General features: G+C 52.8%; 896 protein-coding genes, 6 tRNA genes, 1 other RNA gene, 6 pseudogenes and 3 riboswitches (2 of these 912 only partly in view). Of the genes and pseudogenes, 421 read left to right on the top strand and 488 right to left on the bottom strand.

Going from position 1 to position 922,746, the window contains the following annotated elements; translation table 11 throughout:
- From HS100_16140 to HS100_16085, 12 genes are all read left to right on the top strand, one after another.
- Positions 1–4 carry the 3' portion of a hypothetical protein gene (locus tag HS100_16140; protein MBE7435446.1) on the top strand. It extends 920 nt beyond the left edge of the window, so only the last 4 of its 924 coding nucleotides appear in the window; the start codon falls outside the window, past its left edge; the stop codon is at positions 2–4.
- Positions 5–259: 255 nt separating this feature from the next.
- Positions 260–1,063: a hypothetical protein gene (locus HS100_16135; protein ID MBE7435445.1), complete on the top strand. Its 804-nt coding sequence runs from the start codon at positions 260–262 to the stop codon at positions 1,061–1,063.
- Between the two features lie 64 nt (positions 1,064–1,127).
- Positions 1,128–4,475, top strand: coding sequence for a DUF3883 domain-containing protein (locus HS100_16130; protein ID MBE7435444.1), 3,348 nt, complete (start codon positions 1,128–1,130; stop codon positions 4,473–4,475).
- Positions 4,472–7,303: a DUF1156 domain-containing protein gene (locus tag HS100_16125; GenBank protein MBE7435443.1), complete on the top strand. Its 2,832-nt coding sequence runs from the start codon at positions 4,472–4,474 to the stop codon at positions 7,301–7,303. The genes HS100_16130 and HS100_16125 overlap by 4 nt, the downstream gene beginning before the upstream one ends.
- A complete protein-coding gene (locus HS100_16120) occupies positions 7,303–8,241 on the top strand; it encodes a CBS domain-containing protein (protein ID MBE7435442.1) in 939 nt (312 codons plus the stop codon). Before HS100_16125 ends, HS100_16120 begins: the two co-directional genes overlap by 1 nt.
- Positions 8,242–8,294: 53 nt before the next feature.
- A complete protein-coding gene (locus HS100_16115; GenBank protein MBE7435441.1) occupies positions 8,295–11,393 on the top strand; it encodes a DUF499 domain-containing protein in 3,099 nt (1,032 codons plus the stop codon).
- 2 nt (positions 11,394–11,395) lie between these two features.
- On the top strand, positions 11,396–11,893 hold the full coding sequence (locus HS100_16110; protein ID MBE7435440.1) for a hypothetical protein: 498 nt from the start codon (positions 11,396–11,398) through the stop codon (positions 11,891–11,893).
- A 15-nt stretch (positions 11,894–11,908) separates the two neighbouring features.
- Positions 11,909–12,337 carry a hypothetical protein gene (locus HS100_16105; protein MBE7435439.1) on the top strand — a complete coding sequence of 143 codons (429 nt, stop codon included), beginning with the start codon at positions 11,909–11,911 and terminating at the stop codon, positions 12,335–12,337.
- A 2-nt stretch (positions 12,338–12,339) separates the two neighbouring features.
- Entirely contained in the window at positions 12,340–12,684 is a 345-nt protein-coding gene (locus HS100_16100) for an ASCH domain-containing protein (protein MBE7435438.1), read from the top strand.
- 4 nt (positions 12,685–12,688) lie between these two features.
- Complete coding sequence (locus tag HS100_16095; GenBank protein ID MBE7435437.1) at positions 12,689–12,943, top strand: hypothetical protein; 255 nt, start codon at positions 12,689–12,691, stop codon at positions 12,941–12,943.
- Between the two features lie 181 nt (positions 12,944–13,124).
- Complete coding sequence (locus HS100_16090; protein MBE7435436.1) at positions 13,125–15,638, top strand: DUF262 domain-containing protein; 2,514 nt, start codon at positions 13,125–13,127, stop codon at positions 15,636–15,638.
- A gap of 261 nt (positions 15,639–15,899) precedes the next feature.
- Positions 15,900–16,295 carry a GIY-YIG nuclease family protein gene (locus HS100_16085; GenBank protein MBE7435435.1) on the top strand — a complete coding sequence of 132 codons (396 nt, stop codon included), beginning with the start codon at positions 15,900–15,902 and terminating at the stop codon, positions 16,293–16,295.
- Here the strand turns inward: HS100_16085 and HS100_16080 are convergent.
- Entirely contained in the window at positions 16,264–16,404 is a 141-nt protein-coding gene (locus HS100_16080) for a hypothetical protein (protein ID MBE7435434.1), read from the bottom strand. The genes HS100_16085 and HS100_16080 overlap by 32 nt on opposite strands.
- Before the next feature lie 108 nt (positions 16,405–16,512).
- Between HS100_16080 and HS100_16075 the strand changes: the two genes are divergently transcribed.
- The 13 genes from HS100_16075 (at position 16,513) to HS100_16015 (ending at position 25,704) form a co-directional block, all read left to right on the top strand.
- Positions 16,513–17,235 (top strand): DUF4101 domain-containing protein, encoded by a 723-nt coding sequence (locus tag HS100_16075; protein ID MBE7435433.1) that lies wholly within the window; start codon positions 16,513–16,515, stop codon positions 17,233–17,235.
- A 334-nt stretch (positions 17,236–17,569) separates the two neighbouring features.
- A complete protein-coding gene (locus HS100_16070) occupies positions 17,570–19,135 on the top strand; it encodes a hypothetical protein (GenBank protein MBE7435432.1) in 1,566 nt (521 codons plus the stop codon).
- Positions 19,136–19,157: 22 nt separating this feature from the next.
- A complete protein-coding gene (locus HS100_16065; GenBank protein MBE7435431.1) occupies positions 19,158–19,523 on the top strand; it encodes a hypothetical protein in 366 nt (121 codons plus the stop codon).
- 181 nt (positions 19,524–19,704) lie between these two features.
- Positions 19,705–19,926, top strand: a complete 222-nt coding sequence (locus tag HS100_16060; GenBank protein MBE7435430.1) for a hypothetical protein — start codon at positions 19,705–19,707, stop codon at positions 19,924–19,926.
- Positions 19,927–20,041: 115 nt separating this feature from the next.
- Positions 20,042–20,434 carry a hypothetical protein gene (locus HS100_16055; GenBank protein ID MBE7435429.1) on the top strand — a complete coding sequence of 131 codons (393 nt, stop codon included), beginning with the start codon at positions 20,042–20,044 and terminating at the stop codon, positions 20,432–20,434.
- A 111-nt stretch (positions 20,435–20,545) separates the two neighbouring features.
- Entirely contained in the window at positions 20,546–21,025 is a 480-nt protein-coding gene (locus tag HS100_16050; protein MBE7435428.1) for a hypothetical protein, read from the top strand.
- Positions 21,026–21,036: 11 nt separating this feature from the next.
- Positions 21,037–21,279, top strand: coding sequence for a hypothetical protein (locus tag HS100_16045; GenBank protein ID MBE7435427.1), 243 nt, complete (start codon positions 21,037–21,039; stop codon positions 21,277–21,279).
- A gap of 96 nt (positions 21,280–21,375) precedes the next feature.
- The gene (locus tag HS100_16040; protein ID MBE7435426.1) at positions 21,376–21,966 is read left to right on the top strand and encodes a hypothetical protein; all 591 of its coding nucleotides are present in this window, start codon (positions 21,376–21,378) and stop codon (positions 21,964–21,966) included.
- A gap of 144 nt (positions 21,967–22,110) precedes the next feature.
- A complete protein-coding gene (locus HS100_16035) occupies positions 22,111–22,371 on the top strand; it encodes a hypothetical protein (GenBank protein ID MBE7435425.1) in 261 nt (86 codons plus the stop codon).
- The gene (locus tag HS100_16030) at positions 22,372–23,118 is read left to right on the top strand and encodes a hypothetical protein (GenBank protein MBE7435424.1); all 747 of its coding nucleotides are present in this window, start codon (positions 22,372–22,374) and stop codon (positions 23,116–23,118) included.
- A 6-nt stretch (positions 23,119–23,124) separates the two neighbouring features.
- Positions 23,125–23,985, top strand: a complete 861-nt coding sequence (locus HS100_16025; GenBank protein ID MBE7435423.1) for a hypothetical protein — start codon at positions 23,125–23,127, stop codon at positions 23,983–23,985.
- A gap of 54 nt (positions 23,986–24,039) precedes the next feature.
- Positions 24,040–24,267: a hypothetical protein gene (locus HS100_16020; GenBank protein MBE7435422.1), complete on the top strand. Its 228-nt coding sequence runs from the start codon at positions 24,040–24,042 to the stop codon at positions 24,265–24,267.
- A gap of 24 nt (positions 24,268–24,291) precedes the next feature.
- Entirely contained in the window at positions 24,292–25,704 is a 1,413-nt protein-coding gene (locus HS100_16015) for an amidohydrolase (protein ID MBE7435421.1), read from the top strand.
- Here HS100_16015 and HS100_16010 read toward each other — a convergent pair.
- Together HS100_16010 and HS100_16005 are read right to left on the bottom strand one after the other, a co-directional pair.
- Positions 25,698–25,937 carry a hypothetical protein gene (locus tag HS100_16010; GenBank protein MBE7435420.1) on the bottom strand — a complete coding sequence of 80 codons (240 nt, stop codon included), beginning with the start codon at positions 25,935–25,937 and terminating at the stop codon, positions 25,698–25,700. The genes HS100_16015 and HS100_16010 overlap by 7 nt on opposite strands.
- A gap of 60 nt (positions 25,938–25,997) precedes the next feature.
- Positions 25,998–26,480 (bottom strand): peptidylprolyl isomerase, encoded by a 483-nt coding sequence (locus HS100_16005; GenBank protein ID MBE7435419.1) that lies wholly within the window; start codon positions 26,478–26,480, stop codon positions 25,998–26,000.
- A 307-nt stretch (positions 26,481–26,787) separates the two neighbouring features.
- On the opposite strand from HS100_16005, the gene HS100_16000 reads away from it, so the two are divergent.
- Genes HS100_16000 through HS100_15985 form a run of 4 tightly spaced genes read left to right on the top strand, consistent with a single transcriptional unit; the run spans position 26,788 to position 29,358 of the window.
- A complete protein-coding gene (locus HS100_16000) occupies positions 26,788–27,630 on the top strand; it encodes a YwiC-like family protein (GenBank protein ID MBE7435418.1) in 843 nt (280 codons plus the stop codon).
- Positions 27,618–27,848 carry a DUF2007 domain-containing protein gene (locus tag HS100_15995; protein ID MBE7435417.1) on the top strand — a complete coding sequence of 77 codons (231 nt, stop codon included), beginning with the start codon at positions 27,618–27,620 and terminating at the stop codon, positions 27,846–27,848. The genes HS100_16000 and HS100_15995 overlap by 13 nt, the downstream gene beginning before the upstream one ends.
- Before the next feature lie 4 nt (positions 27,849–27,852).
- Positions 27,853–28,197 (top strand): DsrE family protein, encoded by a 345-nt coding sequence (locus HS100_15990; GenBank protein MBE7435416.1) that lies wholly within the window; start codon positions 27,853–27,855, stop codon positions 28,195–28,197.
- A 12-nt stretch (positions 28,198–28,209) separates the two neighbouring features.
- The gene (locus HS100_15985; GenBank protein ID MBE7435415.1) at positions 28,210–29,358 is read left to right on the top strand and encodes an acyl-CoA dehydrogenase family protein; all 1,149 of its coding nucleotides are present in this window, start codon (positions 28,210–28,212) and stop codon (positions 29,356–29,358) included.
- 168 nt (positions 29,359–29,526) lie between these two features.
- Here the strand turns inward: HS100_15985 and HS100_15980 are convergent, their stop codons facing one another.
- From HS100_15980 to HS100_15935, 10 genes are all read right to left on the bottom strand, one after another.
- The gene (locus HS100_15980; GenBank protein ID MBE7435414.1) at positions 29,527–30,075 is read right to left on the bottom strand and encodes a class I SAM-dependent methyltransferase; all 549 of its coding nucleotides are present in this window, start codon (positions 30,073–30,075) and stop codon (positions 29,527–29,529) included.
- Positions 30,075–30,674, bottom strand: coding sequence for a helix-hairpin-helix domain-containing protein (locus tag HS100_15975; protein ID MBE7435413.1), 600 nt, complete (start codon positions 30,672–30,674; stop codon positions 30,075–30,077). Before HS100_15975 ends, HS100_15980 begins: the two co-directional genes overlap by 1 nt.
- Positions 30,675–30,684: 10 nt before the next feature.
- Entirely contained in the window at positions 30,685–31,128 is a 444-nt protein-coding gene (locus tag HS100_15970) for a GNAT family N-acetyltransferase (GenBank protein MBE7435412.1), read from the bottom strand.
- Position 31,129: 1 nt separating this feature from the next.
- Positions 31,130–31,744 (bottom strand): CPBP family intramembrane metalloprotease, encoded by a 615-nt coding sequence (locus HS100_15965; GenBank protein ID MBE7435411.1) that lies wholly within the window; start codon positions 31,742–31,744, stop codon positions 31,130–31,132.
- 7 nt (positions 31,745–31,751) lie between these two features.
- On the bottom strand, positions 31,752–33,188 hold the full coding sequence (locus HS100_15960; protein ID MBE7435410.1) for a hypothetical protein: 1,437 nt from the start codon (positions 33,186–33,188) through the stop codon (positions 31,752–31,754).
- Positions 33,185–33,685, bottom strand: coding sequence for an SET domain-containing protein-lysine N-methyltransferase (locus tag HS100_15955; protein ID MBE7435409.1), 501 nt, complete (start codon positions 33,683–33,685; stop codon positions 33,185–33,187). The genes HS100_15960 and HS100_15955 overlap by 4 nt, the downstream gene beginning before the upstream one ends.
- A 98-nt stretch (positions 33,686–33,783) precedes the next feature.
- Complete coding sequence (locus HS100_15950) at positions 33,784–34,608, bottom strand: ABC transporter permease (protein MBE7435408.1); 825 nt, start codon at positions 34,606–34,608, stop codon at positions 33,784–33,786.
- Complete coding sequence (locus HS100_15945; protein MBE7435407.1) at positions 34,598–35,503, bottom strand: ABC transporter permease; 906 nt, start codon at positions 35,501–35,503, stop codon at positions 34,598–34,600. Before HS100_15945 ends, HS100_15950 begins: the two co-directional genes overlap by 11 nt.
- A 3-nt stretch (positions 35,504–35,506) precedes the next feature.
- Positions 35,507–36,544 carry an ABC transporter ATP-binding protein gene (locus HS100_15940; protein MBE7435406.1) on the bottom strand — a complete coding sequence of 346 codons (1,038 nt, stop codon included), beginning with the start codon at positions 36,542–36,544 and terminating at the stop codon, positions 35,507–35,509.
- A gap of 178 nt (positions 36,545–36,722) precedes the next feature.
- Positions 36,723–37,910 (bottom strand): ABC transporter substrate-binding protein, encoded by a 1,188-nt coding sequence (locus HS100_15935; GenBank protein ID MBE7435405.1) that lies wholly within the window; start codon positions 37,908–37,910, stop codon positions 36,723–36,725.
- 338 nt (positions 37,911–38,248) lie between these two features.
- Between HS100_15935 and HS100_15930 the strand changes: the two genes are divergently transcribed.
- Genes HS100_15930 through HS100_15865 form a run of 14 tightly spaced genes read left to right on the top strand, consistent with a single transcriptional unit; the run spans position 38,249 to position 54,430 of the window.
- Positions 38,249–39,376, top strand: a complete 1,128-nt coding sequence (locus tag HS100_15930; protein ID MBE7435404.1) for an acyl-CoA dehydrogenase — start codon at positions 38,249–38,251, stop codon at positions 39,374–39,376.
- Positions 39,377–39,381: 5 nt separating this feature from the next.
- Positions 39,382–42,285: a glycosyltransferase family 39 protein gene (locus HS100_15925; protein MBE7435403.1), complete on the top strand. Its 2,904-nt coding sequence runs from the start codon at positions 39,382–39,384 to the stop codon at positions 42,283–42,285.
- A gap of 9 nt (positions 42,286–42,294) precedes the next feature.
- A complete protein-coding gene (locus HS100_15920; GenBank protein MBE7435402.1) occupies positions 42,295–43,317 on the top strand; it encodes a glycosyltransferase family 2 protein in 1,023 nt (340 codons plus the stop codon).
- Positions 43,314–44,228, top strand: coding sequence for a class I SAM-dependent methyltransferase (locus HS100_15915; protein ID MBE7435401.1), 915 nt, complete (start codon positions 43,314–43,316; stop codon positions 44,226–44,228). The genes HS100_15920 and HS100_15915 overlap by 4 nt, the downstream gene beginning before the upstream one ends.
- Before the next feature lie 23 nt (positions 44,229–44,251).
- Positions 44,252–45,283: a zinc-binding dehydrogenase gene (locus HS100_15910; protein MBE7435400.1), complete on the top strand. Its 1,032-nt coding sequence runs from the start codon at positions 44,252–44,254 to the stop codon at positions 45,281–45,283.
- Positions 45,283–47,358 (top strand): glycosyltransferase family 39 protein, encoded by a 2,076-nt coding sequence (locus HS100_15905; GenBank protein MBE7435399.1) that lies wholly within the window; start codon positions 45,283–45,285, stop codon positions 47,356–47,358. The genes HS100_15910 and HS100_15905 overlap by 1 nt, the downstream gene beginning before the upstream one ends.
- 3 nt (positions 47,359–47,361) lie before the next feature.
- Positions 47,362–47,775 (top strand): hypothetical protein, encoded by a 414-nt coding sequence (locus tag HS100_15900; protein MBE7435398.1) that lies wholly within the window; start codon positions 47,362–47,364, stop codon positions 47,773–47,775.
- Positions 47,741–49,291 carry an acyl-CoA carboxylase subunit beta gene (locus tag HS100_15895; GenBank protein ID MBE7435397.1) on the top strand — a complete coding sequence of 517 codons (1,551 nt, stop codon included), beginning with the start codon at positions 47,741–47,743 and terminating at the stop codon, positions 49,289–49,291. Before HS100_15900 ends, HS100_15895 begins: the two co-directional genes overlap by 35 nt.
- Positions 49,292–49,345: 54 nt before the next feature.
- Entirely contained in the window at positions 49,346–50,854 is a 1,509-nt protein-coding gene (gene accC / locus HS100_15890) for an acetyl-CoA carboxylase biotin carboxylase subunit (protein ID MBE7435396.1), read from the top strand.
- 60 nt (positions 50,855–50,914) lie between these two features.
- Positions 50,915–51,412 carry a biotin/lipoyl-binding protein gene (locus HS100_15885; GenBank protein ID MBE7435395.1) on the top strand — a complete coding sequence of 166 codons (498 nt, stop codon included), beginning with the start codon at positions 50,915–50,917 and terminating at the stop codon, positions 51,410–51,412.
- 2 nt (positions 51,413–51,414) lie between these two features.
- On the top strand, positions 51,415–52,023 hold the full coding sequence (gene cyaB / locus HS100_15880) for a class IV adenylate cyclase (GenBank protein MBE7435394.1): 609 nt from the start codon (positions 51,415–51,417) through the stop codon (positions 52,021–52,023).
- A gap of 58 nt (positions 52,024–52,081) precedes the next feature.
- The gene (locus HS100_15875; protein ID MBE7435393.1) at positions 52,082–52,846 is read left to right on the top strand and encodes an isoprenylcysteine carboxylmethyltransferase family protein; all 765 of its coding nucleotides are present in this window, start codon (positions 52,082–52,084) and stop codon (positions 52,844–52,846) included.
- A 1-nt stretch (position 52,847) separates the two neighbouring features.
- Positions 52,848–53,324 carry a nitroreductase family deazaflavin-dependent oxidoreductase gene (locus tag HS100_15870; protein MBE7435392.1) on the top strand — a complete coding sequence of 159 codons (477 nt, stop codon included), beginning with the start codon at positions 52,848–52,850 and terminating at the stop codon, positions 53,322–53,324.
- Between the two features lie 2 nt (positions 53,325–53,326).
- Positions 53,327–54,430: a saccharopine dehydrogenase NADP-binding domain-containing protein gene (locus HS100_15865; GenBank protein MBE7435391.1), complete on the top strand. Its 1,104-nt coding sequence runs from the start codon at positions 53,327–53,329 to the stop codon at positions 54,428–54,430.
- Here the strand turns inward: HS100_15865 and murI are convergent.
- The 10 genes from murI to moaC all read right to left on the bottom strand — a co-directional run bounded on the left by murI (position 54,399) and on the right by moaC (position 60,606).
- Positions 54,399–55,214, bottom strand: a complete 816-nt coding sequence (gene murI, locus HS100_15860) for a glutamate racemase (protein ID MBE7435390.1) — start codon at positions 55,212–55,214, stop codon at positions 54,399–54,401. The two genes, HS100_15865 and murI, sit on opposite strands and share 32 nt — an antisense overlap.
- Positions 55,215–55,257: 43 nt before the next feature.
- Entirely contained in the window at positions 55,258–55,968 is a 711-nt protein-coding gene (locus tag HS100_15855; GenBank protein ID MBE7435389.1) for a gamma-glutamyl-gamma-aminobutyrate hydrolase family protein, read from the bottom strand.
- 106 nt (positions 55,969–56,074) lie between these two features.
- Positions 56,075–56,422, bottom strand: a complete 348-nt coding sequence (gene rplS / locus HS100_15850) for a 50S ribosomal protein L19 (GenBank protein ID MBE7435388.1) — start codon at positions 56,420–56,422, stop codon at positions 56,075–56,077.
- An 87-nt stretch (positions 56,423–56,509) separates the two neighbouring features.
- Positions 56,510–57,748: a beta-ketoacyl-ACP synthase II gene (fabF, locus tag HS100_15845; GenBank protein MBE7435387.1), complete on the bottom strand. Its 1,239-nt coding sequence runs from the start codon at positions 57,746–57,748 to the stop codon at positions 56,510–56,512.
- Between the two features lie 112 nt (positions 57,749–57,860).
- Positions 57,861–58,385: a GNAT family N-acetyltransferase gene (locus tag HS100_15840; GenBank protein ID MBE7435386.1), complete on the bottom strand. Its 525-nt coding sequence runs from the start codon at positions 58,383–58,385 to the stop codon at positions 57,861–57,863.
- Positions 58,385–58,948: a GNAT family N-acetyltransferase gene (locus tag HS100_15835; GenBank protein ID MBE7435385.1), complete on the bottom strand. Its 564-nt coding sequence runs from the start codon at positions 58,946–58,948 to the stop codon at positions 58,385–58,387. The genes HS100_15840 and HS100_15835 overlap by 1 nt, the downstream gene beginning before the upstream one ends.
- A gap of 37 nt (positions 58,949–58,985) precedes the next feature.
- On the bottom strand, positions 58,986–59,453 hold the full coding sequence (locus HS100_15830) for a molybdenum cofactor biosynthesis protein MoaE (protein MBE7435384.1): 468 nt from the start codon (positions 59,451–59,453) through the stop codon (positions 58,986–58,988).
- A gap of 9 nt (positions 59,454–59,462) precedes the next feature.
- Positions 59,463–59,720 (bottom strand): molybdopterin converting factor subunit 1, encoded by a 258-nt coding sequence (moaD, locus tag HS100_15825; GenBank protein ID MBE7435383.1) that lies wholly within the window; start codon positions 59,718–59,720, stop codon positions 59,463–59,465.
- 27 nt (positions 59,721–59,747) lie between these two features.
- Positions 59,748–60,116, bottom strand: a complete 369-nt coding sequence (locus tag HS100_15820) for a cupin domain-containing protein (protein MBE7435382.1) — start codon at positions 60,114–60,116, stop codon at positions 59,748–59,750.
- A gap of 13 nt (positions 60,117–60,129) precedes the next feature.
- A complete protein-coding gene (moaC, locus tag HS100_15815; GenBank protein MBE7435381.1) occupies positions 60,130–60,606 on the bottom strand; it encodes a cyclic pyranopterin monophosphate synthase MoaC in 477 nt (158 codons plus the stop codon).
- A gap of 48 nt (positions 60,607–60,654) precedes the next feature.
- Between moaC and HS100_15810 the strand changes: the two genes are divergently transcribed.
- Both HS100_15810 and HS100_15805 read left to right on the top strand, forming a co-directional pair.
- The gene (locus tag HS100_15810) at positions 60,655–61,428 is read left to right on the top strand and encodes a segregation/condensation protein A (protein ID MBE7435380.1); all 774 of its coding nucleotides are present in this window, start codon (positions 60,655–60,657) and stop codon (positions 61,426–61,428) included.
- A 213-nt stretch (positions 61,429–61,641) separates the two neighbouring features.
- The gene (locus tag HS100_15805; GenBank protein ID MBE7435379.1) at positions 61,642–62,004 is read left to right on the top strand and encodes a hypothetical protein; all 363 of its coding nucleotides are present in this window, start codon (positions 61,642–61,644) and stop codon (positions 62,002–62,004) included.
- 226 nt (positions 62,005–62,230) lie between these two features.
- Here the strand turns inward: HS100_15805 and HS100_15800 are convergent, their stop codons facing one another.
- The 3 genes from HS100_15800 to HS100_15790 all read right to left on the bottom strand — a co-directional run bounded on the left by HS100_15800 (position 62,231) and on the right by HS100_15790 (position 66,715).
- On the bottom strand, positions 62,231–63,514 hold the full coding sequence (locus tag HS100_15800; GenBank protein ID MBE7435378.1) for an FAD-dependent oxidoreductase: 1,284 nt from the start codon (positions 63,512–63,514) through the stop codon (positions 62,231–62,233).
- A 170-nt stretch (positions 63,515–63,684) separates the two neighbouring features.
- Positions 63,685–65,190, bottom strand: coding sequence for a 4-alpha-glucanotransferase (gene malQ, locus HS100_15795; protein MBE7435377.1), 1,506 nt, complete (start codon positions 65,188–65,190; stop codon positions 63,685–63,687).
- Between the two features lie 103 nt (positions 65,191–65,293).
- Positions 65,294–66,715, bottom strand: coding sequence for a glycogen synthase (locus tag HS100_15790; protein ID MBE7435376.1), 1,422 nt, complete (start codon positions 66,713–66,715; stop codon positions 65,294–65,296).
- A 111-nt stretch (positions 66,716–66,826) separates the two neighbouring features.
- Between HS100_15790 and HS100_15785 the strand changes: the two genes are divergently transcribed.
- A complete protein-coding gene (locus HS100_15785; GenBank protein ID MBE7435375.1) occupies positions 66,827–68,245 on the top strand; it encodes an exo-alpha-sialidase in 1,419 nt (472 codons plus the stop codon).
- Between the two features lie 53 nt (positions 68,246–68,298).
- Here the strand turns inward: HS100_15785 and HS100_15780 are convergent.
- The 3 genes from HS100_15780 to hisS form a co-directional block, all read right to left on the bottom strand.
- Positions 68,299–68,370 (bottom strand) — tRNA-His (locus HS100_15780).
- Positions 68,371–68,401: 31 nt separating this feature from the next.
- Positions 68,402–68,866: a GNAT family N-acetyltransferase gene (locus tag HS100_15775; protein ID MBE7435374.1), complete on the bottom strand. Its 465-nt coding sequence runs from the start codon at positions 68,864–68,866 to the stop codon at positions 68,402–68,404.
- Positions 68,859–70,136 (bottom strand): histidine--tRNA ligase, encoded by a 1,278-nt coding sequence (hisS, locus tag HS100_15770; protein MBE7435373.1) that lies wholly within the window; start codon positions 70,134–70,136, stop codon positions 68,859–68,861. Before hisS ends, HS100_15775 begins: the two co-directional genes overlap by 8 nt.
- A gap of 165 nt (positions 70,137–70,301) precedes the next feature.
- Here hisS and HS100_15765 point away from each other — a divergent pair, with 165 nt between their 5' ends.
- The 9 genes from HS100_15765 (at position 70,302) to HS100_15725 (ending at position 77,425) form a co-directional block, all read left to right on the top strand.
- Complete coding sequence (locus tag HS100_15765) at positions 70,302–70,793, top strand: Crp/Fnr family transcriptional regulator (protein MBE7435372.1); 492 nt, start codon at positions 70,302–70,304, stop codon at positions 70,791–70,793.
- A complete protein-coding gene (locus tag HS100_15760) occupies positions 70,783–71,910 on the top strand; it encodes a 4Fe-4S dicluster domain-containing protein (GenBank protein MBE7435371.1) in 1,128 nt (375 codons plus the stop codon). The genes HS100_15765 and HS100_15760 overlap by 11 nt, the downstream gene beginning before the upstream one ends.
- The gene (locus tag HS100_15755) at positions 71,907–72,773 is read left to right on the top strand and encodes an FAD/NAD(P)-binding protein (GenBank protein ID MBE7435370.1); all 867 of its coding nucleotides are present in this window, start codon (positions 71,907–71,909) and stop codon (positions 72,771–72,773) included. The genes HS100_15760 and HS100_15755 overlap by 4 nt, the downstream gene beginning before the upstream one ends.
- Positions 72,773–73,564, top strand: a complete 792-nt coding sequence (locus HS100_15750) for an oxidoreductase (protein MBE7435369.1) — start codon at positions 72,773–72,775, stop codon at positions 73,562–73,564. The genes HS100_15755 and HS100_15750 overlap by 1 nt, the downstream gene beginning before the upstream one ends.
- On the top strand, positions 73,564–74,847 hold the full coding sequence (locus tag HS100_15745) for a Ni/Fe hydrogenase subunit alpha (protein ID MBE7435368.1): 1,284 nt from the start codon (positions 73,564–73,566) through the stop codon (positions 74,845–74,847). Before HS100_15750 ends, HS100_15745 begins: the two co-directional genes overlap by 1 nt.
- Positions 74,844–75,323 (top strand): hydrogenase maturation protease, encoded by a 480-nt coding sequence (locus HS100_15740; protein MBE7435367.1) that lies wholly within the window; start codon positions 74,844–74,846, stop codon positions 75,321–75,323. The genes HS100_15745 and HS100_15740 overlap by 4 nt, the downstream gene beginning before the upstream one ends.
- Positions 75,324–75,426: 103 nt before the next feature.
- Positions 75,427–76,227: a class I SAM-dependent methyltransferase gene (locus HS100_15735; GenBank protein MBE7435366.1), complete on the top strand. Its 801-nt coding sequence runs from the start codon at positions 75,427–75,429 to the stop codon at positions 76,225–76,227.
- Positions 76,228–76,284: 57 nt separating this feature from the next.
- Positions 76,285–76,914 carry a PIG-L family deacetylase gene (locus HS100_15730; protein MBE7435365.1) on the top strand — a complete coding sequence of 210 codons (630 nt, stop codon included), beginning with the start codon at positions 76,285–76,287 and terminating at the stop codon, positions 76,912–76,914.
- A gap of 1 nt (position 76,915) precedes the next feature.
- Positions 76,916–77,425 (top strand): DinB family protein, encoded by a 510-nt coding sequence (locus HS100_15725; GenBank protein ID MBE7435364.1) that lies wholly within the window; start codon positions 76,916–76,918, stop codon positions 77,423–77,425.
- Positions 77,426–77,444: 19 nt separating this feature from the next.
- On the opposite strand, the gene HS100_15720 is transcribed toward HS100_15725, so the two are convergent.
- From HS100_15720 to sufC, 9 genes are all read right to left on the bottom strand, one after another.
- Positions 77,445–78,311 (bottom strand): GNAT family N-acetyltransferase, encoded by an 867-nt coding sequence (locus tag HS100_15720; GenBank protein ID MBE7435363.1) that lies wholly within the window; start codon positions 78,309–78,311, stop codon positions 77,445–77,447.
- A 181-nt stretch (positions 78,312–78,492) separates the two neighbouring features.
- The gene (locus HS100_15715; protein MBE7435362.1) at positions 78,493–78,840 is read right to left on the bottom strand and encodes a non-heme iron oxygenase ferredoxin subunit; all 348 of its coding nucleotides are present in this window, start codon (positions 78,838–78,840) and stop codon (positions 78,493–78,495) included.
- Between the two features lie 5 nt (positions 78,841–78,845).
- A complete protein-coding gene (locus tag HS100_15710) occupies positions 78,846–79,283 on the bottom strand; it encodes a hypothetical protein (GenBank protein ID MBE7435361.1) in 438 nt (145 codons plus the stop codon).
- A complete protein-coding gene (locus HS100_15705; GenBank protein ID MBE7435360.1) occupies positions 79,264–79,659 on the bottom strand; it encodes an SUF system NifU family Fe-S cluster assembly protein in 396 nt (131 codons plus the stop codon). The genes HS100_15710 and HS100_15705 overlap by 20 nt, the downstream gene beginning before the upstream one ends.
- A 7-nt stretch (positions 79,660–79,666) precedes the next feature.
- Positions 79,667–80,887, bottom strand: a complete 1,221-nt coding sequence (locus HS100_15700) for a cysteine desulfurase (GenBank protein ID MBE7435359.1) — start codon at positions 80,885–80,887, stop codon at positions 79,667–79,669.
- 46 nt (positions 80,888–80,933) lie between these two features.
- The gene (locus HS100_15695) at positions 80,934–81,590 is read right to left on the bottom strand and encodes a hypothetical protein (protein MBE7435358.1); all 657 of its coding nucleotides are present in this window, start codon (positions 81,588–81,590) and stop codon (positions 80,934–80,936) included.
- 130 nt (positions 81,591–81,720) lie between these two features.
- Complete coding sequence (gene sufD / locus HS100_15690; protein ID MBE7435357.1) at positions 81,721–83,058, bottom strand: Fe-S cluster assembly protein SufD; 1,338 nt, start codon at positions 83,056–83,058, stop codon at positions 81,721–81,723.
- A gap of 1 nt (position 83,059) precedes the next feature.
- Positions 83,060–84,469, bottom strand: a complete 1,410-nt coding sequence (gene sufB, locus HS100_15685) for a Fe-S cluster assembly protein SufB (protein ID MBE7435356.1) — start codon at positions 84,467–84,469, stop codon at positions 83,060–83,062.
- Between the two features lie 60 nt (positions 84,470–84,529).
- Positions 84,530–85,303, bottom strand: a complete 774-nt coding sequence (gene sufC, locus HS100_15680) for a Fe-S cluster assembly ATPase SufC (protein ID MBE7435355.1) — start codon at positions 85,301–85,303, stop codon at positions 84,530–84,532.
- Between the two features lie 166 nt (positions 85,304–85,469).
- On the opposite strand from sufC, the gene HS100_15675 reads away from it, so the two are divergent.
- Both HS100_15675 and HS100_15670 read left to right on the top strand, forming a co-directional pair.
- Positions 85,470–86,093: a winged helix-turn-helix transcriptional regulator gene (locus HS100_15675; GenBank protein ID MBE7435354.1), complete on the top strand. Its 624-nt coding sequence runs from the start codon at positions 85,470–85,472 to the stop codon at positions 86,091–86,093.
- Positions 86,094–86,106: 13 nt separating this feature from the next.
- Positions 86,107–86,454: a DUF59 domain-containing protein gene (locus tag HS100_15670; protein MBE7435353.1), complete on the top strand. Its 348-nt coding sequence runs from the start codon at positions 86,107–86,109 to the stop codon at positions 86,452–86,454.
- Between the two features lie 209 nt (positions 86,455–86,663).
- Here the strand turns inward: HS100_15670 and HS100_15665 are convergent, their stop codons facing one another.
- Complete coding sequence (locus tag HS100_15665; GenBank protein ID MBE7435352.1) at positions 86,664–87,269, bottom strand: helix-turn-helix domain-containing protein; 606 nt, start codon at positions 87,267–87,269, stop codon at positions 86,664–86,666.
- Between the two features lie 168 nt (positions 87,270–87,437).
- On the opposite strand from HS100_15665, the gene HS100_15660 reads away from it, so the two are divergent.
- From HS100_15660 to HS100_15625, 8 genes are all read left to right on the top strand, one after another.
- On the top strand, positions 87,438–87,785 hold the full coding sequence (locus tag HS100_15660) for a winged helix-turn-helix transcriptional regulator (GenBank protein ID MBE7435351.1): 348 nt from the start codon (positions 87,438–87,440) through the stop codon (positions 87,783–87,785).
- Positions 87,782–89,218, top strand: coding sequence for a tetrathionate reductase family octaheme c-type cytochrome (locus HS100_15655; protein MBE7435350.1), 1,437 nt, complete (start codon positions 87,782–87,784; stop codon positions 89,216–89,218). Before HS100_15660 ends, HS100_15655 begins: the two co-directional genes overlap by 4 nt.
- Before the next feature lie 3 nt (positions 89,219–89,221).
- On the top strand, positions 89,222–91,921 hold the full coding sequence (locus tag HS100_15650; protein MBE7435349.1) for a cytochrome b/b6 domain-containing protein: 2,700 nt from the start codon (positions 89,222–89,224) through the stop codon (positions 91,919–91,921).
- A gap of 85 nt (positions 91,922–92,006) precedes the next feature.
- On the top strand, positions 92,007–92,552 hold the full coding sequence (locus HS100_15645; GenBank protein MBE7435348.1) for a YeeE/YedE family protein: 546 nt from the start codon (positions 92,007–92,009) through the stop codon (positions 92,550–92,552).
- A gap of 15 nt (positions 92,553–92,567) precedes the next feature.
- Positions 92,568–93,875, top strand: coding sequence for a YeeE/YedE family protein (locus tag HS100_15640; GenBank protein ID MBE7435347.1), 1,308 nt, complete (start codon positions 92,568–92,570; stop codon positions 93,873–93,875).
- A gap of 340 nt (positions 93,876–94,215) precedes the next feature.
- Positions 94,216–94,701 carry a hypothetical protein gene (locus HS100_15635; GenBank protein MBE7435346.1) on the top strand — a complete coding sequence of 162 codons (486 nt, stop codon included), beginning with the start codon at positions 94,216–94,218 and terminating at the stop codon, positions 94,699–94,701.
- Between the two features lie 15 nt (positions 94,702–94,716).
- Positions 94,717–94,944: a hypothetical protein gene (locus HS100_15630; GenBank protein MBE7435345.1), complete on the top strand. Its 228-nt coding sequence runs from the start codon at positions 94,717–94,719 to the stop codon at positions 94,942–94,944.
- A 59-nt stretch (positions 94,945–95,003) separates the two neighbouring features.
- Positions 95,004–96,164, top strand: coding sequence for a cyclic nucleotide-binding domain-containing protein (locus tag HS100_15625; protein MBE7435344.1), 1,161 nt, complete (start codon positions 95,004–95,006; stop codon positions 96,162–96,164).
- 72 nt (positions 96,165–96,236) lie between these two features.
- Here HS100_15625 and HS100_15620 read toward each other — a convergent pair whose 3' ends face one another.
- Together HS100_15620 and HS100_15615 are read right to left on the bottom strand one after the other, a co-directional pair.
- Positions 96,237–96,731, bottom strand: coding sequence for an NUDIX domain-containing protein (locus tag HS100_15620; protein MBE7435343.1), 495 nt, complete (start codon positions 96,729–96,731; stop codon positions 96,237–96,239).
- A 47-nt stretch (positions 96,732–96,778) separates the two neighbouring features.
- Positions 96,779–98,197, bottom strand: a complete 1,419-nt coding sequence (locus tag HS100_15615; protein ID MBE7435342.1) for a class II fructose-bisphosphate aldolase — start codon at positions 98,195–98,197, stop codon at positions 96,779–96,781.
- A 109-nt stretch (positions 98,198–98,306) separates the two neighbouring features.
- Here HS100_15615 and HS100_15610 point away from each other — a divergent pair, with 109 nt between their 5' ends.
- The 6 genes from HS100_15610 to HS100_15585 all read left to right on the top strand — a co-directional run bounded on the left by HS100_15610 (position 98,307) and on the right by HS100_15585 (position 104,950).
- Positions 98,307–98,828, top strand: coding sequence for a hypothetical protein (locus HS100_15610; protein MBE7435341.1), 522 nt, complete (start codon positions 98,307–98,309; stop codon positions 98,826–98,828).
- 45 nt (positions 98,829–98,873) lie between these two features.
- On the top strand, positions 98,874–100,277 hold the full coding sequence (locus HS100_15605) for an FAD binding domain-containing protein (GenBank protein ID MBE7435340.1): 1,404 nt from the start codon (positions 98,874–98,876) through the stop codon (positions 100,275–100,277).
- Between the two features lie 12 nt (positions 100,278–100,289).
- Entirely contained in the window at positions 100,290–100,712 is a 423-nt protein-coding gene (locus HS100_15600) for a hypothetical protein (GenBank protein MBE7435339.1), read from the top strand.
- Positions 100,713–100,721: 9 nt separating this feature from the next.
- Positions 100,722–102,920: a xanthine dehydrogenase family protein gene (locus HS100_15595; GenBank protein MBE7435338.1), complete on the top strand. Its 2,199-nt coding sequence runs from the start codon at positions 100,722–100,724 to the stop codon at positions 102,918–102,920.
- An 80-nt stretch (positions 102,921–103,000) separates the two neighbouring features.
- Positions 103,001–103,795 carry an XdhC family protein gene (locus HS100_15590; protein ID MBE7435337.1) on the top strand — a complete coding sequence of 265 codons (795 nt, stop codon included), beginning with the start codon at positions 103,001–103,003 and terminating at the stop codon, positions 103,793–103,795.
- Between the two features lie 111 nt (positions 103,796–103,906).
- Complete coding sequence (locus HS100_15585; GenBank protein MBE7435336.1) at positions 103,907–104,950, top strand: SPFH domain-containing protein; 1,044 nt, start codon at positions 103,907–103,909, stop codon at positions 104,948–104,950.
- 127 nt (positions 104,951–105,077) lie between these two features.
- On the opposite strand, the gene HS100_15580 is transcribed toward HS100_15585, so the two are convergent.
- Positions 105,078–106,637 (bottom strand): NAD(P)H-hydrate dehydratase, encoded by a 1,560-nt coding sequence (locus tag HS100_15580; protein MBE7435335.1) that lies wholly within the window; start codon positions 106,635–106,637, stop codon positions 105,078–105,080.
- Positions 106,638–106,810: 173 nt separating this feature from the next.
- On the opposite strand from HS100_15580, the gene HS100_15575 reads away from it, so the two are divergent.
- Entirely contained in the window at positions 106,811–107,851 is a 1,041-nt protein-coding gene (locus HS100_15575; protein MBE7435334.1) for an acyltransferase, read from the top strand.
- A gap of 10 nt (positions 107,852–107,861) precedes the next feature.
- On the opposite strand, the gene HS100_15570 is transcribed toward HS100_15575, so the two are convergent.
- Complete coding sequence (locus HS100_15570; protein ID MBE7435333.1) at positions 107,862–108,641, bottom strand: RNA methyltransferase; 780 nt, start codon at positions 108,639–108,641, stop codon at positions 107,862–107,864.
- Positions 108,642–108,693: 52 nt separating this feature from the next.
- On the opposite strand from HS100_15570, the gene HS100_15565 reads away from it, so the two are divergent.
- The 7 genes from HS100_15565 (at position 108,694) to HS100_15535 (ending at position 115,958) form a co-directional block, all read left to right on the top strand.
- Positions 108,694–109,914, top strand: a complete 1,221-nt coding sequence (locus HS100_15565; GenBank protein ID MBE7435332.1) for a G5 domain-containing protein — start codon at positions 108,694–108,696, stop codon at positions 109,912–109,914.
- A 5-nt stretch (positions 109,915–109,919) separates the two neighbouring features.
- Complete coding sequence (locus HS100_15560) at positions 109,920–111,050, top strand: LCP family protein (protein ID MBE7435331.1); 1,131 nt, start codon at positions 109,920–109,922, stop codon at positions 111,048–111,050.
- A complete protein-coding gene (rsmA, locus tag HS100_15555) occupies positions 111,047–111,889 on the top strand; it encodes a ribosomal RNA small subunit methyltransferase A (protein MBE7435330.1) in 843 nt (280 codons plus the stop codon). The genes HS100_15560 and rsmA overlap by 4 nt, the downstream gene beginning before the upstream one ends.
- A gap of 104 nt (positions 111,890–111,993) precedes the next feature.
- A complete protein-coding gene (locus tag HS100_15550; GenBank protein ID MBE7435329.1) occupies positions 111,994–113,400 on the top strand; it encodes a hypothetical protein in 1,407 nt (468 codons plus the stop codon).
- 155 nt (positions 113,401–113,555) lie between these two features.
- On the top strand, positions 113,556–114,356 hold the full coding sequence (locus HS100_15545) for a hypothetical protein (protein MBE7435328.1): 801 nt from the start codon (positions 113,556–113,558) through the stop codon (positions 114,354–114,356).
- A gap of 125 nt (positions 114,357–114,481) precedes the next feature.
- The gene (locus tag HS100_15540; GenBank protein ID MBE7435327.1) at positions 114,482–115,324 is read left to right on the top strand and encodes a hypothetical protein; all 843 of its coding nucleotides are present in this window, start codon (positions 114,482–114,484) and stop codon (positions 115,322–115,324) included.
- A gap of 73 nt (positions 115,325–115,397) precedes the next feature.
- Complete coding sequence (locus HS100_15535) at positions 115,398–115,958, top strand: hypothetical protein (GenBank protein ID MBE7435326.1); 561 nt, start codon at positions 115,398–115,400, stop codon at positions 115,956–115,958.
- Positions 115,959–116,024: 66 nt separating this feature from the next.
- On the opposite strand, the gene ahcY is transcribed toward HS100_15535, so the two are convergent.
- From ahcY to HS100_15515, 4 genes are all read right to left on the bottom strand, one after another.
- Positions 116,025–117,356: an adenosylhomocysteinase gene (gene ahcY / locus HS100_15530; protein MBE7435325.1), complete on the bottom strand. Its 1,332-nt coding sequence runs from the start codon at positions 117,354–117,356 to the stop codon at positions 116,025–116,027.
- Between the two features lie 53 nt (positions 117,357–117,409).
- Complete coding sequence (locus HS100_15525) at positions 117,410–118,366, bottom strand: carbohydrate kinase family protein (protein MBE7435324.1); 957 nt, start codon at positions 118,364–118,366, stop codon at positions 117,410–117,412.
- Positions 118,367–118,471: 105 nt separating this feature from the next.
- Positions 118,472–119,542 (bottom strand): carboxypeptidase regulatory-like domain-containing protein, encoded by a 1,071-nt coding sequence (locus HS100_15520; protein ID MBE7435323.1) that lies wholly within the window; start codon positions 119,540–119,542, stop codon positions 118,472–118,474.
- Between the two features lie 243 nt (positions 119,543–119,785).
- Complete coding sequence (locus HS100_15515) at positions 119,786–120,937, bottom strand: spermidine/putrescine ABC transporter substrate-binding protein (protein MBE7435322.1); 1,152 nt, start codon at positions 120,935–120,937, stop codon at positions 119,786–119,788.
- A 125-nt stretch (positions 120,938–121,062) separates the two neighbouring features.
- Here HS100_15515 and HS100_15510 point away from each other — a divergent pair, with 125 nt between their 5' ends.
- Positions 121,063–123,504: a tetratricopeptide repeat protein gene (locus HS100_15510; protein ID MBE7435321.1), complete on the top strand. Its 2,442-nt coding sequence runs from the start codon at positions 121,063–121,065 to the stop codon at positions 123,502–123,504.
- An 84-nt stretch (positions 123,505–123,588) separates the two neighbouring features.
- Here the strand turns inward: HS100_15510 and HS100_15505 are convergent, their stop codons facing one another.
- The 10 genes from HS100_15505 to HS100_15460 form a co-directional block, all read right to left on the bottom strand.
- Positions 123,589–123,897 (bottom strand): DUF167 domain-containing protein, encoded by a 309-nt coding sequence (locus HS100_15505; GenBank protein ID MBE7435320.1) that lies wholly within the window; start codon positions 123,895–123,897, stop codon positions 123,589–123,591.
- Positions 123,898–123,917: 20 nt separating this feature from the next.
- Entirely contained in the window at positions 123,918–124,181 is a 264-nt protein-coding gene (locus HS100_15500; GenBank protein ID MBE7435319.1) for a YggT family protein, read from the bottom strand.
- Positions 124,178–124,918, bottom strand: coding sequence for a YggS family pyridoxal phosphate-dependent enzyme (locus HS100_15495; protein MBE7435318.1), 741 nt, complete (start codon positions 124,916–124,918; stop codon positions 124,178–124,180). Before HS100_15495 ends, HS100_15500 begins: the two co-directional genes overlap by 4 nt.
- A gap of 42 nt (positions 124,919–124,960) precedes the next feature.
- A complete protein-coding gene (pgeF, locus tag HS100_15490) occupies positions 124,961–125,740 on the bottom strand; it encodes a peptidoglycan editing factor PgeF (protein MBE7435317.1) in 780 nt (259 codons plus the stop codon).
- Positions 125,740–126,750 (bottom strand): DUF2085 domain-containing protein, encoded by a 1,011-nt coding sequence (locus tag HS100_15485; protein MBE7435316.1) that lies wholly within the window; start codon positions 126,748–126,750, stop codon positions 125,740–125,742. Before HS100_15485 ends, pgeF begins: the two co-directional genes overlap by 1 nt.
- 36 nt (positions 126,751–126,786) lie before the next feature.
- On the bottom strand, positions 126,787–127,518 hold the full coding sequence (locus HS100_15480) for a sulfite exporter TauE/SafE family protein (GenBank protein ID MBE7435315.1): 732 nt from the start codon (positions 127,516–127,518) through the stop codon (positions 126,787–126,789).
- 12 nt (positions 127,519–127,530) lie between these two features.
- Complete coding sequence (locus HS100_15475) at positions 127,531–128,694, bottom strand: L,D-transpeptidase (protein ID MBE7435314.1); 1,164 nt, start codon at positions 128,692–128,694, stop codon at positions 127,531–127,533.
- A 70-nt stretch (positions 128,695–128,764) separates the two neighbouring features.
- Entirely contained in the window at positions 128,765–129,427 is a 663-nt protein-coding gene (locus tag HS100_15470) for a hypothetical protein (protein ID MBE7435313.1), read from the bottom strand.
- Positions 129,396–129,638, bottom strand: coding sequence for a hypothetical protein (locus tag HS100_15465; GenBank protein MBE7435312.1), 243 nt, complete (start codon positions 129,636–129,638; stop codon positions 129,396–129,398). Before HS100_15465 ends, HS100_15470 begins: the two co-directional genes overlap by 32 nt.
- A gap of 8 nt (positions 129,639–129,646) precedes the next feature.
- A complete protein-coding gene (locus HS100_15460) occupies positions 129,647–130,525 on the bottom strand; it encodes a patatin-like phospholipase family protein (protein ID MBE7435311.1) in 879 nt (292 codons plus the stop codon).
- 185 nt (positions 130,526–130,710) lie between these two features.
- Here HS100_15460 and HS100_15455 point away from each other — a divergent pair, with 185 nt between their 5' ends.
- From HS100_15455 to HS100_15445, 3 genes are read left to right on the top strand one after another with little or no spacing between them, the layout of a single operon-like run.
- Positions 130,711–131,148, top strand: a complete 438-nt coding sequence (locus HS100_15455; protein MBE7435310.1) for a PaaI family thioesterase — start codon at positions 130,711–130,713, stop codon at positions 131,146–131,148.
- The gene (locus tag HS100_15450; GenBank protein ID MBE7435309.1) at positions 131,145–131,600 is read left to right on the top strand and encodes a hypothetical protein; all 456 of its coding nucleotides are present in this window, start codon (positions 131,145–131,147) and stop codon (positions 131,598–131,600) included. Before HS100_15455 ends, HS100_15450 begins: the two co-directional genes overlap by 4 nt.
- A 48-nt stretch (positions 131,601–131,648) precedes the next feature.
- Entirely contained in the window at positions 131,649–132,092 is a 444-nt protein-coding gene (locus HS100_15445) for a hypothetical protein (protein ID MBE7435308.1), read from the top strand.
- Here the strand turns inward: HS100_15445 and HS100_15440 are convergent.
- The 5 genes from HS100_15440 to HS100_15420 all read right to left on the bottom strand — a co-directional run bounded on the left by HS100_15440 (position 132,089) and on the right by HS100_15420 (position 137,314).
- Positions 132,089–132,829: an amino acid ABC transporter ATP-binding protein gene (locus tag HS100_15440; GenBank protein MBE7435307.1), complete on the bottom strand. Its 741-nt coding sequence runs from the start codon at positions 132,827–132,829 to the stop codon at positions 132,089–132,091. The two genes, HS100_15445 and HS100_15440, sit on opposite strands and share 4 nt — an antisense overlap.
- 11 nt (positions 132,830–132,840) lie before the next feature.
- On the bottom strand, positions 132,841–134,001 hold the full coding sequence (locus tag HS100_15435) for an amino acid ABC transporter permease (protein ID MBE7435306.1): 1,161 nt from the start codon (positions 133,999–134,001) through the stop codon (positions 132,841–132,843).
- Positions 134,002–134,348: 347 nt separating this feature from the next.
- Positions 134,349–135,539 (bottom strand): ABC transporter permease subunit, encoded by a 1,191-nt coding sequence (locus tag HS100_15430; GenBank protein MBE7435305.1) that lies wholly within the window; start codon positions 135,537–135,539, stop codon positions 134,349–134,351.
- A 56-nt stretch (positions 135,540–135,595) separates the two neighbouring features.
- The gene (locus tag HS100_15425; protein MBE7435304.1) at positions 135,596–136,561 is read right to left on the bottom strand and encodes an amino acid ABC transporter substrate-binding protein; all 966 of its coding nucleotides are present in this window, start codon (positions 136,559–136,561) and stop codon (positions 135,596–135,598) included.
- A gap of 276 nt (positions 136,562–136,837) precedes the next feature.
- On the bottom strand, positions 136,838–137,314 hold the full coding sequence (locus HS100_15420) for a Cys-tRNA(Pro) deacylase (GenBank protein ID MBE7435303.1): 477 nt from the start codon (positions 137,312–137,314) through the stop codon (positions 136,838–136,840).
- A gap of 67 nt (positions 137,315–137,381) precedes the next feature.
- Between HS100_15420 and HS100_15415 the strand changes: the two genes are divergently transcribed.
- From HS100_15415 to HS100_15400, 4 genes are all read left to right on the top strand, one after another.
- Positions 137,382–139,598, top strand: coding sequence for a bifunctional (p)ppGpp synthetase/guanosine-3',5'-bis(diphosphate) 3'-pyrophosphohydrolase (locus tag HS100_15415; GenBank protein ID MBE7435302.1), 2,217 nt, complete (start codon positions 137,382–137,384; stop codon positions 139,596–139,598).
- A 67-nt stretch (positions 139,599–139,665) separates the two neighbouring features.
- Entirely contained in the window at positions 139,666–140,877 is a 1,212-nt protein-coding gene (locus HS100_15410; GenBank protein MBE7435301.1) for a molybdopterin molybdotransferase MoeA, read from the top strand.
- 7 nt (positions 140,878–140,884) lie between these two features.
- Positions 140,885–141,310, top strand: a complete 426-nt coding sequence (locus tag HS100_15405) for a vitamin K epoxide reductase family protein (protein MBE7435300.1) — start codon at positions 140,885–140,887, stop codon at positions 141,308–141,310.
- A gap of 11 nt (positions 141,311–141,321) precedes the next feature.
- The gene (locus HS100_15400; GenBank protein MBE7435299.1) at positions 141,322–141,552 is read left to right on the top strand and encodes a hypothetical protein; all 231 of its coding nucleotides are present in this window, start codon (positions 141,322–141,324) and stop codon (positions 141,550–141,552) included.
- A 79-nt stretch (positions 141,553–141,631) separates the two neighbouring features.
- On the opposite strand, the gene HS100_15395 is transcribed toward HS100_15400, so the two are convergent.
- From HS100_15395 to HS100_15280, 24 genes are all read right to left on the bottom strand, one after another.
- Entirely contained in the window at positions 141,632–142,666 is a 1,035-nt protein-coding gene (locus HS100_15395; GenBank protein ID MBE7435298.1) for a cysteinyl-tRNA synthetase, read from the bottom strand.
- A 1-nt stretch (position 142,667) separates the two neighbouring features.
- Positions 142,668–142,985, bottom strand: coding sequence for a redoxin domain-containing protein (locus tag HS100_15390; protein ID MBE7435297.1), 318 nt, complete (start codon positions 142,983–142,985; stop codon positions 142,668–142,670).
- A 27-nt stretch (positions 142,986–143,012) separates the two neighbouring features.
- Positions 143,013–143,150, bottom strand: a complete 138-nt coding sequence (locus tag HS100_15385) for a redoxin domain-containing protein (GenBank protein MBE7435296.1) — start codon at positions 143,148–143,150, stop codon at positions 143,013–143,015.
- 37 nt (positions 143,151–143,187) lie between these two features.
- The gene (locus HS100_15380) at positions 143,188–144,156 is read right to left on the bottom strand and encodes an alpha/beta hydrolase (protein MBE7435295.1); all 969 of its coding nucleotides are present in this window, start codon (positions 144,154–144,156) and stop codon (positions 143,188–143,190) included.
- A gap of 23 nt (positions 144,157–144,179) precedes the next feature.
- Complete coding sequence (locus HS100_15375; protein ID MBE7435294.1) at positions 144,180–144,926, bottom strand: alpha/beta hydrolase; 747 nt, start codon at positions 144,924–144,926, stop codon at positions 144,180–144,182.
- Positions 144,927–144,929: 3 nt separating this feature from the next.
- Complete coding sequence (locus HS100_15370) at positions 144,930–145,592, bottom strand: uracil-DNA glycosylase (protein ID MBE7435293.1); 663 nt, start codon at positions 145,590–145,592, stop codon at positions 144,930–144,932.
- Positions 145,593–145,631: 39 nt separating this feature from the next.
- Positions 145,632–146,657 carry a tRNA preQ1(34) S-adenosylmethionine ribosyltransferase-isomerase QueA gene (gene queA / locus HS100_15365; protein MBE7435292.1) on the bottom strand — a complete coding sequence of 342 codons (1,026 nt, stop codon included), beginning with the start codon at positions 146,655–146,657 and terminating at the stop codon, positions 145,632–145,634.
- A 1-nt stretch (position 146,658) separates the two neighbouring features.
- Entirely contained in the window at positions 146,659–146,886 is a 228-nt protein-coding gene (locus HS100_15360) for a DUF2905 domain-containing protein (protein MBE7435291.1), read from the bottom strand.
- Positions 146,887–146,897: 11 nt separating this feature from the next.
- Positions 146,898–148,622, bottom strand: a complete 1,725-nt coding sequence (locus HS100_15355; GenBank protein MBE7435290.1) for a discoidin domain-containing protein — start codon at positions 148,620–148,622, stop codon at positions 146,898–146,900.
- 10 nt (positions 148,623–148,632) lie between these two features.
- Positions 148,633–149,652 carry a Holliday junction branch migration DNA helicase RuvB gene (gene ruvB / locus HS100_15350; protein ID MBE7435289.1) on the bottom strand — a complete coding sequence of 340 codons (1,020 nt, stop codon included), beginning with the start codon at positions 149,650–149,652 and terminating at the stop codon, positions 148,633–148,635.
- 27 nt (positions 149,653–149,679) lie between these two features.
- The gene (locus HS100_15345; protein MBE7435288.1) at positions 149,680–150,654 is read right to left on the bottom strand and encodes a hypothetical protein; all 975 of its coding nucleotides are present in this window, start codon (positions 150,652–150,654) and stop codon (positions 149,680–149,682) included.
- A gap of 23 nt (positions 150,655–150,677) precedes the next feature.
- Positions 150,678–152,051 (bottom strand): MBOAT family protein, encoded by a 1,374-nt coding sequence (locus HS100_15340; GenBank protein ID MBE7435287.1) that lies wholly within the window; start codon positions 152,049–152,051, stop codon positions 150,678–150,680.
- Between the two features lie 141 nt (positions 152,052–152,192).
- A riboswitch (cyclic di-GMP riboswitch) is annotated at positions 152,193–152,288 on the bottom strand.
- Between the two features lie 84 nt (positions 152,289–152,372).
- Positions 152,373–152,459: riboswitch (cyclic di-GMP riboswitch) on the bottom strand.
- A gap of 37 nt (positions 152,460–152,496) precedes the next feature.
- The gene (locus tag HS100_15335; protein ID MBE7435286.1) at positions 152,497–153,624 is read right to left on the bottom strand and encodes an efflux RND transporter periplasmic adaptor subunit; all 1,128 of its coding nucleotides are present in this window, start codon (positions 153,622–153,624) and stop codon (positions 152,497–152,499) included.
- A gap of 49 nt (positions 153,625–153,673) precedes the next feature.
- On the bottom strand, positions 153,674–156,106 hold the full coding sequence (locus HS100_15330) for an ABC transporter permease (GenBank protein ID MBE7435285.1): 2,433 nt from the start codon (positions 156,104–156,106) through the stop codon (positions 153,674–153,676).
- Positions 156,107–156,248: 142 nt separating this feature from the next.
- The gene (locus HS100_15325) at positions 156,249–158,318 is read right to left on the bottom strand and encodes a GAF domain-containing protein (GenBank protein ID MBE7435284.1); all 2,070 of its coding nucleotides are present in this window, start codon (positions 158,316–158,318) and stop codon (positions 156,249–156,251) included.
- Positions 158,319–158,413: 95 nt separating this feature from the next.
- Positions 158,414–158,797 carry a response regulator gene (locus HS100_15320; GenBank protein ID MBE7435283.1) on the bottom strand — a complete coding sequence of 128 codons (384 nt, stop codon included), beginning with the start codon at positions 158,795–158,797 and terminating at the stop codon, positions 158,414–158,416.
- Between the two features lie 64 nt (positions 158,798–158,861).
- Entirely contained in the window at positions 158,862–160,757 is a 1,896-nt protein-coding gene (locus HS100_15315; protein MBE7435282.1) for a response regulator, read from the bottom strand.
- A 54-nt stretch (positions 160,758–160,811) separates the two neighbouring features.
- Positions 160,812–162,002: an ATP-binding cassette domain-containing protein gene (locus HS100_15310; GenBank protein MBE7435281.1), complete on the bottom strand. Its 1,191-nt coding sequence runs from the start codon at positions 162,000–162,002 to the stop codon at positions 160,812–160,814.
- Positions 161,999–162,733, bottom strand: coding sequence for an ABC transporter ATP-binding protein (locus HS100_15305; protein MBE7435280.1), 735 nt, complete (start codon positions 162,731–162,733; stop codon positions 161,999–162,001). The genes HS100_15310 and HS100_15305 overlap by 4 nt, the downstream gene beginning before the upstream one ends.
- Before the next feature lie 64 nt (positions 162,734–162,797).
- A complete protein-coding gene (locus tag HS100_15300) occupies positions 162,798–163,268 on the bottom strand; it encodes a hypothetical protein (GenBank protein ID MBE7435279.1) in 471 nt (156 codons plus the stop codon).
- 238 nt (positions 163,269–163,506) lie between these two features.
- Positions 163,507–164,592 carry a M20 family metallopeptidase gene (locus HS100_15295; GenBank protein MBE7435278.1) on the bottom strand — a complete coding sequence of 362 codons (1,086 nt, stop codon included), beginning with the start codon at positions 164,590–164,592 and terminating at the stop codon, positions 163,507–163,509.
- 105 nt (positions 164,593–164,697) lie between these two features.
- Positions 164,698–165,519: an undecaprenyl-diphosphatase UppP gene (gene uppP / locus HS100_15290; GenBank protein ID MBE7435277.1), complete on the bottom strand. Its 822-nt coding sequence runs from the start codon at positions 165,517–165,519 to the stop codon at positions 164,698–164,700.
- Positions 165,520–166,647 carry a tRNA guanosine(34) transglycosylase Tgt gene (gene tgt, locus HS100_15285; GenBank protein MBE7435276.1) on the bottom strand — a complete coding sequence of 376 codons (1,128 nt, stop codon included), beginning with the start codon at positions 166,645–166,647 and terminating at the stop codon, positions 165,520–165,522.
- A gap of 267 nt (positions 166,648–166,914) precedes the next feature.
- A complete protein-coding gene (locus HS100_15280; GenBank protein MBE7435275.1) occupies positions 166,915–167,337 on the bottom strand; it encodes a DUF1801 domain-containing protein in 423 nt (140 codons plus the stop codon).
- Between the two features lie 256 nt (positions 167,338–167,593).
- Between HS100_15280 and HS100_15275 the strand changes: the two genes are divergently transcribed.
- Positions 167,594–169,657 carry an EAL domain-containing protein gene (locus HS100_15275; protein MBE7435274.1) on the top strand — a complete coding sequence of 688 codons (2,064 nt, stop codon included), beginning with the start codon at positions 167,594–167,596 and terminating at the stop codon, positions 169,655–169,657.
- 10 nt (positions 169,658–169,667) lie between these two features.
- Here HS100_15275 and HS100_15270 read toward each other — a convergent pair whose 3' ends face one another.
- From HS100_15270 to HS100_15260, 3 genes are read right to left on the bottom strand one after another with little or no spacing between them, the layout of a single operon-like run.
- Positions 169,668–170,075: a DUF2255 family protein gene (locus tag HS100_15270; protein MBE7435273.1), complete on the bottom strand. Its 408-nt coding sequence runs from the start codon at positions 170,073–170,075 to the stop codon at positions 169,668–169,670.
- 2 nt (positions 170,076–170,077) lie between these two features.
- Positions 170,078–170,482, bottom strand: a complete 405-nt coding sequence (locus HS100_15265; GenBank protein MBE7435272.1) for a DUF2721 domain-containing protein — start codon at positions 170,480–170,482, stop codon at positions 170,078–170,080.
- Positions 170,483–170,510: 28 nt separating this feature from the next.
- Positions 170,511–171,026 (bottom strand): hypothetical protein, encoded by a 516-nt coding sequence (locus tag HS100_15260; GenBank protein ID MBE7435271.1) that lies wholly within the window; start codon positions 171,024–171,026, stop codon positions 170,511–170,513.
- A 93-nt stretch (positions 171,027–171,119) separates the two neighbouring features.
- Between HS100_15260 and recJ the strand changes: the two genes are divergently transcribed.
- On the top strand, positions 171,120–172,829 hold the full coding sequence (gene recJ, locus HS100_15255) for a single-stranded-DNA-specific exonuclease RecJ (protein MBE7435270.1): 1,710 nt from the start codon (positions 171,120–171,122) through the stop codon (positions 172,827–172,829).
- A gap of 19 nt (positions 172,830–172,848) precedes the next feature.
- Here the strand turns inward: recJ and HS100_15250 are convergent, their stop codons facing one another.
- From HS100_15250 to rnpB, 4 genes are all read right to left on the bottom strand, one after another.
- The gene (locus tag HS100_15250) at positions 172,849–173,673 is read right to left on the bottom strand and encodes an SDR family oxidoreductase (GenBank protein MBE7435269.1); all 825 of its coding nucleotides are present in this window, start codon (positions 173,671–173,673) and stop codon (positions 172,849–172,851) included.
- An 87-nt stretch (positions 173,674–173,760) separates the two neighbouring features.
- Positions 173,761–174,738, bottom strand: a complete 978-nt coding sequence (locus HS100_15245) for a PD40 domain-containing protein (GenBank protein ID MBE7435268.1) — start codon at positions 174,736–174,738, stop codon at positions 173,761–173,763.
- A gap of 4 nt (positions 174,739–174,742) precedes the next feature.
- Positions 174,743–175,054 (bottom strand): hydrogenase maturation nickel metallochaperone HypA, encoded by a 312-nt coding sequence (locus tag HS100_15240; protein ID MBE7435267.1) that lies wholly within the window; start codon positions 175,052–175,054, stop codon positions 174,743–174,745.
- 10 nt (positions 175,055–175,064) lie between these two features.
- Positions 175,065–175,534: RNase P RNA component class A (gene rnpB, locus HS100_15235), an RNA gene on the bottom strand.
- Between the two features lie 320 nt (positions 175,535–175,854).
- Between rnpB and HS100_15230 the strand changes: the two genes are divergently transcribed.
- The 15 genes from HS100_15230 (at position 175,855) to HS100_15160 (ending at position 188,009) form a co-directional block, all read left to right on the top strand.
- A complete protein-coding gene (locus HS100_15230) occupies positions 175,855–177,000 on the top strand; it encodes a dephospho-CoA kinase (GenBank protein ID MBE7435266.1) in 1,146 nt (381 codons plus the stop codon).
- A 106-nt stretch (positions 177,001–177,106) separates the two neighbouring features.
- Positions 177,107–177,976, top strand: a complete 870-nt coding sequence (locus HS100_15225) for a TIGR00159 family protein (GenBank protein ID MBE7435265.1) — start codon at positions 177,107–177,109, stop codon at positions 177,974–177,976.
- Between the two features lie 6 nt (positions 177,977–177,982).
- Complete coding sequence (locus HS100_15220; protein ID MBE7435264.1) at positions 177,983–179,245, top strand: hypothetical protein; 1,263 nt, start codon at positions 177,983–177,985, stop codon at positions 179,243–179,245.
- A gap of 14 nt (positions 179,246–179,259) precedes the next feature.
- Complete coding sequence (gene der / locus HS100_15215) at positions 179,260–180,624, top strand: ribosome biogenesis GTPase Der (protein MBE7435263.1); 1,365 nt, start codon at positions 179,260–179,262, stop codon at positions 180,622–180,624.
- A gap of 42 nt (positions 180,625–180,666) precedes the next feature.
- A complete protein-coding gene (locus HS100_15210) occupies positions 180,667–181,053 on the top strand; it encodes a DUF3054 domain-containing protein (GenBank protein MBE7435262.1) in 387 nt (128 codons plus the stop codon).
- Between the two features lie 23 nt (positions 181,054–181,076).
- Complete coding sequence (locus HS100_15205; GenBank protein ID MBE7435261.1) at positions 181,077–181,682, top strand: RNA polymerase sigma factor; 606 nt, start codon at positions 181,077–181,079, stop codon at positions 181,680–181,682.
- Positions 181,682–182,455, top strand: a complete 774-nt coding sequence (locus tag HS100_15200; GenBank protein ID MBE7435260.1) for a hypothetical protein — start codon at positions 181,682–181,684, stop codon at positions 182,453–182,455. The genes HS100_15205 and HS100_15200 overlap by 1 nt, the downstream gene beginning before the upstream one ends.
- Before the next feature lie 127 nt (positions 182,456–182,582).
- Positions 182,583–183,152, top strand: a complete 570-nt coding sequence (locus tag HS100_15195) for a hypothetical protein (protein ID MBE7435259.1) — start codon at positions 182,583–182,585, stop codon at positions 183,150–183,152.
- A gap of 40 nt (positions 183,153–183,192) precedes the next feature.
- Positions 183,193–183,678 carry an NUDIX hydrolase gene (locus tag HS100_15190; protein MBE7435258.1) on the top strand — a complete coding sequence of 162 codons (486 nt, stop codon included), beginning with the start codon at positions 183,193–183,195 and terminating at the stop codon, positions 183,676–183,678.
- 147 nt (positions 183,679–183,825) lie between these two features.
- A complete protein-coding gene (locus tag HS100_15185; GenBank protein ID MBE7435257.1) occupies positions 183,826–184,290 on the top strand; it encodes a hypothetical protein in 465 nt (154 codons plus the stop codon).
- A 236-nt stretch (positions 184,291–184,526) separates the two neighbouring features.
- Positions 184,527–184,955 (top strand): hypothetical protein, encoded by a 429-nt coding sequence (locus HS100_15180; GenBank protein MBE7435256.1) that lies wholly within the window; start codon positions 184,527–184,529, stop codon positions 184,953–184,955.
- Between the two features lie 30 nt (positions 184,956–184,985).
- Positions 184,986–185,273, top strand: a complete 288-nt coding sequence (locus HS100_15175; protein ID MBE7435255.1) for a VOC family protein — start codon at positions 184,986–184,988, stop codon at positions 185,271–185,273.
- 77 nt (positions 185,274–185,350) lie between these two features.
- A complete protein-coding gene (glmS, locus tag HS100_15170) occupies positions 185,351–187,138 on the top strand; it encodes a glutamine--fructose-6-phosphate transaminase (isomerizing) (GenBank protein ID MBE7435254.1) in 1,788 nt (595 codons plus the stop codon).
- A 20-nt stretch (positions 187,139–187,158) separates the two neighbouring features.
- Positions 187,159–187,488 carry a DHCW motif cupin fold protein gene (locus HS100_15165; protein MBE7435253.1) on the top strand — a complete coding sequence of 110 codons (330 nt, stop codon included), beginning with the start codon at positions 187,159–187,161 and terminating at the stop codon, positions 187,486–187,488.
- Between the two features lie 47 nt (positions 187,489–187,535).
- Positions 187,536–188,009, top strand: coding sequence for a hypothetical protein (locus HS100_15160; protein ID MBE7435252.1), 474 nt, complete (start codon positions 187,536–187,538; stop codon positions 188,007–188,009).
- Between the two features lie 43 nt (positions 188,010–188,052).
- Here the strand turns inward: HS100_15160 and HS100_15155 are convergent, their stop codons facing one another.
- Together HS100_15155 and HS100_15150 are read right to left on the bottom strand one after the other, a co-directional pair.
- Positions 188,053–188,565, bottom strand: coding sequence for a hemerythrin domain-containing protein (locus HS100_15155; GenBank protein ID MBE7435251.1), 513 nt, complete (start codon positions 188,563–188,565; stop codon positions 188,053–188,055).
- A gap of 77 nt (positions 188,566–188,642) precedes the next feature.
- Positions 188,643–189,398 carry a Crp/Fnr family transcriptional regulator gene (locus HS100_15150; protein MBE7435250.1) on the bottom strand — a complete coding sequence of 252 codons (756 nt, stop codon included), beginning with the start codon at positions 189,396–189,398 and terminating at the stop codon, positions 188,643–188,645.
- 182 nt (positions 189,399–189,580) lie between these two features.
- Here HS100_15150 and HS100_15145 point away from each other — a divergent pair, with 182 nt between their 5' ends.
- Both HS100_15145 and HS100_15140 read left to right on the top strand, forming a co-directional pair.
- Entirely contained in the window at positions 189,581–190,393 is an 813-nt protein-coding gene (locus HS100_15145; GenBank protein ID MBE7435249.1) for a hypothetical protein, read from the top strand.
- Positions 190,394–190,490: 97 nt separating this feature from the next.
- Positions 190,491–191,282 carry a LysM peptidoglycan-binding domain-containing protein gene (locus HS100_15140; protein ID MBE7435248.1) on the top strand — a complete coding sequence of 264 codons (792 nt, stop codon included), beginning with the start codon at positions 190,491–190,493 and terminating at the stop codon, positions 191,280–191,282.
- Positions 191,283–191,372: 90 nt separating this feature from the next.
- On the opposite strand, the gene ffh is transcribed toward HS100_15140, so the two are convergent.
- Positions 191,373–192,695 (bottom strand): signal recognition particle protein, encoded by a 1,323-nt coding sequence (gene ffh, locus HS100_15135; protein MBE7435247.1) that lies wholly within the window; start codon positions 192,693–192,695, stop codon positions 191,373–191,375.
- A gap of 155 nt (positions 192,696–192,850) precedes the next feature.
- Here ffh and HS100_15130 point away from each other — a divergent pair, with 155 nt between their 5' ends.
- Entirely contained in the window at positions 192,851–194,233 is a 1,383-nt protein-coding gene (locus HS100_15130) for an MFS transporter (protein MBE7435246.1), read from the top strand.
- Between the two features lie 72 nt (positions 194,234–194,305).
- Positions 194,306–195,379 carry a hypothetical protein gene (locus HS100_15125; protein ID MBE7435245.1) on the top strand — a complete coding sequence of 358 codons (1,074 nt, stop codon included), beginning with the start codon at positions 194,306–194,308 and terminating at the stop codon, positions 195,377–195,379.
- Between the two features lie 94 nt (positions 195,380–195,473).
- On the opposite strand, the gene HS100_15120 is transcribed toward HS100_15125, so the two are convergent.
- From HS100_15120 to uvrB, 3 genes are all read right to left on the bottom strand, one after another.
- Entirely contained in the window at positions 195,474–195,698 is a 225-nt protein-coding gene (locus HS100_15120; GenBank protein MBE7435244.1) for a hypothetical protein, read from the bottom strand.
- Between the two features lie 15 nt (positions 195,699–195,713).
- Positions 195,714–196,061 carry a hypothetical protein gene (locus HS100_15115; GenBank protein ID MBE7435243.1) on the bottom strand — a complete coding sequence of 116 codons (348 nt, stop codon included), beginning with the start codon at positions 196,059–196,061 and terminating at the stop codon, positions 195,714–195,716.
- A gap of 106 nt (positions 196,062–196,167) precedes the next feature.
- Positions 196,168–198,207 carry an excinuclease ABC subunit UvrB gene (gene uvrB, locus HS100_15110; GenBank protein ID MBE7435242.1) on the bottom strand — a complete coding sequence of 680 codons (2,040 nt, stop codon included), beginning with the start codon at positions 198,205–198,207 and terminating at the stop codon, positions 196,168–196,170.
- A 92-nt stretch (positions 198,208–198,299) separates the two neighbouring features.
- Between uvrB and HS100_15105 the strand changes: the two genes are divergently transcribed.
- The gene (locus HS100_15105) at positions 198,300–199,886 is read left to right on the top strand and encodes a hypothetical protein (GenBank protein MBE7435241.1); all 1,587 of its coding nucleotides are present in this window, start codon (positions 198,300–198,302) and stop codon (positions 199,884–199,886) included.
- Positions 199,883–201,952: a hypothetical protein gene (locus tag HS100_15100; GenBank protein MBE7435240.1), complete on the top strand. Its 2,070-nt coding sequence runs from the start codon at positions 199,883–199,885 to the stop codon at positions 201,950–201,952. Before HS100_15105 ends, HS100_15100 begins: the two co-directional genes overlap by 4 nt.
- A 99-nt stretch (positions 201,953–202,051) precedes the next feature.
- Here HS100_15100 and HS100_15095 read toward each other — a convergent pair whose 3' ends face one another.
- The 4 genes from HS100_15095 to HS100_15080 form a co-directional block, all read right to left on the bottom strand.
- Complete coding sequence (locus tag HS100_15095; protein MBE7435239.1) at positions 202,052–202,948, bottom strand: hypothetical protein; 897 nt, start codon at positions 202,946–202,948, stop codon at positions 202,052–202,054.
- Positions 202,949–202,995: 47 nt separating this feature from the next.
- Positions 202,996–206,400, bottom strand: coding sequence for a transcription-repair coupling factor (gene mfd, locus HS100_15090; GenBank protein MBE7435238.1), 3,405 nt, complete (start codon positions 206,398–206,400; stop codon positions 202,996–202,998).
- A 60-nt stretch (positions 206,401–206,460) separates the two neighbouring features.
- Positions 206,461–207,042: an aminoacyl-tRNA hydrolase gene (locus tag HS100_15085; protein MBE7435237.1), complete on the bottom strand. Its 582-nt coding sequence runs from the start codon at positions 207,040–207,042 to the stop codon at positions 206,461–206,463.
- Positions 207,043–207,110: 68 nt separating this feature from the next.
- Positions 207,111–207,713: a hypothetical protein gene (locus HS100_15080; protein MBE7435236.1), complete on the bottom strand. Its 603-nt coding sequence runs from the start codon at positions 207,711–207,713 to the stop codon at positions 207,111–207,113.
- Between the two features lie 152 nt (positions 207,714–207,865).
- Here HS100_15080 and HS100_15075 point away from each other — a divergent pair, with 152 nt between their 5' ends.
- A complete protein-coding gene (locus HS100_15075) occupies positions 207,866–208,240 on the top strand; it encodes a roadblock/LC7 domain-containing protein (protein ID MBE7435235.1) in 375 nt (124 codons plus the stop codon).
- 122 nt (positions 208,241–208,362) lie between these two features.
- Entirely contained in the window at positions 208,363–209,979 is a 1,617-nt protein-coding gene (locus HS100_15070; GenBank protein MBE7435234.1) for a CTP synthase, read from the top strand.
- A 29-nt stretch (positions 209,980–210,008) separates the two neighbouring features.
- Here HS100_15070 and HS100_15065 read toward each other — a convergent pair whose 3' ends face one another.
- Positions 210,009–210,602, bottom strand: coding sequence for a hypothetical protein (locus tag HS100_15065; protein MBE7435233.1), 594 nt, complete (start codon positions 210,600–210,602; stop codon positions 210,009–210,011).
- Between the two features lie 170 nt (positions 210,603–210,772).
- Here HS100_15065 and eno point away from each other — a divergent pair, with 170 nt between their 5' ends.
- From eno to HS100_15010, 11 genes are all read left to right on the top strand, one after another.
- Positions 210,773–212,071: a phosphopyruvate hydratase gene (gene eno, locus HS100_15060; GenBank protein ID MBE7435232.1), complete on the top strand. Its 1,299-nt coding sequence runs from the start codon at positions 210,773–210,775 to the stop codon at positions 212,069–212,071.
- A gap of 144 nt (positions 212,072–212,215) precedes the next feature.
- Entirely contained in the window at positions 212,216–213,451 is a 1,236-nt protein-coding gene (locus tag HS100_15055; GenBank protein ID MBE7435231.1) for an ROK family transcriptional regulator, read from the top strand.
- Positions 213,452–213,528: 77 nt separating this feature from the next.
- Complete coding sequence (locus HS100_15050) at positions 213,529–214,824, top strand: carbohydrate ABC transporter substrate-binding protein (GenBank protein ID MBE7435230.1); 1,296 nt, start codon at positions 213,529–213,531, stop codon at positions 214,822–214,824.
- 66 nt (positions 214,825–214,890) lie between these two features.
- Positions 214,891–215,778 carry a sugar ABC transporter permease gene (locus HS100_15045; protein ID MBE7435229.1) on the top strand — a complete coding sequence of 296 codons (888 nt, stop codon included), beginning with the start codon at positions 214,891–214,893 and terminating at the stop codon, positions 215,776–215,778.
- Positions 215,775–216,596, top strand: a complete 822-nt coding sequence (locus HS100_15040; GenBank protein ID MBE7435228.1) for a carbohydrate ABC transporter permease — start codon at positions 215,775–215,777, stop codon at positions 216,594–216,596. The genes HS100_15045 and HS100_15040 overlap by 4 nt, the downstream gene beginning before the upstream one ends.
- Before the next feature lie 44 nt (positions 216,597–216,640).
- On the top strand, positions 216,641–217,801 hold the full coding sequence (locus HS100_15035) for an MFS transporter (protein MBE7435227.1): 1,161 nt from the start codon (positions 216,641–216,643) through the stop codon (positions 217,799–217,801).
- Positions 217,785–218,777 carry a Gfo/Idh/MocA family oxidoreductase gene (locus HS100_15030; GenBank protein MBE7435226.1) on the top strand — a complete coding sequence of 331 codons (993 nt, stop codon included), beginning with the start codon at positions 217,785–217,787 and terminating at the stop codon, positions 218,775–218,777. The genes HS100_15035 and HS100_15030 overlap by 17 nt, the downstream gene beginning before the upstream one ends.
- 95 nt (positions 218,778–218,872) lie before the next feature.
- Positions 218,873–219,973 (top strand): sn-glycerol-3-phosphate ABC transporter ATP-binding protein UgpC, encoded by a 1,101-nt coding sequence (ugpC, locus tag HS100_15025; GenBank protein ID MBE7435225.1) that lies wholly within the window; start codon positions 218,873–218,875, stop codon positions 219,971–219,973.
- Between the two features lie 96 nt (positions 219,974–220,069).
- Positions 220,070–221,245 (top strand): extracellular solute-binding protein, encoded by a 1,176-nt coding sequence (locus HS100_15020; protein MBE7435224.1) that lies wholly within the window; start codon positions 220,070–220,072, stop codon positions 221,243–221,245.
- A gap of 93 nt (positions 221,246–221,338) precedes the next feature.
- Entirely contained in the window at positions 221,339–222,352 is a 1,014-nt protein-coding gene (locus HS100_15015) for a sugar ABC transporter permease (GenBank protein MBE7435223.1), read from the top strand.
- A 44-nt stretch (positions 222,353–222,396) separates the two neighbouring features.
- Positions 222,397–223,359 (top strand): ABC transporter permease subunit, encoded by a 963-nt coding sequence (locus HS100_15010; GenBank protein MBE7435222.1) that lies wholly within the window; start codon positions 222,397–222,399, stop codon positions 223,357–223,359.
- A 257-nt stretch (positions 223,360–223,616) separates the two neighbouring features.
- Here HS100_15010 and HS100_15005 read toward each other — a convergent pair whose 3' ends face one another.
- The gene (locus HS100_15005; protein ID MBE7435221.1) at positions 223,617–223,883 is read right to left on the bottom strand and encodes a hypothetical protein; all 267 of its coding nucleotides are present in this window, start codon (positions 223,881–223,883) and stop codon (positions 223,617–223,619) included.
- A gap of 97 nt (positions 223,884–223,980) precedes the next feature.
- On the opposite strand from HS100_15005, the gene HS100_15000 reads away from it, so the two are divergent.
- The 3 genes from HS100_15000 (at position 223,981) to HS100_14990 (ending at position 230,543) form a co-directional block, all read left to right on the top strand.
- Positions 223,981–225,444 carry a glycoside hydrolase family 13 protein gene (locus HS100_15000; protein MBE7435220.1) on the top strand — a complete coding sequence of 488 codons (1,464 nt, stop codon included), beginning with the start codon at positions 223,981–223,983 and terminating at the stop codon, positions 225,442–225,444.
- 233 nt (positions 225,445–225,677) lie between these two features.
- A complete protein-coding gene (locus tag HS100_14995) occupies positions 225,678–230,138 on the top strand; it encodes a hypothetical protein (protein ID MBE7435219.1) in 4,461 nt (1,486 codons plus the stop codon).
- A gap of 3 nt (positions 230,139–230,141) precedes the next feature.
- Positions 230,142–230,543 carry a VOC family protein gene (locus HS100_14990; GenBank protein MBE7435218.1) on the top strand — a complete coding sequence of 134 codons (402 nt, stop codon included), beginning with the start codon at positions 230,142–230,144 and terminating at the stop codon, positions 230,541–230,543.
- A gap of 5 nt (positions 230,544–230,548) precedes the next feature.
- On the opposite strand, the gene HS100_14985 is transcribed toward HS100_14990, so the two are convergent.
- Genes HS100_14985 through HS100_14975 form a run of 3 tightly spaced genes read right to left on the bottom strand, consistent with a single transcriptional unit; the run spans position 230,549 to position 232,700 of the window.
- A complete protein-coding gene (locus tag HS100_14985; GenBank protein ID MBE7435217.1) occupies positions 230,549–231,286 on the bottom strand; it encodes an NAD-dependent deacylase in 738 nt (245 codons plus the stop codon).
- A complete protein-coding gene (locus tag HS100_14980) occupies positions 231,286–231,981 on the bottom strand; it encodes a hypothetical protein (protein MBE7435216.1) in 696 nt (231 codons plus the stop codon). Before HS100_14980 ends, HS100_14985 begins: the two co-directional genes overlap by 1 nt.
- Positions 231,978–232,700: a hypothetical protein gene (locus HS100_14975; GenBank protein MBE7435215.1), complete on the bottom strand. Its 723-nt coding sequence runs from the start codon at positions 232,698–232,700 to the stop codon at positions 231,978–231,980. The genes HS100_14980 and HS100_14975 overlap by 4 nt, the downstream gene beginning before the upstream one ends.
- Positions 232,701–232,814: 114 nt before the next feature.
- Here HS100_14975 and HS100_14970 point away from each other — a divergent pair, with 114 nt between their 5' ends.
- Together HS100_14970 and HS100_14965 are read left to right on the top strand one after the other, a co-directional pair.
- Positions 232,815–233,474 carry a hypothetical protein gene (locus HS100_14970; GenBank protein ID MBE7435214.1) on the top strand — a complete coding sequence of 220 codons (660 nt, stop codon included), beginning with the start codon at positions 232,815–232,817 and terminating at the stop codon, positions 233,472–233,474.
- Positions 233,475–233,565: 91 nt separating this feature from the next.
- The gene (locus HS100_14965; protein MBE7435213.1) at positions 233,566–234,714 is read left to right on the top strand and encodes a hypothetical protein; all 1,149 of its coding nucleotides are present in this window, start codon (positions 233,566–233,568) and stop codon (positions 234,712–234,714) included.
- 64 nt (positions 234,715–234,778) lie between these two features.
- Here HS100_14965 and HS100_14960 read toward each other — a convergent pair whose 3' ends face one another.
- Positions 234,779–236,197, bottom strand: a complete 1,419-nt coding sequence (locus tag HS100_14960) for a HAMP domain-containing protein (protein ID MBE7435212.1) — start codon at positions 236,195–236,197, stop codon at positions 234,779–234,781.
- Between the two features lie 46 nt (positions 236,198–236,243).
- On the bottom strand, positions 236,244–237,599 hold the full coding sequence (locus HS100_14955) for a hypothetical protein (protein MBE7435211.1): 1,356 nt from the start codon (positions 237,597–237,599) through the stop codon (positions 236,244–236,246).
- Between the two features lie 85 nt (positions 237,600–237,684).
- Between HS100_14955 and HS100_14950 the strand changes: the two genes are divergently transcribed.
- Complete coding sequence (locus HS100_14950; GenBank protein MBE7435210.1) at positions 237,685–238,434, top strand: NYN domain-containing protein; 750 nt, start codon at positions 237,685–237,687, stop codon at positions 238,432–238,434.
- 21 nt (positions 238,435–238,455) lie between these two features.
- Here HS100_14950 and HS100_14945 read toward each other — a convergent pair whose 3' ends face one another.
- Positions 238,456–239,718, bottom strand: coding sequence for a glycosyltransferase (locus HS100_14945; GenBank protein ID MBE7435209.1), 1,263 nt, complete (start codon positions 239,716–239,718; stop codon positions 238,456–238,458).
- 89 nt (positions 239,719–239,807) lie between these two features.
- Here HS100_14945 and HS100_14940 point away from each other — a divergent pair.
- Together HS100_14940 and HS100_14935 are read left to right on the top strand one after the other, a co-directional pair.
- Positions 239,808–239,880, top strand: a tRNA-Thr gene (locus HS100_14940).
- A gap of 116 nt (positions 239,881–239,996) precedes the next feature.
- Positions 239,997–242,180 (top strand): PAS domain-containing protein, encoded by a 2,184-nt coding sequence (locus HS100_14935; protein MBE7435208.1) that lies wholly within the window; start codon positions 239,997–239,999, stop codon positions 242,178–242,180.
- 45 nt (positions 242,181–242,225) lie between these two features.
- Here HS100_14935 and HS100_14930 read toward each other — a convergent pair whose 3' ends face one another.
- The 16 genes from HS100_14930 to HS100_14855 form a co-directional block, all read right to left on the bottom strand.
- Positions 242,226–243,953, bottom strand: coding sequence for an aldehyde ferredoxin oxidoreductase (locus HS100_14930; GenBank protein MBE7435207.1), 1,728 nt, complete (start codon positions 243,951–243,953; stop codon positions 242,226–242,228).
- 52 nt (positions 243,954–244,005) lie between these two features.
- Positions 244,006–245,361, bottom strand: a complete 1,356-nt coding sequence (locus HS100_14925) for an aspartate aminotransferase family protein (protein ID MBE7435206.1) — start codon at positions 245,359–245,361, stop codon at positions 244,006–244,008.
- 54 nt (positions 245,362–245,415) lie between these two features.
- A complete protein-coding gene (locus tag HS100_14920) occupies positions 245,416–246,663 on the bottom strand; it encodes an aminotransferase class III-fold pyridoxal phosphate-dependent enzyme (protein ID MBE7435205.1) in 1,248 nt (415 codons plus the stop codon).
- Positions 246,664–246,792: 129 nt separating this feature from the next.
- A complete protein-coding gene (locus HS100_14915) occupies positions 246,793–248,703 on the bottom strand; it encodes an aldehyde ferredoxin oxidoreductase family protein (protein MBE7435204.1) in 1,911 nt (636 codons plus the stop codon).
- A 223-nt stretch (positions 248,704–248,926) separates the two neighbouring features.
- On the bottom strand, positions 248,927–250,534 hold the full coding sequence (locus tag HS100_14910; protein ID MBE7435203.1) for a sodium:solute symporter family protein: 1,608 nt from the start codon (positions 250,532–250,534) through the stop codon (positions 248,927–248,929).
- 82 nt (positions 250,535–250,616) lie between these two features.
- The gene (locus HS100_14905) at positions 250,617–251,834 is read right to left on the bottom strand and encodes a saccharopine dehydrogenase NADP-binding domain-containing protein (protein MBE7435202.1); all 1,218 of its coding nucleotides are present in this window, start codon (positions 251,832–251,834) and stop codon (positions 250,617–250,619) included.
- Between the two features lie 326 nt (positions 251,835–252,160).
- Positions 252,161–252,628, bottom strand: coding sequence for an Lrp/AsnC family transcriptional regulator (locus HS100_14900; GenBank protein ID MBE7435201.1), 468 nt, complete (start codon positions 252,626–252,628; stop codon positions 252,161–252,163).
- A gap of 161 nt (positions 252,629–252,789) precedes the next feature.
- A complete protein-coding gene (locus tag HS100_14895) occupies positions 252,790–253,944 on the bottom strand; it encodes a spermidine/putrescine ABC transporter substrate-binding protein (GenBank protein ID MBE7435200.1) in 1,155 nt (384 codons plus the stop codon).
- A 178-nt stretch (positions 253,945–254,122) separates the two neighbouring features.
- Entirely contained in the window at positions 254,123–255,019 is an 897-nt protein-coding gene (locus tag HS100_14890) for an ABC transporter permease (protein ID MBE7435199.1), read from the bottom strand.
- Between the two features lie 46 nt (positions 255,020–255,065).
- Entirely contained in the window at positions 255,066–255,989 is a 924-nt protein-coding gene (locus tag HS100_14885) for an ABC transporter permease (GenBank protein MBE7435198.1), read from the bottom strand.
- Positions 255,990–255,991: 2 nt separating this feature from the next.
- On the bottom strand, positions 255,992–257,107 hold the full coding sequence (locus HS100_14880; GenBank protein MBE7435197.1) for an ABC transporter ATP-binding protein: 1,116 nt from the start codon (positions 257,105–257,107) through the stop codon (positions 255,992–255,994).
- 86 nt (positions 257,108–257,193) lie between these two features.
- Entirely contained in the window at positions 257,194–258,546 is a 1,353-nt protein-coding gene (locus tag HS100_14875) for an aminotransferase class III-fold pyridoxal phosphate-dependent enzyme (protein MBE7435196.1), read from the bottom strand.
- Between the two features lie 67 nt (positions 258,547–258,613).
- Entirely contained in the window at positions 258,614–260,080 is a 1,467-nt protein-coding gene (locus tag HS100_14870) for a CoA-acylating methylmalonate-semialdehyde dehydrogenase (GenBank protein ID MBE7435195.1), read from the bottom strand.
- A 54-nt stretch (positions 260,081–260,134) separates the two neighbouring features.
- Entirely contained in the window at positions 260,135–261,460 is a 1,326-nt protein-coding gene (locus HS100_14865) for an aminotransferase class III-fold pyridoxal phosphate-dependent enzyme (GenBank protein MBE7435194.1), read from the bottom strand.
- Positions 261,461–261,538: 78 nt separating this feature from the next.
- Positions 261,539–262,837, bottom strand: coding sequence for an aspartate aminotransferase family protein (locus tag HS100_14860; protein ID MBE7435193.1), 1,299 nt, complete (start codon positions 262,835–262,837; stop codon positions 261,539–261,541).
- A gap of 45 nt (positions 262,838–262,882) precedes the next feature.
- Complete coding sequence (locus HS100_14855; GenBank protein ID MBE7435192.1) at positions 262,883–263,389, bottom strand: Lrp/AsnC family transcriptional regulator; 507 nt, start codon at positions 263,387–263,389, stop codon at positions 262,883–262,885.
- Between the two features lie 116 nt (positions 263,390–263,505).
- Between HS100_14855 and HS100_14850 the strand changes: the two genes are divergently transcribed.
- Positions 263,506–265,077: an alpha-galactosidase gene (locus HS100_14850; GenBank protein ID MBE7435191.1), complete on the top strand. Its 1,572-nt coding sequence runs from the start codon at positions 263,506–263,508 to the stop codon at positions 265,075–265,077.
- A gap of 19 nt (positions 265,078–265,096) precedes the next feature.
- On the opposite strand, the gene HS100_14845 is transcribed toward HS100_14850, so the two are convergent.
- The 5 genes from HS100_14845 to HS100_14825 form a co-directional block, all read right to left on the bottom strand.
- Positions 265,097–265,435, bottom strand: a complete 339-nt coding sequence (locus HS100_14845) for a 4a-hydroxytetrahydrobiopterin dehydratase (GenBank protein MBE7435190.1) — start codon at positions 265,433–265,435, stop codon at positions 265,097–265,099.
- A complete protein-coding gene (locus HS100_14840; protein MBE7435189.1) occupies positions 265,432–268,125 on the bottom strand; it encodes a bifunctional transaldolase/phosoglucose isomerase in 2,694 nt (897 codons plus the stop codon). The genes HS100_14845 and HS100_14840 overlap by 4 nt, the downstream gene beginning before the upstream one ends.
- A gap of 55 nt (positions 268,126–268,180) precedes the next feature.
- The gene (gene rpiB, locus HS100_14835; protein MBE7435188.1) at positions 268,181–268,642 is read right to left on the bottom strand and encodes a ribose 5-phosphate isomerase B; all 462 of its coding nucleotides are present in this window, start codon (positions 268,640–268,642) and stop codon (positions 268,181–268,183) included.
- 96 nt (positions 268,643–268,738) lie between these two features.
- The gene (gene tkt, locus HS100_14830) at positions 268,739–270,709 is read right to left on the bottom strand and encodes a transketolase (protein ID MBE7435187.1); all 1,971 of its coding nucleotides are present in this window, start codon (positions 270,707–270,709) and stop codon (positions 268,739–268,741) included.
- Between the two features lie 21 nt (positions 270,710–270,730).
- Positions 270,731–271,489 (bottom strand): DUF429 domain-containing protein, encoded by a 759-nt coding sequence (locus HS100_14825; protein ID MBE7435186.1) that lies wholly within the window; start codon positions 271,487–271,489, stop codon positions 270,731–270,733.
- A gap of 65 nt (positions 271,490–271,554) precedes the next feature.
- On the opposite strand from HS100_14825, the gene HS100_14820 reads away from it, so the two are divergent.
- Together HS100_14820 and HS100_14815 are read left to right on the top strand one after the other, a co-directional pair.
- Positions 271,555–272,091, top strand: a complete 537-nt coding sequence (locus HS100_14820) for a redoxin domain-containing protein (protein MBE7435185.1) — start codon at positions 271,555–271,557, stop codon at positions 272,089–272,091.
- A 1-nt stretch (position 272,092) separates the two neighbouring features.
- Complete coding sequence (locus HS100_14815) at positions 272,093–272,824, top strand: prolipoprotein diacylglyceryl transferase (GenBank protein ID MBE7435184.1); 732 nt, start codon at positions 272,093–272,095, stop codon at positions 272,822–272,824.
- Between the two features lie 32 nt (positions 272,825–272,856).
- Here the strand turns inward: HS100_14815 and raiA are convergent, their stop codons facing one another.
- The 15 genes from raiA to HS100_14740 all read right to left on the bottom strand — a co-directional run bounded on the left by raiA (position 272,857) and on the right by HS100_14740 (position 288,665).
- On the bottom strand, positions 272,857–273,420 hold the full coding sequence (gene raiA / locus HS100_14810; GenBank protein MBE7435183.1) for a ribosome-associated translation inhibitor RaiA: 564 nt from the start codon (positions 273,418–273,420) through the stop codon (positions 272,857–272,859).
- A gap of 43 nt (positions 273,421–273,463) precedes the next feature.
- Positions 273,464–274,192 carry a ComF family protein gene (locus tag HS100_14805; protein MBE7435182.1) on the bottom strand — a complete coding sequence of 243 codons (729 nt, stop codon included), beginning with the start codon at positions 274,190–274,192 and terminating at the stop codon, positions 273,464–273,466.
- A gap of 50 nt (positions 274,193–274,242) precedes the next feature.
- Positions 274,243–275,214, bottom strand: a complete 972-nt coding sequence (locus HS100_14800) for a type II secretion system F family protein (GenBank protein MBE7435181.1) — start codon at positions 275,212–275,214, stop codon at positions 274,243–274,245.
- A gap of 1 nt (position 275,215) precedes the next feature.
- The gene (locus tag HS100_14795) at positions 275,216–276,172 is read right to left on the bottom strand and encodes a type II secretion system F family protein (GenBank protein MBE7435180.1); all 957 of its coding nucleotides are present in this window, start codon (positions 276,170–276,172) and stop codon (positions 275,216–275,218) included.
- A gap of 39 nt (positions 276,173–276,211) precedes the next feature.
- Positions 276,212–277,669: a CpaF family protein gene (locus tag HS100_14790; protein ID MBE7435179.1), complete on the bottom strand. Its 1,458-nt coding sequence runs from the start codon at positions 277,667–277,669 to the stop codon at positions 276,212–276,214.
- An 11-nt stretch (positions 277,670–277,680) separates the two neighbouring features.
- A complete protein-coding gene (locus tag HS100_14785) occupies positions 277,681–278,922 on the bottom strand; it encodes a response regulator (GenBank protein MBE7435178.1) in 1,242 nt (413 codons plus the stop codon).
- Positions 278,923–278,950: 28 nt separating this feature from the next.
- Complete coding sequence (locus tag HS100_14780; GenBank protein ID MBE7435177.1) at positions 278,951–280,039, bottom strand: hypothetical protein; 1,089 nt, start codon at positions 280,037–280,039, stop codon at positions 278,951–278,953.
- Between the two features lie 144 nt (positions 280,040–280,183).
- On the bottom strand, positions 280,184–281,179 hold the full coding sequence (locus tag HS100_14775; protein ID MBE7435176.1) for an ATP-binding protein: 996 nt from the start codon (positions 281,177–281,179) through the stop codon (positions 280,184–280,186).
- A 9-nt stretch (positions 281,180–281,188) separates the two neighbouring features.
- Positions 281,189–281,884 carry a response regulator transcription factor gene (locus tag HS100_14770; GenBank protein ID MBE7435175.1) on the bottom strand — a complete coding sequence of 232 codons (696 nt, stop codon included), beginning with the start codon at positions 281,882–281,884 and terminating at the stop codon, positions 281,189–281,191.
- A gap of 74 nt (positions 281,885–281,958) precedes the next feature.
- The gene (locus HS100_14765; protein ID MBE7435174.1) at positions 281,959–283,443 is read right to left on the bottom strand and encodes a hypothetical protein; all 1,485 of its coding nucleotides are present in this window, start codon (positions 283,441–283,443) and stop codon (positions 281,959–281,961) included.
- Positions 283,415–284,950 (bottom strand): hypothetical protein, encoded by a 1,536-nt coding sequence (locus HS100_14760; GenBank protein MBE7435173.1) that lies wholly within the window; start codon positions 284,948–284,950, stop codon positions 283,415–283,417. The genes HS100_14765 and HS100_14760 overlap by 29 nt, the downstream gene beginning before the upstream one ends.
- A gap of 34 nt (positions 284,951–284,984) precedes the next feature.
- A complete protein-coding gene (locus HS100_14755; protein ID MBE7435172.1) occupies positions 284,985–286,244 on the bottom strand; it encodes a hypothetical protein in 1,260 nt (419 codons plus the stop codon).
- Between the two features lie 3 nt (positions 286,245–286,247).
- Positions 286,248–286,841, bottom strand: a complete 594-nt coding sequence (locus tag HS100_14750; protein ID MBE7435171.1) for a GNAT family N-acetyltransferase — start codon at positions 286,839–286,841, stop codon at positions 286,248–286,250.
- A gap of 19 nt (positions 286,842–286,860) precedes the next feature.
- Complete coding sequence (locus HS100_14745) at positions 286,861–287,766, bottom strand: diacylglycerol kinase family lipid kinase (GenBank protein ID MBE7435170.1); 906 nt, start codon at positions 287,764–287,766, stop codon at positions 286,861–286,863.
- Positions 287,763–288,665, bottom strand: a complete 903-nt coding sequence (locus HS100_14740; GenBank protein ID MBE7435169.1) for a DMT family transporter — start codon at positions 288,663–288,665, stop codon at positions 287,763–287,765. Before HS100_14740 ends, HS100_14745 begins: the two co-directional genes overlap by 4 nt.
- A 212-nt stretch (positions 288,666–288,877) precedes the next feature.
- On the opposite strand from HS100_14740, the gene HS100_14735 reads away from it, so the two are divergent.
- Entirely contained in the window at positions 288,878–289,165 is a 288-nt protein-coding gene (locus HS100_14735) for a DUF1905 domain-containing protein (protein MBE7435168.1), read from the top strand.
- Positions 289,166–289,280: 115 nt separating this feature from the next.
- Complete coding sequence (locus HS100_14730) at positions 289,281–290,378, top strand: radical SAM protein (protein ID MBE7435167.1); 1,098 nt, start codon at positions 289,281–289,283, stop codon at positions 290,376–290,378.
- A 37-nt stretch (positions 290,379–290,415) separates the two neighbouring features.
- On the opposite strand, the gene HS100_14725 is transcribed toward HS100_14730, so the two are convergent.
- Positions 290,416–290,697: a hypothetical protein gene (locus tag HS100_14725; GenBank protein ID MBE7435166.1), complete on the bottom strand. Its 282-nt coding sequence runs from the start codon at positions 290,695–290,697 to the stop codon at positions 290,416–290,418.
- A gap of 18 nt (positions 290,698–290,715) precedes the next feature.
- On the opposite strand from HS100_14725, the gene HS100_14720 reads away from it, so the two are divergent.
- From HS100_14720 to HS100_14700, 5 genes are read left to right on the top strand one after another with little or no spacing between them, the layout of a single operon-like run.
- On the top strand, positions 290,716–291,888 hold the full coding sequence (locus HS100_14720; protein ID MBE7435165.1) for a glycosyltransferase family 4 protein: 1,173 nt from the start codon (positions 290,716–290,718) through the stop codon (positions 291,886–291,888).
- On the top strand, positions 291,885–292,643 hold the full coding sequence (locus HS100_14715) for an arylamine N-acetyltransferase (GenBank protein MBE7435164.1): 759 nt from the start codon (positions 291,885–291,887) through the stop codon (positions 292,641–292,643). The genes HS100_14720 and HS100_14715 overlap by 4 nt, the downstream gene beginning before the upstream one ends.
- Before the next feature lie 24 nt (positions 292,644–292,667).
- A complete protein-coding gene (locus tag HS100_14710) occupies positions 292,668–292,982 on the top strand; it encodes a hypothetical protein (protein MBE7435163.1) in 315 nt (104 codons plus the stop codon).
- Positions 292,975–293,937: a MoxR family ATPase gene (locus HS100_14705; protein ID MBE7435162.1), complete on the top strand. Its 963-nt coding sequence runs from the start codon at positions 292,975–292,977 to the stop codon at positions 293,935–293,937. The genes HS100_14710 and HS100_14705 overlap by 8 nt, the downstream gene beginning before the upstream one ends.
- Positions 293,938–293,963: 26 nt before the next feature.
- Positions 293,964–295,331, top strand: coding sequence for a VWA domain-containing protein (locus HS100_14700; protein MBE7435161.1), 1,368 nt, complete (start codon positions 293,964–293,966; stop codon positions 295,329–295,331).
- A gap of 174 nt (positions 295,332–295,505) precedes the next feature.
- Here the strand turns inward: HS100_14700 and HS100_14695 are convergent, their stop codons facing one another.
- Positions 295,506–296,204: a VIT family protein gene (locus HS100_14695; protein MBE7435160.1), complete on the bottom strand. Its 699-nt coding sequence runs from the start codon at positions 296,202–296,204 to the stop codon at positions 295,506–295,508.
- 272 nt (positions 296,205–296,476) lie between these two features.
- On the opposite strand from HS100_14695, the gene HS100_14690 reads away from it, so the two are divergent.
- Genes HS100_14690 through HS100_14680 form a run of 3 tightly spaced genes read left to right on the top strand, consistent with a single transcriptional unit; the run spans position 296,477 to position 299,413 of the window.
- Complete coding sequence (locus HS100_14690) at positions 296,477–298,648, top strand: PAS domain S-box protein (protein ID MBE7435159.1); 2,172 nt, start codon at positions 296,477–296,479, stop codon at positions 298,646–298,648.
- Positions 298,645–299,037 carry a response regulator gene (locus HS100_14685; GenBank protein MBE7435158.1) on the top strand — a complete coding sequence of 131 codons (393 nt, stop codon included), beginning with the start codon at positions 298,645–298,647 and terminating at the stop codon, positions 299,035–299,037. The genes HS100_14690 and HS100_14685 overlap by 4 nt, the downstream gene beginning before the upstream one ends.
- Positions 299,038–299,047: 10 nt before the next feature.
- Positions 299,048–299,413, top strand: coding sequence for a response regulator (locus HS100_14680; protein MBE7435157.1), 366 nt, complete (start codon positions 299,048–299,050; stop codon positions 299,411–299,413).
- Here the strand turns inward: HS100_14680 and HS100_14675 are convergent.
- Both HS100_14675 and HS100_14670 read right to left on the bottom strand, forming a co-directional pair.
- Positions 299,402–299,815 carry a hypothetical protein gene (locus HS100_14675; protein ID MBE7435156.1) on the bottom strand — a complete coding sequence of 138 codons (414 nt, stop codon included), beginning with the start codon at positions 299,813–299,815 and terminating at the stop codon, positions 299,402–299,404. The genes HS100_14680 and HS100_14675 overlap by 12 nt on opposite strands.
- Positions 299,816–299,821: 6 nt before the next feature.
- Entirely contained in the window at positions 299,822–301,048 is a 1,227-nt protein-coding gene (locus tag HS100_14670) for a hypothetical protein (protein MBE7435155.1), read from the bottom strand.
- A gap of 183 nt (positions 301,049–301,231) precedes the next feature.
- Here HS100_14670 and HS100_14665 point away from each other — a divergent pair, with 183 nt between their 5' ends.
- The 3 genes from HS100_14665 to HS100_14655 all read left to right on the top strand — a co-directional run bounded on the left by HS100_14665 (position 301,232) and on the right by HS100_14655 (position 302,449).
- A complete protein-coding gene (locus HS100_14665) occupies positions 301,232–301,597 on the top strand; it encodes a response regulator transcription factor (protein ID MBE7435154.1) in 366 nt (121 codons plus the stop codon).
- 18 nt (positions 301,598–301,615) lie between these two features.
- The gene (locus HS100_14660) at positions 301,616–301,981 is read left to right on the top strand and encodes a response regulator (protein ID MBE7435153.1); all 366 of its coding nucleotides are present in this window, start codon (positions 301,616–301,618) and stop codon (positions 301,979–301,981) included.
- Positions 301,982–302,083: 102 nt separating this feature from the next.
- Positions 302,084–302,449, top strand: a complete 366-nt coding sequence (locus HS100_14655; protein ID MBE7435152.1) for a response regulator transcription factor — start codon at positions 302,084–302,086, stop codon at positions 302,447–302,449.
- 51 nt (positions 302,450–302,500) lie between these two features.
- On the opposite strand, the gene HS100_14650 is transcribed toward HS100_14655, so the two are convergent.
- Entirely contained in the window at positions 302,501–302,902 is a 402-nt protein-coding gene (locus tag HS100_14650) for a cytochrome c (GenBank protein ID MBE7435151.1), read from the bottom strand.
- A 115-nt stretch (positions 302,903–303,017) separates the two neighbouring features.
- Positions 303,018–303,263 carry a hypothetical protein gene (locus tag HS100_14645; GenBank protein ID MBE7435150.1) on the bottom strand — a complete coding sequence of 82 codons (246 nt, stop codon included), beginning with the start codon at positions 303,261–303,263 and terminating at the stop codon, positions 303,018–303,020.
- A gap of 142 nt (positions 303,264–303,405) precedes the next feature.
- Between HS100_14645 and HS100_14640 the strand changes: the two genes are divergently transcribed.
- Positions 303,406–304,215, top strand: a complete 810-nt coding sequence (locus HS100_14640; protein ID MBE7435149.1) for a DUF1684 domain-containing protein — start codon at positions 303,406–303,408, stop codon at positions 304,213–304,215.
- Positions 304,216–304,275: 60 nt separating this feature from the next.
- Here the strand turns inward: HS100_14640 and HS100_14635 are convergent, their stop codons facing one another.
- Positions 304,276–304,836 carry a nitroreductase gene (locus HS100_14635; GenBank protein MBE7435148.1) on the bottom strand — a complete coding sequence of 187 codons (561 nt, stop codon included), beginning with the start codon at positions 304,834–304,836 and terminating at the stop codon, positions 304,276–304,278.
- Positions 304,837–304,882: 46 nt separating this feature from the next.
- Here HS100_14635 and HS100_14630 point away from each other — a divergent pair, with 46 nt between their 5' ends.
- Both HS100_14630 and HS100_14625 read left to right on the top strand, forming a co-directional pair.
- Entirely contained in the window at positions 304,883–305,920 is a 1,038-nt protein-coding gene (locus HS100_14630) for a histone deacetylase family protein (protein ID MBE7435147.1), read from the top strand.
- Complete coding sequence (locus tag HS100_14625) at positions 305,917–306,678, top strand: hypothetical protein (protein ID MBE7435146.1); 762 nt, start codon at positions 305,917–305,919, stop codon at positions 306,676–306,678. Before HS100_14630 ends, HS100_14625 begins: the two co-directional genes overlap by 4 nt.
- A gap of 170 nt (positions 306,679–306,848) precedes the next feature.
- On the opposite strand, the gene HS100_14620 is transcribed toward HS100_14625, so the two are convergent.
- The 4 genes from HS100_14620 to guaB all read right to left on the bottom strand — a co-directional run bounded on the left by HS100_14620 (position 306,849) and on the right by guaB (position 312,179).
- Positions 306,849–307,217 (bottom strand): response regulator, encoded by a 369-nt coding sequence (locus HS100_14620; protein ID MBE7435145.1) that lies wholly within the window; start codon positions 307,215–307,217, stop codon positions 306,849–306,851.
- A complete protein-coding gene (locus HS100_14615; GenBank protein MBE7435144.1) occupies positions 307,218–309,254 on the bottom strand; it encodes a molybdopterin biosynthesis protein in 2,037 nt (678 codons plus the stop codon). It abuts the gene before it with no gap.
- Between the two features lie 70 nt (positions 309,255–309,324).
- Positions 309,325–310,659, bottom strand: coding sequence for an aspartate aminotransferase family protein (locus tag HS100_14610; GenBank protein ID MBE7435143.1), 1,335 nt, complete (start codon positions 310,657–310,659; stop codon positions 309,325–309,327).
- Between the two features lie 80 nt (positions 310,660–310,739).
- A complete protein-coding gene (guaB, locus tag HS100_14605) occupies positions 310,740–312,179 on the bottom strand; it encodes an IMP dehydrogenase (GenBank protein MBE7435142.1) in 1,440 nt (479 codons plus the stop codon).
- Positions 312,180–312,228: 49 nt separating this feature from the next.
- Between guaB and purB the strand changes: the two genes are divergently transcribed.
- Entirely contained in the window at positions 312,229–313,566 is a 1,338-nt protein-coding gene (gene purB, locus HS100_14600) for an adenylosuccinate lyase (protein ID MBE7435141.1), read from the top strand.
- A gap of 72 nt (positions 313,567–313,638) precedes the next feature.
- Positions 313,639–314,907, top strand: a complete 1,269-nt coding sequence (locus HS100_14595) for an adenylosuccinate synthase (protein ID MBE7435140.1) — start codon at positions 313,639–313,641, stop codon at positions 314,905–314,907.
- A gap of 200 nt (positions 314,908–315,107) precedes the next feature.
- Here the strand turns inward: HS100_14595 and HS100_14590 are convergent, their stop codons facing one another.
- From HS100_14590 to HS100_14565, 6 genes are all read right to left on the bottom strand, one after another.
- Positions 315,108–316,199 (bottom strand): peptidoglycan bridge formation glycyltransferase FemA/FemB family protein, encoded by a 1,092-nt coding sequence (locus tag HS100_14590; GenBank protein MBE7435139.1) that lies wholly within the window; start codon positions 316,197–316,199, stop codon positions 315,108–315,110.
- A gap of 35 nt (positions 316,200–316,234) precedes the next feature.
- Positions 316,235–317,242 (bottom strand): peptidoglycan bridge formation glycyltransferase FemA/FemB family protein, encoded by a 1,008-nt coding sequence (locus HS100_14585; protein ID MBE7435138.1) that lies wholly within the window; start codon positions 317,240–317,242, stop codon positions 316,235–316,237.
- Positions 317,239–319,089 carry a polysaccharide biosynthesis protein gene (locus HS100_14580; GenBank protein ID MBE7435137.1) on the bottom strand — a complete coding sequence of 617 codons (1,851 nt, stop codon included), beginning with the start codon at positions 319,087–319,089 and terminating at the stop codon, positions 317,239–317,241. The genes HS100_14585 and HS100_14580 overlap by 4 nt, the downstream gene beginning before the upstream one ends.
- An 88-nt stretch (positions 319,090–319,177) precedes the next feature.
- A complete protein-coding gene (locus tag HS100_14575) occupies positions 319,178–320,101 on the bottom strand; it encodes an NAD-dependent epimerase/dehydratase family protein (GenBank protein ID MBE7435136.1) in 924 nt (307 codons plus the stop codon).
- Between the two features lie 2 nt (positions 320,102–320,103).
- A complete protein-coding gene (locus HS100_14570) occupies positions 320,104–321,543 on the bottom strand; it encodes a sugar transferase (protein ID MBE7435135.1) in 1,440 nt (479 codons plus the stop codon).
- Positions 321,536–322,543 carry a glycosyltransferase gene (locus tag HS100_14565; GenBank protein MBE7435134.1) on the bottom strand — a complete coding sequence of 336 codons (1,008 nt, stop codon included), beginning with the start codon at positions 322,541–322,543 and terminating at the stop codon, positions 321,536–321,538. Before HS100_14565 ends, HS100_14570 begins: the two co-directional genes overlap by 8 nt.
- Here HS100_14565 and HS100_14560 point away from each other — a divergent pair.
- The gene (locus HS100_14560; protein ID MBE7435133.1) at positions 322,542–322,763 is read left to right on the top strand and encodes a hypothetical protein; all 222 of its coding nucleotides are present in this window, start codon (positions 322,542–322,544) and stop codon (positions 322,761–322,763) included. The genes HS100_14565 and HS100_14560 overlap by 2 nt on opposite strands.
- 12 nt (positions 322,764–322,775) lie before the next feature.
- Here HS100_14560 and HS100_14555 read toward each other — a convergent pair whose 3' ends face one another.
- The 5 genes from HS100_14555 to HS100_14535 all read right to left on the bottom strand — a co-directional run bounded on the left by HS100_14555 (position 322,776) and on the right by HS100_14535 (position 328,004).
- On the bottom strand, positions 322,776–323,159 hold the full coding sequence (locus tag HS100_14555; GenBank protein MBE7435132.1) for a RidA family protein: 384 nt from the start codon (positions 323,157–323,159) through the stop codon (positions 322,776–322,778).
- Between the two features lie 66 nt (positions 323,160–323,225).
- A complete protein-coding gene (locus HS100_14550; protein MBE7435131.1) occupies positions 323,226–324,893 on the bottom strand; it encodes a CapA family protein in 1,668 nt (555 codons plus the stop codon).
- 74 nt (positions 324,894–324,967) lie between these two features.
- Positions 324,968–326,074 (bottom strand): o-succinylbenzoate synthase, encoded by a 1,107-nt coding sequence (menC, locus tag HS100_14545; protein MBE7435130.1) that lies wholly within the window; start codon positions 326,072–326,074, stop codon positions 324,968–324,970.
- A gap of 53 nt (positions 326,075–326,127) precedes the next feature.
- Positions 326,128–326,643, bottom strand: coding sequence for a zinc ribbon domain-containing protein (locus HS100_14540; protein ID MBE7435129.1), 516 nt, complete (start codon positions 326,641–326,643; stop codon positions 326,128–326,130).
- A gap of 92 nt (positions 326,644–326,735) precedes the next feature.
- Positions 326,736–328,004 (bottom strand): DUF3048 domain-containing protein, encoded by a 1,269-nt coding sequence (locus HS100_14535; GenBank protein ID MBE7435128.1) that lies wholly within the window; start codon positions 328,002–328,004, stop codon positions 326,736–326,738.
- 152 nt (positions 328,005–328,156) lie between these two features.
- On the opposite strand from HS100_14535, the gene HS100_14530 reads away from it, so the two are divergent.
- The 10 genes from HS100_14530 (at position 328,157) to HS100_14485 (ending at position 341,209) form a co-directional block, all read left to right on the top strand.
- Positions 328,157–329,701, top strand: coding sequence for a hypothetical protein (locus tag HS100_14530; GenBank protein ID MBE7435127.1), 1,545 nt, complete (start codon positions 328,157–328,159; stop codon positions 329,699–329,701).
- Between the two features lie 3 nt (positions 329,702–329,704).
- A complete protein-coding gene (locus HS100_14525; protein MBE7435126.1) occupies positions 329,705–330,325 on the top strand; it encodes a hypothetical protein in 621 nt (206 codons plus the stop codon).
- Positions 330,322–331,719 carry a hypothetical protein gene (locus tag HS100_14520; GenBank protein ID MBE7435125.1) on the top strand — a complete coding sequence of 466 codons (1,398 nt, stop codon included), beginning with the start codon at positions 330,322–330,324 and terminating at the stop codon, positions 331,717–331,719. The genes HS100_14525 and HS100_14520 overlap by 4 nt, the downstream gene beginning before the upstream one ends.
- A 51-nt stretch (positions 331,720–331,770) precedes the next feature.
- Positions 331,771–332,961, top strand: coding sequence for a hypothetical protein (locus HS100_14515; GenBank protein MBE7435124.1), 1,191 nt, complete (start codon positions 331,771–331,773; stop codon positions 332,959–332,961).
- Between the two features lie 81 nt (positions 332,962–333,042).
- Positions 333,043–334,929 (top strand): selenocysteine-specific translation elongation factor, encoded by a 1,887-nt coding sequence (gene selB, locus HS100_14510; GenBank protein ID MBE7435123.1) that lies wholly within the window; start codon positions 333,043–333,045, stop codon positions 334,927–334,929.
- Between the two features lie 7 nt (positions 334,930–334,936).
- On the top strand, positions 334,937–336,985 hold the full coding sequence (locus HS100_14505) for a PAS domain S-box protein (GenBank protein ID MBE7435122.1): 2,049 nt from the start codon (positions 334,937–334,939) through the stop codon (positions 336,983–336,985).
- 16 nt (positions 336,986–337,001) lie between these two features.
- Positions 337,002–337,670, top strand: a complete 669-nt coding sequence (locus HS100_14500) for an SOS response-associated peptidase (protein ID MBE7435121.1) — start codon at positions 337,002–337,004, stop codon at positions 337,668–337,670.
- A 3-nt stretch (positions 337,671–337,673) separates the two neighbouring features.
- A complete protein-coding gene (locus tag HS100_14495) occupies positions 337,674–338,933 on the top strand; it encodes an MFS transporter (protein ID MBE7435120.1) in 1,260 nt (419 codons plus the stop codon).
- Between the two features lie 64 nt (positions 338,934–338,997).
- Positions 338,998–340,176: a M23 family metallopeptidase gene (locus tag HS100_14490; GenBank protein ID MBE7435119.1), complete on the top strand. Its 1,179-nt coding sequence runs from the start codon at positions 338,998–339,000 to the stop codon at positions 340,174–340,176.
- A gap of 133 nt (positions 340,177–340,309) precedes the next feature.
- Positions 340,310–341,209, top strand: a complete 900-nt coding sequence (locus HS100_14485) for a site-specific integrase (GenBank protein ID MBE7435118.1) — start codon at positions 340,310–340,312, stop codon at positions 341,207–341,209.
- Positions 341,210–341,227: 18 nt separating this feature from the next.
- Here the strand turns inward: HS100_14485 and tilS are convergent, their stop codons facing one another.
- The 5 genes from tilS to HS100_14460 all read right to left on the bottom strand — a co-directional run bounded on the left by tilS (position 341,228) and on the right by HS100_14460 (position 345,714).
- Positions 341,228–342,685 carry a tRNA lysidine(34) synthetase TilS gene (gene tilS / locus HS100_14480; protein MBE7435117.1) on the bottom strand — a complete coding sequence of 486 codons (1,458 nt, stop codon included), beginning with the start codon at positions 342,683–342,685 and terminating at the stop codon, positions 341,228–341,230.
- Positions 342,686–343,090, bottom strand: coding sequence for a methylmalonyl-CoA epimerase (gene mce, locus HS100_14475; GenBank protein MBE7435116.1), 405 nt, complete (start codon positions 343,088–343,090; stop codon positions 342,686–342,688).
- Between the two features lie 31 nt (positions 343,091–343,121).
- A complete protein-coding gene (locus tag HS100_14470; protein MBE7435115.1) occupies positions 343,122–343,721 on the bottom strand; it encodes an SGNH/GDSL hydrolase family protein in 600 nt (199 codons plus the stop codon).
- A gap of 242 nt (positions 343,722–343,963) precedes the next feature.
- Positions 343,964–344,719, bottom strand: coding sequence for a tryptophan-rich sensory protein (locus tag HS100_14465; GenBank protein MBE7435114.1), 756 nt, complete (start codon positions 344,717–344,719; stop codon positions 343,964–343,966).
- A 47-nt stretch (positions 344,720–344,766) separates the two neighbouring features.
- The gene (locus tag HS100_14460) at positions 344,767–345,714 is read right to left on the bottom strand and encodes a phytoene/squalene synthase family protein (protein ID MBE7435113.1); all 948 of its coding nucleotides are present in this window, start codon (positions 345,712–345,714) and stop codon (positions 344,767–344,769) included.
- 145 nt (positions 345,715–345,859) lie between these two features.
- On the opposite strand from HS100_14460, the gene crtI reads away from it, so the two are divergent.
- The 28 genes and pseudogenes from crtI to HS100_14320 all read left to right on the top strand — a co-directional run bounded on the left by crtI (position 345,860) and on the right by HS100_14320 (position 374,088).
- On the top strand, positions 345,860–347,386 hold the full coding sequence (crtI, locus tag HS100_14455; protein ID MBE7435112.1) for a phytoene desaturase: 1,527 nt from the start codon (positions 345,860–345,862) through the stop codon (positions 347,384–347,386).
- A gap of 12 nt (positions 347,387–347,398) precedes the next feature.
- A complete protein-coding gene (locus tag HS100_14450) occupies positions 347,399–348,715 on the top strand; it encodes a MerR family transcriptional regulator (protein MBE7435111.1) in 1,317 nt (438 codons plus the stop codon).
- A gap of 26 nt (positions 348,716–348,741) precedes the next feature.
- Positions 348,742–349,623 (top strand): DUF1295 domain-containing protein, encoded by an 882-nt coding sequence (locus HS100_14445; GenBank protein ID MBE7435110.1) that lies wholly within the window; start codon positions 348,742–348,744, stop codon positions 349,621–349,623.
- Positions 349,624–349,631: 8 nt separating this feature from the next.
- Positions 349,632–349,976 (top strand): DUF4345 family protein, encoded by a 345-nt coding sequence (locus HS100_14440; GenBank protein ID MBE7435109.1) that lies wholly within the window; start codon positions 349,632–349,634, stop codon positions 349,974–349,976.
- 27 nt (positions 349,977–350,003) lie between these two features.
- A complete protein-coding gene (locus tag HS100_14435; GenBank protein MBE7435108.1) occupies positions 350,004–350,672 on the top strand; it encodes a hypothetical protein in 669 nt (222 codons plus the stop codon).
- Positions 350,669–352,012: a deoxyribodipyrimidine photo-lyase gene (locus tag HS100_14430; protein MBE7435107.1), complete on the top strand. Its 1,344-nt coding sequence runs from the start codon at positions 350,669–350,671 to the stop codon at positions 352,010–352,012. The genes HS100_14435 and HS100_14430 overlap by 4 nt, the downstream gene beginning before the upstream one ends.
- Positions 352,009–353,265 carry a cytochrome P450 gene (locus HS100_14425; GenBank protein MBE7435106.1) on the top strand — a complete coding sequence of 419 codons (1,257 nt, stop codon included), beginning with the start codon at positions 352,009–352,011 and terminating at the stop codon, positions 353,263–353,265. The genes HS100_14430 and HS100_14425 overlap by 4 nt, the downstream gene beginning before the upstream one ends.
- Positions 353,266–353,291: 26 nt before the next feature.
- Positions 353,292–354,122: a lycopene cyclase domain-containing protein gene (locus tag HS100_14420; protein MBE7435105.1), complete on the top strand. Its 831-nt coding sequence runs from the start codon at positions 353,292–353,294 to the stop codon at positions 354,120–354,122.
- A 78-nt stretch (positions 354,123–354,200) separates the two neighbouring features.
- On the top strand, positions 354,201–355,043 hold the full coding sequence (locus HS100_14415; GenBank protein MBE7435104.1) for an isocitrate lyase/phosphoenolpyruvate mutase family protein: 843 nt from the start codon (positions 354,201–354,203) through the stop codon (positions 355,041–355,043).
- A gap of 267 nt (positions 355,044–355,310) precedes the next feature.
- Positions 355,311–355,844, top strand: a complete 534-nt coding sequence (locus HS100_14410; protein MBE7435103.1) for an RNA polymerase sigma factor — start codon at positions 355,311–355,313, stop codon at positions 355,842–355,844.
- Positions 355,810–356,205, top strand: coding sequence for a hypothetical protein (locus HS100_14405; GenBank protein ID MBE7435102.1), 396 nt, complete (start codon positions 355,810–355,812; stop codon positions 356,203–356,205). Before HS100_14410 ends, HS100_14405 begins: the two co-directional genes overlap by 35 nt.
- A 125-nt stretch (positions 356,206–356,330) precedes the next feature.
- Positions 356,331–356,783 carry a DUF2269 family protein gene (locus tag HS100_14400; GenBank protein MBE7435101.1) on the top strand — a complete coding sequence of 151 codons (453 nt, stop codon included), beginning with the start codon at positions 356,331–356,333 and terminating at the stop codon, positions 356,781–356,783.
- A gap of 411 nt (positions 356,784–357,194) precedes the next feature.
- Entirely contained in the window at positions 357,195–357,419 is a 225-nt protein-coding gene (locus tag HS100_14395) for a hypothetical protein (GenBank protein ID MBE7435100.1), read from the top strand.
- An 11-nt stretch (positions 357,420–357,430) separates the two neighbouring features.
- The gene (locus HS100_14390; protein MBE7435099.1) at positions 357,431–357,982 is read left to right on the top strand and encodes a PadR family transcriptional regulator; all 552 of its coding nucleotides are present in this window, start codon (positions 357,431–357,433) and stop codon (positions 357,980–357,982) included.
- A 106-nt stretch (positions 357,983–358,088) separates the two neighbouring features.
- Positions 358,089–358,262 (top strand): annotated as a pseudogene (locus HS100_14385) (helix-turn-helix transcriptional regulator).
- Positions 358,263–358,427: 165 nt separating this feature from the next.
- Entirely contained in the window at positions 358,428–358,715 is a 288-nt protein-coding gene (locus HS100_14380; GenBank protein MBE7435098.1) for a hypothetical protein, read from the top strand.
- Between the two features lie 538 nt (positions 358,716–359,253).
- Positions 359,254–360,123, top strand: coding sequence for a tetratricopeptide repeat protein (locus HS100_14375; GenBank protein MBE7435097.1), 870 nt, complete (start codon positions 359,254–359,256; stop codon positions 360,121–360,123).
- Between the two features lie 200 nt (positions 360,124–360,323).
- Complete coding sequence (locus tag HS100_14370) at positions 360,324–361,997, top strand: hypothetical protein (protein MBE7435096.1); 1,674 nt, start codon at positions 360,324–360,326, stop codon at positions 361,995–361,997.
- An 80-nt stretch (positions 361,998–362,077) separates the two neighbouring features.
- Complete coding sequence (locus tag HS100_14365; GenBank protein MBE7435095.1) at positions 362,078–362,758, top strand: hypothetical protein; 681 nt, start codon at positions 362,078–362,080, stop codon at positions 362,756–362,758.
- 197 nt (positions 362,759–362,955) lie between these two features.
- A complete protein-coding gene (locus tag HS100_14360; protein MBE7435094.1) occupies positions 362,956–363,780 on the top strand; it encodes an alpha/beta hydrolase in 825 nt (274 codons plus the stop codon).
- A 166-nt stretch (positions 363,781–363,946) separates the two neighbouring features.
- Positions 363,947–364,771, top strand: a complete 825-nt coding sequence (locus HS100_14355; GenBank protein MBE7435093.1) for a GNAT family N-acetyltransferase — start codon at positions 363,947–363,949, stop codon at positions 364,769–364,771.
- 139 nt (positions 364,772–364,910) lie between these two features.
- Positions 364,911–366,365 (top strand): CPBP family intramembrane metalloprotease, encoded by a 1,455-nt coding sequence (locus HS100_14350; GenBank protein MBE7435092.1) that lies wholly within the window; start codon positions 364,911–364,913, stop codon positions 366,363–366,365.
- A 116-nt stretch (positions 366,366–366,481) separates the two neighbouring features.
- A complete protein-coding gene (locus HS100_14345; protein MBE7435091.1) occupies positions 366,482–366,862 on the top strand; it encodes a cupin in 381 nt (126 codons plus the stop codon).
- 52 nt (positions 366,863–366,914) lie between these two features.
- Positions 366,915–367,619: a hypothetical protein gene (locus tag HS100_14340; GenBank protein MBE7435090.1), complete on the top strand. Its 705-nt coding sequence runs from the start codon at positions 366,915–366,917 to the stop codon at positions 367,617–367,619.
- Between the two features lie 54 nt (positions 367,620–367,673).
- Positions 367,674–369,260, top strand: a complete 1,587-nt coding sequence (locus HS100_14335; protein ID MBE7435089.1) for a hypothetical protein — start codon at positions 367,674–367,676, stop codon at positions 369,258–369,260.
- Positions 369,261–369,339: 79 nt separating this feature from the next.
- Positions 369,340–370,398: a hypothetical protein gene (locus HS100_14330; protein MBE7435088.1), complete on the top strand. Its 1,059-nt coding sequence runs from the start codon at positions 369,340–369,342 to the stop codon at positions 370,396–370,398.
- 15 nt (positions 370,399–370,413) lie between these two features.
- Complete coding sequence (locus HS100_14325; GenBank protein MBE7435087.1) at positions 370,414–372,660, top strand: thrombospondin type 3 repeat-containing protein; 2,247 nt, start codon at positions 370,414–370,416, stop codon at positions 372,658–372,660.
- 9 nt (positions 372,661–372,669) lie between these two features.
- Positions 372,670–374,088 (top strand): hypothetical protein, encoded by a 1,419-nt coding sequence (locus tag HS100_14320; GenBank protein MBE7435086.1) that lies wholly within the window; start codon positions 372,670–372,672, stop codon positions 374,086–374,088.
- Positions 374,089–374,142: 54 nt separating this feature from the next.
- On the opposite strand, the gene HS100_14315 is transcribed toward HS100_14320, so the two are convergent.
- Positions 374,143–374,640: a hypothetical protein gene (locus HS100_14315; GenBank protein ID MBE7435085.1), complete on the bottom strand. Its 498-nt coding sequence runs from the start codon at positions 374,638–374,640 to the stop codon at positions 374,143–374,145.
- A gap of 226 nt (positions 374,641–374,866) precedes the next feature.
- Here HS100_14315 and HS100_14310 point away from each other — a divergent pair, with 226 nt between their 5' ends.
- Genes HS100_14310 through HS100_14300 form a run of 3 tightly spaced genes read left to right on the top strand, consistent with a single transcriptional unit; the run spans position 374,867 to position 377,151 of the window.
- Entirely contained in the window at positions 374,867–375,466 is a 600-nt protein-coding gene (locus HS100_14310) for a TetR/AcrR family transcriptional regulator (GenBank protein MBE7435084.1), read from the top strand.
- Between the two features lie 3 nt (positions 375,467–375,469).
- On the top strand, positions 375,470–376,366 hold the full coding sequence (locus HS100_14305; protein MBE7435083.1) for an ABC transporter ATP-binding protein: 897 nt from the start codon (positions 375,470–375,472) through the stop codon (positions 376,364–376,366).
- Complete coding sequence (locus HS100_14300) at positions 376,363–377,151, top strand: ABC transporter permease (protein MBE7435082.1); 789 nt, start codon at positions 376,363–376,365, stop codon at positions 377,149–377,151. Before HS100_14305 ends, HS100_14300 begins: the two co-directional genes overlap by 4 nt.
- 35 nt (positions 377,152–377,186) lie before the next feature.
- Here HS100_14300 and HS100_14295 read toward each other — a convergent pair whose 3' ends face one another.
- The 3 genes from HS100_14295 to HS100_14285 form a co-directional block, all read right to left on the bottom strand.
- Positions 377,187–377,447, bottom strand: coding sequence for a DUF4404 family protein (locus HS100_14295; protein MBE7435081.1), 261 nt, complete (start codon positions 377,445–377,447; stop codon positions 377,187–377,189).
- An 84-nt stretch (positions 377,448–377,531) separates the two neighbouring features.
- The gene (locus tag HS100_14290) at positions 377,532–377,792 is read right to left on the bottom strand and encodes a hypothetical protein (GenBank protein ID MBE7435080.1); all 261 of its coding nucleotides are present in this window, start codon (positions 377,790–377,792) and stop codon (positions 377,532–377,534) included.
- Between the two features lie 6 nt (positions 377,793–377,798).
- Positions 377,799–379,196 (bottom strand): hypothetical protein, encoded by a 1,398-nt coding sequence (locus HS100_14285; GenBank protein ID MBE7435079.1) that lies wholly within the window; start codon positions 379,194–379,196, stop codon positions 377,799–377,801.
- Positions 379,197–379,303: 107 nt separating this feature from the next.
- Here HS100_14285 and HS100_14280 point away from each other — a divergent pair, with 107 nt between their 5' ends.
- From HS100_14280 to HS100_14265, 4 genes are all read left to right on the top strand, one after another.
- On the top strand, positions 379,304–380,008 hold the full coding sequence (locus HS100_14280; protein MBE7435078.1) for a twitching motility protein PilT: 705 nt from the start codon (positions 379,304–379,306) through the stop codon (positions 380,006–380,008).
- A gap of 111 nt (positions 380,009–380,119) precedes the next feature.
- Positions 380,120–380,569 (top strand): SRPBCC family protein, encoded by a 450-nt coding sequence (locus tag HS100_14275; GenBank protein MBE7435077.1) that lies wholly within the window; start codon positions 380,120–380,122, stop codon positions 380,567–380,569.
- Between the two features lie 119 nt (positions 380,570–380,688).
- A complete protein-coding gene (locus HS100_14270; GenBank protein ID MBE7435076.1) occupies positions 380,689–381,126 on the top strand; it encodes a hypothetical protein in 438 nt (145 codons plus the stop codon).
- 385 nt (positions 381,127–381,511) lie between these two features.
- Positions 381,512–381,883 (top strand): hypothetical protein, encoded by a 372-nt coding sequence (locus tag HS100_14265; GenBank protein ID MBE7435075.1) that lies wholly within the window; start codon positions 381,512–381,514, stop codon positions 381,881–381,883.
- A 126-nt stretch (positions 381,884–382,009) separates the two neighbouring features.
- On the opposite strand, the gene HS100_14260 is transcribed toward HS100_14265, so the two are convergent.
- The 4 genes from HS100_14260 to HS100_14245 form a co-directional block, all read right to left on the bottom strand.
- A complete protein-coding gene (locus tag HS100_14260) occupies positions 382,010–384,586 on the bottom strand; it encodes an adenosylcobalamin-dependent ribonucleoside-diphosphate reductase (GenBank protein ID MBE7435074.1) in 2,577 nt (858 codons plus the stop codon).
- 133 nt (positions 384,587–384,719) lie between these two features.
- Positions 384,720–385,169 (bottom strand): transcriptional repressor NrdR, encoded by a 450-nt coding sequence (gene nrdR, locus HS100_14255; protein MBE7435073.1) that lies wholly within the window; start codon positions 385,167–385,169, stop codon positions 384,720–384,722.
- Positions 385,170–385,367: 198 nt separating this feature from the next.
- A complete protein-coding gene (locus HS100_14250; protein ID MBE7435072.1) occupies positions 385,368–386,222 on the bottom strand; it encodes an alpha/beta hydrolase in 855 nt (284 codons plus the stop codon).
- 95 nt (positions 386,223–386,317) lie between these two features.
- The gene (locus HS100_14245) at positions 386,318–388,789 is read right to left on the bottom strand and encodes an alpha/beta fold hydrolase (GenBank protein MBE7435071.1); all 2,472 of its coding nucleotides are present in this window, start codon (positions 388,787–388,789) and stop codon (positions 386,318–386,320) included.
- Positions 388,790–388,858: 69 nt separating this feature from the next.
- On the opposite strand from HS100_14245, the gene HS100_14240 reads away from it, so the two are divergent.
- Positions 388,859–389,191, top strand: coding sequence for a DUF1992 domain-containing protein (locus HS100_14240; GenBank protein MBE7435070.1), 333 nt, complete (start codon positions 388,859–388,861; stop codon positions 389,189–389,191).
- A 316-nt stretch (positions 389,192–389,507) separates the two neighbouring features.
- Positions 389,508–391,151: a ribonuclease J gene (locus HS100_14235; GenBank protein MBE7435069.1), complete on the top strand. Its 1,644-nt coding sequence runs from the start codon at positions 389,508–389,510 to the stop codon at positions 391,149–391,151.
- 15 nt (positions 391,152–391,166) lie between these two features.
- Here the strand turns inward: HS100_14235 and mutY are convergent, their stop codons facing one another.
- The 4 genes from mutY to HS100_14215 form a co-directional block, all read right to left on the bottom strand.
- Positions 391,167–392,210, bottom strand: a complete 1,044-nt coding sequence (gene mutY, locus HS100_14230) for an A/G-specific adenine glycosylase (GenBank protein ID MBE7435068.1) — start codon at positions 392,208–392,210, stop codon at positions 391,167–391,169.
- A 37-nt stretch (positions 392,211–392,247) separates the two neighbouring features.
- Positions 392,248–394,731 (bottom strand): glycosyltransferase family 39 protein, encoded by a 2,484-nt coding sequence (locus tag HS100_14225; protein MBE7435067.1) that lies wholly within the window; start codon positions 394,729–394,731, stop codon positions 392,248–392,250.
- A gap of 113 nt (positions 394,732–394,844) precedes the next feature.
- Positions 394,845–395,147 (bottom strand): hypothetical protein, encoded by a 303-nt coding sequence (locus tag HS100_14220; protein ID MBE7435066.1) that lies wholly within the window; start codon positions 395,145–395,147, stop codon positions 394,845–394,847.
- Between the two features lies 1 nt (position 395,148).
- Positions 395,149–395,796 (bottom strand): MBL fold metallo-hydrolase, encoded by a 648-nt coding sequence (locus HS100_14215; GenBank protein ID MBE7435065.1) that lies wholly within the window; start codon positions 395,794–395,796, stop codon positions 395,149–395,151.
- Between the two features lie 50 nt (positions 395,797–395,846).
- Between HS100_14215 and HS100_14210 the strand changes: the two genes are divergently transcribed.
- Entirely contained in the window at positions 395,847–396,737 is an 891-nt protein-coding gene (locus tag HS100_14210) for a DMT family transporter (protein MBE7435064.1), read from the top strand.
- 7 nt (positions 396,738–396,744) lie between these two features.
- Positions 396,745–397,473: a family 16 glycosylhydrolase gene (locus HS100_14205; GenBank protein ID MBE7435063.1), complete on the top strand. Its 729-nt coding sequence runs from the start codon at positions 396,745–396,747 to the stop codon at positions 397,471–397,473.
- A 48-nt stretch (positions 397,474–397,521) separates the two neighbouring features.
- Here the strand turns inward: HS100_14205 and HS100_14200 are convergent, their stop codons facing one another.
- The 40 genes from HS100_14200 to HS100_14005 form a co-directional block, all read right to left on the bottom strand.
- Positions 397,522–398,562, bottom strand: coding sequence for a prenyltransferase (locus HS100_14200; protein MBE7435062.1), 1,041 nt, complete (start codon positions 398,560–398,562; stop codon positions 397,522–397,524).
- A 94-nt stretch (positions 398,563–398,656) separates the two neighbouring features.
- A complete protein-coding gene (mazG, locus tag HS100_14195; GenBank protein MBE7435061.1) occupies positions 398,657–399,766 on the bottom strand; it encodes a nucleoside triphosphate pyrophosphohydrolase in 1,110 nt (369 codons plus the stop codon).
- An 82-nt stretch (positions 399,767–399,848) separates the two neighbouring features.
- The gene (rpsI, locus tag HS100_14190; protein MBE7435060.1) at positions 399,849–400,241 is read right to left on the bottom strand and encodes a 30S ribosomal protein S9; all 393 of its coding nucleotides are present in this window, start codon (positions 400,239–400,241) and stop codon (positions 399,849–399,851) included.
- Positions 400,242–400,258: 17 nt separating this feature from the next.
- Complete coding sequence (gene rplM / locus HS100_14185) at positions 400,259–400,702, bottom strand: 50S ribosomal protein L13 (GenBank protein ID MBE7435059.1); 444 nt, start codon at positions 400,700–400,702, stop codon at positions 400,259–400,261.
- A 74-nt stretch (positions 400,703–400,776) separates the two neighbouring features.
- Entirely contained in the window at positions 400,777–401,529 is a 753-nt protein-coding gene (truA, locus tag HS100_14180; protein ID MBE7435058.1) for a tRNA pseudouridine(38-40) synthase TruA, read from the bottom strand.
- A 72-nt stretch (positions 401,530–401,601) separates the two neighbouring features.
- Positions 401,602–401,979 carry a 50S ribosomal protein L17 gene (gene rplQ, locus HS100_14175; protein MBE7435057.1) on the bottom strand — a complete coding sequence of 126 codons (378 nt, stop codon included), beginning with the start codon at positions 401,977–401,979 and terminating at the stop codon, positions 401,602–401,604.
- Positions 401,980–401,983: 4 nt separating this feature from the next.
- Complete coding sequence (locus HS100_14170) at positions 401,984–402,931, bottom strand: DNA-directed RNA polymerase subunit alpha (protein MBE7435056.1); 948 nt, start codon at positions 402,929–402,931, stop codon at positions 401,984–401,986.
- Positions 402,932–403,026: 95 nt separating this feature from the next.
- The gene (rpsD, locus tag HS100_14165; protein ID MBE7435055.1) at positions 403,027–403,683 is read right to left on the bottom strand and encodes a 30S ribosomal protein S4; all 657 of its coding nucleotides are present in this window, start codon (positions 403,681–403,683) and stop codon (positions 403,027–403,029) included.
- A 16-nt stretch (positions 403,684–403,699) separates the two neighbouring features.
- The gene (gene rpsK / locus HS100_14160; protein ID MBE7435054.1) at positions 403,700–404,104 is read right to left on the bottom strand and encodes a 30S ribosomal protein S11; all 405 of its coding nucleotides are present in this window, start codon (positions 404,102–404,104) and stop codon (positions 403,700–403,702) included.
- A 24-nt stretch (positions 404,105–404,128) separates the two neighbouring features.
- The gene (rpsM, locus tag HS100_14155) at positions 404,129–404,515 is read right to left on the bottom strand and encodes a 30S ribosomal protein S13 (protein MBE7435053.1); all 387 of its coding nucleotides are present in this window, start codon (positions 404,513–404,515) and stop codon (positions 404,129–404,131) included.
- A 6-nt stretch (positions 404,516–404,521) separates the two neighbouring features.
- Positions 404,522–404,635 (bottom strand): 50S ribosomal protein L36, encoded by a 114-nt coding sequence (rpmJ, locus tag HS100_14150; protein MBE7435052.1) that lies wholly within the window; start codon positions 404,633–404,635, stop codon positions 404,522–404,524.
- Between the two features lie 100 nt (positions 404,636–404,735).
- Positions 404,736–405,506, bottom strand: a complete 771-nt coding sequence (gene map, locus HS100_14145) for a type I methionyl aminopeptidase (GenBank protein MBE7435051.1) — start codon at positions 405,504–405,506, stop codon at positions 404,736–404,738.
- A 45-nt stretch (positions 405,507–405,551) separates the two neighbouring features.
- Positions 405,552–406,202: an adenylate kinase gene (locus tag HS100_14140; protein ID MBE7435050.1), complete on the bottom strand. Its 651-nt coding sequence runs from the start codon at positions 406,200–406,202 to the stop codon at positions 405,552–405,554.
- Positions 406,203–406,212: 10 nt separating this feature from the next.
- Positions 406,213–407,592 (bottom strand): preprotein translocase subunit SecY, encoded by a 1,380-nt coding sequence (gene secY / locus HS100_14135; GenBank protein MBE7435049.1) that lies wholly within the window; start codon positions 407,590–407,592, stop codon positions 406,213–406,215.
- Positions 407,593–407,604: 12 nt separating this feature from the next.
- Positions 407,605–408,066, bottom strand: a complete 462-nt coding sequence (gene rplO / locus HS100_14130) for a 50S ribosomal protein L15 (GenBank protein MBE7435048.1) — start codon at positions 408,064–408,066, stop codon at positions 407,605–407,607.
- Positions 408,067–408,073: 7 nt separating this feature from the next.
- Positions 408,074–408,271, bottom strand: a complete 198-nt coding sequence (gene rpmD, locus HS100_14125) for a 50S ribosomal protein L30 (GenBank protein MBE7435047.1) — start codon at positions 408,269–408,271, stop codon at positions 408,074–408,076.
- On the bottom strand, positions 408,264–408,806 hold the full coding sequence (rpsE, locus tag HS100_14120; GenBank protein MBE7435046.1) for a 30S ribosomal protein S5: 543 nt from the start codon (positions 408,804–408,806) through the stop codon (positions 408,264–408,266). The genes rpmD and rpsE overlap by 8 nt, the downstream gene beginning before the upstream one ends.
- Before the next feature lie 9 nt (positions 408,807–408,815).
- Positions 408,816–409,181, bottom strand: a complete 366-nt coding sequence (locus HS100_14115; protein ID MBE7435045.1) for a 50S ribosomal protein L18 — start codon at positions 409,179–409,181, stop codon at positions 408,816–408,818.
- Between the two features lie 3 nt (positions 409,182–409,184).
- Entirely contained in the window at positions 409,185–409,733 is a 549-nt protein-coding gene (gene rplF / locus HS100_14110) for a 50S ribosomal protein L6 (protein MBE7435044.1), read from the bottom strand.
- A gap of 9 nt (positions 409,734–409,742) precedes the next feature.
- Complete coding sequence (gene rpsH, locus HS100_14105) at positions 409,743–410,156, bottom strand: 30S ribosomal protein S8 (GenBank protein ID MBE7435043.1); 414 nt, start codon at positions 410,154–410,156, stop codon at positions 409,743–409,745.
- Positions 410,157–410,177: 21 nt separating this feature from the next.
- Positions 410,178–410,360 (bottom strand): type Z 30S ribosomal protein S14, encoded by a 183-nt coding sequence (locus HS100_14100; protein ID MBE7435042.1) that lies wholly within the window; start codon positions 410,358–410,360, stop codon positions 410,178–410,180.
- A 3-nt stretch (positions 410,361–410,363) separates the two neighbouring features.
- Positions 410,364–410,915: a 50S ribosomal protein L5 gene (rplE, locus tag HS100_14095; GenBank protein MBE7435041.1), complete on the bottom strand. Its 552-nt coding sequence runs from the start codon at positions 410,913–410,915 to the stop codon at positions 410,364–410,366.
- Between the two features lie 17 nt (positions 410,916–410,932).
- Positions 410,933–411,265, bottom strand: coding sequence for a 50S ribosomal protein L24 (gene rplX / locus HS100_14090; protein ID MBE7435040.1), 333 nt, complete (start codon positions 411,263–411,265; stop codon positions 410,933–410,935).
- 9 nt (positions 411,266–411,274) lie between these two features.
- Positions 411,275–411,646, bottom strand: coding sequence for a 50S ribosomal protein L14 (gene rplN, locus HS100_14085; GenBank protein MBE7435039.1), 372 nt, complete (start codon positions 411,644–411,646; stop codon positions 411,275–411,277).
- Between the two features lie 3 nt (positions 411,647–411,649).
- Positions 411,650–411,922 (bottom strand): 30S ribosomal protein S17, encoded by a 273-nt coding sequence (gene rpsQ, locus HS100_14080; protein ID MBE7435038.1) that lies wholly within the window; start codon positions 411,920–411,922, stop codon positions 411,650–411,652.
- Positions 411,919–412,131, bottom strand: coding sequence for a 50S ribosomal protein L29 (gene rpmC / locus HS100_14075; protein ID MBE7435037.1), 213 nt, complete (start codon positions 412,129–412,131; stop codon positions 411,919–411,921). Before rpmC ends, rpsQ begins: the two co-directional genes overlap by 4 nt.
- A gap of 11 nt (positions 412,132–412,142) precedes the next feature.
- Positions 412,143–412,562, bottom strand: a complete 420-nt coding sequence (rplP, locus tag HS100_14070; protein MBE7435036.1) for a 50S ribosomal protein L16 — start codon at positions 412,560–412,562, stop codon at positions 412,143–412,145.
- A 31-nt stretch (positions 412,563–412,593) separates the two neighbouring features.
- Complete coding sequence (rpsC, locus tag HS100_14065) at positions 412,594–413,343, bottom strand: 30S ribosomal protein S3 (GenBank protein ID MBE7435035.1); 750 nt, start codon at positions 413,341–413,343, stop codon at positions 412,594–412,596.
- Between the two features lie 9 nt (positions 413,344–413,352).
- On the bottom strand, positions 413,353–413,694 hold the full coding sequence (gene rplV, locus HS100_14060; GenBank protein ID MBE7435034.1) for a 50S ribosomal protein L22: 342 nt from the start codon (positions 413,692–413,694) through the stop codon (positions 413,353–413,355).
- Between the two features lie 10 nt (positions 413,695–413,704).
- On the bottom strand, positions 413,705–413,986 hold the full coding sequence (gene rpsS, locus HS100_14055) for a 30S ribosomal protein S19 (protein MBE7435033.1): 282 nt from the start codon (positions 413,984–413,986) through the stop codon (positions 413,705–413,707).
- A gap of 18 nt (positions 413,987–414,004) precedes the next feature.
- Positions 414,005–414,841 carry a 50S ribosomal protein L2 gene (gene rplB, locus HS100_14050; protein ID MBE7435032.1) on the bottom strand — a complete coding sequence of 279 codons (837 nt, stop codon included), beginning with the start codon at positions 414,839–414,841 and terminating at the stop codon, positions 414,005–414,007.
- Positions 414,841–415,146 (bottom strand): 50S ribosomal protein L23, encoded by a 306-nt coding sequence (gene rplW, locus HS100_14045; GenBank protein ID MBE7435031.1) that lies wholly within the window; start codon positions 415,144–415,146, stop codon positions 414,841–414,843. Before rplW ends, rplB begins: the two co-directional genes overlap by 1 nt.
- 9 nt (positions 415,147–415,155) lie before the next feature.
- Positions 415,156–415,788: a 50S ribosomal protein L4 gene (gene rplD, locus HS100_14040; GenBank protein ID MBE7435030.1), complete on the bottom strand. Its 633-nt coding sequence runs from the start codon at positions 415,786–415,788 to the stop codon at positions 415,156–415,158.
- A 23-nt stretch (positions 415,789–415,811) separates the two neighbouring features.
- Positions 415,812–416,444 (bottom strand): 50S ribosomal protein L3, encoded by a 633-nt coding sequence (gene rplC, locus HS100_14035; protein ID MBE7435029.1) that lies wholly within the window; start codon positions 416,442–416,444, stop codon positions 415,812–415,814.
- Between the two features lie 169 nt (positions 416,445–416,613).
- Complete coding sequence (gene rpsJ / locus HS100_14030; protein ID MBE7435028.1) at positions 416,614–416,922, bottom strand: 30S ribosomal protein S10; 309 nt, start codon at positions 416,920–416,922, stop codon at positions 416,614–416,616.
- An 11-nt stretch (positions 416,923–416,933) separates the two neighbouring features.
- Positions 416,934–418,133, bottom strand: coding sequence for an elongation factor Tu (gene tuf, locus HS100_14025; GenBank protein ID MBE7435027.1), 1,200 nt, complete (start codon positions 418,131–418,133; stop codon positions 416,934–416,936).
- A gap of 24 nt (positions 418,134–418,157) precedes the next feature.
- Positions 418,158–420,230: an elongation factor G gene (fusA, locus tag HS100_14020; GenBank protein MBE7435026.1), complete on the bottom strand. Its 2,073-nt coding sequence runs from the start codon at positions 420,228–420,230 to the stop codon at positions 418,158–418,160.
- Positions 420,231–420,273: 43 nt separating this feature from the next.
- Complete coding sequence (rpsG, locus tag HS100_14015; protein MBE7435025.1) at positions 420,274–420,741, bottom strand: 30S ribosomal protein S7; 468 nt, start codon at positions 420,739–420,741, stop codon at positions 420,274–420,276.
- Positions 420,742–420,762: 21 nt separating this feature from the next.
- Complete coding sequence (gene rpsL, locus HS100_14010; GenBank protein MBE7435024.1) at positions 420,763–421,179, bottom strand: 30S ribosomal protein S12; 417 nt, start codon at positions 421,177–421,179, stop codon at positions 420,763–420,765.
- Between the two features lie 201 nt (positions 421,180–421,380).
- Positions 421,381–425,277 (bottom strand): DNA-directed RNA polymerase subunit beta, encoded by a 3,897-nt coding sequence (locus tag HS100_14005; protein ID MBE7435023.1) that lies wholly within the window; start codon positions 425,275–425,277, stop codon positions 421,381–421,383.
- Between the two features lie 206 nt (positions 425,278–425,483).
- On the opposite strand from HS100_14005, the gene HS100_14000 reads away from it, so the two are divergent.
- The 3 genes from HS100_14000 to HS100_13990 all read left to right on the top strand — a co-directional run bounded on the left by HS100_14000 (position 425,484) and on the right by HS100_13990 (position 425,781).
- Positions 425,484–425,556: transfer RNA gene (locus HS100_14000), tRNA-Phe, on the top strand.
- Between the two features lie 24 nt (positions 425,557–425,580).
- Positions 425,581–425,652 (top strand) — tRNA-Gly (locus tag HS100_13995).
- A gap of 57 nt (positions 425,653–425,709) precedes the next feature.
- Positions 425,710–425,781, top strand: a tRNA-Cys gene (locus tag HS100_13990).
- 37 nt (positions 425,782–425,818) lie between these two features.
- Here the strand turns inward: HS100_13990 and HS100_13985 are convergent.
- From HS100_13985 to HS100_13975, 3 genes are all read right to left on the bottom strand, one after another.
- Complete coding sequence (locus HS100_13985; GenBank protein MBE7435022.1) at positions 425,819–427,030, bottom strand: tyrosine--tRNA ligase; 1,212 nt, start codon at positions 427,028–427,030, stop codon at positions 425,819–425,821.
- A gap of 170 nt (positions 427,031–427,200) precedes the next feature.
- The gene (locus tag HS100_13980; protein MBE7435021.1) at positions 427,201–427,872 is read right to left on the bottom strand and encodes a hypothetical protein; all 672 of its coding nucleotides are present in this window, start codon (positions 427,870–427,872) and stop codon (positions 427,201–427,203) included.
- Between the two features lie 22 nt (positions 427,873–427,894).
- Positions 427,895–428,845 carry a TIGR01777 family protein gene (locus HS100_13975; protein ID MBE7435020.1) on the bottom strand — a complete coding sequence of 317 codons (951 nt, stop codon included), beginning with the start codon at positions 428,843–428,845 and terminating at the stop codon, positions 427,895–427,897.
- 18 nt (positions 428,846–428,863) lie between these two features.
- Here HS100_13975 and HS100_13970 point away from each other — a divergent pair, with 18 nt between their 5' ends.
- Positions 428,864–429,367: an HNH endonuclease gene (locus HS100_13970; protein ID MBE7435019.1), complete on the top strand. Its 504-nt coding sequence runs from the start codon at positions 428,864–428,866 to the stop codon at positions 429,365–429,367.
- Positions 429,368–429,448: 81 nt separating this feature from the next.
- Here the strand turns inward: HS100_13970 and HS100_13965 are convergent, their stop codons facing one another.
- From HS100_13965 to HS100_13915, 11 genes are all read right to left on the bottom strand, one after another.
- The gene (locus tag HS100_13965) at positions 429,449–430,204 is read right to left on the bottom strand and encodes an MBL fold metallo-hydrolase (protein ID MBE7435018.1); all 756 of its coding nucleotides are present in this window, start codon (positions 430,202–430,204) and stop codon (positions 429,449–429,451) included.
- A 61-nt stretch (positions 430,205–430,265) separates the two neighbouring features.
- A complete protein-coding gene (locus HS100_13960) occupies positions 430,266–431,699 on the bottom strand; it encodes a stage II sporulation protein M (GenBank protein MBE7435017.1) in 1,434 nt (477 codons plus the stop codon).
- Entirely contained in the window at positions 431,689–432,624 is a 936-nt protein-coding gene (locus HS100_13955) for an ABC transporter ATP-binding protein (GenBank protein ID MBE7435016.1), read from the bottom strand. Before HS100_13955 ends, HS100_13960 begins: the two co-directional genes overlap by 11 nt.
- A 76-nt stretch (positions 432,625–432,700) precedes the next feature.
- On the bottom strand, positions 432,701–433,498 hold the full coding sequence (gene lgt, locus HS100_13950) for a prolipoprotein diacylglyceryl transferase (protein MBE7435015.1): 798 nt from the start codon (positions 433,496–433,498) through the stop codon (positions 432,701–432,703).
- Positions 433,498–434,121 (bottom strand): CDP-alcohol phosphatidyltransferase family protein, encoded by a 624-nt coding sequence (locus HS100_13945; GenBank protein ID MBE7435014.1) that lies wholly within the window; start codon positions 434,119–434,121, stop codon positions 433,498–433,500. The genes lgt and HS100_13945 overlap by 1 nt, the downstream gene beginning before the upstream one ends.
- A gap of 112 nt (positions 434,122–434,233) precedes the next feature.
- Positions 434,234–436,426: a DNA translocase FtsK gene (locus tag HS100_13940; GenBank protein MBE7435013.1), complete on the bottom strand. Its 2,193-nt coding sequence runs from the start codon at positions 436,424–436,426 to the stop codon at positions 434,234–434,236.
- A gap of 3 nt (positions 436,427–436,429) precedes the next feature.
- Positions 436,430–437,392 (bottom strand): S1 RNA-binding domain-containing protein, encoded by a 963-nt coding sequence (locus HS100_13935; protein MBE7435012.1) that lies wholly within the window; start codon positions 437,390–437,392, stop codon positions 436,430–436,432.
- A 73-nt stretch (positions 437,393–437,465) separates the two neighbouring features.
- Complete coding sequence (locus HS100_13930) at positions 437,466–439,379, bottom strand: hypothetical protein (GenBank protein ID MBE7435011.1); 1,914 nt, start codon at positions 439,377–439,379, stop codon at positions 437,466–437,468.
- Positions 439,380–439,426: 47 nt separating this feature from the next.
- Positions 439,427–439,966 (bottom strand): GNAT family N-acetyltransferase, encoded by a 540-nt coding sequence (locus HS100_13925; GenBank protein MBE7435010.1) that lies wholly within the window; start codon positions 439,964–439,966, stop codon positions 439,427–439,429.
- 14 nt (positions 439,967–439,980) lie between these two features.
- Positions 439,981–440,658 carry a hypothetical protein gene (locus tag HS100_13920; protein MBE7435009.1) on the bottom strand — a complete coding sequence of 226 codons (678 nt, stop codon included), beginning with the start codon at positions 440,656–440,658 and terminating at the stop codon, positions 439,981–439,983.
- A gap of 11 nt (positions 440,659–440,669) precedes the next feature.
- On the bottom strand, positions 440,670–441,506 hold the full coding sequence (locus HS100_13915; protein ID MBE7435008.1) for a purine-nucleoside phosphorylase: 837 nt from the start codon (positions 441,504–441,506) through the stop codon (positions 440,670–440,672).
- 176 nt (positions 441,507–441,682) lie between these two features.
- On the opposite strand from HS100_13915, the gene HS100_13910 reads away from it, so the two are divergent.
- On the top strand, positions 441,683–444,862 hold the full coding sequence (locus HS100_13910; protein MBE7435007.1) for a GAF domain-containing protein: 3,180 nt from the start codon (positions 441,683–441,685) through the stop codon (positions 444,860–444,862).
- Positions 444,863–444,867: 5 nt separating this feature from the next.
- On the opposite strand, the gene ltaE is transcribed toward HS100_13910, so the two are convergent.
- The 5 genes from ltaE to HS100_13885 all read right to left on the bottom strand — a co-directional run bounded on the left by ltaE (position 444,868) and on the right by HS100_13885 (position 449,150).
- A complete protein-coding gene (gene ltaE / locus HS100_13905) occupies positions 444,868–445,902 on the bottom strand; it encodes a low-specificity L-threonine aldolase (GenBank protein MBE7435006.1) in 1,035 nt (344 codons plus the stop codon).
- Between the two features lies 1 nt (position 445,903).
- Positions 445,904–446,830 carry an RluA family pseudouridine synthase gene (locus HS100_13900; protein ID MBE7435005.1) on the bottom strand — a complete coding sequence of 309 codons (927 nt, stop codon included), beginning with the start codon at positions 446,828–446,830 and terminating at the stop codon, positions 445,904–445,906.
- Positions 446,827–447,375 carry a signal peptidase II gene (lspA, locus tag HS100_13895; GenBank protein ID MBE7435004.1) on the bottom strand — a complete coding sequence of 183 codons (549 nt, stop codon included), beginning with the start codon at positions 447,373–447,375 and terminating at the stop codon, positions 446,827–446,829. The genes HS100_13900 and lspA (HS100_13895) overlap by 4 nt, the downstream gene beginning before the upstream one ends.
- 5 nt (positions 447,376–447,380) lie before the next feature.
- Positions 447,381–447,878, bottom strand: a complete 498-nt coding sequence (gene lspA / locus HS100_13890) for a signal peptidase II (GenBank protein MBE7435003.1) — start codon at positions 447,876–447,878, stop codon at positions 447,381–447,383.
- Positions 447,879–447,962: 84 nt separating this feature from the next.
- Complete coding sequence (locus HS100_13885; protein ID MBE7435002.1) at positions 447,963–449,150, bottom strand: alanine racemase; 1,188 nt, start codon at positions 449,148–449,150, stop codon at positions 447,963–447,965.
- A gap of 75 nt (positions 449,151–449,225) precedes the next feature.
- Here HS100_13885 and HS100_13880 point away from each other — a divergent pair, with 75 nt between their 5' ends.
- Entirely contained in the window at positions 449,226–450,008 is a 783-nt protein-coding gene (locus tag HS100_13880) for a hypothetical protein (protein ID MBE7435001.1), read from the top strand.
- 59 nt (positions 450,009–450,067) lie between these two features.
- Here the strand turns inward: HS100_13880 and HS100_13875 are convergent, their stop codons facing one another.
- From HS100_13875 to HS100_13855, 5 genes are all read right to left on the bottom strand, one after another.
- Positions 450,068–450,478: a DUF1761 domain-containing protein gene (locus tag HS100_13875; GenBank protein ID MBE7435000.1), complete on the bottom strand. Its 411-nt coding sequence runs from the start codon at positions 450,476–450,478 to the stop codon at positions 450,068–450,070.
- A gap of 311 nt (positions 450,479–450,789) precedes the next feature.
- Positions 450,790–452,202: a pyridoxal-phosphate dependent enzyme gene (locus tag HS100_13870; GenBank protein MBE7434999.1), complete on the bottom strand. Its 1,413-nt coding sequence runs from the start codon at positions 452,200–452,202 to the stop codon at positions 450,790–450,792.
- Between the two features lie 48 nt (positions 452,203–452,250).
- Entirely contained in the window at positions 452,251–453,219 is a 969-nt protein-coding gene (locus tag HS100_13865) for an aldo/keto reductase (protein ID MBE7434998.1), read from the bottom strand.
- Between the two features lie 111 nt (positions 453,220–453,330).
- Positions 453,331–453,741 (bottom strand): hypothetical protein, encoded by a 411-nt coding sequence (locus HS100_13860; protein ID MBE7434997.1) that lies wholly within the window; start codon positions 453,739–453,741, stop codon positions 453,331–453,333.
- A gap of 94 nt (positions 453,742–453,835) precedes the next feature.
- The gene (locus tag HS100_13855; protein ID MBE7434996.1) at positions 453,836–454,555 is read right to left on the bottom strand and encodes an alanyl-tRNA editing protein; all 720 of its coding nucleotides are present in this window, start codon (positions 454,553–454,555) and stop codon (positions 453,836–453,838) included.
- Between the two features lie 190 nt (positions 454,556–454,745).
- On the opposite strand from HS100_13855, the gene HS100_13850 reads away from it, so the two are divergent.
- From HS100_13850 to HS100_13805, 10 genes are all read left to right on the top strand, one after another.
- Entirely contained in the window at positions 454,746–455,669 is a 924-nt protein-coding gene (locus HS100_13850) for an ATP-binding cassette domain-containing protein (GenBank protein ID MBE7434995.1), read from the top strand.
- Between the two features lie 4 nt (positions 455,670–455,673).
- A complete protein-coding gene (locus HS100_13845) occupies positions 455,674–456,417 on the top strand; it encodes an ABC transporter permease subunit (protein MBE7434994.1) in 744 nt (247 codons plus the stop codon).
- Positions 456,417–458,030 carry a GldG family protein gene (locus tag HS100_13840; protein MBE7434993.1) on the top strand — a complete coding sequence of 538 codons (1,614 nt, stop codon included), beginning with the start codon at positions 456,417–456,419 and terminating at the stop codon, positions 458,028–458,030. Before HS100_13845 ends, HS100_13840 begins: the two co-directional genes overlap by 1 nt.
- Before the next feature lie 3 nt (positions 458,031–458,033).
- Positions 458,034–458,753, top strand: a complete 720-nt coding sequence (locus HS100_13835) for a DUF4340 domain-containing protein (GenBank protein ID MBE7434992.1) — start codon at positions 458,034–458,036, stop codon at positions 458,751–458,753.
- A 248-nt stretch (positions 458,754–459,001) separates the two neighbouring features.
- Positions 459,002–460,198: a sigma-70 family RNA polymerase sigma factor gene (locus HS100_13830; GenBank protein ID MBE7434991.1), complete on the top strand. Its 1,197-nt coding sequence runs from the start codon at positions 459,002–459,004 to the stop codon at positions 460,196–460,198.
- A gap of 63 nt (positions 460,199–460,261) precedes the next feature.
- The gene (locus HS100_13825) at positions 460,262–461,842 is read left to right on the top strand and encodes a sulfatase-like hydrolase/transferase (protein ID MBE7434990.1); all 1,581 of its coding nucleotides are present in this window, start codon (positions 460,262–460,264) and stop codon (positions 461,840–461,842) included.
- A 71-nt stretch (positions 461,843–461,913) separates the two neighbouring features.
- A complete protein-coding gene (locus HS100_13820) occupies positions 461,914–463,332 on the top strand; it encodes a hypothetical protein (GenBank protein MBE7434989.1) in 1,419 nt (472 codons plus the stop codon).
- 14 nt (positions 463,333–463,346) lie between these two features.
- On the top strand, positions 463,347–465,329 hold the full coding sequence (locus HS100_13815) for a hypothetical protein (protein ID MBE7434988.1): 1,983 nt from the start codon (positions 463,347–463,349) through the stop codon (positions 465,327–465,329).
- Positions 465,329–466,876 (top strand): sulfatase-like hydrolase/transferase, encoded by a 1,548-nt coding sequence (locus HS100_13810; protein ID MBE7434987.1) that lies wholly within the window; start codon positions 465,329–465,331, stop codon positions 466,874–466,876. The genes HS100_13815 and HS100_13810 overlap by 1 nt, the downstream gene beginning before the upstream one ends.
- On the top strand, positions 466,873–468,438 hold the full coding sequence (locus tag HS100_13805) for a glycosyltransferase family 39 protein (GenBank protein MBE7434986.1): 1,566 nt from the start codon (positions 466,873–466,875) through the stop codon (positions 468,436–468,438). Before HS100_13810 ends, HS100_13805 begins: the two co-directional genes overlap by 4 nt.
- A 16-nt stretch (positions 468,439–468,454) precedes the next feature.
- On the opposite strand, the gene HS100_13800 is transcribed toward HS100_13805, so the two are convergent.
- The 8 genes from HS100_13800 to bcp form a co-directional block, all read right to left on the bottom strand.
- Positions 468,455–469,567, bottom strand: a complete 1,113-nt coding sequence (locus HS100_13800) for a protoheme IX farnesyltransferase (protein MBE7434985.1) — start codon at positions 469,565–469,567, stop codon at positions 468,455–468,457.
- 205 nt (positions 469,568–469,772) lie between these two features.
- Positions 469,773–470,510 carry an SURF1 family protein gene (locus HS100_13795; protein MBE7434984.1) on the bottom strand — a complete coding sequence of 246 codons (738 nt, stop codon included), beginning with the start codon at positions 470,508–470,510 and terminating at the stop codon, positions 469,773–469,775.
- A complete protein-coding gene (locus tag HS100_13790; GenBank protein ID MBE7434983.1) occupies positions 470,507–470,992 on the bottom strand; it encodes a hypothetical protein in 486 nt (161 codons plus the stop codon). Before HS100_13790 ends, HS100_13795 begins: the two co-directional genes overlap by 4 nt.
- Positions 470,989–471,597, bottom strand: coding sequence for an SCO family protein (locus HS100_13785; protein MBE7434982.1), 609 nt, complete (start codon positions 471,595–471,597; stop codon positions 470,989–470,991). The genes HS100_13790 and HS100_13785 overlap by 4 nt, the downstream gene beginning before the upstream one ends.
- A 64-nt stretch (positions 471,598–471,661) precedes the next feature.
- Positions 471,662–472,444 (bottom strand): heme-copper oxidase subunit III, encoded by a 783-nt coding sequence (locus HS100_13780; protein ID MBE7434981.1) that lies wholly within the window; start codon positions 472,442–472,444, stop codon positions 471,662–471,664.
- Between the two features lie 20 nt (positions 472,445–472,464).
- On the bottom strand, positions 472,465–474,357 hold the full coding sequence (locus HS100_13775; protein ID MBE7434980.1) for a cbb3-type cytochrome c oxidase subunit I: 1,893 nt from the start codon (positions 474,355–474,357) through the stop codon (positions 472,465–472,467).
- Positions 474,358–474,372: 15 nt separating this feature from the next.
- Entirely contained in the window at positions 474,373–475,389 is a 1,017-nt protein-coding gene (gene coxB, locus HS100_13770) for a cytochrome c oxidase subunit II (GenBank protein MBE7434979.1), read from the bottom strand.
- A 266-nt stretch (positions 475,390–475,655) separates the two neighbouring features.
- Positions 475,656–476,120 (bottom strand): thioredoxin-dependent thiol peroxidase, encoded by a 465-nt coding sequence (gene bcp / locus HS100_13765; GenBank protein ID MBE7434978.1) that lies wholly within the window; start codon positions 476,118–476,120, stop codon positions 475,656–475,658.
- 96 nt (positions 476,121–476,216) lie between these two features.
- On the opposite strand from bcp, the gene HS100_13760 reads away from it, so the two are divergent.
- The 4 genes from HS100_13760 to HS100_13745 all read left to right on the top strand — a co-directional run bounded on the left by HS100_13760 (position 476,217) and on the right by HS100_13745 (position 479,479).
- A tRNA-Leu gene (locus HS100_13760) sits at positions 476,217–476,301 on the top strand.
- A 69-nt stretch (positions 476,302–476,370) separates the two neighbouring features.
- Positions 476,371–477,780: a trigger factor gene (gene tig / locus HS100_13755; GenBank protein ID MBE7434977.1), complete on the top strand. Its 1,410-nt coding sequence runs from the start codon at positions 476,371–476,373 to the stop codon at positions 477,778–477,780.
- 126 nt (positions 477,781–477,906) lie between these two features.
- Positions 477,907–478,518 (top strand): ATP-dependent Clp protease proteolytic subunit, encoded by a 612-nt coding sequence (locus tag HS100_13750; protein ID MBE7434976.1) that lies wholly within the window; start codon positions 477,907–477,909, stop codon positions 478,516–478,518.
- 181 nt (positions 478,519–478,699) lie between these two features.
- Complete coding sequence (locus tag HS100_13745; protein MBE7434975.1) at positions 478,700–479,479, top strand: HAD-IIA family hydrolase; 780 nt, start codon at positions 478,700–478,702, stop codon at positions 479,477–479,479.
- 36 nt (positions 479,480–479,515) lie between these two features.
- Here HS100_13745 and HS100_13740 read toward each other — a convergent pair whose 3' ends face one another.
- Positions 479,516–480,532, bottom strand: a complete 1,017-nt coding sequence (locus HS100_13740; protein ID MBE7434974.1) for a hypothetical protein — start codon at positions 480,530–480,532, stop codon at positions 479,516–479,518.
- Between the two features lie 143 nt (positions 480,533–480,675).
- Between HS100_13740 and rlmN the strand changes: the two genes are divergently transcribed.
- On the top strand, positions 480,676–481,782 hold the full coding sequence (gene rlmN / locus HS100_13735) for a 23S rRNA (adenine(2503)-C(2))-methyltransferase RlmN (GenBank protein MBE7434973.1): 1,107 nt from the start codon (positions 480,676–480,678) through the stop codon (positions 481,780–481,782).
- 147 nt (positions 481,783–481,929) lie between these two features.
- Positions 481,930–482,586: a response regulator transcription factor gene (locus HS100_13730; protein MBE7434972.1), complete on the top strand. Its 657-nt coding sequence runs from the start codon at positions 481,930–481,932 to the stop codon at positions 482,584–482,586.
- On the opposite strand, the gene HS100_13725 is transcribed toward HS100_13730, so the two are convergent.
- The 9 genes from HS100_13725 to HS100_13685 all read right to left on the bottom strand — a co-directional run bounded on the left by HS100_13725 (position 482,575) and on the right by HS100_13685 (position 494,363).
- Complete coding sequence (locus HS100_13725; GenBank protein ID MBE7434971.1) at positions 482,575–483,798, bottom strand: site-specific DNA-methyltransferase; 1,224 nt, start codon at positions 483,796–483,798, stop codon at positions 482,575–482,577. The genes HS100_13730 and HS100_13725 overlap by 12 nt on opposite strands.
- Positions 483,799–483,856: 58 nt before the next feature.
- The gene (locus HS100_13720; GenBank protein MBE7434970.1) at positions 483,857–484,945 is read right to left on the bottom strand and encodes a L,D-transpeptidase family protein; all 1,089 of its coding nucleotides are present in this window, start codon (positions 484,943–484,945) and stop codon (positions 483,857–483,859) included.
- 22 nt (positions 484,946–484,967) lie between these two features.
- Positions 484,968–486,155 (bottom strand): hypothetical protein, encoded by a 1,188-nt coding sequence (locus HS100_13715; protein ID MBE7434969.1) that lies wholly within the window; start codon positions 486,153–486,155, stop codon positions 484,968–484,970.
- Positions 486,148–486,690, bottom strand: coding sequence for a sigma-70 family RNA polymerase sigma factor (locus tag HS100_13710; protein MBE7434968.1), 543 nt, complete (start codon positions 486,688–486,690; stop codon positions 486,148–486,150). The genes HS100_13715 and HS100_13710 overlap by 8 nt, the downstream gene beginning before the upstream one ends.
- A gap of 34 nt (positions 486,691–486,724) precedes the next feature.
- Positions 486,725–488,200: a hypothetical protein gene (locus tag HS100_13705; GenBank protein MBE7434967.1), complete on the bottom strand. Its 1,476-nt coding sequence runs from the start codon at positions 488,198–488,200 to the stop codon at positions 486,725–486,727.
- Between the two features lie 79 nt (positions 488,201–488,279).
- Positions 488,280–488,903, bottom strand: coding sequence for a hypothetical protein (locus HS100_13700; GenBank protein ID MBE7434966.1), 624 nt, complete (start codon positions 488,901–488,903; stop codon positions 488,280–488,282).
- Between the two features lie 136 nt (positions 488,904–489,039).
- Positions 489,040–490,146, bottom strand: coding sequence for a DUF1669 domain-containing protein (locus tag HS100_13695; protein MBE7434965.1), 1,107 nt, complete (start codon positions 490,144–490,146; stop codon positions 489,040–489,042).
- Between the two features lie 92 nt (positions 490,147–490,238).
- Positions 490,239–493,196, bottom strand: coding sequence for a HEAT repeat domain-containing protein (locus tag HS100_13690; GenBank protein ID MBE7434964.1), 2,958 nt, complete (start codon positions 493,194–493,196; stop codon positions 490,239–490,241).
- A 69-nt stretch (positions 493,197–493,265) separates the two neighbouring features.
- Entirely contained in the window at positions 493,266–494,363 is a 1,098-nt protein-coding gene (locus tag HS100_13685) for a DUF2652 domain-containing protein (protein MBE7434963.1), read from the bottom strand.
- Positions 494,364–494,483: 120 nt separating this feature from the next.
- On the opposite strand from HS100_13685, the gene murJ reads away from it, so the two are divergent.
- On the top strand, positions 494,484–496,070 hold the full coding sequence (gene murJ / locus HS100_13680) for a murein biosynthesis integral membrane protein MurJ (protein ID MBE7434962.1): 1,587 nt from the start codon (positions 494,484–494,486) through the stop codon (positions 496,068–496,070).
- A gap of 17 nt (positions 496,071–496,087) precedes the next feature.
- Here murJ and HS100_13675 read toward each other — a convergent pair whose 3' ends face one another.
- The 12 genes from HS100_13675 to HS100_13620 form a co-directional block, all read right to left on the bottom strand.
- Entirely contained in the window at positions 496,088–496,540 is a 453-nt protein-coding gene (locus HS100_13675) for a divergent PAP2 family protein (protein MBE7434961.1), read from the bottom strand.
- On the bottom strand, positions 496,537–496,782 hold the full coding sequence (gene xseB / locus HS100_13670) for an exodeoxyribonuclease VII small subunit (GenBank protein MBE7434960.1): 246 nt from the start codon (positions 496,780–496,782) through the stop codon (positions 496,537–496,539). The genes HS100_13675 and xseB overlap by 4 nt, the downstream gene beginning before the upstream one ends.
- Positions 496,783–496,808: 26 nt before the next feature.
- Positions 496,809–498,011, bottom strand: a complete 1,203-nt coding sequence (gene xseA, locus HS100_13665; GenBank protein ID MBE7434959.1) for an exodeoxyribonuclease VII large subunit — start codon at positions 498,009–498,011, stop codon at positions 496,809–496,811.
- Positions 498,012–498,113: 102 nt separating this feature from the next.
- Positions 498,114–498,905, bottom strand: a complete 792-nt coding sequence (locus HS100_13660) for a tryptophan synthase subunit alpha (protein ID MBE7434958.1) — start codon at positions 498,903–498,905, stop codon at positions 498,114–498,116.
- 10 nt (positions 498,906–498,915) lie between these two features.
- Positions 498,916–499,596: a hypothetical protein gene (locus tag HS100_13655; GenBank protein MBE7434957.1), complete on the bottom strand. Its 681-nt coding sequence runs from the start codon at positions 499,594–499,596 to the stop codon at positions 498,916–498,918.
- Between the two features lie 4 nt (positions 499,597–499,600).
- Complete coding sequence (gene trpB, locus HS100_13650; protein MBE7434956.1) at positions 499,601–500,785, bottom strand: tryptophan synthase subunit beta; 1,185 nt, start codon at positions 500,783–500,785, stop codon at positions 499,601–499,603.
- Between the two features lie 45 nt (positions 500,786–500,830).
- The gene (locus HS100_13645; GenBank protein MBE7434955.1) at positions 500,831–501,514 is read right to left on the bottom strand and encodes a phosphoribosylanthranilate isomerase; all 684 of its coding nucleotides are present in this window, start codon (positions 501,512–501,514) and stop codon (positions 500,831–500,833) included.
- Positions 501,515–501,524: 10 nt separating this feature from the next.
- The gene (gene trpC, locus HS100_13640) at positions 501,525–502,379 is read right to left on the bottom strand and encodes an indole-3-glycerol phosphate synthase TrpC (GenBank protein MBE7434954.1); all 855 of its coding nucleotides are present in this window, start codon (positions 502,377–502,379) and stop codon (positions 501,525–501,527) included.
- Positions 502,376–503,995: an anthranilate phosphoribosyltransferase gene (gene trpD, locus HS100_13635; GenBank protein ID MBE7434953.1), complete on the bottom strand. Its 1,620-nt coding sequence runs from the start codon at positions 503,993–503,995 to the stop codon at positions 502,376–502,378. The genes trpC and trpD overlap by 4 nt, the downstream gene beginning before the upstream one ends.
- A 66-nt stretch (positions 503,996–504,061) precedes the next feature.
- Positions 504,062–505,111 carry a tryptophan--tRNA ligase gene (gene trpS / locus HS100_13630; GenBank protein ID MBE7434952.1) on the bottom strand — a complete coding sequence of 350 codons (1,050 nt, stop codon included), beginning with the start codon at positions 505,109–505,111 and terminating at the stop codon, positions 504,062–504,064.
- 86 nt (positions 505,112–505,197) lie between these two features.
- Positions 505,198–506,682 carry an anthranilate synthase component I gene (gene trpE, locus HS100_13625; GenBank protein ID MBE7434951.1) on the bottom strand — a complete coding sequence of 495 codons (1,485 nt, stop codon included), beginning with the start codon at positions 506,680–506,682 and terminating at the stop codon, positions 505,198–505,200.
- 512 nt (positions 506,683–507,194) lie between these two features.
- On the bottom strand, positions 507,195–507,467 hold the full coding sequence (locus HS100_13620; protein ID MBE7434950.1) for a hypothetical protein: 273 nt from the start codon (positions 507,465–507,467) through the stop codon (positions 507,195–507,197).
- Between the two features lie 226 nt (positions 507,468–507,693).
- Here HS100_13620 and HS100_13615 point away from each other — a divergent pair, with 226 nt between their 5' ends.
- From HS100_13615 to HS100_13585, 7 genes and pseudogenes are all read left to right on the top strand, one after another.
- Entirely contained in the window at positions 507,694–508,335 is a 642-nt protein-coding gene (locus HS100_13615) for an MOSC N-terminal beta barrel domain-containing protein (protein MBE7434949.1), read from the top strand.
- Between the two features lie 214 nt (positions 508,336–508,549).
- A pseudogene (locus HS100_13610) lies at positions 508,550–508,752 on the top strand (hypothetical protein).
- 43 nt (positions 508,753–508,795) lie between these two features.
- Entirely contained in the window at positions 508,796–509,281 is a 486-nt protein-coding gene (locus HS100_13605) for an HIT domain-containing protein (GenBank protein ID MBE7434948.1), read from the top strand.
- A 78-nt stretch (positions 509,282–509,359) separates the two neighbouring features.
- Positions 509,360–510,994 (top strand): DUF3048 C-terminal domain-containing protein, encoded by a 1,635-nt coding sequence (locus tag HS100_13600; protein MBE7434947.1) that lies wholly within the window; start codon positions 509,360–509,362, stop codon positions 510,992–510,994.
- Positions 510,995–511,148: 154 nt separating this feature from the next.
- Positions 511,149–511,748, top strand: coding sequence for a DNA alkylation repair protein (locus HS100_13595; GenBank protein MBE7434946.1), 600 nt, complete (start codon positions 511,149–511,151; stop codon positions 511,746–511,748).
- Positions 511,749–511,908: 160 nt separating this feature from the next.
- Positions 511,909–512,163 (top strand): type II toxin-antitoxin system Phd/YefM family antitoxin, encoded by a 255-nt coding sequence (locus tag HS100_13590; protein ID MBE7434945.1) that lies wholly within the window; start codon positions 511,909–511,911, stop codon positions 512,161–512,163.
- The gene (locus HS100_13585) at positions 512,160–512,579 is read left to right on the top strand and encodes a type II toxin-antitoxin system VapC family toxin (protein ID MBE7434944.1); all 420 of its coding nucleotides are present in this window, start codon (positions 512,160–512,162) and stop codon (positions 512,577–512,579) included. Before HS100_13590 ends, HS100_13585 begins: the two co-directional genes overlap by 4 nt.
- Before the next feature lie 15 nt (positions 512,580–512,594).
- On the opposite strand, the gene HS100_13580 is transcribed toward HS100_13585, so the two are convergent.
- On the bottom strand, positions 512,595–512,987 hold the full coding sequence (locus HS100_13580; protein MBE7434943.1) for a group II truncated hemoglobin: 393 nt from the start codon (positions 512,985–512,987) through the stop codon (positions 512,595–512,597).
- Positions 512,988–513,046: 59 nt separating this feature from the next.
- On the opposite strand from HS100_13580, the gene HS100_13575 reads away from it, so the two are divergent.
- The 10 genes from HS100_13575 (at position 513,047) to HS100_13530 (ending at position 524,432) form a co-directional block, all read left to right on the top strand.
- A complete protein-coding gene (locus tag HS100_13575) occupies positions 513,047–514,249 on the top strand; it encodes an acetyl-CoA C-acetyltransferase (protein ID MBE7434942.1) in 1,203 nt (400 codons plus the stop codon).
- 29 nt (positions 514,250–514,278) lie between these two features.
- On the top strand, positions 514,279–514,650 hold the full coding sequence (locus HS100_13570; GenBank protein MBE7434941.1) for a VOC family protein: 372 nt from the start codon (positions 514,279–514,281) through the stop codon (positions 514,648–514,650).
- A gap of 80 nt (positions 514,651–514,730) precedes the next feature.
- Positions 514,731–515,219, top strand: coding sequence for a DinB family protein (locus tag HS100_13565; protein MBE7434940.1), 489 nt, complete (start codon positions 514,731–514,733; stop codon positions 515,217–515,219).
- Positions 515,216–516,064 (top strand): 3-hydroxybutyryl-CoA dehydrogenase, encoded by an 849-nt coding sequence (locus HS100_13560; GenBank protein ID MBE7434939.1) that lies wholly within the window; start codon positions 515,216–515,218, stop codon positions 516,062–516,064. The genes HS100_13565 and HS100_13560 overlap by 4 nt, the downstream gene beginning before the upstream one ends.
- Before the next feature lie 165 nt (positions 516,065–516,229).
- On the top strand, positions 516,230–519,109 hold the full coding sequence (gene uvrA / locus HS100_13555; protein ID MBE7434938.1) for an excinuclease ABC subunit UvrA: 2,880 nt from the start codon (positions 516,230–516,232) through the stop codon (positions 519,107–519,109).
- Positions 519,110–519,235: 126 nt separating this feature from the next.
- A complete protein-coding gene (locus HS100_13550) occupies positions 519,236–520,039 on the top strand; it encodes a LysM peptidoglycan-binding domain-containing protein (GenBank protein ID MBE7434937.1) in 804 nt (267 codons plus the stop codon).
- A gap of 178 nt (positions 520,040–520,217) precedes the next feature.
- Complete coding sequence (gene rpsT / locus HS100_13545; protein ID MBE7434936.1) at positions 520,218–520,490, top strand: 30S ribosomal protein S20; 273 nt, start codon at positions 520,218–520,220, stop codon at positions 520,488–520,490.
- Positions 520,491–520,538: 48 nt separating this feature from the next.
- Positions 520,539–521,105: a hypothetical protein gene (locus tag HS100_13540; protein ID MBE7434935.1), complete on the top strand. Its 567-nt coding sequence runs from the start codon at positions 520,539–520,541 to the stop codon at positions 521,103–521,105.
- A gap of 220 nt (positions 521,106–521,325) precedes the next feature.
- Positions 521,326–523,131, top strand: a complete 1,806-nt coding sequence (gene argS, locus HS100_13535) for an arginine--tRNA ligase (GenBank protein MBE7434934.1) — start codon at positions 521,326–521,328, stop codon at positions 523,129–523,131.
- Between the two features lie 53 nt (positions 523,132–523,184).
- Positions 523,185–524,432: a hypothetical protein gene (locus HS100_13530; protein ID MBE7434933.1), complete on the top strand. Its 1,248-nt coding sequence runs from the start codon at positions 523,185–523,187 to the stop codon at positions 524,430–524,432.
- A gap of 31 nt (positions 524,433–524,463) precedes the next feature.
- On the opposite strand, the gene HS100_13525 is transcribed toward HS100_13530, so the two are convergent.
- A complete protein-coding gene (locus HS100_13525; protein ID MBE7434932.1) occupies positions 524,464–525,951 on the bottom strand; it encodes a hypothetical protein in 1,488 nt (495 codons plus the stop codon).
- A gap of 2 nt (positions 525,952–525,953) precedes the next feature.
- The gene (locus tag HS100_13520) at positions 525,954–526,478 is read right to left on the bottom strand and encodes a sigma-70 family RNA polymerase sigma factor (GenBank protein MBE7434931.1); all 525 of its coding nucleotides are present in this window, start codon (positions 526,476–526,478) and stop codon (positions 525,954–525,956) included.
- A 298-nt stretch (positions 526,479–526,776) separates the two neighbouring features.
- Here HS100_13520 and HS100_13515 point away from each other — a divergent pair, with 298 nt between their 5' ends.
- On the top strand, positions 526,777–528,099 hold the full coding sequence (locus tag HS100_13515) for a GTPase (protein ID MBE7434930.1): 1,323 nt from the start codon (positions 526,777–526,779) through the stop codon (positions 528,097–528,099).
- Positions 528,100–528,207: 108 nt separating this feature from the next.
- Here the strand turns inward: HS100_13515 and HS100_13510 are convergent, their stop codons facing one another.
- Together HS100_13510 and HS100_13505 are read right to left on the bottom strand one after the other, a co-directional pair.
- The gene (locus HS100_13510) at positions 528,208–530,142 is read right to left on the bottom strand and encodes a PAS domain S-box protein (protein MBE7434929.1); all 1,935 of its coding nucleotides are present in this window, start codon (positions 530,140–530,142) and stop codon (positions 528,208–528,210) included.
- Positions 530,135–531,289: a response regulator gene (locus tag HS100_13505; GenBank protein MBE7434928.1), complete on the bottom strand. Its 1,155-nt coding sequence runs from the start codon at positions 531,287–531,289 to the stop codon at positions 530,135–530,137. The genes HS100_13510 and HS100_13505 overlap by 8 nt, the downstream gene beginning before the upstream one ends.
- A 136-nt stretch (positions 531,290–531,425) precedes the next feature.
- Here HS100_13505 and obgE point away from each other — a divergent pair, with 136 nt between their 5' ends.
- The 3 genes from obgE to HS100_13490 are packed head-to-tail and all read left to right on the top strand — an operon-like array spanning position 531,426 to position 533,721.
- A complete protein-coding gene (obgE, locus tag HS100_13500; protein ID MBE7434927.1) occupies positions 531,426–532,691 on the top strand; it encodes a GTPase ObgE in 1,266 nt (421 codons plus the stop codon).
- A gap of 5 nt (positions 532,692–532,696) precedes the next feature.
- Positions 532,697–533,101, top strand: coding sequence for a hypothetical protein (locus HS100_13495; protein ID MBE7434926.1), 405 nt, complete (start codon positions 532,697–532,699; stop codon positions 533,099–533,101).
- An 11-nt stretch (positions 533,102–533,112) separates the two neighbouring features.
- A complete protein-coding gene (locus HS100_13490) occupies positions 533,113–533,721 on the top strand; it encodes a DedA family protein (GenBank protein MBE7434925.1) in 609 nt (202 codons plus the stop codon).
- A gap of 30 nt (positions 533,722–533,751) precedes the next feature.
- On the opposite strand, the gene HS100_13485 is transcribed toward HS100_13490, so the two are convergent.
- On the bottom strand, positions 533,752–534,846 hold the full coding sequence (locus HS100_13485) for a hypothetical protein (protein ID MBE7434924.1): 1,095 nt from the start codon (positions 534,844–534,846) through the stop codon (positions 533,752–533,754).
- 5 nt (positions 534,847–534,851) lie between these two features.
- Positions 534,852–535,331, bottom strand: coding sequence for a peptidylprolyl isomerase (locus HS100_13480; GenBank protein MBE7434923.1), 480 nt, complete (start codon positions 535,329–535,331; stop codon positions 534,852–534,854).
- Positions 535,332–535,462: 131 nt separating this feature from the next.
- Here HS100_13480 and HS100_13475 point away from each other — a divergent pair, with 131 nt between their 5' ends.
- Complete coding sequence (locus tag HS100_13475) at positions 535,463–536,542, top strand: P1 family peptidase (protein MBE7434922.1); 1,080 nt, start codon at positions 535,463–535,465, stop codon at positions 536,540–536,542.
- Between the two features lie 171 nt (positions 536,543–536,713).
- Here the strand turns inward: HS100_13475 and HS100_13470 are convergent, their stop codons facing one another.
- Positions 536,714–538,393, bottom strand: coding sequence for an ABC-F family ATP-binding cassette domain-containing protein (locus HS100_13470; protein MBE7434921.1), 1,680 nt, complete (start codon positions 538,391–538,393; stop codon positions 536,714–536,716).
- A 224-nt stretch (positions 538,394–538,617) separates the two neighbouring features.
- The gene (locus tag HS100_13465; protein ID MBE7434920.1) at positions 538,618–539,727 is read right to left on the bottom strand and encodes an NYN domain-containing protein; all 1,110 of its coding nucleotides are present in this window, start codon (positions 539,725–539,727) and stop codon (positions 538,618–538,620) included.
- A gap of 105 nt (positions 539,728–539,832) precedes the next feature.
- Between HS100_13465 and HS100_13460 the strand changes: the two genes are divergently transcribed.
- Complete coding sequence (locus tag HS100_13460; protein MBE7434919.1) at positions 539,833–540,654, top strand: PD-(D/E)XK nuclease family protein; 822 nt, start codon at positions 539,833–539,835, stop codon at positions 540,652–540,654.
- Positions 540,655–540,690: 36 nt separating this feature from the next.
- Here HS100_13460 and HS100_13455 read toward each other — a convergent pair whose 3' ends face one another.
- From HS100_13455 to xth, 5 genes are all read right to left on the bottom strand, one after another.
- Positions 540,691–542,889, bottom strand: coding sequence for a peptidoglycan DD-metalloendopeptidase family protein (locus HS100_13455; GenBank protein MBE7434918.1), 2,199 nt, complete (start codon positions 542,887–542,889; stop codon positions 540,691–540,693).
- A 286-nt stretch (positions 542,890–543,175) separates the two neighbouring features.
- Positions 543,176–544,423, bottom strand: a complete 1,248-nt coding sequence (locus tag HS100_13450) for a carboxypeptidase regulatory-like domain-containing protein (protein MBE7434917.1) — start codon at positions 544,421–544,423, stop codon at positions 543,176–543,178.
- A gap of 285 nt (positions 544,424–544,708) precedes the next feature.
- Complete coding sequence (locus tag HS100_13445) at positions 544,709–545,587, bottom strand: phosphodiester glycosidase family protein (GenBank protein ID MBE7434916.1); 879 nt, start codon at positions 545,585–545,587, stop codon at positions 544,709–544,711.
- Between the two features lie 88 nt (positions 545,588–545,675).
- Positions 545,676–547,475: an ATP-dependent zinc metalloprotease FtsH gene (locus HS100_13440; GenBank protein ID MBE7434915.1), complete on the bottom strand. Its 1,800-nt coding sequence runs from the start codon at positions 547,473–547,475 to the stop codon at positions 545,676–545,678.
- A gap of 183 nt (positions 547,476–547,658) precedes the next feature.
- On the bottom strand, positions 547,659–548,420 hold the full coding sequence (xth, locus tag HS100_13435) for an exodeoxyribonuclease III (protein MBE7434914.1): 762 nt from the start codon (positions 548,418–548,420) through the stop codon (positions 547,659–547,661).
- Between the two features lie 50 nt (positions 548,421–548,470).
- Between xth and HS100_13430 the strand changes: the two genes are divergently transcribed.
- The 16 genes from HS100_13430 (at position 548,471) to HS100_13355 (ending at position 566,038) form a co-directional block, all read left to right on the top strand.
- The gene (locus HS100_13430; protein ID MBE7434913.1) at positions 548,471–548,857 is read left to right on the top strand and encodes a response regulator; all 387 of its coding nucleotides are present in this window, start codon (positions 548,471–548,473) and stop codon (positions 548,855–548,857) included.
- 43 nt (positions 548,858–548,900) lie between these two features.
- Positions 548,901–549,272: a DUF192 domain-containing protein gene (locus HS100_13425; protein MBE7434912.1), complete on the top strand. Its 372-nt coding sequence runs from the start codon at positions 548,901–548,903 to the stop codon at positions 549,270–549,272.
- Positions 549,265–550,671, top strand: a complete 1,407-nt coding sequence (locus HS100_13420) for a peptidoglycan DD-metalloendopeptidase family protein (protein ID MBE7434911.1) — start codon at positions 549,265–549,267, stop codon at positions 550,669–550,671. Before HS100_13425 ends, HS100_13420 begins: the two co-directional genes overlap by 8 nt.
- 56 nt (positions 550,672–550,727) lie before the next feature.
- Positions 550,728–551,216, top strand: a complete 489-nt coding sequence (locus tag HS100_13415) for a cyclic nucleotide-binding domain-containing protein (GenBank protein MBE7434910.1) — start codon at positions 550,728–550,730, stop codon at positions 551,214–551,216.
- 280 nt (positions 551,217–551,496) lie between these two features.
- Entirely contained in the window at positions 551,497–552,816 is a 1,320-nt protein-coding gene (locus HS100_13410; protein ID MBE7434909.1) for a branched-chain amino acid ABC transporter substrate-binding protein, read from the top strand.
- 129 nt (positions 552,817–552,945) lie between these two features.
- Positions 552,946–553,962, top strand: a complete 1,017-nt coding sequence (locus HS100_13405) for a branched-chain amino acid ABC transporter permease (GenBank protein ID MBE7434908.1) — start codon at positions 552,946–552,948, stop codon at positions 553,960–553,962.
- A gap of 11 nt (positions 553,963–553,973) precedes the next feature.
- Positions 553,974–555,698, top strand: a complete 1,725-nt coding sequence (locus HS100_13400; protein MBE7434907.1) for a branched-chain amino acid ABC transporter permease — start codon at positions 553,974–553,976, stop codon at positions 555,696–555,698.
- A 10-nt stretch (positions 555,699–555,708) separates the two neighbouring features.
- A complete protein-coding gene (locus HS100_13395) occupies positions 555,709–556,527 on the top strand; it encodes an ABC transporter ATP-binding protein (protein ID MBE7434906.1) in 819 nt (272 codons plus the stop codon).
- Positions 556,528–556,531: 4 nt separating this feature from the next.
- The gene (locus HS100_13390) at positions 556,532–557,245 is read left to right on the top strand and encodes an ABC transporter ATP-binding protein (GenBank protein ID MBE7434905.1); all 714 of its coding nucleotides are present in this window, start codon (positions 556,532–556,534) and stop codon (positions 557,243–557,245) included.
- Positions 557,246–557,367: 122 nt separating this feature from the next.
- Positions 557,368–558,357, top strand: coding sequence for an ornithine cyclodeaminase family protein (locus HS100_13385; protein ID MBE7434904.1), 990 nt, complete (start codon positions 557,368–557,370; stop codon positions 558,355–558,357).
- Between the two features lies 1 nt (position 558,358).
- Entirely contained in the window at positions 558,359–559,513 is a 1,155-nt protein-coding gene (locus tag HS100_13380) for an FAD-binding oxidoreductase (GenBank protein ID MBE7434903.1), read from the top strand.
- Positions 559,514–559,581: 68 nt separating this feature from the next.
- Complete coding sequence (locus HS100_13375) at positions 559,582–560,709, top strand: CinA family nicotinamide mononucleotide deamidase-related protein (protein MBE7434902.1); 1,128 nt, start codon at positions 559,582–559,584, stop codon at positions 560,707–560,709.
- Positions 560,709–561,698, top strand: a complete 990-nt coding sequence (locus HS100_13370; GenBank protein MBE7434901.1) for a hypothetical protein — start codon at positions 560,709–560,711, stop codon at positions 561,696–561,698. The genes HS100_13375 and HS100_13370 overlap by 1 nt, the downstream gene beginning before the upstream one ends.
- An 84-nt stretch (positions 561,699–561,782) precedes the next feature.
- Positions 561,783–563,759 carry an amidohydrolase family protein gene (locus tag HS100_13365; protein ID MBE7434900.1) on the top strand — a complete coding sequence of 659 codons (1,977 nt, stop codon included), beginning with the start codon at positions 561,783–561,785 and terminating at the stop codon, positions 563,757–563,759.
- Between the two features lie 77 nt (positions 563,760–563,836).
- Positions 563,837–564,859 carry a hypothetical protein gene (locus tag HS100_13360; GenBank protein MBE7434899.1) on the top strand — a complete coding sequence of 341 codons (1,023 nt, stop codon included), beginning with the start codon at positions 563,837–563,839 and terminating at the stop codon, positions 564,857–564,859.
- Positions 564,860–564,934: 75 nt separating this feature from the next.
- On the top strand, positions 564,935–566,038 hold the full coding sequence (locus HS100_13355) for a hypothetical protein (GenBank protein MBE7434898.1): 1,104 nt from the start codon (positions 564,935–564,937) through the stop codon (positions 566,036–566,038).
- Here the strand turns inward: HS100_13355 and mltG are convergent, their stop codons facing one another.
- Genes mltG through HS100_13335 form a run of 4 tightly spaced genes read right to left on the bottom strand, consistent with a single transcriptional unit; the run spans position 566,039 to position 570,312 of the window.
- Positions 566,039–567,166: an endolytic transglycosylase MltG gene (gene mltG, locus HS100_13350; protein ID MBE7434897.1), complete on the bottom strand. Its 1,128-nt coding sequence runs from the start codon at positions 567,164–567,166 to the stop codon at positions 566,039–566,041.
- Between the two features lie 47 nt (positions 567,167–567,213).
- Complete coding sequence (gene ruvX, locus HS100_13345) at positions 567,214–567,630, bottom strand: Holliday junction resolvase RuvX (protein ID MBE7434896.1); 417 nt, start codon at positions 567,628–567,630, stop codon at positions 567,214–567,216.
- A 42-nt stretch (positions 567,631–567,672) separates the two neighbouring features.
- Positions 567,673–569,157 carry a baseplate J/gp47 family protein gene (locus tag HS100_13340; GenBank protein ID MBE7434895.1) on the bottom strand — a complete coding sequence of 495 codons (1,485 nt, stop codon included), beginning with the start codon at positions 569,155–569,157 and terminating at the stop codon, positions 567,673–567,675.
- Between the two features lie 9 nt (positions 569,158–569,166).
- On the bottom strand, positions 569,167–570,312 hold the full coding sequence (locus HS100_13335; GenBank protein MBE7434894.1) for a cysteine desulfurase: 1,146 nt from the start codon (positions 570,310–570,312) through the stop codon (positions 569,167–569,169).
- 71 nt (positions 570,313–570,383) lie between these two features.
- On the opposite strand from HS100_13335, the gene HS100_13330 reads away from it, so the two are divergent.
- The 8 genes from HS100_13330 to metG all read left to right on the top strand — a co-directional run bounded on the left by HS100_13330 (position 570,384) and on the right by metG (position 580,828).
- A complete protein-coding gene (locus tag HS100_13330; protein ID MBE7434893.1) occupies positions 570,384–572,015 on the top strand; it encodes a hypothetical protein in 1,632 nt (543 codons plus the stop codon).
- A 44-nt stretch (positions 572,016–572,059) separates the two neighbouring features.
- Positions 572,060–573,091, top strand: a complete 1,032-nt coding sequence (locus HS100_13325; GenBank protein ID MBE7434892.1) for a helix-hairpin-helix domain-containing protein — start codon at positions 572,060–572,062, stop codon at positions 573,089–573,091.
- A 63-nt stretch (positions 573,092–573,154) separates the two neighbouring features.
- Positions 573,155–574,825, top strand: coding sequence for a hypothetical protein (locus HS100_13320; protein ID MBE7434891.1), 1,671 nt, complete (start codon positions 573,155–573,157; stop codon positions 574,823–574,825).
- 57 nt (positions 574,826–574,882) lie between these two features.
- Positions 574,883–576,313 carry a phosphoglucomutase/phosphomannomutase family protein gene (locus HS100_13315; protein MBE7434890.1) on the top strand — a complete coding sequence of 477 codons (1,431 nt, stop codon included), beginning with the start codon at positions 574,883–574,885 and terminating at the stop codon, positions 576,311–576,313.
- Between the two features lie 78 nt (positions 576,314–576,391).
- The gene (locus HS100_13310; protein MBE7434889.1) at positions 576,392–577,222 is read left to right on the top strand and encodes a TatD family hydrolase; all 831 of its coding nucleotides are present in this window, start codon (positions 576,392–576,394) and stop codon (positions 577,220–577,222) included.
- A 1-nt stretch (position 577,223) separates the two neighbouring features.
- Complete coding sequence (locus tag HS100_13305) at positions 577,224–578,189, top strand: polyprenyl synthetase family protein (protein MBE7434888.1); 966 nt, start codon at positions 577,224–577,226, stop codon at positions 578,187–578,189.
- 84 nt (positions 578,190–578,273) lie between these two features.
- Positions 578,274–578,780 carry a DUF177 domain-containing protein gene (locus HS100_13300; protein MBE7434887.1) on the top strand — a complete coding sequence of 169 codons (507 nt, stop codon included), beginning with the start codon at positions 578,274–578,276 and terminating at the stop codon, positions 578,778–578,780.
- A gap of 254 nt (positions 578,781–579,034) precedes the next feature.
- Entirely contained in the window at positions 579,035–580,828 is a 1,794-nt protein-coding gene (metG, locus tag HS100_13295) for a methionine--tRNA ligase (GenBank protein MBE7434886.1), read from the top strand.
- Between the two features lie 121 nt (positions 580,829–580,949).
- Here metG and HS100_13290 read toward each other — a convergent pair whose 3' ends face one another.
- Positions 580,950–582,620: a serine/threonine protein kinase gene (locus HS100_13290; GenBank protein ID MBE7434885.1), complete on the bottom strand. Its 1,671-nt coding sequence runs from the start codon at positions 582,618–582,620 to the stop codon at positions 580,950–580,952.
- A gap of 279 nt (positions 582,621–582,899) precedes the next feature.
- Here HS100_13290 and HS100_13285 point away from each other — a divergent pair, with 279 nt between their 5' ends.
- From HS100_13285 to HS100_13270, 4 genes are all read left to right on the top strand, one after another.
- Positions 582,900–583,388 (top strand): GNAT family N-acetyltransferase, encoded by a 489-nt coding sequence (locus HS100_13285; protein MBE7434884.1) that lies wholly within the window; start codon positions 582,900–582,902, stop codon positions 583,386–583,388.
- 63 nt (positions 583,389–583,451) lie between these two features.
- Positions 583,452–585,563: a protein kinase gene (locus HS100_13280; protein ID MBE7434883.1), complete on the top strand. Its 2,112-nt coding sequence runs from the start codon at positions 583,452–583,454 to the stop codon at positions 585,561–585,563.
- Between the two features lie 122 nt (positions 585,564–585,685).
- Positions 585,686–586,789: an SRPBCC domain-containing protein gene (locus HS100_13275; protein MBE7434882.1), complete on the top strand. Its 1,104-nt coding sequence runs from the start codon at positions 585,686–585,688 to the stop codon at positions 586,787–586,789.
- A 148-nt stretch (positions 586,790–586,937) separates the two neighbouring features.
- Positions 586,938–588,206, top strand: a complete 1,269-nt coding sequence (locus tag HS100_13270; GenBank protein MBE7434881.1) for a serpin family protein — start codon at positions 586,938–586,940, stop codon at positions 588,204–588,206.
- Between the two features lie 29 nt (positions 588,207–588,235).
- Here the strand turns inward: HS100_13270 and HS100_13265 are convergent, their stop codons facing one another.
- Complete coding sequence (locus HS100_13265) at positions 588,236–588,910, bottom strand: hypothetical protein (GenBank protein ID MBE7434880.1); 675 nt, start codon at positions 588,908–588,910, stop codon at positions 588,236–588,238.
- Positions 588,907–589,386, bottom strand: a complete 480-nt coding sequence (locus tag HS100_13260; GenBank protein MBE7434879.1) for a CinA family protein — start codon at positions 589,384–589,386, stop codon at positions 588,907–588,909. Before HS100_13260 ends, HS100_13265 begins: the two co-directional genes overlap by 4 nt.
- 202 nt (positions 589,387–589,588) lie before the next feature.
- Here HS100_13260 and HS100_13255 point away from each other — a divergent pair, with 202 nt between their 5' ends.
- Positions 589,589–589,822, top strand: a complete 234-nt coding sequence (locus tag HS100_13255) for a hypothetical protein (GenBank protein ID MBE7434878.1) — start codon at positions 589,589–589,591, stop codon at positions 589,820–589,822.
- Positions 589,823–589,873: 51 nt separating this feature from the next.
- On the top strand, positions 589,874–594,496 hold the full coding sequence (locus tag HS100_13250; GenBank protein MBE7434877.1) for a sortase: 4,623 nt from the start codon (positions 589,874–589,876) through the stop codon (positions 594,494–594,496).
- Between the two features lie 95 nt (positions 594,497–594,591).
- On the opposite strand, the gene HS100_13245 is transcribed toward HS100_13250, so the two are convergent.
- Positions 594,592–595,956, bottom strand: a complete 1,365-nt coding sequence (locus HS100_13245) for an aminotransferase class III-fold pyridoxal phosphate-dependent enzyme (GenBank protein MBE7434876.1) — start codon at positions 595,954–595,956, stop codon at positions 594,592–594,594.
- A gap of 186 nt (positions 595,957–596,142) precedes the next feature.
- Positions 596,143–596,631, bottom strand: coding sequence for a hypothetical protein (locus HS100_13240; protein ID MBE7434875.1), 489 nt, complete (start codon positions 596,629–596,631; stop codon positions 596,143–596,145).
- Positions 596,632–596,688: 57 nt separating this feature from the next.
- On the opposite strand from HS100_13240, the gene HS100_13235 reads away from it, so the two are divergent.
- Positions 596,689–597,207 carry a DUF309 domain-containing protein gene (locus tag HS100_13235; protein MBE7434874.1) on the top strand — a complete coding sequence of 173 codons (519 nt, stop codon included), beginning with the start codon at positions 596,689–596,691 and terminating at the stop codon, positions 597,205–597,207.
- Positions 597,208–597,288: 81 nt separating this feature from the next.
- Here HS100_13235 and HS100_13230 read toward each other — a convergent pair whose 3' ends face one another.
- Genes HS100_13230 through HS100_13210 form a run of 5 tightly spaced genes read right to left on the bottom strand, consistent with a single transcriptional unit; the run spans position 597,289 to position 601,491 of the window.
- A complete protein-coding gene (locus HS100_13230) occupies positions 597,289–597,735 on the bottom strand; it encodes a hypothetical protein (GenBank protein MBE7434873.1) in 447 nt (148 codons plus the stop codon).
- A 44-nt stretch (positions 597,736–597,779) separates the two neighbouring features.
- Positions 597,780–599,075, bottom strand: coding sequence for a DUF58 domain-containing protein (locus HS100_13225; GenBank protein MBE7434872.1), 1,296 nt, complete (start codon positions 599,073–599,075; stop codon positions 597,780–597,782).
- A 40-nt stretch (positions 599,076–599,115) separates the two neighbouring features.
- A complete protein-coding gene (locus HS100_13220) occupies positions 599,116–600,072 on the bottom strand; it encodes a MoxR family ATPase (protein ID MBE7434871.1) in 957 nt (318 codons plus the stop codon).
- Positions 600,062–600,667, bottom strand: coding sequence for a hypothetical protein (locus HS100_13215; protein MBE7434870.1), 606 nt, complete (start codon positions 600,665–600,667; stop codon positions 600,062–600,064). Before HS100_13215 ends, HS100_13220 begins: the two co-directional genes overlap by 11 nt.
- Positions 600,622–601,491 (bottom strand): DUF4129 domain-containing protein, encoded by an 870-nt coding sequence (locus HS100_13210; GenBank protein MBE7434869.1) that lies wholly within the window; start codon positions 601,489–601,491, stop codon positions 600,622–600,624. Before HS100_13210 ends, HS100_13215 begins: the two co-directional genes overlap by 46 nt.
- A 54-nt stretch (positions 601,492–601,545) precedes the next feature.
- On the opposite strand from HS100_13210, the gene HS100_13205 reads away from it, so the two are divergent.
- Positions 601,546–602,298, top strand: coding sequence for a site-2 protease family protein (locus tag HS100_13205; protein ID MBE7434868.1), 753 nt, complete (start codon positions 601,546–601,548; stop codon positions 602,296–602,298).
- Positions 602,299–602,370: 72 nt separating this feature from the next.
- Here HS100_13205 and HS100_13200 read toward each other — a convergent pair whose 3' ends face one another.
- The 3 genes from HS100_13200 to speD form a co-directional block, all read right to left on the bottom strand.
- Entirely contained in the window at positions 602,371–605,907 is a 3,537-nt protein-coding gene (locus HS100_13200; GenBank protein MBE7434867.1) for a right-handed parallel beta-helix repeat-containing protein, read from the bottom strand.
- 133 nt (positions 605,908–606,040) lie between these two features.
- Entirely contained in the window at positions 606,041–606,871 is an 831-nt protein-coding gene (gene speE / locus HS100_13195; protein ID MBE7434866.1) for a polyamine aminopropyltransferase, read from the bottom strand.
- A gap of 55 nt (positions 606,872–606,926) precedes the next feature.
- A complete protein-coding gene (gene speD / locus HS100_13190; GenBank protein ID MBE7434865.1) occupies positions 606,927–607,310 on the bottom strand; it encodes an adenosylmethionine decarboxylase in 384 nt (127 codons plus the stop codon).
- A gap of 200 nt (positions 607,311–607,510) precedes the next feature.
- Here speD and HS100_13185 point away from each other — a divergent pair, with 200 nt between their 5' ends.
- From HS100_13185 to hemW, 4 genes are read left to right on the top strand one after another with little or no spacing between them, the layout of a single operon-like run.
- Positions 607,511–608,374, top strand: a complete 864-nt coding sequence (locus HS100_13185; protein MBE7434864.1) for an MBL fold metallo-hydrolase — start codon at positions 607,511–607,513, stop codon at positions 608,372–608,374.
- The gene (locus HS100_13180) at positions 608,371–609,177 is read left to right on the top strand and encodes a class I SAM-dependent methyltransferase (GenBank protein ID MBE7434863.1); all 807 of its coding nucleotides are present in this window, start codon (positions 608,371–608,373) and stop codon (positions 609,175–609,177) included. Before HS100_13185 ends, HS100_13180 begins: the two co-directional genes overlap by 4 nt.
- Positions 609,174–610,328, top strand: a complete 1,155-nt coding sequence (locus HS100_13175) for an MFS transporter (protein MBE7434862.1) — start codon at positions 609,174–609,176, stop codon at positions 610,326–610,328. The genes HS100_13180 and HS100_13175 overlap by 4 nt, the downstream gene beginning before the upstream one ends.
- 3 nt (positions 610,329–610,331) lie before the next feature.
- Positions 610,332–611,543, top strand: coding sequence for a radical SAM family heme chaperone HemW (hemW, locus tag HS100_13170; GenBank protein ID MBE7434861.1), 1,212 nt, complete (start codon positions 610,332–610,334; stop codon positions 611,541–611,543).
- 2 nt (positions 611,544–611,545) lie between these two features.
- On the opposite strand, the gene HS100_13165 is transcribed toward hemW, so the two are convergent.
- Positions 611,546–614,338, bottom strand: coding sequence for a pyruvate, phosphate dikinase (locus tag HS100_13165; protein MBE7434860.1), 2,793 nt, complete (start codon positions 614,336–614,338; stop codon positions 611,546–611,548).
- 237 nt (positions 614,339–614,575) lie between these two features.
- Between HS100_13165 and HS100_13160 the strand changes: the two genes are divergently transcribed.
- Positions 614,576–615,016: a response regulator transcription factor gene (locus HS100_13160; protein MBE7434859.1), complete on the top strand. Its 441-nt coding sequence runs from the start codon at positions 614,576–614,578 to the stop codon at positions 615,014–615,016.
- Between the two features lie 57 nt (positions 615,017–615,073).
- Here the strand turns inward: HS100_13160 and HS100_13155 are convergent, their stop codons facing one another.
- The 8 genes from HS100_13155 to HS100_13120 form a co-directional block, all read right to left on the bottom strand.
- Complete coding sequence (locus HS100_13155; GenBank protein ID MBE7434858.1) at positions 615,074–615,838, bottom strand: alpha/beta fold hydrolase; 765 nt, start codon at positions 615,836–615,838, stop codon at positions 615,074–615,076.
- Positions 615,839–615,889: 51 nt separating this feature from the next.
- Positions 615,890–617,572 carry an HD domain-containing protein gene (locus tag HS100_13150; GenBank protein MBE7434857.1) on the bottom strand — a complete coding sequence of 561 codons (1,683 nt, stop codon included), beginning with the start codon at positions 617,570–617,572 and terminating at the stop codon, positions 615,890–615,892.
- A 23-nt stretch (positions 617,573–617,595) separates the two neighbouring features.
- Positions 617,596–618,153 (bottom strand): hypoxanthine phosphoribosyltransferase, encoded by a 558-nt coding sequence (hpt, locus tag HS100_13145; GenBank protein ID MBE7434856.1) that lies wholly within the window; start codon positions 618,151–618,153, stop codon positions 617,596–617,598.
- A gap of 115 nt (positions 618,154–618,268) precedes the next feature.
- The gene (locus tag HS100_13140) at positions 618,269–618,838 is read right to left on the bottom strand and encodes a thymidine kinase (GenBank protein ID MBE7434855.1); all 570 of its coding nucleotides are present in this window, start codon (positions 618,836–618,838) and stop codon (positions 618,269–618,271) included.
- Positions 618,839–618,974: 136 nt separating this feature from the next.
- A complete protein-coding gene (gene rpmE, locus HS100_13135; protein MBE7434854.1) occupies positions 618,975–619,475 on the bottom strand; it encodes a 50S ribosomal protein L31 in 501 nt (166 codons plus the stop codon).
- Entirely contained in the window at positions 619,472–619,738 is a 267-nt protein-coding gene (gene rpmA, locus HS100_13130) for a 50S ribosomal protein L27 (protein MBE7434853.1), read from the bottom strand. Before rpmA ends, rpmE begins: the two co-directional genes overlap by 4 nt.
- A 13-nt stretch (positions 619,739–619,751) precedes the next feature.
- Positions 619,752–620,201, bottom strand: coding sequence for a 50S ribosomal protein L21 (gene rplU / locus HS100_13125; protein MBE7434852.1), 450 nt, complete (start codon positions 620,199–620,201; stop codon positions 619,752–619,754).
- 203 nt (positions 620,202–620,404) lie between these two features.
- Positions 620,405–620,881, bottom strand: coding sequence for a hypothetical protein (locus HS100_13120; GenBank protein ID MBE7434851.1), 477 nt, complete (start codon positions 620,879–620,881; stop codon positions 620,405–620,407).
- A gap of 152 nt (positions 620,882–621,033) precedes the next feature.
- Between HS100_13120 and HS100_13115 the strand changes: the two genes are divergently transcribed.
- The 6 genes from HS100_13115 to HS100_13090 all read left to right on the top strand — a co-directional run bounded on the left by HS100_13115 (position 621,034) and on the right by HS100_13090 (position 629,724).
- Positions 621,034–621,882, top strand: coding sequence for a S49 family peptidase (locus HS100_13115; protein ID MBE7434850.1), 849 nt, complete (start codon positions 621,034–621,036; stop codon positions 621,880–621,882).
- Between the two features lie 9 nt (positions 621,883–621,891).
- Positions 621,892–623,352: a hypothetical protein gene (locus HS100_13110; protein ID MBE7434849.1), complete on the top strand. Its 1,461-nt coding sequence runs from the start codon at positions 621,892–621,894 to the stop codon at positions 623,350–623,352.
- 92 nt (positions 623,353–623,444) lie between these two features.
- Positions 623,445–625,529 (top strand): ATP-dependent helicase, encoded by a 2,085-nt coding sequence (locus tag HS100_13105; GenBank protein MBE7434848.1) that lies wholly within the window; start codon positions 623,445–623,447, stop codon positions 625,527–625,529.
- Positions 625,530–625,654: 125 nt separating this feature from the next.
- A complete protein-coding gene (locus tag HS100_13100; GenBank protein MBE7434847.1) occupies positions 625,655–628,042 on the top strand; it encodes an ATP-dependent helicase in 2,388 nt (795 codons plus the stop codon).
- A 24-nt stretch (positions 628,043–628,066) separates the two neighbouring features.
- Complete coding sequence (locus HS100_13095; GenBank protein ID MBE7434846.1) at positions 628,067–629,197, top strand: hypothetical protein; 1,131 nt, start codon at positions 628,067–628,069, stop codon at positions 629,195–629,197.
- On the top strand, positions 629,197–629,724 hold the full coding sequence (locus tag HS100_13090; protein ID MBE7434845.1) for a hypothetical protein: 528 nt from the start codon (positions 629,197–629,199) through the stop codon (positions 629,722–629,724). The genes HS100_13095 and HS100_13090 overlap by 1 nt, the downstream gene beginning before the upstream one ends.
- Positions 629,725–630,101: 377 nt before the next feature.
- Here HS100_13090 and HS100_13085 read toward each other — a convergent pair whose 3' ends face one another.
- The 3 genes from HS100_13085 to HS100_13075 all read right to left on the bottom strand — a co-directional run bounded on the left by HS100_13085 (position 630,102) and on the right by HS100_13075 (position 632,740).
- Positions 630,102–630,626 (bottom strand): hypothetical protein, encoded by a 525-nt coding sequence (locus HS100_13085; protein MBE7434844.1) that lies wholly within the window; start codon positions 630,624–630,626, stop codon positions 630,102–630,104.
- 345 nt (positions 630,627–630,971) lie between these two features.
- Positions 630,972–631,943, bottom strand: coding sequence for a hypothetical protein (locus HS100_13080; protein ID MBE7434843.1), 972 nt, complete (start codon positions 631,941–631,943; stop codon positions 630,972–630,974).
- Between the two features lie 392 nt (positions 631,944–632,335).
- Positions 632,336–632,740, bottom strand: coding sequence for a hypothetical protein (locus tag HS100_13075; GenBank protein MBE7434842.1), 405 nt, complete (start codon positions 632,738–632,740; stop codon positions 632,336–632,338).
- A gap of 232 nt (positions 632,741–632,972) precedes the next feature.
- Here HS100_13075 and HS100_13070 point away from each other — a divergent pair, with 232 nt between their 5' ends.
- On the top strand, positions 632,973–633,638 hold the full coding sequence (locus HS100_13070) for a hypothetical protein (protein ID MBE7434841.1): 666 nt from the start codon (positions 632,973–632,975) through the stop codon (positions 633,636–633,638).
- Between the two features lie 57 nt (positions 633,639–633,695).
- On the opposite strand, the gene HS100_13065 is transcribed toward HS100_13070, so the two are convergent.
- Complete coding sequence (locus HS100_13065) at positions 633,696–634,250, bottom strand: hypothetical protein (GenBank protein MBE7434840.1); 555 nt, start codon at positions 634,248–634,250, stop codon at positions 633,696–633,698.
- A gap of 141 nt (positions 634,251–634,391) precedes the next feature.
- On the opposite strand from HS100_13065, the gene HS100_13060 reads away from it, so the two are divergent.
- Positions 634,392–635,801, top strand: coding sequence for an amidase (locus HS100_13060; protein ID MBE7434839.1), 1,410 nt, complete (start codon positions 634,392–634,394; stop codon positions 635,799–635,801).
- Between the two features lie 246 nt (positions 635,802–636,047).
- Positions 636,048–636,458: a Zn-ribbon domain-containing OB-fold protein gene (locus HS100_13055; protein MBE7434838.1), complete on the top strand. Its 411-nt coding sequence runs from the start codon at positions 636,048–636,050 to the stop codon at positions 636,456–636,458.
- On the opposite strand, the gene HS100_13050 is transcribed toward HS100_13055, so the two are convergent.
- From HS100_13050 to HS100_13030, 5 genes are all read right to left on the bottom strand, one after another.
- Positions 636,367–638,034 carry a recombinase family protein gene (locus tag HS100_13050; GenBank protein MBE7434837.1) on the bottom strand — a complete coding sequence of 556 codons (1,668 nt, stop codon included), beginning with the start codon at positions 638,032–638,034 and terminating at the stop codon, positions 636,367–636,369. The two genes, HS100_13055 and HS100_13050, sit on opposite strands and share 92 nt — an antisense overlap.
- Before the next feature lie 13 nt (positions 638,035–638,047).
- Complete coding sequence (locus HS100_13045; protein ID MBE7434836.1) at positions 638,048–639,754, bottom strand: recombinase family protein; 1,707 nt, start codon at positions 639,752–639,754, stop codon at positions 638,048–638,050.
- A gap of 90 nt (positions 639,755–639,844) precedes the next feature.
- On the bottom strand, positions 639,845–640,099 hold the full coding sequence (locus tag HS100_13040; protein ID MBE7434835.1) for a hypothetical protein: 255 nt from the start codon (positions 640,097–640,099) through the stop codon (positions 639,845–639,847).
- 242 nt (positions 640,100–640,341) lie between these two features.
- Entirely contained in the window at positions 640,342–640,554 is a 213-nt protein-coding gene (locus tag HS100_13035) for a helix-turn-helix domain-containing protein (GenBank protein ID MBE7434834.1), read from the bottom strand.
- 112 nt (positions 640,555–640,666) lie between these two features.
- Positions 640,667–640,864, bottom strand: a complete 198-nt coding sequence (locus tag HS100_13030; protein MBE7434833.1) for a hypothetical protein — start codon at positions 640,862–640,864, stop codon at positions 640,667–640,669.
- A gap of 279 nt (positions 640,865–641,143) precedes the next feature.
- On the opposite strand from HS100_13030, the gene HS100_13025 reads away from it, so the two are divergent.
- The 13 genes from HS100_13025 to HS100_12965 all read left to right on the top strand — a co-directional run bounded on the left by HS100_13025 (position 641,144) and on the right by HS100_12965 (position 652,920).
- Positions 641,144–641,812: a hypothetical protein gene (locus tag HS100_13025; GenBank protein ID MBE7434832.1), complete on the top strand. Its 669-nt coding sequence runs from the start codon at positions 641,144–641,146 to the stop codon at positions 641,810–641,812.
- A gap of 273 nt (positions 641,813–642,085) precedes the next feature.
- Complete coding sequence (locus tag HS100_13020) at positions 642,086–642,301, top strand: hypothetical protein (GenBank protein MBE7434831.1); 216 nt, start codon at positions 642,086–642,088, stop codon at positions 642,299–642,301.
- A gap of 128 nt (positions 642,302–642,429) precedes the next feature.
- Positions 642,430–643,200 carry a ParA family protein gene (locus HS100_13015; protein ID MBE7434830.1) on the top strand — a complete coding sequence of 257 codons (771 nt, stop codon included), beginning with the start codon at positions 642,430–642,432 and terminating at the stop codon, positions 643,198–643,200.
- An 8-nt stretch (positions 643,201–643,208) separates the two neighbouring features.
- Positions 643,209–643,811 carry a hypothetical protein gene (locus tag HS100_13010; GenBank protein ID MBE7434829.1) on the top strand — a complete coding sequence of 201 codons (603 nt, stop codon included), beginning with the start codon at positions 643,209–643,211 and terminating at the stop codon, positions 643,809–643,811.
- Positions 643,811–644,023, top strand: coding sequence for a hypothetical protein (locus HS100_13005; GenBank protein ID MBE7434828.1), 213 nt, complete (start codon positions 643,811–643,813; stop codon positions 644,021–644,023). Before HS100_13010 ends, HS100_13005 begins: the two co-directional genes overlap by 1 nt.
- On the top strand, positions 644,020–645,975 hold the full coding sequence (locus HS100_13000; protein MBE7434827.1) for a hypothetical protein: 1,956 nt from the start codon (positions 644,020–644,022) through the stop codon (positions 645,973–645,975). The genes HS100_13005 and HS100_13000 overlap by 4 nt, the downstream gene beginning before the upstream one ends.
- A 1-nt stretch (position 645,976) precedes the next feature.
- A complete protein-coding gene (locus HS100_12995; GenBank protein MBE7434826.1) occupies positions 645,977–647,107 on the top strand; it encodes a hypothetical protein in 1,131 nt (376 codons plus the stop codon).
- Entirely contained in the window at positions 647,104–647,985 is an 882-nt protein-coding gene (locus HS100_12990) for a hypothetical protein (GenBank protein ID MBE7434825.1), read from the top strand. The genes HS100_12995 and HS100_12990 overlap by 4 nt, the downstream gene beginning before the upstream one ends.
- The gene (locus HS100_12985) at positions 647,985–649,433 is read left to right on the top strand and encodes an LCP family protein (protein MBE7434824.1); all 1,449 of its coding nucleotides are present in this window, start codon (positions 647,985–647,987) and stop codon (positions 649,431–649,433) included. Before HS100_12990 ends, HS100_12985 begins: the two co-directional genes overlap by 1 nt.
- A 172-nt stretch (positions 649,434–649,605) precedes the next feature.
- Positions 649,606–650,640 (top strand): multicopper oxidase domain-containing protein, encoded by a 1,035-nt coding sequence (locus HS100_12980; protein MBE7434823.1) that lies wholly within the window; start codon positions 649,606–649,608, stop codon positions 650,638–650,640.
- A 14-nt stretch (positions 650,641–650,654) separates the two neighbouring features.
- Positions 650,655–651,836, top strand: a complete 1,182-nt coding sequence (locus tag HS100_12975) for a metal transporter (protein MBE7434822.1) — start codon at positions 650,655–650,657, stop codon at positions 651,834–651,836.
- Between the two features lie 10 nt (positions 651,837–651,846).
- Positions 651,847–652,518 carry a metal-dependent transcriptional regulator gene (locus HS100_12970; protein MBE7434821.1) on the top strand — a complete coding sequence of 224 codons (672 nt, stop codon included), beginning with the start codon at positions 651,847–651,849 and terminating at the stop codon, positions 652,516–652,518.
- A 9-nt stretch (positions 652,519–652,527) separates the two neighbouring features.
- Complete coding sequence (locus HS100_12965; GenBank protein MBE7434820.1) at positions 652,528–652,920, top strand: cupredoxin domain-containing protein; 393 nt, start codon at positions 652,528–652,530, stop codon at positions 652,918–652,920.
- Positions 652,921–653,325: 405 nt separating this feature from the next.
- Here HS100_12965 and HS100_12960 read toward each other — a convergent pair whose 3' ends face one another.
- On the bottom strand, positions 653,326–653,727 hold the full coding sequence (locus HS100_12960; GenBank protein MBE7434819.1) for a hypothetical protein: 402 nt from the start codon (positions 653,725–653,727) through the stop codon (positions 653,326–653,328).
- Positions 653,728–653,975: 248 nt separating this feature from the next.
- Here HS100_12960 and HS100_12955 point away from each other — a divergent pair, with 248 nt between their 5' ends.
- Together HS100_12955 and HS100_12950 are read left to right on the top strand one after the other, a co-directional pair.
- Complete coding sequence (locus HS100_12955) at positions 653,976–654,665, top strand: glycerol-3-phosphate acyltransferase (GenBank protein ID MBE7434818.1); 690 nt, start codon at positions 653,976–653,978, stop codon at positions 654,663–654,665.
- Between the two features lie 346 nt (positions 654,666–655,011).
- A complete protein-coding gene (locus tag HS100_12950; protein ID MBE7434817.1) occupies positions 655,012–656,061 on the top strand; it encodes a peptidoglycan DD-metalloendopeptidase family protein in 1,050 nt (349 codons plus the stop codon).
- Positions 656,062–656,134: 73 nt separating this feature from the next.
- Here the strand turns inward: HS100_12950 and HS100_12945 are convergent, their stop codons facing one another.
- Complete coding sequence (locus HS100_12945) at positions 656,135–657,424, bottom strand: DUF4097 family beta strand repeat protein (protein MBE7434816.1); 1,290 nt, start codon at positions 657,422–657,424, stop codon at positions 656,135–656,137.
- 123 nt (positions 657,425–657,547) lie between these two features.
- Between HS100_12945 and HS100_12940 the strand changes: the two genes are divergently transcribed.
- Complete coding sequence (locus tag HS100_12940) at positions 657,548–658,783, top strand: C39 family peptidase (protein ID MBE7434815.1); 1,236 nt, start codon at positions 657,548–657,550, stop codon at positions 658,781–658,783.
- 112 nt (positions 658,784–658,895) lie between these two features.
- Here the strand turns inward: HS100_12940 and HS100_12935 are convergent, their stop codons facing one another.
- The 33 genes from HS100_12935 to HS100_12775 form a co-directional block, all read right to left on the bottom strand.
- Positions 658,896–659,114, bottom strand: coding sequence for a hypothetical protein (locus HS100_12935; GenBank protein MBE7434814.1), 219 nt, complete (start codon positions 659,112–659,114; stop codon positions 658,896–658,898).
- Between the two features lie 80 nt (positions 659,115–659,194).
- On the bottom strand, positions 659,195–660,184 hold the full coding sequence (locus HS100_12930) for a L,D-transpeptidase (protein MBE7434813.1): 990 nt from the start codon (positions 660,182–660,184) through the stop codon (positions 659,195–659,197).
- A 103-nt stretch (positions 660,185–660,287) separates the two neighbouring features.
- Positions 660,288–661,502, bottom strand: a complete 1,215-nt coding sequence (locus HS100_12925; GenBank protein ID MBE7434812.1) for a C39 family peptidase — start codon at positions 661,500–661,502, stop codon at positions 660,288–660,290.
- A gap of 140 nt (positions 661,503–661,642) precedes the next feature.
- On the bottom strand, positions 661,643–662,671 hold the full coding sequence (locus HS100_12920) for a L,D-transpeptidase (protein MBE7434811.1): 1,029 nt from the start codon (positions 662,669–662,671) through the stop codon (positions 661,643–661,645).
- Positions 662,672–662,678: 7 nt separating this feature from the next.
- Positions 662,679–663,413 carry a DsbA family protein gene (locus tag HS100_12915; GenBank protein MBE7434810.1) on the bottom strand — a complete coding sequence of 245 codons (735 nt, stop codon included), beginning with the start codon at positions 663,411–663,413 and terminating at the stop codon, positions 662,679–662,681.
- A 19-nt stretch (positions 663,414–663,432) separates the two neighbouring features.
- The gene (locus tag HS100_12910) at positions 663,433–663,621 is read right to left on the bottom strand and encodes a hypothetical protein (protein MBE7434809.1); all 189 of its coding nucleotides are present in this window, start codon (positions 663,619–663,621) and stop codon (positions 663,433–663,435) included.
- 638 nt (positions 663,622–664,259) lie between these two features.
- Positions 664,260–665,387, bottom strand: a complete 1,128-nt coding sequence (locus HS100_12905) for a L,D-transpeptidase family protein (GenBank protein ID MBE7434808.1) — start codon at positions 665,385–665,387, stop codon at positions 664,260–664,262.
- Positions 665,388–665,433: 46 nt separating this feature from the next.
- Entirely contained in the window at positions 665,434–665,865 is a 432-nt protein-coding gene (locus tag HS100_12900; GenBank protein ID MBE7434807.1) for a rhodanese-like domain-containing protein, read from the bottom strand.
- Positions 665,866–666,015: 150 nt separating this feature from the next.
- On the bottom strand, positions 666,016–666,372 hold the full coding sequence (locus HS100_12895) for a rhodanese-like domain-containing protein (protein ID MBE7434806.1): 357 nt from the start codon (positions 666,370–666,372) through the stop codon (positions 666,016–666,018).
- 799 nt (positions 666,373–667,171) lie between these two features.
- Complete coding sequence (locus HS100_12890) at positions 667,172–669,334, bottom strand: peptidyl-prolyl cis-trans isomerase (GenBank protein ID MBE7434805.1); 2,163 nt, start codon at positions 669,332–669,334, stop codon at positions 667,172–667,174.
- 9 nt (positions 669,335–669,343) lie between these two features.
- The gene (gene hflK, locus HS100_12885; protein MBE7434804.1) at positions 669,344–670,441 is read right to left on the bottom strand and encodes an FtsH protease activity modulator HflK; all 1,098 of its coding nucleotides are present in this window, start codon (positions 670,439–670,441) and stop codon (positions 669,344–669,346) included.
- A 9-nt stretch (positions 670,442–670,450) separates the two neighbouring features.
- Entirely contained in the window at positions 670,451–671,353 is a 903-nt protein-coding gene (gene hflC / locus HS100_12880; GenBank protein MBE7434803.1) for a protease modulator HflC, read from the bottom strand.
- Positions 671,354–671,401: 48 nt separating this feature from the next.
- Positions 671,402–672,958, bottom strand: a complete 1,557-nt coding sequence (gene hflK / locus HS100_12875; protein ID MBE7434802.1) for an FtsH protease activity modulator HflK — start codon at positions 672,956–672,958, stop codon at positions 671,402–671,404.
- A gap of 101 nt (positions 672,959–673,059) precedes the next feature.
- Positions 673,060–673,248 (bottom strand): YHS domain-containing protein, encoded by a 189-nt coding sequence (locus HS100_12870; protein ID MBE7434801.1) that lies wholly within the window; start codon positions 673,246–673,248, stop codon positions 673,060–673,062.
- 22 nt (positions 673,249–673,270) lie between these two features.
- A complete protein-coding gene (locus tag HS100_12865; protein MBE7434800.1) occupies positions 673,271–674,500 on the bottom strand; it encodes a trypsin-like peptidase domain-containing protein in 1,230 nt (409 codons plus the stop codon).
- A gap of 217 nt (positions 674,501–674,717) precedes the next feature.
- Complete coding sequence (locus HS100_12860) at positions 674,718–676,103, bottom strand: HAMP domain-containing protein (GenBank protein MBE7434799.1); 1,386 nt, start codon at positions 676,101–676,103, stop codon at positions 674,718–674,720.
- Positions 676,100–676,771, bottom strand: a complete 672-nt coding sequence (locus HS100_12855; protein MBE7434798.1) for a response regulator transcription factor — start codon at positions 676,769–676,771, stop codon at positions 676,100–676,102. The genes HS100_12860 and HS100_12855 overlap by 4 nt, the downstream gene beginning before the upstream one ends.
- Positions 676,772–676,829: 58 nt before the next feature.
- A complete protein-coding gene (locus HS100_12850) occupies positions 676,830–677,261 on the bottom strand; it encodes a copper chaperone PCu(A)C (GenBank protein ID MBE7434797.1) in 432 nt (143 codons plus the stop codon).
- A 120-nt stretch (positions 677,262–677,381) separates the two neighbouring features.
- Positions 677,382–677,999 carry a DUF305 domain-containing protein gene (locus tag HS100_12845; protein ID MBE7434796.1) on the bottom strand — a complete coding sequence of 206 codons (618 nt, stop codon included), beginning with the start codon at positions 677,997–677,999 and terminating at the stop codon, positions 677,382–677,384.
- 77 nt (positions 678,000–678,076) lie between these two features.
- Entirely contained in the window at positions 678,077–678,676 is a 600-nt protein-coding gene (locus HS100_12840; protein MBE7434795.1) for a DUF3105 domain-containing protein, read from the bottom strand.
- A 53-nt stretch (positions 678,677–678,729) separates the two neighbouring features.
- Entirely contained in the window at positions 678,730–679,341 is a 612-nt protein-coding gene (locus tag HS100_12835) for an SCO family protein (GenBank protein ID MBE7434794.1), read from the bottom strand.
- Positions 679,334–679,669, bottom strand: a complete 336-nt coding sequence (locus tag HS100_12830; GenBank protein ID MBE7434793.1) for a hypothetical protein — start codon at positions 679,667–679,669, stop codon at positions 679,334–679,336. Before HS100_12830 ends, HS100_12835 begins: the two co-directional genes overlap by 8 nt.
- The gene (locus HS100_12825) at positions 679,666–680,331 is read right to left on the bottom strand and encodes an isoprenylcysteine carboxylmethyltransferase family protein (protein MBE7434792.1); all 666 of its coding nucleotides are present in this window, start codon (positions 680,329–680,331) and stop codon (positions 679,666–679,668) included. Before HS100_12825 ends, HS100_12830 begins: the two co-directional genes overlap by 4 nt.
- 12 nt (positions 680,332–680,343) lie before the next feature.
- Positions 680,344–681,018 (bottom strand): transporter, encoded by a 675-nt coding sequence (locus tag HS100_12820; GenBank protein ID MBE7434791.1) that lies wholly within the window; start codon positions 681,016–681,018, stop codon positions 680,344–680,346.
- A gap of 47 nt (positions 681,019–681,065) precedes the next feature.
- Positions 681,066–681,497, bottom strand: coding sequence for a hypothetical protein (locus HS100_12815; protein MBE7434790.1), 432 nt, complete (start codon positions 681,495–681,497; stop codon positions 681,066–681,068).
- Between the two features lie 66 nt (positions 681,498–681,563).
- Positions 681,564–683,912, bottom strand: coding sequence for a cadmium-translocating P-type ATPase (gene cadA / locus HS100_12810; GenBank protein ID MBE7434789.1), 2,349 nt, complete (start codon positions 683,910–683,912; stop codon positions 681,564–681,566).
- 88 nt (positions 683,913–684,000) lie between these two features.
- A complete protein-coding gene (locus HS100_12805) occupies positions 684,001–684,261 on the bottom strand; it encodes a hypothetical protein (GenBank protein MBE7434788.1) in 261 nt (86 codons plus the stop codon).
- Positions 684,262–684,263: 2 nt separating this feature from the next.
- Positions 684,264–684,563, bottom strand: a complete 300-nt coding sequence (locus HS100_12800; protein MBE7434787.1) for a winged helix-turn-helix transcriptional regulator — start codon at positions 684,561–684,563, stop codon at positions 684,264–684,266.
- Between the two features lie 2 nt (positions 684,564–684,565).
- Entirely contained in the window at positions 684,566–685,156 is a 591-nt protein-coding gene (locus HS100_12795) for an isoprenylcysteine carboxylmethyltransferase family protein (protein MBE7434786.1), read from the bottom strand.
- A gap of 78 nt (positions 685,157–685,234) precedes the next feature.
- A complete protein-coding gene (locus HS100_12790; GenBank protein MBE7434785.1) occupies positions 685,235–686,689 on the bottom strand; it encodes a HAMP domain-containing protein in 1,455 nt (484 codons plus the stop codon).
- Entirely contained in the window at positions 686,679–687,377 is a 699-nt protein-coding gene (locus HS100_12785) for a response regulator transcription factor (protein MBE7434784.1), read from the bottom strand. Before HS100_12785 ends, HS100_12790 begins: the two co-directional genes overlap by 11 nt.
- Positions 687,378–687,404: 27 nt before the next feature.
- Positions 687,405–687,719: a hypothetical protein gene (locus tag HS100_12780; protein MBE7434783.1), complete on the bottom strand. Its 315-nt coding sequence runs from the start codon at positions 687,717–687,719 to the stop codon at positions 687,405–687,407.
- Between the two features lie 37 nt (positions 687,720–687,756).
- Complete coding sequence (locus tag HS100_12775; GenBank protein MBE7434782.1) at positions 687,757–688,503, bottom strand: hypothetical protein; 747 nt, start codon at positions 688,501–688,503, stop codon at positions 687,757–687,759.
- A 151-nt stretch (positions 688,504–688,654) separates the two neighbouring features.
- Here HS100_12775 and HS100_12770 point away from each other — a divergent pair, with 151 nt between their 5' ends.
- The 14 genes from HS100_12770 to HS100_12705 all read left to right on the top strand — a co-directional run bounded on the left by HS100_12770 (position 688,655) and on the right by HS100_12705 (position 701,388).
- Positions 688,655–689,008, top strand: coding sequence for a winged helix-turn-helix transcriptional regulator (locus tag HS100_12770; protein MBE7434781.1), 354 nt, complete (start codon positions 688,655–688,657; stop codon positions 689,006–689,008).
- Positions 689,009–689,010: 2 nt separating this feature from the next.
- Positions 689,011–689,511, top strand: coding sequence for a signal peptidase II (lspA, locus tag HS100_12765; protein MBE7434780.1), 501 nt, complete (start codon positions 689,011–689,013; stop codon positions 689,509–689,511).
- Positions 689,512–689,603: 92 nt separating this feature from the next.
- The gene (locus tag HS100_12760; protein MBE7434779.1) at positions 689,604–690,284 is read left to right on the top strand and encodes a class I SAM-dependent methyltransferase; all 681 of its coding nucleotides are present in this window, start codon (positions 689,604–689,606) and stop codon (positions 690,282–690,284) included.
- Positions 690,285–690,408: 124 nt separating this feature from the next.
- The gene (locus HS100_12755) at positions 690,409–690,957 is read left to right on the top strand and encodes a methyltransferase domain-containing protein (GenBank protein MBE7434778.1); all 549 of its coding nucleotides are present in this window, start codon (positions 690,409–690,411) and stop codon (positions 690,955–690,957) included.
- A 187-nt stretch (positions 690,958–691,144) separates the two neighbouring features.
- Positions 691,145–692,506, top strand: coding sequence for a phenylacetate--CoA ligase family protein (locus HS100_12750; protein MBE7434777.1), 1,362 nt, complete (start codon positions 691,145–691,147; stop codon positions 692,504–692,506).
- Between the two features lie 56 nt (positions 692,507–692,562).
- A complete protein-coding gene (gene cadA, locus HS100_12745) occupies positions 692,563–694,689 on the top strand; it encodes a cadmium-translocating P-type ATPase (GenBank protein ID MBE7434776.1) in 2,127 nt (708 codons plus the stop codon).
- A gap of 12 nt (positions 694,690–694,701) precedes the next feature.
- Positions 694,702–695,466 (top strand): DUF2085 domain-containing protein, encoded by a 765-nt coding sequence (locus tag HS100_12740; GenBank protein MBE7434775.1) that lies wholly within the window; start codon positions 694,702–694,704, stop codon positions 695,464–695,466.
- A 58-nt stretch (positions 695,467–695,524) separates the two neighbouring features.
- On the top strand, positions 695,525–697,612 hold the full coding sequence (locus tag HS100_12735) for a cation-translocating P-type ATPase (GenBank protein ID MBE7434774.1): 2,088 nt from the start codon (positions 695,525–695,527) through the stop codon (positions 697,610–697,612).
- Between the two features lie 134 nt (positions 697,613–697,746).
- The gene (locus HS100_12730; GenBank protein MBE7434773.1) at positions 697,747–697,926 is read left to right on the top strand and encodes a Flp family type IVb pilin; all 180 of its coding nucleotides are present in this window, start codon (positions 697,747–697,749) and stop codon (positions 697,924–697,926) included.
- Complete coding sequence (locus HS100_12725) at positions 697,927–698,319, top strand: pilus assembly protein (protein ID MBE7434772.1); 393 nt, start codon at positions 697,927–697,929, stop codon at positions 698,317–698,319.
- Positions 698,316–698,744: a hypothetical protein gene (locus HS100_12720; GenBank protein MBE7434771.1), complete on the top strand. Its 429-nt coding sequence runs from the start codon at positions 698,316–698,318 to the stop codon at positions 698,742–698,744. Before HS100_12725 ends, HS100_12720 begins: the two co-directional genes overlap by 4 nt.
- Entirely contained in the window at positions 698,741–699,157 is a 417-nt protein-coding gene (locus HS100_12715; protein ID MBE7434770.1) for a hypothetical protein, read from the top strand. Before HS100_12720 ends, HS100_12715 begins: the two co-directional genes overlap by 4 nt.
- A gap of 15 nt (positions 699,158–699,172) precedes the next feature.
- A complete protein-coding gene (locus tag HS100_12710) occupies positions 699,173–700,189 on the top strand; it encodes a hypothetical protein (protein ID MBE7434769.1) in 1,017 nt (338 codons plus the stop codon).
- Entirely contained in the window at positions 700,186–701,388 is a 1,203-nt protein-coding gene (locus HS100_12705) for a hypothetical protein (GenBank protein ID MBE7434768.1), read from the top strand. Before HS100_12710 ends, HS100_12705 begins: the two co-directional genes overlap by 4 nt.
- Before the next feature lie 4 nt (positions 701,389–701,392).
- On the opposite strand, the gene HS100_12700 is transcribed toward HS100_12705, so the two are convergent.
- From HS100_12700 to HS100_12685, 4 genes are all read right to left on the bottom strand, one after another.
- A complete protein-coding gene (locus tag HS100_12700) occupies positions 701,393–703,531 on the bottom strand; it encodes a hypothetical protein (GenBank protein MBE7434767.1) in 2,139 nt (712 codons plus the stop codon).
- 12 nt (positions 703,532–703,543) lie between these two features.
- On the bottom strand, positions 703,544–703,810 hold the full coding sequence (locus HS100_12695; protein ID MBE7434766.1) for a hypothetical protein: 267 nt from the start codon (positions 703,808–703,810) through the stop codon (positions 703,544–703,546).
- A gap of 5 nt (positions 703,811–703,815) precedes the next feature.
- On the bottom strand, positions 703,816–704,346 hold the full coding sequence (locus HS100_12690; GenBank protein MBE7434765.1) for a hypothetical protein: 531 nt from the start codon (positions 704,344–704,346) through the stop codon (positions 703,816–703,818).
- A gap of 105 nt (positions 704,347–704,451) precedes the next feature.
- Positions 704,452–704,871 (bottom strand): helix-turn-helix transcriptional regulator, encoded by a 420-nt coding sequence (locus HS100_12685; protein ID MBE7434764.1) that lies wholly within the window; start codon positions 704,869–704,871, stop codon positions 704,452–704,454.
- A gap of 211 nt (positions 704,872–705,082) precedes the next feature.
- Between HS100_12685 and HS100_12680 the strand changes: the two genes are divergently transcribed.
- From HS100_12680 to HS100_12570, 23 genes are all read left to right on the top strand, one after another.
- Positions 705,083–705,478 carry a prepilin peptidase gene (locus tag HS100_12680; protein ID MBE7434763.1) on the top strand — a complete coding sequence of 132 codons (396 nt, stop codon included), beginning with the start codon at positions 705,083–705,085 and terminating at the stop codon, positions 705,476–705,478.
- The gene (locus tag HS100_12675) at positions 705,468–706,376 is read left to right on the top strand and encodes a hypothetical protein (GenBank protein ID MBE7434762.1); all 909 of its coding nucleotides are present in this window, start codon (positions 705,468–705,470) and stop codon (positions 706,374–706,376) included. Before HS100_12680 ends, HS100_12675 begins: the two co-directional genes overlap by 11 nt.
- Positions 706,373–708,082, top strand: coding sequence for a hypothetical protein (locus HS100_12670; GenBank protein ID MBE7434761.1), 1,710 nt, complete (start codon positions 706,373–706,375; stop codon positions 708,080–708,082). The genes HS100_12675 and HS100_12670 overlap by 4 nt, the downstream gene beginning before the upstream one ends.
- Entirely contained in the window at positions 708,079–708,549 is a 471-nt protein-coding gene (locus HS100_12665) for a hypothetical protein (GenBank protein ID MBE7434760.1), read from the top strand. Before HS100_12670 ends, HS100_12665 begins: the two co-directional genes overlap by 4 nt.
- 46 nt (positions 708,550–708,595) lie before the next feature.
- Positions 708,596–709,405, top strand: coding sequence for a hypothetical protein (locus HS100_12660; protein ID MBE7434759.1), 810 nt, complete (start codon positions 708,596–708,598; stop codon positions 709,403–709,405).
- Positions 709,402–709,884, top strand: coding sequence for a hypothetical protein (locus HS100_12655; protein MBE7434758.1), 483 nt, complete (start codon positions 709,402–709,404; stop codon positions 709,882–709,884). Before HS100_12660 ends, HS100_12655 begins: the two co-directional genes overlap by 4 nt.
- Before the next feature lie 22 nt (positions 709,885–709,906).
- On the top strand, positions 709,907–710,173 hold the full coding sequence (locus HS100_12650) for a hypothetical protein (protein ID MBE7434757.1): 267 nt from the start codon (positions 709,907–709,909) through the stop codon (positions 710,171–710,173).
- A 7-nt stretch (positions 710,174–710,180) separates the two neighbouring features.
- Positions 710,181–710,672 carry a hypothetical protein gene (locus HS100_12645; GenBank protein ID MBE7434756.1) on the top strand — a complete coding sequence of 164 codons (492 nt, stop codon included), beginning with the start codon at positions 710,181–710,183 and terminating at the stop codon, positions 710,670–710,672.
- 1 nt (position 710,673) lies between these two features.
- Positions 710,674–711,606 (top strand): hypothetical protein, encoded by a 933-nt coding sequence (locus HS100_12640; GenBank protein MBE7434755.1) that lies wholly within the window; start codon positions 710,674–710,676, stop codon positions 711,604–711,606.
- Entirely contained in the window at positions 711,606–712,307 is a 702-nt protein-coding gene (locus HS100_12635) for a M23 family metallopeptidase (protein ID MBE7434754.1), read from the top strand. Before HS100_12640 ends, HS100_12635 begins: the two co-directional genes overlap by 1 nt.
- Before the next feature lie 3 nt (positions 712,308–712,310).
- The gene (locus HS100_12630) at positions 712,311–713,423 is read left to right on the top strand and encodes a hypothetical protein (GenBank protein MBE7434753.1); all 1,113 of its coding nucleotides are present in this window, start codon (positions 712,311–712,313) and stop codon (positions 713,421–713,423) included.
- 141 nt (positions 713,424–713,564) lie between these two features.
- Positions 713,565–717,677 carry a helicase gene (locus HS100_12625; GenBank protein MBE7434752.1) on the top strand — a complete coding sequence of 1,371 codons (4,113 nt, stop codon included), beginning with the start codon at positions 713,565–713,567 and terminating at the stop codon, positions 717,675–717,677.
- A 3-nt stretch (positions 717,678–717,680) separates the two neighbouring features.
- Positions 717,681–719,495 carry a DUF1998 domain-containing protein gene (locus HS100_12620; protein ID MBE7434751.1) on the top strand — a complete coding sequence of 605 codons (1,815 nt, stop codon included), beginning with the start codon at positions 717,681–717,683 and terminating at the stop codon, positions 719,493–719,495.
- Complete coding sequence (locus tag HS100_12615; GenBank protein ID MBE7434750.1) at positions 719,492–719,998, top strand: endonuclease; 507 nt, start codon at positions 719,492–719,494, stop codon at positions 719,996–719,998. The genes HS100_12620 and HS100_12615 overlap by 4 nt, the downstream gene beginning before the upstream one ends.
- A gap of 44 nt (positions 719,999–720,042) precedes the next feature.
- Positions 720,043–721,602 (top strand): DNA cytosine methyltransferase, encoded by a 1,560-nt coding sequence (locus tag HS100_12610; protein ID MBE7434749.1) that lies wholly within the window; start codon positions 720,043–720,045, stop codon positions 721,600–721,602.
- A complete protein-coding gene (locus HS100_12605; GenBank protein ID MBE7434748.1) occupies positions 721,595–722,002 on the top strand; it encodes a very short patch repair endonuclease in 408 nt (135 codons plus the stop codon). The genes HS100_12610 and HS100_12605 overlap by 8 nt, the downstream gene beginning before the upstream one ends.
- 96 nt (positions 722,003–722,098) lie before the next feature.
- A complete protein-coding gene (locus HS100_12600) occupies positions 722,099–722,425 on the top strand; it encodes a hypothetical protein (GenBank protein ID MBE7434747.1) in 327 nt (108 codons plus the stop codon).
- A gap of 144 nt (positions 722,426–722,569) precedes the next feature.
- On the top strand, positions 722,570–722,764 hold the full coding sequence (locus tag HS100_12595) for a hypothetical protein (GenBank protein ID MBE7434746.1): 195 nt from the start codon (positions 722,570–722,572) through the stop codon (positions 722,762–722,764).
- A gap of 17 nt (positions 722,765–722,781) precedes the next feature.
- Positions 722,782–723,117: a ParB N-terminal domain-containing protein gene (locus HS100_12590; protein MBE7434745.1), complete on the top strand. Its 336-nt coding sequence runs from the start codon at positions 722,782–722,784 to the stop codon at positions 723,115–723,117.
- Positions 723,118–723,121: 4 nt separating this feature from the next.
- Positions 723,122–724,654, top strand: a complete 1,533-nt coding sequence (locus tag HS100_12585; GenBank protein ID MBE7434744.1) for a site-specific DNA-methyltransferase — start codon at positions 723,122–723,124, stop codon at positions 724,652–724,654.
- Position 724,655: 1 nt separating this feature from the next.
- The gene (locus HS100_12580) at positions 724,656–727,250 is read left to right on the top strand and encodes a DEAD/DEAH box helicase family protein (GenBank protein ID MBE7434743.1); all 2,595 of its coding nucleotides are present in this window, start codon (positions 724,656–724,658) and stop codon (positions 727,248–727,250) included.
- A gap of 104 nt (positions 727,251–727,354) precedes the next feature.
- The gene (locus HS100_12575; GenBank protein MBE7434742.1) at positions 727,355–728,584 is read left to right on the top strand and encodes a 26S protease regulatory subunit; all 1,230 of its coding nucleotides are present in this window, start codon (positions 727,355–727,357) and stop codon (positions 728,582–728,584) included.
- Positions 728,581–729,969: a hypothetical protein gene (locus tag HS100_12570; GenBank protein MBE7434741.1), complete on the top strand. Its 1,389-nt coding sequence runs from the start codon at positions 728,581–728,583 to the stop codon at positions 729,967–729,969. The genes HS100_12575 and HS100_12570 overlap by 4 nt, the downstream gene beginning before the upstream one ends.
- Before the next feature lie 677 nt (positions 729,970–730,646).
- Here the strand turns inward: HS100_12570 and HS100_12565 are convergent.
- From HS100_12565 to HS100_12475, 19 genes are all read right to left on the bottom strand, one after another.
- Positions 730,647–733,967 (bottom strand): hypothetical protein, encoded by a 3,321-nt coding sequence (locus HS100_12565; protein ID MBE7434740.1) that lies wholly within the window; start codon positions 733,965–733,967, stop codon positions 730,647–730,649.
- A 70-nt stretch (positions 733,968–734,037) separates the two neighbouring features.
- The gene (locus HS100_12560) at positions 734,038–734,427 is read right to left on the bottom strand and encodes a hypothetical protein (protein ID MBE7434739.1); all 390 of its coding nucleotides are present in this window, start codon (positions 734,425–734,427) and stop codon (positions 734,038–734,040) included.
- Between the two features lie 10 nt (positions 734,428–734,437).
- On the bottom strand, positions 734,438–735,514 hold the full coding sequence (locus HS100_12555) for a hypothetical protein (protein ID MBE7434738.1): 1,077 nt from the start codon (positions 735,512–735,514) through the stop codon (positions 734,438–734,440).
- Positions 735,514–735,777 (bottom strand): hypothetical protein, encoded by a 264-nt coding sequence (locus HS100_12550; protein ID MBE7434737.1) that lies wholly within the window; start codon positions 735,775–735,777, stop codon positions 735,514–735,516. The genes HS100_12555 and HS100_12550 overlap by 1 nt, the downstream gene beginning before the upstream one ends.
- On the bottom strand, positions 735,765–736,331 hold the full coding sequence (locus HS100_12545) for a hypothetical protein (protein MBE7434736.1): 567 nt from the start codon (positions 736,329–736,331) through the stop codon (positions 735,765–735,767). Before HS100_12545 ends, HS100_12550 begins: the two co-directional genes overlap by 13 nt.
- Positions 736,332–736,342: 11 nt before the next feature.
- On the bottom strand, positions 736,343–736,660 hold the full coding sequence (locus HS100_12540; GenBank protein ID MBE7434735.1) for a hypothetical protein: 318 nt from the start codon (positions 736,658–736,660) through the stop codon (positions 736,343–736,345).
- On the bottom strand, positions 736,657–737,085 hold the full coding sequence (locus HS100_12535) for a hypothetical protein (protein ID MBE7434734.1): 429 nt from the start codon (positions 737,083–737,085) through the stop codon (positions 736,657–736,659). The genes HS100_12540 and HS100_12535 overlap by 4 nt, the downstream gene beginning before the upstream one ends.
- A complete protein-coding gene (locus HS100_12530; protein MBE7434733.1) occupies positions 737,078–737,476 on the bottom strand; it encodes a hypothetical protein in 399 nt (132 codons plus the stop codon). Before HS100_12530 ends, HS100_12535 begins: the two co-directional genes overlap by 8 nt.
- Positions 737,477–737,536: 60 nt before the next feature.
- A complete protein-coding gene (locus HS100_12525) occupies positions 737,537–738,301 on the bottom strand; it encodes a hypothetical protein (protein ID MBE7434732.1) in 765 nt (254 codons plus the stop codon).
- Between the two features lie 29 nt (positions 738,302–738,330).
- A complete protein-coding gene (locus tag HS100_12520) occupies positions 738,331–739,023 on the bottom strand; it encodes a hypothetical protein (protein ID MBE7434731.1) in 693 nt (230 codons plus the stop codon).
- Positions 738,996–739,391, bottom strand: coding sequence for a hypothetical protein (locus HS100_12515; GenBank protein MBE7434730.1), 396 nt, complete (start codon positions 739,389–739,391; stop codon positions 738,996–738,998). Before HS100_12515 ends, HS100_12520 begins: the two co-directional genes overlap by 28 nt.
- A gap of 8 nt (positions 739,392–739,399) precedes the next feature.
- The gene (locus HS100_12510) at positions 739,400–739,777 is read right to left on the bottom strand and encodes a hypothetical protein (protein MBE7434729.1); all 378 of its coding nucleotides are present in this window, start codon (positions 739,775–739,777) and stop codon (positions 739,400–739,402) included.
- Between the two features lie 8 nt (positions 739,778–739,785).
- Positions 739,786–740,502 (bottom strand): DNA repair protein RadC, encoded by a 717-nt coding sequence (gene radC, locus HS100_12505; protein ID MBE7434728.1) that lies wholly within the window; start codon positions 740,500–740,502, stop codon positions 739,786–739,788.
- Positions 740,503–740,575: 73 nt separating this feature from the next.
- Positions 740,576–741,745: a hypothetical protein gene (locus HS100_12500; protein MBE7434727.1), complete on the bottom strand. Its 1,170-nt coding sequence runs from the start codon at positions 741,743–741,745 to the stop codon at positions 740,576–740,578.
- A 62-nt stretch (positions 741,746–741,807) separates the two neighbouring features.
- Complete coding sequence (gene ssb, locus HS100_12495) at positions 741,808–742,218, bottom strand: single-stranded DNA-binding protein (protein ID MBE7434726.1); 411 nt, start codon at positions 742,216–742,218, stop codon at positions 741,808–741,810.
- A 369-nt stretch (positions 742,219–742,587) separates the two neighbouring features.
- Positions 742,588–743,712 carry an IS200/IS605 family element transposase accessory protein TnpB gene (tnpB, locus tag HS100_12490; GenBank protein ID MBE7434725.1) on the bottom strand — a complete coding sequence of 375 codons (1,125 nt, stop codon included), beginning with the start codon at positions 743,710–743,712 and terminating at the stop codon, positions 742,588–742,590.
- Between the two features lie 129 nt (positions 743,713–743,841).
- Entirely contained in the window at positions 743,842–743,982 is a 141-nt protein-coding gene (locus HS100_12485; protein MBE7434724.1) for a hypothetical protein, read from the bottom strand.
- Positions 743,983–744,062: 80 nt separating this feature from the next.
- On the bottom strand, positions 744,063–745,055 hold the full coding sequence (locus HS100_12480) for a toprim domain-containing protein (protein ID MBE7434723.1): 993 nt from the start codon (positions 745,053–745,055) through the stop codon (positions 744,063–744,065).
- Positions 745,056–745,274: 219 nt separating this feature from the next.
- Positions 745,275–745,505, bottom strand: a complete 231-nt coding sequence (locus HS100_12475) for a hypothetical protein (GenBank protein ID MBE7434722.1) — start codon at positions 745,503–745,505, stop codon at positions 745,275–745,277.
- A 775-nt stretch (positions 745,506–746,280) separates the two neighbouring features.
- Here HS100_12475 and HS100_12470 point away from each other — a divergent pair.
- The 9 genes from HS100_12470 (at position 746,281) to HS100_12430 (ending at position 755,286) form a co-directional block, all read left to right on the top strand.
- A complete protein-coding gene (locus HS100_12470) occupies positions 746,281–747,225 on the top strand; it encodes a hypothetical protein (GenBank protein ID MBE7434721.1) in 945 nt (314 codons plus the stop codon).
- A gap of 105 nt (positions 747,226–747,330) precedes the next feature.
- A complete protein-coding gene (locus tag HS100_12465; GenBank protein MBE7434720.1) occupies positions 747,331–747,900 on the top strand; it encodes a hypothetical protein in 570 nt (189 codons plus the stop codon).
- Positions 747,894–748,799, top strand: a complete 906-nt coding sequence (locus HS100_12460) for a hypothetical protein (protein ID MBE7434719.1) — start codon at positions 747,894–747,896, stop codon at positions 748,797–748,799. The genes HS100_12465 and HS100_12460 overlap by 7 nt, the downstream gene beginning before the upstream one ends.
- A 236-nt stretch (positions 748,800–749,035) precedes the next feature.
- Entirely contained in the window at positions 749,036–750,160 is a 1,125-nt protein-coding gene (locus HS100_12455) for a ParA family protein (protein MBE7434718.1), read from the top strand.
- Positions 750,161–750,162: 2 nt separating this feature from the next.
- Positions 750,163–751,605 (top strand): type II/IV secretion system ATPase subunit, encoded by a 1,443-nt coding sequence (locus HS100_12450; GenBank protein ID MBE7434717.1) that lies wholly within the window; start codon positions 750,163–750,165, stop codon positions 751,603–751,605.
- A gap of 9 nt (positions 751,606–751,614) precedes the next feature.
- Complete coding sequence (locus HS100_12445; GenBank protein MBE7434716.1) at positions 751,615–751,890, top strand: hypothetical protein; 276 nt, start codon at positions 751,615–751,617, stop codon at positions 751,888–751,890.
- Positions 751,887–752,429, top strand: a complete 543-nt coding sequence (locus HS100_12440) for a hypothetical protein (GenBank protein MBE7434715.1) — start codon at positions 751,887–751,889, stop codon at positions 752,427–752,429. Before HS100_12445 ends, HS100_12440 begins: the two co-directional genes overlap by 4 nt.
- A gap of 358 nt (positions 752,430–752,787) precedes the next feature.
- Positions 752,788–754,692, top strand: a complete 1,905-nt coding sequence (locus HS100_12435) for a HEAT repeat domain-containing protein (protein MBE7434714.1) — start codon at positions 752,788–752,790, stop codon at positions 754,690–754,692.
- 15 nt (positions 754,693–754,707) lie between these two features.
- Positions 754,708–755,286 (top strand): hypothetical protein, encoded by a 579-nt coding sequence (locus HS100_12430; protein MBE7434713.1) that lies wholly within the window; start codon positions 754,708–754,710, stop codon positions 755,284–755,286.
- Between the two features lie 237 nt (positions 755,287–755,523).
- Here HS100_12430 and HS100_12425 read toward each other — a convergent pair whose 3' ends face one another.
- Positions 755,524–758,550, bottom strand: a complete 3,027-nt coding sequence (locus tag HS100_12425) for a DNA polymerase III subunit alpha (GenBank protein ID MBE7434712.1) — start codon at positions 758,548–758,550, stop codon at positions 755,524–755,526.
- 54 nt (positions 758,551–758,604) lie between these two features.
- Between HS100_12425 and HS100_12420 the strand changes: the two genes are divergently transcribed.
- The 13 genes from HS100_12420 to HS100_12360 all read left to right on the top strand — a co-directional run bounded on the left by HS100_12420 (position 758,605) and on the right by HS100_12360 (position 773,301).
- On the top strand, positions 758,605–760,086 hold the full coding sequence (locus tag HS100_12420; protein ID MBE7434711.1) for a long-chain-fatty-acyl-CoA reductase: 1,482 nt from the start codon (positions 758,605–758,607) through the stop codon (positions 760,084–760,086).
- A 12-nt stretch (positions 760,087–760,098) separates the two neighbouring features.
- Positions 760,099–761,493 (top strand): hypothetical protein, encoded by a 1,395-nt coding sequence (locus HS100_12415; protein ID MBE7434710.1) that lies wholly within the window; start codon positions 760,099–760,101, stop codon positions 761,491–761,493.
- Between the two features lie 4 nt (positions 761,494–761,497).
- Positions 761,498–762,046, top strand: a complete 549-nt coding sequence (locus HS100_12410) for a hypothetical protein (GenBank protein ID MBE7434709.1) — start codon at positions 761,498–761,500, stop codon at positions 762,044–762,046.
- A gap of 59 nt (positions 762,047–762,105) precedes the next feature.
- Positions 762,106–762,762 carry an MBL fold metallo-hydrolase gene (locus HS100_12405; protein MBE7434708.1) on the top strand — a complete coding sequence of 219 codons (657 nt, stop codon included), beginning with the start codon at positions 762,106–762,108 and terminating at the stop codon, positions 762,760–762,762.
- 68 nt (positions 762,763–762,830) lie between these two features.
- The gene (locus HS100_12400) at positions 762,831–764,576 is read left to right on the top strand and encodes a hypothetical protein (GenBank protein ID MBE7434707.1); all 1,746 of its coding nucleotides are present in this window, start codon (positions 762,831–762,833) and stop codon (positions 764,574–764,576) included.
- Positions 764,573–767,029 carry a type IV secretion system DNA-binding domain-containing protein gene (locus tag HS100_12395; protein MBE7434706.1) on the top strand — a complete coding sequence of 819 codons (2,457 nt, stop codon included), beginning with the start codon at positions 764,573–764,575 and terminating at the stop codon, positions 767,027–767,029. The genes HS100_12400 and HS100_12395 overlap by 4 nt, the downstream gene beginning before the upstream one ends.
- Positions 767,030–767,153: 124 nt before the next feature.
- Positions 767,154–767,495 carry a hypothetical protein gene (locus tag HS100_12390; GenBank protein MBE7434705.1) on the top strand — a complete coding sequence of 114 codons (342 nt, stop codon included), beginning with the start codon at positions 767,154–767,156 and terminating at the stop codon, positions 767,493–767,495.
- Position 767,496: 1 nt separating this feature from the next.
- Entirely contained in the window at positions 767,497–767,664 is a 168-nt protein-coding gene (locus HS100_12385; GenBank protein MBE7434704.1) for a hypothetical protein, read from the top strand.
- Positions 767,665–767,673: 9 nt separating this feature from the next.
- A complete protein-coding gene (locus HS100_12380; protein ID MBE7434703.1) occupies positions 767,674–769,794 on the top strand; it encodes a hypothetical protein in 2,121 nt (706 codons plus the stop codon).
- A 23-nt stretch (positions 769,795–769,817) separates the two neighbouring features.
- Entirely contained in the window at positions 769,818–770,366 is a 549-nt protein-coding gene (locus HS100_12375; protein ID MBE7434702.1) for a hypothetical protein, read from the top strand.
- Between the two features lie 150 nt (positions 770,367–770,516).
- A complete protein-coding gene (locus tag HS100_12370; GenBank protein MBE7434701.1) occupies positions 770,517–771,356 on the top strand; it encodes a hypothetical protein in 840 nt (279 codons plus the stop codon).
- A gap of 120 nt (positions 771,357–771,476) precedes the next feature.
- Positions 771,477–772,160, top strand: a complete 684-nt coding sequence (locus HS100_12365) for a response regulator transcription factor (GenBank protein MBE7434700.1) — start codon at positions 771,477–771,479, stop codon at positions 772,158–772,160.
- Between the two features lie 10 nt (positions 772,161–772,170).
- Positions 772,171–773,301 (top strand): HAMP domain-containing histidine kinase, encoded by a 1,131-nt coding sequence (locus HS100_12360; protein ID MBE7434699.1) that lies wholly within the window; start codon positions 772,171–772,173, stop codon positions 773,299–773,301.
- A gap of 228 nt (positions 773,302–773,529) precedes the next feature.
- Here HS100_12360 and HS100_12355 read toward each other — a convergent pair whose 3' ends face one another.
- The 33 genes and pseudogenes from HS100_12355 to HS100_12195 form a co-directional block, all read right to left on the bottom strand.
- Positions 773,530–773,817 carry a hypothetical protein gene (locus HS100_12355; protein ID MBE7434698.1) on the bottom strand — a complete coding sequence of 96 codons (288 nt, stop codon included), beginning with the start codon at positions 773,815–773,817 and terminating at the stop codon, positions 773,530–773,532.
- Positions 773,818–773,826: 9 nt separating this feature from the next.
- The gene (locus tag HS100_12350; protein MBE7434697.1) at positions 773,827–774,822 is read right to left on the bottom strand and encodes a c-type cytochrome; all 996 of its coding nucleotides are present in this window, start codon (positions 774,820–774,822) and stop codon (positions 773,827–773,829) included.
- A complete protein-coding gene (locus HS100_12345) occupies positions 774,819–776,171 on the bottom strand; it encodes a 4Fe-4S binding protein (GenBank protein MBE7434696.1) in 1,353 nt (450 codons plus the stop codon). The genes HS100_12350 and HS100_12345 overlap by 4 nt, the downstream gene beginning before the upstream one ends.
- Positions 776,149–776,628 (bottom strand): cupredoxin domain-containing protein, encoded by a 480-nt coding sequence (locus HS100_12340; protein ID MBE7434695.1) that lies wholly within the window; start codon positions 776,626–776,628, stop codon positions 776,149–776,151. Before HS100_12340 ends, HS100_12345 begins: the two co-directional genes overlap by 23 nt.
- Before the next feature lie 4 nt (positions 776,629–776,632).
- Entirely contained in the window at positions 776,633–777,079 is a 447-nt protein-coding gene (locus HS100_12335; GenBank protein ID MBE7434694.1) for a hypothetical protein, read from the bottom strand.
- Positions 777,080–777,203: 124 nt separating this feature from the next.
- Positions 777,204–777,503: a heavy-metal-associated domain-containing protein gene (locus tag HS100_12330; protein ID MBE7434693.1), complete on the bottom strand. Its 300-nt coding sequence runs from the start codon at positions 777,501–777,503 to the stop codon at positions 777,204–777,206.
- Between the two features lie 12 nt (positions 777,504–777,515).
- On the bottom strand, positions 777,516–777,719 hold the full coding sequence (locus tag HS100_12325; protein ID MBE7434692.1) for a YHS domain-containing protein: 204 nt from the start codon (positions 777,717–777,719) through the stop codon (positions 777,516–777,518).
- Between the two features lie 150 nt (positions 777,720–777,869).
- Entirely contained in the window at positions 777,870–779,483 is a 1,614-nt protein-coding gene (locus tag HS100_12320; GenBank protein MBE7434691.1) for a multicopper oxidase domain-containing protein, read from the bottom strand.
- A 149-nt stretch (positions 779,484–779,632) separates the two neighbouring features.
- On the bottom strand, positions 779,633–780,202 hold the full coding sequence (locus tag HS100_12315) for a DoxX family protein (protein MBE7434690.1): 570 nt from the start codon (positions 780,200–780,202) through the stop codon (positions 779,633–779,635).
- A gap of 149 nt (positions 780,203–780,351) precedes the next feature.
- The gene (locus tag HS100_12310; GenBank protein ID MBE7434689.1) at positions 780,352–780,561 is read right to left on the bottom strand and encodes a YHS domain-containing protein; all 210 of its coding nucleotides are present in this window, start codon (positions 780,559–780,561) and stop codon (positions 780,352–780,354) included.
- Positions 780,558–780,764 carry a hypothetical protein gene (locus HS100_12305; GenBank protein MBE7434688.1) on the bottom strand — a complete coding sequence of 69 codons (207 nt, stop codon included), beginning with the start codon at positions 780,762–780,764 and terminating at the stop codon, positions 780,558–780,560. The genes HS100_12310 and HS100_12305 overlap by 4 nt, the downstream gene beginning before the upstream one ends.
- A gap of 21 nt (positions 780,765–780,785) precedes the next feature.
- Positions 780,786–781,163, bottom strand: a complete 378-nt coding sequence (locus HS100_12300) for a cupredoxin domain-containing protein (protein MBE7434687.1) — start codon at positions 781,161–781,163, stop codon at positions 780,786–780,788.
- A gap of 1 nt (position 781,164) precedes the next feature.
- A complete protein-coding gene (locus tag HS100_12295) occupies positions 781,165–781,815 on the bottom strand; it encodes a methyltransferase domain-containing protein (protein ID MBE7434686.1) in 651 nt (216 codons plus the stop codon).
- Positions 781,796–782,542, bottom strand: coding sequence for a prolipoprotein diacylglyceryl transferase (locus HS100_12290; GenBank protein MBE7434685.1), 747 nt, complete (start codon positions 782,540–782,542; stop codon positions 781,796–781,798). Before HS100_12290 ends, HS100_12295 begins: the two co-directional genes overlap by 20 nt.
- Positions 782,542–783,093 (bottom strand): TlpA family protein disulfide reductase, encoded by a 552-nt coding sequence (locus HS100_12285; GenBank protein MBE7434684.1) that lies wholly within the window; start codon positions 783,091–783,093, stop codon positions 782,542–782,544. The genes HS100_12290 and HS100_12285 overlap by 1 nt, the downstream gene beginning before the upstream one ends.
- A complete protein-coding gene (locus HS100_12280) occupies positions 783,093–783,407 on the bottom strand; it encodes a thioredoxin family protein (protein ID MBE7434683.1) in 315 nt (104 codons plus the stop codon). Before HS100_12280 ends, HS100_12285 begins: the two co-directional genes overlap by 1 nt.
- Positions 783,408–783,413: 6 nt before the next feature.
- Positions 783,414–786,050 carry a cadmium-translocating P-type ATPase gene (gene cadA / locus HS100_12275; GenBank protein MBE7434682.1) on the bottom strand — a complete coding sequence of 879 codons (2,637 nt, stop codon included), beginning with the start codon at positions 786,048–786,050 and terminating at the stop codon, positions 783,414–783,416.
- 133 nt (positions 786,051–786,183) lie between these two features.
- Positions 786,184–786,537 carry a hypothetical protein gene (locus HS100_12270; protein ID MBE7434681.1) on the bottom strand — a complete coding sequence of 118 codons (354 nt, stop codon included), beginning with the start codon at positions 786,535–786,537 and terminating at the stop codon, positions 786,184–786,186.
- A 12-nt stretch (positions 786,538–786,549) separates the two neighbouring features.
- Entirely contained in the window at positions 786,550–786,723 is a 174-nt protein-coding gene (locus HS100_12265; GenBank protein ID MBE7434680.1) for a zinc ribbon domain-containing protein, read from the bottom strand.
- Positions 786,724–786,876: 153 nt separating this feature from the next.
- A complete protein-coding gene (locus HS100_12260) occupies positions 786,877–787,056 on the bottom strand; it encodes a YHS domain-containing protein (GenBank protein MBE7434679.1) in 180 nt (59 codons plus the stop codon).
- A gap of 92 nt (positions 787,057–787,148) precedes the next feature.
- Positions 787,149–787,571: a rhodanese-like domain-containing protein gene (locus tag HS100_12255; GenBank protein MBE7434678.1), complete on the bottom strand. Its 423-nt coding sequence runs from the start codon at positions 787,569–787,571 to the stop codon at positions 787,149–787,151.
- Positions 787,568–788,314, bottom strand: a complete 747-nt coding sequence (locus HS100_12250; GenBank protein MBE7434677.1) for a DsbA family protein — start codon at positions 788,312–788,314, stop codon at positions 787,568–787,570. The genes HS100_12255 and HS100_12250 overlap by 4 nt, the downstream gene beginning before the upstream one ends.
- A gap of 34 nt (positions 788,315–788,348) precedes the next feature.
- Positions 788,349–788,525, bottom strand: a pseudogene (locus tag HS100_12245) (hypothetical protein).
- A gap of 686 nt (positions 788,526–789,211) precedes the next feature.
- Positions 789,212–790,906, bottom strand: coding sequence for a HAMP domain-containing protein (locus tag HS100_12240; GenBank protein ID MBE7434676.1), 1,695 nt, complete (start codon positions 790,904–790,906; stop codon positions 789,212–789,214).
- Positions 790,903–791,592, bottom strand: a complete 690-nt coding sequence (locus HS100_12235; protein ID MBE7434675.1) for a response regulator transcription factor — start codon at positions 791,590–791,592, stop codon at positions 790,903–790,905. The genes HS100_12240 and HS100_12235 overlap by 4 nt, the downstream gene beginning before the upstream one ends.
- Positions 791,537–792,307 carry a DUF2085 domain-containing protein gene (locus HS100_12230; protein ID MBE7434674.1) on the bottom strand — a complete coding sequence of 257 codons (771 nt, stop codon included), beginning with the start codon at positions 792,305–792,307 and terminating at the stop codon, positions 791,537–791,539. The genes HS100_12235 and HS100_12230 overlap by 56 nt, the downstream gene beginning before the upstream one ends.
- Positions 792,308–792,316: 9 nt before the next feature.
- On the bottom strand, positions 792,317–792,895 hold the full coding sequence (locus HS100_12225) for a DUF3105 domain-containing protein (GenBank protein ID MBE7434673.1): 579 nt from the start codon (positions 792,893–792,895) through the stop codon (positions 792,317–792,319).
- A gap of 63 nt (positions 792,896–792,958) precedes the next feature.
- Positions 792,959–793,360, bottom strand: coding sequence for a FixH family protein (locus HS100_12220; GenBank protein MBE7434672.1), 402 nt, complete (start codon positions 793,358–793,360; stop codon positions 792,959–792,961).
- 22 nt (positions 793,361–793,382) lie between these two features.
- The gene (locus HS100_12215; GenBank protein MBE7434671.1) at positions 793,383–794,459 is read right to left on the bottom strand and encodes a copper oxidase; all 1,077 of its coding nucleotides are present in this window, start codon (positions 794,457–794,459) and stop codon (positions 793,383–793,385) included.
- Positions 794,460–794,568: 109 nt separating this feature from the next.
- Positions 794,569–794,922: a hypothetical protein gene (locus tag HS100_12210; protein ID MBE7434670.1), complete on the bottom strand. Its 354-nt coding sequence runs from the start codon at positions 794,920–794,922 to the stop codon at positions 794,569–794,571.
- Between the two features lie 156 nt (positions 794,923–795,078).
- Positions 795,079–796,101 (bottom strand): beta-propeller fold lactonase family protein, encoded by a 1,023-nt coding sequence (locus HS100_12205; protein MBE7434669.1) that lies wholly within the window; start codon positions 796,099–796,101, stop codon positions 795,079–795,081.
- A gap of 215 nt (positions 796,102–796,316) precedes the next feature.
- Positions 796,317–796,508 carry a YHS domain-containing protein gene (locus HS100_12200; GenBank protein ID MBE7434668.1) on the bottom strand — a complete coding sequence of 64 codons (192 nt, stop codon included), beginning with the start codon at positions 796,506–796,508 and terminating at the stop codon, positions 796,317–796,319.
- 22 nt (positions 796,509–796,530) lie between these two features.
- Positions 796,531–796,593 (bottom strand): annotated as a pseudogene (locus HS100_12195) (zinc-ribbon domain-containing protein).
- Positions 796,594–796,769: 176 nt separating this feature from the next.
- Between HS100_12195 and HS100_12190 the strand changes: the two are divergent.
- From HS100_12190 to HS100_12170, 5 genes are read left to right on the top strand one after another with little or no spacing between them, the layout of a single operon-like run.
- On the top strand, positions 796,770–797,243 hold the full coding sequence (locus HS100_12190; GenBank protein MBE7434667.1) for a hypothetical protein: 474 nt from the start codon (positions 796,770–796,772) through the stop codon (positions 797,241–797,243).
- Positions 797,240–797,719, top strand: a complete 480-nt coding sequence (locus HS100_12185) for a hypothetical protein (protein ID MBE7434666.1) — start codon at positions 797,240–797,242, stop codon at positions 797,717–797,719. The genes HS100_12190 and HS100_12185 overlap by 4 nt, the downstream gene beginning before the upstream one ends.
- A gap of 12 nt (positions 797,720–797,731) precedes the next feature.
- Positions 797,732–798,229: a ubiquinol-cytochrome c reductase iron-sulfur subunit gene (locus tag HS100_12180; GenBank protein MBE7434665.1), complete on the top strand. Its 498-nt coding sequence runs from the start codon at positions 797,732–797,734 to the stop codon at positions 798,227–798,229.
- A gap of 12 nt (positions 798,230–798,241) precedes the next feature.
- Complete coding sequence (locus tag HS100_12175; GenBank protein MBE7434664.1) at positions 798,242–798,475, top strand: hypothetical protein; 234 nt, start codon at positions 798,242–798,244, stop codon at positions 798,473–798,475.
- On the top strand, positions 798,447–799,541 hold the full coding sequence (locus HS100_12170; protein MBE7434663.1) for a L,D-transpeptidase: 1,095 nt from the start codon (positions 798,447–798,449) through the stop codon (positions 799,539–799,541). The genes HS100_12175 and HS100_12170 overlap by 29 nt, the downstream gene beginning before the upstream one ends.
- 64 nt (positions 799,542–799,605) lie before the next feature.
- On the opposite strand, the gene HS100_12165 is transcribed toward HS100_12170, so the two are convergent.
- Complete coding sequence (locus HS100_12165; protein MBE7434662.1) at positions 799,606–800,463, bottom strand: SDR family oxidoreductase; 858 nt, start codon at positions 800,461–800,463, stop codon at positions 799,606–799,608.
- Between the two features lie 102 nt (positions 800,464–800,565).
- Between HS100_12165 and HS100_12160 the strand changes: the two genes are divergently transcribed.
- Together HS100_12160 and HS100_12155 are read left to right on the top strand one after the other, a co-directional pair.
- Positions 800,566–801,126 carry a TetR/AcrR family transcriptional regulator gene (locus HS100_12160; protein ID MBE7434661.1) on the top strand — a complete coding sequence of 187 codons (561 nt, stop codon included), beginning with the start codon at positions 800,566–800,568 and terminating at the stop codon, positions 801,124–801,126.
- Positions 801,127–801,164: 38 nt separating this feature from the next.
- Positions 801,165–801,794 carry an SDR family oxidoreductase gene (locus tag HS100_12155; GenBank protein ID MBE7434660.1) on the top strand — a complete coding sequence of 210 codons (630 nt, stop codon included), beginning with the start codon at positions 801,165–801,167 and terminating at the stop codon, positions 801,792–801,794.
- A 537-nt stretch (positions 801,795–802,331) separates the two neighbouring features.
- Here HS100_12155 and HS100_12150 read toward each other — a convergent pair.
- Both HS100_12150 and HS100_12145 read right to left on the bottom strand, forming a co-directional pair.
- Positions 802,332–803,552 carry a recombinase family protein gene (locus HS100_12150; GenBank protein ID MBE7434659.1) on the bottom strand — a complete coding sequence of 407 codons (1,221 nt, stop codon included), beginning with the start codon at positions 803,550–803,552 and terminating at the stop codon, positions 802,332–802,334.
- Complete coding sequence (locus HS100_12145) at positions 803,435–803,938, bottom strand: recombinase family protein (protein MBE7434658.1); 504 nt, start codon at positions 803,936–803,938, stop codon at positions 803,435–803,437. Before HS100_12145 ends, HS100_12150 begins: the two co-directional genes overlap by 118 nt.
- A 207-nt stretch (positions 803,939–804,145) precedes the next feature.
- On the opposite strand from HS100_12145, the gene HS100_12140 reads away from it, so the two are divergent.
- From HS100_12140 to moaA, 25 genes and pseudogenes are all read left to right on the top strand, one after another.
- Positions 804,146–805,702 (top strand): GAF domain-containing protein, encoded by a 1,557-nt coding sequence (locus tag HS100_12140; protein MBE7434657.1) that lies wholly within the window; start codon positions 804,146–804,148, stop codon positions 805,700–805,702.
- Positions 805,695–806,336, top strand: a complete 642-nt coding sequence (locus HS100_12135; GenBank protein ID MBE7434656.1) for a response regulator transcription factor — start codon at positions 805,695–805,697, stop codon at positions 806,334–806,336. The genes HS100_12140 and HS100_12135 overlap by 8 nt, the downstream gene beginning before the upstream one ends.
- 85 nt (positions 806,337–806,421) lie before the next feature.
- Positions 806,422–806,865 (top strand): response regulator transcription factor, encoded by a 444-nt coding sequence (locus HS100_12130; GenBank protein ID MBE7434655.1) that lies wholly within the window; start codon positions 806,422–806,424, stop codon positions 806,863–806,865.
- On the top strand, positions 806,862–807,404 hold the full coding sequence (locus tag HS100_12125) for a hypothetical protein (protein ID MBE7434654.1): 543 nt from the start codon (positions 806,862–806,864) through the stop codon (positions 807,402–807,404). The genes HS100_12130 and HS100_12125 overlap by 4 nt, the downstream gene beginning before the upstream one ends.
- A 19-nt stretch (positions 807,405–807,423) precedes the next feature.
- Positions 807,424–808,158 (top strand): ABC transporter ATP-binding protein, encoded by a 735-nt coding sequence (locus tag HS100_12120; protein MBE7434653.1) that lies wholly within the window; start codon positions 807,424–807,426, stop codon positions 808,156–808,158.
- Positions 808,155–808,892: pseudogene (locus HS100_12115) on the top strand (ABC transporter permease). The gene HS100_12120 and the pseudogene HS100_12115 overlap by 4 nt, the downstream one beginning before the upstream one ends.
- Positions 808,893–808,938: 46 nt before the next feature.
- A complete protein-coding gene (locus tag HS100_12110) occupies positions 808,939–810,033 on the top strand; it encodes a hypothetical protein (protein MBE7434652.1) in 1,095 nt (364 codons plus the stop codon).
- Between the two features lie 33 nt (positions 810,034–810,066).
- Entirely contained in the window at positions 810,067–810,993 is a 927-nt protein-coding gene (locus tag HS100_12105) for a beta-lactamase family protein (GenBank protein ID MBE7434651.1), read from the top strand.
- Between the two features lie 160 nt (positions 810,994–811,153).
- Positions 811,154–813,205 carry a GAF domain-containing protein gene (locus HS100_12100; protein MBE7434650.1) on the top strand — a complete coding sequence of 684 codons (2,052 nt, stop codon included), beginning with the start codon at positions 811,154–811,156 and terminating at the stop codon, positions 813,203–813,205.
- Positions 813,202–814,122 (top strand): dimethyl sulfoxide reductase anchor subunit, encoded by a 921-nt coding sequence (locus HS100_12095; GenBank protein ID MBE7434649.1) that lies wholly within the window; start codon positions 813,202–813,204, stop codon positions 814,120–814,122. Before HS100_12100 ends, HS100_12095 begins: the two co-directional genes overlap by 4 nt.
- A gap of 17 nt (positions 814,123–814,139) precedes the next feature.
- Positions 814,140–814,796: a response regulator transcription factor gene (locus tag HS100_12090; protein MBE7434648.1), complete on the top strand. Its 657-nt coding sequence runs from the start codon at positions 814,140–814,142 to the stop codon at positions 814,794–814,796.
- 11 nt (positions 814,797–814,807) lie between these two features.
- On the top strand, positions 814,808–815,599 hold the full coding sequence (locus HS100_12085; protein MBE7434647.1) for a hypothetical protein: 792 nt from the start codon (positions 814,808–814,810) through the stop codon (positions 815,597–815,599).
- Positions 815,600–815,856: 257 nt separating this feature from the next.
- Positions 815,857–818,277 (top strand): molybdopterin-dependent oxidoreductase, encoded by a 2,421-nt coding sequence (locus HS100_12080; GenBank protein ID MBE7434646.1) that lies wholly within the window; start codon positions 815,857–815,859, stop codon positions 818,275–818,277.
- A gap of 12 nt (positions 818,278–818,289) precedes the next feature.
- Entirely contained in the window at positions 818,290–818,910 is a 621-nt protein-coding gene (gene dmsB / locus HS100_12075) for a dimethylsulfoxide reductase subunit B (GenBank protein ID MBE7434645.1), read from the top strand.
- 1 nt (position 818,911) lies between these two features.
- Positions 818,912–819,808 carry a dimethyl sulfoxide reductase anchor subunit gene (locus tag HS100_12070; protein ID MBE7434644.1) on the top strand — a complete coding sequence of 299 codons (897 nt, stop codon included), beginning with the start codon at positions 818,912–818,914 and terminating at the stop codon, positions 819,806–819,808.
- A 62-nt stretch (positions 819,809–819,870) separates the two neighbouring features.
- Positions 819,871–822,858 carry a WD40 repeat domain-containing protein gene (locus HS100_12065; GenBank protein ID MBE7434643.1) on the top strand — a complete coding sequence of 996 codons (2,988 nt, stop codon included), beginning with the start codon at positions 819,871–819,873 and terminating at the stop codon, positions 822,856–822,858.
- Positions 822,836–823,534: a molecular chaperone TorD family protein gene (locus HS100_12060; GenBank protein ID MBE7434642.1), complete on the top strand. Its 699-nt coding sequence runs from the start codon at positions 822,836–822,838 to the stop codon at positions 823,532–823,534. Before HS100_12065 ends, HS100_12060 begins: the two co-directional genes overlap by 23 nt.
- On the top strand, positions 823,531–824,706 hold the full coding sequence (locus HS100_12055; GenBank protein MBE7434641.1) for a 4Fe-4S dicluster domain-containing protein: 1,176 nt from the start codon (positions 823,531–823,533) through the stop codon (positions 824,704–824,706). The genes HS100_12060 and HS100_12055 overlap by 4 nt, the downstream gene beginning before the upstream one ends.
- On the top strand, positions 824,703–826,028 hold the full coding sequence (locus tag HS100_12050; GenBank protein MBE7434640.1) for a radical SAM protein: 1,326 nt from the start codon (positions 824,703–824,705) through the stop codon (positions 826,026–826,028). Before HS100_12055 ends, HS100_12050 begins: the two co-directional genes overlap by 4 nt.
- Positions 826,029–826,041: 13 nt before the next feature.
- Positions 826,042–826,215, top strand: coding sequence for a twin-arginine translocase TatA/TatE family subunit (locus tag HS100_12045; GenBank protein ID MBE7434639.1), 174 nt, complete (start codon positions 826,042–826,044; stop codon positions 826,213–826,215).
- 8 nt (positions 826,216–826,223) lie between these two features.
- A complete protein-coding gene (gene tatC, locus HS100_12040) occupies positions 826,224–827,018 on the top strand; it encodes a twin-arginine translocase subunit TatC (GenBank protein ID MBE7434638.1) in 795 nt (264 codons plus the stop codon).
- A 1-nt stretch (position 827,019) separates the two neighbouring features.
- Positions 827,020–827,235, top strand: coding sequence for a twin-arginine translocase subunit TatB (tatB, locus tag HS100_12035; GenBank protein ID MBE7434637.1), 216 nt, complete (start codon positions 827,020–827,022; stop codon positions 827,233–827,235).
- A 106-nt stretch (positions 827,236–827,341) separates the two neighbouring features.
- Positions 827,342–827,502: riboswitch (molybdenum cofactor riboswitch) on the top strand.
- 78 nt (positions 827,503–827,580) lie between these two features.
- Entirely contained in the window at positions 827,581–828,186 is a 606-nt protein-coding gene (locus tag HS100_12030) for a TraR/DksA C4-type zinc finger protein (GenBank protein MBE7434636.1), read from the top strand.
- On the top strand, positions 828,183–828,935 hold the full coding sequence (locus tag HS100_12025; GenBank protein ID MBE7434635.1) for a sulfite exporter TauE/SafE family protein: 753 nt from the start codon (positions 828,183–828,185) through the stop codon (positions 828,933–828,935). The genes HS100_12030 and HS100_12025 overlap by 4 nt, the downstream gene beginning before the upstream one ends.
- Entirely contained in the window at positions 828,932–829,927 is a 996-nt protein-coding gene (gene moaA, locus HS100_12020; GenBank protein MBE7434634.1) for a GTP 3',8-cyclase MoaA, read from the top strand. Before HS100_12025 ends, moaA begins: the two co-directional genes overlap by 4 nt.
- Before the next feature lie 126 nt (positions 829,928–830,053).
- Here the strand turns inward: moaA and HS100_12015 are convergent, their stop codons facing one another.
- The 30 genes and pseudogenes from HS100_12015 to HS100_11870 form a co-directional block, all read right to left on the bottom strand.
- Entirely contained in the window at positions 830,054–831,334 is a 1,281-nt protein-coding gene (locus HS100_12015; protein MBE7434633.1) for a DegT/DnrJ/EryC1/StrS family aminotransferase, read from the bottom strand.
- Between the two features lie 21 nt (positions 831,335–831,355).
- Entirely contained in the window at positions 831,356–832,528 is a 1,173-nt protein-coding gene (locus HS100_12010; protein MBE7434632.1) for a hypothetical protein, read from the bottom strand.
- Complete coding sequence (locus HS100_12005; protein ID MBE7434631.1) at positions 832,525–833,496, bottom strand: ATPase; 972 nt, start codon at positions 833,494–833,496, stop codon at positions 832,525–832,527. Before HS100_12005 ends, HS100_12010 begins: the two co-directional genes overlap by 4 nt.
- Positions 833,497–834,837: an MFS transporter gene (locus tag HS100_12000; GenBank protein MBE7434630.1), complete on the bottom strand. Its 1,341-nt coding sequence runs from the start codon at positions 834,835–834,837 to the stop codon at positions 833,497–833,499.
- Positions 834,838–834,863: 26 nt separating this feature from the next.
- Positions 834,864–835,610, bottom strand: a complete 747-nt coding sequence (locus HS100_11995; protein MBE7434629.1) for a PIG-L family deacetylase — start codon at positions 835,608–835,610, stop codon at positions 834,864–834,866.
- A 16-nt stretch (positions 835,611–835,626) separates the two neighbouring features.
- Entirely contained in the window at positions 835,627–836,919 is a 1,293-nt protein-coding gene (locus HS100_11990; GenBank protein MBE7434628.1) for a 6-phospho-beta-glucosidase, read from the bottom strand.
- Between the two features lie 8 nt (positions 836,920–836,927).
- Complete coding sequence (locus HS100_11985) at positions 836,928–837,908, bottom strand: NAD-dependent epimerase/dehydratase family protein (GenBank protein MBE7434627.1); 981 nt, start codon at positions 837,906–837,908, stop codon at positions 836,928–836,930.
- Positions 837,909–837,923: 15 nt separating this feature from the next.
- The gene (locus HS100_11980) at positions 837,924–839,237 is read right to left on the bottom strand and encodes an MFS transporter (protein MBE7434626.1); all 1,314 of its coding nucleotides are present in this window, start codon (positions 839,235–839,237) and stop codon (positions 837,924–837,926) included.
- Between the two features lie 22 nt (positions 839,238–839,259).
- Positions 839,260–840,612 (bottom strand): DUF1284 domain-containing protein, encoded by a 1,353-nt coding sequence (locus tag HS100_11975; protein ID MBE7434625.1) that lies wholly within the window; start codon positions 840,610–840,612, stop codon positions 839,260–839,262.
- Between the two features lie 8 nt (positions 840,613–840,620).
- Positions 840,621–841,628 (bottom strand): Gfo/Idh/MocA family oxidoreductase, encoded by a 1,008-nt coding sequence (locus HS100_11970; GenBank protein MBE7434624.1) that lies wholly within the window; start codon positions 841,626–841,628, stop codon positions 840,621–840,623.
- A gap of 1 nt (position 841,629) precedes the next feature.
- The gene (locus HS100_11965) at positions 841,630–842,124 is read right to left on the bottom strand and encodes a prolyl-tRNA synthetase associated domain-containing protein (GenBank protein MBE7434623.1); all 495 of its coding nucleotides are present in this window, start codon (positions 842,122–842,124) and stop codon (positions 841,630–841,632) included.
- Positions 842,125–842,126: 2 nt separating this feature from the next.
- Positions 842,127–843,089, bottom strand: a complete 963-nt coding sequence (locus HS100_11960; GenBank protein MBE7434622.1) for an iron-containing alcohol dehydrogenase — start codon at positions 843,087–843,089, stop codon at positions 842,127–842,129.
- Complete coding sequence (gene ugpC / locus HS100_11955; GenBank protein MBE7434621.1) at positions 843,089–844,147, bottom strand: sn-glycerol-3-phosphate ABC transporter ATP-binding protein UgpC; 1,059 nt, start codon at positions 844,145–844,147, stop codon at positions 843,089–843,091. Before ugpC (HS100_11955) ends, HS100_11960 begins: the two co-directional genes overlap by 1 nt.
- A complete protein-coding gene (locus HS100_11950; protein MBE7434620.1) occupies positions 844,147–844,974 on the bottom strand; it encodes a carbohydrate ABC transporter permease in 828 nt (275 codons plus the stop codon). The genes ugpC (HS100_11955) and HS100_11950 overlap by 1 nt, the downstream gene beginning before the upstream one ends.
- Before the next feature lies 1 nt (position 844,975).
- A complete protein-coding gene (locus tag HS100_11945) occupies positions 844,976–845,884 on the bottom strand; it encodes a sugar ABC transporter permease (GenBank protein MBE7434619.1) in 909 nt (302 codons plus the stop codon).
- Between the two features lie 1,325 nt (positions 845,885–847,209).
- Positions 847,210–847,344 (bottom strand): annotated as a pseudogene (locus tag HS100_11940) (twin-arginine translocation signal domain-containing protein).
- A 45-nt stretch (positions 847,345–847,389) separates the two neighbouring features.
- The gene (locus tag HS100_11935; protein ID MBE7434618.1) at positions 847,390–848,697 is read right to left on the bottom strand and encodes an aminotransferase class III-fold pyridoxal phosphate-dependent enzyme; all 1,308 of its coding nucleotides are present in this window, start codon (positions 848,695–848,697) and stop codon (positions 847,390–847,392) included.
- Positions 848,690–849,718: a hypothetical protein gene (locus HS100_11930; protein ID MBE7434617.1), complete on the bottom strand. Its 1,029-nt coding sequence runs from the start codon at positions 849,716–849,718 to the stop codon at positions 848,690–848,692. The genes HS100_11935 and HS100_11930 overlap by 8 nt, the downstream gene beginning before the upstream one ends.
- A 17-nt stretch (positions 849,719–849,735) precedes the next feature.
- Positions 849,736–850,833, bottom strand: a complete 1,098-nt coding sequence (locus tag HS100_11925) for a cation transporter (protein ID MBE7434616.1) — start codon at positions 850,831–850,833, stop codon at positions 849,736–849,738.
- Positions 850,834–850,916: 83 nt separating this feature from the next.
- Positions 850,917–852,308, bottom strand: coding sequence for a hypothetical protein (locus HS100_11920; GenBank protein MBE7434615.1), 1,392 nt, complete (start codon positions 852,306–852,308; stop codon positions 850,917–850,919).
- 3 nt (positions 852,309–852,311) lie between these two features.
- Positions 852,312–853,631 (bottom strand): beta-glucosidase, encoded by a 1,320-nt coding sequence (locus HS100_11915; protein ID MBE7434614.1) that lies wholly within the window; start codon positions 853,629–853,631, stop codon positions 852,312–852,314.
- 3 nt (positions 853,632–853,634) lie between these two features.
- Entirely contained in the window at positions 853,635–855,074 is a 1,440-nt protein-coding gene (locus HS100_11910) for a glycoside hydrolase family 5 protein (protein ID MBE7434613.1), read from the bottom strand.
- A gap of 63 nt (positions 855,075–855,137) precedes the next feature.
- The gene (locus HS100_11905) at positions 855,138–856,268 is read right to left on the bottom strand and encodes a carbohydrate ABC transporter permease (GenBank protein ID MBE7434612.1); all 1,131 of its coding nucleotides are present in this window, start codon (positions 856,266–856,268) and stop codon (positions 855,138–855,140) included.
- 4 nt (positions 856,269–856,272) lie between these two features.
- Complete coding sequence (locus tag HS100_11900) at positions 856,273–857,220, bottom strand: sugar ABC transporter permease (protein MBE7434611.1); 948 nt, start codon at positions 857,218–857,220, stop codon at positions 856,273–856,275.
- Between the two features lie 63 nt (positions 857,221–857,283).
- Positions 857,284–858,609, bottom strand: coding sequence for an extracellular solute-binding protein (locus HS100_11895; protein MBE7434610.1), 1,326 nt, complete (start codon positions 858,607–858,609; stop codon positions 857,284–857,286).
- 75 nt (positions 858,610–858,684) lie between these two features.
- The gene (locus HS100_11890; protein ID MBE7434609.1) at positions 858,685–859,704 is read right to left on the bottom strand and encodes a LacI family DNA-binding transcriptional regulator; all 1,020 of its coding nucleotides are present in this window, start codon (positions 859,702–859,704) and stop codon (positions 858,685–858,687) included.
- A 175-nt stretch (positions 859,705–859,879) separates the two neighbouring features.
- Entirely contained in the window at positions 859,880–860,839 is a 960-nt protein-coding gene (locus HS100_11885) for a GNAT family N-acetyltransferase (GenBank protein ID MBE7434608.1), read from the bottom strand.
- Positions 860,840–860,873: 34 nt separating this feature from the next.
- Entirely contained in the window at positions 860,874–861,263 is a 390-nt protein-coding gene (locus HS100_11880) for a nuclear transport factor 2 family protein (GenBank protein ID MBE7434607.1), read from the bottom strand.
- 13 nt (positions 861,264–861,276) lie between these two features.
- Positions 861,277–861,828, bottom strand: coding sequence for a hypothetical protein (locus tag HS100_11875; GenBank protein ID MBE7434606.1), 552 nt, complete (start codon positions 861,826–861,828; stop codon positions 861,277–861,279).
- Positions 861,829–861,902: 74 nt separating this feature from the next.
- A complete protein-coding gene (locus tag HS100_11870) occupies positions 861,903–862,427 on the bottom strand; it encodes a hypothetical protein (protein MBE7434605.1) in 525 nt (174 codons plus the stop codon).
- A gap of 186 nt (positions 862,428–862,613) precedes the next feature.
- On the opposite strand from HS100_11870, the gene HS100_11865 reads away from it, so the two are divergent.
- A complete protein-coding gene (locus tag HS100_11865) occupies positions 862,614–865,193 on the top strand; it encodes a tetratricopeptide repeat protein (protein ID MBE7434604.1) in 2,580 nt (859 codons plus the stop codon).
- A 175-nt stretch (positions 865,194–865,368) separates the two neighbouring features.
- Here HS100_11865 and HS100_11860 read toward each other — a convergent pair whose 3' ends face one another.
- From HS100_11860 to HS100_11840, 5 genes are all read right to left on the bottom strand, one after another.
- Positions 865,369–865,917, bottom strand: a complete 549-nt coding sequence (locus tag HS100_11860) for a 2-oxoacid:acceptor oxidoreductase family protein (protein ID MBE7434603.1) — start codon at positions 865,915–865,917, stop codon at positions 865,369–865,371.
- The gene (locus HS100_11855) at positions 865,917–866,843 is read right to left on the bottom strand and encodes a 2-oxoacid:ferredoxin oxidoreductase subunit beta (protein MBE7434602.1); all 927 of its coding nucleotides are present in this window, start codon (positions 866,841–866,843) and stop codon (positions 865,917–865,919) included. Before HS100_11855 ends, HS100_11860 begins: the two co-directional genes overlap by 1 nt.
- A gap of 2 nt (positions 866,844–866,845) precedes the next feature.
- Entirely contained in the window at positions 866,846–867,943 is a 1,098-nt protein-coding gene (locus HS100_11850; protein ID MBE7434601.1) for a 2-oxoacid:acceptor oxidoreductase subunit alpha, read from the bottom strand.
- Between the two features lie 32 nt (positions 867,944–867,975).
- On the bottom strand, positions 867,976–868,260 hold the full coding sequence (locus HS100_11845; protein MBE7434600.1) for a 4Fe-4S dicluster domain-containing protein: 285 nt from the start codon (positions 868,258–868,260) through the stop codon (positions 867,976–867,978).
- 770 nt (positions 868,261–869,030) lie between these two features.
- The gene (locus HS100_11840; protein MBE7434599.1) at positions 869,031–873,488 is read right to left on the bottom strand and encodes a PD40 domain-containing protein; all 4,458 of its coding nucleotides are present in this window, start codon (positions 873,486–873,488) and stop codon (positions 869,031–869,033) included.
- A gap of 264 nt (positions 873,489–873,752) precedes the next feature.
- Between HS100_11840 and HS100_11835 the strand changes: the two genes are divergently transcribed.
- The gene (locus tag HS100_11835; protein ID MBE7434598.1) at positions 873,753–874,484 is read left to right on the top strand and encodes a hypothetical protein; all 732 of its coding nucleotides are present in this window, start codon (positions 873,753–873,755) and stop codon (positions 874,482–874,484) included.
- A gap of 436 nt (positions 874,485–874,920) precedes the next feature.
- Here HS100_11835 and HS100_11830 read toward each other — a convergent pair whose 3' ends face one another.
- From HS100_11830 to HS100_11760, 15 genes are all read right to left on the bottom strand, one after another.
- Complete coding sequence (locus HS100_11830; protein MBE7434597.1) at positions 874,921–875,958, bottom strand: alpha/beta hydrolase; 1,038 nt, start codon at positions 875,956–875,958, stop codon at positions 874,921–874,923.
- A gap of 135 nt (positions 875,959–876,093) precedes the next feature.
- A complete protein-coding gene (locus HS100_11825; GenBank protein ID MBE7434596.1) occupies positions 876,094–876,564 on the bottom strand; it encodes an isochorismatase in 471 nt (156 codons plus the stop codon).
- Positions 876,548–877,591: an alpha/beta hydrolase gene (locus HS100_11820; protein MBE7434595.1), complete on the bottom strand. Its 1,044-nt coding sequence runs from the start codon at positions 877,589–877,591 to the stop codon at positions 876,548–876,550. The genes HS100_11825 and HS100_11820 overlap by 17 nt, the downstream gene beginning before the upstream one ends.
- 1 nt (position 877,592) lies before the next feature.
- On the bottom strand, positions 877,593–877,964 hold the full coding sequence (locus HS100_11815; protein MBE7434594.1) for a hypothetical protein: 372 nt from the start codon (positions 877,962–877,964) through the stop codon (positions 877,593–877,595).
- A gap of 78 nt (positions 877,965–878,042) precedes the next feature.
- Positions 878,043–879,095, bottom strand: coding sequence for an NAD(P)-binding domain-containing protein (locus HS100_11810; GenBank protein ID MBE7434593.1), 1,053 nt, complete (start codon positions 879,093–879,095; stop codon positions 878,043–878,045).
- Positions 879,096–879,160: 65 nt separating this feature from the next.
- Complete coding sequence (locus HS100_11805) at positions 879,161–879,589, bottom strand: DUF3887 domain-containing protein (protein ID MBE7434592.1); 429 nt, start codon at positions 879,587–879,589, stop codon at positions 879,161–879,163.
- A 133-nt stretch (positions 879,590–879,722) separates the two neighbouring features.
- Complete coding sequence (locus tag HS100_11800; protein ID MBE7434591.1) at positions 879,723–880,385, bottom strand: DUF2179 domain-containing protein; 663 nt, start codon at positions 880,383–880,385, stop codon at positions 879,723–879,725.
- Positions 880,386–880,520: 135 nt separating this feature from the next.
- Positions 880,521–881,171, bottom strand: coding sequence for a response regulator transcription factor (locus HS100_11795; GenBank protein MBE7434590.1), 651 nt, complete (start codon positions 881,169–881,171; stop codon positions 880,521–880,523).
- Positions 881,172–881,178: 7 nt separating this feature from the next.
- Positions 881,179–882,237, bottom strand: coding sequence for a PAS domain-containing protein (locus tag HS100_11790; protein ID MBE7434589.1), 1,059 nt, complete (start codon positions 882,235–882,237; stop codon positions 881,179–881,181).
- Positions 882,238–882,290: 53 nt separating this feature from the next.
- Complete coding sequence (locus HS100_11785) at positions 882,291–882,842, bottom strand: cysteine hydrolase (protein ID MBE7434588.1); 552 nt, start codon at positions 882,840–882,842, stop codon at positions 882,291–882,293.
- Between the two features lie 23 nt (positions 882,843–882,865).
- The gene (locus tag HS100_11780; GenBank protein ID MBE7434587.1) at positions 882,866–883,498 is read right to left on the bottom strand and encodes a hypothetical protein; all 633 of its coding nucleotides are present in this window, start codon (positions 883,496–883,498) and stop codon (positions 882,866–882,868) included.
- Positions 883,498–883,836, bottom strand: a complete 339-nt coding sequence (locus HS100_11775; protein ID MBE7434586.1) for a YrdB family protein — start codon at positions 883,834–883,836, stop codon at positions 883,498–883,500. Before HS100_11775 ends, HS100_11780 begins: the two co-directional genes overlap by 1 nt.
- 137 nt (positions 883,837–883,973) lie before the next feature.
- A complete protein-coding gene (locus HS100_11770; GenBank protein ID MBE7434585.1) occupies positions 883,974–884,117 on the bottom strand; it encodes a hypothetical protein in 144 nt (47 codons plus the stop codon).
- A 240-nt stretch (positions 884,118–884,357) separates the two neighbouring features.
- On the bottom strand, positions 884,358–886,316 hold the full coding sequence (locus tag HS100_11765; protein MBE7434584.1) for a PAS domain S-box protein: 1,959 nt from the start codon (positions 886,314–886,316) through the stop codon (positions 884,358–884,360).
- 20 nt (positions 886,317–886,336) lie between these two features.
- Positions 886,337–886,981 (bottom strand): response regulator transcription factor, encoded by a 645-nt coding sequence (locus HS100_11760; GenBank protein ID MBE7434583.1) that lies wholly within the window; start codon positions 886,979–886,981, stop codon positions 886,337–886,339.
- A gap of 123 nt (positions 886,982–887,104) precedes the next feature.
- Here HS100_11760 and HS100_11755 point away from each other — a divergent pair, with 123 nt between their 5' ends.
- The 11 genes from HS100_11755 to HS100_11705 all read left to right on the top strand — a co-directional run bounded on the left by HS100_11755 (position 887,105) and on the right by HS100_11705 (position 897,080).
- On the top strand, positions 887,105–887,476 hold the full coding sequence (locus HS100_11755) for a response regulator transcription factor (protein ID MBE7434582.1): 372 nt from the start codon (positions 887,105–887,107) through the stop codon (positions 887,474–887,476).
- 176 nt (positions 887,477–887,652) lie between these two features.
- On the top strand, positions 887,653–890,388 hold the full coding sequence (locus tag HS100_11750; protein MBE7434581.1) for a helix-turn-helix transcriptional regulator: 2,736 nt from the start codon (positions 887,653–887,655) through the stop codon (positions 890,386–890,388).
- Positions 890,389–890,579: 191 nt separating this feature from the next.
- Positions 890,580–891,041, top strand: a complete 462-nt coding sequence (locus HS100_11745) for a hypothetical protein (GenBank protein MBE7434580.1) — start codon at positions 890,580–890,582, stop codon at positions 891,039–891,041.
- Between the two features lie 45 nt (positions 891,042–891,086).
- Positions 891,087–891,815: a hypothetical protein gene (locus HS100_11740; GenBank protein MBE7434579.1), complete on the top strand. Its 729-nt coding sequence runs from the start codon at positions 891,087–891,089 to the stop codon at positions 891,813–891,815.
- A gap of 287 nt (positions 891,816–892,102) precedes the next feature.
- The gene (locus HS100_11735; GenBank protein ID MBE7434578.1) at positions 892,103–892,717 is read left to right on the top strand and encodes a hypothetical protein; all 615 of its coding nucleotides are present in this window, start codon (positions 892,103–892,105) and stop codon (positions 892,715–892,717) included.
- A 31-nt stretch (positions 892,718–892,748) separates the two neighbouring features.
- Positions 892,749–893,432 carry a DUF2306 domain-containing protein gene (locus tag HS100_11730; GenBank protein MBE7434577.1) on the top strand — a complete coding sequence of 228 codons (684 nt, stop codon included), beginning with the start codon at positions 892,749–892,751 and terminating at the stop codon, positions 893,430–893,432.
- A gap of 55 nt (positions 893,433–893,487) precedes the next feature.
- On the top strand, positions 893,488–894,399 hold the full coding sequence (locus HS100_11725; GenBank protein ID MBE7434576.1) for an NAD(P)-dependent alcohol dehydrogenase: 912 nt from the start codon (positions 893,488–893,490) through the stop codon (positions 894,397–894,399).
- Positions 894,399–894,707, top strand: coding sequence for a hypothetical protein (locus HS100_11720; protein ID MBE7434575.1), 309 nt, complete (start codon positions 894,399–894,401; stop codon positions 894,705–894,707). The genes HS100_11725 and HS100_11720 overlap by 1 nt, the downstream gene beginning before the upstream one ends.
- Positions 894,704–895,726 (top strand): prolyl oligopeptidase family serine peptidase, encoded by a 1,023-nt coding sequence (locus HS100_11715; GenBank protein ID MBE7434574.1) that lies wholly within the window; start codon positions 894,704–894,706, stop codon positions 895,724–895,726. The genes HS100_11720 and HS100_11715 overlap by 4 nt, the downstream gene beginning before the upstream one ends.
- Before the next feature lie 29 nt (positions 895,727–895,755).
- A complete protein-coding gene (locus HS100_11710; GenBank protein ID MBE7434573.1) occupies positions 895,756–896,574 on the top strand; it encodes a CPBP family intramembrane metalloprotease in 819 nt (272 codons plus the stop codon).
- A gap of 8 nt (positions 896,575–896,582) precedes the next feature.
- Positions 896,583–897,080, top strand: coding sequence for a DUF2938 domain-containing protein (locus HS100_11705; protein MBE7434572.1), 498 nt, complete (start codon positions 896,583–896,585; stop codon positions 897,078–897,080).
- A 28-nt stretch (positions 897,081–897,108) separates the two neighbouring features.
- On the opposite strand, the gene HS100_11700 is transcribed toward HS100_11705, so the two are convergent.
- The 6 genes from HS100_11700 to HS100_11675 form a co-directional block, all read right to left on the bottom strand.
- Positions 897,109–897,954, bottom strand: coding sequence for a hypothetical protein (locus HS100_11700; GenBank protein ID MBE7434571.1), 846 nt, complete (start codon positions 897,952–897,954; stop codon positions 897,109–897,111).
- Positions 897,955–897,967: 13 nt separating this feature from the next.
- A complete protein-coding gene (locus HS100_11695; protein ID MBE7434570.1) occupies positions 897,968–899,152 on the bottom strand; it encodes a beta-lactamase family protein in 1,185 nt (394 codons plus the stop codon).
- A 62-nt stretch (positions 899,153–899,214) separates the two neighbouring features.
- Entirely contained in the window at positions 899,215–900,090 is an 876-nt protein-coding gene (locus tag HS100_11690) for a CPBP family intramembrane metalloprotease (protein MBE7434569.1), read from the bottom strand.
- A gap of 69 nt (positions 900,091–900,159) precedes the next feature.
- Positions 900,160–900,825 carry a hypothetical protein gene (locus HS100_11685; protein ID MBE7434568.1) on the bottom strand — a complete coding sequence of 222 codons (666 nt, stop codon included), beginning with the start codon at positions 900,823–900,825 and terminating at the stop codon, positions 900,160–900,162.
- 60 nt (positions 900,826–900,885) lie between these two features.
- Positions 900,886–901,881, bottom strand: coding sequence for an alpha/beta hydrolase (locus HS100_11680; GenBank protein ID MBE7434567.1), 996 nt, complete (start codon positions 901,879–901,881; stop codon positions 900,886–900,888).
- On the bottom strand, positions 901,874–902,353 hold the full coding sequence (locus tag HS100_11675; GenBank protein ID MBE7434566.1) for a cupin domain-containing protein: 480 nt from the start codon (positions 902,351–902,353) through the stop codon (positions 901,874–901,876). Before HS100_11675 ends, HS100_11680 begins: the two co-directional genes overlap by 8 nt.
- A gap of 74 nt (positions 902,354–902,427) precedes the next feature.
- Here HS100_11675 and HS100_11670 point away from each other — a divergent pair, with 74 nt between their 5' ends.
- A complete protein-coding gene (locus HS100_11670) occupies positions 902,428–904,977 on the top strand; it encodes a helix-turn-helix domain-containing protein (protein MBE7434565.1) in 2,550 nt (849 codons plus the stop codon).
- 169 nt (positions 904,978–905,146) lie between these two features.
- Here the strand turns inward: HS100_11670 and HS100_11665 are convergent, their stop codons facing one another.
- From HS100_11665 to HS100_11635, 7 genes are all read right to left on the bottom strand, one after another.
- A complete protein-coding gene (locus HS100_11665) occupies positions 905,147–906,979 on the bottom strand; it encodes a glycoside hydrolase (GenBank protein ID MBE7434564.1) in 1,833 nt (610 codons plus the stop codon).
- A gap of 50 nt (positions 906,980–907,029) precedes the next feature.
- Positions 907,030–908,553 carry a hypothetical protein gene (locus HS100_11660; GenBank protein MBE7434563.1) on the bottom strand — a complete coding sequence of 508 codons (1,524 nt, stop codon included), beginning with the start codon at positions 908,551–908,553 and terminating at the stop codon, positions 907,030–907,032.
- Between the two features lie 71 nt (positions 908,554–908,624).
- On the bottom strand, positions 908,625–909,395 hold the full coding sequence (locus HS100_11655; protein MBE7434562.1) for an alpha/beta fold hydrolase: 771 nt from the start codon (positions 909,393–909,395) through the stop codon (positions 908,625–908,627).
- 42 nt (positions 909,396–909,437) lie between these two features.
- The gene (locus tag HS100_11650; protein ID MBE7434561.1) at positions 909,438–910,661 is read right to left on the bottom strand and encodes a carbohydrate ABC transporter permease; all 1,224 of its coding nucleotides are present in this window, start codon (positions 910,659–910,661) and stop codon (positions 909,438–909,440) included.
- 12 nt (positions 910,662–910,673) lie between these two features.
- Positions 910,674–912,344: a sugar ABC transporter permease gene (locus HS100_11645; protein MBE7434560.1), complete on the bottom strand. Its 1,671-nt coding sequence runs from the start codon at positions 912,342–912,344 to the stop codon at positions 910,674–910,676.
- Positions 912,345–912,491: 147 nt separating this feature from the next.
- Positions 912,492–913,880, bottom strand: coding sequence for a sugar ABC transporter substrate-binding protein (locus HS100_11640; GenBank protein ID MBE7434559.1), 1,389 nt, complete (start codon positions 913,878–913,880; stop codon positions 912,492–912,494).
- 61 nt (positions 913,881–913,941) lie between these two features.
- Complete coding sequence (locus HS100_11635) at positions 913,942–914,964, bottom strand: LacI family DNA-binding transcriptional regulator (protein MBE7434558.1); 1,023 nt, start codon at positions 914,962–914,964, stop codon at positions 913,942–913,944.
- Positions 914,965–915,161: 197 nt separating this feature from the next.
- Here HS100_11635 and HS100_11630 point away from each other — a divergent pair, with 197 nt between their 5' ends.
- On the top strand, positions 915,162–916,244 hold the full coding sequence (locus tag HS100_11630; protein ID MBE7434557.1) for a UDP-glucose--hexose-1-phosphate uridylyltransferase: 1,083 nt from the start codon (positions 915,162–915,164) through the stop codon (positions 916,242–916,244).
- Between the two features lie 478 nt (positions 916,245–916,722).
- Complete coding sequence (locus HS100_11625; protein MBE7434556.1) at positions 916,723–917,862, top strand: vitamin K epoxide reductase; 1,140 nt, start codon at positions 916,723–916,725, stop codon at positions 917,860–917,862.
- Here HS100_11625 and HS100_11620 read toward each other — a convergent pair.
- Positions 917,843–918,358 (bottom strand): hypothetical protein, encoded by a 516-nt coding sequence (locus HS100_11620; protein MBE7434555.1) that lies wholly within the window; start codon positions 918,356–918,358, stop codon positions 917,843–917,845. The two genes, HS100_11625 and HS100_11620, sit on opposite strands and share 20 nt — an antisense overlap.
- 151 nt (positions 918,359–918,509) lie before the next feature.
- Between HS100_11620 and HS100_11615 the strand changes: the two genes are divergently transcribed.
- The 4 genes from HS100_11615 to HS100_11600 all read left to right on the top strand — a co-directional run.
- Entirely contained in the window at positions 918,510–919,127 is a 618-nt protein-coding gene (locus tag HS100_11615) for a hypothetical protein (GenBank protein MBE7434554.1), read from the top strand.
- Between the two features lie 108 nt (positions 919,128–919,235).
- Complete coding sequence (locus HS100_11610; GenBank protein ID MBE7434553.1) at positions 919,236–919,862, top strand: protein-L-isoaspartate(D-aspartate) O-methyltransferase; 627 nt, start codon at positions 919,236–919,238, stop codon at positions 919,860–919,862.
- Between the two features lie 267 nt (positions 919,863–920,129).
- Positions 920,130–920,510, top strand: coding sequence for an HU family DNA-binding protein (locus HS100_11605; GenBank protein MBE7434552.1), 381 nt, complete (start codon positions 920,130–920,132; stop codon positions 920,508–920,510).
- A 254-nt stretch (positions 920,511–920,764) separates the two neighbouring features.
- Positions 920,765–922,746, top strand: partial view of an N-6 DNA methylase gene (locus HS100_11600; protein ID MBE7434551.1) — the 5' portion only. Its footprint extends 94 nt past the window's final position; the window shows 1,982 of its 2,076 coding nt (coding positions 1–1,982); its start codon is at positions 920,765–920,767; the stop codon falls past the right edge of the window.

The raw sequence follows: 922,746 nt of genomic DNA, 5'->3' as shown, positions 1-922,746 counted from the left end.
ATGATTCCTCGCCCCTGCCCCGAACGAGGCGGGTTGATATGCCTATACGAAAGGGGGTGAACTGGCGATTCGTACCCTTCATTCGGGGTTTGAAAATTCGGCTGACTGTATCTCGCGGCGATTGCCGCCCCCTCCCTTCAAATGTGACAGTTTAATTCTTGACTGGACAAGGTGAGGGTCGGGTAAAATCGAACAACCTGAAACGCGGAATCTTCAGGCTTCGTCAGCAGGATGGAACAAGGACAAGGGAAGACCTTTCATGGACCTGATCGAATTCATTCAAAATCTCGCCACCGCCAGCGCCGTCGTGCTCGGCATCACCTACATCATCGGCGGGTTGATCGTCAATCTCAACCTCGCGCGGCGCGGACTTGTGGAATACCAGATCCTCAAAGTGAAATACCTGGTAGTCGGCATCATCTTCCTGCTCCAGACGGCGGGGGTATTCGTATTCGCCAGCCTGCCCGCCCTTCTGATCGCCACCCGTAATATCAACGACATCTACATTCTCGAGATCATCAATATCGTTTCGATGCTGTCGGGCATCGGTCTGTTATACGCCTGGGCGCGGTTGACGACATCCTCGAATTCCTTTTTCAGGTCGTGGTGGTTCTGGTTTTTCGCCTCTGCGCTGGGATATTTGTTCCCCGCCATGCAGGTCATCAGGGTCTATCTCTTTCCGGTGGATAACGTCATCCGTCAGGTCGTCAACGGGCAGGCGGCAATGACCGCCGTCCTGACCTTCCTCGCGCAGGTCTATCATTATTCCGCCTTTTACTACGGCACGGCCGGCATGATGGGCGCGCGCGACCCGATCGGCATGGGCATCCCTTCGCGCATCCGCCTCTCATGCACGCCGGAGAACGCCGCCTTACTGCGCAACCTCGGCGCGCCCATGACCGAACGAAATGTGAGCGAGACGGTCTACCTGCTCGACGAAACGGACAGCAGTTATATCGTCGCCCTCTCCCCCCACGCCGATGCGCCCGGTTTCGTCGGTACCTTAAAGGTGGACAAGTCCCTCGTGAAGGCGATCCTGTTCCTGCCTGCGGGTGGTGGATGATTATTTTGGGACGGGTCGGGTAGAATTGGAGAATATGCGGGGAGAACCCTCGCAAGGAAACTTCATGACGAATATAAAACGTGGAAGTATCTTGCGCGGCTCACAGTGGCCCGAACCGATAGAAGTTATTCTCCTTGAAGAACAAGGGGATTATGTCCGTTTGGCTGGGACGCTTGTAAACTCACGACAGTATTGGGATGGATTGATCAAGGCAGTTGACTTGCAAGCGATGCAAGAAAATGCAGTCGAATTATTTCGTGCGGAACCGCGCAGTGTATTTCTTTCAGTCGAAGCCAAACGGTATCGGTATGCTTCGCTATATGACCCGCTGTTGGCGATGAATACATGCAAGGTTGACCCGCTTCCCCATCAGATCGAAGCGGTGTATGGGTTTGTGTTGCAGTTGCCACGCATCCGATTTTTGATTGCAGATGACCCTGGGGCAGGCAAGACCATTATGGCGGGATTGATCATCAAGGAGTTGAAACTTCGCAATCTGGTCAAACGTGTGTTGATTATTGCACCAGGACACTTGAAACCGCAATGGGCACGCGAAATGCACGAGCGGTTCGAAGAACATTTCGTCACCGTCGGACGTGCACTGATGGATGCTTCCTATGGGCAAAATATTTGGACACGTGAAAACCAGTTGATTGCTTCGATTGACTTTGCCAAGCAGGACGATGTGGCGGCAACTCTGGCTTCTTCCCGCTTTGACTTGATCATCGTGGACGAAGCACACAAGATGTCTGCGTATCGATATGGGGAGAAGTTGGATAAGACGGGACGTTACAAGCTGGGCGAAGTGCTTTCGGACATCAGCACGAATTTATTATTCCTGACCGCTACTCCCCACCGCGGCGACCCCGAGAATTTTAGACTGTTTTTGGATTTGTTGGAACCTGGATTCTTTGCGACCACAGACATGGTGGCTGAGTCCATTCGCAACCAGGAAAACCCGCTGTTCATTCGCAGAGTAAAGGAAGATCTGAAAGACTTTGAAGGCAAGCCATTATTCCTGCCCCGCTACGTGGATACGGTGGCGTTCAGGTTGGGAATTGAAAGCCCGAAGGAAGTTGACTTATACAACGCTCTCTCGAAGTACGTGAACGAGCAATATAACAAGGCGTTGACCAAACAGGATAAGCGTCGCAACATCGCCTTTGCATTGGTCATCTTGCAAAGACGTCTTGCATCAAGCACATTTGCGCTGTTGAAATCATTGGAACGCAGAAAGAAGCGTTTGGATGAATTACTGGAAGGTGCCACGCAGAACAACCGTAACGGGTACACAGCCTACAACCCGAACGACGATGAAGAAGATGAAGACGAGCAGACCCGCTGGGCCCAGGAAGAAGTTTGGGAGACGCTCAGTGTGGCAGAAAATCAGGATGAACTGCGGGCAGAGATCGAAACGCTCAAGGATTTAATTCGCAAGGCGAAAGCCATTGTAGACTCGGAGAGCGAAGCCAAGTTACGGCATTTCAAAGATTCATTGACAAGACTTGACCAGCAACACCCTGGCGCGAAGATTTTGATTTTCACCGAATCGCGCGATACACTCACCCACCTTGAAAAGCACATCAAAGAAAAATGGGGCTACACGGTTTGCACCATTCACGGCGGGATGCGATTGGAAGAACGTATCAATGCCGAGCGGACGTTCAAGAACGAAGCACAGGTGATGATCGCCACCGAAGCGGCGGGCGAAGGTATTAACCTGCAATTCTGCAACCTGATGATCAACTATGACCTGCCGTGGAACCCAAACCGACTTGAACAGCGCATGGGGCGTATCCACCGCTACGGGCAGACACGCGAAGTTTTCATTTTCAATCTGGTTGCTGAAGATACGCGTGAAGGGCGCGTGATGAAAGCCTTGTTCGACAAGATCACCGAAATCAAGGAAGCGCTTGGTTCGGATAAAGTCTTTGATGTGTTGGGCGATATTGTGCAAGGTAAGGGACTGGCTCAGATCATGGTGGAAGCGGCGGCGGGCGCGCGCAATATGGATGAGATATTGAAAGAGATCAACATCACCGTTGACAGGGAATACATCCAGCGCGTACGGGATAACCTTGGCGAGAGCCTTGCCACGCGCTACATTGATTACACGCGCATCAAGGAAAAGGCAGACCAGGCGCGTGAGTATCGCTTGATTCCCGAATATACCGAAGCGTTCTTCAAACGGGCGTTCGAGGTCCTGGAAGGCAAATGGACGAAAAAGAGTATGAAGGAATTCCCGCCCGGCTCGTTCCTGAGCATTGACTCGGTCCCCTTTCAGTTGAAGAATATCGCGGAGGAGGAAACGTTCCGACGGCAGTTCGGAAGCCTGCAGCGGCGTTACCCGCTGGCAACGTTTGACAAGGAATCTGCCATGCGGATTTCGCAGGCGGAATTCATCTCATTTGGAGACCCGCTGTTCGAAGCCTTGATGATCTGGGTGGAACGCAATCTGGCGGATACACTTTCGCAAGGCGCGGTTTTTACTGATCCCGATGGCAAGATGGATGGCATTCTATTGTTTTATCAGGGTGAGATTTTAGACGGGCGCGGGCATGTCACAGGCACACGTTTATTTGCCCTGTTCAATGATATAAACTCTGGTGAAATCGCTGCCGTCAACCCGGCCGTCCTTTGGGATCTAAAAGAGGGCGGCGATAATGAAGAAAATGTGGATGTCGAAGCGCTCAAGAAAAAAGCCTTTAGCGTGTTATTGCCTGAGTTGGAGAAATATAAAGCTACTTTGCTGACAGAACGTGAACGGCAGGCGGCGATCAAGGAAAAGTATGGGGTACGCTCGTTGGAGCATTTGATTCTGAAACTGGATGGCGATTTGATTGGTTTGTACAGCAGACGCGACATGGGCGAGAATGTAGAGCGTTTCATCAAACCGAAGGAAGATCAGAAAGCCAGTTATGAGCACGCTTTGCAGGAATTACGAACAGGCTTACAACAGGAACGTAGTTTATCGATTGGGTCGCCGCGCTTTATTGGGATGGCAAGAATTGTGCCTGAAATTGATGCGACAATGGTGAATGACGCAGACATCGAGAAAATTGGAATGGATATGACCATGCAGCATGAACGCGAACAGGGCTGGACGCCTGAGGATGTGTCGAAGGAGAATTTGGGCTTCGATGTGCGCTCGACTTCGCCCGATGGGCATAAGCGCTACATCGAAGTGAAAGCCAGAGCGGAGATCGGCGCGGTGGCACTGACTCAGAACGAATGGTTCAAGGCGAAGCGGTTTGGCGATGAGTATTATCTGTACGCGGTGTTGAACGCGTCCAAAACGCCCCTGTTGTACAAGGTGCAAAACCCTGCGGCGTTGTTGAAGCCCGAAGAGCAGGTGGAAGTCCGTTATATGGTATCGGCAAGCGAGATTCAGTCAAAGGGAGAACGTGCATGAGCAACGGCAAGCAGGCTAAAGGTCAGAATGAGGCGCGTGATTTCCGTCGCTTTATCGAAGAATCTTTCCCCGTCAAAGAGGTGGGCGAAGCGTCTGCGTACGAGAAGAATATCCGTCAAGGACATATCAGCACGTTGCACATCTGGTGGGCGCGCCGTCCGCTTGCCGCCAGCCGCGCCACTGCCTATGCCGCGCTGACGCCCGCGCCCAAAGACGCCGAAGAATGGCAGAAGAAGCGCGATTTCATTGTCCAGTTGAGCCAGTGGGAGAACTCGAACAACCAGAGCCTGCTGGAACGCGCCCGCCGAGAGATATTGGAAGCGAACGGCGGCGTGCCGCCCAAAGTGCTCGACCCGTTCTCGGGCGGCGGTTCGTACCCGTTGGAGGCATTGCGCCTGGGGTGCGAATCCTACGCCAACGATTACAACCCCGTGGCGGTGCTAGTCGAGAAAGCCACAATGGAATACCCGCAGAAATTTGGGCGTCCGTTTGAGGGAATGCCTGATTGGGCGAAACCTGACCTCACTCCTAGCCCCTCCCCCGAGAAGAGAGGGGAAAAAGGAAAGGGAAAGAAGAAGCAGGAGGAACAACCCGCTCTTTTCGACCCGACAATTGGTTCGGAATCAACAGACTTTAATCCACTCCTGAACGCGGTGCGGTATTGGGGAAAACATGTCTTGGAGGAAGCATATAAAGAATTAGAAGAATTTTATCCTTCTGATCCTGATGGCAGTCTTCCCGTCGGCTATATTTGGGCAAGAACAATTCCATGTCAAAACCCGTCTTGTGGAAAAGAAATACCACTCATGCGTGGCTTTTGGCTTGCAAAAGGTACCCGCAACATTGCACTTTATCCAGAAGTTGTCAAAGGCGATTTAAAGTTTCGTGTTGTAGGTGACGACTATGACAAAATGCCAAAAGATTTCAACCCTGAAAACGGGACGGTCAATCGCGCCGTAGCAACATGCCTGCACTGCGGTGCAGTTGTTGACGGAGAAACCACTCGAAAACTGTTTCAAGATAAAAAATCAGGTCAGCGTCTGATTGCTGTGGCGTTGATAAAGCGGAAAACTAAAGGAAAGATCTATAGAATTGCAACAAACAAAGATATTGATATTTTCCACAAAGCAGAGCAGGTTCTTAAACAAAAGCGTGAAAAACTGATGCCTGAATGGGGAATGGACCCTATTCCTGATGAGCCGATGAACACTAAAGATCCCAATACTGTTGCTGGTAGAGGGTATGGTTATACAAGATGGGAAGAACTGTTTAATTCAAGACAGAAATTGTCGTTGATAACTTTTATTGAAAAAGTTCGGCAGATAGCAGTACATCAAATTGACAATCAAAACCCGGAGTTTTTCAAAGCAGTTGCTACTTACTTAGCATTTGGAATTGATAGACTTGCAGATTTTGGCTCGACGTTATGCCTCTGGAATTACACTGGTGGTCGTGGAGTAAAAGGAACGTTTGCACGACAGGCTTTGCCAATGGTTTGGGATTATGCCGAAGCAAACCCTTTTAATCCTGAAGCCGCTGGATGGGAAACAGCAATTGAAAAAAATAATGATTGGATTGCCCACGCTAGTTTGACATCAAATAAGCCTGTAATCTCTACGCAAAGTTCGGCTGTTTCTCTTCCGTATGAAGAAAACTATTTCGATGCAATACTAACTGATCCGCCATATTACGATAATATAAATTATGCAGAATTATCCGACTTTTTCTATGTTTGGCTAAAAAGGTCAATTGGTTTTCTTTACCCTGAGTTGTTTTCTACACCCCTTGTTCCAAAACAAGGTGAAATTGTTGCTAATGCTATCCGCCAAGGTGGGCAGGAAAAAGCGACACAATTCTTTGATGAAATGCTGAAAAAAGCATTTCAAGAAACTTATCGAGTCTTAAAGCCCAATGGCATTGCTGTTATTGTTTATGCACATAAATCAACAAAGGGATGGGAAGTTCTTGTAGACTCTTTACTGGATTCAAATCTTGTTGTTACTGAAGCATGGCCTCTTGACACCGAAAGGGAAGGCAGAGTCAATTCACAAGAAACCGCAGCACTTGCGTCGTCAATTTACATTGTTGCACGAAAAATGCCGCGAAACCCAACAGGTTTCTATAATGACGTTCGCAATGAATTGCAGCAACATTTAGACGCCAAACTTCATCGCCTGTGGGAAGAAGGCATTGGCGGCGGAGATTTCTTCATTGCCGCCATTGGTTCCGCCATCGAGGTCTTTGGCAAGTATGCGCAGGTGATGGATTATGAAGGCAACATCGTCCGCGCTGACCGCCTGCTGGAAGATGTCCGCTCGATTGCGACGAATTACGCCGTCAAGCAAATCTTGCACAACGGCTTTGCGGCAGAGATCACGCCGATGGCAAGGTTCTACGTCCTCTGGCGCTGGAACTACGGCGAAGCACTTGTCCCCTTTGATGAAGCCAATAAACTGGCGCATTCGTGCGGTCTCGACCTGAGTCTGCAATTCAGCAAGAACGGCTTCATCAAGAAGGAGAAGGAATTTGTCCGCATGTTGGGTCCGCAAGGGCGCAAACTGGACGACCTGGACGATCCGCGCGACATGATCGACGTGATGCACAAGGCATTGCTGCTCTGGGAGAAAGGTCAACGCAGCGAGATGGTCAAGGCGCTGTCCGACCGTGGCTTCGGCAAGAGTGAGGCTTTCTATCGTGTGGCACAGGCGATCTCCGAGACACTTCCGCTGGAGAGCAAGGAAAAGAAGTTGCTCGATGGGTTCCTGGCGGGGAGGGATCGTGTCCAGGAGGAAGTGGAGAAGAGTGAAAGTCAAGGGAGATTGTTGTGATGAATAATCAACGAAGAGTAAGCGGCTGGATAATTTTCAGCGCGATATTCAGCGGTATTGCCTTCTATGGCTTGTTGTTTGTTCTGGTTAGATGTTTTCCTTTGTGGACAGGCAGGAAAATTGAGAACGAATGGATACTTGTCCTGATATCTGCAATTCCATTGCTAATTGTGTTGGCGTTTTTACTTGCAGGAAATGTTTCCAAGGCAAGCATAGCAGGAATGGAGTTCGAGTTTGACAAGCCAGTCTCCGCAAATCTACTCGAGAAGCTCGAGGTTCATCCTGAAGTTCTTGCAACCCAAAAGAAAGGAGGGATTCAAGAACTATATAAGATCATCAACTACGATCTTGAGCAGATCACGAAATCGAAGATATTGCTTGTAGCATTAGACAAAGCAGGGAAACGAGTAGGTTTTATACCGCTACGGCAATACATCCACGTGCTATCACGCCGGGCATTCTTGGAATATGTTGTTTTTGTTGACGAATCTGGAAAATACTTAGGGTTTACAACCGCAAAAAGATTTATTACCAAGTTCCCAAAATCCGAACTTGAGCAATTAGTTGAAGATATGGAAAATGATCTTGCAAAAAGAAAAATCACCAATGTAAAAAGTTTTCCGCTTGCAAGGATGTTAAGAGAGCGCTCAACGGTTACACATGTACGCACATTGATTGAAGAGCAATGGTCTAAGCCTTATAAAAAGGAAAAGGTCGCCAGTGACGATTTGGAACGATTAGGGGCTTTACATGTCCATGTAGAAGATAAAACTGATGTCAAATTTGTGTTTTGGACATTAACCAAATACGATGTGCCAGGAATTCCTGTAACTGACACTAACGGCAAATTCCTTGGGATATTCACGAAAAATAAAATAACTGACACAATCATTTCGCAACTCCTTGATAAAAGCGTCAAATCGGATAAAAAAGCATGATTAGTTGTTCGCAACATCGCCGCTCCGCACAATAGTAAGCTAGGAGATTCAAAATGACCCTTAGAGAACTTATCAAACAAGGCGAAGGCAATCGTCTCGAATTCAAAAGCACCTTGCAGTGGGATATTAGGCAGGGCGTAAAAAGCGAGTCTCTGCGAAAGATGGTTCTGAAAACCATCGCGGCATTCCTCAATTCGGAAGGCGGAACGCTCCTGATTGGCGTTGAGGACGATGGCAGTATTTATGGCTTGGAAGCAGATCTTGAACTGGTCGGGAAATCGCGTGACCGCTTTGAGCAATTAATCTCCACGCTGCTGGTTGAACAGTTGGGCGCTGCATACGCAACGCCACCGATGTTCAAGGCTCGCTTCGAGAACATCGAAGGGAAAACGGTCTATGTCGTTGAAGTCCAGCCGTCGTCCGAACCTGTCTTCCTAAAAGGCGAAAAAGGTAAGGAACTTTACGTCCGCGTTCAAACCGTGACCCGAGATTTGGACGCGAAGGATACAATGGAATATATCAAGTCGCATTGGGGGGAAGTCAACAAAAGAAAAAAGGCTTCCTCATCTCATGAAGGAGAATCAAATTTTATGATTGGCGCATTTCACACCATCGCAATCCCACATGACGATATTCTGCAAGGCAAATTGACAATGGATGTCTTTGCCGCCGACCTTTGGGAAGTGTTCAAAGGTCGCGGGGTCGAAGAATACCGCAACCCTGATCTGTTCTTCCAAAAGACCTACGAAACCGAAGGTCTCAAAACCCTGTTGGACGTGGTTGAAAAGCGACTCAAAGGCAAGGGCGGTGACCCCGTCTTGCAGATTCAAACTCCGTTTGGCGGCGGTAAAACGCACACCCTCATCGCCATGTATCACAAGGCGAAAGAATGGGGCGCGAAGCCTGTGGTGATGGTCGGGACGACCATGTCCGCGAAGGAAACGCTGTGGGGAATGCTCGAAGAACAACTGACAGGCAAGAAAAAGAACTTCAAAGACATGGTAGCGCCAGGGCGCACCGATGAACTTCGCGAGATGCTCATCAATGCTGGTCCCGTATTGATTTTGATGGATGAGGTTCTGGAATACATCACCAAAGCGCTTGGCGTGACGGTTGGTGAAAGTACTCTTGCAGAACAAACCATTGCCTTCATGCAAGAACTGACCGAGACGGTTAGTATGTTGAACAATATCGTTCTAGTGGTCACATTACCCTCTAGCAATATGCCCAATATGCAATCTGCCAAGGCACAACAATTCCTGCAAAGCCTGCAACAGGTTTCAGGTCGCGTTGAGAAGATCTATACGCCGGTGCAGGAACACGAAATTACAAGCGTCATCCGTTTGCGCTTGTTCTCTAAGATCGATCAGAAGAAAGCCAGCAAAGTTATCAATCAATTCGTCGAATACGCCACTCACGAATCTCTTCTGCCTTCAGGTGTTGAAGCCTCTGAATATCGCGCTCAATTCGAAGCCTCCTACCCATTTTTGCCGGATGTGGTCGAAATTCTGTATCACCGCTGGGGAAGTTATTCCACGTTTCAACGTACACGCGGCGCATTGCGCTTGCTGGCATTAGTTATTCACAACCTAAAGGATATGTCTGCGCCCTACATCACGTTGGCGAACTTTGACCTATCAAATCAAGAAATCCGCCGTGAATTGCTCAAACACATCGGTGCCGAGTTCGACAGCGTCGTAGCAGCAGATATAACAAGCGCCGAAGCTGGCGCGCAAAAGGTAAACACCAATTTGGGCAAAGCCTATCAAGGGCTAAAACTGGGTGAACGTGTCGCTACCACTGTCTTTATGTATTCCTTCTCGGGTGGTGTAGAACGGGGTGCTACTCTTACTGAGATCAAGCGTAATGCGACCACCACAGAGAACCCCTCCGCAACAGTAGCGGAAGCCGTTGAGGAACTTAAAGGACGATTGTTCTACATTCAAAATCAGTCCAGCAAGTATTTCTTCAGCAATCAAGCGAACCTAAATCACTTGCTTCTGGTCAAAATGGATAATGTGCAAGAAACAGAAGTCAAAGCTCTTGAAGAAAGGCTGTTGCGTGAAAATGTCCGCACAGATAAGTTCAAAACTTATATCTGGCGATCTGAAAGCGCAGATATTCCTGATATTCCCGATTTGAAATTGGTTGTGCTATCGGAAAATAATCCAGCAGCTATCAAAACTATTTTGGAAGAAAAAGGCGGTTCGCCGCGCGTTAACCGCAATACAGTTTTCTTCCTTGTCCCCATGCCAAGCGAAAGAGTGGCGTTTGGGAATACGGTTCGTCGTTTTCTGGCGTATCAGGCATTACAAAGTGACATCACGCTAAAACTCACTGCCGATCAGATGAGTGAAATCAAAACTAATCAGAAACGATTGGAAAGCGATTTAGCAGAAGGCTTGCGCAGACTTTATAGGCAAGTCTATTTGCCAGCCAAGAATGGCATCAAGGATAGCGACCTTGGTGTCCCGACGTCTGGATATTCTGGGTACATCGATCAAGAAGTTTATGAACGTTTACGTTCCGATGGTGAAATCCTTGAAAAGATTGCGCCTTTGGTTATCCGCGAAAAGTTCTTGAAAGACCGTGATTTTGTTTCTACGACACAGTTGTATCAGTCCAGTTTGAAGACGCCCGGTGAAGCACGTGCAACCAGCCAACAAGCCTGGGATACTGGTATTGCAGAGGGAGTACGGCAAGGTTTATTTGGCTTGGGTGAAGTCAAAGACGACAAGCCAATTTGTCAGTACTATAAACAAGAGTTAACTGTCGCTTTTACAGACAATGAAGCACTTATCAAAGCGGAAATCTGCCTAGCACAAATCAAAGAACGAGAGACACAAACTACATTTACACCCAGTGGCAGTGCTTCCTCAGGAGGAATTAGTGAACCATCTCCTGTTTTACCAAATGCTGGTGGAGCATCTACATCAACAGGCTTGCCAGATAAAGGTTTGAAACAGTTGTCTTTCAATTTCACTGTGCCAAAGGGAAAAGTCGCCAATCTCATGGGCGTATTGAACTATCTCCAAAGTAAGTATGAACACATGGATATCAGCCTTCATCTAGACAGAGGTCAAATGACTGAACAGGAGTACGAGGACAAAGTCAAAGAAGCTTTCCGGCAAATGGGAATTGATATTGAATAAAAATGGAAATTAGTCTAAAGGTTTTTAATCCGCATTGGGAAGTTGTTTACAACATTCCAAAAGGTACTTCCTTGCAAAAAGGTCGTCATGGTCTTTACCATGACCTTGTCAATGCGGCTGGTAATGTTACGGTACGCTTTGGCTGTTATTCCTGGGGGCATGCGGATGAAATCTTTTATATTGGGTCATTTTCAAAAGACTATAAACATGGCAATCACAAATCCAATTTAGCCGGGCGTGTTCATAATTACCTGCAAAATCATCGAACAAAAGAGACTGGTCAGAAAAATACGAACTTAATGGTGTTTGAGAGAATAAATGAAGGTCTCGCTATCCGAGATATAACGCTTAAGTTATTTCAATTTGATTTCCTTGAATTGGGATTACAGAGGGTTGAATACGCCTCATATATTATCGATACAGATTTAGTTCGGGCATTGGAGCAACTATTAATATGTTCTTATAAAAATATCGATCAATGCCGTTGGAATAGGGAATAATCAAAAAGGAGTGGTATGCGAAAGCAAACGCCAGAAAATGTTCCTTCTGTGAAAGAGTATCTTGCTGCATTCCAAAAGATTGAAAGCAAGATGACTGAAAAACAGAAGCAAATGCTCATCGAACATTACAATTCAGATTGTCACGTGACGACAGCAACCGATTTAGCAATTTCAGTGGAATTCAATAGTCATGGCGCTGCAAACATGCAATATGGCATTTTAGGCTCAATGGTTTCAGAAGCTTTGGGCTTGGGAAAACTAGGTGTAATAACCCTGGTATTAATGATTCCGCCCAATAACTATTCCACTAAAGAATGGTTATGGGTCATGCGTGAAAATGTAGCCAAAGCACTTGAACAATTAGGCTGGGTCAAAAAGACAAGTCATCTCTTTTACCCGAATGGCAAGGTCGGTCCTGATTTGGATGAAAAAACAGAGGAGTAAAGATGACCAAAGAAATTCAAAATCGTGCTCTCAGTGTCCGCCAACCTCTTGCCGAGCAAATCATGCGCGGAACGAAGAAAATCGAGTACCGAAGCAGGAATACGAACATACGGGGCAGGGTGTATATCTATGCCAGCAAAAAACCAAGAGTGGATATTTATAAGAAAATGAAAGTCGAGCCCGGCACTTTTCCTGCCGGAGTGTTGGTAGGAACAGTCGAGATCGTCGATTGCAAGGAAAAGTCCGGCGAATATCACTGGATATTGGCGAAACCAAAGCGATTGAAAAAGTTGGTCAAGCCCAAGTCCCAGCCGCAGCCTGTTTGGTTCAAACCGTTTAAGGAGTAAGAGTATGACAGATAAATATTTGAAACTTGAACATTTTCTTCGCGATCTTCCACCAAGCCAGAACGAGGTAACTCTTTCTTTCGAACAAGTGGAAAGAATCATTGGAAACACACTCCCGCCTTCCGCTTATAAATATCAGGCATGGTGGGCAAACTCTAGAGGAAGTCATGTCGAAGCAGAAGCATGGTTAAATGCAGGCTGGCGCGTGGAGACGGTCAACTTGCGGGAGAAATGGGTGCGGTTTGTGAGGGCTGGGTAGGGATCTCACCCCCGTCCCCTCTCCTTCAGGAGAGGGGAGTCTGTTGCGCAAGGATTAGACTTCTCCCCTTGGGGGAGACGGGAGAGGGATTTGTTTTGCTCGCAGAGTTGCGCGATTGGCTGATGTCCATTGGATAAATAATGAATTGCACAGTTGGCGATCCTAATAACTGGAGGATTTCATGCAACAACTTACGAATATCGATACAATCTTCAAGAAGAAAATATTCCGCATTCCGGATTATCAACGCGGGTACGCCTGGCAAAAGAGGCAACTAACAGATTTTTGGGAAGATCTTATTTCTTTGGAAGATGGAAGAAATCACTACACAGGTGTTCTTTCTCTTGAAGAGACCCCTAAGGAAAAGTGGGAGCAATGGGAGTCGGATAGATGGATCATTGAAAATCGAGGTTACACTCCCTATCTCGTTGTTGATGGCCAACAGCGACTCACTACCTGTGTGATCTTGATCCAGGCGATCCTTGAAACGGCCCAAAACCTCTCTCAGAATAACTTCCAAAACAAGGATGATTTTGAAATTTGCGATATGAAAATCAGTGATATTCGCAAAGATTTCATCTTCATCAAGCGCAGCAACAGCATCGTTCGATCGTATATCTTTGGGTATGAAAAAGATAACCCCAGTTATGAGTTTCTCAAAACGAGGATTTTCAACGAAGAATCATCCAGCGCACTAAATCAAGAAACTCTTTACACCCACAATCTGGAAAACGCAAAGGCGTTTTTCAAAGAAAATTTAATCGCAATTGCCGAAGATCAGCGGTTGGCGGCGCTGGAAAATATTTTTCAGAAAGTCACCAGGCACCTGCTCTTCAATGAATACATTCTTCAAAATGACGTTGACGTTTTTGTAGCATTTGAAACGATGAACAATCGCGGCAAGAAATTGAGCGATCTCGAATTGCTCAAAAACCGCTTAATTTACTTGACCACGCTATACCGCGAGGATATACCGGAAAAAGCAGAACTTCGCAAACGCATTAATGATGCCTGGAAGGAAATATACTATCAACTAGGCAAGAACAAATTAAATCCATTAAACGATGACGACTTCTTAAGAGCGCATTGGATCATGTTTTTTAAATACAGCCGCAACACAGGGGGCGACTATATCAACTTCCTGCTCGATGAGCAGTTTTCTCCAAAGAAGGTGCTTGAGCGGGTACCGATTTTTACTGGTATCCAGGAAGTAGCGGAAATCAGGGATGAAGAGGATGAAGCTGGACTCGAAAACGACGAGTTAGAAGAAGCGGAAATGCAAGCCGAGTCAAAACTAAAAATCCAGGAGGTATCAGACTTCGCGGCAAGCATTCAAAAAACCTCTGAACACTGGTACAACTCTTTTAATCCTCTTTCAATCACGAATTGGAGTACCGAGGAGCAAAATTGGGTTGACCGTCTCAACCGGATCGGGATAAGTTATTTTCGCCCGCTTGTTGTCAGTTCGTTCATGAATAAAGAGGTTACATCTGGTCAACGAATTGATCTCTTCAAAGCCATCGAGCGATTTATCTTCATCGGCTTCAGACTTTCACAAACGCGTAGCAATTATCGCAGCAGTGAATTTTATAACGCAAGCCGGGAGTTGTATTACGGCAGCAAAACAACAGACGAGATTATCAACGCCCTAAATACGCGCCTTGCCTTCGCCTTCAATGAAAATGGCTCCTTTAGAATAAACTCCTTCTTTGATTTTATTGAAACCAAATTCAAATACGGAAGTGGGTACTACAGCTGGAGCGGTATTCGTTACTTTTTATATGAATATGAACAACACCTGTTTAACCAGTCTAAAAATAAGACGCAGAAAATTTCGTGGGACCAGTTCATTACACAGAAGGATATGGTTACCATTGAGCATATCCTTCCCCAATCACCTACTGACAAATGCTGGAGGGATAATTTTGGTTTTTTTGAAAAAGACCAACTTAATGCTTTGACCAACTCGCTGGGCAATCTATTAGCTTTATCACAGCCAAAAAATTCCAGCCTCCAAAATCATTGCTACTCAGAAAAGCGTGCAAATCGGGAAGTCTCACATGGATACTTCAACGGATCTTATTCTGAGAATCGAGTCGCTGAGCAGTATCAGGATTGGACATTTGAATCCATTCGAGAACGCGGGCTGGCATTGCTGGAATTCATGGAAGAGCGCTGGGCAATCCGCCTTGGCGATGAATACACCAAACTAAGATTACTTAAACTTGATTTTCTAACCGACGATCAAATTCCACAATGGCAGAAAGCTCAAAATGAATTTGAAATAATGGATACTGATGAAGATCAGGATACCGATGAAACTGAGGCTAGTTCTCGGCGCGACTGGGAAGGGCGTGCCGATCCAGGAGCGATGAAAATAGTTGATATTCTGATAGAGATTATCGCCACAATCTCGCAACCGGTGGTTCATTACAACAATAATCATATATCCATCGAAACTATTGGGAAGAATTTCATCTGGCTCTACCCTAAAAAATCTGCCTCTATACGAGTCCGGCTAAAACTTTACAAAGACAGGGATGAAGTTGTCAGAAAATTAGCAAGTGAGGGATTGGATTGCAAAAATGGCACTAACCCTTCCTTTGCAAGATTGTACTTGACCCTAAACGACCTGAATCAAAACAAGAAACATATTGTTGAGGCAATTAATACAGCAGAAAGACTTTCACATTAATTTTCCCTCGGGAGAGGCAAAAAGGTTGAAATATATTCTGCGCCTACCCTTGTGGCAAATATTAAACGAGAATTCTTTGCAGCAATTCTCGCACATCCGCTAGGCAAGGTTATTGAGGTCAAGCATTGGGATCGAAAAAGGAATGTCCAAAGAAATGACGCACATGATTGTGGCGAAGGTCAACAGTGGGAAGGAGTCGCGCCCGCTCTTTGGGTGGACGCTGATGACGAGTATTCTTGATAAGACTTTCAAAGGTGAACTATGAAAACAAGAAAACCAATGATACAAGCTTATATTCGAATGTGGCCTCGCGAAGTATATAGTCTAAAAGATAAAAACAAGCATTTAGAAAGTGTTCGAAAAGAGTTGAGGCAAAAACCTGGTATATATATCTTGTACCATAACGGGCAACCTTATTACGTAGGTCAGGCAAAAAACCTTTGGTATCGAATTCGCAATCATGCTACAAATCAAAACGCTAAACATTATCACCTCTGGACACACTTCTCTGCGTTTATTCTTTCTGACACGGACCACATAAGCGAATTGGAAGGACTTGTGATTGCGGCATTTGGAATAGTGACAGCAAATAGCTCTAAAATGCGCATGAAAAGGATTCTATTACCTAAAGACGCAGCGAAGAGGCTTGCAAAATGACGAGGATGGTCAATGTGTTGAGGGAGTTGCCCGCGCTGATGCCGTCCGCCGATGCTGCGCCCGCAGGAAGTCCCCGCAGCAAAGCGAGGCGGGAGGGAGGGGCATTCAAGGGAGCTATGTTATGAAAAGAAGTTGGGTATTCAATTTGTTATTGATTTTTACCTTTGGATTAAGTGGCTGCGGGACTCCTCCTGCCACTTATGAAACGGGTCCGCAATTGGAAATCGACCTCGATGTTGTCGAATTATCCATTCAGGTCACAATGGATTCCGATGGAGACGTGGTCCTCGGCGGGGATTTTTCTTTATCAACCCTTGGCCCGGTTGGAGTAGGCTGGACAGCAGGGTTTGAAAAGGTCTTATATGAGGCGCAAAGGGATGAGCCCGCATTATTCATTCTTTGGGAAGACCCGTCTGGTGAAATCTGGCGGGAGAAATATATAATCGGTCAACCGTTCAGCGTAACATTCGATAATGACCAGTGGGTTAGAGAAATCAAGTCGGTGGACAAAAGTATTATCGTCGCAGTTGAGCCGGTCGAATCCGCGCCGGAATACAGTGATTTACAAGAGGACGTTCGATCTCTGGTGGAACGATGGGATGTGGCTCATTATTATGCAGATCGGTATTGGGATACTGGTGAACTATCCTCTGTTCTAAGCGGAGCCGCATTGGAAGAACAGCTCGATACTGTTGATTTTCTCAAATCCAATAATTGTTATTGGGAAATATATGAGTTGATGACGCCGAAGATAATTTACTTTGAAGCAGTTGGTACCCGATCCCTTATAGTGGATGTTAGAAAGAATTGGGATATGGATTTATATTGCAATGGACAGAAGGACAAGGACGACGATGGGTATTTCACAATGAGATATAACATTGATGAAATTAATGGGGCTTGGTTTATCACTGAGAAACGGGTCATTGCAAGGCAGTGAGGGACAGAGCGGTTAAGGGTGGTTCTTCCCATCGATCCAAATGGATGGCGGATGGCTTTCACAATTTTGACTACACGCAACCTCCTTAAACTCAACATTTCCCCCTTGCATTTCTAGCCCTTTTGTTCTAAAATAATTGCGACTCGACGACAATGGCTTAAAAAAAGCAGGTCGTCTAGCGTCTTAAAGGAGTAGACACCCTGTTTTAGCGCAGGATGGAACTCCTTTTTTGTTATTAAGAGGTCTGAATGTTAATGAATCCCTAAGTTGTCGTGCGGTGTGTTTTTCTCACAGGCACCCCGCCGCTTGCCGCCTGCAACCTGCAACCTGAAATATGGAACTAACCTCCCTCCTCCGCTCCACCATACGCTTAAGCGTCACCAACTGGGCGCGCGCCTGCGGCATCGCCCTCCGCCCCTACCAGCGCGAGATCGCCCGCGCCGTCAAAGACTCCGTCATCAACCGTCGCGGGCTCACCTTCGTCGTCATCCTCCCCCGCCAGTCTGGCAAGAACGAGCTACAGGCGCACCTCTTCGCCTGGCTCCTCTTTCGCTATGCGCAACATGGCGGGAACATCGTCGCCGTCTCCCCCACCTTCAACCCCCAGACCCTCAACAACATGGATCGCGTCCGCCGCTCCCTCGATGCCTGTGTCGGCTCTCGCGGCATCTGGAGGTCCTCCCAGGGGCGCATCTACTCTCTCAAAAATACCCGCCTCCTCTTCTACTCCGGCGAGACCTCAGCCAAGGTCGTTGGCGCCACTGCCGACCTCCTCCTCTCCGTCGACGAAGCTCAGGATGTCTCCCCCGACAAATTCGACAAAGACTTCGACCCCATGACCGCCTCCACCAATGCCACCCGCATCTTCTTCGGCACCGCCTGGACCGCCTCCACCCTCCTCGAACGCGAACGCCGCGTTGCATTGCAGGCTGAAAAAGCCGATGGCATCAAACGCGTCTTCCACTACACCGCCGATGACGTCTGCCTCCAGGTCCCCGCCTACAAACGGCACCTCGAGCGCAAGATTGCCGAACAGGGGCGCAACCATCCCCACATCCGCACCCAATACTTCGGCGAAACCATCGAAGCCCAATCCGGCATGTTCCCCCCTGCCCGCCTCCTCCTCATGACACCCTCCACCTCCCCTCTCCTCCCAGGAGAGGGGTCAGGGGTGAGGTCCGACTCCCCTCTCCCCTTGGGAGAGGGGCCGGGGGTGAGGTCAGGGCTGAGGTCCGGGGTCGCCTTCCTCCTCGACGTCGCCGGGCAGGACGAATCCAAACTCGCCGGAACCGCCTCCTCCTACAACCTCGGGCTTGGCAACCCCGGGCGCGACTCCACCACCCTCACCGTCGTCGAAATTGACCTTTCCATGCTTGCAGAACTTCGATACCCCGTCTACCGCGCCATCGCCCGTCGCACGTGGACAGGCGAAAGCCACCTCTCAGTCTTCACCCACCTCAAGAACCTCGCCGCCGAATGGCATCCCCATTACTTCGTCGTCGATGCCACCGGCGTTGGCGAAGGCTTGTGGGGCATGCTCGACCGTCACTTCCCCGCCCGCGTCATCCCCGTCAAATTCACCCTCCAGGAAAAATCCGAGATCGGCTGGCGCTTCCTCAACATCATCGAGACCGGGCGCTTCCTCGACGCCTGCCACACCGACGAAGTCCATCTTCAATACCTCAACTGCGTCATGGAAATACTCCCCGGTCCCCAAAAGAACCTCCGCTGGGGCGTCCCCGACGGCGCTCGTGGACCCGATGGCACCCTCATCCACGACGACTACATCCTTGCCGATTCCCTCGTCTCCAAACTCGACGGTTTGGAATGGTTTATTTCATCCCCCACGCTCACCGTGGAGGTCCCCGACCCTCTGATCGAAATGGACTCCAACTTTTAACACAAAACAAAGGAGAATTAAAATGACCGAACTACCCGTACCCCCTGCAAAACGCAAGCGCGGCGCACAGCCCGGCAACAGCAACGCCCACAGGCACGGCTTTTACTCCCTCAAACCCGAGATTCACCAACGCTTTGAGGCTGACCTCATCGGCGAAGGCGACGACGAGATTCAAATGCTCAGGAGCATCATAGACACCACCTTCAGGGTATTTTCGGGTCTGCCAGATCCAACCCTTGAAGAATGTCAGTCCACCCTGCGTGCCGTCAGCCACGCAGCCGATGGCATCCGTGGTTTATCTCTCATGAAAAAGGTTCTCCACGGCGGCTCCTCCACCATCGAACAGATCATCGACCAGCTTAAGAACCTCCCCCCCGAGGAGGACTGACCCTGGTTGCATATTCGTTCCTCCATTCGTTCCACGGAACGAATATAATTTCAAGGGAAGTTGACCCTCCTCCCCAAAATTCCGAAGGCATTTGGGGGAGGTGCCGAGCCGAAGGCGAATGGCGGAGGGGGCGATACCCGGGTAACATCCCAGGCACATCCACTACGTGAGGAGAATCATCATGAGCGAGATCAAATACGAAATACTCAAGACCGTCGGCATCCTGTCGACATCGGCATCCGGCTGGAGCAAGGAACTCAACCTCATCAGCTGGAACGACCGCGAACCGAAATACGACCTGCGCGATTGGTCCGCGGACCATGGCAAGATGGGCAAGGGCGTCACCTTGTCCAAAGAAGAGTTGCTTGCCTTGAAAGAACTTTTGAATGGTGCCGAGTTGTAGCCATTCCAGCAAAACATCAGATGCAGGCTGGCGCATGGATACGGTCAACTTGCGGGAGAAGGTCGGGGCGGGGTTTATCCGTAAAGTAAAATAAACCTGCCAAGGAGAAAACCGCATGGACAATTTTCAATTCAACCTGTTGAAAGCCATCGAGCGCAGCGTGGGGGCAAACAAGGACCTGTACGTCCCTGCGGGGGAGATCCAGAATTTGGCGAAGGAAGACAAGATCAAACCGCTGATTCCCAAAGCCTTGAAATCCCTGACGGATGAAGGCTATCTCGAAAACCGCGAGAGAAGTTACCGCATCACGACAAAGGGATACATTTATCTCGAAGCCCATGCCATTTCCCTTACCCTGCGCGACGAACTCAAGCGCGACCTCAGCGACGAATTGACGAAACAAAAGGACAGCCTCAAGCAGGAATTAAACTCGTCCATCGGCTGTAATTGGGCGGTCATGATCGTCCTCGTGGTCGTCGTGCTGGCGGTCGTTTTCATCTACAAATGAAAGTCGATGGTGATATAATCGAAGCAACCCAAAGAAATCGACGGGCTTCGCACACCAGTCCATTTACAGGCTGGTGTTTTTCTTTCCCTGCATCCGCCAAAGGAGTCAACCATGAAATTTCAGACCGATGAATGGGTCATCCATTACACGCACGGGCTCGGGCAGGTGCTGGGGATCGAAGAACGCGCCATGGACGGAGCCGATATCACCTTTTATGTGGTGCAGACCCACGACCTCACCATCTGGGTGCCGGTGGATGAGAACATCACGCGCCGCCTGCGCGCGCCGAACAGCGCATCCGCCTTCAAGAAAGCCCTGGCCGTCTTCTCGCAACCGGCTGAAAAACTTCCCACCGATCACCGCCTGCGCCACCAGCAGTTACAAGAGCGGCTGAAGGAGGGCACCGTCGAAGCATGGTGCCGCCTCCTGCGCGACCTGACAGCGGACCGCTCCAAACACGGCTGGAACGACCGCGAACGCAACCTGCTGAACGCCGTCCGCAAGATCCTGGTCGGCGAGTGGAGTTTCAGCCTGTCCATCACCCCCGAGCAGGCAGAAGTGGACCTGTCACGGGTCATGCGGGTATCCTGAGAGCAGCACCCATGGAATCACCCGAGCGGGTCATCCTGCTGCGCGTCGTGGAAAACTTCATGCGCACCGGCGTCGCGGAAGACAGTGAAGTGGCGGTCGTCAACCTGCCGCCCGGCAAAAGCACCTACGTCGAACAGACCGGCGCGGACGGCCGCTCGATCATGCTGGACGAATTCCGCGTCGCAGGCAGGGTCGTCTGGGCGGGCTACAGCTCCCGCAGCGGGACGGTCTACCTCAGCCTGCCGCGCAGTTGAATCTTGAACCTCCCCCCGAATGAGGGGGATTATGTTTTAAATCAGAAGGGTTGGAGGGGAGCGAATCGGGAGTATCATGGAAGCGAGGAGGAAACCATGGAGCTCACTGGTCCGCGCGCCACGATTTTTGCCGCTCTCATTGCCGTGGGCGGCATCGCCATCGGCGCATTTCTTGAACCGTTGGCGGATAATTGGATCAACGAACCCGCTTCGGATTCCAATCCCAATGCGCTTGCCATCGAGCAGGTTCCCCAACAGGTCTTTGCCTTTGCAGGCAATAACAATCCCGACGGCGGCTGGAGCGCCTTCTGGTTGTACTATGAAGACGAAGGCGTCCCGGTCTATAAACTGGAATATTGGCTGCCGGATGACATGAACGGCTACGCCGGGCTGGCGTTCGAGTTCAACGAAGGGGCGAACCTGTCCACGTATACGGCGGTGGAATGCACGCTCATCTTCCGTGACCCGGGCGATGTGGTGGACCTGTATTTCAAGGACATCGCGGGTCACTTCAACACCGTGCGGGTGGCGAACAACAACACGGGCGAGATCGCCGTCCGCTACGAGTTCGGCAACTATCCCGATGTCAACTTCAACGCGGTGAATGAATTCGGCGTGGTGGTCAGCACCGATTTCATCACGGGCGCTCACCATGTGCGCATCAGGGATATCCGCTTTGTGAAGTGAACGCCCGCCCCGGGTTACGCTCCCTTCGCCGGGGAGGTCGGGCGGGGAACGGAAAGCATGCGTCGCTCTTGTCGTTTGGGCGATATTCGTTAAACTTGTGAGTGAGCGTTTCGTATCGATCATCAGCCATTCAAGGAGACCGCCATGGGCAAGAAGACCGTTTTTTGTTACGGCGAATACGAAGAGGTTCCGTATTCGGAATTGGAAAAGGACGAACACGGGAAGGTCAAAAGACCCTATATCCACGTATTGGGCAACGGAAAATCGCACTGGGTCTCCACCGGGGAATCGACCGCAGACCGCGTCATTCCGCGCCCGATGTTGGGACCCAAATACAAAAAACCTGCGGCGTCGAGGTCCGGGAAGAAAGTGGCGAAGCGCAAAACCAAAAAAGGGAGAAAATAAATGTCGCCCACCCTGTCCCCTCCCGTCCTGCCAGCCATAAACAAGAACGAAGCGCCGGAACTCAAGGAACTCAAGAAGCAACGCTACCTTGCCGAGCTCGATGTATTCAAAGCGCGCCAGCAAGCCGAGATCGACGTTGCGAAGGAAAGGTCCCTTGCGCAGATCAAAGCGGAGGAAGCGGATGTAACTGCAAATCTGGAGCGCGAGAAAGCCGGGTACGCGAACGAGTACACCCTGTACCAGGCTGTCTATAACGCCTATATCGAGATCGCAAAGGGTCAGGTCAACGTTCCCGGTACAAAAGCCGATTTCGTCCAAAAAGCCGCCGCCGCCATCAGCACGGCATATCTCGCCGTCGTGGGCTTGTCCTTCGGGCTGGGGGAAACGAGCACGCCCCTGCCATTGAGAGGCATCCTGCCGACCCTCTTTCTCGGGTTGTCGATCTTTTTCTCCACGGCATACATCGCCTACATCACCAAGCCGTCGCCTTCCACCGAAACCTCGAACGAGGGCACACTAGCCGGCAGGCAGTTCGAACGCAGGAAAAATTTCCTCGTCTGGACGCAATCCTCGATCTCGAGCCGCAAACTTCTGCTGCACATCGCTGTCGTCAGCCTGGGGTTTGCGGTCTTCTACCTGCCCGCGCCCTATATTGCGATGGATGAGTTCATCGTGTTCATCCTTGCAGGCTTGGGGCTGGTCTGCTCCATCCTTATCCCCATCATCCTCAGCCTGCCTACAGAATAGGGTCCAATGAAAATCACCCCTTTCATCCTGGTCGTCCTCGCCTTCGTACTATCCTCATGCAACCTCGGCGCGCCTGCGCCGCAAGACCCCGCCGCCGTGGCCACCTCCGCTGCGCAGACGGTCGAAGCCGTGCTCACACGTCCCGCCTCATCCCCCACCGCCGGGGCGGATGAGCCGCTTGCGAGTCCCACCGCGGCGGCGGCTTCGCCCACATCCACCCCGTGCGAAGACAGCGCCGAGATCGTCACCTGGACCCGCGACGGAAAAACCTACGACAAGACCGAAGCAGACAAACCCCTCGCTCCGGGCAAAGGCTTTGTCATGTCCTGGATCCTAAGGAACAACGGCACCTGCGTCTGGAACGACGGCTATGAATTCATCTTCGACTCCGGCGAAAGGCTCACACAAGCCGACACGTTCCCCGTCATGCCGTTCGGATATAAAATTCAACCGGGAGAGGAACTCACCGTCACGATCCAAATGGAGACACCCTCCGCGCCGGGAACATACGAATCCACCTTCAAACTTATCGACCCGGATGGAAACCACGTCATCATCCCCGGCGTCATCACGAAGGTCGGCACACCCTCATCCGGTTCCATCCCCGCGCCCGGCGACCTGCGCTATCAATACAATTGCACACCCGGGGTGGTCACCATCACGCTCACATGGAAGGACCGATCCGACAATGAGGACGGCTTCCGCATCTACCGCGACGGGACGAAGCTCACCGACCTGCCCTCCGGCTCCACCACCTACGACGACGTTCTCTCCACGCCCGGATCCTACGTCTACACTGTCGCCGCGTTCAATGCGGGCGGCGAATCTTCCATCAACGTCACCGCCGAGACGACGAACTGCCAGTAACGGCGCGGTGTTACAATCGACTCGTAGAATCCATTACAAACCAGGAGGTTCACCATGAGCAAGGAAGATGATATCCGCGAATTGCTCGACCAGCTTGTCCAGGAGATCGCTTCGTCCCAAAACAACCCGCGCACGTGGCTGTCCTGGGTCGTTTCCCTTCTCTCGCGCCTTGAAGACCAGTCCGACAAACTTTCCCCGTCCAACCGCGAGACCTTTTTGGAAATGCTCTCCGCGTTGCGGTCCGAGATCAAGAACCGCATCACGACCGGCGGCTGGAACTAAACAACCTGCTTCAAGGAGCGCACCATGAACATCCCCGATTGGATCGAAGAAAACCGCTCGATATTCACCACGCTGAGCGATGAGATATGGGGCTACGCCGAACTGGGCTACAAGGAAAGCAGGTCCGCCAAGACGCTGGAAGACGCGCTGGAGGAAGGCGGCTTCAAGATCGAGCGCGGCGTGGCGGGGATTCCCACTGCGTTCGTCGCCAGTTACAGCAACGGCGGCGGACCCGTCATCGGCATCCTCGGCGAGTACGACGCGCTCCCTGGTTTGAGCCAGGACTGCGTCCCGTACCGCAAACCGCTCGAAGACGGCGCACCGGGGCATGGCTGCGGTCACAACATGCTCGGTGTGGCGGGGATCGCTTCGGTGATGGCGCTCAAACAGGCGATGGACTCGGGCGCGGTCAAGGGGACGATCCGTTATTTCGGTTGTCCCGCCGAGGAAGGCGGCGCGGGCAAAGCCTTCATGGCAAAAGCGGGGGTTTTCGACGGCGTTGATATTTGCCTCACCTGGCATCCCGATACATATAACTCCGTGCCGTACACGAACTTCCTCGCAAATTACCGCGTCCTCTTCCGCTTTCACGGCAAGACCGCGCACGCAGCGGCGGACCCGTTCAATGGGCGCAGCGCGCTGGACGCCATCGAATTGATGAACGTGGGCGTGAACTACCTTCGCGAACACATGATCCCCGATGCGCGCGTCCATTACGTCATCACCAAAGGCGGCGTCGCCCCGAACGTCGTGCCCGATTTCGCCGAATCCTTGTACAGCGTCCGCGCGCCGCGCACCGACCAGTTGGATCCGCTCTTCGAGCGCGTCAAGGACATCGCCAAAGGCGCGGCGCTCATGACCGGCACCGAATTGGAAATTCAGGTCATCTCCGGCATGTCGAACATGCTCGTCAACGAGACCATCAACGAAGTTTTGCAGTCGAAGATGGAGGAGATCGGCGCGCCGAAATTCACAGAGGAAGAACATGTCTTCGCCCGCGAACTTTCCAAGTCCATCCCGCCTGAAAGCCTGGAGACCAGCGCGTACGTCTATGGTTTGGATTCGAACGACGTCGCCAAATTGAAGGACCTTGCGCTCTTCGAGGATATTTTGCCGCCCTTCAAATCCGAGATCATCATGCCCGGTTCCACCGATGTCGGCGACGTGTCCTGGGTCGCGCCAACGGGTCAGATCCTCACCGCCTGCTGGGCGCTCGGCTCGCCCGGTCATTCCTGGCAGATCGTCGCCCAGGGAAAGATGGGCATCGGCCAGCGCGGGATGTTATATGCGGGCAAAGTGATGGGCGCCGCGGCGCTGGAATTCATGAAGGACGATGCGCTGCGGAAAAAAGCGGTCGAGGAATATAAACAAAAACGAGCCGCTGCAAAATACGTCTCCCCCATCCCGGACGGCACAAAGCCGCCGCTGGACTATTGATCCTCCTCCTCCCGCTCCGGGTACACACGCCGCACCGCCGCCTCGACGTCCGCTTCCCTGTGCTTCTCGCAAGCCACAAGCGGGCGCTTCGAATGGGCGACCTTCTTTCCATCCGCGCTCATCACTTTAAAGTCGAATAAACGACCGTCCGGCTCATACACCACAAAAAGTTGATGCAGTTTGCCACAGACGATGCAGCCGTGAGTTTCTGTGCGGGATGTTTTTTCGGGCATGGCGTCTCCATAAAATAAAGTGACAGTCACCTTCGAGGTGACTGTCACTTCGTAAAACGATCATTCTTCCGAAATCACGATCGAAACGATCTTATCGCCCTCGAACGCGGGAGCCTGGTCCGGGTCGCGCAGGGTGATCCCGTTGACCACATCCATCCCTTCGACCACCTGACCGAAGATGGTATATCCGCCGTTCAAGAATTCCTGCGGACCGAACGTGATGAAGAACTGGCTTCCGTTCGTATCGCGCCCCGAGTTCGCCATCGCCACCACGCCTTCCTTATCGAAGGTCAGGTCGCTGTCTTCGTTGACGAATTGATAACCGGGTCCGCCCGAGCCTGTGCCGGTCGGGTCGCCGCCCTGCGCCATGAACCCCTCGAGCACGCGGTGGAAGGTCACGCCGTCGTAAAAACCCTTGCATGCCAGGAACACAAAACTGTTCACTGTGATGGGCGCCTTATCGGGGTAGAGCTGGATCTCGAACTGTCCGCCGTTCTCCATTTCGACGCTTGCGAAATATTTTTTTCCTTCATCCACCTTCATCGGCGGCGCGGAGTCGTACTGATCCGCGGCGGGAATATCCGCGAATTGATCGCAGATAGGCGAACTCTGCTGTGCGGCGCTTTGCTTCGGCAAATACTGCCAGGCGAAGAACGCAAGAACAAGCAGGACAACTCCCCCGGCGGCATATTGGATGTATCTTTCCGTGGTAACCGGTTGATTCTTATTCTTTTTGACCAATTTCTTTTTCGACATGCATATCTCTCCTGAAAATTTTCCATAATTATACCCAGACGCGCGCCGTACACCGACCTTGCGCACAAATTTCTTTTCCTTTATCCTTGTGTCGATGCGCAGTCTTTTCAAACGCCATGTTGCCCTGCCGCAGGACCACGGCTCATGGGTGTTCATCCTCAGTCCGTTATTGATCGGGATATTCGAAGGCGGGACGGTTCGCAATTCGACCCTTTATCTCGTCATCGCGGCGATGTCCGCTTTTTTGATGCGACAGCCGCTGACAGTGACCGTCAAAGCCCTGAGCGGACGTCGCCCGGCTGCGGATCTTCCCGCCGCGCGGTTCTGGGTGCTCGTCTATGGGCTGATCTCCGCCCTGGCATTGATCGGGATCATCCTCGAAGGCTTCGGTTACATCCTCTATCTCGCCGTGCCAGGAGCGCCCGTCTATGCCTGGCATCTTTGGCTTGTCAGCAAACGCGCCGAACGAAGACAAGCCGGGGTCGAAGTCATCGCCACGGGTGTTCTTGCGCTCACCGCTCCCGCCGCCTATTGGGTCGGAAGAGGAGAATATGATCCCATTGGCTGGTGGCTGTGGTCGCTTTGCTGGCTTCAATCGGCGGCGAGCATTGTGTATGCGTACCTGCGGCTGGGTCAAAGGGAGCTTTCGCCGGACCAGGCCCAGGTCAAGACAAGAGGCGATTGGATTCGGATGGGAGCCCGCGCTTTGACCTACACTTCCTTCAATTTGCTCTTCTCCGCCATATCAGGATTCGCTTCCCTCATTCCGCCGTTGATCTTCATACCCTTCCTGCTGCAATGGCTGGAAACCGTTTGGGGAGTCATAAATCCCGCCATCGGTTGGAAACCCACGCGCGTCGGGGTCCGCCAGTTGATCGTCAGTATAATTTGGACGGTCCTTTTCATCGCATTTTGGAGTCAGCCATGGACGAAATGAAATACGGGTTATTGACCGAACTCCACAGCCGGATGCAGGCTGACCTGCTCGAGAGTTATCTCGAAGCCAACGGCGTGGATGTGGAGTTGTTCCAGGAATCGGTCGGGCACACGGCGTTTCCGGTGACGATCGACGGGCTTGGGCTGGTGCGTGTCTTTGTTCCCAAAGATAAACTTAAAACGGCAAAAACCCTGTTGGAAAAATTCACTTCGGAGTAATGGAATGAAAGATACCGTCCTGCTTTGCACAAGGTTCGGGATGGGGCATACGGATATCGCAGCCCTCGACCAGAAATTGATCGTCAAATATTTCAGCCTGATTTTGGATTCAACGGAACTGCCCGCGGCGATCTGCTTCTATACCGACGGCGTCCGTCTGGTCACCGACGATTCGCCGGTCCTTGATCAGCTGGGTCAATTGGAAAAGAAAGGTGTGCGGCTCATTGTCTGTTCCACCTGCCTTGAAGAGATGAGCATCACGCAGAGTCAAGTAAAGGTTGGCATTGTGGGCGGGATGCCGGATATAATCGAAGCGCAGACCAGGGCAGATAAAGTCATCACACTCTAAAATGGAGTCAAAATGGATTTCGAGCTAAGTGAGGAACAAAAGACGTGGAAGAAGATCGTCCATGATTACGCGGAAAAGGAACTGCGGCCGAAAGCCCGCGAAGTGGACGAAAAAGAGGAATTCAACTGGGAAGCTGTCCGCAAAGGCGGACCGGTGGGACTGCTGGGATTGAACATCCCGGAAGAGTACGGCGGCTCCAACGTCGACTCGATCTCGAACTCGATCGCGATGGAGGAACTTGGCTGGGGCTGCGGTTCGACGGCGCTGGCATTCACCGCGCATAACGGGTTGGGCACCGCACCCATCGCCATTTATGGAAGCGAGGAGTTGAAAAAGAAATGGCTGCCGCTGGTCGCCACCGGGAAGAACAAACTCGGCTCGCTTGCCTTGACCGAGCCCGGCGCAGGTTCGGACATCCAGGGCGGGGTGTTGACCCGCGCCGCCAGAGACGGCGATGAGTGGGTCATCAACGGTTCGAAGATGTGGAACACCAATGCCAGCATCGCGGAATACATCATTACGCTCGTCCGCACGGACCCGAAGGGCGGCTCGAAGTCGTTGAGCATGATCCTCGTGCCCACCGACGCGAAGGGGTTGACCATTCATCCCGCCGAGAAGAAAATGGGGTTGCGCGGCTCCCCCACCCACTCCGTGACGTATGAGGATGTGCGCGTGCCGCTTGGATATATGATCGGTCCCGAGGGGCGCGGATTGCAGCAGACGCTTGCGACTCTCGATGCCGGGCGCATCAGCATCGGCGCGATCTCCGTCGGATTGGCGCGCGGCGCGATGGAAGCGGCGATCTCTTACGCAAAGGAAAGGAAAGCGTTCAACCAGTCCATTGCAGACTTTCAGGCGATCCAGTTCAAGATCGCGAACATGGAAGTGGAGATCGAACTCGCGCGCACGTATATCTACAAAGCCTCGTGGCTCAAGGATCAGGGGCGTCCATACAGCAAGGAAGCCGCGATTGCAAAGCTATACGCAACTGAAATGGCGGAGCGCGTGATCTATGATGCGATCCAGATCCATGGCGGGTTCGGTTACAGCCGCGAGTATCACGTGGAGCGCATGTACCGCGACGCGCGCCTGATGACCATCGGCGAAGGGACGAGCGAGATCAACCGGCTGGTCATTTCAAGGCATGTGCTGGCGGGTTAAACAATCAGACATAATTAACCCCGAATTTAATTTGGGACGCGGATGAGCGCAGATTTTCGCGGAAAGGGTATTAAAAATCCGCGTATTCAGCGTTTATCAGCGTCCCATTTGTTCTTAAAAACGAACTCACCCGCGAATCCTTAATTTCGGGGTGAGTCATGTCTCTTTCTACTTTCGTATTATTACCCAGGCTGTGCCATCGGCCGTTTTTGTTTCCTTCTCCCCATTCCTGAATAATTTCATGATCGCGTCCGGCGCAAGGAAGTGACTGCGCATCAGCAATAACTTCTCGGCAATGGCGATCAATTTCACGCCGAAGGTACGGATATCCGGCTCTTCGATGACGAGAATTCCGCCCGGCTTCAACACGCGGAACATTTCGTCCGCTGTGCGCGAATGATTCTCGACATGATGCAGGGCGTCCACCATGATGATCCGCTCGAAGGAGGAGTCGGGGAAAGGCAAAAGCTCCGAAACGCCGCATACAGGCGTCAGCGCAGGGCGGGGCGCGCGGGTTAACATCCCAAATGAAACATCGGCAAGGACAATTTCATCCACAAATTCCCGTAATGCGGAGGCAACCCGTCCCGTCCCGCCGCCCACATCCAACAGCCTTCCCTGAACCGGAAGGGATGCAACTTCGCGCATCACATCGGTTTTGGAATAGGTCACGCGGGCATAAAGCGGCGCGATGAAAGAAAAATGGTCGAAGTCCATCAGACGGTTATCAGATCCTTGATCTGGTCGAAGGTGGAGGGACCGATGCCCGAAACGTTGAGGATATCCTCGATGACCGCAAAGGGTCCGTTCTCATCCCGGTAATCGATGATGCGCTGGGCGATGGTGGGTCCGATCCCTGGCAGGCTGTCGAGTTCCTCGAGCGAAGCCGTATTGATGTTGACCAACTCATTATCGCCGCTATCGGTATCCCCCGGTTCTTCGGTTGCGCCCGGCAGGAATAAACCCTCGTCCCCATTCGACGAACTTTGCCCCGAAGGTTCCTGACCCGCTCTGTAAGGAATATTCAGCTGCTGTCCATCCTCGAGCAGCGCTGCGAGATTGATGGTATCCACATTTGCACTGGAGAGCAGCCCGCCCGCCGCATCGATGGCATCCTGCACGCGCGCGCCTTCTGCAAATTCATACAAGCCGGGGCGCGGCACGGCGCCAACGACATGCACAGCGATCGGTTCTTTTGTCGGCGCAGGCTGCAACCGGATCGGTTCGCCAGCGGGAGCGCGGATGATGAATAACAGCAGACCCGCGAGCGCAAACCCGGCGATCACGCCGACAAGAGTGTAAAGCGTATTTTTCATGCCGGGGATTCTACTCCAACTTCATGATCAGCAATCCCTCGTCCACCTTATGGACAAGTTTGGCGGCATCGAACAGGTTTTTCATGCGCCGGAAATATTTCGGCATTTCGCCGTAATCGATGGCGCGAAAACCGAACTTCTCATACATCGGCCCGTTGTGTTCGATGCACATCAAATACAACGGCCGCGGGTATCGATCCAGAAGCATTTCGATGATCTTGCGCGCAATACCCTTTCCGCGGAATTCCGGCGGGACCGCTATCGAAGCAAGTTCGAGGACGTCCTGCCCGTGCGGCTTGACCTGGCCGCAGCCGATCACGCGTCCCGAGCCATCCACCGCAACGAGAAAACGCCTCCAGTCCAAGCCCATCGGGTTGATTCCCACCAGGTGAATCAAGTCTTTGATCCGGGCTGATTCAGATTCCAAAGCAGGGCGGACTTCATACTCGGTCATGTCACACAACTCCGGCAGAAACAAGGATGATGAACGTGCCGATGAACCAATGGATCAAGAACGGATAAATGAAGGATTTCGTGCGCCACGCCACCCAGCCGAAGGCGAACCCGCCGAAGATGGTGGAGAGTGTTTCGACCTCGGGTTTTCCCAGATGCGCCAGCGCAAACGGCACGGCTTGCAACCATAGCGCTTCATGACCGAATTTACGGGCATAGGCGAACAAAATCCATCCGCGGAAGAAGAACTCCCAGCCGAGCAGGTCGAGGAAGGTCGTCCACGGCAGGCCGGTCACATATTTTTCGTAGTAATTTCGCATCGATTCGTTGCCGTGACCCAGGTAGTATATGACCGGCGCCATAACCAGGATCCCGACGACGGAATAGATCAACCCGAGTTTCCAATCGCCGAGCCGCATACCGAATTCACGGGGGTTTTCGCGGAAGAGGATTAAGGTGATCAGCAACGGAATGACGAGATAGAGCAGGACACGATCGTAGTATTTGTACTCGAATATCTTATGGTAACGGTCGACCATTAATAACAGAGTACTGACGATCGTAACGGTTACGACCTTCCAATCGAAGTTCAGTTTTTCGCCGGTGAGATTTTTCATTTACGTCTCAATAAGGGAAATGGGTCCGGTTCCCGTTCGGACCAAGGATGGCGGCAATTTTATCCGCGTCGCGGTGAAGTTCAATCGCCCAATTGAATAAGAGCAGAAAAATGGCTGTGGAAACCAGGGTCAACGATCTGGCGGAGTGCGTTTTCCAGAAACCTCCCCCTCGAATCAAATCGATCGCATAAGCCCCCAAAAAGGCAAAATAAGGAATCAGCGCAAGATGAAAGCGGTCTTCGGAAAGGATCAAAGCATGCGGAAGGATATAGGTAAAGAACAACAAGCCAAGCAAAATCTTTTGCGGAGAACGTTCGAGGGAGACAAATCCCGCCACGGCAAAGATACTGAGGAAAACGAACGGCAGGAGCAGAATTGCAGAGATAAGAAGCAAAAGAGGCGGTGGAATAAAGCCGAGGATATTATTGGAGTAGAAATACATCAAGACCCGCTTTTCCAAGCCGAAGAAAAAACCGAGGCGGTTGACCGCCAGCGGGATCAGACGCTCAGGCTCTGCGCGGATGAATTCCAGCGCCTTCTGCGTACCGACCGAGTCACGTTCGGCGTCGTCCATGATGGTGAGCAGATCGAGAGAGGGACCAAAGATGAAAGAGCCGTTCCCCTCAGGGTGATAGCCGAGGTAGAGATTGTAGCCGAGCGAGGTCTCGATTCCGGTCAACTTTTGGTGGAGGAGAGAATTACGAACCATCCAGGGGGCGACTATTAAAACAAACGCTAACAGAGCGGTCGCGGTTTTTATCCGATGCAGGTATAACAGGTAAATGAAAACGAAACAGACAAAGGGGATAACGACGGAACGCGTCAGTGCCGTGAGGGCGAGAAAAAAACCGGCAAGCAGATGATTCAAAGCAGAAGGCGTTTCGATGGTCTCGAGCAGGAATAAGAATGATGCCAGGAGGAGAATGAAGAAAAGATTTTCCGTCCCCAGCCCAAGCGGATACACTAGGAGGATGGGATAACAGGCGACCATCCATGCGGAGAGACGTGCGATCTTCTCGGTGGCGGTTCGGAGGAATGAAAAGAAACGTATGGCGACAAGGTATGTCAGAGGGGCAAGCGGAGCTCCAAGCAGAACAACCTGGGCTATTCGTGCGGCAAAAAAACGGGAAAAGTCGAGTCCGCTAAAGGAGTAGATCATCGCAAGAAAAGCGGGATAAAGAGGAGCGCGAAAGGATGTATATATGCCATTTTCCGGGTCGTAACCGGGCGCAGAGGAGAGATCGAAATCAATATACGGTTCGAGAAGCTTGAGGTCTTTCTGCGCGTACCAGCGGAACCCATTCCCGGAGGCGAGGCTGCGCGCCAGCATGTCGTATTGGAACATATCGTCCAAGCCGATGCCGAGGTTCACCGTCAGCAAGACGGGAATCAATCTCAAGATAACCGCAATAAAATAAATTTTAAGGGGGAAGGAAATTTTCATTTCCGCAGTTTTTCGATGCGGCGCGCAAGGTAGGGCGAGAAATAACCTTCGTATTTCAACCAGAGTTCGGTACGTTTCCAGTCGTTCCCCGTCACTTTATGGCGGCAGGTCGGCATGCCGCATTGACAATCGAACTCGTCGTACGGGCCTCCATCAGACATCGCGTAATCGAAGGTCAGTTGCTCCCCGGCTTCGATGTCGCGCATCGCCATCAGCCCGATCTGACCGGTGAATCCCAGGTTCGGCTCACAGGAATGGTTGAAGCAGTCGTTCGGTTCCTTATCTTCAGCGGTCAAGAGATACAATTCTTCGTCGATCTGGATGACGCGCTCCGTAAAACGCGGCATGGACCGGTCCAATTGAGTCTCATGCACGATCGTCCCTCCCCACATGGAGACAAGTTCGCCCTTGGGGATGGGAACAACGGTGTAAACACTGCATCCGCCGCGCGAATTTGTGCGGATTTCGCATTTTGGGTTTAGGTAGGAGTGGGTCATTTCAGGTTCAAGAACAGATCGGAGCGTGGGCCAGTTTCAAGTCCGGGATGAGGCGCGAATCGAGACAGTCCAGCCGACTGTCTCGATAATCCCTCCGGTTATTTCGAATTCCCTTCCGTGTCCGATGAAGAGGCAGTCAACCGTTGGGATAAAAAGATCGGCAGGAAGGTGATCAACATCACGATCATGGCGGCGACATTGGTCACGGGTCTGTCACGCGGGCGGGAAAGTTGGGAGAAGATCCAGATCGGAAGCGTGGTCTGCTGCCCGGCCGTAAATGTCGTGACGATCACTTCGTCGAAGGAAAGTGCGAAGGCAAGCATTCCGCCGGCCAGCAAGGCTGTGGCGATATTCGGAAAAACGACATACCAGAAGGTTTGGAACGAATTCGCTCCAAGGTCCATCGAGGCTTCGATCTGCGAGCCTTGCATCCGGCGGAATCGGGCAAGGACATTGTTATATACAACCACCACACAAAACGTGGCATGACCGATGACGATGGTCCAGAAGGAGAATGGAATGTCGAACCCGCCGATGGCGGTGCGCAACGCAATTCCGGTGACAATGCCGGGCAGTGCGATCGGCAGGACGAGCAGAAAGGATATGGATTCCCGTCCGAAAAAATTGCTTCGATAGACAGCCGCCGCTGCAAGAGACCCAAGAATCAGGGCGGCAAAGGTCGCAATGGCGGCAACCTGCAGCGAAAGTGTGACGGAACGCCACAAGTCGGCCCGTTGGAGCGCGATCCCGAACCACTTGAATGTTATCCCGGGCAAAGGGAACGTATAAGTTGTTTCATCGGGCGTCAGGGTATAGAGGAAGATGATCAGAATGGGGACATGCAGGAATAACAACCCGGCATACGCGGCGATGGTTAGTGCGAGCGGAGCCTTTGGAGTCGAGGATGAAGAATTAGAGGGCATCGAAAGCTCCCATTTTCCGGGCGATCAAGAGGTAGATGATCATGATTACAACAGGACCCATGGTCATGGCGGCGGCAAGCGGAATGTCACCGGCGGTGCCCTGGTAGGAATAAACCGCCTGACCGATAAAGAACTTTGAGTTTCCGAGGCTGAGCGGGATGATGAAATCGCCCAACGTCAGGGAGAAGGTAAAGATAGATCCCGCCACCACGCCGGGAAAGGCAAGCGGAAGAATTACGGTTCGGAAGGTCTGCAGGGGCTTTGCGCCCAGATCGCTGGAGGCTTCCACAAGGGAATGCGGCACGCGTTCCAGCGCAGTCTGAATCGGGATGATCATATAGGGGAGCCAGATATAGGCAAAGACGATGAACATGCCGAGCGGTGAGAGAGCGAGGGACGAACCGCCGATCGCAGGAATGCCGAGCAGCCAATCCAACGCGCCTTGCAATCCCAAAAGGTTGATAAACCATGAAAGGATGCCTTCCTTGGCAAGGATCAGTTTCCAGGCATACACACGAACGAGATAACTTGACCAAAGCGGCAATGTGACGGCGATAATAAGCCAGGTCTTTAGTTTTGGAGGGGTAAAACGGGCGATGTAATACGCGAGCGGAAAGGCGATGATCGCATCCATTACGGTCACCGCGATCGCCATCAATGTGGTGCGGGCAAAAATTTCCAGGTTGGCGGGTTCGAGCGTACGGGCATAGGTACTTAGGGTGAACTCCCGGACGATCAACCCCGTGAATTGCTCGAGATAATAAAAACTGTTGATCAACAGGTTGAAAAGCGAGCCCAGGTACACGATGATCATATACGCAAGGGGAGGACCGAGCGTGAGCCAAAGGACCAGTTTGGGGCGCAGGTACAAATACGTGGAAATCTTATTCAACATGGATCAAGCCGCCATCTTGCTGATGTGCTCTTTACTCCAATGCAGGCGCGTGCGCTGTCCCTTGTTCTTCAACACGTCCATCGAAGTGGACTTGAGATTCTGCTCGATCACCACCAGGTCGCCGCCGCCGTCAAGCTCGACAAGATAACGCGTATACAAACCTAGATAGACCACGTCGCGGATGGTGCCGTCAGAAGAGTAACTATCCGTCGGCGCATTCTCGTGGATGTTTCCGAGGTGGATCTTTTCCGGGCGGATGGAAAAGGTAACGTCCACGCCGATAATGCGTCTGGCCACATCCCCACGGACAAGGTTGGATGTGCCGACAAAACCGGCAACGAAAGCGCTTTTCGGATGCTCATAAATTTCAGCCGGGGTACCGATCTGTTCGATCCTGCCTTGATTGAACAGGGCGATCCGGTCGCTCATGGTCAACGCTTCTTCCTGGTCATGGGTGACGAAAATAAAGGTGATACCCACCCGTTTCTGGATGGCTTTCAACTCCACCTGCATTTGTTGACGAAGCTTGAGGTCCAATGCGCCGAGCGGTTCATCGAGAAGCAAAACCTTGGGGTGATTGATCAGGGCACGGGCAAGCGCGACGCGTTGCCTTTGTCCGCCCGAAAGCTGGGAAGGTTTGCGTCCGCCAAAGCCGGATAGCTGGACGAGTTCCAGCATCTCGTCCACTTTTTTTATCCGCTCTGGCCTGGCAACTTTCTTAACCATCAACCCATATGCGATATTTTCCGACACGCTCATGTGAGGGAAGAGGGCGTAATCCTGAAAGACCGTGTTGACATCGCGGTCATAAGGCGGCAGGTTCGAGACATCCTGCCCGTAAAGAAAGATCTGACCCGCGGTCGGCCTGTCGAATCCCGCGATCATCCTCAAGCAGGTTGTCTTGCCGGAACCGGAAGGACCCAGCATGGAAAAGAATTCGCCGTCGCGGATTTCGAGATCGGCTCCATCCACGGCTTTTACTTCTCCGAAATGACGGCTCACTTTGTCAAACTTGATGGCAGGTGGGGTCTGTTGGGCCATGGGGGAATCCTAATATTTGGAGGGATGGCATTTCATTGTATCAAGGAAAATCTATTGAACTATGCCAATCTTCTAAATCGAAAGAAAATGAGCATAGGTCAATAGACGAATATCGAAACCAGGATCCAGAAAAGCATCAGGCGAGAGACATCCCGCCTGATGCTTTTTCCTATACGAGTTAGCGTCCGCCGATCACGGCAACATACTGGGTAACCCACTCATGGTAGGGTACGCATTCCATGCGGCCGTCACCGCAGTCGCTGGTGGGAGTGCGCCACCACTGGATCTTGTCGAAGTCGTTCAAGCCGTTGTTGACACATCCATCGGCGCCGAGCAGTTCGTTGCCCTCACAGGCATCGAGGCGGACGGGGACATTCTGGAACCATGCCGCCAAGTCACCCTGTACCTTGGGGTTCAAGGACCATTCCATCCACATATAAGCGCAGTTGGGATGCGCGGAATCCACATGCAACATGGTGGTATCCGCCCAGCCGGTCGCGCCTTCCTTCGGAACGACCTTCTCGATCGGCGCGCCGCCAGCCTTTAGCAGGTTCGCCTGGAAGGGCCAGGAGCCGGAAGCCGCAACGCCTTCGTTGGTGAAGTCATCCATCTGGATGAAGGCATCGTGCCAGTAGCGGTTGATGAGGGTGCGCTGTTGGCGGAGCAACTCAATGGCTGCGTCGAACTGTTCGCGGGTCAGAGCGTAGGGATCGGTGATGCCGAGTTCAGGGCGGGCACTCTTCAAGTAGAGGGCGGCATCCGCAACATAGATCGGACCGTCGTAGGCCTGAATGCGTCCCTTGTTGGATTCGCCGTCGGGCAGGGTCATTTCTTCAAAGACTACATTCCAGCTTGTTGGCGGTTCATTGCCAAAGACCTCGGTGTTGTACATCAGGATGTTTTCACCGGAGGAGTAAGGCACCCCGTAATGCTTTCCGTCCACGGTATGCCAGGGCGCGTTTTGCAATCGCTCATCGATCGTGCTGTAACTGGGGATCAGGCTGATATTGATTTCCTGAACGCGTCCGCCAGCGATCAGGCGGTTGGATGCATCGCCGGATGCGGTCACCAAATCGAAGCCGCCCTCGTTCATCAACGCGACCATCTCATCGGAAGTCGCTGCGGTCTTGTTAGTGACGATACAACCGGTGTCCGCCTCGAACTGGGTCACCCAGTCGAAGTTCGGATCGGTTTCACCGCGCTCGATGTAGCCAGCCCATGAAACGATGGAAAGGGCACCCTCACCTTCGCCGACGGACTGCAAAGGACCGCCGGATGCGGCGCCGCCTGCCCCGCCGCCGCACGCGGAGGCCATCAGACTGGCGAGGATCAGGACGCTGAACAATACGAACCACTTTGATTTCATACTCTCTCTCCTTTTGAGTTGAATGGATTCGATTCGACCTGCCATCTGATAAAAAAAATCGCCGCCTTTTCGGAACCCAATTTAATTGTCTGATATCCGAAACTGACAGCGCGACGATGACATATGTCGAAGTTTGCGGATTATAACTTGTTTGTTAACGCCGTCAATATGAAAATTCCGATACCGACAGCCGCCTCTCCCCCGCCCGGACCTGCTCCCGCGCTCCGATGTTTTCCTACGCTGAATCCCCCATCCACGCATCACGGTATAATTCCTGCACCTAACCGGAGGAACCTGTGACCGATCTTCCAATCTTTCCCCTGACCGACGAGCACAAAATGTTGCGAGATGCCGCGCGCGATTTTGCGCAAAAAGAGATCGCGCCAATCGCCGCCGAATTCGATGAAAGCGGCGAGTTCCCTCAGGCAACCATCAAAAAGATGGGCGAATTGGGTTTCATGGGCATCGAAATTCCCGAACAATACGGCGGTGCGGGCATGGATGCCTTGGCTTATGTACTGGCGCTCGAGGAAATCTGCAAGGTGGACGCTTCGCACGGCGTGATCATGTCGGTGAACAACTCCCTTTATTGTCATGGCATTCTAAAATTCGGCTCGGAAGACCAGAAGAAAAAATTCCTGACCCCCATTGCCTCCGGCAAAGCCATCGGAGCATACTCCCTTACCGAACCCCAAAGTGGATCCGACGCCGGGACGATGCGCAGCCGCGCTGTCCGTGATGGAGATTATTACATTCTGAATGGACGCAAATCCTGGGTCACCAGCGGACCCGTCGCTGATTATTTCGTCGTTTTCACAATGACCGACCCGGACAAAAAACAAAAAGGTGTTTCTGCCTTTCTCGTGGAAGGGAAAACGCCGGGTTTGACCCGCGGAAAGAAAGAGCCGAAACTGGGCATCCGCGCTTCAGCGACCAGCGAATTGATCTTTGAAGATTGTCGCGTCCCTGCCGAAAACCTGCTCGGCAAAGAAGGGGAAGGATTTAAAATTGCCATGACGGTTCTGGACGCAGGAAGAATTGGAATCGCCACCCAGGCATTGGGCATCGCCGAAGCGGCTTATGAAGCGGCAAGAGAATATGCGGGGCAGCGCGAAGCGTTCGGTCAGCCCATCGGTCAATTCCAGGGAACCGGCTTCAAACTTGCGGATATGAAAACGCGCATCGAAGCCTCCCGCTTGTTGATCTACAATGCCGCTCTTGCAAAAGAGAAGTCGAAGGGAACCGAAGGCAGGTATTCGCTGGAAGCTTCCATGGCAAAGTTATTTGCATCTGAGACAGCAATGTACGTGACCCATCAGGCGGTGCAGATTCATGGCGGCATGGGCTACAGCAGGGAACTGCCCGTGGAGCGGTATTTCCGCGATGCGAAGATCACGGAGATCTATGAAGGGACCAGTGAGATTCAAAGGCTGGTCATTTCAAGGCTTGAATTGGGAATGAAATAAGAGTTATGGAAATCACCCCTTTCTGGTCTTTGGCTCCAACTCTCGTGGCGCTGGTAGTCAGCCTGGTTCTGTTGGGTGTGGCGCGCCGCTCCAGGTGGAGAGATCCAATTGAGGCTGAAATCCCCAATGCTGAAATCCAGGTCGACCCCACGCCCATCTTAATAGATTTCAATACCAAGTTCCGCTCCTTTCTGAAGACATACAACCGCGAACTGATGTTTGCAGGCGTAATCCTTGGGGTTTTGATCTATGCCCTGGTTTCCGCTCCCGTACAAATGACCGGCGAGACCCCAAAAACACCCGGCGCGCCGGGAAGCCCGTTCTTCTTCGTACACTGGCAGCGAAATCATTTGCTGCTTTTTTACCACGAGACGGCCACAACAAGCAATCTGCTGACGGGTCTGTTCGTGTTGGGTCTGGCAGTCTTCGCATTGATAAAACGCTCGCCTCAAAAAGCAAAAACCTCCCTGCTATGGAGTTGCCTGGCGTTGGCTGGTAGCGCTCAATGGATGGTGTCGGGTCAAGTCCAGTTATCCCTGGGCATTGCGTTTTATCTCCTAGCAGCAGGCGGATTCCTTTTTTGGAGTTTGATCAACAACCGCGATCTATCCGCAGACATCGACGGACCGCACTCCCTTTCAAAAAACCGGGAGGTGGTCCTGGTCCTTCTGATCCTCGCTCTCGCCACATTCGGGCGCATGTTCGAATTGAAACTCCTTCCCTATGGGATCGAAGGCGATGAGGCAAAATGGACGGCGGAGGTGGTGTGGCTTGGGTTGCGCGGCGAACCCGACTCGAACGGTCTGTATCACCGCGACGCCCTGCCGGTCAGTTTTTACATGCAAACCATCTTTCATCGCCTGCTGGGACCCTCGCTCTTTGCGGCAAGGTTTGAGGTCGCATTTTTCAGCATTTTCGGCACCTTCATCTTTTATCTGCTCCTCCGGCGCATTGGAGCCATGCCGATAGCGCTCCTTGCATCCTGGCTTCTCAGCGCATCCATATTCGATATCAGCGCCAGCCGCCTGGCAAATGTGGAAAGCCATGTAAAGATCTGGCCCCTTCTGGCTTTGGCTCTATTGAGTTGGGCGCTTGATAAAAAACATTGGACAAATTATGCCATCGCCGGGGTCGCGCTTGCGCTTGGTCTCATGACTTACGATACGGTATGGCCGCTCGGTCTGGTGATGCTGATCATCACGATCATTGAGGCGATTCGTCAGAAAGACGATTTCCGCGACGGTTTTCGTAACGTCATGGCAATGCTTACGCCCGCCCTGCTCGTCATGCCGTTCATCGTCCCTTATATGACAGGCAGGCTCAATTATTACGAACTCGACAGCCGGGGCTGGGACAAGGGATTTGAGATTTTTTGGGAACATTTCCAGCGCGTTTTCTCGAGCTGGTATGTGCATCTCTCCGAAGATTTTCTTTACAATCGAAATGGACCGCTGCTCAACGCATTTCTCCTTCCATGGATGACATTTGGATTCATCGCCCTGTTGGCAACCCTGCGGCGGCGGCTCTCTCTCTGGTCCGTGATCTGGGTGCTCCTGTTCATCTTCCCAGTCCCGATAGTCGCTCATTCCCCATTTGGTCGCGTGTATTACCCTGCATTGCCCGCTATTTATATTCTCGTTGCCGTAGGCATGTACGTGTTTAGCCGTGAATCTCTCCGCGCATTGGGAAGGAACTTCCAACCAGTTGTGGCAGCGGTGTCCTTGGCGGTTTTGATCTGGCTTCCCATCTTCAATCTCTTCATCTATTTCAACGAAGTATTCGACTTCGCAGATCGCCAGATGCGGCGCGAAGTGGCGGAAATGGCAGGTGAAGTTGCCAGCGAAGATAATCTCATCGTGCTCGCGTCCGTTCCACAGGCGAACGAGGCGCTGAATAACGAATATCAAATGATCGAATTGTTCATGATGAAGAATCTCTCTCACGAACAGATCAGCGACTCGTACAAGAATGTTGCGCTGGAGGAAATTCTTCCGAATCTAAGTTCGATGAGCGACCGGTCATCCCGCTCCATCATCCTGGATAAACAGACCCTGAACGACAGGCAAAAACGCGACGACCTGACAGCAGCCCTCCGTAAATGTTACCCGGGAGCCGGATGGCTGGATGGCGTATATTTTTATCGGGTCGACCTGGATGCCGACGCGCTCGATAATCCCGCCTGCATCAGCACCGTATTGACTCTTGAGGAGAAATCCCCGGCGCTTTTCAATTGGGAGTTGTCGCAAGGGTCAGCGAATCGAGTTTCGATGGCATGCGAAACCTTGCAGATCGACCGTACCTGGATTGAAGCTGAAACTCTCAATCCTGCCCCGGGCTGGCAGACGGAAACCTCCTTCGCGAACGGCTGGCTGGGCGAAGGCTTCCTAATGGATAATTACAACAGCCAACCAACTCTCTTCGATTTCGAAGTCACCGAAGAAAAACCCGTTTATATCTGGGTTCGTTCCTACAAACGGGTCGTGGACAACTCTCCCGGGTTCATCAGCATGAACGGCGAGGCGTACCCATTCGGCGACATCGACGACGAAAAAATCAATGAATGGGTCTGGGAGCGGTTGGGTCCTTTCCATGCACCTACAGGTCTCAATACCGCCGCCATAAACCGGCCCTTTAACGACGATCCGTCGACTTTCATGGCGGTCTTCGTCGATGTCGTAGCGGCAACGACGGATGAGGATTTTTCTCCGACAGCGGACAGTTTTTCACCCTTGCCCGTTCAATCGTACACATTTCCCGCAGAAAAAAGCGAAGGCGATATCATCATCCAAATGGAGCCGGGAACTTATCGTTGTACGCTTGAGGCGGTCAGCCGCGAAGTCCCGATCGTGGATTCTTTCGGGAAGACACCGGTGCGCTCGAATTCGATCGAATTCACCATCAAGCCCTGAAATTCCCAAATGTCTAAATCCCAAACAAGAAAAACCATCCGCCTATCGATCATTGTGCCGGCTTATAACGAAGGTTCGCATATCTACGAGAACCTGCTCGCCATTTGCGACACTTTGAAAGGGCGATACGCAGAGATCATCGTGGTCGATGACGGTAGTACAGATGCAACACTCGCGGAATGCAAACGCGCTGCAAAAGTCCGCCGCAATATAAAACCGATCCGGCTGCAGAAGAATGAAGGCAAAGGCGCATCTTTGTTTCGCGGTTTTGCCGAAGCACGCGGAGAATCTATCGTATTCTTCGATTCCGATCTCGAGATCGCCCCCCTTTACATAGTAAAATTGCTCGCCGCCATGCAGGAACAGGACGCCGATGTGGTCGCCGGAGTAAAAGACCAGGCAATCAACCGCTTCCCCGCTCCGCGCAGGATGATGAGCGCGCTTTACCGTAATACAGTGAAACTACTTTTCGATCTTAGTATTACAGACACGCAGACCGGCATCAAAGCGTTCAAACGGGAAGTGCTGGAGAATGCCATCCCGCGCATGAGCGTCAGCCGGTTCGCCTTCGATCTCGAATTGCTTGTCGCTGCCTCTCGGTTTGGTTACAAGATCGTGGAATACCCCGTCGAGGTTTCCTACGTCCGTAAAGGTGGCATGGGACGCATGAAGTTCGGTTCCCTATTCGCCACGTTTATCGACACGTTGAAAATTTATTTTCGCGCAAGTTTCTGGCGATGGCTCGAACCAAGCGCAGGCACTCAATTTTGGATGATCTTCTTTGTATTGGGTGTTTTCCTTGCAGGTATCGGCTTTGCAAAGATCCTCTCGCCCGTCATTCTTCAGCCTGCGCTTGACAAGGTGTCGTATATCATCTTCCTTCGGTTCATCCCCGCCGCCATCCGCGACCCGATGCTGGCATTGGCGGGTGTGCTGATCGTCCTGGTCTCACTGATCCAGTTGAATAAAAGCCTGTTGAAGGCATTCGCCCGCAAAGACCGCGGCGACCTTGCAGGCATCCTTCGAAAATGACCTACACCGCCTCTTCCCCCGACCTCGAAACTGCCGCCTGCCCAATCTGCGGACCTTCCGCCTCAGCAGTCACCCGCTATGACTTTAACCCGTACAGAGTCGTCGCCTGTTCCACGTGCGGATTGAATTACCTCTCACCCCGGCTCACAGAAACGGCGATCCTCAACCTGTATAAAGATGAAGCCTATTACAACTCTAACATATCAGGTCAGGGATATGACGAGTATATGGAGATCAGCGATAATTGGGTAAAGACCTTCAGGTTACGGCTCAAGCAAATCGCCCCCTACAAATCATCGGGCAAGGCATTGGACATCGGCTGCGGTCCGGGGTTTTTCCTCACCGCCGCCCAACGTATGGGATTCGATGTCTATGGGCTCGACCCATCCGATTACATTGTGACACAGGCGCAAAAGACATGGGGCGACCGGGTCAAGCTCGGCTTGATCGATTCTGCGGGATACGCGCCTGAAATTTTCGACCTCGTTGTTGCATTCGACACGTTCGAGCATATCTATGAACCAAAGAAATTCCTTCAGGAGATCCATCGAATTTTGAAAACCGGGGGCGTGCTTGCCATCACCACCCCCGACCCGACAAGCGCGCTCGCAAAAGTATCCGGAAAAAATTGGGTGTCGTTCAAGCTGCCGGAGCATGTCTTCTATTGGTCGCCGGAGACAATTCGCAGAATCCTTGGAGAATGTTTCGAAGTCCTGGAAGTCCGCCGTGCAGGACAATATGCAACCCTGGGATTTTTATTCCGGCGGTTTTTCCGGTTAAGCAGCAACCCCGGCAGATTTCTGAACGGATTGATCAGCCTCTTGAATAAATTCAGCATTTACTCCGATAATGGGTCGATAACCGCAATTGCGCAAAAGAAATCCATTCTGCAGGTTGAGCCTCAAGCATGACGAAAATGAACGGGTAGATCAAAATGAAAGCAATTCTCTTCCATAAGCACGGTGGTCCGGAAGTCCTGGAATACAGCGACTTCCCCTCTCCCCAACCCAAACCTGGCGAAGCGCTTATCAAACTTCACGCTGCGGCTCTCAACCGCATGGACGTTTTTGTCCGCAATGGCTGGCCCGGCTTGAAGCTGGAACTCCCCCATATCAACGGCGCGGACGGGGCGGGAGAAGTCGTTGAATTAGGGGAAGGCGCATCTGGTTTTACGGTCGGCGATCACGTCGTCATCAACGCCAATCTCGGCTGCGGTGAATGTGATTTCTGTAAGTCCGGGCGCGATAACCTGTGCAGAAACTGGCATTTACTCGGCGAAACCGTGCGCGGAACGTATGCAGAATACATTTCGCTTCCCGTCCGCCAACTTTATAAACTGCCGAAAGATTATGACTATCATCTCGCGGTCAGCGCCGCGCTGGTATATCAGACCGCCTGGCATTCGATGGTCAAACGTGGGGAGGTCAAGGCCGGGGAAATAGTGGCAATCGTCGGCGCGGGAGGAGGCGTGAATTCAGCTTCGGTCCAGGTTGCCAGATATCTAGGCGCAAAGGTCATCGTCATCGGCTCGAATTCAAAGAAACTCGAACAGGCAAAATCCATTGGTGCGGATATTGTGATCGACAGATCGCAGGTAGAAGATTGGTCGAAAGCGGTTTTTCTTGCGACGGACAAACAGGGTGTTGATGTGGTGGTGGATAACATCGGAACGACATTCCCCCTAAGCTTCCGCGCGCTGAAAAAAGGCGGGCGTTTACTGACCGTGGGCAACAGCGGGGGACCACGCTTCGAGATCGACAACCGCTACGTCTTTGCAAAACACCTTTCCATCATCGGTTCGACCATGAGCACGCTGGCGGATTTTTCAGAAGTGATGGACTTGGTGGTCGCGGGGAAACTCCAACCCATTCACGACAAGACCTTTCCGCTGAAGGAAGCGGGTGCCGCTCAGAAGCGACTTTGGCAGGGGGAAAACTTCGGAAGGATCACTCTCGCCATTTCCTGATGAAGAAATTTTTCGAACTCTTCGCGCCTTTCGAAATTGCGCTCGTCACCGTCATTTTGGGGCTTCACTTATATGCGGCGGCGGCCGATCCGTACGCCTTTCCGAATCATTGGTTCGTGCGCGACGATGCCTACTACTATTTCAAGGTTGCCCAGAATATCTCTGAAGGTCATGGCAGCACGTTCGACGGCATCAATATCACCAACGGCTATCATCCGTTGTGGCTTCTGGTTTGCATCCCGGTCTTTGCTCTCGCGCGATTTGATATCGTTCTGCCTTTACGCGTCCTGTTGGTTGTCATCGCGATCATCCACTCAGCGACTTCCATCATTATTTATCGCCTGATCCGGAAGCATCTTTCTCATGCAGCCGCCATCGCTGCGGCGATCTTCTGGTCTTTCAATTCCTATATTCACGCCACAGTCTACGAAATGGGTCTGGAAACGCCTATCGCCGCTTTTTTTGTTTTGCTGACCATTTACCATCTTTCCAAATACGAAGGCGAATGGCGAGCAACCAATATTCCTATAAGTCGATTCGCGGGTCTCGGTCTCGTTGCCGCGCTGGCAATGTTCAGCCGCCTCGATCTGGTGTTCTTCGCAGCTCTCACCGGTATTTGGGTCGTTTTCCGCGGCTCTCCCATTCGATATTATCTCCCCATCGACATTGCGATCATTTTCATATCGATGACCAGCTCTGTGCTCCTGCGGACCGGTTTCGAATCTTACAATACGATTTACGCGTCATCGGCGCTCGAGGCGACTCTCATCGCGCTATTGTTCAAGACTATTGCGTTGTATTTCTTTGGCGCGTATCGGCATCCTCGTTCGGCTTCCATCCGGATCGCGCTCCGTCAGATCATGATTGCCACAATCGCAAGCACGGCTCTGACCACAGGAATATACATTCTGTTCGTTCAACTGGGATTGGGAAGGAATTTCCCCCGCTCTGCCTTCCTCATCGATTTTGCCGTCAGCCTGACCCTCTTCTCCGCCTCCCGCCTCGCCGCATACTGGTTCACCACTCCCGGCATTTCCCACGCCGACTCTCCAATGATCCAACTTAAGTCGAATTGGAAAACCTGGTTGCAGGCGGGTTCGGCATATTACGGTATCGTCGGCGGATTGCTTCTAATTTACATGGTCGTCAATCGGATCGCCTTTGGCACATCCAGCCCGGTCAGCGGGCAGATCAAACGCTGGTGGGGCAGCATGGGCAATACGGCATACGAGAAACCTGCATTTAATTGGCCCACATATTTTGGTTTGGGTCCGGCGGCATACGACAGCGGACAACCGTTTACGGAGATCATCTGGTATCTCACAGATAAATTACGCCCACACTTCATCCGCGGAGCGGATATGGAGACGGAACGCTTTTTCACAATTCTCTCCATTTCTGCCGCGATCTGGCTGGCTGTCATCCTACTTAACACACATCGGACGAAGCAGGCGTTTACGAATCTTGCCATCGGTCCCCTTTTCGCTGCCTGCGTTGTTCAAATCCTCTCCTATACTGCCACATCCTACGGAGGCGCGAAGGAATGGTATTGGATCGGGCAGATGATCCTGCTCACGCTGGTCATAAGCCTGTTCATCGACCTGATCTTAAAACCCTTGCGTCGCATCAAATACGCCAATCTCGTCCTCATTTTGGCGGCTGTCGTTTACGGCACGTTGGCAACTGCCAAATTCTGGCGGTTTATTGAATACGCCATGCCTCACGGCAGATATGAAGCAGACCGCCCCTTAATGGAAGTCGTGGCGTATATCGAAGCCAACACTTCGGAAAACGAGATCATAGGCATGACCGGAGGTGGAAATGTCGGTTATTTCATTAAAGATCGCACCATCGTCAACATGGACGGGCTGATCAATAGTTACGAGTATTTCCATGTCCTGCAAAACGGCGACGCTCCGTTATATCTTCGCGAGCGCGGTATGACGGTCATCTTTGCCAATCCGCGCCTCCTTGCACTGCCCCCCTATTATGGACAGTTTGCACCCTTCCTCGAGCGATACAGCAGTTTCGGAGGCAAGGACCTGCTATATCTTCTGGAAGAACCGAAGTATTAGATGATGAAACGAGCCGTTCCAGTAACCCTCACCCTTTGGCTGGTGTTAACTCTAGCAATATGGAACGCCGTGCAGGCATGGACATCCATCTCCTGGCGGGAGGTGCTGCTGGAATATGCAGTTCGACAGCCTCTAATGGTCGGAATCTTTGCGGGGGGATTCTGGTTCATAATAGGTCTTGTTCTCGCCTGGGGCATCTGGCGGGACAAGGCTTGGAGCACAAAACTGCTTCCAGTGGCTGCGGCTGGATATATTTTCTGGTATTGGGTCGAAAGGCTCCTCTGGCAGAATCCGCGGCCAAATGCACCGTTCGTTGTCGTGATACATATTGCATCGGCTATTCTCATTTATTATTCCCTCAAATCAATGTCGAGAGAGGCATATGAAAGAAACACCGAAAATCAAAAAACTGAATGACCTGAAAGCGCAATCGCGCCTGGGCGGCGGGGAAGCTCGCATCGAAGCGCAGCACAAGAAGGGGCGCCTGACCGCGCGCGAACGACTCGACCTTTTATTGGATCGCGGCTCTTTTCGTGAAGTGGATCCCTTCGTCGTACACCGCACCCATGACTTCAACCTGGACGAGCAAAAATTCATGAGCGACTCTGTCGTGACCGGCTGGGGCACCATCGACGGCAGGCTCGTTTATGTCTACTCACAGGATTTCACTGTTTTTGGCGGCAGTCTCGGCGAGGTTCACGCCGAAAAAATATGCAAGATCATGGACATGGCGATGAAGAACGGCGCGCCCATCATTGGCTTGAACGACTCAGGCGGGGCGCGGATCCAGGAAGGAGTCGTCTCCCTGGCAGGCTATGCGGATATATTTCTACGCAACACCATGTCCTCCGGGGTCATCCCGCAAATCTCCGCCATCATGGGACCTTGCGCAGGCGGAGCCGTCTATTCCCCAGCGCTGACCGATTTCATCTTTATGACCCGCAACACATCCTACATGTTCGTCACTGGACCGGATGTCGTAAAAGCCGTGACACATGAAGAAGTTACCCAGGAGGAACTGGGCGGCGCAAGTGTGCATTCGGAAAAATCAGGCGTCTGCCATGTGGCCGCAGATAACGAAGCGGATACGCTTTACCTCATCCGTAAACTGCTCAGCTACCTGCCCCAAAACAACATGGAAGATGCGCCTCTCACCCCCAGCCTCGATGATCCTCTGCGAATGGATGAAGCGCTCAACACGATGATCCCCGATGACCCGAACAAACCGTACGATATCAAGGAAGTCATCCGCCTCATTGTGGACGACGGGAAATTCTTCGAAATTCATGAAAACTATGCCGCCAATATTGTTGTGGGCTTTGCACGCCTTGGCGGACATTCCGTGGGGATCGTTGCAAACCAGCCCGCCGTCCTCGCCGGGGTGCTCGATATCGACGCGAGCGAAAAGGGCGCGCGCTTCGTCCGCTTTTGCGACGCATTCAACATCCCCATCATCACGTTCGAAGATGTTCCCGGATTCCTGCCCGGCATGTACCAGGAACATAATGGGATCATCCGGTCCGGCGCAAAGCTGCTGTACGCCTATTGCGAAGCGACCATTCCCAAGCTCACGGTGATCACCCGCAAGGCATACGGAGGCGCGTACTGCGTCATGTCTTCCAAACATATCCGCAGCGACTTGAATCTTGCCTGGCCAACAGCCGAGATCGCTGTGATGGGTCCGGACGGCGCTGTCAACATCATCTTCCGCCGCGAACTGGATGTGGCGGTCGATCCGGTCAAACGCAAGGCGGAGTTGGTGGCGGAGTACAAGGAAAAGTTCGCGAATCCATATGTGGCGGCTTCGCGCGGCTATATCGACGATGTGATCGAACCAAAAGAGACCCGCCCCCGCCTGATCAATGCGCTTGCAATGTTGGGCAACAAGCGCGATGGGAATCCCGCGAAGAAGCACGGCAATATCCCCCTTTAGCGATTACGTATCGCGGTTTACAGTATTCACAATACGTAATTCAAAAGGAGCCTTATGTTCAAAAAAGTTCTGGTTGCAAACCGAGGCGAGATCGCCGTCCGCATTCTTCGCGCCTGCCGTGAACTCGGACTCGAGACCGTCGCCGTCTTTTCGGAAGCAGACCGCAACGCGCTGCATGTCCGCTATGCGGATGAAGCCTACCTGCTCGGTCCGGCGCCTTCACGGGAATCATATCTCCGAATGGATAAGATCCTTGATATCGCAAAACGCGCCGGTGCAGACGCGATCCATCCCGGCTACGGATTCCTCGCCGAGCGTGAAGACTTCGCCGCGAAATGCGCCGAGTTGAAAATTGCGTTTATCGGTCCCAAGCCCTCGTCCATCGCAGCGATGGGAGATAAAGCGGAAGCGCGCGCCACGGTCATCAAAGCCGGTGTTCCGGTTGTGCCCGGAACGGAAGATGTGGGCAACTTGACAGACGATGATCTGTTAGGTGTCGCCCCAACCATCGGTTTCCCGCTTCTCATCAAGGCGACGGCGGGGGGTGGCGGAAAAGGCATGAGAGAAGTCCGAAGCCTGGAGGAAATGCCAGGCTTGCTCCGGTCAGCGAGGCGCGAGGCGGAATCCGCGTTCGGCGATGGAAATGTCTATCTCGAAAAACTGGTCGAAGGCGCGCGTCATATCGAATTTCAGATCATGGCCGATTCGCTCGGGAATGTGATCCACCTCGGTGAGCGCGAATGTTCGATCCAACGCCGTCATCAAAAACTTGTGGAGGAGGCGCCATCGCCATTCCTTGACGATGAATTGCGTGAACAGATGGGAAATGTCGCCGTCAAAGCCGCGCAGGCGGTGGATTACATCAATGCGGGCACGATCGAATTCCTTGTCGATAAAGATCGGAATTTTTACTTTCTCGAAATGAACACCCGTCTTCAAGTGGAACATCCGGTGACCGAGTTGGTCACCGGCATCGATATCGTTGCCGAACAATTGCGCATCGCGCGCGGACGGCCTTTAAGTTACGCACAGGAACAGGTCCGCTTCAACGGTCACGCAATCGAGTGCCGTGTGAACGCGGAAGATCCCTTCAACAATTTCATCCCATCCACAGGGCGCATCACGCACAGCATTTTGCCGACAGGTCCGGGTATCCGCGTGGATACTGGCGTGTATCCCGGCTTCGAAATCACACCGTATTACGACCCGATGATCGCCAAACTGATCGTCTGGGGCGAAACGCGCGCCCAGGCAATCCTGCGGATGCGACGCGCGTTGGAGGAATATCGTATCGTGGGTGTGCGCACGAACATCCCCTTCCATCAAACTCTGATGGATTCACATCGGTTCATGGGCGGGCAGTTCGACACACGTTTTGTCGAGGAGCGCTTTTCGATGGAAGGCGCATCCGAACAAAGCGACGAGCAGGTGGAGATTGCCGCCATCCTCGCCACGCTGGTCGCCCACAAGGAAACCGAACGCGCCGCACAGATCGTCCGCGGCAACGAACGGGACGCAAGCAACTGGAAATGGGTCGGGCGTTGGGAAAGAATGCACAGGTAACTATCAGGTGACAGTCACTTTGGAAGTGACTGTCACCTCGCGCAATTGCGAGGCTTAATCATGAAATATGTGACGACAATCGAAGGCAAGGAATTCCAGATCGAGATCGTGGATGAGCATCACGTGCGCGTGGGCGACCGCCTGCTGGCTGTGAATTTCGAATCGGTCAGCGGGCAGCCCGTCTATTCGCTGATCCTCGACGGAAAATCATTCGAGTCCTATGTATCCCCCGGCGATGAAGATTGGCAGGTGCTTCTGCGCGGGCATCTCTTTCAGGTAAAGGTCGAGGATGAACGGGAGAAACGGCTCAAAGCGGCGGCTGGAGGCGGTCTCGCAGAAGGAGGCGAGTTCCAACTCAGAGCGCCTATGCCCGGGCTGGTGGTTGCGATTCCGGTGGCTGAAGGCGAGGAGATCAAGAAAGGGCAGGTCATGGTCATTCTAGAATCCATGAAGATGCAGAATGAATTGAAAGCACCGCGCGACGGCAAGGTGGACCGCATCCGCGTGAAGCCCGGCGAAAGCGTCGAGCAAAAACAAACATTGTTGAGCCTGCACTAACGATGAACGGACGGGAAACCGAAGTCAAGTTTTACGTGCGAGATCTGAAACGCATCGAAATGCGCCTTCTTGAATTGGAGGCGCGTTTGATTCAAGAAAGGATACACGAGATCAATTACCGCTTCGACGATTCGAATGGCGGACTCAGAAAAACAGGAAAGGTCCTGCGGCTGCGAAAGGATTTGGAAGCAAAGTTCACCTTCAAGGGACCGGGGGAGGTAGGCGGTGATGGTATTCTCAGCCGCAAGGAAATCGAATTTTCCGTCGAAAGTTTCGATGGGGCATTGGAATTTCTGGAATCGCTTGGTTTTACACCGATATTGTTCTATGAAAAATTTCGCGCGACCTACGAACTGGACGGCGTCCACATCATGCTCGATGAGTTGCCATATGGCAGTTTCGTCGAGATCGAAGGCGAGGATGTCTCTGCGCTGCGTGAAATTGCCGGTTTGCTGGGTCTGAACTGGGAGGCCATTGTCAGGGCAGGCTATCACGTTCTATTCGATAGGGTAGCGGAAAAATATCAACTTGATCCAAGTCAGTTGAGTTTTGAAGCGCTCAAAAATGTCCACATCGCCGGGGATGATATGTCCATCATTCCAGCGGATTAAGAGAATCTTCCATTTGACATCCCTGCCAGGCGGGCTATACTGAAAGCAGGAGATTCTTATGCGCATCGATGGCTTCGACAAGCTGGCCCGGCATGTCCCCGAGCTAAACTCCACAGGCGGGAGCGCTAAGATAGCCGCATATTTCATCGGCGTTTTTACGCTCACGACGATCTATTTCATCCTCACAGACCAAATCCCCACCTGGACGCTCGACAGCCAGATCGTCGTCATGGCGTTGGGATATCTCATCCTCAGCCGCTTCTTCACCCAAAAGAAAAAACTCATCGAAAAACACGGGGAGAATGCCTACCGCCACGCCTTCGGCAAATACGCCCTACCCGGGCTTGCGATCATCTTTGCCGCTCTTGCTCATATTGCTTATATGAACGGACCCAAGTTCACCCAGCCTTTAATCGCCGCTATTTTCAACTGGGCAGGCTGGATATTTATCATCATCGGCGCGATATTGGCGGCTCGATCTGTTTACACCTTTGGCCTGGATAATGTCACCATGGTTTATGTTTATCATCCAGAGCAGGGTCAAATCGTCCGTACCAGCATATACAGCATCATCCGTCATCCCGTCTACGGCGGAGTATTGCGCCTTGCCATTGGAATGGCTTTGCTTAACGGGGGCATCTATCCCATCACATTCATTCTAATTCTGCCATTGCTCGTGTTTGGCTGGCTGAGACTGGTGGAAGAAAAGGAATTGATCGAGCGCGTCCCGGAGTATGCTGAGTATCGAAAGCGCGTCCCCGCCTTCTTTCCATATCCAAATCAACTATCCGTTTTTTTCAGATTCCTGATTACTGGAAAATGACATGCTCGATAAGCGCCCCAATGCCTTGTTGAAGTTCTTCTTCAAAATCCCGCTTTTCATGCACAAGATCGGCTTGGGCGGCTGGGAAAAAACCATCGGGGCTGAATGGATGCTGATCTCAACCATAGGCCGGAAAACCGGCAAACGCCGCGAGGCAATGGTGGATGTGATGGATTACGATCAGGCCGCCGACACGTATTACATCGAAGCCGCTTATGGTTCCCGTGCCGATTGGTTGAAAAACATCAAGGTCAACCCTGTCTTCGGTGCTCAGGTCGGCAGGAGAAGGTTCAAAGCGCAGGCGCGGGAACTAAACCCGGCGGATACCGGCGAAATGCTCGTCCGCTTCTTTCGGCGCAAACCTGCCTACACCCGATCCGTCATGACAATGGTCGGCATGAAGTTCAAAAACGAAGATGAATTGAGAGAGATGGGGAAAAACCTTACCCTGCTGGCCGTCAAGTCGGAAAAAGGATAACCATGGCAAACATATTGATTTTGGGTGGCTACGGATACACAGGGAAATTACTAGCCAAACACCTGCTTACATATACAGACGCAAACATCATCGTATCCGGACGCAATTTGGATAAAGCCCAATCCTTCATGGAAGAATTGAACGATCCGCGCACATCGGCCAGACAGGCAGACGCAGCCGACTACAAAAACTTGACCGAGGCGCTTCAAGGCGTGAACTTGTGTTTGGTCGCCGCCCCGACCTCTCACCACGCCGATACGGTCATCCGCGCCTGTATCGACGCGCATGTGGATTATCTCGATGTGCAATTCGCAACGAATAAACTAAAAGCTCTGTTTGCCGCGGAAGAGGAAATCAAAAAAGCGGGGTTGTGTTTCATCACAGAAGCCGGCTATCACCCCGGGCTCCCTGCCGCGCTCATCCGTTACGCGGCGTCCAAACTCGACATCTTCGAATCTGCGGTCACGGCGGGATATCTCAATATGAAAGATATCCCTTATTCCGAGGCGGTGGACGAACTGATGGAGGCATTCCTTGACTACCAGGCTCAAATCTACATCAACGGCGCATGGACAAAACCCACTTCATGGAACATGCGGGATTTCGATTTCGGCAAAGCCATAGGCAAACGCGCATGCTACTCGATGTTTTTCGAGGAACTGCGCAAAATTCCGCAGATGTTCCCGACCCTGAAAGAAACCGGGTTTTACATTTCAGGCGCGAATTGGCTATCCGACCTCGTGGTCACCCCGATTGTATTTCTTGGCTTGAAGTTCGCGCCGAAACGCGGCATCCGTCCGCTTGGGAAACTGATGTGGTGGGCAATGGGAAAATCGAAACCCCCGTATCTTGTCGCATTGAAGGTGGAGGGAAAAGGACAAAAAGATGGCAGACAAATGCAGGTCGATATTCAAGTCTCCCACCCCGATGGATATGAATTAACCGCCATTCCTGTTGTCGCCTATTTGCGCCAATATCTCGACGGGTCAGCCCGCCCTGTTGGCGTTCACATGATGGGTCATGTTGCCGATCCCATCCGCCTGTTCATGGATTTGCAAATGATGGGCGTGGCTGTTATCGAATCCTGTGATCGGTCTCCCACGTGACCGTTTCGACATCGGCTTCGACCCCGAGCAATATTCTCAAATTGGATTTAAACTTATCCGCCTCTCCCGATGTGACAAAACGGACTCCCCCCCCGTGCTTGTTTTCCGCGCCTCGCGCTTCGAGCAGACGTTTCACCTGTCTCGCCACTGCGGGGGCCGGGTCAATCACCCGCACATTTTCCCCCACGATCTCTTTGATCAATGGAATGACAAACGGATAATGCGTGCATCCCAACACAACGGTATCGATGTCTTTTTCCTGCATGGGGTGTAAGGCATTCTCTAAGATCCTCCTGGTTTCATCCCCGCTCAAATTCCCGTTCTCGATCTGCTGGACCAATCCATTGCAAGTGTCTTGATAGAGTTCAACGCCGTTCGCAAATCTCTCCACGACGGATGCATATAGGGCACCTTGAAATGTGGCGGGTGTTGCCAGTACTCCTACTTTGCCCGTCAGGGTCTTTTCCGCCGCAGGTTTGACCGCGGGCTCCATGCCCACGAATTGCACGTCCGGGAAATTCTGGCGCAAAATATTCAGCGCGGCCGCAGATGCCGTATTACACGCAACGACGACGATCTTGGATTCCCGCCCCAGTAAATATCGCGTTATCCCTTCGGAGAATGACTGGATCTGCTCCATCGGGCGTGGACCGTACGGGACGTGCCCCTGATCGCCGAGGTAGATAATATTTTCAAAAGGCATCGACGCCCTGATTTCGCGCAGGACGGATAGACCTCCTACTCCGGAATCGAAGATACCGATCGGGTGTTCAAATGTTGACATCGTGGTGGGATTAAAATGGAATTTGTTGCTTACGAGCGGCGAATCACTTCTTTGATGCATCCACAAACGACTTGAACAGCCTGCGCATGACAGGCTGATCCGTGAGCCATTCGGGGTGCCATTGAACTCCCATCGCGTAGGGATGGCTCGGCAATTCCACGGCTTCGATCATGCCGTCCGGCGCGTGACCAACCACCTTTAAGTCCGAGGCGACGTCCTTCAATCCCTGGTGATGCAGACTGTTGACTTGAAGCAGATTCTCGCCGAAGATCTCCGCCATGCGCGACGCTTCATCGATGTTGACCGGATGAGCGATGGTCGTGAATTCATCCTGGTCATGGTTCAGCAGCGTGGTGAACTGGTCGGGAATGTGAGTGTAAAGCGATCCGCCCAACGCCACATTCATCACTTGCACACCGCGGCAAATCGCCAGAAATGGTTTGCCGTCTTCGACGGATTGCTTGAGCAATGAAAGTTCCGTCGTATCGCGAAAGTCATCCACATCGGCGATCCTGGGATGATCTTCGCCGGAAAAATATTTAATGGCGAGATCGCCCCCGCCCGAGAACAATACGCCTTGCAGCCGCGAGTACAAATCATCCCTGTCGCCTTCCTCAAGGATGACCGGAATCAAAATGGGAATCCCGCCGCCCTGTGCCACTGCGCGGATATAGGTATGCTGGACACCGGAAATCGGCCTGCCGTAATCGTTCTTTCCGTTGAACGTTGTAATACCGATCAAAGGCTTTGCCACATCGTCCTCCAATTTTTCATCCCCACAAGGATACCACAGCCAAATTCCCGCCTTGCAGATGAAACAAAAAAACTCCGATGATCATTTCATCGGAGTTCGGGGAAGATCAGGAAAACTTTTCCTTGATGCGCGCGCCCTTGCCGGTGCGCTCACGCATGTAATACAACTGTGCGCGGCGGACCTTGCCGTGGCGCTCGACCACGATCCTGTCCACGCGCGGCGAGCGGAGCAAAAACGTGCGCTCCACGCCGATGCCGTTCGACGCCATGCGCCTCACGGTCACGGTCGCGTTGTTGCCGCTGTTTCGCAGGCGGATCACCATACCCTTGAATTCCTGGATGCGTTCGCGATCGCCTTCCTTGATCTTGACGTGTACGCTTACCGTATCGCCCGCGGATAATTGCGGAACATTCTCGTTATTCTTCGCCTCGACGGCTTTGATCAGGTCTGCCATTTCCGTTCTTCCTTACTTTTATGATTGAGTGTCCAAGTGACGCGAGGGCGGATTATAGCACGGCTTTTCCCAATCCACAAGAAAAAATCAGGCGTATTTTCGGACCGCCAGCACCGCATTATGACCGCCGAATCCGAAGGCATTGCTGATGGCGAGCGAGATCTTCGCCTCACGCGCCTGATTCGGTATGTAATCCAGGTCGCATTCCGGGTCGGGGGTTTCATAGTGGATGGTTGGCGGCAGGATCCCTTCACGGATCGCCTGCACACAAAAGACCGCTTCCAACGCCCCCGTCGCACCCATCATGTGCCCGGTCATCGATTTTGTGGAGGAAATCGGGACTTTGTAAGCCATATCGCCAAACGCCGCCTTGATCGCGCGCGTCTCCGACTGGTCGTTCAGCGGCGTCCCCGTGCCATGCGCGTTGATATAACCAACCTCATCGACGTTTGCTTTGGCAGAATCCAACGCCATCTTCATCGCAGCCGCGCCCCCGGCGCCGTGTTCGTGTGGAGCCGTGACATGGAATGCATCCGCCGTCGCTCCGTACCCAGCCATTTCAGCCAGGATAATCGCGCCTCTCGCCTTTGCATCCGCTTCGCGTTCAAGGACCAACACCGCCGCGCCCTCGCCCATCACCAATCCGTCGCGGTTCTTGTCGAACGGCTGCGGCGTCATCGAAAAATCGTCGTTGCGGCGAGACATGGCACCCACGCGGTCGAACGCGGCAACGCATGTGGTTGTGATCGGCGCCTCGGAAGCTCCCGCCAGCGCGATGTCGATCATGCCGGTTCGGAGCATCATTAAAGCCGTTCCGATTCCATCCGCACCAGAAGCGCAAGCCGAAGCGACCGAAAAGCACGGACCCTTGATCCCAAACTCGATCGCCGACATCCCCGCAGCGCCGTTCGCCATCAGCATGGGAATCATAAACGGGCTCACTTTGCGGGGTCCTTCGGTGTAATTGGTCAGGATGGAGTCTTGAAGCGTTTGCAATCCGCCGATCGCTGAAGAAATGATGATGCCTATCCGTCCTGCATTTGCCTCTGTGATCTCCAAACCAGAATGAGCCAATGCCTCTTTCGATGCCGCCACCGCCATCTGCTCGAAGCGGTCGCGACGGCGCGCTTCCTTCGCATCCATGAAATTTTCCGGTTTGAAATTCCTTGCCTCAGCCGCGATCCGCACTGGAAGCGAAGACGGATCGAACAGCACGATCGGTCCAACGCCCGATACTCCGGCAATGGCGTTCGACCAGGATTCCTTCACGTTCAACCCCAGCGGACTTACAGTCCCCATCCCTGTAATCACGATACGTTCCTGCATTGCGCCTCCGAAAAGAGATAAATGTAGCGATAATATAAACACAGAATGATCGAATTCGTGACGCTACCGCCTCTTCCCCGTGCCATAACTGGATCAGCCTCCATTCGCCCCACTACGCCGGAAATTTATTCAAGTCCCGCCACCCATAAGCGACCTCAATCAGCGGTTCACCGCCGATCTCGATCGACCTTTCCGCCAGATACGAACCGCCCAGCTGCTCGTAAAATCCGCGCGATGGATTATCTTTCAAGACCCAGACCATCATGGACTCCCATCCCAGATCGCGCATCCCTTTTACCACTTCATAAACAAGTTCTTTACCAGTTCCTTGTTTTTGAGCATTTCGCAATACATAGATCGCGAACAGTTCGCCATCGAATCCAAATGAGATATCCTGAGGCGGGCCGTAATTGGCAAACCCGGCGACCTGACCGTTCGTTTCCGCCACGAATGCACGGCGGTACGGATGACTCTCATCTGAAAGCGAATTCACCCATTGTTCCGTCCGGCGTTTAACTGAGAGGCTGTTCAAAACTTCATCAGACACGATCCCCCGATATGCCTCTCTCCACGCCGTCACGTGGACAACGGCAATGGCAGGAGCGTCTTCGAGCACGGCCTTGCGAATCTTAACCATCAGCAATTTCGAAAAGTGGCTTTAGCCCGCCATTCGCGTTGAAGAAGCCCGTAGAAATATTCGCTTCGATATTCCTTGCCCTCCATGAAACTTTCCACAAATTGCGCTTCGCGGCGGAATCCGAGTTTCTCCAGTGTCTTCCACGAACCGACATTCTCCGTATCGCAATCTGCAACGACGCGGTGCATATCCACGTCTTCGAAGAGGTAATCAAGCAGGGCGGTCATGGCTTCGGTGGCAAATCCGTTTTTCTGAAAAGCATAGGCGACCGTAAATCCCACCGAGCATTGGCGTGCATCATTCTCCTTTACGCCGAACACCACATCCCCGATCAATTCGCCCGTCTCTTTTAGCTCGAGCGCAAGTTGCAGCCACTCCCCCTGCCGGGGCGTGTGGATATCTTGCATTTCGCGAATCAATGCCTCGCCTTTCTCGCGAGAGTAAGGTAAAGACCAGCTCTGAAATTTTGCCACTTGCGGATCGTTGCGATATGCCCAAAATGCCTCCAGGTCGGAGGCATTGAAATTTCGGATGAGAAGGCGGTGGGTATGAAGGAACATCATTTATCAGCATTTCGCAGAACAAGCCTATTGATTTGTTTTACTCTCCCGGCTTCGGGATGTAATCACCCTCGACCCATTCCTGCCCGTTCGGTCCGACCTCCTTTTTCCAAATAGGCACGATCTCTTTGAGGCGGTCGATGCCATAACGCGCAGCATCGAACACCCCTGTGTCGCGATGGGCGGCAGTACAGGCGATGAGGACGGTCGGTGTTTTCGGGTAGAGTTTGCCGATGCGCTGTACAACGGCGATGCCTTCCACAACGGGCCATTTCTCGCGAATTTCGTCGGCAACTTGCTTCATTTTAGCTTCTGCCATAGGGACATAAGATTCGTATTCGAGGTATTCGGTCTCATGGGCGTCGCCGCGAGACGTCACACCCCGCACCATGCCTGTAAAGATCGCCGCTGCCCCCGTGGACGGGAGCGTGATCCTGTCGAGCAAATCATTCAAGTCGATCTCGGATTCGGTGACGGAGTAAATCGTTGGGAATTTTGAAGGTTGCATGGTCGCAGGTTAACCGCCGCTGACGGGTGGGAAGAGGGCTATTTCCGCATTTGAGGGAATGATGGCTTCATCGAACGCATACTCGCGGTCAATGGTAATCAGGACGGATTTCATTGACTCTTTCAAATTGGGATAATCTGCGCCGAGTTTTTGTTTCAATTGCAGGATCGTCATATCGTCCGGGATGTCCATTTCCAATGATCTTGTCCCGGCGCGGTCACGGATGGTGGCAAAGAAAAGGAGTTTGATATGGTTCTTGGTTTCCATGGTTATCAGGTTGTAGGTTGAAGAGCATCATATCCAGATGTTATTTGGGGCGGTCAGCGATGTGTCCTTTGCATCGCCTGTGTTGACCGTGCCGGCAGGTTCGATCAAAAGGATATGACATTCCTGCTCTGCGGCAGGTTTGTGTTCGATCCCTTTCGGCACGACGAACATTTCCCCCTCATGAAGCGAAACCCTGCCGTCACGAAAGAGGATGTCAAGACGCCCTTCGACAACGATGAAAACCTCATCCGTCTCGGGGTGTTCGTGCCAGATAAATTCTCCCTGCATTTTGGCAAGCTTGAAAAGATAGTCGTTCATTTGTGCGATGATCTTGGGCGACCAGCGCTCGGTAAACTTTGAAAACTTTTCTTTTAGATTTATGGGGCTGTAATCCATTTCCAATACCAATTTACTCATTGACCAGATCACCGCTCGCGCCGCCATGCTTTTCGATAAGCCGGATATTTTGTATCTTCATTGTTTTTTCGGTGGCTTTCGCCATGTCGTAAACGGTAAGTGCAGCGACAGAAACTGCGGTGAGTGCTTCCATCTCGACGCCGGTTTTACCGGTCACTTTGGCGGTGGCAGTGATGACCACCCCCGGGAGCGAGTCGTCGAGCTCGAGATCGACGTCAACTTTGGAAAGAGGCAAAGGATGACATAAGGGAATCAGGTCCGAGGTCCGCTTGGAGGCGGTGATGCCCGCAATTTGCGCCACGGTCAATACATCGCCCTTCTTTATCTGACCGGCGCGGATCAAGCCCAGCGTCGCTTTGGTCATGTGGACTTCTCCGCGGGCAACGGCAATCCGATCCGAGTCGGGCTTGCGGCTGACATCCACCATTCTGGCGCGACCATGGTCATCGAGATGGGTTAGTTTGGACATGGCAAGGATTATACACTGCCGTTATTGGAATGATATAATTCGCCCGCCATGGACGGGTTTCTCGGGAATCAACTTCGCAGTTATAAGGTTCAGACTTCTGTTTACGAAGGTCCGCTTGACCTGTTGTTGAGTTTGATCGAACGCGCCGAGTTGGATATTACGGCGGTGTCGCTTGCTTCGGTGACCGATCAATATCTCGCGCATCTGCAGGGATTGGAACGCATGATCCCCGATGAGATATCGGCATTTCTGGTGATTGCGGCGAAGCTGGTGCAGATCAAGTCTGAGGCGCTCCTGCCGCGGCCGCCCGAACGCGAACCCGGTGAAGAAGACCCGGGCGAATCGCTTGTGGAGCAGTTGAAGTTATACAAACGCTACAAGGAAATCGCTTCGTGGCTGGAAGAAAGACAGTCGAACAACCTGCGGACGTTTTTGCGCGTCGCACCGCCACCCAAAGTGGAACCGAAGCTCGATCTCTCGAACCTTACATTGGAAAAACTTTTGACAGCAGCGGAATCGGCCTTTGCTAAAAGCAGACAAAAAGAACCGCTCGGGACGATCATCACCCCGCCCAGGGTCACAATTCGCGAAAAGATTGATCTAATAACAAGGACTTTGAAGAACATTCAGCGCATGACCTTCAGCGGTCTGATCACGGAAAAAGCAACCCGCGTGGAAATTGTCGTAACCTTTCTTGCTTTGTTGGAGTTGGTCAAGCGCTACCGCGTGACGGCAAAGCAGGAAGTATTATTTGGCGATATCGAATTTGAAAGAAGCGAGGAATGGGCGGATGACGAGGAGATCGAGATAGAGTTTGAATAATAGCAGTTATCAATTAAACAGTAATCAGTGACGGGCGAGGCCAGGGCGGTGCGTCTGTTTTTTTATTGGCTGCCCAGACAATAATCAATTCCCAAAAAGGAAAGTATTTGAGTTTTCTGATAGGGTTGGGAAGGGCGAGGCTGGGATAATTAGGCGGCAATTGAAAAATGACTGGATAATTTTCAGAACAATCTTGTAACAATAAGGAGAAATATGAAATCCAATAAATCAACCTATGGATGGGCTATCGCCGCTGCGCTTGCCGCAGTCCTCATGCTTATCTGGCTCAGCCTCGGAGTCGGCATTATCGGAGCAGATGGCGACTCTGCCAACCTGATGTACTTCGGAGTGATCGCTGCGGGGATCATCGGCTCATTGTTCGCACGTTTCCAGCCCCATGGGATGTCCCGCGTGTTGATCGTCATGGCGGTCATTCAGACCTTGATCGCCGTTATTGCAATCGTTGCTAAATTGGGCTACCCGTTCAGCGGCGCATTGGAACTTTCACTATTGAATGGATTCTTCATTGCACTCTTCCTCGGGTCAGCCTGGCTGTTTCATCGTGCTGCGGTATAGCATTGAAATTCTTCACACATACAACAATATTCAGGGTAACTTTAATAGCTTAATGCTTTTAGGCCTCATACCGAGCGAAGCTTAGCATCTCTCCGATTGTCTCAGAGACCCTTCGGGGCGCCATCAGCGCCGCTCAAGGTGACAATTTGTAAGGTGATTTATGTTACTCCGAATAAAAAATCCTCTCTTTGAATGAAGAGGATTTTTATCAATTGCGGGTCTCGTCTTATAACTCTTCCGCCGCCCTCAATCCTGACAAATACGCTCCATGCACCGTGCTCGGATATTCGCGCGATGTTGCCTCGCCCGCGAAGAATAAAACCTCCCCCACAGGTTCGGCGAGCGTATCGTAATCATCACCACTTGCAAAAGGCGGGATGTGCGAATACGCGCCGAATGAAAACGGATCTTTGCCCCAGCGTGTGATCAAAACGCCTTCGGGTTCAGGAATATCATCGCCAAACATCACGCGCAACGTATGCATTGCGCCTTTCGTAATTTCATCGTCACGCAGTTCTTCGAGCGCAAAGCCCTTATCGCCGCCGTGGAACGCCATTAAAACTGGCTCGCCCGTGAACGGCACAAAACTAAACCAATCGCACCACTCGCCCAACTCCTCACCCACATAACTGATCGTCTCCACATCCTCGCCCCAAAAGGGCGCAGGAAATTTCAAATAGACTTTATTGAGGACTCCCATTCCGAGTCGCTCGATCGATTCCCGCTTTGATTCAGGAAGCGGCGGCTCGAACTTGACCGATGCCTGTCTCAACACCCCAAGCGGAAACGTCACCACAGCCTTATCTGCCACATAATTCCCCCCAGACGTTTCCACCTCCACCCCATCCGCGCCATAGCGGACAATTTTCACCACCGTCCCCAAGCAGATATTCAAGCCTTTTGCGAGACCATCTGAGATCTGGTTGTACCCGCCTGGGAAGATGACTTCCTCGCCGCCGAACTCCTCACCCTGATCCCACCACCATGCTGAGAGGTCTTTTGCGTCGGCGCCGTATTCCAAAGCCGTCACCAAATGGATGTAAAAATTTAATCGGCGCAAGTCTGCTTCAGAATATTCGCTGTCAGAGAGGAACTGATCCAAAACCGCTTGCAACGGCTTGTCTGTATCGCTCATGATCGATCTCTCAACGACCCTTTCGTACAGCTCATCGAACAAGGCTTCCATACGTTCGAATTCATCTTCCGGCAATTCGCTCCCGTCTGCCGCAAACATGATGCCGCTCTCCTCGTCTGTCGGAGCGGTCTTCGTCCCAAACTGTTTAGCCAGCTTCGCAATGGGATTCCCATCTACACCGTGAATCCACGAAGCGCCCAAATCCAAGGGAAGCCCAAGGGATGAATCGGTCCACAACCGCCCGCCGATTCGATCCCGCGCTTCGAGGATGATGACACTGCGCCCCTGTTCCATCAAAGCACGGGCAGCGGCGAGACCGGCTATACCTGCACCCAACACAAGCACGTCTGCGTGGGTGGGCAAGTGGTCGGTCATACCTTCCTCCTCAGTTGAGACGACTCCGCAAGAAACAGCCATCGCAGATGCCACCCCAATGGATGCGACTTTCAAGAAATCCCGGCGTGAAAATTTCGGTGAATATTTATCCGTTCTCATCAATATAACCTCGAGATTGAATTCCAAGCAGTCAAGCCCCCATGTGCCTCCTATCTCAGCGTCATCCAGTTCAAATCCTTCAATCTCTGCGCCAAATCTTCGCGTAAATCTGCCTCGGACATCCGCCATTCCCAATTCCCACCGAGTCTGCTGGGGAAGTTCATGCGGGCGGAGCCATCACAACTTAGCACATCCTGCATGGGAGCAACTGCAAAGACTGCAACGGATTTCCACACGCCACGGATGAGGTCCCAGGCGAAGTCGCGGCCGTCCACGCCAAGATAGCGGAGCGCGAAATCCTTTTCTTTCTCAGATGCGGTCGCGAACCATCCCATCGCCGTATCATTATCATGCGTGCCTGTATAAGCGACGCAGTTCGGCACGTAGTTGTGCGGCAGGAAGGGATTCTCCGGTCCGCTAAAGGCGAATTGCAAGACTTTCATGCCGGGCAGATGAAACGCATCGAGCAATTCAATGACATCCGGTGTGATGAGTCCCAGGTCTTCGGCAACGATGGGCAGACCGGTTCCAGGGACGATAATTCCGTTGCCAAGGTCTTCGTCGATAGCTTTGAACAAATCCTTGCCGGGACCGGGAACCCAGCGTCCGTGTTCGGCGGTGGTGTGCGAAGCGGGTATTTCGTAATAGCCCGCAAATCCGCGGAAGTGGTCGAAGCGTAAGATATCGACAGTGCCCAGCGCAAACCGGACCCGCGACAACCACCACTTGTAACCGTCCCTTTGATGAACATCCCAGTTGTAAAGCGGATTCCCCCACAGTTGACCGGTGGTTGAGAAAAGGTCTGGCGGCACGCCTGCCACGACGGTGGGACTCCCGCTCTCGTCGAGATAGAACAATTCAGGATTTGCCCACACGTCAGCGGAGTCGTAGGCGACAAAGATGGGGATATCGCCCATGATCTGAATCCCTTTTTCATTGGCGTATTTGCGGAGTTTGCTCCACTGACGGAAAAACAGGAATTGATAGAAGGAATATTGCTCGATTGATTCAGCGAGTTCTTTCTTTGCTTTATCGAGAGCGGATTTTTTTCCTGAACGCAGGTTCGAATCCCAGCCGTTCCATGCGCCGCCGCCGTTCGCCTCTTTCAGGGACATGAATAAGGAGAAATCGTCCAACCAGAAGGCATTCTCGGCGCAAAAATAGGTAAACTCGTTTCGTAATGCTTCGGGGTTGATCTTGAAGCGCTGATAAGCCGTCAGCAATAGATTCAGCTTTTTCGGTATGATCAGGCCGAAATCAACGCGAGAGGCGGGCAGGTCCTTCATCGAATCCAGGTCAGTTTGAGTCAACAATCCGTCTTCGAACATGGCATCCGGGCTGATGATATAGGGATTCCCCGCGAAAGCAGAGAAACACTGATAAGGCGAATCGCCATACCCGGTGGGACCGAGAGGAAGAATCTGCCAAAGTTTGCAGCCGGTGGATGCAAGCCAATCGATGAACCGAAAGGCTTGCGGGCCAAGGTCGCCAATGCCAAATGGACCGGGCAGGCTTGTCGGATGAAGCAGGATTCCTGAGGAGCGTTTGAAAGTCATTGATATTCCATCGTCTATGAAATTATTCAAAACCATGCGGAGATTAAAGAGGATGGCAAATTGTTATTGGTCCGATTCGCCATTCTTTTTTTCAATCCTGATATTATTTAACCAACGAATCGTAGAGTTCGAGATATTTTTTCGCGGAAGCCTTCCAGGTGAAGTCCTGCGACATCCCCTTCCGCTGAATGGCAGACCATTTCTCGCGATCTTCCAGTACTTTGATCGCAGCCTTGATCGCCCCCGTTAAAGACATGTGGTGTGCCTTTTCGAACACAAAACCGGTTTCGTTCTGAATGACAGTGTCTTTCAATCCGCCCACCGCGCGCACAACAGGCACGCAGCCGTAGCGCATGGCGATCATTTGCGCGAGCCCGCAAGGTTCGTACCGCGAAGGCATGAGAAGCATATCCGCGCCTGCATAGATCTGCCGGGCAAGGTTTGCATCGAAGCGCAATTCTGCTTTTATTTTTTCCGGGAAATTCGTTTGCAGCTCGCGCGCGGCTTCCTCTAGCTTCGGGTCGCCCGTTCCAAGAATGACAGCCTGAAAATTCGTGTTCTTCATGCTTTTGAGCGCAGAAAAGGCAAGGTCGATGCCTTTTTGAACATCCATGCGTGAAACGATTCCCAGCAATGGGACATGCGGATTCCGTGCCAGCCCGAGTTTTTCCTGCAGGAGTTCCTTGTTCTCTGCGCGGCGGTCAAGGGTTTCAAGATCATAATTGACACTCAGCGCTCTATCCGTTGCAGGGTCGAACGAGACGGTGTCGATGCCGTTCAAAATTCCGCTAAGCGTTTCGCTTCGTTGACTCAAAAAATCCTGCAACCCACAGCCGAATTCCTCGGTCAACACCTCCTTCGCATATCCCGGTGAGACAGCGACAATCGCGTCTGAAGCCCACAAACCCAGCGGCAATGCCTGCACTCTTGCCCATTCCGGCAGGTCGGTCTGCGCAAGTTTTATCTTATAACTGTCGAGAAGGGCGCCGACATCCGTGCCCATGAAAGGCAGGTTGTGAAGCGTGATCAATCCCGCCACATGCTTCGCACCGGCTTCCCAACGTTTCGTCAGGTTTACATAGACGCTCAACGCCGTATGCCAATCGTTCGCATGTATCACATCCGGCTGAAAGTTGATATGTTTCGTCAACTCGATTGCCGCCAGCGAGAAGAACACATATTTTTCCGTGTCCAGTTTTGTGTCGAGAGAATAGACCGAGCCTCCCGAACGAATGGGGTCGCCGTTGATCAAATAGACGGGCATGCCGTCATGCGACGTCTCGAACGCCTCCACCCCGACCTCGGAATTGCCTCGCGGTATGGAAAAGAGTTCCACGGGACGGAGATTCTCCGCCTTCACAGATTGGTGATGCGGTAACACGAGCCGCACGTCGAGCGTCACTTCATCGGTGGAAAGCGCGCGCAGTTCACGCGGCAGAACCCCCGCAACATCCCCCAAACCGCCGACCTTGATGAAAGGATCCGCTTCGGCGGCGAGGAATAGCACATTGATGGTTTTGGGCATGGAGGCTATTTTACATGAAAACGGCCTTCCTGCTTGACAACCACCCTGCCGATTCTGTAAACTACACTATATCCAGCCCATCGGATAAAACCAATTCTTGAGGAGAGTGCCATGTCTGCACGCGCTACCCGCACGCAATTGCTCGTCCTGTTGGTCCTGATTGCCCTTGCTGCACTAACGGCAGCAAACATGGGTTCATTACTTCCCACCGCGGAAGAAACCCCTGCAAAAGCCAAACGAAAAACAGTAGGCCCTCTAGCATCCGTCATCGCCGCGCCGATTCCCTCGGGAGTTAAAGCGCCTCCCACCCCACCGAGCGGATTCTCGACCCAAACCCGGCTGGGATTTTTCGACGGAGATCAATGGGAGCCAGCCATAGCCGCCGACCGGTTCGGGAACGTATATATGCTTTACGCGCAATATTATGGAGTGCCGGGCTGTGAGACATGCGGCAACCCAACACAGGTCATTCAAATCAGCAACGATCATGGTGCGACTTGGGGTCCGCCAACTCCGATCTATACCGAAGGCGCAAATACCGGTCAATGGGATTCCCAGATCGTCGTTGATCCAGCCGACGGCAGGACCGTGTACGCCTCCTGGATGGAAGCGAACAAGAGCGACATCGCTGTCGCCAAATCCACAGATTTCGGGCAGACCTGGTCGGTCGTGATCGCGGACTCCACAAATGCCGCTGTGGATAAACCCATCCTTGCCGTGCGCGGGCAGGATGTGTACGTCTCGTATACTCATGCGCAAAAACTCTACGCCGCATCATCCCATGACGGCGGGCAAACCTTCACTCAATCCGAGATCAAGTTCAAAGGGAAACTGGGTTGGGCGCTGGCTGCTGGTGGATACGTCGCCCCGAATGGCACCGTCTACATGTCGTGGAATGGCTACGAACAAAACGGCGGCGCGAAGGGTAAGGTCCATCTCGTCATCAGCAAATCCACTGACGGCGGCGCGACGTGGACAAACACCGTTGTTCAAGTCTCCCGCGCTCCCGAAAAATGCCCTGCGGATTACTACTGCGGCTGGGCATATCTTGGAGCGCAAATCGTGATGGCAGGCGACGAAGCGGGTAACGTTTACTCCCTTTCCAATGCCAACAGCGCGGACTTTGGACCGGCTCGCATCTACTTCTTCAAATCCACCAATGACGGCGCGACTTGGAGCGCCCCCGTGGAAGTCTCCACGGCCGGACCGAACATCTCGCATAACTTCCCGGCTATCACGGCAACCGGCAACGGCGACGTCCGCATCTCGTGGATGGACGAAAGGACCAATGGCTGGTGGAATACCTATTACCGTTCATCCACAAATGGCGGCTCAACCTGGACAAACGAGCAGGACGTTTCCGCATTCGCGGACGGTTATTCCAGCTATATCACCGCAGATGGATTCCGCTTCCCCTTCGGTGATTATTATGAAATGGATATCGACGAAGAAGGCACTACCCACATCATTATGGGCGAAGGCTATAGTTACGACTCACCCGGTTCGATCTGGTACACAAGGGGAAAGTAGGTGAAACGAAAAGACCCGAAGGGTATCAAAACCTTTCGGGTCTTTATTTTCTGGGCGGATGAGGAGTCTCGAACTCCCAACCACCTGAGCCACAGTCAGGTGCTCTGCCATTGAGCTACATCCGCCATACAAAAGCGGTTGCCATTTTACCACAAATCAACGTAGTTTCAGCATTGCTTCAGTCTCATCGTCAATGATTCTGCCGGTTTCCTCGAATCCCAAACTTGCATACAACTTCCGAGCGACTTCGTTTTGCGGCTCATAAGAAATACCCACTACTTGAACCCGCTCGTCGGCATGGAACAAGTCCAACATCCACTTCATGCCGAACATTCCATAGCCCCGGCCCTGGAACTTTTCATCCACCATCAACCGCTGAATGAAGGCTTGATGGGTGGGATGCGAGAAATTTACGGCATACATCAAAAACCCCACAGGCTTGCCTTCATCATCGTAGATTCCAAAGGGAAACAAATCCCAATGCCCCTCGTACTCATCGCCGAATTTTGATTGGGCGATTGAATATAAATTTGAAGCGACAAAATGTTTCTGATCTTCACGAACTTTCAAATCGATAAGTTCCCGCCAGTTATCGATCGAGACGGGGCGAATCTCAGGCATTTTTCAAAATCCCCTTAATCGACTCAAAAATCGCCTCCCTCTTGACTTGTAACTGATCTCCCGTCCCAAGGTTTTTGACCACGACCAGGCCTTTTTCTACCTCATCCGGACCAAGCACCATCGCGACCCGCATCTTCATTTTGTCTGCAAACTTGAATTGTTTCGGCAGTTTGACGGGTTCGGGATAAACCATTACATTGAGTCCCGCCTGGCGTAATTCAGACGCAAGAGAAAGGGACTGTATCCATAGGTTCTCATCGAAGACGGTCACCAAAACCTGTGCCGGACTGGGTTCGAAATCAGGGACCAGCCCCGCTTCCTGCAAAACAATTCCAATGACCACATCGCCCATTGCAAATCCCGTTGCCGGCAGGGAATCACCGCCAACATCTTCCAGCAGATTGTCATACCTCCCTCCGCCCAGGATCGAGCGGCGGACAGATCCAGTGAGATCGAATGCCTCGAAAACGGTGCTCGTGTAATACAGCAGTCCGCGCATGACCGCCGGGTCGAATTTAATGTATTCTTTAACTCCCAGCGCGTCCAGTGCTGCAAAAACCCTCTGAAGATTATCGCTTTGTTTCCAAAGGTTGTAATTTTCAAGCACTTGCTTCAGACCATCGATCTGTCTCTGGCTTAATCCCATCTCCAAGCCGTATGCCTCCCAGGCATCCGGATTCATTTTCGAGCGTCGATCGATCAGGTTCGACGATTCGACGCGTTTCTCAACCGGGATGTCCAGCCTGTCAAACTGGGAGGTCATCAGGCTGCGGTCATTCACGAATATGGAAACACGCGCCGGGTCCAGCCCGACCGAGCGCAGGAAGGTAGCGGCAATGGCGATCATCTCCGCGTCTGCTTCAGGTGAATCTGCCCCGACCATGTCGATATTCCATTGAAAAAATTCCCGTGTGCGGCCTTTTTGCGGCTGTTCGTAGCGCCAGAATGGACCGAACGACCACCAGCGGACGGGAAAAGTCAACTGTCCCTGTTTTGCCGCGATCATGCGCGCCAGGCTGGGCGTCAACTCGGGACGCAGGGTCACTAAATCCCCGCCGCGATCCTCGAACACGAACGATTGTTTTTTCACCAGTTCTTCGCCGGATTTTGCCGCGTAAAGATCGATCGTCTCAATGAACGGACCATCCCATTCCTGATAGCCAAATGACCGCGAAGCGCTTCGAACTTTCTCATAAAGATAGTTTCGAAGCGACATGGTTTCGGGATAGAACTCGCGCACACCTTTTACGGTCTGAACGGTTTTTTTCATGATGATTCTCCAGATGAATTGTCCCGCATTGTAGCATATTTGAACCAGTGAATTGGTATGACAAGTAGCCTATTGAGTAGAGGAAGGAACGCACTATCACAGCTTGTGAAAAATGGTACAATAAATTAGGATTGGCTCTATTCCTCCAAAGACAAGGAGTCCACTATGAGGTATGACAAGGCAGATGTGAGCAGGGAACTTGAAAAAATTCCCTGGTTCAAGGAGATCGACCGTAAACACTTGCAACGGATTTCAGACATATCACATTTAAGACATGTACGGGCGGGGGAAATCCTGTTCCGCGAAGGCGACCAGGAAGACTATCTTTACATCGTTATCGAGGGGCGGGTGGCAATCGACATCTTTATCCCCCATCGAGGCAAGATTCGAATCTTTACCGCCGAACCTTGGGACCTGTTCGGTTGGTCAAGCGTAATCCCCAATATCTACCAACGAACGGCGGGAGCCGTTGCCGTGGTGGATGGTTTGGTGGTCGGCATCGATTCCGCAAAATTACGCGAAGCCTGTGACGCCGACCACGACCTGGGCTATCTTGTCATGCGCCGATTATCGAACATTGTCGCCAGCCGTTTGCTGGTCACCCGCCTGCAATTGATCGATATGTTTGCGTCACCGGAGGACAAAAATGCCAAATGAGCGCATCCCGGACATGGGAAGCACCATCACGATCGAAAAGCCGGTTTTCAATCTGCTCTTATCCCGATTGAAGGAGGAAGGATATTTGCCGATTGGGCCGCGCGTCAAGAATGAGACGCTTGTTTATGAAGAAATCGAGAGTATCGATGATCTTCCACAGGGATACAGCACCGAGCAAAAGCCGGGCAACTTTCGATTGGTGCATGAAAAACATTCCCGTTTCTTCGATATCATCCCTGGAGCCCAGTCCTGGAAACAATTTCTTTTCCCGTCACAAACGGAATTGTTCGCCATGCAAAAAAACGGAAAGAGCTGGGAAATTTCCTCTCAACCAATGGAAACCCCCAAGTATGCATTTATTGGAGTCCGCGCCTGTGAACTGGCAGCGATCCAGATACAAGACGGGATATTCATGCGCGAAGATTTTACCGACCCGCACTACCGGGCGCGGCGAATACACGCATTCGTGATCTCGGTTAACTGCACCCAACCCGCTGGAACCTGTTTCTGCACATCGATGGGTACCGGTCCGCGCGTGAAGGAGGAATTCGACGTGAATCTGACCGAGCTCGATGATGTGTTTGTATTAACCATCGGGTCGGAGGTTGCGCGAAGATTGCTGGCTGGAATTCCATTTGACGACGCCAGCGGTTACATCCTCTCGAATGTCGAGCGGAAACTTGAGCACGCCGAACATCAAATGACAAGGAAACTCGAAAGCTCCGATCTGCCAAATCTCATCATTGATCACCTCGATCACCCTTACTGGCTCGAGATCGGAAAGCGGTGCCTTAGTTGTACGAACTGTACCCAGGTCTGCCCGACATGTTTCTGTTGGGATACACAGGATGAGATGAGCCTCGATGGAAAGACCACCAGACGCAACCGCTTATGGGACTCCTGCTTCAATCCCGGGTATTCACATCAGGCAGGTGGCAATACCCGCCCGACGATCTATTCGCGCTATCGCCAGTGGCTCTCTCATAAGCTTGGCACATGGAAACAACAATTCGGAACCCTGGGCTGTGTTGGATGCGGACGCTGTATTACATGGTGCCCGGCAGAGATCGATATCACGGAAGAGATCGCCGCCCTGCGAAATGAGGTGAACCGATGACCATGCTTGCCACAGAAATTGTCAGAACGCACGCTGACCTGCTGCTCGAACCGCACTGGGCCGAGATTAAATCCATCGTCCCCGAGGCAGACGACATCGCCACATACTGGATCCGCTTCCTAGATTCTGACGAACAAGAGGCATTCCGTTTCGAACCGGGTCAATTCAACATGCTCTACCTGCCCGGGTTTGGCGAATCCGCGATTTCGATCAGTTCCGATCCGCAAGATAACGAGAAGATTGGGCACACCGTCCGCTTCGTTGGGAATGTCACACGCGCGGTAAGTCGCCTGAAAGTCGGTGACATCGTCAGCTTGCGCGGACCGTTCGGCTCGCATTGGCCCATGAAAGAAATGGAAGGCAGGGATGTGTTCATCGCCTGCGGAGGCATTGGTCTGCCTCCCCTCCGCCCGGCGTTGTATCACATCATTCAGAACCGCGACGAGTACGGGAAGGTCACGTTACTCTACGGCGCCCGTACTTCCGGCGACCTGATGTTCCCAAAGGAATATGAGGATTGGCGCAAAGCCGGCATCGACGTGGAAGTGACGGTTGACCGTGGGGACGCCAACTGGAATGGACGCGTCGGAGTGGTTCCGATGTGGTTTTACCAGTTCCGCATCGACCCGCACAAGACCACCATCCTCACCTGCGGACCGGAGATCATGATCCGGTTTGTCATCTTCGAAGCCATGGCGCGCCGCGTTCCGCTGGATCGCATCTACGTCTCGCTCGAACGTAATATGAAATGCGGTCAGGGCTCGTGCGGTCACTGTCAGTTGGGACCCTACTTCATCTGTAAGGAAGGTCCGGTCTTTCGTTTTGACGAATTACAGTCCTTCTTCAATGTCGAGGAGTTTTAATGACCACGAAAAAACCAACCGTTGCCGTGTATAAGTTTTCCTCCTGTGACGGGTGCCAGCTTTCGATCTTGAACATGGAAGATGATCTGCTTGATCTTGCCGACGCAATCGACATCGCATATTTCCTCGAAGCCACACGCGCACAGAAACCCGGACCTTACGATATTGCGATCGTCGAAGGTTCGATCACCACGCCGCATGAAATTGAGCGCATCAAGGAGGTACGTGCCACCGCAAAAACGGTGGTCGCTCTCGGTACATGCGCCACTGCCGGAGGCATTCAAGCGCTTCGCAATTTTGCCAATGCCGATGAATTTGCAAGGGTGGTGTACGGGCATCCTGAATACCTACAATATCTTGAAACTGCCACACCCCTCTCCGAGCACATTCCCGTCGATCTCGAACTGTGGGGCTGTCCGGTCAACAAGGCACAGGTGATCGAAGTCATCGTGGCGCTGCTGAACAACCGTCTTCCCAACCTGCCGCCTTATTCTGTCTGTTTGGAGTGCAAGCGGCGCGGAACCATTTGCATCCTTGTGGATAAAGGTATTCCCTGCATCGGACCCGCGACACAGGCGGGATGCGGCGCGATCTGCCCAACCATCGGACGCGGCTGCTACGGTTGTTTCGGTCCTTCACGCGATGTCAACCCCGGCGCGATGGCAACCATGCTCCGGCAACTGGAACGCTATCCGGGTGAGACAGCCCGCCTCTTCCGCGGCATCAGCGGCTACGCTCCGACTTTCCGCACCATTGTGGATGATCTTCTTCCGGCAAACGAGGAGGCGTGATGAAAAACATAAAAGTTCCCGCCCTGGCGCGCGTGGAAGGAGAAGGCGGTCTCTACATCGGCTTGAAAAACGGCAAGGCAGTGGAAATCCGCCTCGACATTTACGAGCCGCCGCGATTCTTCGAAGGGTTTTTGAGAGACCGATACCTGCAGGAAGTTCCCGACATCACCGCCCGTATCTGCGGCATTTGCCCAGTGGCTTATCAGATGAGCGCCGTGTACGCGCTCGAGAATGCATTGGGAGTGAAAATCTCCCCCCAGGTGCGCGCCCTCCGCCGGTTGATGTACTGCGGCGAATACATCGAAAGTCACGCGCTGCATATTTATATGCTCCAGGCTCCCGACTTGCTTGGTAAAGAATCTGTTTTGGAGGTGGCGGCAGAAGCACCCGATGTCGTGAAGACCGCCCTGCGCCTCAAGAAGATCGGCAACGAACTGCTCAAGGCAATTGGCGGGCGATCCGTACATCCCGTCAATGTGTGTGTCGGCGGTTTTTACAGCTGGCCTGATGCGAAAGCAATCAAGGCCCTGCTCCCCGATATGGAATGGGGGTTGAACGCCGCCATCGACACGGTCAAGCTGGCGCTTACGCTTCCCTACCCGGACCTGGAAATTGACTATGAATTTGTAGCCCTCCACCACACTGAGGAATACGGTGTGATCGAAGGCGATGTCCTTTCGTCAAACGGGCGCAAGCTTTCGATATCTGAATACGAGAACAGCTATATCGAAGAGCACGTCAGACACTCGAATGCCTTGCACAGCCGTACCGTGGATAACAATACCTATCTTGTCGGACCGCTGGCTCGCTTAAACTTGAACCATGAACAATTGATGCCAAGAGCGAAGAACTCCCTACAGGAATTTGGCATTCGGCTGCCGGTCAAGAATCCGTACAAGTCCCTGATTGCACGCTCCATCGAACTGGTCCACTTCTACGAGGAAGCCATTCAGCTCATCAAAGAATACAAACCAAGCGGACCTGCCCACCTTGAACTGAAACTCAAAGCAGGTGAAGGCTCTGGCGCCACCGAAGCCCCGCGTGGACTTCTCTATCACCGCTACAAGATCGATGCCAGAGGCATGGTGCAGTTCGCCAAGATCACTCCACCCACCGCGCAGAACCTGCCGCGTATCGAAGCCGATCTGTTCAAACTAACTCCCAAGATCGTCAGCCTGCCCGAAGCGGAAGCAACCCTCATTGCCGAACATCTTGTGCGATCCTACGATCCTTGCATCTCGTGCGCGACGCATTTCTTGAAATTGAAGATTGCAGAGAAATGAAGAAGGTCGCGGTAATCGGCATCGGTCAAAGTCTTCGCGGCGACGATGCTGCCGGGCTGGAAGCGGTTCGCCGATGGCAGGAAAAATTCCCTGAAACCGCAAACAGGCTTGAGGTCCGGGTCGAGGCGTGTGAACTGCCCGGTCTCGCGCTGATCGACCTGCTGAACGATTTCGATGCGGCGATCCTGGTGGATGCTGTCCAAAGCGCTGGGAATCCGGGTACCATCCATCGCCTTGATGAAAGTGATCTTGCTTCTTTTGCATCGGGTTCAAGATCAGCGCATGGCTGGGGCGTGGCAGAGACGCTTCACATGCGAAATCAACTTACCGACGTGGAAGTCAACATCCGCATCATTGGCGTCGAGGCTGAACAAATGGAACTCGGTGCAGAATTAAGCAGAGTTGTTGAAAGCGCGATCCCCGATCTCTGCAGAGTGATCGAAGAAGAGATACACGCACTGGTGCAGGAAAAATAATCGCCGGGTGAATTGGCAATTAATTTTCCGTTTCATAATTCAACGATTGAATTTTGACGCGATTTTGGTATAATATCGCTCACTATTAATCAAGGAGAAACAAATGGAAATTTATTATCAGGAAACCAGCAAGGATCTTCTCACCCGCATCCAGATTCACGAGAAATACGGCTCAGCGAACATCGATGTGTGGACAAACGACCTGCTAAAACCTCAAGCCGGCATGAATATCCTCGATGTAGGATGCGGCGCGGGCAAATTGAGTTTCCTATTTGACGACTACACCAAGGGGCAGGCAAATATCATAGGTGGCGACTTCTCGGAAGAATTACTGGATAAGGCACGCGTCAGAAATAAGGAGCGCGGTTCGAACATCGAATTCCAATTCCTGGACTTCAACAAAACTTTCAACTTTGCAGACAATACCTTCAATCTATGCACCAGCGCCTTTGCCATTTATTATGCTTCGGATCTAAATTTCACATTTAATGAAGCGCATCGCGTCATTAAACCAGGCGGACGATTTTTTGTCTCCGGTCCTTTGCCCGAAAACAAGCCGATGTTTTACGAAATCATCAAAGAAGCGACGAACGGAACCATCCCCCTAATGCCCGGTTCATCCCGTTTCAAGAGCGAAATCTTCGAAACCATAGATGGAATCTTCGCCAAGACCGAACTTCACAAGTTTGAAAACCATCTCACCTTTCCCGAGGTGGATCCGTTCATCGAATACGTCCGCGCCTCTCTCAGCGAAGATCGCAAACTGTGGACCTCCATGTTCAACGGCAAGGATGAATATGAAGCATTGATCGGAAAAATCACTGATGTGGCTACGCGCTGGTTTAACCGCGACGGCAAATTGGTGATGACCAAGGTCGTCGGCGGGATTTTGGCGACAAAATAAATTGACGATGGACGATAAAAGCCATCGTTCGTGGTCCAATGTCCATCGCCCATTTCCATGAACTTCTTCGGCAAACGAGTCCTTTTCCTCGGCGCGCATCCGGACGACATCGAGATCGGGTGCGGTGCTTTGATTCACCGCATTGTCAACAGGACCGAAATCCTTTGCGTGACATTATCGGACAACCAGAAAAACCCCGACCTCAAGAATGTAAAGAAAGAACACCTCGAGTCCATGAAGGTACTCGGCGTCCCTGAGGAAAAGATCATCTTCGGTCCCTTCGTCACGCGCGTCTTCCCTGATTCCCGGCAGGATATCCTCGAATACTTCCTCGATCTGCGCAGGACGTTCAAGCCTGACCTGATCTTCACCCATTCGAAACAGGATGTTCACCAGGATCATCTCACGATGACGGATGAATCATTACGCGCCTTTCGCGGCATCACCGTGCTTGGATTCGACGTGGTGCGTTCATCCTACGGATTCTTTCCCCACTTTCTGGTTGAAGTCACCGAAGAAGATGTGAATAAAAAGGTCGAAGCGTTGTCGAAGTACGAAACCTACCGCGACCGTTACTACTTCAACGCTGAATTGACTCGCTCCATCATGGTGCGTCACGGCGCAGTGGCGGAATGCCCGTTTGCAGAGGGATTCGATATCCTCCGCATCGTCGGGAAATTCGAATAAGATGGATTTCAATACGCTATATCAAGAACTTACCCACAGCGCGGAAATGATCCGGGCTTTGCTGGCAGGTATCGGTGAGAAGGAGGCGCGAATCAAACCGAAGCGGGGCAGCTGGTCAATCCTGGAAGTCGTCTGTCATCTGTACGACGAAGAGCGCGAAGATTTCCGCGAGCATTTGGATTTCATCCTTCATCGTCAACATGAGGAATGGAAATCCATATCGCCAATGACGTGGGTGAAGACTTGCAAATATAACGAGCGGTCCTTCAAAAAAATGGAGGCAAAGTTCTTCCGCGAACGGGCAAAGTCATTGATCTGGGTCAAGGGATTAAATAACGCGGATTGGAATGTTACATACAAATCGAAATGGGGTTCGATGCGGGCGGGTGATATGTTCGCTTCGTGGGTCGCGCACGACAATTTGCACATCCGTCAACTTGTGGAGTTGCGCAGGATGTTGATCGAACGAAAGACCAAGCCTCATAAGATTCGATACGCCGGGGATTGGTAAAAAAGACAGTTACCTGTCGTCAGCTTCCAATCGAGCGAAGGTGGGGCGTTCCGTGCCACATTTCGATTCTGCGAAAAGATTCGACATATCCCATTTTATAGATGCCGGGTAAGTGCGGGTCGTTGATCCGGATATTCTCGATGTGCGCATCAAGGCGCGGATACAGATGATGCAAATGAGAGAGAAGGGCTAATGCCACGAGTTCCGGATCGCCTTCTTCAGTTTTGAAAATGAAATGGGTCAGCGTATTTTTTTCGCGTTGATAAATAAGCGATCCGCGGCCGCCATCGGGAAGCGCGATTCGCATCCCTGATACATTTTCGGTATGCGCCATCGATTCGAATTGATTCGTCCAGGGTTGGATTCCGCGATCGAGTCCAATTAGGTCGAGCGCTTCGTTACGTTCCAACCGATGGGCGTCGGCATTGACCGGCTTGATCGCCTGCCAGGACGGAGACCGACGGAGAATCAAAAGCTCCCCAACTCCATAAAACCCGAGTTTCGAAAACAGGTGGTGCGCGGGTGTGTTGTTTTTGATGACCTCCAGCATCGTGAAAGCGATCCCCAACGATCTGGACTGTTCGAGTAAACTTCGGCTCAACACTTCGCCCACGCCGCTCCGCCGTGTTGACGGTGTCACTCCAAGACGGGTGATCCAGGTTCGATCCACGCGGACTCCCAGCAAGGCAATTCCGTGCAAGCTGCCCTTTTGAGACGCAACCAGGGAGTGATCCAGGTCGACGTCGTATTTTTTTATGTACTCCGCAAGCGTTGCGGCATTCATGGGCATGGGGATCATATAACCCACCCGGGTCTGGTTATAGATATTAGTCAGCTGGTCGATCGAAAATTTGCCGGCTGGGATCAATTCATATACGTCGTTCATCGAGGATGACATTTGCGGAACCGTTATCTGATCATTCTTTCAATCAACCTCTTGCATGAGTGCTCCCGCCGCAGTCCCCGGCGGGAACGCCGTTTTGAGCAAGATAAAATTGTGACTTTTGCAGGAAGTCGTATGAAATTTTCTCCACCTGGACTGCGAATTCCTCAGGATGGACGGGTCATCACGATTTTGGAATCCCGATGAAGATCGTCCCATCCCGCACCATGACCGGGTAGGCGGGAATATCCACCACGGCGGGCATTTGCGTCACTTTCCCTGTGCAAATGTCGAATTCGGCTCCATGGCGCGGACAAACCACATTGAAACCCTCGATCACCCCATCCCCGAGGGGACCATCGTCATGAGAACAAACATCGCCAATGGCAAAGAACTGCCCGGCGATATTGAACACGACGATCGGCTTGTCGCCCAACTCAACGAACAGCCGCTCCCCATTCGGCAGCTCGGATGCGGGCGCGATTTCTACGAAATCCGCCTTTGTTTCATCGAATGACGTGTAATTGAACATTTTCGTTATTTTGTCACCTGAAAAGCCAAAGTGGAGTTGTAACAAACGGGAGGACAATCCTCACCATTAGGTTGGAATTTTTCGTAGGCAGGGACAAACTCCTGCCGGTGGGTTACGCCATTTGCGATGATTTCGATAGTAACAGTCACCGGCGGTTCAACATCAGAAGGGAGGGCAAAAAATGCGCCGGATCCGTGACACGATTTTTCAAAGCCATCTTCGGAAGACTCATCACATACCATGGCCATCAATTCCCCATTTGGGAAAATCAGGTTTACTTTATATCCATTCGTCAGAGATATGCCTGTAATATCGATGGAAATCCCGCCGACGCAGCCCGCCAATGTGCATATTTTACCTAAAGGTTCACCCAAGTCCGGTTTGCAAGCGGGGAGGAGAACAGCCGCCAGAACGAAAAACAGGTTATTCCACCAGCGAGTCACTCGCTTCACCCAAACCATATACGCCGGCCTTCAAGACTTTCAAGGAAAGCAGCGCACATTTCAAGCGGACGGGACCCAGGTCTATCCCCAGCATGTTAAGAATGTCCTGTCGATTCAGTTCCTTCACTTCTTCCAGCGGTTTCCCGATGATCGATTCCATCAACAGGTCGGCGGAGGCCTGAGAGATGGCACAGCCGTGCCCGTCGAACATCGCCTCGGTGACAATGCCTTCTGGATTCACCCGCAGATCGATCTGGATATGATCGCCACAAAGAGGGTTATTATCCGCAAAGGAAATATCGTGCGGATCAAGTTTGCCTCGATACGATGGGTTCTTGTAATGCTCGATGATGACTTCACGATAGAGGTCGTCCATTGGTCGTTTACCCGAAAATTTCCTTTACTTTATACAAACCTTTTATCAGTAAATCCACTTCTTCCTTTGTGGAATACAAGTAGAAGGATGCGCGGCTTGTGGCGGGAATGCCGAATTTTTCATGCAATGGCTGGGCGCAATGATGACCTGCACGAACGGCGATCCCATCCTGATCCAGGATCTGCGCTACATCATGCGGATGAACCCCCGCAAGCGTAAACGCGGTAACGCCGCCTTTCTTATCCGCAGTAGGACCGAAGACCTTCACGCCGGGAACCTCTTCGAGACGTTCCAGAGCATATTCAGCGATCTCGTGCTCATGTGCCGCAATATCATCCATGCCCACTTTCGTCAGATAATCCACCGCAGCGCCAAAACCGACAGCCTCTGCAATCGCAGGTGTGCCCGCCTCGAACTTGTGCGGAAGCGTGTTCGCGCGAAAGGACCTCAGTTTTACTTCCTTGATCATATCGCCGCCGCCCAAAAACGGCGGCATTCCCTCCAACAAAGCGGATTTGCCGTACAAGACACCGATCCCCGTGGGACCGCACATTTTGTGCGCCGAAAAAGCATAAAAATCTGCATCCAGAGCCTGGACATCCACAGAAAGATGAGGAACGGACTGCGCCCCATCCACGAGGGTTAATGCGCCTGCCGAATGAGCCAGATGGATGATCTCCGCCGCAGAGTTGATCGTCCCCAACACGTTGGACATGTGCGTGAATGAGACCAGTTTTGGATTCCGTTCTAGAAGCGATTTGTAAGCATCCAGGTCAAGCAGGCCGTCTTCGGTCACAGGGATGAACTCTAGTTCGATTCCGCGCTCCATTTGAAGCATATGCCACGGGACGAGGTTGCTGTGATGCTCCATCTCCGTCAGAATCACAAGGTCACCGGATTTCAGATTCGCACGAGCCCAGGAATAAGCAACAAGATTAATTGATTCCGTCGTATTACGGGTGTAGACAACCTCACGGGAAGAGGCTGCATTGATGAATCGGGCGATACGTTCACGCGCGTTTTCATACAGTGCCGTCGCTTCCTCGGCAAGCGTATGCACACCGCGATGGATGTTCGCGTTCGACCGACGGTAGTAATCGTTCATCGCTTCGATCACCTCGAGCGGCTTCTGCGATGTCGCCGTCGAATCGAGATAGATCACGCGCCTGCCGTTAGCCGTTTCGCGTTCGAGGATGGGAAAGTCTTTCCGAATCTGATCTACATTAATGGACATGAAAGGGATAAGCGTTCGCGGCACTAAACCTGCAAACGCACTAATAATCCGGGATGATTTCCTTCTTCACGGCGGGTTTCTTGCCTGTCGAAGCCGGGCGGATGTGTTCCGAATTCAGCGGATACCAAAGGATGCGGTCAGGCACCATCCAGCCGTCGGTAAGAAAAACATTCGAACGGAACTGCACCGCAACCATCTTGTTATCCACCTGAACCACAATCCCCTTTATCCAGCCGCGCACGCGTTCGCGTCCCTTTTCGTGATCGCAGAACACGTCCACCCCATCGCCCACTTCGAATGCATATTCGGGACGCGGGGCTTTCATGAAATTGAATACGTTCGAATTGGGCGAGCCGACGTTGACCGACGACCTGCGCAAAACAGGTTTAACAGGCTGGCGAATTTGATTCGTCAGATTTATGGACCGCGTAACTTCGACAGGTGTATCGCTGAAGGAGGATCGTCTGCGAGAAGGCGCTTTGAAGGACCCTGCCAGAGCGGACTTCTTAACCGATGCCTTCGTCTTCAACGCGGTTTTTGACGCTGCCTTCCGGATCGCCTTGGTTTTCGCCTGCGTTCTTTTGATCTGCGGTTTTTTTCCCGCCACCGGTTTCGTCAACTTTTTCCTGGCAGGCGATTTAACCTTGACCGCCGCTTTGATTTTTCTCTTTGTTTTCGTTTTGGATTTTACAACCATCACTCACATCCTGATTATGAACTCGAGACGCCCTCCGCCTCATTTTGACAGGGGAACTGCCGCCACCATCCGGCCGTACCCCACGCTGACAACTCACCTGCAGGAAACCCGGCAGGCTCTACTTCAAAACCTACCCGGACAATTTTTTTTCGATCGCCTGCTGAAATCGTTCGCGAACACCTTCAAATGGGATGCGCTGCATGATGGGATCGAAGAATCCCTCCACCACGAGACGCTCCGCTTCCTTTTGGGGAATGCCGCGAGACTTCAAATAGAAAAGAGGCTCCTGCTCCAGTTTACCAACAGTCGCGCCGTGTGTGCAACGCACATCGTCAGCAAGAATTTCGAGACCCGGAATAGAGTCCGCGCGCGCCTGGTCGTCGAGAACAAGGTTGCGGTTGGCCTGATAGCCGTCGGTCTTTTGCGCGCCGGGGGCAACGTAGATCATTCCCTGCCAGACAGAACGGCTTTTTCCTTTCAACGCGCCTTTGAATAGTAAATCGCTCGTGCAGTGCGGAGCAAGATGATTCTGCTGGGTATCATGATCGAGGTGCTGGGTTCCATCCGTAAAGTAGAAGCCAGACATACGCCCCTGGGCGCCCTCGCCAGCCAGATCAAGATCGGAGAAGTTCTTGGTCAGTCGCGAGCCGACAGCGCCAAAGATCCAATCGAGGTTGCCGCCGCGTTCCACACGGGCACGCTCGTGCGAGAAGTTCCACACATGCCGGCCCCAGGATTGCAATTCCACAAACCGTAGGTTGGCATCCTTGCCAACATAAATTTCGACAATGCCTGCATGGATGGCATGTCCGGTTTCATCGGGTGAAGCCGCTTCATGGACGTAGGTCACTGAAGCGCCATCTTCTATGTAAACAATGAGATGTGAGAAATGAGCGAGGTCAGTTCCCGGTCCCCACAGCACGGAGTGAAGTGGATATTCCACCTCCACGCCTTTTGGAACGTAGAGCAAAACACCATTCTCAGAAAGTGCCGATGCCAGTGCGGCAAATTTGCCGTCTTCCGGCTTGACGATCTGACCGATCAGTTTTTTGAGCAGGTCGGAGTGATTCTTTTCTGCGGTGCGGAAGTCGGTGAAGACCACACCTTTTTTGGCAAGGGTCTTATCCAATTCCACGTTGGAGCCGCCGGGGAGCAGAGTTATCTGCCCGCCGTGCTGCTCGCCTGTCAATGGCTTGAGCAATTCTTCGGGAACAACAGGCAGGTCTTCGAATGCCCCTGCTTTGGGAAGTTTGAAATCCGGCGCTGGCAGGAGACGCAAGTCGGTGCGGCGCCAGGCTTCGTCGGTGGCTATGGGGAGGGAAAGCTTCTGGAAGGAGTCCCAAGCCCCGGCCCGGAATGAAGCGAGTCCGTTCGCGGTGGGGACATCTGCCTGAGTAAATCTAAATTCTTTGGCGGCAGTATCCGCGCGTCGTCCTCGTGATACGGTTACTTTTGGTTTCTCTTGCATGTTAGCCGATCGATCCTTCCATTTGCAGCTGGATGAGTCGATTCATTTCGACTGCGTATTCCATCGGGAGTTCTTTAACAAGCGGTTCGATGAAACCGGAGACCACCATGGTGGTGGCTTCTTCTTCACTGAGACCGCGGCTCATCAGATAGAAAAGCTGCTCCTCGCCCACTTTGCTGACCGAGGCTTCGTGACCGATGGTCACATCGTCTTCGTCGATCTCGATGTAAGGATAGGTATCGGAGCGGGATTTGGGATCGAGCAACAACGCATCACAAACGACGTTGGACTTGACGCCCTTCGCGCCTTTATACACTTTGAGCAAGCCGCGATAGGAAGCGCGCCCGCCGCCCTTGGATATGGACTTGGATGTGATCTTGCTGGTGGTATTGGGCGCGAAGTGAACCATCTTGGAGCCGGCATCTTGAATTTGACCTACGCTGGCAAACGCCATCGAAAGCATCTCGCCATGCGCGCCGGGTTCCATCAGGTAGCAGGACGGATATTTCATGGTGACCTTGGAGCCGAGGTTGGCATCCACCCATTCGTGAGTGGCGTTCTCGAAGACCTTGGCTCGCTGGGTTACAAGGTTGTAGACGTTGGTCGACCAGTTCTGAATGGTCGAGTAACGAGAACGTGCGCCTTTCTTGACGATGATCTCGATCACGCCGGAGTGGAACGAGTCGGTGGTGTATTGTGGAGCTGTGCAGCCTTCCACGTAGTGAACCGAAGCGCCTTCATCAACAATGATAAGAGTCCGCTCGAATTGACCAACATTGGCGGTATTGAGGCGGAAGTACGCCTGCAAGGGCAGGTCGACCTTAACGCCCTTGGGCACGTACACGAACGAACCGCCAGACCAAACGGCAGAGTTGAGCGCTGCAAATTTATTATCTTCGATGGGAATTACGGTGCCGAAATATTCGCGGAACAAATCGGGATGTTTGCGTAAACCATCTTCGATGGAAAGGAAGATCACGCCTTGTTTTTCGAGATGTTCCTGAATGGAGTGATACACCATTTCGGACTCGTACTGAGCACCCAAACCCGCCAGGAATTTTCGCTCCGCTTCGGGCACGCCGAGCTTATCGAAGGTGCGCTTGATGTCGTCGGGAACATCATCCCAGGATTTTTCCTGCTTTTCGGTCGGCTTGACGTAGTAGTAGATATCATCAAGATTTAATTCTTTGAGTGAAGGACCCCAATTGGGCATGGGTCGTTTAAGGAAATGATCGAGAGCCTTGAGACGGAAGTCGAGCATCCACTGCGGCTCGCCCTTCATCCGCGAGATCTGTTCCACCACTTCACGGTCCAGCCCTTTTCGGGACTTGAAGGTGTAGTAGTCGTCGCGGTCGTGAAAGCCGTATTTGTATTCGCCGATCTCATCGAGAATCTTGGTATCGTCAGACATTGTACATTCCTATAAATGTGGAGGATTGCTTGCCAGGACGCGGGCTCGCAATGCCTTACGTTAGGCGGTTTCTTCAGCGGTCTTTTCGCGCAGCCAGTCGTAGCCGTGCTCCTCTAGGTGCAGTGCAAGGTCGGGTCCGCCGGATTCGACGATTCGCCCGCCCATCATCACATGCACGAACTGCGGTTTGATATAGTTCAACAGGCGTTGATAATGCGTGATGACGAGCACACCAAGTTCGGGTCCGGAAAGAGCGTTGACTCCATCCGCTACGACGCGCAGCGCATCGATATCCAGACCTGAATCTGTTTCATCCAGAATTGCGAATCTCGGTTTGAGGGTCGCCATTTGAAGAATCTCCGCGCGTTTCTTCTCACCGCCGGAGAAACCGTCGTTGAGGTAACGACCGGCAAAGTTATGATCCATCTTGAGCATGTCCATCTTTTCTTTTAGCATCTTGCGGAATTCGGGAATTGGCATGCCCTTGTCTTCGGGATCATTAGCGCGGCGGCGGGAGTTGATCGCGGAGCGCAGGAAATTCGCCACGGTCACGCCGGGAATGGCGACCGGATATTGAAAAGCGAGAAAAATACCTGCGCGCGAGCGCTCATCGGGTTCCATTTCGAGGACGTTCCTGCCGTCCAAGAGCACTTCCCCGCCGGTGACGGTGTAATTGGGGTGACCCATCAACGTGTATGCCAACGTGGACTTCCCCGTCCCGTTCGGACCCATGATGGCGTGGATTTCTCCCTGTTTTAGGGTCAGGGACAGACCCTTCAGAATTTCCTTATCATCGATGCTGACGTGCAAATCCTTGATCTCTAACTGCGACATTCTGGTACTCCTGAAAATTACCACATCTACGGTACAAATTAAGCCAAATCTGGCGTTTTTAATTTAAGTCGGCGGCATTATAGCAGGGCTGGGGGGAATTGTCAAATATTTATGATAATTTTCTAGTATATTGACAGGAGGTGGGGCTACTGATATACTGCCATCCATGAAATCCACGCGAGACAAGATTTTACAAACCCTGCTTAAAAAGCCCAAATCCACGATCAATGACCTGGCAGAGGCGGTTGGGATCAACCCCATCTCTGTCCGCCACCATTTGAACAACCTTCAAATGGAAGGTCTGGTCGAATCGCAGGAGGAACGGCACGGGGTTGGACGTCCGCGCCTGGTCTATTTGTTGACGAGCGAAGGGATGGAGCGCTTCCCCACCCGGTATTTGAGTCTCACCACCCGGTTGATTTCGCAAATGAAGGAATCCATTCCCGGACCAATGGTCAACAAGTTGTTCGGGCAGATCGCTGAAGACCTTGTAAGCGAATATGCGAAAGACATCAAGGGCTTGAGTATGGAAGAGCGTCTCGACCTCGTCAAGGAAATGCTGGCCCAGGAAGGATTCACCGTGGAATGGGAGAAGAAAAACGGGCAATACCAGATCCACGAGATCTCATGTCCCTACTACCAGATCGGTGTGACGCACCCGGAAGTCTGCACGGTGGATCAGACTCTGATCTCCAAGATGCTGGCTCTCCCGGCAAACAAGGTGCAATGTATTCTCAGCGGCGGGTCGCATTGCACCTATGTGGTTCAGCCCGTCGGTAAAACAAAATAACGAAGAGGTTTTTATGAGCGAATCTCAAGTGAACGAAATCCAATGGACCATCCACACCACTCATCCTGATCTGGTCAAACCCGCGCGCGCAAGCCTTTCGGAGGTCGTGGACCCTGAAATCGGTATGAACATCATCCAGCTCGGGCTGGTGCGCAATATTGAAATTGAGAATGGCATGGCTCGCCTCAAGATGATCCTGACCACGCCTTTCTGCCCTTACGGACCTGCCATGATCGAGATGACCAAAGCCAAAGCCACGGAAGGGCTGAACATGCCGGTCACGGTGGAAATGGGAATGGACATGTGGGATTTCTCCATGATGGAAGATCCCTCCGCGCTTGATTGGGGAATGTACGCGTAATAATTCGATGGATGGCTAGTCAGGTGGTTTAATAGTCGAACATGACTCACCCCGAAATTAAGGTTTCGCGGGTGAGTTCGTTTTTAAGAACAAATGGGACGCTGATAAACGCTGAAAACGCGGATTATTAATCCCTTTTCCGCGTAAATCTGCGCTCGTCCGCGTCCCAAATTAATTTCGGGGTTAATTATGTTTCTTTTTCCATCCTATTATTTCTTCCAGTGCATTGCATGGGGTTCTTCACCCTCGGCAAAGCCCGAGATGATGATCAGCGCGTTCGTGACGGTGTTGGAGGGATTCTTCCAGCGATGACGAAGCCTGGACGCGAAGAGCAGGCTGTCCCCCGCTTCGAGGCGGTACGTCTGCCTTTCGACTGTGTAATCCAGTTTTCCCCGCAAACAAAAGACGAATTCATGTCCGGTATGGACAATATCGTGGGGACCGCAAGAGGCGCCGCTTTCCATCGTCAGCATGAACGGTTCCACACGCCCCACGAAATTTTCGCCGCCCAAGGCTTCGAACACGCCGCGAGTGAAAGACAGACGCGTACGTTCATCGCCCTTCAAGAAAACCACCTGTTTTTTTTCGTTCTCAGTGCTGAAAAAAGCAGTGATCGAAATCCCCAGAGCGCTTGCCAGCTTGTACAACGTGCTCACCGAGGGTGACGTTTTTCCCCGCTCGATCATCGATAACGCATTTGCAGAAAGCCCGCTTCGAGCGGCAAGTGTGCGCATCGAAATGCCGCGCGCCTCACGGAGTTCGCGCAACCGGGAAGACACATCCACAGAAATAGCATCCCGCTGAAATGATTCCATAATCGCCTCCAATACCTTGGGTCAAATTTTACTAAGTTCCTCAAAATTATACAATCTTTTTGTGACATTAAACGAAACTTAATATGACACATCTCACTATTGTACAAACTGTCACAATATTATGATGCTGTTGTAAATATTCGTTTATATGTATATAGGAAGGTGAGCATGGTAACCCCCACTCTCAAACAGGAAATCACCCAGCTCGAAGCAAATTTTTGCGCGGCGCTCTCCGATCCAAACCGGCTGCTCATCTTGTACGCCCTGAATGAGGGAGCCCACAATGTAACAGAGCTTTCAGGCGACCTTGGCTTGAACCAGCCCACTGCGTCGCGCCACCTCAAGGTTTTGCGCGAGCGCGGCCTGGTGACCGCCGTACGCAGCGGGACAACCATCACCTATCACCTGAGCGATAACAGACTCATCCAGGCGCTGGATTTGATGCGCAGTATCATGCGCGACCGGCTTGCGTATCAATCCAACCTGATCAACGAAAACATTCAGGAGAATGTATGAAAAATCTTCGCCTCCCTTCTTGGACACTGGGACTGGTCGGCATTCTTTTGCTGATTCTCGTCCCGGTCTTGTACTTCCTGCCCCGCACACAAACCAAGAATGACCCTGCAGCGTATCTCCCCGAAAAACCAATCCATGTGGACCACACCGATATCGTTCAGGGTGACTTCAAAACCGGGCAGGACGTTACCCGCGCCTGCCTCGAATGTCATGAAGATGCCGCCACACAGGTAATGGTTACCACTCACTGGACTTGGGAATCGAAGGAATTCGATGTTCCCTGGCGCGACGAACCTGCCACCATCGGCAAAGCCAATCAGATAAATAACTTTTGCATAGGTTCCCAGGGAAATGAAATTCGCTGCAACACCTGCCATGTAGGCTACGGTTGGGAAAAAGGGCGCGAAGATCAACAGGCTAATCCCGAGAACGTCGACTGCCTCGCTTGTCATGCCGACATGGGCGCTTACGCCAAAGGTGAATACGGCAATCCCGCCGAAGGCATTGACCTGCTCGCCGCGGCGAGAAGTGTCCGCGCGCCAACCCGCGATAATTGTGGAGCCTGTCATTTCGACGGCGGCGGCGGCAATGGCGTCAAACATGGCGATCTCGACGAAAGCCTGTATTTTCCCTCCAACAACCTCGATGTCCACATGGGCGGCGAGCTGAACTTGCAATGCACCGACTGCCATTGGACAAAGGATCACCAAATCCTCGGACGATTGCTACCCGATAATTACACGATAGACCCGCAGGAACAAGTCTCGTGCGAGCAATGTCACAAAAATCAACAACATGAAGATGAACGTATAAACACCCATCTTGCATCCGTTGCCTGCCAGACCTGCCACATCCCCGCGCTCGCGCTGGAAGACCCAACCAAAGTTTACTGGGACTGGTCGCAAGCTGGTCAGGAAGGACGCGAAGATGATCATTTCGTCTATCTCAAGATCAAGGGTGAGTTCATTTATGAGAAAAACTTCGCGCCTGCTTATCTCTGGTTCAACGGAAACAACGAATACCGCTATCTGCTCGGCGATCCGCTTGGCAAGGATGGAATTACCTACATCAATAAACCCGCAGGCAGCATTGACGATCCCTCAGCCAAAGTCTCCCCTTTCAAACTGCACATTGCCAAGCAACCGTACGACGCCGGGAACAATTACCTGCTCTCACCGATAACCGCGGGAGAAGGCGGTTTTTGGAGCGAATTCGATTGGGACGCCGCCTTTGAACTCGCCGAACCCATCACAGGTCTAGATTACAGCGGCCAATACGGATTTACCACCACATATATGTACTACCCATCCACGCACATGGTGCAGCCAGCAGAGAACGCCTTGCAATGCGAATCCTGCCACGGTGATAACGGCCGCATGGATTGGGAATCCCTCGGTTACCCCGGCGACCCAATTGAATGGGGCGGGAGATAAGCCATGAAAAGATACACTCTTATCACACTTGCTGGATTATTTGTCGTCGCACTTGCCTTTGGAATAAACGCGGTTCTTGCCGCGCCGACAACTGTCCCGGAACCCCAGGCTTCGGTTTTGCACCCAGACTTCCTCCTGCTCGATGCGGATGGCGTCAGCGTTCTCGAGAGCGGCGGCACCGTATCTGCCATGCAGACCTGCGGGCAATGTCACGATACCGGGTTCATCCAATCGCATGCCTTCCACTCCGACCTCGGTTTGAGCGATTATTCTCCCTCCAGCGCCAATTTCGACACAAGTAATGGTCTCTTTGGCGAATGGAATCCGCTCACCTATCGATTCCTTTCAACTGGGAACGATGAACGACTCGACCTGAGCACTGCTGAGTGGTTGATGCTGAACGGCTCGCGCGTCGTCGGCGGCGGACCCGCTGAAACATCGCGTGATGGACAGCCTCTCACCGACTTGAAAACAAATAAAAACGATCCTGAAACCACCATCCTCGATGAGAATGGAAATGTTATTGCCTGGAATTGGAACGAATCAGGCACGATCGAAATGAACTGCTTCCTTTGCCACCTTGAAAATCCAAATAATGAAGCACGCGTGGCAGCGATTCAATCGGGCGAATTTGGCAACGTCACCACCGCAACCTTGCTTGGCTTGAATATCGTCAGTCAAACCACGGAAGGCTGGTCGTACAATCCCGCAGTCTTCAATGAAAATGGCGAGATCAAGAACGAATCGCTTGGAATTCAGGATCCCACCAATGAAAACTGCGCCGCCTGTCATGGTGAAGTCCATGCGTCGACGGAGATTCCGCTCACCATCAATGCCTGCGATTTGGATTATTTCCAGACCGCGACCACGGGTCAGGTCATCGCATCCCAAAAGATCAGCGAATCGGGCATGAATCTCTCAAATAAAGCCGATCTGACCCGCTCGTGGGATATTCACGCGCAACGTCAATTGAAATGCACCGATTGCCACTTTTCACCCAATAATCCTGCGCATGTGCTCGAATCTCAAGAGGATAACCCCGATCACCTAGTTTACGATCCGCGCCGACTGGAGATCGGCGAATATCTAGAAAGACCCGATCACAATTTCGCCCGGGGTGTGAGCGCGCAGTTCAATGTCGCGCCTGAATTAAAAAGCACCATGCGCCGCTGCGAATCCTGCCATGACACCAACAAATCGCATGCAGGCTGGCTCCCATACAATGACCGCCACATGCAGGTCATCGCCTGTGAGACCTGTCATATTCCGAAAATGTACGCTCCGGCCTTCTCCACCATGGACTGGACCGTATTACGCCTGGATGGGTCTGCCCGTTCGGAATGCCGCGGCATCGAAGGTTCGAATACCACGACCGATCTCGTTACCGGCTTCCAGCCTGTATTGATGCAACGCGAGGACATTATTGACGGAAAAATCCTCTTCGCACCGTACAACTTGATCACCTCGTTCTACTGGGTATACGAAGACGCAAACGGAAATCTTCGCCCGGTTCGCAAAATGGACCTGGAAACTGTTTATTTCGACCGCAACAATTATTCCGCCGATGTGCTTTCCGCCTTCGACGCGAACAGCGATGGCAATCTCACTGATGCTGAGCTTGTCCTGGATACCAAAGTCAAACAAAACCTCATCGCAGATAAGCTCGAGGCGCTGGGACTGAAGAATGTCCGTATCGAAGGTCAGGTTCAACCCTATTCCATCAACCATAATGTGGTGGACAGCAAGGATGCGACAAGCGATTGCGCCACCTGCCACAACACAAACTCGCGAGTCACCGCCCCGATCCTGCTGGCAGACTCAGCTCCAACTGGTGTTGTGCCCGAATTTTCACAGGGCGTAAACGTGACGCCAACAGGGAGCATCATCAATGAGAACGGCTCGTTATTTTACAACCCTGTCAACGAGAACGATAAGACATATATCTTTGGCCACAACCGCGTCGCATGGATCGACTGGTTCGGCGCGCTGCTCTTCGTCGGTACCGTCTTCGGCGTAGGAGGGCATGCCACCTTCCGCTTCCTTGCAGCGCGCAAGCTCAGACGCCCAAATGTGACAACCAAAACTGTTTACATGTATGAAGCGTACGAACGCTTCTGGCACTGGCTGCAAACCGCCGCCATCATCATCCTGCTGTTGACCGGGCTTGTCATCCACCGTCCCGACCTGTTCGGCGCATTCTCCTTCCGCAATATCGTCACCATCCATAACGTGCTGGCGGTACTGCTCGCTCTCAATGCGCTGATCTCGATCCTCTGGCATTTTATCAGCGGCGAGATTCAGCAATACATCCCGCACCCTTATGGGTTCATCGACCAGATGATCGCGCAGGCAAAATACTACATCATGGGTATCTTCAAGCATGAGCCGCACCCATTCCACAAATCGAAGCAGAGAAAGTTCAATCCCTTGCAAATGGTCACATATATCGGTTTGCTCGGCATCCTGCTCCCCTTGCAAGGCCTGACCGGCATGTTGATGTGGCTGGTTCAAAAAGTTCCCGCTATCCAAACCTGGTTTGGCGGCCTGCCATTCCTCGCCCCCATGCACACGCTAATGGCCTGGTTGTTCGCTTCGTTTATCGTCGGGCATGTCTATCTCACCACTACAGGCGCAACTCCGCTCGAGGCGATGCGCGGGATGGTGACGGGATATGAAGAGGTGGAAGTGCCTGTATCTGATTGATGAACAATGAAGAATCAATGTCAACCTTATTCTTCAACCTGCAACATGCAATCTTCAACCTTGAACTATTAACCAAGGAGAACAAATGACCGCACAAACACGAAAACCTCTCTTCCCGAAAACGCCCAAGCCTTTTGTCCACCCATACTTTGGCGGGATGGTCCTGGGAATCGTACTATTCCTCGCTCTCTTGCTGACCGGCAACGGATTGGGCTCCTCCGGAGCAACCAGCCGCTTCGTCACCGCCGTGACCGATACCGTTGATCCTGCACATGTGGACCGCACTCCGTATCTACTCAAAATGGCGGGCGGAGACAAAAATCCGCTCGATGACTGGATCGTCCCGGTATACATCGGTGCGCTGATTGGCGGGTTTGCCTCGGGATTGTTCAACGGACGTTTGAAATTTGAAACCACCAAAGGTCCCAATGTATCGAGCCGTACCCGCTGGTTGATGGCGTTCCTCGGCGGCGTGATCTTCCTTTACGGCGCGCGCATGGCTCGCGGTTGCACCTCCGGACAGGCGCTCACAGGTGGCACAACGCTTTCAGCTGGTTCGTGGGTTGTGATGTTCGCCATCTTTGGCGGCGCGTATGGCTTGGCGTATTTCGTCCGCAAGTTGTGGAACTAAAAAAGGAGAACCATCATGAACTTCCCTCTCCCTGAATTTGTAGCGGTCAGCGCTTCCAACCCTTGGACATATATCGTCTTCGGATTGATCGGCTTCGCGTTTGGCTACACACTCGAAATGTCCGGTTTCGGCGACTCGCGCAAACTTGCGGCGCAGTTCTACTTCACTGAAATGACCGTGCTCAAAGTGATGTTCACCGCGATCGTCACTGCGATGGTTCTGCTCTTCGGCGCGGTCGGCTTGGGCATTTTGAACTTCAACCAGGTTTGGGTCAATCCCACCTACCTATCCTCGGGTATCCTCGGCGGTTTGATCATGGGTGTCGGCTTCATCATTGGCGGATTTTGTCCCACCACGTCACTCGCCTCTGCTTCAACCGGCAAGATCGACGGCATGTTCTTCATGTTGGGCGGCTTCGCCGGCGCATTACTTTTTGGCGAGACCGAACGTTTCTTCACCAATTGGTGGAACAACTCCGGGTACTATGGGCGCGTCACCCTCGACCAGGTCTTCAACCTGCCGCTTGGCATCATCGTCCTTCTGGTCGTTCTAATGGCTCTCTTCATGTTCTGGGGTGCAGAACAACTCGAACGCATCTTCGGGAAAAAGGATTTGAGCAAAGAACCCAAATCCCGCCTGGTCGGAGCAGGCGTTCTTTTCGCCGCCGCGCTTGCCGTCGTGTTCATCGGTTCCCCCTCGCTCGAAGATAATTACGCCAGCCTGGCTTTTACTCGCACCGAGACGATCCTGCAGGAAGACGCAGACCCCATCGTTAATACCCATATATATACTGCGGATGAAATGCTTCAAAATCGGATTGCCTTCATTACACCGGTAGAAGCCTTCAAGGCAAAGTACAACCAGGCGATGAATCCGGTTTATCTCGATGTGCGCAGCGAAGCGGATTACAACCTCTACCACATCGAAGATGCGGTGAATGTTCCGTTCGAACGCCTGGCGGAAGTCGTCCCCGTTCTGCTCACAGAGCCGCCCGCAAACACGGTCTTCATATTGATGAGCAACGACGAAACGGCAGCGGTGGAGGCGTGGAAATTTCTTTCAGCGTCTGCCGTTCCGAATGTATACATACTCGAAGGCGGCGTCAATAATTGGATTGCGTTTTTCGGCAGGGATGACAAGACGCTCACGGCTCAACCCAAGCCGAATCCGGGTGACGACGAATTGGGCTATATCTTCCCCGCAGCTTTGGGCAGCCGTTATGAATCCTGCTCGCCCGACCCGATCGAATATGAAAAACTGGAATTTGAAGCCAAGATCCAATTGCAGTTGAAACGGGACAAATCGGGCGGTGGTTGTGGTTAATTGACAAATTCCACGGCTCGTGAAATATGAATAAAGGCAGCTTACTCCGGCAGGCTGCCTTTATGATTTTATTATGGCATAAGCCATACTGGAGAGCCTCATGATGGGATTGTCCAATAACAAAGATAAGAAATGTCATTGCGAGCCCGATAGGGCAAAGCAATCTCAGATTCTAGGGGAAGATTGCTTCCCTTCGGCAGGCTCAGGACAGGCGTCGGGCTGCCACCCTCCTCGCAACGACATAATCTGATGTATCGGATGTTAGACACTCCCCTCATGATATTCTCAGCGATACAACAAAAAGACGGGTAAAATTCAATTCCAAACCTGGAGACAACAAATGAGACGCGCAAAGTTATTTCCCAATCTGGTAATCCTAGTTTCAGCAATTTTGTCCACATCATGCGCGCCGCAACAATCGAACGCAACGCCCACAATCGATGTGATTGGAACGACCGCCGCCCAACTTGCCTCGATGATGCTCACTCAAACGGCTGCGGCCTATACCCCCACCCCTCTCCCGGCCACTGATACGCCGATTCCCCTCTTCACCGATACGCCAACTCTCGAACCCACACCCGCTGTGACAAGTATTCCGAAAATTTCCGGGAATACCGCCTGCTACGCGGGTCCGGGCAGCCAATATGGGCTTATCAGCAACCTCTCGGATACTGAGGAAGTTTATGTGATGGGTATTGGAAGCGTGCCAGGCTGGTATGTTATCGAAAACCCCATTTACGGATCGTTGTGTTGGGTCAGCGCCTCCTATGTGACCTTCGATCCTTCCTTCGACGTTTCAACCCTGCCCACCATGTATCCACCCTAAACCGAGGAGAATGCCATGAACAGCCTTGAAAAAATAGTCATGGAGGAGATTTCTTCCCTCGATGAGATGCGCCTTATCGAGGTGATTGGATTTATCCGCTATCTGAAGGCTGAAAAACCCATCAAAGATACCCGGATCGCTGGATGGTTCGAAAATGCCCGCAACGAGATCCATGACCGAAAAGATGAATTGAAAATCACCCCGGCAAGTCTAAATGTGAAAACGCGGCGGCGGGCAAAATAATAGTCCAAATGGGTGAAAGACGGCTGGGTGACCCATGCTAAAATTCCACAATTCATTCCATGACCACCCTTCGCACCCCCGCAAAAATCATTCCGCGCGCATTCCCCGGCATCACTCCGGATGAAGTGCAGGAAATCATCGTAAACAGCCAGATCAAATCCTATCCGGCTGGGACGATTCTATGCCAGGAGGATGCGGTCGAATTCACGTTTTACATGATCCTCGAGGGCGAATTCGAGGTCACCAAAACAATCAACAACATGGAAGCGCGCCTGCTGAAGACATTAAGCGCCGGGGATTTCTTCGGTGAGATGGCGCTCATCCATAACGCTCCGCGGGCTGCAACCGTAAAGGCGACGACCCCAGTTGTCGTGCTCGAACTGGAAAAAGACGGGTTCAACCGTGTCCTTAAGCATAGTCCCAGCGTGGCGACCGCCATGGTTTCCGAGATCAGCAACCGGTTAAGAGCGAACGATCAGCTCGCCATCGAAGACCTGCGTCTGCGCGCGCGGGAGATCGCAGATGCGTATCAAAAACTTGCCGAGCAGGAAATGGCGCGAAATGAATTCCTGACCAATATTGCGCATGAATTGAGAACGCCCCTCATGGTCGCCAGCGGATACTTGCACACCCTTAAGAAGGGAGTGTTAACCGGCGAACAACTTCAATCCACACTGGAGATCGTCAGCCGCAATATCGACCAGATCGTCAACCTTACAAATGACCTTTTGTTTCTTCAGGAGCAGGAGCTCGTCCTGCGCGACTTCCAACCCGTAGACCTTGTGACACTCGTGGAAAAAGTATTGGAAAAATACAAGGAGAAGGCGAAAGACCGCCGGGTAACCATCAAGGTCCGGGGGAACAGAAACATTCCTCCAGTCCAGGGAGACGAACCATCTCTGGAGCGCGCCATCACGGGTCTGATTGACAATTCCATCAAGTTCAGCCATCAAGGCGGGACCGTGGACATCCGTTTTGCAGATCTTGGAAAACACGTCAGCGTAAGTGTGGTGGATTATGGCATCGGCATCGATCCCGCAATCCGCCCGCGCATCTTTGATCGTTTCTTCCATCTTGAAAAGAGCGGCGAAGAAATTTTCTCCGGCATCGGCATTGGACTATCGATCACACGCCAGGTCATACAGCAACATCGGGGGATGCTGGATATTGACAGCGCACCGGGCAAAGGCAGCACGTTTACCATATCCCTTTTGAAGTAATGTCGCGGGAGCATCATTTCTTACCCGATCAAGATCCCCTAATATCCAGCGCTGCGCACAAGGCGGCGTTTTTCATTTGACAAAATCAACCTGCAAGATTTCATCCTTATAAAACGACCTCGCGGAAAAGGGCGGAGCGCCGCGTTTCATGTGATGGATTTGCTCCAGAAGGATCGGCAGGTCTTCCACAACAGGCAGTTGACTCAGCGCATCCTTCCTGATCCATTCCGGCGTGCCTTCATTCGAGCTTTTTATTTCGCCTTGGGGATTCTCACCCACCAATACATACAGACAGATTCCCACATCACCCGCGTCGACGATCACCATGCCGCAGAGCCATAAATCTGCTGTGATACCCGCCTCTTCAAGCAGTTCACGCCTTCCAGCAGAGAGGATATCTTCCCCACGCTCCACATGCCCGCCTAATCCGTTGTATTTCCCCGCCCAGAGACGTTTTGCTTGCGAGCCCTTTAACAATAAATACTCATCCCCGCGTCTGACGAAGATCGCCGTGCGGGGGATGAGCATATATCGATCCGTTGTAATGCCTTGATCTGAGGCTGGCATCTTGGTTTTCGACAAACAACGTGCGAGAAGCCCTCATGTAAGGGAGATTAATCCGACAAGTCGCTCACATCTTCCGCGGTCACAGCATCTTTGACGTAATTTGCAAGCACAGGCTGAACCTTGACCGGCTTGATGAATTTATCCGTGAGCAGGCGCGTGTCCTTGATCCCGAGTAAATTAAACAATTTTGCGAATTGAGCCTCCCAGGCATTGGATAATTTATCGAGCGTTTCCGGGGGCAAAGCATAGGATTGTGCCTTGAAGGGACCGATGGCATTCTTGCGGGTCTTATAGTAGAACTGCTCGTCCGTCATGCCGGGTTTGCGGTCTCCCGCCGAGTTGACATCGAGCCAGGCATACATTTCTCTCTTGAATTCCGGCGGCACATTATCGAAGAACATTGTGGCAAAGTTCGTGGCGAGATGCACTTCGATCGCCTCATGTTGGACGAATTTATTGAAATTCTCCTCCGGCACCGTCGATGCGCCATGCTGGACCGTGCCGCCCATGCCATAATCCTTCCGGGCAACACGGCTGAGATCGCGCAAGACATCGAATGCGATGCTGACATCTGCTATCGAGCCATCCGGCAGGACCGTACCCCCGTGAGAGGTGCCCGTCAGGACACTGATCTTGCTCAATCCGGATTTTCCCGGCGCAACCTTTTTCATTTCAGCGTTATAGGCATCCATATATGCGCGGAGTTCCGGTTCCGTGGAGTTTTCCGTGCCCACCTCTCCGATCTCGCCGCCAATGGAGATCGTGACACCCGCAGGTTCGTGAACGCGAATGTACGCGGAGAGTTCGGCGGATAACCTGCTGTTCAAAGCTTGTTGTTCAGGGATGGTCGGCAGACCAATATCCACCAACGTGGACGTATCGACGTCGATATTGAAAAACCCCGCGGCAATGGCCTCAAGGCAAAGATCCCTTACAGCAGATATTTCCGCTTCAGGATTTGCCTTGAACTTTTTGGCCGATACCTGGAAATGATCGCCCTGAATGAACACCGGGCCGGTAAACCCTTCAGCGATGGCTGCGGCTAAGATATTCGTCGCATATTCGGAAGGGCGCTGATCCGTGTAACTCATTTCGGAACGGGCGAGTTCGAAGATAAATGCGCCTGCGTTTATCCGCTTTGCCGCACGGAACATGGCGCATGCGGCATGGTAGGACAAGGCGCGCAAATTGAAGGCGGGGGTTGTGAAGGTCATCGGTGCATCGCCGCGACCGCGAGCCATATACAACTCATGGATGGATGCGGGGTAGATTCCCAATTCGAGGGCTGCGCTGCGAATCAGGAAACGGGACCAGCCCGCAGTAGAGTCGGAGGCGAGAGCAGAGCGTTCCACCAGCTTGCGGACATTCTTCCGGAACTCCCCCGCATCTAGGACGCGCACCTGCGCGCCTTCGAGTGAAATACTGTTCCCGACAAGGTCGAGTAATTGTGTAACAGGGTCGGACATAATGATCTCCTGGGAAATATGTAACTTGATTATAACTTGAATTAAACGATATAATCGAAGGGTGGAAACGAATTGAATCCTTGCACGTATATTCTGGCAGGAGGCTCCCATGAGCGATTTTTTCGAGAAAGTCAGCAGTCAGATCGATCCGTTCAAAAAACTGGCATCCTACATCCCCGGTTTCAGCGGATACGTGGAAAGACAAAACCGCCGCGACGCGGATAAGCTCCTTCGCGACACCGTGGCGCGACGCTTCGAGGAGCATTGGGGTCGCGCATCCAACCTGCAGGCGGAGATGGTCAGTAAAAGTATGCTTACTTCCGTGGACGACATGGAAAAGGCGTCTCTCGCCCTGCGCACCTTCATCGATAAGATCAGCGGCGCGGCGCGCGGATATTCCGGGCTGTTCGACGCCGTCAAGATCAACGAAAAGGAACTCGAAGCCATTTATCAGTTCGATGCAGCGTTCTTCGACCTGAGCGACCAGGTCAAGAACGCTCTCGACAATGTAGAGGCGAGCATGGGCGATGAGACCGCCCTGCCGGCCGCTATCCGCAATATCACCTCCCTTGCGCGCCTTGCGGTGGAAACCTTTGATCGTCGGTCTGAGGTTGTGACAGGCAGCCAATAATCATGAAGCAGGGGCGAGTTATTGCTTGCCCCTGCAGATATCAATATGTGGCACAACTACATTAACGCAACTTCCATTGACGAGGTTATTCGCGTCCTCGCGGAGAAACGCGAACGCGCGCGGGTGGTGGCGGGAGCCACTGACCTCATCCTCGAACTCGAGCAAGGGGTACGCAAAGGGGTGGATACACTCATCGATGTGACCCGAATCCCCAGTTTGAATCAGATCACCATCGACGAAGACGAAGTAATCCACCTTGCAGCGCTTGTTACGCACAATGATTGCGCTGCGTCAAAACTTATACGCACGCGGGCATATCCGTTGGCAAGGGCGGCATGGGAGGTAGGCGCTCCGCAGATTCGAAACCGGGGGACGATCGCCGGAAATGTCATCACCGCCTCGCCTGCCAACGACACCATCACTCCATTGATGGCGCTTGACGCAAAAGTGACCCTGGTCTCCGTCAGGGGAGCGCGGGTGGTCCCGTTCAAGAAATTCTATCTCGGCGTGCGCAAGACCGTCATGGAACCTGACGAAATGCTCGTGGATATTTCCTTCCCGGCGATGTCAAAAAGTCAACACGGGACGTTTGTAAAATTGGCGTTACGCCGTGCACAGGCGATCTCGCTCGTGAACGTGGCGATCATTCTTGATCTTAAAGGAGAGACCGTTCGGTCGGCATCCATTACACTGGGCGCTGTGACGCCGATCATCGTCCATGCGACCAAGGCGGAAAAATTCCTCATCGGAAAGAGACTCAACGGAAAAAATATAGACCAAGCTGCGGAACTGGCGGTGAAATCCGCAAAGCCAATCGACGATGTGCGCGGCTCGGCAAATTACCGCAGTGAGATGGTACGCGTCATCACCCGCCGCGGCCTGACCGCCATCCGCGATGGGAAGCACGAAGTGGGCATGCCAAAGAAGCCCGTGCTGCTTTCATCCGACATCAATGGCCACCGACAATTACAAGAACGTGTTTCGTTCCCGGAAAATAAAATCGAAACTACGATCAACGGCAGGAAGTATGCCTTCACGGGCGGCCACGAAAAGACGCTGCTCCGATTATTGCGCGAGGAAGGCATGTTGATCGGCACAAAGGAAGGCTGCGCGGAAGGCGAATGTGGCGCATGCACTGTCTTTCTTGATGGGCAGGCGGTCATGTCCTGTCTCGTACCCGCGCCTCGCGCGCATCAGGCTGAGATCGTGACGATCGAAGGATTAGCCGACGGAGAAAAACTTAATCCGGTCCAGGAAAAATTCATCGAATACAACGCTGTGCAGTGTGGATATTGCATCCCCGGTTTTATCATGTCTGGCGCAAAACTTCTACAAGAAAAGCCGAATCCGACTCGTGACGAGATTCAACAAGCCATTACCGGAAACCTGTGTCGCTGCACGGGTTATTACAAGATCGTACAAGCCATTGAGGAAGCGAGCAAAGTTTAAATTGAGGCGATCATGAGCAAATACAGAAGTTCAGCCCTTGTGAAAGTCAAGGAAAGGACACGGCAGCCTCATTATCTATGGCGGGGGATCGGATGCGTGATGATGATCGTGATCCCGGCAATGTCCATTGCGGCTGGAGTAATGACGATCGATATAGCTCTCGAGCAGGGATACACCATCCCCTACCAACTTCTTGGAAGACCCGAACTGCCAGCGATTTTTTATCGATCGAGCGGATTGATGACCATCTTCGGTCCAATCGCACGAGTCAACAATTTCTATGCCTATGTTGCGGCAAGTTTCATATACATGACCTTGATGGGCGGTGTTCTGTCCTTCGTCTATGCCTTGATCTATCGTTTGGTTGGTCCCTCGCGGTACGGTCCCCTGGACGCACCGCGACCGAATGTAAAAGTGAAAACGTATAAAAGATAAACCATGTCCATCGAATCAGTAGGAACTTCTCTCAACCGCATCGATGCGCTTGGCAAGGTCACAGGCGAATCGCAATACTCTGGCGATCGTGCCATGACAGGCATGCTATTCATGAAAGTACTGATGGCTGAGCGTCCTCATGCGCGCGTCCTGGATATTCGAATTGACAAAGCGCTGGCATCGCCCGGTGTCGTCGCGGTCTACACAGCGAAAGACCTGCCTGTAAATGAATATGGCTTGCAGATTCCCGACCAACCGGTATTATGCGGTCCCGGCGCGGACAAACCATACACAGACATCGTCCGTTTTGTCGGGGACCAGGTGGCAGTCGTCGTCGCAGAGAATGAAGCGCAAGCCGCCGTAGCGATAAAGCTTATAGAAGTGGATTACGAAGACCTCCCGCCTCTCACGGACCCGGTCACTGCGATGCGCCCCGATGCGCCTCTCCTCCACCCGGACCGGGGCGACACGAACGTATGCGTTCATTATAAAATCCGCAAAGGGGATGTAGACGACGGCTTCAATAAAGCGGACGTCATTGTCGAAGGCGAGTATCACACACCGGTGCAGGAACATGCTTATCTTCAGCCGGAGGCGGGCTTGGCTTACATCGACGAAGAAGGAAGGATTGTCGTCGAAAGTGCCGGTCAATGGACTCACGCCGACCGCAAGTCAATCGCCCACGCATTGGATTTGCCCGAGGAACAGGTGCGCGTCATTTATCCTGCCATCGGCGGAGCGTTCGGCGGGCGCGAAGACCTTTCGGTGCAGATCGTGCTTGCGTTGGCTGTGATGAAATTGAAAAGACCGGTGAAGATCATATGGTCGCGCCGCGAATCGATCATTGGCCACGGCAAACGGCATGCTGTCATCCTGCGCGCCAAATGGGGCGCGACGAAAGACGGCAAGCTGGTCGCGGTTCAAAATGAGATCATCGGCGACGGCGGCGCGTACATGTACACAACGAACAAAGTGCTCGGTAATTCCAGCATAACCTCCACAGGACCGTATGCAGTACCGAACGTCAAAACCGATGTGTACGGCGTTTACACAAACAATATCCCCGGTGCGGCTTTCCGCGGATTCGGCGCACCGCAGGCTTTGTTCATGGCAGAAACACAGATGAACAAACTCGCGGAAAAACTTGGCATGGATCCGGTGGAGTTCCGTTTAAAGAACGCCTTGCGGGACGGCGACACCCTCGGAGTCGGCACACCGACCCCGAACCCAACAAGCATTGTCCAATGCATAGAAGCGGCGCGGGATGAATTCAAGTGGAAGAGAACGGCAAAACGAAAAGCGAAAACACTGGACGCAAAAAAATTGAAAGGAATCGTGAAAGGCCGCGGATTCGCCGCGGGATTCAAGAACGTCGGTTTTTCCTTCGGCTATAAGGAAAATTGCTGGGCAAAAATCGAGATACACGGAAATACCGAGATGGAACGTGTCGTGCTCCACCATGCGGGCGCTGAAGTTGGGCAGGGTTTCCAAACCGTCATGGTGCAGGTCGCATCTCAAATCCTCGGTGTGCCGATCAGCATGATCGAAATGAAGACCTCCGACTCGGCGACACAGGGAAACCCGGGCTCGGCATCGGCGTCGCGTCTAACTTTTATGGCGGGCAACTCCGTCAAAGGTGCGGCGGAAGCGGCGCTGGAAAAATGGAAGGCGGAGGAAAGACCCGCAATCGCCGAGTTCCAATACTTTGCCCCGCCGACAACCCCGATGGATAAGGAAACCGGCTATTCGATGCCGAATTTTCAATATGCGTATGTGGCGCAAGCAGTGGATGTGGAGGTGGATACCGAGACCGGGCATGTACGCGTGAAACGAATCATCTCGGCAGACGATGTTGGGAAAGCCATCAACCCGGACCTGGTCGTCAGTCAGATCGAGGGCGGCATTGTGCAGGCGCACGGCTACGCAGTGATGGAAGAATTCAAGACGAAGGACGGGCGCGTATTGACCGACCAATTTAGCACCTACCTTTTACCGACCATTCTCGATATTCCTGAAAAGGTGGAATCTGTTTTGGTGGAAGTGCCGGACCCGAACGGTCCGTGGGGCGCGCGAGGCATGGGCGAACTTCCCTACCTGCCAGTGGCTCCAGCCATTGCCGCTGCGATTCACGATGCGACCGGTGTGTGGATTGACGAGTTCCCATTCGCGCCGGAACGGGTCCTGCGCGCGTTGGGGAAGATCAATTAATGGCATTCTATGTGAAGCGAAGAATCTCCTTGACAATCCTGGAGACCCTTCGCTCCGTTCAGGATCACATCCAATCCTAAATGACATCCATCTACCAAGCCTTATCTGAACTCGAAAGAACGAATCAACCCGCCGCGCTATGCACCGTGGTGAAGAGCGAAGGTTCCACGCCGCGTCATGTGGGCAGCAAAATGCTCGTTTACCCGGATGGCAAATTCGTCGGAACCGTCGGCGGCGGAGACTTGGAACACCGCGTCCTCGATGAAGCATGGATGGCGATGAGCGATGGGAAACCGCGGTATCTGCACTACAACATGTCCGACCCATCGCGCGGAGACCCCGGCGTTTGTGGCGGCCAAGTGGAGGTGTTTGTGGAACCGATCCTTCCGGCTCCGACCCTTGTCGTGATCGGCGCGGGTCATGTTGGGAAAGCTGTCGTTCACCTCGCCAAGTGGCTGGGATTCAGGGTTGCCGTCAGCGACGACCGAGAAGAATTTTGTACCCCCGAAGCAACCCCCGGCGCGGATGAATACCTCCCCATCGAGATGGGAAAATTGGCAGAGTCGCTCAAGATCACGAATCGAACCTATTTGGTTGTGACAAGTCGCGGGTCCAGCGTGGATGCGCAAGGTTTGCCAGGTCTGCTGAAATCGGATGCGGCATATATCGGCGTCATCGGTTCGAAACGCCGCTGGGCAACCACCGTCAAAGCGCTGAAAGAAAAAGGTGTAGCCGATGATTTGATCGCAAAGGTCCATTCGCCGATGGGTCTTGAACTGCAGGCGGAAACGCCGGAAGAGATCGCCGTCAGTATCATGGCGGAAGTGTTGATGCTGAGAGACAAAGGAACGGGAAAACAGATGGGAAAGCGGTAGGAAGCGGAAACGGAATCACAGCGCCGTCGTAGATGAATAGGATAAACGGTGCTTGACCGGAGAAACAGTTGGACTATAATCAAATCGCTATTCACTCAAAGGAGAGTAACCATGGCTAGAATTTTTGATGTCATTGAATATCCCAACGAAATGAACGACGAGATCGTGCATCGCTTCCCCGAGGAGGGTTTTGGCGATTTCCGCATCGGTTCACAGGTGATCGTTCGCGAAAGTCAGAGCGCGGTATTTTTCCGTGATGGTAACGCATTGGATGTCTTCAAACCGGGGCGGCACACCATTGCCACGGCGAACATCCCCAAACTGATCGATTTCATTGGCAAGGCTTTCAATGACCGCACGCCTTTCCCCGCCGAGGTGTATTTCGTCTCGAGGAAGGAATTCACCAACAAGAAATGGGGAACATCTGCTCCGATCCTGGTGGAAACTCCTGGAAAGGGTCTCGGTTATTTGTTCTTGCAGGGCTTTGGCACGTATTCCTTCCAGGTGAAGGATCCACAGCAATTCGTGACGCAGGTCGTAGGCGCGACCGGTTCCTACCGCACAAGCGAGATCGAAGACCGGTTGAAGACGATGCTGGTCTCGAAACTTACCGACGTGCTGGGCGAATTCAGCAACACCACCCAAAGCTTCGCCAGCAAGTTGAGCGGCATGAATGAGGAAGTCGGTGCGGCGGTGCGGTCGAAAGGCAAGGATGATTTCGAGGCGCTCGGTCTCACGCTCAAGACATTCTATGTCGGCAACCTAAAACCGAGCACCAAGTCGGCTCAGGAACTGCGCGATGCAGGTCTGCTCGACCCGGCGATCTACGCTCAGTTGCAGGCGGCAGACGCGATGCGCGAAGCGGCGAACAATCCAAGCGGAGGCGCAGGTCTCACTGCAGGCATTGGCGCTGGCATGGGGATCGGAAATATCATGGGGCAGGCGCTTCAAGGCGGCTATCAAGGTCCCGGAACTTCGGCTGGAGGCGGCGCAAAGATTCCCGATATCATGACCCCGGCTGAGGCGGCGCAAGTGATGAAGGTGACGGAAGACGACATCATGGCAGCGATCAAGGATGGCAGCCTGAAAGCCAAGAAGGTTGGCAAGGCTTTCCGCATTAGCAAGGATAATCTTGAAGCTTTCATGAATGGCTAATAAAATAAGAAGCGATTAGAGGTTCGAGATAAGTAACGGAAAGTGAAAAAACAGGCTGTTTCATTACAGCCTGTTTTTGATTGTGTTTTGAGCTTGATGTTGATTAAAAAAATCCGCCTGCTCCGGTTCAAGTAAATTCCTCAAGTTCCGCAATCACATCAGAAACGCAATCCAACACATCACCTGCCAGCACTGAAGCTGTGGTGCCGAGCAGGTCTGCGGCGCGGAGACCCGCCTGGGCATGGATGTAAGCGCCTGCGACCGCGGATTCATAAGCCTTCAAACCCTGCGCGAGTAGCCCAACAATGATTCCCGCCAACACATCGCCTGTCCCGGCATGAGCAAGCGCCGGTGTTGCAACAGGAATAATGGTCTTTCGTCCATCCGGCGCGGCGATTACTGTAAACGCGCCTTTCAATACGACAACATGACCCCACTCGTTTGCATATTTTCCCACAATTTCTTGGCGATTCGATTGGATCGCTGCGCGCGATAAACCTGTCATGGCAGACATTTCGCCGGGATGCGGAGTGAGAACCGCGGTTTGTTTTATTTTTTCATGCCAGTCGGGTATGGAGGCGAGATGCCGCAAGCCGTCTGCGTCGAAAACGGCCGGGAGTTCGAGAGATGGCAGGAGATGTTCAATGAACAATTTTGTGGTGTGTTTGCTCCCAAACCCCGGTCCGATCAGGATTGCCGTAGCGCGCTCAAGACCATCCGACACATGATATGCCGCTCCTTCTGATATGAAACCATGCTCATGTGGCAGGATGATCCAGGTCGCTTCGGGAAGATGACCCGCAAGCGCATTATGCAATGGCTCGGGAACAGCCATTGTCACGAGTCCCGTTCCGACTTTGCAGGCGGCTTTGCCTGCAAGCAAAGCCGCTCCTGAATAGGATATGGAACCCGCTGTCACGAGGGCCGTACCAAACGTCCCTTTGTGAGAGGCGGGGTCTCGTTCCGGCAACAAACAAGCAGCCAACTTCGGGTCCGCCACATCGGCATCCATGATTTTCCAACTGTCGAGTTCATCAGGCAGACCAATGTCAACAAGTTCGAGATTTCCGATATGTTCGAATGCGGGAAATTTTAATAAACCCTGTTTGACCGCAGCCATGGTAATGGTCAGGTCAGCTCTCAAGGTTTCATCCGCGCAAGCGCCGGTATCGCAATCGACCCCGGAGGGACAATCCACGGCAATGACAAAAGGCGGGTCCTCCAACTTTTGGAGGATTAACGAAGTTTCACGGAGGAAAAGCGCCGCCTCATTCTTTAACGGAAGTTTGAATCCCGTCCCAAGCAGGCCATCCAGCAGAATGTCTGAGCCTTCCAAAAAAGGGAGCAGAGATTCCCGGCCTGTATCGGCGGAAAACTGGGTCAGTTCGCCCCCGGATTCAAGATAGCGTACGATGAGCAGATCGTCGGCAGTTTTACGGTTGACGAGATATGCATGTGTACGCCAGCCTGCTTCGGCAAGCCACGAAAGGGCAACAAGCGTGTCGCCGCCGTTATTCCCCGACCCGACAACGCCCATGACGGAATCCCACCCGTTTTCATTTCCCAACGAATGGACGATCTCTGCGAGGCCCCGCCCAGCGTTTTCCATCATTTGCGAATACGAAAGGCCTGCCGCGTCGGCTTCCCTTTCGATGGCGCGCATTTGGGTGACCGTGACAAGTTTCATTGGTGAGAGTGATAGTCTAACGTTACAAATCGATTGATTTACGACTCATCTCGCTGGTTTTATTGTAACCCAAAGGTCTTGGGGAGTGCATTAATTTTGGAGAACACCTCTCCAGATAATCATTCACTGTGACCTTTATGACGGAGAAGACAGGGTAAAATTATGAACCCGATATGATCAAACTTCAAAACATCCAGGCTTTGCGGGGGATCGCCGTGCTCTCCGTCGTGCTATTCCATCTGGTGGTTATCGAAAAAAAATACGGGGGGACGAATACCATCCTCCCAGACTGGCTGCGATTCGGCATGTTCGGCGTGGACCTTTTCTTCGTAATCAGCGGGTTTGTGATGGTCACAGTGACCCGCGGGAAGTTCCGTGAGCTGAAACAAAGTCTGCTCTTCCTTTACCACCGGGTTTCCCGAATCTATCCCCTTTATTGGGTGTACACCACGCTGGCGCTGATCGTATTCATCGTCCAGCCCTCATGGGTGAACAGCGCGCAGGGAAACCAGGTGAACATCGTCGCCTCCTATTTGCTCATTCCAAGCAACCTACTCCCAATCGTTCTGGTCGGATGGACGTTGATCCATGAAATGTATTTCTACATCGTTTTGTTTTTCATCCTGCTCCTTTTCCCGGAAAGGTTACTCGTTCCCGCACTCTTGATCTGGGGGGCGATCATCGTGTTTTTCCATTCGCCAGGCGGGAATCCGTTCGAATTCGTGATTTTTCACCCATTGACCCTTGAATTCATTGCCGGGTGCCTGCTCGCTGTGCATTATCATAATTATAAAGAAATCAGGGCGAACGGGATTTTGTTGTTTGTCATTGCCGGAATCGCCTTGATCGCGGCAGTATTTGGCTATATCCACTACAATAATGTGACGGGGCTCTTGCCGCTCGAATGGTCGGAGGCTTTGTATTACGGAGTCCCCGCAACAGTGATCGTCTTTTGCGTCACCCACGCCGAGCGAAATGGAACTGTCCTTTCACCTTTTTTGATACAAACGGGGAATGCTTCATATTCGATCTATCTTTCCCATCTCTTTACCGTGAACGTTGTGGGTAGGGTGTGGAGTCTTTTCGCAATCGATCCAATCATTGACAATCTCATCGGTTTGAGCGCGGCTTTCGTTCTCGCCTTGGTCGTCGGGTTCATCAGTTACCGGTTTATCGAAACCCCCCTGTTGAAACTTACCAGGCGATCCATCTGAGGGTTAAAATCTATCTCGCATACTGGTAGAGCAATATGCCTGCCGCCACTGAAAGGTTCAACGAGCTGACCCTCCCACGCATGGGCAGGGAAACGGTCACATCACAGGCGGCGGATTGATCGGAGGAAAGCCCTTTTTGTTCGTTCCCCAACACCAACGCCCAGCGTTCCTGCGGGACGAGGGTATGATAATCCACATCTGCCCTGGATGATGTGCCGATCACCTGGATGTTGTGTTTGCGCGACCAAGCCATGAAATCGCCAAATGACGTTTGAATGATCCTTTTCCAGAATATTGTCCCCATGCTCGCACGGATCACGGTCGGATGATAGAGTTCCACCCCTCCATCGAGCAGAAATAGACTCTCGACACCGACCGCATCCATTGTCCTAAGGATCGTACCAAGATTACCAGGGTCCTGCGGTGAGACCAATGCCACGCCACGTTCCAGGGCATTCAGATCATCGAAAACAAAACGCTTTTGCTTAATGACCGCCAGAATGCCTTGCGGATTTTCCTTATCTGCAAGAGATTCCATCACTACTTTAGATACGGGTTGAATCCTCAAATTGAGTTGACGGGCACGGGAGAGCAGATCCTTTGCAAAGTTGCTGGTCAGTTGCTCCGGCGAATATAAAATCGCCTCCACTTCCCAACCCGCCTCGACGGCTTCCCCGACGTGGTGTATGCCTTCCACGAGGAAGGAACCGGATTCGCTGCGCGCCTTTTTCTGCCGCAAACTGCGGACGTATTTGACAAACGGGTTCGAAGCGCTGGTAAGCAGGTCCATATGGGGAATTGTATCCGAAAAGGAACCGGCGATGCCGTTTATAATTGCGCTTATGGAATTGCATCGTTTGCAAGCGGTTTTATTTGCCGTCATTCTTATCGGCTGCAGCGCATTCTCGCCGCCCACAGTCATCGTCATCGACGGGGATTCGACGATTACTGTCACAACCAATGAAACCTTACCGATTCTGATTCTTGCCGAAGCGGGGATCACCCCACAGCCGGATGACCGGGTTCTTGTAAACGGGATTCCGCATGAGCTGGAAGATGAGATCGCAATGCGCGGGAATTTCCAAATGCAATTAAGGCGGGCGGTGAACGTTCGGCTGCTCACACCGGATGGCGAGCAAACAATCAATACATCTGCGTTTACTGTCGGCGAAGTTTTGAATGATGCGGGATTTACAATCCACATCAACGACGACGTCGCCCCGCCTCTTACTGCGCCGATAAAGGATTCGCTCACGATACACATTTCTCCAACCCGCGAGTTGACCGTGACCAGCGGCGGCGAATCCGTGATGATTCATTCCTCGGCGAACACGGTTGGGGAGGCTTTGGCAAAGGCGGGAATTCCACTAATGGGTTTGGACCAAAGCATCCCGTCGGAGAACGAGCCGCTGCCGCCCGATGGGAGGATTCAAGTCACACGAATCAGCGAATCTGTTTTTGTGCAATTAGAGTCCATCCCCTTTTCCGTCGAAGAGACATTTTCGGAAGATGTGGTATTCGGTCAACAGGAGATTTTGCAATACGGTGCAAATGGTCTGACGATGATCCGCACACGAGTCCGATATGAGGACGGCGTAGTGGTGAGCCGCAAAGATGAGGAGAAAACAATCTTGCGTGAGCCGAAGACGCAACTCGTTCTCAGTGGATCAAAGATCACTCTTTCACCTGTCGGGGGAAATTCGCAATATCAATACTGGTATGCGACCGAGATGTATGCGTCCTGGTATTCGCCATGCAATTCCGGCACAGGTGGATGCTCCTACGGCACAGCCAGTGGCGCGCGCGCGGGATATGGCATCGTAGCAGTTGATTATTCGATCTATCCATATCTTGCTGGTATGAAAGTCTATATTCCGGGGTACGGCCTGGCAGTCATCGGGGACACAGGCGGGGGACCGATCATTGAAAGCGCATTCGGCGTGGCGCGCACACAATGGATCGATCTCGGCTATGACGATAACAACATCGGCGGGCTTTCCGGCTGGGTGACAGTGTACTTCCTCGAACCTGCCCCGGCAGAGATTCCATATTTTTTCAAATAATCACAATGACAAAATCGCAGCGCATCATCATCGCAATCCTCTCGGTCATCGCATTTACACTTGTCGCGGTGGTCGGCGTGTATGCCTATCAAGCTCTCAGCGCCGTGGCAGTGAAACCCCTCGGTCCTTCATTGCCTACTCAAGACCTGCCACCCACCTGGACGCCTTCGCCAGGACCCCTTGCGTCGAACGGAGCTGTAACTTTTGCGCCAACGATCTCCCTCCCCACTGCCACACCGGGTCCGCGATGCGGTGGCCTGTTGTCGATGAATATCCTTGTGGTAGGTACGGATACCCGAGGCGATAACTACACCTACGGGCTGGCAGATGCGATCCGACTCGTCCGGGTGGATTTTTTCACCCCCAAAGTGAGCGCGCTCGAGTTCCCTCGCGATCTGTGGGTGGAGATTCCCCACGTTGCCGATGACCTGAACGGGCAGGACCATGAAAAACTCAACCAGGCGTTTCTTTATGGACAGCCCGGCTTTAATTACTGGGATGATCCGACCGAAGGATCGGGCTTGCTTGCTCTGACTCTAAATAGGAACTTCGGCGCAAGTGTTGATCACTACATCACGATCAACATGCGCACTTTCGAACATATCATCGACGCCATGGGCGGAATCGATGTGGAAATTCCAAACGAAAAAATCGCAAAAACAACCGGTCTCAAAGAGGGAACCCATCACCTCGGCGGAGCAGAGGCGCTTAAGTTGGCGCGCAACCGATCGGGCGGTAGTTTCGAACGGGCGGATAACCAGAATATCGTCCTGTGCGCCGTGCGCAAAAAGTTGACAAGCCCGCAAATACTGGCGCAGATACCCGCGCTGATCGAAACCTTCCAGGACAATATCCGTACCGATTTCACGCCTGCGCAACTCAGCCAGCTGGCATGTCTTGCGACCCAAATGCCGCCGGAAAACATCGTCCTGGCAAGTTTCCCCGCCGATCTCTTCAAGCAAACGCGCGTCTTCGACCCGGTTTTCGACAAACGCATCTCCATCCTCGACGCCGATTTCGACATCCTGCGTGATTTTGTGATGCGGTTCCAAATGGGCACATGGCCTGCGCAAGCCGCAATCTCCTCCCCCTCGCCTCTGATCGATGAAGAGGATAACGCTTTCGTCTGCCAATGAACATAGTCTCCATCCCTCCGCTCGACGCCGCCGCAGTCCTCAAACGGTATGGCTTGCGTGCAGATAAACGGCTCGGTCAAAACTTTTTGCAGGATTCATCGGTACTCGAGAAGATCGTTGAAGCTGCAGAGATTCAAGCGGATGACCGTGTTTTGGAGATTGGTCCCGGTCTCGGCAGTCTGACCCGTTATCTGGCAGCAACTGCCCGAAGCGTTGCAGCGGTCGAACTGGACCCGGAGTTGATCCCGCCGCTTGAAGCTGTTCTTACGCCGTATCAAAATGTTAACATCATCCAAGGCGATATTCTGGAACTGCCCATAGCAGAACTCATTGACCAGCCCGGCTATATCGCAGCAGCGAACATTCCATATAACATCACATCTGCCATCATACGCCACTTGCTGGAAAGCGAGCCGAAGCCAAGACGTATCGTCCTTACCATTCAAAAGGAGGTGGCGGAACGCATCTGCCCGAAACCCGGGGATCTAAGTTTGTTGGCGCTGAGTGTACAGGTCTACGGCTCACCGCGCATCGTTTCGAATATTCCCGCCGGGGCATTTTATCCCACCCCAAAAGTGGATTCTGCAATCCTGCGCGTGGATATTTTCGACAAACCGATGATACCAAGTAAAAACCTTCCCGTTTTTTTCAAACTCACCAAAGCGGGGTTCGGTCAGAAACGCAAGACCTTGAGGAACTCCCTTTCCGCGGGATTGCACATTAGACCCGCAGAGGCGGAGAACTTGCTGAATGCTGTAGAAATCAATCCCATGCGACGCGCAGAAACACTATCCCTCGAGGAGTGGGGCAAGTTATGCGAGATTGATTGGGTGAAATGAAATTACAATTTCCTGCAATTTCATTTGCGTAATAAACCATCTTACCTCGGATGCTTGGTAATTTTTAAAAACATTGAAATCAGATTTCCAATCAAAACAGAATCATGACAGATCATTCACATTTCCATTCGTCTCAATCCTCCAACTCGCATGCCGCCGCCCTGGTATTGACCGCCTGTGCTATCGGAATATTGATGACCTTCCTTGTGTATTCGGGAAACTTTACCTTCGGTTCCTATATCGGCATTTGGGTATATCGCTACTTTGAAGAGACCTACTCGCTTCCGCGATGGATTCCGGCATTATCGCTGGCATTGCTTGCCATATCCGTTTTCATTGGCGGAAGATATATCCACATCAGGGAAAAGATGACGCTTGCTTTGGGATTGGTCAATACCGTCATTATCCAGATCGTGATGCGTTTTGCTTATCGATTTTCGCTCACAGAACTCGTCGTCAGTGACCGTTCCAACTCATTCTTTACTCCCGCCCGGCAATATTCCGCCCTTGAGATCCTGGCGGATTACAATGTCCTTGCCTCCACATTTTCTCCTCATGCAAGGACGAACATGCCCGGAAAGGTTTTGTTTTTTGATTTCCTTGGGTTATTCACCGAATCGCCGGAGGTTATGGGGTATTTGATCATCATCATTTCGTCGCTTGGTGGATTGTTGCTATATTCGATATGCAGAAAATTATTTCAAGACAGGACAGCGGCATATTACGCATTCACACTCTATGCAATAATTCCCTGCAGAATCTTTTTCTTTCCATTAATGAACACGGTCACACCGCTGTTCATGCTGGCTTTGTTCGCGGTGGTCCTCTCCTTCCTCGAGCGGAAAACCATCCTGTATGCCTGGCTGGCGGGAGCAGTGCTCTACTTCATGGTTTTCTTCGAACCGCTGCCATTGACAACCGGTCTAATCCCAGCCGGGTTTTTAATTCATGCCGTCCTGACAAAGAAGATCGAAAAATTTGATCTCATAAAATTCACCGTTCATTTCATACTTGCGTTTCTGGTTGTTTATCTGATATTTATAGCGGTCTTTTCCTTTGACCTCTTCAGTACTTTCCTCTTCATCCTCGGGGATGCGACACATTTCAATGATATTGCAGGGCGCAGTTACAGGATTTGGTTTGGAGAGAATCTGAAGGAATTTTTTTACAGCGCAGGGACGCCCATCCTGATCATATTCACATACATCGTCGCCCTGATTGCATCAGATTGGAAAGAATTAAATATTTCCGGGCGTTGGATGCCCGATGCTGTTTTTCCGCTTAGCCTGCTTGCGACCCTAGCCGCAGTTGTTTTAATTGGTATCAACCGGGGCGAGATATCACGGTTATGGATCTATCTTGCCGTCTTGTTCCAAATCCCTGCGGCGGTTTTCATTGCAAAGATCGAAAAGAGCGCTCTGCTGTTCTTTCTTGTGGCGGGGACTTTGGTCATCCAGACCCTGCTCGCCCTGCATCGTATCGGGTTTGTCGTTCCGTATAGCTTGAATTGATATCTTGCGACTGGTCGGAAGATAAATTCAAGGTCAAGACAGGAGGCGGGAGATAGTACCAACGTCCTTTTTGGGATTAGTACCAATAGCATGGGATTTTTCTTGATTATTTACATGCAACCCGGGATAATTGCATCAAAAAGGAGCGAGTACCCATGCAACGAAGATCTTTTATTTTAGTGGTGTGCATCATTTTGATCACAGTTCTTACCGCCTGTAACATGCCGGGCGGAGAAGACCCGAATGCCGACCTGGCTCTGACCATCACAGCCCAGGCTTTATTGTTGGAATCCGGTTCAGGTAATGCCACCCCCCAGCAGGGACAGCAGCCCGAGTTTACAGCTACGCCCGAGTTCACACCTACTAACGCGATCACCGGCACCCCCACCGTGCCGGAGGTGACCGTCAGCCAGAATACAAATTGCCGCACGGGTCCCGGTATCGCGTACGACAATATCGGTTCGTTACTTATCGGGCAGGTTGGCATAGTGGTTGGCAAAAACACCTCCACGGGTTATTGGATCATTAACAATCCGGGAAAATCCGGTACCTGCTGGCTTTTCCCTCAATACGCAACCGTATCCGGGAATACAGCCAATTTACAGGAATATTCCATTCCACCAACGCCCACGCCTTCGCCCACCCCCACCTTCACAGCAACGGCGACCCTGGCTTCCCCGGCTCCAGTGAACAACGTCACGATGGACATGGTCTGCCCCAACAACCTCCACTCAGGCACTTTGAAATGGGAGGACAAGTCCAATAACGAAGACGGGTTCAACATCTATATCAACGGCTCACTCGTTGCCAGCATCCCGGCGAACAGTACGTCGTATGTTGTCGCTTCCGCCCCCGGCAACCCATTCCTTCCCGGCATCGCCTCCATTTTCGAAGTCGAAGCCTTCAACGCCGCGGGAAAAGCCGCTAAGAAATCAGTAACAAAGGGCTGCCCGTAGACGTAAGCCGGTTCATAACGATTCTCGCCTTGCGGGGTTATCCCCGCAAGGCGTCTTAATTTCATTGAAATGATAACCCGCCCGCAGTTTTAATGTCATAATTAAACCCGGAAAGGAGAGAGACCATGTACCGAAGATTGTTCGCATTGTTCGCCCTGGCTGTGTTTGCGATATCCGCATGCAATCTGCCCAGTGGTCAAGGCGGAACCGAGGAGGTGGACGACCTGGCGTTGACAATCACTGCTCAGGCATTAATTCTCCAACAACCCGGCGGGGGCGATCCAGGTCAAGTGCAGCAGCCCGGGGGCGGCGAGCCAGCATCCACAGCCACGCCGCAATTCACCGCCACACCCGGACCAACATCCACCCCCTCTGTGCCGCAGATAACGGTGAGCGTCAACACCAATTGCCGCACGGGTCCCGGTGTCGTTTATGATTTGATCGATTCATTGCTTGTCGGGCAGACCGGCGAGATCGTCGGCAAGAATTCAGGCGTCCCGAATTATTGGGTCATTAAACGACTCAATGGATCTGGGACTTGCTGGCTGTGGGGACAATACGCCACCGTGACCGGTAATACCTCCAACCTTCCGGAATACCCGGTTCCGCCCACGCCCACGCCGACCAAGACCGCCACACCGACAGCCACTTCGACATTCACGCCCACGCCAACTCTTGCCCCGCCAGCGGCAGTGGACAATGTAGCTGTTGCCAAGGTTTGTATTCCATTAGTCCTGCCGATCTACAACTACACAGGAAACATGACATGGCAGGATAAATCCAACAATGAGGATGGATTTAATATATACTTTAACGGCGCGTTGTTCACCACCCTCCCGGCAAATAGCACCTCGTTCCCAATCCCGCCATTACCCTTTGCTGCCGGCACTCCCGCAAAGTGGGGCGTGGAAGCTTACAATGCAGCTGGTAAGGCAGCCATAAAAGACACAACCTTCTTCTGTCCATAATTGATGTTTTACAATAAAGAGCCTTGCGGAAAATTCTTCTGCAAGGCTCTTTATTTTGTATAATTCAAAAACCATGCCCACTTTTCGTACCCCACGGATCGTCCAGATACCGGATGAAGCAAGGGAACGCGCTTTAGACTTTGCGAAACGTGTGACCGAGACGGTCAACTACCGCGACAGCAACCAGACCGTGATCGAAAAAGTCCGCGACGATCATTTCGTTTCGAAACTCGGCGAGGAGGCGGTGAGAATTCTCTTCGAGGGAAGGAACTGCTTGGTCGACGGACCAGACTACGGCGTTTACGAGGCGAAGCGCAAATCCTGGGCGGCGGATTTGAGAGTCAACGACCTCGATGTGGCGGTCAAGACCCAGAGGCGATCCGCCGCGAATCGATATGGCTTGTCATGGACATTCCAAGACTCTCCCGAACGTCGTGATCCCATTTTAGATATGCCTGATGCCTGGGTATGTTTGGTGGTGTTCGAAGACCTGAAAGAAGAAACCGAATGTGTGGTGTATCCACTCAGGAAGATCAAACAACTGATCTTCGAAGCGCCTCGGCTGGGCAAACTGGTCGGCAAAAAGCAAGCCGTGTATCTGGAGACTTTGCAGAAAAATGGGGTGTTCAGATAAAAACACCTCGCGGAAAAGAAGTCCGCGAGGTGTTCAGCCTTCATCGTTCTGAATTCATCATTCAGATTACGTTCCTTCTTCCCACGAATTCAGGTAGTGCAGCTGCTCGTCGGTGAGGACATCGATCTTGACACCCATCGCCTCGAGTTTGAGGCGGGCGATCTCGTTATCGATCTCGGCCGGCACGGAGTAGACTTTCTTTTCCAGTTTGTCGGCATTTTTCGCCATGTATTCGGCGGAGAGAGCCTGGTTAGCAAAGGACATATCCATTACGGAAGCGGGGTGACCTTCGGCGGAAGCTAGGTTGATTAAGCGCCCTTCGCCAAGGATGTTGATCTTGCGTCCGTCCTTTGTTTCGTACTGGTCCACAAACGGGCGGACGAGATTCGGTTTGCCTTTGCTCATCTTTTCCAGCGCGGGGATGTTGATCTCAACGTTGAAGTGACCGGAGTTGGCGACAAGCGCGCCATCCTTCATCGCCTCGAAATGCTTGCCGTCGATCACGTTCAGGTCGCCGGTAACGGTGCAGAAGATGTCGCCGACTTTCGCAGCGTCGAGCATCGGCATGACCTGGAAGCCGTCCATCGCGGCTTCGAGCGCTTTCATCGGGTCCACTTCGGTGACGATGACATGAGCGCCCATACCACGCGCGCGCGAAGCGAGGCCGCGTCCGCACCAGCCGTAGCCAGCCACAACGAAGGACTTGCCCGCCAGCAGAACATTCGTGGCGCGGACGATGCCATCCACAGTGGATTGACCCGTGCCGTAGCGGTTATCGAACATGTGCTTGGTGAGCGCGTCGTTCACGGCGATGACGGGGAATTTCAACACGCCGTCCTTCTCCATCGCCTTCAAGCGGATCACGCCGGTGGTGGTCTCTTCGGTGCCGCCGATGACGTTCTTGAGCATTTCCTTGCGCTCTTCTTCTTTGAGGGATTTTGCCCATTCCGCGAGGGAGGGTTCGAGTCTTTCAAAGCGTCCCATTTCAATAAAGAAAAGAGAAGAGACAAGGTCGGCGCCATCGTCCTGGGTCATATGAGGTTTATGTTCGAGCGCGGCGCGGATGTGTTTAAAGTACGTGACCTTATCCTCGCCCTTGATGGCGAAAACAGGAATCTCGAACTGGTTCACCAACGCAGCGGCAACATCGTCCTGCGTGGAAAGCGGATTGGACGCCGTGAGGACGATGTCCGCGCCGCCGTCATGCAGGGTGCGCATCAGGTTTGCGGTCTCGGTGGTGACATGCAAACAACATGAGAGGCGTAGTCCCTTGAGAGGCTTCTCTTTATTAAAACGCTCGCGGATCGAACGCAGAACGGGCATCTCGCGCTCCGCCCATTCTATGCGTCGTCGTCCGCCCTCGGCCTGGTTGATGTCCTTGATATCGTAATTGCTCATTTATTGCTCCTTCTTGTTAATTAGTGATTGGTAATTGGGGGTTTGTATTGATTTTATTTCAATAAGGCGTCCAATTTCCCGCCATCTTCAAAATGCCTGCGGAAGCGTTGAACGAATTCTTCACGTGTGTAGGAATGGTTTTGCGTACCGCGTTGTTCGAGACAATAAACAGCGGAAAGGGAGCCAACCTCACCGCACAACTTCCAGTCAAAACCGTGCGAATACCCGGCAAGAAAACCGCCGCGAAAGGCATCGCCGACTCCGGTGGGGTCGATAATCTCGTCTTCAGGCACCGTGGGAATGTGAACGGAAGTCCCATCGGAGTACAGATCTGCGCCGTCTTTTCCGCGCGTAATGACCAAAACTTTGACGTGCTCGAGAATCTGGTCGAGGCTCCAGCCGGTCTTCTTGGAGATCAAGCCGAATTCGTAATCGTTGCAGAAAAGGAACTGTGCGCCTTCCATATCCCGCGCCAATTCGTGTCCTTCGAGGCGCAGGACCTGCTGGCTGGGATCATACAGATAGGGAATTCCCAACTCGCGGCATTCGGCAGGGAATTTCATCATCGCATCAGGCGAACTGGGGGAGACGATGACCAAGTCCGGTTTTTTATCCGACTCTTTGAGCGATTGGCTTGCAGAGTAGCCCATCGCTCCGGGGTAGAACGAAGCGATCTGGGCCGAGGCATGATCCGTTGTGGCGAAGAACGAGGCGGTGAAAACCCCGGGTACGACCTTCATCAGTTTCGTATCCACGCCTTTGGATTCGAGCCACTGACGGTATTCCTCGAAATCCTCGCCGACGGTTGCCATCACACGGGGTTTCTGCCCGAGTAATGCCATTGTGTAAGCGATATTTGGAGCGATGCCACCGCGCTGTTTCGACATGGAATCGACCAGAAAGGAAAGACTGATCGATTCTAAACGTTCAGGCAGAATTTGTTCCTTGAAATGACCGGGGAAGGTCATCAGGTAATCGTAGGCGACGGAGCCGGTAAGCAATATGTCCATTGCACACTCGCAGAAAAAGGCGCACTCTTGCGAGTGCGCTTTGAAATGGGTACGGCGTGAGTTTATCACGTGGCGGGCAGAATGTCTAGAATTTCTCCTGCTTTATTATGGCACTGCCGGAACGATGGAAACGAACGGGGCGTCGATTTCGCATGCGAATATATCGTCGAAATAGACGATGGTCTGGCTCCGCTGCAACCACAACTCCAGCCCCATTGTGCCGGGAGGAACTGGGACAGGGTCTTCATATTCAAACTTCTGTTTGCCATCCAGCCACACTTCCGTAACTCCCTGGTATGTCGCAATTTCCACAATATGCCAATCTCCAGCCTTCGGCGCGGAGGATTGAGCAATGCCGATGTTGGTCACAGGTTGTTGAAGACGCCGCAAGGCAAAATAGTTGTAGCCGATGGGCAACTGATAGCGCGAATCGAAAATCTCCTTATCTCCCAAAGTGAACGGTTGCAATGCCTGCTTCCAGTTGAGCGAAAACCAGTTCTCCTGCGAAAACGTCTTTGAGATGAGCATTTGAATTCGCCAGACTGCATTGTCGAATTCCATCCCATCGAGTCGTGAGATCATCGGAGCGTCGCCAACCATATCAGTATATTGGGCAGAAAGAATTAGATCGCCGGCTTCTTCAGCAGAGGGAGCTATACTCCATCCGGGTGCGCCAAATTCGATCTCCAACCATCCCTGGGCTTTTCCATCCTGGAAGTCTTCGGCGTAAAGGAAGGTTTCTCCCTGAGCGCATCCTTGCGAGGGAAGAAGAGCAAACGGATCGCGTTGGATGGTCACAGTCACTTCATTGGGACCGCGAACAAGCGCACTGTTGGATGACACAGGCAAATATCCTTGCGCGGTGACATTGAATGTTCCAGTCTCTCCCGGCAGGTCATTCCAACGAACCTGACCCGTTTCATCCGTCGGAACAGGCGTATCATTTCCTGATTCAGGAAAGGAAATACTTGCTCCTGCGACCGGTGCGCCGGATTCATCCATAACTGTTACGGTCACATCGATTGGAAGGGGAGTCGGTGAAGGCGGTATCGGCGTTTGGGTGGGGGTCGGCGTCCAGGCCGAGGCTGTCATCGTTGCAATTTCTTCCGCAGAAGGTCCGCAAGATGCCATCAAGATTAACGATCCCCCAATGAGAATTTTCATCGCGAGTTTCATGGCTACTCCTTTTGCCATCACAGGTGGAACGGAGCGGCGGAAACGTACCATGCCCCGTTCCAGCATCAGAGGGACAGGGTTGCGAAACTCATAAGTTAATCCTCGCTTCAAAATTATCTTTTTCTAAAGTCCAAATCCAGTATATATAAGCTGTTCAAGGTTTTCAATGACAAATGTCATAACTTGCGTTTTGCCCCATAAATTAAAAGAAGGTCGGATAATTTCCGACCTTCATCATAAAATTTATTGTTTTATTTCCGTCCATATCTCGTCATATAACAGAAGCGCCTCACCCAGATCCTTGACCTCATGCCCTCTCGCAAACTCACTGGCGGGCGTATTGGTGATGGGAGATGTCATGTAAGCCTCGTACACTTCGGGGGCGTTCTCTTTTGCATATTCCAGCGCAGCCCTGTTCGGGTTGGTGTACGGATAATCTACCAAGGTCAGCCAATTGGTATTCCCTTGCAGAAGATAATTGAACCAGGCATAAGCGGCATCCGGATGCGGCGCTGTAATTGGGATTGCCATACCGTCATAAAAAATGATCGAGCCTTCGGCAGGGAAGACGTACTCGAAGCGCGGGTCTTCGGTCTGGGTCAAAAACGCTTCGCCATTCCAGACGATGCCGAGATCCACATCCCCAGCCACGAGCGGAGTCTTGGGGCTGTCGCTGTCGAAGACGAGGATGTTGGGCATTAATTCGAGCAGTTTTTGCTTGGCTTCCTCGAGATGATCTGGATCGGTCTCATTGACGCTGTAACCGAGCGTTAGCAATGCCGCGCCGATGATCACCCGATTATCGTCAACGGCGACGATGCGACCTTCATATTCGGGATTCCAAAGATCTGCCCATGAAGTCGGAGGAGTTTCCACCGTTTCGATGTTGTAAATGATCGCCTGAGTGCCCATTTGATATGGAACAAGGTAATTGAGCGAGTCGCCATACGCCGCGATCAAACCGGGATCGAGGTTCGACAGGTTCGGGATCCGCGCCGGGTCCAGATCCTGCAATAATTCCTCGCGGATCAATACGCCGATCATGTAATCGCTTGGGTGAATTACATCGTACGGATTGATCCCCTCGCCCAGCGAAACCTTCGAATACAACTCTTCATTGGACGAGAAATAATCCACGTTCACCGTCACATCGTACACCATGCCGAAGCAATCGAAGATGTCAGCGGGGATGTATTCCGACCACGTATAAATATTTACCTCCGCGCTTTCGAACTCCACGCGCGGCGAGGGCTCCGGGCAAACGAAACCGCTGGCAGTCACCAGCTCACCAGACCCTGCCGGTTCACCTCCCGCTGCGCAGGCTGTCAAAACGATCAACAGCACGCTCGACAAAATCAACCCATGCGAACGATGGATTTTGTGATGTGTGTTCATGTTTCTCCTTTGGGAATTGGGAATGAGATGCAAAAGAAATTATATTGCAACCAACCGGTGAATACAACACAGAAAGTCAAATTGCTCTGCTTGACTCGCCTTCCCTTTAACAGTATAAAAACGGGATGAAAATCATGCGCCCTTCGACAGGCTCAGGACAACGCCTCCTTCTCGGACTTTGGCTTTCAATCTCTCTCATTGCATGCTCCACGCTGGAGAATTTTCCCGCCATCCCGCCCGGTTGGACGGTAACTCCCAGCATCACAACATCGCCTCAGCCGTCCTTCACTCCCACCATCACACCGACTCCGCTTCCCACCACCCGGGTCAGCGAAGGCGACAAGGCGCTCTTCAACGGCGACTATGACCTCGCGCTTATACACTACCAGATCGCGTTGAACGATTCACCTGACCTTCTGGTGCGCGCATCGGCTCAATGGGGCGTGGCGAGGATCTATTACGCACAGGGACGTTACAACGAAACCCTCGCCGCCCTTCAAGTACTTATCACCGAATATGCCAATTCGCCGCAATCTGCCCAGGCATACTTCCTTCAGGGATTTGTCTTTTACAAGTTGGAGAATTATGCCGCCGCCGCGGATTCATGGCAGACTTATCTCATCCTGCGCCCCGGCGTTTTGGATGCTTACGTCCAGGAACTGCGCGGAGATGCGCTCTTCAACGCAAAGAATTACGCAGAAGCCCTGCCTTCATATACAACGGCAATCCAGGCGCCATCGCTTGGGGACGATATCCATCTCGATCTGAAAGTCGCATCCACACAGGTCCAGCTTGGGAATTACGAAACGGCACTGACGCTGTACGACGGGATCATCGGACGCGCATCGAGCGATTACATCAAGGCTCAGGCGTTGTACGAGGCCGGGTTGGCAAATCAGGCTCAAGGTCAATTTGCCGAGGCGAACGAAAGATTCCGGTTTGCCGTCGAACATTATCCTCTCTCCTATTTTTCCTATCTCAGCCTCGTCGCGCTGCTTGACGCGGGCGGAACGGTGGATGAACTCGATCGTGGTCTCGTGGATTATTTTGCGGGTCAGTACGCGGTGGCGATCGCCGCCTTCGACCGATATCTCGAAACGAATCCGCCTGAAAACGACGGGACCGCCTACTACTACCGCGCGATTTCGAAAAGCAGTTTGGGGTTTTACGATGAGGCGTTGGTCGATTACAACACCTTCATCGCCAGTTTTTCCGCCCACTCGCGCTGGAGCTACGCCTGGGGCGAGAAGGCTTTCATCCTATGGGCGCAGAAAGGCGATTACACAGGCGCGGCGCAGACTCTGCTGGAGTTCGTCAGCCTCGCGCCGAACAATTCGCTTGCAGCGGATTATTTGATGAGCGCAGCGCGCATCTATGAACGCGATGGGCAATACGACAAAGCCATCGAAACCTGGTCGCGCGTTACCCTCGAATATCCCGGTTCGCAGCAATCCGCATATGCTTCATTCCTAATGGGCATCATCGATTATCGGCGCGGAAATCACCAGACCGCGTTGGATACTTTCAAACGAAGTCTCGCCTTATCGGTTTCGAGCGAGGACAAGAGCCGCGCTCTTTTATGGATCGGTAAATCCTATCGAATCCTCGGGGATGCCAACGGAGCCGGGGACGCCTGGCGCGAAGGACAGAACCTTGACCCCGGCGGTTACTACAGCGAACGCGCCCGTGACTTGCTGGCGGAAATCGCGCCTTTCACTTCGGGCTCTTTTATAAATACGAACGTCGATCTCCCAAGGGAGCGCGCCGACGCGGATGCCTGGATGCGCCTGACCTTCAATCTCGGCTCGGACGTGGACCTGAACGGGCTTGGCGCATTGTCCGCGGACTCGCGTCTCATTCGCGGGAAGGAATACTGGGACCTGGGCATGTACGATGAAGCGCGCCTTGAATTCGAAGACCTGCGCGAGGAACTTGAAGCGCTGAACGACGCCGTCGGGAGTTATCGTCTCACGAATTATCTGCACAACCTCGGGATGTATCGCTCTGCCATTTTCGCGGCGCGACAGGTTCTGACGATGGCGGGACTCGACGAACACACCGAATCCATGATGGCCCCGGCATATTTCAGTCACATCCGGTACGGCTTGTACTACTCCGATCTCGTCATTCCCAACGCCCAGCAAAACGGATTCGACCCCTTGTTGATCTTCAGCGTCATCCGGCAGGAGAGTCTCTTCGAAGGCTTCGTCCGCTCGACCGCCGGAGCCCACGGTTTGATGCAGATCATCGCTCCCACCGGGGCGCAGATCGCTTCGGAACTCGGCAAACCCATCAATTACACAGAAGAAGATTTGTATCGCCCGTACGTCAGCGTATTGTTCGGAACGCATTATCTTGGGAAAAACCGCACCCTGCTCAATGGTGATCTGTATGCGGCACTCGCCGCCTACAATGGCGGTCCCGGCAATGCGGTGGCATGGAAGGAACTGGCAGGCGACGATCCCGACCTGTTTTTGGAGAGCGTCCGCTTCGAAGAGACAAGAAATTACATCCGCAATATTTACGAAATATTCATCATCTATCGGCGGTTATACAGCGCTTCATAAGGGCGGATGTGTAAATTTTCGTTTGCTATAAAGTAAAAGCGCCAGTCGTTACGCCTGGCGCTTTTACTTTCAGAATGCTGGATATTATTCCAAATGCGCCACAATGCGTTGATGGGCTGTTTTCGTATCCATATCCAGGATCGAAACGAGTTTGTCACGGCCGCTTTCGCCCGCCACGATCTCCACCCTCGATTTCGGCACGCCGAGCACCTCTGCCAGGAAGGCGATCAGTTCGGCATTTATCTTTTCATCGACCGGGTCAGCGGCAAGATGGACTTTGACCGTACCGTCATTCAACACGCTAGCGATCTGATTGCGGCTGGAGCGCGGTGTGATCCTCAGCGCCAGCGCAGATCCGCGTTTGCCGTCATGTAGGACATATTGTCTTGTCATGGTTCACCTCGAAAGAATGATTACATCGAAAGAAGCACGGTGATGAATACCCGCGAAAGCAGGTCCACCGCCAGGATCAAGACCAGCGGACTGAAATCGATCGCGCCCGTACTGGGCATCAGGTTGCGGATCGGGTTCAGGAATGGAGCCACGATTCGATCCAAAGCCTCCCGTACCGGGTGGTAGGGTGAAAGAAAAAATGAAAGCAGGGCGTTGGCGATCACAACCCAGATAAATGTCTGCGCCACCACCCGAATCAACAAGATCAGAAATTCGACGCTCATACCTTCTCCGTTTTAATTTGCCTCGGTCCGACGATCGCCGTGCCGACCCTCACATAGGTCGCGCCTTCCTCCACTGCAACTTCATAATCGAAACTGGTACCCATCGAAAGCTCCGAAAGAACCGCCTGGGGGAATTGACTGGATAGAAACTCCCTCAACCGTCCCAGCTTTTGAAAGAATGGGCGCGAGAATTCAGCGTCATCACCCAGCGGCGGCATCGACATCAAGCCAAGCACTTTCAAATTTGGCAGGGTGAATATCACCGCAAGTTCATCCGGGAGCCCCGCCCATTTTGACTCTTCAAAAGCATTCCAGCCGCTTTTACTTTCCTCGCCGCCGACGTTAACCTCCAGCAGGACCGGCAGGATGCGCCCCGCCTCTGCGCAGAAACGGTCGAGCCGTTTGGCAAGTTTCAGGCTGTCGAGCGAATGCATGAAATTAAAATTTCCTGCCACGAGCTGCGCCTTGCGGCTTTGCACGTGACCGATCATGTGCCATTCTACCGCAGAAAAATTTGCCAATGATTGAATTTTCGTGACACCTTCTTCAGCATAATTCTCGCCAAGGATGCGGACTCCCGCCTCGATCGCCGCACGGGCTGTCTCCACCGGTTGGGCTTTTGTCACCACGACGAGTTTGACCGCCTCCGGACCCCGCCCAGAGCGTTTTGCCGCACCGGCGATTCGATCCAGCGCGCCAAGGTATCTTTCTTGAATTGATGCAACGAGTTCGTCCATGCTTTAATTTTACCCCGCCTGTCACACGGGATGCATCCCGCGTTATGTCAACGCCATCAACGCTCCAAACCTGCCCGTCCTCCCTTTTTCGGCGCGATGGGAATACCAATCCTCCAAATGGCAGGCGGTGCATAGACCGGAGATCTGAATTTGTTCCACGCCCATTTTCTGCAGCTGCAACGCGTTTGCCGTCCAGAGATCGAGGTGGATTCGTCCTTCGCGGATCTGGAGGATTCGGTCCGAGTCCACGCCAAACCTTTCTCGGAATTGAGCCGCCACCTCCTCCCCCACCTCGTAATGATCCACGCCGATGGAGGGACCAATTCCAACAACCACATCCTCCGGCTTCGAACCGTAACGGTCCCGCATCGCATTTATGGAGGATTCCGCAACGCCCCTGACCGTTCCCATCCAACCGGCATGGGCGATTCCGATGACATGCCGTTTCGGGTCGTGGAATAACAAAGGCACGCAGTCGGCAAAACGCATGAAGAGTGAAACATGGGGGTTGTCCGTGAAGATGATGTCCGCTTTCTGGGCTGGTCCATCAAGAGAGCGCGGGGCTTCAGCGTGAACCACGTCTGTGCCGTGAACCAGCCATGCGTCATGGATGGAAGCGGGGTTTCTACCGAGCGCGTTGAATGCGTGGATGCGATTCTCCGCGACGCGAGCGGGATCATCCCCGACGGAAATACTCAAGTTGAGCGATGTCCACGGTTCGGGGCTGACTCCGCCCTGGCGGGTAAAGACGGCATTTAAGACATTGTTCGAAAAAATATTGAACTGATAATAGCGCAGGGCGTCGGCTTGCTCAAAAGGCATCAGTTACCAGCCTCGATGACCGCTGATTTTTTGATGTAATACTGGCGGGTTTCGTTCATCGACTCTTCGATGTTCGGGTAGGCAAACCAAGCTGTGAACAAACCGAAGAAGCCGCCGGTGAGCACCCGCAGGAATGGCGTGCTTTCCCGATAGGGAATGACGGCGGAAAACCAATCCCAATTGAATTGACTCAGGAGTTGGGAAAAACCATCCAGACCGATGGGCGCGATCCCCAGGAAAAGCCATGCCAACCAATGCAATGATTTGAAGCACCTGCCCGTCAGCCCGAAGATAATACCGAAAAGAAGGATGGCGAGATAGATGGCGATATCGCGCTCGCATAACGCGACCTTATAGCCGAGAGTCTCATCACCGACGAAATTGCGCGCCTCGAAACGGGAATAACTATATGGATCATCGACGCCTGTGATGCCGGTTGCCTCTTCGAACGTTTTAAAACCTGTCATTCCCGCTTCCTTTAATGGATAAAAAGGCTGTTCGCCGAAAAGGAAGAAAGAACGAAAACCAAATTGGTGACATAAGGGTTTGTAAACGCGGTAGATCACCTGCCCGGCTCCCTCCGCGCCGAGTTTCATCAGGGTCGGCGCCAGGAAGGGCAATCCGACATAAATGAGCATGAACAGGTTGAGGATCAGCAAGTAGCGTTTTGCGATCCAGAAGGAGACGCGGTCGCCAGTGGTCAAATTTCGTCCTTTTTCTGTTTTGTATTTGTAAATCGGATCGTCGAGCTTTTCAAGTTGATTCTTTCGATCTGAAGCCGCGCCCAACGTAATTTGCAATTTCTGGCGCGAGATGGGTGCTTGAAGAGTGTACGGACCCACTTCGATGACGGGGACCAGTCCACCGTATTTCGCGTTGATCGCCGAATCATTTTCGATGTCCACTTCGGCAAGGCGGTGCGGATACTGCTTTTGGAATTCTTTGAGGAACCCCCTCACCTCATCGCATTCCGGGGAATCTTTTTTAACAAAAAAAGTCACATTGAGCATAAGAGTTTTAGTAGTTCGGTCCCCGAGCCGGATTCGCTATAAGCCAAAATCGTAAAAGAAGAATTGACCGCGTTGAGCGATGAGTTCGAAGGTCCCGGCAAAAAGCATGACACCGATGATGACTAGGACAACTCCCATGGCGATCTCGACATAGCGCATGGTCTTATTGTATTTGCGAAGGATGGTCGTCACCCAGCCGATGCCGAGGGCAGCAAGAAGGAATGGGATTGCGAGACCGGCCGAATAGAAGGTAAGAAGCGTCGCGCCCTGGGAGATCGATCCGCCATTGATTGCGAGAGTTAAGATTGCGCCGAGGACGGGTCCGACACAGGGTGACCATCCCGCCGAGAAAAATACTCCCATCAAGGCGGAGGAAAGGTAGCCGAGTTTGGGATCAGGCGCCGTTTGCACACGCGTATCGTAAGCAAGGAAGGGAATGTGGAATACACCGATCATGTGCAAACCAAAGATGACGACGACCACACCGCCGATTTTCGCCAGCCAGAAACGAAGATCGTAGAGCAGTCCGCCAGCAAAGGAGGCAGCGACGCCCAAAAGAACGAATACCATGCTAAATCCAAGCACAAATGCGAAACCGTGCGAGAAGGTCAACCACCGGCTGGGACGTTCACCGGGGTTATCGCTGCCTGCGGCGATCCCGCCCAGATAACCAACATAAGCCGGGACCAGGGAGAAGACACAAGGAGAGAGAAACGATGCCAGCCCGGCAAGCAAGGCAAGCCAAACAGTGATTTGCGAAATATCCATGACTATCCCTTTTTAGAATTGAGTTTCCGTCGAGTTGACGATCGTGCCGTGATCCGGCAGTTCGCGGCGCTCTTCTCCAATCGCGAGCGATACATATGGCATAGTCCAGCGGAAGATCCACTTTGCATCTTCCGGCAGGACATTGACACATCCATGCGAGCGGCGCTCGCCGAATGCATTGTGCCAGAAAGCGCCGTGAATTGCGACGCCGCCCGAAGCGATAAATGTACACCATGGAACTGCAGGGGTCGAATATCCCGACGCTTCATTGCCCGCGGTCATGTTCTTCGAGATGATTTTCCAATAGGTCAACAAAGTCCCCGCCGGGGTGGCGTAGGTATCCACAACTTCACCCGTCACGGGGTCATACCGTTTGCCGGATGATATGCGGCAGAAAAAGACCTCGCGGCCGCTCTCATAACAGGACAAAGTCTGGTAATCCAAGTCGATGGAGATCGTCTTTTCATTTGGATCGACATCGGGGTTGATCGTCGCAATATCCGCTTCTGTGATGATCTTTAGCCCAGCGCCATCCGCCCAGAAGAACTCGCCGTAACCTCCATAACCATATCCGCGTCCGTTGGCATCTTCGTTCCAACGGTATTCAGGAAAACCGTTATTGGTGCGCACCTGATCGATCCATACGACCTGGCCGTAATACAGGCGCGGCGGGAAATTGTAGGTGATGTGATCCTGCAGCCACGGCGACGCTACAATTCCTTCATGAGCCAGATCGATATACGGCACGGTCACTTCCGCCCAGAAACCCTGCCCGTTCGGAAGTTCGGTCACTGGTGTGTTTGGAAGATTCTTCGTTGGTTGAACCACCGAGCCATATATGTATCCCTGCGGCGTCTCGACGTAACGCTGATTCGACAATCCGCCAATAACATTCCCCACCACTTCCCGATTCCATTCAACAAGTGAATCTGCGGTGAGTTTACCGATGGAGGTGTTTTGATTAGGATCATTCGTCGGGCGGCTGCGAATGTCTATATCCGGTTCGCAGACTCGCCCGATGATCGCGCTGCCCGGAAACTGCGGAAGACGCTTCGGCTGACCGAACACATCCCAGCGATAATCGATATCGCGGGCTGATATGCGCATAAATGCCAGCGCGCCCAATCCCAGCCCGGCAAGTTTTATAAAATCGCGTCGTGAAAGATGTTTTCTCATGTATTCGCCTTTATTTCCTCGCAAGCATACCTGCAAATAAATTCATCGTCAACGGAGGGGTGAGAGGGGATTAATCTGCAAGGTATTCCTCCAGGGCGCGCAGGCAATCGGAGCTCAATTTATGCCCGACTTCAGCTTCGCAATACGTGATCGCAGCGCCTGCCCTTTCAAGTAATTCCATCGAAGCACGCGCGCGGTCTATGGTCACCAACTCATCCTGCGTGCCGTGCGCCACATATATCTTCTTTCCATCGAGCGCACGTTTTTCGATATACGCATCCAGGCCGGATGGGACAAAGCCCGCCAAGACTCCCATCTTGCGGATCCGATTTGGGAAGACCATGCCCAGCACATTGACCATCGCCCCGCCCTGGCTGAACCCGATCACATCGAATTGATCCGCCTCGATCCTGACCGAAGCGGAATACCCGTCCACAAGCCGGATCAGCGCCTCAGCGGAGGGCAAAAGCATCTCAAGGCTCGGACGGCCAAAAGTCTTGACCAGATGCGGCCGCCACGAGAATCCCTGCGGGTCAGCGGGGTGAGGCGCGCGGGGGGCAATGATCCAATAATTTTCCGCGGAGAATTTTCGGGCAAAGACCCACATCGAGTTTTCGTCGCCGGTCCAGCCATGAATCATCAACAACAGGCGCGGGTGGTCCATCGATGCCGGGCGGACGCGCATCGTCCATCCGTTGAATTCAATCGTTTCGGTCTTTATCGGGGTCTGCACGTTTCACGATCCAATCCATTCCATATAATGCAAGCATAATCAAGCCGATGGGGATGAATGCCCCAAGGATGCAGAGAAATCCCGTCACCGCTGCGCCGAAGCCATAGATCAGCCAGATCAATCCAAGCCCGACGATAAACAGCAGGAGAATCGCGCCGACAACCAGTTGTGTATTCGTATCGCGCATGTATTTTCGCAGGTCTCGACTCATTGTTTTCTCTAGTTATTGCCAAACACGCGCCGCCCCAGGCGGGTGATCCACGCCGTTTCGCGTTTGAGATCGGGAAGGACTTTCTCCAGCGCTTGTTCGCCCAGGAGCGCAACTTCCTCGATCGCGATCCTGTCGAGGATTTGAATATGATGGACTTCCGGGCGGACGGTGATCTCGGGCTTGTCCACTTGTAGGCGCAGGAACGATACATACCGGCTGGAAACATCCACCGACCGGAGAAAAATATCCAGCGATTGGGCAAGCGAGATTCGCGATAGCCGTTCCACTATGGGACGCGGGACGATGTTCGGAAGCGGGAGATTATACGGGTGCAACGGTTTATCGATCGGGTCATTCAATACAACTGCCACGACGGGCAGGTTGGGGGATAGCATGCGTGCCACGGAAACCGGCACGGGATTTAGTACACCGCCATCCACAAGTTCAAGACCATCGACACGATGGACAGGAAAAATCCCCGGGATGGCGACGGTGGATAACAATGCATCCTTCAACCTGCCGCTCCGCAGGATCACCTCACATCCGCTATTGATGTCCACCGCTGTCACTGCGCAAGGGATGCGGATATCTTCGAATGTTTTTTCGCCAATCGTCCGGTTGAGCAATTGACGCACACCTGCCAGGCCAAGCAGGGAAGGTCCATCCTCCGGATCGCGCCCGTATAAGGCTTTTTGGTCCACCGATTCAAAGATGGTTTGAATTTCTTTGGGAGAATAACCGACTGCATATAACACAGCCACCAGGCCGCCAAAACTTGTCCCTGCGACCGATGCGATCCTGTATCCTTCCCTTTCAAGGCGACGAAGGACGCCGATATGGGCATTGCCTTTCGCGCCGCCTCCCCCCAATGCAAGTGAAATTTCCATTTTCTTCCTTTTTCCAATTTCCAATGTGTTCGATGCGGTATTATCAGCTAATTTTACCCAGAGAAGCTCCTGCCCGCCTGCTAACGGAGAATATCCCTATGAATTACCCGTTCCATTCTCCCCTTAATTCTAGCATGTGCCAAGCCGGATTGGCAATCCGGCATCCTGCGATTTACAATAGATGCATGAAAAGGCAACTTCCCTATCACGGTTGGTGTTTCGTATGCGGCCACGAGAACCCGAACAGCATTGGGTTGACCTGGTACGTGGACGACGAGGGACATCTCACATCTGAATTCGCGTTCACAGAATCGCAACAGGGTCCGCCCGGCCATGCGCACGGGGGCGCCTCGGCTGCGGTGCTGGATGAAGCGATGGGGCTGGTGGTATGGGCGGCGGGGCACAAGGTCGCAGCTGTCCACATCGAGATCAATTATCACAGACCGGTTCCGCTCCATCAATCTGTATTTCTCGAGGCGCACATTTCACAAATGGACGAAAGAAAAATCTTAAGTGAGGGGAAAATCTTGTTTGCCGATTCAACCGTTGCCGTAAGCGGAAGCGGCATCTATGTCGTCGCGCCTCAATTGTTCGGCGAGGTAAGAATGACGAGGCAGGGATGAAAAACATCCTGATCCTCATCCTTGGATATTTTCTGAGTGCATGCATCACCGCTCCGGCGCTCATCGTAACTACTACGCCCCCGGCGCCCTATCGCATCACACCGGACGAGAATCCGTTCGAGCCGCAATTGGAGGACACGGGCAGGCAGATCGCATCGGTTGTGATCACGTCGATTTTGTTCTCAGAACGATATGAATTTTCGCCGCCTCGCGCCGCCATTAACATCACCGGTTATATGCCCAGTGTGTGCAATGAATTACGGATCGAAATCAGCCCGCCGGATGAGCAATATCAGATGTTCATCGAAGCCTACAGCCTGATCGACCCCGATATCCAATGTGATGACGTTTTTCAGCAGTTCGAAGCGGATATTGTGCTGGGCACATATTCTCCCGGCAGGTATTCGGTTTGGATAAACGGCGCTTTGGCGGGCGATTTCGTTTCTTATTGAGGAACTTTTTCCGGAATTATTCGTCTTTCGACGAGAAAAGGATATATCATGAAACCTGTTCAACTTTCTGCTTTGCTGATTGCGATTTTCATCTCCGCTTGCGGGGCATCGCCGGATTCGCCGGTTTCCAGCGATTCTCCTTCATCGCCGGAGCAGAATGATTTCCTGCCAAACCCGGCAGACGGCTCTCTACTCCACGGAGAGGTGTTTCTGGATTCCATCGACCTGCTCACTCTGGAAAGTTATCCTCCGCAGTTTACGCTGGTCTTGAAAGGGGAACTTCCTACGCCATGCCATAAACTGCGGATCGCTGTCAATCCACCCGATACGACGAACAAGGTGGTTGTGGATGTCTATTCAGTGGCGAATCCGGATGAAATTTGCGCCCAGGTTTTGGAACCTTTCGAGGTGAATTTCCCTCTTGGAAGTTTCCCGCAAGGAACTTACAGTCTTTGGGTCAACGGAAATCAGGCTGCCAATTTCGACGCTTAATGGCTGAGGATCTGCGAGAGGAATAATTTGGTGCGTTCCTCTTTCGGTTTCTCGAAGATATCCACCGGAGTGCCGCTCTCCACGATCTGACCTTGATCGAAGAAAAACATGCGGTCCGCCACAGCGCGGGCAAATCCCATTTCATGTGTGACGACGAGCATGGTCATGCCCGATTTCGTCAATTCGACCATGACGTCCAGGACTTCTTTGATCATTTCCGGGTCAAGTGCGGAGGTGGGTTCATCGAATAACATGATCTTGGGTTGCATCGCCAGGGCACGCGCAATGGCTACGCGCTGTTGCTGTCCGCCCGAAAGCTGGCCGGGGAATTTATTCGCTTGCTCAGGGATGCCCACTCGTTCGAGTAATTCCATGGCCACTGCTTCCGCCTTATCCGTGGGCCATTTGCGCACCCATACAGGCGCCAGGATGATGTTTTGCATGACGGATAAATGCGGGAAAAGGTTGAACTGCTGGAATACCATCCCGATCTCGCTGCGGATGACGGCGATGTTACGCACATCGTGGGTTAATTCGATACCGTCGACAATGATCGTGCCGCGCTGGTGCTCCTCCAGCCTGTTGATCGTTCGTATGAAGGTCGATTTCCCCGAGCCCGAAGGACCGAAGATGACGATCACTTCGCCCTTATTAACCTCCATCCCCACGCCTTTGAGCGCATGGAAGTTGCCAAACCACTTATGAACATCCTTGCAGACGATAATCGGTTCACTCATCAGAGATACCCTCAATCTTTTTCAACCACGCCAAGCTGTACCTCCAGGCGGCGGCTTACCTGGGACATAGCATAACTTAAGACGAAATAGAACAAGCCGACAAAAAGGTACATCTCGCGTACCGCGCCAAGGTAATCACGCGCTTTGATGACACTCTCGCTCACAGCGAGCACATCCAACAACCCGACAATCGCCACCAGCGAGGTATCCTTGAAGATGCTGACGAACTGCCCCATGATCGGCGGGATCACGGCGCGCAAAGCCTGTGGCAGGACCACCAAACTGGTCACCAGGAATTCATTCAAACCGAGCGCACGCGCCGCTTCGATCTGCTCATTGCGCACCGCCTGCAACCCGCCGCGGACGATCTCGGCCAGGTAGGCTGCGGTAAAGAGCGTCATTCCGGCCATGGCACGCAAGACCCGGTCGATATTGACCTCCAGCGGTAGAAAGAGAGGCAACATCACCTGGGCCATGAACAGGATCGTGATCAACGGGACACCCCGGACCAACTCGATGAATAAGATGCTGAATCCTTTCACGACGGGCAATGAACTTCGCCTTCCAAGCGCCAGGAGCACACCGATCGGAAAGGAAGCAATAATACTGACCACAGAGAGCGCCAGTGTAAGCAGTATCCCGCTCCAAATATTAGGCGGCACGATCAAAAGCACTTCCACCGGATCAACCGCTTCGTTGCCCACCTCGAAGGTAGTCAGCACGATCAATATGATGGGAATGCTAAATAACCACCACGCCGCCAGCACCCGCGCGCTCCCGGTTACGTTGACAAAGGAAAGACCCACGGCTCGACCGACCAGCAGGCTCAAGCTGAATGTGACCAAGAAGGGGATCGCCATGGGCATGGTTATTCCGAATATCCAGGGGCGACTCTGTGTGCTGAGTGGGATCATCAAGGCGATGATGACCAGCCCGCCAACGATGGCAAGGCTCCGAGACCGGAGTTTCTTGAAGATCACCCATGAGGCGCCTGTCAGCAAACCAGCGAGCGTGAGCACCCCATTTGCCCGCCAGGTCTGGTCAAGACTAATGAGCACCTCCGGGCGGACGATGTAATACCCGATGTTATTCACGATGGTGCGGAAGGTGGGCAGGATGATCCCACGGATCAAAATGGTGAGCACGAAAGGCATCAACAACCAACCGATCATCAAGACGCGCCGTATCCGCGGATTGCTGTCCCGATACCACAGGACCCAGGTAAGCGTTCCCATCACAACTATCAGGCTCAAGCTCAAACCCAGACGCCAAACCTCGGTGCTGGGATATCGGCCCCAGGTCAGCACACCCAGGTTGTCGACGACCGCAAGCCAGTTTGCTTCCTGCACAGACCAGATCAACACCGACCGCGCAACGACGTATATTAAAACCATAAAGAGGATCGTCAGCAGGCTGTTGAACCAATTGCTGAACAGGTTGGCGCGCAACCAGCCCAGCACACCCTGGGAGGTTACGGGAGGTTTGATCGAAGATGTTTCTACGTGTCCCATGATTATCTTTACCGTTCCGGGATCTTCAATCGCTCGTTGAGGACGTTCATCACGGCAGAGATCAACAAGCTCATCAGGAGGTAGGTGATCATCATCAGGCTGATTACCTGTACCGCCTGACCGGATTGATTGAAGATCGTCGAGGAAATGTTATACAGGTCCGGGAAGCCCACGCCCACCGCGAGGCTGGAGTTTTTTGCCAAATTTAGGTACTGGTTGGTGAGCGGGGGGATGATTACCCGCATTGCCTGTGGTAGGATCACCAAACGAAGCACCTGCGCCTGAGTCAGACCGGAGGCTTTCGCCGCTTCGAGTTGTCCCTTGGGCACTGCCAGGATGCCCGCCCGTACGATATCGGCGATGAATGCTCCGGTATAGAGCACCAGTCCAAAGAGTATTCCTGCGAATTCGGGCGTCACGCGTGCTCCGCCTTCCATGCGGAGGCCCACCAGTTCTGGATATTCGAGAGTGAAGGGATTTCCAGGAATCAGAAACCAACTAATCAACGGAATGCCGAAGATCAGAAGACCGGCCTTGAGTCCCGGCCAGGTTTCAGAGCCGGTCAGGATTCGTTTCTTTAGAAGAATACGGTACAGGATTATCCCGCCTACGAGAGCGGCTCCCGCGAGTACCAGCCAGAGAGTGGCGCCGTCTTGAGGTACTGCGCGTGGGAAGTAGAAGCCGCGGTTGCTCAAACTGAATTGTCCAACGATAAGTCGTTCCTGGAGCGAAGGTAATTTCAGAATAATGCCGAAGTAAATGAAAAATAATTGCACAAGTAGCGGCGTGTTGCGCATGACTTCGACATAGGCGCTGACGAGATTGCGTAATAGCCAGTTGCCTGAGAGTAGAGAGATGCCGGCCAGGATTCCAAGTACGGTTGCCAAGGCGAGCCCAAAGACGATCACGCGAATCGAATTCACGAAACCGACCACGAAGGCGCGCCAGAAGGAATCGGTACGTTCGAAGGGAAGACCTTCCCCGATCCCAAAGCCGGCGGTGCGTTGGAGGAACTGAAAATTCAGATCCAACCCCCGCTCCTCGAGGGATGTAAATAGATTGCCGACCAGCCAGCGCCCGGCGATGAGCACAAGGACGACGAAGATCGCCTGAGCGAGCGCCTGCAGAAAGCGCGAATCACGCCAGAAGGACCAGCGACCAGGCTGGAGCAGGGTTGGATCGGTTGCGTTTGGCCTCATCCTATTAAGGATGCAGCCCTACCCGAAAGCAGGGCTGCATGTTGTCATCGGAACGATTAGCGCCAGGGCGGTGGATAGAGCAAACCACCGTCTTTCCAGAGAGCGTTGAACGAACCTTCACGCGGGATATCGGTACCCTCGGGTCCCAAGTGGCGATCATAGATCTCGCCATAATTACCCACAGCGCTGATCACATTGACCATGAAGTCGGGTGCCAGTCCGAGCAATTCTCCGAATGAGCCTTCCAAGCCGAGCAGGCGGGCAACTTCCGGATCCTCCGGTGTGCCAGACGCAATTTCTGCAACATTGGCGGAGGTGATGCCCTTTTCCTCAGCGATGATGATGCCATTGACAACCCAACTGACGATGTCGCCCCACTGTTGATCGCCATGCGCCCAAACCGGTCCAAGCGGTTCTTTGGACATGGTTTCGGGCAGAATCACGTGCTCGTCAGGGTTGGTCATTGTTGTGCGCAAACCGGCCAGTTGTGACTTATCGGAGGTCAAGCCATCGCAGCGACCTTCATCATACGCTGCGGCGGTCTCGTCCGAATTGTCGAAGACCAGCGGTTCATACTCGAGGCCGCGCGCGCTGAATGCGTCAGCCAGGTTGAGTTCAGTGGTGGTACCAGAAAGCACGCATACCGTAGCGCCGCCCATATCTGACAGAGATGTGAAACCACTGTCCGTTCGGACCATCATGCCCTGACCATCGTAGAATGTGGTCGGACCGAAGTCTGTGCCCAGCTCCACGTCGCGCGAGAAAGTCCAGGTCGTGTTGCGGATCAAGACATCGATTTCGTTGGTCTGTAGGGCTGTAAATCGTTCGGCCGCCGTGAGCGGACGGAATTCCACAGCCGAGACATCGTTGAAGATGGCCACGGCGAGGGCGCGGCAAAAGTCGGTGTCAAAGCCGGTGAATTCGCCGGAGGCGTCCAGAAAACCAAATCCCGGGACGCCAGAGTTGACGCCGCATCGGATTTTTCCGTTGCTCTTGATTGCCGCAAGACGAGCTGATTCCATCTGGAATTCAACAGGGACCTGAACCTCCTGGGTCACCGTCACTTCCTTGGTCTCGACGACGGTCACAATTTCGGGCTCGACCGGGGCGCAAGCTGCGAGAGCGAGACTAAAACCGATGAGCAACGATGTGATTTTAAACATCTTATGCATGTTCTCCTCCTCGAGAAGTTGATTGATGAAACGACACGATGAACGGGAAATTTCGATGATTATCGGCGAGAAGCGCCTCCTTTCCTGTTTTTATAATTTTCATTATAGCAAATAAACGGGGCAATTTCACAAGATTTTTCTTACTTCGGCAAAACGGGCGTTAACCAGTTTAGCGAGGTCTTTTACCCCCAACTGAATGTTCAATCCTCTCTGCCCGCCCGAAATATAAATCTCATCGAACTCCTGGGCGGATAAATCTATAACCACTTGAAATCCCCTGTTGATCAACGCCAGAGGCGATATGCCTCCTGCCTGCAATCCGGTCATTTGTTCGGCTTCGCGCTCGGTGGGAAGGTGCATCTTCTTTTCGCCTAAAAAGTCCGCAAGCAATTTTAGATCTACAACACATGGCGCGGGAACAAGGGCAAGAACCGGCTTGCCTTTCTCACGTTTGGTTACGACGGTCTTGAAAACCTGAATCTCCGGGACGTTCAGATACAGCGCCGCATCTCTTGCCCCCAGCTTTTCAGCGGGAAGTTCGTGCGCTTCGTATTTCACTTTGCGCGAATCTAGAAACCGTGTGACATTGTTTGTTATCGGCATTGTTTGAAGCCCTGAAATTATTATAAGCTTAACTTTCCAGTCCAGACGGCGTAGTAAAATCAAGGTGATGAAATCGGCTGTTGTTGAGATCCCCATGGAAAAATTGATGGACCAGCTACCCGAGAGGTATACGCTCGCGGATCGGGAACTGGTCATTCGGGCTTTTACGTTCGCAGAGGAAGCGCACCGCGAGCAAAAACGTCATTCCGGAGAGCCGTATATCAACCATTGCATTGCAGTAGCAGGCATTCTCTCTGAGTTGAAGGTACCCGCCGAGGTCGTTGCTGCGGGACTATTACACGATACGGTCGAAGACACTTCTGTGACCCTGGCGGATATCCGCCGGGAGTTTGGAGATACGGTGCGGCTCCTTGTGGACGGGGTAACTAAACTTACCCATCTGCCTCGAGTCTCCCGTGGAGATCAACACGCAGGGTCTGGGGACCTCGAACAGGAAGACCCCCACATCAAACCCGCATTGTTGGGGCGCAAAGAAGACATGATTCCCGAGACCCTGCGCAAAACCTTTCTAGCCATGGGGGAAGATGTGCGCGTGGTGCTCATCAAACTGGCGGACCGTCTGCACAATATGCGTACGCTCGGCCATATGCCGGAACATAAACGAAAACGCATCGCTCAGGAGACGCTCGATATCTTCGCGCCGCTGGCAAATCGTCTCGGGATCTGGCAGTTGAAATGGGAACTCGAGGATTTGAGTTTCCGTTACGTCCAGCCGGAGAAGTACAAAGACATCGCCGAATCCCTGGCGGAGCGCCGCCCAGATCGTGAAAAACAGCTGGAGGATATCAAACAGAACCTCGTCCGCCTGCTGGAAAAGAACAATATCAAAGCCGAGGTCAGCGGAAGACCAAAGCATATCTATTCGATCTATAAAAAGATGCAGAAGAAGGACAAATCCTTCAACCTGCTTTACGACGTCCGCGCGGTGCGGTTGATCTTGCCCGACGTGCCATCGTGTTACGCCGCGCTGGGTGTTATCCACACTACATGGAGACCGGTACCGGGCGAGTTCGACGACTACATCGCTGCGCCAAAGGATAACCATTACCAGTCCCTGCACACGGCGGTATTGTACGACGACAAACGCCCGCTTGAGATCCAGATCCGCACGCAGGAAATGCACATGAACGCCGAGTACGGCATTGCCGCGCACTGGCGTTACAAGGAGGGCGGAAAGCACGACAAGCAGTTCGAGGAACGCATCAAGGACCTTCGCAAGATGATGGAATGGCGCGGAGATGTGAACGACGCAGCGGAATTTGTCGAGTCGATGCAAAGCGACGTATTTCGGGACAGGGTATATATCTTCACGCCGCGAGGCGACGCCATCGACCTGCCCTCCGGTTCGACCCCCATCGATTTTGCCTATCACGTCCATACAGACATCGGCCATCGCTGCCGCGGCGCGCGGGTGAACGGAAAACTCGTGCCGCTCGACCACGAATTGAAAACCGGTGATCAGGTCGAAATTCTGACAGCCAAACGCGGGGGCCCGAGCCGCGACTGGCTCAACAAGGACCTGGGTCTTGTAAAAACCCAGCGTGCAAGGTCGAAGATCCGGGTGTGGTTCAAGAAGCTGGAGGATGAGCAGAACCTTGCAAACGGACGGGAGACTCTTGAACGCGAATTGCAGAGGCTGGGGATAAGCGAAATCAATTTCGAGAAGCTCGCGCGCGAATTGGGTTACAAAGTCCCCGAGGATATGTTCATCGATCTCGGCACGGGCGACCTTTCCATTACAAGGCTCATCAAACAATTCGCGGAAGACGAAGAGATCAAGGACATCATCGAGGCGAACGCTCCCGCCGCGCCCGCAAAGCCAACCGATGCCGTCGAAGTCGTGGGGTTGAAAGGAATGCTGGCCACCATGGCCAAATGCTGCAACCCGATGCCTGGCGACCAGATCGTCGGCTACATCACACGCGGGCGAGGCGCCACCATCCACCGGCAGGATTGCCCGAACATTTTGCAGGCAAAAGACCGCGAACGATTTTTGAAGGTCGGCTGGGGTCATGTGGAGCAAACCTTCCCGGTGCCGGTCAAGATCAAAGCGTATGACAGGCAGGGATTGATGGGCGATATCTCGAACCTGCTTGCGGATGAAAACATCAACATCAACAACGTCTCGGTAAACGTCAACCGAAGCATTGCAGACTTAAGATTGATCATCGAAGTAAGGGATTTAACCCAACTCAGCCGCATCCTGACCCGCATCGAAAATCTGCCGAATGTGATGGAGGCTGTCCGGACCAAGCCCGGATAAAAATCCCCTGACATCCTAAATGGTCTTCGCGGCGAGCAGGTTGGGGGTATAATCGCGGCGCTTCGATATGCTTAGCGTTAACGAGGCGCGCGAGCGCATCCTTTCCCAGATAAAAATTACGGCAACAGAATCGGTCGCATTGAACGACTCGCTGAATCGCGTGCTGGCAAAAGAGCTTTTCGCAGATTCGGATTATCCGCCATTCGATAATTCCGCAGTGGACGGGTTTGCGATCAAAGCGGATGAAGGCGGCTCCAACCGGACCTTGAAAGTGGTCGCTGATATTCCCGCAGGTACCTCGCCGACAGTTATCCTTAATGCCGGTGAAGCCGCGCGAATTATGACAGGAGCTCAATTACCCCAAGGGGCTGACTGCGTAGTTCCTGTCGAAGAGACAGATTTCAATGACCGCAAAGCGGGAACTGCACCCCCCAAGACCGTAACCATCGATAAACAAATGAGTGTTGGCGACAACGTCCGCCCGCGAGGTATGGATATGCGGTTGGGCGATATCGTCCTGAACAAAGGCAGGACTCTTAAGCCGCAAGACCTCGGTTTGGCGGCAACCCTTGGGTATGCCGAAGTTAGCGTCCACAAAAAGCCGCGGGTGACTTTGATGTCTTCCGGGGATGAATTACTCTCGGCAGGCGCGCCATTGGAACCGGGGAAGATTCGCGATTCAAATTCGTACACATTGGCGGCATTGGTCTTAAACGTGGGCGCAGAAGTCGTTCATCTTGGAGTGGCGAGGGATACGCGCGAGTCGGTGACGAATTTATTGGAGAAAGCCGCAAATGAACGCGCGGACCTGATCCTCTCCTCGGCGGGCGTGAGCGTGGGAGCATTCGATTTCATCAAGGAAGTGATCGATGCGAATGGAAAACTGGATTTCTGGAAAGTCAACATGCGCCCCGGGAAACCGCTGGCATTCGGCGAATATCGGGGAATTCCTTTCATCGGACTGCCCGGCAATCCCGTCTCGGCATTTGTCGGGTTCGAGGTGTTCGTGCGCCCCGCCTTGCTGTACATGAGCGGCGCAATGGATGGAACCAGGCCGAAGGTAAAGGTCCGATGCGCGGAGGAGGTTGTTTCGGATGGGAGGGAGAGTTACCTTCGAGCGCGAATCAGGCTGGTAAATGGCATCCCATCCGCATTTCTAACGGGGCATCAGGGCTCGGGTAATTTGCTGTCCTTGGTGCAGGCGGATGCTTTACTAATCATCCCCGCTGGTGTAAAATGCCTGCCTGCTGGCTCGGAAGTAGACGCCATCTTCATATAGAGGAAACGTGGATAAATGGCTTTTTCGCTCGTCGGTTGCGCTTGTTATCGTCGGACTTGCAGTCTCTGTTTACATGACGGTTTACAAATATACCGGGAACGATGGCATGTGCCTGGGATCGGGTGATTGCTCGACCGTCAATGCCAGCGTGTTTTCTGAAGTAAACGGGATCCCGGTTGCAGTGCTCGGGGTGATCGGGTACGCGGCGATCCTTATCGTTCATTACTACGAGGATAAAATCGGGTACCTGCGCAGGAATGGGGCCATGCTGGTCTTCGGCATGTCGCTGACAGGCTTCCTTTTCACCCTCTGGCTGATCTATGTGGAATTTGCCATCCTCAAGGCGTATTGCCCGTTCTGTCTCACATCACAGGCAGCGATGACCCTGATCTTCATCATTGCGGTCGCGCGTCTGATTCGAAACGAAATCTAGGAGGACTAGAAATGCCCCGTATCAAATGTCACTACACCGACTGCGTGTTCATCGATGAAGGCTTATGCGGCGCCGCCGCCGTCGAACTCGACCCGGACACGGGTTGTGTGACTTACTCTCCTTCCGAAGGATCCGCCTCCGATGACGAATGGGAGGATGAAGACGAAGTGGATGAATGGGACGACGAAGAAATAGACGGCGAAGAGGACGATGAGTGGCTGGAAGAGGAGGATGAATTCTAACCCGCCTCGTTGACTTGTATTGTCTTGAAACCACCCATTGAGCCTTCTCTTGCAGAGAAGGTTTTTTCATACCTTCACCCTATATCCTCTCCAATTCCTGCCCCTCCTTCGTGTCCTTGATCCTCCATCCCAAAGCGGCAATTTCATCCCGCAAACTGTCTGAATATGAAAAGTCTTTGTTTGCGCGCGCTTCCCTGCGTTTTTCGAGCAGTGCGAGCACTTCCCCGGGAGGACCATTGTTCTCCGATGTGTGGGTCGATCGAATCAATTCCAGCACATCGGGGCGGAGTCCTCTTTCGATGGGATCCGGTGGTGTGCAAGTTCCGAGTTCGCTCAACGAAAAATTCGACCCGGCCGGATACATTCCTGAAGAGTCATGCTTGATCACCGAGACCGAACTGACGCCATGCACATCGCAATTTCCCTTTTCGCAATCCATGATGATGCCGGAGTGTTCGTCCAGGCCGACGATGATATTGTCTTTGGGAGTCAATCCGCGCCATTGTTCGAAGCGTTCCATGCCGACGAAACAGCGGCTCGTATCCAGGTCCACGCCGCCTTCGGCGTTGTTCCAATGCGGCACGAACGATACATGCATCCCGAAATCGGAGAAAAATCCCAGACCGTCTTTAACATGCACGTCCTCGCCCACTTTGTAGATTTCATAAACAGGCAGGACCCACTGCCCCACCGAAATGGTTGCGGCAGAGGCAAACACGAGAGTCGCTCCCTGCCTGTGACGCGCGCGGATGATCTCCCAGGCGAGCGTATCCTTCAATTGACGCGACATATAACTCGGGCTGCCCGGTCCCATAAAGATCATGTTTGCCTGCAATAACGGCTTGAGGATTTCGGGGTTATCCGGGCTGAATTCCGTCCCTTTTTTCCTTGCGGGGACAAGGTCGATGACCGGTTTGTAATTCCTCAAACGGGTCTTGAGAAAGTCGCCAACGCGACCGGCGACAAGAGAGGCGTTAAGCTCGAAGCCGGCTGGCGTTTCAAGGATGGCGATCCGCAGCGGCTGGGGAAGGAGGCGGGCAAGAGTTTCGAAGATACGTCCACCCGCAAGCGAAGTCTCGCCGGAGCCAAGGAAGGCAATGCGTCCCAATGTCATGTTAACTGGATGACGCGTTGAGTTTATCTATTACACCGAGAAAGGTCTGGTTATCCGGAATATCCATCATGGATGAACCGTAATGCACATAGCGTATCTTGCCTTCCGCATCCACGATGCAATTCAGCGGCATCCGCCCAAGTTTGAAAAGATTCACTTCCTGCTTATAGAGTTTGGCAACGACATGGTCTGGATCAGGCAAACCGATATAAGGAATCTCTTCGCGCTGCCAGTAACGCCTGAACGACTCCAAACCATCGGGACCGACTGCGAGGATCTCCGCACTTCGTGAAGTAAAGTCGTTGTAATGATCGCTCATGCGCGCCAACTGCGCCCGGCAATATGGTCACATGAATCCTCGTAAAAATGACAATACAACGGTTTTTTTTCCACGGAAATCGGAAAGGCGGATGTATACCCCATTGATATCCGCGAGTTCAAAATCCGGCGCATCTGCTCCGGGCGTAATGAGGGTTGTTTTCATCGAATGTTCCCAGGCTCGAGCCGACACCTTGCATGGATCACCGGCTGCTCAAATATTCCAAAACGATCTCCATGAATGGTTCGGGACATTCCTCCTGCGGCACATGCCCGCATTCGGGGATCAGTTCCAACATGGCATCCGGCATCTCCGCGGTGACCGCTTCGAAATACCACGAACGGATGAGACGGTCTTCCTGTCCGGCCACGATCAAGACCGGCATGGTTAGATCCGGCAATAGCGGACGCAGTTCCGGATACGCAGGCGCAAAGGTCAATTCGTAAAAAGCGCGGTCCCAATTCTCAATGGTCAACACCTGCAAATGTCTCGCGCGGATTTCATCGGTAAGTTTATCCTTGTCAAACCATCCGCGCTCAAGTGTGCGCGGAAGGCTTTCCTGGTATTCACGCATCATCAGCGGACCAAGATGGCGCATTTGCGGAGTCCACATCAGCGGAAGCGCCCAGGCAGGGAATTGCGGTCCGCGCCCGCCGCCAAGGCCTGGAGCGACAAGGATTAGTTCGCCTACACGTTCAGGATACTCCATCGCGAACGCCGCCACAACCCCGCCCCCGGCTGAGTTTCCCACCAGGACGGCTTTCTCAACACCGAAGGCGTCCAGCAATCCTCGCAGGAGTTCGATATTGGCTTTCATGCCATAGGGATTCGACTCCCAATCCTCCGGCATCGGCCTTTCCGTGAGACCGAACGCCGGGCGGTCATACGCGATGACTTTTCCATATTTTGCAAAATCATCCATGACCTCGCGCCAGGAAAAGGTGCTTCCGCCAAACGGATGCAGAAGAACAAAGGTGGTTTCTCCCGAACCCGCTTCCTTGTAATGAATCGACACACCATTGATCTTGATGAATTTACTGTCCGGTTCGAGGAGCTCCTGCTCGCTCGCCAATCCCTCCAACGCAGGAACCGGGATGGCGAACGGTCCCAGCGCGGACGTGACGCAGGCGAAAATAAAAGAAAGAAAAATAATCCTCTTCAATCGTTTCATAGTCAATTAGTTGGCGACAACTGTTATTTAATTACCCCATTGAAAAACTCAACTGTCGCTTCAGCGACCTTCTCCCATTGTTCTTCAGGCGAGACCGACGCCGCAAGATCACCATCCTGAAGCCCATATGCGCCGAACTGTGAGTGATTTCCACCTTCAATGGGAACAAATTGTGTTTCAACCGGGAGAAACTCGTGGGCATCCTCGAGCATGGCGGGAGTAAACAATCCGTCCAATGACCCATAAACCAATAGGACGTTCGATTCCCGCCCGATCAAGGCATTATTTCCCGGCGCAGATGCCCAAAGAACAAGTCCTTGAATTTCTTCGTGGGTCGAAACATAAGACGACGCTGTCACGCCGCCGAGGGAGTGCCCGCCCACAAACCAATTCCCGACCTGAGGGTATTCGGCTTGCACGCGAGCCGCGGCGTTCGAGTCGAAAAACGAAATGTTCAACGGCATGGGAAGAACTGTGACGAAATAACCATCCGCGGCGATCAATTTCATCACCGGCGCATAGGCGCGGAAGTCCACGTTCGCGCCGGGGTAGAAGATAAATCCTGTTTCAGGCTGAAGGTCATTGGATGGATAAAACGTCACCCAGGCATTCTCTTCAGTCACGAAGACAGCCGAGTCGGATTTGATTGCTTGCAAAGCAGTATCCGTTGCGGGGTACGCGCCGCTCACCCAATAGATAAGTCCCGCTACGAACACAATAGTAACTAAGACAATCGTAATCGCCGCAGAGAGCCTTAGGATTTTTTCCATTGTTCAACTTCCCGATGCCAATTGCCCGGCTTTTTTCCAAATCTCATCGAACATCTTCACGGTCAACTTTCCCGTCGAAGTGTTCTGGTGGCTGGGGTGATAAGAACATATTAACCAGAGGCCGGTAATCAGTTTATAGGTCGCTCCATGCGAAAACTTTAATCCGCGCAGGGCGAATACCTTGAGGAGTCGATCAAAGGCAATCTTACCCAGGCCCACGATCACCTTCGGCTGTATGATGGCAATCTCCCGCTCAAGATAAGGCTGACAATTATCCAATTCTTGAGGGGTCGGTTTATTATCCGGCGGAGCACAACGCCCGGACGCGGTAATATACATATCTTTGAGGATGAGGCCATCGCCTCGCGACTCCGCCCGGGGCTGGTTCGCAAACCCGGCTTTGTACAACGCTGGAAACAAAAAGTTGCCGGAGGCATCTCCTGTGAATTGACGCCCGGTGCGATTCGATCCGTGCGCGCCAGGAGCGAGTCCCACCACGAGGACTCGCGCTTTTGGATCGCCGAATCCCGGCACCGGCTTTCCCCAATATTCCTCGTCTTTATACGCCTTGCGCTTCACCCGCGCCACTTCCTGGCGCCATGCGACAAGACGGGGACATTTACGGCAGTAGATGATTTCTTTGTTTATAGTTGAAAGGGAATTCATGGAGATGTTGAGGGTAATAGGTTATTAGAGATTGGAGAATTAGAGGATTAACATCGCATCGCCGAAGGAGTAAAAGCGATAGCCTTCATTAATTGCCAGCTCGTAGGTGTGCAAAATTCGCTCCCTTCCCGCAAAGGCGCTGACGAGCATTATCAACGTGGACTTGGGCAGGTGGAAATTCGTGATCATCGCATCGACAACTTTGAATTGGTAGCCGGGGAGGATAAACAAAGTGGTCGAGCCGGTAAACGGGAGGATGTGAGAGTCGGAAATTGGAGATTGGAGATTGGCGGCGCTTTCGAGCATTCTCACCGATGTGGTGCCAACTGCAATTACCCGCCCACCGTTTCGTTTGGTCTCATTGATCAAATCGGCCGTTCCCTGGGTCAACTCGCACCACTCGCTGTGGATTTTGTGCTCCTCTGGGTTGTCTTCGTTAACCGGCGCAAAAGTATCCAGTCCGACATGCAAGGTGACGTATGCAATCTTCACTCCAATTTCGTTAATTTTTACGAACAACCCCGGCGTAAAGTGAAGGCCAGCCGTGGGCGAGGCAGCAGAGCCGGGTTCTTTGGAATAGACCGTCTGATATCGTTCGGGGTCCTCCAATTTTTCATGGACATAAGGCGGCAATGGAACGTTCCCAACATGCGGGAAATACGGCTCGATGGCTTCAGAAAATCTTATCAACCTCTCAGATCCCTCCAGGACTTCAACAATTTCTGCGCTCGGTCCATTCTCGATTTTCACTGATTTACCTACACGCAAGCCTTTACCCCCCACCAAAGCCTCCCAGGTCAATGAGTCTCGGCGGCGTAATAATAGCAATTCCACTTTGCCGCCGGAGTGCTTTCTGGCAAAGATGCGGGCGGGAATTACACGAGTCTGGTTCAGGACAAGTAAATCGCCTGGGTGCAGGAACGATGTCAAATCACGAAAGAGGCGATGCTCCACTTCCCCGGATTCGCGATGAAGGATCAGAAGCCTGGACGAATCGCGCGGCTCGATGGGAGTCTGAGCAATGGAAGACTCCGGGAGGTGATAATCGAAATCGGAGGTTTTCAAGTTATTTTTGTATGAAGCGGGAAATGATGTTCAGGAGAATGGTGAGTAAGACCGACACTAGGATGGAACTCGTCAACGGAAAATAGAACGATCCATTCTCCCCTTCGACGCGGATATCGCCGGGCAGCCTTCCCAATGGGAGACCGAATTTTGCGGCAAGAAATACTCCCCCTCCGATGAGGAAGAGGATGATTCCACCGAGCTTGAGGTAACGGGCGAGTGGTTCCATGAAATCGAATCCTATTGAATGGGTTCGCCGTAGATTTGAATTTCCTTCCACGCGACCCATGAGGGGCTGGATATGGTTTGAATACGTATCTGGGTCACGTATTCAAGAGGGGTATCTGGTTCAAAGGTCAGCCAGATATTATCGTTCGTCGTGCCGGTGAACTCATGGACAGTTTGAAAGGCATCACTACCTGAAACGCGCACTTGCAGGCGATGAACTGTATCCCCTTCGGGATATTGAGCCACTAACAATCGAACTTCCGTAACCCGATAACTTCCCTGCAAATCCACTTGTATCCACTGAACGGGTCCTTCCTCCGCGCCCCATTGTGTGCCAGCATTATCGTCCACAGCATAATGAGGTGGTTCTGCAGGCAAACTGCGTGAAGCTGTGACAGGCTTGCCATACGCCAGATTGTCGTTGGGAATCACAACCTCCTCGCAGGGGTCTGGCTGATTCACAGGCGCGAACAGATTCAACAGGTAGCCCGCCTCATCCGTCAGTCCCCAAGTACGATCGCCCGCGTGGGCGTCGGAAGGATAATACGTCCAATAAAGCCATCCATCGAAGCCGTAATCGCAGGACTCCGACGCCCATTTGGAAATAACACGCGCCGCCGAATCGATCTCGGTATAAATATGCCGGAAAGCGCCATATTCGCCTAATACGATGGGTTTATCGTCGTAACCAACCATACCAAAGTGTTCGGCGTGGTCTTGGAAGCTGGGTCCACCGGGATAGGCATGAAAATCGAAGAAATCCAGATCGGAGTTTTGTAGGAGTGAGGAGGTTTCCACATACCAGTCTGGTGCAACGATTTCGGAAACAAAGAAACCCATCGTTACCAACGCTGTCGGGTCGTGAGTCAGAATCTCCTCCTTCATTTGCGCAATGTAATAGACAAGCCCATCACTCACCATCTTTTTCTTTTGTTCAGGGTCGCTCACATCATAGGAACCGGTCGTTGTCTCGATCTGACCGCTTGTCAATGAAAGTGGCGGCTGGTCGACAAACATCCATTGTTCGTTGAGAAGCTGCCAGCCAAGAACAGCGTCGAAAGCAGCATTTCGCTCCTTGAGACCGGTCAACAGGTCGCGCCAGTAACGACGCGTGGCTGTAATTCCGTTGGGACGCAGGTAATATGAATTGCGGTACCCTGCAAAATTCCCGCCAGATCCAAAGTTTGCCTCCTCTGCATATCCGCCCTGATCGGGCAGGTCATTGGAGGTAAAGAGGAGATAAATACCCGTTTCACGCCCCGCAGCCATCATGTCCGCAATGTTATCTAGATATTCGGGATTCAAGCCATTGTTATCTTCATCCCCGATACATCCCGGACCGGAACCGCAATGATCGAGAAAAACACGCGCCGTGTTATAACCCAAGACCGCCAATGCAGAAAAATCGTCGCGTGTACGCTGCGGATCATATATTCCCACTTGTAGCAGTTTGTTCGTAATCCCATTCGGGAGCGGGACAAAAACATAATTCACGCCGCGAGGAATAAACTTATCACCTGTTCTTTTGTCGTGAAATTCCCCCACCCCGTTTACCTGACGCACACCGATATGATGTTCAGCTTGTGACGGATCCATACCAGGTTGAGCTGGAAGTATTTGGTCATCTCCACTGACCTCAGGCGCAGGCGATAAAGTGGCGGGCGACATTGGCAAATTACATGAAACCAAAATCACCGCAATAACAAGCCCCTGCAACCTGACATAATTTCGTTTCATGTCAACTTCCCTACAACAACCTTGGCTGGCCTTCCTCGGAGTATTGATACCCCAAATGCTCATACGCGGATTTGGTTGCCACGCGCCCCTGCGGAGTTCTATCAAGAAAGCCGAGCTGCAACAAATACGGCTCGACCACATCCATGATCGTGTCCTGCTCCTCGCTTATGGAGGCGGCAATCGTGTTCAACCCAACAGGTCCGCCGCTGTATTTTTCGATGATGGTCTTCAATACTCGGCGGTCGACATCATCCAACCCGAGTGGGTCGACCTGCAATAAATCCAAAGCCTCTTTCGCGACCTTTTGCGTGATCGTCCCGTTCGCACGCACTTGGGCGAAATCACGAACGCGGCGGAGCAAACGCAATGCGATGCGCGGAGTCCCACGCGCGCGCCTCGCCACTTCGTCGATACCTGAATTATCAGCAGAAACTTTCAGCAACCCTGTTGCCCTCGAAACGATCCGCCTCATTGCTTCGATATCGTAATAATCCAAACGATAGACTGCGCCAAATCTCGCCCGCAAGGGCGCGGTGACGAGGGCAAGTCTGGTCGTGGCGCCAACCACGGTAAACCGAGGCAGTTTCAGGCGGATGGATCGAGCCGAGGGTCCCTTTCCGATCACAATATCCAACGCGAAGTCTTCCATCGCCGGATAGAGCACTTCTTCCACGGCGCGTCCGAGGCGATGAACTTCGTCGATGAAAAGAATATCACCTGCGCGAAGGTTGGTAAGGATGGCGGCGAGATCTCCGGCGCGCTCGATGGCGGGTCCGGCTGTGACCTTTACGTTGACTCCCATTTCGTTGCCGAGCACATGCGCCAGCGTCGTCTTTCCCAAACCTGGCGGACCGTAAAATAAGACGTGATCCAACGCTTCCGCCCGTTGCTGCGCCGCTGCAATCAGGATCGACAAGTTTTCCTTCACCTGATCCTGACCGATCAGGTCGGCAAGTTTCTGCGGGCGCAGGGCGTTGTCCACACGGTCATCGGGTTTTGAATCGGGGTCGAGCGATCTGGATTTTGGCATGGCGGGATTATACACAAAGTATTTCCTCTATTCATATAGGTGCCATAAGAAATAGTCCATGAATCTTTCCGCAAATTCCACTAACACTGTTTTCGGCTTTTCTTTCTCTATCATTTCAAGTATATCAGCCAGTTCAACATCAACATACGGTACCTGTACGATGTCCTGGTATGTCGCTTCAAAAAACTGGTGTAAACATGCATTATAAAAGGAGTCGTGGACAACCATTAGACCGGGCGTTTCTTTGGTTCCATCAATCTCGAACTTTGGGGTAAATGCCAGTTCGGTATCAACAATATTCGTCCCTATTTGCCTGGCAATATCGAGACCACGTACCTCGAAAAAATCGATATTGAAATCGTTCATACGATACCTTGGTAACTCAGGATGGATCTTAATCAAATTTGATATAACATCTTCGTACGCATAAAATGCCCCAAGGCAATTCCAATGGGTATCTGTCTTGTAATACAAATGGGAGGATTGACCAGCCTGAATCAAAGTCGGTCGCAAATCCAATAATTGATATTTCCCATAAACCCTGGTGCGTTCGATAAGCCGATCCAGACTGGTAGTTGTTCCAATGACGGGAATCTGATCAGGCATATAATGCGGGTAAATCGTGCTTTTATCGGGAGGAACGATAACCAATAGCGTCCCGCCATACTCCTGAACAGCAGCGTCCATTTGATTAAGTACACCCACAAGTTTTTTGATGTTGCTTATATTCAACGGATCGATTTTTTGATAATCTCGTAAACTCATTTCTCCCGTATAGAATAACCAGCCGTCTTTTCCAACCACCGCGGAAGGAAATACCCTATCGCCAATATCAAATTTAAATTTCCGGTACGCCTTGATCAAATCATCTTTCAGTAAATAATCTTCAGGAATCGAGTCGATCCTAATGCCGGAAACAAAGAGTTGACTAACGAGTAATAAAAGCACGGAGACAAGATATGCGATTGAGTAGAATTTTAAGAGAAGAGTCTTGCGTTTCATGCTGCCATCCCGTTTCATTTAGCCTAAAATCCGCCGTAAATCCCGGGGAGATAAGTAGCGCTTGCAGCTGAGGCAAGCGCTGCAATGAAAATTATGATTGATCCCACGTCAATAATAGCCCTCATTGCAAAGCGAACGCTGCCAGATTTTTCTGATAATCGAAAAAACCAGTCGCCCCATGGAAAGCACAACAAAACACCAAGCACTAGCGCAATCAAAAAAGTCGGTTCAATAAACGGCAGAGGGTTGGTAAGTTCAAAGGGCAATACCTGGATTCCGTTTATGTCACCTGTTAATCTTCTCAAATAATCAAGAGCAAAATCCGGAGAGGGAGATCGAAAAATCACCCATCCAACAATAATTACCATTAAAGCGTATATATGTTGAAAAGGTCTCCATAAATTACGAAGCATGCGCCCAAAAACCGAAGACTCGAACACCAATGCCAATCCATGCAGAACACCCCAAAGAACAAAATTCATACTCAGCCCATGCCACAATCCGGTAAGTGTAAATACGATCAGAACATTGATTTGCTGTCCCAACCATTTAAAACGATGGCGTTCTAGCGGATAAAAAACGAGCTCCCTGAACCACGCAGACAAAGAAATGTGCCATCGACGCCAAAATTCACTTATGCTTTTGGAGAGGTATGGCAAATTAAAGTTCTCCATGAATCTAACACCCATCATTTGACCTAACCCGATCGCCATATCTGTATATCCAGAAAAATCGTAATATAGCTGAAGTGCATAACTAATAATTACCAGCCAGGCAAATCCAGGCGTTATAACAGGGGATTGCAAATTAAAAACCGGTGTCACAACGGTCGCCAAAGTATCGGCTATTAGAACTTTCTTGGCAAATCCCCATAAGAACCGACGCAATCCAACTGCCATATCCTGAGGCGTGGACTTGATATCGGCAATCTGAGTCCTTACCAGACGGTAGGGCACAATCGGTCCAACCGGTATTTTGGGAAACATGAGCAGGTAGAATGAAAACCTCAATATATCTTTTTCAAGATTCTCAGGATTTTTATGGACATCCACCAAGTAAGAAATTACTTGAAAAGCAATATAGGACAATCCCAGTGGATAAGGCATATCTGCATGGAGCTTAAACCAAACAGGAAGGCTGACGGTAGAAACGATCCCGCCCCACAATAAGTAAAAAGATGCCTTCCCTCCACGCCATCTTTCCAGCAACAGGGCGAGCCCATAAGTGATCAAAACAAGGCATACTATTAATGACACATACTGCGAGTTTCCCCAGGAATAAAAAATAAGGCTCCCTGATACACCAACGAAGAGTTTGAAACGACTTCCAGACAGAGAATACACCAAAGTAAATATCGGTAAAAACAGAAACAGAAAGGTTGGGAACACAAAGTCCATTTTATGCAAAGCTGCCCTTTTTAAGGTGGTGTCAAAAGGCGATTATAACAACGAAATGGAGGGCAACTTTTGATTGTACAAATAATTAAAATCAAGCAGGGACGACTCTGTTGCTGTCGTCCCTGCGATAATGATCTGCTCTTCGGCAGTCTGGCGATCTTGACCGGAAAACAAATTTCGGTTTTAGACCCATGACTTTGCGTCGTCACGCTTTCGCGTGCGTTGCCTTTCGGCAGTCGGTCGGTCCTGACCAGCGAAAATGCCCGTTGGTTTTAGACGCTCTGACTTTGCGCCGTCACGCTTTCGCGTGATTTTGCTTTTCTCGGCAACCCTGACACTCATGGCTCAGTTCAGCTTTAGAGTAGGGCTTTGCGTCGCCGGGTTTTCCCGGTTTTGCTCTTTCTCGGAGCAAACTTATTATGGCATTTTTTGGATCGTTTTTCAATCACTCAATTGTTCTAAATATGGTCTCAACGGTCATGCCCCATTTTAATCTGGGGTCAGAAGTGTCTACGCGAATGCGGACGGAGTAGAGAACGTCGCCTCCTTGTTGGGTAAAGGCATCGCTAATTTCGACGATTGTTCCAGTTAATTCAAGGTCGGGCAGGGCATCGGGGCGCATGGAGGCGGTCTGACCGATGCTCAGGTTCACCACTTCCAATTCTGTCACGTCAGTGGTTTCGACAAACCACTGGCTGTCGTTCACTACGCTTACAGCGCGCGTATCGGTTCCAACCTGCTCCCCCGCCTTGACGCTCACATCAGCAACCCTGCCGGAGAACGGCGCAGTAATGACATAATTCGAGAGGGCATCTTTTGCTGCTTCAAGGTTCGCCCTGGCAATCGTCAACTGATCGGCATTCGGTCCGTCGAGGCTGATCTCATACTGGTATTTTGCTTCGGCTTCCGCGGCAAGCGCGGCATCGTACTCGGCTTTCAGTTCATCACGCGAACGTACCTCCGCTTCCAACTCCCGAATTTTCTCATTCAGGTCTTCCTGAGCCGCTTCAAGATCGTCCTCAGCGTCAACCCGTTTTGAATTTTCCTTGTCCAGGTCCTTATACTTGTCGAACTCCTCCTGCGCGTCCTGCAAGTCATCCTTCAGGTCTTCTATATCGCCTTCAAGGTCTTCAATGCGGTCTTCGATGGCATCCACATCGAGGTCCTCCCATTCTTTTTCCGCTTCAGCGCGGACTATCTGGGCGTTCATGTACGCTTCCCACAATCTGGCGCGGTCTCCGCCTTCATTGCGAAGGAGGGTATCGTATGCATTTTGTGCGATAACGACCTGCGCCTCCGCCGCCCCCGCATTTGCCAAACGGACCAGGACATCCCCTTCGCTGACAGTATCCCCGATCCGGACGAGAACCACCTCCACCATGCCTCGCGCCTGGAAGGTCAAGTTCGCAGCCTGGAATGGTTCGAGCCGCCCTTCAGCGATAACATCGCTGGCATCTATCACATCGGCTGCCGGCTCTTCCGTCGCCGCAACCTGTTGACTGGCGTCACATGCGGACAAAACCAGCATAAGGAGAACGGTCAGAGTTATAACCATCAATATATTTTTCTTCATGTGAACCTTCTTCGATTTTCTATTATAGATTGTTGATTTACGATCATTACTACTCATACGCTAACACCTCCCGAATGGTCAATCGTGCCGCATTGCGGGCGGGCAGGATCGAACCGAGAACGGAAAGCAATAAAACCAGTCCAAGCCAGATTGCGTAGCCAAGGTATGTGAATATCACCGCAATGGGGGTTTCAAAGATCGCCACACTGACGATATACGCGAGGAGATATGTCAAGGGTACCGAGACGACGATGGCAAATACAAAAGAGATCGCGCCGATCACAAACCCTTCGCCGATGACCGTCCGCATGACAGCGCGATCGTCCGCTCCAACCGCACGCATGATGCCGATCTCGCGCGTGCGTTCCAGCACGTTCATCCCCATCGTGCCGGTAAGACCCATCGCGCCGACAATGGCGGTCAGAATCGCCATGATGAGCAGAAAGACCACCAGCGTATCCAAACTTTCAGAAACCGTATCCAACGAAGCCAGACCCGATTCGGCTTGACGCACTTTAAATCCCAATGAGCGGAATTGATCGTCCAATCGTTCCGCCATTGCATCCTGAAACTCACGAGTGTGGCTGGCCGTCACTACCCGAAATGAAAACGAACGATTCTTGAGGTTAAGCACCTGCTCCGAATACTCCAGCGGAGTATAGGCAAGAATGCCTTCGCGCCCCACAAACTTGAAGATGCCGATCACCTCCCATACTTCCTCACGCCCATCCACTTTCAAATAAAGCGGATCGCCGGGCTTCAAACCGGGATAGTATTTCAAAACCGCCTCACTGACCGCGACCTTGCGGACGTCGTCGGCCTGAATCCACCTGCCTGACGCCATGATCGGGCTGACCAGCTCGCTGCTTGCCGGAGGTGCAAGCAGGTTCACGCTCTCGGCAACTGTGCCATCAGGATATAACAACTCAGTCCCGATAAACTGCCATCCCTCCACGCGCTCCACCCCATCGATCTGCGAGGCGAATTTTTGCACCTCGTTGATCCTGTAAGCCTGATCGAAATCCAGGGTGACATCCGCGCGGAAGTAACTTCCGATTTGCTCCGTGTAATCGCGCAGGCTGACGCGTACATTGAATACGGCAATGAAAATGGCGCCGCCCATTGTCAAGGTGAACAGGGTCAACATGAGCCGCCCGCGCCTGCGAAAGGTATTGCGCAAGGAGATGATGAAAGGACGCGGTAAATGCATCCCTCTCGAAGCAAGGATGCGGGTCAGGCGCACAAGCGCCCAATCCAGCCAGCTCACACGGGCTTGTTGTCCCTTTTCCCCGCCGGATTCATCGCCCGTCAGGTCATTGCTCAAAGCCCGCAGGATGGTGATTCGCGAACCAGTCAAAACCGGGGCAAGGCCGGCGATCAAAGGTACAAGCAGACCCACTGCAACCTGGATCAAAAATGCAAGCGGAACGATACGATACCCGAGCAGGTTGAAATTCAACTCACTGCTGATGAAGAGCGCCAATCCATAAGCGCCCTGGCCGCCAAGAGGTACCGCGATCAATAATGACAACGCCGCAAACGCCATGATGAGCGTCAGATACATGGCAAAGACCTGGCGGTTTCTGCCTCCCACCAGTTTGATCACGCCGATATGCCTCAGGTGCTGGTTCAACAGGGCGCTCAAAGTGTTTGCGATCAGTGAACTGGAGAGAAAAACGATCAGAATGCCCAACGCCATCAAAATCCCCAACACGGCATTGACCGTATCCGCAAGCGGGTGTTTGTTCCTCTCCGAATATCGCGTGCGGATCACAGTCGTGCCCGTCTTTTCAACCTTATCCTTCAAATCACCGCCGACAATGCGGATGTGTGCGAGATCGTTCGGATTCTCCTTTACCGTGGCAAACACCCGGTTATACAATTCCGGCTGACGCAAGGTCTCCATTGTATCCATCAAAGTGAATGCGAACGGCGGCGCAAGAAAATCCCCCGCGCCTGTGCTCGCATCCTGCACAATACCAACCACTTTCAAGGTTTTGAAAGTCCCGTCTGTAAGTTCAAAAACAAGATTCTCGCCCACAGCAATATCGAACTCATCGAGAGCCTCTTTTTCGATCAGAATCTCGTTCTTGCCCGCCTCAGGACTACCCTGCAGCGGAACCAACAGATTGACCTCATTCTTCGCGAAATCGTCAAACGCCACCAAATCTATCGTCACCCAGCTGTCGCTGCCTTCGGCTCGCACGCGGAAGTTGACCACCCGCCTGCCCTCCGCTTCCTTTATGCCCTTTGTGTTTCGGATCGAAGACAACACATCATCGTCGAAGCCGGATGTGCGCAACTCGATATTCCCCGGGTTGTTCGCCGCATACGAAGCGCCCATGTCATTGGAAATGATCTCATACGCGCCCGAGATCACGCCAATGGAAAACACACCCACCGCGATGGAAAATACCACCAACAGGGTGCGCATCTTGCTGTCCCATAGATCGTGAAATACTTTACGCCAACGTGGTCTCATATCTCTCTTTTACGAACCTATTCAGGTTAACCTAATTTGCCTAATAAAAAGTAAGTCGAAATCCTAGAATTTTAAGTGTTTTAGTGTAAGGCTTTCAATGTAAACCTGAATAACATGTCTTCAGGACCTGTCAAGCCTTCCTTTACTTCAACAGGTCGTTCAATTCATTTACAGAATACGGCTTGACGGTCACATCCTTCAAGCCGCCGCGCATATATTGGGTCACGCGTTCGGGGCTGATGGCGGAGGTGAGGATGATCGTCTTTGGGGCAAGTCCGGCTTTGGAAATGGCAGCCAGAACATCGCTCAACGAAGCCGAGGTGATATGCTCATCCACCAAAACAAGATCTGCTTCGGGGAATTTTTTCAAGTCGGTGGACTGGGTCAATTTGACCTTTGCTCCTTTGAACATTTCCTTGAGAAGATTTGCCCAATCATCGTCATCGTCAATGAGCAAAATATTCTTCAAGCCTCCCGGCTGGATCTCTGAGCTGGTCACACGCCCTTGCGGCATCATCATTGCGACGGTTGTCCCCCTGCCCACCTCACTCACGAGGGCAATTCGTCCCTGCGATTGCGACAGAACGTGAAGCGTTGCGGGTAAGCCAAGTCCGTGATGCGCAACACCGCGTGTCGTGAAGAACGGCGACCAGGCCTTGCGCTGGGTTTCGTCGTTCATCCCCGAGCCGTCGTCTTCGATGTCGATCTCCAACACGCCGCGCTCTTCGGTGAGACGTGTGTGAACCTTGACCGTTTTTGCGCCTGCTTCGACCGCATTTTGCAGAATGTTGCCAATGGCTCGCGTCAGTTGGGTCGAGTCTGCTATGACATAGGCGGCTTCAGGGGAAATATCGATTTTCAACGCTTTTTGCGGAATACCGCGCTGCATGGCTGCGGTTTGCAGCACATCTGCAAGAAGGACAGGGCGGGGTTTCATTTCACGGACGGCGCCGATAAGCTGCTCCTTGACCTGAATGATCTGAGTCGCGCTTTCGGCGATCATGTCAAGGTCTTCCCTGAACGAGTCGAGGTCCACCTTGCCATCGGAAATCTCTTCGCGCAGGCGGGCAACTGTCAGCGAAATGGGAAGCGTCTTGTTCCCGATCCAGTGAATGGCTTCGGTCGAGGCGGTGGTGAGCGCTTCAAAGACTTTATTACGGAGAATCTCGTTATGAGCCTCCTTCAACTCATCGATGAGGCGCGCGTTATTAATGGCTACAGCCAAATGTTCCGCCATGGTCAACAGAGTCGTAATGTCATCATCGCTGAACGCCCGTTCTTCAGAGGATTGAATGGTGACCGCACCGAGAGTCCTTCCGCCATAAATTAACGGAAGCGCCATCTCGGAGCGGGTGTGCGGCAAATGCGGATTCTTGAAGTGAACGCGTTCCTCGCCGACATCCAGGGCAATTCGCGCCTCGCCCATGGCGATGCACGCGCCGATCATCGATTCGGTGCCGATGCGTAATTTGTGACCTTCTGTCACCATGGCTTTGCCAGCTTTTCCGTAACCCGCGCGAAGAACTGCATATTCGCCTTTTTCATCAAGCAGGAACACGCCCGCATAATACAAACCGTACGCTTCGCAAATGATGTTCACTGTCTGCGGCAGGAGTTGGTCAAGGTCGAGAATGGACGCGATTTCTTTTCCCACGCGGTTGGCAGCTCTGAGCAGGCGTGAGCGGCGTTCCTCCTGACGATGCAATTTTGAATTCTGGATCGCGACCGCGAGCTGGTCCGCCATCGTTTGCAGTGCGTCGATGTCTTCCTCGTGGAAAGCCGCCTCTTCGGTGGATTGGACTGTAAGAGCGCCGATCACCTCGTCCGCGATGACCAGCGGAAGCGCCATTTCGGAACGAGTGTTGGGCAGATGTGGATTTTCAAAGAAAACGGCTTCTTCGCCGACGTCGAGCGCAATGCGTCCCTTCTTATTGGCAATGCTCGCGCCGATCATCGAGTTGCCGCCGATGGCAAGTTTATGACCCTCGCGCAGCATGGCTCTGCCCGCTTCGCCGCGACCGGCTCTGAGCACGGCATACTGGCGGGCATCATCCACAAGAAAGACGCCGGCATAATAAAAACCGAATTCGTCGCAGATAATGTCCACTGTGCGCTGGAAGAGTTCGTAGGGATCCAGGATTGTGGTGATATTCTTTGCAGCCCGCGCAGCGGCTTTCAATAACTTCGCATGTCGTTCAATAGTATTCGTCATAAATTCCTCTTTGACAATCTGCCCAACCACGAAAGGTCACAAAGATACAAAAGGGGTTTCCTTTGCGATCCAACGTTGCATTTGCGGAGTAAAGGTTATGAATCCAATATCTTTTGGATCAATTCCACCAAACCTTGCTCGCGTCCCTTAACAAAGAACGCGCTTGCTCCTTTGGAAACGGCATCCTTGGCTTTATTCACTTCATCGTACGCTGTAAGGATGACCACCGGTAAACCGGCTTTCATTTTCTTCAATTCCATCAACAGGTCGAAACCTGCATCGTTCTTCGGCGTTCCATCGAAACCGGGCATGTTCAGGTCGAGCACGGCAATATCCACTGCGCCTGCGTTCCGCGAAAATATGTCGCTGCCAGTCTTGCAATCGGGCGCGGTCAACACCTCGAAGCCTGCGCGCAGGAGGGTCTTCTCCAAACTGCGCTGGATCAGCTTCTCGTCATCCACTAAAAGAACCGTCGTCATGATTCCTCCAAGTTTTAGTCTCAGATCTGACAGGTTTATAAAAAGCTGTCAGATCTAAATATACTTACTTCTCCGCGGGTAGGCGGACATGGAATGTAGCACCCAGCCCCGGTTCGCTCTCCAACCAAACCCTCCCGCCATGTTGATTCACGATCTGCATCACGGCAGAGAGACCCAGCCCTGTGCCGCCCTTCCCACCTTTCGTGGTAAAGAACGACACCCAGATTTTTTCCTGCAACTCCTTCGGAATGCCGGGCCCGTTATCTTTCACAGAGACAAGAACAAAATCCGCATCTTTGTCTCTGCGTCCATTTACATGGATTTTCGGCTGGAGTGTGTCCGAAAGGATCAACGCTTCCCAGGCATTTTTGATGAGGTTATTGAAGACCTGTTCCACCTGTCTTGCATCGACAAGCGCAAGTGGCATATCTTCTGTCCAGTTCATTTCCACGGCACCGCCGGGTAAGCCCATATTCTCCACGGTATTCGCGATTAACTCGCTCAACGACACGGGCGCATCGTGTCTCTGACGCGCCGGACCGATCAACCCCTCCTTGATATCAAGGATGATATTTGCACTGTTTTCAACGATGTCCAGGTCTTCCATCATCGATTCGACGCTGACGGACGACTGCAATCGATTCGGCTTCATTGCGGACATCTCATCGAGGAGCTTTTTCAGGTCCAATCCAGCCGCCTCCGCCCCTTCCCGGACCGATCGAACTGCCGCCTGCAGCGAAGCATTTTCCAACTCCGATTCCTTCAGCTGTGCGACCAACGCCAACAGATAACGAATATCCTCCCGCACCCGGCTCACACTTCCAGGAATCGGAGCCGCCTTGTTCCCCACCCAGTGGATGGCTTCACCTGTAGCGGTTGCGATCGCTTCATAGGTTTTTGTGCGCAGGATTTCCGCATTGGCGTTCTCGAGGTCTTTCATAAGGTTAGCATTGTTAATGGCAATCGCAACCTGGTCTGCCATTGCTTGAAGGGACGTGATATCTTCTTCGTTGAATGCGTTGAGCTCACTGCTTTGAACCGTCACTGCTCCTACAGATAATGAATTGACGATCAGCGGCAATGCCATTTCGGAACGGGTATCCGGCAAGTACGGATTCTGGAAGCGCGATTCCTCTCCAGCCGCGTCAAGCGCGATCTGCGCCTGTTGAGTCAATATCGAGCGTCCGATCATCGATTTGTCATCGATGGGCAGTTTGTAACCGGCTTCGAGCATTTTCCGTCCCGCCTGAGCGTATCCGGCGCGCAAGACCGCCCAATTACGGTCATCAGAAACAAGAAATATACCGGAGTAATAGAAATGGAATTCGCTGCAAATGATATTGACCGTATGCCGCAGCAGTTCGTTGAGATCCAATATCGAAGTGACCATCTGTCCGACCCGCGCAGCCGTTTCCAATAACTTGTGTCTTCGTTCGAGCATGGCAAACATTTTCTGATTCTGCGATAGCAAATACTTGTTGCGCTCAACCGTATTTGTCAGTTGCCGGGTCTGGTCTTCGATCTTCTCCGCCAGTTCCAATTGATACTCGCGCAAGTATCGCTCGGCATGCTCAAGTTCGTCGACTTTGCCCTCCAGGTATTCGATCACAAGCTGTTCAAAATCATCGCCGATGGGTTTGGGAATGAATCCCACTGCGCCAGCCGCAAGCGCTCTCGCCCTCGCTTTATTCGATGTATCTCCCGAGACAATGACAATGGGTGTGCCCGAAAGGGTTTTCTTTAGGCGGGTCGCCGCCTCGCTGCTTGTCATTTGAGAAACATTGTTATCGAGCAGGATCAACCTGGGATGCGTCTCTCCCGCCAACCCCAACCCATCCAGCGGATTTGCCGCTTCGAGCACGACGAATTTATCAGCGAGCAGACGCCGCACAAGCGAACGCGATTCTTCGCTTTCTGCGATATAAAGCACCTGGGGGAGTCTGCGTGGGTCTGAGTTCATTGATGATACTGGTGTTCAGATTTAATTAGGCTGCCAATCTGCCTATCTCTCTATCTATCTTTTCCTTCTCGGGTCAACCATACGGTGCTGATCAAGACGTTTTTGCACGATCCTGCTTACTGCTTCGACCGTGATCGGGGATTCCGCCATGACACGTGTAAAATCTTCGCGGGGAACCATCAATACTTCCACCGACTCACTTCCCGCCCGCACATTGGCAATGGAATTCCCGCCGCGCAATAGTTCGATGTCGCCAAAAAATTCGTTTGCGCCAATCTGCGAAAGGAGGATCTCCTTGCTGCGCGTCTTTTGCAATACCACCTCGACCCTGCCCTTGCGGATCATGAAGAAATGGCTGACCGGTTCATCCCGCGAAATGATGGTCTCCCTGGGTTGATAGAATCGCCGTTGCGCCAGTTTCGTAAACTCCAGCATGTGCCGGTGCCGCAACTGCGGCAGGGATCTCGAAACGGTCTCGTCTATCAATTCACCGTCGGAAATGACGATATTCCGGTGTGTGCGGGATGTCAGGGACGGGTCGTGCGTGACCATTACTATGGTCTTGCCCTGCTCCACGAAATGCTCGAAAATTCGGATGATGGTATCGGCAGAGCGGGTGTCGAGGTTGCCGGTCGGCTCATCCGCAATGAGGAGCGGGGGGTCGCAAGCCATTGCACGGGCGATGGCAGCCAATTGTTGTTGGCCCGTAGAAACCAGCACAGGCAGCTTGTTGGCGAATTTATCCAACCCCATCAGTGTCAACAATTCCATGGCGCGCCCCGGACGTTCATCGAAGTCGTACATGTCCACGTAATCCATCGGGAGCATGACGTTTTCGAGCAATGTCAACATCGGGAGCAATTGGAAGAATTGGAAGACAATGCCCAGGTTTTTCCCGCGCCACTTCGAGCGCGCGCTTTCGCTCACGCCCGTGTAGATGTCATTGTGGTTGACGATGACCTGCCCTTCGGTGGGATGGTCGATACCGGTGATCATGTTCAATAACGTGGATTTGCCGCTGCCGGATTTCCCCACAATGGAGACAAATTCGCCGCGGTTGATCATCAAGTCCACGCCTTTGAGGACGGTAAACTCGCCCGCTGCGTTGGAAAATCTCTTGACAATGCCGCGCATCTCGATGATCGCTTCGGGGGCGGCATCATGCACTTTCTGTGGAGCAGCTTTCAGCTGAGTCCGAGCCGGTTTCGAAAAGGCGTGCGTGCGTTTCTTTTTTGGCTGCGTCATCCCTTGCGGCTCCTCTTTGGACTGGCATCCGGTTTTTCGGAATCCTGCAACTCCCCATCGACAAGGCTTAGATAACGCGAGAAACGGTTCTTTAGACTCATATCGTGAGTCACCATGATGATGGTCTTGCCCCGTTCGGAGGCGAGGCGCGAAAATACATCGAATATATGGTCGGCCGTGACAGAATCGAGACTCCCTGTTGGCTCGTCGGCAACGAGGATGTCCGGGTCGTTTGCGAGCGCGCGCGCGATCGCCACACGCTGCTGCTGGCCGCCCGAAATAAAGGCGGGGAGTTTATCGGCATGTTCCTCTATCTCCACCAGGCGCAGAAGTTCCATCGCCTTCTCACGCGCCTCACGCGGCTTGAAGTTCTCCGCAAGATCCATGGGCAGAGTAATATTTTCCACCAGGGTCAACATTGGCAGCAACTGGAAGGACTGATAAACCACGCCCATCGTCTGTCCGCGCCAGAGCGCTTTTTGGTCCTCGCTCAGGTTATGTACGTATATCCGCGAGCCGCTGGAATTGACGATCACTTCCCCGCTGGTCAGCACATCCACGCCGTTGATCATGTTCAAGAGCGTCGATTTTCCCGCGCCTGACTTGCCCACCACCCCTAAGAACTCGCCCGGATTCACTTTTAGGTTGATATTTTTCAATGCCGGGAAATCACCGGCTGCCGTTGAATAGGTCTTGGATACGTTTTTGAGTTCAACAATGGGAGTATTCATAACATCATTCGAATTTTACCCCTATTGTGCAATCCAGCGCAAAAAGCTTAATTGCAGTTCATTTTCAATTGTTTTGCAAACACACGATCACCGACTTCACCGCTCCCTGCGCTTCTTCCCTTAGAACAGCCAGGACTGGAAATCTCCCCAGCGAATATATTTCGCGAACGCTTTCAACCGCCCAACTCCGTGAGAGGATGCCGACCGCATTGATTTCGTTACTAATCACCTCGGACATCTGATTTGGATTCACAGCCACCCTGGCGGATGAGGTCACGCCTCTTCCCTGCATCACAGCCTGGTCAAACAACCTTTGCATATCCGACCCCGACGGATACACCCATACCTGTACCGAAGGGTCACCCGCTCCAGCGAACAACGACTGGACCTCCTCGATTGAAAGACTCCGCACCTGGCTTTCACGATGCGTGACGATCAACAGTTCCACTTCATCGATCTGATACACCGGGAAGATCGACGTCTCCGGCTCACCGATATACAGAGAAATATCAGGTTCCTCCGCTGTAAGCTTCACTGTTATTGAAGATTCCTCTGCACAGGCAAAAAGATCAACCATCCACGGTTGTGCTGAAGAGGTGGAAAATGCTGTGATGACCTGAGAGGGTTGCGCTGTTCGCGAAGGTGCGCAAGAAATCAGGAAAGATGTAAGAAGAAGGATAAGGACGATTGACAACAGACCATGGATGGAAAAATATGGACTACGGTCTATCATCCCCAGTCTATAAGCAAATACATTTCGCATCCCAAAACAATTACCAGTTTTTCATCAGCGCAGAAACCAATTTGATCCGCTGGGCAAGGCTGCCTGCAAAAATATACTCACGTTCCGAATGATAGCCTTCGCCGATCGCGCCCAATCCATCTAATACCGGAAGCCCAAGCGGCGCAATGAGATTCGCGTCCGAGGCGCCGCCCGTACCTCCGGCTTTGAGCTCAATACCGATCTCCCCTGCAATGACCTGTGCTTTTCTGAACGTAGCCTGCATAACGTCATCGAAAGGCATCGGGGGTCGGTTGAGCCCGCCTGTCACTTCGATCGAAGTTCCATCGAGAACCGGCTTGAGGCTTTTCATTGCCGATTCGATCCGATCCCACTCCTCCACTCGCAAGACTCTCACGTCCACTTCGATCTCAACTTCCTCCGGCACCACATTCGAGACCGTCCCTCCTTTGATGACGCCAACGTTGACGGTGCTCTTTTTGGCGTAATCCGTCAATTTTTGGATCGCGATCACCTGGTGCGCCATTTCTTCGATGGCGTTACGTCCCTTCTCGTGATCTCCACCCGAGTGCGCAGCCCGTCCCTTCACTTTGACAGTGAATCCCCCCACGCCCTTGCGCCAGGTTTTGAGCGATCCATCCACCAAAGCGGGTTCCATCACAAGCGTCAACTCAGCCTCCCTTGCCATGTTGATAATGAGATCGCGGGAGGTAATGCTTCCGATTTCTTCATCCGATGTGCAAAGCAGGGTGACGGGACGAGTCATCCCATCCTTCAACGCGACTTCGATCGCACCGAGCGAGATGGCAATGCTGGCTTTCATGTCCGATACGCCGGGTCCCATGATCTTTCCCTCTTCTTCCCGATACGGGAAATTCCCTATGGTGCCCAGTGGAAATACGGTATCCATATGGCAGACCAGCAAAATCGGTTTTCCATCCCCGCCCCAACGCGCAATGACATGGTCGCCTGTTTCCTTGTTCGAAACAAATTCCACTTTTGCTCCGGTCCTTCGGGATTCGTCGGCAATGATCGCCCCAACCCTGTCCACGGCAGCTTTTTGGTGCGAGGGGGACTCGGTTTCAACGAGAAGTTTGAGAAGGGTTTTTGTGTCCATAATCGGTTCCAGTTCCAGCCATTTATTCAGGTTTACATTGAAAGCCTTACACTAAAGCACTTAAAATTCTAGGATTTCGACTTACTTTTTATTAGGCAAATTAGGTTAACCTGAATATTTCAACAAGAGGACGACGACTCCTGATACCAGACAATAAATTGAAAAAACATACAACGAGTGCTGACGCAAATATCCCATCAGCCAGCGGATTGCCAACCAGCCCACAATCGCCGAGACGGCAAATCCGGTAATGAGAATGGGCAAAAACTCGGTCGTGTTCGGCAGGATGATCACTTGAACGGTTTCATAGAGTCCCGCCGCCACCAAGATCGGCGCAGACATGAGAAACGCAAAACGCGCCGCTGAGGCGCGGTCAAAGCCGCGTAACATCGCCCCCGCCATGGTCGAGCCGGAACGGGACGCGCCGGGAAAGATCGCCAGCACCTGGAACAACCCTACAGAAAAGGCGTCCATCCAGGTGGCAGATTCAAGTGTGCGGCTCTTTTTATCGAAGTATTCCACGCCAGCCAACAGAATCGCTGTGAACAATAAACGAATCCCCGCCCATAATAATGGGTCAGCGGACAAGCTCTTTATGAATTGATTCAGTACCAGGCCGGCAATTCCAGCAGGGATGGTGGCAACGATCACCAGCCATCCGAGCCGTGAATGATATTCCACGAATGGTTTGCGTTCTTTGATCCCATCAAGAAAAGCTCTGGCAATTCTCCAAATATCCTGCCAGAAAAACAGCAGCAACGCCGCCACCGTGCCCAGTTGAATGATGACATTGAAGGCAAAGAGCCGCGCATCTGACGGAAGCCCAAGCACGCTGCTGGCAATGAACAGATGAGCTGTCGAAGAGACCGGGATGAATTCGGTCAAGCCTTGCACAATGCCCAGAACGACCGCATGAAAATAATCCAATTACACCGCTCCAATCTCAGCGCGTTTAGCATTGTTCGACCACTGCCTTAACAATTCAGGCGCCCGGGACTCAAAAGAGCCGTCAGCGATAAAGACGCGGATATTCTCCATTAACCGGATCAAAGCACGGAGATTATGAATCGAAATCAATGTCCCTGCCAGCAATTCTTTCGCCACGATCAGGTGACGGATATATGACCTTGTGAACGTCCTGCAGGAATAACAATCGCAAGTTTCATCGATCGGATGCCCATCGCGCGCAAAGGATGCGTTCATCAAATTAAGCCGCCCCTCCGGCGAAAAAGCTGAATGGTGCCTTGCCAGGCGCGTCGGCAGGACGCAATCGAAGATGTCGATCCCGCGCAATACGCCGTTGATGAGGTCTTCGGGCGTGCCTACGCCCATTAGATAACGCGGCTTATCTTCCGGCAAAAGCGGCGTGACCACATCCAGAGTATCGTGCATTTCCTTTTTGGTCTCTCCCACTGAAAGGCCGCCAATGGCGATACCCGGCGTATCCAGCGATGCGATGAATTTTGCAGATTCCGTTCTCAGCGTGGGATCGATGCCGCCTTGCACGATCCCGAACAAGGCTTGGTCCGGACGCGTTTTGGCTTCGAGCGAACGCTCTGCCCAACGATGGGTCCGTTCCATGGCTTGTTCGATGTAGTCGAGGTCGTTCGGGTCGGAACATTCATCGAACGCCATGATGATATCCGCGCCAAGATTTTCCTGAATGGCAATGGACTTTTCCGGCGTGAAGCGGTGGATCGAGCCATCGATATGACTCTTGAAGGTCACACCCTCCTCATCCACCTTGCGGGTTTGAGAAAGGGAGAAAACCTGGAAGCCCCCCGAATCGGTAAGCATGGGTTTGTGCCATTGCATGAATCTGTGCAAACCACCCATGTCGCGGACAAGTTCATCGCCCGGGCGCAGGTAAAGATGATACGTATTGCTCAACACCAGGGATGCATTGATTTCTTCGAGATGCCCTGGGGTTAATGTTTTGACGGTTGCCTGCGTACCTACCGGGGCGAAAACGGGCGTTATCAATTCGCCGTGCGGGGTGGAAAAAATTCCTGTGCGAGCGCGATCGTTTTTAGCTGTGATTTTATAATCGAACATCGCGCTGATTATACAGGATGATGGCGATTATAAATTGGCAAACGAACCCTCGATTAATTGGATCTATTATTAGGATGCATCGGTTCATTTAATGGATAAATTCCCCCTGCCTGCAAATTGCATTCAGACTTGCGCTCTCTCACCGCCCTGAAGACATGCTCGTCCGTGCCGTATTGGAGATTGGGTGAATGCCATATCGAACTAACTTGAATACTTTGGTCACTGCCACTTTCGCCACCACATTTCACCCGCCTGCGCCTTTCCGGATCATTTGCTCAACTGTTTGATCCTTTTAACAGACGCCTGCACCAACTCTTTCAGGACTTTTTTGTCCACATCGTCCAGCTTCTTAATATACAAACATCCCACGCTGGTGGTGAACTTACCAAGTTTTTTCAACAAAGCGGTATGTGTATCAAATCCGCCCATCAGGTACAAGGTCAGGTTTTGCTTGCGAGGCGAGAAACCTGTCAACATCCAGTCGCCTTCGCGTCCGCTTTTTCCTTTGTAGTGATAACTGCCAAAGCCGACGATGCTCGAGCCCCACATCTTCGGCTCCTCCTTGGTAACCTGCTTCATCATCTTGAGAATCTCGAAGCAGTCGTCACGTTTCTGCTCGTCGGCGACGCTGTTGAGGAATTTCGCCACACTGGCGTCATTGACCTTGGTCTTGAGTTCAGCCTTTGCCATGTCAGCCTCCAATAATGAATTAGGGTGCATTTTATCTTAATTCGACGGCAATATTGCAGATCTATGTAAACGGCTGGTTTTTGTAATTACAATCCCATTGCAAGAACAAATTATTCTCCCTAGAAATTATCGCAATTGCTATAATAACCTACAATGATATTGCCTTCTCATCTTCAAGTCCAAGATTCAACTACGGGCGTTCACGCTTGAATATCCGTCTTTGCGGTGTTTGAGTTCATCCCGATCCTGAGGAATCATGCAAAAAGAGCGGATAGTTATTGCGGAAGATGACACCCAAGCCGCCAGCGACCTTTCCAAAATCCTGGTAGATTTGGAATATATTGTAGTCGGTATCGCCAGCCTCGGGGAAACAACTGTTCAGATGGTCGAAGAACTAAAACCGGATCTTGTCTTGATAGAGATCCGCCTTAAGGGGAAAATGGGCAGCATCGAAGCAGCAAAGCAAATCCATGACAATATGGATATTCCGGTCGTTTTTATCAGCACACAAGCCGATACGATGACCCTGCAAACCGCCATGCTCGCCCAGGCATATGGTTTCGTCCTCAAGCCGTTTGACACCCGTGAATTGAAGTCAAACATTACCATGGCGCTTTTCAAACACAGCATGAATCGGAAACTGCGGGAAAGCGAAGAACGCTATGCGCTGGCTGTCCGCGCCGCCAATGACGGCATCTGGGACTGGAACCTACAGACAAATGAAATCTACTATTCAATCCGCTGGAAGGAGATTCTAGGCTTCAAGGACGATCAGATCAGCAATGGTACTGACGAATGGTTCAATCGCATCCATCCAGACGACCAGAGAATCGTCCAGGCAAACCTGGTCTCACACCTCAAGGGAACGAGCTCCCACTTCGAATGTGAATACCGGATCAAGCATGCTACCGGAAAATATCTTTGGGTTCTCAGCCGCGGAATGGCCTTCCGGGACGCCAGGAATACTCCGTATCGAATGGCAGGATCACAGTCAGACATCACTGCCCGGAAAATCGCGGAGTTACGCCTCGCTCACGACGCCGTTCACGACCCGCTGACCGGGCTTCCAAACCGGGTCCTTTTCCTGGATCGGCTGCAAAACCGACTCGAGCGCATCAAAAGAAATCCATCCGACCTGTTTGCAGTCATGTTCCTTGACCTTGACCGCTTCAAAGTGGTCAATGACAGCCTCGGTCATGGAGTTGGCGACCAGTTGCTGATCACCATCGCCAACCGTTTAATGCATTGCATTCGGAACGAAGATACGGTTTCCCGCCTGAGCGGAGACGAATTTGCCATTCTCCTGAACTCCATCCCTGACATCAACGAAGCGCTTCAGATCGCAAACCGGATCAAGGCACAATTGAAAACGACCACCATGCTTGGCGCTGTGGAGCGCTTCCCGACCGCCAGCATCGGTATCGCATTGTTCAACGAAAAGTACACAAAAGCGGATGAACTCCTTCGTGACGCGGATGCGGCCATGTATGTGGCAAAGGCACAGGGTGGGAATCAATACCGGATCTTCGACGCCACCATGCACACCAATGCGGTCGAGTTAATTCGACTGGAGGCGGAGTTGAAGCGCGCCGTTGAACGGGAGGAGTGGGTCATCCATTATCAGCCGATCGTCTCCCTAACAACCAACAAGGCGGTCGGCGCGGAGGCTTTGGTGCGCTGGAACCATCCTCACAGGGGGCTCCTGTACCCGAAAGATTTCATCCATATTGCAGAGGAGACCGGAGCCATCATTCCGATCGGAGAGCATGTATTGCGTTCCGCCTGCGCGCAAGTAAAGATCTGGCGGGATTCCCGGCATCCTGATTTCTGGGTGTCGATTAACTTGTCTGCCCGGCAATTTCAGGATACTGAACTAACAAAGAAAGTGGCAACCATCCTATCACTGACCGGGTTGGATAGCAAAGGATTGCATCTCGAGATCACAGAAAATGTCGCCATCCAGGATATGGAATATACCAATAGCCTCCTGACCGAACTGGACCGGCTTGGAGTTCAAACATCGCTGGACGATTTCGGGACAGGGTATTCATCGCTTAGTTATTTGAAACAATTCCCGCTCAAAATACTGAAGATCGATCAGTCGTTCATCCGTGATATCCAATCGAACAAGAAAAACGAATCCTTGATCATGGCGATCATCGCCATGGCTCGCTCCATTGGTCTCGAAGTGGTGGCGGAAGGCGTCGAAAAGGGCGAACAGCTGGAATTTCTTCGCAACCAATTGTGCGATAACGTTCAGGGATATCTGCTCAGCCACCCTGTTTCCGCGTCGGACATGACCCGGCTTCTCGAAGACTGAGTCATAATCATCACATTCTTGATTTATTAACAGCTGGGAATTCGGGCAGTAATTCCATCGTCGTATCCCGCGACTTTTTCCCGCACATATCCTTCACGAACATTAAATCTCCAGGCTTGTTGTACTTATCCTTATATGCCGCGCTGACCAGGTCCTTTAACCGCTCGCTGCGCGTTTGCACGCTGCGCACCCTGAATTCTCCCTCCCCCACAAAGATGCTCCCATGCGGGTCTTCGAGAAACGCCCGCCACCAACTTTTCGGTTTCATGCTCCATGAGCGGACGAAGATACGTCCCTCCACGACCACAGCCCAGATACCGATGATACGGTGGCCCGCTTCGCTCCCCGCACGGATGCCAAGGATTCTTTCCTTCTTTATTTTCTCCAAAATTACGCCTGTAATCTTTCTGCCCGTCACTATCACCGCCCCTTGCCATCTTCGAGATCGGTCAACAACAGATCGAGCGCGCCTGCCGAAATGGTCAATTCATGCAAAGATATCCCAAGCGAGACGATCATGAACATCAAGGCCGCGCCAAAACTCCACGCTCCTCCCTCTGCCCAACCGGCGAAAATGGCGAACATGCTTAAAACGCACATCAGCAAACTGACCACACCCACTATTTGCATGTTGCGGATCAAGTACACACGTCTGCGCAGGTTATCGATCTGCGCGAGAAGGTTTCGATCCCCGCTGTCATGATAGCGGTCGTACAGGTTGCGGATGATTGTGGCAAGGGTCAGGAATCGATTGGTATACGCCAGTATCAACAACGAAACCGTCGGGAATAGCAGCGCAGGCGTGGTCAACGAGAGGTTTTCCATGTATAAAAAACGGCAATACCCGCCAAACTTACAATAACCCGATCGTCACTTTGTTTGGCCGCACCAACAGCATTGGCACGGCAATATTCAATTGCGGCACATAGGGATTCGTTATCTCTGTATCGTATAAAGAAAGCCATGTGGTGTTCATCACATCGATACTTGCCGCCATATCGGTGGCGGTCGAAACGCGCAGGAGGCCCTTCATCTCGAAGGAGCCAGCCAGCACCATCACAGGCTGCATTCGGCGGTTCATCTCAGAAGATTCGTAATCCACCGGATCGCGGGCAGGAGGAGCGAGGTGAAAGCCGATGATCTCAGATGTAGGGATGAATATTTCCTCCTTTGCATACGTCTTCGATGGAGAACCCGCCAACTGGATGACATGCGCTTTGAGCAAATGAATGAAGTTGGGCACCCCCTGCGTGCGGAGCCAGATGCTCACACGCATATTCTCTCGCACGATTAGATCCCCACGAATCAGCATCGCTGGAGTGTAAATGATGACGGTGGATATCTTCTCGTCGGGCGCAAGTTCTCTCATGGGAATCTCCTTAATAGATTATACACGCCCCGCCGGAATCATCCATCGCCCTTCCTGTTGACTCCAGTCTCGTTTATACTCCGTTCACCCGAAATGGCTCAGGATAAACATTGGAACATTCCGCCTCGCATCACACCAGAAGCGGATTCGGCGCTGGCGGCTTTTCCTCCGCTGTTACGTCAGGTACTTTACAATCGCGGCTTCGCCGACGATCCCTCTGCGCGCGCATTCCTGCGCGGGGAACCGAACATCAATACCGACCCGTTCCAACTAACGGACATGCGCGCCGCCGTCGAACGGATTCGATTCGCGGTTCAAACTAACGAACCCATCGCGATCTACGGCGACTACGACGTGGACGGAGTCACAGCGACCGCCTTGCTTGTCGAAGCTCTCAAGAATCTCGGCGCGGATGTGCGCGGTTACATCCCCAACCGCTTCGACGAAGGGTACGGGCTCAATAACAGCGCATTGGACGAACTCAAATCGGACGGGGTTAAACTCGTCATCACCGTGGATTGCGGCATCCGCTCACCTGCCGAGGCGGCTCATGCCCGGACTATCGGCCTTGATCTCATTATCAGTGACCATCACCATCCCGATAACGACAACCTGCCCCCCGCTTTCGCTGTCATCAACCCAAAACGTCACGGCGATCCATACCCCGATAAGGACCTAGCCGGGGTTGGGATTGCGTACAAAATTGCCGAAGGATTATTGAGAGAGAACGATCAAGCAGATGTGGTCAATGGTCAGATCTTGAATTCCTTGCTCGACCTTGTCGCGCTTGGAACAGTCGCCGATCTTGCCCCATTGGTCGGCGAGAATCGCGTGCTCGTCAAAAAGGGATTGCGCCAAATGGGTCAAACGACCCGGCAGGGATTGTTCTCGCTCGCCGCGGTCTCCGACCTTGCCTTGAAAAAGATCAACGCAGGTCACATCGGCTTTATGCTTGGTCCGCGCCTGAACGCGGCCGGAAGATTGAAAGAAGCCCTGGCGGCATTTGAATTGCTAACCACGAATGATGTTTTCAAAGCCGGGGAACTCGCCCAACAATTGGACATGCAGAATCGTGAACGGCAGCGAATCACCCGCGAGATGCAAACCCGCGCCGAGGAGATCGCATTGAGCGACGACCCGGACGCCCAATTGCTTTTTGCCGCACACGAAGACTTCAACTCAGGCGTTGTTGGGCTTGCCGCTTCAAGGTTGACGGAAAAGTACTACCGTCCTGCCATCGTCGCTTCAAAAGGTGCAGAGGAGACACGCGGCTCCTGCCGTTCCATCCCCGAGTTCCATATCACCGATGCGCTAGATCAATGCGCCGATCTGCTTGTGCGGCACGGCGGTCATGCTGCGGCGGCGGGATTTACCGTGAGAAATGAAAATCTGACTGAGCTTGTTCTGCGTTTAAAAAACATTGCCGGAGAAAAATTGTCGGGAATGGAACTCAAGCCCACCCTTACGGCTGATGCGGAAGTGGACCTATCCGAAATGCGCCCCGAAGTGTACGAGAAAGGGCTCAAGTACCTTGAACCAACCGGCTACGGGAATCGCGAAGCCGCGTTCGTGGCGCGGGATGTCAAAGTCAAAAATTCGCGCACCGTCGGCGCGGAAGGCAAACATCTGAAGTTATCACTTGAGGACGCGAAGGGGGTCACTCACGATGCCATCGGTTTCCGGCTCGGTGACTGGCACAATTCCATGCTGAAGCGCGTGGATATCTTATTCACCTACGAACCGAACGAGTACAACGGTCGCGTGAACTATCAATTGAATTTGAAAGACTTAAAAGGTTCGTAGGTCGCGTTTCAAACAGGAACTATTTTGCTTTCAACTCGTCTTCGCGTTCGGGGATCGTAAAGCGATTAATATTGACACTGTCTACAAAACCAGGAAAGAACCGATTCATAAAGACCGTAAACCCCCACATCCATGGGATGATCCACATGCGGCGCGGTCGGCGAACCAATTTGACGACCGCCTGACCAACCTGCTCCGCCGTCAAAAGCATGAACTTGGGAGTAGTGGCTTTCGTCTTGCGCTTGATCCCCGCATGGGATGCGAACTCAGTGACCACGCCGCCCGGATAGACAAGCGATACATCAATACCCCAGGGTTTGACCTCGCGCCGCAAGGCTTCGGAAAATCCATGCACGGCATGTTTCGATGCCGAATAGATCGTGTATGTGGGGGTCCCGATCAATCCCGCCATCGAGCACATGTTTACGATGCTTCCGCTTCGTTGTTTGATCATCAATGGCAGGACGAGACGCGTCGTCTGGATGACGCCCATCACGTTCACGTCGATCTGCGCTTGAATGTCTTTCACGGGGTCGAGATTTTCGAGCCAATCCAGCCGACCAAAACCGGCGTTGTTGACCAAAACATCGATGTGCCCGAACACCTGAACGGTCTCATCGACAAGTTTTTGAATATCGTCCAGTTTGGCAAGATCGGCTTGAACGACATGAGCCTGCGCGCCTGTCCCCATCGCATCGATCTCCTTTGCAAGCGACTCGAGTTTATCCACACGGCGCGCGGCGAGCACCACTTTCGCGCCCTCGCGCGCAAACTCGCGAGCAGTGGCTTCACCGATACCCGATGATGCGCCTGTCACAATTACAACTCTACCTTTAATGTCCATTCGATTCTCCTTTGCTAATGTGTAGGTTGCGGTCTCCAACGCAACTGTTCGAGTATAGCCCGGCAACGCAAGAAGGCGCTGCCTACGTTATGGTCCCCAGCGGGGTTGATAATCACAATAATCATTATTGGTCAGGCGGCGAAGGTCGGTGCCATCCACGCGGATGACGTAAATTTCGCAGCCATGTATGTCACCGAAGTGATCGAAATATGATGTGAACGCCACCCATTGTCCATCCGGCGAAATGGACGGTCCCTGCGAATTACCGCCCGTCGGAGTCAACATTCGGGAATTCGACCCATCTGCGTTCATGATGTAAACGTCCCGGTTCCAAGGTTGGCCGGAATACGTGACGATAAACGACCCATCGGGGGACCAATCGCTTCTTCCGCGGATCGCAGGCAGGTTGCTGACCTTTAGCAGTTCACTCCCGTCAGACTTGATCCTGTAAAGTTGAACCGCGCCCTGCATATCGGAAGCAAACAAAACGTATGCGCCGTCAGGCGACCAGGTCGGGTCCCAGCCGGAGGCATTGGGCAAGGGATGAGGATTTGTCCCGTCGCGGCTCATCAACCAGATCTGATTTGTGTTCGCTGTGGAAAGTTTAAATGCGATCAAATCTCCATCTGGTGAGATCTCCGGTCCGTTCACATTTCCGAGGCGGTCGGTGAGTTGCTTTGCCTCGCCGCCCGTCAGATTCATTTCATGGATCTCATAAATGTTCGGCTCGCGGAATGCGGCATAGACGACGCTGTTACCGTCCGGCGAAAGCGACGGATAGTAATTCTGACGGTTATTATCGGTTGTCAATCGTCGAAAACCGGAACCGTCGGCATTGATTACGCAAATCTGATTCGTCGCCTGCGTTTTAAACATCTGGCATACAAAAACGATCTTCCCGGTCGGCTCACCGTTTGCAGCAGGTTGTAGAGTCGAGTCAACAGCCAGCGGAGTCGAAGCGGACAATGTGGCAAACAGGTCCGGGGTCGGGGTTGACGCGGAGGGCACGGTACAGGCAAGCATGATCAGCAATGAAATCGTCACTGCCAGGATAACGAGTCTCATCCTCTTATTTCTCTTCAAGATAGAATTCCTCTCCATGCAGGATTTTCGCGCCCACACTCCCGCATTGCGGACACGTTGTTCCACCGCCGGCGGGTCGATAGACAAAAAAACACCACATGCATTGCTGTTCAGCAGGGACGGCGCGGATATTCAATTTTGTACCAGCAAGGAAAGTGGACGAGGTCAGATCAGTCCATTCTTTGTAGAGTTGGGATTCTTCCAGGATAAGTTCCCCTACTGCGAGTTTTATGGATTCCCGTTGTGCGCTCCGGGCAAGCAAGTCCTGAACGATGGCGGATAATCGCGGATATTTCATACCAATAAGCGCTCCAGGCCGGTCTATAAGCCGCATTCTGTCCGTGGCGTAAACGCCACTGTGCAATCATCTCTCTGGGCGAAGCGTCTCCGCTCCGCTCGGTGCAGCCTACCCGGGACTGACCCAACCCACAGGAGGGAAGGGCGCGTAAGGAGACGAGCAGCCTCCCATCGTCCACAGACGAAATCGTCCCTGCTTGGCCTTGCTCCCGGCGGGGGTTACCTGGCCGCACGCATTACTGCGCGCGCCGGTGGTCTCTTACACCACCTTTTCACTCTGACTACCCTCACCTATTCGCCCCTCTCCCTGAGGGAGACGGGTTGGGTATGAGGGAGCGACTTGTTTCTGTGGCCCATTCCGGCAGGTTCGCGCCTCTCGGCGGCTTCCCCGCCCCGGGGTACTCTCCGACGCCGTGCTCTCTAGGAGTGCGGACTTTCCTCGATCCCGACAACGCAGGACCGCGATTGCCCGACCAGCCTGAAGTAAATCGATGATACCCTCGCTGGATGCCAGAGTCAACTACAATGAACAAAATTACAATAGACTTCTTGCAAAAGTCACAATTTTATCTTGCTCAAGGAAGCGTCCCCGCCGCCGGGGACTGCGGCGGGAGCACTTATGCAAGCGGTCTAATAAGGTCATCATGGGTAGATAAGCATTTCGTGGAATTTTTAGGAGCCTTTGAATGAGGTCATCGCCTCGCGACTGCCATCCGAGTTCAATGAACAAAGGTGGACATTTCTGGAAAAGACATTAAAATTGACAAAAGGTCTACCCCCGCCACCCCAAGAGGAATCCCCTTGAGCAATCTGCCAGGAAAATTCGTAATCGGCCTTACCGGAAACATCGCCACCGGAAAAAGCGTGGTACGCCGCATGTTGGAGCATTTGGGCGCGTACACCATCGATGCTGACGCACTAACCCATCGCGCGTATTCCAAAGGCGCGCCGGGATATCAGCCGGTGATCGATAAATTCGGTAAGTGGCTTCTTAACCGTGACGGCGAGATCGACCGTCAAAAACTGGGTAATCTCGTGTTTAATGATTCCGAAGCCATGAAGGAATTGGAGGAGATCGTTCATCCGCTGGTCCGCGAAGCGACCCGGTTGCTGATTCAGCGCGCCTCGCAACCGGTCATCGCGATCGAGGCGATCAAACTCCTCGAAGGTGACTTGAGGAAAGTATGCGACTCGATCTGGGTCACAAATGCTCCCGAGGATGTGCAGGTGGAGCGGCTGGTACGAAAACGCGGCTTCACCCGCGAACAAGCGCTCGAACGCGCGCGCGCCCAATCGTCTCAAAGACAAAAAGTGAACATGGCGAACATGGTGATTACGAATACGGGATCGTACGACGACCTTTGGAACCAGGTCAGCGAGGCATGGAAGGAGATCGTCCCGGGCGCGAAAGACCTGTCACTGGACGCCGCCCCGATAAAAAAGCAGGCTGGAACCGGAGAACTATCCACCCAGCGCGGAAAACCCAAGCACGCCGCTCTAATTGCGGACCTGATCACAAAGTTGAGCAAAGGCAGGCGAAAGACAAACGCAAACGAGGTGATGGAAAACTTCGGCGACAAGGCATTTATGCTGCTTCAAATGGACGGTCAGGCGGTGGGCGTGGCGGGCTGGCAGGTGGAAAATCTCATCACGCGCACGACCGATATTTTCCTTGAGGATCGACTCGACCCGGCAAAAGCTCTCGACGCGCTCGTGAAAGGCGTGGAAAGCGCATCGCGCGAACTGCAAAGCGAAGTCTCGTTGATATTTGCAATGGATGCGCTTGCGGCTCAGGAAGCTCTTTGGCAGAAGATCGGTTACGAAAAACGCACACCCGATAGCCTCGGCGTCCAGCCATGGCAGGAAGCCGCTCTCGAAGCCGCCCCGGCAGGTAGTGTATTATTCTTTAAACAATTAAGGCAGGATCGAGTTCTGCGTCCGATTTAGATTGAACAACATTTGAGAGAGCGGGGCGGACTTTTTCTGATGGAAAAGTCTCTGATTTCGAAGCGTTTTCAATCAGCCGCGACGAGGAACCCGTCCCAATAGATCTGTGACTGAACTCCTAAACAACCTCTTTTTCATATTCCAACGGGTCAGCTGGCTGAGCGTTTTGGATATCATGCTCGTCACGCTGATCTTCTTTGTGCTTCTGTATTCCCTGCGGGATACGCAGGCCATGGCATTGTTACGCGGTATGATCATGCTCATTGTTGCGATCACTCTGATCACAAGCCTCGTGGAATTGCCCGCATTTTCCTGGTTTGCGCGGAATGCGCTGCCCGCGATGCTGCTTGCCCTGCCAGTCATCTTTGCCCCCGAGATTCGCCGGGCGCTGGAACGTATCGGACGCGCTGGAACCTTCGTCCCGGCATCCAAACCGGTTGATGAGGCTTTAATGACAACCATCCGGGCAGTGGTCAGCGCGGCGGCCCGACTTTCAGCCCGAAAGCATGGAGCGTTGATCGTGATCCAAAGATTGGATCATCTCGACGATTTCATCCAGACTGGTGTGCAATTGAACGCAAAGGTCACACCGGAATTGCTGCTGCAGGTCTTCTACCCCAATACGCCTTTGCACGACGGCGGTGTGATCATCGTAGATTCAAAAGTCGCTGCCGCAGCATGCGTCCTTCCTCTTTCAGCCAGCGGAATCCTGAACCGCACGCCGGAACGCCAGATGGGTCTAAGGCACCGCGCTTCACTCGGCATTTCCGAGGTGAGTGACGCCATAGCGATCGTTGTTTCAGAGGAAAGCGGCGCGATCTCCATCGCCCATTCCGGCAGAATGTTGAGGCGCCTCGACCCTGACCGATTGGAAAATATTCTAGCGGCTTTCTTCCGTCCGAGCGGCGCGGAACAAAGAGCGGGTATCATCGGCAGGTTCTTCTCAGGCAGGCTGAATCGCAAGGAAGAAAAATAATCCACGATGCAAAAAATGTTTCGCTGGGTCGTCAATAACTATCGCACGTTCCTTTGGGCGTTCGCGCTCGCTGTGGCAGTGTGGATCTCTTCGGTCACCTCGGCAGACCCGAACCAGATGCGCGCGCTCGAAGCGCCGGTCCCAATAGAGATCATCGGACAGCCAGCGAATCTTGTATTCAGCGAATCGATCCCAAAGGAGGTTGAAGTCAGCCTGCGGGCACCCGCCTCAGTATGGAAAATCATCGAAGCCGACCCGCAGGTCGTGCGCGCAATCCTCGATATTTCCAGCCTCAGTTCAGGAGAGCATAGTCTCGATCTTCAGATTCAAGTGGATGCAAGACCCGTTCAGATCGTCTCCGTAACGCCGAAAACGATCTCTTTCATCCTGGAGCCGCTTATCACCAAGCCAATGGATTTGGATGTCCGCATTTCAGGGGAAGTCGCGATCGGATATCAAGTCGGGGAGATCAGCCTCGAGCCAGTGTCCGTTATCGTGTCTGGCGCTCAATCCAGGGTCCAGGAAGTGACGCGTGCGCGTGTTTCCGTCGATTTGAATCGCATCCGAGAAAATTACGATCAATTCATCAAAGTGGAGGCGCTCGATGAGCGCGGTCAGCCCGTCAGCGGCGTGACAGTTTCGCCAGAGTCTGTTCATGTCGTATTGCCTGTAACGCAGCAAGGCGGTTATCGCGATGTGGCGGTGAAAGTTACAACACTGGGTCGCGTGGCGAGCGGATACCGCCTGACCGACATTTCAGTTTCGCCGCCTGTGGTGACGATCTATTCGGAAGATCCCGCTTTGGTGAACAGTCTCCCAGGTGTTTTGGAAACACAACCGCTTGACCTGCAAAACGCCCAGGATGATATAACAACGCGACTAAAGCTCAGTTTACCGGCAGGCATTTCTGTCATCGGCGAACAAACGGTTCTTGTCCAGGCAGGAGTCTCGCCGATAGAAAGCAGCGTGACTTTGTCCGGTCAGCGCATCGAGATCATCGGGTTGGATAGCGATCTGAACGTGCAGATCTCGCCGACAAGCGTCGATATCATCCTATCCGGTCCGCTTCCCATTCTGGATACGCTCACGCGGCAATCTGTCCGGGTGACCGTGGACCTGACCGGGCTCGGCGAGGGGACGTATCAACTCGCGCCGGTTGTGGAGGTTCTCGTGTCAAATATCGCGGCGGAATCGATCCTGCCGAACACGATCGAAATATCGCTCACTCCTCTCGATGCGAGTACGCCGACTCCGACCCCAAAGCCATAAAGTAAAATAATCTTATGAAGCCCATCGTTGCACTTGTCGGCCGACCGAACGTCGGAAAATCAACGCTGTTCAATCGCCTGGTTGGAGAGCGCATGGCCATCGTTGACGATACTCCCGGCACGACCCGCGACCGTCTCTTCGGTGACGCGGAATGGAATGCCCGATCCTTCACCGTCGTCGACACGGGAGGCATCGACCCAACTCACGGCAGTCGGACTCCGCTCTCGGTGGGTTCCGCCGACTTTATCGGGGACATACGCCGGCAAGCCCAAGCCGCGATCCAAGAGGCGGATGCTGTGGTGTTCGTAACAGATGGAGAAACCGGAGTCACCGAACCGGACCGGGAAGTAGCGGATATTTTGCGACGGATGCAAAGAAAACAGCCGGATGGAAGTTTCCTGCCGCCCATCTTCATGGTTGTGAACAAATGCGAATCAAAGGAGAGGCGGGAATCCGCGTCGGAATTCTATGAACTTGGTCTGGGCGATCCCTATCCCATTTCCGCGATTCACGGAACAGATACCGGCGACCTGCTCGACGCACTTGTGGCTTCCTTCCCGGAACAAGAGGAAGAAGAGGAAGACAACAGCGTAAAGATCGCCATCGTTGGCAAACCCAATGCGGGGAAATCGAGTTTACTCAATAAACTTGTCGGCGAGGAGCGTGTTATTGTCAGCCCGATCGCCGGGACGACGCGCGACGCCATCGATACGAAATTCGAATTCGGCGGGTTGCCCATCACATTGATCGATACAGCTGGCATCCGCAGGCGCGGCAAGATCGAAAAAGGCATTGAGGAATACAGCGTCATCCGTTCGTTCAAAGCCATCGAGCGCGCGGATGTTTCATTGTTGATGATCGACGCCACTACCGGCATCACCACTCAAGATGCGCATATCGCCGGTTTCATCAAGGACGAGTGGAAATCCTGCGTGGTATTGGTCAACAAATGGGATGCCGTGGTAAAAGACGGCACGACCATGGATGCCTACACCGAAAAGATCCTGGATGAGTTGAACTTCGTCGCATATGTCCCCATCCTGTATATTTCCGCCAAAACCGGTCAACGAGTGGACCAGGTGCTGCCTTTGGCATTACGCGTGCAGGAGGAACGTCTGGCGCGGCTGACGACATCCAAGATCAACGAGATCATCCACACTGCGCAGGATGCGCATCCGCACCCGAGCCATGCCGGGCGTTCGCTAAGGATGTATTACGGCACGCAGGTCCGCAGCGACCCGCCGACCTTCATGATCTATGTAAACGATCCTTCGTTGATGCATTTCACATATCTGCGCTACCTCGAAAACCAAATCCGGGCGGAATATGGATTCATGGGCACTCCGATTCGGATCGTCCTGAAAGGAAGAAGGGAGTAATGTCATCGCTTCGGCTTTTCTTCACATCGACAGGATAAGGTCATGACTAAGAAATCCACTCTCATCTTCGGCGACATCGCCGCCTTCATCCTCATAACCGTCATCGGATTCGCATCGCACGGAGAGACCGGGCTTTCCTATCTCCCGCGCATGGCGGCGGCGTTCTTCCCTGTGGGGCTTGGTTGGTTCCTTCTGACTCCCTGGTTTGGTCTATTCGATGAAGCCATAATCGATGAAAAGAAAAACCTGCTCAGGATTCCACTCGCATTTGCTTTCATCGTTCCGTTTGCCGTCATCCTCCGAAGTGTCTGGCTCGGCGAATCGGTTTCACCGCTCTTCACCTTCGTCCTTGGCGTAACGAACGCATTCGGGATGACCGTATGGCGATGGCTTTATCTTTTCATTGTAAAACGCAGAAAATCAATATAAAACAAAGCGGGTACAATAAACTCATGGATGAAACTGCACTTATCACCTCCGCGCAGCAGGGCGACTTGAACTCCTTCAACACACTCATCCTCAATTATCAGGATGCTGTCTTCAACACAGCCGTGCGCATCCTCGGGGACGATGACATGGCGCAGGACGCCGCCCAGGAAGCCTTCATTTCCGCTTTTCAAAGCATCAGAACGTTTCGCGGCGGCTCGTTCAAGGCGTGGATCCTCCGCACGGTAACAAATGCCTGCCTCGATGAACTGCGACGCCAGAAACGACGCCCCACAACACCGCTCGAACCCGAAACCAGCGACGGCGATGAAATCGATTCTCCCAAGTGGCTCGCCGACACGAATATGACTCCCGCGCAAAAAGCCGAAGCCGACGAACTCGAACACGCCATCCAACATTGTCTCGATGCTTTGCCAACCGAATTCCGCACCGTTGTCGTCCTCGCCGATGTGCAAGGCTTGGATTACACGGAGGTCGCCGCTGCATCGAACGTTCCGCTTGGCACGATAAAAAGCCGTCTCGCCCGCGCGCGGCTGCGATTGCGTGAATGCCTGCGTTCATTCGAGGAACTTTTGCCCTCTTCATTTCGTCTGAATGAGGAGCGTGTATGATGAAAAACTTTCGCGATATCGAGAATCTTTCCGCGTATCTGGATGGGAATCTCAACCAAACTGATTCAGCTCGATTGGAAACCCGGCTCAAATCGGACCCGGAACTTGATTCGATTCTCAACGACCTTCGCATCGCCCGCGGCCTTCTGCGCGGACTTCCCGCACGCAAGGCGCCGCGTAATTTCACATTGACTCGCCAGATGGTAGGACTCAAACCGCCGCTGCCGCGAAGTTATCCTTTGATTCGGTTTGCAACCGTCTTCGCCGCCTTCCTGTTCCTGTGTTCCATCACAACAAACATGCTGACCCCCCGATTCACATTCGGGTTTGGCGCAGCAGTGCCCGCTCCCATTGGCGGGATGGGCGGCGGATGCGACGGTCCATGCGAGGAAGCTGCAGCAACAGAAGCGCCTGCGATGGAGGAACCCCTCTCGCAAACAGGTCCCGCCGCAACCGAGGAGGCCTTCGCCGCAGAAATGGCGCCCGCCACAGAAGCTCCGCCGGAAGACATTGCCCCAGCGGCCGTTCCCACTTCAACCTCCTCCGTCATTCCAACGGAAGGCGCGCGGATGGCAGAACCCTCGCCAATTGCAAAAGAGGGTGAAGCAGGGGCAACCTCGCAGGATTCATCTCAGGGAACGGCTAACCAGCCCGAAGTCACGCCTGAGCCACCTCCCTCCATCAACTGGACATTGGCATTCCTCGTCATTGCCATTGCTGGAGGAGTTGTTTTATGGATTATGCGTCTATCAGCACGAAACAAGTGGCGATAGTTACTCGTTTGGTACAAATGGTCTTGTCCCTTATCTGGGTCACCCCGGATAGGGGATTTTATTTTGCAAGCAAATCCGTAAAATAGCGCCCGTTGTAAATTTATAGAAATTGTCTCAGGAGTTTGTAATGAATAACAAAAGAAATACGTTTTTTCTGTGGATGATGGCCGGGGCTATTATCACTCTTTGCGCGGGGTTATTCGGGTTTACCGAAATCGCGCAAACGCAACAACACCAAAAGGTCGCCTCGTCTTCTTCCAATGAAGCGCAACCCAGGCTCGTCTGCCCGATGGAATGGACATCGCCCGCCTCTTCATCCACCGCGGGAGAATTGCCCCCTACCGGAGCGGTAGCATTCGATTGGACCGATCATCCTTCCGCCCTTGGCTACTCGTTGACCGTGCTCACCCCGAACGGCTCGCCTGTGTCTTATGATGTGGACGGCTCTTCGAAAGATCTGTTTCTCGAGAATTATGATCAAGTCGGCGATTACCAGGTCATCGTTACCGCGTTTGGCGCGGACAACGCAGCCTTGTGCTCGATCACGATGAGTTTCAACCTGCCTGTCGTTTCGGAAGGCGGTAAGGAAAAAACCGACCGCGAAGGCGGCGAAACCGAACATTCGGATCCATCGTCGGTGATCCCATCCAACCCCGTGATGCCGAATCCTCAACCGGCGGAGGTGGAAATCCATTAACGGCTTGTCCATGTGGTGGGTTGGTGATATAAAACCAGGCATGGCAAGAGATGAGCATTTCAAGTTCTGCCCGCGCTGCTCGGCAAAAATGATTCGCGAAGAAAGGTTTGGCGCGATTCGACCTGTTTGTCCGCAGTGCGGGTGGATCCATTTTCAAGACCCGAAAGTTGCCGCGGCTGTCCTTGTGGAAGAAGGCAACCGTGTTTTGCTGGTGCAGCGCGCCAATGATCCATTTCGCGGATTATGGACTTTGCCTGCGGGTTTTGTAAACGGCGGCGAAGACCCGGCTGAGGCAGCGGCAAGGGAATGTATGGAGGAAACAGGCCTCAAAGTGCGGGTGACGCGCGTGTATGACGTCATTTCAGGCCGCGAACACGAGCGCGGCGCGGACTTCATCATTGTGTATGCCGCCGAAGTCGTGAGCGGAGAGATGTCTCCCGCTGACGATGCCGATGCGGTGGAATGGTTCGAGCGGGATCACTTGCCACCACTGGCATTCGATGCGACGAAGAAAGTGCTTTTGTAAAATCTGTGGGGATCGTCGGATGGAGAATAATCCAAAGGTCATACAATCATCATCAGAAGCGGGCACAAAATGATCTCCCGGGCAAATCGTGTAATGATTGTAGCGGTCATCTGGCTTGTGATCGTGTTCATCTGTTAATTTTTCAGCGTGGCACGGCCTGAAATCGGGACAAAATGGGAGCAATTACCGCCCCTTCCCGGGCGGGCAACATCCATCGAATTGACCTCCTTCGGGTATGTGCGCGCATTCACGGAAAACGGAAACTCTTTCATGGCGTATTTGTATGCATGGCAGGATGAGCCATGGGCGCCGTATGACGCGGCAATCGAGGGGCTTTACGGCGAACCTTGTGAAGTAAACATTACCAGTCGATTTCATCCTCCTTCGCCTCCCGGAGAACCGACCTCACGTTCAAATGCGGACTGCTTTGCGTCAGCGGAGAATCAATTTTATGTGGAGGCTGTCCTGCTGGAAAATAACGAGGTGTGGCTGTGGAGATATTTGTACGGCGGAGCCGGCGACGCATTTGCCTACTCGATTGTTCTGGCGGCGGGTGGGCTGGGAGTGTTGCTGTTGTTGATCGGTGGGGCGATGAAACTTTATGATGCATAGATCCTTACCGGCTGTTGAGATACTTACCTCATGCCGATACAAAATTAATGGACTTATCGATTGTGCGGAAGTTAGGGCTACATTCAAATAGAGATACAGAGCCAGATCCCATCCTGATGGCGGCGGAGGAAGTCCTGGCGTCACGCCTGGGAACGTACAAATTCCTGATGGGATTTGAAATAAACCGAAAGAGTCTGATAGAGCCTTTCTGCAAAATTAACCGTGGAGGCCTTATCATGTCCATCATCACACGGATTTCCACAGCGTTTTTCACAGCGTTGCCGGGCTCGCTTTTTTTCCTTTTGGTGATATCGAGCAAAATGCATAAGGAATATTATTGGCCTTCGATATTGACTGGCGTATCGGTCCTATTTGGCAGCGCTCTGCTTTTGGGATTCATCCAATCACCGCGAGTTCGGCCGAAGTGGATCTGGATCATCGCGGCGGGATTTGCAGCAATGACACTTGCATTGCTTGCTATTTCTGTGATTAATGCCACGCCGCTTTGCGTGGGACAGGACAACGGCGATGGGAACAATGACTTCGGCAGGTGCATGGGATATGTTATGTTGTACGCCATTTTTTACGGCATCCCATACATGATTCTTGTAACGGTAAGCGCAGTGGCTGGACATTGGGTGACTAAAGTTTTCAGGAATCTGTGACAGGATAATTAGATTCAGGCGGGAGTCATCGTGCTGGAGCTCTACACACGCGAGAAACTGGCGGGGGGCGCCATGACCTCCCCGACTGGCGGCGGATTTTCAGGCGGCACCCTGGCATACAATGCCCGCAGTGAAGCCAAGGTGGATGAGACCATCCGCGACTTGAAAACGATAGACGTGAAGATCGTCAAGGAACCGCGAATAGTTTTCCGGGGCGGGTACAGTTCCCATTTTGCCGATCCCGATGACTACCGGTGGGAAGTGGCGTACAATCCACACTTCCCGTTCGATGAAAACGGGAATTTGAAGTTGGATTGAAGGAAACCCTGTGGTCGCGATATGTGACGCTTCGCGCCACATTCGACCACCGAGTAGAAACTTAACAGGAGAATTGTATGTGCGGAATTTTCGGATACGTAACAACAAATGAAGTGGAACTTGGTCCCATTTTGATCGAAGCGGCAAAACGGCTCACCTACCGCGGCTACGACTCGGTCGGGGCGGCGACCTTGAACAACGGCAGGATCGATCTACGCAAGGATGTAGGCAAGGTCGATTCGGTCGCGGCGAAATACAAGATCGCCGACATGCGCGGACAGCGCGGTATCACCCAGCTGCGCTGGGCAACGTTCGGTGAACCTTCTCAAATCAATGCGCAGCCGCACATCGACTCGGATGGCGACATGGTCGGTGCGCACAACGGCAACGTGGTCAACAACGTGGAATTGCGCGAGCAATTCATTGCCGAGGGCATGACCGTCCGTTCGCAGAACGATGGCGAGACTTGCGTGCATACAGTGGAACGATATATCAATCGCGGTTATGAATTCATCGACGCCATTCGCCTTGCCTATGGTGATCTCGAAGGCGACTATGCCTTTGTCATCGGGCGCGCAAATGACGACAAACTCTATGCCTTTAAAAAAGGTTCCGGTATGGTGGTGGGACTCGGCGAGGGCTTTACGTGTGTTTCATCGGACCTGCCTTCGATATTGCCGCTGACGCGCGAAGTGATCCGCCCGCAGGATGGGGAGATCGTCACATTATGGGCAGACAAGGTCGAGGTGCGGTCGGTCAAGGATGGAAAGAAAATTGACCGAATGCCAGAAACAGTTACGGAGTCGATGGATGCGGTGCAAAAGGGCGGGTATCCGCATTTCATGTTGAAGGAGATCCACGAGCAGGCACAAGTCGCCCGTGAGTTATCGCATGTGTTGAACGGCAATCGCGAAGTGGCTGCGCTGGTCGAGAAGATGAAGAATGCACGCCATCTATATTTCATCGGATGCGGCACGAGTTATCACGCCGCATCCGTCGGAGCCGTGTATTTCGCTCAGTTGGCAGGTAAGCCGGCCATCCCTGTGTTGGCGCCGCAATTCATCGCGCAATATGCACCCGCCGTGAATCACGACGACGTGGGTATTTTCGTCAGTCAATCGGGCGAGACCAAAGATGTGCTTAACGCATTGGACGCGGCGGAGGCGCGCGGCATGGCATGTTTCGGATTGGCAAACGTGGTCGGCTCGACCTTGACGAAGAGCGCCTCGCTCTGTCTACCCTTGTGCTGCGGATATGAAATCAGCGTCCCTGCCACGAAGACTTTTACCAACCAGGTCGTGACTTTTTTGTATCTCGCGTATAAGCTGGCAGGCAAAGATGTTCAAGAGTTGGGCAGTATCCCCGACCTGATGGACAAGACTCTCGATATGGTCGCACCACAGATCAAAGTTATCGCCAGGGACATCAACGAGTGGAACGATATGTACTGCCTCGGCTATGGCGCAACCTATCCCATCGCGCTCGAAGGTGCCTTGAAATTGAAAGAGATCACTTACGCCCATTGCGAAGGGATGCTCTCGACCGAGTTCAAACACGGACCGCTCTCTGCGGTGAGCAAGGGTTTTCCCATCATCTTCGTGGCAGGACCGAAAGATGTGCCGCTGATCATTAGCGGACTCAACGAAGTGAAAGTCCGCGGCGCACGGACCATCGTCATCGCCGAAGAGGACGCCCGCCTGCGCGCGAACGCGGACAATGTGATTGTACTTCCCAAATCTGACCCGCAGATTTCCGCCTTGCTGGGCGTGCTGCCGCTGCAGTTGCTGTCGTATCACATGAGCGTGATGCGCGGATTCGACCCGGATTTTCCGAGGAATTTGTCGAAAACGTTGACGGTTGATTAGGATTGCTGGAGTTCAATAATATGGAAATGAAAAATATTCCTTTCGGCACAACCAACTGGTCAGATATCGTCCCGACCGAACACCAGGGGGAAACAGGTGTCGCATATTGGCGCACCCGGCACTTCGATATCATCCGTGTCCGCCTCGTTGAGTACAGCCCCGGCTACCTTGCCAATCATTGGTGTACAAAAGGTCATATTTTGTTCTGCCTGGAGGGCGAACTCCACACCGAACTTGCAGATGGAAGAAAGTTCGTATTGACACCGGGGGTCAGCTATCAGGTGGCTGACAACGCGGAACCACACCGCTCTTATACGAATACAGGAGCAAAATTGTTCATTGTCGATTGAAGAAGCAAAATCTCCTCTTCCACGTTTTTATATCAAGGAGAATTCACATGCACAAAACCAGAAAAGCCTTCCTCGTCCTTTTCCTGTTCCTGACAGCCTGTACCCCGCCCGCCCCAAACGTAGAGGGTGAAAATTGGGTCGCATTTTCTGCAGAGGTTGCCCAGGCTGACCAAATGCTTGACTGGCTTTTCACCGATGATGTCGAATACTGGTCGCCTACTGAAGCGGATATCCAGTCAGTAGAGGACGGCTTGCCTGACTATCTACGGGAGAACCAATCCTCTTTTTATATAACCGGTTCGCCAGTGTGGGAGCGATTGAATGAGTACAACCGCCAATACGTGGGGTTGGTGCTTGAAGGCAAAAAGGTCATCTACGCCAATTACTTCTGCAATGCAACCGGCCTGGACTGGAAAAAAGAATTCGTCATGGTGCTGGATGGCGGGGCGTGTTATTTTCAATTCAAGTTCAACACGGATTCCGATGAATACTTCGGATTGCAGGTAAATGGGGAAGCATGAAGGAAAGTAACAAGAGACGGCTCCGGCCGCCGTCTCTTGTAATCTATGAGTGTGCGTGAATGTGTTTTGCTTCGTGAGCCGCGGCTTCCATGCGCTCGAACATTTCCTGCGCTGTCTCGGGGGTCAGGCGCTGGTCGAGAAGGGGAAGGTAGACCTCCTCTTCCTTGGCGAAATGGACTTTGACGAGTCCGTACACACCAAAGAGCACGCGCCGCAGGGCTGTTACTTGAGCCGGTGTCAACGGCTTATCCGTCAATCCATCTTTCAAGGCTGCAAGTTCTTTGATATAGCGGCCGACTTCAACGTGATCGCGGCTCATCGTTTTGGTGGCGTCGGGGCTGCCAAGCACTTTTTGCACTATGGGATAAAGCGCCGCGTCTTCCGCTTCCGCATGCGGCTTCAGGTGATTGGCTAGGAAGTCATAAACTTCCTCCACGCCGCGGCGAATCTCGACAACGGGAGCATCGCCGATCAATTCCGCAATCTGGCGGATGTGGTCCACATGCGGGAACAATTCTTTGTGCTCGTCGCGCAGGGGTTGGGTCAGGGTATTCATGGTTTATCTCCTTTTACATTTTGAACGATTTACACCCTGAATGTACTCCTCCCCATCAAAAACATCCATGATGCAGGTCAATTAACTGCACCCTTTTTTGTCAACTCTTCCAACCGATTCATGTCCTTGATCGTCACCCACTTGCGCCCGGACTTGACCAGCCCATCCTCAACAAAACGACTCATTATTCGACTCACCGTCTCAGTCGTGGACCCGGTCATGGCTGCCAAGTCCTGACGCGAAAACGGCAACTGGATCAGCACTCCCTGACTGCGCGCTTCACCCAGTTTCCCTGCCAGGCGCAGCAGCGCCGAGGCGATGCGTTGTTCGGCGGTGTAAGCACTCAACTGCCGGACGATCTCCTGCGATTCCGCAAGGCGTTTGCTGACCGCTTCGAGAACCTTGCGCATCACATCAGGGTGCTTTGCAAGAATCCTTTCAAAATCCACCGACGAAATTTGAAGGATACAACAATCGGTCTGGGCAATGGCGGTCTCAGTGTGGGCACGCCTACCGAACACCGTTAGAGTCCCAAAGTATTCGCCCCCGGGTAAGATATCCAGCAGCACTTCCCGTCCCGAGCTGGTGCTGCGAACCAGTTTCACTTTTCCCCTTGCCACAAGATATAAATGATCCGCCTGATCCCCTTCGAGATAAATCCGCTCACCCAAAGAAAAATCGTGGTCATGAAACAGGTCGTTGATTTTGATTATCGCCTCCGCAAGCAGATGGTGGAAGAACGGCAAACGACCGATGATCTTCAATCTGTACTCTGTCGAGCAAATCGCTGGATCCACCCATTCCAGGCGCACAGGTGATTTTAGACGCACCATCATTTCTCCTTAGCAGAAAAAGGAAACCTCCCTATACACGTTAATCGTATCATAATTAAAATCATCGTACCTGAAGCATAAAGCGATATACACGCAAGAGGGGTTTTATATCCACGCGCACCCAGGCTCCGTCATCCGGGTTTAATAAACATAATTCTAAAACTTTTTCAATGGAGGTATTCATGTCTGCTGCTTCCCCCTTCCCCCGTTTATTTGTACGTTTTGTGGCGCTGCCTCTGCTCTTTATCGCAGGGGTTCAACTCTTCATCCTGTCTGAACAGACCGACGTCTACTTTGCGTGGACGATCTCTCTTCCCCTCACCGCCGCGTTTTTGGGTGCGGGCTATTGGGCGGCGATGGTGGTCGCGTATCGCAACTGGTGGGAGACGCCCACCGTCTCGGCGCGCACGACAGGCCTTACTTCGTTGGCGGCGACCGGAATTTTGGGAATCGCCACCTTTTTACATCTCGATAAATTCCATTTGAACGACCCGCCATTTCTCACCCGCTTCGTCACCTGGGTATGGATCATCGTCTATGCCGTTACGCCGTTTCTATTTTTATGGATATGGTTCGCCTTTGGGCGCAGCAAGGATGAGACGGTCGGTGCAAAACCGTTCCCGGCCTGGGTGCGCTATGGGAACCTGTTCCAGGCGGCTGTGACGATTCCAGCAGCGTTTATTTTATTCCTTGCGCCCGTCAGCATCATTCCCGCCTGGCCCTGGGAGTTATCCCCGCTCACCTCGCGAGCCGTCAGCGCCTGGTTCATGGCATATGGTCTCGCCTGTGTGTCCATCACCAAGGAAAACAATACTTCCAACACACAGGGTGCGCGCATGAGTCTCTTCGCGTTTTGTATTCTGCAAGTGATCGCATTGGGGCGATACTTCCCCAGCTTCGATCTATCGAAACCTCTGGCGTGGGTGTATCTGCTGGTCCTGGTCGTCGGTGTGGCTGTTAATGCGCCGAGCCTATCCTCCCATGGGCAAAAATAAGAAAAAAACTGCTTGTTGACAAGTGTTCCATACCGAGTATTCTTTAAATGCATCAGAATCACAAGGAGAGGATGATTTTTCACGAAAAGAGGACGCCATGATATCGAAAAGATTGCTTCAAGGGGCTTTGATACTCGCGGTGCTGGTCTCGTCGTTTACTTCGGCTGGCAGCGCCCGCGCCTGGGGCAACTGCGCCAGCTACATCACCGTTCAATGGGGAGATACCTTAAGCGGGATCGCGGCGTTTTGCGGAACATCGGTGGACGCCATACGCGCCGCAAACCCGGGCTTAGGCTGGTGGGTGTACGCAGGTCAGATTCTCTACATCCCAAGCGGGTACAACTACTATCCGCCTTACCTGCCTCCTGTCTCCGGCGGGAACTACACCGTCCGCTGGGGAGACACGCTTGCAAAGATCGCTGCGGCGAACGGGATAACGCTCAAGGCGCTTCTTGCCGCCAACCCGCAGATTCGCAATCCAAACTTGATCTACGCCGGGCAGGTCATCGCCGTCCCGACAGGATACAACCCTCCGGTCTACGTCCCGCCGTATACACCGCCTCCTGTTGTCACGCCTCCCGCCTATCCTCCGCCTGCAAATTTTGACGGAGTACTGACCGTCACAGCCAGGAAGGGTGTCAATATCCGCAACCAGCCCAGTTACGCGGGCAAGATCGTTTTGGCGGATGATCACACGAAAGGCAGAACGTTTTATTATAGGACGAACTCTGTCACATATGATGCCACCTATCGCCGCACCTGGGTGGAAGTGGTCGTCTCACAAACGTCCACTGGATATACCACTGGCTGGCTGCCCGTCAGTGGTCCGCAGGATTATCTTAACCATACCGGAGTGATCGAAGATTGGGTCACGCCGCATATTCAATAGAAATACAATCGTTGCCGCAGGCAGGTAATGAAAAAGAGACGGTTCGCTGTGGACCGTCTCTTTTTCAATCATGACGAATGGGTCAGGAAGTTATCCGAATAACCTGCCCAATCCCTTGCCGCCCGTTTTTTGCAGGGTCTTCATCAATTTCTGCGCTTCGCGAAATTGCTTGATGAGCCGGTTGACATCCTGCACATCCATGCCGGAACCCGCGGCGATGCGGCGGCGGCGCGAGGCGTTCAAAAGGTCGGGATCGCGGCGTTCCTTCAAGGTCATCGAATTGATAATGGCTTCAGACAGCTTGAACTGGTCTTCCACAAGCGACGGGTCGATACCGCGGGCAGCCTGCCCCATCTGCCCGGGCAGCATTTCCATGATCTGCGAAAGCGGACCCATCTTTTTCATTTGTTTCATTTGCTCGAGCCAGTCCTCCAAAGAGAACTCGCCCTTCATCATTTTCCGGGCTTGCTTTTCAGCGGTCTCGGCATCGTAGGCAGATTCGGCTTTTTCGATCAAGCCGATGATGTCTCCCATTCCAAGTATACGGGAGGAAAGGCGAGAGGGGTCGTACGATTCGAGCGCGTCGAGTTTTTCGCCCGTGCCGATGAATTTGATCGGAATGCCGGTCACAGAACGGATCGAAATCGCCGCGCCGCCTCGCGAATCGCCATCCATTTTTGTGAGGACGAGTCCCGTGAGCCCGACAGCCTCCTTGAACCCCTGAGCGATATTCAGCGCTTCCTGCCCGATCATGGAATCGACCACAAGCAACGTATCCACCGGTTTGACATTCGCTTCGATGGCTTTGATCTCATCCATCAATTGCGCGTCCAATTGGGACCGTCCGGCTGTATCCACCAAAACGAGGGTATAGCCCCCTTTCTCGGCTTTATCCAACGCTCGCTTCGCGAGTTCCTGCGGTGAGACGGAAGTATCTGTTTCCACCTCCACGCCCACGCGTTCGCCAAGCTGTTGCAATTGCTTGACGGCGGCTGGCCGGTAAGGGTCGCCTGCCACCATGAGAATCCGTTCGCCTTTGGATTTAAGCAGCCGTGCCAGTTTTCCGGTGACCGTTGTTTTCCCTGAGCCTTGCAAACCAACCATCACGATCACACGCGGTTTGGGTCCGGTGAGATTCAATGGCGCTGGTTCGCCGAGGGTCGCGATCAATTCTTCATTGACGATCTTGATGACCTGCTGACCTGGATTGAGCGCCTTCGATACCTCCGCGCCCACAGCCCGTTCGCGTACCTTCGCAATGAAGGTTTTAACAACGCTGAAATGCACGTCTGCTTCGAGCAGGGCAAGGCGTACTTCGCGCATGGCGGCATCCACGTCGGCTTCAGAGAGTTTTCCGCGCCTGCGAAGCTGGTCGAAGATCTGGTTAAGTCGTCCGGTGAGAGTTTCAAACATGAGGCAGAAAAAGGCATTTTAGCGCGTAGCAGGCCGAGGGTCAAGCGCGAGGCAGGTTTTTTCAATCCAATTCAACCATTTCGTTTCTTTACATCGCGGGAGAAACTCCTTATACTGGCGCGTATTCTTGTATTTACCATAATTCCGGAGGAGCCATGTCAACAGCAGCGAACGTGGTTGTGAACGATAAAAAAGAGATCTTTGGATGGGCGATGTACGACTGGGCGAACTCCGCCTTCAGCACCACGGTGGGGACAGTGTTTTTGGGTCCGTATGTGGCAGGGCTGGCACGCTCGGCAGCGGAAGCAGCAGGAACGACGACCGTTTCATTTTTCGGCATCCCGGTCGCGCCGGATTCATTCCTTCCCTATTGCATTTCATTTTCGGTCGGAATGCAGGTTCTTTTCCTGCCCATCCTCGGAGCCATCGCGGATTATTCGCATTTGCGCAAGACGATGATGCGCCTTTTCGCAACCATTGGAGCGCTCGCCACCATCCTGATGTTTCTCATCACCGGCAGTTTGTGGTGGCTTGGCGGCGTATTGTTCATCATCGCCAATCTCGCCTTCGGCGCTGCGATCGTTTTCTACAACGCATACCTTCCAGACATCGCCAGCGAGGAGGAAAGAGACCGCGTCTCATCCTACGGTTGGGCGATGGGTTACCTTGGCGGCGGAATCCTGCTTGCACTTAACCTCGCCTTTTTTATCTTTAGCGAAGACATTGGCGTACCAGGCGATCTTGCCGTACGGATCAACCTCGCCTCGGCTGGTTTGTGGTGGTTCGGATTTGCCTTCTTCACCTGGATGAGACTGCGCCCGCGTCACGCCGCGCGGACATTGCCCGTCGGTGAGACGTACGCCAGCATAGGGTTCAAACAGTTGAGAAAGACCTTCACTGAAGTAAAGCACTTCCCTGAGACCTTGAAATTCCTTCTGGCTTATTTCCTTTATAACGACGGCATTCAGACCGTGATCGCAGTGGCGGCAACCTTTGCGGCGGCTCCCGTCATTCAAGGCGGTTTGGAGCAGGATCAAACCACACTTACCGCTGTGATCTTGATGATCCAGTTCATGGCCTTCTTCGGTGCGTTGTTCTGGGGCAGGCTTGCGACTTGGATCGGCGCAAAACAATCCGTCATTGTCAGCCTGGTGATTTGGGCGGGTGTGGTTGTTTATGCCTACGGCGGCTTGAAAGGCGAAAGCGTCACGACCGAATTCTTCATCCTGGGCGTGTTCATTGCCCTGGTGATGGGCGGATCCCAGGCGATCAGCCGGAGTTTGTTCGCCCAGATGATTCCCAAAGGCAAAGAAGCGGAATTCTTCGCCTTCTATGAAGTCAGCGAGCGCGGCACTTCATGGATCGGACCCTTGGTCTTCGGTCTTGCCAACCAGATATTCAACAACCTGCGGGTCGGCATCCTGTCCTTGATCTTCTTCTTCATCGCCGGTTTGATCCTCCTGCCCTTCGTGAATGTTTCGAAAGCCATCGCAGACGCGAAGAAGTACGGCGAAAACACAAATCCCTCCGTCCAATAAACGGATCCCCCAGCCAAAACAGCGCGGAGGCCATCACCGCGCTGTTTTGTTACTTGAAATATGCGAGGAACAATGACCTCAAAGCAATTGACCATCATGGATATACACGGATCAGACCCGCTGGCAAGGCTGTTCATTCAAAAATGGAATGTGTCGCCAATCGGCACGGCTCTGTTCTTCATTGTTGCGGGAATTGTGTATGCGGGTATCCTGCCGCGTTTTTGGGGTTTTCCGCTCGAAATCGACGGTGTCAATTTGTTGAACATCGTCCTCGTTTTCCCGGTGGCGGGTTATTTTTACGTGCGCCAGCCTGCCAGCATCCTGCGCACGTATGAGAGCATCGCGCGCTACCTGCGCGAAGAGGACGATTATCACTTCTTTCACCTGGACAAGATCAAGGCGAATCACGCCCGGCCGATTTGGTGGCTCATCGGCTCAGGGTTCGGGTTGCTGGGCGCGTGGTTCGGAATCTCGTTCAGCATTCAACACTATCAGGAGTATTGGTATAGCGCGAACGGTCTTGAAATTTTCCTCGTCCAAACAATCCGCTTCCTCGCTTATTACTGCATTGGTGTTGCAGCCAGCCGCCATATCGCCACGTCCATCGAGTTGAATAATCTGTTCGAGCACGCCGACCTTCCCCTGACGGTCGACGCGGACCGCCTGGAGGTCTTCCGAACTGTGAAGAATTTTGCGTTGGAATTCGTCGGAGCCGCCGCGATCATCGCGTTGAATCTAGGTTTACAGCCGCTTTTGATCGATCCGCCCATGCCGGAGTATGCGATCTATGTCGCCTTATATTTCATTGTCGCGCCTGTAAGTTTCTTTCTACCGCTTTGGGAGGCGCATTTAAGGATGTCGCGCATCAAGAACGTCATGCTCGACCGCCTTAACTATGATTTTCAGGAGGAATCGCAAAGGCTCTATCGAAAGCTCGGTAAAAACACCCGTGCCGGGGTCTACACAAAAGAGGCGGAAACGTTGAACCGCCTCGAGCTATCCATCCAAACGGTATCACGGGCGACCGACTGGCCGTTTCAAGGGACGACCTTTTACCGGTTGTTCGTAACTGTGGTTTCACCCTTCTTTCTGGTGATATATGAGATCTTCGTCAACATCGCCAGTAATCTTTTCGTTCCGAACTAACGAACGGGGATTCACGCAAACGGCAAAAATCCTTTAAACAAACGAACGGTTCCCGCACTTATACTGGAACCGTTCGCTCTTGGCCATTTACCATTCACTGAAGATATTGATCGAACAGACTTCTAAATTCATCCTCGGATACAAAGCCAACCAGTTTCTTCAGCAGGTTTCCATTTGCGTCGAGAAGATAGAACTCCGGTTGGTAAACGAACCCCAGAGCGCGCTGAAAGGATTCAGTGGCGGGGTCGTCGGCATCGAGATAGCTGAATTTCACCCTGCCGTAATATTCCGCTTCAAGTCCATGAACCATGGACGCCATGCTGCGGCAAGTCCCTCAGGTAAAGCGGAAGAACTCGACCAATTGTAACTGGCCTGACGCGAGACTGACCGTGGCCGGGTCGGTGGCTTCGAGCCCATCTCCGCGCGATGTGGCGACAGGCAAAACCGCGGGCGCTTCCGTCAGTTCTTCGGTGGATATCGGCGAGGCTTCTGTAAGAGCGGGCGAATCCGTAACCGGAGTTTCGGCGGGCGGCACAGCCTCGGTCGGCGAATCGGATTGGGTTGAAACTGCCGGGGCGCAGGAAACTGCAAGAAGGATCGCGAACAGGCTCAGGGCGAAGGGCGAGAGGCGATTCATTCCTCGAACAGGAAGGCGCGGCTTGTAGGGAAATCGACGATTCATAATATGGTCTCCATCATGTTGATAGTATGATGCCAGACATTTTTGCTATCTTACAAGGTTCTAAAGAATTGTTAATTTATCCCGCATGAACGGATTGTCCCTTTATTTACTCCTCCTCGCCGGAAAGTAGTTTAATTCTTTCCCAGGGTTTGAGGCTTTCATCCTCCGCCAACAGGCTCTTCAACTCATATAACTCATCGCGCAAAGCCGCCGCACGCTCGAACTCGAGATTCTTCGCGGCTTCCTTCATTTGCTTTTCCATTTCGTGGACGATCTGGCGCAGTTCGTTGCGCGGCATGGATTCCCTGCCCTTCACCTTGTATTCACCCTTCGCCTCACCCACCGCCCTCGAAGAGACATCTTCGGTCAGGTCGTGGATCGCCTTGGAGATGCTGAACGGAACAATGCCTTTTTCTTCATTGTATTTAATTTGCTTGGCGCGACGGCGGTTTGTTTCATCGATGGCGCGTTTCATCGAATCGGTCATCTTGTCGGCATACATGATGACGCGCCCGTTCACATTGCGAGCCGCGCGACCGATGGTCTGGATCAACGCTGTATCCGAACGCAGGAAACCTTCCTTATCCGCATCGAGGATCGCCACAAGTGAAACTTCGGGAAGGTCCAATCCTTCGCGCAAGAGATTGATGCCAACCAGCACATCGAAGTTGCCAAGGCGCAGATCGCGCAGGATGCCGACCCGTTCCAAAGTCTCGACCTCGCTGTGCAGGTATTGAACCTTGACGCCCAACTCGGACATGTACTTCGTCAGATCCTCCGCCATGCGCTTGGTCAGGGTGGTGACGAGGACACGCTCGCCTCTTTCCACCCGTCCCTTGATCTCTCCGACCAAATCATCCACCTGCCCCTTGACCGGTCGCACCAGGACTTCCGGGTCCACCAAACCTGTTGGGCGGATGATCTGCTCGACGACCTGCTGGGCATTTTTTGTTTCATATTCTCCCGGCGTTGCGGACGTGTAGATGGTCGCGCCCATCACTTCTTCGAACTCATCGAACTTGAGCGGACGATTATCGAGCGCGGACGGCAAACGGAAGCCATATTCGACGAGCGTCTCTTTGCGCGCGCGGTCCCCGTTGTACATGCCGCGGATTTGCGGAACGGTCATGTGACTCTCGTCGATGACCAGCAAATAATCGCTCGGCAGGAAATCGATCATCGTCCAAGGATGCGAGCCGGGGGCGCGTCCATCCAGATGACGGGAATAGTTTTCAATGCCGGAGCAATATCCCACCTCTTTCAGCATTTCGAGATCGTACCGGGCGCGCTGTTCCAATCTTTGCGCTTCCAGGAATTTCCCCTCGCTTTTGAACAAAGCCAGCCGGTCTTCGAGCTCCTTCTCGATGTTCCGGATGGATTCCTTCATCCGGTCCGAGTCTGTCAAGTACTGCTTGGCGGGATAGATCGAGATTTCCTGTGGCTCCTCGAAGATTTCCCCCGTCAACGGGCTGAATTGCATGATGCGCTCGACCTCATCTCCAAAGAAGGTGATCTTGTAACCGCGTTTATCCTCATATGCCGGGACGATCTCCAATGTGTCTCCCCGCACGCGGAAGGTGCCGGGACGAAGCTCCATGTCGTTGCGTTGATACTGACTCTCGATCAATTGACGCAGGAGCGCATTCCTTCGATAGATTTCGCCGACCTTGAGAGTCACCGTCCCCTTGCCGAATTCTTCCGGCGAGCCTAAACCGTAAATACAAGAAACCGAAGCGACGATGATAACGTCCCGCCGCGAAATTAGCGCCGTTGTTGCGGCAAGGCGCAGGCGCTCGATCTCTTCGTTGATCTCGGTTTCTTTTTCGATGTACAGGTCGTGCCTCGGGACGTACGCCTCCGGTTGGTAGTAATCGTAGTAGGAAACGAAATACGAAACGGCGTTCTGCGGGAAGAAATCGCGGAACTCTGCATACAACTGCGCCGCCAGGGTCTTGTTGTGCGCCATGATGAGCGCGGGCTTCTGCAATTCCTGGATGACGGACGCAATGGTGAAGGTTTTGCCCGTACCGGTCGCGCCAAGCAGGACCTGGTGCTTGAGTCCACGCTTCACGCCGTCCACAAGACCGCGGATGGCTTCGGGCTGGTCGCCCATGGGTTGAAAGGGTGCTTGAAGTTTGAATTCCATAGGATATTTGAAAAAGGGAACGGATGTTCTGTATTCTACTCCAAAGGCTGTGGAAACGCCAGAAAATTCGCGGTTGGGATAAAATATTCGTCATGCTCAAAGAGAATTCCATTTCCCTTCGAAACATCAACGCTCTGCTGATCCTGATCTTTGCAGTTTATATTGTCATATTGCTTCGTTCCGCCTATGTGAATGAAGACGCCTACATCACCATGCGGACGGTGGACAATTTCGTCAACGGATACGGTTTGCGCTGGAACGTGGCGGAGCGGGTGCAGACATTCACGCACCCGCTCTGGCTGATCCTTGTTACAGGAATCTATTTTTTCACCCGCGAAGCGTTCTACACGCTGATCTTTCTGAGTTTCGCCATTTCACTGGCGACGTTTTACTTCACCGCCGCCCAGTTCAAAAGACAGACCCTCGGAAGCCTTGTCGTCCTGACGATCCTGATATTTTCGAAGGCTTTCATTGACTTTTCTTCTTCAGGGCTGGAAAATCCACTCACTCACTTATTGCTCGCACTCTTTTTATTTCTGTTCCTCCAGGGGGCGGATGAAAATTTTATGCAGGGCAGGTCGGTTTTCCTCCTCAGCCTGATCGCCGGACTTGCGACCCTCAACCGAATGGATACCGTGCTTTTCTTCGTGCCCGCTTTGTTGTGGGTGTTCATCCAAAACAGGAAAGCCGGAACGGTCAGGAATATCCTGCTCGGCTTTTTACCCTTCATCATTTGGGAAATTTTCGCAGTCATTTATTACGGTTTTCCCTTCCCGAATACCGCCTATGCCAAACTTTATACCGGGTTGGGCAGGGGCGAACTGATCGAAACCGGTTTTATCTACCTGCTGAATTCGATCACCTGGGATCCCATCACGCTATTGACGGTTTTTGCCGGGACAGGGCTGGCGTTCTACAAAGGCGCCTCGAAGGACAAAATGGTCGCATTCGGCGTTGTTCTATACATTCTTTATCTGATCTGGATCGGCGGCGATTACATGAGCGGGCGATTCTTCTCCGGCGCATTGCTGGTCGGCGTGATCCTTCTCGGAAGGCAAATGACGGACCTGGATCCGACAGAATCCCTGGTCGCTTTCATGCTGATCGTCGCCATGGGTTTCGCCTCACCCACCCCTACCCTTACCAGCGTGGACGACTCGACCTTTTCCACCGGGCGGACCGACCCGCATGGCATCTACGACCTCCGGAGTTACTACTTCCAGACCTCCGGTTTGATCTTCGCGCGCAATAATTATCCAAAGCCAAATCACGAGTGGGTGGCGCGCGGCTTGATGTTCAGGGGATCAAAAAAGAATTATCTCATCGAACCGACGATCGGCTATACCGGTTATTTCGCCGGACCGCAATTGTTCATCGTCGATCCGCTTGCATTGAGCGACCCGCTTCTCGCGCGTCTGCGCCCGGTTCCAAACGAGCACTGGATTCCAGGTCATTTCGTACGCGATGTCCCGAACGGTTACCTCGAAACCATTCGAAGCGGCCAGAATATGTTCGAATACCAGGACCTGGGAGAGTATTACATGCATTTATGGTTGATCATAGAAGGACCACTCTTTTCAACCGCAAGATGGGAAGCCATTTGGAAAATGAACACGGGTCAGTACGATTATCTTCTTGAATCCTATGATAACCGCCCGGCAGCGCCTGCCGCACCATGAACACCTTTCTGAATAAAATCAAGAACCGCGAATTTACCGAGGTCAGTGCGCCTCTGGCGTTCTTCATTCTTTGCGTGATCAGTTTCGGGCTGCTGATCCCCCGCCTCGGCTTTTACATGGACGACTGGCCCTATGTGTTCTACGCCAACCTCAAAGGCATCGACAGCCTGAGCGAAATGCTGGTTTACGACAGCCGCCCGAACGCCGCCTGGTTGTACATGCTCGCCTTCCGTTTACTGGGATTCAACCCGGTCGCCTGGCATATCTTTTCCCTGCTCATGCGCTTCGGAACCGTCGTAGCATTCTGGCTGTTCCTGCGAAGGATGTGGCCCGGAAATAAAAGGGAAGTAATCGCCACGTCGTTTCTTTTCGCCGTATTCCCGTTCTTCATGCTCCAGCCCTTTGCCGTGGGATCCACCCATCATTGGTTCGGGTTTCTCGTATTTAACATCTCCCTCTTGTTGATGATCATGGGGTTTCAGGATGGCACCCGTCGAAAATGGTTGTATGTAGGCGGCGGGCTTATCCTTGAAGCGGCGCATCTTTTTACCAGTGAATATTTTTCGGGGTTGGAACTGATCCGCATCGTCATCCTTTGGATTCTGGTTTCGCGAGCTGATAATAAAACGAACAAAAAAATATTCCGCGTTTTCCTGAACTGGCTTCCCTATCTGCTCGTCCTTGCAGCATTCTTTTACTGGCGCATCGTCCTGTATCAAAATCCCGAAAGCGTGACCCGCAACGAACCGGTCATCTTCCTCCAGTTGTTCAAGGAACCGGTGAACGCGCTTGTCTTTCTTCTTAATGCCTTCATATCAGATTCAATTTCCGTAATGACTCTTGGCTGGGGCAAAGCCTTCGACGCAAACCTGCTAAACATCTCATCCCCGTTCGTCCAATTCAAAATCATCATCTGCCTGTCGACCTTTGCATTGGTATTCTATTATCTCCGCAATCTTTTTCCGAATCAGGATGAAACGAAAAACCCAGAATGGCGGAAAGACTCGATGATTCTTTCCATATTCGCGTTGATGACCGGCGGGCTGCCCATCTGGTTCATCGGACGTTCCATCGTCGAAAGCAAGAACCTGCTTTCCGCTTCCCGCTTCGGAATCCCGGCGATGTTTGGCGCAGCGCTTCTAACCTTCCTGCTCGCCGATACGTTCATCTCCGAAAAAAACAAGCGGAACATTTTTCTTGCTTTTTTGCTGGCATTGTCGGTCAATTTTCATCTGGACAATACAAAGGAATTCCAATATTCGTGGGAAAAACAGGAACGGTTCGCCCAGCAAATTATCTGGCGCGCGCCTTTCATCCAGCCCGGTACGGCCATCCTCACCGACCAGGAGGTGATGGGAATGATGGGAGAGTATGCGGTTTCGTTCTCGATCAACACGACCTACCAAGCTTCCGGTTTTGGAAACTCGCCGCCCTATTGGTATTTTCCCTTCTATTACACCAATCCGAACATAGACGACTTGTTGCAAGGCGCTCCACTAGAATACACTAAGTTAACAATGCAATTCAATGGGAGCAGCAGCCAAATGCTCCTGGTGGATTTCAACCCCGAACTTAAGCGCTGCATGTGGATTCTACAACCACAGGATGCAAATCTGCGCCTCGTCAGCGACGATGTAAAAAGGCTTGCCGCCAACTCGGATATTTCCCTGATCGGGCAAGGTTCCGGAGATGCCCCCAATCCTCCCGAAGAAATTTACGGAAAAGCCGACACCGAATCATGGTGCTATTACTTCCAGAAAGCCGACCTTGCCCGTCAATATCAGAATTGGGATGAGATCGTCCGTTTGTGGAACGATGCCGAAGCAAACGGCGAACGTCCGGATAACGGCTTCGAATACATTCCTTTTCTCGAAGGTTTCGGTCATACCGGGGATTGGGATCGAGTGAAAGAAATGACTAAATTCGCAAACCGTGTCACCGCCGGGCTGGAACCCAGCCTTTGCGGCGCGTTGGACAGGTTATCTGAAACAGCGCCCGGTTCACCTCAGAAAGACATGGCGATTATGGATCTGAAAGAAGATTTGGATTGCAGTTCGTATCAATGACGAAATCAGGTGACGGTCACTTTCGAAGTGACCGTCACCTTTAACGCCAAACTATCGGGGAGGAAAATCTTTCAGAAAACCGAATCCGGGTTCGGCACGTCAGGGAGCCGGAGACGGGGGGAATGTTCCAGACGGGGCGTAGAAATCCCCGGGGTTGATTCCCTGAGTCACTTCGCCGCTTTTAACTTCAACTGGAATCAGGCTGTGATCTGTGCAGCTGGCGGATAGTCCGCATGGGACCGCCGCCGAGTATCCGCCCGGATACGAGGAATCGTTATTGGGATATGCGACCACAAAATAAGAGCCGGGCGCAAGGTCATCGATCTGATAGGTGGATGAATTCTCGTTGGTGATTATGTAACGATAATTCGCGCTGTTAATGTCGAACGCCACCACTGTCATCGAAGGGATAAAACTTGAAGGGTAGCTCAACTGTCCCGCAATGCCTCCTGTGCCTGCCGACTCTCCACCAACGCCCAAATTGGGAATGCTCGGGTCGTTCGGCATGGAGGGCCATTGCGTCGGATCGTTATACCAATCGCCGGGGTTGATGTTGGGAGTTACGATCCCAGCCTGCACATCGACTTCGATCAGAGAAAGATCGGTGCAACTTTGCTGTAATCCACATACATAAAATTGATCGTATGCCCCGACCAATTTCCCGTCCGGCAGGACGTAGGCGAACACTGTATATTTTCCAGGCGGCAAACCGTCGATCTGGTAGGTGGTTTGGTCTTGAACGGTCTGTACCCAATAATACTGCCCGGTTGATGTGTTAAACGCAACAACAAGCAGAGGTGGAATACCTTCCGAAGGGAATGACAGTTGGCCTGAGATACTGCCGGTCGCTGCTGAAGGCGTGGCTTGGGGAGCCTGAGCGGTCAGCGCCTGAAACGTAGCTTGCACGACCGCATCGACATCCTGCGCGGGCTGCCCCCCGCTGCACGCGCCAATTAACGCAGACAATATAACTAAGATTACATACAGCCTCTTCATCTCTCTCTCCTTTTCACAATATGTCGTTTAAAACACGATGATTGGGTTTATGTTCCGTTGCCAAGAACCGCCAGCACATCGAGTAATTTCGCAGTCCAGACTTCTTCCTTCGAAATGGAAATCCAATAGGAGGCTTTGCCGCCTCTCACACCGTTCGGAAGGTCCGGCAGACGCCTCGCATCAGACCCGTCACCTGGCGCGGAGTATTTGAGCAGGATCTGCCCTGATTCCCATCCCACCGATGTCAGTCCGATTTTTTCAGCACGCAACTTCACGCGCATCTGGTAAAGAAGGTTTTGAGTCATCTCCGGGAGTTGACCAAATCGATCGCGGAATTCCGAGCCGAGGGCGTCGAGTTCGGTCTCGTCACGGAGATCGGCGAGGCGGCGGTAGAGCCGCAGGCGCAAATCCTGATCCGGAATATAGTGCACAGGAATTCCGACAGCAAGCGGAAGATCGACATTGACAGGTATGGACAATGGAAAGTGGAAAGTGGATAGTGCGCCGTCTAATTTTCCACTTTCCACTTTCAACATATCAGAGGCAATTCTTCTCAATTTCCTGACCGCATCAGCAAGCATTCTGGTGTACAGATGAAACCCGACCGCCTGAATAAATCCATGCTGGCGTGTGCCGAGCAGTTCGCCTGCGCCGCGAATCTCAAGGTCGCGCATGGCGATGGAATATCCCGAACCAAGCTGTGTGTTCTCGGCAATGACTTCAAGTCGCTGCTGTCCTTCCAGCGTGGGCACAAGTTTCTTATGGCGGAAAAAATATGCGTACGCGCGCATCGCTCCGCGCCCCACCCGCCCGCGCAATTGATAAAGTTGAGCCAGACCAAAGGTGTCGGCGCGGTCCACAATCAAGGTATTGGCATTGGGGATGTCCAAACCGGATTCGACGATCGTGGTGGATAACAGGATATCGATCTCCGCATTGCCGAACCGGTGCATGACCTGGGATAATTGATTCTCGGGCATCTGTCCATGACCGATATCGATCCGCGCCTCGGGTACAAGTTTTTCCAGATGCGCCTTCATCGCGTCGATGGTCTGCACGCGGTTGTGGACGTAAAAGATCTGCCCGCCGCGCTCCAGTTCGCGCAGAACGGCCTGCCGCACCAGGCGAGAGGAATACGGCCCTACATGCGTGACGATGGGCAGACGTTCCTCGGGCGGCGTATTCAGGTTCGAAATATCGCGAACGCCGGTCAATGCCATGTATAACGTGCGCGGGATCGGCGTGGCGGTGAGCGTCAGCACGTCCACTTCGGTACGCAGTTTCTTGAGATGCTCCTTGTGGGTCACGCCAAAACGCTGCTCTTCGTCGATGACGACCAAGCCCAGATCCTTGAATACGACATCGGATGAAATGAGGCGATGCGTCCCGATGACGATATCCAATTCGCCGCTGGCAAGTTGATGCAGGATCTCGGTCTGTTCGCGCGGAGTCCGGAAGCGTGAGAGCATTTCCACTTTGACGGGAAAGGCGGCAAGGCGCTGCGAAAAAGTTTCGTAATGCTGCTGAGCCAAAACGGTCGTCGGCACAAGAACGGCCACCTGTTTGCCGCTCATCACAGCTTTGAAGGCGGCGCGTAGTGCGACCTCCGTCTTTCCATAACCTACATCCCCGCACAAGAGTCGGTCCATCGGGCGCAGTCGTTCCATATCGCGTTTAATATCGGCAATGGCGCGTTTTTGATCTTCCGTTTCGACGTAGGGAAAACTATCTTCAAGTTCCTTTTGCCAGGCAGAGTCTGGCGAAAAGGCAAAGCCTTCCACCACCTGACGACGCGCATACAGGTCAAGCAAATCCTCTGCAACTTTCTGTACTGCCTCTTTGACACGCGATTTGGTTTCCGCCCACGCCTGCCCGCCAAGATTATCAAGCGACGGTTTGCCGCCCTCCGCGCCAACGTAACGCGTAAGTCGATCCGCCTGGTGAACGGGAACGTAGAGAATGTCTCCGCGTTCGTATTCGACCGTGAGATATTCCCGTTCGTGCCCGTCCAACTGCCGTTGAATCAACCCGGCAAAACGCCCAATGCCATGATCGACATGGACAACGTAATCTCCCGCCTGTAAATCGGCGTAGAGTGATTCGGGTGTATCCGCGGCCTGACGCTGACGCGCGCGGGGCTGTGGGCGTTCCCAGCCGAAGATCTCGGAGTCGGTGATGAGATGAATACAAGCAATTTCACCTTCCACGGCGGGAGCTAATGTAAAGCCTTCGGAGAGCGAGGCTTCGATAAATTCAAGGTTGACGGGATTCGAATCCGGATTGTGTTCGTTCCATAACTCGTTCAACCGCCGCGCCTGACGTGAAACGATAAAGACCTGCTCCCCGCGTTCGACTATTGGCGACAGATAATCGATGAACGGCTTGAGACGGCCCCCGAACCGCTCGTCGTGTCCAAAATTTGACGAGAAATGGGTTTCATCCACGTCATCGGCGGAACGCCCAAGTTCAAGATGCGGGAATTCCTCCAGCAAGTCAAACAACTCAGACCATGGGTTGTAAGGAACCGGGAAATCCAAAGAAAGTATGCCTTCTCGAATGCTTTCTTCGCGAAACCTGACCGCCTGTTCTTCGACCTCGTTCGCCATGACTTCGATCAAACTGAGATCGTCGATCACTACAAGTGTTTTTTGAGGGAGATAATCCAACAGGGAAGCAGCCTGGCTGTGAAGAAGCGGGATGTGAAATTCGGAGAGTTCCGTTTCAGTATCATTCCCTTCCGCAAGGAATTCGCGCGCCGGGGTGATAAGAATCGACTCAAGACTTCCCAGCGTGCGTTGAGTAGCGGGATCAAAGGAACGGATGGTCTCTATTTCATCGCCAAAGAAATCAAGCCGCACAGGATTCAGATCGGTGGGCGCCCAAACATCAAGGATGCCGCCGCGATGCGAGAACTGGCCCGGTTCGAGGACGGTGTTCACCCGCTGATAACCGATTCGCGCCCACTCGCGCATCAGACCATCGGGTTGGCTGGTCTGGCCTGCTGATAGTTTTTTACAAGCCTTGAGGAAATCCCGTCGGGGCAGGGTGCGCGTCATCAACGAACGGACGGAGGTAATGATGATTGGAGGAGATTCAGGTTTTGAGGCAAATGGCAGGTGAAACGTGGCTAGTACCGTAAGCGTTTGCAGGCGTTCTCTACGGGTTGTCACGCCCCAGGCAGCATCTTCGTAAAAAAGCGGATTCGGCTCGGCGAATAGAAAACGCGGTGATCTGACCCAAAAGCCAAGTTCATCGAACATCGAAAGCGCATGGTCTGCGCGGTCTGTGATTAATAGAATCGGTCGAGCGGTATCCGAATGAAAGGATGCCAGCAAAGGCAGGCGCACGGAACGCGGCAAGCCAAGACCCGGGATGGGTTTACGCGCGCCTAGTCCGCCCAGCAGGTGCTGATATGGGGAGAGTTTGCGGAGATGGTCAAGTAGTTGCTGCATGACGGGTGAAAATTTAGTGGTGAATGGTGAAACAGGAAACCTTTTCCCATTCCCTATTGCCTATTCCCTGATTTCGCCATTATATTTATTCATCGCCGCGTTCAAGCCGTTCATGACAAACTCGAGCGCGGCATCGGCAGCGCGGGAGATAATTTCGGGCAGTATCTTCAATTCATCTTTTGAAAAGTTTTGAAGAACGTAATCCCTGGGGTCCATACGCCCGGGGGGACGGCCAATGCCAAGGCGCAGGCGCGGGAAATCCTTTGTGCCAAGCAATTCAATCGTATTCACCATGCCGCGCTGGCCGCCCGGTCCGCCTGTGGGGCGGATGCGGATCGTGCCGAAGGGAATATCCAGGTCGTCGTGAGCAACAAGCAGATTCGAATGCGGGATCTTATAGAAATGCAGCAAGCCTTGCACAGAATGACCTGAGAGATTCATGTAGGTCTGCGGCTTGGCAAGGATGAGTTTGTGTTCTTCATGAAGCCCGGATGTCACAATGGCTTTCGACTGCACTTTCATCCCGCGCGCGCCTATCCGTTCGGCGATGTGGTCGATGAGCATGAAACCGATATTATGGCGGGTGTCCTTGTATTCGCGTCCCGGGTTGCCGAGACCAATGAGGAGGTAGGGGTCGGTCATGAGAAAGTTCCAAGTGTCAGATTTCAGATTAAATGTAACGTTATCAGGAATATGCAATTAACGTTGGATCAGTTCTTTCGTAGTCGAAGGAGGAGTGAAAAGAAAGCATAAAGCACGATTACGGCGAGCGCGCCCTTCCAGAAGACGGCAGTGATGGACGTAGGACTCAATGATGCGGAATTGACCGGCAAAGGCGTGATGGTGGAAAGCGCGATAGATGGCGTTGGGGTAAATTCAATTTCAAAATCAGGCTGCTGGTCGAGGGGTTGGAAGGCGAAATCGGCAAGAGTAGGTGGAGGAACCGGAGTGGGAGTTGGCTCGTTATTGAGAATCTTCAAATCATCGACCAACACATCCTGATAGGAACCGTCCTTCAAATACACGCGCAGGCGCAAGGTGTAATCCCCGTCGGTGACTGCGGTGGTGTCCCACTCGGCAATCACGGGATTTGTCGCCGGCTGGGAAAAGGTGCGGATGATGAACCAGCCAGCGGCGGGGTCAGAGGCGGAGGGGGCAAAGGTAAACGCCAGTTCCGCAGATGAAAAATCCGGTGCATCCATCCTACCCTGGATTTCAATCAAACCTCGCAAAGCTTCGCCGGGTTTGGGTGAGGTCAACGCGACGGATGGATCCTGGAAAAAGAGGGCGAGCAGCAACAAGAATGCGTGCATGGCAATCGGTAAGTTTAACATGAAGGCGGGTCATGGTCAAATTTCATCTCTTATAGGCACATCGATCAGTGATTGTAAATGCGAGGCAATTCTCGATTGAAGGTTTTTCTGGTAAACTCTAGCCGTTCAATATATGCACAGGAGAACAATTTATGGCACCATCCCGCGCTGAACAACTCGTGGAACGGCTCCGCACCATGCAAGCCGCTGCGCCCGATATCGAAGCCTCCGCCATCGTTTCGGTGGACGGGTTGATCATGGCGTCTGCCCTGCAGCAGGGCGTGGAGGAAGACCGTGTATCTGCGATGTCTGCCGCCATGTTGAGCCTGGGTGAACGTATCTCCGGCGAGTTGGGGCGCGGCGGGCTGGAGCAGGTTTATATTAAAGGCGATAAAGGCTCGATTGTCTTGACCGCCATCGGCGAGGAAGCCGTGCTTACCGCCATGGCGCGTCACGAAGCAAAACTCGGCATGGTCTTCCTTGAAATGAGACGAGCCGCCGAAGACCTCGTGAAACTGGTCGGATGAAGCGAAAAGGTTTTTTTCCAAAATGAAACTACCCCGAATGGGGAGGGCATAACGCCCTCCCCATTCTCTTTTGTATTTCACCTCCCTCACGAGCGGGAGAGTGGAAATTAGGAGAAAGAATAATGGCAACAAAATATCTGTTTTTTACCGGCGGAGTGGTGTCGTCGGTTGGAAAAGGCGTGACCGCGGCGGCGACAGGCTTGCTCTTGAAGGAGCGCGGTTTCAAGGTGGCGGTTCAGAAACTGGATCCGTACATCAATGTAGATCCTGGCACGATGTCGCCCTACCAGCATGGGGAAGTGTATGTGCTCGATGACGGCGCAGAAACGGACCTCGACCTGGGCCACTACGAACGATTCATCGATATCCGCCTGAGCCGGGTCAGCAACTTTACGACCGGTCAGGTATATGCGGAGATCATTTCGAAGGAACGCCGCGGAGACTATCTCGGTGGGACGATCCAGGTGATCCCCCATATCACAAACGAGATCAAAAGGCGAATCGGCCTGGTCGAAAAAGAAACAGGCGCAGAGGTTGTCATCCTTGAAGTTGGTGGGACGGTCGGCGATATCGAGTCGCAGCCCTTCCTCGAAGCGCTGCGCCAATTGCGAAACGAGGTGGGTCGCGAGAATTGCCTGTTCATCCATGTGACCTGGCTCCCCACCATCGGCGCCACTGGCGAGATCAAGACCAAGCCAACACAGCACTCAGTGGCGGCTCTGCGTTCCATCGGTATCTCGCCGAATATCATCATCGCGCGCGCAGATCAGGACATCGACCGGAGTTTATGCGACAAGATCGCTCTCTTCTGCGATGTGGAAAAGAATTCGGTCATCCCCATGAAGACTGCCAGCGTCCTTTATGAAGTACCGCTTCTTTTGGACGAGCTCGGCGTGGGCGAATTGGTATTGAACAAACTCGATATCAAAGCCACGCGCAAACCGGATATGCGACCTTGGAAAAAGCTGGTCGAAAATGTCAGGAAAGAAAAACCCACATTAAATGTAGCGTTGGTGGGAAAATACGTCGAATTACAGGACGCGTACATGTCAGTACGCGAAGCACTGAAACACGCCGCCCTTGCCAATCAGGTGGAACTCTCGATCAGTTGGGTGCATTCGGCAGATCTGGAAAAAGACAAGGGCTGGGACATCGTAAAAAATGCGGATGCCGTACTCGTGCCCGGCGGTTTTGGTTCGCGCGGTGTGGAAGGTAAAATCCTTGCCGCACGTTATGCCCGCGAAAATAAAGTTCCGTACCTCGGCTTATGCCTGGGAATGCAGACCATGTGCATCGAGTTTGCACGAAATGTGCTCGACCATGAAGATGCAAATTCCTCGGAATTCGACCGCGGAACCGAACACCCCATCATCGACCTGATGCTTGACCAGCGCTCCATCACGGATATGGGCGGGACGATGCGCCTCGGACTCTACCCCTGCGTCCTTCAACCAGGGACGAAATCCGCCGCGGCTTATCAGGTCCCTGAAGTGGAAGAACGGCACCGACACCGCTTTGAATTCAATAACGCGTACCGCGAAGAGTTCGAGAAAAATGGCATGGTCTTCTCGGGGCTTTCCCCTGACGGGCGTTTGGTTGAGATCGTGGAATTTAAAGATCACCCATACATGGTCTCGAGCCAATTCCACCCCGAATTTTTATCACGCCCAATGAAACCCCATCCGCTCTTTGTAGGGTTGTTGAAGGCGGCAAAGGAAAGAATTAAGATTAAAGACTAAAAACCAGTGAAAATTAGGTTGAGTTCGGGTTACTCGACTACCACGACCGTCAGTCCGAGAGTGGCACCAAAGGCGTTTGCGCCATCGGTCAGGCGCCAATAGGCAGAGTAGGTGCCTCCACTCCTTGGCGCATCAACAAACACGGAAAGTTCCGCCCAATCTCCCGGTTTGACGATCCTTCCCAATTTATTCCACGAAGAATCAAAATGGTCATCCGAAACGATGGACAGAGTATAGGAACCTATCCAATCACATGAGCCGGTATTTTGGACCTTCCAGGTTTTGACGAAACTCTCGCCGGGCGCAACAGTTGTCCCGCTTGGGTAGTTGGCATCCCGGACAATGGCAAGGTTATTGCAACCAAAGGCAAGCGCGCCCGAATTGACCGTTGCCGTAGGCGGAGTTCCTGTCACGGAGGGTGTTAGGGCAATGTTTGGTGTAGAGCTGAAGAACACCGGTATGGGAGTCCACGTGGCGAGGGGAGGCGGAGTATTGAATATTGTGGGGGTTGGGAGAAAAGTATTGGTCGGAATCGGCGTGTTCGTATTCGCCGGGGTTGGCGTGACCATTGCAGTTTGTGTTGCAAAAAAACCCGAAACCATCGTGCCCACGGAATAGGTCATCAGGATATCCTGTTCACTAATGGTTTCACCATTCGCAGGCGCGCCGCAGGCAGATAATGTGATTACGAGTAACAAGCACGTCATTGTACGCTTTGAAATAATTTTCATTTTTTCCTTTCGCGTTGATTACGATTATACTTGGGTCGAGCAATAAACAAGGAGCCAGGAAAATGGATACAACAATCGAAAGCATCTCCGCGCTTGAAGTTCTGGATTCGCGCGGCAACCCCACTGTGGAGGTGGAGGTTTTGTTAATGGATGGGTCGTGGGGGCGCGCTGCTGTCCCAAGCGGGGCATCAACGGGCGAGCACGAAGCGCTGGAAATGCGAGACGGCGATAAGAAAAGGTATTTGGGAAAGGGCGTGGCAAACGCAGTGGCGAACGTCAACGGCGTGATCGCGGATGCGCTCTTCGGCTGGGACGCATCCGACCAGAAGGGCATCGATGCTGAAATGCTTGCGATGGACGGGACGCATAACAAGTCCAAACTGGGAGCGAATGCGATTTTGGGAGTCAGTCTCGCCGTCGCCAAAGCGGCTGCGAATTCTTTCGGGATGCCCCTATATCGCTATCTGGGCGGGGTGTATGCGCATGTTCTGCCGGTTCCCATGATGAATATCATGAACGGCGGGGCGCACACTGGCTGGCAAAGCACCGACATGCAGGAGTTCATGGTCATGCCGTTCGGGGCGCCGACTTTTTCGGAGGGATTGCGCTGGGGCGCGGAGATCTATCACGCGTTGAAATCAGTCTTGAAGGAAAAAGGCTACGGCGCTCTCGTCGGCGATGAAGGCGGATATGCGCCTGCGCTCAAGGCGAACAACGAGGCTTTGGAATTAATTCTTGCAGCGATAGAAAAAGCTGGATTCAAAGCGGGTCGCGGCGGGCAGGTTGCGATCGCGCTCGACCCCGCCGCTTCTGAACTGTACGATGAGAAAACAAAAAAATACAATCTTCGCAAAGAGGGCAAGGAACTCACCGGCGAACAGATGGTCGAGTTCTGGGCAAAGTGGGTCAAAGATTATCCCATCGTTTCAATTGAAGATGGCCATGCACAGGACGATTGGGAATCCTGGATATTAATGAACAAGGAACTTGGCGACAAAATCCAAATCGTCGGAGACGACCTGCTCGTAACCAACCCGGAGCGCGTCCGCCGCGCGATAAAGGAAGATGCTGCAAATGCTTTGCTGGTGAAAGTGAATCAGATCGGTTCGCTCACCGAAACAATCGAAGCCGTGGATCTGTGTCATCGCGCCGGTTGGAGGACGGTCACTTCGCATCGCTCCGGCGAAACCGAAGATGCGACCATCGCCGACCTTGCCGTCGCGCTCAACACGGGTCAGATCAAGACCGGAGCACCCGCCCGCTCGGACCGTGTGGCAAAATACAATCAACTTTTACGCATCGAGGCTGAGTTGGGAGATACCGCCAGATACGCAGGCTGGGATGCTTTGAGAGTCAAATAACAGCGAAACCAAAGCTCAAGTCGACAGCGGCAGGCTCAAAGTCCGGAACGATGCGGATTTTGAGCCTGATTTTTTTAAGTTGACAAGCGCTCCTAAATCGTTATAATTAGTTTGTTGCTCCAACATACTAATTCTTAGAATTTGATGAACCCGAAGAACACGGCTGACCAGGCGTTTGTTCGCGAGACAAATCTCTCGCTGGTTCTCAGACTGATCCACAATCAGTCCCCTGTTTCGCGTGCGCAAATTGCAACCATCACCGGATTGAACAAATCCACCGTGTCAAGCCTGGTGGACGAACTGATCGACCTTGGATTGGTGCATGAAACGGGGAGTAATACCGGCGGCGCGGGAAGACCCGCCACTTTATTGGAGATCAATCCGCAAGCAGGCAGTATCGTTGGCGTGGAACTCGGCGTGGATTTCGTCTCCGTTGCCGTGACCGATGTATTGGGAAACATCCAATGGCGCAGGCGGGAGGATGCAGATCCCTCGGACGACCAGGAAAAAATGATCGGCCAGACCCTGCAGATCGTCAAGGACGCAATAACTGCGGGAAAACGCAAAGGCTATAAATTCCTGGGTCTTGGTTTATCAACTCCCGGGACGGTGGATACCGGCAAGGGGCTTTTGATCTTCGCTCCCAACCTTCACTGGCATAACGTTCCCTTTGTAAAGATATTTTCCGAGCAGACGAAACTCAAAGTCTTTGTCGAAAACGACGCAAACGCAGCAGCGATTGCCGAACATCTGTTTGGGACTGCCCGTCAATGCCGGGATTTTCTCTTTGTTTTTGCCGGGGTCGGTATTGGCGGCGGTCTTTTTTTGAACGGGAAGCTATATCGAGGTAAGAACGGCTATGCGGGGGAGATCGGTCATTCCCCCATCATGGCGGAACCTTCGCAGAATGTGTGTCACTGCGGGAACCGAGGGTGCTGGGAAACATATGCGAACCAATATTCGATCATCCAACGCATGCAGGCAAGACTCGAGGTAAAGCGCACCAGTATCGTCCCCAAATTGATGGCGGAAAAGAATTCCCCCATGAGCATTCCGCTCATCAAAGAGGCTGCGGATGCCGGGGATAAAGAGGCCATCGATTCGTTCACCGAGGCCGGACACGCCATGGGACAGGGATTTGCAGGCTTGATCAACATTTTCAATCCAGAAAAGATCATCCTGGGCGGGCCTTTAAGCGTTGCGGGCGAATATCTTCTGCCCGCCATCAAGGAAACTGTGGATCGTCACTCGCTCCCCGAAATCGACCAACAGGCTGAGATACTCCTTTCGCCTTTTGGACCGGACGCGAGTTTAATCGGCGCGATCGCCATCGTCGTGGACGATGTGCTTTCCCATCCTGTAAATCTTGAAAGGAGGTGATTCGAAATCGAAAGATTGCGACATGCTCACCTTATCAATTCGATCCAATCAAAATTCCTAACATAAAGGAGAGAAGAATGAATAAAAAGCTATTTGCACTATTGAGCTTGCTGGCAATCGCTTCGTTCGTGATCGCCGCATGTGGTGCTCCCGCAGCGACCGAAGCTCCTGCAGCCGCTGGAGACCAGGTGGAAGTGTTCTCCTGGTGGACCGGTGGCGGTGAGGCGGCCGGACTCGACGCCATGATCGCAGTCTTCAACGGCGCGAATCCCGACATCGAGTTCGTCAACTCGGCGGTTGCGGGCGGCGCGGGAACCAATGCGCGCGCTGTGCTTGCCACCCGTTTGCAATCCGGTGAACCGCCCGACAGCTGGCAAGGTCACGCCGGGCAGGAATTGATCGGTACCTATGTGGCTGGCGGCCAGATTCAGCCTTTGAATGACCTGTATGAAGCCGAAGGCTGGCTTGAAGTTATGCCCGAGACGCTCATCCCGCTCATCTCGTCGGACGGCAACATCTATTCCGTGCCGGTGAACATCCATCGCGCAAACGTGCTGTGGTATAACCCGGCCCTCCTCGAAGCCAACGGCGTCGAAGTTCCCACCAACATGGATGAATGGTTTGCCGCCATGGATACGCTCGAAGCCGCAGGCGTCCAGCCCCTTGCGCTCGGCGAGCAATGGACCAAGATGCACCTGCTCGAAACCGTTCTGCTCAGCACACTTGGTGCTGATGCATACAATGGCTTGTGGGATGGCACCACCGATTGGGGCAGCGCGGAAGTCACCACCGCTCTTGAGAACTACGTCAAGGTGTTGGGCTATGCCAATGAAGACTCCGCCTCCCTGAGCTGGCAGGACGCTTCCAAACTCGTCGCCAACGGCGATGCGGCGTTCAACGTGATGGGCGACTGGGCTGACGGCTATTTCTCCGGCGATACCGCGGGCAACAACCTCGGTTTGACCCCCGGCGAAGGATATGGCTGGGCTCCCGTTCCGGGAACAGCCGGTGTGTTCCAGTTCCTTTCCGACTCCTTCGTGCTTGCAGTGGGCGCTCCCCATCCCGATGCGGCGACCGCCTGGTTGAAGGTTGCCGGTTCCAAGGAAGGGCAAGAAGCGTTCAACCCGGTCAAGGGTTCGATCTGCGCCCGCACGGACTGCGACACCTCGCTCTTTGGCGCTTATCTTCAGACCGCCATGGAAGATTGGTCGAAGGATACCGTCGTCGGTTCGCTGACCCACGGCGTGGTGGCCAATGACTCCTGGAAGACCGAGATCGACACTGCCCTCGGCGCGTTCATCGCCGACAGCAATATCGAGACCTTCCAGTCCGCTCTGGTTGCGGCTTGCACCAGCAGCGGTCCTTGCAAGTAGAACTTGGTGTTAAAATGGTTGAGGCTCGCACGAGCCTCAACCATTTTCTATTGAACGAGGCATCCCATGTCGAAAGACAAAGACCGAATCCTGAACATCCTGCTCGTCTCCCCTTCGATCCTGGCTGTATTTATCTTTGTTTATGCTTTCATCGGCTGGTCTGTTCGCGTTTCATTGAGCAAATGGAAAGGTCTCACTGCGGACTACACTTGGAATGGGATCAACAACTATCTTGATCTATTTAGAGATCAGCGCTTTCAGGTTGACATCCGAAATACGTTGATTTTCACGGGGGTCTTTGTCATAGGGAGCATCGTTCTTGGATTTATCCTTGCAGTCATGCTTGACCAGGGGCTGAAAGGCGAAGGGTTCTTTCGCAGCCTCTTTCTCTTTCCAATGGCGATCTCCTTCATCGTGACCGGCGTGGTGTGGCGGTGGTTGATGAATCCTGCAACTGGTGCCCGTACCAGTGGACTTAATCTCCTTTTTTCTTATCTTGGGCTGGATTTTCTGGAAAACGCATGGCACACCACCCCCACCTGGGGCATGGCAGCGATTGCGCTTGCCGCCATATGGCAGATGTCCGGTTACACAATGGCGTTATATCTCGCTGGGCTACGCGCGATACCTGTTGAACTCAGGGAGGCGGCTCAAATCGATGGAGCAAATGAGTTACAGGTTTATCGATACATCATGCTCCCACTCTTATCTCCTGTCACGCTTTCCGCCCTCATCATCCTCGGGCACATCTCCCTCAAAGTCTTTGACCTGATCATTGCCATTGCCGGGAAGCAATATGCGCTAGATGTGCCAGCCATCTACATGTGGCAGGTCACATTCGATGGCTTGTTCTATGGAAAAGGCGCTGCCATCGGAATCCTTCTACTGATCAGCGTAGCGGTTCTTATCATTCCCTATATTCGCTTTACCCTGCGAACGGAGACCGAGCAATGAATACCAACCTCCGCCCCGGGAAATACTGGCTTTATATTCCGCTTATCTTAATGGCGGTTTTCTACCTCTTACCCATGTATGTCATGTTGGCGACGGGTTTTAAAAGTTTTGCAGAGATTGATTTGAAGACAATGTGGAATCTTCCCAAAGGTATCGCATTCGATAATTATGTCGAAGCCTGGGCAAGGCTCTCGCCTTCCCTCAAGAACAGTTTTATCATGGTGATTCCCGCCACGTTGATCTCGTCAGCGCTAGGCTCGTTGAACGGATTTGTCCTCGCCAAATGGAAGTTCCGCGGCGCGGATGTTATTTTCCCCTTCCTTCTATTCGGCATGTTCATTCCCTACCAAAGCATCATGATTCCGCTGGTGCAATTCATGAGGTCGGTCGGTTTGGGTGGCATTCCGGGACTCATCCTTGCCCATATCATCTATGGAATTCCGATCACCACACTCACATTCCGCAACTATTACGCCAGCCTGCCGCAGGAACTGCTCGAAGCCGCCAAGATGGATGGGGCGGATATGCTCGGAATTTATCGGCATATCCTACTACCGATTTCCCTGCCTAGCTTCGTGGTGGTGCTCATCTGGCAATTCACCTCAGCGTGGAACGATTTTCTCTTCGCCGTCATCCTGACCGGCAACGAGGATTGGCCCATCACGGTCGCATTGAATAACATGGCTGGAAGTCAGATCATCGCATGGAATGTACAAATGGCGGGCTCACTGCTTGCCGCACTCCCGACCCTTCTGGTGTATATCTTCCTCGGCAGGTTCTTCCTCCGCGGATTGCTTGCGGGGTCGCTCAAGGGGTAGGTCATGAGGACTGGTTTCAAAACGAAACCGGTCCTTTTTCGATCATGCAACCCAAATACAGCCCCTTCGTCCTGACGGTCATTTGTTTTTTTGCGTTTTTCCTTTTCGGTATTACTGACAACCTCAAAGGACCCACCCTGCCATCCGTTATCAAGGAACTTGACATCCAATACCGAGAAGGCGGGAATATCCTGTTCGGGGAATATGTCGGGTTTTTAATCGCCACGCTCATTACTGGAATCCTTGCAGATAAATACGGCCTTAAACTCGTCATCGTCCTGGCGGAAATTTTATTGGCGATCGGTGTTGGAGGTTACAGTTTTCTTGGAACAGTTTTCGGTTTATCAGCGTCGCTCTTCATCGTCGGGCTGGGACTTGGCGCGTTCGAGTTGGGACCGAATGCAGTGATCGTTAATTTGTACCACGAGCAAAAAGGGTTGTATCTGAATTTAATGGCAGTAATGCATGGACTCGGTTCGATGCTTGCGCCGTTATTCGCGAGTTTTCTCTTCAGCCTCGGATCGGACTGGCGGGAAGTTTTCCGTTGGGACCTCCTGCTCATCGTAATATTCGTCCTCTTCAGCTTTTCCTCCCGGTTCCCAAGGGCGGCGGAGAGATCATCGCTCGATTTCCGCTCGATCCCGCGCATTGCCTTTGACCGGCGCATGTCTTTCTTCTACGCCGCCATGATGTTCTATGTCGCATCCGAGATCGGTCTCGCCTCATGGATGGTTGTCTATCTTCAAGATGTTCGCGACATGAACGGAAACGCCAGCAATTCTTATCTCGCCCTGTTCTTCGGCCTGCTTATGATGGGTCGATTCCTCGGCAGTCTCGTGGTTAAAAAACTGGGGTATCTCCGGTCAATTATGATCTCATCCTTGCTCGCTGTCCTATGCACTCTTTTTGGCATCTACTCTCCTTATGTTTTTTTCCTTCCCCTTACCGGTTTCTTTTTTTCGATCATATTTCCCACGATAACCGCCGCCGTCTCGGATGAAAGAACAGAAAACATCAATACGATCCTGGGAGTGCTGTTCACTTTCTCAGGGTTGGGCGGCGTTATTGGTCCCTGGCTGACAGGCTGGGTCGGGGATATTTACGGGTTGCAGGCAGGGATGGGAGTTATCCTGATTCTCTCTGCTTTGACCTTGTTCTTCATCGTTATTCTGAATAAAAGGAACTGGAATGAACAACGCCATTAGTTGGGGATTGCTTTCGACTGCCCGCATCAACCGCGCTTTGATTAAGCCCTTGCGCGCCTCCAAACGGACCCGGTTACTGGGGGTCGCTTCGCGGAGCCTTACCTCCGCCCAGGCTTACGCCCGCGAATGGGGAATACCCAAGGTGTACGGTAGTTACGAAGAACTGCTTGCCGATCCCGAAATCGACGTCATCTACAATCCCCTGCCCAATCATCTCCATGCCGAATGGACGATAAAAGCCTTATATGCCGGGAAACATGTCCTTTGCGAAAAACCGCTCGCGCTTAAACTCGAGGAAGTGGATGCGATCATTGCCGCGGCGAAGGAGACGGGCAACATTGCAACGGAAGCCTTTATGTACCGTCATCACCCCCAGACGATCAAGGTCATAGAGTTGGTGAATAATGGCGCGATTGGCAGGGTTCAACTTATCAAAGGCGCGTTCACGTTCGGTCTCAGCCGGGAAGGCGATATCCGACTTGTAAAAGAATACGGCGGCGGAAGCCTATGGGATGTGGGCTGTTACCCGATCTCGTACGCGCGGACGATTCTCGGGGAAGAACCGATCGAGGTGTTTGGCTGGCAGGTTACGGGTCCGGGGGGATGCGATGAGTCATTTTATGGGCAGATGCGATTCGGGAGCGGGGTCCATATGCAATTCGATAGCGGATTCCGGTCTTCACTAAGATCCTATGTTGAGATCGTCGGGACGGAAGCCGTCTTGAACATCCCTGATCCTTTCAAGCCGGGATTGAAGAACGATCTCTACCTGAAGCGCGACGGAAAACAGGAAAGGATAAGAATCAAAGGCCGCGAACTTTATCTTGGAGAGGTTGAGGATTTGTGCGATGCCATCCAGTCCGGGAAAACACCGCGTGTCACCCTGGCAGACAGCCGGGCGAATATTGCCGCAATATTGTCGCTGGCAAAATCTGCCGACATAGGAAAACCGGTCGATTTAAGCGACTTTGTTTAGCCAAACAACTATCTGTTTTATCAAAGGTATAGGTCAATTGCGCCCTTGTGGTTATAATTAAATTACCATACTCGTTCAGAATTGGAGGTAATACCATGGCAAGCGTAACATACAACAATGTAGTCAAGAATTTCGGGGATGTATCTGTCATCAAGAATATCAATTTCACGGTTGATGACAAGGAGTTTCTCGTGCTGGTCGGGCCTTCCGGCTGCGGCAAGACAACCGCCCTGCGCATGTTGGCAGGCTTGGAGGAGATCACCTCGGGTGAGATCAAGATCGGCGACCGCATCGTAAACGACGTGGCGCCCAAAGATCGCGATATTGCCATGGTGTTCCAATCCTATGCGCTCTATCCGCACATGACTGTTTTCGACAATATGGCGTTCGGCTTGAAATTACGCAAGACGCCGAAAAGTGAGATCAACAGGCGTGTGAACGAGGCGGCGGAAATCCTCGACATCAAACATTTGCTCGACCGCAAACCGCGCCAATTATCCGGCGGGCAACGCCAGAGAGTGGCTGTTGGACGCGCCATCGTGCGCGAACCGAAGGTCTTTCTCTTCGATGAGCCGCTTTCCAATCTCGATGCGAAATTGCGGGTTCAGATGCGTGCCGAGATCAGCAAGCTTCACCAGCGTTTGCAAACGACCTTCATCTACGTTACCCACGACCAGACCGAAGCCATGACCATGGCGAGCCGCATCGCGGTGATCAATAAGGGTCTGCTTCAGCAACTGGATACTCCGCAGGTGTTATACGACCGTCCTGCCAACCTCTTCGTCGCAGGTTTTATCGGTTCCCCGTCCATGAACTTCTTCCCCGGTAAGATCGATGTCGACGGAGGGAAAGTGACGGTGGACATGGATTCTTTCAAGGTGCAGATCCCGGATGCGCTTGCCGCGCCGTATAAAAACATGAACGGCAAGAAAATTGTTTTCGGCATCCGCCCGGAGAACATCCACGACCCCGAATTTGCCCCGCCCAACATTCACGGAGAAAAAGTAAGCGCCAAAGTGGATGTGACCGAGTTAATGGGAAATGAAACCTTCCTCTACCTGATCACAGGAGCGAACACATTCATTGCCCGTGTCGATCCCCGCTCGCAGAAGCGTGTGGGGCATGACGTCCAGGTCATCTTTGACATGGACAAGTTCCACATCTTCGATACAGAGACGGAAGAAGCCATTCGATAATCGCCTATAAAGGAGGTGGTTGCCCGGCCAAAAAAACGCAAACTGCACGACTCCAGTAAAACATTGCTTTCAATAAAATCCAAGGAGTAAAAGAGAATGAAAAAGAAATTGCTTGCTTTGTTGAGCGTTTTGATGGTCGCTTCCCTCGCGCTTGCCGCATGTGGCGGCGGCGGAGCTGCGACTACCCAGGGTGAAGTAACCTTCTGGCATGCGTATGGCACCGGTTCTGCTGAAGAAATTGCCCTAACCAATTTGTTGGAACAGGCAAAGACCGATCTCCCGAATATCACCATCAACGTACTTCAAGTGCCGTTTAACGACATCTTCACCAAATATGACACCGATGTTGCCGCGGGAGGCGGGCCGGATATGTTCATCGCCCCGAACGACAACCTTGGCGGTCAGGCTCGCGCTGGGACCATTGCTGACATCACCGCCCTCGCAGACGGCAAACTCGGTGATTACAGTGATCTCTCCAAGGGCGGCATGATGTACGACGGCAAGTTGTACGGCATCCCCGAATCGCTCAAGGCTGTGGTCTTTTGGTACAACAAGGACATGCTCGCCGAACCACCCGCCACCACTGACGACCTGAAAGAGTTGATGGAAGGCGGCACCCCGGTCGCCATTTCATTCGGCTGCTACCACCACTGGGGCTTTTTCGGCTCCTTTGGCGGTCAGATCTTCGACGATCAGTTCAATTTTGTCGCTGCTGATGCCAACCAGGCGAAAGTTGCCGATGCCATGTCTTACCTCAATGACCTGTATCAGGTCTCCGTTGAAAACGGCTGGCCCCGCAATGACAGCGATGGTCTAGCTCCCTTCACTGAAGGCACCGTTGCCGCGATCACCAATGGCAACTGGGCAATGGGCGATTATCGCAACGCCCTTGGCGACAAGCTCGGCGTTGCCCCGATCCCTGCCGGTCCCGGCGGCGCTTCCAACCCGCTCCTCGGCGTAGATGGCTGGTACTTCAACCCGAACAGCGAAAATCAGGAAGCCGCTCTCGAAGTAGCTCTCTACCTGACCAACAAAGCCGCTCAGGAAGCCATGATGAACGAAGCCGGCCATGTCCCCGCCAACACCACTGTTGAAGTGACCGACCCGCTCATCCAGGGTCTGCTCGATGCCTTCTCCACTGCCTACTTCCGCCCGCAGGTGGAAGCCATGGGCAACTACTGGGGCAACTTCTGCGGAACCGACCAGGTCTTTGATGCCGGAACCCCGGCTGCCGACTGGGTCGCCACCGCTTTCGAAGGCGCGACCAAGTAGTTCAAACTGCAACAAGCAGGGAGGAGCGGACAAGGATCATTCTTGTCCGCTCCTCCCACATTTGCAGAAGAAGACCCCACCAAGGAGAACAAGATGGCGGCAGCACAATCATCCTTCGCAAAAACCAAAAGGCAAAACGCAGTCCTGCCGTATCTTTATCTATTACCTGCTTTTCTTATCATGGGGGTGATCACTTTTTATCCGCTCATCTATCAGGTCATCATTTCATTCACAAATTTCGAGACCCAACATCTCCTGCTGGGCATGAGATCGCCCGACCTTAGATTTATCGGCATTAAAAACTATGTTGATATTTTCACAGCGGCGCTCCCCGTTGAGAATTTCAATTTCTTCCGCGTGCTGGAATTTAATTTTTGGTGGGCGTTGAGCAATGTCGTCCTGCATGTTCCCGCCGGTGTCATGATCGCCACCCTACTCAACACGGAGGGACTCTGGTTAAAGCGTATCTACCGCGCGGCCTATGTCCTGCCGGTCGTTGTGCCGCCCCTGGTGGTAGCCACGGTGTGGACGAACATCTTCGACGAACGCTACGGCGCAATGAACCAGTTGCTCACAACTCTTTCGGGCACGTTCCTTGGAAATTTCGACCCGATCTACATCCGCTGGTTCGAAGACGTCAAACCCCCCATCCCCGGCTTCCTGCCGGGCGCTCCGTTGACCCTTGCCTATTACGCAATGATGATCGCCAATTTCTGGCTCGGCTGGCCCTTCATGTCTGTCGTGGCGACCGGCGCATTGCAAAGCATCCCAAAAGACTTATACGAAGCAGCCTCCATCGACGGGGCTACCGGCGGACAGCAATTCTGGAACATTACCGTCCCGCTTCTTCGCCCTGCCATGATCCCGGCGGCAGTTTATGGATTTACCCTGTCGTTCAATCTGTTCAATTTTGTCTTTTTCATGACCGGCGGCGGACCCGCTCGTTCGACGGAATTGCTTGTGACTTTCGCCTATAATCTCGTCCGCAACCTGCGCTGGTATGGCGTAGCGGCCGCATTTGCCGTCATTATCTTCGCTGTGGCATTGGTCGTCTTCCTGATCACAAACCGCATCACCCGCGCCACACAGAATTACATGGAGGCATGACGATGACAACCTCAAGCGACACGAAGAATTCGATCATCCGATTCATGAATATGAACACCTCCGGGCAGACCGGTGGGCGCAGTCTCCCGCTTTGGAGGCAGCTCCTGCTCCAATTGATAGCGCTAGCCATTCTGGCGTCGGTGATGTTCCCAATCATGTATATCGTTACCTTATCGTTAAGTTCCAAGACCACCCGTCCCTCACAATTAGAACTCATCCCAAAAGAAATTTCCTTCGTCGCCTACGGTCAGGTGCTCGACCGTCCAACAGGCAATCCGGTCACATTTGCAGAATTGCTGAGGAACAGTTTCGTTCTCTCGCTCGGTGTGGGGCTTGCCGCGCTGGGCGTCGCCGTGACAGCCGCCTACGCCTTCTCGCGTTTCAAATTTAAAATGCGCGAAGTAATGATGATCCTGGTATTTATTCCCCTTCTCATGCCAGCGGTCGGATTAAGCACGCCATTGTATCTGCTTCTCAACCAGGTACAGGTCAAGCAATGCGCCGAAGGCACCATCGCCGTTCAACCGATTACCATCTGCGCCGACGGCAAGGGCAGGCTGCAATTCAACCTGCGCGACTCCCTCTTCGGCGTAGGCATCGCCATGACTGCCACCGCTCTGCCCTTTGCGGTCTGGAACCTCAAAGGCTACCTCGACACCATTCCCCGCGAACTCGAAGAAGCCGCCGCGATCGACGGCGCAGACGCCAACCAGACCTTCTGGCAGATCGTCATTCCGCTTGCCATGCCACAACTCGCAGTCACATTCTTCCTCGGCTTCATCGGGCACTGGCAGGAGTTTGTCCTCACCTGGCTGTTCCTCTCGCAGCCCAAAGACTACACCCTCGCCATGACGCTCTACAACATGACCGGCCAATATGCCAACTCCGTCCCTTGGAACCGTTTCGCCGCAATGGCAGTTATCGTCGCGCTACCGGTCGCCGTTGTTTACATTGCGCTCCAAAAGCAAATCGTCGGCGGCCTCACCACTGGCAGCGTCAAAGGTTGACCCCAACCTCGATTCTCGCCCCATTTTCCTCTTTCTTCTTTCAAAAGGGAGAAGGAGGAATTTTTTGCCCCTGACCGACATGCCCTTCCGGACATCTTTCACGCTGTTGCTTTCATCTTTTCTTTTGACCCGCGCTTCTTACTTTCTCATTGATTTTCGCGTTACTATGTGAAAGCGGCATGGAACATATCTTGATTGTCGTCAATTGCTGAAATCCTCCCTGCCAAATGCTGATACTGAAGGTCAGCGGCAGATGATCATTTTCCAAAATACAGGACGCCGATGACGTAGATCAGTGCCGCCATGATGCCGATGGATGAGATGCCGATCCCAATCACCGCGGTCTTTGTATTCTCCGTCCTTAGGCTGAGAGCGCCAAGCACAACGCCCACAAGCCCTGAAATAACGCCGCAGGCAGGGATGACCCCCAGGCAAAGGCTGATCACCCCAAGTGCGGTGGAAGCGATGGCGTATAATCTTGCGAAGCGCAACTCAGGGTCCAGGCTGTCAGGATCAACGTCCATAGTACTACCCTCCGGAATCAAGCGCCTAATGCGTGAGGCGCTACCATTATTTTACACGCGAATTATTCCACAAAATCCAATTCCAACGAGGAAATAAATGACCACACCAGACTGGGTAAAAGACGCGATTTTCTATCAAATCTTCCCCGACCGTTTTTCAAAAAGCAATAAACTTCCAGATATTGGCTTCGAGTCATGGGACAGCATGCCGACACATCACGGCTTCAAAGGCGGTGACCTGTACGGCGTGATCGAGAAACTGGATTACTTGCAGGACCTGGGAATCAACGCTATATATTTCAACCCCATCTTTTCTTCGGCGTCAAATCACCGTTATCACACATACGACTATTACCACGTGGATCCGCTTCTCGGCGGCAACAACGCATTGAAGGAATTAATCGATGCGGCGCATAAGCGCGGTATTCGCGTGGTTCTAGACGGGGTCTTCAACCACGCCTCGCGCGGATTCTGGCAATTCCACCATGTATTGGAGACAGGCGCGACCTCTCCATACAGGGATTGGTTCCATTTCGACGAGGAGCGCCTGAACGGACATAAGCATTGGGGCGCGTATCCTTCGCCCCACGAGCAGAAACTGCTCCACCATGATGACAGCATGACTGCCATCGGCTACCGCGCCTGGTGGAATCTACCTGCCCTGCCCAAATTCAATACCAATACACCGGCAGTACGGGAATTCATTTTCGACGTGGCAGAGTATTGGATCAAATTCGGAATTGACGGCTGGCGGCTCGATGTGCCTGCTGAGATCGACGACGATGAGTTCTGGCGTGAATTTCGACGGCGCGTTCGGGCTGTCAATCCGGAGGCGTATATCGTTGGCGAGATCTGGCATGAGGCTCAGAGATGGCTGCAGGGTGATCAGTTCGACGCGGTGATGAACTATCTCTTCACAGCCGCAGCGCTTAACTTTTTCGCCGGTTCGCACCTGAACTTCGAGGCGATCAACCATGCGGGCGGATTGAAAGACCGCGTTCATCGAATGCATGCAAAAGCGTTCGCCGATGAAGTCGATCGGATACTGCACCTGTATCGCGAAGATATCACCTTTGCCCAACTCAATTTGCTGGACAGCCACGATATGCCGCGCTTCCTGACCTGCGCAAGCGGAGACAAGGCATCGCTCAAACTGGCATGGCTCTTCCTCTTCACGATGCCGGGCGCTCCCTGCATCTACTATGGAGACGAAGTCGGCGTGGATGGCGGCCACGACCCGGATTGTCGTAAAAGTTTTCCCTGGGACCAGGCGAAATGGGACCGGGAACTGTTGAATTACACCAAAGCCTGCATCGCCTTGCGTAAGGAACAGGACGCCCTCCGACATGGGGATTACAAACGGATCCATGCCGAGGATGACATCATGGTTTTCTGCCGGACACTCGGACGGGAAACGATCACCATCGCCTTTAACGCATCGAATACTACGAAATCCTTCGATTACAAACAAAGCGATTCACCTCAAATCCTGTTTGGAACCCCGGGCATCACAGACCGGATCATCACTGTCCCGCCAAGAAGCGGGATCGTCGTCAAATAGCTGTAGTCGTTGAGTATTTTTCGCCGTGGCAAAAGGTTGGATTTTCAACCTTGGCGTCACGGCGGTTTTATTGAATTCACCTTTGGAGGATTGGCTGCGAGGGACATCGTCCAACTTCTCTTGAATCTTTGAAAACATGACATTTTCTGGCAGTGTTTTCGGACTTTTTGTGCAATAATTGGACGATAATTCCGCTGCCCAAGCGGATCCCAAGGAAAAAGGAGATGGATCGAATGGCTTATGCCACCGCGCAGGAAATCCGATATGCGAGAGGCGCATATAACTGGTTGAGGGTATCGCCTTTGTTGACCATACCCACCCTGTATTTTGCAGCCTCCACATTTTTCCAATTGGATATTTGCTCGAACTTCGGTCTCGTATGCAACTACAGCGTTGACGAGGCGATCAGCTATGGCGGCGGGGTGGTCGTATCCGCGCTCTGGCACCTTCTTCTGCTTCAATATGCGAATCACAAGAATAGCGAATTTGTCCGCGAACACGGGCGCATCGCCCTGACCCACGCGGGAATTCGTACCGGGGTTGCCCTTGTGACCGCCGGCATGAGCATATTTCTTTTTGGAGCATCCTGTGTCTTATTGATCGGTATCGTCATCCTGATCATTTTATGGGCGAACAGTGTCGGCATGAGAAATCGCTACTTGAAGGAGTACCCGGAGTTCCCCGGCTTGGTATCCGACGATGTTTCCGGCTTGACGTCCATTCAAAACGCTGGAACAGGGGAGTCGAACGATGAAAATGACAATACGGACATCCGCATGGATGCGAGAGAGGCAATCAATCGCCCACGGCAGTCTGGCAAATTTGCATCCGGCCTGGGCAATCCAGCGGCAGGCGATATGAACGACCCGAAACAAATCCTTGATGATCTTCTCTTCAGGTTGAGAAGCGGGAAAGACAATGAGATCTTCGAAGCGCTTGAAGCATTAAGCCGTTTGGGCTATAGCAGTGAGGCGGTTCGCCATCAACTTGAACAACTTGCCATAGCAGGCGGAAAGGAAGAAATTCGCAATCGCGCCATTGCCGCATTGGATTCCGCCGCCAACCGCGCCGTTCAAAAACGGTTCAATTCCAACAAGCTGGACCGCGGCATACGGTATACCTTGCTTCAGGAAATCAACGAGTGGGTGAAATACAACCTGGTCGAAAAACCTGTGGCGGATGTCCTGCGCCGCCGCTATGATTTCGACATCGCGCCTCAGCCCGCGCCGGTACCCGCTCCAACTCAAACTGCCGCTTCTACGCCACAGGTGGTTCAGCCCAATCCCGCCCCAGCCGTGACTCCCGCCCCGATGCCCTCCCAACCGTCCGCGCCGCCAGAGCCGCGCCCCAGCCTCCTGCAAACACTAACCAGCGAAGCCAGCATCAAAATATATCTTTACCTTGGCGCGTTCTTCGTCATCGCCGCCGCAGCGATTCTTGGCGCCGTCGTCCCCGAACTGCGACTCCCCATTCTCATCATCGGCACATTCATATTCGGCGCATTGGCAGTCCTCATCAAAAAACGTCTTCCCCAGCCAAGTTTTGCACTTTTCATTGTCTTCTCTTTCCTCCTGCCCATTACCGCAAACAGTCTGCACGAATCTCTAAGACAATCCTTCGATATTCCCGCAGCATTCACAGACGGATACTGGGCGGTCGTCTTCTTCATCATGGCTGTCATATGGAGTGGCAGCACCCGCTTGTATGAATCGCGTTTCTTCTCCATCGCCGCCTTCGGCGCATTGACCCTTTCCTTCTTCAACGTTGGGTTGGCGTTCGAAGCAAAATCAGACATTTACACAATGTTGATGGGATTCGCCGCTCTTGCGGGGCTGACCGGGACTTGGCTGCTCAAAACGTGGAAGGGCGGTAATTTTGCGCTTCCGGTTTTCATCTTGGCGCAGATTCTGCAAATCGCCAACCTGATCGTTTCTCTCAGCGCCTTCGGCATCAGCACATTCGATCCATCCTACGAAAATCTTTTCCATTTGGTGACGTTCACAACATGGCTGCTGGCGATGATTTTCTACCTAATCTCGGAAGGATTATTTCCCTTCTTTGCCTTCCCCTGGCTTTCTGCCGCCACGCTCGTCCCCATGCCATGGTTCATCGCAGTTGCCTTCGACGTTGAAAGCCTCGGTTCGACCATTCTCTTATTCACCTGGGGTGCGATCTTTGCCGTTGCGAGCGAGGCATTATTCCGGCTTGAAAATGCAAAAAAATACAGCCTGCCCATGTTGCTTTCGACTTTGCCGAGCCTCGGGCTGGCGGTCTTCACCGGACTCGTTTATGAAATCTGGCTCTGCCTCGTTGTCGCGGTTGGCGTTGCTTTCCTGTTCACCATTCTTCACATTTTACGAACGCGCTGGTGGTTGTGGACCCTGGCGTTGCTCTATGCCGTCGTTGCCTATTTCGCCTTCCTTCAACTCGACTTTATAAAACGCTTCGACATACCGTTCAGTTACAGCCTGGTCGGACTTACGATCCTGTTACTGCTCCCAGATCTCTGGATGAAGAAGGATTGGAAGGAAAATCCTGCGTGGCGTTTGCCCCCTCGTTTGTACGGCGCCGCTTTCCTATTAACTGCAAGCCTAGTCCTCCCATTCGAAGGCAGGCTCGGTCACGTCGCGATCGGTTACCTACTCCTTGCGGTTTTCTGTGCAGTTTACGCGCTCACCTACCGCAAAACCTATCTCGCCTACATTCCCGCTGCCCTTCTCCCGCTTGCAATCTTATTCGCTCTCGACGCGTTCAAGATTGATGCCTGGGTCCCTTCGCTATCTGCGCTCGCGCTGCTCTACTATGCGGTCGGGATCGTCATCCGCAAAAACGAAAAATGGTCCACCGCGCTTCGTTCCAGCGGAATGGCGCTTGGCGTGACCGTTTCCCTCGCTGCCCTTATCTTTGCGAAGGAATCCGGCGGCTGGTATGCCCTGCTTATAGGGGCGGTCTTCGTTGCGGAAATGCATGTGAGGAAAAATGGTTTGTTCGAGTTCGGTGCGCCCCTCCTATTCACCTCGGGAGCATTTCTCATCCTCCGTGATTACAAAATTGACCAGGGTTATTACCACCTTTTGACTAATTCCTTGATTTGGGTTTTCGCCGACCTCGCCAACCATCTCACTTTCGATCAGCCCAGGCCTCTTAAATTGGTCGTTCGGGGAATCGGCGGTTTAATCGCGGCGCTGAATTTCATTTTGCTTCTTATGGCACCCTCCCGGGATGCCGCGCTCTCTTTTGGAATTTACACACTTTCCTTTGCCGTCTGCGCCTTTGTTTACCGGCGAGCCTGGCTGGGATACATTCCCGCAGCTACACTCCCGTTGACAATTTATTTCGCACTCGATCATTTCAACATGGATGCCTGGCTCCCGGCTCTGACCGGTCTTGCTGTCTTGTATTTCGTCATGGGGCTGGTCGTCCGTTCAAAAGCCAACCCTGCCATCATATTCCGCAACAGCGCGCTGATTCTTGGTTCCATCGTCTCCATTGGCGCATTCGTCACATTCAAAGAGTCCGGCGGATGGTATATGCTCGCAATCGGCCTGCTTTACATCGCGGAAATGTTTATTAGGAAGAACGGTTTGTTGGAACCCGGTGCGCCCGCCCTATTCACGATGGGAATTTTTCAAATATTAAACGATTTGAATATCGAGCGGATCACCTTTCATCTTCTGGCATACAGCCTCATCTGGCTTTTGGCCGACGTGCTCGCCCATCTTGCTTTTCCGCATCCGCGCCCGCTCAAGTGGCTGGTCCGCATCGCGGGTGGACTCGCCGCTCTTGTCAATTATGGATATCTCTTCTCTGAGACGGATGCTCTCATCGCAGCGATCAGCTTCGCCGTTTATTCGCTTCTTTTCCTGACCGTGAGCCTGGTCTATCGCCAACCGAATTTGCTCTACACCTTTACTTTGACCCTTCCACTCTTTGCCACATTCCTATTCCGCGCCTTCGAAATGACAAGATGGATACATCCTGTGGTCGTCATTGCGGCGCTGTATTACGGCATGGCGTATTTTCTCCGCAGCCGCGACCGCCCCGGGAAATGGGCGCCGCCTTTGTTATATAGCGGACTCAGTTTGGGAGTCTTTGTCTCAATTGCCGCTGTTAGGATCGGCGGATTGGATGCGTCGATCCCGGTTGCGGTTGCCGCAACACTCTGGGCGGTAGAAGCCTTTGCAAAAAGAAATGCCTGGCTGGCATTCCCTGCTAACGCGCTTTACCTGCTCTCTTACTTCATCATCCTCTTCGATTTGGATGTCAGCGAGCCCCAATTCTTCTCTGTCGGCGCGGCACTCTTCGGTTTGATCCAGCATTATCTGTTGACCAGGTCCGGGAATAAGACTGGCGCATTCATCATGGGAATGTTCTCGCAATTTGTTCTGCTCGGCACAACCTACATCGAAATGATCAACAGGAACAATCTGGGTTATTTCTTCCTGCTCTTCGGGCAGTCTCTGGTGGTGCTGGTATACGGAATCGTCATCCGCTCGCGAAGCCTCACCTTTTTTCCAATCGGTTTCGTTGCGGTTGGCGTGGTCACGGTGGTATATAGTGCATTGAAGGACCGGGCGGCGATCTTCGTCATCGGTTGTACGGGCATCGTCCTGCTGACACTCGGCGTGGTCGCCGTCCTTTTGCGGGAACGGATAGTCAAACTTGGAGAAAGACTCAGCGATTGGAGAGCTTAAGATATGTCTGATACAAAACCACCCATCTTCGAATTACGTGTTGCTGTTACCACCCCGGATTACGAAAGGCTTGTCAAGTTTTATTGTCTGGGATTGGGGATCGAGCCAGCTGCCGTCTGGAACAATGACGGCGGCAGGGCGTTGATGCTCGAAATGGGAAAAGCCACGCTGGAGATCTTCGACGAACGACAGGCGGAAGTCATCGATGGATTGGAAGCCGGGAAGCGTGTCAGCGGGCAGGTGCGGTTTGCATTGCAGGTCCCCGACTTGAAAGCGGCAATGGAGCGAATGTTAGCCAATGGCGCGACTTTGGTGCATGAACCCGTTTTGACGCCCTGGGACGATCTCAACGTCCGCTTGCAAGACCCGGATGGAATGCAGATCACACTGTTCCAGGCAAAATAAGACGGCTAAATTCCCCATACTGCCTTGACCAACTCGGGCAAAATGAAGCCGGACTTGCCATGAAAGGAAAAATCCACTTTGGGTGTGAGCGGGGTCGGTTCGGCGTTGATCTCGACGACGACGGAACCTTTATTGCGCGCGGCATGAGCAAGGGAGGCGGCTGGCTGGACCACACCCGATGTTCCGATGGAGAAGAACAGCTGGCAGGACCGCGCAGCTTCGACAGCGGACTCAAGTTCTGCCCTTGGCAAGGATTCGCCAAACCAGACAACGTCAGGTCTCAGTAACCCGCCGCAATTCAAGCACTGAGGAACTTGTTCTATGTTTTCATCCCACATCTCGGCCAACTTCCCGCAATTCGAGCAGCGCACTCTTTGTATATTCCCATGCAATTCAAGTACGTTCTGGCTCCCGGCAAAACGGTGAAGTCCGTCCACGTTCTGTGTGATCAGGGTGAATTCCGGAATCCGGTGTTCCATTTCTACAAGAGCATAATGACCGGCATTTGGCCGCACACCTTTGATCGCCTCCCGGCGCCAGGCATACCAATCCCAGACGAGTTTGGGATCGCTGGCAAAGGCTTCAGGGGAGGCTAAATCTTCTGGTTTGTACTGAGACCAAAGTCCGGTTTGAGCGTCGCGAAAGGTGCGGAGACCGCTCTCTTGCGAAACACCGGCTCCAGTAAGGACAGCGACACGCGTAGCGGAGGTCAAAAAACGAATAAAGTCTTTTGGGAAGTCCATTATGGAGCTGTGGTATTTGTGGCAGTGATGGATGTAGGGTCGCATTCCAGCATTTTCAGCCTTTCCTTGAAAATGTCGGTACGCCCATTCTCACTGCCCGATTTGGTCGTCGATACGATCTGATACTCGATCCATGAAGAGTCAAAATAGGCGTCGTCTTTTATCTGGTCGGAGGAGAGGTCGTGGATAAATGTCCCAGCGCCGATCGGGATCATGTCGATTTTTGTCCATTTTCCCACCCGCTCCGCTTTCAAACTTTTAAAACGGACGAACAGGAGGACGTATTCGGTCGCCGTCGGGTCGATCACCTGCGCCGTGAAGCGCACAACAGACGGTTCGCATCCCCTGGCTTTGAAGATTTCAGTCAAAGAAGTGTTTATCGAAATAAACCCTTCGGTTTTGACAGGCGGCAGCGGTGTACTGGATGCGGTCAATGTGACGGTGGTAAATGCGGTAATGGTCGATTCGGGGGTTGTGGATTCGGCTGGAGTGAATGTTGCCGTCCTGAAACCGATCAATGTTGGAGTGGGGGTAAAGGTCAGGGTGGCAAGGACAGGCGTAGGTGTGGGAGGAAGCGTGGCTGTTTCCGTCTGAGTGGGCGCCGGTGTTTGAGTCGGGACAGGAACAAACGGTCCCAACGCACAGGCGGCAGATAAAGTCGTTGCCAAAATCGAAAGTACTGTTTTTTTCTTCATGGCTTTGGAGTTTTCGTCGGTCTGGGCGTTGCAACGGGGCAGCCCGTCAACGGGGTCAGGCATGGACATGGATACATATCGAACGCCTTTTCGAAGACGCGAGTTCTCCCGATCTCTTCGCCTTCGATATCGGTAGCGACCAGCTGGAAATAAACCCACGAACGCAGATAATGATTGTGTCCATAGATCTTGCTTCCAACAAGTTTATAAGTAAACTCACCCTGACCCCGGTTGAGCATGACTTCGCCGGACGTCCAGGGAGTGTAATCCTCTTTATTGATATCCCTGACCCGGACGAAAATGATCACGCTGAAAACTTGATCGGGATCTTCCACAACCGCCCGGACATTGACATGATTCGGTTCGCAGCCGCCCCAATAGATCTTGATCGGCGCGTACTCAACTGTGAGGAAACCGGGACCAGGAACTTCCCTGGTCGAGGTCGCGACCGGCGTGATGGTGTTGCCATCGACAAGTATCTGAGCGAGCGCAAACGGCGTGAAAGTGGGCTGGTTTGGGTCCTGGGTGGGAATGCGGACAATGGTTGCCGACGCGGTCGGTTTCAAGGTTTTTGTACTCGTAGGCGTATCGATCGGCGTAAAGGTAATGATCGGCGTCACGGACGGCACAGGCGTGCTGGTCGATGGGAACAGGTCAGCCATGGAGCACGCGCTGAGCACAACCGAACATAAAAGGAATACAAACCGTTTCTGCTGCATACGGGTCATCCCAATATAATACTATGAAATTCGCACGCTTTCGATCATGCGATAACGCGTTTGTCATGGATCGGAATTATTCGCCCTCCATCGAGAGGGCGGTATAATACTTCCATGAAGCGAATAATCATCGTTTTCCTGGGGCTATGCCTTACATCCTGCGATATCTGGGGGGTGGCTCCGCAACCATTCCCCGTATTATCTCCGCCGCCAACCAATACTCCGCCCATTTTCACCGCCACTCCCTTTATCATTCCTCCGCCGACGTTGAATTTTACAGTAACGCCGGTTATGACGTCGTCCGTGCCCATATCCCCGACCCCGTCCGAAACGGCATCTCCAACCCTATCACCTACATTCGCACCGCCATCCGCCACGAATACTCTGGTTCCATTCCCATCGGTTGCCATCGAGATCCTTGGATGCAACACAAGCATCGACATCCAAAACGGGATGGGAGAAGTGACCAATGCTTATGTCGTTGTAAAGAACACAGGGAATGTCGACCTTCCGAATACCTGCGGTCTTCTGCGCGCCAATGACGAAGGACGCGTTCACCCGGATAAAAAATCCTGCGTTTCCAATCTTCCCGTCCAAAACCAGGTGACCTTGAAGCTGACCGTGGATTCGACCTACAAGACGGATACGATCATCCAAGTGGACGGGCTTTCTAATGAAGTCGTGCTCCTGCGCATCGACAAACAATCCTGCCGGGATATCCAGCTCTTTGGCGGTATTCCTGCAGATGTGGGAGTTGTAAAACCAATTCCTTGACAGATCGATATATGCAACGTTTTCAGTAAGGAGCATTGATCGCAGGGGTTTAATTTGTAATTTCGGTTTTAGCGGTAAAAGGAAATGTGCTATGAAATTGATCATCGTCATCCCCGATGGAATGTGCGATATCCGATACGAGGAATTGGGGGGCAGGTCGCCAGCCGAGGCGGCGGAAACCCCCGGCATGGACGAGATGCTTATGAACGGCGCGGTCGGTCTGGCAAAGACGATGCATGACGGTCTGCCGCTTGGAAGCCTTGTGGGAATCATGGGCATTCTGGGCTACTACCCACCGGAATACGTCCCGCGCGGACGCTCGATCTTTGAGGCCTACACCCTGGGCATTCAGATGGAACCGAACGACCTGATCACCCGATGCAACATCGTGCGTGTCAATTCAAAGGATATTCTTGAGGATTTCACCGCCGGGCAGATCAACGAAGCAGATGCCGCCGCTTATTTGCAAAGTGTCGATATCCCCGATCCTTTCGATCTGCAGCACGACTTGAGTTATAGAAATGTGCTGATCTATCGCAACTGTCCGCTTGACGAAAGCCTTCTCGAATTGTACGAGCCTCACGAGAATATGGGGGGTTCCATCCATGAACTCATGCCGAAATATCAAGGGTCTGCATATCAGCCCTTCGTCGAGATGATCCTGAATTCAAGAAAAAACGATTTGATGCTCTGGCCCTGGGGCGCAGGACGCATCCGATCCTTCCCGCCTATGAAATACCGGTCCCTTACCATCACTGCGTTGAGTTTTCTCTACGGGATGGCGACCTTGCTGGGAGGCAAAGCCGTGATCCCCAAAGGCGCAACCGGATATCGCGGCTCAAACCTACGCGGGAAACTGGATGCGGCGCTCGAGAGCCTGGACCACCTCGATGTCTGTCTTATCCATTGCAACGCCCCGGATGAAGAAGCCCACGTCCATAACGTTCGCGGAAAAGTCGAATCCATCGAACAGATCGACGCGCAGATCATCGCCCCGCTGATGAAACATCTCAAAACGTACGATAAGCCGAGCCGGATTGTCGTGCTCCCCGACCATTATACGGTTTGCGCATCCGGCAAGCACCTTCCCGATCTTGTCCCCTATATCACCTACGGAAGCGGCATTGAATCCAATCATGGATTAGTTAAATACTCTGAACAAGAGATCGTAAAACTCCGACCGCCAATCCTGGAAAGCCACAAGCTGATCGAGAAACATCTCGGGTTGAATGCCGGTTAAAAAACATCGGCCCACCGGGGATCATGCGGGTGAGCCGATCGAGTCTTGCAATTGGAGATTCTGATTACTCTTTCTTTCGACCCAACGCCTCTCTCATATTTTTCGCTTTTTCCTGCAATCCCTGGAAGAAATCGCTTTCGACGATCTCGCTGACCTGAGTCTCGCGCTTCTTTTGATCGATCTGAATCCTCAAGGCGACTACCTGCCTCTTTAATTCCATTTCGCGCGCCTGGATCTCTTTTGCCATCTTCTCGAAGACACGCGCCAACTGCCCGAGTTCATCTGTGCGCCGAACCACTCCATGCAGAGGCTCCAAATCCCAGACCGAGTCTTCGATCTTGGCGGCAACATCCGTGACTGTAAATATCGGGCGGATGATCCAGCTCGCCAGAAGAAAGCCAAGCATGGTGGACAAAACAAGCACGATCAGACCGAATAACGCCGTGTTTTGCAGGTTCCGAATAACAGGTCCCAAAAAATCGCTGGAGGGGACGACAACAACACTGATCCAATCCAACCCACGCGAATCGGAGATTATGTCGATCTGGGCATAGTATGTCTCCCCATCCTTTTCGAATTTAATATCACGCGTGTCCTTTACATTCGAAAAATCACCGCCGTAAAGGCTTAACATCTGCTCGGCGGTTATGCGCAGCAAAGCGGATTCACTTTCACGGATATCCAGTAATTGCTGCACATCATCCACGATCTTGAATGGTTGTTCTTCTGTTGATGCAGCGACCAGTTTCCCGTCACGCTGGATAATGAACGCTTCTCCATTCTCACTGATCTCAAGCGTACGAAGGAAATCACTCATCTCACTCAAGGTCAAATCGATTCCGAGAACACCCTTGAGGTTGCCAAAACGGTCATACACGGGGCTAACAGGGGAAATCCCCAGGACGGGTCGCGCCGAAAACACATAGATCGGGGACCATGTTGGTCCACCCGCCTCGATAGCCGCCTTATACCACGGCCGCTCACGCGGGTCGTATTCTCTCGATTCTAGTTCCTGCAAGGGCACCCCTTCGGCAGTCATACTGTATGTCACACGATTCGGCGCAGTTTCTTCGTCCCGGATCTTGAAAGCGGGTTCATTTCCAAAAATAACATCTATGCCGAGAAACTCTCCTGCCGGTGTGCCGTAATAAAGATAGGGAACGGAGGAGGTTACAAAGACTTCGCCCCAGAACAATTCACGCATCGAATCGAAGTCCTCAAGATCGGCGTCCCCCGACTCCAAAACCGCCTGATTGATCTCGTGGAAAATGTGAGGCAGATCGAGAAAACTATTGATCCGGTCATTGATGCGCGAACTGACCTCTTCGTTCAGTCTTTCCGCTAGGGTTTCGGCCGAGCCAAGTCCACTTTGGTAAGAGAGCCAGGCGGTCAGACCAATGGCGATGATGATCACCAGGGCAAGCAGACCGGGTATCGCATAGCGGATGGAGATGGACGAAATTCTAAATGTGCTGTTCTTCATACGAACTCCTGTGTCATATGCGCAATTCCTTGATGTCGATCCAAAACTAAAATTCGATGTCCTTTAATAGGTCGCCGCCACGCTTCCGCCGCCTGAGCCGCCAGTTGAACAAACTGTCATCATAGGATGCGCGCATTTTCATGATGAACCAAACTGCGATCCACGCAAAAATTACCGTAAGCCCAAGATATACATAAAACGAGTTTGCGTATCCGATGGCGTTGCAGATATAGATGACCAGGATGCCCAGAAGAGCCGCAATCAGCATCCCGATCGCGGGCGCGAAATTATCCGTAAAGAGAGCGACCCGTCCGCGCCGCTCTTCCGGTACGAAGCCCTGATAAGCCTTGCGAGTCGCTTCATCAACAGTGTTCCGTCCGATCTTGAGAAGCAAGGAATTGAGCGTGGTCGAAATCATCCCGGGCGATAAGAGCATGGCAAAGGAAGAAATCAACGCAAGGATGGGTTGAACGAGAAAAGTGTTTTTTAGCTGGATGCGTTGGATCAAGCGTCCTGTCACAAATCCTTGTATGGAGAAGGATAAAATGGCAGCGCCCAGCAAATAAAGGCTGTAGAATTCCTTATAAGCAACCGGCTCGGAGATGGTGGACTTGGCGACCACGAAAAAACGATACTCCACGATCACATCGCATACCGCAACCGCTGCGATCGCCAGGAGCAGGAACCGGTAGGAATCCACTTTGCGAACGAAATCCCATCCCTCTCCCAACGACTCTTTCACAGATTCGTCCTCGGCATCCACAGCGCGGATATTCACCTTCCGTAAACCGATCGATATGAGCAGGAACGCGAGTAGATAGAAAAAAATATTCAATCGGATGACCATATCCAGGGTCAGTTCATTGGTATCGAGCCAGCCAAGGCGGAAGAACAAAGCCGGGAGCAGGGTCACCCCGATGCCAAGCATCTTCCCGATGAAACTCCAACTGCCGATGACAGGGATCAGCCTTTTTGCCTGCGCCACCTCAAAAAGGTCATTAGCCAGCACCCAGAAGAACATCGGGAATAACAGCCATTGCTGTTGCGACATCAAATAGACTATGGCTGCGACGACCTCCGTCGTCGCGTGAAGGAGGTAGATGATATCCGTCAGGACAAAAACCATCGCAAAGCCGAAGGTTGTCCATTTCAACAATTCCACCCGGTGGAATCGGTCGATGATCAATGACGCCAGCATGGCCGTCACGAAGATCATGACCCCATTAATCGAATTGACCACCAGTGTCTGATTCGGACCCGCTGTATTGATCAGGTCGCTGATTCCCACAATGCCCGTCATCTGCCGGGCGACGGTATTACCCAAAAGGAGCAGGCTGAGGATGACCACTAGACGAATTTCGCCGGCACGGATATCGAATGTCCTGCTCAATAAAGACTTCACAAATCTTCTTCCTGGGTAAAATGGTTCCGGAGAGTATAACCGATAATCCCTGAAAAATTCAGGCTGGAAAAGGTATAATCAAATCATGCCCGACGATAAAATCCAAACACTTTCTCGCAACAAGATCGCCATGCTGATCGACGGCGACAACGCCCAGGCAGGTTTGCTTTCCCAAATGCTGGTCGAAGCCGGCCGGCATGGACAGGTTACTCTCCGCCGCATCTACGGCGACTGGACAACGAACAGCATGAATTCCTGGAAGGAGACGCTTAATTTCCACGCCTTCCAACCTATTCAGCAATTCAGATACACGGTGGGAAAAAATGCCACCGACAGCGCGATGATCATCGATGCGATGGATATTCTGCATGCGGGTGTCGTGGATGGTTTCTGCCTCGTTTCGAGTGACAGCGATTACACTCGTCTGGCTACGCGCATCCGTGAAACCGGCATCTTCGTCATGGGCATCGGGGAGAAAAAGACACCCAAGCCGTTCGTAAATGCCTGCGACCTGTTCGTCTATACGGAAAATCTCGTCGCTGCGAAAAGAACCACTACGCATCTCAAAACACAAAAGGGCGGCGCAAAGAAAAAGGACGAACCCGATCCCCTCCCCCTTTTGACCCAGGCATTCGAAATGGCGGTTCAACAAGACGGCTGGGCGCCATTATCGAGCATGGGAAACGCCCTGTACCAACTCGACCCCGCCTTTGACCCGCGGACGTACGGTCATAAACAACTATCCAAAATGATCAGTAAATTCAAAGAACGCTTCGAAATTCGCATCAAGGAATTCGACGGCTCGACGTTGTTCCATGTAAAACTCAAGGAATAGAATCTTTCCAACGGGAAAGAATCACTCCCCCACCGCCTGCGATTCGCACATCACCTCATCGTACACTTTGACGATGGACGAAGCGATCTTCGACCAATCATATTCTTTTGCATAATCGGCGGCATTTTCGCCCATCGTATTTCGCAATCGATTATCTCCCAAAAGGCCTGACAGCCTCATGCGCAATGCCTCCGGATCGCTGTCTGGCACGGTGTAACCCGTAACGCCATCCTTCACAAGATAACCCAATCCGCCAACTTCCGAAGCAATGACCGGCGTACCGCATGCCATTGCTTCCAATGCGACCATCCCGAAGGATTCATATAACGAAGGCATGACAAGAACTTCAGCCGCGGAATAATAATATGACAGGGTATCCTGGGCACGCTTTCCCAAAAACACGACCATGCCGCCCAGGCATAGTTCGTCACTCAATTTTTGGAGACGTGCCATCTCCTCGGACATTTCGTCCGGGTTCACATCCGGATCGCCGCCAATGATCGCCAGATGGACAGGATGACGACGACCCGAGAGGCTTTTATCAAGGCTGGCAACCGCCTGGATCAACGTATCCACCCCCTTCAACGGTTCGATGCGTCCCACAAAAAGGATCATGCGATTTTCCGGTCTCAATCCGATGAATTGTTTCGCCTCATCCGGCGGGATGGGATAAAAGTGTCCCGTATCCACGCCTGGTGGAATGATGGTCATTTTGTTGGAATCTGCGCGATATAGGAATCTCAATTGAGTCAATTCCGCCAATGTGGCGACAATCACCCGGTTCGCCCTCCGGAGGACCTGTCTCTCTCCCCGGAGTCTATCCTCCCCCGCGCGTTCATCCTCCGATCGCGCCACGCGATTCTTCATTTCGCCGAGGGTATGGAACATATGCACGATGGGCGTACCGCCCCAGGCATCACTTAATTTTTCAGCGGCGAGACCCGACATCCAATAATGGCTGTGGATAACATCGTAAGTGATCCCCTTTTCGGCGGTAAATTCCAACACCTCATCGACGAATTCCGGGATATATTTTGCGATATCGCTTTTACTTCGCGGCTCTTCAGGTCCAGCCGGGATATGCACCACCCGGTTCCCATAACCCAATTCATGGACGACATGCGGAACATGTTCGTCCTGCGAACGCGTAAACACATCCACATGCACCCCAAAACGACCCAGTTCCCGTGTCAGGTCGCGGACGTAAACATTCATTCCACCGGTGTCTTTCCCGCCCAGCGTAGCCAGGGGACAGGTATGGTAGGAAATCATCGCAATTCTCATGCTTGAACCTCTGACCTATAGACGACATGAAAACCCAAAAACTTGCATGAATGGGGCAATTCCTTTATAATCCCGCCGCTTTCAAAGTCGCCACCGTAGCTCAGCTGGCAGAGCAGACGATTCGTAATCGTCAGGTCGTGGGTTCGTATCCCACCGGTGGCTCTGTTCCAGTCCCCTGGCGCCAGGGTTCCTTGACCTTCCAGATAAGTTAAGTCTAAAGAACAGATCTCCTTTATTGTACCGTTCAGTGGGGAATCAAGTAGAATTTAATCTTCCCGATGAAACCGAATCATCGAACCACACCTTTGTATCTTAATACAGTCGCACCAGAACTGAGGCCGCTGATCCTCGCCGTCCTTCTGGCAGCCCTCATCACGACTTCCGTCCTCGCTTTCATGGACGTCAGCCGTTTATTCATGCTGGTACTGATCGGCGCATTTTCCCTTTCCGTTCTGTTGGCCTTCAACGGAAAAACAACCCTTGCGAGTTGGATTGCCTTAACCTCCTCCCTGATCATCCTTTCGATCCTGGTCTATCTGAATAACGGAATCCGCGACACGGCAATGATGGGATTGATCGCTGTTTTGATCGCCGCGGGATTACTCGCAGGCAAATTCGGCACACTCGTGATCGGATGCTGTCTCATCGTCGAGATCGGCATCTACGGGGCGCTCGAGACCGCAGGTGTGCTCGTCAATCCTTTCAGCCGGTTGAACAGTTTTTCAGATTACTTTTCGATCAGCCTGTCGATCGCCCTGATCACCGCATTGCAGTGGCTTGTTATCACTCGATTAAATAATTCGGCGCAATCCGCCGAGATGGAACTTGCGGAGCGAAAAAAATACCAGGTCCAATTGCAGGAGGCGGAAGCCCGTTATCGGGGCTTGGTCGAAAGTATTCCTCTGGTCATTTATACGGCGGAACCCGGGATTACGGGCAGATGGCATTTTATCAGCCCACAGATCGCCCAGTTGACCGGTTTCGAACCGGATGAGTGGATAAACAGCCCCGGATTGTGGTTTTCGCGCGTACACCCGGACGACCGCGATCGCATCATGAAGGCGGAAGCGGAAGCCACAAGGGAAAACAATATACCCGAACTCGAGTACAGATTCCTGACCCGTGCTGGGACATATATTTGGATTTCAGACAGGGGATTAATCCGCGTCAAGCCCGGGCAGCCGCTTATTCAAGGATATCTGCTCGATATAACCGACCGCAAACTAGCAGAGGAGCAATTAAACAAACGCATTGCCGAACTCCAGGCGGTCCACGGGATAAGCGAGACCCTGATACGCAAAAGCGATTTGCAAAAACTGATCCAGGAAACAGGCGATCAGATCCGCATGGCATTCAAAGCCAATAACGTCCTGATCGCGATCCACGATCCGAACACAAACCTGATCCATTTCCCCTATGACTACGAAGACGGAAAAAAGCGCAAAGATGTCCCGATTCGCTATGGAGAAGGAATGACCACCCAGATTATGGAAATGAAAAAATCCGTGTTGATCGAAAGCGGCTGGATGGATCGCTCGAAGGCCATGAATGCAATCTACACAAACGCGATGCCGGTACTATCTTCCTTTTCGACGCCGATCATGACGGACGAGAAGGTCATCGGCGTTATAACCATCGAATCCAGCGAGCGGGAATACGCATTTACCGAGACGGACGTTCGCCCATTGCTCACGATTGCGGCAAACCTTGCAGTCGCGATCGAAAAGACGCGCTTACAGGATTCCATTCGTCAGGAGATGGAAATTCAGGATAGTCTCATCCGCGAACTTGAGTTGAAGAACGAGGAATTGGAGCGATTCGTTTACACAGCCTCGCACGACCTGAAATCACCCCTCATCACCATCCGCGGTTTCCTCGGTTATCTCGCCCAGGATGCCCGCATGGGAAACTTCGACCAGCTGAACACGGATATCCAGCGGATCACAGACGCCACTGAAAAAATGCAACGGCTGCTGGGCGAGCTTCTCGAACTTTCGAGGGTGGGACGCATTGCCAGCGAGAAGCAGGATGTTCCTTTCGACGACATCGTCGCCGAAGCATTGGACCGGGTCGAAGGTCAATTAACAGCGAACCAGGTCAGGGTGAAGGTCGGAAGCGGGCTTCCATCTGTTTACGTGGATAAGGAGAGGGTTGTCGAAGTCGTCCAAAATTTGGTCGACAACGCGATCAAGTTCATGGGCAACCAGCCGGAACCCATGATCGAGATCGGCCATGTCCTGGAGGATGAGCGGCCGATCTTCTTCGTTCGCGATAACGGGATTGGGATCAGAAAGGAATTCCACAAACGCATCTTCGGCTTGTTCGACAAACTTAACACAGCCACAGAGGGAACCGGCGTGGGACTCGCCCTTGTCAAGCGTATCGTGGAGGTCCACGGCGGAAGCATCTGGGTGGATTCGCAGGAAGGCGCAGGCGCGACCTTTTCTTTCACGCTCCAGTAAGAGAACGCGGTAAAGAACCCCAAGATAGCCGGGATTCTCCATTCCTTAAATGCCGTCAAACATATGGTCGATGGTGTCGGCGCTCACATCGAATACGTGACCTGTTTCCGGAATTGGTTCCCTCGTCATCCATTCGGGCAAGCGATCATCCTTTTCAGTAAAACCGGCGCGTTTATTGAACTCGCGCTCAAGTTTTATTGTCTGTTTTCCCAGTTCCTGCAAAATATTATCGGGTAAATCGTTCCAGCCATAACGCGCCGCCAGCAGGCGTTTTACCACTCCATCGGGGGTTGCCGCATATCCGAATCCCGCAAAGATGCATGCACCCAATGTGTCATAACCTCCCATGTTCAATTGCGCATTGAGCGATACAGATTTTTGTGCATCAGGATCGAGATGATCCACCTGCGCCCGGATGGTCAATCCGGAGGTGTGGTCAGCCCCCTGAGGCGTAGTAGCGTAGGTCAGGCCTGTGCCTTTGATGGACCGCGGCTCATACGCGGACATGGCTTGTCCCTTCACAACAGGCACGCGTTCGATATTGTATTTCTTCCCGACAGCCGCGGCTCCGTCGCCAAGCGTTCTTCCAAGTTCCGAACCTTTTCGGATTTCATCGATCAACTTTTGCGCGTCAGTTTCGCTCCCCCAGTTCATCAAGCCCGCCTCCGCCGCGACGCCCAACGCCGCGCCGACTTCGATCGAGTCGAGTCCCAGGTCGTTGACGTGCCAGTTCAAGCGGCCGATCGAGTCGAGCGAGTCGATATCGAGATTCGAACCCATCAATCCAATCGTCTCGTATTCGAGAGGAGAGACGATGATCTTCCCATCCTCGCCGCCAAAAACATTCGAGCATTTGATCGTACAACCCGCCATACAGGCATGAGCTGGGTCGGATGGCTTGCCGCGCGTCAACGTAAATTCACGCAGGGATTCACCGCCGATCTTCTCCACCTCATCGAATGTGCCGCGCGAGAAATTATGCACCGGGATGGCGGCAAAACGCTGGGTCAATTGCGTCATGGCGGCTGTACCGTAATCGCGATACGTGATGGATTGCGGGTGCTCCATAACCGACTTGGTGTAATCCTTTTGCGCGATTTTGAACGCTTCTGGATCCGCGATGGGCGGTTTTTGACCTCCGGCATTGTCAAAGACAATGGCTTTAAGTCCCTTCGAGCCCATCACTGCCCCCAAGCCGCCTCGCGCCGCAATCCGCGCAGGGACGCGATCCTTGTCGATGTTTTGTATCCCCGCAGATTTCATCTTCATCTCGCCGCCTGGGCCGATCAATGCGATGGCGACTTTATCTCCGTATTTTTCAAGTAACTTTGGCGCCGTTTCGTATACACCAAGCCCGGTCAGATCATCAGCGCGCTCCCACTGCGCCCCGTTATTCAAAGATAGGTGCAAAACCCAATAACCGTTCCCTTCCGGCGTATCTTCGATGATAAGCGCATGAATGCCCATGAAAGCCATGTGATACCCCGTCCGCCCGCCCGCATTGGCTTCCTTGATCCCGCCGGTCAGCGGGGACTTGCCCCCGACGGAGATTCGATCTGTGGAAGAGAGCATATGCCCCACCAAAAGACCTGGTGTGAAGATCAGTTTATTGCCGGGTCCAAGCGGGTCGCATCTGGCATCCACTTCATCGACCATGATGCGCGCGACCAATCCTCGCCCGCCAAGGCGCTGCCAGGCTTCGGGGATGGGTTCACGCTTCAATTCCTGCGTGCGGGTGTTAATGCGCCAGATTTGGGGTTTATAGTCGCTCATAATTCCTCTCAGCATAGGACGTAAAGCTTGATGCGTAAATTACGATTATGGATTATGAATATAGACTCTGAACCGCTTTGCGGAACATTCTTGTATGGTAATCCACATCCGCTTGTGTCGTTTCAGGCGAGATCAAAGCCATGTTGTGGAACGGCGTCATCAGGATACCACGATTGAGCGCGAAGAGATGCATATAGCGATCCAGTTCGGGGTCAATGGCAGCATGCGCCTCGCCTCCATTTTTTGGAGGAGTGGGACGGAACCAGTACTCGGACCTGTTGCCAAGCCGCTTCACGATCCAGGGGAGGTTGAATTCTGCGATCACGCTTTCGACACCCGCTGTGAATTGTTCCTGCAATTTTATGGCTTCTGCATAAAACTCGTCCGTCAATACAAGTTGCAGCGTGGCTTTCATCGCCGCAATGGATAGCGCATTCCCAGCCAGCGTCCCGCCGATGCCGCCCACATCCGCATCGTCAACGGCGAGTTTGGCGACGAAGGCTTGCGAGACTTCTTCGGTGAAACCATACACCGCGGCGGGAACGCCTCCAGCGAGAGGTTTGCCGAGGGTGAAGAAATCCGGCTGGAGGCCGTATGAGGCGGTATATCCGCCCGGACCCGTACAAATGGTATGAGTCTCATCGATGATGAGATAAGTCCCGTATTTTCGAGTGATCTTTCGCAAGGTATCATGATATCCGGGCTCGGGGTGGATGATGCCGATGTTGGTCATCACGGGTTCGGCAAGGACAGCGGCGACATCACGCGCAGATAGGGCAGTTTCGAGGGCAGCGATATCATTGAACTCGATGACCTTGGTCGTCTCGCGCGGATCGATCTGCGGACCCATGTTATTAGGTCGTGAGATCGGCGTGCCTTCTTCGTCGAGCGTGATGAACGTCTCATCCACCGAACCGTGATAGCAATAGTTGAAGACGAGAATCTTGGGACGACCGGTGATCATGCGAGCCATGCGCAGCGCGAAACGATTCGCATCGGTGGCGGTGAGCGCAAACTGCCAATAGGGAAGTTTGAAGCGGCGTTGAAGTTCCTCGCCCACCCAGATGACATCTTCGTACGGAAGCATCAGCGTGATGCCTTTTTGAATTTGTTCGGTGATGGCTTTAACAGTTGCCTCGGAGGCGTGACCAGTCATCGCCCCAGTATCGCCAAGGCAGAAGTCAATGTAGTCGTTGCCGTCCACATCCGTGAAGTGCGCACCTTTGGCTTCTTTGACGAAGACGGGAAACGACCCCGCCCACCGAATCATCCAAAGCATCGGCACGCCGCCGTGCAGTGATTTGCGTGCGCGTCCATACAATTCGTTGGATTTGGGGTGATTCTTGTGAAAAAGTTCTTCTTCGGATTTTATTAGCTCGGTAAGCTTGTTTCGATTGAGTTCCGTCATGATATTTTTTAGTCATAAGTCAAGGGTCATGCCAACCTTCGACTTCTGACGGGATTATTTGATAGTTTCCTTTAACGATTCGCCGAATATCTTCAAGCCATCATTGATCTGCCCGGTGGTTACATTCAACGGCGGGATCCAACGCAGGGTGTTGTCATAGGTTCCACATGAAAGCAGGAGCAGGCCCTTCTCTTCCGCCTTGTGAATGACTTCCTTGACGAGCGGTTTAGCTTTTGCCTGGCTTCCATCCACGACGAATTCAGAACCCACCATCAAACCCAGTCCGCGCACATCGCCGATCTGCGGATATTCCTCCTGCAATTTGCGGAGTCCGGTCATCAATTGGATTCCCTTCTCCGCTGCGTTCTCAATCATTTTTTCTTCCCGCATCGCGCGGATGGTGGCGACTCCCGCCGCACAGGCGACCACGTTCCCGCCATAGGTTCCGCCAATCGAACCAACGTCAAGCTTCTTCATGATCTCGGTGCGGGTGAAAACAGCGGAAAGCGGCATGCCGGAAGCGATTCCTTTCGCAGCAGTGATGATATCCGGTGCTACGCCGAAGTGCTCCAGCGCAAACCATTTGCCAGTCCGCCCAAACCCGGATTGTACCTCGTCGAAGATGAGCATGATCCCATGTTTATCGCAGATCTCACGCAAGCCCTTCATAAAGGACGAAGGCGGGACGATATACCCACCTTCGCCCAGCACCGACTCGATCAAAATGGCGGCGGTCTCTTTTGGGGCGGTTTGCGATGCCAGCAAATATTCCAATTGCTCGAGCGCATATTGACTGGCCTCCTCTTCTGTCATATTCAAATTGAAGGCATACGGGAACGGCGCCACATAAACACCCGCTGGAAGCGGAGCAAAGCCGCTGCGGTAAATGGTCTTGGATGTGGTCAACGCCATCGTGGCATGCGTCCGCCCGTGGAACGAACCGCCGAAGACGATCACGTTCTGTCTTCCCGTCGCAACTTTCGCGATTTTGATCGCATTCTCCAACGCCTCAGCACCGGAATTGGCAAAGTAGAAGCTATCCAGTGAAGGCGGAACAACCGTGCGCAGTTCCTCGATGAGTTGCAGCATCGGTTTATGAATGACGATGTTCGCCTGGGCATGCAGAAACAAGCCCGCCTGTTCACGGATCGCTTCCACGACTTTTGGGTGGCAATGCCCCGTGTTGGTCACGCCGATGCCGCTGGTGAAGTCCAGCAGTTTCTTCCCATCATCTGTGTAGATGTAGGAGCCTTCGGCACGCTCGGCGACGAAATTGAAGATGCGACTCCATGCGGGAGTCATGTGCGGGAAGTTATCCTGGTAGAGTTGGTTCATGTGATTCTTTCGAAACGTAAAACCTTTCTTGCAAAAAAGGGGATGAAATGATCGAAATCACTCCATCCCCGTCCGTTACGGATTACGCAGTATGCATTATGCCGGCAGATAGTCCGCCGCCCACTCCACGTCGTGCTTCTTTAATGTCTCGCGGGTGGGGATGCCGTCGTTCGTCCAGCCTGCAAATTTGTAATAAGCATTGAGGGCGGAATCTACTTCTTCATGGGTGAGGGCGATCCCTGCGGTGGGACCTGTTCCCTGCAATTGCTTGAAGAACTTCTTCGGCAGTTTGTCCGCATTGCGATTCAAGCCTTCGCGGGCGTTGAAAACACGGAATAAATTCAGCCGCCGCGCGCCGACAGCCATAAGATCGTCCACCGTCATCCCCCACCCGGTGACCGCGTTGATCATCTCGACAGTTTCAGCGGGACCATATAACGTCCACGCGGGACCGAACACAAACTGACAGAGTTCGACCGAGTCGAGCATCGAGTAAAAGACCTCGGTCAAATACGCGAAGCGGACTTTTTCCTCCGTCAAACTGTAACCGGGCTGGGGCGTCCCAAGACCGAGCAGTTTGAGCCTGTTCAGGTTCAGGTCCGCAACACCCTCTTCATAGTAAGGATCATGCTCTGAGGATTGATGGTCCGCGCCAAACGGATTGACCGCGTAAATCAGCGCGAGAGAGCGTTTTGCCTGAGGCATATGCGCGGGGGCTTCAGCGCCTTTGACCGTGATGAGAAATTCATCCGCGCCGTTGCCCCATTTCTTTGCCGCACGCTCCGACCCCATGCCCAGCGTCCTGCCGAGATCGCCTTCGCCTTTCAGCATCATTTCGAGCGCTTTGAGCATCGCATCGGCGTTTCCAAATTTCAGGTCAAGACCGCCCGCCTGCTCCTTCGTGATGACGCCTTTTTCGAAGCATTCCATCGCAAATGCAATGGTCGCGCCTGCAGCGATCGTGTCCACGCCGTATTCATTGCACATCTGATTGGCAAGATTGATCGCCGCCATGTCGTTGATGCCGCAATATGAGCCGAATGTGCCCAGGGTTTCATATTCTGCGCCGCCGTATTTTGGGTCGACCCGGTACGCGCCATCCTTTATCTCGACCACGCGCTTGCAACGCACCACGCAGGCATAACAGGTATCGCGGTCTTTCAACACTGTTTCCTTCATGCGCGTGCCGCTGATGTCTTCGCAATGTTCGAACTGACCTTCGTTATAGTTGCGTGTGGGAAGCGAGCCGATCGTGTTTTGGAACAGAACAACGGTCGCAGTCCCCTCTTCAGCGAGACCCGGCATATCGGGATTGTCGGGAAGAATCTTCGGACCTGTTTTATTCAAGGCAGCCAGCGCTTTCGAATTCGCCAGAGTCGGTTTTTTCTTTCCGCGTACAACGACTGCCTTGAGATTCTTGGACGCCATCACGAGTCCCATGCCAGTGCGCCCGTTATTTCGATTCGACATCGAGACCAGCGAAGAGAACAGCACACCGTTCTCGGCAGCGGGCCCGTGCTGCAAGATCTCGATCTTATCATCGCCGAGTTCTTTCTTCAGAATCCCTTCAACTTCTCCCGTAATTTTGCCCATTAAATGCGCGCCATCGCGGAGCTCGTACTCGCCGTCCTTGATCCACAAATAAACTGGCTTCGCTGATTTTCCTTTCAAGACAATTCCGTCAAAACCGGCAAATTTCATCTCGGCGGGGAAGAATCCACCGCCCTGCGAATCCCCGATCCCGCCGCTGATCGGTGACTTGGCGTTTGCATTGATGCGACTCTGACCCGAGATCGCAGCACCCGTTGTCACGCCGGTAAACAGCGTCAGTATGTTCTCCGGTCCCAGAGGGTCGGCGCCCTTCGGCATATCGCGCAGGATGTAATGCATTCCCATCGCGGATCCGCCCAGATATTTTCGGTAAAAAGCCTCGTCCGGCTCTTCGACCGTAAACGCGCCGTTCGTCAAATCAACGTGCAGGATCTTCCCGTTATAACCGTTCGGCATGACATCCTCCGTATAAGTTGTTTTACCGGATTATATCGAATCGGCAGGGCTTTTCACAACTGGATTTTTCCGAAATCGACAGGCTTGCAGTTTCGATTAAGTTTTTTCCTACATGAGCCGCCACGCTTCCTTACCCAACTGACGGCTGCCCCTTATTCATTCAGCATTACCCATCCCGAGGGAAGTGTGCTCCGGGTGAATACCCGGAGCACACTATCGCTGGCTAATCTGCCGCGGTTGCCTCTTTCGGCTCTTTGTTGAGGTGACTCCAGCCCAGCGCGTGTTTCATATCCACCGGCTTGCCGTAAATATTCTTCAATATCTTGGGCGGGTCGATCTTACCCGTGGCAAGCGATGTCACGATGAACGCCACCACCGAGATGAGGAACGCCGGGGTCGAGGCGATATACACTGCATCCCACAAGGAGCAGTATAAATCGCCTTCACAAATGGCAAACGTCCCGGTTCCGGGAGCGTTGTAATAATAGACCGAAAGCAAGCCCCACGAGATCGAACCCGAGAAGAACGAGGCCAATGCCCCGATGTGATTGGCTTTCTTCCAATATAAACCGATGACATAGGGCGCGACCATACCCACAAGGATGCAGGTGTTCGCCAGCACCGCCAGTTCATAGATCGTCTCTGCCCATAACGCGATCATCAAACTCAGCACACCGCTGACCATCAACGCGGCGCGCGTCAGGAACAGTTGAGCTTTATCAGAAAGGTCAGGCTTGAAGACCTTGACGATATTCTCGGTGAACATCGTCGCCCCAGCCAGCATGGACGAATCGGAGGTGCTCATCAACGCAGAAGCCAATGCCGCCACGAAAAGAGCGGTCAGGATCGGGTGCAGGTACTTCATCGCCATCGAGATCAACACGAATTGGGTTTGTTCCGCCTGGATATCCGGCCCAATCGCAGAGTAAGCCGCCATCCCAATGAACGGGGATAACACGCCGAAAGTGATATACAGAAACGCCGCAATGTAGGTGGACTTGACCGCCACATTCTCGTTCTTGGCGGCGCAGGTGCGCTGGAGATAATCCTGTGCGGGAATGCTGCCCAGGCCGATCGCCATCCACGCAGCGGCGTAATAGAACCAGCCCATGTGGCCCGAATAGCCGAGGTATCCTTCCGCTTCGGTCGGTCCCATTGCAAAGGGATAATCCGTGTATTGCGCGCCTGCCATGCCGAGGAAGTTATCGAAACCGCCGACGCCCCAGAGAATGCCTGTGAAAATGATCAACAGGCCGCCCATGGTCAGAAACATTTGCATGAAATCGAGCGCAGTATCCGCCCACAAACCGCCTGCCATCGTATAGATGGTAACGATGCCCGCCACCATCACCATGCCGACCGACAAATCCCAACCAAGGAGTGCTTGAAGGATCGCACCGCCTGCCACGATCTGCGCAGCCGTCCAGCCGAAATAGCCGATGATCTGCGCGATCGTCCCCACCACCGACATCGTTGTGCCGTAACGCTGTTGGAAGAAATCCATGATCGTCACGTATTGTGCGCGGCGCGCCAGCCGCACGATCAAAAGACCTGAGAGGAATAAACACATCGTCGCCCCAAATGGATCGAAGATGACACCTTGCAACCCATATTTGTATGCCTCAGAACTGGAACCCATCAGGGTCTCCGCGGCAAACCATGTTGCCATGATGGATGGCGCCGCCATCCAGATGGGCAGGCGGCGACCCGCCAGGACATAGTCGTTGGTTGTCTGCACCCGCTTCGACGCCCAATACCCGATCGCCAAACGGACCAACAGAATGACGACGATGCCCCCGATGATCAACCCAGAGTACGCATACTCTTCCACAGTGCCCTCCACTGATGAACGCGGGAATCACCCGCAAAAAAAATTAGCGGACAAACGCTCTCACGTTTGTCCGCTTTTTACGTTACACCGCGGCTTCCCTGGTCATTTCTTTCATGCCATACGGGAAGCCGTAATCATCCATCTCTTCCATGAACGGGTCCGGCGGGAACGCTTCCGGTCCGAGAACGCCGACTCCCTTCCAAATGCCGTGTTTGAGCAGATCCATCGCGATCACTGCCGAGAATGCGGTCTGCGCAACAACCGCCTGGCAACCCCAGGTCTTCATGCACTCTTCGTTATCCGCAACCTGATAAAGGTAGACCTCCCGTTTCTTTCCGTCTTTTGAGCCTTTGACGTACGTTCCCGCGCAGGTCTTCCCTTTCATCTTGTCTCCGAGATGGGCGGGATCAGGCAAACAAGCCGCCACCACATCTCGAGGCGCGACCTGCACGCCTTTGACGTTGATCTTTTCCTTGTTATCCAAGCCAAGCATGTGCAGTGTTTTCAACACACCGATGAACTGGTCGCCCAGACCGTACTTGAAAGTAGCGCGTTTGGTCTTGACCCAGCGCGGGACGAGCAGAACTTCCTCATGCTCCACATTGACCACTTCCACAGGTCCGATCTCGGGGAAGTCGAACACTTCCGGTTCGGAGAACGGCGCAGTGGTGAACCATTTTCCGTTTTCCCAAATCACGGGCGGATTGAGACATTCTTCGATCGTCGTCCAGATGGAGAAGTTGGGGGCAAACTCGTAGCCTTCGATGGTGATGTTCGCGCCGTCACGGATGCCAACTTCATCGATCTCATCGAAAAGATGGTCGGCAGCGTAACGCGCAAAGACGTCCGCCATGCCTGGTTCCACGCCAATACCGACAAGAGCAAGCAGGTTCTTCGCCTCCCAATCTTTGGCTTTGTCGAACTGATAATCGCCAAGTTTGATGCCAGGTTGATTGAATGGGTCGGTTGGGTGCGGCTCGGAGAGCGTCATCGCCATGTCCATGTAGGTCGCACCGACATTAAATGCGGCGTCGAAGATCTGTTTGTTGAATACAGGGTCGACTGCGTTCATGATCAGGTCCACCCCATATTTCTTCGCAAGCGCTTCGATATCCGCCTGTTTACCCGCATCGATGAATTCGACCGGGAAACGTTTGGGGTCGCCAAGTTTTTTCTGCACCTCTTCGGCGCGCTTGACGTTGTAATCCGCCAGAACCATCAATTCCATCCACTTGCGCGGTTTGGCAATGGCCGCGATCGCCTCGCCTACGCCTCCAACACCGACGAGCAATACTTTCATGAGATTTTATTCTCCATTTGTTTTATAACCCGCGTCCATGCGAGTTAGATTGACATGATAAATGAATCCCGCCGCGATTTGCGGCGGAGCAGACTGTAACTACCGGTAACGACTATTTTCGTCAGCCATATTCCCGGGAAAAACGTAAATCATCAGGGAAGTGGTAATACACATCCTTATGAACAAGTCCCCCACGGTCTTCGTCACACGAACAAGGACTTTCATATAACCTTTCGATTGGCTCTGCACGAGGGAATAATTCCCGGGACAGACAAGTTTTGTCTATGCCACAACAGGCTCGAGGTCCATATTGAGGCGGATATCCGTCAGAAATAAATCTCCTTGACGATCTTCAAATAGATAAAGGATTCCGTCTCGCGGACTCCGTCCACCTTGGCGAGCTTTTCGGTCATGAAGGTGAGCAGGTCTTCGTTATCGCGGCAGAAAACTTCGAGCATCAGGTCATAGCCGCCGCTGGTGGCGACGATATAAACGACCTCATCGAACCTGGCGAGCTTGTTTGCCACATCCATCATCTTGCGGCCATCTGTGCGGATACCGACCATCGCCATTGTGCGTTTGCCCATCAACATGGGGTTGGTCACCGCCACAACTTTGAGATAACCAAGATCGACCAGGCGGTTATAACGCTGGCGGATCATGCCGGGCGAGACATTAAGCTGTTCGGCGATCTGGGCAAATGCCACCCGCCCATCGGTCCGAAGTGCGTTTATAATATGGCGGTCGATATCGTCGAGTTTGTCGCGGGGGGTGTTGCCGATATTGCTTTCCACAACACTATATTATAACGATTTTTATTAATTGTCAATAATTTTATAATAATTCGTTATAATTATGATTGAAATTTTACCTGTTTGGTTATTGCCAATATTCCCCAAATACACAGACCCTGGCTATTGCGCCAGGGTCTGTGTTCAATGATGCTGTTCGGGTGTTAGTTGCCGCCCTTTACTTCCACCCAGATGTTGTCATAAAGCGGCGTGGCTTCACCGACATCCTCGATGCCAAACCCCTTGGCGACCACCTCAGGTGGCGGGTTGGTGATCGGCGAATCGGCGTAGGCGTTGTAGACATCCGGCTCGTTTGCTTTGGCGTAATCCAATGCTGCCTGGTTGGGATTGGTGTACTGGAAATCACGGATCGTCAGCCAGAAAACATCTCCCTGCATGGTGTAGTTCAGCCAGGCGTATACAGCGTCCAGATGGGATGAATCCTTCAGAATGAGCCAGTTATCCTGCCAGAGCACCGGACCTTCCTCAGGATAAATATACTGAATATCCGGGTTTTCCTGATTCGCGATGAACGCCTCGCCCGTCCATACCATGCCAAGGTCGACATCGCCCGCGATCAAAGCGGTCTTGGGACTGTCGCTGTCGAACAGTTTGATGTTCGGGACCAGTTCAAGCAATTTGTTCTTGGCTTCTTCCAGCTCATCCGGATTGGTCGTGTTGGGATCATAACCGAGCGTGACCAGGGTAAGCCCGATCGTCGCGCGGGAATCATCAATGAATACCATGCGCCCCGCGTATTCGGGATTCCACAGGTCCGCCCAGGATGTGGGGATGGTTTCGACCGTTGCAGTGTTCACGACGATCGCATCTGTACCTGCCAGGTATGGAAGGGAATACTTATTACCAGGGTCGAAAGGCTGGTCCATCCAATTCGAATCGATATTCTTCATATTTGGAAGCTGAGCATGATCCAGTTCCTGCACCAATCCCTGACGGATCATGAGCGGGACGATGTAATCGGTCGGCTGGACGAGGTCGTACGCGGTACCTCCGGCCGAAACCTTGGCATACATTTCCTCATTGGATGAATATTCATCGCGGTTGAGCGTGATGCCGTAGACCAGCTCGAAACATTCCAGCATATCCTGCGGGAAGTATTCCGTCCACACGAATAGGTTGAGCTCAGTGGATGTGACCTCCACGCGTGGATTGGGTTCAGGACACTCGAACCCGGCGGATGTGACCTTGGGTCCGTCGCCAGCCGGCTGCTCGGGAGATCCATTCCCGCCGCAGGCGCTTAGCGCGAGACTGAAGATGGCCAAGACAGCGAAAACATTGAACAGTGATTTTCCTTTCATCTTTCTCTCCTTTAGTGAAATTTGGAATGCGCGTTTCCGCGCAAAATACCCGGCGATCAACCAGGGTAATTCCCATAAACCTGACAAATTCCCTCCCCAAGCGGCTTTAATCGGCGGCAGGAACACCGCTGACAACGCATATTTGCAAGGTATATTCAGTGATTCAGTAAAAAAAAAATTAATGAGACGGTTTTGTTTCGCGACTCTGAAGCCATTGCAACAATAAGACGGCGATAAAAACAATTGCGATCCATACTGTGGAAAGGGCGTTCACCTGCGGCGTGATGATGCGCCGTAACAAGCCATACACATAGATCGGCAGGGTGGTCGAGCCGGGTCCGTTCGTGAAGAAGGTGATGACGAAATCATCCAATGAGAGCGTGAAAGCCAGCAGCGCGCCCGAAAGCACACCCGGAAGGATCATGGGAAATGTGATCCGCCAGAAGGTCGTCCATTCATTTGCACCCAGGTCCATGGCGGCTTCTTCATATGATTTATCGAAGCCCTGCAAACGAGCCTGGACGACGAGGGTCACGAAGGGGACCATGAAGGCGATATGGCTGACGGTCACCGTGCCAATGCCGAGTGCCAGTCGGGAGTCTCCGGTCAGGTTCAGGGCTTGATTTAACCACCCAAATGACTGGCTGAAAAGGGTCAGAATTCCGATTCCCATCACGATCTCGGGGATGACGATTGGAATGTAAAGGGAAAGCTGGGAGAAAGGTTTGATCTTGAAATCATATCGTTGAAGCGCGAGCGCCGCCATCGTACCGATGACGGTTGCCACAATCGTAGCCGTAAAGGCGATGGTCAGTGTGTTGCCCGCCGCTTCGATCACATCTTTGTTCTTCGAAAGATCGCAATACCAGTGGAAGGGACCGCATGGGCTGGCCTCCACAAAACTTCCATCCATTTGGACGCGGTCGCTGAACGAAGTGATGAAACCTTCGAATTTCACATTCGCCCGGGAGGCGTTGAAGGAATACAGGACCAGGATGACGATCGGCGCATAGAGAAAGAAATAAACGAGCGTCGTCGCGGCGATCACAAGAGGGGAACGCTTGAATGGATTCATCCCGTACACCTCTTTCTATTTTTATTGTAGTGGATGTGTACGGGATTCATGCGGCGACGATCTCCTCCCCAAATCCGAATTTGCGGGTATAGAAATAGGTGACGATCAGGGTCATCACCATCAGGATGAGCGAAGCCGCGGAACCGAACGTCGGATCGCGCGCATCGAGAAACTGACGCTGGATTAAGTTGCCGACCAAAATGACCTGGCGCCCTCCGAGGATGTCGGAGACGATGAAGGTCCCCATGACAGGGATGAAGACCAGAATGGTCCCTGCCACCACCCCGGGCATCGAGAGCGGAAGGGTGACCCGCAGCAGGGTCTTGAACGCGTTCGCGCCGAGGTCCGCGGCAGCTTCATAAAGCGAATTATCGATCTTCTCCAACGAGGTATAAATCGGCAGGATCATGAATGGCAGGAATTCGTACACCATGCCCACCAAAACAGCGCCGGGAGTGTAGAGCATCTCGAGCGGCGTGAAATCCAACCCCAGAAGGTTTGCAAACCAGCCGAGCACGATATTGATCGCGCCCTCCTTGCGGAGCAGCATCATCCAGGCATACACGCGGATGACGAAATTCGTCCACAGTGGAATCAAGACCATGAACAGGAACATATTCCGCCGTTTCGGGTGCGCTCGGGCGATAAAATACGCCAGCGGATAGGCAAGCAGGATCACACATACCGTTGTATTGAACGCCAGCGTCAACGAACGCCAGAGAATATTGACATACAACGGGTCGAAACAGGAAGTCTGTCCACCCGGGCAATCCGTGCTGTATCCAAACAGGCGGATGTAATTATGAAGCCCGAAGGAAAAGATCACGTCGCCATCGGGGCTTCGCTGACCGAAACTCACGACCAGGGTCAGGAACAGGGGAATGATCAGCAGCACGAACAGCCACAACGTCGTGGGAAGCGCGAGAAAAGTACCCTGCATCGATTTGTTTTCGCGAAATCGCTGAAGCATGGTCAGTCCTTTTTCAGAATAAGGGTATTTTCGGGCATGAACATCAATGTGACCACCTGGTCTTTCGAATAGAACGAGGAGGGATCGAGGCGGGAGATGCGATTCTGCTCCATGACCTTCAATCGGATGCCTTCAAGGTCCACATAGACATGAGTGTCGGAGCCGATATAAACGGAGGTAAGCACTTTCGCCTGGAACAACCCGTCCACTTTAGCGTTGTTCTCGACGATCCGGATCTTCTCCGGGCGGACGGAGACCGCCACATCCTCGCCTTTTACGAAATCGCGCGACATGGGCAAACCCTTCAATTCCGTGTTCAATGCAGGGATATGGACCACCGCCTCATCCTTCGAGACGGACTTGATCCTGCCTTCGAAGAAATTCGACTCCCCGATAAAGTCCGCCACGAATTTATTCACGGGCCGCTCGTAGATCTCCACAGGAGTCGCCAGTTGTTGAACGCGCCCCTTACTCATCACCGCGATGCGGTCGGACATGGTTAATGCCTCTTCCTGGTCGTGGGTGACATAAATGAATGTGATGCCGAGCTGTTGTTGAAGCGCCTTTAGTTCCAACTGCATTTCTTTGCGGAGTTTCAGATCCAGCGCGCCAAGCGGTTCGTCAAGCAACAGAACATCAGGAGTCTTGACCAACGCCCTCGCCACAGCCACACGCTGCTGCTGCCCGCCCGAGAGTTGTTTTGGACGGCGGCGTTCCATGCCGGTTAATTGCACCATATCCAGGGCGCGTCTGACGCGCTTATCGATTTCACTCTTGTCGGCTCCCTCCATCTCCAGCCCGAATGCCACATTTTGATAGACGGTCATGTGCTGGAAAAGGGCGTAACTCTGAAAAACTGTGTTCACCTTCCTCTGAAATGGAGGCGTATGCCCCATCGGCCTGCCTTCGATAAAGACCTCTCCTTCCGAGGGCCATTCGAAACCTGCGATCATGCGCAGGGAGGTTGTCTTGCCGCATCCGGAGGAACCGAGCATGGAGAAAAACTCGCCGTTCTTGATCTGCATGGTGACGTGATCCACAGCGGCGATTTCATTCCCCTCAGGGGTTACGAATCGTTTCACTACATCACGCATTTCAACAGCAAATTCACTCGTCATCTCTCTTCTCCTGATGCGAAGACCGGTCAGGTCTCTGCAATATTATTCTTTTCTACATGTTTTCAAATGAGGTCTGACAGGTCTCATTACTTGATTTCTTTCAAGGTATCCTCAAGCCTCTCCAAAAAGGCATCCATCTGCTCCCGGGTCACCACAAGCGGCGGCTCGACGCGGATGGTCTGCGCACTGGTCAGCGTTCCAGCCACAACAACCCTTCGTTTGAACAAACCCGCCGCAACCTTGTAACCGGTTTCCGGATTCTTGAAGTGCATGCCGATCAGCAAGCCTTTGCCTGTTATTTTCTCATAAATTTGCGGATATTGCAGAGAGAGTTCGTTAATTTTTTCGATCAGATAATCGCCTTTTTCGGCGGCCTTCTCCCACAGCCGTTCGCGCAAAGTCACATGGATCGCCGAGATCGCCGCCGAACAAGCCAGCGCGCCGCCGCCAGTGGTGGTGGTATGCATGAACGGATTCGGATACATCATCGGACGATAGATCTCTTCAGTGGTCGTCACGGCACTGATGGGCATCACACCGCCGCCCAATGACTTTGCCACGGTCAAAATATCCGGGGTCACATTCCAATGTTCAACGCCCCACAACCTCCCGGTGCGGCCCAGACCTGTTTGCACTTCATCAGCTATTAACAGCACACCATACTTTTTCGTTACGACACGAACGCGATGCCAGAAATCATCCGGCGGGACGATCGCACCCGATTCGCCCTGGATCGGCTCAAACATCACTGCTGCGACACCGATCCCGACTTTGTCGCAAATCTCAAGCTGCTTTTCGACCGCATCCGCATCGCCGAATGGCACGTGATAAACCTGACCGGCGTACATCGGTCCCATCGGGGCACGGTAATCGGATTTGCCCATTAGCGATAGCGATCCCATCGTCTTGCCGTGAAAGCCCTTGACCGCCACAATGAACGCGGTTTTGCCGGTATACAGTTTGGCGATCTTCATCGCGGCTTCATTAGCTTCTGTACCACTTGCCCCGAACCAACTGTATTTCAAATCTCCCGGTGAAATGCTCGCCAGCAATTTCGCAAGCACACCGCGCAACGGATCGAGCAACTCCTGGGAAGGCATCGGAGAGCGGTCCAACTGCGCTTTAACCGTACGGATCACATCGGGATGACTCCATCCCAGGTCCATCATGCCAAAGCCGCCGAGGAAATCCAGATATTCGCGTCCCAAAACGTCCTTGAACACCGCGCCTGAACCGCTCCACTCGACCGCCGCCCAATCGCCAGCCTCGGTCACCGACTTTCGATATTCAAGCCAATTGCGGTTGTAATGCTCTGCAAAATTATTCTTCGACTCAGCGATGATTCCATGCGCTTCCTCCACGCTTGGAAAATCGTTCCTAAGAATCACATCGAGCCAGCGCGATGAATAATCCAATGCGTCTTCGTAGTCGTATGCCATACATCCTCATCAATTCAGAGCGCAATCTTTCCGACTTTGCGTTAACGTCGGGAGACGTTCGACTCCGTTAGAACTTCCTGCTCCATTCTTTCGGCCACCTCTCCACCACTACTTTTTTCTGCGTGAAGAACTCGACCGCATCCGTGCTTTGGCCATGCATGTCGCCGAAGAAACTGTCCTTCCAGCCGCTGAAGGGGAAGAACGCCATCGGTGCCGCCACGCCGATATTGATGCCGATGTTGCCCGCCTCCACCTCATAGCGGAAACGGCGCGCCGCATTGCCGCTCGTGGTGAACAAACTGGCTTGGTTGCCATACACGCCGCTGTTGGCAAGTTGGATGGCGTCATCAATCGTATTGACATGCATGAGACTGAGCACGGGACCAAAGATCTCCGTCTTCCAAATCTCGCTTCCAGGCTGGACTTCGGACAGGATCGTCGGGCGGACGAAGGATCCACCCTCATAGCCTTTGACCTTCGTCCCGCGTCCATCCACGGGGACGCCTGCTCCTTCCTTAACGCCGAGTCCTATCAATTGCTCGATCCTGCCCATTGACGCGGTGTTGATGACCGGTCCCATCTGGACTCCCGAATCCATGCCGTACCCCACCACACGCGACGAGGCGGCATCACAGATCAATTCGGTAAACTCATTCTTTGCCTCGGCAACGGTCACAACGAGGGAAACCGCCAGGCAGCGCTGACCCGCACACCCGAAGGCTGAGTCGGCGACGATCTTTGTCGCCATCTCCATATCGGCATCGGGCAAAATAATGACTGGATTCTTCGCTCCGCCTTGTGCCTGCACACGTTTGCCATGAGCCGCAGCGGTCGAGTAAATGTACTTCGCCACGTTGGTCGAACCGACGAAGGTGATGGCGCGAATGGCGGGATGTTCAAGAATGCCGTCCACGGTTTCTTTCGCACCATTGACCATATTGACCACTCCCTTGGGGAAGCCAACCTGCTCGATGAGTTTGAAGATGAACTGCATCGTCATCGGCACTTTTTCAGACGGCTTGACGATGTAGGTGTTGCCTGCGGCAAGCGCATAGGGCAGATACCAGAACGGAATCATGCCGGGAAAGTTGAACGGAGCGATGGTGGCGCACACTCCCACAGGCTGGCGGATCATGATCTCGTCGATGCCGGGAGCAATGTCTTCCACGAATTCACCCTTGCTCATGTGCGGCATACCGCAGGCGACTTCCACATTTTCATAAGCCCGCACCATCTCGGCTTTGGCTTCTTCGAACGTCTTGCCGCATTCGTTCGTAATAAGTTCCGCGATCTTGTCGCCGTTCTCACGCATCAAATTGCGAAGTTTGAACAAATATTGCACACGGTCATTGACCGGCGTTCTACGCCATGAGGCAAACGCCTCACTTGCCGCCTTCGCTGCCGCGTCCACATCCGCTTTTGTGCCGAGCGGGGTCTTTGCGATGACATGTCCCGTTGCCGGGTTGATCACGTCCACATGCTCTTTGACGTTGGGCTTGACCCATTCGCCGTTGATATAGTTGAGGATTTCCATGTATTCTCCAAAAACGACGTTCGATCACATGATTTACAAATACCGGACGTCGAATTACTTCACTTGTTTGTCTGCCACTTCCAACGCGTTCTCCACAATGGACAGACCTTCGTCAAGCTGTTCCTGCTTGATGCACAGCGGCGGCACCACGAAGACCATGCTCCCCATGTTGTTCGCCATGATAAAGGTGAAGAGTCCGTTTTGGCGCAGGATTTTTCCCACCTCTGCCATGACCGTTGGCGAAAAACTTTCCTTTGTTTCACGATTGTTCACCAATTCAATCGTCGAGAACAGACCGATGTAACGCACATCACCCACCGAGACGTGTCTCGCTTTGATATCTTCCAACGCTTCGCCGAGATATTTGCCCATGAGCGCGGCGTTCTCTATGAGTTTGTCCTCTTCATAGACCTCGATGGTTGCCAACGCGGCGGCGCAGGAAAGCGCATGGCCGCTGTACGTCAGACCTGCATACAAATATTTATCGTCAAAGAATTTGGCGATCTTCTCAGAGACGATCACGGCGCCGAGCGGCGCATAACCGCTGGTGATGCCCTTGGCGGTGGTGATGATGTCTGGAACAACATTCCAATTGTCCACCGCGAACCATTTGCCCGTGCGACCCCATCCGCTCATGACTTCGTCCGAGATCAGCAGGATGCCGTACTTATCGCACAGTTCCCGGACGCGAGGCCAATAATCATCCGGCGGGACAATGATCCCGTTTGAACCGACCACGCCTTCCATGATAATCGCGGCAATCTTGTCGGGTCCTTCATACTTAATGACTTCCTCCAAATGAGAAATACACTCGCGCTTGCACGAATCCGGCTTCTGCCCGAATGGACATCGATAACAGAATGGATCAAGGAAGTGGACTCCGCCTGGCATGGACGGTTCTACGGCAAGGCGGCGATAATCACCAGTCAAGGAAATCGAGCCGTGCGTTGCTCCGTGATAGGAGCGATACCGAGCCAGGATCTTGTGACGTCCCGTATAGAAACGGGCGATCTTGATGGCGTTCTCGTTCGCTTCCGCGCCGCCAAGGGCAAAGAAGGTTTTTTTCAGATCCCCGGGCGTCACTTCCGCAAGCTTCTTGCCGAGCAAAGCGCGGACATCGGTTGTATTGCCAGGATGCACAAAACAGAGTTTTGCCGCCTGATCTTGGATGGCCTTCACCACCTTAGGATGCTGATGACCGATATTGGTGTTCATCAACTGCGACGAAAAATCGATGTAGCGTTTTCCATCTGTATCCCAGAAATAGAGTCCCTCTGCCTTTTCAACAGGAATGGGATTGACCTGCCCCTGCACAGACCAGGAGAAGAAGGTGTATTCCTTGCTGAGATCAACAATTTCTTGAGTGGATAGTTTGGACATGGGTTTCCTCGGTTTGAAGTTTAAGGATGCAAGCCGAAAGTTAAACCATCAACCTGCAACCTTAAACTTGTAACTCGTTCACTTCTTCACTTCCTTCACGATCTCGGCATAAACATTTAACGTTTCATCGAGGTCAGAATCAGAGTGTGAATAACATAAGAACCACGGTTCACGGGCATCGTGGTCGGGCATGATGCCTTTCTCAATGGCTTTTTCGACCAGGTTGAGATACAGGTCGCGGTCGCTTTCCTGCCAGTCGCGTTGACAAGTCACCGATTCGACGCCGAGCGAGAAGGAGAACATTGCCGGGTAGCCGGTGAACACGGCTGGGATATCGTTCTCTTCGAAGATTTCCTTCAAGCCGTCCATCAGGCGTTGACCGCGTTTTTCGATGGTTTTAAGGATCGGTTTGGACTTGATCAGGTTCAATGTCGCATACGCGCCAGCCACGCCAGGTTTGTTGTTGGTATAGGTCCCGCCTTGTGCCACACCGTGCCCGATTATGGACATGATCTCTTTTTTGCCGCCGAAGGCAGCGATCGGGTAGCCATTGCCCAGGGCTTTGGCATAAGTCGCGAGGTCCGGTTTGAGGCGGTAATATTCCTGCGCCCCGCCATTGGCGATGCGGAATCCCGTCTTCACTTCATCCAGGATAAAGACACAGCCGTATTCTTCCGTCTTCTTCCGGATCAATTCGAGGAATCCATCCTGCGGATTGATCGCTGCACAATTGCCCTGGCACGGCTCTGAAATCACCGCTGCGATCTGCTCCCCGTACGAACGCATCGCCCGCTCGAAGCCTTCAAAATCGTTGAACGGCAGCGTAATGATGAATTCGCGCATGGACTTGGGAATTCCCGACGAAGCTGGAACCGGGATGGGACTGCGGCGATTGCCATAGGCTTCAGCAGGCGCATAGGTGGACCACAAAGTATGGTCATGGAAGCCGTGATAATTTCCTTCGAACTTCAAAATCAAATCCCGCCCGGTAAAGGCGCGCGCCACACGGATGGCATGCATGGTCGCTTCGGTGCCTGAACACGCGAGACGAACCATCTCCACAGCGGGAGCCATCTCTGCGATCATTTCTTCCACAGCGATCTCGAGTTCGCCCGTCATGGCGAACAGGACACCTTTTTGAATCTCTTCGATAACCTTCTGATCCACCTCGTCATAAGAGTGGCCCAGGATGATTGGACCGAACGCCATGCGATAATCGATGTATTTTTTGTCGTCCACGTCCCACAAATAGCCGCCCTTGGCTTTCTGAACGTAAGGGGTGATACCCTCCCCCCAATATCGAAAATTGGAATTCACCCCAAGCGGTGCAACCTTAAGTGCGCGCCTCTGCAGCGCCTGAGTCTTTGAACCGAACATGCTAGCTCCTTTTATCGGTTTGCGGCTTATCGCCGCATAGCGGAATTACTTGGATGCGGTTACTGTTTCGTTCTCTGGCAATTCTTTTGCTATTCGCTCAGGCACTCTCCACTGGTAAACATCTTTGAGAATGATCGGCACGATGGAAGTCGTCGTCTTTCGCACGCCGGGGACCTTGCGCACCACTTCGGTGACGAAATGGTAGATCTCCGATGTGTCTTTTGCCACCACCTGAATGCTGATGTCATTCTGCCCGATGCCGCAGGCTACGTACGTCACGTTTTCGAAGGATGTCATTTTTCGGGCAACATCCAAAACTGTATCCGCTTCGACCTCCAGCCAGACATCCGCCTTGATGTTGTATCCCAGCGCTTCGGGGTTGACTACCGCGCTGATCTGGATCACGCCCTCTTCGATCATCTTGTCTACACGATATCGAATCGCACGTTCGGATATATCCCCCATGCGGCGAGCCATTTCAGAAGCGGACATACGCCCGTCTTCCAGGAGTAAATTGACGATTTTTATATCTATTTTGTCGAATTCATACATGGGAACAAGGAATCTCTTCCGAATGTGACATATACAATATACCTTACGGATTTTTAATAGTCAAGGGTAGGTTTTTATGGTCAGCCAATTTTCCTTTAGAATAAGCAGAACCGACCATGAACATAAAATTATCCGATATCGAGAAAACAAAACTCTACAAGGCGAAAGAAATCGAAATCGAACTGCCGGAGACACCACTCCGATATTACAGGCATGGATGGCAATCCTGGTCGCTCGCCGCATGGACGGAAGTATCCTCCCCGCTCCCAATCCAAAAACCACATATACTTCACCCCTACCAAACCGATGCAGTTTATTCGCTCGAAGAAGACCCTCACGGTTCGTGGCTCGGCGCCGTTGAATTTTCCAATGGCAAAGTCCTCATCCTTGGCGCGCTTTCCACGGATACGCATGTTTTTCTGAAAGCGAATCAACTCCAAGGGCGCAGCGAGGCGGGTGAAGCAGAATGGCTCTGTGCCTACGGAGACGAAGATTCGGTCTTCAGCGAATACACTGCACTATTGGGCAAGCGTTTCGGGATCACGGGAAAGCCTGCTTCACCACGCGTATGGTGTTCCTGGTACGGATTCTATTCCTATATCACCGAAAGGAATTTGATTCAGACGATCGACTTATTAGGCGATCTGCCCTTCGATGCAATTCAAATCGACGACGGCTGGCAGAAGGATATCGGAGATTGGGAACCGAATGAAAAATTCCCTTCGGGCATGGCCGCGATGGCGGACAAGATCAAATCCACAGGCAGGACAGCCGGGCTCTGGCTGGCGCCATTATTGATTTCAGACAGCTCAACACTTTTCGCCGATCATGAAGACTGGGTTGTAAAAGATGAGGCGGGGAATTATGTCACAACTGGATTTAACGTTTGGGGGCACAATATCTACACACTAGACGTGACGCATCCTGACGTAATCTCGTGGCTGGTCGACCTCATGAGCCGGGTGCGCCGCTGGGGCTTTGACTACATAAAATTGGACTTCCTTTACGGAGGGGCGATGAATGGGGTCCGGCATGCACGCATACCCCGCGAACTGGCATTCCGTAACGTGCTTGGCAAAATGCGGGAAGCCCTGGGTGAGGACGCCTACCTCTTAACCTGCGGGGTGCCCATCCTTCCCGCGCTTGGCTTGTGCGACGCCATCCGCATCGGACCGGATGTCTCTCACCTATGGGAAGATTATCTTTTCGAATATATTCTCCAGAATTTTTCCACCCCCAGCGCCCGCAACGCAATCCGGACAGTGGTGAATCGGTTGTGGCTCAAACCGCTCGTTCATGTCGACCCTGATGTGGAATACTTTGTGGAAAAGGAAAACGAGCTGGAGGAAGAACATAAATCCCAGTTGCAGGACCTTGCCCTGATCTGCGGTTTCAAAGCAACAAGCGACCTGCCCCAGTGGATGACCCGGCAGGAACGTGGAAAACTAGCCGGGTTTTTGAGAGCGACTCCAAAAATCGAAAAAATCGGGCGTTACAGGTACAAGATCGATGAACGAGTTGTGGATTTCTCAGAAGTCGTCGAATTAGCCAAGCCTCCGAGAGGATTTGCTTCGCTCCTGAGGGCGATCATTGGATGGGCGGGAAACTTCAAAGTTATTTTTAACCTCTTCCTATCGCTGGACAATGTCAAAAAGAAACGGCGAATCGGAATGCACCATTTGGGATAAGCATACCGCGTGGTAATCATCATTCCCCGAATAATTCGTCCGTTCTTGCCGCCATGATGAAATCGTTCTTGTGCAAGCCTTTGACCACATGAGTCCACCATTGGACGGTCACCCTGCCCCACTCCAGCGTGATTAGCGGATGGTGGTCTTCCTCTTCTGCGATTGCGGCGATCCTGTTCGCGAGAGCCAGCGCTTCTGCATAATCCTTCAGTTTGAAGACGCGCTGCAAGCGTTTGATCCCTTCCACTTCAATTAGCGCCCATTCAGGAACTTGCGATAATAGCCCGCTCACCTCAGCATCGGTCAAGGTGGGGTCGCCTTTTCGACATGGAATGCATTTTCCGGTTGCAAGGCTCATTTCAACAAATCCTCGATATCTTCAGGCTTCGAGAGGCGGATGCGCAAAACTTTGCGTCCCGCCGCTTTCAAAGCTTCGTAATCACCCAGCGCCTGCGCGCGGATGAGCGTGCCAAAGGTGAGACCCTGACCGGGAATATCCATGTCTTTTTCAGCATCGTACACGAACTGAATGAAACGGCCCTTGTTTGGACCGCCTTTGTGGAACTGCCCCGTCGAGTGCTGGAAGCGTGGACCGAAACCAGCCGTCACAGGCAGTTTTGTCTTTGCCCTAATGGCTACCCGCAAGGTTTGAATCGCTTCAATCATTTCAGGATTGCGCGGTAAATAAGCGTTGATCGTCACAAATTCACCTGCATGCGGGTTTGCTAAAAACTCTTCAATGGCTTTATTCGCATCCTTAACATCCACCAAACCGGCTTCTGCAAGTTTGCCCGTGGACTGATAATCCTTGATCTTGGCAATGGTACGCAATTTGCTCTCCTGCACGTCCGGCTGGTCAAATGCGTTGATTCCAAGAATGTGGCACGCCGTCGAAATCGCGATCTCCCAGCGGAAGAATTCAGCGCTGGCATCGTAGGCGCTCTCCATCGGAAAATCGATCACCGGAAAGCCGGCTTTCTTCAACTCGGATATGCCCGCTTCCAACTCGCCGTTGCACTTGATGTACACGAACAGCCGGTCGCTACCGTAATCTTCCGGTTTGCCAAGCGGTTCCAATACCACGGGTAGAATGCCTTTGCCATGCTTGCCACTGGACTCGGCAATGACCTGTTCGATCCATCCCGCCATCGCTGCCACCGGCGCATCCGCCAGGACCGTGAGCTTGTCCCTACCCATCAAAGCGGATTCTGCGATCAGAGCACCCAACGCCACTCCCGGGTTGCGCGCGGCAGGTACATCTGCCAGAGATTGTTTGCGCATCCTGTCTGCATTGCCGAGAAATTTATCGAAGTCGATGCCGAGCAAAGCGGCTGGGACCAATCCGAAGTCCGTCAATGCAGAGAAACGACCGCCTACCGTCGGGTCTGCATTAAAGACTTTGCGGAAACCGCGGTCGTTTGCCAGTTTTTCCAGTGAAGTTCCGGGATCTGTAGTAACAATGAAACGCGAGCCGTCATGATCGCTCAATTCCCAGAGGTAATCGAAGGCAGCCATCAGTTCGGCTGTCCCGCCGGATTTGCTGGCAATGATGTAAAGCGATTTATCCGGCGGGTAATTCTTTACCGCTTCCGCAACCTGAGCCGGGTCAGTGGAGTCCAGAATGGCAAGCGAAAGTTTTGCGTCGATCCTGAAGTTGGCAAGTAAAGAGCTGAGCACTTCAGCGGTCAGAGATGATCCACCCATGCCAATGACAAGAACCCGGTCGATCTTTTCATCATGGATTTGTTTTGCGAATGAGAGATAATCATCAAGCCGCCTACGGGCGTCGTCGACGGAATCCAACCAGCCGAGCCGTTTGGCAGCCTCAGCCCGGCCTTCGGGGTCGTCTGCACCGGACCAGAGCGTTACATCATGTTCCCAGAGGCGTTTGGGAAAAGACTCAATCTCCAGCTGGGATAATCTTTCAGAAACAGAATCAGCCAACGGCGCGATCGAGGCGAGCGCAGCTTTCCGTCGCTCTTCGATTGAATCCAGCAAGGCTTTGAACGCATCCGTAAAGGCTTTCACGCCTTCGTCTTCAAGTTCCTGCGTGACCGTGCTCATGGAAATCCCCTGTGCCTTGAGGTCGACGAAGATCTGCTGTACCTTTTCAAGATCGCGCGTGATGGTCATGGTCGCAGTGCCGTGATCGCGGAAAGCGTCCAGCGTGGCAGGCGGGACGGTATTGACGGTATCGGGTCCGATCAGTTCGTCGACATAAAGGGTATCGGAATATTTTGGGTTCTTGGTGCCGGTGGATGCCCATAAAGGACGCTGAACACGCGCGCGGAAGCGTGCCTTTAGGGAGGCAAATCGTGGCGATGTGAAGATGTCCTCGAATTGTTCGTAGGCGAGTTTGGCGTTGGCAACTGCTGCTTTGCCGCGAAGCGGGGAATCTTCGGGCAGTTTCGGGTCGATCTTTGAGTCCACCCGCGAGACAAAGAACGACGCGACAGATGCCACATGCTGCACCGGAAGGTTCTTGGCAACACGGTCTTCGATGCCTTCGAGGTATGCATTCATCACTTCGGCGTAACGGGAAAGGGAAAAAATAAGCGTAACATTGACGTTGATCCCCGCAGCAATACTGGCGCGGATGGCGGGAACGCCCTCCTTGGTGGCAGGAATCTTCACCATCAAATTCGGGCGATTTACACGGCTCCAAAGTTCCTGCGCCTGCTTGATCGTTCCCTCGGTATCCCGCGCCAGATTTGGACTGACCTCTATGCTGACAAACCCATCCCCACCGTCGGTCGAGTCGTACAACGGAGAAAAGAAGTCGCAGGCTTCCTGAATATCCTCAACGGCCAGTTGCCAGAATATCCTCTCTGCATCCCAACCGCCCCAAGCCAGCGGAACCAGCGCGGCATCATAATCGTTCGTCTTGGCAATGGCATTTTGGAAGATGGTCGGGTTCGAGGTCACACCGCGAATATCGCCGCGGTCGATCATTGCCTTCAATTCCCCATTTACCAATAACCTACGTTGAATGTTGTCATACCACAGGGACTGCCCAAGAGCGGTCAACTTCTTGATCGTTTCGGTCATGATATAAATTGCTCCTTATTACGCAAGAAGTAATTGACAATAACCAATTACCACTTTAACGATTCTCTTCTTCAATATCCTTGATCTTTCCCACACGGCGGGCAAATCGCTCGCCGCCGAATTTATCCCCCAGATACTCGGCATTCAAAAACGCTGGCACAAGAACTTTTACCAATTCCGGTCCGATCACGCGACCGCCGAGGCAGAGGACATTCATGGCGTCGTGCATTACGCCCTGCGCGGCGGAATAGGTATCATGGCAGATCGAGGCATAAACGCCTTTCATTTTATTCGCGGCGATTGCCGCGCCGATCCCCGAACCGCATATCAAGATCCCGCGTTCCGCCTCCGCATTTTGAATCTTCTCGCCGACCTTCTTCGTGAAATCGGGAAAATCCACCGCATCCTCGCTGAAACTGCCCACATCGATCACTTCATGTCCAAGCGATGCGACCGACTCGAGAACGACATATTTCAACGGGAATCCTGCATGATCGCAACCAACCGCAACTTTCATATTTCTCCTCATGTCATTGCGAGCGCAGAGCCCGAAGCAATCGCCAATTTCATGAAGATTGCATCGTCGGAAAGATCGCCCGCCTCGAATTGACTTCTATAGCTCTCTCGCCTTGGCAACAATATTTTCAACTGTAAAACCGAGCTTCTCGAAAATGATTTTATACGGTGCGGACGCGCCGAAACGCTCGATGCCGATGACGCTCTTCGCGTATCGCTCCCAGCCGAGGGTTGCCCCGGCTTCGACGGCGAGTCTCTTCTGAATGTTTTTCGGCAGCACCGACTCGCGATAAGCTTCATCCTGTTTCTCGAACAATTCCCAGCTTGGGAATGAAACCACGCGCACGCCCCTGCCCTCATTCGCGAGTTTCTGTGCGGCTTCCAGGATCAAACCCACCTCCGAGCCGGATGCCATAAGGATGATCTCGGGCGCGCCGAAGTCCTTCAGCACGTAAGCGCCTTTTTCAACCGGAGCGGGGGTTTCCAACGTCGGGACATTTTGCCGGGTCAAAGCCAACACAGTGGGACCGTCGCGCCGTGAGAGGGCAACCTTCCATGCCTTGGCGGTCTCATTGGCATCTGCCGGACGCACAACAACAAGGTTTGGAATAAGCCTCAAGGAAGTCAAATGCTCGATCGGCTGATGCGTGGGACCATCCTCCCCCAATCCCACCGAATCGTGCGTAAAAATAAAGATGGACGGGTAATGTGAAAGCGCCGCCAGGCGGACCGCAGCCCGCATGTAATCTGCAAAGACAAGGAACGTCCCCCCATACGGAATAACGCCGCCATATACCGCCATGCCGTTTAAGATGGAACCCATCGCATGTTCGCGCACGCCAAAGTGGAAGTTCCGTCCCTCAGGCGATCCTTTTTGGAAGGCAGGCGAACCATCGATCTTCGTGTTGTTCGATGGTGCTAGATCCGCCGAACCTCCGATGAGTTCGGGAAGTTTAGCGGCGAGCGCGTTGATGACCTTGCCCGAAGCGGCGCGGGTTGCCATGCCTTTCGAGTCAGCAGGAAATGTTGGTAATGTAGATTCCCATCCATCGGGGAGATTTCCCATGACCACCCGGCGGTTAAATTCCGCGCCTTGTTCAGGATATAAACGCGCATAGGCGTCACAACGTGCATTCCAATCCGCTTCGAGTTCGCGTCCGCGGTCGATGGCTTTCCGGAAAAATGTCAGCACATCCTCAGGGATAAGGAAACGCGGCTCCTGGGGCCAGCCGAGGTTGGATTTTGCAGCGTTGAGTTCTTCATCGCCGAGGGGTTCCCCATGGGCTTTCTGTGTCCCCTGTCGTGTTGGAGCACCGAAACCAATAATGGTGCGGCAAAGGATCAGGGAAGGGCGCGGGTCGGTCTTGGCAGTTTGGATGGCTTTATCGATGGCGTCGACGTCGTTGCCATCTTCCACGCGTTGGATGTGCCAGCCATATGCTTCGAAGCGCTTGGCGCGGTCTTCCGTGAATGCGAGATCGGTGGAGCCGTCAATGGATATTTTGTTATCGTCGTAGAGATAGATAAGCCGCCCGAGCGAGAGATGCCCAGCCAGGGATGCCGCCTCGGAGGCAACCCCTTCCATCAAATCGCCGTCGGTGACGATGGCATAGATATAAGAATCGACCAATTCATGGCCGGGTTTATTGAACAAGGCGGCAAGATGCGCCGCGGCGATCGCCATTCCCACACCGTTCGCGAATCCCTGCCCGAGCGGGCCGGTGGTGACTTCCACGCCGGGAGTCAAGCCGTATTCGGGATGACCGGGTGTCAGGCTGCCCCACTGGCGGAAGTTCTGCAATTGTTCGAGTGATAGGTCGTATCCGCTCAAATGGAGGAGGGAATACAGAAGCATCGACCCATGCCCGCCCGAAAGGATGAAGCGGTCGCGTCCCATCCATTTTGGATTGCGCGGATTATGTCTCAAATGACGGGTCCAGACCGTGTATGCCATTGCCGCCGCTCCCATCGGGAGACCCGGGTGGCCCGAGTTGGCTTTTTGCACGCCATCGGCCGACAAAAATCGAAGTGTATTGATTGCCTTGCTTTGAAGTTCAGAGGTTGTCATGGGGAAAATTTTACCATTCGGTCAGTATTTTTCCTTCAAGTTTTTTTCAGGCAGAACGATCTTCCCTTCCTTCGGATGCCCGATCATGGAAATGTTTTCCGCTTTATTGACTGCCACCCATGCCGTATAAGCGGCGACCATTGCGTCCAATTGTTCTGGCGAATACAACATTTCCAAGGGCCAGGCGCCTTTGATCATCTTATGGCGCGTGATCTCCTCGAAAAAATCCATGGGGTCCTTGATTCCCACACCGCTTTCGTACAGGAGCAATTGCCTTTGAAGTTTCCCCTCGACAGATGGCTTTGATTGCGGAATGCCGCCCGCCATGACGCAAAAACATGCATGAGGCTGGGTCTCCATTACCTGATAGGGGGATTTCTCGGCAGGGTATTTCTTAAACCCCATCTTCTCCAGTCTTCGAAATAAAGTAAAACCGGATTGAACCCAGGCCGGGCAGGTCCCCACGGTTGACGGCGTGCCCGCAACAGCGATCCCGCGTTCGCGCAACTCAATCTCCGCCATCCGAAACCCAGAGGCGCGGGATTTCAAGGTCTTGAACATCTCTTTTTTCTTTTCATGTACCAGGCCGCGGTTCACTCCGGAAGGAGCGTTGACCGCTGCAACTGCGGAAGATTGCCCTGCGAGAAACGCAGCCACCTCGTCCAATTCGCCGTCTGCCAATGCCACCAGGTTCATCCCCCTGTCCAATACCGCATAGGTAAACGACTTTTGTGAGGAGGTGGGGTCGATGCCGACGAAGACCGTATCAGTGAAAAGCATAGTATGATTTCAGATGATCGTACAGAAACAGGAAAGAAACAAACCCTATTTTACTTCTAAATCGCATGGATCGAACACAACGCCTCATTCTCTATGCGCTGACCCTGATCGCGGGTACCGCATGGATCATCCTTTCAGCCGGGACGGGTCCGATCACCCTGGAAGGTCCCGCTCCTCAAGCGGGCTTTCCCGCTCCCGATTTCACTCTTAAGAACGCCGCAGGCGATTCTTTCACGCTCTCTGAATTTAAAGGGAATGCAGTTTTGGTCAATATGTGGGCAACCTGGTGCCCGCCCTGCGAAGCGGAAATGCCCGCGATCGAAGCCATGTACAAGGAATACAAGGCACAGGGTTTTATTGTGCTAGCCGTGAACCAGACATTTCAGGACAATCCCTTCGAAATAACCCCATTCATAGAAGAACACAACCTGACCTTTCCCATCCTGCTCGATGAGACCGGCGAGACAGTGCGCATGTATCAAGTCCGTTCCCTGCCATCCTCCTATTTCATCGACCGCTTCGGCGTCATCACCGAGGTCGTGATCGGCGGACCGATGTCCGAAGCCTTGCTGCGTACGCGCATCGAGGAGGCGTTGAAATAAGATGCTCGAAATTTTCCAGAATCTTTTCGCGCCTCCGCGGCATATGATCCTGTTGATCGTCGCCGCATGGATCGGACTCACCCTCGCCGAACGCCGCACGGTACGGCATAAAGTCGGCAAGGAAGATCTTAACAACATCACATTCTACGGCATGATCGCCTTTGTCCTCGGCGGGCGTCTTTCATACATCCTGCAAAATTTGTCCGCCTTCTCCAAAAGTCCGATCGGGATCATTTCGATCAACCCGGACTTGTTCGATCCGTCCGGAGGCCTTGCCGCCGCGCTCATCGTCCTGCTCGTTTACGCGCAAAGGAGGCAGATCCCGCTCTGGAATGCGCTCGATGCGCTCACGCTATTCTTTGCTGTGATCTCGATCGGTATGGGATTAAGTCGCATCGCATCCGGCGATGGGTTTGGGATTCCCACCAGCCTGTCGTGGGGGATCGAACTTTGGAACGCGACCCGGCATCCAACCCAGATCTATGAAACGCTCGCCTCGCTCCTGATCCTGATTCTGGTCTGGCGCTTCAAACCAATTCCACACCCCGGCTTTCCCTTCTTAACCTTCGCCGCACTGACGGCTCTCTCTCAACTTTTCCTGCAAGCCTTTCGCGCGAATTACTCTGTATTCTTCGAAAGATATCGGGGCGAACAAGTCCTTGCATGGATCGCGCTCCTGGCATGTTTCATCCTACTGGAGTCAAAGTTTAATACCAAATCAAAAACGGACTGATCTTCGTCAGCCCGTTTTTGATTATTAAGATTTTACCCGAGTTCCGGCTCGATCAAGCCGTAACTCCCATTGCGCCTGCGGTACAGCACATTGATCTTGCTTGTCTCAGCATTGTAAAAGATGAAGAAATTATCATGACCAAGGTTGCGCATCTGCACCAGCGCCTCATCCTCGGACATTGGATAAAGCACGAATTTCTTCCGTTTGGCAAACAGCGGCGAGAGCTCCCCTGTTTCATCGTCGATGATGTCGTCCGCGACCTCCGCCGCGGAACGTCCATCCCCGCGCCCGTGATATTTCTTCCCCTTGTATTTCTCGATCTGGCGCTGGAGATTGTCGATCGCCATATCGAAGGCGGCAAGCGCTTCGTCCGCGCGTTCCTCGGAACGGAACGTGAAACCCTTACCGAAAACCGTCACCTGGGCGACGTTCCTGTCCTTGGCATCGCGCGCCGCCTTATGGTGCGACAACTCCACGCGGGCTTCGTCGATGGCCGGCAGGTAGTGATCGAGGTTTCCGGCCTTTTTCGTGACGTATTCCTCGATCCGTTCCGTTAAACGGATGTGACGTGTCTGAACTTCCACTTTATTGGACATAAGAAGCTCCTTTTTGGGTTGTTAAGTTACAAACACAAACACGCTACGCGATTCCCAAGCCGTGATGGGGCATTGCGCGCGCGATCGTCAACGCAAATACGTCCCGGGCACCGGAGGCATATAGCGTCTCCGCGCCGGAGGACAGAGTCGAACCGGTTGTCGAAACATCATCGATGATTAGGACGATTTTCCCGTTTACCCCCGCGTTTGCCTGGAAGGCTCCGCTCACATTTTTTTGCCTCTCCTCCCTGCTCAATCCCACCTGCGAACGCGTTTCTTTTTTTCGCACCAACGCGTTTGAAGAGTAGTCTACCCCCAAACCCATGGCAAGCGGTTTTGCAATCATGGCAACCTGATTATATCCCCTTTCCCGCAATCGTTGTTTCCCAAGCGGGATGGGAATTATCAAATCGGCGTTCCAATTCAGTCCGCGCACAAAGGTCAACATGTGCGCTGCAATTGCGTCGCCCATTGAAAGATCTCGCCGGTATTTCAATTTATGCAGTGCCGAACGAAGCGGTTCTTCGAATTCCGCCCAGGCTCTCAGGGAACGAAAATACGGTTTGCGCGCCAGGCAGGTTGCGCATGTCCCTGCCTTTTCCTGGGGCAAACCGCATACGTCGCATAGTATTCCGTTCAGTATTTTTACCTTCCGCTGGCAATCCAGGCACCAGCGTGAGCCTGCCTTCCCGCAGCCGCCACATTCAGGCGGGAATAGCAGGTCGAGTGAATTCCAGATAGTACGATACGCCTTGTATTTCCAGTTCTCCAAAGGACCCTACCAAGATAACAAGGTTAGTGTATTTTGGACCAGGCCGATGTCTAGGGCCCGATGAACGGAGCGAACGCCTCCGCGATCTGAAAGGCAGCGGGAGCCATGAGAATGATCATGATCGAAGGAAAGGTCAGCAAAGCCATTGGGATGATCATTTTCACAGGCGCTTGATGTGCCTGCTCCTCGGCTCGTTGACGCCGCTTCAACCTCATCTGGTCGGACTGAATACGCAGGACTTTCGCCATGCTCACACCGAGAAGCTGGCTTTGGATGACAGCAGCCACGAAACTGGTCAATTCCGTCAAGCCGATCCGGTCAGCCATGTCGCGCAGGGCTTCGCGCTGCGTTTTTCCAAGTTGGATCTCACGGATACACCTGCCAAACATGATGGACAGTTCGTTCTCCCACTTGTCCGCCACTTTAGACATCGCTGCCTCGAAACCCAAACCCGCCTCCACGCATATCGTGAGCAGGTCAAGCGCGTCAGGAAGCGCTTTCCGAACCTCGTTTTGTCTGCGGGTGATCCGGCTCGAAAGCCACATCTGGGGAAAGAAAAAACCGAGGACGGTGAACAAACCAACGACAAGGATGATGCGCCCGGTGGGCCACGTCACCTGGGGCAGGTTCGATATCAATGTCAAGAGGCCGCCAAACAAGGCAGCGCCGACAAAACGGGTTGCCAGAAACGTCGCCGCGTCGATCCGTCCCGGATTCCCAGCCAGTTCAAGTTTGAGTGTCGTTTCCTGCAGAAGTTTCTCCGGGGTAAAGCGGGCGGAGATATCGCCAACCCGCTTTACGATAGGGATGACGACACGCTCCATGAAAGGCTGCTGAAGTTCGATGTCTTCGAGCGAAACGTTTTCGCCGCGCTGGGTCGCTTCCGCCAGGCGCGCAAGGACCGGGTCGGATTCTTCGCCCTGCACCTGGCGGGCGAGGCGCGCCCCGATCACCACCACGAATCCGATTCCCCCGATAATGGCCAGGACGATTACGATCGCAATGATGGTTCCCAATTCCATGCTATACCTCGATATCCGCAATTCTCATCATGACGAAATAACCGGAAAAGATCAAACCGAGAACGACACAGATGATTATGCCTGCGCACAACATTCCCCGGTCGGTGATGGATAAAAGATAATCCGGATTGAGGAACCAGAGGATCAAAGTCAGACCAAATGGGATGAGAGAAAGAACCGTTCCGGAGGTTCGGACCTGCGCCGTCAATACGCGAACCTCGCCCTTAATGCGAATTCGTTCGCGAATGGTAAAGGAGATATTATCGAGAATCTCCGATAGATTACCGCCCACTTCGCGCTGGACGTTGATCGCTGTTACGACAAAATCAAGATCGTCGCTGGGAATGCGGCGAAGAAGATTGTCGAGCGCCGTTTCCATAGGGATGCCGATCTGCAATTCCTGCACGACGCGGCGAAACTCGTCATTGATCGGAGCCGGAAGTTCCTTGCTGATCGCCTCCATGGCCTGCATGGTGGAGTAACCGGCGCGGAGTCCGTTTACCATGAGGTTCAGCATATCCGGCAGCTGGTCGCTGAATTTTTGCAGCCTTTTTCTCTGTTGTGAGCGGACATACATGCGCGGCGCAATCGCGCCGAAGACAGCGCCGATCAATGCCGAGAACCAATGTTGATTTCCAATGAACCACGCTACAAGTCCGAAGAATAAAATGCTCAGTGCGATTAAAACGATATATTCGGCCACCTTGAATTTCAGATCCGCACGCGCCAGATCGCGCGCAATGCGGCCGCCGAACGGGGTTTTTTCCACCCGCTTGGAAACCCAGTTCGTAATGACATACTTCTGAGCCTCCCGATCGAGGTTTTTCTGCCCTTCATCCTCAATATATTGGCTGAGGCGCTCCTCGACCAGGGAACGCTCGCTGTTCAAAGAGGCAATCAGACCAAAAATCAGCAGAACGATCAGGACTATTCCGCCAACAATGATGATCCATTCCATTGAGCTACTTCCTTTGGTTCCAGTCTTCCTGACATCTGATTAGTATCGTCTTCGTTCGCCAATGCCGAATATGGAGGGCGGTAAGTGGATGCCCGCCGCCTCGATCTTGTCCATGAACTTAGGTCGCAAGCCTGTCGGGCGAAGCCGGCCGACAATGCGTCCGTTCTCCGTACCCGTCTGTTCAAATATGAAAATATCGGTCATGGTGATCACATCACCTTCCATGCCGCTCACCTCGGCGATGGTAACCACCTTACGGGTGCCGTCACGCATGCGTTCCTGTTGGCAAATGACATCCACCGCGCTTGCCACCTGTTCTCGGATCGCCCTCACAGGCAGGTCCATGCCGGCCATCAAACACATGGTTTCGATACGAGCCAAAGCGTCGCGAGGCGAGTTGGCATGAGCGGTCGTCATCGAGCCGTCATGGCCGGTGTTCATTGCTTGAAGCATATCCAGGGTCTCGCCACCGCGACATTCGCCGACAATGATGCGTTCAGGGCGCATACGGAGGGCGTTGATCACCAGGTCGCGGATCGTTATTTCACCGCGGCCTTCGATGTTCGGAGGGCGGGATTCAAGGGTGACCACATGCTCCTGGCGCAACTGCAATTCTGCGGCGTTTTCGATGGTAATGATGCGCTCGTCGGATGGAATGAAACCCGAAAGAACATTCAACAGGGTCGTTTTACCTGAACCGGTACCGCCGGAAATGATGATGTTAAGCCGCGCTTCGACGCAAGCCTTGAGAAATTGCACCGATTCAGGACTGACCGACCCGAATTGGATCATCTGGTCCACCGTAATGGGGTTCTTGGAAAATTTACGGATCGTCAGGACCGGTCCCACAAGCGAAATGGGCGGAATGACGGCATTGACGCGGGAACCGTCAGGAAGGCGGGCGTCCACGTATGGGCTCGATTCGTCGATACGGCGTCCAAGCGGAGCAACGATGCGGTCGATGATCCGCATGACGTGATCGTTGTTTTCAAACGTGATCGGAACGCGATGCACTTTACCCTTGCGTTCGATATAAACATTCTTGGGTCCGTTCACCATGATTTCAGTGATCGTGTCGTCTTCGAGAAGGGACTGCAACGGACCGAAACCGAGGATTTCCGCCGATATTTGTTCGAACAGTCTCGCGCGTTCGGGACGCGAAAGTACGATGTTTTCTTCGGTCAGGATCTGCTCGAACAGGTTTTGGATGGTACGGCGAACCTCATCGGTCCTTGTGACATCCATCGACGGATCGATCTCGGCAAGGAGTTTGTTTTGCACCCGGGTTTTGAGGTCGAAATAAGAGCCAGCCTGGGGTGACGTGATCGGCGCGCTGACCCTCCTGGCTTGGAGGGAGGATAGTCGTGATGAATCGCCTCCGCCTCCGGAAGTCCCCTGACCTTCGCCTCCCGTCTTCGGCGGAACCTGCGCTGGTGAACTGGGTGTCTGCTGACTCCCCGATCCCTGCCCCTGTTCTATGCGTCTCAATAAAGACATGCTCTTTCTCCTTACCGCTTAATCGCGGAACTCTCGTTTTCATTTTCCAAAGCGATCAAGCGCGCACGAACGGTTTCCGCCAGGGAGAAAATTCCTCTTCCAATCGGCTGGGATTTATTATCCAGCATGAAGGGAACTCCGCGGTTGACCGCATTTATGGCTATTTTTTCATCCAGCGGAATGGCTGAAGCTATTTCATGTTTAAGATTTTCGCCCACACGTTCGGGGGTGATGGCAATGCGTTTGTCGTAGCGGTTCATGGCAAAAATGATGCGCTCTTTGCCGACCCCCATCGTATTCAACAGGTCCAATATCAACCGGGAATTCTTGATGGCGGGAATCTCCTGGGTGGTGACCAGCACCACAACATCGCTTATATCGAATGCGGAAAGAATGACATCGGTGAGAATCGGCGAGGTATCAACGACGACATAGGAATAGATCTTCTGCAGGAATTGCAGGACTTTCATGAACTGGTCGGGCGAAACCTTCTCCGCCATTTCCGGCCGTTGTGGTGCCGCCAGAATGCGGATCCCGGAAGCTTCGTGTTTGATCAGAATCTCATCCGCAATCTCGGCATCGAGGTCGTCCACACGCGGGGCGATGTCGACAATCGTATTTTTCCCCTGTTCGTTCACAAAGATGGCCACATCTCCAAATTGCAGATTACCATCGACAAGGACAGACCGCGTATCCTCGTTATTCAAGGCAATCGCCAGGTTGACGGCAATGGTCGTACAACCTGTGCCGCCCTTCGGGCTATAGACAAGGACGATCTTCCCTCGAACCGGCGGCGCATAACCTCCAAAGCCCGCCATCCCTGCCGCTGCGGACATCGCCATTTGTTGTTTGGCGCCCTTCTCGCGTTCAACATGCGCCATCTCCCCCGCCCGCTTGATCGCGGATATCAGCTCATCGCCAAGAGGGGGCTTCGTCAGAAAATCCCTCGCCCCGGCAAGCATGGCGCGACGCATATAATTTTGGTCGCTTTGAACGGAAAGGATAACGACTTGCACGTGCGGGGATTGCGAACGTATATTTTCCGTAGCTGTGATGCCGTCGATATCCGGCATATTGATATCCATCAACACCACATCGGGGTTGACTTCCTGGGAAAGTTGAATCCCCTCCCGTCCCGTTCGAGCCGTGCCGACAACCTCTATGTCAGACTCGAACTGCAGGAGTTTGCGTACGTTTTCTCGGGTCTCAGCGATATCGTCTACTATTAAGACTCGGATCTTATCAGCAGCCATGGATAATACTTCCAGTCATTAAGTCCTTTTATTCCTCAGGCGGAGGCGCATCATTCGGTAACGCCGGTGACACAAGCACGGTCAGAGCGGGGTGCAACGCGTAGGGAAGTTTTGCGGGAACCGGGATGTTATATTGACTTAATAAGAATTGAAGGGTGGACGCCTCTGTTGCGAGCCGGGTCTGATCGGACGGGTTCCGCAAAGTAAGGGAGAGCTTTGCGTTTGTATAGATCAGGTAGGAAAGCGTCACTGAATCCTGTGGAGTGACGACCAGGGTTACGAGGTCGGGAGTAACAGGCGCGGGTTGTTCGGCATTGGGGTCTGCGGGTTGCTGGTCAGCCGTGGCGGCGGATTCCACAAGAGGGAAATCACCCAGGCGCAGCACAACCACATCCTGCAGAAGAGTCTGACACACTGTTCGCGGGCGCTGAGCTTCGGACGGAATCAAATAATAGGGTTGTTGGACCGATGGATCTAATTCCAAACGACCCTGAGCAGCGCCTGATGAGACAACACCCAAGGAAAGGATGGGCAGTCCCTGGGTTGTAAAGCCCTGGGCATCTGCACCTTGAAGAATGCCGCCCAAGCCGGTCCCGGTGAGAATTGCGGTCAGATTCGGTAGAATTGTCTGGTAGGCTGGGTCGACATCCACAAAAAGGAGGCAGACATTGACGTTGACATGCGCTCCGCTATTTACCGCATAGCCGGATGTTCCAAGGCGGTCGATGGGAACAGACATGGCGGTCATGCCCGGCGGGATGACGGACGCCCAATCAGGTCCGGAGATCGCGACCTCGGAAGAATCGCCAACCATGGGTTCCGTGATGACAACACCCTGGTCGAGAGGCAATCTGGCTGTCTTATCCACAAGAAACGGCAGCTCGTCACGGGTGAACATGACCGATACCACTCGTTCCTGCGGGATGCTCAACGTACCAAGCACATCTTCGGTGATCTTGCCTCCTTGTGGAATGTTCTGAGCTGCATAATATATATCCACATACGTGGGCTGTTCGGTGGGCGGGGGCGCCAGGAATTGGCGCAATGCCACGAAACCGACCACGAGGGCGATGATGACGATCAAAAGCACCAAGATCAGTGTACGAGCGCGACGCATACGTATCTCCTCTCGACTAGCTGCGATTTATTTCCGCAACTTTATAACATTTCAATTATACAGGAAAAATATCAAATGCATGTTTGGAGGGGTCGGCGACAGTCGATACGCCGAGCTCCTTACAAGATTGTTAACCAGATGGGTCTAGATTCTTGCCTGGACCGTAAAGGAAATCTTGGTTCCCGAGCCGACTGAACTATCCACCTCAAATTTCCCACCCAACATCTCAGAACGCTCCCGAATCAACTTCAACCCAAGGTTGCCGGATTCTTTCAATACTTCCGGGTCGAAACCCCGCCCATTGTCATCGACAGTAACCCGCAGATAATCGTTCCCAAGGTCGAGATGGACTTTTACCAGGGTGGCCTGGCTGTGACGCGCCGCATTCCCAAGAAGCTCCTGAACCGCCCGGAAAATCATTACTTCCAGATACGGCTCGAGGCGGCGTTCGTTACCGGATACGGTGACACTTACGTCCATGCCTGACTGTTCCTTGAACGCGTCCGCGTATTTCCGAAGGGTGGGAACCAGACCGAGATCGTCCAGCATCATCGGCCGCAATTCGAATATGTAGCCTCTCACCTTTTGAAATGTGCTCATCGCCGAGGTTTTCAAATTCGCCAGTTCTGCCTTTGCCTGCGAAGAGTCTACATCCAGCAGGCGCATGGCGATCTCGGTTTGAAGGATAAAATTCGAGAGCGCCTGGGCGGGACCGTCATGCATCTGCCGCGACAAGCGCTGGCGCTCGGCTTCCTGCGCATTGACGATCATTTCGATGCCGCTCATTTGTTCCTTGGAAGAACCGGCGGAGTTCACATCCCCGCTGTTCCGGTTCATTATCTCCTCCAAAACCGCTTTGTACTTCTCAAGGTGAGATTTATCATTTTGTAATTTTTCCAACTGTCCCCGCATCACCAACAGCCTCTGCTGGGCATCCAATGCCGAATCATACGCCATTTTTATATCTTCCACCGCACCACCCTGTTTTACAATCTGTTGTAAATGCGATGTGATCGCTGTATTCCTTTGGGCGAGTTTGGAAAGTTCCCCCTGGCTTTGTTCCATCATCAGCGTGACTTCGCGCAGGGCGCGCTGGGTCTCATCCAATTCGCTTCTGTAATCGACAGTCTCGTCGGGCATGAAATTCTCCTAGGGGCGGATATCCGTATCGCGCAGGGTGACCCAGCCGCGTTTCAACGCGTACACAACCGCCTGCGTGCGATCCTCCACGCCGAACTTGCGCAGGATGGCAGTGACATGGTTCTTGACGGTCTGGTGGCTGATGCCCAAAAGCGATGCAATCTCTTTATTGCTCATGCCGCGCACAACACAACCAAGGACTTCCATTTCGCGGTCTGACAATGGATGGAAAGGTGCTCCGGGTTCGCTATAGGAACGACGCGCGCCTTCCATGCTTTCCTCCACCCACAGTTCCAATTCGCGGCGGGTGAAGACGTTATTGGCGAAGACGTACTTCCCTTCAGCCACTTCGCGGATGATGCGTGAAAGATTTTGAGGTTCGATATCCTTCGAGCAATATCCATGCGCTCCCGCAAGCGCGGCATGGATCGCCTGCTCCACGTCGTCGTAACCGGTCATTAAAATGATGCGCGTGCCGACCTTATCCTGCGAGACCTGGTGCGTGATCTGCTGGCCGTTCATTCCCGGGAGATTCACATCCAGTACCGCGACATTCGGTTTTTTGGTTCGGATCAATTCCAGCGCATCATCACCAGACGCAGACTGGGCAATGATCCTCATATCCGATTCCAGGGACAGCGCATCCACCACGCCCTGGCGAAAAAGCGGGTGGTCGTCGACAACTAGCAGGGTGATCTGATTCATGTCAGGCCCAATCTCTCATTTCCTTTTGATTTGTTCGCTTTCCAATATTAATGGGCATATTTTAACCGATTATCTCATTTCCAACGGTAAATTGTCATGGGAGCGACACCTTCGTCCTGCGTCATGGGTCCTCCCGCCACAAAGACCGCCTCTTTCCCCTGCACCATGTTCTCGTACAAGTTGGAAAAGTCGATCAGGTAATCCGCATCTCGCTCATTGAGGAATTCCGTCAAACGCGCTTCATCTCGAATGAAGGGAACGACCTCCGGCGAGATCAACCCGGCAAGGTCGATCAAAGGATGTTCGTCAAAATAACCGAGCGCGCCGATGTCGTGAGCCGCCACCACAGCATCCGACGGTAGATTTGCCGCCGCCCACTTTGCCGTAACGACCATCTCCTGTTCGATGAGGGCGACATCGCGGGCATAGGTATACGCGCCGAGAAAGATGAACAAAATGCTCATCGCCGCGATGCCGGACTGCCAGAGCGTTTTCACAAACCATTGATAACGCCCGAAGGTTTTGGACCCTGAAAATTCGATAACAGCGAACAATCCCATGAGGAACAGGACCGGCATGGCAGGCATGACGTAGCGCCCGTGCTGGTAAACAGGCAGGCGCAGAATATAAATGAACATGTAGCCAAGCGACCATGCAAGGGCGAGCAGGCTTCCCCAGGAACGCTCGCGAAACGATCTAACCACCCACACGATCGCGCCAACCGAAACCAGGAAGAAGGGACCGGCAAACAATTGCAGGGAAAGATCTCCAAGACGTTCGAATATGGTCCTTTCCTGCCAGGCTGCATATTCCGCCTGCTTCGCGTAAAAAGTATTCGGCATGGGCGTATCGCCGATCAACAGGTTGAAGAGGAGATAAAACAAAAATATGGAACCGAAACCGATGAGGATCCGCATTAGTCCGCGCAAGCGGGAGGGCGTTTCTCCTTCTTTAATGATAACCATCAACGCTAGCGGACCGAGCAGAGTCAAACCGTCGGGGCGGACCCAAACGCTGATCCCGGCAAGCAAGCCAAGGGGGAGATAGCGGCGCGAATTCAGTTTCAAGGCGGATAAGACCCCAGTTGCGATCAAAGCATGAAGCAGGGTTTCCATCCCGGACATGGCCGCCCAAACGAGGTGCCATTCTAAAATCATGAACAATCCAACCCAGGGGATCTGAGGCGCGTAATTTGAAAGCAAGCGCCGCGCCGTTGCCTCGCTCAAGACCCCCATAGCCCAAAGAGTGAGCAGACCCAGAATATAAGGCCAGATGTATGGCTCAAGACCAATGAAAAAACCGATGGCGAGCAGCGCCGACCAAAGCGGGGATGTGGAACCTGCGGATGGAGTGCCGGGTCGAAACGACCATTCGCCGTGTTCGGCAAGGTTGCGCGCAAAGGTCAAATGGATCCATGAGTCGTCGAGTGGAAAGCCGATCTTGTAAACCAACGCGCAGGCGCCCAAATAGATCAAGCCTACCAGCACAGCTGCAACGCCGAGAACGGCCAGATCGCGCTTCGAAAGCAATTTAAGGAAATTGGAAAATGCGGATTTCATTCACTTCACCCAAATAAATAAGTTGGTCGTAATTCCCCGGATTATCGTACAGGTCACGCAAGAGTTCGAGCCTGCCGCGCGGTTCGAATGCAAAGTATCGAATGTCGTAACGATCTGCCAGTGAGAGCAACGTGTTCACATCGCCATATGGCTGGGAGAAAGCCGGGCGTTCCGTCATGATGAAATAGCCGGGCGAATTCAAGACTACAATGGAATCCCCAGGCTGCGCGCCATGTTCGATAAGAAATCTCTCGACAGCCGGATAGGATAATTCACCTTCATCCCAACCCTCCTGAATAACGCGTACCCAGACGACCCAGGCGGAGAGCATGACCACGATCTGGACCAAGGCGACTCGAAACACAACGTAAGCATGGTCGTTGAAGCGATTCATTTTCCTTGCCCAGGCAACAGCATGCTCGAGTCCGAATGGAGCGAGAGTCCAAAGCAGAGGCTGAAGCGCCGCACCCGCGTGGAAGAAACTCCCACGCGCGCCCGCGAACGGAAAGATGAAAGACATAACAAAGAAAAGGATCATCCATGCGGTGAAAGCCAACTGCACGCGCCGGTCTTTGCGCATTTTCGCCATGCCGATCACGATGAACGGAAACAAAATGAGATGTCCCTGCGCCGCGATCACCGATTGGATATTCGTGGTGAACGACCACCAGCGGATTTCAAGAATCGACTTCCAGCCGCTCGCCAGCCAGGAATCGATCGTTAATTTCGAGGCGGGATAGATAAAGGTTTCTTCATAAGTGGTCAGCCATAAGGCGCGGCTCCCGGCGGGGGACATGATCGAACCGAAGGCGTTTAGATTTCTGATGTACCAGGGACCCATGATGAGAATGAAACCTGAAAATGCAATGACGCAGAATTGAATGAAGGAAACGAAGCCGAGTTTTTCATCCCGTACCCGCCAGAGGATGAATAAAAAGGTCAATGCCAGCCAGAGCAGCCCGTCGCTGCGCGCAAGTGACATGAACCCGGCAAACAGACCCATCCAAAACCACGGGCGCGGCCGGTCCGCGATGAGGAACATCAAACCACCGGCGATCATGAAGATCCCATAGTTATCGGGCACAGGCAGGAATGGTAGATGGAAGACGGGGAAGACCGCAAGCAGACCGGAGGTCCAGGCGAAGGCTGTGTTCTGAAAGAAGCGATAAGATAACGCGGCCGTGAGAGGCGGGACCAACGAAGCAAGCAAAATAAAAAATATCCGCCCCGATTCGTAATTGGCATGACCGGTCAACCACATCCCGAGAGCGGAAACGATGGATGCCAAAGGAAACCAATATCCATGCGAAGGATGCGGAATGCCCTCAGGGTCGTCGAGATAATTCCAAAGGTACGGCTCGTTAAAGCCCTGCCCCTTTGCCAATTGCAAACCGCCAGAATAGTAATAATCCGCATCGAGATAGCCGGGCACGGCTTGAAGACGGCTGACGGCGATTTGGAGAATCAACGCAAGGATAAAAGGGATGATATAGGCTCGGCGGGTCATGTTGGGGTTGGGGGGTAGTGAATGGTGAATAGGATTACGTTTTTCGATTCACCGCATCTGCCCAGACGCGTGGCGGACGAATCGCCCACCAGCGAATCCAGTATAAACCAAGCACGGTGAAAACAGGCAGGAAAAGAAACAGCAGTTGGTGCGCCTGCACGCCATAACGCGGCAGGGCAAACAGGTAAAGAGCCCATGGTGCGGTAAAGATCAAAACGATGAAGAGAAAGTTCAAGAAAGATCCGACGCCTTTCCATCGGTCATGGATGACGGCAAAGACCAGCGCGAGCGGAACGACCAGCACGGCAAGATTGTCCATCCCGGTGCGAAAACCGAGCAAAGGAGTCGCCGCGAGAGTCAGGCAGGTGACCCAGTACAGGCGGCGCGAATCGCCGTTGAGCGTCTTGTTCCACTCGTAGCCAAGAAGAACGAAGAGAAGGACGACGAACACCCAGGCGGGAAGATTTCCATATCCCGGCAACACATGACGAAGAACAGTGAAGATCGAAAAGCCATAATCTGCGCGGAAATTGTTCATCCCGGCGCGCAAGGCGGGAAGAATCCAACCGGGATACAGGAGTAATGAGATGGCGAGTAAAACAACGGATATCATCCCAAAACCCGCAAGCACCCGCGCCCGTCCTTCCTTGTAAGAACGCCACGATATCAACAGCAGGAACGGCAAGCCCGCCTCCCAATAATAGACCGAGAGGGCGATCAGCGCACCTGCAAGTTCGTCCTGTTCATTCCGCATGGCAAGGATGATTCCGGCATAGATCAGGGCGAGCAGGATGACCGGACTTGCTTCGAGAATCGCCTGAAAGGCGAAAAAGTTAACGAAACAAAAGAGAATGAACAACACCGAGAACCAGCGCGGCGCCTCCCAATCCGCGAGACGCAGGCTGAGGATGGCAAGTGCCAACAAAGCCCATTCGAGGATCAAGGCATATATCGCCCGGGCGGTCATCGGGTCCGAAAGAAGCGAAAAAGGGAAATAAAGAAGAAGAAGGTGGAACGGCGTATCCAAAATAAAGGGCTCATCGCCCGCCCCGGCGGAATCCCCATACACCAGACCCTGCACGATATTCGGGACGTACAACGTGTACGGATCGATGCGCTCGAAGAGAAACGCGCGCGCGCCGACCCAGTGACGCAAAAAATCGCCGCCGCCTTTTGGCAGCGAGAGGTTTGCATAAACAAGCCCGGCAGAAACAGCGATAATGAAAATGGTAACAACGGCAATGAAAAGATAATCGCGCGTGGTCAGCGATCTGGATGGGGGCTGAAAATTCATCCCTCACCCTGACCCTCTCCCACTGGGAGAGGAAATATTATATCGGTAGATCGGGCGGGTGGGACCCGGTCTTGCCGCTTCCACGAATCCCGCCTGCTTGAACGCAGAAGCCGTTCCTGTAAAAATAAAAACGGGAGGCGCATCCCCTTTCGTTTCGACGGGATATCCTTCGACGATCCTTGCCCCGCTATCTTTTGCATAATCCACAGCGGCTTTCAACAATTCGACCGCCACCCCCATCTTGCGATGTTTTTTATCGACGAACAAACAAGTGACCGACCAGACCTCCTGATCGTCGATCGGTTTGAGGACACGCGAAAAAGCAAGTTTTGGATATTGCCCCCGCGGCTCGATCGCCACCCAGCCGATGGGATAACCCTCCAGGTATGCCAGCAAGCCGGGGACGATCTTCGCATCGACCACGGACTTTTGCATTTGCCTGTTGCCCTCGCCTTTGTTTTCGCTGAATGCCTTGCCGCGCAGTTTCCAATGCATGCACCAACAGCCGCCGCAGGCGCCGTTCTCGCCAAAGAGCAATTCGAAATCGCGCCATAGTTTTTGCGTGAGCGGATGGAAGGAGAGGTCAAGTGTAGTCATTGGGTTGCGGGGTTGATGATCAGGGAAGGAGGATTTGGAGGCGTTTGGGAAATATCTCGTATTTTAGCGATGTCAGCCATTCAGGGAAAAGTTCGCCGTCGGTGTGGGCGGGAGAGGGTTTATCCAATTCGATGGCGAGCCGGGTGCAGTGGACTTCGTACATGCCTTCCATTTCGATGAAGGAACCTTTATCGGGTTTCATGGTGCGTGGCAGAGCCTGAAACAAGCCGAGCCGTGTATCGCGGTGGCCATAACTAAAGGTGAGTTTGCCATCGCGCGGATCGGCATGAGGCGACATGTAGAATACGCCGCCGGTGAGGCGTGTGTTGCCGACAGAGACCAGGGACAGAGGTCCATTGAACGAGCCGCCATCCCATTCCATTTTGACATGCCATTCGGGTTGATCCATGATGCCCTGCACAGCGGCAATCAGATATCTTCCGATGCCCTTGACCGAGTGAATTTTTTCCTGCTTGGTGGTGACGTACGGTTCGAGGCCCGCGGCGGAGTTATTGACGAAAAATCGATCGTTGCATTTGCAGACGTCGATGAGATCAGTTTTACCTGCGGTGATGACTTTTGCGGCTTCGGTCAAATCTTTGGGCAGACCAAGGTTGACAACCAAATCGTTGGCGGAACCAAGTGGCATGATCCCAAGCGGACCAAGCGGTTTATCCAACGAACCTGCGGCACGCGCCATGCCGTTAACGACTTCACCAATGGTGCCGTCGCCGCCTGCGGCGATGATGGGAGAAAAGCCATCGCGGGCGGCTCCTTCGGCAAGAGCGATGACTGCGCCTTTCTTTTCAGAAACAACGACTTCAAAGCCCACACCGGCGGCTTTGAGGGCGGCTTCGGCTTGGGGCCAGCGGGCTTGTGAATTCCAACGGTTCGAATACGGGTTGAGAATAACTTTTGCGGTCATCGACCCTCCACCAAATGATCTGTGTCTATTGTACCTGATGTCCATTCCTTGAATTGAGAGAGGATGACTGCGGCAAAAATCATGACACAGCCAAGAATTTGTACGCCGGTCAGGCGTTCATTCAGGAAGAGCCAGCCCGAAAGAACGGCAAAAACGGATTCAAGCCCGAGGATCAATGCCGCATCGGCGGGCGGGGTATGCTTCTGCGCCCAGATCTGAAGCGTGTAACACAACCCAAGCGAAAGGAAGGCGGTGTAGGCGATGGCAAAAAGAAGGTTCGATTCGAAGACGGGCATCGGCTCGACGGCTAGACCAACGACCAGATTCAGCGATCCGCAGACCCCCAACTGCCCCACCGAAAAGGAGACGGATTCAAATTTCAAAGCGTATTTACCGAGGATGATGACGTGGAACGCCCAGAATAGGGCGCCGATGAGTTCGAGCAGATCGCCGAATTGAATTGCATCGAATTTGCCGCCAGTGGAGAGAAAAAACGCCCCTGCCATCGCAAGGATCACCGCGATGATGAAAAGCCAGTGCGGTCGCTCGCCCCAGAAAAAGAAAAGGATGATGGGAATCAGCACGACGTACAGGCTTGTGATAAAACCGGCGTTGCCTGCGGTGGTGTATTGCATCCCTGCCTGCTGGAGCGCGCTCGCGACGAAAAGGAAGAACCCGGCGATGAACATCCATTTGAATTGATCACGGGGTATGTAGGTCGCATTCGCATTTCGAAAAGAGCGATACGCAAAAAGGAAGACGACCAATCCCGCAAGCAAATAACGCAAGCCATTGAAGATGTACACGCCCCCCGCCAGTCCCGCCATGCGTTGAGCAACGAAGGCGGAGCCCCAGATTACGGAGATGAGGAGGAGGGTCAGGTCAGCTTTGAGGCGCATTTGAAGTTTCAGGTCCAAGTTTCAAGTGTCAAGTGTCAAGCGTGGGTTCGTCAAGTACGGGCAGATTGTACTGTATTCATTACGCCTCTTTCATAAGTGCTCACGCCACAGTTCCCGGCGGCGGGGAGGCCGCCTCGAGCAGGGTAATAAATTACAGGAAATCTACTACACCGTCACCATCTGCCCGGTAGTAGATTTGATATACTGAATCAATGGTCATCGAGTTCAAAGGAAAGATCTTCCACTGGCGCGGACCGGCTCCGTATCTCTTCGTCCCTGTGCCGGATGAACAAAGCGCCGAGATCAAGTCCGTCTCAAGACTTGTGACGTATGGTTGGGGAGTGATTCCGGTCACGGTGCGGGTCGGCAAAACGGTGTGGACGACTTCCCTTTTCCCAAAGGATGGACGCTATCTCGTTCCCATCCGCATGAGCGTGCAAAAAGCGGAGGATCTCAAAGAAGGGGATGAAATCAAGATAAAGCTTGAATTAAAGTTATGAATAGAAATACGTCACGCTGAGCCCCACGAAAAAAATCAGGTTAAACTCCGCAAAAGGTCAGCGCTGCTTTACAGAGAGATTTTTCGTTCGCTTCGCTCCCTCAGTTTGATATGGCTTGGCGGGTGATACAATTGAATATCTTATCGTTATGTACAGCCCCGAGACCATCTCGAACGAAAAAGAGGAATTCATAGGCGCGGTCATGAACGCGCGCCCGTTCAAACCGTTGTACGTCAAGTTCAAAGTATTTTACGGGTGCAACCTCAAATGCGAGATGTGCAACCACTGGCGCGATACGCGCGAGCCGCCGGTCAGCGCGGAGAGACTGAAGGAAGTCATCAGCGAATTGGCGGGGATGGGCACAAAGAAGCTCCACATCTCCGGCGGCGAGCCGATGCTCCGACCGCATATCCCTGACTTTGTGGAACTGGCATCATCGCTGGGGATCAAAGTCACCATGACAACCAACGGCACGCTGGTGACGAAGGAAAATGCAAAACGCCTCGTCGAAGGTGGTTTGCGCGGGGTGAATATTTCCATCGACTCCCCCATTCGCAAAACGCACGAAAAAATCCGCGGGGTTGAAGGTTCCTACAAAGCCACGCTTAAAGCCGTGGAACTCTTCCGCCGGTATAAATACAAAGGCAAGTTGACGATCCGGATCAATACTGTGGTCAGTCGCACCAATTACGATACCCTTGCCACGCTCCCGGACCTTGCCCACGAACTCGGCGCAGACGGGATCAACTTAATTCCAGTTGACGATCACTGCGGCGAAATATTATCGATGCGTAAAAAGGACATTGCGCTCTTCAATGAAGAGATCGCGCCGAAGATCGCCTCTCGCGCGCTCGAACTGGGGTTGATCGTTTCGGACGAGGATGCGTTTCCATTTGGCAGGGACGAGTCCGAGGTCCGCCTGGGACGCGCGGGACGATACGCCTTCGGTTATTACAACGAACATCCCTGCTATGCCCCGTGGACACATACGCTCATCGATTTCAACGGCAATGTTTACGTCTGTTGCATGACTCGCGAAAAGATTCCCCCATTGGGAAATATCATCAACCAATCCTTCAATGAAATCTGGGATAATGCAGCTTATCGCCAGGTCCGATTGAAGATGCATCCGCCCGCGCTAAAGCCCTGCCAGCGCTGTGATGATTTTATCGATGAGAACAAAAAGATCTGGGAGTTGATCGGACCATATTAATTAAGGGGCGATGCATGCATCGCCCCTACGGTAAAACTCAACTCAAATCCGAGAACATATCCCCGCTGTCGTCATCGTCCCATGTGCTGGAACGACCGAATGTGGTCAGATCGGCGGCGGTGAATGTGGCGGCGGCAATCGGCAAAGCGACCGGCATATCGAGTCCCTGTTGACAGGCCAGGCACACTCGTCCCTCTTTCGTCGCGCTTGTATGCTCGTCGCAGTATCCGCGCCCGCATCTCGCGCAGCTACCCAACGCGGGATTCTCGCAGCGATGCGGGACGAGATAACCGATCACCATTTCACATTGATTCGCCATAACGCCTCTGAGTAAGATATGAAAATTGCCTTGCTTTCCGAAAAGTATACACCCGACATCGGCGGTCTCGCAATCTCAGCAGGACGATTGGGGGATTTGTTATCCGCCGCGGGACACGATGTGCGCCTCATTTCTCCAACCTCGAGCCTGCCTCCGTCCATCAAGCAGACCCAACACTCAAACGGGGTTTACGTCACGCGTTTCGGCGCGCACAAGCGCGTGGAGGATACCCTGGTCGACTGGTTCGAACTCATCCTTGAAGAACACAAGCGAGGACCGTTCGATGCGATCCATGCCTATTTCCTCCCGATGGCGGGATTTATCGGCGCATATGCGGGGAAATATCTTGACGTTCCAAGTGTTGTATCCATCCGTGGAAACGACATCGAACGCGCCGCCTTTGACCCGTCCAAGTTTTCTCACGTGATGTACGCCCTGCAACATGCGAGTGCGGTAACGACAAATGCAAGCGTCCTGGCGAAAAAGGCAAAAGCGTTCATCGACAGGGAGATCCATGTCATTCCTAACGGGATCGATACGGAGAGGTTCAAGCCGATGGAGAGAAATGATGCGCTGGCGGAGGCGATTGGGTTGAATGAAAGAAAGCCGAAAGAAGAAAGAAATCTGGAAAGTGGAAAGCGGAACGTGGTTGGTTTTGTTGGCGAATTGCGTGAAAAGAAGGGAATGACTGCGCTATTAAACGGTTTCGCACAAGCAGCAATGAAACAACCCGTTTCCCTGCTCATCGCAGGCGAAGTCCGCGAAGGGGAGGATAAAAAGACCTTCGACGAGTTCCAAGCATCCAATCCCCGATTGTCAATCACTGTCACGGGTCAGGTTTCCCACAAAGACCTGCCCGCCTATTATTCACTGTTGGATGTGTTCGTTCATCCGTCCCTGCGCGACGGGATGCCGAACGCTTTACTCGAAGCGATGGCTTGTGAAATCCCGGTCATTACAACGCCAGTCGGCGGCGCGCTGGATGTGATTCAAGATGGAAATAACGGGATCTTCGTCAACCTCAATGACCCAGAAATGCTTGCGGGAAGGATTCTCGAACTGCAGCAGGACCCCGATCATCGAGCAGGGCTTGGCAGGAGGGCGAGAGAATCCATTCTGGAAAGATTCACGCCTGAAAAAGAGCTTGAAGCGAATCTATCTGTTTATCGAAACCTCGGCCTCAAAACATGAACATTCAAAAATATCTGGAGAGGATCGATTATCACGGTGCGCTGACGCCGGACTTGCAGACCCTGTCTCATTTGCAGACCGCGCACATGCGGGCGGTTCCGTTCGAGAATTTTAGTGTCTATTACAAGGAGCCGATCCGGTTGGACGAAGAATGGTTGTATCATAAGATAGTTGGGCGCAATCGCGGTGGTTTCTGTTATGAACTCAACGGGATGTTCGACTGGTTGTTGCGTTCGCTGGGTTTCGATGTGACGATGCTTTCGGCGGGAGTCTCGCGCGAGAGCGGCGGCTTCGGTCCGGAATTCGATCACATGACTTTGATGGTCCATCTCGATGAAGATTATCTTGTGGATGTCGGCTTCGGGGATTCGTTCCAAACCCCGCTGCGGATCAACGACCGGGGCGAACAAACACAGAACGGGATGTCGTATCAAATCAAGGCGGAGGGCGAGGCGCTGATCCTGTTCGAGCAAAACGACCGCGATGAAAATCCATCCATGCAGGCGCAATATCGCTTTACCTTGATCCCCCGCCGGATGGAGGAGTACGAGAACATGTGCCTGTACCATCAAATTTCGCCCGAATCGAGCTTTACTCAAAAAAGAGTCTGCTCGCGCGCAACCCCGAATGGCAGGCTTACATTGAGCAACCTGCGTTTCATCGTCACGGAGAACGGTGTGAAGAATGAGAGGGAACTAAGTTCCGAGAGTGAGTTCGAGCTGATCCTGCTCGAATATTTCAACATCCGTTTATAATCGTTCCATCGGAAGGAGGAGCAGATGGCATATTATCTTGTCACTGCAAAACCCATCGCATCAAAATTGAAGAGTTTGAGGAAATGGCTGGATACGGGGGAGATAAATGCCATGCGTCCATTCGGGAACGCGCTTCAAACCGGACTGGATAACGCGCGCTGGCATTCGGACGGCGTCGCCACCTGGGAGGAGGAGGATTACTGCGTGCCGCCGCTGGCGCAGGAACGCGCCGCCGTGTTGGATGAGTATTTTACGAACATCGAAGTCGAACATGTAAAGCACGGGGAAGGCTGGGAACGGATCGACTCGTTGAAACCGATTTGGGAGACCCATGACTGACATTTTTGAATCTGCGAAGACCGTAAAGACCGAACTGAACAAACAAAAATATATCGCGTCAGATGAAATTGCGACGATTGTGTATCTCGCGCAGAGACTGGGCAAACCGCTGCTCGCCGAAGGTCCCGCAGGTGTTGGCAAGACCGAACTTGCCAAAGCCATTGCTTCTGCGACAAGCCGCGAGTTGATCCGCCTGCAGTGCTACGAAGGCTTGGATGAATCGAAAGCCTTGTACGAATGGGAATATTCCAAGCAATTGCTTTACACGCAGTTATTGCGCGACAAATTGAACGACACCCTCGGCAAAGCCGAATCACTGACCGAGGCGGCGGACAGGCTCGCGAAGGAAGAGGATGTTTTTTTCTCCGAGCGATTTCTGCTGATGCGCCCGTTATTGAAAGCGATCCTGAGCGAAAAGTCGACAGTCTTGTTGATCGACGAGATCGACCGCGCCGATGCCGAGTTCGAAGCCTTTCTGCTCGAAGTGTTAAGCGACTTCCAAGTCTCCGTACCGGAGTTGGGGACGCTTGCCGCAAAGCACAAGCCTTTTGTCGTGTTGACCTCCAACAACACCCGCGAACTTTCAGAGGCGTTGAAGCGGCGTTGTTTATATCTCTTCATCGATTACCCGACCTTGCAGGAGGAACTCGCCGTTGTGCATCTTAAAGTGCCGGACCTGAATCCAAAACTGGCGCAGCAAGCGGTCGAATTCGTGCAGCGACTCCGCAAGGCAGACATGCGCAAATCCCCATCCATCAGCGAGACACTGGATTGGGCGAATGCGCTCGTAGCCTTGAACGCCTCGCAGTTGGATAAAGATATTCTGGAAGATACGCTATCGGTCCTGCTTAAACATGAAGCGGACCTGCAGAAAGCCAAACGGCAGATGTTGAATCCGCCTCAGCCAAAACAACGTCCGTCCATGGACGATCTGGCTAAGTTTTCCGGAAATTAAGTGGTCGGTAGATTATGGAATCCCGCATCCTTCAATTGATCTCCGCCCTGCGCGCCAGCGGCGTGCGCGTCTCGCTGGCAGAATCAGCCGAAGCGTTTTCGGCTGTGGATTTGATGGGGATTCAGGATCGCGAATCGTTCCGTTTGTCGCTGCGGGCAACGTTGATCAAAGATGTAAAGGACCTGCCCGTTTTCGATAAATTCTTTCCGCTATTCTTCGGCTCGGGGACTCCGCCGACGATGGGCGGCAATCCATCAGACGATATGACGCCGGAGGAAGCGCAGATGTGGGCGGAGGCGATGAAGCAATACACAGAACAACTCCGTCAGCGTATGGACAGGCTGATGAACGGCGAGCCACTCACAAAGTCTGAACTGGAAGCGCTGGCGCAATTGGTCGGATTGAACCAGGCGGACAGCCTTCAATATCAAAACTGGATGGCGCAGCGCATGATGAAGGCACTGGCGTTTCCTGAAGTCCAAAAGGCGCTGCGCGAGTTGATGGAACAACTCCAGCAGATGGGCATGAACCGCGAACGGATCGACCAGATCCGCCAGATGGTTCAACAAAACCTGGCGGCGATGCAGGAACAGATCCGCCAGTTTGCAGGTCAGCGGATCGCCGAGAACATGAGCGAACGCCCGCGCGGAGAGAATATCGATGCCTTGATGAACCGCCCGTTCCATGCGCTTTCGGATGCGGATAAAAAACTTTTGCAACGTGAAGTGAAACGCCTCGCCGCCGCTCTGCGGACGAGAATCGCCCTGCGCCAAAAGCGGATGAAGTCCGGTCAAATGGACCCGAAAGCCACGATCCGCGCGAACTTGAAATACCACGGCGTGCCGATGGAAATCAGGCACAAAGACCGCATCAAGAAACCGAAGATCGTGGTCATTTGCGATGTGAGCACATCGATGCGTTTTTGCTCGGAGTTGATGCTGAGTTTTCTTTTTGCCCTGCAAGGGCAGGTCCGCAAGACCCATGCCTTTGCCTTCATCGACCATCTCGAATCGATCTCTGAAGACTTTACCGGCTCGAACGCAGACGAGGCAATTGCCTCGGTTCTATGGCGCATGCCCAGCGGACATTACAACACCGACCTCGGCTGGTCGCTCAACGACTTCCAAAACGGATACATGGACACGCTCAACAGCGGCACAACCCTGCTGATCGTGGGCGACGGGCGGAACAATTACAACGATCCGCGCCTCGATATTTTCTCCACAATGACGCGCCGCGCCACACGAACGATCTGGCTGAATCCCGAACCGGATTACATGTGGAACGGCGACAGCGATATGATGAAATACGCCCCGCTGTGCAATAACGTGTTGAAGGTGGGAAACTTAAGAGATCTGGTCAACGCAGTGGACGAGTTGATGAGCAATCCATGAAACATAATTAACCCCGAATTTAATTTGGGACGCGGACGAGCGCAGATTTACGCGGAAAAGGTATTATAAATCCGCGTTTTCAGCGTTTATCAGCGTCACATTTGTTCTTAAAAAAGAACTCACCCGCGAAACCTTAATTTCGGGGTGAGTCATGTTTGATTCTGAAGAAAATCCCTATACAACTGCGGTCCCAAACAACTTGCCAACCAGGAAAGTAGCCAGCATGGCAAGCAACCCCCAAAAAGCGACGCGAAGCGCGCCCACCCACATATTGGCTCCGCCCAGTTTTGCCGCAATTACACCCATCACCGCCAGAAACAAAAGTGAACTTGCCACCACGATCGGGATCATCCATTGAACGGGAGCAACCATAACCGCCAACAATGGCAAAATCGCTCCGACAGCGAACGATAACGCCGAAGCAAGCGCTGCTTGAATCGGCTGCGCTGTGTGGATTTCATTTAGACCAAGTTCGTCGCGGGCATGCGCCATTAACGCATCCTTTGCCATGAGCTGGTCTGCAACCTTTTTGGCAAGGGCGGGTTCAAGTCCGCGCTGGATGTAAATATTGACGAGTTCGCGGCGTTCAGTGACATCATCTGTTTCCAATTCCTTTTTCTCGCGCGCCAGGTCGGCTTTTTCAGTATCCGCCTGCGAACTGACCGACACATACTCCCCCGCCGCCATGGACATTGCGCCGGCCACCAAACCAGCAATTCCCGCCAAAAGAACATCCCCACGGACTGCGCTTGCTGCAGCAACTCCCACCACCAAACTCGCAGTTGAAACGATCCCATCGTTAGCGCCCAATACACCGGCGCGCAGCCAGCCGATCCGATCGGCATAATGAACTTCAAGATGATGCCTGGGCATTTTGAGACTCCTTTGTTTTTTGTCGAACCACCATCTTCATTCTATTACAAATCAGTTCCGTTTTTTTCAACAGGCCACAAATCGCGGTAAAAACATAATACGACCGGCAAAACGAAGACTCTTGGATATTGAAGAATTAAGAGCAAAGTCACCCCAAAATATCCAAATCGTCATGTTGCCATGATTTCATAACCTTTATAATGGAATTTAATGATTAATCAAATTCTCATCTGAAGCCGGGAAACCCACCAACCGCAATTCTGCAGAGTGCCATGCAATTCCAATACACGCCTTATATCATCCCCCTGATTCTCGCAACCCTCATCTCAGGATGGGTGGCGGTCTATTCGTGGTCGCGGCGTGCCAATACGGGGGCGCTTGCCCTTACCTTGTTGGCAGCTGCGGTTGCGGAATGGTCGCTTGGGTATGCGCTGGAAATTGCCGGGGCGGACCTCGCCACCAAACTATTCTGGGGCAAGTTCCAATATCTTGGCATCGTACTTGTCCCGCTCATGTGGGTCGGGTTTGCCTTTCATCATGCCAACAGGGCAAAATGGCTCACCCTTGGCACCATCATCCCATTGTCCATAATTCCTTTGATCACCTTCGGACTGGTGCTGACGACCGAGTCTCATGGATTGGTTTGGCGGGAGATCGGGCTCGCAAGGACAGGTTCGTTTTCAGCATTGAGCGTTAGTTATGGCTTTTGGTTTTGGGTACACACCGCCTATTCCTATATCCTTCTCTTGGTCGGCACGGCGATCGTCGTCCGTTCAGTTGGGCGGATGACGGGAATCTACCGCCGGCAGGCAGCCATATTGCTCCTGGCAGTATCAGCCCCGTGGATCGGGAACGCGCTGTACCTCTCCGGCGTAAGCCCCATCCCGAGCCTCGATCTCACTCCCTTCGCTTTTACCATCACCGTCGTCGCGTTCACATGGGGCATATTCGGTTTCCAACTGGTCGACCTTTCCCCGATTGCGCGCGCAACGGTCATCGACGAGATGTCTTCGGGAATGATCGTGCTGGACCTGAGGAATCGAATCGTGGACATCAATCCCGCCGGACTCAGGTTTATCGGCAAAACAGATGTGGAAACGCTGGGCAAGAACGCCGGAGAACTACTGACACCCTGGCCCGATCTGATTCAGAAATACAGCAGGGTGATGGAGGCAACAGACGAAATATGCATCGGTGAAGGCGGGGAGAGAAAATGGTACGAACTCCGGCTTTCCCCCCTGCACGACCGGCGAAACGCGATCGTCGGGCGCGCAATCACCGTCACAGATATCACACCCCGTGTTCTGGCTGAGACTCAATTATCGGAAAGCCGCGCGCTTTACCAGCAAATGGTCGAATCGGCCAGCGACATCATATACCGCACCGATGCGAACGGCTGTTTCACCTACGCCAACCCGGTCGCACTACGACTGATGGGTTTCAAATCGGAGGCGGAAGTGCTTGGCAGGCATTATCTGGATCTGGCGGCGCCACACCAACGCCGCGATCTAAAGAGGTACTATAACCGGCAATTCCTGGCAGGTGAGACAACAACTTATTATGAGTTTGCCGCTGTCACTTCGAATGGGAGCGAACTTTGGTTGGGACAGAACGTCCAGATCATTCGCGAAGGAGGCCAGATCATTGGGTTTCAGGCTGTGGCGCGTGATATCACCGATTTAAAGCGCGCACAGAGCGCACTCGCGCTTGCCCGCGATGAGGCATTGGAAGCCAGCCGCCTAAAGAGCCAGTTGTTGGCAAAGATCAGCCATGAACTCCGCACCCCTCTCGGCGGGATATTGGGTTATGCAGAACTCATGCAAATCAACACCTTTGGTAATCTGACGGAGCAACAAAAAAAGGCGGTTTCCAGTATTGTCGAAGGCACAAATTATCTGTCCAAACTCGTCAATGAGCTCCTTGACGAAGCCCAGATCGAAGCAAAAACGATCAAGATCAATATCGCCCGGTTCTCGCCCCGAAATCTCCTGAGGGATGTCAAGTCAAGCATGCAAATGCTGGCGCAGAAAAAGGGGCTGGACCTGACCATTTCCATCGATCCAAAACTGCCCATCAGGTTGATGGGTGATGAATACAGGCTCCACCAAATTCTTGTGAACCTGATCGGTAATGCCATCAAGTTCACGCCCACCGGAGGGGTCAACGTGCAGTTTTTAGCCGTCGATAATGAAAACTGGGCAATGAAGGTTTCGGATACGGGGATCGGCATTCCAGAAAACGCGCACGAATATATCTTCGAGCCATTTCGGCAGGTCAGTTCACAACAAAAATTTAGCGGCCGTGGCACGGGTCTTGGGCTTTCCATCACAAAGCAGTTGGTCGATTTGATGGGCGGCCGAATCACCGTGGAAAGCCAGATCGGTGTTGGCAGCACCTTCTCGGTCTATCTTCCGATCCATGCCCGGAGCGAATCGGATCGATGAATGAAGCAACAGCCCTCATCCTGGAAGATGATCCGGTCATCGGCACCGTTTTTCAAACTGTATTGAATCGAGCAGGCTTTACCGTCGAAATCGATGCGACAGGCGGAAATTTCATCAAACGACTGGAAAGTCCCGCCCCGGACCTTGTTCTTCTTGACATCCACATGCCATACGCCTCCGGGCTGGACATCCTCGACCTGATTCGCGCTCGTGAGACATGGAAAAATTCGGTGGTGATCGTGGCAACCGCCGACATCTTTCACTCGAAATCCCTGGGCGCGAAGGCGAATCACGTTTTGATAAAACCGGTCAGCGTTTCTAAGTTGATTCGAATCATTTCGGAGCATTGGCCCGAAAGGTTTCCCCGGGAGTCAGACCTCCGATCATAGGAGCGGTTACATGGACAAGCCTCTTGCTGTCATCGTCGAGGACGACATTGAGATCAACAACATCTTCAAACTGACGTTACAAACGGAATTCGAGATCGCCACTTTTCAGGAGGGGTCGGCGGCTCTGAATAATCTCCAGCACCTGACTCCAGCGCTCGTAATTCTGGACCTTAACATGCCGGACATGTCTGGAGTGGATGTATTAAGGGCGATTAAAAACGATGAGCGGCTTAAGTCGGTTCCCGTTATTCTTGCCACAGCCGACGCCGCCCTTGCAACCACCCTCGAAGAGATGGCGGACTTGATTTTGATCAAACCCATCAGTCCGGTGCAGCTTCGTTCCCTCGCCCAACGGATCGGTTCACTAAATTCGTGATCCCTTCCACCCGCCCAACAAAATGGCCGGCGGGATTTCGATTGCCAGCAATATCCATGCCCAGACCGGCGTGGTACCTGCATATTCGGATAACGTCATCCCCCAAATAAACGCCGCAGTTTGAGCAAGAGCGAGGCTTAACACGCACGCCCGTTTCCAGCGTGAAACGATCCTGGCGGCAAGCCAACCTCCGACGAACAAGGCAATTCCATTGTAGATGAATTTCAAGAGCAGGAACCAGGGTTGATTACGGATTCCAAAATAAACCTGTTCGTCCATGGTAACCTCTCGGTGAACCAGGGTCACCAATGAAAATTCGATACCTTCCGCTATGAGGGAGATGACCACCAAGCCGGCAAAGCCTCCAAGAGCGAATCGAAGGATATCCATGGCTGTTTTCATGCCGCCTCACTTCAAGCTTTCCTGTAATAGCTCGACTGCCTTTTTCTCGATTTCGGCGATTCCCAGCACACGCTCGCGCAACTCGGCGCGAAGGCTGGCGGCTTGTTCCGACGACAGCGGAAATTTCTTCGCCATTACCTCTTCGATCTTTTTCAAACGCGAATTTACTTTTGTAATTTCATCCAATCCATCCTCTCCCGTTTCGAAGTACAGTTGATATTTGCGATTGATCAACGTTTTCACTTCATCGAACAGGGGGATGTCCGACGGCAGGAGCGCCTCGGCGAATGCGATCCATTTTTGGCGGCTGACGCGAAATTGCCCTGCCGCATCCTTCAAGGATTTCTTTTCCAGCAGGATGGCGGCTTCATCGAGAAAGTCGGCGTACAAGCCTCTCTCCGCGCCGTCGCCCGCCCCAAACCATTGAATCCAGGTGAACGCCCCGGGAGGAGCAAAAACGCCCGGCGCTTCCGCCGTACCGGCAAGCGCGTTGAACATGCGCGGACCCGCCGGAAAGAGCCGCTCCCAACTCTGCTTGTTTCGTTTGTTGACAAGCATCTCCGCGAAATGCTCGTAGGCGGCAAAACCGAAATTATGGCGTGCGCCTTTCGGCGGCTTGTCCGTGAAGAGAGAAATGGATTGCCAGAGTCCCTTTTGGGCTGCAGAGACCAGTTTCGAGGTCAAGGGCGAAGCGAGAGTGACCACGCGGAATTTATCATCCTTCACGCGGCCGCGGGCTTTGGTCAACTCTTTCATCGGCACGCGGAACGGATGCGCGGATCGATCCGCGATGAGCGCATCGTCCCCCTCCAGTTCATAAACCAGGACGGGGATCATGTTCCAATACGCGGTCCCTTTTTTGGGGGAATAAGGCAGGCTGCATTCGTCCGCCCAAACCAACGCGGGATTCCCGCCAGCCAGCGCCTCGCGCAGGTTCTTTTCCGCCACAGACTCCGAAGTTGTCTGGTACACCTGTTGGGAGATTCCCAGCCTCTCGAGCATGGTCTGCAACGGGTCGAAAGTGTTGCGCGTGAGCAGAGCCAGTTGCGGTAGGATGTTCTTATATTCGAAGGTGAAATAGCCGAAGGTAATCCCGCCGCTCACGCCCAGCAAGAACGCCTCGGAGAACGGCTTTCCCGTGTGCGGGGTTTTGACTCCCTGCATTGCCAGCAGGTTGTGGATGCTGCCGGTCTCGTAATGCCTGCCTGAAAATGATTTGATTTTCATCGCCATGGTTCACTCCTAAGGTAGGATGACGGCATTATACAAGCGGGTTTGCCGGTTTGAGAAAATCGTGGACATACTCCGCACTTTTCCCCCGCATTCATTGAAATTCCCTTGCGCAAATATCCCCCCCGGCACTCAGAGGGTATAATGCCGGTGCCTGTAGACGATGGTCAGCACAGGAAGATAAAAATGGCAAAAATCCTGATCGTAGACGACGACGAAAAAGTGACCACCCTGCTTGGACGTTACCTGTCCTCGCTTGGGTATCAGGTCACAACTGTGAATCAAAGTTCCAAAGCCATTTCCGCAGCGGAACAAGTCCGCCCCGACCTGTTCATCCTCGACATCATGATGCCGCCCCCGGATGGTTTCACCCTGACCGGGATGCTGCGCGATAACATTAAATTCGCCCGTACTCCAATTTTGATCATCACAGCGCTCGATAACAGCAACAGCCGCGCAACCACGCTTGGTGCAAATGGGTATCTGGCAAAACCCTTCAATTTGGACGAACTGGACGCAAAGATCCACGAGTTGATCGGCGATCAGCAATAGATTTTCCCCGGAGAAAAAATGGCGAAGATAATGATCATCGACGACGATCCTGAAACGGCCAAATTGTTGGAAGCGATAATCAATCTGGATGGGCACGAAACCTCCATCGTGCAGGATAGCCGGATCGCAATCCGGGCTGTAGAAACCTTCATGCCCGACCTTGTATTGCTTGACATTATGATGCCGGAAATAGACGGGATTACGATCTGTAAAATGATCAAATCCACGCCGCGTACCAGCCACATCAAGGTGATGATGGTCTCGGCATTGAGCACCGATGCCACTCGCAAGGATTCTCGTGACGCCGGGGCGGACCAGTTTGTCTCAAAACCCGTCCTGCCCCGCCCATTTTCACAGCAGGTTAAGGACCTGCTGGCTCAATGAATTTTCACTTCCGTAAGGCGCCTTGCGGTTGTCCCCCGTTGGCTGTATCATTGAGCAGGTTCCATCCCTAAATCGAATTTGTTCAATTTTCAGGACAGCAACATGATCAAAATTATGATGGTCGACGATGACAAACTGGTAACCGACCTTTTGCAAAAATTGCTCAAAGCCGACGGTTTCGACACCGTGACAGTCAACGAAAGTTCAAAAGCGATTGAGGTCGCGAAAGCCGAAACGCCCGACCTCATCCTGCTCGACCTGATGATGCCCCAGCCGGACGGGTTCCGCCTTTGCAGGATGTTAAGAGAGGAGCCCGATTTCACACAGGTTCCCATCATCATCGTCACCGCCCTGGATGACAGCGACAGCCGGGCTGTGGCGTTTGGCGCAGGCGCAACCGATTACCTCACCAAGCCTTTCCATCCCGGTGAACTGAAAGACAAGATCATGGAAGCGCTCGAAAGTTAAAAAGGGAATCAAAAACACGCCCGGTTACGGGCGTGTTTTATTTTTGGGAAATTACTTCAATGTGCGGATGAACGCAACCAACTGCCAGATCTGTTCGTCCGACAGCACGCCTTTCCAGGCGACCATGGCGGTACCTTCTTTACCTGCGTTGATGCGCCAATACAAATAATCGTCGCCGGCGAGAGCTGCAATCTCGTGCAGGTTTTTCGGCGCCGGGTCGAGCGCCGCACCGGCAGGACCATCTCCGTATCCTTTTTCACCGTGGCAGGACGCGCAATTTACGGCAAATACTTCCGCGCCAGCGGCTGCTGCATCCGCGCCGAGAGGGCTCGTCGCACCAGCATACTCCGCAGGCACAGGATCAAGGGTGATCCCTTCGCTTGAGCCGCCACCGCCGCACGCTGCCAGCAGAATGGCGCTCAACACCAACATCCCAAAAAAGACTTTCTTCATCGTCAACCTCCAGTTGAGTTTTGCTGCGGTGGATTATAGCGAAGATGTGAGAAATGGCACTGTGACTTTAGTTACATTATCCACATGACATCTGTTTCATGGAGTCCGCCCAACCTCATTTTTTTTCACTTCTGGTTTTGGAAGGACGAGACGTCTTCGCAGTTTTTACCTGATCCTCAACTGCTACCGATTCGACGGAATGCGCCTCAGACTCCGCCTGTGCCTGTCGAGGGTTGCCCGAGCCTGACACCCAGCCTGCAATAATCGTAACTGCAAAACTTCCCAACAAAATCCCCAGAATCCAAAGCAGCTCCGTATTCGGTCCCCCGCCGCCTTCTGATAAAACCCGTATCAACAACATGCTTCTCTCCTTTATGCCGATGATTTCAGGACGGTTTTATACGTGAAAAACCGGCTCGTGTCAACGCTTGAGGTAAAATTCCCGGGAACTGCCTCAGGCCAGACATGGAACCGAATCCCTGCTCATTGGACAGACAAACAAAATGAACGAATACAACGAGTATATTGCGCAAAAAAGAAAAGAAAGGGAAGCTGGTTTTATATCCAACCCGTTGAGCTGGTTAAACCTCGTCGGGTTGTTCTGGCTCGAGGAAGGTGAAAACAGCTTCGGCAGCAGCGCGGAGGCGAAAATTTCCCTGCCTCAATTTCCCCAACCGATTTGCGGGCATTTTCTTTTTGCGAATGGAAAAGTCACCATTCATCCCAAAATGGATATGACCATGAACGGTGGCAATGTGGAGGCGCGTCCGCTTTATCATGATAAGGATAAACAAGCCGATTTGCTTGAAGTTGGCACACTGTCCATGAAAGTCATTATAAGAGGCGATGCCACTCTCATTCGCGTCTGGGACAGGGAAGCGGAACTAAAAAAGAGTTTTACCGGGTTCAACTATTATCCGACCGACCCGGAATATAAAGTCACTGCAAAATATGTGCGTTACGACCCTCCCAAACCGACCATCCGGATTGAGGGGATCGGCACGGAGATTCAAACCTTCTTTATGGGTCGGGCACAATTCGTCTTGAAAGGTGTCGAATGCGCGCTGGAAGCCGAACAAAGCGGCGATGAATTGCTCTTCAATTTCAAGGACGAAACAAACGGCGACACCACCTACGACGCAGGCCGAAGATTTTACCTGCCGCCTCCCCAGGGCGACGAGATCGTCCTGGATTTCAACCTGACGGATAACTGGCCCTGCGCCTATACCGCTTTTGCCACATGCCCGATCCCTCCGAGGGAAAATAAATTGAAGGTGCGGGTCGAAGCAGGGGAAAAGAAATTTAAAGATTGAGGATCAATAATAAACAGGTCGCAGGAGAAGATCCCTTGCGACCTGTTTAACTTTACCTGATTATTGATCCATCCATGTTACGCGATCTTCAAAGCCGATTCGTGGATAAGGGTCGGGTAGAACATCGGGATAGCCAACATAGATGAAGCCAACGATGGCTTGGTCCGGGGCAAAGCCCAGAAACTCCTTTATCCTGGGGTCGCGCGCCCATTCGCCCGTTTTCCATTTTGCGCCCAAACCCAAGGCGTGTGCGGCGAGCAGGATATTCTGGCAAGCCGCGGATGCCGCGGAAATGTTTTCTATTTCGATAACCTTTGATTCAGACGGTTTATCCACCCCGACGGCAATGACCACCGGTGCTGCGAGCGGAGTGGCGCGGGGTTTGTCCAGGGCTTCGGGCGGCAGGCCCGGATTCCGGTCCGCGAAGGAGGCGGCCATTGCATCGCCAAGTTTCCTGCGGCCTTCCCCGGTCAACACGACAAAACGCCACGGTCTTACTTTATAGTGATTCGGCGCCTGTGCCCCGGCGCTCAATAATTTTTCTATGATCTCACGCGGAAGCGCATCGGGCTTTACCTTGCCGACCGACCTTCTTCCATGGATCGCTTCAAATAGTTCCATCGATTCCTCCAGGTTCACAGACGCGCAAGGGTAAAATTGTCTTACGATGAAAATATATTACTCGGAAGAACATCGCAATCATTATCCTGCTTTCGAAGTGTTCGACGGAGGCAAACGCGTGCCGTATTACGAAAACCCGGACCGCATGGATCGGATCATAGCCGCGCTCAATAAAACGGACTGGGCGGAAATTAGCGAACCGAAAGAGTTCGGGCTCGACCCGATCCTCGAAGTCCACGACCGGGATTATATTGAATTTCTCGCCTCCTGCTGGGACGAATGGCTGGCTGCTGACCCCGAAGCGGCGAAGTCGCCGGAAACGCATGCCTTCCTTCCCGCCACATTTGCATTGCGGCGGCAGGCACATCCGACCCATTCTCTCCTCGGGCGCGGCGGCTATTACATCATGGACCTCTCAGCATGCATCGTCGCTGGAACGTATAAAGCGGCGCTGGCTTCTGCAAATTGCGCGTTGAGCGCAGCAGCCTCATCGTACAATTTCCATAACTCATCCTTTGCGTTGTGCCGTCCGCCGGGGCATCATGCTGGAAAGGATTATGCAGGCGGATATTGTTTCATCAACAATGCGTCAGTCGCCGCGAACTGGTTATCAAAAAAGGGAAAAGTCGCCCTCCTGGATGTGGATTATCACGCAGGAAACGGCACACAGGATATTTTCTACGAACGAAGCGATGTATTGACCATATCCATTCACAGCGACCCGGATTTCGAATACCCGCATTTTCTCGGCTTTGCAGATGAAACAGGCGCATGCGCCGGCAAGGGTTTTCATCGAAACTTCCCCCTCCCCAAAGGAACGGGTGACGAAGCCTACCTCATCGCTTTGGATGAAGCCTTGAAATCGATCCGGGCATTCGCCCCCCAATCCATCGTCCTTTCCCTCGGCGCGGATGGTTTCGCTGGTGATCCCCTGGGCACGTTCCGCCTCACCCGCAATGGATTTAGGGAAATCGGCAAACGAATTGCTGGATTAAACCTCCCGACAACGATTATCATGGAGGGCGGCTACGCCAACGAAGCGCTAGGAGAAAACATTTTTACCGTATTGGAGAATTTCATATGAAAAGATGGAATTTAGTGTTAATGTCGCTCGTCATCTTAATCACTGCCTGCGGAGCACCTGCTGAGTCAGCAGAGCCAGTTGAGGAGATGGAAGAGACTGCCACCCCTATCGTGGTTTACATCAGCGCGACGCCTCTGCCAACATTTACCCCCACCCTCACATTCACGCCTGCGCCCACTGCTACGCTGACGCAGACGTTTACACCAACACCGGGCGCTCCGACAGCAACCGTCAACAAGCAGGCGCATTGCCGATACGGTCCATCTGTGGCTTATCTTCACGCAGCGGACCTTTTGCCCGGCGACAGAGGAACCGTGCGATATCGGGCAATGTACAGCAACTGGCTTTATATTCAATTCGATAAACTGACTTACTCCTGCTGGGTTGCCCCTTCCGTTGTTGATGTCCTTGGCGATGTGAGCGCGCTTCAGAAGTTCGAACCCGACCTGCAGCGCATCGGCAGCAATATGTATGGTCCGCCTCAAAACGTCCAGGCAACTCGAAAGGACGATGAAGTCACCATCACCTGGGACAGGGTGGGCATGACTGCAGACGACGATCGCGGCTACCTGATCGAAGCATTCGTCTGCCAGAAAGGCGCCTATATCTGGTGGACGGATTCCTTTCCCGATCAGTATAACGACACTTATTCCGTCAGGGATGAAGCCGGTTGCGCGGCCCCATCATGGGGCAGAATATACACCGTGGAAAAACATGGTTTCTCCGAACCTGCGGAAATTCCCTGGCCTCCACCATAGCCGCAGACATAATTAACCCCGAATTTAATTTGGGACGCGGACGAGCGCAGATTTACGCGGAAAAGGTATTATAAATCCGCGTTTTCAGTGTTTATCAGCGTCTCATTTGTTCTTAAAAACGAACTCACCCGCGAAACCTTAATTTCGGGGTGAGTCATGTTTAAAATGAATTATTTCAGCACCCCTGCCTTTTTGAACGCGCCTTCCAGGATCTCGATGGTCACCGGCTTGATGATCATCGCCTGCGCGCCGCTGCGCATGACATGCTGGCGCGTCTCGGGTTGGTCATCAGACGTAATGATGATCACCGGTACCTTCATCAATCGCGGTTCGCGGCGGATGTATGCCAGCACCTCTGTCCCGTCCACACCGGGCATATTGATATCGAGGCAGATGAATTTCGGCACCATATTTGCAATTACCGACATCGCCGCGCTCGAACCATATGCCACACGCGCGGGCAGATCCAACAACTCTATCATTTGCTGGAGCGCATCCGCCGTCTGACGGTTATCGTCTATGATCAAACCTTCGGTCATTCAATCCTCCAAGATCAACGCGCCCATGACGGACACGTCATATCCTTTCAAGTGAGATACCGCCTCCCGGAACCGCGGATCAGCCAGAACGTTGAAGAGAGGCGAGAGAAGTTCATCCCCGGCGAAGGATTTTGGAATTACAAGGTCGTATCGTTCCTGGAATAACGGAATGAAATCCAAATCCAATGCCTGGGCGGCGGCGGCAATGCCGAGGCCGCAATCCGCGCGCCCCGATGCAACCGCGGATGCAACGCCGAGATGAGTATACTCTTCCTGATTATAGCCCGCAATGGATTCTTTGGGGATCGACATCAGGCTCAAATGATAATCCAGCAGGACACGCGTGCCCGCGCCGCGCTGCCGGTTCACAAACTGGACATCATAGCGGATCAGGTCCTTCAAGTCATGGATGCCCTTCGGGTTTTCCTTCTTAACGATCAAGCCCTGATCGCGTCCCGCCAATGCCACAACCGTGACCGGAATTCCAGGCATATATTCGCGGATGTAGGAAACGTTGTATGTTCCGTCATTTGGGTCGAGCAAATGCGATCCGGCGATGTGCGCCTCGCCCCTTCGGAGGGCGATCAATCCACCCTGTGAACCGACATTGGCAGATGCAAGCCTGCGCTGATGCTCCGCCAGAAACTGCGCGATCAGATCGAGCGTCATGTCATGCGAGCCGATGGCGAGGATTGTCCTTTCGATCTCGTTTCGGCTGCGATACATCCGCACCTGTACTTTTTCCCCCGCTTCAATTCCCTGCGTGCCGCGCGGAACCAAAGCCAACCCATCCGCTTGGACCAACGATGTAATCACACCCGCCCCACGTGAAAGCGGAGCCGCCAATAATCTATCCCCGACCCTTCCCAAAACGACGCGGACAAAATCATCGTCGCCCGGCGGTGACACAAGTTTTCGGGTGAGGGTCGCTTCTTCGATCGGCATTTCCAATGGTCGTCTTCCCAGCCATCTTGCAAGGACAGGCTCAAGGAAAATATCAACCGTCAAAGCAGCAGAGACGGGATACCCGGGTACGCCTATGATGGGTGTCAGGTTCCAGTTTTCACGTTTCAGGTCATCGGGTCTGCGATTCGCGTTTTGCGTTTCGCGCATCACCATTCCCAAAATCACAGGATGCCCTGGCCTAACCGCCACTCCATGCACCAACAACCTGCCGAGTTTCTCCACTACACGGGCTGAAAAATCCTCCGCTCCTGCGGAAGATCCCGCATTGAGCAGAACAAGGTCATGCGTCTTCGCGGCTTCTTCAACCTTTTTACAGATCAATTCGAAATCGTCCGGGATGATCGGATAACGTGTCGGTTCGCCGCCCATTTGCTCGATTTTTGCGGAAATGACCAGTGAGTTGAATTCGAGAATATCGCCAGGCTTCAACTTCGAGCCGATGGGAACCAACTCGGTTCCGGTAGGCAGGATCGCAATCTTCGGCTTGCGCGCAACACGAACCGCATGATGTCCCGAAGCCGCAACTGCGCCCAGATCCACCGGGCGGAGTACGTGACCGGAAGGCAGGACGAGTTGCGTGGCAACAATATCCTCCCCCATCGGGCGGACATGACTCCACGGAGCTACAGATGCGCGAATGCGGATGGAAGATGGACCGCGAACGATGGACGATATTTGTCCGTCTTCGTCCAATGCCTCCGTGTTTTCAATCGGGATGACCGCATTCGCCCAATCCGGCAAGGGATCGCCTGTGTCAACGTACCTGGAGATTTGTGACCGGAGATTCACGATTGATAACTGATCACTGACGACTGATAACTGAATCGGCGTCGTCGGCTGCGCCCCATTCGTATCCTCCGCCCGCACCGCAAACCCATCCATTGCGGAGGCGTGGTAATGCGGCGAGGAAACCTCCGCCCAGACCGGTTCGGCGGTGACGCGTCCCAACGCGTTTTCATCGAGAGGAATTTCTTCCACGCCGAGGGTTCGCCAAAAGCCGGCTTCCTGTAAAGCCAGGCGAAATCGTTCCTGCGCATGAGAGAGGGGAATATCGTGGAGATAGACAGACATGGCGAGTTGTAGGTTTGAAGTCTCAGGCCGAAGGAAAACCCGAATCCTTCATCCTGTAACTTGTTACTCTTTAACCGATCCCATCCATTGCCGCGCCGAGGCGCTTTACGATCTCATCCACTTCATCTTCGGTGATCGAAAGCGGCGGCGAGAACGCGAGTGTATTTCCCAGCGGGCGCGAGCGTAATCCATGCGCTTCTGCGGCTTTGAAGATTTTCATCGCCATTGCCGGGTCGGCGGCTTTGGATTTTTTATCTGAGACGATCTCCACTCCGCAGACCAGGCCGAGACCGCGCACTTCGCCGACAAATGGGAATTCTTCCAGTTTCTTCAACCCCTCCAGCAGGCGCTTGCCCAATTCTCGAGCCCGTTTCGGAAAATTCTCACGTTCCATGATCTCCAAATTTTTCAGTCCAACCGCACAAGCCATGGCATGACCGGAATAAGTATAGCCATGCATATAAGCTTCTGTATCCGCCGCGGATTCCATCGTCTCGCGAATTTCATCCGAAATTTGAATGCCGCCAAGTTGTGCATATCCGCTCGTGATGGCTTTGGCAAAGGAAAGAATATCCGGCTTGACATTCCAATGCTTCAGCGCGAACCATTCACCCGTGCGCCCAAAGCCGGTGATGACTTCGTCCGCGATGAAGAGGACCTGGTAATTATCACAAATCTTTCGGACAAACGGGAAGTAATCATCGGGTGGAACGATCACGCCGCCGACACCCATGACAGGCTCGGCGATGAATGCGGCGACGGTATCGGCTCCTTCGCGCAGAATGGCTTCTTCCAACTCCCGAGCCGCAGCCTGTCCGACGGTTTCCCCATCTTTCAATTTGCCCTCATAACGATATTGATTCGGCGCAGGGATATGGACAAACCCCTCCATGGCGGGACCGAACATTGCCTGATATTTTTCAAGTCCCGTCGCAAACGTGGAAGCGAGAGTGATTCCATGATACGCGCCCTTGCGCGCAATGACTTTATATTTACCGGGTTTCCCCTTGCGCTTCCAATAATATCGCGCGGTCTTGAACGCCGAGTCGTTCGACTCGGAACCGCCGGAAGTGAAGAATGTGGTATTCAGCCCTTCATATGCAAAGCCCGCCAGTTTATCGGCAAGTTGAATGGACGGCAGATTGGTCATGCCCGAAAAATTGGAAGTGAACGCCAGTTTCATCATTTGGTCGTATGCAACCTTGGCAAGCTCTTCCCGTCCATACCCCGCATTGACATTCCACAATCCCGCCATGCCGTCCAGGATTTTTCTTCCATCGGTTGTAAAAAGCCACACGCCCTCGCCGCGCTCGATCACCATAGGGTTTGCGTGAGTCTTGGGGTGATAAACGGGATGAAGTTGTCGTTTGTCTTTTTCGATCCAGGTTTGGGTTTGACCAGTCATGGATTCTCCTGTCTTATTGAAGGTTGAAAGTTGCAGGTTGAAGGGTTTAGAACAACTTGCAGCCTTCAATCATAAACCTTCTAACCTAGTACTTCCACATCATGCGGACCGGACTCCTTCAAGCCCGCGCCCGTCATCCGCACGAAAATCGCCTTCTGCTGAAATTCAGCCACCGTATGCGCACCGCTGTAACTCATGCCCGATTGCAAACCGCCCACCAGTTGATTCAACACTTCGCGCGCCTTGCCGCGATACGGAACCGCCGCTTCAACACCTTCCGCGACATATTCCTCGATCTCTTCGCGGGTCAGGTCATTGCCCTCGCGTTTGTTGCGCTCGATGTTTGCCGCCAGCGACGCCATTCCGCGAGACGCCTTGTAACGATGACCGCGGCGCGTCATGAGCATCCCAGGGCTTTCATCGGTTCCCGCCAGAAGCGAACCGATCATCACCGCGCTTGCGCCTGCCGCGATCGCTTTCGCCACATCGCCGGGAAATCGAATTCCGCCGTCTGCAACGATCGGAGTTCCGCTGTCCCGCGCCGCATTCGCGCATTCGATGATCGCTGTCAATTGCGGAACACCGGAACCCGCCACCTGACGAGTAATGCAAATCGAACCGGGACCCACGCCGACCTTCACCGCATCCACGCCCGCATCGATCAAACGCCTGGTTCCGTCGGCGGTTGCCACATTCCCGCCAATGATCTGCGCCTCGGGGAAACGTTTTCGGATGTTTTCCACCATTTCGATCTCGAGATGCGAATCGCCGTGAGCAATATCCACCACAATGCAATCCGCGCCCGCTTTCAAGGCAGTTTCCACGCGCCGCATCTCTTTATCCCGCACACCCACAGCCGCCCCAACGGCAAGGCGGCCCTTCGAGTCCTTCGTCGCCTGCGGAAATTGGGTGATCTTCATGATGTCTTTCATCGTCACCAAACCGGTCACCCTGCCATCCTGGTCCACCAGCGGTAGTTTTTCCACGCGATGCTGGTGCAGTAATCGCTCCGCGTCTTTCAAGGATGTGCCGGGAGGGGCGCTTCGCACTTCACGGGTCATGATCTCTTTGACCGGTCTGTCGTCGCCCTCTTCGAACAACAGGTCGCGCGTGGTGACGATCCCCACCAATTTCTCTTTTTTATCGACGATCAGGATGCCGCCGGTTTGCGTCTCTTCGATCACCTTCTTCACGTCGCCGATGGTCTGGGTGTCCATCAGCGTCAACGGGTTTTCCACAATAAAGGATTCCGCCTTTTTAACGCGCTCGATCTGCCGCTGCTGCTCGGCAATGGTCATAAACCGGTGAACGATGCCGATCCCCCCCTCCCGTGCCATTGCAATTGCCATATCGCTCTCTGTCACCACATCCATGTTCGCAGAGATGATAGGCGCGTTCAACGATATCTTTTTTGTCAATGGACTGCGGGTCGAAAGCGTGCGCCGCGAATCGACATCCGAATATTGCGGAACGAGCAACACATCGTCATATGTCAAAGCAGTTTCCTGCAAAATTTTCATGGGAACTCCTGTCGTCCAAATCGAACCGCCGGAATTATAATGCTTATGGATGAGTCTTCACGCGCTTTCTCCTTTGGATGGACGCTATGAAAAGGAGACATCCCCCCTCAGGGATTTCTTCTCCGAATTTGCCTATCTCCGCTCCCGCACCCGCCTCGAACTGGACTTTATTACTGGCCTTTCCAAAGCAGGCCTGATCCCCGCTGAAAGCTTGTCCGGCTTGAAGCCCGACCTACAGAACTTTACCGACGAAGATGCGTTGAAGATTCAGGAATATGAAAATACAAGCCGGCATGACGTTAAAGCAATCGAGTATTTCCTGCGTGAAAGACTCCCCGCTGAACTTCATCACTTCATCCACATCGGCTTGACTTCCGAGGACGTCAACAACCTCGCCCTCGCGCTTGCCCTGCGCGACTCGCGAAATCGGGTCCTGCTCCCTGCGCTCGACGATCTGCTCATTTCACTTAGGGATTCCGCAAAAAAATACCGCGCCCTGCCCATGCTTGCGCGGACTCACGGTCAGCCCGCCGTACCGACGACCTTGGGAAAGGAAATTGCCGTTTTTCTCGCACGTTTATTGAAATGCCGGGAGGAAATCGCGATTCACAAGTTCGAAGCCAAACTCACAGGTGCGGTGGGAAATTTCAACGCCCTGCATGCCGCTTTTCCAAACATTGACTGGCTTTCGTTCAGCAAAGAATTCATCTCCAGACTGGGACTCGAGCCGAATCTCGTTACGACACAAATCCTACCTTATGACAATTGGCTTCGTTATTTCCAATCTCTCCAATTGACAAATTCTATCCTATCTGGCTACGCGCAGGATATGTGGCGATATATCAGTGACGGGATTTTGAAACAAAAAGTAGTCGAGGGTGAAGTCGGCTCATCCACCATGCCGCAGAAGGTCAACCCGATTGACTTCGAGAACGCGGAGGGAAATCTCGGTGTGGCAAATGCCATGTTTACACATTACGTTCAAAAATTGTCGGTTTCAAGATTACAGCGTGACTTATCCGACTCGACGGTACGAAGAACGTTTGGTACAGCATTTGGTCATACCCTGTTGGCGTGGAATAACATCGCCAAAGGAATGTCCCGCGTGGATGCTGACGAGGGAAAAGTCCGGGCGGAGTTAAACGCGCATTGGGAAGTCGTCAGCGAAGGGGCACAGACGATTCTCCGCGCCGCCGGGAGAAGCGACGCTTACGAAACGCTCAAGCGCGAGACAAGGGGCAGCCAAATTGACAGTGCCAGCTACAGTTCCTGGGTCGAGGCGTTGAACGTCGAAGAGGAAATCCGTCAGCGTTTGATGAGCCTCTCGCCAGAGTCTTACATCGGGTTGGCAATCCAAATAACAGACAATGTCATTGCGAGCGAGTGAAACGAACGAAGCAATCTCTTGATAATTGGGGTTGCTTCGCCAAAGAGCGGCTCGCAATGACATGGAGGAACAATGAGTGTGATCGCAGTGATCGGTTCGCAATGGGGCGATGAAGGCAAGGGCAAGGTGGTGGATTTTCTGGCAGAGCGCGCGGACTTTGTGGCGCGTTTCAACGGCGGGAACAATGCCGGGCATACGGTGATCAACGAGTTTGGGACGTTCAAGATTCATCTCGTGCCTTCGGGAATCTTTGCAAAGAAAACGGTGGGGCTGATCGGCGGCGGCGTGGTGATCGACCCGGCGGTCTTGATCGAAGAGATCGAAATGCTCAACAATGCGGAGGTGAACGTGGACGGGCGTTTGTGGATCTCGCCACGTTCACATTTGATCATGCCGTATCATAAAATTTTGGACGGCTTGTACGAAGAAGCCAAAGGCGCTGGCGCGACCGGAACGACGCGGCGTGGAATTGGTCCCGTGTTCGCGGATAAAGTCAGTTACAACGGCATCCGCTGGTCAGACTTTGCGAGCGACGCATTCGAGGGCAGGTTGCAGACGCAGTTGGAGATCAAAAACAAGATCATCGTCGCGTTGGGCGGCGAGGCGTTGAAGTATGATACAGTGCGCGACGAGTATCGCGGATATTACGAAAAGGTCAAATCATATCTCAAGGAATTGTTTTCGCTCGTACAGGAGGGCTTGAAGGCGGACAAAACTTTTTTACTCGAACAGGCGATGGGGACGTTTCTCGACACCGATTGGGGAACCTACCCCTTCGTGACCGCTTCGACCACCATCCCTTCGGCAGCGTCGGCTGGACTTGGCATCCCCCCGAAATACATCACGAATGTGATCGGCGTGACGAAGGCGTACACCACGAGAGTCGGCGCGGGACCGTTGCCCACTGAAATCCACGAGACAGAAAGCGACGTATACGAAAAGTTCGGCGAAGTCGCCGCAACGACGGGGCGCATCCGCCGCGTCGGCTGGCTTGATTTGGAAATCGTCCGCACCGCCGCCGAGTTGAGCGGCATGACCGAAATCTGCCTGACGAAGTTGGATGTACTGAGCGGCTTGAAGGAAATTCAGGTTTGCACCGGTTACAAGTTGAACGGACAATCTGTCCGCTATGCGGATGTGGACGCCTACGGCTTGGATAAAGTCGAGTGTGTTTATGAATCCTTCCCAGGTTGGAGCGAGGATATTAGCAAAGCGAAATCGTTTGACGAATTACCTGTCAACGCGCAAAAGTATGTGAAGATGATCGAAGATGGAGCGGGCGTGCCAGTGAAATGGATTGGGGTCGGTCCGGCAAGGGAGGAGACGATAAGGCGGCGATAATTTCATTTCGAGTGGCGCCTCGCGCCACTCGAAATCTTTTTTGGCTCGATTAAGATTTCTCCTCGCTGCCGCTCGTCGAAATGACAATAAAACAAGATCACCCGCTTGGAAGGGAATACACCACCAAATGAAAATCAAAGTTGAAATCCACGAAAATTTTCTCCACTGGTTATTCTGATTTTACCCCTGGGATTCCACATTCACGCGCTTAGAGCCTGCTTCGTCCTCTGTTTCCCTCTCGCCTTCATAAAATTCAACACGCGCGGCATCACGTCGGAATACATCGAATACCAGAATTTACTTGGCACAAAGTCATACGCGCCGAGCGTGCGCACCACATCGCCGCCCAAGCCTTCCTTGAAGCGGTACACGCCCCACAGCGGGTCGCTTTCGTCGAAGAGGTCCGGCGCGCCCCACAGGTCGTAGGTCGGGCATCCGCGCGTTTTGGCGTGTTTCATCGCCGCCCATTGCAAAAGATAGGTCGGCATTTTTTCACGGTGCTTCTCGCGTGACATGCCGTAGACGTAATATCCGCGCCCGGCGAACATGAACAAAAATAATCCAGCAATGGGATCTCCATTCACTTCCGCAATCAGCGGGATCACAGACGGCTCGGAACTTTGCATGAACGTCTTCCATACCGTCATGTAATATTCTTCATCACGGATCACAAAATTGTCGCGCACGGATGTTTCGGCGTACATGCGATAGAGCATCCCTAAATCCTCCGGTTTGCCTACGCGCACTGTGACGCCTTTCTTCTCAGCCAAACGCACGTTATATCTTGTCTTCTGTTTCATGCGCATCAGGATGTCTTCTTCGCTGGCGGATAAGTCCACCATGACCGTATTTTTGAACTGGATTTGATCAGAGGATTCCACCCACCCCCTGCACCTCAAATCGGACCTCACGGCTTGTCCGCCCTTTTCTGTGACCTCATCCACGCTAAGAGGGACTCCGCGCCCCATAACCACATCAGGATCAATTTTCAGGAAGATCGCGCCTTGTTTCTTCGCGAAGGATTCCAGATCGTCCAACACTCCCTCCCGAAGGGAAACATTCGTCCAATCCATAAGCGGACCTTTGGGAGCGTAGCAGATGGAGAAGCGGCGAAGAGCAGTACGCTTCAAAACAAGACAAGCTGCTTGGACAGGAAAGACGAAAGAGGAAAGATCAGTTCTTTCTTCTTTCATATTTCCTTGCTCATCCCAAACAAGGTAAATAGGCTCCCAACCATACTTTGCCTTGACCTGTCCCCATTCGTAAGTTTGGAGGAAGTGCGGGTCAGCCAAGTTGGATATGATTTGATTCCACAAATTACTATTCACTATACCCTATTCCCAATGAACTTCAAATACGCCCAATACAATAATGGATTGTATACACTATCCAAAGCCTGTGCGGCGCGCTTCAATTGTCCGCCAAAGCCGCGCTTGAAGCGATAGACACCCCACAAGCCGTCATGGCGTTTTTCGAATTGCGCTTCGAGAGCAGCCTCATCTTCATCGGGAACGCCCCACAAGTCATATTCCACGCAGCCGCGCGCCTTTGCCCAGCGGATGGCTTCCCATTGCAGGAGATAGGTCGGCATGCGGTTGCGTTCTTCGTTGTTCGACGCGCCGTAGACATACCATGCGCGCTTCGCATTGGCAAAGACCATTAATGAAGCAAGCGGCTTGCCTTCGTATTCGGCAAGGAGCAATTCGCAGGTCCCTTTCGGGTGGAAAAGTTCGTAGGCGCGTTGATAATATTCTTTGGAATGCACGCCAAACGCGTCGCGTCCGCCCGTAATGACCATCATTTCGTGGAAGGCGGCGGTGTCGTCCCATGCGCGGACGGTCACGCCTTTTTTCTCTGCCAGGCGGATGTTGTAGCGGGTTTTCTGCTTCATCCCCGCAAGAATTTCTTCCTCGCTCATTTTCAGGTCGAGAACGATGGTGCGCGGAGGCTGGATGTTATGGGGGGAAGTGCGAAGTTTCAGGTGCGAGGTGTCAGGTGTTTGGTCGTCCCACGAGTCAGATTCGAGCTTAAGGAAGATCGCGCGGTTCTTTTTGCAGACGGAATCCACTTCGCGCCAGAACTGTTCACTGGTCAGTGCGAAGCCTCCCTGCGGGACAGATAGCTGCTCACTGCTCACTTTTGGCATATAACCAATCGAAAAACCCAGCGGCAACCTGCGGAACAGGATTTGAACGCCGATATCGTTCGAGACGATACGGACGGGCTTCCACCCAAAATCCCTTTTGAGTTCGCCCCACTCGCCCATTTGCAAAAGATGAGCACCGGGGAAATTCGTCAGGAATTGATTCCACTCGGCAAGCGAAACTTCCGTCATGGTTTCACAGAACCTGAGGGGAGGAACCGGTTGATGGACTGAATCAGGTCCTCGGTCCGGGAATGCAGCGCGAGGTCTGAGAGGTTGTCCAATGCTTGAGCGAGTGCGGAACCGTCCACTTGTTCCTCTTTCGACATGCGGAAAATTTCGGTGTGTTCGGTGCGTTCAAAATCCGCGCCCTCTTCGAAAAGATCCTCCCGAAGTTTTTCGCCGGGGCGGACGCCGGTAAATTGTATGTCGATGTCGCGATATGGTTCGAGACCCGAAAGTCGGATCAGATCTTCGGCGAGGTCCAGAATGCGGACCTGCTCGCCCATGTTGAGCATGAACACTTCGCCGCCCCTCCCCATGGACGCGGCTTGAAGAACAAGATGCACGGCTTCAGGGATGATCATGAAATAGCGGTGCATATCGGGATGCGTGATGGTGATGGGACCGCCGCGCGCAATTTGGTTTTTGAACGTGCGTACCACACTGCCGCGGCTGCCAAGGACATTTCCAAAACGCACGACTGAAAAAGGAAGGTTGTTATTCTGGGCGGCGTCGAGGACGATCATCTCTGCAAGGCGTTTGGTGGCACCCATGACACTTCTGGGACGAACAGCTTTATCGGTGGAGATGAGCACGAGTCTTTCCACGTTATGCCTGGTCGCCGCCTCGACGACATTCCTTGTGCCGAGAACGTTATTGGTGACCGCTTCCTCGATATTCGCCTCCATCAGCGGGACATGCTTGTGCGCTGCGGCATGAAAGACGACTTGCGGCCGATGTTCCTTGAAGATCTTCTCGATGCGGTTCGGGTCGCGGACATCTGCAATGACCGCTTGAACGGGAAGGGGCGAATCAATCCCATTGAGTTCCTGCAGGATATCGAAGATGCTGTTCTCGCCATGCCCGAGCAGAATCAACCGGCTTGGATTCCAACGCGCGATCTGACGGCACAGTTCGCTTCCGATGGAGCCACCCGCGCCTGTGACCAATACGCGCTTGCCGCCAAGAATCGAGCCGATCAGGCGGTCATCGATCTTTGCAGGTTCGCGCCGCAGAAGATCGGTGATGTCCACTTCGCGCAGGCGGTTTACGCTGACCTTGCCGCCGATCAATTCATAAAAGCCGGGGATGATTCGCGATGTGATGCCGCGCCTCCGACACACATCGTTGACAAGGCGGATGATATGTCCCGGCGCAGCGGGTATAGCAATGATGACCTCTTCCACACGTTTTGTATCGAGTGCCTTTTCGAGCTGGTCGATCCTGCCGATGACGGAGATGCCGTAAATTTGGTGGTTTTGTTTGGCGGGATCATCGTCCAAAAAACCGACGGGGATCAGGTTGAGTTGGGAAGTTTTCTGCAACTCGCGGACGACAAGCGCGCCCGCATCTCCCGCGCCGAGAATCAACGCGCGGCGGGTTTTGCCATTCGTCTGGGTCGATGATTGTTCGGCGAGAATTCGCAGGACGAAGCGCGAGCCGCCGATGAGGATGAGCGAGATCAGCCAGTCAATGCCGAGGGCGGAGCGCGGCATGCCTGGCTTGACAAGGTCAAAGCCGATGAGCAGGAGCATCAATCCCGAAGTCATGACAGAGGCGGCAGAGACCGCAAAGATGATCAGCCGCAGTTCGTTCGTGCTGGCATATACCCACAGGCGGCGATAGAGTCCGAAAAAATAATATGTGGGGATCTTGACAAGCAAAGCAGCCGCACACATCACCAAAGCGGCGGGAAAATAAAACGGAAGCTGGCTCACATCCAGGCGCAGGGCAAAACTGCCCAGAACCGAAACGACGGTGAGGGCAAGGTCGCCGATTAAGACAAATCGATTGCGGAGGTGAGGACGTGAAGACATTTGAAATATAGAAGGTTGAATGAGGGATGACGAAGGGGGGTGTAATATCTGACGCGTGATTCGCGAATTACGAATTACGTTTTACGCATTACGACCTACGCATCGCTTCCACCGCCTCATATAAACCATCAGCCAGCGAAACTTGCGGTTTGAAGCCGAGCATGTCCATGATCTTTTTTGGCGTGCCAATGGAGCGGTAGATGTCGCCAGCGCGGGGCTCAGCGTGGATGTGTTTCGGGGCGTCCGGGAAGATATCGTAAAGGATATCGATCAAATCAAGCAAACGCGTCTCGACGCCGGTGCAGACGTTGAAGATCTGCCCGGGTGCAGCAGGATGCTCAGCGGCGAGCAGATTCGCCCGCACCACATCGCGCACATTGACGAGGTCGCGGCTCTGGCCGCCGTCGCCGAAGATGGTGATGGGTTTGTTATCCAACATCCGGCGGATGAAGATCGGTACAGCGGCGGCATACATCGAATCCGGGCGCTGCCGCGGTCCGTACACATTGAAATAACGCAGCGCAACCACTTCAAAGTTTAAAGAGGTTGTATAGAGTTGACCGTAAAGTTCATCGACGCGTTTGGAGACGGCATAAGGCGACAATTGTCGAAGCGGTGTATCCTCCGAAAGCGGATAATCCTCCGAGTCGCCATAGACTGCCGCGCTGGTTGCGAAGACGGCACGCCTCACGCCTGCCGCGCGGGCGGCTTCGAACAGAATCGAGGTTCCGGTCACGTTGACGTCGAAGCATTCCTGCGGCTTCTCCATCGACTCGGGTACAGATACAAAAGCCGCTTCGTGGAAAATGACCTCCATGCCACTGACGGCTCTAGCAACCGCAGATGCATCGCGCAGGTCGCCTTCGAGGATTTCCACATCCAAGCCTTCGAGGTTCTCATGCCTGCCGGAGGAAAAGTTATCGAACACTCGGACGGAATGCCCGAGCTCGAGCAGGGATCGTGATATATGCGAGCCGATAAAACCCGCGCCGCCTGTGACCAGATACTTCATGACTATCTCCCGGTTCTTCTCAAAACGGTCCCAATGGTGCGCAACACGATACTAAAGTCCATGGTGAGCGTGCGGTGTTTGATGTAATACAGGTCATATTCGAGCTTCACAAAAGTTTCCTTCACGGTCGCGACATATCCATAATTGATCTGCGCCCAACCCGTCAGTCCCGGTTTGACAAGCAGTCTCGCTCGGTAATATGGGATTCGCTTCTGATATTCCGCGACAAGCTCGGGCCGTTCCGCACGCGGACCGACGAGGCTCATCTCGCCGCGCAACACATCCCAGAACTGCGGCATCTCGTCGAGACGGGTCTTTCGTAAGAAGTTGCCGATCTTCGTAATGCGCGGATCGTTCTCTTCCGCGTTTTTGATCCCCTCCGCCTCTGCGTTTTGTGTCATCGTACGGTACTTCAGGATGTTGAACGGCTTGGCGCCTTTACCCAGACGGGGCTGGGAATAAAAAATTGGAAAGCCGGTTTCCAGGATGATGGCAAGCGAAAGAAAAGGAAACGTCACAACAAAGATGAGCGTGCCGAGAAAGCCGCCCAAAATATCCATACTTCGTTTCAGGAACTCATATAAACCGCTCACCCGCACCTGGTCCACAAAAGAACGGATGACCCAGTCGGTTTCGAGGTGTTCGATCGGCACACGCTGGGTCAATTCCTCGTACATGATCGGCATGCGCGTCACCTCGATGCCGCGTTCCTGAATATCAAGCACGGTTTGAAACGTCTCGCCTTTGATCTCGCCCGTGATGGCAACGACCACATCCGAGATGCGGTAATCTTCAATAAGATCAAAGAGGTGGCTGCTGTCGCCGAGGACTGCGAATCCATGATACGACTTGCTCTTTTTTGCGGGGTCATCGTCGATGAAGCCGATGATAAGAAAGGGCGGCGGGTTGAGTTTGCGATACGCCTCCACCAGCGTGCGTCCCGCCTTGCCCGCGCCAATGACAAGTACGCGGCGCATCATACCGGATGAGGTGTAGAGTCGAATATAGATGGCGCGCCAGCCCAACGTCAGGAAAGAGGCGAGAACAAGAAAGGCGCCGATCGCAATACGGGGCAGCGAGTTCGGGTCGATGTTGATCGTAAAGAGAAGCGAATATCCCAATAACCCGACGATCGGAGCGACGGCAATGGCGCGTAAAGTCTTGCGAAAATTCGAGGCGGTGTGAATCTCGTACGAGTCGACCATCAACAACAGCCAGACCAACGGCAGGAGATAGAACCAGGCCGGGACCTCCACTTGAATGATGCGTTCCGCCACATTGCGCCGGACGCCGGATTCAACCAGACGGTATAGGGAGTATTGATACCAAAAAAAGATCGCTCCAGCCGTGGCTGCGGCGGACGCGATGAAATCCCCGATCAACAGGACAGTTCGTTGCTCACTGGGTCGCAATCGCAGTGAGGGGCGGTAGATATCAGCCATTCTTGAACATGCTCGTAATGCCGCTCCACAAAAAGCCCGCGCCCCAGGTCATGTGCATGGTAGCGATGGCAAGCGGCAGCCCCCAAAGGTGGAATCCTTTCCTCGTCTTTATCGCCAGCCGCAGACCGGCAAGCCCCAATATTAGAAAATAGATCGAAAATTGCAATACAAATAAGAGCCGGGCGGTTGCGAACCATAAGGATAACACAATCAAAGCGATCAGGACGAAGACGAACGCGGGTGGCAGCGCCTGACGCCAGCGGAGCGTGTGCGGATAACGCTTTAACATACGGAATTTCCAGAATCCGTAACGCCAATATTGCGCGGCGAGCCTGCCGATCGTATCGCGCGAAAAATAAACCGAGCGGATGGAGGGATCGAGCCAGACCACGCCGCCGGATTCGCGCACACGCGTATTGAATTCATAATCTTCATTCGCAAGTAATGTTTCATCGAATGCGCCGATCCTTTGGATCAACTCGCGGCGGAACGAACCGAACGGGACGGTATCCACAGCGCCCGCCTTTGCGTTGAGGCGATACATCGCATCCCCCACGCCGAGCGGATGAGCCGCGGCAAATGAAATTGACTCTGCGATCCAGGTCTCCGCGCCGGGGCGAATCTCCCATACGCCGCCGACATTATTGCCTTTCCCAGATTGGTGCGCCGCGACGCATCGTTCGACATATTCGGGAATGGGCATCGAATGCGCATCCAGGCGGACGATGATCTCGCCTCGCGACTCGCGAATGGCTTGATTCACACCGGAGGGAATAGACCTCGCTTTATTTTCCACCACGCGCACAGACAGGTCGGTATGTTGTTTTTGGAAAGATCCAATCACATCAAGCGTCTCATCGGTGGAAAGACCATCCGAGATGACCACTTCCATCTTATCGAGCGGATAGGTCTGCAAACGCAACGCCTCCAACAATTTACGGATGGTGGCTTGCTCGTTATAACAAGGGATGATGATGGAAACGGTTGGATGATCGGGCATGTTCGGGCAAGGTTTCGCCGCCAACAGGGGCGGCGAATTAATGCAACTGGTTATTCTCTTCGCGCAATGTTCGTCTTTCCGGGCGGAGATAACGGAAGGTCGCCCTCCATACTCAACCCGCAACTGTTTTAATCTGGATGGCTATTCTACCACCTTGCGCCGCTTTGATTTTAATGCGCGAGTTATTTATGAACGGCTGCCCGTCAACCACCGGAATTAATTAAGGCGTCATTCAAGACGCAAGCGCGACACATTCGATCTCGACAAGTGCGCCTTTCGGCAAGCCCGCCACAGCGACGGTCGTTCGCGCGGGCGGATTCTCTCCGAACACTTCCGCGTAGATCGCGTTCATCTTTGCAAAATCGTTCATATCTTTTAGAAAGACAGTGGTCTTCACAACATTGCTCGTACTCACACCTGCCGTTGCCAATACGTTCGTCAGGTTCTTGAGAGTCTGGCGGGTCTGTTCTTCGATGCCGCCGGGGACGAGCTCCATGGTGGCGGGATCGAGACCGACCTGTCCGGCTGTGTAAACCAGGTTTCCGATATGAATCGCCTGTGAATAGGGACCGATCGCCTTTGGTGCTTTTTCGGTAAAGACAACGCGCTTGTTCATGATTTCCTCGTTTCGCTTCTTGTTTTGATTAGTGGATGTATTTTAATACGAAATGACGCAAGATGATCACGGGGAGGTTGGCAATGCGATCGGCGTCAGTGTCATTGTTGGCTGCGGGATGGGTGTCGGCATCAACTGTGTCCAGCCGCTGTAAGCAAAGTATTCCGAGAGAAATTGTGTTCTCTCGCGCTCGTTCATCGGACGCGGACGCGAGAAATCCTCCAGCATGGCGGTGAGCAACTCCACGCCGAGATATCTTCCGTCGTAGAACACATGACGGTCGATAAATTCGCGGCGGGTTTCATCGATCACCGAGCCGTCTGGCAATTCGTAGGTCATCTGATCGAAGAATAAATTTCCCAGGCCGAAATGGATGAAGGAGTCCCCGCGAAATTCCATCAGGTGCGGATAATGCGCCTGACTTCCGCTGACCACCGTTGCGCCTGCGTCAGCAACAGCATGGAATCCCTCTTCGTGCATGTAGCACGGACCGGAGTGATAGCATTCCTCATGCTGGAATGTAAAGACCACCATATATCCCTCCGATGAGAGATTCTTTATCCGCCTTGTAAAGAATTCATAATCGCAGTCTGCAGCGCCGGGCTGAATATCGGTGGCTTTTACAAATTCGTAGGAGACTTTCCCATTACAGCCCAAGAATGCGATTTTATTGCCGTTCACTTCCATCAGCACGGGTTTGCGCGCCTCTTCCTGGTTCGCACCGCCGCCATAGTAGGGAATATTGTTTTGTTTATATAACGCAAGCGTATCGAGCATGGCTTGCACGCCGCGGTCGGCAAAATGATCGCCGGTCAATTCCACAATGTCAACGCCGACATATTTCAACAACTCGATATATTTTGGGTCGCTGCACAGGATGAAATTTTTGTATCCCGGCGTCGGCGGCGGGCAGTGCACATCGAAAGGAACCTCGTTGCTGATGTGCGCAACATCCGCATTTGCAAGCCAGTCGCGGATCAATTCGCCCGGATTCGTCACACCCTTCAATTCCATCGTGAACGCCGTTGCACGCACCATCGCCGTCACGCCTGTCAGGACAACGGTCGCCAGTTTGGCTGCGTCGCGGTTCGAAGCAGGAAGTTCAAACGATGCGCCTGTCATTTCAAATGTCACTTTCAACGGATATTGGTTCGCGTCGAACTCTTTACGGATCGGGGATCGTCCGTCCACCGTCAATACCTTCCATTTGGGTTGGATATCTTCGAACGGAATGATCGCCGGGCTAAAGGGATGAGTCCACGCCGCAGGCATTATCTGATCGGAGGGCACGCTTCTTACCGCGCCTGAGGCCGGCTCACCCCACAGAGAGGTCAACGCCCTCAGGGTGGATTCTGCCATGAGCAACGGCTGACCGTTCCCGGTCAGGGAGGAGCCGCTCTGCCAGGCGGAGATCAAGTCTGCGGACGAGACTCCATCCATCACAGTAGGGAAGGGCGCAACAAGGACGTAAATCCAAATCGAGCCCGAGTCGGAAACATCCAATGTTTGCGTTGCCAACTCACGGACATCGGTCAATGGAAAACCAGAACCTTCTGCCATCTCACGCAGATCATCCGGGACAGCGGGACTCACCCACAGCGCATCGGGAATGGGCGTTGGCGTTGGCGTTGGCTGGACGAAAACAGTTGGCGTCGATGAGGGCGGCGTTTCCGTCGCAGATGCGCAAGCGGTTATTAAAAAGAGTATTAGGAGAAGTGAAGGATATTTTTTCATGGGTTTCAAAGAAAAAGTACGAAGCGACGATCGCCTCGTACTTATAAATGTACCGGCTTAAACGGGCGTGAGCGTTAGTTTACTACGACTTTCGCAAGCGTATGGGATTTCAAAGATTCATCGTCGACCGTCACGCCCAAGCCGGGAGCCGAGGGAACATCGATCGTAGAGTCTTTGTTGAGCACAAATCTTTCATTCGTTATATCGCGCTTGTAATATCGATCCGATGCAGAGACATCACCGGGGAGGATGAAGTTGGGCAACGATGCCAATGCAAGATTCGAGGCGCGCCCGATACCGGTTTCCAACATGCCGCCGCACCAGACAGGCATATCGATCTCTTTGCAAAGGTCATGCACCAGGACGCCCTGACTTAATCCGCCCAGCCTGCCTGCTTTGATATTGATGACCCTGCAGGCTTTCATCTCGATGGCGTATCTTGCATGCCGCGGCGACACGATGCTTTCATCGAGACAAACCGGCGTGCTGAACTTCGCCTGGAATTTGTGATGGTCCCAGATATCATCCTCGAAGAGCGGCTGTTCGATGAGCAGGAGATTCAGATCGTCCATTGGCTTGAGGGATTCCGCGTCGTCCATCGAATAGGCTGAGTTGGCGTCCACCTGCAGGCGCATGCCCGGGAAGGCTTTGCGGACAGCTTGCGCATACGTCACATCCTTGCCTGGTTTGATCTTGATCTTCACGCGAGCGTAGCCGCTGTTGACGTAATCCGTCACGGTTTCGACCAGTTTTTCAGGCGAGCTTTGAATGCCCACCGAAACACCGACCTCCACCTTGTCTCGCATTCCACCGAATAATTGTTTGAGCGATTTGCCTTCGCGCTTTCCAAGCAGATCCCAGAGCGCCATTTCAACACCCGCCTTCGCAAGGTGATGTCCGCGGATTCCTGCGACCCGATCCTGAAATTCAAGCGCGTCCCTCATGTCCTTTCCAAGTATCAATGGAGCAATGAACTCCTTGAGGATATGCATGGCGGTCCCGGTGGTTTCGTAGTTGTAGCCCGGGTTGTAAGAAGCAACACACTCGCCATATCCCGTCAGCCCTTCGGAACGAATTTCGACGATGATGCATTGTCGTTCCGTCTCGCGCCCAAAGGAAGTCTCGAACGGTGAGACGAGCGGCATGGAGATATGATGGAAAACAAGGGATTCGATTTTCATGGTATTTCCCAAAAGACCGCAAGGACATTCAAGACCTTTAGGGTCTGATGATATTAGTTATTGTTTCCCTGTTCGTCGGTGATCTTGATTCCGCGCAGGGCATCGTCGAGACTGGTGGCTTCGAGGCGCACACCGGGAGCGGGCGTCCCGCAATATGGGCAGATATTCCATGGCAATTCCATCAACTTGGAGCAGTTATGACATGTCTTCTTCAACTTGGTGTGACAATTCGGGCAGACCTGCCAATCCTCTTTGACCCGCCTCTCGCATCCCGGGCAAAGCGGAAGGTCTTCGAGCGCCTGTAACAACGCCTCTTCCTCCAATGTACGTTGATATTCCTCCTCCAGGGTCCGCGGCGGGCGGAGGATGAGATAGACCAACACCCCTGGTAAATTCAGCACTGCAACGAGCATTGCAGACAGGGTTTGCACCAATGGGTCGCGCGCGCGGGAACGGATATCGCGGTACGTCCAGATCACAAGGCTGATCCACAAGGCAATCAGGAATGCACCCGCAAAGGCGGTCAGCACAAGCGTGAGGTTTGCGATGAATACGGGATCAAAGGTCATGAGTACTCCGGGTTGGCTTCATTTTAATCCATATCGCGATGTTATTACGGAGGGATTGCTTCGTTGCTGCACTCCTCGCGATGACGAAAAAATCACGGGGTTACAAACTCGAAGCGCCACTCCGTTCCTTCTGTGAACTGCCGGGATGTGACGCCCATCAACTGATAGAACGTCTGACCGGGGCGCAGGTAAATCGGTGAGCCGTCGGGATGGGTAAGAAGGACAGGTTGGTCGATGGAGGCGCGATGCCACCTTGCCGGTATGGCGAGACCGTCGCGGAAGACGTAGGCATTGCCATAATCGATCAACTGCGGATTATAGATCTCGTCCTCCGCCTGTCCCAGGCTGGTGAATATGTAGGGCACAAATATCACAACCACATTCTCCGCGGTGACAGGTTCCCTGGTGGAATCATCGTACAGGAGATCGTACTGTTCCACTTTGCGGTTTATCAGGTCCTTGCTTTCCTGATACCGAAAATATGTGCGCGTATCGGGTTCGTAAGCCCAATAACCATAATTCACGGGGGAATAATAATTGTAGATACGGGTGACGATCGTCGGGGCTTGAGGCGTGACGTCGGAAAAAAATCCGCCGCTTAACGTTTGAGGGCTGTTATCCAGGCCTTTCCTTTCCGCACATGCCTGCCATTTAGTCGCATTGAAAAACACATTGTTGTACCCTTCGCGTTTATAAGGACCCATAAAGTAAGGCGGACAATTGCCGAATCCCACCGAAATGAAGAACGGGGCAATATCAAGGGAGTGGAAGTACTCAAGTTCGCGCGAGTCTGCGCCTTTGAACATCAGGTACGAGTGGTACATACGGGCAAGATGCTCATCGAAATAGCGTCCCGAGCGGACCGGACCCACTCGCTCAGCGACGGAAACATTGCTGTAAAAGATTCCGACAAATCTTGTATCGCCCCACTCGATGTAGTATTCATAGACGACATCGGCAAGTGTCAACCCGGATTGCGGCCGGACGTAGTCTGGAGAGTTGCCAACCTTGATGGCAAGAGGCCTGTGTTGCAGAAACGAGGGGTCTTCCACTGGGAGCCCCGTCAATGGGTTAAAAAGCAAAACACTCTCTACCGGGGAGGGCATTGTATCCACGGGCACCGAAACGTCCTGCGGAACTACGATACTGGTCGGGTAGGGAGTAAAGGTCGCAGCAGGCTGCGGCGTATCGATCGAAACATACGGATCCTGGGTGCTTCCGGCTTGTGGTTGAAACGGCGTCGGTGTTGGCAGGTGATCTGATGGGGAGGGAGAAGGAATCAGGTCCGGGTTTGAAGCGGGAAATGTCGGCATGCAGGATACGCCCGCGATGATGATCAGCAGCCAATGGATTTTTATCATTCGCTTATGCCGGTAAATACCAAATATCATTCAAAGATTGTACCAAACCAACACAACAACTCCTGAGCAGAATTACGCAGAATTGAGAGGACTTTGAACAGTCACGAACAGAATCGTAGCAATGGCATTCCCTGTTACAATTAATAAATCCCATGTTACTGGTTGCTGCTTGTTCAGTTCTATTTATATCCGCATTCGCGCTTGTTGCCCTACGGGCGACTCAACCGGAAGCGCGTTACGCCTGGCTCGTAGCGGTTGGCGGCTCCATGCTTGCTTTCGTCATTGTGTTGTCCTGGGGCTTTCAGCTTCCATTTGAACTGACCCTGCCGGCCTGGCAGCCTCAGACATTATTTTCCACTCCGATTCAGTTTCATGCGGATGAAATCGCATGGGCATTTTCCATTTCGGTCGCCGGATTGTTGGTGGCGATCCTCCTCACGGCGGCCGTTGGGTCGGTTGTCGGTACTTCCCTGTCTTGGGCCGGGATTTTATTGCTGGGCGGCTTGGGTGTGCTTGCCGTTACAGCCAATAACCCTTTGACATTACTGATGATCTGGGCGCTTCTCGACATGACCGAGCTTGCCGCTCTATTAAGATCCGTAAATGGCGAACGTAACAACGAGCGTGTTGTGGTTTCATTCGGCACACGGAGTGTCGGAAGCGCACTTTTGTTATGGGCATATATCGAAAGTTATACCGCTGATGCGCCTCTGCATTTTCAAGCGATGCAATCACCCGCAAGTGTCTATTTATTGATCGCCGCGGGACTCCGCCTCGGCGTGCTTCCTCTTCATTTACCCTACGAACCCGAATCTTCCCTTCGGCGCGGTTTTGGCACTGCGATACGGCTGATCGGCGCAGTCTCCAGTTTGAGCGTATTGGGACATGTCCAAATCGTCGCTACCTGGGTGAATCCATTCCTGATGATTCTCGCCATGATCGCCGCGGTCTATGGGGGATGGATGTGGCTTCGTGCGCCGGATGAACTGAACGGCCGTCCGTATTGGATGATCGGTATCGCATCGCTTTCCATTCTGTCCGGGCTTGAAGGGAATCCGGCGGGTGCGGCAGCCTGGGCTTGCGCATTATTACTTTCCGGGGGCGCGATATTTCTTTCTTCCGTTAGAGAGGTACGCATCAACCGGGTGCTTCTGGTCTGCACGTGGTGTCTATCGAGCCTTCCATTCTCACTCACTGCCGCGGCATGGACCGGAACCTCATGGTTCATAATTCCTTTTGCCGTCGCGGCGCAGGCTACCATTCTGGCAGGTTTTATCCGTCATGCGTTGAGGTCCAGTGAAAACAAATCCCTTGATGACCAACCTTCCTGGGCAAAGGTCGCCTATCCTTTCGGGATCATCCTTTTAATCGCCCTCCAGGTTTTTCTTGGAATATTTTTCCAGATCGGCCTGCCGCAAATCGGGAATTGGATCCCGGGTCTTGTCGCCTCGATCCTGACTGTAGGCTTGTTCTGGGCAACAAGGCGTTTCCGTGTATTCAACCCCGCACGCGCACACTGGGTCGGTACAGCCAGTCAGGGAATAAATAACCTGTACCAGGGACTTTGGTCCGTCTATCGTTCTTTTGCAAGGATCGCGCAAACAGCGAACCGCGCGCTCGAAGGAGAGGGGGGTATCATGTGGACTCTTCTATTTTTGGCGCTCTTCATTTCGGTCATTGCAGGGGAGATCAAATAATCCATGTTCACTGAAATTGTTTCTTGGGCAGCCGTAGGACTTGCCCTTGCCGCCTCCGCGACCATTCTAATCAACCGGGACTGGCGTATCCTCCTTGGTTCGCTTGCGATTCAATACCTGGCTGTTTTCTGGCTGGTCACCCGTCACCTTCCGATTGCGATGGGATCCGTGAAATTGATCGCCGGCTGGATGTCGGTGGCTATTCTCGGTATGACGCGTTTGAGTCACGAGGCACTCGATCAAGGCGAGCAGGATAGGTTCTTCCCTCGCGGCGCAGTGTTTCGCATTCTATTGATCGGGATCGTCATCCTGATCGCAATTGGCGGAACGCCTCGCATCGAATCAGCCACACCGGGAATGGGATTGCCTGTAATCGCTGCAGGTTTATTGCTGATCGGCGCGGGAATTGCCCACCTCGGCGTGACGAGTGACATCTTACGAGTCATCATCGGGCTGTTGACCATGCTGTCGGGCTTCGAGATTATTTATGCCGCCGTGGAAAGTGCCATCCTCGTAAAGGGATTACTCGCGGTGGTGACCCTTGGCCTGGGAGTCATCGGTGCATACCTGCAGATAGCGGGTTCGGTTCCGCTTGTAGATTCAGACACAGAGGATATCGTATGAGCGCGCCGATTCTATGGATCGCGTTACCCTTCCTTGCCGGAGGGGCGATCTTGTTCCTGCTTGGCGAAAAATATTCCTCGTATATTGCGGGCGGGCTGACCGCTCTGCTTTCATTGATCGCACTCTTCATCCCGATCGACGCTGCCTTGCTTCTCGGCGCGTTTTCCTTCAAGATATCCCCGGCCATCGAAGTCTTTGGCAGGAGTTTCGAATTCAGCGCTGCCGATGGTCCCTTGCTTGCCATGATATATGGTCTGGCTGCGATCTGGTTCTTTGGATCCGAATCATCCGGCGCCGCACACCGGTTCACCTCGTTGGGATTGATGATAATCGCTCTGTTGACGGCATCGATCGCGGTCGAGCCATTCTTGTACGCCGCGCTTCTGCTCGAAATGGCGGCCATGCTCGTCGTTTTCATGCTTGTCTCGATTTACCAGGTACCTGGGAAGGGCGTGGTGCGCTTCATCGTGTACCAGACATTCGCAATGCCCTTCATCCTCTTCTCGGGATGGATGCTTGCCGGAGTGGAAGCCAATCCCGGCGACCTGGGTACAACGGTTGCATCCGGCGTAATGCTCAGCATGGGCTTTGCATTTCTATTTGCCATTTTCCCCCTCTATAATTGGATCCCTCAAGTTCTGGAGGAATCGCCCCCATATGCTGCCGGCTTTCTATTGTGGGCACTGCCTGTCTTTACGGTCATCTTTGCGCTCGGCTTCCTGGACCGATACGCCTGGCTAAGAAACACCGCGCAAATCTCAAACGCTGTCCTGGTTTCGGGCATCATTATGACCGCGACAGGCGGAATCTTTTGCGCCCTGCAGAGGCACCTTGGCAGGATACTCGCTTATGCCGCCATTGCAGAAACCGGTTTGTTCCTGCTTGCCCTCGGTTTGCAGACCTCCAACCTCCTGGAAATCGTATTCCTTGCACTGATCCCGCGCGGACTTGAGTTGACCGTTTGGGCGCTCGCGCTCTCCATAATTAAACGCAGAGCATTCCCCCTGAAGTTCAGCGACATTCAGGGTCTGGCAAGAAAATTCCCGATAGCAACCGGATCGCTTGTCCTTGCCCATCTATCCGTTGCTGGCTTCCCGCTTCTTGCGGGATTTCCCTCCCGCATCGCGCTTTGGCATGCGCTTACACCCCAATCGATGACTGCGTCAATTTGGGTGTTTATGGGGATGTTCGGCTTGCAGATAGCCGCCTTTCGCACTCTTGCGGCACTCGTCATGGCGGGTGATGACGCCAAGTGGGAATTGAATGAATCATGGATCCAGACAGCGATGCTGGGTATCGGTGTCGTGGGCTTGTTCATGCTTGGGATGTTTCCGCAAATCCTTCAACCATTCCTCATTAACCTGCCCGCGCTTTTCGAACATCTTGCTCAATGATCATCAACTGCAAGAGGGTATAATTTTCCCAGTAAATGACATGGAGTCGTCATGGAATTCGAACAAATCGTCAAACGCCTGGAATTCTTGGATAAACAACAACGGGAACTGAAGGGAAACCTTGCCGCTCTCAAAGAAAGCCTGGAATCCTTTGAAGCCACGGTCGATGCCGTGTCGAAACAAATAAAGACCATCAGCAGGCAAATGACCGATATCGCGCCGGCCGCAAAACGGATGGACCAATTCGAATCCATTCTTGCCAAGCAACGCGCAGACATCCTTAAATTGATCGATGAGAACGAAAAAAACCGGACGAAAGCGGAGAAGGATTCCGCGAAACGCATACAGGGAGAGATCGGCGAATTAAATAAGGCGATTTCCCAGGTCAAAACCTCCTTCAATCCATCCGAAATAAACAAGCAGATCAGAGAACGAGCCGACGAAAACACAAGAGCCGTGAACGACATCCGGGAAATCAAGGCCTCGGTCGAGGAAGCGCTGCGGGCGAACGAAGATGTGCGTCATTCCATAATGGCAAACGAAGAAACGCGCAAGAACGACTTGAAACGCATTTCTGACATCCAGGGAGAATTGACCGCCTTGCGCAAACGCATCGATGAAAACCGTGACAAGGCATCCATTCAGGGGGATTCCATCCGAAACGTCGAAAACCGCATCACGGAACTTCTCGCATCGGAACTCGAACGCAAACAATCGCAATCCGCTTTTTTGGATCAACAACGGGTGGCGCAGGTGGACCGCGACCGGGGTTGGAAGGAATGGCAGGAAAAATTCATCGCATTTCAGAAGGACGCTGAAGCCATGGATGTGCAGGTGCAGAAATTGGACGAAACCCTGCGAAGCGCGAAAAAGGCGCAGGATACTTACATGGAACTCAACTCCAAACTCGAGCGGCGCATCAACGAAGTGACGGAAATGCAGAGACTCGCCGAGGAACGCCTGCGCCAGGAATGGATCAGTTTCAAAGCAGACGATCAGAAACGCTGGACCGGTTACACCCTTTCATCGGAGGAGGCTTTCCGCGACCTGCGGAAAGAGGTGAGAAAGAGCGAGGAACAAACGACTGCCATGAGCGAAATTGCCCAATCCCTGCGCGACCAGGTCCACCAGACAACGGATGTATCCGAAAAGCAAATGCAGGAACTCATGAATATCCTCCATGAGTGGATGACCTCATACCAGCGCATCATGGGGCATGGAAAAAAGACCGTCAAGAAATAGCGTTCACAAATCGTTCGCCGTCAAGGTGGAAATCGGACGGTTTCCACCTTGTTATTTTAAAAGTGTGGTTAAATTATCTGCATGAAGGTCATCGGCACGGCAGGCCATGTGGATCATGGAAAATCAACCCTGATCGAGGCTCTCACCGGGATACACCCGGATCGGCTCAAGGAAGAGAAAGCCCGCGAGATGACCATCGACCTCGGCTTCGGCTGGATGACATTGCCGAACGGCGAACAAGTGGGGATTGTGGATGTTCCCGGACATCGCGATTTTATCGAAAATATGCTCTCCGGCATCGGCGGGATCGATGCGGCTTTGCTCATTGTCGCTGCTGATGAAGGCGTAATGCCGCAAACAAAGGAACACCTCGCAATTCTGGATCTATTGGAGATTCCTGCCGGGCTGATCGTTTTGACCAAGACCGACCTCGCCTCCGACTCCGCCTGGACCGAACTTGTTGAAAATGAAATCCGCTCCGCCGTGAGTCATACCCGCCTCAAGGACGCCCCCATCGTGAGAGTCTCGGCAAAGGACAGAACCGGACTCGAAGCATTGAAAATCGAACTTCAATCCTTACTACAAAACAGCCCTGCCCGTCCGGACCTCGATCGGCCCCGTCTGCCCATAGACCGCGTGTTCAGCATGAGCGGATTTGGCACTGTTGTAACCGGCACTTTGAAAGACGGGCGGCTATCGGTGGGCGATGAAGTGGAAGTTCTGCCAGGCCGCCTCAAGGGACGCATACGCGGTTTGCAAACGCACAAACAAAAAGAAGATATCGCTGTGACAGGTTCGAGGACGGCTGTAAACATTTCAGGGATTGATATGGAAGAGATCAACCGCGGGGACGTGCTCGCGCATCCAAATCAGTACCAGGCGACGCGCCGCATCGACGCTAAATTCAGAGCAATCGGAGATATCCGAAAGCCCTTACTTCACGGCGATGAAGTCAAATTCTTTGTTGCCGCAAGCGAGACGGTTGCCAGGCTTCGCATCCTCGACACAGAGGAGATAAGCGCCGGGGGGGAGGGCTGGATTCAGCTCGAATTAAGTAAACCCATTGTTGCCATCCGCGGCGATCGATATATATTGCGAAGACCCTCGCCGGGGGAAACGCTGGGCGGCGGCACAATTGTGGACCATCAGCCCAAGGGAAGGCATAAACGCTTCAACGAAAAAATCATCGAGTCTTTAGAGTCCCTATTACAGGGCACGCCGGCAGATATTCTGCTCGAAGCTGCGCTCTCCATGCAGATTGCCACTGTCAAGGCAATGATCGCTCAGTCACGCCTGGAGCCTGCCCTGGCGGAGTCTGCTTTGCGGGAACTACTGAATTCTAGGAAGGTCGTTCTTCTGAATCAAACAGGAAATAGCGACTCCATCGCGGCTTCTGCATCCTACTGGAATACCCTGAGAACAAATATTCAAGGTCTGGTCGAAGCTTTTCATGAACAATTCCCCTTGCGGCGCGGAATACCGCGGGAGGAATTGAAGAGCAGATTAAAACTTGAACCCAAGTTTTTCAACGCCGCGATTTCTTTTCTCTCCTCGCAAAACTCGATCATCGATGATCGGGGAACGGTATCCAGCCCGGGACATGAAATAAAGTTCAATGGGGCGGACCAAGCCAGGGTCGAAGCTCTGAAGCGGAGATTCGAGTCGAATCCGTATGCGACCCCCAGCATCAAAGAGTGTCAGGCTGAGGCGGGATTCGAACTCGTTAACGCGTTGATCGAATCGGGAGAACTGTTGCCCGTTTCGGAAAATGTCATCTTCCTGAAAAAAGATTACGATGAAATCACCTCGCGAATCAAATCGATGCTCATGGATCGGGGAACGATCACCCTGGCAGAAGTACGGGATATGTTCGACACGACAAGAAAATATGCGCAAGCCTTGCTTGAGCATCTGGATTCCACCGGTTTAACCGTGCGAGACGGCGATATGAGAAGGTTGAGGAAGTAGAAATCCGATGGGAAATTTACTTCGATTTTTTCGGGCTCCCGTCTTCGAGGATGAGGAAAAGACGCGGCAGGCATTCCTGTTGAATATCATCCTATGGCTGCTCATCATCGTGCCCGTCCCCTATCTGATTTTCGTCCTTTGGACAGTGCCGGAACTCTCGACCCGCGCCTGGATACAAGCGATCGCCGGGGAAATCATAAACCTCACGCTTCTTTTTCTTCTTCGGCGTGGATATGTGCGCACGGCGGCATTGATTCAGTCCATTGCGTTCTGGCTCTTCTTCACAGTGACTGCGATTACAGCATACGGCGTGCAGGATGAAGCATACATCATTGGATACCCCCTGGTGATCCTTATTGCAGGATTGTTACTGGGTCCGCACTTCTCGGTAATGGCAACAGTGCTTTGCCTGCTTACAGGTCTGGGGATGCTCCTTGCGCAATTTGGCGGTCTGATAAACAATCCGCAGATTCGTTTCCCCCAACTGACATGGATCATCAGCCTCGTGTTCTTCCCTGTGATCGCCACATTGCAGTATCTAACGGTGCGGACTTTAAGAGACGCCATCCAGCGCGCCAGACGAAGCGAGGAGAAATACAAGCTCATCTCAAAGGTCAGCACCGATTATGTCTTCGAAAGCAGGATCGACGAAAACGGTGTGGCGCAAACCGTCTGGCTGGGCGGCGCATTCGAAAAGATGACAGGTTATACCCCGGAGGAATACATCGATGCGGGTGGTTGGAACGCTCACATCCACCCCGAAGATGCGGAAAAAGACGCCAGAGATATGGAAACATTATTTAAGAATCAAAATGTTCTGGCGTCTGAGATCCGCACGATTGCCAAAAATGGAGAGATCCGGTGGGAACGTGTGTTCGCCCATCCCGTCTGGGATGCGGAAAAGAATCAACTGGTCGGCATCATTGGTGCGGTCCAGGACATCACGGAGCAAAAAGAGGCTGAGGAAAGAGCGCAAAAAACCCTGCTCCAACAAGCTGCGATCCTGAACAATATCCCGGACATGGCATGGTTGAAAGACCTGACCAACCGGTATATTGCTGTCAATGAGCAGTTTCTAAATATCAGCGGTAAAACTGAGGAGGAGGTCATTGGGAAAACAGATAACGATGTCTGGGAGCAGCCCTATGCAGATTATTACCGGATGGATGACCTCGAGGTCATTCACACCGGCAAACGGAAGACCGTCGAAGAAAGGCAGAGAGACAGGTATGGCAGGGAATATTGGGTGGAAACGACAAAGACCCCGATCCGCAACGATCACGGCGAAGTGGTCGGCACAACAGGGATCGCGCGCGATATCACGGAAAGAAAACGGGCGGAATTGGAACGCGAACGGTTGATCTCGGAACTCGGCGCCAAAAATGCCGAATTGGAACGGTTTACCTATACGGTATCGCATGACCTAAAAGCGCCCCTCGTGACGATTAACGGATTTATCGGTTACATCGAACGGGATGGGCTGGCCGGCAATTTCGAATCGTTTCGAAACGACCTGGCGCGCATCCGTCAAGCCGTGAAAAAAATGCAAACCCTGCTTAACGACCTGCTTGAGTTATCCCGCATCGGGCGGATGATGAACGAGCCGGTGGAGGCGGAGTTTTCCGCCATCGTCCGCGACGCTCTTTCCATGCTCGACGGCCCGATCTCAGCCCGAAAAGTGCAAATCGAATTCCATGACGAAGGTCATAAAGTGATCGGGGATCGCACCCGGTTATTGGAAGTTGTGCAAAATCTCGTCGAGAATGCGATCAAATTCATGGGGAACCAACCCAATCCCGGCATTAAAATCGGGTCATTTCGCGATGAACACGAAAAACCGGTCTTCTTCGTGCAGGATAATGGCATTGGGATCGAACCTCAATACCAGGACCGCATCTTCGGTCTTTTCAACAAGCTGGATCCAAGCACCGAGGGCTCCGGGATCGGGCTCGCACTCGTAAAGCGCATTATAGAGTTCCATGATGGAGCGATATGGCTCGATTCGCAGCCTGGCAAGGGCACAACATTTTTTTTCACGCTCCCCGTCTCTGGATAAAATACAAGGAGAAATCATGTGCGGACGTTTTACTCTTACCGTCGACCCGGCTGAAATCCAGGATGCCTTTGGGAATTTCACCTTCCCCTCCCAGTTTGCCTCCCGGTATAACATCGCCCCCACACAGCCTGTCCTCGCCATTCCAAACGACGCAAAGAACAAAGCGGATTTTTTCGTTTGGGGATTGATCCCATCATGGGCGAAAGACCCATCCATCGGGAACAAGCTCATCAATGCGCGCGGCGAAACGCTTGCGGAAAAACCGTCGTTTCGAGGCGGGTTCAAATACAAACGCTGCCTCATCCTTGCGGATGGATTTTATGAATGGAAATCCCCCGGCGGGGCGAAGACAAAAATCCCATTCTTCATTCATATGAAGGATCGCAAACCGTTCGCGTTCGCCGGGTTGTGGGATGAATGGCAGTCACCCGATGGCAGTCTGCGCACATGCACCATCATCACGACCGAGCCCAACGAGTTGATGTCCTCCCTGCATAACCGGATGCCCGTGATCCTGGATCCGAAGGATTACGACCTATGGCTGGACCCGGCGCCTCAGACTCCCGATAAGTTGATCCACCTCATCAAGCCCTTCCCCGCTGACGCCATGTCCGCTTATCCTGTTTCAACGCTTGTCAATAAACCTGGCAATGACCGCCCTGAATGCATCGTACCCGCATCGTAGAAAATGGATGCCTTTCGATTTGCTCTCATCAGCCGCTTCCCTGCGCTTGGTTCACGAGATTATGTTTTATTCCTCATCGGTCAATTCGTATCCGTCATCGGCACATGGATGCAAGCGACAGCGCTCCCGTATCTTGCCTATCGCATCTCAGGCCGCCCGCTCGACCTGGGATTGATCGGTTTCGCGAACACCCTCCCGACATTGTTATTTGCCCTTCCCGCCGGTGTCCTTGTCGAACGGCTGGACAAGCGCAAGGCTGTCATTTTGCTCCAAGCCGTGATGTCGGTGCAGGCGTTCGGGTTGACCTTTCTTGCCTACAGCGGCCAGATTCAAATCTGGCAAATCCTCATCCTCGCATTCATCTACGGCTCCGCCATTGCGGTCGAAGTGACCGCGCGCCAGGCCATGCTGATAGAACTCGCCGGGAAGGAAGCCCTCCCGAGCGCGATCGCGCTTCAAACCACGGCTTTCAATCTTGGCAGGGTGATCGGTCCATTATGCGCTGCCTGGCTGATCGCCACTTTCAAAAATGAAGGAGCGGTCTTTCTTTCAAATGGCATTAGCTACATTTTCGTGATCATAGGGTTGTTCTTCGCGCGAACCCTTTATAAAGTCGAAAAGGGCACGGAAGCATCACAGGGGATGGGCAGGGAGTTCAGGGAAGGATTGCGATATATCCGATCCAATGCCGTGGTCATGTCCGCCATCTTGATGTCCGCCTTGCTGGGCTTCTTCGGCATTCCGCTCGTTCAACAACTCCCCGCCATTGCGCGCGACATCCTTCAACCCATATTGACAACCGAAGCGGCAATCGCGGCACGCACGAGCAACCTGTACACAGCCCAAGGCATTGGCGCGGTTGCCGCGGCATTCATGATGGCGTATTTTGCCACGGCCAACAAAGGGACCACCCTCTTGTGGGGACAGATATTATTCATCCTTCCCATCATCGCGCTTGGGCTCGTCACCGATAATTCACTGGCTTTCCTCCTGTTGATCTTCATCGGTTGGGGGACCGTGGTGCAGCTCATCAGCATGAACACAATGATCCAGGTGCGCGTGCCGAACGAACTGCGCGGGCGCGTGTTCAGCGTCTATTTTTGGGGATTGCAGGGCGTGGCTCCCTTCGGCAGCCTTCTGATCGGGTGGATCGCCCAAACCTGGACGGTGCAAAACGCCATCATAACGGGTGGAATTGCCTGCCTGTTCGGGGTTGCCCTCGTTCAATTGATCTTTATGCGAAAAAACAATCCCGCGGATTAGGGATAACTAAGGGAATTCACAGCCCGCTTGACCGCGATTTTTTTGCCGTGATATTATGATGAATATGCAAAACGAATTCAAGGAAGACCCGCAGATTCCATCGAAGGAAACCCCCGCCCCGGCCCGTCGATCCGTTATTTCCAGGTGGATCGTCAATCTCATGGATATCGGGCTGGGCGAACCCCTGGTCAAACTTGGCACGAACCTGTTCTCGATCGTCGTGATCGTCGCGGTTGTTCTCCTGGCGCGGACGTTTTATCGTCAGGCGCAGGTAACACCCAATGAGGCCGACCAGCCGCCGGTCCCGATCGAAGCGGCGGTGCAGGAGAATCCAGCCACTGATTCGGAGTCGCCTTCCGGGTTGGGAATCAACCGCTCTGCGCAGCTGCATACGAATATCCCAAGCCGGCCGCGAAACGAATTGACGACCTATACGGTTCAGGACGGCGATACTGTTTTCGGTATCGCGGAAAAATTCGGCTTGAAACCCGAGACGATTCTGTGGGGCAACTACAATACTTTGCTGGACGATCCGCACTCGCTGCAACCCGGCCAGGAGTTGAACATCCTGCCAGTGAATGGCGTGTATTGGGAATGGCTGGGCGGAATTCCGTTTGGAGAGTGGGCACGCTTTTATGGCGTTTCCGCCGCGGACGTGATCGAATATCCCGGCAACAATATCGATCCAAATACGGTCGGCGATTATGAAAACGCAAATATCAAACCCGGCACGTGGCTGATCATCCCCGGCGGGAAACGCGATTTTGTAAGTTGGAGCGCCCCCCTCGGTGTGACGCGGGAAAATCCCGCTTCGGCGCGCGTCCTTGGGGCGGGCGCCTGCGACCCGATCAGCGGCGGCGCGGTGGGATACGGGTATTTTATCTACCCGACCAACAAGCATTACTTATCCGGGTTCGATTTTTCGCCGCAGACCAACCATAATGGCCTGGATTTTGCCGGTCAGACAGGTGAAGCCGTTTACGCTTCGGATGCGGGCGTGATCGTCTATTCAGGATGGAACGATTACGGCTACGGCAACATGGCCATGATCGACCATGGCAACGGATTTCAATCCCTGTATGCCCACCTGAGCGCGATCAATGTGGGATGCGGCCAAAGCGTTGGGCAGGGCGAGGTGATCGGCGCCATCGGTTCGACGGGTCGATCGTCCGGTTCGCATTTGCATTTTGAGATCATGGCAGGTGTAAAAGTCAACCCCTGGGATTACCTCCCGCCGCCGTAAGGTTGATCCGGCTTTTCATCATGATGGAATTAATCCGAGGCCGTTTTATCCACAACTCTGTAGCCAATCTGCCAGTTGACAAGGCCCTTTAAATTCGCTAAACTATACGCAAGACTACACGCAAGGGCAAACCATGGCAAAATCCTCTGTACCCGCTCATATCAACGCCAAAACATTGCTGCCAGCAGCCATCAACGGGTGGGAGATGTTCCTGCTCGACCAGGGACGCTCCCTCAATACCGTCAAAGCTTTTCTCTCGGATGTGCGCCTGCTGACCAAATATCTTCCACCCGATCAATCGATCGGCGCGGTAACCACCGAAGACCTCAATAGATTCTTCGAATGGATGGAAAAGGGTCGCGGCGTGGCATGCAGTCCGAAGACACTCTCACGCCGGATCACCTCGGTAAAATCATTCTTTCGCTGGCTGCACCAGCACGGGACATTGAGTATCGACCCTGCTGAGAAAGTTTTGCAGCGCTCGGCCATCAGCCCGCTTCCGCAGGTCCTGACCGACGACGAATACGAAGCCGTACTATTGACAGCCGACCGTCAACGCCGCAACAAAAAGCCCGATGCGCGCCCCTATACGCTGGTGGCGCTTCTACTGAACACCGCCATCAAAAAAAGCGAGTGTCTCGGCATTCATGTCAATCATATCGAACTGAACAGCAAAAATGGGCCTTTTCTATTCGTCCGCTATGCCAGCCCTGCGAACCGGTACAAGGAACGCAAGATCGAATTGAACGATGATTGGGTCGCCTCCTATAATGAGTATCTCGCCCAATACCAGCCCGTCGATCAGGCATTCCCCTGGTCTCCGCGCCGCCTGGAATATTTGCTGGAAGATATCGGTGAAGAAGCAGGGTTGGAAAAACATCTCTCCTTCGACATGTGCCGGTGGACATCAGCCCTGCGTGATTACCAGAGCGGCATCGAGCCTGATAAGATCCGCCAGAAACTGGGCGTTTCAAAGATCCAATGGCGCGAGTTGTTCATCAAACTAAAACAATTGAACGGCGAAATAAAGTAAATCAAAATCCCCAGTTGATCACGACTGGGGATTTTCGTCCGCTTTCTCATGCGAGTGTTGAATGGAAAAATACAGCACATCGCTCGTCGTATCTTTCAAACGGTGACGGTGTGCAGGGCGAAACCCGGGCACCCACACGATCTCGTCCCCGGCGCACACGAGGGGCCAGTGATCCCTCGCGCGCTGGGGTAATTTCTCATTTACAAAAAAATCGGACAACTTTTGAGAATGCCCATCCATGCCCAACGGGGAAAATTGATCGCCCGGCTGGCGTGCCCTTATTTGAAACGCTGTGGGAAGTTCCGCCGCATCCAACCAGACCTGGAACTGGTCGTCGTTCTCTTCAGCCTGTTCCTTCGCCAGAGCCGGGAGTCTCCAACGTTCGCAACTTACTTTCCAACCGCCAGCCAAAGAAATTTGCCCACCCAACCCAATAGAAATTGGATTCTCATCCTGTAGTTGGGGCCACCTGTCGGAAGGCAGTTCAGCATGCGGTGCACAGATATGGATCAACCCCGCTTCACGGAACATTCGCAAACCCGCTTTCAGGTCGATCCGCGGGATGGATGATTCGGGTGAATTGACGAAGGCGCATGCCCGTTTCAGGGTTTGATAACCTATATCCACGCCCGGATGGAGGACCTGCATGGCGTGACGGATCAAATTGCGTTGGAGTCCGATCGGCATGGAGGTCAGGCGAAGAATGTCGAAGGCAACGATCTCATCGTTTGCAGAAACAACAACGTTTCCCCAAGCGTGTTTCAACGTTTCCATCAAAAAGGCATAGTCGCCTTTCAAGGAATGGGACATCCTCAAAACGGTTTCCCGGAATTTTGGATTGTAGGTTTCAAGATTGGGAATCAGCAGATGGCGGATGCGATTGCGCTGAAAGTTCAACGACTCGTTGCTGGAGTCGTACCGCGGGCGCAAACCATTCACTGCGCAAAACAAAACCGTCTCTTCACGCCACATATCGAGCAGTGGACGTACCACGGGAATATCAGGGTCGAACGATTTGATGACCGAGCGGTACGACATGCCCTTCAACCCGGAAATCCCGCTCCCTCGCAGGAAGTGCATGAGAACCGTTTCGATCTGGTCATCGGCAGTATGGCCGGTCGCAACTGCCTGTGCTTTTTGTTTGCGCGCCATGTCGAAAAGAAAGCGGTAGCGAAGGGTCCGCGCGGCATCTTCGATGGATAATTTTTTCTCGTCCGCATACTTGCGCACATCCCCTGCCCCCATTTCAACTACGATACCAAGCTTGGAAGCGGTCTTCTCAACCATGCTGGCATCATCGGCAGATTCCGGACGGAGCTGATGATCGAAATACGCAACAATCAGATGATAACCCGCCCGGCGCATCGTCTCCATGAGGCAAAGGCTATCCGGTCCGCCGGAAACGCCGGCAATGACGGGTCGATCTTTTACAAGACCGCATTCCTCCGTCAGAATCGATTCGACATTTGTGGGCATTTAGATTTGATAGAGTTCGACCAATACCCCGCCGGAGGATTCGGGATGAATGAAGGCATATTTCTTTCCATCTGCCGCCGTTCGTGCTTCTTCATTGATGAGGCGGATATTTTTGCCCTTCAGTTGCGCCATCATGGCTTCGATATCGTCCACTTCGAGGCAGAGATGATGCATGCCTTGTCCGCGTTTGGCGAGGTACTTGGCGATGCCGGAATCATCCGTGGTCGGCATGACCAGTTCCACTTCAGCTCCAGCCAGGGGTAAAAACGCCACCTGCGATTTCTCCGCAGGCACATCCCTTAATTCATGCAGTTCAATACCCAACGCATCGCGCCAGAATGCTAGTGACTTTTCCATATCTTCCACGACAACAGCTACATGGTTGATGGCCTTGATCTGAGGCATTGGCTCTCCAATTTTGATTTGTGAAAAGATGCTACTTCAAGATACCTAAAGCAATCGGCAGAGCGGACTTCGCCCACTCGCTATACATTTTGCCAGAAGGATGCAAACCATCTCCGGCGACCAAGGTTGGGTCTTCTTCTGCCTTTCGCGAAACAGGCGTTACATCGACATAATGCGCACCTGCTTTTTGTGATTCTTCCAAATTGACCTGATTGAATGCGTCGATCTCGCTGGCAATTTGAGTGGTATTTCGCCCAGCGGCGAAGGGTGTCACACCCCAATCGGGGATGGAAAAGACGATGACGCGTTTTACATCTCCGCCAGCATATTCGATAGCTTTGTTAAGTAAAAAAATAAAGCCTTCACGATATTCTTCGATATTCCGTCCACGATATTGGTTGTTAACCCCGATCAGCAGTGAGACCATATCATACGGTGGTGTGATATCTTCTTTTTGAATGCCCTGCCAGAGTTCATCTGTCGTCCAACCGGTGCGGGCGATGATCTTCACCTCGACGCGAAAGCCTTCATCGGCAAGCAATGCCGCAAGTTGATTGGGGAAACGTTCGGCTTCCTCCACACTCTCGCCGATGGTATAGGAATCGCCTAACGCTAAATATCGAAGGGACATTGAATTCTCCGGTGCAGTGACGGGTTTGATCGAGCAACTGGTGAGAAGCAGACAAAACAAGATCGCGAATTTCTTCACGAAGACAAGTATATCAAAAGACGATGATCGTTATACTATTGACCATGGATAAAAGGCTTTTCCATGGTTCACATTCCGTGGTCTTAAACGGGCAAGGGCATGATACCAACAGTCATGCCCTTGCTTTCAAAAGGGAAAGAAATCGACTGGTAAACGAATTTATATCACCCGGAGCGGGCGCGGCGAAGGAGGCTATAGACGATCAAGCCTGCCATAAGTGCAGCGGCTATCCATGCGGTGTTCACGACCATTGGGGCGGGAGTTTGCTTGACTGCAATTCCAACGAACGCCCAGACCAGCACAGAGAGGTAAGCCGCATCCCTGCGGGTGATCGCCATTGCCACACCAAGCATAGAGGCTACGACAATCATGATGACAGCCCAGGCGGGATCGGCAATGCCAAATCCATTCCATTCGAAAAGATACAGCCAGGCTGTGATGTTGGCCACGGTTGCAACAGTGATCCAGCCGAGATAAACGCTGAACGGAATATCGACAGACCAGCGCTCAACCGCAGAAACCGGGAACCGGTTCACATCCAGACGTAGGTAACTGGCAATGAGCAATCCCAAAAGCAAAAGCATGACCAGCACGCTCAAACCGAACTGGTTGTAGTGCCAGCAAAAAAGCCAGCCTGCATTGGCAAGCCCGCTCAGGGCGAAGAGATAACCCAACCGCCGCAGCCTCGGGCTTTCCTTTTGGGAGGGCTGAAACTGGTAAATGGCGAAAGCGATCCAGCCAATGAAAATAACACTCCAAATCGCAAAGACGTACCCAGCGGGCACAAAATACACCGGAAAGCGGTCTGAAATCTCTCCGGTGTTCTGTCCATTGAGCGGCAGGGTCGAGGCAAGGACATTGACCGCCAAAGCGATGAGCACGGAAAACAGATTGGCAAATTGACGCAGGATGTCTTTCATCAAGGGGTTCCTTTATATAAAACCGCGGCTGGATACGCGATGGAGAATTACAAGGAGCGTATCTTCATCCACAAAGCTGGCAGTTTGGCAACTTTACCCAGCGCACTCAAGGAAGCGCGGCGGGTAAAAACGTCATAATCGTTATTTTCGATCTCTTCGAGGATGCCGCTATAGAAGGTTGAGGCGGCGCCAATGGCAAGCTGCCCTTCACGCTCGAGCAGCTTTACGCCAGCCCAGGATTCAGCATACAGCTGTCGGGTGCGTTCGATCTGGAATTTCATGAATTGACGCCAGTTATCGGTGACACGACCTTCGGCAATATCCTCTTCGCGGATACCATAGGTGATGAGTTCCTCGCGCGGCAGGTAAAGGCGACCATTGCGGTAATCCTCCCCCACATCGCGCAAGATATTGGTCATTTGGAGAGCGACGCCAAGCTTGATGGCATACGATACCGCCTCGTTGCTTTTGAATCCGACGATGTACATGCTCATCAGTCCGACCGTGGAGGCGACGCCGTAGCAATAGGTTGCGAGGTCGTCGAAGGTTTGGTAACGGCTCTGGGAAAGGTCGCGGGCGACGCCATCGATCAACTGCAAGGCGTAGTGACGCGGGATATGGTATCGGGTGAGGGTATCTGCCCAGGCGGAGGCAACCAGGTCATCGGTCGAGGCGGAGGCGTTTTCGACCACTTTCCGCCAGTATTCGAGTTCATAATCTCGGTCTTTCTTTGATTCGACTTCATCCACAATGTCATCCACGGTACGACAGAAAGCATACAAAGCGCGGACAGCTGAGCGTTTTTCTTCGGGGAGCAAACCAGAGGCAAAATGGAATGATTTGCTATGCGCAGCAGTAATGACCTCAGTTTGCTTGTAGGCGGCACGCAGAGAAGCGTCTCCTGCCCAGTAGGAAAAAAATGGACGTGTGGATGGATGCGGAATGTGACCCGCGAGTGACAGTAGTAGATTTTCCCAATTCGCATTTGCTTGCATGTTCTCTCTCCTTTTCATCGGCTGATAAATGGATTTTACAGAAAAAATCTGATTTGTCAAGGTTTTGCAAAGATTAATTTTATACCTTGACAAATAGTAGACAACGTGTAAAATACAGCCAATGACCTAAAAAAGGAGAAAGTTTATGAAACCTACTGCACTCGTGATCGGCGCTGGAATTGGCGGAATTACCACAGCCGCCCGCCTCGCTAAAAATGGATATGACGTGACCGTGCTGGAAAAGGAATCCACCTCGGGTGGCCGCTGTAATCAGATCGTCCGTGACGGTCACCGCTTCGACATTGGTCCGACCCTGTTTCTGATGCCCGAAATTTGGGAGGAAACTTTTGCTTCTCTCGGCGAAAAAATGAGCGACCACCTCGACTTGAAGCGCATCGACCCGACCTATAAAGTTCACTTTGATGACGGTCTGCGCCTTGAATTGACCTCAGACATTGGCAAGATGCAATCCCAGCTCGAAGCCGTGGACAAGACCGCCTTTACGGGTTTCCTCGGCTATATCGCGGAAGGCGCGAAGCATTACAAAATATCGGTTGAAAAATTCGTGGGTCGTAATTTCTACAACATCTTCGAATATTTCAGCCTCAAGAATTTGCCGCTGATCTTCAACCTCAAGGCGTTGCAGAAACACTACACCAACACCAGCCGCTTCTTCAAGGATGAGCGCTTGAAGGCTGCCTTCACCTTTCAAAACATGTATCTGGGACTCAGCCCCTACGACGCGCCTGCCACCTACTCCCTCTTGCAATACACCGAATTGGCTGAAGGTGTGTGGTACCCAATGGGCGGTATGTACGCCGGTATTCAGGCGCTCACAAAAGTGGCTGAAAAACTGGGCGTGAAGTTTGTGTATAACAGTCCGGTTAGAAAGTTGCAGGTTGAAGGTTCGAAGGTCGTTAGCGCCGAAGCAATGGATGGCAAGACATATGCCGCAGATATTTTCGTCGGCAATGCAGATCTGCCTTACATCTACAAAGAACTTTTGCCCGATGCAAAAGAAACCAAGAAGCTCGACGAAAAACTCTACACCTGCTCCACCATCATGTTCTACTGGGGCGTGGATAAGCAATATCCGCAGATCGCGCATCACAACGTTTTCCTCGGCGGCGATTACAAGGCTTCGTTCGACCAGATCTTCGAAGATCATACATTGCCCGAAGTGCCGTCGTTCTACGTCCATGCTCCGGCTCGCACCGACCCCGCCGCCGCGCCAGCAGGACAGGAAACGCTTTACGTCCTCGTCCCCGTTGGTCACCTCGATGCCCGCTCCGCACAGGATTGGGATGCCTTGGTGAACCGTGCCCGCGAAACCGTCTTCACCCGCCTCGCCAAAGAGATGGGAGTCACCGACCTCAAAGAGCACATCAAGTTTGAGATCGTATACCAGCCCAAAGTCTGGAAAGAGCGTTTCAATCTCGAAAAGGGAGCCGCGTTTGGGCTGAGTCACAACTTCTGGCAAGTTGGTTATCTCCGCCCGCAGAATCGTCACGCAAAATACAAAAATATGTATTTCGCAGGTGCATCCACACACCCTGGCACTGGGCTGCCAATTGTGCTACTTTCGGCTCGCCTGACAACAGAACGAATCCTAAAAGAAAAAGGTACAATAGCTGTGCAAAAAGTGACTAAGCCAACTTTAAATCCAGCCTGACGAGGACAAATCATGCTCAGCAAATCGCCTGCCTTTAATCTAAAAGCTGTATTACGCGAAACGGGACTCGCCGCAGACACCCTGCGCGCCTGGGAACGCCGCTATGGACTCCCAGCCCCGCAGCGCACGGCGGGTGGACATCGTTTGTACTCTCAGTACGATATCGAGACCATCAAATGGCTGATCGCCCGCCAGGCAGAGGGACTTTCGATATCCCGCGCCGTGGACCTGTGGAACGAACAAACCGCCTCCGGCTCCGACCCGTTGGCTGGCGCGGCCTCATCAGGGATTTTCCCCGCCCAAGCCGCCACCCCCGATTCAAACCTCGAAGCCTTGCGTGACCAGTGGCTCGATGCCTGCCTGCGCTTCGATGAACCTCGCGCCGAGCAAACCCTCAATCAGGCGTTTTCGATGTATCCCGTCGAACTTGTCTGCACTGACCTGCTCCAGCGTGGATTGGTGGAGATCGGCGCGAAGTGGTACGAAAACAACGCCAGCGTTCAGCAGGAGCATTTTGCCTCTGCCCTCGCCATGCGTCGACTCGACTCACTCCTCTCCGCTGCCCCCGCTCCCACGCGAAATGGCACCGCGCTCATCGGCTGCGTCGCGGACGAGTGGCACGCCTTCACTCCTTTGCTTCTTTCTTTGCTTCTGCGCCGGCGTGGCTGGAATGTTGTCTATCTCGGTGCGAACGTTCCCAACGACCGGTTCGCTGAAACAGCTCAGGCTGTTAAAGCCGACCTTGTCATTCTCGTGGCGCAGACGCTTGTCGCCGCTGCTTCACTCCAACTCGCCGCTCAAGGTCTCGCCGTGCAAAACGTCCGTGTGGCATACGGCGGACGCATATTCAACCTGCATCCCTCACTCGCAGCGAAAATCCCCGGACGTTTCCTGGGCGAGAGTATCGAAGCCTCGCTCCTCGAAGCAGAACGGTTGATTCAACATAAAAACCTAAAGGTTTCGGAGACCATAAAAGCCCCCTCCCAGGAACACCTGGCTGCGCATCAGTCCTTCACCAGCAAACGCGCCGAGATCGAACTGACGCTCAAGCAGCTTGTCCCGTCGCTCACCGTCAGCCCAGGCGGATTGGAAACGGGCATCCAACATCTCGGAGACAACATCGCCGCCGCCCTGCAGCTAGGTGACGTAAGCTACGTCTCCGGCGAGATGGACTGGCTCAAAACCCTTCTTCAATCCCATAACCGTCCCGCCACCGAATTGATCCAATTCATGCGGAGTTACGCACAGGCGGTGGATCACCACATCAACGGCGCAGGCGAACCGATCAGGCGCTGGCTTGCAGATGAAGTTGTAAAACTCAGCGCATAGTAGTCAATACGCCAAACAAGGAAAACATGAAATCAACAGACCGCACCTCGCTCGTCATATTCCCAATTTTGATCCTGATCGGCTGGCTTGTCGCGCTGGCAGGGAGTCAGGGAAGCGTCGCCCTTGGCGGCCTTCCCGTCTTCGCCATTGCGGTCGGGCTGGCATTCCTAATTCAATGGCTGGTCTTCATTCCCGCCTACATCTTCCAGACCGAAAAATTCTTCGACCTGACGGGAAGCATCACCTACATCACCGTGACTGGTGTCGCGCTTTGTTACAGCCGCTACAGCGTTCCGTTGGATGCGCGTTCGATTCTGCTTGCGGTGTTGGTCGTCGTTTGGGCGATCCGGCTTGGGACATTCCTCTTCAGCCGCATTCAAAAAGCGGGCAAGGACGACCGCTTCGACGAGCTGAAACCCTCCTTCATCCGCTTCCTCAACGTGTGGACGATCCAAGGTTTGTGGGTCACGTTCACGCTTGCTGCCGCGCTGGTCGCCATCACCACTACAACACGCAAAGAGTTGGATATCTTTGCCGTCGTAGGTTTTATGATCTGGCTTCTCGGCTTCATCATCGAAGTCGTCGCCGACGCGCAGAAAAGCCGCTTCAACGCCGACCCAGCCAACAAAGGCAAATTCATTCAAACCGGGTTATGGTCCCGCTCGCGCCATCCCAACTACTTCGGCGAGATCGTTTTGTGGATCGGCATCGCCATCATCGCCCTGCCCGTTCTGCAAGGCTGGGCGTGGATCGCGCTGATCTCGCCGCTCTTCGTCGCGATCCTGCTGACACGCATCAGCGGCATTCCCCTGCTCCAAAAGAAAGCCGACAAGAAATGGGGCGGGCAAGCGGATTATGAAGCCTACAAAAAGAACACACCCGTGTTGATTCCCAAATTGTGGAAGTGAAGGAAACCATGACCATCCTCAAGATCCTTCAAGTTGCCGCTGTCTGCCTCACCATCGTAACGGGACTTATCTCCCTGTTCGCGCCGCGCAGTGTCTTTGGATTTACGGGGCTTGAAGCCCCGGGTCCGCGCGGCATTTCTGAAATCCGTTCCATCCTTGGCGGAGTCTTTATCGGTCTCGGCATTGCGGTCTTCATCCTCGGCACTCAGCAAACCTACCAGATGCTCGGCATCACCTATCTCGCCATCGCTGCCGTGCGGCTCTTTTCGATATTTGTGGATAAAGCCTCCGAACAATCCAACTGGATCAGCCTCGCCGTCGAGATCGTCTTTGGGATACTGCTTATCCTTTAGTTTTCCCCACATAGTTAAGGAACCGCCATGTTAATGGACACCCTGCGCTACGAATTACCGCCCGAAGGCATCACGCTATTGGGATACATCGTCCGGCGAATGCACAAGACCGAGTGGCTGGTCAAAGCCGCGAAAATGCACGAAGCGAACGAGACCGCCAACACGCTCGAAGCGGTTGCAATGTACGCCGTCGCTTCCGCCACCTCGTTCGGACGCGCCTACTACCAGCCGAACTTCAACAATGTCGGCGAAGCTGTCAGCGAGCGCGACCCGTTCACAGGCGCAAACGTCTCGGCAAAATTGATCAGCAGTTCGCCCGCCTACCGCATCACATACTCCGTCGAAATGAGCAACAACGACATCTTCGAAGGCGCTGAAACCATCCTCGGAACCACCATCGGCTTGCGCGGTTTGGGTATGCCGGCCCCTTCCAACTTCACCTTCCGATCCAAAGCCTATGAAGCCGAACTGAAAGGCACACTCACCAGCGAACTGGCGCTTTCGCTTTTCGGCAATACCAAGATCCGCGCGTACGGCTCGCTCGATTTCAGCGACTCGGCTGGCAACAATGGTCATCTCGACCTGAACCGCCAGGGATATGTCACACTGCGCGTCAACGACAAGCCCGCCGTCACAAACGCCCTCGTCCGCGTGATATGGCTGGATGAACCGAAACCCGCCCAGCAAACGATATGACCGCGATCTGGTGGATTCGGCGCGACTTACGGCTCGCGGATAACCCTGCGCTTCAAGCAGCGCTCGCGGCGGGTCCGGCGCTTCCGGTCTTTATCCTCGACCCGGCATTCGACGACTCATCTCCTCGCCGAAAGAGTTTCCTGTACGAAGGCTTATCTGCATTGGGCGGGGAACTGCGAAAGCGCAATTCATCTCTCGTAATTCGTAAGGGAAAACCAATTGACGCGCTGCGCGATCTATTTGATGAAGTTAAAGCCGAGGCCATTTACGCCGAAGAGGATTTCACGCCCTACGCCCGCAAACGCGACGCACTGATCCAAAAACTCCTGCCGCTGAATCTGGTACAAGGTCAGACGGTACATCACCCCAAAAATATACTCAAGCAGGATGGCAGACCCTACACAGTGTACACGCCATATTCCAAAGTATGGAAGGCGCGGTTTGCGAAAATAAAACTGCATCCCGCACCGGAGAATATCAATACACCCAGGGGAATCCGCTCAGAGCCGCTACCCGATTTCACACCCAATCTGATTTTTCCAGCAGGCGAAGCAGAGGCATCGCAACGCCTCGACCGATTTACCAATTTACCAATCAGCAATTACTCAGACCACCGCAACCGCCTTGACCTCGACGGCACCTCCTGCCTCTCGCCGTACATTCGCTTTGGCATGCTTGGCTTGCGTCAAGCAGTTCACGCCTCACGTGTTACGCGTCACGTAGATTCCAAAGGCGCTGACATTTGGCTCAATGAACTTATCTGGCGCGAGTTCTACATTCAAATCTTGTACCACTTCCCGCAGGTCGTCAGGACCGCTTTCAACCGTTCGCTGGCAAACATCCCATGGCGAAACAAAATATCAGACTTTGAAGCGTGGAAGAGGGGTGAAACAGGCGTCCCGGTGGTGGATGCGGCAATGCGCCAGCTCAAAGAGACCGGTTGGATGCACAACCGCACCCGCATGATCGTCGCATCCTTTCTCGTCAAAGATTTACTGATCGACTGGCGCTGGGGCGAAGCATGGTTCATGGAGAATTTGCTCGACGGCGATATTGCTCCCAATAACGGCGGCTGGCAGTGGACGGCGGGAACGGGAACCGACGCCGCGCCGTACTTCCGCATTTTCAATCCCGTTCTACAATCGCAAAAGTTCGACCCGAACGGCGACTACATCCGCAAATGGGTGCCGGAACTGCGCGGATTGAACGCAAAACAAATCCATGCGCCGTGGGAATTCGATCTGAAGATTGCAGGGTATCCAACTGGTCCGATCGTGAACCGGGACATTGTTAAGGAACGAACGTTGACGGCGTACAGCATTTCAAAAGGCAGGGCATGAAGCAAAACATTTCCCCCGAACTCGGTCGCGCCGCATTGCGCTCATTGATACAGGAAGGCTCGCCACTTGGTCCGCTAAAGGTGATGGCAAAATACGTTGGGCGTTTCTTCCAAATTCCGATTCCCGGCTTTCGCCCGTATGTGGTTTTCGGTCCCGATGCGGCGCGAAAAGTGTTGGTGACCGATAGAAACAAATTGTTGTGGCGCAACACCGACCCGGTGGCTGACCTGCTACGGCGCGGCGTGCTGGTAACCGACGGCGAAGAGCACGATCACTACCGCAGTTTGATGGAAACGCCGTTCCATCCATCGCAGTTATCGAAATACAATGAGATGATGCTTCAACAGACCGAACGCGTCATATCCACCTGGCAGGACGGTCAGACCGTGGATATGCTGGTCGAAGGGCGCAAGATCGCCCTGCTCATCATCATGCAAACCCTTTTCAACAAGGATGCATGGAATGACCTGCCGAAAATATGGAAACCGATTCTGAAAACCATTGCGTACATCTCACCCGGGGCATGGATCCTTTGGCGAAAGATGCCGAGATTCGGATATGGAAAATCCTTAAAGGCTCTCGATGATTATTTGTATTCGATCATTGATGAAAGAAGAAAAGGGGAAAGAAGGATTCAGGATTTCTTACAACACTTGATCGACGCCGGATTAAGCGATGACATCATCCGCGACCAGATGTTGACCATGCTCATCGCCGGGCACGATACATCCACCGCCTTGTTCGCATGGACATTTGCCCTGCTCGGTCTGCACCCTGAAATCCATGAAAAAGTGATACGGGAAATTGACCATGCAGAGGGCAAATATCAATTGCTGGATAATGTCATCAAAGAGTCGCTGCGGTTGTATCCGCCCATTCACATTGGCAACCGCCGGGTGGCAGAGGAAATTGAATTTGCGGAGGGCAAAATCCCTGCCGGTGAGCGGATGTTCTACTCCGTCTATCTTACCCACCGCGACCCTACGATTTGGGAAAATGCCGATCAATTCTGCCCCGAGCGTTTCGCTCACGGACGGAAAACTCCACCAATGAGCTATATTCCGTTCGGCGGCGGTCCGCGGGCATGCATCGGTGCGGCATTCGGTCAGGCTGAAGCGCGAATCGTCCTCGCTCACTTGCTCAAGAAATTTCGGTTTGAATTTACCGGTCACCCCATCCACGCACACATGGGCGCAACATTGGAACCCAGACCGGGTGTAAGGATGAAGGTATTCCGTAGGTCGCGCTCGTAGCGTGACGAATAAACAGAATAACACACATGGCACGCTGTAAGCGTGCCCTACAAACCATCATGACTTACTTCGGTTTTCTCTTACGCTTTCTCGTAATTCCCATCCTTTTCTTTCTCGTCATCGCATGGTGGGACAATAAAAACAACCGCCCGACATTAGGCTTCAAGAATGGCAAAGCGGTATGGGTCGGTATTCTCATTCACATCATCCTTGCGGTGGCATACACAACACCGTGGGACAACTATCTGGTTGCCACCGGCGTTTGGTATTACAACCCAGACCTCGTGACCGGCATCGTGATCGGTTATGTGCCCATCGAAGAATATACCTTCTTTGTGCTGGAAACAATTCTTGCCGGTTTATGGTGGTGGTTCCTCGCACGGCGCATCCCCGAACCGACAAACGAGTTCAAACCCAGTAAAACCGGACGTCTAATTTCGTTCGGCGTACTGTTCGTCCTCTGGGTCATCTTCACCTACCTGTTCTTCTTCGGCGGCGTCGAGCTGACCTATCTTTCCATCATTCTGTTCTGGGCGCTGCCTGCCATCTTCCCGCAAATGCTGTATGGCGCTGACATCCTTTGGCATTATCGCAAGCTGGTCTTCACCGCTATCTTTATCCCGGGCTTATATCTATCGCTTATGGATATCATCGCGCTCACAGACACCACCTGGTCAATCTCCAAGCAACAGACCACCGGCATCCTCTTCTTCAATATCCTGCCATTGGAAGAAGTCCTTTTCTTTTTCATCACCAATGTTCTTATCGGTTTTGGAATGACGCTGCTGCTATCAAAATTTGGCGTAAAACGCTTCGATGATTGGAAAACCAACAAATTCCGGGGCTTCCCCGAATAGCGGTGATACACAACCAGCATATAATTGAGCATCTTTTCCGCAAAACTTCATTGCCCAACACGCAAAAACGAGGATGTTATGAACGAGCAGGCGAAAAAAGCTCAAACCCTTCTTTCACTCCATAACAACGGAAGGCTTTTGATACTACCCAATGTCTGGAACCCCATCGGCGCACGAATGCTCCAGGCGAAAGGTTATTCTGCCGTTGCCACGGCCAGCGCAGCCATCGCCGAGTCTCTTGGCTATGGCGATGGAGAACAGCTCAAATTGAGCACGATGCTGGAAACGGTCGCCCGCATCGTCCGTAGCGTGGAGATTCCCGTCACCGCGGATTTTGAGGCGGGATATTCCAGTACCATTGAAGGTCTTCAGCAGAATATATCCCTGCTTCTCGAAACCGGCGCTGTGGGCATCAATTTCGAAGACAGCTTCGATCACAGCTCGCGCCTCAACCCCATCCCTGAACAAGTGGAGCGAATCAAAGCTGTCCGCGAAGCAGCGGCTCGGAAGGGAATCCGCCTCTTCATCAACGCCAGAGCCGATAGCTTCTTCGCCGAAGGGTTCTCCACCGACGAAGAACGAATCGAAGATGTCATCACCCGTTCGAATGCCTACATCCAGGCTGGGGCGGATTGCGTTTACCCCATCGGTCGCGGCGACAGGGAAACGCTCTCCATCTTACGGAAACGCATCTCCGCTCCAATCAATGTGTTGGCTTCAGCAAAGACAGCCAGCCTGAAAGAGCTGCAAGAACTCGGCATAAATCGCGTAAGTTATGGTCCGTATGTCTTTCGATCTCTGCTTGCAAAAATGTCGGATATGTATGATGGAATAAAGAACATGGGGAGCAACGATATCGTCATGAACGGGCTTTGGAGCGGCGCAGACGTCAAACCTTTCCTGATCCCTGGAAGGGAATGAGGAACTTATCACCGACTTTTGGTGTTATTTGGAGCACAAGAGTCGAGGGATGATTATTTAGATAATAATTTCGAATCATAGGGGGCAGTGGGTCAATAAATGCTTGCATTCTCGTTGTTTTCATATTAATCCCAAGGTCATATATCGGGGCGATATTCATTTACAGAATGAAATGTCGCACAAGCAGAAACCTGGTTCGATGCCGCTTCGGCAGATCAATTTTAGCTTTTGTTGGTTCCAATGTAACTTTTTCGGTTGATATGTGTAATGTTGGGTAGAGATAAGCAGATGCTTACATTCCACAAGATCTATGAGCGATATTCCAGGGATGTCTATCGCTATTCCTTCTGGCTTTCAGGAAGCGCGGAGGATGCCGACGATATTACCTCTGAAACCTTCATTCGCGCCTGGGTGGGGCGAGATAAAATCCGCACGGAAACAGTCAAGGCATTTCTCCTGGCAATCGCCCGGAACTTGTATTTGAACCAAAGACGACGCGAGAAACGCCACGTTGACTTAAGTTCCGAGCATGTCGATCCGCATCCTGGTCCCGACCATCAAGTTGAATCCCGTCAGGAGCTGGAGCGCGCCATGAGTACCTTGCGGTCGTTGAATGAGGTCGACCGGACAGCGTTCCTGTTACGAATACAACAAGAATTGCCGTATGAAGAAATCGCCCGCATCCTGCAATTACCACCAACCACAGTCAAAGTGAAGATACATCGAACAAGATTGAAACTGGCCGCCCGAGAGATTGGAGAAACAAATGAAGGAAAAAATTCCCCAACACCTGATTCTTGACATATTGCCTCTTTATCTTTCAGATGAAGTGAGCGACGAGACACGGAACCTGATCGAAGAATATCTAAAGACGGACCCTCAATTGGCAACTCTCGCAAAGCAGGCGAAGATTGCGACATCCTTGCAGGAGATCCCTGCACCTACCAATAAGGAGACTGAAATGGAAGCGTTCAAGAAGGCAAGAAAACTCATGATCCAACACAATGTTTTTCTGGGACTGGCGGTATTTTCCACGTTATTCGCAGTTCCGGGCACAATCTCACTCCGGGATGAAGATCCACTGGCACCGTTTCTGTTTTTCGGTGTGGCGATCATTTTCTGGATCGCTTTCTTCATAGTGAACAGGAAACTTGGCGAATAATAACTCAAGGCAAAAAGGCAGCCGCCTGAGGCGGCTGCCTTTTTGCCGAGATTTTTCCCTATTGACAACAATAATACTATATAGTACTATTCCTGTTATATACTATAATTTGGCAATAAATAAAAATGCTCTATACAATTCTCAAATACGTTCATATCGTTTCAGCCATTGCGGCGCTTGGGGTAAATATCACCTACCCTTTATGGTTTTTCCGCGCCCGGAATACAAGAGAAGCACTTGTCTTCACCCTCCAGACGATAAAAATCATCGACGAATGGATCGCAGTACCAGCTTACGTCCTGCTTTTACCATCCGGGTGGTGGCTTGCCGCCATTGCTGGCTGGCCATTGACCACACCCTGGATATCCATCTCGCTCGTTTTATATACCCTTCTTTCGATTGTCGGGCTGGCAATATTCACCCCTGCCCTCAAAAAACAAATAAAAACTGCTGAAAATGAAGGGTCTGACACAGCCGAATACAAAAATATCGCACATCGCACAAATACCATAAGCATCGGCTTAAACTTCGTGGTTCTGGTAATTATCTTCTTGATGATCGCCAAACCTGCGTTCTAATTTTTGGCACCGTCCCTCGGCGCGATTCGCTTAAACCTCCACTATTGATTTGCCCCAGGTAATTTCATGCAAAATAACCAAACTCAGAAAGCACGCCGTCCGCGAAGGATCATTTCTGTCCTTTCGGGCAACACGATTCAGATTGTCGGGATTGTTCTAGGCTCTTTATTAGTGTGGGTCAGTATGCAGCCGGGCGATACGGGCATACGCGCGTCTGCAATGGTTGGAGGTTATCTGCTAATATATTTTAATTCACATTCCTTGATACACTTTATAATCGGAAGGCTGACTGGTATAGCCTTCAAACACTACTCGATCGGGGGCTCATCTCACGCCTCGTCTTATATCCCCGTCCTAAGAAACATATTTGAACGTCTTCCATTCTTTTCAGCACATACCGACCCTTCATCCATGAAAAAGGCGTCGCGATATGCGAAAGCATTGATGTTTGCCGCAGGCATCGCAGGTACTGTCACTTTCAGCACGTTTGCATCGTTTTTGGCATACCGCGCCGAAGTACCGGGTGGATCCGCGTTATTGATCTTCAACATGATCTGGCAATTAAGTTCGATCATCGCTGAAACGCGGCCATCCGGTGATCTCGGAAAAGCGTACCAGGCCATTCGGAATGGATAGGAGTGTTAGCCATGCCGCTCTCGCACGCAATTCTCGGTTTTTTAGAATTCCGCCCGCTGACCGGATACGATCTCAAAAAATACTTCAACCAATCCATTGCGCATTTTTGGTCTGCCACAAAAAGTCATATCTACCAGGCACTCGAAAAACTCGAGAAAGATGGACTGGTCACATCACAAATAATCCCCCAGGAAGGCAAACCAAATCGAAGGGAATATCAAATAACCGAAACCGGGCGCTCAGAACTGCGCCGCTGGCTGACCTCGCCATTGCCGCCCGGACAACTCCGTGAAGGCTGGTTGATTCAGGTGTTCTTTTCCCATAAAAGTTCAAATGAAGAGATCGTGACATTGCTGGAGGCGCGGAGGAAAGCGATAAGCGAAAGATTGGATATCTATCGCACCGTCGTGCAGGATGTTATCACCCAGAACGCCGAAAGGGTTGGAGTCGAACGCGCCAGGCAATTGTGGCAAATCACGCTCGATCACGGAATTGATTATTACGAGTTCGAAATCGCCTGGCTCGAAAAAGTGATCGATCGTATAAGCACGTTTCCGCGTTGATATAAGATCCTATCGATAACATCGGCAGAGCCATCAAAGGGTCATCAGTCGCCAGATACTCAACCCTGATCGGTAGTAAGAATAACTTTTCAAAGGGACATTTACAATGGCACAATTTGGTAAATTGAGCGCCCGCGAACGGGAAGTAGTCAAACACCTACTGCAAGGTAAAAGCAACAAATTGATTGCTTGGTCTCTCGGAATTTCAGACCGCACGGTTGAATTTCATCTGAAGAATATTTATGGCAAGTTTCAAGTAAGCTCCAGGGTTGAGTTGATCTTAGAACTGGGGAAAGCCTCAGGGAAGTTTGAATCCGATACCCTAGGGTATTCCACAGTTGTTGATAACCTGGAAAGCACCGAAAATGGAGATAGGCTCGATTCGCAGAAGGATTGGGTCACATCTTTCAGAGTAACCGTCTCTATAATCGGCAAGGAGCTAATCATGAAAATTCTAATGAAAAACCCCAGCGCTTTTCTTCCACCGGTATTGTCGATTGCCGCTCTTATCACTGTAATTGCTCATGTGGCTATCTCCGGATTTACCCCCCAGCCAGATGAAGGTACTGCCGCACATATATGGCAAATATTAATGGTTGCGCAGTTACCAATCATTGCAATTTTCATATTTAGATGGTTGCCTAAAAAGCCGATGCAGGCTTTGGCAGTATTAGCTTTGCAGGGCGGCGCTGCACTTGCGGCACTTGCTCCGGTTATTTTGCTTAAATTTTAATTGTGTTTCCCAACAGTCGTGCCACCCAAAAGGGTATGCTAAGAGATTGGAACATATGTCCCAGTGGATTTCATATCCATTCTCTCGTGATCGCCCTGTTAATTTAGGATTGTATCGATGAAATCAGCAGGGTCATCAATGAGTTTTCCGCAACTAAATCTCGACCTTGACTCTCCCAGTGTGGGAGAGTTTATGATTGTTGGTGAAAGTCACTAGATTCAAGGTCTTGAAATAGAAAGAAAATATTAATAACTGAATCGCGGTGGCTTCAGCGAATTTCGAACCCAACATTTCGGGGCTGATTCGTGTATTAATTCAAGGAGAAGAATACCAGACGTTGGTAATTGATTGTTCCCATAATAGACTCGGTCAACAGGGCTTTAATCGAGCCGAGACTGATGAGCAGTCATGAAATGTGCTGCTGAAGACCGGTTGGCATTGTAACCTGATTCTCACCATGAGATTGAGGCAGCCGAAAATCCGACCGGTTGATTGCTGAAATTTGATTTTTTCAAGATAAATCTCGAAAGGGAAAATCATGACGACATCCGATAATAACATTGATATCGACGAATTCTGGGAGTATTCCGATCCTGCCGCGAGCGAGACGCGTTTTCGCGCCGCGCTAGATTCAGCGCGAGGAGACCTCCGGCTGGAACTTCTCACGCAAATCGCGCGCACGTTTTCCCTGAGGAGTCGTTTTGAAGAGGCTCACGGTGTCTTGAACGATGTGGAAAGGCAACTTACTGGCGCGGGAGCGCGCCCGAATGTGCGCTATCTGCTGGAACGCGGCCGGACATTCAACTCCAAGGGTGAAAAGGACAAGGCGCGTGAACTTTTCATCCGCGCATGGGATCAGGCCCGGGAGGCGCAGTTGGAAGGGCTTGCGGTAGATGCGGCGCACATGGTTGCCATCACATATTCTGGCAGCGCGGACGCCATTGACTGGAATCAACGCGGAATGGCGATCGCGCGCGGCTCGCGGGACCCGAAAGCCAAAGGCTTGATCCCTGCCATGTTGAATAACAGCGCGTGGGATTTGCACCAAATGGGACGCTTTGAGGAAGCCCTGTCGTTATTCAAGGAGGCGCAGGTTGAATGGACCGCGCGCGGCAAGCCCGAACGAATCCAAATTGCAAAGTGGTCGGTGGCACGCTGCTTTCGCTCCCTCGAGCGTTATGACGAAGCGTTGGAAATCCAACGTGCGCTCGAAGCCGAACACAAAGAGGCGGGTACCACGGATGGATACGTGTTCGAGGAAATCGCAGAAAATCTCGCCCTGATGGGCAGGAACGAGGAGGCAAGACCATACTTTGAACTGGCATATTTGGATCTCGGCAAGGATGAATGGTTCGTAAAGAACGAACCGGAACGACTGGCGAATTTGAAAAAGCGTGCTGGTCTGTAGTACATAGGTTTCAGCGTGCGATCGCTCTTTCGGACGGCGAACAGGTCTCGGGTTGGAGTGCGAGGCGGTTTTGTCGTGTCGTGACCCTTTGAATGTCAGTTCGATGCTCCGGGAACCAAAGCCCGGACAAATTCGTCATTTTGGAAAACCGCAAGGAACGATCTTTTCAATTTGACGAAGACATGGAAAAGAGAGGCACAATGTTTCGGATGAAAATAAACTACTTGTTTGTCGTGATATTTGCCGTTCTTCTATCCGCCTGCGCGCCCGGATCGGATCAATTTGTACAGGTGGAGACCATCGTGGCTGACTCGCTCACGCAAACCGCTTCTCCCGCCAGCGTGACTGCCGTTTCCACACCTTTGGGTTTTCCCATCACTCTGACAACTTACAAAAGCGCCAACATGGGCATCCAGTTCAGTTACCCTGAAGACTGGTATTTGAAAGAATTCGTAGACAGCAAGGATATTTTTGGCGTGCCAACGCAGGTCCCGTCCATTCTGTTGACGTCCTTTGAGCCTGCCAACCCTCCCCACAAATTGGAATGGACCGAACAAACCATCAGCATGCAATTTCGGAGCCAGTCGAGAACGTATCCCAATTCATTTGAGAATTGGGTGGAGGCTCACAAGCAGGCAGCCCTTGCCTATCAATTGACAATATCTTCGGAAGAGCGTTTCTCGATCGCGAACCAGCCAGCCGCTCGTTTGACGCTGGTATCGGGAACAGGAGGCATCATCCATCAAGTATTGACCAATCTGAACAATATCGCGTTCGAAATAAATATAGAAGGGAATTTCGAATTGGTGAGACCGGTTTTAGATTCGCTTCTGCCTGTTGCATTTATCAAATTTGCCGGTCTAGAGCCGCCCGATAGTGAATTTCCTGCCGCAGGAGTATGTGGGGAGACACAGGGTGATCCTGTAAATATTGTTCTTGGTATCGCCCCGGACGGACTACCGAAGGCTGGACGCTGCATCGTAATCGATCCCGCGCAGCGAATCAGATTGATCAACCAGTCCGACGGTCTGTTCGACATAACATTCGCGGAAAATCAGATCGACCTGCCGGTGGGCGGAGAAATGTTGTTGGATAAACCGGTTGGCGAATATCTGGCGCTGGGCGTCCACCATTTGCCGATGGCGCCAGAATTATGGGTGAAGACGACTTCGAATCCTACGTTTACACCGATCCCTCCGGTTGCCACCATGCCGGGTCCGTTCAGGAACTATTCCAATACCGAAGCAGGCTATTCGCTCACACTCCCGCCCGGTTGGAATGTGGATGAACACGGGCTTTCCAACCCGAACAGGGAAGTCATATTTTATCCGGGCTACGCCGAACCCTTCGTTACCTACTTAAGCATCAGCCTGGATTTTCGAACAAAAAACGAGATAGAAGATTTTTACGCCCAAAACGTGCCGGATGCTTTTCTTGAGAATACCGTACTCAACGGTTATCCCGGGATCAAATACGCCTACAACTGGGGGCGCGTGGAGTATTTCATCCCATATCAGGATCGGCTCTTCCTGATCTTTACCGACCGACCCGGCGACGAAAATGTTCAGCAGATGTTGGGGAGCATCAAATTTACGCCTGTCGCCATTACCATCGAAGCCACCATGACAGATAACGGCAAGACTTTTGTCATGAACGTAGGAGATAGCCTCAGACTCAACCTTGATTTGAGCTATGGCTGGTCGGCGTTTTCGATCAGTAACCCTGCTGTACTCGCTGGCGCGCAGGATCGTCTGTTTGCGTTGGAAACCGGAACCACGACTTTGACCACAATCGGCGATCCCGAATGCTTGAACCTTACTCCACCTTGTGGAATGCCATCGATTCTTTATTCGATCACAGTGATCGTACAGTAGATGTCATAGCAACGACGGGATATGGCCATTGCTGAAAAGGCTGGCAGGTAATATCCATACTGGTTGAAGGAGAATTAACCATGAACGGTCAGATAAATTCATCGAAGGAAGTCCCTGGTAATAATCTTTCAAGGCACTTTTCGAATCCAATCACGGGCGGGGCAATTGGGTTCGGTGTTGGCTTTATCGTCGTAGGAACAATCTCAACATTGATAACGTGGATAGAATCCCAGACTGAATTCGCGGGAAATTTCCCTGTCTCACTGCACTCAGCAATTGCGATATCTCTGCAAAGCGCAGTCGGCGGCGGGATTGGCGGCGTGTTGCTGGGTTGGAGTCTGCCATTGCGGCAAAGGCTCCCGGCTGCCCTGGCAGCTGCGATGGGAATCGGGCTGGGAGAATTGCTCACAATATACCTATCTGTCAGGATCGGAGAACAATTTTTCGCGGGCGATATGCTTTTGGGAAGTCTTGCAATACGCTCCATATTAATGGGCGCTCTGGTAGGAACGTTTATTTGCCTGGTTGGGAAAAGTTGGAAATATATGGGCCAATTCGCCATTTTAGGCATAACAGGCTTCACAATCTACCATCTCTTCCTCTACTGGCTTTCTCCCATTATCCCGGTTTCTTCATTCAGCAGGAATTTTGCCATACCAATTCTTATTATGATGACGGCAAATGGAATAGGTGGCACGATCATCGGCGCATGTCTCGGTATTCCCTTCGCAAAAAGCATCGTTTCTGAACAGAGAACATGATGAGTAATTTTATTTTCGCACATTAGGGTTTTGTGCGCAAACTGCATAAGTATAGGTTGCGAACAATGCTAATCGTTGCTGCCCCTGTATTTGGATCGTGGCGCACTTAAGTTGCTACCCGAAAAACTCGTTTGATCTCGAACTTTTAGATGAATCAAAGAATTAATTATTGCCATTTTCACTCAGGAGACATCATCATGCCCGACTTGAAATTTTCAACCGAACTACCCGTGACTACAGGCTTCATGGAAGCAAGCGGCGCGCAAATCTATTACGAATGGACTGGATCAGGAAATCCGCTCGTCTTTCTCCACGCCGGAGGTTTAGACTTGCGGATGTGGGACGAGCATTTCAAGTCTTTTTCCTCCTCATATCAGGTCATTCGCTATGATGTGCCTGGGTGCGGGCGATCCACCGCGCCTACTGAGCCATTCACTGATGCAGCGGTGCTTCAAGCACTCCTTGAGCATCTAGGCATCGAAAAGGCTTGCCTGATCGGAGAATCATTGGGAGGGCGAATCGCGATCGACTTTGCTCTTGAATATCCAGAGATGGCTAAAGGATTGATTCTCTCTGGTCCCGGGTTGGGCGGTTATGAATGGTCCAAGGAATATATGGAACAGATCGGCGTTATCTTTTCCATTGCCGAAAAGGGGGACGCGCTCGGAGCGACGGAAGAATGGTTGAAACACCCCCACCTGCTTCCCGCCATGAGCAATCCGAGCCTTCGAGACCGGGTTCGGCAGATGAATTTGGATAACGCCAATCTTTGGGTGCAGAGGCTGCCTGAACGTCCGCTCGAGCCGCCTGCGATCGAGAGGTTGAAGGATGTACGCATTCCTACTCAAATCATTGTGGGAGAATTGGATGTGCCCGATATTCATTCAATTTGCGACCTGCTAATGGGTAGTATTGCCGACGCCAAGAAAGCTATCATCCACGGCGCCGGGCATCTGGCAAGCATGGAAAAACCTGACGAGTTCAATGAGATCGTATTTCAATTCCTAAATAAACTTTTGTAGATTGCGAGAAATGGAAATGTCAATCAATGCAGTTCAACAATTGAAAAGCGAAGACTCTTTCACGTGGCGTCCCATGCGCCGGGAGGACACTCCGCTTGTGCGCAGGATGCCATTGACAGGCAGTGATGCATCAGTCGCGCAAAAATTGGAGATGCTGGAACATGTCTTGGCTGAGAATCTCGAGACAGACACGCAAATTGCGCTGACGGCGACAGGTGAGATTGCCGCTATTGGATATGTGCTTGTCTTTCCGTCCAGTGAAGATGGTGTAACCGGCATTCTGGAAGGTACTATCCTTCCTAGGTATCGCCGCCGCGGGCTTGGCGCACGTCTGCTTTCCTGGCAAATATCCCGTGCCATCCAAAAAGCACAGGAATTTGCGGAAAAAGAATCAGTTGTATTGCGGTTAAGTTGCGAGCCGGAGGATGAAGACTGCAATCATCTATTTGAAAAGTATGGCATGTCCAAGCTGGTTACACAATGTCAAATGTGCTTTGACCTCCATCGACTTGTCCCTTTGAAGGATTTACCTGCCGATGTGGTGGTTACTTCCTACGTCTCCGACCGTGACGATGAAATGCGTCAGGTATTCAATCGGTCCTTCGCCGGACATTGGATAGGGGAGCTTTCCATGGAAAAGTGGCAGGAGCGATTTATCAATACCCAGAAATTCCGCCCGGAACTCACAAAGCTGGCAATTATGGATGATCGCGTGATCGGCTTCTATTTGACGGAAGTGTTCGAAGAGCAGCCCAGACATGCCTGGCTGGAGATCATAGGCGTTCTGCCTGAACACCGCGGTCATGGCTTGGGTACAGCATTGACCGTCCATGCGCTTCAGCTCTACCAGAAAGCTGGCTTTGAAGCCTGTCTGCTGGGGGTGGATGATGAAAATATTACAAACGCCAAACAGGTGTATTTGAAGTTGGGGTTTGTGCAGGAGAAGGCTGTGAGGCACTTTGCCAAAAAGATAGAACTCCATGCCTTATAGTCACACACTATCCTGCCAAGGAGAAGCGACCCTGAAAATCTACAACTTTGATTTGAAACACGGGGAAAAGATCGAAAAATTTAACGAATGGGCGCATCAGTTTCTGAGAAAAATTTTCTGACAGAAGGAGAAAGGGAAAATGTTGATCAAAGATTTTATTAACTACCTGCTTAAACCCGAATTCATTCATGCCAAGGAACCGAACGGAAGATTACAGAGCGCCTGGGCCGCTTTTCGCATCTGGTCTCTCACTTTCTTGATAAGCTTATTTGGAGTTCCAATTAGCCTATTGATCTCGAACCTGTTTGGCGTCTCATTCGCGGACCATGCCGGTTACCAGTATGCGGCTGACCGCACCATGCTGCAGGTCATTTGGGGGGCGATATTATTTTTCCCCGTCTGGGAGGAATTGGTTTTCCGAATCGGTCTTCGATTCAGTCGAATCAACCTGAGCGTTGGGCTGGCTTTCGCCGCAATATATTTTGCCAGGCTGGTTATGATAGTATTGGAAATCCCCCGCCCTTCATGGTTGTTTTCTCCGGATACCATAGTTGGAATAATGTCGATCCTGGTCCCTGCGCTCTCGATAACCATATTCATCTGGCGGCTCTTATCCTTCATTGGCGATGAGCGACTGGCATCTTTTTATCAGCGGAGGTTTGATGTTGTCTTTTACCTGCCCTTGTTGACTTTCGCATTACTACACGCCTTGAATTACGAGAAGGAACTCTGGATCCTTGCCCCTTTGATCACAATTCCGCAATTATTCCTGGCTGCCGGGTTTGGCTACATAAGAATGAAATATGGATTGGGGTGGAGCGTCTCCATGCACATTCTCAATAATGCGTTTTCATTCCTACCAGCCCTGATCCTCGAAGAACTTTCGTCTGCCATATTGAATCGATTTGTTCAAGGAGATCTCACAGCCAAAAGTGAGTTGTCAGGCAGCGATGCGGTTCTTTACTTTGCCTTCACTGTTGTATGGTCGATAGTGTTGATGGTCATCTTCCTGAGTCTGGTCAGCCTGATCTGGGATTGGGCGCGCGCAAGGAGTGAACGAAAGAGATACGCCTTTATCTCCTCAACCCTCAACTGCCTCCTGCCAGGGCTGGGACAGTTGTACAACCATCAGGAACAGAAAGGCAAGACTCTGGTTGGCTCATTCTTGATCCTATCGTTGACGGTTTCTGCTGTTTTCTCAGTTCCCGCCAATTACTCTTCGATGGGACGTATTCTGGTATTGGGAACTGTAACTTTTGCGCTTTATTTGATAATGTACCTTTATGCCATCACAGATTCATGGATTGTCGGATTACGACTGGACAAAGCCGCGATGGAAAGAAAGAATCGCGGAGACTACATTACTGCCGTACCAAGGGAGACGGTTAATGTGAGTTCCCAAATCAAATTCATTCTTGATCCGGCTCAACTGACCGGAGCTGTCATTGGTTTGCTCATGGGGTGGGGAATCGCGCTGACTATCATCTCGAATGGGCTTTTATACAAACCATTTGCGATTGCCGCCGGTGTAATTGGCGGCATGTTGATCGGGTGGCTGATCTGGTTTGCTCTTGTTAGGCGTCCAATCCGGTAGCGAATTTCTGAGACGGATACCATCATATGATAATTATGAAATGATCGAATGGATAATGCTGCATTAAATTTCCACAGTATCCTGTCTTATGAGAGGACTATGAAGGAGAAACGATCGTGAAAATCTATGACTTCGGACCGGATCGCGGTGAAAAGATCGAAAAGTTCGATAGCGATTTCATCTTCTCGAAGATCCTCCGCTTCAATGCGGAGGCAAAAGTAAGCTGCTTTTACCTCAACCCAAACGGAATTGTTGGATATCACCAGGCTATCACTTCTCAACTCTTTTTGGTCGTACAGGGAAATGGTTGGGTGAGGGGCGATACTTCCGTGAGAATTCCAATTGCCCAATATCAAGCCGCATTTTGGAAAAAAGATGAATGGCATGAGGCAGGCACAGAAACAGGGCTTGTGGCAATTGTGATCGAGGGTGATGCGTTGAATCCATTTGAGTATATGCAAATACATCAGTTGAGCAGCATTCCAAAGGGAGGATAGGCGCGGGGGTCACTCAAAATAGTAGATTTCTCAAATCCAAGCCTTCCCCTTCATGATCACATATTTCCACATAATAAAGGCTTTGGAATATCTGCTGGACCAGGCGGGAGAACTTCACTGGCGAGACTGGATTCGCGCGGATATTGAATTATGGAGATTGGAAAGTGACGTTTCTCATCACCTGAATGCCTATGGAGGCATGGGCTCCTTAAACGATCTCTGGATCAGCACCTGGGATGGTCGCGCCATTTCAGAGCCACAGAAGGCATGGATAAATGAAACACTGTCTCTCTTCAGACATCTGGCATTTCAAACGGCAAATTGCCTGAAAAAGAGGAAAAGCGGCGTTTTGAGTCGCATCGCCGTAAACAAAGTTTTGCAGACCACGCGGGGGAATATGCAATTGGACGGCTGGCGCTGCTTGAATTGCGGCCGTCTTGAAACGCAGATTAATGGGATCGAAAGGTTCCTCGCAAAAGAAGTATTGCCGGTAGAAATTTCCCGGGCGAAGACCGAAAGCGATTTGATCTCCATCGTGGAGATGGGCTTCTCAAGTCCACGATCGGGGGTTCAAAAAATGCGGGAACATGTCAATGCTCAGATCGTAAATAGCGGAATCGCGGTTACAGAACGCAATGGATGGATGCGTCCCTGCCCCCAATGCGGCAGTGACAATACGGAAGTATGCCATTGGCTCAGGATAAGGCGCCGATTCGCTCTCGTAGTAAAACCATTAGGCATTCGTTTTCCCGGCTAGATTATTGTAATAATAAATAGTACAATTAATCACAAGGATTGCCGGGAGGGCACCATGAAACCTAGAGACTGCGCCTTCATAATGACCGCCGTCCTGTTTGGCATCGGTCTGGTCGCCGCTTCTCCTTATGCGCCCATTCCACAAGCGCCAGACCCAACACCGCCCGATAACACAGTCAAACTCATCTTCATCCATCATTCCACCGGGAGAAATTGGCTTGCTGACGAGTACGGTGGCCTCGGAAAAACTCTTGCCCAGAATAACTATTTTGTGAGCGATGCAAACTACGGTTGGGGTCCCGACGCCATTGGCGACCGCACCGACATTCCCGATTGGCCGGAATGGTTCGCCAGTAATAACTCGCCCATCTACATGGATGCCTTGTTCAATGAAAGCAACCAACATGTCCCCTACTCTCGCACGCTGGCAGATCCGGGTGGCGAGAACGAGATCATCATGTTCAAGTCCTGCTTCCCGAACTCCGCGCTCGAAGGCAGTCCGAACGACCCGCCCGGAACCTATGCAGAACTATCGGTTTCAGGCGCGAAATATGTCTACAACACCATACTTCAATTCTTTGCCACGCGCCCTGATAAACTCTTCATCGTCATTACTGCCCCGCCACTTTCGGATGACACCAACGCCGAGAACGCACGCGCCTTCAACAACTGGTTGGTAAATGATTGGCTGGATGAAAATAATTACACTCTCAATAACGTCGCAGTCTTCGATTTCTATAATATCCTAACCGATCCTAACGCACATCACCGCTTCCACAACGGACAGGTCGAACACATCGCTGCTTCGAGCAACACACTGTATTATCCCTCCGGCTTCCTTCTTCAAAGGGATGACCATCCCTCCGAAGAAGGAAGCCGCAAAGCCACCGAAGAATTCGTGCCCTTATTGAATATCTTCTATCATAATTGGAAAGAGAACGCTCCGACGGAACCCATCTCCCCGAAACCGAATCAACCCGAATCCGCGCCTCTTCCTCCGACCTCGAGCCTGATCGCCGGCTTCGAAAGCGGAGAGCCGCCTTGGGAAGCCTTCCACGACGAGACCACCTCTTCAACGATGACCTGTCAGTTCGAAGCAGATACTGGGAGAAATGGTAATTCTCTCCTCCTGAATTTCGACCTCACGCCCAACAGTTGGGGAACCTGTGCACGCTTTTTTGAAACTTCACAAAACTGGAGCGCCGCGGAGGGCATCTCATTCTATGCCAGCGCAGGAGCGGCAGGCTCACCCTTCGATATTGACCTATATGCAGGTCCGAACGAAAACCGCGAAACTTATCTTGCCACCCTCACAGCCTCCACCGAATGGACACGCTTCGAACTGCGCTGGGACGACTTCCAGCGCGCATCCTGGGAAGAGAATGCAGGCGCCCCATTCGCAAAGCAGGGCGAAGTCACGGGAATCGCCTTCGGCTTTGGCACGCCAGCCGATACGCTCAACGCTGGAATCCTGCGCGTGGATGATCTCAGCCTGTTAAGCACTGAACCGGAGCTGTCACCCGAACCGGTATCAGAGGATCCGGAACCGGCCGCAAAGAATCCTTTTTTCTGTTTCGGAGTTTTGATCCTGCCGCTAGCGGCTGTTTTACCGTTATTGAGAAAGATAAAAAGACCCACATAAATCTTTAGTGTCGCGATACGCCGTACCAATATCATTTCACGTCCGCCGATGCCTGGCGTGAAAGCAAGGAGGCAGCAAGATGAAGAGACCTCATTGGTTCAAGGTACTATTGTACATCGCGGCTTTGCTCGTTCTTGCAACGGGGACAGGTTCATGCACACAGCAATTTGAAAACTCACCCAATATCTGGATCGATTCGCCGGTGGATGGCGCTCCCATTCCATCCGGCACGACTGTCACTGTCGCCTCACATGCTTATGCGCGTCAGGGAATTGCGGAAGTCGTCCTCTCCATTAACGGTAAAGCCCATCGGCGCGACGTACCACAATCGCCGGGACAAACATACGTGCAGCTCAACCAGGATTGGCAGCCACCCGCAAATGGCACATATGCCATTCAAGTACAAGCCTACGACAGCACAGGACAGACAAGCAACATCGCATCGATCACCGTCCGCGTGGGAGAAACGCAAATTGATGTCACTCCCGTCCCGGTCACTGGCGAAGAGACCCTGTCCATCACACCCACTACTACAACAACGGCGACCCTGCCTCAGGGGGCTGTCATTCAATTCTGGGCAGATCCGGTTCAAATCGCGGCAGGAGCATGCACGACGATCCGTTGGCACGTGGAAAATGCGTCGCGAGTCATATTCGGCGGCATCGATCAGGTCTTCGATGGTACCTATCAAGATTGCCTGTGCGAAAGTACACGCTACACACTGACCGTCGTTCAATTGGACGGCACAGAAATCAAACAGCGTGTGGACATCACTGTGACGGGCGTGTGCGAGACGCCCACCTCACCGCCACCCGCACAAGATATCACTCCACCGCCAGCTCCCTCCCCCGCTGTCCCTGCGAATGGATTGGCATTATCGTGTCGATCGAACCAAAATCTTGCATGGCAGCCGGTAAGCGACCCAAGCGGTATCTCAGCCTATTACGTCAAGTTGGAAATGCAGGTCACGCAAAACAATTGGCAATCGGCTGGCGGCTATGGTCCGCTCACCGATAAGCAGGTGGATGTCAGCGTGCAATGCGGCGTGCAATATCGCTGGATGGTACGCGCACAGGACGGAGCCGGAAATGCCAGCGATTGGTCTGCGCCTTCATACTTTTCGATCAACATCAATTGAGAAGCGGAGGCAGTCATGAACAATAGATCTTCTCAAGATGCCACGGTCGTTTCACATCATGGACATGGCAGGAAAAAATTCCCGACCCTGCTCGGTTGTCTTGCGTCGTTGGGTTTGTGCGTCGTCCTCGTCGTTGCATCGCTTGGAGGATATTATGTTGTAACTTCCACCGGCGAGGCAGGGATACTGGTCTTGATCCATGAGCCGCAAAATGGCGAGACGATTGAAATGGGTCAACCTGTCACAGTACAGGCTGTGGCAAGTGACTCGCACAATATCACGCGCATCGAATTCTGGGTGGATGGTGTCTTGCTCGAATCAGAAACCAGCAGTGTGCCCGATGGTATCTCTTCGTTCCCGTTGCTCACAGAATGGCAGGCAGAATCGCCAGGCGCGCATACCATCACCGTACGGGCTTTCAACTCGCTCGGTTTTCGCACACATGCATCCGTTTATGTGAAAGCAAGCGAATTGACTGACAGCGACAATGACGGCGTCGCAGATGAAAAAGACGCATGTCCCGCCGAATTCGGCATGGACCTTTCAAGCGGCTGCCCGGACCGCGACTTCGATGGTGTTCCTGATTCCACTGATGCCTGCCCCGAAACAGCAGGTCTGCCCGATGCCAGCGGATGCCCAACTGTAACGGATACCGACCTTGACGGTGACGGCACGTCCGATACCGATGACCTTTGCCCTGCCGAACCCGGCTCCTCCTTAACCGATGGCTGCCCAGACTCCGACGGCGATCTCGTCGCTGATGACGATGATCTTTGCCCCTTAGAACCCGGCTTGGATGAAAGCGGCTGTCCCGTCCCGGAGGTGGCCGCCAGCGATGATTTGCCGCCGGTTGAAGAATCAGGCGTCGCACCGGGAGGAGGCGCAAATGACCGTGACGGCGACGGCGCATCGGATGATGTCGATCCCTGTCCCGATGAAGCGGGCACATTCGAAAACGATTTCTGCCCACCGCCAGCGGACGATCCCGCTCCTGCCGATGCCGGTCCGATGCTCGAAATTCCGGATTTTCTTTTTGGCGAAGCGATCATTCCCGCCTTTGTGGAATTCGAAGCTCTGCACTTTGAAGTGACATCTGACTTCCGCCGCATCTGGTGTTATGCCCAACTGGCTGGCGGGGATGTGGAACGTTATGAGTTCGACCCCGGCGAGGAATATGCCTGGGATATAGAAGCCGTTTTGGGCGGAGGGAACAGCATTCATTTGCTCGTTCCGCATGCAGAACCTTTGGCAGTCTTTGTGGAATGTTATGGTCTAACCAGCCTTTTTGGTCCGCGTGTCTTTTACCTTGGATCGGTCACCCGTGGCCATATGCCTGAAGAATGGGACGGACATGTCATTCAAGCAGAATCAACGGGTGAAGAAATCGAAGGGCACAATTTCAACGTTCGATATCATCTATGCTCTCCCACCTGCGAAGCGACCGAGTTCGCGCCTCCTGTCATCACCCGTCATACCATCGACAGAGATCGTATCCATTTGTATTGGGATTGGGAAGGCGAGATTCGCTCGATACAGGGCTTCAAGTTATATCTCAACGGCAACTTCATCGGTTATTATCCTCCCGAGGTGCGCGATACGACCTGGCGGCACAGCGGCGGCTATTGCGTGCATGAATGGGAATTCTCCCTGACGGCATTTGGCGGACCCGACCCTTCTGCGCCTGATGTCGAATCACCGCGAAGCAACAGCGTCATTTGGGATAGCGTGCCATGCCAGATGCAGATCCGAGTGCAGTTTGAAACGATCAATCTTCACAGCCCGCCCGCCGATGAAGGTGGCGAGCGCAAACCGGGTCCACTTTCTGGTTCATTCCTTGCTGCATCCGGTGCGAACCTTGAAGCCGTCAACTTCGATGCCATTCACTGTCCGCGCTTCCCCTTCCCACCCTTCGAAGATTGTTTTGGCTTCAAACTTTCAGCGGGTGAATATCCCATCCAAAGGATTCTCGAACGCGTCCACGAGGTGCAGGATGATTGCCGCACCGGACTGCCATGCCATGGGCATTACTTCCACGCCTCCTCATCGGATACCGTTACCGTCTTCGTCAATCCCGGCGATGACCTGACCCTGCGCGCCCGCATCGTCGACGCTGACCCGCGCGACGAAGACGACATCCTCTTCCAGGAGATATACCCCGTGGACACAACCCTGCTTTCACCCGACGAGATTTTAACGATCACCATTCCGGGGACGTATTTGGACGTCATCGTTAAACTTGACCTGTTCCCGTTCGCTCCATGAGAAGATACCATGCGCAAGTCGACCCTGCTTCTGACGGTTGTACTGATAACCCTCGCCTGTACTTTCGGACAAACCCCTCCGCCTCAACCCGACTTTAAGTCTGCTCCAACATCCCTTGCAGAGTCCCAGCCGGAACCTCTCCCGCCCACCGACGCCGTGAGCTCAAACGACCTCGAATATATTGGGGCATTTCGCCTGCCGGGTGGCGAAGAGCCTCCTCAGACCTTTGCCTACGGTGGCAACGCGATGACCTACAATCCCGACCATGGAACCCTGTTCATCACAGGGCATGACCGCGTTGCGTATGGCGGCGTTCCAGATGGAGACCAGGTTGCAGAAGTCAGCATCCCCACACCGATCATCTCAAGAAATATCGCAGACCTGAACACGGCTGAATTCATTCAAGGCTTTGCGGACGTCACATCCGGATATTTTACCGAACTGGAAGAGATTCCCAAAGTTGGCATCCAATATCTCAACCGGCCCGAAACTGGTCCTAAAATCCATATCGCCTGGGGGCAGCATCTTCAGCCGCAGGACATTCCATCACATGGCTGGTTTAATCCCGTTCTTTCCAATCCCGATCTTCAAGGCACATGGTTCATCGGAAATCAGGACCTATACAGCGTTAATGGATACATGCTCGAAATTCCTCAAGAGTGGGCGGATGCCTATACAGGCGGACGTCCACTTGCCACCGGGCGAATGCGCGATGGAGGACAAGGCGGCATGGGACCAACTCTCTTTGCCTATCGCCCCTGGCTTGAAGATGGCTCTCCCCCTCCACCAGGTACCCGGCTTGAAGAAGTCACCCTCCTGCTTTACGAGAATGCTTACAATACCGAAGAGATCGTCCGCGCCATGAATGGGTATCAACATCCAGACTCATGGGAAGGCGGCGCATGGATAACGACCCCATCCGGTAAAAGTGCCGTTCTATTTGCCGGGACCAAAAGCACCGGCGATAAATACTGGTATGGATACCTGCATCCCGACGGCGCACAAACCGTCTGTGTCGATGCCAATGTCACAGATTTTCCCACCTGCCGGAATGCAGATGGCTCGATCTGCCCGCAGGAAGATCTTGCCGGTTGCTGCAACGAAACAACCGGTGGCTGCATTTCCAACCGAGGCTGGTGGTCCACCCGTTTTGACGCGCAGTTGCTCCTATACGATCCAAATGATCTGGCGAATGTGGCAACTGGCCAGTTTGAATCCTGGCAGCCGCAGCCCTATGCCGTCATCGACATCGACGAATATCTCTATCTCGATCCGCCTGAATGGGATATCCTCGAACTCGGTTCGGGCGACCAACGCCGCAACCGTATCGGTGATGTCGCCTTCGACCGGGCGAATGGTCTTCTCTTCGTCCTGGAGTTGTATGCCGACAGCGCAAAACCCGTCGTGCATATCTGGAAAGTCCGGTAGTGGAATCAAAGAAGAGCCAACGATGGATTGGCTCTTCTTTTTCATTAACCCAGGCTACGGGTTGGTCTGCTGATTCCGCCAGCCGCGACCCCCGTTCATCACGCCGCGCCCGCCGCTGCCAGCCTGGCCCTGCGGACCGGTTCCATCGCAGTTGCCATTGCCGCCATTACCGCGCATCCCGCCGTGACCAAAGCCATGTGACTTCATCCAGTCCGCCTGCTCCTGTGTGATGACGTTCGCTGCCACAGCCGCATCCAGCGCTGCTGCGCGGACTTCCGCCATGAGTGCAGGGAATTCTTCCGCGGTCACCCCTGTCGAGAGGGCGATGTCGTACATCGTCTCTCCAGAAGCTAGGCGGGTGTTGATGTCGTTCACGTTCAAGTCGAGCTTCTTCGCCCACTCAATCACCATAAAGGTGTGCAGGGGACCTTGTCCGTCCCTCATGCCATGACCGCCAAATGGGGGTGTCTCATCCTGCGCATACACAACCCCCGCCCCCACAAACACAAGCGCTGTTAGTGCCAAAGCCACGATCAAAATTGTTTTTTTCATTGGTTCTCCTTGTCTGGTCGCGGAAAGTAGTTCCTTTCATCGCGCAAACTTAATGTACAACAAGGAGGTAATTTTCCTGTCAAGAAATTGTGTTTTTTAAGTGGGGATATTCATAAGATGAGAGGTGCCATCCGAACTTCTCAAAGCGGCTTGACATTCATTAAAACCCATGTATAATCTCGTCTGTGACCATTTTTACAAGTTTAGTCACAGAAAGGGATGCCACTTGCCAAAAGCCTTTTCCCAAACTGAAAAAGAGACCATCCGCGCACAAATGCGGGCGAAGGGCAAAAAGCTCTTCGAAAAGCATGGGTTGAAAAAGACCAGCGTGGATGAAATCACCGAAGCGGTTGGAATTTCCAAAGGCGCGTTCTATTTGTTCTATGAATCCAAGGAAGAACTGTTCCTCGAAATTGCAGAACGAATTGAGAAAGAAATCCAAGCGTCCATCCTGGAGTTTGTTACCCAGCCCAATACAAAAGCGCGTGAAAACGTTAGCGCCATGCTCAAGGATTTACTCTTCACGTGGGACGCCTATCCCCTCCTGAAGAATTTCAACAAAGCCGATTTCGACTATCTCCTGCGCAAGATCCCTGCCGAGCGTGCCTTACAGCACGCGAGGAGTGACGAAGAGTTTACCAGGCAACTCATCAACAAAATAAAACGTGAAGGCATCACTGCCAAAGTGTCGCCGAGGGTCACTGGCAACCTGATCAAAAGCCTTTTCTTCCTCAGCCTGCACCGCGATGACATGGGCGACACCGCATATGAAGAATCCATGAATGTACTCATAGACCTGGTTGCCGGGTATATCGTCGGAGAGTAAGAAATGAATTACGCAATCGAAACAAACAATTTATCGAAATTCTACGGCAAGGTGCGAGCTTTGCACAAAGTCAACCTGCGGGTCAGACATGGCGAGGTCTATGGTTTTCTCGGCCTCAACGGCGCCGGCAAGACCACCGCCATCCGCACGATGCTGGGAATGATCCGCCCGAGCGAGGGAAATGTCAAAGTACTGGATCAAGTTATCAGTCCAGGCGGAGGCGGACCATGGGCAAAGATCGGGCACTTAGTGGAGAGTCCCGCCGCATATCCCGAACTTACCGTCAAAGAAAATCTGGAGATTGCAAGACGGATGCACAAGATTCAAAACCATAAAGCTGTGGATGATGTCATCGAAGACCTCTCCCTTGCCTCCTACGCGGACCGGAAAGCCGGCATGCTTTCGAGCGGGAATTTCCAACGCCTTGGGCTGGCGCGGGCGCTCCTTCATAAACCTGAGTTATTGATTTTAGATGAGCCAGCAAATGCGTTAGACCCGGCGGGCATCGTTGAAATCCGCGAGTTACTGCTCTCGCTCGCTCGCGAACACGGCGTGACTGTTTTCATGTCCAGCCACATTCTCGCCGAAGTGGATTTGCTTGCGGATCGTATCGGGATCATCCACAAAGGCGAGTTGATCGAAGAACTTGACGCGGCGCGGCTGGAGGGGTTGCGGTCTACTCAACTTGTCATCGAAGCGCGCGATCCGGCAAAAGCGCTGGCAGCGCTACGGGATTTTGAGCCCGCCGCGGTTAACAGTCATATCACAATCAAAGATCGACGCGCCGTGAGGCAGCCCGAAATGATCGCGACACTATTGGTGAATGCGGGCACTCCCCCCACTCACCTGGCAGTGGAGCAGGAGAATCTGGAAGAATATTTTTTGAGGTTGACGAAATGAAAAACTTTACAGCCGCCCTTTGGGCAGAGATACTAAAAATGCGCCGCTCAAAAGTCCCGCTTGTTTCAGCCATTGGTTTTTGCATGGCACCGCTGGCAGGCGGATTATTCATGATCATCCTGAAAAATCCCGAGGCAGCAAAATCCTTTGGCTTGATCACCACCAAAGCGCAAGTATTGACAGGCACAGCCGACTGGACCTCCCTTTTCGGCTTTTTGGCACAAGCGGTTGCGGCGGGGGGGATGGTTCTATTCTCCGTTATCACGATCTGGGTATTTGGACGTGAATTCTCGGACCATACCGTCAAAGAACTGCTGGCTCTGCCTACTTCGCGGGCTGCTATGGTAACTGCCAAGTTCGTCGTGATTACCTCATGGGCATTGGCCGCCACGATCCTCATCTTTGGAATCGAGATCATCGTTGGAAAACTGATCGTCATCCCGGGTTGGTCGAATGATCTGCTGCGTTCTTCATTTATCGGCATCATGGGCACCGCAGCATTAACCGTGCCTTTGATGTCATTGGTGGCTTTGATCGCCAGCGCCGGACGAGGTTATCTCCCCCCGTTTGGATGGACCCTTCTGACTTTGTTTATCGCAAACCTATCGGTGATTCTTGGCTGGGGAGATTGGGTGCCTTGGGCAGTTCCCGGTCTGTTCAGCGGGGCTGCAGGCCCACGCAGTGAAGTGCTTGGTACACACAGTTATATTGTTTTGATGATCACCAGCCTCATGGGCATTCTCGCACTGGTCCATTGGTGGCGGTTTGCAGACCAGACGAAATAGTCGGTCGAAAATGACCGCCAATTTCTTTTTCGAAATCAAATCCCGGCATTGCTCAGGATCGTGGAGACCTCCGAAAGCAGGGCGGTGAGGGTCGGGTGCTCGATTTCAAAGCGATCCACCGCCTTGCGGATGCGCGCAAGGATCGACGGAGTTTCCACCTCGGACCTTTTCAGCAGAGCCTGGACATCCTGTTCGAGGTCCTGCAGCAGTCTGAGATTTTCGGCATCGATCTTCTCCACCTTTTGGAGCTCGTTATGGACTTTTTCCAACAGTGCGTCAAGTTTCCTGTCGTTCATGGATGCTCCTTTCGATTCGGAAGTTCTCTTTATTTTATTGTACAACTTAATCCATCGGCGAAATGGCGACATCCATCACGAAATTTAGGAAAGAATATCCTTTTCCGCCGCCTCGATCTCAGCGAATATCTTTTTCACCTCCTCCTTCATTTCCGCGGAGACCCCCGCCCTTTGTGGAATCAATTTCACCAAATCCTTTGCCTGCCTGAGAAGATCGCGGACGTTGGCAATATAGGAAAAATCGTTTTTGCCGAGTCCCTCCGTCGGGACGGGAAGGTCGCGGGCTTGTTGAATCAACTTTCGGGCGCGGACGAGGCGGTCGGTGGCGGGAATGAGTTTTGCCATTTTTAGTTATTCCTTTTCTGTGAGAGTTGGATCGCAATGAGACGGCGCTTCAGTTAGGAATGGTGCAAAGGTGACCTTATTCTTACCGACGCTGTCACCTGTGCCAGGACCTCTTCCGGAAGGTCCGCTGGGATGCCCCCAATAGTTACCGTTTGCCATTGCCGCATTGGCATGGATGCCGCTTGTCCAATTTGGATCTCGGGGATCAAGAGTTGCATTATTTGCAAAACAGTTGTTGTGAATTTGTATATCCTCATTGAAGTCTACATAAATGCCGCTGGGATGTGCTTCAAGGGTTGCCTGGAAGCCGGGTATGCTGGTTAACATATCGGAAATGATCGGTTCCTCCCGTATCTGTTCGAGCATGTCTTCGTCTTCAGGATCGACACCGGCAAGAATGGGATTGATGACCCCCACAGCTCCAGCATAAGCCGGTGATTCGTTTTGGTAAAACTGGCTTTCCGTGATCGTAATATTTACATGGTTGGTGTGCATTCCACCTCCCCAGAGACCATTGTCGTTCCCTGTGACACGATTCTTGAGAAAGAGACCATCTGTGATCACCATGGTTGCAAAATATGCATATAATCCGCCGCCATTGCCGTCTGATTCATTACCTTCAAATCGCGTGGATTGGATCGAAGAGCGGGATGAATCAATGAACAATGCGCCCCCATTCCCGGTACTTTTATTATTGATAAACCCGCTGTTCGTAATATCGATCCTGCCGAGCGAGAAATAGATTGCACCACCATTATCTGAGCGATTATTGATAAAGCGGGCATTATCCAAGGTGATGGAGGCGTTCATGGAATAAATTGCACCGCCCCAATCATCTGCGACATCGCCATTTTGCAAAGTGATGTTATTCATCGTCAGGGCGGAATTTACCATTAACTCAAAGAACCGGAATGGCTCGGCGCTTTCATCACGAGTCAGCACTGCGCCATTGCCATGAATCGTGACTGGGAAAACGATCGGCGGTAATGCGGTGCCGATATCGGTACCGCTGACGAGCCACTCGAACTGCGGCGGAGATTGGTCAACCTGGGTGAAAACATATTCGCCGGGCATCAGGTCTATGACCGATTTACCGGGCACACCAGCCGCACATGTATCTCGCGGCTCGCCGGAATTGGCGGCGATGATCGCTTCGGCAAAGGAACAATTTCCGTTTTCAATGAACGGATAGACCTCCTGTTCCAGTGTATCAACAACAATGGCGCCTTTGGGCGGTTCATTGGGTGCAGTCGCACTCACAGGAATGTTCGTCATTTGCGGGGATGAAAAGGTTTGGGTAACTTGAATTGCTGCCAGTTGGGAAGGAGGCTCTGTCGCTGTTACCGTTTGACAGGCAAGGGAAGCGAGAAACAATATAAAAATGAACGGGGTCGCTTTTTTCACTGGTCTCTCCAAAAGTAAGATACGATAATAAGTGCGATAATAACATCGTTCCTGGTACGCTGCCTCATCCAGAGGTCATTTTCCGCTGGCGGGCATATAATCTGCGCATGAGCACGGCGTATTTTTTCATTCACGGCAGGTTGAACGATCTTCTCGAGCGCGACAAACGCGGGAAAATTGTGCGCGTCGATTTTCAGGGCGAACAATCGGTGAAGCATCTGGCCGAATCGCTCGGGGCGCCGCATCCGGAAATCGGCGAGGTGCAGGTCAATGGTCGGATTGAGGCGCTGAACTTCATCGCACAGGACGGCGACTCGGTCGATCTGTTCCCCATCCCGAACGGATTCGACTCCGAGCCGCGCTTCCTGCTGGACTGTCACCTGGGACGCCTCACCGCGCATTTACGCGCCCTCGGCTTCGACTGTCTCTACGAAAACGACTTCGACGACCCAGACATGGCGGAGATAGTTGCAGCTGAAGGGCGAATATTACTGACGCGCGACCGGCGGCTGTTGATGCGTAAAAAAGTGGAGCACGGCTATTGCCTGCGCTCGCTCGATTCGATGGAACAACTCAAGGAGTGTATCCTGCGCTTCGACCTGGCGCGGCAAATTCGACCTTTTCACCGCTGTTTGAAATGCAATCATCCGCTGGAGCCGGTGGAGAAGGAGAAGGTCCTGCACCTGCTGGAGCCGCTCACCAAAAAGTACTATGATGAGTTTCATCAATGCCCCGCCTGCGGACAGGTCTACTGGAAAGGCTCGCACTACGACCGGATGAAGCAGGCGGCTGAGAAATTGCGGGGTGGGTAAACCCTATTGAATTTCGACCGCAAGAGGTCTACAATGGAATCGACGCGGCGGGACTCTTAATTTCGGAGAATTGCCGTCCTTCACTTTGGAGATGAAAGGAGGTGAAACATCATGGCAAGAATCGACCAGACCATCATCATCCACGCGCCGTTGGAAAAGATATACAAATTCCTGTCTAACCCGCTTAACCTGCCGGAGATCTGGCCCGCGATGGTGGAGGTGCGCAATGTGAACCCGAACATCCTCGGCGGCATGGACTTCGAGTGGGAATACAAAATGGCGGGTGTAAAATTCGAAGGGGCATCCGAAGTGACCGAATTGATTCCCAACAAACGCATTATCACGCGCAGCAAGAAGGGCATCGAAAGCACTTTCTGCTGGGAATTCGAGAATATCGCCGAGGGCACGCGCGTGCATCTCGAGGTCGCCTATAAAATTCCATTACCCCTGATCGGGAAACTGGCGGAGACGGTCGTTTACAAACAGAACGAGCACGAAGCCTACACCCTGCTGCACAACCTCAAGGATCGCCTGGAAATTCAAGTGCCGATCACGATTTAGAGCAGCCTGTCCGGATGCGCACTGCCGTTGGTTAATCAATCTTTTTCCGCCGGGGGCGTCTATTTTGGGAACGGAGGAGGTAAAATCGGTGCGTAAATTTTAGATTTAAGGAGAATGAAATGAAAAGCAGATCATCGGTATTATTCGCGCTTACCCTGCTGATCGCGACATCGTTGGCGTGCAAATTGTTGAACGGGGACCAGTCAACCCCAATTGAAGCCTCGCCCATATCGAACGTCTACCTGGCAAACGACCCGGAAGGTCTTAACAAGACGAACGTCTTCGCCCCGAAGGAAGCGATCTACATCTTTTTCGATGCGGATGCGGCGGAGATCGGAACGTACTTCGAAGCCCGCTGGTATGTTCTGGATAAGCCCGATGTAATGGACCCGACCGTGCCCTTTACGACCAGCAATTACACGTACAACGGCGGCAGCAAGACGGTGCATGCCTTCATTCAGAGTTCACATCCAGACGGTTTCCCTTCAACCCAATGCAAGGTGGAAATCTACATGGACGGCGTCAAGGTTGCCGAACAGCTATTTACCATTCGATAAGATCATGAAAAATGGAATCGGGCAAGGTTCACGAAGGTAAAGTGCTCGATAAAGTATTGTGAACGAAGCTTCCAAGTTGATTAGTCCTGGGAGCTCTTTTTGCTGGCGCATGCCCTGGGGAAACAAACCTCCATTACGATCAGAACTCGCCCCGAATTCAAGGTTCGTGGGTGTGTAGATTATTGAAGGCAAAAGAGGCGCGGATTGGCACGAAACCCAAGGATTCTTGATCCTCTTCCGCGTCCATCTGCGCTCGTCAGCGTCCCGATTAAATTTTGAGTTAATCATGTTTGGATCAAAGCACTCAAGCGGAGGGGGCAAAGAGGCGTAATAACTGACCCGGAGATTACGTCTACACAAAAATCAGATTTGCGGAGTTTTATCCATGAGATTTTATTACTGGCATTATGGCATCATCGCATTCAGCCTTGCCACAGCCACTTTACACATCATGTGCTACCCGCACTTTGGCTGGCTGGATTCGATCGTTCTGAACGGCTTCGGGACACTGGCATTGCTGGGAATGTATTTTCTCCCTATCCCTTTCTTTCAAAAAAGGCGTTCCATCGTTTACTGGACCTTCGCCGGGTACATCCTGTTGACGATCGTGCTATGGATCTTCCTCGGCGACAAAGCCTTCAATTTCGCCACCACGTCGTGGATCGGGTACTTTGCCAAGGTGGCGGAAATCTTTCTGCTGCTCTTTCTGGGGTTCGAGATCCAAAAGCACCTGCCCGCACAGGCAAAAAAATCTTAACACACCTCCCCTTCGACCTGACCGTCACCTCCTACATACTTTCCGCCCGGCAAAGTCCATGCGTTCGATTAGTAAATAGAGGCGGATGGAACTCATCCGCCTCTACAACCTACAACCTTCAACTCTCTAACACTCACTATATCCACAAGCATAGCACTTGCGGCAGCCTTCTTCGTTGACGACGGCGGCTTCACCGCACTCGGGGCACAGGTCGCCGATCTTCATCACCGCAGGCTCGCCCGCACCAGGCTGCGGGTCGTGATGGACTCCGCCATTGCCGTTCCCGTTACCTTTCACTTCATCGGTAACGACCCCATCCTTCTCGCGCAAATACTGATCGAATATCTGACCGATCCCGTCCGGCAGGGACTTGACCCGGTTCGCGCCAAAACCAAGCGAACGCCCGCCGCCGATCCCGATCAACTGCACGACTACTTCGCGCATCCTGTCCAATGGCGCGATGGGCGACGCCATGCGCAAAATATACGAGACCAAACGCCCGATCGCTTCAGAGACTGCCGCCGTTTCCGAACCTGCCTTGGCGGTATTCACAAAAGTTTCGAAAGGCTGTTCCCCGCCATTCTCGTTGATCGTGATGAACGTTTTACCGACGGGTGTATCGATGTTGTAGGTTCTCCCGGTCAACGCTTTGGGGCGCTGCTTTTTGCTTGCATGCCATATCGCGGGAGACGTCTTCGGTTCGGATGCAGCCGGGGCTTTTTTCTCGGCAGTTGCATTCGTTTCAAGGACGACCGTTTCGCGCGAGCCGGTCACATACACGGTGATGCCTTTGCATCCGAGCTCCCAGGCGAGCATGTACGCGGTCGCCACATCATCTTCCGTTGCACTTTCCGGGAAGTTAACCGTCTTCGACAATGAGTTATCCACGAAGGCTTGCAAAGCCGATTGCATCCATACATGTTCCTCGGCAGATACATCCGCCGAGACCACGAACGTATCGCGGATCTTCTGCGGCAGTTCGGCGATGTGCTGGCACGTCCCTTCGCGCATCACCTGCTCGACGATCTCCTGCCGCTTCTCCTCTCCCAAACCCAATTTCTTGAGCGCCTCATCGAAGCGCGGGCTGGCGTATGTCAACTTCAAATCCCTGCCGTTGTCGTTGACGTGGCGTATGTATGCCAGCGCAAAGACAGGTTCACAACCGTAGCCTTCGCATCCGGCGACGGTGGCGATGGTTCCAGTCGGCGCGACGGTGGTCTGCGCGGCGTTGCGGATGCCGTGTTTCTTGATACCCTTGACCACGGCATCCCACCGGACCTCGGGCCTGCTCCAGTCATTCTTGAACTTGACCAGCGATTTAGGCGCCTCCCACTTCATATCGTCCATGTCGTAGATCGAGCCCTGGATGGCTGGGAACGGTCCGCGCTCTTCGGCGAGGTCGATACTGGTCATCATCGCGTGGTAACGGACGAATTCCATCACCTGCGCACCGAACTCCTGACCTTCCTTCGAGCCATAACGCACGCTCACGTGATACATCAAATCGGCTAGACCCATGATGCCAAGTCCGATGCGGCGGGCGCGATGTGCCGCTTCCTTCAACTGCGGCACCGCCGGCACATACGCGTTCGCCTCGACCACGTCATCGAGGAAGCGGGTGGCGGTCACAACACTCTTGCGCAGAGTCTCCCAATCCACTGTTCCATCGGGTCCACAGTGTTCGTTGAGGTTCACCGAACCGAGACAGCAGTTTTCATACGGTCCCAACCATTGCTCGCCGCACGGGTTTGTCGCTTCGAGCGGATACAAATGCGGGACAGGGTTGCTTCGATTTGAAGCATCGAGGAATAACACCCCCGGTTCGCCGTTGTGATGCGCCTGTTTTACGATCTTGCCGAACAACTCACGTGCGTTGACCTTCCTGTACGTATGAATTTTGATTCCGGCTGCTTCCGCCTGTTCGAGTGTGCCGCTGAATCCTTTTTGCTTCATCTCGATCAGGTCCGGGAAGCGCAATTCCCATTCCCTGTCTTCCTTCACCGCTTTCATGAACGCATCCGTGATGCCGACGGAAATATTGAAATTGGTAATGTGGTTTTCGTTGATCTTGCAGGTGATGAAATCTTCCACATCGGGGTGGTCCACGCGCAGGACAGCCATATTGGCGCCGCGCCTCGTGCCGCCCTGCGCGATCTCACCGAAGGCATGGTCATAGACACGCAAGAATCCGACCGGTCCCGTCGCCTGCCCCGCCGAAGTTTGCACCATCGCCCCTTTGGGTCGCAAACGTGAAAAGGAGAAACCGTTGCCGCCGCCTGTCTGCTGAATCAGTGCGGCGTCCCGCAGGGTCTGAAAAATGCCCGCGCTATCGCGTCCCATGTCGTCCGTGATCGGTAAAACGAAACAGGCCGCCAACTGCCCAAGCGGAGTCCCTGCGCCGGTGAAGGTCGGCGAATTCGGGAAGAATTTCTTGCTCGAAAGTAAATGGTAATACTCCACGGTGCGCTCCTGCACATCCGCGTCCCATTGCTCCTCCACTTTGGCAACATGATATGCCACACGCCAGAACATCTCTTCGACGTTCTCAGCAGGCTTGCCGTCATCGCCGCGGCGGACGTAGCGCTTCATCAGAACCTGGCGGGCGTTGTCCGTCAGTGCGGCTTTCGACAGTCCCTTCGCCATCGATGGCGTGGGCAATAAGCCATTCTTGACTATTTTATTTTCAGCAGATTTTGTGGCCATGTTGGAGTCTCCTGTAAATATATTGAACAGTTATTCCTGCCGCCGTCCCCGGTGGCGGGGAAGCCACCGGGAGCGGAGAGGATGAGATACGAAAAGGCAAAGACACTTCCCCCTTGAGGGTCTTTGCCCGGAATTAGTCGACGAGAAGGTGGTCTATTTCTTTTCGAATGGACTGGAGATCGTCCAGCCCAAGGTAAACGATCGCATACCGGATGTACGCGATCTGGTCAACTTCCTTCAGTGTTTCCATCACGAGGTCGCCGACAACACGGGAAGAAACCTCAGCCTTGCCCATTTTGGTCAACTTCACTTCCACCTGCCCGATCATGCGCTCTATATCGGCGGCGGAAACGGGCCGCTTCGCGCAGGAAATGCGGATGCCGCGCGCCATCTTCTCGCGGTCGAACTCTTCGCGGTTGCCATCCTGTTTGATGATGAGCGGCGTGGCAAGGATTGGGCGTTCATAACTGCTGAAACGCTGGCGGCATTTCAGGCATTCGCGGCGGCGGCGGATCCCCCCGTGACTGTCGTGAGAGGTGTCCAGCACCTTCGAGTCATGATGTTTGCAATACGGGCAACGCATCTGAAACTGGCTCCATTATTAGAACAAATGAATTAGCCAGATATGGGCGTTCCAGCACTGCATCCCCGTATATATGGCTAAATGTGGCGGCATTTTAGCACCGAGCCCCGCCATTTGCAAGTGGTACTTATGTTTTTGCAATCTTAAAAAATCGACTCAATTCCCCTGTTAACATTCGCCCTTGGGAGACATCCACCGTCAGACCTGACGCAAAAACTCCATGACCACCGGGTTAAATTCGCCCGGGTGGCATTGATGCGGGACATGACCGCATATGGGAAACTGTTTTGCTTTCACAACATTCGGCAATTCCTCCGCCAATCTTGGAAACGATTCAGGCGCAAGCGTTTGATCGCGCCCACCCCACAAGAGGAGAGTCGGTTGATGGATGCTTGAAAGGCCTGCGTCTGAGGAGGGAAGCGTGCGCGGCATGTTGTAAATCCCGGAAGAGGCGCGTTTGTAATCCAGCGCGGTTTGATATCGGATATGTTCCGGCAGGATGTGAGTCTCGCGATGGCCAAGATAAAAATTGAAACTCGTCATATCCACAATAAAGCGAAAAACCCGGTATGGCGTGCGGTCGATCAAAGCGGTGTTGATGAGCTGCTTGCGAAAGACCCTCTGCAAGACCGGGGGCAGCTGCTTCATCGAATAGAATGGGTTGACGATCACCAGCGCGCGCACCCGCTCCGGGTTTCGCTGCGCGTACATCATCGAGATGCCCGCACCGAGAGAATGACCGATCAGGATCAACGGATCGCGAAAGTCCAGCAAATCCAGCCATTCGGCAAAATCGGCGTACGCATTTTCGACGGAGTAATCGCCGGTGAGGACGGGCTTTTCGCTCTCGCCGTGACCGAGAAGGTCGAGGGCATAACCGGCATAACCGGCCCGCTCCAACTCGGGCAGCAGATCGTCCCAATCGTGCAATGACGCCGCCAGTCCGTGGATCAGGATCACCGGTTCCCCATTCCCTTGATGCACATAATTCACCTTGTTCCCGTTCGGGAGCGGCAATTTTCTATATTCAACACTGGTTATTTTTACATTCATGCTTTGCTCGTTTTATGACCTGAAAAGATGCCGCGCTTCTCGATTTGCGGCATCCGGAGATTCATCATACCGTGACTAAATTAATGAAGGGTGAATCATTCGCTGGCGATCTGTTTGCCGTACCGTTTTGCCAGTTCACGCCGCAACACTTTGCCAATGAACGTGCGCGGAAATTCGTCCATGAAGATGACGAAGCGCGGAACGAGGTGCGGGGGCAGGCGCCTCTTGCAATAGGCGATCACGGACTCGGCGCTCGGCTTTTCCCTGCCCGCAATGACAAATGCAAAGGGATGCCCCGCCACCGCCACGACAACCGTTTCCTTCACCTGCGGGATTTCGTAGATCACTTCCTCCACGTCGCGCGGGAAGGCGGGTTCCTTGCCGGCTTTTTCGGGATACCACATATCAGCTTTGCGGGCGATGATGCGGCAGAAGCCGTCCTCGTCCATTTGCGCCACATCGCCGGTCAACAACCAGCCGTCGTCCATGATGACTTCCTTCGTGGCTGACTCGTTCTTCCAATAGCCCATCATCACCTGTGGACCCCGCACGGCGAGTTCGCCGATCTGTCCCTGTTCCACTTCTTTGCGTCCGGATCTTAGATCGACGATAGCCGCCTCGGTGGATGGCAATGGAACCCCGATCGTGCCGAGCCTGCGTTTCTTTCCCATTGGGTTGGCGTGTGTGACGGGCGAAGCCTCGGTCAAGCCATATCCTTCCACCAGCTTGCCTTTGGTAAGTTTTTCGAATGCTTCCTGCACTTCGACAGGCAATGGCGCGGAACCGCTGATGCAGGCTTTTATCGAAGCGATGCCGTATTTGCGCACGCCGGGGAAGTTATTGATGGCAACATACATGCTCGGCGAGCCGGGAAAGATCGTGGGTTTGTATTTCTTGATGGATTTCAACACGTCCAGCGTTTTGAATTGAGGCTTAAGGATCAACGCCGCGCCCAGCGAGACCGGCACGTTCATGGCTGTAGTCAAGCCGTAACTATGAAAGAACGGCACGACGCACAGCAACCGTTCCCTTCCCTCTTTCGCATCCGGAAGCCAGTGGCGCGTCTGCAACGCGTTCGCGACGAGGTTGCGATGGGACAGCATCACGCCTTTCGATTGAGCCGTGGTCCCGCCGGTATATATTATCACCGCCATGTCATCCGGCCTGACGTCCACCATCGGCGATTTCGTATCCTGTTGCGAAAGCCAGCGGTTCCAGTGCAGCGCGTTGACAAGGTCCAAACCGCGATTGCGCCAGCGCGAGATAAGATATTTCGGCAGGGACAGATATTGCCCGGGGTCGGTCAACACGAGATGCGGAACGCCCGCGCCGTCTCGTATCTGTTTTGCCAGCCCCGCCCATATGGACATGGTCACCAGAACACTCGCATCCGACTCTTTGACCTGACGGATCAACTCCTCCGGCTCGGTCATGGGCGGGATCAAGACCGCCGCGCAGCCCGCTTTGAGCGTTCCATAAAAAGCGATGACCATCTGCGGGATGTTCGGCATAAGCAGGACAACTCTTGCGCCTTTACCGATTCCCAGGGAGAGTAACGCATTCGCAAAACGATTGACCTCATGATTCAATGCCCGATAGGTCAATTTCGCGCCTTCAAAAAAGACCGCCGGATTGTTCGGGAAACGCCTCACGGCAGAACGCAGAAGATGCTGGACGGGAATCCGCGGCACATCCACTGTGTAGGGCACGCCCTCCTCGTAATTTGCAAGCCACTTCCGCTCGCTCTTTAGATCGTCGCGCTGTGTCTTTGGGAGGATAAAGGATTTATCCCGCCACGATTTTTTCGACTCACCTTTGAGAAAGGTCACGATCGCCCGGTCCACTGCCTCGCGCCTCTCGAGCATGACCATGTGACCGGATACTCCGATATCGACATCGTCTGCACCGGGAATGGACCCGGCCACTTTTTCGAACAATGGACGGTCGAAGACGATGTCGCGATGCCCGCGGATGACAAGGGTTGGTACGGTTATTTTTGTGAATTTATCCCATCCGCGCCAGCCGGACATGTTGTTATTATAGAACTCGCGCAAAGCGTGCGGCGGGGCATGCAGCCACTTTCGCGTAAAGGGACCGATCAACCGGAGAATTATCGATGGCAGCGCCAGCCCCAATCTGAAAAGCGGACTCAGCTTGAACTCGCCCGCCGTGGCGATGAGAATCAACCTTTCGATGTGATCCGGATGATTGAGCGCATAATCGGTGACGACCGCACCGCCGAAGGAGTGGCCGACCAAAACAAAAGGCGGGGATACTTTCAACTGGGTCAGGACAGTTTCCAGGTCCAGCTGGATGCGCGGCATATCGTAGCCGGTCGAGGGCTTGTCGGAGAGTCCATGTCCGCGCAGATCGAAAGTGACCACGCGATTATCCATCGCGAATTTCTGCATCTGGTAATGCCACTGCTCCGCCTTGCCGCCAAAGCCGTGGATGAAGACGATGGTGCGTTTGGGACTCGCCGGGGAAACGTCTATGGCGGAAAGCCGCACGAGCGGGTCGGACGAGATGCGAACTTCGTAACGGTAGAGGTCGAAGTCTATGTCCATCTGACGAGTTTATCAGGACAGGGCGAGGGTTGTCAATTTTGAATTACAAGCGGGGGTATAATGCTGTATATGAGCTTCGAAAAAGCCGTTGAAGCCGCCATCAAAGAAGCGCAGGAACGCGGCGAGTTCGATAATCTCAAAGGAAAAGGGAAGCCGATCGACCTCGACGCCTACTTCGAGACCCCGGAGGAACTGCGAGTTGCCCTATCGGCGTTGAAGAATGCAGGCATCGCCTCGCAGGAGGTGGAGTTATTGCAGGAGATAGCAGTTCTAAAAGAACAACTGAGGCTCGAGGATGAAGTTGATGAATCCAAACAGGGCGAGATCAAAAAACTCATCCATGACAAGCAATTGCAGGTCAACATCCTGATGGATAGACAGAGGAAATACCGCAAGGGCTAACACACCGGAAACCCGCTTTGACAAATCTCGCCAGCCCTGCTATACTACGCACGTTTAGTTGACTTTTTCTGCCGAATTTGGCAGTTTGTTTGAGAACAATCGTGTTTTACCGGCACCGATCTTCGCGAGCAAGTCAGCGAAGGTCTTTTTGTTTGAGGGAAAAGACCTTTTACCAACCTGCTGATACAAACTAATGAGAATTTTGAGGGTTATTCCCCTTGCGTAATTCCATGGGGCGTATCGGCGCCAACCTAGACCTTAACCGCATAGGCGGTTTACTAAAATTTGAAATCTGTGAGGAATACAGAAAAATACCATGAGTAAAAAAAATAAATTAAGAATCATCCCGCTCGGGGGCTTGGGCGAAGTGGGAAAGAACATGATGGCGTACGAGTACGGCAGCGACATCATCGTAGTTGACGCAGGCATCATGTTCCCGAAAAACGACATGCTGGGCGTGGATTACATCATCCCGGATTACGAGTATTTAAAGAAAAAATCCAACCAAGTGCTGGGATTGTTCATCACACATGGACACGAAGACCACATCGGCGCGGTACAGCACTTCACCGAAGACATCCCCGTCCCGGTTTATGCCACCCCGCTCACCCGCGGATTGATCGAGGCGAAACTGCATCGCAATGGCGCTCAACACAAAGTGCAGATGAAGACCATCAACGCCGGGGATTCGACGCGCATCGGTCCGTTCACCCTGGAATATTTCCACGTCAACCACTCGATCCCCGACGCGGTCGGCATCGGCATCACCACCTCGGCGGGACTCGTCATCCACATGAGTGACTTCAAGTTCGACCAGACTCCCGTGGACGGCTGGCCCACCGATTTTGCCAAACTCTCCGAGTTCTCGAATCGCGGCGTGGACTTGTTACTTTCCGATTCGACCAATGCGGAGCGCCCCGGCTGGACTCCGTCCGAATTGGTCATCGGTCCCGCCTTCGACAAGGTCTTCAACGAAGCCAAAGGGCGGGTGATCGTCGCTACCTTCGCCTCGCTCATTTCGCGCGTACAGCAGGTCGCCGACGCCGCCGCCAAACAAGGACGCAAGATGGCGCTGGCAGGACCCAGCATGGTGGATAACGTCAAGATCGCCCGAAAAATGAAGTATCTTGATATCCCCGATGAACTCATCGTACCCATCGAACAGGCATTGAACATGCAGGATCACAAAGTGGTCCTCATGTGTACCGGCTCGCAGGGAGAACCGTCGTCCATTGTAGGGCGGCTCTCGGCGGGAACAAACCGACAGTTCGACCTCAAACCAAACGACACGATCGTGCTTTCGTCTCATCCAATCCCCGGCAATGAAGAGACCATCAGCAAGACCATCAACCGGCTGCTGCGCCGCGGCGTAAAGGTCGTTGACGACAGCGTCGCGCCGATTCACGTCTCTGGTCATGCCGCACAGGAAGAGCAAAAACTGCTGATCAACCTTGTGCGTCCCAAAAACTTCCTGCCAATCCACGGCGAGTTGCGCATGTTAAAACGTCACGCCGAACTTGCCCAGCAAATGGGCATCGACGCGGAAAACACTGTCGTTGCCGAAAACGGGCAGGTTGTGGAATTGGTCGGTAAAAAGGTCATGCTCGGCGAGCGCATCCCCGGCGATTACGTCTTCGTCACCGGGGAATCCATCGGCGACATCGACCACGACGTGATGAAGGAGCGCAGTCAACTCGCGCGAAGCGGCATCATGCTCATCGATATCAGCATCGACAGGAAGAACGGCCGCCTGCTCCACGAACCCGAGATCGTCACGCGCGGCTTTGTCTCCCCCGAAGACGCCGAATCCCTGATACCCGATGTACGCAGACTCATCATGCGCACTGTCCACAATGACGGCTTCGACGATGAAAAGGACATCATCAATACGGTCAAGAGTTACCTGCACCAGCAAACCAAACGCAGACCGATGGTTTTCGTCACATTGAGCAAGTCATAGCAAAGTAGGACAGGTTTATGCCTGTCCTACAATTTTTTTTGCAATTTGTCGATCCACTTTCCCCATCGGGTAATCTTCCAAATCTTTCAATTTGACCCATTTTAGATTTTTATCTTTGGGGACTTCAACCTTCGAACACAAGAATGGATGGGCTATCACTTTAAAATGGCTATACGCATGTTGGACGAAACCTATCGCCTCTTTTTTCCGGACTTTGATTCCGGTCGCGCCTTTCAAGGCTCTGACCAATTCCTTAACCGGGTCGCCCACTATCCTCGCGTTTGGGAATTCCCACATCCCGCCCAATAAACCATCCCGCGGGCGTTGACTGAGCAGGACCCTCCCCCGCTCCACGATCACAGCCGCCGCATGGATGTAAGTTGGGATTTGCTTCTTCGGTTTCATCACCGGACGTAATTCCTGCGTTCCATTTTCCCGCGCCTTACATAACGTCAACAACGGACATAACAAACAGCGCGGATTTTTCGGCAGGCAGACCATCGCGCCCAAGTCCATCAGCGCCTGGTTGTAATCGCCCGCCCTGCCTTTGGGTAAATTCTTCGCTGCAAGTTCCCAGAGAATTTTCTCACCCTCTGGCGAATCGGCATATTCTTCCACATCGAAGAGACGGGAAAAAACTCGCCGAATATTGCCATCCAGAGTCGGCTCGTCCATTCTGAATGCAAGCGAAGCAATCGCGCCGACGGTGTACCGACCGATCCCTGGCAGGCTTATCAAATCGTCCAAACTGCGCGGGAGTTTCCCGCCGAATTTTTCAACGACTATCTTCGCGGCTTTATGCAAGTTTCGCGCGCGGCTATAATACCCGAGACCTTCCCATGCATTGAGGATGTCCCGCTCGGAAGCGGACGCCAAAGCCTTCACGGTGGGAAATTGCTTCATCCATTTTTCGAAATACGGAATGACCGTCTCTACGCGGGTCTGCTGGCACATGATCTCAGAGACCCAGACCGCATATGGATCAGGATGGTCACGCCAGGGCAGGCTGCGTTTTTGCGAGTCGTACCAGGCGAGGAGCTTTGTTGAGAGACGGGGCATATTAAGAAAACAGTCACCGGTGATCAGTGACCAGGAATCAGGGACAGGGGTCGGTGAGTGGCGCGCTTTGAAAGGATGAAGCATCGAAAGCAATCACGCGGACGGTGAGCAGATCGTTATCCGAGCAAGCCAGAACAGTGGCATCTGCGCCTTGTTTGAAATCGAGCATTTCCCTGGTGGGAAAGATCAAGTTCTGGTGACCGGAATTGATCAGCAAAAAGCCGATGCGTGGAAAATCCTTCGCTTCATATGCAGGCCAGGGATTCGCGGAGGAAAGCCCTTCGCCCCTCGTATACTTGCGCGGATAGAGAAGCCTGCCTTCAAGCAAAACAGCGTCTGGCTGGGTGAGGAAGGATTCGATTTCCGATCTGTTGTAATTGTTCGATTCGAGTCTGGCGATCAATTCACTTTGCGCGGACGTGTATCGCGGTTCCGCAAATCCTTTTGCCAGCCAGGGGAGAGAGCCGATGAAAATAAAAAGGGTGATTGGTAAAAGGTAAGTGGAAATCAGGCGCGCGGGTGGCGTAATGCGTGATCCGTGATTCGAGATTGGAGACGGGAGATGATCGTAGATTGGAGGTTTGCCCTGAGTGTAATCGAAGGATTGGTAATCGGTGATTGGCTGTGATCTCGCGCCGAATAATTGGGCGACTGCACTAAAGATTTCGATGATGCCAATACCAAAGTAGAAATAAACCACCCAATCCACGGGGAGGTTGTAACGCCAGCTTGAGAAACGGGCTATGCCGTTCGAGAGGGCATAGCCCAAATTGAAGGCAAGGGGAACGAGAGAGAGCCAGCCTAGCCTCTTCCATGCCGCAACCAAACCCAATGCAATCACAAGCAGGTAAATCAAAACGAGGATTACGTTATACCATTCGAGATTCCCATCCCATTCGACCCAGTAGAGATTGATCGGTTCCTGGAAACCGTTGAACGGCTTGACGAGCGGAAGGGTCAACAAGCCGCCGATCTCGGTATTGAGGAAGTGCGAGGCGATGAAATTCGCCACATAGCCGGGATTCTCGAGCGTGAAGGAGATGATGCGTTCGCGGACGCTTTCCTTCGCGGGGTCGAAACCCGCCGGGGTGGCTTTGGCGTCGAACGAGTATTGGTTGAAGATGATGCCGACCTGATTGGGGTCGTCAAAGGAGAATTTACCGGCGACGGTATAGTTATGAGTCAACCACGGCATAACGGTCAGAAACATCGCCGCGGCGAAAATAATGCTGGACTTGGTCCACTCACTCCATTTGAACTTCATCACGAAGAGGACAAGCAGAAACAAGAACGGCAAAGTCAGGATGGATTGTGTGCGGAAAAGCAGGAACAACCCAAACGCCCCGCCAGCGATCATCGTCGAGCGGAGGTCGCGGCGCTCCAGCCACCAGAGCACGACGAGGCAGATCAAGACCATAGCGAATGCAGTCGGGAAGTCGGTGGTGAAAGTCTTTGAATTTACCACGCGGGTATTCGAAGCGATCCATAACGATGTGTATTCGCGGAAGATGGCAAACAGGGCGATAATCACGCCGGCGGCGGGAGAGTTGATTTTCTTGCCGAGGAAATACAAAGCGACGGGAAACAAAGCAAGAACGAGAACTTGTGCGGCGATGATGGCGGGATAATTCTGCCCGAAAAGAAAATGCATGATCGCAAGGAAGGTCACATAGAGCGGGCGCGGAGGGATCCCGCCAAAGTAGCCTGAACCGATCTGCAAACTTTGAGCCGTGAAGTCGTAAAAACCGGCGTCGGAATATGGCAGGGGAACATTCGTCGGCGGGGAGATGGGAGAGTAGAAGCTGCTGGCAAGGGTGGAAAGAGGGACGGAGAGCCAGAGGATGGATGCGAGGAGATAGAGGGAAATAGGAAGGATGAAAGATGAAATATGAATAAAAGTTGGAAAGTGGAATGTGGAAAGAGTGAAAATGAAAAGACCGATAAGCAAAGCAAGGGTGAAATGCCAGCCCATAATGGCGACGCCGGGTTCACCCCAGTAAGCGGTGTCGGGAGTGATACCGATTTTTGTGACTGAAATGAATAGAAATAGAGTGATCAGTAAACAGTAAGCAGTGAGGAGGGGGAGAGAAAGAGATCTAAGATTGGATAATGCTTGCGGATGAAATCCGTTTTTGATGAGGAGGATGAGAAAGGTCGCTTCGAGGGTGAGGAAGAAGAGAAGCCAGAGGAGAGGAGCGATCCGTTCGTAGTATGGCAGGAGCCGCCCGGGGTCCAGATAACGGAAGAGGAACAGAGTCAAGCCGAAAGCGAGGGAAAGAAGCGCGGAGGAAATAAGTGCGGGCGTGGTGATAAACCGCTCGAAGCGAACCAAGTTCCGGCGTGAATAAGATCCCAATCCGATCCCGGAAATAAAAAAAACAACCATGACCGCGAGCAGGGCAAGGCGCGCAAGGGACATGCCTTCGGAGGGAATACGCAGGAGGGCGGAGATGGCGAGGAGGGATTGAAATGCCGCGGCGAAAAAATACCACGGCAGGAGGTTGGTGAATTTGGTTTGCATAACGTTATGTTATTGCGAGGGCGCCTGCCCGAAGCAATCTTCTATTAATTGTGAGATTGCTTACCACGTCGCGGCACAAGTCGTCGCCCTCCGGGCACCTCGCAATGACATGGCTAGAATTGAAACCCCGCGCGGGCGGGGACGACTTTATATGAATAATTCTTAACGTAGCCGAATAAACGATCCTGCAACAAGCCCCACTCAGCAGAGGCAAGCACGCGGCGCGCTTCGGGCGCATCGCTCGCAAGCAAGCCCACCTGGATCTGCGGATACGAGCCATAGAGAGTCGCCCAGGCTTCGGCGGGCTGCAACCCGAGCCGCTGTACGCCCGGCACGAATTCGCCGATGATGAACTCGAAATATTCCTGGTCGCGTTCCGCGGCGATGTCCCAGGTCATGATGACTTTGACTGGCATGTCAGCCCTGCTGATAATCGAGCACGACCACCTTCGTCTCCTCGGGCAGGGACGAACGCGTGGCTTTCAAGGATGGCTGCGGCTCGATCTTGCCCAACCCCATCTCCTTGAGAAATTTACCCAGCGGTTCCAGTTTGATCTTCGCGTCGTTGGTGGAATAATGCATGGGTACGACGAGATTCGGCTCGATGACGCTGACAACTTCGGCGGCTTTGGCGGCGTTGAGACTGCTCCCGCCTCCGACCGGGATGAGGAGCACGTTCACCGTCCCCAAGGCTTCGACTTCGTTTTGAGTGGGGACTTCCTGCATGTCGCCGAGATGCGCCACAGTGATGCCTTCATAATCGAATACATAAAGCGTATTGCGGGATTTGTCCTTTGCCTTTTTCCCTCCGCCCGCGGTCTGGACCGCTGTGATGAAAACGCCGCCGATCTCGAATTCGCCCGCGCCGTCGATGACGTGCTCGGTTCCCTTGACCGCATCCAAATTGGCGTGACCGGGCGCATCGTGGCTGACGGTGACGATATCCGCCTTGAGTTTGAGCGCATCGTACCCCACCGCCTTGTGATCGAACGGGTCGGTGACGACGGTTGCGTAGTTGCGTTCTGTCAGTCTAAAACAGGAATGTCCGTACCAAGTGATTTCCATTCAGCAGTGCCTCCGGGAAGGTATTATACCCGACTGATATAATCCGCCTCATGCCCAAAACGAAAGCTCTCCCGTACCTTGAGGCGCTGTTCACTGTCATCGTTTGGGGCGCGACCTTTATCGCCACCAAGATCGCCCTGCGCGATGTCTCTCCCGCCACCATCGTGTGGTTGAGATTCGCCATGGGCACGCTCATCCTCGGCGCGACGGTCGCCTTCCGAAAACAGTTCGCCCTGCCTGAAAAAAGCGAGTGGTTGTATTTCGCAATGCTCGGTTTTCTGGGCGTGACCTTCCACCAGTGGCTGCAAGCAACCGGGCTTCAAACCGCCAAAGCGACCACCACTGCATGGATCGTGGCGACCACCCCGGTCTTCATTGCCATCCTGGGCTGGCTGGCGCTCAAGGAACGATTGAACGGATTACAGATCATCGGAATCATTCTCGCCGCTTTTGGCGTCCTGCTGATCGTCAGCAAGGGGAATTTCAGTGCCCTCTTCACGGGCGAAGAAGGCACATTCGGCGATCTGCTCATTCTGATCAGTTCTGTCAACTGGGCGGTATATACCATCCTTTCGCGGCGCGAACTGGCGCGTCATCCCGCGGCGCGGATGATGTTCTTCGTCATGCTGCTCGGCTGGCTTTTCATCAACATTTGGATCTTCGGGTTCGGTCCCGGGTTGAGTGAAGTTGCGAATCTCGCTTCATCGGGCTGGAGTGCGATCATCTTGCTTGGCGTGTTCGGATCGGGCCTGGCGTACATTGCATTCTACGACGCGTTGCAGGAAATTCCCGCTTCGCAATTGGGAGCCTTTTTCAACATCGAACCGCTGGTGACCACCCTCCTCGCCTCTTTCATGATCAACGAAGCCATAACCGCCATTACGCTCATCGGCGGCGCGATCATTATTTTGGGTATCTGGCTGGTGAACAAAAAAGGTTGAATGTTGAATGATGAAATCGAGAACGACTCCAGGCGCTTCGATTGAGAAAACAGAAAAGGGATACGTGTTGAAGATTCCCGCCGGGGATTCATCTTCCTATCGATTCGCGCAGATCGATGACTACTTTGGTCTGGCCCGGAGGAAATTCCCGCATCATTCTTTAACGTTGAGCCTGAGAGCCAGAGTCTCAAGCCATTCCCTCCCCGGGACCTGGGGCTTCGGCGCCTGGAACGATCCCTTCGGCGCGTCGCTTGGCTTCGGCGGGAACCGCCTTCGCCTGCCGACATTGCCCAATGCTGTTTGGTTTTTTGGAGCGTCAGAGGAGAATCATCTTTCGTTCAGCGATAAACCCGCGCAGGGATTCCTGGCGCAAAGTTTTCGCTCCCCCAAATTTCACCCGCTGTTGATTACTGCTGGGATCACCCTACCCTTCTCGACAAAAGCGACAAGGAGATTACTAAGCAAAGTCATCGACGAAGATTCATCCGCTCTCGGGGTGGACGTCACTCAATGGCACAGCTATCGACTCGAGTGGAGTCAGAGGCGCGTCGCCTGGTATGTGGACGATGTTCAGGTGTTCGAGTCGCCTGTAAGTCCGCATCCTCCCCTCGGACTCGTCATCTGGATCGACAACCAATTCGCAGCGTTTACGCCGGAAGGGAAAATTTCCTTTGGGGTTTTGGAAGGGAACGAAGAATGGCTCGAGATCGAAGAACTCGATATCCGTGATATGTAAATCATTAAAGGCTCAAAGACAGAAGCCTATTATGTTCCACTTTACGAATTAGAACAAGCCGGGCCAGAAATTCGGCAGGAGGCCTTTCAATAACGCGTCGATGATGAGACCGAGGATGAGATAGCCGCCAAACTTGCGGTTGTGCTGGAACGCAAAGCCAGAGAACCACACGGGCCAGGCGGGCCAGCCTTCAGGGGCTTGCGCCGGTTTGGGATTTTTGAGAACATTCAGGACCGTCAGGGCTTCCTTGTATGCCAGGAATACGATCAACATGGCAGGGGTGAAATAACCATCAAGCCCTAAATAAAGAATTACCAGATAGATCAAGGTGATCGCAATTTGGTCCACACGACGGGCAGCCGCCTCACCCACGCGGACGGGAAACGTGCCGACACCCCTGGCTTTATCGTCGTCGTGTTTGTCGATATGTTTGGCAACGTTGATACTGGCAACGCTCAACCCGAACGGAATACCCGCCAAGACAACATTCCAATTCCAAAAGCCGGAAATCACAAAGTACACACCTGCGATCATGATCGGTCCCCAGATCAGGAAGATGGCAAACTCGCCCAGTCCCCAATATTTGAAAGGATAGGTATAAGCGAGCAATACCACGGCGCCGAACGCGAAGAGCCAGATGGTGACGGCGCTGAAACTGGTGTAAAAAAGCGCGTACAGGCCTGCCAGCGAGGCAAGGATCCCGCTTGCAACGAACCAGCGGATGGAGGTTCTGTTATCCCAGAATTTTTGGACGAGGGGATGCACACCATATTGGGTGCGGAAGTAGTTGTCCCTGTCGACTCCGCGATTGAAGTCTGTGTAATCGTTGAGGAGGTTGTTCGTGCCGTGGGCGATGAACAGGCCAAGGGTGACGATCAGGAAGGGCACCCATGAAGACAGCGAGAAGTAGCCGTCGCGGGCGGCGAGGATTCCCGCAATGACGCAGGAATAAACCGTGACCAGCGTCACAGCTGAACGGGTGGCAATCAACCATTTGGAAACGACGTCGAGGGCATCCCACTCCTTCTTGTCGTCCATTTTGATCAACTGCCAGGAGGCTTTACGCCACATGGCGAAATTGATGCGCATGATTCATAACTCCTTGAGCAAAAGAATGTCGTGCTGAATTCGACCAGGGCAGGATTATACAAAATTTTCGGAGATCAGACGCCCATTCACGGGATTACAACCCCATCCGCTTGGCTTCATTCCAATGGAAATCCATCTCCTCCAGCGACATATCGGTTAAATTCCGCCCCTGTTCCTTCGCGGACTTCTCCACATAAGCAAAGCGCTTCTTGAATTTGATGTTCGCCTCCCTCAGCGCGGATTCGGCATCTACGTCGCGCCAGCGGGCTAAATTGACCAGCACGAAGAACAGGTCGCCCAACTCAGATTTGACCTGTTCCGGGTTATTTGCGGTTTTGATCTCCTCGATCTCTTCGCGGATCTTTTCCAGCACACCTTCTATCTCGGGCCAGTCGAATCCCACTCGCGCAGCACGTTCCTGGTATTCCTGTGCCTGACTCAATGCAGGCAATGCCGCAGGCACTCCATCCAAAATTCCCTTATCCTCTTTCTTCTCTCCTCTTTCCTTTTCCTTCAATTTCTCCCAATTCTGCAACACCCCCTCCACTCCATACAGTTTCAAATCCCCGAACACATGAGGATGACGACGCACGATCTTATCGTAGATATGCTTGACAACTTCAGTGAAATTAAATTCTTCGGCTTCATAGGCGATCTGCGAGTTCAGGACGATCTGTAATAACAGGTCTCCAAATTCTTCGCGCATAGCGTCCACATCGTTGGCATCCAACGCAGAGAGGGATTCATACGATTCTTCGAGCAGGTGTTTGCGAAGGGTCTGGTGGGTCTGCTCCTTATCCCATGGGCAGCCATCTGGCGCGCGCAGGTGGGCGGTGATCTCCGCAAACGCCTCGAACGAAGTCCCTTCGGGAAGAGCGGGAATGAAAAGTGAAAGGGGAAATGAATCATCTCCAACAGCAAGATCGCCCAACTTTTCCCTTTTCCATTTTTTACTTTTGCCCCGAGCGGCATCGAAAGATTCAACTACTTTTACCGCATGCCCCGCAGGATACACCGCCCGCAACACCACCTTCACCTGTTCAAGCAATTCTCTCGAATCGATCTCCACGATTAACGTATCCACATCGGGCGGGGTGGGAGGATAATGCCGCAGGGTAAATTCCGCCCCATTAAGCAGGGTCAACTTCGAGGGCGGGGTGAGGCGAAGCGTCTTAAAAATGGCGGATACCTGAGTAAAGTCCATGCCGGCTCCTTAAAAACGTAATTGGTAATTCGCATCGACGAATTACCAATTACACCATTTCGTGTGTCTGAATGGAGATATTTTAACGCTTGGTGTAGGTCGGCGCCTTGCGGGCTTTCTTGAGACCCGGCTTCTTGCGTTCCTTGATGCGGGCGTCGCGGGTAAGCAGTCCTTTTTTACGCAGGGCGGCGGTCCAATCTGTGTTCATTCCCTGCAGGGCGCGAGCCACGCCGAGGCGCACCGCTTCGGTCTGACCCGCCACGCCGCCGCCGCTGACCACCACGGTTACATCGTACTTGGCGGCTGCTTCGCCCACCGCACCGAAAGGACGCAAAATATCCTGCACATCGCCGTAGCGGGAGAAGAATACATTGCCTTCCTTTTCGTTCACAGTGAACTTGCCGCTGCCAGCCGAAACGCGCACGCGGGCGGTGCTTTCCTTCCGGCGTCCGATACCTTCGAAATACTGTGCCATAATTTCTTCCTACCTTTTTATTCCAAAGCCTTGAGTTTTTGCGCGCTGTGCGGATGCTCTGCTCCGCCGTAAACCTTCAGGCGCTTGAGCACGGCGCGCCCCATGCGGTTATGCGGAAGCATGCCCCAAACCGCTTCACGCAAAGCGCGATCAGGATAAGTGGCGAGCTGGTCCCGCAGGGAGATGCTTTTAATTCCGCCGGGGTAACCCGAAACGCGGTGATAATACTTGGAAACCAGGCGCGATCTTGTCTTGGTGCCGGTCACAGTCACATTCTGAGCGTTGACCACCACCACGTAATCGCCCATTTCCACGCCGGGCGTAAAGGATGGTTTGTGCTTTCCAAGCAGGATGTGCGCGATGCGTGCGGCAAGGCGCCCAAGGTTCTTACCCTGTGCGTCCACCAAAACCCATTCGCGCTGAATCTCAGCGGCTTTCGGATAGTACGTCTTCTGTTGCACTTTCGTCTCTCCGTTTCTTAATTCTTGAGTAGAATGCGCTCTCTTGCGCGTCCTCTGGCGTTAGAGAACGCCAGTTAATCATGAAGTGATCCATATTCCACATTCACCAATGTCAGTCCATTCGCGGGAGCCAGCCCGGCTGGGAGTCTCGCCTGTCCCTTGAGGGCAAGTCGGATCTCCTTCACCGAACATCTTCCCTGCGATGCGGCGACCTGGACGAATACAAGTCTTCTTACCATGCGATACAGGAACGCGTCCGCCCGGACCTCGTACCGCCACTCGCCATCCGGCTTTTTTCTCCACTCGGATTTTGTCACCGTGCGCAGTGTCGTCCCCTTTTCAGAGGTCGGCGAGCCAAAGGAGGCAAAATCATGCGTACCGAGGAAGATTTCCGCCGTTCGTTTGAGGCTTTCGGCGTCCACCGCAAAGTTCAACCGCCAGGCAAGTCGTTCACGCAGCGGGTCGCGGATCGGATCAATGAACAGACGGTATCGATATGTCCGCGAGAGCGCATCGAAGCGGGGATGAAAATTTGCGCTCACAACTTTTGCTTTTTTCACGGCAAGGTCGGCGGAGAGTTTGGCATTAAGAGCCAGCAGCAACTTCTCCGCCGTATGCGTCCAATCATCGAAATCGAACGCCGCCACCTGTCCCATCGCATGGACACCAGTGTCAGTCCTCCCTGCAAGGAGAACGGAGCTTCCCGTCCATCCGAGTTTGCGAAGCGCATCTTCCAGTTCGCCCTGCACGGTTCGGATGTTCGCCTGCCGCTGGCTTCCGGCAAACCCGGCGCCCTCGTAGGTTAGGATCACTTGGTAACGTGCCATTTACACTAACCAGTGACCAGTGTTCAGGTACCAGTGACTTGGTCACCGATTCCTGGATACTGATTACTGTTCTTACTCTTCCACAAGTTCGAGGACAACCATCTCAGCGGCATCGCCAAGGCGGGGTCCAAGTTTGGTCACCCGGGTATAACCGCCATTGCGCGAGGCAAAACGCGGTGCGATCTCATCGAACAAGCGCTTGATGACCTGGTCATCGCCGAGTTTTGACACGGCCATGCGGCGGGCATGAACTTTCTGCTCGACGCTGGCATCCGCGCTGCTCTTGGCGAGCGTGATCAGGCGTTCGGCATCGCCGCGGATGGCGGCGGCCTTCGCCTTGGTGGTCTGGATGCGCTCGTGCGTAAGGAATTGTTTGATCAGGTTGCGGCGCAGAGCGATGCGGGCGCTCTTTGTGCGTCCCAGTTTATAACCTGCTACTGAATGTCGCATTTTCTTAATTCTCCGTAGGTTGGTCTTTCAGGAAACCCTTTTCACGCATCTTGTCGCGCAGTTCGTCGAGACTCTTCTCGCCGAAATTGCGGATCGACATGACGGCGGACTCGCCCTTTTCGAGCAGCTCCAACACATCACCTACTGTTGTGATTCCAGTGCGCTTCAAGGAGTTGAAGACGCGCACCGAGAGGTCGAGGGCTTCCACAGGCGTTTCCGCCAACTCGCTGCTCAGGCGGCTTCCGGAAGTTTCGCGTTCGACAGCCACTGTCAGCATTTCCTCGTTCACACCGGCGATGTAGCGCAGGTGGTCGATGAGTATGCGGGCAGAATTGCTAAGCGCGCGTTCCGGGGAGATCGTGCCGTCCGTCCAGATCTCGAGGATCAATTTATCGTAGTTCGTGCTCTGACCCACCCGGGCGGAAGCGACTTCCCAGTTGACGCGCTTGACCGGGCTGAAGATCGCGTCCACAGGCAGTTCACCGATGGGCATATGGCCGGAGCGCTCATTGGCGGGCGAATAGCCGCGTCCGCGTTCGACGACGAATTCAACGTCGAGTTTGGTCTTGGGGTTGTCCACCGTGAAGAGATACGTATCGGGGTTGACGATCTCGATCTCGGCGGGAGTAATAACATCCGCCGCGGTAACGGTTCCCTCGCCGCGGACTTCGAGGTGCATGCGAGCGCTGTCCACGCCGTCCATTTTGATGCGCACCTGTTTGATCTGTAGCATCACCTGGATGACATCTTCGCGCACGCCGGGGATGTCGCTGAATTCATGGAGCACATCCGCAAAACGTACCGAGGTGATGGCTGTGCCTTCCAATGAAGAAAGCAGGACGCGCCGCAAGGCGTTCCCAAGCGTTACACCGTAGCCGCCTTCCAGCGGACTGATGATAAATTTGCCGTAGTTTCGAGCCTCAGCTTCGCGCTCGATCTTGGGCATGACCATGTTCGTTATGATACCCGTCACGGTTCACCTTTCCCTTTGAATCAAGCCCCGGGTCGCGGACCAACCTGCCGTCCGAACCCGAAGCGAACGGAGGACTATCGTCGGGAATAGTATTCGACGATCAACTGTTCGTCGAGACTTCCGTCAATTTCAGCGCGTTCCGGCATGCGGGCCACAGAACCGCTCATCACTTTCAAATCGCGGCTGAGCCAGGCCGGGGTATTGCGCTTTTCGGCGAACGCGTTCAACTCCTTGAAGTAGGACAACTTGCCGGAGCCTTCGCGGACCGAAACGACATCGCCATTGGAAAGAAGCATCGAAGGGACATCGGTGCGGCGGCCGTTCACAGTGAAGTGACCGTGGGTCACCAGCATGCGCGCCTGCGCGCGGCTGGACGCAAACCCAAGCCGAAAGACAACATTATCGAGGCGCGATTCGAGGATCTGAAGCAGGTTCAAACCTGTGAGACCGCGGCGGGTGATCGCCGTATCGTAATATCGGCGGAATTGGCGCTCGAGCACGCCGTATACGCGGCGGGCTTTCTGCTTGGCGCGCAACTGGCGGGCAAAGTCGGAGGCGCGGCCCGTGGAACCGGGGCTGCCGCCGCGGCCGGATGTCTTGCCGTGCTGGCCGGGCGCGAAACTGCGTCGCTCGAAGGCGCACTTGGGGGTGAAACAACGCTCGCCCTTGAGGTAAAGTTTTTCTCCCTCGCGGCGGCAAAGTTTACAGACTGGACTTAATGATTTAGCCATAAATATAGAACCTCAATTAGACGCGCCGTCGCTTTGGCGGGCGGCAGCCGTTATGCGGCACCGGGGTCACGTCTGCGATGGACAGCACTTTCAATCCCATCGCCTGCACAGCGCGGATCGCATTCTCTCGTCCGGGTCCGGGACCCTTGACGTATAACTCGACTTCCTGCACACCCTGCTGTTGGGCGGATTTGATCGCCTGCTCGGCGGCAAGGCGCGCCGCAAAAGGCGTGCTCTTGCGCGAACCTTTGAAACCGGCGGAACCGGCTGAGCCCCACGCGATGGTGTTGCCTTCGGTATCCGTCACGGTCACGATCGTATTATTGAAGGAAGCAAAGATATGCACCTGTCCGCGTGACAGGGAACGTTTGCCTTTTTTCGCGCCGGCGGCGCGGCGGGTGGAACGTACACTCTGAGCCATTTTCTAATTAACCTTTCGGGCAAATTACTTCTTCGCGCCGCGTCGGCGTCCGCGACCGGCAACCGTCTTCTTGGTGCCTTTGCGGGTGCGCGCATTCGTCTTGGTGCGCTGACCGTGAACGGGCAGGTTGCGGCGATGGCGCAGTCCGCGATACGAGCCGATCTCGATCAATCGCTTGACGTTCATCTGGACTTCGCGGCGCAGGTCGCCTTCCACTTTGTAATGCTTGGCGATGTAATCGCGGATGGAAGCGACTTCGGATTCCGTCAGGTCCTTGATGCGCGTATCCGGATTGACTTTGGTTTCCGTCAAAATCCTTCGGGCGCGGGTGGGACCGATTCCGTAAAGGTAGGTCAGGCCCACTTCTGTCCGCTTGTTGCGGGGAAGATCTACACCTTCAATTCTTGCCATGGTCTACTACCCTTGTCTCTGTTTGTGTTTAGGATTTTCGCAAATGATGAACACGCGTCCCTTGCGCCGGACAATGCGGCACTTGGCACAGCGTTTGCGAATGGATGGCGATACTTTCATGTAATTTCTCCTTGCATTTTGCCGTTCCCGGCACAGCCAAAGTGTTGATTATACAAGTCGTTCTCGAATTCGTCCATATTCTTACGGGTTTTCCGCAGGGTCATAAGACAGTCAGGATTTGAGGTTCTCCTTCGGTAACGGCGATGGTATGTTCAAAATGCGCCGTCAACGACCCGTCTGCGGAAACAACCGTCCATTTGTCCGGCAGGACGCGCGTTTCATACGTCCCGACAAGTACCATGGGTTCGAGGGCAATGGTCATCCCCGGTTTGAGGAGGATTCCGGTTCCCGCCGCGCCGATATTTGGCACCTGCGGACCCTCGTGCATGTCCTTCCCGACACCGTGCCCGGTGTATTCCCGGGTGACATGCAATCCATGGTTTTCCACATACTTTTGTATCGCCGCCGAGATGTCTCCCGTGCGCTTGCCTTTTCGCATCTGTTCGATGCCGACATTCAAAGCACATTCGGTGACCTCGAGCAATTTCTTCGCGATGGGAGAGACTTCCCCCACCGGGGCAGAAAAAGCCGAGTCTGCCACGAAGCCCTTATGGACCGTCCCGCAATCTATCGAAACGATATCCCCCTCCTTCAACTTGCGTTTCGGGTGGGGAATTCCATGCACCATCTCGTCGTTGATGCTGACCGTGATGGACGCCGGGAATGGCGGGTGGCCGTAACCTTTGAACGGCGATACACATCCGTGTGACTTCAGCACTTCCTCAGCAGCCGCGTTGAGGTCGGCGGTCGTCACACCTGGTTGTAAAAGTTCCCTAACTTTCGCGTGAACGCTTGCATTGATGCGCCCTGCTTCACGCATGATCTTGATCTCGGCAGGGGTTTTGATGTTGATGCGGCGTTCGTGAAACATTATCTAAACCTGTTATCAGAGGAATTCTCTGGTCGTTCACAAAATCTATTTCTTCAATTTGTCGAACAGGGTTTTTGTCACCTGTTCGACGGCGAGCGTCCCGTCGACCTCGATCAGTTTACCTGCCTTGCGGTAGTGATCCACGAGTGGAATGGTCTGCTCAAGATAAACGTGGATCCTTTTCGAGACGGTTTCCGCTTTATCGTCCTCCCGCTGATAGACCTCGGAGCCATCGATATCGCAGATTCCGGCCTGTTTCGGCGGGTTGAACTTCTCGTGATAGATATGCCCATTCGCCTTGCAGGTCCAGCGGCCGCTCGCGCGTTCGATTAGGATATTTTCCGCGGCGGTGATGTATGGGACTGCGTCCACCGACCCCTTAAAGTCCTTCAGCATGGCCTCGAGTGCCTCTGCCTGAGCCGGGGTGCGGGGAAAGCCGTCGAGAATGGCACCCGCCTCACAGTCCGGACGGGAGAGGCGGTCGCGGATCATCGCAATGGTCACATCGTCGGGGACAAGTTCACCTTTATCAAGATAAGACTTGACCACCTTTCCCAACTCGGTCTGGTTCTTGATGTTCTCCCGAAAGAGGTCGCCGGAGGAAATATGTGCCAGCTTTTTTGTTTCGGAAAGGATGCGTGCCTGGGTTCCTTTTCCAACACCGGGCGGACCGAGCAGGACAATGTAAGTTGCCATCGGGTTTCCTTTAGCGGACCAAAAGCGAATCCTGATAACCGTGCAGTTTTAACTCTGCATCGATATTCTGGAAGGTGTCGCGCACGACGCCCACCACGATTAGCAAACCGGAGGATGTGATGAGGAATATTCCTGTGTTATTGGCGGCTGATATATTGAATGCGCTTAACAACAGACCGAGAAGAAATGGCATGATGGCGACAATTCCAAGGAAGACAGCCCCTACAAGGGTGATCCTGCTTTGGACCGTGCTCAGATATTTTTGTGTTGGAGCGCCGGTTAGAACGCCGGGAACACTTGCCCCGATCTTCTTGAGGTTTTCGCCATAATTCTGCTGGTCGAACATGACGGTTGTATAAAAGAACGTGAAGACCACCACCATCAGGAAGTAAAGCGTCCAGTAGCCCCAGTTGCTCGAGCCGGTGGCGCCGAAAAAGTTCTGAACGCCAAGAAAGAAATCTGCCACGCCTTTATTTTCACTTGCGGTGAAATAACTGGCGATGATGGCCGGAAATTGCAGGATGGCGCTGGCAAAGATCAGCGGGATCATGCCGGAAAGGTTGACCATCAACGGCATGGTGCCTTTGACAGGCATGGACATGCGGTTGCCAACGCGGCGGCCGGGATACATGACAGGCACATTGCGGCGTCCCTGCTGGACGTAGACAATGGCAAGAACCGTCAGGACGATGACGACAACCGTCAGCGCAAGCATGATCCAGCGGTTTTGTTCGTCCGCCAGAAGCGAGGCAAAGTTCGCAGGAATCTGAGCCACAATACCTGCAAAGATGACAAGGGAGAGTCCCTGTCCGCGGATGCCGTATTCGGAGATCAACTCACCGAGCCAGATGGCGAACATTGTCCCGGCGGTCATAGCGATCAGAACGGACCATGATGCCAATGAAGTCTCAGCATCGAACAATCCAAAGGGAAGGATCGGCTGGCCAATGCCCTGGATGGAGAGCGAGTTGAAGATGTTGATCTGCCCGATTGCGGAAAGAGCCGCCATCGGAACGGCAAGATAGTAGGTCCATTTTTCCTGCCAGCGTCGTCCCTCGCGCGGGTCATCCTGGATCCGCTTCTGAAGCGAGGGAATGATGGGAATCAACAATTGAATGATGATCTGGGCGGTGATGTACGGATATACGCCCATCGAGAGCAAAGAGAAATTCGATACGGTTCCGCCGGAGAGCAGGTCCAGGAAGCCGAGAAAGCCTCCTGATCCAGTCGTGGATGCCCGGAAGGCGGCGAGAATGTCATGGTCCACGCCGGGAGCCGGAACATTCGCCGCGAGCCGATAGATCACCAAAATCAAAAGGGTGATGATCAATTTGCGGCGGATGTCTTCCGATTTCCAAAGATAATGCCAGCCTGAAAAGGTGGTCTTCATGAGAAGGTTCCTTTATTCCTTGGCGATCAACTCGACCGAGCCGCCAGCCTTTTCGATCTTGGCTTTGGCGCCCGCGCTGACCCGATGTACGCGCACCTTGAGCGCATGCTTCATTTCACCGCGCCCCAAAACAACGATCGGATTTTGGGAATCGCGCAGGAGGCGCGCCTCTGCCAGAGATTCAGGGTTCACTTCCGCATTGGCTTTGAACACCTCGGAAAGTTGATCCAGGTTAATTTCGTTGTAATCCGTTTGGTTGGGCGGGGTGAAACCTTCACCGCGGATGAACGGCAGGCGGCGATAGAAAGGAAGGTTGCCGCCCTGGCGGTACAGGTGACCGCCCTCACCGGAACGCGCCCCGGCGCCTTTGGTACCGCGACCCGCCGTCTTCCCCTGTCCGGCGGAAATTCCACGCCCGACGCGTTTTCTATTCTTTTTCGACCCCGGATTGGGTGCAAGATCGTGTAATTTCATGTTCGACCTACTCTTCAACCTTGATCAAATGAATGATCTTGTTCAACATCCCGCGCAAGGCGGGCGAATCTTTATGTTCGACGGTCTGATGCATCCGGCGCAGACCAAGCGCTTTTACAGTTGCCTTCTGATCCTTTGTATAGCCGATGGCGCTCCGCACCAAAGTTACGCGGATGCTTTTACCGGAGGTTGCTTTCTTAGGCATGTTGTTTCCTCCGCTCCCAGAACGGGGCCAGGTCTTCTGCGCGTTTTCCGCGGCGGGCGGCTTCGACGGCGGGCGAACGGAGTCCATCCAGCGCGTCGAAGGTAGCCATCACCACATTGAGGACATTCGCGCTTCCCATGGATTTGGTCAGGATATCGCGCACACCGGCCACTTCCAACACAGCCCGGACACCACCTGCGGCGATCACGCCCGTCCCGGCAGAGGCCGGTTTGAGAAAGACCTTTGCGCCTGCCACTTTCCCAAGCGCTTCATGCGGGATGGTCGTCCCGGAAATGTTGACCGTGCGAATGTTCTTGCGGGCGCGTTCCGAAGCCTTGCGCATCGCATCGGGAACGGCATTGGCTTTGCCAACGCCCATTCCGATGTTGCCTTTCTTGTCTCCAACCACAACCGTCACGCGGAAGCGGAAACGGCGTCCACCCTTCACCACCTTTGCAACGCGGGCGATCTCGATCACGCGTTCCTCGAAGGCATCCTGGGATTCGAATTGTTTATCAAATTGATTATCAGCCATTTGCTTCTCCTAAAACTGCAGGCCGCCTTCGCGCGCGCCGTCGGCCAGAGCCTTGACGCGCCCGGTGTAACGGAAACCGCCGCGGTCGAACACGACCGAGGAGATTCCCCTGTGCTTCGCGCGTTCGGCAATGGCTTTCCCGACCGCTTTCGCCTGTTCGGATTTTTTCATGCCTTTTACTTTTTCGCGCAGTTCCCTGTCGACAGTGGAAGCGGAAACAATGGTATTGCCGTCCATATCGTCGATGATCTGTGCATAAATGCCCGTCAGGCTCTTGAACACGTTCAATCGCGGACGTTCAGGATTGCCAAATACCTGCTTGCGGACGCGGCTGTGACGGCGTTCGCGAGCCAGCGAGCGACTCTTTTTAGCCATGTATTACTTGGCTCCTTTCCCTGCTTTACCAGCTTTGCGGCGAACCTTCTCGCCAAGATAACGCAAGCCCTTGCCATGATAAGGCTCCGGCGGGCGGACGTTGCGTACATTTGCCGCCACCTGCCCAACCAATTCCTTGTCGAAACCCGAGACCTTGATCTGTCGGGTTTTTGCATCGGTTTCGAAGGAGATACCGGCGGGCGGCTCGATCTTGACGGGGTGGGAATATCCCACGAACAATGCCAGGTTCTTGCCCTCCATTTCAGCGCGATATCCGACTCCTTCCACTTCGAGCACGACATCGAAACCCTTGCTTACACCGTGGACCATATTGGCCAGCAGGGCGCGGGTGGTTCCATGCAGGGCGCGTTCCTCGGGATTATCCGAATTGCGCGCTATCTTTATCTGATTATCTTCCATCTTGATCGCGATCAGGCTGGAAAATTCCCGCGAAAGTTCACCCTTTGGTCCCTTCACGCGGACCTTCGAGCCCGTCAGTTCCACTTGAACTCCGGTGGGTATATCTACTGCTAAACGACCAATGCGAGACACTATAACCTCCTACCAAACCTTGCAGATGACCTCGCCGCCCACGCCCAATTGTCTGGCGCGCGCGCCGGTCATGACGCCTTTGGGGGTCGAGAGAATGGCTACGCCGATCCCCGAGAGCACCCACGGGATATCGGTCTTCTTTGTATAGATCCGGCGTCCCGGCTTGCTGACACGTTCCAAACCGGAAATGACAGCGCGCCTCTCGCGGCGTTCGCCTACGTACTTGATCTTAAGGCGCAGTACTTTATGGGTTTCGTTTTCGCCGTCAACCACCTCGAACCCCTCGAGGAAACCCTCCTCCTTGAGGATCTTGGCGATCTCGAGCTTCATCTTCGAGCCCGGCAATGCGACCTGCGAGTGCCCCGCCATCACGGCGTTGCGGATGCGGGTCAACATATCGGCAATTGGATCAGTGAATGACATGATTTACCTCCAGCCCGGCGATTACCAGGACGCCTTTACGACGCCGGGGATTTGGCCCTTCAACGCCAGTTCACGGAAACAAATGCGGCACAAGCCGAAGCGGCGGATGTACCCGCGGGGGCGTCCGCAGCGCTGACATCGGTTGCGGACCTGCACCGCATGGCGGCGGCGCTGTTCACGATATTGCATGCATTTCTTTGCCATACCTTACGCTTCCTTCTTGCCGCTGAACGGCATTCCGAGCAGTCTTAACAATGCGCGAGCTTCATCATCGTTCTTCGCGGAGGTCACAATGGTGACTTCCATCCCGCGCAGTTTATCGATCTTGTCGTATTCGATCTCCGGAAAGACCAGTTGATCTTTGATACCAAGTGTGTAATTCCCGCGTCCGTCGAAGGCGTTCGGCGAGATGCCGCGGAAGTCGCGCACGCGAGGAAGGGCGATGTTTACGAGGCGGTCGAAAAATGCCCACATGCGCGGACCGCGCAGGGTCACCTTCGTACCGATCAACCGGCCTTCGCGCAATTTGAAGTTCGCAATGCTCTTGCGCGCCTTCGTTTGCACGGGTTTCTGACCTGTGATGCTTGTCAAATCAGCAACAGCGGATTCGAGCGCCTTGGGGTTATCCAGCGCCTCGCCGAGGCCGATGTTCACCACGATCTTCTCCAGCCGAGGCACCTGCATCACATTCTTGAACCCGAACGACTTAAGCAGAGCCGGGGCGATTTCCTTGTTATAACGTTCCTGCATTCTGTTCATGTTATTCCTGCTTCCGGCTAGTCGATCGTGGCTTCGCAATTTTTGCAGACACGATGCGCGCCTGCTTCATCACGAAGTACGCCGACGCGCGTGGCCTCGCCGCACTTCGGGCAGACCAGCATCACGTTGGAAATATCGACGGGACCTTCGAATTGGATGCGGCCCGGGTTAAGGTTTCGGCGGCCCTGGGTTTGCACCTGCTTTTGGTGCTTGGTGCGGATGTTGACACCCTGCACCACCACACGGCGCTCGTCGAGGATCACATTGATCACCTCTCCGCGCTTGCCTTTATCCTCGAGACGGCCGCTGATCACTTCAACGGTATCGCCTTTTCGAATCTTGACTCTCATTCGTCGCTCCTACAACACTTCCGGGGCCAAAGACACGATCTTCATGTAACCCATATCGCGCAGTTCGCGCGCCACTGGTCCGAAGATGCGTGTACCCCTCGGGTTCTCGCCGTCTGCGTCCAGGATGACTGCGGCGTTATCATCAAAACGGATATATGAGCCGTCCTCGCGGCGCCATTCCTTGGTGCAGCGCACGATCACGGCCTTCACGATCTCGCTCTTTTTCACAGAGCCCTGTGGAGTGGCGGTCTTGACCGTCGCCACAACCACATCGCCGATCGCCCCGTACTTGCGCCTCGAACCACCCAGAATATGAATGACGAGCAGTTCTCGCGCGCCGGTGTTATCGGCAACCTTCAATCGGGATTCATGCTGGATCATGGCTTACTCTCCCACACCCTGATCGGCGGTGCGGACTTCACGCTTCACGACAGATTCGACCGCCCAGCGCTTCTCGCGGGACAGGGGGCGGGATTCCACGATGCGGACCTCATCCCCGATCTGACAGCCGATCTCGTCGTGCGCCTTGACGCGCATGCTCGAGAACACCACTTTCTTGTAAAGCGGATGGCGGTATTTGCGGGTGATCTCCACCACGACGGTTTTCGTCATTTTGTTGCTGGTGACGACTCCAGTCATACGACGACGGTTGTTCATTTTGCACCTTCCACTGCCGCTTCCCGGAGCGTTTCCGCCAGGATGGTCTCCATGCGGGCGATATCTTTACGCAGGATGTTCAGGCGGCTCGGGTCTGTCAACTGTCCGCTCACCTGTTGGAAGCGCAGTTTCATCAACTCATCGCGCGCGTCAGAGATCTTGGCGCGGATTTCCTCCGGTGAAAGTTTGCGAATATCTGCGGGCTTCATGGCTTTCATGATTATTCGCCTCCCGCGTGGCGAGCCACGACCTTGGTCTTGATGGAGAACTTGTATTGGGCTGATTTCAAAGCCGCAACTGCGATCTCTTCAGACAAACCGCTGACTTCGAACATGATGCGCCCGGGTTTCACCACGGCGACATAATATTCCACATTCCCTTTGCCGGAACCCATGCGGGTCTCGGGCGGTTTATGAGTAAACGGCTTGGCCGGGAAAATCCGGATCCAGATCTTGCCGCGCCGTTTCATCTCGCGCACGATGGACCGTCTGGCAGCTTCGATTTGACGGGCTGTGATCCAGCCCGGTTCAAGCGCCTGCAGGCCGTAATCGCCAAAGGAGATCTCCGCCCCGCGGAGAGCCTTGCCCCTCATGCGACCGCGCATCTGCTTGCGCCACTTTACTCTTTTAGGCATCAACATTTCAATAACCTCATCTCAAGCGACGTCGCGATTATTCGCTGACGTAAACGCCTTCCGTCGCCTCGGTCTTCTCATCGATTTCCGGTGTCGCTTCGCCCTTATAGATCCAGACCTTTACGCCGATCTGACCGTAGGTGGTCAACGCTTCGTCGGTAGCGAAATCCAGGTTTGCGCGCAGGGTTTGCAGCGGTACGCGTCCTTCCCGAAGCCAGACATCGCGGGACATTTCCGCGCCGCCCAAACGGCCGCCAACGAGAATTTTGATTCCCTCGGCGCCCTGCTTGATGGCTTGTTGTATTGCGCGTTTCATGGCGCGGCGATAGGCAATGCGGCGTTCCAGTTGGTCGGCAATGTTTCGTGCAACCAGTTTGGCGTCCACGTCCGGGTTCGAGATCTCCTTGATATCCAACTCGATCTTCTTGCCCACCAGCGATTCAAGCGCAGCCCGGATCTTCTTCACACCCTCACCCTTGCGCCCGATCAGGATACCGGGCTTGGCAGTATGGATGGCGATGCGAATTTTACCGGGGGTGCGTTCCACGTCGATGCGGGAGACACCTGCCTTGCCGTCGCGGATGGCATCGGAAAGGTCCTTGCGAAGCTCGCGAATCTTTTCATTTGCAGCAGCGCCCCCCTTTGAAAGTTTGCCCATCAACAAGCCGCGAATCGCGAGATCCTGGTGAAGTTGCTGGCGGTAAGTGCTTCCCTCGGCGAACCAACGCCCTCCCCAGGGCTGGTTGATGCCGAGACGAAATCCAACGGGATGTACTTTTCGACCCATAAATGTCTCCTATGCTCCGCGCTCGCGCAAAACGACCGTCACGTGGGAATTACGGCGCAATATCGGTTTGAACCGGCCGCGTGCGCCAAATCGTCTCCACTTGCGGGTCGGCGCTTCGTCGGCGGTAATCTTTGCGACGAATAGATCGTCGCGGCTGACGCCGAAATTTTCCTCGGCATTCGCCACTGCAGAAGCAACCAGCTTATGCACCGGATGCGCCGCGCGTTTATTTACAAATTTGAGAATCTCCAACGCTTCGATGGCGCTTTTACCACGCACCAGATCGATGACAGCGCGGACTTTCTGCGCGGACTGCGGGAGAAACCGAACGTGTGCTTGAATATCCGTCATGGCTTTCTCCTTATGCCGTCGCAGCGGCTTTCTCGGCGGTCTGATGCCCGCGGAATGTGCGCGTCGGGGCGAATTCACCCAAACGGTGACCGACCATGTTCTCCGTAATGTAGATCGGCACATGTCGGCGTCCGTCATGGACCGCGATCGTATGTCCTACCATCTGCGGGAAGATCACCGAGGCGCGGCTCCAGGTGCGAATCACCTTCTTTTCTTTTTTCTGGTTCATGGCCTCGATACGCTTGAGCAGCTTCGCTTCAACGTATGGGCCCTTTTTCAATGAACGTGACATATCTGCTTACCTCATCAACTAGCGATTCGTCTTGCTGCGACGACGCACGATGTACTGATCCGTCTTCTTATTAAGGCGGGTCTTCTTGCCAAGGGTGGGTTTACCCCACGGTGATTTGGGACCGGGGAGACCGACCGGCTGGCGTCCCTCACCACCGCCGTGTGGATGGTCGCGCGGGCTCATCGCGGTTCCACGAACAGTCGGGCGGATGCCGAGATGGCGTTTGCGGCCTGCTTTGCCCAGCTTCACATTGCTGTGATCGAGATTTCCGACCTGCCCGATCGTGGCATAACAAACCTGATGAATGAGCCGGACTTCGCCGGAAGGCATGCGGATCTGCGCGAAGTCGCCTTCCTTTGCGAGTAATTGCGCCGCGCCTCCCGCCGAACGGACAAGTTGTCCGCCTTTGCCGGGTTTCATTTCGATGTTATGGATCATTGTACCGACCGGGATGTTGCTGATCGGCAGCGAGTTGCCGGAACGAATTTCAGCGTTGGGTCCGGACATGATCGTGTCGCCAACTTTCAGGTCCAGGGGCGAGACGATGTATCGTTTATCACCATCCACGTAATAAAGGAGGGCGAGGCGTGCCGTGCGATTGGGATCGTATTCGATCGCTGCAACCTTCGCAGGAACGCCGTGCTTCTCGCGTTTGAAATCCACGACACGGATATAGCGGCGGGCGCCTCCACCGCGATGCCGGACAGTCACACGTCCATAGGCATTACGGCCGCCGGAGCGTTTCTTGATGACGAGCAGCGAGCGCTCCGGAGTGGATTTTGTAATTTCCTCAAAGGTATGCCCCGTCATGTCGCGCATGCCGGGAGTTACCGGTTTATATTTTTTGACTGCCATTATTGCACCCCTTCAAAGATCTCGAGGGGTTTGCTCCCCTCGGCAAGGGTGATTATCGCCTTCTTGAAAGCGGGGCGGCGGATCACCATGCGGCGGGAACGACCTCGGCGGCCGTGCTTCGCCGGGGCGTTGACGATATTCACGCGCGCCACGGTGACATCGAAGAGAGTCTCGACCGCATCCTTTACCACACTGCGGGTGGCATCGTTGCGGACAACAAAGACGTAATGGCCCATCTTGCTCGATTGGACATTTGATTTTTCGGTCACCAGCGGGCGGACGAGGACACTATAAAGATCGGTCATGTCTCTCTCCTATCCAAGATGCGCAACCAGCGCATCGATCGTCTTGACGGGCAGGACGACTTTTTCGAAATTAAGAAGGTCGCGCACATTCAAATAACTTGCGAGAAGCACTTTTGCGCTCTCGATGTTGCTCGCGGTCCGCATTATCAGGTCATAATTCTGATCGCGGGTGGGCATCAACACCAATGCCGTGGAGACGCCGACAAGGTTGCCAAGCGCCTCTGCAACCTGCTTTGTTTTAGGTTCGGCAATGGTGAGATCGTCCACGACCACAATGGAGGCTTCGGAAGCCTTTACTGAGAGGGCAGAGCGGAGAGCCGCCTGACGCATCTTCTTGGGCATCCGTAATTCATAGCTTCGGGGATGAGGGGTATGGATGCGGCCACCGCCGACCCACTGCGCCGCGCGCCTCGAACCCTGCCGGGCGCGGCCTGTTCCCTTCTGCTTCCAGGGCTTGCGGCCGCCGCCGCGAACTTCCCCGCGGACCTTGGTATCGTGCGTTCCAAGGCGCGCATTCGCCATCTGGCGCGTATACGCCTGATGCATCAAATCCATATTTACTGGGGCTTCGAAAAGTTTCGCGGGAAGCTCGATCTCGCGGACCTTCTTGCCCTTCAAATCAAGAACATCTACTTTCATGATATCGCTCCGGTATCCTGCCCGCGCTACTGTTTGCGCGATTCCTTGATCATCACGACGCTCCCCTTGCCGCCGGGCACAGCGCCGTTGATGGCGATCAAATTGCGTTCCGGATCGACCATCACAACCTTGATATTCTGTGCTGTCACGCGATCCATGCCCATGTGACCAGCTCCGCGGGAACCCTTGTACACACGGCCCGGCGTGGTACCGGAGCCGCGCGAACCGGGTGCGCGGTTGCGGTCGGATGTACCGTGGGTGGCGTTCATACCGTGGAAGTGGTAGCGCTTCACGCCCCCGGCAAAGCCCTTACCCTTGCTTATGCCGATCACATCCACGCGCTCGCCAACCACAAATGCATCGCCGACGGTCACTTTATCGCCGACTTTCAAGCCGTGGTCCTTTGCACGAAATTCACGGATGAAACGCAGGGGGGGAATTTCATTGGCTTTCAAATGCCCGGCTTCGCCTTGTGTGAGGCGCTTGGGGTTTGTTTCGCCAAAGCCCAGTTGTACGGCGGAATAACCCTCTTTTTCCGGCGCGCGAACCTGGGTAACGAAACATGGGCCAGCTTCGATGATTGTCACCGCATAGGCGACGCCTTGCTCATCGAAGATCTGGCTCATGCCAATCTTGCGACCTATCAGCCCTTTCAACATGCTCAAATTTCTCCTTTACAAGATATTGACGAGACTGCCGGTTGGGGCAACAACCACATCATCTCCGTGCGGCACAGTCAGACGGCTTGCGAGGCGGACCTTTTGTCCGCGCGCAAACCGACTCTTGCGCCGTCTCAATGAAACGCGCTGGGCGCGTAATATTGACAGACTAGATTTTGATTTCGATGTCGACGCCTGCGGGCAAATTCAACCGCATCAGCATATCGATTGTCTTCGAGTCTGGGTCCAGCACATCGATCAAACGATTGTGTGTGCGGATCTCGAAGTGCTCATGAGAGTCCTTGTCAATGAAGGAAGAGCGACGTATTGTATAGCGTTCCTTCTTGCTTGGCAAGGGCACGGGACCAACCACATGAGCGCCTGTGCGTTCCGCGGTCTCGACGATCCGCTTGGCGGATTGGTCGAGAACGCGATGATCATAAGCCTTGAGGCGGATGCGAATTTTCTGTTTTGCCATGATTCTCCGCCTTACGCGATGATCTTGGTGACGACACCGGCGCCGACGGTCAGACCGCCTTCACGGATGGCGAACTTCGAGCCCTGCTCCAACGCCACCGGCACGATCAACTCCACTTCCAGGTTCACGTTGTCGCCCGGCATCACCATCTCCACGCCGTCCGGCAGCTTGATGTCGCCCGTCACATCCATCGTGCGAATGTAGAACTGCGGTCGATACCCAGAGAAGAATGCCTTGTGACGCCCGCCCTCTTCCTTCTTCAACACGTACACCTCCGCCAGGAACTTCTTGTGCGGCGTCACCGAGCCCGGCTTCACCAGCACCTGTCCGCGCTCCACGTCCGTGCGTTCGATGCCGCGCAGCAGGATGCCCGCGTTGTCGCCCGCCACCACTTCGTCCAACTCCTTGTGGAACATCTCGGTGCCCGTGATGACACTGCTCTTCGTCTCGCGCAAACCCACGATCTCAATCGCGTCGCCCTTCTTGGCGACGCCGCGGTCCACCCGTCCGGTCACCACCGTCCCGCGCCCCTTGATCGAGAACACGTCCTCCACCGCCATCATGAACGGCTTGTCCTTGTCGCGCTTCGGTTCCGGGATGTATTCATCCACCACCCGCAGCAACTCCTTGATGCAGGCATATTCCGGCGCGTTCGGGTCGGTCGAGGTGCTGTCCAGCGCGTTCTTGGCGCTGCCGCGCACGATCGGGGTCGTGTCGCCCGGGAAGCCGTAGCTCGAGAGCAGTTCGCGCAGTTCCAACTCGACCAGTTCGAGCAGCTCCGGGTCGTCCATCATGTCGACCTTGTTCAGGAACACGACAATACTCGGCACTTCCACCTGGCGCGCCAAAAGCACGTGTTCGCGGGTCTGCGGCATTGGTCCATCCGGAGCCGCCACCACCAGGATCGCGCCGTCCACCTGCGCCGCGCCCGTGATCATGTTCTTGATGTAGTCGCGGTGTCCCGGCATGTCCACGTGGGCGTAGTGCCGCTTGTCCGTCTGGTATTCGACATGCGCAATGTTGATCGTGATCCCGCGCGCTTTCTCTTCCGGCGCATTGTCGATCTGATCATACGCTTTGAATTCCGCCTGCCCGGCGAAACCCGCCACTTTCGTGATCGCAGCCGTCAGCGTCGTCTTGCCGTGGTCGATGTGCCCCATCGTCCCTACGTTCAGATGCGGCTTGCTCCTGTCAAACTTTCCTTTCGCCATAATGATGCTCCTTGGTAATAACCGTTACGATTTCAAAATTTCTTCAGCAACCGACTGCGCGACCGGCGCGTAGTGGTCGAATTCCATGCTAAAGACACCGCGTCCCTGGGTGGCCGAACGAAGCTGGGTGGCATACCCGAACATTTCGCCCAATGGAACCATGGCGCGGATCGCCTGCGCATTGCCGGGGCGGACGTCCATACCTTGAATCAAACCGCGGCGGCTATTGATCTGGCCCATCACGTCACCGAGATATTCCTCGGGGACAACAACCTCCACCTTCATCATTGGTTCGAGAAGAATGGGATTTGCCTTGTTAGCGCCTTCCTTGAAACCGATCGAGGCGGCAAGTTTGAACGCCATTTCGCTCGAGTCGACTTCGTGGAAGGAACCGTCGAAAAGCGTGATCTTCACATCCACAACCGGGTAACCGGCAAGGACGCCGCTCTCGCAAGCTTCGCGGAAACCCTTTTCGACCGGATTGATGAATTCCTTCGGAATCGCGCCGCCGACGATCTTGTTTTCGAAGACAATGCCGCTCCCGCGTTCACCCGGCTCGAGAGAGAAGACAACATGACCATATTGCCCTTTGCCGCCGCTTTGCTTCGCGTATTTGTAGTTGACTTCCTTGACGGGTTTGGTGATCGATTCGCGATAAGCAACGCGGGGGGTACCGACGTTCGCCTGAACTTTGAACTCGCGCAGGAGGCGGTCAACGATGATATCAAGATGCAACTCGCCCATACCGCGGATCACAGTCTGACCGGTGTTTTCATCGGAATTGACACGGAACGTGGGATCCTCTTCAGCAAGCTTGCGAAGCGCTTCACCCATCTTTTCCTGGTCGCTCGAACTCTTCGGCTCGATGGCGATGGAGATAACGGGTTCGGGGAAGGAGATGCTTTCCAAAACGAGCGACTTATTATCACAAAGGGTATCGCCCGTGAAAGATTCTTTGAAACCAAGCACTGCGCCGATATCGCCTGCACGGATTTCAGTAATATCTTCGCGGCGGTCGGCATGCATTCTCAAAAGGCGCCCGATGCGTTCTTTCTTCCCCTTGGTGCTGTTCTGAACGGTTTGTCCCTGGCTCAAGACGCCGGAGTAAACACGGATATAAGCAAGACGCCCAACATAGGGATCGGTCACTATCTTGAAGACGAGCGCACTCAGAGGAGCATCGTCGACAGTCGGGAGCTCGAATGTGTTTTCGGGATTTCCAGGTTCGGAAGCCGAAATGGTGGGTTTATCTGCCGGGGAGGGAAGGTAATCCACAACTGCGTCTAGCATTACCTGAACACCCTTGTTCTTCAATGAAGAACCGCAGAAAACAGGGGTAGCCTTGTTCGCAATGACACCCTTACGCAACGCAGCTTTGAGTTCGGGTACGGTGATTTCCTGTGATTCGAGGAATTTATGGATGAGGTCGTCGTCGAGTTCCGCGATCTTTTCCACCATTTTTGCGCGGGCTTCTTCTGCCTGCGCTTTCATGTCCCCGGGGACTTCGGTGATTTTTGGTTCCTTGCCGAGATCGTCCTCCCAAATTATTGCCTGCATCGAAAGCAGGTCAATGACTCCCCTGAAGGACGCCTCAAAACCGATCGGGACCTGCATCGGTATGGGGTTGGCGCCGAGACGGTCGATGATGGTCTCGATGGTTCTTTCGTAGGAAGCGCCGACACGGTCCATCTTATTGACAAAACAAATACGCGGAACGCCGTAACGATCCGCCTGGCGCCAGACGGTTTCGGACTGCGGTTCCACTCCCTGGACGGCATCAAACACAACAACGCCCCCATCCAATACACGGAGGGAACGTTGAACTTCGGCGGTAAAGTCGATGTGGCCCGGGGTATCGATGATGTTGACCTGGTATCCCTTCCACTCGGCGGAGACAGCGGCGGAAACAATTGTGATTCCACGCTCCCGCTCCTGGACCATCCAGTCCGTCACGGTGGTGCCTTCATCGACAGAGCCTATCCGGTGAGTTAAACCGGTATAGAACATGATCCGCTCGGTGGTGGTCGTTTTACCGGCGTCAATGTGGGCAATAATGCCAATATTCCTATATTGTTCGAGCGGATATTCACGCGCCATTACTATCTTTTACCTATTCCTTCATCGTTATTAATAATCAAGACTAAATTCGATAATGAGAGAACGCGCGGTTCGCTTCTGCCATCTTGTGCGTTTCGTCGCGCTTGCGGATCGAAGCCCCGGTTTCATTGGCGGCGTCGATCAATTCCGACGCCAGTTTATCTGGAAAGGACTTGCCCGAGCGTTCGCGCGCCGAACTGAGAATCCAGCGGATCGCCAATGTTGTGCGACGGTCTGCCGAAACTTCCATTGGCACCTGATATGTCGCACCGCCGACGCGTCTCGGGCGGACTTCCATGGCGGGACCCACATTTTTAAGCGCCGTATCGAAGACTTCCATCGGACTCTTTTCAGTGCGCTCTTTAATTAAATCCATGGCGTCGTACACCAACCCTGCGGCAACGCTCTTCTTGCCGCGTTTCAGAACATGCTGAATCACGATCTGCAGGTTAAGGCTGTTGTAACGGATATCGGGAAGGATTTCCCTTCTTTCGGGTTTTGCTCTGCGCATGACTGAATTACTCCATCTTCATTACTTGGGCCGCTTCGCGCCGTATTTGGAGCGGGCTTGCTTCCGATTCGCAACGCCGGTCGTGTCGAGAGTACCGCGCACGATGTGATAACGCACGCCAGGCAGATCCTTTACACGTCCGCCGCGGACAAGAACAACCGAATGTTCCTGCAATTGATGTCCTTCGCCGGGAATGTAAGCCGTCACTTCGATGCCGTTGCTCAAGCGAACACGGGCGATCTTACGAAGCGCTGAATTCGGCTTCTTCGGCGTCATTGTGCGCACAACGGTGCAAACACCGCGCTTTTGGGGCGCGCCTTTATCCTGGCGGAAGCGACGCTGCTTATAGCTGTTCAAGGTGAACTGCAAGGCAGGCGCTTTGCTTTTCGATTTCTTGTCTTTGCGGCCCTTGCGGACCATCTGGTTTACTGTCGGCACGATCAGCCTCCGAATTCCAATTCTTCTAATCGACGATTTATCTTTATTTTTTCGCAATAAATGAGACCATCAACACGATCCCTGATGGCCTCATTTGTAGCTGCCAGTTTGTTTTTGGGGCGGGAGAGACAGCCGCACCCTCTTCCTTGACAAAGGCAGGGCATTTTATCACGCCATTTTTGCCGCGTCAATGGAAAATGACTACTTTTTTCTGGATTGCCCCTCGCCCAGGCTCAACAATCCGGTGTCGTGTTTCGGCGGATGGGTCTTTTCTTCGTCCTTGCCAAACTTGACCACATCGCCGTTCTCATTGATGGCTTCAACAGCAAGACCGAGGGATTGCAACTCTTTAACCAGCACGCGGAATGACGCAGGGATGCTTGGCTCTTCGATCGGCTCGCCCTTGACGATCGCTTCATAGGTATTTACACGACCCTGGACGTCGTCGGATTTGACGGTAAGCATTTCCTGAAGAGTATGAGCAGCCCCATACGCTTCAAGCGCCCAGACCTCCATCTCACCGAATCTTTGTCCGCCGAATTGAGCCTTACCACCGAGCGGTTGCTGGGTCACCAGACTGTAAGGACCGGTGGAGCGCGCATGGACTTTGTCTTCCACCAGATGGTGTAATTTTAAAATCGTCATCACACCAACCGTCACGGGTTGGTCGTAAGGCAAGCCTGTCTTTCCGTCGCGCAATGTTTGTTTGCCGAGGATCGGAAGTGGAATACCCCGTTCCTTAGCCAACTCCTGCGCGGTTTCGTAAACCTTGTCTTCAGCAACGCGGCGTGTGATGCCATTTACTTCAAGCCAGAGCCGCAAGCAGGCTATGATCGCCATATCGTCCAGTTGTGGGTCGCGGATGGCAACTTTGCGGTCTTCGAGAAGAATCTCGTCCGGGTTGTCGTAGCCCTTCTCGCGCAGCCATTCACGAGCGGTGGCGCGATGCGCATACGTTGGGTCGTTCAGGCTGTAGACATCATACCGGCGCTTATCCAGCCAATCTTCGAGGTAGAGGCGGCGCACTTCATCATCGTCCTCGATTGTATTTGGATCGTATTCCTGCTCTTTGATCCACTCCCAGGCGCGGACACCAGCCTCCTTCCAAGCTTGGTCCACGATCCAGGCACGGGCAAGTTCGGCTTCGATCTGTTCTTCGCTCGCTCCATCGAACACGGGGGTAAGGGCACGATAACCAAGACGCTTCGCCGCCCATCCGAGATGGACTTCGAGAACCTGTCCAATGTTCATACGCCCGGGCACACCAAGCGGATTTAGGATGATATCAACAGGCGTGCCGTCTTCAAGAAACGGCATATCTTCGACAGGTACAACCTTCGAAACTACACCTTTGTTTCCGTGCCGACCCGCCATCTTGTCTCCCGCAGTGATCTTGCGACGCTGGGCGACAGATACACGCACCATCTGGTCCACGCCAGCGGCGAGGTCAGAGTTTTCTTCCCGGGTAAATACTTTTACGTCGACGACCTTGCCTCGTTCACCATGGGGCATCCGCAGAGAGGTATCTTTCACATCGCGGGATTTCTCACCAAAGATGGCGCGCAAAAGACGTTCTTCAGGAGTAAGTTCCTTCTCGCCTTTCGGTGTGATCTTGCCGACAAGAATATCGTTCGGCCCGACTTCGGCGCCGATGCGGATGATTCCGTTTTCATCGAGGTCTTTGATGGCATCGTCACCGACATTGGGAATATCGCGGGTGATTTCCTCGGGTCCCAGTTTAGTGTCGCGCGCCTCCACCTCGTACTTTTCGATGTGCACGGAAGTGAAACGATCATCCTGAACAAGACGTTCGGAAAGCAGTATGGCATCTTCGAAATTGCCTCCCTCCCACGAGAGGAACGCGATGACCACATTTTGCCCCAACGCAAGTTGACCATTATCGGTCGAAGACGAATCGGCGATAATGTCACCGGCTTTGATAACCTGACCCTTAACAACAGAAGGACGCTGGTCGATGCACGTGCTTTGATTGGAACGTTGATACTTGCGGAGGGGATAGACCCGATTACCGGTCCGTTTTTCTTTGACCGTGATGCTCGATCCGGTCACGGAAACAACCTCCCCGTCCGCCTCAGCCACTACGACCTGGCCTGAGTCCAGGGCAGCATGCCGTTCCATACCCGTCGAAACCAGCGGAATTTCCGGTCGGACCAGCGGCACAGCCTGCGCCATCATGTTCGATCCCATGAGCGCCCGGTTGGCATCGTCATGTTCAAGGAAGGGAATCAACGCCGCGCTGATGCCCACGACTTGATGCGGGGCAACATCCATGAAGTCCAGGTTTTCGGCGGTGGAAAACAGGAAGCCGGAATGATATCGACATGAAATTCGTTCGCGCGAAAATTCCTTCTTTTCAGTCAACGCCGCATTTGCCTGGGCAATGGTGTATTTGTCCTCAGCATCTGCGGACAGGTAAACCACATCGTCGGATACAAATGGAACGATGGCAATTTCCGAGTTCAGGCGGGACAGCCGTTTCGCCACCTTGGAATCAATCTCGGTTCCCGCCTTGAAAAGCAGTTCCTCCGATTTCGGGTCGTAGACATCTTCGCGAAGAGTGCGTCCGTCCAGGAGATCGCTGTCGGCGGGGAGGGATTTGTACACCCTGCGATACGGTGTTTCGATAAAACCATATTCATTCACGCGCGCAAAAGAGGCAAGACGCCCGATCAAACCGATATTCGGGCCTTCCGGCGTTTCAATCGGGCAGATACGTCCGTAATGGGAGTGATGAACATCACGCACATCGAAACCGGCGCGTTCACGGCGCAACCCACCAGGACCCAACGCGGATAATGTCCTTTTGTGGCGTAATTCAGCCAAAGGATTGGTCTGATCCATGAATTGGGACAACTGGGAAGAACCGAAAAACTCGCGCAATGCCGCCACCACCGGACGGATGTTGACGAGGGTCACAGGCGACAACTGTTCCTGGTCGCGAATGGACATGCGTTCCTTGATCACGCGTTCCATGCGGCGCAAACCGATGCGCAGTTTATTCTGGATCAATTCACCCACTGTCTTCACACGACGGTTACCGAGGTGATCGATATCGTCCGACCGTTCCGAGCCGTTATTAATTTGTATCATGCGGCGGATCAAACGCAGGATGTCATTCTTTGTCACGGTACGGTGCGGGATTGGAATGTTCAGGTCGAGTTTTTGATTCAACTTATAGCGTCCAACGCGCTCCAAATCATAATGCCGCTGGTCGAAAAGCTGTTCTTCCAGAAATTGACGGGCGTTGTCGAGTGTTGCAGGGTCTCCCGGACGCATTTTCTTGAAGAATTCAATCAATGCCGCCTCAGCGATGGTGTGATTACCCAGATCCCAATCCGGTTCCTGCTTAATGGTGGAAGTGATGAACAGGCGGTCGGGATTGTTGTCGACATCCTTGAACAAAGACAGGATCTCTTCATCAGTGCCATGTTTGATCGAAGAATCCTTCGTTCCATCGTTGACAGCGGCAAGAGCGCGCAAAAACACTGTGATGGGAACGGTCCTTTTGCGGTTGAATTTCAGGATAATATAATCCGACTTGCGAGTTTCGAACTCCATCCATGCCCCGCGGTCGGGGATCAGCTTAGCCATGGAAAGCAGGCGTCCAGTCGCGCGATCCGCAGGAGCTTCGAAATAAACACCCGGGGAACGGATCAACTGCGAAACGACAACACGCTCCGTTCCATTCACGATGAATGTACCCTTGTCGGTCATCTCGGGAAAGTCGCCCAAAAAGATATCCTGTTTAATGGGCTCCGGGACGTCCGTTCCCGCAAGGAGAACGGATACATACAAAGGGCTGGCGTAGGTAAGGTCGCGCTCCACGCATTCTTCGATGGTATGTTTCGGGTCGCCAAACCAATATTTCAACCCCCACTGCTGTGATTCGGGGCCGCGGCTGGGAAAGAATAATTTCATTCCCTTGTTATAGGATTCGATCGGTGAGATTTCGTGGAACAAGTCCCCCAATCCCTCCTTCTTCAACCGTTCAAATGAATCTAGCTGTACTTCGATCAGATTGGGTAAATCTAGGCTGACTGGTATTCTCGCGTAACTCTTCTGGGGCAAGGATGCCATTCTTTTCTCCTACATGGGGTGAATGACGTATATAAACAATGAGAACTGTCCGACGGACAGCAACTGGACATTATATCGAAACCATGATGAAAAGTCAAGAAAATTGGGTTTCATTTTCACAGAATAGCTGTTACCCGATGCATTTCTTGACAATCCCATTAAGTACGAGTAAAATCACGACCGCCTTATAAAAAGATTATGGTTTGGCCGAGATAGCTCAGTTGGTAGAGCACGCGACTGAAAATCGCGGTGTCCCCAGTTCGATCCTGGGTCTCGGCACTCTCGACCAAACCGGTCGATAACGCGGGTGTAGTTCAGTGGTAGAACGTCTCCTTGCCAAGGAGAAGGCCGTGAGTTCGAATCTCATCGCCCGCTCAAACTGGAGGATTGCAGATTGAACATGCTTTCGGTCAGCAATCCTTTTGTTTATCAGGCGTCGTGGCCAAGTGGTAAGGCAAGGGTCTGCAAAACCCTCATTCACGGGTTCAAATCCCGTCGACGCCTCAAAAGAGGACTCTTTTTCAGGAGTCCTCTTTTCGTTTTACCTCACACGCACAAAGCGACGTTTGCCGATCTGCAAGACACCCGGATGTGGAAATACAGCATCACCCCGCATGAGCACTTCCCCATCGAGGCGGACGCCCTTTTGATCGATTAACTGCCGCGCTTTGCTTCTACTCTCCGCCATCCCCGCCCCGAGGATCACATCGACAATGGTCTGACCAGATTCCATCTTATACTCCGGCATTTCATCGGGAACTTCCTTTTGTTGGAACATCTTGACAAAATTTTCCCGCGCCGACTCAGCCTCCATCTCACCGTAGAAGATACTGGTGATCTCCCCCGCCATTTTCATCTTCGCATCTCGCGGATGAAGCGCCCCTGAAGTCACATCCTTCTCGATCTGTGCAATTTCATGCGGGCTGAAGCGGGTGACAAGCCGCATATAGATTCCCAGCGCGGAATCCGGGATCGACATCAACTTGCCGAACATATCATCCGCGCCGGTGTTGATGGGCACAATGTTGCCCGTGGATTTGGACATTCGCTGGATGCCGTCGGTGCCGGGCAATATGCCGGTGATAATGCCGACCAATGGTTTCTGGCCAAGAGCTTCCTGAAGTTTACGTCCCGCCACGATGATGTTGAACAACTGGTCCGATCCGCCGACCTGCACATCAGTTTTCATTGCAGCGGCATCGTAACCTTGCATCAGCGCGTAGAATGTTTCGTGCAGGAAGATCGGCTCTCCTTTTTCAAGGCGCCTTGCAAAATTCTCGCGCGCCAAGAATTGTTGGACAGTGAAATTTTGTCCGAGTCGAATCAAATCCACCAGCGAGAGTTCCCCCAGCCATTCCCCGTTGTATCGGACCTTTGTCTTTGAGCGATCCAATACACGGAACGCCTGCTCGGCGTATGTTTTTGAATTTTCAGCGACTTGCTCCTGGGTGAGGACCGGACGCGCCTTATTTTTATCCGAAGGGTCACCGACCAAGGCCGTATAATTTCCGATCAAAAAGGTCACATCATGGCCCAGGTCCTGAAATTGACGCAACTTTCGCATGGATATCGTGTGCCCCAGATGTAAATCCGTCGATGTCGGGTCGTAACCGCAGTACACTTGCAGCGGGCGTTTTTCCTTCTCCGATATCAATAACCGTTCCCGCAGTTCCGCAACCATGGCTTTCTGTAACTCTTCGTCGCCATAATCGGTTCCCTGCATAAGCAGTTCAACTTGTTCATCGATGTTCATTTGCTTCTCCTCGTGCAAGACCGTGCGGTCGTAATGATACAAACAAAAACGCGCCCGCGATGATGGGGCGCGTTCATTGACACCATCGCAGTTGGGCTATGAGCAGGGATAATAAGGGTATTGCGTGGCAGAAAGTGTGAGAAACATGCCGGTATTATACATCAGGAATTTTATTGCGACAAATTGAACGGGAAACTCCACGGACCGCGTACCGTATAAAACTCATCGCTGTAGACGATCTGTTCCGCCTGTTCCTGCGACATCTCGGCGGGTTTGCCGGTGATCTGCATGGTCAGGGTGCCGTTCACATCGAAACAATCCACTGCGATGCCAGTTCCCCTTTCAAGCATGGCTTCCTGGATCTTTGGAAGATAGATATCGCAGTAGTCTGTCAGCTGGGGCACCGCAGAGATGGCGTCGATCGCAATCACGGAATTCGTCAAATCTGCATCCGGCGGGACGACAAAGGTCAAAATATCACACCTCTGACCAGGCTGGCCATTCGCGGATTCCTGGAGGCTTACCAACGTCGTGCCATATTCCTGCAAGAATGTACTGCCGTACGTCAAACTTGCCGCCCAGATGGACCAATCGGACGCATCCGGCAGGGTGAAACAAACCTCAGCATTGACGTTTTTACCCTCCACCCACGCGCGGTTCATGCGCACTTCGATACCAGCAGCGGTTTGCTGCGGAGCATTCAGGTTTGCCTGTGCTGTCGGATAGGAAGGGTCGATATAAGCCGTCGCCGTCGGCAAAAGATTGGGAAGAACAACCTGCGATTCCCGGGAGGGACCGCATGCCGCAAGCAGTAACAACAACAGGATGGAAATTTTTTTCATGGATTTAATCATCTCCTTTGACTTAACCATACAAATCGGCCAGCGCCTCGCGCGGACCCGGAAACTGGAACTCATACCCGGACTCCAGTAACCGTTTGGGCTGGGAGAACCTGCCATCGAGGATCATGACGCCCATTTCACCCAAAACGTTCCGCATCAAAAAGTCTGGCAGAGGAAACCAATACGGACGGTGAAGCGTTTTGGCGAGTTCCTTTGAGAAAGCCTCCAGGGAGGTTTGAACGGGCGCGATCAGATTATATATTCCGCGCGCGTTTTCGTCCGCCATCAGGTGTCGGACAGCGCCCACCCAATCCTTGATGTGAATCCACGGAAACGCCTGCTTTCCAGAACCGATCCTCCCGCCGACGAACATCCTCATAGGCAGGGACATCAATATCATCAATGGATTTTCTCTCGCCAGCACGACCGATGTGCGCAACACAAGACGACGAATACCCAACTCTTCGAGATGTTTGGTTGCATTCTCCCATTTGACCGCCAATTGAGCGGGGAAGTCCTCGCCGGGCGGGGTGGATTCATCGGCGAGATCGCCGCGCAAGCCGTAATAATTGATGCCGGAAAATTGCACGAAAAGGCTTGGACGATGATCCGCTTCCCGAATGGCTTGAGCAAGCGCAAGTCCGGGAAGGATGCGTGAATTTTCGAAGGATTTTTTCCGGGAGGTCGTCCAGGGGTAGTTAGTCATGCTTCTTCCCGTAAGATGAATCACCGCATCCATTTCATTGACGCGGTGTCCCCAACCGTTTGAGGTGAGACCGTCCCATTTAATTACGTTCATCCCATCGCTTCTTCGCGATAGGATGAAGACGTTGTGCCCGTCAGCTTGGAGGGATTTTCTCAGAGCGGATCCCAACAGCCCGGAACCGCCCGCGATGAGGATGTTCAGCATTGTGCCCGTAATGATACCCCAATCGGCGCGTTCACCGAATTGCCGGTATGGATGTATAATCACGCAGATTATGGGAAGCTTATGAACGAACCCGTATTGGTGCTCAATGCGAATTTTGAGCCGATCCACGTCTGCACGACGCGGCGGGCGGTCACGTTGATCCTTGCGGGAAAAGCCGGCATGATCGCGAACGGACGCGGGCACATCCGCACCATTTCATTATTGCTTCCACGTCCATCGGTCATTCGGCTCGAATCGCAGATTCATCGTCCGCGCCCGCGCGTCAAATTAACGCGCCGCGAAATCTTCCGGCGCGACAATTTCACCTGCCAGTATTGCGGCAAACGGGAGGGAAGCCTGACTATCGATCATGTGATTCCCCGGCATATGGGCGGGCGGCACGTCTGGACGAATCTCGTGACCGCGTGTTCCATATGCAATCACCGCAAGGGCGGGCGCAAAGTGGACGAGGCGCATATGCGGCTTTTGCACATCCCAAAAGAGCCGCCCGCGGACGCGAAGTACATTTTCGGGAAGCATCTTTCCGACAATCATGAATGGGAGCCTTACGTTTCGGGTTGGTAAATCGAAATCCCCTCACATGAGGGGATTTTTTGTAGAGAATTTCAAATGTTGGTTTTAGTTGGATGAAGATGAATCAAATTCTTAAAACTCCAACACCATAAAATCCTTCGCCAAGGCGATTTCACCTTGATACGTCTTTGAGGCTTCTTCAACAACATCGCCTTTTTTAAATCTGCCGGTGGGATAGTGAATCAGAAAAAGTTTTCCCACTTCCGCCTTTGTTGCGATCTCCCCCGCCTGCGCCGCGGAGGAATGGCCGGGTTCTTCGCCCGTCGCTTCGTGAATCAACACATCCGCGCCGGCGCTCAATCGGACAACCTCGTCGCAAGGTTCAGTGTCACAGGAGTATGCCATCACCTTTTCACTTTCGGTAAACTCGATCCGCAGACCGATGTTCGGGATCATGTGTCGCACTGGCGAAGCCTTAATGGAAAATTCAGGGCATGTCAACACGTGGGTCATCTCTTTTGTCGGCAATCGGTAAAACACAACGGGGAAGAACTCGGGCCACTCCGACCAGTTATAAAAACCCATCAGGTCTTCCAGACGATCTAGGGTGTAATGCAATCCGTAAATATTCAAAGGCTTCTGCCTGCCCATCAACCACATATCCATCAACAGGAGCGGGATGCCGGAAACATGGTCGGGATGGAAATGCGTGACAATGATGTCAGTCAACTCATTAAAGTCCAGCCCAGCCTGCTCGAGCCTCAGAATCGGGTTACTGACCGAATCTACCAATACAGTGCGTTCGGCTCCCACAATGACCATGTGGGTATTTTCGCTTTCCTTTGTCGGTATCGCGTTCGATGCCCCGAGGATGATCACCTTTGCCATGAGCGAATCTTAATCCAATTCCCCATAATTGTTAATTGGATTTCGGGTGATTCAGATCCCGTCAACCGCCTATCACTTTGAGGAGCAGGGCTGGCGTGACATACGCCTCGATCACAGCCGCGAGCGCGAGAAGCGGCACCACCACGCCGACAAAGATCTTTGCCCAGTCCGCCAGCATTTCGAGGATCACCTCCCCCATCGATTTTCCCGTCTGCGGCGTGACAAGGACCGCGCCGATGTAAAGTACTACTGCGCTCCCGATCATCAATGCAGGGATCTCGAAGATGCCGTGCGGCAGGACTCCGGCAAGAAAAATTGGAATGGGCGAAACTCCGATCAATTCCAAAAGCGCATACACGCCGCCGATCAAGGCTACGTTCAGAATGTAAATCAGGACTCCCAGAACGCTGAAGGAGGTCAACCCGGCGAGGAAAATGATCACCATCGAGCGGGTATTGTTTAAAAACAGGAAAGAGGCATCGAGGTGTCCGCGCATGCTTGCCAGGTCGGGGAGTTCTTCGATGTTTTCTTCGATGGCTGCCAGGTCTTTCGGAGATGCTTTTTCAATCGTGTCGGATACATTGACCATGATCCATTCGTAACTCGCCCAGGCACTGGTCAATGCGATCAGGAACATGAGCAGGAGCGCAGGTCGCGCACGCCGGAGCGAATCAGCCAGGACCCGGCCATACCAATCGCGCAGGGAGACGGCTCCGCCTTTAAAATTCCGCCAGAAGGTGCGCACGATCCATTTTAAATTCAAGGTGTCGATCTCGCGTCCAAGCAGGTATTCCCGCTCGAAATGCGAGATACCGACACGGATCAACAGCAGGGCAATGATCAGAACGCCTAGAATTCCCAGCCAAAGTACAGTTTCGTTTCCCCAGAATAACATGACCGCCTCGCCCTGCATCAGGATCGCAACCGGAATCACGATGAACGATGCAAGCAAATTCGCCGCTTTTACTGAGGTGGACTGGACCGAAATGACAATCGCCGCACTGACCATCAGGATCGCGTGAGCGGTGGTCAACAGGAACAATTGCAGCATCACCATGCCATCCGGCAAAGCCAATCCCTGGCGGGAGATCATGAATAAATATAGACCGATGGAGATATAACTGGCTGTCAATGGCGTGACCGCGCCTACCAGCAATTTGCCAAAGTACAACTGCCAGTCATCGAAGGGCGCTGTCAATAACGGCTCGATCGTGCCGCGTTCCTTTTCACCCACAAAAGATTCCAACGCCACAACCAGTGAAACTGTGATCGGAAAAAAACCGATGATCATGATCGAGATCGGGATAAGCCGTTCGAGGACGAGGTTCGCGCCGTACTGATTCAGGAATTCAATGGTTTCCTTTGCAAATTCGTTCATCAGGAACGGAAAACACAGGGTCAGGATCGCCATCGGCAGGAGCACCCGCCAATCGCGGAACTGGTCGCGCAATTCGCGTTTCGCCACAAGCCAGACCGGGCGCAATCTATTGAACATAATCTTTTCCTCTTACAGCCGCCATGACCTTCAGATACACCTGCTCCAACGTGCGCATCTCTTCCTGGAATGCAACCACAGGAACAGATAGGGAAGCCAGTCTCTGCATCAGAATCGGATTCGAGTCTTCAGGCGCTTCCACCCGGACCTTGAGACTGGTCGGCGTTTTGGTAAGCATCTCCATCCCCTCGGGCAGTTCCAATCCGCCTGCATCCCAGGGATTCGAAAATCTGACGACATATTCAGGATGACCGAGCACGTCCTGTTTTAACTCATCAAGTGTCCCTTGAATTAAAATCCTGCCGCGATAGATGATCGCGATCTTGTCTGCCAGCAGTTCCACTTCGGTCAGGTTGTGGGAACAAAGCAGGATCGTCCGTTGGGCGGATTTCAACCGCGCGATCTCATCTCTCACCAGCCTCGCGGATTCCGGGTCCATTGCGGAGGTGGGTTCATCCAGCAGCAACACGCCGGGCTCGTGAATCATGGCACGAGCAAGCGCAAGCTTCTGCCGCATCCCTTTCGAATATTCGCCGATGCGCCGTCTGGCGGCTTCTGCCAGACCAAAGTATTCCAATAAATTCTCCGTGCGCGTTTTCCGCAAAGAAGCCGAGAGGTTGTACACCTGACCGAAAAAGTCCATATACTCCTCGGCGGTCATACGCATGTACAAACCGTGATGCTCCGTCAACACTCCCACCGAGGCACGGACATCGTGCCCGTTCTTTGCGACATCATATCCGGCAACGCGAGCTGTCCCGCGCGTGGGTTGCAGTAACGCGGTTAGCATCCGAACGGTGGTTGTCTTACCGGCGCCGTTCTGCCCAAGGAGCGCGAGTATCTGCCCGGATTGAACCGAGAGGTTTACTCCTTCGACAGCCACGAAATCATGGAATTGCTTGCTCAAATCGTTCGTTTCAATCATGGTTCTTCCTTTTCATCTGGAAAAAGACTGCATCTATTTTATAACTTATCCCCCGTCCGTTTCCTTCTCAAATTCCTTACAAAACCCGGACAAACCGACGGTACAGCAGGAGCCCGGCGGAAACCGCAAGCAAGCAGGCAAAAAATACCTGATTGATATTTGCTCCGTTCACCAAAGAAACATCCAATCGCAGGAATTCAAGAAGAAACCGGATGAATGAATACCACGCAAGATAAATCAGGTAGAGTTCACCCGCTTTTATGCGATCCGCAAATCTGCCGCGTGGAAGCCAGAGAAGGATCACCACACAAGCCAAAAGCATAAGAATTTCATACACAAATAAGGGATGATAGAAATCATTTCCCCCATATCCCGCCAGCCGATTCACGGGATCAACAAAGATCGACCAGGGCACATCCGTTGGCAAGCCATACAACTCCTGGTTGAAATAATTCCCGAGGCGGCCAATCCCATGGGCAATCGCGATTCCCGGCGCGAGAACATCCGTCATCTCCCAAAACGGCAGGTGATCTCTGCGGGCAAGGATCCATAAAGCCGCCGTCCCGCCGAGAATCGCGCCGGGGATTCCAAATCCTCCTGTCCAAAATGAGAGAATATCGAGCGGATGGGAAAGATAATGCCCGGTGGTCAGCCCAAGTTGAACGGAGGAAAGAGGCGGAGTCAACACATGCCAGAGGCGCGACCCGATCCAACTCCAGAGAGTCACAGGTACGAAGATATGGTAAACGATCTCCGCATCATTAAAGCGGCGTCTGGCTTCCAGGGCAGATGCAAACGCTCCCACGGCTATGCCAAGAGCGATCAATAATCCGTTCCATCGCAGGAACAGCGGACCGAAGGTGACGCCTTCCATCAAACCGCAGATTCCTTCGATTTGTTAATGCGTTCACGTCCCTGTTCGCGAACGTGCAAAATGCGCTGATAGGCGGTGATATTTGCCAACACGGCAATGATGACCGCCGCTATAAAAGGCTGGTTGAATACGAGCAGGGGGATCAAAACGATGTACCGCTCGAGGCGTGTAAGGATTCCGACTTTTGCCGTGAAGCCCAACCCTTCGGCGCGGGCTTTGACGTAGGAAACCAGCACGGAACCGGCCGCCGCAAGAAAAGAGACCGCCACTCCCGCTGTATCATTTTGAGTGAGAAAAAAATAAAGCAGGCCGCCAAAAGTGACCAGTTCTGCGTAACGGTCGCTTACCGAATCAACGAATGCGCCGAAGTCGCTGGGTTCTCCCCTCAAGCGCGCCATCGTTCCGTCGAACGCATCCACTAGAACAGACGCGAGGAGAACGAACGCGCCAGTGGTCATGTGTCCACGTGCGATCATATATGCACCAATGGTCGTGCCAGCAAGGCCTAGTAATGTGATGGTGTTCGGTGCCAGGCCGAGTCGATTTAGAAATCCGCCGATCGGATCAAGAATTCCCTTAAAGACGATTCTTGCGCGGTCTGAGAAGGTCGGTTTTTTTTCCATGGTCTGAGGGCATCTCGCTTAAGCATAAAAGGATATTGAAATCGGATAACGAATAATCGCACGATGGATCTAATGGGCGGAAATTGTCTGTCTCGTCCAAGCGCACTGGAGGCTATTTATTCGGGTCATCCATTTCGTCTTCATCGCCGACGAGGACTTCGCGTTCTTTCCCGCCGCCCTGTGAGGGACCGACCACGCCCATCGTCTCCAACTGATCGAGCAGGCGTGCCGCGCGCGGATATCCAATTCTCAATCTGCGCTGAAGCATCGATGCCGAAGCGCGCTGCTGCTGGCGAACAATGGAAACGGCCTGTTCCACCAAGCCATCGTCTTCATCTTCACCGGGTTCCTGCAGCAGGGTTTCCCACGGCGGTACATCCTCTGCCGGAACATCGGTATTCTTTTGCCAATGTGAAATCAACCGCTCGATCTCCATATCGGTGATCAACACGCCCTGAGCGCGGACGGGGTTCCCGACCTCTGGGTTGAGGAAGAGCATGTCGCCGCGCCCAAGCAGGGATTCAGCGCCGGTGTAGTCCAGGATGACACGACTGTCTATGCTTGAAGCAACGGCAAAAGCAAGTCTCGCGGGGAAATTGGCTTTGATGAGTCCCGTGACCACATCCGTCGAAGGACGTTGTGTAGCGACGATAAGATGTATGCCCGTGGCGCGTGCCATCTGCGCAAGGCGGACGAGGTTGTGCTCGGTCTGGTCCGGCGCTGACATCATCAGGTCGGCAAGCTCGTCGATCATCACAACGATACGCGGAAGGGGTTGACCATCTTCGGAACGCGAAACCTTTTTATTGTAGGAGTTCAGGTCGCGGGCATGCATCGACTCCAACAAGCGGTAACGATGCTCCATTTCTACCACGACCCAACGCAAAACACCGAGGATGCGGTTGAGGTCGGTTTCGACCTTTCCGAACAGATGCGGGAGACCGTTGAAGCGGATCAACTCGACCATTTTCGAGTCGATCATAACCATGCGCAGTTCCTCAGGTGTATTGTTCATGGCAAGACAGGCGGCAATGGCGGTGATACAGACGGATTTACCCGAACCTGTCGCGCCTGCAATGAGCAGATGGGGCATGCGCGCCAAATCCGCCATGAGCGGATTCCCTGAAACATCCCGCCCCAAGGCAATGGCGAGCGGCGCGCCGACCTTGTAGAACGCATCCGATTCCATCAAGGCGCGGAGACGAACAACGGACGTGTTCGTGTTCGGAACCTCGATACCGACGTATGGTTTACCGGGAACAGGGGCTTCGATCCGCAATCGTTGCGCAGATAATGCGAGCGCGATATCCTTTTCGAGCGCAGCGATCTGCGCCACGCGCACCTTCATCTGTTGCGCGTCCTCCTCCTCGTTCCCCCTCTTTATGAAACCTGGCTGGACCGCGAACTGGGTCACAGATGGACCCACGCGATAACCGATCACAGTGGCAGGGATGCCGAATTCTGAAAGGGTCTTCATAATAAGGCCCGCTGTCTGGTTGATGGTACGTTCATCAGCGCGGACATTCGAGTCGCCGAGCAGGATGTTCAACGGCGGCAGGTCTTCTCCGCGGGGCGGTGCTTTGAACGCCTTTTCCTGTTTCTTTTCGGAAGCTTTCAACTGCGGACGAAACTCGGGCGGGAGAGGCTGGGTCCTTTTCTTCGGCGTGGATGTTTTTATCGGCGCTTCTTTCCCATGTTCCTCCCCAGGTATGGGCGTGGAGACGATCATCGGCGCTTCATCACCAGCGATTTTTACCAGCCAGTTTTCGAGACGTGCCCAAAGTCCGAATCCAGTGGCAACCGCGAGCATCCACAAGATGAACAGGAACGATGTCCCCGGAACTTCTCCCATCGTTTGCCAAAACAGGCGGACGATGCCCCACCCCAGCCGACCGCCGTCCATGCCGGATTCCGCCCGGAAGAGGTCATTGCCCTGGGAAACTGCAAATAAGCCCAAGGTCAGGAGAGAGGCGAGTTCGAGCGCAAGAATCCGACCCCAATGGATGGATCCGCGTTCATGTTGAAGCAGAGAGAAACCGAGATACGCAACCCCGATCAATATAAAAAGACTTCCCCATCCGAACCAGGTGCGCAAGATGGATGTGACCGCGGTAAGCAGAATGCCATCGGTCCAATTCCACAATGCAAATAAGGACATGGCTGCAAACGCGATCAAAGCCACACCGACGGCATCGCGCAGGAAACGCCCAAACTGGGTGTTGAATCGAGCGAGACGCTCCAGCCAGTCGCTGCGTTGTGGATATTCCTCGTGCTGGAACCGGCGGGGAGTCTGGGAGCGCGTCATTAACTATTCAAGCCTCAAACTGAAGCCAAGGCGATGATGCGATGGATCGAGATGCAGGACCCGCACTTGAATGGATTGACCCTCGGAAAGAATCTCTTTGAGAGGAATCCCGTCATCATGAGGAATTTCGGAAGCATGCACCAAACCCTCCACGCCAAATTGATCAAGGCGCGCGAAAACCCCATAAGAAAGCACGGTTGTGATCGTTGCGGTATGTATCGAACCGATCGGAAAACCGGTGGCAGCGTTATTCCAGGGATTGGGTAGAAGACGTTTCAAACTCAACGCCACGCGGCATCGTTCAGGCGCGAGGTCGAGCACCTGCACTTCGATCGGCTCGCCCAGTTTTACAAAATGCGAAGGGTGGTTGACGCGCCCCCACGATAATTCCGAGATGTGAATCAACCCTTCCACGCCGCCAAGGTCTACGAACACACCGAAGTCGGTGATGTTGGTCACCGTGCCCTGCACGTTTTGTCCGGCGTTCAGGGAGTGGAACAACTCCGCGCGTTTGCCAGGTTCGGTTTGGGCGGCGCGTTCCGAAAATACGACCCGCCCATCTTCCGGCACGCATTCGATGACTTTCAGGCGCAGGGTCCGCCCAACATACGGTTCAAGGTCTTGATTGCGTTCGAGCGCATCACGTCCCGCCAATCCGACCAGATGCGAGAAAGGAACAAAGCCAAAAAGTCCCTCGCCTTCCACGAGCAGACCGCCGCGATTGTGCCCGGTAACAGCCAGTTCGATGATGCGGTCCTTCATGTAAAGATCCTTGATCTGACTCCAATCCACGTTCCGCTCTTCGGAGAAATTCTCCTTTGCCGCCTCTTTGCGGACCTCAGGCCGGATCACCGCCCCGCGCTGGTTCATTGGCGAGTGCCGGATTTCCTCCGCAAGCACAGATTCCCACCAGCCTTCATCGATCCCGCCCGGCATACCTTCGTTTCTTACTTTTTCGTTTGCCATATAAAACTCCTTATAAATCGCCGCTTCGAGTTCCCGGTGCGCCCTCCGCATTTCCAACTTCCGGGACGAGCGGTTATCTTTCCAGTTGGTTCACTTCCATTTCCATGATCGCCCTGGCGACCGCTTCGATCGCCACGCGTTGTTTGCGGTACAGGTCGGCTTCAGACATGGCAAGCCGCGACGCCACGTCGCGCACTTTGCGACCCTCGATAAATTTCATTTCTAGGATGTTATAAAGAATCCATTCGGTGGTGAATTTGCGATCTCCGCGCGGCTTGACCTCGTCCACAGCCCGCCGCAACAGGGAGCGCAGGGCATTGGAGGTGTTTCCATCCTCGCGGTCAGCCAATTCGCGCACCACCTGTAATTTTGTGAGCGGGTTGTTTGTGAATTTCGGACCGCCCCAATAATGCGTAAGCGCGTCACGGACCCAGTTGGCAAGGTCTGCTTCCTGGGGAATCGGCGCATTGAGCAGGTTTGCGTGAGAATCATATCGGCTTGCGGCGCGCATCCGCTGGATCATCTCCACCTGCGGCTGAAGATCGGCAAGCGAACGAAATACCCGTTGCTGCAATTGGCGGTCTTCGAGGGCAAGCGCCGCCCGCTCTGCCAGCAGCCAGAGCGATTCACGCTGGTCGTGTTCCATGGCGTTCTTTTTTTCATTCCGAGTAACACCAAGCAATCCGAGCAGCGGGGGTAATTCGTCCCGATCCATATCCGCGCGCTTTCGCGCATAAAGCGGAAGCACCCAGTAGTTCCCCCACTGGAACTCATGCCGCACATCTCCATTGACGTGGTCCAGCGCTTCCGTCAAACTCTCCTGCTCGAGGAGGGCTCTGTTTCCAGCCACTACAACGGGCAGCAGGGTCTCATCGTCCAAAGCAGCGACGAAAGCGGAGGGCGATTGCAAATGGTCGCGTACTGCGGCGAGGACAGATTCCAAAAACTGCTGCAAGTCGCTCTGGGTCAGCAGGCGTTCTTCCACGTTTTGGAGCAGTTCCAATTCGCCCCGGTCGCGCCCGTAAAATAACCAGCGTTCCCAGAGCGGAGCGGCAAAGGTAATGGCGTGTTCCATCAATAAAACAGATGCCACAACTGTGAACGGGACAAAAGCGCTGTATGGAGTTCCAAACCACTCACCGCCGCGCCGGACCACCGTCATCAACGCAAGGGTTGCAGAAGCGGTCACCGGTCCACGCATGATCCACTTGAAGAGGCGGCTTTTAATGACGCGGTCGGGCCAGGAGACGCCGAAAAATGCCACAGCATACGCCATGACGATCACCAGCGCGCCCACCATCACATTGATCGTCACCGCTGCACTCCAAAAGAGGAATTGATGCTGGGCAGCCAGTGAGTACCCGAACAAAAGATACGGGTAGGAACCTAGTGCGGGTGCGGTCGCCCCAGCCATCAGGTACAGCATGCGCCGCCTGCCCGAACGGGTCAACATCAGGGAATAGGCACGGGAAAAATTAATTCCCGCCCACGCCATCGCAGCGACATAAAAGATCGTAAAAATCTCGGTCCAAAGAGTGCGCTGAAGATACGGGGCGGGCTTGCCATCTGGAACGATCGGGCCCAGTAAATATCCAAAAGCAAGCAGGAGAAGGAAGAGAGCAGAAACCGCATACATGCCGCGCACGGCAAGCCTTCTGCGGCCGCGGGAAGGACGTCCCGCCGTCACCAGCAAGGCATCAGAAAGATGCAGATACGCTGCAGGGAGAAACGCGAGACCGAACCATTGCAGGCGCATCAACAGATCAAGCGTATGTATGGAGACGGTGTTATCCTGCAGGGATTCGGCGGTAAAAACGATGACGACGCAAAGCAAGATGATCGCGAACGAGCGCGCCACCCTGTCGCGAAGATTGAACGACAGCGAATATAAGAATAGCGAAAATGCCGTAATGGCGATTCCCGCTGTGAGAATCTGATTGATCGTCTGGAGCCCCGCCAGCAATGTTTGCGGCCAACCGTTAATCATTCTGCCCTTCCAATAAAATAAACACGAAAGCGGCGTACACCTTTCGTTTACTTCAAAATCTTTGCGAAGAACAAAGCCACATCCTTATTGATGTAATAATGGTCATTATAACCGCAGAACTCAAAACCGTATTTTTGCGCCAACCGGATAGCCGGGACGTTCTTTGATTGCACTTCAAGAATCAGACGGCGGTGCGATCGCGACTCCGCCCAGGCTTGCCCGGCTGCCAGCAAAGCGGATGCCACTCCCCGGCGGCGGTGAGCCGCATCCGTCACCAAATCGAAAATCCAAACGGTCGAACCGGTTCCCCTCTCCAGCAGGCTGATATACCCAGCCTGATTTGCCCCCATGACAGCCGTGAACATCATCGATCGTTTGATCCAATCGTCTGCAAGGGAAAAATGATTGTGAGGATACGGGACTTGAATGGCACGCGGCAGGCGCACTTCACGGAAAGTGGCTGCGACCTGGCCGGTTTCACGGCGGACTTCCAACTGCCAAACCGCTTCGCTCGTCACAGAATGTTCGATACCCATTAATCTTGCCAGGTCTGTGGCGACAGTTGGGCGAATTTGAATCTCAGACATCGATGAACCTCACCTTATTGATTTGGAACCACCTGCACAGGCACAATACAAGGCGGCAGGCTGGTCCCTTGATTGTCGATCACAACCAGCCTCAATTGATAATCTCCCGGCGTAAGTGCGGTTGTATCCCAACGGCCGAGGGAGGCATCCACCACCACACTGGTTCCCGCGGCGATGGTTGCCCATGTACTGCTTCCGTTCGGCGCGACTTCATATTTATAGAATCCGAAATTCGGAATACTCACAGTGCCCGTCAGTTCGATCACCCCTTTGATCTCTTCGCCGGGTCCAGGGAATGTCACCTCGAGTTGGCCGGGCGTGCAGCCTGAAGCATTTGGTTGAATCGAACCCGGCTGGTTTGCGAATTGGGTCATCATATCGGCAGAAAGTGTGCCGGTGGGTGTGGAAATCAAATCAAGCGTAGGCGTGACGAGAAAAAAATCCGAGGGAAGTCCGGGGAGTACAAAAGAGGTCAGGGAAAACTCGAAACAGAAGAACAACACGATCAGAAAAGATATCAGGGTGGCTCTGCCGAGCCGTCTTAATGAGAATTCGCGTTCGAGACTAAAGACAGCCACCCGCCACTCCCGCCAGGAACGAAATAACCAGCGAAAGGAAAACATGCCGCCTATCGCCAACACAATGTAAATCAAAACCTCGTAGGTGGCGAGGAATTTTAATAGGTCTACCATTGCAATCGCACTTACATTCCGCGCAGGACGCCCCGGACGATGGTTTCGATCTTCGGTGTGATGATCCTGCCGGCTTCGATAACCTCTTCATGCGTCGTGATGGTGGAGCCGTCGAGGTTGGCTTTGTTGCTGATGCCGGAGAAACCAAGGACGCGCATCCCGCCGTGACGCGCAACGATGACCTCAGGCACAGTGGACATACCTACCGCATCCGCGCCTGCCAAACGGAGGAATCGCAGATCGGCCGGAGATTCAAAGGAAGGTCCGCTCAACCCGGCATAGACGCCTTCGCGGAGTGTTAATTTATTCTCTTTTGCCGTCTTCCTTGCCATATCGATGTATTCACGATCGTAGGGCTGGCTCATGTCCGGGAAGCGGGGTCCGATCTCGTCGAGGTTCGGACCCATCAAAGGATTTAAACCGGACATGCCCATCAGGTTCAACTGATCGGTGATCAGCATCACGTCGCCGGGGACGAATTCCGAATTGACCCCGCCCGCGGCATTCGTAACGACGAGGCTGTGCGCTCCAAGCCGGTGCATGACTCTCACGGGCAGGGTGATCTCACCCATACTGTACCCTTCGTAATAATGGATTCGGCCTTGCATCACAATGACGGGTTTGCCTTCCAATGTGCCGATCACAAAACGCCCGATATGGCCGAATACAGTGGAAACAGGAAAGTTTGGCAGTTCGTTGTATGGGATGTGATTCGGATCCTGGACGGAATCAGCCAACCCGTTCAGACCCGAGCCAAGGATCAATCCGACCTGCGGTTTGACCGGGATTTTTCCGCGAATCTTTTCTGCGGCTTCGTCTATTTGAGCAAGCGTAATGAATTTTTGCATCAGCATGACCTTGTAATCGATAAGTTAATGGTGCATCCCCTGTTTTCCGGCGCTCGCTGGCGATTATATCAGAAATAGCCGGGTCAAAATCCGGCACAAAAAGAGAAACCATTTCAATTTAGTCATCATGCAATTTCGATAGAGTGGGAAAAGGAAGTAGAAAAAAATCCCTTCTTATGCTATCCTCCGACCGCATGAAGCAACGATTGGAAAAAAACTTCAGCCTGCTCGTCTCGCTTCTCCTGGAGGGGGTCGGGGCGGGACTGGTTCTGATTCCCGACCATTTCGGTATTGGGAGCGATCTCTATTTCACGGGGCTGCCAGCGGTTCTTGGTCTGGCCTGTTTCGTTCTCGCCCTTTCTCTTCAACTGAGTTGCGTCTGGCGGTTTCCCAAAAAACGCGAGATTGTTGTCCAAACGCTGACCCTTCCGTTTTTATTGTTTTCATCCGTCTTGCTGATGAAATCCGGGCAGGTCATCGGCGGAGTTGCGATGCTGATCGGCGGCATCATGCAGGCGGTCGTCGCAGTGAGCAAATGGGTTGACCGTCTTCGCCGGGTGGATTTCTCCCGTCTGATGATCGGGTTGACCACTTTCGCAGCAGGGATGGTGCTTGCGTTTTCAGGATTCGACTCCCATCCAAGCGGATCGCCGGTTTTCATGCCTTACCTGGCGGCGGCTTTTCTTATCTCTGCATTCGCAAGCGGGGTCACGGTCATTTTCCCATCATTCCATTTCGACGCCGTTTTGAATTATCTGCAAATCATACCCTGGGTTGTGTTGAGTTTTCTCTTCATCCAGACGCCGGGAAGTGAAAACCTTGTCGTGCCCGCCGCCATCATTTTTGTGACTGTCTTTGGGAAACTGATCCCCTGGGAACGAATCATCATCCCGGATGGCGACATCCTGAGCCGCAGGGTGGTGATGATCGCATTCTTTTCGGAGGTTGCGCATTTGATCTTCATGGGCGCGCTCCTTTTCACGATCGACCCCGGCCTGGACGGGGCGAATAAATTCATCCTTTCCGCCCGCGAAGCGACACTGGGATTCTTCGTCCTCTTCTCAGCGATGATCTATTACGTGGCCACCACTGTGGTCATGACCACAAGCGGCTTGATAAAGGAACTGAACCGGGGCGATGAGGATCACGGGACCGAATTGGGAATACCACAAACGCGGGCGGGGGTGTGGAGCGGAAGGCTTGATCGTTACATCAGGCCGTTCATTATGACCTCGGAGGGAATCCGCGGACGGATTCAAGCAGACCAGATTCAGACCCTCGCGCGCCAGGCGGCAACGGAGAAAAAACGAAATGCGCAATTGACCCTTTTATTGGAATTAAGCCAGCAGCTCGAAAATCAGCTCGACCAGCCGGTGTCGGCGCAGCTTGTAGTCAACACATTGGAGCGCGCACTGAATTGCAATTTGGTGATGATCTTCCTGCATGAATATGAAAAAAAGGAATTCATGCTTATCGCTTCTGCGGGCCGGGGGGCAAATATCGTTCCGACAGGTTACCGGCAGAATGCGGCCCAGGGAGTCCTGGGTCGCGCGCTTCGTCAGAGGAAGACTCAGGTCGTCGATGACATACTATCCGAAAAGGATTACATTCCTTTTGTAGGCGAAACGAACCTTTCCGGCGTGGCTGTGCCATTGATCATGAACGGGCATGTCACCGGGATGATCACGCTCAACAGTGAAAAACCAAGCGACTTCGGAAGCGTCGAGATCGGCATGGCTGAAATGGCAGCGGCGGAACTGATCCGCGCGTGGGAACGCTCCGGACACCATCAACGTTTGATGGAACTTGTTCAAACAGGCAGTCAACTCGCCTCTGCGCTTGATCCTGAAAAGACCGCCCAGGAGGTTGCCTGGAGGTCGCGTGAGATCTTGCAGGCAAAATTTACTTTTATCTACATCCAGCTGGGACAGGAACAGAATTTCATCCAACAGGCTTGCTCCGGTTCGGCACCCCTTTTGTATGGAGCCGTGACGTCGGCATTTGCATCGGGCGAATTGAACGATCTCGCCTTGCGCGCTTCCCAACCGTTCCGAATTCGTGATGTGAGGAGATATCCCAGGACGGCAAATTTACGTTTGGACAACCCCGCGCTTCGCAGCCTGCTTGTAATTCCAATCCGCTGGCACCAGGTCAACATCGGCGCGATCTTCGCGTTCGGAAAGAAGAATGAAACGTTCTTTACCGAAAACGATGAAGCGCTCGCCGAATTGATCTCAATTCAGGCGAGCGGCGCATTCGAAAGCGCATGGCTGCAGCAGGAATTACGCGCCTCCCTGCGCATTACCTCCCTGCTTTACCGCCTGAGTAACAAGATCATTTTGTCGGAGAACATCGAAGATGCAGCGTCCGATATCGCCCAAACCGCCCATAAACTTGCCAGAAGCATAACAACAGGGATTGTTCTGCTAAATCCCGATCAGAGCATCCTTGCCGAGGTCAGGGTGGACGAGGAAGGGAGCCGCATCGATTCCGATCATCCCATGAGTCTCGTCCATGATGCGATCAAATCCAATCAAATGATCTACATCTCACAGGGAAAGTCCATCCTGCGTACCTGCCTGCCCATCCAGACCCCCGTTCGCAGTTATGGAGCGATCTGGATGGATACCCATGATGATCCCCTCAAAAAGACGGCCGCCAACCCCAACGACCTGCAGGCACTTGTGCATCAGGCGGCTGTCGCTCTCGAACGATCGTTGTTGTTGGTTGAATCACGCCGGCAGGCGAAGGAGATCAAAGAGGCATACGACAAGCTCGAAGCGACCTACGACCAAACTCTCGCTTCCCTGACTTCCGCATTGGATGCCCGCGACCGCGAAACGGAAGGCCATAGTTCGCGCGTCACGCAGCTCGCTGTCAAATTGGGAAAAAGCCTGGGGTATTCGCAGGACCAGCTCAAAATCCTGGAACGAGGCGCGCTACTGCACGACATCGGCAAGATCGGAATCAGCGATACCATCCTTCACAAACCCGGGGAACTCTCCGCCGAAGAGTGGACGATCATGAAGGTCCACCCGGACATCGGCGCTAAAATCGTGAGCGGTATCCCATTTCTGCAGGAAACCATCCCTGTGATTCGCAGCCATCAAGAGCGGTGGGACGGTTCCGGATATCCGGACGGATTGAAAGGCACGGACATACCCGAACTTGCCAGGCTGTTCGCAGTGGTGGATGCCTTCGACGCGCTCACCAGCGACCGCCCCTATCGCAAAAAAATATCAAATGACGAAGCGCTCGGATATTTGCGCGAGCAATCCGGAATCCTCTTCGACCCGGATATGGTGACTAGTTTCGAAAATTTGCTTCTGCAGGATTCCGGCGTGATCGACATTTGACATTGTCACGTCAACACATCGCGGAATGCCTGCACCGCTTTTTCCACTCCGGCATCGTCCACCCAGTAATGCGTCACCAGGCGGAATTCTCTCGGGGCAGACCAATCCACCAGAACGCCGCGTTTTTTCATTTCAGAGATGACCTCATCTTCCGCCATCCTGATATGTTCGGCAAGTTTGAAATAGACCATGTTGGATGAAGGTCCCGCCTCGATTCTTAATCCCCCAACTTGTTTCAACCCTTCATACAGCTTCTTCGCCCGGGCATGGTCTTGTTTTAGTCTCCCGGCCATCTTTTCCAGCGAGATCAACCCGGCCGCCGCAAGCACGCCCACCTGCCTCATTCCACCGCCCAGCATCTTGCGCAGACGATGCGCGCGGGCAATAAATTCCCTCGTACCTGCCAACATCGAGCCGACCGGCGACGCAAGCCCTTTGCTCAAACAAAACATGACCGAGTCCGCTGTATCGGTCAATTCCTTTACATCCACATCCAAAGCCGCGGCGGCATTGAAGATCCGCGCCCCGTCGATGTGAAATTTCAATCCATTTTCTTTTGCAAGCGACCCAACCTGCCGCGTATATTCCACAGACAAGGGTATGCCGCCGCAGGCGTTCTGTGTATTCTCGATGGATATGAGCCGGGTGATCGTCCGATGCTGGTCGTCAGGTTGGATCGCACCGCGGATATCTCCGAGCCGAAGCGTCCCATCCTTTTGATTCGGAACAGGGTGAGGGTACACGCCGCCCAATGCGGACATACCGCCCGCCTCGTTTAAATAAATGTGCGACTTGTCCCCGATGATCGCTTCCTCTCCCCGCGAACAATGCACCATGATCGCAATCAAATTTCCCATCGTGCCCGAAGGAACAAAGAGCGAAGATTCCTTTCCGATCATATTCGCAGCCAGTTCCTGCAGTTCGATCACGGTCGGGTCGTCGCCAAAAACGTCATCTCCGACTGCCGCTTCCGCCATCGCCTCCCGCATTTCAGGGGTCGGTTTGGTGACCGTGTCCGAACGCAAGTCGACATATTCCATTTCATTCATATCTCTTAACCTCTTCCAGAACTTTATTTAATTCAGCGGGTAAATCCGCCTCGAAAACCCTTGGTCGATCTTCACCGGGGAGAACGATCTTCAGGCGAAATGCGTGCAAAAAATGACGCGCGATCTCTGCCGATGGAGACCGACGACCATAAATAGAATCTCCCACAATTGGGCATCCTAAAAATTTGCAATGCAGGCGGATCTGGTGCGTCCTTCCAGTCAACGGATGAAATTCCAGGAGGGTATGTCTCTTGAACGACTCCAGAGTCTTATATTCACTAATCGCTTCGCGACCTTTTCCCGGTTGGACGATCGCCATTTTTTTTCGGTGGCTTGGATCGCGGCCGATCGGCGCTTCCACCCGGCCAGACGGCGTGGGCGGATGCCCATCCACCAATGCGAGATAGGTCTTTTCCACTTTTCGAAGCCGGAATTGTTCCTGAAGCCAGTTGTGAGCACGCTCGTTCTTCGCAAGCACGATCAGACCGGAAGTATCCTTGTCGAGCCGATGCACCAAACCTGGACGTTCTTCGCCCCCGATCCCTTCCATATCCGGATCATAGCCCAACACAGCATTGACCAATGTGCCGGAGTCGTGCCCCGCCGCGGGGTGAACCACCATGCCCGCCGGTTTATTCACCACGATCAAGTCATCGTTCTCGAAAATAATATCGAGCGGAATATCTTCGGGAATCAATCCGCTCGGCATGGGTGGCGGGATGCGCACTTCGATATCGTCGCCGTCTTCAATGACCTGCCCGGCTTTCTTTGCCGCCGCGCCGTTGACGGTGACAAACCCGTCTGCGATCAAGCCTTGAATCCGCGCCCGTGAAAATTCCGGCAGTTGGGAAACCAGAAATTTATCCAGCCGGTCAGGAATTTCTCCGCTATATCGGAAAGTCTCCACCCGATCATTCATGGATGATCATCCGGTTTTGATTCTTCACCTGAATTCGGGGTCTTTCGCTCACTCATCCAAACCAAAATCACCAGCATCGCAACACTGACGTTGATGCTGGCATCCGCGATATTGAAAATGTAGAAAGTGCCGACAGAAATGAAATCCGTGACCGCGCCAAAGAGGACACGGTCGATCAGGTTGCCGACCGCGCCGCCGAGATACAATCCCGCCGCCACCCACATCCACTTGCTGTCATGCTCCATTTTGGTTACGTAAATCAAAATTCCGCATACGATCAGGAGTGAAACAATGATGAATATCAGGTTGCCGTCCTGGAACATGCCGAACGATGCGCCGCGGTTCTGAATATGCAGAAACCGCACGTAAGGCGAAAGCCATTCCAGCCATTCGGGAAGCCAGGATACACCAAGAGGGATATCGCGCCTCACCAGCCACTTCGTCCATTGATCGACGGCGATGATGGCAAATGCCGCGGTGAAAAATATAAAAAAACGCCTGCGGCGTCCCTGTATACCATCGTTGATCAGAATCTCGTCAGCCACTGAAATCACCCTTCCTTTGCCGGGTCGACCACCGCCATTGCCGCCTTCGATTTCTCCTCCCTTTCCTTAAGCCACACACCGAGCAGAAGGATCGCCACTCCCACAGAGATCGAAGCGTCTGCGATGTTGAAAACTGGAAATGCGCCGATGGAGATGAAATCGGTCACCTTGCCCATCATCAGCCGGTCGATCAAATTACCCATGGCGCCGCCCAACTGCAAACCCATCGCCAGCCTCAACGTCCAGTCGTTTTCCTCCATGCGCGGGTAATAATAAACGATCGCGCCGATCACAATAAACGCAAGGATCGTAAACACCAGATTGCCGTTCTGGAACATGCCGAAGGCCGCCCCGCTGTTATACCAATGCACAATCCGAGCATAAGGATACAACCAGGCGATCCATTCCGGGAGCCATTGCCCGCCAAAAGCTATGTTTTCGCGAACCCACCATTTCGTCCACTGATCGAGAGCGACCGAAACGCCCGCCACACCGAACAGGATATAAAAATCTTTCACTCTTGAATTCAACACTCACCTCAAAACTCAATTATGCCATACCGCTTTGAACAAATCCATATGTTTGTTCTACATTACGAACACTCTCGGCACGCGTGCGCTGATATTTGTCATCACTTCGTACTCGTTCGTGCCCGCCCAGTCCGCCAGTTCCTCGGGGGTGATCCCGTCCCCAAGAAGAGTTACACGATCCCCGACATTGACATTATCTTCCCCCGCATCTGCCATAAACTGATCCATGCAAATGCGCCCCACTTGCGGGTAAGATTTCCCATTGATAACAACTCGTCCCTGATTCGTCATACGACGGAAGTAACCATCTGCATAGCCACAGGGAATGGTAACCACGCGCCTCGGACTCCCTTCCACCTTCCACAACGACCCGTAACTGACTGAACGGCCAGGCTGTGTCACTTTGCTATATACCACCTTCGACCTCCATGTCATTGCCGGTTCCACGTCGAGAGTTTTGGGAATATCCCGTCCAGGATAGACTCCATAGAACAACACACCGGGCCGGACCAAATCCAAATGCCCATCGGGCAAATTCAATATCCCGCCGGAGTTACAAACGTGCCGAAGGGGAGGAACTGGCAGACTGTGTTTTTGGTAGAGATACAAGACTTCCTGAAAGCGTTCAAATTGAAGGGAAGATTCTACAAAGCCATTTTTGCTATCTGGAGGCTGGTTCGACACACCCTTTCGACTGCGCTGCGCACCGCCCGGGACCTCACCTCCCAATGACATGATTTCAGAGTTTGCCAAATGAGTGTATATCCCTTCAACATTCAGGCGGCTACACGCAGATGATCTCAATATAAATTCTTCCGCTTCGTATTCGCGGACGCCGACCCTTTCCATGCCGGTATCGATTTTGAGGTGGACGGCAAGCCGCTTTCGGGTGGCTTCGGCCAGATGGTCAGCAGCCAGCAACAGGTCAAGGGAAGAAGCGGTGAGAGTTAAATCATATTCAAAGAAAAGCGGCAACTGCTCGATCAACGTCCCGCCTGCCACCAAAATTGGTTTTTTGATTCCCAGACTGCGAAGCTGCATCCCCTCCTCCACCAGCGCGACTCCGAGCATGTCGACGAATGGTTCGATGAAAGGCGCGACTCCATCCACGCCGTGACCGTAGGCGTTGGCTTTAACCATCGGCATCACTTTTGCAGATCCGACGCGGAGGCGAATGGCTTCGACATTCTTTCGTAACTGGTTTAAATTTATCTCAAGGAATGTCGGACGCATCATCTTTGACATTGCAGAATTTTATCAGACCGGGAACTTTTTCGAAGAATTAACGTCTTTACCTCTGAAAAATTTTGGAGGTACCCAATGAAGATACTATTCCCATTTCTGTCGTTTGTCGCGCTGGTGGTTCTTGCTGCCTGTTCCGGAATCGCGCAAGAGCCGCGTTCTTCGGAAGGCAGCGATAAGGTCTATCCCGTCAACCGCGCAACATTGATTCAAATCCTGGAATCGGAGGACGCAACGGTCGCGGAAGGCGATCCGATCCAACAGTCATTCTTCTCCGTGCCCGGCAGGATCCTTTTGGTCAACGGCGAGGCGATTCAAACCTTCGAGTACGAAAGCGAAGCCGCGATGTTGAAGGATTCGGAACATGTGTACGCCGATGGATCCGTCGACAATGCGGATATCAACTGGTTGAATGAACGACATTTCTTCCGCCTCGCAAACTTGATCGTTCTGTACGACGGCAGCGACGAAGCCATGCTCACGCTGTTGAGAAATGCCTTCGGCTCTGAGTTTGCTGGTGATTTCACCCGATTGAGCCTGATCGGCGTCCTGGTGAACAAAGGCGCGGATGTGGTCGAAGGCGATTCGATCGAACAACCTTTTATTCCTGTAAAGGGACAGATTCTCAGGGTCAACGGCGCTGAGGTGGAAATCTTCGAATTCAAATCGAACTCAGAAATGGAAATGACTGCTGAAACCATCAGCGAAGACGGAAGCATGGCTGGCACAATGATGATCACCTTCGCGGATGATCCGCACTTCTTCAAAGCAGGCAGGCTGCTGGCGCTCTACATCGGTAGCGACGAGGAAATCGTCAGCCTCCTCGAAGACGCGGTCATGCCGCAGTTTGCAGGAAGATAAATAATAAAAAGATGCGGCTTTTGCAAGCCGCATCTTTTTTGCATCGATGCCCGCACTTATCAATGCCATGCCCCCATGATCGCGCCGAAGAGCAAAAACGTGATGAGGTGATTTCCCATCTCGATCGCCCAGGCTTTTAACTGTCCGGCAAACAGTTTATTCGTCAGGCTGGATGGCGCAACGAATCCAAGCCAGAGCATAAAACCGGATAACATGCCGCTGCTCCAGGAGTCACTGCCCATCACATCGGTCATGAACCACATGGCGACGGCTTGAACGAAGGATGCAAGGACGGTCAATCCCCAAGTCATGCTCATGTTTTCCATACCGGGTTGCCCAGCCTCAGCTTTGCCGATTGCCTTCCACCAGGCCGGGAAGAACGTTTTTTGATTGAACCAAACGCTCCCGACGATCATGCTTACGATCACGCACAGCAGGACTGCCCACCAATTGACGTTGCTGAAATCCATTTTATTCTCCTTTGGTTTATGAATAAATTGATTACGACAAGACATATTATAATAGAAAATTTGTTCTTTTTAAATTAAGGAATTATTTCACAACAATATGATCCCGCGCGATTTGGGAATTCGTATAAAAAACATAATTAACCCCAAATTTAATCGAGACGCTGACAAGTAGGATGGACGCGGAAAAGGAATAAAAAAACCGCGTTTTCAGCGTTAATCCGCTTCCAGTTTGTCCTCAAAAACGAACTCACCCACGAAACCTTAATTTCCCGGGTGAGTCATGTTTCAATTCACTACTTACTGCTGGTCTGCTAAATCTTCCCCGCCACATAATCCAAAACGTCGATCTTGGTCAGGATGCCGGTCGGTTTGCTGTTCTCGACCACAATCAGCGCATACCCGGCGGTGAGCGACGGCATCGCCTCCTCGAGCGGAGTCTCCGGCGGGAAGACCGCCCCTGCATTTTGAACAAGCGAGTCGATGGTTTCATCATGATTGTGTTCGTGCTTCTCGAGCATGTGATTGAGCAGGTCCACCTCTTCGATGAGACCCACCAGGGATCCATCCGCGCCGACAACCGGCATTTGCGATACCGCATTTTGGTGCATGACCGATACAATTTTTCGGATCGAGTCGCCCAGTGTCGCCGTGAACAAAGCTTTGTTCGGCTTGGCGATCAAAAGGTCGCCCAGAGCCGTCTCGCCGAATTCCATCGAGAGGAATCCGAATTCGCGCATCCATTTGTCGTCGTAGAACTTGGAAAGATAGCGTGATCCGGAGTCCGGCAGAATGACGACTGGCAGGCGGTCGGGAGTCAATTTGCGGCAATATTTGATCGCGCCCGCTATCGCAGAGCCGGATGAACCGCCTGCAAAAATCCCTTCCTGCCGCACAAGCGCTCGCGCCCAAAGAAATGATTCCCGGTCGCCCGCGCGTTCGATGGCATCCACATAATTGATATCCATCGTGGAAGGCAAAAAGTCCTCGCCAATACCTTCCACTTTGTAGGTCTTGGGGTACGCGCCGGGTGGTATCTTGCCCCTGTTCTGCCAAATCTCGGTCAAGATCGAGCCTTCGATATCAATGCCCACGATGGTGATGTTCGGATTCATGGATTTAAGATAACGTCCCACGCCGGTGATCGTCCCACCGGTGCCGATGCCGATGATGACGTCGGTCACTTTACCGTCGGTCTGCTCCCAGATTTCGGGTCCCGTGCTGAGCACGTGCGTCTGCGGATTATCCGGGTTGTGATATTGGTTCGCCAAAATTGCGTTGGGTGTTTCGCGCGCAAATTTTTTGGCGACTTCATAATACGAGCGCGGATCGTCCGGTCCGACCGCGGTGGGCGTGATGACCACTTTCGCTCCGTAGGCTCTCAGCAACAAAATCTTTTCGTTACTCATCTTATCCGGCATGACGAAGATGGTCTTGTAGCCTTTCAACGCTGCTGCAATGGCGAGGCCGACGCCCGTGTTGCCGGACGTGGCTTCGACGATTGTCCCGCCGGGTTTGATCTCGCCGCGCTTCTCCGCCTGCTCGATGATGTTCACGCCAACCCTGTCCTTGACCGAGCCGCCCGGATTCATGAATTCCAATTTTGCATAAAGGGGAACGGGCAAATCTTTACCGATGCGTTCCAGTTTAACAAGCGGCGTGTTCCCCACCGCGCCGAGGATGTTGCCAAATACTCGTTTTTCCTTGGATTCAGGTAAATCTGCCATTCTCTCTCCTTGGTTTGGTCGGGGTATTTTAACCGGACTCGCAGTTTATTACCCGACTCTCCATTCGGTCAATTTGTTCAGGCTGTCCCTTTCCTCTTCAGTCAAATGGAACTCCAACGCGCCGAGGTTTTCATTCAATTGCGCAATGGAGGTCGCGCCAATGATGGGGCTTGTGATGATCGGGTCGGCGAGCATCCATGCTATGGCAATCTGGGATATGGTCGCCTTATGCACAAGCGCGATTCGATCCATTTCATGAATCAGGGTGAAATTCTTCTCTGTCATGGATTTTTTCCTGCCCTCGGCACGCCGGCTTTCAGGCAGCGGCTCGTCGCGGCGGTATTTCCCGGTCAGGAAACCGCCCGCCAGTGGACTGTAAGGAATCACGCCGATGTTGTAAGTCTTGCAGACAGACCGCAATTCACGCTCGAATTCGTCCCGGTGAATCAGGTTATAGTGCGGTTGGATGGAGTCGTAACGAGCAAGATTATATTTATCCGAAACCCAGAGCGCCTGCATCAATTCCCAGGCATCGTAATTCGAGGCGCCGACATATCTCACCTTGCCCTGTCGCACCAGATCGTCGAAGGCTCGCATGGTCTCCTCGATGGGGGTGTCTTCATCCGACCAGTGCGATTGGTATAGGTCGACATAGTCCGTTTGTAGGCGTTTTAACGAGCCTTCTATCGCATTCATGATGTGGACCCTGCTCAAGCCTTTGTCGTTCGGTCCCCGCCCCATCTCCCCCCGAACCTTGGTTGCGATCACAACCTGGTCGCGCCTGACCTTGTTTTCCTTCAGCCAGTTACCGATGTAGGTCTCGGCGATCCCGCCGGGGTTGCCGTCCACCCATTTGGAATAGATATCGGCTGTGTCGAAGAAATTGATCCCCGATTCAAAAGAGGCAGTCAATATTAGATGAGACTCCGCCTCTCCCACCGACCAGCCGAATTGCATCGTCCCCATGCACAATTCAGATACATTCAAACCGGTATTTCCAAGTCTCTTGTACTTCATACCTGCCTCCACCCATAATTATATTCCCGGTTTCCGAAAGAATGCCCATTCAGGCAGGCAGAAATAAAAAGCGGCTGTCGTCTCGGACAGCCGCCTGCAAATTCGAACGACCTATTGAACGGTAAAATTAACCGTGCTGTTCAAAGCCCCGTTGAAATACACTTCCACTTTATAGGTTCCGGTGGGCCAGCCATCGGAGGGCGCTTCGAAGTAAAAGTACACAAAGCCGATGGGTTCTGCGCCGATATCAATGGTGGATTCGTCGATGAAGAAATTTGGATCCACACCCGGGACGTTCTCAGCATACCAGCGGGAAGTGACTTGATTTCCTTCCACGGCATTCGCAAGGTCGCCAACCACATAGATGGTATCGAACGCGCCGAAAGTGGAGGTCACCTGCGCCCCGTCTTCATCCTTCGCGGTGCGGACGTTCGAAAGGGTAGGTTCACCCACCGCGCATGCCAACTGGGCAGCGATCAAAACAAATGCGGCAAGCAGGATCGATAATTTTTTCGCGTTCATTTTACATTCTCCTTTTATCTCTGAGGGCGGTCGCCACCGCCGGTTTTTATTGTGATTATACAGTACAGCCGGTGAACCGCCTCACCAAAATGGGCTATTGCACTTCGATGTAAATCCGCTTGTTGATCGCGCCCTTGCTTTTGTATTCCACCACCTTTATTGTTCCCACTTCGGAAGTATTCGCCACATGCGTCCCGCCGTCGGCTTGCAGGTCGAGCCCGACGATCTCAACCGTGCGGACTTGCATGATTCCCTCCGGAAGGAGATTGATCTTGGTACGGATGAGATCGGGGATTTGAAACGCTTCCTCCCTAGGGAGGATTCTGACTCTGATCTCGCGGTTTTTCTTTACCTCGGAATTGACCGCCGCTTCGATCTCGCGGACGAGTTCTCCGCGCATCGACTCGAACTCAAAGTCCATGCGCCCCTTGAGCGGATCCATGTCGCCGCCAGTGACTTTGGCGCCGTAATTACGGAACACCGTCCCGCACAGAATGTGCAATGCCGTGTGTGTGCGCATCAGCTGGTATCGCCGCACCCAGTCCAGGGTCCCGGTGGAGGCGGACCCGGGCGGGGGTAATGGCTCGGTCCCACCGAGAAAATGCAGGACGTCTTCCCCCTGTTTCTTTACTCTCTCCACCGGGTATTTCACGCCGTCCGATTCGAGGGTTCCAAAATCGCAGGGCTGCCCCCCGCCGCCTGGGTAGAATGCAGAGCGGTCGAGGATGACGGCGCGGGTTTCGGGTTCAACGGATGTAACGACGGCTGAAAAATCTTTTAGATAGGCATTGGTCTGGTAAAGGAGTTCTGTCATATCCAAATTATAGCCGAACGGCTTTGAAAATTAGGATTGGATTAGAGGTTTTATACCTGCTTGACTTCGGTCTTTCATATATTGTATAGTAATCTGCGGTAAATAAAAAAAGGCACCGCCCAAAATTGTGGCTGTGTCTTTTATTTGCGAATTATCCCAAGTGAGAAAAAAAACAATCTGAGGAGCAGCAATGATCAAGGTTAGCGGTCTTACTAAAGATTACGGATCGCGCCGCGCCATCAACAACCTCAATTTCGATTGCCAGCAGGGCGAAATTGTGGGCTTTCTGGGTCCGAACGGCGCGGGCAAAACAACCACAATGCGAATCCTGACCGGGTACATGCCGCCAAGCGACGGCGAGGCGATCGTAGCCGGTTACGATGTGGTGGAAGAATCGCTGGAGGTACGCAAACGGGTGGGATACCTACCCGAGACCGTGCCGCTTTACCACGACATGATCGTCTTCGATTACCTGAAGTATATGGGCGAACTGCGCCACGTCCCGGACGTGGACGACCGCGTGGAAGAGGCGCTGGATATGGTTGGTTTGATCAACCGGTCGAATGGATATGTAGGTAACCTCTCCAAAGGTATGAAACAGCGCGTTGGGCTGGCTCAGGCGCTTCTGCACCGGCCTGAGGTTTTGATCCTCGACGAGCCGACCATCGGTCTCGATCCGGGCCAGGTGGTGGAAGTGCGCGAATTGATCCGCGAGATCGGCAGGGAACGGACCGTATTGCTCTCCACCCACCTGCTGAACGAAGCGCAAAACCTCTGCGATCGCGTGCTTATCATCAATAAAGGCAAGATCGTCGCTGAAGATACCACCGAGAACCTGCAAGCCCGCCTGCTCGGCGCGGAAAGGGTCGTCGTGCGCGTGCGCGGCGAAGCGGACGAACTTGCCTCCTCCATCAAGAGCGTCAAGGGCGTGCGGAAGGTGGAAACGCTCGATGACGGCGGCGTGGAATTCGAATTCGCCTCCGGCAAGGATCTGCGCCCGGAAGTCGCCCGCCAGGTCATCAAAGACGGGTACGACCTGCTTGAGCTCCGTCCGCTTGGCATGAGTTTGGAGGAGATCTTCCTCGAGCTCACCAACAACGAAGGGAAGAAATAATCCCATGAAAAACATCTGGACCATCGCAAAACGCGAATATGATAATTATTTCAACGGACCGCTTGCCTACGTTGTAATGCTGGCGATCCTCCTGCCCATGGGCATTTACTTCAGCCTGATATTGTTCTACACCAGCCAGCAGGCATTCTTCGGGGGCGGCGGCGCGCCGGATATTCAACCCATCAACGGCCTGTTCGTCTTCCTGATGGTATTCCTCGCGCCTGCATTGACCATGCGCCTGCTGTCCGACGAAGCCCGGATGGGGACGCTCGAACTCCTGCTCACGTCTCCAGTGCGCGACTCAGAACTTGTCATTGGCAAATGGCTTGGAGCCATGCTTTTCGTGCTGACCCTTCTGGGAATCACATTGGTTTACCCCATCGTGTTGAATAACTTTGTCGATCCCGGTATCGACTGGCTGGTCGTGCTTTCCTCCTATATCGGTTTGACCCTGATCTGCGGTACGATGCTCGCCCTCGGCGTGGGGATCTCCGCCATCTTTACGAACCAGTTCGCCGCTTTCTTCGTCACATTGGGTTTGTTGTTCTTCCTCTACTTCATGATCGGACTTCCCGCAGGCCTGCTCCCGCAGAGCGGCGAAGTCTTCAACTATCTCAGTATTCAAAATCCCTTCGACCAGATGAACGCCGGAACGATGACGCTTGGCGGAATTGTGTATTACCTCAGCCTGATCTCGCTTGGCTTGTTCATCGGCACCACGGCAATCGAAATTCGGAGATGGCGCTAATGGCTGGCAAAAAGAAGAATCAAAACGCAAGATACGCGGTGATCGGGTTGATCGTTGCCCTCATCGCATGTATATCCACAGGGTTGATCGGCTTTGCAAACCTGCTCGGCTCGATCGGCATGTTTCCCCTGCCGGATAATATTCAGGAAGGTGTGAACCTCGCCCTGCAGATCAGCATCGGGTTGCTCGTCATTTCACTGGCGGTATCCGCCATCCTCAATCCTGATGCGGTGCGGCGCTTCCTCACCGGACGCCAGGCGAGATACGGCTCAAACTCGCTGATCCTCACCCTGGCATTCGTCGGCATCCTGATCGCCCTTAACTACATCGTCTTCAATAATACCGACCTGCTCGGTTCTCCCTACGACCTTACCGAGGATAAATCCAACACCTTATCAAAGGAGACTTTGCAGATCCTCGCCGAGTTGAAAGACCCTGTTAAAGCAACGGCTTTCTATTCGACGAACTCGAACATCTCAGGCGCTGAAGAACTCCTGAATAAATTCAAGAACAACAGCGACGGCAAATTCACATACAGCTTTATCAATCCGGACCTCGATCCGGTCGCCGCCAGATTGGCAGGCGTGACAGGCGACGGGAAGATTTTGCTGGAGATGGGTGAGACGAAGGAGATCGCCAACTTCTCCACCGAAACCGAAATCGCCCGGGCTCTTCTGCGGCTTATCAGCCCTGGCGCGCGTGCGGTTTATTTCCTGCAGGGGCACGGCGAAATCTCATTCGAATCCGGCGAGATCACATACGGCATCGTCAAAAGCACGCTGGAAGCCAAGAACTACACTGTAAACACACTCAATCTGCTCACCACGCGCGAGATTCCCGAAGACGCGCTTTCCATCATCATTGCCGGACCGCAAAAGCCTGTCAGCGAAGATGAAGTGGAGTTACTTAAAGCGTTTGTGGATAACGGCGGATCATTGATCGTGCTCGAAGACCCGATCTTCTTCACGGAATTCGGTGATGCGCCCGATCCACTGGCGGAATATCTTGCCGAGGATTGGGGAATCATCCTCAATAAAGACGTCATCATCGACGGGTCGAATCCCGACAACCCCTATGCAGCTGTCTCGTTGAGATACAACGATCATCCAATCACACAGGGATTATCCGAGAACCTGATCGTCATCATGCCGCAGGCGCGCAGTCTCACTATATCGGGTGAAAAGGAGAATGTCACGCAGACTGGTTTGATCAGCACTGCGGAAAACTCCTGGGCAAGACCGAACGAGAATGTGAACGATAATCCCAACTTCAACTCCGAGACCGATACGCCCGGTCCGCTATACATGGCTGTTGCCGGAGAAAATTCCGCAACAACCGGGCGCGTGGTCGTCGTGGGTAATTCGCTTTTCGCGATCGATGGGAATTTCGATGTGTACGGCAACGGAAACTTCTTCGTCAACTCTGTGGATTGGGCCGCCGAACAGGAAGATCTGCTCAACCTATCCACGCGCCCAAGCACAGCGAGAGTATTCACACCGCCCACAGAAACCTGGCGTTTTCTTCTCCTGGTTCTCGTGATGGTGATCGTCATTCCGGGGATGGTGGTCTTCTTTGGCATTTCCACCTGGCTTTCACGCCGCAGGCGAGGTTAGAACATGGCGACGAAAAAGAAAAAAACAACCCGGGCGGTAAAACCGCCAAGGGCACCGCGCGTCCAGGTGGAATTGCGGCAGGGCAAACCCGTTTTTCGGGCTGGAACCTGGATCGCTGTCGTTGTCTTTGCGCTTGTCATCGGCGCGGCGATATTCATCAATCGTCAGGCGGAGGAGGAGGCGAACGCGACCGAAACCCCAGCCGCGGAAGAGTCGTTTGTCTATGACGAAGAGCGAGTCGTCTCTGCCATCGAGGTCACAGACGCGGAAGGCAATGCCTCCCGCATCGAACGGAACGAGGATAAGGTTTGGGTGTTATCCAAGCCTGAAAAAGCAGAAGCAGACCCGGGCACGGCTGAGGCGGCAGCGACTCAGGTCGGAACGCTGCGCATCATAACTCCAATTGAGAATGCGGATGATCTGTCCATCTTCGGGCTCGATGAACCCGCTTATACCATCGCGGTCGAATTCGAAGACGGCGGCAAAAGTATGCTTGAAGTAGGCGACAAAACCCCGACCGAAAACGGTTTTTACGTGAACGTGGATGGAGAAAAAGTCCTCGTGGTGGCTGTGAGCGGAATCGACACTTTGGAGAATCTTTTAGCATCGCCGCCTTACCTGAACACGCCAACCCCGACCCCGACGTCCACGCCTCTCCCCACCGGGACGCCTGTTCCAACGACCGAAACAATAACCACGCCGGAAGCGACTCCTACTCCGTAAAGCATCGATGTTCATGCGGGGGCTTGCAACCCCCGCAATTTTTTGCAAAAAACGTTCTGCTGATCCCAATTGCGGGGTAGAAATCACCTGGTGGAGACCTGCGGATGAGTAATACAAAATCGTTGCAGGTCATCATTACTCCGTAAGCCTATTGCTTTTCGGTTAAAAAACGTGTATTCTATTTTTGGAAGTTGTTAGACAATTCTTATCGAAAGCTGGAAGAGTGAATGGATGTAGATAAAATACTGATAAGCGAAGACGATGAAGAAGAATATTCGGCGATAGCGCGTTTGATCGAACTGGGGCGGCAGAAATCCTTTGTTACCCTCGACGACATCCTGCATTTCTTCCCGGAAGCGGAGCAGGATGTGGAACAACTGGAGGAGGCGTTTTCAGCGCTGCTCAGCGCGGGAATCCCCTTCGTCGAGGAAAGCATGGCGCCCGAACCCACCGAGGACGAATTAGCCGCGGTGGAAGAAAGCGGCGAAGCCGAGCCCGAGCCCGATCTCGCGCTGGACGATTATCTCGCGAATATCGATACCGACGACACAATCGGCTTGTACCTCAAGGAGGTCAGCCGGGTTCCCCTGCTCACCGCCACAGAGGAAGTGCAGCTTGCCCAACGCATCGAGCGCGGACGCTCCGCCCGCGAGGAATTGGCGCACGGGAGCGTTTCCCCGAAACGGCGCCTTGAACTCCGCCGCTTCATCGAAGACGGTTGGGCGGCCCGCGAACACCTCATCACCGCAAATTCCCGCCTCGTTATCTCCGTAGCCAAAAAATACATGGGACGCGGCGTGCCTTTTCTTGACCTGATCCAGGAAGGGAATATCGGCCTGATCCGCGCCACCAAGAAATTCGATTACCGCCGCGGACATAAATTTTCAACTTACGCAACCTGGTGGATCCGCCAGGCTGTGACCCGCGCCATTGCCGACCAGGGGCGGACGATCCGCGTGCCTGTTCACATGGGCGACCAGATCAATAAACTCCTGCGAGTCCAGCACCAATTGACGCAGCGACTAGGACGCGAACCCAGCGTGGAGGAACTTGCCGATGCGCTCGACGTGCCTCCCAAGAAAGTGGAGAACATGATCCAGGTTGCACGCCGGCCGCTTTCGCTTGAAACTCCCACCGACGACGAAGAGGATTCAGTTCTCGGCGATTTCATCGAAGACGACGAAGCGCCGCCGCCTGACGACACCGCCACCTACAACCTGCTGCGCGAACATCTCGGTGAAGTCCTGAACGGACTGCCGCCGCGCGAAGTGCGCATCCTGCAACTCCGCTACGGTTTGCTCGACGGTCAAGCCTACACCCTCGAAGAAGTGGGACGCAAAATGGGTGTCACCCGCGAGCGCGTCCGGCAGATCGAAGCGCAAGCCTTGAGCCGCCTCCGTCACCCCTCCATCCGCAGGAAATTACGCGATTACCTGGGTGAATAACCGATTTATAATGAACAGCAATGCACCTTCGGGTGTATTGCTGTTTTTATTTTCACCATCTGCATGAAAAAACCCGTCGTTTTCCATCCGTATCTATTTGCGGTCTACGCAGTCTTGGGGGTGTTCACAAGCCAGCCGCAGGAAATTCCCGTAACCTGGTTGATTAGACCTGCTTTTCTGCTGGTTGCTGCGATGTTCTTTGTTTTACTTTTACTGCGACGATATTCCGGTAACGACCAGCAGCGCGCCGGTTGGCTGGTCGCTCTTCTTTTGGGTTGGCTCTTCATGGGTCATTTACGGAATGCGCTATTTGATTTGCTATCGATTACCCCGAATTTTTCTTTTGACATTCTTTTTGCGGTTGGATGGGGTTGCCTACTGATCTTTTTGGGAAGTCCATGGTTGTGGCTGCGGATAAAGAATCCCGGTCTGCTCACAAATTTTCTGAACGTTACTTCATGGGCGCTCATCCTCGTTCCCACCTATTTTGTCCTCGTGTTTACGAAACAGGCATTTGACCAGGCGCGGGTCGTCGACTCGGGAAAACGAATTATCGAACCTGTCAATCTCCTAAAAGAGGCGAGCACAAAGCCGGATATCTATATCATCATCCTTGACGCGTACGGCAGGGATGATTTTCTAATGGAAAGTTTCGGTTACGATAACAGGGAATTTCTCGATTTTCTGGTAAAGCGCGGCTTTTACATCGCGCGGGAGAGCCGAACGAATTACCCGCAAACCCAATTATCGTTATCCTCCCTTTTGAACATTAATTATTTGAATGATTGGGCTGGTGGTTTGAGTTCCACCAACAACCGCGCTCCGCTCAGTGAGGCGATCCGTCATAGCGAGGTCCGCCGCGCCCTGGAAGAGATCGGATATCGAACGGTCAACATTCCCAATTCGACGTTGATCAGCACGATGGACGATAGCGACGTCTATCTTCCGATGAATCCACTGCCTCTCAACCAATTCGACGGACTCCTTCTCTCGACCACGGTTTTGGATATCTTCGCCCAGCAATGGGATATCGGGATTTCCCTTCCCGGCTATTCGAACCACCGCAAGACAATACAGTACCAATTGGAAACATTGAAAACCATCCCCGGCTTGGATACGCCAAAATTTGTTTTTGTCCACATCCTTGCGCCTCATCCACCCTTTGTGTTTGACGAAAAGGGCAATCCTGTACAGGCGGATTTTCCATATACCCTTGGAGATGGAGGCGGTTACCCGGGCTCGCGCAAAGAGTATATCGAAGGATATTCAGGGCAACTGAGATACCTCAACAAAGAATTGATGGAGTTGATCGATATCATTCTCGAAACTTCGCAGGAACCCCCTGTCATCATCCTGCAGGGAGACCACGGACCCGGAAACCAGTTCGATATGCTTTCGCTCGAGGGTGTATCCTGCCTGAAGGAAAGGTTCTCCATTTTCAACGCTTATTACTTCCCGGGCGGGTCATATGATGGTTTGCATCCTTCCATCACGCCGGTAAATTCATTCCGTGTCATTTTCAACACTTTCTTCGAAACTGATCTGCCTTTGCTCGAAGACAGGAGTTATTACGCTTCTTATGGGACACCCTATCAATACGTGGATGTCACGAAGGAAATCGAAGTCTCCTGCCCCATGGAGTAAACTTCCCCACGATGAGTGCTTCATCGCGTAAAAGGATTTTTTTTCTGCCGCGTTTGAGGGAAATCCTCTTCGTGACGATCATTTTCGCCGCGCTGACGTTTGGTCCGCGCATGTTGTCGCTGGATAGCGACCTGGGACGTCATCTAGCGCTTGGGAACTACATTCTCGAAAACGGAAATATCCCAACAAGGGATATTTTCTCCCATACCCTTAATGGAGAGCTCCGCCCGGCGTATGAATGGCTCAGTCAGGTATTTTTTACTTTATCATATTACGCCCTTGGGCTGGACGGGGTGATCTTTTTCTGCGCAACGATCATTGGAGTCGCTTTTGCAGTCGTCTATACCGATGCGGCACGCCGAAGCAAACTGCCGTTGACGACGCTAATTACCGTTATTCTTTCCGTTGCGTCATCGAGTCTCCATTGGCTTCCAAGGCCTCACATATTTACATTCCTTTTACTGGCGGTTTGGCTCGAACGCCTGGATCGCGCGCGGCAGGGGGAAGAAATCCCATTGTGGCAGTTCATGATCTTGATGCTGGCATGGGTCAACCTGCATGGCGGATTTATCTTCGGTGTACTGGCTTGGATCGCTTACTTATCTGGCTGGCTTTGGGAGAGGATTTGGACCCGGGCATTTAAAAACCATTGGAAAATCGTTCTTGTTGGAGCGGCATCCCTGCCGATGACCGTTCTCACACCAAGCGGGTTTGGAAATTGGCAGGCGGTATTGAACAATAACAGCCGGTATATCCTGAGACGTACGCTTGAAACCATGCCAGCTGATTTCACCCAACCTGTGACCTGGCTATTCGGGTTACTGCTTTTGGCGACAATATTTATTTTCCTTGCAAACAGGAAAAAGACGCCTACGGCACATATTTTTTTGGTCTCAGGCTTTGCCATACTTGGCCTGCTGATGGCGCGCAACATTCCCTTGTTTGCGATCGCAGCGGCGCCGATACTATCCGATATTCTTGGAAAAAAAATTGCGCCTGCCTCTCCCCTGATGGCATTGGAATCGAACTTTTCCACTCTGGAAAAATCGCTTCGGACGGGACTTTGGAGCGGAGCTATCTGGGTGGGCATTGCCGCAGCCCTGGCATTCCGCTTCGAGGTCCGGGGGGAGGCGGTTCAATTCAACCCGAACGTGTTCCCGGTCGCCGCATCCGATTGGCTCGAAACACATCCGCAATCCGGGAACATGTTCAACGAATTCAACTGGGGCGGTTACTTGTTGTTCCGCGCTTGGCCTCATCACAAGGTTTTTCTGGATAGCCAGACGGATTTTTATGGCGAGGCGCTTGTGCGCGAATACGAAGCCGCGCTGACTGCCGGAAGCGGCTGGGAGTCTGTTCTGGAAAAATACGATATCGAATGGACGATCATTCCGCCTGATTCGCCCCTGGCGCGCAAACTGCAAACGCTGGGATGGAAGATAGAATATGGAGACGATACCGCTGTCATCCTGAGACGCCCAAATCATTAGGCACTTAACCTAATATGACAAAAATCAAAACCTTGCCCGCTGTTCTGGTCATCCTGATTATTTTTGGTTCGATACTCGGCTATTATTACGTTCACAAACCATTTGATGCCGAAAGCGGATTTGGGCTGTTCAAAGCCGTCTGGCAGATTTTGATTGCGCTTTTCATTCTCACGCTTTCCGGCGGGCTCGGGCGGAAAATCCTGGGGAGTCAAAATGAAATAGCAACCCCCGTTGACCTTGTTACAAACGCCGCCATCGGGATGGGTTTGATTGGCATCTTGATGCTTGCGCTCGGGATGACCGTCGGCATCGAGATCATCCCTGTCCTGATCCTTCTTGGGGTTATCTTGGTTGTAACAGCCAGAGAATGCCTTACATGGATGCGCAGCTGGCGGCATTTTCATTTTCCCAGACTGAGCCTCATCCAACGCACATGGTTTTCTCTGACCATCATTATCCTCATCCCTTCGTTATTCTTCGCGTCCGCGCCTCCGATCCATTATGACGCGCTTGCTTATCATTTGTCCCTACCTCAACTCTATGCGGAAGCCGGCAGAATCATTTACACGCCGGATATTATGTATGTCGGGATGCCACAATCGACGGAAATGCTCTTTCTGCTCGCGATTCGCCTCGGCGGGCTGGAGGCGGCGACGATCCTCGGCTGGTTTATTTCGATGCTTGCGCTCGTTTGTCTCTTTGAGCACGTAAAAATCCGTTTCTCCGCCGGGGCAGGATGGGCATCTGTTATCGCATTACTGAGTGGATTTACTTTCGCAAAATCCCCCGCGTGGGGATACAACGACTGGACCGCAATGCTTTATGGTTTGATCTGCCTGATCGCATTGGACAATTGGGCTTCCAGCAAGACGCGGCGAGACCTGGCTCTCGCTGCAACATTCGCAGGGATGGCCCTTGCCACCAAATACACGGGGGGAATTATTTTGGTCTGCGGGATTGGGGTTATCGCGTTCGCCATGAGGCGGGAAGCGTTATCCAAATTGGGATCGACCCTTTTTCTTTTTGCTTCGCTTGCCAGCCTCATGCTCCTGCCCTGGATTTTCAAGAATTGGCTGCAAACGGGGAATCCCTTTTATCCTCTTTTGTATCCAGCTGGCGCCATGGACTCGATTCGCGTTGCATTTTATCAAAGCGGCACGATCTTTGGCGATTGGCTCGATATGATCCTGCTCCCGGTCCAGGCGACTGTTTTCGGCGTGGAGGGAGGCGAAGGCTATTCCGCCTCGATCGGACCCCTTCTCCTGGGATTCAGTCTCGTTACATTGATTCAACATCGAACCTTCGCTGACGATCAAATACAAAGTCTTCAAAGAATGTACATCTTCCTATTGACCGCATGGATGGTCTGGGCTTTTGGCAGCCGAATCTCCGCCCTGTTGATCCAATCCCGCTTGTTCTTTCCCGTCTTTCCCGCCTGGGCAATTCTTGCTGGCGCGGGATACCATTCCATTGAGAAGCAAAGACTTTCAACGATCCGGCCCGGGATGATCGCCGGAATGCTTGCGACCATGGTATTAACGTTCACCGCAATCGAAGTCATTCGCGATTTTTCCAGGCAGGACCCTGCGGGCGTGGTCCTCGGCGCAACAAGCCGCGATAAATATCTGGAGCGCAATCTGGGTTCGTTTGCGCCTGCCATGCAAGCCGTTCAAGATCTGCCTTCGTCCGCACGGGTTTTATTATTATGGGAGCCAAGAAGTCTTTATTGCCTGCCCAAATGCGAACCGGATGAGATCATCGACCGCTGGTATCACGACCGGAAGGCATACGGAATGGCGGAGTCGATCTTGAACTCCTGGCGAAACGAAGGATACACGCACATGCTTTATTTCAAACTCGGCGCAGACAATCGCAGGGCTGAAAGCAAACGTTTTACATCCGAGGATTGGGAGGAAATGGATTTATTGCTCTCCGAACTTCCTATCATGGATAATTTCAATAATGCTTACATCCTTTACTCACTGGGAGGTAATTGATGCCGATCCACCCGTTTTTATTTGCCGTTTACATTGTCGTATCCATGTATGCGAACAACGCCGCACAAGTGCCTGTCGGCCACATGTTCCGCCCGCTGGCTTTTTTCCTCCTCCTGGCGGGAGTCATTTACTGGATCCTTTTTCGACTCTCCAAAGATTTGAATTACTCCACCTACGCCGCCTCATGGGCTTTGCTGTGGCTGGGATTGTTTGGGCACCTCTTTCAAGCCGTCAACCTCGCTTTTGTGGCGGCAGGGAGCGTGGGTAATGAGACCATCACTCTGCTCGTATGGACGCTCGTCATGGGTTTTCTAGGGACGCCCATGGCATGGCGAAGTATCCGCAACAAGAAACTGGTCAATGATGTGTTGACCGCCTTCGCCGTAGGCGCGGCGATATTTCCCGTATTTACAACGGCGAACGCACTGTTTGCCAATCAGCGCGATATTAAATTTGTTCAAACGTGGCAATTGGAACAACCGGAAATTCATCTGGAAGCAGGCGCGGATTCTCCAGACATCTACTACATCATTCTGGATGGATACGGACGTAAAGATATCCTTCAGGAAACATATGGATTTGACAACTCGGAATTCCTCTCTGCCTTGAGCAAGCGCGGATTTTATATTGCCGACTCGAGCAATAGCAATTACATGCAAACCGCGCTCTCCCTTGCATCGTCTATGAACATGGAATATGTCAACTTTCTCGCGGATGTGGACGACGATAATCGCGCGCCTGCCTATAAACTGCTCGAATCCAGCCGCCTGCGTTCCGCACTCGACGAGGCAGGGTACGAGACCATGGATATTGCCAGCCCCGTTCTCTTTACACAACTTACCGATTTCGACCAATACCATACGCCGGGCAACCCATTTATGACCGAGTTCGAGAAATTAATCCTTTCGGTAACCACTCTTGCGCCATTATTGAGAAAGGGAGAGATCATGCTTCCCGGCTACGAATCCCACCGCGTTTACACCCTTTACTCATTCGACAAGCTAAGCGAACTGGCTGGAAAGCCGGGACCCAAGTTCATCTTTACCCATGTGGTAGGTCCCCACCCACCCTTCGTTTTCGATGCGAAGGGAAATCCCGTCCAATCAAATCAGCCATATGTTGTCAATGATGCGACAGGATTCCCAGGCTCGCAAAAAAACTACATTCGGGGATACGCCGAACAGACGCAATTCATAAATCAGCTCACCCTGCAAGCCGTGGACGCTATTCTCCAAAATTCCGCGCGCCCGCCCATCATCATCATTCAGGGAGATCATGGACCCGGTGGTTACACAAACCTGAATATCGAAGAGGAATCCTGCCATCGCGAACGCGGTTCGATCCTGAATGCATATTACTTCCCGAACCAGGATTACGCTTCACTTTCCCCGGACGTCACGCCGGTCAACACCTTCAGGATTGTCTTCAACCAATATTTCGGAACCGAGTTGCCGCTTTTGGAGAATCATGTTTACTTTTCCTACTGGGATGATCCGTACAATTTCATAGAAGTCACAGACGGGCTCGACGAGGCCTGCATCCAATGACTTCCAGTAACCAAGACTCCCCCGTTGAGATCGCTGCGGTCGTTTACCTAACCGTCTTGGGACTTGCAGTACGACTCGCCGCACCGATCATGTCTCAATTTCCGCTCAATGACGGCGGCTTGTTTCACGTAATGATCGTTGACCTTGTATCGAACGGACTCCGCCTGCCATTCACAACAACTTACAATAATGCGGACATTCCCTTCGTTTATCCCCCACTTGCGATTTACTTTACAGCCATTCTTGAGAAAATGACCGGGCTCGCCACCCTTGACCTTTTGAGGATTCTCCCCGCAGTGTTCAGCGGACTTGCCGTCCCTGCGTTTTACCTGCTCGCCAGGGAACTTACATCAACAAAACTACAAACGGTCTTTGCGGTCTTCTCGTTCGCATTCATCCCCCGCGTTTTCGAATGGCATGTGACGGGAGGCGGCATCACACGGGCGCCCGGTTTCATCTTTGCAATGGTCACTCTTTACTTCGTTCAACGTTCATACAAGAAACCAACCGGAAAAAATCTGTCCTTATCCGCCCTTTTCGGCGCGATTACACTGCTTACCCATCCTGAAGCCGCAGTGCATACAGCCATCAGTGCTGGTGTATTCTATTTATGGATGAATCGCTCGATCAAAGGGATGATGCATTCCCTGGCTGTCGCTCTCGGTGTAATCGCGCTCTCTGCGCCGTGGTGGCTTTTTGTAATTCTACGCCATGGCTTCGATCCCTTTCAAGCCGCATTATCGGCAGTCGGCGCAGACAGCCCAAATATTCTCGTCCGCATTTTCGTCGGGTTCCTGTTCATCTTCACCGACGAGCCTTACCTCGCAGTGACCGCCGTCTTCGCGCTTATCGGATTGTTTGCAAGCATTGCCCGGCGCGACTTCTTCCCGATTGTTTGGATGTTCGCCCTTTATCTGCTCGAGCCGCGCGGCGGCGCCTTGTACATGATGCTTCCTCTCTCGCTTCTCGCGGGGCTTGGATTGGTTTCCATCTTCTCCAACCTTGTACGCGATCCATCCGCTCCGGTTGATATCTCCATCTCCATCCAACAGGTTCTCGAGCATAAAACCGCACGTTGGATGTTCGCCTTCCTTTTCGTCTACCTGCTCATGGCGGCTTTTGCCACCGGCGAACGGCTACGAAAGGATTTCTCCCTCCAACCATCGGACGTCGAAACATTTATTTGGATCAGCAAATACACACCACCCTCTGCATCGTTTGCAGTCCTAACAGGCGAATCGACCCCCTTCCGCGATCCGTGGACAGAATGGTTCCCCGCCATTACGGAACGCAAAAGCCTGGGCACCATCTTCGGGTACGAATGGGTGGACGATGGGATGTTCGAGAAGAGAATACTCCGTTTCGAATCCCTGCAGGCTTGCGCCCGAAAAGACGCTGATTGTCTCTCCGTTTGGGAGGACGAATACAATCTTGACCTCACCCATCTCTACCTGCAATTGGAAGATGCCACCCTGCCCCTTCAGATCAGCCTGAAAAATTCTCGAAATTATAAATTGATCTACGAAACGAACACGGCGGCGATATACGAACAATTGAAATGATATCTGGAGGTCAGAACTACGTAGCCGCATCGATCATCAACGCCAGGAAGATGAACGCCAGGTACATGCTCGACCAGCGATACATCATCCACGCCACCTTATTCCCGCCTTCACGGAAGACCCTCCATGCGGCATAAAGCAAAAGCCCTCCAAGCACCAGCGCGGAAATAAGATAGATCGTCCCGGCAAGATTGAACAAGGGGAGCAATAATGTGACAATGATCAACTCCACGGTGTAGATCAATATTTGTCTGCGGGTCTTTTCCTCGCCCTGAACGACCGGCAGCATCGGTACGCCCGCGCGCTCGTAATCCTTCATGCGGACGATCGCCAGTGCCCAGAAATGCGGCGGGGTCCACATAAAGATGATTGCAAAAAGGATCCATGCGCCGAGGCTGAGCTCGCCCGTTGCCGCAGCCCAGCCCACCATTGGCGGGATCGCCCCCGCCCCGCCGCCAATGACGATATTCTGCACGGTTGCCTTCTTCAACCAGACGCTGTAAAAGAACACGTAGTAGAAAATTCCCGCAAGCGAAAGCAAAGCGGCGAGTAAATTTACAAATCCCGCCATCAGGTAATAACTGAGCAAACACAACGCCAGCCCATAAGATAAACCTTCAGCAGGGGTCAACCTTCCATCCGCAAGCGGGCGCTTGGACGTGCGCTGCATGTTCTTATCCAGTTCTCGGTCGATATATTGGTTCAATGCGCTCGAACCACCCGCTGCCAGCGCGCCGCCAAGTAATGTCCACAATGCCAAAGAAGCGGAGGGCCAGGCTTTACCTCCGGCCACCAATCCGCCATAGGTCGTCACAAGCAATAACGTCACGATCAGCGGCTTGGATAGGATAAAGAAATCCTTCACCCTTTGCCGCCAGCCGAATTGATAATCCGCGATGCCGTCCTCCTGCAGCGTGCCGGAAACGAACACCAGCGCTCCCAACGCGATCCAAAGTGAAACCGCTGTCAATGTATGCAGTACGACCAGATGCACGGGATAATTGCGGGTCACCTCGATCGCACCGACGAACGCCTGCCCAAAGAACAAAATACCCGTGACGGTCGTCAGCGGCAGCAAACTTGCATGATGACGCTGTTCGCGCCAGGCCTTTCGCCAGACCGAGATCATCGCGACCGATGCCATGCCCACCAGAACCAAATGGATCAATTTTAAATATCCGAGGACGTCCGTCGGCGTGCAGAGAGGCCAGCCGATGCAAAAAGCAGCCGCGCCGGCCAAGGTCACGAGCCGCCCGACCACCGTCAACACGAAGACAGCCAGCAGCAACATGACCGCCCTGCGCGCAAACGATGTTTTCATGGAATGCTTCATTTCAATCGTCCTGTTTTCGTAGATAGAATGGATAGCCAAAAAATAAGATCGCCGCGAAAGTGAACCATTGCAAAGCATACCCGAAATGCGAACCTTCCGTCAATTCGATTATCGGCTGGTATGGGATGGGCGGAAAGGCATCCCCTTCTTCAAGATTTGGTTGGATGAATACATCGAGGGTGGGATATGGCAGTTGAGAGGATATTTTCTCCACATCGAGATTGTTCCAAACCTCGAGCCGGGTCCCATCTGTCGGCAGCGCATCGGGGATTCCGCCGAAGGCTGGTTTGCCCTGCCCCAGCCGAATCTGCCCTGTGACCCTGACTTCACCGCCCTCATCATAGTCACGCCATTCCTCGGGAGTCGAATCGCTTTCGGCGGGAATCCAGCCCCGGTTCACAAGAACAGCCTTCCCCTGGAAAAGAAGCGGGGTGATGAGGTGGAATCCGTAAACGCCTTCGTTGTATTGATTCCTCAACGCGACCTGGTTCGCGAAATCATATTCCCCTGTGACCGTTACGGCGCGCCATTCCATCGAAGCGATATTTTCTGGCGTTCCAAGATTCAGATCCAATCGATCCGCCGCCCGCATGGACCCTACCTGGGCATTGAATGCCCGTCGCTGCTCGAGGCGGTCCAATTGCCAGAAGCCGAGGCGGATGCACACTGCCGAACCGATTAAGACCAATAAAGTTGTGACCGCCCATTTGCGCGACAGCATTTTCCGCGGGACGCTCATGATCCTTCCTTCTTTTTGACTCCGATCAAACCGCTGTAGACGGCGAACAACATCCCAAGCGGGAATCCCGCATAGAACATGCCGGAAATGCGCGTGCGCCATGTGACCGGTTCCTGCACGCTGATACCCATGTAATTGCCCGCCTGGAAGGTGCATTCGTAAATCAGATTATCTTCCTCTTCAAGTTTCAAAGTGGCGGTTGCTTGCGCCGGAATCCACAATGGACCCAATTGGTGGTTTTCAGTATCCTGATTCACGACCTTCAATGTGTCCCCCACCACAAAGCGCATATCTTTGGGAATTTCCGGCGGCACACCGCCTGCACGGATCATGTCCGCCGTGCCAGCGGGGACAACCAGTTCGATGACACCCGGCTCGCGGTTTTCCTTTTTCAGAAGGAAGTACGCCGTTTCGGTGGTCACAGCAGCAAGCGCCAGCCCAAGCAGGAAGGAAAGGAAAATCCGTTTCAGCGTAAAATTCATTCTTGCTCCAATAACAGCCTGATGTCGTGAACGATATCCTTCACAGGGGTTTGATACGCATAAGACAAGCGCATATTTCCCTGAGGGTCCACAAGAAAGCTGCGGGCTGTGTGGTTGATGATAATCCCTAACGCCGAATCGCTTTCAACCGATTCGCGGAAGATCGAATACGCATTCCAAACCGGCTCCAATTCCTGCATGGAACCGGTCAGCCCGAGAAATGCAGGATTGAAATGTTCGACGTAGGCTTGTACCTTTTCAGGGGTATCACGATCCGGATCGACGGAGATAAAAACGACTTGCACGCGCTTATTAAGTTCGTCGAGCTCAGCCATGACCAGTTTCATTTCCGCGAGTGTGGTCGGGCAGACATCGGGGCAGGAGGTGTAACCAAAAAAGAGCAGGACGACCTTCCCACGCTGGTCGCTCAACCGAAAGGTCTCTCCGTCGGCTTTTGTCAGTTCGATCTCAGCAGCAGGCGGAAAAGGCTCGCCATAAGACGTTCCGCGGAAGGAAGGCGGTCTGGCAAAAATAATGGAAAGGGCCGCCGCTGTGGCAACGATCACAAAGATAGCGCTGCCCGTCAAAAATAGTTTATTGTTCATATTTCACCAAATGATCGATATTCAAAAGAAACCGCCGCCTTTCGGCGGCGGAGGTATTCGATTTTTATACTGCCGTGCCGATCAGGTACAAGGCGGGGTAGAAAAATATCCACACCAGGTCGACGAAGTGCCAGTACACAGCGGCAGCTTCCACGCCCCAGCTTTGTTCTGCAGTATAAACGCCTTTACGGGCATTGTTCCAGACCACACCCAGGAAGATCAACCCGGTGAAGACGTGGAAGGCGTGCATACCCGTCATCATGTAGAAGACGGCTCCCATCGGGCCAGCGGAAGGATTGCCGAACGATGCCACCAAGCCTTCATGCGCCGCGAGCCGCCATTCCACAAACACCACGCCGATCAAAAAGCCAAGGCCCAGAAGGAAGGTTACGACGGTATTGCGCATGAAGCCTTTTACGTCGCCGTACTTCATGGCCGTTTCACCGCGGTTCATGAAGAAGGACGAGATAAGCAGGACCGCAGTCACTGCCAATCCAAGCATCTGGCTGAGATGCGGGCGGGTGAATCCCAACAGGTTGATGCGCATTGCCATCAAACCGGCAAAGACGAAACCATCCGAAAGGAGGAAAAGCCAGAGACCGAGGCGGTTCGTACCGGTCTTGTATTTGTAGGAACCTTCATCGCTTCCATCGTTTTCGCTGAGCTTGTAGATATGCATGTAATAGTACATAACGAGAGCGGCTTTGATCACTGCAACAACAACGAGCAGGGATGTCGCATTGAAGGTGACCGCGACGAAATATTCCAGCACGGTCAGGACCGCCAGGTATACGAATATCACCACACCCTGGCCGAGGGCGGATTTTTTATCTTGTGAATGTGCCATTCCTAATTTCTCCTCGCCTCTTAGCCGTGTTTGCCTTTGGCAGATTCGATGAATTTGATGTAACCGCCGTCCTTCAAGCCATAATCATACGGCTCGCCCACCACCTCGAAGGGTTTCTCGTAATTATGCGCGGGCATGGGCGAAGCGACCTGCCATTCGGGCGAGCGGGAATTCCAAACGTTGCCTTCGGCTTTTTCCCCGTTCCTGATGCTGTTGAACAGGTTGTAGAAAAAGATCAACACGGAGAGGGCAATGCCAAAGCCTGCGATCGTCAGGATAAGATGCGTGCTGTCCATTCCAAGCGCCGGGTCATAATCAGCGATGCGTCGGCGCATGCCCAACAAACCAATGTGCATCATGCCGAAGGTCAGCACGAAGAAGGATGGCGTCATCAGCCAGAAATGAATCTTGCCCAGGGTCTCGTTCATCTTGCGGCCGGTTGCCTTTGGGAACCAGTAATAGATGGCGGCAAAGAACGGGAAGACGAATCCGCCGAAGATCGTGTCGTGGAAGTGGCCCACGATGAAGTAGGTGTCATGCAGATGCAGGTCTGTCGAGACTGTAGCGTTCGGCGGACCGGAAAGACCGCCCATCAAGAAGACCACAATCGCCCCGAGCACAAAGAGCATGGGGGTCGGGGTGGATATCTTGCCCTTCCATAATGTAGCGACCCACGAGAAGAATTTCACGCCCGTTGGAACCGCCACAAGCAGGGTGCTGTACATGAATGGCACACGGAGATACTCATTCATGCCGGAGGTGAACATGTGATGCGCCCAGACCACGAAACCAACCAGCGCGATCCCCAACGAGGACATCGCGATCCAGCGGTAGCCGAAGAGCGGCTTGCGGACAAATACCGGCAGGAGTTCAGAGACCACACCCAAACCAGGGAGGATGAACACGTACACGGCGGGATGCGAATAGAACCAGAACAGATGCTGGAAGAGGACGGGGTTGCCACCCTTGGCGGGATCGAAGAAACCCATCCCAAGCAAGCGCTGGAACATCACCAACTGGAAGGAAAGACCGATGAATTGTGTAGCGGTCAGCGCGATGATCGAAGTGGCAATTGCCGCCCAGATGAAGATGGGCATGCGCATCGCGGTCATGCCTTTGGCGCGCATGCGGATGACAGTGGCGATGACATTCAATGCGCTCAAAATGGAAGACCAACCTGCGGTGAATACGCCAAGGAAGAACATCTGCATGCCAACCGGAGCGCGGGCGGAAAGAGGCGGGTAGCCCGTCCAGCCGGTATCGAAACCGCCAAGGAAAAGACTCGAGAGCAGGATCACCGCCGCAGGGACCGCGATCCAATAGGAAAAGGCGTTCATGCGCGGGAACGCCATATCGTGCGCACCGATCTGGAGCGGGACAACATAGTTGATGATGCCTGAAATTCCCAGAAGGATCGAAACGATCATGACCATGCCATGTAGCGACATGAGTGTGTTATATAACTGAGGACCGTTCTGGCCGAAGAGTTTCATATCGGTGGTCAGGAACTGGAGCTCGGAAGCGGCGAGCTCTGTGCGGAAGATGAGTGCAAACGTGCCGCCAACCGCGATCAACACAAGCGCAACCAGGGTATATTGGATTCCGATCACCTTGTGGTCCAGCGAGATATTGATGAATTTCTGCCAGCCAGTGTGCTGGTCTTCGTGATGTTCGGGGGTATCCATACCGCGCGCCCACTTGAACCAGTCGGACGCAATGCCGGAGCCACCGATGAAGAACAAAACGCCGAGAAACGCACCGACCACCCAGGCGGGTTCCGTGAAAAAGAACGTGTCAGTGGCGGTCAAACCCATCAGGGCGCGAATGCCGGTCACAAGCCCGGCGCCAATGAGGGTGCCGATCACCTGCCAGAGCAAACCACGCCAGAGGGCGCTAGAAAAGAATCCCTTCATGGTAACTATTCCTTCTTATTTCAAGGTCTTGATGTAAGCGATGAGATTCGCGATCTCTTCGTCGGTCAATGCGTAGGGCGGCATCACGGATGGAGATGGGAAACCCTCGACGATCGTCGCGTTCGGGTCGAGAATGGATTCAGCGATGAAGGCCTCATCTGCCGTGACGGTCGAGCCGTCGGAGAGGGTCACGGTCGAGCCGAACAAGCCAAACCATGTGGGACCGGTCAGAGGCGAGCCGTCGATGGAGTGACAACCGATGCATCCGTTTTTCGTTGCGAGAAGTTTGCCCTGCCCTTCAGGAGTTTGCGATTCAGCCGCGATTTTGATCTGCTCGGCCACCCAGGCATTGTACGCCTCCGGGCTGTCCACAATAACGGCGCTTTCCATGTATGCATGGGATGTACCGCATAGTTCAGCGCAGCGGACTTTGTATCTTCCCTCGAGGATCGGAGTCACACGATATTCGGTCACACGGCCCGGCACGACGTCCTGCTTGAGGCGGAATTCGGGGACCCAGAACGAGTGTATGACATCCACTGATTCCATTTTCAAGACGACCTGGCGATCCACCGGAAGATGAAGTTCGGTACTGAAAAAACCGTATTCAGGGTATTCGAACGTCCAGGTGAATTGCTGTGCTTTGACGTTGACCACCATGGCATCCGGGTCGATACGCCGAACCTCACCCAGTGAATATGCTCCGAGATATGCAAATACCACCACGGTGATGAGCGGAAGAACCGTCCACGCAATTTCGAGATTTGAGTTGCCTTCCATATGTTCCCCGTCCAACATTTCTCCCTTTTTCTGGCGGAAAACAACCAGGCTATACGCCATCGGCACGACGATCAGTGAAAATAAAAAGGATATGACGATGACTTCCCAATGCCATAACTGGTCGATGGGGATTGCCTGGGCGCTGGCGACAACCTTGTGCATTTTGGTCGCAAGTCCCACAGCATCGAGACCGATATATGTGAGAACGGTCATGAGGATGACCAGGATCCCCACAATTACAAAATGACCCATAGATTCTCTCTCCTGAAAAGATTGTACGGGGAGGAAGCCCCGATCATTAACTTGAATTGGACAAAACGTGGAGTATTTGTCTCAATTTTCACAAGGGGGGATTATATCAAAATCCCTTATCATTGTCACGACATCCGTTACCAGGATAAATTCGGTTTGTTCGACGGATTTCATGGAATTTCACAAAATCATGCCGACGAATTTCAGCTCCGTCGGCAGACAACACCTTATAACACATCAACCGGCATCCTGATACGCAAATCCGGTCAACCCAAACCCAATTCAGCAAGAAGTTCGCGGCTGTGTTCGGATGGGCGTACACCTTCATATACTTTCTTGATGATCCCCTCCCCATCGATCAGGAAGGTGGTCCGCAATACGCCTTCGTAACTCTTTCCCATGAATTGTTTCGGTCCCCAAACCCCGTACAAATCGCAGACCCTATGTCCATCATCCGCAAGCAGAGGGAATTGGAGCATGAATTTCTTTTTGAACTTCGCATGCGACTCCACCGAATCCGGGCTGACGCCGAGGATGACGACCCCGGCTCTTTCGTATGCGGAGTAATCGTCGCGGAAGTTACAGGCTTCCTTCGTGCATCCCGGAGTGTCGTCCTTCGGGTAAAAATAAAGGACGACATTTCTTCCGCGATAATCGGAAAGCCTGCGGAGCGTGTTCGTGTCGTCCTTGAGTTCGAAAATGGGGGCCGGGATGCCGGAAGAAATGGGCACAGGAAAATTCTCTCTCGTCGTAGACGTTCGCGCTATTATACCTGCAAATCAGGCGCACCCTACGGTATAATTGCGCCGCTCGAAGCGTATCCACACGGGGATGTGCTGGAACTGGCAGACAGGCATGACTTAGGATCATGTGCCGCAAGGCGTGTGGGTTCGACTCCCACCATCCTCACCAATATATCAATTTCATGGAACCTGACCGGTCCGCAAGACCCGTCAGGTTTGAAAACCAAAAGAGGTAACTTTGAACATCGATAAGCAGTATCAGGACGATCACTCGGTCAAACTTATTGTGGAAGTTGACCAGGATAAGATGAACGAATACAAGAAACGCGCAGCGGCGAAGATCTCGCAGCGGGGGAATATCGCGGGTTTCCGCCCCGGCAAGGCGCCTTATCACATCGTCGCACGCAACTACGGCGAAGGCGCGATCACCGAACAGGCTGTCGACATGTTCATCGATGCGGAATACTCGAACATTCTCAAAGAGGCGGACGTAAACCCCGGCGCTTCAGGCAGATTGGAATCCATCGAGAGTGTGGATCCGCCCAAATTCATTTTCAATGTTCCCCTCGCGCCGGATGTGGACCTTGGCGATTATCTTTCTATAAGACTTCCCTATGAATGGGAGGCGCCCGGCAAGGAGAAAGTGGATGAGGCGCTCGAAGACCTCCGCCAGATGTACGCCTCGACCGAGACTGTGGACCGCGCCGTCGAAACCGGTGATTACATCCTCCTCGACGTCTCCTCCGAGACCCCCGAGTTGAATCGAACAGGTTTTGCCACCTTCGTCCGCAAGGAAGAGCGCGATACCGAATGGCCCTATAACGGATTTGCAAAAGAACTCGTTGGGCTGAAAGCCGGTGAAAGCAAAACCTTCCAACATACTTTTCCCAAAGATTGGGATGTGGAAGAACTGCGCGAAAAAGCTGTGGAGATCACGGCGACGGTTAAAACCGTGCGCGGCGTGACCCTCCCGGACGTCAATGACGACTTTGCCAAAATGACCGGCGCGGGTGAAACCGTCGACGCGCTGATGGAAGCGGTGAAAAAAGATGTCGAAGCTCGTTCGCAGAACGAATACGACGACAAGTATTTTGTGGATTTGATCGAGAAGGTCAAGGAAGGCGCAAAACTGAAGTATCACGAACACACGCTGGAACATGAAGGCGAACATGTGTTACAAGACCTTTCCCAGCGGCTCGCCCAGCAGGGCATGGACCTGGAGACCTACTTCAAAGTGCGGAATACGACGCGTGAAGATTTCATCGAATCAGACGTCAAGCCTGTGGCGAAGAAACGCCTCGAGCGCGGTTTGATCCTCGATGAGATCGTGCGCAAAGAGAAGCTCCAGATCGACGATGCGGCTTTGAACTCGGAATACAGCAACGCCATCAACAACCTGGCGATGCAAGGCGTTGATTTCAGCAAGATTCGCGGCGGCAGGAAGGGTCAGCGCCAATTGAGCGAAGCCATCGCGATGGACGCCGCCAGCCGCGTGATGACCCGCAAAGCATTGGACATGTTGAAATCCATTGCGACGGGCAACTATAAGACGATCGAAGAGCGCGAAGCGGAAGCGAAGAAAGCCGCCGAAGCCGCGGAGAAAGAATCCGCTCCGGCGGAAAGCGAGCAGGAAAAAGCCGCAGAATAGCTAGAGGATCCTCGAAGGCTGGCAGGCACGGACAGGTGTGAAGCGTTTGTATGGGAATCTTCTATCGATCTCTAATACAAATCCAATACACGTCCGGTAGCATAGTTCGAATAAAGGAGACAGAATATGATCCCAGAATTCAAGAATGTCGTTCCCATGGTGGTCGAAAACACGGGCCGCGGTGAGCGCGCTTATGATATTTATTCCCTGCTTTTACGCAACAACATCATCTTCCTCGGCACACCGATCGACGATCAGGTGGCAAATGTCATCGTGGCGCAGTTGTTGTTCCTGAACCATGAAGACCCGGAAAAGGAAATCCGCATGTATATCAATTCGCCCGGCGGGGTGATCTATGCGGGACTTGCGATCTATGACACGATGCAGATCATCTCGAACCCGATCAGCACCGTCGCCGTGGGCGTGACCGCCTCTTTCGGGACCGTGTTGCTGGCTGCCGGAACCAAAGGACTTCGCTACGCCCTGCCGCATGCAACCGTCCACATGCACCAGCCTCTCGGCGGCGCACAGGGTCAGGCGACAGACATTGAAATTGCCGCCAAGCAAATTCTGCGCCAGAAAGCTTTACTCAACGGCATCATGGCAAAAAATACAGGGCAGCCTTTGGAAGTGATCGAACGCGACCTCGACCGCGATTACTACCTCGATGCCCAGCAAGCCCTGGACTATGGCTTGATAGACCATATCATCGAAATGCCGGAAAAGGTTTCCAAGTAGTCATCGGCAATTGGAGAATGAAGATCCTGAGGAGAAATCTTCGGGGTCTTTTATATATAGGTATAATGCCCGCTGAGCGGTTTCGAGACGCCGCTGAGCTTCGATACATCGCTCCTCAACTGCCCGACCAGCAGCGGTTACTAACCCGCCATACTTCTTGAATTTCGATATCGTAAAACTTATGATCCCTTCAAACATAAAAGCACTTATCCTCGACATGGACGGCGTAATCTGGAAAGGCGACGCCCCCATCGGCGACCTGGCTGCGATTTTCAAAAGAATCCGCGAACGCGGGTTGAAGTTCGCCTTTGCCACCAACAACGGGACAAAAACGCCGGAAGATTATCAAAAAATTCTCGCCGGGTTTGGCGTGGACGTGGGCGCCGCACAGATCGTCACATCCGCTTTGGGAATTGCGTTCATGCTGTCGCAGAAGTATCCGCGCGGGACGAAGATCTTCGTGATCGGCGAGGAGGGCATCCGCGTGGCTTTGGAAGAAAAGGGATTTGAAGTGGTGGGCGTGGAGGATGCGCCGCAGGCGGAAGCGGTTGTGATGGGAATCGACCGAAGCGTCAACTTCCAAAAGATCGCCGAAGCGACATTGCTCGTGCGGGCGGGGCGTCCATTCTATACGACGAACACCGACCGCACCTTCCCCACCCCGCGCGGGGAGATTCCCGGCTCGGGGGCGTGGGTTTCGGTGGTGAGCATGGCAACAAGGACAGATCCGATCGTCGCGGGCAAACCCTTCCCGTATTTGATGGAACTCGCGCTGGAAAGATTGGGCACTTTGAAGGAAGAGACACTTGTCGTCGGCGACCGGCTCGAAACGGACATTGCGGCGGGACAGGCGGTGGGATGCCCGACTGCCTTGGTGCTGAGCGGCGTCGGTACGCGCGAAGAGGCGAAGGATTGGAAACCGACAATTATTGCGGAGAGTTTGGCGGCACTTGTCGAATAAAAAACCGGACCTGTTTTTTGCAGGTCCGATTCTTATTTATGGACAGCTTTTTATCACGCTCACAGCAGTGGCTTTACCAACAGTGTTGAAGGCTTCAACACTGAATGTAGATGTAACACCCGGATCATAGTAGGTGCCTGAGGGCACAATGTACGAGGTAACATTTTCTGTTGTTGTAGTTACCAAAACTCCGTTTATATATATATTAAACCCGGTCTCGTTATTTGATTTATCCTCCCAGGTTAGAGTTCCGGCGTGTTCCATTCTTGGACCCACCCCGCCTTCTAAAGCACAGGTCAGGGTAATATTCGGATTATTGGCAGGAGCAGGGGCAGAGGGCGCAGACGTTGCAGTAGCGGTGGCAGTTACAGTCGCCGTCCCTGTGGTGGCGGCCCCACTTACTTTGACCAAAATATAAAACGTCGAGCCGAAATTTTGTCCGCTATCGTTTGTTAGAATCCAATCCCCCCTGACATCGCCAGTTGTCGTAGGTGCCTTCAATGTCACTGTAACATCTCCGGATTGACCGGGTTGAACTGTAATGCCGATCGGCGTGGCAACTCCGCTCATTGCATTACCGGAAACGAAACTAACCTTGTAAGTAGGGGTCCACGCACATGAGCCGGTATTTTGAAGTTTCCATGTCTTGGTAATAGTTTGACCAGGATTAACTACTGTGTTATCCGGAATCGTCACATCGGCAACGTAGGCGGAATTATTACAACCCACCGCACCTGAAGCAGCACCGGATGTATTCGTGGGAAGGATCTGGGAAGTGAACAGAGTCGGGCTCGCCAGTGGAATGAAAGTGGCGGTCGCGGTCGGGGTGCCAGCGGTCGCCGTCGCTGTCGAAGTCGGCGATGACAATAATTGCTGCGCCGCAAGAGTTGCCGCCGCATTGGTGTACACCGCATTGACTTCCTCCGTGCCGTCGCTGCCCCCGTCGAAGGCTGACACTAGTGCAACGATGCCGGAAATCACGAGCAAGCCGACGAGGATCCACAGGAACATATTCCTCGGCATGCCTGATTGTGGTTTCATGGGTTTAAGCATAAATTCTCCTTTGTTCCTACAAGGATAACGATTATATGTGAAAAATAGATAAGAAGGATTTAAACCATCCCTACGATTGCCCTATTTTTTTCGTACGGGGATGCATATCTGTAAGGTACAATCATCGCGGGTCTGAGAATCACATGCTTATTTACGATCTCGATATCGCTGCGCTCGAAAAGATGTTCAATGAATGGAACGAGCCCGCCTACCGTGCAAAGCAGGTCTGGCAGGGGCTATACCATCATTTCTATTCATCCCCTGACCAGTTTTCCAATCTCCCCATTTCTCTGCGCGAGAAACTCACGCAGGAATTCACTTTCACTCCATTCACAGTGAAGACGTATTTGGATTCAGCGGACAAATCCACGCGCAAGACCTTGTTCCAATTGCCGGATGGAAACCTGATCGAAGCCGTATTGATGCGCTATGGCGACCCGGCGGACGAGCTCCCCTCGCCCCTTCGGGACACTCCCCCCAAATTCAAAGAATTCGGGGGGAGCCTTAGGGGGGCACGCAGAACGCTGTGCATCTCCACACAAGCCGGGTGCGCGATGGGATGCGTCTTCTGCGCGACAGGGCAAATGGGCTTCAAACGCAATCTCACCAGCGGCGAGATCGTGGCGCAGGTGATGTATTACGCCCAAATGCTGAAGGAACAGAACGAAACCGTCAGCAACATCGTTTTCATGGGCATGGGCGAGCCGTTCCATAATTACGATAACGTCATGGCGGCGGTCGACCGCTTGAACGACCCGAACGGTTTCAAATTCGGCGCACGCAGGCTGACCATCTCAACGGTGGGATTGGTCCCCCAGATCAAACGCTTCGCCGACGAACAGAGACAGGTCAATCTCGCCGTCTCGCTTCACGCCGCAACCGACGCCGAACGCCTCGCGATCATGCCGGTCAATAAAAAATATAACATCAACGAAGTGGTCGCAGCCTGTAAATACTACGTCGAAAAGACCAGGCGGCGCGTCACGTTCGAGTGGGCATTGATTCACGGGGTCAACGATACACCCGAAGTGGCAAAGAAACTGGCTGAAAGACTTAAGGGTTTGCTCTGCCACGTCAATGCGATCCCCTTAAACCCGACGCGGGGATATCACGGCGAAGCCGCCAAGCGTCAACACGCGCAAATTTTCAAGGAAACACTGGAAAGGGAAGGGATTCCATGCACGATCCGCATGAGGCGCGGCATCGACATCAACGCAGGCTGTGGTCAACTCGCGGCTTACACAAGTTAAGAAATGTGTCAATAAATTGGTTTGTCGGGTAGTACCATGGTCCGAGGTCTCAAGATTGAGAATTGGTGTATAATGCCGGTATCTTAACAAACTTAAAACTCAACGAAGCCGCTGGAATTCCACACAAGGTAATATTCGAACCGTCATATGAAGACCACGACACTTTTGGTCATAGAAGCCAAACACGCAGAAGTCCCTTCTTTTGCCGCCGACTTGCAGAAGAAGGGATTTGATGTCCATATTGCCCAAAACGGGAGCAAGGCGGTTTCGTTATTGAAGGAAGTCAGCCCGAGCCTTGTCGTTGTCAACGCGGCTTCGATGCGCAGCACAGGTTTGCGCATCTGCCAATCTCTGCGCGAGAAAGATTCCAAACTTCCCATCATTCTGATCCTCGATGAAGACAAGGAAGTCAACAAGGATGCGGCAGACGCCGTACTTCTCCTTCCATTCACGGTTCAGAAACTTGCCAATCGAATCAAACCATTGCTCCCCGGCGACGGCAAGAACGTATTGCATGTCGGTCCGATCCGGCTCGATCTCGAAAAGCGGCGTGTGCGCTGCATGGGCAGGAGCACAAAACTCACGCCGCGCCTGGTGACATTGCTTCAATTATTGATGGATAAACACGGAGAAGTGGTCGAACGCGAACCCCTCTTCAAAAAAGCCTGGGAGACGAACTATACCGGTGATACCCGCACGCTCGATGTGCATATCTCCTGGCTCAGGCGCGCCATCGAGCTCGACCCCGATAATCCAAAGTTCCTCAAGACCGTGCGCGGCGTCGGTTATCGCCTAGATATTTAGCTGGAATTGCTTCCCTTCGACCGTTACCAATCGGATGCAGACTCTGCCTCCGATTTTTATTTTTAACTCCATGGGGATTTCCCCGCTTCGTACGTGACGTTGAGCCTGAGCGGCACTGCGGAAGATCTTCCCATCCCAAGCCGGGTCCACTTCCCAAAAATCCACATCGAGGGAGGTCGTCAACCGAATCACACCGCCAGAGACTTTCGCTTTGATCTTTTTCGATTTCGTGGCAAACTCGTTTTTGACAGCCAGGTCCCGCTCCACCGAAAAAATGGATTTCGTTCCCGCCAGCCTGAACCGCGCCGTGTTGACCGCCCGGATCGATTCGTCGCATGTAATGAACCTGCGTCCGTGCCTGGCGGCAACCAGGGCGGTCGTGCCCGAACCGCAGAAAAAGTCTGCAACAAGGTCGTTTTTATTGGAAGATGCCAGGACAACGCGTTCGATCAATGCCTCTGGCTTCTGGGTGGGATAGCCTGTCCGCTCGTTATGCAATCGCGCCACGACGGGGAAATACCACCAATCCTCAGGGACTTTGCCCCGCTCCAGGTCGGGAATCTTGCCAAAGCCGGCCTTGCGCGACGCTTTAAAGGTTGCCACAGTGTTCGGATTGTACGGCTCGCGGATCTCGTCCACATTGAAGGTGTAATCCCTGCTCTTTCCATACATCAGGATCGTATCGTGCTTTCGGTTGAATGCCGTGCGGATCGGAGAAGGTCCGTGATACGCCCAGATGATCTCGTTGATGAAATTCTCCGCGCCGAATATTTCGTCGAGGATCAGGCGGGCTTGCGCGTCGGCGTGCCAGTCGAGATGCAAATAGAGAGTCCCGGTCGGAGCGAGCAGGCGATGCATGAGATGAAGGCGTTCGTAAAGGAATTGCAGGTACGAATCCATGTCTGCCCAGGAATCGTGATAGCCCTCTGCCAGTTTCCATTTGGAAGGCTTGCGCGAATCCTCTCCCCTGCCAACGCGCGCGGAAAATTTTCGATTTGTGAAAAAAGGCGGGTCGGCGTAAATGAGGTTGATGCGACCTTCGTATTCCGGAAGGAGCGCCGCCATGACGGGAAGATTATCTCCAATGAGTATCCGCCCATCAAGCCGGGATTTGGGAAAGCCGCGTCCCTTCGGGTGAAGGATGGAGTCAAGGATCAGCGAGGCAGGTTGGGGCGGGGAAAGATGCTTCCCGTTCCAGTGAAGAGTCGGCATGGGAGTCAGATAATAATCAATGTTTAGAATTCGGTTCGGAGGGGAAATTCCCGATAAATCAATAATGGATCTCGACCTTCGTGCCAAGACCGCGCGTGGCAACTCGTTCGGTCGTCGGGGCAATCGGGACGGGGGTTGCCCAGCGGAAGAGCCAATTGGCTTCGTCCGTGCGCATGTTGATGCAGCCGTGACTCATGGGTGAGCCGAAATTTTCGTGCCAGTAGGTTCCATGGAACGCATGTCCCTGGGTCGTGAAGAAGGACGTCCACGGAACGCCGGGCAGGACGTAATTATCCACGTCGGCGAGGATGTTGCCGGTGGTCTGCTCGCCAAAGTAACTGAAGCCCATGTGTTTGGCGGGAACTTTATCCATGATGGTGAAACTGCCCACCGGCGTGGTGGTGGGAATGCCCGAACCGCCGGTCGGGTCACCGGGGACGCCGGAGGAAATATTCGTTTGAAAGACAAGGCTGCCGTATTCGTACGCATACAGCATTTGGGTGGAGAGGTTGATCTCTATGAGTTTATCCTGGTAGGGAACATCCGGTGAGATCGGGTAAAGCATGTCCGCCGGGAGGACGCGCATGTGAATCGCGGGCGCATAATAAGTGACGTTCGAGTCGAGTTCGTCGAAGATGCGATACCAGGGACCGTCATAATCCGCCGTTTCAGGGCCCTCTTCGACCGCGTCGATAAAATGCACCGAACCATAATACATCGGCGGTGAGAGAATTTGCCAGCCCGCCAACTTGGAATAACGCCAGGGGTTGGTAAACGGCACGGTAACATCGGCGATCAGGCGCGTGCCCTCGGGGATGGTTTTGATCGGTTCCTGATAGATCGTCCGCACACGGTGCAAACGTCCGCGATGCAGGTAGCCGCCCCAGACGCGATACCAGACCGGGTTATGTTTCGGTTCCGCAGCGGTCACCTCGCCGTAGACATGCACCAACTCATCCCGATAGCGGCTTAGTTCGATGCGGCTTTCATCGCTCGGTTCCTTCCGGACAGGCATGTTTGCCGTGCCGATGCGCACCACAAAACTATCGTCGAAGTCGGTCAGACCGGGAAGGAAGGGCGTAAATGCCAGCCCGCCCAGCGCGAGACCGCTCAATTTCAAAAAATCCCTGCGCGATATCGAGTTCATGGACGCGATTGTACACTACATTCTAATCGTCGTCGCCGCCGTTGTCATTGTCGCCGACATCATCGTCAGCGCTGTCGTCATTCGAATTGTCTCCGCCAGAATCATCATTGGAGTTGTCATTCCCACCCGAATCATCTCCGTTCGAGTTGCCTGAGTCGGTATTTTCATTCGACCCACCAGAGTTCGAATTTGAGTTCCCATTCGAACCGGGACCAGAGGAGGAATCTCCAGCGCACCGACCTTTGCCCTTCACTTCCTGCGCCACGAATGAACCATCAGCAGCGTAGTAGCCTTTCACTTCCACTTCCATGCCAACGCATAACCGGCCCACAATTTTCGTTTGATCAAGAACGATCGTCAACCCGTTGACCAAAAGAGTATTTTCGGAGACAACCTGGAGGATGCCATTAAGTTCGTATTCCTTCAGCCGGGATGATCCGGAATCCGATCCGCCCCCGGGAGTTTTTCCTTCCGTTGATTCCGATTCCGCCTCGACCTCCACCTCGATGGGATTGCCCAACGGAACAACCGATCCTTTCGGAAGAATCTCGATGCTGGAAATTTCGATGAATCCCCGGGCATTTGTCCGCCCGCTGACAATCACTGCATCCCCGTTTGCGAGAGACGGCGCGCCTTCAGGAAGGACGACCTTCACACCGGAAACATAGTCAATGCCGTTGACTCGCATATAAACACCGGCAAACTGTATGAGTTCATGCCGACCCTCGGCAAGCAGTTCATTCACTTCATGCAGGCGTTCGTTTTCGAACTCGTCTCGCATCATCTCACGCAGCTGCGGGTCGAAGATAAAGAACAGGCGGATGTTCTCCCAGCTGCGCTTGACAGGATACAAATTCTCCCCCGGCAAAGCCGACGCTGAAACATTGACCAAACCCGCGCCGCTGGCAAGGAAAAGGGCGGTCAACGCAAATGAGATCGCGAGGCGCGAAAAGGCCGGAATAACCCTGCGGCGCGCACCGGCTTTCGATTCACGCAGTCCGGCGGCGCGCTGCAAGACTCGCGCGCGGGAACGCTTCACTGCATCGGGTGAAGGCTCTTCAGGAGCCATACTCCGCGCTTTGATCGCGGTTTCAAGAATCGGGCGCAATTCGCCAGCGTGTTCAGGGAATCGCGCCAGGGCGGAGTCGAGGTCCGCGCCCCGTTCCATTTCTTGAAGACAAATTTCGAGAGCATCGAATAAATTAGTCATGATCCACCTCGCCAATCTCGCGCTGAAGCGCTGCCAGCGCGCGGAATTGGAGGGCTTTTATAGCGTTTACATTCTTATTCATCCGCGAGGCTGTCTCCTCGAGCGAATAACCCGCGCCGAAACGCAGTGCGAGCACATCCTGCTGCTCGGCGGTCAATTTGTCGTAGGCGCCGCGTACGAGTCGATTCTGTTCGCGTTGATCCGCTTCAGAGGCGGGACCCGGCGCGAGGTCCGGCAATGAATCGGAAATATCCACTTCGGGACGGCGGTATTTCCTTCTAAGTTGATCGGTAATGATGTGCGATGCGGTTCCGATCAGCCAACCCTTCAGGTTGGATTCGGGTCCGCTCCCTTTGTTCACGGACTCGAGAAGGCGGATAAAAACGTCGCTTGCAATATCTTCCGCCTGCGCAGAGTCGCCGACCCGATACAGGACATATTTGTAGACATCTGAAAAATACCGGTCATACACAGCCCCAATGGCTTGTGAATCCAACCCGTCCAGGCGGGTTGCGCCTTGATGATCCTTCGTCATTGTCATCTTGTCGATTCCAGTCCACATAATCGTATCACGGTGTAATGACTTCATAAAGCACGGATTGATCGTCCCGATAGACCTCGCGCAGACCCGGGTCGTTCTCCGCCTGCTCGATGAACCCGCCATGGTTCAGGTCAGTATGCACGAAACGCGCGCCAAAATCCGACCGGATGAAGCGGGAGGGATTTTCCACTTCGCCGCGGGTGATCTTCACCCATTCGCGATAGAGGTCCGGGCTGTAGATCTGGAAATACGTCGGGTCGAGTCCGGCAAGATATGTGTTGCGAGAATTGTAAAAGAACAGGCGCGGGAAATCGTCCCAATCGGTCTGAAAAATGATCTCGCCTTCATTTGTGTTTTGAGCCAGCCAGGCAGACGAGCCTTCGTAAAGGTCGTAGGGTTTGGAATCCGCGAGTTGCCTTTGAACGGCGGGGAAGGCTTTGACCATCCCCGCGATGATGGTAAGGGAAAGGACGACGGCAAACGGGGATGCCTGTTTCTTTGTCGTCAGCCGCATCAGCAAACTGTTGTCGAAATCGAACATGGACGCCCATGAAAACGCCGCGAAGATCAACGCAAAAGGCGGGAAGTATTCGATGAACCTTCTTGCTTGAAAGAGCATCGCGCCGAAGAGAAGGACGGCGAATAACGTGGTGGCGATGCGCGTGTTCATCCGGCGCCCCGTCAGCCCGAGAGCCAGCACGCCGACGGTAAATGCGACCAGTGCGGGCAGGGAATTTTCCAAAAGCTGGCCTGTGTCGTATGGGTACCATTCGTTACCGACCTTGATCGACTCAGCCAGTTCGAGTTTGGCAATAAAATGATGATAGGTGAAGATCAGGTTATTCGGGAAGTATGGGTTGACGATCAACCCGGCAAGGATGCCGATGCCCGCATAAGTTAATGGACGCAGTTCAAGTCGGTTTTCGAGTAGGGCAACCGCAACCGTATAACACCCTGCCAGAAGGATCATCAGCGGGAAGGCGTTGTACATCCAGACATACAGGAAAGACAAAACAGCAAGATGTTTGTATCTTCCTTCGAACATCCATGCCAGACCCAGCGCCATGACGCCCAGCGAAAGCGACTGGGCGCGCGATATGGACATGCGGTACAAAAATGCCTCGGAAATTCCCAGCAAAGCCAGCGCCCACAGCCAGGCGTAGGGAATCTTTTGCCGGTGGAACAGGTACCATACCGCGGTAAATGCCAGCGCCGAGAAAGTCACAGCCGCCCATTTTGCACCAAGCCGCAAGTCGCCAAATGTAAAGGGGATCAGCGCGACATGGTAAAGGAAATGGTGGTCGTAAAAATCCTCACCATTGAGAATACTCATCGGCAGATAGGGAAAGTCCGGTTTCAAGCCTTCGGTGCGCATCAGCCAGGCAAATTTGATGTGATAGAAACCGTCGTTATCGGGCAGGTCCGGGGTCGAAAATTGAATGACCGCCATGCCGGTAAAAAATAAACCAAAAAGAACAAGGGGAATAAAGGTCTGCCTGGTCATATCCGTTGGTATCCACTCGAAAATCAGGTCGCCTGGAGAGGATTTCCAGACGACCTGTATTGCCACATTCTAGCAGGGACTAGTCGTCATCGCTGCCGCCCGAACCGGAATTGTCATCGTCACCGTTGTCATTGCCGCCGGAACCGGAATTATCATCGTCGTTCGAACTGCCATTCGAGTTGTCGTCGTTGGAATTGTCGTCATTCGAATTGTCGTCGTTCGAGTTGTCGTCGTTGGAATTATCGTCATTCGAATTGCCATTCGAATTGTCATCGTTCGAATTGCCGTTCGAATTGCTGTTTCCATTGGCATTGGCGTTGTCGTTGCCATTGGAGTTCCCGTTCGAGTTTCCGAGTCCACTGTTAGTGTTGTCGTCGTTGGTATTTGCATTGTCGCCAGCAGGCGGCTCGACGCGGGTCACAACAAGGGAGCCGTCCGCCTGAACTTCAGCTTCGATCTTGACCGTATCGCCAACTTCAAAGGGTCCGTCGCGCAGGACGGATGGTTCGACCGTGATCACCTGCCCGTTGACTGTCCATTGATTCCCATCGATGGCTTCGATCACGCCGGTAAATTCGACCAGCGATGCGAGCGGCTTACCAGACCCGGCGGAGGTCTCTGTTCCCGCCGCCCCGCCACAGGCACTGATCAACATCGCAGTCAACGCTGCCAGGACCAAAAACAAATTGGAGTACTTTTTCATATTTCACCTCGTTTCAGAATTGGTTGTATACATCCTGAAAGTCGCCGGGGTGGGCAAAAAGTTACGGCTCCCGCCAGGTAATTTCTGGTCGGGGCGAGAGCCGGTTTTTATCCTTTAATTGGGTCACGTGTATTTTTTACTTGGATTCCCCGAAGATGCGGCGGAATTCATCCATGAAAAGGGAGGCGATCCCGTCATGATAGATCACCAACAGGTTTTCGTCGTTGCGGGATTCGGCGCTATTGGTGAAATTGTACGACCCAACGATGACGATGCCTTCGTCCACGATGATGATTTTGTGATGCATCTGTCCTGCGTTGCCGTCCTTGTAGACCTCCAAACCCGCCTGACGAAAAGGATCGAACTCGGTTCCCTGATTCGATTGAACCTGTTCCTCGTCCATGACCCCCGCCACAGTGACGCCTTCCCTTGCCCGTGCGCGGATCGCATCTCCCAGCGGGTCGGCAGTGAACGAAAACGCCATGAAGTAAATGCTTTCCTGCGCCTCGCTGAGAATATCGACAAGAATGGATTGAACGCCGTCATCCGGCGAGAAGTATGTATCCACCGGCGTCCCATCGATGGTCACGCGCGGATTCGGGGTCTCGGCGAGGATGTTATCTCCGAAGCGGTCTTCGACGAACATCTCCTCGAATTCCCTGGTGTAATTTTCCGCCATCTTCACCGAACGGATGCGCAGCATGACGTTATTATCTTCATATGCGCCGCTGTCGGTATAGTTCATCCCGCCCACCCATACCTCGGAACCGTCAATGACGACGAACTTGTTGTGCATCAACCCTTCGCGCCGGTCGCCGAGGAAAGGAATGCCCGCATCCTTCAACCTCTGCGGGTCGGAGCGGTCGAGGTTGTCGCTCTCCATCACAATGCGTACCCTTACCCCGCGGTCGTGAGCGCGCAGCAAGGCGTCGCGAACGCTGTTCAGGCTCATGCTGTAAATCGCGACGTCCACGGTCAGCCTGGCAGAGTCGATTGCTTCCGCGAGGGGTCCATCGATACCGCCGGTTCGTTGAGGCGCAAGCGGACTGGCGGGGTTCGTGAAGTAGATTTCGATCCAGCCGTCTTTGAATCCATATCCCGCGCCGAGCTCGATGGGCGTAAATTCGTCGGACCCAACGGAAGGAGGAGGAGTTTCGGGAATCGATGTCGGCGAAAGATCGACGCAGGCTGTAATGAGGATCGAGAGGATTAGGAGAATTACCGAAGAATGATTTCGTTTCATGGAAGTCCTTTTACGATTGACGCTTCCGGTTTAACCAACCACGCACGCAATGCCTTACCTGGAACCTGATACCTGACACTTGACACCCCTCATTACTTCCTCAACGACGCCTCTTTCAATCTTTGACCTAATACTTTCATTACCGCGAGACTTACATCCGGGCGTTCACGGATGAGCCCTTCGAAACTTTTCTGGTCGATGCACAGGGTGCGCACGTCGCCGACCGCAACCAAAGACGCCATGCGCGGCTCGCGTCCAATGATGGACATCTCGCCGACATAATCTCCCGCCGTGCGCCTTGCGATCTCCACCTCCGCGCCATCTTTATGGGAACAAACCTTCACCTCGCCGCTGACAATGATGAACATGACGTCACCCGTCTCGCCTTCGCGCGCGATCTCTTCGCCATCGCTGAACACCTCCTCTTCCGCGAGCAATGCCACCTGTTTGATATCCACCGGCGTGAGGTTGGCGAACAAGGGCACGCGCTTGAAAAACAAAATCCGGTCCATCAAAGACAGGGTCTCAAGGTTTTCCATGGTCTTTACTCCCGTTCGGTGCGCGGCATAAGCGGCGCAATCTCGTATCCATTCATCGGGGTCGTTCAGCAATCGTTCCCAATCCGCCGATCCCGTCCCGGCGATTTCATTTTCCCACAACATGGTCAATGGTTGAACGATGTCCTTATATTTCGAGCTGATTGTCTCCAACGCCTCGATCGCATCCGCCCGCCTGCCTGCGTCGCGCGTTTCAAGATTTTCGACGGCGAGATTCATCGACTCTCGATCGCCCAGCAAACCGATGGCGCGCAGTGCGAGGATTCCATAGCGATGGGATTTTTCATGCAGCGATTCTTCGAGCAGACTCATCGCCTCATTCTCGACCTGCAAATTGATCCCGCGCCGCAGAGCATCGTACCCGCCGGAACGGGATACAGCCATCTGCGCAAAGTCCAAAATGGGTTTGGCGGGTGGAAGCGGCAAAAATTCAAGTGTCCGCAATGCGCCTTCAGCATAGGATTCATCGGCGAGCAAATCCACAACGGAATTGGTGACAGAGGGTCCGATTCTCCCAAGCAGCGCCGCGGAGGTTTCGCGTGAAGCGGAATCTTTAAGCGAATTCAAAAGATGGGGAATCGAGTCCTCCGCGTTGATCTTCGCCAAGGATGTCAGCACCGTATTGCGGACAGCAGGTTGAAGTCCGCGGTCGTGCAATTCGTTGACGAGGAATTCGAAAGCCTCCTTATCGCCCCATTCACCCATCGCTTCAATAGCCGCAACACGGGCATCCAGATCGCCCAAGGCTGCGGTACGGCGGAGGTGAGATTTCGCATCCGCTGAATGAGGAGAATTTGTCGATCTGAGAATTGCCAATGCGGCGGTCGTGCTGACCTTTGCATTTTCATCATCCAAAAGCGGAAGGAAGAGTCCTGTCAATGCCGGCGAGGCGGGAGAAAGTTCTTTCAGCGTGGAGACAGCCTGGGCGCGCACATCTGGCTCGGGGTCGGAAAGCGAGGCGGCGATGTCCAACAAAGCGGAAGTCGCTTTGGAATGAGATAAAGCCTTGAGGGATGAAACACGTACGAGCGGATCCACATCGCTTATTCCAGCGATAAACGCAGGAGTCGCTTCTTCCAGGGCAAGGTGACCGATGATCTCGGTGGAGAGGCGCCGAACAACGGGGTCGGGATCGTGCAGGCTGTTGAGGGCTGTCGCAACTGCGGCGGCATCCTTGCGAAACCCGCCGAAGGGGTGTTCTTCGCTGAAAAAGATCTGCGGGCGGCCTGCGCGAAGGGCTTCCACCAGGGAAAGGTTGTAGCCGCGCCAGGCTTTGATGATGACATAGGAGCATAGAAGCGCGGCTGCGAAACCGACCAGGTAGAGTTGCTGCGGATCAAGCGCCTGTTCGCCGACAACGAGAATACCACCCGCAATGAACACGCCCGCCTGTTCGGGCACGCCGCCAATAAAGGCGCGGACTTGATCGCGTTTCTCATTGGGGACGACGTTGAACATCGTCTGCCAGGCAGGGTCGGCAATGCCGGAAAGTAAAAGCATTTGAATGAATCGAAAGGCGGCAACCACGACGAAATACGGCGCAAAAATGAGCGCGCCGAAACCAAGCACATAGGAAAATTGGAATGCAAATACGCTCGCCATGATGCCGATGCGGGCAAAGAGGCGGTTGGCGATGAATAGCGAGGTGAGAAATGCGCCCGCGGTGGTCAAACCGTTGAACACTCCAAGAAAGGTGGCGATGGAATTTTCATCCACATACCGGTCGGTCACAGCGCGCGAGAACGGCAATGCAATCGAAAAATACAGAACGGAAAAAAGAATGGTGGATGCGGAAATGGCGGTCAGGAATTGCGACTTGCGTACGTACTGGAAGCCGCGCTGCATCTCCTGAAGCACGGTCGGCTGCCTGCGTTTGGATCGGCGTTGAGGCTCGGATTCGAATCTCCGCCCGGCAAGCAGGGCCCGGTTGAAGAAAAAACCGGCAAACAGTAATCCCGCCCAAAGGAGAAGCAGGTTTTCCGTACCGACGTATCTTACGAGCAAGCCGGTGGCAAAACCGCCAATGACCTGTCCGAAAATAAAGGAGGCATTGAACAATGGGAATAACCGTTTTGCCTGCCGCGTATCGCAGACCAGTCCCGCCACGCCCCACATCATCAAACTGACGAGGGCGTTCAACACTTCCTTGCCGAGCCAAAGGCCGGGATAAAGCCATACCTTGCCGCTGATGATGGCGATGCGGGCGACGATCAGGACAAGCGCGATGAAGATCGGGATGGCGGGATAGACAATGCGTTTCGGAATTTTCCCCAAGGCGGCGGTCACAAAGAACGAGGTGATCATGGCAGTGATCCCCAGGCCGATGTACATGTATGGAAGGAATTCCACGCCGAAACGGGCAAAAAACAGCGCTTCGATGCCCGTACCTCCCAACGCGGAACCCATCGCGCTGAAAAGCGTGACGCCAACCATCAGAGCGGTCAGGCGTCCTTCGCCGGGCTTGATGGAAAGTAATGAAAGAAGGCGGGGCATCAAATTATGAGGGTTTCTTTGTTTTTTGGAATCCAGAAAAATAAGGAAAGGGGGGAATTCTTCGGCCGATCATTCCGCTTTCGACTTCGCAAATTCCTCCCCAGCCATGTGGGCGGCTTCACGGAGTTTCGCGTCGTACTGATGCTGGTTTATCAGCATCGCACGGATCATCATGCGGCGCAGAAAACGCGGAATGGGCATATTCGCTTTCATAATATCCACAACACGCGTGCCTCCCCCGGGGGTCGGTTCAAAGCGGATGGTTTCGATAAAAGTGAGTTTTCCGTTTTCATACGATTCGCAGGTGGAATACTCGAACGGACGCCAATCCCGCGTGATTTCAGTACTGAGGCTTTTGCCATGCGCACAATGGTTGCTGGCGCCACTACCCGCGCGCCCTTTCGGCCTGTCGCCATTGAACCAGGTGACATGTCCGCCGTTCCAGATATTGCGTTTGATCGGGTCCTGCATCCATTCCCATGTCACGGCGGGCGGCGTGGGGAAATCAACCGTCAAAACGAGATCGGCGTCTTTTTCTTCCAGCACAAATCGGCGCGCTTCCGTGATTTCCTTGTAGCGTTTGTGCAAATCGATATTGAAGGTCTTGATCTCACCGAGATGTTCGTACTCCTCCAATTGGATATGCGTACCTTCAAGAGTCAAACCGAGGTCGTTCAGGCATTGTTCGGTAAGCATCATGTAGGCCCGCCAGCCCGTTACCTCGCTGACATGATTCTTCGAGAGGCGGTGGATCAGGTTCACATCCGAGCCGACCAACTCACGGGTGTTGGAAATGTTCTGCACCATGTAATTCCCGCAGTGGACGATGAATTTCAGATCCAGGGTCGGGATGTTGATGCAGGCGTTGCACGTGCAGGTCGTTTTGCGCTTCATCGAAAGTTGGCGGTCGCGGAACGCCACGTAGATCGATTCGATGAATTCCAACATCGTGTCGCCGCGCGTGAACACATTTCTGTCTGCATATGCAAAGACTGCGTCTCCCTCCAGTTTGGAAATCGTCATCAAAGGCTTGATGTTTTCCACGAGCAGTTCGAGCAATTCGGTGAGAATCTCATGCGAATGTTCGAGTTCCGTCCTGGCGACGAACGAGGTATAGCCGGATATATCGGCAAGGACAAAGAATCCGTGCTGCGCGGTAGTTGACATGGTTGGTCGCAATTATAATCCCCGACCCTCCGCCCCGCCCCACCCAAATGTGGCGTTGTCATATTTTAGTGAGGACTTGGCAGAAAGGAGGGTGCGAGCTCTCGTTTATAATCCTTCACCATGTCTGAATCAGCAAACAAACAGATCGCGCGCGCCGCGGGAACGGTGATGGCGGCGATCCTTTTCGGTCAACTGATGGGATTGGCGCGCGGCATATTGGTCGCCCGCGCGTTCGGCGCATCGCCTGAACTCGATGCTTTTTTTGCGGCGAACCGCGTCTCTGAGACTTTGTTCCTTCTCGTTGCTGGAGGCGCTCTGGGATCAGCCTTCATCCCGACCTTTACAGGATTGCTCGCCCGGGACGAAAAAGACTCAGCGTGGAGACTCGCCTCTTCTCTCGCAAACGCGGTCACGCTGACGCTCAGCCTGCTTGCGGCGCTAATCGCCTTGTTCGCCCCGCAGGTCGTACGCTTCGCCCTCGCACCGGGCTTATCCGCCGATCCCCAACTTTTCGCGCTGACAATTTCCCTATTGCGGATTCAATTGATCTCTGCCATCCTTTTCGGATTGGGCGGCTTGATCGTGGGCATCCTCAACGCGCACCAGAAATTCTTGATCCCCGCATTGACTCCCGCCTTATATCAATTGGGGATCATCTTCGGCGCGATCGTTCTCGCTCCCTCCATGGGAATTTTTGGTCTTGCCTGGGGCGTGGTGATCGGGGCAATCTTTTATCTATTCGTACAGATACCTTCCCTTCTGCGGCTTGTCACCGGTCAATCAGCTCTCCCCATGTTCAGCCTTTCGCTCGGGCTACACGACTCAAACGTCCGCCAGGTGATTCTACTCATGGGACCCCGACTCATCGGCGTGGCGGTGGTACAGTTAAACTTTTGGGTCAACACCTGGCTTGCTTCGCAAATGGCATATGGAAGCGTGAGCGGTCTGTATTATGGATTTTCCCTGATGATCATGGCGCAGGCGGTCATTGCGCAATCTGTGGCGATCGCCGCCATGCCGACATTCTCGGCCCAGCACGCTTTGGGCAAACAGGATGAGATGCGCTCGTCACTGGCTTCTTCGCTTCGCGGCGTGATACTTCTGGCTTTGCCTGCCAGCGCCGGCTTGATGATTCTGCGCGAGCCGATCGTTTCCCTGCTTTATCAGCGCGGCGAGTTCGACGAACGGTCCGTGCAGCTCGTGGCGTGGGCGCTCCTCTGGTATGCGGCAGGGATGCTCGGTCACAGCATCATGGAAATCCTTACCCGCGCCTTCTACGCCCAGCACGACACGAAGACCCCGGTCATCATCGGCACGGTGGCAATGATTTTGAATGTCGTTTTCAGTGTGGCTTTTTCGAGACTCTTCGAATCCTTTGGCTGGATGCCACACGGCGGGTTGGCGCTGGCAAATTCGCTGGCGACCGCACTCGAAGCGACCGCATTGTTCGTCACGATGCGAAAACGATTGAACGGAATTGAAGGCGGACACATCCTGCGCGGGGCATTCCCCTCTCTGATCGCGTCCGGCGGGATGGTTATTGCGCTTTATGCTTTATTGAACTATAGGAATTCCGCCAATGTCTGGATTCTTGTCCCCATTGGCATCGCGCTTGGCGGCGCGGCATATCTCGGCGTGCTATGGATCCTTCGCGTGCCTGAATTGGGTTACATCGCAAATGGAATCTTGAGAAGGATTAGACGATAAAACGCTCCGCCAACCCGCTACTTCCAAATCAGCCATTGAACAAAGCCGACCAATAAACCGAGGATGATGCCGCCGATCACTTCCAGCGGGGTGTGACCGATGACCTCCTTTAATTCGTCTTCGCTCCACATGTGACCGTGCAATAGCTCATCGAACAACAAGTTGATGCGTTCGGCATGTTTGCCCGCCTGCCTGCGGACTCCCGCCGCGTCGTGCGCGATGATCATGGTCACGCCGACAGCGACGCCGAAGAGCGGGTTATCGAAGCCGTAATACAACCCGACTGCAAGGGTTCCAGCCACCATCAAAGCGGTGTGCGAAGAGGGCATCCCTCCCGCCGCAAAGAACATCGCCCACATCCATTTGCGCGAGCGCAGGTATTCGGTGGGAATCTTCAAGGCTTGCGCCAAAATCCAGGCTGCCATCACGGCGATCAAAACCTTGTTCTGTAAAATATCGAGCAGGTTCATTCGGATTCTTCCTCGAATTCGACCAGCGACTCCCCGGCAATTTTCTGCACTTTGAGTTGAGCAGACTCAAGCAGTGCGCCGCAATGCGCGACCAAAGACTGCCCGCGCTCGAACAGTTTCATCGCCTCATCGAGCGGATTCTGTTCCCCCTCCAGCGCTTCGACGATCCCCTCCAACTCTGAGAGCGCTTCTTCGTATGTCAACTCCTCAACAGGTTTTTGGGCGGGTTTTGATTTTGCCATATCAACTCCGATATTCGACCATCGAATTACGATTTTCGTTCCACTTCGAACTTTCCATCGCTGACTCGAACGTTCATTTCACCTTTCGCCTCCGAGACTGTGGCGACGACCTTGCCATCATCCTTGCGTGTGATGATAGCATATCCGCGCGAAAGGATTCCTTCCGGATTCAAGGCGCTCAGTCTTTTAGATATTCCATCTACGCGCGAAACTTGCAATCGGATGCGGTGAGTCAATGCGGAAAGGATGCGGCGTGAGAGTCCGTCAAGATGTTGTATCTCGGATTGGATGCGTCTTTCAGGCGAGACGAATCTCAAGCGCACGGTCAGGGCCGAGAGAAAAGTCCGATGGTCAGCGTGCAGGTTCGAGATTAAGTCTGTGAGGCGTGTTTGGAAATTGGTAATTTGGAATTGGAGGTCATCCAAAGTAGTTTGAGTCGCGAGTTCGGCGGCGGCGGTGGGAGTTGGGGCGCGAAGGTCCGCTGCGAAGTCGCAGAGGGTGAAATCCGTTTCGTGACCGACGCCGCAAATGATAGGCGCTTTGGATGCCGCAACCGCGCGGACGACGCGTTCATCGTTGAACGCCCACAGGTCTTCAATGGAGCCGCCGCCGCGCGCGAGGAGGATCACGTCGGAAGATTGGAGGGTTGGAGATTGGAGGGCAGACACGAGGGCGGGAGGCGCATCCAAGCCTTGAACGGGAGCGGGAGCGAGAATCACTTCTGCAAGTGGCAAACGACGACGCAGGGTGTTGAGGATGTCGCGCAGTGCTGCGCCGGTCGCGGATGTGACGATGCCGATCTTTCGCGGCAGTTCGGGAATGGGACGTTTGCGTTCGAGGTCGAAGAGACCTTCGGCTTCGAGTTGGGCTTTGAGCCGCAGGAATTCTTGAAAGAGCGCGCCTTCACCCTTGGGACGAATCAGATTCGTAATGAGTTGATACTGTCCCTGCGGTTCGTAGACAACGATCTTGCCGTGCGCCTCCACCGCTGCGCCTTCCTGTAATGCAGGCCGGGTTCGCATGGCATCGGTCTTCCACATCACACAGCGCAGGGAGGCGTTCTTGTCTTTGAGCGTGAAGTATATATGTCCCGACGCGGGACGCGAGAGGTTCGATATTTCACCCGTCACCCACACGTCCTGCAATTCGGGATTGTCTTCGAGTAATCTTCGAATGCGAAGTGTGAGCTGGGAGACGGTCAGCGTTTCGGTGAAAAGAGCGGGCTGCATGCAAAGCAAGGATAACTTAAAAGGGATGAAACCGAAAGGACGGTTGCCGTGCAGAACGCTTTGGTTTGAAGAGCGATCACAGTGGAGAATTGATTGCCTGATCTAATTTCTCAACTCAGACAACGCGCTTCGGAACTCCGCCGCAAACTGTTTCGCGGTTTCAACAGGCTTTGGGCTACCCCCGATCAATTTCACACACGCCGAACCGACAATAACTCCGTCCGCCATCTTGCCAACTTGTCTGGCTTGCTCGGGTGTGCCGATCCCAAATCCCACGCACACCGGCGCGGACGTATGCTCGCGTACCTGCGCGATCAATTCGCCAAGCCCTTCCGCCAGAGATTTGCGCTCGCCCGTGATGCCTGTCACCGAGACGAGATATATAAATCCCTTCGCATTACGGGCAATCGCTTCCATGCGCTCATCGGGCGAGGTCGGCGCGAGCATTTGAATCAATGGCGGCTGTAGGGGCGACGCATGCGTCGCCCCAACGAATTCGTCTGATTCTTCCAATGGCAAATCAGGAACGATAAACCCATCTGCCCCTGCTTCAATTGAGTCATGAATGAATCTCTCCAATCCATATGCCAGCATGGGATTGTAGTACCCCATCAAAATCAGGGGAATGGTCACGCCGCGCTTGCGCAATTCCTTCACGGATTCGAGCGATTTCTTGACAGTGATTCCTTTTTCCAGGGCGATCTGTGTGGCTTGTTGAATGACAGGTCCATCCGCGAGCGGATCGGAGAAGGACAGTCCCACCTCGATCAGGTCTGCGCCGTTTTTGGCGAGCGCTTCGATCACGTTGACGGATGTCTCCAAATCAGGGTATCCCAATGGAAAGTAGGGCATGAAAATGGGTTTCTTCTGAAAAGCGGTGTCAATTCGGTTCATGGGAATTTCCTCAATTGGTGATGACGCGGCTTTGTTCCACCACCGCCAGTGGCGAAAACAAACGGATATTCGCTTCGATTGCCCGCAATTGCGATTCCACCGCTTCAACGGGAACGCCCGCAGGCGCGTACACGACATACAATGCATGAGTTGTTTCAGGAGAAATGGGAGAAAGGTTATCCTGCCCGTAGATGGTGCAGCAGCAAATGCCATGTGCATCTTTCATGACCATGTCGCCTGCATAGATCTCTTTCGTGACATTATTCATCTGGGTCATCTGATCGCCCTTTTGGGCAACATCGATCGAGATCGAGCCTTGCAGTTTGGATACATCATGTCCCGCCGTCAACGCCAATGTATCCACTTCGGCAATGAAATTCGAATCCACCAACGGCGAGACGGTTGGCAGGTCCTTGTTTTTCAAGGCGATCGATTCAACTTGTTGCAACACGTGATACGTTTTGCTGAACCGCTTATAGTACTGGACATATGCCAGCATCGCCGGTATGGATAAAAAATCCTGTCGGGTATGGCCTTGATACTTCTCCCGCAAATGCGTTTCGACCTCCCGCTTGCGTGCATCAAACTCTGCCGAAGCGATCGTGTTATCCACGCCAGAGACTTCCAACAAGCCGATCGAAGCGCCAGGATGCTCAGACTTCCATGCTTCTGTTACAGTGATGGATAACATAGGATTACTTTAATTCCTTGATGACAGTATTCAAGTCCTTATCGCCGCGTCCCGACAGGTTAACCAAAATCACCTGATCCTTGCGCATGGTCGGCGCTTTTTTAATGACTTCCGCCACCGCATGAGACGACTCCAATGCAGGGATGATCCCCTCCGTATGGCACATTGTTTGGAAGGCGCTCAAAGCCTCCTCATCCGTCGCCGACGTATAATACGCGCGTTCGTTATCCCTCATCAGCGCATGTTCGGGACCAACTGCCGCGTAATCCAACCCCGCCGATATGGAATGAGTCTCCGCGATCTGACCGTCTTCATCCTGAAGTACATACGTGCGTGTGCCATGGATGACACCCACGCGTCCCTTGGATGGGTCACCGAATCGCGCCGCGTGTTTGCCCGTTTCGATTCCACTTCCGCCTGCTTCGACACCGATCAACTCCACCTGCTCATCATTCACAAATCCACTAAAGACACCGATCGCATTCGACCCGCCACCCACACAAGCAATAACCGAATCAGGTAAGCGGCCCGTTTCCAGCAGTATCTGTTCGCGTGCCTCGCGCCCGATCACCGACTGAAACTCGCGCACGATGGTTGGATAAGGATGAGGTCCCAGCGCAGAGCCGAGCAGATAATGTGTATCCCGTACATTCGTCACCCAATCACGGATCGCTTCGTTGATGGCATCCTTCAACGTCTTCGTTCCCGAACTCACAGGCAGCACCTCCGCGCCGAGCAGTTTCATCCGAAACACATTCGGCTCCTGCCGCGCAATATCCACTTCGCCCATATACACCACGCACTCGAGTCCCAACAACGCTGCCGCGGTCGCCGATGCGACCCCATGCTGACCCGCTCCCGTCTCGGCAACGACCCGTCGCTTTCCCATGCGTTTCACGAGCAATGCCTGTCCCAATGCGTTGTTGATCTTGTGTGCGCCTGTATGCGCCAAATCTTCGCGCTTCAAATAGATCTGCGCGCCGCCCAATTTTTCTGATAAACGCTTTGCGTATGTCAGAGGTGTCGGTCGCCCGACGAAAGTTGCCATCAGTTTGTTGAATTCTTTTTGAAATTCAGCGTCCGCTTTCGCCGATACGAACGCCTCTTCCAATTCGATCAACGCGGGCATCAACGTCTCGGGCACGAATTGTCCGCCGTACGGACCGAACTTATGCGGTAATAAAGTCATAGTATGTCATTGCGAGGGGCGCCAGCCCTGAAGCAATCTCCTCTATCATTTGGAATATCGAGACTCTGGTTCACGCCCGATCTTTTTCTCAGCATCACGCACTGCCTGCACGAACGCCTTCATCCTGCTCGGATCTTTCTTCCCTGGGGCTGACTCCACGCCCGAAGCCACATCCACCCCCCACGGCTTGACTCTGCGGACCGCCTCCGCGACGTTCTCTGGAGTCAATCCGCCCGCCAGCAACAACGGATATTTCTTCGCCAACTCCGCCGCGCCAACCCAATCGGCAGTAACTCCGCTCCCGCCATACAAACCCTTTACCGCTGCATCGACTAGTAACGCAGGTTCAAGTCCGTGCCGCTTTTCCGCGAAGTCCGTAATTTTCCGTGAATCCGTTTCAGAGCCCGTGGACAAGCGAATTGCCTTGAACGATTTCTCTTGCAGAGATTCCATAAACTCCACGGTTTCATCGCCATGTAACTGTGCCAAACCCAATCCGCACGTATCCATCGTCGCATGGATTTCATCCACCGACGCATTCACAAACACACCGACACAAGCCACGCGTCCAATAGTCCGCACCTTGGACATGATCCCGCGGCATACGCCCACCTCCACATAACGTGGACTCTTTGGATAGAAGTTGAATCCGATCAAGTCCGCACCGAGGTCGATGGCGGTAAGGGCATCATCAACGGTTTTGATTCCACAGATTTTTATTTTGGTCACGACTTCTCCCTCACCCTAGCTCTCTCCCATTGGGAGAGGGGACTCGGACACCAGAAAGCTCCCTTACCTTTGCAGGAATATCTTCCGAAGTCACCAAAGCTTCACCCACAAGGATGGCATCCACATTTGCCTTTGCCAATCGCTCCACATCCCTTGCCGTAAAAATTCCACTTTCAGCGATAACCGCGATCTCAGCAGGAATCATCGGTCGAAGCTTTTCTGTTGTTTCGAGAGTGACATCAAAAGTAGCAAGATTACGATTATTGATTCCAATCAGCTTCACATCTTTCAACTTCAGCGCTCGTTCGGTTTCTTCTTCATTATGAACTTCAACCAAGGCAGTTAATCCCAGACTCGAAGCACAGGCATGCAAATCAGCAAAGAGCTTGTCGTCGGTCAATGCAGCGGCGATGAGGAGGATGGCGTCCGCTCCGTTGGCGCGGGCTTCATAGATTTGGATTTCATCAATTGTGAAGTCTTTTCTGAGCAATGGCAATTCGGATTTGCGCTCAAAGCGGAGTTCACGAAGCGTTTCGAGCTTGCCCATGAAGAATTTTTCGTCGGTCAACACAGAGATGGCAGAGGCGCCGTTTTGGGTGTAGATATCTGCCACTTGGAAGAGGTCGAGGTGCGAGGCGAGAATCCCCTTGGAGGGTGAGGCACGTTTGAGTTCAGCGATCAGGCTTGGGCGAGTCCCGAAGCGGGACGACCTCACTCCCGTCCCCTCTCCTGAAAAGCGAGGGGAGACAGCGGAAAGGAAATCTCGAGGCGCAGGAGAAGAGTCCGCGGCGCGGCGTAAGGCTTGGGCGTCGAGCGCCGCTATCTCCAACTTTTTATGTTCGATGATCTTTTCAAGAATATTCATTGAGCAGGCTGAAGGCTTTGCGAAAATTCAACAAGGGCGTTGAGCTTGGCAAGGGCTTGACCGCTATCGAGTGCTTCTCTGGCTTCCTCAAGTACGGATTTGAAATCACCCGTCTCAGCGGCGAGAGCGCCAGCGGTGTTGAGAAGAATCGCATCGCGGCGCGCGCCGGTGAGTTTGCCACCGAGAAGATCGCGCATCATCACTGCGGCTTCATCTGGCGTGCCGCCGCGGAGTTCGGCAACTGTGGATTGCGCGAAACCAAGATCGGCTGGATCTAGATCGTAGGTTTCAACAGCGCCGTTCTTGAGATGACTGATGCGATTGAGCCCCGTGGTGCTGAGCTCGTCGAGTCCATTGGCGCCGTGAATCACCATGGCAGCTTTGGAACCAAGTTCGTTGAGCACCTGCGCCATCGGTTCAGTGAAGGCGGGAGAGAACACGCCCGTAAGTTGGATATTCGCGCCCGCAGGATTCGTGAGCGGACCGAGGATGTTGAAGATGGTGCGCTGACCGATCTCCTTGCGCGGACCGATGGCATGCTTCATCGCAGGATGAAATTTGGCAGCAAACATGAAGCCAATGCCGATCTGTTCGATGGCTTGAGCGATCTGTTCGGGAGTGAGTTCGAGGCTGATACCGAGTGCAGATAGAACATCTGCCGAGCCGCAATGAGAGGACGCAGCACGGTTGCCGTGTTTCGCAACTTTTCGTCCGGTGCCTGCAAGGACGAACGCCGCGGCAGTGGAGATGTTGAAGGTATGCGCGCCGTCACCGCCCGTGCCGACGATATCGTAGATAGGCTCGGTGGTGTTGAGTTTAACCTTGACCGAGACACTGCGCATCGCGCGAACAGAGCCTGCGATCTCGGCGATGGTCTCGCCTTTCATGCGGAGCGCAGTGAGATAAGAACCTATTTGTGCCTGCGTGGCTTGACCCGTCATGATGATGGTCATCGCCTCTTCGGCTTCCGTGTCGGTGAGGTCTGCCCGATTGATCGTTTTGGCAATAAAAGGTTTGAGCATGGATAAGTCTCCTTTCGAAACGGGAGCGGGATTCAGGTCGAGAAAGTTCTTAAGAATCTGCTTGCCGTGTTCGGTGAGGATGGATTCGGGATGAAACTGCACACCGTAGGTATGATGCTCTTTGTGCTTGAGTCCCATGATCTCTTCTTCGGGTGTAATGGCGGTGACTTCCAACTCGGCGGGGATGGGATCATAGACGACCAACGAGTGGTAGCGCATCGCTTCGAACGGCGACGGGACGCCCTTGAAGAGTCCCTCTCCGTTGTGAGTTACTTTGGAGGTTTTGCCATGCATGAGACGCTGGGCGCGGTCCACTTTGCCGCCGAAGACCGCACCAAGCGCTTGATGCCCGAGACAAACACCGAGCACGGGGATTTTGCCATCGAAGTATTTGATTGCATCGGAGGAGATTCCATCATCCTTGAGCGGTTCACCCGGACCCGGCGATATCACCAAGTGACTTGGATTGAGCGCAACAAGTTGATCCATCGTCACCTGGTCGTTGCGGAAGACTTTGATATCCGCGCCGAGTTCGCCGAAGTATTGGACAAGGTTGTAAGTAAACGAGTCGTAGTTATCGATTAGGACTAGCATGTTTGAATTCCTCAAGGGTCGAAGGTTGAAGGTAAAAAGAGACTTGAGACTTTTGACCTTCAATCGTTAATCGTACTCACCGAAAATATCCACCTGGTCAATAAACAAATCAAGTGAATAAGACAAACCCGTTCGTTCGCGGACGAGGTCCATGGTGGCTTTGGCTTCGGTTTGCATACGGCTGATGCCATGAGCGAGCACATCGTTGGGGATCAACGGGTGTGACAGGAAGTAGGCTCGCTTCTCTCGGATCGGCTCGAGGAAGTTGTTGATCGCAACCGCGAGTTTCTGCTTGACTTCCACATCACCGACTTTCCCGACGCGATAGCGCTCTTTGAGATCATCCACTTCCGATTTGGAGGAATTGAACGCGTCGTGATAAACGAACACAGGATTGCCTTCGACGGTCCCTGGATCGGTGGCGCGGAGGCGTTTCGGGTCGGTGTACATGTTCATCACCTTTTGCCTTACTATCTCGGCATCGTCGGAGAGATAGATGGCATTGCCCAATGACTTGCTCATCTTATTCTGGCCGTCCGTACCGACGAGCAGCGGAACATCGCCAATAATGGGTTCAGGTTCAGGGAAGGTCTCGCCATAGAGATTATTGAAGCGACGCGCCATTTCGCGCGCGAGTTCGATGTGCGATTGATTGTCGCGTCCCACAGGAACGACCTGTGCGCGGGGAAGCAAAATATCTACAGCCTGCAAAACAGGATATCCAAGCAAACCAAACGGCATGGAGTCGATGTGGGCGTCACGAGCCATATCTTTGAGAGTGGGCATCCGCTCCAGACGCGGGACTGTGACCAACATCTCAAACAACAGATTCAACTGATAGGTTTCAGGGATCGCCGATTGGACGAAGATCGTGCTGACATCAGGGTCAATGCCCACGGCGAGATAATCCAGCACTGTTTCTTTGATGTAGGTTGGAATCTCTTTGATGTATTCCGGTTCGGGCTTCGTGGTCAGCGTGTGCAGGTCTGCGATGATGAAAAAAGATTCGTATTGATGCTGAAGGCGCACACGGTTTTCCAGTGAACCGACATAGTGGCCGAGGTGAAGTCGTCCTGTGGGACGGTCACCTGTGAGGAGGCGGGACTTTGGGGTCATGGGTTATGTCCTTTCGTTACTTCTCATGTGTCGTTGCGAGGAGGCGTTCTTCCCGACAAAGCAATCTCCTCGCAACGACATATTATTTATTTGTTTTCTTCTGCCATCTCGATCGCCTTCAACATCGCGGAGGCTTTGTTTACGGTCTCTTGAAACTCGGTGGTCGGATTCGAATCAGCCACAATGCCTGCACCTGCCTGAACTGTGAACGTATTGCCGCGCCCCACCATGGTGCGAATGGCCAGGCAGGTGTCCATGTTACCGTCGAAGCCGAAGTAGCCGACCATGCCCGCATACGCGCCGCGCGGGTCAGGCTCAAGGTCAGAAATGATCTCCAATGCACGGACTTTCGGCGCGCCGCTGACCGTCCCTGCGGGGAATGCGGCTCGAACCAGGTCGAAGGCGGTCAGATCGGACTCCAACTTCCCTTCGACGTGTGAGACGATGTGCATGACGTGTGAATATTTTTCGATGGTGAAAAAGTCGGAGACTTTGACTGTACCATACTCACACACGCGCCCCAAATCGTTGCGACCCAGGTCCACCAACATCACATGTTCGGCGCGTTCCTTGGCATCGGCGAGCAACTCTTGCGCGAGGGCGGTGTCAGCGTTGACATCGGCTCCTCGCGGGCGCGTCCCGGCGATCGGTCGGAGGGAAGCGGTTCGTCCCTCCAAACGCACAAACATTTCAGGTGACGATCCAACAATGTAGAGCGGCTCATCGTCCACGATCCCAAAATCAAAAAAGAACATATAAGGCGAAGGGTTGAGACGCCGCACGGTACGATAGACATCGAACGGCTCGACATTCGTTTCGCGCGTGAAGCGCTGTGAAAGCACCGCTTGAAAAATATCGCCTGCCGCAATGAATTCCTTCGCATCACGCACCATGTCTTCGAAACGCCCCTGCGTCATATTCGAGCGAGTCTTCGAAGCTTTGACCTCCCGCGTCTGCGCGGGTGGAAGCGGTTGGTGAATGCGAGACTCGATTTCATCCAACTTGCGATTCGCAGAGTCGACATCGCCATCGAGGACGTTCGCAACTATGGACAGGCTTCGCCGCGCGTGATCGAAGGCGACGACGGTATCGGCGAGGAGATAGATTCCATCGGGAATGCTTCGACTGCGCTTCATTTTTGACTTTAGCACTGGTTCAAAAAACCGAACCGACTCGTATCCCAAATATCCGACCATCCCGCCGATGAAACGCGGAACACCCGTCTGCGCCTTGACGCTTGCACCTGAGCTTGCGCTCGTTGCAATCGCAGGTGAGTTGAAGCGGCTCATCTCCTGTTGCAGAAAATACGTGGGATCGGTCTGATCCTCGAGCGTGACCAGGCGCGACGAATCGGATTCAATGACTTCGACCCCATTTCCGCGGATGATGTACTGCGCACGCGGCTTGATTCCGATGAACGAATAGCGAGCGATGCGCTCCCCGCCCTCCACGGATTCGAGCAGGAACGACGCGCCCTCGCCGCGCAATTTCATGTACACGCTGATGGGCGTTTCGAGATCTGCGCTGATCTCGCGGATGATCGTTTGCGTGGCAGTTGCTTCAAGTAACATAAATTCTCCTTTGGTTCATCGTCCATTTCGCAGGGGCGAGAGGACCTCGCCCAACTTCGAGGTTATCTCAAATTCCTGGGCGGGGAGACCCCGCCCCTACATATTCGATTAAATTAAAATCCCCTCCTGTCCATTGGGACGAGAGGGGAATCTCGTGGTGCCACCCAAGTTAACGCCTTTTAAACAAAATTTCCCTGTGTGATGCAACAGGGATGCGAGCCAGCGTCACTCTTGTAGTTAGCTAGTTGGAAAGTTTTGTAGTTTGCCAGTTATTATCCATCTAAGTAACTCTGCGGGGTAACGGGTGCAGTTCCCGTCTCTGGTACTTGCTTCGGTGGTTTCGATACACCGCTTCGCGGCACTCAACCACCTTCGCTTTCTCTTCACAACTCGGAGGTCCATTCCACTTCTGCGCTTTTGCCTCGCTTGCACCACAACGGCTTGGCTCTCTGGAAATCGCTTTGAAGTGTACTCGTCCTCGTCAGCGTTTTTAGACTATATTGGGCGAGATTTTATGACGGACGGAGGAGGATGTCAAGAGGAAGGGAGGTTGTTTTTTTCCTAAGAAATTTTGGTAAACGACTTGTGTAAATAATGCCTTCAGCGTCTGATACAAATACATTCTTAAGTTTCACCTTATTGCCTCGTTGTTTGTTAATTATATCCCCATTTTTATTTTCATCAAACAAAATACTTAAAGATTCGCCTGTTTGACGGCCGGTGTGGAAAGATCCCTCCCAAAAATCGTTTACGTCCGCCGCTGGAATGACCTGACAGGTATCCATACAAGCTTTCCAGATAGGGATTCATGGCGGCGAATGCGCCTTGGTCAGCAAATGTACTGCTGAGGCCTGTCAGGTCTGGAAGTTACACAAAAAGTAATTAAACCCCGACACCTTGCATCCAAACAAAGCCTGAGAAGAAAAGGGCGGCGTTTCCGACTTCTCAAATTCATGGATTGCATCTTTTTGATGCGAGCAAGGTGTTACCGTGCCTCGAAATAAATCAAGCATGTATATCGCCGAAATTTGGCGGTATCCCGTTAAATCATTGGCTGGTGAACAATTGAAATCCGCCTCGCTGAATGCAGATGGTATTGCGGGCGACCGCCGCGTGCTGGTCTACAACGAACAGACACGTCAACTCATCACCTCACGCACGCATCCAAAATTGCTGGGGCTGAAAGCGGCAGTGGATCAATATGGTCAGGTATTTATCAATGGTCAACCGTGGAATGCGTCTGAGTCCGCTCAAGCAATTATCACAGCCGCTGGACCTCATGCCCGTCTGCTCGAATGGGATGGAATGGAACGCTTCGATGTGCTCCCGTTATTGGTCGCTACTGATGGAGCCATCAAAGAGTTTGGATACGACCATCGCCGTCTGCGCCCCAACCTGGTCATTGGCGGCGTGGAGGGGTTGGCAGAGCGCGAATGGACAGGGCGGCGTATGAAAATCGGCGAGGCAGTCATTGAGTTTGCCCAACTGCGCGGACGATGCGTCATGACCACATACGACCCCGATACACAAGCGAAAAATCCAGCAGTCCTCCGTCATATCGTTGATAAGTTCAATGGCACGCTGGCGCTTGACACCGACACCATCCAAGGTGGGCAAATCGAAGTTGGCGCTCCTGTAGAGTTGATCGAATAGTTTTCAAAGCAGCCGGACAGGTGTCCATAGAAATCTTATGGTCAAGGATTCATGGCAACAAACGCGTTTTGGTCAGCAAATGCCTTGTTGAGACCTGTCAGGTCTAAAGGTGACGGGTATACTTCGCCAAACTTCTCTTGCGAGGGAACCCATGTCCACGATCAATGCTTTTGTCCTGAAACATATCCGCACCCCCGAAATGATCGGCGTCGTGATGCGTATCTTCAGTTTCAGTCTCGTCAGCTGGCTGGGACCCGCCAGTCCCTTCATGTTCGTGTGGATATTCAATACCGCAGATGCCATCCTGCTCTCATGGTGCGCCATCCTCAAAAGGACCAGGCATACACGCTGCTCAATATCTTTTGGGTATTGGTCGGTCTGGTGGGAATATTGCGGGCGGGGAATTTCATCCATTAAACTCATTTTCTCGGTTAAAATTTACCAATCGAATTCCAATCGCATGAAACACATCTGGTCACCCTGGCGTATGACATACATCGAATCCCACAACAAAGAAGATGGCTGCGTGTTCTGCATTGCGCAAGCCAAAACAGACGGCATCGAGAACCTGATCGCTTTTCGCGGGAAGAATGCATATGTGATCCTCAACCGCTATCCCTACACAAGTGGACATCTCATGGTGCTTCCCTTCGACCATATTCCCAGCCTCGAAGGCTTGAAGCCCGAAGTCCGCGCGGAGATGATGGAGTTGGCATCGCGCTGCACGACCGTCCTGCGGGAGGTGTACAACACGCAATCCTTCAACGTGGGCATCAACATGGGCGAAGCGGCGGGAGCGGGCGTGCTTGGTCATGTCCACATCCATGTCGTTCCACGCTGGAGCGGCGATACGAATTTCATGTCCGCGGTGGGAGGGACGCGCGTCTTGCCTGAAGCGCTGGAAGAGACATATAAACGGGTGAGCGAAGCGTTCAAGGGAAAGTAATCGGCAAGTGCTGATTTGCATTTCATGGATTAGAGAATTGGAGAATTGATTTTGGGGGATGTTGTACGTGGAGAGCGAATGAAAATTTCCAGGCAAAAGTTTTATTTGATTCTTGGCATGTTGATGGCAGGCTTGATCATTGCTTCCTGCAATGCGCGGGAAATTGCCGTCACACCGACCTCCTCTTCATCCGAGACTCCATCCCCAATCCCCGGCACACCGACGCCGAGTCTCACCCCCACTCCGCAGGGATATTCCACGCCTGCTGTTTACGGACCAGACCGCGAAAACTTTCCGTCAGATATCAATCCTCTTTCCGGTGAACAAGTCAAAGACCCAAACCTGTTGTCGACCCCCGCAGTTGCCATTTCCATTTCGCATTTTCCAGTCGCGGCGCGTCCGCAGGCAGGGCTTTCGTTCGCGCCCTGGGTCTTCGAGTTCTACATCACCGAAGGCGCGACTCGTTTTCTTGCCATCTTCCACGGTGCGTTCCCCGAGCCGGAGCTTCCGATCACGGGCGAATGCTCCGTGCGCCGCGAACCTTTTGTGGAAACATCGTTCATGCTCGGCAATCGCATCTGGCTGGACGAGAATCGAAACGGCAAGCAGGAGGATTACGAAAAAGGAGTCGGCGGCGTCTGCGTCGATCTATTGGATTCATCCGGAAATTTGATTCAACAAACATCGAGCGACTCGAACGGCTATTACGGATTCAACGTCCAGCCCGGGATTTACTTCGTGGAGTTCAGGATTCCGCCCCGGTTGGAATTTACACAGAAAAATGTCGGGGATGAAAATGAGGACAGCGACGCTGATCCGGAATCGGGACGGGTCGAGGCGGAAGTTAATTCCACGCTTCTTCACCTGGACGCAGGCTTGATCCCTTCCGAGGAAACGAATCCAACTTTGAATGAATCCGCCCAAATACCCCCCGCCGAGGTGGGACCGATCCGCTCGGGGCGTTTGCTTTACATCGATATTCACAACATGTTCCTGAACTCGTGTTTTATCTTCGCATCCGCTTCGCCGGAGATATTGCCGATGCTGCCGCAGTGTTATCTCGTCCCGCACGATGAAGCCAGCGGCGGCGCGATGATGACCATAGAAAAAATGAAATCGATCGCGGATGAAAACAGCGAATCACGTTCGGGCGATTTCAACTATGCCAGTAATGTTTTTTCGGAATCGCCGCCGCCCGGCGGACTTGTGGCAAACCGCGTGAATTCCTTCGTGGCGGTCCGCAACCGGGCTGCGTGGGTGTTTGACCCCCTCTCTGCTTCCTACTGGCGATACGTGGATGACACCAGCCAGGAAAACGCCGGGAAACTCCACGCCGAAATCGACAGATTGACCGGCAGGCAATTACAGTTCGATAACATCATCGTCCTGTTCGTCGAACAGTTTGTGTTTGAATATAAACAGATACCGGTCCCCACTTTGATCGATTGGGACCTGGAACTCGGCAACAGCGGTTTTGCGACGCTTTTTCGAAACGGAATGAAGTATGATATTAGATGGAGCACAAAGGCGCGGGCGTACGAAAAGAAGACCGGGCAGGCCCGTCCGATCTATTTCGTAGACGCAGACGATAATCCCGTCCCGCTCAAACCCGGCAGGACGTGGCTGTTCGTTGCAACGCCGTATTCGTATGTGACCAATCAGGGCGACGGAAGTTGGACGATCCGCTATGTCGCGCCGGAGGGATCGGAGTAGGAGTAATTGGTAATTGGCGCTGGTCGAGCAGCCCAAACGGGTTTGGAGGGTCTATCGAGACCAGAGATGAGAGATTGGAGAGTCCTTGCATCCTTATGTTCTCTTTCTAAAAAAACATGTTGAAAAACACGCCAACCCCGCCAACGCCGCGCCAATGAAAAAATACATGCGCGACCAATTCGAGTATTTGGGGATCAAGACTCCGCTGCTGGTCGCATTGCGAAAAGATTTCATCGAGGAAAACGGGCTCCCACCGCTGAAAGGCATTGACCGCATCGCCCGGGATCTGTGGTCGCTGCCCCAGCGCGAGTTTCAATACCTGGCTGTCGGATTGATCGGCAAAATGGAAAAGCAACTCACCGAAGATTTCATCACCACGCTCGAATATCTTATTATGCACAAGTCCTGGTGGGATACAGTCGACTCGCTGGCTGGCAACAGCGTCGGGGTGATGTTCAAGCGTTATCCAAAAGTGAAGCGGAAATATCTAAAGACATGGCGCATATCGGATAACCTTTGGCTCAGGCGGACGACTCTGCTGTTTCAACTTGGCTACAAGGAAGAAACGGATTTCGGCCTGCTATGTGGTCTGATCGAGGAAAACCTCGGCTCGGATGAGTTCTTCATCAACAAAGCCATCGGCTGGGCGTTGAGGCAGTATGCATGGACCAATCCAGGCGTGGTTCGGAAGTATGTCAAAGCCACGAAGGGACTGAGTCCTCTCAGCAGGCGTGAGGCGTTGAAAAATCTTTGAAAAAGAACCGAGTCACGTTTCTGTTTAGTTTGACTACACGCAGAATTGATAAGGCATCCTTACACCTTGCATTTCTGGAAATTGACAGCTTTCGCTGGATACGGGTAAAATCTAGCCCGACTAGCCAGAAATGAACTGGCTTTATAAAGGAGTATCTCCAATGAATGCCGTCTGGCAAATACAGGAAGCCAAGAACAATTTAAGTGAAGTGATCACCCTGGCAATAAAACAAGGTCCGCAACTCATCACAAAACACGGAGAAAAAACGGCAGTCGTTATCTCGTATATCGAATACGAAAAATTGCGCAAATCGCAAGGGAAGCTTTCCGAGTTCTTCAGCGCTTCCCCGCTTGCGGGCGCAAACCTGAACCTGACCCGGGACAAAAGCCTGCCGCGTAAAAACCTGGAACTATGAAATATCTGCTCGACACTTGCGTCATCAATGAACTGATCTCACTCCGACCCAACCCAGACGTAATCGCTTTTGTCGACTCTCTCGAACACGAGGACATTTACCTGAGCGCCATTACCGTGGGGGAAATCACGAAGGGGATTCACCTTCTCAACGACCCAAACCGAAAACGTGAACTCGAAGACTGGCTTCGGGATTTCTTTCTTGTCCGCTTCGACGGGCACATATTGCCATTGAACACGGATATCTTCATCCGCTGGGGGGAATTATCCGCCAAACTGGACCGGCTCGGCCTGCCCCCAGCCCCTTCCATCGATTCGCTCATTGCCGCCACAGCCCTGACGCACCAAATGGTGCTGGTGACGATGTATGAGGATGATTTCCAAAATACCGGGTTGGAGATCGTCAACCCCTGGTAAAAAAGTGGGGCGACTTTATGAGTCGCTCTTTTGATTCCGTAGAAAATCTGCGATTTCGGCAAACCGCGATTTCAAATGATCGGCTATGACCGGGTCAAATTTGCCCGCATCCAGCGCATGGCTCATGCACCAGAGCCACTGATCGCGCTCACGCTCGCCGATGGTGAAAGGCATGTGCCGCATCCGCAGGCGGGGATGGCCGAACTTCTCGACGTATAACTGCGGTCCGCCAGCCCAGCCCGTCAAGAACAAGAATAGTTTTTCACGCGATTGTTTCAAACTCGCGGCATGCAGAGCGCGGATATCCTTCGCCTCGGGGGAAGTATCCATCAGGTCATAGAAACGGTCCACCAGGGCGCGGACACCGTTCTCGCCGCCGAGTAATTGATAAAGAGATTGTTCAGGCATGGGTGGGATTTTACCGTATCAAACATGTATAATTGATTCATCACCGACAGGAGAATCAGATGAACAAAGCAAATGAAGCCGTCATTCTGAGCGCAGTCCGAACGCCAATGGGAAAATTCCAGGGTGCGTTGAGCAACATCCCTGCACCGAAACTCGGCGCGATCGCCGTGGAAGAAGCGGTCAGACGCGCGGGTATCGATGCCGCGGATGTCGAAGAAGTCATCATGGGCAATGTTGTTGCCGCAGGTCTGGGTCAGGCCCCCGCGCGCCAGTCACTGATCCAGGGGGGCGTGCCCGCAACCGTCAGCGCAACCACGATCAACAAAGTCTGCGGTTCGGGCTTGAAAGCGGCGATGATGTGCGCTCAAGCCATCCGCGCCGGCGATGCGGACCTTTTCATCGCGGGCGGTTTTGAATCGATGAGTCGCGCTCCGTATCTTGTCAGCGGGCGCATGGGCGAGTTGAAATTCGGCAACACACAGATGACCGACGCCCTGCTCAATGACGGCTTGTGGGATCCGTTCGAGAATTGGGCGATGGGCAATGCTGCGGAATTTATAGCAGACGAATACGAAGTGACTCGTGCCGCGATGGATGAGTTCGCGCTTCGCTCCCATACCAAAGCTGTGGAGGCTCAAGAGGCGGGCCGTTTCAACGCTGAGATCGTTCCCGTCCAAATCCCGGGTCGAAAGGGTGAAGTGACCACTGTCAGTATGGACGAAGGTCCGCGCAAAGATACGTCGCTGGATTCGCTTGCCAAGCTCAAACCGGTCTTCAAAGCGGACGGCAAAGTTACCGCAGGCAACGCTTCCTCAATGAACGACGGCGCGGCGGCGGTGGTGATCTCCTCCCGTGCGTATGCTGAACAGAAAGGTTACAAGCCGATGGCGAAAATCGTTGGCTATGCCCAGGCAGCGTTGGAACCGAAATATCTCTTTGCCGCTCCTGCTCATGCGATTCCGAAATTACTCAAGAAGATCGGCTGGACGTTGAAGGACGTCGATCTGTTCGAGGTCAACGAAGCCTTTGCCGCGCAAGTTTTGGCGGATGGTTATGCCCTCGCCGACCAGGGTTGGGACTGGGACAAGGTCAACGTGAACGGCGGGGCCATCGCGCTCGGTCATCCACTAGGCGCGAGCGGCGCGCGGGTGCTGACAACGTTGATCTACGCCTTGAAAGACCGCGGATTGAAACGAGGTATTGCATCCCTTTGTCTCGGCGGCGGTGAAGCCGTGGCGATGGCTGTCGAGATTGAAGGTTAGAAAGTTTACAGGTTGAAGGCTGGTGAATTATGGCGAAAGTTTTAGGTGTTGGCGGAATCTTTTTCAAATCACCGAACCCGAAGCAGCTTTATGAGTGGTACGCGAGGTGGCTGGGCATGACGCTGGAAGAATGGGGCACCATGTACGTTCCAAAAGACTACCCACCGAACAGCCAGACCGTGTGGAGCGCGTTCGATTCATCGACAAAGTATTTCGACCCCTCCGAGAAGGGATTCATGTTCAACCTGATTGTGGATGACCTCGAAGGAGCGTTGAAGCAAGTTAAAGAAGGCGGCGCTGAATTGATCGGGGGAATCGAGAAGATGGAATACGGTTCATTTGGCTGGTTCATCGACCCGGATGGAAACAAAGTTGAACTGTGGGAACCGATAAAAGAGTGACACAAACGGAGATGGACAGCGATATTCATCTCCGTTTGTGTTTATTAATTCAATAATAGTTATCAAAAAAGAGGAAACTTATGGATGCCAAAGAACGCAACGAAAAGATCGAACTGTACGGGAGCGGATACGATCTACTGAAAGCGACGCTGGCAGAAGTTCCGCAAGAGGCAATGCTTTTCAAGCCAGAGCCAAAAGAATGGAGCGTGTACGAGGTCATCATTCACATTGCAGACAGTGAATCCAATGCGGCTTTGCGTGCAAGAAAATTGATCGTGGAACCCGGCGGGAGCATCATGCCATACGACCAGGCACTATGGGCAGATGTGTTGAATTACCACGAACACAATTTTGAAGATGCGCTGGAAGTGACGCGGCTGGCTCGCAAGACCACCTACGAAATGCTCAAACGCGTGCCGGAGATCGTTTTCAACACGCATTGGATCAAGCATCCCGAATATGACGAGCCGTATACCTTCGACAAATGGATCGATATTTATTCGGCTCATATTCCGGGGCATATCGAGCAAATACAGAATAATATCAAAACCTGGAGGTCGAAGAAATGACGATCAAGCACATTTTCATCATCGGTGCTGGAACAATGGGCAATGGCATCGCGCAGGTTGCGGCAACGTCGGGCTATCAGGTCACCTGCATGGATGTGATGCCTGCCGCGCTTGAAAAAGCCAGAGCAACCATCGCCAAATCCACGGCGAAGTTGGCGGAGAAGGGAACGCTCACAGCGGATCAAAAGGCTGCCGCAGACGCGATCCAATTCACATCCACCATGGATGCGATGAAGGAGGCGGATTTCATCATCGAAGCGGCGACGGAAAATCCGGAGTTGAAGTTCAAGATATTCAAAGACATGGATGCCAACGCGCGTGAGGGCGTGATCCTCGCCACGAACACATCATCCATTTCGATCACAAAAATCGCCGCTGCAACGTTGCGGCCTGAGAAGGTCATCGGGATGCACTTCATGAACCCGGTGCCGCTGATGAAACTGGTCGAGGTCATCAAGGGACTCGCCACCGATGAAACAACACTCAACACAACCTTGGAACTGTGCAAGGTGATGGGCAAGGAAGCGTGGACGGCGAACGACTCGCCCGGCTTTATCTCGAACCGCATCCTTTGCCCGATGATCAATGAAGCCGTGTTTGCGTTGCAGGAGGGAGTCGGCACACCCGAAGCCATCGATGCGGTGATGAAACTCGGCATGAATCACCCGATGGGTCCGCTCACACTGGCGGATTTGATCGGTCTGGATGTTGTGCTGTTCGTGATGGAAGTGTTGCAGAGGGACTTGGGCGAAGATAAATACCGCCCCGCGCCATTGCTGCGCAAGATGGTGGATGCCGGGTATTTGGGGCGCAAAAGCGGGAGAGGGTTTTACAGTTATCAGTGACGACATATGAGCACCATTAGGCGGCAGTCCTCAATAAGACGACTGTCGCCTTTTCGTTTAACCTAAACCCTAATTGGTTATAATCAAGGTTTGCCTATGCATTTAATCATTCTTGAAACAAATGTGCTAAAATAGGAATAAACACCTCCCCTTTAAGGAAATTGCATGTCCTCCAACAAAATCCGTGTCGTGGGCGCGCGCGTCCACAATTTGAAGAATATCACCGTCGAGATCCCGCGGGACAAATTCGTCGTCATTACCGGGCTCTCGGGGTCGGGAAAATCGTCGCTGGCGTTCGACACCATTTTCGCCGAAGGTCAGAGGCGCTACGTCGAATCGCTTTCGGCGTATGCGCGGCAGTTCATCGGTCAGATGGACAAGCCCGATGTGGATTACATCGAAGGGCTCTCCCCCGCTGTATCCATCGACCAGAAATCCACTTCGCACAATCCCCGTTCAACGGTCGGAACGGTCACTGAAATCTACGATTACATGCGTTTGCTGTTCGCGCGCGCGGGCATCCCGCACTGCCCCGAGTGCGGACGTGTAGTCTCGCGCCAATCGGCGCAGGAGATCGTGGACAAAATCTCCAACCTGCAGGACGGCTCGCGGATATTGATCCTTGCGCCCCTCGTGCGCGGGCGCAAAGGAACGTATCAAGCCGTCTTCGAAGAGATCCGCAAGGCAGGCTTCACACGCGCCCGCGTGGATGGAACCGTCCATTCACTCGACGATGAGATCGAGCTCGACCGCTACAAACAACACACGATCGAAGCGGTTGTCGACCGGCTCGTAATCTCGAACAACGGATCGAAGGAAGACAGGAAAGCCGCGCTCACCCGGTTGACCGATTCGGTGGAAACCGCCTTGAAGTTCGGCGAAGGGTATGTTTCCATCAACCTCGTCGATAAAAAGGAGGACATCGCCTACTCGGAGCATCTTGCCTGTCCTGAACACGGCTCGACCGTGCCCGAGATCGAGCCGCGCACCTTTTCCTTCAACACGCCCCAGGGCGCCTGCCCGGATTGCCAGGGACTCGGCTCGAAACTGGAGATCGACCCCGCCCGCATCATCCCGGACGACACTGTTTCTCTTAACGATGGGGCGATCATCAGCATGGAGTGGAACGGACCCAGGGAGGAGGGCGGCTATTACTGGCAAAGCCTGGTCAACGCATCGAAGGCGTACAAGATCGACCTCGAAAAACCGTTCGGCGAATTAACGAAAGAACAGCAGAAGATCATTCTGTATGGAACCGGCGATAAACAGATCCAGATGACCTATCAAAGCGCTGGCGGGAACGAGTTCAAATTCTCGCGCGCTTTCGAAGGGGTCATATCCAACCTGGAACGCCGTTACCGGGAAACCAACTCTGAATACATCCGCGAGAAGATCTCGGAATTCATGTCCGACCGACCTTGCCCGTCGTGCAAGGGAAAGCGGCTCAACCCCGCCGCCCTCGCCGTGACCGTGGATGATGTGAACATCGTCCAAGCCAACTCCTGGCCCGTGTTACAGACACTGGATTGGGTGAAGAAACTGGCGGGAAAGAATTCTCCGCTGACGAATAAACAGAAAGCGATCGCCGAACGGGTCATCAGGGAAATTCACGAACGCCTGAACTTTCTCGTCAATGTCGGCTTGGATTACCTCACCTTAAATCGTTCTGCCGTGACGTTATCTGGCGGGGAAGCCCAGCGCATCCGACTCGCAACCCAGGTTGGATCCCGTTTAGTGGGCGTTCTCTACGTTTTGGATGAGCCTTCCATTGGTTTGCATCCGCGCGACAATTCGCGGCTGTTGGATACACTCAAAGGGTTGCGCGACCTTGGGAATACGGTCCTGGTTGTGGAGCATGACGATGAAACCATCCGCGACGCGGACTGGGTGATCGATCTCGGTCCAGCCGCCGGGGAGCATGGTGGGCAGGTCATCGCAGAAGGAACTCCCAAACAGATTTTGGCGCACCCAAAGTCCCTGACGGGACAATACCTCTCGGGGCGGAAGCAGGTCGGGGTCCCAAAGAAGAGGCGCGAAGGGAACGGGAAGAGTCTCAAAATCATCGGCGCGTCGGCAAATAATCTGAAGAATATCAATGTCGACATCCCGCTTGGAAAGTTAGTCTGCATCACCGGCGTATCCGGTTCGGGCAAGTCCACGCTGATGAGCGACATCCTGTATAACGAACTCGCGTCGAAGTTGATGGGAGCGCGGACGCAGGGTGGCGAGCATAAGACGATCAAGGGTGTGGAACATCTCGACAAGATCATCAACATCGACCAGTCGCCGATCGGGCGAACCCCGCGATCGAACCCGGGAACGTACACGGGTTTGTTCGATGAGATCAGAAAATTATTTGCCGAACTGCCTGAAAGCAAAGTGCGCGGCTATAAACCGGGACGTTTCTCGTTCAACGTGCATGGAGGGCGCTGCGAAGCCTGTCAGGGACAGGGCGAATTGCGGATCGAGATGCAGTTCCTGCCGGATGTGTACGTGCCGTGCGATGTGTGTCACGGCAAGCGCTTCAACCGCGAAACATTGCAGGTGCTGTTCCGTGACGAGTATTCGATTTCCGATGTTCTGGATATGACCGTAGATCACGCGCTGGAAGAGTTCAAGAATTATCCGCAGATGATGAACAAATTGAAGCTCTTGCAGGAAGTGGGACTGGGTTATGTGCGCGTCGGTCAGCCCGCGACGACACTCTCCGGCGGCGAAGCGCAACGGGTGAAATTATCGAAAGAACTCTCGCGCCGCGCCACGGGACGCACGCTCTACGTATTAGACGAACCTTCCGTCGGTCTGCACGCTGCGGATGTCCACAAACTGATCGAGGTCATGCAAAGACTCGTGGAGGCGGGCAATTCGGTCCTCATCATCGAACATAACCTCGATATCATCAAAGTGGCGGATTGGCTGATCGACCTCGGTCCCGAAGGCGGCGACAGGGGCGGCGAGTTGATCGCGGAGGGAACGCCGGAGCAGGTAATGAAGATCAAAGGCTCGTATACTGGGAAGTATTTGAAAGAACATATGGGAAAGTAGGCAAGCCAGACCTCCGGGTTCTTCGAGAACCCGGAGGTCTTTTGCCCTATACCCCTTTTTCAGGTAGAATTATTTTGCACTGCCTCTGGCTGGAAAACATCAAGACACAGTGCAAAGGATGACCGCATGAATGTGAAACCTCCCTCCTCTCCCCCGCCTTCCAGCATCATCGGAAGTTACCGTAAGCGCAATCGCAGCAGGCAGAATATCATCAACATCGCAGCTGCCGTGCTTGTGCTGGGAGGTCTGGCTGTTTTAATCTATTGGCTGTCCCAACCGGGGAAGCCCATCAATCTCCTGTTCGCAACCGAAACCCCCACACCAACGGTCACATTGACCCCGACCAACACGGTCACCCCTTCCCCTACGTTCACCGAAACATCGACGCCAACCATCACGCCCACAGCCACTTTTTCGGCGCCGTTCACCTACACAGTGCAGGATGGAGATTCGCTCGCCGTTATCGCGGAAAAATTCGTATTGGGTGATGATGCCATTCCGCTCATTCTGCTTCTTAATCCTTTTAACCCCGAAACCGGTCTGGGTATTGACCCGACGACACAGATCGTGATCCCGGGTCAGGTCATCCTTCTTCCGAACCCGGATATGCAATTGCCCACCGCCACGTCCGTCCCGCCGGACCTGCCGCGAGGCACGTTGATCGAATACACCGTCCAATCCGGAGATTCCCTGGCTGTGATCGCGGATATATTCAACAGCACGATCGAGGCGATCATCGAAGAGAATAACATCGATAACCCGAACGCACTCTTCGTCGGGCAGATCCTGCAAATCCCGGTGAACCTGGTCACACCGACAGCCACGCGTCCGCCCACCAGCACACCTCAAACGCCCGGTCCCGGAACCTTCCTGCCGACATCCACGACCACGCCGATTAACGCCGCACCTGGGGTCACTGGCACACCATGATCAAAACCATTACCGCCGGGTTTAAAGCCCGGCGGTTCCTTCCGAGAAGGATGCGTTCGAACGCCGAAACCCCTCAAATCTCTGGACAAATACAATCCCCTCATGTAGAATACCGCTCTTGTGGCGGCACAAGCATGCCGCTGTCGTAAAGCAGGAAAAGAAATTTTTGGAGGAAGACTTGGCTAACATTCAATCCCAGATCAAACGCAATCGTCAGAACGAGAAGCGCCGCCTTCGCAATCGCACCATCCGTGGCGCCGCCCGCACTGCCGATACCAACGCGCGCAAACTCCTTTCGAACGACACCCCCGAGACGAAGGAAGCTGTGATGCAAGCCATCAGCGCTCTCGATAAAGCGGTCGAAAAAGGCGTTTTTCACAAGAACACCGTTGCGCGCCGCAAGAGCCGCTTGATGAAAGCCCTTGCCGCGTTCACCAAAAAGAGCGCGTAACATCGCACTCGATCAGATCGGGAGTCGCAAGACTCCCGTTTTTGTTATATGTCCACGATCATCTTCATCAACGGCACATCCTCGTCCGGCAAGACATCCCTGCTCAAACTCTTGCAGAAGCAGCTCCCCGAACCGTATCTCGATATGGGCATCGACAAATTCATCTGGATGCTGCCCAGCCGCTACCTCGACCGCCCGCTTTGGGATGAGGTCCTCGGAAAAGCGCTTCAAGCCGGACCTGTGGGTCGGTCGCTGTTCTCGGGCATGCATCACGCCATTGCCGGTGCCGCTTCGCGCAGCAACTATATCCTCGCCGACCACGTCTTCGTCGAAAAAGCCTGGGTGGACGAGTGCGCAGAGTTGTTTTCAGGGATGAACGCCTATCTCATCGGGTTGCATTGTCCGCTGGAAATTTTGGAGCAACGAGAGAAAGACCGCAAAGACCGCACGCTGGGACAGGCAAAATTGCAGTACGCGGTCATTCACAAATACACCCGGTACGACCTCGATTTGGATACCTCCAAACTGAGTATCGAAGAATGCGCCGAGCAGGTCATCGAGCGATTGAAGTCACCACCGATGGCTTTCAAAACCCTAAAAATCCCGAAGGGATGACAGGATTTAGAAACAATCAAATCGTTGCGTCAACTCCGGTGAGGTGATATAGGTTTTAATAATGCTATGACACGTCTTCAGGGTTGAAAATGCATAACTCATAAATCTATAATCATTTCACGCCTTCGGCGACGAGAAATTCACGACCGGCATTTGTCTTACGTCTTCGGCTTTGAAAGCAGATATAATCCGAGCACTTACCCACAGGATCGCTACGCTTATGTTTCAAAAAGAGCAACAACTCATCGAAGATAAGATCAAAGAATACTGTAAAGCCAATGACATCGCTTTGGCGGAATTGAAGTGGCAGCCCATCCCCTTCTCGGGCGAGTGGGGTTTTGCTACATCATTCTTCCAAACCGCCGCCAATGAAGCAAAACTCGGCAAGGGGAACAAGGTCCCAGTGCCGCAAAATGCTCAGGAAATCGCCGAACAGGTGCGGGGTCGGATCGGAAGCGTGACAGGTATCAGTCACATCGAAGCGGTGAAGGGTTATCTCAATGTCTATTTCAAGGCATCCGAATACGCCCAGCGCGTAGTGGAGGAAGTGCTTGCCAACGGCGCAGACTTTGGTCGCGGCGAAGCCAGGACTGAAACGGTTATGGTCGAATATGCCCAGCCGAATACCCATCACTCCTTTCATATTGGGCATGCGCGCAATACAGTACTGGGTGAAGCATTGGCAAGACTCGTTGAATTTGCGGGATTTAACACCATCCGCGCATCCTATCCCGGCGATTTGGGACTCGGCGTCATCACGGTGATGTGGATCTACGAGAAACGGTATAAAGGGCAGGAGCCCGCAGGTGTTCACGAGCGCGGACAGTGGATGCTGAAAATCTATGCCGAAGCCACCGCCCTGCTCGAAAAGAAGGAGAATGAAACCCCCGAACAGACCGCGCAGCGCGAAGCCTACGAAGCCGAGCGCCGCGAGATGTATCGCAAATGGGATGCTGGCGATGAGAATGTGCGCGAGTTGTGGCGCGTGACCCGTGAATGGAGTTTGGATGAACTTCGCGAGATCCTCCGCATGCTCGATGTGAAGATCGATGTGTGGTTCTACGAAAGCGATGTGGATGAGCCCTCCAAAGCCATCATCAACGAACTCATCGGACGAAACATCGCGGAAGACGAGCGCGCGCAAGGCGGGCCTGTCATCGTGAAGATAGATGAGAAGCTCGGGCTGACAAAGGAAAAATACCGCACGGCCGTGGTGCTGAGAAACGATGGGACATCGCTTTACCTCACCAAGGACCTTGCGCTTGCCAAGGTAAAATTCGAGAAGTTTCACGTTGACCGTTCCATCTATGTGGTGGATTCCCGCCAAAGCCTGCACTTCCAACAGGCGTTTAAAATCCTGGAACTATGGGGCTTCAAACAGGCGGAGAAGTGTTACCACCTAGCCTACGGATATGTCACTTTACCTGAAGGCGCCATGTCCTCCCGCAAGGGGCGTGTGGCGTTGTTCAAGGAGGTTTACGATGAAGCCATCAGGCGCGTCCTTTCTGTGGAAGCCGAAAAGAGCGTGGATATTCCCGATGAAGAACGCGAGAAAATCGCCACACAGATAGGCCTGGGCGCATTGGTGTACTCTTTGCTCTCGGTGGATAACAACAAAGATATCGTCTTCGACATCAACGAAGCGCTTTCCTTCGATGGGCGCACGGGTCCGTATATTCAGAACGCACATGTGCGCGCTAATTCCATTCTAAAGAAATCAACCTTTAACCTGCAGTCTGCACCCTTCGAATACGAATTGACCAAACAAGAGATCGAGCTCATCGAACAGATGTCGCAGTTCCCGCAAAAGGTAAAGCAGGCGGCGGAGGAATACCGTCCGCTCGTGATGGCTACCTTCGCCTATGACCTTGCGAATGCCTTCCACTCGTTCTATCATGCCGTGCCCGTCTTGCAGGCAGAAGATAAAAACGTGAAGAACGCCCGCCTGCGGTTGGTGGCAGCGGCGAAACAAACAATTGCCAATGCGCTCCGCCTGCTCGATATTCAGGCGCCGGATGTGATGTGATCGCGACAACAGGCTGACCTTTCGCGTTCGGTTTGTTTTTTTATCGGTGAAACATGCAGATCGGATTATTCAGCGAAACGCATCCATTGGAAGAAGTCTTGGTCTGGGGCGAGCCGGGCATCGAGTCGCTGCTGGGACAATTACTCCCCAAATCGAAAAGTCTCTTCTTCAGTTATTACGATGTGCAGGAGGCGCGACGGGAATTCCGTCACATGCAGACGTTGATCGAGGCGGAGGGAATTCGATTCACGCGCGCCAAGGATGCGCTGGCAAGGTCAATGGAAAAAGCGGGACTGCCCGACGAGCCGGAAAACATTCGCGAATTGGAACGCGCCCTTCTGCAACGCGCGGGCGAATACTATGAGATGTTCCGCGAACATAAAATCCGCGACTTCTCTCACGAGGGGATTCACGGAGACATCGACGAAGTTTACGAGCAGATCAAGCAGGATATCAAAACCCTTCTGGACGAGGACATTCGAGCTTACGGGGAGGCGGGCGCGATCCGGTTGAATCATCTGCTCAGCCTCCGCCATGACCTGCCGCTGGCAAACATCTTTTACGGCAGGGATCAATCCCAGGCGCTCACGGAACGGGTTGTGCTTTCGGTGTTGAAATGGGGAATCCGCAAACCTGAAGTGGAAATTTTCAAGAAAGCGTTAACGGAATTGGGATACGAAAACGGCTTCGTGGAAATCGATCGCGGCAGTCTCGAAGGCGGCGACGTTGCCCTGCTCGGCGATACCTGTTACATCGGCGTCGGCGCCCGGACCACGCTCAGCGCGGTGAAAAATCTTTGCAAGAAGATCGGCATCGAGATGGAGCAAAGGGGGATTCAGATCGTGGCGGTGGTTAACAAACGCCACGTGGAGGAAGCCGCGTTATACGGAGCGCCAACTGACGAACACATGCACTTGATGCACCTGGACATGTTCTGGATTCCACTCACGCCGAATCTGGTCATGGCGTACGGGCACGAGGTGGATCAACGCGAGGTTATCCGCATCTCGCGCAACTCGGACAGTTTTGTGATCGAGGAATTGGGCGGTTTTCGCGAGTTCCTATCATCAAAAGGAATCGAAATGCTGGAAGTGAACGAGCAGGAACAACAGAATTTCGCCACCAACCTGCTCAATTTGGGGAACCAGACAGTCATCGTAGCGCTCTCCACCAACACGCGCGTCATCAAGGAGTTGGAGCGCCGCGGTTTCCGCGTGCTGAGCGCGGAGTTGAATAAACTGGTCAATGGTTATGGGGCGGTCCATTGTCTGACTGCCCCCGTGAGACGGACAAAAAAGTAGGTCACGCTACAAGCGTGACCTACCAGCTCACTTACGGCTTCCATTCTACCTGTAAATCATCTTTCAATGTGATCGACATCTCGCGGATGGTGACAAGCACCTCCCCTGTCGGGTAACCGTCCCGACACAATTGGGTGTAAAGCAGAGGCGCAGGCTCGATCTTCTTCACATCATACAGCCAGCAGTTATCCCTCATAATATCCATTTCGACGCTCAAGCCCAGGGCTGGGTCTGCTTCGACAGCGAACTGATAGCCATAGTCGTAGCCTTGCGAACCGTCGATGAAGTTGGGCGTTTCGATGTCAGCGAAAGTCACGGCTTGCGCTGTGGAGACCTCAAAATCGAAACCGGCGACGGTAAAGGTCTTTTCCAAATCCCATTTCTGCCCGCGCTGAGGATTATCCCCTGCATCGAAAGCAAAGGTCAACTCTTCAACGGTCATTTGCGGCGGATCGGTGTAGAGAGGCATGTAGTAGGCAATGACTTGATCCACGACCACGGTGAAGGGACCGGGAGCGGGTTTGAATTGGGTGGCAAACTCGAACGAACTGCCTAATCGATGTTCGAACGGCTGCCAGACGAACGAACCGATTGCTTGAATAAGTCGTCCCTGCGAGTCGATCACGTAAACCCCTAGCGGCATAATTGAAATCAGGGATGGGTCGGGGTTTTCAACATTGAAGTGAATGTAAAACACAGTGTTCGAGTCGATAGGGACGATCCGCTCGAGGGTCAGGCTCACCTTGGGAGCAGGAGCAGTTTCGGCTGGGGGCGAGGCGGGCACTTCCTCCGTTGCCACAGGCTGAGTCACTTCGATGACAGGGTATCCCACAACTTCTCCGGCAGGGACTGTCACAAGTTTGAACGGGATCTCCCAATTTTCAGGAACATCACCGAGTTTGGTAAACGGGATACACTTCAATACAAAGGTCAGCTCGTCTACATTCGCGGGCAGTTGAATGGCATACACAGGCTGCATGGCATAGCGATTTGCATATTGATATTCACCTGCATAATCACGGCGGATCGTGGCGCCATCAGGCAGGCGCAGATCCGCATCGGCATCTGACCAGAAATTATCATCGGGGTGAATCGTTCCGCAAATGTCGGGCGTTTGGGTGTAGTTGAGTTCAACTCCGTCCACTTCATACATCAATTCAATATGGTCGGGGTGGACGAACACATTGGTGATGGTGATCGTGACTCCATCGCGAGTCGACGAAACAGGTTCTGCCAACATGCGCAAGCCACTTGTTGTTTCGACCAATCCCACATCGGGCACGTAACCAAATACACGTCCTAACGCGGCGGCAAGACCCGGCACACTGACCACAACCACTGCCAGCGCGAGCACGAATGCCACAGCCCAGGCAGGTCTAAAATATTTTGTTTTCATTTTTACCGGTCTCCGTACCAGTTCATTGCGTAATCGTTTTGCAAAATCGGGGTTCGCTTCGGGCGTTTGCATTGCCTTGCGAACCTTCTCTTCAAATTCAGGGGAGGGATTCAAATTACTCATGGTCACTCCAATTGGCTCTTCAAGCGTGCCAGCAAACGGTAGAGAGTCTTTTTGACGGCGTCTTCGCGCCTGCCGAGCAGGTCCGCGATCTCAACGAAAGTCAGATCAGCCACATATCTCAGGCGGATCAAATCCTGTTCTTCTTCGTTCAATTGTTTGATGAGGAAACGGACCTTGCTCAACTCTTCGGCGCGGATCAACACCCCAAGCGCGTCTTCACGCTCGAGCAGTTCACCCGCCGCCTCCAACCCGACCTCGCGTCTGTTCCGTCGCAAGTGGTCGTACATCTTGCTGCGGGCGATTCGGAACAACCACGCCGTAAATTGACCCTGCTCCCGATATTTGGGCAGCGCCTCATACGCAGTGATGAATGTCTGCGACGTGACATCTTCGGCGGAATGGGCATCACCGAGGCGGCTGTACAGGTAGCGATAGACAGGTTGCAGAAAACGGTCGTACAACCTGCCAAATGCGGCAGGGTCGCTTTTGGCGGCAACGATCAGCTCGGGGAGTTCGTCTTGACTCATTGGTCTTGTCTTTACTGCTTCAAATCCTAACATGCAGTTCCTTTCTCTCGCGAGGGCACCTTTGTAAATGCATTCACAGAGAAAACGCGCAGAACCGTAAAACGGGACAAATCTGTCATGCCAAAATCAGGCTAAACGTTACTTCACCAGAGGGGGAATTTCCCTTAGATTAGACATTAACTATCGTAAATGTCATCGTGGGTAAAAACGGACAGGCTCAAATCCCACCCAGAGTTTGCCGGACATTGCCCCGCCTTGCGGGACAGGTTCCTCACCATGACATGCACAGGAGTTTCCTATGCCGATCAAAACCATCATCATGGGCGCCGCAGGGCGCGATTTTCACAACTTCAACACCTTCTTCCGTGGGAACAAGGATTACGAAGTTGTAGCTTTTACCGCCACCCAGATCCCGGACATCGAAGGACGCGTCTACCCGAAAGAGTTGGCTGGGTCGCTGTACCCAAGCGGAATCCCCATCCGCGCCGAGGAAGAACTGCTCGACCTCATCAAAAAGTATGGCGCGGAACAGGTCGTCTTTTCGTACAGCGATGTGCCGCATGAATACGTGATGCACAAAGCCAGCATGGTCAACGCCGCCGGGGCGGACTTCCGCATTATGGGCACGAAGAACACGCAGATCAAATCGAACAAGCCAGTCGTGTCGATCAGCGCCGTTCGGACGGGATCAGGTAAAAGTCAGACCACGAGGCGCGTATCTTTGATTCTGCAAGAGATGGGCTACAAGGTCGCGGCGATCCGTCACCCGATGCCGTATGGGAATCTCATCGCGCAGGAAGTCCAACGCTATGCTTCGTATGATGACCTCGACGAATACGACTGCACCATCGAAGAGCGCGAGGAATACGAACCGCATATCGATAACGGCGTGATCATCTATGCCGGTGTGGACTACGAGAAGATCATCCGCAAAGCCGAAGCCGAAGCCGATATTGTTCTATGGGACGGCGGCAACAACGACTTCCCGTTCTATGTGCCCGATTATCAGATCGTGGTCGCAGACCCGCACCGTCCTGGACATGAATTCACTTACTACCCCGGCGAGACCAACGTCCGCATGGCTGATTGTTTCGTGATCAACAAAGTCGATACCGCCGATGCAGAAGCTGTCATCAAAGTGCGCGAGTCACTTCGTAAGCTGAACCCCACTGCCGTGCAAATTGAAGGCGCCTCTCCCCTCTTCGTGGATAACCCCGATGCCATCTTTGGCAAGCGCGTTTTGGTCGTGGAAGATGGTCCGACCCTCACGCACGGCGAAATGGCGTACGGTGCCGGTTACGTTGCCGCCCGCCGCTTCGGCGCGAAAGAGATCGTTGACCCGCGTCCATTTGCGGTGGGTTCTATCGCTAAGACTTTCGAGAAGTACCCGACCACGGGTGCCATCCTCCCGGCAATGGGCTATGGCGACAAACAAACGAAGGAACTTGAAGAGACCATCAACAAGGCGGATGTGGATATGGTAGTGATCGGTACGCCGATCGACCTGAGCCGGATCATCAAGATCAACAAGCCTTCACAGCGAGTCCGCTATGAATTGCAGGAGATCGGCGTGCCTACACTGAAAGATGTGTTGATGAAGAAGTTTGGGGTGAAGAAGTAGTCCAGAGATGACAAGTTGAAAAAATAATGTCGGATGATTTTAGTCATCCGACATTATTAATAATGGTGGAAAATTATTCCTCATGCCAATAAAAAGGGGACCAATAATTCATGCCCCATCCACAAGATTCAGCGACACGGTGAAGGTGGTGCCCTTGTTGAGTTCCGTATCGACATGAATATCGCCTTTCAACTCCGACACAATGGACTTCACAATATACAGCCCGATACCGCTTCCGGGAATTTCCGCCGCGGTTACGTTGCGCGCGCGATAGAAACGCTCGAAGAGGTGCGGGAGCGCGTCCAGGGGAATCCCCAATCCTTTGTCTGAAATGGACACGCGCGCTTCTGCTGCGTTCGTTTTCAATTGCAGTTCCACAACGCCACCTTCGGGTGAAAATTTCACCGCGTTACTGATCAAATTTATGAACACCTGATGAAGCGCGCTTACATCGCCCCAGATGAAACAGGGCTGCGATGGCTGTGCGAACAATATTCTTACATCCCGTTTTTTAGCGATCGGCTTTACTGCCGAAAGGGATTCTATCAAGACCGGGATCAGGTCGAGCGATGTCATTTCCACGCGCAGGGCGCCGTGTTCGAGCCGTCCGGCCATCAACAACTCGTTGATCAAATTCCTCTGGCGGTTCAATTCGCTGGAGAGGGTTGCAAGATATTCCTCGCCCTCTTCGGGCGTGCATCCCTGCCGAAGGAGTTCCGCCATCAATATCGCAGAGGTAAGCGGTGTCCGCAGTTCATGCGACGCCCAATTGATGAAATCCGATTTCATCTGATCGAGCCGCGCCTGCTCGGTGATGTCACGCACTAGGATCAAAGCCTCCAGTTTGCTGATCGGAAAGAGGCGCGCTTCGAAAATACCCTCACGACCCTGCAGAGTAAAGTTATCCACCATCCGGGGTTGGGTAAAAAGGGTTTCATTCGGGATCTTTGGCAGCAGCCTCCCGGTAACTTCGGCGCTCCACAACTCGGATAGATTTCTTCCAATGACAGCCCCCGGCTCACGATAAAGAGGATGCGATACATTCGCGTTGTAATCGAAAATACGTCCCGAGCGATCCACCCGCAACAGCAGGTCGGGCAGGGCATCGACGATGATACGGTTGCGTCGTTCGCTCAGGCGCAGTGTCTCTTCATAATGGATGCGCTCGATGGCGGCTCCAAGGAGATTGGCAGTCGTCTGAACGATCTCGAAACTTGTTGGAAGCCATGTAAGTCGGTCCCCTTTGCTGAACAGACCCAGGAATCCCCACATTCCCAATGCGCCCTGGATGGGGACGGCAAGCAGAGAGATGTCCGGCACGCTCGACCCATTCCTGGGAACATCGGGAATGGTAAATACCCGGTCTGGGAATTTAGACATGGATTCCACATACGGCTGGAGGATCGCTTCCGCATCGAACGCAGGGACGGCCGGGTCCACCCATTTATGCCGAATGCGCAGGGACGAGTTTTTCGCCTCGAAGACCACGCAGCTGAAGACGCCGACGGCGTACCCAAGCGATTCCAGGGCTTCAGACATCCTGCCCTCGATGTTGGTGGACCGGAACAGCATCGCTGTCACTTCGCCGATGATGGACTGGGCGCGCATGTTGCGCTTCATGACGCGCTCGGTTTGCATGCGTTCGCTGATATCGCGCGCGATGAATTGAATGCAAGCGGGTTTGCCCGACGAATCCAATACCAGCGATGAACTCATTTCCATCTGAAGAGTCGAGCCGTCCTTCCTGCGAAGGGTGTGAGTAAATGAATTCGTGCGTTTTTCCAGGATCGTCTTCCAGTGGACCGGGTCATCCAACCCGAGAATGGTTTTGGCAGAGGTGCCGGCAAGTTCCTCTTCTGAATAGCCGAGCAAACGGCTGGCTTGGGGATTGACCGCAATAAATCTCAACTTCGGGCTGAGGATGAAGAAGCATTCCCCCGCCTGTTCGAACAAGGCGCGATAATCCAGTTCGTTGGTCAGGGCGGAAACCTGCAACGCTGCATCGGTGGATAAACCTGTGGATGGCGTGAAATTCTTATCCATTTGACGCATCATCCACTTTGAGGTCGGGCAGGACTGCCTGCACGCAGCAACCTTGCGCGCTGTCCAATATCGTCACATCGCCGCCCAAGGAACGGAAAACAGCGCGGGCGATGGTCAAGCCGAGTCCCAATCCCTGATATTCCCGCGTTGGACCCTGGCTGATCTGAAAATACCGCTCGAACACCTTCTCACGGAGCGCAGCCGGGATCCCGGGTCCCTGATCTTCGATGGTGATCGTCGCGCCGCCGCGCTCTCCGGGCGCAACCTTTAGGATGACCGTCCCGTCATTCGGGCTGAACTTAAAGGCGTTATCCGCCAGGTGCATGACGGCATGGACGAATTCGTGACGCGGGGCTTTCATCTCACCAGCCGTTGAAACGATGGGAACGAAATTCAACGATTTCGATTCAAAGCGGACGAGACGTCGCCTGAGAAGTTGGAGGAGGTGCGTCTCCGGATTTATATTCTGTCTGACTTCATTGAATACACCCTGATCGAAATCGGTCAGGAAGATGATATCCGAGACAAGCGACTCGAGCCTGTCTCCGCTGGAGCGCGCGATGCGGATGAATTCCTCCTGTTCCTCCAATGTTTCGAATTTTTGGGTCGCCACGATCTCAAGGAACATCATCACGTTATTGAGCGGAGTGCGTATCTCGTGATGGAAATTTTGCATCAGTTCTAGGCGGAGTTTTTCCAAACCTTCCCTATCGACCTGCCGCGCCAGGTCGAAACCGAGTTTCCGTTCACCGCGGGCGCGACGCAGCACCGCTTCGACGCGGGCGGTTAATTCCTCCAAGTCGAAGGGTTTGGTAACGTAATCGTCTGCCCCGCCTCGGATTCCACCGACACGGTCTTCAATGGATGTTCGGGCGGAAAGATAGATCAGAGGAATGGACGCAAGCGCCAGGTTCGCGTTGAGGCGTTTCTTCAACTCGAATCCATCGACCACCGGCATTTTTATGTCCGAAACGATCAGGTCGGGAGGGTTCTCTTCCGCTTTGAAGAGAGCGTCGCTCCCGTTCTCTGCCGTGATGACGCGATAGCCAAGTCGGCTCATTGCCGCGGAAAGCCCCATTCGGATCGGCGCTTCATCCTCGACGATCAGGATCATAGGTTGAGGATCATTACCCAGGTCGTTGGTCATTTTTACAAGTCCAACCCCGATTATCCTCTCAATGAACTTGCTAATCATAATAATGCCATGACAAAATCCATTACGAGTTCTTACGCTTCGCGCATGGCAATCAGATGCCGGGGAAGCCACCCGTTATAATGGAGCCATGTTTATCGATCAGGTCAATATTCATGTCAAATCCGGCAAAGGCGGCGACGGCATGGTGCATTTCCGCCGCGAAAAATATGAGCCGCGCGGCGGTCCCGACGGCGGAGACGGGGGCAAGGGCGGCGATGTCATCTTCGAAGTCAAACCGATTCTGAATTCGCTTTCACACTTTCGTCCAAAACAATCGTTTGCGGCAGAGAATGGCGTGAATGGCGGCGCTTCCCAAATGACGGGGCGCAATGGAAAAGACCTCGTCATCCACGTGCCGCCGGGGACGGTCATTTACGATGCTGAAACCGGCGCATTGCTCGGCGATCTGACCGAGACAAGCCAACAGCTCATCATTTGCAAGGGAGGGCGCGGCGGACGCGGCAATCAGCATTTCGCGACCTCGCGAAATCAAGCCCCGCGGACAGCCGAACGCGGCGAACCGCACGATGAAAAAATGCTGCGCCTCGAACTTAAGCTGATAGCGGATATCGGCATCATCGGCCTGCCCAACGCCGGAAAGTCCACCCTCCTCTCCGTTCTGACGAACGCCAAACCAAAGATCGGCGACTATCCCTTTACGACCCTCCAACCGAATCTGGGCGTTGCCAAAATCGACGATGACACCACTGTTGTGCTGGCGGATATCCCCGGGTTGATCGAGGGCGCGCACGACGGCGCGGGGTTGGGTCATGATTTCTTGCGTCACATCCAGCGCACCCGGATTTTGATCCACATGATAGACGGCTTATCTGAAGATCCGCTCGCTGATTTCAGTCAGATCAATACCGAACTATCCCTCTTCGACCCAAAGCTTGCCAGGAAACCGCAGGTCGTGGTCGTCAACAAGATCGACCAGCCCGATGTGCAAGCGCGCTTGAAAGACATTCAAGCAAGTTTCAAAAGGAAAAAAGTGGATGTCATCACCGCATCTGCCATGGCGCGTACAAACACGCGGGAGGTTTTACTTTCAGCTTACCGAAGGCTCCAGGACCTGACTCCGGAACAAATCGAGGAAGAAGCGCTGCCCGTCTATAAACCGGAAGTGGACCCGAACCAATTCAAGATCCACAGGGAAGACGGGGATAAATGGAGAGTATCCGGCATTGCCATCGAACGCGCCGCCAAAATGACGTATTGGGAACATTACGGCTCGGTTCGCCGCTTCCAAAAGTTGATGCAAAAACTCGGCGTGGATAAAGCCCTGCGTGAAGCAGGCGTTTCAGACGGCGACACGGTTTTCGTCGGCGACTTTGAATTGGAGTGGCAGGAGTAACTTCAGTGCAGGACAATTCCAAATCGCGTAATCTTTTCATCGCCGTGAGCGTTCTCGGGGTGATGTTGATTCTTTTCTTTGGTTTGCGCGCGTTTCACGCCTTCAAAAAGTTCGAGAATCATCGCCCGCCGCCGATTGCAGAGGAATTACGAACCGACGCGGAAGACATCGAAGATTGGATGACCGTTCCTTTCGTTTCATACAACTACGGCGTGCCGCCCGATATTCTTTTCGATGCGCTGGATATCGACCCCAAAATGAATTTCAAAAAAAGCCTTAAACAATTGAACGATGAATTTTACCCGGACGATGATGGATATGTGTTAGCCACTGTCAAGGCGACGATCCTCGCGCACCAGCCGCAAACCCCGCCTGCCCCACCGGATGCCCCGATGCCTGCAACGCCCTAGTTATCCCTTCCATGTCCGATTTTCTCCTTACCCAAGTCATCAATTATGGCGCGCCGCTGCTGGGAGTGGTTGTTTTTATAGGCGGGTTGGGCGTTCCACTTCCCTGCACCCCGCTTGTCATTGCCGCCGGAGCGTTTTCCCGGGAGGGGTATTTACCGTGGCATACCACCGCATTGACCTCCATCATCAGCGTGATCATCGGCGATAGCCTCAGTTATTCGATGGGTTATTACGCCAGCGGGTACGTTCTCAATCGTTTCGGCGGAACCCCAAAATGGATCGAAGCAGAAAAGTCCTTCCAAAAGTGGGGACCGCTTTCCATTTTCTTCTCACGTTTTTTGGTGACGGCCATTGCGCTGCCCGTAAATCTTTTATCCGGTACAACGCGTTATCCGTTCAGGAAGTTCATTATTTATGATGCACTCGGTGAAGCCGTGTGGATCTTCGGCTACGGCGGGCTCGGTTATCTCTTCGGCAGTCAGTGGGAGGTGGTAAATGAATTTTTGGGCAATTTTGGCGGATTGGTGCTCGGCGTGATCTTTTTCATAGTCGGGCTCCGCCAGGTTATCAAGCGGCAGGCAAAAAAGCGGCAGGAATCCGCCGCAAAAAAATTGTGTTGATATCCCCGTGTCATTATTGGTGGAACACGTTCAGCTCGAAGTCGCGGAGCGTCTGACCGAGCCAATGACCGACGAAACGGTCATCACCAGGAACAGAAGAATGGCAGCTTCGTTGAGCAATCCGCCCCACATCCGCATGGGGTGGATATTGATAAAATCCCCAATGACGCGTATTGCAAGGGAAGCGTTCAGTATTATCAAATGAAAATAAAATGCCGGACGGAACAGGACCGGTACGCCAAGCACCGCCGGGAAAATGATCGGCGCATGACCGAAGATCATCGAAATGACGAAACCGACAAAGATCGTATGAAGCGCCGCATCATATCGCGGACCTGCCACCTGTGCGCCAAATCCCATTCCTAAAGCCCCGCCGATGCCCAACCATACAAAACCAATAGCTAGGCACCAGGCGATGTAACGTGTCAGCGGCAGGGAATGGCGAAGGTTTCTCCATGCAATGTCGTTTCGAAACGACCAGAGCGCCAATGCAAAAAGGGCTCCCCCGTTCAGCCGCAATCCGACTTGCAGGTTGAACGGGAACGCAACCAGGCTGAGGAGATATGCGATCAAAATGACCGCGAACAATCTCATCGAATTTTCAGTCGGGCGCAGCACCCGGCTGAGTTCCAACCGCTCGCCAGCAATGGTCAACACCAGGAACGCCTGCCAAAAGAAAACAACCTGGTAAATCTGCCAGCCCATCAACCATAGGATGTTCCCAACCAGCCAGGACAAAGATCCAAGCAGCATCGTGCCTGTGTACAGCGCCGGCTCACGACGTGTGATTTCTATGAGGATCATTACACCGCCTGCGCTTGCCAGCGACATCAGCGCCGCGCCGAGCACTGCATTCCAGCCCGTAAGAATGATAACCCACCCAATCGCAGCAAATACTGCGGGAGCGTACATCCAGCGCTGCTTCAAGGCCACGGCACGCTCCACCGTGATGAGAATGCCAAGAAAGCCCGTGATCATCAAAGGACCATGCGCCAGCGCCATGGAAGAAGAAAGGGCGGGGATGCGCCATCCAAGTCGCATCAGCCCGCCCCACATCGCAAACAACAATGCCAGTACGGCTAAAACCAAAAACGGAATGACCGCCTTATTCAACCTATTTTGCATTTCGGTTAATGATGATGTCCATCCCCTTCATGGACGTGGCCATGGTCGAGTTCCTCATCGGTCGGTTCGCGCAAAGCGACGACCTTTACATAGAAATCCAAAACGGCTCCGGCAAGGGGATGGTTGAAATCGAGTTTGACGGTCTTGTCGTTGAACTCGGCGACATAAGCGGCTTGATGGTTGCCGTCCTCGTCGGTCACATGCAGTTCCATCCCTTCCTCCAATTTCATATCGGTCGGAAACTGGCTTCGAGAAACCTCTGTGAAGGCATCCTCTTCGAATTCGCCATAACCATCAGCGGGCTGAACCGTGACATTTTTACTCTCGCCGATCTTCATTCCCATCATTTCATTTTCCAAGCCGGGTATGATATTGCCGTATCCGGTCAAAAACTGCAAAGGACCCGCTTCGTCGGAGGAGTCCAGGACTTCTCCGTCCACGGTCAATTTGTATTCCATCGAAACAACCAGTCCGTCTTTCACCATATCGTGCGTCATGTTTTTTCCTTTCGAATTTAATGGTGCCCATTGTACCAGCGAAAACCCAGGATAAGTATCAAAGGTGGTTGAACCTGCCATTCGGCTATAATTTCCTATTCAACACACAGGAGAGTTACATGAATAAACTACGTGCGCGCGGATTGGGGATTCCGTTCGAAGGAACACCGGGGGAATTCAATGCGATTACCGATGTCTCCGGAGTCACAGTCGGTTATTCGACCATCATCGAAGGGACAGACGCGCGGACAGGTGTGACCATCATCCACCCGCGGGGCAGGGAATTATTTGATCCGGTCTATGCAGGCGTTCACTCTTTCAACGGCAATGGCGAGGTGACAGGTACGCTCTGGATCGAAGAGGGAGGATTGTTGGAGGGACCGATCGGGTTGACGAATACACACAGCGTCGGCGTTGTCCGCGATGCGATCGTCAAATGGCAGGTGAGGAATGATTTCCGCTTCCAAAAATGGTGCATGCCGATCGTCGCCGAGACTGCAGACGCCTGGTTAAACAACATGGACGGGTTCTTCGTAAAGGAAGAACATGTCTTTGAGGCGTTGGACTCTGCGGCATCCGGCGCGATCGCAGAGGGCGGCATTGGCGGCGGGACAGGCATGATGTGTTACGAATTCAAGGGTGGAACAGGAACATCCTCGCGCAGACTGCCGGAAAAATCCGGCGGCTGGACGGTAGGCGCGCTGGCGCAGACGAACTTCGGCAGGCGCGAATACCTCACGATAGCCGGCGTCCCCGTCGGAAAGCACATCAAAAACGAGAACAAGTGGCATGTCAGCGGCGAAGATCCCAACAAGCAGGACGATGGCTCGTTGATCGTCGTCGTGGGGACGGATGCGCCTCTTTTGCCGCATCAACTCAAAAGGGTGGCACGACGCGTCTCGCTCGGCATGGCGCGAACTGGCTCGATCGGGGGAAACGGCTCCGGCGATATCTTCATCGCTTTCTCCACTGCTAATCCAAATGCAACCAAATCCGGCGAAAAAGGTTTGACCGACATTCAAACCGTCGTGAACGATCACCTTGATCCCATTTTTGAGGCTACTGTTTATGCGACTGAGGAGGCGATCATCAATTCACTGGTCGCGGCGCGCGATATGACCGGGCATGAGATCAGCGTCAAAGCTCTGCCCCATGATGATGTAAGGGAATTATTGAAGAAATACAACAGGCTGCCCTGATCCGGCAAGGCAGACCGCAAGATGGAAATGTGGCTCATGTCGTGTTTCCCATTTTGTTTCCATTGGTTATTCTATAAACCTTATCTCAAAATCCATCGACAAATTGACTGATCGGTTCGGTCAACCCTCCGCCTTTCGCTCGATGCTTCCGATTGTGTCAATTTCCGTTTATCACCTTGTCGCTCTACCTTCGGACTTCGGATTTCGAGCCGCCAAGTAATCGCTGTATCCGCCAACATGCCCGGCGAGTTGACCATCTTCGATAACGAGCAATCGCTGCACAGTTCTGTCGAGGAAGTAACGGTCATGCGAAATGACCAATACCGTCCCTTCGAAATCTTCGAGGGCTTGTTCCAAGACTTCCGCCGAGGCAATGTCGAGGTTGTTAGTGGGTTCATCGAGCAAAAGAAAATTCGCACCTGAGAGCACGACCAACGCCAATTGCAAGCGACTTCGCTCTCCGCCAGAGAGTTCGCCAATTTTTTGCGAGACCTGCTTGTACGTGAACAAATACCGCAGCAAGAATGCTGTGGCACGTGACTCGCTCATCTCACCCGCGTAACGGACGGCATCCAGAACCGTTTGGTTGAAATCGAGCGTCTCATGCTCCTGAGCATAATGCCCAATCGAAACACTGGGACCGATTATTATCTCGCCGGTATCTGGCATCTCCTTGCCAAGAATCATCCGCAGCAACACAGATTTCCCCGCCCCATTCGCGCCGATCATCCCCACCCGCTCGCCATGCCAGATGGTTTCGTTGACATTTGAAAACACACGTCTCTCGCCAAAAGACTTGGAAATATTCGCCAATTCCAAAACTTTGTTCGAGCCGCGCCAGCCGTTCAACTGCAATTCCATGCGTTTGCGGTCGGTGACTGGCTTCTCAAACTTTTCCATCTTGTCCAACCGCTTTTGTATGGTTTTGGCTTTGGCGGCAAACTTCTCGTTGTCATATACCTTGCCCCAAATGGCAAAGCGTTTGATCGCAATTTCCATGCGGCGGATTTCGTGCTGTTGGGCACGATATAACTCTTCCTGCCGCGCCAGCCGCATGTCTTTGTCCGCGATGTAGCTGGAGTAATCGCCCTCAAAAACGGTCATCCTGCCATCTTCGAGTTCGGCGATGTGCGTCACGGCGGCATCGAGCAAGTAACGGTCATGCGAGATGATGACCACCGTGCCATCGTAATCGCGGATGAGTTTTTCGAGATACATTTTTCCAGGCAAATCAAGATGATTGTCGGGCTCATCCAACAACAAGATTTCAGGATTCAGCAGAAGCAGCCGCGCCAACCCGACAAGTTTCTTCTGCCCGCCGCTCAACACGGAGAGAGGCTTGTCCAATTCGCTTTGAGCGAGTCCCAGCCCGAGCAGGATTCCCTTAACCAGCTCCGGGTAGGAGTCACCACCGAGGGCGTGATATTCTTCGACGAGTTGATGTTGCTTTTCCAGCGCGCGTTGTAATTTCTTTTCATCGCCATAAACCCCGGGATCGCCCAAGCTGGCTTCGACTTCTTCTAACTCTGCATGAACCTCCCCAACGCGCGGATTGCCCGCCATCGCAGCGTCGAGCGCTGTCAGCGTGGGGTCAAGCTCGGGATGTTGAGGCAGGTATCCCGTTGTGATGAGGCGTTGTCCTGAGCCTGTCGAAGGGCGGGCGCGGGTTATGCTTCCACCCATTTCGGGGGCATGTTCCCCTTCGATCAGTTTGAACAACGAAGATTTCCCCGCGCCGTTCGCACCGATCAGGCCGATGCGTTGACCACGCTGTATTTCCCAGTTGAGATTTTCGAAGATGCGTTTGGCGCCGAGAACGAGGGTGATGTTGGAGAGTTGAATTTGGATCATGGCTGGTTCCGTAATTTATCGTAGGTCACGCTTGAAGCGTGACGTCACATTGCAAATGTGATCTACAGGTTAAACAAAAACGCCGCAGTAGCCTGCGGCGTGTGAAAGCGACGTAACCTTTCAGCAAACAGGCGCAATACGACAAGGACCGGCGCTGTTGAAGCCGTTGATCGCCATTGCGATGAGGGGTTTGCCTACGCTGAAGATGTAAAGCATGCCCGCGATTATACCTGAGTTTCTTTATCGAGCAAATCCTGAATATGATCGAGCACCTTGGGGTTGCGCACGCTGCCGTAGAGAATTTTGGCGGCAATTTCCTTATCGAGCGCTTCAGACGCGCCCAGGTCGCCTGCGATCATTTGCAGGAGTTTCTGGTCACATTTATTGAGCAGGTCGGCGGGCGATTTCGTGTCTTCTGAAATCAGCATCCTTCGATCCATGATGCGGTCGTTGCTTTGGTCGAACTCGAAGCAAAACGTATGGAAAAGTTGATGCGCCGTATCGAGCGCTACCTGTGGCTCGACCTTTGTATTGGAAAATACCGCCTGCGCTTTTTCCTTCAGTTGATTGAAGGTGATGCCCGGGTTTTCCTTGACAATATCGTAGATCTTGTAAATGACCAACGGACGATTCGTACTGGGCGTCATGCGAATCTTATGCGCGGCAAGGATGTTGAGATATCGCTCCAGCCGTTTCTCCGGCGAGATCGGCGCAGCAGGCTTAGGCGCGGGCTTCTCCTGCGATTGCGCCCTCCCTTGCGGATGCGGCTGAGGTTTTTCCTGTTTTTGTGCAGGCGGGGTAATCTGTTTGGCAGGTTGTTGTTTTTGCCCGCCATTCGACTGCGGTTCTTTCCTGAACCTACCCACGCCCTGCCATTTGTCGTAATATACAAACTTGTCACAAGCGCTGACGAGATAATCCGCCGTCGTGCCGCTCACTCCCAATCCGATCACCGTCTTGCCTTGCGCCCGCAAACGATGGACCAGTTCAGTAAAATCGCCGTCGCCTGAAACAAGCAAAACATGCGTAAAAGCGTCACGCTTGGTGTAGAACAATTCCAGCGCGTCGATGACGATGCGGATATCGGCGGCATTCTTTCCGCGCTTGCTGTTTACATGGATTAACTCCACGCCCATGTTGAGCAACTGGCGTTGCCTGGTGGCGGCTTCCGCCCAATCGGCGTAGGCGCGGCGCAAGACCACACGCCCGATCTGCGATGCGTAGTTGAAAATGCGGCTCCAATCCACATCGGCGCCCCTGCCGAAGGCTTCTTCCACACTTATTTCAATATTGTCGTAGTCGATAAAAACGGCTACTTGTGTTTCCTGTCCCATATAACTCCGAATTTTTCATGAAGATGGTAGGGCATTGCTCCCTATCCATCCCCGCAGGTTGGCAAAAGTATAGCATAGGCGCAAAATTCTGTGGCAAAATAAAGCATGCACATCGATCTGACCACACTCAGCCAATCGTCATTGCAGGACTACAACGACTGCCCGCGCCGTTTTGAGCTGCGCTATCTTCAGCGCCTGGCATATCCAGCCATTGAAACGGAGCCTGCGCTCGAAAATGAAATGCATCAGCGCGAAGGCGAATTTTTTCACCGGCTCGTACAACAATTTTTCATCGGCATTCCTGAGAGCCTGATCGCTAAAATAGCCAATACAGATAATCTGCAAAGATGGTGGGGGAATTTCGTGAATTCAAAAGACCTGGTAGATCTTAGAGACCTGCCGAGTCTCAGAACTGAAGTCACTTTATCCGCGCCGCTCGGCGCATTCCGTCTTGTTGCCAAATATGATCTCATCGCCACGGATGGAAAAAAGTTTTACATCTATGATTGGAAGACCTATCGCAAACGCCCCAGGAACGAATTTCTTGCCATCCGCTTGCAAACCCATGTGTATCGCGCCTTGTTGGTCCAGGCGGGCGCATTCCTCAACGGCGGCAAGCCCATCGCGCCCGAACAGATCGAGATGATCTACTGGTTCTCCGATTTTCCAAACGACCCGGCCCGATTCCCCTATCAGCCGGATCAATTCAAGCGGGATTGGGATGCCATTTCACGTTTCGCAGAAGAAATAAAATCCGCCTCCTCCTACCCTAAAACTGAGGATACCAACCGGTGCCTTTACTGCCCTTATAGATCGTATTGCAATCGCGGAGTCCGCGCGGGAGATGCGTTCGATGCCGAGTTGGAAACCGAAGCCGAGGAATTCTTCGATATTAACTTTGAGCAGATCGGGGAGATCGAATTTTAAAAACGTAGTGGCGGGGTAACCCCGCCACTACAGTCTTTATTGCCACGATAGCGCGCCCGCCAATCGATAGTTCGCCGCCAGCAGCTCAAGGTCGAGGACGTTGATCACGCCGTCGTTGTTGAGATCCGCTGCAGCGGGGATGGAAGCGCCGTAGTTTATCCCAATGGTGAGCGCATCGAATTCGTCGATGATCTCGTTACCATCTATATCCCCCGCCGGCAAAGTGATGGTTGGCTTGATGATCGTCTGCCCGTTTATGAGGGTCATGGCGTTCTGAGCCTTGAGGAAGCCGTCCGCCGAAGCGATGATGGTGTAAGTGCCGCCTGGGACTTGTAACGCGAACGATCCATCGGAATTCGCAGCCTGTGAGATGACCAATGTATTGCTGGCATCATACAAACGAATGGTAACGGGTTTGCTGGCGATCACCCTGCCAGTGATGGCGGAACCCACCGGCGTGGGCGACATGGCAGGACCGACCACGGTCACAATATCGGGGATGTATGCGATCGGCTGCAACCCACCCTGCCCCGTGGAAACGCGCGCGGTACATTGAACGGTCGTTTGCCCAACCTGCAAACCGCGTATCGAGAAGGTGAAGGCGATTCCACTGGAGGTCGCTTTCCTGCCATTCCCTCCTGCAATGGCAAGGATGAACTGTCCGTTTTGTGGTCCGCTCAAGGCGGTGACCGGGTCTGAATCGAAGAGGTTCGCTGCCAGGATATTGCTGACTTCTACGATGGCAGGGTTGTACGTACAGACAAATTCTGCACTGGCGTAGCCTTCTGTTGGCACATGGTTCAAACTTACATTCACCAGACTGGTTTGATTGGTTGTCAGGGTGGATTGAATCACATCCACTAACACATAGGGACCTGTGGGAGTCGGCACACTGGTCTGGGTGATCGTTGGCGAGGGTGTGATGGCCGATGCTGTCATCGTCAACGCACTGGAGGTCTGGGTGGCAGCAATGGCAGTTTGGATGGCAGGTTCAGCGGTCAATGTCGCGACAAGTGCTGTTTGTGTAGAGGCGATGGCGGTTTGAATGGCAGGATTTGCAGTCAGTGTAGCGGCGACCGCGGTTTGAGTAGCTGCGTCCGCTGTTGCGGTCAGTGTGCCAGCGATCGCGGTCTGCGTGATCGCATTGGATGTTTGGGTAAGATCGGGCGTTCCAGTGAAAATGTCTGTGGCGGTTGAGGTGAGGGTCACAGTAGGCGTTGCAGAAAGAGTTCCAGGGCTTGTTGTTGCCGTTGGAGTCAGAGTGATCGTACTTGTTTGAGTCGCTGTCGGTGAAGGTGTAACCGTGGCGCCGCCGGATTCGATCTTTGTGGCGTGGATGTTGTAATACCCCGTCCCCGCCTCTGGGCGGATATCGACGTAATAAAAGCCAGCGGGTTGGGTCGTGCTCAATGTTCCGCTGGCACGTGTAATTTCATTTCCACCTGCATCCAACAAGACAATGACGGGCACCAGGCCTATGCCGGTTGGATTCACTTTGATATCGAACTTCGCCATGTCGATCAACAGGAGCGACCAACGTTCCTGGCGAAAGGCATCAACGCTGCCCTCGTAGGTGATGTTCCAATCGAGAATGCCTCGAGTGGCGACCTGCAGGTCGGGAATATTCATCAATGGCTGGAGCCTGCCAACGGTTTGTCCGCTTTTGTTGAAGGTGGTGATATTTGTAAAAATGTTGAAGTTGACGGTCCATCCCGCAAAACGGGTATCAAGAACTTTGGGGCGGAATACAAAATGCAAATGCGGACCCGGGAATTCATTCCCGGTACACACTTGCTTATCTTTATTGTTATGGATGGTTGCCAACCGCTGGTTGCGACTGACCTTGCTGCCTGTTGTTACCTGGATCTTATCCAAATGCCAGTATTCGGTCCTCCAGCCATTGCCATGATCGATCTTGATAAAACAGGACCCCACCTGATAGACGGTTCCGGCTGCGGCTGCAGTTACCCAGTCGTTCGAGGTGTCTTCGCCGATCGTCATTTTTGCCCGCGGGGCAAAGTCCAATGCGCCGCCGTTTCCATAATAATGCGGACTTCCGGTGGAACGCCGGATTCCGTTATCAAGCCCATCGTATGGATACCAGGCTTTCCCCTGCTCCCAGGGCAATTGGAACATATCCACGGGCGGTGCTGTGCTTGCTAACACGCTTGCAGGAATGGCAACAAGCAGTATCGAGATCAGCAGGGATAGCCTGGCGGATAATTTATTTTTCATGGCAATGTCCTATCAACGGAGACAAGGATTTCGAGCCTAATCAGCCGCGCGTGCCCTCGTCTCACAAGAGCAGAAGAACCATTGACCGCGACAATCTCTGTTTCAATGGTCTTGAAACCCTTAGCATTGTCGGTGACCAAAATCGATTCCGCAGATTGCGCTTTTGCCTGAATGACAGCATCGAGACAGATGAGTGCAATGATGGTCAGCGCAATCCTTTACCTTGAGTGCTCGATGGGGGGGGATGCGCCGAATAAATTCGGCGCATCTTTTCATTATCGGGTGTTTACTGCCAGGCAAGAGGACCAGTCTCGCGATAGTTGACGGCGAGAAGTTCGAGATCGAGGACGTTTATCGTTCCGTCGTTATTAAGGTCGGCGGCTGCAGGGGCTGCGAGATTGTAGTTCAAGCCGATGGTGAGGGCATCGAACTGGTCGATCACATCATTACCGTCGATATCACCGGCAAGCAGGGTGATAGTCTGCATGGTCTTGGTAGCGCCAGCAGTGAGGACCAGGCTGCCCTGGGCTCTGAGAAAGCCGGGTGCCGATGCCACAACAGTGTAAGAGCCAGCAAGTGCCGTCATTGTGAAATTACCGTTCGTATCCGCAGTGGCTGTAGCTTCAACAGTGGTATCTGGTCTGTAGAGGGTAACGGTGACTGGCTTGGCGGCAAGAACCGTTCCATTAAGGGTTGCAGTCGGTTCTTCGATGACCAAGGTGACCGGTGAAGATGCAATGGTTGTCAATACGCCACCGGCAGAGACACGCACCACACAATTGATATCAGCCTGCCCGGCTGCCAACGCGGTGATGGTGAAGGTAAAGAGAGCACCATCAGAAGCGGCACGTTGTCCATTACTGCCAGCCACGGCGAAGACGAAGGAACCGCTCGCAGGTCCAAAGATCGCTACGGCGGGGTCGGAGCCGAAGAGTCCAGAGTCGGTGATATTGCTGACCTGGATCAAAGCCGGGTCATAGGTGCAGGTGACTTCCGCACTGGAATAACCGCTGGCGGGAACATTGCTGAGCATGACTGTTCCAGTGGCGTTTCCACCGATCTGAGTTACAGCGGGGTTCAACACCACAGAGGCAGTCGGTTCAACCACCTGCCCCGCACGGCTGATCTCCATGAGGTATGTTCCCTCACCGGATTGAGGCTGGATCTGAATAAAATAATCGCCAGCAGGTTGGTTACTGGTTAGTGCCGCGCTCGAAAGGGCGCCGTTCGCCAAGGCGATCTGATTTTCATTTGCATCCAGCAGGTAGATATCGGGCGTGAGTGTGCCAGAGGTGGTAATGACCGAAATAGTAAAGTTCTCCGGGTTCACCAACTGGAGCGACCAGCGTTCAAAACGGTTCGCATTCACAGTTCCGTTGAAAACCGCATCCCAAAAGGTTGTGCTGCGGATGATGATCTGCGCGCCAAGGTAATTTGTGCTGTTCCCTTGAGCAAACGCCTGTGAGCCAGCGCCATGAATACTGACGAGCATTGCAAGCAAAATCGCTGCACGTATCAAATTCTTCAATTTCATTGTTTTCTCCTTTTTGATTGGAAGCTGGATGCAGAACTGCGACAGCTTAATAAAAAGAGGTTCATTAATATGTATATCTCCTCCAAACTGCCAATTAAGGCGCTTCAATAATGAAAACTTATAAGCCAATTAAATTCTATTGTTTCAAATCGAAGGCGCGCGTTACAGGTAAGTTGCCGCCTTATTGCAAAATAATTGCAATTCCCAAGTGCCCTTTATTGCAATTTCCCCATAAAAAATCAAGACCCGTTTCAGATGAAGCGGGTCTTGATCGAGGTTTATTCGTCACTCACCAATAAACACACCGAAATGATTTGCAATCGGACGTTCCCGACCCGGAATGTAATTATCGATCGGCGAGTTCAATATCTCCGCTCTTCCATTTTCACCCTGCACGACGAGCGTAGCGGAACCGCCGCCGTCCAGCGCCATGGCAAAATGGGCGTTGAAATCCTTCAGTAATTCGGCAAGGTCCTGATACGTCGCGCCGCTGCTGTAGAATGGCTGCCGGCCGTCCACTACAACCAGGATCACATAACGCCCATTGCGGTTCACCCCTATCGCCGTGCGCGGATGCAGGATCGAATCGTCTAATCCAGCCGCGATCTCGCCGCCCAGGATCAACATCCTGTCACCGGAAAGCGCATGGAAAATCTTATTGGGCGGCAGGTTAAAGGTCAGTTCGTTTCGGCGGCTCACATATAATGTTGGTTCCAGCTCTTCATCCTTCAATCCATCCGCATAAACATTCCCGCTCGAAGCAGAAAACCCCAAGGGTGTGACAGGGTCTCCGCTGTGAGGGTAATAATCCACAGGTGAACGCGACCACCATGGATAGAAACCATCTCCATTGATGGCGATTTGAATGCCGAATTCCTTCAAGAACTCCGACGTGGTCCGCGCCTTCATTGCGCCGCCTTCCATTTCATTCGGTGGTGTCACCAAAAAGCGGAAATCATCCTCTTTCCTGTCGATCACGACCACGTGTGCGATCATCGCATACGGCAGGTAGCGGACGATACGCCGATAGATCACCCCTTCAAAAAGTTGCCGTTTGACCGGGACCGGGGCGGGCCGTCCAAGTGTAAACAAAGCATAAACCCCGGGAAGTAAAAACAACACAAGGGTTACGGCCCAAATTATGCGGAGGTTTTTATTTCTCATTCCATGGATACTATCAAGGCATAATGAATGGTAACTGAATAAAAAAAAGCCCCGGCAGTTTCACCGGGGCTCCAGGTCAAGATCGATTTTACGCAAGTTGCGGAGTTCCGCTTTTCTTGCCAAACGGCGGCGGGAAGATCGCTTCGAACTCGTCGCGGGTGATGGATTCGACTTCCAAAAGTTTCCTTGCCACAGCATCCAACTGCTTGCGATATTTCTTCACCGTGGCGCGGGCTTGCTTGTACGCGTCCTCCACCAGTTTGCGGACTTCGCGGTCGATCTGCTCGGCGACGGCTTCAGAATAATCACGCTGTTCGGAAATTTCACGCCCAAGGAAAATCAACTCTTCTTTCTGTCCATATGCAAGGGTGCCCATTTCAGAACTCATGCCAAGTCTCGTAACCATGGCGCGAGCCATGCGAGTTACCTGCTCGATATCACCGGAAGCGCCGGAGGTAATGTCGTCGAAGATCAATTCTTCAGCGGCGCGGCCGCCCAACGCCATGGCGAGGGTGGCGATCATTTTCTTGCGGGACATAAGGATGCGGTCTTCATCCGGGCGGAACCAGGTCACGCCGCCAGCCTGTCCGCGACCGACGATGGTGACTTTTTGGACGGGGTCCGCTTCAGCGATGGCATTGGCAACGATGGCATGACCAGCTTCATGGTAGGCGATGATGCGCTTCTCTTCATCCGAGATGAGGCGGCTCTTGCGTTCCGGTCCCATCACCACGCGTTCGATGGCTTCTTCCAATTCGGGTTGGCCAATGGATTTCTTGTTGCGGCGGGCAGACAAAATCGCCGCTTCATTGACGAGGTTTTCAAGGTCAGCGCCAGCAAAACCGGGCGTCCCTCGCGCCACAGATGCGAGATCGGCATCCGGTTCCAAGGGCTTGCCCTTAACGTGAACTTTGAGGATGGCTTCGCGTCCCTTCACATCGGGGCGGTCGAGTGTAACGCGGCGGTCAAAGCGACCGGGGCGCAGCAAAGCCGGGTCGAGGATGTCGGGGCGGTTGGTGGCGGCGATGATGATGACGTTTGTATCTGTGTCGAAGCCGTCCATTTCGACCAGCATCTGGTTGAGGGTTTGTTCGCGTTCATCGTGTGAACCGCCGAGACCAGCTCCGCGCTGGCGACCCACCGCATCAATTTCGTCTACGAAAATAATACATGGCGAATGGCGCTTGGCTTGGTCGAACAGATCGCGCACGCGGCTAGCACCCACGCCCACGAACATTTCCACGAACTCGGAACCGGAGATGGAAAAGAAGGGCACGCCTGCTTCACCAGACACAGCTTTGGAAAGAAGGGTTTTACCGGTTCCGGGAGGACCCACCAATAAAACGCCTTTGGGAATCCGCGCGCCGAGTTGAATGAACTTCTGCGGCTCTTTCAGGAACTCGACGATCTCTGCCAGTTCCTGCTTGGCTTCGTCCGCGCCGGCAACATCCGCAAAGGTCACTGTGGGATGTTCACCGCTGAACATTCGCGCGCGCGACTTGCCAAAGGACATCGCCGCGTTGTTGCTGCCCTGCGCCTGGCGGAAAATGAACCATAAAAGCCCGCCCATGAAGAGAACCGGAAGCAGATACAGCGCGCCGCTCAACACCCCGCCCCAAACGGAAGGCGCGCTGACTTCGATATTCATCCCGGATAGCTGCTCAGGAGTGACACCATACTCGCGGAGTTGTTCCACCAGCGTGGTATCCGCCTCCTTACGGGACTCGAGAGCGGTTTCCTCCGAGCCGTTGACCTTGATCACGCGGATGGAATCGTCGCTTTCGATGATGATGCGCGCGACCTGCCCCGCCTGGATCATCCGCGCCACCTCGCTAATGGTGAGCGGCTCCACGGACGTCGATGTATCCCGCATGCCAATGAAGATCATCGCTCCGATGGCTACGAGCAATAGAAAATACACAAAAAACGGTTGACCACGGGAATTCACAGAATCCTCCAAAACTTTCTGACATAAGCATTATACCAAGCCGCTTCCCAGACGAGGCGTACAGGTGTTTTATTATTACGATTCTCTAACATGGTGAGAACGCGATGAGGAATCCTGACACAATCAGTCCATCACCAGTTCCACCGGGCAATGGTCCGACCCAATTACCCCGTCGTGAATGATGACATCCTTGACCCTTGACATCAAAGCTTCAGAAACGAGGAAATAGTCCAGCCGCCAGCCGATTCCCCGGGCGCGGGCATCGAGGCGGTAGGTCCACCAGGTATATTGGACGCGTTCCGGGTAGAGGCGTCGGTAGACATCCACAAAGCCATGATCGAGGTACTTCTGAACCCATGCCCGTTCCTCCGGGAGGAAGCCGGAAGTCCGGGAATTCGCCCTGGGATTCTTCAAATCAATGGGCATGTGAGCGGTGTTGAAGTCGCCAGTGACGATGAGCAATTCCCCCTTGGAATGAAGCGACTGGCAGACCTCCAACAGGCGGGCGTAAAAACGGAGTTTGTAATCCACGCGATCATGCCCGCGCTGGCCGCTCGGAAAGTAAGCGTTGACGAGGCGTAGATTTCCCCAACAGGTCTGTATGATACGCCCTTCCACATCGAATTCAGGGTCGTCCATACCGAGCTTGGATTCATCCGGTTCGGTTTTGAAAAAAGTTGCAACCCCGCTGTAACCTGCTCGCGCGGCGGGGTTCCACTGAAAAGGCAACTTCAAGCGGGATGCCAATTTTTCATCCAATTGATCGGGGCGGGCTTTAACTTCCTGCAAACACAGGGCGTCCGGCTCTTTTTCGAATGCCCAATCCAATGCGTTCCTTCCCAATGCCGCACGGATTCCGTTCACGTTCCAGGTAATTATATTCATGGAAATCGCCCGGGGTCTTTATGGTAAACTTGATTCAAAGGCAGAACCATATGGATGAAACAATTGCAAAGACCATCCTGTGCGTCGAAGACGAGCCTGAAATGATCGACCTGATCCGGTTGATCCTCGCCCGCAAAGGCTTTAACGTCCAGGGTGCCGCAGGCGGCGTGGAGGGTATCCGCCTTGTGCGCGAACTGCATCCGGACCTTGTCCTGCTCGATCTGATGATGCCGGATATGGACGGGTGGGAAGTATATCAACAAATGAAAGCCGACCAGGCGCTGCGAAACATCCCAGTCATCGTCGTCACTGCCAAGGCGCAGAACATAGACAAAGTGCTCGGCTTGCACATCGCCAAGGTGGATGACTATATTGCCAAGCCATTCAGCCCCCAGGAATTATTGGACAGCGTGGAGAGGGTATTCAGCCAGAAATAACCCAAACCGGGCGGCGAATACGCCGCCTTTTTCTTGAACTAATATGGCCCGCACCGTTTCCGTCATCAACCTCAGCAGACCGCTCATACGACCCGCAAGGGCTGGATATTGCGACTCGTTTTCCTGCCGACTCCGCGGCTTGATGTTCCGGCCGCGCCTCGAACCTGATGAAGGCTTGCTGCTCGTCGAGAAGCGCGATTCACGCCTCGACACGTCCATTCACATGTTCTTCGTCCCTTTCGATCTCGCCGTGTTTTGGATCAATTCCGAGATGAAGGTGGTGGACAAAGTCATTGCCAAATCATGGAAGCCAGCCTACTTCCCCAAAGAGGACGCAAAATATACTTTGGAATTACACCCGGATCGCTGGGGAGACTATGAGATCGGCGATAAAGTCGAAATCAAAGATGTATAAACGTAATTTCATCGCTTTCCTTTTATTGATAGCGATTCTCGTCCCTTCGACACCGGCTCGCGCACAGGAAGGCACCGGACCGATCTACATCGTTCAGCAGGGGGACAGCTTGTATTCCATCGCGGCGCGGTTCGGCGTCAGCCTCGATGACCTGCTCGCTGTCAACGGCATTGCAGACCCAAACACGCTCGCAGTTGGACAGCAGCTGATCATCCCGGGCCTCGAGGGAATTTCCGGCATTCTCGACACGAAATTCATCAACTTTGGGGATTCATATCGAAGCCTGATGCGGCAAACCCAGGTTCCCGACGAACTATTTCGGAAACTCAATCGTGTTGTCAGTCCAAGCGAGTTTTATGTCGGGGCAAACATGATCGTGCCCATCCAGGATCAAACCCAATACAGCAGGAGAGTCTCGCCTGCGACGGGAGAATCCATGCTGGAATTCGCGGTCAAGAACAATACCGATGTATGGTCTCTCACCAGCATTAACCATCTTGAAGGTTCCTGGTCCGGTTTACCGGGCGATACGCTTTATGTTCCCGGTGAAGACGGTGGGAACAACGCCAGCGGATTGCCTTCCGCGTTCATCAGCGCGGAGATCCGCGACCTGCCAATCAAACAAGGCGGCACGGGAGTGATCAGCGTCACCGCACAACCGGGTGTCAGCCTCGGCGGGGTGCTGGTGGATCATCCGCTTCACTTTTTTCCAAGCCAGGGCGGCCTGCAAGTGGCGCTACAAGGCGTTCACGCATTGCTTGATCCGGGTGTGTATCCTTTGCGCCTCGATGCGACCTTGCCGGATGGCAGCACCCAATTCTATGAACAGTTGGTTCTGATCGTTTCGGGAAATTATCCTGAAGACCCGCTTCTTTATGTAGATCCCGCCACCATTGACCCGGCATCCACCGAAGCCGAATTACAGCAATTGATCGCTATCACAACACCTGCCACGCCCAACCGGTTATGGGTCGGCGAATTTATTTCTCCCGCCATCGCCTACGCGGAGTCAACATATTTCACGTCGCGGTATGGAAACCGCCGCACATACATCGGCCAGGGAACGACAGTATCCGTCGAAGGCTTCCACACCGGGTTGGATTTCGGCGGCGGTGATGGGCTGCCCATCACCGCTCCTGCGGCAGGAGTTGTGGTCTTTGCCGGTCCGTGGACCGTGCGCGGGAACGCGACGGTCATCGACCATGGCTGGGGCGTTTACAGCGGATTCTGGCATCAGTCCGAAATCCAAGTCTTCGTGGGGCAGTCTGTCAGTTTGGGGGATGTGATCGGTCTGGTGGGCGGAACAGGTCGTGTGACCGGCGCGCATCTGCATTGGGAATTGTGGGTGAACGGCATCCAGGTGGATCCGCTCGATTGGTTGAATCAGACCTACCCGTAGCGCGATGCGTTGCCCTTCATCCTCGGTTATGCTAAACTCCTGAAAGGTTCTTCGTCATGAGCAATCTTGTCAACTTTCTGAAACAAAGCGATATTTTCTATCAATTCACGCCGACGCAATTGGAACTGGTCGCCAATCTTTGCCGGGAAGTGGTTTTCGACGCAAATCAGATCGTCTTTCAGGAAAACAGCGGCAGCAAGGAATTGTATGTGATCGTACAGGGAGAGGTGGATATTTTGATCAACCGCGGCACGACAGGATCGCTCGTGAAAAACGACACGGTAGTTGCTCGTTTGAGAAGAGGGCAATCCTTCGGCGAAGTGGCGTTGGTCGATGAAGGCTTGCGGTCCGCAACGGCGCGCGCGGCACAAAAAGACACCCGGCTCCTGGTCATCCCGCGCGACAAGATCGTCATGCTCTGCGAGACGTATCCCCAGCTCGGTTACCGCCTGATGTACAACCTTGCCGCCGACCTCGCAATGAAAATCCGCAACACGGATTTGCGCGTCCGCGAACAGCTCCTCTACAAGCCCGCAGAGAAATAGAATCCAGATAAGCGTGCTCTAATTTTTCGGCTGGTATGGACAATAACGCTTGACCGAAGGTCAAATTCGCCTTATCATTGGACATTCGCGAATATCAGGGTATTCATCTTAGTTTTAGCAAGCAAGCCATAAAGATCCAATAGCCAGGGTTTTTAGGCTTTCTTTGTATATCCATACCGTGAAAGGAGGTGACGCCGACTCACCCACGTCTGGTCTGCCTGTTCGTTGTCCCCCGCATTTGCGGGAATCAAATTTCGATAAATTTTGGAGGAGTAAGAAAATGAACAAGCGTTTACTCGCTTTGCTGTCCCTGCTGGTGATCGCCAGCATGGCGCTCGCCGCATGCGGTGCCCCCGCTGCGACCGAAGCTGCGATGACTGAAGAAGCCATGACCGAAGCGGCTCCCGCCACTGAGGCCGCGGCTGCTTTTGAATGCACTGATGAATTCCGTTGCGTGGACATCGCCCCCGGCGAGCCTATTCACATCGCCTATTGGGGTGTTCTTTCCGGTGCTGACAGCTCTCTCGGTGAAGACTCCAAGCGCGGCGTTGAAATCGCCATTGACGACAAAGGCGGCACGCTCCTGGGTCACGAGATCCTGCTTACCACTGAAGATGGCGGCTGCACCCCTGAAGGTGGCGCTACCGCGGCAGCCAAACTGGCTTCCGATACCTCGCTCGTCGGCTTGATCGGTTCGAGTTGTTCCGATGAGACCGTCGGCGGTATCGCGGCCATCACCAATGCTGGCTTGACCACCATCTCCCCGTCGAACACCCGCCCGGCTCTCAGCAATCCCGATCGCGGCCCGGACTACGATGGTTATCTGCGCACTGCCCACAGCGATGCCTTCCAGGGCAAGGCTGTTGCCGAGTTCGCGTATAACTACTTAAAGGTCACCAAGGCCGCCACCATCCATGATGGTTCCGCTTATGCTCAGGCACTTCAGCAGGTTTTCGCGGATGAGTTTGTCAAACTCGGTGGAACGATCGTAGCCCAGGAAGCCGTTGCCAAGGATGCCACGGATATGAAGCCCGTGCTTACCACCATTGCCGCTGCCGGCCCTGAGTTCATCTACTACCCGGTCTTTGTGGCAGTTGGCGGTTACGTCACTGCCCAGGTGCGCGATGTTGCCGGCCTCGAGACCGTCTACCTCGCCGGCTCCGATGGTATCTTCACTGCCGACCTGCTCAAGGGTGGCGGCCCGAATACCGTGGGCATGTACCTCTCCAGCCCGGACTTCAGCGCCTTCACCGGTGACTATGCCGGCTTCATCGAGAAGCACACTGCCAAATATGGCGGCTCCACACTCTCCACCTTCCATGCGCATGCCTACGATGCAGCTAACATTCTCTTTGCGGCGCTTGAGCAGGTTGCTGTCGTGGACGCCGATGGAACAGTCCATGTTCCTCTGAAGGCACTGCGTGACGCCATCTACGCCACCAAGGATTTCCAGGGCGTTACCGGTAATCTGTCCTGCTCTGCCTCCGGTGACTGCGGCGCTCCTGTGATCGCAGTTTATGAGATCGTAAACTCCGATCCCGCCTCATGGAACCCCGCCTCTGCGGATGCACCGAATCCCAAGAAAGTCTGGCCTGAGTAGTCCAGGCAAGAGGCTAACCTAATCAAGGGGGGCAGGCATAGCCTGCCCCCCTTCTGTAATTTGTTGAGGAGACAGCCCATGCGAACGAGCCTAAGCGAACGCTTTTTGGACCTGGCCGTCAGTGTTTTTATGTGGGGGTTTCGTATTCTGATCGTCTCTGTAATCCTATTTGGCACAATTTCCACAATCTTGGCCGGGAAATATACGAGTGAGCAGTGGATAGATTTCGTTGTCCAAGGCATATCCCAAGGAAGCCTTTACGCACTGATCGCGCTGGGCTACACCATGGTCTATGGCATTCTGCGGATGATCAATTTCGCGCATGGCGATATCTTCATGACCGGCGCATTTGGAGCATATTTTATTGCAACATGGTTGAATAATATCGGATTCATAGATGGTAATCCATTGCTTGGCTTTTTGATCCCAATTCTGTTCGCGATGCTGGTTTCAACCAGCATTGCAATGCTGGTTGAGCGCATCGCATACCGCCCCCTGAGGGGAGCGCCGCGGTTGGTGCCTCTCATCAGCGCGATCGGCGCCTCCTTCTTTTTGGAATATGCCTTCCGGGGCTTTTTTGGTCCCGGCGTATATGCATATCCCCCAATCAAGGCGCTTGATGGGGATTGGGTAATTTTCGGAGTTGGGATCCAAAAAGTTCAGATCGTGGTTGCCGTTGCCGCCGCCGCAATGATGGCAATCTTATACTCCATTGTTATGTTCACCAAAACCGGCAAAGCCATGCGCGCAGTCTCGGAAAACAAGGATACCGCGGCTCTTATGGGGATTGATGTGAATCGCATCATCGTATCCACTTTTGCCATTGGCGCGGCCATGGCTGGCGCAGCTGGGGTTCTAAACTCCCTGATGTTCCGTCAGGTAAATTTTTTCATCGGTTTTGTTCCCGGTATCAAGGCATTTACTGCAGCCGTATTGGGCGGTATTGGAAACATCCCCGGAGCCATGGTGGGCGGATTGGTGCTGGGTATCTTCGAATCTGTTGGTCCCTCACTCTTTCTCGAAGGACTTGGGATCCCCCGTCCGTACCAACTGAAAGACGCCATCGCCTACACCATGCTCGTCATGATCCTGTTATTCCGTCCCTCTGGCATTTTGGGTGAACGCTTGTCCAGCAAGAAAGCATAAAGGTGAATGCCATGAAAAAAGAAAATTTCATCTGGAGCGCAATTAAAACCGGTCTGCTTGGCGGCGCGGTGGCACTTTTCATCTGTTTGATTGGAATGGTGGAAGTCTTTAGCAAGCGTGATGTAGTTGAAGGTGTCATTACGCTCGGACAATTCGTTCTGCTTGCCACAAGCATCATCGCAGGTCTATTTGCATCTAAGGAGACCTCGAGCCTTGTGGAACGGAACAAGGCGTTTTCCAGTATGGTAGCGGGAGCGATCGCCGGCGTGGTAACTGGAGGCGTGATCGCCTTGTTTGTTATCCTAGGTGATAAAGTTAATATCCGTGCCGTCTTCCTGAACGCATCTCCCACTCTATACCAACTCCTAACCTTTGAGCTGGGGGTGGGATATTCATGGATTCTGCCAGCCATCGGGGCTCTTGCAGGACTACTTGGTGCAGTTTATGTCTTCCTGCCGTCGAACGTCAGCCATCCTATCAATCGAGGCCTGCTTGTTATTGTTTTCATGGCGCTGTTCTCGGGCCTGTTCCGAGTCGTATTGATCAACCAGGGCCCTGAAATGGAAAAGGCTGCCAAATACCTCTTTGGACAAACCGGACTGACAAAAGCAGGCGCTTTGATTTTCTTCCTTGGGGTGATACTGCTTACCCTCCTCTGGACCTACCAGGGCGGGAATGTACGACAAGGCATCACCCGCCTTCCAAAAGGCGGCCGCCTTTCGTTGCAGGTGATAGCTTTTGCCCTGATCGGTTTCATTGCGCTTGCGCTGCCTCAAGTCTCCGGCCCATTCATTGCACAGGTGATTGTGATCGTGGCGTTATTCATCCTGATGGGTCTCGGATTGAACATCACTCTCGGCTTTGCAGGCCTGCTCGACCTCGGCTTCGTGGCCTTCTACGCTATCGGAGCATACACTGTTGGCTTACTCACATCCTACGGTCCCTTCGGTATTCAACATATCTCCTTCTGGGTTGCCATACCAATTGCGGTTTTGGTTGCCATGGCGGCAGGATTTACACTTGGCTTGCCCGTTCTCGGTGTACGAGGTGACTATCTTGCTATCGCCACTCTTGGATTCGGTGAGATTGTCCGCTTGCTGGCTGGGTCCGATTTTCTTTCGCCCTATTTCGGAGGCCCGCAAGGCATCATCGGCATTCAAAAACCATGCCTTGGATTTCTCGAGCCGTTTGTGAAAATCGATGTGCCACGTGTCTGCAATGGCATCGAATTGGGAAAACCGCAGGATATCTATTATCTTGCCGTTGTGGCGGCGTTGCTGATCGCCTTTGTTGCGTGGCGTCTGCGCGAATCTCGCCTGGGACGAGCCTGGATGGCCATCCGCGAGGATGAAGATGTGGCTGAAGCACTTGGAATAAATTTAATCCAAACCAAATTGCTTGCCTACATGCTCGGCGCTGCAATGGCAGGACTCGGAGGCGCGATCTTTGCCGCCTTGATTGGTTCCATTTTCGCAACCAGTATGCAACTTTTGGTATCCATAAATGTAGTCGCCCTCATCATTGTTGGCGGCATGGGTAGTATCCCGGGGGTCATCGTGGGCGCCATTGCGCTGATTGGTTTGCCAGAACTCCTGCGAGAAATTTCAGAATTCCGCTACCTGCTTTATGGCGTGGCATTGATCGTGATGATGCTTGCCAAACCCGAAGGCCTTTGGCCTTCCCAGGCTGCACGCCGCGAACTGCATCATGAGGATGCAGTACAGATTGAGCGATAGGGAGAATTTTATGACACCCATTCTCACTGCAACGAAAGTGACCAAACGCTTCGGCGGCCTAACCGCTGTGAACGCGGTGGACTTTGAGATCCCCGAAAAAGGCATTGTCAGCATTATCGGTCCCAATGGCGCGGGAAAGACAACTTTCTTCAACTGCATCACCGGTTTTGGAAAAGCAGATGAAGGTACGATCAACTTCGAGGGCACCCCTATCCAGAAACTCCGCCCCGACCAGATCGCTCGTCTTGGCATCTCGCGTACATACCAAAACATCCGCCTGTTCGCCGACATGACCGCATTGGAAAATATCCTGGTCGGCCAGCACATGTTTTTGCACGCGCCATGGATGGGAGCCGTTCTTGGCACGCCCCGCGTTCGCAAAGAGGAAAAGACCGCACTTGCCCAAGCCCAACACCTTCTGAACTTTGTGGACCTCAAAGGCAAAGGGGACATGCTGGCGCGCAATCTGCCTTACGGTGCCCAGCGCAGGCTTGAGATCGCTCGTGCCCTTGCCACAAAACCCAAACTTCTCCTGCTCGACGAACCGTCCGCAGGTATGAACCCGCGCGAAAGCGAGGACCTGACTGCTTTCATTCGCCGCCTGCGGGACGAGCTGGGAATCACCATTCTGCTCATCGAACACCACATGCGTGTGGTCATGGGCATTTCCGAGAATATAACCGTACTAGATTACGGTGAAAAGATTGCTGAGGGCACCCCCGCTGAGATTCAGAGCAATCCGCGTGTGATCGAAGCCTACCTCGGCCGTGGCGCCGCCACCGAAGGCATGGCCAGTGCGCACGAGCGTCATTCCAGAAAGGCAGGGTAATAGAATGCCCATGCTGACACTTGACAACGTCAACACTTATTATGGCAACATCCATGCCCTCAAGGGAATCACACTCTCCATCGAAAAAGGAGAGATCGTCACCCTGATCGGTGGCAATGGTGCTGGAAAAACCACCACCCTGAGGACTATTTCAGGTCTTCTCAAGCCGCGCGAAGGGACCGTCCGCCTTAACGGCGAAGATCTCTCGAAATACAAGGCGCATGAAATTGTGTACAAGGGTATTTCCATGGTGCCCGAAGGGCGCGGCGTGTTTGCCCGTCTCACCGTGAACGAAAACTTGGAAATGGGCGCCTACAGCCTCAAGGATCCCCAGGGAATCAGCCGCAACATGGAGAGGGTGTTCACACTCTTCCCGCGTCTGAAAGAGCGTCATACCCAGGTGGCTGGCACACTTTCCGGTGGTGAACAACAAATGCTCGCCACAGGACGCGCGCTCATGGCAAGCCCCAGCATCCTGCTCATGGACGAACCTTCGATGGGACTCGCACCAGTGCTGGTGGAACTGATCTTCGATACCATTCAGCAGATCAACAAGGAAGGCGTCACGATCCTGCTCGTCGAGCAGAACGCTCTCATGGCGCTCTCCATCGCTCACCGCGGCTATGTTTTACAAACAGGCGAGATCGTCATCAGCGACTCCGCCGAAAATCTCAAAAATAACCCAACCGTCCAAAAGGCGTACCTTGGAATGGAATAACAGTCCCGACCCAATGAAAGAAGGCGCAGAGGAGAATCCCCCTGCGCCTTTTGATTCGTCCCCTTCTCCATTAAAATCAAGATGTGGGGTCGGATCGCCGCTTCACAAAAATTGGAGGCATCATGCTCGTATTGAACGCCGATGAAGTTCGTAAAGCCCTACCAATGCGGGAGACCATCGAAGCGATGAAGAAGGCCTACGCCTCGCTCTCAGGCGGGCAGGCGGAGGCGCCCCTTCGGACGCGCTTATCGATCCCGAACCAGAACGCGCTCTCAATCTTCATGCCCGCCTATGTCCACACCGACGAAGAGGATGCGCTTGCCATCAAGATCGTTTCCATCTTTCCCGACAACCCAGCGCGCGGACTGCCTTACATCGAGGCGGCAGTGGTCGCATTCGAAGCTGATACGGGGAAAGTTTCCGCGCTGCTCGACGGGGGTTCGCTTACCGCCATCCGCACAGGCGCAGGGAGCGGCGCAGCAATAGACCTGCTCGCGCGTAAAGACAGTCATACAGTCGCCATCTTCGGCGCAGGGGCGCAGGGGCGCACGCAACTTGAAGCCGCCTGTTCTGTCCGCAAGATCGAAAAGGCATGGGTCTACGATTCGGACGCAAAACGCACTGAAACCTTTGTCGCTGAAATGGCAGGACACGGGGCGATTCCTGCCGACCTAAAACCTGCTTCATCCTCCCGCGAGGCGGTGAAATCCGCTGACATCATTTGCACAGCCACAACATCAAACACGCCGGTTTTTGCCGATGCCGACATCAAGCCCGGGGCGCATATCTCGGCTATCGGCTCCTACACACCGGATATGGTCGAAATTCCTCCCGAAACCATTCAACGCGCCGGGGTTTTCGTGGATTCGCGCTCAGCGGTCCTGGCTGAAGCTGGAGATTTGATCCAACCGATGAAAAGCGGATTGATCACGGAGGCTCACGTCCGCGCTGAGTTGGGTGAGATCATCCTTGGCAGGAAACCGGGCAGAAGCTCAGAGATGGAGATCACCTATTTCAAATCCGTCGGTGTTGCGGTGCAGGATGCAATGGCGGCGCAGCTGGCGTTGAAGAATGCAAAAGCGATGAGACTGGGAAGGGAGATCGAGTTATAAAATGGATATTCCAAAGACAGCAGACATCCTCATTATAGGCGGCGGTGTAATGGGGGCCAGCGCCGCATACCATCTCGCAAAACGCGGGGTGAAAGACATTCTCCTCCTGGAAAAAGAAAGTCATTTCGGCACCGGTGCAACGGGAAGATGCGCGGGCGGGGTGCGTTATCAATTTTCCACTGAGATCAACGTCACTTTGTCCATACATAGCCTGCCGATGATCGAAAATTTCAAAGAGGAAATCGGACAGGACCCCGGCTATCACAAGTACGGATATTTGCTGGTGGCGACGAATGAAATTGAAGTAAAAGAGTTCAGGCGTAATGTTGCCATGCAGAATCGACTGGGCGTGCAAACGGAATTGCTGAGCGGAGATGAGGTCCGCAGGCGGCTGCCACTCATGCGGTTCGACGACGCGTTGGCTGGCACATTTCATTGGAAAGACGGCACGGCGGACCCGAACAGCATCGTGATGGGATATATCAACGCCTCGCAGAAGATGGGCGTCAGGGCGCTTACGGGCGTGGAAGTGATTGGAGTCACTGTCAGCGGCGGAGAGGTTCGCAGCGTTAAAACAAATCTGGGTGAGATCGAGGCGCGAGTCGTGTTGAACGCGGCGGGACCGTGGTCAGGTCTGATCGCTGCGATGGCGGGGATCAACGTTCCGCTCATCCCCCTGCGCAGGCAAATGTTCACAACGAATCCATTGAAAGAAGTGCCGGAGAATTTTCCGTTCGTCATTGACTTTGCCAAGTCATTGTATTTTCATCGCGAAGGCGAGGGTTTGCTGGTCGGCATGAGCAACCCCGACGAAAAGCCTGGATATGACCAAAGCGTGGACGAGAATTTCGAACTGGTCAACCTTGAAGCCGCCATCGGACGAATGCCGCTTTTGGAAAAGGCAAGCCGCGCATCTCATTGGGCAGGTCTTTACGAAATGACGCCGGATGCGCATCCCATTTATGGCGCGACGGATGTAAAGGGTTTTTTTCTATGCACCGGATTCTCAGGTCACGGCTTCATGCACGGACCGATCTCCGGGAAGCTGTTGAGCGAATATATCCTGGATGGAAAATATTCAAGCGTGGATGTATCGATGCTCGACCTGAAGCGCTTCGAAGAGGGACGTTTGATAAAAGAGTACAATGTGGTTTAAATTATGACACTGTAGGTCACGCTTGCAGCATGGCGTCACGGTAGTAACGTGACCTACAAAAGAAACCTATGACCTCTGCAGAAATCATCACCATCGGAACGGAAATATTGCTCGGCGAGATCGTGGATACGAATACCCGCTACATCGCCCGCACGCTGCGCAGCCTGGGCGTGGATTTGTATCGCACCATCACCATTGGGGATAATGTCGACCGGATTGCCAGCGCAATCAGCCATTCGATGGAACGCGCAAATATCGTCATTACCACCGGCGGGCTGGGTCCCACCGTGGATGACCCCACGCGAGAAGCCGTCGCCAAAGCCATCGGGGTGGAGACGGAATTTCGCGAAGACCTTTGGCAGCAAGTCGTCGAAACCATCGGTCGTTATGGGCGCAAACCCTCTGAGAATCAAAAACGTCAGGCGTATGTTCCCAAAGGTGCAATTGGTTTAAGAAATCCGGTTGGGACGGCTCCGTGTTTCATCGTAGAGACTGAAAAGAATGCTGTGATCTCATTGCCCGGCGTGCCCGCTGAAATGGAACACATTCTGCACGAATCGGTCATTCCTTATTTGCAAAAACGCTTCGGGCTCGACGCGATCATCAAGGTCCGCGTGCTGCATTGCGCAGGTCTGGGTGAAGGCATGATCGATGAAAGAATCGCAGACCTTGAAACGCTGAGCAATCCCACAGTCGGCCTTGCGGCGCATACGGGTGTGGTGGATATCCGCGTTGCGGCAAAAGCCAAAAGTGAGTCCGAGGCGAATGAAATGATCGCCAAAGTTGAAGCGGATATCCGCACGCGCCTCGGCTCCGTTATCTTTGGCGCAGACGAAGACCGGCTCCATGAAGTGGTCCTCGACATGGTCACGCGGCGCGGATTGACCCTGACCGCCGTTGAAAGCGGACTCGATGGTATGCTGGCGCGAAAGATTCCGCATTCCGCTTCCATCCCGAACTTGAGCCTGGAATCGTTGACCGAAGCTTTGCGCTCCGCCCGGGCCGAAAGGAAAGCGGATATTGCGCTTGGCGTCACCGTCCATATGGACGAGCGCGCTGCCGAGATGGCGATGATCACATCTAAAGGAGAAAAGACCCATCGCATCACCTATGGCGGTCCGCCAAGGAGCCTTCCGCGCTGGAGCATGAATCTCGCTTTGAATTGGTTAAGGACATCTCTTGAGGAATTGAACTGATGGCAAAGCCCAAGCCGCGTAAAAAGAATGACGCCCCATGGGTCATCCTTGCATGGGGATTGAATCTCTTTGGCTTGGCAGCCATTGCGCTTGTTTTGGTCGCCTATTGGGCTCTCCAGCCCGCCCATGCCGCCTCGCAGGAATCACGCACAGGTTTCACTGCCACAATGCCGCCAACGTTCACACCTGTGCCTTTATCGCTCGACCTGCCGACCATCACGCCAAATCCGCATTCGACGTTGATCGTCGTCCAATCGCCCACGCCATTCATCCTGCAAAACGCGGCACAGGGGCGTGCCAGCATTGCAACCATCGGTTATTCCGTTTCGGGCAGGCCGATCGAAGTGTACATGTTCGGGCACGGTGAACGGGAAAAGATGATCGTCGCCGGAATTCACGGAGGCTATGAATGGAACACCATCGCGCTGGCAGACGAGTTGATCCAGCACATCTTCGACAACCCGGAGATCATCCCCGACGATGTGACCCTATACATCCTGAGAAATTTGAATCCCGACGGCGACGCGCGCGATCACGGCATCGACGGGCGGGTCAACGACCATGGCGTGGATTTGAACCGCAACTTCCCCGCCAATTGGAAAAAGACCTGGGACCGGACTGGCTGCTGGACACTCACTCCAACAACCAGCGGGACGGGTCCCGGTTCGGAGCCGGAAACACGGGCTGTGATGTACTTCCTGCAATCGCACGATGTCGAGACGATCATCAGCTATCACAGTGCGGCGCTGGGTGTTTTCCCTGGCGGTGAACCCTGGGAGGCGGACTCGAAGAAATTCTCGAAAGCATTATCCAAAGCCACGGGATATCCCTACCCGCCCATTGACACAGGCTGCGTCTACACCGGCACCCTCGCCGATTACGCCGTCTCGCTCGGCATCACCGCGGCAGATATGGAACTTTCCACACACAAGTACACCGACTTTGAAGAAAATCTCAAGGCTCTGGAAGTGCTTTTGAATTGGAGATAGACACTTTATTGTGTCATGCTGAGCGAAGCATCACAACGCAGACGAGGAGACCCTTCGCTCGGGGTGACATCTTTTGGAGAACAAATGACTCAAACTGTTGACACTTTATTCACCAATGCCGTCGTGCTGACGATGGATGAATTCCTGACTCAATATGACCCCGGCGCAGTGGCGGTCAGGGGCGATTCCATCGTCGCAGTTGGACCCGAAGCCGATTTGAAAAAAGAATATTCAGCGAAAGAAGTGATCGACTGCGGCGGGAAAATCCTTATGCCCGGCCTGGTCAACGCGCATACCCATGTGCCCATGACCCTCATCCGCGGTCTCGCCGACGACCTGCGTCTCGACGTCTGGCTGATGGGGTACATGCTTCCCGTCGAACGTCAATTCGTTTCACCGGAATTCGTGCGCCTCGGCACGCTCATTGCCTGCGCCGAACAAATCCGCAGCGGGGTGACCACGTTCAACGACATGTATTTCTTCGAGGACGACATTGCCCAAGCCACCGCCGATGCGGGCATGCGCGCGGTGTGCGGCGAATCGATCATGAAATACCCCGCGCCTGATGCGCCATCATACGACGACTCGCTCGCCTATGCCCGCGAATTCATCAGAAAATGGAAAGGCCATCCGCTCATCGTCCCCGCCATCGCGCCTCACGCTCCCTACTCGACCACTCCCGAGATCATCCGCGCCTGTGTCGACCTTGCCACAGAGTTCGATGTTCCCCTGCATATCCACATTTCCGAAACTGCATTCGAAGTGGAAAACATGCGCAAGGAACAGGGCATGCCGGTCATTCCGTACGTAAAGAAACTCGGCTTATTCGAAGCCAAAGTCATCGCCGCTCACTGTGTCCACATCGACACGGGCGAGATCCGCACGCTACAGCATGCCAATGCGGGAGTCTCGCACAATCCATCATCGAACCTGAAACTCGCTTCGGGTTTTGCCCCGGTCGCCAAAATGCTGGCAGACGGACTCAACGTGGGCATCGGCACCGACGGACCCGCATCCAATAACGACCTCGATATGTTCGAGGAAGTGCGCCTCGCCTCGTTCGTCGCCAAGGCTGCCTCCAACGACCCGACCGTTCTCCCCGCCGCGGCCACACTGACGATGGCGACCCGCCTCGGCGCACAGGCACTTCATCTCGGCGAAATCACCGGCTCTTTGGAGATCGGCAAACGCGCGGACATGATCGTTGTGGATACGGGTCCCCTCCACAACACGCCGCGCTTCAAACGCGATCCACAGAACGCCTATGCCCAATTGGTCTATGCGGCCAAATCGACCGATGTGACCGACGTGATGGTCAATGGAAAATGGCTGATGCGGGACCGTCAACTGCTTACGATCAACGAAAAGGAATTGATCGCCCAGGCTCGCGAACTTGCCGTCAAGATCGACGCCTTCCTGACGGAGCGCGAGCAATCGGTGCTTTCGAAGCTCATCGCTTTGGGCGGCTCGATGGAGGAGGAATCGTTCGAGGTGCAGGTCAAGGTCAAGGTCGAAGAGCCCAGCCTCATCGTCCAAAACTTGATGCGCGATGAGATCGAAATCACGGCGCACAAACATTACCGTCAGTTCGATGAATACTTCATTTTCGACGATCCCAACCAGGGACGCCTGCGTTTTCGCGAGGATAACCTCATAAACGAGAAGGGCGAGATCGTCAACACCCGGTCGCGCCTAACACTGCTCGGTGTAAAACGCGAGGACGAAATTGGGCACGACGTCCTGCTCTCACGGAGCCGCTTCCTTGCGCCCGCCATGCAGTCGCTGAGGTTCTACCGCGAATATTTCAAGCCAAAAACGGAAATCTCGGTGGAAAAGGACCGCCTGCGATGGCACATCAAATACAAGAACACGGAATTCTTCATCAATCTCGACGAGGTAAAACAACCCGCGATGGGGACCTTCCTGGAAGTGAAGAGCCGAACCTGGAGTCGTAAGGATGCCGATCTGAAAGCCGAACTGGTGAATGAACTGCTCGACATCCTTGGCGCCGGGAAGGCTGAAACCGTGACGCAGGATTACATCGAGATTTTGACCGCATGAGAAGCGACGGTCATTCCTGCCTCTCCTGCGCTTGTACTCGAAATGAAGGCAGGGTTTTTGTCGTATATTCCTGACTCATGGAAAATTTCAGAAATCCTTTCGCTGTCTTTTGCGCTATTCTGTTCGGAATAACTGCAGTGGCGGCGATCCTCCTCTTCAATTTCGACCGCCGTGCCTTCACAGCCGAGACATATCAACGCGCTTTTGCCCGCGAAGATTTCTATGACAAACTCCCGAACATGATGGCGCAAGCCATTGCCTCTCCCGGCACGGATAACAGCAGCCTGCCGCTTGTGATGCAGGGAATGGGTGTTGAAGCATGGGAGAACTTCATCCGCGCTTTGCTTCCGCCCGAAGCGTTGAAAACGATGGGCGATGACGCGCTGGCTTCCACGTTCGCTTATCTCAACCTGCAGGCGGACTCAGCCAGCGTCAGCCTCACTCCGGTTAAGTCTGCCATGTCGAGCGAAACCGGAACCCAGGCAGTGATAGCGCTCATTAGAACACTCCCCGCCTGCACTGTCGAACAGATCGCGCAGATCACCGTTAACCTTTTTTCCAGCGGGGAAATTCAACTTTGCAGCCCGCCAGATGAACTCATGCCGCTCATCACCCCGATCGTTCAGGGACAGCTCCAATTCGCCGCATCGATCATCCCGGATGAATTGACGCTCGTCACCGCACCGCCTCAAAACGACCCGAGACAGAGACTGCTAGTCATCCGCTTTTTGATGCGCCTCAGCCCGATCCTGCCCATCGCATTTCTTCTTGCTCTGACGATTGTCATCGTCCGCTCGCCCAAGGATTGGTTGATTTGGTGGGGAATTCCAATCCTTGCCGCCGGTTTCATCGCGTTCATCATGGGAGTTCTCGGCGCGCCGATCGCTAGTGCGATTCTCGAACGTATCCTGGCGAATCGTCTCCCGAATTATCTTCCCGCATTCCTATCCGGCTTCACCGGCGATCTTTCGTCGGCAATGGTTCGGGCATTGCTCCTGCCGGTGATTTGGCAGGGTCTGTTATTGCTCGTCATTGGCACAGGAATGACATTTGCGGCTTATTCCATAAACAGAAAAGAAAAAAACCATTCGTTGTCCTAATTGCCATTGGATGCGATGGTTGATCGACGCAACTTTCCGCCCTCCATTCTTGTATAACCTGGAAAGGAGTCACGAATGAGGCGTCTTGGTATATTTCTCTCGATCCTATTATCCGCATCTCTGGCTTGCGGCGGAACACCCGCTCCCCTGCCGCTGGATAACTCCATCTTCGACTCAAGCAGGACAGCCTACGGGTTCTTCCCCGTGGCGCCTGAAGCAACCACCGACAGTATCCTGCAGCTTTACAAAGACCTGAGCCTTCATGCCGATTTTGTCCTTCTGCAACAGAACACAGCCTGGGAGGATTTCGCCAGTAATGTAGACGGCGAATCGCAAACCCGAACCGATATCACAAATCAGACCGTTCTTGCGCGTCAGAACAACCTCGCAACCATCTTCGTTCTCGATGCGTTGAACGGTCTGAACCGCCGTGAGTTTATCGGACTGCCCGCAGGTTGGGATGCCGCCTTTTCAAATCCCAACGTTCGAACCGCTTATAAAAATTATGCGCTTTGGGTCGTGCGCTCGTTCCATCCCCGTTATCTCGGCCTCGCCTCCGAGATCAACACCTACATGGACGCTCATCCCGAAGATACGCCGAACTTCATCAGCCTCTACAACGAAATCTACGCCCTGGTCAAAGCCGAAGCGCCCGAAACGCAAGTCTTCGTCACCTTTCAATGGGATGACCTCAATAACATGTTCCCCCAGCCCGAGGAGGGTAATCGACAACGCCTCTCTCCCAACTGGGAGCAGATCGAAGCTTTCGAGCCGAACCTGGATGTTTGGGCGATCTCGACCTACCCTTACTTTGTTTTCCCATCCGCCGCGGACATTCCCTCCGATTACTACTCCCCGCTTCTCTCCCGGACCTCGAAACCGATCGCCGTCGCCGAAGGCGGATTCTCCTCTCAAGCCGTCGAGTTCGCGCAAGGCACGCCTGAAGGTCAGGTCACTTACTTGAATGCAATCCACGATCAACTCGGCTCACGTCTTGTCTTTTGGGTAAACCTCACCCTGAACGACTTCAATATGGATTCTTACGCCGAGTTCGCCCGGTCGAAGGGACAGGACCCAAATGACATCGCCTCCCTTGAATATTTTTCCCATGTTGGTTTTATTAATCCCGACCGTTCCCCAAAACCCGCACTGGCGGTATGGGATGGATTTCGTAAATAGCTACTGGCACCCGTTCGCCACCTGCTCTTCGAACGTTTCGGCATAGACGTGATACCCCGACCCGTCACATGCGGCGCGGAAATAAAAATAGGGTGATTGTTGTGGAAATGCCACCGCGGTCAAGGCTTCGATTCCGGGGTTGGAGATGGGCGTGGGAGGCAAGCCCGGATTAAGATAGGTGTTATACGGGGAGACAATTTCCAAATCCGCCAACGCGAGCGGACTTTTCCACCATGAGATTTTATCGGCTTGATACCCGATGGCGTATTGAACCGTCGGATCGGCATCCAGTTTCATCCCGATGGCGATACGGTTGAGATAGACAGAGGCAATCAACGGCGCTTCTTCGATTTTCACTGCCTCACGCTCGACGATGGAGGCGAGGGTCACTGCCTGATAGATGCTTAAATTTTGGGAGGCGAATCCGTTTTTAAGGTCGGCTGTAAGCTTCGCCGCGAAATTTCGCCCGATGGCTTCGAGCAATTGATCGATCGTAGTTTCGCGCGGGAGCGTGTACGAATCCGGGAAGAAAAATCCTTCCATGGTGACTGGCTCCGCGAACGCGAGAACTTGAGGAGGATCGTTTGCAGCGGAAAGAAATTCTTCGGGAGGGATGGTCAAGCCGGAGGTCGGGAGCGAAGCGGCGATCTCCTCCATCCGCCAGCCGGGCAGGATCGTCAACACCGCGTCGGAGGGATTGAATTTTTGAAGCGATCGGGCAATGTCGATGATGGATTGCGCCGGGCTGAGTTCGAAATCGCCGGATTGAATCGTGAGATCGATGCCGGTATAGATGGCATAATCGAAAAAGGCGCCTGCGCTGGAAATGAAACCACCGCTTTCTAGCCGACTGGCAATGGATGCGACCGTTTCACCGGAGTCTACGCGAAAGGGCTGCGTAACTCCGTTCATATCGAGCGGGGTCGTTAGCTCGCCGCCATAAGAAAGCAGGCGGGTCGAATATTCGATCCGATCTGAAATGGAAAGATGCCTTGCCGGTGGACCATACAACAAGGAAGCGCGTGCGGGAATGTAATAAACGAACCCAAAGATGCACGCGAAGAAGGCAAACACCAGTACACCAAGGATGAAATGAAGTTGGTAACGTTTGAAGAATCGGGAAGACATTGGTTTAGGAGGTGTCAGGTTGAAAGCCACATGTGTCAGGTTGCAAGCTATGAATTGCGTTTCGATTCAAGATAGGATTGCAGGATCACCACTGCCGCATATTCATCCTGATGCCCGGCGCGTTTTTTGCGCGAAACCCCGAGCTCGATGCGCGCGGCACGGGCGATCTGCGTGCTGTGGGATTCGTCCCACAGCACGACGGGAATATTCGTCTGGCTGCGGAGTTCATCGGCAAAGCGGCCTGCCCTGCGTCCAGCGGGATTTGGATTCCCATCCTCGTCATACGATTGCCCGACGACGATCAACCCGGCGTCATTTTGCAAAGCCATCTCCGCCACCTGCGCGGCATCGATGACGCGCGAAACGTGCCGAATAACTTTCAAGGGGCTGGCGATTGTGGCGGTTGGGTCGCTGATCGCGAGACCGATGCGCTTTTCGCCGTGATCAACTGCAAAAATTCTCATAATGGATTCGTCGAATGGTCAAGCTGTCAAGTTGTTCATTAATCATCTCACATCAATCGATATATTGAAGGGAATCAATGGCAGCCATTTCCACCATGAAGGGGTAATTTGAATCTTCGGTTCGTTTTGCAGGGAGAGGGATTCCTTGACCGCGAGCGCGGCGGCGGTTACCTCTCGCCCGCGGATGAGATCGAAAACCTGCATCAAATCCACTTCGCGCAGAGTGGGCTGCGAGGCTTGCAAGGGGAAACGGGTGATGCCCGCCGAATCAGTGAACGGGGTCTCGAGCGGCATAATCGTCATTTCGCTGTTCGGAGAAAATCCATCCGGTATGGATGCATTCACAGCAGAGGCGGCAAGAACTCTCAGGTCATCCGCAAGGATGTACTTCGCTTCAAATACCGCCTGCATCGAGAGGCTCAACTCGTTACCCGGTTCGCCCACTGGCAGGGAATACTCCTCGCGTTGGATGTCTTTGAATGCCAAAGTGTCCGCGATCAACAGATCGCCTTCGCCGAGATTTGCGCGGATTTGTTCTTCGGCGATCAAACCTAACTTATACACGGTTTGTTCCCGCAAATTGACGCGGTCTTCTTCGGTCGAGCCGATCATGTCTTCGTTCGTTCCACCGGTCGTTGGCTCCGGGTTTGTTACCTTTACCGAAAGTCCAAGCGTACCTTCGACGATCCTGATCGTATTCGCTTCGACATTCCCGCCCGCGCCTGCTTCCACCGCTTCGATCTTGATTTCAACGCTTTCATCAAGTCCCGCTGGCAATCTCGCCTCGTTCATGGTCGCAAACCGGATCAGTGTATTCGTCGCCACCACTGTCCCTGCAAGGATGATGATCTCTTCCGGACCCGAATTCGTGAACAGTGCAATCCCTGCAGCCTTGGCTTTTGGAACGGAAATTAAATTTGAAAGGACAAGCGTCTGTTCTTCAGACACGGTCATGGATATGGTCCGGGCGGGGATTTCACCGCTAAGAGAGACTGCCTCAAAATTCGGGCTTGCGTTGACCGGGATGATCAGAGATATGGTCTGCGCTTCCGGATTCAAAGTCACAACGGCTCGCGGGATGAATAGACCTGCCAGCGCCAGGACAGCCGCAACTCCCGCCGTAAAGGTGAGCACCCGTCCCAAAAGCGATGTCCGCCATGACGCCTCTCTCACATGCGCATTTTCGCGCATTGCGCGCAAGCCTTTACGAGGCGCTTGCGGGGTGCGCCGGGTTCGGGGCGGTGACTCGGGCCAGGCGTTCGATTGAGCCGCGGTTGTCGATTCAAATACCGGGATTCCCAACGACTCCGCATCCCGTTGTACATTCACCCGTTTTGTGACGAGTCCCAGCTGTGCCCCGAGCGAATCTGCGTGGCGTTGGAGGACTTTCAAGTCCAGCAGACGCAAAGTGACCTTTTCATATCTGGGCCACACCAATAGGATGCGCGGAGTTTTCGCCCACGACAATTTATCGCGGACGGAGATCAGGTCGTCATGAGATTCAAGTGTGATGATCTTGGTTTTCAATTTAGCGGGTCAGGCATTCAAATTTCTTGCTTTATCAATCAATGAAGGCAGGGTTCTTAAGAATGAATCAACTTGTTCCGGCGTTGTACCTTTGCCAAGCGTGATGCGCAGAGAGCCCAGCGCCCAATCGTCCGAGTATCCCAGGGCTTTTATGACTTCGCTTGGTTCAGGGTTTCCGGTTTTACAAGCAGAGCCGGATGAACAGGCAATGCCCGCAGAATCAAGCAACTGCAGGAGAAGATTGCCATCCACATCCTTGAAGACGAACGAAGCATGATTGGGCAATCGCTTTTCAGGGTGGCCGGTTAACTTCGAGTCGGGGACCGTCTCGAGCACAGTTCCAATAATATGGTCTCGCAAAGGTTTGACATGCGCCGTCCGCGCCTCACGCTCTTCAGCGGCAAGTTTCAATGCTTCGGCAAAACCGACAATGTAGGGCACATTATGCGTCCCGGCGCGCAGACTGAACTCCTGGTTTCCACCGGTGATATGTGGAATCAGCTTCGTCCCTTTGCGGATGTACAAGGCGCCAACGCCTTTCGGTCCGTAAAATTTATGCCCGCCGAGCGACATCAAATCGACGCCGAGTTTGCCAACATCCACATCGAGGTATGCAGCAGCCTGAACAGCGTCGGTGTGCAAAAGGATTTGATTCGTTTTTGCCGTCTCTGCCAAATCGTGGATGGGATTGACGGTACCGATCTCGTTATTGGCATACATGATAGACGCCATCGTCGTATCGTTGCAGACAGCCTTTGCCAGCGATTCGACAGTGACCATTCCAAATTGGTCGACCTCCAGCCACTCGAGTAAAAAACCGAAATCCTTAGCGAGCTGAATCCCTGTTTTACTCACGGCAGGATGCTCGGTTTTCGCAGTCAAAATCCATTTGGTCGAGTCTTTTCGCGCCATCATCGCGCCGCGCAGAGCGAGGTTATCCGCCTCGGAGCCGCCGGATGTGAAGATGATCTCCTCGGGGAGGCATCTCAAAACCGAGGCGACTTCATCCCGCGCCTGATCCACGGCCGCTTCGGCTTTTTGCCCGTAGCGATGAATCGACGACGGATTCCCGAACGATTCGCGGAAATACGGCATCATCTTCGCGAGGACGCGTTCATCAACAGGAGTGGTGGCGGCATAATCAAGATAGATCATGGAATGGATTATATAACAGACCTGACAGGTTTTTAAAAACCTGTCAGGTCTTTGAATGATAAAATTGCCTCATGCGGAACCACTGGCTGAAAATCGCGGGCGGAATTATTGGAACTGCCGTTGTGCTTTTGATGTTGTTTGCAAATCAATTGGGGCTGGATGGTTTCCCAACCTGGGGAGTGAGACGGATCGCGTTCTTATTGCTTGGAATCCTCCTGCTGGCCATTTCGCTTTTTTATCGGAAAAACAATCTCATCGGCAGGATTGTCGCTTCGCCGAACGGTCGCTTCCATCTTGCGCTGATCTTCCTCAACGGATTCATTTTCCTCGTCTACCTCTGGTTCGGGTCGGTTGGGTTATGGAAGTCTCTTCCCAACGAGACGAATTACATCGACCTTCAGGCAAATGCATTCGCAAAAGGTCAACTCGAACTGGATGTTCAACCCAACCCGGCGCTTTTGGCGTTCAAGGACGAAAGTTTATACGAGCCGGGAAACCGTGAAGGAATCCCGGTTTTATGGGACGCAACGCTCTATAACGGAAAGTACTTTCTTTATTGGGGTCCCGCGCCCGCACTGGTCATAACCCCCATCAAACTCATTTACAAAGAAGATCTCGGCGATAAACCTCTCTCGCTTGCATTTCTTACTGGAACCCTTCTCTTTCTCAACCTCGTCATCCTCGACCTTTGGCGGAGGTATTTCAATCATATCTCACATTGGGCGGTTCTCGCCGCTGTTGCGTTCGCGGGATTGATCAACCCAATGCCCTATGTGATGGTTGAGGGTCGCATCTACGAAGCCGCCATAATCGCCGCGCAATTCTTTCTCGTAGGCGGATTCTTTTTCCTCCTGCCCGCGCTCGATAAGCCGACAAATTCCCGCCTCGCGCTCGCCGGGACCTTTTTCACCCTCTCGATCGGGTCTCGCACGACAATACTACCTGCCATTGGACTACTCTCGATCATTATCCTCATTTGGGCGATTCAAACCCAACGTCACCGTCTGATCCCAATCCTGATTTCGTTCGCCGCACCGCTCGCGGCCGGAAGTGTGATGTATGGCTGGTACAACTATGCGCGATTCGATTCGTTCGCCGAATTCGGTTACCGCTACCAACTCACGAGTTACAACCTGTACGAAAATATCGGCGAGACCTTCGCCATGGAATATGTTCCTCCAAACCTCTATAAGACCATCCTCAACCCGCTCGAGAGGCGCGACACCTTCCCGCACATATTCCCCACCCGCTGGTCGGGTCCCGAGCGGCTGACGAATTATCACCCCAAAATGTACCTGACTTTCACTGAAAATATTACGGGAATCCTCATCGGCAGTCCATTTGCGCTGCTTGCCCTGCTGGCTTTTACCCAACCGCGGAAAGACCTGCGCTGGATGCTTGCCGCCATTTCATCGACATTCCTCGGCGTGTTCTTCACATTGCAAGCCTTTTTCTTCGTCGCCATGCGCTACATGCTCGACGCAGTTCCAACACTAACCCTGCTTGCTGTGATCGGGTTCTGGCATGGATTTGATGTTTTCAAATCCCGTAAAACCTACGCAACACTCACCTTTTTACTCCTTATTTACACCATCGCGCTCAGCCTGCTCATATCCTACTCCGGAAACCTGGAATTGTTCAGAATCCACAACCCCGAACTCGTCCAGCGCCTGTCATGGACTTTCGGCGGTCTCTTCAAATAAACACAGTCCGCCTTTTGTTGTACAATCACCGTAACGGAGAATCCATGTCCGACTTCCTTCACTTCCTCAATACTGCCGATCTCAACACACTGACCCAGGTATCCGGCGTGAACCGTCAACTGGCGGGGAATCTTATCGCCGCACGCCCCTTTGATTCTGCCGAAGATTGCCTCAGCGTCAAAGGCATGGGCAAAACTCTGCTCAGGAAGTTGGAACTTTTTGCCGAGGCGCAGGGCAATGGATCGGAAAACAGCGCCATGGTCCCCGTGGAGAAAGAGGCGATGCCCGCACCTGTGGAAAAGACTCCGACTGGGGAGGATTCAGCGAAAGAACAGGATTCCTTCCTCAAGCGTCTAGGGCGGGCATTCCTTTTCTTCATGAAAGCGCTGATCCGTTTGATCCTGCTGGCGATGCTTTTCGCAGCGGTCGGCGCGATGTTCTATTTTGGGCTGCCTTATATTCAAAAGACGTTCATTGCGCCGGTGGAGGAGAACACTGCACAAATCCAAAGCATGGAGGCGGAGATTGCAGGCTTGCAAGCGCAACTGGATGAAATGAACGGGCGCGTGACCCTGCTCGAGGACTCGATTGAAGCGCATTCGGCTTCGATTGAAAAATTGGAGCAAATGCAGGTATCACTCGAAGAGGAAATGAAAACGAACGACGACGCTCTCCTGCTCGAATTGAAACACGAAGCAATGTTCACTCGCGCATTGGATACGCTTGCCCGCGCAAGGCTTTATCTTGCCCAAAGCAATTTTGGTCTTGCAAAAACCGATGTGCAGACAGCGCGCGACCTGCTGGTCGAATTGGAAACCCGCACCAAAGACGAAGTCTTTGCACAAGCAATTGCGCGGCTCGACCTTGCCCTTGGGAATCTGACTGATTTCCCTGTTGTGGCTTCGGGTGATCTCGAGATCGCATGGCAAATCTTGATCTCAGGCAAGGCGCCAGCCGCAACCGCGACGTTTACCGGGACGCCAACCCCTGCGCCGGCCGGATCAGAAACGCCCTCCGCTGCACCTGAGACTTTCACACCGACACCGTTTCCACCGCCTGGTACTGGCACGCCATAAGTTGTTATTGCCTGGTCGTCAGGGATTTATGATGGCTGGTCATTTCATTTCTTCGACTTCACCATGAATCGACTTGAAAAAATTCCGATGTTGGGAATCCTCGGCGGAATCCTTTTCGTCTTGGCGGTTTTCGCTGTCCAATTGGGTTTGGATAACGATGCAGGTTGGGGAAAGAGTCGTATTCTGATGGCAATTGCAGGGGCAGCACTGATGGCGGTCAATTGGATTTTGGTCAAATTCAGTGACAGGCTATCTAAATTAAAGGAAACTTTTGCATCGCTTGAGGATACAAATCGAGCCAGACTTTACGCTGCAATCGCAATTATTTTCATCGCGGTAGTTTATTTCTGGTACGCTCTTCCTGCTTTCGAGAACCCGGAATTCAAATTCGATTATTACGGTCGAATGGCGACAGCATTCAGGCATGGACAGGTCCATCTTATCGAAGAACCGCCGCAATCCCTCCTAAGCTTGAGCGACCCGTACGATTACGCGCTCAGGTACGAAACCGGCGTGGTAAACGAGATTCCAATTGACATATCCCTGTACGAGGGTAAGTATTATCTATATTGGGGACCTGCACCGAGTCTCTTCCTGATGGTTTTCAACGATGATCAGATCTCGCAAATCAAGGATAAATACATCGGTTATCTTTTTGCCTGCGGGGTTCTTCTTTACCTGATCCTCTTCATTCTCAAACTCTGGGAAGGTTATCGTCACGACCTTTCTGTATGGTTCATTCCTGTTTTTGCCCTGATCTTCGGCTTATCGATGCCCGCGCCGTGGATGGTGAAGACTTCCGGGATCTATGAAGCGGCGATCTTTGGCGGACAATTTTTTTTGATCGGCGGGTTTTATTGGATATATGCGGCTTTACATCAGCCGGGACATTCCCGATGGAAACTGCTGCTGGGAGGCATTCATTGGGCGTTTGCCATGGGAACACGATTGACCGTCTGGCCAGCAATATTTCTAGGCGCTGTTACAACCCTGGTCTATCTCGTGAAGGATTACAGGTTGATTACCATCAGCCAGCTTATCATAAAACCAGTTTCTTTCGCCCTTCCGCTATGCATTGCGCTTCTCCTACTGGGCTGGTACAACTTTGCTCGCTTCGATTCTCTGACCGAGTTTGGTCTCCGCTATCAACTTGCCAACACTGATTACCGCAAGTTCAGCGCGCCATTTTCGACGTCCTACATCAGGGGAAATTTGCACAACTATTTCACGTATCCGGTCATGTATCAAGAAAAGTTTCCATTTATGAAACCCACCGAAAATGTGAATTCGAACGAACGGTTGGCGGGACTCCTTTTTATATCTCCCTGGATATTATTCGGCGTCATCCTCTTATCTCACCTTGCACTTGCCGCCGTGCAAAAATGGGATGCAGCGGTTCTTTCCCCAGCCGAGATCTGGTTCCTCTTTTCAGTCGGCGGATCGCTATTCGTCATGCTGACCCTCGTACTGACCTTTTATTTCCCTGCCACACGCTACATCGAGGATTTCATGCCGCTCCTCTCCTTGTTTACTTTTTTCCTCCTGGCTAGGGTTTTTGCTATGTACAAGACAAAACCTGGATGGCGGTCTTTCCCCCAACTCTTTGCGCTCGTCGGCTTCTGGTCTATTATTGCGAGTCTACTGATTTCTTTGCCAATGGAACATGTGGTAAGGGTTACAAAATTTTCCATCCATATCCGTAACTGGCTGCTCGGATTCGGGGTCGGTCAATAACCCACGTTTTCCAAATGATATAATCCCGCAAGTTCTCATTCTTTTAGGAGAAGGTTCATGACACAAAAACTGATTTTCGGCACGGATGGCTGGCGGGGTGTGATCGCGGAAGATTACACTTTCGATAATGTTCGCCGCTGCGCGCAGGGATTTGCATCCTACATGCTCTCGCAGGGTAAACAAGGACAATGGATCGTGGTCGGGCACGACAAGCGCTTTGGCAGTGAACACTTTGCCGCCGCAGTGGCGGAGGTCCTGGCAGGAAACGGATTCAATGTTTATCTTACTGATGGCGCGACCCCAACCCCGGTGATCGCCTACGCAGTTGTGGATAAAAAAGCCGCAGGGGCGGTAAATATCACAGCGAGTCACAATCCGCCCACTGATAACGGATTTAAAGTCCGCAACGAGACAGGCGGCGCAATCGACCCCGATGGTTTGAAGCAGATCGAAGGCGGAATCCCTGATGATGTCAAGGATGTGAAGCGCAAAGGATTTAAAGAAGCAGAAATAGGAGGCGAGATCGTCAAATTCGATGCGGCGACACCCTACATTGACCATCTCAACCGCGACAGGTTGATCGATCTCCAGCCAATCAAAGACGCAGGGTTGACCGTCGTCGTGGATGCCATGTGGGGCAACGGCGCGGGTTGGTTTACCCGTCTGCTTGGTGGTGGCAAGACGAAAGTCATAGAGATTCATAATGAGCGCAACCCGCTTTTCCCCGAGATGAAACGCCCCGAGCCCATCCGCCCGAATATCGACGTGGGATTGAAAGCCACCGTCGAGAACAAAGCGGATGTCCTGCTCATCACCGACGGAGACGCCGACCGCTGTGGTCTTGGCGATGAGAACGGCGAGTTCATCAATCAACTGCGCGCCTATGCGCTTCTTGCCTATTATCTGCTCGAAGTGCGCGGGGAACGCGGCGACATCGTCAAAACACTTTCGACAACGGGGATGTTGAATAAACTCGGCGAGATCTACGGCGTACCCGTTCATGAGACGGGCGTGGGGTTCAAATACGTCGCTCCAAAGATGACCGAGACCAATGCCTTGATCGGCGGTGAAGAATCCGGCGGATACGCCTTCCGTGGCAACGTTCCCGAACGCGATGGAATCCTTGCGGGATTGTTCATGCTCGACTTTATGGTCAAGACTGGTAAGAAACCCACCCAATTATTGAAAGATCTATTCGCAAAAGTCGGCGGCGAATATTTCTACGACCGGGTGGATAGTCCTTTCACGGGAGATGCCAGCGCGCGCAGGAAGATCATCATGGATAATAACCCCAAGACCCTGGGCGGCTTGAAAGTGACCGACCTCATTACAATTGACGGCTTCCAATACAAATTGGAGGATGGCGGCTGGATGCTCATCCGTTTCAGCGGCACGGAGCCGATCCTGCGCGTCTACTGCGAGACGAGACACGGTGATAAGGTGAAGGCAATCCTGGAAGACGGGTTGAAAGTGGCGGGAATAAAATAAAGCGTCAAGCGTGCAAGCGTCAGGTGTCAGGTTATTTGACATTGGCTGGCTTGGCACTCGACACTTGGAATATGGCGCGTGAACCTTACCGACACTCACTGTCATTTATATTGGAACAAATTTGACGAAGACCGCGACGAGGTCATCCGGCGTGCCATCGATGCGGGTGTAACGAAAATGCTCGTCCCCGGCACGACGATTGAAACGTGTAGGCAAGCCATCCAACTTGCGGAACGGTTTGAGCAGGTCTATGCTGCCGTAGGAATCCACCCAACAGACACGGACTCATTTTCTGAAAATGACATCGATGGACTGTATAAACTTGCCGGGCACAAAAAGGTCGTCGCCATTGGCGAGGTTGGGTTGGACTATTACTGGATCAAGGATTCAGAGAAGCAAAAACTCCAGAAGCGTGTACTCAGTCTCCAGGTCCAGATGGCGGAAGCGCTGAAAAAACCGCTGGTCATCCATCTGCGAGAAGCGTCGGACTCGGTCAGCGGTCCCGTCTTCGATGACTTCTTCAAATTGATCGAGCCGTGGATCAAGCAATGGGAAACGCAGAACCATGCGCTTGGGTTGAATCCCGGCGTGCTCCATTCGTTCAATGGAGATTCACCCCTCGCCGCAAAAGGCATACAACTCGGCTTCTTTCTCGGTGCAACAGGTCCGGTCACTTATTCGAAAAATGCAAGTTACCGAGAAATGATTAAAAGTCTTCCGCTGGACCGGCTACTGATCGAAACCGATTCGCCCTTTCTCACTCCCGTGCCGTTTCGTGGCAAACGGAACGAACCGGCGTTCGTTCATCACATTGCTGATAAAATATCGGAAATCCATTCCAAAAGCCCTGCAGAGATCGCCGAGATCACCACTGCCAACGCGGCGCGGCTCTTTGCATGGGGAGATTGACTTGAACCCGGTAACCTTCCTTTCACCCGTCACAGAAGAAGTCAAACTTGTCGAGGAGCGCATGCGAGTCCAGGCAGACGAAGCCCACCCGGACCTGCGCGCCGCCCTTGAACATCTGCTTTCAGCGGGGGGAAAACGCGTCCGCCCGACCCTGGGATTGCTCGTCGGTAACATGCTAAACGCGCCGCTGGAAAAACTCGTCACCCTCGGTGCTGCAGTGGAACTGCTACATACCGCCACGCTGGTCCACGACGACCTGATCGATGGCTCTTTGCTGCGTCGCGGCACGCCCACGCTCAACGCGCGCTGGTCGCCGCCTGCGACAGTCTTAACCGGCGACTTTCTTTTTGCGCGCGCCGCCAAACTTGCCGCTGAGACCAATTACCTGCCGTTGATGAAGCTTTTTTCCGAAACGCTGGCGATCATCGTAAACGGCGAGTTGACGCAGATGTTCACTTCGCGCGGACTCATCAGCCGCGAAAACTATTACAAACGGATTCATGCCAAGACCGCGTCATTATTTGAAATGACCTCGCGCGCGGCCGCGATGGTCAGCCCGGCAAACGAGGATGTCGTCGAATCCATGCGCGATTTCGGGTATCAGATCGGGATGGCATTCCAGATCGTGGACGATATCCTCGATTACAGCGGCGACCAATCCTCTGTGGGCAAGCCCCTCGGCTCTGACCTGTTGAACGGTCTGGTCACACTCCCAGCCATTTACTTCGCTGAGATCCACCCCGACGATATGGACATCCTTTCCCTGCCGCAGGGCGGCTGGACGAATAACGAGAATATGAGCCGGCTCGTGGAGAAGATCCGCTCGAGCAGCTGTACCAAGAAAGCCATGGTCGAAGCCGAACAGCACGTGGACCGTGCGCTTGCCAAACTTGAAATCTTCGAGCCTTCAGCGGAACGCGACGCGCTCGAAAATCTGGCGAAATATATTATTGATCGCAAGGCATAATTTTCTAAACCACAAAACCCGCCAAGTGCGTTAAAGGTCTGTCATTCCTGCGGCTTTCGCACTCCTGGCGGTGAGTGAATTTCCATGGCTAACCCAAGAAAACCGTTTCGATTCAATGTCGGCTTCATCATCCATGAAGAGGTCGGATATAACCATGATTTCCCCTTCGAATTCGAGAAGGTCACGCTCGGCGGCGACCTTGAACTTCGAAATTTCGAGGGCGGCGTCAATGTCGGCAAAACCCCGCAGGGCTTGATCGCCCAGGGGAAATTTGCCGCCGAAACCACCCTTACCTGTTCGCGCTGTCTCACCGATTTTGTGCAGGAAATGGATTGGGAGTTTACCGAACTTTATGCGTTCGACCAGCGTTCGGTCACCGACTCGGGTCTGATCCTCCCGGAAGATGCGCATCTCGATGTGGAAGAACTTCTGCGTGATTATGCCGTGTTGGAGATACCAATCAATCCCATTTGTAAAGCAGGGTGCCTGGGCTTATGCTCCGAATGCGGACAGAACCTGAACGAAAAGGACTGCGGTCACCGCCCGGCGGAGTCTGATTCGCCCTTCGCAAAACTTAAGGATTTGCTGTAAAATACCGCTCATGAAATTCACTTCCGCTTTCCCGATGGTGCCAATGACCATGGCCATGCGAATGGGAATTTTTTATTGCGCCAAGTGGAAGGCACGTTAGTTTTTTGTACTTGAAAGAACGGGCTGTCCATTTTGCGGACAGCCTTTTTGTTTGAAAGTTCAAAACACAGAGAACACAAAGGGTCACAAAGGTTTAAGAATTCACCCTTCGTGTAACTTTGTGATCCTTTGTGGTAATAAAACGGAGTTCCACCATGACCGAAACCATTTTAGTAGCCGTCGCCTGGCCCTATGCCAATGCCGAAATTCACGTGGGCAACATAACCGGCTCACACCTGCCCGGGGATATCTTCGCCCGTTACAATCGCCTCAAGGGCAACAAGGTATTGATGATCACCGGCACCGACTCACACGGCACACCCGTCACCATGAGCGCGGACAAACTTGGCAAGCCCGTCGAGGAAGTGTACAAAACCTTCCATGAGGGCTTTATCGAGCTGTTCCAACAGATCGGCATCACCTACGACCTGTACACCACCACCCACAGCGACAATCACTTCAAAGTGTCGCAGGCGATGTTCCTTGCCTTGCAGAAGAACGGCTATCTCTACCGTGAGTTCAGCAAACAATGGTACTCCCCCAGCGCGGGAAAATTCCTGCCGGACCGCTACGTCGAAGGGACATGTTACATCTGCGGCTTCGAAGGTGCGCGCTCGGATCAATGCGATAACTGCGGCAATGTGCTCGAACCGGAGAAGTTAAAAAATCCGCGTGCGAAGACGGGCGATGGCGCTCTTGAATTACGCGATACCGAACATTTTTATCTCGACCTCTCCAAACTCGAGCCGGATGTCAAGAAGTTCCTGCAATCACGCTCCGACCACATGCGCGATACGGTCTTGGGCGAATCCTTGCGCAAGATCGAAAGCGAGGGACTCAAGCCTCGTTCGATTACACGCGACTTGGATTGGGGCATTCCCGTCCCTGTGGATGAGCCGCAATGGAAGACCAAAGTTTTGTATGTTTGGTTTGAAGCCGTTATCGGCTATCTCTCCGCTCCGATCGAGTGGGCACAGTTATCGGGCGCGAAAGAGGCGTGGCGTGATTGGTGGATCAACCCCGCCGCGAAGCAATTCCACTTCATCGGCAAAGACAATATCTTCTTCCACACGTCACAATGGCCCGCCGAGTTGATGGGCGCAGGAAGCGCGTTCCTTGAATTTTTTGCTGGCGAAGAAGGCGCGCCGCTCATCCTGCCGTTCGATGTGCCAGCCAATCAATTCATGAATCTCGAGTCGCAGAAGATCAGCGGTTCACGCAACTGGGCGGTTTGGGGACGCGACGCCCTCACCCGCTACGACCCGGACGCCATCCGCTATTACCTGACGGCGAACATGCCCGAAGCCAAAGACAGCGATTGGGATTGGGCCGAGTTCGTGGCGCGCAACAACAACGAACTCGTGGCGACCTGGGGCAACCTTGCCAACCGAGTGCTGTCATTTTGTTATAAGCATTGGGAAGGTCATGTGCCAAATGTGGACACAACCTCGCTTCGCCCCGCAGACCTTGACCTGCTCGCCACCATCGAGGCTGGATTCAACACTGTGGGCGCCGAACTCGACGCTGTGCGTCTGCGCTCAGCTTTGGGCGAGACGATGAAACTCGCCACTGTTGTCAATCAATATCTTGACATCAATGCGCCGTGGTCTGCTGTGAAGACCGACAAAGACGGCGCCGCCAAGACCATCTACACCGCGTTGAAAGCGATTGACTCATTGAAGATCATGTTCGCGCCGTTCATCCCCTTCACCTCCGAGCGCCTGCACGGATTCTTTGGCTACGAGACACCGCTCTTTGGTGAGCAATACACCGAAGAAGTCACCGACGCCATCGGCACACACAAGGTGCTGAGATACAAACCGGTTGAAGGCTTGCAATGGAAACCCAGCGACTTGAAACCCGGCGCAAAATTGAATCAACCCGGTCCGCTGTTCAAGAAGTTGGAAACGGATGTGATCGAGGCGGAACGGGGACGATTAGGTAAGTGAAGAGAAACCAGACGCAAATATTGCATCCGATTTTACTATCCTTGCTTGAAGTATGGAAAAACCTTGACCTTAACTGGCAGAAGGATGCCGAGAAATCAGTGTATTCCTTTGCCGCGCAGGTTTAATACTTTTGAAAAACCCAGGGCAGTTCCAAAACAGTCGGGGTTGTGAAGTCGGTCGTGATCTGGGCGACCTGCGAGGCTTTCAACGTCCTGAGCGAACCGCCGCTCAACATCCATTTCCGCTCGATGTAGTATCCTGCCAGATCGGTAAAGGATTTGAAAGGTCCGGCGGCCTGACCCGCACCTTCGAGGACAAGGATCGTTCCGTCTTCGTTCTTTATGCCGCAGACATTACTACCAACCGGGCTTTCGACGCTGAGACCGATCATAAAAGCATCCCGGCCGTTGACTTCAAGGAAGTAGCACTGGAGGATGGCGCATCCATCCGCGTCATCTATGCCGTGTTCGTAAACCATGCGGGCAGGGACATATTCGTTCCCGCCCCGTTCCCGAATGTCATATTCCGGATCGTATCGAATATTATTCGCCATGAATGTCCGCACACGGTCGATATCGATCAGGCAGGTGACAGCTTGATCAAAATCGAATTTCAGTCTTGCGCCCGGGTCGGTCATGCCTTCACATGGATCGACGTCGATGGTAGCGGGTACGATTTCATCGATTGCGCCGGGGCTGGGGGATTGGGCGGGGTAAGTGGAAACCTCTTCTGTGTTCGAAATCGGAGTGGAGAACAGAATACACAGGAAATAGACTGCCAGTAAAGAGAGGCATAAGCAAACAAACGCGATCCCCCCTGCCACAAATAATCTCTTCGGTCGCCATCCGCTTTTCACAGGAATCTGCCCCTCAGGGGGTAGGTAAGATTCCTTTGAAGTCATCCCGGGGGTGTTTTCTTCTATTGACAACGACGAACTTTCGGCTTTCGTAGAATCTTCCGTCGTTCCCAGGAGATTCTCCATTGCATCCACGAGTGCATCCATGGTCTCATAACGATCTGTTGGATCCTTTGACAGTAGTTTGAGCAGCATCTTCTCAACGGCATCAGGTAGATTCCCAACAAACTGGCTTGGTCGTGGGAGCGGCTCTGAAGACTGTTTCAACAGCACTGCCCCGGGGGTATCAGCCACATATGGTTTGCGTCCGGTCACCAATTCATAAAGCACGATCCCCAGGGAATACATATCGGATTGCCGCCCGACCTTACCGGTCCATTGTTCTGGTGCCATATATTCCGGAGTTCCCACGATCATTCCCGACAAGGTCAATGCCGGTTGCTGTTCCCCCTCGAACATTTTAGCGATTCCGAAGTCGGTCAGCATCGGCTCGCCCGACTCGGTGATAAGGATATTGGCAGGTTTAATATCCCGGTGGAGGATCCCATGCTGATGCGCATACGCCAATCCGCGGGCAATGGGCAGCAGGTAACGCAAAGCATCTTTCCACGCGATGGGTTTTCCCAGCAATTTCTTCAGGTTACCCCCCGGCAGATATTCCATCACCAGAAATGGAGCGCCCTCGTGTTCCCCGTAATCGTAGACCTTGACGATATTCGCATGTGCCAGGCGCGCCAGCGATTTCGCTTCCCGCTCGAACCGCTTCAAAATCTCATCCAAAGACTCGGGATGGAAGGCGTCCCCGCGAATAACCTTGATCGCCACGTCCCTCTCAAGCCGGGTATCGAACGCCTTGTAAACCGTCGCCATCCCCCCTTCGCCAAGTTGCTCCAATAGATGATACCGGCTCCAATATTGACCGGAAAGATCTGTCATTTCTGCTCGCTTTCAGGTCCCAGACAACCTCATCGAAGCGGCTCTAAAGTGTGTATAACAAGTTCAGGATTAAACCTCTGTCAATATCATTATAGGCAGTTTCCTTCATAAAACAAGCGTATCGTGGCGGCTTTACACCAACCGCGAGTCACGCCACTATCCTTCTTTTGCATCCTCCCGGAGCCCTTTCGCAACACCCGCGGGGAAACTCAAACCAGTGTCGGCTAAGATCCACCCTCCCAGGCGATGCGTTCTCCCGCATGATGCTATACTCCCACAATGATCACTATCCGCCCCATCACTCCCGAAGAAATCCCCGCCGCGAGACGGGTCATTCTCACGGTTGCGTACAACATCTATGGCTGGGAACGTGGTTTTGAAGACATGATCAGCCACTTTGAAACCGATAAAGAGTTCGAGGACATGGCGCATGTCGAAGAGCATTATTTTCAGAACGACGGTCACTTTCTGGTTGCGCTTGATGGCGACAATGTCATCGGCTCTGGCGCGGTCCGCAAATTCGCTGCCAGGACCGCCGAATTGAAGCGGATGTGGCTGCTCGAGCCCTATCATGGCAGGGGAATTGGATATCAGATCATCAATCAGCTGTTCGATTTCGCCCGCTCCAAAGGCTATGAAAGAATCATCCTGCAAACCAGCCCGGAACAGACGCGAGCCATCGCTTTTTACAATCGACTTGGGTTTTATGAGATCGCCTGCTACAACGAGAAACCCGGCGAGATTTCGATGGAATTAAGATTAGCTTAGCGACTTCCATTTCAACTCCATTTTCAGACATCCCCCCTCCGAATTCCGCTGTATAATTTGCCCATGGCAGACTGGATCGGACAGACCATCGGCAAAGTCCGCATCGAGAACTACATTGCGCGCGGGGGCATGGCGGAAGTATTCCTCGGCACGCACCTCACCCTCGACCGTCACGTGGCGGTCAAATTCATGCACAGTCATGTCGAATCCGAGCCGGAACTTCTCGATAGATTCCAGCGCGAAGCCAAAGCAGTGGCGGCATTAAGGCATCCGAACATTGTCCAGGTCTATGACTTTGACACGCACAACGGCCATCCATACATTGTGATGGAGTACATCAACGGGCCCTCCCTGGCGATGTACCTGCGCACCCTGCATAAAAACGGAGGGAAATTAACCCTGAAACAAGTGGCGCAATTACTCAAGCCGCTCGCTGAGGGACTGGATTATGCCCATTCTCAAGGCATCATTCACCGCGACATAAAGCCCGGCAATATCATCCTGAGCAATAACAGCGCCGAATACTCGTCCGATAAGCCCCTCCCTCCCGATACAAGTTGCGTCATAACCGACTTCGGTCTGGCGCGCATCTCAGGCTCGCTCACCCAGACCGCATCGGGCTTGGTCAGCGGAACCCCCGCTTACATGTCGCCGGAACAGGCGCAGGGCAATTCATCCGTCGATCACCGGGCTGATATTTATTCGCTCACTGTCGTACTATATGAAATGCTCGCGGGTCGCGTGCCCTTCGACGGTGATTCATCCCTCGGCGTGATCCTGAAACTCATCTCGGAACCGCCACCGCCGATCGAAAATATCTCGCCGGAAATTCAAGCGGTCGTCAGCAAAGGATTGGAAAAACTCCCCGAGAATCGACACCGGTCCGCCCGGGAACTGCTAGGGGAATTCTACGAAGCGATCGGGATGCACGCCGAAGCGGAAACCATCCATTCGCTCCGCTTCAAGACTCCGCCCCCAACAGCGTCAAGAACCAAGCCTGCCCAAACCCGAATCAACCCCATATGGATCGGCGCGGGAATCTTTGCCTGTCTTTGTTTCGGCGTTTTCGCCGCCAGCCTGCTGGGAATTTCTGTTTTTACGTTGTTGCCTGGGAGGACAACGCCTGAACAGGGCATCGCGGGATCAACCCCGCAAGAGACCCATGCGGCGGGCGTGGATGAAGCGGGGGGAGCTTCGGTCATTCCCATCGCTGGCGACTTTCCCGTTCTACGTTTTCAAGACGCGCTCGACCAAGTCACGATAAGCGGCTCGTTCCCAGACCCCGAAGACGGACATTACTATGAAGCCTGGCTGATCGATGACAGCAATGAAGTCCTAACCAGCCTCGGGACTCTCGAAAAGAATCAAGCGGGTCAATATTCGCTGACGTATCTCGACCCGCAAAGCCGCAACCTATTAAATGTTTATAACCGAATGGAGATCACCCTTGAGGCGAATCCAGACCCAAGCCCGAACCCATCCGATGATATCGTTTATTCGTCTGCAGTCCCGCCCGGCGCATTGACTCACATCCGCCACTTGCTCGGCAGTTTTGGGGGCACACCGGACCAAACTCCGCTGACCACCGGCTTGCTGCAAACAAGTCAACTCGTCCATGATGCGGGAGAGGCAATGGCGGCCGCCCTCGAAGCGGGAGACGAAAAGACTTTGAGGATGAATGCCGAGGTGATGATCAATCTCATCGTCGGGAATCAGAGCGGGGATCATAAGGATTGGGATAAGAACGGCAAAGTGGATGACCCCGGCGATGGATTCGGACTTTTACTGAACGGCGGACAGAGCGGTTATATCGAAGGGACGATCACCCATTCCGAACTATCCGCTTCCTCCGGCGATGCGACAGCGAACATCAAAATCCACGCGGAGCATGTCATTATCAGCGGAAAAAATGTCGAGGGCTGGGCGAGCCAGCTCCGGGACGTTGCGAAGCGGATTCTCGAGTCCGCGCCTGGTCAAATCTCAGAGGCGGATGTCCGCCTGGCGGTCACTCTCGCGGATCAGATCCGCAACGGAATCGACCTCGATGGCAACGAAACCGTGGACCCGGTGGCTGGGGAGGGCGGCGCAATCACCGCATACGAACACGCCGAATACATGGCGGATATGCAAATACTCGAAGGGGAAAATCAAACGCCGCCCCCGGCTGGTCAATAGACAACTTGAAACGCTTCGCTGTTGCGGGCGTTTTTTTTATTTGAGGGAAATTCCCCTCCATGGTAGGTTGCATATTGCGTGCCGCCGCTTTATAAAAAAGAAAAACGATCCGAGGAGAAACAATGAGCACAGTAACCGCTGAAACCTTTGTTCGAACCCCGCTGAAATTTGCCTATCGCGCCTTTACGAATGCGACCTCCCTGCGCGAATGGCTGTGCGATGTTGCCACAGTCGCGCCGCACCCAAGCGGACGCATGTATCTATGGTGGGCTGGTGATTTCTATTCCAGCGGGCATTACCTGGAATTGGAAGAAAATAAATGCGTGAAGTTCCGCTGGTATTCGAACATCGACCCCGCGCCTACCGAAGTTACCGTTACATTTACAGAAAAGGATGGAGGAGTGAACGTCCGCATGGACCATGAAGTGCCGGAGGACGAACCGTGGAACGGCAAACCGGAAAGTTTCCGCGAAAACTGGCAGGACAGCCTGCGGAATTTGAAATCTGTTCTGGAAACCGGGATCGACCTGCGCATCGCCGGAACGGTGGAAGGGATGGGCGCACAGCGCGCGGGAATCAAGCGCGACGACGTCCTTGTAAGCATGGCGGGCAAACCCATCACCAATGATTTCACGAGTCTGCAAGTCGCCATTGCCGGTAAGAAAGGCGGGGACGTGGTGGAAGTGGAATACTATCGCGGTTCGGAGAAAAATTCCGTCGCGATGGAATTGAGCAAACGCCCGATGGTGGATGTGCCGTTCGATCCTGCTGAACTGGCGAAACAAGCCCGCGCCTTGTTCGAGCCTGCGCTTTCCGAGATCGAAAAATGCTTCGAAGGGTTCAGCGACGCGCAAGCGATGAAACGCCCCGCGCCGAACGAGTGGAGCGCGCTTGAAGTGGTGGCGCATCTCATTCAGGGCGAACGCTTCAATGTCAATTATCTTTCCACGCTCGTTGACGGGTATGAATCCGTGGCAGACGGTTTTGGCGGCAACATCACCGAGTCGGTGGCAGCAACTGTGAAAGCCAACCCGTCGACCAAATTGATGATGGACGCCCTGCGCCGCAGTGTGGATGAAATATTGCTGTTCGTGGAAATGCTCCCTGGAGACTTCGTGGCGAATAAAGGCAGTTATTACCGCTTCGGCAGCGGCATGCTCCAGCCGGGTTTTCACTTAAACGCGCATACTCAACAAATCCGTGAAGCGCTGGCAGCCGCAAAATAGTGCGAATATAAAACTTATTCTGCACAGAAAACAAAACGGCGGATAAGATCTGCCGTTTTGTCATTTTCATTCCAACGACCATCGCGGATTTGGATACAATGGAAACAAAATCGCTGAAACATTCGTCCAGGTATAAAAGGAGTTCAACATGAAAACATATCCAAAGCTTGTTATCCCGATCATTCTGATGACGATCCTGCTTTCGGCCTGCGGTGGAGCGCCAGTGAGCATGGCCGAGTCGGGGCGGGCGCGGGAAAAGAATCCCAACGTGAGCCAGGCGAATCTGCAAACTTTGGTGGATGGAAACAATGCCTTCGCCCTGGACCTGTACCAGTCGCTTCGGACTCAAAACGGGAACTTGATCCTCTCTCCGTTCAGCATTTCCCTTGCCCTGGCAATGACGTACGCGGGCGCGCGCGGCGAAACCGAGGCACAAATGGCAAACGTGCTGCGATTCGGTTCGCAAGAGCAATTGCATTCCGCATTCAATGCCCTTGACCTCGCTTTGGAAGAGACCCCCATTGTGCTGGATAAGGAACAAGAGCCCATGCAACTGAACATCGCCAACTCCGTTTGGGCTGAGCAAACTTTCACCTTTCGACCCGATTTTCTGGATACCCTTTCCGTCAACTATGGCGCGGGCATTCACCTGCTTGATTTCATCACCCAGCCCGAGCCTTCGCGCAGAGAGATCAACAATTGGGTCAGCGATGAAACGAACGATAAGATCAGGGATCTTCTGCCTGGAGATTCCATAAAACCAACCACCAAAATGGTGCTTGTCAACGCGATTTACTTCAAAGCGGACTGGCTCTCTCCGTTCGACGCCAACGATACCCGGGACGGCGACTTCAAGTTGCTCGACGGTTCCAAAGTCACCGTGCCGATGATGGGGCATCAGCTATATATCCCCTATTTCGCCGGGGATGGTTTTGCGGCGGCGGAACTCCCCTACGTGGGCGAATCGGCCGTAATGACCCTGCTTGTTCCTGATGAAGGCCGGTTCGAAGAGATTGAATCTAAGTTAAACGGCGCAATGTTCAATGAAGTGTTGACAAATCTCAGCCAGGCAGATGTCACTTTGCGAATGCCAAAGTTTGAATTCGAGAGCGCATTTTCATTAACTGACACACTGGCAGGCATGGGCATGCCTCTCGCATTCGACAAAGATTTTGCGGATTTTTCCGGCATGACCGATCAACAAGCCCTGTTCATCGGCAATATCATCCACAAAGCTATTGTGACAGTCGATGAAGAAGGTACTGAAGCCGCAGCGGCAACAGCAGTCATCATGGACCTGGCAACTGCGATGGAGCCGGAAAATATTCTTATCATCGACCGACCGTTCATTTATTTCATCCGCGATGTGGAAAGCGGGCAAATCCTATTTATTGGGCGGGTGATGAATCCGAAATGAGCAAAGACCTGACAGGTTTTGAAAATCTGTCAGGTCTTAATACACTTTAACCAATCGGGAAGCTGATCGAACAGGGTCTGCATGATGCCCTTCGTGCGCTCCTCGAACAATGGCAGGTTGTCATACGCCTCTCCCGCTTCTTCATTTACCAGGTCGCTGACGCCTCGTAGAATCAACAATCGCGCGTCGTTCTTTTTTGCCACCCATGCCAGCGCGCCCGATTCCCAATCCCCGGCGATGGCACCCATCGATTTGAGATAGGTGATCTTCGCAGGCGGCAGGTCGCTGTCGGCAGAGGCGAGAATCCCGCGCCGGACAGGATATGGATATGGTTCGGGGATAAAGCTCAAATCGAGTCTTGAGGCGTAATAGTCCACGATGTTGAGGTCGCCTATCAATTCGACGATATCGTAAATGAAGGTACGCTCGACGAGAACAATATCGCCCAGATATGTCAAACCTTCAAAGCCGCCACAGGTCCCGAGATTGACAATGAGGTCGGGTTTGTCATGGTCGATCACGTATTGCATCGCGCCTGCCGAGGCGATCTTGCCCCAGCCGCTGTGAAATAACTCAATATCAAAACCATGGAGGTTCATCCTGGCGGTTTCGCCATAAGGGGACGATTCGATAGCGAGCGCGGGATAAATTTCCTTTACCGCTTTCCATTCGGCAATGGCGGAAATAATGACGGCGATCTTCATCGCAGTTTTTCCTCAAGAAGATCAAGTAGGAATTGCAAAGCGGCATCGCTTGAAAGCAGTTTGTTTTCGATACGGTCGCCATCCCAAACGAAATGACGCGCCCATTCGCCGTCTTTCGTCACCAAGCCGATCCAGGTGGTGCCGACGGGTTTTTCTTCGGTGCCGCCGCCGGGTCCGGCGATCCCGCTCACGCTGACGGCAATATCGGCATTGAATATTTTCCGCGCGCCGAGCGCCATTTCGATGACGGTTTCTTTGGAAACCGCCCCATGTGTGTTCAATGTATCCCATGATACGCCGAGCAAGGCGGCTTTGGCTTCATAGGAATAAGCCACCACGCCTCCCAAAAAGTAGGCAGACGAACCCGCTACATCGGTGATGCGATTCGCGATCAGGCCGCCAGTGCAGGATTCCGCCACCGCGAGAGTAAAGCGTTTTTCGTTATAAATATTGCCTATACGCAATTCCAAGGACATGAAGGTTGCCTCCAATCATTCGAGGAATTCTAACAGCCATTTTGTGAAGGAAAATACATTGACATACTGTCAAGTTGCATTAAAATTACCCCATACTTTACACATTTGAAAGGTAACTGTAGTCCAGTTACTTATTTTTGTATTCAATTATAGAAATTAATTTATAAATCCATTTATACCCTGTAGTCCGAGGAATGCTTAGATGTCAAATAACTCCACTCGCGTACAGGAACTTGCGGCGAGGATCAATATGTCCTACGACGAGTTCATCGGGGAAATGCGCAAATTGGGATGCAGCGAGCCGACCGCCATTAAGATCTGGCGCGGCGAATACGAACAGTTCCAAAATTTCAACGACAATAACGTGCAATTGAGCAACCTGCGCAAAGCGGCGGTTGTGCTCAAAGTGGGCACGGGATCATTATTGCCCTATTAACTCGCCTCGAGTAATAATTTTTATCCGACACATGGTAGCGAGGACATATAAATGAATAAATTGCTTTTCCAAAAGTTATTTTCGGCTAGTCTGATCGTAATCATTGCCTTATCAATGATGCCGGTCCCGCGCGCGCGGGCGGCCACCCTAACTGTAACCACCAATGCAGGTGGAGCAGTTGCTGTTGATGGACAGTGTTCCCTACGAGAAGCGATCATCAATGCTAATAATGATGCTGCGACCATCCCGGACTGCATTGCAGGAACAGGTGTAGATATAATTCAATTTTCAGCGGCAGTTACCACCATTACTGTTGCAGGCGCTGCACTGCCAGCCATCGCAGACGCCGATGGATTGATCATCGATGGCGGTGGCGATGTGGTAGTGGATGGAGGTGGAGCATTTCGAATTTTCAACGTGACCGGCGGCGCATTCACCGTCCAAAATATCACCCTGTCGAACGGCCAGGTCAACGGGAACGGCGGCGCGATCCTGTATGCGGGCGGGGTCGGGCTTACAGTGAGTTCCTCCACGTTCAACACCAACCGAAACATTACGAATGCCGCTAACAATGGCGGCGGGATCTACCATACCGCGGGAACATTCAGCGTCTCCAACAGCACCTTCAACGGCAACTATACCCAGAATGACGGCGGAGCGGTTTATATCGCCAACGGCACAGGCACCATGACGATTACCGACAGCGTGTTCACCAATCAGAACAACGTCGCCATCGACAACGGGGCGGCAATCCATCTCCTGGCTGGAACGCTGGAAATCAACGGCGGAAACTTTACGGGCAACAGCACAACCAACGGGGATGGCGGTGCCATCTTTCAAGATGGCGGCTCGCTTACCATCGGAAATATCTCCCCTGTTACTTTTGCCAATAATTCTTCATCTGGTAATGGGGGGGCAATTTCCAATGACGCTGGCACTCTGATTGTCACCGGCATATTTACCGGCAATTCCGGTTCCTTTGGAGGCGCGCTCTTTTACACAACCGCAGCCGGCACGTTCACGGTCTCGAACTCCACGTTTACGAATAACACAGCCGTTATTGGGAACGCCGGCGCGATCCGCAGTGGCGGTAACTTCACACTCACTAATTCCACTTTTACAAACAATTCTGCGGTCGCCAATGGCGGTGCCATTTGGCATACCCAAAACACTTTGAGTATTTCCGGAAGCACTTTCGACGGCAATTATTCATCCGGATTGGGCGATGGTGGTGCCATTTACCTTGTCAGCGCTACCGGAACTGCGACTGTGGATAATACCAACTTCAACAACCAGAACAACGCAGGCATCGATGATGGCGCGGGTCTTTACATAGACGCTGGAATTGTGCAAATCAATGGCGGCGGGTTTGCCGGCAATTCTGCCACCGGCAATGGGGGCGGCATTGCTGTTGGTGCAAATGGCACACTTACGATAGGAAATACCAGCGGGGTAAATTTTGCCAACAATTCGGCAGGTGTCGGTGGTGGTGCCATCTATTTTAACGGCAATTCTCCCCTCTCAGTAACGAATTCAATCTTCCAAAATAATACAGCGCTTACAAATGGCGGTGCGCTAGTGGTCGCCAGTGCATTAGCCAGCCTCAATGTGAGCAACAGCACATTCACAGGCAACACAGCCAGTGATGACGGTGGCGCGATCGTTAACAATGCCAATCCTGCAACAATTACGAACAGCCTTTTCCAAAACAATTCTGTTACGGGCATTTCACCAAACAACGATGGTGGAGCCATACAAAACAACGCAACCGCAGATGGCACAACTATCCGGCTTTCAACGTTTATCGGCAACACCGTGACCAACACATTCAATAATAATGCACGCGGTGGTGCCATTGCCAACTCTGGGGCAAATTTTGTATTGGCAAATGTGACCTTCTCGGGAAATTCCACGAGTGAGACGGGTGCAGCCGCTGGAAACGCCCAAGGCGGCGCCGTTTGGTCCAATGATAATGCGATTATTCATAACGCCACCTTTTCTGGGAATAGCGTATCAGATACAGGCACAGGTGCCGCTGATGGCGGAAATGTCTTCCAAAATGGCGGCACACTTACGATTGCTAATACGATTCTGAATAGCGGGACAGAAAATGGGGCGGCGGGTAACTGCGGTGGCACCATTACTGATGGCGGAAATAATATTTCCTTCCCAGCAATAGATTGTGGTGGTGGGTTCACCAATAGTGATCCACTTCTTGGAGGTTTGGCTGGAACTCCAAGCTATTTCACCCTTAATATTAGCAGCCCTGCGCTAAATACGGGTAATAACGCAGTCTGTGCGACTGCGGCCACCACCAATAACCAATCCCAAAATGGTGTTACACGACCAGTGGGTCTCAATTGTGAGATCGGCTCTTATGAAGCGCCGACAGCGACTTTGACGCTCCAAAAGACCGTCGTCAATGATAATGGCGGCACCGCCTTGGATAATGCGTGGACACTGAGCGCCAACGGACCCTCCGCTATCAGCGGCGTGGAAGGCGATGCGGCAATTACAAATGTTACGGTTATCGCCGGTGATTACACCCTCAGTGAGAGCGGCGGACCCGCCGGCTATGGCACAACCGGCATTTGGAGTTGTTCGGGCTTTGTCGGTGGGAGCCAAACCGACGATGACCAAATCACCTTGGCGTCGGGAGATAGCGTCACATGTATTATCACTAATGATGATATCGCCCCCACGCTCACATTGGACAAGATTTTGACAAACGATAACGGCGGCGCGACTGTTGAATCTGATTGGATTCTGACAGCGACAGGAAATCCCGCCACAATTCCAGCAACCTTGAGTGGTGCTGGTGCCGCGGGTAATACCGATGTTGTAAGTGACGCAACATTCGATGCCGGTACCTATGATCTATCAGAGACGGGTCCTTCCGGATATTCCGCCAGCGCCTGGGTGTGCGCAGGTGGAACGCAAGTTGATGGCGACACGATAACGCTCGCCCTGGGTGAAACGGCAACCTGTACCATCACGAATGATGACATTGCCCCGACGTTGACCCTGCTCAAGGACATAACCAATAACGATGGAGGAAGTTCGGTCGATGGCGACTGGACACTTAGTACAGTAAACCCCAGCCCCAATCTCATCAGCGGAGTGGAATCTGACCCCTCCATCACCAATGTAACAGTGAATGCAGGCTCATACTCACTATTCGAGACAGGTCCTGCAGGCTACACCAATACCGCGATCACCTGCATCGGCGGGCTTGACACAGACGGTTCCGATGGGCTGGATCTTGACCCCGGCGAGAACGTCACCTGTACTTTCTTCAATGACGACATTGGCGCAACCTTGACACTTGCCAAGGACGTGACCAACAACAATATAGGCACCGCAATTGACACAGACTGGACATTGAGCGCAGCAGGCCCGACAAACATAAGTGGCGTTGAGGGAGATTTAACCATCACCGGGGCAGGTGTAAGCGCGGGTTTCTTTACGCTCACTGAAAGCGGCCCATCCGGTTATACCAATACGGCCATCACCTGCATCGGCGGAACCGACCCAGACGGAAGCGATGGACTGGCTCTTGCTCTGGGCGAAAACGTCACCTGTACCTTCTTCAATGACGATGATATCCCGGTCCTGCTCATTCCGAATGTGAATTCCAATCCCGATACCGGGGATGCAAGCGTCACAGAGAACGAGGTCATCCCAAGCTCGCTCAACGTTACGCAGCTTCTCGTCGAATTCAACTGGGACGTGTATGACGATCCCGCTGACCTGGTCAACTTCGCAGACGATGCCACCAACCCTGCCAACTATCTTTTGGTCCGTTCAGCCACGGGTGCATTCAACACCCTCGGCTGTCCAAATGCGGTTGCGCCGGATGTGAATATCCCGAACGTTACCTCTGTGACGTATAGCAATGGCGGCGGTTCCGGACCATTTATTGCCACACTCAACCTTAGCGCCCCGCTGACAACACCAGGATATTATCGCCTTTACGTCTGTGGAACCACATCTATTGTTTTAGCAGCCGATCCGACGGTTGCGCTGGCTGGGAATGGCGCAGCCGGAACCGACTTCGCCCGCAACTTCCAAGTCGTTGCGCCTGCCAGTGGCGGAGGAGGTGGAGGACGAGGAGGCGACGACTCGAGAATTTCAGCCCGCGATCTTGCCGCATTGCCCGCCACCGGTTTTGCTCCGAACCGCGTCACAATCCTCCCTGAGCAGCCGTCTGACGTGACGTATGCCGACCTCGGCGACTTATGGATCGAAATCCCAGCTATCGGCGTGAGAACCCCGATCGTCGGTGTGCCGCTTTCCACAGAAGACGATTGGGATGTGACCTGGCTCGCCAATAACGTCGGCTGGCTCAATGGAACCGCGTTCCCGACCTGGGAAGGCAACTCGGTCGTCACGGCCCACGTCACCAATGCAGACGGGTTGGATGGTCCGTTCGCGAACTTGAAAAAACTCAAATACGGCGACCAGATCATCGTCCACCTGTACGATGAGAAGTACATCTTCGAAGTGCGCAATTCGAGGCTCTCGCGTCCCTACACCACCAGTTTTGCCTTCGAGCATCTCGAAGACCAATCCTATCTCACCCTGATCACCTGCCAGTTCTATCTGCCTTCCAGTGACACATATTTCTTCCGCCGCATCATCCGCGCCGTGCTGGTGGAGGTGCAAAGCGAATAAAGACCGGGCAGATTGATGATTAACGGAAGACCTCCGAAAGCATATTTTCGGAGGTCTTCTTGTCATATCCCTTTATTATCTTTTGCGGGTCTTTCCTATACGTCCTGTTGCCTGACCGCACTTTTATCGGTAATCTTCAACGCTTCATCCAGCACGGTCATTCCCTCTATCAACTCCCTTTCATTGATGATCAACGGCGGAATGATCAATACAGTATGCCAGTGTGTGTACAGAAACAAACCGTGGTCAAGACAATATTTCCTCAACGCTGTCATTTCCGGCGACGAGCCGTTCCACGGCGCCATCGGTTCCTTCGTTTTTCGATCCTTGACCAGCTCGAGGATGCCGAATAAACCGATGCTCCGGACTTCACCCACCGAAGGGTGCGCCTCTCCCAGATCGGATAACATGCGCCTCAAGACTCCGCCCAAGCCTGCCGCATGCTCGACAAGCTTATCCTCCCTCATGGCTTGGATGTTCGCCACCGCCGCCGCCAGCGAAATGGGATGCGATGTGTACGTCAAACCGCTTTCGAAGGCGTGCTCGTCAAAAGCCGCAGCGATCTCGGGCTTCATCGCCACCGCGCCCAACGGCGCATACGCGGACGTGAGTCCCTTCGCCATGGTGATGATGTCCGGTATCACATTCCAGTGTTCGACGGCAAACCACTTCCCCGTCCGCCCGAAGCCGCTCATCACCTCATCGCAGATCATGACGATGCCGTATTTGTCGCAGAGCTTTCTCACGCCCTGCATATATCCATCCGGCGGGACGATGATTCCGTTTGTACCAGTGACAGATTCGATCAAAATCGCCGCAATGGAATCTGGTCCTTCATAAAGGATGATCTCCTCCAAATGATCGACGTAATCCCGAGCGAATTCCTCTTCAGAGATGTCCGGGTTCGTGCGGTGGAAAGTCGAGCGATAACGATACGGGTCGAGGAAATGCACCACGCCCGTCATCAGGTTCGGCTCCCATGCCACCCGGCGCGGATCACCCGTCGCCGCCATCGCCCCCGCTGTCGCGCCGTGATACGAACGATATCGTGTAAGGATTTTGTGGCGACCGGTGTATCCGCGTGCGAGTTTGATGGCGTTCTCGTTCGCGTCCGCGCCGCCGAGTGTGAACAAGACTTTGCTCAAGGCTTTATTCGGCGTGACATCTGCAACCGCTTTACTCGCCAATGCGCGGATCTTCGTCGTCATGCCGGGAGCGGCGTAAGGAAGTTCGGCTGCCTGCACCTGCATGGCTTTGATGATGCGCTCGTCGCCGTGCCCGATGTTGACGCACATCGTCATCGAGTTGAAATCAAGATAGCGCTTGTCGTCCACATCCCAAAAGTAGACGCCTTTCGCGCGTTTGACGGCAATGGGATTAATCCTGGCTTGCGCAGACCACGTCCAAAAGACGTGTTCTTTTGAGAGGGAGAGAATTTCATTATCAGGAAGGTCGAACATGGGAATTCCTTGGGTTGCATAATTCGTAATGCGCAAATACGAATTACGCATCACGTATCACGAATTATAATCCTACCCCATGAAGCCATTTTCCTGAAATCGCATCGCTGTGATCGGCACAACGGGTTCGGGAAAATCCACGTCAGAGGAGTGGCTTAAGGAATCTAACGCTTTTAAAGCGGGAGACTACCCATTTACCCAGGAAATTGCCTGCAAACAACCGATCAGGATGATAATCAAGAGAAATAATCCCCAATCGTTTGTAAATCGGCCCGCCAAAAAAATGATCAGGGAAACAAAGGTTAATCCCATGACCAGCAGGATACTGATTCGCAATATGCGGCGGCGAATTCTGCCTTGAATATCCTCCCGTCTGGGCATGAATTTGAGTTTTTCCCGGTATTCCGAAAGGTCCCAGGCGATCAGGGCAAATGCCGCGCCGCTGAAAATCCATCCGGGATGGAATTCGAACCAGACACCGATCGCGGCAAGCAACAGGGATAATCCCAAGGCAAATGTCGGAAACCATTTCCATTTACGCCAGTAAGATGCCAGCCAGACAATGCCAAATGCTGCGATCCATCGCGAAACGCCACCATAACCGGCCTGCCAATAACCCCATGCAAAGGAACCGGCCGAGATGGCAATGCAAACGAACAACGCGATCGAAATCAATTGTCCTCCGAATTGGATTTTACCATCCGGTTTAAACCCGCATGTTATACTCGCGCAATGACGCAGGGAAGATACCCAGGCGATTGCAGCGGGAAGCTCCATCCGAATGCTGGAGAGGGAATACAGCTATTCAATGAGGGAAAATACTTTGAAGCGCACGAGGAACTGGAAATTGCATGGAATGAAGAACCGGGTCCGATCCGGGACCTATATCGGGGAATCCTGCAAGTGGCAGTGACGTACCTCCATATCACACGCGGAAATTACGACGGCGCAGTCAAAGTCCATGCGAGGAGCTTGAAATGGATACAAGGCTGGAGCGACGTTTGCCGGGGAATCAACGTGGGGAAATTACGCAGTGATTTGGCTATTGTGATGAGCGAAGTGGGACGGCTCGGAAGGGACAGGATTGGAGATATCGATCGGTTTCTATTCAAGCCGATCCTGTGGAATGAAAAGAGACGATGGGTATGCGATCGCTGCGGGGGCGAGATGCAAGAGTCGAATTGCAAAGTTACCTGTCCGAACTGCGGCAACCGCTTCGACTGTTCGGATTTGAATCTGTATTTCGATTGAACGGCTTCTCGATCCGCTAAAAAGGGCGGGGACACTGAACTGGCGGGGGACTTAATTGATCCGCTCAGAATGGCATAAATCTCATTCCCTGCTTCGCAAACGGTACACCAGCGAGCTGATACCCCAAATACCCAATAAGGCGAAGACCAAGGCCGATCCAAGTGTGAGGTCGATCTGAATCAGAGTGGAAAATGCAACACCCGCCGCACCAAGTCCGATCACGATGGCGAGGCGCGTGAAATGTGCGAGTTCCATCCGGTGAATATCATCGCGATCCGTTATTTGTTTCAGTCTTTCTTCAAAAGCGGTCAAATCCCATGCGAGGAGGGCAAGGACCATGCCTGCCAGCGATATCCAAATGGAAGCACACACCCACAGGGCAATAACTGAAAGCATTCCAAACAAAAAGAATGCGAATCCTGTAAAGCGGGTCAGACCGCGCAGGTGAAAGACCAGCCAAGCCATGCCGAGCAAAGCAGTTGTGATTCCCTGAATCGCTAATCCGTGAGAAACGAAGGCATATGTCATAACGGATGCACAACCCGCAATGGACAGGAGAACGGTATATCTTGTCACCTGCGCGCCCCCATACCGCGATGGATGGCATGAACCCATGCGGCTGGCTTGCTCAACGTCGCAAAAGCGACTTGCTCGAATGGCCTGGTGACATCCCAATTGACAACCTGTATGCCCAAATGACGCAGCTCTCGCAACGTGCTTTCGCGCTGCAACCGCAGGATACGCTTGGCAAGCTCGACGGATGGACGGCGGTCAAGCCCCTGCGCTTCGAAAGTGACCGGGTCCGGGCTGATGACCAAAAGTTGAAAACCACTGGCGCGCAATTTTCCCAAAAGCAACACATCCTCAGCCATAAGAGGACTGATGAGCACGATCAATGAATTTGGAGGAAAGAGACGCCGGGGAACGGCAAGGGAATTAAAACTTTCATCCCCGCCCATCCCGGCGAAGGCAAGATCCTGCAATATGCGCTCGCGTTGATACTTGCCATAACCGGGCGATGTCCATTTGCTATGCCTGCCGTGTACAAACAAACCCACCCGGTTTCCTTCTGAAAGGAGGGACGAGGAAACCGCCACAGCCGCGCGGACCGATTCTTCGAAGATGGTGCGCCCGCCTCCAAACTCGTTCACGCTTTTTCTTCCATCCAGAACGATGCCCACATCGGCGACCCGCTCCTGCTGGTATTCGTTCGAATAAAGTGCATTCGGCTGTCTGGCGGAAATTCGCCAATTGATACGACGCGGCGAGTCCCCCGCCTGATATTCGCGCACGCCAAAGAATTCGATTCCGGTCCCGCCCTGATTGGCGGGGATTACGCCGGAGTATACGCGGGTTTGCCTTGGGAGGATCGAAATGCGGCGGACGCGAATCAGACCCGGAAGGACGAGCACCTGCCCAGGCGCTGGAAGAAGCGCGCGTTTACTCACCAATCCCAATTGATCTTCGGTCGTTGCGTGAATCCCATCAAAGGAATGGCTTCCGCGTTTTCCCAGCACGGTATACGACCAGTCAACCCGTCCGGCTGCAGGTATCGAAACCAGACGGTTCGGCGACCCCTCGATGACTTCGAGAAATTTCGGAAGCGGATCACTCAGATGGACCTGCTCCAAATGTTTGCCATGATTCACTACCGTGATTCGAACCGTGATCATGCCGCCAGGGGAAATACGTTCCTCGCTCAAGGTTCGTTCCGCTGAGAGGTCGATATCGTCCGGTGCGCGCCATAAGCCTGCAAGCAAGTACAGAACCAAAGGCAATGTCAGCGACACGATGCCCCCGTTCAAGGAAGCGACCCCGATGAGAAAGACAAAATAAGTCAGCGTGGCAAGCAGGGCGATGCGACTCATAAATATATCTTCCGCCATCCTATATCTATTTGCGGATAAATCACCCCGTCACCGGCACAGGGACTTTACGCAGCACATCATTGATGACCTCGCCCACAATATCGCGCGCCACCCAATACTCGGGCAACAGGATGATGCGATGCGTCAACACGGGTGCGGCGTATCGTTTGATATCGTCCGGCAGGACAAAGTTACGCCCGCTCAAGGCGGCGTGGGCGCGCGCCAGTTTAAGGAACGCCAGTGATGCCCGCGGACTTGCGCCTACCGCCACCCGGCGGTCGTTGCGTGTTTCATGGACGATCCGCACAATATACTCTTCGAGATCTGCGTCTACATGAATGGTTTCGATCGCGTTGCCGAGCTTAAGTATCTTTGAAGCCGACATGACCGCCTTCAAATCAACATCCTCCCGCCTGCGGATGCGGCGGCGATTGAGAATCTCGCGCTCATCCGCGATGCCGGGGTACCCAATGGAAAGTTTCAACATAAAGCGGTCCAACTGCGCCTCGGGCAATGGAAAAGTGCCTTCGTATTCGATTGGGTTCTGCGTCGCCATCACCAAGAACGGATCGGGCAGGGGCATGGATTTGCCTTCAAGAGTCACCTGTCCCTCCTGCATCGCTTCGAGCAATGCAGATTGGGTCTTTGGCGAAGCGCGGTTGATCTCATCGGCAAGCACGATGTTGGTGAAGATCGGTCCCTGCCGCAGTTGGAATTTATTTTCCTTTCGATCAAGGATATATCCGCCCGTGATATCGCCGGGCAAAAGATCGGGCGTGAACTGAATGCGTTTGAAACCGAGTCCCAGCACGGTGGCAAAAGATCGGGCGATCAGGGTCTTGCCCAGACCGGGAAAATCCTCCAGTAAAACATGCCCGCCGGCCAGCGTGGTTGCCATGATCATTTCGAGCAAATTTCGTTTACCGACAACGGCGCGTTCCACCTCCTCCAATACATCACGCACTGCCGTCGCAACATCTGTGAATTTATCGCTCATGGGGAATCTCCATTTGCTCTTCGAGATAATCCAACACAGATTCAAGACCGATATCCAGCGCGGTGGGTTCCTTCTTTTTGAAAAGTCCCGGTGTCGGGAAATCCACATACGAACCGTTCAGCCCTGCATCGAGATATGCTTCGATCTCCTTTGAGGGAGGTTGAACCCGCCCGGATGTATTTCGATTATGCGCCGCATGCACCCGCCCAAGTAGGTGGGCAATCCGCCATTTGAAATAGACGCCGCGTCCCCGTTCCTCGATCCATTCCGCCATCGCCTCGACCGGACCCGCTTTTGCGGGCGTGTCCATTCGGCTTGTTTCATCCCTGGAGCCTTTCCCGTAAAAACTGCCCACTGCCACGTAGACGATCAAAATCAATAGCGCGATCCATATACCCTGCGGAGGAATGATCCGCCCGAATAAGTTCAACGACCAGACCAGATAGGAGAAGGCATAGATCAGCCACCCGGCGATCTGGTTTCGATAGATCAGGAAAACTGCCGCGAGCAGGAGCATCAAAGCGATGGATGACCATCGCTTGAAGTTTTTTATCGATTTTTCGTCCCGCACGCCTTGAGAATACCCGTCAGGCATCGCCTCGCCTCCTTGATCTCCTCCGCGCTGACTTCCTGTCCTCCATACCGTACGCGCTCGAACACATCGGTCAATCCTTGCACTGCGCTGCGCGGAAGACCCATCCCTTCGAGCCGCGCGGCAAACTCAGCGGGTGTCGTTGCCGCCTCGCGCACCACCCCGCGTTTTTCACCCACAACCTTGTTCATTTCGAGATAACAGCGGATGATCGCGTTTTTGGATGGATTCATGCCAGAAATATCGTCCAGTGTCGTTCGCGCGATCTCCGCGATCTCGTTCATCTCCAAAGTGGGTTTGAACCAACGGTCGAACGCGCGGTTGAGGACGAAAAGAAGGACGAAGCCAAAAGCGATGGCCAATAGGCTCGAGATCCAAAACGCCCAGCCTGAGGTCAGGGATGGAGGCGAAAATTCGCCTGGTCCCAGCTCACCGGCGCCTGGGGCGGGCATCCCTTCCAATGCCTCTGCGGATAAAAATCCGCCCTGTCGCGCAAGAGGACCAAGGACCAATGTAAAGAAAAGGATAAAAGCGATCGCGCGCATGAGCGCATTCATCACGCTATTTCCCCGTTGCGGGCGGACGGGTCCGAGCATCAGGAGGAAAATCAAAAGGAACAAACCCGGAACCAGATAACGAAACCATAGGGTTCCTTTTCCCGGCTTGATATCTGAAAAATCGAGTGGAGCGGTGCTTCTGTCCAACCTGACCGAAAATGGTTGAGCAAATTCCATGTTCCCCAAGCCTGAAGCGAGGATCACCAATGCGATAAACGCCCCGACGGCAAGCAGAATGATCCATAACTTATCGCTGAGAAAAGATTTCATAGGGATGGCGGTATTCTACCATCGCTCCTTTTTCACATGTTATACTCGCGTATTATGCTTCAATCCGTAACCCCCACCCGCTTCGACCTGCGTTTCTCCATCGCCGGGATCCCCGTGCGCGTTCATCCGTTGTTCTGGCTGATCGCTCTTCTGCTTGGCGCCAACTCGGGTCATCCGCTCATGATTTTGGTCTGGGTGGCGGTTGTGTTCATTTCCATTCTCATCCACGAATTGGGACATGCTTTTGCCTTTCGCAGATACGGACAGCCGTCCCACATTCTCCTGCACATGACCGGCGGATTGACCGTCCCCGAATCCGTGCCGTGGGCGGGCGGATACACCAGCGTTGGGCTGACCCCGAACCAGCACATCTTCGTCTCACTTGCCGGACCGTTTGCCGGATTCGCCCTCGCCGGGCTTGTCCTTGCCGTTGGCGCATCTTTGGGGGGGACGATCATTTTCACCACCCTGCTCGGACTCATCCCCTTCCCGCTTGTGATCATGCCCCAGGGGTTTGGCATATTCAACGATATCTTCGTCACGTTTTTATGGGTCAATATCTTTTGGGGAATCATCAACCTCCTGCCCGTCTATCCGCTTGACGGCGGGCATGTCACCCGCTACTTTCTGATCCAGCGCGATCCGTGGAACGGCTTGCGCACCTCGTTATGGATTTCCGTCATAGCAGGCGGCACGCTGGCTGTTTTCGGTTTTATCTTTCTGGGCAGTATTTATATGGCATTCCTGTTCGGTCTGCTGGCCTTCCAAAGTTTTCAGATGGTGCAGGCAATGGCGGGGCGGTATTGATTCATTATTAATATGGGTGGAAGATTACCGGAATCCCCTTTTTAAATTACTGAAACGATCTTATGCGCCCGCTCAGGGTGTGTAATATTTGATCGTCAATCGCGGGCGGGCGGATGCGATTCCGTAATTCCCGCTGAAGAAGGACAGATAATCATCCTTGCGGTCGTCGTCATCGTCCATTAAGAATCCGAGCCGGAACTGAGTCACACCTTTCAGGTTGATGAAGGGGAAGGACTTCGCATCCAAATTAGACCAGTACCAGCCGTCGATCGCATTATCCAGAATCGTTCCAGCATTGTAGAGCGATGCCGGTGCTTGAAAATCCGCGGCTTGTAATGCGCCGACCTGAAACGGACCGAAACTGCCGAATGCGCCCTGGCGTATGTCGATCCACATATTTCGATGCGTCGAGAAGGGATTCGTCCCAACGATGGTTTCCAACTGCAATGTCAGGATCGCCTGCGTAATAACGGCATTATCCGGCAGGGTGGCGGTGGGAAAATGCAATATCACGCGGTATTGATTATCCTGCGCGTTATCGCCGATTCGAAGCGTCGCAGCCTTCGCGTTGTACGTCCCGCCCTTATTGCTGGTTTCTTTCGATTCCATCACCCAGCCGTCGTTATCTCCATCCGAAGAAAATATTACTGTCTGGATCACGGGAGTAGCCCGGTCGATAACATAAGTCTCGCCGTTGTAAAAATTCGCATTGCCCAAGCCCGCGCCGCCCAACGGCGTCGAGGCGGCGTCGAGAATACTATCGTCATCCAAAAGGTCGAGGCGGATCGAACCGTTCCCATTTCCCGTATTGACCGTGACCGTATAATCCGAATCAAAACCGGTTACAGAGGCTACCACCGCCTCGCTCAAGCCGTTGACCGTCAGTGCAAAATCAGCCGCATTCACACCGGTGACGGGCTCGGTGAATTTGACGGTGAATCGCACACTTGCAGCGGCGGTGGGACTTGGGTCGGCGCGCAGGATCGAGGTCACGCCGGGGGCGTTTTTGTTAATCACATACGTTTCGCCAGCGGTGAAATTCCCGTTCCCAAAACCGATTCCGCCCAGCGGCAGGGATGTCCCATCGAGGACGCTGTCGTTATCCAGGAAATCAAGGCGCAGCGCTCCATCGCCGGTCCCCGTGATTGCTGTGATCGAGTATTGATTGCCCGAGCCGAGAACTTCTGTGATCGAGTAATTGGTAATCGAACCGGTGGCAGTTAAAACGAAATCGCCCGTATCCACGCCAGTGACCGCCTCGGTAAAATTAACAGTGAAGTGGATCAAATCCATGTTGTTGGGTGTTGGGTCAACCCGGAATATTCCGCTGACCGCAGGCAGGGATTTATCCATGGAATACGATTCACCTGCGTTGAAATTTCCATTTCCCACGCCAACGCCTCCCAATGGAATCCCCGCCGAGTCGCGAATCGAATCGTCGTCCAGCACATCCAGCCGCAGGTTTCCACTGCCGGAGCCCGTATTGGCCGTCACAATGAAAACAGAATCGGAAACCGCCGAAACATTGACAATGGATGCGCCTGTGATGGTTGTATCAGCCGACAAACTGAAATCCGCCGCATCCACACCTGTGACCGGCTTCGAGAATGTTACTTTGAAATTGACAGCCGCTGAACCGTTGGGATTTCCATCCACGCGCGCGACCGAAGAAACGACAGGCGTTGTGTTGAAATATGATTCGATTGCACCCAGGTCCGGCGCGGACCCAAAGAACGCATCATTGATGCCGGGAACAAGAATGCCGCGGTCGATGTTCGGGCTATTCTGCAATAACGAGAGATCGCTCGGAGGATTCGCCAAACCCGGCGCGCCTTCGTGCCCGTTGCATTCCAGACCTGAAGCGCGGCAGAACTGATCGATGCGGGCGTAATCCAACCCCTCCCATTTGAAATGATGGCCGCCGCTGGTCGTGTGCCAGTTATCGTAATTCCAATCGTGCCCGATTGAACCGGGATTGCGCGCTTCGACGGAATAGATGCCGCCTTGAAAGATATTGTTGCGCATGATCGAATTGCTTACAGTGCGGATGAATTCCAATGAATTCGGCGCGGCGTAGTTCGTCCAGCTTGTGTTGTGATACATCAGAACCCAGCCGTCCGATCCGCGATCCCATTTGACGCTCCTGCCTGTGTAATTCGTGAATGTATTCCGCAGAACCCAGACCGGTCCCATGGTGATGGGCGCAAGGGAAATTCCCACGAGCATCGAATCGATCGTGTTGTTCCGGAAGCGGTGGTTGACGCAGGTCCCTTCGGGCTCGAAGGCGTCATCGCCGATGGCGTAGATGCGGTTGTTATAGATGTCCGCGTCGAACATCACGCCGGGGTTATCCAGCGCGGCGGACGAACTGGTATAGATGCCGTTGAAATAATGATGGATGGTATTCCCGCGCACGATCGCGCCGTTATGACCCCGCAACACGACCGCGATCGATTCCATCGAAGTTCCCTTGACGGCGTTCCATGCCCAATCGCCATTCGGTGCATCGTACATTTCGTTGAACTCGATCCGTGTATCGTCCCCCCGTCCTTCCGCGCCCGACCATTCCAGGAACACCGGGTTTTGCATGTTATGGATTCTGTTCCTGCGGACAACGATATGCGAAGCGTCCTTCAAACAGGCGCCGCATCCATACCCCGTGCCGTAATAGCGCATCTCGAAGCCCTCGATCCAGATCCAATCGCGCCCGTCCACATAAAATGCACGGTTGAAGATGGGCAGGTTCCAAGTGTATTTATTCGGTTCGCGCTGACTGCGCACATACAGCCGCCCGATGGTCGGGTCGTAATACCACCCTTCGCTGATCGAAATGTTGTTATGCCCCCGCGCTTCGAACAAGCCCTGCAGATCGTCGTATTGATACATACGCTTGCCGTCACGAGCGAGATATTTGATCCAATACCCGATCTTCGTAAAATAGACAAAGGATTTCGCCTCGTACGCTGTCCATGCATCGGGGTTCATGACATCCGACCCATCGAGGACCGCGCCTCCGCCCTCCGCTTTGATTTGAATCCAATTCCCCGGCATCCCCGAAGCCGGAAAGGTAACTGACTCTTTATACAAACCATCTGCAACCAATACCTGAGTCCCAGGCGTGGCGCGATTGACTCCCTCTTGAATCGTTTTGAACGGCGCGGCGAACGAACCATCTCCGCCTGCGGGCGCGTCATCGTTGACGTAAACGATGTTCGTTGGCGTGAATATCAGTTCATCCGCCTGGGTGGTGAACGTCCCTCCGATTGCGCCCGTCGCATCCGAAACCCGGACTTCATAAACGGTCGATGGGGAAAGGTTGAAAAGACTTCCAACCAACCGTCCATCTTTGATTCGCAGCAGGTTGTGCCCCGTCCGCCAGTTTGCTTCGCCGATGCCGCGGTATTGCAACTGGGCTGTCGAGGGAAGCCCCGCGCCGTTGACGACGATTCCCGCAGTCTCGATATTCGGGATGAAAGAGATCTCGCTGAACGCAATTACAGGGCTGGCGCTCGCATCATTGATAGGTGTCAGCAATGAAGAGATGATACATCCGACCAGAATGATGAAAGCCGGGCGATGAAAAAAATTGGAATGGACTAGGCTCTTCATGGAAACTCAACATGGCAGGCTTGCGCGCCCGTCTGCTATTACTATAGCACGGCGGGAACTGGATTCAATTTGAATATCATGACAAAAGGAAACATCATTAAAAGAAAAATCTCCGGCTTTCCGGAGATTTTCATCAACCATACAGTTCTTTCCTGAAAAATTCGGGCAGGGCGAACGCCGCCTTGTGGATTTCAGGGTTGAGATATTGATTATCACCAGGCGGATACGACGTTTTCAAGCCGTTCTCCCAGGGCGTATCCGAGACGTACATGAAGCCGATCCCGCCGCCGGGGTAGGTGGGAATATTGGCGTAGAAATAAGCGGGATTCTTGACAAGATTTTTAGCGGATCGATAAATGGTCTTTATCAGTTCGGTATCGAAAAACGGCTGTTCGCATTGGGTCGCCGCCGCGCCGCCGGAAATCAACGCCCGCACCATTAATTTTTGGAATTCGTCCGAAAACAATCGTTCCGCCATGCCGATGGGATCGGTCGTGTCCGAGATGATGACATCGAATTGACCGGGGTTTTCCTCAAGGTAGCCAAAAGCGTCCCGGACGAGCAGCCTGGCTCGGGAATCAGACCACGGGTCCCCGAACGAGGCGGAGAAAAATTCGCGGGAAAGGTCCACCACACGCTGATCCAATTCGCAGACGACGGCTTCCTCCACCGAGGGGTATCGTAATACTTGCTTCAACGAGCCGCCATCTCCGCCGCCGACGATGAGCACTCGTTTCGGTTTCCCTACAGCCAGCATCGGCACATGGACGATCATTTCGTGATAACCCATATTGTCGCGTTCGGTGAGTTGGATGATTCCGTCGAGGATCATGGCGTTGCCGAAGAACTCGGTCTCCACGATTTGCAAATGTTGGTATTTCGTCTGCTCATCGGCAAGAACCCGTTTGACCCGGATGCCCTTGCGGTAATATGGATGTAATTCTTCCGTAAACCAGATGCTCATATACTCCTTATTTTAAGATCTGACAGGTTTTCGAAAACCGGTCAGGTCTTATCCTTTATACCGCAACCGGCATTTTCGTTTCTACAGACGCTTCGCGGTCGAGTTTTCGCACGGAAAAATCATCCGCGCCGAAAGCTTGCTTTAGACGCATGAGCAGGGGCATGAAGTCCTGCCCGAGCGCGCAGGTGAACAGGTCGATGGCGCAGTAATTGTGTTCGGGCCAGGCGTGCAGGCTCGCATGCGATTCCGCCAGGAGCAGGAAACAGGTAAATCCGTGCGGGCTGAATTTATAAAATCCTTCATCCACGACTGTCAATCCGCTTTCACGAACAGCCTGGGCAAACAACGCGTAGGAGCGCTCGCCGTCCATGAGGATTTCGCGGTTGCAGTCGGAGAGGTCGAAAATGTAATGCTCTCCCAATTTCAAACTAGCGTTCATTCACACCTCCGGGTGTTAAAAAGTAAAGAACCCGCCCGGAAACCCTTCCCATTGATCCGCAGGATGTATCCCTGAGTAACAAATGGAACCGTCTTCGAGCAGACTCTGTTCCTGCATTTATACTATGGTCCCGCTGTGTGTCAATCTTTTGGGGCGATGAATATTTTTTACTCCGCTCCCTTGTCCAAATCAAAATCATCATGGATAATCGCCGTCAAGTCACGATTCTGCGCTTCGAGTCCCCAGTTTTGCGTATTGCATGCCTGCTTCGTACGCATGACCAATTACCTTTAGCCTTGCGTTTTCCCATGACCATCCACCTCCTCAACTGCTTCACCTGCAACTCGCGCTTTCCACCCAAAATGGAAACCGGCACCCTCTGCCTGCTCATCGAATCGGATCAAGGTCTCGTGCTTACCGATACTGGACCGGGATTGCAGGATTACTCGAATCCAACCTGGTTCACAAATTTCTTCCGCGTCATCACCATGATGCCCTTCGTCAATCGCGAGGCGGCATTTCATCAAATACAACGACTTGGCTGCAAACCTGAAGATATTCGCGACATCGTCCTGACCCACATGCATTTCGACCACTGTGGCGGACTGCCCGACTTCCCTCATGCCAGGGTTCACATTCACAAACGCGAGTATGACGCTTTTACGAACAAACAGATCCGTCACTGGAGCAAGGCCGCCTACATCTCGCGCAACCTCGCCCACAAACCCGAAATCTTACTCCACGAAGTCAACTCGAAATGGTATGACTTCGACTCCATTCGCCTGCCGTTCACGCCGGAGATGTACTTGATCCCGCTTTATGGTCATTCCTACGGTCATTGCGGACTGGCGATCGAGACAGAAATAGGCTGGCACTTTCACGTTGCGGATGCAGGTGTGGATATCGAAAATAACATCGCTCCCGATTGGGTGATCCGCCTCTTTCTTGGACCGCACTGGTCCCGCCTGCGAACCTTTGCCAAGTCTCACCCCGAAGTAACGCTGACGGCAAGTCATATGTACCGAAAATTTTTCGAAGATCACGATATTTGGGAGATGAAATGAGCAAAAGCAATAACCCATTGAACATGGAAACTCTCGAGGCATGGAACGCAAACGCCGAAATTTGGGATCAACGCATGGGCGATGAAGGCAACGATTTCTTCAACCTCCTCTGCTGGTCTCCCCTCCTTTCATTTCTCGACCCGAAACCGGGCGACAAAATCCTGGACATCGCCTGCGGGAACGGACTCACCACGCGCCGCCTCGCGGAATTGGGGGCTCAGGTTACCGCCTTCGACTTCTCCGCCAATCTCATTGAATATGCCCGCAGACGGCTCGACAAATACAAATCGAAAATATCCCTGCAGGTCATCGACGCGACGAATGAAGAACAACTCCTCTCCCTCGGCAAAGGCAAATACGATTCCGCTCTTTCCAATATGGCTCTTTTCGACATGGCCGACATCGAGCCGCTCTTCCGCGCCCTGCCGAAATTGCTCAAACCCGGCGGCTGTTTCGTCTTCTCCATCACACATCCATGTTTCAACAATGCCTCCTCCATGCACGTCGTCGAAGAAATGGATGACGGCGAGATTAAGACAGTCTATTCGGTCAAAATCTCCCGCTATATGACTCCTTACTCCATGCGCGGACTCGGTCTCCGAAACCAGCCCAAGCCGCAGATCTATTTTGAACGCCCGCTTCAGTATTACCTCAACCTCGGTTTTGAAAATGGATTTGTCCTCGACGGCTTTGAGGAGCGTGCCTTTCCGCCCGAGACCCCCCAAGCCACCCCCCTCGGCTGGGGAGGAAAATTAAGTGAGATACCTGCCGTCATCGCAGCAAGGCTGAGACTGCGTTCATGAGCTATGTCTATCTTCTGATCGAATTCATCGATGAACTTGTCTTCGGTGTCGGCGAAACCGCCTGGCCCCTCATCCGGGATGACCTCAATTTAACTTACACCGAAATAGGTTTGCTTCTCAGCCTGCCGGGGATATTTGCGGCTTTCATCGAACCGTTCATCGGCATCCTCGGCGATGTCTGGCGCAGGCGGCTTCTCATTATCATCGGGGGGCTTCTCTTCACCGCATCGCTATTCATAACGAGTATCAGTTATTCTTTCCTTTTGCTTCTATTCTCGTTCTCTCTTTTCAATCCATCATCGGGTGCGTACGTTAACCTCTCCCAAGCCAATCTCATGGACTCGGACCAGACCCGCCACGAACAGAACATGGCACGCTGGACTTTCGCCGGTTCGCTTGGAGTCCTGATGGGACCCATGCTGCTCGGACTTTTCGTCTATCTCGGTTTGGGCTGGCGCGGGACATACGCCTTTCTCGCATCGATCTCGACCTTGGGCCTGGTCATCGCCATCCGTCATTTACCTCCCGACAAAAAGTCCGCTCCCTTTCCCTCCCTTCGCGAGGTCTTCGACGGATTCAAAGCCGCATTTTACGCGCTCAAACGCAAGGAAGTCTGGCGCTGGCTGCTCCTGCTCGAATTCGCCGACCTGATGCTCGACGTGTTGTTTAGTTTCCTTGCGCTTTATTTTGTGGATGTTGTCCGCGTAAGTGAAGCCGGCGCAGGCATCGCCGTCACAGCCTGGCTGGCGATGGGATTGATCACAGATTTTTTATTCATCCCTTATGTTGACCGCCAGCAAGACACGCTCAAATACCTGCGCCGGACCGCAATCATTGAATTCCTTGCATTCGCCGCATTTTTGCTTGCTCCCGGATTCATCCCCAAACTCATCCTTGTTATATTCGTCAACCTGTTCAATACGGGTTGGTATCCCATCCTGCAGGGAAGGTTATACTCCAGCCTGCCCGGGCAGAGCGCGAGCGTCATGGCAATCGGCGCCGTCACCTCACCGCTTGCAAAAATGTTCCCCATCCTCATCGGCATCCTCGCCGACCAGTTCGGTCTTCACATCGCCATGTGGCTTCTCATTCTAGGACCCGCCGCCCTTCTCATCGGATTACCAAGAAACACCTCAACCTCTGGAACATGACACTTGACGCCTGATACCTCCATTTACCTCCACATCCCCTTTTGCACCCATCGCTGCGCCTATTGCGACTTCAACACCTACGCCGGGCAGGAGGCGGTGATTCCGGCCTACGTTGAAGCCCTTATCAAAGAAATAGATTACGTTGGTCGAGTAGCGGCTGAGCCGCGTATCGAGACCAACACCATTTTCTTCGGCGGAGGAACACCCTCGCTTCTTTCGGGACCTCAAATTGAATCCATTATGTCCGCCTTATCCTCTGCCTTTGGTTTATCTCCCAACGCGGAAGTGACCATCGAAGCCAACCCCGGCACGATCTCGCCCGACAAACTCGAAGCAATCCGCAATGCAGGTATCAACCGAATCAGTTTTGGAGTGCAATCATCGATCACCGAAGAACTGCGCATGCTCGAACGTTCGCACGATTTCTTCACCGTAATCGATGCCGTCTCATCAGCAAGAAAAGCCGGATTTAATAACCTCAACCTTGATCTGATCTACGCCCTCCCCGGACAAACGCTACAATCCTGGCAGACCACAGTAAAACGCGTTTTGGATCTGCAGCCCGAGCATATTTCCGCTTATGCGCTCACCTTCGAACACGGCACTCCTTTCGGAAAATGGGCAGACCGCGGACTTCTCCAACTTCCTGATCCCGACCTCGCCGCCGATATGTACGAATGGACAATGGATTACCTCGAGGAAAATGGGTATGAACAATATGAAATATCAAATTGGGCAAGATCCGATTCAGGATTGATGTGCAAACACAATCTCCAATATTGGCGTTCGCTCCCGTATCTCGGTCTCGGCGCAGGCGCACACGGATACGCGGGGGGCTATCGATATTCGAATGTGTTGCGTATCAAGACTTATATTGACCGCCTCGCCAAATACGACTCGCGACTTACGGATTACGAATTTCCACTTTCCCCCGCCACCGTCAATCACCATAAACAGACTCGCGAAGACGATATTTCCGAGTACATGATCAACAACCTGCGGCTGGTAAAAGCCGGTGTCGCTGACTCAGACTTTCGGTCCCGTTTTGGAGCCGGGCTATTGGATGTTTATCCCAGGGAGATCGAAGAACTCACCAGCGCAGGTCTGCTTGAAAGAGTCAAAACCTCCGAGGTCTTCGAGACCTCGGAGATTTACAGACTTACACGCCGCGGAAGATTATTGGGAAATCAAGTCTTCCTGCGGTTCGTCGAATAGCTTTACTTCTTCGTTTTTCTTGACGCTTTTTTCACAACTTTCTTTGCTGCCTTTTTGGGCAGGTGCTTCAACGCGGCATGTGCCGCAGCGAGACGAGCGATCGGCACGCGGAATGGGGAACACGAGACGTAGTTATTACCGATCAGATGACACCACTCGATCGATTCAGGGTCGCCCCCGTGTTCGCCGCAGATGCCCACTTCAAGTTCGGGGCGGGTCATGCGCCCTTCGCGGATGGCGCTCTGCATCAATTTACCCACACCGTCGCGGTCGAGGGTTTGGAAGGGATTCGTTTCGAGGATTTTTTGTTCCTGGTATGTAATGAGGAAATTGCGTTCAGCATCGTCGCGCGAATACCCGAAGGTCATTTGTGTCAGGTCGTTGGTGCCGAAGGAAAAGAACTGCGCCTGCGAAGCGACGTCTGCCGCCGTGACCGCCGCGCGCGGGATCTCGATCATCGTTCCGAACTTGTAGGCGAACTTGACACTCTTTTCCTTCATCACTTCCCTGCCGATGCGTTCGAGGCGCGGCTGGATCCACTCGAGCTCCTTGACCGTTCCCGTGAGCGGGATCATGATCTCCGGTTTTACCTTGATACCGCGCAACGTACAATCAGCAGCGGCTTCGAAGATCGCGCGCACCTGCATCTCGACGATCTCCGGCATGGAGATGCTCAAACGCACACCGCGCAAACCCATCATCGGATTGGATTCGTGCATATTCTTTATCGCAGCAAGCAGTTTCTCCTTGTCTGCCAACCCAGCCGTCTCGCCCTTAACCCGCATGGTGATGACTTCTTCCAATAGTTTCTCTTCGTCAGGCATGAACTCATGCAAAGGCGGATCGATCAAACGAATGATGACCGGATAGCCATCCATCGCCTCGAAGAGTCCGTCGAAATCCTTTCGTTGATATGGCAGGAGCAGGTTCAACGCTTCCGTGCGGGCTTCGCTCGTCCCGGCGAGGATCATCCGCTGGACAATGGGCAGGCGCTCGGGTTCGAAGAACATATGCTCTGTGCGGCAAAGACCGATACCCACCGCCCCATACGAACGGGCGCGATGCGCATCCTTTGGATAATCGGCATTCGCCCAAACCTGCAAACCGCGGGTCGGGTAACCTGCGGCAGCTGCCTCACGGACATTTTTGCGGGCGCAAACTTCATCCGCCCATTTGAGCAGGGTCATCAATTCCTTTTGTTCTTCGAGAGAAGGTTCGGAAGTCGGGATCTTTCCCGAGAAGACCTTCCCGGTCGTCCCGTCCACTGAGATCCAATCGCCTTCTTTAAGGGTTATTCCACCCGCGGTCATTGTGCGTTTTTCGAGATCGATCTTGATCGTCGAAGCTCCCACCACACAGGGAATGCCGAATTGTCGCGCCACCACCGCCGCATGAGAAGTTGCGCCGCCTTCACTGGTCAACACGCCCTTGGCTGCGATCATGCCATGGACGTCGTCCGGCTTGGTGAAGGGACGAACCATAATGGTGTCCTGTCCCTTTTCTTTTGCAATGGATTCGGCTGTATCGGCGTCGAAGTAGATCTGACCGACCGCCGCACCGGGAGAAGCGTTCACGCCTTTGGCAAGGAATTTACCCTCCTTCTCGGCGGCGTTCATCGCCGCATCGTCAAATTGGGGATGGAGCAAAGCGTCCACCTGTTCAGGGGTAACGCGCAAGACAGCCTTGTCGCGCGTGATCAAGCCTTCGTTTGCCATATCCACTGCGATCTTCACGGCGGCTTTGGCGGTGCGTTTGCCGACGCGGGTTTGCAGCATCCATAGTTTTCCGCGCTCGATGGTGAATTCGACATCCTGCATATCGGTGTAATGTTTTTCGAGACGGTTGGTGATGTCCATGAATTTCTTGTACGCATCGGGCATGTGCTTTTTGAGATTTTCCACCGCGTCCGCATTACGGATTCCCGCCACCACATCTTCTCCCTGCGCGTTGAGCAGGTATTCGCCCATCATTTTCTTTTCGCCGGTGGATGGATTCCGGGTGAATGCCACACCGGTCGCCGAGTCGTCGCCCATATTGCCGAAGACCATCGTGCAAATATTGACGGCCGTCCCCAGCGTATCGGGAATGCCTTCCTTGCGGCGATATGCAACAGCCCGTTTTCCGTTCCATGACTTGAAGACCGCCTCGGTCGCCATCGATAACTGTTTGTATGGATCCTGGGGGAAGTCCTTGCCGCAGGCTTTTTTATAAGCCTGCTTATAGATGCCGACAATTTCCTTCCAGTCCTCCGCCCTCATTTCGATATCGAGCTTATAGCCTTTTTTCTTCTTGTATTGAGCCAGGGGATGTTCGAATGCCTCATCCGGTATATCCATGACCACCGTCCCAAACATTTCGACCACCCGGCGGTAGGAGTCCCAGACAAAACGCTCATTTTTCGTCGCTTTAATCATCCCCTCCGCAACCTGGTCTGTCAAACCAATGTTGAGGATGGTGTTCATCATCCCCGGCATCGAGAATTTTGCACCGGAACGGGATGAAACAAGCAAGGGTTTCTTCGGATCGCCAAACTTCCTGCCTGTCTTCCTTTCGATCACTTTCAGCGCTCTTATTTCCTGCTCCCACATTCCTTTCGGAAATTTCCCGGTTTTTTGATAGGCAATACACGCTTCTGTCGTGACAGTAAAAAACGGGGGCACAGGCACGTTGGCGCGGGCCATATCGAGCAGGCCGGCACCCTTCCCGCCCACGATGGCTTTCACGCTGTCCCATGATCCTCCGGCTAATTTTTCGACCTGTTTCACCTCATTGTAGAGATAAACCCATTTCGTCATGACGGCCTCCTGATGCAGTAAAGCATTTCCTTTCTTTTATGTAATTGTGAAATATTGTACCAAAAAGAGGGGGGATTGTATCTGACGAAAATCACATCAGGGAAGGATTTCAGTCCATGAATCGGATTTATCGCCCCCGAATACCTGTAAATATACTGCAAAGTGAAAAGATAAACTATTGGATGATAATGAGAACACTGCGCATCAAGATAAACCACGCAGGGAACACTAAAGATTATGACAAGCAGCCACAAAATCCTCGTGATCGACGACGATCTCGCCATCACAGAACTCATGAGCATGTTACTGAAAACCTTCGGTTTCGATGTGCTCACCACGAATAATGGAGAGGAGGGGATCCGCCTCGTTCGTGAGTTCGAGCCGAACGTCGTCCTCCTCGATCTAATGATGCCGGATGTGGACGGCTGGCAGGTGTGCAAAACGATCCGCAGGACAAGCAATGTGCCGATCCTCGTTCTCTCGGCGCTCAATGAGCCTCGCATGGTTGCCAGCGTGCTGGATGCCGGGGCGGATGACTTCCTTGTCAAACCAGTTCCAAGCGGTGTGCTGGTGGCGAACATCAAGAAACTGATCAGGCGCAACACGGGCACCTTGGATGCCGCGCCGCTAAAAAAAACTAAACCGTTAGCCCAGACAAACCAACCGCTCTCCTCCTGATTGAAAGAATTCAGAAAACAAGCCGCCCATCATGAAAAAGAGATGGGCGGTTCGGTTTTATTTGAGATGCTTCAACAAAGATGCGGTCTGTTCGGGCATTTCCATCATCGGCATATGGCCCGCTCCGGATAGTTCGAATAATAGAGCCGGAGGCAGCAGGAATTTGATCTCCCGCGCGCGGTCCACAGGAATCAACTCATCGGCGTCGCCGTGAATGAGCACGAGGGTTCGTTCGAATGATGCGACAAATGAGGTCAGATCTTCCCGCTCCGCCATTGCTTTGAGCGCACCAGCGACACCGGCAACGCTCTGTTTGTGGATGAGCGGAAGGAGGCGGTCACGAACCTTCTGGTCGTGGGTAAGTTTTTCGGTCATGGTCTCTGCAACGACTGAGACTCCCTTCTCAACCACATCAGCGGCTGTTTTGTACCTGCCTTCCCTGCGCTCGGGGGTGTCGCCCGCGGCTTGTGAAGAGACGAGGGCCAGCCCATTGACCCGGTTTGGATATGCCTTGGCGAATGCAAGGGCAACATACCCGCCCATCGAATGACCTGCAAACGATGCCTTTTCTACGCCGAGAAAATCAAGCAGGGCTGCCAGGTCCCCAGCAATTTCCGCCATCGAATATGGCGTATCCACTGTGCCTGATCCGCCGAATCCGCGCAGGTCGGGGAGGATGAGATCGAAATCATTTTCCAGCAGGGAAGCAACATCATCCCAAATGGAATGATCGAGGGGGTAGCCGTGAATTAGGATCAACGGCGACCCTTTGCCTAACCGCCTATACGCCAATTCAATACCATTAACAATTACCGTATCCATGTCATCTCCTGATTTTCAATAGATTAAATTCGCCGGGCCAACACGCACATTTTACGACCCAGCCTCGATCTTCGCCAATTCCTCACGGGCAAATTCAATTGCCTCGTCCCTGTTATCGATCTTCCCCGCAGCCTGATTCTCACGTATGAACTCAAGTAATTGTCCCACAATGCGTCCAGGTCTGAGATTTAATTCTTTCATCAACTCGTTGCCATCCAGGAGGCGCGGAGGATTCACGGTCTCCTGCGGACGCTCCCAGTAATTTTCGAGCAGGATTCGCGCAATGTCGAGATGCGCCGCCCAGATCTCCTGGGTAAGCGTGTTGCCCCATACGCCGCGTACGTCGGCAAGCGCAAGCAAAACTAAATCCACGCCAGCCCCGCCACTATCGCGAAAATAACGGTAGATCGCTTTTCGCGAGGGAGGTTGGCCTTCCTTCAAGAGTCGTTCCGTAAAATAATGGAACCGCATGTGATGTCTGACGATGGACTCCAGCCGTTCGATCTCATCGTTGCTCAGGTTGAAGGAGCGTGCGCGTTCAGCGACGACCTCCGCTCCTTTTAGGTCGTGGTCAAAGAAACGGATTCTTCCATTCTCATCGGCGAATTTCGTCGACGGTTTGCATGCGTCATGGTACAGCGCGGAAAGGAACAGAAGGGAACGATGCGGCCGGTTTGGGTTGAGGGATTTCGTCATATGCGCCGCGATCTGTTCTCGGTAACGCCCGATCTTGAGACTGATCAAACCCATGAACAGGTCACTGGTCTTCTCCGCATCGAAATCGGGGCTAAGGGACGAGAGCAGATCATCGAGGTGATCCAATACAGAAAGGGTATGTGTCCAGACGTCATGGATGTGGGGCGGCGATTGCGTGACGCCTTTCATCTCCAACAATTCAGGCATCAGGTGTTGCATCGCTCCGAGCATCTCCAATGCGCGGAGGGATGCGCTGGCTTTGGGTCCGCCCAGGATCTTGAACACTTCATCACGCAGGCGTTCAACGGTTACTTTCTCGATTTCCCCGGCGGCTTCTTTCATCCATGTGCGGGTATTTTTCTCGATGGCGAATCCGAAAGCCGCTGCCTGGCGGACCCCGCGTAATATCCGCACGGGATCGTGAGATATGGAAGTGGGCGAACAGGCGCGGATGATCTTTGCCCGGATATCATTCGCACCGTCGAGCGGATCGATGATGGTCATATCGCGCGGATTGAGCGCAAGGGCGTTGATGGTAAAGTCCCGATCTCGCAAATCTTCTTCCAGGGCCTGTCTTGTGTCTGTCGAAGGGGTTGTTCCGCGGAATGCGGCAAAATCGAGATATGTGAATGACCCATCTTCGTTCGTGAGGATAACCCTCCCGGTATCGCGATCTTCGTCCAAAACCATGAAATCTGCATTGAGGGAGTTGGCAACGGATCGGGCGAGGGAAATGCCGCTCGAAGGCAGGGCAAAGTCAAAGTCCGGAGAGAGGCGGTTCATCAACAAATCCCGGACTGCGCCTCCGACAAGATAGACCTCCGCTTGGGAAGGGAGGATCGTCAAGATTTTTTCCAAAATAGGGGGAAGGGTAAAAGCGGCGGACATGAATCGGATTTCAGGTTTTTCCTTATGGCGGCTGGATTGTGAGGCTCGCAATGCCTGTTCGGGGGTGCCGCCCTGTGCAACGACCCTTCCCCGCACAAGTGCAACCCAGCGGCCGGAATAAGGCGATTGCGGTCTCTGATCGTGATTCATTCACATCCCCTGCATCCGAATGCTCATCCGGAAGGTTTGTATTTATCCAAATCCACAACGCCGACAAACGGCAGGTTGCGATGATATTCATCGAGATCAAGACCATACCCAAAGACAAACTTGTTCGGGATTGTGAAGCCGAGGTAGTCAATGGGAACATGCGCCTCGCGCCGTTCGGGCTTGTCGAGCAATGCGCAAACTTTAAGCGAACTCGGCTGGCGCGTGCCGAGCATTTGCAGAACAGCAGCAATGGTGTGGCCGCTATCCACAATATCTTCCACAAGCAGGACGTTGCGTTCGCGGATGTCTGTTTGCAGGTCGAGAGTGACGCGCGCAAATCCCGAGGATTCGCGCTTGCCCGCACCGTATGAGGATACCGCCATGAAATCCATCATGTGGGGAATGGATATGTGCCGGCTGAGGTCCACCATGAATGGGACAGCCCCACGCAGGATGCAGATAAGCAAAAGGTCCTCCCCGCTATAATCCGCGCTGATCTGTTCGCCGAGTTCGGCGACCCGTTTCTGCAGGGCTTCTGCTTCGATCAGGATTTCAGAAAGAACATCCTTGTAATTTTGCATGGAGGCGTTTCCCGGATTGGTGAGATTCATATCCATCGAGGTCAGACAACTTCATGTCAATAGTTTACATCAAAATCCATTTCAATACTACAGAATATACGGCAGTCAGCCGATGCTAGCGGGGGACCTCGTGGTGCAAGCGGCAGCGCGCTTCATACAATTCTGATGCGCCAACGATCACCACCGGCTCATCGTAACGCGCCGGTTTTCCGTTGACGAGTCTTTGCGTGCGCGAGGCTTCCCCGCCGCAGACCATGCAGATGGCGTGGAGTTTCAAGACTTCCTCGGCTTTCGCCATCAACACCGGCATGGACCCGAACGGCTCGCCGCGAAAATCCGTATCCAGTCCGGCGGCGATGACCCGGACTCCGCGTTCAGCGAGTTCCTGCGCCACGCCCACGATCTCAGGATCGAAAAATTGCACTTCATCCAAACCAACAACCGTCGTGTCCCTATCCACCCGCTCGCGAATTTCGGATGCTTTCTGAACGGGAATTGCATCGTAGGTGGAGCCAGCATGCGAAGCGACCTTTTCCACTGCGTAACGCACATCGATGGCGGGTTTGAAGACCTGCACCTTCTGTTTTGCAATGGTCGCCCGCACCAGCCGGCGGATCAACTCATCCGTCTTGCCGCTGAACATCGAGCCGCAAACTACTTCGATCAAGCCGTGGGTATGCATCATGAAAATTATCTCCTGGGAATTTGTCCGCAAATCTGCGCGGCTAATGAATGATCTTCTGATTCCGTTATTTCTTGTAAAAACAGGCAGACGCTTTCTGCATCTGCCTGTCCAGTTTACCGGATAAAAGACGGTGCGCCTACTCTGCCGCTTCGGCGGCTTTTTCAGCCTTCTCTGCCTTGGGCGCCTCGGGGAGTTCAAGACCCAGCGCGCGCAATTTCTTCTTTGCCGCAGTCAACGCCGATTGTCCAAAGCCGTTAACCGCAAGGATCGCGGCGTCGCCTTCCGCCAATTTATCGACTAGCTGCCCGATCGTGAGCAGACCGGCGCGTTTGAGTCCGTCCGTGGCGCGGGGCGTGAGGGCGAGGTCATCCACCGAACGATTGTTGACGTTCATGGATTCTTCGCGAGCCTTCTGGTCTTCCACGTAGGATTGGCGGGCAGTGAGCTTCTTATAGAAACGGTCCACCTGTCCTTCCACATCGAGAAGCCTTGCCGATTCGCCCGTATAGAACGGATGGCAGTTGGAGCAAACGTCGATGCGCAGTTCCTTTTTTGTGGATGTCGTCACCCAGGTATTGCCGCACGAAGCGCAGGTTACCTTGGCTTCGAAGTTTGCGGGATGGATATCGGTTTTCATGACTTCACCGCCTCGACCGGCACGATATTGACGCGCTTGCGTCCGCGATACACATCGAACATCACCATGCCGTCGGCGGTCGCGAACAAAGTATCATCCTTGCCGATCATCACATTCAGGCCCGGCTTGATGCGTGTTCCGCGCTGGCGGACCAGGATATTACCGGAAAGCACGAACTGACCGGCGTATCGTTTCACGCCCAATCGCTGGGAATTACTGTCTCTTCCGTTACGGGTTGAACCGCCACCTGTTTTATGTGCCATTTTCTACCTGCCTTTACTTCTTTTCCGACTTCTTTCTCGGAGTGGGTTTCTTTTCTGTGGATGCCTTCGGCTTCGCTTCTTTCGCGGCTTTGGCTGGTTTCTCTGCCTTGGGTTTCGCTTCAGCCTTGGGTTTTTCCTTCTTATCGCCAGCCTTGCCGATGAATTCGATCATGAGGCGGGTGAAATGAGCGCGGTTCCCGCCGCGGACACGGATGCGTTTCTTTGGGCGGTACTTGAAGGAAAGGACTTTGGGACCCTTGACGTGGTCCATGACCGTGGCAGAGACAGCGATCCCATTGACGGTGGGGGTTCCGACAGAGACCGCATCTCCATCTGCCATGAGCAGGACGCGGTCGAAATCGAAGGTCTCGCCCACTTCGCGAGCCAGGCGATCCACATCGATGGTGGAGCCTTCAACGGCGCGGTACTGCTTGCCGCCGCTTTCGACGATTGCAAATTTCATTTTCTTTTATCTCCAGTCATTCACTTCACCGAGAAAGCCTGCGGGTTGTCTTGCACCCTGCGCCTGCGCCTGGGGAAGCTGGGGTTGAAACAAACAACTACCCCGGAATTCGTCCTCCGGGGTGGAAGCGGACTGCATTATACATGCAGACGCGGGGAAATGTCAACAAATTTTCAGATATTAGAACAAGCCGACAGCCTGTACTACGCCTTTGGGATGATGGCTGTAATGGTCTTGGTGACAGCCTGAAGCTGACCCGCGTGCGCCTTCAGCTTGTTGGCATCCCCGGTCTTCAAGCCCGACTGCACATCCGTGATCGTCTTGGTCGTGGTTTTTTCGTTGTCTATGATCTTCTGGGTCAATCCCTCGAGATTGACCAGCATCTGCGTGACGTTCTTGGGGACGATGGGCAGATTCTTAATGATGGGAAGCAGAACGTCGAGAATCTGGTTCGCAGTGCGGGCGTATTTTACGGTCAGGGTGTGAAGCGAGCCGATGGACCCGGTCAACTCGATGGCAACCTCCTGAATCGAGTCGATCATCTCCTTGTGCTGTTCGATGATCTTGGCAATGTCCGTGATGGACGCGGTAAGCTTGTCCGAGAACCTGACGTAGGAAACCGCTCCTGACCTGGATACCGCAGAACCGCTTTTGATTGCGCCTTTGATTGGGGTGGGCATGGGGAAAACCTCCTGGGGTTGAATTTGAAATTGCCTGCGCGGCAGGTTCATTCAACTATACTTTAGAACGTTTCGCAGAACAACCTTGTTGACAAAGCAGATTTTCTCGTATATGCTGATAACTAAGTTCACAATAAACAAAGGAGAGTACCATGAGCGAAGCAGATCAACGCTGGGAACGGATACGGAACATCCTGCTCTGGCTGGTGATCCCATTGATCCTCGGTTTGCTGGCGGCTTCAGCAGTTCCACGCCCGGTTGTGGGTGTGATCCGGCTGGAAGACGCCATTTACACGTATTCAGCCCAAAACACCATCAAACAGATCCAATATGCGATCGATCATCCGGAAGTGCGGGCGGTGGTCCTGGTCATGGACAGCCCCGGGGGTACGGTGGTTGATACCGAATCCATTTATATGGAACTGACCCGCCTGCGCGAGAAAAAACCGGTTGTAACAGTTGTCAACGGCATGGCTGCCAGCGGAGGATATTATCTTTCCGTCAACACCGATTACATTTTCGCCAAACCGACCTCCCTCGTGGGCAACATCGGCGTGATCGGCTATCTGCCGCCCTCGCCCTTCGTCATCGAAGACATCATCACAACGGGTCCGTATAAACTCTGGGGCGCGCCGCGCGATTCAGACATGCGCCAGGTCGAGATGATCAAGGAGGGATTCTTCCAGGCCGTCAAACTCGGGCGCGGAGACAAACTCAGCGGCAGCGATGCGGTCACATTCAGCGGGCAGATCTTTTCCGGCATCGACGGGCTGAAGCTCGGCATCATCGATGAGTTCGGCACCGAGAACGACGGCGCAAAGAAAGCCGCCGAATTGGCAAAGGTCGCCAACTACGAAATCCTCGACCTCGCGGAACCGGCCGGCGTCGTAGCGCCCACCTATTTCTTTTTCATGACCGACGCGGACGGCATCACCCTGCCCTACCCAAGGGAAGCGGGTGTGTATCTGCTGTACATTCCGCCCCTGCCCGTCAGCCAATAGGAGGATGACATGAAAAGGCAAACCATCGTTATTGCGATCCTGGCGTTGATCCTCCCCATGCTCGTACGCGGATTATGGTTCTATCGCGGAGTCCCGCAGCGTTCCGAGATCGCCACACCAGATTACGCATCCTTCGAAAGGCCGCAAGCGCCCATCAATACGCCGGACCTTGAAGACATCGAGCAGATGGGCGGCACCGTCCTGATCGACGGATTTCACGGCAACCAGTTCACCCTGAACGAGATCGAAGCACTTACCTCCGCCATTCGCGCGCGCGGAGGAAATGTGGAAACAGTCTCCGATTCCCTGGCTTTGGAATCCCTGTTGAAAACCGCCGCGGCTTTCGTTTCCGTTTCTCCAAGCATCACATTCACCCAATACGAGACCACTCTTCTCGAAAACTTTGCGGAACGCGGCGGCAGGATCCTCGTCTTCATCGACGCGACGCGCAACACGCTCTACTTTGATTACATCACCGGCAATCCCATTGCCTACGGCGATGCCAATGCCGCAAATTCGCTCCTGAAGCAGTTCGACATTGCGGTCAACAATGATTATCTTTACAACACCGAATCGAACGAGGGCAACTTCCGCAATGTTCTGTTCGACGAATTCGGCAAGAGCGAATTGACCTTTGGCTTGAAAGAGATCGCATTCTACGGGTCACGCTCGGTCGGGACGGATTCGGGGCTGCTCCTGCTCCAGGGCTCAAAGACCAACTTCTCGTCGCTGAACGATGCGCATGATCCGAATGCGGGAGGCGCGGCGCTGAGCGCGGATGGAAATGTCGCGGCATTCGGCGATTTCACCTTCCTCTCTGCGCCATACAGCACGTACACCGATAATGCATCGCTCATCCAAAACCTTGCAGACTTTGCGCTCTCGGGCGTCCAGAGCAAAAGTCTCGACCTGTTCCCCTACATCTTTACACAAAAAACCGTTCAGGTCTTCGTCTCGCCGGATGTGGAAAAAGACCCGAGCCTGATCACCGCGCTGGGAGGCTTGCAATCCTCGCTGCGCTTCCTTAACTTGAAACTTCAATTCGTGGATGATATCCCCTCGTCCGGCGACGCCATCCTGATCGGCTCCTTCGACGCCACGGAGGACTTCGACAACTACCTGCTGAAAGCCGATGTCGAGATCGGCGACGAATCCATCGATACGGTCGCATTCGGTGAAATTGGCAGGTTCGGTAACGGACTTATGTTGTTCGCATCGGGCGATAAAGGCAACACGCTTGTTCTGTTGGCGGGCTCCCCGGAAGACATCGTCTCACTGATCGGCGTGGCGAGCTATAACAGCGTAAGTTCATGCCTGACCAGCGAAACGGTGGCGGTCTGCAGCGTCGGTTCTGGCGACTCGTATCTTTACGGGGAAACGACCGATGAATTCTCTGACGAATCGTTGACAGATTCCGCCGATCAATCGATCGAATCCGAACTCGAGGTCACGCCCACGCCAGGTGGGTAGGATTTAACAAGCTTGATCGAACAAAGCCCCCGACCCATTTGGAGCGGGGGCTTTTCATTGACAAAACATCCGCGATACTTTACATTCGCTTCATGACTCAATTCAATCTGCTCCAGCGCCAGATCATCGAGTCTCCCCTTGACTCCCGTCTCTTCGTCTCGGGCGCGGCAGGCACGGGAAAAACAACCGCCGGTGTGGAACGGATTCGTTTTTTGCTTTCTCAAGGCACTCCCGCAGATTCGATCCTCCTGCTCACTCCACAGCGAACACTACAAGAACCTTATCTCGATCTGCTGGAAAGTCCCGAACGTATCGCGGGCGGCGAGGTGACTCCTGCCACGGTCGGCGGATTGGCGCGGCGCATGTGCGACCTGTTCTGGCCCCTTGCCGCGCAGACAGCCGGATTCAAAAACCCCGACCGGGCGCCCGTTTTTCTAACACTGGAGACCGCGCAATATTTCATGGCGCATCTTGTCCGTCCATTAATCGAAGAGAAGGGATATTTCGAGTCGGTCACCATCAATCGCAACCGTTTGTATTCGCAGATCCTCGACAGCCTGAATAAAGCCGCCATCGTCGGTTTTCCGCATACCGAGATCGGTTCACGGCTCGACTCCGCCTGGTTTGGCGACCCCGCTCAGCGGCGGCTCTATGCCGATGTGCAGGAATGCACGAATCTCTTCCGCCAATTCTGCCTCGACCACAACCTGCTGGATTTTTCCCTCCAACTCGAAATCTTCAATTACATTCTTTGGCGGAACGAACAAGCCCGTTCCTTCCTCACGCAGACATATCGCCATCTCGTTTACGACAACATCGAAGAGGACATCTCCTGCGCCCACGACATCGTCCGTGAGTGGATGGCGGATTTCGACTCGGCGCTCCTGCTTTTCGACGAGGCGGCGGGGTATCGAAAGTTCCTGGGCGGCGACCCAATTTCAGGTCTGGATCTGAGGCGAGAATGCGATCAGGTCATCGAGCTGACCGAGTCCTTCGTCTCCTCCACCAATGTTCTCAAACTATCGAACGCGTTGGTTTCAGCCATTGCCAAAGAGGAATCTGCTGAAGTGAATGAAGAGCAGCATGCGATGGAATTCATCCTCGCTCATTTCCATCCCGAAATGCTGGATGATGTGGTGAAAAAGATTCGATCGCTGATCGAAACAGGCACGCCGCAGGGGGAGATCGTAGTTCTCGCGCCGTATCTTTCAGACGCATTGAGGTTTTCGATAACGAATCGACTCGAAGCGGCGGGAATTCCCTCGCGAAGCAACCGCCCGTCTCGTTCCCTGCGCGATGAACCCGGAAGTAAATCGCTGCTTACCTTGTCCGCACTTGCTCATCCCGGTTGGAACATCCATCCGCCGAAATTCGACATGGCGCACGCGTTCATGTTCGCGTTGAACACGGATCTCGTCCGCGCCCAATTGCTAGCCGATATCGTCTATCGCCAGCGCGACTTAAGGCTCTCGGCATTCGACGAGATCCAGCCTGAAACACAGGAACGCATTACCTATTCTTTTGGCGAACGGTATTCCGCTCTTCGAACCTGGCTCGAAGAATACCGCGTAAACGAACCCCTGCCGCTCGATTTCTTTTTGAGAAAATTATTCGGCGAAGTGCTCTCCCAGCCCGGTTTCGGTTTTCATTTGAATCTCGACGCGGTGCGCGTCGCGGCGAGTTTGGTCGAATCCATCAAGAAGTTCAGGGTCGCAATGGAACCGATAACAGACCTGTCTGGTCTTAATCTCGGAAAAGAATATATCTCCATGCTGCAAGACGGTGTGATCGCGGCGCAGTATCTGGAAGCGTGGCGAAACGAGAATAAAGATGCCGTGCTTGTTGCGCCTGCCTACACATTCCTGATGATGAACCGCCCCGCTTCTTATCAATTCTGGCTCGACCCCGGCTCGGACGGCTGGTCGCAGCGCGTCTCGCAGCCGCTCACGCATCCCTATGTCCTTTCGCGGCATTGGGATGCCTCATCGGGCCGCCTCTGGCTCGACTCGGACGAGGTTGCGATGGAGACTGAAACTCTGGCGCGTCTCACCGGCGGTTTGCTGGCTCGCTGCCGCGAAAAAATCTTCCTCGCCATTTCCGACCTCGGCGCATCTGGCTTTGAACAGCGCGGTAAGTTGCTGCGTGCATTTCAAAAGGTGTTGACCTCGAGTGAGTAAAGAAATAAACTGCTAAGAGCGCGAAGCGCACTAAGAAAACAAATAAAAAATCTTCGCGACCTTTGCGGTCTTAGCGGTTCATAAAAAAATCTTAGCGCTCTTAGCGAGCTTCGCGGTTCAAAACAATGACTACATTCACCCCTCGACCCTCACAACAAAACATCCTTCGCTACAACGGCGGGAGGCTTGGCATTGCCGCGGTACCCGGCGCGGGGAAAACGCACATCCTCTCGGCGCTGGCGGCGCAGATCATTCACGAAGGCTGGCTCGCCGACGATCAGGAGGTGCTCATCGTCACGCTCGTCAACTCTGCGGTGGATAATTTCGAAGCGCGCATCAAACGCTTCTTCGACAACCCTCTCCAGGCGTTGTATAAATATCGCGTCCGCACGCTGCACGGGCTGGCGCATGACATCGTCCGCGAGAAGCCTGCGCGCGTGGGGCTGGAGGAGCGTTTCAGCATCATTGACGAGCGGGAGGCGGGCTTCATTCGCCGCGAGTCGGTCAATGCGTGGCTGGCGAGTCACAGCCTCGATGAATATCTCGACCCTGCCCTCGATCAATCCAAAACGGATTGGGTCAAACGTCAGCAACTGCCTGATCTGTTGGACTCCCTCGCCTTGGCTTTTATCCGTTCATCCAAAGATCGCCTCCTGACTCCCGAAAGCCTGCGTGCCAAGCTTGACGCTTCTCCCGCCCGGTTGCCTTTAGCCGAACTTGGCTACAGCATCTACGCAGACTATCAACGCGCCCTCGCCTATCGCGGTGCCGTGGACTTCGATGACCTGATTCGCTTGGCATTGACTCTGCTCGAAAACGACGAAGAATTTCTGGAAAGATTGCGTTATCGCTATCCATTTATTTTGGAAGATGAGGCACAGGATTCGAGTTTGACGCAGGAGAGGATACTTTCGCTTCTATCTGGTGGTCGAGTAGCGCAGCGTATCGAGACCACACCTTCAACTTCTGGTTTCGATACGCCCTTCGCAACAAATGCTCAGGGCTACTCAACCATCGATTTGGGCGGTAATTGGGTCCGCGTGGGCGACCCCAACCAAGCGATCTTCGAAACCTTCACCACAGCTTCCCCTGAACTCTTGCGTGCGTTCATCCAAAACAACCCCAGTGTGGACATGCCTGAGTCGGGTAGGTCACAGCCTTCGATTTTGGCGGTCGCCAATCATCTGATCGACTGGGTGATGACCTCGCATCCCATCCCCGAAGCGCGGACGGCGCTCAGCGTTCCGCACATCGTCCCCGTCCCGCAGGATGACCCACAGCAGAATCCACCGAACGACCCGGGGGGAATCAAATTCATCAGCACCAGGTACACGCCCGAACAGGAATTGGAAGCGGTGGTCAAGTCGGTGAAGGGTTACCTCGATTTCTTTGCGAATGTACCCGTTGAGGAACAGCCGACGGTTGCGATCCTTGTCCCGCGTAATCAGCGCGGCGTGGAGGTGGTAGGGGAGCTGCGCAAACGCGGCATCGAGCCGATTGAGTTGATTTCAAGTACATCTGAGACACGCGCCGCAGCGGGATCGTTGAGTTACTTGTTGTCGTATCTGGCAGACCCACAGTCGGCGAGGAAGTTGTCGAAGGCGTATGAGGTGTGGAGGAGAGATTGGAGACTGGAGACTGAGGGGGGACGAAAAGTGGATGGGAGAATTGGAGAATTGGCGGACGAGGCTGTGCGGCGTGAATTGCTTGGGCAGGTGACGGCTTTATTGCGCAAGATCGTTGATGTAGAAAATTTCATCGCGCCACAAAATGCGGATGACTGGCTGGCAGGCTTGGGTGAGTCAGAGCCGGAGCAAGTCATCCAGGAGTTAAGTGATTTCCGAGTCAATGTGCAGAGGTGGTTGAACGCGGTGACTCTGCCCATCGATCAATTGGTATTGACGCTGGCGCAGGATGTGTTCAGCGAAGCGTCGGATTTGGCGCTGGCGCATAAACTGGCGCTGGTGCTGAGGCAGGTGGCGGACGATCACGCGGATTGGCGCCTTCCTGAGTTGACGTCGGAACTGGCAGTCATCGCCAAGAACGAACGGCGCTTCATCGGGTTCTCGTCGGATGATTCGGGCTTTGACCCCGAACGCCATCGCGGACGGGTGGTGGTGACGACGATGCACAAGGCGAAGGGACTGGAGTGGGACCGCGTGTATCTGATGTCGGTCAATAGTTATGATTTCCCGTCGAACATGCCGAATGACCGTTTTATTTCGGAGCGTTGGTTCGTGCACAGTGGATTGAATCTCGAAGCGGAGGCGCTGGCACAGTTGACCGCGCTCGAGTCGACGAGTGAATATGACTGGTACGAGGAAGGCGTGGCGACGCTGCGCTCGCGGCTGGATTACGTCAAGGAGAGATTGCGCCTGTTCTACGTCGGCATTACGCGCGCCAAGCGCGAGTTGATCGTGACCTGGAATTCAGGCAGGCAGGGCGATGCGACGCCATCCCTGGCGTTGAGTGAGTTGATGGGGTGGTGGGAGTCGGAAGGTGGTAATCAGTGAGCAGTTATCAGTGGAGGATGTAAAATGACAATAGAACAAATAGGTTACCGAAGACTCTACGACTCATTAGGGTGTTCATTGTCAACGGAAGATGAGCTAAACTTCAATACCAAAATTGGAGACCTTGAGGTTGTCGTATATATGGGGGCAAAGCCTAAGCGCGGCATTGTGGTGTATTCCAATATTGGAAAATATATTGTGCCTGGGGAAGAATATTCGCCAGTGATGAATGTGGAATACCAGAAAGATGCGACACTATCCAATTACCCAAGAAAATTTTTCACCGAAATTCAATGCATTAAACAGGTTGATGTGCCACAAGAACTCTCCATTGCCTTCCACGCAGGAGAATCTGGTGCTGATGACAAGATGCTTAAGTTGGGTGAGAAAGAAATTGAGAATTTCAAAGAGACTACAGATCTTATTGCAGGAATAATTGGATTAAGGTTTCATCGTCAGTTTGTTTTGGAGGCGATTAATGAAAATATCTTTGCAGTCAAAAGGAACGACAATTGGGCTACGCAGATAAATGGTCCAGCAGTTGAATTTCTTGAAGAACCAAAACTAAATGCGATTGGCGTTAAAACCTTGCCAAACCTTATTTCGGAATTGGACAAAGCTCCAGTTGAAGCCAGAGAAGTTGGAATATCCATCTTTGGTTGGTTGTTGCGTGCATGGGTCGAGAGAGATGTAATATCGAAATTCACCGCACTGTTCATCCCGCTGGAGATTATACTCACAGGTTATGGGCAAGAAAATGCATCTGATAATGCAAGACTGAAAGAGTATGAAAAGATGCGGGAATTAATTTCTGAACACGCCAAAGATGACTCTGAGATGCTTCTAAAAATATTTGATAGCCTTGTTCAATCTCAGCGTCCCAGTTTGGTTTCTCGCTTTGAGGAACTCGCCAATAAAGCTAAACTTGAAGGATTTGAAAACCATATTGTGGCTTTTAAGCGTTTCAATAGGATTAGAAATAAATTGTTTCACCATGGAGACCCAAAAGTGAAACTTGAGGTTCCAATAAGCGGCGAAAGTTTGGAACAGGAGACTCAACAGCTTGAGGATTTGGTGGAAAGATATGTTTCGTGGAGCTTGTTTAGAGATCAGGTTGTTTATCCAAGTAGATGGAGAAAGGGTCATGGCAGATAATGAGCATTGAAAAAGATGTTAAATCTCAATATGCCAAGTTCTTTACAGAACCTGATTACCCGAATTTCAAATTCTTGGCTGAATACTATTTTGACTTGTCTGCCAAGTTGTTGACAACTGATGTAAAAGCACCAAAGAATTTGCGTTTAATGATTCGAAACATTCAGAAAAGGTTGTTTATCGGAATTGGGACTGAGCTGTTACTAAAAGCAGTGTTTTTATATTGTGGATTTGGAATAAACAAACCAAATTCAGGCTCGCCATCTGTTTACAAGCTTAAATCTGTTGATACAAAAAACTTTGCCGTTGACAACACATTCACTCTTGATTTCTTGATTTCCCAACTATCGAAAGTTTACAAATTTAAAGAACACTCTCGGGTAGTCAAGGGACTAAATGTCGCCAAAGTTTTCAGAAATAAGGAAGGTCATGTCATAACTCTATGGCATCATTTTGATCCCCAAAACTATTCGGATGTTGAATATTCCGTTATATCAATATACAGTGAGATTTTGGCGAAGGTCTAAAGTTTCAAGTTTCTATGGAAAAGAATGAAAAAGGTGTGTTTGACAAAGCGTAAAACGGTCTTGGGGGGAATAGTATCGATGACGGCAGAGAGATGAAAGACGGAGTTGGGATGGGAAGAGGGGAAGGACCGCACCCAGATGAAGACGTTTAATCGGCGTGTCGGTTTGTCCCTCTCCTAAAGGAGAGGGTATGGGGTTGAATCTTTTTCTGTGTGATGATGATGTCGGTTTCAAAAGCAATATTTGATTTGAGAAGGTCTTGGCTCCTCTCCCTTGGGAGAGGCGGGGGTGAGGTCGAACTCAAAACGGTCTCGGGACATCACGTCTGCGAGACCGTTTTTTGATTTGTAATTCAGGCAGGGCAATAGCTTTTACCCCTACTTTTTCTGCGTAAAGTTGACAATCAGCTCATAAGTCCCCAAAGGATCTGGGTCGGGATCCCCTTCGACTTGTTCATTGACGTGCATGACGTACCTGATCGCATGCTCCCCTTCGGGAATTTCCCGCAGTCTGATTCTCCAAACTCGACATTGTTGGTCCTCATAAGAACTATCGGCAATATTGAAAGCAGGCAGGTCCACTCCGTGACCATCGATATACATTTCCCAGGTCCTTGCCTGCCAAATTGCTTCGCGCTGATCTTCGTCTGCTGCACAAATTCCAACACCAATAAATAACTCATCTACTTCAGGAATCGTACATTCTGTTGTAAATACTCCAGGGGTTGCCATATCGGGCAGCTCGCAAAAATCCCAGATCGGGGTTGCATTGGTATGCCCATAGCGTTGAATCCACATCGGACCGATCTTATTACTCGGTCGGATCAGATCCGAAGTCGTACAGGACGCCGCCACAGCGGCAAAAAATAAACCCAGGATCATTCGGACCATGTTTCTTTTCATATAAACCTCCGGTACGACCTTCTTTTGAAATATAGCATACACCAGTTAACGCAGATATCAAAGCCCGTTCCGTTTTGGAATTTTGCATTTTATGAAATATTCATACTACACGGGATGCAGTCCAATAATGGCTACGAACAATGTTCGTTCCTTTACTTAATTGGAACGCTGAGCGATGTTCTGTTACTCGCAAAAGAAAATAGGTCTTGAGATGTACAAATTGCCCCACCCGACCTTCGGTCACCCTCCATAACTCCATTGGATTTGGGGAGGACTCGGGAAGGGGCTTTCAACGAATGAAAAACGATCTCGGGATGTATAGTCTCCGAGACCGTTTTTTTGCAGTCATGGGCAGTCTGGTTGCGTAAATCGCAACACCGAGTTGCTGCCTATTGGGGAGTGGCTATTCGCCGGAACGACACTGCCCCCAACAATATACACCGCATCCTTGAACACAACCGCGCGGGCAAATTTTCGCGCGATGGGCATGGCGGTCACCGATTCCCAGACATTTCTTTCAAGATCCAGCCGCCAGACTTCCTCCATATTTCTTCTCTGTGCCTGCGACTCGCCACCGAAAAGATAGATCCCACCGCAATAATAGACGGCGCCCGCGGTGCCATGCGGCTCGATGGATGGACCGGTTGCATAGGTGTCCGTTTGGGGATCGTAGATATAGACATCGCCGAAATCGGAAAATCCGCTTCTGCCACCGATCACATAGATCTTCCCGTTGACCGCGACCGCCGCCGGACTCCCTTCTGAGCGCGGCAGGGGTGCAAGGTCCCGCCAGGTATCCGTGGCAGGATCATACTCCGAATGATCGTTCAGCGTGGAAACGGAATTCCCCCCGCCGAAAACGTGGATCCTGCCATCCAGCACCACGGCGACATGTCCACCGCGCGGGCTTGGGAGCCGGCTGGCATTGGTCCATTCACGGGATTGCAGGTCATATACTCGAACTTCATCTGTCGGTGAATTGGATATCGCCAAAAAGCCGCCGATAACATACAACTTATTCTCTACAATGGAGGCGGTGGGGGCGTTGAGACCCTCGCCGGGCAGGGTTGCTTCCTTCAGCCATTGGGTGCCATCGAACGATTCGACATCAAGGATGGGTTTGCCGTGGTCGTCAGTCCCTGCCAAAGCGTAGATCGCCGAGTCAGAATGGGTCACGGCATGGGCGGAACGCGCGGTCAACATGGATGGCGCATCACTCCAATCTCCATGAATGGACGGTTTGGCTGTAATAGTCTCTTTGGATAAAGGAGTTTTGGATGGTTGAGGTATTTGTGGGGGGAAGGGCGTATTCGTCATTGGGATGGCCTCCGTTGAAGAAGCAATCGTTGGCAAAGGTTGTCTGGTGCTTGTACAGGAACTTTGCGCGAGCAAAAGAAGGATAAATAAATTTAGCGAACTTGCAAAATAAAATTGAGGTCTCTTCTTATGATTTTTCCGGTGAGTATCCATGCGGCAAATTTATCATTGACGACACGATGAAGCAACCTACCAGAGAAGGGGAGGCGATCATCCTTTGTGAAAGAAAATGATTTGATTTTGGAAGGTCTTGCCCCGCCTCCCTTGAGAGACGCAGGGTGAGGTCGAATGAAAACGGCCTCGGGATATGATGTCCGCGAGACCGTTTTAAATCGAAATCGCATCCTGATTGTCACGATCAACCTGGATGACAATCCTGAAACAAAGGCATGCTAAACCTGCTTTTGCTGTTGGCTCCTGACGATCGTAACACCGGAAATCAAATATCCGTACCCCAGTGCGAACAGGATATGCAGCACCAGCAGGATCCAACCGTTCGCGCGGATTACATCCACCCAGACCATCCCCACCAACGTCAGGATAAAGCCGACAATCGAACTGACCAACAACATGATCGCCATGGTCCTCTCGGCGCGGCTCTCCACCAGGTCCTTCGCCATCCAAATGAACATGCCCGCCAGGAGCAACGCGCTGCCGAGGACACGCGCCACGAAGATGGTTGCCTCGTACGTTTCGGTGCCGAACAACTCGAGGGCGAACTGCGGCATGATAAAGAACATCACACCAAAGACGGCAAGGGCGATCGAATTCATAAGGGATAGAAATCGGTAAGTCATTTTATTCTCCTTTTTATGACGAAATGCATCGATAATTAAATATACAATGTACTGGGATGTCCGCAAAGTAGTTTTGCGTGCCAAACCTTACATTTGCTTTGCATGCGAGCCAAATCCACATCACCCATTTGGGCTAGTGCCTGTTTTTGTTTCCCCATAACGGAATTAATTGGCGGTATCGCGTCGGCGCGATTACAATTAAGACCACCCTATCACGCCACTGGAGACCTCCATGTTCAAATCCAAACGCAGAAATATCGTCACCCCGCAGTCGGAACATCTTAAACTGGTCGGCACGCTGGCAATGCTCTGGGGCAATGACCTCTTCGATTCTCCGCCCATCGAGCGGGATTCAATGATCATGGGCATGGGCTTGCACGACAGAGGTTACGGCTATCTCGACAATTCCCCCATCGGCTCCATACCCGACGAGGAGTGGGATGTGATCGCCCGGCGCGGTTTCGCCATGGAATGCTCCGACATCGTTGCGGATACCATCGTCAAATACCATTTTCGGCGGCTGGCAGGTCACGGCACGTCCGAGATCCGTAAAAAATTACACGCCGATTTCACGGACGGGATCGACGCGCAATTGAAGAAACACAATCTCTCCCGCCTCCTCTTCGACCGGATGGACCGCATCACCGACCTGTTGGATACTCTCTCGTTTCAATTCTGCTTCGATGTGCCCGCCTCGGGCAGGATGCCGGTATTTCCGCGCAACGGCGAAAATGGAGAAGTGACTATTGAATACCATGTGGAGGACGGCGAGATCAACGTTTCGCCGTGGCCCTTCTCTGTGGATGAGCACCGCGGCTACCTCGTCGCCTATTACATGGACGATTACCCGGAAAGACTCGATCCCTTCATACTTTCTTACCGGTTGAAGAGAGGATAAAACCACAAGCCCCGGCACCTTTCGCCGCCGAGGCATCTTCAAAATCACATATCTATTTCAAGGCAATATTTCAATTGGATGCGTCTCTTCAAATTCGCCTACTTGGATATAGATAGATCCCATGCCTTCGTGAGTGTTGCGATTGATATTCCAAACCCAGGTGCATCGATGTAAACTGTCTGGGCTGGCAACCCCCAACCCTTCCGCTTTGCTCTCATTCCCATCAGGGGTTGAAAATTTTATAAAACACAAAGCTCCCTCCCAGGCTTGGACAATGATCCTTACATCGTTGCCCGCGTTGATTTGTTCCGGACGCTCGATGAAGGTGAGAGGTCCGGGCGTGTACAACGGAGTGGGTGTCGCTGTGGGTTCGGGAGTCATGGTTGGCGCTGCCGTAGTGACGACGGGAGGTATGGGCGTGGGGCTGACCTTCAACCCAATGTCGATCCAGCCATTTACAATGGCGACGATCGCCGCCAGGATCGCAAAAATCCCCGAAACAATACCGACGGTCGCAGGCAGTGAGTTGGTCGAATTGTTTTTATCCGTTTTTTTTCCTTTGGCAGGATTTTGTTTTTTCTGTTGAGATCTGATTTGATCGTTATGTGCCATGGGTCCCTCGAATGTCAATTTCATCCTAGCAAATTCGCGCGTCAAAGTCAACGAGGTCAAATAATTGGAGATAGTGGATGAAGCTACTCGGGATATCAAGGAGTAAAATCCATCATTCATTTTTAAAACTGGACCAATTTCATGACAACCGATCTCTGCTTCCTTCCCGCCGTCGACCTTGCGCGTATGCTGCGAAATAAAGAAATCTCCGCGCGCGAAGCCCTCTCCGCACATCTGGCGCAGATCGAGAGTGTTAATCCGAAGGTCAACGCGATCGTCACGCTGACAATTGAACAGGCGTTGAAAGAAGCAGACAGCGCTGACGCCGCGATCATGCGAGGCGAAACCCCCGGCATTTTGCACGGTTTGCCGACCGCGCATAAAGATCTGCAGCTCACGCGCGGCATCCGCACTACGTTCGGTTCGCCTATCTACAAGGATTTCATTCCCGATAGCGACTCGCTTGTCGTCGAACGAATCAAAAGGGCAGGCGCGATTTCGGTCGGCAAAACAAACGTCCCTGAGTTTGGAGCCGGGTCGCAAACTTTCAATCCCGTTTTCGGCGCGACGCGCAATCCATTTGATCCAGGCAAAACCTGCGGAGGAAGCAGTGGCGGCGCGGCAGCGGCTCTGGCATGCGGCTTGATCCCCATCGTCGATGGAAGCGACATGGGCGGCTCGCTTCGGAACCCGGCAAATTTTTGCAACGTCGTCGGACTGAGACCCTCGCCCGGGCGGGTCCCTTCTTATCCATCGGAGATGGGATGGTTCACATTGTCTGTGGATGGACCGATGGCTCGTACGGTTTCCGATGTGGCGCTGCTCCTCTCGGCTCTCGCCGGACCTTCGACTCTTTCGCCCATCTCATTGCTTGACCCCGGCTCGAAGTTTTCCCTGCCATTGGAACGCGATTTCAAAAAGACGCGCATTGCTTGGATCAATCTGGGTTTGCCGTATGAGCGCGAAGTGCTGGCGGTCGTGAATTCAGCCCGTCCCGTATTCGAGGCGCTGGGCTGCATCGTCGAAGAATCGGAACCCGATTTTTCCGGCGCCGATGAAATTTTCAAAGCCTGGCGCGCCTGGAGCTTCGAAGCGGGTCTAGAGACAGAATACCGGGAACACATGGATATATTGAAAGACACCGTGATCTGGAATATCGAACAAGGCAAATCCCTTACCGGTCCTTATCTCGCCCGAGTGGAAATAAACCGAACGCGGTTATTTCATCGCCTGCGCGAGTTTATGGAAAAATACGAATTTTTGGTCCTGCCGGTCAGTCAAGTCCTGCCGTTCGATGTCGTGAAACCTTATCCTGAAATAATCAATGACGAAGAAATGCATACCTATATTGATTGGATGAAATCCTGTTATTTCATTTCCACGGTGGGAAACCCGGCAATTTCAGTCCCGGGTGGATTCTCAACATCGGGCTTGCCCGTTGGATTGCAGATCGTAGGGAGGCACCAGGATGATTTGGGAGTCCTGCAACTGGCGTATGCCTTCGAGCAAGCGACACAACATTGGAAGCGTCGCCCGGCATCTGTCTTATAAAAATGACTGCGATCGACAAATATTTCCCGGTCCCTTTCCCTACGTCAAGAGTTAATCGACAATCTGACTACGCGCACTACCCGGCTTGCCATTTACAAAGGTGAGAGTTGGGCAACAGTTTCAGCCGTAAATGAAAGGATTTCCAGACAAGACAAGTCCATTTCGGGAATATTTTGAAAGTCAATCCTGATAGTCTTTGAGAGTCGCGCTGGATAGAATAGAGTTCGAGAAAGGAACAACAAGAACATGGAAATCCCCCGACATTGGCGCCTCAAAAAACAGCGATATGGACTCGTTGGAGAGGTTTGTCCGCACTGCGATCACAAGATCTTCCCCCCACGCGATGTCTGCCCGAACTGCGGCGACGAAGCAAAGGACTTATATTCTTTTAGCGGTAAAGGTGAAGTGTATTCCTTCACGACCATTTACGAAGCTCCTGCCGGTTACGAATCGCAGGCTCCCTACACCGTGGCGCTTATCAAATTGGATGAAGGACCCATGCTCACAGCTCAATTGACCGATGTGGATAATTCCGAAGTCCAGATCGGCATGCCCGTCGAAATGGTCACCCGCAAGATGAGGAACGACGGCGATGAGCGCGGGTTGATCGTATACGGGTATAAGTTCCGACCTCAAAATTTTGTACCCCAGCAGTAGAGCCTCCGGACTCAGCATCTTTTCGTAGAATATCGAGAAGATTCAGTCGGATCTGTACAAAAAGATTTCGGTCTATATCGATATCAACACGCTCAACTAAAGTATCAACAACCCGTTTCTTAAGCACAAAAATATCATGTTGCTCCTCAGGCGTCTGGGGAGCAACAAGTTTTAACTCCTCAACGCCGGCTCTCAGGTCAGCCAAGAATTCGACCACATTCTCCTCCCAATTATTCAAGGCATTAATATTGATGGTTTCTCCAAGCGTGGCAAGTTCCTGCTTAAGAGTTACCTCCTGAAAGGTAAGCTGGCTCAGCTGATATTCCATGTCATTGGTGGTAAAAGCACCTTTGCGTGCCTGGGTAATAACCCATTGCCGCTCTGTCAGTACCGCTTCCAACTGATTCTCAATTCTTATCCGATCCTGCTCCAATGTGCCCTGGCTTTCCCTGATTTGATTAACTATCTGTCGCGCCTGACCGAGCAGGTAATCAGGTTTGTCCATCGCAGCACAAACCTTTTGCCAGACAATATCCTCCGCCTTTTTAGCCCCTATGTGCCGCGGGCAATTTGGTGAAACCTGGTCCTTATGTGATTGTCCACAATAATAGACTCGAACGGGTGTTTTTCGCCTGATCAACTCACCCTTTCTATTCCTCTTGGACTTGTTGGTTCTTGCACCCCACTTGTAATTGCAATCACAAAAAAGCTTACCGCCGATCAGGTAATCATATTTGATGCTTCTAATCGGATGTGTCTTTTTGCTCTCCCGTACACGAAGATACCTTTCATACGTTACTGTATCAATAATGGGTTGAACCGGGATCTGGAAGGATTCACCCTTGCGAGTTTGAATCTTAATGCCATAGGCATATTCCTTGGCGGCAATCAATACTGCCTGAATACTTGACCTTGCCCATTGCATTCTCCTTGGGATGCTGCTGCCCTTTTGAGGCGCGTTCGCCGCAATCAACCGCTTGCGAATTTCCAAAATCGGCACTCCCTCCACATACCAGGCAAAGATCTGCCTGACCCAAAACGCTTCATCCTCAACCACTTCGATGGCATCCCCAACCCGCATATAGCCGTAGCGGTCCTGCCCGGTATTTGCCTTGCCTGATTTAAGACGGGCTTTTACACCCATCGTCATGCGTTCCTTCATCCCATCCAGCTCCATTTGTGCAACCCACGCACGAAGCGGAGCAATCTTGGGATCAAAAGTTTCCCTGGCAAGCATGATCTGTATCTTGTGTTCCTGAATGGTCTCCAACACCAGAAGCATGGAACGCATACCCCGGTAAAGACGATCTTCACGCCATGCAAGAATGATGTCAAATTCACCCTTGGATGCGTCTCTAAGCATGGACAACAACCCGGGGCGGTCGGATCGCGTGCCGGATGGCTCCACCAATTTATTCCGGACACGATATTTTTCAATATCCCGATACACTCCGACTATCTTCAATCCCTGATCAGCAGCCAATTTCCGACAATCCGCTTCCTGCTCCGCCGGACTTGATTTCTCACCTTGATGTTCAGAAGATGTGCGAACATAAATCACTGCACGTGGTTTCATTGTTATCTCCAGATTACATGCCCTGCATGATCCAATTGGCGCTCACCCGGATATGACCTATCAGCGATTTGAATCCTGTTGTTCTACTGGAAGGATTTGATCGATTTCCAGTTCCGCCCGTCGGCCACTGTCCACCATTGCTGGAACTGCCGCCATTGCCGGTTGTATTCTCCAAAATGCCCAGCAGATGCAGGCGAATCGTCACGGTGAACTGGTGATCCCGGTCAACGGAAACTTTTTCCACAAGGGTTTCAATAATCTGGCGTTTCAACTCAACGACTCTTCGCTGTTCAGCGGGAGCTTCAGGCATGCGATGCAATGCCTGAATGCCCTCCTTCAAATCAGCAAGATATTGCTGAACCTTTCCCTCCCAATCAACCAGCAATTGAGCATCAACCGCATCCTGGATGGCATTCAGTTGCTTCTTTAGGTCCACCTCTCTTATGGACATATCCATCAAATGTTGATCCATGTCAGCCTCGGAGATAACCCCCTTCCTCGCCTGGGTGATCACCCATTGCCGGCCCACGACCAGGTTGTCCAATTCCTTCTCAATGAGTTCCTTGTCGTTCCCGCTTATCAGCGCATCCGTTTTCAACTCATCGACCAGAATCTTCGCCTGTTCCAGGAGAAGTTCGGGGTGATTGATGGCATTACAAACCTGCCGCCAGACATTTCGATCCGCCTCCGCATTTTTTACGTAACGCGGACAATCAGGGGATATAAGTTCGTCGTGCTTGCAAACACAGGTGTAATTGCCCCGAATCCTGCCGACTTCCCATTCGCCATCCCATTGATCGCGGGATGATTTCGAGATGCGAATTCCCATCTTGTAACCGCATGGACAGTAAAGCAAACCCCGGATCAGAAAATCAATTTTTGGAACCTGTTGCGCCGGATGGATATAACTCTCCCTCAACTCCATGAATTTTCGATAGGTATCCATATCCAGAATGGGGATAAGCTTCATTTGAAATTGTTCCCCTTCCCGACTCTGGGTTTTGACGCCCCTGGCATAGTCGCCGGCTCCGTGCAGAATTCCCTTAAGGCTGTTGAAAGACCACGGGATTCGACGAATAGCCGTCGTATCCTTTTGAGGGGCATTTGCCGCGATCAAGCGTCTGCGCATCTCGCGCATCGAAACGCCGGCGATATACCAGGCAAATATCTGCTGGACCCATTTCGCCTCCTCCGGAACCACTTCGATCTGTTCCCCCACACGGCGATAGCCATACCGATCCTGACCCGAATTCGCCTTGCCAGCCTTGAGACGCGCCTTCACCCCCATCGTCATGCGTTCCTTGATATTCTCCAGTTCCACCTGGGCGAGCCAGGCTTTCAAGGGAGCCGTTGCCGGATCAAAGGTTTCCAGCGCCAGCATGATGGTCAGGTTGTGCTGTTGGATCGTTTCAAGGATCAACAGCATTGCCCGCATGCCGCGATAAAGCCTGTCCTCCCGCCATGCGAGAATGACATCGAACTGATCGTCAGCGGCATCGCGAAGCATTGCCAGCATCGCAGGGCGGTCATAGCGTGTCCCAGAGGGTTCCACCCATTTGTTTTTGACACGATACCGTTCGATATCGCGATATACATTGACAACCACCAGCCCCTGTTGTGCGGCAAACTTCCGGCAATCCGATTCCTGTTCGGCAGGGCTGCATTTTTCGCCCTGTTGTTCGGATGATGTGCGGACATAAATCACTGCTCTTTTACCCATAGAAAACTCCAAAAAGTTTTGTTATTTGTTTTGTTTCGATACCTGAAGGGATCATGGCTGGCTGGATCCCTTTAGGTCATTCCTGAACTGCTATAGTTGCAACTTGACCAATGCCTCCCGGAAAAGCTGGTCGCCCAACACCTGGGCCTGCTCCTCCCGGGTCAACCCCAATCTGGCAGTGACATCAAAAAGAAGCAGCCCAACCGAGGCGGGAACATTGATCAGGCTGTCCCCTTCCGCAGCCTGCTCCCATTCCTGGCGCAGCACGGAGAGATTTGCGAGAGTTGACGCCCGGTCTGGCATGACCACCCGGGCGGCTTTACGAGTCAAAAATTGAACATCCATAGGTTGTCTCCTTGTTTGGGCGTTTCACTTCCCCCAGCCGGAAAGCAAAACGCCCCGATGGAATCCCACCAGGGCGTTTGCAGAGGCTATAATACGAATAGCCCGCCTACCGCTGATATCGGTGGGTTGGGTCAGGGCGTGTATCGTGTTCCAGCACTTTACGCGCCCGTTATTCGGTGCAAATACATTTTACCAGTAAAATGTATTTTTAACAAGCAAACAACGGGTCGTGTAAAAAGGATTTATTTTTTGATCACTTTGGGACCATGCCGCCTATCGTCGGATTTTTCCGCAGTTTTCAGATAGGACAGCAGGGACTTTTTGCTGATTGCCCAGACCGGACCAAATTTATGGGCAACCACCTTCCCCGCTCGAACAATGATGCGCAGATATTCGGCATGATAACCGCTCACTTTCGCCGCCTGTTGGATTGTCAGCCATTCGTCATCAGTCATTATTTGCGCTCCAACAGGGAATTATACCTGTCGTTCACAGCGAGGGATACGCCCAGTGTATTAAATTTTCAATTGAGAAAAGCCATGCAAAGTCTCCAATCATTACCATTCGCTATTCATCGCGGTGTAAAACAGCCTTCTTCTTTTTTCGTGGTTGACGAACCTGTTGATCCGGTTTTGGATCCATCGGTTCCGTCTTTTCATCCGCAGCCTGCCGGCGCAATCGAACTTTTCGACCATACTCTGCGATTGCCCTGAACATCAGTCGCAGGGCAATGCGATCTGCATCCAGTGGAGGAGTGTTTTCCAAGATCAGTCCTCCTGCATATTAATTTTCATTTTCATCATCACATTACTTCCTCTTCATTCAATGTTGTACTTCCCCACTGTTTTACAAGGCGAGAGTCAAGTTTGAGTCCAGTATGTTTGATAATTTGATTATGAAAATTCAGATCCACTGTCCAAATCAAATGCGATTAACCATCGGAGCATTTATTTCCTATAAATAATGTCCTATTTATCGAATTTCAAAAATGTAAACAATTTTTATCTTCTTTGTGAAATTTATCTCAGGTAGAATCTTCGACCCATGAAACTTTATTCCTTGATTCGAGCCAATAAATATGGTTCACCCAAAAAAATGATCCTGATTGTCCTGCTCAAGATTGCCCTCATAGGTATCTTGCTGCACCTCACCTGGTCCTATGACAACCTCGAAACCGGGCTGGGCACCGCAATGGCGCAAGTCGCCATCATGTATCATGTGGTCCTGCTGATGATATTGGTCACGGTTGGAGTTGGTCTCGGTCTTTGGATCGACCAGTTGATCCGTTTGAAGAAATCCATCTTCCATCATCCGCAAAAAGGAAGCTGGACCGAGGCGTTCATGAATCTGTGGGGCTATGAATTGAAGGAAAAGGAAGTGGTGCAAATCCAAACCACTCCCCCTGAACCACAGATGATCGAACCCTTTGACCTCTTCAACATGCCGGCTCGACGCGGTCGCAAACCCACTTTTCCCCTGGAGCGCTGGCTCCCCATTGCCATGAAGTGGGAAAATCGCGACCCGATGCGCGATGCCTTCACGCTTGGGGAATTGATCGCCGAGCATCTGGGAACCAATTCAGACGGCTCCCCGATTGTCTCCGAACAAACCTACTACAGTGTCTGGCGGCAGCGCGCGATTGATGAAATCCGCCGCCGGGCAAAGGCGAAAAAGTCCGCCCGCATACAGGAGCGCGAAAAAGAAATCGCGTAAGCAAGGCAACTGCAAGTTCAATTCAGGGAGGAAGCAAACTGGAACCCATACGTCAGGATATTTCCTGAAAAGCGTTTCCAATCATTTTGGATTCAAATTTTCCAAAACAATACAACCAGTCACATTGGCGATTCACGCCACTCAACCATTTAATTTTTGCATTTATGAATTTCCGTAGAATTCCCATAAATCAAACTGGGTAATTCCTTGACTCACGCCTGATAAAAGAGCCGTCACTGTACGGCTCTTTTATTTTTTTCACACGAGGTGAACATGGCGAAAGTCATCATCCATTTGCGGGATTACGAACTGACCGCGCTGAACGATCTGGCGCAGCGTGAGTACCGCGCTCCCAAGGCTCAGGCAGCCTTGATCATCCGCAGGGAACTGCAAAAGCTGGGCATGATCCCGGTCGAAACACCCATTCCAACCCAATCCGACATCCACCCTGTGGATGAACCAAACCAGTTGGAAATGAAAGGAGGGTAAATCATGATTGCAGGAATTCTTTCCGGTGTGGCAACCTGCTTCGGCCCTATCGCAGTGGGGCTGATCATCGTTCTGCTGGTGATCGCGTTTCTCCGCTAATCCATAACCCATTCGAGGAAATCCATCTTATGTCCACCAAAGTTATTTGCATTGCCAATCAAAAGGGCGGGGTCGGCAAAACCACCACCGCCGTTTCCCTTGCCCACGGTCTTTCCCAAAAGGGCCGGCGCGTTCTGCTGATCGATCTGGACCCACAGGGACAATCCGCCACCGCCCTGGGACGCAACCCCGAGCCCGGCGCGTTTTATCTGCTCACAATGGGAAGCACCCCCCAGGAGACCACCTTTGTGCAGTCGTGGGTGCGTTTTTCCGGACGGGAGGGATTGTATTTATTACCGGGTGACCAGCAGACAATGGCAGCCCAGACCGTGCTCAACGCGCAGGATAAACCCATCTCCGCCATCCGCCAATCGATCCAACGCTTCTTCAAGGATGGACTTCATTACATCCTCTTCGATACGGCGCCCAGTGTGGGCGGTATCCAGGAACGTGCGGTCTGGGCCTCTGACCTGGTGATCGTGCCAACTGCCACCGAGTTCCTTTCTGCAGACGGCGTCTCGAAGGTGCTGCTCATGATGAGTGTGCTTCAGGAAAAGAAAAACTGGCGCGGAAATCTATTGGGCATCCTGCCGACCTTCTTCGACGAACAAACCCGCGAGAGCAAAGCCACAATGGAAACCCTAATGGAACGGTTTGATACGAGTGTCCTGCCGCCCATCCATCGCTCCACACTGCTCAGAGAATGCGCCGCCGAAGGCAAGACGATCTTTGAAATGGACGAACTATGTCGCGCCGCGAAGCAGTATCAGGCGCTGACCCAGCATGTGATGAAGTTCTAGGAGTGGATATGACCGGAAGACGCGACCCCTTTGACAAGACCGAAACACCCAACCCCGTTCAACCACCCAGCCTCTATGACTCGCTGCGTGTGGCAGCGCCGCGCAAGCGCAACCGTCAGTGGGAAAAACAGCAACAGAGCCGCAAGGTGGTCTATCGCGGCATCGATCCCAAACTGGCATTGAAAGTCAAGGCAATAGCCGACGACCTGCTGGTTCCCTCAGGTGAGGTGGCGTGTGTGGTGCTCGACTACGCCCTGCGTTCCTATGAACGCGGGGATTTCGATCTCCATCCCCGACCCAATCCGGAACGCATGCGCATGACTCTCTTCCCACGAAGCGACTCCTCACATTCGTTCAACAGACCTCAACGTACTGCCAAACATAAACGACCGGAGGCCTTGTGGAAGGTCATCACCACCTGGCGCGGCTTCCCGCCCGAACTCAAACAGGAACTGGCGGCGCTGGCCTCCGAGGATGGCTTGCATGTACCCATCGGGGAATTGATCACAGCCCTGCTGCGCTTTGGTCTGAAAGCCTATGAAACAGGATTGTTGAGGCTGGAACCCAAACCGAAATCCACCACATTCACTTTAGCGCACAAAGGCAAATGATGAAGTTCCACCAAAAAAAACTTTTTCAATGGAATGAGATGAGGGACGCAGGCGGCATGGACAACGTGCCGCCTGCATCCTGTCCACGCGCCGCCCACACATCCGCCTGCACTGCCGCCTACGTCGAACGCTCAGGAAGGGCTGAGGCGAAAGAAATCCACCATGAACGGTCTGGGAGACCCAGGCTTGTTTTACGGGGATGTTCGGCATGAGCGATCTTCAACAAGCCTGGAGTTCCGTGCTGGCTCAATTGCAGTTGGACATGCCGCGCGCCTCGTATGAAACCTGGGTGCTCGGCACGCAAGCCCTGGAATTGAAAAACGATGTGCTGCTTGTTTCCACACGCAATGCCTATGCCCGTGACTGGTTGGAGTCGCGTCTGACCAGCACAGTCCAACGATTGCTGGTTGGGATTTTGAATCGTTCCGTCTCTGTGAAGTTCGTTGTTGGCGATGAGTCACAGGAAGAGATGGAGATGGAAACCGAAGCGGATGAGATGGAAGAATCGGAATTAAACATCGAGCCTGTGCAGTGGCTGGATTACGACCGCATCGTCCAGCCGCACAAGCAGGTCGTGGTGAAAGGCTATCTGCGAAGACTGGGGATGGAGATCGGACCGAAGGCGGTCTGGTTGTATGTTGGCTTCCATCAAGCGGCATGGCGGGTGCAGGATCAGAATGGTCCATCTGGAAAGCCGCTATACAGCCGTGAGGTGATGCGTTTCAGCGCCATGAGCAACGGTGCCTTCTGGCGATTGTTGAAACACGCCGGCATTCAAGCACACCTGACCGGACTCGTGCAACGGGTCGATTCACAGGATGCGCGCCGCTTCCGGCGTGGACGGGACGGACGCCCGCATCGCGCACCGATCCGTTACCAGGTCTGCATGACCCCGCGCCTGACACGCGCTGACGCCACGGCGGTGCATCTGCGATTGAAAGCCTTGATCGAAAAACACAGTTCCACCACCAGCGCCTTACAGGAAATGCTGGCAGTCGAAGATGTCATGGAACTCCTCGATCCGTTGGACGTGAAGTTATCCCATCCCCCATTGAACACGGTGATGGATATGGTGAAGCTGGAAACAGGTGAAAAGTTTTCAGGTGAAAACTTTTCACCTGAAATCGAGCGTCTGGCGCAGGAACTGCATCGCAGGATCATCAACTGCCTCGGTGACATCCACATCCCGCACTACTTCATCACGGAAACCATCCACCGCTACAACCTGACGCCCGCGCAGGCCTGGTTGATCACGGTCGCGCGCGATATGGCATTCATCAATGCCCGCACCGGCGAACGCCGGGATGTGGTGACGTTCAAACGCGGGTATCAGGAGATGGCGGAGTTGATCGGCTCCACCCGTTACAAGACCGTGCAAGCCTGGCTCCATCTGCATTGGACTTCGCAACAACGCGGGGGCAACCTCTCCCGCTTTCTGCAGGAAATCGACCTGCCTGATTCAAAGACCTACGCCGACCTGCGCGTGGAGTCGATGTCGCGTGCCTTTCGGGTATTGCTGGACGAACCGCTGGACGCAGATGGGAGGAATAAGGTGGACGCAAATGGGAGTCATATGGCAGACGCAGATGGGAGTAATAGCTGGACGCAAATGGGAGCATTAGCAGACGCAAATGGGAGTCATATGGTGGACGCAAATGGGAGTGATTTAAACTCTTTTAAACACCCCTTAAACACCGACAAGAAAAACACTTCCACCACCCAGCACGCCTGCGGCGAAAAAAATCCGGCGGAGGCGGTCGCTCCTGATTTTTGGGAACTCGAAGCTCTTCTGCAACAGAATGATGTGCATCCCAAAGTCCAAAAGGAACTGCTCGAAGTTCAAGCCTCCGTGCATGCCTTTGTCTCGTGGGTGCTGTATGTCGCCAGCCCGCAAAGTGGGAATCTTTCCGATCCCCTGGGCTATGCCATCAGCCGATTGCGCGAGCATCCCCTGCGTGAAGCGCGCGGAGTCTTTCGCCAATTCGCCGACCTGACACCGAAGGAGTTGCTGGCGTTGATCGACTCCACCCCCACGGGGGGCTATGAACTGCCCACAAAAATTGAACATCCCCTCGCGCACGCCTGGAAAAAGGCGATGGGTTCCAACAATCCAAGGCTCCCCATTGTGCGCGAAATCCTCTTTGGCGAAGGAGCCAGTGAATAACATGCAACTACAGTTTCTGATCACCTCCGAACAACGCGCCTCCGGCGCCATGTTCATGGAGTCGTTGAATGACACGGTGCTGGCGTTCATCTATCCCACGGATGGCAGGCGCACCTTCCATACCTTCTTCTGTCCGCCCATGCGCATCATTGCGCTCGGCGCGGATGGACAGGTGGTGTTCGATGAAGTCATCACCCAATGGCGCTGGGTGAAGTTGCCCGTTTGTCGATACGTGATCGAGACCGGTCCGAAGGTGGACTATCGCCCGTATCTCCAGACGGTCTTATCCGTTGCGCCGGACCTGCCGCAGTTGGGCTCAATGGATCCAAGCCTGCGCATGGACAGTTTGTTGTTTGCATTGCTGGCGGAAGCCGTCGCCGACATCCGCCGTATTCGCGATGCCCATCGCGGTGAGGTGCGCCCCGAAATCCAACGACACCGGTTCGAAGCCTGGGAACGCGGGCAGATCGTGAGTTCCGCCGGGTTCCTCCTGGATTTTTCGCGTGCCTGGAATCTGCCGGATGGCGCGGTGAAGTTATCCTACTCCGTCCTGAAAGCGGAGGAACCATATCTCGATGAGATCGTGGCAGCCTCCGTCGCCGGCATCCCCTGGCGGCACGAGTTTCCCAATCACTGTATGCGTTGCGGCAAGTCCGCTTCCTGGCGACCGATCCTCAATCCCACACCGAACGCACCAGTGGAAATTCTGTGGCGTTACCAGCGACCGGAAAACGCCATCCCGATCTGTCATCACTGCACTGAAACCTTGAACCTGTTGCGGGATGAGTCGTTGCAACTTGATCTGGTCTGGGGACTTTGGGGCCCGCGCTTCGAAGCCTTTTGGGCATGGCATCGCGCAAGGAAGAACAACCGCTTGCCGAGGGATTGGGACATGTACGCCCATCCGCTCTGGCCATGGGAATTTGGCGGCGAAAGCTGGGAAAGCGGCAGCGGCGCTTTGAGATTTGCCGAACCGCGACCACCTCATCAGGTCATCCGGGATGAACAACACATGCAAGCCTTGCGCCGTGGGTTGTACAGCAAAAAATTTCGCGGGCGACAGCCGGGCGAGACCCCCTTGCAGAAGTTATTAGACTTCCGGCTCGATATTCTACAAGGAGAACCTCGATGACCTTTTTTGCCTTTCTCGGCGCGCTTAGTTTGAGCGTGCTCGCATTTGAACTGCTGAACGTGTTCCAGAATGCCTTCAGCACCTTTGGCGGTAATCGCCTGAGCCAATACACTTCACAACCCCAAGCCAAACGGCGTTCCACCTGGGAGGCTTTGTTGGTGGCAGTATTGCCTGGACGCTTCGATCCGGATCAGGCAAAGAACATGGGGGATGTGATCAGCCTGCTTCGTCGTGCCGGCTATCCCTACGACACCCCCGGTGAATTCTATGCCGTGGCGATCCGCGATTTCTCGACCTTCCTGCTCGTGGGCGGGATGTTGGCGGGCGCTTTAGCTGCCATGAACATCATTGTTGCCGCGCCGGTGATCGCCATGATCTTCATTCTGCTTGGACTGCGCCGACCCTATGTACGCTTGAAGACTCTGGCAAAGAAACGCGCTGAGTCGCTGCGCAATAACATGTTGATCGGTTTATCTGTGTTGAGTTCGTTGTTGTCCTCTGGTGTGGGTGTGCAGGAAGCCTTGCGCCGCGCCTCGACTGTGGGTGGTCCGTTTTGTAATCTATTGGGTTTACTGGTGGCACGTATGGAAGTGGAGGACTTTACCAAAGCCATTGATGTCACACGCGCCCACCTGCCTGATCCGAAGGATGTGGAGGCAAATCTCTTCCTGCGCGACATCTATGACTTCTTCGCCAACAATCGTCCGGTCTTGTCCAGCGTGCAGGGTTTGCAGGAGTCGGTACATCGTTCCGTGGTGGAGTCCACTGAAGAACGCGCGGCTTTGGTGCGCCAGCGCGCCGGCTTGTTTGGTGTGATGGCAGTGCTGGGTTTGGTGTTGGCGATCATCGCGCCGTTTATGGGTTCGGGATTGATGTAATGCCAGGTTCACGAACTCCGAATATGTATCATCCCTTCTGGCGTTCGCTTGCCTATTGGATCTTCGTCACAGCGGCTATGCTCGCTGCGTTTTTCATCGTCCGCAAACTGACTCTCTGTTGGACCCTGACTGCCCTGCCTGGTGTACCACCTGCAGAGTGCGCCTTCCAAAACCAGTCATCTTCCGATCTGCCGGCGCTGCCCGATCCTGCTACTGCAAACAATCTTCCAGTCGAATTATCCGCACCGGAAATGGAATTGCTCAAATGGGACGGCGCCAGCCGGATCAACATCGCTTTCTTTGGTTTGCGTGGCGACGATGGACAAGGGGAAGGCTGCCCGACCTGCACCGATACGATCATGGTTTTGACCGTGGACCCCGTCACAAAAACTGCCGGCATGTTGTCCATCCCACGTGATATGTGGGTCAACATTCCCGGCGCAGGATACAGCCGCATCAACACCGCTTGGGCAATTGGCGAGAATGCCAAACTTCCAGGCGGTGGACCACAACTTGCAATGCAGACCGTCTCGCAATTCATCGGCGTGCCAATTCATTACTATGTGCAGGTGGATTTTGGGACGTTTGTGTCGTTCATCAATCTGATCGGCGGCATCGATGTGTATGTCGAGGAACGTATGGTGCTCGATCCGCTCGGCGCGGGACAGGATCATTTTGTATTGAAGCCGGGAGATTATCGCCACCTGACCGGACCGCGCGCCCTGGCATATGCACGCTGCCGGCATGAATCACAGGGCTGTTCGGGCGGGGATGTGGGTCGTGCCAAACGCCAGCAACAGGTCATCCTTGCGATCCGTGACAAGGTACTGGAAGGGGAAACCTTTGCTACCTTGATTACCCAGGCACCGCAGTTGTATGCAGAATTTTCATCAGGCATCCACACCAACCTGTCACTGGAGGATGCAATCCAACTGGCAGTGTTGGCGAAAGACATTCGGGTGGATGACATCAAGAGAGGCGTGATCGATTCGACGATGGCGAACCCGGCGGATACAACCATCAACGGTGTGCAGGCAAACGTCCTGCGTCCAGTCCCGGATCTTATTCGCATCCTGAGGGATGAAATCTTTGTCCCAGGCGGTCCACTTAGCCCAATGGCGCAAGGTGATCCAGTGGCGCTGATGCAATCTGATCAGGCGAAGGTCAGGATTATCAATAACACCTATACTGCCGGTTTGGAGCAACGCACAGCCACCCTCCTGACCGCGCAAGGTATGCAGGTGGTGGAATATGGCGTGCCAACCGGCGCATCAAACACCACGAAAATAATTCTTTACTCTTCAAAGTTATATGCCCTGCGGTATTTGACGGAACTCCTTGGGGTGGGAAGTCAGCAGATCACCATCCAGCCTAATCCAGCGTCCACAGTGGATATGGAGATCCGACTTGGAGAGGATTGGGTAGGCAGAGTCCCGAGCGGGTATTAGCCCATCCACTGGTTCTAAAAACAAAAACGCCCCGTATCCGTCGGAGCGTTCGAAGGGAGAAATTCAAAGCCCATTTTTATTTGAGAAAATGCTTGACTTTTAATTATTCCTGTTCTAAAATACAATTTAGATTAGACTAAATTTATCGGCTTTATCTGTATTGGAGGCATGTATGAAAAACCAACTAAGTCGGCGGGATTTCCTGAAACTGGGGGCTTTTGGTGTGATCGGGGCTGGAGGCGCAACTGCCATCATGCAGTCCAAAGGTAAATCCCACTCACGCCATAACCTCCCTCCCATGCAAGACATGGATCATGGGGGCGGTGTCATTCCTGGTACGGGGGATGTGGACCATGAAAAAAACGGCTTTAATCCGGGAGACATACTCACTGACTTCGACTATGGAAAAGTATCCATTCTTCCCGATGGCAGAACCCTGCGTGAATATGAAATCACGGTCATCAACAAGAACATAGAAGTTGTGCCTGGCATCGAATACCCCGCCTGGACGTATAACGGGCGCATTCCGGGACCGACCATTCGTTGCACGGAAGGCGACTTGATCCGCATCACGATGACCAACGGAAGCAACCATCCTCATAGCATGCACTTTCACGGTTTCCACCCGGGCAACATGGATGGCGTGCCCGGTTCGGGACCAGGCGGATATGTCGAACCCGGCGACAGTTTTACCTACGAGTTTGATGCGGAGCCATTCGGTCTGCATCTCTATCATTGTCATGTCTTTCCGCTGGCGCGCCATATTGCCAAGGGTTTATATGGCACGTTCATTGTGGATCCCAAGGAAGGTCGCTCACCCGTGGATCGTGAAATGGTCATGGTCATGAGCGGCTTCGATGTGGATTTCGATGATGTCAACGATTTCTATGCCGTCAATGCCATTCCCTTTTACTATCAGAATCATCCGATCCAGATCAAAGTCGGCGAGAAGATCCGCATCTATCTTGTGAACATCCTGGAATTTGATCTGCTCAATTCCTTCCACCTGCATGCCAATTTCTTCCATTACTACCCAACAGGTACCAGCCTGACCCCCTCCGAGTTCACGGACACGATCATTCAAGGTCAAGCCCAACGCGGGATACTGGAGTTCTCATACAAATATCCCGGCATGTACATGTTTCATGCTCACGTAACCGAATTTGCCGAATTGGGCTGGAACGGCATGTTCGAAGTAACCGAATAGTTTAGAGGTATGTCATGACTCAAAGTCCATCCAATCGCTTCACCTTCCGGACCTTTATCCTGCTGCTCATCCCGATCATTCTTCTCGTCGGCGTGATCGTCCTCTTCCTTTCCACAGGGGGAGGATTGAATCTCGACTCTGCCGCGCCGGTTGAGAATCTGGATATCGAGCGGTATGTTCTCAAACAAGGCAGCATCGAATTGCAGGTGCGCAACACGAGTCCGGAGGAAATTACCATCGCCCAGGTCATTGTGAATGATGCGGTCATGCCATTCGAGGTGTATCCAGATGCAGTCGTCCCTCGATTGGAGCGTGCCACCATTACCATCGCTTATCCGTGGTCGTATGGTGAGGCATATGGCTTGATCATCTTTACCGGAAATGCCATTCCCTTCACAGTGGACATCCCGGTTGCGTTCGAAACGCCTCAACCGGACACCGCCACCTTCTGGGGATTCACACTCATCGGTTTGTATGTCGGCGTAATCCCGGTCTTTCTGGGAATCTTCTGGTTTCCGGCGTTGCGACAAATGGGACGCCGGACCATGACCTTCCTGATGGCGGCAACGGCGGGTCTGCTGGTCTTTCTTGGGCTGGACACGGTCGCAGAAGCGCTGGAGTTTGCCGGGAAGATCCCTTCCTCCTTTCAGGGGATCGGCTTGATCGGAATCGGTGGAGTGGCAACCTTCCTGTTGTTGGAGGCGATCTCGAAACGCCAGTCTGAAATCACCGGCAACGAAGCGGATAAGCGGCTGGCTATCGCCTTTGTGATCGCGGTCGGCATCGGCATTCACAACCTTGGAGAAGGGCTGGCAATAGGCGCTGCTTATAACGTCGGCGAAATTGCTCTGGGCACTTTCCTGGTGGTGGGTTTCATCATCCAGAACATTACTGAAGGATTGGGCATCATTGCGCCAGTCCTGCGTGATAGACCCGGGGTCGGCAGACTGGCGATCATGGGGTTGGTCGGTGGAGCGCCTGCCATTCTGGGAGCCTGGATCGGAGGATACACCCCCTCGCCCTTCCTGACGGTGCTGTTCCTGGCCATCGGCGCAGGCGCGATTTTCCAGGTGATCTACGAAATCGCCAAACTGATTCAAAAGGATACACAGCGTGAAGCCATGCCCATGATTGTCTTTAGCGGAGTCCTGACCGGTATGATGATGTTGTGGGTCACCGGGTTGTTGATCAAATAGGAGCCTTCCAATGGAATCGTCCCTGACCATATCCATTCAGGATTACCTGAAACATATTTACGAGTTGACGGAAGGCGGTGAGAATGCCAGCACGAATGCCCTTTCCGAACGGCTCAACGTCAAGCCGGCATCCGTGACGAACATGGTTCAAAAACTTGCCGCCGCGCAGCCCGCCCTGGTCGAATACCAAAAGCATCAGGGCGTCACGCTGACCAAAGAGGGCAGGAAAGCCGCCTTGGAGGTTATCCGGCATCATCGTCTCCTGGAAGCCTGGCTGGTGCAGACGTTGGGCTATTCGTGGGATGAAGTCCATGAGGAGGCAGAACGCCTTGAGCACGTCATTTCGGAGGATTTTGAACGGCGGATGGCAGCGGCAATGGGACATCCCCTGCGCGACCCGCACGGGGAGTTGATCCCCACCGCCGATCTGGTCATGCCATTGGAGGATTCGACCCCTCTCTCCGCCCTGCGCCCGAAACAAAAGGCGAAGATCCAATGTGTAAAGAATGCAGATGCGGAATTGCTCCGCCATCTTGAAGGTCTTGGACTCCTTCCCGGCGCACAGATCGTGATCGTTGACTATTCATCGTTCGATCACAATCTGACCGTGAAGTCCGGGACAAAGGTCAGCGTTCTTGGACTAAATATTACCGGCAAGATATTTGTTGACTATCTTGGTTAAGAGAGTTGTATGTTGAAGAAAAGTATTTTCCTTTTAATATTGGTTTTCCTGTCAGCCTGTCAGTCCGGCGGACCGTCCACCAAACTCACAGTGGAGTTGAGCGATTTTGCAATTACCCCCAATCAACTGTCCGTGCCAGCCGGTGCAGAAATCCAGATCAAGGTTGTCAACAACGGCACCGTGGAGCATAACTTTTATATCATGCAATATGGCGTGGATGTCGGTGATATGTTTGATGAAGAGGATATTGCCAATGCGTACTGGGAGGTGGATGCCCAACCAGACGAGAGCGTGGAACTAAGTTTCACAGCGCCCGACCAACCGGGTACCTACCAGATTGTCTGTGGGATGCCAGGGCATTTGCAGGCAGGCATGGTTGGAACCTTGGAAGTGGTCAAGTAGTTGAATTCGATGCCACTGATGAACTCTCACATCTCTTATGAATATTCATGCTTTATATAGTTATGGATGGCAGCCTGTAGCAGGGTGGATCTGATTCTTTTTGGTGGTTTGAATCATGGCGGTTGCGCTGCTCGTCCTGATCACTCCAACCGCGCCCAACTTCAGGAGATCTTGCCTGCTGTTTTTTTTCACAATGCCTCCTAAAGTAGACAATTCGGATCAATTCAACGTCCTTTAAATAGTATTTAGAGGGCGTTGAATTTAAGGTCAAGGCAAAAATGATAACAAACGTGTGAATTTACCTCTCAGCAGTTTGTGAAAAACGTAACTTTTTCTGTGCGCCGACGACTATGAAAATGGAAACATATACACACCGGAAAGGAAAAAATGACTAAAACTCTTCTCTCAATTTTGATCGCGCTGGCGTTCGTTTTTGGCGCGGCAGGCGTTACCGTGGCTGCGGCACAACAAAGCCAGCCAGGTGAACCACTCTATGCACTGCGAGCCTAGAGCGCGCAAATGCTCCACCCACAGAACAAAATGCAAATTTCGGGACGGATGGAACAAACGATCCAGACTCAATCGGGCATCCATGAGATAGAGATCACCCAGACGCCGCAGGGCCCCGCGCCGCTTGATGTTTGCGACCAGCCCGGGACGAACGGGCGGTGTGGATCCGGTCAGCATGTAGGAGCGGATCATGCCAACGATCATCCTCATGAGGAGGAGGCGAACGATGGAACCGAGCATCAGAACGGCGGAACCAACCATGAGAGCGACGGTTCCGACCATGAGCAAAACGACCATTAGATCAAGCAGTGTGGGGTGATATTCCAGGCGCAAATCTGTCAGTTTTACAGAACAATAGTGACCCTGGAGTTCGTGATCCAGGGTCGCTTCGACAATATTGACTGAAAATATCGAAGTAGAGGAACAGTTTCAGATCCCAGTTCGCGATAAGATCCACTACTTTGTCGCCTACAAATTTCTTCATAAAGCAACTTTCTTGCTGCTACAGTGTTTCTCGTTTCAAATGCAACCGAGGATTTAAAGTTATGCAGATTCTGATTGGCATTGCGGCCGTGGTAATAGGATATATCTTGGGATCCATCCCCTTTGGCCTGTTGATCGTCAAAATCAAAACGGGTAATGATGTTCGAGAAGTGGGAAGTGGACGCACCGGGGGGACGAATGTCGTGCGCGCTGCAGGGTTTTGGGCCGGTCTGCTGACCGCGATTCTGGATATCCTAAAAGGAGCGGCTTCCGTTTGGTTCGCCCAGTCCCTCAGCCCGGACAGTCATCTCATATCTATCCTGGCCCCAATCGGAGCAATTCTCGGCCATAACTATTCCATCTTTTTGATCAGGCGTGATGAAAACAGAAAATTGCGGTTCCACGGTGGCGCGGGCGGTGCACCGGCGCTCGGCGGCGCGATGGGCTTATGGCTTCCGATATTTCCCATTGTATTCACAGCAGGTGCGCTGGTCTGGTTTACAGTGGGTATTGCATCACTCACAACCATAACCATTGGATTGATTGTGATCATTGTATTTACAATTCTCGCCTGGGTTGGTCTGCATCAGTCCATTGATATTTGGTACGGTGTGCTGGCAGAGTTGCTCCTGATCTGGGCACTGCGACCGAATATAAAGAAGTTGCTGGCCGGCAATGAACGTGTCGTTAAATTCAGTTTGAACGGCTGGCTAAGGGCGAAGAAAGAGGCACGAGCTGCATCGAAAGAATAGTTCCCTCCTCTCAGAACATTCCATAGGCTTGGTCAAGTTGTTGAAATTGGCAAAAGAATTTTTGCGTAGATCCGACCCCGCAGCCGTCCAAATAAACGTCAATATAGCTAGAGAGAGCGCTCCTTCACTCGTCGCGAGAATCTGTTGCAACGCATTCGGCTGATGCGCCGCATGTACCTCCAGATGGTTATGCCTCGGCCACCTGTAACAGACACGAAGCCCGACGTGGCGATCAAAACAATTATTACCCACCTTAACGGCGCTGGCAATAGTCAGGAATTTCTTGGGAATCCAGGGGGGATTCGTGACACAATTTTTGGACGGTGTGAGTTAAAATCCGTACTCAATGTTCAGGCTATCGTTGCTCCTCAAGAACAATCGTTTCGGTATTATCAGTTGGACGATCACGTTGGCTCTCGTCGCAAGCATGGTGGGTGTCGCGCTGAAATGGAGGGAGTCCACCAGCGTCATCCCTGCCTTGGCGTTGGAACCGACTGCCGCACCGGATGAGAATCCACCCGAGATCAGCCTGCCAGCCTTGGGCGTCCCTGAGGCGCTCGCCTCCATCGAGCGGGAAATCCAGATCAAGACCACTATCCCTGCCGACGATCCACGCCATGAAGCCGAAGAATACCGAGTGGCGCGTGGGGATTCGGTCTTTGCCATTGCTGACATGTTTAAATTAAAGCCGGAAACCGTATACTGGGCAAACTATGAGGAGTTTGATGGCAGCCCCGCGAACATCCAACCGGGCCAGGAACTTGTGATCCCGCCTACAGACGGCGTATATTACAAGTGGAAGGAAGGCGACACCATTGAATCTATAGCCGAGAAATTCGAGGTTGAGCCAGATAAAATCATCAGCTGGCATGGAAATCGTCTCGATTTAGCGGACCCAATTGTCGAACCCGATACGTATGTTATGATCCCGGACGGGGTGGACGATGATCAACCCTTGTTCATCCAGGTCGTCACTCGCGAAAGCACCAGCGCAGGGAGCGCATGCGGTGGCGGTTTCCAGAGCCGGGGGTTTTTCAGCTGGCCCTCAGGGGCACGTTACCTTTCCGGCTATGACTTCGGCCAAGATGGTCATAACGGCATCGATATCTTTGCCCCGGAGGGCACAACGGTTTGGGCGGCAGATAATGGTGTGGTGACGATGGCACAGGGAGGCTGGAACTATGGGTATGGCAATGTCGTTCAGATCGATCACGGCAACGGGTTTGTAACGATCTACGCACACCTGAGTGCAATCTCTGTCGGGGAATGCCAGAGCATTTCAGCCGGCGCACCTATTGGAGCGTCTGGGAACACAGGCAATTCCCAAGGCGCACACTTGCACCTTGAGATCCGCCAGAACGGGTCTCCGATCAATCCCTGGTTGCTCTTACAATAATTTATAAGACTTTAATAGCTTTCCAAAAACATCTCGGGGCTTTGCTTTATGAATCAAAACGAGCGGTCGTTTGCTATTTGCTGGCTTCGATGGAAATACTTCCGTTCTCCGTCTCGACTGTCAGTTGGTTGCCGCCATTGTTCATTGTGCCTGTCTGCTGGCTTCCCTTCGTTGTGTCTGTAAGTGTGACTGTTATTGGGATTTCGGATTCGATTGAGCCAAATCCCGTTTTGAGGTCAACATTGAGCGCCGAATCCGCAGGGACGGTAATATGAATCTCGCCGAAGCTCGAATGAATATTATGAGGTCCATCGCCGAGCGAGCCTTCGAAATCCACCGAACCACTCTTGGTATCCAGGTCAACCGTAACATTCTCTGCATTCTTGATGATAATGGAACCAAAATCAGAGGTTGCCTTGAGTTTGCCCTGGGCGCCGTCCACTGTTACCGAGCCACTCCCGGCCTGTAGATCATAAGATGTTGCTTTTGCCTGTTCGAGTTCGATTTCCCCAAAGTTATTTTGTACTGTGAGTGCGCCGCGGAGATTGAGTTGACCAAGGCTGACTTTTCCGCCTTTTGTTTCAACGGTCAGTAAATTCGAGGAGCCGTTATTGAAGAAGATATCGCCAAAGTCAGTGGACATTTCAATATCCCCGGAAGCGCGTACATCGTTCATTTCCAATAAGCCGCTGTTTGAATAAAGTTTTATATCCTTGCCTGTGGCTTTTTCAAGGGAGACTTTTCCAAACCCGGAGGACAAGTCGATGCTCCCATCTCCCGCGTTGATCGAGGAGGCATCCACTCGACCTCCTTTGGTTTCGACATTAACTGTGCCTTCAATGTTTTCAACAATCACATCGCCAAAATCGTTGAAGATGATCACATTGCCATTCGTGCCTGAAACATTCACCTCACCCATTCCCGCATTCACATCGACAATCACTTCGTTTGGGACGGTAATGATGAAGTCAACCGTATCTACATCCCTGGTGTTGATTCTACTGAGATCATAAGTCAGTGTAACCACATTGCCATCCTGCTCGATCTGATATCGGATGTTCTTGAGATCTTCCGCTGCACGCGCTTGTGTGAGGGCATTACTCGTCTTTACAATTTTGACCTCAACCGTTTCACCTTCTCCACCGACAATGCTCACATTCCCTGCATCATCCTGCACCTTGAGAGTGACACGACCCTCCACATTCAAGGTCTTGCTTTCTTCAGCCGTGGCAGAGACTAGGCTTTGGTCGAAAACAAAGCCCCTGCCACCGCGATCGAAAGTAAAGAAGAGTACTGTGCCAATACCTGCAAGTACGAATACAAGTGCGACTATCAGGAGAGCGATTACGAGGGATCTCTTCATACTCGTTCCTTTTTTCTAAGGGAGGATTAAGGCTTCCACGCTTTAATTTTGTTCTTCTCACTTTGTTTGACAGGCAAACGAAGAAATAGTTTCAAACCTACCTCCTCTGGTACACTTTTCCGAATGTCAAAAAGAAACATACTATTCATTGGTGCCGGATTGCTCCTGCTCGCCATTTTGATTCTTCAAATCCCAGCGATCAACAGCCGCATCGCATGGCGATATGAAGTCGCAAAGACCTATGTAAGGAACGTGCTCAATCCCGTCGGTGAGGCGCCGACGGCGATTCCAAATACACCGGCGCCTACCAGCGTTGCAAGCCCAACCAGCCAGATTACGCCGACTAACGAAGTCATTGCAACACCCATCTCATCCACGCCGACTCTGGCGCCGCCTCCGCCACAAGCGTTTCTTAGCTCCCCTCCTTACGAAAAGCAAACCCCGAACAACTGTGGTCCCGCCGCACTTTCAATGATGCTGCACATGTTCGGTTGGACCGGTGACCAGAAGACCATTTCAGATGTCATCAAGCCCGTCAACGGCGACCGCAACGTGAATCCTGAAGAGATGGCTTATTGGGTACGCAATTACGCAGGTTGGCTCCGCATCGAATACCGCGTGGGCGGCGATATCGAAACGCTCAAACGCCTGATTGCCGCCGCGTATCCCGTGATGATTGAAGGGACTACATCCCTCAATCCCGATGACACAGGCTGGCCTGACGATGATCTCTGGGCGGCACACTATCTGCTTCTCACTGGATACGACGATGCAACCCAAACATTCACCGTGCAAGATGCATATCGCGGGCCTGATAAAAAGATTCCCGACGAACAACTGGAATCGGAATGGAAGCCGTTTAACTATCTGTATTTGGTAGTTTATCTCCCTGAACAAGAGGAGGGGGTCAAAACCCTGCTCGGCTCAAACTGGGACAGGGAACTGAATCGGCAAAACGCCTTAGCCATCGCGCAGGCCGCTACCGCTCAAGACCCATACGACGCGTTCGCGTTGTTCAACGTGGGCAGCAACCTCGTGTACTTTGAACGATACGATGAAGCCAACGCGGCCTATGACAGGGCACGCGAGATTGGCTTACCACAACGAATGTTCCGCTACCAGTTCGGTCCATTCATCGCGAATTTCCAGACGAACCGAATAGATGATTTATTGGCTCTGACAGAGTATGCCCTGCAACGCACGGAAATGTCCGAAGAGGCCTGGCTGTGGCACGGATGGGCGCTTTATCGCAAAGGCGATACCACTGGCGCAATCGAAGACTGGCGCAAAGCCCTATCCATCCGTCCGGGCTATGAGGATGCGTTGTATGCGCTCAACTTTGTAGGCGCGATGCCGTAGATTTGATGGCTGCCGGCATGGCTGAAGGTGAGATCAAAGACCGAATAAACAGCTCATTATGTCAATCACTGAGTGTATCGCTGCGTCGATCACGTGTTTGCTTATGAGGCAATCATTTGATTGGCAACCGATATCTAACCGAAGATGTTTTGCCCTCACGAATCAATTCACCGGATTCCACGAGTTTTCTGAATAACGCAATTGCCTGCCCGTATCCAATTCCAAGAAGCAAGCGGCACTGTCTGTTGGTAATAAAGCCGTTTTGTATTACGAACTTAATCACTTTTTGCCTGACGTCTTGCGTGACTTCAAAATTGGTTGTTGAGTTCATTCTACGGTTTTCCGTTAATTTTCTTTGCTTTGTTCAATGAATTGTCATGCGATCAAAAGGCGAAGCTCTTGGTTCATTTTTTATGGAGTAATTACAACTTGTGTTCCGTACCCGGGAGTGTAAATACGATCAGGCCCATGAACAGGGCGCACCCAGCGGAATAACCATTTGGCTTCCTCGGTACGCATGTTTATGCACCCGTGACTCATGGGTGTCCCAAAGTTATCGTGCCAATAGGTTCCGTGAAACGCATGGCCAGCTTCCGTAAAAAAACAAGTCCACGGAACGCCGGGTAATTCGTAATCATCCACTCCGGCAAATAGACTTCCGTTTCCCATATGCTTCGATGGGTACTTTGACATGATTCGGAACTCTCCAGTGGGTGTTTTGGTCGAAATTACGTTGGGACTTGGGCGACCGGCGGGGATTCCGGAGGAGATGGTTGTTTCAAAAGCAATGAGACTATGCTCATACGCAGTCAGGGTTTGGGTACTTAGGTTGACTTCAATTCGTTTATTTTCCAATGGTGCTGTGGGGTTTAGAGGTTCCCAGTCTGTGAATGGGATGTGCCTCAAGTGTATCGCTTTCACGTGATACGTAAAGCCAATTAATTCATCAAATATCCGGTACCACGGTTCGCCATCCGGGCCTTCCTCCACCGCTTCGATCCAATGAACCGATCCGTAATATAACCGCAGATTCGGCTGCCAGCCGTAGGTCTTGGTGTAACGCATGGCTTGTGTATAGGGAACGGTTATTTCAGCCACCTGCCGGGTCCCATCCACGATGTTGGTCAGAGGTTGGTTATAAAGGACCTTGACCTTTTGCAGCCGACTCCTGTGGACATATCCGCCCCACACACGATACCAGATTGGATTATAGGCCGGACTCCCTGAATTAACCTCTTTATATATGTGAATCAACTCATCCCGAAAAAACTGCCCCACAATCTGGCTATCATCATTAGGCTGGCTATATACGCTGACAGATTCTGTTGTCACACGGGCCAAGCTCGAGTCGTCAAACGAATCAAAATACGCCCCGAACGGTAGAAACGTCAGCCCACTCAAGGTGGTTGCGCTTACCTTTAGAAAATCACGTCGGGATAACCTTCTCATAATCCAAAACATTCATCCAAATGCAATAAGTCACCACAATCCACAAGCTCAATCATTATTTGCTGACACCCCATTCCTGAAGTTTGGTGATGCCTGGCTCGAAGTTCGGGTTGAGGCGCACCGCTTCCCGGAGATCTGCAATGGCGCTTTCTAAATCGCCAAGCGCATACTGCGCCAGTCCCCGCCAGTAGAGACTTTCCTCAAGTGTTGGATCAGCGATGGTCTCATTGAGAGTAGTATTTGCCAAATCAATCACATCCTGATATCGACCAGAATAGTAGTAGGCCCAATAAGGTCCTGTTTGATACCACATGATGCGATAGGGGCGGGTTTTCTCGTTCTGATCCAATCTGGCATAAACTGAGAATGCCAGATCATAGGCTTCTGCAGCCTCAAAATACTGTTGTAGAGAGACATGGCTGGTTCCTTCGTTAAACAAGGCAAAGAATCTCTCATTATCTGACAGGGTCTGAACCTCGGCGTTCGCGATCTCAAGTGCATGTTGATTTGCCCAGGTTGAATCGTTCCAGGGACCCAACAGATTCGAGACCTCGGCTTCGCGCTCAGGCGGAAAGACGACCAAGAACAGATAATTGAATCCGCGCCAGCCTTCGCGAAACACATCATATTGAATCGTCCGGTCCTTGCCACTTTCCCCTTTAGGCGGATAGGTCTCCTGATAGATGAACACACCCGCTTTTTCATCATATCCAGTTGTAAAGGCATAATGTCCCAACCAGCCCACCTTCCCTGTGTAATCCCTTTCGTAGTACCCTTTTTCAATGACCACCGGAAGACCCGCGGCAATCAGGCGCTTAACCAAATCAATCTCTCCCCCGTAACGAATGATCGCATCGAATTCTGTGTTATCCCGAACGTAGTCAGCCAGTTCGTAGGGCATAACGTTTTTATCCCATTTGCCGCGCTGAATAAAGTCAAGCCGCGGATCCTGAACACCGGGTTTCACAATTCTGGCAATATCATCACGGTTTCCCGTCCATCCCCAATAATTGAGGGCCATTGCAAGGGTTGCCGGGCCGCAATAATTCCAGCGTTCACTCTGGTCGACATAGGTAAAGTCGGTTAATGAAATTGACTCTGGCAATGTGCTTCCTGTCAGTGTTGGAGTAGGATTGGGCAAACGGGGATAGGGCGTTGGGGTCGAAGGGATAATGCCAGGGGTTTGCGGTAGCTCTGAAGCCTCAGTTGGGGTTTTAACCAGTTGCCCGGGCTGGAAGATGGCTTCGTCGGGCGGATTAAATATATACATGCTCTGGACGCGCAACTCATCGATGCGTCAAAGGAGGCGGTTATAGACAGGAGGCAGGTTGATGGTGATCAACAAGAGTATCAACAGCCCCAAAATAACAATTCGATGGCGCACCGTTTTTGACATATCTGGTTTTCCAATCAGACAACTTGTACTCTCGTGCCATCACCTGGCAGATGGACATAATCCACATCCGGCGGAACGGTGGGCTTGGTCCAGCGATAAATGAATTTTGCTGTTTCCGAGGGGAGATTAATGCAACCATGACTGCGTGGACGTCCGTAATCGTTGTGCCAGTACGTTCCGTGGAATGCCTCACCATTGCCCGTGAAGAAAGCACACCACGGCACACCGGGCAGGTTATAGATATTCTCGATTGCATCGCCCTGGTTGGTCATGTGGATGGATGGACCTTTATGATACGTCAGGAATTCGCCCCTTGGTGTTTCTGTTCCTTTTGCTCCGCTCGAACAGCGTGCTGACAACACCATTGTTTCGCCCTCAAAAGCCGTCACCAGTTGTGTGGCGAGGTCCACGTGGATGAATTTATCGGCGTCAGTCACATTCGGGGAAAGTAGAGACAGTTCATCGTCCGGAACGAGGCGCATGTTGTACGTCGAAACATAAAAGGTTTTTTTCAGGAAGTCGTCATAGATCTCATACCAGATGCTTTTTTCCTCCCGCGTAACAACAACCCTCTTTACCCAGTGGGTACTGCCGTAATACAACCGATGGCCCTTGGAGGCGAACACATACGGGGCAAGCCGCGTTTCGCTGACGGGAACAACAATCTCGCCCAACTGCCCCTTCGTGGGAACATCAAAGATCGTTTTCTGATAACGGGTTTCCACGGGCTGAATCCAGCCTGAATAGGTATAACCATTATCCACCTGATACCAGATATTGTTGTATGGGTTGCCATACCCATCATCGCCTTCCACTTGGGCAAGGATTTCCACCACCTGATCCACACCAAAGCGGTGGATTTCCCTGGCTGTAAATGCTGGAGCGTCGTACAGCGATACTCCGCTCCAGGTCACGCGCCCCTGCGAGGATGGTGGGGAAGCCAGGACATCGCCAAGACGCAGTTCTGAAAGGAAGAATCCGAGCGCACCAGATGCGGAGAGCTTGAGGAAATCCCGGCGGGTGAGTTGATTCAGGAGTTTCATTCTTAAATTATTTTGGGATCTCCCCGGCAAGTTCCATGTCGATCACTTGCTTAAATGCCGAAATTGGTTGAGCGCCAACGATTGCCAGTCCGTTGATGAAAAAGGTGGGGGTGGACTGCACGCCAAGGTTAAGGGCAAAATCCGAATCCTGCTGGACAAGGTCTTTGTATCTGCCTGTAGCCAGGCATTCTTCGAAGGAGTCGGTATCTAGGCTGAGGTCGGCGGCTATCTGCAAGTATAGGTCTCGCCCAAGTTTGTCCTGATTTTCAAAGAGTTTGTTGTGATATTGCGGGAAGGCATTCTGTTCGTTGGCGCACATCGAGGCTTCTGCCGCAGGGAATGCTTCAGGGTGGATGGAAGTCAGGGGCAGGTGGCGATAGACAAACCGGATCTTTCCGGGATAAGCATCCATCAGTTGCTGATAGGTCTCATCGTAGAATCGTTTGCAGAACGGACATTGAAAATCGCTGAACTCGACGATCACAATGGGCGCGTCTGCAGGTCCAATGCCTGGGAATCCGTCTGCTGGAATATCATAACGGGTGAATTGGGGCGCCTGGGTGACAGCGGGCGCTTGAACGACGGGCTGATCATTCGCCGCAACCTGGGTTTGAGGCGATGTACGTCCCCAAACGACATACCCGGTCAAGATTCCAACCGCGAAAGCCAAAACCACAAGTACCGAATAAAAGTGGGAACGCTTGAAAGTGATTGTGTCTTCAGAATTTGTAATAGTTTCCATGAGCTTCCTGTTCTGATCATTAGGATTTCTGTATTGTATGTCCGCTCAGATAGCCGAGATAGGCAGGCACTAGCGGAAGCACACATGGGGATATAAAGGAGAGCAACCCCGCGACAATGGCAGTGAGATAAGTGGGCGTGGCGGCATAACTGGAAAAAGACTCAATGTAATATCCATTCTTGAATGCCCAGATCGCGATCAGGCTCATGGTGTTTGTCAACAACAATATCCCAATTGCCATGATGAAGATGCCGCTGGCGATTTTGTAATATTTTTGATAAGGCCTCATGCGTTTGAGCCAATCCGTTGCGCGTTCCAATCCAATTGCCATCACCAGAAATGGAATGCCCAAGCCGAGCGAATATCCCGATGACAGCCACATGGCTTCCCCCACTTTTTGCTGGTTAAGTCCCATTGTGAGGATCGCTCCCAGGGTCGCGCCAATGCACGGGCTCCAGCCTGCCGCGAAGAAAATGCCCATTAATGCCGAGCCGCCATACGTTCCGCGTTGACCCGAGTATTGTGCACGTGTATCAGCATAAAACCACGGAATACGAATCACTTCCAGAGTCGCCAATCCGAACATGATGACGATCACACCACCGACCTGTGCAATCACCCGTTTATACGCGCCAAATAACTGACCCAGCGCTGTCACCGAGCCGCCCCAGCCGATCACGAAGACCAGCGAAAAGCCAAGCACAAAGAGCAGCGCATGGAGAAACACCCGCAAACGTTCATTGAGAACAGGTTGGGACATTCCAGGTGTAGAACTTGATATTTTTGTCATTAAAAATCCAATCTGGTTTGCATCGCCACGATCTTGTTGGAAAAACTTATTTTGTTTCAAACCTCAATTTGGGTTACGGATGCAATCGTGCCGTGATCGGGCCATGTCATGCGTTGTTCGCTTTGGGCGAGGGAAATATGGGGAGTTGTCCAGCGGAAAATCCACTTGGCATCTTCGGGTTTAACATTGATACAGCCGTGGGATCGGCGTTCACCAAAATCATTATGCCAGAAGGCGCCATGTATGGCGACGCCCTCGCCGCTGATCATATTCACCCAGGGCACAGCCGGGGTGGAATAGCCAGCTCCCGAACTGCCGCCGCTCATGTTGAGCGAAATGATCTTCCAATGGGTGCTCAAATCGCCTGTTGGAGTTTTCCACTTATCGACCCGTTCACCATAGGCGTTAAACTCCGCCCCGCTTGAAATACGACAAAAATAAACTTCCCTTAAACCTTCGAAACATCCCAGTGTTTGATAGGTCAGGTCCACACGGATAATTTTTTCGTTGGGATCCACATCCGGGCTGATTGGGGCAACCTCTTCCTCAGTCAATATTTTCAGCCCCGCGCCATCCGCCCAGAAGATATCGCCTGGACCATAACCATGTCCCGGCGACTCATTCCAACGGTAATACACCACCCCGCTTGGATCCACTCGAACCTGATCGATCCAAACGACCTGACCATAATACAAGCGCGGCGGAAAGTTATAACTGATCAGACTTTGAAGCCAGGAGGAGACAACGGGACCTTCCAGGGCGAGGTCGATATATGGAACGGTGACTTCCGCCCAAAACCCCGAAACACCAGCAGGCATCGCTGTGATCGGCACGTTGGGCAGGTTTCTCGTTGGTTGTACCAAAGAAGCCCAGACATACCCCTGCGGTGTTTCGAGGAATCTTTGGTTGGTCAGCCCAACCGCATTTCCCACCACTTCTCGTCCCCATTCAACAAGATTGTCATCGTACAACGTCCCCAGAGCAGAAGCCTGCAGCGGATCGTTGCTTGGACGATTCGTGACTTGCGTTGTGCCAAGAATGCGCCCGATAATTTCACTGTTCGGGAATTGCGGCAAAGGCTTGGGCGTGTAATATGACTCAAGGTTGAAGGGGCGAAAAGCCAGCGCACCCAAACCTACGCCGGCAAGTTTGAGAAAATCGCGGCGGGAAATTGATCGTCTCATGATGACCTTTTCAAGCAGGGCTGATCCATATCATCTGCCAGCCTCATCATTCTTTTTTGAGTGTCAACCCCGCTTCTTCCCAGGCAGTGGTTCCTCCATCAAGCATCCAAATATTGGTATATCCCAGGTCTACGAGGGATTCGACTGCCTTCTTCGCCATGCCCGATGTCAGGCAATACACCAGAATCTTCGCGTCCTTCTCCACCGGCAATTGATCCTGGTTTTCTGAGATCTGATCATACGCCAGGCGGGAATCCGTTTGTGGAATATCACCCTGCCAGGGTGTGTGAACATTGATCATCGTGAAATCCTTGTTCTCGAGCATACCTTGTAATTCCTGAACCGAGACAACACGGTAACTCCCGCCTTCGATACTTACTTCTTCACCAACACCACTCGCAGATATGGATTGACACGCGCTAAGCACAAGCGTTGTGGCAATCATAAATAGTAGAAAAAATTTGTTTCCTGCAAACATACTGACTCCTTCAAAATTCGAAAAGCCCTACGGCTCGGTTGGATAACCCGCTTCCATCCACGCATTGAACCCGCCTAAAACAGGCGAGACGTTTGTAAAACCATTGTCCAGCAGAGTACGCGCCGCACGGGCGCTTGATTCTTCGCTGGGTCAGGTACAGTAGGTGATGATCCATTGGTTCGGGTTAAGCTCGGTAAGCCGTGACTCCAATTCGGCAAGTGGGATGGATAACGATCCGGGTATATGGCTCATGTTGTACGCATCGACTCCACGTACATCCACAAATACAGCTGTTCCTGCATCCAACGCCGCTTTCGCATCCTCTAGTGAGACGCGCTCAATTTCAGGAAATGTTTCCTCCTCATGTTCGCTCGACACAGCGGGTTCGGAAGATGTTGCCGGAATGCTTCCGTTTTGCAAACCTAACATTACGGCAGCCACAATAAGCAGGAGCCCGCCTCCGGCAAGAAGCAAAACCGGGAATTTTCTTGCTTTTCTTTTCTTCATAAATTCTCCAAATAGGTACAATGATAACAATGATAACAATCCCGCTCGCGCGCAATTGGAGCGCAACAGCGGGAGAGCGCCAGTTCCATAACAGGCGCAAGAAAAATTGAATTAGTTGAGTGTGGGAGGGTGTGGAATCCGGGTGGCGTGTTTCTGCGGAACCTGGCTGGATGCGTAAATCAAACCAACCAGGTTGCTTTCCGGGAGAAGCGGCAAAATCACGGAAAGAATAATCCCTGTTTGCAGTTGGCATACCAGGCAAATGTCAAAACCTGCCGCGCGAGGCACATCGCCAGCCCGATCTGTGCAAACGCAGAGGGAGGTCGCAGGAATTGCATGCGCTGCCAAGCCAAGTAAGAGTGCACCGAGGATTAATGTCAGAAAAAGCAGTTGTTGTGTCTTCATACCATACGGTTGTCTTCCACAAATAGGATTATATCAGCAGGCTTGTATCCAGAGTTAATCTTGGATTAGGGTTTCTTCGGGGCGCGGAAATGGTGATGCCGCTGTCATGTTTTGCAGGGTACTGCCAAAATGCATGCGATGGATCGAAGTCAGGTTCATACAAATGCCTCTCTCTTGGGCTGTTAACTAGCCTGACTTCCATCGCCGGAATATCCTGATTTCCAGGCAGGAATGCCAGACCTATCGCGATTACCACTGCAATCAATATCCAAACCAGGCAAGTAAGACGGCGCCGTTCCTGCCAGCGGGTTGCGCTCTTATGCGAACCTTGGATTTTCGACACTGAGGGCTTTTGCCTGTCCGACATCATTATTTCTCCAAAATATCAGCCTCCTCAGGGCGATGGATTAAGAGGCGCAGGTGTTTGCAGTTCCTGAAAGTATTTTTCCAGTACGGTGGGATAGATGACAAAGTTGGCCTGTTTGAGGAGTGTCTCTTGAAGTTGGACCATTTGTTCATCATGTTTTTGCTGGGTAAGTATTTCTTCTATATATGGCTTGGCTTGCTCAAATGGCAACTGTTCGGGACCACTGCGTTCAATAACTTGGACAATGTACAAGCTGTCACCAAACTGGAAGGGTTGACTAATCTCATCTGGCTGTAATGCAAGAGCCACTTCGTGGAAGGGATGCAACTGAACCTCCGCCAGAATGTCGTCGCTTTCACCAATCCATTCAGAAAGCTCTCCACCTTGCGCGGCTGTTTCGGGATCTTCAGAGTATTCCTGGGCAATTCCAGCGAAGTCCGCGCCTTGTTGGAACAATCCGGGAACGAGTTTTTTGTAGGCTTCGTCAGCGCGAGCGCGGGCAGCTTTTTGTTCATCCTCTGTCTGTCCCAGGCCAATGCGGATGTAGCGGATACGAGCTTTGGGCGGAAGAGCCATCAAGTCAATGTTTTCGTCGTAGAATTTTTGCAGCTCTTCATCAGTGACCTGGATCTTGTCATCCACCTCCTCCTGGTGCATCATCTGTTTCAGTACTTGCAATCTTGACTCATCCGATAACGGCTTGTTCTGCACATCGAGCAATTGGTCGTATGTATCCTCAACAAGCAACAGGCGCTCGATCAACGCTTCAGCCAATTTCTGCATACCATCCGCGCCGGCATATTGAGACTGCGTCGAAATCGGCAGTTCCTGATATTCCTGGTAAAACTCACCCAGTGTATACCCTTTACCTTTGACCGTGAAAATGGTTTTGCTTGCATTGGCGGCGAACCATTCATCCGTTTTCTGTTGTTGCACAGCTGTCAACACCTCAGTACGAACTTCGTCCAGGGATTTTGTGCGAGCCGGCCGAAACTGGTTCAACCGCACAATATAAAATGAATCCCCAGCGCGAAACACGTCGCTCAATTCACCATCGGTCAGCTCAAAGACTGCGGCATCCCATTCCGGCTCACGAGTTCCTTCGGGTGCGGTTATGTCGCCTTGAAAGGACGCACCAACGATGGTCTGCGCGACCTCCTCAAATGTTGCACCCGAGCGGATCTTGAGCAGCGCGTCATCGGCGTTTTTTCGAGCCGCCGCTTCATCTCCTCCGATTGCGAATTGCAATTCATCCACAAGGACCTGGCGCGGCAGTTGGAATTGTTCCAGGTTGACGTCGTAATAACGGCGCAAATCATCTTCCGAAGGCGCTGGCACATTGAGCAAGTCGAAGTTACGGCTGATGGAGGCGTTATCCTTCAGCCGCTGAATGTATTGGTCAATATAGTCTTGCTCACGTTCAGAGACAAGTGTTTGGCGAATTTGCTCGCGCACCTGATCAAGCGTCAAATCCCCAAACTGAGCTTTGTTGGACTCGTAGTATGCCTGGATTTCACTTTCTGAGACTGGAATTTCATTTTCGTGCAATTGAAGGTCGAGCGACTCCAGGTTGAGACTTTCATTGATATGCTGCATGGTATGGCTGAACGTTTCATCCTGATCCGGCTGACGTGCAGCTGCCCAGCGTCTTGTCAATTCGTCCGTGACCATATCCTCGATTACAGCCAGCAGTGTTTCCGGTGACCCCGCCACGGATTGGTACTCCTCCGGCAGGAGCAACTTCAAGTGGGCGTCAACATCTGCGATCGTGATTTGCCCGCCATCGAAGGTTGCAACAACATCGGAGGCTGGCGGCTTTGGCGCAGTGAGACGCAGCCACCAGAAATAGACATCCGGCGCCCAGCGATAGCCGCCTGCAAACCAGAAGGCGGCCAGTAGAATAATCGCCATCAACAAATAAGATCCCCCCCTGTACAACCGACGCATCCAGACCTGACCCGGTGTCGGACTTGGCTCCAGAATAAGTTCGCCGGAGGGTTCCAACGCCTCTTTGGACTCCTCGATCAACGAACTGGCAATCGTTTCTTGATCATCTTCGATAGCCTGATCTTCGAAATTAGATTGCTGCGATTCAGACGGCTCCAGGGATGGCGCAGCTTCCCCTTTCGCTTCCGTGCCTCTCAGGGCGTTTCGTATGTCTTCCCAGATTTGCTTCCAGCCTTCAGCCATTATTCACCTTTAGGGTGCGGGGACAGGGGTCGATGCGGGATTCCCGAATAAACGGAGGTTCACCGTTCCATTCTCAGTGTCCACCGTATAGATCTGCACTCGTGGCAGGATTTTTTCAAGCACTTCAAGGTACAGCCGGTAGCGGGTCACATCCTCGCCATAGATTTTGGAATTGGTTTGATACTCGGCCAGCACAGCCTCGAACGCCTGCGCTGCGCCATTGGCTTGTCCAAGCACATTCGAGCGGTATGCCTCGGCGTCTGCCAGAATTTTTTCAGCCTGCCCGCGCGCTTCGGGAATGAGGCTATTGGCATAACCCGATGCCTCGTTGATGGCGCGGTTTTTGTCTTCCTTGGCGCTGTTCACGTCTGTGAAGGCGGCGGACACTTCGTCGGGCGGGAATGCCTTCTGCAAATTGATTCCGACTACAACAAGCCCGCTATTGTATTCGTCCAATCGTTTCTGTGTTTCGGCGCGAATATCGTCCTGCAAAGCCTGTCTTTCCGTGGTGAGGATGGCATCCACCGGCTGCTGACTCATAAGCGTGGTCACAGCCTGCCTCACGGCATCACGTACAAGTCTATACGGCGCGTATTGCACATTGAGCAGATACGCCTGTGGGTCACGCACCTGATATTGAACGACAATCTCCACATCAATTACGTTGGTATCGCCGGAAAGCACCTGGAGTTTGGACGGCGGCTCGGGATGTTCATGTCCTTCCTCGGGTTCAACAACACCCACGACTTCACGGCGTACATCACTGACATTGACAACATCCACCCGGTCGATTGGCCACGGCAGGCGGTAGTGCAGACCTGGCGCGGCGCGCGGTTCGATCACCGCTCCAAAGCGGCGCACTACGCCAAGCTCACCGGGCGCGACCACATAAATTCCTGTGGCGAAGTAACCGGCGAGGGCAAGTCCCAATATGCCCCAGACAATACGACGAGGGTTAAGGTGCCCGAAAGCAGCGCGCAGATCGTCCACGGGAGATTCGCCATCGCCAATGAGTATGCGTATAAAACGAGCAACTGCTTGAGTCACTCGGCGATATGCGCCGCGCCAATCGAACGAAGGTGGAGGTGTGGGAGGGTTGGTGGTCATCGAAGCCTCCTAAGGGACTACGGGCGGTGGAACGGTGACATTGCCCGGGTTGAGGTACTGCAAAAGTTCAGAGTCTGAGGGCAGGATGAGGGTGGTATTACCGTCAATGAACGCCTCATAGGATTGCAGGGTGCGGAGAAAGCGATAGAATTCCGGATCCTTCCCGAATGCGGCGGCGTAGATGGCGATGGCTTCCGCATCCGCCTGCCCGCGAATCTCCGCCGCCTGCTGGTTGGCATCCGCCAGAATTTTGGCTTTATCAGCATCCGCGCCGGCGCGAATTTTTGCGGCTTCCTCAGTGCCTTCCGAACGGAATTGGCGCGCAATTGCCTCCCGTTCGGCTTTCATTCGTTGAAAAACGCTGGTGAGGTTGGCTTGCGGGAAGGTGAGCAGTTTGAGGCGAACATCTGTTACAACGAAGCCATATTGCTGTGTGCGAGCAGCCGCCCCCTGGGTCACGGTCAGAAGCGTATCCCCCAATTTCAATTGCGCCGCATCCACAGTGACCAATTGGCTGAGTTCCACCTGCCCGAGAGCGGTGCCAAGTTCCGACGATACGATGTCTGCCAGGCGCGTCTCCGCACCCTGCGGATCGTTCACGGTCTTGAGGAAGGTCAGGGTATCGGTCACTTTCCAGGTGGCGTAGGCTTCAAGGACGATGTTCTTCTTGTCCGCGGTCAGAAACTCGGTCTGCGGCAGATTGTAGACACGTAGTTGGTTGTTGATGCGGGTCACACTCTGGAATGGGTCGGGCAGTTTGGCATAGAGTCCAGGACTGGTAATGACGTTCACGGGGTTGCCAAACTGAGTTACAACTGCATACTCAGTTGCGTCCACCTGGAAAAAGACCAGGTTGACTGCTAGAAAACCCAGAGCAACAATAATAAGGATGATCGTACGCAAAGATTTCATAGGTCACTCCATAGATCAAAGAATATGTGTTTGGCGGTGAAATTCGTTTCAAGGCTGGGGAGGAAAAGTCTGGGTGTTTCCGAGACCGGGGAACCACAAGTCGGTGGTCTGTAATTTCACAGCGGCATCCAGCACGAACTTGCGCGCGCCGGGGAGAACATTTTCGATGGCTTCAAGATACAGGCGCAAACGGGTAATATCGGGAGCTTGAGCGTATGCGCCTTGCTGACTGGCAAACTGCGATGCTTCACCTGTGGCTTGCGCTATTTTCTCGGAACGATAGGCGTTCGCCGCCTGGATGATTTTCTCCGCATCGCCGCGCGCCACCGGCAAGATCTCGTTTTGATATGCCAATGCTTCGTTGATAAAGGTGTTCTTATCCTCGCGGGCGCTGGCAACATCACGAAAAGCATCGGCAACTTCCGGAGGCGGACTGCTTTCCAGCAGTTGTACGCCCACCACCTGTAAACCGGAGTCGTAGTTGTTCAAGGACTCCTGTGCAAGCAGCGCCGCTTTTTGCTGGATGGAGGCTTTGTCCACGGTCAACAAGGCATCCACTGCCTCGTTCGCCACTACTTGTCGCATCGCGGATTCGGCGGCTTGCTGCACCAAGGCTTCGGGGTCAACCACATTCAGCAGAAACTTGGCGGGGTCGGTAACAGTGTAATGGACACTGAGACGAACATTGATCAGATTCTCGTCACCGGTCAGCATCAGACTGGAGGGAGCCTCAGCGCGACGGATGGCATTGAGTGCGATCACATCCACGCGACCCACCGGCCAGGGCAGGCGATAATGCAAGCCGGGTCCGACATTCCCGGCAATCACACTTCCGAAACGGCGCACTACTGCTGCCTCGCCCGGTCTCACGATGTAGAAGCCTGATAGCATATAAAGTGCGAGCAGCGTCAAGGCAGAAACGGGAATAAAAGCGCGCCATATCCCGGCCGGCTCGTGGACATGCGGTTGACCGCTCTCGCCTTCGATATCCAGCGCCTGGCGGTGACGCAGAGCGCTGATCGCCGAAGAAGCGATTTCATAGCCGGAAAAAAGGATGAAGACAACAACAACTGCCGCAGCCGCCCGGTCCAGATTGGGGAGCCCGAGAGCCGCGCCGCCGAGTCCCGCCACCACCACGATGGAGGCATAGATATCCATTTGAGAATGGTAGCCTCCGGCGATCAGCGCTGGCGAGTTGGTCTGCCTGCCCACGTAAAGTTTATAGCGCGCAATAAAGTAGGCAACTGCCACCGTGACAAGCGAAGCGAGGGTAATGGGACCCAGATTCTTAAGTTCGGGAGATTGACCACCGAGGACTTCGACCACAATGTCAAAGCCCACGTAGAAGATGGCGGCGGCTACCGCCAGAGCCACCCAATTTTCCACTGCGCTCACCTGTCCCTTGCGCCGGTTGCGCGCGTCATCCCAGCGGCTGATCCAAAGACCGATAAGGACAAAGCCGCCAATCGTTGCATCCGCGATGGAGTGCAGGGCACTGGCGCGTAATGCCAGACTGCCGGAAGCACCCGCCAGCCAGAACTTGAAAACAATGAGCAACGCGTTGATGATAATGGTAACAAGTACGGTACGTTCTTTTCGGTTCATGCGATCACAATCCTCCAGGTAGTAAGAATTTAAGCTCAGCCCATACGATTTTTCTTGCGGTCTTCAAAAGAGTTCCGCATAAGCCAATGGCGATACCCATTTCACCTGCTTTCTTCAAACGGAAAATCCATGTCAATATCAACTTTATATTTTTCAGGCTCTTCATCGAAGGCTATTGTGCATTCGAGAGAACAAAAATAGTAAGTACGCCCCAGATATTGGTACTTATATGTGACAGTGCCCGGGTTTAACTTTGTTCCACAAACCGGATCAACTACAGGGGTTTCCATATCTACGCATTTCCAGTATCGGTCAGGGAACGTTTGCTGGTGACTCTGCCCGAAGCGTATCCGGGCGCTTTTCCAGGAGAACGCTTATTTCCAGGGTTTCGCCATCCCGCAATACAGTCAGATTCACCTTCTGACCCGGACTGGTTTGCATTGCGATGTAGATTAATAAATCGTCAAAGGAGTTGATTGGTTGACCATCAATTGCTGTGACCACATCGCCTCCCACAGGAATCACGGACCCGTTAATTGTTTTCGATTCGTTTGCACCACGCACTCCAGCTTTTTCTGCAGGGCCGCGGGTTGTCACTTCCAGAATATACGCGCCACGCTCAACCGGCAGATTCATGGCGTCAACCAAAACAGGAACAAGGTTTCTACCGCGCACTCCAAGCCAGGGCCAGTCATAACCACCCTTCTCAATTAAAATCGGGACAACCCGTTCAACCACGTCTACCGGAATGGCAAAACCTACACCGCTATTACTACGACTCGTCCCATCCGTTTCGATCTGAGCATTCACGCCAATGACATGTCCGTGCAGGTCAAGAAGGGGTCCTCCAGAATTCCCCGGATTGATCGCTGCATCGGTTTGAATGGCATGCGGAATGGAAAAAGGCGTCAGGGCGGGGATCGTGCGCCCAAGTGCGCTGATAATTCCGCGTGTTAATGTTCCGTCCAATCCGAAAGGATTACCAATCGCAACGACGGTTTGTCCCACCGCCAGTTCTGCCATATTACCCATTGCAAGCGGACCGATACCAATGGGAAGTTGATCCACTTTAATTACAGCCAGGTCGCTGTTCAGGTCCTTCCCCACAATGTCTGCGTTAAGAGTGGTCCCGTCGAAAAAGACAACCTCCAGCTGTTCCGCACCATTGACAACATGGGCATTGGTGATGATATTACCGGTTGTGTCATAAACAAAACCAGAGCCCTGTCCAATGGGTACAATCTGCCCGCCATTCTGTCCATCAGTAATGGGATAAACTTGTCCATATACGAAGATGCCAACCACCGCCGGATTTGAACGAGCATATAAATTTACAAGCACCATCTCCTCTTCAGTCACATCGCTCGGTATGTCCAATTGAGTAGGAGTTGGCAGAGCCATGTTAATAACAGACTTCTCGATGGGTCCGGCAGCAGGTTGACGATTGATTGATGTCACGATGGAACAGCCTAGAACCAGGATTGGCAGCAGCAATAAAATCCAAATCCGGCTTTTGAAACCGATTTTTGCAGGTTGCGTCATGATTATCCTTAGCCTTGCGCTTAGGGGTTGCGACCAATAGTGTGCATGCAAAACCTACCAGACAACTGGTTCCCTGCGCCCTCTATGGCACACGGATTACCGTTAATACACCGCCAGAGTTGACGGCTGAAACATTTGTAAATCTTGCATGCACACATTTATATTAAGCCCCCTGACTAAGAAAGTTCTGTATTAATTCTGAATAAATGGTAAGAGACTAATCAGCGAGGGCTGGCAAAGTGAGAGCTACAGTCGTACCCTTGTTCGACTCACTTCGAATATTCACTTCGCCCCCATGCTCACGCACAATCCAGCGGACGATTGCCAATCCGAGGCCCGCACCTGGGATGCGCTTACCGATTGTAGGTGCACGAAAAAAAGGTTCGAAAATTAGTGGGATCAACTCTTCTGGAATGCCAGGACCATGATCGCGGACCGTGACATGTACACAGCAATCCCTGATGAAAAGACTGATAGTCACATCTCCACCAGGCAACGAATATTTCACCGCATTGTCAATCAAATTCATGAACACCTGTCGCAAGCGATTGGGATCGCCGCGTACAGAAACTGGATCGCAACGTTCAAGCTTCAAATTAACATTTCCAGCGGTCAACATTACCGACTCATATACATCGATGAGAAGGTCATCAAGCGCAATCGCTTCAAACGACGCCAGATGCAAGCCGGTCTCGGCTTGTGCGAGAAGCAGGAGGTCATCCAACAAGCGTGTTACGTGTCTTCCGGTGCGTTGGAGTGCGGCAATGGTCTCGCGCCTCCGCCTTACATCATCACCAAAAGAAACAAGCAAATCGACATTGCCAAGCATGGATGCCAGCGGAGTCCGCAATTCATGAGCAGCCTCAGCAAGAAATTGCCTCTGACCTTCGAACAATGCCTGCAAGCGATTCAACATCTCGTTAAACGTTGTTGCCAGTGCGCCAACCTCATCAGCCGGACCCGTGTACGGAACGCGGTGAGACAGATCTTCAGCCTTCACAATATCCTGGGCAGTCCGCGTAACTCGCGCTACAGGACGTAAGCCCAGCCGGGCAAGAGTCCACCCGCCTACCAGTCCAAAGAGCAACACGGAAACCGCGCCGATGGTATAGATAAGACGCAGACGGCTCAATGTGGATTGAAGTCCAACCAATGACTCACCCACCAGAATCGCCCCTGCTATTTCCCCGTCGCGTTGAATCGGTTGGAAATATAACTGCACAGGAGAACCTGAAATTTCCGCCGAGTCATAGAAACTCTCACCCTTCAACACGCGATTGAGATCCGAGGCGGGTGCATGGATTTGCTGAATTCCAAGGTTAAATGAGCGAGCCACAAGCGTGCCCTCCGCATTGAATATCTGCACGTAAACCCCAGGCGAACGAAACTCGTCGGTGGCTTCCTGTGACACTCCCTCAATTGGCCGGTTGGGGACGATGGCAACCGCATCTGCGACATGCCTGGCTCGTTCTGCCAGTGTATTGTTCACCTCCGCGCGCAGGGATTGTGACAAGGTCTGGTAGGAAATCAGAAGCAACCCTACCAGACCAAGAGCGGTCAGGCTCAAATGCCAGAGGGCCAGTTTCCACCTCAATGGGATCATACTGTCTCCTCCTTCAGTACATAGCCGATACCGTATATCGTGTGAATGAGCGGTGGTTCACCGATTTTTCGGCGCAGACGAGCGATGTATACATCCAAAATATTGGGTTGAATCCCGGCATCTTGTCCCCACACATTCAAAATGAGTTCTTCGCGTGTCAGCACTTGACGAGGATGTCTTAGAAAGTAGTTTAGCAGATCAAATTCTGTACGAGTTAGGGGAATGGGTTTTCCTGCACGGTGGGCTGCATGGAGGCCCATATCAAGTTCCATATCGGCAAAATTGATGGAAGATGTTGACGCCCCAGTGCGTCGCTGAAGTGTGCGTATGCGGGCCAGCAATTCTTCGAATGCAAACGGCTTGACGAGGTAATCATCCGCGCCAGAATCCAGACCCAGCACCCGGTCGGGAATCGCGTTGCGAGCGGTTAACATCAATATCGGACCCGTGAAACCTTTTTCCCGGATTCGACGACAGGCATCCATGCCGTTCATGCCGGGCAGCATCACGTCAAGAATGAGGAGGCGGTGTCGGTCCTGGTCGAATTTTTCCAACCCCTCTTCCGCACTGTGGGCAAGGCGTACTCTATATCCAGCATATGTCAGCCCGCGTTTGAGATAGTCGGCGAACTCCGCTTCGTCTTCAATGAGCAAAATATCTGCTTCCATAAACCACTCTTTAATCCGGGGGCAACCGCTCTTCGAATATATTAGACCATCCAGCCGATTACTCTTCTCTAACCGAGGCTTCTATCGTCAGACTACCTACTTCTTTGAAATTCAATACGAGTGTGATGGTGTCGCCAACCTTCAAATCCTGCGTCAAGCCAACGAGCATGACGTGCAAGCCGCCAGGTTTGAAAATGATCTCCTGTTGCGCAGGGATAGGCAAAGCCTCCTGCATTTGCATGGACATCACGCCATTGTCATCCATCATACTCATGTGAACCTCGGCAGCAGATGCAACGTCCGTGCTGACACTGAGCAATGTATCATCCGCGTCGGTCGCATTACTGATAATGAAATATACCGCGCCGTTATCGCCCGAAGCGGCAGGGCGAGCCCAGGCATCCATTACCTTGAATTCGCCCGACTTTGCACATCCACTGACCAACAATGTTGCCAGCAGGATTGCGGAAATCAAAAGTTTGTTTTTCATATGTGTCCTTCTTGAAAATAGAATTTGACTTTCATCGTCTACTTTGAACCTTTGGTTCGCAGCAAGACGCCTGGATAAACCAGTATTGTTCAGTCGTTTTTTTTGTCAATGACAACCTCATCAAGGCGACATACCCTCATGATTCGTTTCTGTCGGTTCGTCCGTTACAGGCGGAAACCCTTTACGAACCAGAAGGTCCTGCATGGCAGCAATTTCGCTTGTTTGTGCATTGACGATGGATTGTGCTAATGCCAACACTTCGGGGCTTTTGGCGCTCTCCAGCGCCGCCTCCCCCATGAGCACTCCACCACGGTGGTGGGCAATCATCAATTGCAGGAATAATCCATCGGCTTCCACACCCTGCAAATCGCGTAATTCATTCAACTGCGCCTGGGTGGCCATCCCAGGCATTCCACCATTGACAGGCATGTCCATCCACATCATAGCCGGGTCGGTGCTGGCGATTGGATATTGCCATACTGCCAGCCATCCCTGCATCTGACCAATCTGCGCTTGTTGTGTCAGCATAATGTCCAGGGCAAGCTGGCGCATTTCCGGGTCTTCTGTCCGGTCACGAAGCAGTGTAGCCATATCCACAGCTTGCGCGTGGTGCATCATCATGTCCCTGGCAAAGCCTACCTCAGGAGAGTTTTCGCCGGGCGCAGAGGACTGCCGTGTGCCCAGCCAGAAGGCAAGCACTGCCACAATCACCAGCAATACAGCGAATGATAAGAGCATGAGAGCATCAAACGTGCGCACCGCGCGGGGCAAGGATGTCTCAGGCGGTAATTGTTCGGTCATCATCATCGTGTCTCCTAGCCTGGCTGCCCCACTCCACCCGTGCAAGGCGCTCCCGGCTCAGGTCCTTGTGGGCTCAGTTCGTATTGTTCAATAAAGTCCTTTAACCTGGGATCATCAGCCTGCTCCACCTGAAGTTGATATCCCCAGGCAGAAATCACAATCGGGCTGGGCAGATCTGGGTATGGACTTAGCAAGCGAAAACCGCTTTGACGGGTAAGTGTCTGTAATGTCTGAACTTCCAAGTCAGGCAGGTCAGGTCGGTAGGTGATCCAGACCGCGCCATGTTCAAGGGAGTGAACTCCATTTTCATTCGCGATGGTCTCGGTATACACACCGCAATTCTGCCAGACAGGATTGTGAGATCCCCCGACAGGTGGAGTCTGGTCGTAACTTACGGTTTCACCGACATGGTCCCGGCTAAGAGCGGTATATTCCGTAACCCCATCGATCTGTTGTTTCACCTGCTCCCTGGCGTTGAACATGAGAAAAATTACGATAATGGCAGCTAAAACCAGAGTGCCGGAGATGATGCCATTACGCAACTTTTGGCGGCGGCGTTCCGCTTGGCGCACTGCCTTTTTTGTGGAAATGGATTTCTTGTTTTTAGGTTGCATTGGTATCCTCGTAATAATATAACTTTAAGATTGAATATCTGGATCGAAGATTGCTAATTTGACTCTTTCAAGATCTGGCGAATATCATCTGCAATCTCTGTGGCAGTCGTACCATACGGGAAGGTCATGAACAGACTGCCACTCTGATTCAGAACATACACACTTGCCGTGTGGCTTACCAGATAACCAGCTGCGCTACCTGATTCCTGCTTCTCAACAAAAACTCCCAACTCCTTCCAGATTGAAGCAAGCGCTGTCATATCGCCACTCAGTCCTATGAATTCAGGATTGAATCGCGCAGCATATTCGGCAACTTTATCAGGCGTATCACGGTCCGGGTCTGCGGTAATCATCACGAAACGAACCTTTTGCGCATCCTCCCCCAAGTTATCATTGACCTGTTTGAAGGTTGCCAGGGTGACGGGACAAACATCGGGACAACTGGTGTATCCAAAAAATAGCAATACAACTTTGCCTTTTTGTTCACTCAGACGAAACACTTCTTCGTTGGCAGTCTGGAGGGAAAAGTCTGTCACAGGCAATGGAGGGTCGATCACCGTGCCGTGAAAGGAATAAGGTTTTCTAAATACGACTTCAATCAGAACTCCCAAAGCTATCGCTGCTGTCAAGATAAACAGCACAAAATACGGATTCTTCTTAATCATGTTTCTCTCTTTTATCCATTAATTTTCTCGCGCCAAACATCCCAAGCCCAAGGGCTGGCACGGCAAGCAGGAACAAGATATATCCATGACCCTGCCACGCCAGTACGATGCCTGCGATAAGCATGAGCAGGCTAAGGGTGACCATTGAGATTGCCAGACCTCCCTCCACATGAACTGTATCAAACCCAAATATGGCGACGGAAAGCAGGCTGATCCCCGACAATATCATCACCACAACATCCACGGAGTGCGGCAAAATTCCTGGGATCGGAACGAGCACATACAGCCCAAACCCGACAAGCAAGACAATCCAATGCCACTTAATCAATGTTGGTACCCATTCGTGTTATCAATGTTTTTCTCCTTCGCTTTTAATTTCAAATGTGGCAGGAACCTTGGTACCCGTGCCGCGTAGACTTGCCACTCCGCGCCGAATCTCTCTTCCAGCGAACTCTCTTCGCGCCGTGCTCGACGAGAGAACGAAGGCACGGTCATTATCAACAACACCAACGGCGTCCATGTGAGATATGTCAACAGGATTCCGAACATCACCAGCCAGTAGCCGAGATACATGGGATGGCGGATGAAACCATATGGTCCGCGCTGGACGAGGCGATGCCTCTCCTGCAACGGTGCGGACGAACCTGTGCTCACACCATACATCGCGCCCAATGCCCGGCGAGCCCACAGGGTGAGACACAGCCCGACGAGAAAGATGATCCGCCCAAGGGGACGCGCGAGCGATATTACAGGTTCGGGCAATCGCAATGGAAGAGGAATCCACAGCAGAAATCCAAACCAGATAAAAAAGGCAATCGCCGCAAATCCGAAGACGACCTGCGCCCAGGCAGGAAAGGCAAACCACCCGCTCGAAATCAAACGTGGCGCATCCAGGTGATGGATACTGCCCAGCCAACTCATAACGACGGCAAGACCCAGGGCAATTGCGCCCATGACAATAATCAAGTTCGTAACGGCTTCGAGGTCCATTGGATGGTCGAATCAACTCAACAATTCAAGCAGGAAGACTGCCAGAAAGCCAACAAAAAAAGCGGAGGTCAACAGCGGATTTTCCGCCACCTCATGGGCTTCGGTGAGTAATTCCTCCGTTACTAGAAAGAGCAACGCCGCCGCTCCGAAAGCAATCACGCCCGCAAGCAAAGCTCCGCTTATGAGTGAAAGCGCCGCGCTGCCTGCCACAGCGCCAAAGATAAACAATCCCGATAAGGCAATGATGCTGGAAAGTATCCGACCGCGCGATATCCTGCCTTGTTTGAGTTCCAGTACAACCGCCAAACCAAGCGAGATTAATTCGAATGCCAGCGCGACGGTCAACAGAATACCCTGCTTTGCGCCCGCCGCAAAGCCGATGCCCAGCATCAAACCATCCACGACGATATCCACAGCAGTCGCGACGATCAAACTTCCCGAAGCTGTTTCGCTTTTTTCGAGATTCTTCTTCGCCCTTGTTTCGCTCCACAAGCGGACCCCGAGCATGGCGGCTGTCCCCAGGGTGAATCCAACCGCCGTTGCCAGAACAGAATGTTCGTGAACGAGATCGGGCAGGAACTCGACTGCGACAACGGCAAATACCACGCCCGCCGCGAAATGCATTAAGGCGCTGCGCAGGTTCTCGCCAGGCACGCGCAAAGTAGCCCATATTCCCGCGAGTGTCATCGTTGCGGCAGGGATCAAAGCATAACCGAGCAGTTGAAGAATGTTGTTCACACGATAACTCTGCTGTTATGTTCGTTAGTGACCGATTTCATTCGCAACAGCGCCACCGAGCACACGATCACCGTCAGTTCCGTGACTTTGGATAGGGTATCCAGCACGCCGATCTCTTCGATTTCACCTGCCATTGGACCAAGCGGGTTGCCGATGGTGCGCGCAACGATCCACATGGCGATGATGGCAGCGTTGCCGAGGATGCCTGCCCATAACACCGTGCGATGGATCGGACGGTCGGCAAGCACGACAAGCGCCCACAAGACCTGGCAGACGGTGGCAACCAAGAAGAAAATTCCGTAGCCCACCCACATTTCAAAGTGTTCGGGCATGTAGTAGGCATGGATGATGCCCGCTGTTGACGATGCGACCGCTGCTATGTAGAGCCAGCGGTTATACGTTGACGCGAAAGCCATTCGTATGTCCATGATTATCTCCTTTTACCGAATAAAAGATCGAGAGTTGCACCAGTATCTATTTATTATCTTTTATACTCAAATATGCGCATCCTTATACCCCAACAACCTCAACGCATTTGCCACAACGACCAACGTACTGCCTTCGTGGAAGATGATGGCAATTCCGATGCTAACGATGCCTGTTAGGGAGGTGATGATGAGCAGGGCGATCACACCTAGCGAGATGAAGAGGTTCTGAACGATAATTGCACGCGTGGCGCGACCCAATCCAACAGCAAATGGTAGCTTGGAGAGATCATCACCCATCAGGGCAACATCGGCGGTTTCAAGCGCAACGTCCGTGCCTGCGCCGCCCATCGCAATACCCACTGTCGCGTTTGCCAGCGCAGGCGCATCATTCACGCCGTCGCCAATCATTGCAACCTGACCATACTCCCTCACTAAATCTCGAATGACCGTCAGTTTATCTTCCGGCATGAGGTCGGCGCGATATTCGGTCAAACCGATTTCATGGGCAATGGCGGAGGCGGAACGCGTGTTGTCGCCTGTCAGCATGATGGTATGCGCCACGCCTGCGCCCTTGAGGGCTTTCATCGTCGGGGCAGCTTCGCGGCGCAACGTATCGGCGAGAGCAATCAAACCGATGGCAGTCTTCTCTTCGGCGATCCACATCAGGGTCTTGCCCGTTTGCTGTAATGCGTCAGCTTTTTGAAGCGCATCGGCGGGAATCGTCACCATTGCCTCATCCATTAATTTGCGATTGCCGATCCAGATCGTTTTGCCGTTCGTGACCGCGCGCAGACCGCGTCCCGTCAGCGCCTCGACTTCGTCCATAGTGGAAGCAGGCACACCCTGTGTCCGAGCCGAACGGACAATCGCTTGAGCAAGCGGATGTGCAGATCGAGATTCCGCGCCCGCCGCGATGGATAGAACATCCGCCTCTTTCCGTCCCGATTCCTGAATCGCCACCACATCCGTTACCTCAGGCTGACCATGAGTCACTGTGCCCGTCTTGTCGAAGGCGATGGCTTTGAGCCGACCGAGATTTTCGAGATGCGCTCCGCCCTTGACCAGCACGCCGTTACGCGCAGCTTGCGCCACACCTGCAAGGATCGTGGCAGGCGTGCCAAGCGCGAGGGCGCAGGGGGATGCCGCGACGAGGAGGGTCATGGCGCGAAGAAATGATTCGTGGAAAGGGAAGCCAAGCAACGGAGGCACGATAATGACCAACGCTGTAACGATCAACACGGCGGGAACAAAGACGCGCTCGAACTTTTCGACCGTTTGCTGGGTGGGTGATTTTTGCGCCTGCGCCTCTTCCACCATTTTCATGACACGCGCAAGCGTGGAGTCTTTGGCAAGCCGTGTCACTTTTACTTCCAACGCGCCTTCGCCGTTGACCGCGCTGGCAAATACTTGATCGCCCGGAACTTTATCCACCGGGAGAGATTCGCCTGTGACCGAGGCTTGATCCACGCCAGAGTTTCCTATCAGGATGACGCCATCCACAGGAATACGCACACCAGGGCGGACAATCACAACATCTTCCAATTGCAGGGATTCGACGGGAAGTTCCTGCTCTTTTCCATCACGGCGGACAAGAGCGGTCTTCGGTGCGAGGTCTGCCAACGCGCGTACAGCAGCGCGGGCGCGGTCGAGGGCGCGTTCCTCCAGCGCGTGACCGAGGCTAAAAAGAAAGAGAAGTAGCGCGCCTTCGGCAAACTCGCCGAGGAACGCCGCGCCGAGCGCCGCCATGACCATCAGCAAGTCGGTGTCGAAATGTTTCTCTTTGATCGCGTGCCAGGCGTGTTGCGAAATATCCCAACCGCCGAAGACATATCCGCCAATATAGAGCGTAGTTGCGATCCATGCGGGCAGACCGAAAAAGGTTTCCCCAAGCCAGCCGATTATTAGGAGCAATCCTGCTGTGAGACTGAATACAATTTCACGATTCTCTTTATACCAACTGCGGAATCCTTCTGCGGGAATTTCATAGCCCAGGGATTGAACGCGCTTTTCAATGGCAGGACGATCTACCTTATGCTTGTCATATTCCACGCGTAAACTTGCGGCGGCATAGTTGACATTTACTGCCAGTACGCCGTCCATGCGACCAAGACCATGTTCGATGACCGTCACGCAGTCCGAACAATCCATGCCCTCGATGGGCGTGAAAAGGTGATGGTAACGGTTGGCAATACCAGCTCCTGCACGCTGTGCCAATCGCTTCACCTGTTCGAGGGTCAGCAGGTTGGGATCGTAATGCAGGCACAGATCCACGGGCGTTTTCTCGCGCTCGAGATGGGCGCGCAGGATGCCCCTTTGATTCTGTAGAGAGACTTCGAGACGGTTGAGGCATTCATCCTGCTCATCCTTCACATTGGGCAAAAGCAGGGGTATTTCCAATTCGATTGTTTTTTCCATAAGGTATGTCCTTTTCAACTAGCAGGTACGGGAAATGGTTAATAGCCCTCGCCTTGAAAAGGCAGGGCAACAGACTGAAAGGTCAAAATTAAACTGTTGGTGGGTGGGAAATATTTTCGTGCAAACACCAGGGAATAATCTGATCCGGCGTTGGCATTACGGAGACATCAGGTTTGGTTTGTGATGACTTGGGCTGTTCTGGCAGGAGAATCCCGGCATGGATGACACAGACTGACTCACTGGAAGCGTGAGCCGTGATTTTGGCAGTGTTCACCCAATGCCCTGCCATCCCGATCAGGATCAGGAGGAGCAGGAGGGTTAGCACAACTCGTTGAATGGTGTTCTTCATAATTAACCATGCAGGACGTGATCAAGTCCGCGCTTGAACAGTTCGATCACATGATCGTCATCGAGACAAACGAATACATTACGTCCCTGTTTGCGGGTGCGAATAAGCCGCTTGTCACGCAGTCCACGCAACTGATGCGAGACCGCGGACTTGGTCAGCCCCAGGCGCTCCACAAGTTCACTGACGCCGACTTCCCCATCGAGCAAAGCGCTGATGATGAGAATGCGCGTCGGGTCGCTCAACGCATCGAACAGGTTGGCGAGATCGGAGGCGACTGCAGGGGTGACCTTATCCTTTGCCACGATTAGATCCAGCGGCGAACACTCATCTGGTACTTGCGGTAGTCCTCGCCATATTTCTCTGTGAGGAATGCTTCTTCCAGCCGCACTTGAACATGGATCAGGACAAAACCAAGTACGGTAACGGTCAGGGTGGCTGCAGTGGGCAATAACAATAGCAGCCCCACCAGCATAATCAGCATCCCCAGGAAGATGGGATTGCGCGAAATGCCGAACAAGCCATGCTGAACCAAAGTGGATTTGCTTTCTTCGTCAATGCCGATCCGCCACGAGTCGCCCATTTGGATTTGGGCGACCAACACCCAGATCAAAGCCAGTATGAGCAATGCGATCCCGATCACTGTCAACGGGGAGGAAATCATCCATGTGATGGGCGAAAACCATTCATAATAACCTTCCAGGAAGGAGAACACGAACACGATCAGCGCGGTGGCGATCAGGGTCAGGCGGAATAGTTTGCCAACGAAGTCATGAACGGTATCGCCATTGCCAAGTTTGTAGGGGTTGATGCCTGTTCGTTTCCAGGCAATATACGAGCGCCAGAACATGGCGAGTCCAAAGAACAGCAGGAAGTAAACGGGGAGAAAGATTTTCAAGAAGGTATCCATAGACATCTCTAAATAGTTGAATAGTTGCTCAACTATTTGCAATCATACCCCCTGCTTGAAGATTCGTCAAGATGGCAGTGTGAACCCAAACGTTGTTCCCTGCCCTGACTGACTTTCCGCCCGTACTTTCCCGCCGTGCGCCTCTACTAATTGTTTTACAATCGCCAGCCCAATCCCCGATCCGCCGCTGGCGCGTGAACGGGATTTGTCAGCGCGATAGAAGCGGTCAAAGACAAAGGGCAGATCATCAGGTGGAATGCCCTCACCTGTATCAGATACCGTGATGAGGAGGCTCTGGGTTTTATCGTTTCTGCATGTCACTGTAACCCGTCCCCCTGCAGGTGTGTGACGCAAAGCATTACTGAGCAGATTGCGAATTACCTGGGCGATACGGTCCGCGTCCACACTAATAGATGGCAAGTTGGGCGCAAGTTCCAATGCGAGTTCAATCTGGCTGGATTGTGCCTGCAAACGGAACGGCTCGACTGCCCGCATAATGAGTTCAGCGGGATCGATCTTCACGCGTTCCAGCTTCAATTGACCCGCTTCCGCCAGCGAAAGCAATCTTAAATCCGAAACGAGACGAGTCAATAATGCTGCTTCATCCCGCAGTGTAGCAATTTCTTGTGGACTGGCGGGCAGGACTCCATCCAACATGGCTTCCAGATTCCCCTGAATCACCGTAAGCGGAGTGCGCAGTTCATGGGCGACATCCGCGATCAGATTGCGGCGCAATTCTTCATGTTGTGCAAGCGAGTCCGCCATTTGATTGAACGCAGTTGCCAGCGTACCAATTTCATCCTGCGCTTGTGTCGGAATACGTTGATGCAAATCTCCCGCCGCGATTTTTTGAGCGGCGGAGGTTAGTCGTTGTATAGGCGCAACGATATGAAAGAAAAGCAATGAGCCAAGCAGCAACGCAACAACCGCGGCGATGATACCCGCCCACCATGTGGACCGATTGACCGATGAGACAAATTCCCCAGCGGGGCTGGTTGCATTTGGACTCGCATAAACAGGCAGAAGCGTTCCCACCTGCTGATTTCCTGCAATGACAGGCACACCTGCTGCTAAATCCGCTGATGAAAGACTCTTTCCAACATCCTGCGCGGCGCTATCGGCGATAATCGTCCCCTGCGCGTCGGCAAGCAGGAGACGCACTCCCATCATGTTCCAGGGATTGGAGGCAGAACCCATCATATCGCCGCCCATTTCCATTCCATTTCCTTCCTGCCACATGCCCCAGTTGTCCTCTCCCATCATCCCCATGCCATCATTCATCATGGATGTTCCCCAGGGATTATTGAGCAAGTTCTCCACACCCTGCCAATTCCCCTGACGACTGTAATACTGGGCAAGAGTGGGGGCAAGTTGCTGCGCAAACACCCGTCCATTTTGATCGATGTATTGGCTGAATTGTGTCTGCGTCGAACGGCTGACCAGGTAGGTGTCAATGCCGCCGCCGACCACAACCACCAATAAAAATGCACCCATTAGCTTGAGCCACAAACTACGCATCATGGCGAAACTCCGCAGAAAACCGATAACCCACACCGAACACTGTTTCAATGAAGCGCGGCGCGCGGGCGTCGTCACCCAGTTTGGCGCGCAAGTTTTTGATGTGCTGATCCATCACACGCTCATACCCTTCATAAGCCACGCCCTGTGCGGCTTCGACCAACTGTAATCGGGTGAATGCCTGCCCTGGATGACGCATGAACGCGGCAAGAATCTCGAATTCGGTTGGAGTCAGATCGAGGAGCTGGTCATCCTTGGTCGCGGTATGCGCTTCGAGGTCCAGAACGAGTGTATCGGCGCGCAGGATGGGCGGCGGCTGCACCTGTCCCCGGCTTCGGCGCAGAACGACGCGCACGCGCGCCGTCACTTCGCGCGGACTGAACGGCTTGGTGACGTAATCATCCGCGCCCAATTCCAGCCCGATCAGTTTATCGCTCTCCTCACTGCGGGCAGTAAGCATGATGATAGGTGTATCCGTTTCGCGGCGGATCTGGCGGCAGACCTCCCAGCCGTCCACGTGCGGAAGGTGCAAATCCAGGATGACAAGATCGGGCTTTTCATGCCGAAAGGCTGGCATTGCCTGTGCGCCATCAGAGATGATGACAACCTGGTAGCCAGCCTGTTCGAGATACAACCGCAAGGTGCGGGTGATTTGCGCTTCGTCTTCAACGACCAAGATTTTGTCTGCCAAAACCAATCTCCTGCTATTCGAGCATGCCTAGGAAGGGGAAGACTGCTTTTGCGTTAGTGTGCGTACCAGCCAAAAAATGCCTCCGACGATGAGCGCAAGCACGCCAAGTGGAATGAGCCACATGAACGCCATGCCGAGAAATCCAAAAGGCATTCCCCAACCGCCCATCATCATCGGCATGTACCCGCGATAACCCATCATGTTTCCGTAGCCGTTCCAGCCGTCACAGCCATAACCATAGGCGGAATTGTTCCATCCAAAGGGCATGAACATGCCACCAACCAAGCCAAGAGCAAACAGGGCGACTACGCCGATCACGATCCAGAGCGCGATATTTTTCATTGTATCATCTCCTTATTGTTGTTTATTTTTGAAATGGTTAGTTGTTTTGAGTGCCCGCTGCGATCCAATCCAAAATGGTTTGGATTTCTGCTGGAGTGAGGGGCGCGCTGCGGAAAGGCATGTAGCCGCTGTACACGTAGTAAGCAAGGCGGCTGTTGTAGACATCGCCAGGGATAATGACTGCGCCACTGGCGCCGCCTTTCAGTGCGTTCTCATATGTATCGAGATACAAGCCGTTCGTCCCGCCGTGACAGGCGACACATCGCGCTACAAAGATGGGCTGAACGTTATCTCTGAATGAAATGGATATTGAGGGAGTGGGAGAAGTCGGTGAACTGTTTGGCACAGTCGGCGTAAGGTTCCAGTTAGGGTTAGCCTGCCAGCCACTGCCATTTCCGTTCATCATGCCGCCATGCATACCACTCCAGTTATTGTCGTTCCAATCGTGCATCATGCCCCAGCCTTGTTGTCCCTGTTGTGAGTAGTTCGGATTCGTCATCCAACCATGCTCCCATTCTCCCTCTGGACTCATCATCCACCAGCCTGGTCTCCACTGTCCCTGCGGAGGAATGGCGGGCGGTGTCGCTTGTGGAATGGATGTTGCTTGGAATTGTTGCGGAACTATCGTCGGTTGAATCTGTTGTGGAACGAATGTCGGTTGGGCAAATTGTTGCACTGGGGCGCTGATGGCGCGCATCTGTGTGATGAAAGTTCCTGCCATGAACCCGCCCACCAGTACGGTTCCAGCCGCGACCAGTCCGAGAAGGATTTTTACGAATTTCATGGGGCATCTCCTGTTTGTGAAGTTACGCACAGGATAATCCCCAGATATATAGAAGTTGTGTAGAACAAGTGAAAAAGCCGTATAAATCCTTGACAGTTTCTCCTCTCGGGGTAAAATATCATTAAGTACTGATATAATGATATGAGGAACTATGATTATGATCTCTGCACCTTCCAAAACCGACCTCCAAGCCAAACTATTCCGCGGCTTCGGCGATCCGTCTCGTCTGGGAATTCTCGATGCGCTACGCAATGGCCCACTCACGGTGAGCGAAATCGTCGAGGCGACCGGCCTCTCGCAGCCTAATGTCTCGAACCATCTGGGCTGTTTGCGCGACTGCGGCCTTGTGGTCGCTGAGCAGGAGGGCCGCTATGTCACCTATCATTTGAGCGATGATCGAGTGGGTGAACTGTTGGCTCTGGCTGAATCGCTTCTGGCGGATGTCGCGCGCGGGGTCTATGAATGTACTCGTTACAACATCCCGCGGACAGAAAGTCGCAAGTAGATATGAAACTGCAACTTCGTTTTCTCATTGCACTACTTATTGCTCTTGCAGTTGATGGGCTGACCAAAACCTGGGCCGAAAGGACTCTGTCGCTTTATACCCCCATCCCTCTCATCGGACAATTCTTTCGTTTGACGTTGGGCTACAACACAGGTGTGGCATTTGGATTGTTCGCGAATGGCGGGATTGGACCACTGATACTCACGGGACTCATCATTATCGTCCTGGCAGTTTGGATGGTGCGCGCGCTGCGTGCGGGTGAGATTCCGCCTGTTGCAGCCTTTCCCATTGGGATGATTCTCGGTGGCGCAGTAGCCAACTTTGTAGATCGCCTACCCGATGGCCGCGTCACAGACTTTCTGGATATGGGCTGGAGCGCGGCTCGCTGGCCGACTTTCAACCTGGCAGATGGTTTTATCGTGCTCGGCGTCTCTCTCTTGATGCTGACAATTTCCAAACAAAGCCGCGATGATGCTCTTGTGGGTGAAGAATCTTTCACATGACGGGGTCGAGAATGAAAGTGGGCCAAGTCCCGCCGATTGTTTGTTGGTTATCAAAACAATTTTACGATTTTATCTGATAAGGAGAATAGAACATGAACGATGATCGCACCAACTATATTCCTGCCCTGCGATATGAATGGCTGACTGGTCTCTATGACACTGTGATGGACAAGTTAATGCATGAAACTGAGTTCAAGCAAGCTCTTGTTCGTCAGGCTCGGCTTGCTAAAAATCATCGCGTTCTGGATTTGGGTTGCGGAACAGCAACACTTACGCTCATCATCAAGCAATCTTTCCCCAATACGGAAGTGACTGGCTTGGATGGTGATCCCAAGGCCCTTGGAATCGCGAAAGAGAAGATTTCCAGATCTGGTCTAAACATTACTCTCGACGAAGGTATGGCATTTGATCTGCCATATCCCGACAACTCGTTTGATCGTGTGTTTTCTGGTTTGCTCTTCCATCACCTGACGCGTGAGGATAAGGAGCGCACTTTAAAAGAAGTATATCGAGTCCTGCGACCTGGCGGTGAATTACATGTAGCAGACTGGGGAAAGGCAAATAGTGTGAAAATGCGGCTGGCTTTCTTTCTGGTGCAATTTTTGGACGGTTTCAGTACAACTTCTGACAACGTGAATGGGCTGCTGCCGGTGTTTTTTAACAAAGCTGATTTTCAGGATGTCACGGAGACGGCTCGATATGCAACGATTTTCGGCACTATGTCGCTGTACAAATCCAGAAAGCCCGCTCATTCGTTCATGACTGCTACATGAAACGGACAGGACGTTTCTTGCCACGGAGATCAGCCCAATGACATTCTACATTGTCATCAGTCTACTTCTAGTGGTTTTAGTGTTGGCGAACCTGTGGTGGCGGTGGGTAAGCCGTCGCCACTCCATGCCCTGTCCGACTTTCTTTGCCGGGGCATTGGAAAGCCCATTAATGAACTGGCTGATAAGCACACAGACAACCCTGGATCGCATTGGGCTGCGACCGGGACAGCGCGTATTGGAAGTGGGCCCTGGCCCGGGCCGGCTGCTCATCCCTGCCGCCCGGCGAGTGCTGCCCGGCGGCGAAGTTATCGGCTTGGACATCCAGCCTGGAATGATTGAACGGCTCAAAGCGCGTGCAGCACAGGCTGGCGTGTCGAACCTGACGCCAATCCTGGGCGATGCAACGCAATCGCATTTTCCGCCAGATTATTTTGACGTGATTTATTTCTGCACCGTGTTGGGCGAAATCCCAGACCGGGCAGCAGCGCTGCATCAATGCCAAGCGGCGCTAAAACCCGGTGGTCTGCTTTCGATCACGGAAATCTTCCCCGACCCGCACTATCAATCGCGAACGACGGTGCAGCGGTTGGCAGAGTCGGTGGGCTTTCAACTGCAAGCCATACATGGATCATGGTACTTTTTCACGGCGAACTTTGTGAAAGCATATGTGTGATCGTTCTCCTCCGCATCCAGCGTGAAGAGCGCGCGATGATCGAAAAATTCGGCGACGCGTATCGCGAGTATATGAAGAGGACGGGGCGCTTCTTGCCGCGAGTGATACGTTGAAAGGCGGCCATGTTCAACGGCCAATGATGTCGAAAGTTAAAACTCAAATTGGAAACAAGTCAGGAGACATGACTTTGAGCGAGAATACTCTACAGTTGTTGCTCGACGTGCGCAAAGCCAGACAGCAAGGGCCGGCTACGATAAAGCAGCGGCAGCGCAAACGCCTTGCCGAGATGGTGGCCTATGCACGTGCCAACTCACCCTACTATCGCGAGCTTTACAAAGGCTTGCCTGAGCGGGTCGAGGATCCAACCTTGCTGCCGATCACCGACAAGAAGAAGCTGATGGCGCGTTTTGACGACTGGGTCACCGACCATGAGGTGACGCTTGAGAAGGCTCGTCACTTCGTTGAAAACCCCAATCTGTTCGGAAAGCAATTTTTGGGCAAGTACCTTGTAGTAACAACGTCTGGAACTACCGGGACTCACGGTATCTTTCTTGCAGACAGGCGATCCCTTTCCGTGGTCGGGCCACTCTTCTTAAACATGTTGCACGCCTGGCTCGGTGTCCGCAACATCCTCCGGATCATCACCGCCGGCGGACGCATCGGATTAGTTCTTGCAATGGGCACTCCAACCGCCACCGGCGTCGGCATTAGTTACTTCGGTGCGCGGCTCGGCAGAATGTTATGTCCCCTGTCGGTACGCGCTCCCCTATCTGATCTTGTGGCTGAACTCAACACATTTCAGCCCCTCATTCTCGTAAGTTATGGGACTGTAATGAAATTGCTTGCCAACGAACAAGAATCCGGCCGTCTGCACATCAAGCCGGTACTGATTATCGTGACAGCTGAAGGACTGGCTCTGAACGAATATGACCGCATTGCCAGTGTGTTCAACGCCAAAGTTGGTAATATGTATGCTTCCTCTGAGTGCCCTTTCATGAGTTATAGCTGCGAACACGGATGGCTGCACGTCAATAGCGACTGGGTGGTGCTCGAGCCGGTTGATGCTGACTACCAGCCTGTGCCGCCCGGTATACAATCGTACACGGTTCTCGTCAGCAACCTCGCCAACCGGGTGCAACCGATCCTGCGCTACGACCTCGGCGACAGCGTCCTGGAGCGCCCCGATCCTTGCCCGTGCGGGAACCCGCTGCCTGCGATCCGCGTGCAAGGTCGCGCCGCTGATATGCTTGTCTTTCCTACGGATCATGGTGAACGGATTACGGTTCCGCCGCTGCTGTTCGGCACCTCGATTTATCACATCCCAGGCATCGAGCAGTTCCAGGTCTTGCAGACCGCGCCGTTGAGCCTGCGCGTGCGCCTGCGCCTGGCACATGACTCCGAGCCGAATCGCGTGTGGGATGCGGTGCATACCGAGATCACATGCCTGCTCGCCAACCATAAGCTCAATCACGTTACACTCGAGCACGCCGATGAACCGCCGGAGCAAACGCCAGGCGGCAAGTACCGCGAGGTAATTTCGTTACGTTAAGTAGAGCACTTGTTGCTCCGTTAGATTTACACATTTACCTGCATAGGAGTAAACCAATGAACACCAAACAACTCGAACTTCGTGTCGCCAACCTTGATTGCGAACATGACGCCGCCGCCATTGAGCGCGGCCTGCAAGGCTTTCCCGGCATTGCCGAACTGAAAATCTATCCTAAGTCCGCCAAGGTAGCGATCACATATGATCCTGCCTCCACCAAGCCCGAAGCGGTGAAAGAAAAACTGGAATCACTCGGCTTCCCTCCGCAGAAGGGGATGGAGATGGCAGAACAACCAAAGCCCTGGCGTAACCCCAAGGTATTAACATCAGTTGCGTCAGGTGTGTTTCTGTTAATTGGCTGGTTACTTGGGCTGGCAGGTGTACCCGCAATTTTCTCAACCGTCGTCTACATCGCGGCGATTCTGATTGGCGGATACTATTTCGGACGTGAAGCGATTGAAGAACTGATCTTCGAGCGTGAAATTGGCATTGAGTTGCTAATGAGCACAGCGGCTGTCGTTGCTACGATCATGGGTCTGGCAGGCGAAGGCGCGATGCTGGTATTCCTCTATTCGATCAGCGAAGCTGCCGAAGGTTATACCGAAGAGAAAACGCGCGCTGCCATCAAGGCGTTGATGGATCTCGCACCAAAAGTTGCGCTTGTGCGCCGCGGTGGAGTCGAGCGCGAAATCCCTGTGCAAGAACTGGAAGTTGGTGATGTGTTCATCGTCAAGCCAGGAGAGGCGATGGCAACGGATGGCGAGATTCTTGTTGGTGCTTCCAGTGTTAATCAGGCGCCAGTCACCGGTGAAAGCGTGCCTGTGGAAAAACAGCCCGGCGATCCTGTGTTCGCCGGTAGCATCAACGGCGAGGGTGCGCTGGAAGTACGCGCCACCAAGACCTTTGCCGATAACACGATCAGCCGCATCATCCATATGGTTGAGGAAGCCCAGGAAAAGAAGGGCAAGAGCCAAAGGTTCATTGAAAGATTCGGCGCGCGCTACAGCCCCGCTGTGCTTGCGATTGGAATTCTAATTGCGATTGTGCCGCCGCTATTTTTCAGCGCGGATTGGGTCACTTGGATTACGCGCGCAACTGTATTCATAGTGGCAGCCGCTCCATGCGCGCTCGTCATTTCCATCCCCATCACTTTGGTGGCTTCCTTGGGTACTGGCGCGCGGCAGGGAGTGCTCATCAAAGGCGGCGTGTATGTCGAGGAACTGGCGAAAGTCAAGGTGGTCGCAATGGACAAGACCGGCACGCTGACGCGTGGCGAGCCGGAAGTGACCGATGTGCTCCTGCTGCGTCAAGACCCGGATCGCTTAGCCGCTTCGCAGCAGCAACTGCTGGCGTTGGCAGCGGGCATCGAGCGTCGCAGTGGACACCCGCTGGCGCAAGCTATCGTCCGGCATGCGGAGGCGCAGGGTATTCAGCCGTCTGAATTGGCCGAGTTCCGCTCCCTGACCGGTGCTGGAGCTTCGGCCAGGCTTGACGGACGCACGATCTATGTCGGCAGCCCAGACATGTTCCACTCAAAGTTGGGCGTTTCACTGGATGGGGTGTGGGGAGACATCAACCAGCTACAGGGCGAGGGAAAAACGGTGGTGGTGCTTGGGGATGAAGAGGCTCCCTGGGGTATGATCGCCATACGCGATAACATCCGCCTCAACGCAGCAAAGGCGATTGACGCTATCCACGCGGCAGGTGTGGAAAAAGTGGTGATGCTCACGGGTGACAACGAACGTACTGCGCAAGCCATTGCCCGTGAACTCGGCATTGATGAAATCTACGCGGACTTGAAACCGGAAGATAAAGTGACAAAGGTCCGCGAACTCGCGCAGCGCTACGGGCACGTGGCGATGGTTGGCGATGGTGTAAACGACGCGCCCGCGCTGGCGGAGGCAACCGTGGGTGTGGCGATGGGCGCAGCCGGAACGGATGTGGCGCTCGAAACCGCAGACGTCGCGCTCATGGCGGACGATCTCGAAAAATTGGCGTATGCGCTCAAGCTGGCAAAGCGCAACCAATCGGTGGTGAACCAGAACCTGGCGCTATCCGCCATCGTGATCGGCGCGCTGGTCATCGGCGCGGTTGCAGGCGCCTTTTCACTGCCGATTGCAGTGCTAGGACACGAGATCAGCGAATTTATCGTCATTGGAAGTGGGTTGCGGATGTTACGCGCTTGAGGAGTTAGAGCAATGGAGACAAGTACTTTAGAGGTCGTGAAACGTAAGAAATCTGGCGCAGTGATCGCCAATCGCATAGTTCATTGGTTGAGCCGCAACTGGTTATTGGCTTTTGCGGTAGCTTGGGGTTTTTTTATAGGTCTGCCCTGGCTCGCGCCAGTATTTATGAAATTTGGCTGGACAGGTGCAGCAAAGGTAATTTACCTGATTTATGCGCTTGAATGTCATCAACTTCCGGAGCGATCTTACTTTCTATTCGGGTCAAAGATGACCTATTCACTGTCTGAAATTCAAACGGCCTGGCAGCCGACCAACAATCCACTTGTCCTGCGCCAGTTTTTGGGTAACCAGCAGATGGGCTGGAAAGTGGCTTGGTGCGAACGGACTACGTGGTGGTACGGGAGTTTATGGATCTCCGCGCTGGCGTATGGCTTTGTCCGCAAAAAGCTATTTGCACTTTCCTTTCGAGCCTTGATGCTCTCGGCATTACCGATGGCAGTTGATGGCGGCACACATCTCATCAGTGACATTATTGACTTTGGCAACAGTTTCCGCGACAACAATGCCTGGCTTGCCACACTGACAAATCACATTTTCCCAGCGACATTCTATGCGGGCGATGCGGCTGGTTCTTTCAACCTCTGGATGCGATTGATCACTGGCGTGATATTCGGAATCGGCATCGTTTGGTTTGCGTTCCCCCAAGTGGAGGCAACCATGAATGATATGGCCCAAAGGATTGAACTCAAATTTCAGAAAGCAGGTCTGTCACTGTAATTGGCAGTTGGTTGCAAATGTTGAAATGATAATTGATGATAACGATAGAGGAGATTAAATGGCTAATCCACAAACCCTCGAAATTCCCATCTCAGGCATGGACTGTGCCGAATGCGCCCAACACGTCCAACACGCCATCGAAAAACTGCCTGGCGTACAATCCGTCAATGTGTTTCTTGGCACCGAAAAAGCGATTGTGCGACTCGATCCATCCAAAGTGGATTTGCCTGCCATTCGCACAGCGGTTCAGGGCGCTGGCTATGATGTCCCCGCCTCGGACTCACCCAAAGCTGATCCTGTTTCAATGGGCGATTTCAACCGCCGACTGACGATCCTGCTGGTCAGTGTGTTCGCCATTATCCTCAGTGTAGTGATCTTCGGCGAAGGCTTGGGCTTGTTCGATTTTCTCAACGACCTGGTCCCCTTTCCGTTGGGTGTCGTGTTGGTCATCGCAGGCGGTTACCGTGTCTTTCTGAACGTCATCCGCGCCACATTGAAACGTCAGATCATTTCGCACACCCTGATGACCATCGGTGTCATTGCCGCACTCGCGGTTGGACAATGGGTCACGGCGGCGCTTGTCGTTGTCTTCATGCGAGTCGGTGATTATGTCGAGAACTTCACCACAGAATCTGCCCGCCGCGCGGTAAAGGAACTAACCTCACTCGCCCCATTAACTGCTCGTGTGGAACGCGATGGAGCGGAAGTCGAAGTCCCAGTCACCGAGGTGAAAGTCGGTGAAACGATCATCGTCCGTCCAGGCGAAAAGATCGCTGTGGACGGCGAAGTCATCAGCGGTCAAGCCACGATTGATCAATCTGCCATTACAGGCGAATCCATGCCTGTTGAAGCCGCAAACGGAACCCATGTGTATGCGGCAACGATTGCCAAACTGGGTAGTCTGCGCATCCGCGCGGACCGAATTGGAACGGACACCACCTTCGGACGCGTGGTCAAAATGGTGGAAGAGGCTGAGGCGCATCGCGCTGACGTTCAACAGATCGCCGATAAATTCAGCGCCTGGTATCTGCCCGTGGTCGCTGTCATTGCGGGGTTGACCTTCTTATTTACCCGTAATCCATTATCCACTGCCGCTGTCCTGTTGGTCGCCTGCTCCTGTTCCTTCGCGCTGGCAACTCCGGTTGCCATGCTTGCCTCGGTGGGCGCAAGCGCAAAACGCGGATTGCTCATCAAAGGCGGCAAGTATCTCGAACTACTGGCGCGCGCCGATGTTCTGTTGGTGGATAAGACTGGCACGCTCACCCTCGGACAGCCGCAGATTACGGATGTAGTTTCGTTAAATGGGTTAGCACGTTCCGATTTACTGGGTCTTGCTGCCTCTGCCGAACGCTACTCCGAACATCCACTGGCGGAAGCCGTGCGTATGATGGCTCGTGAGGAAAAAGCCGTTTTGGTCGAACCTGAAAAATTTGAAGCCATCCCTGGACATGGAGTTCAGGCAATCATCAATGCCCAGGCTATTCGGATTGGCAATCGACGCATGATCCCTTCTGCTGCATCATTGCCCATTGCCAAAGACCTGGAAGCACAAGGCAAGACCCTCTTGTTCATGGAACGTGATCAGGAGTTGGTGGGCGTGTTCGCGGCAGCGGACACTTTACGTTCCGAAGTTCCTAATGCACTGGCTGAAGTTCGTTCGCTCGGGATTCGGCATATTGAACTACTCACGGGAGATAACGAAAGAACAGCTTCCGCGCTGGCAGAAAAATTGGGTGTCTCCTACCGTGCAAATCTGTTACCAGAACACAAGATCGATGTGGTCAAGGAATATCAGGCAAAGGGACACGTTGTCGTAATGATCGGCGACGGTGTGAACGATGCGCCCGCGCTTGCCCAGGCAAATGTCGGCATGGCAATGGGCGCGGCGGGCACGGATGTTGCCATCGAAGCGGCGCATATCGCCCTCATGCGCGAAGACTGGAATTTGGTGCCAGATGTATTAAAGATCGCCCACCGCACCATGCGGATCGTCAAGACGAATCTGGCGTTCACAACCATCTATAACCTTGTGGGATTATCTCTCGCCGCGCTGGGTATCCTCCCGCCTGTTCTCGCTGCCGCAGCGCAATCCCTGCCTGATATTGGCATTATGGGGAACTCGGCAAGGTTGCTGAAGTCAAAATAATGACATTGGGATTTTTCACTGGCATATAAAACAAACAACAAGCGACACGGACCAACCTCCCCACAACCTGAATCACTATGATGTCGGCTGGCAGTTCAACTGCCAGCCGATTTTCATTTCAAAAAGGAGATTCCATGTTCACTTTGTTCAAACGTTTCATCCGCGAAGAGGATGGTCAGGACTTTGCCGAATACGCCCTGATCCTGGGCGCCATCGGTGTGGTCGCGATTGCCGTGATCGCCCGTTATCGCAACGAACTGATCGCCGCCTTCGAAGCCGGCATCGAAGCCCTGCGCATGGCGCGAGGCGGATAAATGATTCGTCCGAAGGAAAAGGGTCAGGCAATGGCAGAGTTCGCGCTGATCATGCCGGTCCTGATCCTGTTGTTGTTCGGCATGACCTTTGCCGCGTTTTATGCCTTCCGTTCCGCCTCCACGGATTGGGGCGTGTTCATCACGGGTGTCGCTTCCGGTTCATACAACACACCCGCCACCGAAAACGCCCGTGACAATGTTTTATGGCCCGATCTCGCGGACCGGATCAATGCTGGGCAGACCGGTCCGCGTCAGGTGCGTTCGTTGATCAGTGTGGAGGACTCACGGGATTGGATCTTTGGCATCCGTCTGATCGAAGCGCAACGGGCCGAGACCAACTTTCGCCTTTGGCGCTTCTATCCCGGCCCGCCCTCTGCTGGAGGGTTCGAATGAAAACCCCGTACCGAAAAGGCGAACGCGGACAAGCCTTGGCAGAAACGGCTTTGTTCGCAATGCTGGCAGTCATTATGGCATTCGGTTTGCTGGCATGGATCCCAACGCATCGGGCTCGCACCGCGGCGACTGCAGCTGCCTATGCCTGTTCGCAATTCCTATCGCAATCGCCTGATCCCGCACGCGCCCGAAACAATGCCGTGAATGTCGCCTGGCAAACCCTGAATGCGGATTGGTCCGCCACGGCTGGTGTGAAGTATCGCGTGCGAGTCTCACCACCCAGTGGACCTGGTTTGCCTGGGCAATGTCTGGTCTCGTATCAAGCGCCAACCTTGTTTGATGGTCTGCTTGGTTTGAGTCAAAGCGGATGGAACAGCGAGTGGTTCATCTCGCGCTCCGAGACCTGGAAGGCGAAGTGGCGATGAAGTTCAAAGGAAATGAACGCGGACAATCCGTTTTGTTGTTCGCCATCCTGATGCCCATCATGTCCCTGTTTCTGTTGGGCATCCTCGACTACATGGTGACGAATGCGCGTGTGATGGAGACCGTGGCTGCCACCGACCTTGCGGCTCATGCTGGTGCGCAGGAGATCACGGTTTTGCCGGATGGGACGATCACTGCAACCACAGCAGGGAATGGAATTGCCGCAGCTTACTTCAATTCACAACGACCGGGTTCCGCGCACCTCACCTCGGTTTCCTGTGGACGACATCAGGGACGTCCCGCCTGCTATGTCACCGCTCAAGTTCAATCAGCGGGGTACTTATTCCCTGCCCGCTGGGTGACCGTGCGCGCCATTGGATATCTGGCGCATGGCGTGACCCGCGAAGATCAATAATTTTTTTGGAGAAGAATGAAATCCCTTTGGAAAACAATCCTGGATGGATTGACTTATAAAGACCTTGCCGGGAAACGGCAACCCCGTATCTATACCGTTGTGACCGGATTGATCCTGCTCTTGCTTTTTGTGGCTGGAGGGATGGCAGGCTTGAATCGCTATCTATTGATGAGCCGTGTACAAGCCACCCCGGAAGCAGTCACCCTCCCGACACAGACGGTGGAGCCGGTGGCAACGGAAATCATTGTGACCAGCCCATCGGGAGGTGTTGATTCGTTTGGCTGTCCAACCGATTCGTCGGAATGGTCCTTTACACCGACCATGATCAGCGAGAATTATCAGATTATCCAGCCTGCCTGTATCTATCAAAGTTTGGAGAAAACCATTGCCTGGGCGCTGGCAGTCCGTGAAGGATACAGCCGCGCCGAAGCCACTGAACTGCTTGGGTTCACAGAGATGCCCATGCGACAGATGGAAACCGTCACGCTTCCCAAAGATGCAAATGATCTTGTGGATGTGCCGGTCAGTTTCATCCCACCCAATCCCGATTTCAAGGAATGGCGACTGAAAGCAAATGGCAAAGCGGCAGTGACTTATGCCCTGCGCGGTTGTTTCGAGACATCCACGGTCAAAGGCAATCGTGTCGAGATCTGGGGCGGTGAGTATCCCGTGATCTGTCTGGTGGTGGAGGATGCCGAGAACACTCACATCGTCTACGCATTAAATGATCACATCTACACTGCGCCTGCCACGCCCATGCGCTCCTTCCTGCTCTTTGGGTATTTGGGTGATGGACAGTGGGTCTGGCTGGGAACACAGACGGAACCCAAATTGGAGATCACCGATGTAACGGAAAATGCCAGCGACCGTCTAACCGTGGCGACCTTATACGACTCCCAGCCCTGGGATGCCAAGTGGCTGAGTAACACTTGGCATCTTGACATGCAACCGCTGCCAGAAAACTGGCAGTCTTTCACAGATGAAAACGAGAAGCAGTACATTCTTTCCGTATTATCGGGGACCGCGCCATGAAACGCGCCAGTCTATTTCTTCTACTGATCGTCATGCTCGCCGTTCAACCTTTATCCGTCCTGGCACAGACTGCCCCATCCTGTTCCTTTCAACCGGATGGAAGCATCATTTGCACCACAGGTGGAGGAAATGAAGGAGGCGGAGAGGAAGGCGGTGGGAATGACAATAACAACAATGGCGGTGGCGCTTGTACACCTGGCAATCATCTAGCATTTCAGGTGGTTGAATATTACGCGGAAAGCAGTTCCTGCAAGGTCTTTCCCATCCGGGTGGATAACTGCACCGGGCAGGTCCTGCATATCATCGAGCAACCGGCGGTCATGCCTTGTGAGCTGCCCAATACCACACCGCCTCAACATCCCTGTACATCATTCTCTGTGACGGCTGGTGGGATCACCTGCACCAACAGCGGCTGGAAGATCACGGCACGTGTGACCTTTCCAGAGATCTATCTGGATGTGCGACCCTATCCGGCAACATTAGTGCGCTGGCCAACCATCCTAAGAAACGGAGGTATGCCGGAGTCTTCCGGGTCAGGCGGAGTGAATTATGTTCCCAATGGTGGTGGTTCCCCCGGTAATCCGCAGGTGGGCGACTGGCAAAACCTACGTTTGATCTTGACCCTGCGACCGGCAGGTCCCATGTTTGTGACTCTGCCGCACATCGGGGACCTTGTGTTGTCCAATGGCGCATCCCAATCCATTCAATGGGAAGTGCCATCCCATCCAGCTGTGGGAGCGATCACCCTTGCAGGCAGTGTCAGTGGATTGGACGAACTCCCCGGAGACATGCCTTTGTTTGTCGGCAATGGACGCGCTCCATACAAGTTGTTCTGGGAGTTGCGGTATCAGGAATATGAAGCCATCGAGGGTTGCATTGCCGGTCCGAACGGCAACGGAAATTACAACTGCGGCGGCGGAACAGGACATCGCGGCATCACTGGTTATGAATGGAAAACGCATTCCAGCGGAGGCGAGATTCCCCCGTCTGCTGTAGCAAACCTGCCTGCCGCAAGGATGGCGGATATCAACAACGATGGCACACCCGACGCCTATTGGGATACCAACCTGACCCTGCGGCGCATGGACGACGCCGGCAGTATCAGCAATCCTCAATATCAACGTTCCTGGAACTGGGGCGGGATCATTTATTGGGCAGTGCGCGAAGGGCAGGGGCAGATTGGCTGGCCGGGACAGTAACCATTCATAACAATCGTTCCGGCATAAGCAAAGGCTTGCACGGATCAATCACTGTTTGGATCGCACGATCCAAAAGCTTGTAATAACGCTTTGTATCCAACTTTCCGGAGTCCAATGCCTCATTCAGGTCCCAGGCGTGGACTCCGGAAGCATTACGGGCAAACACGAATTCCAACGATTGACCGGGAGAGAACTGCCTGCCATGCGCTTGCAACTGCAAGGCGGCATGCGCAGCTGGAGAGGGAGTCTTGTATGCTTCAACTGTTCGACTTAACCTTTGACGGATAACCAATTCATCCAATGGAACACGACCAATTCTGAGTTCACGTTTTGCATCTTCCATCAAATTCATAACATCTGGAACGCGGTTGGCAAATTCACGCGGAGTATTCGCACCTGCCAGAATTTCCAACGCCTTCAATTGAATCTTTCTCACCCACGGGGTCGTGTCCCTTCGACGCAATTCGATGCCGCGATATTTGAGCGTCCCATCCTGGAAGGTGCCAAAGTATTGGTTAGGCACGGGCACACGCGCGTCCCGTTTCGAAGCCAGGAAAGCCACCCATTTGAAGACTCCCTCCAATGCGATCGGGATGCCTGTTTTCTCTTCGATGGCATTCATAAGTGGCGTAAAGTCGGACGGTTTGTGAAAACCTTGCTGTTGAACAAAGAGACAATCCACATACATGTGCAGGACCGCAAAGCCCATGTCTTCTGCCACCTCCTTGGCTTGCAGCATCAGTTCGCGGCTCATGGCAGTCACAGCTTCATGCGACTCGATCTTTCCAAAACGGGCATTCTTGTATCCCAAATACCCAAAGCACACCACCAACAACCATTTGAGCGCTGATGCTCGCGCCTTGAGGATTTCCACTCTGCAATCCCGTGGATCGAGATCGGACAAAATGTTCTTAAGCATCATGCGCTTTTCCAACAGGGGACGCAGGGTTTTGGGAATCAGACCTTCGGGTGCATCTTCCAGACCAACTGTCTCCGGCGATATATTATGTTTGCCCATGATTGCAGGATACATGGAGGAGAAATCGATCTGCGCTACATTTCCGTGGAGTCCGATGATGGGTTGATAGATCAGCCCGCCATGATCGGCACGGATCAATTCCGCCAGAGTCTTCCTGCCCTCGACTTGTTGTTTTTGCACCGGAACCATGATGTTGTTGCGCATGGCAGTGAGCATCTGCATGGCAGTGATGCCTGCGCCGGGAGATTTACGTGCCATCTCCTGCACACCGATACCTGTGACGCGTGCCTGTTCCATCGCACCTTCCAATCCGTACTCGCCGAAAGACATGGCATTCTTGCGGTCGATGTGCCAGCGTCCAAAGAGATGCGCCTGTGACCCACGATAGGTTACCTGACCATAGGCAAAATAACTGTTTGCCTTTCGGGTCAGTACCGTTCTCTCCCGATCCCGATTTAGGTTCAATTCGATCCCGGTTTCCTCGGACCATTGGATCAACAGCGGAAACAACCAGGTATCGCCGTAATCCGTCAGGATCAGGTCGGGGTCGATGCGCTTCAGGTCGGCTCTCAAGCCAATCAGGAATGGCCTTGGAGATTCCAGCGAGAGGCTGTATTCCCGTTGGTTGTATTTCACATGTAATTGTCTGGGTTTCAGAACAGCAGGATTGCATTCCGGGGCAAAAGTCAGAATGCGCAAGGGAATGGGCGTGGGATCGATCTCCCAGGGCGAAGATAAAGGTTCGATGGTCTGTATCCATTCCCCTTCCAGGATGATGCGGCAACGTCCTAATAGATGTGTATTCGTCTGTGCGATGAAACGCAAGGTGATGGGAATGTCTACATCGTAATAATCGAGGGATGGGAATTGCCGTTGTAAGTCCCCGAACAGGTTTTGGACATGTGCTGGGTCAGAAGTAGCGACTGCCATTACATCCCGTTCGCCAAGGAATAGATCGCGGCGAACGGTTCGTTCCAACCTAACGTTCTTCTCCCTCAAATATTTCCACACTTGCCGCAGCAGGGAGAAATCCCCCGCCACGTAGAGCGTGATGTCAAAATCCATGCGTAAATGCAGACGCTCCCCATCCTCCGTCAATACCCATAGGGAAATGCCATCCTCTTCCGCATATACATCCAACAGCCAACCAATTGCCTCGGTCATGTTTCGGCACGCTCAACCCGAGTTCTTCTTGATCAGTTCTTCGACCTTTTGCTCAAGAACAGCGATTTCTTTTGACTGTTCCAGCAACATGGCAAGCAAAGCCGATTCAAATGGCAACAGCGACTCAGCCTGCCCGATGGCAGCGATATGCCGACGCGCGGCGGCAAAGAGACCATCGAAGACATACTGATCACTGCGGCGCAAGGTGCGCCGAAATGCCGACAGGTTGGCTTCGGTCTCGTTTAGTAATTGGGTGATGGTGACGAGAGTACGACCCATATCATTCAGAAGAGCGACGGTTGGGTGGGTTCGCAGGCGGGTGCTTCCTTGATCAGCACTTCATCTGCCTGTGCGCAGACCTGCTCAAGTAGAAAAGCACGTTCCTCCGCCAAAGGCGGTGCAAGAGTCAGGACGACGGGTCCGGCGAGTACAAGACGCTGGATTTGACCGAGACAGGATTTCAATAATCGATCCGCCTCATGAATTGATACATGATCGTCATAAAAAGTGTTCAATAGATCCAGAATCACACAAGGTTGATTACGAGACAAAGTGGAGCACAACAAGGTATTCATCTCATAGCAGGTAAAGGCGCGCCGACTGAATAGTCGATTGGCAGCGCTTGAAATATCCACCGTTTTTCTGCGCAGGAATGTGGCAACCTGATACGGTCGATAGCGATTGCCACCATCCAGGATAGTCACTCCGCCACGCAGACCAAGTTCGGCGATCAAGACCATGCTTTCGGTGCGTGCAGCATCCGATGTGTAGATCACAATTAGTTTGCCGGTTTTGAGAACGGGAAGGATTTCCATGCTGACAGAATACAACCTCCCCTTCATATGTAATAGCCCCCACCTGGGTGTCAGATGGGGGTGTTTTGGGGGTACTGGATTTGGGGGGAGGGTCGGAGTATGGGTCTATCTCTGCCGTTCCCACTCGTTGAAATCCCAATGGGAGAACAGAGCACGCAGATCATTGCGCTTGTTAATATTAAACTTGCGGAATACGGACGAGATGCGGTCCTTGACGGTATCCGGAGAAATGTTCAAACGGGCGGCGATCTCACGGTTGGTATACCCCAGGCATACGAGCGCAGTCACGTCCCGTTCACGGGGTGAGAGGGATTCCCACCTGTCCCACAACCTCTCATTGGCGGTGTATTGTGTTAGACCTGCGGCCAGGATATCGGGGATCAAATCATGTTCAGGACGGCCTTCGTCAGAGGATAGGGTGGAAAGCGTGACTTGCAGGCTTTCACTCGCATCAAAATGGTAGGTTCGAGGACCGGGCGTTGGACGCAAGCCTATCAGGTACAGAAGACGATCCCAGATAGACATACAACTGGGATAATATCAGAACAAATGTTCTTTCGTCAAGCATTAGGAGCTAAAAATGCAACGCCCAGGGTGAGGGGGGCACCCTAGACGTTGCAAAGATATTTTACCAAATATTTCATCGGGCATAAAACCTCTGTCGCCAACCCCGGATTTGAATCAAAGCGACACGTTCACCATACCCACCCATTCATTTATATATCATCAGCAACCAATGACCTGGTTGCTTTTTTATCTTCTGGCAGTAAGCCTGTACGATCTGCGTACCCGTCGCATCCCGAACTGGTCTACCTACCCATTGATCCTTGCGGGCATGATTGCGCACTTCCCCGGGCATATGGATTTGTGGCTGGCATGTTTTCTGCTGCTTTCCGCCTGGGCAAACGGATGGATGGGCGCCGGAGATGTAAAACTCTGGATGGCAGTTCTTTGGGCGTTACCCTATTCCAATATCCCATCCCTGATCCTGCTGGTCTTCCTTTCCTTTTTGGTCACCAGCATCCTCCAGTTCATCTGGAGACTCTTTCAGAAACTATCACTCACCGGGATGAAATCCCCCGCCGCCTGGCGTACGATTCCCTTTCTCTTGATGGTCTGGCATGTACACTGATCTCTTCCTTGCCATGCTCAATCCCAAAAATGCACGCGGGAATCCCATTCTCTCAGCCATGTTGTATTCCTTCTGCCCTGCGGCTGCACGTTGGTGGCTGACAGGTGCCGACCCAACCCCGCCCTTCGATCCCGTCTGGAAGTCTCTTGAAGATCTATCCACAGGCAAGACTTTGGCAGAATTCCTAATCCAATATGGTTTCGAAAACCTCCTCGATGAAATTCGCTCCAATATCCGCAAGATCGAGGAATATCGCAACCATCATAGTGATCTCCGGTCTCCGGAACTCATGCCGCTCTTTCGGGGCGGGGATATCCCCCTGAGTCGCCGATATGGTTCCCAGAATGCGATCAACAACCTCGGCGGCGACTGGCGTAACTTATTTATCTATGTTCGCACCTGGGCGTTCCTTTCCCATGACTGGCGCAAAGCCATGCTGATCGGACGCGACACTGGCTACAGCCTGAAGGCGGAAAAAGTCTGCCTGACCCTTCCGCCCGATGTACGCATGCCTGTCCAGTTCGATACATGGATATGGCAGGTACAGGTGGGACATGTGACTGAAACCAGGATTGGTTCACTCCTCTCTAATGGCGAACAGGATCAACTCCGCTTTTCCCTGCTTAACCGTTGCACAACCCTGGGAAACCAGCCCTGGTCCAACACACCAGCCATCTATTCTTTAAATCGGGAAACCGGTGAAGCAAAGCATTTCGATCAACTCCTCGCCAACCGGGATCTGGAAAAAACAGTGGCATCCCTGTCCAACCTTGCGAAGAAGGGACCACACCCACCCTTGAATGCCCTGCAGCAACCATCGATCTGTAAACAATGCGGTTATCAGCAGTTGTGTTTTACAAGGAACTATATCTCCCAACACGTCTTGAAGGGTTTATGAAAAAATCCCGATTTCTCATTATCTGCGTAATCTTCATTGCACTACTTGCCCTCGGTAATCTGGCGATGGCGTCCACACCGGTTCATGCCTCCAGTGCGAATCTACTTCTAACTCCCACACCCACGGTGACGGTCACAGTCACGCCGACTCCACCCACGGGAGGTGGCGGCAACACAACCACGACCACCATCTCACAGATCTTCAATCATCTGATCTTTCCCGCCGAAACCATCTCCGAAGCGCTGGCTGGCATCTTCGATAAAGCCGCCGACAAGGAAGTACGCGCCATGAGTGAAGAGGTCGCGCGCTGGACAAGTGTGATCGGCGAGATCGTACAAGCTCCCAGTCAGGGTGATTACAGCACAGTAGCGCAATCCAGTCTGCCGGTTGCGGCAGCATTGGCGCCCGCTTTGTTCCTATTGAGATTGGCTTTATATCATTGGGGCAGATTGCTCGGTGACGATGACAGCGGATTACGGGTGATCGGAGATTGGGTCACTGCCGGTGTGTTGGCAATTGCCTCCGGTCCATTCCTTGATCTCATCGTCCGACTCGGGTGGTGGATGGTTGGGAAAGTCATCGGTGAAACCGGCGCCCTGGCGGTCAGCTTTGTGGAGAACACCACTGCAACTTCGATATTACTGGGACTTGCCAACCAGACCTTCCTTGGCAGTTTGCTCAACATCGGTCTATCGATTGGTTCATTACTCGCCATCGGCGGAATGTTGTTTGCGTTTGCGTCCGCTAATGCCGTTCTATTTATTCTTGCCGTACTCGCTCCGCCTCTTGCAATTGCAAGTGTGTTACCCCAAGCAACCTGGCTGCGTTCCTTATGGATGAAGGCAGTTATCCTGATTGCTCTTCTGCCTATTGTGGCAGGTGGAGTCTTTAAAGCGAGCATGGCGGCCAGCACCTGGATGGGTCAGCAGGGATTATTGTCTGCCATCCTGCGTGTGGTCTGGTTATGGGGCGCGACCGGATTGTTGTTATCCCTAGCAGGCATTCTCGGCAAGATGACCATCTCCACCACAGCGGATGCCTTTGGTGGGATGATCAAATCGGCACAACAGATCGTCTCCATCGGTATGTTGGCTGCCAGCGGCGTGGGAGCGGCGGGAGCTGGTGCAGTAGGCGCGGCAGGAGCTACCTCCAGTGCAGGAGCAGGTGCAGCAGCTGCAACCACGAGTGGACTCACTGGCGCGGAAGCCGCGATGAGTCATCTCAATGCGGCGCAGCAATTGAATCAACAAGCCGGAAATTTGGAAGCGATGGGGTTACGTGCTCCAGCCGCCTACAACCGTTCGCTGGCACATGGACATGAACTTGCGGCACGACAGGCGGAGTTGGGTGAACGAATGCAACGCTTCAATGGCGCTCCATCCACAACGCCCTCTGATGATTTTGGTTTCTCGCCATCCGTGAATGCCTCGATTCAATCCAATTTCAATGGTTCGCCCCAGGAATTCCAGCAGGGCTTTCAAGCCATGTCCGCGGACATCACCCAACACGGCTTGGACCCAAATGTCTTCGCGGCGCAATACCCACAGGAAACAGCACAGATGACCAGAGCCTACCTGGATCATTCGGAAGAGATCATGACAGCACGCGATCCATTGATGCGCGCTTCAGAAATCGGAAACGCAACACGGGTGAAGGAGATACTCACATTCATGCCAAACTCCAGGGATGAAGAGGATCGTTCATGACCCTTGCAGAAACCTTTGCGCTGGTCTCCTTTTCCATATTCAGTTATGCCGACCTGCGCTATCGCCTGGTGCCAGGAATCGAAGTCTTTCTGTTTGGAACGATCCTGTTGACATTTCCCGCAACACCCATTCAGACCGGGATCGTACTGTTGGCATGTCTTTGGGGCATCTTCCGTAATCTATCCGGTTGGTTCGCCATACCCCTGTTGTTTTACCCGCCTGTCTGGCCGGTGTTGTTCACCGGATATGGGTATCGCAAGAGCATTATTGGCAGGGCAGATTTGCTTGCGATTAGCGGGCTTGCCTGTCTTTTTCCTTTACCTGCCGTATTGCTGTCTCTTCTGGGATTGGAACTCTGGCGCAGGCTTTGGGTACGTAGACAACATGGGGACATCCCTGCCCTGCCAGGTCTATTACTTGGATTGATTGTCTATCTTCTGTTGCGTTTATTCCTACCGACTCCATAGCGACACGATCAACCATCCCCCTTCCACAATTGAATAAGATGACCCTATGCCACGCTCCGGAACCTTGGGCAACCCACAGCCCTACACTCCCTTTGGTGTCTTTGCTGGCCTGTCCTTCTGGGGCGGCGGCTTGACTCTCCTCGCCGCAGCGCCAGGAATTGGCAAGACTTCCTGGCTGCTGCGGATGATCTTCGAGTCTGCCTGCCTGCATATTCCATCTGCCATTGGTTGTTATGAACACACCCCGGAGGAATTGCGCTTTCGCATGTTTCTGCAAACAGAGGCGATGACCGGTGGTCCTCATACGCAACCCTCACAACCCGTTGTGGAAGCCACTCTGGCGCGCGCCAGTGAAGCCGTTTTGCTCTCGCTCAATTCCCGCGAAGACACCGTTCGTGCCCTGGAGGACATGTTGATCCACGATTACGCCTTTCCTGTCAAAGGACCGGCACTGATCGCTGTGGATTATCTCAATCGTGTACCCGTAGTTGGTCTAACTGGAATGATGAACGAAGAAGGTCGCAGCGGCGAAGCGGCCGCTGCCTTGCGTGAGATGGCACGACATCACGGCTGGGCGATCATTGCAGCTGCTGCCTTGAAATCCGAACGCTTCAACGATGGCGACGATCTATCTGCCTTGTTAGGCGATGAACGTGTTCCCTATGAAGCAGATCGGGTATTGGTGGTCAACCGTACTGGTGATGTCCGTGACTGCGGCTGCGCTCCACTGGAAGTCCTGACCCTCAAAGACCGCACCGGGCCAGCCCGACGCTGGTCGATGCAGTTCTGGGGCGAGCGTTTCTATCCCGCCCTTGAAAATGAATTCCATAAACACGATCCAATGGTGTTTTCATGAGCGAAGTTACTTCCCTGTTACTAACCTTTCTGCGTGAAGCCTGGGTTGCCCTGGCGGGCGCATTCGTCGCTTTTGCGCTACTAGCGGGCATTGCCCAGATGTTGCGCGTGAGTTCCGCCTCTGTCCTTGGCGCAAATCTATGGGTATGGGAATCCATCTCCACCCTGATCTCCATCGTTGTGCTTGGCTTGTTTGCTTTTCTCGGCATCCCACAAATCGTGAGCGCCCTGCAATCGACCTTGCCTGGTGCTGGTGGCTGTGGACCGATCAGTGAGTTGGGCACGCTTGCCTCCGGGTTGATCGGCGGGCTGGCTGCTTTGCGCATGTTGAAGGCAGCCTTCATCACGATGTTCTCTGCCTCAATTGGTGGTGCATCCTCATTTGCCAATGCGCTGATCGAAAGCGGTGAAGCCCTCTTTGGCATGATTCTTGCCAGCGCCGCCATTCCCCTGGCAGCCTGGTTTCTCGGTACCTGTTGAAATTTCAAAGGAGAAGATATTTATGTTCGACCCCATCATGGAACAAATTCTGTCCATCGCCCGCGACGCCTGGGCGTTCATGGCAGGACTCTTGATCGTCGTGGCGCTGCTGGGCGGGCTGTATTACATCCTGCAAGGCACGGCGGGCATGGCGTTCGGTGGCAGCCGCATGACCTCGATGGCAATCATTGGGGTGGTCGGTTTGATCATCATCGTATTATTTGCTTTCCTCTTCCTGCCGCAACTGGGTGAGATGTTGAAGAGCTTCCAACCCAAGCCGCCATTCTAGGAGAGGTATGTTCAACAATCGCGATCTTGGTATTCTTGGCACTGGCGCTTTGCTGGCAGTGCTGTGTTTATTCCTTCCGCTATCCTTCACTGGAAAGGTGGTGATCGGTTTTCTGGTATTGGTCGGGTTTATGGCGCTGGCGCTTCTGCGCCTTGGACCCGACCGTGTCCCGCCCGAAGTCTGGTTGATGCGCCGTTTTCGATATTCGATGCAGACCCGGCAGTATGTCAACCAACAGGCAGCCTCCTGTAAAGCTGAGGGCAATCCACCTCCGCCCAAACAAAAGACTCAGCAACATACGATGGAGCCTGAACGTCCTGCTCCGTCTTATCAACCGCCGATGCAGCAAGCAACCATGCGACCTATTGATCTTGCATGGAACGAAGTCGGAGTCTATCCGTTGATGACCGTTCTTCTTGGAGTTGTAGGCATTTACTTCACTGTTTGGCTTGCCAATGGCGGCGCGCAGGAACTCTCATTTTGGTTCGTATGGAGATAGCATGATTACATTGATTTCAATCATTGGCGCATTGGCGCTGGCAGCCATCCCGATTGCCTTTGGTTGGCGACGCACCGTGGATGAAGCAGGTATGGCGCGTGCGATGGGCATTGCCCAACCGAAGAAGAAATTCGATCCGGAGAAGTTTGCGCGTCAGACTGGAACAGGATTGGCGTTCAACCAGATTGCCTATGGCTTTCTGGCTTGGGTTGGCGGTGGCTTGGCAGGCGGCATGTTCCTGGGATTCTTTCCCGCGATCCTGTTTGCGATTGCTGGTGGATTGCTCTATGCAGGCACACTTTCTGACAAACGCCAGGAATTCCGTTTGAAGCAGGCGAAAGATATTTTACGAGGCTTGGGAGTCGTGGAGACTCTGCTCACACAAGGCAAGCCATTGGGAGATGCCCTTGATGATGCGGCGCAAGCCGTGGGACCGGATGGCAGGATGGTGCTGGGTGATTTAGTTGTGCGCTTACGGACTGCACCCGCCGATGAAGCGGCATTAGCTGTCCGCGAATGGACAATCGCTTGGGACAATCCCGCCGTGGACATTGTCGCTACTTCATTATTAGCCTCCATCGAAGGACGTATCGAGATCGGACCCTTGGTGGCGTCCTTGAGAAAGACTCTTGGGACTGTAGTGGAAGTCTTATCCCGCGCGCGTGCCGCTGCCAAAGGTGTCGAATGGCAGGCACGTTTCCTAGCGCTCTTTCCACCGGCAGTGTTGGTATTGATCGCCATCACGACCCCGGAGGTTGGGAAGTTGTATTCGGGCAATCCCTTGTTCTTGTCACCGGTGATCATCGGCTCTGGAGTTTCCTACTGGCTCTCAATGCGCATGATCCGCAATGGCTTATCCATCGAAGCCTCGATGGGATTGCAAGCCGGGCAGCAGGGCGAGATCCGTCTGGATCGGCTGGGACGAGTCTTATAATGAAAGGCTTCTTCCGGTTTTCCATCGCCCTGATGACCGCCCCGTTATTATGCGGGGCGGCTTTGGTTGTGGGTTATGTCATGCTGGTGGTCCTGACCATTCCACAACTCCCGGCATGGGCGCAGCCCGGCGTGGAACAATGGTTGTTCGATATTCCCCAATATGCGGAGACCAGTGACAACGGCTCGTATGGCAATTCGCTACCATCCGGAATGAGCGCTGTTCCCTTCGATGGCTATGTTGGACCTGGATCGGATATCTATGGTTTGCCGCTGATCGGTCCCGTTCTACATTGGAGTGATTGGTATGACAAGCCTTTGCTTGGTTGTGTCTTTCAGGACCCACATTACCAGACTCATACAGGTGCAGACTTTCCAGTGAATGAAGGCACGCCCATTCATACAACCATTGCAGGCAAGGTTGTGTGGGCTGGTTCGAACGGTCCCTGGGGTAATCTGGTGGTGGTGGAAAACAGTGGCTATCAGGTGTGGCTGGCGCATCTGAGCAGCATTCAAGTGACAGAAGGACAAATTCTCAATTACGGTGATGTCGTTGGATTGAGCGGCAATACCGGCAACAGCACCGGGGCACATTTGCATTACGGCATCCGCCAGAAGACGGGCGAACAAAGCGCTATCTGGCTGAACCCTCAAAACTATTTTACGGTTGATGAGTACATCAACATTGGATGTTCGGATTAACCCATGACTGTTCAGCTTGGTGAAGTAACCTTCTCCGATTGGATCAGTCTGGAATATGAGGGTGGTTTTACCGATACCTTCATATTCGATATTGACGCCTTGAATGGACTGCCACCATTTGTTTTTCATCCCCTCCTGCAGCGTCTGGTTGCCGAGTTGGATAAAAAAAGACCTGGCGCGTCCCTTTGGATCCGTGTGACATCTCCCGGGGAATGGTATTTGATGGAGGTCAAACGCTCCATGACAGACGGGTTTTCCGTTCCATATGTTGTCACTTCAAAGAACAAGACTCCGGATTATCACAGTTTCTCTTTTGGTCCAAGATTATTTTCTCCTGCACTCCCTCGTCCTCCCAAGATGGATGATGAGTTCTCCCATTTCTCTCGCGAAGAGTTGAAGTGTCTCCAGGTTTTGACCCGAAACCGAAAAGGAAGCCTTGAGGAAATCGCTTCTCTGGTGGGTCTTCCTGAAACAATAACCCTTGATGTTTTACAAGGGCTTCAAAAGAAAAAAAAGGTGATATTCAAACTTGGCGAGGTGTTCCAAAAAGACAAGTCGAAGCCAAAGAAAATGGATCCGTACTGGATGTGGCATCCGACCCGCAAAGGAGTATCCGCTGCCTTGCGCAGTTGGGGAGCATCAAAGGGCGTGGATTTTAGCGGCGTGAAGGAACTGAATCAGCACTTAATCGGGACGCCACACAGGGCGAATTCCCGTAGATGGCTGGCATGGCTACGATCCGCCTATCCGCTCACCGAAATATGGACGGGTTGGACCGAAGTGCAACTTCCTGAAATATCTGTGCGCCCTGATGCACTTGCCTGGGGGCGAATTCAGGGTTTCGAGACTTTGTTCTGGTTGGAATTTGGGGATGAACATAAAAAGAAGGAGGAAATAGAAGGCATTACACGAAAGAGATGGACGGAAGCCCTAGCATTCTGTCGTGAAACTGGTGTGAGGCTTGTATATGCACAGGTAAGCCCCAACTGGGTCAGGAAGGCAGCTCGATGGGCATTTAAAAATTTACCCGATGATATTGCAGTAGTGACGGGGATTGGGCGAAAGTATGGAAAACTACCAGTCATCGAATGGGGAAAGTTTATTGATGTTGTATAATCTACAAAATGCAATTAAAAACCAAGCTGTAAGAGAGACCACACGGCATATAATTCGGTGAAGTGGGGTTTATTTCGACCACAATGAAATAATTCATTTGCACTATGGATAATAAAAACTTCGGTCGCAGGAGAGGAAAAGATGCCTACTAGAAATGATATGTTAATTGCACTTTACCGTGAGGTCATTGGACCAAGAAATGGTCCAAACGAAATCCTGCCGGAAGAACAAGATCCGCGAACTGAATATATTACCGGTGTTTTGGAGCCTGTCACTGCCTCCAGCACTGATGAAAGAATTGAAGATAACATTGATGAAATCATAGAAGAGACAAGCAGTGAAGAGGATCAAGACTCGCAAGGTTATGTGGCATCCCCTGGAGTATTTGCACCTGCATTGGATCCCAAGGCACTACCACGATCTATAGGTGTATCATTTACTCTGGAGGCTGAAGATGGCATTCCGCAAATTGAGGTTTGCGCGACTTGGGCAAGATACTATTTGGAACAGGACGGTTGGCATCGGAATCCATCAGGCTATTTGAGTGGCAGTCTGGATGTTTCACAAGCATCCATCGATCTAACCGCAGGGGCAGGGGCAAGACTGCATATTCGTTCCCGACAATTAATTCCTGGGGTTTGGAGAGTCTCCATTTTCCTGATAAATGTTACACAGATAGTTGGGGAACACCCAACCACAAGCGAATATCTTTTTCAACCGCAATTGCGTACTCATATACTTCATGGCACAAAATTAGTCCCTGTCAGACATCTTGACGAAAATCATACTCAACCCCATGAACAACCATCTGATAATCAACAAGAAGAATTATCACTTGCTTTGCTATACCGTCAACGCACAGCATTTGCACGCGGACATATGTGTGGCGCGATGTGGAAAGAAATTGATCCTGAACGTCCCTTTGAATTGACCAACCGCCCACAAGAGGCTCCTTTCGTATGGACAGATTCAGAAACCATTACTGAATCGGAGCGAGGAAAATATTCACCTGCTGATGTGCGCTCCGAATTAATACCAATCTATTTAATTCAAACGCCTGATATGGATTGGCAAAATGAATATGGACAACCACCTGAATTGAGGCCAGAAATATTAGCCGAAACATGGGATCCTGATCGAGTCAGAGCTGCCCTGCAACCATTAGTCGAGGGCTATCAGGCATGGTTGCAAGTACAACAAAGCGAACTTGATCGACTTGAGGATGTATATCAAGATGTTGCCAGAACTCATCTTCAGGAATGTGACCAAGTGGCATCACGTATCCAAGAAGCAATAGAAATTCTTTGTTCAGATGAAGATGCCAGATTGGCGTTTTGTTTTGCTAACAAAGCCATTGATATGCAAGCGAGATGGAAAAATCCCCAGAGATCCCTGGCTTGGAGACCTTTTCAACTTGCATTTATTTTGTTGAATATTCCATCACTTGCAAATCCATTCCATCCTGATAGAGACATATGTGATTTACTATGGTTTCCTACAGGCGGTGGTAAGACAGAAGCATACCTGGGTTTATCCGCATTCGTATTGGGACTTAGACGTTTGCGTGCCAAACATAACAGTCCAGGACAAGATCGAACGGGCGCTGGAGTTGGCGTATTATCACGTTACACACTACGGCTACTCACAATACAACAATTTCGAAGAGCATTAGGGGTGGTTACAGCATGTGAAACCCTCAGAATAATGGGAGCAGGGAGAGGCAGCACTATTGGCTGGCGTCCACATGGGTGTCAAAAAACAGACAACCTTATCTGGGGTGGAATCCGCTTTTCAGCCGGGTTATGGGTGGGGGGCGGAGTAACGCCAAACAGCATGATGAGCATTGGTCCAATGCCTGTGCCGGGGGGAACTGGGTTTATGATGATAGCTGGCGCATTGGATATTTTGCGCGGATTGCGTCCAGATTATGATGGGCCTGATGCAGAGCTTGCCAGGTATGTGCAACAGGTCAGAAGAAACTTACAGGTGGAAGGCGAACCAGCACAGGTAACAAACTGCCCCTGTTGCCAAGCACCGCTAGCCATCTCTGACGAAGGACTTGGAGCAGGGGAATTCACCTTACATTTTGTTTATCAAGGTGGGAACCCGACAATTCCGCCAATAAGCATGCTAACACCCCGCCGTCCCGTACCATCTCTGGTAATTAATTCAGTTAATATTTTTTCACACCAATCGCCAACATATCGCACCATATCCATTAACTTTACAATACCCGACGGGTCATTTCTTTCGTCTCTAAACGTTGATGATTGGTGGGAGCAATCCATCAAACCCGCATTGGGCAGTAATGCACAAATACAATCTGCCCGCCCATCGCGTCCGGGCTATTTTATTTTGAAGTATTCCACAAACCAGGGTAGTTACAAACAAAATGACTTTGATATTTTCTGCCCCAATCCGAATTGTGAACTAAATCAGTCGCTTTGGGCGGAACAGGTTCCGGAACCTCGGGAACGAGAGGGCTCCCGGACAAATGTCCGACGACAGGTATCCACTACTCCAAATCCCAATCGTATACCAGACCCGATAATTGACTTAACCGATGGCCTTTTGTGGCAGGATATTCCAGAACCATTCCGATTGGAACAAGGCAAAAAGTGGTCAACCCGGATTCCCATTCCTGCTTTTACCGTGGATGACCAGATTTACCACAGATGCCCTTCTCTTGTTATCTCAACCGTCGACAAATTTGCGCGTTTAGCTTTTGAACCAAAAGCGGCATCACTTTTTGGAAATGTAACACATTATCACAGCAGATGGGGATATTACCGGATATGGTGTCCCCCATCGGACGGCTCCCAACAAACCGGTCTTCGAGATCATCCTGCCGGCCGCGCCGTTGGAAATCCTTTACATCGAGGAGTTCCATCGTTTTCGCCACCCGAATTAATACTTCAAGATGAATTACATCTTATTGAAGGTCCCTTGGGTAGCATGGTTGGGTTATTTGAAACGGCAGTTGATATGCTTAGTCAAAGAATTATTGACGAAAGATTTGTGTTTCCCAAATATATCGCCTCCACAGCAACTGTCCGTCAGGCTGAGGCTCAGGTGAAATCGCTTTTCAATCGAAGACTAACTCAATTCCCGCCATCTGCAGTTTCCTCAGATGAGCGGTTCTTTGCCACTGGAACAGAAGCTCATCCTCTTGATGCAAGAAAACCTGGCAGGCTGTATGCAGCTGTTTGCGCACCGGGTAAAGGCGCGCAAACCCCAATTGTCCGTATTTGGTCATCACTGTTGCAGGGATCATTTGATCTATCACAAAGCACTTCTATTAATGAAATAGATCCTTTCTGGACACTTGTAGGATATTTCAATGCCACCCGTGAATTAGCCGGGGCGCTATCACTATACAGGCAGGACATCCCGGAAAGAATGGAGAGCCGTTCCGGCACTGGAGCACGGGTTCTTGATGAGTCACGAAGGCTGGAACTCTCCAGTCGAGCCAGTTCGATGAATCTTCCTGTCCTGTTGCAAAAACTTGAAATACCGATGCCAAATGCCCAAGATGCCGTTTTTGCGACATCCATGTTTGGAACCGGAGTGGATGTGGATCGTCTCAGCCTTATGGTCGTGCATGGTCAACCCAAAACCACATCATCCTATATTCAAGCCACCGGTCGTGTAGGTCGTAAAACAAGCGCACTGGTGGTCAGTTTTTTCCGTGCAAGCAGGCCGCGAGACCTTGACCACTATGAATTCTTTACTGGTTATCATCGTGCGCTATATCGATATGTCGAACCGGTTACAGTTGCTCCTTTTTCTCCAAGAGCGCGGGAACGGTCTTTGGGTCCATTAGCTGTCGTCCTTCTACGTCAAGCGAAGGCTCTAAATGGAATCCGTGTTCATGAGCAATGGCGGATTCAACAACGCATAGGAAGTACTTTTCATTCGCTGGCAAATCGAATGGCATCCGCACGGTTTGACCCTGAAGTGATGATAATTCCAGAGTTATTTGAACAAAGGTCAATCATACAACCTGTTGGGCGTAGACCGGTGCCGGGTATTACCAATAATGAAACGTCCTCAGAATTGGATAGATGGAGGGCAATTGCCGCCCTATATCCGAATCCAGATCAATTTGTCTATAATGAACCAGCAGTGCTGCGGCAACCTCAACGCCATGTAGTGTTGGGGGATGCCCAACATCGTGGTCGCCTAGAGGAGGCATTTGAAAATGCTCCACAATCACTCCGCGATGTGGAAGAGACAACAGGATTTAAGGTGTAACATATGGCGCAAAGTTTACGTCGTTCACAGTTTGTAACCACCTATGGACCTGGTTCAATCCTCGAAGGTCCCGAAGGTCCAAAAATAATTCCTTCACTTGATCGCTCCGGACTGTTTGGCGCACGGAGGCCCGAAGACTTCGAGATCACTGATCAACGGCTGTCGCAATCTTTACTTGGCGGCGCCGGCATTGTAAGGCTGCCATCCAATGCTGAATTAGGGGAAACTGAAAGCAAATATATATACAACACCAAACGGTTCCCATCCTGGTCATTGTGTGTAAGACATAGAATTTTATATCGAAAGACTCAAGGCAATAGTAGAGCTTGTCCACAATGTAATGAGCTGGCATCCTCAAGTGATGCCTGGTCGCAAGCCAATAGACAGGCCATTCGTTTTGTTATGGCTTGCCCGGAAGGACATCTGGATGATGTTGATTGGATTGGAGTAGTCCATCAAGGTAGTATTGGTTGCAACCCAACCTTTTTGATTTGGAGAGGAGGGGGAGGTGCGCTTCGTAATATTACCATCCAGTGCCCGGATTGCAATCGTTCAACAAACCTTGGAACTGCATACTCCCGAACATGGAGATGCTCAGGGAGATTTCCTGAAAGAGAGCCGGTTTCAGGCTCACAGCCCATAAGGCCCGGGTGCAATGCCGACGCGCGAATATTGCAACGCGGTGCGGCAAACCTCAAAATTTCTGAAATTCAGACAGCACTGACAATACCACCGCGCGCAACAAGTTTGCATCGCCTGTTGGAAATATCCGCCATTCAAGATGCCCTGGCTGTTGTTGATACTCCCGCCACAAAAAATGATTTCATGGTTGTTTTAAGAAATCTGGTTTCCAGAAATCGTCTACCTCAATCAGTGTTTGATGAGATTCAATTGTACGATCAACAAACTCTTTTGTCGGCAATCAATGATACGGTTACAGGGAGCCTGCCAGCCGATGTACACACCTTGAGACTTGAAGAATTCAATGCCTTGAAAGAGGCAGCAACAAATGGTCACCCACCTCAACCCTCATCCCAGCCAGGTAGACCACCTCAATTTGAAGTTGTTCAGAGTAACGTCCGGTCAGTTCAATATGATGGTGGGCGGCAACTCAGAATTACTCCAGTAAATCGTTTAAGAGTTGTGATGGTCCAAACGGGCTATCGCCGGGTCCCAGGCGGGGATCCTTTAAATTCCGCCGTTGTTAATACATCCTTCGCAAATGAAGGTCGAAACTGGTATCCTGGGGTTGAATTGTTTGGCGAGGGTATATTCATCGATTTGGATATTGAGAACCATCCTCAAAACAACCTGCAACTTTCGGGAGGTGCGTTTGAGATTTGGAGCGACGCTTGGAGAAATCCTGCCAGATTCACCAATCGAACACTGGTGGGGGAAGACCGCAACCAACTTCACCCTGTTTTTGTTTGGTGGCATACCTTTGCTCACAGGATAATCAACGCACTATCGGTGGATTCCGGTTATTCATCGGCTGCCATAAGAGAACGCGTTTTTATTGATGTAAATGAAACCAATGGAGCAGCGAATGGTGGGATCCTTTTATACACTGCCCAGCCCGGTGGCGATGGAACATTGGGTGGGTTGATTGCACTTGTGCCCGAGTTTGAAAGAGTGATACGTGGTGCATTAAGGAATATTGATGCCTGTTCAAATGACCCACTCTGCGGAGAGGAGCAGTTTGGATATGGAAAATATAATGGCGCCGCTTGTTATGCTTGCAGCCTGATTTCCGAAACATCATGCGAACATCGAAATATGCGCCTTGATCGGAACTTATTACTACAAAACCTGCCATGAAAAATCAAACCTCAGTTGTAGTAAGTGGTCTTGCCTGGATGGGTTCAGGCGTTGGTTCTATTGAAACATCAATGGAGAAACTTTTCCGGGAAGCCAAGAATGAAATCTTGATCACATCCTATGCAATTAGTGGAGCAGCAGACCACTTCCTGGATTGGCTTGAAACATCCCTTTCAAAGGGTATTCTAATTCGCATTGCTGTCAACAAGCTTGGTCAACAGCCAGGGGAAGTGGTGGCTCGATTGAGTAATCTAAATTCCATTTACCCTCATTTTCATTTGTATGATTTTCAAGGTAATGATGTCGAGGATTTACATGCAAAAGTAATAGTGGCGGATCGTCAATCTGCAATAGTCGGTTCATCAAACCTTTCGCGACGAGGGCTTTTGACCAATCATGAATTGGCTCTCGTAGTCAGTGGCCAAACTGCTGAAGAAATTGCAAACACATTAGATAAACTGTTCACCGGAGAATATCTGACCAGGATTGATAAATCATCCTAGTCTTTGACTGATAAACAGAATGACATTGTAATACTGCAAATAACATGACAACACCTATTCCTGTAATTGACATATTTGCCGGTCCCGGAGGTTTGGGGGAGGGCTTTTCATCTTTTAAAAATAAGGAAGGAAAGCCAATTTTTAAAATCAAACTTTCCATCGAAATGGATGAGTTCGCACATAAGACTCTGGAATTAAGGGCATTTTTCCGCCAATTTTCAAGTGATACCATCCCGCCAGAGTATTATGATTATTTGAAGAATAAAATTCGCAGGGAAGAATTATTTGGAAAATACAAACGCCAATCCCTGGCTGCAAAAAAAGAGGCTTGGAAGGCAACTTTAGGAGAAGAACCAGTAAAGGCGGTTAGAACTCGAATTTCAGAAGCCCTTAATGGGGCAACCAATTGGGTCTTAATCGGTGGACCGCCATGCCAGGCATATTCATTGGTTGGACGTTCTCGAATGCGTGGAGAAAATCCCTGGAAATATGCGCAAGATCACCGTCATCACCTTTATAAACAATACTTGCGAATTCTGGCGGATCATCAGCCCCCAGTATTTGTGATGGAAAATGTAAAAGGCTTACTATCTGCAACAAGAACAAAAACCAACAAGCAGAACACATTTGATTTAATAATCAAGGATTTAAAGCGACCACTCAGGGCGAAAAGGAAAGGGACAGAGGAACCTTTGTCTTACCATCTGTTTTCATGCTCTACAAAGAAGGCAGATAATAAGCTGGAAGCCAATGATTTTGTTGTTCGATCTGAGGAATATGGCATTCCTCAAGCCAGACATAGGGTCATTATTTTAGGGATTAGATCAGATTTATATTCTTCAGACCCGGATATTCTTGTTAAAGCTGGGAAAGTTTCAATTAATCAGGTAATAAGTGATCTTCCAAAACTGAGAAGCGGACTCTCAAAGGAAATCGACACCCCGGAAAAGTGGAGGACAGCAATACAATCCATTGTGCAAGCTGGACAATGGTTTAAAAAGCTTTCCCCAGAACTGAAGAAGGCTCTCAACGAAAACGCCTCGAAAATTAATCTCACCCTGACAACTGGCGGTCAATTTCTACCAGCAAACATGACATCAACCAAACTGTATCAATTTGATTGGTATATCGATAAATCTCTTGATGGAGTATGCAATCACGAATCAAGGACTCACATCAAAAAAGATTTACAACGATATTTTTTTGCCGCCGTTTTTGCAAAGATCAATAAACGTTCTCCGACTCTGGACGATTTTCCGAAAGCCTTGCTCCCAAAGCATAACAACATCAAGACCAAGGTTGGTGAAACCATTTTCAATGACCGCTTTAGAGTTCAGGTCAAAGGGAAGCCTTCCACAACTGTAGTTTCTCACATCAGCAAAGATGGACACTACTACATTCATTATGACCCTCTTCAATGTCGTTCCCTGACAGTTAGAGAAGCTGCACGCCTGCAAACATTCCCGGACAACTATTTTTTTGAGGGAACCAGAACCCAACAATACCACCAGGTTGGTAACGCCGTTCCCCCACTTCTGGCAAAGCAAATTGCAGGGATTGTTTACGATGCTCTGCAGAAAATGCGCAAGAAAAATCATGCCTGATGTTTTCACAAAGCAAAAACGCTCAGAGGTAATGTCCCGTATCAGAGGCAGGGGAAACAAGGATACAGAACTTGCTTTGATTCGCATCATGAAAAAACATCATATTTCGGGCTGGCGCAGAAACTATGATTTATTTGGAAAGCCGGACTTTGTGTTCCCAAAACAAAAGGTTGCCCTGTTTGTGGATGGCTGTTTTTGGCACATGTGTCCAAAACATTTCAATATGCCACAAAATAATAAGGCGTTTTGGGAGAAGAAACTTTTGGGCAACAAGGTGCGTGATGGTGTTGTCGTAAAAACGCTTAGACGGGAGCATTGGAAAGTTCTTCGTATTTGGGAACACGAGCTTGCCAGCCCTGAGCAGGTTGCGAAGAAGTTAGTAAAGTCTTTACAAACTTAATTGTTATCCAACACATCCCCAAGGGATTTATGATTTTCCGAAATTCCCTGGACAAACAGTACTCACCCTGGTATCCTGGGGAAAGGAGATTGCACAATGTATAAATCAAAATTCAGCATCGATGGCGACGAAGACCCGGAAAACATCGTTGAAGGATATACGGATGGTACTCTTTGGAATGGGTGGGCTAATGTCTGCTTCACGCGTGAGCAGGTTTCAGCATGGCTGGATGCCTCGCCATATGACTATAGGTTCCTTGAAGCAAATACAAAAATGAACAAAAGGGATTATCCTGTTTTGTTGATCTACTTTGATGATCGCGAGGAGATTATTGAATCAACACCCCTTCCAACAGATGACGGGGAAATCCTGGAGGGATATTTTATGGAGGGGTATTGTTTTGTAGATATAAACAAAGATTGATATCCCTTATTTTCAAGGGGGTATTTGTATAAGATTACATTCTTTTCAAGTAGCGGGATATTTTAAAATATTTTCCTCAAAAACCATTATTCCAGTTGCCAATTTACCTTTATACTTGCTTTCTGGAGACCAAACGAGGAACAAATGGACGAACCCAAAGATGATTTTGACGACTCTGAACAGGAACCCTTGGTGCTTCGCTTCCAGTGCTTTATCCCTGAAAACGAGTACGGAATTGAAGAGGGATACTACATCGGAAACGCCCTGGTTCAACTTCTAAGAGACAACAAAGACAAGCCCGATGTCATCCAATTCATAGCGGATATGCTTGAAGAATAGACCCTCTCGGCAAGGAAATGAAAAAAGCCTATATTCCTTCCCCTGATTACCTGACATCCATGTATGCCAAGCCTGAATTCAATGGCAGATGGGTTGTCATGCCCAAAGTCCCAATTGATAAAATCAAGGTTGACAAAGCCTTGTTCTCTAATCAAAACGAAATCAACTGGGCTGAAGTCAATTCCATCACTGAGGATTTTGAAATTGGCGCCTGGTTCCCTATTATGGTGAACCCCGACTTCTTTTTACTTGACGGTCAACACAGGCTGGCTGCCGCCCAAAAAATGAAATTAAAATATCTGGATGTAGTCGTAGACAACGGCGAACAACCCGCAACTCAAAAGGATAGATAACGGAATGCCCATTCTGCACTGGCTCAATGACGAAGAAGCACGCAAAACATCCAGCCGAGTACCTTACCGCCTCCTTGAAGCGGACGAAACGCTTTCCTACGGCGACCCCAACGCTGAAAACATGCTCATTCAAGGTGACAATCTTGAAGCCTTGAAAGCCTTATTGCCATATTATGCTGGTCAAGTGAGGTGTATCTATATTGATCCTCCTTACAATACGCGGAGTGCTTTTGAACACTATGATGATAATTTGGAGCACTCCACATGGTTAAGTACCATTTATCCTCGATTGGAGATTTTGCGCGATTTATTGTCACCTGAAGGAAGTATTTGGGTATCAATCGACGATACAGAAGGGCATTACTTGAAGGTGCTTTTAGATGAGATTTTTGGTAGAGATAACTTTGTTGCGCATATTGTTTGGCAAAAAAGTCATACCAGAGAAAACAGAACAGACGTATCAACGGTTCACGACACTGTCTTGCTCTTTGCAAAAGATAGAAGTATTTGGAAAAACATAAGAAATCCTCTTCCGTCCTCCGAAAGTCAGTTGGAAAGATACTCAAATCCAGATAATGATCCTCGTGGTTCTTGGGCTTCTCTCCCTGCACATGCGAAAGCGGAGAAGGGTAGACGGAAAGAACAATTTTTCACCATTACTACACCTTCGGGTCGGAAGATTGACCCTCCTGCAGGTAGATGTTGGCTTTATACAGAACCAAGATTTCTCGAAATGGTTCAGGATAATCGCATTTGGTTTGGCGCAAATGGAGATAACGCTCCGCGTGTAAAGAAGTTCTTGTCCGAAGTGCAAACAGGATTGGTGCCATCAAGTCTTTGGTTACACTCAGAAGTTGGAACTACTGGAAGCGCAAAGGCAGAAATAACAACTTTATTTCCAGGTGAAACTCCTTTTTCCACCCCCAAGCCAGAAAAATTAATTGAGCGTTTGATTCAAATTTCAACAAATCACAATGATATCGTTCTTGATTCTTTCTTAGGTTCAGGTACTACTGCCGCTGTCGCCCACAAAATGGGGAGACGATATATTGGAATTGAAATGGGAGATCATGCCATTACCCATTGCGTACCACGTTTGAAAAAAGTAGTGGATGGTGAACAAGGTGGCATAAGTGAAGGTGTCAATTGGCAAGGCGGGGGCGGGTTCCATTTCTACAAACTCGGTGAAACCATCTTTGACGAAGAGGGCAAGGTTAACCCATCTGTCAGATTCCGCACTTTGGCGGCGCATGTCTGGTTTACAGAAACCCATACACCGCTGGAGGTCCGAAGCAAAAAAGCATCGCCCCTGCTTGGCGTTCACAATGGTATCGCCTATTACCTGCTCTATAACGGTATCCTCGGCGATAAATCCAAAGACGGCGGAAACGTCCTCACGGGCAAAATCCTCGCCGGTCTTCCACCGTATCAAGGACAAAAAGTGATCTACGGCGAACTGACCACCTTCAGTTCGCAACGGCTGGCACGCGAAAACATCATCTTCAAGCAAGTCCCATACGACATAAAGGCGCGCTAACATGACCTTCCAACGCAAAGAATATCAGGAAACCGCTTTAGGAATTTTGAAGGACTACCTCGAAGTAGCCCGCGTTCACGGTGCAGCGGATGGCTTCGCCCGCATCACTCGTGACTTGGGGCTGACTCGCACGTACAAACCTTTGCCTCCTCTGCCAGAAACACCTTATCTCTGCCTACGCATCCCAACAGGTGGCGGCAAAACCTACATGGCAGCCCGCAGCGCTTCCATTGCCTCGAATGTCTACCTTGAGGATGAATACCCAGTAATCCTGTGGCTGGTTCCAACCAACGTTATCCGCCAACAGACGCTTGAAACCCTCCAAAAACCCAACCATCCCAACCGTGAAGCCCTGATGGATGCCTTCAAAGGGCAGGTCAAGGTGTTGGATATCAGCGAGTTTACCCAGATCCGTCCGCAGGATTTGCGTGACCGTGCCTGTGTTGTTGTTGGAACATTTGCCAGCCTTCGCGTCAAAGACACAGACGGTCGCAAAGTCTATGCCCATAACGAACACCTTGAACCGCACTTCGTTAACCTACCAGCCGGGATTGAAGGATTGGATACCATTGAGGAAGGCGCAGAAAAAGGAAAACCAAAATATTCCTTCCGCAATCTTCTGACGATTCATCGTCCACTGGTCATCATCGATGAGTCGCAGAACGCTGCGTCAAAACTCATGCACGAAGTGTTTGAGCGCATCCAGCCTGCCTGTGTTTTTGAGTTTACCGCCACACCAACACCAAACAGTAATATTCTATATAACGTATCTGCCTCTCAACTCAAACACGAGCAAATGATCAAACTGCCAATCGTGTTGACCGAGCATCAGACCTGGGGCGAAGCCATTCAGGATGCAATCCTCACCCGCAACAAACTTGCAGAAATCGCCGCCAAAGAGCCCGATTTTGTCCGCCCAATTGTCCTGATCCAGGCAGAGGAAAAAGGACGCGAAGTCACCGTGGATGTGGTGGAAAAATTCCTGATGGAAACCTGTCGTATTCCGCGCGAGCACATTGCCATCGCTACAGGTACACAGCGCGAGTTGGATGGCGTCAATCTCTTCGATCCCAACAACAAAATAGAAGCTGTCATCACCATTGAGGCTCTAAAAGAAGGCTGGGACTGTTCCTTTGCCTATGTATTTTGTTCGGTTGCCACCGTCCATTCCAAAAAGGATGTTGAGCAGTTGCTTGGACGAGTGCTGCGTATGCCGTACGCCCGTGAAAGAGTCCACACCGAATTAAACCGCGCCTATGCTCATGTCTCATCCACAAGTTGGACAAGAGCCGCTGAACAGATGGAAGACTGCCTGGTAGATATGGGCTTCGACAAACTGGAAGCTGAACAGTACACACAGGTTCAACTCCCAGTCAGCACCGAGCCTGTCACATTCAAACCACAGGAACCTGTTGTCTTCATCCTCACTGAAGAACCTGACCTCTCGAAGTTTGATTTAGTGGAACAATCACAACTCAAGATCGAAACAGGCAGCGATAACCGCCTGCTTCTTCGCGTATCAGGAAATGTCACTCCTGAACTGGAAAAGAAGATTATTGCATCTGTCCAGGAAGAAGACCGTCCCAAAGTCGCTCAAACCATTGCGCAATATCACCAGCTCCCCAAACGCCCTCTCTCACCAGCAGAACGTGGTGAACCATTCCTTGTTCCTCAATTGACTCTGTTTCAGGATGGCGAACCTGAACTGGCTGAATACGTTTTGGACGACCATCTTTGGAACATTCTCGACTATCCCGCCGAACTCACCGAAGACGATTTCAAGATCGAAGAAAAAGCCTCCACCTATGAATTTGACATCAAAGGTGAAAGACTGACCTACAAGTTTTTAGGCAAACAACTTCCGCTCGATTTCAGCGATACAGAAAGCGGTCTAACAGATTTGCAACTTACCCGTTGGCTTGAACCGCGATTGAGACAGCCAAACATCCGCCCCGAAAACCTTTTGGAATTTACCCGCAAAACCCTAAAACAATTGCTTGATAAGCGAAACATCCCGCTTGTCACGTTGGTGCGCGCTCGTTTCCAACTGCTCAAAGCAATGGCTGCCAAGATCAAGGAATACCAGGTCAAAGACAGCAGCTCCAACTATCAGGCGCTCCTGTTTGGTGACAACACCACCGCAGAAACCACCTACGATTACTACTTCAAGTTTGATCCAAACACCTATCCAGCCAGCGATTTCTATCATGGGCGATACCAATTTAATAAACACTATTATGGTAGCGTTATTGGCGCCTTCGATACCGATGAGGAATTGGAATGTGCCAAAGCAATTGACCAATGTAATGATATCAAATACTGGGTGCGAAACCTAGTTCATGACACTTGGGCTTTCCGCCTCCCACTCTCGAACGGAAAATTCTTCTACCCCGATTTTGTTGCATTGCTAAATGACGGGCGAGTAATGGTCGTCGAATATAAAGGTGAACATCTTATAGAAGCCTCCCAGGAAAAGAAAAATATCGGCGAGAAATGGGAAGACAAGAGCAACAAGATAGCGCTTTTCCTTATGACTGTGAAACGTGACGAAAAAGGCAGGGATGTTCACAAGCAAATTGAGGATAAGGTCAAGTAAAGATAATCTATTAGTAGCGAAAGTCCATAGCGAGTGGGCAGAAAACGCTAATAGTTGTAGTTCCAAATTTTTAGGTGGCAGAATGAAGGCAGAAAGTCACACTTATGAGTAATTATGATCAAATAAGCCCGATAAGCAATGTTGCCAGGGTTCGTGCCATCGAGGATAATGGCTGCCGACTTTATTTGGAATTTCCAAATGGTGTGGTCACTACGGTCAGTAATGATGAGCCATTTGAATTTAGAGTCGGCTCTGTCGTTTTAGTCCGTATTAACGAGAATTATATTGAGTCCGCTCCTGATGAATTGTGGCCCGAACCGCCATTTATCGGCGTAGTTCGATTAAAGCTCGCGGATACTACTATTGTCGATGTTGGTGGTCGTTGGATCATGCTTCCCACAAACGATATCGTCTATAGTGAAGGGAATACCGTTGAAGCAAAGAATTCTTCTGGGGTAATTCGTGTCCTGGCAAAAGACCCTATTAAGTACCTTGACCTGCCAGCTATTGATGATGCCACCATTTCGAGTTTTAAATTGGCAAAAGGGGCAATTAAAGACACCTTTGATGACTTCGGTGGTCTGCAGGATGTTGTCGAAAGAGCCAGAAAACTCATTGAAGTCCCTTTACAGCATAAAGATAATCTGGCAAAGATTGGAACGCGCCCAATCAAGGGTGTTCTGTTCACGGGACAGCCAGGTACGGGGAAAACAATGTTGGCAAGGATTATTGCAAATAGTACAAAGTCAACGTTTTACGAAATTAGCGGACCAGTGATATTTAGTAAATGGTATGGTCAAAGCGAAGAGTTACTCCGCAAGTTGTTTGCAGATGCGGCACAACAAGAACAGGCGATTATCTTTTTCGATGAAATTGACAGTGTGGCTGGTCAGCGTGCCGACGAATCTCATGAAGTCTCCCGTAGAGTTGTCGCCCAACTTCTTACTCTTATGGACGGCTTTACCAAAAACAACGTTGTTGTTATCGCAACATCTAACCGACCCCAAGATATTGATGCTGCTCTAAGGCGACCAGGTAGATTTGATTGGGAGATCAATTTTCCTCTCCCGAATCGGCAGGATCGTGAATTAATTCTTCAGACATCAGCAAAACACTTGGCTATTTCAGGCGATTTGCCACATGCATGGGTGGCACAAAATACTGAGAGATGGTCAGCGGCAGATTTAGCAGCGATATGGACCGAGGCAGGTCTACTGGCAGCCGCAGATGACAGGTCGGTCATTTTGACAGAAGACTATATTGGAGGCTTTGAATTGGTTAAGGACCAAAAGCGCCGAGCAGTGAAGTTGTCAATGAAAGGTGATGCAAAATGAGTTTTTTGACACGTTTCCAGGTATGGTTTCGCCAATGGCGTAGGAGACGGGCCGCCCGGAACAAAACAGGGACATTAAGGGAGTTTGTCTATCTTGATGAAGTAAGTGTTTATAGCCTTATAGCTTCAAGGCTTGGTCCAATAGCTACGGAATTTACAGATACTGAAACAACCTCCTTGCAAAGCGAGATCGGGAGTTCGATTGGAGCCGGGGCAGGGCTCGCTAAAGCTGACGTGAGTTCCCGGATATTGAACAACCAAACCAGTGGAACGCAGGTGCTCCGAAAATCGATTATCCAGACCGCATTTAAAGATCTTTATGAATACGAACTGGATTCATTAAGCATTAAGCCCGTGCCTGGTGTCCTGAAACCGCCTAAGATAAGCAACAGGAATGATCTCCTTGTTGCGACCCAGTCGTATGTAGATGGGTATTGGATAATTGATCCAGAAAAATTGTCACGGGGAGAGTTGTTCGAATTAGAAGTTCAACTTGAAGCCGATCCGATATTCCGTGTAAACGCAGTAGCTTCAACTATTCTTGAAATTCTTGAAAAAGATGCTGAAAGTCTTGGCTTGAATACGAATGATGAACTTGAACAGATGAAATCTGTTGGTCGCATTCTTGAGAAACTCCTTGCGGGGCTTGTTCCAATTCGCGGTAAAGCCATTGACTATTGCGGAGTTGAACTAGATGGAAAAGAATGGATTGTTAACCGCAAGCTCTTGCAGGATATCCAAACTGACGATGAATTACACACCTTTCCAGTTTTCGTAGTTGGTGTCGCCGAGCAGGTTCTTTTTTGGAAAGACCTTCGTCGCATATTGTTCTCGAATGCGTGCTATCGTGTTCTTTGCAGAATTGCGCAGACTGGCTTACAGGCGTCATGGACTCCAGTTAAACTAGCTCAGGTTTTCGAATCAGTGATTCCTGGCTTTTCCAACCAAATCAATTTGGCAGGATTGAATACCCTTGTGTCCATGACCGAGACAAACAATGCTGGAAAAAAGGCAATTTCAACACAACAACGTATGCACACTGCCTTGTTGAATTATGCCAAGTTGATTTCAAATCATTTTAAAATAAAGCTCACACCGCAAGATGAAGAACAAATCGATCTACTTGCAATCGAACATTCTGCATTATTTGGCACACAAGAAACAAGACTGGAAGCATTTGTATCCATCTCTACACACCTAGCCGAAAAATTTAAGACCAAGACAGAGCCACTTATATTTGCCGAGTATCGAGCGAGTGCGCTTGCAGGCGCCGGACTTGATTTCGCCGGTAAACCTATCCCGTTGGCTTCTGTCAAAACAGAAGTCTCCCAAACAGATACCCATGAACGCTTCATCAATTCTGAGGTTGTTGCAATTTACTGGTGAGACGTTTTGTGAAGGACTATCGCATTTCAAGCAGAAACATCATATAAGAGCAGTGCTCCCGTCAAGCCGCTTTCATTAGTGCATCTGATTTGGCCATCCAATCACTGACTGTAAGGTTAAAACAAAAAAGCCCCTGATTTTCAACCAATCAGGGGCTTGCTGTCTATATAAACCTGAACCTTATCAGATATTGTTGCAGCCTTTCATGCGAGATCACTCTTCCGCTGTAGTCTTCCCGCCACGACCCATCTTCCAGCGGTGTGTACACCAGCGGCTTTCTCGCTGGCAACACCAACCCGCATTGGAACGGCAATCGAGTCTCGAACAACCGTCGGCGTTCCTCTCTGCGTCTGCGGAACAACTCTCTCCTGCTAAGCCGCTTCTTTGGCAATTCACCCCTGAAAAGTGGTGCTTGCACCTGGACTAGCGACTTATCAGAATAAGCCGTGCGAGAACTCGGTTTGCTTCGGGTACGAACACTCTTCCCAGATGTTGATGTAATTCCCGCACACTTGGGACCCATCCCACGAGCAATGCTCATGGGAGACTTCAATCGCCGACCACATTTTTTGCATCTTGGTTGTTTTTCCATCGTGACCTCCATCATAGGATAGCGCAGTCCGGGCTACACACCCGGACTGCTGTCGTTTCCTGCTTCAATTGTGGAATACAGGGCTTTAGAAAAGGGATACTTGATTTTGTGTCACCTGTCTGGAACGTACTCGACTAGCCGACCTCCCGACCACACCTTTGTTGGTCATCCAGTCAGACCAGGAAACCGTCTTGGGCATTTCAGGAACTGGTAACGGCGCACTTGGAACTGTCGGGCACCCCATTGGCGAATTGGAAACCACTACTTCATCGGCAAACAGGGATTGCAGATCGGGCAAGTCTGCTGACTCCAAGGCTTCACGTGCCAACTTCATGAGGATGTCCCCTTCTTCCTCAGGAACAATGGCACCACCCACATTATCACCATACAACAACTGGGCTGCTTTCATTTTCGCACCGATGAGCGCGAGGGCTCGTGACTCCATTGTGTCGTTGTAGACCGAGAAGATTGCCTTGACCGGTTTCGTCTGCCCCAAGCGCCAAACCCGCCTGAGACTTTGCCAAAGCACATAAAGCGAGTACTCGATCTCAAGGAACACAACGGACGAGAAGGCGATCAGATCCAACCCGGTTGCCACGAGTTTGGGATTCACCACCAAAGCATCCAGTCCGATGACACGCCTTGCAATCCAATCCTCGCGCTTGCGAGGATTGACACCGCTGGATAAAACCTCGGCACGCACCCCGCCGTCCCGTAGGATTTTCAAGATACGATCCTGAATGTCCCGCGTTCCAGTCTGGCGCAGGTAGATCAAGACCTTGCGCCCCTGTTGGCGTTCCGCACGGCAGAAATCCACCAGCCAGGACTCCTTGGGCATGGTTCCGTCATCGACCACAGCCGGCAGTTCCATCAATTCCTTTCTTCGAATTACTTCTCCTTTCTGATTAACTTCATCCACCTCCACCACTTCATTTCGGAAGGCGGAATTTGGTCGCGCCAGAGTCCATTGCAGCCAGGTGGAAAGATAGCGCCTGTTCTTGATGGCCAAGTCGCGTAACTTCTTTGCCATCGAACGATACTGCCCACCCTGTTCGTCGGTCATTGTCAGCGTCACAACTTCTTCTGCATAGTGAGGCAGGGCAAGTCCCAAGTCTTTCAGGGAAAGGAATACAGTCGTATCGAGCAGGCGGTTCACAATGGCGGGTGAAATCCCAGGTTGTTCCTTTGCTTGATTCTGGTATCGCCGATTACCGGTGAAACCATCCTCATCCCCATCCTCCGTGGCGCGTTTGCTTTTACGGGTCATCTCCAAGACACCATACAACCTCGCCCAGCGTTTTTCATCGTTGAAGGCAAAGTCTTTTCGTACGCTGGTATTCAGGCGATGGAGCAGCCAAAAGATGGATGTGCTTCGACCGCCAAAGAAGGTTCCGGTCAGGGTCAGGGTGTATTTGGTTGAGGCAACCAATTGATGAAAAGCGATACCCCGATCCGATGCCTTGGCTGCGAGTTCGTGACATTCGTCCGCGATCAGCAGTTTGAAAGCGCCTCTAGCTTGTTTCGCAATGTATTCGGCGATTGCCCACCGACGACCAGTGAATTGGAACAAGGGTGTACCGCAAATCCGTTTTCCCCAAACCGGCTTCCTGTTTTCATCTTGTACAAGCCTGCCTTTATCGTCGAGTTCATATCCACTGATCTCTGCCTCACAAAATCGGCGTTTGTCACCAAGGTCATCCAGACTGGTAGCCACCTTGGTAAAACCACCCGGCAGATTGATCTGAATTGGCGATCCGCATGTTGGGCATGTCAGTGCTTCAAAAACCCGCCCATCTTCATCATCCACAAACTTTCTGCGCGTCACGGCATGTTCCCAACCTGCGCCATATTTTGCGGAGGTATGGGCAATCACAGCAACTGCCCTATGACCTAGTTCACCTGCTTTATAAAGATTCAGGAACCTGCTCACATCATTTACATCGCCCAGATCATCCGCATTGCGACCAATCCGCTTCAGTTCCATTGCTCTTGCGCCTGGGATGGTCTCTTCGATTTCCCTGATCCATTTGGGCACAAGATGGGGTGGACATACCACAATGGCGGGATAGGCATTCAGAAGTTCCATGACCGCTGAACCCACCGAGCTTTTACCCACGCCCATCTCGCCCTGCACGTTACCAACGCCGTGTTTCTTTATTGCCCTTGCAACGCCAGCCGCAATATGACGTTGTGTTGGTAACAGTCCCGGTTTTTCCTGTCCGGGCAATGGCTTTCGCTTCGTTCCTAATGTGTCCAGGATCGCGGTCTCTTCCTGAGTCGGATCGAAGTTATACAGAGGGCGGTACGTGGACAGGATATGTGCCCCGATCTGATCCCCATACTTGTGCATGAACTTGGAGAGTGGATCAACGGTATCAATGATCTCGATCCCGTTTTGGCGCAGGATGGCAACCGTGGAAACGAAACGGTCACGGAAGATTTCAGAGGTCACATTCCCTTTCTTGTCTGTGTTTTCCTCGATCTTCTCCGTGACTTTCACTACCCGACCTTTGACCAGCATCGGTTTACCGTCATCATCGGTCAGTCGCAGCGTTCCCATCATGCCGGATGCCATCAACATCGCGATGTGTCCCTTCTTTAAGGGCATGACCGGCTGCTTCAATTCACCCAACCCACGTGACGGGTTGAGCAGGTCCAACCACTCCTTGGAGGAATGCAATCCGCGTTTCTGAGTGGCATCCACGATCTCTTCCGGCTGCCAATCCAGGCGGGAGAAACGGATGGGTTGTCCTCCCGATCCTTTGTCTGATGCAGGAAGCAGTTCATACAAAGGTTCATCCACTTCCACCAAGATGGGCGGTTCCACATCTGCCCATGCCTGCACCTGATGGACTTCCTCATGAGATGGGATCTTGTACTTCACCCGCTTGGTCGCCATCACAATGACCTGATTGAATCCGGTTTCAGGATAACGGTAGATGCGAATGTTCTCGTAATACCCAGCCAGATGGGATGCAACATCCGGATCACGCAGCAAGGGATGCGGGACGATGTAGATCAAGACACCGCCACGAACTAGTTTGGGAGTGGTGGATTTCAGAAATTCCAGTTCCAAACGCTTCTGGTCGCCGAGGCGATCATGGCTATAGGGTGGGTTGAGGAACAACAGCGTGATGGACTCGCTGGTCAGATGACAGGAACCCCAGGGCGTGTTGAAGAGGCGGTCCATCTTTTCTGCCGCCAGTGCGGCACGGGCTGGGGAAAGTTCAGCGCCCCAACTCTGGCAGTTCAAGGCTTTTGCCAGAATGGATGCGGCGGTACCTTCACCGGCGCAGGGATCAAGCAGCCTGCCAGAGTCGGCAGGCTTGAAATAAGTTTTTAGTAGTGTAGCGACATAATCTGATGTGGCGTAGAAGCCCATTTTTTCGAGAGCGGGGGGACGCATGGTAATCTCCTTTTGGAAAATAAAATCCCCCACACCAATTGGCATGGGGGATCGGGTTTATTTTTTCTACTTACTTCACCTTACAAAACAACCGCCCGGCGATGTTCACAAAGCCGAGCGGTTCATTCTTGTCCAGGTTCACGAATTCCGGTGTGCCGCATGACCAGTCCGACTCTGAATGACGGAACTGGATCACCAGCGTGCGATGTTCCTTGCGGAGATCGGTCCACAACTGCCAGACCTCTCCACGTCCATCGCAGATGGTGAACTCGAAGCGCTGGAGGGCTGCTTCTGCCATATCTTGTTTCTTTGTCTTCACTGGAATTTTCACATCCACGAACCTCAGCAGATGCTGCCAGTCGGCTTTGCGCATTTGCGCCAGCCAGTATGCCAGGGGATCGTTCGAATTCAAGGCTTTGTTCATATCGAAGATCTCCTCTGTAGGAATGGAACGTAACATGGGTTGCCTCCTATATCTTCAAGACTTCCTGCTCCAGCAGGTTCTGCACCAGGTCCTGCCAGGGTTTGGACAGATCGAGCCTGACTCCACCACGGCAATCCCCACCCGTAACCAGCCGCTGAATGTATTCTGCATCCAGCGCATACTCCCAGAGCGTCTTTGCCCACGCGTCCAGGATGGGAAAGGCAAGCGTCTCCTGCAGGCGTTTCAGAGTCAGTGCCTGCAATTGTGCTTCAACATTCCCATCTTCAAAGACCAGGGCATAGGCGGCATCGTCCTTTGCCTCCCACTTGCCAGGCAATGCCTTGCGGCAGACGATCCCGGCGTGCAAGACGTTGAACTCCGGCAATGGTTGTGTCAGCATCTTCACTTCGCCGTCAGCGAGTACGGATGTGCCACGCATGGAACAACTGCCTTTGCCACGGATCAGTGACGCCCAGAGACTCTCGACGCTGGTCTTGTGGGCGGCGATGCCGACATACACCAGTGTGTGCTGATAAGGTCGATCCTGCAACACTGCAAAGCCGGTAACATCGGCGCGCGTATGGGCATTGGTCAGGGCAGGAATGCGTCCTTCCGGGTAGAGGTGCTGAACAGGAGAGGCATCCTCCGCCGGTTCGATGCGATAGACGTACACACCCGCATTGACCCGTACCAATTCCTGGTTGATGTCCCGCAGCAATTCATGCGCGTTCAAGCCCACATTGATGGCAGTGAAGGTGATCTCGATCTCCTCCACCTGAATGCGGACAGTACGAGCGTTCATATCCACGGTTGCGTTCCCCGACACCCAATCCTTGATGTTCTTCAAGACAGGCGGCAGATCAGCGCCGGGTAATGGGGTAAACCACAACGCCCCATGAAATGGGACATTGGGAACCGACTCAAATTTCCCATACGGCGCGGTATACCGATCCCTGCCCTGAAACTCGACATCGGGCAGGTCGTTCAATGCTGGCAGCCAGAACTGTTCATAGGAGGACACAAGTATCTTTCCATTTGTGGTTGCCTCTTTTTGAGCAGTCCTCAATTCTTCAATGCGTTCCTTGATGTATTCATCTTCATAGGTTTCTGTCCATGCGTACATTATTCCTCCGGGGTAGTGATGGTGAGATGGAAATCCAGCAGCCCGAAGACCTCCCCTTCCTCGGGGTCATCACCGGCTGTGACGGCTGGTTGGTATTCGGTCAAGTAACGCCAGTCCAGGATGTGACTGCTATCCGAGCAAATGCCGTTCTCGGATAGCAGTGCGGACATTTCATCAGCGACTGAGTCCGGGTCGGCATCGGCGGCGACCGCGATCTGGATGGTCAGGATGCGAACCTGCTGATTGGGTTTTACGGCGTGCATGTTTCCTCACTTTCCTCCACATGGATGCGGTCCTCCTCGCGGATGACCGACAGCCACGGCTCTACCTCCTCCGAATGGCGCGGCTCACAGCCGATCAGGATCGGCACGTTCGGCGTTTCGTCCGCCAAGGATTTGGCAAGTGCGAGTGCCTTCGGCAGATTGCCGTGAATGTGGTTTGGGAACAACCCGACCTGATGGGCGATCAGGTTCCCCTTGCGCCAGACCTTGAAGACACCTTGTACTTCCGGATAACGATCTTCAGGCAGGCGTTTCCAGTCCAGGTGATATTCTTGCAGGGCGACTCCCAGCGTGATCCAGGTGATCCCCAGTTCCGCGTCGTGTCCTTCAAAGAGATCCTTCAAGACTGCGACTGCGTCGTCCTTTGTGATCGGGATGCCCGCGTTCAGGGCAGTTTCCAGCAGGTCATCGATCTGCCAGACGGGGGCAATCTTGTCCTGCCAGTAGCGATGTAGGATGCACAGCACGTCCTCGTTTGGGATGTGCAGTTCGGTTGAAATGGCGTCGGCCATTTCTTCAATGACATAATCGTTCATGGTTTATTCCTTTACAGATGCAGATGGGAATAGGTCATGCCATCGTCACCAAGCAGCGAGTAGTGAATGGCATAGGCTTTGCGGATGTGGCGGCGTGCGCCGCGTTCGAAGCGGAAGAGGGGTTCGTTTTCGTACAAATACTTCCTGGATGTACGGCGAAAGATCGTCCAGCCGATGGCATCCGGCGCGCCAGGTTGACTGCGTTCGATCTGAACACGTACACCGCTCCGCAACAAGGATAGGGTCCGCTCCAGAGTCAGCGGAAGCGCTGCCTCCGGCAGGGTTGCCTTGAAGGGCAGGATGACCAGGTCCGGTTTGGTCGGCATCATGGTGTCCCGTCCCCTTGTGTATCGAGCCAGCGCTTTAGCTCCTGCCTTTCCTTTTCGATCTGCTGAATGAGATCATCACGCACCTGCTTCTCATCCCAGCCGGAGCGATGCGCCTGGTCCAGTTCCTTTAGGAATTGCACGATGTCGCGCTTTTCCTCAGGGACAGGATCAAAGGTGGGATCGGTAGTCGCCTCCACGGAGACATACTCATGCCAGGGATGATCGTCTTCGCTCACGAGATCGAAGAAGCGTTCCTCAAGTTGCACCTGTTGGGCGATGAAGAACAATCCATCGGAGAGAACGGAACGTATTTGTGTATCAACTTCCTCAACGCTCCGTTGTGTTTCATTCGGGAGAATGACTTCGCCATGCTGCTTGTAATTGCTGGCATCGCGGTACATGTAGACAAAGCGGATGTTAGTCATCGGACACCCTGCCTCCCTCCGCCCATCCTTGTGCCTTGATATTGCGCGCCCACATGCTCAGGAAGGAGGAGACATCCTTGTGGAAGCGGGTGTCCACATAGGTCTTTCCATCGCGCTCGATGAACTTCGAGCGATACCCGAAGAAGGCTTGGGTGATGCCGGTTGGCACCCAGGAGGGATAATGCAATTCCACATCCGGGTCGGCGATCAGGTCGCCGTTTTGTTCGAAGTAATGTGCGACGGAGATCATCTCGCCGTGACGTTCGATCACCAGCGGTTGATAACCCTGCTTCTCAAAACGCACATGGAAGGAGTCTTTGTTCTGGAATTCCTCCAACAGGTTGTGGGACTTCAACAGATGTTCGATGGTTTCTTGAAAGAGTGTGGTCATTTTGGTTTCTCCATAAAAAGTTTGGAGGGCGACATGGTCGCCCTCCAAATGTCTATTGATCTATTCGTCCCAGCCGCTGATGCTGTCTTCCATTGCGGCTTCCAGCCAACCGTCATCACCGAGACGGGAGGCATTTTCGTATTGTTCAACCAGTGGACCTTCATCCGGTTCGATATCCGCCTCCTGGTACTCGTGATCGGGACGCAGGATGACATCTGCCGGGAAATCACCTGCCTTCCAGATCGGGAGCGTGCGCGCGACTTCATAGCCGGGCTTGCAGAAATCCTGTGGGTCGAGTTCCGGTGAAACGATCACCACGTATTCATCGGAGTCGGAGGTGTAGTGCACCAACATGTACGGTCCGATTTCGGAGAGCGCCGCCTGTTTGTATTCAAAAGGCGGTAAGGACACACCGGCTTCGCCAAACAGCCAGGTGATCTTTTCCTTGAGCCACTCGATGTCGGCATCGCGGTTGAAGATCGTGCGGCGTTGGAAATCACGGGGGATGTCGGTCAGGTTGCAGAACTCGTCCGGCTTCTGGTCTGCCAGGGCGTAGGCGGAGGTCTCGATCTCCAGACCGACAATGATGTCTTCCTCCCATTTCCAATGCACACTGCCGACATACTCACAGGGCTTCGAAAACGCGCCGGGATTCATCACGATGCCATCCCAGCCTTTGGGATGATCCTGTGGAATACACCAGACTTGAAAGCCGCCACTGCCCGCTTCGAAAATCGCGGCAGGATGAGGATTGGCGGCGATGTCCAGTTTGCGCGCCAGGTCGAGCACAGGTTTCATTTTTTGATGTTCAGAATGGTGAGACATGATTTGCTCCTTGTAGTTGTGATTTGGATCTATCCGCCGCGCGGACCGTCGTATTCGTATTGATGATGAAATTCCTCGATCCCCTCAGACCAGCGGGCATGTCCGCTGAAGCCCATGCCGCCTTCGAAGTATTTCAACTCGAAGGTGTGGTCGGGGAACATGGAGGCAAGTTTCTCGATCACGGGGATGGGTGGACTCCAGGCGGTATCGAATTCCAGGAAAGCCTGGATGGGTTCCGCATCCGGCAGGGGACTGCCGCACTGCTGGCAGGTCAGGACAACCATCATTTCAGTCTTATGAACCGTCTGGCAGTAGGCGCACTTGGATGTCTTGCGGAGAGGCTTGGATGAGTCGGCGCGTGTGGTGAGATGAACATGACAGGCGTTCCATTTTGTCTGCCAAAATTCACAGCACCACTCATAGCCGCCTGAGTTGAAGCCATCCTTGATCCACGGCGTGCCGGGTTCCACACCATATTCCGCGCCGAGCGCTTCGAGTTTTTGTTTGCGTTCCGGGTCATCGTTTGCGATGGCGTTCAGTTTTTCCCGATACTCTTCCGCGCGTTTATCCATATCGCGATACATCTGCGGATAGGGGATGATCGTGTTGAAGTCCAGGATGCGAACATCTTCATCCTCCCCGGATTGGGAACGGATGGTTTCGAGAATCTTGTTTACATCGGGACCGGTAATGGTCAGTTCGTTTTCAGCCCAATTAGGCATGGGATTGCTCCTTGTTTTTTAAAAATTTCCTGCCGGCTTGTGACCGGCAGGGTGGGACTTGGCGAATATTCAGCTTGATCCTGCGCATCGCATTCCAACGCAATGGAGAGTGCCTCAGGCGTCATGTTTTCCTCGACGATGAGCTGTTCCATGCGTGGGTCGGCGCGTGCCAGGCGTTCGGCATCGGCGGCTGTGCGGATGTTTGGATTGTTACTTCCATAACGTGCGAAGTAACCTGCGCCGACGCGACTTACGAAGGGTCCGATCACAGCCTTGTACAAATGTCCGTGAGTTTGCTTGTTGGGAATGGCAGTAGAGTGAAACAGGATCAAATCATCCTCTCCACGCTTGCCGAGATAGAAAGGCATGTTCCCTCCTAAAAATCCTGGATCAGTCCCAGCAGGATCAATTGCTCCTTTTCCTCGACATGCAAGCGCAAACTGGTTTCGATAAAACTACCACTGAGCTTGTCGTCGCGCAGGAAGTCGAACGTGAAGGAAAAGGAGGGACGCTGGTCAAGAACCAGATGGTGATGCGCCATCCAGAGAGCATCATAGAGTTGCTGATCGTGGTCGTCCTCGTCATCGGCATGAATGGGCATCAAGGCATCGCTCAACGCTTGGCTGATCTCCACCTTTTTGGTGAAACCCAGGCAGGCGGTTGCCCAACCCGCATTCAACCAGGTGGTGTTCTTGAAGATGCTTTTTACAGCGGGTGCAACAGCAAAGGTGAGATTGAGAGTCAGTTGTTTCATCTCGCCTCCTAGTTGAAGCCTAACCCGCGTTCTTTGAGGCTGACCCACTTGCCCTGCCCGATCACGAGATGATCCAGCAGGTCGATGTCAAGCAGTTTGCCGGCCTGCACAATGGCACGTGTGACCGCCACATCATCCGGCGAAGGCGTGGGGTCACCGGAAGGATGGTTATGAATCAAAATCAGGGCGGAGGCATGGCGGCTGATTGCGGCTTGAAAGACCTCGCCCACCCGCACCTGGGAGGAATTAACCGATCCCTGATACACCTCCACGATCTCCAGCACGCGGTTGCGGCGGTCCAGCAGGATCGTTCTCAAATGTTCCTTTTCGAGCAATGACATTTCAGCCTGCACCAGTGCAGCAGCATCGGCTGGTGAGTTGATCGCCGTGCGTTCATCGCTTGGCATACTCAAACGCAACCCCAGATTGAGCGCCGCCTTGATGCGGATGGCGGTTGCCTGATGGATGCCTTTTACTTTGGCGAGTTCGGAGGGATGCGCCTGGTACAGGCGACGGATGTCGCCATCGAAACGCGCCAGCAGCGCCTGCGAGAGTTCGATCTGTTTGGCCCCGCCGATCACTGCGGCCATGAGTTCGGTGATGTTGCAGGCAGTGGGATCCTGGGTGATGCGATAAGCAGGTTGTTCGCGCAGGGGCATGGTCTTGAGGATGGGTTGTTCATAGGTGGACGGGGATTGGAGCAACAGGGAATTGTTGTCGTTCATGGGACTCCTTGGGAAATGAAAGACGGCATGGAGCCAATGACTCCATGCCGTCTTTGTGAATATGGTTTACTGGTTATGCCATTGCCATTTCGGGCAGAGAGATGGCGATGGCTTCATCCTCCGGGAAGGGATCGCGGCTGCCCTCCACCATCATCGGCATGATGACCGCTGTGAAACTCCCGGCTTCGATCAGGATCGGCTTTGTGTTATTCGTGATGCGCATGACCAATTCGCCCTTGCAGGCCTCCGCCGCGCGTTTCAGGAAGGTCGCGGATAACCAGGCTTGGGCATTCTCACCGCTGGCAGTCCCTTCCAGGATGTTGCGACCCTGGCCGGTTTCGGTTTCTGCTGACGCGATCTTTGCAACGCCATTCACGGCTTTGAGGAAGGTGCTTTGTGTGCCCATCGCATTCACCATGCGGATGGATTGCATCAGGCTGGCTTGCTGGATTTGAAGGATGGCGATGGCGTTCTGCCGCGCCTCCTCGATCAGGGTCTTGATCTGCGCCGATGGGAAGTTGCCATCTGCCGTGACAGTCGCCAGGGTCAGGTCTTTGGAGTAATCCGGGTTGGTGATCTGAAAGATGTAACGGTTCTCACCTGCTGTGCCCATGCGCACGGTGTCCCGGTCCTCAACCAGTGTGGACAGCAGTCGTGCGCTGCTCAACGGGAGCGATACGGAGGTTGGTTCAGTGGGACCCTCGATGCTCTCCAGCACGAGCCCGGCAGAATATCCATCAGCGGTCTGCGCCATCACCGTGTCGGAGTCGAGGATTAGGTGAACAACCTGCAGGACGGCGCGCGAGTCATCCGTGGAGGCAAAGGGCAGGGCGCGCATCAAACTGCGAAAGATGGTTCCGGAGAACGTGGCAACCGTTTGAATGCTTTCCTCGCCGATCACCGGAAGAGGTTCATCCACAATGCGCAGGCTGGTGCGGTTGGAGGTTCCCTGCTCGATGACCAGCGACGACCCATCCACATGCAGACGGAGTTGACCTGCCAGAGTCTCCACCACGGCTTTCAAGGTGGCGGCATCCACACAGACGGAAAGGTCTTCACTGCAATCGACATTCACAGTGGAACGCGCAGCAGTCTCGCCGTTGAAGCAGGACAGGCGCAGGATGCCATCTGGTTGCACATCCAGACGCACGAGGGCAAAGGCGGCCATCAAGGTGCTTTTCGTGCTGGCGCGGGTGACGGCATTCAATGCCGAGTGTAATAAATCTTGTTGAATGGTGATCATTTGTTAGCTCCTGAAAAAACAGGTGGAAGTCCTGTGGACCTCCACCTGTGATTCAAATTGGGTTAATACTGAATGTCGTCTTCAGCCGTATCTGCTTGCGCGACAGCCGGCTCATTGTTCTTGTTATCCAGGAAATGGATCTCCAAGACTTTGAGTTCGTAATCCGCCGCAGCCGTGCCGTCTTGACGAATCCAGATGCGTGGACGGCCCGTGGCTTTGTCCGGTGTCAGCCGGCCTTCGATCAACACCTTGCTGCCTTTTTTCAGATACTGGTTGCAGACCTCACCGAGTTTGCTCCACGCTGTACAGCGGAACCAGGTGGTGACCTTGACCGTCTCGCCCTTCTCGTTGTTGTACTGGTCATTGGTGGCAACGTTGAACGTCGTCACGGCTGTGCCTGTCGGGGTGTAGCGCATTTCTGGTTCACCACCGAGGTGACCGACGAACACTGATTTGTTGTATTGCTTGGACATAGAGACTCCTTGTTTTGATGTTGTTTTTTGAAATTACTTGCAGATGTCGTGCAGGTGCTGATCCACCTCGTACACAGAGAGTGAGAGAAGACATTTTTTATTCTCCTTGGAGAATAAAAGACGGCGCACAAGCAGTCCGCCGTCTTCGTATTCATTTTCTTTGTGCGTTTTGTTTTTTACTACGAGGAATGTGATCGTGATGACTTCATCATCGAGGAAGGGATCCTTGCTGCCGTTCTCCGAAACCTATTCAATACTATCCAGGATAGTTTGATGTTCGGTTCCTGCTTCAACGAGCGTTGCCTGGAAACCAGGTCTTACATGCTCTCCACAGGCATATCATTCCGCGGAACTCGCGGTAGCCATGCTTTAGGCCATATATATCAATTGCTCAAGATTTATGGCTGCATTCAAGTCACGATCAATCTCAAAACCACAGATATCGCAGTGATATATGCGCTCACCCAAGGAGATACTTACTTTCACCTGCCCACATCGCGAACAACGCTTTGTGGAAGGAAAATATGGATCAGCCATACGTACGTCACAGCCATACCATATACCTTTGTAAGTCAACTGGCGCTGAAACTCATGCCAGCTCACATCGGAAATGGCTTGTGCCAGGCGATGATTTTTCATCAACCCCATGACGTTTAGTTTTTCGACCATGATGATTGACTTGGATTTAGCTAGCCAGGTTGTAGCCTGGTGGATGGAGGCTTTTCGAATGTTTGCCACATGCGCATGTGCTTTCGCAAGTTTTCGTACAGCCTTCTGGCGATTGGCACTTCCTTTCTTCCGACGAGATACCGTGCGCTGTAAGTGTTTGATCTTTCTAAGAGCCTGTCCCAAACTATGTGGGTTTTCGAAATACAGGCCATCGCTCACTTGTGCCATGCGATGAATTCCAAGATCCACACCGGCGACCGGCTTGTTGGAATTTTCCGGATCAGGTATTTCCATTTTTACCTTTAGTGAAACGTACCAACGATCAGCTTTTTCACTGATCGTGGCACTCAGAATATGAATATTGTGGGTGGGTAAATATCCGTGTTCTTTCATTCGCAGGAGACCCAGACGTGGTAATTGGATCCTTTTTTCAAAAACATGTATCTTGCCGGTCAGACGAAAACGAGCCGGGCTGCGATTTTTCGTTTTGAATTGTGGAAAACCCACCTTGATATTTTTGCCCGCTCTCTTCTGCTTCACCCTTTGAAAAAAGCGTCGAAAGGCATTGTCCAGATCACGCAGGGCTTCCTGGGGTGCACACTTTGAAACTTCATACATCCAGTTAAATTGAGTTTTCTTGAGGGCGATGAGCTCCTTGTGCAGGTCGATGGCGGTGGGTGTCTTTTGTCCAAGTCGATACGCCTCCATCTTACGGGATAAACCCCAGTTGTAAGCGAAGCGCGCCGCACCAGCATTCCGGCTACAAGCCGTTATTTGGGCTTTGGTTAGGTCCAACTCAGTTTTGTAGGCACGATAGATTTCCATAAATCGGTAAACCTAATGGGATGCCATTGAGTTGGCAAGCCAGAATTCATGGGCACCTGCGTAGCAGCCAATAACTACCCTTGCTCTTTGTTGCTTTGACATGAGAGTCTCCTTGTTTTAGGTTTGAAATTACTTGCAGATGTCGCGCAGGCGCTGGTCCATTTCATACTCGCCGGAACCAACGTATTGGATGAACCGCACGATGAACCAGACCGCCCAGATCAGGATCAGGGCGGCGATGATGGAAGCGAAGAGAGTGAGAGCAGACATTTTGTTTTCTCCTTGGAAAATGGAAATCGGGGAGCGATGCAAGATCGCTCCCCGATTCAGGGAATGGGTTGGATTTGAATTTATAGAATGGACGGCCACCATCCACTCAGGATGGCTTCGTCCGGATCGAGTTGGTCGGGAGGTCGCAGGGTGCGCACTTTCGCGCCACCGTGTCGGATGGATGCCGACACACTTTGTGCCCATTCGACGCCGGCTTTGTCCGGGTCGCGCAATAGCAGGTACTCATACTGCGGATGTTCGCGCAACCACTGGTGCATTTTTGCGGAGGGACTGGCGCCGTTGGTGTAGACCGCGACCGTGTCAGCTTCGCGTCCCAGTTGGTGGATCTTCTGGGCGGTGATGAGCATGTCGAACAATCCTTCCAGCACGATCAACGTGCGCGTGGTGGGAGTGATGCGCCAGCTTCCGAGCGGTTGTACGCGATTGCCCCAGGTCTTGTGATTCTTGAGCGGTGTGAAATTGCGCGTGCCTTTTGGCAGTTGCTCCTCCGGGATGTAACGCACGTTCATCACAGCCGGGTGTGTCGGCGGGTCGGCATACACCACACCGCCCGCCCACAGCCAGATGCCGTCACGCCGCACCATCATGGATTGCCGTGCAGCATCGATGATCTCACGATGGACTCGTGGAACGGGAATGCCATAGCCAAGTCCGTAGACCAGTGCGGTATAGGGTGTCACGCCGCGCCCAGCCAGATAGTCCCAGGCAGGGGAACGCTGTACAACCGAGCGCGCTTCCGACACGGCTTCATCGAGCAGTTGCACCTGTGTCGGCGGACGTTTGGGGCGTGTCGGTGTAGTCGCCGATACACTTGGCTTCCAATCTTGACCCAGCTTTTTTTGTAATGACTTCAGCGAACCACCACTGGCGCCACAGCGCAGGCACTTCCAGTATCCGCTCTGCAGGTTGACGCCGAAGTTGGGTTGCCCACCCTCCCCTTCCCGACTCGCGTCGTTATGGAAGGGACACCAGAAGATGGCCCAATTGCGATGATCCTCCACTCGAACCGCCGTTCCCAAAATTTCTTCGGCGGCGGACAGGATGTTTTCCATGTGCTTTTCTGCGACCTCCTTTACGTCTGGTTATCTGCCGATACAGCGTGCGATGGCAGCCATGAGGACCGTGAGCCAGTGATGAGGCTGGCTGGCGGCGATGGCGACCAGGATGAGAAGCATTGCGAAGGTTCTCATGATCTATCTCCTTGTTTGGATGGATTAAAAAGTCCCAGGGAGAAGGCATGATCACGCATCCGCGCAGTCCAGCATTTCGGCTCATTCCACCTCCACACTCGCCCAGCTGGGCGCGGTGGTATACACGGCTGCATCTTCGTGCAGCAGTGTAACGTCGGCGGTATACAGGTAGTCCCCTTGCTGTCGTCCGGCGGAGGCGGCGATGTTGATCGCCTTGCCATTTACGATCACCATGCGTTCATTGGCTGGGAGCGGAAAAGGCGCGTAAATCTTGACGGTTTTTACGGTTGTGATATGATCGGGCTTGTACATTTTCAGTACCTCGAAACCGTCCAGCCACTAACTGGGCGGTTTCACTTTTTATCTGCCGGGCCTCTCACCCCGGCGAGTCCTCGCTGTGAATCAAAAACGGGCGTTTGCATGGGAAGTCCATGCACAACGCCCGTTTGTGTTGAGGGGAGTATTCAGTTTTGGGGTTGGTTCGATCAGCCTCCTATGAGGGTTTCCAGGGAATATTTTTCACCGACACACCCATGAAAATCATGCAGTGTGTCGGTTCCGACATTGGGCTTGTTGGGGAAGGTTGAACCTGTTCTGATGGGTTCCCATTTTCCAAGCGTTTGTTATTTCTTTCAGTGAGTTCATGCAAATTTCCAAACAAGCCTGTTTCGTACATGGGGAAAGTGGATGATACGGATGAATTGATTTGGGGATGGTGAACTTGGGCTCCTTTCGTTGAATGGATGGTGGGGATTGAATACAACAGCAGAAGCCCGGCGGTTTGCCAGGCTTCTTGAAGAGAGGGATGGATTGTGGAAAATAGGAACAGTGCGGATTATATGGAGTTTGAGAAAACTGTCAAAGTACGTAGGCGGCAGATATTCCTCTTGCATATCATTATGCGACCTGTAAAAACGCCCCTATTCCCTACGGGTGAACTTGTGTGTGGGGACCGGGAAATGCAGCCACAGGATGCCATCGGACACATCAATAATCCCCTTTCCGGGGGTTATTCAGAGGCGACACGTTCCTCATACCCCCTGACAGCCTTTCGTATCATCGCGCAAAAAACGAATAAGGATACGAAATGGACATCAAACAAGAATGGAAAAAAAGCTTTACATGGATCGTGCTTCTGGTTTTGACGCCGGCAGTTTTATTCGCTGGACTTAACTTTCAGCAGTTGGTTTCCGCCTGGATGGTTTCGAATGAGACCCGGCAACTGGAACGACGAGCCGCCTTTGCGCCGGAGGGTCTGCAAAATCCTGCGTCGCTGACAGATGATTTCGAAGCTGGACTTTCCACGGCATTTTGGGATTTCACGATCATCAACGGCGCCGGACAGGCATCGAACGAAACCGCCTGGCACGCGGCGGAATTGGAGATCGATCATCAACTCACCCTCCGACATGTCCAGGACTCGGAATTCGAGACGGAAAGCGCGGACTGGCACGAACCCTCCAGCGAGCAATACAACAACGTCACGTTGATCGGCGGCAGTGGCTTCCAGCCCACATCATCGAGCGACGTGATCGTGGAATTCAAAAGCCGGGTGGATGAGAATTTTTATGGAACGGCGGGAGTTGTCCTGCAGCCACAAGGCACACTACAGGCAGATGGTCTCTTTGCCAAGCCGTTCGATATGTTTGGATTTTCAGTGATCGGTAATGAGTCCTCCTTCAATGGCGCCAATGGTTCGGTTTGTTATCTGGCGCTCAATTGGGCGCCTGTTCAGGTCGAAGCCATGAACGTGGACCCGGAAGTGTGGCACACCTATCAAATCCGCCTGCACCAAGTCAGCAGGATCGAATGGATGGGAACCGTGTCGGTGGATGGGTCGGAACTGTGTCGGATGACGATGCCGGCATTTGGACCAGTGGAAATCCAGGTCTGGAGCGATAATTATCTGGTGAGCACCCAGCCGCAGCGATGGTGGCAGATTGCACCGGTTCTTGAGTTGGGTTTCCAGGATGGCGGGAACAAGGAGTTTCATCTCGATGACATTCGGATCTTTGAGGAGGTTCGGGAATAAACAGGCAATATCAATACGCCCGGTCGTGAACCGGGCGTATTTTTTTGGGTGCGGTAAGCGACACATGCAACCCACCTTGTCCTCCTGGACAGTATAGTCACGTCCATGAGTGAGTCGTACCAGTCCAAACAGGAACGCCGGCAACGGTTGTTGGAGTCAATGCCCGAGGGACTTCGTCCGCACGTCTCCGTGCGCAACATCGAAGCCGTGGCAGCGCTTTCTCCACAGGCACAGACCCGTTTGCTGGAAGCCGTTCAGGCCGGGCTCAAGCGATTGCCACGTGCCATTGAACAATTACGCTCCGACCCGCAGACTTCCGTTGCCGAGCTGCTCGATCCTCCTGCACAACCTGAAACAGAACTGCCTGCTCCGACCGACTCTTCATCCATTGGACAGGATGTGGCGGATCTGATCCAGGAATGCTTTCCAGATATGCCGCGTGTTTCGGCGGAAGCACTGGCAGATGCGGATGTTATGCAGGTCGTTCGATCCGTTGCAGAGACCCATCAGCAGGTATTCAAATCGGATCACATCAAAACGGATTTCGTCATGCTGACTTTGTATGGATTGATGCGACAGACACTCGAACAGCTTGAAGAGATTATTGAAGAAACCCCTGCCCTGCGGCAGGCTTTTGAAAAAAACAACGAATGGAGAAAAGAAGAAACATGTTGAAACGTATTGCCTCAACCGGCGTGAACCTGGTGGTGCTGGGCGTGTCAGTTGGAATTTTTTTGGTGGCGTTCATCGCCCTCAATGCCCTCGGTGCGGCGCAGAAGCCGCCTACCATTTCTGTGTTATCCGCCACGCGTGACTTGAATATTGGCGACGTCATTATGGCAAATGACCTGGCGGTCAAGACCGTCTTTCAGGATGACAACGCCAGTCTGTATATCCCCGGTGAGGAAGTGACTGGTGTGGTCGGTGGCATTGTCGCCCAACCCATTGGAAGCGGACAGCCGGTCTTTCGCAACGCCATCGTAGCGCCAGCAGCAGAAGGCACGCGCCTGTCGGCTGTGCTGGCTCAATTCCCTGGACACAGTTTATTCCCGCTTCCCTTGGATGCCATGAATTTGGTATCACCGGATGCGGAAGCCTTCCTGCCCGGAGACCTGATCGGCGTGACTGTGGTGATCAGCACCCGACCGCAGCAGATGAGCACACCGACCCCGATGCCGGAACTCGTCATCGATCCCGGATATGTGGAACCAACCGCTCAACCTTCGACGCTTGAATTGGAACAGGCGGATGCCATCAACCGTTCCTTCCCGCCGCTTGCCAAGGATCTGTTCCCGATGGGAGTGCGCGTGATCGCGGTACAAGGACTGCCACAACCAACGGAGTCCTCTGAAGACAGTAGCTCCTTCAACCTGGACACCCAGCCGAAGATGTTGATCCTGCTCGTTCCCAATCAAAGCCGCGAAGTATTGTCGCTTGCCCTGCAGCAGGGAGATCGTTTGGTGGTGTCCTTGATGGCGCGCGGCGATGAGACGCCTTCCGCTGGCTTTACCTATTGGGACTTCGAAGATTTGTTCAAGCAGGATCGCGAAGAAGTGTTGGGAGGAGGACAATAATGCAGGTTTTGTTGCTCGGTGCGGGAACCGTGACATCCCGTTTGAACATGCAACTCGCGGAACAAGGTCATTCCGTCATCGCCCAGATTGCAGCCTTTACTCCACAACACATTGACCTATTCGATTTCCGGGCATTGGTGGTGGTATCGCCAGAGTCTTCTGTATCACCAGAAAGTCTGGTCAAGGCTGCCGAACGCGGCAAGCTGATCTTCGTGGTCGCTGGGGTCGGCGATGGCATGGCGTCCTGGGCGAATGGTGTTGGCGTTCCTTCCATTGCCTATCCTCCTTCGGATGTGGACATCAATAAACTCTATGAAGAGATGCGTCGTGCAGATGCTGGTAATCTGGCGGCAGATGATCAGTATCGCCGTGCGGTGCTGGGCAGCGACATGTCGGCGCACATTCAATCCGGCATGGCGGTGCGCAAGATCGCGATTACATCGCCGAAAGGCGGTACGGGTAAGACAACGGTAGCGGTGAACCTGGCAGTGGCATTGGCTCTTAGTGGTATCACCACCTATCTTGTGGATGCCGATGGCAACGCCGGCGCTTTGCAATATCACATGCGCATGGAACGGGTCAATACGACCATGATCGGTCTCTTGCGCCGTGAGATCGCCAAAGCCAACAAAGGCGTGATGGGCGACGTGGCATCGGGAGCAGCGTATCTCAATGCCTTCACTCCGTTGGAAAATCTACCGACCTTGAGAGTCCTACCAGGTCTCATCACTGATGATCTTGGAGATGAAGTTCTGCAACAGGAAGGTAAAGTCGCAGAGGTAATTCAAGGGTTGTATGAGGCAGGAGTTGCCGCGGGTGGTGTGGTCATCATGGATGTCGGTATCAACCCGGCGCATGTCGTGCATCGTGCCGCCTTGAAAGCCGCCGAAGGCATTGCCATTGTGATCAAGCCGGAAATTCCCGATCTTGCAGAAACGCGCCGCTGGATCGCACGCATGATCAACTCTCTGGCAAGTGTGGTCGGCAAGGGCAGTGCCCATGAATTCGTTGGGAGTCGCGTCAAGCTCTGCTACAACCAGGTCGTGGGCGATGGTTTCAAGGCGGCACACAAGATGTTGCAACAAGCTTTGAGTGAGGACAAGATCGAACTCGCCTTGATCCCAAATGGCATCATTCCCATTGTCGATCCACGCCTCGCTGCCCAAGCTGTGAACTCGGATCGGCGTGAGGATGTTTTGATCTGGCGCTACAAGAAGGAGAAGTTGGAGGAACTCGGACCGTTCGCCGATTCATTATTGGGTTTTGCTTCCCACTTTGTGCCCGCTGTGCGTGAAGGCGCATCCCGCATTGGGCTATTGCCGAACGCTCCGAAAAAACGTAGTTGGTTTGGGAAAGGGTAGACATGTTCGATATTGCAGGCAAAACAATGAAGCCCGTCTCGGAGGTACGATCCTCGGATGAGATGGAGCGCTGGTGGAATGTTCTTGCTGAGGAAGGACGTGCAAAGAAGGCGATTGAGTCGTTGCAGAAGAGTCTGACCTCCACAGAGATCGAAGTGCTGGCTCGTCAGGTCTTCGAGGAAGTGAGTCTTCGTGCCGTCGATGCGGGCGTCTCTTTACCCAAGGAATACATCCTGCGGCTGATCGGGGAACTATCCGGCATGGGTCCTTTGCTGGAACTGATCGCCCGTTCTGATATTGAAGACATCGCCATCAACTTGGGGCATATCTATGTATACACAACCAGCAACGGATGGGAACATGCCGGTCCCGCGCCGGATGGGATCGGCGATGCATTGCGAGTCATGATCGACCGCGCCGGGCAGCGCGCTCCGACACCCGATTACCCGGTTGCCGATGCCATGTTGCAAGTCATGGTTCCGCTTGTCGATGGAAGTGTGCGAAGAAAAGGTGTGCGTATCAATTACGTTATGCCACCCGCATCACCCTATGGAGACACGATCACCTTGCGTGTTTCTAACTATCGAACAGCATCTGATCTGACTCAAGGCAGTCTGGCATTGTTGTGTCAGAACCGACTCCCCCCTGTCCCACGTCCAAAGTTCGATCCGAAGGATTTCCCGCGTGGCAACGGCATCCTCACACCCGAAGCTGCGAACTATTTATTGAGTGTCATGGTGCATGGGGGGACGCTCGTCATCGCTGGCACAACGGGTTCGGGCAAGACCTTTGTGGGGCAAAGAATTCTGCAGGAGATGCTGGATTATTACCCGCGTGGCGCGATCCGTTTGTTTATCGTGGAAGACAGTAATGAAATTATCCTCAATGGTTGGAACGGCGATGGCAAAACTGATACGGGCAACATTATCTATACTGTGACCCGCCCTGAAATTCGTGGTGGACCACCTCCGGTCACCATGTATGACCTGATCCGTTCTGCTTTGCGTTCCCGTCCGCATGGGGTCGTGATCGGCGAAGCGCGTGGAGCCGAAGCATGGGAATTGGTCCGTGCCGCCGCGACCGGGCATGGACATTCTGCTTTCACCATCCACGCCACCAGCGCCGAGCATGTCTGGCCGCGCTTTTTGCAGGTGGTGCAGGCGCATCCGGATGCAGCGCGCATGTCCGAGATCCAGATCGCGCAGTCCTTTGCGGAAGCGGTAACGGCAGCCGTGTACATAGAGCGCAATCCACAACATGGACAGATCGTGCGTGAGATCGTGGAGGTCTCCACCATCGTAGAACGGACTGCTGCACGTCCCTCGTTTTCCCCGTTGTTCAAGTATGAAGCCGGCAAGGGACTCGTTCCCACCGGCAATCGTCCCATGCGTCCTGGCTTTCGTGCCACGGACATGAATATTTCTGAAGCCATATTCAAACCATAGGAGACCCATATGGCAAAAAGATCGAAACGACTGCCTCAAATGATTGCAAGAGGCTTTGAGATCATGTTGAAGTCCATTCCTGCAGACGCCCTGGTCAACCAAACCGGGGCGGAAGAGGCTATTCAACGCTATCGTGTTCGCCCGGATAATCATCTTACAAGTGCGTTTTCCGATCTGTTACAGGAGATAAATCCTTGTATCGATTCGGAAAAACTGCAGGAAGCAGACGTTGATATCGCCCTCCTGCAAGTGAAGGCGGACCTTAAGTCATGGAGTTTCCAATGAATCATGTGGGAACCACCCATGCCTTTGTGTTGAGTAAAGGGTTTGCGCAGGTCGGCAATCACTCAGCATTGATCGGCGAGGATGACACCCGGCGCCTGTTTGCCGAAGTGTATGCCGACCCGGATCGTCCCGATGTGCGACCTCAGGAGGCATACAAGTCCATTCTCTCCTCGATCCAACCTGGCTGGACATTACGTTTACTCCAATTGTTCTGGCCCGACCCGGAACCGAGGTTGGAATTCCAGAATCAGGTTCAACGATGGAACACTCCTGGTACAGAGGGCTTGGATATTTTGCATCAGGGCTTATCCCTTGCCGTGCAGGAATATCCACTTCCCTTTGTACGGCGAACTGTATTGGAGTTTGTATTGCCAGGTGATGAAGGCAAAGCCCTGAGTGGAAGCGAATGGGTCGCCTGGTGGGAAGGGCTCGCGGGATTGTGTGCCGGCTTTGGATTACGGATTAGGTATCTTGATCGGAATGCAATTGAAGGCTTGACCCGCTGGGTGCTCAACCCCAATTTGGAATACAGGACATAGTTTGAGTAATATGTTCCAAGGATTGTCGATTTAATTCAGAAGGATGTTGACAGCAACAGCACCATTTTGAAGAAAATGGGTGTATTTGGTTTAGATCGCTTCTCGTGATTACCCGGAGAGTTTCTTCCTTGGCTATGAGATAATTCTGATCTGTCGCTTTGGTACAAATTTTGGCAGGAGTGGCATATAATTTATTCTATCCGTACAAAGTATGCTAAACCGAACTGTTCGGCATAATACCCCCAGGGGGCAAAAATCCGAATGGTTCGGTTAAAGTGTACTTGGGTGCTGACGTCGTATCCATAAAAGGGATAAGCATTGTCTTTATGGGTTGTATGAGAGAAAAAGGAATCTAACAATGCAAAACAAGATGTCAATTGAAGATTTATATAAAAATATGAATTTCGACATTGGAAATTTATTTAGCGGAATTGACCTTGAACATATTGCTAAACGTAGGAATACCTTTCGAACTACATGGGAGAAATTTCGAGAAAACCCTTCTGATCTAACAGCAGTATTGCGGCTTATCCATGCTGTGTTTAGGGTTGAACAACAAGAAGCGATAAAAGATGTTTTGATTAATCCAATCGTAATTGATTTTGCGCCATTATTGTTGTCTTTGGAATTGGAAGAAAAAGACGAAGCCTTTTATACTCTAAATAAAGAAATAGACTTCGATACTATAAATAAAGAAAAAGCATCTGATACTCTAATTAAATGGAAGCAATTTCTTTTTGGTGAACAAAAAGCAAATGAAGGTATTCAAATTCTTGAAAACGCTCTCAAAACAGGTTTAGATTTGCCTTCTATCAAGTCTGAGTTATATCATTCGCATTATGCTTGGGCACAATACGAAGACCCCATAACTAAAGCCAAAACAAAACCATCTGTACGCATAGAACACTTGCGCCGTGTTATAGAACTTGGGGGTACACATGATTATATTTATAAATTTATGGCGGAAGCGTATCACGAGAATGGAGATGACGAGCAGGCTCGCATACATTTAAGTCATGCTTACAAGCTTAATCCAGAATTGGCTGGGGCAGTGAGAATTTCGAAAGCGTTAGGCTTTCCGCAAAGGTCAAAGTTTCAGGGTCAATCCAGCACTCCTAAATCATCCGAGTACAAATACTCGAAACCGGCGCAAATTCCATCTCACGCACAAATTAATGAATGGAAGCAAAAAGGTCAATGGAGCAATATCCTTGAATACGCAAATCCGTATGACTATTTTCCCAAAATACTACCCAAAGCCCGTGAACCTCTTTGCCAAATAGCAGATTCGCTCGGCAGTTATGCAGATTCAAAATCTATAGACGCGCTTATTGTTTTGCTAAATTTTGGTTATTACTGGGATGTCAGTTTTGCTGCGATGACCTCGTTGTCGAAAGTTGGGGACGAAAAAGTCCTTGCTGTATTAGAGAAATTTGAAGCAAGAACAATTGGCGGACGTGCAATTTTGGATGAAAGTATTTCTTACCTCAAAAAACGAATTAGTTATCAGACATCTTCGAGTAATGCCGTCACGCCAAAGGAATTACTTGACCAATCTAAAAAAGCATTTTTCAAAGACGAAAACTATCAACAGGCGCGGATTCTTTTGGAGAGTTTATTACCTCGAATTGATAAATCGGACTCTAAATATTTAGATGTTGTGATTCTTCTTGCTCGCTCATGCGCAGAAACCAGAGACTACGGCAGGGCTTTCGAGTTAATTAAGTCCATCTTCTCTATATTGCCTGAAAAATATCAAAAGCCTCTCTCGCAAGAAATGGCTTCTTGGTTCTGGTCAGATTTGGGATTTCGAGAATACTCGCCAGCCAGCGATAGCGATTATTGCTTTGCACTTCAGGCTGATATTGAGGCAGTGTTAGCAGAAGAAGACGCAGGCGAAGCACTTTATAAATTGAAATCACTAACAAGAAATTTAGAGCAGTTAGGCGCTGGTAACACCATTGAATTAATTAGAACATTAATTAAAACTGAAGCCCCAGGATCTGAGTATGTAGATCATGATCGGAAAAATTACATACGCAAAACTAATTTAAGCCCTATCATGAAAGATTTTTTTGCCAAATTAGATGAGGTTATAAAGACAAGTGTTACTGAGAAAATACAGAAAATGCTCGAAGGAATAGAACTTTCGGATGGTTTTGTTGCGGCTACTATCACTGTTGAGTTCGATGATGATGACGTTGACGACGATAGTGATGACGAAGAAGGTAGCAACAATGAATTTCTTCTAGAATCCGATTAAAAGGGAAGGGATTTTATGGAAATTATGTGGCGCAGATTCAGAGAAAGTTTCGAGAAATTTATCGTTCAAGATTTGAAGAAGGCATTAAATGCAGAAGTTGAAGTAGGAGTAATCATTTTAACTGTTGTCGGTATCGAGTCGTTGAGCGGCTATTATGCAGGAAGGAAAAGTGATGATGAAACTTTCAAGGCTTTTATTGACGCGTTTATGCCAGAGTATTCTACCCATGCTGTGACACTTTACAAATGTATTCGCAATGGGCTTGCCCATGATTACATCATTAAAGAGTACGAAGGTAAAAGTTTCTTATTTACCCGTAATGCTGGCGAAAAACACTTAACGCCTGTTTCGCAAAGAAATGGATGGTTCTACCTTAATCGTCGTCAATTTTCTCTTGATTTCCTAAAAGCACAAGAATATTTTTTTGAAGAATTAGAAGTTAATAATGAATTACAAGAAAAAGCATTAAGTCGCTTGAACAAGAAAGGCTTTTTAGATGTTTTTTCTTTTCATGTAGAAAGCATTTTTGTAGATTCGGGTAACAATGAAGACGAGTACAATAGCGCAACAGGAACATTTTCAAAAAGATATTAATTCTGTAAAACACCCCTAACAAAGTGTAAAGAAAGCTACTACCTGACGATGGGGATTGTACATAGCGCTTATGCACATCCTAAGCAGTTTTCTATGCCTTGGACTTTTTTTCTGGGTGAACATCTTCACCATTCCCGATCCAATACGGTTACCCACTATGCGGGCGATGATGTAGCCTTCAAATATATTTCAATCAACCCAGCGGGTCTTATGATTAGAAACAAACCATATATCAAATTAGGGAATGGAAGCTACTTTTTCTGCCCGTAAATAAGGTTCTCCACCTTCTTTGTCTATCTCCATCACCCCTGTGATCAACAGAGGTGGATTTGAATCCAGAAAGGATTTTGCGATTCGATACACGTCCGGGAATAGAATCACATCTAAAGTCCCTTGTAAGTCTTCGATAGTCAGGAAGAGCATCAAGTCCCCTTTCGCAGTCCGACTGCGGCGCGAGGTCTGACGCACCCCGGCAACAGTCACACGCCGACCGATCTTACCCACGGCATCAATTGTGGAAAGGGTTCCCGCGATCTGCTCCTGCACCAGTTCAAGAGGATGGGCTTCGAGGCTGGCACCGAGAATTTCCAATTGAGCATCCACTTTTTGTTGCAGGGTCCAATCCTCTTCACTGGCATCCGACCAGGCAAAGAGACTCATCTGATCCCTCTGCCAGCCGCCGGTTTGTAGTCGCTTCAATATCGCGGGGATATTTCCAAAACCATCCAATGCCCCGATCTTCGCGAGATGTTCCGCTTCCTGCATGCGTGGATCGACGCGCGAAAGGAAATCATCGAGGGAATAGAATGGAGCATGTTGGATAATTCTTCCAATCGTACGTTGGGTCAATTCCTTAACCTGACCCAGCCCCATAAAAAGCGCACGCTCCTCCGAGTCGATCATCTTTTGCGCCGAGAATTGATGCCGTGAATAATTCACATGCGGAGGGCGGACCTTCAAGCCCAGTCGTCTGGCTTCGCTCAAATAAACCCGCTGACTGTAATACCCACCCCAATTGGCAAGCACCGCTGCCATGAACTCTGCCGGAAAATATTCCTTGCACCAAGCAGAACGCCAGCCGATCCGGGCATACGAGGCGGCATGGGCTTTGGGGAAGCCATAGCCGGCGAAGGCTGCCATCATCTCCCAGATGCGTTCGCCAGTCTCGATGGGAATCCCACTTCGCGCCTGTACTTCTGATACGAACTTTCTTTCCAACTCCTGCATCTTCTTCCCTGGGTCAAAATGACTCATCGCCCGCCGCAGCAAGTCGGCTTCTGCCAGACTAAAACCTGCCAGTTCATTGGCGATGCGCAAGACCTGTTCCTGATACAGGATGACTCCAAAAGTTTCATCCAACAAAGGTGCAAGCGCTGGATGAAGATGGCGGACGGGTTCCTCGCCCTTAAAGCGCCTCACAAAGGCATCCTTGAGTCCACCGGTCAGTGGACCAGGACGATACAGCGCCAGAGCTGCCATGATGTCATCTTCGGTGCGGGCATGGATCTCGCGCAGGGTCGCGCGCATCCCCGGACTTTCGATCTGGAAGCAGCCAATGGTCTCACCCTTTTCAATGCGAATGGAGGTGGCTTCATCGGTGGAGGGCGTAGAGTCCAGGACTGCTAGTGGTGTTGCGTATTGTTCGGGTTTCCTTTGTTGCACGAACTCCGCCACGTCGCCAACAACAGTGAGACCTCGAATACCCAAGAGATCGATCTTCACCAATCCCAAAGCTTCCACGGAGTCTAAATCGAGTTGGGTGATGACAACACCTTTGCCGCCCGAGTTCATGACTGGAACAAGATCAGTAAGCAATCCAGGTGCAACGATCACACCTCCGGGATGCATGGAAAGATGACGGGGTAGTTTCAATATGGCTTCGGCGTCATCGAAGATGGATTGGTGGTTGGGATGGGTGGTTCGCAGCTCTGCAAAGGGAGAAGGCGCATCTTCTCCATCTTCAGAGTCTTCGAAGCGTGCCCACCAGGCATGCGGCAATTGATTGGCTAGTTCACGCACCTTGGCAGGTTCGAGACCATATGCCTTGGCTACATCCGCGAGCGCAGAGCGTGGACGATAGCGATTGATCGTCCCCACCATCGCCACCTTGTCAGTGCCATAGGTATCGAAGACATGCCGGATGACCGAGTCACGTCTGCGGGAACACAAATCGGTATCAATGTCTGGAGGGGTAACACGTGCGGGGTTGAGAAAGCGTTCAAAATACAAATTGAGGCGTAAGGGATCAGGACTGGTAATGCCGAGACAATGAGCAACAAGAGATGAGGCTGCCGACCCACGAGAGGAATAGGGTACGCCTGTTGCTCGCGCAAAGTTCAGGATGTCCTCGACGATCAAGAAGATCGGCTCGAAGCCCATATGTGAGATTACTTCGAGTTCATGATCGAGGCGCGTTTGGATCTGTGGTGTGATCTCGCCATAGAGTTCTATGGCTCCAGCTGTGGCTTTGTCACGTAAATGTTGCGTGGCGGTTAGACCTTCCGGTAATGGAACAATGGGCATTTGGGATTTGCCAAGCGGCAGATCGAAACGGCAACGCTCCGCAATTTCTGTTGTAGCGTGTAATGCTTCAGGAAATTCCTTGAAGCGTTCTTCGATGAGTTGGGGTGGCATGAACCAGGCATCTGCCGGGATAAGGGCATGTTGAGGAATGGTAGTGACCGTTTGATTGAGCCGGATGGCAGCCAGCGTTTTTTGTAATCGGGCTTGCTCGGGGGTCTGGTAATAGACCGGATGCGCGACCACGGTCGGCAATCCCAGTTTGCGTGCCTGCGTGGATAATGTGCCGGCGCTGGACACATTTCGTAAGGGGACATACAAACGATCTTCAAATCCATCCTGTAATCCCTGCGGGTTTTCACATAAGGCGATCAGGTCTTTGGAATATTGAAAAAGCGTTTCCAACAAACAGGGTGCATCGGGATTGTCACGCAGAGCCAGCACGCTGCTCAGCCGGCAAAGATTGGACCAGCCTTCGGTGCTGGTTGCCAGTAATTGAAGAGGCCCCTGTTCCAGATCAATCTCCAACCCGATCACTGGTTGAATGCCGGCATCCTTGCAGGCTTTGACGAATTCAATGGTGCCTGTCAGTAGATGGTGATCAGTCAGACCCAAAGCTGACATGCCACAGGCTTTTGCCGCCTGTACCAAATCAGTGGGAGTCATCAAGCCTTCCTGCAAAGAGAAGGCGGAGTGGGTCGTGAGATGAACGTACATCAGGGCAATTGTAAACGTTCCCGCCATTGATTAGCGACATGAGCAGTACTCCCCCATGCCCGGCCCGCTATCATCCCGCGCATGTCATTCGATCATCCCATCCAAATCCCCTTTATCCTGCGCGGTCAGGAAGTCACCGCACAGGATCTGCTGTACAGAAGCCGGGACGGAACAAATCAGTTCCATTACCCCGACCCGCGTCCCCTACTTGACCGGATCGTGCTCTCCGATCCCGTTCAACTCCAGCGCGACTTTGCCTCTGTACGTGTCAGTGAGATCATCGACTTTCTTGCCGAAGCCGGCAAAGCCATGACGCTCAAGCATGCCCGCATGGAGCAGGCTTGTCGTTTCAGCGTTCCGTTCAGCGCCCTGCCGGAGACCATCGTGCGCGGCAGCTATGACCTGATCCCGGTTGTGTTCTCGAAGCTGGCCTTGCGCACAATGGTCGAGAACGAGATCGGCTCAAAGTATCTGGACGGCTGGGTCGAGATGCCCTATGCGGACAAGGTCGCCAAGCGACGTGCCTATGGCGCGCGCACCCTGCATTTCATCTCCGGCAATGTCCCGGTCGTGGCGGCCCTGAGCATCGCCCGTGCCGCGCTGATCAAATCGGACAACATCATCAAGGTCACGCCCAATGATCCGCTGACCGCTTCTGCCATCGTCGGCGCGATGATGGATGTCGATCCGAATCATCCGGTCACAAAACATTTCTCGGTCGTGTATTGGTCAAAGGAACTGCACGACTTCGAGCACGAACTGATCCAGCCGCGCTATCTGGAAAAGATCATCTCGTGGGGCGGCGCGCTGGGTGGCATCAACTCAACCCTCAACCACGGCAATCTGCAAGCCTCCGGCATCGATGTCATTGCTCTTGGTCCAAAGTTCAGCATTTCCATTTTGGGACGTGAAGCCTTCCAATCCAATGCGGAAATCGAAAAGGTCGCCAGGCTTACCGCCAAAGATGCAGGTTCCTTCAACATGGAGTCCTGCGGCTCATCGCGTTTCCATTTTGTGCAGGCGTCTCCGGATCAGGCGATGGAATATGCCCGGCGCTTGTACGATCACATGCAGCAGCAGGACTCATCCTTGAGCGCCATGCCGAAGCATTTTCCGGCAGACCTGCGCGATGAGATCAATGCCGCCCGCGCCCAGGATGATTTCTATTACGTGGTCGGCGGGGACAGGAACGAAGGCGCTGTGGTGGTAAGTCTGACCGGTGAACTGCCCGACTTCTTCCCCATGCACAAAGTTGTGGTGGTCATCCCATTCGATGATCCCATTCAGCTCGTGGATCGCATCCATCCTTCCACACAGACGGTTGGCATCTACCCCGAAACTCTCAAGCAGCCATTACGCGACCTCCTGGTCGCACGTGGCGTGTGCCGTTTCATTTCCATCGGACATACCGTGGAGTATTCCATCGGCGGTCCCTTCAATTCAACCGAGATCATGCGGCGCGCCTGCCGCTGGATCCTGGATGAGTCCTACCCATCCAAATGGGAACTGCCCGTCTTCTATCTGCGCAAAGCCTGGCAGATCTTCAAACACCACATTTTTTAGGAGATTTACTTCATGACTGACCCCATTCTTTCGGGCACGCCCGAATCCTGGACACGCCTGCCGGTCCAGACCTTGTTCTCGCTATCCAAACTGGAATTGGATGATTTGCAATTGCATTGGGCGCAAACCCGCTTTCAGCAATTGCAGGAGCGCATTCCCGCCCTGGATGCTCTGGCGGAAAAGCAGGGCGTGAAGATCATCGCCGACTTCGAGACTCTTGCAACCATCCTCTTCACCCATCAGGTTTACAAGAACTATCCCTTTGCCTTCATTGAACGGAAGTTGTTCACCGAGTTGACGCGCTGGCTGAACAAGTTGACTGCGCATGACCTCAGTGGCTTGGACATGCGCGGCGTGAACACCATCGATGAATGGCTAACCCTTCTGGATGAAGCCGGCATGTTCGTCTTTCACTCGACCGGCACGAGCGGCAAGTTGAGTTTCTTCCCGCGCAGCCAGACCGAGAAGGAAGCCTGGGTCGAAGGCACATACACCTTCCTGGAAGCCTTCATGCCGGGCATCCGCGATCTGCACCTGCCGGTCTTCTGGCCCGCCTATCGCAGCGGGCGGCAGGCTTCCATGCGCCTGATCACGCACTTCGGTCCGGCGCTGGCGGGGAGTGAGGCGGAGTATCACAGCCTGTTCAACGCACCCATGTCGGCGGATTTCATGTCGCTGGCCATGCGCATGAAACATGCCCAGGAACACGGCGACCTGACGGCGATGGATACGATCAAAGCCATCTTCAAGACCAAAGGCGAGATCGTTACGCTCAAAACACGCAAGGCGGGACTCACTAAAAGTTTCTTCGACAAGATGGTGCGCGAGTATCGCGGTCGGCGGGTCTTCCTGATGGCTTCCGCCACGGATTTGCTGGATGTGGCGGTAGAGGGCCTGGCTGCCGGACAGGAGAAAGTCTTTGCGTCCGACTCCGTTCTTTTGACGGGCGGTGGCTTCAAGGGACGCCAGACCATTTCGGATTGGAAGGACATCCTCAAAAAGTTCTACGGTGTCGATCAGGTCTTCATGTCCTATGGCATGACCGAACTCAACACCTATAACATCGCCTGTTCCAAGGGTGTTTATCACGTCTTCCCCTGGAATATCCCGATGGTATTGAATCAAAACGGCACGCCTTTACCCCGTACTGGGGTGCAGACCGGTCGCGCTGGCTATTTCGATCTGCTCGCCCAGACCTATTGGGGCGGCATCCTGACCGGCGACCGCATCACGGTTCACTATGACGAGGATTGCAACTGCGGCTGGAAGGGTCCGTGGATCGAGGACAACGTGCAGCGTTTCAGCGAACTGACGGGCGGCGAGGACATCATTTCCTGCGCCGGGGTACAGTCTGCCTACAGTGACTTCATGGAATACATCGCCGCCGATGTGCCGGAAGGAGAATAGGCAAATGGATATCGCCGCTCTGACCATGTTGGTCTTTGGCATGGTGATCGTGGGGTCCGGTCTGACCGGGTTACTCGCACCGCAACTTCTTCTTACTGTGTTGGGTATCACGGACACCGGTTCTGCCACTCTACTATTTCTGATGGCGACCTCCCAGGCGTCACTTGCGATGGGACTGTATTACATCCTGGCATCCGTCAACGGAACCCGCGTCTTCTTTCAGTGGAGCGTGCCTTTGCGGATCATCAACTTCATGGTGTTTGCCGCCATGATCCCACTGGGCATCGCGCCGATGCAATGGCTGCTGGTGGCTGGACTCGAACTGGCAGGCGCATCGGCAACCGCGATTGCGATGGCTTCGAAGAGTCATTACACCCTGGATCATTTTCATGTGTTACGGATCGCCAGCCTGACTCTGGCATTGATTGGAGGCATCCTCGCGTTCAAGCCATTTGGCATCTATGGCAGCGCCTCCGCCTTTCTGCTGATCTCCAGCGTTGGCATGATGTATGCTTATCGCAGGTTCAACCCGGTACAGACAGGGGAGCAGTGATGCGGCATCCTTCCTTTGAGTTTCATTGCATTCCAGTCGGGATTGACAACTGTTATCTGTTGCGCGGGAGAACCACCATCCTGATCGATGCCGGCGCACCGGGGCATGTGAAAGAGTTTATGCGCGGCATGGATCGCCTCGGCATTTCGCTGCGGGAGATCGAACTCATCCTGTTGACCCACGGACATGCCGATCATATTGGCTGTTTGCATCAAATCCAAACCCTCTCGGAGGCGGAGATTGCCATGCATGAGGCGGAGTGTGCCTGGGTTGAAAGCGGTGAACCGGATCTGTCGCCTGGCGTCACTCTATGGGGGCGCATGTTGGCTGGCTTGGGGCAGGTTTTATACAAACCCCGTCTGTATCCCCGTGCGGTGGATTATTCCATCACCACCACCCTATCCTCCCTGATGAAGCTGGGCTATGGCGTCCCAGGACAGGTGGTTCACACGCCAGGTCATTCGCCCGGTTCAATCAGTGTTCTGCTTGAATCAGGCGAGGTCTTTGTGGGTGATCTGGCCATGAATGCCTGGTACTTGCGTTCGACACCGGGGCTGCCGATCCTGGCACAGGATATGGATCTGGTGGTGCAAAGTTGGAAGCGGCTGATCGGGATGGGCGCCAGACAGGTCTACCCGGCACATGGAGCTGACTTCCCGATTGAGATCATCCAAAAGGAAATCCAGGCATGGGAGCGCAGGTCCGGAACTCCGTAATAAATAGAGCAACATCCTTAGCGACACGGACGGAGCACCCGTCCGTGTCTTTTTGTATCATGCCGTTCATGCCTGAACCTCAAGACCAATTCGTTACCTCCATTGCTTCAGAAGCCGTGGAAGTGCTGGAAGATCATCTGCTCTTTCCGGGTGGATATCTATTGCCTCTTTCCGCCCGTGGCACGGGTGTGCCCGGCATGACCGACCGCCCCTGGTCACGTTTATCAGCGGATGTCTTCTATCCCAATCTGCCGGTGATGTATTCCCTATCCATGCACCGTGAACCGCCGGATGTTTTGCGCGGTTCCCTGCGCGCACGCCGCACGCTCTTCGAAGGCTTCATGATGGCACTGGCGGAGAAGACCGGTCGGCGTCCTTCGATGGCGGAACGTTCCGCCGATCACGCAATGGATGCTGCCGAGTCGGAACTGACCTTTGGTAAACCCGCCTTCAAGATCGCCCTAATGAGTTCGCTCTTTGTCGAGCGTAATCGCTTTGAAGAAGCGGAAGCCGCACGCAGAGTGATCGAGTCCAATCTTCGCGCGCGTGGGCTCACAGCCCAAAGACTCTTCTATATTGCCGAACGTGCCTTGCATCACTTCCAACCCGGAGGAAAGTTATTTCCAGGATTGGATGAGCCGACGCTGTTCCTGGAAGAAACACTTCCATTATTGCCTGCCCCTTCCCGGCAGGTCATGCCGGTCGAGGATTCGGTTTGGATCGGGACTCACGCTCGCGATGGACGCGACATCCACTTCTCCTTCACCAAAGGACTCGATCCTGCCGTTCCACCTCCACCCCATGCCACCACACTGATCCTCGGTGAACCCGGTGCGGGCAAGACCAGCCTGTTGCGCTGGATCATGTTGCAACGTTTATTACAAGGCAGGACGGTCATCTCCATCGATCCCGAAGGCGAGAACAACAAACTGTGTGAAGCCGTGGGCGGGAGAATCGTGCCGGCTGGCATTCCCGAAGACACAGAAACCTGCCTCATTCATCCCCTGCAAGGCGAGAACCCGGCGGAGTTATTACTGGCTGTTCGTTTCCTAATCGCATCCCTTGCCGGTGAGTCGGTCTTATCCCCCGGTGTGCAAGCTGCCTTGCATGAAGCGGTAAAGAGACGTTGGGATCGCAGACCCGGCGCGATGTCCATTGCGGAATTCGTGGAAACATTGGGAACCATCAATGTCCCGGAAGCCGCCATGCCCTTGGCATTACTCAGACCTTTTATGCGCGGCGGACTCTTCGAAGGGTTCTTCGACAGACCCAAAGCTCTATTATCTCCGCACTTCCCCGCCGGTCAGTGGTGGAATTTCGATCTGTCCTCCCTGCGTGAAGAAAACCGTGCCATTGTGCATTCGGTGTTGGCATGGTTTTTGTATCATGCCGTCACAGTCGGTAAACAACCGATGGACATCTTCATCGATGAGGGCTGGCGCTTGTTGCGCAGTGGTCCATTCACCGACTTGCTGGATGAGCTTGGCAGACGCGCCCGCAAACGTGGGGTCGGCGTGACGCTCATCACGCATCTGCCCGCCGACCTGATGAAAAACCCCACCTCCTTGAGTCTGGCATCCACAGCTTTCATCGGTCGGCTCGGACCGGAGGAAGCCTTTACCTTCTATCGTTCACTGGGCGTGCCTGAAAGCGAAGCCAGGAAGAATGCTGAGACCACCTCACGTTTACCGCCGCGAGTCTTTCTGGCAGCTCCTTCTGCGGGACGTGGTGCTTTGTTCCCTGTCCTTGTCTCCATTCCACCGACATGGATCCATTTCTGGAAACAGCTTGGGGCATTGGGAGTTCAGCGATGATCTGTATCAATTGCGGTTATGAACACGCCACCGCTCCAGATCACTGTCCCTTGTGCAAAGGGGAGTGGCAGGGATGGGAGCTACTCTTTGCGCCGCACGCCTTGGAGGATCTGCGTGCGCAGGTCATGGGCTGGATCGCGCAACTGCCGTTTCCCACTCTCATGGAATGGATCGCATCACCAAAAGGATTGCGTGTCAGGTTGTATCTGCCGCCGCATGTGGCAGAAGGTGTGATGAATTCCTGGTCTGCCATGACCGGGCAGCATTCCAGATGGCGCAGTTTGGGAGTGGCAAAGATTCAATTCGATGGATATGCCCTACACACATCGAACCGTTTGCCGTCGCTGATCGCCTCTGCCAAAGATAGCGACCCCCTGCTTGCCATTGGCAGCCGGCTGATCAGTGCCGCAAGAGAAGGAAAGGATGCCACTCTGCGCCTATGGCTGCTTGGGAATGAAGATCAACTTCAGGAAAAATTGCGTAGCTTGTCTTCCTACTCGTATGGCACCGAAGGTGGCGTCGGCAATGACACGCCGAATTCCTGGGGCATGCAACTGGACTTCCTGCGGGCAGGCTTATTTTTCGGGATGATTATGGCGGGCATCAGCGGCGGGATTTTGTTCGCAGATTGGTTCAATCCCTTTGCGGTCTCCATGTTCGTGATCGCCGGCATCACGATCTGCCTTGCTTCGGCACTTGGTATTCGGGACTGGCTCGCCTGGAGATCGATCCCCAAGGAAGTTGTGGAGAGACGGATACAGGAGCCGTTGTTGAAGGTAGCCTTTTCCATCTCTGAACCGATCCAACTTCCGTTATTGGCTGGTGAACAATTTTGGCATCCCATTGAATCAGTCTGGCCTGCAATCCAGAAACACACCTTCCCCTTGCCTGTCGGCGAACTTGCCGGACTGATTGCTCCGCTACAACTGGGTGAAGGTTCGGGCTTGTTGGATCGCGCCGTCTGGCAGGAAGTGCCGGCGCCGCCGCCGTCCCAACCGTTGCTCGAAGCTGGTTTCAAGATCGGGCAGAGCGTGGCTACTGGCGCGCTGGTCGGCGTCGATCCGGATGGACATGGTCTGGCGACAGGCGGCAGCCGTTCGGGTAAATCTTCCTTTGTGTATTCCATGCTGGAGCAGTTGATCGCCAAAGGCGATGATGCACCGGGAATATTTTTAGTGGACCCGCATGTTTCATTGGCAGATGCCTTCCTGGATGCAATTGCACAATTACCGGAAGAGCAGAAGCAAAAAGCAATCAAGCGATTGAGAGTCATTACCCCGGATCAACCGCAGGTCATTCCCTTGAATCTACTGGCCGTTCCGGATTTCACCTGGGCAGGTAATGCCATCGTGCAGGTCGGTCGGCGTATCTGGGATGACTACTGGGGTCCGCGTATGCAGGCGGCGCTATTGGGATTGTTCCGTCTCGCACATGTCTGGAACCAGCACCATCCAGAAGCCGGGCTGGGACTCTTGCATATCGTTTTCATGGCCTTCAATAAGAGATGGCGGCACACGGCAATGGCGTTGCTGCCGCCCGGCGAACGTATGGGTGCCCTGGCGCTTGATGCCTTGTTGGGTCAGATCGGGGAGGAGGATAAAAAGAGTCAGAGCTGGATCACGGAGGTGATCAGCCCGGTGCTCTCCAAGGTCATGGCATTGGAACTCTCGCCGTGGTTGTTCTCCGCCATGCACCAGGAAAGTTTTGTGGACCTCAATCAATGGATCGACGAACGCGCCTGGATCGTATTACGTCTGCCTTCCGGTGAAATGGGACGTGAAGGGGCAAGGTTGACCGCCTCCGTGCTCTACAACGTCTTCGAGGCTGCTTATCGCAAGGCGACATTGGAGAAACCTGTCCCCTTTTACTTCATCGTCGATGAGGCGCAGGAGATCGGTTCGGGCATGCGCTTGGAGTCAATGCTGGCAGAAGGCGCGAAGTTCGGCGCGCGCATGTTCGTGCTGGCGCAGTCGCTTTCGATGATGCGCAAGGTGGAAGGCATGGAGCCGGTCGTACAGGCAATGCTTGCCAATACCTCCACGCAGATGTTCTTTTCCCCCGACCCGGAGGATGCCGACCTGATCCGCGCCACCTTGAGTTCCACGGTGCGTTACGGGAACATGACCCTTGACCTGCCTTCGTTGCAGTGCTGGCTGCGGGCGCGTATTGGTGGGCGCTGGCAGCCGCCGACCCTGACACAGATCAAACCTCTGCCGCGTGCGGATACCGCAAGAGTCCGGGCATTGATCGAGGAAGTGATCGCTGTCCATCCCCGTGATTATCTGCCAGCGAACGGCTGGCAGGAGAAGGCATCACGTGCGCTGAAGGACATGCTCCCCAAGGCTCTGGCGCCCCTCCTGGGTGAATTTTTAGCGGCGTGGATCGAGGAGCAAAACAATACCCAAATACAGCAGCCAGCGCCACAGGAAGATGAAAGGCGGTTGGGTTTCTGATGACGGCGATGACCTTGCGTTTTCTGTTGGTGACGTGTGGCGGTTCGCTTGCCTGCGTATTGACGTGTATTGGCGTTATTTATTCCGCCTGGAGAATGTCCCGGCGAGACAATGGATGGGATCGATGAGTGAGTTAAATGTGTTGATCGACCAAATGGTTTTGGATATCGGGACGCATGTCTTTCAGCTCGATGATCCACGTTTGCGAATGTTCCTGAATTGGCTGGCGGCTCATAGCGGCAGCATGAAGGTCCTCGCAGGCAATGTCCTCGATATGGACATCGCCGTGCTTCGAGGGACAGACTTGCAGGAAGGATTCAAGTCAGCTCTGAAGACCTGGCTGGAGTCCCTGCCGGCGCAGGGCATGCTTTGGGAATACCGCACCATTTCCTTTGAAATTGCCTGGTGGCGCAACCTGGACCCTGTGCGGTTGAAGATGATCGTGGAATCGGAAACTGGGCAGTGAGATGATGCGCTTCCTTGCCGGCCTGGGTGTCGGCATCTTTAGTGGGTATCTGCTGGGACTTGTGATTCCGCTCCAGGTGTTCATGATCGCCTGTCTTGTGCTTCTGGCGTTGGTGATTTTGTTGTTCTTCCTGTTCCATCTCGGCATCCGGGATTTCCAGGAATATTAGGAGTTAGTTATGAAGCGTTATCAATGGATTGGGATAATCCTCTTCCTTCCCATTCTCTTTTTGTGGACATCCGCGTCCACCCATGCAGCGCCTCTGGCGGCGTATTCATTGCCGGAGGGACGCACTTATGACCAGGCTCACAATACTGGCTACATCGACTGGAGTGGTTCTGCCCAGTACGTGTACATTACTCATCGCGATGGATCCTCACTTCCACCCGAGGAAGGTGGCACATTTTGTGGTTCCAATTGTTCCGAGTGGGTCACGCGGCTGGGCAATGGTAGCGTTGCCAGCGGCTCCTTTGACCGCGATGTTTCATACTTCGAGATCATGGTCGGCTTTACGCCTGACTCAAGTGTGGGCAATGCCGTGTTGCGGGCATGTTCCTCTGTGGATACATGGTACTTGCAAACAGGCTCTGGACTCCCAGGGTTTGTGAGTATGGCGATTGCTGTTCCAGCTGGCTGTCGTTCCTGGTCTTTAACCGCATCAGGTGGATATGTGGATTTTCGTTCCATCGACGTGGAATACATCGGTCCACCGTCCACTGCCACACCCACCCCGTCGCGGACACCCACGTTCACACCGACCATAACTCGCACACCGACAGCAACCTTTACACCCAGTCTGACGCCGACGTTGACCTTCACGCCGACCATGACGTACACGCCCACGGCGACCTTCACCAATACGCCGTCGCCCACACCCACTCCGTTGCCGCCTCAAATTACAGGCGTGGTAGTTTGTGATCTATGGGGCGATGCTGGTTGGTGCAGGGGGGATGAAACATTGGAACTCACCGCCAGTGATCCACAGGGATTTGATGTGACGATCACTGGTGATTTGAACGGTCAACCGTTTACCTGTGGCGCTTCCTGTGACTTGCCTTTGCCAGAAGGAACTGGTACAGCCAACTACACTGTGACATCCACCAGTGGGCGAGCTGCGAGTGGTTCGTCCACCTGGCAGCGGGATTGGACGCCACCTGATCTTGAAGTCAGCCTTCCGCCTGTTGATGGCAGGAATGGTTGGTATGTTTCGGAAGTGGACTTGTCTGCTACGGCAACAGATGTGATCTCTGGACTTTCATCCCTGCTGGCAAGCGCTGATGGTGGAGCAAGTTGGATCACTCCACCGATGCACTTCACAGATGGGTCACATGCTGTCCTGATATATGCCAGGGATGTGGCTGGAAATGAAGTGACAGCATCCAGGGTAATCCGCATAGACACGGTTCCTCCGGTCGCTCAAATCACATCCCATTCCAATGGAGAGGTTGTGCAGGGTGATGTACGCTTCGCTGGAAGTTTGGTGGATGGCATGTCCGGTCCGGATGGAGGTGAAGTCTCGGTTGACGGAGGAAATACCTGGCAGGCAGTCTCGATGAGCGCAGGAGATGGCTGGTCTTATATCTGGCATTCCGGTGAAGTGCCCAATGGCGAGTACACCATCCAGATGCGTGGCAGGGATCGCGCCGGCAATGTTGGCGATTTGGTTTCGATTGCGTTGACTGTGGACAATGCCCCGCCCGCCGTGTCCATCACAGAACGGTGGTGGATTTGGGAAAACGGAACTCTGAAGGTTTCCCCCAATCACTTTCCGATTGCCAGCATCCAGGTGACCATCCGTGATCCGCGAAAGCGTTGGAAGGAGTTGGTGTTGGACTTTGATCCCGGCAGGAATTCCTATGTAGTGAAATGGGATCGGCGCTTTGGGGATGGAACGTTGGCGCCAGTTGGGGAATACCCAGTTCTGGCAGAAGCTTGTGATGTAAATGGGTTATGCGGACAGGATGCGGGCAGGATCGTGATCCCAGAGGTGGCAACATTGACTGCCACTCTGACTCCATCTCCAACAGCGACCAGCACTTTGATGCCTTCGATAACGCCGGTGGCAACACAAATACCGCCAACAACGACCTTGGTATTGAGCACACCTGTACCAGAGGAGATAACTGAACCTGCTCAGTCCTCCCTGCCACTTTGGCAGATCATTGGCTTGTTGGGATTGTTTATGGTGATCGCGTCTGCCAGTGTAGTTGACCCTCGCCCCAAAGCGCTGGAAAGATTGGGTGAAACGTTCAGGAACATGTCTGAAAGCTCAAAAGACGAATCTATTAATAACAAATAACGAAAAGGAAAAGGAAAAGAAAAATGGAAATACTTCTTGCTATTGTGGTGGCATCCGCCGTGATCTTCTTTGGCGCATTGATCAGTATGGGAAACGAACGCCAAAGACGGGCATTAGACAACTTGCGCGAACAGGTCTTTTTATGGGCTGTAAATGATTTGCAGATCAAGAGAGAGAAATTGGCGCGTGATGTCAAGGTTGAACATCCGTTGGGCTGGTTCAAAAATGTGATTTCAAAAACATGTAACCTTGAAGGAGATTTTCAGTTAGTTGAAGTCTTTGAAAGTCCTGCAGTGATGGTATGCACCTATTCCGAATCAGGAAAAAATATTATCCTGACACCATTATCTCCTGATGCAATACGCAGGCTGGCGTATAAGAATCATAGTCGGATAACCAAATTTGCCGATGGAAATCCATTATTGACCCTTCCGCGCAACGTCGCGGTGAAGGAAGTATCTGTGTTGAATGGCGGTTTTCTTTTTGATCTGGAATTACCACTTGCATGGAAGGGGCTGACTGGACGGGATGTACTACATATGGATCGTTTATGGGTGTATGCGTTGCCCTAGTTACTGCACCTGGGTTAGCTTCCTGCCGACCGCTCGAATAACCTTTACCATATCTTTATAGTCGCTTTACACCCTTTTCAACCACCAATCCTATACTGGTGTCATAAAACAACACACAACCGTGTGAAACATCAAAATAGGAGATTATCCATGAACAAAACTTTAAGTATGACCCTGACCGTTATTGCAGTCATTGCGCTGGCTGCAGTCGTCTTCTTCGCGGGGAGCATGTATGCCCGCGCGAACGCCTTTGGACCGTCCATGATGAGCGGTTACGGTTGGAACAATAACAATGCCTACGGACCTTCCATGATGAATGGTGGCGGACCCAATATGATGGGTGGCAACGGTGGAATGATGAATGGCAGTACTGGAATGGGACCCAACATGATGGGCGGATACGGCTACAATCCCACCAACGTTACTCCTCTCACCATTGACCAGACGAAAGCCGCCGCTGAGAAATATATGGCGAATCTGGATAATTCCGATCTGGAGGTTGCCGAGATCATGATCTTCGATAACAACGGCTATGTGATCGTCAAGGAAATCAGCACGGGGATCGGCGCCTTCGAGTTGCTTGTAGACCCCACTTCGCAGATTGTCTACCCTGAGCATGGTCCAAACATGATGTGGAACCTGAAATACAGCGGACTCAATCACCAATACATGATGGGCGTCAACGGTGGAATGATGGGCATGATGGGCGGCAATAATGGAATGATGAATGGTTGGAACAGCGCCACCCCACTAGATGTCACTGCTGAACTGACAGTCACTCCCGAACAGGCTGTTCAATACGCCCAGCAATATCTTGATACAAATTATGCGGGTGCAACCGCCGCGACTGATCCTGCACAGTTCTATGGTTATTACACTCTTGATTTCGAGAAGGATGGCAAGATCATTGGCATGTTGAGTGTCAATGGCTACAGTGGACAAATCTTCCTGCACACCTGGCATGGGACCTTCATCGAGGAAACCGAGTAAGACTCGGACTCAAACTATAAGATGCGCCGAGATAAGCCATTCGGCGCATCTTAATTTATGCAGGTGAAGTTACAATACTGGCAAACTCCTCAACCAATTATCCAACTATAAGAGTAGCACATGACAAAAATCCTGGTCATCGACGACGAGCCTTCCATCGTCAATCTTGTTACCGCCTATCTCAAGCCCGAAGGCTATGAGATTTACACAGCGACGGATGGTCCGTCGGGTCTTAAGTCTGCCCGTGCTTTCAAGCCCGAACTCATCATCCTGGATATCATGCTTCCTGGCATGGATGGAATTGAACTGCTCTCACGCTTGCGCCGCGAATCAGAAGTGTATGTAATTCTGTTGACCGCGAAAACCGAAGAGACCGACAAGGTTGTTGGTCTTTCCGTTGGCGCAGACGATTATGTGACCAAACCTTTCAGCCCGCGCGAATTGGTGGCACGAGTCAAAGCCGCGATCATGCGCATTCAAACGGGATCAGGTTCAGGGTTCGAAACGAGCGTGCTGTCCTTTCGTCATTTACATATGGATGTTGGCGCACGCATCGTTAAGGTCGATGATCAAGAGATTGAATTGACCGCCATTGAATTCGATTTGTTGAAAACGCTGGCTGAAAACCGCGGCAGGGTACTCACACGCGAGCAGTTGCTGGAGAAAGTATGGGGCGGCGAATACTTTGGCGAAATGCGCGTCGTGGATGTGCATCTCGGACATGTCCGTCAGAAGTTGGGACATGAAGATTTAATCGCGACGGTGCGCGGCGTCGGTTATAGATTTGAAGATGAACCGTTGTAAGTGAGGAATGATGATTGATTATTTCCGACGTCGCTTGGGCGCAAGGCTGTTACTGTCCTATCTTGTAATTATCGTGGTCGGGGTGTTGGTATTGGTGATCGCTAGTCAATTCATCCTGCCAACATCCTTTAACCGCCACATGAATGGAATGATGGATGGCGGCATGGGAATGGGGATGGGTATGAACAATTCGATGGGACAACTGTATGTGGATTTCCGCGCCAGTTTCAACGAAGCCCTGACGTATGCAACGCTGGCAGCCATGCTCGCCGCATCCATTCTCAGCTTATTCTTCAGTCGCAGTGTGATCGCTCCCGTCCATGCCATGTCGCTTGCCACACAACGAATTGCCGACGGGCAATATGACGAGCGCGTGCAAGTCAATGGCAATGACGAACTCGCACAACTTGCAGTATATTTCAATCAGATGGCTGAAAAGCTAAATGAGGTTGAAACCATGCGTCGCCAACTGATCGGTGATGTCAGCCACGAATTGCGCACGCCGCTCACCGCCATCAAAGGTTCGATGGAAGGATTGATGGACGGTGTCCTGCCCGCGACAGACGAGACCTATCAACAGGTCCATGCAGAAGCAGAGCGGCTTAATCACCTCGTAAACGATCTGCAGGAACTCAGCCGCGTTGAAGCCCGCGCCTATCAACTGGATATTCGCCCATTGGATGCTTCCACGCTGGTACGAACGGTGACCAAGCGCCTTTTCCCTCACGCGGAATCAAAACGCATCACACTCGACTTTGAACTGTCTCCTGACCTTCCACATGTTCTGGCTGATGAAGATCGCGCCGTGCAAGTGTTGACCAACCTAACAGGCAATGCTTTGCAATACACGCCAGACGGTGGTAGAGTCACCATTTCCGCAAAGAGGATCAGTAATGCGATCCAATTTTCCGTTCGTGACACGGGGATTGGAATACCGCCCGAACATCTTTCGCACATCTTCGACCGCTTCTATCGCGTGGACAAATCCCGTTCACGTCAGACAGGTGGTGGAAGCGGCATCGGCTTGACGATCGCGCGCGCCCTCATCGAAGCGCACGGCGGACGTATCTGGGTAGAGTCGGCAGGTGAAGAGCTGGGAAGCGTATTCAACTTCACAATACCCATCGCAAAATCAAAATAGCGGCAGGATTGTGCAATCTCGCCGCTATTTTGACTCTTGTGGATTTTATGGAATCCAATTAGACAATACGTTCACGATCATATCTGGATTTTCAGGGTCATTCGTCTTAAGATGAACCGCAAAGTTATGCGGACCGTCCATGCCTGCGTGCATCATAAACACGCTAGACTCGATGATCGTGCTTTCGCCAGGTTTAAGTACCATCGAACCGATGGTCAGTTGAGGAGGTCAGCACCCCTCCACGACTTCAACATATGGGTCTTCCTTGAAACGCAGTGTGCCATCACCCGTATTGGTGACTTTGATGGCGAAAGTCTTCTCGACGTTGAACTTCACATCGCCGTAATCGATCAGTTGCTGATCCACCGCAATGGATGGCGTCCCTCCTCCATTGCCACCGCCTTGGTTGGCAAAGAAAAACGCCGCCGCTGCCAGAAGAATCCCACCGAGTGCGACAAACAACCAGGGGAAATTCTTCTTTCTCTGCTTTTGATACTTCTTATTTTTTTTGCTCATTGAGCCTCCTTACTTTTGATATTCAAACTGGAACGAATAGATGTACGCAATCAGGTCCCAGATTTGTTCTTCAGTAAAAATTACGCCCCACATGGGCATGCCTGTTCCCATGCCACCGCGCAAGATTTTCCCTTGCAATAATGCTGGGCTCGCGCCAAGTATTCGACTTGGATCGGTGAAATCAACAGGGGTTTGCATGACCATATCCGTTGCGCCTTCCATTGTTTGCATGGAGGCTTCGCCCGCTTCGGCAAGGTCGTCGGCAAAGACGCCGTCGCCCGCGCCGTTTTCGCCGTGACACGCCGCACAGTTTTGGGCGTAGAGTTCTTTTCCGTTGGCAAGCGATTCAGGTGTGGTATTGGATTGCCAAAGATAGGCAACTGCATCCCACTTTTGGGATTCGGTTAAGGATGTGTCCGATAAGTCGGTGAAGACCTGGTAGGGGGAGTGAGAAAGATAGTAATCGAGTGATTGGTCGATTGGTAAATTAGCTCCAAGTAATTGACCATTCATTGCTGATGGCTTTTCATTTGGAATAACAGGCGAGTCGTGCGGAGCGTCAATGTCCAGGTCGAGAGAAACGTAGAGGGGAACAGAAGCAGGCTCGGATGAGCCCCCTGCGGTGATGATATCCGAACCGCCTGTTACTTCTATCGTGCCGCGCATGCGCCAGTGATTGAGTCCACACCAACGGGTGCAGAAGAAGGTATAGATCCCAGGCTTGTCGAAGGTCAACGTGATCTCGGTGACTTTGCCGGGGAGGATGTCCACACTTTGCATGTCCATCTGACCGACTGCAAAGCCATGCACAACATCATCGGAGGTGAGTTTCAAATGAAGGGGCTTGCCCGTTTCTGCTTGAATCACATCGGGGTTCCAGCCGCCATCCTCCGCCATGCGGGCGTGGATCAAAGGCGTGCGCGCCCAAAGAAACAATGGAGCACCAACGGCAAGGAGTATCCCTGTGATAATCAGGATGCGTGAGATGAGTTCGGGACGTTTCATAGCAATAACCATAGCATGATGGATGTGGCGACGAAGCAGTAGACGATGACAGGGATTGTGGACGTCCCCGCTTCATTCACCTTTTGGGCTGTTCGCGCCGACCAGACCAATCCTACGACCAGAGCGAGTGTCTGCGCGGGCGCAAGGATCGTGGTGAGCATGGGCTGCCATGCGGCATTTGCGGTGCCAAACAAATTCCAGCCAAGCGCCAGCGGATCGGACAATGCGGCGAGAATGTAAGAAGCATTTGTTAGAACGAAGGATAGACTGAAAGCAACCCAGAACATGAGTCCCAGTGGGATGAGAGCAGTGGAAAGAGACATGAAGCGTTGTTTGAGAGATTGCCTGCCTTTGGTTGTCATAATCCCCAAAGTGAAAAGCCCAGGCAGGACGATAAAGATGATCGCAAGAAAAATTACTGCATACATGAACCATGCGCCTGTACCGACGTTGTATGCCGCGTCTTTGAGTGTGCCCCACGGACCAAGCAACACGCCCGCGTAGATCATGGCGGCGCCAAACATAATGAAGGCTTTGAAGGCTTCGTCGAGTCGCGCTGTCGGTTTGGCAAGGTCAGCAGAGAAAGGGCGTAGGTTGACCGCGATATTGTCGTGCGGGCAGGTGCGGATACATTCCATACAAAGTCCGCAATAGGTGTTCTTGGTCATGCCGCCGGGGAAGACATCCCACGGACAGCCGTAGCCCGCGTCCGAGCCGTTGTAGCAGGGCTTGCCCACACACTTCACGCAAACTTGTTTATCTTTGATGCGTAGTTCGATGGGCGCGGTTTGTGAATACAAGCCGATGAATCCACCCACGGGACAGAGATAACGGCAGAAGGCGCGGCGCTCGAAGATGGCGCTCAGTCCGATTGCGACAAAGAGCATGGCAGCCAGGACAATGCCAGTGATGTTTGGGGTAGTGAGCAGGGCACTGCTAAAGAGAGCCAGAAGGAGAAACGAAATGTTCTGCATCCAGATATTGCGGAACATTTTTGGCACACGGAGATTCAACCATTTCGGTCGTTTATCTGGCGGGGCAAGGATCGCGCCGCGTTGCAGCCATTCCCCTGGAAGCGGGATCGGACAGACCGCGCACCAGCCGCGTCCGAAGAAGGGGACCGCGACGAGAATGAGGATCGCCCACCACGCGATCCAAACAAAGACAATGCTGAAGTTGTGACTGCCGACAGGCGTTCCGATGAGTCCCGCAAGGATGGCAAAGATGTAACCGACCAGCATGACGATAAAGACTGCCAATTGCGGGTAACGGCTTTTGAGAGTGTTCTTTATAAAAGGGATACGGGTAAGTTCGATGCGGTTCATGTTAGGAAGCAATATTTCTTTCATCTTTCTTCTTACTTTGATTCAGGAAAGACGAAAGAGGAAAGAAGCCAATGACTGCAAGAGACGCCAACCCTATTGAGCGATAAAGCCAATCGTTTGTGCCAACGGTTATTTTCCCGATCATGAAGGGATGCATGGCTCCGCAAGTGACGTTACAGCGGAAACGGAAGGAACCGGGTTTGTCGGCAACGAAGGTTAACCTGGCGCTTTGTCCGGGGTCAGCTTCGACGGAAATGTCGTAACCATCCACATATAGCCCATGAACAACATCTGTGCTGACCAGTTTGATGGTCACGGTGTCGCCAGCGTTGACCTTCAGTTCGGAGGGGGAATAGGCATATTGGCGCGCGTCCACCTCAAAGGTCCGCTCCTGAGGCGCAACGGCTGGAACTGGCAGAGGCGCGAACGCGACCACCAGTCCAGCCATCACGAGAAGGAGAAGAGAGAAATGAAGGCGCATGAGATTAGGGGATGTTGGAGGGTCCGTACTTGGAATACGTTGCGTCGATGTAAACCCTGGCATCCTGCGGACTTTTGCCATCCCGCAACATGCGCATCACATCCTGGGTGATGTCCACGCAGATGGAACAGCCGAGGGCATGGTTGTCGAAGGTGATGTTGTTTTTGTCATCGATGTTCGAGACGTAGCAATCGTAATTGGAAGTGTGACCGATGTCGCCGCATCCGCAATAGCAGGGAATGTCCTGCATGATGTCTGGGTTGGCGGTATTGAACTGGTAGGCTTCCTGCACTGCCACAGGCGCGGACTGAACTTCCATTGGCATTTGGTCGAGCGGCATCATGGCAAGATGCGCGTCATCAGGGTTGGAAGTGGAGCAGGCAGAAACCGCAGTAGCGGTCAGCGCCAAAATAACGAGAAGGAAAAGGAACTTTCGGGTCTTTGAAAACATATTGGGTCCTCCGTGTTCGGATGACCCAATAGTAGTCTGACCATTAAGTTATCTCCAGCGCAGTACGGCGGGTGGGGATATACGCCAAATGGCTTATGATGAATGTCATCTGACGAAAGGTCATTTACGATGCTATCACTTGCGCTTGATAATTGTGACGTCCATCGTTCCCTGCTCCAATTACCGCCTGGATCAGCATCTCGGCAGAGACCATATTCTCATCGAAGTAAACTTCCGCCATGCGCATGTTCAACATCACATCAGCGTCATGGACGCCATCCAGTAACAGAAGTCCATTACGTACCCTTGTGGCACAGTTGGGACAGCCCATCCCTGAAACGGACAGCAGGATTCGGTTGGCAGACTGGATGACATGATCCAGCGCGGACTTTTGGATCGGTTCAACGTGACAATTGTCGCTCATAATGGTTTCCTTTTAATTGTGTTGTTTTACGGGATAGTGCTGGACTTTCCTTGCCTTCTCTCCCAATTCGGGCTTGGCAAAGGTTTTTGGGGAACGTTCAAACTGAGCCTGGCATTGCGGACAGCACAGAAAATAGTTCACACCTTCGAACTCGATGGTGATATGGGCTTTGCCGCGATTGACGCGTTTTCCACAGACGGGATCTTTGAATGACATATCGAAACTCCTTGGTTGTGATCTGACGGTTGGATTGTAGAGTCGCTACTGGAATTATTGAAGCGCAGAATGGCTTGATGTAGGAATAAGCAATTCTGCGTATCGCCCTTCTAAAAAAAACAGGCTCCGATTTTTGGAGCCTGTTCCTACTCAACCTTTGATCCTGTAGTTTCGCATCATGCCCGCATCCTCATGTTCGAGATTGTGGCAGTGATAAAGATATATCCCTGTGTAATTCTCGAAGCGCACAAGCACCCGAACGGTTTCGCCTGGCATCACCAGCACGGTATCCTTCCAACCCTCGTCCACAAAGCCGCCGCTCAATTCTTGATACGCGGATTCAAATCCGCGCGCGATCTGCCTCTCAAGCACTTGGAATTGCACGCCGTGGATGTGCATGGGATGCGGCATTTCCATATTCATCATGCCCATTCCCATGCCACCCCCGCTGCCTTCGAGATTGACAAACTCCCAAACTTCCAGGTCGTTCAGCCGCACGATCTCATCCTGCGCCACTGCGTCCATCTCGAACAGGCGGTTGTTGATGGTGTGAACCATGCCCTGCATTGCCAGCCTGAACGAGCGCGGATTGTTTCCATTGACTGCATCGTTCACAGCATGTCGTTCAATCGTGGAGAGTTGCGAGGGCAACGGGTTCACGTCCGCTCCTTTCTCGCCGATCATCAAACGCAGGATGTCGAACGGCGTACCATTTGGCAATCCAGAACTGCCCATCATCCCGCCGCCCATCATGCCGCCTCCACCGCTGAAATCGGTATATGGCAGGCTGACCAATTTCATTTCACTGCCTGCATTTCTTCCGCTGAAATCCGCCCACAACTCCACGCGTTCGCCAGGTCCCATCGTGATGTAGTCGCGGGTCACGGGTGTTTCCAGTAAGCCGCCGTCGGTGGCGATCACGGTCAGGGGTGTGCCATCCTGCCAGGCGAATTTATAGATGCGCGAGTTTGAGCCGTTCAGCAGGCGCAAGCGGTATGCGCTGGCTTTGACATCCAGTGTTGCATTGGGTGAACCATTGACTAAAATCGTGTCGCCCAGAAATCCGATCATCGAATCCATCATGCCGTTTGCCAGATAGACCATTTGGTTTTGCGAATCAAAAATACGATCCTGAATCACCAGCGGCAGATCATACTCGCCCGCAGGCAAACCCAGCGCGGCTTCCTCTTCGTCACTGACGATGAACAAGCCCGCCAGCCCGTAATAGACTTGGGGTCCTGTCAACTGGTGCGGATGAGGATGGAACCAATACATGCCCGCGCGGTTGATCACCTGAAAATCATAGTCAAAACTTTTCCCAGGCGCGACAGCATAGCGCGGATGCCCATCCATCTCTTCTGGAATTTTCAACCCATGCCAGTGGATGATGGTCGGGTCGGGTAATTCGTTGTTCAACCGAACCTGGACTCGTTGTCCCTGTTTCACCCTGAAAATTGGACCCAAATACGAGCCGCTCAACGTTTGGATGAAATCCCCGCCTCCCTCCTTAACCGAAGCCTGATACCGCCAAACGGGCGTTTCCTTCCCCGAAAAAATGGGGAGCGTGCCGCGCCCAGCCGTCAGTTCCGCAGACAGAATCGGAAGATCAGGCAAAGGGGTAAGCGGAGTCGGGAAGACAGGAGCCGCTGTCGGGTTGGTTGAGGCGGACGGGAGAAGTCCGCAGGCGCTGAGGAACGCCCCTCCCGCGCCAAGTCCCATCAGTTTAAGAACGTCTCTCCGCGAAATTTGAGTCGAGTTGGTCATTGTTTTTGCTCCATAATGTATATTCAGGTCGGCAGTATAGTTTGTGCCTATAAAGATAGTGTGAAGAATTCAAAAAGAGAATATCAAGAACGACACCCGAAGTCACCTTCGGATGTCGCTTGAGAAGGAGAGATGCGCCGAACGAAGAATTACTTTTTTTGGAAGATCAATCCAGGTTGCCAGGGTGTGCCAACCTGAACCAGAAGCCAGCGGTCGAGTCCGATCCAGCCTGAGGTTTTCCAGGCAAGGATGAGCAGGATCGAGAGGATCAGGAAGACAGGATTGACAGAAGCCGAGCCCGCCATCATAAAATTCCAATTCATAAAACCGCCAATAAAAGCGGAGAACCAGATGAAGATGCCCAGGATCAGCGCCGCGCCCACCAGCAATTCGCCCACCGCCACGAGTTTGGCGAACCAGACGTAATTGCCGCTGTCCAGCATAAACTGGATGAAATTGCGATACCAGTCGAAGGCGATCAATGGGCGGGCAGGTGCATCGGGAATAACGATGGCGCGCTCCCAGAAGCCCTTCAATGCTTCGCCGCCCTGCATCCAGGCGGGGTTGGTGATCTTGCCCCAACCCGATTCGATCCATTGGTATCCCAGATACAGACGGATGGCAAGCCAGAGCCAGGCAAACGCCTTGCCTTCGAACAGGGTTTTCGTAAAGGGAACATCAGCGAGTTGATATTCCCGGGATAAGGTTTGAGTAGTCATTTTTTCTCCTTTGAGGATGAATTTTGTCTTGCTTTGAACTCATCTTACAACTCCCATGAAATAATCAACAGCGCATTTCGACCTGTTTCGAAATGCGCTGATTTGCTTATGATATTTATCAGGAATGATTTCCTGATTGTCATATTGAATTAATCAAGAGGGTGTTCGATTTCACCAGCCATAAAAGGGTCGGGATTCAAAAGAAATACATCCAAACATGCCTGCGTACAGAAATATATCCTCTCGCCGTGATACTCTGCGCTGGGATATTTGGATGGATCCTTGATTTTTCCTCCACAAGCCGTTATATATTCCGGTTGTGGAGGGGCAGGGAGGATTTCGTTTTGGTCCAACGTCATTGTTTTCCCTTTCCATGATGTTGATTTTCATTCCTGAGCCAGAAGATAGTCACAGCGGTCGCGGTTCCAATCATGCCAGCCAGAACCATCAGACCGGATGCCGAGCCGAATAACATCCTCCATAATACGGCGAAAAAGATCACGCCAATGACAAATGCCGCAATGTAGGAAAGGTTTGGCATATGGATTTTTTCGTGTTTCATTTTTACATGTTCCTTTCGTCATTATTCCACGATCAACTTGCCACGTAACATTCCCATCTGGCATTGGAAGCCATATTCGCCAGATTGTTCGGGGGTGAATTCCAGTGTCACTTGTTCGCCCTCTGGCAGCAAAGCATTCTGATTGAAGTCAGGGAACAACACTTTCTCAGAACACGCTGAACTTTCCTGGCGTGTGAACGTCAACCGCACAGGGCGTCCTTTTTGCACCACGATCACATCGGGTGTGTATCCGCCCTTGACCGTGACTGCCACCTCCTGTGCGCCAGATGCAGATACCGCAACACGCGTCTGCGCCTTGGGGGCAAACCAGAAATACCAGGCGATCAATACGGTCAACGCGATTCCCGAAAGAATCACAAAGATTTGGATTTGAGTCATATCAAGTTCCTTTCATTGCTTGGATGATGGATAACGGACCGAACACCGTGACGAAGTTCTCCGCTTCTTTTATAGACCCGAAGCCTGCCTCTGCCACGAAGCGCGGGATCAAACCGTCGAAGTTATCGGCGGTTTCCTCGAGACGACGCATGTAGGTCGTCATGAAACGTGTCGTTGAAGAATGCGGTGCGCCAAAGTCAAGCACATACAATTCTCCATCTGGTTTGAGCACACGATGGATTTCCTTGAATGCGAGTCGTTTATCGTCCGTGATGAGGTGGTGAATGACCAGGCTGGTGACTACTCTGTCGAAGGTGGAATCAGGATAGGGCAGGGAGGAGGCGAGTCCTTCATCCCATTGAATATCCGAACCGCGAGATTTATCTAGCGCAATTTTCAATACATCAGGGTCGCCATCCACGCCTGTAACCTGCGCGTTCGGATGGATTTTTTTGAGCATGATGGTGAGCGTACCTGTGCCGCAGCCGAGATCGAGAACCTTCATGCCTGGACGAATGTTCGCGTGTTGGATCAACCTTTGTTTAAAAGTTTCCTCGCGCATGACCCATTTGAGCAGAGGATCATACAATGGCGTGAGCCAGCGAAAGCTCAAGGCAGGGATATAACGTTTTTTACCAGATGCTTGCCTCATTTGGTTCGATCCTTTCCCATTGTCTCAACAAGACAATGCAAATAATAAGAACAAGCAACCCCATCACTTGCGCGGCGCGATAACCATCCAGCCAGAGTACACTGTCGCCGCGGAAGGCTTCGAGAAAGACTCGCGCCAGCGCGGAAAGAGAGACGAACTGCGCAAAGCGAATTCCTGGCGCGTGGGCTGGAAGAACTTTTGGAAGCACGAGTGTAAAGATCGCCAGCGCAAGAAAGATTTCATAAAGTTGCGTTGGGTGACGATAATCAGACCACACGTACATTGCCCAGGGGACACGAGACGGCGAGCCGTAGGCATTTCCGCTGAGCAGGTGGGAGACACCAATTGAGATCATGAAGAATGCCAACCCAGGCGTGAGCGCATCCAATGATCGGCGAAACGGAAGTTTCTGACGATATCCATATATCAAGGCTGTGGACATACCGATTAGAAAACCCCCGATGGGAGAAAGCGTGCTTGTGCTCAGCGAGAACAAGCCCAATGGATTTGCCACATAAACTGAGGCGTATTGCGCAGCATAGACAAGCCTTGCTCCGAGAATCCCGCCGAGCAATCCGTACCCAATCAGGTTATTGATTTTCTCCTTGTTTAAACCAAGGCGGGCGGCTTCACGCTCGGTGAATGTTGAGCCGATCCAAAAACCAATGAACAACATCAACAATGGCATTTGAAGCAGGAAGGGTCCAAGTCGAAGGTAAGGGAACATTACTCGCCCTCCCGTAATAGCTCTTCCACCTTGGATTGAATCAATGCCTCGCTCATGGGTCCGCCGACCACAACGGAACGAATTACTCCCTTGCGATCAATGAAGTACGAAGTCGGCAGGGCAGTGATGCGATACAGGTTCCCAGTCGCATTATCGCGGTCGAGCGCGATGGGAAAAGTCAAACCGATTTCTTTTGCAAAATCAGCCGCGGCTTGTTCTGAATCCTGGGCGGTGAGGTTCAAGCCGATCACCACAAAGCCAATGTCCTTGTAACTTCGATACGCTTTTTCGATGGCTGGCATTTCCAGACGGCAGGGTGGGCACCACGATGTCCAGAAGTTGACCAGCACCACCTTGCCGCGTAAATCGGAAAGCGCAACTGTGCTGCCGTCCAACAGGTCGAGGGCGAAGTTGGGCGCAGTGAAGCCTTCTTTGGCAACTGCATCCTGCTGCGCTTTAGGCCGGTCGGGCGAGACGCGCGAGAAAACAGTCCAGAACATTCCGAGAATCAAAGCCCAGGTCATCCACGTGATAAAGCGGGAGTTTTTCATTATGGTGTTCCAGACAGTGATTGCAGTTTTTCCCGCAGCATATGGACAGTGGGAAATCCCTTGACGCCTTCAGGCGTGGAATAGACGCGGCAACTCATCGAATACGTTTCGCGTTCCTCATGCCATAAATCCATACCATCAACACGAAAATGAGGGGAACCGAGGAATTTCAAACGCTCCGCATCTTCATCGGTCTCTACTTTCACCATTTCCACAGAGGCGGAGATTCCCTCCTCTTGTAAAGCAGTCCGAAGACTTTCCAAACCAGCTTCCCAGGAGGGACAACCATCGAAATAGAGAAGTTCAATTTTCATAACAGCTCACTTTACACTAAACTTCGGTCTGAAGCCTCGCAGGCGGTTGGCATTGCCAACTACGGTCACGGATGAGAATGCCATTGCTGCCCCCGCGATCAATGGGCTGAGCAACAATCCAAAGAACGGGAACAATACTCCCATAGCAACAGGGATACCCAACACGTTGTATATAAAGGCGCCAAATAGGTTTTGGTAGATGTTGGTCATGGTAGCGCGGCTGACTTCGATGGCAGTCACCACACCTTTGAGACTGCCCTTGATCAGCGTGATGTCCGAGGCTTCGATGGCGACATCCGTGCCTGTTCCGATGGCGAGACCGACATCCGCTTGTGCGAGCGCGGGGGCATCATTGATGCCATCGCCAACCATCGCGACTTTTTTGTTTTCCGCTTGCAACAGGTGAACGTTGTTTGCCTTATCTTCGGGCAATACTTCCGCCAGCACGCGCGTGACCCCAACCTTGCGAGCAATCGCTTCAGCGGTGCGGCGATTATCGCCGGTGATCATCACAACTTCAATGCCCATACCTTGCAGAGCTTTGATCGCTTCGGCAGAATCTTCCTTGACCGTGTCTGCCACGGCAACAATACCAGCGGCTTTGCCGTCAATTGCGACGAACATTGGGGTCTTGCCATCGTCGGCGAGCGATTTGGATCTATTCTCCAACTCGCCCAGCGCGATGTTCTCTCGGTTCATCAACTTGAGATTGCCAATCAGGATATTTCGTCCTTCAACCTTCGCGGAAACGCCATGTCCAGGGATGGCTTCAAAATCCTGCACATCGGTCAATTCCAGTTTTCGCGCCTGTGCTCCGTCCACAATGGCTTGCGCCAGGGGATGTTCACTGACCTTCTCAACGGATGCCACCAGGCGCAACAACTGATGGCTGTTACCATTCATGGAATTGGTAAGGATGACATCCGTTAACTCAGGCTTTCCCTTTGTAATCGTGCCCGTCTTATCCAACACCACGGTTTGAATGGCTCGCGCAGTTTGCAGGGCTTCGCCAGAGCGGATGAGAATCCCATGTTCCGCACCTTTGCCAATGCCGACCATCAAGCTCATGGGCGTGGCAAGACCCAAAGCGCAGGGGCAGGCAATGATGAGCACGGTTACACTGGTAACGAGTGCATATACCAATTGCGGTTGAGGTCCAATCACGAACCAAATGACGAACGTCCACACGGCGAGAATCATCACGATGGGTACGAAATAACCAGAGATGGTATCGGCAAGACGGGCAATTGGTGCTTTGGAATTTTGCGCGTCCTGCACCATCTTCACGATCTGCGCGAGAGCCGTATCCTTGCCGACCTTCGTGGCGCGGAATTTGAACGCGCCTGTCTTGTTCAAGGTCGCTCCGATCACCTCATCTCCCTGTTTCTTGGAAACTGGCAACGACTCACCCGTCAGCATCGACTCATCCACGGCAGAACTGCCTTCGACGATAACGCCATCCACGGGTATTTTCTCACCGGGACGGACCTGGATCACATCGCCGACCAACACTTCTTCTACAGGCAGATCAAGTTCTTTTCCATTGCGAATCACGCGGGCAGTCTTCGCTTGTAGACCCAACAATTTCTTGATCGCCGCGCTGGATTGTCCCTTGGCGCGTAGTTCAAGTGCCTGCCCCAACACAACCAATGCAATGACAACTGCAACTACATCGTAAAACGGCTCGGATGTCCCTTCAGGAAACACGGACGGAAATGCAATGGCAAACGTTGAATACAACCATGCCGCGCCGGTACCGAGCGCGATCAAGGTGTTCATGTTGGCTGAGCGATGTTTGAAGGCCGCCCACGCACCTGTGAAAAAGTCATACCCGGAATAGAACAACACAGGTAGTGTTGCAACGGCGGAAAGAACCCATGACCATCGGATGGTCTCCATTGACAAATCCCGGATGCCGGGAACGTATTGCGGGTATGCGAATAACAACACCGGAATGGAAACAATTGCCGAGAACCAGAACATTCTCATCAGCCGGATGTATTCACGGGCATGTGCCTCTTCTTGTTTGTCTATTGGCGCGCCAGTCAGCGCAGGACGTGGCTTGTATCCCCAAGCCTCAATGGCTGCATTCAATTGTACAAGGGTTGCCTTTTGGGGGAGATAATCCACGCTCGCTTCCTGTGTGGCAATGTTGACCGTTGCGCTTAATACGCCATCTGTGGACTTCAGTTCATCCTCGATGAACTTCACACAGGAGGCACAACGCAGGTTCTCGATTCCGATTTTGAGATTCGACCCGCCAGGTTGAAACCCCGCCAAGCGGATGACTGCCGCCATTTGCGGAATGTTCACCTTTTTGGAATCATATTCCACCTGCAACACACCCGCACCTGCATTGGTGGTTACTTGATGAACGCCCTCCAGGGCGCGCAAACCAGATTCCAGGGCGGTGACAGGTTTGTAAAACGGCAGATCGGCGACGGGTAGTTCGATGCGGGTGAGCGTCCGTTCGGGATTAAAACCCGTTGTTGCCGAAGTCATCACATAATGGTGCGGGTCGATATCGAACTGTTCCACGCAGGATTGTGAGCAAAAATACAACGTCTGCCCCATGTGTTCGCGCTCGGCGAAGGCACTTTGGGGTTCAATTTCCATTCCACATACAGGGTCACGGACAGTCATGGTTGCCTACCTTTTATAAAGATGCCAATAGTGTATATCCAATAGACGATGGCAGGGAGCGGATTTCAGCCTAGTGGTATATAAGCAAAATAGCCTATCTTCCGACAGGCTACTTTGAGAACGCGAGGTTACTTTACTTCAAGGAATTGCCGCAGTAGGGGCAAGTCTGCCAATCGGCTTGGGTGCCCTTTCCGCAGTTGGAGCAGGGCGTCAGGGATGAGGCTTGGGGAGGATTTCCTGTATTTCGCACCAGGGATGCGACACCAAACCCAATGAGCACGAGGATGCCGATGGGGATGAGCCACATGAAGATCATGCCCAATCCCATTCCGAACCAGCCGAAGGGAGAGTAGCCCCAGTTACCCATCATGCCATAACCGCCCATCATGCCATATCCACGGTTGCCCCATATCATGCCGCCTCCGAAAAGGAACAGAGCAGCAAGAACAGCTACGATGCCAACGATCCACCAGTTACCTTTTTTCATTTTGACTTCCTTTCATAAAGTTTGTCCGCAGTGCGGGCAGTTTTTCCAGTCGTTTTGCGCAGCCTGTCCACATTTGTGGCAGGTACGGCTTGCAACGGGCTTGAGCGCATTGACCAGATTATTGCCAGAAACGCTGTAGACGATCAAACCGACAAGTACTAAAGGGACGATCCACATGAGAAACATACTGTACTCCTTTCGATGATCCAAGAATACCCGGCATGATTAAAGAATGTGTAAAGGCACGGCAAAGAGTGATTGAAGATTTTGTTTCGGCAAATTGTCTAAAATAAAATAACCTGCCCAGTGGGCAGGTTACCTGAGGAGAAGAGGATGGAATTAATGATGATGCGCGTGTTCATGAGTCTTGCTGAGATACTTCTCGGGATCGGCATCAAACGCCTTCTTGCAGCCAAGCGAGCAAAAATAATACGTTTGCCCCTTGTATTCGGATGTGCCGGCAGCAGTAGCGGGGTCGATATCCATGTGGCAAACGGGGTCATGTACAGTGGTTGTCATAAGCTGGTCTCCTTTCCTTTGTATTATGCAATTAATAGACAGCCTCAACGAGAGCCATATTACTGAGGCTCTTATAGGCAATTCTGCCTATTCTATTTCTCGATTTCGCGTCCTGTCTGTTCCCATGCCACCATGCCGTCTTCGAGATTCCAGATATTGGTATACCCGAGCGAAACAAGTTCCTCTGCCGCAATTGCGCTCATGCGACCACTGCGGCAATACAGAACGATCCTTGCATTTTTATCCGCTGGCAACTGCGCCAGATTTTCCGGCGCACTGATCTGGTCGTAGGGAATGGACAGGTCTGTATCGGCAATGTTCCCTGCGAAAGGAGTATGCACATTGACAAGGATAAGATCCGTGTTCTTCAACATCGTGTCCAAATCGACAGGAGTGATGTTTTTATAGGAACCGTCAACGGTTGTAACCTCTTTGCCCGTAATCTCTTCGACGCTGCTCTGGCAGGCGGTCAGTGTCACAAGCAGAAACAAGGATATGAGGAGTATCTGTTTCATGGAATTTTTCCAGCCAACTCAAGATCGATGATCTGTTTGAACGCTTCAAGAGGTTGCGCGCCAACGATTGCCAGCCCGTTGATGAAAAATGTTGGGGTGGATTGAACGCCAAGGTTGAGCGCAAAATCCATATCCTGTTGGATGGCGTCCTTATATTTACCTGAATTGAGACACTCCTCGAAAGTGACTGCATCCAAATTGAGGTCAGCGGCGATCTGCAGGTACAACTCACGCCCAAGTTTGTCCTGATTCTCAAAAATCCTGTCATGGTAATCCCAGAAGGCCCCCTGTTCGTTGGCGCACATCGAGGCTTCCGCCGATGGAAGGGCTTCGGGATGAATGGATGTCAGGGGAAGATGACGATAGACAAAACGGATTTGACCGGGATACGCCGCCAGCAATTGTGCAGCCGTCTCATCCTGGAAGCGTTTGCAGAACGGGCACTGAAAGTCGCTGAACTCGACAATTACGATGGGTGCATCCACCGGTCCCTGGCTGGGAAAGCCTTCGAATGGGATTTCATAACGGGTGAATTGCGGTGCCTGTGTCGCTGCCGGGGCTTCGACAATGGGTCCCTGGGCAACAGATGGATTATTGACAATCGCTTGTTGTGAACGGGGGGCAAGCCCCCAGACAACATAACCCGTCAATATGCCGATGGCAAAAGCCAGTATCACCAGGACCGAATAAAAATGGGTTCGTTTAAAGGTGATGGTATCTTCCGAATTAATGGGGGAATCCATAAGGGTATCTTCTCTAAAAATATTATGATCTTTGTATCGTGTGCCCGCTCAGATAACCAAGATAGGCAGGCACGAGCGGCAGGACGCAAGGTGAAAGAAATGACAATAGACCGGCAAGGATGGCGGTGAAGTATGTCGGCGCGGCAGAGAACAGGGTAAACTTTTCGATATATAGACCATTCTTGAATGCCCAGATCGCTATCAGACTCATTGTGTTCGTAAGAAGCAGAACACCAATGGCAATGATGAAAACACCGCTGGCAATTTTGAAATACTTTTGATAGGGTCGCATGCGTTTGATCCAGCCTGAAGCGCGCTCCAAACCAAGCGCCATCGCCAGGAAGGGAAGCCCCAAACCAAGCGAGTACCCTGAAGATAGCCACATCGCCTGTCCGACCGTTTGCTGGCTGAGCCCCATTGTTAGGATTGCGCCCAGTGTGGCACCAATGCATGGGCTCCAACCTGCTGCAAAGAAAATGCCCATTAACGCCGAGCCACCATAGGTTCCGCGCTGACCTGTGTATTCCGTCCGGGTATCATAATAAAACCAGGGAAGGCGAATTACATCCAGAGTCGCCAGTCCGAACATGATCACGATCACGCCGCCTAATTGCGCGATAACCCGTTTGTATGCGCCGAACAATTGACCCAGCGCCGTCACCGAGCCGCCCCAGCCGATTACAAACACCAATGAGAAGCCGAGGACGAAGAGCAGCGCATGTAAAAATATTTTCAAACGTTCTGTTTGGGATGGAAAGGGGGGAATCGCAGTATCAGAGGTCATGAGTCTTCCTTTTCAATAAGGATATAACATCATGATACGCAAATCCCCGCCCCTGCATGAGCGCAGGATGGCGGGGAAATCGGTAGGCAAAATGGCTTATGACCTTTATCGCTTTACAAGCGAATTTCGATCCTGGTTCCCTGTCCTTGGGTGGACTCAATTCCCAGCCGTGCCCCGATCAGGTCCGCACGTTCATGAATACCGAGCAGTCCAAAATGCCCGTTGGGAGCAAATTCCGTCGGGCTGGCAGGAGCGACAAAGCCGTGGCCATTATCAGAGATCATCAGTGTTATTTCCGAATCAGAATAACGGATGGACAAGTCGGCACGAGTCGCCCCGGAATGTTTAGCCACATTATTGAGCGCTTCCTGCGCAATGCGATATAGCGACAATTCCACCTCGCGCGAGAGACGACGTTCGTTACCGGTTTTTTGAAAATCAACGATCAGAGAATTAACCTGGCTGATCTCCCGCGCCAGCATTTCCAACGCAGTGACCAGTCCCAGATCTTCGAGATAAATGGGACGCAGCGCCCGCGTCAGGCGGCGCAGATTTTCGATGGTCTGCTCCGCCAGATTTTCGAGTTCCTTAAGGGATTGTTTTCCATTTTGATCCTTGACCGATCTCTGCGCCAGTTGCACCCGTTGTTTCAATGCAATGACCGCCTGAATGGTGTCGTCATGCAGTTCCCGCGCCAGTCTGGCACGTTCCTCTTCCTGTGCCGAAGTGATCGCGCCGATGTAATCGTGCAATCCCTCCTGAGCCGCCTGCACTTTACGCGACATTTCGGTCAATTCCATTTGCAGGTGTTGGACCTCAGATATGCCGCCAACTGACTCCTTTATGGCTTCGAAATCCCCCCATGCCAGCGCCGCCGCCTTGGACTCAAGTTTTTGCAGGGGCTGGACGATCTGTTTGGCGCCGAACCAGATGGCAATCAATGCCAGGATGAAGGCAGGCACCATTACCAGCGGAGCCATCTGGGTCAATTGCAGGGAGGGGCTGATCACCATTTCCCATTCCTCCTCCGTGATCAATGCCCAGCCTGCAGTTTCAATGGGGCTATAGGCGACTACATGTTCCGTCGCTTCCTTTTTCACATACAGAACGCCACTCCTGCCTGCCAGAGCTTCCGCCACTCCAGGATGGTCCGCATCCAGGCTTTCGCGTTCGAGCGCACCGCTGACGAACAAAATACGGCGGGAATTATCCAATAGATAGATGGTCACGTGACTGCCCGCCGGGTAGGTGGGTGTCAGGGTTTCGGACGCGAGTGTCTCGGGTGAAAACGCGCCGGCGACAATCACATCGCGGGAGTCAGAATAGGCTGAGATGATGACAAAGAGTTGGTTGGAGTTTGGATCCAGGGTCGGGTCGGAGAAAACAAATTGAGGGCTGGATGAAGAAGCGAGTTTGACCGACCTGGAGTTTTGAGATACCCATCCCCAAAATCTGTCATTCCCCGTTTTCTCGATTAAGTGTCCATCCGTATTTAGAAAGGCAATCCCCCCGTTGAAATCCTTTGCCAGGTCGGTGGTGGTGGCAAATATATCCTTGAAGGAAATATCCTCGGATGCCAGCACCGCCATGCTCGAAACAGTCGCCATGCGATGATGAAGTTCGGATTGCAGCGCTGCGGCGGCGGACTGCACGGCGCGTTCGTCACGTTCCCCGACCAGGGTGCGCATGTCCTGCTGGTGCATGTTGACCCCGCCGAACGCAATGAACAATAACAAAAGCGTCAGCGGCAGAACCGTGACGGCAAAGAGTTGCGTCAGACCGCGCCAGCCTGGCAGGATTCGTTTCATTCTTCTGGAATATTGCCCGAGCTTTGTGAGATCAACCCCAGCGCCACCCCGCGCATGACAGCCTCGGTGCGGCTGTTGGATTGCAGTTTGGCGAAGATGTGCGCAAGATGTCCCTGCACGGTGCGGTCGCTGATATTCAGTTGCACACCGATGGATTTGTTGGTGAACCCCTTCGCCGCGAGTCGCAGCACATCCAGTTCACGGTCAGTTAATGGTTCGACGATCTTTTTTTCCGGTCCTTTGAAGATGGTGGACATCAACTTGCTGGTGATGGATGGATCGAGTGCAGACTTACCTTCATAGACATCACGCACCGCCTGGATCAGCTCATCCGCCTGCCCAGTTTTGAGGACATAGCCATTTGCACCTGCCTGCAAAACCGCCATCACGTAGGGATCATCGTTATAAGCGGTCAGGATTAACACGCCCACTTCGGGCAGATGGGCACGCACCCAGCGTGTGACTTCAATACCGCTGGCTTTGGGCATCTGAATATCAAGCACGGCAACATCCGGCTTGTGTTTTTGGATTAAGACCTGCGCCTCCTCCCCGTCTCCTGCCTCGGCAATGACCTGGAGGTCGGTCGCACTCTCAAGCAGTTGTCGCACCCCTGCACGGACGATATGGTGGTCATCCGCCAGGAGAATGCGTATTTTGGTTTTTGATTTGCTCGATGACTTTGGCATGGCTTAATGTATCCAATTGCTGATTATAAACTTGTGATTGATTAATGAACGGGAAGGCAAGCCAGACAAGACCCAGCCCCGCCAAAAGCCCGGTAAGGAAGCGCATGAGCGAGTTGAACGATCCCAGCGCATCACCGGCGTAAAACGTTGCAGGAAAGGTGTTGTTTGTCAACACTGCCAGCCATGCATTTGTATCACGAAATCCATTTCCGATACCGGCAAAATCGCTGACCATGTGTGTTCCACCATCCAGCGCCATCGGCAGCAGGAGCAGAACAAATCCCCACCAACTCAAAGTCTTTATCGTGTGTCGGAAGGGATACCACAATGCCGCAAAAAGCCAGACGCTGGTATAGAACGAGATCATGCGATCCGACCACGCCACCTTCCAGCCCATCGGTTCGTTGCCGATGAATTGGCGCAGGATCATGGGATTGGATGTGTTCTGCCAGACCGCCTGGATTTCGCCCAGGGAATACATGGTCTTTTCGCCGAACCAAAAGAGGGAGCGTTCCGGGAGTTGGTGGCAGAAGAACGAGTAAATGAAGTAGACCGCCCTGCCTGCACCCGTCCAGCCGATCTGCATGAAAACCGGCGCAAGGAAGGGAACAAATACCCAAACACCATAGATGGTCAGAAAAACGGCAAACCAATGAGTGCCTATCCACTGAAAGGCATTCGTTATTTTAGGGGCATTCAAGGTGGTTGTTGACATTTTATTCCCTCATGGGGCGTTTGGTTCAGGGGCGCGATTGAGGTTGGCGCGGTAAAAAGCTTTGGCTAAATCCATGTCGAAGATCTCGAACCTTTGAATCCGCCCCCAGGAGGTTAATGCGACCGGAACATCAATGGAATTCCAGGGATAGGCAATCAGCTTCACTCCACCCAGGTCGTTAATGACCGTGCGGATCTGTGATTTCAACTCCGCGCATCCCGTCTCATTCAGCAGGTCGCAGTTGTACCAGATGATCACATACCCGTGCTCCAGGTTATGGACAAGATAAGCAGCAGGATATGTATAAATATTCTCTTCATAAAACCCCGCCTGGGCTTCGGTTGCATAATGCAATCCGGATGTTGGCGGGTCGGAATTATATTGTCCCGGGTCAGAGTCGGTGGGGAGATGCGGATCGCTCTTCATAATGGCAACTGCCTCCCCTGCGGCTGGTTTAATCCCCTGCCAGACCATGACTCCAAGGATCACCAATACGGCGAGTCCGGTTCCGCCCCAGATGATGCCTGCAAGCAGTTTTTGTTTTCTATTTCTTTGTTGAATGTGTTGTCGTCTTTGTTTGTTGTTCATGAATTCACTCTGCCGGCTGGAAAGCAGGCGTCACATCGGGTAACGCCTGCCTTCGACGGCTGATTATTGCACTTTGAACTCGATATCTTCCTTGTAATCCAGACCATCCTTGCGGACATACACGGTAATCTTCCAATTGCCGCTCATGCTGAAGTTGGCATTGATGGAATAGCGCCCTTCACCCTGCTCAGTGGCGAGACCGCTCATCCCCATGCCGGTCATGTCCGTGTGGTCGGCAGAAACATCCACAGTCGCACCCTCGATGGGCTTGCCATCTCCATCCGTGATCGTCAGGATCAATTCCATGTTGCCCATCATGGCAGGATTGGGATTGGTCTCAATCTGGATATTTACCGGACTCGACGATCCTGACTCGACCGGGGCGGCAGGCTGTGCGGAGCTGCCGCAAGCCGCCAATACACCTGCCAGTAAAACCAACATACTGATAAAGAACATCTTTCGCATTTTTACTCTCTCCTTGAGTATTTTATTCAACGACTTCGATCATCAACATCAAACCACCTGGTTCAACATTGTCGTTGGTGGTGTGGTGCAGGATGTGACAGTGCAACATCCATTGTCCGGTCTCTGTGGCGACGAACTCAATGTCGTAGCGTTCTCCCGGTGCGACACTGACCGTGTCCTTGGTCAACTGTGCCACCTCGGGGACAGGATGCCCATCCGTCGCCACGATCCTGAAGGGTACACCATGCAGATGCATCGGATGAATGAATTGACCAATGGCAATGAAGCGCAGCCGAACCAGATCGCCTTTCTTGACAGTGATGGTTTCGGTGGCAGGGAAGGACTTGCCGTTGATCGTGAAGTAATTGGGCTCCATCCCACTCATGGGCATGGCGGCATACGTTTGCCCATCCGTCATACGCCATTCCGAGATCATCAGGGTTTTATCCACAACGGGTGGATTGGCATCCGGTTCCTTTGGGTCAATGATGAAGGGCGCATAAAGCCCGGCGCCAACCTGCACATCGCCCTCATAATGCGAGTGATACATGAACGTCCCAGCCGGCTTGGCGGTGAACTCGTAAGTAAACGTCTCACCCGGCTGGATCGGATCCTGGGTAACGCCCGGAACGCCGTCCATTGCATTTGGGACTTCGACTCCATGCCAGTGGATCGTAGTTGGATCGGGTAATTCGTTCTTTACGATCACCCGAACCTGATCACCTTCCGTAACGCGGATCATCGGTCCGGGAACGGTTCCGTTATATGTGAATGCGGTGACGGTCACTCCATCCAGGATTTCCCATTGAACAGCCTTGGTGGTTAACTCAAAGACCTTGACGCCATCTTCCAGGCGGTATTCCAAGGGCTGTCCGCCATCAGCTTCGGTGGCAGGCTGGACGTTGGGAGCAGTGATCGGCTCCATCATATGAGCCGCTTCGGGGTTTTCCATCATCATGCTGCCCGGGGTGGGCGTCCCATCCGCCATACCTGAATTGTCATTATTCATGGGCATGTCCCCATTGGAGGCTGTGGCTGGCGCGCAAGCCGATAATATCAAAGCGAGACTCGTTATTGTAAAAAATAAAATCTTCTTCATTATGGTTCCTCTGCAAAGTTGGAATAGTGCTTGAATATAAGGATTTCCCCTTGATCCATCCAGCGCAATTTGACGCGGGAATCCATAGGCAATATTGCCTATGTGAATATCAGACAGAAACTGCCGCCCTGATATCCAATGCCTCTTTGATGGAGGCGACCAACTTTTTATCTATCCGTTGGGATGGGTCATCGGCAATGGAGAAGCGCGTTTGTCCGTCACTTCCGTGCAGGATCAGTGGGACAGGTTCAGCAGACTCCCCATAAACCATTAGAACAACCATCTGGCAATCACAGTCCGCTGTGCCATGATGCGGGCAGGGACAATCCTGCTGGGTATGTCGCGCGGTATGCAGGTCAAAGGTTTGCAAAGCCCGCAAACCACCTTGCAATAATTTTTTCTTCGCTGCCTGCAAAGCCATGTCGCAGGGCAGATCAACAATCAGGAAGGAAGATGTGGTCATGGAACACCTCTATCATTTGGATGTTCTCCATTGTAGGTATGTTTCCAATCGAATAGGAGAGCCGCGTGGCGTATTCGGGCTTAGGCAATATTGCCTATAAGAAATCCCCTGTCATTGTACCGACAGGGGATTTCTTGGGCTGCAAACTTCAGATTCTCACGGCATGGGCATATTCATGCCACCCTCCGGGATTTCAAGTTGAATTTCCGCAGGGGCATTCCCCGGCGCGGGAAGCGGCAAGAAGCTAATGCCATTGGGCGCCATGCCCGTTGGGACGGTGGCGACAACCGCCATTTTTTCCAAGTCAATGACCGATACCGTGTCTTCATAGATATTCGATATGTAGGCGTATTGGCTCGATGGATCAATCACGACTCCGTGTGCGCCCTGCCCTGTTTCAATGGTTGCAATCACCTGGAAAGTCGCGACATCCACAACCGACACAGTGGTGCTTGGGGTATCCTTTGTCCCCTGATTGGCGGTCAGAACAAACTTGTTGTTGGGGGTCACAAAAACCTGGATCGGACCTCCGCCCACATCCACCTTGCCGACCAGTTCCTGCGCAGCAACGTCCACCTTGCCAAGCGCGTTTTCGCCGTTGAGGGAGAAGTAAACAAACTCCCCGTCGGGCGAAAAGCCCACTTGAACAGGATGCTCGCCAACTTCTATATCGGCGACCTTTACATCCTGCGCGGTGTCAATCACGCTCAGGGTGGTGGATTTGGCATTGGCAACGTAAACCCACATCCCGTCGGGGCTGACGCGCAAACCGTGCGGATACTCGCCGACCGGGATCGTGGCAATGGCAGACATCGCTTCCACATCAATCACAGTGACCGTATTATCCCCGCCGTTCGTGGCATACGCTTTTTTGCCATCGGGTGTCAGCACGATATGTGCGGGCATCATCCCAGTTGGCACGACACCATGAACCTCAAAAGTGACGGCATCGATCTTAATCGCCAGTGAGTCGTGCCCGCTCACCGCCCAGACGGTTTTGCCATCCGGGGCAACCTGTAGGTTGTGGGCGCCCTCGACTCCGGTAAGCGTGGTCAGGACTTGATTCGTTGCCGCATTGATCACGGTAATGCTGTTGCCCTCCTCGTCTGCCACCCAAACTGTTCCATCCAATCCTGCAACGGGTTGATCCGGTTGGGTCTGGGCGGGTTGTTCGGTCATTTCAGGTTTCGCCGGCGCGCCACATGCACTCAAGACAACCGTGGCGATGATCAGCGCGGGCATAATCTTCCAAATCAAAAACTTATTCATATGGTTCAACTCCTTCTGGTTGGATCGAATATCGTCCGCACTTATACAGCACCCACCCTCAAGTTGAACATACGCATTTTTGCCTAATACGTCATGCTTTATCCAAATTACTCACAAATTCGATTTCAAACTTTATCTTCTTCAATTCGAACATATTGATCGGGAACACGTTCAAAAAGATGTTTGCAGACCTCGGAGCAAAAGTAATAAGTCCTCCCTTTGTGAACAACCTGAAAGGGCGGGTTCTTTGGATCGACTTTCATTTCACACACAGGATCGATTTCAAACTCCTGCCCGGTCGGATAAAATTTCCGCATATTAAAACTATTCATGATACTTCTAGTCTCCTATTGGCTCACCGCATGAAGAACAAAAGCGAGCGTTCGATTCGTTTTGAGTTCCCCTCGATCACACATGGAAACTACTTAACGGCTGAAAATCCTACCCGATGAATGTAAAAAACACATGAAGAATTATCGAAGATCAACATAGGCAGTTTTGCCTACGCTTTGTTCAGCCACTTGGCGCAAGACGCCGCCCACTGCAAGGGCTATGATGACACAAAAGGAATATTTTCGATGAAACGATTCTTCATTCCATTTGTGGCATTCCTGCTCGGCTCGGCGCTGATCGCCTCGTTCTACATCGGCATCCTCACCTGGGCGCAGGGCTGGGACTACGCCTCATCTCAATTCATCCGTGACCGTTGGTATGTCATCCCGATCATCCTCGGCTTTGGTATCCAAGCCGCGCTCTATTCCATCCTGCGATTCCGCCTGTTCATTCCAGTTACATCCACAGGACATGCCGGCTCAATGATAGGCGCGAGCGGAGGCACATCCGCCACTGCGATGGTCGCGTGTTGCATTCATCATGTCACCGATGTTTTACCCATTCTTGGTTTGAGTGCGGCGGCAAGTTTTCTCACCCGTTATCAACGCCCCTTCATGCTTATCGGACTCGCCATGAACCTCATCGGAATTGGCGTCATGCTCTTCGTGCTTTATCGTGAACGACAAAAACTTCAACCTGTACTTCTGGAGACAAAATGAAACGACTCTTACTTCCCGCCCTTATTATTTTGACTTTTGTTATCACAGCCTGTTCAGCGACTTTATCCCCGCTTCCAACCCAGCCGCCATCTGATCCTGTTTCGACGGTATCAGCCTCCCCCGAATTTGACTCTGCCACCCGCATGGACGACCAGGGAGCGATTATCTTTGAAGTCACCCCACTTAACTTGGACTCAGCGACTACCGAATCTGTTGAGTTCAATATTGTCCTGACCACCCATTCGATTGACCTGAGCATGGATCTAGCCGCAACTGCAACGCTCTTAACCGATACAGGAGTCAGCGTGAATTCAACCCTCTGGGATGCGCCGCGCGGTGGTCATCATGTGGAAGGAAAATTGATTTTTCCAGCGGCGCAGGATGGTAAATCCATTCTGGATGGAGCGACAAAGCTCACCCTCACCATTACCAACGTGGATGCCCCCACCCGCATCTTTGAATGGGAGTTGAAATAGCAAGAGGAAGAAATGGCGCACAAAACAGATATCAGCCGTCGTGACTTCATCAAATCGGTTGCCGGGTTCGTCGGAATGCTCATCGGCATTGGGATCGGTCTTCCCTCCATTTTGTATCTTCTTTCGCCATCGCTTGAAAAAACGCAAGACGATTTAATCATCGATCTTGGCTCGCTTGAAAGATATCCGATTGGCATTCCAACCCGGTTTGAATTTACCCGCACCAGGGTCAACGGATGGGAACGGACGGCAACCAACTATGGCTTGTTCGTTCTGCGTAAGAGTGAAAGTGAAGTAAGGGTATTCTCTAACATTTGCACCCACCTTGGCTGTCGTGTTACCTGGCATCCTGACCAGGGACATTACATCAGTCCCTGCCATGACGGTCATTTTGATATGGTTGGTAATGTGGTCAGCGGTCCGCCGCCGCGTCCTCTGGATGAATTCACTGCTGAAATAAAAAATGGCAATCTCATTGTTTCCCTTCCGCCTGTAAAGCGGAAAGGGTAAAGGAAGGTTCACATGAATAAACGTCATATCTGGATCATGCTGCTTGGCTGCTTGCTTCCCATTCTGGGTCTGGCAGCTGTCCTGCTCCTGAAAGTCCCCATCAATACAGTCGTCTATGTGGGGCTGGCATTGCTTTGCCCGCTGGCTCATTTTTTCATGATGGGCAACATGCACAATCACAACAGCCAGCCGGACCAGCATCACGATCATTCCGTCCATGACAAGACATCCACTCACTCGCCGTGATTTTCTAAAGATCGCCGCATTGGGCGCCGGCGCACTTGCCTTTCGACCATTTACCTGGCAGGGGATTTCAGAATTACAACAGTCGGAACTGTTGGGGCGTATCACGGTTGGCAAGGTGGATGTATATGCGCGCCCAGATGGGAATGAACAGATCGTGGGCGCTCTGTATGAGGATCAGGTTATCCCCTGGATTCGGGAAGTGGTTGGAACCATGCCCGGCAGGATCAATCAACGCTGGGTCGAGACTCCCTATGGTTATGTGTGGGGCGGAAACCTGCAACCCGTGCGCAACCTGCCAAATTCGCCAGTGTCCACTCTGCCAAGTACGAGTCTGGGACCTGGCATGTGGGTTGAAGTCACCGTTCCTTATGTAGACTTGATTCTCGATAATCCGCCATCGCGCGCACCGTGGCTCCAATACCGCGAATCGATTGGGCTGCCGGCGCGGTTCGTCTATAGTCAGGTGGTCTGGGTGGATCAGATTCGCGCCGAAGCGGATGGAAGAGTCTGGTATCGGTTGAATGAACGCTTTGGATCCGGCGACCTGTTCTGGGGTCCGGCTGAGGCGTTTCGTCCACTGACTGCGGATGAAATCGCTCCCGTTAACCCGGAAGCGGAAGAAAAAAGGATCGTGGTCAATATTGATTATCAAACCTTATCGTGCTATGAGGGAAAGAATGAGGTGTATTTCGCGCGTATTTCCAGTGGTGCACTGTACGATGCATGGGGCAATCCTGTGGATGCATGGGCGACCCCGGTAGGCGAATTCCCGATCTGGCGGAAGGCGATCTCCTTGCCATTAAGCGGTGGAAGTGCATCAGCAGGCTGGAGTCTGCCGGCTGTTGGGTGGGTCAGTTTATTCGTTGGCTCCGGTGTGGCAATCCATTCCACCTATTGGCACAACAATTATGGTGAACCCTCCTCACGAGGATGCGTCAACGCCAGCCCGGAGGATGCAAAATGGATCTTTCGCTGGTCTCAACCACTTGTATCTTACGACCCTGGGGATGTTACCGTGGAGATGCCAGGTGGAACCCGGGTGAGCGTTGAAAAGAAAGAGTTTTAGCCTATAGCATGAAGGGATAAGTAGGAGCGTTCATGCTGAATTAATTTGACTCGGTAATCTGAGATTACTTCCAGGCATCTTCATAATCTGTTACATATTGCCTGAATGTGATCGGGCTAATCCCAGTTAATCGCTCGACTTCATCTGTGATCGGTTCCGCCATTCCGAAACGTGTGGATGTGTACAAACCCGTCATCACCAGGGCAAACATGAAAGGCGTACCCCTGCGTATCGTCTCGATCAGGAAATAAAGCGGGTTCGGGTTGCGGTAGGTGATTCTTCGTCCCAATACCTCGCTCATGATCCTGGCTGCTTCCCAATAATCCAAGCGTTCACTGCCAGTCAGGTCGTAGTTCCTGCCGGCATGTCCATCCTCCAGCAAAGCCACCGCCGCCACCGCCCCGATGTCGCGCGCATCGACAAAGGCGGTTTTTGCCTTTCCCACCGGCACAAAAATCTCATTCCTTTCCTTGATCTCACGGCGATGGGTGGTATTCAGATTCTGCATAAAGAAACTACAGCGTAAAAAGGTTGTTTGCATGTTGATTGCCTTCAAATAGGTCTCCACCTTGTAGTGGGGGACATATTTTGTGTTCTCGATCCCGATCAGGGAGAGAAACACGGCATGGGTTACACCCGCGCGTTTGGCGGCATCCATCGAAGGAGCCATATCCCGCTGGATGTTCGTGATATGCGGTGGACGCATGTAGAACATCTTCTGTACGCCCTTGAATGTTGCCTCGTAGGTGGTTGGGTCGGTAAAGTCAAAGCGAACCGCCTCGACTGAATCGCCAAGGCGCTCCCTGAGTTTGTTCACATCCATAACCGCCGCGCGCACATTCCCACCTCTGGCGAGTATTTGCCGTACGACTTCCGTGCCGACATTGCCCAGCGCGCCGATTACCAATATGGGGGCTGACATTCATTTGCTCCTGGCTTGACTGTATATAGACCAGTCGTTATAATAATCCAGCAGTCGTCTTTTGGAAAGATGACAAAAGACATCTTTTGGACGGAGATAGACATGAGCAATGCCCGCGAACAAATCCTGCAAACCACCTGCGCCCTGCTGGAAAAACAGGGCTATCACGGCACCGGATTGAACGAGATCATCAAGGAAAGCGGTTCCCCCAAAGGCTCGTTGTACTATTATTTTCCAGAGGGCAAGGAACAGATCACGGCAGAGGCGGTGCTTCAATCTGGAAACCAAACTGCCGAACGGATTCGCCAGGGATTAACAGAAAGTTCCAACGCCGCCAAGGCAGTTTCTGACTTCATTCTGAATATTGCGGAACATGTCGAACGATCTGGTTTTGCGGCGGGCAGTCCGTTGACGGCTGTGGCGATGGAGACTGCGACCACCTCGCCGCGGATTAATGCAGCCTGCCACGAAGCGTATCAAATGTTGAAATCCGCCTTCCATGACAAGTTAATTGAATGTGGGTATTCGAAAACAAAGGCTGATGAACTGGCGACTTTCATTGTTTCTGCCATCGAAGGCGGGATCATCCTGAGTCGCACATCGCATACTACCGACCCGCTGCGCCTGGTGGCAAAACAGTTGAAGGTCCTATTGGCTTTGTAGTTAAGGATAATTTCAAAAAGGAACTCAAAGGAGTGTATATGAAGATCGTAGTATTTGGTGCATCGCGTGGGGTTGGCTTGGAAGTGGTCAAGCAGGCTTTGGAAGCAGGTCACTTGGTGACTGCGTTCGTGCGATCCCCGGAAAAATTTACTGTCACCCATACCAACCTAACCGTCGTCAAGGGCGACTCGATGGACGCCGAAGCTGTCGAGAAGGCGATTGCCGGGCAGGATGCCGTCATCAGCGCCCTGGGACCGACCCGTCCACCCGTTCCCCACATGATGGAGATTTCGGCAAAAAACATAGTAGCCGGGATGAAGAAGCATGGTGTGCGCCGGCTGGTATCCACGACTGGTGCTGGAGTGCGCCAGCCGGAAGATCAACCCAAATTTATTGATCACCTCATCGGATTTCTGCTCAATCTATTGGCAAAAGATGTGGTGCTGGACTCTGCCGCAAATGTGAAGGTGATTCGGGAGTCTGATTTGAATTGGACGGTAGTGAGGTTCCCGCGCCTGGTGGATGGCGAACATAAAGGCAGATATCAGATTGGGTATGTAAGCAAGAGTTCGGGTACGCAACTTTCCCGCGCAGATGGTGCGGACTTTGTATTGAAGGAACTGACCGAAATGAAATGGTTGAAGAAATTACCAGTGACGAGTTATTGACTTAAATTGGTCGGATTTGACTTATCCTAGTTGAAAAGAATAGCGCCTAATGACAAGGCGCTGTTCTTTTTTTATCCAATTCTAAGTCCATAATTAGGCAAAACCGGGCTTGTGGTCACCATATACGGTTCCTTTATGACAACATAGTGAATACTAAATTGGGTAACCAAACCTGTCCTACTATTTCTAAGACAGCTATCACTGCTTGGTTTAAAACGACTTCCTTGCCGACAGGGTAGCAACACCTAGGCATCAAACTTATTAAAATTGGACCGTTGAAGCCAATACTGCGATTTTCCGCCTCACAACCGCAATCTGATCTGTCCGGCGGGGTACATATCTGGTATACGGGTATAAGTTTCGACCCACATTGAACCACATTTAATACATACCACACCCTGTTCCTATAAAAAAATCATGCCGCACTTCCCAGTCACCTAGGTTGGGAAGTGCGTATTTAATGTCAAAAACGACTTGACAATCTCGCAAAAGTGAACGGATTGTCAAGTCTTTATCTTTTTTATTCGAAGTTGCTCATTAAAGACGAACTACAATTTCTCCAGCATTCGGAAAATCCAGCAGTTGTTGACGCACTGCCAGATCCATGATTTTGGCGCGAAACTCCACCTGTATGTCTCGCTTGCCATCAATCAATGCTTCGGCTACAAGTTCATCCACCAGCTGCTTTTTCAACAAATAAATACGATGTTGCTCTTCAGGTGTCTTGGGAATGGCGTTGTTCAATTCTTGGATTCCTGTCTGAAGGTTCGCTACATAATCCTTGAACTTTTCTTCCCAATCCAACTTGGCATAGGTGTCTAGCTCTTGTTCCAGGGCTGTCAGCCTGCGTTTTAAGCGCTCTTCTACTTTATAAAGTTCACGCATCCGCGCATCAAATTCAGGATCCGCCCTTATTTTTATGCGGGCTTCCGTGATCACTTGTTGGCGCTTAGCGGACTCCTTATCCAGTTCTTCAAGAATCTGCCTCCGATCTTTTTGTAGATGTTCGTACCTTTGTTGGATTTGTTTGACCAGGTCTTTGGCTTGCGCATGCAGGAATTCCGGGTTCATAGCGAACTCATACAATTTCTTCCAGACCTGAGTTTCTGCTCGTTTAGCACTCACGGATTTCGGGCATTCTATTGTTCTGAGTTCCTGATGAGGCTGTGGACAGAAGTAGGTACTGATCGGGGTTTTGCGCTCCACCCACTCTCTTTTACGACTACGGCGATGAGCTGCCGTGCGTGCCCGCCAGGTCAGGTTGCAGGCACATTTTAGATGCCCGGATAGCAGGTAATCATTTTGCCGGCGGTGTTTGGGGTAAGTTTTGTTTTCTTCTCGCATCTTCAAAAATAATTCATAGGTGGAAATATTGATGATGGGTACCACAGGGATATGGAAGGTCTGCCCTGCACGGGAATAGCTTTTGAAGCCATAGGCATATTCTTTGGCAGATTTGAGTATAGCCTGAATGCTGGACCGGGACCATCGGATGTGTCGGGGAATACTGCTCCCCTTTTGGGGAGCATCCGCAGCGATCAGGCGTTTTCGAATTTGCATGAGGGGTGTTTTTTGAAGGTACCATTTGAAGATGTTCCGAACCCACTTCGCTTCTTGTTTTTGGATGCGAATATTTTCGCCTATGCGAATATAGCCATAGCGATCTTGACCGGTGTTTGCTTGCCGGCTTTGAGTCGTGCGATCACTCCCATAGTCATCCGTTCTTTCATCCCATCTAATTCCATTTGGGCTACCCAGGCGCGGACAGGAGCAATCTTGGGATCGAAATTTTCTTTTGCCAGGAGGATTTCGATCTTATAGTTCTGGATGGTTTCCAAGACGGTCAACATCGCTCGTATTCCACGATACAGTCTGTCCTCTCGCCAGGCGAGAATGACATCGAAGTCATCTCTGGTGGCGTCTTTGAGCATGGCAAGCAGACCCGGGCGGTCTGAACGGCTGCCCGAAGGTTCGACCAGCTTGTTGCCGACCCAATATTTCTCCACGTCCCGATACACTTGAACTACTTCCAATCCTTTTTCTACTGCCAAACGCCGACAATCTGCTTCCTGCTCAACTGGACTGGATTTTTCAGCCTGCGTTTCGGAAGATGTGCGGATGTAGATTGCTGCTCTACGAGACATCTTAATACCCTTTGTAAAAATGAACTTGTTATTTAACTATACCGAAAATACTGAATGGTGGAATCGAAGTGCCAATAACCAATCTTGTATTATCACATCGCTTCATCATTAGGGCTCTAGGCAAGGCGTAATAAGTGCCATTCGGCGCTGATTTTTTAGCAATATGTGCATATTCTTTTATGTGATAAATCCTTATAATCCCATTGCGTGAACAAGAAGACACCTCTCTCTAAAGCCTCATCCAATACCAAAGCAGGACAACAGTTCAATTTGTTGGATCTGATCTTCGAACGTCTGCCAATGGGCATTGCAATTTTGGATCGCGAGTACCACATTCAACGATACAACCCTACCTGGGGTGGCTTTGCCGTGCGCTATGCCCCACTGACGGGAAAGCCGCTCGAACCCGGAGTTGGTTATTTCGAACACCTCCCGGGTGCAGAGGAGATGGTTCTGCCCATGTTCCAGCAAGTGCTGGCGGGTGAAACGATTGGGGCAAACAGTGTCCGCCTCGAGTCTGGCGGCGTTGTTTCTTTTTGGGATATATTCCTGGCACCGTTGATCGAAAACGATGAGATCATCGGCATTTTGAATGTGGCAGCCGATGTTACTGAAAAGGTGATGCTTCAACATAATCTTGAACAACACGTTGGGGAACGGACACGGGAATTGCAGATGCTACTGGATGTTTCTGCCGCTGCAAACAGTTCCTTGAATTTGGATGAAGCGCTCGAGCGGACCCTTGACCTGATCGTTGACCTCGTGAATGCATCTCGCGCCGGAGTGGTCCTTCTCAACGAACAGACCGGTGAATTGATCCCCCACACGCTGCGCCCGCCTCAGGAAATTGAGCAAGACGACCTCTCCAAAGTGGTTTCGGCTTGCCGGTTGGTCCTGGGGAAAGGCAGCACCATGAACATTGTCCCGGACCCAGCCCAGGGGTTGTTGGAGCCGGGGGTTTTTCTTCCGCTTCAACTTCGCGAGCAAAAACTTGGGGTGCTGGTCATCATCGGCGCGCAAGGCACATCCTTTTCAGCGGCACAGTTGGCATTGTTCCAATCCATCGCAGACCAGTTGAGCATTGCCGTTCAAAACGCACGTCTCTTTGAGAGAAATGAGCAGGCAGCCATCGCAGCCGAACGCAATCGCCTGGCACGCGACCTGCACGATGCAGTCACCCAAACACTTTTTTCTGCAAGCATGATCGCAGATGTGCTGCCCAAAATCTGGGAGCGCAACCCTGATGAAGGTCACCGCAGGCTGGAGGAATTGCGCCAGTTAACCCGCGGCGCGCTATCAGAGATGCGGACACTGCTGGTGGAGTTACGCCCCGCCGCATTGGCGGATACCGACCTGGGTGACTTGATAGGGCATCAGGTTAATGCTTTTACGGCACGCACACGCCTGCTGGTGGAATATCAGCGCCACTGTACATTTAACCCGCCGCCCGAGATCAAGGATGCCTTTTATCGCATTGCGCAGGAAGTGTTCAATAATATCGCCAAACACGCCGAAGCATCACAGGTTCATGTGGAGTTGAGATGTGAACCAGAGCAGGTGCGGCTGACAATACAAGATGATGGAATTGGTTTTGACCCTGAAGCCTCTGAACATGAAGGGCTGGGATTAAAGATCATGGATGAACGCGCCCGCAACGCCAGGGTTAAGCTGGAAATTGAAAGCAAGATCCATGCAGGGTCATGTTTGCAGGTTTCTTGGGATCCGATGGAAGATACCAGGCAGCAGGAGAATCACAATGCATGAAAAACGAATTCGAATTGTCTTGGTGGACGATCATGCCGTCGTCCGTAGCGGATTAAGCGCGTTCATGCTGGCGCATGATGACCTGGAATTGGTGGGCGAAGCCTCCAATGGCGAACGCGCTATTGCTATCTGTCAGCATACCCAACCGGATGTGGTGCTGATGGATTTGATGATGCCCGGCATGGACGGCGCAATGGCGACCCGTCACATTCGCGAAACATGCCCGGGCACTCAGGTGCTCGCACTGACCAGTTTCAAAGAAAAGGAACTTGTGGAAGGGGCTTTACAAGCGGGGGCGATCGGGTATTTGCTTAAAGATATTTCTGCCGATGAACTCGCGAATGCCATCCGTTCTGCAGCGGCAGGCAAGCCGACCCTTGCTCATGAAGCCCAGCAGGTATTGATCGAAGGAACCCGCACACCAGCCAATAAACCCGGCATTGACCTGACGGAACGGGAGCGCGAAGTTCTTGCGTTGATGACAGAAGGCTTGAACAACAATCAGATCGCCAAAAGGCTGGTGGTCAGTCCATCCACAGCCAAATTTCATGTCAGTAGTATCCTCTCCAAATTGAATGCAGCCACCCGCGCAGAAGCGGTATCTATTGCGCTGAAAAACCACCTGGTCACTTGACCAGGTAAAAACTCTTCGCACGGATAGCCTCCAAACTCTCCTCCCTGCGGATGCGACAGGAGAGTTTGTCTTTTAAACTGCAAGTATGAATGAAACGAAGGCATCCATAAAGACGGTGTTCCTGGCAGAGGGCGAGAAACATGTCCTGGAAGCCCTGCGGCTGGTATTGGAACAACAAGCGGGGTTTGAAATCATAGGAGAAGCCCGTTCGGCCGAAAGTTTACTGGCGCATGTTTGTAAATTATCTCCAGACGTCATTTTGTTGGATTGGAGCCTGCCCGGCTTTCACCCGCAGCGCCTGCTCCCCACCCTGCGTGAATGCTGCCCGTCCACGAAGTTGACCGCCGTCAGCATTAATCCAGAACACGAAAAGCCTGCACATGAGTTTGGTGCGGACGGCTTTATTTCCATGCAGCTTTCACCCGAAGTATTCCTATCCTCTCTGAATGCCATTCTTGCCCCACTGAATAGCCAAAAAGAAAAAAACACAAACGAAGTTCATTCCCTCAGACAAGGAGAAAACATATGAAACCATCCACAACCACCATTCTGGTCAAAACGACCCTCACCCACACCGTCACCTACTTCCTGATGGGACTGGCGGCGCTTTTCCTGCTGGGGTACACCGATAAATATGCCGACCCTGCCATTTCGATTTTGATGCGACAGACCACCGATCCATTGGTGGCTGCGGGTCCGCTCTTCCAGGTGATTCGCGGCATGTTGTTCGGACTCGTTGTCTTTTTGATGCGCGACCTGGTACTGGAGCGCAAGCGCGGCTGGCTGACCCTGTGGGCGGTGCTGGTGATTGTGGGCGTGATTTCGCCCTTTGGCGCGGCTCCCTCTTCCATCGAAGGGATGATCTATACCACCCTGCCGCTCTGGTTCCACATCAACGGTCTGCCCGAAGTCCTGCTCCAATCCCTTTTGCTGGCAGGGATCGCTACCTGGTGGATCGATCATGCGCAGAACAAATGGCTGGGCTGGCTGATGGGTGTCATCTTTATTGTCATAATCTTGCTCGGCACGGCAGGCGTGCTAGCCGGGCTGGGGATTTTGCAAGCGTAAATTTGAGAGAGGATAAATCATGATTGCCATTGAAACTCACGCATTAAGCAAGAAATTCAAGGAACGCACGGCCGTTCACCCGTTGAATCTCTCCATCAAGCAGGGTCAGGTTTTTGGCTTGTTGGGGCTGAACGGAGCGGGAAAAACGACCACCATCCGCATGTTGACCTGTCTGGCAAAGCCCACCAGCGGCGACGCCACTGTGCTCGGGAAAAGTATCCTGACCGAAGCCCAGGCGGTTAAGGAAAATATCAACCTGTCGCCTCAGGAAACTGCTGTGGCTCCCAACCTGAGCGTGAGGGAAAACTTGGAGTTGATGGCTGGTGTTTATGGGAACAGCCGCCAATCATCTAAAGACAGAACCGAACAAGTTATGGAAAAACTGGGTTTGTCTGACAGGCAAAATGACAAAGCAAAAGTCCTTTCGGGTGGTTGGCAGCGCCGCCTGAGCATTGCCATGGCGCTCATCTCCGAGCCGAAAATCCTGTTTCTCGACGAGCCAACCCTGGGACTCGATGTGATTGCCAGGCGTGAGTTGTGGTCGGTGATTGAAAACCTGAAAGGCGAAATGACCATTATTCTCACCACACACTATCTCGAGGAAGCCCAGTCGCTTTCAGATGAAATTGGCATTATGGCAAACGGCAGGTTGAAAGCGCTTGGAAGCGCGGAATCCATGATGACTGACACAGGCGCGCGAAATTTTGAAGATGCATTTATCGCATTGGCGACAGGTTCAAAGGAGATGAAATGAGAATGCAAATTTTTGCTTCACGCAATAGCAAGGAAATTCTCAGGGAGCCTGCGACCCTCGCTTTTGGAATTGGTTTTCCATTGATTGTGTTACTGCTGCTTTCAGCGATTCAATCCAATATCCCAATCAGCCTGTTCGAAATTGAAAGTCTCTCGCCCGGCATAGCTGTTTTCGGGCTGTCTTTCCTGTCTTTGTTCGCAGGCATGTTGATCGCCAAAGACTGAACCACATCCTTCCTGATGCGTCTGTTTGCTTCACCACTAACGCCAACCGATTTTATTCTTGGCTACATCATTCCGCTCTTGCCGATGGCGGTTGCCCAATCCATTGTTTGCTTCATCGCGGCTTTTTTCCTGGGGCTGACGGTGAGCGTCAATGTGCTGGTGGCGATCGTGACGTTAATCCCAACCGCCGCGCTCTTTATTGGCATTGGACTATTGGCAGGCAGTGTAATGTCTGAAAAAGCGGTGGGCGGTATCTGCGGCGCGCTTTTGACCAATGTCAGCGCCTGGTTGAGCGGCACCTGGTTTGATTTGAACCTGGTGGGCAGCGGGTTTAAGTCGGTGGCTTATGCGTTGCCCTTCGCGCGCGCGGTTAACTCGACCCGGGCTGCGCTGGCTGGGGATTACCCTGCCAGCATGCCAGACTTGGTGTGGGTCATTGGATATGCTGTACTGATCCTGATCGTTGCGATAGCCGTATTCAGCGCCCGGATGAAAAGCGACAATTCATAGTTTGCCTGCCAAACACACATAGGAGTAATTTCCAATGATTAATTCCATCGTAAAGGTCATCTTTATATTGATTGTGGTCTTTCACGGCCTAATTCACCTGCTCGGCTTCCTGAAAGCGTTTGACCTGGCACAAATCAATGAGCTGACCCAACCCATCAGCCGCCCGCTCGGACTCCTGTGGCTGGTTGCGGCGCTGATCTTGATCGTTACAGCCGTCGCCTTTGGCTTCACAAGCCAGTGGTGGTGGGCGGTCGCCATCGTGGGCGCGCTGCTCTCGCAAATCCTTATCTTCACTGCCTGGCAGGATGCCCGGGTTGGCTCCATCCCCAACCTGATTATCCTGGTCGTGGCACTCCTGGCCCTGAGCAGTATCCGCTTCGAGGACGGCTACCGGCAGGATGTCCGCAACGGACAGGAACGCGTGCGCGCCCTGACGGCGGAAACCCTGACCGAAGCCGACTTGCAAGCCCTGCCCCAGCCGGTACAGCGTTACCTGCGCTATGTCGGCGTGGTGGGAAAGCCAAAGGTCGTCAGCATGTACGCCGAGCTGACTGGCGAGATGCGCCAGCAGGGGGGCGCGTATTTCCCCTTGACCGCCGAGCAGTACAACTTCTTCGACCAGCCAACCCGTCTGTTCTTTATGAAAGGGCGGATGTTCGGACTGACCGTGCCGGGCTACCACCGCTATCAGGAACAGAGCGCGGCAACGAATGTCCGGCTCTTTGGGTTGCTGCCGTTGGTCAAGGTGGGCGGGGAAGTGATGTTCGAGGCGGATACCGTCACCCAGTTCAACGATATGTGCCTGATGGCGCCCGCCACCCTGATTGACCCGCGCATTACCTGGGAGACCATTGACGACCTGACCGTCAAGGGGACATTCACCAATCAGGGCGTCACCATCAGCGCCATGCTCCACTTCAACGCCGAAGGCCAGTTGGTCAACTTCGTCTCCCATGACCGCTGGGATGTCTCTTCCATGAAGCAATACCCGTTCTCGACGCCGGTATCCCAATATCGCAATCTCAACGGCTACAACCTGCCGACCTACGGCGAGGCGATCTGGCACTACCCGGATGGCGATTTCGTCTATGGCAAATTGGAAATCAACAACGTTGTCTATAACGATCTTCCGTCAAAATAACCCCAAATGAAGTGACAAGGAAATTTGGAAATCATGAACCTGAAAACTTTTTTCAAACCCGGCTGGCGCTTCGTGCTCATGGCAGTCTGTGGGCTGGCTGTTCTGGCATTTGTTTCCATGAAAGCCCAGGCCGCCCCGGTCAAGACCACCGATTTTCAAGAACTGGATACCGCCATCGCCGCTCAAATGCAAAAACACGGCCTGCCCGGTGTCGCGGTAGCCGTTATCGAAGGTGATCAAATCGTCTATTTGCAAGGCTATGGCACAGCCGGGCCGGGCCGCGCCATGACCGCTCAAACCCGCATGGTCATTGGCTCGCAGAGTAAATCCTTTACCGCCCTCGCGATTGCCCAACTGGCGGAAGCCGGGAAACTGGAACTTGACGCGCCGGTGCAAACCTACATCCCCTGGTTCCGGGTTGCGGATGAACAGGCTTCGGCTCAAATCACCATCCGGAATTTGCTCCAGCACACCAGCGGCTTGTCTGGCTCCGGCTATCCGATCATCCTGCCCGATGATGCTTCGCTGGAAGAAGCCGTGCGCTCGCTGGAACAGGCCAGCCTGACCGCGCCGGTGGGGACGCGCTTCCAGTATTTCAATCTGGGTTACGACGTACTAGGCTACCTGATCGAGTTGCGTAGCGGCGCGACCTATGCCGATTATCTCCAGGCGAACATCTTTGCCCCATTGGGCATGGACAGCAGCACTGCACGTCCGCAGGATGTGACTGATTTAGCTCAGGGCTATACCCGCCTGTTTGGCTTCAACGTCCCGATGGCAGTGACCATTCCCGAATATGAGATTCCCTCCGGTTATATCGTCTCTACCGCTGAAGATATGGCTCGCTATGCCCTGGCGATGAAAAACGACGGCGCGGGGCTGGTTTCGCCGCGCAGGGCGCGCAGCATGTTATCGGGGTTGGTGATGAGGGCTTTTTGCCGCCGCGTTCGAGGAAGTTGAGCACGGTTTTGACCTTGGGTTCCATGCGTAATCTGCGACACATATGACAAAAATACCCTGATTTTTGATGTTTGGTCAATTGCGAAACGGAGGAAGAGGGGCTAAAATGATTGAGATATATTTCACAAATAAAGGTTCATTGTCATAGACAAGTAAAGCGGTGATTCTTCTCTTCTTCTACGGTTTGGCGTTCGAAGGTTTGGGGCTGGCTGCTTATTTGCAATTTAGGAGGGAGGGAGACTTTCCTTTGAAGAAGGAACTGCCCTGGCTGGCTTCTTTCGGCATTGTGGGAGGTGCGGCTGGCTGGACGGAAATGTTCCTTGTCAGCGGGTCGCTTGGCGATCTGGCATATGGTTTGAGCATTTTGCGGGTCTGTCTCCACCTGCTGACGGGTTTGCTTATTTTGCGCTTCGGCTGGGGGATGTTCAACAACCTCGACCCCCTGCCCCCATGGAGCATATTCGTCCCGGGGATTCTCATCGTACCAATTGCATTCGTTATGACCTATGCGGCGACAACATTCATTACGCCGTCTCCCCTGGAAATTCCAATAGAAATCTGGACACGCTACCTGCTTTACCTGCCGGGCAGTTTTCTTGCAGGGGTCGGTTTCCTGCGCCAATGGTATTCCCAGAGAAAAAGCGGATTTTACGAGGTTTCGAACTTGATGCTTGGGGCTGGCTTGGCGTTTCTTTTCGAGGCAATCATGATGGGCCTAATCGTTCCAGCCGCCCCCTACGGACCCGCCTCCTACTATAACTATGACAGGGTGATCCACAATGCTTTTAGCGGGGAGATCTTGGAGGTAAGCCAGCCATACGGGTTATCCACCTGGCTGGATTATCAAAGTATATTGAGCACCACGGGCATGCCAATCGAGATCTGGCGCATGCTTTCCGCCGTGATCGTCACCTACTTTGTGGCGAGAGCATTGGATGTTTTTGAGGCAATACGAAAAAGACAGATCGTAGCCCTTCAAGAAGAAAGAGACCGCGCCCAGCAGGAAGCGTTCGATTCTCAAATCCTGGCGCGAAGAAACGCCGAGAAGTGGACGGATGCACTGGTGAACATCAGCCGCCGCATTGCCGAGCTCGAGCATGTGGACGATATCCTCGTTTACATCGTGGAGAATGTGCGCGGTCTGTTACGCGCAGATTTCGTCGGCCTGGCAATATCGAATCAGTGGAACGAATTTCTTGAGTTGAAGTGCCGCTCCCAGGGCGGTGAGAGCCGACTCGTCAATGAATCACCGGTTATCGTGACGAATCCGCTCATCAAATACGTTGTAAAAAGCTCGACTCCGTTCTCCTCGAAATGCGCTGAAGATATCGAACCCCTGGAGGGAATTTGTTTCTTCACCGATGAAACAGCGAAGTCGGCGGTGATTGTGCCGCTCAAACTTGAGAACACGACCATCGGCGCATTATGGAGCGCGCGCTTCGAGGACGATCCCTTCTCCGATACCGACATGATCTGGTTGGAAAGCATGGCAGACCAGGTGGCGATTGCCATCCAGCACGGTTTGATGACGTCACAATTACAGTCACTGTCCATTGTTCAGGAGCGCAGCCGCATCGCACGCGAAATGCACGATGGATTGGCGCAGGTCCTTGGGTATTTGAACCTCCAAACACAAACGTTGGGGTCGTTCCTGAGTCAGGGCAAAATCGATAAATTACAGGAGGAATTATCGAAGATGCGGCAGGCGATTCAGACCGCCCATGCGGATGTGCGCGAAAATATCTTGAGCCTGCGCACCACACTCGCCCAGGAGAAGGGGCTCGAAACTGCGGCAGAGGAATACCTGACGGAGTTCGGCATTCAAATGGGCGTCGACACCCACTTCGATTATCGCGTGGACGGCGAGTTGAACCTTTCATCGATTGCGGAGGTGCAACTGGTTTGTATATTACAGGAGGCACTGACGAACGTTCGCAAGCATGCGCAAGCCGGACGTGTGGATGTTGCCATCTGGAAGGAAAAGAAGGAGGAGGGCGAATACATCCACATGCATGTCGACGATGACGGCGTTGGTTTTCAAACGGTGGGCTCAAAGCGAAGTTTCGGATTGCAGACGATGCGGGAACGCGCCGAGGGCTCGGGCGGCAGCTTGAACATTCAATCGGTGGTCGGGCGTGGAACGCATATCGAATGCCGCCTGCCCTGCCTGCAAAGGGAAAGACTTCAAAAACAAAGCGTGGTGATCCAATGAACGTCCGCGAATGGGCATTACCGGTTTACACGATCCTGATGCAACTGGCGGTCGGGGCTTTCTTCATCATTTGGTTGATTAGGCATCTGGCAGGTTCGAAGTTCAGTCCGCAGGAGATCGACCGCATCATTTTCAATCCGATCCTTGTGATCGCCTTTACGATCGTCGTCGCCATGGGCGGTGCACATTTCCATTTGAGCAAGCCGTTTCATTCCTTTCTTGCCGTGCTGAATTTCAAAACATCCTGGCTTAGCAGGGAAATCATCTTCACGGTCTTGTTCTTTCTGACAACAATGATCGTGTTGTATCTCGTATATTTCCAGCCCCACCGGCGCTCTCTTGTCAGTGGGCTGGGTTGGTTGGCGATTGTTTTTGGGTTCGTTTTGATCTATTGCATGGCGCTCATCTACCTCATCCCCACCCAGGTGGCATGGAATTCCACAACGGTGATCCTTTCATTTTTTATCACAGCGCTGATGCTTGGTGGCATGGCAATCGCCTGTCTGATGATGCTGGATTTGAAGTTCGCGGAGATCCAAAAAGCCGATGATGTGGACCTGCGCGCCCAGGTCATCCGTTATTCCTCCGGCGGATTGACCGTTTTGACGGTTGTCCTTGCTGTGTTCAGCCTGGGAATTCTTTTCACACAAATCCGCCTCCTTTCTCAGGGAGATCCAATCGCCCGCACAAGCTTGAGGCTACTCGTTGAGCTTTATATGCCACTCCTGCTTTTGCGGCTGGCATGCCTGACCTATGCCCCCCTCGCGCTTGCCTTGGCTGTAGTCAAGATGTACAGAAAACAATCCGCGCCGCAAAATTTAATGAACCCGGTCTATCTTTCCTGCCTGATGATACTGGTGGGAGAGATCATCGGGCGGTTCCTATTTTATGCCACGCACATCCGCGTGGGAGTATAGAAAGAAATGGTGAAAGGATGACGATCAAAGTTTTGATAGCAGACGACCACAAACTGTTCCGCCAGGGGTTGATCGGCTTGATGAAAACCCGCGAAGACCTGGTCGAGGTCATCGGCGAGGCTGAAACGGGTGAGGAAGCCATTCAGTTGGCTGAAAGACTTAACCCGGATGTGATCCTCCTCGATATTTACATGCCGCAGACCGATGGACTTCAGGCGGCAAAGGAGATTCGACAACGTTTCCCGCATATTGCCGTGGTGATGCTTACATCCTCCGAACGGGACGGACACTTATATGAAGCGGCTCAGCTCGGTGTGGCTGGATATTTATTGAAAAGCCTCGATGCGAACGAATTGTTCGACCTCCTGCACGGCGTAACTCATGGAGAGCCAGCCATGACTCGCGCCATGGCGTCGAAATTGCTCAAAAGCGTGGCGAACCGGATGGCAAATGAAGACAAGGGCGAGCAATCCCTTACCGAGCGGGAGTTATTCGTCCTGCGGCTGGTGGCAAGCGGCGCCAGCAACCAGGAGATCGCCGACAAACTGACGATCTCCGTCAATACGGTCAAGAGTCATATCAAGAATATTCTCGAGAAATTACATTTGGAAAACCGCACCCAGGCTGCCACCTATGCTTTGAAGCATGGGTTGGTCTCGCCGCGCGACAGTTAACATCGATACAAATGAAGAAATATCTGCCAATTTACTTGAACCTGGTGTTCATTGTGTCCTGTTGGAACGTTCAGCCAATTCCAACGCCCAGCCCAACCGATACACCTCGACCCACTCCAACGTCCACTCCGCAGATCCCTGCGCGGCAATATGAAATCACCGATATCTGGGAGAAAAGCCCTCACGCTTTAGCGGCGGACCCTGTTGGTTGCGAGGATTGCCATTCGGTGGAGAATGGAATCGTGATGAATGAGCTTCAACACGGCAAACCGCAAACAGGCCGGAACGAGGCGGGCTTGGGGGAAGATCCCATTTGCGGTCGGTGCCACCAGGTTCCATCCGTTGGAAGCGCCCATCCCGATTTTTCCTGCGGCGATTGTCACGATCCCCATGTCGTCAAAGTTTCCTGCACGGATTCAGGCTGTCATTCGAACATCCCCACTGTATTTTACGAATTGCCCGCCACTCCTACTAACGGTCACCCTACGAACGGTTCATCCTTTTGCGGCGGCGGGAATTGTCATTCGATGGCAACAGCGGTGGCACAAACCACCCGTTCGATCCATGGACCTGCCCACGCGTTTGTAGCTTGCGAAGCCTGTCATGGCGGCAGCCCGGTGAAAGCGGGTCCCTCTTTGGAAAACGGCCGCTGGGTTCTCTTGCACGAAGATGGCAGCGAACTGCCTTTTTCGCACGACCTGCAAAGCGGGGTCGATTGTTCCCGCTGTCATTTCGAAAACAATCCCTGGGGGTTGAGCCAGGTCAGCGGGCTTGAATTCGATCAATTACCGAATCACCCTTAAGGGTGAGTAAAGAGCGCTCCAAGGTGGGATGATGATAAAAAACCCGGATGGTATCCTGATGATGGATGAAGACGCAAATCCGGCATTCGACGCCATATATCCCATCATCAGGAGTGTGCATATTGAAAAATTCAATTTCCCTTGCGCCCATATTTCGGGCGTGTCCCATTTCCAACCCATATCGACCTTTCAATCTGTAACGGAGGAAAGCAATGACACAAAATAATTTCCTCACCAAAGCCCTGAACGACACTGTGATGACCCGGCGCAGTTTCCTTAAATGGAGCGCCGCCATCGGCGGGACAGCCGCGCTTGCGGGTGGTGTCGATTACGGCCTCAAAGCCATTGAGGGCGCCGCGGCGGCGGGCGAGGAACAAACCCTGACAGTAGGGTGCTATCACAACTGCGGCGGCCGTTGTATTCTGGCCACCAAGGTCAAGGATGGCACACTCCTACGCATCGTCCCGGACCCCACGCCGGTCGAGGAAGAGACACCCGAATCTCCACGCGCCATCCCCTGCTTGCGCGGGCGCGCGCAGATCAGGCGCGTGTACGCCCCTGATCGACTCAAATACCCCCTGAAGAGAGTCGGCAAACGAGGTGAAGGCAAATTCGAACGCATCAGTTGGGAAGAAGCCCTGGATACCATTGCCAGCGAAATGAAACGCATCAAGGATACCTACGGTAATGAGGCCTTCTACTTCAATTATGCGTGGGGTGTCACCTGGAATGGTCCCGATGGATCTTCCATCATCCAGCGAATGTTAAGCATGTTCGGCGGTTACGTCGGCTACTATGGAACCTACAGCGAAGCCGCTTACGGTGTTGCCATGCCTTATATCACAGGGGGTTACGTTGGAAATTCAGCCGACGACATCGTCAACTCAAAACTGGTACTACTACTTGGTGACAACTCGCTTGTTACCCGCGCTGGCGGTGATAACGGCGGGTACTGGTATATGAAAGCAGCCGAACAGGGTACTAAATTCATTGTCGTAGACCCGATCATGACGGAAACAGTCGCTGCGACACAGGCGGAATGGATCCCGATCAACCCTGGAACCGATGTGGCTCTCATCGCCGCGATGGCGTATGTAATGGTCAAGGAAAACCTGTACGACAAGGAATTCATGGCCACCCACACTGCCGGTTTCGATGAAAACACCCTGCCTGAAGGCGCGCCGCGCAACTCGTCCTATATGGCTTACATCATGGGCAAAGGCTACGACAAGGTTGAAAAGACCCCCGAATGGGCAGCTGCCATTACCGGCATACCTGCTGAACGCATCGCGAATCTGGCGCGGGAAATCGCGTCCATCAAACCTTGCGCGATCATCCAGTGCTGGGGTCCGCAAAGGCGCGCCTACGGCGAACAATTCGTCCGCGCTGTTCCGATCCTCGCCGCAATGACCGGCAACTTCGGCATCCCCGGCGGCAATACGGGACAACTCCCCGGCGGCGGATACTGCCCGATGGGCGGGATTCCGGTTCCCCCGAACCCGGTTCAGGTCTCCATCCCGTGCTTTATGTGGCCCGATTTCGTCACGCGCGGCACGGAAATGACCGTTGAGAAGGACTACATCCGCGGAGCCAGCACTGGTTGGAGCGCGACCGCCGGTGACACGACAACCGCGCAGGAAAATAAAAATCTGCGCCTGAAATCCAACATGAAGTTCATGTGGAATCACGGTGGCAACTGCATCATCAATCAGCATGCAGACGTTAACTACACCCGCAAGGTGCTCGAGGACGACTCCAAACTGGAAATGATCGTCACGGTGGAAGTAGGCATGACACCAAGTACCATGTACTCGGATATCATCCTGCCCGGCACCACCGGTTTCGAAGTGGATAACATCATCACCGGCGAAGGCCACGGCATCAAGGGCAATCATGCCTGGGCGATGTACAACCACAAGGTAATCGAGCCGATGTTCGAAGCCAAAGACGATGTCTGGATTGCAGAACAACTTGCGGACCGGCTGGGATTTGGGGAGGATTTCCGTGATGGGCACCTGACCCGTGATGATTGGATGAGGGACATGGTAGCCGGCGCGCAAAGCAGCCTGCCTGATTTCCCATCGTTGGAAGAGTTCAAGGAAAAAGGGATCTATAAAACCAAAGGCGGCAAACCATTCGTTGGCTTTGAAGCATTCCGGGCAGATCCAGTGGCAAATCCCCTCGGCACTGCAACAGGCAAGATCGAAATCTACTCCCCTGTTCTGGCAAACCTGAAGAACGAGGAAATCCCGCCCATCCCGTCCTACATCCCCGAATGGGAGGGTGTCAGCGATCCTTTGCGTGAAAAGTACCCGCTGATGTTGATGACGACTCACTGGGTTGCGCGTTCACATTCGACCTTCGAAAATGTGGACGTCCTGCGCGAGGCACATCCGCAATGCATCTGGATCAACACGCTCGATGCGGAGGCACGCGGCGTCAAGAACGGCGACATGGTCAAGGTCTACAACGACCGCGGCGTCGTTCACATCCCCGCCTACGTGACAAACCGCATCCGGCCGGGTACGACCAATATTCCTCAAGGCGCTCATTACACGCCGAACGCCGATGGTGTGGATACACGCGGGTGTGGCAACACGCTCACGAACTACCGCCCGACCCCGATGGCAAAGGGTTTCACGGCGCACACCAACCTGGTTCAGGTCGAGAAGTTATAAGGAGAATGAACCATGGCTAAACAACTTGCTTTTTACGTCGATATAAACAAGTGTTCCGGCTGCAAAGCCTGCCAGATCGCCTGTAAAGACAGGAGCAACCTGCCCGTGGGAGTCCGCTGGCGCAAGGTGTTCCAATATGAAGGCGGCGAGTGGGTCGATCAGAACGGACAAATGATCCCCAGCAGCGTATACACCTATTCCGTGTCTTCGGCATGCATGCACTGCAAAAAGCCGATCTGCATGGACGTCTGCCCGACGAGCGCAATCTCGAAACGGGATGACGGCATCGTCCTCATCAACGCCGATATGTGCATCGGCTGCCGCTACTGCTCATGGGCCTGCCCCTACGGCGCCCCGCAATTCAACGAAGAACTGAACGTGATGACCAAGTGCGACATGTGCCAAGACCTCGTGGACAAGGGCGAACGCCCTGCCTGCGTGGAATCCTGCCCCTACCGCGCCATGGACTTTGGTCCATTGGACGAGATCAGGGAAAAATACGGCACGTTTGCAGACCCGGCACCCCTGCCCGACCCAGCCATTACCGAGCCCGCCGTGGTCTACAAACCGAACAAGGTCACCAAGTCGTCCCGCTCCGGCGATGGGCGCCTGATGAATCTGGAGGAGCTCTAAAATGGATACTCGCGAATGGGCTTTGCTAGCCTTCACAATTCTCGGACAGACCGCTGCCGGTTTGATGATCGTGTTGATGATCGTGCGCGCTTATCTTGCGAAAGCGGGAGGCGAACTCGCAGACCGCCTGACAAATCGGCCGCTCTTTCTCGTCGTTCCGCTCATGGCGCTGGCTTTGCTTGCCTCGCTCTTCCATCTCGGCAGTCCGTTGAACATCGCCCGCGCAGTGCCAAACATCGGTTATTCCTGGCTAAGCCGTGAAGTGGTCATTGCCGTGGCATTCGTGATCTTTGCCGCGCTATACACCTACATGCAATGGCGCAAGGCTGGCAGTGAAAGCCTGCGCACCGCCATCGGCTGGATTACCGCCCTGCTCGCCTTCGCCTACATCTACGCCATGAGCATGGTTTATATGATCGTTACCCAGCCAGCATGGAACACGCTTGCCACGCCCGTAACCTTCATCGTTGGCAGTTTGCTGATCGGTTCGCTCGGAATGGCCGCCGCGCTCGTCATGGGACATGCCGGGCTCAAGAAAACGGAAACGCCTGTCGTCAACAACGTCCTTCAGGGACTCGCCATCAGCGCCATCGTGCTGCTGGGCATCGAGTTTGTCGTCCTTCCGCTCTATCTTGCATATCTTGCCACACAAGGTGGCGCGGCACTGCAATCCCTGAACATGATGATCGGCCCCTATGGTTTCGTGTTCTTCCTGCGCCTGTTGACTCTATTTGTTGGCGCCGGTGTGCTGGCGGCGTACCTCTACCGCAACGCAGCCGTCGCTGATAAGGAGCAAACCCTGGCGACCCTCGCCTACAGCGCCTTCGCTCTTGCGCTGATCGGCGAAGCGATGGGACGTTTCATCTTCTATGCCACGCACTATCGCATCGGTCTCTGAACCGGCATAGGAACGCCTCTTTTTGGGGGTGGGCGAAAGCTCACCCCCAATTTATTCAATACATGAAATCAAAAAACAACCCGCTGCTTCTTATCTTATTGTTCTCCGCCATCCTTCTGACGGCTTTCACCCCCGCCTCCGCGCAGACCGGGAACCTGGTTCGAGTTCTGGAGCTTTCTCCCAGCGGATACGAACGAGCCCACACCCTCGCATTTTCATCCGACGGGAAACATCTTGCAGTTGGGGGGACTTCCGGAATCTATCTCTTCGATACAGCGCAATTTTCACAGCCGGAATTTATTCAAACCGGCGTTTGGGCGCGCAGCCTGCTCTTCCTGCCCCAAACGAACCTGCTTGCGGCAGGGCTATTCGATAACACAATAAAGTTCTGGGACATTTCAACGCTTCGAAATTCAGACTCGTTTACAGAGCCAACCGGCTGGGTACGGAGCCTCTCCCTCTCGCGCGATGGCTCCCTGCTATCTGCCGCCTCCGACGACGACACGATCCGCATTTGGAATGTCAACACCGGCGAATTGACGCTCGCCATCAACGAAGCAACGGGTATCCGTATAACGGCGCTCTCCCCCGATGGTTCTCTGGTTGCAGGCGGGCTTTCAGATAACAGCATCCGCGTGTGGAAGGTCTCGAACGGCGAATTGCTCTACACGCTCACCGGGCATACAGACTGGCCCCGTTGCCTCGCCTTCTCACCTGACGGAGGAATCCTCGCCTCTTGTGGCTTCGACAGGACCATCCACTTGTGGAAGGTCTCGAACGGGAGTCTGTCTCGTGTGTTGGAGGGGCACAAGTCCAGCATTCTCGGCATCGCATTCTCGCCAGACGGTGAGACCATCGCAACTGGTTCGGTTGACCAGACAGTGCGGTTGTGGAACCTCCGCGAAGGGAGCGAATTGAAAGTCCTACAAGGGCATAAAGATTTTGTTTACGCAGTTGCATTTTCACCGGATGGAAAGACCCTCGCTTCAGGTGGAGGGGACAATACCGTACGCTTGTGGGATTTGAACGACCTGACAGTTTTCCCCGATTCACCCGTCCCCGACGTACAATCGGATTGCCGCCAATGCCATCACCGGCGCGGACAGAACGAACCGGCTCGCGTTATCGACTTGAGTTGCGAAGCCTGTCATGCAGGCGGGATCGGGCTCTCATGGTGTACGGCTTTTCCGCGGTCTTCGCTTGTGAAAAGCACGCCGATCACATACAACGCGGTATATGATGTCTCAGGCGTGCCCATCAATAACGACGACATAGCCATCGTGCTTGCCTCGCCCGGTAACGGAGAAACATTCTACGTGATAGGCTACTCGCTGGCGCCAGAGATCATCAGCGGCAGGGTGTATTCCAAAGACCCGGCAGGAATCACAAATGTCAAAGTCCGGCTCGATATTATTTCGAACGGTGAAGTCACTCAATCCCTCGAAACCAGCCCAACGGCGAACGGCGATTTTACATTCAACGTCGCCATTAATATCGACGCTCCCCCGGCGTATTCATCCAAACCTGCCACCCGACAATGCACGCAATGCCACGATGATTCTCTTGCGCAGGCGGGCATACCCATCGGAACGGTGAATTTCGTTGTCACCGCCACATCGCCAGGCGGACAAACCGCCACAGATTCGCGCTGGGCGCGCGTGGATGCCAGCCAACATGTGGAAATTCCTGTGCAGGTGCTGGACGATACAACGAACGAACCTCTGGCTGGACTGACGGTCGAAGCCTCGACCATCCTTTACGAATGGCGTGATCGATTCAGCAGCGGCGTATCGAGCACGGATGGGATTGCGATCCTGGAGCTGGAACAACTCTCGCAAGCGCCTACAGTCTATGACCTGACCCTCCCGCCGCAGATTCTGAATGGAGTTTTATACGTCGGCTCAGAACCAACCCGTGTGACCCTCGACCCGTATACGGGACAAGCGCCCGCCGTCACTTTAACCGCCCATGCCGTCAAAGGACGGATCGAAGGCGGGATCGAATCGACCGATGTAATGAAGCTTTGGGCATTGCAACTACCCGCGGGTCCGCTGTACCAGGTTTCATCGACACAGGGCAAATTTACATTCGGCGATGTTCCGGTTGGGCAATACCTGCTGACCGCAGACGTCTTCGCTCTAGCGGATCATAACCTATCTTCGCCTTCTGAATACGTCGATCTATTTGAGAATCCAAAAGCAAATGTCGAGTTCTCACCAACCGAATCCAAACCTTTATCAGGCACGATTACAACTGAACAGAACGATTTCCTGCCGTTCGCGTGGGTGGATGTGGGCGAAGCGGAATTCATTCAAGCCGCGGACCCGTCTTCCGGCGAATTTCTGATTTCAAACCTCCCATCTGGAGCCGGTTACGTCACTGCCTTTGCCCCAGGGTATTACGCCATACCTAAAAGCATCTCCGACGACCCTTCGTTGCTGGATTTTCAACTCAAACCCCGCCCCGAGACACAGTTCATTGATTGGAACGACGGCTGGATCATCCTGCCGCCCGAGACGAATGCCACGTTTGCAGAACTCAAAATCGATATGGATAACGGATGGTTGTGGGGGAAAAGCAAGACATCCATCGACATGTTGAATATTCATCTACCTAATGTGGATATCGAGATTACTGGTGGCAGTTTTGCATTGGAGGTTCCCGTTGCAGGGAGGGGTTGGTTGTATATCAGCGAAGGGGAAGCAAAGGTCACAGGTTTTGCCGATCAGGCTCAGGTCCAAGTAAGAGCCGGGGAGATGATCGCTCTCACAGGTGACGCAAATCCCATCTCAGTGGAGGCTTCAGTCATCCATGCGCTTCATCCTGCGCTTGCAAACCCGCCTGTTGCTGAAATCATCGAGCCGACCCTCACGGCCAAGGTCCGCGCCTGGATCACAAAAGCGGGAATTGGCGCTCTGCAAGTGATTACATTCATCACCTATGTTCTCTCACTTGCGACCCTGTTCATAATTGTCATTCGCAGTTTATTCTTAAATAGAAGACGGTCACCCGTCAAGGAGAAACCCCATGCAGGCAATCGCGATGAATGAGTTGAAAACCACCCTCTTTGGAGAATCACTGCTATTCGGGCTGCTGGGGAAGATCATTTACACCGAGCCGGATAAAGCCTGGCTCGAGTCGCTCATCCGCGATGATGTGTTCATCGAAGTCCCCTTTGCGGCGGAACAAAACGAAACGATGCACGGCGTCGAACTGCTGCTACGCTGGACAAAAGAAAACAAAGAGGGGTTGGACCCCGCCCAATTCAAAGCGGTAAAAGACGATCACTTGAATCTATTCATCGGGCTGAACAAGGTTCCCGCGCCAATGTGGGAGTCTGTTTACACCAGTGAAAAAAGATTGCTTTTTCAGGAACAGACCCTGAAGATCCGCGAGTGGTATGCCCGCTTCGGCTTACAGGCAGAGCGGATCAACAACGAGCCGGACGATCATATCGGGCTGGAACTTTCTTTCGTCGCCCACCTTGCCTCGCTTGCATTCCAGGCGGCTGAACAGGGTGATGAAATGGAATTGAACGAACTCCTGCAAGCCCAACGCGATTTTCTTTTCAATCACCTTTTATGCTGGGGACCCGCCTGGGCGAAACTTGTCAAGAAACACGCCGCCACCGATTTTTACCGTGGCATTGCCCACCTCACCCACGGCGCATTGTTCGCCGCCGCCGAAGCATTGCAGATCAAAATGCCAAAGGAAGTTTCATTGTGAGTCTGATGAACGCCGCCGAACGGTTCGCTGCAATCGACCGCTCGGAGATCACCCTCGAATCGAGACGCTGCCTGCACACGCAGGATCGGCATTCGGATTGCGCGGCGTGTTTCGACATATGTCCCGTTCAGGCGATCACAACCGGCAAACCCCCCACACTCAATTCTAAAATTTGCGAATCCTGCATGGCATGCCTGCCCGTCTGCCCCGTGGGCGGCTTCCACGCAGACGATGATGTGGCAGACCTGTTGACCTGCGCTGCGCATGTCGAAGATCAACCTGTCGAATTGCTTTGCGGACTCCATCCGCACCCTGAAACTGGAACCAATCCCGAGGCCATTGGGATTCAAATTCACGGATGCCTTGCGGGTTTGGGGACCGGCGCATTGCTGACCCTTTCGAACTTTGGGATCAAACGCCTCACCCTACGCGCCGAAACCTGTGTGGATTGTAAGTGGCACTCGCTTCACTCTGAGTTTCACTCCCAAGCCGGGCGTGCCGCCCGCTTCACCTCCGCATGGCAGGGCAATTCTTCAGTCGAATGCGTGGATGAGGTTCAGTCGCCGATGGAACGCATTCTTTGGAATGCAAAGAACCCGCCGCTCTCCCGCCGCGACCTCTTCCGCATGATGGCGAAGCAAGGGCAGATCGCCCTCGCGCGCGCCATGGAAAAGGGAGTTGTCGCTTCGGGACGCCAGCCAGGTCGTGATCGATTGCGGATGAACTCCGCATTATCAAATCGAATCGAAAGTTCATCAACCGTCAACCTCACTGGATTCGGCTTCGCCACTCTCACAATCTCAGAAGCATGTACTGCATGCGGCGCATGCGGGCGTGCCTGCCCCACCGGCGCATTAAGGTTCGAAAAGAACAATGAAAATGCGACATTCTCCCTCACTTTCTCGCCGAAGAATTGCATCGGGTGCGATCTTTGCGATCACGTCTGCCAGCCGGGCGCGATCACGCTCGATCATGAGCCCGCTTTTCAACAAGTCTTCGGTGAAGAAGAGTCACGGGTCGTTGCATCCGGGTCCCTGGTCCAGTGTGAGCGATGCAAGTCATGGATGGCAGCGCGGGAGGGCGTGAAGTTATGCCCGCTGTGCGAATATCGACGCACGCATCCGTTTGGGTCTTTGATGCCGAAGAAAATCGTAAAGGGATTGCGCCAATGATCATCGATGTGACCCAGGCTACCCTTCCTCGGATCCAAAACCCCGCACTACGCGATTATGCAAACATCTACGTACAGATCTATCAGGATTTCATGGACCAGGTGCGTGCGATGGGTCTGGAAGTGGACGTTGAAGACACGTCGGAACCGGTCGCTCAAAAATTCGAGACCCTCAGAAAAAAAGGTGCGACCATCCGCAACAACGATAAAAGCATCTACACCAACCGCATCTCGCCTTCCTGCGTCGCCTGCCAGACCGGCACAGGCAGCGCGACTTTCTTCGTCTCTTTGAAGTGCCACCGCGATTGTTTTTACTGCTTCAACCCCAACCAGGAAGATTACGAATACTTCCGCGAGCACACCCGCGATGTGGTGAAGGAACTTGAGGAGACTCGGGCGGGCAAATCTGCGCTTGGTCATATCGCGTTGACGGGCGGCGAGCCCCTCCTGCACAAGGAAGAGGCGTACAGTTTCTTCGAACAAGCCCGCAGACTTTACCCGAATTCGCATACCCGCCTCTACACGAGCGGAGATCACATCGACCGCGCCGTTCTCGAATCCCTGCAGCAATCCGGGTTGACTGAGATTCGTTTCAGCATTCGCATGCACGATCTCGCCAAAGGTCACACTCATACCTACGACCGCATCGCCCTTTCGCGCGAGTACATCCCGAATGTGATGGTCGAAATGCCCGTCCTGCCGGATACGCTGGAAGAAATGAAGGATGTTCTCTTGCAGCTCGAAGAACTGGGGATCTTCGGCATCAACTTGTTGGAATTCTGTTTCCCTCTCAATAACGTGGAAGCCTACCGCGAAAAGGGATACAAGGTCAAAGCCAGGCCTTTCAAAGTGCTCTACGATTATTGGTACGCGGGCGGGCTCCCCATTGCTGGAAGCGAACTGGTCTGCCTCGAACTGCTCGACTTTGCGATCGAAAAAGGGTTGAAGCTCGGCGTGCATTATTGTTCGCTGGAGAACAAGCACACGGGTCAGCTCTACAAACAAAATAGCGGAAAACGCCTGCCCTCGCGCATCCATTTTTCACAGCGCGATTACTTCCTCAAGACCGCCAAGGTCTTCGGTGCAGACATTCCGTCCGTTCGTCGGGTATTCGACAAATCGGGTTACCGTGAATACTTATTCAATGAAGACCAAAACAGCCTGGAGTTCCACGTCGATAAGATCACCAGCTTGAAGAAGTTGAACGTGGACGTGGGCATTGCCAGTCACGTAATCGAAACCCGCGATAATGAACAGGTCCTGCGGGAACTCAAGGTGGATGTCACCACACCGCAGGCATTTCGGCTATCGAAGGATATATAAAGGAGAAAAGAAGATGTTTCATTTAGGCACCCCCGAATTGATCATCCTACTGGTCATCCTCCTCCTGCTTTTCGGAGTGGGGCGTATTAGTAAAATTGCCGGTGAGATCGGCAAGGGCGTCACCAGTTTCCGCAAGGGCTTGAAAGGCGACGAGGAACAGGCGGAAACCGGCGATAAGAACGGATAATGCCGCACGTGAACGCACAGGTAAACACACTGAAAAAGGAAAAACGCAACTGGCGCGGCGTTTTTCGCGCGCTCGGACGCGCCCACAAAAAAGCCAGTGTCCAGATGGAGAGCTCGGCGCCTCTCCTTGCCCATCTCAACGAATTGCGCTCCCGCATCTTCAAGGCGTTCCTTGCGTTAATCGTCGCCACCGGCATCAGCTTCGCTTTTTCCGGGCAGATCATCTCTTATCTCGCGGCGCCCATCGGCGGCATATCGAATCTCGTCTCCATCGAGTTGACCGAAAATATCGCGATCTTCATGAAGGTCTCGCTCCTGGGCGGCTTTGTGCTTGCAATGCCTTTCATCGTCTACCAGGTGATGGCGTTCATCCTGCCCGGCTTGAAGGGTCGGGAACGCCTCTGGCTGCTTATCATGGTCCCACTTGCCACCCTGCTCTTTGCAGGCGGAGTCGCGTTCACCTGGTTCATTATGCTCCCGGCTGCCATTCCCTTCCTGACCGGCTTTATGGGCATCACCACCCAGGTGCGGCCTGAGAATTATTTCGAATTCATCACCCGGCTGATGTTCTGGATCGGCGTTTGCTTCGAAATGCCCTTGATCGTCATGTTCCTGGCAAAGATGAAATTCGTCACCGCAAAACAACTCGCAAGCGGCTGGCGCTATGCCATCGTAGGCATGGCTTTCATCGCCGCGGCGGTCACGCCCACGGTGGATCCGGTCAACATGGGGCTGGTGATGGCTCCATTGATGGGACTTTACCTGATTAGCATCCTTTTAGCCGCCATCGTCGGCAGAGGTTGATATGGATATTTTCGGAATTGGCGGCAATGAACTGATCGTCATCATCCTGCTGGCAGCCATCGTCCTCGGACCGGAACGGCTGGCGCGTTCGGCGCGCGAGATCGGCAAATTCGTCCGCAATTTGAGGTCCTACTTCTCGTCGCTTTCCAGCGAGCTGAAAGCCGAACTGGATGTGCTCGACGAGATTCAGAAGACCACCAAAGACCTGACAAAATGATTTTCGTCATCACCCGTTGGAGTGACGGCGAAAATACCCCGGATTGATGATGCAGGAAGAGGGGAAATCCACTATGATACTAAAGAATGAATTGGTGAAATTCATTCCATTAACAACGCTCCGATCTGTTCGGTCTAAAACGAATGTCATGACGGAACGGGCAGGCGCCCCCGAGGTGCAAAGGTTGAACCGGAAACGGAACAGCCTCCCCGAAATCCCATTAATGCAAATGGGGTTGACTTGGAAAGGAGAACGCGTGATAAAGCCGTGCCGTCTCCTTTCGCGAGACGGTGTTTTTTTACCAGCCCGCATGACATTCCATAACAAACAGGTACGAGGAAGACCATGGATATTCAACTCCTGCTTGAAAAATCTTCGAAACTTCATTCCCATCTCTGTCCGCGCCAGATCCTCGGCGTTCGCATCGGACTCAGGGGACTCGGCTCATTGCAACTCGGTCCGAACCTGCGCTCGAAACGGATTCTGACCATCGCCGAAACCGACGGTTGCTTTGTCGACGGGCTTTCGGCTGCAACAGATTGCACCGTCGGCCATCGCACCCTGCGGATCGAAGACTATGGCAAAGCCGCCGCAACATTCATCGATACAGAAACGCATCGCGCCTTCCGTGTAGCCCCCGCATTGGACATCCGCGAGAAAGCCCGCAAATATGCCGTGGATGAATCCCGTCATTACTTCGCTCAAATGCAAACCTACCAGATCATGCCAGACGACGAAATGCTTACCGTGACGGAAGTCCAGCTCAAAGCGACAATCGAGTCCATCGTGTCGAGGCCCGGCATCCGGGTCCGGTGTGAGGCGTGCGGCGAAGAGATCATGAACGAACGCGAGATCATCCACGAAGGGATTATCCTCTGTCGCCCCTGCGCCGGATATTCCTATTATCGGATCCCGGTCTCAATTCCCATCCTCGAGAACTCACAGCCGTGACAGACATTCTGATCTCGTTTCTTGTTTTCGCGATCGCCTTATTGTATTCCAGCGCGGGTTTTGGCGGCGCGTCGGGGTACCTGGTTGCCATGAGCTTTTTTGGCATTCCGGTGGCGGTCATGGCGAGCACAGCCCTGGTATTGAACATCTTTGTTTCGTCCATATCATTTGTGAATTACATGCGCGCCGGTCATTTTCGCCTGCGGTTGCTGCTTCCGTTCCTTGTGGCTTCGATCCCGGCGGCATTTCTGGGCGCCACAATAAAGCTCACCGATAGGACATATACAACTTTATTGTATGTGATGTTGACTTATCTTGCATTGCGCATGGTTCTAGCCCCCGTGATCAGCGAAGCACCGGATTGGAAACATCGTCCGGTCCCGTTATGGCTCGCATTGATCAGTGGAGCCGCCATTGGCCTGCTCTCGGGAATGATAGGCATCGGCGGCGGTATCTTTCTCTCACCGCTTATCATTCTCATGCAATGGGGGAATGCCAAGGAAGCTGCCGCATCTGCGGGAGGATTCATCGCCGTCAATTCGTTGAGCGGGTTGTTCGGCCGCGTCGCAACCGGAACCCTGGATTTTGGCGAGTTCGGCGTTTCGCTTCTGATCTTCGGTCTGGCTGGCGCGTTGATCGGCAGTCGGTTGGGCGCGATCCGGTTCTCGATCTCAGGTGTCCGCCGCGCATTGGGCACCATCCTGTCGATTGCAGTCGGCACCTATTGGTTAACCACCCTATTCGCATGAAAGACTTCATCGATCCATTCGGGCGTTCGATCACATACCTGCGTATCTCTCTCACAGATCGCTGCAATCTCCGATGCGTTTATTGCATGCCGAAGGACGGTTTGCAATGGCAGCCGAGGGAGGAACAACTTTCAGCGGATGAAATTCTGCGGGTCGTCGAAACAGCTTCAAGGTGGGGAGTGAGACGCGTGAGATTGACAGGCGGCGAACCGTTGATGCATCCACTCATCGTTGAGATCGTGCGCCGCATCGCCTCCATCCCAAATATCGAAGAAGTAAGCCTAACAACCAATGCAATGCTGCTCGGACGGCTGGCGCAGCCGCTCGCCGATGCGCGCTTGAGCCGTGTCAATATCAGTCTGGATACGCTCGACCGCAAGAAGTTCACACGCATCACCCGCGGCGGAGACATTGACCAGGTGTGGGAGGGGATTGCCGCCGCCGAACGGGCGCATCTCACGCCCATCAAGTTGAATACCGTGATCGTGCGCGGACTCAACGACGACGAATTGCCCGCCCTCGCCAGGTTGACCATTGTACATGACTGGCACGTACGTTTTATCGAGCTGATGCCGGTCGGGAATATACAAGATTGGGGAGATGGTTTTCCAACCCCCTCCGAGCGATATGTTTCTGTACAAGAGATGCGCGCGCAGCTTTCAGCGTTCGACATACAACCGGTACAAGCCGTCATCGGTAACGGTCCGGCAAGGACGTTTCGTATTCCGGGTGCTTTGGGCACGGTGGGATTTATTTCACCGCTTGGCGAACATTTTTGTGATACCTGCAACCGCCTTCGCCTTACAGCGGACGGGAAATTACGACCGTGCCTCGATAACTCCAATGAAATCTCGTTACGCGAGGCTGTACGCTCAGGGCAACCCCTGGACGATCATTATCGCCAAGCCATTCTCAATAAACCACAGCATCACAAGATGCTCACAACTGTGCCCGCCGGTTCACAACGCGGCATGAGTCAGATCGGCGGGTGATATAAATAAATCATACAAAGTAAATGATATGGGTATTAATTTAGGACTGCTGTAACAGCATAATCGTTGATTAGTTCAACGCCCTGTCAAAATAGACAGGGCGTTAATTCTTGTAACAACAATTCTTTACTTCCCGTACTTCTTCCTCAACGCCTCCGCCGCCGCATTCAAGTCTGCGGCATTCCTTTGTATCTTCTTGATCGCCTCCACGGCATCATCCACGCCTTTCGATCCTGCGCGGAAAACCGCTTCATCCAGCCATACCGCTTCATGCTCACAAGCGCGGGTGGCTTCGGGCAGGTTCATTTTTTTGAAATCAAAATATTGTGGAAAGGCATTCGGTACCGCCAGTTTCGATTTCTGCGGCTGGAACAATTCATAGTTGTGCATGGCTTCATAGCCCACCCAGCAATCGATTCCCTCTGCATCCAGCGCGGCGCATAGAATATCGTGCTCCACGCCAAATTCTTTTGGATCAATCGCAAAAATGTAGCGGTAGAACGAGCGGGTGGTATGACGCGGGTCACGTTTCAACACGCGCACACCGGGAAGCTCGCTCAAGGCTTCGTCCATGTATGCCGCCATCTCTTCGCGCTGCTTTGCCTGCTGGGGAAAACGTTCAATGCCAACCAACGCCAGCGCGGCCTGCATTTCACTCAAGCGGAAGTTTCCGCCTTGAATAGCCAGACCATGCGCATCTTCTCCCCCGCCGCCCAGGGCATGTTTACGTCCGCAGTCAATGATCGACGCGGCAAGCGCGGCATGTTCGGCAGATTTGCAAAGCAAGATTCCGCCTTCGCCCGAGGTGAGCGTCTTCGACGATTGCAGCGAGAACGAGCCGAAGTGGCCGATTGTCCCTGCACCCTGACCGTTCCATTTTGCACCGTGGGCGTGTGCGCAATCTTCAATCACGATCAAGTTGTGTTTCTCAGCCAGCGCCATGATCGCGTCCATGTCTGCCATGTTCGAGCCGAGATGCACAGGGATGATCGCCTTCGTTTTCGGCGTGATGGCTTTCTCCGCCGCTTTCGGGTCGAGACAATATGTTTTCGGGTCCACATCCACAAGGACCGGAATCGCACCCGCTCCCATCGGTGCGGAGGCGGTCGCCTGAAACGTATAAGCAGGCACAATGACTTCATCGCCCCAGCCAATTCCTGCGGCACGCAACGCCACTTCCATTGTGATCGTCCCATTCGTCATCGGCACAGCATAGCCGCCGCCCTGCAATTCAGCAAACTTTTTCGCCAACTCCGATGTCTTCGGACCAGGGTACGGATACCCACCCCAACGCCCCGATTTAACGACTTCGATCACTGCTTCGATATCGCGTTGATCCCACACAGGCCATTCTGGATAAGACTCTGTGCGGGTTTTGCTTCCACCTAAAATCGCTAATTCAGACATTTGATACTCCTTCGATTTGATTTACAACAGATTTCTAATACCATCCATCACCTTCGGCGCGATATCCTTCCCAATGGAATTCGTTTCTTCGTAGTGTTTCCCTGGCTTGAACGGGTTCCACGGATATTTGAAATCTTCGACAGGCAGGATGTAGCCCAACTCATCGTTCGCCAGCCCAATCACGCCTGTCACCTGTGCACCCGCCTCTTTCATCCACGCCTTGAGTTGTAAACCCAACTTGGGCAGTAACTCCCCCGGTACCGTTGCCAACCACAACCCGCCGATCTTGATGAGATTGACCTCTGTGGTGATGTAACCTTCTTTATCACGCACATCCGGCAGGAGTTTTCGTCCAAAGGCGAGTTTGTATAGGATGTTGGTGAGTTTAGCTTTAATTTCCTTTTTTGCCATACTGATCACTGGCGATTGGTCGCTGCCTCTCACTGCACTCAACGCCTTCAACCCCTCCCTTGCCAGCCTCCTCCCCATAATCTCGGCTTCTTCAAACGAGTGGTCTTTAACATCAGGGGTCATCATGCCGCCCAATGCGCCAGATAAGAAAATGCACGGAGCGCCGGTCTGCTTTTCGACCTCCTCGCGAAGACAATGAACATAATCAGACGTGATGTGTGGATTGTGCTCCGATAACACTTCGGGGTGGCAGGGGAAGTTGAAAAGAGTGACCAGTGAACGGTAATCAGTACCCAGAAATTGGAGCAGTGTTAGTTCATTGTCAAGTATCTCAGGGTTGCGCGCGTTCTTGACCAAGCCTGGGACGTGGACAGAAGCCCATTTAGCAGAAGCAGGTTTGAGCGCGGAAAGAGAGGCGTGAGTTACATCCACGATCTTTTGTTTGGTATCGCGCATGTAATCCGCATCCACACCGCGGGTCTTTTGGTCGCGCCCCCATAGCCCCATCGTGTCGGGTCCGTGATGGGTGTGAGTGGATGCGATGACGATCTGCGCATCCGGGCGATTCACTTTCCCGATCACTTCGTACACGTCAGGGCGGAAGAAACCGATCAGGTCGAGCGCCACCAATACCAATGTGGTTTGCCCGGCTTGAAGAGCAAGCGCGCGGACGTAAAGATCATCGTGGATGGTTTCTGCGCGGCGGCCGTTGCCGAAGCCCGCGAGATAAACGGGTTTATCCAGCGAAGGCGTGATGACCGTGTGTGCGTAGCCGATCTTCATATGACCAGTTCCTTTGCAGTTCGGACGATCCTGCCACGAACAGAATACCCATCGAAGTCAGCATGCTCCATGCTAAGAACGACCGCGCCCACCACTGGTGGACAGTCGAGGCGAATCAACCTTGCCTTGGGAACGTGATTCAGGATGACGCCCTGCATGGGCTGGATGAGAATATCGCCGGCATTGAACACGCTGCCCGATTGAACGATCTCGACCACCTCATTTTCCATTTCGATCTGCCGCGCCACCGACACCGCCAGCCAACCCAATTCTTCACCCGATCGCCGCATGACTTCGACTGCCGCATGATCGCCCTTCTCTGCCGCATCGGCAATCTCAACGGCAAGATGCGGAAATGGATGGTAATAATTGTTGGAAAGCCCTTCCATCAAATCCATTTCATCTCGCGCGCCTGTGGCTTCGAGGAAAATGTTTGTGAGCTGCGTGGGCGGTATTCGTTTGATCCAAGCATAGTTTACTTGCTGCTGAGCATGCAGAACGATATCCATCGCGCCACCGAATTCGCCGAACTCCACGCCATTGCCGACGATCCTGCCCTCCTGTCCGTTTCTGCCACGCCCGCGGCAATTGACTCCGGACCCAGCGGTGACGTTGACGCCTATCCCGCGGGTCGCGCCAGCGTACAGACCGTTCCAGCCATCATTGACGACCTCCACCGGGCACGACAAACCCAATTTGGATATCGCCTGCAAGTGCGGTTCCCGGTCGGATGGGAAATCGCATCCTGCCACGCCGAAACCTGCTCCCGCAAGTTGAGCCCTGTCCAACCCAGACATTTTCAATGCGCCCTCGAACGACACATTCAACACTCGCTCAAGCCCTTCATATCCAACACCTTGATGATTCCCTCCACCGGATGCGCCAAACCCTACACATTGACCGGTCTCATCTGCGATCAGGGCGTGGGTTTTTGATGAACCAACGTCTATACCGAGAAAATAACGCATTTAGGCTTCGCCTCTTTTCTTTATTAACGTCTCTTTGATTTCCTGCAAATATTTGCCGTGCAGCGGATACAACCACAACAGAAAGATGGCGAGCAGAAAGCCAATGGAGGTCGGAACGGTCAGGAATATGCGGAAGCCCAAATCAACTGAGGCAGGTTGAACGTCAAGGAGCGTGTCGTAGCCAAAGGCAGGCATGACGAGACCGAAGACAGACGAGACAAGCAAGCCGCTGAGAGTGATCAGGAATCCGCTCATGCCGAAGTACATGCCCGCGCGCTGATGACCCGTCTTTACTTCGTCTTCGTCAATGACTTCGGTCATGATGACATCGCCGATGAGCACAAGTCCGCCGAGACCGATGCCAAGAACGACTGCGGCGGCATAAGTGAAGTTGATGTCGGGCGAGAAACCCATCGGCACTATACCCAGGATCATAACCGCATTGGCGAGCATGAGCGTACGGCGCGAGTCGAGTTTGTTCGCCACCCAATTGCGCCACGGGTAGAGCGAGAACATGGCGATGAGAAACGCAATGCCAAGAATGGTTGTGGCGTTGCTTTCATCCACTTTGAGGCTGTATTTGAGGTAAAACAAAATACCCGTTTGCAATGAACCTGTGGCAAAGAACCTCATCATCTGCGAGCCTGCGGCGGTGAGGTAACTGCGGTTGTAGAAGGTGGCTTTGAGCGCCGCGTTGAACGGGAAGGATGTATCGGTTTTGAGGTCGGCACGCTCAAAGAGGAAGGGATATCCCACATAAATGGCAATGACAGAAATAACCGAAAGCAGAATCGCCATGCCCGACCAACCCAGCATGTCCGCAAGCAGCGGAGGCAGAGCCGCGCCCAACACAAGCGCGATGGTTTGGAAGATGTTCATCTTGGCGGCAACGTCCGTTCGTTCGCGGTACGAGCCGAACATTTCAGGCAGGAGCCCGTAATAACCCGTGGCAATCGCGGTATAGAGTCCCTCCCAAACGACGATCATAATTCCAAAGTAGATCAACAATCCAACGGGATCATCCCTGCCGTCGAAAGGCGCTGTGAAGATGAGCGCAAAAGCGACCGCGTAGGGCAACCCGCCAAAAAGTACGTACGGAATGCGCCGTCCCCAGCGCGTTCGTGTGCGGTCGGATATGTAACCGAGCGCGGGATTGTTCAGTGCGTTGTAGATGGTGTAGAAAAACCAGAAAGTCGAATACCAGGTGACGGGCAGGTTTTTTACATCCACAATGTAGAAGGCGATGATGCCAGCGATGGCTTCGGCTAGCGTCGCCACGCCGAGGCTGGTCAATGAATACATGATCCTTGTCTTCGTGCTGGTTTGAAATTCCTGTGCCATGACAGCTCCTTTGATATGAATGCTGGTCAAAGTCCACAATGCAAGGCGCGCGGATGCAACACCTTGAACGGCTCGCCAAGTTTGAAATCCTTATCTGTGCAAATCTGCTGTGACTTGAGTTGCAGCGCCATGACGATTTGATCCGCTTCGTTAGATGGGATTTGCGTTTCGTAGCAGCGTATTGCAGCGACTTTCGCCTCCCACGTCGAAGCGATGTCTACGATGAGATTTGGTTCGCGCGAGTAGTAAAACCCCACCCCCTGGATGAAATGGTCCTTATAGGCTGCGTCCACAGCTGGATCGTACGAAGGGATTTTCATCAGGCTGGAGAATAAGACCGCTTCCGCGACGGCATGTCCCGTTTGGAGGTGATCGCGGTGCGCTTCGTAAGTCAGCCATGGGTCGCAGGTGAAAACGAAATCGGGCTTCAACTCCCGGATGTATTTCAGAATGTCGCGGCGCAGGGCAAAATAATCATACTCGCCCGCGTCGGGATAATTCAGGAGAATTTGTTCCTTCACCCCGATAATCTTCCCCGCCGCAAGTTGATCACGCGCAAGAGACTCGGTCGCGGCTTGCGCCGAAAGTGACGTATCCACAACGCCAGCCAGATCATCGGTGACGGTGAGGTAGATCACATCCGCGCCTTTCATTGCGAGTTGCGCGAATGTTCCGCCTGCGCCGATGTCATTATCGTCATAATGCGGTTGAATGCACAATACGCGCCGCGCGTCGAACAAATCGGGCATGGGGAGAATGGATTCAAATGTCATCGTAATTTCCTTGTGCTTATTTGTAGAACTGCGGCAGCCACTGCTTATTCGTTTCAAGCATATCGTCCATCACAGCCTGCACCTTGTCCGCGCTTGGACCAAGCGGATTGGTAAGCAATGCCTGATACATCGCATTCCTATCGCCATGCACGGCGGCTTCGACGGTCAGGATTTCGTACATCTTCACCTGAGAGATCAGCCCGAAGCACGAAGCAGGCAGCGGGTCGGCAGGAAGCGGATGAATCCCTTTGGCGTCCACTTTGGCGGGCAGTTCCAAGACCCAATCCGCAGGGTAATCTTTTACGGCTCCATTGTTCCGCGTATTAACCACATGCACTTCGCCCAAATCGTTGTAATGCGAGTTGATGAGCTGCGTCGCCAGCGTGGAATAATATGCGCCGCCGCGTTTCATCAAGTCTGCGGGCGGTTCGGTGAGGGTCGGGTCGGCGTAATCGCGCAGAAGGTCTTTTTCGATTTCCATCACCTGCTCGGCACGTGAGGGAGGCCACTTCTTTTGCTCATTGAATTTCTTTTCGGTGTAGTAAAAATATTGCAAGTAATAATTGGGAATCATGCCCAGCGTTTCAAGCGTACGGATATTCCACTCGGGTTCGGCTTCTTTTTTGACCTCTTCAAGATATGCAGGGAAAATAGTTTGCCACATCTCTTCGCCATCCACGGTGAAGCCGCGATGCCAGGTGAGATGATTCAGACCCAGCGTGTTCAACACGGCGCGATGGTCTTCGATCTTGTTACCCGTCACCTTCTCCAAACCTTCGAGGATTTCCATCTTGGTGGTGATGCCCACATTGCACACCCCCACCGCGGGCACATCGGGCGCATAGTGATTCAACGCTTCGGTCACCAAGCCCGCCGGGTTGGTGAAATTCGCCAGCAAGGCGCCAGACGCCGTTTCACGGATATCGTTCGCGATACTAAGAATCACAGGGATGGTTCGCAGCGCTTTCGCCATACCGCCCACCCCCGTAGTCTCCTGCCCGATCAACCCATGACGCAGACCGAGGTATTCATCTCCACGACGAGCAGGCATCATGCCGACTCGCAACTGCGTAGTGACATAGGATGCGCCCGCAATCGCCTCTTTCTGGACTGTAGATAGGATCACCTTAAAAGGCTCTCCCTTCGCCCTGACCATTCTCTGCGAAAATCCACCGACGATGTCCAGCCGTTCTTTGTCAATATCCATTAACCAAAGTTCTTTGATTGGTAACGATTCGATCCGCACAAGAAATCCATTCACGAGTTCGGGCGTGTATGTGGAACCGCCGCCAATGACTGTGATCTTCATAAGTCTCCTTATTGATACAACTTTCTATATCTTGCAATAATCTCATCTTCCCAGGTCAGTTCATCTGAATTTGGAATGCGTCCTTCACGTTCCATCACTTCGAACACCTGGGTCATACCCTGCTCCAGCGAAATCTTCGGCTGAAACTCAGGCACATCGCGGAACAGTTTTTCAGAGGAGTAATAATCGTTGAAAGCGAATTCATCTTCCAGAATACCCATGTCTGGCACATTGAGCCGCTTTAGGTCTTCAAAGGGAATGCCGATCAATTCAACGTCTTTACCGAGAACCTTATTCGCCAGTTTGTGATAATCGAGCCAGGTGTAATATCCACGGCTGACGGCGTTGTATGCCTGCCCGATGGTATGTTCTTTGCCAATAACGCCGACGAAGGCCTGGGCAATATCATCTACGTGCAGATGTTGATGAATGGCAAACCCATCACCGCAGATGATGACAGGTTTGCTTTTTTTGACTCGGTCGATCCATGAGAAGTCCCAGCAAATCTGGCGCAGCATCCCCTGCACAGGTCCGTAGGTAGTAGAAGGTTTTATGATAATTGCAGGGAATTTCTCGCGATGATACGCTTCAAGATAGACATGATCCGCCGCCACCTTGTTACGTCCGTATTCGGTGTTAGGGCGTAAGGGATGGGTCTCATCCACGGGCAGATAATCGTATTGAATGCCATACGTGCAAGTGGTGGATGTTTGCACGAACCAGCCGATTCCACGAAAGGCACGCACGCTGGATGCGGCATCTTCAGCAGTAAAGCAGATCATGTCGATCGCCGCGTCAAATCTTTCGGCTTGCATCTTACGCTCGAAGTCTTCGCGGTTGTAACAGTCGCCTGTGATGACGCGTACGCCTTTGGGCACTTGTGCCGTCTGCCCGCGGTTGAAAAGGGTGACGTCATGTCCCTTTTCGAGCAAAAGTTTGACGATGGGTTGGCTGATGTTGCCCGTTCCGCCGACGATGCAGATTTTCATACATTTTCCTTTTGACTACAAATTACCCGCGATCATCTCACGTCGCTCCTGCATTTGAGAGTGCAGGCGTTCCGCATCTTTGGGATAGACGAAATAATAAAGAGGTGTGACGCAAAAAGCAATCGCCCAAAATCCGCTTGTTAAGATAAGTAGGGTGCGGGAGAGTCCAAACTGGTCGGCGTAGGTTCCAAACAAGATGATGACCACCGAGGCGAACGCGCCGTTGACGAATTCGGTCAATGCCATGGCGGTGGCGCGCAATTCGGGGCGGACGGCGTTCTGCACCATTGGCTGCATGGCGCCGCGACGCGTCCAGTCGAGGAAGAAGCCTGAGATGATCGAGAAGACAAGGATGGAGGTTGTATCTTTGGCATACGAGAATAGGTACCACATTGCTGGTAGAGATACGCCGATGGAAATCTGCGACACAACAGCGCGTCCATATTTGGGATAGCGGTGATATGCCCAATCGCCAACCGAACCGCCCACAAAGTTGCCTAACGCCAACGAAATAACCACACCGCCAAAGAATAATGGGGCGTCCGCTTCCGAGAAGCCACGGTCGTCCACCAGCCAGGTGACGTAGAAGGTTGCCAGGGCGTTGATGGTGGTGAGCATGAAGATGCCTTGCAGAAAGTTCACCCACACGGTTTTGACACTAAGCAGTTCCCGCACCCCTTTCATGTCGAAGCGGAATTGAGCGGCAGACTCTTCAGTAATGACGCTTTCCAATTCTGGTTCAGATGCGCCGCGCACAGGTTCCTTGACGAGTAATGCGATGACCAAGCCGGACAAGGCGCTGGTCACACCCAGACCGATAAAGCCGATCCGCCAGCCATCTTCAGAGATGCCGATGATCTCGCCAAACGCCAGCGCCCCCGCCACAATGCCGAACATGCCGATGGCGCTGATGGTGCCCATTGCGCGTCCGCGTTGTTTGGGTCCGAACGAATCAGCCAGAAGGGAGAAAGCGGCCGGGTACAAGCAACCAAGCCCAATGCAGGCAATGATGCGTACGATGAGCAGTTGCCAGTAGTCGGTGGCGAATCCGCAGACTGAGGTCCATAATCCCCATACACCTGTCCCAATGACCAGGATCCATTTGCGGTTGTAGCGGTCAGCGAGCATTCCCCAAAACGGACCGCTGAAAGTTTGGAATATGACACGGATACTGTCAATGTAACCCAACTGGGCATAGCTCAAGCCGAGGGCGGTGCGCACGGCGGGCCAGAGCATGGGCAGGGCTACGTCTTCGGCGGAGTCGATGAAGAAGCCAAATCCGAGGGCGGTGAGCAGGCGGGCGCGAGTTCCTTTTGGAGCGGTTTGCATGGCATTCTCCTTTTACATCATTTTATTTTGTGATGCCGTATTTTTCACGCAGGGCGGCGAAGGATTTCTGACAAACGCCCAAAGCATAGAATTCGCATTTGCCGGGACCGCCAGGACCGCAGAACTCCTCCAGTTTTTCATAGGAGACTTTTTCTGCCAGCAGTTTTTGCAAGTCTTCCAGGCGCGTCTGGCTGCCGGGTTTGAGACCAAGATGTTCGAGCACGGCATAATCTTTGGCGAGTTTGTTCTTCCAGCCTGAAGTACAGCGCCCTTCGTCCTGTGAGAAGTAACCGCAGTGATAACAGAATTGACCATACCCATAGACGGTTTCGATGATCAAATCGGGGTTGGGGTCAATGTGATCCACCAGCGAGGCATAACCGATTCGGAAGATGGGCATCTTGAGCAGTTCATCGAACGCGCCTGCGCACAAGTGGTGATGCCCCATGATGCGGATGCGTTCTTTAATATCCAGAGGTATGATGTGCGCCTGTTCGGTTTCATTTGTCGGTTCTTCCTGCGGATGATCCAAGTCGGCGCGGACGGGTGCGGGTTCAGATTCATCCAGCGGTTCCGCCATCATCTGAAACAACTCCTCCAACCCGCCGAAACGTTCCAGGCGGAAGGATTCGGCAAGTTGCAATTCAGTATCCCAGCCCGCCGCTTCAGCCAATCCCTTTGCCTGCTCCTGAAGGAACAACCCGATCAACGGTTTCATATCGCCGTCTTTGGATTGTTGCAGCCACGCCACTTGTTTACCCCAGGTCTTCATCTGCAATTGATATTGATTAATGGTGTTCTTCATCATCTCGCGGTGGGCGCAGACGGCGTCGATCTTCCGCTCGATGGTCGCGGCGACTTCTTCATAGTGGGTTACATTCGGAAGTTGACGGGCAAAATACCAGCGCTCGCATACGGAGAACGGTTCAAGTCCTTCCACAAAATGTTCGGGGTAGTGTTTGTCGAAACAGGCGACCCAGTAGGCTTCATCCACTGCCTGCGCAATGCGGACGTGATCCTGGTTATTTTCGTACAATCCAAACGGGTCGAACGAGAAGACGGCATAGGGTTTGTACTTTCGGAACAGATACACCATCCGTTCCCGCAGTTTCCCCAGTGGGACGTCTGCCAGCATATCGGTCTCGAAGCCCAGTTCGACGATCTCCTTCACGCCCAGGATTTTCGCGGCGTTGTGCAGTTCTTCCGTGTTTTTGGCAATCGTCTCCTCGATGGTCAAGCCCACCGAATCTTTACGGTCATCAGTGACACGCACCAGAACGATATTCCAGCCGTCATCGGCGAGCTTGGCGATGGTCGCGCCGCAAAAGGCGGCGGCGTCATCGGCATGGGGACTGATCACTAAAGCAGTTTTCATTTTTCTCCTCATTTCTGGACTTGTACCACTTTTCCAGTTTTGCCGGATTTATACGCCGCATCCACAACCTTCATATTCACCAGCCCTTCCAATCCCCCGGGGACAGGTGTCGTCCCTGTGCGGACGCAATTCAGGAAATAAGCCATCTGCGCGTCGTACATCGTCTGCGGGCAATGCTCCTTGCGCGGGAATTTGAATCCCGATTTGACGAGTTTCACGGTCTGTGTCTTCACGATTGGTATTTCGAGTTGTGTCGGGAACAATTGACCGAATCCCTGCATACCGTAGAGTTGCGTTGCCGCCTCGGGACCGTCGCTATGCGGCTGCCACCAGCCCGATTCGAAATATGAAATCGCGCCGTTACCCCACTCGACAATCACCACGCCTGTATCGTCCACGTCGAAGTCTGTATAGTGCGTTCCGATCCTGGCATACACCGAAACAGGCATCGGATCGCCCAGCAAAAAGCGGGCTGTATCCAACGCATGGATGCCCATATCTGCCATTGCGCCGCCGCCTGCAAATTTTTTTTGTGTAAACCAACCGCTCGGTCCCCAATGGGTATGCACGCCGTACCCCTTTGTGCGGATAATTCTTCCCAACTTCGACGATTGCTTCTTCAGCCAATTGACATCCTCATCGAAGCGCCAGCAGTGCGCCACCATCAAGGTCGCTCCGCTTTTTGCACTGGCATCCATCATTTTTTCCGCTTCACGCACAGTCATCGCCATAGGCTTCTCGACCATGACATGCACGCCCGCTTTGAGCGCGGCAATTGCCTGCGGAGCGTGAAGATAGTTCGGCGTGCCGATCACGAGCGCGTCCACCTTCCCAGTCTTGAGCAACTCCTCAACTGTCCGGTATCGATTCTTGATTTTGAATTTCCGCGCAAGAGCGGCAGATTTCTCGACAGCAAATTTCTCCACCACCCCGACCATTTCCACATCCCGTTGCGCTTTCGCAGCTTTGGCGTGGATGTTGATGATGTATCCTGCGCCTGCAAATGCGATTTTCATTTTATGCTCCTTCAAAGATATGAGATGTATGCCCTGTCAGTTCAAAGAATCGTTCGAGTTCCGATTTGGACAATATCAATGTCGCTGTGTTGACCAGTGGATGGCTCAAGAAGGATTCGCTCTGCCAGATGTCCGCGTCTATCCACAATTCGACCTGATGCTCTGTATCATTTGCCAGGCCCATCATCGTCACTGCGCCGCGCGTCACACCGAGCAGTCGGAATAAATTTTCTTCCGAGCCGAAGCGTAAATGCGTGCTTCCCAATTGGGAAGCCAGTTCATCCAACTTGACCGTCTTCTCGCAGGCGGTCACCACGAGAAAAAACCGTCTCGCCTTTTTATCGCACAGGAACAAGTTCTTTGTGCTGGTCGCAGTCGATTTCGGGCGATGCACTTCAGCCTCCTCACAGGTGAACACGGCGGGGTGCTCAACGTATTGATAGACGAAGTGATTGCCATTCAAAAAGTCCAGGAGGTCTTGTTCAGAAGCGTACATGATTAATTCAACGTATGTGCAATTCCAAACGACAGGTTATGTTTCGTAGAATAAACAGGCAAGATCCTCAACGTGCGGTCAATCATCTCCTGCGGAATATTGTTGAGCGGGACGTTGCAAGCTTTCAATGCTTTTTCCAGCGGCGCGGTATCTTGCCCTTGGAGTTTGGCAATCAACAAAATAGCAGGACCCACCAGATCGCCATGTGGAAGTCCGTGACCCATTTCGTTTTCGACGGCGTAGGCGAAGTAGTGCTCGCTCCCCTCTTCGGGGCGGGAATGACCGACTTGATTGCACAGTTGAACTTCCATGGCGAGACAATCGTACAAAGTTTTGAGTCCATCATGGTCGCCGCGCCCTGCGGCTTCGGCACAGTCAAGCACGCCGTTCAAAATGGATTGGGCGTTGTCGTACACCCACGGGATGAACTCCATGCCTGCGGGATTTTTGCCCTGCTCGTGCGCGAACTTCCAATCCCATGCGCCTGTGGCAATGGACATCACGTCCGTGATGCCTGCGGCGCGGATGGAGGCTGGGGCTTTGGCGATCGTTTCAAAGTCCAGGATGAGGCGCTCGGGTACTTTCGTCTCGATGTAGTACACGCATCCATCTTTGCGGATGCCTGATGCGGCGGTAATGAACGCATCCACCGAGAGGGCGGTTGGAAGAATGACGAGCGGCAGGTTCAGTTTGGAAGCGACATATTTCGCGGCGTCGGCAGTGAGTCCGCCGCCGACAGAATACACGACCGCGGACGATTGACCGTGGACGGTGGACAACAACGAATCCCAATGAGCAGCATTGGCTTCGGTCACTTCGATGGATTTGGCGATGTTCAAGCCGCGTAACGAATCTTTCACTGCATTCCACGCAGGCATGGACGTGATCAACAACACAGGTTGTTTCTCCTCAACTTCTGCAAAGGGCATGAGACGCACAAAGGGCAGGTTTGGAAATTTATACATTACAAGTCAATCCTTTTTTCAGATGTTCTGTCGAAGAACAGCAGACCTTCGGGGTCGATGTCCACTTTGATATTTTCTTTTGGTTTCAAATGTGACACACCGTTGACTCTGGCGGTGACACTGCCGCCGTCCCAGTCAACGGTCACATATGTAAATGGACCGACAGGTTGAACGAGTCGTATCACTGCATTGAAGCCTTTTTCGCCGAGAGTGACAAACTCCGCGCGTACACCAACGTCAACTGGAGTGTTCGGCGCTTGCGTAGGTTTTGACAATGCGACCTTCGCACTGCCGATGTGATATGCGCGCCTGCCATCCGTGAACTCGCCAGCGAACATGTCCATTTGTGGGGAGCCAATGAATCGCGCCACATATTTCGTGGCAGGCTTCGAGTAAATCTCTTCGGGCGTGCCGAATTGTTCGAGATGCCCCATCCGCAAAACAGCGATACGGTCAGAGAGCGAGAGCGCTTCTTCCTGATCGTGTGTCACGAAGACCGACGTCACGCCGAGTCTTTGGTGCAGTTCCTTGATCTCGCCACGCGTCTTGAGGCGCAACGCCGCATCGAGATTCGAAAACGGTTCGTCGAACAAAAAAATGGACGGCTCGCGGATGACTGCCCGACCGATGGCGACTCGTTGCTGTTGACCGCCCGACAGCTCACGCGGGAGACGATGCAGGAATTTTTCCAATTCCAACATCGCCGCCACTTTCTGGACCTTATCCTGAATCTCGGTTCTGGGTCGTTTTCTCAACTGAAGCGAAAAACCGATGTTCTCCTCCACCGTCATGTGCGGGTAGAGGGCATAGTTCTGAAAGACCATCGCCACATCGCGCTCGAACGGACCAAGTTGATTGACGACCTTGCCGTTGATGCGGATCTCGCCAGAGGTCACGTCTTCGAGTCCAGCAGTCATGTTCAACAGCGTGGACTTACCGCAACCCGAAGGACCCAGCAACGTGACAAACTCTCCTTCCTCGACGCGCAGGTTGACATCTTCCACGGCAACAAAGTCACCGAATTTTTTATGGATGTTGATCAGTTCAAGCGTAGCCATTATGCTTTGATTGCTCCTTCGACAAAACCTTCCAAAATAAAGTGCCTAAAAATGATCGCCAACGCCACCACAGGGATGCTCGCCAGCACCGCGGAAGCCAGCATCTGCCCGTAGAGCGTTTGGTATTGACCTGAGAATTCAGCAATCGCTATGGAAGCGGTTTTGACGTTGATGCGGGTGAGGATGATGGCGAAGAAGAATTCATTCCATGCTTCGATGAAGGCAAAGACGCCCGTGGCAAACAACGGCGGCAGGGAAATGGGTAAGACGATATAGCGAAACGTCTGGATCGGGTTCGCCCCATCCACGGCGGCGGCGCGTTCGAGTTCCATCGGCACACTTTCGAAGAAGCCTTTGAGGATCCAGATGACGATGGGCAGGATGAACGAGAGATAGACGACAATGAGTCCGAAGTGAGTATCAACGAGACGGGTGCGGCTCATGACAAGGAAGAGTGGAATGGCAATGACGATGCCGGGAAACATTTGGGTCGCAAGGATCATCATCAGGATTTTGTTGCTGCCGGGCAGGTTGAGCCTTGCAAGGGCATACGCCGCCATCGAGCCGATGACCAGTCCCACGGCGGCGGTGAAGGTGGCGATGATGAAGGAGTTAATCAAGCCAGAGAACAGCCCGCGCGAAGAGTCGAGCACAAGGCTGTAGTTTTCGAGTGTGATATTGAGCGGATTCAAGTCGGGTGGTTTGGAGGTCAAGGCTGAAAGGGGTAAAAGGCTTGTGACGACCGACCAGACCACAGGTCCAAGAGAGAGAAGCGTGAAGGCAATTAATCCGAAGCGGATGAAGAATTGAGTCAAGTATCGTGGCATGTCATCCCGCCTTCGCTTGAGTCTGTCGCGGACGCAAGGCGCGAATGTAAACGAGCGCCAGCATGAACATCAAAAGAAAAAGCACATTGGCAATCGCCGCGCCGTAACCAACATCGAGATTGCTGAAGGTCTCGCGCCACGAAAGATAGTTGAGCAGTACAGTGCTGTCGGCGGGACTACCTTTGGTGAGGACGTAGATGAGGTCGAAGACTTTAAGCGCCCAGATGCTTTGAAGCACCACCGAGATAACGATTGTGGTTTTGAGACCTGGGAGCGTGACATGAACAAATTGTTGCCACGCGTTCGCGCCGTCGAGACGGGCGGCTTTGTAAAGATAGGATGGAATGTTTTGTAAACCAGCAAGAATGAGTAGCGCGATGAACGGCACGGCTTTCCACACATCGGCAAGCAGAATCATGTTGAAGGCGAGCCAGGGCGTGCCGAGCCAGATGATATTCTCCTGGATGATGCCCAGACCGATAAGCGCTTGATTGAGAATGCCGTAGTTGGCGTTGTAAATCCACTTCCATAAGACGGCGTTGGCAACAGGCGATAGCGCCCACGGCACAAGCAGAACGATGCGATAGAAAGCGGGTCGTCCGAGCGGATGGTTGAGCATGAGTGCAACGATGAGTGCAAAGAAGATGACAGCCGCAACTTCGACAACCGTAAAGTAGATGGAACGGAATAACGCTTCGCGGAAGATTGGCTTGGTGACCAGGTCGGCGTAATTGGCGATGCCATTGAACTCAAAGCTCAGACCATCCCCGCCAAAGCGGACGCGTAGAAATGAAAGCACCAGCGACGCCACAATGGGATAAGCCAGCACCGTAAGCAGAACGATCACGGCAGGTGCAGTGAACCAAATGCCAAGACGATAACGATTGCGGTTGTAGTTATTGGTTTGCATAACATCAATTCCGTCATTGCGAGGAGGGAGCGATGGCGAGCGACGAAGCAATCCCCGGCAGTGTCAGAAGATTGCTTCGTCGGGCTAACGCCCTCCTCGCAATGACGATAGTTACATTCTTATCCGCGCTTCTTGACGATCTCAGTCACCTGGTCGGCAGCAGCAGTGATGGCATCCTGTGCGGACTGTGTGCCCGCCAGCGCCTTTTGAATCTCCACGCCAATGGCGGTGGTCACAGCGTTGTAATCGGGCGTGACGTAGCTGTCGTAGGGGTTTTTCGCCTGTTCAAGAACCACCGAGGCATTCGGAGCCGCCGCCTGCACTTCGGGATCATTCAACACCGAAAGACGAATCGGCAACCAGCCCGTATCGATCACCTGACGCTTTTGCACTTCCGCATCGAGATAGAATTCGATCAACTTGCGCGCGCCTTCGGGGTTCGGTGAAAGTTTGGTGATGGTGTAGGCGTCGGTGCCGTCAATCGAAGCGGAACCAGCTGGACCTGCGGGCAGAATCGCCGACCCGACTTTGCCAACCACCTTCGAAGAGGCCGGGTCGTTGGCGGGTTTCCACATGAAGGGCCAGTTCATCATCATTGCCGCCTGACCGGCAGAGAAGACATTGGTCGCATCATTGATGCCGACGTAACTCAACGAACCTGGGTCGGTGAATTCCATCAAGTCAACCATAAACTGGAGCGAATCCACGCCCGCGGCATTATTGAACGCAGGCATGCCATCGTCGCCGTATAGTTTGCCGCCCGCTTGTTGCAGGAAGCACATCCAGTACGAAGCCACGCCGCCGATACCTTCGGGCGCGCCGTAGTTCAACACCCAACCGTACTTGCCGCCGCCGGTCAGTTCCTTGGCAACACCCTTGAGCTCGTCCCAGGTCTTCGGCGCTGCCTTCACGCCAATGCCCTCAAGCAATTCGGTGTTGTAGAACATCGTCAGCAACGAAAGCGTGAAGATAACGCCCAATCGTTTGCCGCCCCAGGTCAACGTGCTGAACGATGAGGCGGGCAGGTCTGCCACCAGGTCCGCGGGCAGATCGCCTGTGAAGTCAATCAAATAATCCGCAAACTCAGGCACCCAACCAGACATGTACACGATGTCATGCACATACTGACCCGCCGCGAAATTCGCCGCCATCTTGTCGTGCAGTTGGGGCCAAGGCGGCGCTTCGTACACAACTTCAAAGCCGTTGTCTTGCTTCCATTGTTCGAATGCCTCCAAGCTGAACTGACCCACTCCCGGAGGCGCAGGATCCGGCGCGGCCGGGACCAGCACGTTCAGCGTCCCACCGCCGCTGGCAGGAGCGCACGCCGCAAGATAGTTACTCAACGCAAGCCCTGCGGTTCCAACGCCCGCCAGTTTCAAAAAATCACGGCGGGATAAACGAACATTTCGATTGGTATTCATGGTTTCTCCTCTTTTTATTGGATAAATAACACGCTTCATACCTTGAGGAAAACTGTTTCTATACTTTGAGCCGTTTTGCCTCCTTTACATTCCCTTCTTCGTTTCGCGCACAACTTCACGCAGCAGGTCTAGCGATTGCGCCAATAACGCCTCATCATGTTGCGCGGAGACTGTGAAATCGGTGTGGAAGTACAAACCCTTCTCGATACATTTGTTGAAGAAAGTCTTTCGCAATTCAGGGTTCGTGCGCTCGGCGATGTGGTGATAGTTCGTGACCGGCTCACGCGTGCCGACGTAAATGCCGAACGTACAGCCGAGTCCCTGCACAATGGCGGGGAAGCCCGCCTCATCGAAGATGGTCTGGAGCCGGGTATAGAAATCTTCCACGCGTGCGAGCCAGGCTTCGAAAAAGCCGGGTTGTTCCATGATCGTCAGGGAGGCGATGCCTGCCGCGCAACCGAACAGGTTGCCGGAAAACGTGCCGCCTGCCACTACCGGGTCAACGGGATCCATGATCTTGTCCATGATCTTCTTCTTGCCAGCCACCGCGGCGAGTGGGATCCCGTTGGTCAGCGCCTTGCCGAACAGGCACAGGTCGGGCGTGACGCCGTAGTAACCGTGCCCGCCCGTCATGCCCGTGCGGAAGCCGGAGAGAATCTCGTCAACGATGAAGATGATGCCGTGTTCATCGCAAATGCGGCGAATGGCTTGCAGGTATTCTGTGGATGAACCGATACAGCCGTTGTTGTAATCAATCGGGTTCATCAGAATGGCGGCGATCTCGTGACCGTGTTCTTTGCAAAGTTTCTCGAACAACTCGGCGTTATTCCAGGGGATGATGTACAACGTCTCATCCACTTTGAGCGGAATACCCGCACTGGCATGTTTGACTTGCGATAATCTATCGCCAGGGTTGTCGCGATCAATGTTCGCGGCGAGATTATTCACCAGGGCATAATCATGCCCGCCGTGGAATTGTCCGTCAATGCGCACGATCTTTTGCCGACCTGTGTATCCGCGTGCAAGTCGAATCGAAAGCAGGGTCGCTTCACTGCCCGAGTTGACGTAACGCACTCTTTCGGCACTGGGAATGTTTTCCGTGATCTTCTTTGCCAGTTGTCCCGTCAATGGATGGTCGAATTCGGCGAAGAAGCCAATGTCGAAGACCTGCTTCATCGCTTCGGCAATTTCGGGGCGGTTGTGCCCGAGCGTACAGGCGCCGTGCCCCATGAAAAAGTCAATGAACCGCTTGCCTTCGAGATCATAAATGTACGCGCCCTCTGCCTTGGTAAGATACATCGGTCGCGCCGTGAATGGGTTATAGCGAAACGACGACGACACGCCGCCCGTCAGATATTGTTGCGCATGTTGAAAGTATTCAGCGTTATTCATTTCTCAATTTTCCAAATGTTTTTCCGACTATCTCCCATACTTTTTCGGGATCGTCGGATGCGCCGTCATAAGCGGAATTTCCGTGCATGCCCCACACGGCAATGGACTGTGCGCCTCTTTCCACGGCTAGGCTGAATCCTGCTTCGAGTTCATTTTCCCTGCCCGATGGGACTCCAAACCCCTGCGCCCAAAAGTGCGGAGTCAGGCCGCGAGGTTCGCAAATATCAATCGTTTTTTTCATCTGCTCGCTCACGAAGAATTCGCAATCTTTATCATGCAGATACCAGTACGGGTCGGTGCCGAAGATATCGAGTCCGCGAATGTCGGCGATGCGATTCCAAGGCAGGGACTCATTCGCTTCATCGTCCACAGGTAACAGCGTGATGGCATTCTTCACGCCTTTGTCGTGGGCGTAGCCGATCATCTCGGAGAGGAAGTCCACCATCAGGTCTTCGCGGTGTTGGCGCATTTCGGGCTGTAGGGACAGGGCTTGCCCCTGTCCGACTTCAGGCAAAGGTTGACCGAAGCGACTCTGGAATGAGTCGCGGCATCTCGGACAGAAGCAGGCAAAGGCGGAGTCGGGAGCGAAGTGCAAGTCATCCCAATCTGGAATGTAAAGATGCGGCTCATCCCAGAAGATGGTGTCGGCGCCAAAGTCAATTGCCATGTCGAGCCACAGTTTCATGGCGGCGCGAGTCTCTGGCGCAGAGGGGCAGGCTGCGGGAGCACGTTGACCTGTGGAAAGAATCTGACAGGCATCAGGGTTGCGCGGCACAAAAGCGGAGAACTGCTCGCCGCCGAACAGCCCCATCACCGCCCAGGGATTCGCCCAACAACCCAAGCCTGCGTCGCGCGTCATTTTGAAAAATTGTGCGGTGCGCTGATGGGCAAAGATCATCTCGTTCTCGCTGAAGCAGTGAACGATGTAGGTGCAGTGATGCGCGAGAATATCTTCGAGGTCGCGCTCGAAGTGATGGAGCCAGCCATTGGCGAAGTAACTTACTCCAGTTTCAGGTTTCAAGTGTCAGGTTCCAGGTGTTAATCTGCCGCGTGTAAAAATTGATGATGGGCAGTGGGATGATACTCAACTGACTCGTCGCACTCACATGGGTCAGCATGGACGATGACTTCGACCAATGCTGGAAATTCGTGAAAGAGCGCGTGTCGTACCCCTTCGGTGATGTAGTGACCCTCGAGTACAGTCTTCGTGCAGTTCACGGTGACGTGCATTTCGCCCCATAGGCGGTGACCCACCCAGCGGATGGCGGCGCTATGAACGTCCATCACACCATCCACGTGGGAGGCGATGTGCTTGAACTCTTCATAGAGTTCGGGTTCTACCGCGTCCATCATGCGGTGCCACATGTCCTTTGCGGTGTGCCATACAATGCCAAGGATGGCGATGCCAATGCCCAAACCGATCAGCGGGTCGAGGATGGGGTAGCCAAGCCAGACTCCGATTGTGCCCGCCAGAACCGCCAGGGAAGTAAAGCCGTCCGTTCTGGCGTGGTAGCCGTCGGCGATGAGTGCGGCGGAGCCGATCTCCTTCCCCACCTTGATGCGGAAGATGGCAACCAGTTCGTTGCCGATAAAGCCGATGATGGCAGCCACGGCAACCCAACCAAGGTTCATAATTGGTTCGGGTGTGATGAAGCGCAGGATGGCATGACGGATCGCTTCAAAGGCACTATAGGCGATCATCAAAACGATAATGACGCCTGCAATATCTTCGGCGCGCCCATAGCCGTAGGTGTAGCGTTTGTTGCGGGCGCGGCGCGAGAGCCAGAACGCAAAGCCGAGCGGAATGGCGGTCAGCGCGTCGGAAAAATTGTGGATGGTATCGGCGAGCAGGGCAACGCTTCCGCTGATAATGACGATGACAACCTGAAAGATTGCCGTAACCATCAACCCTGCAAATGAAACCTTCAACGCCCACATGCCGCGGTCGGTGGCGAGGTTCGGGTCGAGGGCCGCCTGCTGGTGTCCGTGTGAGTGCGGGGTGAAGAGATGTTGCAGCCAGTGGATCACGGGGTTGTTGGAATGGGAATGTCCGTGATCATGCTCATGTTCATGCGGATTTGGATGGTCGTGATCGTGCGCATGATCTTCGTGCTTGTGTTCGTCGTGGTGTCCCATAGGGAGCCTCCATAAAAAGATGTGGAGGTTATAGGGTTTTTACTGAGCGGGAACCCTCAACCATGGAACCGCATAGGCCGCGTTTACTTCCAGAATTGCGGCAAATATTCCTTATAGGTCACTAAATAATCATCAAGAATCATTTTCGCCCGCTCGATGTCGTCAACGACGGGGTCGAGAAGGATACATTGCAGTGCCTTTTCACGGGAGCCCTCCACAGCGGCGTCGACTCCCAACTGTGCAGAGACCAGTTCGCGGCGGCACAGTTCCGCAATCCCGTCGGGGAGTGAACCGACATGCACAGGATGAATGCCGGCTCCATCCACGATCACGGGAGTTTCGACAATCGAGTTGCGGGGTAAATTTTCGATCTGTCCTGCATTCGGCAGGTTGGCGGCAAGATGGTAATGGGTCCCGGCACAGGCGATATTCTCGATCATTTCCAATGCCCCTTCGCTATCACTATCAAGCAAGCCTTCGATAGTCATATTTCCAAATGCCATTTCGCTGAGGCGATCGAGTTCGAAATCACGCAAGGATGACATCAATTCCCAGTTATACAGTTGAATGTCGTATTTCTCCCACGGCTTTGTTTCCGGGTTGCTCAACCATGGCAGGTATTCGCAAAGATGCGAATCGCCGGGCACAGGCATCAACCCGAAGGCATCGTATACACGGCGGGTAAGTGGCTCAAAGTCCGGGTTGAAACGGGCATAGCGTTCGCGAAAGAGCGGATACAAATCCTCGCCTGTTTCACGGTCTACAATCGAAAGGATCCAGGTGAAATGATTTAATCCTGCGGCGCGAATATCCAGGCGGTTGACTGCTTGATGTTTGACCTTATCCCTCAACGGGTGCTGGTCAATTTCGGCATTCATGCTTCGGATGCCTTCAGGAATTTCAAAACCGAGATCGTCAGCGAGGACCATCCCTGCGGAGCAGTAAGCAATGAAAACTTGATGACACAACCCGATAGATCTAATCTTGCTATGACGGTTCACCGCATCGCAAACGCGAATCATTGGATTGGTGAAATTGATAAACCATGCCTCAGGGCAGGCTTTTTCCATATCGCGCGCAATGCCTACAATGGGTCCAATATTTCGAGCCGCGTGGATGAAACCGCCGGGTCCACCGTTTTCGGCGTAGGGCTGACGTACGCCATACTTGAGGGGAATCTCGAAATCCCTCTTCCACAAATTTTCACGCGCGCCGACCTCGATAGCACAGACGACAAAACGGCTGTCCGGCAGGGCATCCTGATGGTGAGTGTGCGCTTCGATCACAAATCCTGAATCCCATTCACGGTTGAGGCGGTCTGCAAGTCGTTTCACGATGCCAAGCGACTCTTCGTTACGATCCACCAGCGCAAGTGTCGAACCGCGTAATTTTTTGGAGCGCATAAGCGATGCAAGGGTGTTCTCTCCGAACGAGGCCGAGCCTGCTCCAATGACCGTTATCTTTATGGATGCCATAGTCTATTCTGTAATTTGATTGGTACGTATCACTTTGGCGTACCAATCACCACTATCTTTGATCGTACGCCTCTGTGTTTCGTAATCTACACGTATGATGCCGAAGCGTTTGGTGAAACCGTGCCCCCATTCGAAGTTATCCATCAGAGACCAGACCATGTAGCCGCGCACGTCCACGCCGTCCTGCATGGCGAGGCGGGTTTGGATGAAGTGATTCTTCAGGTAGTCAAGCCGACGGTCATCATGGACTTTGCCATCAGGAGAGACAACATCAGGGAAGGACGCGCCATTCTCTGTGATGTAGATGGGCGGCACTTTGTAATCACGGTTGATCTTGTTCAGCATGCGGCGCAAGGCGGGCGCGCAAACTTCCCAGCCCATTTCGGTGTATTCGGACCCTGCCACTTCTTCCACATGCCCTTGTGCATTGTAGAGATTGCGCGAATAAAAATTGATGCCGAGAAAATCCAGTTTTTGGGCAACGAGCGCCATATCTCCTGCCTGAATTTCGGGCAGGCCGCCAGAATACTCGACATACTCAGGGTGGTAATAGCCTTTGAAAATGGGATGCAGGAAGGTCGTCTCACTGCGATTCCAGGCGCTATCCGCAATGCGGATGGACTGCGGGTCATCGTCCGCCGCGTCTGCCATCCATTGATTGAGGACAATGCCTACTTCCAGTTTTGGATTTACGCCGCGGATTGCATGAACCGCCAGTCCATGCGCCACCATAAGGTTGTGCGCCACCTGCTTCGCCTTGAGCGGATCCTGTTCGCCTGGGGCATGTTCGCCGCTGACATATCCATCCCATGCGATCACGCCAGGTTCGTTGAAGGTCGTCCATTTAGTTACGCGGTCGCCGAGGCGTTTTGCCATCAACGCAGCGTAATCGGCAAAATAATGTAAGTTATCGCGCTTGGTCCAGCCGCCTGTTTCGTACAGGGCTTGCGGATAATCCCAATGATGCAGGGTGAGAAACGTTTCGATGTTCGCGGCGCAGAGCGCGTCCACGAGGCGGTCATAGAAATCGAGGCCGCTCGGGTTGACATTCCCCGCTCCGAGAGGCAGAACCCGTGTCCATGAGGTGGAGAAGCGATAGGCTTTTAATCCCAGGCGGCGCATGAGGGCGATGTCTTCTTCGTAGCGGTGATAATGATCGCAAGCTACATCGCCCGTGTCGCCCTTCGTCACCTTGCCAGGCGTGTGACTGAAGCGATCCCAAATCGATTCGCCTTTGCCATCTTCGTTCCACGCTCCTTCGATTTGATAGGAAGCGGTCGCCGCTCCCCAGAGGAAATTGTGAGGGAATTTGTGTAATGTCATGTGTCAGGTTCCAGGTATCAGGTTCCAGGTGGTCAGGTGTTTCTTCAAAACTTTGGTAATGGTCTTGTTCTCAACACAATTCTTTAACGCGAACGCGCTGAGCATATCGTCCAATTTTTCTTCGGGCATATCTTGGAATAGATTTGCGTACGGCACTTGCAGGAACTGCGCAAGATAGCCGAACAAAGTGTACTGGGCGAACCAACGCCTCTCGATCTGGACGTTGAGGTTGGTCTGCGCCAAATAAGCATCGATCGTGTCTGCGGAGTTATTCAGCGCCTTCGCCACGCTTCCACTAGGCATCTCTCCTTCCCAATCGGCAGCTTCTTGCTTCGCCCTTAGGATCGGTGCGATGGTTTGCACATACTCTGACTCTGGATCGAGATTGAACGACCCCATTGAAGCGATGTCCTTCCACGTCCACACCGCCCAGTGGACTCCCGCCGAGTCGAACACGCCGAGTTGATCGTCCAAGGCGGCAGCGCGATATTTGATCGCTTCGGGATAGCCCGCATACCACGTCCCAAACTCTCCGACAAAGATCGGCTTGCGATTTTTAAAGGCGCAGCGCGTGCCGCTGTGCATTCCAAACTCTGCCGCAACCATGTCGCGGTTCCAGTACATGCCATCAATGACGCCAGGATACGCAGCGTCGCCTCCCGTCGGGGACATGTAGTTGTGGCTCTCGACAATGATGTTCTCATCGAAGGTGACGTCCAAACCGTCGAACTCGCAGGCGAAGTTATCGCCTTCGACAAAGAGAATGTGATTCGAGTCCACTTCGCGGATGGCTTGTGCGGCGAGGCGGTGGACGTGGTTCAAGCCGTCCCAGTTGTAATTAGGGGATTCGTATTCTTCATAATCGACCCGTGTGCAGGGTTCATTCATCAAACCGTAGCCAGCCAGCGCGGGGTGATTCTTGTAACGCTTCGCCATCTCGCGCCACAAGCCGACAAAGCGGTCTTGAAAAAGTTTGTGGTGATACAGCAAAATGTGGACGTGCGCATTGTCGCTGTGCCAGTCGGGGTTGTGCCAGCCTTGCACAGCGTGAAAATCAAGGATTACATAAATGCCATATTTGGCGCACCAATCCAATGCTTGGTCGAGGCGTTTAAAGCCGTCTTCGAGATATTCAAACGGCTTGTCATCCCGTTCGAAGTGGCGGTAATTGAACGGAATACGGATCACGTTCGCACCAAACTTCGCCATCATCTTTACATCTTCTTCGGTAAAGAAATGATCGAGCAGACGGTCGAAGAAGAACCGCGCCTTCTCTTTCCCAATGATGCGGCTCATCGTGGCTCGTAAATTATGCTCCGCGCCGACAAAGCCGTTGATGAAGTCTTCCATGTTGAGCCAGCCGCCGATGTTCCACCCGCGCAGGCGGATGGATTTGTTTTTGGCAGTGACGATCTGGCGGTTGTGTACTTTGAGAATTTCCATGCGGTTTCCATGTAGGGGCGGGGTCATCCCGCCCAGGGCAGGGAAACCCTGCCCCTACAATTTTTATTCTTTCGATCCCGTCAACTTAATTCCTTGAATGAATGTCTTCTGCGCGAAGAAGAAGGCGACGATGATGGGCAGGGTGAAGACGGTTGCCGCCGCCATGAGTTGATTCCAGATGATCGTGTTCTGTCCCTGAAAATCCTGCAAGCCAAGCGCCATGGTGAAGTTACGCGGGCTATTAAGGAAGAGCAACGGACCGGTGAAATCATTCCAAGCCCAAAGGAAGGTAAAAACGGTCACAGTTGCGAGCACAGGGGTAGAAAGTGGTAATACGATCTGTGTGAAGATCTGCCATTCGCTTGCGCCATCCACGCGGGCAGCATCGCACATCTCTTCGGGAATGGTCTTGAAGAACTGCCGGAGGAGGAACACATCCCACGCATTCGCGAAGAAAGTGGGAATGATGAGCGGCAGGAAGGTATCACCCCAGCCGAGGGTGTCGTTGAAAAGGAGGTAAATGGGGATCATCGTCACCTGAAATGGAAGCATCATGGTGGCGAGAATGATGACGAATAGAACATCGCGCCCCGGGAATTTCAATCGCGCAAAGGCATACGCCACAGGTGTATTTGAGACCAGCGTGCCGACGATTGTGAAAAATGCGATGACAAGACTGTTCCTGAAATAGACCCAGAAACTCGCCCCCACCCCGGGTCGGCTTCCGCGGTTCATGGCGTCGGGAAAGTTTTGCCATCGGAAGGAAACTTCTTCTATCGCCTGGGCAACTCGTTCCGTGCCTTGCTGCAATTCGGTGGGGATGACTACATCGGGATCGGCGGGGTCGACAAAGAATGCCACGCCGCTTTCGATTTTTAGCGCGGCATATTGTTTGACTCCATCGGAAGTTTTGACATTGTAAAGCGGGTACTCTTCGCCGTTGATATCAACACGAACGTTATCATGCGGGAGCCAGCGAGGCGGGGTATGGAACACATCCCGGTCAGATTTGAAGGCGGTGAGCAACATCCACAGGAAGGGGATGGCAAAGAACATGCCGACGAAGATGATCAACCCATGGCTGAGGGTGGAAGTGAACAGGTCGCGGATCTTGCGAGTCTGTCTTACAGAGAAGGCAGAAGTCCGGGTGTGCCGATCCAGGTTCAGGTCGGGGGAAGAGGCGCGATTTGTCATGATGTCATCCCGAGTAGTGTGTGAACCTGTCGCTTACTTTGAGGAGGAGCAGTGTCAAAAGAAGAATGATAATGAAAAGTATCCACGCCATGGCAGAGGCGTAGCCCATCTTTAGAAAGAGAAAGGCGTTCTGGTAAAGATAAACGGAATAGAACAGCGTGGAGTTGAGCGGGCGGCCGAGGCTGTCGCCGCCGCCGACCACGTAGGCTTGCGCGAAATATTGGAACATGCCGATCATGCCCGTGATGAGGTTGAAGAGCGTGATGGGCGAGACCATTGGAATGGTGATGTGCCAGAGACGCTGGAACCAGTTGGCGCCGTCGAGTTCGGCGGCTTCGATCAGGCTTTGTGGAACATCCTGCAATCCTGAGAGGTAAATGATGATCGTGCCCCCCATGCCCCACATGCCCAGCAAAATAAGTGCGGGCTTCGACCAGTTCGGGTCCGCCATCCAGTTGGGTCCGTCGATGCCGATCTTTTCCAGCACCGTATTGACCAAACCGACCTGCGGATTCAACAGCCAAAGAAAAAGGATAGTGCCTGCCACGGTCGGCACGATGGATGGGAGAAAATAAACGACACGATAAAATGCCTGTCCGCGCACTTTGAGATTGAGAAGCAGCGCGCAAATAAACGAAGCGAACAACCCAAGCGGCACGGCTATTGCCACCATGTACAGGGTGTTATTGAGCGAGATCCAGAATTTGTCATCGGTCATCAGGTCGGTGTAATTTTGAAACCAGACCCACTCAGGCGAGCGTTTGGAGTGGTAGATGGTAAAACTGTAATAAAGAGAGATGAGCATTGGGTAGAGTGTGAACGCAAAAAAACCGATCAGCCAGGGCGAAAGGAAAAGCATCCCGGTACGGAAGTCGGCTTTCGTGCGTTTTGTCCACACCGTTTTAGGAGGCGGTTTAAAGCCGACAAGGTTTCGTTCGGGCAGGTTCTCCATGGTTCACTCTCCGATCAGGGCAGACCCTAAAGGTCATTCAGACCTTTAGGGTCTTTGCATATCTTACTGCCCCATCAATTCTTTGAACTTCGGTTCGAACTCAGTCTGAATTGCATCGAGAGTCTCCTTCGGGTCTGCTCCCGTATAGAGGATGGCTTCCTCCGCGCCGGCGAGCGCGTCATTCAATTCAAAGGAAATGGGCGTGGTGATCATGGCATAGGCGTTCGGGCTTGCCATTAGATCGACGAAAACCTGGAACTTGTCGCCCAATTCGACAAAGCAGGGATCTTCCGCAGCCTTCTTGCTTGTGGGCAGGTTGGCATTGAAGCAGAATTCCTCTGCCACAATTTCAGGACTCATCATCCACGCCAACAGATTGGCAGATGCTTCCTTATCCACTGCACCGGAGGGGATGACAACCACGGTTCCCTGATTCACGATGGTTCCTGCTCGTTCGGGATGATCCGCCGGGGGCGGGAAGGCTGTCACGCCATAATTCAATTCCGGCTTGAGTTTGGGGATGAAGTTCGGACCCACCTGCCATTCACCTTCGACCATCATCGCCACTTTGCCGGCATAGAAAGGCGCATCGGGCGAGCCATATTCGCCAAAACCGGAGCGGAACGCCTGAATGTTGTCCACGCCGTATTTGGTGTAGAACTGCTGCTGCCAGGTGAGCGCGTCGATCATTGGCTGACTGTTGGCGGTCAGGGCAGAGCCGTCGTCACTGTACCAGAACCCGCCAAAGTTGCGCACGTACAGATCGGTGTGGCTCCAGTCGAAATCGGGAATGAAACCAAATTGCTTGATCGAGCCATCGGGATTGGTAATGGTGAGTTGATCCGCCATTTCCACCAACTCTTCCATGGTTGCGGGTGGTTTCTCCGGGTCGAGGCCAGCGGCTTCGAACAAATCCTTGTTCCAGAACAGGGCATAAGCGTCAGTACCCCACGGCAGGCAGACAATAAGGTCACCCTGCCTGCACTGGCTCAACGGCGCCTCGAACATATCTTCCATATCAATGTTCCCATCCTCGATCGCACCAGAGAGCTCATCCACCAGACCCTCCTTATAGAAGGATTTTGCGGCATCGCCCCCGCTCAACACCAACACATCGGGCGGGTTCGAACCCGTCAGCGCGGGCAATACTTTGTCGTCTTCGATGGGCGCGGTCACTTCGACTTTTACGCCTGCGAGCGCGCCATACTTATCAAACAGTTCCTGGATCTGCTGCGGGTTGTCGCCCCACTGGATCCACACACGCAGGACCTTCTGCTCGCCGGCGCCGGATTCTTCCGTCGAAGTTGGCTGGTTTCCGCCGCCGCACGCCGTCAACAGCATGGATGCCATCAGAAGGATGCTTAGAATACTGAAAGATTTTCTATTCATTTTTCTCCTCCGAGAAATTAGATATGGATTCGACGAGTGAAAATAATTGGATGAATATGAGACGCCTCACCTCCTTTATGGATGTATTAAACATCCGCACGATTCGCGGATGACAAGCTCGGTTCGCTTCAGAATCAGACTTTCAGCCTGTCCGCCATTCAATAGGGTAATTAACTGGCGGACAGCTTCCCGCCCCACTTCTTCGATCGGGGAGCGGATCGTCGTCAGCGGCGGGGAAATGTATCCCGAAAATTCGACATCATCGAAGCCGACCACAGCCACATCGTCGGGGATGAGGCGCTTGGCTTCTTTCAACGCGCGATACACCCCAATGGAGGCGTCGTCATCCCCTGCGAAGACGGCATCAAAGGGAACGCCATCCCGAATTAGGTTTCGCATGGCATGATATGCTGTCTCCTGGTCAAATTCACCTGAAGAGATCAAGGACTCATCGGACGGTATGTTGTGTGCGCCAAGAGCCTCACGATACCCGCGCTCGCGCCAAACTGAGTCTTCGTGCCCCTCGGGTCCGCGCAGGAAAACGATACGGCGCCGGCCATGCTTCTCAATCAAGTGCCTGACCAGCATGGCAGCGCCGTCTTTGTTTTCGACTGTAATGACAGGGATATCCATTCCAGCGGGCGGAGTTTCGTGCATCAACACAATCGGAAAATTGATCCTGTGCAAACGGGCAATCTCCTCCCTGTCCAGACTGGTAGTGAAGACCAGCAGTCCATCTGTATTGTGTTCGCCAATCGGTTTACGCTTTATCGGCCGGTCGTTGTGTGTGGAATAGACCAGTAACTCATACCCTGCTTCATGCAATTGGGCTTCAATGCCTTTCAATAGCTGAGGAAAAAAAGCCCCGCGAATCTCCGAGAAGACCAGCCCAATGGTGTTTGTCTTACGGCTCGCAAGCACACGAGCCGCAGACCGGGGCACAAAATTTAACTTAGCGATGGCACGCCGAACCCGCTCCGCCTTATCTTCCTGAACAGGCGTATTACCATTTATGACCCGGCTCACAGTGGCTATAGATACCCCTGCGTGTTTTGCCACGTCTGAAATTGTGGAAAGGGTGGGTTTTGAATTCATTTGAAAACGCTTTCAGAAAGCGTTTTCAAAGTATATAGACATCACCCTTCCTTGTCAAGCAATTTGTATAACATTAAGTTAGGTTCATCAATCGGAGAATCTAGTAGTCAGGCGTATTACCCGTCAATGCTCAGATGGATCGCCTTGACCGACAATCACCTGCCAATGGCCTCTACTACGTCACGTCCAGCAATGAGATGAGGAAGCGGTCTGTGCCGATGCCGAAGAGTCGGCGGGCATCGCCGGTGGTCACTTCGGGGAGTAGTGGCTTGACCATGAATGACGCCCAGTTCGGGTAAGTCACCTGCCAGCCTGCATGCTGAAATCTGGCGATATCCCCAGGGCGGCTCATGCCAACCTGCACATAAGGTGCCTGCAAATTCGAAGCAATCGCTGCAACGGCTTCCACTGCGTCAATGTCAGGGCGCAGCAGATGGATATGGGTTTCCAACAACGGACCCTCTTTGCGTGCATAAATATATCCCACAGGCGTGTTGTTCTCCCGCACGATCCAGATGGCGTCGAGGTTCATCTTGTCGCGCAAACGGACAAAAGGCTTATATCTCCACGCGAAACCGAGATAATTGCCGGCAATATCTTCAAATATCTTTTCGATAAAATCGAATCCCCCCTGACCCTTCGACTCGCTTAGGGCGGTGCTTGCAGGCTGGGCGCGCAGACGGGTGGGTTGGTGAGCCGTCTCCCAACGCGCCAATGCCTTTGCCCATACGTTCATCTCGACATATCCATGTTGTTGATAAAGTCTATGCGCTTTGAGGTGGCGCTCTGTAAGGAGCATGGAAAAGCGCAAACCTGCGTCCCGCATTCGGGTATGAGCCTCTTCCAGTAAAGCAGAGGCAACCCCCCGTCCCGCATGAAGCGGATGGGTGGACACCGCCCAAACTCCGCCCACATCCTCCCGTCCCCCCGTGGAGATCATCGGCAGGCGAAGGATTCCCACCACTCCCAGCACCTCATCGCCTTCCATCGCATTGACCGTGAAGCAAGGAAATAGTCGCGGGTCGGTGCGGCGGAGATGTGCGGTGTATTCGGGCGTAAGCGGAAGATCCAGCGCCAGCAGTGTGAGGTTCAAGACTTGCAACGAATCAACGTTGTCGTAATCCAGAATTATCATTTTCGACCCTCGCTCAGACGATTGAGAAGTCCGCCTACGTGGCGATGTTTTCGCGAATGTGCCACCACTCGCGGAAGGTCCGGCATAAGCCTGCTCCATTGAACACGACCACGAACAGACAATCCAGTGCGAGGCGTTTGCCCGATTCGATGACGGTGAACCTGGACTGCCAGCGTGCAATGCCCATATTTTCTTTTATCGCCAGAATCTCATGGCAGGATATTTTGTCCTTGAGTGTATGAGCGCCCTTGTGCCAATATGCGAAGATGGCATCGCGCCCGGTCATCGGCTCGTCGAATGGACTTTCGTAATAGCAGGCATCTTCTGCAAAGAGGTCTGCCGAGGCTTGCGGGTCGTTTTCTTCGCTGGCTTTATCATAGACGGCAAGCCAGCGGCGGAAATGCTCGTGAGTCAGTGTGCGCATCTATCGCTCGTCCTCAACCGGCTGGCGGAAGCACGCCAAAAGCGGACAATGCTCCCATCAACGACAACAGAAGCGAAAGGATGAAGATGATCCCAAGCGACCAATTCAACCATCTCTTTTCGGGGTGATTCACCCAATAGTGCGTCAGGAAAGCAAGCAGACCTGATTGAACGAAGACTTCGGGGAAATTCAGCAGGTGAAACCGCGCAGGCAACACGGAGTAGATCATCCCTTCGATGGAACTGGGCGCGGCGCTGAACGGGGAGAGAATGCCGACGATGACAAGCGTCAGCCACAGGGTCAGCCAGCCGCGTCCATACCGAAAGACGCTTTTACGCAAGGCGTAGAAAACGATCCCGAAAAGAAATCCACGCAGGATTTGAAAGAACGGACCCGCCATGACCAGAGGATGATCGGTCTGACGCATGAAGTTCGCCACAGCAGGGTCGGCATATTTGTCGGCATAATCCAGGAACAGGAACGACAGAATCCCGACAATGTAATAGGTGACAACGTGTACGGCTGAGGTTTTCAGAGTGATGGATGGGAAAGATGGTTGTTTCATTATGTTTCCTTTATTCCTGAAGGCTGGTTAACGCGAGTGCCGCAAATTCCACGCCGGGTATGGACACGCCAGTTCTACAAATACCTCGCCACAGCCATCGCCACCATCGCCACCACCAGCAGGACGAAGTCGAAGCGGTAGGCTTTCATCAGGAAGGTCTGCAACCGATTCATTTCCGCCGCCTGCTCCGGCTTGGGCGGGCCGCCCGCGGAAGCCATCGCCGCGCCCAAAGTGCTGATCTTCTCCTGCGTTTTACCGAAGACGGTAGAACCGATCACGTAGGAAGCCAGCGCAGCGATGGCGCCGACCGTGAATGCAAGTCCCGCGCCGGTCTTCCAGATGAAACTGATCCCGTCGCTGAAGAAGCGCGCATACAACAGCCCTCCCGAAAGCACGGTCACTGAGGTGACGATCCCCATGAAGGGTCCCATGCGCGGACCGAGATTCTGCATGAACTTCTGCCCCGAAATTTCGGAAGCCCTCGCGGCAGGAACGAGCAGGAACAGGTAGAAGGTCGCCGTTCCCACCCACAGGATGCCGCCTGCAATATGCAGGATGCGCAGAATAAGGATGACATACAGGTTGAATAAGATGTTCATTGTCTTGCTCCTTTTCCAAATGTTTGATCGCTGCCATTAAACGACAACCCGAATGCTCTATGGGGTCATTCAATCACCCGAAAATTCACCCAAAATATGCTACAATTTTTTGTCTTCCCCTTTATCGGTGATTCGAGCGGACATCTTTTCTGACACGCACGCAAACAGGAATGCATGAGGAGCAACTTGGAAATTCCAGGTTCATTTGGCGATTGGCTCAGATCACGCCGCAAAGCGCTCGACCTCACGCAGGAGGAATTGTCGACGCGCGCGGGCTGTTCCGTCTTTGCCCTGCGCAAGATCGAATCGGGGGAACGCCGCCCCTCCAAACAACTCGCGGCATTGCTCGCGGACGCGCTTCTAATTTCAGAAGACGACAAGCCGACGTTCATCCGTGCTGCGCGCGGGGACCTCACCGCTGAACGACTGCAAATATCCCAACCCGACTCAAAACCCGCTTCTCCCTCCCCCCAGCCTGCTCCTCACCATCTGCCTTTACCTTCCACCCCGTTACTGGGCCGCGACCCCGAACTCGCCGCGATGGGCCGCATCTTCAACGAGCCTCCCTGCCGCCTGCTCACTCTGACAGGCATGGGCGGCATCGGCAAGACGCGGCTCGCGCTTGAATTCGCCTCACGTCAGCAAAGCAGGTTTCCTGGCGGAGTCCATTACGTCCCGCTGGCCTCGGTCAATTCCGCTGAATCAATCGTCCCTGCGATTGCGGAGGCGTTCGAGTTTTCGTTTTCAGGTCCCGTCGACCCGCAGGAGCAATTATTCAATCACATATCGCATGAGAGGAAACAGTCCACGCTGCTGGTTTTGGATAATCTCGAACACCTGTTGGCACAGTCGTCTGCCGCGGCGCAATTGGTGGCAGAGATCCTCAAGCGCTTCCCGAACATCAAAGTCCTTTGCACCTCGCGCGAGCGCCTGAACCTGCACGGCGAATGGACGTATGAACTCCACGGCCTGCCCATCCCGCCATACGAGTTCCTCGACAAACTCGAGGACTACAGCGCGGCGGAACTGTTCCTTCAGCGCGCCCGCCAGATCCATGCCGAATTTGAACTGACCGAAGCGGATAAAACCGCATTGGCGCGCATCTGCCATCTGGTCGAAGGGATACCGCTCGCGCTCGAACTTGCTGCCGCATGGGTGGGCGTGCTCTCCTGCCGCGAGATCGCGCAAGAAATCGAGAGGAATATCGATTTCCTAATCACCACCATGCGCGACATTCCCGAGCGCCATCGCTCGCTCAAGGCGGCCTTTGATCATTCCTGGCGATTGCTCTCAGACAAGGAACGATACACGTTGAGCCGCCTCTCCGTTTTTCATGGCGGCTTTGACCGTCTTGCAGCGGAAAAGATCGCAGGCGCGACGCTGCCCCTTTTGGCGTTGTTGGTCTCCAAGTCACTGGTGAGGCGCACGGAAGACGGGCGTTATGACCTGCATGAGGTCATCCGTCAATATGCATTGACTCATTTGGAAAAGGAATCAAAGAAATATCTCGAGACTCGCGACGCGCACAGTTCGTATTATCTGAATTTTGCTGCGGAGCGCGAAATGTCATTGAAAAGCGCGCGCCAGCGTCTTGCCGTTCAGGAGATCCTCGGTGAGATGGATAACCTCCGCGCGGCTTGGTCATGGATGTTCCAACGCGAAACGTTCGATAAGGGATGCAAAGCCATCCGCAGTTTGGGATGGTTCTTCGAGGTGAGTGGTCTGATTAACGAAGGCATTGACCATTTCGAACCGCTCGTCCGAACGCTCAAAGCCAAACCCGCCTCCCCCGCCTTGCAACGCGTGCTTGGTGAAGCCTGCACACAGCAGGGCATCCTGTGCTTTCGCAAGGGACTTTACGAACGCGCAGTTTCCTTGATGGAGGAGAGCGTCCTCCTGCTCCGCCCGCTAGGCGATACGGGATTGCTTGTGGATGCGCTCGTGTATCTGGGCATCATCATGCACCTCAACGGCGATATGGACCGCTCGCAGGCGCTGATGGAGGAAGGCTTGTCTTACGCGCAGGATCCAAAGTATGAATGGTTTGCAGCCTATGCCATCTATAATCTCGGCTATATCGCCAGCCTTAGGGGAAATTACACACAGGGGCGGGAACAAATGATGGAGGGCCTGACCATCTGGCGCAGGCTTGGCGACCCGCATTCCATCGCGCTCGGCTTGAATTACCTCACCCCCACACTGATCACGCTCGGATGTTTCGATGAAGCCCGTACGTATTTGCAGGAAAGTCTCGAGTTATGCCAGGCGTCGAACAACCGCTGGGGGATGGGCACTGCATACCGTCACCTCGGCTGGGTGGCGAAGGCGCAGGGCAGACTCGAGGAAGCCCAATCCTTCCTCCACAAAAGCCTGGAAACCTTCGGCGACTACATCATAGGCTGGGATATTTCCCAAACCCTCATCGTCCTCGGCGAGACGGTTGCTCTCACGGGCGACCACCTCAAAGCCAGGGAACTCTTCCTGACCGCCCTCCGCCTCGCGCGTGACATCCACTCCGCCCCACTCATGCTGGAAGCCCTGGCGGGTCTCGCTTCCCTCGAAGCGCGCCGCAACCCCGAATGGATCGTTGACTGGCTTATACTGATCAAGGAACATCCCGCCGCGAAGCAGGATGTAAAAGACCGCGCCTGCCAATTGTTGCGGGATGTGGAAGGATGTTTAAGTGCCGACAAGTTACAGGCGATTCGAAAGGGGAAATCAAATGAATCATTGGCGTCAATCGTCAATGCATTGGTTTTGGGATAAACTCTCCGGCTGGTTTCCCTGTAGAACGTCCAAACACTACGTTGACGAACCCTTGTCTGAATTTTTCATGATATGAATACGATTGACGTAGCCGATTCATAACTGGATATCGTATCTGGACAAATGCGACGCCAAAAAAGCAAATGTCAGGGAGACGGGCATAGCCTGCCTGCGCTCATGCTGCGGCTTCGCGCCCTTCCGCCGCTGCAAAACCTGCCGCCAGCGCCTTACGGTTCATTTCTTCGGTGCCTTTGGGGGCGCGAGCGATGACAGCCTTTTCGAGCGCCTCCTTCGAAACCATACCCGTCATGCCTACCAGCACACCAAGCGCAACCGTATTGGCAGTGATGGGTTTGCCTGTCGCTTCTAGCGCAATCCGGGCAATGGGAACTTTGACGCCTGCAAAATCGGCACGGACCGCCACGTGGTCTTCATCCACAATCAACAAACCGCCGGAATGGACGGTCTTGGCAAATTTCTGGTAAGCCTCCTGGCTGAGCGCCACCACCACATCAGCAGAGAGGACCTCAGGGTGGTCTATTTCAACATCCGAGATGACCACCTCCGATCGGCTGGCGCCGCCTCGCGCTTCGGGTCCGTAACTTTGGGTCTGGGTGGTTTGTTTGCCGTCGTAGATGGCGGCGGCTTCGGCCAGGATGATCCCCGCCAAAATCATGCCCTGACCACCTTCCCCAGCCAGTCGAATTTCGGTTCGCTTTTCCATCAACGCCTCCCCGTATTCCGCAGTCTTAATTCCTCCTCGTGTTTGCGTTCGACGAGTGAGTCATAGGTTTTTGTGTACTCCGGGCGTTTCTTCCTGTATAGCACGCCGCGCACGATCTTTGTGTTTTTTTCGCGCGCATCTTCGTTGAGCTTTTCATAGGCAGATTTCGAAATACTGTTATCTTTGAGCATCCGCATCATGTCTGCCGCCGAGCCGAGTTTGTTGATGCGCCCGTAGGTGGTGTGACAATAACTGACGGCTTCCACAAGGCTGAACCCATCGTTCGAGATGGCTTCCGAGAGGTGCTTGTCCAGTTCAAGCGGGTGATACGCCGTGCTGCGGGCGACAAAGGTCGCTCCCGCCGCCGCCGCCAAATCGCAGACCGGAAAGGGCGGCTCGACGTTGCCATACGGAGCAGTTGTGGCTCGCATCCCTTCGGGCGTGGTGGGGCTGTACTGTCCGCCGGTCATGCCATAGGTGGAATTGTTCACCACCAGGGCGGTGATGCCGATATTACGGCGCGCGGCGTGGATGAAGTGATTGCCGCCAATCGCCAGCGCGTCGCCGTCGCCCATGATGGCGATGACCTTCATGTCGGGGCGGGCAATTTTCAAGCCGGTGGCAAACGCCAAGGCGCGCCCGTGTGTAGTGTGCAGGGTGTTGTAATCCATGTAGACGGGCATGCGCGCAGTGCAGCCAATGCCAGCCACCAGAGCCACCCGGTCGTTTTCGAGGCCCAGGCTTTCGATGGCGCGGATGAGCGACCCCATGATCACACCCAGCCCGCAGCCTGCGCACCAGATGGTGGGGAATTTTTTGTTCTTTCGCAGGTTGTGCAGGGTGGTACTGGCCTCAAACCAATCCTCGCGCGGAATTTGCCCTTCGTCGACATCCAGATCGTGGACGGAAAGAATATGCTCCGACATGTCTAAGCCTCCGCTGCTTCCAAAACCATATTGGGGGTGATCATTTCACCGTTGGCGCGGTTGACGCGCGTGACCTTCTTCCGCCCGGCAACACGCTCCACCTCCAGTGCCAGTTGTCCCAAATTCATTTCAGGGACGACAATCTTATCCACCGAATCCGCCAGTTCTTCCACTGCCTTTTCGGGGAAGGGCCACAGCGTTTGCGCGGTAAACAGGCTGACCTTTTCGCCTTTGGCGCGCATCTGTTTCATGGCGTGGCGGGCAGTACGCGCTGATGCACCATAACTCAAAATTGCGGTTCGCGCCCCGGTTTCGTAATCGGTCTGGTAGAGCAGGATATCGTCGGCGGTTTCGATCTTGCGGCTGACGCGCTCCAGCCACGGGTCAATTTCATCGAGCCGCTGGGTCGGGAATCCGACCTCATCGTGGAACAATCCGGTGATGTGGTAGCGGTAGCCAAGCCCAAAACCTGCCAACGCCGGCACATCGCCGCGGTCGTTTCGGAAGGCTTTGTAGTTGTCGGGGGTGTCGGTTACGATGCGTTCGAACTTTTCCACTGTGTCGAAATCGGGCAGTTCGATTGGTTCGCGCATGTGACCGATGATTTCATCGGTGAGCAAAATTACGGGGGTGCGATATTTTTCCGAAAGGTTGAAAGCCTTCACCGTCAGGTCGAAGGATTGCGCCACCGAGATGGGACAGAGGACGATGATCTGATGGTCGCCGTGCGTGCCCCAGCGCGCCTGCATCACATCGCCTTGTGACGCCGCTGTAGGCTGACCGGTGGAAGGTCCAAGCCGTTGGACGTTGACCACCACGCAGGGAATCTCCGCCATTGCCGCGTAGCCGATGTTTTCCTGCATGAGCGAGAAGCCCGGTCCACTGGTGGCAGTCATGGATTTCAGCCCGCCGACACGCCCGCCGATAATGGCAGCCATGCTGGCGATTTCGTCTTCCATTTGAATGAATTTTCCGCCCACCTTGGGCAGTTCACGTGACATGACCTCCGCAACCTCTGTGGAAGGGGTGATGGGGTATCCTGCATAGAATCGGCAACCGGCGGCAATCGCCCCCATGGCAATCGCCTCGTTTCCTTGCATCAGTTGAATTGTCAAAGCAGCCTCCTCATAATCTAACCCATCTTTTTGACCACAATCGCCAGATCAGGACAGTGGGTGTCGCAGAAATGGCAGGCGGTGCAGTTTTCAGGCTCGACCACAATGGGATAGTTTCCGCTGGGGTGCATCGCCAACACCTGGGTTGGGCAGAGCACAACACAAATATTGCAACCCTTACACCAAGTTGCAAAAATCTTGACCTCGCCACGCGGTCCCTTTCGGCGGGGCTTTTCTGCGGATTGGTTTTCAGCCGGGACAAATTCGGTCATAACAATCCTTTCTTTTTTTTTACTTTTCATCCGATAATTCATCTTAATGTATATCCTTTTTTTCCTGCAAATGTAACTGAAAAAAGTCCTGATTCTCTCGTTATCAAAAACCATAAAATTCGATGAATTAATAAATGCTGCGTTTACCCCTTGAAAGCAATCTATAACATCCACGGTCCCGTCATGTTTCCCCTGGCGCAAAGCACCAGGGGATTTTCTGTAAATGATATTCAAACTTGATGGCTTGCTACCATCAAAATCACGCCGTCAGTCTGGCTCAAAGGACCAGGATGCTAAAGGATATCATCCGTGCCAGCGCCCTGTATGGCAGGCGGGAAAGCATCGCCCAATCGGGACAGTAATGAATCGGGGATGTATTTCCGCTCCTCCGTCCAAACCGAGCCTAAGAGGCTTTGCCAGGTAGACTTTCAACGTGTATGGTATTCCATCCTCAAACTCGGTGATTGCATCATTGTCATCCTTTCGAGTGCGACTGTCGTCCACTCGCCACCTTCTTGGGTGGATAGCCTGCCGATGCGGCACGAACATTACCTATACCATCAATGGTGAACGGGATACCGTTTATCTGATCAGCTGGTCGAAACCGCCGGATCTGCCCATCGGGAACGCGGGATCTTTTGAAGTGATAGAGCAGGATCTCTGCAAACAGGGTCCAGCGCTTCACATAATGTATCGGCAGTCGATAAATCTACGCTACCTTTGTAAAAGGAGCGCAGTTGTTTGCAGTAATTTTTCTTATTTATTCCTGTCGATGGGTAAAACCAGCCTAACCATGCTTGTTACGGACAGGAGTCTCGATGCAGGTATTTTTGGCACTCTGCCAGTGTAAAGGACCGAGTTAGTCGGGATTTCGCCACGCCGATTAATTCTTCAAGCGACAGGATAAACACTCTTACCGTTCCCTCGCCGCTGGTGACAGCCAAATGTCTTCCGTCGGGGCTGAACTCGAGATCGGGTCCATTGTTATTGCCGGACCACACCAACAATTCATCTGCGGATCCTGCATCCCAAAATCTGACAGTGCCATCAAAACTGATGGTTGCCAGTTGTTCACCATCCGGGCTAAAGGATGCATCCCAAACTGTTGAATTGTGTCCAACTAGCGTTTGGACTATATATGGCTCGTTTGGAATCACTGCGCCGACCATGGAAACATCCCAAATTCTTGCAATCCCGTCCTCATGTGCTGTGACCAATAATTTCCCGTCCGGGTTGAAGTCAGCGTTTTTTACATCTCCGGCGCCTGCCGATAATGTATAAAGCAGTTCGCCCGAGGCTGCTCGCCAGATTCTTGCCGTATCGTCCCAACTCGCCGTAGCCAGCAGGCTTCCATCTGAATTGAATGAGATTCGATGAATGACATCGGTATGGCCGGTAAACAATCGCGTCAATTCACCCGTCTCACCATCCCATAATTTGGCAACTCCATCAGCACCGCCGGTGGCAATAAAGTTTCCATCGGGACTGAACATGACGTCAATATCACCGGCACCATGTGCTATAACAGACCAAACCAATTCCCCTGTATCCGCATCCCAAAGTTTTAGTACCCCACTGTAATCCGCTGTAGCGATCCTCGATCCATCATCATTGAATGTGATGCGCCCCACTTCCGCTGCAAAATCCTGTAAGGCAGACAATCTATTCCCGGTGAATGCGTCCCAAATAACGGCGGTTTCGTCCCAACTGGACGTGGCGATTTTTCGACCATCGGGGCTATAGTCCAGGCTGTAAACGACCTCGGTATGTCCCGAAAGAGTCAGCCATTCGGTCATCCCTTTTGCCGATACATCCCATACCCTGGTGGAGCCATCCACACTGCTGGATGCCAGATACCTTGCATCAGGGCTGAATGTCAGAGAACTGACAATGTCGGTATGTCCGGTCAGTTCGAACAGTAAAACGGAAGATTCCAAATCCCAAATCTTGACAATCCCATCAATGCCGCCAGCCGCAATGTGCCTGCCGTTCGGGCTGATCGCCAATGAATAAATCGGGATGGTTTCATCCAATACAGTTATCTCTTTCCCGTCTTCCAGATCCCATACTCGAATCTTTGCGTCCCGTCCGGCAGTAATGACATGCCTTCCACCCATGCTGTAAACCACAGCCAGCGAGCCACGAGGATGACCGGGCAATATCAGTATATTTTCTCCAGATGTGATATCCCAGATCGTCACGGAGCCATCGGATTCCAAGTCATTGGCAATTGCAAGATATTTACCCATGGAGTCAAAAGCGATACCTGAAGGTGCGGAAAGCATCAGTTTAAGCAATTCATCACCAGTTTTCGCGTCCCAAACCCGCACTGTTCCATCACTGGATGTTGTTGCAATCCGGGTTCCGTTCGGATTAAATATGCTGGCGTTGACCGATGCTGTATGACCTTGAAGAAATAAAACCTCATTCCCCGTGGAAACATCCCAAACTTTGGCTGTTCCATCCGCACTGGAGATGACGATTCTTTTACCGTCCGGGCTGAAACCTACACCCACACCATAAAGATCACCGGAATGCCCCTGCAAAGCGAGTCTCTCCTGCCCGGATGGAAATTCCCGGATGACCGCAGAACTGTTCGGTCCGCTGGATACGATCAAGGACCCGCTCGGATCGAAATCTACCCCATAACCTCCCGGCAGGTTCATCCGCAATCGCGACGCCAATACCGATCTATGCAATGCTTCTTCCGCCTCTCGCGGGACGGATAAGCCAGCTGATCGCGCCTCGGATACTGCAGCCAGAGCGAGTAAAATGCTGAGTTCAGGATCCAGTTCCAGGTTAGAGACCGATGCGGCGGCCAGTTCACGGGAAAAAGCAATCTGGCGTTCGTCCTCCGCTCTTTCAGCATTGACTTGGGCTGTCAGCGCAATCTGGCGCACCCGCTCCCCCAGAAACAAGGCAATGCCCGCCATGCCAAGCGCAAAGAATAGCGCAGCCGTGAGGTAGATGGCGCGTCGGCGCAATTGCGCCAAAGCGCGGGTCTGACTTTCAGATAGTTGCTTTTCGGTATCCGCTCGCTCCTGCTGGGCTTTCGCCAGTTCACGGGCGGCATGTAATTCGCGTTCCTGTTGGGCCTTTCGCTCGGACTCCAATTGTTCGGCCTGTTCCCTTGAAGCCGACAGGAATTCCTGCTCCAATACGCTCAGATCTGATGCGTACTTTTCACCCCACTCGACCGCCTGACTTAATCGGGTGCCTTGATAAAGCTCACTCGGATCACGCTCCGACTCCAACCATACCTGCGCGGCTTCGGTGAGACAACGATGCAGCCTGAGCTCTTCACGATCTTCAACCAGCCAGTTGTGGAGCGTAGGCCATTCCGTGATCAACGCCTCATGCGCGACTTCCACCGAATCTTCGTCGACGGTGATCAGGCGTGCGACGACCAGAATCTTCAAAACAGACTGGACAGCGGACGCTTCACGCGCGGCAGGAAGGAGTTCTGCCAACATCACTCGCCTGCGGGTTCCCTCGACCCCTTCTCCCAAATTGGTAAGCCTCAAAAGGATGTTTTTGGCGATCTGTTGTTGTTCAGATGAAAGTTGGAGGTTAAAGACGGTCTCTGCTGTCCTTGCAATTGCGCTGCGCACGCCTCCGGACTTAACATATCCCTGCAAGGTGAGCGTTCGTCCTTGCCGCCTGCGCCAGGTTTCCAGCAGGGCATGTGAAAGCAGGGGCAACATGCCGGGTTCCCGGATCACGTCACGCAGGATCAACTCCACCAGACCTGGCTCGAAATCCCAACCGCCATGACGAGCCGGTTCTTCAATTACCCGGCGGACCTCCTCCGCACTCATTGGTCCAATGTATATCTGGGCGCGGGTCAATGCCTCACGAAGGTTCGGATACTGCGCGCAGTACGAGTAGAAATCCGCCCGTAAAGTGATGACCACATGGACATGTTCTTCAAGCTCGGCATCCGCAATGGACATCAACACGTCAATAAATTCCCGCTGTTCAGGTTCATCTGCGCATAATGTAAAGAGTTCCTCAAATTGATCAATTACTATTAAAAGCTTGGAAACGCCCTGTCCATCTGAGCTCTGGGAAGGCATCTTTTCCCCGTCCTGCCTCATCCCGGACAAATGCCTGCGAAGATTATGGGCATCCTTCTTCTTGAGATCGACAGATCGAATCTCCGTTTGTAGATGTTGATTGAGTCCCATTGTCAGAGCCTCAAGCGGATGCATGGTCGGGCTGACAAGCACGATTTTCCAATCATGCTTGCTGTCAAGGTTTTTCTTGAAACCCTGCGAATTAAGAGCTGGGATCAAGCCTGCCCGGACGAGTGATGATTTTCCGCTTCCGGAGGCGCCCACAATCGCAACGAAGGAATGTCCCTCCGCTATGTGGCTGTAAATCAGATTGACCAATGTCTCGCGACCAAAGAAATTGTCTGCGTCAACTTCATTGTAATGCTGCAAACCCATGTAAGGCGGCGCGCCGGGCGCGGGGCTCTCGTCTGTTAACGGCGAAGCGATTTGAATTGTTTCGTGATTCATCAAATTGCTGTTTGCCACTCCTCCCGCCTTCAATTCTTCATAAAGGGATTGCGTGGATTCCGACGGCGCCAAACCCAGTTCATTCCGCATTGCTTCTTCGCAACGGCGATATGCCGCCGCCATGTTGCTTAGATCTCCCCGAGCCGCATGCGCCGTCATCAATCCACGATAGGCAGGTTCAGGTACACCTCCCAGGGCGATCCAGCGCTCGCTCCATTCAATGGTTTCCGACCAGTTTTGAAGTTCCACCAGACGGCTTATCAGCGCCCCCATCCTCGCGTCAAATATTGCTCCCAATCTCTCACGTTCGAGAACCGCCCAATCATCATAAAACCCCGGCAACAATTCGCCCTCATACAAGGAGACGATCTCGATCAGCCGGGGAAGGGGCGTATCTTCATGAATCGGCGTTTCAAGTTCGATTACATCCAGTCGATATTCGGAAGAAGCGTTGACCGCAACCGTAATGTCATCCACCAATAGCAGTGGTGAATCAGGGTTCCCATTGGCATCCAGGCTTTTACGAACCCGCCACAAAGCCTGGCGGAGATTATTCCGCGCATTTTCTTCGGAGGCATCGGGCCAAAACAAACCCGCCAGTTTCTCGCGCCGAACTGCTCTGCCTGCATAGATGAGTAAATATGCAAGAAGGGACTGTGCCGGACGCGAATTTATTTGAATGGGAACCCCATCCAAGTTAACTGAAAATTGCCCTAACAATCTAACTTCGAGCACTCGGCACCTTTTCTTGACTTGAAAGCGGTTGATGAAAAGGAAATAATGTCAAATCAGGTCGGTTTGGTCATTATATCAGCCTGTGTGTTCCCTATAAATGCTAAATTAACGGCTCTGAATACACTTAAAAACACACAAGCTCTACACTTCGAGCAGGTTTTCAAAACAACGATATTTGGAGGCGCCTATGAAGTAAGTTATATTCCACCAAGACAAGATTGAAATCCAAAACGTTTTTAAAAATAACCAAAGGAGATTAATAAAATGAACGCCAGTCGTTTAATAAAAGTTGCAGCCGTGATCGCCCTACTCGTTGTGGGATTTTTCACTGTGCGCGCGATGTTGAACACGAGGGAGATCGTTTCCTCCGTCCCTGATAACACCCAGGTACAGCCAACCAATGTGACTGTGATTGAAACCGAAACGCCCGCCCCTGTTGAAGCAAAAGATCCTGTTCGCATCGAGGCGAATGGAGAGGTTCCCTTCTATGCCCGTATTGGCGAAAATGAGACATTCTCCAACGGCGAATGGACAGTCATCGTCTTCTATCGCTCCCCGGATTGCATCCCAGCCGAGTTCAACCTGAACCAGTTCTTCCATTTTCCAGACAATGACGGTCCGGGCGCGTTTGCCTGTACTCCGCCCACTACCACATCCATCGAGTATTGGGCGAATGGTCCGCAAACCGATCCTGCCCCTCTCATTGCAGAAATGACGGGGCGGGGGGCTGTGCCTGTTTGGTTTATCGCCCAGTCAGAAGTCGAAGCCGCCCTGGCGGATGGTGTTGTGACCATTGGCGAACTCACAGAGTCACCGTCCCTGCTGAAGGGCGAAGCCGCAACCTACACAGAACTCCTGCATCCCAGTCAATCGAACGCGCAATCCCTGATCCAGTTCACAGCCGAAGGCGCGCTGGAGGATGGTCGTTCATTTATGGTGGACGTCAGTTATGGCGCCCCGGATGTGGCAGATCACACTATAATTGAGATTCAATAGGTGTGGTTGTTCGAATATCATAACGCCTTCACAAATCAAGGCGTTATGATATTCAAGCCAAGCATTCCAAAGTAGACCATTATCATCGCTTTCATCTCACAACCACAATCGGATATGTACGACGGGGTCCATATCGGTATGCAGGTAAGAATTCCTTCCTACTTCACTACATAACCAGCATAACAACCAAATATGGGATGAAACAAAAAAATAAGGATAATTAGCTCTATGACGAGATATACTCATCTATGGGTATTCGATTTCACTCTCATAAACGATCATGCCCTACTCCCCTGCTCTGAAGCCGGGGAATGAGCGTTTATTGCAACAGGGCGACTCGAAATTGAGCGCCCTGTTGTCATTTTCTGAACTGGATTTATTGGCGAGATCACCCAATATGGGTTGCTAAGTCTGAAATGCATTTAGATGGGACTGATTATCGTGCCGCCTCGATCATGTTTTGAATTGCCTCTACAACCAAGCCGGGTTCATCCACCTGAACATCGTGACCCGTCTGCGGGCTGGCGATTATCAACTCACTGTTTGTCGAAAGGGAAGCAAGATATTTCTGCATTTCGAGCCAACCTGTTTCCTCCTTCGCCAACTCCGCCGGGTCTTTGCTGCAACTATTGCAATACCCGTGGACAATGATCGTGAGCGGCAGATCGTCAAGGGAGGTTTGATGCTCGCGGCTTTCTGCCCAAATGACCGGCAAGGCAGCCACTTCAAGCGCACCGGCTTCTGTCGTTTTGACCATCATCGCCTGAATGGCCTCCGGGACGCCTGCTGGCAGTGTCTGATACCCCGGCTCAGATGGGAATAAGGCGCTTATGCCCGTCACCACTTTGATCAACCCTGTATCAGATAAGGTTTTACTGGCTCCAATGAACTGTGACATCAATTGCATGTATGCCGTTCCATCCATGTAGGTTGCCAGTTTTCCATCTCCCGAATCGACTAGGATGATTCCAGCGACTTCATCGGGATATTTGTACTGATACTCCCGGACGAAGATACCGCCCAGTGAATGACCAACGAGAATATATGGACCTTCGATCCCCGCATTTTCAAGCAAGGTATGCAATTCATCTGTGATGACATCCGCGGTGCGCGGCTTGGGGCTGGGTTCGCTCCAGCCAAGCCCGGCACGATCATACGTACAGATGCGGGCGGATTTCGCCACTTCACCCTGTACCAACGCCCACATCAAGCCGACACTGCCTGAGCCTGCTTCCACGATCACGACCGGCTCGCCAGGCTGCGAATCGCCTGTGCAATACAAGTGCAGGCGATAACCACCCACATCCACCATCTGCCCAATGGGTGGATAATTCTTGGCAAAATCACGTTTGTTATTTGCGCCAGCAGCCAGCGCTGCGCTGACGAACAAAACGATCAATGCCACCAGGGCAAGGAAGATTCTCCCCAACCAGAATAGAAAGCCGCGCTTTTTGTTCGTTCGAGTTGTTTTCATTTTGATTCTCCTTTTTTGATTTGATTATGAACATTGTAAAAATTTCATCTTCAAACCGCATCGGAGCATTAATGTGAATCGATTAATACAAAAGACCGCCTTTTATGGCGGTCTTTATCGTTCAAATGACGTAGGTCAAACATCCTGATTCATCTGTGTTAAGAGATATTGCTCCAGGCTGGGTTCGTTTGGATTATTCAACATCGTATCCACCCACGCCTGACGTTCAAAGGCAAGCAGCGCCGCATCCCACACGCAGGCGGTGAGACCCGTTGGGGTTCTGTATTCGAGCTTTTCCACCTCCTCTTTTGGCGAAACGAAGACGTGATGATGAAGTTCGTTCTCATCCGCCCAAAAATCGACGAAAGAAAAGATCGCGCCGCGTCCATCGTTGATGCCGATAAAGCCCACGTTGTAATGCGGTTTATCTTTGGCGACCTCCTGCAAGTGTTTCCACAGAACGGCTTTCGATGTTTCGACCACATATGTCCGCGCCAACGGCATTTGATAGGCAAGGCTGTACACTTTCAGCCGCCAGCCATCTTTTTCCCACAATTCCAAAAAACGGATTGGGCGTTTTTGATACGGCTCAACCAACTTGAACATGGCTCATCTCCTCTTTTCTGATGGGTAAAGATTCCTCTATTTGAATTTTACCCATCATTTCCAAAATGGATTCGATGACGATCTCCGGCTGGTCGAACATGATGTTATGCCCGCTTCTTTCGGCGACGATCAGCCTATCCCGCTTCGACAGGGACAGAATCTGCGCCTGAAGTTTTTTCCATGCAGATTCGTAGTCATCACGCACCTGCTGACCGAGAGATGGTGGCACAGCGTTCTCGTCGAGTTGCCCGTGACGGATGACGGTAAGCGGCAAATCTCCAAGAGTTGAGACGGGCTGGGTCTCTGCTGCGTAGACAGTTTCAGTTTCGGCGATCATGGCTTCGGCATGGCTGTTGCTGGATGCCATCACACCCTGCATGTTTGCGACAAGTTCCTTTGAGAGTTTTCCGTTATCGCCGATCTGAACAAGGTCAGGTTTGAGCGCAAATATACCAAGTTTGCTCATCAACTTCATCACGCCCATCATGCCTTTCATCGAATTGACCATCTTCACCAGGGCTTCAGGGAAGTGCTTCATCTGCTGTTCGTGCGCGGAATCCACCAGCACAAGCCCGGCAACTTCGTTAGGATATTTAGCCGCGAATTGTCGGGCGACAACTCCGCCCAGGGAATGCCCCACCAAAATGAAGGGACCTTCGATATTCGCATTGGTCAAGAGTGTGCGTAATTCCTCCGCCATCACATCGGCGCGGCGCGGCTTGGGGCTGGGGTCGCTCCAACCGAGTCCTGCACGGTCATAGACCACAACTCGGGCGACCTTTGCAATCGCAGGGCGGACAAGTTCCCAAGCGAGACCAATCCCGCCAGCTCCAGAGTCGAAGACGACGGTGGGCGTCCCTTCGCCTTCGACATGCATGTGCAAACGATAACCGCCGATGTCGATCATCTGCCCTATGGGCGGATATTTTTTATTGAGGCGGCGTTTGGAGAGAAAGCCCAGAGCGAAGAGAAACGTCAGGGCGGCAGCCAGCAGGCTCAAAGTCCAGAAAAGAGGCATAGGGTTCATGTCATTGTTCCTTGTCTTGTAATAGGGCGGACAATATTCCGGTTACGCTGGATGGCGGCATTCCTTTGATAAGGATGGCTTCAGAGTATTGGGGAATGAACTTCCAAACTTGCACATCGTCGACGAGCAACACACGCTTGGTATGCGGCGATAGTTGGTGGATTCGTTCGAGCAAAATTTCGGGCTGACTGCCCAACAGAATCATGTCGATCAGAGCGAGGTGATGGCTTCTGGCTTCGATCTGGGTGAGCGCCGGTTTCATGCTTCGGACAATATCCACTTCTCTGATCTGCGGCATGGCTTTCAATAAAGCGCTCAGACCGTCTTCGAGCGGGGTCGAGCGGGTGACGATGAGCGCAAGGTGTTGTTCCATATTCATAGGATATTCGTTTTGATTCATTGGCACATCGGCGGTTTTGCAGATTTGCCCTGCGACAAATGACGTATCCGGTCACCGCATTGACCGTGTGATCTCATTCGCGATCCCTTCCGCATCACTGCCCACGCCGTGGATGATCGCCGAAGCGCGCGAGGTCTGCCATGGACGACCGATGAAAAACAAATTCCTAACAGGCGAAACGCCGTGTTCATGCACAAAGTTTCCATGCACGTCTTTCACTTCGGGGATGTTCACCCAATCCGAATCGTCCTTGTAACCGACCGCCCACACCACCGAATTGACCGAAACGCTGGCGCCGTTAGCAAATGTCACAGTGTTCCCTTCTGCGTGGGTCAACTTAGGCGGGATCTGAATCCCTTTGCGGCGCAGGTCGTCGAGGCTTCTTTCGCGGTTGGGGAAGGCATCTGCTTTGCGTAATTTTTTGCCGACGAAACTTTCAGAAGGCGCTGTGAGAATGCCCAGTTTTTCCAGCCACCACCAGGTGCTGATTCCCAAAATCCTTTCAGGGACGAGACGGCGCGGCTTGCCTGTGGCAAGAAAGACCGTATGCGACGCCGCCAATTCACTGGCGATATCGCGCCCCGTTGCGCCATCCCCCACAACCACCACAGTCCCTGCAAGGATCTGCGAAGGGTTCTTGTAACTCTCCGCGGAAAATTGCTGAACATGACTCGACAAATCCTTCGAGGCTGGCGGGACGATAGGCGTTTGAAATCCGCCATTGGCAAGGATAACAACCTGCGCCTCAAATTCCTGACCGTTGACACTGGTCGCGCGGAAATGGCCGTTCAAACGTTCGAGCCTTTTGATTCCCATGTTCATCTCGAGTGGAAATCCGAAATGCCTGGCATAGGTTTCAAGATAATCGGCGAATTCATCTCGGCTGGCATAGCCCTGCGGGTCGCCCTGCAAAGACAGCCCTGGCAGGGCGCTCATCGCGCGCGGTGTGAAGAGCGTGAGCGAGTCGTATCGGCGGCGCCAACTGTCTCCAACGCGCACCCCGCCGTCCACAAGCAGGAAGCGGAGAGGGGTCTGCTTCAAGTGATAACCCATCGCCAGTCCCGCCTGCCCGGCGCCGATCACGAGAACGTCAATTGATGTCATGGCTGTCTCCTTGAAATGCCTCCAACGCCGTTCTGAAAGCGGCGTTGGATGTTGCGAATTGAAAATTACTCGGCGGGTTCCGTCATCACGGTGTTGGCTAGCTTGCCATCTTTCGGGAATGCCATGATGAAGCGAATTTTGGCATTTTCGAACTGGCAGGTGAAGACCCAACGGACGGAGTCAGCGCGGGTGCTTGGAGCCATTTCAGCCGAAAGGATGGACTGGAACTGCCCGACCTGACCGAGCGCTTGTTCACGATATTGCAGGAAGGCTTCTTCGTTGATGGCGCCTTTCAGGTCATCGTCCCAATCGCGGCTCCAGGCAGCATAGTCTCCGGTGTTGAAAGCGTTAAGGGCATTCTCCGCGATGGCGGTGGCTTCGGCTTCGGTGAGTGCGGAGGTGACTTCGCCAGCATTGGCAGGCGCGCCGCCGCACGCCGTAACGAGCACGGCAACGATCAAGAGGACGAACAGGGTGGTGAATTTTGTTTTCATTTTTTTATCTCCTTTGGTTTGATGTTTCGAGTGTACGGGTTGACATCCATTTCCACATCGGCGGAGTGTCTGGAACCGCCTCAATCAAAAGACCGCCTTTTCAGCGGTCTTGGGTACGGCATATGACGTAAGATTATTTCGCGGGACGATACCCGCCGATCACTCTGCGGGTATCGTCCACTGTGATAAAGGAGGCGGGGTCGATCTCATGAATACGTTTCAACAGGGTATCCAGATGTTTGCGTTCGACAATCGTGCCGACGATGCACACGGGACCGGATTCCCCAAAACCCTGAAACTGAGTCACGCCGTAACCCGCCGCGCGCATGGACTCTGTCAGTTCCGTGCTTTTGTGCATGGAAATCGTATGCACTTCCACCAAGCCGAATGCCAGTCGGCTCTCGACCCACATTCCAAGCCAGGTGCCTGCTGTGTATCCCAGCGCGTACCCAGCGATGTTCCATGGGTTATCGAGCTGCCCCATCACCTTTCCCATGGCAGTAAGCCAAACCGTAACTTCGATAAGACCGAGCAGAGTTGCCCACGTCCGCAGACCGCGTACCATGAGAACGGTTTTCAAGGTTCCAATGGGAACGTCCAGGAGGCGCAGACCAAAGACAAGGAATGCGCCGCCCAATGATTTCCAGGGAATCTGCATGAATAATCCATTGAGCATGTCCGATAGGCTTCCAATGTTTAAAAGAGCGAGGAGGATCACAGCAACAGCGCCAATGAGTCTGGGAAACGCAGTTTTTTCTTTGGGATTGAATTTGAAAAAGGGAATTGTGAACGTCATGTCGGTACACTCCTGTAAATAAAGTTGAGTAACGATACAACGTCTGCGTGAATACGCCATCGGCGGAGTGACCTGAACTCGATAAAACAAAAGACCGCCTTTTCGGCGGTCTGGGTAAGACAAATGACGTAGGGCTTACAACGAAGCCAGTCCTTCTTTCAACGCATACAGAGCGGCTTGGGTACGGTTCGCCAACTGCAGTTTTGCGAGGATATTGCTTACATGTGTGCGGACAGTCCTTTCGCTCACGACCAATTTTTCCGCGATCTCATCATTGGTAAGTCCCTGAGCAACAAATTGCAGAATTTCCACTTCACGCTCCGTGAGGGGGCTTTCCGTTTTGGGTTTATCGGCTGGAGGCTGCTTCAACTCGCGAATCAACTTGCTGGCGATGCTGGGGTGCAGTGACGATTCACCGTTATACGTATTGCGAACCGCATTCAATAATTCCTGCGGCGATGAATCCTTGAGCAGGTAACCCAATGCGCCCGCCTTGAGCGCGGCAAAGACCTTTTCATCGTCCACGAAAGAGGTCAACACCAAGATCTTTGCTTCTGGAAATTGTTTTTTGATCTCGGTGATCGCGCCAATGCCGTCCAAACGCGGCATCATCATATCCAGCAAAATAACATCAGGCTTCAAGGCGCTGACCTTGGATACGGCTTCCAATCCGTCACTGGCTTCAGCCACCAATTCAAGCCCCGGCTCGGTGGCGATCAATGTGCGGAGTCCTTCGCGCACAATGGCATGGTCGTCTGCGATCAGAATTCGAATCGTTTCACTCATGGCACCTCTACTCAAAAGGAATCTTCACCGAAATCTTTGTCCCTGCTCCATCCGATGATTCAACTTGAATCATCCCGCCAAGTTTTTCTGTCCGTTCGCGCATGTTGGAAAGCCCGAACCCGCCTTCATTGCCCAGCGCTTTCACATCGAAACCGCGACCGTTATCGCGGATCTCCAATTCCACCCCAGCTTCATCGGACTTCAGATTAATGGTCAACGAACCTGCCATGGCATGTTTAAGTGAATTATTCAACGCTTCACTGGCAATGTAAAACAGACCCTCTTCCACCAATACCGGTAATTTCGTTTTGACATCCGCCTGAAAATCGACTTGGATCCCCGAACGTTTTTCAACGGCATCGAGACGGTTCTGGAGCGTCTTCACCAGCCCATCCTGTTCCAACGCCTGTGAACGCATCTCATAGACGAGCAGACGCATCTCTCTTAACGATTGCTGGGCGGTTTCTCCCAAACGTCCGGCATACGCCTGAACCTGATCCAGGTCTCCGCTGTTCGCAAGACGGCGCACAGCCTCCGAAAGAAGCGTCAGACTGTACAAGGTCTGGGCGACAGTATCGTGCAAATCACGAGCGAGGCGTTGACGTTCCTCGATCGCCGCCTGCATCTGCGACTCCGCCAGATTGACGCGGGCGGTCACATCCACCATCGCGCCGATCATGCGCAGCGCCTTGCCGTTCTTATCATAAATAAAATACCCGCGGTCGATGACATGGGCATAACTGCCATCGGCTCGCAGGTAACGATATTCCATGGACCAGTATTTAGCTCGATTCTGGATCGCCTCTGCCACGCTTGCAATCGCACCTGCGCGATCATCAGGGTGGACGTGATCTTCCCACCAGGTGTGCGTCATCACATCTTTATCCGCGTAACCGAACAAAGTCTGCAACCCGTGGTTCCAGCGCGTTTCACCAACTACGATATCCCAATCGTAGATGGCATCGGCAGAGACTTTCGCGATGAGCTGAAGTTTTTCTTCGTCGGTGAGGAAAGACCTGGGCGTAATTTCAGACTCGATCGTGGACGGTTGCATTTTGACTGACATAGCGTGGCATTATACTCTGAATAAAATCAACACAATGCAATTGGTTCATTTGTTTATAGTAATTCATTCGTTTTCACAACTGTGGCAAATTCGCTGTTCAGGGTCGCTATCGTCACATCATGAATTTCCTGCGCGGAGTATTTCCGCCCGTCGTGACCAGTGAGTTCAAAGGCGGCAGTAGCATCTGAGACAAGGTAGGTTTCAAAGCCAAGGTTGCCTGCCATGCGCGTCGTGGTAGATACGCAGTGCGGGGTGGTGAAACCTACGATGACCAACGATTTACATCCGCGTTTGCGAAGTTGCTGTTCCAAATCTGTGCCGATGAAGGCGCTGTTGACGTTTTTCTGGATCAACGGTTCACCCGCGCTTGGTTGCAGTGCGCCTTTGATGGCGTTGCCAGGGTGGTTGGGATGTAGCGGTGAAGTTGGCGAGAGGGACATGTGCTGAATGTGGAAGATCGGGCGTCCATGCTTACGCCATGATTCCAACAACTTGGCGATGTTATCCTCGGCTTGCGGATTGTTCCTACTACCCCAAACAGGTTCGTCGAACCCTTTTTGAACGTCGATAATGATCAGGGCGGTGTTCTGATTTATTCTTTGCATTATGGAATTCCTCTCGCTTTATTTTACCTGTCCCACTCAGTCGCGCTGACCGCGCCTACCCACACAAGCAACATCGGCAGTGAAGCAAACAGAATTGCGGTCAGCATGGAGCTGGCGAAGACGAAACTAAGTCCACCGAGCAAGAGAGCGATGGAGAGGATGATCCCGAGCCAGTTAATCCAGGCCGGGATGAGGTGGGTGCGCAAACCAAGGCTGGATGTGGATACGCTGAGCAATGCCAATGCCATCAACTTGAACGTATCAATTTGGTTCACCAGCACCAGTAACGTACGGAAGGGAGTTTCCGCCGAAGCTAACAGGTCAGAGTTGACGAGAGTTAGCTGAACACCCGCCTGCACCAGCGAGATGGTACCTGCGGCGATCCCTGCGCCCAAAACAACCCAAGCAAGTTTCTTTTCTTCGGCGAGCTGAAAAAAACTCGCGGCCATCACGCCAAAGAGAAGGACAGAAACGCCTGCAATGCCATCAATGAGATAGATTTGTATCCACCGTGCAAGTTGATGGGAAACCAAAACCTGCTGAATCTCCGCATTGGACATGGATGGCGAAAGCGTCCCTGTGGGTATCAAAAGTCCGATCACCCAAACTACAACATAGAGAAAACCGAAAAACGCGAGCAAATTTCTTTTGTTCATTATTGCCTCCAAATTACCATCAAAATTTTGTTGAGAATATAGATTCCGCCAAATACGACGGTCAAATCGACCTTGCCTGTGTTGTACAACGCCCAGGTGGCAAGACCAAACACAACAAGTTCCAGCAAGAACAGCCAGGGTTCGTGCAAGCGCAGGGGGGATTTCGGAGCAAGGAAGGTTCCCCACACCACAGCGAACAGGATGGGAGCGCCCAAGCCAAGCACGAATTTCATGAAGATGTTGCTACCTGTTGTGAAACCCCAGTATCCGAATATGGCGAGGATACAAAGTTCGAGCAGAAAGCGAAGTCCGATGTTGATCAATTTAAGTACTTCCATGAGTTTTCCTTTCAATGAAGGCGTGAACTCCTTTACGTTTTTATCAACTGGTTCAACCCGTCCCGCAATGTCAGACCGAGGATCTGGTTTTTGGGTTTTAGTGGTCCGGAGCTCGGGCGCATCAGGAACGGGTCAGCTCAGAGGAGATGAAGGTCGGCTGCATTTACAGAGACTGCATAAACTTTTACGAGGACTTCATTGTCTTTGGGTGTCGGTTTGGCTACCTCTTTGAGTTGAAGAACATCGGGGGACCCGTATTCTGTATATACAATTGCTTTCATTGGATTCTCCTTTTTTGAACCTATAAAATAATGGGCAGAACTTTATACCCGGCATCGCTGCCTGTTTGGGTTCCAATACATGCATTGTGCCAATTCTGAGCCTGGAAAATACACAGTCAAAGCTCAGCAGAGTATTTAGTTCATTGTATATAGCCCGTTTAGGTTGTCATCGAACTTTTGGCGGAGATTTTCCTACTCTTTTGTGCCTAGGCAGCACGATTCCCCCGTATTCAATATCATTTAGAGCGGTATTGAGACAGAGATCGTAGTCCCAATCCCAGGTTGACTGACAACGGTAAACGTGCCGCCGATCTGAGCGACACGCTCCTGCATGGATTGCAGCCCAAGATGGCCCGGATGTTCACGCCCTGGATCGAATCCCATTCCGTTATCATGAATCTCCAATACGAGGTAACTGTCCTTTTGATGGAGTCGAACTTCAGCCTTCGTTGCATGAGAATGCTTGGCAATGTTCTGCATCGCCTCCTGTGTAATCCGATAGAGCGCTTCCTTCCAATCGAGAGAAATATCAGGCTCAGGTCCGAAATCTGTGATTACTTGCAGGTTATAACGCGCATGCAACGCGTCCGATTGCTTGGTAATTGCAGCCACCAATCCTTCATTTTGTAGCGACTCGGGGCGCAGTTCGAAAATCAACGCACGCATTTCGGAGACACCCGCCTCGGCGAGGGAAAGAATATAGTCCAGGGGCTCCGCCAGCTTTTCAGGTTCAGTTTCCAGCCTCATCTGAGCCGTTCGCGCGCCGAGCGCGATCCCATACAACGCCTGAGAGACAGAATCATGAAGTTCACGTGCCAATCTTTGTCGTTCCTGAAAGGCGGCGAGTCTCAGTGCCTGCTCATGAAGCCTGGCGTTCTCGATGGCAATGGCAGCTTGATTCGCAAATGCCAATCCCAAATCGGCGTGTGCGCTGGTGAAGTGCCCGGGCTCCTGATGATCGAGCCGCAGTACACCGATCAACTGATCGTGGCTGATCAGCGGTATCCCCATCCAGGAGTGGATATCACGAAATTTGGCGAGCATATCTTGATTGGTGATATTCCGCAGCAAGTTTAGCCACGGATCATTTCTCCATATATCATCAATGATGACCGGCTGCTTCGACTCTGCCACTTTTCGATAACCGGTATCCTGGTACACGGACGATCGAAATCCGAGCATGGTTTCGCGCGGAACAATGCCTAAGTATTCGACAACGACAAAATCGTCTCCATCCAATTTTGCAATTCCAGCACCCGCATAATCGATCACTTTCTTAAGTTGTTCCAGGATGATCTTGAGCAGCGGACCCAACTCCAGGTTCGAGTTTACGATCTGGGATACTTCCAGGAACGCTTTCAATTCGCGCGTCCGTACTGCCACGCGCTGTTCAAGCAATTCGTACATCGATTTCTGATCGGTGATATCGGTAAATGAGACAACAACCCCATATGGATTGTCATTTTCTGAAGAAAACAGAGCGTGGGTGCTGATGGAAATCCAGGTCAGTGTGTCATCCGGCTTGTAAATACCCATGACAACGTTGGATAATGAGGTACCTGTATGTAGAGTCACCATCGCAGGATGCGTTTCTCCTGGAAATGGAGAACCATCTTCATGGATCGTTCTCCAGCGAGGGTCAATGGAGGTACGACCCAGGATCTGGTCGACGGAAAGCCCCAGGATTCGCTCCGCCGCGGCATTACAAAGCGTGATCATGCCGTCCGCGTTATGAAAGACGATGCCTTCCGTCAGGGTCGCGATGATCGCAGCACTCCTTTGTTCACTATCTCGAAGGGCATTTTCCGCTGCTTTCCTTTGCGAGATATCCTGAACGTTGACCACCCTGTATAAAACCTTGCCCTGTTTATCCTTTACAGCTGTAACATCGACACTTACAGGGAAAACAGTGCCATCTTTCCGCAGGTGTCTGCTTTCATAACTGATGTGGCCTTTCCGGTGAGCTTCCTCGATCCACTTTGGCAGATTTACCCTTTCCTCCGGGACAAAAATCGATTCGATGGGCTGATCTCTTAATTCATCAATTGAGTATCCATACATCCTTGCAAAGGCTGCGTTCATGATCTCCAGTGTAGTAGCGTCGGCTCTGTTGATGACTATTCCCCATTCGGCATGCTCAAACGCCTGAATCCACTGCAGCCATTCATTCCCAGCTGAATTCTCGTCAAACGATGCCAAAGGAGACCCTCCCAACCGGCTTACGATTGTCCGGGAGGTAACATGATCAGTCCAGTCCGCAAAGCATAGACAACAGCCTGGGTCCTGCTGGTTACTCCCAATTTTGAAAGAATACTGCTGACATGCGTTTTGACGGTCTTTTCCCCGATATTCAGATCCCGGGCAATTCCCTTATTTGAGTACCCTGATGCGAGCATTCGAAGGATATCGCTTTCCCGATCCGTGAGATGCCCTGACATCGCTGGAAGATCAATTTCCTTCAACAATCGTTTTGCAACCTCGGGTGAAAGCTGAACCTGTCCCGCAACAGCCGATTTAACCGCGTAGATCAATTTATCGGCTTTTGTATCTTTTAATAAGTATCCGATCGCTCCTGCCCGGATCGCTCCAAAAATAGAGCCATCATCCAGGACACTTGTTAAAGCGATTACTTCCACATCCGGGTATTGCCGCCGGATCCTGGACGTGGCTGTGATACCGTCCATGACCGGCATGATCAAATCCATCAGGACGATATCGGGCTGAAGTTCGCCAGCCATCCGGACGGCATCCTCCCCATTTTCCGCTTCCCCGACCACCTCAAAATCGGCATCCATTTCCAGAAACATCCGTAACCCCTGGCGCACGACAGCATGATCATCTGCTATCAAAATGCAAATGCTCATAAGCGACCCTCCCGGTTACATAGTCATTATAACCCTCATTTCATGGGTCTCAGACTTAAGTCTGAGTTGGGAAACAGACCTTCTCCCGATGTGAATTACATCCGCTCTTAATATACTGTAGGCATGATCAATATCCTGATTGTCGACGAAGAAGCCGGCACTCGCAAAGGGCTTCGGATGTGGCTCAGCACTGAAGCGGATTTCATTGTTGCGGGTGAAACAGGTGATGGTTGGGAGGCCATGCAATTGGTCCGGGATCTCCAACCCGATGTGGTCGTGACAGACATCCAACTCCCCGGCATGGATGGCATTGCCCTGACCGAACGCCTCCACCGTGACTTTCCAAGATGTGCTGTGATTATTCTCAGTTTTTATGACGATCAATCAAATCATGAACGCGCCAAAAAAGTTGGAGCATCTGCCTTTATTAGTAAAAAGAAACCAAACGGAGAATTGATAGAGGCGATCCGAAAATCGGCTCGAATCTCCAAGTGAAGGCATTTAGGAATGGAGAATTTCACATGATCTCTGTAAGGTTTACTGCTTCAAGATGGAAGCCTGAAGTACATCCAGCATCTCTGCTCGCAAATTTGGCAATATGCAACCTTCTTTGTTGGTTATTACAGACAAACACCATCTTGAAGGATGGGTTGCGATAATATAATGAATATATGCCTGCTTCAGTTCTAGCCACCAAGTTCTTCATCCCACTGCTTCCTCCAAAAGTAGTAGCCCGTTCCCGATTAGTTAAACAACTATCTGATGGACTCACTACGGGTCATAAACTGACCCTGATCTCCGCTCCGGCCGGCTTTGGGAAAAGCACCTTGGTCAGCGAATGGATTGTGAATTGCGGGCAGCAGGCTGCATGGCTGTCGCTGGATGAAAACGACAATGACCCTGTGCGTTTCCTCATCTATGTCATAAGTGCATTGCAGAAAATTTCCCCGAATCTGGGGGCAGGATTGCTGGATGCACTCCAATCGCCGCAATCACCACCCATTGAAACAGTATCAACAGCATTACTCAATGAGATCACCATCCTCTCGAATAATTTCATCCTCGTTCTCGATGACTACCACCTCACGGATTCTAAATCGGTCGATGATGCTCTCACCTTTTTGATCGACAACCTGCCTCCCCAAATGCATTTGGTTATCACCACCCGCGAGGATCCGGCTTTGCCGACTCCCAGGCTGCGTGCCAGAAATCAATTGACCGAAATCCGCGCCTCAGACTTGCGCTTTACCCCATCTGAAGCCGTGGAATTTCTCAATCAAGTAATGGGTCTGAACCTCACAGAAGAAGAAGTAGCCGCATTGGACAAGCGCACCGAGGGCTGGATCGCCGGCCTACAACTCGCGGCGCTTTCGATGAAGGGACAGCAGGATGTCCACGGATTCATTCAGGCTTTTGCCGGAGATCACCGCTATATTGTGGATTATCTCGTCGAAGAGGTGTTAAGGCGTCAGCCTGAGCCCGTTCGAAACTTTCTGCTTCAAACATCCATTCTCGAACGCTTGAACGGCCCGCTCTGTGACGCTGTGACCATTCAACCGGGAAGCAAATCGAAACTGGAACAACTGCAACGGGGCAATTTATTCCTCATTCCATTGGATGACAAGCGTGAGTGGTATCGCTATCATCATCTTTTTGCCGATGTACTTCGTATGCACTTGACGACAGAGCAGCCTGAACAGGTTTCCACTCTGCACCGACGTGCCAGTGAGTGGTGTGAGAAAAATAACTTAACAACGGAAGCGATCCACCACGCTTTGGTTGGAGCAGATTTTGAACGAGCGGCGGGTTTGATCGAGTTGACAGCACCAGTTATGCGCATGAACAGACAGGAAGCCATGTTGCTTAGCTGGATGAAATCGTTACCTGAGGAAATATTTCAATATAGACCCATGTTGAGTATTGAGTATGTTGGAGCGCTGCTAAGTAATGGCAAGATTGAAGGTGTTGAAGTTCTTTTACAAAATGCCGAACGCTGGCTGGATACGATGAAAGAAGAACACGGTCAAGCAAGTGAAATGGTGATCGTGAGGGAAGATGGATTCGTACAGCTTCCAGGAGCGATTGCCATGTACCGCGCTGGGTTGGCAGTATCTGCGGGCAACGTGCCTGACACCATGAAATATGCACAACAGGTGCTTGACCTTACACCTGAAGACGATGATATAGTGCGTGGAGCGGCGGCGGCTCTCATGGGACTTGCTTCTTGGACTGCTGGGAATCTCGATGCTGCTTATCAATCATTTGCAGATGGCATGGCTCACTTACAGAAAGCTGGACACATCTCGGATGCCATCGGGGGTAGTGTCTACCTGGCGGATATTCGGATCGTACAAGGTCGTCTTTATGACGCGATGCATATCTACAAACGAGGCTTGCAGTTGGCAGCAGAACATGGCACATCAAAGATACGCGGAACGGCGGATATGTATGTAGGTCTCAGTGAACTTGAACTCGAGCGAAACAACCTGAATATTGCCATACAGCACCTGTCGAAAACCAAAGAACAAGGCGAACACACAGGGTTCCCGCAATATCCGTTTCGATGGCGCGTGGCGATGGCGGGAATACAAGAAAATCAAGGGAATATTGATGATGCACTCCAATTACTCGACGAGGCAGAACATCGGTATACGGCTGATTTTTCCCCCAATGTTCGCCCGATACCAGCAATAAAGGTACGAGTGTGGATCAAGCAAGGCGAGTTGGACAGGGCGATTAATTGGGCGCGTGAACGGAAATTGTCCATTGAGGAAGAACCCAGCTACTTGCGGGAGTTTGAGCAAATCACTTTCGCAAGGATATTGTTGTCGAAATATCAAAGAGAGCATGTGGAAAATTCACTCAAGGAGGCAATAGGATTGCTGGATCGTCTTTTGAAAGCCGCAGAAGCAGGGGGCAGAAATGGGAGTGTCATCGAAATCTTGGTTCTTCAAGCGCTCGCCTATCAACTACAAGAGGATATGTCAGCTGCATTGTCATCGCTTGAACATGCCTTGAAATTGGCTGAATCAGAGGGATACATTCGCATGTTCGTGGATGAAGGCGCAGACATGGAGACGATACTCCGCGAAGTTGCTGCACGCAAGATCATGCCGGAATACACAAGCAAGCTGTTGGCGGCGTTCGAGGCGGAGCGAAAGGGAATCGGGGAAGAAACGCCTCCTTCCGCTGAACCAGTTTCAGGGTCCCTGATCGAGCCGCTTAGTCAGCGTGAATTGGACATCCTGCGCCTGTTCAAGACCGAGTTATCGGGTCCCGAGATTGCACAGGAGCTTGTCATTGCTTTGAGCACGGTTCGGACGCATATCAAGAGCATTTACAATAAACTCAACGTCAATAACCGTCGGGCGGCTGTGAAGCGGGCGATTGAACTCGGCTTGATCTAAAAAGAAAAACTGAAATATCCAAACGCCCCGCCAAATTTCTCTGGCGGGGTTTTCGATTCTCCCCACTCGAAATCCCCACATGTGGGGAAGACATCTCCCCACGTTAATTTGTATATTGTCTTCAATCAAACCCAACAGGCAGTGATGCCCAACGGGAATTATTTTATAGGTTCAAAAAAGGAGACAAATATATGAATACCAGTTCCGAGGTTTCGATCTTCAGGCTTTATTTGCTGAGAGCCATGTATGCGTTCATGGCTATAGGGCTGTCGATCTATAAATTGCCCGCGATTTTCAACCCTCCTGCAGACTTGTCGACCATGGGCAGCGTTGTGCTCAGTGTGCTCGCTGGGCTTGCGCTTCTGGCAGGGACAGGGATTCATCGCCCACTGAAGATGCTGCCACTGCTGTTCTTCGAGTTTCTGTGGAAGGCTGTCTGGGTTCTGGCGTTCGCGCTCCCCCAATGGTCTGCCGGGCAGTTAGCTCCAGATGTTCAAGAGGTACTGATCAACAATCTCGTGGGAATTGTGTTGATTCCACTCGTGATGCCCTGGGGATATGTCTTCAATCACTTCCTGAAGGCACCTGGCGATCCGTGGATGAAGAAGATCACCTCAAACCCGGACGCGCGCACGACTGGCAGCGAAGCCTAGTGTCGAAATTCGAAACCATTTTATGAGTTCAAAAGGAGACAAACAATGAATGCCAAAGAAAATTCGATCAAAAAGAGCAAGGCAATTATGACCACATCCACCCTCATGCGGCTGGCAGGTGTATCTGCCATGTTGGCAGGGCTATGCTTCATCATTATTGGAATGTTCCATCCAGAGAATGTCCCTTCATCGGTTACCACCACCGCTTGGGTAAACGTCCACATTGTTGCAACTGCCCTGGGCTTTTTTGGACTTTTCGGCATGGCAGGGTTGTATGCCCGGCAAGTGGAAAAGTCCGGTTGGCTGGGTCTAACTGGCTTCCTGCTGTTTAGCGTCTGGTTTGTGCTCATAACAGGCTTTTCATTCGTCGAAGCATTTATCCTGCCTAATCTGGCAACCGAGTCACCTGCATTTGTGGAAAGCCTTCTTGGGATGTTGACTGGAGTCCCCAGCACGGTCGACCTTGGAATCCTGCCAATACTGTGGAATATCTCAGGACCCATGTATATCCTCGGAGCCTTGCTGTTTGGCATCGCTACGTTGCGCGCCCGCGTCCTGCCGCGCTGGGCAGGTGGTTTGCTTACACTCGCAGCCGTGTTGATCCCTATCGGTGGAATGTTTCCACACGAATACCAGGCGAAGATCGCCATGATACCCGTTGGGCTGGCAATGGTTTGGTTGGGATACGCGCTCTTTTCCGAACGCCGCGAAAAAGTATCAGAAGCCGTTCCTGGCAAGGTAAGCTCGCAGCTTAGCCAACCTGAAGCCAAGTAAATTCGCGAAAGAGATTACAGAATGGACAGGCAGTTATCCGATCACTTGTCCATTCTGTACTTCATTATCACCCGATCGATAATTCCCATTCTCAGCAAATCCCCACCCGAAATCCCCACATCTGGGGAAGACATCTCCCCAGATTGATCTGTATATTGTCTTCAATCGAACTCAACAGGCAGCGATGCCGGGTGTCAACCTCAGGCACTTATCTTATTGGTTCCAAAGGAGAAAAAATGAAAGTGACCACATCGAAACTCATCCGTTGGGCAGGTTTATCTGCCATGATAGCAGGGATTATTTTCACGGCTATTCGAGCAACTCATCCAGCTATCAATACCAGTACATTTATCATCATCACCTCCTTCAAAACATCCATATCGATCTTTGCTCTGCTCGGTATTACCGGGCTCTATGCCAGACAAGTGGAAGAAACCGGTTGGAAGGGTTTGGCTGGTTATCTTCTGCTGACCACCCATTATGCAGTCCAGATGTGCATTTCATTCATCGAACCTACAATCCTGCCGCTCTTGACGACCACAGCGCCAACATTTGTAGAAAGCGCATTGCAGTTGTCAAATGGGACTGGTATCCCCACGAACCTTGGCAGTCTCACAACAATCTATTCGCTGGTATCGATACTGTATGTCCTTGGCTCCCTGCTCTTTGGAATTGCTACTTTCCGCGCTCGCATCTTGCCGCGCGGGGCGGCTGTCCTGCTTGCCGTATCAGGTCCTTTGGCGGGCACCATGTTTACTCTGCTTCCCTATCAACTCGTCCAGTTGACATCGATACCGATTGGGTTCGTCTTGGTCTGGCTGGGATACGCCCTCTTTTCCGAACGACGAGAAAAGCCGTCTGAATCCTTGCTTGATCAGGGAATCGTCTCACAGGTAGCTTGAAAACCAACAAATCTATTTAAGGAGTTTAGAAATGAAAGCGATCACTCAAAATACAAGTCAAGTCAAATCACCTGCAAGAAAAACTCAAATATCGTGGTGGGTGCCCGTTGGGTTGATCCTCCTCAGCATCATTCCCCTGATCTTTGGCGCGTTACGCTTGAACGAATTGGCAAGCGGCGCTGAGATCACACCAGACAACGCGCGCTTCTTTGCATCTCCTTCGCCTGTGGTTATTCACATTATTGCATCTGCGGTCTATGTCCTGCTTGGCGCGCTCCAGTTCGTGGGTCGCCTTTGGCAGCGCGGAAGTAAATGGCATCGTTGGGTTGGCAGGTTTCTGGTTCCAGTTGGACTTCTCGTTGGGCTTTCAGCGATCTGGATGACCTTGTTCTATCCTCGTCAGGAAGGCGCAAGTAACCTGCTATATGCCTTTCGGCTCCTATTCGGAACTGGCATGGTTCTCTCGATCATCTTGGGATACCTCGCCATCCTGCGGAAGGATGTTGATCAGCACCTGGCTTGGATGGCGCGCGCTTACGCACTCGGTCTTGGTGCAGGTACGCAGGTATTCACGGGTATGGTCGGTGCCTTGATCTTCGGCACGCCCAATGAATTTCAAAACGCGTTGTTGCATGGCGCAGCCTGGGTGATCAATCTTGCCGTGGCGGAATGGAGCATCCGCAAGGGTGCAACCAGACAAACCCGCACAGCATAGATTTGAATATTGACATCAAGTTCACTTAATATTTTAGAAAATAAGGAGACAAAAAATGAAAGCAATTGTAGCAACCCAATATGGTGGTCCTGAAGTTCTTCAACTCAAAGAGATTGATAAGCCGACGCCGAAAGGCGATGAAGTTTTGATCAAAGTCCACGCCACCACGGTCACCGCTGCGGATTTCCGAATGCGAAGTTTTACCGTCCCTGCCGCTGTATGGATCCCCGCCCGCCTTGCGCTGGGCATCACAAAACCCAGACAACCGATCTTCGGCTCTGAACTTGCGGGCATAGTGGAAGCGGTCGGCAAAGATGTGACCCGCTTCAAGGTCGGTGACCAGGTTTTCGCCTCCACCCTGACCGAGAATTTTGGCGGCTATGCCGAATACAAATCCCTGCCCGAGAAGGCGATGATGGCGATCAAACCCGCCAACATAACCTATGAAGAAGCTGCAGCACTCCCCATCGGCGCGACCACGGCGCTTCGTCTGCTCCGCAAGGGAAACATCCAGCGCGGACAAAAAGTCCTGATCTACGGCGCGTCTGGAAGTGTCGGTACGTATGCTGTGCAGTTGGCAAAGTATTTTGGCGCAGAAGTGACCGGGGTGTGCAGCACATCCAATTTGGAAATGGTGAAATCACTGGGCGCTGATCACATCATCGATTACACAAAAGAGGATTTTTCATCCAGGGAAGAACGCTACGACGTTATCTTCGACACAGTGGCGAAGTTCCCCAAATCACAATACTCGAAGGTTCTCGCATCAAACGGAACATTTGTTTCGATGGCAAAACTGGATACAAAAGAAGGCATGGATAACCTGATCTTTATCAAGGAACTGATCGAGAAGGGCGAGGTCAAAGCGGTCATTGACCAGAGCTATCCGCTGGAAGATATGGTCGAGGCGCACCGTTACATGGATATGGGACGAAAAAAAGGGAACATCGTCATTAGGGTGCAATAATGCAAAACGAACAGAATTTAGGGCAGGACCCGGATGTGCCGAATATCTTTCAGATCAGGATCAAAGGTCATCTGGGTCAGCAAATGGCAGGCTGGTTCGATGGGTTGACCATCGCATTGGAAGAAGATGGGAACACACTCTTAAGTGGACCCATTATCGACCAGTCTGCATTACATGGCATCTTGAAAAAAATCCGTGACCTGGGAATGCCGTTGCTTGCTGTAAACCAGGTTGAACCCAAACATGTAGAAATGCAAATAACAACCAACACAGTTAAGAAGTATCGGTCAAGAAGGAGAAAAAAATGAAATGGATTCTTTGGATATTTATTGTACTTTCAGTAACTGCGTTTGGGCTTGTCCGCTTTGCCATGTCAACAGCGTTAAGAACCGAAAACCCTGTAGGATTCGAAACAATTCAAATCCCTGACGCGAATGGAAAGCCTATTCCCGCCGGGGTGTGGTACCCAACTCATGTAAAACCTAAACCAACGACAATGTTGAGCATCATATTGATGGATGTGGCGCGCAATGCCCCAATTTCAGGAAATGATCTGCCATTAATAATCATCTCACATGGAAACGGCGGTGGACCTGCAAGTCACGCCGACCTGGCACTTGCACTTGCGAACGCTGGTTATGTAGTCGTAGCACCCATGCATAGTGGCGACAACTATGCTGACCAAAGTGCCGTCGGTTCAATAACCTGGTTAACACAACGCAACGAAGAAATCCATACTGCTATTGATTACATGCTCGACAATTGGGAATATCATGATCATATCGACCCAGAACGTATCGGCGCTTACGGGCTCTCGGCGGGTGGATTTACAGTATTGACTGCCGTTGGTGGTCAGCCAGACCTTCGCATCATAGCGAAACATTGTGCCGAGTCACCTGAAATTGTTTGCGATCTGCTACAGTCCGTCAACTCCCCACTGCTAAATGCCGATTCGGCGACAATGGAAAATGATTTTCTGCCCGATTTGAGAATTAAGGCAGCGGTCGTGGCGGCGCCGGGACTGGGATTTACATTTGTTCCACATGGACTTGATAATGTCCATGTGCCAATTCAGCTTTGGAGCGCCGAGGATGATATCAACGTTCCGTATGCCACAAACACAAAGTTGGTCCGCGAAGCATTGGGCTCCTTAGTTGAGTTTCACTCGGTCCCTGGGGCAGGTCATCTTTCGTTCCTCACACCCTGTAGTTTTCTCGCGCCCTCTGAAATTTGCTCCGATGAGGGGCAGTTCGACAGGAAGGCTTTCCATACGGATATGAATGCCAGCATAATCATGTTCTTTAAAGAAAAAATGCAACAGCCATAAAGCCGATGCCCTTACAGACAGGATAGTCTATGACCTTTAGTCCGTTTCTAAATTCCGAACGGCAACTTCGCAATGGCTGGTGGATTCTGATCTTTTTTCTTGTGCTTGCGTTGCTGCTCTTCCCAACCTTGCTAACAGCACAGCAGAACAACAAAGAAGTATCCATAGGCTTGCAAGTCATAATTGTCACTCTGGCATCGATTATCTGTCAATTGCCACGCCAAAGACCAATCGCTGAATTGTTCGGCAAATTCGATGTTCATTGGCTCAAGGAACTATGCGTTGGCGGATTGATTGGTTCCGCCCTCATGCTAGCCCCAGCGCTCATTTTAAGCATCTTCGGCTGGGTCCACTGGCAATGGAATCCGTCAGGCATATCGGTCCTATCATCGAGTTTCCTGCTCTTTGTTGGAGTAGCCGTTGCAGAAGAATTGTTGTTCCGCGGGTTTGTCTTTCAGCGCCTCATCGCCGGATTGGGTCAATGGTCAGCCCAACTGATCGTCGCTGTCTTTTTTCTTCTTACACACTTGAACAATCCGGGCATGACCGGTAGCGTCAAAGTGTTGGCAAGCATCGACATTTTTCTCGCCTCGATCCTGTTCGGTCTGGCTTTTATTCAAACGAAGAGCCTGGCGATGCCCCTTGGTCTGCATCTAATGGCGAACTTTGTGCAAGGCAGTGTTCTTGGTTTTGGCGTGAGCGGAACCGAGCAATCAGGTTTATTGACACCCACCTTTGGAGATATCCCGGCATGGCTGACAGGTGGTCAGTTTGGGCTCGAAGCCAGCCTGCCCGGGCTGATTTGTGTAGTGATTACTTTAATTGTCCTCCATATGAGAAAGCAATAAAAACAAAGATGAATAATTCAATTCTTTACTTCCTCAACGTCATCATTATCGGGATTGGGGCAACCTTGACGTTTGATCTTTGGGGGATTTTCCTCAAACATGCCTTCAAGATCGCCCCTTCGAACTTCTGTCTGGTTGGGCGCTGGGTTCTATACATGCCAGAAGGTGTCTTTCGACACTCGAACATTGTCACCGCTCCGAAGAAGTACGCGGAATGTGTAGTTGGATGGATTACACATTACATAACCGGGATTACATTTGCCATCGTTTTTGTTGCAATTGCAGGTAAGAGCTGGCTTCAACATCCCACTTTGATTCCCGCGTTGGTCTTTGGAATCATCACGGTCTCCGCACCATTCCTCATCATGCAACCTGCATTCGGGCTGGGTGCTGCCGCATCAAAAACTGCGAAACCCACACAAGCAAGGCTTCGCAGTTTGATGAATCATATTATTTTTGGGTTTGGGATTTTCATTTCAGGATTAGTGGTCAACTGGTTCGTGTAGATCAGGGATCAATATTAAGTGCCCCCCATTATTTTTGGGCTGTCGAATACCCTAACTGACCGCGTGTCACTGCAATCAAAGCGAGAGCGATCACCCAGGCTAGAACGACAGTAAAATGGAATGGACGCGGGCTGTTATCCGAAAGCAGTGTAGACCAGGCATTCTGCGAAGCATGCAGGAGGGTGACGATGATGAGGCTGCCCTTTGTCATGTTGAATACATACACGTAAATGACGACCATGGCAATCGAGAAAGCCAGGAACCAGGAAATGCCGACATTTTGATAGAAGGGATTCTCGGTCATCCAAAATGAGGGCAAATGGAGTATGACTTCAGGGATGGCAATGAGGAGAACGGTCATCAGAATGCCAAAACGATCCCGGAGTCGAGGTATGGCAACTCCAAGCCAGACGACCTCTTCTGTATTGAATAGGAAACCGAGAAGTATGAAAACGATAAAAGTCAGAGCGATCTCCCATAGTGGTTTGCCAGCCACAGGGATGACAGGCATTGTGCCGCCGAAAACCATATGAAGACCGATCCCGCCCAGAATGATGGCAGCCAGCAGGAATATCCCAACCAAATACCACTGGGGTCCGACTCTCCAGATCAAAAAGCGACCAAAGACTTCCCGGATTCCGGAGCGTCCTGCTAGTACAGCAGAGACGATCAGCGCAGCAATAGCCGGTGACCAACCAACGAAAATTTCAAGGATCTCAGGAAGTTGAAAAGATATCATCCCTTGCGAGTACAACGCTTGTGGAATCATGACCGACCAGGCTATTGTGAACATGATGATATAGATCGAAAGCAATGGGTTTTGTTTAATGAAGGAAGTGACTCGATTATTCGTTGTAGAAGTATTTATAGACATGGTATCCATCCATTTATTGATAGTTTAAGGTTTTTAGTAAATCGGCGAGACCATCGCGATCCAGGTCGGTGCCGTTGGCGAGGATGACAATGCCCAATCCGCTTTCGGGGTAAAGGCGCATGGTGGCGGCAAAGCCGGGACCGCCTCCGCCGTGTTCGAGGTAAAGCTCTCCGTTTGATTCGCCGACTGCCCAGCCAAGTCCGCGCCCGTTGATGGGAGGAGTATTCGTCAGCGTGGAAATGGATTCGGGAGACAGGATCGACTGTCCGTTAAGCGTGCCGCGATTGAGATATGCCATCATCAACTTCGCCGCATCCGGTGCGGGTCCGATCAAGCCGGTGGATGGAGTCGCTTCGATGTATACACGATTCATCCACAGTAGTTTACCATCCCGTTCACGGACGAGCGCGTCTGTATCAAGGAGTGTCGGGAGCAGCGGCGTAAAGAAATGGACGAGGGGAATGCTGCCCGCCGCTTCATGCATGGACATGTCTGAGGTGTAGACGAAGTTCGTTTGGGTCATGCCAAGAGGAGCCAGAATATTTTCGAGGATATATTCTTCGTAGGTCTGCCCGGATACGGCTTCGATCACTGCACCCAAGACCATGTAATTGAGATTTCCATAGATCGCCTTTGAGCCAGGTTCGAATTTCACGTTGTTGAATTCCGGCAAATATTTTTTCAACACTTCGGTCTGGTTTGGCGTGGCATCGTCATAATGAACCCAGCCGATCATGGCAGGGACAGGATTTGGCAGCCCGGAGGTATGCTGCATCAAGTGACGGATTGTGATGGCTGGGCTATCACCTGATGGATAAGTCACTTCGAACCAAGGCAGGTGCTTGGTGACTTCATCATCGAGTTTTATCTTGCCTTGTTCCTGTAACTGCATGATGGCAATCGCGGTGGGGATTTTGGTCATCGACCACCAGTGATAGACGGTCTCCGGCGTGGCTTTGATCTTGCGTGGACCGTCAGCGACCCCGAAGGCATTGTTGTAAATGATTTCGCCATCCCTGACCACGACCACGGATAAGCCGGGCGGGTTTCCCGAAGCGGTTAGCCGATTCAAATAGGCTTCCATTTCAGTGACGCTTTCAACATTTTTTGGGACGGCAGGAACGTGGGGAGCGAAAGCGTATAAAGTAAAACCAATAAGCAGAACAATCAAGAAGATGAACATGGCTTGCCTTTTCATTTTTACCTTTCAACACTGGATGCAGTCACTTTCAATGTAACTGCATCCTTTGATAAACTGTTTTATTCTTGAATTCTTTGATTCTTTCGAGAAAGGTTTTCAGCGCCGGAAAAGATCAGCACAATGACCGTCAGCGCTACGATCACACCGGTCAATATCCAGTTTTGAAATGCATTCCCAGCATCGATGCTAAACAATTCAGTCCAGGTGTTCATTGAGGCATGGAAGATATAAGCAAGTAAGACGCTGCCTTTGGTATTGTTATATATCCATGTAAACAGAATCGATGTGGCTGCAAGTTGAACGGCATAGCTAAGGATGGACATATGTTCCTGCGTGGAGCCTTTTGTAAAGAAAAGCGGCAGATGAAAGAGTATCCACGGGATGCTGAGGATCAGGCTGGAGGTAAGGGCGTTGTATTTTGCCTGAAGTTTCGGCAAGGCTAATCCACGCCAGGCGAACTCTTCACCATTCAGAATTCCGCGGACGATAAACATCAAGGTGGCATTCAGGAAGATGGCGGCTGGTCCTGCTGCTGCGATATCTGGTTTAAGCAATGGGCTATCAGTCGTTGCTCCGAATTGGTTACCGAGGATAACAGCGGCAATGGTTGCTCCTGCCAGAGCAAAGATGGCAAAGAGATACCATTTGATTCCAACGCGTGCTATTAGGAATTTCCTGAACAAAGCACGAATACCTTCTCTGCCTTGGGTCAAGCCAGTCACAATCACGGCAGCCAATGTTGGCATATACCCCATCACCAACCACAAGATCATAGGGACACGGAACGGGAGAATCCCGTGCGAGCCAAGCACATCCACGATCATGAAAGGCCAGGTCAACCCAAGCACCAGCAAAAAGAGGATGGGAATCTGATATCGCTCGATAAATGAAGTTGATGCTTTATTGTTAGTGGTCGTTAGAACTGAAGTAGACATTATGTTTTTCCTTTTCTAAAGTTTTTTGAATATGATTCAACGGTAGGTGAAGTACATATCTATTTTCGATCACTTCTCCTTTCGGTCGAACCAATACGCAAGTCCGCAGATGAGGAAGGGTTGAAAGATCCAGGACATGGCGGCTCCATTCGCGGGTGGTGGCGTTTCGGCGAGCAACTGTCCGGTGACGGTCAGGGTAGTAATCAAGACCATGAGAACAGCGACTCCATATTTGGCGAGGTTCGTCTTAGGTTTGACCATGCTCAGGTAGTAGATAAAGCCAATGAGGACCATACCAACTTCAAGTCCGAGCGCGAGCGGAAGGTTATTCCATAAACTTAATCCGACCTTCGGAGAGTCCGCGCCGAGCAAAGGCATCTCAGGGATGTGGACGAACCAATCCAGAACGAAATGCGAGAACACAGCCAATGCGATCGCCAAGCCTGCCTGCTTGCGTTCCTTGCTCAACCAACGCGGCAGGACGGCGTATGTGATGGCGAAACCCAGCAAAGACCAGATGATCGAAGCGGTCAGCCCGTGCGAATATGGGAAGGTAAAGGTCAGGTAATGCGTCTGCGCGAAGTTCGCGGGGATGTGAATCTGCTCCAGACCTAGCAACACCAGAATGCCGAGCAGAAAATCATGGAACAGGGCAGCGAAGAACAACCAGCCTAAATTGATGCGACGTTCCATTTTCTTGAGAACCAAACCAGCAGCTAAATGTCCAGCAAACATAAGAGACTCCTTTTATTTTTTCTTGTTTCCCGCCGCCGGGGACTGCGGCGGGAGCGAGGTTTATTTTGATTGTTCAACTAATTCACGAACCGCATCAATGACCAGATTTGGCTCATCCAACTGGATGTAATGCCCGCTGTCTTCGGCAATGATCTGCCTGCTATTTGAAGACAAGCCCACCAACTCACGCTGCAATTCGTACCAGGTCGTATCGTATTGAGCGTTCTCCTGCTCCGAAAGAATGGGCAGCGAGTCGGGCAAGCCGCGTGTCAGGACGATCAGCGGCAGGTCGCCCAGACCTTTGAGTTTGTGTGTCGAACCGGTTCCAAACTCGGCAAGGAAAGAGGATGACTCGATCACAGCCGCATTGAAATAATCTGTGGTTGCGAGCAAGGCGCGATATTGTTCCAACGCTTCGCCTTCCAACCCGCGAGCGGGAATCTGCTCCGGTGACAATGCCATGATGCCGAAAGAATTGAGCGCGGCAAACAACTTGAACTGACGCGCCATCGCTTCTGTCAATGTCGCAAAGGCAGGGATGCGCACAAAGTGCAGTTCATGTGCCGAGTCCACCAGCAGCATGGCGGTCACTTCGTCTGGATATTGATGCGTAAATTCCCGCACCACGATTCCGCCAAAGGAATGACCTACCATCACATACGGACCTTCCACCTCGGCATTCTGAAGCAAGGTGTGCAATTCGTTCACCATCGTCGCCACCGTGCGCGGATGCGGACTCGCCTCACTCCACCCGAAGCCTGCCCGGTCATATACGCAGACTCTCGCAAACTGACCGATCTCCGCCTGCACTGAAGACCATTGCAATGAAAAATCGTTCAAGCCAGATTCCATCACCACGACTGGACTGCCTTCGCCAACGCAATGGATGTGCATGTGATATCCGCCCACATCCACCAACTTGCCGGGCGCGGGATACTGCACGGCGAGTCTGTTCTTGGCGATGCTTCCTGCAACCCAAGTCAGAGCTACAGCAACCAATGTGAAGATCAACAATCCGGTCATCATCTTTTTCGTCCATTTCAAAAATTTACTCATCGTCTTCTCCTTTTTCTAAAGTGGGCAACGAACCCAAAATCTCGATCTTATGACGGGCTTCCAACATCATGGCGTCGAAGTCTGTGAAAGGCTTGGCTCGCTCGATCACAAAGGTATCGAAGCCTGCCGGGAAGGTCAGATACAACATGCGCACAGACTTCGTCCCGTTCACACGAAACCCATGCGGCGTGCCTCGCGGTTGAAAAAAGTACGAACCAGGTTTTGCCCGTTTGCTTTCTTCGCCCCAAAAAATATCGAGCACACCTTCCAAAACATAGATCGCCACATCTTCCGCGTAATGGATATGCAGTGGCGTTTCATATCCAACCGGACATAACACATCGAATAAATTGAACGCACCTCCTGTCTGTTCCGCGCTCGCTTTGATGCAAACGAACGCACCCAGTGACTCAAATCGTTGGCAGTCATCGTCGAACGAATAAGGTTTTGTTTGAAGAGATAAATTTGCCATGCCCGCATTAAACGCTTTCCTGCCGCCCTTTGGGTGTCAGTTCAGTGTGACAAAAAGTGTTACAATTTTTTTACATGAAAACATTTGGTGAATGGCTTCGTGAGCAACGCACAGCACGCAGGCTGACGCGCGAGGAGTTTGCCAATCGCGTGGGCTGTTCGGTCGCCATGCTGCGCAAGATCGAGGGCGACGAACGCCGTCCCTCCGCCCAGATCGCTGAATTGATCGCCAATATTTTGGAAATTGCTGAACGGGAGGATTTCATCAAAGTCGCCCGCGGTGAATGGACGACAGACCGCCTCTCTCCCGTATCGCAGCGGGTTCAGCCCCCAAACATTCCCCCAGCTCAAACATCATCTTCCAACCTCCCCACCCTGCCCACTCCCCTCATCGGGCGTCAACATGAAGTGGATGAACTGCGCAAACTTCTACGTGACCCGCATTGCCGCATGTTGACCGTGGCGGGTCCCGGAGGCATGGGCAAAACCCGCCTCGCGCTTGAAACCGCATCCCGCACTCAACCCGATTATGAAGGTGGCGTCTATTTCGTCCCGCTCGCGCCGATTCAATCCTCCCGTTACCTCATCCCCGTCATCGCCGATTCAATGGGCTTTACGCTTCAAGGTGAGCATGAGCCCAAAGAGCAATTATTCAACTATCTCAAAGACAAACACACCCTTCTGCTGATCGATAACCTCGAACATCTTCTCGGTGATGCAAGCATCTCTGAATTCTTTGCAGAGGTATTGGCAAGAACATCCAAACTCAAACTCCTGGTCACCTCACGCGAGTCAGTAGGGCTGCAAGGTGAATGGATCTTCGAAGTGCATGGCTTACCCATCCCCGAAGGGACGGATATCGAAGGCACATCCGTGGAGTTGTTTCTACAACGCGCCCGCCGCGCGCATGTCAGCTTTGACGCCACAACAGAAGACTACCCAGCCATCGTCCGTATTTGTAATTTGGTCAACGGCATGCCGCTCGGCATTGAACTTGCCGCCGCCTGGGTGCGGACCTTGTCCTGCCGTGAGATCGCCAGCGAGATCGAGCGTGGATTGGATTTCCTCTCCATCTCTGCCAAGGATGTGCCCACCCGTCACCGCTCGATTCGGGCGGTCTTCGATCATTCATGGGATCTACTAACTAAAGAAGAACAGAATGTTTTGCTTCGGCTTGCCATCTTCCAAGGCGGATTCTCGCGCGAAGCGGCAGGAGACATCGCGGATGCGACTCTCCCCGTCCTCTCGGCATTGGTCGCCAAGTCATTGGTCCACAGAAGTGGAACGGGGCGATACGACCTGCACGAAATTATCAGACAGTACGCGGCTGAACGGTTGGCAGACCAGCTCAAGGTCAGGGAAGAGGCGCAGGCGCTTCACGGGCGATACTTCATCCGCTTCCTCGGTCAGGAAGATCTGCCATTACGAAGTTCCATGCAACGCGAGTCGCTTGCCAAACTCGTCGCGGATATTGACAACATCCGCACTGCCTTGGAGTGGGCATTGGCGCATCAAGAATTTGTGCTTATCGAAACCGGGTTGAGCGCCTACTCGACGTTATACGATACATTGGGCTGGTATCAGGAAGGGTTGGATTATCTCAAGCACATTCAAGATGCCCTGGCGAATCGATCTTTGAAGGATGAGGAAAAGAAGTCGCTGGCACATACCTTGACCACCCGTTCCCTTTTCGCGCTTCGAACGTCACGGCACGAAGAAGCTCAGCGCATGCTCGAACAAAGCCTTGCGGTTTTGAAGAATGTCCATGATCCAACCATTCTTGAGGAAGCCCTTACCTTTTTAGGGATCATCAACATCATCATGGGCGATCTTAGCCGTGCTTCGGATTTATTCGAAAAAGGATTGCAAACCGCCCGCAGCATCCATGACCCATGGTATGAAGCTCTTTGTCTGACGGAATTGGTCGGCGTGGATATGCTGCTTGGCAAAACCGAAACGATGCATGAACAGTTTCAAGCCGCCGTGGATGCCTGGCGAAGAACCGGTGATTTGCGTTTTACCGCATTTGGACTCACGTCTCTCAGTTTGAGCGCGAAGGATGCGCAAAAATATGATGAAGCCCAAGCCGCGCTGGAAGAAAGCATCGCCATCAACACCATGATCGGGGATCGTATGGGGCTGGGAAATGCCTATCGTAGCATGGGGCTTTTGGCGCAGGCGCAAGAAAAACATGCCGAGGCATATGAAGCATTCCAGAAAAGCTTGCAATATTTCACAGAACTTGGCGCGCGCTGGGATATTGCACGCCTGCTCTCAGAAATGGGACGAAGCGCGTTTGCATTGGGAAATGATAAGGAGGCCGAAAATCTCTGGCATGAATCCTTGCGGCTTTCGCTCGACACGCAGGGACCTCTTACGGCATTGGATGTGCTCGTTGATATTGCAGACCTCCAGGCAAAACGCGGAAATCTGTTATTCGCTCTTCAGTTATCACTTTATTGCCTTGCCAATTCGTCTGCCTTGTTGAAGACCAAAGCCCGTGCCGAAAAACTTGCAGAGGAACTCAAAGGCAAAACATCTCCCCATGAAATGAAAGCTGTTCCTCTCATTAAAACAGATGACCATTTTGAAGAAGTTGCCAGAAAAGTATTGGCGAATAGCTAAGGCAGAGACTTTATTTCCACAATTAAAATCCTCGCTCAGGGGCGCCGGGTGATATCATGAATCTCCTGCGCGGAGTATTTCCGCCCGTCGTGACCAGTGAGATCAAGGACAGCGGCGGCGCCACAAAGAAAGTTATGCGGGAATTTACAGGTTGTCATGTTGTTCTTCGTCATTTGATTCGTTTGAAAATCGGCAAGGTATCAAGCGGGGTTGGGTAATGTTCGAGCAAAGTGTTGCCAGGGATTGTCTCACCTGTCCAATAGTTTTGCCACTCACCTTTTGGAAGATAAACATCGCGCTGCGTGGTGTTCGGTGTCACTACAGGCGCAACCAAAAATTCATCGCCCAGCAAAAACTCATCGCCACAGGTCAGGGCGCGTTCATCCGATGGGTCGAGCCAGAAGATGGGGCGGATGATCGGCTGTCCCTTTGCAACTGTGGCGCGAGCAATCTCCAAAATCTTCGGCGCGAATTCCACGTGCAGGTTCGCGAAGAGACGGCAAAGCTCGGCGGCGTCCGCGCCATAATCCCATGGAGCAAGACTGAATTGCATCGAAGGCAGCAGCGCGTTCAACTGCGTCCAACGGATCATCAGATCGGCATCCGCTTTTTCATCGTATTCGTTGCCGCCCACCATGTCGGGCAGGATGAACGGGTAGCCCGCCAAACTCATCGCCAATGCACCAGTCAACACCGAGTGCAAACCGTTATCCAATCCCCACGAAGTTGTCTTATCCCACTGGCGGAAAAAGATCGGCGTGGATTGGTTTTTCCAACCCGAGCGCACTTCGGTTAAGCGATGGTGCTTCGCTACCGCATCCACATAAATATTTGTATATTCGTTAGGATGGATTTTTTGATGTGTGACCGCATCAATGGGAAGGAAGCATGCCTCGCTCGCATCGAACTTGAAGCCATCGGCTCCTGTCTTGACCTGTAACTGATTCAGCCGTTCGAAGAACCATTCCAACGCCGACGGATGGGTGACGTCCAGCAAGCCGCCATGTCCCTGCCACCACGGCACGAGGTACGGAGAACCATCTGTGCGGCGCACAAGCCAACCATTCTTTTTCCCTTCGGCAAAGGCATTTGAGCGTTCATTCAAAAATGGGATAACCCACGTGGTGACTTTGAATCCCTTCGCATGTAGTTCATCGATCATCGCTTTGGGGTCAGGGAATCGTTGAGGGTCAAAGTCCAAATCACCGTAATAGACCTGCCAGCGGTCGTCGATCTCCATCACATGATAGGGATAGCCGTTTTGGATGATCTCATCTGCAAACTTCAAAACGACTTCCTGATTGATGGCAGTTTTGTATCTTGCCCATGTCGTCCATGTGGGTTTGGTGAATAAGCCTTCAGGCGGCAGTTCAGATGGATGCCCGAAATGTTTGATCTGGTTTTCGTAGGCAGTGACCGCGTTTTCGGAAAAGGAGAATTTGAGATCGAGAGAATTTCCTTTGAAGGTGAACATCCCATCCCCCACCCCGCCTTTATCAAGAAAGGGACGGTCGGAGAAGGCGCCGCGTCCATCGGTGACAAAGCTCCATTTGAAGCGTGGATAGTCCGCGGGCGGTTGATTCATGCCAAATTCAATGGGCGAGTCTGCGATGATGAGTGTGCCATTGGAGGAGAACCAGGCGGGGTTCATGACACCGCTCAAGCCTGTGGGTCCGTTATCGAAGGTGTGAAAGGGCGCGCTGTGCATCATCAACTTGTTGAGCGGGTGATGCTGATTGATGAGCTCACCGCCGCCATACCAATAGCCGGGGAGTTGGATTCTGACCTCGACGGGGGAATCGGTTGGGGTGGTGGTCAATGCCCAATGGTCTGAATCAAGTTTGAGTTCCAGAGTGAAGCGCGGGAATTCAGCGGTGACGGATGAATCGTCGCTGCGGAGATTCGGCTTGGAATCAGAATCCAGCCTCACGGTCATCATCACTTGATTATTTTTTTTGAAGGAGATGGAAAAGGGATGGGGAGTGGTTTCGATTTGAATCATGGAAATTAAAAGACCTGACAGGTTTTGGAAACCTGTCAGGTCTGAATTGATTATCGTTTGAATTTCTTGCCTGTGGCAAGCTCGACGCTCTTGTATGCGCCGTCGTAGATGCCGATGCTTTTGTTCTTGACGATGCAATCGCAGAACATGGTGAGCAGGTCATCGTAGTCGGTGAGCATGTCGATGGCTTGCAGGGTCTGCGGAATGGTGCGGGTTTCAACGGTGCTGTCGCCGATCTCTGCGCCGCGGATGGCGCCCCACATTTCATGTCCGCCGACGCGGGCATTGAAAATTTTCGGGACTGGATAGAAGGCGAGTTCACTGGGTTTGGTGATCATCACGTCCACCACGCGCATGAGATAGTTGGTGGCATACACGGCGTGGAAGGTGTTGTCGTGTAAGAAGACGTGCAAACCATGCGCGGGCTTCTTGCGGATGCTGTCGGTGAATTCCTTGGTGTCTTCCCAGGTAAAGTGGGTCTGAATGAGGTCTTTGTAATCTTTGAGTTCGCCTTGCAGCCATTCCCAATTGTTCTTGTGGTCGCCAAGGTTGACGAAGAGTGTGACCTTGTCCTGTTTGACCAGCGGAATGACGTGCTCGACAATGGCTTTGAAGAGTTCACGCTGTGCGCCAGCCCCGCCCATCGTCAACAGGAAGCGGCGCGGCTCCTTCGCCTTCATGCGGCGCATACGGTCAGCGCAATCCTTTTCGATATTTTCGACAAGTTCATGATCCACATGGTGACCGGTGAAAAAGAGCGCATCTGACGGGGTGGGTTTGAGAATCCTGCCCCTGTCATCGAAGCCGCGCATGACGCGGAAGCCATAATAACCGGAGGGAGATTGAACTGCGTGCTTCGCGCCCTCGGTCAGTTGGAATGCCATGGGCCAGTTATCGAACATCATGTCCACCACGTGGGTCATGCCGCCTGCGACCGCGCCCATGCAATTCCACATATGCGAGGTGAGTGTGGGCATGTCCGCGGGCAATGCCGCATACAGGTTGGCGAACAACTCGCTCATTTTGTAATCTTTGACCTCGGTTTTGAGGAAGCGCCAGGGCCAGGTGCTGGTCATGTAATTAAAGAGTTGGTCCAAGCCGGGTAGAGTCGGGTCGCCGGTGGTGAGGGATTCCCAGACGTACTTGTCGAACCACGGGTAACGCTGTGAGATGCGCGAATATTTGCTGTAATTGGTATTGCACCAGTTGATCACGTCGGTGGTGATGCCGGGAATGCCAAGCAGATCTAGCCAATAGGGAGTGAAACCCATCGCCTTGGCGGCAGAGACGCCCGCCATCGCGATGCGATAGTGACCGAATCCCATGCGGATGGTGCTGACGATGACGCCGTTCTTTCTGTCCACGGGTTTGCCCATCCCGTCGCGGACAATATTCTTCAGCCCGAAAATTTTCGAGCCATATGGATGATCTTCAACAGTAAGGTTGAATTTTTCGTTCGGGTCGTAATTGAATTTCCTGGCGAGCATGTCCTTCCAAGCATCGGCGGCGCGGGATTGACGCTCGGTGATGGGATTGCCATACACTTCGTAGCGTCCATTCTTCTTTTGAAGCATGTTGAGTTCTCTCCTTGAGGATGAAAATAATTTCGTTAGTGACCGCAGACCATTGGATGACGGACCGCAGGTTATTCGGGGGGTGATATTACTTTATCGATAAACCGCAGCGACAGGTCGGTGACGGCATCCAACTCCGCATCGATCAGAATGGGATGGCCTGATCTTTCCATCCAGTGATGTTCCTTCTCCGTCGAAGCAAGGCTGCGCAGGATTATATCCCCTGCCTGCGGGTGTACGGTCGTGTCTCTCCGCCCCTGAAACACAATAACGGGCTGGGTAATGGCCGGCAATCTTTTCTTCACCGCATCCTGAAACTGAAGCAATTGTATGATGCCTTTTGTGGGTAGTTCGGGGTCGTATCCCTGCCACTTGTCCGAGACTTCCATGGTTTCCCGCCTTGCAAATGGCATGAAGTTCGCCCCAAGATACAGTTTGACTTTATCCATCGTGGAAATGGTCAATCGGATGGCAGGCGCATATAACATCACGCCTCGAACTTCGGGATGCAGGTTTGCCAGCATCAGAGCGACCAGCCCGCCCATGGATTCACCCCCGAGGATGACCTTTTCACATCGGGATGCCAACTGAGTATAGACCTTTTCCCCGCTCGCGACCCAATCCTGCCATTTGACGCGGTTCAAGTCTTCGGGATGGGTGCCATGACCCGCCAGTAAAGGTCCGGCTACGCTGAAACCTTTTTCGTAAAGCCGCCTGGCGAACAAGCGTACCTCCGCGGTGGTGGCGGTAAAACCGTGCAATAGCAGCACCCCTGTCGCGCCTGCATCCCAGAAAAACGCATCTCCTTCAAGGTGCGGGTTGTGAAGCACATAGTCTGACATGGATGGCCTATTCATTCGCGGATGAACGTCCGCGCAAAACGGCTAACCCTTTACGCCGCTGCCTGCCACACTCTCCACAAAAAATCTCTGACCGAGGATGAAAACGATCAACGGCGGTATGATGGCGATTGCCGCGCCCGCCAGGATGAGGTTGGGAGTGTCGGAGGCGCGTCCGCGCAAGACATTGAGCGCAAGGGTGAGCACGTGGTTTTTCTCATTACCAACGTTGATGATGACCAGGGGCCAGATGAACGAGTTCCAGGCGTAAAGAAAAGTAAATGTCGCTTGAGTGGCCAGGGCGGGGACCGAGGCGGGGATGATGACATCCTTGAGAATGGCAAAGCGCGAGGCGCCGTCCAGCACTGCGGCTTCTTCGATCTCTTTGGGGAAGGTGATGAAGTGTTGACGCATGAGGAAGGTGCCGTAAGCGGTGAAGATCCACGGGATGATGAGGGATGCGAGGCGGTCGGTCCAGCCGATGAGCACCATGAGTTGATAAAGAGGCACGATCAGCATCACGAAGGGAATCATGATGGTGCCAAGATAAAAGACGAAGACAGTGTCACGACCGGGGAATTTCAGGCGGGCGAAGGCGTAGCCGCCAAATACCGAAGTGAGGAGCTGACCGATTACGACCAAAAGGGTTACAAGTGTGGTGTTGGTAAGCGCGCGCCCGATATTGTTGAGTTCGATGACTTCCTCGTAGTTCTCAGGATGCCAGGTGATATTTTCGACCGGCTCGCTTAAGCGCACATTTTGGAAAACCGGCTCAGACCCGGGATTTTGGGGATCGATAAACTCCCCCACGGTCGTCTGGCTTAGGAGGATCATCGGAACGACCTGCCCATCCACGTCAACATCGAAGAGTTTTTGCTCCTTGCCGTCCACCGTGACGGTCTGCTGGTTCATCGCGCCGCCGGTCGGCTTGACCTCGGAGATGAAGCGCTCGACGGTGGCCGACGGGTCGTCGGCAGGCGCATAGGTTCCAACCTTGATGTTACTCCTGGCGAGGGCAAATTCTTTGCGCACACCGTCCACATCCACGAAGTAAAGAGGGAGAGGTTCATCGTAGCCTTCCACCTGCATGGTGATGGGATCGCGCGGGAACATGCGCGGCGGATAGCGGAATGTGTCCGAGGGAATCTTGAACGAGGTCGCCAGCATGTACATGAACGGGAAGAGCATGATGAGCGCGAAGAAGGTCAGGATGAAATAGACGAGGAAATTGCTCAGGAAGCGGACAAAACGGTAGGATTGTATTTTCATGTCTGCCTCCTGTTAACCTTCGTAGATGCTCGAACGGCGCTGGCGCTGGAATTGAACGAGCGTCAGGCCGAAAATGACGATAAACAGGATCCATGCGATGGCGGAGGCGTATCCCTGCTTGAAGTTCTGGAAGCCGCTTCGATAAAGATATAAGACCAGCGTGATCGTGGAATTATTCGGTCCTTCCGCCGGGTTCATCAGAATGAAAACCTGCTCGAAGACTTGCATGGCTTGAATGGTGGTGGTGGATACAACGTAGAAAGTCGTGGGCGCCAGCATGGGCAGGGTGATGCCCCAGAATTTATCCCATGCGCCTGCGCCGTCCACAGTGGCGGCCTCGTACAACTCGCCGGGGATGTTCTGCAAACCGGCAAGGAAGAGCACGGTGTTAAAGCCCATCGTTTGCCAGGCGGCGATGATGATCACCGACATTAAAGCGGTGCGCTCATCGGAAACCCATTGGATCTTCGGATCCACCAGGGCCGCGTTGAAGAGATTGTTCCAGGACTCGACCCCCAATGTGATGAAGTAGTTAATATAGCCAATGGTGGCGTTGTACAACCACTGCCAGACCAGTGAGATGCCCACAACCGCCGCAATGCTGGGTATGAAATAAACAGCGCGGAAGAACTTCATGCCTGGCAGTTTGCTGTTGAGGATATTGGAAAGGACCAGGGCGGGAATCACGCTCATGGGAACGGCAAACAACACATAGGTCAGGGTATTGCGAAGCGCGAGCCAGAAAAATTTATCAGCTGCAGCGAATAGAATGCCGGTGTTGCCGATGGTGAAGCGCCCCACTTCGTCATACACTTTGATATCGACCACCTCGCGGGCAAGCTGGGTGGGAGTCTCCAGTAACGCAAAACGAACGTTCAGGAGTTTGGCATAGTTCTCGAAGCCCACCCAGTTCGGGGGGTTGAAGGCGTCTGAATCGGTAAATGAAAAATAGAACGAAAGGACGAGTGGACCCGCAAAGAAGATGAGGAAGCCCAGCAGGTTGGGCGAAAGGAACAGCCAGCCGTTGATAACCTGCTCGTGCCCGGTCTTGACATTGAGGGTTTGCGCCACATTCGGTCGGCTCATCGACCAAAGCGAAAGACCGAAGACGGCAAGACCCGCCACGGCAGCCAACCCGGCAGGCTGGGCAAGTTTGCCCAGGAAATAGCTGAGTCCGTTGATCGCATTCACCTGCCAAAGGAAGAGAATAAACCCGCTGATCATCACCCAGCGGCTGACAGTCTTGAGGCTGTTCTCAGAATTGGCTTTCCTTTGAGGGAAGTAATCCTCCAGCATGCCGAGGAAATAACCGAGGACAGTAATGCCCAGATAGGGAAGGCCTTTGCTAAAGTTCTCACCGAGAGCGTCGATACCGATGAAAAATTCACCCGTGTTCAACGCGACAACGAAGCAGGAGACGAATGCCAGGTAGTCCAGAAAGAGCGAAGCCATGCGCCCGGCATGATTGCGTTTCGAAATCTGGAAAGAACCGAACGCGCTAAGCACAGATGCGACTGCCGCGAGCGCCGTCAGTAGAATTTTTTGCCACAGAGGCGTTTCCGGCATACGCATCCATATCATGACAATGGCGCCCGCCGCCAAAACGGCGAACAGGGCGCGCCATATCATGTGGATGCTCAATAACAGGCTGGTCTGGGCGTCTATCCTTGATGGAGCAGTCATATCCTCATCTCCGTGGGTGGGGACTTCAGAATAGTGACACAAAAAAATCTCGAAGCCGCAAATGGATTTGAAGCTTGGGGATTTTGTTGTACCCCAGAAAAGCGGGGCAGGCAAGGCTTGCCTGCCCCGCAGACGTGCAAGGGATCCTTACGGGTTGAAGGCTTTGTTGGCTTCGTCGCAGATCGTAGCGCCAAAGTCTTCGACGGTGGTCGCCCCTGTCAACACACCCTGGATGGCGGGACCCATGATCTTGTCGAACTCAGGCCAGGAACCAGCCCACAACGGACCTTCAGCGGTCGGAGCGGCGGAAGGATCGATGCCGTTCAAGAACGCCTGGTTGTTGGCGGGAGGCGTGAAGGTCAGGAAGGCGTCGAGCGCTTCCTGGCTCACGCGGCTGGGAATGTTCGCGCCGAGAGCGGAGATCTTGCCCTGGGTCTCAGCGGTGGTCAGAGCCTGAACGAGCGCCCACGCTTCTTCCGGGTGTTCAGTGTTGGCGTTGATCACATAAGCGCCCCAGAACAGCCAGTTGCCCGGCGTGCCCGTGGGACCGGCTGGCAGTTCAACAACATCCCAGTTGAAGTCCACGGTGCGGACACCCGGGGTGGCCCAACGGCCGTTCTGGAACATGGCAACCTTGCCAGCGCGGAAAGGCGGCTCGGGATCTTCGCCGTAGGGGGTGGCGACATCGAAGTCCTGATACAGGGAGCGCTGGAAGTCGAGACCGGCAAGAGATTCTTCGGTGTTGAGCGCGCAGGCAGCGCGGTCTTCAGTGAAGAATCCGCCGCCAGATGCGTTCAACCAGACACCGTACGGACCCCACCAGGCGGAGGCGCCATACCCGTAGATATCAGAACCGAGACCGCGGGTGGCCTGGGCAACTTCAAGGAAGGAGTCCCAATCCCATTCACCGTTGGCAGCGAGTTCACGAGGATCGGGAGCTCCAGCTTCATTGATCAGGTCCAGGTTCAGGTAGAGCGCAAAAGTGGAAACATCGCGGGGCAGACCCCAGACCGCACCCGAGCCGTCACCGGAAGCGCCGGTTTCAGGGTTATAGGTCAGATGGAACATGGGACCTTCATAGAAATTCTCAGCGGTATAGCCTTCGGTTGCATCAGCGAGGTCGGCAGCATTGAGGATCAAACCGCGGCTGGCGAAGTCAGCCACATCGGTTCCGGGGATCCAGAAAACATCGGGAGCGGTGCCAGCGGCGACCTCAGCGCGAAGCTGTTCCTGGTAGTTCGTGCCTTCGGAACCACCGGGTTCATACGTGAGGGAGATGCCTTCGAGCTGGGCATCGAGTTCGGTGCTGATCTGGCTGTAGACGTCGATCTCTTCCTGATTGTCTGGGCGGGTGCGCCAGCGCAGGGCAACTTCACCTTCGGCGGGAGCTTCGGTCATTGCCGCTTCGGTGGCAGCCGCTTCTGTGGCAGCGGGTTGTTCCGCAGGGGCTTCTTCGGCAGGCGCGCCGCACGCAGCCAGCACAAAGGAAGCGATTACGAAAAGCCCCAGAAGCTTCAAGAGCAAATTCTTTTTCATTTTTTTCTTCTCCTTAGGAAATGGAAACACTCTTCTTAATTCAGTGAAATTTTTACTTTGTCTATTGAGAGGTTCGATCACCTCCTTTAACCGTGGATTGACGTACAACCAACTGAGCCGGTAATTTGAGAACGCTTGGTTCTACGGTCTTATTCTTGATGATATCCATCAACTTGCGGATGGCTTCCTGCCCGATGAGGGGCATGTCCTGCCGCATCGTGGTGAGAGGCGGATCGAAATAGGAGGATAAGGGCATATCGTCCACGCCGATGACCGAGAGTTGATCCGGCACGTTCAGGTTCACATCCCGCGCCGCGCGCAGCACCCCCATTGCCATGCGGTCGTTCTGGGCAAAAACAGCCGTCGGTACATTGTTCTTTTTAATAAAATCCAGAAGCGCATCACGTCCCGAAGAAGCCGACCAATCCCCTTCGAAGACCAGCGATTCATCGAACGAAATTCCCGCCTCATCCAGAGCGCGGCGGAAACCTTCCAGACGATCTTGAGAACAATCTTCAGCCATTGGGCCGGTCACCAAAGCGACGCGCTTATGACCCAGCGAGATCAAATGTTGGGTGGCTTCATAAGCCACTTTTTCATCATCCAGAGAGATCGAGCAGACCTCTTCATCATGGGAGCGGGCGCCAACAAAGACCACAGGAAAATTCTTTGGAACGTGCTGATAACGTTCATCGGCATACGGATTGATGACGATCAATCCGTCCACCCGGCGATGACCAACCAACTCCTCAACAAGGTCGTGAAAAGCCTGCTGGTCTGATGCAGAGGAAGACAAAACAAAATAATTGTGCCGGCGTGCTTCCACCTCGGCGCCTTCCACAATGCTGGCAAAGGTATAGTCTGTAAGATTAGGGGAAATGATCGCGAGAGTGTGGGTCAAACCGCGTGCCATCGAACGGGCTATGGCACTGGGGCGGTATCCCAACTCTTCAATGGCGGCTTCCACCACTGCGCGGGTCTCTGGCAAGACATCGTTACTGCCGTTGATCACACGCGAAACGGTCTGGTGCGAAACACCAGCCTGGCGGGCGACATCACGGATTGTAGGACGGTTGGGAGCCATTTGATATAATGTGACCGGTCACGTGAGCGGTAACATGAGTCTACATAAAAAAAATACCTTTGTCAAGTAGGCAACTTCCAATTTTAGTCATCATTGGCTACGCGCTTTAATACGATCCATAATCTCTCGAATTCGATCGAGCTTAAAGATGTTAAACACGAAACCCTCGAATGGGTCGAGATTATTTTCGAAAAGGAATGACCATGCTCAACAATCCTCACCGCCGCTATAACGCACTGACAGGCGAATGGGTGCTCGTCTCGCCGCACCGCGCCAAGCGCCCGTGGCTCGGGCAGGTGGAAAAACTCGCCGCTGAATCTCTGCCCCACTACGACCCCACGTGCTATCTCTGTCCGCGCAATGAAAGGGCGGGCGGAGTTTTCAACCCCGATTACAGCACCACATTTGTTTTCCCCAATGACTTTGCCGCGCTATTGCCTGATGTTGATGACGAAGTTCCCGCGTCATCCCACCCGCTGCTTGTCTCTGCAGCCGAGCAGGGACAATGTCTGGTGGTTTGTTTCTCACCCCGCCACGACCTGACCCTGCCCGAGCTCGACCTGCCCGCCATCGAAAACGTGTTGAACACATGGTCAAGCCAATCAGCCAGGTTGATGGAGCTGGATTACATCCATTACGTGCAGGTCTTCGAGAATAAAGGCGCGATGATGGGCTGCTCGAACCCGCATCCGCACAGCCAGATCTGGGCGCAGTCCCAGCCACCGAATGAGATCGTGAAGGAATTCGTCACCCAGAAGGAATATTTGGCCGGGAATGGACGTCCGCTTTTGTTGGATTATTTGCATGAGGAACACAGGCAGAAAGACCGCATCTTGTTTGCCAATGATCACTTCACGGCGATGGTTCCGTTCTGGGCAGTGTGGCCGTTTGAAGTGTTGGTCACTGCCCATAGACCCACAGCCTACCTGAAAGACTTAACCGCCAGCGAAGTCTCTGCGTTGGCGGAGATCTTCAAACAGGTCACCACCCGTTACGACAATCTCTTCGAAATTTCCTTCCCCTACTCGATGGGTTTCCACCAAGCCACTGCTGACAATCAGCCACATCCAGAATGGGTGCTGCATGTGCATTTCTATCCGCCGCTGCTGCGCTCGGCGACCGTACGCAAATTTATGGTCGGTTACGAGATGTTGGGAATGCCGCAAAGAGATATCACCCCCGAAGCTGCTGCAGAACGATTAAGATCCACAGCAGACGTTCATTACAAATCCAAAGGCGCAAGTCTCGCCCGGCGTGGGCTGAGCAACAATCCTACTTAAATCTTTCGCCCCGATGGGATTCTGTCAGTGCGTTTTGCTATTTTCAGCGATTCCCTCCCTGGGGCGGCGCAACCAAGACGGCAATTTCGACATCGATTCATACAAGGAATTAATTATTTTCACCCTTTTCATGACACTTGTTACTAAAAAATTATTAGAAAGGAGGTTACTATAATTATGATGTTGTATCCCGAAAAACAGATTATCGGCTGAGATTGGAGTAGACATGCTTTCACTCATTGAACTTGTCACCCCGGTTACATTGACGGCGCTCGCGCTTATTTTCTACATCTTGATCCACCGCAAACATGACCACAACGGGAAAGACGGCACAGATACGAATCGCACCCATCACCGATGACAGACACACCATCGATCAAATCCCCGCGCATGCAGCGCACAAAGCGTCTTTCGATTCCTTCCAAATGAACCATTTCTGCGATCCCCACCCCATCTGATAGACACGACGTAACATCCCATGAAAAAAACATTTTCTGCAATATTTCTTGTCATCGTAATCCTATTCCTCCCCTCCCTGTCAGTTCACGCACAGGAAACAACGCCGGTGGTCCATGCCGTGCTCTTCCATTCCCCGTCCTGCGGGCATTGCCAATACGTGATCACTGAGACCATTCTGCCCATGATGGAAGAATACGGCGCGCAGCTTCAGATCGTTGGCGTGGATGTTTCAACCGAGGATGGGAATGCCTTGTTCATGAGTGCGCTGCAAACATTCAATGTCGAGCGGGCTGGCGTCCCTTTTCTCGTGATCGATGATATTTATCTGATAGGCTCAGTGGACATCCCCGAAAAATTTCCAGCACTCGTTGATTCCTACCTTGCGCAAGGCGGAGTGGGCTTACCGAATATACCCGGCTTCTCTGAAGCGTTAAACCAGCCATCAGCTGGAGATTCGACAACGGATGAAGCCCAGCCCCAAAACACGGATGAGGCGCCTCAATCCACGCTTACGCCCGCCACTGAATCCCCAGCATCCTCCCCAACGATAGAAACCCCAGGCACTCCATTTTCGGGAATCCATGATCTGCACTGGACGGAACGGTTTGCGCAGGACCCCGTTGGAAATACGTTATCGGTGGTCGTACTCGTGGGAATGTTCGGAGCACTTTTCTGGGCGGTATTTTATATCAGATACGGAAGCCCAGTTAAAATCTCGGAAACAATGCCCGCATGGATTTTCCCATTGCTGTGCGTCATTGGCGCTGGAGTTGCCGGGTACCTGGCGTTCATTGAAACGACCCAAACCACTGCGGTCTGCGGTCCCGTTGGCGATTGCAACACCGTCCAGCAAAGCGAATATGCCCGGCTGTTCGGAATCCTTCCCATCGGTGTGTTGGGATTGTTTGGATATCTGGTAATTTTCGTTTCATGGCTTGTCACGCAATATGGAAGAAAGAAACTCGCGCGACTTGCTTCGCTGGCGTTGTTCTTCCTCACTCTTTCAGGCACATTGTTCTCGATTTACCTGACCTTCCTTGAGCCTTTTATCATCGGTGCGACCTGCGCGTGGTGCCTGACCTCGGCGATAGTGATGACTGCGCTATTTCTTCTCACAGCCAAACCTGCAAAAGGTGCGCTTATCCAGATGCGGATTTAATTCCCAGAATGGTCTTGACTACTTTCCCGGGTTGACGCGTTGTAAACGAAATATCGCTCACGAGACCGGCTTTCCGCTTGAGTGAAACCACAACCCGAGGGTATTCCAAAAAATTGAACGAGACGCGGTAGCGTTTACGGATGAACATGAAATGGATTCCCGCGCCGCCTATTCGCATCAACAGCGGAATATCGTCAATACGGCAATCCGCGATATTGTTCAGAGGCACGGTCCAGGCGAAGATGCCGAATCGAAGGGACAGCACCCCGGGAGTGATTATTATGAGCAGAACCTGGAAATTCAGCACATAGAAAAGAAACATCGCCGAAAACGCGCAAAGAAACCCAGCGAGCCAATCCATGCCTGTCACGATCCAACGAACGACAGCCATAAAGAGAAGCAGAAGCGTGAGAATTAGGAAAAAGAAGGCGGTCTTTGGAGATGAGATTTCCTCCAGATAAATGGGTTTGGCGGGCGATTCAAGGACATTGCTCATGCACACCTCCAGTCAGGCAAACCGGGTCGCGTATCCTTAACATAGTGTAGCACTCCGCGCAGGTCTGCGCATCACCCGGCGGAATCAAAACTCATCAGCGCCGCAGCCCTGGTACGCGCTATACTATTATTAGGCAGAAAGGACGGCCGTCATGATCTCAGTTCGGTCCCGAAAATTTAGGCAGGGATTGTTTCTTGTGTTGGCGCTTTCTTTTACCCTATCCCTGGCGGCGATGAGCGTCAGTCCCTATATGCTCGGCGGCGAGGAATTTGAGTTTTGGATGCTGGCGGTGAATTCGATATTGATCGCGATCCCCCTTGGCATTCTCCATTCCCTGCTCGGAATCCTGATCCTGGCGGCAGACCGACATCGACGCCATGAAGGTATCGATACCCGGCTGGCAAAATGGCTTTACTGGGGTCCGCGCATTTGCTGTCTGATCCTCGTGGCTTTTATGAGCCTGTTCGCATTCGATGTATTTGAAGAAGGACGCACCCTGGGAGAGATGCTGCTTGCCTTCCTGATGCACATGCTTCCGATGATCGCGCTGGGATTAGTACTGGCATTTGCCTGGCGCTGGCCGTGGGTTGGAGCCGTCGTATTTGGGCTGGCGGCGCTTGCTTTTTCGATCTGGACTCTGGGCGATGGGATTCAAGGCGCAGGCACATTCCTGATCATAGGCGCGCCGCTCCTGATGATCTCTCTGGTATTTGCGGCGAATGCGAGCTGGAAAAGGGAGATTGATCTCGCCAGGCACCCAATCATATGAAGAAGATCAGCGTGGCATACGCCCGCCACCCAAAGCCGCATTTGTAAAACTACAGGCAAGCCCTCGGGCGGGAACGATACTGACGACTGCGTTTTCATCCCCCGCTGCATGGGATTCGTTGTGAACAAGGAAATATTGAAAGCCCTGCAAGCCGTGCCTCGTCACAAGTTCGTTCCTGAAAAATATATCGATCAGGCATACGAAGACCACCCGCTCCCGATCGGATATGGCCAGACCATATCGCAACCCTTCCTTGTGGGCTGGATGACAGAACTATTGGACCTTAAGCCCGGGGAAACAATTCTCGAGGTCGGCACCGGCTCCGGTTATCAGGCAGCCATTCTGGCTGAATTGGGTTACAGGGAGGTATATAGCATCGAGATCATTCCCGAGTTGGCTGAAACCGCCGCTGCACGGCTTAAAGAATTGGGCTACACTAATGTACACGTCAGGCAGGGCGATGGATATTACGGCTTGCCCGAGTATGCGCCTTATGATGCGATCATTGTAACGGCCGCGCCGGACCATCTGCCCGAACCGCTAACTGACCAATTGGCAGAAGGGGGCCGGCTTGTCATCCCAATCGGTCCGCCCGGGGTATATCAGAAATTGTGGAAATTCGTTAAGGAAGGGGGTGAGCTGAAGTCCTGCAGCCTTGGCGGCGTGGCGTTTGTCCCATTTACAGGGCCCGGAATCAAGAGAAAACGGGGGCGTCGATCCGCGCCTGACGAGTAGCATTCCCATCAGAATGATGCGCAAAACAAAGACGGGGGAGAGGCCTCTCCGGTCTTTATCCGTAATTTCAAAGGGTTACAATGCGGGCAGCAGATAATCGTAAGCTTTCAATGCGGTTTCATCTATCAACCCGAAGCCCCGATGAGGCGGACACGCCGCAATCACATTAAATCTTATGCTATACTTGCGGCTGCCGCAGGGGAATTCCCGGCAGAAAGCGGAATCTCCCCACAAACAACTTTATTTTCAAAGCCATAGGAGGCAAACATGACCGTGAAATTCAATGTTGTCGAGCGCGGAAACCCGGCAAACCCGACCGCGCCCAAGAAGTGGTATCCGTCCATCGATTCGAGCGGACGGAAGACCCTGCGCCAGATGGCGGAGCGGATTTCGCAGATCTCCACCGTCTCCAGCGCGGACACGATGGCGGTGCTGGAAGCCCTGCTGACCACCATCCCGCAGGAACTGGCGGCGGGCAACATCGTGGAACTGGGCGATTTCGGCAGTTTCTGGCTGAGGATCGAATCGGACGGCGCAGGGACGGCGGAAGAGGTGCGCTCCAGCCAGATCCAGAACATCCTTCCGCGCTTCAACCCCGGCAAGGAGTTCAAACGGGTGCTGGGTTCGATTGAATTCCAGAAAGCGTAGTTTTTCACAAAAGACCTGACGGGTTTCCCGACCTGTCAGGTCTTTTCGCCCAAAAAGACAGTACATGTTTGGAAAGAAGACAGTACCTTTTCGGAAACATGTACTGACATGTTTGGGAAGAAGACAGTACCTTTTCATCCTCCCTCGCGGACGGCGGGAAGCCATAATTTGCCATGCTATAATTTTTCCACCCAACAAGCAAATCACTTATTTCCTGCTCACTATCAATTTAGACAAAAGTGGAAGCTACGCCCATGAACAGCAAAGAACTCGAAGCCTATCTCTGGGGAGCCGCAAACATCCTGCGCGGATTAATTGACGCGGCAGATTTCAAGCAATACATTTTCCCCTTATTGTTTTTCAAACGCATTAGCGATTTATGGGATGAAGAATATCAGCAGGCATTGGAAGAAAGTGGAAACGATTTAGATTATGCTGAATTTCGAGAAAACCACCGTTTTCAAATTCCAAAAGGTTGTCATTGGGAAGATGTAAGAAAGAAAACAACCAATGTCGGCGCGGCTTTGCAAAAGGCGCTCAAAGGAATTGAGAAAGCCAATTTTGAAATATTGCATGATGTCTTTGGCGACGCGCAATGGACAAACAAACGTCGCATGAGTGATGAAAAAATGCTGGATTTGATTGAGCATTTTTCAAAATACAAGTTGACCGTTGCCGAAGTGCCGCATGACATCATGGGCGAAGGCTACGAATATCTGATTAAGAAATTTGCCGATGACAGCGGACATACCGCCGCAGAGTTTTATACAAACCGCACGGTTGTAAAACTGATGACGATGATTACCGACCCGCAATCAGGCGAAAGCGTGTATGACCCCACTTGCGGGAGCGGTGGAATTTTGCTCAACAGCGCATTGCATTTGAAAGAACAAGGCAAAGAATACCGCACGCTCAAACTGTACGGGCAGGAATTGAACTTGATTACTTCCGCCATTGCCCGTATTAATATGTTTATGCACAATGTTGATGAATTCTTGATTGTGCAAGGCGATACGCTAGACAACCCGCAAATTTTGGAAAACGACGAACTGAAACAGTTTGATGTGATTATGGCAAATCCGCCTTATAGTGTAAAACGGTGGAATCAAGCCAAGTTTGCCAACGACCCCTTTGGTCGAAATATTTGGGGAACTCCACCCCAAGGCAATGCAGACTACGCTTTTCAACAACACATAATGAAAAGTCTAAAACCTGATACAGGTCGATGTGTTGTACTATGGCCTCATGGCGTTTTGTACCGTGACGCAGAACTAGAAATGCGGAAGCAAATGATCGAGGCGGATTTGGTTGATGCTGTTATCGGCTTAGGCTCAAATCTATTCTATAACGCCACAATGGAATCTTGTCTGCTTATTTGCAGGATGCAAAAGGAAAAGAAGCGAAAGAATAAAATAATCTTTATCAACGCTTCCGAAGAAGTGGCGAGAGTAACTGCCTACAGTTACTTGGACAACTCACATATAAATAAAATTTTCAGCGCATACAAGGACTTTACAGACGTTGAAGGATTTGCTAAGGTAGTATCAATAAAAGAAGTCTTAACCGAACAAAATGCCAACCTGACAATTTCACGATATGTCCCAAAGGCAACCAACAATAAATTTGATATCGACACTGAATTATCAAATTATGTGGAAAAATCGAAGGACATCATCGGGATTGTCTCAGGATTTAATGCCTATCTTACTTCCAATGCTAAACTCGCTAGGTTTCGAGAAATAATCAACGGAAGAAACAATTGGAAAAGGTATAAATTCAAGGATTTGGTGAATAATCTCAACAAATCAGAATCAAGACCTCTTGAAAAAGGGCTTGAAAGATATGTTGGACTAGAAAACCTGAGCTCTGAAACTTTTGAAATTCAAGGGTATGGATTAATCAAAAATGGAACTTCTTTCACGAAAAGATTTTTTACTGGAAATGTCTTGTTCAGCAAAAGAAGATCGTACCTAAAGAAGGTAGCTGTCGCAGATTTTGACGGGATATGTTCAGGAGATGTGTTGGTGTTTGAGGTAAAGAAGGAAAAGCTCGATATTTTGCTTCCGAAGTATCTACCTTACATCGTCAGAAGCAATGACTTTATACATTTCGCAACTTATACATCGGCAGGCTCATTGTCGCCAAGAACCAAGTGGAAAGAGATGGCAAATTACGAATTTGGATTGCCATCCCCTGAAGAGCAAGAAGAAATCATCGAAGCTTTTAAGCAATTCGA

It is taken from the genome of Anaerolineales bacterium (genome assembly GCA_015075725.1).
Lineage (GTDB): Bacteria > Chloroflexota > Anaerolineae > Anaerolineales > Villigracilaceae > Villigracilis.
The sequence above is the reverse complement of the archived record's forward strand: the minus strand, read 5'-3'. Positions and strand labels throughout refer to the sequence as shown.

Coding starts and splice junctions, on each gene's coding strand:
- HS100_12850 (MBE7434797.1), bottom strand. CDS start 677,261: ATGAAAAACAAACTTTTGATTTCCGCAATCCTGCTGGCAACATTGTTG.
- HS100_13845 (MBE7434994.1), top strand. CDS start 455,674: ATGAAAAACATCTGGACCATCGCAAAACGCGAATATGATAATTATTTC.
- ssb (MBE7434726.1), bottom strand. CDS start 742,218: ATGTCCAAGCAATACAACAAATCAGTGTTCGTCGGTCACCTCGGTGGT.
- HS100_15870 (MBE7435392.1), top strand. CDS start 52,848: ATGCTCGATAAGCGCCCCAATGCCTTGTTGAAGTTCTTCTTCAAAATC.
- HS100_13750 (MBE7434976.1), top strand. CDS start 477,907: ATGATCCCAGAATTCAAGAATGTCGTTCCCATGGTGGTCGAAAACACG.
- HS100_11810 (MBE7434593.1), bottom strand. CDS start 879,095: ATGACATCAATTGACGTTCTCGTGATCGGCGCCGGGCAGGCGGGACTG.
- HS100_15615 (MBE7435342.1), bottom strand. CDS start 98,197: ATGTCCGACCCTGTTACACAATTACTCGACCTTGTCGGGAACAGTATT.
- HS100_12700 (MBE7434767.1), bottom strand. CDS start 703,531: ATGACCGAGGCAATTGGTTGGCTGTTGGATGTATATGCGGAAGAGGAT.
- HS100_15120 (MBE7435244.1), bottom strand. CDS start 195,698: ATGGCGTCCATGGTTCATGGACTTGAAGCGGAATATTACGGCAGGGTG.
- HS100_13695 (MBE7434965.1), bottom strand. CDS start 490,146: ATGAAACGAAATCATTCTTCGGTAATTCTCCTAATCCTCTCGATCCTC.
- HS100_14670 (MBE7435155.1), bottom strand. CDS start 301,048: ATGGCGATGAAAATCAAATCATTTTCAGGCAGGCATTACGAGACCGGC.
- HS100_14410 (MBE7435103.1), top strand. CDS start 355,311: ATGTTGGGTAGAGATAAGCAGATGCTTACATTCCACAAGATCTATGAG.
- HS100_11605 (MBE7434552.1), top strand. CDS start 920,130: ATGACCGTGAAATTCAATGTTGTCGAGCGCGGAAACCCGGCAAACCCG.
- HS100_12955 (MBE7434818.1), top strand. CDS start 653,976: ATGCAGATTCTGATTGGCATTGCGGCCGTGGTAATAGGATATATCTTG.
- HS100_15265 (MBE7435272.1), bottom strand. CDS start 170,482: ATGGAAAACCTCTCGTTGACCACGCCTGCGCTGCTATTCCCGACGGTT.
- HS100_15030 (MBE7435226.1), top strand. CDS start 217,785: ATGAACAACGCCATTAGTTGGGGATTGCTTTCGACTGCCCGCATCAAC.
- HS100_15655 (MBE7435350.1), top strand. CDS start 87,782: ATGAAAAATCTTCGCCTCCCTTCTTGGACACTGGGACTGGTCGGCATT.
- HS100_12915 (MBE7434810.1), bottom strand. CDS start 663,413: ATGGAAACTATTACAAATTCTGAAGACACAATCACTTTCAAGCGTTCC.
- HS100_12945 (MBE7434816.1), bottom strand. CDS start 657,424: ATGAAGAGATCCCTCGTAATCGCTCTCCTGATAGTCGCACTTGTATTC.
- HS100_12845 (MBE7434796.1), bottom strand. CDS start 677,999: ATGCTCTTATCATTCGCTGTATTGCTGGTGATTGTGGCAGTGCTTGCC.
- HS100_13835 (MBE7434992.1), top strand. CDS start 458,034: ATGGCGACGAAAAAGAAAAAAACAACCCGGGCGGTAAAACCGCCAAGG.
- HS100_12585 (MBE7434744.1), top strand. CDS start 723,122: ATGCCCATTCTGCACTGGCTCAATGACGAAGAAGCACGCAAAACATCC.
- HS100_15750 (MBE7435369.1), top strand. CDS start 72,773: ATGACCACGAAAAAACCAACCGTTGCCGTGTATAAGTTTTCCTCCTGT.
- HS100_15280 (MBE7435275.1), bottom strand. CDS start 167,337: ATGGCAAAGGCTGAACTCAAGACCAAGGTCAATGACGCCAGTGTGGCG.
- cyaB (MBE7435394.1), top strand. CDS start 51,415: ATGAACGGACGGGAAACCGAAGTCAAGTTTTACGTGCGAGATCTGAAA.
- HS100_15485 (MBE7435316.1), bottom strand. CDS start 126,750: ATGCTCAATGTGACTTTTTTTGTTAAAAAAGATTCCCCGGAATGCGAT.
- HS100_11850 (MBE7434601.1), bottom strand. CDS start 867,943: ATGCAAGGAAACGAGGCGATTGCCATGGGGGCGATTGCCGCCGGTTGC.
- HS100_14280 (MBE7435078.1), top strand. CDS start 379,304: ATGAGCACGGCGTATTTTTTCATTCACGGCAGGTTGAACGATCTTCTC.
- HS100_15755 (MBE7435370.1), top strand. CDS start 71,907: ATGACCATGCTTGCCACAGAAATTGTCAGAACGCACGCTGACCTGCTG.
- HS100_13705 (MBE7434967.1), bottom strand. CDS start 488,200: ATGACCAGGCAGACCTTTATTCCCCTTGTTCTTTTTGGTTTATTTTTT.
- HS100_11890 (MBE7434609.1), bottom strand. CDS start 859,704: ATGAATTCAAAACCCACCCTTTCCACAATTTCAGACGTGGCAAAACAC.
- HS100_12715 (MBE7434770.1), top strand. CDS start 698,741: ATGAAGTTCAAAGGAAATGAACGCGGACAATCCGTTTTGTTGTTCGCC.
- HS100_13790 (MBE7434983.1), bottom strand. CDS start 470,992: ATGAATTTTACGCTGAAACGGATTTTCCTTTCCTTCCTGCTTGGGCTG.
- mazG (MBE7435061.1), bottom strand. CDS start 399,766: ATGGACTTTACTCAGGTATCCGCCATTTTTAAGACGCTTCGCCTCACC.
- HS100_13415 (MBE7434910.1), top strand. CDS start 550,728: ATGAGCAATCTTGTCAACTTTCTGAAACAAAGCGATATTTTCTATCAA.
- HS100_13490 (MBE7434925.1), top strand. CDS start 533,113: ATGTCCGATTTTCTCCTTACCCAAGTCATCAATTATGGCGCGCCGCTG.
- HS100_14325 (MBE7435087.1), top strand. CDS start 370,414: ATGAACAATAGATCTTCTCAAGATGCCACGGTCGTTTCACATCATGGA.
- HS100_15985 (MBE7435415.1), top strand. CDS start 28,210: ATGGATTTCGAGCTAAGTGAGGAACAAAAGACGTGGAAGAAGATCGTC.
- HS100_14580 (MBE7435137.1), bottom strand. CDS start 319,089: ATGTCTTCACGTCCTCACCTCCGCAATCGATTTGTCTTAATCGGCGAC.
- HS100_11665 (MBE7434564.1), bottom strand. CDS start 906,979: ATGATTCAAATCGAAACCACTCCCCATCCCTTTTCCATCTCCTTCAAA.
- HS100_15370 (MBE7435293.1), bottom strand. CDS start 145,592: ATGAATTCCCTTTCAACTATAAACAAAGAAATCATCTACTGCCGTAAA.
- HS100_12440 (MBE7434715.1), top strand. CDS start 751,887: ATGAATCATGTGGGAACCACCCATGCCTTTGTGTTGAGTAAAGGGTTT.
- HS100_15495 (MBE7435318.1), bottom strand. CDS start 124,918: ATGGACGAACTCGTTGCATCAATTCAAGAAAGATACCTTGGCGCGCTG.
- tkt (MBE7435187.1), bottom strand. CDS start 270,709: ATGACAACCTCTGAACTTCAAAGCAAGGCAATCAATACACTTCGATTT.
- HS100_14885 (MBE7435198.1), bottom strand. CDS start 255,989: ATGCTTCAGCGATTTCGCGAAAACAAATCGATGCAGGGTACTTTTCTC.
- HS100_15475 (MBE7435314.1), bottom strand. CDS start 128,694: ATGAGAAAACATCTTTCACGACGCGATTTTATAAAACTTGCCGGGCTG.
- HS100_15955 (MBE7435409.1), bottom strand. CDS start 33,685: ATGACCCACTCCTACCTAAACCCAAAATGCGAAATCCGCACAAATTCG.
- HS100_13850 (MBE7434995.1), top strand. CDS start 454,746: ATGATCAAGGTTAGCGGTCTTACTAAAGATTACGGATCGCGCCGCGCC.
- HS100_13115 (MBE7434850.1), top strand. CDS start 621,034: ATGAGCGAAGCAGATCAACGCTGGGAACGGATACGGAACATCCTGCTC.
- HS100_12735 (MBE7434774.1), top strand. CDS start 695,525: ATGGCTAATCCACAAACCCTCGAAATTCCCATCTCAGGCATGGACTGT.
- HS100_13015 (MBE7434830.1), top strand. CDS start 642,430: ATGTCCACCAAAGTTATTTGCATTGCCAATCAAAAGGGCGGGGTCGGC.
- HS100_15605 (MBE7435340.1), top strand. CDS start 98,874: ATGTGGCACAACTACATTAACGCAACTTCCATTGACGAGGTTATTCGC.
- HS100_15990 (MBE7435416.1), top strand. CDS start 27,853: ATGAAAGATACCGTCCTGCTTTGCACAAGGTTCGGGATGGGGCATACG.
- HS100_14170 (MBE7435056.1), bottom strand. CDS start 402,931: ATGGTCATGCCCAAGATCGAGCGCGAAGCTGAGGCTCGAAACTACGGC.
- HS100_13910 (MBE7435007.1), top strand. CDS start 441,683: ATGCTATCCTCCGACCGCATGAAGCAACGATTGGAAAAAAACTTCAGC.
- HS100_13160 (MBE7434859.1), top strand. CDS start 614,576: ATGACAAGCAGCCACAAAATCCTCGTGATCGACGACGATCTCGCCATC.
- HS100_13595 (MBE7434946.1), top strand. CDS start 511,149: ATGAAAAAATACATGCGCGACCAATTCGAGTATTTGGGGATCAAGACT.
- HS100_12215 (MBE7434671.1), bottom strand. CDS start 794,459: ATGAAGAAGATTTTATTTTTTACAATAACGAGTCTCGCTTTGATATTA.
- HS100_14985 (MBE7435217.1), bottom strand. CDS start 231,286: ATGGACTTCCCAAAAGACTTTATTCGTTTTTTGACCTCCGCTACGCGT.
- HS100_12240 (MBE7434676.1), bottom strand. CDS start 790,906: ATGAAACGAATCCTGCCAGGCTGGCGCGGTCTGACGCAACTCTTTGCC.
- HS100_14765 (MBE7435174.1), bottom strand. CDS start 283,443: ATGAAATCCGCATTTTCCAATTTCCTTAAATTGCTTTCGAAGCGCGAT.
- HS100_13245 (MBE7434876.1), bottom strand. CDS start 595,956: ATGTTCGACCTTCCTGATAATGAAATTCTCTCCCTCTCAAAAGAACAC.
- metG (MBE7434886.1), top strand. CDS start 579,035: ATGACCGAAACCATTTTAGTAGCCGTCGCCTGGCCCTATGCCAATGCC.
- HS100_13885 (MBE7435002.1), bottom strand. CDS start 449,150: ATGTCAAAGATGATGCGTCCGACATTCCTTGAGATAAATTTAAACCAG.
- HS100_14530 (MBE7435127.1), top strand. CDS start 328,157: ATGTTACTGGTTGCTGCTTGTTCAGTTCTATTTATATCCGCATTCGCG.
- HS100_14890 (MBE7435199.1), bottom strand. CDS start 255,019: ATGAATCCATTCAAGCGTTCCCCTCTTGTGATCGCCGCGACGACGCTC.
- HS100_11730 (MBE7434577.1), top strand. CDS start 892,749: ATGAAAGCGATCACTCAAAATACAAGTCAAGTCAAATCACCTGCAAGA.
- HS100_12910 (MBE7434809.1), bottom strand. CDS start 663,621: ATGAGCCTGATCGCGATCTGGGCATTCAAGAATGGATATTACATTGAG.
- glmS (MBE7435254.1), top strand. CDS start 185,351: ATGTGCGGAATTTTCGGATACGTAACAACAAATGAAGTGGAACTTGGT.
- HS100_12760 (MBE7434779.1), top strand. CDS start 689,604: ATGAACGATGATCGCACCAACTATATTCCTGCCCTGCGATATGAATGG.
- HS100_13400 (MBE7434907.1), top strand. CDS start 553,974: ATGAAAAAAGAAAATTTCATCTGGAGCGCAATTAAAACCGGTCTGCTT.
- rpsG (MBE7435025.1), bottom strand. CDS start 420,741: ATGCGCAGAGCAAAACCCGAAAGAAGGGAAATCCTTCCCGATATCCGT.
- HS100_14795 (MBE7435180.1), bottom strand. CDS start 276,172: ATGGAATGGATCATCATTGTTGGCGGAATAGTCCTGATCGTTCTGCTG.
- HS100_14305 (MBE7435083.1), top strand. CDS start 375,470: ATGAATTACGCAATCGAAACAAACAATTTATCGAAATTCTACGGCAAG.
- HS100_13900 (MBE7435005.1), bottom strand. CDS start 446,830: ATGAATGATCGGGTGGAGACTTTCCGATATAGCGGAGAAATTCCTGAC.
- HS100_12470 (MBE7434721.1), top strand. CDS start 746,281: ATGGACATCAAACAAGAATGGAAAAAAAGCTTTACATGGATCGTGCTT.
- HS100_14555 (MBE7435132.1), bottom strand. CDS start 323,159: ATGAACAAGCGCGTTGTCTTTACCGAAAAAGCACCAAAGGCGATCGGT.
- HS100_12295 (MBE7434686.1), bottom strand. CDS start 781,815: ATGAGGCAAGCATCTGGTAAAAAACGTTATATCCCTGCCTTGAGCTTT.
- HS100_12460 (MBE7434719.1), top strand. CDS start 747,894: ATGTTGAAACGTATTGCCTCAACCGGCGTGAACCTGGTGGTGCTGGGC.
- HS100_14260 (MBE7435074.1), bottom strand. CDS start 384,586: ATGGCCACAAAATCTGCTGAAAATAAAATAGTCAAGAATGGCTTATTG.
- HS100_14430 (MBE7435107.1), top strand. CDS start 350,669: ATGACCGCGATCTGGTGGATTCGGCGCGACTTACGGCTCGCGGATAAC.
- HS100_13560 (MBE7434939.1), top strand. CDS start 515,216: ATGACGATCAAGCACATTTTCATCATCGGTGCTGGAACAATGGGCAAT.
- HS100_11705 (MBE7434572.1), top strand. CDS start 896,583: ATGAATAATTCAATTCTTTACTTCCTCAACGTCATCATTATCGGGATT.
- HS100_12230 (MBE7434674.1), bottom strand. CDS start 792,307: ATGTCAACAACCACCTTGAATGCCCCTAAAATAACGAATGCCTTTCAG.
- HS100_12320 (MBE7434691.1), bottom strand. CDS start 779,483: ATGACCAACTCGACTCAAATTTCGCGGAGAGACGTTCTTAAACTGATG.
- HS100_12260 (MBE7434679.1), bottom strand. CDS start 787,056: ATGACAACCACTGTACATGACCCCGTTTGCCACATGGATATCGACCCC.
- HS100_12580 (MBE7434743.1), top strand. CDS start 724,656: ATGACCTTCCAACGCAAAGAATATCAGGAAACCGCTTTAGGAATTTTG.
- HS100_13575 (MBE7434942.1), top strand. CDS start 513,047: ATGAACAAAGCAAATGAAGCCGTCATTCTGAGCGCAGTCCGAACGCCA.
- HS100_12560 (MBE7434739.1), bottom strand. CDS start 734,427: ATGTTACGTTCCATTCCTACAGAGGAGATCTTCGATATGAACAAAGCC.
- HS100_13505 (MBE7434928.1), bottom strand. CDS start 531,289: ATGACCAACGACCTGGGTAATGATCCTCAACCTATGATCCTGATCGTC.
- HS100_15315 (MBE7435282.1), bottom strand. CDS start 160,757: ATGAACTCAGACCCACGCAGACTCCCCCAGGTGCTTTATATCGCAGAA.
- HS100_15275 (MBE7435274.1), top strand. CDS start 167,594: ATGCAAAAAGAGCGGATAGTTATTGCGGAAGATGACACCCAAGCCGCC.
- HS100_14615 (MBE7435144.1), bottom strand. CDS start 309,254: ATGTCTGTCTATCTCCACGATATTCCCCTCTCTCATGCGCAGGAACGA.
- HS100_12085 (MBE7434647.1), top strand. CDS start 814,808: ATGAAGAAATATCTGCCAATTTACTTGAACCTGGTGTTCATTGTGTCC.
- HS100_11935 (MBE7434618.1), bottom strand. CDS start 848,697: ATGAATAACGCTGAATACTTTCAACATGCGCAACAATATCTGACGGGC.
- HS100_15150 (MBE7435250.1), bottom strand. CDS start 189,398: ATGGTGCGTCTAAAATCACCTGTGCGCCTGGAATGGGTGGATCCAGCG.
- HS100_15840 (MBE7435386.1), bottom strand. CDS start 58,385: ATGGTTAAGATTCGCAAGGCCGTGCTCGAAGACGCTCCTGCCATTGCC.
- HS100_13840 (MBE7434993.1), top strand. CDS start 456,417: ATGGCTGGCAAAAAGAAGAATCAAAACGCAAGATACGCGGTGATCGGG.
- HS100_16065 (MBE7435431.1), top strand. CDS start 19,158: ATGACCGAACTACCCGTACCCCCTGCAAAACGCAAGCGCGGCGCACAG.
- HS100_14920 (MBE7435205.1), bottom strand. CDS start 246,663: ATGACTCCCGCATGGAGTCGCATCTTCAATTTCGTCGCCGAGCGTGCC.
- HS100_13065 (MBE7434840.1), bottom strand. CDS start 634,250: ATGGCACATAACGATCAAATCAGATCTCAACAGAAAAAACAAAATCCT.
- HS100_15520 (MBE7435323.1), bottom strand. CDS start 119,542: ATGAAACTCGCGATGAAAATTCTCATTGGGGGATCGTTAATCTTGATG.
- HS100_12605 (MBE7434748.1), top strand. CDS start 721,595: ATGCCTGATGTTTTCACAAAGCAAAAACGCTCAGAGGTAATGTCCCGT.
- HS100_15900 (MBE7435398.1), top strand. CDS start 47,362: ATGAAACGAGCCGTTCCAGTAACCCTCACCCTTTGGCTGGTGTTAACT.
- HS100_15055 (MBE7435231.1), top strand. CDS start 212,216: ATGAACCCGAAGAACACGGCTGACCAGGCGTTTGTTCGCGAGACAAAT.
- eno (MBE7435232.1), top strand. CDS start 210,773: ATGGATACAACAATCGAAAGCATCTCCGCGCTTGAAGTTCTGGATTCG.
- HS100_12900 (MBE7434807.1), bottom strand. CDS start 665,865: ATGTTTGCAGGAAACAAATTTTTTCTACTATTTATGATTGCCACAACG.
- hisS (MBE7435373.1), bottom strand. CDS start 70,136: ATGAAAAAAACCGTTCAGACCGTAAAAGGTGTGCGCGAGTTCTATCCC.
- HS100_13450 (MBE7434917.1), bottom strand. CDS start 544,423: ATGAAATTGAAGAATTTGATACGTGCAGCGATTTTGCTTGCAATGCTC.
- HS100_13055 (MBE7434838.1), top strand. CDS start 636,048: ATGGAAATCCCCCGACATTGGCGCCTCAAAAAACAGCGATATGGACTC.
- HS100_13005 (MBE7434828.1), top strand. CDS start 643,811: ATGAAGTTCCACCAAAAAAAACTTTTTCAATGGAATGAGATGAGGGAC.
- HS100_12065 (MBE7434643.1), top strand. CDS start 819,871: ATGAAATCAAAAAACAACCCGCTGCTTCTTATCTTATTGTTCTCCGCC.
- ltaE (MBE7435006.1), bottom strand. CDS start 445,902: ATGGAATATGTCGACTTGCGTTCGGACACGGTCACCAAACCGACCCCT.
- ahcY (MBE7435325.1), bottom strand. CDS start 117,356: ATGAGCAATTACGATATCAAGGACATCAACCAGGCCGAGGGCGGACGA.
- HS100_13225 (MBE7434872.1), bottom strand. CDS start 599,075: ATGAGTCGCATCGCCCTGCTTGCCACGCTGACTTATTTTGTCTTTCTC.
- HS100_15460 (MBE7435311.1), bottom strand. CDS start 130,525: ATGGAAATTTCACTTGCATTGGGGGGAGGCGGCGCGAAAGGCAATGCC.
- HS100_12935 (MBE7434814.1), bottom strand. CDS start 659,114: ATGAACTCAACAACCAATTTTGAAGTCACGCAAGACGTCAGGCAAAAA.
- HS100_15375 (MBE7435294.1), bottom strand. CDS start 144,926: ATGGAAAAAATCCTAAGGCTCTCTGCGGCGATTACGATTGTCTTAGTT.
- rpmC (MBE7435037.1), bottom strand. CDS start 412,131: ATGAAGCCCGCAGATATTCGCAAACTTTCACCGGAGGAAATCCGCGCC.
- HS100_13470 (MBE7434921.1), bottom strand. CDS start 538,393: ATGATCCAAATTCAACTCTCCAACATCACCCTCGTTCTCGGCGCCAAA.
- HS100_13940 (MBE7435013.1), bottom strand. CDS start 436,426: ATGACGCGCTCCCAGACTCCCCGCCGGTTCCAGCACGAGGAATATCCA.
- HS100_16045 (MBE7435427.1), top strand. CDS start 21,037: ATGGAATCACCCGAGCGGGTCATCCTGCTGCGCGTCGTGGAAAACTTC.
- HS100_15535 (MBE7435326.1), top strand. CDS start 115,398: ATGCCCACTTTTCGTACCCCACGGATCGTCCAGATACCGGATGAAGCA.
- tnpB (MBE7434725.1), bottom strand. CDS start 743,712: ATGGAAATCTATCGTGCCTACAAAACTGAGTTGGACCTAACCAAAGCC.
- HS100_11875 (MBE7434606.1), bottom strand. CDS start 861,828: ATGAAACAACCATCTTTCCCATCCATCACTCTGAAAACCTCAGCCGTA.
- HS100_12890 (MBE7434805.1), bottom strand. CDS start 669,334: ATGGCTGAAGGCTGGAAGCAAATCTGGGAAGACATACGAAACGCCCTG.
- HS100_15205 (MBE7435261.1), top strand. CDS start 181,077: ATGGATGAAACTGCACTTATCACCTCCGCGCAGCAGGGCGACTTGAAC.
- HS100_16120 (MBE7435442.1), top strand. CDS start 7,303: ATGAATAATCAACGAAGAGTAAGCGGCTGGATAATTTTCAGCGCGATA.
- sufC (MBE7435355.1), bottom strand. CDS start 85,303: ATGTCGCAGTTAGAGATCAAGGATTTGCACGTCAGCATCGATGATAAG.
- HS100_13530 (MBE7434933.1), top strand. CDS start 523,185: ATGCAGATCGGATTATTCAGCGAAACGCATCCATTGGAAGAAGTCTTG.
- ruvB (MBE7435289.1), bottom strand. CDS start 149,652: ATGCCAAAATCCAGATCGCTCGACCCCGATTCAAAACCCGATGACCGT.
- HS100_15195 (MBE7435259.1), top strand. CDS start 182,583: ATGAATAACAAAAGAAATACGTTTTTTCTGTGGATGATGGCCGGGGCT.
- sufB (MBE7435356.1), bottom strand. CDS start 84,469: ATGTCTGACGATACCAAGATTCTCGATGAGATCGGCGAATACAAATAC.
- HS100_12965 (MBE7434820.1), top strand. CDS start 652,528: ATGTTGAAGAAAAGTATTTTCCTTTTAATATTGGTTTTCCTGTCAGCC.
- HS100_12695 (MBE7434766.1), bottom strand. CDS start 703,810: ATGGGTCGTACTCTCGTCACCATCACCCAATTACTAAACGAGACCGAA.
- HS100_15760 (MBE7435371.1), top strand. CDS start 70,783: ATGCCAAATGAGCGCATCCCGGACATGGGAAGCACCATCACGATCGAA.
- raiA (MBE7435183.1), bottom strand. CDS start 273,420: ATGTCCAATAAAGTGGAAGTTCAGACACGTCACATCCGTTTAACGGAA.
- der (MBE7435263.1), top strand. CDS start 179,260: ATGAAGCCCATCGTTGCACTTGTCGGCCGACCGAACGTCGGAAAATCA.
- HS100_15925 (MBE7435403.1), top strand. CDS start 39,382: ATGGAAATCACCCCTTTCTGGTCTTTGGCTCCAACTCTCGTGGCGCTG.
- HS100_13795 (MBE7434984.1), bottom strand. CDS start 470,510: ATGAGCGTCCCGCGGAAAATGCTGTCGCGCAAATGGGCGGTCACAACT.
- HS100_12920 (MBE7434811.1), bottom strand. CDS start 662,671: ATGAAACTCCTGAATCAACTCACCCGCCGGGATTTCCTCAAGCTCTCC.
- HS100_12030 (MBE7434636.1), top strand. CDS start 827,581: ATGGATATTCAACTCCTGCTTGAAAAATCTTCGAAACTTCATTCCCAT.
- HS100_12315 (MBE7434690.1), bottom strand. CDS start 780,202: ATGACTACTCAAACCTTATCCCGGGAATATCAACTCGCTGATGTTCCC.
- HS100_11640 (MBE7434559.1), bottom strand. CDS start 913,880: ATGAAAAAGAATTTGCTCTTGAAGCTTCTGGGGCTTTTCGTAATCGCT.
- HS100_15445 (MBE7435308.1), top strand. CDS start 131,649: ATGAAACCTGTTCAACTTTCTGCTTTGCTGATTGCGATTTTCATCTCC.
- HS100_14205 (MBE7435063.1), top strand. CDS start 396,745: ATGATGAAATCGAGAACGACTCCAGGCGCTTCGATTGAGAAAACAGAA.
- HS100_14200 (MBE7435062.1), bottom strand. CDS start 398,562: ATGCGCATCAATTTCGCCATGTGGCGTAAAGCCTCCTGGCAGTTGATC.
- HS100_12635 (MBE7434754.1), top strand. CDS start 711,606: ATGAAAGGCTTCTTCCGGTTTTCCATCGCCCTGATGACCGCCCCGTTA.
- HS100_15600 (MBE7435339.1), top strand. CDS start 100,290: ATGAGCAAATACAGAAGTTCAGCCCTTGTGAAAGTCAAGGAAAGGACA.
- HS100_15950 (MBE7435408.1), bottom strand. CDS start 34,608: ATGCCCTCTAATTCTTCATCCTCGACTCCAAAGGCTCCGCTCGCACTA.
- HS100_13060 (MBE7434839.1), top strand. CDS start 634,392: ATGACAACCGATCTCTGCTTCCTTCCCGCCGTCGACCTTGCGCGTATG.
- HS100_12670 (MBE7434761.1), top strand. CDS start 706,373: ATGAAAAAATCCCGATTTCTCATTATCTGCGTAATCTTCATTGCACTA.
- HS100_14845 (MBE7435190.1), bottom strand. CDS start 265,435: ATGAGCCTTGCAACCGGAAAATGCATTCCATGTCGAAAAGGCGACCCC.
- HS100_12385 (MBE7434704.1), top strand. CDS start 767,497: ATGATGCGCTTCCTTGCCGGCCTGGGTGTCGGCATCTTTAGTGGGTAT.
- HS100_13615 (MBE7434949.1), top strand. CDS start 507,694: ATGTATATCGCCGAAATTTGGCGGTATCCCGTTAAATCATTGGCTGGT.
- HS100_15510 (MBE7435321.1), top strand. CDS start 121,063: ATGAAAATCATGCGCCCTTCGACAGGCTCAGGACAACGCCTCCTTCTC.
- HS100_13860 (MBE7434997.1), bottom strand. CDS start 453,741: ATGAACGCGAAAAAATTATCGATCCTGCTTGCCGCATTTGTTTTGATC.
- HS100_15575 (MBE7435334.1), top strand. CDS start 106,811: ATGATCAAACTTCAAAACATCCAGGCTTTGCGGGGGATCGCCGTGCTC.
- rpmJ (MBE7435052.1), bottom strand. CDS start 404,635: ATGAAAGTATCGCCATCCATTCGCAAACGCTGTGCCAAGTGCCGCATT.
- HS100_14770 (MBE7435175.1), bottom strand. CDS start 281,884: ATGAATCAGATCACCCTGCTAGTTGTCGACGACCACCCGCTTTTTCGC.
- HS100_12250 (MBE7434677.1), bottom strand. CDS start 788,314: ATGGATTCCCCCATTAATTCGGAAGATACCATCACCTTTAAACGAACC.
- rplC (MBE7435029.1), bottom strand. CDS start 416,444: ATGTTGAAAGGGCTGATAGGTCGCAAGATTGGCATGAGCCAGATCTTC.
- HS100_14635 (MBE7435148.1), bottom strand. CDS start 304,836: ATGGAACTATTTGAAGCGATCCATGGAAGAAGGTCGGTCGGCAAGGTA.
- HS100_12005 (MBE7434631.1), bottom strand. CDS start 833,496: ATGCGTTATTTTCTCGGTATAGACGTTGGTTCATCAAAAACCCACGCC.
- HS100_14630 (MBE7435147.1), top strand. CDS start 304,883: ATGAAAATATATTACTCGGAAGAACATCGCAATCATTATCCTGCTTTC.
- HS100_15640 (MBE7435347.1), top strand. CDS start 92,568: ATGAACTTCCCTCTCCCTGAATTTGTAGCGGTCAGCGCTTCCAACCCT.
- HS100_15070 (MBE7435234.1), top strand. CDS start 208,363: ATGGCAACAAAATATCTGTTTTTTACCGGCGGAGTGGTGTCGTCGGTT.
- HS100_14520 (MBE7435125.1), top strand. CDS start 330,322: ATGAGCGCGCCGATTCTATGGATCGCGTTACCCTTCCTTGCCGGAGGG.
- map (MBE7435051.1), bottom strand. CDS start 405,506: ATGTTTCACGAACGCCGCATCAACATCAAAACCCCTGCCGAGATCAAG.
- HS100_13010 (MBE7434829.1), top strand. CDS start 643,209: ATGACCGGAAGACGCGACCCCTTTGACAAGACCGAAACACCCAACCCC.
- rpiB (MBE7435188.1), bottom strand. CDS start 268,642: ATGAAAGTTGCGGTTGGTTGCGATCATGCAGGATTCCCGTTGAAATAT.
- HS100_12710 (MBE7434769.1), top strand. CDS start 699,173: ATGAAATCCCTTTGGAAAACAATCCTGGATGGATTGACTTATAAAGAC.
- HS100_15645 (MBE7435348.1), top strand. CDS start 92,007: ATGACCGCACAAACACGAAAACCTCTCTTCCCGAAAACGCCCAAGCCT.
- HS100_15970 (MBE7435412.1), bottom strand. CDS start 31,128: ATGACCGAGTATGAAGTCCGCCCTGCTTTGGAATCTGAATCAGCCCGG.
- HS100_14485 (MBE7435118.1), top strand. CDS start 340,310: ATGGCAAAATCCTCTGTACCCGCTCATATCAACGCCAAAACATTGCTG.
- HS100_12625 (MBE7434752.1), top strand. CDS start 713,565: ATGCCTACTAGAAATGATATGTTAATTGCACTTTACCGTGAGGTCATT.
- HS100_14675 (MBE7435156.1), bottom strand. CDS start 299,815: ATGAAAACAGCCATGGATATCCTTCGATTCGCTCTTGGAGGCTTTGCC.
- HS100_11870 (MBE7434605.1), bottom strand. CDS start 862,427: ATGAACATCTTATTCAACCTGTATGTCATCCTTATTCTGCGCATCCTG.
- hflK (MBE7434802.1), bottom strand. CDS start 672,958: ATGAACCGAAAAGAACGTACCGTACTTGTTACCATTATCATCAACGCG.
- HS100_16040 (MBE7435426.1), top strand. CDS start 21,376: ATGGAGCTCACTGGTCCGCGCGCCACGATTTTTGCCGCTCTCATTGCC.
- rplV (MBE7435034.1), bottom strand. CDS start 413,694: ATGACGGATATTCAAGCACACGTTCGGTTTCTCCCGCAGTCCGCGCAG.
- HS100_15705 (MBE7435360.1), bottom strand. CDS start 79,659: ATGGACGACCTCTATCGTGAAGTCATCATCGAGCATTACAAGAACCCA.
- HS100_15830 (MBE7435384.1), bottom strand. CDS start 59,453: ATGCAACCTTCAAAATTCCCAACGATTTACTCCGTCACCGAATCCGAG.
- HS100_12090 (MBE7434648.1), top strand. CDS start 814,140: ATGACGATCAAAGTTTTGATAGCAGACGACCACAAACTGTTCCGCCAG.
- mutY (MBE7435068.1), bottom strand. CDS start 392,210: ATGCCCCGTCTCTCAACAAAGCTCCTCGCCTGGTACGACTCGCAAAAA.
- argS (MBE7434934.1), top strand. CDS start 521,326: ATGTTTCAAAAAGAGCAACAACTCATCGAAGATAAGATCAAAGAATAC.
- HS100_15380 (MBE7435295.1), bottom strand. CDS start 144,156: ATGAAACGATTGAAGAGGATTATTTTTCTTTCTTTTATTTTCGCCTGC.
- HS100_12225 (MBE7434673.1), bottom strand. CDS start 792,895: ATGAACAACAAACAAAGACGACAACACATTCAACAAAGAAATAGAAAA.
- HS100_13140 (MBE7434855.1), bottom strand. CDS start 618,838: ATGATGCATACCCACGGCTTGATCGAAGTAGTTTGCGGCTCGATGTTC.
- HS100_11630 (MBE7434557.1), top strand. CDS start 915,162: ATGACCATGCTCAACAATCCTCACCGCCGCTATAACGCACTGACAGGC.
- HS100_15165 (MBE7435253.1), top strand. CDS start 187,159: ATGGAAATGAAAAATATTCCTTTCGGCACAACCAACTGGTCAGATATC.
- nrdR (MBE7435073.1), bottom strand. CDS start 385,169: ATGCGTTGCCCGTATTGCAAACATCATGACTCGAAGGTGCTGGACACC.
- HS100_11670 (MBE7434565.1), top strand. CDS start 902,428: ATGAAAACATTTGGTGAATGGCTTCGTGAGCAACGCACAGCACGCAGG.
- HS100_13985 (MBE7435022.1), bottom strand. CDS start 427,030: ATGAACATCGATGAACAAGTTGAACTGCTTATGCAGGGAACCGATTAT.
- HS100_14240 (MBE7435070.1), top strand. CDS start 388,859: ATGAGCTTCGAAAAAGCCGTTGAAGCCGCCATCAAAGAAGCGCAGGAA.
- HS100_14540 (MBE7435129.1), bottom strand. CDS start 326,643: ATGACCTTTGATCCCGTATTCATCGCAAACCTCACGCTTGTGCTGACC.
- HS100_15050 (MBE7435230.1), top strand. CDS start 213,529: ATGAATAAAAAGCTATTTGCACTATTGAGCTTGCTGGCAATCGCTTCG.
- HS100_13740 (MBE7434974.1), bottom strand. CDS start 480,532: ATGCTTAAACCCATGAAACCACAATCAGGCATGCCGAGGAATATGTTC.
- HS100_16090 (MBE7435436.1), top strand. CDS start 13,125: ATGCAACAACTTACGAATATCGATACAATCTTCAAGAAGAAAATATTC.
- HS100_11760 (MBE7434583.1), bottom strand. CDS start 886,981: ATGAGCATTTGCATTTTGATAGCAGATGATCATGCTGTCGTGCGCCAG.
- HS100_12060 (MBE7434642.1), top strand. CDS start 822,836: ATGCAGGCAATCGCGATGAATGAGTTGAAAACCACCCTCTTTGGAGAA.
- HS100_12870 (MBE7434801.1), bottom strand. CDS start 673,248: ATGGAAACCCCTGTAGTTGATCCGGTTTGTGGAACAAAGTTAAACCCG.
- HS100_15745 (MBE7435368.1), top strand. CDS start 73,564: ATGAAAAACATAAAAGTTCCCGCCCTGGCGCGCGTGGAAGGAGAAGGC.
- tuf (MBE7435027.1), bottom strand. CDS start 418,133: ATGGCGAAAGGAAAGTTTGACAGGAGCAAGCCGCATCTGAACGTAGGG.
- HS100_14645 (MBE7435150.1), bottom strand. CDS start 303,263: ATGTTGTTGATACGGGTTTTATCAGAAGGCGGCGGGGGACCGAATACG.
- rplB (MBE7435032.1), bottom strand. CDS start 414,841: ATGGCAGTCAAAAAATATAAACCGGTAACTCCCGGCATGCGCGACATG.
- HS100_11995 (MBE7434629.1), bottom strand. CDS start 835,610: ATGACATTTGAATCCATTCTCCCCATGCCCGATTTGTTCGACGCGCGG.
- HS100_11680 (MBE7434567.1), bottom strand. CDS start 901,881: ATGAGTAAATTTTTGAAATGGACGAAAAAGATGATGACCGGATTGTTG.
- HS100_15250 (MBE7435269.1), bottom strand. CDS start 173,673: ATGGACATTAAAGGTAGAGTTGTAATTGTGACAGGCGCATCATCGGGT.
- HS100_12480 (MBE7434723.1), bottom strand. CDS start 745,055: ATGGAAAACATCCTGTCCGCCGCCGAAGAAATTTTGGGAACGGCGGTT.
- HS100_12680 (MBE7434763.1), top strand. CDS start 705,083: ATGACCTGGTTGCTTTTTTATCTTCTGGCAGTAAGCCTGTACGATCTG.
- mltG (MBE7434897.1), bottom strand. CDS start 567,166: ATGTCTTCCCGATTCTTCAAACGTTACCAACTTCATTTCATCCTTGGT.
- HS100_13720 (MBE7434970.1), bottom strand. CDS start 484,945: ATGAACTCGATATCGCGCAGGGATTTTTTGAAATTGAGCGGTCTCGCG.
- HS100_12130 (MBE7434655.1), top strand. CDS start 806,422: ATGAATGAAACGAAGGCATCCATAAAGACGGTGTTCCTGGCAGAGGGC.
- HS100_15920 (MBE7435402.1), top strand. CDS start 42,295: ATGTCTAAATCCCAAACAAGAAAAACCATCCGCCTATCGATCATTGTG.
- HS100_11695 (MBE7434570.1), bottom strand. CDS start 899,152: ATGAAAAGGCAAGCCATGTTCATCTTCTTGATTGTTCTGCTTATTGGT.
- HS100_13405 (MBE7434908.1), top strand. CDS start 552,946: ATGTGGGGGTTTCGTATTCTGATCGTCTCTGTAATCCTATTTGGCACA.
- HS100_15560 (MBE7435331.1), top strand. CDS start 109,920: ATGACAAAATCGCAGCGCATCATCATCGCAATCCTCTCGGTCATCGCA.
- HS100_14340 (MBE7435090.1), top strand. CDS start 366,915: ATGATCACATATTTCCACATAATAAAGGCTTTGGAATATCTGCTGGAC.
- HS100_14655 (MBE7435152.1), top strand. CDS start 302,084: ATGATCAAAATTATGATGGTCGACGATGACAAACTGGTAACCGACCTT.
- HS100_15010 (MBE7435222.1), top strand. CDS start 222,397: ATGAATATGAACACCTCCGGGCAGACCGGTGGGCGCAGTCTCCCGCTT.
- rplX (MBE7435040.1), bottom strand. CDS start 411,265: ATGAGAGTCAAGATTCGAAAAGGCGATACCGTTGAAGTGATCAGCGGC.
- HS100_12645 (MBE7434756.1), top strand. CDS start 710,181: ATGTTCAACAATCGCGATCTTGGTATTCTTGGCACTGGCGCTTTGCTG.
- HS100_15785 (MBE7435375.1), top strand. CDS start 66,827: ATGTCTGCACGCGCTACCCGCACGCAATTGCTCGTCCTGTTGGTCCTG.
- HS100_14140 (MBE7435050.1), bottom strand. CDS start 406,202: ATGGCAACTTACATTGTCCTGCTCGGTCCGCCCGGTGTTGGAAAAGGA.
- rplE (MBE7435041.1), bottom strand. CDS start 410,915: ATGAACAGAATGCAGGAACGTTATAACAAGGAAATCGCCCCGGCTCTG.
- HS100_11740 (MBE7434579.1), top strand. CDS start 891,087: ATGAATGCCAAAGAAAATTCGATCAAAAAGAGCAAGGCAATTATGACC.
- HS100_12450 (MBE7434717.1), top strand. CDS start 750,163: ATGTTCGATATTGCAGGCAAAACAATGAAGCCCGTCTCGGAGGTACGA.
- HS100_15835 (MBE7435385.1), bottom strand. CDS start 58,948: ATGATGTTCCTTCATACCCACCGCCTTCTCATCCGAAATTTCAATGCC.
- HS100_14990 (MBE7435218.1), top strand. CDS start 230,142: ATGTCTGATACAAAACCACCCATCTTCGAATTACGTGTTGCTGTTACC.
- HS100_14660 (MBE7435153.1), top strand. CDS start 301,616: ATGGCGAAGATAATGATCATCGACGACGATCCTGAAACGGCCAAATTG.
- HS100_14245 (MBE7435071.1), bottom strand. CDS start 388,789: ATGGACATAGACTTCGACCTCTACCGTTACGAAGTTCGCATCTCGTCC.
- HS100_13865 (MBE7434998.1), bottom strand. CDS start 453,219: ATGAAGTACAAGAGACTTGGAAATACCGGTTTGAATGTATCTGAATTG.
- HS100_11950 (MBE7434620.1), bottom strand. CDS start 844,974: ATGCCACGATACTTGACTCAATTCTTCATCCGCTTCGGATTAATTGCC.
- HS100_15425 (MBE7435304.1), bottom strand. CDS start 136,561: ATGGAATCAGCTCGTCTTGCGGCAATCAAGAGCAACGGAAAAATCCGA.
- HS100_12265 (MBE7434680.1), bottom strand. CDS start 786,723: ATGTTTCTCATGTGGATCGTCCCTTTAGTACTTGTCGGTTTGATCGTC.
- tgt (MBE7435276.1), bottom strand. CDS start 166,647: ATGTTCGATTATAAAATCACAGCTAAAAACGATCGCGCTCGCACAGGA.
- HS100_15190 (MBE7435258.1), top strand. CDS start 183,193: ATGGCAAGAGATGAGCATTTCAAGTTCTGCCCGCGCTGCTCGGCAAAA.
- HS100_16100 (MBE7435438.1), top strand. CDS start 12,340: ATGACCAAAGAAATTCAAAATCGTGCTCTCAGTGTCCGCCAACCTCTT.
- HS100_13100 (MBE7434847.1), top strand. CDS start 625,655: ATGACTACATTCACCCCTCGACCCTCACAACAAAACATCCTTCGCTAC.
- HS100_13420 (MBE7434911.1), top strand. CDS start 549,265: ATGTATAAACGTAATTTCATCGCTTTCCTTTTATTGATAGCGATTCTC.
- HS100_14715 (MBE7435164.1), top strand. CDS start 291,885: ATGAACATTCAAAAATATCTGGAGAGGATCGATTATCACGGTGCGCTG.
- HS100_14370 (MBE7435096.1), top strand. CDS start 360,324: ATGTTTCGGATGAAAATAAACTACTTGTTTGTCGTGATATTTGCCGTT.
- HS100_15765 (MBE7435372.1), top strand. CDS start 70,302: ATGAGGTATGACAAGGCAGATGTGAGCAGGGAACTTGAAAAAATTCCC.
- HS100_14375 (MBE7435097.1), top strand. CDS start 359,254: ATGACGACATCCGATAATAACATTGATATCGACGAATTCTGGGAGTAT.
- HS100_12630 (MBE7434753.1), top strand. CDS start 712,311: ATGACTGTTCAGCTTGGTGAAGTAACCTTCTCCGATTGGATCAGTCTG.
- HS100_11645 (MBE7434560.1), bottom strand. CDS start 912,344: ATGACTGCTCCATCAAGGATAGACGCCCAGACCAGCCTGTTATTGAGC.
- HS100_12420 (MBE7434711.1), top strand. CDS start 758,605: ATGTCATTCGATCATCCCATCCAAATCCCCTTTATCCTGCGCGGTCAG.
- HS100_16085 (MBE7435435.1), top strand. CDS start 15,900: ATGAAAACAAGAAAACCAATGATACAAGCTTATATTCGAATGTGGCCT.
- HS100_14760 (MBE7435173.1), bottom strand. CDS start 284,950: ATGACCCGCCGAGCCTATATCATCCCTTTTATCCTTGCGTTGATTCTC.
- HS100_15735 (MBE7435366.1), top strand. CDS start 75,427: ATGGAAATTTATTATCAGGAAACCAGCAAGGATCTTCTCACCCGCATC.
- HS100_15015 (MBE7435223.1), top strand. CDS start 221,339: ATGGCGGCAGCACAATCATCCTTCGCAAAAACCAAAAGGCAAAACGCA.
- HS100_16130 (MBE7435444.1), top strand. CDS start 1,128: ATGACGAATATAAAACGTGGAAGTATCTTGCGCGGCTCACAGTGGCCC.
- HS100_13960 (MBE7435017.1), bottom strand. CDS start 431,699: ATGTTCAATAGATTGCGCCCGGTCTGGCTTGTGGCGAAACGCGAATTG.
- HS100_14705 (MBE7435162.1), top strand. CDS start 292,975: ATGACTGACATTTTTGAATCTGCGAAGACCGTAAAGACCGAACTGAAC.
- HS100_13025 (MBE7434832.1), top strand. CDS start 641,144: ATGAAACTTTATTCCTTGATTCGAGCCAATAAATATGGTTCACCCAAA.
- HS100_13035 (MBE7434834.1), bottom strand. CDS start 640,554: ATGACTGATGACGAATGGCTGACAATCCAACAGGCGGCGAAAGTGAGC.
- HS100_14725 (MBE7435166.1), bottom strand. CDS start 290,697: ATGGCGAATCAATGTGAAATGGTGATCGGTTATCTCGTCCCGCATCGC.
- HS100_12000 (MBE7434630.1), bottom strand. CDS start 834,837: ATGGCACAGGAATTTCAAACCAGCACGAAGACAAGGATCATGTATTCA.
- HS100_13945 (MBE7435014.1), bottom strand. CDS start 434,121: ATGGAAAAAAAACCGACCTTCTCAGACCGCGCAAGAATCGTCTTTAAG.
- HS100_13455 (MBE7434918.1), bottom strand. CDS start 542,889: ATGAAAAATAAATTATCCGCCAGGCTATCCCTGCTGATCTCGATACTG.
- HS100_15730 (MBE7435365.1), top strand. CDS start 76,285: ATGAACTTCTTCGGCAAACGAGTCCTTTTCCTCGGCGCGCATCCGGAC.
- HS100_14690 (MBE7435159.1), top strand. CDS start 296,477: ATGCAATTCCAATACACGCCTTATATCATCCCCCTGATTCTCGCAACC.
- HS100_13725 (MBE7434971.1), bottom strand. CDS start 483,798: ATGCCGACTCTTCACTGGAACGGGAAGCATCTTTCCCCGCCCCAACCT.
- HS100_13205 (MBE7434868.1), top strand. CDS start 601,546: ATGCTTCAATCCGTAACCCCCACCCGCTTCGACCTGCGTTTCTCCATC.
- HS100_11835 (MBE7434598.1), top strand. CDS start 873,753: ATGAACGCCAGTCGTTTAATAAAAGTTGCAGCCGTGATCGCCCTACTC.
- HS100_15325 (MBE7435284.1), bottom strand. CDS start 158,318: ATGACGAATACTATTGAACGACATGCGAAGTTATTGAAAGCCGCTGCG.
- HS100_12525 (MBE7434732.1), bottom strand. CDS start 738,301: ATGTCTCACCATTCTGAACATCAAAAAATGAAACCTGTGCTCGACCTG.
- HS100_15995 (MBE7435417.1), top strand. CDS start 27,618: ATGGACGAAATGAAATACGGGTTATTGACCGAACTCCACAGCCGGATG.
- HS100_16025 (MBE7435423.1), top strand. CDS start 23,125: ATGAAAATCACCCCTTTCATCCTGGTCGTCCTCGCCTTCGTACTATCC.
- HS100_12690 (MBE7434765.1), bottom strand. CDS start 704,346: ATGGAAATCCTTCCCGTTCTCAAAACCGGCAAACTAATTGTGATCTAC.
- HS100_13875 (MBE7435000.1), bottom strand. CDS start 450,478: ATGGATTTCAGCAACGTCAATTGGTGGGCAGTCCTGCTGTGCGTGATC.
- HS100_12660 (MBE7434759.1), top strand. CDS start 708,596: ATGCCACGCTCCGGAACCTTGGGCAACCCACAGCCCTACACTCCCTTT.
- HS100_12825 (MBE7434792.1), bottom strand. CDS start 680,331: ATGGACCTCGAAGCCGTTACGAACTTGATTATTGTCATGGGCGCAATT.
- HS100_11905 (MBE7434612.1), bottom strand. CDS start 856,268: ATGACAAATCGCGCCTCTTCCCCCGACCTGAACCTGGATCGGCACACC.
- HS100_13855 (MBE7434996.1), bottom strand. CDS start 454,555: ATGACAGAACTCCTTTACCAGACCAATGCCTATCTAAAAGATTTTTCA.
- ugpC (MBE7434621.1), bottom strand. CDS start 844,147: ATGGCTACGCTTGAACTGATCAACATCCATAAAAAATTCGGTGACTTT.
- HS100_12940 (MBE7434815.1), top strand. CDS start 657,548: ATGTCAAAAAGAAACATACTATTCATTGGTGCCGGATTGCTCCTGCTC.
- cadA (MBE7434682.1), bottom strand. CDS start 786,050: ATGACTGTCCGTGACCCTGTATGTGGAATGGAAATTGAACCCCAAAGT.
- HS100_15080 (MBE7435236.1), bottom strand. CDS start 207,713: ATGCACGCATTCTTGTTGCTGCTCGCCCTCTTTTTCCAGGATCCATCC.
- HS100_13565 (MBE7434940.1), top strand. CDS start 514,731: ATGGATGCCAAAGAACGCAACGAAAAGATCGAACTGTACGGGAGCGGA.
- HS100_14295 (MBE7435081.1), bottom strand. CDS start 377,447: ATGAACGACAGGAAACTTGACGCACTGTTGGAAAAAGTCCATAACGAG.
- trpE (MBE7434951.1), bottom strand. CDS start 506,682: ATGTTACTTGAAGCAACTGCCACGCAAACGATCATCCGCGAGATCAGC.
- HS100_12570 (MBE7434741.1), top strand. CDS start 728,581: ATGAGTTTTTTGACACGTTTCCAGGTATGGTTTCGCCAATGGCGTAGG.
- HS100_12220 (MBE7434672.1), bottom strand. CDS start 793,360: ATGCGAAAGATGTTCTTTATCAGTATGTTGGTTTTACTGGCAGGTGTA.
- HS100_13220 (MBE7434871.1), bottom strand. CDS start 600,072: ATGAGCGATAAATTCACAGATGTTGCGACGGCAGTGCGTGATGTATTG.
- HS100_16095 (MBE7435437.1), top strand. CDS start 12,689: ATGACAGATAAATATTTGAAACTTGAACATTTTCTTCGCGATCTTCCA.
- HS100_15440 (MBE7435307.1), bottom strand. CDS start 132,829: ATGAGTGAACCGATTATCGTCTGCAAGGATGTTCATAAGTGGTTTGGC.
- HS100_14800 (MBE7435181.1), bottom strand. CDS start 275,214: ATGGAATTGGGAACCATCATTGCGATCGTAATCGTCCTGGCCATTATC.
- HS100_15930 (MBE7435404.1), top strand. CDS start 38,249: ATGTTGCGAGATGCCGCGCGCGATTTTGCGCAAAAAGAGATCGCGCCA.
- HS100_15145 (MBE7435249.1), top strand. CDS start 189,581: ATGTCTGCTGCTTCCCCCTTCCCCCGTTTATTTGTACGTTTTGTGGCG.
- HS100_15105 (MBE7435241.1), top strand. CDS start 198,300: ATGCTCAAAGAGAATTCCATTTCCCTTCGAAACATCAACGCTCTGCTG.
- HS100_12015 (MBE7434633.1), bottom strand. CDS start 831,334: ATGTCTGAATTAGCGATTTTAGGTGGAAGCAAAACCCGCACAGAGTCT.
- HS100_14115 (MBE7435045.1), bottom strand. CDS start 409,181: ATGGCTAAAAAGAGTCGCTCGCTGGCTCGCGAACGCCGTCACAGCCGC.
- HS100_13480 (MBE7434923.1), bottom strand. CDS start 535,331: ATGGTGAAAGACGGACTGGTTGTTTCGATGGAATACAAATTGACCGTG.
- hflK (MBE7434804.1), bottom strand. CDS start 670,441: ATGACCACCAACCCTCCCACACCTCCACCTTCGTTCGATTGGCGCGGC.
- moaC (MBE7435381.1), bottom strand. CDS start 60,606: ATGTCCAAACTAACCCATCTCGATGACCATGGTCGCGCCAGAATGGTG.
- HS100_11710 (MBE7434573.1), top strand. CDS start 895,756: ATGACCTTTAGTCCGTTTCTAAATTCCGAACGGCAACTTCGCAATGGC.
- HS100_12755 (MBE7434778.1), top strand. CDS start 690,409: ATGCCCTGTCCGACTTTCTTTGCCGGGGCATTGGAAAGCCCATTAATG.
- HS100_12095 (MBE7434649.1), top strand. CDS start 813,202: ATGAACGTCCGCGAATGGGCATTACCGGTTTACACGATCCTGATGCAA.
- rpsJ (MBE7435028.1), bottom strand. CDS start 416,922: ATGGCAAAACAGAAAATTCGCATCCGCCTCAAGGCTTATGATCATCGC.
- HS100_13165 (MBE7434860.1), bottom strand. CDS start 614,338: ATGACGAAATGGGTTTATCTCTACAATGAGGTGAAACAGGTCGAAAAA.
- HS100_12475 (MBE7434722.1), bottom strand. CDS start 745,505: ATGTACAAGCCCGATCATATCACAACCGTAAAAACCGTCAAGATTTAC.
- HS100_13700 (MBE7434966.1), bottom strand. CDS start 488,903: ATGAAAAAGTACTCCAATTTGTTTTTGGTCCTGGCAGCGTTGACTGCG.
- HS100_14965 (MBE7435213.1), top strand. CDS start 233,566: ATGAAATTGATCATCGTCATCCCCGATGGAATGTGCGATATCCGATAC.
- HS100_15330 (MBE7435285.1), bottom strand. CDS start 156,106: ATGAGACCACGTTGGCGTAAAGTATTTCACGATCTATGGGACAGCAAG.
- fusA (MBE7435026.1), bottom strand. CDS start 420,230: ATGGCGCGTGAATATCCGCTCGAACAATATAGGAATATTGGCATTATT.
- HS100_12650 (MBE7434757.1), top strand. CDS start 709,907: ATGTTCGACCCCATCATGGAACAAATTCTGTCCATCGCCCGCGACGCC.
- HS100_14875 (MBE7435196.1), bottom strand. CDS start 258,546: ATGGCATACGACTACGAAGACGCATTGGATTATTCATCGCGCTGGCTC.
- HS100_15390 (MBE7435297.1), bottom strand. CDS start 142,985: ATGAGCGATCATTACAACGACTTTACTTCACGAAGTGCGGAGATCCTC.
- HS100_15515 (MBE7435322.1), bottom strand. CDS start 120,937: ATGAACACACATCACAAAATCCATCGTTCGCATGGGTTGATTTTGTCG.
- HS100_12180 (MBE7434665.1), top strand. CDS start 797,732: ATGGCGCACAAAACAGATATCAGCCGTCGTGACTTCATCAAATCGGTT.
- HS100_12160 (MBE7434661.1), top strand. CDS start 800,566: ATGAGCAATGCCCGCGAACAAATCCTGCAAACCACCTGCGCCCTGCTG.
- HS100_12510 (MBE7434729.1), bottom strand. CDS start 739,777: ATGAAACAACTGACTCTCAATCTCACCTTTGCTGTTGCACCCGCTGTA.
- HS100_13045 (MBE7434836.1), bottom strand. CDS start 639,754: ATGGGTAAAAGAGCAGTGATTTATGTCCGCACATCATCCGAACAACAG.
- HS100_13255 (MBE7434878.1), top strand. CDS start 589,589: ATGTCAAATAACTCCACTCGCGTACAGGAACTTGCGGCGAGGATCAAT.
- HS100_12620 (MBE7434751.1), top strand. CDS start 717,681: ATGGCGCAAAGTTTACGTCGTTCACAGTTTGTAACCACCTATGGACCT.
- HS100_15295 (MBE7435278.1), bottom strand. CDS start 164,592: ATGGACACAAAAACCCTTCTCAAACTTCTCGTTGAAACCGAGTCCCCC.
- HS100_12985 (MBE7434824.1), top strand. CDS start 647,985: ATGCCAGGTTCACGAACTCCGAATATGTATCATCCCTTCTGGCGTTCG.
- HS100_11860 (MBE7434603.1), bottom strand. CDS start 865,917: ATGGAAAAGCGAACCGAAATTCGACTGGCTGGGGAAGGTGGTCAGGGC.
- purB (MBE7435141.1), top strand. CDS start 312,229: ATGAGTCTTCACGCGCTTTCTCCTTTGGATGGACGCTATGAAAAGGAG.
- HS100_14275 (MBE7435077.1), top strand. CDS start 380,120: ATGGCAAGAATCGACCAGACCATCATCATCCACGCGCCGTTGGAAAAG.
- HS100_12925 (MBE7434812.1), bottom strand. CDS start 661,502: ATGTATATATTTAATCCGCCCGACGAAGCCATCTTCCAGCCCGGGCAA.
- HS100_13285 (MBE7434884.1), top strand. CDS start 582,900: ATGATCACTATCCGCCCCATCACTCCCGAAGAAATCCCCGCCGCGAGA.
- HS100_12120 (MBE7434653.1), top strand. CDS start 807,424: ATGATTGCCATTGAAACTCACGCATTAAGCAAGAAATTCAAGGAACGC.
- HS100_15625 (MBE7435344.1), top strand. CDS start 95,004: ATGACCACCCTTCGCACCCCCGCAAAAATCATTCCGCGCGCATTCCCC.
- HS100_14100 (MBE7435042.1), bottom strand. CDS start 410,360: ATGGCAAAGAAATGCATGCAATATCGTGAACAGCGCCGCCGCCATGCG.
- HS100_11975 (MBE7434625.1), bottom strand. CDS start 840,612: ATGAAAACTGCTTTAGTGATCAGTCCCCATGCCGATGACGCCGCCGCC.
- rpsM (MBE7435053.1), bottom strand. CDS start 404,515: ATGGCAAGAATTGAAGGTGTAGATCTTCCCCGCAACAAGCGGACAGAA.
- HS100_15720 (MBE7435363.1), bottom strand. CDS start 78,311: ATGAACGACGTATATGAATTGATCCCAGCCGGCAAATTTTCGATCGAC.
- HS100_14610 (MBE7435143.1), bottom strand. CDS start 310,659: ATGACTGGTCAAACCCAAACCTGGATCGAAAAAGACAAACGACAACTT.
- HS100_13980 (MBE7435021.1), bottom strand. CDS start 427,872: ATGAAAAAAATTTCCATCCTGTTGTTGTTACTGCTTGCGGCATGCGGT.
- HS100_13090 (MBE7434845.1), top strand. CDS start 629,197: ATGAGCATTGAAAAAGATGTTAAATCTCAATATGCCAAGTTCTTTACA.
- HS100_15565 (MBE7435332.1), top strand. CDS start 108,694: ATGGAATTGCATCGTTTGCAAGCGGTTTTATTTGCCGTCATTCTTATC.
- HS100_12640 (MBE7434755.1), top strand. CDS start 710,674: ATGATTACATTGATTTCAATCATTGGCGCATTGGCGCTGGCAGCCATC.
- HS100_14525 (MBE7435126.1), top strand. CDS start 329,705: ATGTTCACTGAAATTGTTTCTTGGGCAGCCGTAGGACTTGCCCTTGCC.
- HS100_15415 (MBE7435302.1), top strand. CDS start 137,382: ATGAAATCGGCTGTTGTTGAGATCCCCATGGAAAAATTGATGGACCAG.
- HS100_13175 (MBE7434862.1), top strand. CDS start 609,174: ATGAGCTATGTCTATCTTCTGATCGAATTCATCGATGAACTTGTCTTC.
- malQ (MBE7435377.1), bottom strand. CDS start 65,190: ATGACTTTCAAACGCTCCTCAGGAATCCTGCTTCATCCGACAAGCCTG.
- HS100_13330 (MBE7434893.1), top strand. CDS start 570,384: ATGCGGAACCACTGGCTGAAAATCGCGGGCGGAATTATTGGAACTGCC.
- HS100_15455 (MBE7435310.1), top strand. CDS start 130,711: ATGAAAAGGCAACTTCCCTATCACGGTTGGTGTTTCGTATGCGGCCAC.
- HS100_14695 (MBE7435160.1), bottom strand. CDS start 296,204: ATGCCCAGGCATCATCTTGAAGTTCATTATGCCGATCGGATCGGCTGG.
- HS100_15810 (MBE7435380.1), top strand. CDS start 60,655: ATGGACGGGTTTCTCGGGAATCAACTTCGCAGTTATAAGGTTCAGACT.
- HS100_12445 (MBE7434716.1), top strand. CDS start 751,615: ATGGCAAAAAGATCGAAACGACTGCCTCAAATGATTGCAAGAGGCTTT.
- HS100_11885 (MBE7434608.1), bottom strand. CDS start 860,839: ATGATAATTCTGGATTACGACAACGTTGATTCGTTGCAAGTCTTGAAC.
- HS100_12185 (MBE7434666.1), top strand. CDS start 797,240: ATGAAACGACTCTTACTTCCCGCCCTTATTATTTTGACTTTTGTTATC.
- HS100_11960 (MBE7434622.1), bottom strand. CDS start 843,089: ATGTATAAATTTCCAAACCTGCCCTTTGTGCGTCTCATGCCCTTTGCA.
- rplS (MBE7435388.1), bottom strand. CDS start 56,422: ATGGCAGACCTGATCAAAGCCGTCGAGGCGAAGAATAACGAGAATGTT.
- HS100_12370 (MBE7434701.1), top strand. CDS start 770,517: ATGAACAAAACTTTAAGTATGACCCTGACCGTTATTGCAGTCATTGCG.
- HS100_11785 (MBE7434588.1), bottom strand. CDS start 882,842: ATGCAAAGAATAAATCAGAACACCGCCCTGATCATTATCGACGTTCAA.
- HS100_12725 (MBE7434772.1), top strand. CDS start 697,927: ATGATTCGTCCGAAGGAAAAGGGTCAGGCAATGGCAGAGTTCGCGCTG.
- HS100_13000 (MBE7434827.1), top strand. CDS start 644,020: ATGAGCGATCTTCAACAAGCCTGGAGTTCCGTGCTGGCTCAATTGCAG.
- HS100_12175 (MBE7434664.1), top strand. CDS start 798,242: ATGAATAAACGTCATATCTGGATCATGCTGCTTGGCTGCTTGCTTCCC.
- HS100_12375 (MBE7434702.1), top strand. CDS start 769,818: ATGGAAATACTTCTTGCTATTGTGGTGGCATCCGCCGTGATCTTCTTT.
- HS100_12705 (MBE7434768.1), top strand. CDS start 700,186: ATGAAACGCGCCAGTCTATTTCTTCTACTGATCGTCATGCTCGCCGTT.
- HS100_13235 (MBE7434874.1), top strand. CDS start 596,689: ATGACGCAGGGAAGATACCCAGGCGATTGCAGCGGGAAGCTCCATCCG.
- HS100_14825 (MBE7435186.1), bottom strand. CDS start 271,489: ATGCTTTTCACTGATACGGTCTTCGTCGGCATCGACCCCACCTCCTCA.
- HS100_11915 (MBE7434614.1), bottom strand. CDS start 853,631: ATGACATTACACAAATTCCCTCACAATTTCCTCTGGGGAGCGGCGACC.
- HS100_15020 (MBE7435224.1), top strand. CDS start 220,070: ATGAAAAAGAAATTGCTTGCTTTGTTGAGCGTTTTGATGGTCGCTTCC.
- HS100_15310 (MBE7435281.1), bottom strand. CDS start 162,002: ATGACGCAGCCAAAAAAGAAACGCACGCACGCCTTTTCGAAACCGGCT.
- HS100_12380 (MBE7434703.1), top strand. CDS start 767,674: ATGAAGCGTTATCAATGGATTGGGATAATCCTCTTCCTTCCCATTCTC.
- HS100_11815 (MBE7434594.1), bottom strand. CDS start 877,964: ATGGAACAACACCTTGCGCTCATCGTCACCCGCTCGACCCCGCTCGAA.
- HS100_14925 (MBE7435206.1), bottom strand. CDS start 245,361: ATGACGGAACTCAATCGAAACAAGCTTACCGAGCTAATAAAATCCGAA.
- HS100_15905 (MBE7435399.1), top strand. CDS start 45,283: ATGAAGAAATTTTTCGAACTCTTCGCGCCTTTCGAAATTGCGCTCGTC.
- HS100_13925 (MBE7435010.1), bottom strand. CDS start 439,966: ATGTCTGAGATTCAAATTCGCCCAACTGTCGCCACAGACCTGGCAAGA.
- HS100_12840 (MBE7434795.1), bottom strand. CDS start 678,676: ATGCAACCTAAAAACAAGAAATCCATTTCCACAAAAAAGGCAGTGCGC.
- HS100_13515 (MBE7434930.1), top strand. CDS start 526,777: ATGCCGATCAAAACCATCATCATGGGCGCCGCAGGGCGCGATTTTCAC.
- HS100_14415 (MBE7435104.1), top strand. CDS start 354,201: ATGAACGAGCAGGCGAAAAAAGCTCAAACCCTTCTTTCACTCCATAAC.
- HS100_12615 (MBE7434750.1), top strand. CDS start 719,492: ATGAAAAATCAAACCTCAGTTGTAGTAAGTGGTCTTGCCTGGATGGGT.
- HS100_13430 (MBE7434913.1), top strand. CDS start 548,471: ATGGATGAAACAATTGCAAAGACCATCCTGTGCGTCGAAGACGAGCCT.
- HS100_16125 (MBE7435443.1), top strand. CDS start 4,472: ATGAGCAACGGCAAGCAGGCTAAAGGTCAGAATGAGGCGCGTGATTTC.
- HS100_13550 (MBE7434937.1), top strand. CDS start 519,236: ATGAATGTGAAACCTCCCTCCTCTCCCCCGCCTTCCAGCATCATCGGA.
- HS100_13745 (MBE7434975.1), top strand. CDS start 478,700: ATGATCCCTTCAAACATAAAAGCACTTATCCTCGACATGGACGGCGTA.
- HS100_15540 (MBE7435327.1), top strand. CDS start 114,482: ATGTACCGAAGATTGTTCGCATTGTTCGCCCTGGCTGTGTTTGCGATA.
- HS100_14235 (MBE7435069.1), top strand. CDS start 389,508: ATGAGTAAAAAAAATAAATTAAGAATCATCCCGCTCGGGGGCTTGGGC.
- HS100_13180 (MBE7434863.1), top strand. CDS start 608,371: ATGAGCAAAAGCAATAACCCATTGAACATGGAAACTCTCGAGGCATGG.
- HS100_12530 (MBE7434733.1), bottom strand. CDS start 737,476: ATGACCACACTCTTTCAAGAAACCATCGAACATCTGTTGAAGTCCCAC.
- HS100_13080 (MBE7434843.1), bottom strand. CDS start 631,943: ATGACGAATACGCCCTTCCCCCCACAAATACCTCAACCATCCAAAACT.
- speD (MBE7434865.1), bottom strand. CDS start 607,310: ATGAACGCTAGTTTGAAATTGGGAGAGCATTACATTTTCGACCTCTCC.
- rplP (MBE7435036.1), bottom strand. CDS start 412,562: ATGTTGATGCCTAAAAGAGTAAAGTGGCGCAAGCAGATGCGCGGTCGC.
- HS100_14575 (MBE7435136.1), bottom strand. CDS start 320,101: ATGAAGTATCTGGTCACAGGCGGCGCGGGTTTTATCGGCTCGCATATA.
- HS100_14820 (MBE7435185.1), top strand. CDS start 271,555: ATGGATCGAACACAACGCCTCATTCTCTATGCGCTGACCCTGATCGCG.
- HS100_15245 (MBE7435268.1), bottom strand. CDS start 174,738: ATGAGACTCGTTATCCTGGCAGTGACGATTTCATTGCTGATCATGCTT.
- HS100_14640 (MBE7435149.1), top strand. CDS start 303,406: ATGAACGAATACAACGAGTATATTGCGCAAAAAAGAAAAGAAAGGGAA.
- HS100_13970 (MBE7435019.1), top strand. CDS start 428,864: ATGAACGAACCCGTATTGGTGCTCAATGCGAATTTTGAGCCGATCCAC.
- HS100_15800 (MBE7435378.1), bottom strand. CDS start 63,514: ATGACCGACCACTTGCCCACCCACGCAGACGTGCTTGTGTTGGGTGCA.
- HS100_11675 (MBE7434566.1), bottom strand. CDS start 902,353: ATGGCAAATTTATCTCTTCAAACAAAACCTTATTCGTTCGACGATGAC.
- recJ (MBE7435270.1), top strand. CDS start 171,120: ATGGCTCAGGATAAACATTGGAACATTCCGCCTCGCATCACACCAGAA.
- HS100_12950 (MBE7434817.1), top strand. CDS start 655,012: ATGTTCAGGCTATCGTTGCTCCTCAAGAACAATCGTTTCGGTATTATC.
- HS100_16070 (MBE7435432.1), top strand. CDS start 17,570: ATGGAACTAACCTCCCTCCTCCGCTCCACCATACGCTTAAGCGTCACC.
- HS100_13810 (MBE7434987.1), top strand. CDS start 465,329: ATGCCGATCCACCCGTTTTTATTTGCCGTTTACATTGTCGTATCCATG.
- HS100_13325 (MBE7434892.1), top strand. CDS start 572,060: ATGTCCGACTTCCTTCACTTCCTCAATACTGCCGATCTCAACACACTG.
- HS100_14420 (MBE7435105.1), top strand. CDS start 353,292: ATGGCACGCTGTAAGCGTGCCCTACAAACCATCATGACTTACTTCGGT.
- HS100_16015 (MBE7435421.1), top strand. CDS start 24,292: ATGAACATCCCCGATTGGATCGAAGAAAACCGCTCGATATTCACCACG.
- HS100_12730 (MBE7434773.1), top strand. CDS start 697,747: ATGTTCACTTTGTTCAAACGTTTCATCCGCGAAGAGGATGGTCAGGAC.
- HS100_12655 (MBE7434758.1), top strand. CDS start 709,402: ATGAGCGAAGTTACTTCCCTGTTACTAACCTTTCTGCGTGAAGCCTGG.
- HS100_12270 (MBE7434681.1), bottom strand. CDS start 786,537: ATGAAAAAAGGTAACTGGTGGATCGTTGGCATCGTAGCTGTTCTTGCT.
- HS100_16010 (MBE7435420.1), bottom strand. CDS start 25,937: ATGCCCGAAAAAACATCCCGCACAGAAACTCACGGCTGCATCGTCTGT.
- HS100_14460 (MBE7435113.1), bottom strand. CDS start 345,714: ATGCAAGCAAATGCGAATTGGGAAAATCTACTACTGTCACTCGCGGGT.
- HS100_12310 (MBE7434689.1), bottom strand. CDS start 780,561: ATGACGTTGGACCAAAACGAAATCCTCCCTGCCCCTCCACAACCGGAA.
- HS100_11620 (MBE7434555.1), bottom strand. CDS start 918,358: ATGAGCAATGTCCTTGAATCGCCCGCCAAACCCATTTATCTGGAGGAA.
- HS100_12340 (MBE7434695.1), bottom strand. CDS start 776,628: ATGCGCCTTCATTTCTCTCTTCTCCTTCTCGTGATGGCTGGACTGGTG.
- murJ (MBE7434962.1), top strand. CDS start 494,484: ATGTCTGAATCAGCAAACAAACAGATCGCGCGCGCCGCGGGAACGGTG.
- ugpC (MBE7435225.1), top strand. CDS start 218,873: ATGGCAAGCGTAACATACAACAATGTAGTCAAGAATTTCGGGGATGTA.
- HS100_11800 (MBE7434591.1), bottom strand. CDS start 880,385: ATGACGTTCACAATTCCCTTTTTCAAATTCAATCCCAAAGAAAAAACT.
- HS100_13315 (MBE7434890.1), top strand. CDS start 574,883: ATGACACAAAAACTGATTTTCGGCACGGATGGCTGGCGGGGTGTGATC.
- HS100_15945 (MBE7435407.1), bottom strand. CDS start 35,503: ATGTTGAATAAGATTTCCACGTATTTGTACCTGCGCCCCAAACTGGTC.
- uvrA (MBE7434938.1), top strand. CDS start 516,230: ATGTCCTCCAACAAAATCCGTGTCGTGGGCGCGCGCGTCCACAATTTG.
- HS100_12855 (MBE7434798.1), bottom strand. CDS start 676,771: ATGGAAGCAGATATTTTGCTCATTGAAGACGAAGCGGAGTTCGCCGAC.
- HS100_13050 (MBE7434837.1), bottom strand. CDS start 638,034: ATGAAACCACGTGCAGTGATTTATGTTCGCACATCTTCTGAACATCAA.
- HS100_13200 (MBE7434867.1), bottom strand. CDS start 605,907: ATGAAGAGCCTAGTCCATTCCAATTTTTTTCATCGCCCGGCTTTCATC.
- rplW (MBE7435031.1), bottom strand. CDS start 415,146: ATGACCGATCTTTATAGTGTCCTCGTCCGCCCGCTGGTGACCGAAAAA.
- HS100_13020 (MBE7434831.1), top strand. CDS start 642,086: ATGGCGAAAGTCATCATCCATTTGCGGGATTACGAACTGACCGCGCTG.
- moaD (MBE7435383.1), bottom strand. CDS start 59,720: ATGGAAACCAAGAACCATATCAAACTCCTTTTCTTTGCCACCATCCGT.
- HS100_14840 (MBE7435189.1), bottom strand. CDS start 268,125: ATGACCGAAACGATCAAGAAGTTGACCGCTCTTGGGCAGTCCCTGTGG.
- HS100_11910 (MBE7434613.1), bottom strand. CDS start 855,074: ATGGAAATTCTCAAAGTACACAACCGCCAGATCGTCACTGCCAAAAAC.
- HS100_13390 (MBE7434905.1), top strand. CDS start 556,532: ATGCCCATGCTGACACTTGACAACGTCAACACTTATTATGGCAACATC.
- HS100_14365 (MBE7435095.1), top strand. CDS start 362,078: ATGAACGGTCAGATAAATTCATCGAAGGAAGTCCCTGGTAATAATCTT.
- HS100_14450 (MBE7435111.1), top strand. CDS start 347,399: ATGCTCAGCAAATCGCCTGCCTTTAATCTAAAAGCTGTATTACGCGAA.
- xseB (MBE7434960.1), bottom strand. CDS start 496,782: ATGGCAAAATCAAAACCCGCCCAAAAACCTGTTGAGGAGTTGACATAC.
- HS100_11725 (MBE7434576.1), top strand. CDS start 893,488: ATGAAAGCAATTGTAGCAACCCAATATGGTGGTCCTGAAGTTCTTCAA.
- HS100_14500 (MBE7435121.1), top strand. CDS start 337,002: ATGTGCGGACGTTTTACTCTTACCGTCGACCCGGCTGAAATCCAGGAT.
- HS100_12355 (MBE7434698.1), bottom strand. CDS start 773,817: ATGAGCAAAAAAAATAAGAAGTATCAAAAGCAGAGAAAGAAGAATTTC.
- HS100_13870 (MBE7434999.1), bottom strand. CDS start 452,202: ATGGCAGATTTACCTGAATCCAAGGAAAAACGAGTATTTGGCAACATC.
- HS100_15220 (MBE7435264.1), top strand. CDS start 177,983: ATGCAAAAAATGTTTCGCTGGGTCGTCAATAACTATCGCACGTTCCTT.
- HS100_15065 (MBE7435233.1), bottom strand. CDS start 210,602: ATGACCTATTCCGTGGGCACGATGGTTTCGGGTTTTTTTGCAACACAA.
- HS100_12540 (MBE7434735.1), bottom strand. CDS start 736,660: ATGATGCCGACCAAACCGGACCTGGTCATCCTGCCCTTCAAGGCAACC.
- HS100_11685 (MBE7434568.1), bottom strand. CDS start 900,825: ATGTTTGCTGGACATTTAGCTGCTGGTTTGGTTCTCAAGAAAATGGAA.
- HS100_14740 (MBE7435169.1), bottom strand. CDS start 288,665: ATGCGCCTCAAAGCTGACCTGACCCTCCTCCTCATCTCCGTAATCTGG.
- HS100_12835 (MBE7434794.1), bottom strand. CDS start 679,341: ATGATTAAGAAGAATCCGTATTTTGTGCTGTTTATCTTGACAGCAGCG.
- HS100_14680 (MBE7435157.1), top strand. CDS start 299,048: ATGGACAAGCCTCTTGCTGTCATCGTCGAGGACGACATTGAGATCAAC.
- HS100_11720 (MBE7434575.1), top strand. CDS start 894,399: ATGCAAAACGAACAGAATTTAGGGCAGGACCCGGATGTGCCGAATATC.
- HS100_15360 (MBE7435291.1), bottom strand. CDS start 146,886: ATGGAACCACTCGCCCGTTACCTCAAGCTCGGTGGAATCATCCTCTTC.
- HS100_15630 (MBE7435345.1), top strand. CDS start 94,717: ATGAACAGCCTTGAAAAAATAGTCATGGAGGAGATTTCTTCCCTCGAT.
- HS100_13475 (MBE7434922.1), top strand. CDS start 535,463: ATGAATAAACTACGTGCGCGCGGATTGGGGATTCCGTTCGAAGGAACA.
- HS100_12820 (MBE7434791.1), bottom strand. CDS start 681,018: ATGACACTCGCGGGAATATGGGCTACTTTGCGCGTGCCTGGCGAGAAC.
- HS100_12135 (MBE7434656.1), top strand. CDS start 805,695: ATGCATGAAAAACGAATTCGAATTGTCTTGGTGGACGATCATGCCGTC.
- HS100_13935 (MBE7435012.1), bottom strand. CDS start 437,392: ATGGCAAACGAAAAAGTAAGAAACGAAGGTATGCCGGGCGGGATCGAT.
- HS100_15980 (MBE7435414.1), bottom strand. CDS start 30,075: ATGGACTTCGACCATTTTTCTTTCATCGCGCCGCTTTATGCCCGCGTG.
- HS100_12200 (MBE7434668.1), bottom strand. CDS start 796,508: ATGCGGAAATTTTATCCGACCGGGCAGGAGTTTGAAATCGATCCTGTG.
- HS100_11845 (MBE7434600.1), bottom strand. CDS start 868,260: ATGAAAAGTAAAAAAAAAGAAAGGATTGTTATGACCGAATTTGTCCCG.
- rpsQ (MBE7435038.1), bottom strand. CDS start 411,922: ATGAACAACCGTCGTCGTATGACTGGAGTCGTCACCAGCAACAAAATG.
- HS100_15465 (MBE7435312.1), bottom strand. CDS start 129,638: ATGAGTCGAGACCTGCGAAAATACATGCGCGATACGAATACACAACTG.
- HS100_13930 (MBE7435011.1), bottom strand. CDS start 439,379: ATGATTAACGGTTGGCCGCAAACATTGCTGGCGGGGCTCCAGACGATC.
- HS100_15345 (MBE7435288.1), bottom strand. CDS start 150,654: ATGAAACGCAAGACTCTTCTCTTAAAATTCTACTCAATCGCATATCTT.
- HS100_16050 (MBE7435428.1), top strand. CDS start 20,546: ATGAAATTTCAGACCGATGAATGGGTCATCCATTACACGCACGGGCTC.
- HS100_12980 (MBE7434823.1), top strand. CDS start 649,606: ATGAAAAACCAACTAAGTCGGCGGGATTTCCTGAAACTGGGGGCTTTT.
- HS100_13460 (MBE7434919.1), top strand. CDS start 539,833: ATGCACATCGATCTGACCACACTCAGCCAATCGTCATTGCAGGACTAC.
- trpD (MBE7434953.1), bottom strand. CDS start 503,995: ATGCTAGTCCTAATCGATAACTACGACTCGTTTACTTACAACCTTGTC.
- HS100_15935 (MBE7435405.1), bottom strand. CDS start 37,910: ATGAAATCAAAGTGGTTCGTATTGTTCAGCGTCCTGATCCTCGCCAGT.
- HS100_12555 (MBE7434738.1), bottom strand. CDS start 735,514: ATGTACGCATGGACAGAAACCTATGAAGATGAATACATCAAGGAACGC.
- HS100_13120 (MBE7434851.1), bottom strand. CDS start 620,881: ATGCCCACCCCAATCAAAGGCGCAATCAAAAGCGGTTCTGCGGTATCC.
- HS100_14565 (MBE7435134.1), bottom strand. CDS start 322,543: ATGCCCGATCATCCAACCGTTTCCATCATCATCCCTTGTTATAACGAG.
- HS100_15635 (MBE7435346.1), top strand. CDS start 94,216: ATGAGACGCGCAAAGTTATTTCCCAATCTGGTAATCCTAGTTTCAGCA.
- rpsE (MBE7435046.1), bottom strand. CDS start 408,806: ATGGCTGATAATCAATTTGATAAACAATTCGAATCCCAGGATGCCTTC.
- rpsK (MBE7435054.1), bottom strand. CDS start 404,104: ATGGCTCAGAGTGTACGTTCCACCCGCCGCGCCGCCGGCGCGAAAAAA.
- HS100_12990 (MBE7434825.1), top strand. CDS start 647,104: ATGACCTTTTTTGCCTTTCTCGGCGCGCTTAGTTTGAGCGTGCTCGCA.
- HS100_15875 (MBE7435393.1), top strand. CDS start 52,082: ATGCGCATCGATGGCTTCGACAAGCTGGCCCGGCATGTCCCCGAGCTA.
- HS100_11970 (MBE7434624.1), bottom strand. CDS start 841,628: ATGAAAATCGCATTTGCAGGCGCAGGATACATCATCAACATCCACGCC.
- HS100_12520 (MBE7434731.1), bottom strand. CDS start 739,023: ATGCCTAATTGGGCTGAAAACGAACTGACCATTACCGGTCCCGATGTA.
- HS100_11895 (MBE7434610.1), bottom strand. CDS start 858,609: ATGAATAGAAAATCTTTCAGTATTCTAAGCATCCTTCTGATGGCATCC.
- HS100_15160 (MBE7435252.1), top strand. CDS start 187,536: ATGCACAAAACCAGAAAAGCCTTCCTCGTCCTTTTCCTGTTCCTGACA.
- HS100_13785 (MBE7434982.1), bottom strand. CDS start 471,597: ATGAACAATAAACTATTTTTGACGGGCAGCGCTATCTTTGTGATCGTT.
- HS100_14865 (MBE7435194.1), bottom strand. CDS start 261,460: ATGTCCAAACTATCCACTCAAGAAATTGTTGATCTCAGCAAGGAATAC.
- HS100_12565 (MBE7434740.1), bottom strand. CDS start 733,967: ATGCGTCCCCCCGCTCTCGAAAAAATGGGCTTCTACGCCACATCAGAT.
- HS100_16030 (MBE7435424.1), top strand. CDS start 22,372: ATGTCGCCCACCCTGTCCCCTCCCGTCCTGCCAGCCATAAACAAGAAC.
- HS100_13710 (MBE7434968.1), bottom strand. CDS start 486,690: ATGACGAAGGATCATCAAGGCGCAACCCGCCTGGACGGGTTGGATTCA.
- HS100_12050 (MBE7434640.1), top strand. CDS start 824,703: ATGATCATCGATGTGACCCAGGCTACCCTTCCTCGGATCCAAAACCCC.
- trpB (MBE7434956.1), bottom strand. CDS start 500,785: ATGACTTTATTACCGCATAAGTTCGGTCCGTACGGCGGACAATTCGTG.
- obgE (MBE7434927.1), top strand. CDS start 531,426: ATGTTTATCGATCAGGTCAATATTCATGTCAAATCCGGCAAAGGCGGC.
- HS100_12960 (MBE7434819.1), bottom strand. CDS start 653,727: ATGGTCGTTTTGCTCATGGTCGGAACCGTCGCTCTCATGGTTGGTTCC.
- HS100_15650 (MBE7435349.1), top strand. CDS start 89,222: ATGAAAAGATACACTCTTATCACACTTGCTGGATTATTTGTCGTCGCA.
- HS100_13370 (MBE7434901.1), top strand. CDS start 560,709: ATGGCAAAGCCCAAGCCGCGTAAAAAGAATGACGCCCCATGGGTCATC.
- HS100_14330 (MBE7435088.1), top strand. CDS start 369,340: ATGAAGAGACCTCATTGGTTCAAGGTACTATTGTACATCGCGGCTTTG.
- HS100_11610 (MBE7434553.1), top strand. CDS start 919,236: ATGGGATTCGTTGTGAACAAGGAAATATTGAAAGCCCTGCAAGCCGTG.
- HS100_15585 (MBE7435336.1), top strand. CDS start 103,907: ATGGCTAGAATTTTTGATGTCATTGAATATCCCAACGAAATGAACGAC.
- HS100_14860 (MBE7435193.1), bottom strand. CDS start 262,837: ATGTTCGGTTCAAAGACTCAGGCGCTGCAGAGGCGCGCACTTAAGGTT.
- HS100_12290 (MBE7434685.1), bottom strand. CDS start 782,542: ATGTTCCCTTACCTTCGACTTGGACCCTTCCTGCTTCAAATGCCATTG.
- HS100_15200 (MBE7435260.1), top strand. CDS start 181,682: ATGAAAAACTTTCGCGATATCGAGAATCTTTCCGCGTATCTGGATGGG.
- HS100_12125 (MBE7434654.1), top strand. CDS start 806,862: ATGAAACCATCCACAACCACCATTCTGGTCAAAACGACCCTCACCCAC.
- HS100_14735 (MBE7435168.1), top strand. CDS start 288,878: ATGGTCATCGAGTTCAAAGGAAAGATCTTCCACTGGCGCGGACCGGCT.
- HS100_13825 (MBE7434990.1), top strand. CDS start 460,262: ATGAAAAAACCCGTCGTTTTCCATCCGTATCTATTTGCGGTCTACGCA.
- HS100_12590 (MBE7434745.1), top strand. CDS start 722,782: ATGAAAAAAGCCTATATTCCTTCCCCTGATTACCTGACATCCATGTAT.
- HS100_11820 (MBE7434595.1), bottom strand. CDS start 877,591: ATGAACCCTATGCCTCTTTTCTGGACTTTGAGCCTGCTGGCTGCCGCC.
- HS100_12365 (MBE7434700.1), top strand. CDS start 771,477: ATGACAAAAATCCTGGTCATCGACGACGAGCCTTCCATCGTCAATCTT.
- HS100_14915 (MBE7435204.1), bottom strand. CDS start 248,703: ATGCCGAACGGTTATAACGGGAAGATCCTGCACGTTGATTTGACGAAC.
- HS100_13210 (MBE7434869.1), bottom strand. CDS start 601,491: ATGAAATCTTTTCTCAGCGATAAGTTATGGATCATTCTGCTTGCCGTC.
- HS100_15045 (MBE7435229.1), top strand. CDS start 214,891: ATGTCGAAAGACAAAGACCGAATCCTGAACATCCTGCTCGTCTCCCCT.
- fabF (MBE7435387.1), bottom strand. CDS start 57,748: ATGCAGGAACGTATCGTGATTACAGGGATGGGGACTGTAAGTCCGCTG.
- HS100_12350 (MBE7434697.1), bottom strand. CDS start 774,822: ATGAAACGTCCCGAACTCATCTCACGCATCCTGATTATCACAGGGATA.
- HS100_15570 (MBE7435333.1), bottom strand. CDS start 108,641: ATGGACCTGCTTACCAGCGCTTCGAACCCGTTTGTCAAATACGTCCGC.
- HS100_13440 (MBE7434915.1), bottom strand. CDS start 547,475: ATGATCTTCATTGGCATGCGGGATACATCGACGTCCGTGGAGCCGCTC.
- HS100_14210 (MBE7435064.1), top strand. CDS start 395,847: ATGCCCAAAACGAAAGCTCTCCCGTACCTTGAGGCGCTGTTCACTGTC.
- HS100_15610 (MBE7435341.1), top strand. CDS start 98,307: ATGAGCGATTTTTTCGAGAAAGTCAGCAGTCAGATCGATCCGTTCAAA.
- HS100_14220 (MBE7435066.1), bottom strand. CDS start 395,147: ATGCCAGTCAAAGTCATCATGACCTGGGACATCGCCGCGGAACGCGAC.
- HS100_14225 (MBE7435067.1), bottom strand. CDS start 394,731: ATGCAAACCAAATTCACCAACCTCCTGCCGTGGTATTTTTTCGCCGCG.
- HS100_12080 (MBE7434646.1), top strand. CDS start 815,857: ATGACCCGGCGCAGTTTCCTTAAATGGAGCGCCGCCATCGGCGGGACA.
- HS100_15550 (MBE7435329.1), top strand. CDS start 111,994: ATGACAGATCATTCACATTTCCATTCGTCTCAATCCTCCAACTCGCAT.
- HS100_13320 (MBE7434891.1), top strand. CDS start 573,155: ATGAATCGACTTGAAAAAATTCCGATGTTGGGAATCCTCGGCGGAATC.
- HS100_11755 (MBE7434582.1), top strand. CDS start 887,105: ATGATCAATATCCTGATTGTCGACGAAGAAGCCGGCACTCGCAAAGGG.
- HS100_12600 (MBE7434747.1), top strand. CDS start 722,099: ATGTATAAATCAAAATTCAGCATCGATGGCGACGAAGACCCGGAAAAC.
- HS100_15620 (MBE7435343.1), bottom strand. CDS start 96,731: ATGCCAGCCTCAGATCAAGGCATTACAACGGATCGATATATGCTCATC.
- HS100_12775 (MBE7434782.1), bottom strand. CDS start 688,503: ATGAAATTCGTAAAAATCCTTCTCGGACTGGTCGCGGCTGGAACCGTA.
- HS100_14445 (MBE7435110.1), top strand. CDS start 348,742: ATGAAATCAACAGACCGCACCTCGCTCGTCATATTCCCAATTTTGATC.
- HS100_13965 (MBE7435018.1), bottom strand. CDS start 430,204: ATGGCAAAGGTGATCATCCTCGGGGCATCGAACGCGATACCGACAAAG.
- HS100_11830 (MBE7434597.1), bottom strand. CDS start 875,958: ATGAAAACAACTCGAACGAACAAAAAGCGCGGCTTTCTATTCTGGTTG.
- HS100_13110 (MBE7434849.1), top strand. CDS start 621,892: ATGAAAAGGCAAACCATCGTTATTGCGATCCTGGCGTTGATCCTCCCC.
- rpmA (MBE7434853.1), bottom strand. CDS start 619,738: ATGGCACATAAAACAGGTGGCGGTTCAACCCGTAACGGAAGAGACAGT.
- HS100_15400 (MBE7435299.1), top strand. CDS start 141,322: ATGCCCCGTATCAAATGTCACTACACCGACTGCGTGTTCATCGATGAA.
- HS100_12720 (MBE7434771.1), top strand. CDS start 698,316: ATGAAAACCCCGTACCGAAAAGGCGAACGCGGACAAGCCTTGGCAGAA.
- HS100_15210 (MBE7435262.1), top strand. CDS start 180,667: ATGACTAAGAAATCCACTCTCATCTTCGGCGACATCGCCGCCTTCATC.
- HS100_15240 (MBE7435267.1), bottom strand. CDS start 175,054: ATGAAATATCCGCGATTATCCGCCATCGTTCAGGACTTGCTTGCCCGG.
- HS100_12210 (MBE7434670.1), bottom strand. CDS start 794,922: ATGACCACATCTTCCTTCCTGATTGTTGATCTGCCCTGCGACATGGCT.
- HS100_14215 (MBE7435065.1), bottom strand. CDS start 395,796: ATGGAAATCACTTGGTACGGACATTCCTGTTTTAGACTGACAGAACGC.
- trpC (MBE7434954.1), bottom strand. CDS start 502,379: ATGAATATTCTTGAAAAGATCATCGAACATAAAAAGTTGGAGATAGCG.
- HS100_14005 (MBE7435023.1), bottom strand. CDS start 425,277: ATGGCATCCTTGCCCCAGAAGAGTTACGCGAGAATACCAGTCAGCCTA.
- HS100_12780 (MBE7434783.1), bottom strand. CDS start 687,719: ATGAAAAATATCGCGCTCTGGATCGTGATCGGCGTAGTCGCCCTGTTT.
- HS100_13915 (MBE7435008.1), bottom strand. CDS start 441,506: ATGCAAAAATTCATTACGCTTGCTCAAATAGACGAAGCCGCAGAAAAG.
- HS100_13355 (MBE7434898.1), top strand. CDS start 564,935: ATGAGGCGTCTTGGTATATTTCTCTCGATCCTATTATCCGCATCTCTG.
- HS100_12975 (MBE7434822.1), top strand. CDS start 650,655: ATGACTCAAAGTCCATCCAATCGCTTCACCTTCCGGACCTTTATCCTG.
- HS100_16060 (MBE7435430.1), top strand. CDS start 19,705: ATGAGCGAGATCAAATACGAAATACTCAAGACCGTCGGCATCCTGTCG.
- HS100_16000 (MBE7435418.1), top strand. CDS start 26,788: ATGCGCAGTCTTTTCAAACGCCATGTTGCCCTGCCGCAGGACCACGGC.
- HS100_11690 (MBE7434569.1), bottom strand. CDS start 900,090: ATGTCTACTTCAGTTCTAACGACCACTAACAATAAAGCATCAACTTCA.
- HS100_15430 (MBE7435305.1), bottom strand. CDS start 135,539: ATGAGGCCAAACGCAACCGATCCAACCCTGCTCCAGCCTGGTCGCTGG.
- HS100_13780 (MBE7434981.1), bottom strand. CDS start 472,444: ATGGCACATTCACAAGATAAAAAATCCGCCCTCGGCCAGGGTGTGGTG.
- HS100_12770 (MBE7434781.1), top strand. CDS start 688,655: ATGATTATGATCTCTGCACCTTCCAAAACCGACCTCCAAGCCAAACTA.
- HS100_13815 (MBE7434988.1), top strand. CDS start 463,347: ATGACAAAAATCAAAACCTTGCCCGCTGTTCTGGTCATCCTGATTATT.
- HS100_11625 (MBE7434556.1), top strand. CDS start 916,723: ATGAAAAAAACATTTTCTGCAATATTTCTTGTCATCGTAATCCTATTC.
- HS100_15155 (MBE7435251.1), bottom strand. CDS start 188,565: ATGAATACCCTGACCCAACCCCTGCGCGACGAGCACAAAGAATTGTTC.
- HS100_13590 (MBE7434945.1), top strand. CDS start 511,909: ATGAATGCCGTCTGGCAAATACAGGAAGCCAAGAACAATTTAAGTGAA.
- HS100_12500 (MBE7434727.1), bottom strand. CDS start 741,745: ATGATCACCATTCAACAAGATTTATTACACTCGGCATTGAATGCCGTC.
- HS100_14905 (MBE7435202.1), bottom strand. CDS start 251,834: ATGAAAGTATTGCTCGTCGGTGTTGGAGGCGTAGGCGAGGCGATCGCG.
- hpt (MBE7434856.1), bottom strand. CDS start 618,153: ATGCAAAATTACAAGGATGTTCTTTCTGAAATCCTGATCGAAGCAGAA.
- HS100_14515 (MBE7435124.1), top strand. CDS start 331,771: ATGGAATTCGAACAAATCGTCAAACGCCTGGAATTCTTGGATAAACAA.
- ruvX (MBE7434896.1), bottom strand. CDS start 567,630: ATGAGAATTTTTGCAGTTGATCACGGCGAAAAGCGCATCGGTCTCGCG.
- HS100_12790 (MBE7434785.1), bottom strand. CDS start 686,689: ATGATGCGTAGTTTGTGGCTCAAGCTAATGGGTGCATTTTTATTGGTG.
- HS100_12395 (MBE7434706.1), top strand. CDS start 764,573: ATGATCTGTATCAATTGCGGTTATGAACACGCCACCGCTCCAGATCAC.
- HS100_11745 (MBE7434580.1), top strand. CDS start 890,580: ATGAATACCAGTTCCGAGGTTTCGATCTTCAGGCTTTATTTGCTGAGA.
- HS100_11825 (MBE7434596.1), bottom strand. CDS start 876,564: ATGTTCAAGTTGGTTGAGCCGTATCAAAAACGCCCAATCCGTTTTTTG.
- HS100_12335 (MBE7434694.1), bottom strand. CDS start 777,079: ATGTTTTCAAAGACCCGAAAGTTCCTTTTCCTTCTCGTTATTTTGGCG.
- HS100_13375 (MBE7434902.1), top strand. CDS start 559,582: ATGACCTCTGCAGAAATCATCACCATCGGAACGGAAATATTGCTCGGC.
- tatB (MBE7434637.1), top strand. CDS start 827,020: ATGGATATTTTCGGAATTGGCGGCAATGAACTGATCGTCATCATCCTG.
- radC (MBE7434728.1), bottom strand. CDS start 740,502: ATGAACGACAACAATTCCCTGTTGCTCCAATCCCCGTCCACCTATGAA.
- murI (MBE7435390.1), bottom strand. CDS start 55,214: ATGTCAACATTTGAACACCCGATCGGTATCTTCGATTCCGGAGTAGGA.
- HS100_15410 (MBE7435301.1), top strand. CDS start 139,666: ATGCTTAGCGTTAACGAGGCGCGCGAGCGCATCCTTTCCCAGATAAAA.
- HS100_15580 (MBE7435335.1), bottom strand. CDS start 106,637: ATGAAACTTGTCACGGTCACCCAAATGCGCGCCATCGAAAGGGAAGCC.
- HS100_12155 (MBE7434660.1), top strand. CDS start 801,165: ATGAAGATCGTAGTATTTGGTGCATCGCGTGGGGTTGGCTTGGAAGTG.
- HS100_12610 (MBE7434749.1), top strand. CDS start 720,043: ATGACAACACCTATTCCTGTAATTGACATATTTGCCGGTCCCGGAGGT.
- rplN (MBE7435039.1), bottom strand. CDS start 411,646: ATGATCCAGCATGAATCCCGATTGAAGGTTGCCGATAACACCGGCGCG.
- rpsI (MBE7435060.1), bottom strand. CDS start 400,241: ATGGCACAGTATTTCGAAGGTATCGGACGCCGGAAGGAAAGCACCGCC.
- HS100_13095 (MBE7434846.1), top strand. CDS start 628,067: ATGACAATAGAACAAATAGGTTACCGAAGACTCTACGACTCATTAGGG.
- HS100_11880 (MBE7434607.1), bottom strand. CDS start 861,263: ATGCGCACACTGACTCACGAGCATTTCCGCCGCTGGCTTGCCGTCTAT.
- cadA (MBE7434776.1), top strand. CDS start 692,563: ATGAACACCAAACAACTCGAACTTCGTGTCGCCAACCTTGATTGCGAA.
- HS100_12685 (MBE7434764.1), bottom strand. CDS start 704,871: ATGTCTATCTGGGATCGTCTTCTGTACCTGATAGGCTTGCGTCCAACG.
- HS100_14780 (MBE7435177.1), bottom strand. CDS start 280,039: ATGCGTCGCGCTCGTACACTGATCTTGGTGCTTTTGATCGTCATCATC.
- HS100_14350 (MBE7435092.1), top strand. CDS start 364,911: ATGTTGATCAAAGATTTTATTAACTACCTGCTTAAACCCGAATTCATT.
- HS100_14945 (MBE7435209.1), bottom strand. CDS start 239,718: ATGAGAATTGCGATGATTTCCTACCATACCTGTCCCCTGGCTACGCTG.
- HS100_14980 (MBE7435216.1), bottom strand. CDS start 231,981: ATGAAGAAAAAAACAGTACTTTCGATTTTGGCAACGACTTTATCTGCC.
- HS100_15355 (MBE7435290.1), bottom strand. CDS start 148,622: ATGAAACGAAATTATGTCAGGTTGCAGGGGCTTGTTATTGCGGTGATT.
- HS100_15100 (MBE7435240.1), top strand. CDS start 199,883: ATGAACACCTTTCTGAATAAAATCAAGAACCGCGAATTTACCGAGGTC.
- HS100_14895 (MBE7435200.1), bottom strand. CDS start 253,944: ATGAAAGGAAAATCACTGTTCAATGTTTTCGCTGTCTTGGCCATCTTC.
- HS100_11635 (MBE7434558.1), bottom strand. CDS start 914,964: ATGGCTCCCAACCGTCCTACAATCCGTGATGTCGCCCGCCAGGCTGGT.
- HS100_13920 (MBE7435009.1), bottom strand. CDS start 440,658: ATGGTAGACCTATTAAAATTCCTCGCCACCTACGAGGTTTTGATTTAC.
- xth (MBE7434914.1), bottom strand. CDS start 548,420: ATGAATATAATTACCTGGAACGTGAACGGAATCCGTGCGGCATTGGGA.
- tilS (MBE7435117.1), bottom strand. CDS start 342,685: ATGCCCACAAATGTCGAATCGATTCTGACGGAGGAATGCGGTCTTGTA.
- HS100_13290 (MBE7434885.1), bottom strand. CDS start 582,620: ATGACAGATCTTTCCGGTCAATATTGGAGCCGGTATCATCTATTGGAG.
- HS100_14755 (MBE7435172.1), bottom strand. CDS start 286,244: ATGAATTTTCAGCCCCCATCCAGATCGCTGACCACGCGCGATTATCTT.
- HS100_12430 (MBE7434713.1), top strand. CDS start 754,708: ATGGAAATTATGTGGCGCAGATTCAGAGAAAGTTTCGAGAAATTTATC.
- HS100_14710 (MBE7435163.1), top strand. CDS start 292,668: ATGGCATATTATCTTGTCACTGCAAAACCCATCGCATCAAAATTGAAG.
- HS100_15790 (MBE7435376.1), bottom strand. CDS start 66,715: ATGCCCAAAACCATCAATGTGCTATTCCTCGCCGCCGAAGCGGATCCT.
- HS100_12360 (MBE7434699.1), top strand. CDS start 772,171: ATGATTGATTATTTCCGACGTCGCTTGGGCGCAAGGCTGTTACTGTCC.
- HS100_14570 (MBE7435135.1), bottom strand. CDS start 321,543: ATGGCTGATATCTACCGCCCCTCACTGCGATTGCGACCCAGTGAGCAA.
- HS100_16115 (MBE7435441.1), top strand. CDS start 8,295: ATGACCCTTAGAGAACTTATCAAACAAGGCGAAGGCAATCGTCTCGAA.
- rpsS (MBE7435033.1), bottom strand. CDS start 413,986: ATGTCACGTTCATTGAAAAAGGGCCCATACGTTGAAGCGAAGCTGCTC.
- HS100_13075 (MBE7434842.1), bottom strand. CDS start 632,740: ATGACTTACCGATTTCTATCCCTTATGAATTCGATCGCCCTTGCCGTC.
- speE (MBE7434866.1), bottom strand. CDS start 606,871: ATGAGCATCTGGTTTACGGAAGAATTACATCCATATTACCGCAAGGGC.
- HS100_14870 (MBE7435195.1), bottom strand. CDS start 260,080: ATGGAAATCCTCAACTATATCAACGGCGAATGGGTCAAGCCCAACGTC.
- HS100_11650 (MBE7434561.1), bottom strand. CDS start 910,661: ATGAAAATACAATCCTACCGTTTTGTCCGCTTCCTGAGCAATTTCCTC.
- HS100_13085 (MBE7434844.1), bottom strand. CDS start 630,626: ATGAAAAGAAACATGGTCCGAATGATCCTGGGTTTATTTTTTGCCGCT.
- HS100_14390 (MBE7435099.1), top strand. CDS start 357,431: ATGCCGCTCTCGCACGCAATTCTCGGTTTTTTAGAATTCCGCCCGCTG.
- HS100_16135 (MBE7435445.1), top strand. CDS start 260: ATGGACCTGATCGAATTCATTCAAAATCTCGCCACCGCCAGCGCCGTC.
- HS100_12170 (MBE7434663.1), top strand. CDS start 798,447: ATGACAAGACATCCACTCACTCGCCGTGATTTTCTAAAGATCGCCGCA.
- HS100_14720 (MBE7435165.1), top strand. CDS start 290,716: ATGAAAATTGCCTTGCTTTCCGAAAAGTATACACCCGACATCGGCGGT.
- HS100_12815 (MBE7434790.1), bottom strand. CDS start 681,497: ATGGACATACGAATGGCTTTCGCGTCAACGTATAACCGCTGGCTCTAC.
- hflC (MBE7434803.1), bottom strand. CDS start 671,353: ATGAAATCTTTGCGTACGATCATCCTTATTATTGTTGCTCTGGGTTTT.
- HS100_11920 (MBE7434615.1), bottom strand. CDS start 852,308: ATGGCATCCATAAAGATAACGGTCATTGGAGCAGGCTCGGCCTCGTTC.
- HS100_12545 (MBE7434736.1), bottom strand. CDS start 736,331: ATGAACGATTATGTCATTGAAGAAATGGCCGACGCCATTTCAACCGAA.
- HS100_15545 (MBE7435328.1), top strand. CDS start 113,556: ATGCAACGAAGATCTTTTATTTTAGTGGTGTGCATCATTTTGATCACA.
- rplQ (MBE7435057.1), bottom strand. CDS start 401,979: ATGCGACATTCAGTAGCAGGTTATAAACTGGGACGCACAAAGAGCGCC.
- mfd (MBE7435238.1), bottom strand. CDS start 206,400: ATGCAGCAACTACTTGACCATCTCCGCAAACTCTCCCCATATCAGCAC.
- HS100_13620 (MBE7434950.1), bottom strand. CDS start 507,467: ATGGATACCTGTCAGGTCATTCCAGCGGCGGACGTAAACGATTTTTGG.
- HS100_13570 (MBE7434941.1), top strand. CDS start 514,279: ATGGCGAAAGTTTTAGGTGTTGGCGGAATCTTTTTCAAATCACCGAAC.
- HS100_16110 (MBE7435440.1), top strand. CDS start 11,396: ATGGAAATTAGTCTAAAGGTTTTTAATCCGCATTGGGAAGTTGTTTAC.
- HS100_14595 (MBE7435140.1), top strand. CDS start 313,639: ATGAGTGTGATCGCAGTGATCGGTTCGCAATGGGGCGATGAAGGCAAG.
- HS100_15525 (MBE7435324.1), bottom strand. CDS start 118,366: ATGGACATATTGCTTACCGGCTCCGTCGCCTACGATTACCTGATGACC.
- HS100_13540 (MBE7434935.1), top strand. CDS start 520,539: ATGTCCACGATCATCTTCATCAACGGCACATCCTCGTCCGGCAAGACA.
- rpsD (MBE7435055.1), bottom strand. CDS start 403,683: ATGGCTAAATCATTAAGTCCAGTCTGTAAACTTTGCCGCCGCGAGGGA.
- rlmN (MBE7434973.1), top strand. CDS start 480,676: ATGCTTATTTACGATCTCGATATCGCTGCGCTCGAAAAGATGTTCAAT.
- selB (MBE7435123.1), top strand. CDS start 333,043: ATGAAGGTCATCGGCACGGCAGGCCATGTGGATCATGGAAAATCAACC.
- HS100_14790 (MBE7435179.1), bottom strand. CDS start 277,669: ATGTCTTTATTGAGACGCATAGAACAGGGGCAGGGATCGGGGAGTCAG.
- rpmE (MBE7434854.1), bottom strand. CDS start 619,475: ATGAAAACCGATATCCATCCCGCAAACTTCGAAGCCAAGGTAACCTGC.
- HS100_14960 (MBE7435212.1), bottom strand. CDS start 236,197: ATGAAGAACAGCACATTTAGAATTTCGTCCATCTCCATCCGCTATGCG.
- HS100_14970 (MBE7435214.1), top strand. CDS start 232,815: ATGAAGCGAATAATCATCGTTTTCCTGGGGCTATGCCTTACATCCTGC.
- accC (MBE7435396.1), top strand. CDS start 49,346: ATGTTCAAAAAAGTTCTGGTTGCAAACCGAGGCGAGATCGCCGTCCGC.
- HS100_15675 (MBE7435354.1), top strand. CDS start 85,470: ATGAAATCCACGCGAGACAAGATTTTACAAACCCTGCTTAAAAAGCCC.
- HS100_13300 (MBE7434887.1), top strand. CDS start 578,274: ATGGCTAACCCAAGAAAACCGTTTCGATTCAATGTCGGCTTCATCATC.
- HS100_14950 (MBE7435210.1), top strand. CDS start 237,685: ATGCCCGACGATAAAATCCAAACACTTTCTCGCAACAAGATCGCCATG.
- HS100_12515 (MBE7434730.1), bottom strand. CDS start 739,391: ATGCCTTTCTATCTCGGCAAGCGTGGAGAGGATGATTTGATCCTGTTT.
- truA (MBE7435058.1), bottom strand. CDS start 401,529: ATGGCACGTTACCAAGTGATCCTAACCTACGAGGGCGCCGGGTTTGCC.
- HS100_12595 (MBE7434746.1), top strand. CDS start 722,570: ATGGACGAACCCAAAGATGATTTTGACGACTCTGAACAGGAACCCTTG.
- HS100_13600 (MBE7434947.1), top strand. CDS start 509,360: ATGAAAATTTCCAGGCAAAAGTTTTATTTGATTCTTGGCATGTTGATG.
- HS100_14300 (MBE7435082.1), top strand. CDS start 376,363: ATGAAAAACTTTACAGCCGCCCTTTGGGCAGAGATACTAAAAATGCGC.
- rpsH (MBE7435043.1), bottom strand. CDS start 410,156: ATGTCATTCACTGATCCAATTGCCGATATGTTGACCCGCATCCGCAAC.
- HS100_13250 (MBE7434877.1), top strand. CDS start 589,874: ATGAATAAATTGCTTTTCCAAAAGTTATTTTCGGCTAGTCTGATCGTA.
- HS100_14815 (MBE7435184.1), top strand. CDS start 272,093: ATGCTCGAAATTTTCCAGAATCTTTTCGCGCCTCCGCGGCATATGATC.
- HS100_15775 (MBE7435374.1), bottom strand. CDS start 68,866: ATGCCTGAGATTCGCCCCGTCTCGATCGATAACTGGCGGGAACTTATC.
- HS100_11805 (MBE7434592.1), bottom strand. CDS start 879,589: ATGAAAACAAAATTCACCACCCTGTTCGTCCTCTTGATCGTTGCCGTG.
- HS100_12010 (MBE7434632.1), bottom strand. CDS start 832,528: ATGAAGATCGGCTACGCACACACGGTCATCACGCCTTCGCTGGATAAA.
- HS100_13690 (MBE7434964.1), bottom strand. CDS start 493,196: ATGCCCCGCCTTCTTTCATTACTTTCCATCAAGCCCGGCGAAGGACGC.
- HS100_13605 (MBE7434948.1), top strand. CDS start 508,796: ATGAAACACATCTGGTCACCCTGGCGTATGACATACATCGAATCCCAC.
- HS100_13410 (MBE7434909.1), top strand. CDS start 551,497: ATGAACAAGCGTTTACTCGCTTTGCTGTCCCTGCTGGTGATCGCCAGC.
- HS100_11770 (MBE7434585.1), bottom strand. CDS start 884,117: ATGAAAGCAATTGTATATACAGAATACGGGTCCCCCGATGTTCTTCAA.
- HS100_13525 (MBE7434932.1), bottom strand. CDS start 525,951: ATGAGTAATTTGAATCCCTCCCCTGAATTTGAAGAGAAGGTTCGCAAG.
- HS100_15910 (MBE7435400.1), top strand. CDS start 44,252: ATGAAAGCAATTCTCTTCCATAAGCACGGTGGTCCGGAAGTCCTGGAA.
- HS100_15305 (MBE7435280.1), bottom strand. CDS start 162,733: ATGAATACTCCCATTGTTGAACTCAAAAACGTATCCAAGACCTATTCA.
- HS100_13510 (MBE7434929.1), bottom strand. CDS start 530,142: ATGGATAAGAATTTCACGCCATCCACAGGTTTATCCACCGATGCAGCG.
- HS100_14435 (MBE7435108.1), top strand. CDS start 350,004: ATGTTAATGGACACCCTGCGCTACGAATTACCGCCCGAAGGCATCACG.
- lspA (MBE7434780.1), top strand. CDS start 689,011: ATGAAACTGCAACTTCGTTTTCTCATTGCACTACTTATTGCTCTTGCA.
- HS100_15725 (MBE7435364.1), top strand. CDS start 76,916: ATGGATTTCAATACGCTATATCAAGAACTTACCCACAGCGCGGAAATG.
- HS100_14440 (MBE7435109.1), top strand. CDS start 349,632: ATGACCATCCTCAAGATCCTTCAAGTTGCCGCTGTCTGCCTCACCATC.
- HS100_12425 (MBE7434712.1), bottom strand. CDS start 758,550: ATGGCGGGAACGTTTACAATTGCCCTGATGTACGTTCATCTCACGACC.
- HS100_14935 (MBE7435208.1), top strand. CDS start 239,997: ATGAAACCGAATCATCGAACCACACCTTTGTATCTTAATACAGTCGCA.
- ffh (MBE7435247.1), bottom strand. CDS start 192,695: ATGTTTGAAACTCTCACCGGACGACTTAACCAGATCTTCGACCAGCTT.
- HS100_12895 (MBE7434806.1), bottom strand. CDS start 666,372: ATGAAGAAAAGAAAAGCAAGAAAATTCCCGGTTTTGCTTCTTGCCGGA.
- HS100_12400 (MBE7434707.1), top strand. CDS start 762,831: ATGCCTGAACCTCAAGACCAATTCGTTACCTCCATTGCTTCAGAAGCC.
- HS100_15500 (MBE7435319.1), bottom strand. CDS start 124,181: ATGAGCGTCGAATTTCTGATCTTGTTGATTCGGGTGGTGGCGCAGACA.
- HS100_14315 (MBE7435085.1), bottom strand. CDS start 374,640: ATGAAAAAAACAATTTTGATCGTGGCTTTGGCACTAACAGCGCTTGTG.
- HS100_13150 (MBE7434857.1), bottom strand. CDS start 617,572: ATGAATCACGATCAGAGACCGCAATCGCCTTATTCCGGCCGCTGGGTT.
- HS100_15095 (MBE7435239.1), bottom strand. CDS start 202,948: ATGAAGAGGCTGTATGTAATCTTAGTTATATTGTCTGCGTTAATTGGC.
- sufD (MBE7435357.1), bottom strand. CDS start 83,058: ATGCAAGAGAAACCAAAAGTAACCGTATCACGAGGACGACGCGCGGAT.
- HS100_15260 (MBE7435271.1), bottom strand. CDS start 171,026: ATGAGAGAACTTGCGCCCGACGAGAAGATATCCACCGTCATCATTTAC.
- HS100_15180 (MBE7435256.1), top strand. CDS start 184,527: ATGTCCATCATCACACGGATTTCCACAGCGTTTTTCACAGCGTTGCCG.
- HS100_15740 (MBE7435367.1), top strand. CDS start 74,844: ATGAAGAAGGTCGCGGTAATCGGCATCGGTCAAAGTCTTCGCGGCGAC.
- HS100_12305 (MBE7434688.1), bottom strand. CDS start 780,764: ATGAAACACGAAAAAATCCATATGCCAAACCTTTCCTACATTGCGGCA.
- HS100_13800 (MBE7434985.1), bottom strand. CDS start 469,567: ATGATCTCGGTCTGGCGAAAGGCCTGGCGCGAACAGCGTCATCATGCA.
- HS100_13280 (MBE7434883.1), top strand. CDS start 583,452: ATGGCAGACTGGATCGGACAGACCATCGGCAAAGTCCGCATCGAGAAC.
- HS100_15660 (MBE7435351.1), top strand. CDS start 87,438: ATGGTAACCCCCACTCTCAAACAGGAAATCACCCAGCTCGAAGCAAAT.
- HS100_16020 (MBE7435422.1), top strand. CDS start 24,040: ATGAGCAAGGAAGATGATATCCGCGAATTGCTCGACCAGCTTGTCCAG.
- HS100_14470 (MBE7435115.1), bottom strand. CDS start 343,721: ATGTCCCTTCGATATTTAGCGTTAGGCGATTCCTATACCATCGGCGAG.
- HS100_12255 (MBE7434678.1), bottom strand. CDS start 787,571: ATGAAACAGATACTCCTCATATCCTTGTTTCTGCTTGTGACACTGACC.
- HS100_15805 (MBE7435379.1), top strand. CDS start 61,642: ATGAAATCCAATAAATCAACCTATGGATGGGCTATCGCCGCTGCGCTT.
- HS100_14785 (MBE7435178.1), bottom strand. CDS start 278,922: ATGGCTGCTGATAAGATCCGAGTCTTAATAGTAGACGATATCGCTGAG.
- HS100_13685 (MBE7434963.1), bottom strand. CDS start 494,363: ATGTCAACTACCGCGCAGCACGGATTCTTTGTCCTTGCCGATATATCC.
- HS100_13580 (MBE7434943.1), bottom strand. CDS start 512,987: ATGCCTGAACAATCTCTTTATCAATTACTCGGCGGCGAGAACGGTGTC.
- HS100_14320 (MBE7435086.1), top strand. CDS start 372,670: ATGCGCAAGTCGACCCTGCTTCTGACGGTTGTACTGATAACCCTCGCC.
- HS100_15115 (MBE7435243.1), bottom strand. CDS start 196,061: ATGAATCGTCGATTTCCCTACAAGCCGCGCCTTCCTGTTCGAGGAATG.
- HS100_11990 (MBE7434628.1), bottom strand. CDS start 836,919: ATGAAGATCACAGTCATTGGCGGCGGTTCCACATACACGCCCGAACTC.
- HS100_13880 (MBE7435001.1), top strand. CDS start 449,226: ATGAAGATACTATTCCCATTTCTGTCGTTTGTCGCGCTGGTGGTTCTT.
- HS100_13395 (MBE7434906.1), top strand. CDS start 555,709: ATGACACCCATTCTCACTGCAACGAAAGTGACCAAACGCTTCGGCGGC.
- HS100_12665 (MBE7434760.1), top strand. CDS start 708,079: ATGACCCTTGCAGAAACCTTTGCGCTGGTCTCCTTTTCCATATTCAGT.
- HS100_15035 (MBE7435227.1), top strand. CDS start 216,641: ATGCAACCCAAATACAGCCCCTTCGTCCTGACGGTCATTTGTTTTTTT.
- HS100_13360 (MBE7434899.1), top strand. CDS start 563,837: ATGGAAAATTTCAGAAATCCTTTCGCTGTCTTTTGCGCTATTCTGTTC.
- HS100_12970 (MBE7434821.1), top strand. CDS start 651,847: ATGGAATCGTCCCTGACCATATCCATTCAGGATTACCTGAAACATATT.
- HS100_11615 (MBE7434554.1), top strand. CDS start 918,510: ATGATCTCAGTTCGGTCCCGAAAATTTAGGCAGGGATTGTTTCTTGTG.
- HS100_13270 (MBE7434881.1), top strand. CDS start 586,938: ATGAAAACATATCCAAAGCTTGTTATCCCGATCATTCTGATGACGATC.
- HS100_14360 (MBE7435094.1), top strand. CDS start 362,956: ATGCCCGACTTGAAATTTTCAACCGAACTACCCGTGACTACAGGCTTC.
- HS100_15695 (MBE7435358.1), bottom strand. CDS start 81,590: ATGGTTGTAAAATCCAAAACGAAAACAAAGAGAAAAATCAAAGCGGCG.
- HS100_12535 (MBE7434734.1), bottom strand. CDS start 737,085: ATGACTAACATCCGCTTTGTCTACATGTACCGCGATGCCAGCAATTAC.
- HS100_13655 (MBE7434957.1), bottom strand. CDS start 499,596: ATGTTATCCATCACTGTAACAGAAGCATGGAAGTCTGAGCATCCTGGC.
- HS100_12390 (MBE7434705.1), top strand. CDS start 767,154: ATGAGTGAGTTAAATGTGTTGATCGACCAAATGGTTTTGGATATCGGG.
- HS100_15385 (MBE7435296.1), bottom strand. CDS start 143,150: ATGAAAACAACCCTCATTACGCCCGGAGCAGATGCGCCGGATTTTGAA.
- HS100_13155 (MBE7434858.1), bottom strand. CDS start 615,838: ATGGATACGGTAATTGTTAATGGTATTGAATTGGCGTATAGGCGGTTA.
- HS100_13585 (MBE7434944.1), top strand. CDS start 512,160: ATGAAATATCTGCTCGACACTTGCGTCATCAATGAACTGATCTCACTC.
- HS100_14335 (MBE7435089.1), top strand. CDS start 367,674: ATGAAACCTAGAGACTGCGCCTTCATAATGACCGCCGTCCTGTTTGGC.
- HS100_12675 (MBE7434762.1), top strand. CDS start 705,468: ATGTACACTGATCTCTTCCTTGCCATGCTCAATCCCAAAAATGCACGC.
- HS100_12345 (MBE7434696.1), bottom strand. CDS start 776,171: ATGAAAGAAATATTGCTTCCTAACATGAACCGCATCGAACTTACCCGT.
- HS100_14535 (MBE7435128.1), bottom strand. CDS start 328,004: ATGATAAAAATCCATTGGCTGCTGATCATCATCGCGGGCGTATCCTGC.
- lgt (MBE7435015.1), bottom strand. CDS start 433,498: ATGGAAGGCGTCACCTTCGGTCCGCTGTTCCTGCGATGGAACGGATTA.
- HS100_13675 (MBE7434961.1), bottom strand. CDS start 496,540: ATGAACCTGCTCGATATTTTACAGAACAAGGTTTTGATCGCCGTGATG.
- mce (MBE7435116.1), bottom strand. CDS start 343,090: ATGCCTCAGATCAAGGCCATCAACCATGTAGCTGTTGTCGTGGAAGAT.
- rsmA (MBE7435330.1), top strand. CDS start 111,047: ATGAACATAGTCTCCATCCCTCCGCTCGACGCCGCCGCAGTCCTCAAA.
- HS100_13185 (MBE7434864.1), top strand. CDS start 607,511: ATGGATAATCGCCGTCAAGTCACGATTCTGCGCTTCGAGTCCCCAGTT.
- HS100_12045 (MBE7434639.1), top strand. CDS start 826,042: ATGTTTCATTTAGGCACCCCCGAATTGATCATCCTACTGGTCATCCTC.
- HS100_15130 (MBE7435246.1), top strand. CDS start 192,851: ATGTCAACAGCAGCGAACGTGGTTGTGAACGATAAAAAAGAGATCTTT.
- HS100_15000 (MBE7435220.1), top strand. CDS start 223,981: ATGACCACACCAGACTGGGTAAAAGACGCGATTTTCTATCAAATCTTC.
- HS100_15450 (MBE7435309.1), top strand. CDS start 131,145: ATGAAAAACATCCTGATCCTCATCCTTGGATATTTTCTGAGTGCATGC.
- rpsC (MBE7435035.1), bottom strand. CDS start 413,343: ATGGGTCGAAAAGTACATCCCGTTGGATTTCGTCTCGGCATCAACCAG.
- HS100_12860 (MBE7434799.1), bottom strand. CDS start 676,103: ATGATCCCATTGAGGTGGAAACTGGCCCTCTGGCATTTGAGCCTGACC.
- HS100_15865 (MBE7435391.1), top strand. CDS start 53,327: ATGGCAAACATATTGATTTTGGGTGGCTACGGATACACAGGGAAATTA.
- secY (MBE7435049.1), bottom strand. CDS start 407,592: ATGAAGACCACCTTTTCAGGCTGGCATTATCTTTGGAAATCGGAAGAC.
- HS100_14775 (MBE7435176.1), bottom strand. CDS start 281,179: ATGCCCGACGAGACTGTCGATTACAGAAGCGAATTGGATGAGACCCAG.
- HS100_12330 (MBE7434693.1), bottom strand. CDS start 777,503: ATGAGCGACAATTGTCACGTTGAACCGATCCAAAAGTCCGCGCTGGAT.
- HS100_12235 (MBE7434675.1), bottom strand. CDS start 791,592: ATGCCAAAGTCATCGAGCAAATCAAAAACCAAAATACGCATTCTCCTG.
- HS100_11985 (MBE7434627.1), bottom strand. CDS start 837,908: ATGAAAATCTGCATCGTCGGCGGAACGGGCAACATCAGCCAACCCATC.
- HS100_14250 (MBE7435072.1), bottom strand. CDS start 386,222: ATGAATGTAAAAATAACCAGTGTTGAATATAGAAAATTGCCGCTCCCG.
- HS100_11945 (MBE7434619.1), bottom strand. CDS start 845,884: ATGCAAACCAATAACTACAACCGCAATCGTTATCGTCTTGGCATTTGG.
- HS100_14880 (MBE7435197.1), bottom strand. CDS start 257,107: ATGACGAGTGAATTTGCTGTTGAAATGCGTGATGTAGTGAAACGATTC.
- HS100_13215 (MBE7434870.1), bottom strand. CDS start 600,667: ATGCCTGACGGGTATTCTCAAGGCGTGCGGGACGAAAAATCGATAAAA.
- HS100_15040 (MBE7435228.1), top strand. CDS start 215,775: ATGAATACCAACCTCCGCCCCGGGAAATACTGGCTTTATATTCCGCTT.
- pgeF (MBE7435317.1), bottom strand. CDS start 125,740: ATGCCTTTTGAGCAAGCCGACGCCCTGCGCTATTATCAGTTCAATATT.
- HS100_13425 (MBE7434912.1), top strand. CDS start 548,901: ATGGCCCGCACCGTTTCCGTCATCAACCTCAGCAGACCGCTCATACGA.
- HS100_13275 (MBE7434882.1), top strand. CDS start 585,686: ATGAGCACAGTAACCGCTGAAACCTTTGTTCGAACCCCGCTGAAATTT.
- HS100_12415 (MBE7434710.1), top strand. CDS start 760,099: ATGACTGACCCCATTCTTTCGGGCACGCCCGAATCCTGGACACGCCTG.
- HS100_14270 (MBE7435076.1), top strand. CDS start 380,689: ATGAAAAGCAGATCATCGGTATTATTCGCGCTTACCCTGCTGATCGCG.
- moaA (MBE7434634.1), top strand. CDS start 828,932: ATGAAAGACTTCATCGATCCATTCGGGCGTTCGATCACATACCTGCGT.
- HS100_13445 (MBE7434916.1), bottom strand. CDS start 545,587: ATGAGAAATAAAAACCTCCGCATAATTTGGGCCGTAACCCTTGTGTTG.
- HS100_12805 (MBE7434788.1), bottom strand. CDS start 684,261: ATGAAGAACACCATTCAACGAGTTGTGCTAACCCTCCTGCTCCTCCTG.
- HS100_15975 (MBE7435413.1), bottom strand. CDS start 30,674: ATGAAAAATACGCTTTACACTCTTGTCGGCGTGATCGCCGGGTTTGCG.
- HS100_15335 (MBE7435286.1), bottom strand. CDS start 153,624: ATGAAGAAAAATATATTGATGGTTATAACTCTGACCGTTCTCCTTATG.
- HS100_13365 (MBE7434900.1), top strand. CDS start 561,783: ATGACTCAAACTGTTGACACTTTATTCACCAATGCCGTCGTGCTGACG.
- cadA (MBE7434789.1), bottom strand. CDS start 683,912: ATGGAAAAAACAATCGAATTGGAAATACCCCTGCTTTTGCCCAATGTG.
- HS100_12410 (MBE7434709.1), top strand. CDS start 761,498: ATGGATATCGCCGCTCTGACCATGTTGGTCTTTGGCATGGTGATCGTG.
- HS100_15505 (MBE7435320.1), bottom strand. CDS start 123,897: ATGACAAGACAATATGTCCTACATGACGGCAAACGCGGATCTGCGCTG.
- HS100_11715 (MBE7434574.1), top strand. CDS start 894,704: ATGAAATGGATTCTTTGGATATTTATTGTACTTTCAGTAACTGCGTTT.
- HS100_14425 (MBE7435106.1), top strand. CDS start 352,009: ATGAAGCAAAACATTTCCCCCGAACTCGGTCGCGCCGCATTGCGCTCA.
- HS100_12465 (MBE7434720.1), top strand. CDS start 747,331: ATGAGTGAGTCGTACCAGTCCAAACAGGAACGCCGGCAACGGTTGTTG.
- HS100_15670 (MBE7435353.1), top strand. CDS start 86,107: ATGAGCGAATCTCAAGTGAACGAAATCCAATGGACCATCCACACCACT.
- HS100_16105 (MBE7435439.1), top strand. CDS start 11,909: ATGCGAAAGCAAACGCCAGAAAATGTTCCTTCTGTGAAAGAGTATCTT.
- HS100_15420 (MBE7435303.1), bottom strand. CDS start 137,314: ATGCCGATAACAAACAATGTCACACGGTTTCTAGATTCGCGCAAAGTG.
- HS100_12070 (MBE7434644.1), top strand. CDS start 818,912: ATGGATACTCGCGAATGGGCTTTGCTAGCCTTCACAATTCTCGGACAG.
- HS100_12455 (MBE7434718.1), top strand. CDS start 749,036: ATGGCGTCCTGGGCGAATGGTGTTGGCGTTCCTTCCATTGCCTATCCT.
- uvrB (MBE7435242.1), bottom strand. CDS start 198,207: ATGGAATTCAAACTTCAAGCACCCTTTCAACCCATGGGCGACCAGCCC.
- HS100_15340 (MBE7435287.1), bottom strand. CDS start 152,051: ATGGACTTTGTGTTCCCAACCTTTCTGTTTCTGTTTTTACCGATATTT.
- xseA (MBE7434959.1), bottom strand. CDS start 498,011: ATGCAGCCCGCTCTTTTCACCGAAACGCTGACCGTCTCCCAGCTCACA.
- HS100_14625 (MBE7435146.1), top strand. CDS start 305,917: ATGAAAAGATGGAATTTAGTGTTAATGTCGCTCGTCATCTTAATCACT.
- HS100_15085 (MBE7435237.1), bottom strand. CDS start 207,042: ATGACCGACCCCTACCTCCTCATTGGTCTCGGCAACCCGGGACGCGAA.
- HS100_12190 (MBE7434667.1), top strand. CDS start 796,770: ATGAAACGATTCTTCATTCCATTTGTGGCATTCCTGCTCGGCTCGGCG.
- HS100_12575 (MBE7434742.1), top strand. CDS start 727,355: ATGAGTAATTATGATCAAATAAGCCCGATAAGCAATGTTGCCAGGGTT.
- HS100_12325 (MBE7434692.1), bottom strand. CDS start 777,719: ATGTCATTCAAAGATCCCGTCTGTGGAAAACGCGTCAATCGCGGCAAA.
- HS100_14405 (MBE7435102.1), top strand. CDS start 355,810: ATGAAGGAAAAAATTCCCCAACACCTGATTCTTGACATATTGCCTCTT.
- HS100_11980 (MBE7434626.1), bottom strand. CDS start 839,237: ATGCAAACCGCTCCAAAAGGAACTCGCGCCCGCCTGCTCACCGCCCTC.
- HS100_13070 (MBE7434841.1), top strand. CDS start 632,973: ATGTTCAAATCCAAACGCAGAAATATCGTCACCCCGCAGTCGGAACAT.
- HS100_12300 (MBE7434687.1), bottom strand. CDS start 781,163: ATGACTCAAATCCAAATCTTTGTGATTCTTTCGGGAATCGCGTTGACC.
- HS100_15665 (MBE7435352.1), bottom strand. CDS start 87,269: ATGGAATCATTTCAGCGGGATGCTATTTCTGTGGATGTGTCTTCCCGG.
- rplO (MBE7435048.1), bottom strand. CDS start 408,066: ATGAAATTACACGATCTTGCACCCAATCCGGGGTCGAAAAAGAATAGA.
- HS100_11775 (MBE7434586.1), bottom strand. CDS start 883,836: ATGGAAGTACTTAAATTGATCAACATCGGACTTCGCTTTCTGCTCGAA.
- HS100_12280 (MBE7434683.1), bottom strand. CDS start 783,407: ATGAAAATTGAACTTCTCTATTTCGATGGTTGTCCCTCCTGGGAAGCT.
- HS100_15075 (MBE7435235.1), top strand. CDS start 207,866: ATGGCACCATCCCGCGCTGAACAACTCGTGGAACGGCTCCGCACCATG.
- HS100_13260 (MBE7434879.1), bottom strand. CDS start 589,386: ATGTCCTTGGAATTGCGTATAGGCAATATTTATAACGAAAAACGCTTT.
- HS100_11655 (MBE7434562.1), bottom strand. CDS start 909,395: ATGTCAGACTATGTGCTTCACAACCCGCACCTTGAAGGAGATGCGTTT.
- HS100_12285 (MBE7434684.1), bottom strand. CDS start 783,093: ATGAAAAACTCCCGCTTTATCACGTGGATGACCTGGGCTTTGATTCTC.
- HS100_13040 (MBE7434835.1), bottom strand. CDS start 640,099: ATGGATGTTCAATTTTTGACTCGTAAAGCCGCCCGGGTGGTCATGCCA.
- HS100_12165 (MBE7434662.1), bottom strand. CDS start 800,463: ATGTCAGCCCCCATATTGGTAATCGGCGCGCTGGGCAATGTCGGCACG.
- HS100_11790 (MBE7434589.1), bottom strand. CDS start 882,237: ATGTCAGTCAAAATGCAACCGTCCACGATCGAGTCTGAAATTACGCCC.
- HS100_12435 (MBE7434714.1), top strand. CDS start 752,788: ATGCAAAACAAGATGTCAATTGAAGATTTATATAAAAATATGAATTTC.
- HS100_14495 (MBE7435120.1), top strand. CDS start 337,674: ATGGATGCCTTTCGATTTGCTCTCATCAGCCGCTTCCCTGCGCTTGGT.
- guaB (MBE7435142.1), bottom strand. CDS start 312,179: ATGAAAATTTTGCAGGAAACTGCTTTGACATATGACGATGTGTTGCTC.
- HS100_13105 (MBE7434848.1), top strand. CDS start 623,445: ATGACTCAATTCAATCTGCTCCAGCGCCAGATCATCGAGTCTCCCCTT.
- HS100_15005 (MBE7435221.1), bottom strand. CDS start 223,883: ATGGACGTTGATCCTGACAGCCTGGACCCTGAGTTGCGCTTCGCAAGA.
- HS100_12995 (MBE7434826.1), top strand. CDS start 645,977: ATGCAACTACAGTTTCTGATCACCTCCGAACAACGCGCCTCCGGCGCC.
- HS100_12550 (MBE7434737.1), bottom strand. CDS start 735,777: ATGCACGCCGTAAAACCCAATCAGCAGGTTCGCATCCTGACCATCCAG.
- HS100_11660 (MBE7434563.1), bottom strand. CDS start 908,553: ATGCTTCAAAAGAAGAATGGACGCTACGAAGTGTATGGCAATCCCATC.
- HS100_13715 (MBE7434969.1), bottom strand. CDS start 486,155: ATGACTAATTTATTCGATGCTCTCGAAATTTGTCTTCAAGAAATGGAA.
- HS100_13520 (MBE7434931.1), bottom strand. CDS start 526,478: ATGAGTCAAGACGAACTCCCCGAGCTGATCGTTGCCGCCAAAAGCGAC.
- HS100_15125 (MBE7435245.1), top strand. CDS start 194,306: ATGACCTCAAAGCAATTGACCATCATGGATATACACGGATCAGACCCG.
- HS100_14395 (MBE7435100.1), top strand. CDS start 357,195: ATGAAAAAGGCGTCGCGATATGCGAAAGCATTGATGTTTGCCGCAGGC.
- HS100_15895 (MBE7435397.1), top strand. CDS start 47,741: ATGAAAGAAACACCGAAAATCAAAAAACTGAATGACCTGAAAGCGCAA.
- HS100_13730 (MBE7434972.1), top strand. CDS start 481,930: ATGAAGACCACGACACTTTTGGTCATAGAAGCCAAACACGCAGAAGTC.
- HS100_14850 (MBE7435191.1), top strand. CDS start 263,506: ATGAACATAAAATTATCCGATATCGAGAAAACAAAACTCTACAAGGCG.
- HS100_14975 (MBE7435215.1), bottom strand. CDS start 232,700: ATGCAGCAGAAACGGTTTGTATTCCTTTTATGTTCGGTTGTGCTCAGC.
- HS100_14400 (MBE7435101.1), top strand. CDS start 356,331: ATGCTCTATACAATTCTCAAATACGTTCATATCGTTTCAGCCATTGCG.
- HS100_14265 (MBE7435075.1), top strand. CDS start 381,512: ATGAGATTTTATTACTGGCATTATGGCATCATCGCATTCAGCCTTGCC.
- HS100_11750 (MBE7434581.1), top strand. CDS start 887,653: ATGCCTGCTTCAGTTCTAGCCACCAAGTTCTTCATCCCACTGCTTCCT.
- rplU (MBE7434852.1), bottom strand. CDS start 620,201: ATGAAATTTGCAATCGTCGAAAGCGGCGGCAAGCAGTACCGCGCCGTT.
- HS100_12205 (MBE7434669.1), bottom strand. CDS start 796,101: ATGACCGAACAACCCGCCCAGACCCAACCGGATCAACCCGTTGCAGGA.
- HS100_15915 (MBE7435401.1), top strand. CDS start 43,314: ATGACCTACACCGCCTCTTCCCCCGACCTCGAAACTGCCGCCTGCCCA.
- dmsB (MBE7434645.1), top strand. CDS start 818,290: ATGGCTAAACAACTTGCTTTTTACGTCGATATAAACAAGTGTTCCGGC.
- HS100_14620 (MBE7435145.1), bottom strand. CDS start 307,217: ATGACCGAAGGTTTGATCATAGACGATAACCGTCAGACGGCGGATGCG.
- HS100_14465 (MBE7435114.1), bottom strand. CDS start 344,719: ATGAAAGACATCCTGCGTCAATTTGCCAATCTGTTTTCCGTGCTCATC.
- HS100_12740 (MBE7434775.1), top strand. CDS start 694,702: ATGGAGACAAGTACTTTAGAGGTCGTGAAACGTAAGAAATCTGGCGCA.
- HS100_12145 (MBE7434658.1), bottom strand. CDS start 803,938: ATGTCTCGTAGAGCAGCAATCTACATCCGCACATCTTCCGAAACGCAG.
- HS100_15435 (MBE7435306.1), bottom strand. CDS start 134,001: ATGATCGGTTGGTTGTTGATGCCTTTCGTGCTCACCATTTTGATCCGT.
- HS100_13385 (MBE7434904.1), top strand. CDS start 557,368: ATGCTCGTATTGAACGCCGATGAAGTTCGTAAAGCCCTACCAATGCGG.
- coxB (MBE7434979.1), bottom strand. CDS start 475,389: ATGGGTCATTTTGTAATTGTGGGGATCCTGGTCATCCTCATGACCGTT.
- HS100_14745 (MBE7435170.1), bottom strand. CDS start 287,766: ATGACCGCAAAAGTTATTCTCAACCCGTATTCGAACCGTTGGAATTCA.
- HS100_15715 (MBE7435362.1), bottom strand. CDS start 78,840: ATGTTCAATTACACGTCATTCGATGAAACAAAGGCGGATTTCGTAGAA.
- HS100_15590 (MBE7435337.1), top strand. CDS start 103,001: ATGACATCCATCTACCAAGCCTTATCTGAACTCGAAAGAACGAATCAA.
- crtI (MBE7435112.1), top strand. CDS start 345,860: ATGAAACCTACTGCACTCGTGATCGGCGCTGGAATTGGCGGAATTACC.
- HS100_13775 (MBE7434980.1), bottom strand. CDS start 474,357: ATGAAGGGATTCTTTTCTAGCGCCCTCTGGCGTGGTTTGCTCTGGCAG.
- HS100_13265 (MBE7434880.1), bottom strand. CDS start 588,910: ATGAAGATCGCCGTCATTATTTCCGCCATTGCCGAATGGAAAGCGGTA.
- HS100_12105 (MBE7434651.1), top strand. CDS start 810,067: ATGAACCTGAAAACTTTTTTCAAACCCGGCTGGCGCTTCGTGCTCATG.
- HS100_15885 (MBE7435395.1), top strand. CDS start 50,915: ATGAAATATGTGACGACAATCGAAGGCAAGGAATTCCAGATCGAGATC.
- HS100_15820 (MBE7435382.1), bottom strand. CDS start 60,116: ATGGATTACAGCCCCATAAATCTAAAAGAAAAGTTTTCAAAGTTTACC.
- HS100_14685 (MBE7435158.1), top strand. CDS start 298,645: ATGAATGAAGCAACAGCCCTCATCCTGGAAGATGATCCGGTCATCGGC.
- HS100_14855 (MBE7435192.1), bottom strand. CDS start 263,389: ATGTATGAATTCGACAAAATAGATATAAAAATCGTCAATTTACTCCTG.
- HS100_14650 (MBE7435151.1), bottom strand. CDS start 302,902: ATGAAGAAAGTCTTTTTTGGGATGTTGGTGTTGAGCGCCATTCTGCTG.
- HS100_14665 (MBE7435154.1), top strand. CDS start 301,232: ATGGCAAAAATCCTGATCGTAGACGACGACGAAAAAGTGACCACCCTG.
- HS100_16035 (MBE7435425.1), top strand. CDS start 22,111: ATGGGCAAGAAGACCGTTTTTTGTTACGGCGAATACGAAGAGGTTCCG.
- HS100_14290 (MBE7435080.1), bottom strand. CDS start 377,792: ATGGCAAAACTCATTCCCGCCACCGACCGCCTCGTCCGCGCCCGAAAG.
- HS100_15395 (MBE7435298.1), bottom strand. CDS start 142,666: ATGACATTGGGACGCATTGCCTTCCTTGGCTCCGGCGAGACTTCGCTT.
- HS100_14995 (MBE7435219.1), top strand. CDS start 225,678: ATGGCTTATGCCACCGCGCAGGAAATCCGATATGCGAGAGGCGCATAT.
- HS100_14560 (MBE7435133.1), top strand. CDS start 322,542: ATGTTCGGGCAAGGTTTCGCCGCCAACAGGGGCGGCGAATTAATGCAA.
- HS100_13485 (MBE7434924.1), bottom strand. CDS start 534,846: ATGCAAAATAGGTTGAATAAGGCGGTCATTCCGTTTTTGGTTTTAGCC.
- HS100_14750 (MBE7435171.1), bottom strand. CDS start 286,841: ATGACTACACTTGACCTCTCCTTCCATCCGCTCACGCAAAAACTATGG.
- HS100_13465 (MBE7434920.1), bottom strand. CDS start 539,727: ATGGGACAGGAAACACAAGTAGCCGTTTTTATCGACTACGACAATATT.
- HS100_11795 (MBE7434590.1), bottom strand. CDS start 881,171: ATGAGTGAAACGATTCGAATTCTGATCGCAGACGACCATGCCATTGTG.
- HS100_15940 (MBE7435406.1), bottom strand. CDS start 36,544: ATGGCCCAACAGACCCCACCTGCCATCAAGTTTGACAAAGTGAGCCGT.
- HS100_14585 (MBE7435138.1), bottom strand. CDS start 317,242: ATGACGGAAGTTTCGCTTGCCGAGTGGAATCAATTCCTGACGAATTTC.
- HS100_15140 (MBE7435248.1), top strand. CDS start 190,491: ATGATATCGAAAAGATTGCTTCAAGGGGCTTTGATACTCGCGGTGCTG.
- HS100_14490 (MBE7435119.1), top strand. CDS start 338,998: ATGCAAAACGAATTCAAGGAAGACCCGCAGATTCCATCGAAGGAAACC.
- HS100_13955 (MBE7435016.1), bottom strand. CDS start 432,624: ATGATTGAAACGAACGATTTGAGCAAGCAATTCCATGATTTCGTGGCT.
- HS100_13380 (MBE7434903.1), top strand. CDS start 558,359: ATGGATATTCCAAAGACAGCAGACATCCTCATTATAGGCGGCGGTGTA.
- HS100_13335 (MBE7434894.1), bottom strand. CDS start 570,312: ATGATCTATCTTGATTATGCCGCCACCACTCCTGTTGATGAACGCGTC.
- HS100_13805 (MBE7434986.1), top strand. CDS start 466,873: ATGACTTCCAGTAACCAAGACTCCCCCGTTGAGATCGCTGCGGTCGTT.
- trpS (MBE7434952.1), bottom strand. CDS start 505,111: ATGACCCCAAAGTCCCGCCTCCTCACAGGTGACCGTCCCACAGGACGA.
- HS100_11965 (MBE7434623.1), bottom strand. CDS start 842,124: ATGTACGCTTCTGAACAAGACCTCCTGGACTTTTTGAATGGCAATCAC.
- HS100_15480 (MBE7435315.1), bottom strand. CDS start 127,518: ATGGATATTTCGCAAATCACTGTTTGGCTTGCCTTGCTTGCCGGGCTG.
- HS100_11900 (MBE7434611.1), bottom strand. CDS start 857,220: ATGGAGAACCTGCCCGAACGAAACCTTGTCGGCTTTAAACCGCCTCCT.
- HS100_14550 (MBE7435131.1), bottom strand. CDS start 324,893: ATGAAAAAATATCCTTCACTTCTCCTAATACTCTTTTTAATAACCGCT.
- HS100_15965 (MBE7435411.1), bottom strand. CDS start 31,744: ATGAAAAATCTCACCGGCGAAAAACTGAACTTCGATTGGAAGGTCGTA.
- HS100_13230 (MBE7434873.1), bottom strand. CDS start 597,735: ATGACATATGCCTTCGTTTCTCACGGATTAGCGATTCAGGGAATCACA.
- HS100_11925 (MBE7434616.1), bottom strand. CDS start 850,833: ATGGGACACCACGACGAACACAAGCACGAAGATCATGCGCACGATCAC.
- HS100_15320 (MBE7435283.1), bottom strand. CDS start 158,797: ATGACGACGGTTCTTTTAGTGGATGACGAGAAGCTGATCCAGCGCAGT.
- HS100_12485 (MBE7434724.1), bottom strand. CDS start 743,982: ATGTCTGCTCTCACTCTCTTCGCTTCCATCATCGCCGCCCTGATCCTG.
- HS100_16005 (MBE7435419.1), bottom strand. CDS start 26,480: ATGAAGGTGGATGAAGGAAAAAAATATTTCGCAAGCGTCGAAATGGAG.
- HS100_13660 (MBE7434958.1), bottom strand. CDS start 498,905: ATGAACCGAATTGACACCGCTTTTCAGAAGAAACCCATTTTCATGCCC.
- HS100_16055 (MBE7435429.1), top strand. CDS start 20,042: ATGGACAATTTTCAATTCAACCTGTTGAAAGCCATCGAGCGCAGCGTG.
- menC (MBE7435130.1), bottom strand. CDS start 326,074: ATGAAAATCGAATCCCTTGTTTTCCATCATATCTCCATGCCGCTCGTC.
- HS100_12865 (MBE7434800.1), bottom strand. CDS start 674,500: ATGACGCAACCTGCAAAAATCGGTTTCAAAAGCCGGATTTGGATTTTA.
- rpmD (MBE7435047.1), bottom strand. CDS start 408,271: ATGCCTAAGAAAGCAACCTCCGGTAAAAGCATCCGCGTAACTTTGGTG.
- HS100_11780 (MBE7434587.1), bottom strand. CDS start 883,498: ATGAACAAAAGAAATTTGCTCGCGTTTTTCGGTTTTCTCTATGTTGTA.
- HS100_14505 (MBE7435122.1), top strand. CDS start 334,937: ATGGGAAATTTACTTCGATTTTTTCGGGCTCCCGTCTTCGAGGATGAG.
- HS100_11700 (MBE7434571.1), bottom strand. CDS start 897,954: ATGTCTATAAATACTTCTACAACGAATAATCGAGTCACTTCCTTCATT.
- HS100_12905 (MBE7434808.1), bottom strand. CDS start 665,387: ATGAGACGATCAATTTCCCGCCGCGATTTTCTCAAACTTGCCGGCGTA.
- HS100_14380 (MBE7435098.1), top strand. CDS start 358,428: ATGAAAATTCTAATGAAAAACCCCAGCGCTTTTCTTCCACCGGTATTG.
- HS100_14930 (MBE7435207.1), bottom strand. CDS start 243,953: ATGAGCGACTATAAACCCCAAATCTGGCGCATTAACACCCGCACGCAG.
- HS100_11855 (MBE7434602.1), bottom strand. CDS start 866,843: ATGTCGGAGCATATTCTTTCCGTCCACGATCTGGATGTCGACGAAGGG.
- HS100_15960 (MBE7435410.1), bottom strand. CDS start 33,188: ATGAAAATTTCCTTCCCCCTTAAAATTTATTTTATTGCGGTTATCTTG.